Origin of the sequence: Glutamicibacter sp. AOP5-A2-18 (assembly GCF_052446055.1) — a bacterium.
In the GTDB taxonomy this organism is placed as follows: Bacteria; Actinomycetota; Actinomycetes; order Actinomycetales; family Micrococcaceae; genus Glutamicibacter.
In genome coordinates, this window is sequence record NZ_JBQSVW010000001.1 from 1,827,592 (window position 1) to 2,750,337 (window position 922,746).

A 922,746-nucleotide genomic window follows, 5' to 3' on the forward strand; every position below is an offset into this window, starting at 1 on the left:
CCGCGTCCGCGTCCTGAGCGTATGGCTTGAGCCCGGCTAGTAGCGGTGAAAAATCATAATCTTCACCGTTGCCCGATTGTGCTTGGGCGGATGTTTTCGCCTCGTCCAAAAGCGCAGGATGCAAGAGGACATCGCCGGTGACCATCAGTGAGAAGTCTTTTGGTTGATCACGATCAACATCGGCATTCTCCGCACCGGTACTGTCCGGATTTGATGCAGTGCCTGACGGCGTGTGCTGCGCGGAAGACTGACTGTTCTGGTTCGGGGTGTCGGTAGCCGAACAGCCCGAGAGCAGAGCAATACCAAGCAAGCCGGCAGTCAGGGATCGAGTAACGAGGGCCACACGCTGATGCATGCTTTGAGCCTAGCCCAGTATGACCTCAGGGGTGTTAATGCAAGCTAAATCACGTTGCTTATGAAAGCCTATGCTTATGCAAAATCCGCTCTTGACACCAAGTACCCGCCCTTACCAATGGCCGGCCTTTGACTCGATTACTGCCGATCACTACTTGGAAGCGGCCAAACTCGGTGCCGCGGAACAACGCGAAGAATTACAGCGCATTGCCTCTGAACCTGGCGAGCCAACCTTCGCCAATACCTTCCAAGCGCTTGAAAGCAGCGGACAAACCCTGCGTCGGGCAATGATGACGTACTTCAGCGTCTTGTCCGCTCATGGAACTGAACCAATCAGAGCCATCCAATCCCAGATGTCGGCAATCTACAGTGCGCAAGAAGACGAGATTTACCTAAATAAAACCTTGTACTTGCGTTTACAAGCCCTTAATTGTTCACAGCTGGAGGGCGAAGACGCTCGTCTAGCGAAACAGACCCTAAAGGACTTTGAACTCTCCGGCGCGGCGCTGGACGAATCCGAAAAGCAAAAGCTCAAAGAACTCAATGCACAGCTATCGGAGCTTTCGAGCCAATTCGGCAATCGTGTGTTGGAGAACCAAAACGCACATGCGGTGCTCTTTGAATCCACCGACGAACTTGCCGGGTTGAGCACACAAGCCATCGACTCGGCGGCTCAGGCTGCCAAACAAGCCGGGCATGCTCAGGGCTACCTTCTGCCCTTGGTATCTCCGACCCAGCAGCCACTGCTTGAATCCCTGACCTCCAGCGAGTCTCGTCGTAAGGTCTTCATGGCCTCGATCTCCCGTGGAACCGACGAGAACCCAACGATCCATCTTGCTGCACAGATGGCTGCTCTTCGCGCCGAACGTGCTGAGCTACTCGGCTTTGCCAACCATGCCGAAACAGTTCTCGCCCAGGCAACCGCCCCTTCAACTGCGGCAGTCCAAGAACGACTGGCTGAACTTACCGCAGCGGCCACTGCCAATGCTCGTAAAGAAGCCGAAATTCTTGCCAAGGTTGCTGGCCATGAGCTCAACGCATGGGACTGGAAGTTTTACTCTAACCAGGTGTTGCGTGATGAATACGCGGTGGATTCCGAGGAGCTGCGGAACTACTTTGAGCTTGATCGAGTTCTGATTGATGGCGTCTTTGCTACCGCTACCAAGTTATATGGCATCACCTTCACGGAACGCTTTGACCTACCTACGTATCACGAGCAAGTCCGCGTCTTCGAGGTTTTCGACGCTGATGGCAGCCCGCTGGCTCTCTACACCGGCGACTACTTGGCCCGTGAAACTAAAAAGGGTGGCGCTTGGATGACAAGCCTGCGTGATGCGGCATCCTTCTTTGGCGAACTGCCCATTGTGACTAACACGTTGAATATCTCGGCTCCGGCTGACGGTGAACCCGTCTTGCTGTCACTGGATGAAACCAATACGTTGTTCCACGAGTTCGGTCACGCACTCCACGGCATGTTCTCCAACGGTAAATACGCTTCCCTTTCAGGCACCTCAGTCCCCCGCGATTTTGTCGAATTCCCTTCACAGGTCAACGAGATGTGGGTTTTGGATCAGCAGGTCATACCCGGCTATGCCTTGCACCATAAAACAGGCCAGAAGCTGGACGAAGCAACCATTAGTAAGGTGCGTGACGCCGGGCTATGGGGTCAGGGCTTTTCTACCACCGAATATCTCGCGGCCAGCGTGCTGGATTGGGCATGGCACACGATTCGCGCTGGTGCCGTCATCGAAGATCCACTGCAGTTCGAACAGCAGGTTCTCAACGATGCTGGTTTTGATACAGAACTGATTCCGCCACGATACCGGACCGGTTATTTCCAGCACATTTTCGCCAACGGATACTCAGCTGGCTACTACTCCTACATATGGAGTGAAGTACTCGACGCCGACACTGTACAGTGGTTCGAGGAAAATGGTGGCTTGATGCGCGAAAATGGAAGTCGGTTCCGTCAGGAACTACTTTCGCGCGGTAACACGCGCGATCCCCTAAAGTCCTATGAATTGTTCCGTGGCCGCACCGCTCGGGTAGAGCCGTTGCTGCGCCGTCGAGGATTGGTGAACGCAGAATAATGACGACGATTGCCTCCGCACAGGAAGCACTGAGCCACTGGCATCAGGCACTAGCAGTTGCCACAGGCGGCAAGATTTTTACCACCCACGGGTGCTCATGGGCATGGCAACCGGTGCGCAAGCGCTTGATCTTGCTGTTCCCGGAGAACCCGGAGCCCTCAGGGTTGCGCCCAGCACTGGCCGAGGGCCAACGATTAGGCGCCCGCCGGGTGGAAGCTTGGGTTAATGCTGGGTCTGACTCCGCTGAACTGAAAGCCGTAGGTTTCTCTGACAACGCACAAGTATCTTGGCACGCTGGACCTTTGGCTATTCCGATGGATCGGTGGGCCGGCAAAATTCGCCTGGGCAATAACGTTCCTGAAGCCACCGGTGCCGATGCTTCCGAGCTGAACGTCACTAATTTGTGGCGAGATCTCAGCAGCCAGCTTTCTAGCGGGCATCCGGCCTTACGCCGTGTAGAGCACGCTTTGGCACGAACCGATGAAGGCGAGATCGTTGGTCGCGGTTTTGCTCAGCAGGGTTTGGGCGGTCAGCTGATGATTCATTCGCTGGCAGTGGGCAAGGAATACCGCCGTCAGGGTGCTGGCACAGCACTGCTTCAAGGGCTTTCGCGCTCCATGATCAATCCGCTCTCACCGCCTGACGAAGAGACTGCGGTGGAGTTGCTTGCTGCAGCGACGCCGTCAAGCGCTGATTTCTTCACGGCCAACGGTCTGAAATTACTTGGTCGCGGTCGCCACTTGGTTCTTCGGTCTTGGAACTAGTAGCAAAACTATAGCCAGGTAAACAGGTGCGCGGTGCACAGAAAATATTTTCTGTGCACCGCGCACCTGTTTGTTTCTTGTTTATTCGGAGCGAAGCACTCGATACACCAAGCGAGCAAACGCGCCCGCCTTCCTTGCCTCGGAAAGTTCTAACCGTTCGCTACCAATGGTGCGAGGTAGTAAGGCAGCCCCACCGGACAGTGCGGCTGGCGCGACGGTCAGGGCCAACGTATCGATGGCGTCAATATCGAAGAATTGTCCAAGAAGTTCGCCACCACCGAGCACCCAGATGTTCTGTTCGCCGGCGACTTCTCGAATGTGTGGCAGTATCTCAGCAACGGACGCGTTAACCAGTCGTACATCGGCGCCCTGCGGGATAGGAAGATCCCGCGAGGTAAACACGTAGGTCGTGATACCCGGATAGAATTCCTGCCACTTTTGTGGATTTTCGATTAGCTGCTCATTTTCAAGCATCCACATATACGTATTGGCACCTTCAACGTGGACGCGCACGTTCTGCGGAAGCAAGTCCGGGTCTGGCTCTTGGGCTCCAGGGACGTTAAAGAGCCATTGCATGCTGTGGCTCTCGTCGGCCAGGTAGCCGTTCAGGGTCACTGCTGCATCAAAAATGATCTCGCTCATGCACTTCAATTTACTACAGCGGCTTGCCCCGAACTCTTTCTTCTCTTTCGTCGAGATCGCACCTAGTTGGAATTCGACCTCGGCGAAGGATCGGCAATCGAACGAGCGGAACAAACGAGTTCGGCTGCTTACTGCTCCCCTGATTTAGGCAGGGTCAACAATCGGAGAGTAATGCGAAGCGTCACCCTCAACCGAGTAGCTTGATTTTCCTTCAACGCTGCGTGGAATGTCGCCAGCAACGGTGATGCGGTTGAGCTTGCGAGGTGCGCGGCCATAGTTGTCGATAGCGTAGTGCTGGGTGATGCGGTTATCAAAGAGCACCAACTGGTTCGGCTCCCACGCTACGCGCAGTACGTTCTCCGGGCGAGTCACGTGGCTCTGGAGCAAACGCAGGATGTCGTGGGACTCGTATGGTGAGACGCCAACAATCTTCAGGTGCCTGGCAAAGGTACCGATGAACAGCCCTTTCTCTCCAGTCAGCGGGTGAACGCGAACTACCGGGTGGATCGTACGGTACTTTTCCGAGACGAAGGCTTCTTGGTACGCCTTCTCCTTATCGGTGTTTACCGTCCGCGGCCTCACGTAGTCGGAATCGTTAGAGTGTTCAGCCCACAGCCCGTCAGCAAGTTTTTGAATCTCCGTAGGTAGGCTGCGGTACGCGGCAGCCGCGTTAGCAATCAGAGTCTCTCCGCCGTACGGAGGCAACGTTATTGCACGAAGCGTAGAAGCTTGAGGTGGATTAACAATGAACGTGACGTCGGTGTGCCACTGATTGGCGATGGCTTGTTCGCTATCTACCGGTAGTACCGTCTTCTTTTCCTGCTCGCTGAAGGTCACCGTCGGGTGGGCAGTAGTCAACGGACCAAAGTGCGAGGCGAAGAGTTCTTGCTGCTCGTCCGTTTCGATTCCCGACTGGCTGAAAACTAGCGCCTTGTGTTCGTTCAGCGCCGATCGGATCGCATCAACGGTCTGGGAGTCCAAGGGTCCGGAAAGGTCCAGGCCTTCAATGCGAGCACCGATATGTTCGCCGAGCTTTGTAAGTTTCAGGCGGGTGGCGGTGGTGGTAGTAGTCATGTTGGCCTCCTAAGCAGCAGTGTTGACGCGGCTGCGTTGATCTCTTCGATGATGCTCCATCTGTGGAACACACCCTCAGCCTAGGGGCGAAAAAACTCCGGCAAAATAGGCCCGTCACACGGCGATAAGTATTGCTTCGAGTGTCGTTTGCGCCCGACCGAACATTGCGAAAAGCGTCGAGAAGGAAGAGCAACTGGTCGCAGATGTCTTGGAATGACCCAGATGAATGCTCACGAATAGGCTCTCCAGCATCGCTCGTCGGAATCTACAATCTTGCCGTAGAACGCAAAGCGGCCCGCCAGAAAAATCTGACGGACCGCTTTGATGCGCCTCGTGTCTAGTTTGAGAATCGAGGCCAGCAATGCTGAGGTGAGAAGTTCTTACCAGCCGCGCTCGGAGAGGCGGTGTGGCTCTGGCAGTTCATCTACGTTGATGCCAACCATGGCTTCACCCAAACCGCGGGAGATCTTGGCCAGTTCGTCTGGGTTATCGAAGAAGGTGGTTGCCTTCACGATTGCTTCGGCACGCTCTACCGGGTTGCCGGACTTGAAGATACCGGAACCTACGAACACACCGTCCGCGCCCAGCTGCATCATCATGGCAGCGTCGGCCGGAGTAGCGATGCCACCTGCGGTGAACAATACGACAGGTAGCTTGCCGGTGTGTGCGATTTCCTTGACCAGTTCGTATGGAGCCTGCAGTTCCTTCGCCGCTACATACAGCTCGTCTTCTGGAAGGGCTGCAAGCTTGGCGATCTCGGAGCGGATCTTGCGCATGTGACCGGTGGCGTTAGAAACGTCGCCGGTTCCAGCTTCACCCTTGGAACGAATCATGGCTGCACCTTCATTGATGCGGCGCAGAGCCTCACCAAGGTTGGTAGCACCGCAAACGAATGGAACGGTGAATGGCCACTTGTCGATGTGGTTCTCGTAGTCTGCTGGCGAAAGGACCTCTGACTCGTCAATGTAGTCAACACCGAGGGACTGCAAAATCTGAGCTTCAACAAAGTGACCGATACGAGCCTTGGCCATCACTGGGATGGAGACCTCGCTGATGATGCTATCGATCATGTCTGGGTCGCTCATGCGTGAGACGCCACCCTGTGCACGGATGTCGGCTGGAACGCGCTCAAGAGCCATTACTGCAACGGCGCCGGCATCTTCAGCGATGCGCGCCTGCTCTGGAGTGACTACGTCCATAATGACGCCGCCCTTGAGCATTTCGGCCATACCGCGCTTAACGCGGTCAGATCCGACGACGGAGTTCTGGTTGTTCGTAGACATGGTGAAAAGTAGTTCCTCTCGACACTGCGTGGATTCGCTTTGGACCAGTATTTATAAGGCTTAAAGCGAGGTGGTACGCCAGTAATCGTAGGAGTGGATTGCTTTATTACCTTAGGTGTTTCGTCATATTGTTACGTTAGGAGATTAGTCGCCTAGATGCAGATTAGTGCGTAACATAGCGTTTCGCCCTCAATTACCTAGTCAGAGCTTCTTCTTCGGGTTAATGCACCTTGGGTGTGCGTGGCGACTGATCACCGGGGTTAAACAGAAAGTGGCGGTAGGAATAATTGGATATTCCTACCGCCATACAACACTGATGTGTGTTTAGCTCGGGTTCTCGCTGTCCCATGCCGCAGCGATGGCCTCACGAACCTCAGAAAGTGTCTGCGGGATCGCTTTTGTTTGAGCAATGATCGGGAAAAAATTCCCGTCTCCGCTCCATCGAGGCACAATGTGCTGATGCAGGTGAGCAGCAATTCCCGCTCCCCCGGATTCACCCTGGTTCATGCCCAAGTTAAAACCGCTTGGGTTCGAGACCTTACGCAAAACCCGCATTGACTGCTGAGCCAGCGCCGCCATTTCTGCGGTTTCTTCCACCGTGATGTCGGTGTAGTTAGGCACATGGCGGTAGGGGCACACCAGCAAATGCCCCGGGTTGTACGGGAAGAGATTCAAAATCACGTAGCAGGTTTCCCCGCGGTGCACGATCAACGCTTCTTCATCCGTGCGACCGGGACCAGCACAGAACGGGCAGCTAGCCTCATCTTTGACTTGGTCCTGGCCGCCCTTGATGTAAGCCATCCGATAGGGAGTCCATAGGCGCTGGAACGAATCCGGCACACCGGCGAGTTCAAAATCGTCGGTGACGGACTGATCTGATTCCTGCATACTTATGGGCTCCCTATCGGCACTAGTAGCAACTAGTTGTTGTTATCGCGGCTCTTGATGGCTTCAACAATGCGAGCTACTGCATCGTCGATTGGCACCTGGTTTTCCTGACTTCCGTCGCGGAAGCGGAAGGACACTGCATTCGCATCGGCATCTTCGCCACCGGCGATGAGTACAAACGGAATCTTGTCCTTGGACGCGTTGCGGATCTTCTTTGGGAAACGATCCGTTGAGTCGTCCAGTTCAACACGAACACCCTGAGCCTTGAGCTTGGCGACAACCTCGGAAAGGTAATCGTTGAAAGCCTCAGCCACTGGGATGGCGCGAACCTGGACCGGCGAAAGCCATGCAGGGAAAGCACCAGCGTAGTGCTCGGTCAGTACGCCCAAGAAACGCTCGATGGATCCGAACTTCGCAGCGTGGATCATGACCGGTTCCTGACGACTTCCGTCAGCAGCCTGGTACTCCAGACCGAATCGTGCAGGCTGGTTGAAGTCGTACTGAACGGTACCCATCTGCCAGGTACGGCCGATGGCATCTTTAGCCTGAACCGAGATCTTCGGACCGTAGAATGCGGCTCCACCTGGATCAGCAACCAGCTCAACACCGGTTTCAGTGGCGACACGTTCTAGCACGGCGGTGGCTTCTTCCCACTGCTCGTCCGACCCGATGAACTTATCCGATTCAGGATCGCGAGTGGATAGCTCCAGGTAGAAGTCATCCATACCGAAGTCGCGCAGCAACGAAAGCATGAAGTTCAGCAGGTGCTCAACTTCAGCCGGTGCCTGTTCCTTGGTGACGTAGGAGTGCGAGTCATCCTGGGAGAAACCGCGCACGCGGGTTAGGCCGTGGACCACACCGGACTTCTCGTAGCGGTAGACGTGACCGAATTCGAACAAGCGCAGTGGCAGTTCGCGGTAAGAACGTCCGCGGCCACGGAAGATCAGGTTGTGCATCGGGCAGTTCATTGCCTTCAGACGGTATTCCTGACCCGGCTTGGTGATGTTGCCATCTTCGTCGCGCTCTTCATCGATATGAAGTGGCGGGAACATGGTGTCCGCGTAGTAAGGCAAGTGACCCGAGGTGTGGAAGAGCCCATCCTTGGAGATGTGTGGGGTGCCCACGTACTGGAAGCCTTCTTCTACGTGGCGATCGCGCACGTAGTCTTCCATCTCGCGCTTGATGATGCCGCCCTTAGGGTGGAACACCGGCAGGCCCGAGCCAAGTTCATCCGGGAAGGAGAACAGGTCCAGCTCGGCACCGAGCTTGCGGTGGTCGCGACGCTCAGCCTCAGCCAGACGCTCCTGGTAGGCCTTGAGGTCTTCCTTGGTTGGCCATGCGGTACCGTAGATGCGCTGCAGCTGCTTGTTCTTTTCGCTTCCCAACCAGTAGGCGGCGGCCGAACGGGTCAGCGAGAAAGCGTTCTTGATCAGCTTGGTGTTTGGCAGGTGCGGGCCGCGGCAAAGATCCTTCCACACAATGTCGCCGGACTTGCGGTCAACGTTGTCGTAGATGGTGGTTTCGCCGGCGGCCACCTCAACGGTCACGCCTTCACCGGAGGTATCGGCCGAGTCAGCCTTGGCCAGCAGCTCGCACTTGTATGGCTCGTTAGCCATTTCTGCCTTGGCTTCTTCTGGCGAAACTTCACGGCGGGCAAAGAGCTGGTTCTGGTTGACGATCTTAAGCATCATCTTTTCCAGCTGCTTCAGATCTTCTGGGGTGAATGGCTCAGCGACATCGAAGTCGAAGTAGAAACCGTCAGTGATGTACGGTCCAATGCCCAGCTTGGCATCGGGGCGCAACTGCTGCACAGCTTGAGCCATGACGTGGGCAGTGGAGTGACGCAGCACCTCCAACCCTTCTGGGTCGGTGATGGTTACGCGGGTGACAGTGGTTCCAGCAACAAGTTCGCGGGCCAGGTCGCGTAGGACACCATCGACGTGCATAACAACCACGTCTTTATCATTGGTGAAATACTGCAGACCGGTTGTTCCCGCGTCCACCTGTACCTGCTCGCCGTCAATGGTGAGAGTCAGCTGCTCGCTCATGAGATCGGGTTCTACCTTTCAATCTGGGATGGCTTCATAGCTTGTGGCATACCTTGGCCACAGCCAGCCAGAATCCAGTTTAGTTCAGGACCTCACTTCAGCGCGCGTTCACTTCGGGTTTCGGGAGGATTGTTGACCCACATGTGATTCGTTCAACAACGAGTCTGCATTAAACAGGCTCATGACATACCCAAACTCTTTGGGCCCACTGGTCAAGACTCCTAGAACAAACTCCGCTAACCCGTGCACCAGTGGGACTCGAAAATTCGTGGAAAGCTCGATCATCCATGGCTTCTGTTATCTCAGAAGCCTAGGCTTATGTCATGAACAAACCTGCTTTCCCGGTAATCAGCGCCATCACCCTCGGTGTGCGCGATGTCGGAATTTCCACCAAGTTCTACACCGAGGGCTTGGGGTTCGAACTGGTTCAACCAGCTCACCCGGAGATCGCTTTTGTCCGCGCAGGCTACGGTCTGATGCTTGCCCTTTGGGATGTAAAACAGATGCCGTCCGAGTACGGAAATGTCGGTCACAGCAAAATGGCTCCCCCACTTTCTTTGGGGCATAACGTGCATTCGGATAATGAAGTGGATCATCACTACCGGCGAGCGCTGGATGCGGGCGCTAGCTCGATCTCTGAGCCAACGGTGCAGCCGTGGGGTGGCAAGAGTGCGTGCGTAGCTGATCCGGATGGTTTCCGTTGGGACTTTGTGCATAACCCTTCGTTTGTTATCGATGCCAACGGGCATATTTCTTCGGTTTAGTCACGCCCCACGCTGATCAAGCCCTTCGGCCTCCATACGTTTGGCGAGTTCGCCGACGCTCTCGCTCTTGCGTGCGCCCTCGCCGAACTTTGGTCGGTAACTAATTTGCGGTCGTCCTTGTTCTTCAAGGTATCCGGCGACCGGCAACGATTCTGACTGATGCAGATCCCAAGCGTTCAGTGCTTGTAGTGAGATGCCACGTGGTCCGGTGCGTCGGGTGACTCCATGGATGAGCAACATGCGGGTAGAGAAGAGTAAAGGCCCGGTGCGTTGTTGTGTGTCATCGAAGAAGGTGGCATCGATACAGCCGGTCCCGTCATCCACGGAAATGAAGACCACGCGTTTACCGCCACGCATAGGTGGTGTTTGAGTGGCTATGCGCACTCCGGCGACTAGTACCTCGGTGCCGTTACGCAGGTGTAGTAGTTCCGCTGCTTGGGTAATAGGCAGGTGTGAGAGCCTGCGCCTATAGGAAGTCATCAAATGCTCACTGGCATCTAGGTGCATCAGGTCTAGTTCGGTGCGTACTACCTCGGCCGGGTCCAGCTGTGTTCCGGTGGCTTTGATGTGTTCGATCTGCCCGAGGTCCAGTGCCAGTTGGCCGGGGCCGGGACGGTACTTGGCCGGCAGAGAGCTGTGCACCATCGATTGAGTGTGAGCGATTGTATCGGCACGAGAGGTTCCTGCCAGTAAAGAGTCAAAGACACCAAGCGCGGCAAGGTTTTGGTAGGTACGTCGTGAGAGCCCTGCGCGGGCGCGGACATCTGCGAGGTGCTCATATGGCTGGCCCGCCACTAGTCGCTGGACTTCGCGTTCACTCATCTGGTGAATGTCGCGGAAGGCTAACCGGATTCCGTAGCGTCCGGGGCGTTGTGATCCTACGGCTCTGGGCACCATGGGAACCTTCGCTGGAGCGTATTCGAATACTCGTTCGACTCGATAGTGTCCGTTGGAGCGGTTGATATCTAGCGGGAGGATAGGGACGCCCATACGCCGCGCTTCGGAAACCAGTAATCGTTTGGGGTACATGCCTGGGTCGTGTTCCCAGATCCCAGCGAGGAAAGCCTCGGGGTGATGCGCTTTGAGCCAAGCCGAGTGATAGGTGGGTACGGCAAAGGCAGCCCCGTGGGCTTTGCAGAAGCCAAAGGACCCGAACCCAGAGAGCACCTCCCAGACTTGATCAATAGTTTCCTGGCTGTAGCCGCGCTTGGTTGCCTCGGTACGCACGTAGCGTTCAACGGCTGGTTCTTTCTCTGGGTTGCCAAGCAGGCGCCGGTAGACATCAGCCATCCCTAGACCACAGCCGGTCAGCACATCAAGCATGCGCAACACCTGCTCGTGGAAGACGGTAACCCCGTGGGTTTCGGCGAGCGCAGGGATCAGGTCTGGGTGCAGGTATTGGGCGGGAGCGAATCCGTGGCGGTGTTCTAGATAGGGCTTGACCATATTCGACTGCATGGGCCCGGGACGGAAGAGCGAGATGTCGATGATCAGATCGTTAAACTCACGGGGAGCGAGTTTGCCAACCAGTTCACGCTGTCCTGGGGACTCAATCTGAAAGCAGCCCAGGGTGTGAGTGGAGCGGATCAGATCAAAGGTGGGTTCATCATCGAGTGGCACCTTGGCTAGGTCAATCGCTCCACTGGCATCGATGTAACTGTCGTTAGTGTGTCCGCCTGCACGAGACGCTTGCTCCTTGCTTGGGTGCATGCGAGCGATCTCTTCAAGCGTGTAGGCGATGGCTGATTGCATGCGCACCCCGAGCACGTCGAGCTTGATCAACCCCATCAGGTCCATATCGTGCTTGTCGAACTGGCTCATCTGCAATCCGATGCCTGAGGGCTGCACCGGGGTACGGTCCAGCAAGCTCGCATCAGAGAGGATCACCCCGCAGGGGTGCATGGAGATATGTCTTGGCAGTCGGTCCAATCGTTCGGTGGCGTCAATGAGAATATCGAGCTGAGTGTCATCGGTAATGCGCTGTGCTAACGCTGCTAACTCTGGCTTCTCCACCAGCGCTTCACGGAAAGAGGAGGCAGAGAAGCGCCAGAGCTGTTTGGCGATCTCGTCCACTTGCTCCTGCTCTACACCCAAGGCAGCACCTGCGTCGCGGACAGCGCCACGGGCGCGGTAAGCATTCTGCATGCTCATCAGGCTGACGCGTTCCTCACCGAAGCTGGAGAAAATCTTGTGATAGATCTCGTGGCGTCGCGCGGATTCAACGTCAATATCAATATCGGGCAGGGTGGTGCGGGTATCGGAGAGGAAACGTTCGAACACTAGGTCGTGGGCCAACGGGTTTACTTGGCTAATACCTAAAAGGTAGTTCACTAACGAGGATGCGCCTGAGCCTCGGGCGGCTACGCGTACGCCCATCTCGGTGATCAGGTTTACGGTCTCCGCCACAGTGAGGAAGTAGCCGGCGAAGTCCAACCGTTCGATCACGCCCAGCTCTAGGGCTAGGCGTTCTTCTACTACGTTTGGTGCTTCGTTTCGTAATAGGGTGGGCACGGCCCCGTATACACGATCGGTGAGTTCTTGCATGGCCGGTCGATACAGGCCGATCACCCTGGCTTCCGGAATGACCGGCGACTTCCACCCCAGGTCCGTTACGGGATCTATTGCCGCCCAGTGTGCCACCGCTTCGGTTTCCCGCAGCATCTGGTGCGCCCAGCTCCTTTCGGTAGCTTGGCCGATTTCGGTAGCCAGTTGAAACATCTCGTGCGGTGTTTTCAGCCACCCTTGCCCGTTGGGTTGGCAGAAATCCAGATTTTTCAGGCTATGTAGAGCCCGCGCCGAGTCCAAAATGTCTGCGGTGACTGCCCCGTCGGGGTCTACGTAGCGCACGGCGTTGGACAGTACCGCTTTGATCTGGCGTTCGTAGGCGTAGCGCAGTAGGCGTGATGCTTCACCTAAGCTGTGGCGCGAGCCAGGAGTGGAGAGGTGCGTGGTGATTTCTACCCGCAGCATTTTTCCAACTCGTTTTTTCCACTCGGCCAACAGTCCGCGGGCTTTAGCGTAATTCCCCTTCAGGATTGCTCGAGCTACGTCTGATTCACCACCCAGCAGGAGCATCAGGTTTCCGCTTTTACTTAGCTGGCCCAACTGATTAGCGCTGAGCCCAGGCACGCCGTGAGCTGTATTGTGCGCGAGGCTGATAGCCCGGCAGAGTGCTGCATATCCAAGACCATTGTTGTGTCCCTGCGCCAGTAAAACGATCCTGCCTAGAGTTTCCCCATTGTCATCGAGTACAGCTAGATTCACTCCGAGAATGGGAGCTATACCTTCTGCCATGCAGGCGGCTACATGTTTGACCGTCCCGTAAAGCCCATCCCTATCAGTAAGCGCCAGCATAGGTGCTCCCTGCGCCTTGGCTGCTTGAGCCAGAGTGCGTGGATGCGACACCCCGTAATGGGCGCTATAGGAAGAACTGACGTTCAGATGGGTAAAGCTCATAACGGTCCTTCGAAAATATGTTCCCCTGCCCGTAAGCTCAGGCGCTTTGGGCCAGCTCTTGATGCACGCGCACCAGCCGCCACCTCTCGGTTTGCGCATCAAAGCTCACATCAAAGGTGTGCTCTTGTTTGGATCCGCTCACCGCAACCAACTGCAGGCGCCACATCTCATAGTCAGCGAGCCCTGCCCCGATCCCCCGAGGAATCCGCAGGTTTTCGTCCCACCACTTGCGACGTTCAAACCAACGCTGAGGTTCAGCAACCAGTCGGTAGTCCCGCCCCTGCCACTTCACGCGCAGTGGCATTCCGTTTGCTGCACGGGCAACCTCAATTGACTCGGTGAACATCCCCACGTGTGCACTCCTTACTTAGTAGAACCAGTCTATTCGAATACTTGTTCGAACGATAGTTACACTAGTCATCGGCTCCGACAGTTTGGCGCCGAGGGGAACTGGGGCACCTTGCGCAGCAAAATAAATCTCTGCGCAGCTTCACTAGTAGCCAGCCGCAGAGCAACAAAAGATGTGAAAGTCACTGACGACTTGGCTCTGGGCGAAACCGGGTGCGTCATTGTGCCGCGAATGCTCGATTAGTACCGAACACACCGATAGCATCGAAACAGCAACACTCAATCGTTTCAGGAGTTAAATCCCATGCCTCATAAGGTCAAAGCCGTCATTTCCCGTGTTAAGGACGCACCAGTTGAGGTCGTCGATATCATCGTTCCGGACCCAGGTCCCGGAGAAGTAGTTGTCGACGTGCTCACTACCGGCGTCTGCCACACCGACTTGCACTACAAGCTCGGTGGCATCGGCGATGAATATCCTTACCTGTTGGGCCACGAGTCCACCGCAGTAGTCAGCCAGATTGGCGAGAACGTCACCAACGTCAAAGTTGGCGACCGCGTTATCCTGAACTGGCGTGCAGTCTGTGGCCAGTGCCGCGCCTGCGCCAAGGGTCAGCCAAAGTACTGCTTTAATACCTTCAATGCCACCCAGAAGATGACCCTTGAGGACGGCACCGAACTATCCCCAGCACTGGGCATTGGTTCCTTCGCCGAAAAGACCTTGGTTCACTCCGGTCAGTGCACCATTGTTGACGAAGATGCTGATCCAGCAGCTGTAGGTCTGCTCGGCTGTGGTGTCATGGCTGGCATCGGTGCAGCTATCAACACCGGCGAAGTAAAGCGTGGCGAGTCGGTAGCCGTGATCGGTTGTGGCGGTGTTGGCGCAGCTGCCATTGCCGGCGCGCAGCTAGCCGGTGCGACCACCATCATCGCCGTGGACGTCAACGCAGACAAGCTGGAAGGTGCAAAGAAGTTCGGCGCCACCCACACCGTTAACTCTTCCAAGGTTGACGCTGTTGAGGCTATCCAGGAACTGACCGGTGGCTTCGGCGCCGACGTTGTCATTGACGCAGTAGGCCGCCCAGAAACCTACAAGCAGGCCTTCTACGCTCGTGACCTTGCCGGCCGCGTTGTGCTCGTGGGTGTCCCAACCCCAGAGATGAAGCTGGAACTGCCATTGCTTGATGTCTTCGGCCGCGGCGGATCACTAAAGAGCTCGTGGTACGGCGATTGCTTGCCAAGCCATGATTTCCCGATGCTGGTTGAGCAGTACAAGCTCGGACGTCTTGACCTCGGTGCCTTTGTCACCGAGCGCATCTCTATTGACCAGATCGAGGAAGCCTTCAACAAGATGCACGAAGGTACCGTGCTGCGTTCGGTGGTGGAAATCTAATGACCGCTCGTATCGAAAACGTAGTTACCTCAGGTACCTTCTCTCTCGACGGTGGCACGTGGGACGTTGATAACAATGTCTGGATCATCGGTGATGACTCAGAGGTACTAGTCATTGATCCTGCCCACGATATTGAGAAGATTCGTGAAGTCATCGGCGAACGCGAAGTGATGGCAGTTGTGCTCACCCACGGACACGACGACCACATCCGAGTAGCCGGCGAATTTTCTGACGCCGTGGATGCTCCGCTCTTCCTCAACATGGAAGATCGCATGCTCTGGGATGCTGTCTACCCAGAGCGCGACGTAGACGCTGAAATCAACGATGGTGACACGTTCACCATCGCTGGTACAACCCTCACGGCGCTACATACCCCGGGCCACTCGCCGGGGTCCACCAGCTTCTATGCAGAAGATCTGGGTGTGCTCTTCAGTGGTGACACCCTGTTCAACGGTGGCCCGGGCGCGACCGGGCGCAGCTACTCGAGCTTCGAAACGATCATCGAATCGATTCGGACCAAGTTGCTGACCCTGCCTGAACAGACTGTAGTGAACACCGGCCATGGTGACGCCACCACCATCGGTGCGGAAGCCCCGAATCTGGACGAGTGGATCAAGCGCGGCCACTAAAAGGCTCATTAGACACTTTCGGCAGTCAACCATCAGTGGTTGGCTGCCGAAATGTTTAAAGGGTGCTTTTTGAAACATTCTTAGCCGCTGGCGTCGCTGGCTAGAACAGTGCGTTGCTGTGCGCTTCGATAAGTTGCGGAGAATCATTGCGCACATTACCAACCGCCTTATCAACCTCGTGCATGGTCCAAGTTGATGCGACGTCAAAAGCTTGAGCCCGCAATTCCTCGATTAACCCTTGACCGTCTGCTTCCGCAGGGTTCATCCACCGTGCCATCATTTGATGGTCCATCGGAATCGGCAATCGGTCATGCAGCCCAGCAAGCTCACCAAGCACCCCGGGCTCATCGGCGGAAGGCGACTCCATAGTCAGAATCGAGGTGGAGAGGATCCATGTGTCATCCTCGTCCTTCCACCACTCATACAGTCCAGCAAAAAAGATCAACTTCTCATCTTCACGGTGCACAAAGAAGGGACGCTTTTTGCTCCCCTCTTTCTTCCACTCGTAATAGCCCTGGACGGGAACCGCAGCCCGACGTTTTTTCACCGCTGCTCTAAAGGTCGGCTTGCTGGCCGCAGTTTCGCTACGTGCGTTAAAAGCTCTAACGCCTACGGACAGTTCCTTCGCCCATCCAGGAACCAGTCCCCACCGAGCAACATGGATTTGCCTGTGCAACTGATCATCAATCAGACGCTCTAGCACTACCGGCACATCAGTGGTTGGGGCTACGTTCCACGACTGTCGCAGTTCAAGGTTTTCGTCAGCCTCAGCTTCGGCCTCAGCAACTAAATCACCGATTGCCTTGGCCATCACGTACCGTCCACACATTTTCTGCTCCTCGTACCGCCCGGGGGAAATCTGCTCCCAGTCTAACCATCAAGTTCAAGGAAATCAGAGAAAATTCTGGGCCACTTTGGGAACAAACACAATAGGGTCACGGTTATACCCTGTATGAGCAACGAATTGAACCTTGACCAGTACGTTCCTGACGCAGGTGGCGTCACCATGTTCACCACTAGCTGGTGCGGATACTGCCGTAACCTCAAGCGTCTGATGGATCAGAAGGGTGTGGCATACACCGAGGTAAACATCGAAGAAGTTGAAGGTACCGCTGAGATTGTGGAGTCCTTCAACAACGGCAATCAGACGGTTCCGACATTGATCTTCCCTGATGGCACTGCTGCCACCAACCCACGAATCGAAGAAGTTGTAGAGCGCATCGGCGCCTAATTAGTTACACCAAGTATCAGCGTTGACCCCAATAAAAAATCGGTACTTGAATTTCAGGTACCGATTTTTTGTTGCCCAGAGTTGTTAGCTCATGCGCCGATCAAGCTGACATGCTCCCGGTATTCCTCAAGGAGCGCAGCGATGAAGGCTTCAGTAGTTGCGGGGGCGACAAGATCGCTGGCGGCACCCACCGTCGTCGGGTCCATCGGGATTTCCATTGCTTGATAGACAGCGTTCAGCACCTGACGCAGTGGCTCTGAATCCTCAATGACAAACACCGAGGAGAAAAGCCATGCTCCGGCGACCACGCGCTGGGCTGTCCCCACGAGTTTTACCGGATAGTTTCGTGGCGAAGCTGAGGTTGGTAGTCCATGAACGGAGTGCTCCCCCGGGCAGTATTCTCCCGGAATGGGGCCGATCCGAGCATCAACACCCAAACGGGCAAGGGCCTTAGCATAAATATCAGCAAAAACTTCAAAGCGTTTTTGCTGTCCCAATACCGCTTCGTGTTGTGGCTCGAGGTGATCAACAATTAATGATCCACGGTGGTAGGCAGCAGCACGGCCGCCAGCCTTGCGCACCAGAGGCATGAAGCCTCGGTCTTCTGCGGCCTGACGAGCTGCTTCATATCCAGATAAACGAACATCGCGCTGGCCAAAAGCCAACGTAGGATCCGGACGATACAACCGCAGGGTCGGCCCACGATCTCCAGATTGAATTTCGCGAAGTAACTGAACCCCGCGTTCCAAATCTGCAGCAGGATCACCGCTAGGATCTTCGATTTCTAGTGTTAGCGGAGCATCCGACTGAGGATTGAACAAACTCATAACAATGAGTCTAATTCAGGCATTGGCTACCAGTGGAGTTGATGTCACAACGCAGGAATGTAGTCAGCTGAGAAATCTGCGCCATAATTATAGGCGTGCCAAATTCTTCTACTCCTGTCATCCTGATCGGCGGACCCTCCGGTTCAGGAAAGTCCTATCTCGCGTCAAAGTACGGTAATCCGCATCTGCCGCTCGACGAGTACTACCGACAGCTCAGTGAAGATGGCAATCCTGTCCCGTTCCCGCGTACCGCGTACGGCGAAGTCGACTGGGATCATTCGGGCACCTGGAATAAGGAAGCCACGCTACAAGCGATCGATGAGCTGTTGGAAAACGGCAGCACCATGGTTCCGAACTATTCGATCTCAACTTCCAGCTATGACGGGCACCGAGAAATCAGGTCAGCTGCCGGACCGATTGTCGCTGAAGGAATTTTTCTTTACGAACTGCTCGAGCCACTGAAGGCAAAGGGAATCAACGTACAGGCATACTACGTTGATGAGCCCGCGCTAGTCACTGGCATTCGTCGCTTTGTCCGCGACGTCGCCCAGCGGCGAAAGCCAGTGACCTTCCTGCTCAAACGGGGTTACGCATTGTTCCGTGTTCATGGCGCTGACCGCGAGAAGTATCGCGAGCGTCAGTTTGTTCTTATGCCCAAGCCGGAACTCAAAAAGCTACTTTCCCAACTTTCTGCATCCTGAACGCTTTCTAGCGCGAACGTACAGTCAGAATCTGTTCGGCTCGACCAAACGGACCGGTGAGATCGTGCAGTACCGTCGAGGTGAGCCCAATTCCGTCGGCGCCGAAGCTCTGTTGCACTTCTAACCCGAGCCACGAACCTTCAGGCTGTCGGTACATGTGAATCTGCAGATCCAAGTTTGGGTAGACCCAAGTCCCCTCGCTGGGCTCGACGCGTGGGGCGACACCGTTGGCGGTATCGATCAAACCTACGAGCCTAGCCATATCTGAAGCATCTGCACTATCAACAAGTGCGTACTTGGTGCGCAACCAAGCGATTCCCTTGCCAAGTCGCCAATCCTTGCCTGCCCGCATTTCGAGCGAACGAATGTACCCGCCTGGCCAACGCTGGCTAACTTGCTGTACTTCGCATTCATCTGGACCAGGAATTGTTGCATCTTCGATACCAGCGACCTGGCTCGAATCGCCTTTAATCACTCTCCATGCCCGTGCCACGATGCTGGTTCGGCCCTTGGCTGTCATCTCAGCTTCGATCAGCTCGATGGTTCGTCCCGGTCGAACCATTCGCGTGGTGATCTCAAATTCACCTGCATGGATCAATCCGTGGATTTCAAAACTCAGCCGGGCAATGCGCATGTCATCACGAGGCTGAAAGTTTTCCAGTTCGTAAGCCAAGATTCCTGACGCCGGAGCCATGTGCTGCTCGTGTTCATTCCAGGCTCCTTGCGCGTGCAATGACGAACGGTAGCGCCCCTGCCCCAAAGACTCGAAATAGTAGTCACCTTTAGCGAGAATCTTCTCGAGTTCCTCAGTGAGCTGATGCGTCATCGCTGTCCTCCTGGCGTTTGAAAATGTTGCACTGCCCTCAGGTTATCCAAGAGCGACTAAAACCAACAGACTAGTTGCCACTGTCATGCTGATGAGCTTTCTGTCCAGCGCTGTCCAAGATGCCCAAAATTTCTGCAACACCGTCTTTCGCCCAGATGGCATGCGGCGTCATCGTATCGAATTGCGCCGACTGACCCGCCTTCACGTGATACGTCCGCTCCCCCAGCTTTAACTGAATCTCACCAAGCAAAACGGTGAACCACTCTTTCCCCGGATGGATACGTAATTCGCTAGGCGCCGGCGCTTTAGAAGGATCAATACGCATCTTAGAAACGTTGACCCCATTAACGGCATCATCCGTCGAGAGCTTCCACAGAGTAATGCCGGGCAGTGAAATCGGTTCGGGCCGAATGATGATCTCAGCTTCCGACGTGGCAACAAGTTCATCGAGGCTTGTGCTTAGGGCTTTGGCGATCGGCACCAGCTGGTCCAGCGCAATCCGACGGCTTCCGGTTTCGATTCGGCTCAGTGTTGAAACGCTGAGCGAGGCCTTACTCGCCAATGACTCCAACGACCAGCCATGGTTTTGCCGTAAGGTGCGGATGCGCTGTCGGATGATCTGGTCTACTTCCAATTCTTGCGTCATGCGCAAAACGCTACACCCTCTAACGCAAACCGTCGATAAGGTAAAAATCTCAGCTTCACCATTCGAGAGGAACCATCATGGAACACTTTGAAGTCATCGTTATCGGAGGCGGCAGCGCCGGCCTGGCAGCTTCAATTGCGTTGGCACGGTCGATGCGCTCAGTACTGCTCATCGACGAAGGACAACCGCGCAACACCTCAGCACTACATGCCCACAACCTTCTAGGCCAAGAAGGCAGCAATCCTCTTGAACTCCTCAAACGTGGTCGGCAGGAAGCAGCGAGTTACGGAGTTCATCTCACCGAGGGAACCGTGAGTTCATTATCAGGCACCCTGACAGAGGGGTTTAGCGTCAAGGTTGATGCTCGGAACTTCACTGCGGAACGTATCATCCTGGCCACCGGGCTGAAGGATCAGCTTCCGCAGATCTCAGGGCTTGATCGTGCATGGGGAACCTCCGCTATCCACTGCGCCTACTGCCACGGCTGGGAAGTCCGCGACCAACAGATACTTGTCATTGGCTGCGGCCCAATGAGCGCACATCAAGCAATGATGTTTAAGCAGCTGAGTTCCAACATCAGGTTCGTCAACCACGAACCTGCCGAGCTCACCGAAGAAGGAAAGTCGATCCTCAAGGCCCTAGCCATTCCGATAGTGAACCAGAGTGTGCAAGCGCTGGAGTTTGATCAGTCAGGCACATTCGAAGCTATACGCCTAGATAACAATGAGAAACTGCACGCTCAGGCAGTGATCGTTGCTAGTGCAATGCGCGCCAACGCAGAACTCTACAAATCTCTAGGCGGCGAGTTGAGCGAACATCCGTTGGGAACATTTATCGCCGTCAACGAATCCGGGGCCACCGCGATCCCAGGTGTCTACGCTGTAGGCAACGCAAGCAATCTGGGCGCAATGGTCATGGCAGCGGCGGCGTCTGGAACTTTGGCCGGTGCCGCAATCAACGCTGAGCTACTCACCGCCGCACTGTAAAACTGTTCATACTCTTCTGCTGCCCTGCGATTCATTCCTCAGCAGCAGGAGAGAACAGTGCAACACCGCGGGACGCAACACGAGCATTCATGGTCGAAATCGCCAGAATTCCGGGCTTTTTTCGCTACGACGCGCCAACGTAGTGTCAATCACTTCGCGGGTTGGCCGAATCAATGGTACGCTTTAGTTGTTACCTCGACGCCTGCAGGTGTGACTCACCCGCCGACAGACGTTAGCAGTAGGATTTGTAGCACGGCCAACAAATCGTCTGTGCATTACAAATCGGTTCACCGATCTTCGGATTGATTGAACTCCTACCGAAACGAATTCTTCATCTTCTCTTCTTCACTGCAGATAAAACATATCGACGACTTTCAACGTCACATCTCTGTGGATTCCTTGTTCTACTCCGCTAGCGTGGGGTCATTACCCGTTAGCAGCCTGGATTCCGACGATGTTTAAGCTAGTGCAGCGACTCCCGTTTTGGCCGATACCGGCAAAATCAGTATTCGATAGTCCGTATCGACGGCAGGCGAATCGTTCTCGGCAGCTCTGCTCGAGGTAACCCAAAATTTTCCGGTTCGGAACTTCGAATCGGCAACCAGGCCACATCGTGGCCAATCAATAAATAAGGAAATAACACTATGGCCACTGGCACCGTGAAATGGTTCAACGCTGAAAAGGGCTTCGGCTTCATCGCTCCTTCTGATGGATCTGCTGACGTTTTCGCACACTACAGCGCTATCCAGAGCTTCGGTTTCCGTAGCCTCGAAGAGGGCCAGACCGTTGAGTACACCCTGGAAGCTGGTCCAAAGGGCCCACAGGCTACCAACATCCAGGCTCGCTAAGAGACTTCCTTCGAAGGTGTAGTTCCCCCGCAAGGGTTGGAACTGCACCTTCGATGTGTTTAACCCGGAAGTTCAACTCATTTTGTTCGTCGCGCTGCCAATGGTGAGTGCTCCTGAATAACACCAACACCAAGCAAACGGGCAGGTACTGAAGCCAGCTTGGGAAAATGTCGAAGCAACACAGCTACCGGCAGCGGTAAAGTGACTTCTTCGTTGCTCCGCATGATCCGCCGCAGCCCACGATGCATGATGCGTTGCACTGATTGCACAATAATCGTTGGGAGAATGCGTCGCTTCTGAACTCTTTGAACGTCTCTGTCGGAGATCGTCCATTTCCGTAAGGGTTCAGCCAGAATTCTGACGGTCGCCACCGCGTCTTGAACCGCAAGGTTGACGCCAACTCCACCAACCGGGCTCATCGCATGCGCCGAATCTCCGATGCACAATAATCCGGAGCGCCACCACCGTCGGGCACGATTAAGCTTGACGTTTAAAAGTTTCGCATCATCCAAGCTCAGATCGCCAACACCGGTGGCAAGTTCTGGAGCGGCTTCAATGATTGAACTGCGCCACGCCTGAACTCCTTGGGCTCGAAGCTCGGAATCCATGCCTTTAGGCAGCAACATCGCCATCTGCACATAGTCAGTTCTGGGAATCATGACGAACGACTTATCTCGAGCGAATGCTGGGGACAAAACATTCGGGCGATCCAATTGGCCTGGTACCTTGAACCACCAGACATCAATCGGAACTGCAAAGTCTTTCATCACAATCCCTGCGGAATCCCGAATCCTCGACCAACGCCCGTCTGCTGCGATCGTTAACAGGGCTCTGATCTCCTTGACCCCGTCTGGTCCTGAATATCGAACACCGACAATCCTGTCGCCCACACTCAAGACGTCAAGGACTTCGCAGTTCATCCGCAGATCAAAGTTCGGCTCGGCTTCCCCGGCACGAGCTAACAGATTCAAGAAGTCCCACTGTGGCGCCATCGCTATATATGGATAGGGATGATTGATCGCCGCTAGGTTCAGCACGGTAGTTACCTTGCCGTCGCGGGTAGGGAACTGTGCACCGCTAACCTTGCTGAAATCGATCTTTTCAAATTCGCTCATCAAGCCAAGCTCATCTAGCAACTGCAGCGTTGATGGATGGATTGTGTCACCGCGAAAATCTCGGAGAAAATCTGCGTGCTTCTCCAGTACGGTCACTGGCACACCACAGCGGGCCAGCAAGAGACCTGCCACCATGCCGGCAGGGCCTCCCCCGGCAATTACACATCTAGTGTCGAACTCCATCGTCGTTTCCCTTCGGGAATGATCTGCCAGTTCCAGCTTGTCACCAATGCTCGCACATGAATAGTGCTTGTAAAGCTGATCACCAGGACTTGCTAGTTTCTCGATTCAGGAAAGTTCACGTCTTGTGTTCACCGACGTAGCAATGAATTTGGAGACGATAGAAACGAGCCAGGACCTGCAGTAATCTGCAGGCCCTGGCTCATTTATACCTTTTCAGGCGACTCGAAGTTGACGGACTAGAAGTCCCAGTCCTCATCTTCGGTGTTGACTGCCTTACCAATGACGTAGGAGGAACCCGATCCGGAGAAGAAGTCGTGGTTCTCATCAGCATTCGGGCTCAACGCGGCCAGAATTGCTGGGGATACGTCGGTTACGGTCGATGGGAACATCGCTTCGTAGCCCAAGTTCATCAGCGCCTTGTTAGCGTTGTAGTGCAGGAACTTCTTAACATCTTCAGCCAAACCAACTGGATCATAAAGATCGTGAGTGTACTGAACTTCGTTTTCGTACAGCTCGTACATGAGCTCGAAGGTGTAGTCCTTCAGCTCCTGCTTGCGTTCTTCGCTAGCGCCTTCCAAGCCCTTCTGGAACTTGTAGCCGATGTAGTAGCCGTGGACGGCTTCATCGCGAATGATCAAGCGGATCAAGTCAGCGGTGTTGGTCAGCTTTGCGTGCGAGGACCAGTGCATTGGCAGGTAGAAGCCGGAGTAGAACAGGAACGACTCGAGCAGAGTCGAAGCGATCTTTCGCTTCAGTGGATCTTCACCGTGGTAGTAGCCTTCGATGATCTGAGCTTTCTTCTGCAGGTTCACGTTCTCAGTGGACCAACGGAAAGCCTCATCAATTTCCTTGGTGGATGCCAAGGTCGAGAAGATCGAGGAGTAGCTCTTTGCGTGCACCGATTCCATGAACGCGATGTTGGTGTACACGGCCTCTTCATGAGGGGTGATTGCATCTGGAATCAACGACACTGCACCGACGGTTCCCTGAATGGTATCCAGCAGGGTTAGACCGGTGAATACACGCATGGTCAGCAGCTTTTCGTCTTCGGTCAAGGTAGCCCACGACTGGATGTCGTTGGACAGCGGCACCTTCTCAGGAAGCCAGAAGTTGTTGACGAGACGGTTCCAAACCTCAACGTCTTTGTCATCCTGGATACGGTTCCAGTTGATCGCTTCAACCTTATTGGTCAGCTGAATCTTCTCGGTCATTGCCCCTCATCGAAAAGCTAAATCGTGTAACGAACTTTGCTACCAACTCTACCGTTCTTTCAAACTGTACAGAGTCAGCAAAACTTAAATCTAGCGTCAGATCTCATGTGATCTGACGTGTGTTTTTATACAAAGCAGCTGCCGTTGGTTCGGACCAAACGGCAGCTGCTTTGTGATATTAGCGCCCTATTGAGTGGCTACTAATCTCAGGCATTACAGTGCGCAGGAAACGCAACCTTCAACTTCGGTACCTTCCAAGGCCATCTGGCGCAGGCGGATGTAGTAAAGGCTCTTAATGCCCTTACGCCATGCGTAGATCTGTGCCTTGTTGATGTCACGAGTAGTTACGGTGTCCTTGAAGAACAGAGTCAACGACAAGCCCTGATCCACGTGCTGGGTAGCAGCAGCGTAGGTGTCAATGATCTTCTCGTAGCCGATCTCGTAAGCATCTTCGTAGAAGTCGATGTTCTCGTTGTTCATGTAAGGAGCCGGGTAGTAAACGCGGCCGATCTTACCTTCCTTGCGGATCTCGATCTTCGCTGCGACCGGGTGGATCGAGGAAGTCGAGTTGTTGATGTACGAGATCGAACCGGTTGGTGGAACAGCCTGCAGGTTCTGGTTGTAGATACCGTGCTCCATAACCGACGCCTTCAGAGCGTTCCAGTCTTCCTGGGTAGGAATGTGGATGTCGGCAAAGAGCTCGCGTACGCGCTCGGTTGCTGGAACCCACTGCTGGTCGGTGTACTTGTCGAAGAATTCTCCCGACGCGTACTTTGAGTTCTCGAAGTTATCGAAAGTTTCACCGCGCTCCATGGCGATCTTGTTCGACGCAGTCAATGCGTGGAACAGAATCGTGTAGAAGTAGATGTTGGTGAAGTCGATGCCTTCTTCAGAACCGTAGTAGATGTGCTCGCGAGCGAGGAAGCCGTGCAGGTTCATCTGGCCTAGGCCGATGGCGTGCGACTTCTTGTTGCCGTCTGCAATCGAAGGAACCGAACCGATGTAGGACATATCCGACACGGCGCTCAGTGCGCGGATCGCGATGTCTACAGAAGCTGCCAGGTTCTTGCCGTCCATAGCCTTGGCAATGTTCATGGAACCAAGGTTGCAAGAAATATCCTTGCCAACCTTTGAGTAGCTCAAGTCATCGCCGAATTCAGAGGCTGACGAAACCTGCAAGATTTCCGAGCAGAGGTTCGACATGGTGATACGGCCGGCAATTGGGTTTGCCTTGTTCACGGTGTCTTCGAACATGATGTACGGGTAACCGGACTCGAACTGGATCTCTGCCAGAGTCTGGAAGAAGTCACGAGCGCTGATCTTCGCCTTCTTGATACGCGAGTCATCAACCATCTCGTAGTACTTTTCAGTAACCGAGATTTCGCTGAACGGTACGCCGTAAACGCGCTCTACATCGTAAGGGCTGAACAGGTACATGTCTTCGTTCTTGCGAGCAAGTTCGAAGGTGATGTCTGGGATGACAACGCCCAAAGACAGGGTCTTGATACGGATCTTCTCATCAGCATTTTCACGCTTGGTGTCCAAGAACCGGTAGATGTCTGGGTGGTGTGCGTTCAAGTAGACCGCGCCAGCACCCTGACGTGCGCCAAGCTGGTTGGCGTAGGAGAAGGAATCTTCAAGAAGCTTCATCACTGGGATGACGCCCGAGGACTGGTTCTCAATCTGCTTGATCGGTGCACCGTGCTCACGCAGGTTGGTCAGTGATAGTGCAACACCGCCACCGCGCTTGGAAAGCTGCAGCGAGGAGTTGACCGCACGGGCGATGGATTCCATGTTGTCTTCAATACGAAGCAAGAAGCAGGAAACTAGTTCGCCACGCTGAGCCTTACCAGCGTTGAGGAAGGTTGGAGTTGCAGGCTGGAAACGACCGTCAATGATCTCGTCAACGAGCTGGGTTGCCAACTTTTCATCGCCACGAGCAAGGTGCAGTGCAACCATGCATACGCGGTCTTCGTAACGCTCTAGGTAACGCTTGCCGTCAAAAGTCTTCAGCGTGTAAGAGGTGTAGAACTTGAAGGCGCCCAAGAAAGTTTCGAAACGGAACTTCTTGTCGAAGGCGTGCTTAAACAGATCACGAATGTAGTTCATCGAGTACTGATCAAGAGTCTCGCGCTCGTAGTACTCGTGCTTTACGAGGTAAGCCAGCTTCTCGTCAAGATCATGGAAGAACACGGTGTTGTTGTTCACGTGATCCAAGAAGTACTGACGGGCTGCGTAGCGATCTACTTCAAACTGGATCTTTCCATCTGGACCGTAAAGGTTCAGCATGGCGTTCAGGTCGTTGTAGCTCAAGCCCTGGAACTGGGCTGGGAGCTCCTTTGAGCTCGTCATCGTTCCTGCCAATTCGGCGACGCTGGTGTCCAAAAGGTTTCAAGCCCTTCTTTGACTTTGAGAACGTCTTCCGACGTCCCCATAAGTTCGAATGTATAAAGTACGGGTACGTTGCATTTCTGAGCAATTCGCTTAGCCGCGATGCAGTAGTACTCGCCGAAGTTTGTGTTCCCCGCACCGATCACTCCACGAAGATTTACTCGATTTTCGTCATACCGCAGGAATTTCATGATTTGCGGAACGATGGAGTGTTTGCCTCGCTCTCCCCCATAGGTGGGGATGAGCAATACGTACGGTGCGGCGGAAATGAGCGGCGGCTCGGTGGCAAAGACCGGGATCCGAGCCGCATTCATCTCTAGTTTGTCCACGAACCTCTTGGTGTTCTCCGAAACCGAAGAGAAATAAATCAACTGCGATTTGGTGAGGTTAACTGATTCGTGGGCCTCAGCGTTTTGCTTGTCGGCAAGTGCTGTGGGTGACATCTTTTTTGCCTCCACTACAAAGTGAGCGGATTGGGCTGGTGCTTAGTTAGCTGGAGCCAGCAGATCGATCTTGTCTGGACGGAAGCCCGACCAGTGATCATCGTCGGTAACGACGACAGGTGCCTGCATGTAGCCCAAGCCACGGACGTGCTCCAACGCAGTGGCATCTTGCGAGATGTCGACCTTGTTGTACTCGACGCCCTTCTTATCCAACGCGCGGTAAGTAGCGTTGCACTGAACGCAGGAAGGCTTCGTGTAAACGGTGATGGCCATGTCCCTGATCCCCTTTAGAAAATTCTTGATGTTGGCCGGATTCCATCTGCTGATGGAAATTCCCAGCTGTCCTCTCGGATGCCTCAAAAACAGGGTCTTTGAGGTGCTACTGGTGCGAGCCGCACCAACGAGTTCAATACTACATGTTGTGTTTAGTCGGTCAAGCAGCCACAAGATGATGTATTACAAGTATGTCATTCTTCCCCCGCTACGTCCACAGGAACTGTGGATATTCGACCCCGTTTAAACCGCGATTTTTCGGGGTCTGTCAAACTTTTTCCACAGCTTCGTCGCCACAGCATGTGGGTTAAAAATTATTCTGTGACAAGTTTCTCGGCGTGTTCTCATTGCTACATCTAGTCCGCCGTGTGCCCTCGCCCCACTACATATAGTGTGGCTCCAAATGCCGACACTTCAGCTTCTAGCCCACGCGCTGTGCACAACCGGAGAACCTCAACCGGCGAGCACGGGGCAGAGGAAAGGGCAGCAAGCCAAATTAGCTCGCTGCCCTCCTATGGATCCGTCACCGGCCGCTAGTCGCTAGTTGCTCACCGTGTTAGGCGTAGTTGCGAGCGCCAAAGATTCCCTGGCCCACCCGCACCACGGTGGCACCTTCGGCAATAGCCAGTTCGTAGTCGCCACTCATGCCCATAGACAGGTGTTTAAAGCCCGCCGGCGCATCCGGCTGCAAGGACTCTAGGGTTTGACGCAACAGGGAGAAGCTCGCGCGAATCTGTTGTTCATCAGTGGTGTGGGCGGCCATAGTCATCAGCCCTACCGGATTAAGCCGATCCAACGACGACAGACCATCAAGTAACTCTGCAGCAGCTGAGGCAGAAATTCCCGACTTACTTTCCTCACCCGAGGTATTTACCTGGATGAACACCTCAAGGGTGCGGTCCTCTAGTTCTAGACGACGCTGTAGGGTTTCAGCCAGCTTCAACGAATCCAATGCGTGGAACTCATCAGCAAACTGGGCCACAAATTTTGCCTTGTTGGTTTGCAACGGGCCAATGATGGCGTAGCGCAGGTGAGGGAACTGCTCGCGGAAAATTTCGTGCTTCCCCTGAGCTTCTTGAACCTTGTTCTCCCCCAAGGTACTGACCCCGGCCGCGATGGCCAGCGACAACCGATCAACATCGATGGTCTTGGTGACCGGCAACAATCGCACAGAGTCCGCTTCACGGCCTGCAGCACTGGTGGCCGCAGCAATGCGCTGGTTCAGCGCCGCAAGGTTATTAACGAAGTCTTCGGTGGTAGCCGCGTGCGCGGCAGCAGGTTGCGAAGTCAAGACGCCTACTTTCTAGCTCTCACAAAAATGTTGCTGGCGCCAAAGGCGCCAGCAACAAGCATATGCATAAATCCTTAGAACACTTGACGCCAGTTGGTCTTGGCCAGATCCAGCAACTCATCTCCACGACCCGACAGGACCGTACGGATGGCATAGAGCGCAAAGCCCTTAGCCTGCTCGAGCTTCACATTTGGTGGCATCGACATTTCCTGGCGATCCGTGATCACATCAAGTACTGCAGGGCCATCGTGAGCCAAGAATTCCTTGACTGTGGACTCCAGCTGAGCCGAGTCCTCCACCCGGTAGCCCTTGAGTCCGGCCGCGGTGGCCACTGCACCAAAGTCAGGATTCTGCAGATCGGTGGCATAGGTGACAAAGCCGGCGGCCTTCATTTCCAGCTCAACAAAGTTCAAGGACGAGTTGTTGAAGACCACTACCTTGACCGGCAACTTATTCTGCGTTGCGGTCAGCAGTTCGCCCAGCATCATGGCTAGCCCACCGTCGCCAGCAAAGGCAATCACCTGGCGGCTACGATCCACCGCCTGGGCACCCAGAGCCTGCATCAGCGCGTTAGCCATCGAACCGTGGTTAAAGGACCCGAGCACCCGACGCTTGCCGGTCATGGTTAGGTAGCGGGCAGCCCAAATCACCGGGGAGCCAACATCGGCGGTGAAGACCGCGTCCTCATCGGCCGCTTGATCAATAAGTCGTGCAAGGTACTGCGGGTGAATCGCCGAGCCAGGCTTCGAAGGCTCAGCGAGCTCGTCAAGCTTGGTGCGCGTCTTACGGTAATGCTCTAGGGCGTGCTCCAAGTGCTTACGATGCGTTTGCACCGGCAATAGTGCGCTCAGCGCAGCGGCAGTGTCTTTGACCGTACCCACCAATGGCACGTCAACCTTGGTGCGTCGCCCAATCTGTTCGCCGCGGATGTCCACTTGGATGATCGTGGCGTTTTGTGGGTAGAACTGTTGGTACGGGAAGTCTGTGCCCAGCATCAACAGCACATCACACTCGGCGATGGCCTTAGCGCCGGAGGCGAAGCCCAGCAGGCCGGTCATGCCCACGTCGAAGGGGTTGTCGTACTCGATATGTTCCTTACCGCGCATGGCGTGGACAATCGGGGCGGCGAGCTTATCGGCTAGGGCCACGACCTCGTCATGGGCACCAGCAACGCCGGCGCCAGCAAGGATGGTCACCTTACGCGAACCCTCAAGGATCTCTGCGGCACGCTCGAGCTCCTGCTCATTGGGCAGAACACGAGGGTTGGTCTTAGCGATGAGCTGAGTTGCAGTGCGCTCCATTTCCGAGAGGGCAACGTCTCCGGCAATCACCAATACGGCGACGCCACGCTTTTCGATGGCCTCACGGATGGCGATGCGAAGCATGCGTGGCATTTGCTTTGGATCAGAAACCTGCTCAGCATAAACGGAGCACCCACGGAAAACTTCCACCGGGTTGGTTTCCTGGAAGTAGTTGGAGCCAATTTCCTCGGTGGGGATCTGTGCGGCGATGGCCAACACCGGAACTCGCGAACGATTAGCGTCGTACAGGCCGTTGATCAGGTGAAGGTTGCCAGGTCCACAGGAGCCAACGCAGACGGCCAGCTCGCCGGTAATTTCTGCTTCAGCTGCGGCGGCAAAGGCGGCGGCTTCCTCATGTCGATGGTGAACCCACTCCATTCGACCGTTCTCGCGTAGTGCATCGGTGAGTCCATTTAGCGAGTCCCCCGGGATACCGTAAATACGGCGAACCCCTTGGGCATCAAGCTGTTCAATCAGGTGGTCGGCTACATTAGGCAAAACATTCCTCCTGCACACATTTTTTTGCGGGTCTACTGCTCACAGTACCGCGCCCATCTACCTTGTGCCATGGCTACGCACCAGTTGACATGGTTCCGCTGAGCACAACAACTAGTGCCGCAGAACACATCTGCTGACACTTCTTAATGTTCAGCGTGCACCAAAGCCATGACAGGCCAGCACTTAGCTAGGCTGAACTAATAAGGCAGTGCACCAACAAGTGCACCAATACAGGAGCAAGAGGCAAGCTAATGACTCAACCGCGCCGCATGGCCAACACCAACCAACTACCTGCTGGGGTGAAAAACGGGGCGATTTGGAAGCTGGAACCAGAAGAACGATACCTTGATGCCAACGTCATCTCCTTGGCGCCAGACCAGAGCATCGGGGCACATCAAGGCCCGGCGCTCGATGTGCTGCTCCACATTTTTGCCGGCTCGGGCACCTTGGTCACCGAGGACTCGCGAATCGAGTTAACTCTCGGCGACATCATTTATCTGCCCGCTCGATCACAACGAGAATTTATCGCTGGGTCAGCTGGCTTGGCCTACTTCTCGGTGCACCAGCGTAAACGCACCCAGGGTTTGATGCCCACACCACCAGCTGGCTAAAGCAAAAAGCTAAAAAGCAAAAACTAGTGCTCGAACGTACCTGTGGCGAGGAACTGCTCCATCGCTTCGGTGTACGGGGCAAGGTTCAAGCCTTGATCATCAAGCCACTGCTGGTTGTAATAGGTGTTTGTGTAGCGCTCGCCGGAGTCGCAGAGCAGGGTCACCACACTGCCCTGCTCACCGTTTTTTAGCATCTGCGAGATGGTCTTAAACGCGGCGTAAAGGTTGGTGCCGGTGGAACCGCCAGCAAAGTACCTAGTCTTGGCACGCAGCAAGTGCATGGCTGCCAAGGAGGCTGCGTCCGGGACCTGCATCATATGGTCGATCACGCCGGGCATAAAAGAAGGCTCAACCGTCGGTCGCCCGATACCTTCAATTCTTGAACCCGTACCGGAGACGTAATCGGGGTTTCCGGTTTTCCAGCCTTCATAAAATGCGGAGCCTTCTGGGTCCGCAACACAGATGCGGGTGTCGTGCTGCTTATAACGAGCGTAGCGGCCAAAGGTTGCACTGGTTCCGCCGGTTCCGGCGCCTACGACAATCCAGCTTGGGATTGGGTGCGGTTCGGCAGACATCTGGGCATAGACCGATTCAGCAATGTTGTTATTCCCTCGCCAATCGGTGGCCCGCTCAGCGTAGGTAAACTGGTCAAGATAGTAGCCACCAGACTGGGCTGCCAACTCGCGGGCTGCAACATCTAATTGCCCAGCACCGTCAACAAGGTGGCATCGACCGCCGTAAAACTCGATGAGCTTAATCTTCTCGGTGCTCGTGGAGGCGGTTACCACCGCGATGAATTCCAGTCCGAGCATGCGCGAGAAGTAGGCTTCTGATACCGCGGTTGATCCGCTGGAAGCCTCCACCAAGGTGGTACCTTCCTTGATTCGTCCATTAACTAGTCCGTAGAGCAGCAGTGAACGGGCTAGTCGGTGTTTGAGCGAACCGGTGGGGTGCACCGACTCGTCTTTGAGGTACAGCTCAATCCCCCAGTGCGCCGGAAGCTCAAACCCCAACAGGTGTGTGTCAGCGCTGCGATTGGCGTCGGCGTTGAGCTGAGAAATTGCCTGTCGAACCCAAAGATCAGTCATATCTCAACTCTAACCGTGGCTTGCAGTTTGCACACGTCAACCGTGATAAATTCAAAACTGTGGAAATAAGGTTGGTATCCGGCGCCTACAGCGCACTCATGCTCCTTGGTTTGAGCTGGGCCTTATGGGCAGTACTCGCGGCGTCTAACCTGGTTGACGTGGCCGGTAGCTGGCTGGAACGGGACGCTTTTGTCAGTTCTGTTCCCTTGCCTGGACTGCTTCCGTGGCTCGGGCTCATGGCGGCCTTGGGCCTCTATGCCATCTGGCAAGGTATCGCGCGGTGGCGCCTTGAGCTACATCGACGTATGCGACTCTGGGTTCTTGCTGTAGTGCTCTTTAACGCCTTGTGGGTGCTGTGCCTGAAGCAGGAAATGATTGGCCTGAGCCTGATTTGCGGTTACGTCCTGCTAGCAATTCTTATTCGAATCGCCATCATGATCGATCGCAGCTTCTTGGTCCACCAGATTGATCGCTGGTTAACCAGAGCGTGTTTCGGCTTATTTGCCGGTTGGTTGGCGCTCATTATCCTGGCTCAAACCATCGCCTTCGTCGCCATCCATCACGGCGACCCGAATTCTCTGATGTTCAAAGGCGCCACGGCTTTGGTGCTCGTTCTACTCGCACTGTTCTTATGCGCTATTAGTTTCAAAAATCCCATCGGGATTTACCTCAACGCCGGAGCACTATGGGTTTTGGTCTGGATCATTATCGATCGGTACACGGGCCGAGATTCCTCGCCGTTATTTGCCACCGCCAGCCTGGTTGCCGCCATACTGATGCTCATTTGTCTGCTCAGTGCGCTACGCACACGCATCCGAAAAATCCTCGGTTCGCACTGAGCGCAACGCCGTGCGCTTGAGAGCTAACGGCTAGCTGGCTAGGCTAGTGAATGAGACCTAAAGGTCCACCAGAGAGGAAAACATGTCGAAGACTGCTAAGAGCTTTAAAGAAGTTGAGAAGTCATTGGCGAAACTCGCCAAGGCTGCCAAAGAAGAACTGCCAAAGGAAATCCGTGGCGGCTGGAATGAGGCTGTTTCCGGTGTCAATGTTGAAGCAATCAGCAAGGCTGGCTCCAACTTGATCGACAACGTCGGTGGTAACTCCAAGGCTGCTAAGCGTGCTCGAACTTCGGTTCAGAGCGCCGTACAGTCGGCTCAGAAGAACTTGGCTCCGAAGGAGAAGTCCAATAAGGGCGGCAAGTTCCTTCTTATTTCCTTGGTAATCGCAGCCGTTGCTGCTGTGGTCGTTTCCCAGGTTCAGAAGAAGAAATAAGCTTATTTTTTAGGGCGTGGCATCCATGGATGCCACGCCCTAATTCATGCCCAGAACCTGGAGCTGACAGCTATTTCGTTCGGCGCTCTCGTGCTGATTTGACTGCAGCTGCAGCTCCTAGAACCGCAACCACCAGACTCACAGGAATCAGCCACAAGCTATCGGCGCCAGTTCTGACTTCCTTTACTCGTGGCTGCGCCTGGGCCAGTGGCACCAGTTCTGCGTGGCCAGGTTTCTCAGAGATCGGTCCTTGGCTCGCTGCATCAGGTAATGGCGAATCCTGCAGATCAAATACGTTCGCTACTGCCCCAAGCTTGGCAAAGACTATTTCGCCGGTAGCCTCATCCACGGCATCATTGTCGGTCGCTACGTAAACCTGGTCACCGGCTACCGCCAGTCCCTCCAGCTTTTCTTGGGTCCACCCGTGAGATTGTTCAAGTACCGGCAATACGTCAACAGCGAGTTTCTTGTGCACCATTGGTACCGAATCGCCTGAGTCACCCTGCTGGGCCAGCGGCCCCTCGAACTGGTAGATCGCTTTGTGCTTGGCCGCAGGTCCTGGCTGGTTATCGCGTTCGATGACAGCATAAGACCCATCAGGTAACGCGGTAATTTCCGAGAGGCCATTCCACGTTCCCTCAACCGCGGGATCCAGTTTGTATCCAAACCAGCTGAAATCTCCCGTGCTGGGTTTGTACGTGCCGATACGCACAAATGATTCACCTGGAACTTGTCGCTGAAGGGTGAATACAACTTCTTCGTCCTTACCGGTGCCACGAACGCTCACACCTTCAAGGCCCTGTTTCTGCAAGGAGCCCACAACCTCTGAGGGCAGCGCAACTTCCTGCTGCACCTTACCGGTTTGGTCAATCTTCACCAGCGTGTTGTTCTTGCCCGTCGATCCCTCGTTTGCGGCCCAGAACCCACCTTCTTCACGCGCTGCTATTCCTTCGAGGTCTAAGTCGGTACTTGCACCGGTCACGGGAATCGAGCTATCGACAGTGGCGGGATTGCCTGTGGTGATGGAGTAGATCCGAGACGCGTAGGCGTTGTCACTGACCGCATAGAGCTTATTTGGATCTTTTGGATCAGAGCTCAGACCGCTCAAGGCGCCGAATGGAACCAACGATTTTGTATTTGATTCCAGCTGCGGGAATTGTGGCTGATCCGCGCCAAAGGAATACAGGCTCACTGCCGAGCGGACTTGATCTTCATCCGTTTCGGAGGCCACGGCCAACAAATTTCGTCCTGGGATTGGCAAGAGACCTTCGGGGCCATTGGTAGTAGGTAGCGTCTGCACATAACGCGGCGATTTTGGATCAGACAAGTCATAAACGGCCACGAAGTTAGCTCGCTCTGTTGCTACAAAGCCGTAGTCCACCCCGTTGTAGTTAGCGATGGCCAGACCCTCAGGCTCGGTACCTTTTTTATCAGCCCGGCCTTCTGGGAACAGACCTTGAGACAGCGCGAGTTGTTCTAGCGAATTACCGGCGTCCCAGACGATTTTCCCGGTGCGTGAATCAAAGATCGTGAAACCTCGGCTTCCACCCTTCCAATCGCCTTCATTGGCGGTGGCTAGATATCGGTCTTGAAGCCATGCAATCGCATCAGGTTCACGAGGCACGGCGTCCAGTGATCCGTTGACATCCAGTTGCCCATCGTCCTTTGTGTCGATGCCTTCAAGATCAACGGTGCCGGTGCTAAATGCCCGCTTGAGTTTTGCTGTGCGCAAGTCGATGAGCACAACTCCGTTATTTTCTTGGAGGGTTACCGCCAACTGATTTTTGGTGTTGATACTGACGTATTCTGGCTCCGGATCTTCTGGAGTATCCAGCCCTGCCTTGGCCAGTAGTGGCAGGGGCTTAGGATCGGAGCGTGTTCCGGAGGTGAGGGGAACCTCTCGAAGCCGCCACGACTCAGGGTTTTTATCTTTGAAGTCAATGATGGCAACTGCCCCGGCTGGCGCTTGCGGTAGACCGCCCTCGCCTAATTCCTCATCGCGTTCATTCTCAATGGCAATGCCTGCATAAGCTCCATCTTTAGAAATTGCTATGGAGTCAGGTTGGCCGGACAGTTTGATACTGTGTACCAATTTGCGGTCAGAAATTCGAACTACGTCTACTCGTCCAGAGGGATCACCATAGCTAGCGGAGCTATTGACGACCACAAGCACGTATTGACCGTAGGCGGCAACACTCGTGGGCTCGTCTTCGGCGCTTCCTAATTCATGCAAACCGAGCAGGCCAAGTCCTCGAGGGCTGGAGGGGTCTCTAATATCAAGGAAGCCGATGCTGCCAGAAAGTGCATCTGAGTAGATCAGTGTGTTTCCGTCGGAAGAGACCGTCGAAATTTCCGCTGCCGTTGTCGCTTGGGCTCCATCAGGATGGTTTTGATAAACAGGATAGGTAGCGACCCGTTCGAAGTACTCGGCGTTGTCCGCCATTACCGGTGGTGCGATGGCCGATGCCAGTAAAACTGCTGCCATCAATCCAAAACTCTTTGTTGCAGCGCGAGACACGCGTTTCTCCCTTGAGTATTTCCAGACTTTTCCTCCCAAGATTCTCAGTACAGAACCAAATGCTGGTGAACGAAAAGCAACGGTAAACCAGACTGTTCAAGTCGAATGGTTCCGCTCCTCACATTTAGTTGCATTCTTTCAACTAAAAGCGCAAACTTTGATTGAAAGTTCAATTTTCAAGGAGATCCATCATGCAACTAACCAATACCACCGTCCTAGGAACCGGCGTCCTCGGCTCACAGATCCTTTTCCAGACCGCCTACCACGGACTGCCAACTGTCGGCTTCGACATCAACGAGGAGGCACTTCGCGTTGCCGCAGGACGTCTGGACGCACTGGTCCTGGAATATGCCAACTTCTTTGGCGATCAGCACAAGGCCCAAGCCGCCCGTGACTCAATCAAACTGACCACCGATCTAGACGAAGCAGTGAAGCACGCAGATCTAGTCATAGAGGCGGTACCAGAAAGCTTGGCAGTCAAAGAACAGACCTACAGCAAGCTCGCGGAAGCCGCACGCCCGGAGACGATCTTTGTTACCAATTCCTCCACACTATTGCCGTCCGACATCGCCCCCTTCACCGGACGACCAGAACAATTCTTGGCACTGCATTATGCGAACAACATCTGGAAGAACAACACCGGTGAAGTCATGGGCACCGCCCAGACAAGCAAGGAAGCCTACGAGGCAGTCGTAGATTTTGCCGAACGCACCGGCTTGGTAGCCATTCGAGTTCTGAAGGAGCAGCCAGGCTACGTCCTCAACTCGATGCTTGTTCCATTCTTGGAATCGGCGAGCCACCTGTTAGTCAACGAAGTGGCTGACGCTGCCACCATCGACACCACCTGGAAGCTAGGAACCGGTGCACCCTATGGACCGTTTGAAATCTATGACATCGTCGGGCTAAACACCGCCTATCACATCTCCAGCAACGGCGACGAGACCAGCAAGAAATTCGCCGCTCTACTCAAAAGCGAATACATCGATCACGGCAAGCTCGGCGTCGCAACCGGCGAAGGATTCTACAAGTAGTCCGCGACCCTGAGCACTAATGGGTGCAACCGCTCGGATAGGATGGCTTGGTGGCTCATATCGACGTTACTGACATCCAATACTTCCTCTCCGACGGCACCCAATTGCTGGGCGGCGTCACCTTCAAGGTCTCAGCTGGCACCAAGACCGCACTGATTGGCCCCAACGGTACCGGCAAGACGACCTTATTTAAGATCATTGCCGGTGACCTCAAAGCCGAAGAAGGAACCATCAACCGCACCGGAACGCTGGGCATCATGCGCCAGTTTGTTGGCCAAGTCCGGGATGAAACAACCGTCAAAGAATTGTTGCTTTCCACCGCCGCTCCAGCACTTGCTCAGGCCGCACAGAAAGTCGCAAAATATGAAACGCTGATGCTCACCAGCGAGGACGAAAAAGTCCACATGCGTTACGCCGAAGCCATTATTGAATGGGGCGACGCCGGTGGTTACGAGCTAGAAACCACATGGGACAAGGTCTGCATGGCAGCCCTTGGTGTGGAATTTGATGCCGCTTCCAGTAGGCTCGCCCGCACACTTTCGGGCGGCGAGCAAAAGCGTTTGGTTCTCGAAGCGCTCTTTGAAGGTAACGACGAACTGCTTCTGCTGGACGAGCCAGATAACTATCTTGATGTTCCGGGTAAACGCTGGCTTGAAGAGAAGATGCTCAACTCGCCAAAGACGGTACTTTTTATTAGCCACGACCGCGAGCTACTGAATAACGCTGCCACCCGTATCGTCACACTTGAGCCAGGCCATGGCGGAGCTACCGCTTGGATTCATGGCGGTGCCTTCGGCAGCTACATTCAGGCACGCCAAGAGCGCAACGAGCGGTTTGAGGAACTACGCAAACGCTGGGATGAAGAGCATGCCAAGCTCAAGGAACTGGTCAATATGTATAAGACCAAAGCCGCCTTCCGCTCGGACATGGCCAACCGCTACCATGCGGCAACCACTCGTTTGGAGAAGTTCCTAGAAGCTGGCCCTCCACAGGCAATCCCCCTGGAACAAAACGTGCAGATGCGCCTGAAGGGCGGGCGAACCGCAAAACGTGCCGTAGTAGCCGAAAAGCTTGAACTCTCCGGTCTAATGAAGGCTTTCTCAACAGAAATTTGGTTCGGTGACCGAGTCGGCGTTCTAGGTTCCAACGGATCAGGTAAGTCCCATTTCCTGCGCTTACTAGCCACCGGTGGCAGTGATCCAGAACGTGAGCATCTTCCCGTCTCAGATGTGGTGATTGCCGAGGTTCAGCATGAAGGTACGGTCAAGCTCGGGGCTCGAATCCGCCCGGGGTACTTTGCCCAGACGCACACGCGACCAGATCTTTTTGGTAGGACCCTTCTGGAAATCTTGCACCGAGGCGACGAACACCGCTCAGGCATGGCACGCGAAGCCGCATCCGGCGCGTTGGACGGGTACGGGTTGGCCGGTCAATCGGAACAGAAATTTGAGTCTCTCTCCGGTGGCCAGCAGGCTCGATTCCAGATCTTGTTATTGCAACTTTCTGGTGCCACACTGCTGCTTCTTGATGAGCCAACCGATAACCTCGACCTGCATTCGGGTGAAGCTTTGGAACGGGCCATTAACGCTTTTGAAGGAACCGTTCTTGCTGTCACGCACGACCGCTGGTTTGCCCGCGGCTTTGATCGATTCTTGGTCTTTGGCTCAGACGGAAATGTGTATGAGTCTGCTGAACCAGTGTGGGATGAACAGCGTGTAGTACGCAAACGTTAAGAACCACAGACATAAAACAGCCGGTGAGTTTGGTTGCTTTCGCAAAGACGAAATCAACTAAGCTCACCGGCTGTCTTCATTCACGCGCTTACCGGCATGTTACTGAAAGACGCTAAACCTGATGTTCGGGATGCAATTTCGAATGCGGCGCTTCAAGCTGATGTAAGAGTTGATGGATTCCGGGATGAATCAGCTGCCACCTACGGTATTTGCCGTCACGTTGCACCTGCACCACTTCAGCGCGGTGCAAAGTAGCCAGTGCCTGGGTGACCGTGTTGGCCGAAAGTTGCGTCGCCTCGGCTAGCTGGCTAACCGACGAACCCGGCGCTGCGTGCATGGCGATAAGTATCCTGATACGCGTTTCGTCGGCACATAAAGAAAAAACTTCGATCCATTCCGGAATCGTCTGATGCACCTTCGCGAGCGCGTCAGAGCCAATTCTTTCTAATTCTTCTTCAGCCACGGTTCACCATCGTTTCAAAGGGCGCTACGACTCCGAGTAACACAGACATCTGTCCAGCTGAACACATGTATTCTGAGATCATCAAACACCCTTTTGCTTGGAAAGGACCTGTGCCCGTGCGCAAGCCCGTGTCCCGCGCCGTAGCGATTCTGCTTCCCATCGTAATTGCATGCACCGGCTGCCAAGCAATTACTTCTGATGCATCGGTGAAACCAACGGTAAATTTGCTCACTCCAGCACTACCGGACTCACTGAATCCACTGGCAGGTTTTGATAACAATGGCGTGGGAAAAATCAACGAATCCTTATTCACTCTAGAGGGCGAATCTGACACGCTGCCGCGAATCGTTCCGCTCTTGGCCCAGAAAGATCCTAAGATTTCCGCCGACGGATTAACTTGGGATATTACGCTACGAAATGGCATCAACTTCAGCGATGGGACAACGCTGGATCCAGCCGACGTCGTCGCTAGTTATCAGGCAATCAAAGACCCACGCACTGCCTCTCCCCTAGCGAGCACGCTGGAAAATCTTGCAACGGTCAAAACCCATGGCAAAGACGGTGTGCGCTTCACCCTCCATGAACCGCAAGTCTCGTTTAAGACTTCCTTGCTCGTCGGTATTGCCCCTTCTGAACTGATCCATGAAGGTACACCAATCAGTGAGTCTTCACTGAACCGATCGCCAGTAGGCACCGGTCCCTATGTGCTCGATCATTTCGACAGCTCGTCACTCACCTTGAGCGCCAATAAGAATTACCGTGACGGACCGCCGGACGTTCAAAAAGTTTCTTACACTCAGTCGGAAGACGACAACGCTCGAACTCAAGCGATGGCTAGTTCCGATTTCACTGGCACCGTTTTACCTCCTCGCCTCGCAGCCAGCTTTGCCCAACGTGAAGGATACGAAGTCGTTACTGCCTCCAGCGCTGACTGGCGCGGCATCTCGCTCCCGGCCGATCACCCGTTTACCAAGGATCCAAAGGTTCGCCTAGCCCTGAACCTGGCGATCAACAGGGAAGAAATGATCTCCGGTGTATTGGCGGGGGCAGGCCGCCCTGCCTACACCTTTGTGCCACCGGAATATGGGCAGTTCTACAATTCCAAGGCAGTCTTCACCCGTGACCCGCGGCGAGCCGAAGAACTACTAGATGATGCCGGCTGGGTCTCGAACAAAGATGGCATACGGACCAAAAATGGGCAACGGGCCGAATTCACCTTGCTCTACAATCCTGGCGACACATTACGCAGAGACCTATCTTTGGCGCTGGCTTCCCAACTCGAAAAGTTTGGCATCAAGATTTCAGTCCAGCCAGCGACCTTTGACCAGGCTGAACCACGCGTGAGTACAGATTCCATCATGCTCGGCGGCGGAGACACTCCATACGACGTAGATACGCAGCTCTACAAAATGCTGCACTCCAGCTATCCCGAGGCCGGAGCGTACTACGACAACCCAAGCCACTTCTCCAACGCAAAAATGGATCAGGCGCTTCATCAAGGACGTACCAGCACTGATCCACACACCCGCGCTACAGCGTACAAAGACGTTCAGGATCTTTACGTTAAAGATCCTTCAATGCTTCTGATCGCTTTCATTGATCACAGCTATGTTCAGCGCAACGACGTCCACAATATGTGGAACACCACCGGCACACTTCTTGAACCGCATGAGCACGGCACCGCATGGGGACCTTGGGCCAAAATCGGCGCGTGGAGCAAAAAATGACGATGACGACTCATTCAAGTCGGTGGGCTCTAGCTGGCAAGCTGGTTCTGCGACGCCTGCTCGTAGCCCTTCCGGTCACAGCCGGGCTAACCGCCGCGGTCTTCGCGCTAGCAAGCATTGCACCGTTTAATCCTTTGGCAACTTACCTTGGTTCCAGCTATGCGCATACCGACCCCGAACTGCGTGAACAGCTTCGAGACGAACTAGGATTCAACAAGCCTTGGCTTCAAGTCTGGACTCACTGGATCACGCATGCGATCCGCGGTGACTTTGGCATTTCCATCACGGCCTCTCGGCCGGTAGGCCAGGTGCTACTTGAACGCATTCCTTACACGTTGCTTCTTACCGGCACCGGCCTGATCCTAGCAATCCTCTTATCCCTGATTTTGGCTTTGGCAGCCGCTCGTTATCGCAACCAACTAATTGATCGTTTGGTTCAGGCCATCGGGCAGCTGGCGCAGTCGGTTCCAGTATTTGTTCTGGCGCTGGTAGCCATCGCCGTATTTGCTTTGCCGCTAGGCTGGCCCACCTCAGGTGTAGCGGCAGCAGGCATGACCCCGACGCCCACATCGATACTGTCGCACTTATTCCTGCCGGCAGTCATTCTGGCAATTAGCTTGTTGCCCTGGCTGCTTTTAAACTTGCGCACTTCGCTGCTGGAAGCAGTAGATTCTGATTCGGTCTTGGCTGCCCGCGGTCGAGGTGCAAAACAGGTGTTACTTGCCGAAGCCTTGCCCCAAGCGCAACTTCCTTTTATTACGGTCATTGGTGCTCGTCTAGGCGAATTGATCACCGGCGCCCTACTAATTGAAACCATCTTTTCCTGGCCAGGTATCGCCTCAGCAGTTGTTGGTTCAGCCATAGCAGGAGACTTCGCTCTGCTGGCAGCGGTCACTGCTTGTTCTGCGCTGGCGGTCTTTGCAGGCAATGCCCTAGCCGATGCCGCATACCTACTAGCGGATGCCCGGGTGAACAATGACTAAGTCCAGTTACTCCTGGTTTGTAGCAATCATTGGGGCTGCGCTGCTGACATACGCGCTGTTGGTTCCCTCGCTGGATCCTACAGCGGTAAATACAGTGAATCTCGCCTCGGTGTATCAGCCCCCAAGCCCCAGTCATTGGTTTGGTACAGACCAACTTGGACGCGACCTCTGGTCCCGCACAGCCGCTGCATTGCGCGTCTCGCTGGTGATGGCCATCGGCGCTGCAGTTTTCTCGACGCTTTTGGGGATTCTTGCTGCGGTAGTGGCGGTCACCTCCGGTAAATGGGCCGACCGAATCATCACGCGACTCATTGATGTACTCAATGCGATTCCGCACCTTTTACTTTCCGTAGTCATTTTGGCCTTGTGGCCAGGGCAGATCTGGGCCATTGTGCTGTCCATTGCACTCACTCATTGGACTCAAACCGCCAGGCTACTGCGTGCCAAGCTCCTCTCGGAGCGCGAACGTGGATTTGTGCAACTGAGTCTCGCGACAGGTGCACGGCCACTAGCCTTGTGGCGAACTCACCTCATCCCGGCCGTGCTACCGCAGGCCACAATCGCTTTCGCCCTTCAGATACCACACGCCATGTGGCATGAGTCCGCACTGTCGTTTCTCGGCGTGGGGCTACCTGCACAGTCAGCTTCATTGGGGCTGCTACTCGAAGACGCCCGCAGCGGGATTCTCTCCGGCGCGTGGTGGCTGCTCGTATTCCCGTCCATAGCGTTGATCCTGGCCAGTTGGACGGCCACGACCGGATCGCATCATCTCCACGAACCAAAACAGGGTGCTCGCCACAAGGCACCGGCGGCATTATCCAAAGAATCATCCGGGCAATTCCAAAAGCAGATATCCGCGCCCGGGCTACAAATCACGGCGTCGGTTACAGCCGGAACAAGTCATCTAGTGCGTTCGGCTTCGCTCTGTGCCTCCCCCGGAACTATCCATGCGCTCACTGGAGAATCTGGGGCCGGGAAAACCTTGTTTTTGCGAGCCATCGCAGGACTACTTCCTGAAAGTCTGGAGGCCAATTCCATGCTGACCTTCCACGGAAAATCGTACAAAAATGCCGCTGAAGGAAAGCTCTTGGGTAAAGAACTTGTATTCATCCCCGGCTCTGCAGCCACCGCCCTCAATCCAGTACGCACGTTGCGTTCGGCGCTCAAACGAACTTTCCGTCAGCAGTTACGCCCAACCAGCAATCCTGACCTCATTGGGTACTGGCAAGGATTCGGATTAGAGCCACACCTACTAGATCTGTATCCGCACCAACTATCCGGTGGACAGGCTCAACGTGCGGTTCTGGCTCTCGGACTGGTCTCAGAGCCGAAATGCATCTTGCTCGATGAACCAACCAGCGCACTGGATAACACGACCCGAACGATTGTGGCTGACATTCTGCGCGGCGCAGCTCAACGGGGCGCGATCGTCCTCATCGTTACCCACGACCATGATCTGGCCGAAAACATGGCTGATGTTGTGCACGTGATGGATCACGGGCAACTCGTCACCATCCAGGCCGACAGTGTAGGAGCAAAGCGTTGAGCCTGACTCTTGAAAAGGTAACTGTAAGTCGTGGCGGACAAATGATCTTATCGTCAGCGTCACTGACTGTGGCCGCCGGAGAAGTCGTTGGAATTACGGCGCCTTCTGGGGCGGGCAAAACGACAATGCTGTCCGTGGCCTCTCTACTGCACTTGCCGGACTCGGGAAACGTTGTGATCAGCGGAACGGTGGTCTCGGCAGGAACCAACAAATCGAAAATCCCTGCAAGACTGCGCCAGAACATCGGTTTGCTCCCCCAAAATCCTAGGAATTATGCAGATCCTCGCCTGAGCTTGGCCGAAACGATCTGTACACCTTTGTCTTTCCGGGACGGCCGGTCGAGACCTAATCAAAAGCGCTATCGAGACCACGTACTCCAACTTTGTGCCGAGGCCCAACTACCCGAAACCCTTTTGGAACGGCGTCCGGCGGAAGTCTCGGATGGTCAGTTGCAAAGAGCACTGCTGGCACGAGCGATCAGTTTAGATCCAAAGGTGTTGCTCTGTGATGAGCCGACGTCCGCCTTAGACCCAAAAACGACAGGTGCCGTTTTTGAGGTCCTGCGTGCCCGAGCGTCGAGGGGTGCCGCAGTCATCATCGCGTCGCATGACCTTAGTTCACTTGCCAATACCTGCGATGAGGTTCTGGCCCTAGATCAATTACAACGACGATAAGGACTCAGTACTTACGCAGTTGTACAGCTGCCTGACCGCGCAAACGCTGACGCAACTCGTTGACGATACTCATCAACACTGCGGTGGCACCTTCAGTTGATGTACCCAAGGTTCGTACCGACAGCCCTGAGGTAGCAGTCTCGGAAACCCCAACATGCACGGGCTCACTTTGTTGCTCAGCAACCTCGTAGGCAACGTCTCTCAAGGATTCAACCATCTGAGAATCGATCCGTGAATCCACCGCCAGAAGCATTCCCACATGGGTGTACTCCTGCAAATACAGGAGCGACTCTACGGCTTGGGCTCCCGGTTCTACCAATAGATTGTCGAGTACTGCCAGCTCACCGTCCACGTGAATTTCGGTGCGCAAACGGATTCGATCATAACGAAATAACTGTCCGTCAGGGCTCCAGCCAGGCGTAATTACTTCGAAGATGACCAGTGAACTGGAGCTGTCCATCTTCACGACGGTTTCTTGCCGATAACTTGCATCTTGATAAGCGATAAGCTGATCGGGCAAATACTCTAGGACTGCGTCTTGCTCTAGCTCAACGATCATACGTGAGAGCGCTTCACCCTGTGGCGTGCGGTAGATCTTTGTTGCAGACTGCGTAGTTAATAGAAGGCTGGCCGAAGCCGCAACCTGCACGTCAACGCCGTACGTATCGGCGCCAAGATACCCGCCTCCGGGATTAACTACGGTGTAACAGACCTGCGGGGTGCTATCGAGATAGTGGGGTCGCAAAACCCGCAGGGCACCTTGATGAAACTGGCTGGTGGCGACGTCCTTACCCGCCCTGCGCTCAATACGCAGCGCCAGTTCACCGGTGAGTCGAGACTGGTCCACTAGGCAAGATCCGTCATCAAAACGTCGCGCTTGAGCCAAGTGATGACCTCTTCGAGTCCGTCATCTGTCTTCAGATTAGTGAAGCAGAACGGCTTGTGGCCTCGAAATTGCTTGGAATCAGATTCCATAATCGACAAGTCCGCTCCAACGTAAGGGGCCAAGTCTGTCTTATTAATGATGAAAAGATCCGATTTGATCATGCCCTGGCCTGCCTTGCGGGGAATCTTCTCCCCCTGGGCCACGTCGATGATGTAAATAGAAAAATCAACCAACTCTGGCGAGAACGTGGCTGAAAGGTTATCGCCACCAGACTCAACGAAGATGACCTGCAAGTCCTCATGCTTTGCTTTCAGGTCTTCAATGGCCGCTTCGTTCATCGAAGTGTCTTCGCGGATAGCGGTGTGTGGGCAACCGCCAGTTTCAATCCCAACAATTCGGTCCAACGGCAGCACTCCGTTGGCTGCCAGAATTTTTGCGTCCTCGATGGTGTAGATGTCGTTGGTGATCGCCGCCATCGAGATCTCCCCGTCAAGTGCACGGGTGATGCGTTCAATTAGTTGGGTCTTTCCGGCGCCCACGGGGCCTCCGATACCAATACGAATCGGTTCCATAAGTGTGTTCCTCAAATTAGTTCGGACCGCGTCAACGGTCTTTGGCAGATGTTTTAAGACATGAACATGCGTGCGCGCTGGTGCTCATGTCGCATCTGTGCGATCTCGAGTCCCGGTGCGGCCACACCCAAATCTTGGTCATCCAGGGTGAAGATTTTGGTAACTGTTTCACCAACGGCTTCGTGCATCGAACGGATCACCCGTTGCCCGGCATCTTGCCCCAGCGGAATGGCACGAATTGCGTTCTGTGTCAGGCTTATCGCTGTCGAAAACAAGTAGCTGCTCAGCGCATCCGCCAGCGGTGCTCCGGCTCCGCGAGCGGCCAACGCAAAAGCGATGGCCGGATGCCCTACGCACCGCCCCGAACGTATCGCTTGTCCATAGCTTCGCAGCTCAGGCACCTCAAATCCTGCCAAGGATACGGCCAACATCCGCCCACCCATTTTTTGAGCCGCCAGACGTAGCTGCTTAGGCAGTGCCGAAGCATGGATCATTGAGTCCAGCGCAATAATGCGTTCCTTATCTTCAGCTTCGAAAGCAAAGCGAAGTAGCAAGCCATCTGTATAGGCCAACGATTGCGCTAGAAACTGCCGAAGCCACAGGGCAAAACTATGTTCATCCTGAACCTGACCTGATTCCAAATAGGATTCCATTCCAAACGAGTGACTGAAGGCGCCCGTGGGAAGAGCAGAATCCGAAAGCTGCAATAAGGTCAGCAGATGCCCAGAGCTAGTGGGTGTGTTCTGCATGTCGGAAAGGAACAGGCATAACACGTTCCTGACGTTCGTATGGAGCGTGGTGATGCTTCAAGAAGTCCTCAACAGTATGGTCGTATTGCACCACCATCACCTCAGCCTTGTACTCCGATTCAATATCGAAGAATTGTGCCTGCAGGTGACGATTGCCCAGTGAATGAGCGATGAAAGCCATCTCGTAGATTGATTGTGGAGCGATAACCAAAACGTCTGTAGGCAAGACAGAAATGGTGATGAGCTCGGAATCTGAAATCATCAAGATATCACCGTCTTTCAAATCCGGTCCCGGCGCTAGCCGAAGCCCTAGTTCTCGCCCATGGTCAGTGCTAACCCGTTGGATTCGTTTGACCAGATCCGCACTGGGCAGAACCACCTTCTCGTGATGCCTGTCGGCAAGCAGATCGGCGGATTCCTCATGGATGTTTCCCACGAGTTTTTCAATAATCATTGTGCTCCTTCTCAAAAACTTTCATGCGATAGCTCTTGCTAGAACAGGAAATACCGTTGAGTCATCGGCAGTTCCTTGGACGGTTCGCAGGTGGCCAGTTCACCATCAACAAAAACCTCATAGGTTTGAGCATCAACCTTGATCTCTGGGGTCTGCCCGTTGTGCTTCAGATCAGCCTTGGTGAGGTTGCGGATGCCGTGGCAAGGTCGAATGATCTTGCGAAGTCCCAACTGCTCCGGGACCCCGTCATCAATGGCCGCCTGGGACATGAAGGTGATGGAGCTGGAATGAACTGCCGAACCCATAGCACCAAAGCTAGGGCGGAGCGTGCGCGGCTGTGGGGTTGGAATCGAAGCATTTGAATCGCCCATAATCGATTGCACGACCATGCCACCCTTGATCACCAGGTCTGGTTTCACACCGAAAAACGCAGGATCCCACAGCACCAGGTCAGCGAACTTTCCTTCCTCAACGCTACCGATGGAATCTGAAATTCCTTGCGCAATTGCAGGATTGATCGTGTACTTGGCAACGTAGCGCTTCAGCCGCGCATTGTCGCCATTCTCTGGATCCCCGGCTAACTTACCGCGCTGGCGTTTCATGGAATCCGCTACCTGCCAGGTACGTAGCACCACTTCGCCCACGCGGCCCATGGCCTGCGAGTCCGATGAAGTAATGGAAAATACTCCCATGTCGTGCAGAACGTCCTCGGCAGCAATAGTTTCAGGACGAATGCGTGAATCGGCGAAGGCGACATCCTCGGGTATATCGGGATTTAAGTGGTGACACACCATGAGCATGTCCAGGTGCTCATCAACCGTGTTGGTTGTATAAGGCAGCGTGGGATTCGTCGAAGCAGGGATGACGTTGGACAGAGCAGCCATGCGAATGATGTCCGGAGCATGACCACCTCCGGCGCCTTCGGTATGGAAGGTATGAATAACGCGCCCAGCGATCGCCTCAATGGTGTCTTCGACAAAGCCGCATTCGTTCAACGTATCGGTGTGAATCGCGACTTGTACGTCATATTCATCGGCTACATTCAGCGATGTGTCGATGGAGGATGTAGTTGCGCCCCAATCCTCGTGGATCTTCAGCCCAATGGCTCCGGCTCGAATCTGTTCAACTAGAGGTGCCGTATCGCTGGCGTGCCCTTTACCCAAAAATCCGATGTTGACCGGAAGGTTTTCCACTGCCTGCAACATCCGTGCGATATTCCACGAACCAGGGGTCAGACTGGTCGCCTTGGTTCCTTCAGCTGGTCCAGTACCGCCACCGATCATAGTGGTGGTGCCGTTGGCTAAAGCCGCTTCTACCTGACCCGGAGAAATGAAGTGAATATGGGTGTCGATGGCTCCGGCCGTCAGTATCTTGTGTTCACCGGCAATGATCTCGGTTGCGGCACCAATAGTGATGTCGACGCCGTCAGAGATATCTGGGTTGCCAGCCTTTCCGATTTTGAAGATGTGTCCATCGCGCAAAGCTACGTCTGCTTTGTAGATACCGCTGTAATCCAGAACCACGACGTTGGTGATCACGGTATCGGGAATGTTTTGATCTCGGGTTAGGCGACCATTTTGTCCCATGCCGTCACGAATGACTTTTCCCCCACCGAAGACAACTTCTTCTCCGTAGGTTGTGTAGTCCTTTTCGATTTCTAGAAGCAGTTCCGTGTCAGCCAGGCGAATTGCGTCACCGATGGTTGGGCCATACATTTCCGAGTACTGCTTGCGGGTCATTTCGAAGCCCATGATTACAGCTCCTGCTCATTCTGCGATGCTTCGTTGGCTGTGGTCTGATCGGCGGTATTCTCTAGTGGACCGCCAACCCCATTTCGGAATCCGTGAACCTCTCGTGCTCCGGAATATTCGACTAACCTAACGCTGCGTGCGTCCCCTGGTTCGAACCTCACCGCTGTTCCGGCGGGTATGTCGAGGCGGAATCCGCGAGCGGAATCACGGTCAAATTCAAGCTTTGGGTTGACTTCAGCGAAGTGAAAATGGGAGCCCACTTGCACCGGGCGGTCGCCACGGTTCACGAGATTAATCGTTCGGGTCTTCTGCGTCTGGTTGCAAGCTATCGGCTCGTCGCGAAGTACGTATTCTCCGGGAATCATGATCAGTGCCTTTCTAACCGTCGATGCTAACGGATGGGATTATGGACCGTAACGAGCTTGGTGCCGTCAGGAAAAGTTGCTTCGACCTGAACGTCATGCATCATTTCGGCGATTCCTTCCATCACGTCCTCACGTCGAAGGATCGTGGTTCCGTAGCTCATCAGGTCCGCCACGGTGCGACCGTCACGGGCGCCTTCCATCAGCTCATAGGTGATGATGGCCGTAGCTTCTGGATAGTTGAGCTTCAGTCCGCGTTCTTGACGCCTGCGCGCCAGGTCCGCGGCGACAACGATCATGAGCTTTTCGTGCTCGCGCGGCGTTAGATGCATCGACAGATTCCCCATTCAACAGTTGCTCTGAGCTTTTCGTACTCTGACCGATAAACGGCCGCGAAACACTCATCGACAAAATTCATTGTCCCTAGACAATGTTGATTTTACCCATTGACCGCGTCGGCTCCCCCACGTGTCTATTTCTATGAAGTTAAGACTTCATTACGGCTGTTGCCTTTCCAGGTCAGTAGCGGTTCAAAGAAGGAGAATTACTATCAAGTGAACGCAGTCTGCTCCCCGGAACGTCACTGGCAAGTTACGCCATTTTATTCGTTCCGAGGAGCAGGAGCATGTCGATTTCTCGCGTCCAGTAAGACCTATTCGACCAGCTTGCCGATTTGCGAGACTTCGGTGATCAGTTTTTCGATCTCTTCAGGCACTGCAGGAATCGCTTCACGAACAATTCCCTCTGGCGACCACACCAGATTCACTTGCAACCTTGGATCCGTCATTGGGTAATCACTACGGTTATGACAACCGCGTGTCTCTTTGCGTTCCACGGCGGATTCCAATGTTGCCCTGGCAGCTAGAACAGAAGACTTGAGATCAAAGGCATGACAGAGGTCTTGGTAGCCAGCGATGTCCGGATGAATACCAATGTTTTGCATTCTCTCTTCGATCTCCGCCAGTTTCTCCAGTCCGCGATTTAGGCTCTCTTCGTTGCGAACGACCCCGGCATGTTCGGTCATGACATCCCGAATTGCTCGTTGCAAGGAACGAACGTTTTCCTCACCGTCGGCGTTCACTAGCGAATCCACAGTGCTGCGTGCCTTGTTTATGGCTTCATGCGACCGATGGTGCACCGACAGTGAGCGTGAATAATCGGAAGCTTCCTGCCCAACGATTCGGCCGAATACAAGCAACTCAATTAATGAGTTGCCGCCAAGGCGGTTGGCTCCGTGGAGTCCGGATGAGGCTTCTCCGATGGCGTACAGTCCTGGAACCTCACTGGCATGAGTCAACGGATCAACCCACACCCCTCCCATCGAATAATGGGCTGTCGGTGCAATCTCAATTTTTTCTCGGGTGATATCGAGCATCTGTTCTTCAAGCATGGTCTGATAGACCCGTGGAAGTCGCGACATGATGGTTTCGCGTGGCAGGTGAGAGACATCAAGCCATACACCGCCCTTGTCCGTTCCGCGTCCTTCGCTGATTTCCGTATAGGCGGCCAACGCAACTCGGTCGCGGGTGGACAGTTCCATGCGTTCGGAATCGTAGCGTTTCATAAAGCGCTCGCCCAAGGCGTTGGTGAGGATTCCGCCCTCGCCTCGGGCTGCTTCAGAGATCAATGTTCCAGCGACGGATTCGGGTTCGATAATGCCTGAGGGGTGGAATTGCACCAGCTCGGCATCGCGCAGACGGGCGCCGGCCTCTACGGCAAGACGGAAGGAATCTCCGGTGTTTTCATCTCGCCGTGAACTACTGCGACGCCAGATGCGGTTGTGTCCTCCGGCGGCCAAGATGACTGCGTCGGCTTGAATCAGGTAGCCCGTACCATCGTTGACGTCGAAGCCGTACGCTCCAAAAATCACGCCGTCGGCGACCAAGAGTTCGGTGACGTAGACCGAGTCCAGAATCGGGATCTGCAATTGTTCGGCACGCTTGATGAGTGTGCGTTGAATTTCTAGTCCGGTGTAGTCTCCGGCGAACGCGGTGCGACGGAATTTGTGGGCTCCGAAGAATCGTTGTGAAATTCGGCCGTCGTGTTCCCGTGCAAAGTTCATGCCGTAGCGTTCAAGGTCCTCGATGCCACGGGTTGCGCCTTGAGCCACGACCTGCACGGTCCGCGGATCCGCCAGGTAGTAGCTTTCCTTGATGGTGTCCGCAGCGTGTTGCTGCCAGCTGTCTTCTTCATCCATGGTTCCGAGTGCGGCGTTGATGCCGCCGGCGGCGAGTGAGGTGTGAGCGTCATTCTTTGGACGCTTTCCCACGGCGAGGACGTCGGTGCCCAGTTCGGCCAGTTCGATCGCGGCTCTTAGTCCTGAACCACCGGTGCCGATGACGAGGACTGAAGTTGATATTTGCTTTTCTGTTCTCATATTTCTCAGCTTCGACCTTTGCCGAGAATACGTCCAATGAATAATAATCATGCTTTCAATAGCGATAGGCTATGCATATGAATTTAGAGCAATTACGAGGCTTCGTCACCATCAGCGAGGTGGGGCACTTCACACGCGCTGCCGAGCTTTTGCACCTGACTCAGCCTTCGTTGAGCCGCCAAGTTTCGACGTTGGAGCAGGAGCTAGGGTCAGAACTGTTCCACCGTGCTAGGGGAAACATTTCACTCACCTCTGCTGGCCAAGCGCTGCTTCCTCGCGCGCGGCGCATGCTTGCCGATGAAGAATCTATCCGAAGCGAGATGGCCGACCTCGCGGGCTTACGTAGAGGTCGGGTGCGTCTGGGTGCGCCGCCAACACTTTGTGTGTCAGTGGTGGCCCAGGCTCTCGGTACGTTCCATGATCGATACCCTGGGGTGCAATTACAGATATCGGAGGCCGGGTCACGAGAGTTACTAGATCAGCTCAACGGCGGCCTGTTGGATCTGGCCCTGATCGTCACTTCAGAGCACTCGATCAACGGAAGTAACTTGGACAGCTTGGCATTATTCAAAGAAGAACTAGTGGTTGTTGATTCAACGACAAATCCGCATTTGCCGGAACTCGAAGAACTAGATTTACGCGCGTTAGCCCCTGTTCCACAGATCGCATTCTCGCGCAGCTACGATCTTCGAGCTAGCACCATGCGCACCTATAGAGACGCAGGCCTTCATCCAAATGTCGTTGTTGAAGGCGGGGAAATGGATGCCGTATTGCGGTTCGTAAAGCAGGGGCTAGGCGTTGCGGTGGTCCCCGCGACCGTTGCACTTGAATCGTCAGGGCTGCGCACCATTGCGTTGCGCGCGCCGCAGTTGTCACGAACCGTTGGACTGGCACATCGTAAAGATGTCGCCTTGACCAGGGCCGCAACGGCTATGCAAGACTTACTTGCAGATACGGCCAAGGAATTATCAGAGCGCCACGAACAAATTACTTAGCTAGCTTGATCCCCAAGTGCGAGGCCATTTGTTCGGCCAGCATAGAAAGTTGCATTGTGCTGATCTGCGCGCCGCGGAGCCCCTCGAGTCCATCAACAAAGCCGAAATCCAATCCTTGAAAATCAACCTCGCGAAGCGTCGCCTGAGAACTCGACAGCTGCCCAGCGCGGCTATCCACGAATGACATGCGCTGAATCTTTGCTCCTTGCAGGTCCAGCTCATCAAACTGACAATTGCGAAACTGAACATCGCGAGCGTTCACTCCACGCAAATTCAACCAACCAAATTTGCAGTTATCAAAAACCACGGAATCAAATTCGGCGTCCGCAAAGTCAGCTGATCCAAACCGTGAATATCCAACTCGTACGTCATTGAAGTACGTTCCGGCGGCCTGCATGACTGGTGAGTCGATCTGTCTCAATTCGCACTGGATCAACCGAGCGTTGCTGATCTGTTCAAGTTGCAGCGAACTGATCAGGCATTCTTCTAGGCGCGCTTCACGGGCCTGCAGCGGTTCTACAAGCCTGTCAAAGTGGAGAAGTTCTAGGTACTCGCCGCCATCTAAATCACCGCTGTATCCGGTCGCCAGCTGGGGCAGTGTAAACGGTCTGATTTTCGGCGCGTGCATCAACTCTCCTCTTTTTGACCAACTTTAGAACTCGTCGATCACCAGCTTCTTCATCCCAAGCATATGCTGGAAAGCATCTGGTCGTTTCATCAATTCGTCCATGTTGGCAGGGACGATTTGCCAGCTAACGCCGAATTTGTCGCTGAGCCAACCGCAGGCTTCCGCCTCTGGAACGGCGGATAATGCATCCCAGAGTCGATCAATCTCTGCCTGACCTTCACAATCCCATTGCAGAGAAACACCGGGGGTAAAGGTGAAGGGTTGACTCACCCCTGAATCCATTGCTGAGAGAACATCCTCACCCAACGAAAATTGGGAAAACATGATTGATTCGGCATGTACTACTTCATTGGCCTGCCCAGACGGCACTTGCATATGGACCTTTGCCCCGAAGACGTCTGAGTAGAATTCCAAGGCCTCCGCTGCACGATTCTGTGCCTGGCCGCAGAACATAAGGCTTGGCAATACCTGGGCACCGGGCTGAATCTCTTGGGCTGATTCCATCAGTTGCCACGACACACCAAAACGGTCAGTGACCCATCCATAGTGCTCGCTGAAAGGATACTGCTGCAGTGGCATCATGACCTGGCCACCATCGCTGAGCGCCGCCCATGTACTGTCCAGCAACTCTCGTTCCGAGGCCCGGAAATTGAGAATAATCGAAATCGAAGGATTCGGGTCAAACTCATTTCCGGCATTAATGAGGGTAATTTTCGTGCCCCGAACCCACACGGAGACCGTCAGCGCCTCTCCCGCAAAGGGTTTCTGAAAGTCCAACAGCCCCTCGGTGGGATATCGGGATTCCACCTCAGATCTAGCTTCGGGCAACGCAGCTGCGTAGAAATCTCCGGCTTCCTCAGCGTTTCCTTGCATCCATAGATTTACCGTCAGATTTTGCATTGCGTCCCCTATCCCTCGCTGTCATTCCAAGTTACGAACTCGCTTCCATTATTGGAAGAGCAATCAGCGATTTTTCAGATCAGTAGTCTCTCGATCACGACCCTTGAACTCGTCCATTGAGTTATAGACGCCAATGACGTTCTCAGCCACGTAGTCCCAGGCGACGCGAGGCAAGACACCGCGTAGGAACTGACCCAGCCTGCTGGTCCACGGTAGGAGCACCAATGGGGTACCTGAGAGCATGGCTTTCCATGCACGCTCAACGACCTGCTCTGGTCGCAAGATTGGGGTGAGCAACATGGGTTTCGCTCCCTCAAACATCCCCGTTGAAACGTAGGTGGGACAGATGGTCGTGACTGCAATCTCTGGATCGCTTTCAAGCTCCAGCCTCAACGAGTCGCTCCATGCCAAAGCTGCCGACTTTGAGGCGCAGTAGACACTCATATTCGGGTTGGACACCAGCCCTGCTGCAGAAGCCATCGTCAGAATGCGTCCGGTGCCCCGTTGCGTCAGTTGAGACAACAACTCGTGAGTGATGTACATCGGAGCCAAGGTATTGATTTGAATCGTGGTGGTGATCTGCTCGGTGCGGTGTTGTTCAAATGGAGATCCAGTAACAACGCCCGCGTTATTGATCAGAATGTCCACACCGCCGGAGCTGATGGCCTGGGCTGCAGCACTCTTGATTTGATCCAGCTGAGCCAAGTCAACCACTTGAGCGTCTACATTAACTTCGAGTAACCGGAGTTCTGCAGCTACCTCTTCTAAGCCTGCCTCATTAACGTCCCAGATGATCACTCGGGATGCGCCTTCGAGAGCAGCCTTACGGGCAAACAATCGTCCCATCCCGCTAGCCGCTCCAGTGACCAATACCTGTTTCCCTGCGACTGATTCCAATGCTGGCTTTGACATGGTTACCCTCCCGTAGATCCTTTCTTGGGCTCAGCATATCCTGTGACGCGGGTTACAACCACGCACATCCTGAGTCAGACAATCGCGTTTGCCAGTTAGCCTTGAAATATCAAAAACACACCCCGGAGGGACTATCGTGCGCATTGACCGCCTAGACGCGGACCTTATTGAGTTACTGACCGAATCACCGATGCTGCCGGTCATGGAATGCGCACGGCGCCTTGGTGTTGCCCGAGGGACAGTAAGTAGTCGGTTGACCCGGCTACACGATGCCGGTGTGATCCAAGGAATTATCCCGCGCATTGAACCTGCGGGATTCGGCTACTCTTTGGTGGCGTTCTGCCAAGTAGAAATTATTCAGCGATACGGGCATGGTCCGGTCGCTTCGGCCCTAGAAGAGTCCATCCCCGAGATCGTAGATATGTACACGGTCACCGGAACCTCGGATCTGCAATTACGTGTAGTTGCACGCACGGCTGAAGACCTGCAAGAAATTTTTGACAGGATCAACCGCGTGCCCGGTGTGGCAAGGACCTCATCCTCATTTGCCCTGCATGAACATTTTCAAGGGCGCACGCTTCCATTAGTCTCCGCTTGCGCTAGGGCCGAGGCCGAGACGGAAAAGGCTAAGCAGAATGACTAGTAAAATAGTCAGGTGGGCAATGACCACTATGCAGCCTGCATAGGTACTCAGACTCCGATTGCACGGTTCAATCGCTCAACCTACAGTCATTGCTTGTGAATCGCGACACGCGAGAATATGAGCGAGACCACTGCAAGGAGTGTCGTTGCAAGGGTCTTGCTGTTTGAACGATTGCCAGCCTCAAGTTGTTTTGGCAATCAGAGAGGAAACTCATGACCCTTCACCAGCGCCCCTCCTTGCAGAAAGTACCCGCTTACAAGCAGGGTAAGCCCGCACCCGCTGGAGCTTCTAAACTCTCCTCCAACGAATCCCCGCACAGCCCACTTCCCTCTGTGCTCTCCAGCATCCAGGAGGGGCTGGCAACTATCCATCGTTACCCGAGCATTGCAGCTCCACAGCTCACCAATGCACTCAGCGACCAATTCGATATCGCCCCTGAGCACATCACCCTCGGGGCAGGTTCAGTTGAAGTCGCGGCCCAGATCATTCATGCCGTCGCCGCAGAAGGTGACGAAGTCATGTACGCCTGGCGTTCGTTCGAGGCCTACCCATCACTGGTCCGAATTGCTGGCGCCACTCCGGTTGAAGTCCCCCTCGACAGCGAATCACGTCACGATCTGCCGGCCATGCTCAACGCGATTACCGAAAAAACACGCCTCATTTTTATCTGCAATCCCAACAACCCGACTGGAACGGTTGTTCAGGCCCAGGCACTCGATGATTTCATCAATGCTGTGCCACGCGATGTCCTTGTCGTAGTCGACGAAGCCTACGTGCATTTTGACCGTTCCACCGTACGCGCTGATGGACTTGCCCTCTTCCGCAAGTACCCACACGTGGCCGTACTCCATACGTTCTCCAAGGCTTACGGACTTGCCGGCCTGCGAATCGGCTATGCAATCAGCCCTTTGAAAGTAGCAGAAAACTTGCGTAAAGTCGCAGTGCCCTTCGGTGTCTCTGACCTAGCACAGCGTGCCGCAGTAGCTTCCCTAGCTGCCATCGATGAGCTCTCCGTACGCATCGAAGAGGTCGTGACTCAGCGCGAACGCATGTATGAGGCTCTAGCGGCCGCTGGATACCCAGTTGTGAAGTCGCAGGCAAACTTCGTTTGGGTTGATGCCGGTGAGCAAACCATCGAGTTGGAAGCCCAGCTTGCTTCCGGCGGAGTCATTGTCCGCGCATTCGCCGGTGATGGACTACGTATTTCCTCCGGCACCGAAGAAGATGTCAATCGTGTGCTGGCAGCTTTGCCAGCAATCAAACCCGCAGAGGCGGCCACCGCATGACCGCAATAAAAACTCCGACTTCCCAGCTCCACTCTTCGCTGACTCAACGCCAGATTTCCATGATGGGTCTGGGCGGAGCTATCGGCGCTGGCCTTTTTGTTGGATCCGGCCAGGCGATCTCCATCGCAGGCCCGGCAGTATTGATTTCCTACTTGATCGCCGGGGCGGTCATCATCGTCATCATGGCGATGCTCGCCGAAATGGTTGCTGCACACCCATCCTCCGGCGCATTCAGTACCTTTGCCCACAGGGCCATGGGTCGAAGCGCCGGGAGCACCTTAGGCTGGCTGTACTGGATTCAGCTAGTCGTTGTGATCGCCGCCGAGGCTACCGGTGCAGCAGCCATCACGGCCACTTGGCTCCCTGCAGTCCCTCAATGGGCATGGGTGCTCGGCTTTGTAGTCATCCTGACCGCCGGGAACCTATTGGGTGTTCGGAACTATGGACGGTTCGAATACTGGTTTGCGGTCATTAAAGTTGCCGCGATTCTCGCGTTCTTGGTCTTCGGCGTCTTGGTTCTGACACGCGTTATCCCTACCGACGCATCCGTAGGATTTGGCAATCTTTCTGCTCACGGTGGATTCGCACCGGGCGGAATGCCCGGGATCGCTGCCGCACTGCTCATCGTGATCTTCTCCTTCGGTGGCACCGAAGTTGTTTCTATTGCCGCTGCTGAGTCGAGTGATCCTGCTGGCAACATCAAGCGAACCGTGAAGTCAGTGATGCTTCGCATCCTCTTCTTCTACCTCGGCTCGATCCTCATCATTGTGGCACTGCTGCCATGGAACGATCCGGCTATTGCCGACGGTCCTTTTGCTGCCGCTTTGGGTGTTATGAACGTCCCGGGTGTCGGACTACTGATGAACGCCGTGGTCGTCGTTGCATTGCTCTCGGCAATGAACGCCAATATCTACGGGGCTTCGCGCATGCTCTACTCAGTGGGTCAGCGCAAGTTGGCTCCACGAGCTGTCACCCACGTGACTGGCAAGGGCGTGCCATCCAAGGCCGTGCTCAGTTCGGTCACTTTCTCATTCCTCGCGGTGGGTCTGAATTGGATTTGGCCTGAGACCGTCATGCCTGTCCTGCTCAATGTAGTCGGGTCAACGATCATCATCATCTGGGCGTTTATCGCGGTAACTCAGTTGATCTTGCGACGCCGGGCAGATAGGAATGGCGAGAAATTGCCTTTGCGCCTGTGGGGTTTCCCAGCACTGAGCATCGCAACTCTGGTTGTTCTCGCGGTGATCGCAGTTATCGCCATGACTGATCCTGCAGCACGCACCCAGTTGCTACTGACCGGTGGACTCACCGCAGCGATCTGGCTAGTTTCCAAACTAGTCTTACGTGAACAGTCCGACGAGTTGGTCAGCAACGAAAGTTAACGACTGCCGTCGAGATCGAAGCCTAGGTTCAATTCATCCGTGAATTGAACCTAGGCTTTTCTTTTCACCATTTCGTTGATCCAGATTGGAGCGAATGGTGAGGTGCACCCGGGTGACGTCGGATAATCCGCGAGTACCTGCAGTTTCTCGCCAATTGCCAAAGCCCTGGCACGAAGCGGGGCATGTTCAATTCCGATATTTGCCAAGGTATTGTTCATTGCCCACTGCAAGCGGTCCGGTGCCGTGACCATCCGTCGCTCGATGGTATCCAGCAGTTCTGGAAGATTAAGCTTGTCGGGGTCCTTGGCCACTTGGTGTGCTGTCAGCTCCCAACCTGCTGCTTCTAGGACTGGGTCTTGCTCGAGCATTAGCGCGCATCGAAGCTGTTCAAGGAGCTTAGTTTTTTTGACGATGTAGCTAAGGAACCAGCTCTGCACCTTAGGCGTGCTGGCTTGTTTGCTCCATTGAAGAAGCTGTTCAAGGGTGAAGCTACGTGGCTTAGCAATCAAGATGGCAACCAAAGCGCTTGCTGTGTCCTGGGTGTTCCAGAGTTGCTCGGCAAGTTCCTGATTAGACTTCAACGACTTCGCTAAAGCCCTCAACTTACTCAAGTTAACGCCAAAGTCATCGCCGTGGCGTTCGTTGATGGCCCTAGCTTTGGGGTCTTCCAGCTCGGCCAGCGCCTGCTGGACGTCCTCGACCAAACTGTCTGGTCCTAATTGCTGGCTCAATTTCTGCTCCACATCTAGTAGTTGCTAAAGCGATTGAACAGGTTGTCGAAGTATTGTTCTTAACTTCTCCGGGGTCACTCGTCTAGGATCGCCAAGATAGATTTCGTGATGTTTGCCGGTCATCTGCAATCCATGCTTTGGGATGAAATCCTCGTGCATGCTCTTGAGCACCGGTCCCTCGTCATCGTAAGTACCAACGTGCAAGGTCTGAACGCATTGACCTTCATCCAAGACTTCTATGCGCACCTTGTCGGCGGCAGGCAAGTTCTTGCTAGCTTGTGCGGCTTCTTTAGCTTGCAGCGCGTCACCGTCGTCTAACCACCGTGGAATCATCAACATCAGCGTCCAGTGCCACAAAGACTTATCCCTATGATCAGTGAAGCTAGTCAGATCATCGGCCCACCACAGCCCTTCAAGCGGTGGCATCACGTAATCCCTCCCGATCTGCTTACTCGCGAATTTCAGCTTGTAAGCAATTGGGTATAGCGACTCCACCGCCTGGGTATAGGCCGTGGATGTATTGGGATCTCCGGTTCCGTCAACCATCAGATAACGAGTGGGTTCAAGGGTTAGTACTTGAAATTCGGAAGCCTTCGCACGATAACCGGGGCTAACTTTTTTGAAATCAATCTTCTCGACCAATACTTCGCTCCCCTAGTTCCACGACTACTTAGAACCACTTACGCCATTTGAATACACCATATAGTGCTGCAGCAAATACGACCATGAACAGCACCGCACCGGGATACCCAAAGGACCAGTGAAGTTCCGGCATGTTATCGAAATTCATGCCATAGATGGCCGCGATCAGCGTCGGGGCGAAGAGAATTGCGGCCCAACCAGAGATCTTCTTCATGTCTTCGTTTTGCCGTTGGGCGACCAATGTGGCGTTCACGTTCAAAATCTGGGACAAGGCTTCTCGATACTCAAGTGCTTGGGTATTAGCGCGAGTTAGGTGGTCAGTGACGTCCTGTAGATAGGTTTGCAGCTCCTCAGGAACTGGATACTTACTGAACCCGTCGTCCAGTGAACGCACTACCTCAAGCAGGGACGCCGTGGAGTGCTGCATATCAACGACCTCTTGGCTTAGTCGATAGATGCGTTCGGTGACGGCTGCATCTCCGCCGAACACCTGGCTTTCGATCTGTTCCTTATCAATGCCTAGTCCGCGAAGAACTGGAGCGTATCCGTCAACAATTTCATCCAATATCCGATAGAGCACAGCCTCCGCCCCTAGCCGCAGGAGCTTAGGGTCTTTGAGCAACATCTGATGTTGTTGAAGGTTTCCATTACTGATGGACTCAGCAAATTCGTGACCGTCGGTTCCATCAATCCAGCGGTGATCTTGGCAAAAGACCGCAACGGAGCCAGGCCTGACGAGAATATGGAACTCAGAAAGTTCAACTGTCTCGGCTTCATCAAGATACAGCGCGGAACGAACAACGATGAGGAGCACGTCGCCATAGCGTTCAAGCTTGGGGCGCTGCCGAGCATGCAAGAGGTCTTCAACGAGTACCGGGTGCAGGTTCCAAGCCTCGGTCAGTTCTTGGATATCGGCTTCGTTCGGCGTTGGGTACAGCGAAAGAGCGATCCTGTTGTCACCAGTTTGGCTGAATTCAAGAGCTTGAGTTGCGGTGATGTCCGCTGGAGCCGTCTCCACAGCACCGTCATCAATGAATCGCACTCGCTTCAGGCTATGAGTCGATGCCTGGTTGTTGGCGGTGTATTTTGCTCGTGAGCTGCGTCGCTGAATTCGTGCCATGGTGCTCCTGGTTGAATGACTTTGTTCCAGTATCGCAAGGAGAATCAAAATAGTGGTGCACAAAGCTTTCGGCAACACAACGAGTTTTGTGCAACTGCTCTCTGCGTGAGGTCCCCGCTGCTCTGGTCCTTCAAAGACACGTATCTATTGATGAAATCAATGAGCCTACAAACGAGAAAATCCTGAAATTCTTTTCCAAGAATTTCAGGATTTAATTGGTGGAGGTTGCCAGCGACCTCTCCAACAGGGGTCACCACTACGAAAATGGCCTTCGGCGATTAGTGGAGACTATGCAGGCATATCTTTGCCAACAGAGACAAACCGCCAAGCCCAGGATCCGACAAACGTCAACACCCGCACCACACAAGATCAAGTACCGGCTCACTGAAACGCAGGTTCAAGGTATTCTAAACCGCTATGAGGCTGGGGAAGCCAGCGCAACGGTAGGCAAAGCATTTGGGATCTCCAAGACTACTGTGATCAGTATCCTGAACGAACACGGCATAACGATCCGAAAGCTGGGCCTGACAGACAAGCAAAAGAAGCAAGCGACCCGCCTACGCCAGTCAGGACTGACGCTAGATGAAGTGGCGCGGCAAATCGGATCGAATTACAGTGCAATTCAGCGGTACATTGCTTCGGCGACTTGAATAGTCTGACTGACAAGACGATTGCGCGAATCATGTCACTTGCTAATTCGCTTAAGGAACTCTTTACGGAACGTCGCAAATGAGTCAATTTCGCCAAGAAGCCACCTAGGATCGACCGGTGCTGATGCGTCCGACGCTGGAGCAGCATGACCTGTCATATATCGGGATTCGATAGTCATCCCATATTCGACTGCAGCAACGTCTGAAGTTTGTAGCTCCAGTATTTTGTTAAGACGCTGCGTCTGAACACTCCGTTCGTGTCGCGTAACAACATTATTTAGTAATTCTTGCTCGACAAAAACTTCCCATGTCTCACGAAGCGCCCCCACAATGTCACGAGCTTCTTTTTCATAGGCGATCAGATCATTCCCTCTAAAAAGGGCTGCGGCTGCTTGTTGGCGCTCCCTGAGTCGGCCCAAACGCTCCCTAACGCTAACGTGACGCCAAACCTCTGCTGAGGTGGGAACTCCTGCCCCCTCCGGCGATCTTGCAATATGGAGGTATGTCAAAGTCTCTGAATGCTCAAGACCTTGAGCATGGGCTTTCCGTTCCCGTGCGACTTTCTCTTCGTAAAGGTATTGAACAAAGGTAAAGTCATGTGTGAAAACAAGAACCTGTCGACTTTCAGCTTCTTGCAGAAGTCTTTGAGCCACCTTGACTCTAAATTCCTGGTCAAGGCTAGACACAGGGTCATCAAAAACCAGCGTCGATTGATCGCCAGATTCAGTGAGGTCTGCAAAAAAACCCGCAATTGCAGCTACTCGTTGCTCTCCTTCGCTGAGTACCCCATTTACCGTCGAACCAACGCCCTTGATGCTGACCTTGATGAAGCTTACGCCACGAGAAGATCGATCAAAAACGAGTTCCACAGGAACCCGGTGTAATCCAAGGGCTTCTGATTCTTCGGCGAACCGATCGCAAACAGCAGTCACATATTCTTTTGAAAGTTCTGAATTCTTGCGACTAGCACCACTAGTCCCACATGCAGACTTCGCTTGTGACAAACGGGATATCAAAATTGCTCGGTCGTGTTCGGCACCTATCTCAGTTTTCTTCGCTGCAATATTTTGCCGCAAAGATAGGGACTGTTGGCGTTTAGTAAGCAAGACAACTGCTTCTGCGGAGCTATGCATTTCGGCTAGCTTGGTTGCTTTGTCCTCTTCCGACTGAGAGGCTTCACGAATCTTCTTAGCGAGGGCTTCAAGAGACTCCGATATATTTTCTGGATCAGGAACCTCACTGGCTGCATCAGTCTGGGATGATTCATCTATCGCATTTCTGAGACTTTCTGCCCGAGTCAATATCGGTTCAATCGATTCTGCTAGCGTTTCATCGTACGTACCCACTAGCGCGATAGTATCGGCCGGAGCCAATCCTTTAATCGTCAGACTAGACAGGCTGTTCTTCTTTTCATCCCAAAGCCTCTGAGCCGCAATTAGCTTCTTTTGGGCTTCATTTGCCATAAACTCTGAAAATAGCTCAAACCGCGTCTTTGCTTCTGGATTTAGTGTCTGGACGCACAGAGGGCACATCGAAATGCCCTGAGGAAAGTCATGTTCATGGTCCGATGATTCTTTGAATTCCTTGGCTGCCAGCCACATTCTTCGCCAAGATTCATTGCCCGTACCAGTGATCATGCCATCCTGATTCAGACCACGCCGAGCATCCTCCAATCCCGTCTTCGCGTTTTGAACTTCAGTCTTGAGTTTTTGAGCGAGGGTAATTTCGGAAACACTAAGCGCTTTCTGGATTGTCTCTATATTCTTGGCTAGGCCAGCGAACTGGATGGCAATGTTCCGAGCCTTGACCGCCTGAGTGGCTGGGTTAGATGTAGTCAGCTCTGATATTTTTGCAGGAATGCCATCGAGCTCTTTAAGTTCATCTGGAGTTAATTCGGAAATTCTTTCAAGTTCATCAAGTGCAGTCTGCTTACCAAGATTTTCAAAAATCGTGAGTCCTGCAGCGCTCTCAAGATCGGGCCATTGCGCCCGTCTCAAATTCTGCTGAACTTGGTCGTTTTCGATAATCGTTGCAATTTCTTGAAGTGCCTCCGTGTACTCGCCAAGAATTTGTAATGTTGGCGGAACATATGCGACCTCATTGGAGCCAGCCAGTTGGGCAGTCGCAGCATGAGAATCAAAAATACGAACGCGCTTCATCGGACTTTCGATGGGCTCCGAGTCGTGTTCCCATGTTAGTTCTTCGCCTTGCGATTCATCTCCCAGAGAATAGCCCACGACAGCTTTTGGGGTAACTTCCGGTTGAAATACATTGGGAAGTATCTTCTCAGATGAGCGGGAGGCCGCCACTTGTTTGAGGATACGCGTAAGTCCAGATTTCCCGCTTCCATTTTTACCGGCAATTATCGTCAAGCCGTCCGGCGAAAATTCTAGGTTTGTCCCGGGTGCAAGGTCATTCGCACCATGGACATGAAGCAGGCGAGTTACCTTCACTGGATCATGTTCACTAGAAATGTTTGTAAGGTGAGCTTCGGTCAGTGGATTAAAAACTTCGAATAACCCCATATCTTCTGGCTTCGATCGCCATGGTGCAGTCTTGTCCACTTCAATGCTGACCGCAGCATTAGCATAGGTACGGTAATCAGCGTCAGCTAGAATTTCACCGAGGGCCAGGCGCCGAAGCAGGTCTTGCTTCCACGGAGATTGGTTGTCTGACCATTGAACAAGTTGCTTTTCTAGGTTCGTCAATTTCTATTCCTACCTTCTGCGCTCAGGCCAAAGAACCGCTCAAAAAATACAGTCAACCGTTCAATCACGCGGCGCTTCTTATCTCCATGATTCTTCTCTTTCGAGAATCGAGACACGGGAGGCAGAATCTTCGTGACCTCTGTGCCCGTAGTGCGCAGTACACCGTCAGTGAACGCCAAATCAACGAACCCTAGCGTCTGCTCACGCTTCAAGTTCTCCGAAGCAATGATTTCCTCAAGTTCACTCTCACGCTGCTTCTGCACGTACTCCTGCCATTCGTCCTGAACCGAGCCATCCACAGACACAGAGTCCACAAAGTTCTCGATCAGATCCTTCTTGTTGCGCAGGGAAGGGCTGGAATCAATCGCTCGGGAAATGCCAGCGCGTAGTTCCTTGTCATCGCCGTCGCCGCGCTCCTCGCGGTATTTCTGCACGAGTAGCAGGATGTAGTCAACGTTAATTTCGACCTGCTTGATCAGTTCAATCTCGAACACCAGGTCACTGGTAATCTGTTCCTTCTCACCGGAATCATGCTTCTTCCGCTCATTCCAAAGATCCAGATATACCGACTGGTAATCCTGGGCCTGACGCTCCGAGAGAATCTCATTTCCAGCAAACTCATCAAACGAGGTCAAGATGTTCTTCAAACGAAGAATCTCACCATAGATCTTGATGAACTCGTTCTATGCAGATTCACTGTCAATATGCTGACCAGGAACAAACTTCTCCAGCAAGGCCGAGGTCTTCTCTGCATACTCATCGTAGTATTCGCCATAAGGCCGCAACAGAACGATGCCAGCTGCGTCCTTATTGCCGAAGAGGGCAATCGCATCATTCGTCGCTTCTTCCAGATCACGGAAGTTCACGATATTCCCGTAGGTCTTCACCGAGTTCAAGATACGGTTCGTTCGCGAATACGCCTGAATTAGCCCGTGGGAACGCAGGTTTTTATCCACCCACAACGTGTTCATCGTGGTCGCGTCAAAACCAGTGAGGAACATGTTCACCACAATAGCCATGTCCAGGTCACGGTTCTTCAGCCGGAGCGACAGGTCCTTGTAGTAGTTCTGGAAGCTGTCCGAACTGGTGTCGTAGCTTGTGCCGAACATCTGGTTGTAGTCAGCAATCGCCGTTTCCAGGAACGAGCGAGCATCACCCGAAAGGTTCTCTGTTTCAAACCCTTCTTCTTCCAGCACGCCGTCCTCGGAGTCTGGATTTGGGGCGTAGGAGAAGATCGTGGCGATCTTCAGCCGGCGGTCAGCTGTTAGCTCGGCTTGTTGTCGCTTGAACTCGTTGTAGTACGTCCTGGCCGCTGAAATCGATGCCGTGGCAAAGAGGGAGTTGAACCCACGAACACGCTTCTCTCCCAACGCATAGCCAACGGATCGCTTCGTCTTCTGATCAAAGTGCTCCAAGATGTACGAGGCCACTTGAGAGACGCGCACAGGTGACAGCAAGGCGTTCTCAGTGTCGATCGATGACACCTGCTTGTCGATGACCGAGCCGACCTTCATCGTATTCACATAGTCGATACGGAAGGGAAGAACGTTTTGATCGGTGATCGCGTCCTTGATCGTATACGTATGAAGCTTCTCCCCGAACGCCTGCGCGGTCGTCTTCAGCTGCGGATTGCCGCCACTGCCAGAGTTCTCAGCAAAAATCGGGGTACCCGTAAACCCGAATAAGTTATACCGCTTGAACGCCTTCGTAATGGCGGTGTGCATGTCGCCAAACTGGGAGCGGTGGCACTCGTCGAAGATCAGCACGATATGGCCTGAGTAGATCTCATGACCCTTGTTCTTTGCGATAAAGGTAGAGAGCTTCTGGATCGTCGTGATGATGATCCGCTTCGAAGGATCCTCCAACTGCCGCTTCAGCACCGCAGTCGAATTATTCGAGTTAGCCGAGCCCTTTTCGAACCGGTCATACTCCTTCATCGTCTGGTAGTCCAGATCCTTACGGTCAACGACGAACAGTACCTTGTCCACGCTTTCCAGGCGTGAGGCGAGCTGCGCTGCTTTGAAACTGGTGAGCGTCTTGCCAGAGCCGGTCGTGTGCCAGACGTAGCCACCAGCCTCCTGAGAGCCCAGCGTCTTGTAGTTCGTGGAGATATCGATCTTCTGCAAGATCTTCTCGGTCGCCACAATCTGGTACGGGCGCATCACCAACAGCAGCCGGTCACTGGTCAGGACACAGTAACGCGTGAGGATATTCAATAGGGAATGCTTGGCGAAGAACGTCTTGCCGAACGCCGTCAAATCAAGAATCGGCTTGTTCTGTGCATCAGCCCACCACGAGGTGAACTCAAAGCTATTGGACGTCTTTGACTTCTTCTTCGCGCCCGTCGCATCAGCCACATGCTGACGGCGAGTGGTGTTCGAATAATACTTCGTCTGCGTACCATTGCTGATCACGAACAGCTGCACGTACTCGAATAGGCCAGAGCCAGCCCAGAAGCTATCACGCTGGTACCGGTCAATCTGGTTGAAGGCTTCACGAATCGGCACGCCGCGGCGCTTCAACTCGATATGCACCATCGGCAACCCATTGACCAGCACCGTCACGTCATACCGGTTCGAGAAGCTTGCACCACCCTCGCCGCGATCCACCGCATACTGGTTGATCACCTGCAAACGGTTGTTGTGAATATTCTGCTTATCCAGCAGGGTGATGTTCTTCGTCGTGCCATCATCACGGGTCAACAGCTGGACATGGTCTTCTTGAATCCTCACCGTCTTTTCGACGATCCCGTCACCGGTGCTGGCGATCCGTTCTTTGAAGAAGCGTTGCCATTCTTCATCCGAGAAGGTGAAGCGATTCAGGGCTTCGAGCTGAGTTCGAAGATTCGTGACGAGATGTTCTTCGCTCGTCAGCTCCACATACTCGTAAGCTTGGCCTTCGAGTAGGCGAACAAATTCACGTTCCAGCTGTGCTTCAGACTGGTACGAAGTTTCTTTTGACGGATCGGCATCATAGACCGAAACAACAGTACTCTCGTTGCTGACTGCGATAGTGTCGTATTTACGTGCCTGTGCTTCGATCATTCTTCTGCCTCCTTCGTTTGTTGCATTAGCCATTGTTGTCGAAACGTATCGAGCGGCGGACCGGACTGGCTGCCGACCTTCCATGTCATCCAGCCGTTAGAGGATTGCAGATCTAGGGCTTTTGCGGCTGCGGTACTCGGGGATTTATAGGAAACGCCGCGAACGATAATCTCGCCGTCCGTGGTAACGCTGCCTTCGGCCTGTTTACCAGCTTGGCTCAGGAATAGTGCATGGCCTGCTTGGAGTAGACCGCTGGAAACTAAGTCAGCAACGGTCACCGTTTTATTCGGCTTGTTAGATGGGACTGGCGCGGATGTAGGTTGCTCGTCTTCGGTCAGTGTTTGAGGATTACTCCGGCTAATGTACAGACCGGCCAGACGCAGGGCACCGAGGATGCTCTTCACGAAAGCATCCAGGGAGATCATCATGTGCTTTGGCAGCGTCTCATCACCACTGGTCTGGCCTTCGATGACCGTGATCTGGTGCAGGACATTTAGCTCGGCCGCGATACGGCCTTCCAGGTACCCGATTTCGGCAGTGTTGAACCCGGCGGTGGTATCGCGCTTCACCGCAAGAGCCCGACGCCAAGGAAGCTTTTCCTTGTTGTTGTGCTGCTGCAAGCGGCCGCGTAGTTTTCGAGCTTGCCCTACATATACTCGATTCGAGCCGTCGGATGTCATCAGGACATACACGCCAGGCGCGTCCCAAGCGGTCGCAGGCAGAGACGCCCAATGCTGGCGATCCAAATACGCCACACGCAGAGCATGCTCGACAAAGTCAGCAATGATCGGCGCTTCAGTATCCGAAGGTATCTGCACATTCACCGGGGTGGTACTCATGATGCAGGCTCCAGCTCCTTGAAGGTCAGAAGTTTGTCGCGGTAGTAATCGTATTGCTGACGACGCGCCACAAGTTCCGCTGGAAGACCAGCCGAAAGGTCACCGGTCAAGGCATCAAAACGGTCAAAGAATTGATTGACGCGTTCTTGTTCCTGCATATCTGGAACTGGGATTTCAAACTTCCAAAGCTTCTTGCTATCCAGAGAAGCAACTGACCCACCCGTTCGCTTGACCTGACGCAGAATGTCACTCCTAGCTGCTCGCATTGCATGAAAAACATACCGAGCAGAAATTCCTTCCGCAGGTATTACAGCTTTCATATCTTGATTTAGCGATGACTCAATCGGCACGAATGCAATAGGAAGTGTGTGCTCAAGAATGCTAGAACGTACGACGATCGCGATAGAGTCTTTCGGCACAAGTTTCGTTGACGACTGAGAAACAGCTTCGTTAGTTATATAGTCTTCAGTCTGCGTAACTATAGGAGAACCCATGTCCTTCGGCGATATCCATGGAATGCTGCCATTCGTCCAGTAGCTAGATTCACTCTTGGATGGCGTACCACCGCCGTACCACCGACCAATTTCGGATAAAGGAACTAAATTAACTCCCGAATTACGAAGATCGTTGAATACTTGGTACTGATAATGCTCATACTGCTGCTTCCGAGCTTCCAGCTCCGCTTCCAGCTCCGCTTCCAGCTCCGCTTCCATTTTACTGAAAGTATCAAGAATACGAACGATTTCACGCTGAATTTCCAACGGAGGAACAGGTACTTTGAACTCACGAATACGACTGTCAGGAATTGATGGGTAGTTTCCTTCGACTTGATTCGATTCAACATAACGACTGAAATTACCCGTGCCAAGAATATGAGCCAGAAAATTAGTCAGGATTACGTCGTTGTTCGGTCGCAATACACAATATCCGGTACTCGCGATCTGCTCATCGTATTCCTCCGGGATGACAGCCCAACGCATCTGAGTAGGACGAGTCGTAGCAAAGATAACATCGCCTGTTCGTACGACCTGACGAGCCCTGCTTGGTGCATCCGCGGCCGTGACAGAGACTGTTTCCCCGATTCGTCGGGTAACCCTGTCTACGGAAGATAGGTCAATGTACTTGAATGAAGCATCCGCGACGGAGGCCCACTTGATACCCGTACTCTTGCTCGTAATTTCGGCAAGCGGCCTAAAATCAACACCCTCAGGACAGTGTTCGGCAATCAACTCATCTATGCGGCTCACTTTGCGCCCTCCAGATCAGCCACGATCGCGTCAATGGAGGTACGTAGTTCAGCCTGGCGGGCAACCATTTGCTCGATCCGCGCGTTCAGTTCGGTAATGTCGATGACTTCGCGAGTGTCCTCTGCCTCGACATACGACGACACCGCAATGTTGTAGTCATTCGCAGCGATAGCGCTGTTCTCAACCAAGGTTGCGAAGTGTTCCGAAGATTCACGCTTCGTGAACGCATCAAGCAAGGTCTGCTGGTTGTCTTCACTCAGCTTGTTCTTATTACCACCACGCACGAACTCAGCGGAACCATCAATGAACAAAACGTCATTGGTCTTCTTCGACTTCTTCAACACGATAATGCAGGTCGCAATCGTGGTGCCGAAGAACAAGTCGGCAGGGAGCTGAATCACCGTATCAACGTAGTTGTTATCGATCAGATACTTGCGGATCTTTCGTTCGGCTCCACCGCGATACAGCACGCCGGGGAACTCAACGATCGCCGCCGTTCCGTTAGTCGCCAGCCAGTGCAGCATATGCATGGTGAAGGCAAGGTCTGCCTTCGACTTAGGCGCCAGCACACCAGCCGGCGCATAACGTGGATCGTTGATCAGGATTGGGTTCGCGTCGCCTTCCCACTTGATCGAATAAGGCGGGTTAGAAACGATCGCTTCAAACGGCTCATCGTCCCAGTGGTGCGGTTCCAGTAGAGTGTCACCCAATGCCAGGTCAAAGTTCTCGTAGTTCACATCGTGCAAGAACATATTGATACGAGCCAGGTTGTAGGTGGTGAGGTTGATTTCCTGCCCATAGAACCCGCCCACGTTCTCTTTGCCGAGCACCTTGGCAAACTTGAGTAGGAGTGAGCCCGAACCAGCGGCGGGGTCGTACACCTTATTCACGCGGGTCTTACCGACCGTGGTGATCTTTGCTAGCAGCTCAGAGACTTCCTGCGGGGTGTAGTACTCGCCGCCGGATTTACCGGCACTAGATGCATACATCTGCATCAGGTACTCGTAGGCGTCACCAAATAGGTCAATGGAATTGTCTGAGAACTTGCCGCCCAAGGGGAGGTCCCCGATCGCATCGAGCAGCTTGACCATCTTGGCATTACGCTTCGACACAGTATTGCCGAGCTTGGAGCTGTTTACATTCAGGTCGTCAAAGAGGCCTTTGAGGTCGTCTTCGCTATCGGTCCCGGTTGCTGATCCTTCGATGTCTCGGAAGATGCTTTCAAGCGTTTCATTCAGGTTCTCGTCCTGCGGTGCACGCTTGCGCACATTCTCGAATAGCTCCGAGGGGCGGATGAAGAAACCCTTTTCGTTGACAATTTCCTCGCGGGCAAATTCAGCCTCATCATCAGAAAGCTGCGCGAAATCAAACTCAGCATCACCAGACTCATGCTCGCCGGTATTGATATAGCTGGTGAGGTTCTCGGATATGAAGCGGTAGAAAAGTATGCCCAGGACGTACGACTTGAAGTCCCAGCCGTCCACCGAACCGCGAAGATCATTGGCTACTTGCCAGATTGTTTTGTGCAGTTCTGCTCGCTGCTGTTCCTTCACGCTGTTAGCCATCAACTTTCTCCCGTGCCCCTAGGGCACAATTAGCATTTGTTTACTTGCAACGTTACCCCAGTGGTGCCCCGAAATATGGGCTGTAACCGTCTGGCAGCTCGTAGCGATACGTAACTATGCGGACGATGGCAAATAGGATTTATTTGAATGTCACATAATTATGCTTATTATGACATGACTAGGGCTTTTATAGAAGAGCACAGATCTACCGAATTTGTTTGTGGCATTACTTGGATACTGCTGGCATGCGAGCAGAAATATGGCTCCACAAACAGGACGTAATTGATGACATTTTTACGTGGCTCTCAACTAGTCATGATCACATCAGGGTCGAAACTTTTCGTGCCGGGGATCGATGCGGCAGGGATCGAGACTGACGTGAGGCTGTTGTCGTCGCGATGCGTTTCCGGATCGTTGGTTGGTGTGCAGATATGAACTATCTACGTCCGTCATTTCTTCGTCTGTTCAAGCAGGCGCATGACGACCAAGCGCCGTCGAATCGTGCTCTCGCTGTATTTCCTCCTGCGGTGGAGGGCAACGTATTCCTTCTTATCTTGTTCAGTTAGCGCCAGAACATTCTTCCCACGGCGATAGGCCCACTCCGCCCAATCTTGGAGATCAGCCCAGTAAGCACGTGCCGTGTTGTACCCATAGTTCAGCAGAAGGGCCTCGCGCCGATTCGCAAACTCTTCCCATTCATCCGGCGTTTCAGGCGCAAACTCCATATGGTTTTCTGGATACCGCGCATCACTCATGGGATGACATTAGCAGAGTTATCATGCTTATGCTTTTATTGAGGTCAGAACCCATTTTAGAGTTATTCCATCGCCACATAGGCGTGATCGAAAGGTTCCATACCTTTCAGTCATACGTGCAAAGGAGTGCTCTACTAATGAGCAATATCATTCCCCGATCAGGTGCCAACGCTGAGCCTCCAGCCACTGGTATTCTCAGTCGGTTCACCAAGCCAGAGATGCGATCAATGACCAGGGCGCAGAATGCCGAGATCGCACGCGGCTCAGTGGTCGCGTCCCGCGTTCACTCCGCTGGCATGGTGACCGCAGCAGCAATGCAGATGACCGGCATGATCAGCAGGGAAGCTCAATTCCTTGCAGATGGTGACCCGGGCGCGGCCGCCAGGCTGAACCACCTCGCGGACTGCTACGCAGAATACGCCGCCTGGGAGATCAGGCAGTACCGCAATGGATAGGCAAACGAACCTCCGTGTCCACTGTGTCCCACCACCGCCCGTGGCAAGCGCAGCGATCAACCTGGTTGCCGAGCGTTTCCAGACGGTAGTGGAAGAACTCCGCCGAGAGGCCTGGCGTATCGAATCGTATGATCCGGTTACTGCGTTCCGACTCGACGATGCGGCCACCTCCTTCTGCGAGGCAGGCACCTCGATCTTGCAGGACTGGCTGGTCGAAACGGGCACCATCCCGTCGAACTAACTCCCGCGTGGTTGCATCACACCGGACACCCCTCTGAGTGCCAGCACGCATTCTCCTGCGTTCCGCTGCGTCGCTGGCACTCAGCCACCCTAGCAAAAGTTACCCTCGAAAGGGGTTATTTGTCATGCCGAAAAACACCCAAAACTCCGCCCCATCACGCGCAGCCATCCCACACAGCGGGCATCTGCTCACCGCTGGACACCCGGCAATCCGGGCAGCACAAGCAGACCTACGCGGCTTCGTGTTCGACCTTGCCAATGACCTGGCGGCTCAGCACGGCTTCGACTGGAAAGCCGTACCCGACGCACCCAGCACGTACTCGGATCTGAAACGGTGCTTCGCCGCGTCAAAGACTACTGGCCAATCGCTGCCGGTGTCGGATGACAATTCATCGGCGACCGTCTTTGGCACCTCAGAGGCTAACCATGCGCTCCGCTTCGCTCACGATGTCCTCCACGTCACCAACGGGCTGAGTTTCAATACCCTCGATGAATACGTGCTTGCCTGCGAGTTCATGGACAGGGCAGAGAACTGGGGCATCCGTCGTGGCTCCATCGCCTGGCATCTGCTCCTGTCTGACGCAGTCGGCCAAGCATTGTTCTATGCCGTCGCCAAGCGGTACGTCAAAGACCAGCTGCACTTCGGACTGGACTTCGTCAACATTGGACTGCACCGCGCACTCCTGGCCGAAGTGGAGCGTCACAATGACTAGCGGTGGCAATGATCCTCGATCCTGGTTCGATGGCATGCTGAGCGCCTGCTTCTCAATCATCTTGGCGCTCGTCGGCCTTTACTGGGCAACGTCCCTGATCGAATCCGTCTGGCCAACGCTCGTCGTGATCCTCAGTGTCCTTGGCCTGGTGGCTGGGCTCGTCGTCGCGGTGCGTTGGTGGCGTAACTCGCGTTACTAGCTAGCCACTGCCGCGCGGGATTGGCGCACCTTCGAACCACAATTCAAGGTGCGCCAATCCGTCTCCCTTCAACCGTTTTCATCAACTTCCAGTCGGTGTTGTAGTTTCTGCCAAAGCCGCATTTTCCCGTTGCATCCACGCAACGTTTGGCTCATAGTAATGCGCAGCAAGGCCGTTGCATCCACGCAATGACCAGGCACAATACCCATCAACGCAACACCTACTGAAAAGGAGGTTCATCTTCGTCATGCCTAAAAACAATTCCACCCACGGATCCCATAAGAATCGGCGCATCGTTGCCCGTGGAGTCCTCCGCGAAACACCCGACATTCGCACCCTCGCTCGCGCCGCCATCCGCCTGGCATTGGCAGATGCGCAGCGAGAAGCCGAAGCTCAGCAGCTCGCCGAGCAGCATCCAGACAGATCTCGCCGCACCCGACCAGACCGTATTCAAAAGCGAAGCAGGGAAGGAGACCAATCATGAGCCGCTCACCCAAATACCGCCAGCGCACCGAACTTGTTTGGTTCACGATCTTCTGGGCACGCCCACTGCCCTATGAGCAGGCCATCGGGGCACTCCAACACCTCGCATCCTTGACCCACGCGCCGCAGATTATCCTCGAAACCCGCGCCACCTCGCAGGGAATCGAATACCTAGCGGCTACCAATCGCCAGTTCGAACCAGCGCTTCGCCGCACCATCGAACAACTCGTTCCAGGCACCGTCATCACCGCCACCGAAGACGACCGCCGGAAGTCCGTGTCCACCGCGCGCAAAGTCATCTACTCAGCACCGCAGCAGTCACTGGATATTTCCGGCAATGAAGCATCCGTCCGCGGTGTTCTCGCCAGCCTAACCGGACTTCGCGGAAAGGAAACCGCCGTGATCCAGATCGTGCTCGGGCACCGCTACGCGCCGAAACCAGCAAGTCAGCAACTGACCAAGCGCAACGCACCCCAAACCGCTCTAAAGCATGTTCAGGTCAAGGCCGAAGCGTTCGGATTCGGTGCCATTATCCGCATCGGTGTCACCGCTTCGACACCCGACCGGCGCAAGCGGATGACCACCAGCATTCTGAGCGCGCTACGTGCCGCACTCAGCCCCGGTCTGGAACTGCGCCTCGCACCAGAACGCAGCGGCGTCATCAATAACCCCGCGAGCACGTGGCCGCTCTTTCCTGGATCGACCAAGCTCAGCATCAATGAAGTCACACTCATGACCGCTTGGCCACTTGGTGATCCGAACCAACCGTACCCGGGACTGCCCGCACTGCATCCGGCCCTGATCCGCCCCTCGTTCGTCGCTAAAACCGGCGACCGCATTCTGGCTACATCAACAGCACCAGGATGCGAAGCTCAGCGGCTCGGTATCTCTGAGATGGATTCACGGCGACACACATGGGTCATGGGTCCCACTGGCACAGGCAAGAGCTCATTGCTACTGAACCTTATTCGGCAGGATATGGAAGCCGGCCGGCCAGTCATCGTGATCGAACCCAAAGATCTCGTGGCCGACGTGCTGACACAGGTTCCAGATCATCGCAAAGACGACGTGGTACTCCTCGATCCGCTCGATGACGCACCCACCGGGTTCAACCCCCTGGATCTTGCCGGACGTTCACCCGCACTAGTGGCAGATCAGCTCTTCAGCTTCTTCGCCGCTGTTTACGGAAAGGACGTGCTCGGACCCCGCTCGGCTGACATCCTCCGGCTTGCGTTGGACGCGGTTGCTCACGCCGAGAACCCCACGCTCGCCATGCTGCCGCTCCTGCTGACCAATCCAGGATTCCGGCACAAACTCACGGCACCCCGGATCGCCGCCGACCCACTGCACGCCGCACCATTCTGGCAATGGTACGAAAGCCTGTCGCCAGAAGCCCGTGCCCAGGCGATCGCGCCACTCCAGAATAAGCTCCGACTCTTTCTGCAAGAACCGCTGCGCAGCATCCTGGCGCAACCCACACCACGGTTCAACCTGCGCGACGCCATCAATGGAAACAAGATCATGCTCGTGCCCCTGCACTCTGGCACGCTCGGCACCGAAGCCGCGTCACTGCTCGGATCACTGGTAATCAGTGAACTCTGGGAAGCACTCAAGGAGCGCGTCCGTGTCCCGGAACGACTGCGCCGCACCGTGATGATCTACCTGGACGAAGCACAGATGTTCCTCGAACGCTTCCCGGTAGATATCGCCGACGCGCTGGCCATGAGCCGATCACTCGGCGCAGCATTTCACCTGAGCCACCAATACACCGACCAGCTCTCGTCGAAACTACTGCGCGGATTCGAAGCCAACTGCCGCAACAAAATCTTCCTCCAACTCACCGGCCACGATGCCACCTACGCGTCACGACTCTCACCCGGGCTGGCACCAGAAGATTTCACCGCACTTCCCAGTAGGCATATCTACGCCCAACTTGTCCGCGACGGCACGGTCACCGACTGGTCATCTGGTCGCACCGTGGACACCCCGCAGCGCACCAGCGACCCGACGAAGATCATCGCCGCATCGAGGAACAAATACGGGCAACATCGCGCCGCCGTTGAAGCACAGCTGCGCAGCCTCGTCACCCCCATCACACCACCACAGGCCGAATCACCGGAACATGCCGGAAAACGACAAAGGAGAACGCCATGACCGCCCACGACACCAGCCACACAGCTCACCAGAACCAGGAATCAGGTCTACCAGTCGATCTACCGACCGGCTCGCCTGCGACCCCGGTAACCCCACAGGCCACAGCACAAACAGGTGAAGTAGTGGCGGGTAAAGAACCTACTGGTATCGGTTCATTCTCCACGCCACGAAGAGGCGAGCAGGCAAAAGGGGTTCACAGCTCCCCACGGATCTCCGCCAAGCACTTGGAGAAGATTGCCGCGTCACTCTCAGTACGAGACTGGAGCATCCTCGGTGCCACCGGGGTCTACCGGTTCGTGACCGCTCGGCAGCTGACCCTGATGTTCTTCCATGACCACGCCAGCGACGCGTCCGCAGCTCGAACTGCCCGGCGAGTCCTATCCAGACTGAGGTCACTACGCATCCTCGGGGTCGTGGAGCGGCGCATCGGCGGCATCCGCGCAGGCTCCGAAGGGATGGTCTATTACCTGGATACCGCCGGGGAACGACTGCACCGAAACGCCACCGGATCAGCCACCCGGAAGCGCTTCGAGGAACCCTCAGCCCGGTTCATGGATCACACGCTGGCGATCACCAACCTCGCCGCCGAACTGCACCACCATGGCAGAGTCAGCGGTGCGGAGATTGTCAGTCTCACCCCAGAGCCGCGCCGCAGCTACACCGCACCTCACGGCGGTATCGGACGACTCGCACCAGATCTTGCCGCTGAACTTGCCGCACAGCACGGAGCGGAAACCATCAGCGCGTTCTTCATCGAGATTGACCTCGGCCACGAATCACTGCCAACCCTGATCAATAAGGCGATGGCCTACGAGCAGTACCGCGCCAGCGGCGAGGAGCAACGCCAATACGGAGGCTTTCCGCGCATCGTCTGGGTTATGGGCTCCCCCAAGTTCGCCGCCACGCAGCGACGCATCGAAGTGCTCTCCCGGGCGCTCGAAGAACACCCGCAGATCCCGCACCATCTGCACACGATCATCACCACTAAAGACGCAGCCGCGTATCTCGTAAAGGAGGCAAGCAACGAATGACCATAACAACTCACCCCTCACCGCGCCCTGGGTCATCGCCTGACTCCAGTCAGCCGACCGTGTATCTCACGGAGCACGGCAAGCTGCACGTCGGCGACGCCCTGGCCACCCTCAAAACCCTTGAGGCCGGATCGGTCGATTCCTGCGTTACCAGCCCGCCATATTTCTCCCTGAGGAACTACGGCCACAAGCATCAAATCGGATTGGAGTCTCATATCCAGGACTGGGTAGAAGGCATTCTGGCTGTCGCTGACGAGCTGCACCGCGTCCTGGTGCCCACCGGCACCTTGTGGCTGAACCTCGGCGACACCTACAGCGCGCACCAGGATCAGGGCGCACCGTACAAGTCGCTCATGCTCGCCCCGGAACGGATCGCCAGCGCCATGCTCAAGCGCGGCTGGGTGCTGCGCAATAAAATCGCGTGGGTCAAGACCAACCCCATGCCGTCGAGTGTCTCTGATCGACTGACGGCATCACACGAAGTCATTTACGTCTTCGCGAAACAGTCACGCGGCTACTACTTCGATCTGGACAGCATCCGCATTCCACCCAAGGTCCTGGCGGCAAGGCCCAGAGCATCGCCCCCGAAGCCTATTAGCCGGGAGTCATGGCGTGGCCCGAATACCGACACCACCACCGGACTGGCGGCCATGAAGCAGCGCGGCATCACGGCACATCCGCTGGGCAAGAATCCCACCGATGCCTGGCTCATGGCCTCCAGTACGTCGCAGGGGACGCACCACGCGACCTTTCCAAAAGATCTGGCCACTCGCTGTATCATCGCTTCCACCCCTGCACAGCGTTGCCGCGCATGCCGCGCACCATATATACGCCAGCTAATCCGTCACAAAGACGGAACCGCCACCAGGGAACCCGCCGCACCAACCTGCGCACATACCGATACAGGTACAGAGCCGGGAGTCGTCCTCGATCCATTCATGGGATCAGGTACAGCCGCCGTCGTCGCCGAGCAAATCGGCCGCAGATGGGAAGGGATCGAGCTGAACGCACAATTCGCGCTCGAAGCCTTGGCACGAATCGCGAAAGAACGGAAAACCTAACCGCCACGCAAAGCGGCCATCAAGGCTCATTGCCGGTGGGCTGCGAGAACGAGCAACAGTATCTGCAATCCCGCCGATACCTTGTCCGCAGCCGAACCGGTAAGGAGCCAGATCATGGCCACCGAAAACACCGGCAGCGTCAAGACGCTTGCCATACGCCTAGAGAACGACGTCCACATGCAGCTCACGCTGATCGCACAGCTGAAGGGCAGCACTATCACCGAAGAAATCCGCCAAGCCCTCGCCGCTCATGTGGTGCAGGCTAAGGCCAGCAGCGATTTGGTCTCCCAGGCCGAATCAGCCATGGCGGAAATCGAACGTGAAGCAGCCGCGCGCCGCGACGTGCTCGCGCAGCTCTTCGGCACCAGCGACAAGCCACGCCCACAGGGAAGAGCACGCTAACTGCACCATTCTCTAGGTCCCTGTGGCGGCAACCGAAGCATCTCGCTTCTCGTTGCCGCCACAGGATCACTTCAACCGAAACGAAAGGAGGAATCACCTCATGAATCCAGAACAAACACCAAATACGTGGAATAGCCCCGAAGGCCATGAACGAAGCATCGAGCAGACGCCGCCCTCGATCTATGTCGCCTCGCTCGATGACTACGTCAACGGCTATCTCACCGGGGAATGGATCGATGCCAGTCAAGATATCGACACGATTCGCGAAGAAATCCAAGCCATGCTCGCCACGTCCAAAAGTGAAGCACCGGAAGAATACGCCATTCACGACTACGAAGGATTCGGCACGCTACGACTCGGAGAATACGAAGATATCGAACGAATCGCAGCCATTGCCGAAGGTATCAAAGAACACGGCGAAGTCTTCGCTTGCTGGATCGACCACACCGGACTCGACCCCGAAGACTGGCACCAGTTCGAAGATGCCTATCTTGGCACCTATGACAGCATCGAGGCCTACGCCGACCAAATGATTGACGATCTCGATCTTGAGGCGACACTCGATGAGTCTGTACCTGAATCGTTCCGCTCATACGTGAAAATCGACCGCGACGCCCTGGTACGCGACTTGGAATGCGGCGACATCTGGTACATGGATTTCGATGGGCAAGTGCTCGTCTTCAATTCCCATATCTAAGCCACCCGGCAAAAGACCTTAGAGGACAGTATTCGAACTAGATGAATACTCGTTTCTCCTTGTCAGGTAGGACTTCCTGCCTTGCCAAATATTCTGTTGTGGTTTTGTCTTAACCCATTGCACGGTCGCAACGAACCGTTCATAATACGGCACAGAAAAGGACGAAACACCATGTCAGATATCAATCCCACAAAACTCGGAAAAGCCGTCACCAAGTACCGTCAGCGCCTTGGCATCTCCGCCAGCGAACTTGCCCGGCGCACTGGACTCAATACCGCCACGATTACGCGCACCGAGCTTGGTGAGATTACTCAGGCAAAGATTGAAACCGTCCACGTCTTGGCTCAAGCTCTGGGTATCCCTCTGACCGAGCTACTGACTGAGTCCAAGATCATTGACGGTCAAGACTTCCCCGCTATGACACCGTACCTGCGCACGAAGTACAAAGATCTGCCACCCGAAGCTATCCGTGAGATCGAAGCGCACTTCGAAACCATTGCAGCCAAACACGGCATCACCGGTTTCGACGGTCCTGCACCTGGCGACGACGAGTAACCGTTCACCCATCACTTTTTATCACTACCCACAAAGGAGGGCATCCAGCATGTTCAATATTTCACACACCCCAAACACCAACCGCAGCGTGCTGGCCATCCTGCGCACGCTTATCCCAGATCGGGACATCGAGAACTTCGACGAGGCCAAACGAATCGCCGAGCACCAAGCTGCAAAGCTTCTAACACTGCACGGCATCACGACATGGCCAGTGCCGGTCGAGATGATCATCGATCAGTTGCCAAAGATCCGTATCGAATACTGCGAGCAGCCGGTTTCCGGAGCAACGTTTTGGAACGGCACCGAGTGGGTCATCCAGCTCAACCGCTACGAGAACAAGGCGCGCCAGCGCTTCAGTCTCGCTCACGAATACAAGCACATCATCGACCACGGCCGCGCCCAGCAGCTCTACGGGTCCAAGTCAGCACCGCAGTCAAGCAAGCATGCTGAATCTGCTGCCGACTACTTCGCCGCGTGCCTGCTCATGCCGAAAGTGCTGCTCAAGCGAGCATTCTTCAGCGGCATCCAAAAACCAAGCGAACTCGCGCAGCTCTTCGGTGTTTCACCAACCGCCATGGCTATCCGTCTTGAGCAGACCGGGATCACCGAACGCGCCCAGCGTTGCCGAACGTCAGGCTCGCGCTGGATGCCGCGAGCAACAGCCCAAGCATTCTCAGCTCAGCCAATCCACGCCTAAAGGAGCCAACGTCATGACACGAAAATCCCAAACCCCAGATACCGCCGCCCCAAAGAAAGCCGTCCTGTACCTGCGCGTCTCCTCAGCCGCGCAGACGAAGACCGCTACGGATATCGACAAGGACGGAAACTCCATTGCCACCCAGCGCGAGTACGGCCTGCAAAAGGCTTCCGACCTCAACGCAGAAGTTGTCGAAGAGTTCGTCGAGCCGGGTGTCAGCGCCCAGACGATTACCAAACGCAAAGCCTTCCGCAGTATGCTCACGTACCTCAAAGAGAACCCCGGCATTGACTACGTCATTATCTATGCCCGTTCCCGTGCCTTCCGTAACTTCACCGATGCGGCCATTACCCGCCGATCACTCGAAGATATGGGAATAAAGCTCATCTCTGTTCGCGAAGACTTCGGCGAAGGCGTCTACGCCGACGCGATGGAAGCCTTTACGGACATTATGAACCAAGTCCAGAACCAGCTCTCCGGTGAAGACATCAAGCTCAAGATGCGTAACAAGGCCAAGAACGGCGGCACGATCGGCAAGGCCAAGCTTGGCTACCTCAATGTCCGTAAAGACGTGGACGGTTACCTGGTCAACTCCATTGCGTTGGATTCTGAGCGGGCTCCGCTCGTCAGAAAGGCTTTTGAGCTTTACGCGACGGGGCAATACTCAGTCACGGCATTGCTCGATGAAATGACCATGCTCGGACTCACAACCCGCCGTACCGCCAAGTTCCCATCCACGCCGCTCAAGATCTCAACCCTGCACAAGATGCTCCGTGAGCAGTACTACGCGGGCTTCGTGCTCTACGAAGGTCAACATATTCCAGGACGGCACGAACCGATCGTCAGCATCGAGTTGTTCGATCGTGTGCAAGAGGTTATGAACAATCGCAGCGGAAGTACTCAGAAGGACAGAGTGCATTCCCATTACCTCCGCGGCATGCTGTACTGCGCTCGATGCCATGCACAAGGACGCGAGTCTGTCCTGACCTACACACTGGCCAAAGGCCGGGGAGATCGTTACGCCTATTACTTCTGTAACGAGCGGAAACGCGGCAACTGCGATCTATCCTACCTACCGGTCTACAGAGTAGAGGACTCAATCCAGGCTGCCTTCACGCGCCTTGACCTACCAGAAGGCTATATCGAAGAAGTGAAGCAACAGCTGGAAGTAGCTGTAGCAGACGAGCAATCGTCCGTTCGCGAAACCAAGAAAGACCTTCAGGCGAAAATCCAGGAAGAAAATGACAAGGAAGAGCGTCTTCTCGACCTGGCAACCGAAGGACTGTTGTCGAAGGATAAGATCCGTGAGCGTATGCTCGCGATCTCAATTCATCGTGGAGCGCTACAGGAAAAGCTTGCCAATATCGATACAACGTTGGATCTTGGCTTCCGCACCATGCATCACGTCTTTGCTCTCCTGCAAAGCGTGCCACGGTACTATGACCACGCGACAGACGAGATGCGTCGAACCGTCAACAAGACATTCGTCGAAAAGTTCTTCGTCAACGAAGACGATGATGCGTCGATCCTGGTTGCCGAACCATTCAGGCAATTTTACGCCGCCCAAACGACACAGAACGCCCTGAGACAAGGGAAAAGCGCCGAAACCACTAATCTGCCCGGACTCGGTGAAAAAGGGTCTGAAAACCAAAATTGCCGAGTGCTTTCGTCTTTCGACGTGCACTCGGCAATTCGTTGGAATGATACTTCTTTGGTGGAGATAAGGGGATTCGAACCCCTGACCTTCTGCATGCCATGCAGACGCGCTACCAACTGCGCCATACCCCCAAAGGATTGCTACCCCGATCAGGCAACTCCATTATCATAGAGGACTAACTGATCAGGATGCAAATTCCAGATTACTGGTTGTTCTGGGACAATTCCTCAGGCAACTCAATAACTGGGCAGTCGGCCCAGAGGCGTTCCAAAGCGTAGAAGATACGATCTTCCGGGTGCTGAACGTGGACAACAACGTCGCCGTAATCCAAAAGTACCCAGCGACCCATGCCGAAGCCTTCACGGCGGACCGGGCGCATGCTGTACTCTGCGAGAACCTTTGCCTGGATCTCGTCAACGATTGCGTTCACCTGCGGTTCTGATCCACCAGAGACAATCAAGAAAGCGTCGGTGACGCCCAAGCGATCGGCTACGTCGAGCGCGACCATGTTTTCTGCCATCTTGTCAGATGCAGCATGAGCTGCAATCTTCACGAGGGCAATTGAATCTGCGTGTGCTCCCATTGAGTGGGGTGTCTCCTTGTTAGAGGTGTAGATCGAGAATCTTATTTTGCTATGAAATTAGTTGCCGAGCAACATGATCAGTCCTGCGATCAGTGCTGCGCCGCCAAGGCTAAGGGCCACAATCATGGCAATCAGCATGTTGTTGGCACGTCGAACACCGTGGGTTTGTACGTCCAACGGTTCCAGACCCTGAGCATTTACCGCGTTGATGCGAGGCATCTGTACTGCTGCCGAATCACCAGCAGGTGTTGCTTTCTTCTGCTCAACAGCTGACTTATCTGCAGGCTTCACCGCAGGTTTTGCGGCCGGCTTGGCAGCTGGCTTAGCTTCTGGTTTTGCCTCAGGCTTAGCCACTGGTTTTGGTGCTGGCATAGCAGTCTGCTTTGGAGCAGGCTTTGCCGTAACACCAGACTTGCCAGCTGGCTTCTTAGCTGCAGGAGCGGCCTGGTTCTTCTTCGAGCTGATCTTGCCGTCAGCATCCAGGTTCAGCGAAACGCTTTGTGTCTTTGGACCTTGAACGCCAGTCTTGGCGATACGGTCCTCAACCTCGCGAATGTTGCCCATCGCACCGGTGAATGGATCAGAGGACTTGTCGTCCTTGCCCTGCTTCGCATTCTCCACACGCAGACGTTCGCGTTCAGCTGCTCGACGAGAAATGATCGCTGCACGTGCAGCCATTTCGCGCTGGTGAGCAAGAACTTCGAGATCAATCTCGGAGTCGTCCTCCCCCAGCAGGTTTGGATCAATTGGAGTCTTCGGTGCATGAGCTCGACGTGCTGCCAAGGCCTGCTCAACACTCATCACCGTAGTTTCAGGTGAATCATCATGATCTGCCGGCTTCTTCGCTGGCTTGGTTACAGGCTTTGGCGAAGTAGCTGGCGCGGCTTGACCTTGCTCGGCTAATGCTTGTAGGCGCAGTTGACGACGAGTAAGTGGCTTAGGATCATCGCCAGGTTCCACGGTTGGAATGTGGCTAGTCAAAGCGTCAACTTCGCCCTCTAGGCGGCGACGCTCGCGCAGTGCCTCACGGTTGCGTGCCCGGCGTAACGAGGTGCGCTCCCCCGTGGATCCTTCAGGAGTGTGTTCAGCTTCAGCGGATTTTTCGCTGGTCTCAGGCTTGGCCGAAGCTGCTCCCTGAGGCTGTGCTTTTGAAGAATCGTTCTTTGGCTGCTCTGGCTTGCTAGGTGCAGGTGCAGGTGCAGCTGCTTTAGCCTGACTTTGCGGTGCAGGTTTAACAGGAGCTGCAACAGGCTTGTCCGCGGGCTTGCTTGCAGTGGATGCTGGGGTGACCTTAGCCTCATTCTGTTTAGCAGGAACTGGCTTGGCTGCGTTTGGCTGTTTTGCGGCGTCAGGCTTCGGAGCAACAACTGGTGCTGGCTTAGCAGTAGCTTGCGCGGCAGGGGTCGACGGCTTGACAGCCGGCTTAGCGGCTGGAGTCGAAGGTTTTGGAGAAGCAGCGGGCTTAGCCTCTGCTTTAGCTTCGGGCTGTGACGCCTTCGGCTTGACTGCATCCGGCTTCGCCTCAGGGCTCGCTTCAGTTTTCGCAGGCTTGGCCGACTTCTCGGACTCCCCTGTGTTCTTCTGATCTGCGAGTTCTTTAGCGTCTTGCTCAGCCTTGCTATTAGCTAGCAAAGCTTCCATTTCGGCGCGTCGCTTTTCTCGCAGAGCTCGCCTGCTAGAAACCGGCTGCGAGTTATCGCTCATCCTGTACTTCTCCCGACCGCATAGACAAATACCGTCACCCTTACCTAGAGATTATGCCGTGTTACGTCACCGAATGTGAGGTTACGACTCGGTATACAGCCCATATTTTGCAATGTACTGCACCACACCGTCAGGCACAAGGTACCAAACTGGCTTCTCTTGGGCGACGCGTTCACGACAATCCGTAGAGGATATCGCTAGTGCTGGAATTTCAAGCTGTGAGACATTTTCACGTCCCAAATCACTCATCACGTAACCCGGACGACTAACACCAACAAAATGCGCTAGGTCCCAAACTTGATCGATGTCGCGCCAACTCATGATCTGACTCATCGCGTCTGCACCGGTAATGAAGAAGAGTTCTGCTTCCGGGCGCTGGGCGCGTAAGTCCAAGAGAGTATCGCGCGTGTAAGTTGCACCCTCACGGTCAATGTCTACCCGGCTTACAGTGAAGCGGGGATTCGACGCCGTCGCAATGACAGTCATCAAGTAACGATGCTCTGGGCTCGTTACTTGCTTGTCTGCCTTCTGCCACGGCTGGCCGGTAGGTACAAAAACTACCTCATCCAAATTCAGCTCAGCTGCCACCTCGCTGGCGGCGACCAAGTGGCCATTATGGATAGGGTCAAAAGTACCGCCCATCACGCCGAGGCGTAATGGGCGATCACGATGCTGACGCTCAGCCAAGACTAGTGACTGTGTGGTTCGTGAGTCTTGAACTGACGGTGAATATCCTGCTCTTCTTCCTTGGCAGGATGACGGTTGCCTACGTTGGTGTAGGAAACGGTGATCAAAAGCAAGATCATCAATGCAACGAAGATGCCGCCACCGATAAGCAGGGACCAGGTGTGCCCACTGATGCCAGTGGTAGAGGCTTCAGAGGCCAGAATCAGCGCGTTCAAGTAATTCTCCAGTCGTATCCACGGTACCGATTGAGCCGTCGACCTAAGCCAACGGTTCAACGGCCCGAAAAGTAACGGTACGTTTCTTCTACATCCTACCGAAAAGCGCCGTCAGAAACTATTTACGGACGTGACCGTCACCCTGAACAATCCACTTGGTAGTGGTTAGCTCAGTCAGACCCATGGGACCACGAGCGTGCATCTTCTGAGTCGAGATACCAACTTCGGCTCCAAGGCCCAGCTGGCCACCATCGGTGAAACGAGTCGAAGCGTTCACAATGACCGCAGCCGATTCAATCTCAGCAATGAAAAGCTCAGAGTTCGCCAGAGATGAAGTCAAGATAGCTTCTGTGTGGCCGGTCGAGTATTCACGGATGTGATCCAGCGCCGCGTCAATGTCATCTACTACCTTGACTGCGATATCCAGATCCATGTACTCGGTGCTCCAGTCCTCTTCCTGGGCAGCCACCGTTTCCAGACTAGGAACCAACGCTGCAGCACGCTCATCAACGTGCAGGGTGACCCCAGCAGCCGACAGGGCCTTCAGCACACCCACAGCGGCAGTGGAATCCTTATGGATCAACAGCGTCTCCACGGTGTTGCACACACTTGGTCGCTGAGTCTTGGCGTTGGTCAGAATGTCGATGGCCATCTGCTGTTCAGCATCTGCGTCCAAGAAGATGTGCACATTGCCTTCACCGGTTTCAATCACTGGAACCTTTGCAGTGGTGACAACACGCTGAATCAGATCTCGGCCACCACGAGGAATCAAGACGTCAACCTTGCCTCGTGCGCCCATCAACGCATCTGCCCCGTCGCGACCATATTGATCAATGGAAGTCACGAGGTCTCGTGGAAGAGACACAGATTCTAGTGCGTCACGAATAGTCGAGACCAGTGCCTGATTTGAGTTGAAGGCAGCGGTTCCACCTCGCAACAACACGGCGTTGCCGCTCTTGAGCGACAGCCCAGCAATGTCTACGGTCACGTTGGGACGAGCCTCATAAATAGTTCCAATGACACCCATTGGGACATTGACCTGACGCATGCGCAAACCGTTAGGCAGGGTCTCGCCGCGAACTACACGACCGACAGGATCAGGCAGGCCGGCAAGTTCATGCAAGGCGGAAATCAGACCGTCAATGCGCTTATTGTCCAGCTTCAAGCGGTCCAGCATGGCCACAGAAGTTCCGTTGCCACGGCCAACTTCTAGGTCCTTTTTGTTTTCTTCAATGATCTTGGAGCGGTTCGCGTCAATCCCGGAGGCGATGGCCAACAGCGCGCGGTCTTTCCAATCTCGGTTGGCTCGTTTGAGAACCCGCGATGCGCGGCGAGCTCGATCAGCGAGCTGATAAACCGAATTGGTGACGTCGGTGATCTGTTCTTCTGTTCGTACGGCGTCGATACTCATAGTTCCCATCCTAGAAAATAGGTTCGATCAAAGCTAGGTCATCGACATGCACTACTGACTTGTCGTAACCTTCGCCGAGCTGATCCACTAGGTCTCCGGTGTTCTGCCCCAGCATGTCAGGTAGCTCATCTGACCCGTAATTAACCAGGCCACGGGCAAATGGAACTCGGTCAGATCCGCAGAGTTCCACGGCGTCCCCAGCTTCAAATGCACCTTCAACCCCAATGATGCCGGCGGCAAGCAGCGAGTTAGTTCCCCGTGCAATGGCCTTGACTGCACCGTCATCAAGAATCAGCCGGCCTTCAATGCCAGCTAGGTAAGCCAACCATACGTCTCGTGCCGAGCGGCGTGAATTACGTGCGGCAAACCAAGTGCCGACGTCCTGCCCGCGCAAGGCCTTAGCTGCATTGTCGGTACTGGTAACGAGGGTTGGGATACCTGCAGAAGAGCTCATGGTTGCGGCATCAACCTTGGTGATCATGCCACCGGTGCCCACTCCCGCAGCTCCTGGAGTACCCAGATCAACGGATTCAAGCTCGTCGGGGTGCTCAATGGTGCTGATTCGGCTTCCGCCGTCCGCAGGGTGTGCGTCATAGACGGAATCAACATCGGAGAAGAGCAGAAGGGCATCGGCTTTCACCAAGTGAGCTACCAGGGCAGCGAGGCGATCATTGTCGCCAAAACGAATTTCACGGGTGGCTACCGCGTCATTTTCATTCACGATAGGTAGCACGCCCAGGTTCAGCAATCGAACCAAAGAACGCAATGCGTTGGTGTAAGAGGAGCGACGCATCAGGTCATCTGCGGTCAGTAGGACCTGACCCACTCGCAAATCATGCTCTTCAAATAGCTGCGTGTATTCGGCCAGCAGCAGACCCTGACCAACTGCGGCCGCGGCCTGCTGGGTTGCCAAGTCCTTTGGACGTTTTGGCAAACCCAGCGGGGCCAGTCCGGCGGCAATTGCACCGGAGGAAACAAGGATAACCTCGGTCCCGTTATTCACGGTCTCGGCGAGAGTGTCCACCAAGAACTTCAGTCTTTCATGCGATATCCCCCCGCTAACTGTGGTTAGCGAGCTTGATCCGACCTTGACTACGATCCGCCGTGCTTCGGGCAGTTCGTGAGGAGAGGTAATGGCTGAAATAGTCTTAGTGGCACTTTCACTCATACTTTAATTTTCCTCCTGGGCTGCCTTCGGTGGTGCAGCCTTCTTGTTGCGTTTTGCGTTCACCGACTCAGTCCAGATGCCGGCCTTGCGTTCAGCTTCAAGCTCTGCACGAGCTTCAGCCTTCGCGGCCTTGCGCTCTTCGTGATCGGCGCGCTTTTCTTCGCGAGTCTTGCGATCTCCGCGGTCTTCCAGACGGATGTCTTCACCACGTCGGCTTCCGCCGAGTAGTTCAGCACCGGCAGCCATAGTTGGCTCCCAGTCAAAGACCACGGAATCTTCTTCGGAGCCAATGATGACAGCGTCACCAGGCTTGGCACCGGCCCTAAATAGCTTGTTCTCTACCCCCAGTTTTGCTAGGCGGTCGGCTAGGTAGCCAACTGCCTCATCATTACGGAAGTCAGTCTGCATGATCCAGCGTTCAGGCTTTTCGCCGATAACGCGCCACAGTGGCTCAAGGTTCTGCTCTTCGCGGCGGATGTAGAACTCTTCCTGCTTCGAAGAACGCTGACGGATCACTGGCACCTCAACAACTGGTGCCTCGACAACTTGTTCGGCTCGCGCCTGTTCTACCAATTCAGCCATAGCGAAGGACAATTCACGCAATCCATTACGTGAGAGTGCCGAGATCTCAAAGACACGGTATCCGCGCTTTTCCAGCTCTGGACGGACAAATTCAGCCATTTCGGCGCCGTCTGGCATGTCAATCTTGTTTAGGGCGATCAGCTTTGGGCGCTCGATCAGTGGAACGATCGTGCCGTCAGTTCCAGCAAAGGTGGAGTCGGCTTCATAGTTGGCCAACTCGGCTTCGATGATATCCAGATCGGTCAGTGGATCACGATCTGATTCCAGCGAGGCACAGTCCAAGACGTGCACAATGGCTGCACAGCGCTCTACGTGGCGCAGGAACTCGTGTCCCAGGCCCTTGCCTTCGGAAGCACCTGGGATCAGTCCTGGCACGTCGGCTACGGTGAAGCGGACTTCGCCGGCCTGAACGACGCCTAGGTTAGGAACCAAGGTGGTGAACGGGTAGTCGGCGATCTTTGGACGCGCTGCAGAAACAGCGGCAATCAACGAAGACTTACCAGCCGATGGGTAACCCACCAGAGCAATATCTGCCATGGACTTCAGTTCAAGGACAATGTCCTGAGCGGTTCCTGGAATACCCAGCAATGCGAAGCCTGGAGCCTTGCGCTTATCCGAAGAGATTGCCGCGTTGCCCAGACCACCCATGCCACCAAGGGCCGCGATGTACTCGTCCCCGATGTTGATGAGGTCACCAAGGATGTCGCCATCTTTGGTCTTGATTACGGTACCTGCAGGCACGCCAAGGATCAGATCCTCACCGTGCTTGCCTGGGTGCAGTCCACCCTTGCCTGGCTCGCCGTTGCCGGCTTTGCGGTGTGGCAGGTGGTGGAAGTCCAGCAGCGTGGTGACCTGAGGGTCAACGCGCAAGATGACGTCGCCACCCTTGCCGCCGTTGCCGCCATCGGGTCCGCCAAGCGGTTTAAATTTCTCGCGCTTGATGGACACACAACCGTGGCCACCATTACCTGCGGTGACATGAAGGGTTACGCGATCAACGAATGCAGCCACGGGGCCATCTTCTCCTAGTACGGGGTTGCGAGCTGTGCTCGCAGAAAAGTCTAACTATGCACGCAAGGGGCGGACCGAATAACGGCCCACCCCTTGTGTACTAAAAAATTTGCCTGTTGCCTAAATTAGGCTGCGGCAACAATGTTCACCACGCGGCGACCACGACGGGTGCCGAACTCGACTGCGCCAGCAGCCAGGGCGAACAGGGTGTCATCCTTGCCACGGCCTACGCCGGCGCCTGGGTGGAAGTGGGTGCCACGCTGACGAACGATGATTTCGCCAGCCTTGACTTCCTGACCACCAAAGCGCTTTACGCCTAGGTACTGTGCGTTGGAATCGCGACCGTTGCGAGTGGAACTCGCACCTTTCTTATGTGCCATGCCTTTTAGCCTCTTTCGCTACAAAAATGGATATTACGATCGGCCCAATTAGGCGATCGAGGTGACCTTGACCTTGGTCAGAGCGGCACGGAAGCCCTGGCGCTTCTTGTAACCGGTCTTGTTCTTGTACTTCTGGATTACGATCTTCTCGCCGCGAAGGTTTTCTACAACCTCAGCGGTGACCGTGACCTTAGCCAAATCAGCAGCTGCGGAAGTAACCTTCTCGCCAACTACCAACAGCAAAGCTGGAAGCTCGATGGAGCTGCCTGGGGCAGCCTGAAGACGGTCAACGGTGATGAGGTCTCCAACGGAAACCTTCTCCTGGTGGCCGCCTGCGCGGACAATTGCGTACACCACGTGGGTACTCACTTCTACTCGACGTTTATTGTCTTACCGGCGCAGATATCGACCCGAACACCCAATAAAGGATGCGAATCCCGGGGATCTCATGCGCTTGTGCCTTGACGCCGAGCGGACGGAAAGTCCGTGATCTTGGCGTTTAGCACCGATCAACTAGATTACGCTAGTCCACACCACTGGGGCAAATACAAAGTGCCCCAGCGGGGGAAGCGTGACCAAGTTCATCTATTTCAGCTCGCGTACCGGAACACCCACTCCGAGCATTACCGGTTGCCCGGCAGGCTCAGATGGCTTTTCTTTGTGCGAACTGGAGACATCCATTTGAACTACCGAACCGGTAGCTTCGGATACCTCAGCCACGAGAACTTCTGCACTCGCGTCGCCTTGAGCCGAGGTGGCTCGACGACTGCGTCGCTTCGGTTTCGTGGAACTCTGTGGGGCTACCGCGCTAACGGTGGCCGTTGATTCAGCAGGGGTGCTGATCTCAGAGGCGATAGGGGCGTTTGCTGCCGGCATGGCCAGACCGGTCAATACCGGCTGGTCCTGCTGCGACTGCGCTGCTCCTGCGCCCTGTGGTCGTGAAGCACGGCGTGAGCGCTTGCGAGGTTGCGTGGCAGCCTTTGGCTCCTGATGAACTTCAACCGCTACCGACTGTACCTCTTCGGTGCTCGATTCAGCTTCATCAACCTTAGCGTCCTGCGTCTCATTCTCCGGCTGGGAACGGTTACGTCCCCGTGAGCGTGAACGACGACGTGGCTTGCGCCCGCCCTCATTATCCTCATCGGACTCGTCCTTGCCCGGTAGGGCCGCTTCGAGAGCTTCAAGGGTGACCGAGATGTCGCCGTCAGGCTGCACGCTGGTCTTGATCACAGGAATCTGCTCACCTTCGATGTTCACCGCATTTTCAGCGTGTACTTCGAGGTGCGAGGCAGCAGCGATGCTTGCCAACGCGTTACGCGCGGCTTCATCCTTCTCACCGTCTACGGTGCTCTCCTGCTTTGCAGCTGGCTTGGTCTCGTCCTTCTCGCCACCACGACGGCGACGGGAATTACGAGCAGGCTTTTCATTAAACTTTTTTACCTGAACTTCGCCGGCCGAGTTGAAGGTGCGACGCGACTCAACTGGTTCTTCGTGAGTGATCACACCAGCGCCAGCACAATGCTCGCACTCTTCACCGAAGACTTCCAGCAATCCGGTGCCCATACGCTTACGCGTCATCTGGACCAGACCCAAGGAGGTCACCTCGGCTACCTGATGCTTGGTGCGATCTCGACCCAAGCACTCAACAAGACGACGCAAGACAAGATCGCGGTTGGACTCAAGGACCATATCGATGAAGTCGATAACGATGATGCCACCGATGTCACGCAAACGCAGCTGGCGAACAACTTCTTCGGCTGCTTCCAAGTTGTTCTTGGTCACAGTCTCTTCAAGGTTGCCACCGGAGCCGGTGAACTTACCGGTGTTCACGTCAACGACGGTCATCGCTTCGGTGCGGTCAATAACCAGCGAACCACCCGAAGGCAGGTAGACCTTGCGGTCCAGTGCCTTGGCAATCTGCTCATCAACACGGTAGTTAGCGAAGATATCCTCGTCGGATTCCCACTTTTCCAAGCGTCCCATCAGATCTGGTGCTACGTACATGACGTAGGCCTCGATGGTGTCCCAAGCGTGCTCGCCGGAGACGATCAGCTTGGTGAAGTCTTCGTTGAAGACATCGCGGACTACCTTGATGGTCAGATCTGGTTCGGAGTACAGAAGCTCCGGAGCCAGGGTCTTGGTCGAGGTGGACTGCTCTTCGATACCTTCCCACTGCGCACGCAGACGGTTAATATCGTTGGTCAGCTCCTCTTCGGAGGCACCTTCAGCGGCGGTACGTACGATGACGCCGGCGTTTTCTGGCAGGTGATCCTTCAAAATCTTCTTCAGGCGCTGGCGCTCAACATCTGGCAGTTTGCGCGAGATGCCGGTCATGGAACCACCTGGTACGTAGACCAAGTAGCGTCCTGGCAAGGAAATCTGGCTGGTCAGGCGTGCACCCTTGTGACCCACTGGATCCTTGGTGACCTGAACGAGTACCGAGTCTCCGGCCTTCAGCGCGTTTTCGATGCGACGTGGCTGACCTTCAAGGGCCGCGATATCCCAGTTAACCTCACCGGCGTACAGCACAGCGTTACGGCCGCGTCCGATATCCACGAAAGCTGCTTCCATGGATGGCAAGACGTTCTGCACCTTGCCAACATAAACGTTGCCGATCAGCGAATCCTGCTGAGTCTTGGAAACGAAGTGCTCTGCAAGCACACCGTCTTCCAGGACACCGATCTGAATGCGGTCCTCGCGCTGGCGAACGATCATCTTGCGTTCTACCGACTCGCGACGTGCCAAGAACTCTGCCTCGGTAATCACCTGACGGCGACGGCCGGTCTCGCGGGATTCACGGCGACGCTGACGCTTTGCCTCAAGACGCGTTGAACCGCGCACCGAGGTTACTTGGTCGCTGGCTGCGCCGTGGCTCTCCACACTGGCACGTGGGGCACGAACTCGGGTGACCGTGTTGGGTGGATCATCTTGTGAGCCACCTTCAAGTTCCAAGTCCACATCTCCGCGACGGCGGCGGCGGCGACGACGTGAAGTTACGTCATCGGCCTCAGCATCGGAGTCCAGCGCTTCACGGCGTGCTGGTTCATGCTTCTTAGCCACGGCCTGAGCCAGAACTGCCTGAGCGGTTTCCGGAACAGCAAATGGGTTAAGGATCATGGAGCTGCCGTGTTCAGCAAGTAGCTGACCGGTGTGGTCTTCTACTACTGGAGCTGGAGCATCAGCCACTGCAGTTTCTTCAGTCTGCGCAGTCTCGGCAGTTTCTGCAGGTGCAACAACAGCGCTAGCTAGTTCTTGCTGATCCGCAGTTTCTTGTCGGGTGGCTGCTTGCTCGACTGCTTCGTCGCTGGCAGCGTGGCGTGCAACCTGAGCTTTACGCTCAGCCTGACGGTTGGCCCGCTTGGTTGAATCAGGGGTTGAGACCTGGGTGCGGCGAGTCGCTCGCCAGCGGTATGGGCTTTCTTCAACGCCAGCTGCGGCGTTGAGTTCTGCCAAGGTCATTGCACGACGCAGTGGTCGCGCTGGTGTGGTTGAAACGCTGGTTCGACGGGCACGTGTTGAACGATTGCCTCGCTTGTTACCTTGCGCCCCGCCCTTTCGTTGATTTGCTGCGCTCATTAGATTCGCGTACTCCTACTTTGTCCCGCTTAGGCATCCTCCACAGACGGCGCCACCGCTGAAACTACAATCATCACGTGTCTCTTGGCCGACTAGTTACTATCGGTCAGACACAAAAGCTCGCTATTTTCCGCAAGATTGCCACTAGCTCTGCAATAGAACTGGACGCAATTCCTGCGGATCAACGTGGCCTATGAAAACCGGCTGCTTTCCTTTGCAGCCCTACGATCCGCGGTATTCCCTCGGGAGGCGCACGTATTGGGCACTCAACCGAAGCGATGCATCGCCAGGCGATCTGTTGTTTCAAAAGTCTGTCGTCGGGTTGAAAGCAGACTGTGGATCCGCGAGCAACCATCACTATTCTCTCATATATAGTTCACACCGCGTTCACCGCTTCTCATCAGTTCCACAGAATTGCTCCTTAAGATGAAAAGGCTCAAAGCGGAAACTCCCGCTTTCCTACAAATTTATGGAATAGTCGAAACATGGTTTCATCACTAGAAAAGAGCCAAAACCCGGGCGTGTTGCCTTGGTGGGCTAGAGAACGCGGTTTCGGGCTGCTCTTGGTAATTACCGGATTCATCTCATGGCTAGCTGCCGGAATCTTGGTATTAGAGCGATTGGAGCTGTACAAGAACCCGGATTACGTCACCAGCTGCGACATCAATCCATGGATTTCTTGTGGCACTGTGATGCGATCTGCGCAAGCCGGAATCTTCGGCTTCCCCAACCCATTCTTCGGTATTGTCTGCTTCGCTATTGTACTCACTATTGGTGCCGTACTACTGGCGGGTGCAACAAACTTCAAACGCTGGTTCTGGATCTGCTTCCAAGTAGGCGTAACTGCAGCTATGGGCCTGGTCATTTGGTTCTGGTCCCAGGCTCTTTATGAAATCAATGCCCTGTGCCCTTACTGCATGATTGTGTGGATCATGGTGATTCCACTCTTTGTCTTCACTACAGCGCGCAACGTAGTCACCGGCGTTATTCCGGCAGGTGCAGCGGTCAAGCGATTCTTCACCGAGTGGAGCTGGATCATTACCGCAGTTCTGTGGATCCTAGTTGCCGCTTCCATCGTCTTGCGCTTCCCTAACGCGTTCTTCGGCTAATCCGCTTTTAGCCATCTCGAATAGTCTTGGCCAGCCGGGTCGTTGCCTTAGCAACGACCCGGCTGGCTTTTAACTGCCTTGTTGATTTGGTGGTGTTGAGTTCAGCGACATAACTCAACTACGCACGTGCAGGACTACGCGCTCCGCGATTTTTTCAAATTCTCCACAGCAAAGACCGGTAGATTAGGTACATGGCAAGTGACAAATGGAACACAGAGAATGCCCAAAATTATGGAATCGATCTACTGATTTCAGACCAATTGCGATTGCGTGAGCTACAAGAGGATGATCTCGCTTTTCTCACCCAATGGTGGAACAGTCCAGAATTCATGGCTCTCCAAGGAAGCCTCGTACTCCCCCACCCGGTCAATGAAGCTGCCACACTTTTCAAGTCACGTAGCCTGAACCGGGGCACCACCGACGGGGTTGGCCTGTCGATCACGCTTCCCGATGACACGCTAATTGGCCACACCGCACTGTATGACTACAACGCTCCAGCACGATCCGCTGAGCTGATGATCATGATCGGTGGGTCTAACGTAGGTCAGGGTTACGGAACGTTGGCAACAAAGATGATCATTGATTACGGCTTCCGCGAGATGGGTCTTAACCGGATCGGCCTGAACGTCTGGGCATACAACGAGAGAGCCTTACGCACTTTTGTTCGTACCGGTTTCCACGAGGAAGGCCGAATCCGCCAGGCAGGATTCCACGATGGCTCGTTCCACGACAAGATAGTCATGGGGCTACTGGCCGAGGAATACTTCAAGGCCTAAAAGTCACAGCCTATAGGTTTCATCAGGTGATCATCCCGCATTGGGACGGTCACCTGACTGCCTTAACTACGTACTGTCCGCTGACCCCGGATTCCAGCGCACGGTTACCCCGCACGGATAATCAATCGACAGCCTTCAGTACCTTATTTTTCGGCTAAAACCTAGGCTGAATATGATTCAGCCTGCCCTGAGGTGTCGGCCTAGGTGCTCGTCAACTCGTTGGCCTATTGTTAGAACTACTTAGTACAAGCTACGAGGAGCAACAATGGCTTTTTTCGGCAAGGGCAAAGCCCAAGCGCCAAAGAAGAAGCAAACAAATCCAGCAAAAGCAGCATCCGGAGCCCAGCAACTAGTCGCCAAAGATACCGAGCCTGACTTTACTGTCAGTGGACTTTGGAGTGATCTCTTAGGACGACTAGGTATTCGCAGTGCCCAGCTACTCATCGTCGGTACACTTGCCGCCTTCCTTATTGTGGGCATGCTGCGCCTGACAATGATCGTGATCCCAACTTTGTTGGCCGTGATCATCTCTTGTGCACTGTGGCCTCTCGTAGTGAAACTGCGCAAGACCTTTTCGCCATTACTTTCGGCCTGGATTGTTTTCCTTGGGACCTTCCTGGTTCTCGGTGGCATCGGAACCGGGCTAGTCTTCTCTGTCATTAACGAATGGCCAAAGTTGGTAGATAAGGCCGTACAGGGTTTCAACCAGCTCAACGATATGGTTCAAGGCTTGATTGGCAATCTGCCAATCACAATTGATCAGACCCAAATTGATGAAGCGGTAAAGACTGTCACTGGCTTCATGACCAGTTCGCAGTTCGGCACGGGCGCATTAAATACGCTTAGTGCTGCCGGCAGCTTCTTGACTGGGCTAGTTCTACTTTTGGTGATCCTCTTCTTCTTCCTGAAGGACGGAGATCGTATCTGGGCATTCGCCGTTTCATGGACTCCTGATCACTACCGCAACAAGTGGATCCAGTCCGGTGACCGCGCCTTGCGCACCTTCGGCGGGTACATTCGAGGCACCGCAACGGTTGCTGCCGTTGACGCCATTGGTATCACCGCGACCTTGCTGATTGTCCGTGTACCGCTGGCAATCCCGCTAGGTGTCATCGTCTTCCTCGGTTCATTTGTTCCGATGGTCGGTGCCACTGTGGCCGGCATTCTTGCCACCTTGATCGCGTTGGTGACCAATGGTCCGGTAGTCGCTTTGATCGTCTTGGCTGCGGTAGTCGTGGTGAACCAGCTGGAAGGTAACTTCCTACAGCCGGTTGTCATGGCCAGCGCACTGAACCTGCATCCACTAGTCGTACTGCTCGCATTGACCGGCGGCACCGTGCTGGCTGGAATTATCGGTGCGGTACTAGCTGTTCCCCTGGTAGCTGCAGCGTGGGCTGTGATCAAGGTTTGGACAGGGCGAGACAAATCCAATCCGGTTGCTGCGGCCAGCGCCGATATCCAAACGGAAGCTGAGGTCGAGGAAGAGGATGCAGCGTTGGCTAAGGCCGATCGCGCTGAAGACACCTCGTCCGAAGAGGCCAAAGGGTAGCCGTTTTTGTTGACAAGCTCTCCGGAAGATCATCCCTGAAAAATCAGGGAAATCTTCCGGAGAGCTTTTCTGGCTCTTCCGAATTCAGAGTGTAGATACCTAAACCCAACACCACAGCTCACAGGCATGTCATAAATCAATAAAAAGTCGAGGCCTTCACGAGAATGGAAGTTACCACACTAACGATTCTTGAAAGACCTCGACTGTGCACCATTCTATCTATTCCCCAGCGGATCTGACGACTTTCACCGGCCTCGACAGTCTAGGACTAACGGCTATCGCTCAACACATAACCTCAGCCAGGGCTGAGATTCTCTGCGAAGTCACCACCCCAAACCCATGGTGCCAATCCTGCGGAGCCCAAGGAATACCACGCGATACCGTCATCAGACGTATCGCGCACGCACCGTTCAGCTGGCGGCCCACCGCCCTAGCTATCCGTCACCGCAGGTACCGGTGCACGCAATGCCACCATGTCTGGCGTGAAGACCTCACCCAAGCTGTATCACCACGACAGAAAATCAGTAAAACTGGTTTGCGTTGGGCGCTCTATGGCCTGGTCACCCAACACCTTTCAATCTCACGGATTGCTGAAGGATTAGGCGTTTCGTGGAATACCGCCAATGACGCGGTGTTGGCCGAGGGTCAACGGTTACTGATCAATGATTCCACCCGCTTTGACGGGGTCAAAGTCCTTGGCGTTGACGAACACGTGTGGCGTCATACCCGCGACGGGGATAAATACGTAACGGTCATCGTGGACCTCACGCCCGTCATGGAAGACACCGGAGCATCCCGTTTATTAGACATGATTCCCGGCCGTTCCAAGGCCGTGTTTAAGACCTGGCTTGCTGAACGCGATGAAGCATGGAAAAACACTGTTGAGGTCGTCGCGATGGATGGTTTCACAGGCTTCAAAACCGCTGCCGCTGAAGAGCTACCTCAAGCCGTGGAAGTTTTGGATCCTTTTCATGTGGTCAAGCTCGGATCTGACGCGTTGGACCAGACAAGGCAGCGGGTTCAACGGGTGCAGCACGGTCATCGAGGGCGCAAAGATGATCCGCTGTATCAGTGCCGGCGGACCCTGACTACCGGGCTGTCATTGGCTACGGAGAAGCAGAAAGCCAAGGTTGAAGCGTTGTTCAAGAAACCTGAGTATGAGCCGGTTGAACTGGTGTGGAGTGTTTATCAGAAGATGGTTGATGCGTACCGGCAATCGAAACCAGAAGTCGGTCGGTGGGCTATGGGGCAGTTGATTGAGGAGATAGGAACGAAGGTGCCCAAGGGTTTGCCGGAGTTGAAGAAGCTCGGTGGAACTCTGCGGCGTAGGAAGAGCGATATTCTGGCGTATTTTGACCATGTTGGCTGTTCGAACGGTCCTACTGAGGCGTTGAATGGGCGGTTGGAGCATTTGCGGGGTATCGCTTTGGGGTTCCGAAATTTGACGCACTATGTCGCACGGTCATTGTTGGAGACCGGTGGATTTAGGAAGGTTTTACACCCTCATTTGTGAAGAGCCGCTTTTCTTTACCCTGTTCTTGACTGGGTCGATTTGTTCCGCAAAACGTCAACTAATCACGCTGGTAGTCATTTTCTTCCCTGAGTATCGTTGTCACGAGACTAGGCTTTGTGTTTAATGTGACTTATGTGAGGGAGGCTTTCCATCCCAGGATGCTTCACTTAAACCACGGTATTGCAGTTCCTGATCCAGATTCAGTCAGCTTCGGGATAACGCGGCAAGAGCCACTGGAAGGATTGTGTATGTTGAATTTTGAGAAAGGGAATACAGATGATGACTTCCCGCATCTAGCCGACTCCTTGGCCGAGCATCATCAGGTCGTGATGATTGGAATACCTGAGGAGCAACAGTTAGATCAAGGCGGCAGCACTGCCCCTCCAAGCGTTGAGAGCCTCGACGATTGGCTCTAGAAATTCGCCAAGGCAAAAAATCCCGGCAGATCATCGATCTGCCGGGATTTCTCATGTTCAGCTTACTTGCCGAACCAGATACCAATTTCGCGTTCTGCTGACTCAACGGAGTCCGAACCGTGCACGAGGTTCTGCTGAACCTTCAGGCCCCAGTCGCGGCCGAAGTCGCCACGGATGGTGCCAGGTGCTGCGGCGGTTGGATCGGTGGTGCCAGCTAGCGAACGGAAGCCAGGAATTACGCCCTGTCCTTCAGCAACGATGGCTACAACAGGACCGGAGAGCATGAACTCAACCAGTGGCTCGTAGAATGGCTTGCCTTCGTGCTCTGCGTAGTGCTCGGCCAAAAGCTCGCGAGTAGCTTCCAGCTGCTGCAGCTTCACAATGGTGTAGCCCTTGGCTTCAATGCGGGCAAGGATCTGTCCGGTCAGGGCGCGCTTGACGCCATCTGGCTTGACCAAGATCAGTGTACGTTCAGTCATTTGACTACCTCTTCGTATCGTTGATGTATTTCTAGGTTATTAGGCTTGTTCGGGGTGCGCTTGGTCCCAAGCTTCTTGGGCTGCGGCGCGACGTCGATTCTCAGCGTCAATTTCTTCACCCTTGGATAGGGCGTACCACCAGCACAAGGCGAAGGCCGCGGCGAGGTAGAACATATCGACCAAGATAAATCCGCTGAGGAAAAAGACCAACTGCAAGACCCATCCGATGATGAATCCGATCTTCTTTCCGAGTAACGCACAGTTAAGAATGCACAGTAACGCGATGACGGCGCCAAGGCCGAGCACCACAGCAGGTTCTCCCCCACGCTTGAGACCAAATGCAGCCAAGGTGACAAATACTGCCAGCAGGGCTTCACAGACCAACACGGTGGAAGCAAACATCGTTTTTGTAGAACGTTGCTTCTTTTTCATACCAGGACGCCACTCGCGCTGTGCACGGGTGAGTTTGGCCATTACGATTCACTTCCCTTGAGCAACAATGAAATCTCGCCCACCAGTGTAATCGAACCGGTGACCAAGACGCCGCCGCCGAGATCTTCTCCAGCTTCAGCGCGACCCACCGACCATTCCACGGCATCTTCAAGATCTTCAGTGACGTGGATGTCTTCTTCAGGCCATCCAGCGTTCATGGCTAGGGTGGCCAGCTCACCGGCTGGGATGGCACGAGGCGAGGAAGACTGGGTGATGCAAAGGTCCTCAACCATATCGCCGTACTCTTCACGCATGGTGTAGAGCATTGCTTCTGCGTCCTTTTCCTGCAGGATGCCAACCATGAGTACCAGTCGGGTGAACCCGTATGATTCCTTGATTGCATCTGCAGAAACGCGAATTCCCTCAGGATTGTGTCCAGCATCTACCAAGATGCTTGGTGCGCTACGTACCAATTCAAGGCGACCCGGACTGGAGGTCGCGGCAAAGCCTTGACGCACTAGATCCGCGTTCAGCTCGCGCTGGCCTCCCCCAAGGAACGCCTCAACAGCAGCAAGGGCCACGGTTGCGTTCTGTGCCTGGTGGGCACCAAGCAGTGGCAGGAAGATCTCATCGTAACGAGCAGCCTGTCCCTGAATGGAAATTAGCTGTCCACCCACACCAGACTTACGCTCCAAAAGCTTGAAGTCCAAGCTGTCAAAAGCTGCAGGAACTTCCAGCTCACGCGCACGGGCAAGCAATACGTCAGCGGCATCGGTAGGCTGCACCGTAGAAACTAGGTATCCGCCTGGCTTGAGGATCCCCACCTTCTCTTCAGCAATCAGCTCGGTGGTGTCCCCCAGCAGGTCGGTGTGATCCAGCGAGATAGGGGTGAAAACCGAGACATCGCCATCGGCAACATTGGTGGCATCGGTGATGCCGCCCAATCCAACCTCTAGCACCACAACGTCCACTGGTACCTCAGCAAAGATGGCAAAGGCCAAGATGGTGACCGCTTCAAAGTAGGTCAGCTTGTTTTCGCCGCGCTCGACAAGCTCAGCATCAACAAGTTCGATGAAGGGCAAGATCTCGTCCCAGACGCGAACGAAAGTTTCATCATCAACAGGATCCCCGTCAATGCTGATTCGCTCGGTGACGGAAATTAGGTGCGGCGAGGAATACCGCCCGGTGCGCAGGTCATGGGCACCGAGCAGTGACTCGATCATGCGTGCAGTCGAGGTTTTGCCGTTGGTACCGGTGATGTGAATGACCGGGCAAGACTTGTTTGGTTCGCCCAGGAACTCCATGGCACGGAACATCGGATCCATCCGAGGTTCCATCTTGTTTTCTGGAGCACGGGCCAGCAACTGGCCGTAAACCCGATTTAGTTCGCTCACTAGTTAGCCTCTGCTGTGGTGGTGTCGAGCTTCTGTACGCTTACGCTTTCAGCCTTGGCGTTTTCATCAACACGCAATTCAAGCTGCGCGGTGAGAGTTTCACCGGAGATCAATTCGCGGTTAGCTTCTAGCGCTGCGATGGTGGCCGCGTTAGCAGTGATCACCGTCTGGATGCGATCCGAAACCTGCAGATCTGCATCCTTACGGGCAGACTGGATGGAACGAACCATGTCACGTGCGGTGCCTTCAGCAGCCAGCGCCTCGGTCACCTCGGTGTCCAATACCAAGAAGCCGCCGTCGATCACTGCGGCAGCGATATCGCCTTCTGCATCTACGACGGTATCCAAGGTGTATTCACCTTCAACAAGTTCCAGACCGCCAGCGGTCACCACGCCATCGGTCACTGACCAGTCACCGGACTTGGCGCCCTTGATGGCCTGCTGCACATTCTTGCCCAAGCGTGGACCGGCGGCACGAGCGTTGACTACCAGCTGCTGGCTGATGCCGTAGCTAGCTGCGTCGACACCTTCAGCGTCGATCAAGGTCACGGCTTTCAGGTTCAGTTCATCCTTGATGATCGAAGCGTAGGTACCGTCCAAACGTGCAGCGCCAGCCAATACGATCTTCAGTTCTGCCAGTGGCAAACGCACACGCAGGTTTTTAGCCTTACGTAGTGAGGAGCCTACCGAGCAGATCCTGCGAGTGGTTTCCATGGTTTCCAGCGAGCTGGCATCCGTTGGGAACTCGTTGGCATCTGGCCAATCGGTCATGTGCACCGAACGCTGACCGGTCAGTCCGCGGTAGATCTCTTCGCTGGCCAGAGGCAGCAGCGAAGCGGTGACCTTCACCAAGGTTTCCAGTGCGGTGTACAGGGTGTCGAAGGCCTGGGTATCTTCATCGAAGAAACGCTGGCGGCTTCGGCGTACGTACCAGTTGGTCAAGGTATCCATGTACTGGCGTACAGCTTCGGTGGCGTCAGAGACTTCGTAAGTGTCCAGAGCAACAGTGACATCACGAACGAGCTGGCCGGTCGCGGCGAGCATGTACTGATCCAGCGGGTCGGTGGAGCTGGTTGAGCGCTTAGCCTCGTAGCCGGCCCCGTTGTTCGCGGAGTTGGTGTAGAGGTTGAAGAAGTGCCAAACATTCCACAGTGGCAGCAGTACCTGACGCACGCCATCACGGATGCCCTGTTCGGTGACAACGAGGTTGCCGCCGCGCAGGATTGGGCTAGCCATCAGGAACCAGCGCATCGCATCGGAGCCATCGCGGTCTAGGACCTCGTTAACATCCGGGTAGTTGCGCAAGGACTTGGACATCTTTTGACCGTCTGAGCCCAACACGATGCCGTGGGAGATCACGTTGGTGTAGGCAGGGCGGTCAAAGAGCGCGGTGGAAAGCACGTGCATGGTGTAGAACCAGCCACGGGTCTGACCGATGTACTCAACGATGAAGTCAGCCGGGTGGTGTCCGGAATCAAACCAGTCTTGGTTGTTGAATGGGTAGTGAACCTGGGCGTATGGCATCGAACCGGAATCGAACCAGACATCCAGTACGTCTTCTACGCGCACCAGGGTGCCGCCTTCGGCGCAGCCTTCGTGAGCCTTGGTCAGCTCATCGATGAATGGGCGGTGTAGATCTGGCTGTCCTTCGTGGTTCAGTGGCAGGCGACCGAAGAAGTTCTTCAGTTCATCCAATGAGCCAAAGACTTCGCGGTGGGTGCATTCTGCTCCCGTGCATTCCCACACTGGGATAGGTGAACCCCAGTAGCGGTTGCGCGAGATGGACCAGTCGCGAGCGTTTTCCAGCCACTTGCCAAACTGGCCGTGCTTCACGTTGCCTGGGATCCAGTTGATCTGCTCGTTCAGCTCGACCATGCGGTCCTTGAACTTGGAGACCTCAACATACCAGGAAGAGATCGCACGGTAGATCAGCGGGGTACGGCAACGCCAGCAGTGTGGGTAGGAGTGCTCGTAGGAGGCCTGCTTGATCAGCTTGGCTTCATCCTTAAGCACGTTGGTGATGGTCTTGTTGGCGTCAAAGACCTGCACACCAACGATGTCAGCCAGCGGGCCGCCGGCAAAGACGGAGAGGAACTTGGCCCCTTCATCTACCGAGATGATGACAGGGATGCCGTTTTCTTCACAGACTTTCTGGTCATCTTCACCGTAGGCCGGAGCCTGGTGAACGATGCCGGTACCGTCAGCTACGGTGACGTAGTCGGCGGTGACAATCTGCCATGCGTTTTGTGTGCCGTACTTTTCGGTGTCGGTGTAGGTATCCCACAGTGGCTGGTAGCGTACGCCAGCAAGATCAGCACCAGCAAAGGTGGCGGTGATCGCAGCGGCAGCTTCCTTGGCATCCTCATAGCCCAGGTCCTTGGCGTAGGAGCCCAAAAGGTCCTTGGCCAGCAGGAATGGGCCCGCGGCGGCTGAAGCCTTAACTCCAGCTTCGCCTGCTGGAACGACAACATATTCGATCGATGGGTGCACTGCCAGTGCGGCGTTGGTTGGCAGGGTCCACGGGGTGGTCGTCCAGGCCAGTGCCTGCACACCAGCAAGAGCCTTGGAGGCTTCGGTTTCGCCGGCAAGGATGGTGAAACCAACGGTGACGGTCTGGTCCTGACGGTTCTTGTAAACGTCGTCGTCCATACGCAACTCGTGGTTGGACAGTGGGGTTTCGTCCTTCCAGCAGTACGGGAGCACGCGGAAGCCCTGATAGGTCAAGCCCTTGTCCGAGAGCTGCTTGAAAGCCCAGATAACCGACTCCATGAACTCAACGTTCAGGGTCTTGTAGTCGTTCTCAAAATCTACCCAGCGAGCCTGGCGGTTGACGTACTGCTTCCACTCGTCGGCGTACTTCATCACCGAGGTGCGGCAGGCATCGTTGAACTTATCGATGCCCATGGCTTCGATCTGCTTCTTGTCCGTCATGCCCAGCTGCTTCATGGCTTCCAGCTCGGCTGGCAGGCCGTGGGTATCCCAACCGAAGCGACGCTCAACGCGCTTGCCCCGCTGGGTCTGGTAGCGAGCTACAAGGTCTTTGACGTAGCCGGTAAGTAGGTGGCCGTAGTGTGGCAGACCATTGGCGAACGGAGGGCCATCGTAGAAGACGAATTCTTCACCCTCACGCTGATCAATGGAAGCCTGGAAAGTGTCGTCGTTCTTCCAGTATTCGAGGACGCGCTTCTCAAGTTCTGGGAATCGCGGTGAAGCCGGGGTCGAACCGGTTGGGTCAGTGGTGACCTTCGGGTAAAAGCTCATCGAATGGGCCGTCCTTCAAGCGTAGGGTCGATAATTCCTTGCCTACGAGGACGGCAGAAATGCCGCGGTACCACCCCGCTTATTCCTCACCTACTGGTGAAGAACCACTTGTCATCAGCTATGACGGGCTGGTCCCGTTCGGTTCTACTAGGTGGTGCTGGCAAGCCAGTACCGCCGTTCTTCCGAAGGCTCCCCGGTGATAGCCGGATCAATACCTGAGTAGTTCTATCCTACCGTGTCATTGTTGTGGTGAAAATTCCCCTGATCACCATGGCGTGAAGTGAGTTAAGGCTCACAACCAATAGCTAGTAAAACCCATTGCGCCACTTCCTACATTTTCAGAATAGCGCGTTGAGGGGGCCTTGCCGCAAGGCCCTACCCATGATTCATAATCAATAACTTCCCCTTTGAGCATCACCCACATCCGGGAGTCACCGTGCCAGAAAGAGCCATGAGCATCAGCTACTTTGAGATTTCCGAAAAATCATCCGACACCGAACCTTTCACCGCCCTCGACGAAGATCAGCAACGCTTAGATGAGATCGCCACACGCGTAGAAGAACTGCGCAACGAAACCGTGCAGCGCATCGCCCGTCGCGGGAAAGACCACGCCGGCAACTTGCAACAATCCCTAGAACGCGACATTGAGCTCAACGAGTTAGGTCAAAGGCTTCGCCAGCTTGACCGCATGGGGCCCATTGCCTGCCTGGGGTTCATGCAAAACACGACTACCGGCGAGCGCCAGTACATCGGCCGCGTTGGGCTAAGCGATGCCGTAGGCAAGCAACTGATGCTCGATTGGCGCGCACCGGCTGCAGAACCATTTTTCGCAGCGACACATGAAAATCCTTGTGGCTTATCTCTACGCCGGCGTTATCGGTGGCGCCGTCAGGTCATCACCGATTTTTGGGATGAAGTGTTTGATTCATCGCTACTGTCCGAGCATCAAAAACTAGATGATCGCTCATCCTTCCTCGCTTCGCTCTCAAGCACTCGGACATCAAAGATGCAAGATGTCCTCTCAACCATTCAGACGGATCAAGACGCAATCATTCGCGCCAGCTCGAAAGGTGCACTGGTAGTTGATGGTGGGCCCGGAACCGGGAAAACCGTAGTCGCTCTTCACCGGGCGGCTTATTTGCTCTATGCGGATCCGCGCTTGCGCAGCCAAGGCGGCAAGATTTTGGTTGTCAGTCCACACGAAGCCTATTCAGCCTACGTCTCCGATATCCTGCCCAACCTTGGCGAGGAGGAAGTACAAATCTCAACGCTTTCGAACATAGTTTCGATTGAGGGTGAGGTGCTTGCCGAGACAGACCCGGACATCATTCGTATCAAGGCCAGTACCTCGATGCTCAATACTGTCCAGAGAGCGGTGAAGGTTTTCCAATTACCTCCGAATACCAGCTTGGAAATTCAACTCACTGACGGCCAAGTTACTCTTTCGCCTGAGCTGTGGCGCAACGCGGTATCGATGGTTGACTCCGCTACGCCTCATAACGAAGCAAGAGTTCAACTACGCGAGGCACTGATTGAACTGCTTCTGCCACACCTAGCCAGCGAAGCATCATTGCACCAGACCCTGCGCCATGAGCTCGAAAGAAATACCGACCTCGCTGCCCACCTCAATGAGTACTGGCCACTACTAGATCCAATGAATCTGTTGCGCAGCCTGTATACGACACCAGCGCTGCTGCGCTATAGCGGTGTAGAGCTGGGCGATGACGACATCAAGAAGTTACTCGCCGCTCCCTCAACACGTTCGTGGACCAATGCCGATATTCCGCTGATCGACTTGTCTCGCTCGCTGATCGGTGATCCCGCCAACGAATCAAAGCGGCAGCGCCGTGAAGCGACGGTGCGGGCAGAACGTCAACAGTGGAAAAGTGTGATCAGTGATTTAGTGCAGTCCGCTGACGATAAAGAGGACTTGAGTTCTCAATTGATCCACGAAGATCTTCAAGAGCAACTACTGAACCAACATCTTGAAGCCGACTCCGAAACGGAAATTTTCGATGGACCCTACTCACATGTCGTGATTGATGAAGCACAAGATCTGACTGACGTCCAGTGGGCTATGATCTTGCGCCGATGCCCCTCGGGCAGTTTAACGATTGTTGGAGATCGGGCCCAGGCATCAAGAGGCTTCACCGGTTCGTGGGAGGAACGCCTGAGTCATCTCGGGATCAGAGATGCCACGGTCTCGCAGCTACGGGTGAATTACCGTAGCACCGCACAAATCATGGAAGTTGCTGCCACGCAGATACACAGTCAGATGCCCGATGCCAACGTTCCTGACTCCCTGAGATCTGATGGAGAGTCGGTTCGCTTCGCCAGCCCAACACAGCTGACGTCGATTCTTGAGCAATGGCTGGCCAATCATCCAGAAGGTACAGCAGCTGTTATCGGCCACCCTGCCTACATTGCATCCAACCGGGTTAGCTCGCTTTCGCCAGAAAATGCCAAGGGCCTTGAATTCGATTTTGTGGCTGTCTACAAACCCGAAAACTTTGGCACCGGTCTATCGGGCGCAGTTCGGCGGTACGTTTCGATGACCCGGGCAACTGCCCAGTTGGTAGTGCTCACAGACCAGTAGTCAGCCACAGCTTTAGTAGGCTGGCATTCATGAGTACTAATGAGCCACAACGACTGGACCTAGAGATCCAGCAGCATTCCTTGGCATCGCCAAGGGTGCTGTTGTGGGGTCAGCATCTAGTCACGGCCATACTGCTGGTGATTGCGATGCTGCGACAAGTCTCAACGCCAGAGCATCTTTGGGCGGCCGTCCTGGTCTCGGTACTTTTTGCTTGCTGGTACGCCATGGGGTTCATTCCATTAACCAACAACAAGATCATCAACAGGCCCGCTTGGTGGTTAGCAATCCTCCTGACAATTTGGATAGTCAGCCTGTTTGTCTCTGCAGAATTCATGTGGCTAGCTTTTAGCCTCTGGCTCCTGCTGGGACACCAGCTTCCATTTGTACCGTCCATACTGTGGTCCGTTGTGGTCTACGCATTCACATTGATCGCACCCTTTCTACACCACGGGGAACTCAGCGTTGCCGCGGCGGCGGGCCCACTGGTCGGTGGCCTTTTCGCTTGGGGCATCTCGCGTGGTTACTTACAGATGGAACGCGATGCGCAGGAGCGCACCTCATTGGTCAACTCCCTGATGCGTGCTCAAGAAGAGACATCAGCCTTACAAGAGGAGCTGGCCCGTTCGCAGCATGAAGCAGGCATAGCAGCCGAGCGTACTCGGCTGGCCCGAGAAATCCATGACACCATTGCTCAGCAGCTTTCCTCTATCGGGTTACATGCAAAAGCCGCAAGCGCTGCAAGCAACCTCGATGCTGCCAACGAGGCTTTGGAACGGATCGACCATCTCTCCGGGCAGTCCCTGACAGACCTCCGCAGAATCATCGCCGCGCTGGCTCCAGCAGAACTTGATTCCCAAGCGCTCGCCGGAGCCCTCTCCCGCATCCTTGATGACTTCGCAACAGATTCCGGGGTGAAGAGCAGAGTAGATATTGAGCCTGGTTTACCCCTGCTCGATCCAAGCCTGCAGATTGCCCTGCTTCGTACCGCGCAGTCAGCCCTGTCCAACGTTCGACGCCATGCACAGGCCACCACTGTGGTGCTCAGCTTGAGCTACAGTGACGACGAAGTACGCCTAGACATCGTCGATGATGGGCGCGGCTTCACCCCACCGACTGGCAAACTGCAACACAATACGCCCGTAGTTGGCTTCGGGCTGACCGCCATGAACCGTCGGCTTAATGAACTTGGCGGAGGATTGGACGTAGAGAGCGCCATTGGCGAGGGTACTGCCCTCTGCGCTCACCTTCCACTGCACTTTGCAAAGGACAACTCATGATCAAGATCCTGCTCGTTGATGACCACCCGATTGTTCGCACTGGCCTTCGCGCATTGTTTGATAATTATGCGGATATCCACGTTGTCGGCGAGGTCTCCACCGGCGAGCAAGCCGTGGGCTTCGTCAAAGACACGGCGGTTGATGTGGTGCTGTGCGACCTGCGTTTAGGCGCCGGCATGAATGGTGCACAAACTACCGCTGCCATCCGTAAACTTCCCAAGGCTCCGCAAGTATTGATCTTGACGACCTTTGATAAAGATTCAGAGATATTAGCTTGTATTGAAGCTGGGGCCTGCGGTTATCTGCTCAAAGACGTCAGCGCTCAGACCATCGTCGAGTCCCTTCGACAAGCCACTGCCGGTCACATGGTGCTAGCCCCAGAAATGACGCTGCGTGTTGTTGAAGGGATGCGCCGACCCAAAGTGGAACTCACTGCTCGTGAACGCGACGTGCTTTTACAACTCGCTACCGGTGCGGGCAATAAACAGATCGCCAAAGCGCTCTTTGTTTCCGAAGCTACGGTCAAAACGCATTTGGTTCACATCTTCGACAAGCTCCAGGCAACCACACGAACCGACGCAATCAATAAGGCTAAGGACCACGGTCTGCTCTAGTTCGCCCCTGGGCCAGAACAACACGCCAATGCCCGTCTCAACCTTTCGGTTGATCTTTTATTCAGCTCATTCCACGATGGATCGAACGGCAAATTCTCGTTAACTGGAACTATGAAAGTTTCAGTTATATCTCCGGTTGCTCAGTCATTGACCAGCCGCCGCGGCGCCCGCATTTGGGTCGGCGCAATAATCGTTTGTATCGCAATTCTTTTTGGAGCGCTCAGCAGTCTTGAAGCTCCAGCCCGTTCTGACAGTTCCTTAGTAGACGGCTCAGACTCGGCCAAGGTTCAACAGATCTTGGATGAGAACACCACCTCCAACAACACCACCGCCCTATTGGTCGCCACGAAGGCTGATAGTTCTGCTCTCACTAATCAAGACAAGAGCGCCCTAGACAGCCAAAGCAAGGCACTGTCCGAGGGTGCAAAGGTTACCGGTGGTCGCTTCTTGTTCAGCGATGATGAGCAAGCAGCGATGCTCCCGCTTTCCTGGAGCACGGTGTCTACCGAGGCAGACAAACAAACACTGCAGGATATCCGTGATTGGATTCAACAAAATCCAGTTCAGGGTCTTGATCTGCGAGTCACTGGTTCCACCGCCTTCGCAGTAGATATCACCAATGCGTTCGCAGGGGCCGATTTCACCTTGCTGGCAGTCACCGTAAGCATCGTTGCTGTGCTGCTCATCCTCACCTACCGTTCGCCTGTGCTGTGGTTGCTTCCGCTAGCCGTTGTAGGCATAGCCGACCGTAGCGCCTCGCTGGTAGCTAATCTGTTGGGCAACCTCTGGGGCTTAAGCTTCGACTCGGGCGTGCTCAGTGTCCTAGTCTTCGGTGCAGGTACCAACTACGCTCTGTTGTTGATCTCGCGCTACCGCGACGAACTGCACAAGACCGACGACCATCGCCAGGCACTGAGCAAGGCATGGACTTCCAGCCTCGTAGCCATCCTGACTTCAAACCTCACCGTCGTCCTTGCGCTATTGACCCTCGGCCTAGCCGTCATGGACGACACTCGTGGACTAGGTATTGTCTGCGCGGCCGGACTATTGATCGCTGCAATCTTTGTCCTATTACTTCTGCCTCCCGTACTTGCAATGAGCGGACGCAAAGCCTTCTGGCCATTGATCCCTCGCCCCGGAACAGAAATCAAAAAAGAGAATTTCTTCGGACGTGCAGCACGAGTAGTAATGCTTCGTCCCGGACTGAACCTGACTGCCTTGGTAGTTCTCTTGCTGGTACTTGCTAGCGCGCTGGCCGGAACTCGAATCGGTTTGTCGCAGACGGAACAATTCCGTACGCCAACACAGTCGGCTACTGCGATGGAACAACTCTCGGCTCATTTCCCGGCCGGCGAAGCCCAACCAATTACGGTCCTTGCTCATGCAGATCAAGTTGATGCGCTGAACAGTCAGTTCGCTGGAGTAGAGAACGTGAAGCGTGTGGGCGCTGCAACGCAGGTAGGAACCTCGGACTGGCAGCAGATTTCCGTCATTCCCGAAGTTGATCCAAACTCAGCTCCGGCGAAGGAGCTAGTGACCGAGCTTCGCACGCTTACCGCAGATCAAGAGCAAGTACTCATTGGCGGACAAACCGCTGCGCAATTGAACTCACATCAAATGCACTTGCGTGATTTGTATGTGATTGCCCCATTGATCATGATCATCTGTTTGGTCATGCTCGGATGGCTTACCCGTTCATGGCGTACAGCCTTAGCACTAGGGTTGGTAAACCTGCTCAGTGCCGCCGCTGCCGTTGGGTTAGGCTCACTGGTTTCCTCACTCGTCTTTGACGCCAAGGCCCTGGACGTTCAGGTTCCACTCCTCGCCTTCGTCTTCTTGGTGGCGTTGGGTGTGGACTACACGATCTTCTTCACTCATCGGGTCCAACAAGACGCTCAAGACCTTGAACTCCGCAAAGCAGTAGTGCAGGCAGCAAGCCGCACCGGGTCAGTGATCACCAGCGCAGGCTTGGTTCTGGCGGGAGTCTTCGCAGCGTTGGCTACCTTGCCGCTCACCGTGCTGGGTCAGCTGGGCTTGATTGTCGGACTTGGCGTCTTACTCGACACCTTTGTTGTCCGAACGCTATTGCTCCCAGCGCTCTTCTCCGTATTGGGTTCAGCCAAGCGACCAATATTCGGCAAATCATCGTCCTCTGCAGAAGCTACTGCATATTCATCAGCTCTCAAAGAAAGTGAAATCAATGCGTAAGCTCGTCAACTTCTCCTTCATCTACATGATCCTCGGCGTCGCTTCAGGATTGTTCTACCGCGAATTCACCAAAATCAATCACTTCCCCGAAGGCCAGGCAACCCAGCTCTCGGTAGTGCACACACACTTGCTGATACTCGGCTTCATGATGCTCCTGTTGGTCCTACTTTTGGAAAAGGCGTTCACGCTGAGCAAGCACCGCAAGATGTTTGCATGGTTCATGGGTACCTACAACGTCGGTGTTGTTCTGACCGCCGGCATGCAGCTAACCCACGGCATCATGACCGTGCTAGGAATTGAATCATCTGCCATGATCTCTGGCATCGCGGGTCTAGGCCACATGTCAATCACTGCGGGCATGATCCTGCTGTTCATCATGCTTCGCCGTAACGTGACCGAAGACAAAACCATCGAAAAGGCTGCGGTTGCGAGCTAGACGGTAACCAAGGAAAAGCGACTATTGAAACAGCTCAGGCACTTAGTGCCTGAGCTGTTGTCTTTCCTGAGACGTTTTCTTCCCATACTGGGGTGTGTCCCTGCTATAAATTGAGGCAACAGCGTTCTCCGGAGGGGCAAAATTGAACAACGCATTATTCTCGATTGTAGATACAGAGACCACAGGGCTCTTTCCCGGAGGCAACGATCGCATCGCCGAAATTTCGATTGTCACCATGACTCGGTCGGGAGAGATCGTTGAACGATGGGAAACGCTGATAAATCCCCAGCGCGACCTTGGCAAACAATCAATTCATGGAATCCAGAGTCGCGACATACTGGCCGCTCCGACCTTCCAACAAGTCGCGGAAGAACTCCATTGGAGGCTCTCCGGTACGGTTCTAGTCGCTCACAACCTTTCGTTTGACGCTCGATTCCTTGAAACGGAATTCCGAAATACTTCCGTACCTGTTCCAGTTGATTTTCTAGACCAGGGTATTTGCACCATGCGAATGTCGCATCGATATTTGCAGGGCGCTGGCCGGTCTCTGCAGGACTGTTGCGACTCATTTGGCATCGAACTGCAAAACTCCCACAGCGCTGCAGGTGACGCCGCAGCTACCGCGGTGCTACTGGCTCGTTACATGGAACTAGATCCTGACGAACGCGAATGGGACACCAAACTACAATTTGCATCGGCCGCTGCCTGGTTTTCTTCAGAACCCCAAAATCGAATCGTTCCCGTGATTCGCCAATCGACTTCCAAGAAACCCACAGAGCATTTTCTCGAGAAGCTGGCGGGTGAACTTCCCGAGTTTCTCGGGACTGGATCAGAAGAAAACTATCTAGCGCTACTAGATCTGGCACTCATGGATCGATACCTCTCAGCTCACGAAGAATCGCAATTGATTCAAGCTGCTCAGGAAATCGGATTAGACAAAGATCGTGCTCTGGCACTGCACAAAATCTATTTTCAGCAGCTCGTTGATACCGCTTGTTCAGACGGAATTCTCACCGATGAGGAAATCAAGGATCTCGAAAAGGTCATCACTTTGCTTGGACTGCCGCAGACACTGATCGATTCGGTTCGAGATCGGCCAGCTGAGTTCGAATCCAACAAGCGTCCTCCGCTTGGACACCAGAGCGCAGGAATCGCACCCGGATCCTTGGTCGTCTTAACTGGAGACATGAGTCAACCGCGCTCGGATATCGAGGCAAAGCTTAGTTCCGCTGGATACACGCCACACAGAGCGATAACGAAAAAGGTAGCGTTATTGGTTGCCGCTGACCCTGACTCGCTTTCGGGTAAGGCCAAAAAGGCCCGGGACTACGGAATACCAGTAGTCGGCGAGGACTATCTATGGAAGACGCTGCTGTAACTCACGAACGTAGGCAAATACACCAATGGCGGTGACTGCTAGCAATTTCTTGCTAGCGGCCACCGCCATTGAGCACCAGAGTCTGGGGTAAAGCTTACAGACTCTCAGCTAATTTTTTTGCGCGGGAGATTTCCAAGAGCTCTTCACGCTCTACAACCTTCACGCGGTCACGGGTGATGTCACCGAAGCGAGTGGAGACGGTGCCTGCGGACGCGCCCAGGTCCTTCTCGTGCTCATCCAAGGTCTTCCAGCCGTCCCAATCCGAGTAAGCAACTTCGCGGCTTTCAAGCAGCTCAGAAATCGACTCTGTCGACTCTGGCTGAGCCAGGTTGCCCAAATCTTCAAGCAGGTGGGTGATGGTCTCAAGAGCGTCGCCCTTAGTGTGACCGATCAGGCCGATAGGTCCACGCTTGATCCAACCGGTAGCGTACAGGCCAGTTACATGGGTACCTGCTGCGTCAAGAACGCGGCCTTCCACGTTTGGAAGAACACCCTTGGCGCCGTCGTATTCGATTTCTTCAACTGCGGAGCCGAAGTAACCAACTGCACGGTAGATAGCCTTAAGTGGGTAGTCAACAAACTCGCCGGTGCCGCGGGCGCCGCCGTTTCCATCAAGTTCGTTGCGCTCTACCTTCAGACCGGTAACCTTGCCGTCTTCGCCGAGAACCTCAACTGGGGACTGCAAGAAGTGCAGGTGCAGGCGACGTGAAGCGCTTGGTTCCTCTTCACGTTCCTCCTGCTCAATGAGCCAGTTGGTCAAGGTGGAGACCATGGTCTTGGTCTGGTTGTTGCTCTTCATAGCTTCATCCGAAGCCTTGTCGAACTCAAAGTCCTCTGGGTAAAGGACGATGTCTACATCCTTGGAGTGCGAAAGTTCGCGCAATTCCAGTGGGGTGAATTTCACCTGAGCTGGACCACGACGGCCAAAGACGTGCACGTCGGTCACGGCGGAGTCATTGAGCTGCTCGTAGATGTGCTCAGGAATCTCCGTTTCCAACAGCTGGTCAGCGTGCTTGGAGAGGATACGTGCCACGTCCAAGGCAACGTTGCCGTTACCGATAACAGCAACTTCCTTGGCCGAAAGATCCCAGTTCTTATCAGCATCTGGGTGTGCGTCGTACCAAGAAACGAAGTCTGCACCGCCGAAGGATCCTTCGAAGTCGATGCCTGGGATATTCAGGTCCGCATCCTTCTGGGCGCCGGTGGAGATGATCACGGCGTCGTAGCGTGCTCGTAGATCTTCTAGGCTGATGTCGCGGCCAAGGCCAACGTTGCCGTAGAAATCGATCCAGTCATTATTAAGCACCTTGTGCAAAGCGTTGATAATGCCCTTGATGCGCGGGTGATCCGGGGACACACCGTAGCGGATCAGACCGAAAGGAGTAGGCAACTCATCGAAGAGGTCTACATGTAGCTTCAGTTCACCCGAGGCGACTGGCTGGCTCTTGTTCAGCAGGTCCGCGGCGTAGATGCCAGCAGGACCGGCGCCAACAATGGCTACACGCAGTGCGCGGGAGTTTAGGTGCTCTGGGACGATAATTTCACTCATCAAACAACTTCTCTTTCTTAGTCAACGAATGAGGCCGGCTCGGTGGCATCGGCGTTCTCTAGCGGCAGGAGGTCTACCAGTTGGTCGGAGGCTTCCGGGGCTAGCCGAACGACATCACCAATAACGATGACGGCCGGATTCGCCACTGCGGCCTTGCGGGCGCGCACTACAATCTCTTCTAGCGTACCGATAGTTGTGCGTTGCGTCTGTGAGTAACCTCGCTCAACTATCGCAATCGGCGTACTTGACGGCAAACCTCGGGTAAGCAATGTCTCAACAATTAGTGGCAAATTAGATACGCCCATCAGCACCGCCAGGGTGTGATCAGAGCGAACCGGAACATCTGCAAGTTCAGTGTGACCACTAACTACGGTGAATCCAGTGGCGATCCCCCGGTGAGTGACAGGAATTCCTGCAGCACCCGGCACCGAAATCGCGCTGGTGACACCAGGAATCACGCGAGTGGAAATTCCGTATTTGGCTGCGTAAAGCACTTCTTCGCCGCCACGGCCCAAAACAAATGGGTCCCCGCCCTTGAGGCGAACAACGTGCTTGCCTTCCAGCGCGTATTTGACCAGCAGTTCGTTGGTCTCGTCTTGGGTCTTCACGTGACAGCCCGGGCCCTTGCCCACATCGATGACGGCAACATCATCTGAGAGGTCTGCCAACAATGCGGTGGGACCCAAACGGTCTGCCAGAACAACATCTGCGGAAAGCAAAGCCTTGTATCCGGCTACGGTGATCAGCTCTGGATCTCCCGGGCCACCACCAATAAGGGTGATATGTCCTTTAGCCATTGCTCTCCCCCGTACGGCTCATGCCACGGTCACGCAATAGTTTGCGTTCAATAGGAGCGAAGACGGCCAATTCAATGAGTACACCAACCAACAGGATGGTGAGAATCACAAGCATAACCAGCGAAAGATCTGCCAAGTCGCGTCCTCGTTGAAGCAATGAGCCAACGCCCAGGGCCAACGAACCACCAACGGCAATGAGTTCTGCAGCCATCAATGAACGCCAAGCAAATGCCCAGCCCTGACGTAGACCAGCTACGTACCCAGGCATAGCTGCTGGTAACTCAATGTGCAGCATGTGCTCCCACTTGGAAGCACCGAGCACCTTGGACAGCGACTTGTACTGCGAAGGAATCATGTCAATGCCCGAAAGCAAGCCATTGATAATCGATGGAATCGCACCCAGCAACAGCACCGTGTAAATGGTTGCGTCGCTGAGACCAAAAAGAATAATGGCTGCTGGCACCCACGCGATAGACGGCAAAACCTGCATAGCCGAAACCAACGGGCCCACGCCCTTGCGCAGCAATGGCTGGTGCGCAAGGAGCAAAGCTAACGGTGTTGAGATCACCACGGCAATCACAAATCCGCTCACTGCGCGGAAGAGTGAATTGCCCACAGCCGATACAAGCGAACCGTCGGCAAGCAGCTGCGGAAGCTTTTGCGCCACAGATATTGGACCTGGGAACAAGTCTTCACGCAGCGGGCTAACCCACGAAACGATCTGCCACAGGCTCACCAGCACTACCACGGTAAGCAACGGAGCAACCAGTGCATCGAGCCGGCCACTAGGGCGCAGCTTGAGGGCAAGCACGGGCTTCAACTTAGTTCGAGATTCGGTCATTGAGCTCATGTTTCCGTTGCTCCTTCCTTAGGATCGTGGTCAGTTCATCGGCCAGGGCCGCTGCTTGGGTCGGGTTATTGCGTAGCTCATCGGTGATGCGCCGGGTTTCCAGGATGCGTCCCGGGTGGGAGGAGAGCACCAGAATTCGACCGGAGAGTCGAATCGCTTCGCGTACATTGTGAGTCACGAAGATGATGGTCTTGCCCGTCTGTTCCCACAACGAGCGCAGTTGTTCGTGCAACATGTCACGGGTTATCGCGTCAAGAGCCGCAAATGGCTCATCCATCAAGAGAACCTGTCGGTCCTGAGCCAAGGCTCGGGCTAGGGCCACTCGCTGACGCATACCGCCTGACAGCTCATGCGGTTTTTTGTTGCTGGCATGTCCTAGCTGGACCAGCTTGAGCAGTTCTTCAACTCGCGCTCCGCGTTTGTCCGCCGGATGTCCGGCAAGCTTTAACGCCAAATCGACATTTTCACTCGCGGTGAGCCATGGCAGCAGGTTCGCGTCCTGGAACATGAATGCTGCGCCATCTTTGGGAACTTCGAGCCAGCCCGAGGTTGGTGCAAGGAGGCCAGCAATCATGTTCAGCAACGAGGACTTGCCACAGCCCGAGGCACCGAGGACGGCAATAAATTCGCCGTCTTCAATTTCTGTGCTGAGCCGGTCGATAACCAGCCCGGTACCCGGGTAGCTCAGGGAAACTTCATTTAGCAGAACTCCCATTACCGCTCCTGTTTGTCGAGAAAACGAGTGTCAACCAGTCCGTCAGCGTCTCCGCCGGTTCCAACGCCTACGGCCAGAGCGTGGTCAACCAGCTCTTGGTAAGTTTCCGGAAGCGGATCAGAACTAAAGTTGACTTCCTTCAGTGCAGCGGCAATAACCGCTTCATCAAAGGTGCTGCCGTTGGCCTTGGCCAACGCTTCTTGCACTGCCTTCAACTTTTCCTTGTCGTCAGCGGTGTTCAGCCAATCAATTGCTTCAGTATTGGCATCCACCAATTTCTGAACAGTTTCCGGGTGGCTTGCCATGAAATCTTTTGAAACCACAAGAACGGTGGTTGGGAACTTACCCTCAGGCCACAGATCAGCTTCATTCATCAATCGGTGACCGCCGTTCTTTTCAACAAGCAATGAGGCATAAGGTTCTGGAACCCATGCGCCGTCAATCTCACCGCGGCCAAAGAGCTGAGCGACTGTGCCATTCGAGCTTGGTGTCACGGTGGCATCCTGGCTCAGTTTTAGGCCTTTGACGTAATTGCGTAGGGCCACGTCCTGGGTTCCGCCGAACTGTGGGCTTGCCAGGTTAGTCCCCGCCAATTGCTCTGGATTGGTGATCTTGTCGTTGACAACTAAACTTGCGCCACCGTAAGCGACACCGGAGATCACATTCAGCGACTCACCATGGCTGGACAGGTAACTGTTCAGCGCTGGGTTTGGCCCCAAATATGCGGCGTCAATAGCCCCGGAATTCAAGGCTTCCACTGCAGCCGGTCCGGCGTTGAAGATCTGGCTTTCAATCTTCGTGCCGTCCGAGTCCAGCTGGTCTTTGAGAATTCCCTTGGACTGTGAAATGAGCGCTGGCGCGTGGGTGAAGTTAGCGAAGTAACCAATCTTCAGTTCTTCGGCCGGGCCTTTATCAGCGGCGTTGGCCTGAATCTCATTTGGCCCTGGCAGGAAGGTGGTCACAACAGCTGCGGCTGCCAAGACCCCCACAGCGGCTAGGCCTAGGAACCGGCTACGGTACCCGGTCTTGCCGCTGTGTGCGGTCAAACGTACGCGGTCTTTGTTTTCTGCGGGCTCTGGCAGATCAGGCTGCTTCATTGTTTTCCTCGATGATCCCCGCAGCCAGGGTGCGCCCGGAGGTAGGATCAATCAACAGGAAACTACCGCCAGTACGCGAAGTTGCATACTGCTCGATGGCCAATGCTGCCTGGCTACGCAGGGTGATGCGACCCAGGTCATTGAGCTCCAAGCTATCGGCAGGATGCTGCGAGTAGTCGGCCACGTTGATGACATAGTCAACGGTGGAAAGCTTCGCTGCAGCTACCTTGGTACCGTGCTTGATCAGCAGGCGTTGGCCGTTGGTTAGCTTCACCGGATCCAAGACGCAGATATTCGCTTGGAATTCGCGCTGTGGGGTTGGCAGCTCACCGGCCACGATCGTGTCGCCTCGAGCAATGTCCAGGTTGGAATCAAGTTCAACAACAATTGCGTCGCCGGCCTGAGCCTGCGTGGATTCGCCTGCTGGGGTACTGATCCCCTTCACCCGGCTGGTGACAGGATGACCGTTGGAGAGCACCTTTACGGTGTCCCCCACATTCAGGACGCCATCTACCAAGGTGCCCGCGTAGCCACGGTAATCGCGGTACTGTTCTGGATCTAGCCCTGGAGCAAGTGCACCCTGCGGACGGATCACGTACTGTACGTCCAGTCGTGCAACGCCGCCGTTAAGCTTTGGTTCGATGTCTTCCAGCAGACCGAGCAGGGTTGGTCCGGTGTACCAGCTAGCTGCCTGCGAAGGCTCAACCACGTTATCGCCCTGTAGTGCAGAGACTGGAATAACGGTGGTGGATTGGACGCCCAACTCAGCTGCGAGGGATAGTACTTCAGCTTCAATGTCGCCGAAGCCCTTTTCATCCCAACCGATTAGGTCCATCTTGTTCACGGCCACTACCAGGCGTGGCACACGCAGCAAGGCGAGCACACCGAGGTGGCGACGGGTCTGTTCCAATACGCCATTACGTGCGTCAACCAAAACGATCGCCGCATCAGCGGTGGACGCACCGGTGACGGTGTTACGGGTGTACTGAACGTGGCCCGGGCAGTCGGCCAGGATGAACGAACGCCTGTCGGTGGAGAAGTAGCGGTAGGCAACATCGATGGTGATGCCCTGCTCACGTTCTGCACGCAAACCGTCGGTGACCAAAGCTAGATCCAGGGTTCCGTCGGCACCGCCAAAGCCGCGTTCGGCGCTGGTACGTGCGATGTCATCCAGCGAGTCAGCAAGAATTGCCTTGGCGTCGTGAAGCAGGCGGCCAACCAAAGTTGATTTGCCGTCGTCCACCGAACCAGCGGTGGCGATGCGCAATAGTGTGGTCGTCATTTTAGAAGTACCCTTCGGTCTTGCGGTCTTCCATACCCGCGGCGGAAATGCGATCATCGGCACGGGTAGCGCCGCGTTCAGTCACGGTGGCGATGGCCAATTCGTCCAGCACCTTGCCAACGGTGTCAGCTGCGGAGAGCACCGCACCGGTGCAGCTAGCGTCACCAACGGTGCGGTAACGAACCTGCTTGAGGATCACTGGCTCATCTTCGTTGGGTTGACTGACCGGGGTCAGCGCACGCCACATGCCATCGCGTTCAAAAACTTCGCGGTTGTGGGCAAAGTAGATCGGAGGCAGTTCAATATTTTCGCGCTCGATGTAGGCCCAGATGTCGCGTTCGGTCCAGTTGGAGATCGGGAACGCGCGTACGTGCCAGTCCGGCTCGTGACGTCCGTTGTAGAGGCTCCAGATTTCTGGGCGCTGATTACGTGGATCCCACACACCAAATTCATCGCGCAGCGAGAGGATGCGTTCCTTGGCGCGGGCCTTGTCTTCGTCACGGCGTGCGCCGCCGAAGACAACGTCAAAGCCGTTGTTTTCAATGGTGTCCAGCAGAACACGAGTCTGCAGGCGGTTACGGGTACCGTCTGGCAGTTCGGTGAGCTCACCGCGGTCGATGTATTCCTGAACGGAACCAACCACGAGGTTCAGTCCGTACTTTTCCACGACGGAGTCACGGAAGCTCAGGACCTCGTCAAAGTTGTGGCCGGTGTCGATGTGTACCACTGGGATTGGCACGCGCAGTGGTGCCACGGCCTTAGCCAACAGGTGCAGGACTACAACGGAGTCCTTGCCGCCGGAGAAGAGCAGACCTGGCTTCTCAAATTCGGCAAGTACTTCGCGGATGATGTGAATGGATTCGGCTTCCAGAGCGTCCAAGACGCTGCGCTGGGTGCCTGTCGGGGCGTTAGCGATAATAGTCATGGCCTTTTCCTTAGATGTGGATGCCGCACTCGGTCTTGTTTAGTCCTGCCCAACGGCCGGCGCGAGGGTCTTCGCCCTCAGCAACTGGCTTGGTGCAGGGTTCACAACCGATGGATGGGTAGCCATTAGAGAGCAAGAGGTTCACTGGAACCTGCTTTTCGGTGGCGTAGTCAATGAGCTCGTCAAAGGTCCACGGTGCCAGCGGGTTGAACTTGATCAGGCCGTGCTTTTCATCAAAAGTGATCAGCTCAGTGTTGGTTCGAGTTGGCGCTTCGTCACGACGTACGCCGGTAAACCATGCACTGTAGCCAGCCAGCGACTTGGCCAGCGGATCAACCTTGCGCATCTGGCAGCAGGCCGCAGGATTGCTAGCAAAGAGATCCTTGCCGTACTTTTCATCCTGTTCAGCAACGCTGAGTTCTGGGAAAACGTCTACGACGTTGACGTCCAAAGAGCGGGCAACTTCATCTCGGGTGCTGCGGGTTTCCACAAAGTGGTATCCGGTATCGAGGAAGAGCACATCTACCTTAGGTAGTTGTTCGGCCACTAGGTGTGGAAGAACCGCATCGGCCATCGAGCAGGCGACAGCAACTTCATTAACATCTAGGTGCTTAGCGGCAAAGGCGATAACCTCGGCCGCGGTGGCGTCCCATCCCAGTTCTTCGGCGCCGAGCTTTGCGATTTCGCGCAGTTCGGCTTCGGTACGGGCGCGGGTTGGAGTCTGTTCGCTCATTTCAGTTCATCCTCTTCTGCTCGGTGTGCCCACGAGGCGAATGATTCACCTTCGGTGGCGGTTTCCGAGTAGTTCTTCACAACACGTTCAACGTATTCGGGCAATTCATCGGCGGCGACCTTCAGGCCTCGCACGGTACGGCCCAAGGCGGCCTCGCCATTTTCGTAACCGGCAAGGGTACCGCCTAGGTGTACCTGGAATCCGGAAACCTGTTCGCCCTGGTCATTGGTGATCAGCTGTCCCTTAAACCCAATGTCAGCGGTTTGGATACGGGCGCAAGAGTTCGGGCAACCATTAACATGCAGGCTCAGTGCACGTGGCAGCTTGCCCTCGTGGTCTTTAAGACGATCTTCGATCTTTGCTACGGCATCAATCGTTGTGTCCTTGGTGTCCACAATGGCCAGCTTGCAGAATTCAATGCCGGTGCAGGCGATAGCCGAACGCTTAAACAGGCTTGGATAGGCCTCAAGCTTCAGTTCGCGGGCAGCACCGACAAAGTCCTTCACATTGTCCTTAGGAATATCCAAGGCAATGATCTTCTGGTGTGGGGTGGTGCGCAGTCGGGTGGAGCCATGGGACTGCACCAGATCTGCCAAAGCGATCAGCGACGAGCCCGAAACGCGTCCGGCCGGAGCGGTCAGGCCGATGTAGAACTTGCCATCCTTCTGCTCGTGTACTCCGCTGTGGTCCCCTGCTTCTTCAGGCTGAACCGGCAACGGCCCATCAGGAAGTTCATATCCGAGGTATTCGTCCTGCAGCACCTGACGGAACTTTTCGGTGCCCCACTCGGCCAGCAAGAACTTCAGACGTGCACGGTTGCGTAGGCGACGGAAACCGTAGTCACGGAATATCGAAACAACGCCTTCCCAAACATCGGGAGCTTGCTCTTCGGTGACAAAGGCACCCAATCGTTCGCCTAGGCGTGGGTTTGCAGACAAGCCGCCGCCAACCCACAGGTCATAGCCCGCGCCCAATTCAGGGTGAACCGTAGCGATCAAACCGATGTCGTTGATTTCGTGCACAACGTCTTGGCTTGGGTGGCCGGTGATGGCGGTTTTGAATTTGCGAGGAAGGTTCGCGAACTCTGGGCGACCAATGTAGCGACGGGAAATCTCAGCAATCACCGGGCTTGGATCAATAAGTTCGTCCTTGCTGATGCCAGCTACAGGAGAACCGAGGATGACGCGCGGCACGTCGCCGCAGGCCTCGGTGGTGTGTAGGCCTACAGCTTCAAGTCGCTGCCAGATCTCTGGGACGTCAACAACGTCGATCCAGTGCAGCTGAATGTTCTGACGATCGGTCAGATCCGCAGTGTCGCGGGCGAAGTCGACGGAGATCTGGCCGATGACGCGCAACTGCTCAGTGGTTAGCGCGCCACCGTCGATGCGCACGCGCAGCATGAAGTAGCGATCTTCAAGTTCTTCAGGGGTCAGCGTTGCAGTCTTGCCACCGGGGATGCCCTGGGCACGCTGGGTGTAAAGGCCCCACCAGCGGAAGCGTCCGTGCAGGTCCTCAGGATCAATGGAGTCGAAGCCTTGCTTGGAGTAAACGTTCTCGATACGTTCACGCACATTCAGGCCGTTATCGGCGGCCTTCATCTCTTCGTTGGCGTTCAGCGGCGTGGTGCCGTCGATTTTCCATTGGCCGTTGGGCTTTGACGCCCGTTTTGGACGAGCGGGTGTGGTTGTCTGCGTCATGTATTCAAGCGTAGAAACCTACCCCATGGGGTCAGCAAACGCGTGCGGTCATATGACCGCTCAATGACTAAGAAGTTAGAACTTCGTCATTTGGCGTCACATAAGCGGCCGTTTCTAACGTCTCTTTAAGACGCATAAGGAAACATTGAGCAATAGTTACGTCAGGTAACAGCGGTCTTGTCACAACGTCTGCACCCGTGCTAACGAGTTTGTGCTGGAAGTACCCGTCGGCCAGCAATGAGCTAAGTACAACCACCGGTCGCTTCATTGCGTCGTCCACCACTTGAGCTATTTGTGGTTTGGCCCCGGCGCAATAACCGACCAGCACTTCACGATTCAGAATCTGCGCGATTTGGCTGGCAAGGTCTTGCGCCTGAATCTGACCTACTTCTAAACGGGTCCCGGCTGCGGCCAAGACGAGTACCGGATCATTGTCCAAATGTTGTCGTGCGCGACTGGCCAGCACCTGTGCCAATTGTGGCAAAGGCCCTAGTGGACCGGCTGCAACCGTGTTTTCACGGGATTGCACTGCCTGTGCAATATCTGAGGTTGTGTGTACTCCGTCCGAGACCAGCAGCGGCAAGATCACTGCTGGTTCGGAATCCGGCAAGGCGGCGACTACATCGTCCAGCGACGGTTGTTGCACGTCGACATATGCTTCATGCCAAGCGAGCTTAACCTGCAATTCTTCCTTGGCTAGCGCTTCAAGCTGATCTCGTAAATCGTGGATCAGTTGTTGGCCATTGGCGTTGTCGGTGCCATGAGATGTTGCAAGAACGTGAATCGTGCGCGGGGTTGATTGGCTCATTAGGTTGGTCCTCACCGGTGGAATGCGAAACGTTTGTTACGCGTTGCGAATTAGCTTGTGGTTAGCAGCCTGCGCCTGTGGACGAATCACGATTTCATCCAGGTTCACGTGGGCTGGTGCACTCACCGCGTAGCGGATCACCTCGGCAACGTCGTCGGCGGACAGCGGATTTTCCACACCGGCGTAAACACTGTCTGCGGCGCTTTGGTTGCCAAGGCGTCGAAGCGAAAATTCCTCGGTCTGCACAAGACCAGGCAAAATTTCGATGACTCGAATACCGTTTTCAACTTCCTCAAGACGGAGCGCTTTGGTCATGGCACGCTCGGCTGCCTTGGCTGCGTTGTACCCACTGCCACCTTCATAGCTGGCCAACGCCGCAGTTGAGGTCACGTTCAGCACGGTGCCACGAGCTTGGCGTAGTTGCGGAAGCAACGCACGGGTCAGGCGCATAGTTCCCATGACATTTGCCTGCCACATGAATTCCCAATCTTCATCCACTGCTTCGGCCCAGTACTCGGTGCCGCGTGCGCCACCAGCACAGTTAATCAGTGTGTCTGCACCACCTGCTACCTGCACAGTTTTTGCTAGAACATCAACATCTGTTTGGACGCTCACGTCAGCAGGTACCGAAACTGCTCCGGTTTCCTTGGCCAGGGCCTCCAAACGATCAGCCCTGCGTGCCACGGCAAATACCGTCCACCCCTGATCACGAAGTGCTCGAACAGTTGCTTGACCAATTCCGCTGGAGGCACCAGTGACCACGGCGGAACGAGGAGTTTTAGTTTCAAAGTTATCCATGCTTCTAACTGTAGGACTAGTTGATTACCAGTTGGTAAGGCATGAATTTCTCTTACGTTTCAACACGGTAATTATTTGTTCTGTTACACAGTTTGAAAATGCCCAAATCAACGTGCCGTAGACCAAGCGTCTACCTTTAGGCGCAAAGCCCTGCGAACAAAGGGCGGAAGTACTCCTAGTCTTCGTGGCGCAGGCCATGACAACGAATGCCAAGGCACTGCTCAAAACATGAAAGAATAGGGATATGGCAGAAGACAACTTGGGCACAGACACGCCCGCAACAGTTACCGTTCCTGAAAAGCCCGCTTTGGAAGGCTTGGAAGAACGTCTTTCGTCCCGGTGGCGCACCGAGGGCACCTATCACTTCAACGAGGACACGACCCGCGAGGCCGTCTACTCCATCGACACTCCCCCACCAACGGCGTCCGGTTCCCTGCACGTAGGACACATGTTCTCCTACACCCAGACCGACGTCTTGGCTCGTTACCAGCGCATGACTGGCAAGAATGTTTTCTACCCACTGGGCTGGGATGACAACGGACTTCCAACCGAGCGCCGTGTACAGAACTACTTCGGCGTCCGTTGCGACCCGACCAAGCCGTACATCGAGGGTTACCGCCCACCAGAAAAGCCGGCGAAGAACCAGCGTGACTGGGATGTCATCAGCCGTAAGAACTTCATTGAGGTCTGCGAAGAACTAGCCGTTGAAGACGAAAAGGTCTTTGAGCAGCTCTTCACCACCCTTGGCCTGTCCGTGGACTGGCGCATGACTTACCGCACCATTGACGACAACTCACGCGCCGCCTCACAGCGCGCCTTCTTGGACAACTTGAACAAGGGCGACGCCTACATGGCCGAAGCTCCAACCCTGTGGGACGTCACTTTCCGCACCGCAGTGGCACAGGCAGAACTCGAAGACCGCGAGATGCCTGGCGCTTACTACCGTTACGCCTTCAATGCAGAAGATGGCGAGCAGGTCTTCATCGAGACCACCCGCCCGGAACTGCTTGCTGCTTGTGCTGCCTTGGTTGCACACCCGGATGACGAGCGTTACCAGCACCTGTTTGGCAAGACCGTTACCTCGCCTATTTTCGGTGTTCCAGTCACCGTGCATCCACACCCATTGGCTCAGGCCGATAAGGGTTCGGGCATCGCCATGGTTTGCACCTTCGGCGATTTGACCGACGTGACCTGGTGGCGTGAATTGCAGTTGCCAACTCGTCCGATCGTTGGCCGTGATGGCCGCATCCTCGCAGAGACCCCAGAGTGGATCACCACCGAAGCTGGCAAGGAAGCCTACGCTCAGATTTCGACTAAGACCGTCTTCTCGGCTAAGGAAACCGTTGTAGAGATGCTCTCCGAAGCAGACCTACTTGACGGTGAGCCTAAGAAGATTTCCCGTCCGGTGAACTTCTTCGAAAAGGGCGACAAGCCTCTGGAAATCGTCACCTCACGTCAGTGGTACATCCGCAATGGTGGCCGTGACGAAGAGCGTCGCAACCAGATGATCGCTCGCGGCAAGGAAATTGATTTCCACCCGTCGTTCATGCGCTCGCGCTACGAAAACTGGGTTTCGGGCCTCAATGGTGACTGGCTGGTTTCCCGCCAGCGTTTCTTCGGCGTCCCAGTACCAGTGTGGTACCAGGTCAACGAACATGGCGAACCAAACTACGACGCTCCAATCCTGCCAACCATCGAGCAGCTTCCGGTTGATCCGGCCGCCGATGCTCCGACTGGTTACTCCGAGGATCAGCGCGGTGTGGCCAATGGCTTCATTGGCGACGCAGACGTTCTTGATACTTGGGCTACCAGCTCGCTGACTCCACAGATTGTTGGCCGTTGGGGTCGCGACGACGAGTTCTTCTCGAAGGTCTACCCATTCGATCTGCGCCCACAGGGTCACGACATCATTCGTACCTGGCTGTTCTCCACCGCGGTTCGTGCAGATTCACTGCACGATAGCGCACCGTGGAAGCATGCTGCGATTTCGGGTTGGATCTTGGATCCAGACCGTAAGAAGATGTCCAAGTCCAAGGGCAACGTCGTAGTACCAAACGAAGTTCTGGACAAGTTTGGTGCCGACGCTGTGCGTTACTGGGCTGCCAGTGCCAAGCTTGGTGCGGACACCGCGTACGAGATCAACCAGATGAAGATCGGTCGCCGTCTGGCGATCAAGATCCTGAATGCCTCGAAGTTCGTACTGAACTTGGGTGCCACCGACGCTAACGTCCTCACCGACGATGCTGCAGTAGTCACCAATGGTCTTGACCGTTCACTGTTGGCTCGACTGTCCACCGTGATCGAGGACGCCAAGCGTGCCTTCGATAATTACGATTACGCTCGTGCGTTGGACATCACCGAGTCATTCTTCTGGTCGTTCACCGACGATTATGTTGAGCTGGTCAAGGATCGTGCCTACGGCGGTCACGGTGAAGCTGAGCAGGCCAGCGTGCTGGCAACTCTAGCCACCACACTGGACTCCGTTCTGCGCCTGTTTGCACCGTTCTTGCCATTCGCTACCGAAGAGGTTTGGGGTTGGTGGCGCACCGGGTCGGTTCACCTGACCCAGTGGCCAAGCACCGATCACTTGGCTTCGGCCGTTGAAGGCGCGGATCCTGCGATCTTGCCACTGGTTGGCGTTGCTCTGTCGGGTATCCGTAAGGCAAAGTCAGATGCCAAGGTTAAGCAGCGCACCGAAGTTCTCTCCGGAGAAATTCACGCTCCAGCCGCTCAGGTAGCTCAGCTTCGCTCTGGTTTTGAGGACTTGAAGTCCGCAGCCAACGCTCGCGAGCTGACCCTGGTTGAAGCTGAAGGCGAGCTGACCGTCACCAACGTAGAGTTGGCTGAAACCGAAGAAGCTTAGTCTCAAGCCAAGAAAGTCCGGTTGCCATTCCCACTATTAGTGGAAATGACAACCGGACTTTTCTTTGCCCTTACTTCTCCCCCGATGAAGACTCTGAGTCCTCTGAGGGAGACGGTCGAATCAACTCTCTGGGCAAAGCAACACGACGTCGTTCTTCCGTGAAATGCTTCTTCTGTTCGTCGACGCTTTCTTCTAGGCGATGCCTTTGGGCGGGGACTTGGTTCCCATCCTTTGACGAGTGTTCTTTTGGCATCATCCCTACTTCCTTTGACCTAGTCCGGCGAAAGGCCCCATCGCTTCCTTTCGCCGGCGGTTGGTCGCTTAGCTCTGTGCGTTCTGGTAAGCCTGCTGGATTACTGAACCCCAGTATGGTCCGAACATGGTGTTTCGAACAGTGTTGTAGCCGAAGCTATTTACAGAGTTCTGGTAACCCGAAGAACCGGATCCCAAGAACCATGGTCCACCGGAAGAACCGCCGGTCATGGTGCAAGAAATACCCTGTGACTGAGTTTGACCGAATGGGTCATCAGTTGCGGTGCCTGAGCAGGACTGGAGAGTTTCACCGTTGAATGGTGAAGCTGCTGGGTAACCGTAGGCTGTGTAGGCCTTGCCACGTGGCTGGTTGAATGCGACACCCGAGGCACCAACGGTGTCAGTCAATGATGCTCCGCTGCTGTTGGAAACCACTGCAAAGCCAGTGTCATAGGTGATGTCACCGCTGCCGGACCATTGCGAGGTGGTGACCAATTCTGTCGCAGCGAAAGTGCCGTACGGAGTCTTGCCGTTCTCGTAGGCTGGTGCGAAGACCCAACGCGTGGCAAAAGCTCCAGGGCCTTCGTTCAAGCAGTGACCGGCAGTGGATACCGTGGATTCGTTTGACGAGACGACAGCGTTGCCGGAGCAAACGTAGTCAACCCCACCGAGGGTGAAGAAGACTTTGCCGATGTGCGAAACTGGGGTCTCCTGGCTGGCACGCGTCTTGCCACCAGTGGTGCTCTTCAAAGATCCGGCGTTGGCCTTGGCTGCATGGCCTGGAACCTTGGCTGCGTTACCCGTGTCTACCTTCGCAGCGGATCCTGATTTTCCTTTGACGAGTGAATCGGCGCTCTTTGCAGCTTTCATTCGATCGGCAGTCCAGTAATCAATCGCGGTATCTGCTTTTTGAGAAGGTATCTTAATCGACTGGATATCGTCGTTGGATCCGTGAGGGGCTGCGGTGGCCATCGGTGCGGTGCAGAGCATCAATGCTCCGGCGAAAAGTGCGGCTCCAGCCAACTTGTGTCGGCCTTTGAGTTTCGATGAATCCGCTTTTAGGGTACGAACTTGCACGATATAACTCCTTGTCCAGTGGCACATGGCCACTAACGATGGGGGTGCTTTAGCACTCGTGCAAATTAGTCAAACACACACTTCACACAAATTCCATAGGAATCTTTTCCTCCGCTGAAAACTGACACATCAACGAATTAGCGTCAGATTGTGAAGTAACTCATGCTGGTCACAGGTATCGACATCGCGCTGTTCTAGGCCCATGATCCGGTAAATAAACTTTGCGATATTTCGAGTCAAGGTAACTTCAGCCCGAAAATCCGGATCTTTCGCTGCTAGACCGCCACGCAACGCGGCACCATTGGTGGCAGTCACCCTTGTGCTGGAATTATGAAACAAAAACTTCGGTATCGGGTACTTTGTTGTCAGTCGGGGCTAGATCCTGAGCGAAAAAAATATCCTGATTTAGTGTTCAAAAACGGACTTATTCACACTTACCACTACCCATCCCCCGGCCACACGCACCTACAACCGAACAAGATCCGTACTGAGCAGCGCCTATCGGTCCTGTATCTGAGCCATTGACTGGTGGCGGTTATAAGACCGAACGAGCGGCACAGAGGCGACACCAATAATCCCGGAGACAATTGCGGTCACCAACAGCGCCATAGATAAACCGTGACTCACCTGGTCAAAAATTCCCCGCGCTAGCTCACGACTGAAGTGCGAGAGAAGTCGTTCTTGTACATAATCAGGGATAAGGGTCCTAAGGGCTATGTAGCTAAGGCCTGTTGTCACGGTCAGCCAAAGGCATGCCTTGGAAAAGTACCGGGGAGCTAAAACAACTCCACCTAGAAGTACAGCAGCATTAATGTAAACGCCCCACGGGCCAAGTGTCTGGATCATGAGATAGATCTTCTGCAGGGCGGGTAAGGCGTTTTGTTGAACCAGATCCAGGGTCCATGAGAAATTCCCAACCGAGGGCAAGCCCGGAATCCCTATGCCGCTGAGCGTCTTTGTTACTCCGGAGAGAACATCGTCGAGCTGGAAGGTGAGCTTGCCGGCCTGATCTATCTCTCCGGCATCCGGAGCTGTAAATACCCGGTCGGTCGTTTCATGGCTACTTCGTAATGCCGTCTGCCAAGTTGCTGCAAAGCTGTCGGATTGCACTACGCGCAAGGCACTGTCTTCGATCGCCTGATCGGCCTTGTCTGCCAATTGTTCTGCAGGAATCAACTGGGACAAGAGACCATCACCGGTCACTGCCTTGATTCGATCTTCAACCTGCAACTGATCCGAGATCGACGCCGTGACTTGCTCCGCCACGAGATCCTGTAAGCCCTGGTTCTCGGCCAGCGGTCCAAGCGTGTCTACGAACCCATCGGTGTCAGTGATATGAGTTGACGCCCAATGGCCACCTATTGAGATGGGAGCAATGAGCACACCAAGAATGATACAAATGCTGGATGCTACCCGGCGCCAGAGTGGAGGCTGCGAGCTAAAGACCACGATGAATTCCTTCGCGAGGAGACTTGGCTGATCGAATCGGCAGTTAGCAACACTGATAAGCCGAAGACTAGTGACACATTTTAGCAATGGTCGGTAACTCGTTAAAGCGTTGAAAGACGCTCCCTGGCTAAGAGGAAACGTCCTTCAAATGACTAGGTAGTCAGACTTACTCGAAAACTGGGCTCTCGGTGCGAGTACGCTTCATTTCGAAGAAGTACGGGAACGAGGCTAGCTGAGCGGCAGCGTCGAACAGCTTGCCTGCCTCTTCGCCAGTTGGAATTCGGGTGATTACTGGACCGAAGAACGCTACGCCATCAACTGCGACGACCGGCGTGCCAACGTCCTGGCCGACCTTGCTAATTCCGTTTTCGTGGCTTGCACGCAAGGCCTCGTCGTTGGCATCAGTGTGCGCCGCTTCAGCAAGTTCAGCAGGAAGACCAGTCTTTTCGAGAGCCTTCTTGATGACTTCATCTCGATCGGTGATCTTCTCATAGTGGAGAAGCTCGCCCATTGCGGTGTAAAGCCCGTCAACAACTTCTTGGCCATGCTCCTGTGCTGCCTTGATGACAACGCGCACTGGGCCCCACGAGGAGTCCATCATGGAACGGTAATCCTCTGGAAGGTCGCGGCCCTCGTTGAGTACCGAGAGGCTCATGACGTTCCAAGTAACATCAATGTCGCGTACTTTTTCTACTTCTTTGATCCAACGGCTAGTTGCCCACGCGAATGGGCAGATTGGGTCAAACCAAAAATCAACGTGCTGGCGTTCGGCCATGGAATCCCAACTTTCCTGAGAAAAATAATCTAACGATTGTCTAGCGGACTACGCGGACTTCTTGTCGCGCTTGGCCACCATAGCGTGTGAGAGCATTGCTGGCTCTTCGCCGTCGAGAACGGTGCCACGGGTGACAACAACTTCTGCAACGTCTTCACGGCTAGGAAGATCAAACATGACTCCCCCAAGCGTTTCTTCGAGAATTGAGCGCAAACCACGTGCACCAGTTTCGCGTTCGATGGCCTTCTCAGCCACTGCATCAAGAGCAGACTGATCGAAGCTCAAAGCGACGCCGTCCATTTGGAACATCTTCTGGTACTGCTTGAGCAGCGCGTTCTTTGGTTCGGTCAATACTCTGACAAGAGCTTCCTTGTCCAGGTGCTCAACAGTAGTGATGACTGGAAGTCGACCAATGAATTCTGGAATCAAACCAAACTTCAGCAGATCTTCAGGCCGTACATCAGAGTACGATGCGGTCTCGCTCTTCAGTGCCTTGAGGGGTGCACCGAATCCGATACCCTTCTGACCGGCGCGGGAAGAAATGATTTCTTCTAGTCCGGCGAATGCACCGGCAACGATGAAGAGAATGTTGGTCGTGTCCAACTGAATAAAATCTTGATGCGGGTGCTTGCGCCCGCCCTGTGGTGGAACAGCTGCAACGGTTCCTTCGAGGATCTTCAGCAAGGCCTGCTGCACGCCTTCACCCGAAACGTCTCGGGTGATCGACGGATTCTCGCTCTTACGGGAAATCTTGTCGATTTCATCGATGTAGATGATGCCGGTTTCGGCCTTCTTAACATCGTAATCGGCAGCCTGAAGCAGCTTCAGAAGAATGTTTTCAACGTCCTCGCCAACATAGCCAGCTTCAGTCAAGCTTGTGGCGTCGGCTACAGCAAAAGGCACGTTGAGCTTCTTGGCCAACGATTGCGCTAGATAAGTCTTGCCACAACCAGTTGGGCCAATGAGCATGATGTTCGACTTGGAGACTTCAACTTCGTCCAGTGGGTCATCATTGGTCAGCGCAGCCACGGGACCATGGTCCTGGTTTCCGTGAATTCGCTTGTAGTGGTTGTAAACAGCCACCGAGAGAGCGCGCTTAGCGTTCTCCTGACCAATCACGTATTCCTGCAACGAATTAAAGATTTCGCGAGGCTTGGCTAAGGAGAATTCCTCATGCACCTGCTCCTCTGCAAACTCCTCCGCAATGATTTCGTTGCAAAGCTCGATGCATTCAGTACAGATGTAAACACCATGGCCTGCAATTAGCTTCTTAACCTGCTTTTGACTCTTCCCGCAGAAAGAGCATTTCAGTAGATCTGAGCCTTCACCCATGCGTCCCATCGCACCATTCTCCCGTTTACTTGAGTAGCTGTGGACTTACTCAATTCTAGGCTAGTTGTACCCCAAATTAGATGAATATGGCGGTTTACCTGTGTTGCGCCACTTCACCTTCGTAAAGTGGCGTCCTTGGGTAAACCGCCATTCATCGGGGATTATTCCGTTTAAGTGCTAGCTACCCAGCTGAGCACGGTTTAGCTTACGTGGAGTCAGTACTTCATCCACGATGCCGTAGGCCTTAGCTTCCGAAGCAGTCATGAACAAGTCACGCTCAACGTCGTCACGAACCTTCTCTACTGCCTGGCCCGAATGCGAAGCAAGAGTTTCTTCTAGCCATGAACGCATGCGCATGACTTCTTCTGCCTGAATCTGCAGATCGCTAGCGGTACCGCGTTCGCCGCCACCCATTGATGGCTGGTGGATCAGCACACGAGCGTTTGGCAATGCAAGGCGCTTGCCTGGAGTACCGGCGGCCAGCAGCACTGCAGCTGCGGAAGCTGCCTGACCCAAGCAAACCGTCTGAACTTCTGGACGGATGAACTGGATCGTGTCGTAAATTGCTGTCATCGCGGTGAACGAGCCACCTGGCGAGTTGATGTAAAGGGTAACGTCTCGTTCTGGATCCATGGATTCCAGGACCAGCAGCTGAGCCATTACGTCATCAGCAGAAGCATCGTCGACCTGTGCACCGAGGAAAATGATGCGGTCTTCAAATAGCTTTGCGTATGGATCCTGGCGCTTGAACCCGTATGGGGTGCGCTCTTCGAACTGAGGAAGAATATAGCGAGCCGATGGCATCTGGCCACTTACGGCTTCAGGATTGAAGTTCATGGTTTTCTCCTTGGACAAATCTTTGGGAATGAAGTGGTGGGCTCGGCTACTTAGGCTCTACGCCGCCGCCACCGGTGACAGACCCGGCATGCTTAGCAACCTTGTCAACAAAGCCATATGCCAGACCTTCTTCAGCGGTGAACCACTTATCACGCTGGTTATCAATCAGGATCTGCTCCACGGTCTGACCGGTCTGCTCAGCGGTCAGTTCACTCATGACCTTCTTCATGTGCATGATCAGTTCAGCCTGGATCTTGATGTCCGAAGCGGTACCGCCAATGCCACCGGAAGGCTGGTGCATCAGGATACGTGCGTTCGGAGTCGCGAAGCGCTTGCCTGGGGTACCCGATGAAAGCAGGAACTGTCCCATCGAAGCAGCCAAACCGGTTGCTACGGTGACAACATCATTCGGGATGAAGTTCATCGTGTCGTAGATGGCCATACCTGCAGTGATCGAACCACCTGGGGAGTTGATGTACAGGTAGATGTCCTTCTCAGGATCTTCTGCAGAGAGCAGGAGCAACTGCGAGCAGATGGCATTCGCATTGTCATCGCGGACTTCGGAGCCCAGCCAGATGATGCGCTCCTTGAGCAAGCGGTTGTAAATGTAGTCGTCGCGGCTGGCCGGGTCAACGGCGGCCATCGTAGGAGTGCGCGAATCATTTGACATGTTCTCTACCTCTTCCAAACGTGTAGATCAGATTCTGGAATTTTTATTTCTAATCCCAAAGCTGCAACTGGTTACTTTGAGATTACTTACTTCAAGGCTTTCATGGGACGTTTCATGCCCGTGTTTCGCTCACGGCGCATGATGCACGCCGGGAGCGAACAAAAATGGCCATTGACCGCCTTTTAGAGGCGGCCAATGGCCATTGGAGAGTAGTGAAAACTACTTTGCTTCTTCGGTTTCAACCTCAGCAGCAGCTTCGTCTTCACCAGCTGGCTTCACGAAGGAAGTCAGGTCCACTGCTTCACCGTTGGAATCGGTGACCTTAGCGAACTCAAGAACCTTTGCAAGTGCCTTGCGACGACGAACCTCGCCCATAAGCATTGGAACCTGGCCGGCGCCGTCCAGCATCTGAGCGAACTGGTTTGGCTCCATGCCGTACTGACCTGCGGTCTGAACGATGTAATCGATCAGCTCGGACTGCTCAACGCCAACTTCTTCAGCATCTGCAACTGCATCCAAGATGATTTCGTTCTTGAAAGCACGCTCGGTGTTTTCGCGAACCTCGGTGCGGTGCTCTTCGGTGTCGTGACCCTCTTCAGCGTCAGGAGCGTTGAAGTGCTGCTCGATCTGCTCGTCGATAACCGAAGCTGGAACAGGAACCTCAACAAGCTCAACAAGCTTGTCCAGAACCAATTCGCGAGCCTCTACGCCCTGCTCAACGGTCTTGCCTTCTGCAGCGTCCTTAGCAAGGTTTTCGCGCAGTTCAGCAATGGTGTCGAACTCGGAAGCAAGCTGAGCGAAATCATCGTTAGCTTCTGGAAGTTCGCGCTGCTTGACAGCGTTGATAACAACCTTGACGGTTGCGGACTTGCCAGCGTGCTCGCCGCCAGCAAGGGTGGTTTCGAAGGTTGCATCTTCGCCAGCGGACAGGCCGGTAACAGCCTCGTCCATGCCCTCAAGCATGTTGCCGGAACCGATCTGGTACGACAGGCCCTGTGCGGAGTCAACCTCTTCGTCCTCAACCTTTGCGGTGAGGTCGATGGTGACGAAGGAGTCTGCAGCTGCTGGAGCTTCAACTTCCTTCAGGGTGCCGAAGCGACCGCGAAGGTCGTCGAGAGCCTTCTCGATGTCCTCGTCAGCAACTTCCTTGGCTTCAACAGAAACTTCGAGGCCCTTGTAGTCCGGAAGTTCAACCTTCGGACGGATATCAACTTCGAGGGTGAAGACCAGCTGGCCTTCGCCTTCCTTCTCGATGGAAGGAAGCTCAGTGATATCAACCTCTGGGCGGGACAGTGGGGTCAGCTCGTTCTCAACCATTGCCTGCTGGTAGAAGTCGTTCAGACCTTCGTTAACAGCGGTTTCGATGACGTAGCCACGGCCAACGCGCTGATCGATCATGCGAGTTGGAACCTTGCCCTTACGGAAGCCTGGAACCTGGATCTGCTGTGCGATGGTCTTGTACGCCTCATCGACGCGGGGCTTCAGTTCCTCGTAAGGAACCTCAACGGTTAGCTTCACCCGAGTCGGGTTGACGTTTTCAACGGCGCTCTTCACAGCGTTGTACTCCTGAGTGTCTAAGGATTAGGTTTTATCTGCAAAAAACCCCGCAACATGGTGGCGTTGCGGGGTTGTTCGACAGAGTCGGGGTAACAGGATTCGAACCTGCGACCTCACGCTCCCAAAGCGCGCGCTCTAGCCAAGCTGAGCTATACCCCGATTAGCAGTGAACAGTCTAACCCGAGTCATCCTGTATCCACTAATCGTTTGTGATGCTTACTAGTTGCCTTTGACAGTTCCTAGTGATCACAAGATCTAAATAATATTTAGCTCTCAATTTTCATGAGCTGAAATCCAAGAATTTCTACTCATAAAGTCGGGGTAACAGGATTCGAACCTGCGACCTCACGCTCCCAAAGCGCGCGCTCTAGCCAAGCTGAGCTATACCCCGAAAGTCCGTTGGTTCACAATTTTCATTGTGAGCTGCATCGAACTGATAGGTTGTGAATCCACCCGAGAAGTAAATCCTGTGGATTCTGGTGATCTGACTACTCAGATCTATTTTCATGGCTGAATTATCTTCAGCCATAAAGTCGGGGTAACAGGATTCGAACCTGCGACCTCACGCTCCCAAAGCGCGCGCTCTAGCCAAGCTGAGCTATACCCCGATAAAGTTTGGAAAACCCGACTTCATCTGGACTTTCCGTCCTGTGTTCAACTCAGGAATCATTTATTTCCCGTGCTGATCACAAGAAACTAAGTTACACGGGTTCGAACCAAAAGCAAAATCGAAACCCACGCATGTCGAAGATTCACATCCGCGTGAATCCGCGGATATACGGTGATTACTTATGTCAGAAGCCAAACTTAGGTGGTTCACGTGAGTTGAATAACAGAATTTTGACGCAAAAAGTTCTTCAGCCGGCTGGAGCTGGAGGCGACATGTTTCGCAAACTGGACCTTAGATAACCAATGCACCACATGAACCCGGGGCCTCATAGTTTGAGCTGTGCCACCAATCCCCCGGCCAATAGGCTCGAGAGTAATGGCGATCGCACCATGCGCACCGTGTGTACCGTGTGCACCGACAGCAGTCAGATCTAGCATCAGCTCCTGCGGACCCAGACAGGCGCCGGTTCAGGCACTGCAAAAAACGAGCCACGATTAGTCACTCTGCAGCACAGGCGGAAACTTCGACACAACAAAAAACTCCGACTCTCAATTGAGAGCCGGAGCATTTGGTCCGAGGGGATGACGGGAATCGAACCCGCGTAATCAGTTTGGAAGACTGAGGCTTTACCATTAAGCTACATCCCCATTTCGAAGCTTTTCTCGCTTCGAACAAGATTGAGTCTAGACCATAAAAGATGCGCTTTGCAAATCGGGGATTCCCGTTCTCACTTGGAGGCACTCGAATAGCATCTGAATTGAGCATCTCAAAGCTATACACGCCGACACGGCGAAGAAAAACTATTCTGCTCGTCTCATCAACCTAAGCCGTCCAATACTGAGCTGAATTCTTTCTCGGCATTTTCTGGCATCTCGGGCACCAATAAAGTTTCCTGGCGGCAACCTCAGTCAAAGCAATGTTGCCGCTGCAGCGACGGCATCCGAGTCCCTGGCGTTGATATACGTAGTACGCGTTATCGGGCCAAAGGGGAATTCCGGCTTGTCGATCTTCGGGGTAGGTCGTGATGATTTTTCCATCGCGCACACCGTCTTCCATGATCGCGACTATGTCGTACCAGAGCTTTCGAGCTTTTTGCGAAGACAGCTGATTGGCAGGTAGCTCGGGGGCGATGCGGTTGCGGAACAACGACTCGGCACGGTAGATATTGCCAACCCCGCTAATCAGGCTTTGATTCATTAAAGCGACAGCAATGGGCGTTTTGGTCTTCGAGAGGTTCTCCCGAAACTCAGAGTAGCCACTGGCTAATACGGTGTCCGAGTCCAGCAGCGCTTCAGCTGACTTGGTGGCCCGAAATTCATTTGCCGCACGGGCTAGCGGATCCGGTCCCAAGTTATTTAGATGTTTCTGAACCTGCGGATATTCAAGCACCTCGCAAGCAGTCGGTCCTCGCAGATCAGCCCAACCGTGCTCAGAAACAATCCGCGCTCGGACTGCACCCACAGGTTCCGGTGGTCCAAGATACTGCCTCGCGGAAACTTCTGAGCGCGTTTCCGTCTCGCCAATCTTCCGAGGTGCGCCAATGGAAGAAGCACCGCTGAAGTGTTCGTCTCCCCCAAAGCTAAACGCACCGTAGAGTCCGAGATGAACTCTGAGGTACAAGTCATTGGAGAAGCGACAGAACAATTGCTTCCCCTTGGCAAAGGCGACTTCTAGTTCGTAGCCATCGATACGCGCTGCATCAGATGCGAACCTGCCCTGCGGAGAAGAAACATGCACCACTTGCCCACCAAAGACGTCGTCAAATTGGCGGGCAAGTCGGTGCAGGGAGTGGCCTTCAGGCACGACTAGTCAATAACCTCGCCAGTGGTTTCGTACGAGGCAATCTTGCCGATTCGTCGTACGTGGCGTTCTGCATCGCTAAACGGCTCAGCCAAGAAAGCTTCGATTAGTTCTGCGGCTTCTTCAACCGAGTGCTGGCGTCCGCCAACGGCAATTACGTTGGCATCGTTGTGCTCACGCGCCAACTTGGCGGTATCCAAGTTCCAGGCCAAGGCGGCACGAATGCCTTCAACCTTGTTTGCCGCAATCTGCTCACCGTTGCCGGAGCCACCAAGAACGATGCCTAGGGAATCCAATCCTTCGCGCTGTTCCTTGACTACGGCCTTCGCAGCGTTGATGCAGAACGCAGGGTAGTCATCCTCAGGATCGTACGACTCTGGACCATGGTTGACCATTTCATAGCCTTTGCCAGTCAAGTACTTCACCAAGTAGTCGCTGAGCTCTAATCCGGCATGGTCTGTAGCAATATGCACGCGCATAGTCTGTGGCCTCTTTTAGCTTGGAGGGGTCATTTACTTTCCTATACAGCTTAGCGAGGTCCGATGAGCTCCTTGTCATGTTCCGATGATCTGGCAGTAATATCGGCAGGATTTCTCACGGATTGAGACTCAAGCCACCAGGTTTCTAGGCGATATGGGGCATTTGCGTAAATTGTTCCAGAGATGACTTGCTTTACACCCCGCCAGAAGTGACACAATATACAAATATTCAGTATCCGTTTCATAACTGTCTCGGACGCACACTTCATCAAGAACTGGAGACCCAATGCCAGGAATGAACCTCACCCGCGCTGAGGCAACCGTACGCGCAGGACTGCTCAACGTCGACAGCTACGAGGTTAGCCTGGACCTCACCCGCGGTGAGCGGGTATTCACGTCCAAAACCACGGTACGATTTAGCGCTACCGAAGGTGCTTCAACTTTCATTGATGCTGTCACCGACAATGTGCGCTCGATCAACCTCAATGGGGTCGAGCTAGATCCAGCAACCCATTCCGATGGCATCCGCATTCAGCTTCCCAACCTTGCCGAGCAAAACGTCCTGGTTATTGATGCAGACGCGCTGTACATGAACACCGGCGAAGGGCTACACCGCTTCGTCGACCCAGTGGACCAAGAGGTTTACCTCTATACCCAGTTTGAAGTTGCCGATTGCCGTCGCATGTTCGCCGTGTTCGAGCAGCCAGACCTTAAGGCGACCTTCCAGTTCACGGTGACCGCACCGAAGTACTGGAACGTTGTTTCCAATGCTCCAACCCCAGCTCCACAAGAGCAGGGCGAAGCGGCGACTTGGGCCTTTGCCCCGACTCAGCGAATTTCCTGCTACATCACCGCGCTTATCGCTGGCCCCTACCAAGTAGCCCGTGACTCGCTGGTCTCCTCTAGCGGACGTACCGTTGAACTCGGCGTTTTTGCTCGCGCATCCATGATGGAATACCTGGACGTCGAAAATATCGTGACGATCACCCGTCAAGGTTTCGAGTTCTACGAAAAGAACTTCGGCACCCCTTACCCATTTGAGAAGTACGACCAGCTGTTCGTGCCTGAATTCAACGCAGGTGCCATGGAAAATGCCGGCGCTGTAACCTTCCTTGAAGAATATGTGTTCCGTTCTCGTCCAACCGGAGCGATGGTAGAACGCCGTGCCATCACCGTGTTGCACGAATTGGCGCACATGTGGTTTGGCGACCTCGTCACCATGAAATGGTGGAACGACCTGTGGCTCAATGAGTCCTTCGCCGAATTCATGTCGACCTTGGCTGCGGCTCAGAACACCGAGTTCACTAGCGCGTGGACCACGTTCAATACCTTGGAGAAGAACTGGGCTTACCGCCAGGATCAGTTGCCTTCTACTCACCCGATTGTGGCACCAATCAACGATCTCGAAGATGTTGAGGTCAACTTTGATGGCATCACCTACGCCAAGGGTGCCAGCGTCCTGCGTCAGCTTGTTGCGTTTGTCGGCCAGGAAGAATTCATGGCAGGCGTGCGCCAGTACTTTGCTAAGCACGCATGGTCCAACACCGAGCTTCCTGATTTGCTCTCCGAGCTTGAAGCCTCCAGCGGTCGCGATCTCAGCGGCTGGGGCGCACAGTGGCTTGAGACTGCAGGTGTCAACACGCTTACTGCACAGATCAGCACCGATGATGCTGGCATCATCACCGACTTCAGCATCCTTCAAAGTGCAATTTCCGACTACCCAACTCTGCGTCAGCACCGACTGGCGGTCGGGTTCTACAGCCTTGACGAAAATGGATCTTTGCAGCGTGTGCACCGAGAAGAACTAGACATCTCGGGTGCCTCGACCCCGGTTTCGTCTTTGGTTGGGCTCGCTCAGCCTGACTTGGTGCTGCTCAACGATGATGATCTGACGTACGCGAAGATTCGTCTGGATGAACGCTCACTAGCGACCGCAACCGTGCACCTCAAGGACTTCCAAGAGTCCCTGCCTCGTACCCTTGTTTGGTCCGCTGCGTGGGACTCCGTGCGTGATGCTGAATCCCCTGCCAGCACCTACGTCCAGTTGCTTCTGAACAACATCGGGCACGAGTTTGACTCGTCCGTCATCATGGTCCTCTTGCGCCAGCTGAACACCTCACTGGATAGCTATGTGACCCCAGAAAATAGCAGTGAGCTCTCGGTTCAGGCTGCGGATCGTTTGTGGCAGCTGGCCACTGAAGCTCAGGCCGGTTCAGATGCCCAGTTGCAGTTTGCCAAGGCCTTTGCGCACCGTTCCCGTAGCGCTGAACAGCTCGATACAGTTCAAAGCCTGTTCGACGGATCCAAGACACTGGACGGTCTGGTCATTGATACCGATTTGAAGTGGTCTTTGACCATCGCGCTGAGTGCCGGTGGACGTTTGTCCGATGAACAAATTGATGCAGTTCTCGCCACGGACGACACCGCAAAGGGTAAGGCCTCTTGGTACACCGCCCGAGCTTCACGCCCAACGGCAGAAGCCAAGGCCAAAGCCTTTGAAGCGGCAACCGCAGCGAAGCTGTCCAATGATCAGCAAAGCGCCGTCATCGCAGGGTTCAACAACACTCATGACAAGTCCCTGATCGCTGAATACGGTGAGAAGTACTTCGCATTGTTGGTCCATGCGTGGGAAAACTTCTCCCACGAAATGGCTAAGCAGATCGTGCTGGGCTTCTACCCAAGCTCGCAGGTGTCACAGGCTACCTTGGACACGACGCAGGCCTTCTTGGAATCTTTGGGCGACAAGCATCCAGCACTACGCCGCTTGTTGACCGAGTCCGCTGCTGATGTTCGACGCGCTCTAGCTGCACGCCAGGCAGATTTCTAAAACAACCGCTGAACTATAGATGGGGATGCACGCTCAGCTCTCAAAGCTCATGTGTGCATCCCCATTTGGTTAAAGATGCGACAATAATTTCATGGATCTTTCGCATCATGAGTATCGCGTCAGCCTCGAATGGACCGGCAACCGCGGAACTGGAACTGATAGCTACCGAAGCTATGGACGGGACCATATTGTCAGCTCGCCGGGTCTTCCAGTTCTACCAGGAACGGCCGACCCGACCTTCCATGGCGACAAGGACCGGTGGAATCCAGAGCAATTACTGCTTGCAGCATTGAGTCAATGCCACATGCTTTCGTATCTACACATTGCGGTGAATAACGGCTTGAAAGTTATTGGCTACACCGACACCGCGCAAGGTACTTTGCGCCTGAATGCTGATAACAGTGGCGAATTCACGCAAGCAGTTCTGAAGCCCGCGGTCAGACTGGCTGATGAATCTCAGCGCGAACTCGCGAACTCACTGCATGAACAAGCCAACAAAGTTTGTTTCATTGCTAGGTCTGTTAACTTCCCGGTACTTCATGAACCGGTCCTGCCAAGCAATTCTTGAGGAATGAATATGAGTGAAAACCCGCAAATCCCGCACAGCGTTAAGCAGGATCCTTTCAGCAAACCTCTCGTTTTAGGTGCATCAAGCCAAGAGTTTCTTGACCTAGCAGAGCAACCTGTAGACGCATCTTTGTACCCGGGAACGTTTTACCACGAGGTAGGCGGCCGAGAAGTATTCGCAAAATTGACCAAGAATTTCTATGATTCTGTAGCTCAGGATGAAGACTTCCGCACCATGTACCCGGAAAAGGATCTGCATCCAGCACAGGTACGGCTTCAGTTGTTCCTTGAACAATACTGGGGTGGCCCGACTACATATTCGGAGCACCGCGGACACCCGCGCCTACGAATGCGCCATGGTAACTTCACCGTAAACTCGCACTACCGCGATGTGTGGATGGGCCATATGAACAAGGCCATTGATCAGTTGGACCTGCCTCCACTGCACGCTGAGACGCTTCGAGATTACTTCGAACGCGCTGCACACTCAATGCTGAATACACCGGACTAATCCGGAGCTTCAAAAACTAATGGTCTGAAACCAATATTGGTTTCAGACCATTAGTTTAAACTTCGAGGATCTAACCCAGTAACGAGGACTGGCGCATTACCGCGTGCCCACGTCCGTTGCTCACGCGGTACCAACTACCCCTGCGCAATATTCGGCTCTGTCCATCTTTGGTCAGGAAGCCCAACGCATGCATCGCAAAGGCCGCGCCCAGTGGCAAGGGTGAATCTTGTCCCTCAATTTCGGAGGACCATACACGTTGGCGAATTTGCGAGATGACAGGCTTTCCCGGATTCTCTGGCAGCGCTTGAGCAACTGCATCAATTCCGGTTTGGGCGGCCCGGGATAGGTCAGCATCGGCAATAGAGCCTGAGTCTTCCCACTGCGACATCGGCACAGAAATGCCGGCCCAACGAGCTGTAGCTTCGACCGGTGGCACGGTGAATTCGACCGAACTATCCCCCATTCTTGCCAGTCGATCCTGCACTGAAGACAATGAGTAACTCGCATCTAGCTCAGCCGGCTGAGCCAGCCGGTGTACGCGCATGCCTAGAACGGTGTATTGACCCTGGCCCAATTCAGCAGGAACTAGAACAGGTACGTAAACGGCCAGCGCGGTTCCTCGGGCAACAAATAGCGCCGCGTCATCTTCAATAGTCTTGGCTCGACTAATAAAGTTCGAAAGGTCACTGACGGAATTTACATCGTCAAAAATCAGTACGTCGCTTGCCATGGATTAATGTTCTCACGACGAGCATGCCCAATTTCCACGAATTAGCTCATGGCGTGAAGTCTGGTCAGGTAATCGTATAGTTTACGTACAAGCAGGTCCGCCCAATGAAGAGGGTACCTTCAAGTAACATTGGGTAAAGATCTGCACTACAAAGAACTTCAAGGAGTTTATGCCGTGACCGGAGACCTTGGTACCACTCAGGCACTACTGGACTTGCTAAATCTGGATGGGGAAAATCAGGCCCGAACCGACGAAGATATCTTTGTCGGTCGCATGCCCAAACAGAACCGGAAACGCGTATTCGGTGGCCAGGTATTGGCTCAATCTGTCATGGCCGCATCGCGCACCGTAGATTCCACTCGCGCTATCCACTCTTTGCACGGATATTTCCTTCGCCCCGGCGACCCTGAGCAGACCATTACCTTCGGGGTACAGCGCCTGCGCGATGGTCGTTCATTCTCCGCACGCCGAGTTCATGCCTACCAGAACGGCGATCCCATCCTTTCGATGATCGCCTCGTTCCAAGAACCAGCGCAGGGTTTAGAGCATCATGACCCAGCACCGCTGAACGCACCTGATCCAGAATCCCTGCCAACCACAGCTGAACTTGTGGGTCATCTGGATCATCCTGTAGCCCGGGAATGGGCTTTTGAACGCCCATTCGACGTTCGTCATGTCTCCGAGCCCATCTACCTTTCCGGCGACGAGACTCGTGGTGCCGATACGGCAGTCTGGTTGCGGACGACTTCGGCGATGCCAGACGATCCGACGATGCACCGTGCAGCGTTGGCGTACGCCAGCGACTACATGCTGCTCGAACCAATTCTCAAGGCACATGGACTAGCCTGGATCCATCCCGGGTTGAGCATCGCTAGCCTAGACCATGCCATGTGGTGGCACAGGGACTTCCGAGTTGATGAGTGGCTGCTCTACGTCCTCCACTCCCCTTCGGCTTCCTCGGCACGAGGACTTGGCACCGGGCAATTCTTCAACCGCGATGGTCAGCTCGTAGCAACAGTCGCGCAAGAAGGCATGGTCCGGCTTCCGGAATTTGGGACCAAGAAATAATCTTGGCTTTGGCTTCCTAGATGTCCAGCTCCACGTTCTCCCTTGGTACGGCTACGCACGTTAGAACGTGACCGTCAGGTATCGTGGCGCTGGGCTCCATCGGATAGCTCACACTCCCCTTGAGCAGCTTGACCGCGCATTGACCGCAGGATCCGGCTTGGCATGAGCTTGGAGCGTCGATCCCTTGAGCCTGCAACGCATCCAGAAGTACACCTTGTTCTGGTTGCCACTCAAAGTGTTTTCCAGAGTCAAAACAATTGATCTCTTCCTTAGCGAAGTCTTGAAATAGCTCGCTGAAATCTTTGTGCGGTGAAACAAAGGCCTCGCAGTGAATGTTCTGCGGTTCGATACCTTCGGCTCGACAGATCTCCTGAGCCATCTGCGTGAACGATTGAGGTCCACAAATCACCACGCTGTCACAGCCTGCGACTACGCGGGCGATGTCTTCAGGATTCGGACGTGCCACGGTGCTATCAAAATATTGAACCGTAGGCGCAGCATTCCCTCGGCCAGCTAGTGCTCTTGCCTCCGAGAACAGCGCGTTCGGGGCGCCACGCTCAACGTGCACCAGTCGGAGATCCTGTACCTGCGCGGCAGCTTCATGATCACGTAGCAGCCCAAGAACAGGGGTGATCCCAATTCCCGCTGAGACCAAGGCCGTGCACTCTCGCAGGACCTTGGCAGCAGTCACCGACCCGTAGGGTCCAGATATCAGTAGTTGTTCTCCTGGTTCAAGTTGCGACAGTTTCGCAGAGACTGCTCCTTGAATCCTTACGGCTATGGTGACGTTCTGCTCGTCAACGGCGGTGACCGTGTAGTTTCGCCAAGCAGGATCCGAGAAGTGAACCCTAAGATACGTTCCAGCCTCGTCGTGCTCCTTGAACCAACCGAATGTGTCGCTCAAAGTAATTTCGACTAGGTCTGAAGAGACCTTGGTGGTTTTTTGGACTGTCGCATATCGAGGCGAACGCTTCGCGGGAACTAGGTTTGAAATATCCTCGCTTGGCATTTCAATCTTAATCTCGTCGCCCACTTCAAGCGTTCCGGGATCGAGAACCGTTCCGTAGATACCGCAATGCAAATGACCAAAGTGCGTGGCAAGCAACCGTGGCCCATTGATATCCACTTCAGTGGTTTCCGGATTCACCGATGTGGCCGAACACCGCTCAATCGACTTGGTTATTGCAATCCTTGCCTCGCCAATGCGTATTACCTTGCCGATGAGTCCAAATTCTGCAAAGGCCGGGAGTCCTTCCACTAATATATTGCCGCGGTATCTGCGCGGGTCCATCTCAATCTGCCCCGCGACCGATAGACGCTCGACTGTCCTGGGATTAATGATGGAAATGCCCGAACGTTGAGAATCGAACATTCCCTTCGGCATAGATACTGCTCGGCGCTCGATGGCACCCTGAGTCGGAAGATGCGCTGACAAGTACGCACCAAGTTCCGCCACGCCGCCAGGCGTTGACGAGTCGAATGTCAGTGAAGACGCATTCACTTGATCTGGCGCTGCGACGGTAATAAATGGAGGGTTGGATTCCACAGACCATTTTTGCAGGCTTTTATTGTTTTTTAGGATGGTGAAGCTATGGCAGCTGCCCCACTGTCCGTCAAGAACCTCAACCGTTCCGTTCGTGAATGCGATACTGCGATCGCCGCGTATTCCACTGCCAACGCTGACAGCGCCAGCGTCGATTGCTTCGCCGGGCAAGCCCTTGATCGGAAAACGAAATAGCTGAGCAATCTTCATGGATTCAGTCTAGTAAATCTCGTCAGGTCTCAACCACATCGTGAAGATCAGTCGTCCTGTTCAGCTCCTTCGATTACCTCCAGCCTTCTGGCCCCTGATCCATCCTTAGACAGTTGATCTTCGGGGTTAAGCAGCCCACAAGCTTGCATCGAGAGGCACCCGCATCCGATGCATCCCATAAGCCGATTTTCTAGCTCCTCGATTGCCCTGCGACGAGCTGCCAATACCTGTTTCCACTGTTCGGTGGCCCTGAGCCAGTCCGTTTCCGACGGGACACGACTCATAGGTACTGGGGCTAAAGCGTGCTTGATGTCTTTGAGCGCAATGCCCAGTTGCCGGCCTACGGTAATGAGTGAGATCCGACGAAGCAGATGCCTTGGGTATCTACGTTGGTTTCCGCCTGTGCGTAATGACGAGATGAGCCCAACCTCTTCGTAATAGTGAAGGGCTGAGCGGGCAACTCCGGTACGGTCGCTGACCTGTCCGATGGTGAGCAATTCTTGCGCGGGTAGCTCTTCTGAAGGTTCCTGCGGACTTGTTGTGCGAATCATCACGACTCCCCTCCTTGACCTCAAGTTTACTTGAGGTCTTAGTGTGGAAGTAATCAATATCGTTGGTGGGAGCCTGTAAAACTTCCACATCAGCTGCTGAACCTTATTTCTCGGGTTCAGGCAAAGGAGCCACTGGATGAGCCAATTGTCAGATGATTTTCGTACGGCGTTCCGCCATCATCCAGCTGGTGTCGCACTTATTACCGCAACGGTAGATGACGTTCCCTACGGATTGACTATTTCTTCCTTGGCTTCCTTGTCCATTGAGCCAGTAGCCGTTTCATTTTCGCTAGCCAAAGAGTCAGGAGCTGCCGGCGCGGTCCTTGCCGCTTCCAGCTTCGTCATTCACATGCTCGGCGAACAGCAGGACGAATTGGCCACCAACTTCGCCCGACCGGGAGCCCCGCGTTTCACGCCTGAGCAAAAATTTCGTATCTTGCCTACGGGTGAACCGCATTTCATCGATGCGCCCGTAGCCTTCCGCGCCACGCTTCACTCATCGGTCAACGTAGGCGGGTCACGACTAATCGCGGCGGAAGTTCACGAGATTCTTCATGGGCTTTCAGAACAACATTTGCTCCACCAAAATCGGGAGTACCTGCGTATCTCAGAATTCCTGAACGCTTCGACGTCGCGGCAATAGCTCGACTACTGAACTTCTTCGTTATACAGCAATGGCCGCCACAAAAGTGGCGGCCATTGCTGTACAGCTTCCTAGTCGCGAGTCAGTCGACGGTGAGTCACGCGATGAGGCTTAGCTGCATCGGCGCCCAGGCGCTCAACCTTGTTCGCTTCGTAGGACTCGAAGTTGCCCTCGAACCAGTACCAGTTCGATGGGTTCTCTTCGGTGCCCTCGTAGGACAAGATGTGGGTTGCCACTCGGTCCAGGAACCAACGATCGTGCGAGACCACGACGGCACAGCCTGGGAAATCAAGCAAAGCATTTTCCAATGAGGAAAGGGTCTCAACGTCCAAGTCGTTAGTTGGCTCATCGAGAAGCAAGAGGTTGCCACCCTGCTTCAGGGTCAATGCCAAGTTCAGACGGTTGCGCTCACCACCGGAAAGCACGCCGGCCTTCTTCTGCTGGTCTGGGCCCTTGAAACCGAAGGCCGAGACGTAAGCGCGAGAAGGCATTTCAACCTGTCCAACTTGGATGTAGTCCATGCCATCCGACACAACTTCCCACAGGGACTTCGTCGGATCAATGTTTTCGCGGTTCTGGTCAACGTACGAGATCTTGACGGTATCGCCAATCTTCAGCGAACCAGCGTCTAGCTCTTCCATGCCAACAATGGTCTTGAAGAGAGTTGACTTACCAACACCGTTCGGACCGATGACACCAACGATGCCGTTGCGAGGCAACGAGAAGGATAGTCCGTCGATCAATACACGTTCGCCGAAACCCTTCTTGAGGTCGTTGGCCTCAATAACAAGCTGACCCAAACGTGGGCCAGGTGGAATCTGGATCTCTTCAAAGTCAAGCTTGCGGGTGCGCTCAGCTTCCGCAGCCATTTCTTCATATCGAGCCAGACGAGCCTTCGACTTGGTCTGACGTCCCTTCGCGTTCGAGCGAACCCATTCGAGTTCTTCGGCCAGACGCTTAGCAAGCTTCTGATCCTTTTTGCCCTGAACTTCCATACGCTCGCGCTTCTTCTCCAGGTAAGTGGAGTAGTTGCCCTCGTATGGGTGCAGACGGCCTCGGTCAACTTCACAAATCCACTCGGCGACGTGGTCGAGGAAGTAACGGTCGTGAGTAACTGCCAATACTGCGCCTGGGTAAGCAGCTAGGTGCTGCTCCAGCCAAAGTACGGACTCGGCGTCCAAGTGGTTAGTAGGCTCATCGAGCAGCAACAGGTCTGGCTTCTGCAGTAATAGCTTACAAAGAGCAACACGACGACGCTCACCACCGGAGAGGTGGGTTACCAACTCATCGCCAGGTGGGCAACGCAATGCATCCATTGCCTGTTCTAGCTGGTTGTCGATATCCCATGCATCGGCTGCGTCGATAGCTTCTTGGAGCTTGCCCATTTCTTCAAGAAGGGTGTCGAAATCAGCACCTTCTTGAGCCATCTCTTCGGAAATCTCGTTGAAGCGAGTGATCTTTTCGTAGATCTCGCCTACGCCTTCCTGGACGTTGCCCAGGACGGTCTTTTCTTCGTTTAGCGGTGGCTCCTGAAGCAGGATGCCCACCGAATATCCTGGTGAAAGCCGCGCTTCACCGTTGGACGGGGTGTCGATACCCGCCATGATCTTCAAGATCGTTGACTTACCAGCACCGTTCGGTCCCACAACACCAATTTTGGCGCCTGGGAAGAACGACATGCTGACATCGTCAAGGATGACTTTGTCACCAACGGCCTTGCGAGCCTTGGTCATCGTATAAATGAATTCCGCCATGTTGTTAAGGCTAGTCGGTGATAGGGGGCAAAACCGAATCCGAACTCAACTATTTTGGCTTGGTGGTGCTCGGATTCACTTAAGTGAGCCAAGCACCACCCAACAATGAGTATTCAGGCCGCTTGACCCTGGTCTTTTGGCCAACTCGCATCTGCGTCCGTTTGAGATTCAGAATGCGATACTCGTTCAATTTCTGAGGTGTCCGTACGAACTCTCGTGAAGGTGCTTGTTCCAAAACGAAGATCGTGACCAACACTGAAGGCTTCGACATCGGCGCTTGTTCCGCGCGTACCATCTGCTCTCTCGAATTCTCTGATCTGCAGCTTGCCGAAAATCACCACATGATCACCTTGGGCCAGTGACTCCATGGTGTTCTCCGCCAAGCCTCGAAAAGCCGAGACTGAATACCAGTTAGTTGGCCCGTCGACCCATTGGCCTGATTCAAGATCTCGCTTCCTTTCGTGAGTAGCAGCTCGGAACTTCAGAACAGAAACTCCTTTTTGGGTAATGGTCAACTGCGGATCCGTGCCAACGATGGCACGGATAGTCACTAGATCGCTCACTGGACCCCCTCCTTATAATCCGGACACCGAGGACTGTTCCCGGCGTTAGTCCTCATGGTGCTGCCTGCTCGATTACCCAAGAGAGCGACGACCGCGATTTGTGGATACCCAGTCAATCGCCCCTCCTTGTTGCCCGAGGTGATCCAAGTTCTGCTCCGGCGACGTTCGAACTAGAAGTGGCTGGCTCACCGGTCCAGACGATGTGCCTAGAATCGCGAAGACGCCGTTGCAGTTAAGTAGGCCGAGATTTTGGTCAATTGAAATAACCTTGCCTGATTAGGCGGAAATGGATAACTTCGCCCTAGTAGCCTCAAGTCGTATTTTTAGTAGGCAATGAGCTAAACTATTCTTCGGCTAAGCCTCCGTAGCTCAGCTGGATAGAGCAAGAGCCTTCTAATCTCTAGGTCACCGGTTCGAATCCGGTCGGGGGCACATTTAACCGCTGTTCACTTTGAAAATAAGTGAGCAGCGGTTTTTTCTTGTGGAGAGAATACCTGCTTCGCTAGACAGGTTTAGTCCATGGGACAGCGTTCGAAAAACCTGGCGTCTAGCAGTTGCTAGACAGGGCTCACGGCATGTTCCCGCACCGATTCCCTGCCCTCATTTGGCAATAATTGAAGACTCGCGTAGGGGCAATTATCGCCTTCCAGCTTCATAAGTTTCGTCGCCTGATGGCCTGAGATCAGCCAGTTTCCTGTGCGCGCGCTTAACAGGAGCCACGCATCCTCGCTGAATCAAAACATGGGGCAACTGAACGGTAACTTAGCGGCGAATTTTGCGATAAACTCTAGGGAATATAGAAACCGAGAGGCAACATTTTCTCATGATTCAACCGGTCGCCATCCGAGAGCGGCTCGTCCCCTCTGAGCGCACCAGTATCAACCTAATATTCCTGCTTGCAGGACTTTCCTTCGCTTCGTGGGCCGGCCGGCTTTCGATTATCGATGCAGTACTAGGATTTTCCGGGTTAGGTCTCGGCTCGTTCCTGCTTTGCATGACCGTCGGAACACTTATTGGCTTGGCAATCATCCCAACCATCAGTCGATACGTTCCCACAAAACGACTCTTGTGTTCTCTGCCTCTGGGGCTTGCGCTTTGCCTTCCGATACTCGGCATCGCCATCTCAATCACTCAAAGTACGGCACTGGCCTACATTGCCTTGTTTATCAACGGCATCATTTTTGGTTGCCTCGACATCATGATGAACGTCAGCGGTGCACGAATTGAACGTGAACTCGGGCGGAGCATCATGCCCTCGCTACACGGTTACTTCAGCCTAGGCTCTTTGTTGGGAGCCGGCGTGGCAACAGCATCGATCGCACTGCACATCCCGAGTATCTGGCATTTCAGTTTTGTATCCGTAGCCATTCTCGTGTTGGCATTTGTCGCCCATCTTGGACTGTCCTCGTGGGAAAACGAGAACTTCGCAAACCGTGCCAAAGAGAAATCTGCGCAGTCCTCGGCACCACCACGCAAGCTCGGACTACTTATGCTCTTGGGTCTGATGGTTGCCGGGCTGAGCTTCGCAGAGGGTGCTGCCAACGACTGGATAGCCGTTGCCACCGTGGACGGCCACGGGTTGAAGCACCAGGACGGTGCGCTCATGTTCACGCTGTTCGTGGGGGCTATGACGTTGGGCCGTTTTGTTGGCGGTCAGCTCGTAGACCGACTTGGGCACAAGAACACGTTGCTGTTCATGGGATCTATCGGACTAGTTGGCGTTTGCCTGTTCATCATCGGAGCCAATCCGTATCTCATCGGTTTGGGTTCGGCAATGTGGGGACTTGGCAGTTCTTTGGGCTTCCCCGTCGGCATGAGTATCGCAGCTTCCAGGAGTGAACGCCTGGGCCCCAAGGCTGTAAGCATTATCAGCGCCTTCGGATATGGTGCAATGCTTGGCGGCCCGCCACTCATTGGACTCATCGTCGACAGCACCGGACTGCCTCAAGCACTCTGGATCTGTGCGATCGTCTTGGTGATGTCACTTCTACTAACTCCCCGAGTCAGCCGCCGCCCGCGCTAGAGCTCTTCGCGCAACTAGACAGGGATAACGGCGCGCTCTTTGATGTTACGCATCACGATGGTACTGGTGAGCTTCTCAACCCCAGGTAGTCCGACCAAGACATCGTCATAAACGCGCTGGTAATGACTGAGGTCTTCGGCAAAAACGCGGAGCAAAAAGTCAGGTTCACCAAAAAGTCGTTGCGCGTCAACGATGAGATCCACCTTTTCGACGGCTAGCTCAAAATCTTTGAGCTGCGCACGATCCTTGAGCGTGACAAACACGAGCGCTTCAAAACCTAGACCAACCCGATCTGCAGCGATCACGGCTTGATATCCCGTAATGATTCCGGTTCGCTCAAGCTCACGAATACGTCGATGGCACGGAGCTACGGACAGACCAATCTTTGTGGCCAACGCCGTAGCGCTGATACGACCGTCAATCTGCAGTTCAGCGAGTATCGCGCGATCCAATTTGTCCATGATGCCAGCGTAGCGCACAAATAGTTTGCGCCAACTCGTCAGAAAGTACGCTTTTCTTGCACAAAGTTCGGATTCCTCCCAAAAATCAGCAAACACATTTTGAGTGAAATTTCCTATGGTTGATTCAACGCTGATTGATACCTAGGAGACGGACTTATGGACCTCGCTCAAATTGCAGGATTTCTCCTAGTCTCAGTTACTTTGGCGTGCACCCCAGGAGCCGATTGGGCATACATCATTTCGGCAGCCCTCGGCCAGCGCAGCTACCGGCCAGCAATCTGGGGTCTCATCTCCGGCTACCTTTTGCACACGGCACTGTTGGTTTGCGGAATCGCAGCTTTGGTCGCCAGTTCACCAACTGCTTTGATGTGGTTAACCGTTGCTGGCTCCTTCTACCTACTCTGGCTCGGCATCTCCACGCTGGCGTCATTCAAACGTGCGAAGTTTTATGATCCAGCCGAGGCTTCAAGTCCTTCTAGCGTCGACTCTGCAGATTTTGTACCAGCAGAAAGTCGCACACCGCTGAGCGAGGGTTCCGTTGCGGTCATGTCCAAGCCCAAAGGTTCCATAATTTCACGAAGCCCGTACCTGCGTGGCCTACTGACCAGTGGAACAAATCCCAAAGCGTTACTACTCTACGTTGCCTTGATTCCGCAGTACCTGGACACCTCAGCAACAGCGCCAATCTCCGTTCAGACCGCCACCTACGGTCTAACACATGTGGGCGTTTCGATTGTTGTCTACTTCAGCGTCGCGATGGCAGCAAGGGCGTTGTTGCGCTCACGTCCAAAGGTAGCTCGGGGCGTCACATTATGCTCGGGTGTCATTATGGTGTGCCTCGCGCTTGGCTTGATCTACGAACAATTTTTTGTCGCATAGCTAATTTATTGAACGCTGATCAAGACAATTGAACAGTGATCAAGTATGCTCTTTATCGATGGTATTTCAACCATCCGATCCGTTAGTCAGACCAACGCCACAATGACGTGCAAGTTCGGTTTGGCTCAGAGCATCACGCTGGAGCTTTTGTGGAACTACCCCCAATCCGCATCGAGAACGTCACTGTTCGGTATGAGGACAGAGACGTTTTGACAGACGTCAGTCTCACCCTGAACGAACAGCGAATTGGCATCATTGGCGCCAACGGCGCCGGCAAAAGCACGTTGTCACGGTTGCTCAACGGACTGGTGCTTCCCACCCAAGGTTCGGTTCATATCGGCGAGCTGAACACCAAGCAACACTCCAAGCCGATCAGGCGTCAAGTGGGATTTGTTTTTCAGAATCCCGCCAATCAAATCATCATGCCGATCGTCTCCGAAGATATTGCTTTTGGGCTAAAGAACCTGGGGATGAGTAAAAATGAGCGGCAGCAACGCGTCGCGGAAACCTTGTCCGAGCTGAACATCTCCCACCTCGCAGATCGTGAAAGCCATACGCTCTCCGGTGGCGAGCAACAAATGGTGGCACTGGCTTCAGTCCTAGCGATGCGCCCTCGGACCATCGTTTTTGATGAGCCAACAACCATGCTCGACTTGCGCAACAGGCTTGGCTTTCAACGCGAAGTATCCAGGCTCTCACAAAGAGCCATCGTGATTACCCATGACCTGGAAATCCTCGAAGACTTTGAACGTGTGCTCGTCGTGACCGATGGACACATTGCGTTCGACGGGCCCGCCGATGCCGCAATCGACCACTACCGGGCATGGAGTCACGCATGATCGCGGCTCACAATACCTCGTACCTTTCGCGCATAAAGCCCGGATGGAAGTTTGGAAGCCTGCTGGTACTGAGCATCGCGCTCTACATGATTACTTCGTGGCAGGTCCTGCTGGTGGCATTCGTGCTCAGTGTGTTCTTGCTGGCCACCGCACGTGTACCAATGAAATTCCTTCGCGGACCATTGATCTCCATCACCATCATTCTTGGTGTCGTTTTTATCCTGCTAGGGATACAAACGGACTGGCTAAACGCTCTTCGCTCGGTTCTACGCCTGTTGACCATGTGTCTATTGGCTTATTCGGTCAGTCTCACCACGCGCTTTTCAGAGATGCTGGAACTCTTTCAGCAAGTTGCCTCGCCACTACGCTACGTGGGCGGAAATCCAGATCAAATCGCATTGGCTCTCTCAATGACTATTCGCTTCATTCCTGAATTGAAAAAGGTCTACATTGAGGTCCGAGAAGCGCAACATGCTCGGGGCTTGGCTAACAACCCGCTGGCCGTCACGGTCCCACTGGTCGTACGTTCACTAAAAATCGCAGACGAAACTGCGGAGGCACTCGATGCCCGCGGCTACGATTCGGCACCGACACGGCGCTAGCTTCACACCGATTTCTCCCTTACTCTTGCTCTCCCTAGGAAAATCTATGACTTCTTCAACTTCCACCTCACAAACCAAGAACACTGTCTACATTGCCGTCTTCGCCGCGATGATCGCCGCCATGGGTTTGCTTCCTCCGATCACGCTTGGAATCATCCCCGTGCCGATCACGTTGCAAACTCTCGGAGTCATGTTGGCCGGAGCGTTGCTCGGTCCATGGCGTGGTGCTATGGCTTCACTAGTCGTCGTTGTTCTGGCCTTGGCTGGGTTGCCCTTGCTCGCCGGAGGACGTGGCGGGTTCGGCGTATTCTTGGGCCCAACCGGCGGATACCTCTTGGGATGGATTCTAGGGTCCCTGATCATCGGTGCACTGTTCAAGTACTGGGTGTTGCGGATTACCGGCAAGACGGCCCAGTTCTTTGCAGGATTACTCTCCGTGATCGCCGGCGGCATCGGAGGCATCTATCTCTGTGGTGTCCCTTGGACTGCAATGGTTACCGGACTGGACCTAGGCACCTCGCTGCTTGGTTCAGCGGCGTTCCTACCTGGCGATCTGTTCAAGGCAGTCGTGACCACCTTGGTGGCCCTAACCGTGCACCGCAGTTACCGTGGGCTGATGAAGTAAGCCATGGATTACTGGACCGCTCTGAATCATTGGTCCCAACAACGCCCCGATCATCTAGCCGTTGCTTCTACCGTCGGCCAGCTGACCTATTCTCAGCTAGCCGACTACGCCCAGCAACTGGCTACAACGCTGGATGCTGTTCCAAATCAACGAATTGGAATACTGACCAGCGACCCCGTTCAGATGGCTGTCGGCTTCCAAGGAACTGCGCTGGCGGGCAAGACCTTAGTAGTGCTCGACCCAGCTTGGCCTGAAGCGCTCCTGCGTTCAATGATCAATCTGCTTCAGTGTACCCATCTGATCTCCCAGGACTTACCGGAATGTCTTGATGCCGACACCTTCAAGCTGGTTCCACTCCCCCAGAGTGGTTCAACTGGCCCACGGATCACCCGTGCCAATTCACCCAAACGTGAACTACTGATCATCTGCACTTCGGGTACAACATCACGACCCAAGGCAATTGTCAGGACCGCTGAATCCTGGACCACATCCATAGCTTCCGGCGCAGACATATTGGGAGCAACCTCAGCTTCGATCACGCTTTCTCCCGGTCCAATATCCCATGGTCTCGGACTGTACTCGCTGGTGGAATCCTTACACACCGGTGGAACATTCGTGGGCACCGGTCGATGGAATGTGGACGGAAACCGCACGCTTCTCAAGCGCTTCAGGTGCAACAGAATTGTCAGCGTTCCGACCATTCTGGAACTGATGCTCAACAGCATAGATGCCAACCTGCTTGGCCACGTGACCTGCGTGGTTAGCGGCGGAGAATCACTACGTCCCGTAGTCGTGAACCAATTACATAGTCTTGTCTCCTTGAGGCACTGCGTTGAATACTTTGGGAGCAGCGAACACAGTCTGATTGCCTATGCGAAACGCATCCCCGGAGGTGTGGCTTCCAACAACTTCGTTGGGACATTGTTCCCAGAGGTGGAAGTTCACCTGCACGACAAGGATCTGCACACTGGCACGGGACGCGTATTTGTTCAAAGTCCGTTTAACGCGATTGATTACTTGGCCGAGACCGCCCCACCCATGGCCAGATGCCACACTTCGACAAGCATCTGCGACATGGCAAAGGTATCGGGTAATCGCGAGATAACTTTCTTGCGGCGCGGTGACGGAATGCTGAATCTGCACGGCAACAACATCTACGTCCAAGAAATAGAACAGGCTTTTGTCCGAGTCGGATTGCCTCAGATAAAGATCCAGGTCCAGGGCAGTGACGGAAATGAACGCCTCGTCGCCTTCGTCTGCTCCACACCTGTTGAAGGCCAGGACCTCTTATCCGAGCTCGGAGAATTCCTGCCCACCTACAAAATCCCCCACGAAGTCATATTCATGAGCCGTTGGCCGCAAACTTTCAGCGGCAAGGCGACCCTATTGCATCTGGACGAAGGCTCCGAAGAATTCCTACAAAGATTGCGACTACGATGACTGACGCCTTTGTCACTAATGCACTACGCACGCCGATCGTTAGGGCAGGTAAAGAGTACGCCCGCACAAACGCCGAACAACTTTTGGCACCGGTTTTTGATGCCCTGCTCGAACGCTGTGGATTGTCGCCGGCGAGCGTTGATCACGTGTTCGTTGGAAATGCCGCAGGACCGGGCGGCAATATTGCGCGCGTCGCGGCGCTCGCTTCGGGCCTACCTTCATCAGTTGGAGCTACATCTCTGGATGCACAGTGCGCTAGCGCGTTAGAGGCCATTGCAGCCGGCGCACGCATGATTCGTTGTGGCGAGGCTCAGGTTGTACTTGCTGGTGGTGTGGAATCGGTCAGCACCGCGCCCTGGCGGGTCGAAAAGCAGACGTCTTCCATCTCGCCGCCAAGACTCTATTCACGAGCAAGATTCACTCCGTATCCAGACCCCGATCCAGATATGGGTACCGCTGCAGAAAACATTGCTGCACGATTCGGTGTGAGTCGGGCTCGGCAGGATGTCTTTGCCTTGCAAAGCCACCAACGCGCAGTGCAAGCTGCGGTGGATGGCGTCTTTCGCGATGAACTAGTTCCAGTGAAGACCGCCTCTGGACTCATCGAGGAAGACACGTGTCCTAGATCCACGCTCAGTGCCAAGAAGCTGGCTACGCTCAAACCCGCCTTTGTGGAAGGCGGAAGCGTGACGGCAGGAAATTCTTGCCCGATCAATGACGGGGCAAGCGCTGTGCTCTTGGTCAGCGACAAGGTTCTTGAGAAGCTGCAGCCGCAGTTTGCCCTGCGCTATCTCGCATCGTCCTCTGCCGGATGTGACCCTGAAATCTTGGGGATGGCCGCTGCACCTGCCTATCAAAAGCTCTCAAAGCATCTGGAGCACGCACCACAGCAGTACGCGCCGCTGATTGAGTTTAATGAAGCCTTCGCCGTCCAAGCGCTGGCCTGTCTTGATCAATTGGGGATCGCTCCCGAGTCAGTCAATCGAGAAGGCGGTGCCTTGGCACTTGGGCATCCCTACGGGGCTAGTGGAGCTGTTCTAGTCACGCGGCTATTTTCTCAAGCACGGCGAATGAATCTGTCTGGGCAACGGGCTTTCGCATTGATGGCTGCGGCCGGCGGCACAGGTAGCGCCATCGGGTTTGAATCAGTCATCAATTGATCTCTACTCGCGTCGTACAGTAACCCGTATTTTCAGCACAGTCTCTAACTCAAACAAAAAACGCGAGTCGCTACGGATCTTTTCGGATCTGTAGCGACTCGCGTTTTAGGGGTCGAAATTAGATGTTGAACCCAAGGGCTCGCATCTGATCGCGACCGTCATCGGTGATGCGTTCTGGACCCCAAGGTGGCATCCAAACCCAATTCAGACGGTGATCATCAACGATGTTCTCCAACGCCTTTGAAACCTGCTCCTCGATAATGTCGGTGAGCGGGCAAGCTGCGGTGGTCAACGTGAGATCAAGAATTAGCACGCCATCTTCTGCGTACTTCAAACCGTAGAGCAGCCCCAAGTCAACGATATTAACTCCCAGTTCCGGGTCAATAACGTCCTTAAGAGCTTCCTCAACATCTTCCAGAGGAGTCGAAACGGCTCCTACGCTCTGCTCGGTTGATTCAGTCATTGAAATACCTTTAGGCCTTGACGTTCAGGTAGCGGTCGTAGCCTTCGTCTTCCAGACGGTCAGCAAGCTCCGGGCCGCCCTGTTCAGCAACGTGACCGTCGACAAACACGTGAACGAAGTCAGGCTTGATGTAACGCAGGATGCGAGTGTAGTGGGTGATCAACAAGGTACCCATGTTGTTCTCATCCTGTGCGCGGTTCACGCCCTCAGATACGATCTTCAGTGCGTCAACGTCCAAGCCCGAGTCGGTCTCGTCGAGAATGGCGAACTTAGGCTTGAACAGTTCCAGCTGAAGGATCTCAACACGCTTCTTCTCGCCACCGGAGAAGCCTTCGTTGACGTTACGACCAGCGAAGTCGGCGTCAATCTTGAGCTTGCCCATAGCTTCCTTGACGTCCTTGGTCCAAGTACGCAGCTTCGGAGCTTCTCCGTCGATTGCGGTCTTAGCGGTACGCAGGAAGTTGGTCATGGTTACGCCTGGTACCTCAACTGGGTACTGCATAGCCAAGAACAGGCCAGCCTTGGCGCGCTCGTCAACGCTCATTTCCAGCACGTTTTCACCGTCGAGGGTGATGGAGCCGGAGGTGACGTTGTAGCGTGGGTGGCCAGCGATGGTCGAAGCCAAGGTCGACTTACCCGAACCGTTAGGACCCATAATTGCGTGGGTCTCGCCGGTCTTGATGCTCAGGGTTACACCCTTGAGAATTTCCTTCTCGCCCTGCTCGGTGTCAATAGAGACGTGCAGGTCTTTGATTTCCAGAGTAGACATACGTCGTTCCGTTTCTTTCTAAAAAGCTCTAAGGCTAAAAAGCTGGTGAAGCGAGTACTACCTAGTGCTCGGTAGCAGCCAATTCTTCTTCGATGGTGTCGGTCAGTCGCTCCTGGAGAGCTTCGTCGCCGATTTGCTGAACGATTTCGTTCAGGAAGCCACGGACTACCAAGCGGCGTGCGGTCTTTTCGTCGATACCGCGAGCCATCAGGTAGAAGAGGTGCTCATCATCGAAGCGACCGGTGGTCGATGCGTGTCCAGCACCATCGATCAAACCAGTTTCGATTTCCAGGTTTGGAACCGAGTCAGCGCGAGCGCCGTCGGTCAGAACCAAGTTGCGGTTAGCTTCGTAGGAATCGGTACCCACAGCTTCCTTCTGGATCAGCACGTCGCCAACCCAAACAGTGTGTGCGTCCTTGCCCTGTAGCGCGCCCTTGTAAAGAACGTTCGACTTGCAGTTAGGAACTGCGTGGTCGACGAACAGACGGTGCTCAAGGTGCTGGCCGGGATCTGCGAAGTACAGGCCGTAAAGCTCAACTTCCGCACGTTCGCCGGTGAAGCGAGCCGATGGGTTCACACGAACCAAGTCGCCACCGAAGGAAACAACGATGTGCTTGAACTTAGCGCCCTGGGCAACCAGTGCCTGCTGCGAGGAAGCGTGTACTGCGTCATCTTCCCAAGCCTGCAGTGAAATCACAGTCAAACGGGCGTTGGCGCGAACATCAAATTCGATGTTCTGTGCCAGTACTGCCGAGCCAACGTGATCCAAGATCACGGTAGCTTCTGAGTTTTCTTCAGCAACAATGATCAGGTGCTGAGCGGCAGGAACCAACGATTCGCCGGTGATGCGAAGGCTAGCGTTAGCGCCTTCAGCATTCTTCGGAATGGTCACAACCTGAGTCTCGGAAGCGAACTTCCAAGCATTGGCTGAAACGCGATCATCCGGAGTATGCGCTACACCGTTGAGGGAATCATCTGCAGACACAACCGAAAGCTTGGCGATGTCATTTCCGGTGAGTTCAACCTTTGGAGCTGCGCCAGTGAGGTCATCACTGTGCAGGCCCTTAAGTCGCTTCAAAGGGGTGAAACGCCAGTCTTCTTCACGACCGGTCAGCTTTGCGAAATCCTCAACGTTGGTGCTGGTCAAACGACCGGCACGCGAAGAATCCGGAGCAGCAACTCCGCCACCGTGGCTGTGTGCCTTGGTGGAGGCACCGCCTAGTGGCGAGCTGTCATTATCGTTGATCGGCGAAAGATCTTCGCCCTCTTCGGTGAAACCAGGAATGGATGGAGCGCCAATGCGCACCTTCTCCTCTGGGATGTGGGTGGTGGTCTCCGACATTCTTAACCGACCGATCCTTCCATCTGAAGTTCAATAAGGCGGTTCAGTTCCAGCGCGTATTCCATAGGAAGCTCACGCGCAATTGGCTCAACGAAGCCACGCACGATCATCGCCATTGCCTCGTCCTCGGCCATACCGCGGGACATGAGGTAGAACAGCTGCTCTTCGGAAACGCGGGAAACGGTCGCCTCGTGGCCCATGGTGACGTCGTCTTCACGAACGTCGATGTATGGGTACGTGTCCGAACGCGAAATCTGGTCAACCAGCAACGCGTCACAGACCACCGAGTTCTTGGTGCCCTTGGCACCTTCCTGAACCTGAACCAGACCACGGTAAGCCGAGCGTCCACCGTTACGAGCAACCGACTTGGCAACAATGGCCGAGGAGGTGTTCGGAGCGATGTGAACCATCTTGGAACCGGTGTCCTGGTGCTGGCCTTCGCCTGCGAAAGCGATGGACAGGGTCTCGCCCTTGGCGTGCTCGCCAACAAGGTAGACCGCAGGGTACTTCATGGTGACCTTGGAACCGATGTTGCCATCGACCCATTCCATGGTTGCGCCTTCTTCACAGATAGCGCGCTTGGTCACCAGGTTGTACACGTTGTTCGACCAGTTCTGGATCGTCGTGTAGCGAACGCGAGCGTTCTTCTTCACGATGATTTCCACAACTGCCGAGTGCAGCGAATCAGACTGGTAGATCGGGGCGGTGCAACCCTCGATGTAGTGAACGTAAGATCCTTCATCAGCGATGATCAAGGTGCGCTCGAACTGACCCATGTTCTCCGTGTTAATACGGAAGTAGGCCTGCAGTGGGATTTCTACGTGTACGCCCTTAGGAACGTAAACGAAAGAGCCACCGGACCATACTGCGGTGTTCAACGAAGCGAACTTGTTATCGCCTGCTGGGATTACCGAGCCGAAGTACTCCTGGAAGATCTCTGGGTGTTCCTTCAGACCGGTATCGGTATCAAGGAAGATGACGCCCTGAGCTTCAAGGTCCTCACGCAGCTGGTGGTAAACAACCTCAGACTCGTACTGAGCGGCAACACCGGAAACTAGGCGCTGCTTTTCAGCCTCAGGAATACCCAACTTGTCGTAGGTGTTCTTGATGTCTTCAGGAAGCTCATCCCAAGTGGTTGCTTGCTTCTCGGTGGAACGCACGAAGTACTTGATGTTGTCGAAGTCAATGCCCGAGAGGTCTGGACCCCAGGTTGGCATTGGCTTGCGGTCAAAGTACTTCAGCGCCTTCTGGCGGCGGTCCAGCATCCATTCTGGCTCGGACTTGAGGGCGGAAATGTTCGCCACAACGTCCTTGTCAACGCCGCGGCGAGCGTTAGCACCCGCGTCGTTCTTATCTGACCAGCCATATTCGTAATTGCCGATTCCTTGGAGTTCGGGGTTCTTCTCCAGAATTTCGGAAATTACACCTGGGTCTGCTGACTCCTGTGCAATCTGATCCGTCATCGCGGCCTCTCCTGCTTCGTGAACTGAATTCGAGTTCTCTTCTCGGCGCGCATTGGCGCCTTTTCACGCCCCACAGGGATGTGGGTCGTGCACACGTGTCCGCCGCCAGCCAAGGTCGACAATCGTCGAACGTCGACTCCAAGCAATCTGGCGAACATTTCAGTTTCCATGTCGCAAAACACCGGAAACTCTCGTGCCAAGTCTTGTATTGGGCAGTGGCCCTGACACAGCTGAACGCTATGCATCAAAGCGGTTGCCACTTTTGTATCAACTTTTCGGCTGTACCCCACAAACCCGTCCGCGCTAAGCAAATTGCTTAGAACTTCGGCTCGTGCTTCCAGTCCTTCAACACCGATCAACGCTTTCGCGTATCGGGTCTCCATTTGTGCGAAACGATTACGCGCGAAGGTGCGAATCGCATCGTCTCCTGCCGCATCGCCGAGCATCTTTAGTGCGTCGGTAGCGATTTCCAAGTAGTCGTTGCCGAGCTTCGTCTGGCCGCGGTGCGAAAGCACGTAGCGACGTGACGGGCGTCCGGCGCCCGACTTCTGGTTTGCTACCAGTTTCACTTCAACAAGTCCCGACTTCGAGAGAGCGTCAAGGTGACGGCGTACTGCTGCCGGAGTGAAGCCAAGCTTGTTGCCCAGCTCCGCTGCACTCACAGGTCCGTCCTCTAGTACTGCGTAGAGAACACGATCGCGCGTGCGTTCTTCGGTATCCCCAACTGCACCAACTGTTTCGGCAGTGGAGCCACTAGCTGAGTCTAAATTTGATGAATACACAACACAATCATGCGTAAATTTTTGCTCTAGGTCTAGTAAGGAAGGGCTTACTAAGTGAGAGCTTGCCCACCTCGTCATCCGATACCTCTTAAGTAAGAACTTCTCTTTCCATTCTCTCGCCCCTAGTCGGTGACCGCGAGTCTTGGTGACACAGTCCTCAAAATTCCAACTTCGACATGTCGTAGAATGTTTTGGTGTCTTCCCAAACCCCCAGTCTGATCATCAATGAACTGGCCAAAGATTTAGGGCCAGTCCCAGCCTTGGACAACCGCATGCTGCGCGTCCTAGAGTCAGTGACCCTGAAGGCTTACCCCGGCCAGATCACCACGCTGCTCGGGGCAAATGGCGCCGGCAAATCCACCACCCTGGCCTGCGCCCAAGGCTTACTGCAACCCAACGGTGGCACGGTCGAGCTACTGGGTCAGGATCCCTTCGGCGACAACCCCGACCTTCGTTCGCGGGTGGGCGTTATGCTTCAAGACGGTGGACTTCCCCCCTCGATGCGGCCAGTGCCGTTGCTGCGACACGTCGCATCCTTGTATAAGAACCCCATCGACATTGATGCGTTGATCACACGACTAGATCTCGAGTCTTTTGGGACCAGAACTATTCGCCGACTCTCCGGCGGCCAAAAGCAGCGTGTAGCCATGGCTATTGCGCTAGCTGGCGATCCAGAAGTTCTTTTCCTTGATGAGCCCAGCGCCGGGTTGGACCCACAGTCGCGTCAAGTCGTTTTTGATTTGATCTCTGAGCTGCGTGATGCCGGCAAGGCAATTATTCTCACCACTCACCTCATGGATGACGCCCAGCGCCTAAGCGACTACGTCTACATCATCGATAAGGGCTGCACCGTCGCCCAAGGCACCGTTGCCGAACTGATCGAGCGAGCTGCCGAAGATCAAGACACCCGGCCAATTGCCTTTGCGGCACCGGCTGGCCTAGTCCTTCCAGAACCGCCTGCTGGTTTACACCTTTCAGAAACCTCTCTCGGCGAATACCGCTTGGACGGTGTCAGCTCCCCCGAACACCTGAACTGGTTAACCACCTGGTGGGTCCAAGAAGGTATTCTGCCCACGCAGCTCAACCTTCAATCACGCAGCCTCGAAGATGTGTTCCTCGAATTCGCACAAAAGGAGGAACGCGCATGAGCCAGCCAGTAGCAACGTCAAACGCCACATCGCCGCTCAAACGTATTCTCGCTCAGGGTAAGTACGAGTCCATTCAGATGCTCAGCAATGGTGAGCAGCTCATCCTTGCCGTGGTTATGCCGCTGATTGCATTGGTCGTTCTGAACGTCACCGATCTGATCGAGGGTGTAGCGGAACGAAATATCGACGCCGCAGTCCCCGGCGTGTTGGCACTGTGCGTTATTTCAACAGCCTTCACTGGTCAGGGCATCGGTACCGGCTTTGATCGCCGTTACGGTGTGTTGACGATGTTCTCCACTACTCCCCTGGGTAAGGCTGGTCTGATTTTCGGCAAGGTTATTGCCGTGCTGACCGTCTTGGTTATTCAGGTTGTGCTGATCACCGCTGTGGGCCTGTTCATGGGCTGGCATCCAAACCTTGCGGGTATCGCCCCAGGAATCCTGTTCTTGCTCCTAGGCGCGGCCGCATTCACCTCTCTGGGTCTGCTGATTGCCGGAACCGTTAGGCCAGAAGCAACCTTGGCGATCACCAACCTCGCTTGGATCCTGCTAGCTGGCGCTGGTGGCGTCTTGTATCCACTGAGCATGGCGCCGGCGTGGATTCAGCCCACCTTGAACGCCTTGCCCTCTGCGGCCTTGGGCGATGCAATGCGCGACGCATTAATTTCAGGACACTTCAGCATTGCTGGACTGATTTTCCTTCTCTTGTGGTCCGCAGCTGCATCCTTCGCCGCCATCAAGCTGTTCAAGTGGAACTAAGCTACCGAATTAGTCTCTAAGGGAGATTCCCATGTCTTCAGACCTATCCGCACAAAGCTGGGCCAGCAGGTTGCCAACAAAAATCACGCCTTTGGTGCACGGCCTAGCTATCGCTTCTCTGGTTTCGCAAGTTGGCATCATCGTCACCGGTGGGGCTGTCCGCCTGACCAAGTCTGGTTTAGGTTGTTCACGTTGGCCGAATTGTGTTCCAGGATCCATGACGCCCGTTCCTGAAATGGGAATTCACGGCATCATCGAGTTCGGAAACCGCACGCTGACTTTCGTTTTGCTGTTCATTGCCATCGCGTTCCTGATTTCGGTTTGGTCGATGCGTCGCAGCCACTCAACCATTTTTAAGTTGGCCTGATTCTGCTTCTGGGTATCCCTGCTCAGGGCGTCATTGGTGGCATTACGGTGCTGACCGGGCTGAATCCATGGATAGTTTCCTTGCACTTCCTGCTTTCCGGAACGTTGGTCGTGCTGGCCACGCTCCTGGTGAACCGCACTCGTACCGAGCTCAAGAAGCAAGTAAGTCCCCCGGCTACCAAGAGCCTTCGACAGGTTTCGACTGCTGCCTGGATCTTCTCAATCGTTTCAGTCATTCTTGGCACCATCGTCACCGGCACCGGGCCGCACGCAGGTGACGCAACTGCGCCAAGGCATATGTTTGATCCATCGTTGGTGACGCGGATGCACACTGCCCCGGTCTACCTGCTGGTTATCGCGACAATCGCCCTGATCATCATGACTCGCAAGTCGGATGTGAACCGGCGCCTGCGCACTTCCGTCTGGTGGCTGGTGGTAGTCATCCTTATCCAAGCCGCTATCGGATATACCCAACACTTCACCGGGCTACCAATCGGTTTGGTTCTCCTGCATATGCTTGGGGCCAGCCTGTTGCTGGTATCCAGTACAGATACCTGGGATCGAACTTCGCTTCTTCCGAAGTATCAGCGAGTCGACAACTAGTCTCGGCGTAACGCTCGGGTGGCCATGCAACTAAAATGCATGGCCACCCGAACTGTTTAAAATGTGTTGACAACCGCCAGGGGCCTAACTTGCCAGCTTACGTTTCTCAAACCACAGCAGGCCATATAAGCCAAAGTAGAAGTACGCAATACCCGCTAGCCATAACGCTGCCATCAACATCCCTTGATCAAGGATGGAACCGATGGACACCCCTGCTCCAATGACGCAAGTTGCCCAGAGCGCCAGCCTGAATTTGAGAACGAACCCTACGCCGCAAAGGAGTCCGAGCGCTGCATAGACGTAGGCGCCTGCTCCCTGAACGCCACCGGTGGCCAGCCCAGCTAAGGAAAGCAACACCGGGATCAACAACACGACGCCACCGATAGCTTGAACGGTGCGCGACCGCTTGGATCTACCAACATGGCTGAGCTTTAGATTATTTGCACCGGCGAGCATCCAGGCGGTGACCATCGAAGGCACGAAAAACATTCCCAGCCCGGTCCCGCAGATAATCACGACAACCGTCATGACAATGGCGGCCGCAATGCTGTATTTTCGCGCAGTAGTCGTAATTGATGCTCAGTCCTTGAAGCTCTACAGGGCCAAAAGCCATGTTCACAATGGTTGAATCCGAGGATCGCGAAATAATCGCGGAAAACAGACCCGTCACCAACGCGACGATGCCCAGTACCCGGCGGATGCGACGCAGTCGAGGCGAGTTTCCGTCACGCAGCACGTCTTCTAGGTACGGTGCCGCTACTGCTTGCGGAGTTCCGAGGGCGGCAATGATCTCGCTTTCGCTACGCCCCCTTTCGCGACCTTCATCGATGTGCTCCGCGATATCTTCAACGAGCTCTCGTCGAGCCTCTATCGGCACATTTCGTAATTGATGATCCAACGACCGCAGATAGGCCTCCACGCTTTGGTTCTCAGCTGCCTTCGCCATCTTGCCCTCCAAGCAATTGTTCAACCTGTTCCGTAATGTCGGCCCACACGGCGCGGAACTCCTTGAGCATGATCTGCCCGTGGCCGGTGATTGAGTAGTATTTTCGCTTTCGGCCTGCCCCGCCTTCTTCCCAACGAGTCTCGACCAACCCTGCAGTTTTCATTCGGGCAAGTAGCGGATACAGGCTGCCTTCCCCTGCCGTCAAATGACGTTTCGTCAGTTCCTCAGCAAGTTCTAGCCCATACTTGTCGTCGTTAGCCAGTGATCCTAGGACGCAATATTCGAGAACACCCTTGCGTATATTGGTTGCTATCTTTTCGCGCTGTTCGAGCATGAATTGAGCATACCTTGCATAACAAGACTTGCATAGCAAGATTAACTTGCATGATGCAGACCGACATTAGGTGGACTATAGAGCGGGCACTAACTACGTCCTGGCACCGGGCATGCAAAAGCCCCTCCGCCAATCCAAAGATTGTTTGCGAAGGGGCTAGCGGATCATGAACTCCAAAACGGCTTTTAGCCGAACAGTGGACTTCCGACAAACGGATCAAAAGCCAATGCTAGGAAGACAATCGTCAAGTAAGTGATCGAGATATGGAAGACCTTCATAGCCTTGCGGTTGACTACTGCTGGTTTGTGATCGCCCTGAGCTTCGCGATACAGAACGTGCGACTCTATGACGAACCAGATGCCAGCACCACCGGCAATGGCCGTGTAGAGAATGCCAGCGTGGCCCAAAGGAACTAGCAGCATTGAGCATACGACGGTTGCCCATGCGTAGAGAACAACTTGAACGGATACCCGGCGTGCGTTGGCAATTGCGCCAAGCATAGGAACCGAGGCTGCGTTGTAGTCATCCGCGTACTTCATGGACAGTGGCCAGTAGTGAGGCGGAGTCCAAAGGAAGATGACCAAGAAGAGAATGACAGCTGGCCACTCAATCTTTTCGGTAACGGCCGCCCAAGCAATCAGAACTGGCATACAGCCGGCGATGCCACCCCAAACAATGTTCTGAGCAGTGCGTCGCTTCAGAATCATCGTGTAGAAGACAACGTAGAGAAGAATCGCAGCGAGACCCAAGGCAGTGGTCAGCGGGTTGGTGCCGAACCAGAGAACAACAAGCGACGCAATGGCCAAGACCCACGAGAAGATCAACGCTTCTTTTGGCGTCAGGTCTCCAGTTACCAGAGGGCGTCCCTTGGTACGCTTCATCAACTTGTCCATATCGCGATCGATATAGCAGTTGAATGCACCCGAAGCACCGGCTGCCATTGCGCCACCAACGAGGGTGGAGATCATGAGCCAGAGCGGAGGGAATCCTCGCTGGGCGAAGATCATGGTCGGAAGGGTGCTTACCAGCAGCAACTCGATAACGCGAGGCTTGGTCAGCGAGAAATAGGCGCTGGCCTTACGCTTCACAAAATCTGAGGTGCTCTCACCAGGCTGACGCGACGCGCGCGGCACTGATGCTCCGGCGACACTTTGAGTCTTCAATTAAACGCACTCAGTTCTTCACGGGTACAAGATAGACAAAATCATTCTACGCCCGATAGAAATTCTTTGAAACTCCTTAGCAGGCTCTTCCACGGCAAATCTTGGTGATCTCGGTCAACCTGCTCCACAAAAGTTTGATCCGGCTTACCGCGCTTGCTCAATGGCTCGCTTGGTCACCTCACCTCTTAGCGAACAGCGTCACGAAGTCTCAATATCTGGACAAGGCCTTCTGGAGCTCGGTTCGCGCGCCGACTGGGACCGCCGCAAAATGTTAGTTTTTTGAAACTTTCAGGGTCTTTGACTTCATTGAGTCTACTCATGATCCATTCAACAGATAATAAGTCCTGTATTACGCCAATGCACAAGCACCTACCCTTGTTCATTTCATTTGCGGTGATACCCGGCCGAATGTTTCGTTCAGCTCTGCCCCACCTCGCTTCGTGCCCCTGTGACAAACGAAACATCGTTCCAATCCAAAGGGATCCGGGCATTTGTTTTTATCTGTGGTGAATCAAGCGTTACGTTGCGGAAATAAAGTTGCGCGTCATCTTGCTATAACCAACACGCGAAGCTTTATTTTCGCGATAGAGTTGAGCGAGATTGCGCCGTCGCAACCTAGATCTTCCTGAGCTAAGAAATGTCGGGAACTTGTGGGAGGCGACGGCGTATTGCGTGTCAGCGGGAGATAGCTCCCGTCCGAGCCTGAATGGAAGGAACGCCGCTGTGGCGACTGAATCCTTAGTAGAAGAGTTTTCACTAACTGAGTTGGATCGTAAGGCCATCGACACCACCCGTGTCCTGGCAGCCGACGCTGTTGAAAAAGTTGGCAATGGCCATCCCGGTACCGCAATGAGCTTGGCACCGGCCGCCTACCTGATTTTCCAGAAGCACTTGCGCCACGACCCTAAGGATCCTAACTGGATCGGCCGCGACCGCTTCGTGCTCTCCCCTGGTCACACTTCTTTGACCTTGTACCTGCAGCTTTTCCTCTCCGGCTATGGCCTGGAGATGGAAGACATCGAAGCACTGCGCACCTGGGGCGCAAAGACCCCGGGTCACCCAGAAGTTGGCCACACCGCCGGCGTCGAGATCACCACCGGCCCATTGGGTCAGGGACTGGCCTCCGCCGTTGGCTTCGCCTACTCGCAGCGCCGCATGCGTGGCCTGCTGGACCCAGCTGCTGAAGCTGGAACCAGCCCGTTTGACCACACCGTGTACGTCATCGCTTCCGATGGTGACCTGCAGGAGGGTGTTACCTCCGAGGCTTCATCGCTGGCTGGTCATCAGGAACTTGGCAACCTCGTCGTAATTTACGATGACAACAAGATTTCCATCGAGAACGACACCGACATCGCCTTCACCGAAGACGTACTGGGTCGCTACGACGCTTACGGCTGGCACACCCAGCGCGTTGACTGGACCGTCACCGGCAAATACGTCGAAGACCTCAAGGCACTGGATGAGGCCATCCGCGCTGCCAAGGCTGAGACTTCCCGTCCATCGATCATTGCCCTGCGCACAGTGATCGGCTGGCCAGCACCAACCAAGCAGAACACCGGCGGCATCCACGGTTCCAAGCTGGGAACCGACGAAGTTGCAGGCCTGAAGGAAGTTCTGGGCTTCGACCCAGCAAAGAACTTCCACATCGACCAGGAAGTACTGGATCACGCACGCGAAGTTGTCACCCGTGGCGCCGACCTGCACGAGTCCTGGAACGAAACCTTCAACTCGTGGAAGAGCGCTAACCCAGAAGAGGCTGCTCTGCTTGAGCGCCTGCAGGCTGGCAAGCTTCCAGAAGGCTGGACCGAAAAGCTTCCAGTCTTCGAGCCAGGTTCCACCATGGCCACCCGTTCGGCTTCGGGCAAGGTCATCAACGCGATCGCTGATGAGTTGCCAGAACTGTGGGGCGGCTCCGCTGACCTCGCCGGTTCCAACAACACCACCATCGATACCGCGAAGTCCTTCGCTCCCGAGCGTCGCTCCACCGCTTCGTGGGATGCAAGCCCATACGGTCGTGTACTGCACTTCGGTATCCGCGAGCACGCAGCTGCCTCGATCGTGAACGGTATTGTGCTTTCGAGCCCAACCCGCGCGTTCTCTGGCACCTTCCTGATCTTCTCGGATTACCAGCGTCCGGCCATCCGCTTGGCTGCCTTGATGGGTGTTCCATCGATCTTCGTATGGACCCACGACTCCATCGGTCTGGGCGAAGACGGCCCAACCCACCAGCCAGTGGAGCAGCTTGCTTCGCTACGCGTGATCCCTAACTTCGACGTCGTTCGCCCAGCGGACGCCAACGAAGTTGCTTACGCATGGCGTGGCATGTTGGAGCTGACCGATACCCCTTCGGGCATCGTGCTCTCCCGTCAGAACCTGCCAATCTACGACCGTGCAGCCACCGGCTTCCGCGGCGCAGAGGGCACCTTGAAGGGTGGCTACATCCTGGCTGAAGCCGTTCGTGACGGCGCAGAGGTCACCCCAGATGTCATCTTGCTGGCTACCGGTTCCGAGGTGGAACTGGCAGTTGAGGCTCGTGAAGAGCTGGCCGCCAAGAACATCGCAGCTCGCGTAGTTTCGCTGCCTTCCTTCGAATGGTTCGCCAAGCAGGATGCGGCTTACCGCGAAGAGGTGCTCCCGGCAGCAATCACCGCCCGCGTATCGGTTGAAGCCGGTGTAGCACAGGGCTGGCGCGAGCTGGTCGGCGCTAACGGCGAGATCATCTCCCTGGACCACTTCGGCGCCTCCGCCGATTACAAGAAGCTGTACTCAGAGTTCGGTATCACCACCGCGGCCGTAGTTGCCGCAGCCGAAACCTCCGTTCAGAACGCCGCAAAGTAAGGATTCGAAGTACATTATGAGCAACCCAAATACCCAGGCCCTCTCCGACGCCGGCGTTTCCATCTGGCTTGATGACCTTTCCCGTGAACGACTGACCAGCGGCTCGTTGGCCAAGCTGATCGAAGAGAAGAACGTTGTTGGCGTAACCACCAACCCAGCAATCTTCGCCGCTTCACTGTCCAAGGCTGAAGTGTACGGCGAAGCTATCGCCGAACAGCGTGAAAAGTCCGTAGAGGACGCCATCACCGAGATCACCAGCGACGACGTTGCTGCAGCCTGCGATCTGTTCAAGGGTGTTTACGAGTCCTCCAAGGGCTTCGACGGTCGTGTGTCCATCGAGGTTGACCCTCGCTTGGCTCACGAAACCGCACCAACCATCGCTCAGGCCAAGGCACTGTACGAGCGCGTAAACCGCGAAAACGTACTGATCAAGATCCCAGCAACCCTTGAGGGCTTGGAAGCAATCACCGAGACCATTGCCGAAGGCATCTCCGTGAACGTCACCTTGATCTTCTCGCTTGAGCGCTACCGCGAAGTGATCAACGCGTACCTGATCGGTCTGGAGAAGGCGCACGCCAAGGGCTTGGACCTGTCCAAGATCCACTCGGTCGCTTCCTTCTTCGTCTCCCGCGTTGACAGCGAAATCGACAATCGTCTTGCCGCTATTGGCACCGATGCTGCTACCGCTCTGCGCGGCCAGGCCGGCGTTGCTAACGCTCGCCTTGCCTACCAGGTCTTCGAAGAGACCTTTGCTTCGGCACGCTTCGAGGTGCTGGCTGCCGCTGGCGCCAACGTTCAGCGTCCGCTGTGGGCTTCGACCGGTGTGAAGGATCCTGCCTACCCATCGACCCTGTACGTCACCGAGTTGGTCGCTGCCAACACCGTGAACACCATGCCAGAAAAGACCTTGGACGCTACCGCAGCTGAGGCTGAGGTTCGTGGCGACACCATCACCGGTAGCTACGATGCAGCCAACCACGTGTTGGACAAGCTGGCAGCTGTGGGCATCGATTACAACGAGGTTGTCAACCTGCTTGAGGTTGAAGGCGTTGAGAAGTTCGATGTTGCTTGGAACGAACTGCTCGAAGATATGTCGGTGGCTCTCAAGGGAGCTAAGTAAATGGAACTCGGACTAGTAACCACCGGAGCTGCTCTTGCCTCCGTTGATCAGCTACTTCCGAAGCTGATCGAAGAAAAGATCGCCAGCCGCATCACCGCTAAGGATTCCACCGTATGGGGTCCAGATGCTGAAGCTGAGTCTTCCATCCGTCTCGGTTGGGTGAACCCTTTTGATGCTGCGGCAAAGCTGATTCCAGAAATCTTGGCCCTGCGCGAAGAACTGGTCAAGGAAAACCTGACCCGCATCGTGCTTTGTGGCATGGGTGGATCCTCGCTGGCCCCTGAGGTCATCGCGGCCAACGATGAGATCGAACTGGTCATCTGCGATACCACCGATCCGTCGATGGTCAAGGACATCGTTGGAACCGACTTGGAGCGCACCGTTGTGGTCGTTTCTTCCAAGTCCGGCTCCACCGTTGAAACCGACTCGCAGCGTCGTGCCTTCACCGCAGCGTTCGCCGCCGCCGGTATTGATCCAGCAACCCGCCTGGTGCTTGTCACCGATCCGGGTTCGCCAATGGACAAGGCTGACGGTGTGCGTGCAGTATTCAACGCCGACCCCAACGTGGGTGGACGTTACTCGGCACTGACCGCATTCGGACTGGTACCTTCTGGTCTGGCCGGCGCGGACATCGAGGCACTGGTTGAAGAAGCAGGGCTAATCAACGACATCCTGGCCGCCGACGACGAGGACAACATTGCGTTGCACCTAGGTGCTGCCATGGCTACCGCAGGTCGCGACAAGCTGCTGATCTCCTGTGTTGGCGACGCACTGCCAGGCTTTGGTGACTGGGCTGAACAGCTCATCGCTGAATCCACCGGCAAGCTGGGCAAAGGCATTTTGCCAGTGGCCGCGCACGTTGACGCTCCAGAGCTGAAAAACGTCGCAGCCGACGTACTGCCACTGTTTGTCTACGACGAACTTGCTGAAGAACTAGACGAAGACGCTACCGCTGTGCACTTCAGTGCACCACTGGGCACCGCCTTCATGATCTTCGAGTACGCCACCGCAATCGCCGGCTACCTGTTGGGTATCAACCCATTTGATCAGCCAGACGTTGAGGCCGCGAAGGTCGCAGCACGCTCCATGCTTGATGCTCCAGCACAGAGTGCTCCAGATGCTACCGATGGTTCCGTACAGCTGTACGGCAGCACCGCCAGCACCCTGGCTGAGGCACTGGATCAGCTCACCGCACAGCTGCCAGAAGACGGTTACTTCGCCATCCAGGCGTACCTGAACCGCACTTCGGATGTTGCGTTGGAAGAACTGCGCGATGTGTTCGCACAAAAGACCGGTCGCCCGGTCACCTTCGGCTGGGGTCCACGCTTCTTGCACTCCACCGGCCAGTACCACAAGGGTGGCCCGGCACAGGGTGTCTTCCTGCAGATCACCGCGGACCACAATGATGACCTGGAGATCCCAGATCGTCCATACTCCTTCGGTTCTTTGATCACTGCCCAGGCCATTGGCGACGGTGCAGTACTCTCGGATGCCGAACACAACCGCCCTGTGCTGCGCGTAAACCTCACGGATCGTGCAGCCGGCATCGCCGCCCTACTAGAGGCTGCGAAGTAAGGCACTAATGAACAACCCACTACGCGACGCTCGCGACCGGCGGCTTAACCGCATCGCCGGTCCGGGCGCGCTGGTGTTCTTCGGAATCACCGGCGACCTTGCCCGCAAAAAGCTGATGCCAGCGGTCTATGACCTGGCCAACCGCGGACTTTTGCCCCCAAACTTTGCCATCGTCGGCTTCGGCCGTCGCGACTGGAGCGCTGAAGAATTCACCGCTCAGGCTCGCGAATGGATCCTGGCCAGCTCACGAACCCCGTTTAATGAGACGGTCTTCGCCCAGTTGGCCTCCGGAATGCGCTTTATTTCCGGTGCCTTTGACGACGATGACGCGTACCAGAAGCTCGCCGCAACCTTGGACGAGCTCGCTGAGACGCGTTCTACCGGACGCAACCACGCCTTCTACCTCTCGATCCCACCAAGCTGGTTCGAAATTGTTTGCCAGAAGCTCTCCGAGCACCACCTGGCCAACGACTCGAACCCAGGCTGGGAACGAGTAGTCATCGAGAAGCCGTTTGGCCACAACCTGCAAAGCGCCCGCGAACTGAACGAAATCGTGGAGTCCGTTTTCCCAGCAGATCAAGTCTTCCGCATCGACCACTACCTGGGCAAAGAGACCGTACAGAACCTGTTGGCTCTGCGCTTTGGTAACCAGATGTTCGAGCCACTGTGGAACAACAAGTACGTGGATCACGTGCAGATCACCATGGCCGAGGACATCGGCATTGGTGGACGTGCCAGCTACTACGACGGAGTGGGCGCTGCCCGCGACGTCATCCAGAACCACCTGCTTCAGCTGCTCGCGCTGACCGCCATGGAGGAGCCAATCTCCTTCAACGCCGATCACCTGCGCAGCGAGAAGGAGAAGGTGCTCACCGCAGTTGAACTGCCTGAGGATCTGGGAGCAGCCAGCGCACGCGGTCAGTACACCTCCGGTTGGCAGGGTGCTGAAGAAGTTGTTGGGTTCCTCGATGAGGAAGGCTTCAACCCGAAGTCTAAAACCGAAACCTACGCTGCGGTTCGCTTGAACATCAAGACCCGCCGCTGGGACGGAGTACCGTTCTACCTGCGTGCAGGCAAGCGCTTGGGCCGTCGCGTCACCGAGATCGCGGTCGTGTTCAAGAAGGCTCCTAACCTGCTCTTTGGTGATCACGATACCGACGAGTTCGGTCAGAACGCCTTTGTGATCCGTGTGCAGCCTGATGAAGGTGCAACCATCCGTTTGGCCTCCAAGGTGCCTGGCACCCAGATGGAGATTCGCGATGTCACCATGGACTTCGGCTACGGCAACGCGTTCACCGAGTCATCCCCAGAAGCTTACGAGCGACTGATATTGGATGTGCTCTTGGGTGAGCCACCGCTGTTCCCACGTCACGAAGAGGTCGAGCAGTCCTGGCGGATCCTGGATCCGTTTGAGGAATACTGGGCTTCGCAGCCAACCCAGCCTGATCCATACGCACCGGGTTCTTGGGGACCAGCCAGCAGCGATGAGCTGATGGCCAAAGATGGAAGGACATGGCGCCGCCCATGATGATTGATCTTCCCGACACCACCACCTCGAAGGTGGCCAAGAAGCTGATTTCCTCACGTCGAACCCACGGCGTTGTTGCGCTTTCTCGTGTGCTGACCCTTGTGGTCATCACCCGTGAAGGTTTCGCCGAGAACGCAATCGAGGCAGCCAACCTGGCAAGTCGCGAGCACCCTTGTCGCATCATCGTGGTGGTGCGCGGCAATACCAGTGCCAAGAACCGTCTTGACGTGCAGATCCGTGTTGGCGGCGACGCCGGCGCATCCGAGGTCATCGTCATGCGCACCTTCGGTCCAGATGTTGTGGCTGACGAAGCACTGATCTCGGCCCTGTTGTTGCCAGATGCACCGATCGTGGCTTGGTGGCCACATGGTGTGCCAAAGGATCCATACGCTACGGCCCTGGGCAAGCTTGCGCACCGTCGAATTACCGACTCTGCGGAAGAAGCCGATCCGGTGGCTTCGCTCTACAGTCGTACCGACAGCTACCATGCTGGCGATACCGACCTGGCGTGGACCCGTTTGACCTACTGGCGCGGACAGCTGGCCAGCATCATTGATCTGGTTGGCACCGAAGATCTGACCAGCATCACGGTTAAGGGCTCGGAGAACTCTCCGTCCACCGCTTTGCTGGCCGCCTGGTTGACCATGACCTTGGATGTTCCGGTCACCATTGCTGCGGATAATACGACCGGTGGACTCTCCAGCGTACGTTTGTCCCGCGAGGCAGGAGATGTGGAACTCTCCCGTCCCTCCGGCGCAGTGGCTCACCTGTACCAGCCTGGATCTGCCCCACAGCGCATCTCCCTTCCACGTCGCTCAGTCGCTGACTGCTTGGCTGAAGAAATGCGCCGCCTGGACGCCGATGAGGTCTTCGGCGACGTCATCACCAAGGGTTTGAAGATGACTGAGCTCAGGAGCGTTGTTCCCAGTGATCGCTAGGCAAATCACCATCCATGATGATGTTTCTGCTACGGCGCAGGCCATCGCCGCACGGTTGATCACTTCGATCACCGATGCGGTGACGGCCCGCGGGGTCGCTCACATTGTTGTCACCGGTGGTACCTTGGGCATCGCCGCGTTGGCTGCAGTGGCACAGAACCCAGCAAAGGCTTCGGTCAACTGGTCTCAGGTGCACTTCTGGTGGGGAGATGAGCGTTTTGTTGCCGCTGATTCACCGGATCGCAACGTTTTGCAGGCGGAGGAACTCTTCGCAGCTCTAGATCAGCTGGGCTTGGATCGTGCCACGGTGCACGCTATGGGATCAACTGATGAGTTTGAGACTGCTGAAGAAGCAGCCGTGGCCTACACGGCGTTGCTCGCCGCCGAAGCCAGTGAAGGCGCAGCCTCCCCGGTCTTTGACGTATTGATGCTGGGTATGGGTCCCGACTCTCATGTCGCTTCCTTGTTCCCGAATCACACGCGTTCTGAGGAGTTGGGTGCCATTGCGGTGCACAACTCCCCCAAGCCGCCACCACATCGAGTGAGCCTGACCATGGGGACCATCAACACCGCCCGTGAAGTGTGGTTGATTGTTGCCGGTGCGGACAAGGCTCCGGCCTTGGCTGCAGCCTCCCATGAAATCAATGAAGTGGCAGTTCCGGCCAGCGCTGTGCATGGCACAGAAGCAACCCGCTGGATTGTGGATCGCGCCGCCTCAACCCTGCTCTAAATAGCACCGCAAGGTCGGCCCCTTGAACCTCTTGGTTCGCGGGGCCGGCCTTTGCGCTAACCATCAAACTCCTTGAAGGAAATACATGCCGCAACTGTTATCCTCACAAAAAGTCACCGTCATTGGCGCCGGCGTCATTGGGCTGTCCACCGCTCACGAACTGGCCTCCCATGGCTACCAAGTGACTGTGGTCAGCGATCAAGACACCTTGCAGACTGTCTCTTCGGTATCGGCGGCCATTTGGTTCCCTTACCACTCAGAGAACTCTCCGGCAGCCGACCTGCTACTCTCGCGCACATTGTCCCGCTTCCAAGCCTTGTCGCTGATTCCAGAGACCGGCGTTGATCTACGTTTTGGTATGGACATTGAACGCCGGGCCGATGCTGACCGTTCCTGGACAAATTTTGTAGCCGACTCGGCTCCAGCTGAGCCGGAAATATTGCCCGAAGGCGCTTTGGCTGCCATGGCAGGTACAGTTCCGGTGATCACCATGCCGACATATCTTTCTTGGCTGCGTGGCCAATGCACAAATCTTTCGGTACGGTTCATCGAGCGAACAGTTAAGTCGCTCTCTGAATTCACCGATGAAGCTGATGTGGTCGTTCTAGCAGCAGGTTTACGTGGCGGCGAGTTATTGGGTGATGACGACAGCGTTTACCCCATTCGCGGCCAAGTAGTGCGACTAGCCAATACCGTTGGACTCACCGAGTGGATCAGCGACGATGACCATCCAGACGGTGTTATCTACGTTATTCCACGCCGCGATGACATTATCGTCGGCGGTATCGATGTAGACCATGATTCTAATCCTGAAGTAGATCCACAGACATCCATCGATATTCTCAAACGAGCGACCACGTTAGTCTCTGCCCTCGCAGACTGCGAGGTATTGGAGCACAAGGTTGGCTTACGACCTGCCCGTGAAACAATCCGGCTCGAACGCCTGGATGTTCAAGGGGTTTCGGTGATTGCTGCCTACGGACATGGTGGCGGTGGCGTGACCATGTCATGGGGCACCGCGCAGCGCGTACATGAGTTGATGGGCTCCTAAGCGACGCAAGCGACCATCGAGTTGCAAGTGTAAAAATCGACGCAAATGGGAGTTTCAATGGCACCGTGTTGGCGTCCTCAAACCAACAGTTCACAGTGCCTCAGATCACTTTGGCTTGGGTCAGCCGAGGCTAAGTATTTCATCCGTGCTTCTGGTCGAGCGTCGATGCGCGACCTCGCTTCTTCCATTGCGATGGATATGCACTCTACCCTTGCTTGGCGCATCGACCCGCTGGGTCGCAGCGCCTCGGCTAGACCCGAACGCCTTGTGGCCATAATGTTCGCCTCCGCGATGCTCTTCGGCTGACTCCTCCTCTCAAAACCATGGGCCACTACATCGGGGCAGTTCACATCACTGATGGATGGGAATTTCACCGCAACCTCCGCGGTGTGCGTTGCAGGTTTAACAGTCGTGGATACGGCTACTGCCTACACCTTATTCGGCAAGATCGTGATCCTGATATTGATTCAGGTTGGCGGACTTGGATTAATGCTGGTCGACTCGGTGCTCAGCATGTTGGTGATGGGTCGAATAGGTTATCTCACCCGGCTCTCAACACAGCGAGAAAGTAGCGCGGTCAGCTGGTCAGATGTGCGCACCGCAGCAATCATGATTATCAAGTTGTCCCTGACAATTGAACTGGCGGTTGCTGTGCTACTCGCAGGGCGTTTTCCATGCCGTTTCTGCGTTTAATAAAGCCGGTTTCGCCCTGCACACCAATAACTTGATGGATTTTGTCGCTGACCCCTAGCTCTGCCTTCCCATCAGTGTGGCCATAATCCTCGGTGGCCTCGGCTTCCCAGTTTTAGTACAGCTCAAGCACCACTGGAGAAACGCGCTGAAGTGGGCCATGAATACCAGTTTAGTCGTGTTGATGACGGTGCTGTTATTGGTCGTTGGTACGGTATTCATCACCGTCATGGAGTGGAACAACCCAGAAACTCTTGGCCAACTCAATCCAGAATCACGGATTTTGGCCGGCTTCTTTCAGTCCGTTCAAACACGTACCGCAGGCTTCAATTCAATAGATATTGGTGCCATGCATTCCGCTACATGGCATGGCATGGATGTGTTGTTTGTTGGTGGCAGACCGGTCGGTACGGCTGATGCTAACAAAATCACTACTGCGGCAATCCTACTGTTCATCATCATCACCGAGCTTCGTGGCGAAACAGCCGTGAATGCCATGGGTAAGCGTCTGTCCCGCGCGGTACACCGCCAAGCAATCACCGTGGCCCTTTTGGGTGTAGCGACAGTCTTCGCAGGAACGATGGCCCTGAACTTGCTCACAGAATACTCACTTCATCGGTGCCTCCTCGAAGCAACTTCTGCATTTGGAACCGTGGGACTATCAACCGGTATCACCCCGGAACTATCGTCCCCCACAAAGATGGTGCTGGTTGTGCTCATGCATCTGGGCCGAGTGGGCGTACTCTCACTAGTCTCAGCCCTAGCCATGCGCGATCGTAAAGCTCTTTACGAACTACCTAAAGAAAGACCAGCCATCGGCTAAGCTATTGAACGTCCACAACACGAACAATCAACTGGCTAATGCCGATTCTGTAGCAGTTATTGGATTGGGTCGTTTCGGCGAATCCTTGGCCCTAGAACTGATGAAGTCGGGCACGCATGTGTTAGGCATTGATCAACCGGAGCATACCGTTCAGGCCCTAAACGGCGAACTGACTCAGGTAGTACGTGCAGATGATTCCAACCGAGAGACCCTGGAACAATTATCGATTCATGAATTTGATCGAGTTGTTGTTGCCGTCGGCAGCCACTGGCAATCATTAATTTTGTGTTGTTCCCTGCTGGTCAGCATGGGAATCCCGCAGATCTGGGCTAAAGCGCAAGATGACCGACATGGTCTAGTCCTTGAACAATTAGGTATCCACCACATCGTGTACCCAGAGAAGGACATGGGCAAGCTTGTTGCGCACCTTGTACGCGGATCGCTGATCGATTTCCTTGAAATCGATCCCGGCTACGCAATGGTCAAAATGGACGCACCTTCAATTCTGCAGGGTACTAAGCTCAGCGATGCCGGCGTGCGCAACAAGTACCGCGTCACCATCGCTGCAACGACAAACGCAGACGGTGAATGGAAAATACCGAGGGCGATACGGTATTACACACTGGTGATCAGCTCTTGGTACTCGGTTCAGTTGCCGATAACGAAGCCTTTGGGCAACTTGCCTAACCGTTGCTCCCGTAAGAACCTTGCCTAACCGTTGCTCCCGTAAGAACCCAGCTGCGGCCGAGGCGTTATTGGTGCCGTCGCCCAATTTTCATAGCTCCCAAAACTCAATGGGCGCCTTCAACTCATCATGGAAGGCGCCCATTGGCGGCTTTTGACCTTAGGTTTTAGCTAGCTTTCAGCACTCAGTTTCGGTACGAAGGCCACACCTGTAAGCACGGCAGGCTGACGTGACCATGAATACTGGTGATACGTAGACCCCTAGAATCCGCTCGGTACTACTTGTTCTTCCTCCGCAGCGAGCCAAACATGATTAGCCAAAGGACAAAACCCGAGAGACCAGCCAACCAATTTCGCGAAAACGCACCTATGGATTCGGGAAGGTTTACCAAAGCAAGCGACAGTATCAGAAGAAGAGCCAACACGATTAGAGAATGAGGCCTAGTCACGAATTCCACGGACCAATCAGTAATCCGGCAATGAAAAAGAATCCTCCAGTCGCGACTGCACAGTCGAAAGGTCTCTTGCCACACCATTCGTTGAGACTCTTATAGGTACGTGTATCTACTACTCTGTTCATTTTTCCGTCGTTACGGCGTAGTACCAGATACGCTCCTTTGCACGGATTCGTGCCTGATTTGAAGTTCACCCAGATATTTCTGGAATATACTTTTCCCGTCGCGGAACATGTTCTCTGCCAACCTGCAACCGCAGCGCATGCTGGGTTCGCGACAACTGGCCCCGAATCAACGGCAGCGGTCGAACTTTCCGCTAAGTCAACCGCAGTAGTTTCAGGAGTGAACGAACAAGGCGTCGTCGCAGCAGGTAACCCAACACTCTTAACAGATTCGACCGCTTGCACTGGTACCGCTACTAACGAGAACAAAACCGCATACGTCGCGATAATTGCCGTCAAGCGCACTGTTATTTTCTTCAAAAAATCTCCATCGACATTGCGAGTGTCGAATATTACACACCAGATGCTATCGCATCTATTAGTTTCCGACAAGGACATTTTTCAACCTAGCGAAAGAGCAATCGCCGCTAGGACTGCCGCTTGATACCTCCCTAGAGAGCCTTCGATGCCCTTTCAGAGTCAACAAACCACCACAATCTGGCGAAATTGCGGCAACGATAGATGCAACTTTCTAAATTGCGCGAGTTGCTTGGACGGATTTCGCCGCCGTGGCTGAGCCAAGCAGCCAGCAATGCAGGAGAAGGAAGAAGATTACCGACCACGAACCGGTAGGCGGACTTTTTGGACTTGGATGACCGGATACGCAAAGCTGCGCGGTTTATCTCTGGCGAGGTAGGCCAGCGCACGAGGCGCACCTCTTGTACCGCGATTGTCTTCAGCGAACTATTTGGCTGAACGTTCTCAGCGAACTTCCATTCCCCTAGTGCCAGTCCGAAAATGCTGGCGTGTATTTCGTCCGGAACGACGATGAAGAATATGACGTCCGACACGTTTTTTGACTCATTGAAGTAACCACCGCAGACAGATTGCGCGCCCTATAGTAATGTCACATTTCAGGCGCCACAATTCGAAACTCACGTTCCACTTAAGCCAACGGGAGCAGTACATGTCGCAACCAATTGATGCCCGAGATCTCCGCGATACCAATGCCGCAAATCCGGTGACGACACCCGCACAGTTCCGCCAAGAACTGTTACGTCACCTGCAGTACACAGTCGGTAAGAGTCCGCAACAAGCTTCACTCTTCGACTGGCGGATGGCCCTGTCCCACACGGTCCGTGACTACGCGGTGGATCCTTGGTTTGGTGCGACCCGCCGCACCTGGGACGAAGACCGCAAACGGGTCTACTACCTGTCGATGGAATTTCTGATCGGCCGACTGCTTGAAGACCAAGCAATCAACCTGGGACTACGCGATGTCATGGTTCAGACACTTGCGGAATTCGGTTTGAGCTTTGATGAAGTGGCCGCGGGCGAACCTGATGCGGCATTGGGCAATGGTGGGTTGGGTCGTTTGGCTGCCTGCTATCTGGAATCCATGGCCACCATGGGCTGTCCGGCGTACGGCTACGGCCTGCGCTACGAACATGGACTGTTCCGCCAGCACTTTGAAAACGGGCGGCAAATCGAAACCCCGGAAAACTGGTTGGCTACCGACAATCCTTGGGACTTCTCGCGCCCTGAAGCCGCCTATCCGGTGGGCTTTGGCGGCGCGCTCTCCGAGCACGACGGTGCCTCAATCTGGTCGCCCAACTCAAAAGTGCTCGCTTCTGCCCACGACACACCCGTTGTTGGTTACGGCGGCCAATGGGCCAACACTTTGCGGCTCTGGGCTGCCATGCCTAGCGCAGACCTCTTTGACCTGAACCGCTTTAACGCCGGCGACTTTGCCGCAGCCTCAGAAGCCGAGGCGCTGGCTAGAAGCCTGAGCCGGGTGCTCTATCCAAACGACACCACCGAAGGTGGTAAGGAGCTACGGCTCTCTCAGGAATATTTCCTGACTTCAGCTTCCGTACAGGACATCCTGCGCCGCTACCTCGCGGCTCATCAGGATCTGCTCAAGCTGCCAAAGTTTGTCGCAATCCAGATGAACGACACCCACCCAGCGATCGCCGGTCCGGAACTGATCCGTCTGCTGGTAGACGAGCATGGCGTCAACTTTGATACCGCAGTGAAGACGGTCACCGAGGTGTTGGGCTACACCAACCACACACTGCTGCCTGAAGCCCTCGAACGCTGGAGCGTTGGCTTGATGCGCAAGGTTCTTCCAAGGCACCTGCAAATCATCGAAACCTTGGACACCCAGTTCATCGAGCTCCAGGTTTCCGCACCCGACCCGGTACGTCTGATCAGCCACGACCAGGTCAGCATGGGTGATCTCGCCTTCGCCACCAGCCACAAGGTCAACGGCGTCTCGGCCCTGCATACCGAGCTGGTCAGCAAGGGTCTGTTCCCGGTACACAACGCCCTGCACCCCGGGCGCATCGTGAACATCACCAACGGCATCACTCCGCGTCGCTGGCTTAAGCTAGCCAACCCATCGCTGGCCTCGTTGATCACCGATACCATCGGCGCCGGATGGGAAACAGACTTGGAACGGCTTCGTGAATTGGAGCCCTATGCCGAGGATCCTGCCTTCCGCGACGCCTTCGGCCGCAGCAAGGCTCAAGCCAAAGAACATTTCACTAGCTGGCTCGCCAAGGAACACGGCATCGAGTTGCCCGCCGAAGCTTTGTACGACGCTCAGGTGAAGAGACTGCACGAATATAAGCGCCAGTTGCTGAACATCCTGTGGACCATTGCCCACTGGCAGCGGATCAAGCGCGACCCGCAAGCCGGCTGGGTCCCCCGGGTCAAGATCTTCGGCGGCAAGGCCGCCCCGAGCTACCACATGGCCAAATTGATCATTCAGCTGATCAACGACGTTGCCGAGGTTATTAACAACGACCCTGAGACCTCGCACCTGTTACGCGTGGTGTACCCAGCAAACTACGGCGTCTCGATGGCTGAGAAACTGATCCCGGCCGCGGATCTGTCCGAACAGATTTCCACGGCCGGCATGGAAGCCTCTGGCACCGGCAACATGAAGTTTGCGCTTAACGGTGCGCTGACCATCGGTACCCTGGACGGGGCGAACGTTGAGATCCGTGAGCACGTGGGAGAAGAAAACTTCTTCCTCTTTGGGCTCACTACCGAACAGGTCGCCGAACGCCGGGCTCAACCCGATCACTCACGCACCGCTCTGGAAGCCAGCCAAACCCTGCGCGATGTGCTTCAGGCTATTGCCGAGGGCACCTTCAGCCCCGAGGATCACCATCGTTATGACGGGCTGCTCGACTCGATGTGGAACAGTGACTGGTTCTTGGTGGCCTCAGACTTTGAGGACTACGACCGGGCGCAGGGTGAGGTGGCCACCTGCTACGCCGATCCTGAACGCTGGCAGCGCATGGCGATCCTGAACATCGCCCGTATGGGGTATTTCAGCTCTGACCGCTCAATTCGCGAATATATGACGCAAATTTGGGACGTGGAATCCGCACTTTAGGCCGCGCCTCCACGACACGATGAGTAATACTGTCGTGACCTGCGTCATCTTGAATTGAGCGTGCTCTCAGTGTGTTTGGATGAGAGCAATTGAATCGGCTAGGAGTCCCAGTGACTAACGAAGGCAAGAGTCTTTCGGTGCTCGACGTGCAACAGGTTCACCTGTTGGCGCAGGGTCGGCACCCGGACCCGTTTGCGATGCTCGGTCCCACCGAAGATGGCAAGCAGGTTCGGGTGCGCATTCCCGGGGCTGAGCAACTGTGGTTGTTTAACGCCACCGACGAAGTGCAGCTGAAGGCACACCCTAGCGATCCGGCGCTGTTCACCGGGCCAGCCTTGCCGTACTACCGTTTGCGCATCCATTGGCCCTCGGGCTACGTGGAGGAACGCGAGGACGCTTACCGCTTTGGCCCGGTGTTAGGCCAATTTGATGAACATCTAATTGGGCAAGGTGAGCACCATGGCCTGTGGAGGACGCTCGGCGCGCACCTGATCACCCACGAGCAAGTGCCCGGTGTGCACTTTGCCCTTTGGGCACCCAACGCAACCCGAGTCTCCGTGGTCGGAGACTTCAACTCCTGGAACGGCACCGTCCACCCGATGCGCTTGCGTGGAGCCACCGGCGTCTGGGAACTCTTCCTACCCGGGCTTAATGAGGGCACGGTCTACAAGTACGAGCTACTTGGCCAGGACGGGCAAGTGCTGCCGTTAAAGGCCGATCCGGTCGGCTTCGGCTCCGAGCATCCGCCCGCCACCGGTTCGGTGGTTCGCACTCTAGGCGCCCATGATTGGAACGATGAACAATGGGGCGCCCGGCGCGAGTCGATCAACGCGGTTGATGCCCCGATCAGCATCTATGAGGTGCATTTAGGTTCGTGGCGTCGCGATGGCAACACCAATAAGTCACTAAGCTACTTGCAGCTGGCAACACAACTTGTGGACTATGTGGCGGACCTGGGCTTCACCCACATCGAGGTGCTGCCGGTGAGCGAACATCCCTTTGACGGGTCCTGGGGCTACCAGCCGGTCGGGTTATTCGCCCCCACCATCCGTTACGGCACGCCACAGGAGTTCGCGTCATTTGTTGATGCCGCCCACGCCCGCGGGCTCGGGGTCATTGCCGACTGGGTACCCGGGCACTTCCCCACCGACCAGCACGGACTGGGCCGATTTGATGGCACCGCACTGTACGAACACCTCGATCCGCGTGAAGGGTTCCATCCGGACTGGAACACGCTGATCTATAACTACGGCCGCCCAGAAGTGCGCAATTTCCTGGTGGCCAACGCGCTGTACTGGCTTGATGAGTACCACCTCGACGGGTTACGCGTAGACGCGGTCGCATCGATGATCAACCGCAACTACTCGCGTAAGGACGGCGAGTGGATTGCCAATAAGGACGGCGGCAACGAAAACTATGAGGCGCTCGAATTCCTGAAGCAGACCAATGTGGCCAGCTACGGACAACATCCAGGCATCACGATGATCGCTGAAGACTCCACCTCCTACCCCGGAGTCACCCGCCCGGTGGATGCCGGCGGCCTGGGCTTTGGTTACAAGTGGAATCTGGGCTGGATGAACGATTCGCTGGAGTACTTCGGCAAGGATCCGGTCTATCGCAAACATCATCACAACCAGCTGACCTTTGGCATCACCTACGCCTTCAGCGAGAACTTCCTGCTGCCCATCAGCCATGATGAGGTGGTGCACGGCAAGGGTTCGATGTACTCGCGGATGCCCGGAAACCACGCCGACAAGCTTGGCAATCTCAAGGCCTTCTACGGCTACATGTGGGGCTACCCGGGCAAAAAGCTCTTGTTCATGGGCCAAGAGTTCGGGCAGCGCAGCGAATGGAACTTCCAGGGGCAACTCGAGTGGGATGCGCTTGACGATCCCGGTCATGCTGGGGTGCTCTCCCTAGTACGCGATTTGAATAAGCTCTACCGCGAGCAACCCGCCCTGCATCGGCGCGACACAAGTTCCGAAGGGTTCCAATGGCTGCTTGTCGATGACGTAGAGCATCAGGTGTTCGCCTGGCTGCGCCGCGGCGAGCCTGGCGATGCGCACGTGGTGATCGTCGTGAACCTCACCCCGGTCGAACGCACCGGCTTCCGCATTGGATTCCCGGTTCCCGGACGCTGGCGCGAGGCTCTCAATACCGATTCCGAGGGCTACCACGGGGCCAATCGTGGCCACGGCGGGGCGATCGAAACCGAAGCCGTCCCCGCTGGCGGCGAAGCACAATCCGCACTACTCACGCTCCCACCTTTATCGGCAATCTATTTTGTGGAGGAACGCTCATGAATTCAGCACCTGATACGCGTCACCTGACCGGGGCGCCACCGCGCCTGTCCAGCCAGGCGATGGCCTTCGTTCTTGCCGGTGGCCGCGGTAGCCGACTTGAAGAACTCACCGACCGCCGCGCAAAACCTGCGGTCCATTTTGGTGGCAATTCGCGCATCATCGACTTCCCACTGTCCAACGCCTTAAATTCTGGGGTACGCAAAATGGCGGTGGCCACCCAATACAAAGCGCACTCGTTGATCCGCCACATGCAGCGCGGCTGGGGCTTTTTCCGGTCCGAACGCAACGAGTACCTAGATATCCTGCCTGCCAGCCAGCGCGTCCAAGAGAACAAGTGGTACTTGGGCACCGCGGATGCCGTGACGCAAAATATCGACATTGTTGATGACTACGACGTTGAGTACGTGATCATCCTCGCCGGAGACCACGTATACAAGATGGACTACGAGGTCATGCTGCACCAGCATGTGAATACGAACGCCGACGTGACGGTCGGTTGCCTGACGGTGCCGCGCGAAGAGGCCACCGGCTTTGGCGTCATGCACGTTAACGGCAACGGGCGCATCGTGGACTTCCTCGAAAAGCCGGCTAATCCTCCGGGCATGCCGGAGAATCCAGATATGGCACTGGCTTCCATGGGCATCTACGTGTTCAACTGGAAATTCCTGCGCGAATTGTTGCTCAACGACGCCGAAGATCCAAGCTCAAGCCACGATTTTGGCCACGATTTGATTCCCTCTGTGGTGCGCAACGGCAGTGCGTACGCCCACAAGTTCACCGATTCTTGCGTCATGGGCGGACTGGAAACCGAGCCGTACTGGCGCGACGTCGGTACTATCGATTCCTTCTGGCAGGCGAATCTGGATCTCACCAAGGTTGTCCCCTCGCTGGATCTTTACGACAACACCTGGCCCATCTGGACCTACGCCGAGTTGACCCCGCCTGCAAAATTCATCCACGACGATGAAGCGCGACGTGGGCAAGCCATCGAGTCGCTCATCTCTGGAAATTGCATCCTTTCCGGGGCCGATGTTCACCGTTCGCTGTTGTTTACCGGAAACCGAGCGCACTCCTTCTCGAAGCTGGATCAAGTGGTCTCCCTGCCAAACGTCGATGTGGGCCGCAACGCCGATCTGACCAAATGTGTGATCGACAGCCGGGTGCACATTCCTGAGGGTCTGGTCGTTGGCCAGGATCCGGTCGAGGATTCAAAATGGTTCCGTCGCACAGATTCCGGGGTTGTGCTGATCACCCAGCCGATGCTCGACCGCCGTGCTGCAGTGCTCGACGGGGCCTTGAAATTGAGCCCAGAGCAGCTGAAGGGAGAATAAGAACCGATGGCTCAACGACAACGCCGTGTGCTGTCTGTTGCTTCCGAATGTGCACCGCTGGTCAAAACCGGCGGTCTGGCCGATGTAGTTGGCGCCCTGCCCGCTGCCCTACTACCGCTGGGATGGCGCACCCGCATCTTGATGCCCGCTTATCCTGGCGTGCTGGAGCAGGTAGGGCGTACCCGACGAATTTGGCGAGAAGAGAACCTTTTTGGCGGCCCAGCCTCAGTCCGGACCGGTCGCTACGAAGGCCTAGACCTGCTGTTGCTGGATGCGCCGCATCTCTTTGACCGGCCCGGCGGCCCGTACGTGGTTGATGGGCACGACCATCACGATAACCATGTACGTTTTGCCGCACTGTCTTGGGTGGCTGCGCGGATTGCAATCGAGGGAACGAGTGATCGTTGGCGCCCCGATGTGGTGCACGCCCACGATTGGCAGGCCGGGCTGGTGCCTTCCTACCTGAAGTATGCCGGCTCCTCGATCCCAAGCCTGCTGACCATCCACAACATTGCCTTCCAAGGCGTTTTTGGTCCCGATCAACTCGATGCACTGCACCTTCCCACCTGGGACTTCCATTCGGAGGCCTTGGAGTACCACGGGCTGGTCAGCACGCTGAAGGCGGGACTGGTTCATTCCTCACAGGTGAGCACCGTGAGCCCGAGTTATGCTCAGGAGCTGACCCGCGCGGAGTTCGGCTTTGGGCTTGAGGGTGTAGTGTCCATGCGGGGCGAGCGCGGCGAGCTCAAGGGCATCCTCAATGGCATTGATACCGAAGTCTGGAACCCTGCCACGGATCCGATGGTTACCAACTACAGCGCGGTGGATTCCACGGCCAAGGCAGAAAACCGTCAAGCGCTGCTCGACGAGTTCTCTCTCGAAAATCCTTCTGGTCCGTTGGCTGTGGTGGTCACCAGACTCACCCATCAAAAGGGTGTAGACCTGTTGCTGGAGAAGCTACCGACCTTCATCGAATCCGGTGGTGCAGTCATCGTACTGGGTTCCGGCGACCCAGGCTACGAATATGCCCTGGGCGAGCTAGTGGCCCGCTATCCAGGCTCGGTGGGATTGCACATCGGTTATGACGAACGGCTGAGCCACCGGTTATATGCCGGAGCAGATTTAGTGTTGGTTCCTTCACGCTTTGAACCGTGCGGGCTGACCCAGCTAATCGGGCTGCGCTACGGCGCTATTCCGTTGGTGGCCGCGACCGGTGGTCTGCGTGACACCGTCGTGGATGCCATGCCAGAGAATCTGGCAAATGGGACTGCCACCGGTTTCACCTTCAGTGACATCGATGCCGGAGGCTTGGGCTTTGCCCTAGGCCGAGCAGTGGACTTGTATGCCGATACTCAAGCCTGGGAGCGCCTGCGCGATCAGGGGTTGAACACCCCGGTGGACTGGGGCACATCGGCGGCCGTCTATGCTCAGCTATTTACGGAACTCATCTCATGACCAGAACCCCGGCGGGCACGGCGTCCCCCGGCCGCTCCTGGCCGCTAGGTGTCACCGTGGATTCTTCCGGGATTAACGTTGCCGTCTACGCGCCTTTGGCCACCGCGCTTTACTTTTGTCTGTTCTCCGATAATGATCAGGAGCCCGAGCAGCGCCTTGCTCTCCCCTACCGTCAAGATGGCATTTGGCATGCCCATTTTGCCGGCCTAGGGGCGGGCGCGCGCTATGGGCTGCGCGCCGACGGTGAGTTCCGGCCGAACGATGGCTTGCGCTTTAACGTCAACAAATTGCTCATCGACCCTTATGCTCGGTCGTTGGACCGTCCGGTGCGCTATCACGAACTGATGGAAGGCACCGAGCCGGCAGAAAACGAAGAGCTCGAACCTGTGCTGGATCTGCGCGACAGTGCCACGGTGGTACCTCACGGCATCATTACCGCGACGCCCACGGGACCGGAGCCTGCCAGCAACCGCCCAGGCCACGACCTGGCTGATCTGGTGATTTACGAGACTCATCTGAAAGGCATCTCGGCTGCGCATCCAAGCGTTCCCGAGCAGTTACGTGGAACCTATGCCGGCATGGGCCATCCAGCGGTGATTGAACACCTCGTTTCCTTGGGTGTTAATGCCGTGGAACTTCTGCCGGTGCAGACCTTCCTCGACGATGCACACATCGTTGAGAAAGAGCTGCGCAACTATTGGGGTTATCAGCCGGTGGCGTGGTTCGCTCCGGAACCGCGCTATGCCCAAAATGATGCGATCGCTGAGCTTCGCCAACTGGTTTATACCCTGCATGAAGCTGGCATCGAAGTCATTCTTGACGTGGTGTACAACCACAGCGGCGAAGGCGGAGATCAAGGTCCAACGCTGAATCTTCGTGGTCTGGATAATGCTGGCTACTTTCGGTTAGCCGAAGATCAGCGCCACTACATTAACGACGCCGGAACCGGCAATACGCTGGCGGTTGAAACCCCGATAGTGCTGCGTATGGTGATGGACAGCCTGCGCTACTGGGCACAAACTTTCGGCGTTGACGGTTTCCGCTTCGACCTGGCCACCGCGGTAGCGAGAGGCCCCGAAGGCTTCAACCCGGAAGGCAGCTTCCTGCAGGCCATCGCCCAAGATCCGGTGCTCGCCGAGCTGAAGCTCATTGCCGAACCGTGGGATCTTGGTCCGGGCGGTTACCAGTTGGGCAACTTCCCTGCCCCCTTCGCTCAGTGGAACGATCGCTTCCGCGATGGGGTACGTCGGGCTTGGCGTGGCGAAGTGCTCGGTGAAGCCAACTTCGGTTCCTTACTATTGGGTTCCGCGGACTTCTTTGATGACTCCGGTCGCACTACCCTCGCGGGAGTGAACTTCATCAGCGCCCATGACGGGTTCACCTTGCGTGATACCGTCTCGTATGCGCAGAAGCATAACGAGGCCAATGGTGAGGAGAATCGGGATGGCCACGGTGAGAACTACTCCGATAACCATGGAGTAGAAGGACCGACCGACGACCCGGAGATCGTTGCGGCGCGCAGCTTGCGTGTGCGCGCGATGCTCGCCACCCTGCTTTTGGCACAGGGTGTGCCTATGCTTCTGGCGGGCGATGAACTGGGCAATAGCCAGTCGGGCAATAACAACGCCTACGCTCAGGACAATGAGTTGGGGTGGATCGACTGGTCTGAACCAGACTGGGAGCTGATCAGCTATGTACGTCAGCTCATTGATGTACGCCGGCGACTCCCGTTGCTGCGCCAGCGTGGCTTCTTGCACGGAAAGGTGCGCGCCGACGGGTTTAAGGACGTGCGTTGGTTATGCCCGGATGGATCTGCTCCCACCGCCGAGCACTGGAAAGATCCGGCCTTCCGTTCGTTGGCTCTCCAGCTTCGCGGTTGCGCCCAGGATCCACGCGGTGAAGAACTCACCGGTAGTGTGCTGATCATTTTCAACTTTGGCGACCACTGCGACTTTGCGCTTCCTGCGGAGGGCGAAGCTCAATGGAAGATCGAGTTGGACAGCGCCGAGCCTGAACACTCGGCGGACGCGGTGGACGCAGTGACAGAGAGTTACGCTGCCAAGGCTCATAGCGTTGTGGTGCTCAGTACCGGTCTTTAGCGCGCACGTTGTTAAACTCAATGGGCGCCTTCCACATGATGTGGAAGGCGCCCATTGGCAGCTGATGATCTAAGGTTCGCTTAGGCCTCGGCGCTGAACCTCAGGACTAGGGCTAGGCCGATAATCACGGCGCCCCAGACAAGACCAAGAATAATGGTGATGCGATTCAGGTTGCGCTCGGCAACGCCTGAAGAGCCCATAGAGCTGGTCATGCCGCCGCCGAACATGTCCGACATACCGCCACCACGACCCTTATGAAGCAGGATCAGGAGGGTTAGCAGGACACTTGTGATGCCCAGCAGTACCTGCAGGATGATCTTGATAATATCCAAGTCGACGGTTCCTTAGCTAGATTCAGTCGGTTACGAGGTGTTGCTCGAACCTGACAATATTAGCAAACTCTTCAGCGTCGAGGCTGGCTCCGCCAACCAACACGCCGTCAACGTCACGCTCGCGCATGATCGCTGCCGTGTTCGCAGCCTTAACACTACCGCCATAGAGCAGCTGAGTCTTCTCAGCGATTTCTTGGCCGTAACGCTGGGCAAGTGCACCGCGAATTGCTGCACACATTTCCTGAGCATCTGCAGGACCTGCAACTTCACCGGTACCGATGGCCCACACTGGCTCGTAAGCGATGACCAGGTTTTCTGCCTGTTCAGCGCTCACGCCTTCCAGCGATTCAGCCAACTGGTTCAAGGTGAACTCTACGTGCTCCGCAGCCTTACGAACTTCCAAGCCTTCTCCAACGCAAAGCATTGGGGTCAGCTCGTGACGGTAAGCAGCCGCCAACTTGGTAGCAATTACGTCGTTCGTTTCGTTGTGGTATTCACGACGCTCGGAGTGACCTACCAAAACGTAGGTGCAACCGAGCTTCTTCAGGAACTGGCCCGAAATTTCGCCGGTGTACGCACCCGAATCCTGTGCAGACAAATCCTGAGCGCCGTAAACGACGTCCAGCTTGTCGCCCAGAACCAAGGTCTGAACACCACGGATGTCCGTGAATGGCGGGAATACTGCAACTTGCGCACGATCGTAGTTGTGCTCGTGGTCCTTGAGGGTCCACGCAAGCTTCTGGACTAGGGTGATGCCCTGGACGTGGTCCATGTTCATCTTCCAGTTGCCAGCGATCAGCGGCTGGCGCACAAAGGCGCCGTTCTGCGAAATGGTCATTTCTTAACCTTCCAATGCGGCAACGCCCGGCAGGGTCTTGCCTTCGAGGTACTCCAAGGATGCTCCGCCACCGGTGGAGATATGACCGAAGTCGTCCTCCGAGAAGCCCAGTGCACGAACGGCTGCGGCTGAATCGCCACCGCCGACAACGCTGAATGCTTCCGAGTTGGCCAGTGCCTGAGCAACAGTGCGGGTACCTTCAGCGAATGCCGGGATCTCGAATACGCCCATTGGGCCATTCCAGAACACGGTATTTGCGCTGGTGATGTAGCTTGCAAACTGCTCTGCCGACTTAGGTCCGATATCCAGGCCCAATCCGTTGGAACCGAAGCTCGCTTCTTCGATCTTGTCAGCTGGCAAGATTTCGTGTGCGGCGTCGGCACCAAACTTCTCGGCGACTACAACGTCAACAGGAACGATGATCTCGCAACCGAGCTGCTCAGCGCGCTTGAGGTAATCTTCGCAGACGGAAATCTGGTCTTCTTCAAGCAACGAGCCGCCAATGGCGTAGCCCTGAGCCTTGAGGAAGGTGAAAGCCATGCCGCCACCGATCAGCAACTGATCGGCCTTACCCAGCAGGTTGTCAATAACTGCAAGCTTGTCCGAAACCTTAGAACCACCCAGAACCACCACATAGGGGCGCTTAGGAGATTCAGTCAAGGTCTTGAGAACCTTGACTTCGGTTGCAACCAGGTCACCCTGGTAGCTAGGGAGCAAGCTTGCGATGTCATAAACCGAAGCGTGCTTGCGGTGTACGGCGCCAAAAGCGTCGTTCACGTAAGCGCCGTTTTCGCCGGTCAGAGCAGCCAATTCCTTGGCGAACTCTTCGCGTTCTGCGTCAACCTTAGAGGTTTCGCGAGCATCGAAGCGAACATTTTCAAGAACCAGTACAGAACCTTCAGCAAGGTCTGCCGCGGCCTTGCGAGCGGATTCGCCCACAACATCCTCGGCAACCGTTACATCAAAGTCGGCAAGTTCGTTCAAGCGCTGTGCTGCAGGTGCGATCGAGTACTTCGCATCGAACTGCCCCTTAGGGCGGCCCAGGTGCGCCATAACAATGACCTTTGCACCTGCTTCAACTAGCTTGGTGATGACCGGCAAAGATGCGCGTACGCGGCCGTCATCGGTCACAGTTGCACCGTCGAGCGGCACGTTCAGGTCACTGCGGACCAGAACGTGCCGTCCGCGGACACCGTTGTCAGCGATCAATTCGTCAATAGTGTGAGAAGACATATCTCTAGGTTATCGACTAGAGGCTTGATCCCACGAATCCGACAAGGTCAACAAGTCGTGAGGAGTAGCCCCACTCGTTGTCGTACCACGAAACAACCTTCACGCTGTTGCCCATAACGATGGTCAGACCGGAGTCGAAGATCGAGGAGTGTGGGTTGGTGACGATGTCAGTGGAAACCAGTGGATCAGTCGAGTACTCCAGAACGTCCTTCAAAGCACCTTCAGAAGCAGCCTTTTCGAATGCAGCGTTGATTTCTTCAACGGTTGCGGTGCGAGCAAGGTTGACGGTGAGGTCAGTTGCCGAGCCGGTTGGAACTGGAACGCGCATTGCGTAACCGTGCAGCTTGCCCTTGAGCTCTGGCATTACTACGCCGATAGCCTTAGCAGCACCGGTCGAAGTAGGGATCAGGTTCAATGCAGCAGCACGTGCACGACGTGGGTCGCTGTGAGGTGCATCCTGCAGGCGCTGGTCAGCGGTGTATGCGTGGATGGTGGTCATCAGGCCATCAACAATGCCGAACTCATCGTTCAGAACCTTGGCCAGTGGGGCCAAGCAGTTGGTGGTGCATGATGCGTTCGAGATGATGTTGTGGTTTGCAGGATCGTACTTGTCCTGGTTAACACCCATCACGATGGTGATGTCTTCATCGGAGGCCGGAGCCGAGATGATAACCTTCTTTGCACCGGCGGTGATGTGCTTGCCGGCGTCTGCACCCTTGGTGAAGAAACCAGTCGACTCGATGACGACGTCGACGTTCAATTCACCCCATGGAAGGTTTGCTGGATCGCGCTCGGAAAGTACCTTGATGCGACGTTCTCCGACAACGATGGTGTCACCATCTACGGATACTGCCTCGCCCACTGGGCCGAGTACAGAGTCAAACTTCACCAGGTGAGCAAGCGAATCGATTGAACCAAGGTCGTTGACGGCGACAATTTCGATGTCTGCCTTGTGTGCCAATACTGCACGCAGGAAGTTGCGTCCGATACGGCCAAAACCATTGATACCAACACGAGTTGTCACGTGACTATCTCCTCTAAACGGGATGATTGTGCCACGACCGTCCGCAAACGGAAGTGGCCTTCTTTGAAGGACACTCCGTTGTGCCGTGCTTTGCGGATCCCAGTGGATCACCGGGATCCGCAACACACTTGAAACATACTACGCTATTTAAGCGCAGAATGTGAGCTAACTTACCAGATTACTTATTTACCTGGAACGATTAGCGAAGCTGCACCCTTACGAGCTGCTTCAAAACGTGCCTGAACGTCTGCCCAGTTCACGATGTTCCAGAAAGCCTTAACGTAGTCAGCCTTCACGTTGACGTAGTCCAGGTAGAAGGCGTGCTCCCACATGTCCAGCATCAGCAGTGGGGTGGTTGCCACTGGAATGTTGCCCTGCTGATCGTAGAGCTGCTCGATAACCAGCTGGCCACCAAGTGCGTCGTACGCCAGTACAGCCCAGCCCGAGCCCTGCAGGCTCATTGCTGCTGCGGTGAAGTGAGCGCGGAAGTTATCGAAGGAGCCGAAGAACTCATCGATTGCTGCGGACAGCTCGCCCTCTGGCTTGTCGCCACCCTCTGGGGACAGGTTGTTCCAGAAGATCGAGTGGTTGGTGTGTCCACCCAAGTGGAATGCCAGGTCCTTGGACAGCTTCGGGATGTTACCGAATTCGCCCTTTTCGCGGGCTTCAGCCAGCTGTTCCAGTGCCGAGTTAGCGCCAGCAACGTAAGTTGCGTGGTGCTTGGAGTGGTGCAGCTCCATGATGCGAGCCGAGATGTTTGGCTCGAGTGCAGCGTAGTCGTACTGCAGTTCTGGCAGTGAATATACAGCCATGATTCTCCTCAATTTTCTCTTTCGGATGAATCTCCGTAGGAGGGCTCCCACGGGACATTTTTAATGTTCCAGTTCGTCTACTGGAACGCTGGACTCCGTGCCTGGTATTCCCAGATCACTGGCCTTCTTGTCAGCCATGGCCAACAAGCGACGAATTCGGCCAGCTATGGCGTCCTTAGTCATTGGGGGCTCAGCCATACGACCGAGCTCGTCGAGGGAAGCTTGTTTGTGCTCCAAGCGAAGCAGCCCAGCGTAGCGAAGGTGCTCAGGAACTTCCTCGCCAAGAATGCTCAGTGCGCGTTCGACGCGAGCGCCAGCAGCAACTGCTGCCTGGGCACTGCGACGCAGGTTGGCATCATCAAAGTTTGCCAGCCGGTTGGCCGTGGCACGAACTTCTTTACGCATGCGGCGTTCTTCCCACACCATCAAGGCATCGTGGGCACCCATGCGGGTCAAAAGCTGCGCAATTGCGTCGCCGTCGCGGATCACCACACGGTCAACGCCGCGCACCTCGCGGGCCTTGACCGTCAGACCCAAACGTCGAGCCGCGCCAACAAGCGCCAATGCTGCCTCTGGGCCGGGGCAAGTAATTTCCAATGCAGAACTGCGCCCGGGTTCGGTCAAGGAACCGTGCGATAAGAAGGCGCCGCGCCAGACTGCTTCAGCATCGGCCGTGGAACCGTTAACGATCACCGAAGGCAAACCTCGAACAGGCCGACCTCGCTGATCTAGTAGTCCAGTCTGCCGAGCGAGCACTTCTCCGTCTTTGGCGACGCGGACGATGTAACGACTACCCTTACGGATGCCGGAACCTGAGACCATAACGATCTCTGCCTCGTGGCCGTACAACTCGCCGATGGCCATCTTAAGCCGACGGGCAGTTGCAGCGAGATCCACCTCAGCTTCAATGACAATTCGCCCGGAGACAATATGAAGTCCCCCGCTGAAGCGCAGCATCGTCGAAACCTCGGCCTTACGTACCGAAGGTTTGCGAATCTCTACTCGCGACAGCTCGTCTTTGACGGAAGCCGTCAATGCCATGAATCAAACTCCCTTACTAGGATCTTCCTAAGATCCGATCGCGGTAAACACCTCGTGATAGGCCGCCGCTAGTCGCAACGGGTCGTGCACTGCACGACCGTCAGATACTCCTACTGTACTAAAAAAGACGCGTGCACCCAGTTTTTGCGCTGCCAGCTCAAATCTCTGACGATTTACAATCTTGGATTCATCAGCAATAATCGCATCGAATTTTACTTCTGGCGCATAGCGGCTGAGCACTTCAAGATGCGCTGCAGCATCCATCCCGTTGGTCTCATCGGTATCCATCGACAAGTTCATCGTCAGCAGCTTTTTTGCTGTAGTTGACGCGATTGCCTGACGCATATCGGGCAACAGTAAATGTGGCAGCACCGAGGTGTACCAAGATCCCGGACCTAGGATGACCCAGTCGGCCAGCTCAATGGATTCCAAAGCCTCGGAGCATGCCGGCGCATCGGCTGGTTCCAAACGAACATTGGTGACCAAACCACCGGCTCCGGCGCGTGCCAGTTTCGCTTGACCTTCAATTCTTCGACGAACCAACGAGTCATTCTCATCGGATTCGAGCACATCCCCATGGATGGACAACGGCATGGTACTCATCGGCAGAACCTGGCCGCGTGCGCCAAGCAACGCTCCAGCCCAACGTAGTCCTGCCACTGGATTATCCAAAAGTTCCCACAGGGCCAAAATCAGTAGGTTTCCTACCGCATGACCGTTCAGTGGCTCTTCAAGGTTCGCGTCTGATGCAAAGCGGTGTTGCATGACATCGCGCCAGGTTCGGCCCCAATCGGTGTCGTCACATAACGCAGCCAAAGCCATCCGCAAGTCCCCCGGTGGCAACACGTCAAAGGAGCCACGTAGGCGCCCTGAACTTCCACCGTCATCGGCCACGGTTACAACGGCGGTGAGCTCGGTAGTCAGTCGGCGTAGTGCCGACAGTGAGGAGGACAGACCGTGCCCTCCGCCCAATGCGACAACTGAAGGGTTGCGCTGATCGTCGCCTCGGGTTAGTCCCTGAATCGAAATGGGACCGGTTGCAAAGGCCATGTTTTTACTCGCGTCCTAGATCGCGGTGGCTGATGCTCACGCGAACGTTAGGGAACTGTGCCAATCGTCGGCCAAGTTCAATGGTGGTGGCAACCGAGCGGTGCTTTCCTCCGGTGCAGCCTACCGCAATGGTGGCATAGTGCTTATTTTCGCGGCGGTAGCCCTCAAATACAGGCTCAAGAGCTTTGAGGTAGTTCTCAATGAAGTCGCTAGTGCCTTCTTGGTTCAAGACGTAGTCAGAAACTTCTTTGTCCTGTCCGGTCTGGGGGCGCAACTCTGGAACCCAGTGTGGGTTAGGGATGAAGCGCACGTCGGCCACGTAGTTGGCATCGGTTGGAAGACCGTATTTGAAGCCAAAGCTCATGACATTGATGCGTAGGATGATCGGACCGGACTCACTAAAGAGCTCGGTCACCGAACGCGCCAGATCGTGCACCGACATCGTTGAAGAGTCCAAGACGATTTCCGCGGCTTCGCGCAGCTGATCGGTGATACCGCGTTCCTTGGTAATCCCGTCAACAATTCGACCGTCACCCTGTAGCGGATGCGGGCGGCGACCCTGTTCAAATCGTCGGATCAGAACTTCATCGCTGGCGTTGAGATAGACCAGTCGGAATTTCACTCCGCTAGCTGTCAGGTTGGCTAGCGCGTCGCGAATCTCCGGGAACATTTCTTTGGAACGCACGTCCATGACTACGGCCATCTTGGGGATGGATCCCTGCGAACGGCTCATCATTTCAGTCAGCGGGCCAAGCATGGCCGGTGGCAAGTTCTCCACCACATACCAGCCCTGGTCTTCCAAGGCGTGGGCAACGGTGGTTCGACCGGCACCTGACATGCCAGTTACGATCACCAGTTCAGACTCAGGCGGTTTTACGGCTTCATACTCAGCGGTCATATTCCAAGGCTAGTCGACAATTTCGCCTGTCGTCATATTCACACCAGTAAGTGAAGCATCTTCGAGGGAGTCTTTGATGATTGTCGCAAGTTTCTCTCCCACCCCTGGGACTTCAACCAGTTCAGCAATACTTGCTGCACGGATCTTCTTCATGGAGCCAAAGTGCTTACGCAGCGCTGCTTGCTTAGCTTTGCCAAGACCTGGGACAGCGTCCAGATCAGAGGCAATCATGGACTTGGCACGCTTCTCACGGTGGAAGGTGATGGCGAATCGGTGCGCCTCATCGCGCAATCGTTGGACCAGGTACAGCGCATCAGAAGCGCGCGGAAGAATCACCGGGAACGGATCATCCGGTAGCCACAGTTCCTCCAAGCGCTTAGCTAGACCAACTACAGGTATATCGTCGATCCCCAGATCGTCCATGGCTTTTTGCGCGGCAGCAACCTGAGGCGGGCCACCATCCACGATCACCAATGACGGCGGGTAAGAGAACTTCTTTTTGGTGCTCTCCCCTATCTCATCCTCGGTCACCGCACCAGTTGCAAAGGAGGCAGGGTCAACCTTCTCTTTGAGGTAGCGGCTGAAGCGTCGGTAAATGACGTCGTACATGCTCGCGGTATCGTCGCGTGAGGCATCCCCAGTGATCGAGAACTTACGATATTCGCTCTTTTTCGGAAGCCCATCTTCAAAGACCACCATGGAGGCAACCACGTTGGTTCCCTGAGTATGCGACGCGTCGTAGCACTCAATACGCAGTAGTGCTTGTTGGGTACCCAGTGCTTCCTGAAGTTCCTGCATGGCCAAGGAACGGGTTGTGATGTCCCCTGCACGCTTGGACTTGTGAAGTCGAAGTGCCTGTTCCGCATTCTCTTTCACAGTCCCGGCCAACGCAGCCTTGTCGCCGCGTTGGGCAACGCGCAAAGAAACCTTGGAACCGCGTAGCTCTGAAAGCCACTGCGTCACGTCGTTAATGTCATCGGGTAGGGATGGCACAAGAATTTCACGAGGAATGCGGTCCGCGTGGTCAGCATAAATTTGGGTGAGCAATTGCTCTACAAATTCGGCGTCGGTTACGTCCGCGACCTTCTCAACAACCCAACCGCGCTGTGACCGGATTCGACCGTCTCGAACATGGAACACCTGAACGGATGCTTCCAATTCATCGCCGTGCACACCGAAAATATCGGCTTCAGTACGGTCGTCCAAAACCACTGCGTTTCGTTCAAAGACTCGCTTCAATGCGGCGATATCATCACGGTAGCGGGCGGCTTTTTCGTATTCCAATTCCGCTACAGCATCCTGCATTTTCACCGTTAGTGCCTTGGTGAACTTGGTTGCTTCGCCACCCATGAAGGTGCATAAATCATCGGCGAGCTGACGGTGGTCTTCCTGGGAGATCCGGCCCACACAGGGTGCGGAACACTTGTCGATATATCCGAGCAGACACGGGCGCCCCGAGGCTTCTGCTCGTTTAAAGACACCAGGGGCGCAACTGCGCACAGGGAAGACACGTAGCAGGGTATCTAGAGTTTCGCGGATTGCTTTGGCGGGGTAAAAGGGGCCAAAGTATTTAACGCCCTTGCGCTTATCTCCACGCATGACCAACGCACGAGGGTATTTCTCGTTGAGCGTGATCGCAAGATAGGGATAAGACTTGTCGTCTCTGAAGACGATATTAAACCGCGGGTTGTATTCCTTGATCCAGACGTACTCCAGCTGCAGAGCTTCAAGCTCTGAACCAACAACGGTCCATTCCACGCTGCCTGCTGTGTAGACCATGGTCCGTGTTTTGGGCGTGAGCCGATCTGGATTGGCGAAGTAAGACGTCAGTCGATTGCGGAGAACTTTGGCTTTGCCAACATAAATCACCCGGCCGTGTTCGTCACGGAAACGATACACACCGGGATTAGTTGGAATGTCCGAAGTTTTCGGACGGTAACTTGCTGGATCAGCCATGGGTCATTTCGCGTCTGGAGGTAACTGATTGTATGATTCCACGCGTTCTTGACCGGACAGAGCGGCAATCGCATCCACGATCTGGTCAGTTGCCTGACGACGTTGCGGCAGCGGATGTTTGCGCCCCAGCTGGTCAAACTGCAGTGGTTCACCAAAACGAATCTGGAATTTTGCGGGCCTAAATCCTTTAGAACCTGCAGGCTGTAACTTTTCAGTACCAATCAGTCCGACAGGAACCACAGGAACACCAGTGGTTAGCGCAAGCCAACCCACACCGGTTCGACCGCGGTAGAGCTTACCGTCGCGCGAGCGGGTGCCCTCGGGATAGATTCCGATGCCCCCGCCTTCTTCGATGATCTCCACTAGTGAATCCAGGGCAGCCACCGAGGCAGCCTGCTCACCACGCTGTACTGGAATTGAGCCTACGGATTCGAAGAAAGTCTTCATCAACTTTCCTTTGACTCCGGGAGTTGTGAAATATTCTGCCTTCGCAAAAAATGCCACGTCGCGGGGCGTCAAGGCTTGGATAATGAGCGAGTCAAAGAAGGAGAGGTGGTTGGATGCGACAATAAATCCGCCTTCCTTGGGGACGTTTTCAAGTCCAGTAACCTCGGCACGGCACACGCCATGGATGACGCCGCGAATCGAAGAACGGGTCATGGTGTAGATGCTCATTTATTTTGCACCTTCCTGCATGACGTTTGGTTCAAGTTCTAATGATTTAGCTGCCTGTTCCCCTAGCAGAGCTACCGCCAATTCCTGCGTGGTGTCTACTAGTAGGTCAGCATGGGAAAGTTCGTCCCCTTGAGCGAAGCCCCAAGCTACGCCGATGGATGAGACCGAATTTTCTCGTGCCGCATCCACATCGTAGTATCGATCGCCGATCACTACGCTGGACGACGCGTCCAACTCGGCGTCTTTCAATGCGGCAGCAACAATATGTGTCTTGCTTGAACCCATGGCGCCGTGTTCACCGTCGTTACCGTGGATTGCATCAAGGTGTTCGGTCAATCCCTTGCGGTCCAATAACAACCGGGCAATATTCACCGGTTTTGCCGTCGTGACCGCAACGTAGATATTCGCGCGACGCAGAGCCTGCAACAGCTCGATGATCCCGGGATACACCTTCGACTCATCCATGCCGACTTCCTCGTAGCGCGTACGGTAAGTGGCGATGATTTGATCGATGTTTGTGTCGGTGACGCCTTCAATGGTTCGAAGTCCCACTTGCAACGGTGGACCGACCAAAGCTTCAACTCGTGACTCCCCCGGATCGGCTAATCCGTGAGCCACAAGGGCATGGCGAATTCCCGAAGTAATGGCACCTGCGGGGTCCACGAGAGTCCCGTCAAGATCGAAGAGCGCACTTGTTACCGACATATTCACTTAGCTATCTTCCCACGAAGCGGGCGCGGGTCAGGAATCCATGACTGAAAAGGCATATTTCCCTGATCCGCGCCCCGGGTTCTACAGGATTTCCGCGAGGAACTTTCCGGTATGCGACTCGCTGACCTTGGCTACCTTTTCCGGGGTTCCGGTCGCCAAGATAGTTCCACCACCGGATCCGCCTTCAGGACCTAGATCAATCACCCAATCGGCAGACTTGATGACGTCCAAGTTGTGCTCAATGGTCAAAACGGTGTTGCCCTTGTCGACCAGGCTTTGCAAGACCAGCAGCAGCTTTCGAATATCTTCGAAGTGCAGACCAGTGGTGGGCTCATCCAGAACGTAGATGGACCGACCGTTGGAACGCTTCTGCAATTCGGCGGCGAGCTTCACGCGCTGAGCCTCACCACCGGACAGAGTGGTGGCAGGCTGTCCAAGGCGGACGTAGCCCAAGCCCACATCAACCAGTGTGCGAAGGTGGCGCGCAATCGGGGTGAAGGCACTGAAGAATTCTGCACCCTCGGCGATTGGCATATTCAGAACGTCAGCGATGTTCTTGCCCTTGTAGAGCACCTGCAAGGTCTCGCGGTTGTAGCGTGCCCCATGGCACACTTCGCACGGAACGTAGACGTCAGGCAGGAAGTTCATCTCGATCTTAAGCGTTCCGTCGCCGGAGCAAGATTCGCAACGTCCGCCCTTCACGTTGAACGAGAAGCGACCTGGCTGGTAACCGCGTAGCTTCGCTTCATTGGTCTCCGCGAAAAGCTTACGGACATGATCAAAGACGCCGGTGTAGGTGGCAGGGTTTGACCGTGGGGTACGACCGATTGGCGACTGGTCAACATGCACGACCTTGTCCAAGTGTTCCAAACCCAACACTCGGGTGTGGCGACCTGGCACCTGCTTGGCACCGTTAAGTTTGTTGGCCAGCACCTTGTACAGGATGTCGTTCACCAGGGTCGATTTACCTGAACCAGATACACCGGTCACTGCCGTAAGCAGACCCAGCGGGAATTCAACCGATACGTCCTGCAGGTTGTTCTCGTTGGCGCCAACGACCTTGAGCTTGCGATCCTTATCAACCTTGCGTCGCTTGGTTGGGATGTCGATCTGCTTGCGACCGGACAGGTAGTCACCGGTCAAAGAGCGTGTATTGGCTTTGAGTCCTTCGACTGATCCGGAGTGGACAACTTCGCCACCGTTCTCGCCCGCACCTGGACCGATGTCAACAATCCAATCGGCCTCAGCGATGGTGTCTTCATCGTGCTCCACAACGATCAAAGTATTTCCCAATGAGCGCAGGCGCAGAAGGGTATCGATCAGGCGTCGGTTATCTCGCTGGTGCAAACCGATCGAAGGTTCATCGAGAACATACAGCACGCCCACCAGGCCTGAACCAATTTGGGTGGCAAGTCGAATACGCTGCGCTTCGCCGCCTGAAAGTGTTCCGGCGGCACGCTCTAGCGTCAGGTATTCCAGTCCAACGTCCAGCAAGAACTTCATGCGGGCGTCGATTTCCTTAACCACCTGACCTGCAATCTTCGCTTCACGCGCTGAGAGGTCAATGTTAGATAGGAAGTTTGCTGCACTGCGCAGGTCCATGGCAGAAACCTCTGCAATGGAACGGCCGCCGACGAGCACCGAAAGGGAAGCTGGGTTCAGTCGCGCGCCACCACAGGTAGGGCATGGGATCTGACGCATGTACTGCTCGTAACGATCGCGAGCGTGATCCGACTCGGTCTCTTCATGCTTGCGGTGCACGTAGGAGATGACGCCTTCAAAACCAGTTGAGTACTTGCGTTCGCGGCCAAAACGGTTCTTGTACTGAACAACAACCTTGTGGTCTTTACCGCTGAGGATCGCTTCGCGAGCCGTGGCTGGCAGATCTTTCCACCGGGTGCTCATGCTGAAGCCAAGTTCTTGGCCGAGCCCCTCAATAAGACGGTTCCAGTACTCGGTGGTTGCCTTACCCAGTGACCACGGAGCGATAGCACCCTCAGCCAAGGTGACCTCCGGATCGGGAACGATCAGGTGTTCGTCAACTTCGAGCTTGGTACCGATACCGGAGCAGGCAGCACAAGCACCGAATGGGTTGTTGAAGGAGAAAGTGCGAGGCTCAATCTCATCAATGGCTAGCGGGTGCTCATTAGGGCACGCAAGATTTTCGGAGAACGAGCGGACACGTTTGGGATCATCGGCATCCAGGTCAACAAAGTCGGCCAATACTCGACCATCGGCGATGCCCAGAGCCGTCTCGATGGAATCCGTCAAACGCTGTCGGGCATCTTCCTTGATTGCTAGACGGTCAACCACTACCTCAATGGTGTGCTTAACCTGCTTGGCCAGCTTCGGAGGATCATTAAGTTGGATCGTTTCGCCGTCAACTCGGGCACGCGAGAAGCCCTTTGAGGAAAGCTCCGCAAAGAGGTCAACAAACTCACCCTTGCGTGAACGAACAACCGGAGCGAGGATCTGGAAACGAGTTTTTTCAGGTAGCTCCATCAACTGATCCACGATTTGCTGAGGAGTCTGCTTGGAGATCGGCTCATGACAAATCGGGCAATGTGGGTGACCAACACGGGCCCAGAGCAGGCGCATGTAGTCGTAGACCTCGGTAATCGTACCGACGGTTGAACGAGGGTTTTTGCTGGTCGACTTCTGATCGATCGACACCGCTGGAGAAAGTCCCTCAATGAAGTCCACGTCCGGCTTGTCTACCTGCCCGAGGAACATGCGGGCGTACGCAGAAAGTGACTCGACATAACGACGCTGACCTTCGGCAAAGATCGTGTCGAAAGCGAGCGAGGATTTGCCGGAACCGGAAAGCCCGGTGAAGACAATCATCGCGTCACGCGGTAGATCAATGTCTACGTTCTTAAGGTTGTGCTCACGCGCGCCCTTGACGATCAGGCGCGTAAGATCTGTTTTATTGCTGTCTGCAGTAGTAGCCACGAGCCCATACTAATCGAAAACTACTTCGAATAAGTGTACGAGTGGTTCTATCTCACAGAAATTTTTTCACAGGCTCACCAACGCATTCGGCGAGCGCCAATCTGCGCCTTACTGCCCGTCCGTAGCCGTCATTCGGTAAGCCATCATGCCTTCTAAGCCGTTGAGTACAACAACTTCTTTCTCGTCGTACCCTGCCCGTCGAAATTCTTGTACCGTCGGTATGCCCTTACTCGGTTTCCATGTCCCGCGCTTACACACTATTTCGGCCTCATCGAAGCTGGTGCCCCCCCGATGCTTTGTGTTCCGTTGGTACTTCAGTACCTAAGGTCGCGGAGTAAATAACGTATGGCTCGCGATCCTCCGAACAAATTGCGTTTTCTCCCACAACATCCGCCAATGGGACAACGGTGCCATCGGCGTTACTAACCGCTTTGTCGCCACCCCTGAGTGGAAGTATCGAGGTATTATCGTCGACGCGCGGTATTCCAGCCGTTTCTACCCTGGCATCGAAGTCGTAAGGATCGCTAAGTTTGTATTGCTACTTTTTTGGCGCCGGTCTTCACATCCAATGCAACCGCGCTCCACGCAGCATCGTCTATTTCCACCGAGTAGTAGTCATCTTGTCTCGCCGTCAGTGTTTGCTTGACCCCGTCGTAGTAGCAAATAACGATCGTGTCGTCATTGGCTTCGTTTATTTGGGGCGAGTCGAATCCGCACCGTGGCGAGATACCCGCTTGGGACCACAAGGTTTTTCCTGTCTTCGCATCAAGCGCAACAAGTTTCGACAGATCGGCAAGCCGGTATTCAGCTCTCTTTTTATCGGTTTCAAAGAAATCGTCCTGGCTGTGTGAGCCAGAGCCGAGCAGAATTTCTTTGTTTTTTCTACGCTTGTCCAGTTCCAGCCGCCGGATGTTGAATACCCTTTAGCGAAGACTTCTTCGTAGGGCCGTTCCCACAACGTCTTGGTTCCTTTGGAGAAATTGAGCATCTGTTTGTCGTTCTTGTGCCAGTAGGAGAAGATGCCTTCGCCCAGATGGCGCCCGCCTTGCTGGTACCCGAATTCGAGCTTGTTCTCAGGTACCGTGAACCATTGCTTGCTGGACCAATCAAATTTCATGTGCTGATGGTCAAGATACTGCTCATTACGCACCTTTGAACCTTCAGTGCAGAAAGTCTTGCCGCAGACATTTGGCCGGTTTCCCCAAAGTTCAAAATTGTTGTTGATCTTCACTGGTTTACCAGTGGCAACATCGACGATCTAGAGTGTCCCCACGGCGCCCGTTTTTGTTCCGGTATAGGCCACGTAGTTCTTGCCATCATGTTCTACGGTTTCGATACTTGGACTGATGCCCCGCGCATCGGCTGCACCGAGTGCCTCGTCTTTCCACACTTGCTTACCGTTTTTCAGATTCCGCGCGATCACTTCCAGCTGCGGGCCAACACGTCGATAGGCAATGGCCACATCGTCAATTACGGTTGGATCCGATACGAGAACTTCTTCGGTTTTCCACGCAAAGCTCGCGGGAACGGGAACTTGTTCCTCGGCTTTCTCGGCTTGCTCGGCAGGCGCGGGACTGGATTCAGTCTTGTTGGCAGTACAACCGGCCAAGGCACCGTTGAGGATGAGTGCGCTGATGGCAATTGCGGTGATGCTTCTCGAAGTTACGTGGCGATGTGCAGTCGAATTCATGGTGTTTTCCTGCCCTGGGAACATTGATTTAGTTCCTGAGTCTAAACCCAGATTTCAAAGGCCCAAGAGGGTGATCCACAAACTTTTAGAACCGTTCCTTGATACGGAACATCACAGCGCTATGGCGCCCAGTGGCGCACTACTAGGTAGCTCGCGCTACATCAAGCTCGTCATTTCTCAGCGTGGCAAAGAGCTAAAAGCGGCACGCAGGTATTTCACGGCGGTCGCTTCATCCACTGACCATAGCTGCGCAATCCGAGCCAGGTCTGCTGCGGCATCGCTGACTTCCTGCTCACCGCGATCGTCGGTCGCCTGTACCACGGTGCCGTGACGACCACGGGTGACGACGGCCCCCTGCAGTTCTAGCTCCTTGTATACCTTGGCTACTGTATTAACCGCCAAATTCAGCGTCCCAGACAACGCCCGAACTGAAGGCAGCTTTGTACCTGGTGCAAGCTTTCCCTTAGCAATGGCGGAGAGTATTTGTTCCCGGACCTGCTGGTACGGCGCCACGGTGGAGTTGGGGTCAATCTTGATGAATGCTAGTTCGCTCATGCTGTACTCCATTCGTTGGAACTGTATCTACTGTTGTCCCGAGCCTATCTTTAAAGGTCGCGTTGACCATATATTCCGTCGTAGTGTGAGTGGTATGAACGAACTATTGCTAGATGACGTGACCATCCGCTGGACCTCCGTTTCCGACATGGAAAACAATGTTTACCTCATAACTCACCGAGGGACCGGCGAGCAGCTGCTTGTTGATGCTGCCGACGACGTCCCTGCAATTGCAGAACTCATTCGGGCCTCGCAAGGTGATGCGCAAGAACCACAAATTGTTGGTATTGCCACCACACACCAGCATTGGGACCACATTCGTGCGCTGTCCGACATCGTCGAAAAATACCCTGTTACCACCTATGCCGGCGCCGAGGACATGACCGGCATCGCTGAAGAATCTGGTGTTCAAATCACCAACGGGTTGAACCATGGTGATCAGTTAAAGCTCGGCGACGTAATTATTGAAGCCATCCACCTGCGCGGACACACGCCAGGTTCCATTGGCTATGCGCTAGTTGATTCCTCCGGACAGCCGGTCGTACTCAGCGGTGACAGCCTCTTCCCCGGCGGCGTTGGCAACACGTGGAAAGACCCACAGCGCTTCCTCTCACTGATTACCGACGTCTCCGAACGAATCTTCGATCGCTTCCCAGACGAAACCAAAGTATTGCCCGGGCATGGAGACACAACGACCCTAGGTGAACAACGCCCGCATCTTGATCAGTGGCGCGAACGCGGCTGGTAAACAGTGTCGCCGGATGCCCCAAGGTTTACTTGTGGGCATCTCGCACTGGCAGTTCGGTGATAGCTCACTGAATTTGGCGCACAGCCCGGATCCGTATAATCGCCACTCGTGAGTCTTTCCCCCACCGCGAAATATAAGATCCGACCGACTCGACCAGCAATGGTAGTTGTCGCACTGGTCCTCATCGCCGCGCTATCTTTCCCGCTGCGTGATGTCCTGTACTCGGGCATCAGTGGCGTCGTCGTTTCCTCATCTTTGCTGTCGGCTATCGTGATTTTTTGCTCCGACGCCCTGCTCAAGCTGTTAGTGCTAGGCGCCGTTGCGCTCACCATCACTTGCTGGTTTCGGGATCGTCCACCTTTTTTGTCTCTAGCCTCCGGTGGCATTGGCGCTGGAATTGGCTATGTGCTCAGTGAACTCATCAAAGCAATTTTCCGCGAGGAACGACCGTGCAATTCTCTTGATGTGCTCACCGCGATGGCTTGCCCGGCCTCGGGAGACTGGTCTTGGCCGTCCAATCATTCTGTAGTCGCGGCCGCTATCGCCACGGCGTGCACTCTGGTGGTCCCGAAGCTGGCCAAGTATGCGATCCCACTAGCTATAGTTATCGGTCTGTCTAGGGTCGGCGTCGGGGCACACTACTTCCACGATGTAGTTTCGGGGCTGGCGTTAGGCACCTTGAGCGTGATCATCGCAGTGAAAGTTCTGCCTGAATTGCTGCAGAAACTAGTGCCTGCCCGCTACTGGGTCAGTTTGTGACCGATCACGAATATTCGACGGAATGGGAAGTTTGTTAGCTTCGTACCGTCCGGGGTCTGCACCGATGGGTAGTGAATGCTGACTACCGCTCGATAGTCATCCTCAAATTCTAGATAGTCCTCTGCGTCCAATACCGCTTTCACCGGCAATAGTGCCGTACCGCGAACCCAATCCACAATGGGGTCATCGCCGGGCAACAATTGCTGGAATGTTGTCTCCCAGACATTTGCTTGGAATCCTTGCTGCAGCAATAGCCGCTGATACTCCTCTGGTTCTCCCACAACGTGGCCGTCGCGTAGTACTCCCCCGAGCTTCTGAATCCACTTTGGACTTTCGGCCACTTCGCGCATCAGCGCATGAGAAGGTGAACGGAAGTTCCCTGGCATCTGGATCGCTACATAGGCTCCGGGTTTCATAGTGCCCAACCATGAGGACAGTAGCTCCCGGTGATTCGGAAGCCATTGCAACATCGCATTGGAGAACAACAGATCTAGGTTTTCGGCGGGTCGCCATGTGGTGGCATCAGCTAAGGCAAAATCTAGGTTCGGTTCATGTTCCGAAGACTTAGCCTTCGCGATCATTTCCGCAGAAGAGTCCAGACCGGTCACCTGAGCATCGGGCCATCGTTGCGCCAACAGCCGAGTCATATTCCCCGGTCCGCAGCCCAAATCGACAATATTTTTCGGCTCAATTTCGGTTAGCTGCCCGAGCAAGTCTTTATATGGACGTCCGCGGTAATCGGAGAATTCTGTGTACTTAGCTGGATCCCATTTCATGCCCTCAGCCTAATCCTTTGTTCTACGGGCTACTAGGCACCGAGACATGGCGTTGAACCGATAGGCTAGTAACATCATGTTGCTCACCGATTATTTGCCAGCAGACAGCAAAAACGTTTCCGACGACGAAATCTACGAGGCTTTCGGCCAATGGGTCACCACCCGTGGTATCAACCTCTACCCTGCCCAGGATGAAGCGTCGATGGCGCTGGCCGGCGGCAACAACGTCATCCTTGCCACCCCGACCGGCTCCGGCAAATCTTTGGTCGCCATCGCAGCGCATTTTTATGCCATGTCCCGCGATCAGATCAGCTTCTACACTGCGCCGATCAAGGCACTAGTCTCCGAGAAGTTTTTTGACCTCTGCAAAATCTTTGGTGCAGAAAACGTCGGTATGGTCACCGGAGATTCCTCCGTCAACGCCGACGCTCCGATCATTTGCTGCACGGCCGAGATCTTAGCCAACATTGCCTTGCGCGAAGGTTCCCGCGCAGATGTCGGATGCGTGATCATGGACGAATTCCACTTCTACGCTGACCCACAGCGCGGCTGGGCCTGGCAAGTTCCCCTGATCGAACTTCCACAGGCTCAGTTCCTGCTCATGAGCGCCACCTTGGGCGATGTGACCCGCTTTGAGAAAGAACTCGAGGAGCGCACCGGAACGCCGACCGTCACGGTCGCACACACCGAACGCCCGATCCCCTTGCACTTCTACTACTCGATGGAGCCTGTGCAGGAAGCCGTCGAGGAACTGATCAAGACCAAGCAGGTCCCGATCTACATCGTGCACTTCTCCCAACTCGACGCCATTGATCGCGCCACCGGGTTGATGAGCGTTAATGTAGCCACGCGTGAGGAGAAGGAAAAGATCTCCGAGATGATCGGTGGCTTCCGCTTCGCCGCTGGTTTTGGCAAGACGCTGAACCGTTTGGTCCGCCACGGCATCGGCATCCACCACGCCGGCATGCTCCCTAAGTACCGTCGCCTGGTGGAACAGCTCGCGCAGGCAGGTCTACTCAAGGTCATTTGCGGTACCGACACCTTGGGCGTGGGCATCAACGTGCCTATCCGCACGGTGGTCATCACCGCGCTGTCCAAATTCGACGGCACCCGTACACGCATCGTTAATGCCCGCGAGTTCCATCAGATTGCTGGTCGAGCCGGACGTGCTGGTTTTGATACCGCTGGTACCGTACTGGTTCAGGCCCCTGAGCATGCCATCGAAAATCACAAGGCCATGGAAAAGGCGCTGAAGAAGCACGGCGAAGGTTCCTCGAAGCTCAAACAGATCCCTAAGAAGAAGCCACCACAGAACTTTGTCACCTGGGGCGAAAAGACCTACGACAAGATTGTTGCTGCTGCCCCAGAAACGCTGAAGTCCTCGTTCCAGGTTTCGCACTCGATGCTGCTGAACCTTTTGGAACGTGAAGACAACGCCTTCGAGGCCGCGGTCCGTTTGCTCAGCGAAAACCATGAGACACCTGCCGCCCAGCGAAAGTTGAAACTGCGTGCACTGGGCATCTTGCGTGAGCTGATCGCCACCGAAGTTGTTGTCCGCCGAGACGAACCAGATCAGTACGGTAACTACTACGAGTTGACCGTGCACCTGCAGCAGAACTTTGCGCTGAACCAACCGCTCTCGCCTTTTGCACTCGCTGCCTTGGATCTGTTGGATCCAGATTCTGCCAGTTACGCCCTCGACGTCGTCTCGGTGATCGAAGCGACCCTCGAAAAGCCGCGCCAGATACTTTCCGGGCAGGAGAAAAAGGCTCGGGGCGAAGCCATTGCCGCGATGAAGGCCGAAGGCATGGACTACAACGACCGCATGAACGCGCTGGATGAGATTACTTATCCGATGCCTTTGGCGGAAAAGCTTGAGGCCGCGTTTGAACAATATCGTTCGGGTGCTCCGTGGCTGGCCGACTTTGAGGTGCAGCCCAAGTCGATCGTTCGCGACATGTACGAACGTGCCATGGGCTTCTCCGATTTTGTCCAGTACTACCAGCTGGCGCGCTCCGAGGGTGTGTTGTTGCGCTACCTCACCGATGCGTATAAGGCCCTGCGCCAAACAGTTCCCCAAGATTCACTGCGCGAAGACCTTGAAGATCTGATCGAGTGGCTCGGAGAGATGATCCGCCAGATTGATTCCTCGTTGCTTGACGAATGGGAAGAGTTGTCGCGTGGCGAGCTGAGCGAGGAAACCGAAACTGCCCCACCTCCAGCTCCGGAAAAGCTGACCAGCAATAAGCGTGCCTTCCGCGTGATGGTCCGCAACGAAATGTTCCGCAGGGTTAAGCTCTTCGCCGACGAGCAAGACCAAGCCCTCGGTGAGCTTGATGGCCACAACGGGTTTGATTCCGACGCTTGGGCCGATGCCTTGGACGGATACTTTGACGAGCACGAGGACATCGACGACGGTCCCACCGGTCGCAGCAGCGCCTTGTTCATCGTCAACGAGTTGCCCAATCGTGTCTGGGAAGTTCGCCAGATCTTTGCGGACCCAGCCGAACATCATGACTGGGGTATTAGCGCCACGATCTCCTTGGATGATTCCGATGAGGTCGGAGCGCCGGTCGTGACCGTAACCTCCGTTGGCCGGCTGGACTAATCTCGGGTGAAAGCGATCGCTTACGCGTTGATGGTTCGTGATGACCAGGTCTTGCTGCAACTGCGGCAAGGCACTGGTTTCATGGACGGATATTGGAGCGCAGCCGCCGCTGGGCATGTAGAACCTGGTGAATCTGCGGCAGCTGCAGCAGTTCGAGAGGCTAGTGAGGAACTCGGAGTGCTCATTCAGCCTACGGATCTGCGTCTGTTGACCGTTTCGTCGCGTCACCAGAACCATCACGGCTCGGCCAAGACTTACGAAGACCACTTTTTCGTCGCCCGAAATTGGTCGGGAACACCAGTGATCCAGGAACCGCAAAGGGCCGCAGAGCTGCGCTGGTTTGGGACAGGGAAGCTACCTTCAATGACAGTCCCGCACGAATTGGTAGCACTGGGTCGGCTCGTAGGCAGTGAGTAGCCAAGTTAGTGACGTTGTCGTAGGGTATGGCCATGAATGGATTCAGACTCCGTGTCACGGGAGCATGCCTCGTGCTGCTAACCGTAGTTGGTCTACTCAGTGGCTGGTCGGCACTTTTCAGCCCTGACGCGTTGGTGTCTACCACGGTGCAGATTGGCTCGTTGATCCTAGGAACCGCGCTTGTTTACTGCGGCGAGAACCTTGCACCGCTGGGTGAAGCTAGCTAGGCAACGATGAGCGCAATTCCAACATAGGTCGTCAGAAGCGTGGCCAGTAACCATTCCGCGGTCGATCCGGTCTCCGCCAGCACGGGGACTGCAAGTCGCCCGTTGGACTTCCAGCAGCCGCCAATTACCGGGATCCTACGGAACCATCGTGGGGACCCGATCTTGATCGGCCAGATCAAATTGCATCCGCCGACCGTGAGCATATCCCCCACAACATGGACGATGACGCCCACTGCCACGGCCAATAGGAACCACTGATTCGCTTCAGGTGCGTTCACCCCAACAAAGGCACCCGTGGCCAGGGCGATGATCCAGCAGAGCATGGGCGGCATGAATTTAACCGACTTCACTGCGAAGGATATAAGCAGAATCGCGAATAATGCTGCTCCAGGATAGATCGTGCCGAGGGCCGCGGTGGCCACGTCCCAACCGTTGGCCAGCCATGCCAAGAAGATGAAAAACGCCATTCCAATAATCGAGTGGGTACCGTTTCGGTGGCCGCCGGAGGCTTCGCCGATAACCCGAGCAAAAATGGATGAAAACGGCGGAAGTGAACGTGCGATCGTGGCGCCGTGATGATCAGCATCAGGTAATAACGCGGCTCCGGCACACACAATTGCTCCGGCGAGTGTCTCCCAACGGTCCATCTGGAATGTTCCCAGCCCGAGGTTTACAGTCCCAACGGTCACTGGAGTTGTAATTGCCAACCATGCGGCTGCGCCGCTCACCGCGTGGTGTCCACCCATCATGAATTCAACCTTAGGACTGGTCACCGACGTTTTAGCTGCATGACAGCGGTAAGCTAGAACACATGAGTATTGTGCGCGAAGCAGTCATCAACGACTGCCCGATGATTCTGGAACTAATCAACGAACTTGCTGTGTATGAGAAGGAACCGGATGCGGTGCGCAACACCGTGAAGGATCTGGAAGAGCACTTGTTCGGCCCTAACCCACAGGCTTTCGCCCATGTGGCTCAGGATGATCAGGGTTCGGTCGTTGGCATTGCCATCTGGTACTTGACCTACTCCACCGGGGAGGGCCGGCATGGGATCCACTTGGAAGATCTCTACGTTCGCTCCAGCCAGCGCGGGCTTGGCACCGGCACCGCGCTCTTACGTCAGCTCGCAGAAATTTGTGTTCAGCGAGGATACAAGCGTTTAGAGTGGGACGTCCTAGATTGGAATGAACCTGCGATCAAGTTTTACGACTCGATTGGCGCAGGTTCACAGAACGGTTGGATAACTCGACGGCTAGATGGCGCCGCACTTGAAGAACTCGGATCGCAAGGAGCATAAAAATGGCACATTACCGCGGCATGGACGTCACCGATCATCGCATCGATGTTCCGCTGGACTACTCGCGCCCAGAAGGTGAAAAGATCTCGGTTTTTGCCAGAGAAGTCAGCACCGACTCAACTAAGCCGTGGTTGCTGTTCTTACAGGGCGGCCCGGGTGGCAAGTCGCCACGGCCAGCTTCCCTTTCGGGTTGGCTCGCCGAAGCCACCAAGCACTTCCGAGTGCTCTTGCTCGATCAGCGTGGCACCGGGCTTTCCACGCCGGCCAACCGCAAGACCCTGGCACTGCGCGGAGACTCAGCAGCACAAGCACGGTACTTGGAGTATTTCCGCGCCGACTCCATTGTCAAAGATGCTGAAGCGCTTCGTGAGCATCTGGGCGTGGAAAAGTGGAGCACCTTTGGCCAGAGCTACGGCGGGTTCTGCACGCTGACTTATCTTTCGCTCTTCCCCGCGTCACTATCGCGTTGCCTTGTTACCGGCGGGCTAGCGTCGTTGGATCAGGATGCACGGACCGTGTACCGGGCAACCTATGCACGCATGGCCGAACGTAATCGTGAATTTTTCTCCTGGTATCCAGAAGACTTCGACAAGTTGCACCAGATTTACCAGCACGTGCGTGAAAACCATGACGAGTTTTTGCCCAACGGACAGCAAGTTACTGTGCCACTGGTGCAGATGTTGGGCATGTACCTGGGTGGAAATACCCGCGTGCACCTGCTTCACCATATCTTCGAAGAAGCCTTTAGCCCGACTCCTGGTGGCCTACGACTTTCCGATACGTTCCTTGACGCTTTATATGCGCAGTCATCGTTTGCGTCGAACCCGCTCTATGCGTTGATGCACGAGAGTATCTATGCCCAAGGCGAGGCGACGAACTTTGCCGCCGAAGACGTGCTCAGTGAATTTGAGGAGTTCACCGAGCACGCGAAAACTCCATTGTTGACCGGCGAGATGATCTTCCGTTGGCACTTTGCCCAAGATCCAGCACTGCGCCCGCTGGAAGATGTTGCGCGGATCTTGGCCGAACACGAGCATTTTGCGCCACTCTACGACCTGGATGTACTAGCCGAGAACACCGTCCCGGTGGCCGCTGCCGTGTACCACGACGACGTCTACGTCGACCGCGAGCTCTCCTTGCGTACGGCCTCGCAGGTTGCGGGTCTACAGACGTGGGTCACTGATGAGTACCACCACGATGGCATCGGCGATGACGGTCCAGCAATTTTCCGCCGCCTGTTGGCCATGACCAACGGTGAAGATCCTGAAGCGGCCGCAAAGGGCGATTGATTTCTAGAAACACACAGGCGCGCCGTTTCCAAACATGTTTGGAAACGGCGCGCCTCTTTGTTTAATACTGTGTGTTTAATGCATGTCTCTGGCCAGCACGATCACTAGGACGTGCGGCCAGAGAGCCTGATCTAGCTATCTAAACCTGCAGCAATCTGATTGTTCAGCTGCTGCAACAACGCTACAGCGCGGGCCAGAACTCGCTGGTCTTCTTCGCTAAAGCCTTCGATGCCACCCAAAAGAACGTTCATTGCGCGTTCACGATAGCCTTCGATTTCCCTGCGTCCAGCTTTGGTGAGGTTCACTAGGCTGGCCCTGCGATCCTTCGGATCATCTTGACGCTTGACCATACGATCTTTTTCAAGCCGTATGACCAGCCCGGTCATCGTTGGCTGGGCAACTCGTTGTTCAATGGCCAAGTCGCCCACTCGCTGAGCGCCCAAACGGTCCAAGGACGAGAGCACCCGCCAAGCGGTCACAGAGCGGCCTTGGCCTGCGCTCTGACCCAGGAGGCGAGACATTGTTCCTGAAGCGTGCGCAACGTCAGCAGCTACAGATTTGGAATCAGTTGGTGCATCGCTCATGAAATTTACCTCCAAGATAAGTTCGCTAGCTTGCATCGAGCCAGAGAAAACCCGCCGATCAACCTTGGAAGGCGAACCGGCGGGCTCATTCTGCTTATTAGATGTCGTCGCGCAAAGCCCTGTCAGAGGACGACGTCATCGAGTCGCCTTCAGCAGCTTCGGCGGCACGTCGACCCCATGGAGTCCACAAGGACATTACGGTCGCAACGATAATCGCGCCCAGGATCACCAGCAAGGACAGACCGGTCGAGATATCCAACCATGGGTAATCCAGGTGCTTGCCACCGTTGATGAATGGCAGGTTGTTCTCGTGCAGAGCGTGGAAGACCAGCTTCACGCCGATGAACGCCAGGATGAAGCTCAGTGCGTGCTTCAGGAAGACCAAACGGTTCATCAATCCACCCAGCAGGAAGTACAGCTGGCGCAGACCCATCAGGGCGAAGATGTTCGCGGTGAACACGATAAACGCAGACTTTGTCAGACCGAAGATGGCAGGAATCGAGTCAAAGGCGAACAGCAAGTCGGTCATACCGATGGTCACGAAGACCAGCACCATCGGGGTGAACAGCTTCTTTCCGTCGATCACGGTGCGCAGTTTTGCGCCGTCGAAATCATTGGAAATCGGCATACGGCTGGTCAGCTTCTTAACTAGACCGCTCTCTTCGTCCTCATCTTCGTCCTTGAGCTGGTTCCATGCGGTCCACAGCAGGAAGGCACCGAAGATGTAGAAGACCCACGACCACTGCTCAATAATGGCAGCACCGAGAACAATGAAGATTGCACGCAGGATCAGCGCGATAATAATGCCGAACATCAGCACTTCCTGCTGGTACTTACGAGGTACCGAGAAGCGCGCCATGATGATGATGAAGACGAACAAGTTGTCTACCGACAACGCATATTCGGTGATCCAGCCGGCGTAGAACTCCTGGCCGATCTGCGGTCCGGCTTGCCACCAGAGGATTCCGCCGAAGATCAAAGCTAAGGTGATGTAGATGCCGACAAAGATGCCAGCTTCCTTCATGGAGGGAATGTGAGGTCGCTTGGTGACGTACAGCAAGTCTGCGATTAGCACCGCACACAGCACGACCAGCGCGATGATCTCGAATTGAATGGTTATCCCATGAGTGCCCACAGACGAGCGACCTTTCGTTGGAGGGTATGGAAAATCGCCGCAAGTCTCTCCGCCGTCATCCAGGCAAACAAGTTAATTGAATGCTTGCCTATTGATCGGCTGCTGCGCCCGGCGAAGCATCATTGGTTCGCGTGTTGACGTTCACAGCATTGGGATACTCCCCTACGTCCAAAAAACCATTGTAGCGCACAGCATCTGCACAGACTTTTTGATCACACCAACCTGTCACAAACTGGTCGAGGATTAAGCGTGACCGGCGGCCTTCATCTGGCGCAGCTCCTTCTTCAATTCGGAGACCTCATCACGAATCCGCGCTGCCAGCTCAAACTGCAGCTCTGCGGCCACAGCATGCATCTGTTCGGTCATATCGCCGATCTGAGTCAACAAATCTTCGGCCGGCGCAGCCGCCAACCCATCCTTACGCACACTCGCTGAGGCCTTGGACCGCTTAGCGTCCTTGGCCAACCGGTTATTGTTCAGTAGCTCCTGCGTGTCGGCGTCTTCACGAGCCAACTGATCGGTGATGTCGGCGATCTTCTTGCGCAGCGGCATCGGATCGATCCCGTGCTCCTTGTTATGCGCTTCCTGAATGGCCCGGCGACGATTGGTCTCGTCGATCGCTTTGTCCATGGCATCGGTAATCTTATCCGCGTACATGATCACCTGGCCGGAGACGTTACGTGCGGCGCGACCAATGGTCTGAATCAGCGAGGTCGCCGAACGCAAGAAGCCCTGCTTGTCAGCATCGAGGATTGCCACTAGGGAGACTTCAGGCAGGTCCAAACCCTCACGGAGCAGGTTAATTCCCACCAGCACGTCGAAGGCACCCATACGCAATTCACGCAACAGCTCCACACGACGAATGGTGTCCACATCCGAGTGCAGGTACTGCACTCGGACCTGGTGCTCGGTCAGGTAGTCGGTCAGGTCCTCGGACATGCGCTTGGTCAAGGTAGTGACCAAGACGCGCTCATCACGCTGAACGCGCAGACGGATTTCATCGAGTAGATCATCGATCTGTCCCTTGGTGGGCTTCACGATAATCTCCGGGTCGATCAGGCCGGTGGGGCGAATGATCTGTTCCACATAACCATCGGACTTGCCCAGCTCGTACTTACCCGGGGTCGCCGAAAGATAGACGGTCTGCCCGATGCGCTGCAAAAACTCATCCCACTTCAGCGGACGGTTATCCATCGCGCTGGGAAGGCGGAAACCGTGCTCAACCAGCGTGCGCTTACGTGACATATCGCCTTCATACATGGCGCCGATCTGCGGCACGGTCACGTGCGACTCGTCGATCACCAGCAAGAAGTCGTCTGGGAAATAGTCGATCAAACAGTGTGGAGCGCTGCCGGCTTCGCGGCCATCAATGTGTCGCGAGTAGTTTTCGATGCCGTTGCAGAAGCCCATCTGCTCCATCATTTCCAGGTCATAGGTGGTGCGCATGCGCAACCGCTGGGCTTCAACGAGCTTGTTCTGCGATTCCAGCTCTTTGAGCCGTCCGGCCAGCTCGTCTTCAATCCGCTTGATGGCTTTGCCCATGCGCTCGGCGCCAGCAACATAGTGGCTGGCCGGGAAGATGTACATCTCGGTTTCTTCACGAATCACTTCACCGGTGACCGGATGCAGGGTGTAGATCGCTTCAACTTCGTCGCCGAAGAACTCGATGCGCACGGCCTGCTCTTCGTACATTGGAATAATCTCGACCGTATCGCCACGCACCCGGAAGGTGCCACGGTGGAAGTCCATGTCGTTTCGGGTGTACTGCATGGCGACAAACTGGCGCAACATCGCATCGCGGTTCAGCTCTTCACCGGTTCGCACGGTGACCATTCCGGCCACGTATTCTTCTGGCGTGCCCAAGCCGTAGATGCACGAAACGGTGGCAACAACAATGGTGTCGCGCCGGGTCAGCAAGGAATTGGTGGCCGAGTGGCGTAAACGCTCAACTTCCTCGTTGACCGAGGAGTCCTTCTCGATAAAGGTATCGGTCTGCGGGACGTAGGCCTCGGGCTGGTAGTAGTCGTAGTAGGAAACGAAATACTCCACCGCGTTGTTGGGCATCAGCTCGCGGAATTCGTTGGCCAGCTGAGCGGCCAGGGTCTTATTTTGCACCAGCACCAAGGTAGGGCGTTGTACCTGCTCCACCAGCCAGGCGGTGGTGGCAGATTTACCGGTACCCGTGGCGCCGAGCAGAACAATGTCCTTCTCGCCGTTGTTTAGCCGCTCGGTCAGCTGTTTGATGGCCTCCGGCTGGTCACCGGCTGGCTCATATTCGCTGATCACTTCGAAGGGAGCGACGACCCGCTTAATCGGCTGTGCAAGACTCATAGTTCCAGCATATCCACTTGCCCCCACCGTTTGAGCCTTGCCCTAGCCAGCTTTCAGCTTAAAGGGATAACTCACTACTTGCGCATACCGTAGCGGATGGCATTACGACGCACGGTGCGGCCGATGGCGTTGCTGAAAAAGCCACAGGTTAACACGGTCGCTGCAACAACGCCCAGCAGTGCTAGCCAGCCGGAAATGTAGACCACCGGCGAATATGGGCCTTGCTCCTGGCCGACAAACTCGGCACGACCGCCAAAGCCTAGCCACAGCACCAGAGCCACTGCGAAACTCGCGAGCATCGTCCATTTGGAAATCTTGAGCATTATTTCTCCTACTACCTACGTCAACTGCGCGAAGAGAACACTGACCTGTGCCTCAAGTTCTTCTAAACTGCCGGAATTGTCCAGCACAAAATCTGCGACCGCGGCACGCTGTTCGTCACTGGCCTGCGCAGCCATCCGTGCCTTTGCTTCCTCAACGCTCCACCCGCGGTCTTGGACCATGCGACGGATCCGCTCATCATGTGGGGCTTGGATAACGATCACCGCGTCAAACCGGTCAGCTTGCCCAGATTCAACCAACAGCGGGATGTCTTCTACCACCAGGGAGTCTTCAGGCGCCTTTGTACGAAGCGCGCCAGCGGCCTCGCGCACTAGAGGATGCACAATGTTGTTCAACGTCTGCCGTTGCTGTTCATCGGCGAAGACGATCGCACCCAACGCCTTGCGATCCAGAGCGCCATCGGGCAACAAAACCTCGGACCCAAATGCGTCTTTAATCGCAGCTAGGCCAGGTGTGCCAGGGGCAACCACATCGCGCGCCAAAGCGTCGGCATCGATCACTACCGCCCCGAGTTCGGCCAATTTAGCCGCTACGGCAGATTTTCCGGAGGCTACTCCCCCGGTCAGTCCAACATGCTTCATGCTCCCAGCCTATAAACTATTAGCGATGAACACCAACGAATCGGTCGCGACCAGCTACACCACGCTCAGCGGGGACAGCGTGCACGAGCTGGAAATCAAGCGCTCGCGCTTCATCACCTACCTGTACCGCGTTGATTCGGAGGCCGCCGCGCGCGAACACATCGCGACCTTGCGCAAAACCCATTTTGACGCCCGGCACCACTGCACCGCCTTCATCCTTGGCCCTGACCGGATGACCCAGCGTTCCAATGACGATGGCGAACCCTCGGGTACCGCGGGGATTCCGATGCTCGACGCGCTAGCTAAGCGCGATACAGAACAGGGCGGTGGCCTCTCCGACGTGCTCGCCGTGGTCGTGCGCTATTTTGGTGGCATTAAACTTGGCGCTGGCGGCCTGGTCCGCGCCTATTCCGAAGCGGTGTCCAGCGCGTTGGATCACACCACGTTAATAGGCCGCCAACGCCTACGCATCTTCACCTTGCCCGCGGCTCACGCAACGGCCGCGCGCTACGAAAACGAGCTACGGGCCGCCGGTTACCAGATCGAGCCCACACAGTGGCAGTCAACGGCCGCGCTGATCCAGATCGGCATCCCCGATACTCCCGAAGCCGCCGAAGAATTGCACACCCACATCGCTACACTCACCTCCGGCGCTGGGCAACTGGCCGCCGCCAACACCCAATGGGTTGATCTGATTTGAATCCCGCTTCGTTTTCCGACGCCGAGCTTGAGGCCCTGCTGGCTGACCTGCAGCGCTGGCCCGATGTGCAGGCACCGAACCTTGTTGCCGCCGACGCTGCCGATCGGCTGATTCTGGACACCTGCGCGACGTGGCACCGCGAGGCGGGCACCTCGTGGCCCGATTCCATCACGATCATCGGCGATCACTACGGTGCGTTGAGCCTGGGCGCACTGGCCTTGGGTAGCACGCAGGTACGCGTCCACTGCGATTCGCTCACCGCACGCCAAGCCATCGAAGCCAATGTGCAGCGTTTGCTGCCCGAGCTGGCCGCGCGACTGACCTTTTACCCGCTGGCTCAAGCAGCAACGTCGGCTACCCACATTTTGCTGGCACTACCCCGCGGTCTGGATGTTTTGGACGAGCAGGTTGCCGCCATCACCGCCGTGGCGTCTGCGCAGGCCCGACTCTTTGCCGGCGGGCGCATCAAACATATGAGCCGCTCGATGAACGAGGTACTCTCCTTGCGTTTCGCCCAACTCGACGTCTCGTTGGCACGCCAAAAATCACGCGTACTCACCGCCAGTCTCCCCTTGGAATCCCAGCCCGACAGCAAATTCCCGGCCACCGCAACCCATGAGGTGAACGACACCAGCTTTAGCCTGCACGCCGGCGCTGGCACTTTTGGTGCGGCACGATTGGATCCGGGCACCCGGCTGTTGTTGGAGAACCTGCCGGACTTAACCGAACACCACAGGTTGGTGGATTTGGCCTGTGGCAACGGGTCCATCGGCGTCTTTGCTGCGCTCACCCACCGGCACCTGACGGTTGACGCGTCCGATCATTCGGCCTCCGCGGTGGCATCCACCCTGGCCGCGGCCGAGGCTAATGGCCTGTCCGCCCGCCTCACCGCCGTGCAAGACGACGCCTTGTCCAGGCTTCCGGATCACTCGGCCAGCCTGATCACGTTGAACCCGCCATTCCACATCGGCAATACCGTCACCGCTGACATCGCGTTTAAACTGATCGACGATGCTGCCCGCGTGCTGGCCCCCGGCGGTCAGCTCTTGTGCGTTTTTAACTCCCACCTGCGCTATCGCAATGAATTGGTCCGACGTGTTGGCCCCACCACCCAGCTAGCGCGCGACAAAACCTTCACGGTCACCTCCTCCATCGCAGCGCGCTGAGACTTTTCCACACTTCGCACGATGCGCTCTTGCCCGCGCATCGGCACAGAGCATTCTGTGCTCATGAGCCAAACCATCAGCCAGGCACTAGCCGGGCTATCCGAAGCGTTGCAGCAGACCTCGCGACTATCCGTCGACGAGGCGCTGGCATTGGCCGAGCTCATTCCCGTTTTGCATCAGGCGGTCGGCGCCCCGGCCGGTCCCACGCCGGAAACGACTGAACCCACCGCTGAACCTTCCGTGCTCACCGCTGAACCGGCCGAGTCCTTCCGCGAGGATCCGCGTTTTGCTCTGGCTTTGGCATCAATCGCCGAGTCCGCCGCCCATCACGCGCTACGCACCCAGATCTACGCCGCCCACCTTCTCGAAGCCACCAGCGCGCATACTCTCACTGTGGACGAGCTTAATGCCCAACAAGCGGGCCCCATTGATTTCACCCGGCCTGCCGAGCGCACCGGCCAGCGTGCCACCTTCACCAGCACGTCTGCCTTGCTGTCCTCTTGGTTACACATTGAGCATCACGAGGCACTGCGGCGCGTGGCCAGCGCCAACCATGTTTTTGCCCAGTTCGATTACCAACATCAGCAGTATCCGGCGCAGTTTCCCTTGCTGACCCAGCGGTTCCACGATTCGGCCCTGCCGCCTGCCGAAGCGCTTTCGGTGGCACGCCGGCTGGGTGCACTGGAACCGGTACGTGAAGAGTTCGACGCCCCCTCCACCTCTACGGTGCGCGGTGCCGACGGTCAACTGCTTGAAGCCATGCTCGATCACGAATTAGAAGAAGCAGACCCGGCCACCCGGCGCAAAGGCATCAACACCGTTATTAAGGCCGCCAAGGAACAGCAATCTGAAGAACAGCCCGAGGCCCAAGAAGGAATTTTCCGGCGCGGTCTGCGTCATGGGTTGGTGCGTTACGAACTTGCCCTGCGCCCCACCCGAGCCGAACTTTTCGAGTCTGGCATCGCCCAAAGTGACAATCCGCGCTCCGACGCTGGTCAAGCTGCACGTGAGGCGTTCACCGATAACAACTCCGATCCGGCCGACGCAGCCAACCCAACCAACGCGTCCACGGAGCATCCCGACTTTGTCACCGATGAAGAAGCAGCCGCGAGCGAGGCCACGGACACTGCTCCCATCACCCCTGCCGCTCGACGCCTGAATGGGTTGATGTCATTGCTCGAGCTCAACTCAAAACTCCTCCAGCGACTACTTGATGCAACTCTTCACGGAGCGCAAGTTGACGCACAGGCCACCGCCGGCTCGCAAGAGCTGAAGGTGCCAGTCATCAAACCCCAGGTCGTCGTCACGATTTCCTTGGCGGAACTTGAAGGTCGAGCAGATACATTCGGTATTACCTCCCACGGATTTAAGCTCAGCGCCACCGATCTACGGCAAACCCTAGCCAAAGCCCGAATCATTCCCATAGTTTTGGGTGGCAAAGGCGAAATCCTAGATATTGGTCGAGCCCAACGAAAGCATCCGAATTACATGCGCCTAGGGGTCGTAGTGCGTGATCGCGGCTGCCTCGTGCCTGGTTGCACGATGGATCCGGAACGCTGCAATATCCACCACGTCTGGTTCTGGTCCGAAGGTGGAGTCACGGCAGTGTATTGGAGCGCGATGCTCTGCGATACGCACCATCACGATGTTCACGCCGGGTTGATCAAGGTCATCCCCAATGATGGTGTGCCTCAGGTGATCCTGCCGGCCTTTATGGATCCAACCCAAACGCCGGTCCGCAACCAGTACCATTTTGCGGCCACCACCTAAGCCACTGGATCTGCACACCGGAGCGTAGAAATGTGCACAGCTAAATCGCTAAGCTCCCCTCGGGCTCAGGTCTTTGAACTTGAGACCCTCAAGTAATCCATCTGTCGTCTCTAGTGTGCGTCCGAACATTCGCATCTGCTCCGCCCTTGCCCCAACGACGCTTACTGTTCGCCAATTTGAGTACCGTCAGGGTCACTGCCGCTCGTGCAGGACTCGACGTGGGCACCAATACCCGCTTAAATGCACGAAGGCCCAACCCTTTCGGGTTGGGCCTTCGTAGCTCAGCTAAAGCTAATCACGATTCCTGCACGAGGCAGAAAGCGAAATTAGTTGCCGGTCAGCTTCTCGCGCAGTGCAGCAAGAGCTTCGTCAGAAGCCAAGGTGCCTGCATCGGTGGCTGGAGCCTCCGAGGAGTACGAAGCTGGAGCTGGCTCGGAGCTACCTGCAGCAGCAGGCTCTGCTTCTGCGTCAGCTACGATTGCGGCAGCAACCTGCTTCTTGTGTGCTTCCCAACGCTCCTGAGCAGCAGCGTACTGTGCTTCCCATGCAGCGCGCTGGGTGTCGAAGCCCTCGAGCCATTCGTTCGACTCTGGGTCGAAGCCCTCTGGGTACTTGTAGTTGCCGGCCTCGTCGTACTCTGCAGCCATGCCGTAGAGTGCTGGGTCAAACTCGGTACCCTCTGGGTCAACACCTTCGTTAGCCTGCTTGAGCGACAGCGAGATGCGGCGGCGTTCCAGGTCGATGTCGATGACCTTGACGAACAGCTCGTCGCCCACGGAGACAACCTGCTCGGCCAGTTCAACGTGGCGCACTGCAAGCTCGGAGATGTGGACAAGGCCTTCGATGCCGTCTTCGACGCGTACGAACGCACCGAATGGAACCAGCTTGGTAACCTTGCCCGGTACAACCTGACCCAGTGCGTGGGTGCGGGCGAAGGTCTGCCAAGGATCTTCCTGGGTAGCCTTCAACGACAGCGAAACGCGCTCGCGGTCTAGATCGACTTCGAGAACCTCTACGGTTACTTCCTGGCCAACCTCGACAACCTCGGATGGGTGGTCGATGTGCTTCCAAGACAGCTCGGAAACGTGTACCAAGCCGTCTACGCCGCCAAGGTCCACGAATGCACCGAAGTTGACGATGGAGGAAACAACGCCCGGACGAACCTGGCCCTTTTCCAGCTTGTTAAGGAAGGTCGAGCGAACCTCAGACTGGGTCTGCTCAAGCCATGCACGGCGGGAAAGAACAACGTTGTTGCGGTTCTTGTCCAGCTCGATGATCTTGGCTTCGATTTCCTGACCGATGTATGGAGCCAGGTCGCGCACACGGCGCATCTCGACGAGCGATGCTGGCAAGAAGCCACGCAGGCCGATGTCCAGGATGAGGCCACCCTTGACAACCTCGATAACGGTACCGGTAACGACGCCGTCCTCTTCCTTGATCTTTTCGATGTCGCCCCAAGCACGCTCGTACTGAGCACGCTTCTTGGACAGGATCAGGCGGCCTTCTTTGTCTTCCTTGGTCAGAACCAAGGCTTCAACGCTGTCACCAACGGCGACAACATCGCCTGGGTCAACGTCGTGCTTGATGGAAAGCTCGCGGGAAGGGATGACACCTTCGGTCTTGTAACCGATGTCGAGCAGAACTTCGTCGTGGTCAACCTTGACGACGGTGCCTTCGACGAGGTCACCATCGTTGAAGTACTTGATGGTGGCATCGACTGCGGCCAAGAAGTCCTCAGCAGATCCAATGTCGTTAATTGCGACAACTGGTGCGCTGTTGTTCTCGTTCGAGGTGATGGTCATGTAGTAGGGACTCCGATGTGGATAGATTTGGTCAGTCGAAACCCCGGAAGTCCCGGAATTTCGAACGGGTAAAACTTGATTGCGGCCATAACTAGTGCCATGGCACGACTTGACAAGTCTACGCGTATACCAGAGTGCGGGTCAAAGCGTAACCCACTAACATCCACGTCAGCATTTTGTGAACTTCGTCATAAACCTGTGTTCAGCAGCCACTTGATCAGAACGTGTGAGGGGTGAAGGGTGCGCGATCAACTTCAAAAAGTCGCAGGCTCGCGCTCACATCCGACTCCGACTTCGTCGATGCCCGACCCGCTGCCAGCAGCTGCGAGAGCTGCACCGTACCCAAGTACAACCCCGCCAGCTCTCGTTCGCCCAGAACCACATGGGCTACACCGGTCAGTTCTTCCGCATCAATTGCCACACGCTTTACAGTTGCCGAACCATCGGCGACCTCAAAAAGGTACGTGCCGTCGATCAGCGACAAGCGATCTGTCACGCTGATGACCAGTTGGCCCGATCGTTGGTAACCGCGAGCTTCAAAGGCGGCGATGACATCCAGTACACGCAACCACAGGACGTCGTCGGTGGAGCGCACCTGGTAGTCCCGAACGTTGTGCAATACCAAACGCATCGGATCATCCAATGCTCCTTGCCCATGGACCTGCTGCACCAAATCATGATTGGCCACGTATTCCAGCAGCTTCAACCTCGCCACGTCGCTGAGGGCAACAAGTTTGTGTACGACCATCTTTGGTTGCGCATCATCCCAACCACCGAACTTATAGGTAATGGATCCGCCAAGTTCGCCAGCTTCATCGTAGTAGGCAGCATGGCGCATGTTCTTGGCCTTCGCCAGAGAATCCCACCCTTCCCAACGCCCCAGTGCATAGCCCACATCAAATTCCGTGCCATCGACCGAACCGAAAGTCTGCGCCAAGGCGCTGCGCATCAATGCTTCAAGCTTCGTTGCGAACGGCTCGGGATCGACGTCGATCACAGTGCCGGGAAGCGCAACCAGCAATTTTAGACCGCCCTCACATTTGAGCGTGAAGCGAGTCTGATAGGTGGCCGGTTCAAATCCGTAGCGACCGTAGATGCTCGCCTCAGAAGCGGTCAGTACTGCCAGCGCGAACCCACCTCTGCGCGCATAATTCAGGTCCTCCGTGATTTGCCGAGTCAAAATACCCTGCCGACGATGGGTGGGCGAAACGGTCACCGCAGTAATTTTATGCACCGCCACCGGTCGCGCTCCCCCAGCGTTGAGCAACCCCGGGAAACTCGCATAGGTGTGCACCGGCTGGCTGGCATGTCGAGATTCGGCCGGCCCCTGTTGATCGAACACCATCGTAAAGCGCAGTTTTTGCGCTGCTGCCAGCCGAGAGTAGGTGGACTCGCCCGCTTCATCGGGCAGCTCTTCATAAAACCCGAGCGCGGTGGCCCGTTGAAAAATGCTCAGGGCGCGCTGCCCATCGTCGTCCAATTGCGCAGCGTCATAACTAACGCACTTGAGTTGGCTAGGGATTGCTTTTGCCACTGTTTTGCACCCTTCATCGTTGAAGCTCAACAGGCACGCCCCATGCTGCTCGGCGGTAGGTAGTGCGGTAGATAGTACTGTGCTGCCGGGCGTGAAGTTCAGTGTACTTCGCGCCCGGCAGCATCAGGGTAGAGATTTGCGCCCGTTAGTGAGCCGCCTCGTGCCAGGTCCGGCCAATGCCCGGCTGAACATCCAGCGGCACCAACAGGTCAGCGGCCTGGCCCATTTCGCGGGTCACCAACTCCTGCACTGCTTCCAGTTCCCCTTCGGCGATCTCCAAAATGAGTTCGTCATGGACCTGAAGCAGCATGCGGGAGGTAAAGTTCCCGGATTCCAGCCCCGCAGAGATCTTGAGCATCGCCACCTTAACAAGATCGGCGGCCGATCCCTGAATAGGTGCATTCAGTGCCGCGCGTTCGGCAATATCGCGTAGACGCCGATCCGAGCTGTTCAGCTCTGGCAGGTAACGACGACGGCCAAAGATGGTTTCGGTGTAGCCGTCCTTGCGGGCTTGGTCCACGACCGAACGCAAGTAGGTGCGCACCGCTCCGAAACGATCGAAGTAGTCCTTCATCAATTTGCGCGCTTCATCCACGCCGATCTTCAGCTGCTTGGACAGCCCAAAACTGCTCAAACCGTAGGCCAAGCCGTAGCTCATCGCCTTCACCTTGGAGCGCATTTCAGAGCTGACCTCTTCTGGCTCGACGTTGAACACGCGCGAACCGACAAACCGGTGCAGGTCTTCGCCGTTTTGATAAGCCTCGATCAACCCGGCATCCTCGGACAGGTGCGCCATAATGCGCATTTCGATCTGCGAGTAGTCCACGGTCAGCAGGGTTTGGTACCCGGTGCCCACCATGAACACGTCGCGAATGCGTCGGCCCTCTTCTGAACGGACCGGGATGTTCTGCAGGTTCGGGTTCAGACTAGAAAGTCGACCGGTGGCCGCCACGGTCTGCGCGTAGGTGGTGTGGATCCGTCCATCGTCGTGCGTAGCTTTCAGCAGACCGTCGACGGTCTGGCGTAGTTTGATGGCATCGCGGTAAGCCATCAGCGCCACCAGGAACGGGTGCCCGGTTTTGACCAGCAGGTCTTGAAGTGATTCAGCGTCCGTAGTGAAACCGGTCTTGATTTTTTTGGTACGCGGCAAATCCAGCTCTTCAAACAGCACTACCTGCAGCTGCTTCGGGCTAGAAAGGTTTACCTCGTGGCCGATCGCAGCAAAAGCGTCGTTGGTGGCCTGATCAACCTGCGTGGTGAAGTGCGCGCGCAGTTCGTTCAGCCGATCCACGTCCACTGCCACGCCGGCGCGTTCCATCTCAAAGAGGACCGGGATCAGCGGCAATTCCATCTCTGCAGCCAGCAAATCGGCGTGCTTCTCAGCCAGCTTGGTGGCAAGGAACGCGGACAGGTCGTGGATTGCCTGAGCTTGGGCCAGGGTGGGTTCGGCCAAATCAGCGGTCAGCCCCAGATCCAATTCGCCCTTCTTCGCCTGATGCACCGGCACCGCATATTTCAGGTGGTACTGCACCACGTCCACTAGGTCGTGGCTACGCCGATCTGGCTGAATCAGGTACGCACTAATCAACGTGTCGTCCTTGATGCCCGCGATCTTCAGCCCGCGTTCGATCAACAGATGCATCGTGGCTTTAGCGTCGTGGAAAATTTTGGGCGCGTTGGCGTCAGCGAGGAACGCAGCCAGTTCGTTCTCGGTGCCTTCCTGAAGATCTGCAAGATCCAACCAAACGGCCTGTGCCCCACGGAACAGTGCAAGGCCCACAGCTTCATCGCCAACCACTGCAGGTTGAACGGCGATCGGCGCGGACTTACCGGCATCGATAAAGTCGCGTAATGCTTGGGCGTTGTCGGTCACCACACGGGTGAAGGCAGCTACCTCGGGGGCAACTTCCTCCTCCTGCGCTGCAAAGAGGTCAAAGAGGCGTTTACGCAGGGTGTTAAACTCCAGCGCGTCAAACAGGTTCTCGATCTCTTCGCGGTTTGGTGCCTCAAGCTCCATCTGCTCCAAGGTCACCGGCAGCTCTAGGTCGTGCTTCAGTTGGTTGAGCCGGCGGTTGCGAGTTACGTTGTCCACGTGCTCACGTAACGACTCGCCCACTTTGCCCTTGATCGAGTCAATGTTCTCCAGCACACCGGCCAGGTCCCCGTAGAGGTTGATCCACTTTGCGGCGGTCTTCGGGCCGACGCCCGGTACTCCTGGCAGGTTATCGGCGGTTTCGCCGACCAGTGCAGCAAGATCCGAGTAACGCTGTGGTGGAACAAAGTATTTGGCTTCCACCGCGGCAGCGTCCATCGGCGGAATGTCGCTAATGCCCTTTTTCGGGTACAAAACCAGGGTCTTGTCGGTGATCAGCTGGAAGGCATCACGGTCACCGGAAACCACCAGCACGTTAAAGCCTGCGTCCTCGCCCATGGTGGCCAGCGTGGCCAGGATGTCGTCGGCCTCAAAGCTTTCCAGGGTGATGGACGGGATGTTCATCGCCTTCATCACCTCTTGGATGAGGTCGATCTGCCCGTAGAACTCTTCGGGCGTCTTGTTGCGCCCGCCCTTGTACTCGGTGTACTCCAGCGACCGGAAGGTTGGAGTATCCAGGTCGAATGCGACAGCGACGTGGGTGGGCTTCTGCTGACGGATCATCGTCAGCAGCATGGATACAAAGCCGTGCACCGCGTTGGTGTGCTGTCCCGTGCTCGTCGCAAAGTTCTCCGCTGGCAGCGCGTAAAACGCGCGGAACGCCATCGAATGTCCGTCAATAATCAGCAGTCTCTTGTCCGACGCGGGTGTCGGCTTGGTAGTTTCGCTCACACCTGAAAGCCTAGTTCCCATGAACGACAATTTCACTACTCAACCCACGCAAGATTCGGCACATCCGTTCGCGCAGCAGCTCACGCGCCACGGCCTACCTCACAGTGCGTGGTCTTTTTTGCGCTCCAATGGCGTAGGGGAACTAGTGGAAAAGCTAGAGATCGTCTTCACCGAGTTCACCGTCGATCGGATCACGGCCACCATGCCGGTCGCCGGAAACACTCAGGTCTACGGGATTTTGCACGGCGGCGCGTCGGCAGCCCTGGCCGAAACCCTAGGTTCGATGGCTGCAGCGTTGCACGGCGCCGGGAAGACTCAACCCGTGGGGGTCGACCTAAACATCACACACCACAAGGCTGGCCGCACCGGTTTGGTCACCGCAGTTTGCACCCCGGTGCACCTAGGACGCAGAAGCACCAGCCACGAGATCGTGATCAGCAACGAGGACGGGGCACGCATTGCCACCGCGCGCATCACCAACATGATGCTCCCGGTAGAAAACTAGCCCACCGCGTAGCGCGTCAGCGTGATGTCGTTGCCCAAGTCTTCAACGCTCATCGCTGAGAGTTGGGCGCGCACCGAACGCCCAAAAATGCTGGTGCCCTCGCCGAAGACCACCGGCACGGTCACTAACAACAGCTCGTCCAACACGTTCGCTTGAACAAATCCGCCTGCTAGATCCGCGCCGCCGGCAACCCACACGTCACCGGCCCCCGCGCTTCGCGCAATGTCTTGGCTCCAGAAACCGATTTCTCCGCGGATGAACGTCAGGTCGGTATCGGGCAGGGTCGGTAATTCGTGGTGGGTTAAAACCCAGACTGGGAGGTGCGCAAACATCCAGCTCATGTTCCCGTCGGCGACTTCCTTGGCGATACCCTCATAGGTTTTCCCGCCGATCACCACTGCACCAATGGTTTCAAAGAACTGATCAAAGTGCTTTTTCACGCCAGGCTGTTTGGCGAAGGTGGTGAACCAATGCGCATCGGCGCTACCGTCGGCAATAAAACCATCAACGGAGGCACCCACGTAGTACTTGAAGCTAGTCATGGCTCCAGTCTAGGGGTGCCTCCGTCGAAGGCAATATGCAGTTTTACTTCCCAGCCGATGTTGAGCGTGCTGAGCACTATCAGCGATAGTGAGCGTTTAGTGGCTTGAGGACATGCCCAAAATCGCTTCGCTAAGTTGCGGAACGATCAGCACCACGCCAAAGGCCACAATTAAGCCGGCCACGGTGAAGCAGGCATACGCGCCAGTCTTGCTAAGGCCCGTACTTTTTCCTTCGTCCCTAGCTACAGCCAGCAGGCGAACTCCGAAAGAGTAAGCGGTAACAATGAGCATCGCGGCAATCCACGTGACGATCGCAACGATCGCAAAGGCAACCCAGTCAATCATGAGTTATCAGCATCCTTCTGCGTGGCGACGAGCTTAGCTTGCGCGGCTTCAGCCTTGGCCTTGGCGCGGCGTTGCTTCTTGGTCAAAATGTTGACCGCAGCTCCGGAGTTATCGATGTCGGACATAGTCCCGTCAGAGCCGTGCGACTGCTTTCGGGAAGCGAACCAGATGGTCAGCATCGCGCCAACTCCAAGGATGGTGACGATAACCAGACCTGGGGTGCCAAAGTGTACGATCCAGGCTGCCAGACCGCCGACGATCGCGGCTGCCGGCAAGGTGAAGAGCCAGCCCAAGGCAATACGGCCGGCGGTGCCCCAACGGACCTCGCCGCCCTTGCGGCCCAAACCGGAACCGATAACCGACCCGGAAGCGACCTGGGTGGTCGACAGCGCGAAGCCCAAGTGCGAGGAAGCCAGGATGGCTGAAGCAGTGGAGACCTCTGCGGCGAAGCCCTGTGCAGGCTTCACGTCGGTCAGTCCCGAACCCATGGTCTGGATAATGCGCCAGCCACCGGTGTAGGTGCCCAAGGCGATTGCCAGCGCACAAGCGGCAACAACCCACAGGTGCACGCCGGAGTCGGAATCCTGCAGCCCCGATGCGACCAGGGTCAGCGTGATGATGCCCATGGTCTTCTGCGCGTCATTGGTGCCGTGAGACAGCGCAACGAGCGAGGAGGAGAAAATCTGGCCGTAGCGGAAACCGCCGCGTTTCGGCGAGGCGCCGCTTTGGCGCTTGGTGATGGCGTAGGCCAGCTTGGTGCTCAGATATGCGGAGACGCCGGCGATCACCGGCGCGCAGATCGCCGGCAGCAAGACCTTGGAAAGCAGAACACCGTAGTTCACCGAAGCGAAGCCGGCACCGACAATAGCGGCACCGACAAGACCGCCGAAGAGCGCGTGCGATGAGCTGGAAGGAAGTCCCAGCAGCCAGGTCAGCAGATTCCAGATCACAGCGCCCATGAGGCCGGCAAAGATCATGGCCGGGCCGATAGCTACGCCGGTGGATGGGTCTTCGTTGATGATGCCGCCAGAGATGGTCTTCGCTACCTCGGTCGAGAGGAAAGCGCCGACGAGGTTCAGAATTGCGGCGAGGGCAACTGCCTTCTTAGGGGTGATTGCACCGGTTGCGATCGGGGTGGCCATCGCATTGGCCGTGTCATGAAAACCGTTGGTGAAGTCGAAAAACAACGCCAAGGCGATGACCAGGACGACGATCAGCGTCAAATCCATTTAGTACCAGCCTGAGGGGTCGAACGGCAAGGGGAAGTGTGCGGGCTTCGAATAAGTTCCCCTGCGGAAGTCAGTGTCATGCAGGACTTGGTTCCAAGCGCAGTTTCAATCTTAGGCGTACTGAGCGGTTCGTCAATCTAGGCAGTCAACTAACAACTGGCTAATTTCGGATTAACTTTGAACTTTCAGCAGGCCTAACGCTCAATGGCCGATGCCCCACACTGCGTGGACATGAAAAATGTGCGTCAAAACACAAGGTGTCTTAACGCACATCTTCATCGACGGCCTATGAGCTGCAGGCGCCTACTTGACCTGGTCGACCACGGTTTCCGCTACCTGGCGCATGCTCAGGCGGCGATCCATGGAGGTCTTCTGGATCCAGCGGAAGGCTTCCGGCTCGGTCAAGCCCATCTTGGTGATCAGCAGGCTCTTGGCGCGATCAACCAATTTGCGGGTCTCGAACTGCTCGGCGAGGTTGCTGACTTCTTCTTCCAGCGCGCGCAGCTCGTCATTGCGTGAAATGGCGATCTCGATGGCCGGAGTCAGATCGGCCGGGGTGAATGGCTTCACCACGTAGGCCATGGCGCCGGCTTCGCGAGCGCGCTCCACCAGTTCCTTCTGGCTGAAGGCGGTCAACAGCACGACCGGGGCGATCTTCTCCTTGACGATTGCCTCGGCGGCGGTAATGCCATCCATGACCGGCATCTTCACGTCCATGAGCACCAGGTCCGGCTTCAGCTCCCGAGCCTTGTCCAATGCGCTCTGCCCGTTATCGGCCTCGGCGACAACCTCGTAGCCTTCGGAGCGAAGGATTTCGACGATATCCAGGCGGATAAGAGTTTCATCCTCCGCAACGAGAACACGACGCGGTGTGGACTGCACCTCGGATGGAATTCGGGTGATTTCGGGTAGTTCGCTCATTGGCGCCTTCCTCCATGGTCAAAAATCCTGTCCGTGCGCTGGACAGCAGATAGATGGTTTCCGATAGCGAAGCCACGTTGCCTCGGTTTCACATATAAGCCTACTTGCATGTACTCTAGTTCAGGCGAAGACGCGAGGATCCTGATTAGGAAATCTGGAAAACCTCTAGTAAAGTAGTCAAAGTGCCAGCCCAAGTGGCGGAATCGGTAGACGCGCCGCACTCAAAATGCGGTATCGAAAGATGTGTGGGTTCGAGTCCCACCTTGGGCACAGATTGAACCCCGGGAAACCGGGGTTTTTTCATACCCATGTTGACGCCAACAGCAAAAATGTTGACAAGCGTTGACACGGAACCAGGGAATAACCACCCCTTTACCTGCTCTCACCAAGCAGTCGATAACTGAAAAGGACACCCGAACACCATGGCCTCCATCCGCCATATCCAGCGTGCCGACGGCACCACTGCATTCAAAGTCATCTGGCGCGAAGCTGAAACCAAAAAGCAAACCAGCTTCACCACCGACTCGGACATCGAAGCGGAACTCATCAAACGCCTGCTTGACGCGAATGGGCAATCATTCACGCTCGCCAACAAAGCAATGCAGGACATCCAATCCCAGACTCCAACGGTCACCAAGCTCGTGACCATGTACCTGGAGGAGAAAACCGGCATCGAACCCGGGACCAAGCACACCTATGAGGTCATGCTCGCCCGGCACATTGCACCATCTATTGGCCCAAGGAAATCCGCGACGATCGAGCGCAAGGACCTTGTGCGCTGGTTCGAGCAGCTGAAGCTCGCTCCCAAGTCCAAGAAGAACGTCCACGCGTTCCTGTCCACTGTGTTCAACTGGGCCATCGAGCGGAACCTCATGGAGGAAAATCCGGCACGGGGAATCAGCTCGCCGAAGGCTTCCCTGAAGTATCGCGGTGCGACCTTTCTCACAAGAGAGCAATTCCAGATTTTTTGCGACCACTTCGACCCTGGATACGAGGTCTTCTTGCGAACTCTCGTCAACTCGGGCATGCGCTTCGGTGAAGCCACAGCCCTGGATAAGGTTGACTTCGCACGCCAGGCCACCGGTCACTATGTGATCGACGTGAACAAATCTTGGAAACGGACGCCGCACGGATTCGTTCTCGGCTCCCCTAAGACCGTGGCCGGCGTCCGCCAGGTGACACTCCCCTTGTCTCTGACGCCTCTGCTCGTCACTTAGGCCCCCCCCCATAGGTCCTAAGTGAATCACTTTTGGGCGTCCTAGCTTCTTGGAACTGTGCGCGCCCAGCGCTTCGACGTCGTAACGATGATTGCAACGACAGCCCCAAGCACTGGAACCGCTATGATCATCAGTGCGAACAGGAGCTTTGTTACTGCTGACAGCCGGGAATTACGGGCGACGAGCACGAGCGCCGTCACTAACAAAGCCAGATACAAGGCACAGAATCCGTAAGAAAGTGCTTGCGATTCCCATGGAATAACAGGGTTAACGTTCATGTAGCTTTCCTCCTAAGAGTGAGCAGTTCGCGCTTCGGTTTTTCCTACTTGTATCTGTAACCATACCTCCCAGGAGCCCAGTACTGAATTGACAGTCGAAGTTGCCTGAGCCATGGCAGGGTTATTGAACCCGCTACCACTGGATGTTTTTTGATGCAGTTTCATTGCAGGTCGGCTGCAGCTGGCCACGAAGCACTGCTGGCTTGAGTTACCAACATAGGTAATAGATGACATCCCCGGGTTGAACTGATAGCTGGCAACGAATGCGACCGAAATAATGCCGGCCCACGTGTGCGAAACAGAGCACTTACTGTAGGTGACGTACCCACTTCCTGAACGATAAGTGCAAATTGGGGGCAAGTTGCTACAGATCATCGGCCAGGTTCGACCAGGGAATTCAAAATTGTTGCCGCACTTGAAGCTCGACAATCGATACGAACTGATGGGCATTGGGACTGATCTGAGATATGGGGTCACACTCAATTATTAACTGTGCATTCAATTCTCAGGATTATCTTTACAACGAATTTCAGACTCTTCTTGAAACCATGACTAGCTGGATACCTGGCAAATGCCTAAATCAGCTTAATGCGACAAGTTCTGGGACGATGGTTACCATGACGACGTGGACAAATTATTTCCAAGGTTGCCCTTCAACGTGTCCACAGGATCCGCGTAGGTCCGTCGTTGATCGCCCTCGGCTTGGAGCCGCCGGCAAGCGATTGAAAATCACAAGCACCATCGGACAGCAATGACCTGTGTGCCCCAAAGGAGCTTTGGGGCACACAGGTCAACTCCTATGCTCAAATGAGGCCAAAGCACTACCCTCAATTAACCGAGTAAATCCATCCAACAGTATTGACGAATCTCTCGGTATTCAATGAAGGGTCGGCATAATACTCAGCTTGCAGGCTCATGACCTTTTCTTCGTCGCCCAAGTGGTCAATTCGAAGCTTGCCAGATTGAGCCCCGTTCATGGTGAACGCGCACTGAGAGTTGTCACTCTTGAGGCAATCTACAACAAGGTCTGGGTCACCAGTTGGGTCTATCTCTCGAATACTCGTGTGATAAATGGACAACACCAAGGACACTGGTTGAACAGTTCGATCTATCGCAAGCTCTAGAGATCCATCAGTAGTACGCACATTCGGGACGTCTAAGTTCTCTTGGAGCTGGTTAGTTTCTCCTTCAGGGTGTTTCCAGTCAACGGCAAACGGCCGAACGTCGTCGCCTTCGAACTTCAGCACTGGCGGCAGGTTTAGCGCGTCCGGCGTCAGCGAGAGAAGGCTTTCGTCCTGAGATTGTTCGGGTTTCATAGCAACTTCATCGCCGCTTTCCACCGGGTTCGCCACGTTCGAGCTACAACCGGTAAGTGTTGTCAAAAGTAAGAGCGAGCAACCAATGCGAACACCAAGTTTAGTTGTTGCAGTAGAAACGAGTTTCAATGTCACTTGATGTCCGGTCTGAGAAGTTCGTTGTTCCAAAGGTTACTCGATGATATCCATTCCCTCGGTAAGTCTGCGCAGAGTTCGACGCGCAGACAAACTTTGAATTGACATCAATTTTAGACATAGTCTTCTTCGTCACTTCACGCTGGTGGAAGGAAGCACGATGCCATAGGCCGACCCAGCCCTTTTTCATGATCTCAGCACCCGTAATCTGGTAGTCGGGCGACTTTCGACAGTCTTTGATTCCGCTGTGCAGGGATCCGAAACCATTGCTCTTGTGAACGCGCTCCGTGTATCCCGCACATCGCCATGGATTCAGACCGATCTTTGCCGCAGCCATGGTGGCCACACCTGCAGGCGCTTCCGGAACAGAACCCGCCAGCGACTCTTCGGATGAATCGACAAATGGGGATGCGTTGTCAGTTTCCCAAGCCGCGTCCTGGAGGATGGATGAGATGGCGCTATCAGTCTTTTCGTCTGATGCGCCAGCCGCCTGTGCCGGCATAGCTGAAGGACACTGACATGCAGAGTCCCGCTGCGATCACGGAAATTACCTTGGTTGTCTTTTTCACAATCACCCCTAGTTGGTCATGTTTATAGTTACCTGACCTGAGATTACACGGCTTATACAACCAATGTAAAAATTAGGCCGCGATTCAAGAAAAATACAGTCGAATTGACAATACAAAAAGATGAGTCTGCGAAACTAATCGGGTGGTTAATTGGGAAGCCCTCTATCGTGACCGCGCGCGGACCCCAATAGGGCCACGTCACCCATTGGACAGCAATTTGCCTCGCTACGGAGCGCCTGACAGTTGCGACGGTAGGGAATGACGAATTGATGATGGTGCAGCGTCAATTTACGACATTTTGATGGTGCACATCCTTGAACTGGCCCATTCACTAACTGCGTTTGTCCATCGGCTCAAAGTTCCTTTGTGCGGGGTTTGGCGATATAGGTGGCCCGGTAGACGGGGTTGCCTTCGTGCGTGGTGGTTTCGATGACCAGGCTGGTGGGATCTATGACGTGGGTCTTGTCCAGTTCACGCAGTTTGGTTGCGAGACGGTCGTGGAAGGCATCGAACCGGGCTAGTTCCAGTTCCAAGTTTTCTGGCCGGCGTTCGACGAGCACCCTCCGCACTTTTGGTTCTTGCCAACGGGGTTGGCCGAACGCGTCGAGGTTCCAGGGTTTCTCTCCTGGCTTTGGGAACAGGTCACCCATTGAGGTCACGCTCCTCAAATTCTGCGATGATCTGCTCCACGTCGCTGGTGAGGTGGTCTATATCGATGGAGTGGTCTCCCCCAGCGAGCACGATATAGGTTCCCGCGTCGTGTCGAACCACTGGTTCTTCGAGCTCGGAGCCTGCGCCTGTCGGGCTGGTGAGCGTTTCGATGAGGCGGGCTTTGATGAATTCTCGGGTGATCATTGGTTCGCTTTCATAAAGGTGATCCAGTGGGTTTTCATTGCTTTTCCGGACATGTGTCCGACTAGAGGTTTCTGGTCGGTGAGGGCAAGGATTTCCCGGACTTTGATCTGTGTTTCGTTCCATTTGAAGATCAGGACGCCTTCTGCCTTGAGCACACGGAAGCATTCTGCGAATCCGGCGCGCAGGTCTTCGCGCCAGGTGTCTGCGTGCAGGCGTCCGTATTTGGCTGCCTGCCAGCTTTTGGGGCCAGCGCGGATCAGGTGTGGTGGGTCGAAAATGACGACTCGGAATGATTCGTCCGGGAATGGGAGGTTTCGGAAGTCTGTGTATGCGTCTGGGTTGATGTTGAGAGCGCGTCCGTCGCAGAGGACGTGTTCTTCGCTTCGGATGTCTCCGAAAAGGACTCGTTCGTCTTCAGGGTCGAAGTAGAACATTCGGCTGCCTGATGCGGGGTCCAGGACTGGCGGCAAAGTCATGTGGAGTTGCTCCGTGGTCTGGTGGGCGGGCGTGCGTTGCCCCTGTCCCCCAAGGCAAGGGGCAACGCACTGTGCGGGTGGTTTAGAACGCCGGGTCGTCGTAGAACGCCTGGTTGCGGAGGTGTTTTACTGCTTCCCAGCCGTACGCTGTGACCTCGTCCGTGGATAGCCTAATGAAGGCTCCATCGATCGTGATGCCTCGGAAGTCGTGACTTCTGTCGAGGGTGCGACGCATCAGTGTTCCCTTGTGAGGTCCATTGGTGATGTGGATTAGAACGGGGCCTGCTGGCAGCTTGGCTTGGCATTGTTCGCCCTCGGCTGGCGGGATTTCGGCGTCCACGACGTCGTCAGGGTCTACCAGCGTGTACCAGACCTGTTCCCAGACGATTTTGTACGCTTTGATGGCGTGCCGGCCGAGCCTGGTGTGCGGGCCGAGCCTGGTGTGCGGGCCGATGAAGTCGCCGAAGGAGTTGCAGATGAGGACTTCGCCGTCAATGTTCGACGGGTAGTTGCCGCTATCGGTAACGCGGATCATCGAGCCTGGGATGGTTGGGGCGGCAGGTTTAGGTCGGTCGATGAGGTAGAACCCGTTAGCGGTCGGCCAGATCACGGTTTCGTCGTTGGTGATCTTCTGGCCACCGGGGCCGTAGTGGTCGAACACAACGACGCAGTAGGCGTCGGCTTGCCCGGATGGGGTGTAGGCGAAGACGTCGCCCTGGCTTAGTTCGCTGGCGTCGATCATGCGCGCGTTCGGGAAGTGGTCAAGGAAGTGCATACTGGGTCTCCTGGAGGCTGGTGTGGGCGAGGGCCGGCACCGGGGCCGGCAGCGGATTCTCTGCCGGGCCGTTGATGCAGGTGCATTCGGTGTGGTGGTGCTGTTCGGGGTCGGCATCCCATATGCGGCCGTCGTTGAGGTTCACCCGGATCTTGGTGCCGTCGGGGACTCCGATGGTGTCGACGTGTGCGACGAGGACTTGGTCAAGGTCTGAGATGTAGAGCTGGGCAGTCGCGCCGTGTAGCTCTACTTCTGGGCTGTGGTCGCTCATGGCCGGCGCCTAGATGTGGCAATCGACGACGGTCAGGAGGGTGCCGTGCGGCAGGTCGCTGATGATTTGAGCGACTTGCTTGTACCAGCTCTTCGAGTCGACTGTGTCGTTGGAAATGCCGAACCAGCCCATTTCTCCTTGGGCCTGCCATTCTCCGTTTTGGACGACGGCGTAGAAACCTCCCCGAGCAAACGCGACGCGTTCTTCGAGGTAGGACTGCATCGGGTCGTCTGCGCCCATGTGGAATTGTTCGTATGCGTCCCAGAGGCGAGCGTCATTTGCGGCCTTATTCCAGGGGTGCGAATGCCATTCCTCGCGGGCAGCGTTGGCGTCGTCCTTGTGGGCTGCCAGGGTTGCTGACCAATCACGCTGTGGCGGTGCGATCCCCTCGGTGGCTTCCTGCAACGTCAACCAGTTCTTCAGCCCGTCTGCTCGGGCGCTCGTTTCCATTGATTCGAAGTCAATGGCCCGCTTCCGTGCCGCGTCTGCCCGCCCCGCGTAGTTAGGCTTCTCGCGCTGGAGTGGGTCGGACCAGTGGCCTGCCGAAGCGGTGTAGTCTTCGGCGTTTGCGCCGTCTTTGATGCGGAAAGTCCCGGAGTACCGGCCACCGATCGTCCAGTAGTCCCACTTGGATTTGGGATTGTAGGTAGTGTATCGAACGTACTCTCGGTTCTCTTCTCGAATGTCCTCGCCTTCGTTGTAGTCGCGGAGGAGATCGAGGTCTTTGATCGTGAAGAGCGTGTGAGCATCGCCGTTAGGCTTCTTCGGCAGGCGCTCCGGGTGTTCGGCGTAGAACTTACGCGCGTGATTCAGGTCCGATAAGTAGTCCCAGTCGGGGTCCACATGTGGTTCGACCGTCAGGTTTTCATCGTATGGCGCGAGCTGTTCTTCGATGTTTTCGCCAATGACGAGGAGCTTGAAGTGACTCATGGTGTTCGGGTGACTCTTTCTATCTTTTGATGGGCTGGTTGGGCCCCTTGGGAATGCCTCGGGTGGTTAGCCGTTGGCTGGTTTGATCTGGGCTGGCACCCAGTCGTGAATTTCTGTGTGTTTCGTCAAGTTTTAGTAGGCCATTAAAGCGCTTAAAAGTAGGCCACTTCGGCTCAAAAGTACGCCATTTCAGCGCTTGCCGGTCACAGCGCTGGCCGAAGACCAAAACGTCTTGAGCCAGCACGGGAATCTTGACCGGCCAATGGTGCATTAGTTCCGTCGCTTATTTCATCAACGCGTTCTTCACCCGATACGACTGGCCACGGAACTGCAGCAACCGCCCGTGGTGCACGAGCCGGTCAATGACCGCCGCGGCCATGTTCTCATCTCCGAACACCATGCCCCACCGCTTGAACTCCAGATTCGTGGTCAGCACCAAGCTGCGTTTCTCATACCCATCGGCAATGACCTGAAACAGCAATCTCGCGCCCTCCTCATCAATGGGCAGGTACCCGAACTCGTCAATGACCAGCAACTGGTTCTTCGCAATCGAAGCCAGCTCCTTATCCAACCGGCCCTCAGCCTTCGCCCGCCGCAACTGCATCACCAGCCCAGCAGTGGTGAAAAACCTCGCCGGAATGCCTCGCCGGCACGCAGCCACCGCCAACGCCGTCGCCAAATGCGTCTTGCCGGTGCCCACGTCACCGAAGAGAATCAGATCCTGCGCGTGGCCAAGGAAGTCCAAGTCAGTCAATTGCTCCCGGCCGTAATCGGCAGGGAAAGTGATCGCGGTGAAGTCATACCCGTCCAGCGTCTTCATTGCCGGTAGCTTGGCTGCACGCAACAGCCTCGCCCGACGCGCGTGCGTACGCGAAGCCTGCTCGGCCATGAGTAATTCATAAAGGAATTCCCGCTGCTTCGGAGTTCCCTTGCGGGCAAACTCTTCCATCACGGTGCTCGTCAACGACGCAGCTCGCCCTGCTTCAAGCAAGTCATCGATGTCAATGGAACTCATGCTGCCGGGGCCACTTCCACGATGTCCTGCTCCACGGCAGTCGCAGCGAACAGCTGGTCGTAAACAGCCAAGTCCACGATCCCTGACTCGAATCCACTGCCTTGGGCAATGCGGCGCGCCAGCATTCCCAGGCTCGCTTTGGAAGGATCAGCACCATCAAGAACGAGTTGCTCTGCAGCGTCCAACGCCGTGAGGAATCCGGTTGCTTGCGACGCGTCGTCCAACGCAGCGAAGATCTCACTCCGGTCCCCGGTATCAGCGGTATCGATCCAGTCCTTGAGCGGGTCAGCGAACTGCGCTCTAATCGGTGAATTCGCCCAGCCTCCAGGTTTGCGCGCCAAAGCGCCCAACACCATTTCCGGCTCGGTGATTGTTTCCGGATGGCGGCCGAAGACCCGAGGGAAGGAACGGATGACCTGGCCGTGCTCATCAAGCAATTCAACGGTCTCATGCCGCAGCCCCACCATCACCTGGCGGGTCGCGAACTGCGGTCCGGCAGCATACGTGTTCTGGGCGATAAGCACATGCCCATACTTGTTGGCCTTGCGCGCCTCATACTGCACCGGGTCGAACCGGGAGGATGGCAGCGCCAGCAACGCTTGGCGGTCCTGGCAAAACAGTTCCTCGCTGGTCAGCTGCTTCTTCCAGTGCTTCCTCGCAGCGAACCCGGCCGCACGCTGGGTCAATAGCTCGTTCAGCTGCTCTATTGACGTGGCCGCTGGCATGGGGACCATGATATTGCGCCGCAGGAATCCCACAGCGTTCTCCACGTTGCCCTTCTCATGCCCGGACTCAGGATTGCAGAACCGGGACTCGGAACGGTAATGGTTCTTGAACGCCTCGAAAAGCTTCGTCTCGGTGATTCTCGTGCGCACCCGCCGCCCGATACCGGTAGCGTTGTCGAAGACCATCAGCGTAGGAACCCCGCCGACCTGCTCGAAGATGCTCCGCAATCCATGGCACACGCATTCAGCGGTTTCACCGCGGTAGGCCTGGACGAAACGCATATTCGAGTACGGGAACGTCACCACCAACATGTGCAGGGTCTGGCGCTGCCCGGCGATCAAGGCATCGGCTTGCCCGAAATCAACTTGCACCGTGCCCGGCGGCCATTGAAGCTCCATGAACCCGTCGCTGACGCTTTGCTGGTCAGCACGGTATTTTTTCACGAAACGCTGCACCGGCGAGTACGTGCCTTCATAGCCTTCCTCAGCGGTGAGCCGCTCGAAGATCCGCACGGCGGTATGCCGTTGCTTGCGCGGGGCGTTCTTGTCGTCTTCCAGCCAACGGATAATCGTGGATTCGAACCCGCTGAGCACCGGACGGGTGCGGTGATGGGCCGAGGGCGGTTTCGGTGAGTAATCATCGATTCTCAGGTATTTCGCCACCGTGCCACGCGATAAGCCTACGAGCCGGGCGATTTCACGGCCGGAGACTCCCTGGGAGTCAAGTTTCCTGATACGTTCTTGAACGGACATGGGTACCGTCACTTCTCTTTCGTTTCCTTTCCAGCACCCGGTTGATTGTCTGCAAACATCTGGGTTGGGTGTCGGTTAGGAATTTATCGTGAAGCAAGACGGTCCCATGTTTCTTTTGCGTTCACCCCCTGGAGAATTGATCTCGTTGAGTGGCTCCACTGGGGTTGAACGCTGTGGAGTGTTGTGGTTCGTCTTGTCTTCTGGTGTGATCATCAGCGGCCAGGATCCTTGTGGTTTCACTGGCCCATATCTTCTACTGAAGTGGCCTGAATTAGGCCGCTGAAGTGGCCTACTTTTGATGCTGAAGTGGCCTACTTTTATCTGATCACACACAGCCAGTCGAGGACTTGGCTTCGAATATTCCGCCGTCCGGGGTGAGCCCATCTACGGTGCACTGCATGAAGGGATGCTCCTTGGAGCGCATCAGACCAGCTTGGCGAACCTTGATGCCTGTGTCCTCCACGAACAGGGTGCGAATCACTGGTTCCAGGAGGTGCCCCATGCGCATGGCGTGGTTGTAGGCCGGGCCGTCGGAGTAGCCCCGCTTGACGGACCAGGTTTCGTAAGCGCTGCCCCATCGGTTCAGACCGACGATGGACGAGACATCCGAACCGCCTATGCCTTGCTTGCGGACCTCCAGCCACTCTTCCTGAGCCGCGTCGGCTCGCAGGATCAAGGTTGCTCCTGGGCACGCGTAATTGGCGCGGTCAGCAGTTTCCTGTGGGGTGTGTACCTGTGAGGTCATTACAGCGCACCACCCTCGATAAGTCCGGTGATGATGAACGCGGCGAGGATCAGTGCGCCGATGAGGAAGTGCTTGACCCGTTCACGCCGTGCGTGAATCTGATTTTGGGTGTACTTGGCCTTAAGCCGCAGATGCGACATGTGGTTCTCCATTCTTGGGTTCCGCTGGTTGGGCGGTTCGGGCTGGTGAGGCCCTTGGTCCTTGTTCGGGTTTGCGGTTGGTTATCTTGTTGCCCGCAACAAGAACTCTACACAGACAATTCCCGTTTGGCAGGAAATTCGTAATTTCTACCAAGAGCCACTGAATGGAGTAACCCTGCTGTTTGCGCCACTCACCGAAAACCGGTTCACGGCACTGATAATCTTGAAGGGCAGGTGGGGATGGTTCTCCAACCTGCCCGCGCCTATCGTGAGGGTTGATCTCCGTCTCCCCGCCGCGTGGCGCACCGCGCAATACAGCTGGTTACTGGATGCGCAGAAAAGCGGCAAGCAAACCTTGTTCGGGTGACCTCTTGCCGCTTTTCGCTTATCTAGACGCCCCTCGCCTTGCGCGATCTGGACGTTCCTTGGAATGCTAAGTCGAGCCCAGGGGCTTTAACCTGCGGCGACTCTGCACGCTGCGTCCAGGTTTCAATCAGCCCCTCCAAGTGCGCCTCCGTGAAAAGAATCTTGGAACGCTCTCCGCGGACGCAATCTATCTTGTTCTCCCTAGCCAGACGCCTGAGCGTGTGGGGTGAAACCTGATTGCGCATGAGCCCCGAAGCCTCCTCTGGGGAATACAGATCCAGGACGCTCATTCGCTCATGCCCACTTTCGAATTCATGGGATCGCACAGGAAGAGAACCTCATACCTGACGCCTGCCGCACTGGCGATCCTTTGGGCAACGGGCACCGTGACTTCGTGCCGCCGGTTGAGCAAGTGGTAGATCATCCCCTCGGAGACCTCGGATTTCCGCGCCAGCTGGGAAATGGTGATACGCCTATCGGTTCCCGTTTTGGTCAGCTCACGCAGCACCTGCGGATTACGTAGTTTCATTCATTTGACCTTCGAGTTCAGTGGCCCAAGTCCACGCATTGCTACCAGAAATTCTATGAGAATCAACGGCAACATCGCAACTCTTCAACAAGAGTATCTCGTTACTCGAACAAGAATTTAATGACTAACTACTATTGCTTTTGACTATGTGACGCATCCTGTTCAGCAAGAAAAATAGGGCGTGTCGCTAGACGGTTCACTATTGGTATTGAAAGAATTAAACCCTGATAGGACCCAACCCGCACCATCATCCTCATTGGAGTAACAAGCTATGGCAAAGCCTATTGAGCAGCTCATCACCGAACTGCGCGGCAGACGAACTTACAAAGAGCTCTCCGACGACTGCGACGGAATCCCCAGCACGGGACGGCTTTCAGCAATGGTCAAAGAGGGCATAGAAAGCTACCCCGCCGTGAACAGCATCAAAGGCCTCGCCAAAGGACTATCCGTCACAGAGCAAGACATCGTCGATGCCTGCTCCGTCTCCCTCGGCTTCCTGCAAGAAGGAATCACCCGCCAGGCAATCGCCCTGCCCAATGGCGCCGAGAAGCTGACAGACAACCAGAAGTCGCTCGTCGTAAGCATCGTCAGGGAATTCATCAACGCCAACCGGCTCGCCACATAGCCATGGAGGACAATCCCAGCCCAGACCTCGACAAAGTCGACGAGCTGATCAACCAGATCAACGGCGAGTACCTCTGGGAAGCTCGAACAGTCCGAGGCAAGGACATCAACGACCACTTCCAGCAGATGATTGAGTGGGAAGCGGACAAGCAGTGGGAGAAGCTCCTGGAGCTCTATGAAGAAATCATCCCGATCACTCACCGCCTGGCCCAATACGACAAGCGCGAGCCGCAGCCCTACTGGTCGATGAAAGCCGCCACGATCTACCTTCGCCTCAAGCAGCCGGACAAGGCCATCAAGCTGCTCTCTGACTGGCTAGAAGCCTGGCCAGAGGAGCGCGGCCCGAGGGCCGACCGCGAACGCGTCCGGGCACGCCTCACGAAGATCATGAACAAACACGTTTGACCCACGAAAGCATGCCCCAAATGCATGTTGACGCGGTCAACAAATTGGGAAATAGAACGCGATACTTCCCAACGGTTCCCCACGGAACCACACGAAAAAAATAAAAGATTACTGCTAAAAGAGCAGGTCAAGCGGGTTCGAGTCCCACCTTGGGCACAATTTAGAAACCGCTGGACCGGAGATTTTCTCTGGTCCAGTGGTTTTTTCATGCTCAGAATCACCTTGGCTGTGACCGAGTCCACAGCAACGGTCTTTTGCCTCTATGCACAAAAAGTTCCGCCCCTGCCCACCGGAAGGTGAACAGAAGCGGATCTTTTAAGGCATCAGCGTAAAAGCTAGATGCTAGAGGGACTCAGGAGTTGAAACATTCTCCGGTGCCCATGGTCCAACCTTTTCGCGGGCAGGCATTGGCTTGCCGTCGACCAGCTGTCCAGCGTCTGCCAGATCGCCGATCTTGTGTACGCGAATCGAGTTGGTCGAGCCGGCCTGTCCCGGAGGGGAACCGGCAGCAATGCAGACAACGTCGTTGACCTCGGCCAAACCTTCGCTAAGCAGCGCTTCGTCCACCTGAGCAGTCATCTTGTCCGTGTGGTCAGCGTAGGCAACCAAACGTGCCTGAACGCCCCACATCAGGGTCATGATGTTGTAGGTCTGCTGCAACGGGGTGAAAGCCAAAACCGGCTTCTTTGGGCGCAGTCGCGAAAGACGACGTGCCGAGTCACCGGACTGGGTGAACGCAACGATGTACTTTGCGTCAACCTGATCGGCGATCTCCACAGCAGCACGGGTAATAGCGCCACCGGTGGTCTTAGGCTGAGAACCCAAGCGTGGGATACGATCCAGACCATGCTCTTCGGTGGAAGAGATGATGCGGGACATGGTTTCCACGGTTTCGACCGGGTAAGCACCAACCGAGGTCTCCCCCGAAAGCATGACAGCGTCGGCACCGTCAAGCACGGCGTTAGCGCAGTCAGATGCTTCAGCGCGGGTAGGAGTTGGCGACTCAATCATCGACTCAAGCACCTGGGTAGCAACGATCACTGGCTTAGCCCAGCGACGAGCCAATTCAACGGCGCGCTTCTGCACCAGTGGAACTTCTTCCAGTGGCAGTTCTACACCCAAGTCTCCGCGGGCGACCATGATGGAGTCAAAAGCGTCGACGATTTCTTCAAGGGCAGCCACAGCCTGTGGCTTCTCGATCTTCGCGATCACTGGGACGCGACGACCTTCTTCGTCCATAATTTCGTGCACGCGCGAAATGTCTTCGGCGTTGCGCACGAAGGACAGTGCAACCATGTCGATGCCGGCACGCAGTGCCCAGCGCAGGTCGTCCTCATCCTTTTCACTCAGTGCAGGAACGTTCACTGCAACGCCTGGCAGGTTGATGCCCTTGTTATTGGACACTTCGCCGCCGACGACTACCTCGGAATGCACGGAGGTTGCATCGACCGAGATGGCCTTGAGCTTTACCTTGCCATCGTTGATGAGCAGGAAGTCCCCTGCCTTCACGTCGTTTGGCAGACCTTTGAAGGTGGTCGAGCACAGGTTACGGGTGCCTTCCACGTCATCAATGGTGATGGTGAATTCTTCGCCCGCCTCCAGGATGTACTTCGCGTCACCCTTAAAGCGCCCCAAGCGGATCTTAGGACCCTGCAGGTCGGCAAAAACACCGACCGCGCGGCCGATCTCAGCCGCTGCGTTACGCACGTTCGCCAACGATTGTGCGTGCATGGAGTGATCTCCATGGCTCATGTTTAAGCGCGCGACGTCTACGCCCGCATTTAGTACCGCTACAGTGTTTTCGTAGCTTGCTAGGGCTGGACCCCAGGTTGCTACAATCTTTGCGCGTCTCATTCCGTCAGCCAAATGCCTTTCTTGTCCACACAGGCAAAATGCGGCCCATCCACAATCGGATGCGCCGCATTTAAGCCTACGTCACTCAAATGATGCTGATGGCCCTATCGGTTGGAGCTACCGGTGCTGGAAGAATTGTCGAGCCCATGAGGAATTTATCGACCGAGGCGGCGCAAGCGCGACCTTCAGCGATAGCCCACACGATCAGCGACTGTCCCCGACCGGCATCTCCGGCGACGAACACCGATTCGGTATTCGTCATGTAGTAGCCATCTCGGGCGACGTTGCCCCGGTTGTCGAATTCGATACTGACCTGTTCGTCCAGTCCGGAAGCTTCCGGACCGGTGAACCCGAGGGCAAGCAGAACCAAATCAGCTTTGATTACGCGTTCGGTTCCAGACTTCGGGAGGCGCTTGCCAGCAACAAATTCTGTCTCTGCAACTGTAACACCGATCACCTTATTCTGCTTAGTTCCCTCACCGGCGACAAAGTTCACAGTGGAAGCCAAATAGGTGCGCTCGCCACCTTCTTCGTGCGATGACTGCACTTCAAAGAGCACCGGCATGGTCGGCCAAGGGTGCAGTTCGCTACGCTCGGTGCCCGGCTGCTTGCCGATCGCCAAGGTCGTCACGCTGGCAGCGCCCTGACGCAGAGCGGTACCGATACAGTCCGAACCTGTGTCACCACCACCAAGGACAACAACATGCTTGCCCTTGGCGTCGATGGTGCGCACGCTGGAGGTACCAGCAACCACACGGTTGTTCTCGGTGAGGAACTCCATGGCGTGGTGCACGCCGTCGAGCTGGTTTCCTTCGATGGGCAGTTCACGCGGAACGGTCGCACCGGTGGCGACAATCACCGCGTCGTAGTCACGACGCAGCTGCTCCCAGGTGATGTCCTTACCGATTTCGATGCCGGTGCGGAAGATCGTACCTTCATCACGCATCTGATCCAGGCGCAGGTCGATCACCTGCTTTTCCAGCTTGAAGTCTGGGATACCAAAGCGCAGCAGACCGCCGATGGCTTCGTCGCGCTCGTACACGGCAACCGTGTGACCTGCGCGGGTCAGCTGCTGGGCAGCGGCCAGACCGGCTGGGCCCGAACCAACAATGGCGACACGGTGTTCGGTGTGGCGAGCTGGTGGCTGCGGTACAAAGTCGCCCTGGTCCATCAGGTGACCTGCAAGTTCAGCCTCAACCTGCTTGATTGTCACCGCTGGCTGGTTGATTCCGAGCACGCAGGATGACTCACAAGGGGCCGGGCACAGCTTACCGGTGAGTTCCGGGAAGTTGTTGGTGGAAAGCAGTCGAGCTGCCGCCTCATCCTTACGACCACGGTAGGTCAGATCGTTGAACTCTGGAATCAGGTTGCCCAGTGGGCAGCCCTGATGGCAGAACGGGATGCCGCAGTCCATGCAACGGGAAGCCTGCTGCTGCAAGGTCCCGTCTTTCTGGCGTTCAACAACCTCTTTGTAGTCCATCAATCGCACCGGTACCGGGCGCTTGGGTTGGGTGACACGCTCGGTCACCTTCAGGAATCCGCGTGGATCAGCCACGGGTCACCTCCAAAATCTTGTTCCATACCTGTGGCGAATCTGGGTTCTGCCCGTTGGCTTCCGCGTCACTACGCACCTGCCGTACCGCAGCAAAGTCGCGCGGGGTGATGCTGGTGATGCGGGTACGGGTGTCTTCCCAATTCAGCACCAGGCGCTGCGCCAGTGGCGAAGCAGTGTGTGCGATGTGCTCGGTGAGCAATTGGTGAATGCGCTGTGCTTCGGCATCGGAAATCGGGTTGATCAACAGATCCCCCTGGCTTGCGGCCAATGGGTTGATCTTGTCCGTATCAAAGTCCACAACCCATGCCACACCGCCGGAGAAGCCAGCACCAAAGTTACGTCCGGTGTCCCCCAAGATCAGCACTTCGCCGCCGGTCATGTACTCACAACCGTGTTCGCCAATGCCTTCGGTGACGATGCTCGCCCCGGAGTTACGCACCGCGAAGCGTTCGCCGACCATACCGTTGATGAACATCGAACCACTGGTGGCGCCGTAACCAACCACGTTACCGGCGATCACCTGCTGCTCAGGAGCCGAAATGGTGCTCGTTGGTGGGTGGATGACGATCTTGCCGCCCGACAGGCCCTTGCCAACGTAGTCGTTCGCGTCGCCATCCAGGCTCAGCGTAATACCCGCTGGCAGGAAGGCGCCGAGTGACTGACCGGCTCGTCCTGCGAGGTTCACCGTGATGGTGTCCTCGTCCAAGATCTCCAGTGCGAAGGTCTTGGTGACGTGGTGGCCAAGCAGGGTTCCCACCGAACGGTCGGTGTTTACGATGTCCGCATCGATGGTTACCGGAATGCGATCGGCTAGTGCCGGAGCGGCAGCAGCCAACAAACGCTGATCCAGGTGCTTATCCAAACCGTGGTCCTGGCTGATGCGGCGACGACGCGCAGCAACTTCTACCGCTGGTTCGTGGGTGATGGCATCCAGCGCCAACCCGGTCACCTTGCGGTGCGCACCAACCTGGGCAGCGTCAGTTTCGAGCAGTTCAACGCGACCGATCACTTCGTCCAGGGTGCGTGCACCCAAGGAAGCGAGCAGTTCGCGGACCTCTTGAGCGATGAACTCGAAGAAGTTCACCACAAATTCGGCCTTGCCACTGAAGCGTTCACGCAGCACAGGGTTCTGCGTGGCCACGCCCACAGGGCAGGTGTCCAAGTGGCAGACGCGCATCATGATGCAGCCCGAAACCACCAGCGGTGCGGTCGCAAAGCCGAACTCCTCGGCACCCAATAGGGCGCCGATCAGTACGTCGCGGCCGGTCTTCAGCTGGCCGTCAACCTGCACGGTGACGCGGTCACGCAAACCGTTGAGGATCAGCGTCTGCTGAGCTTCGGCCAGGCCGAGCTCCCACGGGGTGCCCGCGTGCTTCAGTGAGTTCATCGGTGAGGCACCGGTGCCGCCGTCGTGCCCGGAAATCAGCACTACGTCGGCCTTGGCCTTGGCTACACCGGCAGCCACGGTACCGATACCGGACTCGGAGACCAGCTTCACGTGCACACGCGCGCTCGGATTGGAGCACTTTGCATCGTGGATCAGCTGCGCCAAGTCCTCAATCGAGTAGATGTCGTGGTGCGGAGGCGGGGAAATCAGCCCAACACCCGGGGTGGAGTGACGAGTCTTAGCCACCCAAGGGTACAGCTTCTGGCTCATCAGCTGGCCACCCTCGCCTGGCTTGGCGCCCTGAGCCATCTTGATCTGGATGTCATCGGCGTTGGTCAGGTACAAGCTGGTGACGCCGAAGCGGCCCGAGGCGATCTGCTTGACCGCACTGCGACGCTCAGGATCGAGCAGACGCTCCGGATCCTCGCCGCCTTCACCGGTGTTGGACTTGCCGCCCAGCCGGTTCATGGCGATCGCCAGCGTCTCGTGTGCCTCGGCGGAGATCGAGCCGTAGCTCATCGCACCGGTGGCAAAACGCTTAACAATTTCGGAGACCGGCTCCACCTGATCGATGTCGATCGGGGTGATGCCTTCGGTCTTCAGCTTCATCAGACCGCGCAGGGTCTTGAGCTCAGCGGCCTGATCGTCCACAGCCTTGGTGTACTCCTTGAACACGTCGTAGCGACGGGTGCGGGTGGAGTGCTGCAGGCGGAAGACGGTCTGTGGGTCAAAGAGGTGTGGCGGGCCGGAGCGGCGCCACTGGTACTCGCCACCGGTTTCCAACTCATTGGCCTGCGAGCTGCCGTCGAGTTCTGGGTAGGCACGAGCGTGGCGTTCAGCAGCCTCGGCGGCCACCACATCCAGTTCGATGCCAGAAAGCTTGGTGGTGGTACCGGTGAAGTACTGGTCAACCACGCGCTGGGAGAGGCCAACCGCCTCAAAGGTCTGGGCGCCGCAGTAGCTGGAGACCGTGGAAATGCCCATTTTGGACATGATCTTCAGTACGCCCTTGCCCAGGGCCTTCATCAAGTTGGAGCTGGCGGTAGCGCCGTCAATGCCGGGCAGTTCGCCTTCTTCAGCCATCTGCTCGACCGATTCCAAAGCCAGGTATGGGTTGATCGCGGCGGCGCCGTAACCGATCAATACCGCAATATGGTGCACTTCGCGGGCGTCGCCGGATTCGATGATCAGCGACGCACGGGTGCGGTTGGAGCTCTTGAGCAGGTGGTGGTGGACGGCGCTGGTCAGCAACAGCGATGGGATCGGCGCCCAGGCAGCCGACGAATCACGGTCCGAGAGCACGATGTAGCGCACTCCACGGTTGACCGCAGCGGAGACCTTTTCGCAGATTTCCTGCAGGCGCGCGCGCAGTTCAGACTCGCCACCGGCCGGGCGGTACAGGCCACGGACCTTCAGCGACAGCTTGGAACCCTTGGCATCGCGCAAGTTTACGATCTTGGCCAACTGGTCGTTGGTCAATACCGGGTAGTCCAGTGCGATCTGCGACTGCGGCACCTTATCCAGGCTCAGCAGGTTGCCATCTGGGCCGATGGTGGTGTGCATGGAGGTGACCAACTCTTCGCGGATGGCATCCAGCGGTGGATTGGTGACCTGTGCGAAGGACTGGGTGAAGTAGTCAAAGAGCAGGCGCGCGCGATCGGCCAGTGCAGCAATGGGCGTATCGGTACCCATGGCGGCCAGCGGCTCAGCGCCGGTGGTGGCCATCGGAGCCAAAAGCACGCGCAGCTCTTCGGTGGTGTAACCGAAGGTGAGCTGGCGCAGCAACACCGAGGCCGAGTTGTGGCGTACGTGTTCCAGATCCGGGAAGTCCGCAAGGGTCTTCAGGTTTTGCGAAACCCATTCACGCCATGGCTTGGAGGCGGCAACCTCGGCCTTGATTTCGGAGTCTTCAACGATGCGGCCGGCATTCAAATCCACGGCAAACATCTTGCCCGGAGCCACACGGCCCTTGGACACAATGTGCTCTTCGGCAACGTCGATCACGCCGACCTCACTGGCAAGCACTACCAAATCATCGTCGGTAACCCACCAGCGAGCCGGGCGCAGACCGTTACGGTCCAGCACCGCTCCGGCCATCTGGCCGTCGGTGAAACAAACGGCTGCCGGACCATCCCAAGGCTCGATGAGCATCGAGTGGTACTGGTAGAAGGCGCGCAGATCGGCGTCCATCTGAGTGTCGTTTTCCCACGGCTGCGGGATCATCATCATGATCGCTTCGGTGACGTTGCGTCCCGAAAGCATCAGCATTTCAGCGACCTCGTCGAAGGAAGCGGAGTCCGATGCACCTGGGGTGCAGATCGGGAACAGCTCTTCGGGGACCTCGCCGAGCAATTCGGATTCCAGAGTTGACTGGCGGGCGCGCATCCAGTTGCGGTTGCCCTTAACCGTGTTGATCTCGCCATTGTGCGCGATGGTGCGGAAGGGCTGAGCCAGCGGCCACGATGGGAAGGTGTTGGTGGAGAAGCGTGAGTGCACGATCGCACAACGGCTGGCGAAGTCGGTGTTCGACAGATCCGGGTAAAACGGTTCAAGCTGCGCGGTAGAAACCATGCCCTTGTACACGATGGACTGCGCGGAGAACGAAGCGAAGTAGATGCCCATCTTGTTGTGCGCGCGACGACGGATGCGCCAGGCGGCGGCGTCTAGTTCGCGGCTGCTCAGTGCTGGTGCACCGGTCGGACCGGCGACGAAGAACTGAGTGATGTATGGCATGACCTTGCGTGCTGAGGCGCCGAGCACGGAGGAGTCAACGGGCACTTCGCGCCAGCCGAGCACCGAAAGGTTTTCTTCCGCGGCCAGCGTTTCCAGCTCGGACTGAGCAAATTCGCGCTCTTTGGTCTCGGCAGGAAGGAAGCCCATACCTACGGCGTAGGCGCCGGCAGATGGGAGCGCGAAGTTGGTGGCGCTGCGCAAAAATGCGTCGGGCATATGCAGCAGGATGCCTGCACCGTCGCCGGTGCCTTCGTCGGCGCCGATAGCGCCACGGTGTTCCAAGCGGCGCAGTGCCGTTAGTGCGTGGGCGACGATCTCGTGGCTGGATTCGTTCTTCAGCGACGCGATCATTGCCAAACCGCAAGCGTCTTTTTCGGCGGCAGGATCGTATAGACCCTGTGCGCTAGGCATTGCAGAGAAGCGTGTATATGGCGAGAGGACGTTCTCGCCGGAGCCTGGCGAGGCGTTCAGTGGGACTCCGGTCATGCTCATGAGCGTGCCTTTCTGTGGTTCATGCAGGATGGGCGCGCCGAACCCTTTGCTCATGAGGATAATTCCTTAAAAGGGCGACCGGCCGCCTTGATGTTTCATCGAACTGGAACTCGTCGACAACGCGCAGCGGGGTATGCTGGCACGTCGAGATTCCAGGGAGGAACATATCCCACCTCATTGTGGTGCTGCATCGCAGGTCCGCTCCAGGGGGTTGAGGGCCCACTACGATGCCAACATCACACGTTACGCAATTTTTGTTTCTCAAGTGCGACCGTTTGTGTTTCGAAAATGTTAAAAACTAGGGTGTACGCCACACTTTTCGGCCCGGTTGCAAAGCCGATCGGGAGCCGAAAACCCGTTGTTGTCTACCGTTTTTCGGGTATCGGCAATGTTTCGAACATGTTGCCGAGCCTTATCGCGGGCCCGGGCAAATTTGGCTCTAACTTTTTTGCTAGATTTCGCCATACTTCACGCTTCGCGCGTCATGAAACCGTTGGTCGAAGTTCAGTGGCGCCAAACGGTATGGCAATGGCCGGCAAGAGTATGTGCTTGCCGGCCACTCAATGGCACCTATTGATGCCCGACGAACCAAATGCCCTAGGCAGTGCGACTACTGCGGGTCCTTGCCCAGATGCTTCGGGTCCTTGGCTGCTTCGGTTGCTGCTGCCGGTGGTTCATCACCAGTTATATCCTGGTCATGCGCCACTTCTGCCTTTGGCTCGCGGCCCGGGAGGAAGAACGGGTTAACGTTTTGCCCACGCAACTTGGCCAGCACAAGGCTCAGTGCGATGGCACCAGCGATCACCAAAGCGATCGCCAACCACTGATGAACACGTAGTCCCAATGGGCCGATGTGAATAATTTCGGCCGGATCCAAACGCAGGGATTCGGTGAAGGTGCGTCCGATGCCGTACCAAATCATGTAGCAGCAGAACAATGCGCCACGACGCAGCTTAAACTTTCGATCCAGCGCGATGAGCACCAACGCGCCGGCCACGTTCCACAGCGACTCGTACAAAAAAGTCGGGTGGAACAGTGTGTCCGCGGGCAGTCCTGCAGGGAAGTTGTAGCTGTTCGGGTCGATCTGTAGTCCCCATGGCAGGGTGGTTGGTGAACCAAAAAGTTCTTGGTTAAACCAGTTGCCCCAGCGTCCGATTCCTTGGGCGATGAGCAGGCCCGGAGCTGCCGCGTCGGCAAAAGCGGAAAGGCGCACACCGGTTCGTCGACAGCCGATCCACGCACCGAGGGCGCCGAGTAATACCGCACCCATAATGCCTAGTCCGCCGAGCCAGAGCTGCGGGATTTCGGCCAAGTGCGCTTGTTGCTCGCCCAACCCAAAGTAGTACATCGGGTCGGTGATCAACACGTGGTACAGCCGGCCGCCCACGATGCCAAAGGGGATCGCCCAGATGGCAATGTCCCAGAGCATATCGGAGTTGCCACCACGGGCCTGCATGCGCTTATTGGTCAGCCACAGGGCGACAAGAATGCCCAGCAAAATGCATAGCGCGTAGGCGTGAATGGTCAGCGGCCCGATGCTGAACTTAGAAAACTCCGCCGGTGGCGAGGGGATGGAAGCTGGCACCGCTAGTGCCAGCTGTGCAGCGAAGGACATTAGGCTCGACCACTTAACTGTGCAGCGAGTTCTCCTACCGCAGCTACTCCCCCGTCGCGCAGAGCGGCAACCAAGGCGGTACCGACAATCACGCCGTCCGCATAGGCGCCGATCTGTTCAACGTGCTCGCGGCGCGAAACGCCCAAGCCAACACAGGCGTTTTCTGCGCCGGCCTTGTGCGCTGCCTCGACTACCGCTTGGGCGGCCGAAGAGACCGAGGAGCGAGCGCCGGTGACGCCCATCAGCGATACGCAGTAAACAAAGCCGCTGGATGCGTCAACGGTGCGCTGCACGCGGGCTTCGGTGGACGATGGTGCGATCAAGAAGACGCGTTCCAGATCGTACTTGGTGCTCGCTTCAATCCATTCAGCGGCCTCGTCGGGAACCAGATCCGGGGTAATGAGTCCCGCGCCGCCAGCTTCGGCAAAACGACGGGAAAATTCGTCCACGCCCAAACGCAACACCGGATTCCAGTAGGTCATGACCATCACTGCGACGTCGGTACGTTCGGTAATGCCACGCACGATGTCAAAAATCTGCGACACCTTAAAACCATTGGCCAAAGCATGCACGGTGGCTTCCTGAATGACCTGGCCATCCATCACCGGATCGGAGTAGGGAATGCCGATCTCGATAATGTCCACGCCATTTTCGGCCAGTGCGACGGCAGCATCAATGCTGGTCTGCACATCGGGGAAGCCAGCTGGCAGGTAACCGATCAGGGCTGGTCGGCCCTCGGCACGGGCAGCGGCGATCTTCGCGGCACTCATCACGCGGGTCATTTACTTCTCCTCAGAGTTCTGCGAGCCGGAGTTCTGTGCGCCGGAGTTCTGCGAATTGGCAGCGTTGATTTCAGCTTCAGCGTCTTGTTCGTCGATCATGTTGAACCACGCTGCAGCGGTGCCCACGTCCTTATCACCGCGACCAGAGAGGTTCGCGATGATGATGGTTTCTTCGGGGACCACACCTTCAGCCACCTTGCGCTGCGCCAGGCGGATGGTTCCGGCCAGTGCGTGGGCGGATTCGATCGCCGGCAAAATGCCTTCGGTGCGGCATAGCGCCTTAAACGCGTCCATCGCTTCGGTGTCGGTGACCGGCTCGTAGCTCACCCGTCCGATGTCAGAGAGGTAGGCGTGTTCGGGGCCAACACCTGGGTAGTCCAGACCGGCCGAGATGGAGTGGGACTCAACGGTCTGCCCATCTTCGTCCTGCATCAAATACGACTTGGCGCCGTGCAGCACGCCGGGACGACCCAGGGTGATGGTGGCAGCGTGGCGATCGGTATCCACCCCGTCGCCGCCGGCTTCAAAACCGTAGATTTCGACGCTCGGGTCATCAAGGAACCCGTGGAAGATGCCGATCGCATTGGAGCCGCCACCGATACATGCGGTGACCGCGTCCGGCAGGCGCCCGGTCTGAGCCAGGATCTGCTCACGTGCTTCGTCGCCGATGACCTCGTGGAAGTAGCGAACCATCGCCGGGAAGGGTGCTCCACCAGCGGCCGTACCCAACAGGTAGTGGGTGTTCTCCACGTTAGCTACCCAGTCGCGCAATGCTTCATTGATCGCGTCTTTCAGCGTCTGGCTGCCCACGGTCACCGGGATAACGGTGGCACCCAGTAGGCGCATGCGGGCGACATTTAGTGCCTGACGACGGGTGTCCTCAGCGCCCATGTAGACCACACATTCGAGTCCCATCAGCGCTGCCGCGGTGGCCGAGGCGACACCGTGCTGACCGGCACCGGTTTCAGCGATGATGCGGGTCTTGCCCATGCGCTTGGCTAGCAGTGCCTGGCCGAGCACGTTGTTAATTTTGTGGCTACCGGTGTGGTTCAGGTCCTCACGCTTGAGGAAGATCCGCACGCCGCCGCAGTACTGCTCGGAGAAGCGCTTGGCTTCGGTGAGCAGGGAAGGTCGACCGGAGTAGTTCTTGTTGAGGTCCTTGACCTCCGCGATGAATTCAGGGTCCTTTTTGGCGGCTTCAAAAGTCTCGTTCAGTTCGTCCATGGCGGCCATCAAGGACTCGGGCATCCATCGTCCACCATAGGCTCCAAAATAAGGGCCACTGGCGTGCCTGAGCGACTGTGCATCGATTGACTGGCCTTGCGCGGAATTCTCCGGGGTGCTCATCGATTCCCTCTTTTCTTGAACGAAACTTGATTCGTGGTATGTCTCGTGCCCCGTCGGAAGATCCAACGGGGCACGAAAAAAGTTTGTGCTGGTTGCCCCCGCGGCTTTTAGCGTTGCGGTTTGGCCTGGGTCCCAGCGGTGATGAATTCGGCGACCGTGGCACGCGGTTCGGCGTGTTTCACCAGTGCCTCGCCCACCAGGATCGCGTCGGCTCCAGCGCTGGCGTACTGCGTGACCTGCTCGGTGGATTCAACCCCCGATTCGGCGACGATCACCGCGTCGGCGGGAATCAGCGGAGCCAATTGTGCAAAGTTTGCCGGATCAACGTCGAGCGTCTTCAAATTGCGCACGTTAACACCGATGATTTTGGCACCGAGTTTGATCGCACGCGCAATCTCTTCTTCGGTGTGCGTCTCCACCAGCGCGTTCATGCCCAACTGATGTGTCAGCTCAAGGAACGTGGCCAACTGTTGATCGTCCAGAGCCGCAACGATCAGCAAGATCAGGTCGGCCCCGTGGGCGCGAGCTTCATAAATCTGGTACTCGTCGACCGTGAAGTCCTTGCGTAGCACCGGGATCTGCACCGCGGCGCGGACCGCGTCCAAATCCTCTAGCGAACCGCCAAAGCGTCGGGCTTCGGTAAGTACCGAAATTACCGATGCGCCGCCGGCTTCATATTCGACCGCGAGGACCGCAGGCTGGGCGATGTCGGCCAGTGCGCCCTTGGATGGAGACTTTCGCTTAACCTCGGAGATCACCCGCAGTGTGGTGTCTCGCGCGCCCGACGGAGCACCGCCCAAAGCCGCAAAGGCGTCGAGGGCAGGGGCAGCCTGTGCGGCAGCGGCCTTGATCGAGGCTAGGTCGTTGATTGCGCGACGGGCGCCCAGGTCTTCCCGGACGCCCGCGATGATGTCATCAAGAACGCTCAATTTAGTGTGCTGCTCCGCTACGGGCGCCACCCACACCAAAACCGGCTGCCTTCAAGATAGCGCCGACGATCAGGCCCAAAACTACGATGCCGCAGCCGACCCAAACAATTGGCCAAGCTAGGAGCGCAAAAGCAATGCCGCCAACGACAAAACCTAGGGTCATGATCAGCACGCAGCTCCACGCTGCAATGGAGTTACCGTGGCCAATCTCTTCGGCGTAGACCGGATCGATCTCGGTGTTCTGCGACATTCTCGCGCTCTCCTCATGTTTGTTACTGCGCCGCGGCCTTTGGATGCTGGCCGGCGGCGATGGTCTTCAAGACCTATTCTGCCATCAGTGCCCGGTCACATCCTATTTGCGCGGGCTTTCGTTTCAAATCGGTGGCGCGAATCACCACCGAAGATTACGAGCGTGGTTCAGATGTCGGGTCCTCACCGGCCGAAAGCTGTTCCCAGCTGGCGATGTTGCGGGAGGAATCATCGTCGGCGATGTCGGCCTTTTTAGCGACTTGGCGATCGTACTTGCTGGCTTTGGCTGGCCAACGAGCGGCGAAGACAAAAATCAGCACCGCTTGCAAGGCCATTACCGCACCAGCCAAGATCGCGACCGCTGGCCACGGAGTGAGTGCATAATCTCCGGCATTTTGGGCCAGGCCGGTGGCTTCAGAAACCGCTGTGGCGGCCACGGACTGTGGATCAGTCAAAGCACCGATACCGGCGGTAATCGCCACCACACCAGCCAACAGGCTCAGCGCGGCAATGATGTAACGCGAAATTTTGCCGGCAATCAGCAGCGCGAGCGAACCAGCCAAAACCACCACAGCAACGGCGGTCACCGACGCCGCAGCGTCAGCACCATCAATCACCACCTGCGGGATCTGCACCGAGGTTGCCTTCACGTCCACCGTGATCCAGGTGCGGGTCGCGGACCAAAAGCCCAGCAGCGCTCCCAGTACACCCAGTAGGGCCAGGTATCGGGCGCTCGTTAGTTTCTTCACTTGCTTTCACCTAGTTCGGTGTTGATGGTGTGTGCGGCGTTCATCGACTGCGCAGCCCAGACGGCGCGTAGTGGTGCGGCTGCCTTATTCACGGTTTCCAGCGCTTCGTCTTCGAACTTTGAGTCGTTCACGATGCCGCCTCCGGCTTGCACATAGGCTCGCCCGCCTTTAAGCAGTGCCGAACGAATGGCGATGGCCATATCCATATCCCCAGCAAAGTCGAGGTAGCCAACCACACCACCGTAAATTCCGCGGCGGTACGGCTCATACTCATCGAGTAGCTGCAGTGCGCGGGGCTTGGGCGCCCCGGAGAGTGTTCCGGCGGGGAAAGTTGCGGACAGCACATCGTAGGCGTCGATGTCATCGCGTGTTTTGCCCACCACGTTGGAGACCAGGTGCATGATGTGGCTGAAGCGTTCAACTTCCATAAACTGGGTGACTTCCACGGTGCCAGCTTGGCAGACCCGGGACAGATCGTTGCGCGAAAGATCTACCAGCATCAGGTGCTCGGCGCGTTCTTTCTCGTCGTTGATCAGCGACTTCTCAAAGAGCTGGTCGTCTTCGTAGTTGGCCCCACGCGGACGAGATCCGGCAATCGGGTGTGTCACCACGTGAGAATCGTTGACGGTCACCAGTGCCTCGGGTGAGGAGCCGACAATTTCGAACGCTTCGCCATCTTCGTTCTCAAAATTGAACAGGTACATGTACGGACTCGGATTGGTCGCACGCAGCACGCGGTACACGTCCAACGCATCGGCCTGGGTCTCAAGCTCAAAACGGCGGGAGACCACAATTTGGAAGACTTCACCGTCGACGATCGCCGTCTTAGATTTGGCCAGCGCTTCCAAGTACTCGTTTTCGGCCCACGAATGCGTCACCGCGTCCATCAGCTTTTCGCGAGGCACATCGGTCCCGGAAAGCACCGAGGCGGTGGCTTCTACCGGCTGCGCGAGCTGATCAAGCATGGCTTGCAGGCGCGCGACGGCTCCATCGTAGGCCTCATCCACGTGCTCGTCGCTGCCATCGAAGTTGATGGCGTTGGCGATCAGCGTCACCGTGCCCTCAGCAGAATCCAGCGCGGCCATATCCGCCACGAGGTTCATGCTCAGCTCAGGGAGTTTAAGGTCATCCACGGGCGGCGCAGGCAGTTTCTCCCAGTGTCGAACGCAGTCCCAGCCGACAAATCCGACCATGCCACCGGTCAGCGGAGGCATCCCGGGTACTGGTTCAGTTTTGAGTGTGCGAACGGTGTCGCGCAGAACTTCAACGCCGATGCCACCGTTGGGCAGGCCTTCGGGAGCATGTCCCTGCCAGTACGCTTCTCCCCCGCGCGTGCTCAGGGTCGCCGGCGAATTCACGCCGATAAACGAGTACCTGCTCCACACGCCGCCCGGAGCGGCGGATTCCATGAGGAAGGTGCCGGGGCGGCCCTGGGCCAGGGTCCGGTACAGCCCGATCGGGGTCAACGAGTCAGCGAGCACGGTGATCGTGACGGGAATGACGCGACGGTCCACAGCCATGGTGGCAAATTGTTCGCGCGATAAGGAAATTTTGCCGAGAGTTTTCATCTGTGTTCTTCTTCTACGTGTTCAGCCGGGAAGTTTATTCCGGACGGTTCCCGACCACGGCATCTAGGCCGCGATCGGTGAAGCAGGATTCGGTTCCGGTGTGGCAGGCAGCGCCAACTTGATCTACCTGCACCAACAAGGCGTCGCCGTCGCAATCCAGCGCGACAGATTTGACGAACTGGTAGTGCCCGGAGGTATCTCCCTTACGCCAATATTCCTGTCGCGAGCGCGAGTAGAAGGTCACGCGTCCGGTGCTCAAGGTGCGGCGAAGTGCTTCGTCGTCCATCCAACCAAGCATGAGCACCTTGCCGGTGTCATATTGCTGTGCGATGGCCGCAACCAGTCCGTTGCCGTCGCGCTTAAGTCGATCGGCGATTGCTGGATCCAGGCTTTGGGATTCGGGGCTCAGATTCGAGCCGTCGTTAGAAGTAGACATCCCTCTTAGCATACTGGTTTTGGCTGTGTTCCAGCTCCCTATGACGTACTGCTCTTGGACACATCACAGGAGTTGGGCGACACTACTCGCGCATTGCACAATTCGATGCTCACTGCGTGCTAGTTTCGAAAGTGATGCACTTAGTTCAAGCTTCCAGACTTGCGTTGGCCGAGACCCTGCTTGCCGCGGGCCCTACCGCCGACACTCTTTGTGACGGGTGGGAAACCCGTCATCTTGCCGCGCACCTTGTGATTCGCGAGCGATCCGTCCTTGCCGCAGGGGTTGTGTTCAAACCGCTGTCGAAGAAGCTTGAGGCCAAGGTGGACGAGCTGGCAAATGCCGCACAGTCCCCCGAACGCTATGCCTCGCTGATTCGCACCTTCCGCGCCGGTCCGGCCAAGTACTCCCCGTTTGTTATCGACAAGTTCGATCAAGCCGCCAACCTCTCCGAGTACTTCATCCACACCGAAGATGTTCGACGTGCTCGTGGCCAGTGGGCTCCTCGCGTCTTGGACAAGCGCTACACCGAGTTGCTCTGGCAAGACCTGACTCGCGCATCGCGACTGCTTTTCCGCAAGGCACCCGTCGGAATCATTTTGACTCGTCCCGACGGTCAGCGCCACGTTGCTAAGAAGGCACCTAACGCCGTGTCGATCACCGGTCCAGTCACCGAATTGATGCTCTACGGTTTCGGACGCATCGATCAGAGCCTCGTGCTATTCGAAGGTGGAGAATCGGCCCTAGAAATCGTCAAGGGTTTCAAGCCGGGGTTCTAGGCGGTCTTCACCGCGTTCGCACCGAGTGGCAACTTGCGTTCGGCTAATGCGAAAACTGCGAAACCCTTCAGACATTCCGGTCAGGCGCTTCAGTGAAGCCAGAAAACAGCTGCTACAGATTCCGTGAGTGGAACTCCACCTCTATTGGCGCCCCCTACGCATCGAACGCTCAAACGCATAGTATGTGGTTCACCAAAGATCATCACAGCTGCTGGGCGATACCGAAATAGGCATCAGAAAACTTTTGTTCGTAACGCTTGGTGCGATCTGCGTCCTTACAGGATGTACCGGAAATACGACTAGTTCCCCTTTTTCGCCAAGCGCAGCGAGCTCACCGTCGACATCCAAATCCGACGAAGCTAAGATTTTGAGCCCTTCGGCCAGTGCCTCGCCGGTATACCAAGAAGGTTCATCAAAGGGCCCAGAGAAAAATGTTCCTTTGCCTAGAATGCCAAACGAAGCAAAGAATTTTACCGAAAAAGGCGCATCAAGCTTTGTCGAGTATTACTTTGGCCTACTGAATTACACCATCGAGTCCAATGACGCGAATGCGGTCAAGCGCCTTTCATCCGAAGGATGCCAGCTTTGCAATCGGTCGATCATTGATGAAGCTGAGAACGCAAAAAAATCCGGCGAATGGCAAGTCGGGGGCTAACACCACCTCACCATTCTCGATTCATTTATATCCGGCAAAAACGTTGCGATTGTGACCGTCGAATACACAGCAGACACGGCAAAAATATACTCGTCACCAGGAATCGTCCAAGAAGAGCTAGAAGAACTTGCCCCCCAACCGGCTAGCGTTCGATCTCGAATTTGATAAAGGTTGGCGCGTCTACAAGGTAGTCGGGGCAGACTGATGACCTGCTCCGGATTGTTTCTCTGCATCCTGCTCTACCCCTCGTAGGACAGGACTACTCACAAAGTTATAGGTCTATTCTTCAGGAACACCAACAACGGCCAGATTCCGGAGCTTCATTTTGTCGGCTCTGACCAATGTTCCACAAATTCCTAAGAATCGTCATCGCAAGATGACTTCAGGCATAGGATAACGCCAACTGAAACGCTAAGGCCTATGGGAGATGGCAGTGAAATATCCGAAACTGACTGTCAATTTATCAATCGTAGTTCTGCTCCCTGGCTGTAGCGCAGACGCGGCTCCTCCTTCGGCATCCAACTCTGATTCGGGCGAACCAGCGCCAACAAGTGTCGCACCCAAATCCCCCAGCTCCGCACCAACATCAGCGAATTCGAAAAAATACAAACCAGGTACGGCAAGAGGTCCAGCAGTCAATGTACCTGTGCCCGAACTTCCTATCACCGCAAAAGAACAATCAGAATCCGGTGCGTCCGCCTTCGCTAAGAACTATTTTGACTTGATCAATTACACCGTTGAGACAAACGGTCCAGAACCATTGAAGAAATATTCACAACGTAAGTGCGAAATCTGCGGCACAGCCTTGATCGACCCTGCCGGGCGAGCACAAATAACAGGCACATGGCAGGTAGGTGGTCAGCACACATACAAAGTGGTCGACATCTACAAACCTTCAAAGGACAGAGCGACCGTATCTGTACGTTTCGAAGTAGCTGAATCCGTTTTCTACACCACTCCAGGAAAAGATGAGTCTCGAATTCCCAAGACGACTTCAAAAGTTGCCGCTCTCAGTCTCGAATACGATTCGGGCTGGAAGGTGTATGCAGTCCACTTTGAAGAGACTGGGTGAAGACGCAAAGACCCGTCTCCCGATATGCGGTTTCGGAAAAGACAACTCTAGTACTGGGCCAACGTCTATCGAAGGCCTGCAAGCCAGTCAGGCTTCAGTGAGACTAGTGCTTCGAAGCAACCCCGACACACCGCAGTCAGAGAATCCACAAGTTTCCTCGGGAGGCTACTCAAATTGGAATCACGCGCATAGTATTGTCGAAATCTTACCTACTGGCTAAATCGAGGCGTCTCCATGAATCTTCGGATATACGTAGCAGCAATCATTGCGCTGACTCTGACACTAACCGCTTGCAGTTCTGCACCATCCGACATGCCAACGACCAGCGGCTCTACCTCTCAGACTGCGGACTCATCCAAGAGCGCGAGCGTTCCCTCCAAATCTTCCAACCAAAAATCTACTTCATTCGTTCCAGCTTCGGCCGATGGACCAGCCAAAAATGTTGCCATACCCAAATTACCTAAACAGGCAAGAGCAAACTCTCAGCAAGGTGCCACTTCGTTTGCGAAGTTTTATTATGAACTGGTCAACTACACTATTGATACGAGCGACGCTACCGAGATAAAGAAATATACGACACGCGCGTGCGAAGTCTGTGGCAATTCGATAATTGATCCTGCAGACAGGTCAAAGAAAAAGGGTAAGTGGCACGTTGGCGGCAAGCACCATCCCATAGTTTTAGACTCCTACATTTCCGGTAAAGACTTGGCTGTCGTTACGGTCGAATACACGGCCGATGCCATCAAGTCTTATGCAAAGCCAAATAAACCATTGTCTTCAAGTCCTAGCTTAGAGGCCACCCGCGTCAGCATGGGTTTGGAATTTAAAGATGGGTGGAAGGTATACAGAATCGTAGGGGTTAGCTAATGCTATCCGGCAGGCTTCGACTAGTTGCGGTCATACAGACTGCGCTTCTTTTCTTCAGTCCAGGACTTACCGCTACCGGGTTTGAAAACGACACCAAACTTGCAGAGAGTGACGAAGAAACCATTCGCATGAAACCGGACTCCATACATCAACACCATAAGGACGAAAATGATACGTGGTTCGACGGAGAATCCCCTGAACTACTACTGATTGAAAAAGGTGGAGGCAAAAAGAAACGGTCGCCAAAACCAAAAAAGTACAAAATTCGTGACTACCAAATGTGCATTCCGGGGCGCGAGAAGGTAAATTCCTGTCGAAGCAATCCCGATCAGCCAACATGTGAGGACGGATCGTATCCGATCGATCGCCAGATCCTTGATATAAAAGGGATGCTTGTTGACCAATACAGTTTCTGTCTCGGTGATCCTCCACGTTATGAGATACCAGAAGAAAATCTAATTCGGCAGATCAAAATTGACGTTGAAAAATTCCGGTCGTATCCGATCAAGGGATCGAAGATTCAGAGCGCACCGAACAAGTTCTCGCTGCGTAACGGTCATACGCATTTCTGGGCCAGTGAAGAGACACAAGAATTCAACTCCAATTTATCGGGATCAGACGTTCGGATCAAAGCAATCCCGATCCAATGGAACTGGAACTATGGCGATGGTGCCACTAGGAACCTGAATTTCCCTGGCGAGGCCATGCCGTCGCATACACTGCGCGAAGAAACAAAAACTAGTCATTCGTACGCTAAAACTGGCAAATTTGGGGTCAAAGTAACAACGCTCTATCGCGGTGAGTTCAGTGTCGACGGCGGTCCATGGCAAGCAATTCCAGGACAGGCCGCGGTGCCGAGCAATACATTGCCGATGGACGTGTGGCGGACAAAGAAAGAACTCATCGCCAATGACTAAGTCCTTAAACCCAAAACGCCCAGTCCAAACGGACTGGGCGTTTTAGCGATCAGAGACTAGCGAACTGGATAACCCGCGTCGCGGATCGCCTGCTTCACCTGAGCGATCATGTCCTTCGGACCAAAGTGGAAGATTGACGCAGCGAGAACTGCGTCCGCGCCGGCTTCGATAGCTGGCGGGAAGTCCTCAGGCTTGCCAGCTCCGCCGGAAGCGATCAAAGGAACCGAAACAGCAGCTCGCACCGCACGAATCATTTCCAGATCGAACCCGTCCTTGGTGCCATCGGCGTCGATTGAGTTGAGTAGGATCTCCCCCACGCCACGCTCGGCAGCCTCCTTGGCCCACGCAACGGCACACATTCCGGTGCCGGTACGGCCGCCGTGAGTGGTCACCTCGAACCCTGAAGCGATTTTCGGATCGTCGGTACGGCGGGCATCAACTGAAAGTACCAGTACCTGGGAGCCGAAGCGCTCGGTGATCTCGTTGATAACGTCTGGCCGAGTGACCGCAGCAGTATTGATGGACGCCTTATCAGCACCGTTACGCAGCAAGCGGTCAACGTCTTCAGCAGCGCGAACTCCGCCACCAACGGTCAGAGGGATAAAGACCTCTTCTGCGGTACGGCGCACCACGTCGTAAGTGGTTTCGCGGGCCGAGCTGGACGCAGTGACATCGAGGAAGGTCAGTTCGTCAGCACCGGCATCGTTGTACCGGCGGGCTAGCTCAACAGGATCGCCGGCATCGCGCAAACCCTCAAAGTTCACACCTTTAACAACACGACCGGCATCAACATCGAGGCAAGGAATAACACGAATTGCAACGCTCATCGAAGGACGTTCCTTATCTACTAGATGCGGCAGGCGTGGATCTGGCTGACCAAGATGGCGCGAGCGCCCACGTCGTAAAGCTCATCCATGATGTTGTTGGTCTGCGACTTCTTGACCATCGCGCGAACGGCAACCCATTCAGAGTTGGCCAAATCCGAGACGGTTGGCGACTCCAGACCGGGGGTTAGGGCACACGCTTCCTCAGCCTGTTCGCGGCGCACGTCATAGTCAAGCATGACGTACTGGCGGGCTACAAGCACCCCGTTGAGGCGGCGGATGAGCACGTCAAGACCGGATGGCTTGTGGCCTACTCGGCCGATCAAGACGGCTTCAGACTTCAGCAGCGGATCGCCGAAAATTTCCATGCCCGCAGCCTTGATGGTGTTGCCAGTTTCGACAACATCGGCGATAGCATCGGCCACGCCAAGACGGACCGAGGACTCGATAGCGCCGTCAAGGCGAACGATCGATGCTTCGATGCCGGCCTTTTTGAGCAGGTTGCGCAACAGGATGTCGTAGCTGGTGGCGATGCGCTTGCCGTTGAGCTGCTGTGCGTCGTTGAAGGAACCGATCGGAGCGGCAAAGCGGAAGGTGGACTTGCCAATGCCGAGAGACAGCTTCTCTTCGACGTCGTCGTCCACGTCAGCGTCTAGGTACAAGTCACGACCGGTGATACCAACATCGAGGATGCCACGACCAACATAAACTGCGATATCGCGGGGACGCAGGTAGAAGAATTCAACCTGGTTTTCCTCATCGACTAGGACCAGTTCGCGAGTATCGCGGCGCTGGAGGTAGCCGGCTTCCTTGAACATAGTGGAAGCAATTTCAGACAGGGCACCCTTATTGGGTAGGGCTACGCGGAGCATTGTTGACTCATTTCGTCAGTGTGGCGCTGCGGCGTTCAGCCATAAACAAGCGCCAAGGATTAGATTCGTTGGCCGTTGTTTCTGCCGTGCAAGGTGGATGACCGGGTCTAGTGCGACCCGGTCGAGCACCTGCTACGGCTATAGATGCTTGTAAACGTCGGCCAAGGTCATTCCCTTGGCGATCATGAGAACCTGAAGGTGGTAGAGCAGCTGGGAGATTTCCTCAGCAGCGGCCTCGTCAGTTTCGTACTCCGCAGCCATCCAAACTTCGGCGGCCTCCTCGACAACTTTTTTACCGATGCCGTGGACACCAGAGTCGAGTTCGGTGACGGTACGAGAGCCTTCCGGGCGTTCTTGTGCCTTGAGCGATAGTTCGCTGAAGAGCTCGTCAAAAGTTTTCACGCTACCAATCTTAGCCCCGTTCATGTCGGTAGCTACATTTGCGTGCCCCTTTGTGACGGGCCAGCCGATAGCTACCCCAGCGCCGCGACGGTCATGACCGCTGCCGAATACGCTTCGTATCCCTTGTCTTCGCTGGAGTTTTCCAAGCCTGCACGCTCCAGTGCCTGCTCTTCGTTATCGCAGGTGAGAACGCCGAACCCAATAGGAGTTTTGGTGTCAACACTCACATTAGTTAAGCCGTTGGTCGCGGATAAACAGACGTAGTCAAAGTGCGGGGCGCCACCGCGGATGACCACACCGAGGGCGATGATCGCGTCGTAGTCGCTGGCTAGACTCGCTGCGGCAACCGGCAACTCAAAGGTGCCAGGAACACGAATCAGCGTGGTGCTTTGTTCGAGTCCCGCGTCTTTGGCAGCACGCTGCGCGCCGCTAATAAGTCCTTCCATGATGACTTCGTGCCAGCTTGCGGCGAGGATCGCAACCTTAAGACTGGAGAACTTCTTGCTCGATGCCAGATCTTTTAGCTGATCGGTAACGTTGGTTGGTGCTCCGTGCTTACTCATGAACTTCGTCCTTTGCAAGTAGCGAAATTAGGCGCCGTGGTAGGCGTTGTCTTCGGTTTCAGTCAGTACATCCGGCAGATCCAAGCGGTGCCCAAACCTGCTCTGCTTAGTGTGCAGGTAGGCGGAATTCTGCTCACGTGGCGTGATGCGCAGGGCGACTAGCTCGTCCACGGTGATGCCGGAGTTGGTGAGCTTGTCTTGTTTGTCCGGGTTGTTACTCAGCAGTCGAATAGTGTCGATTCCCATGGAGCGCAGGATGGCGGCCACCGCAAAGTATTCACGAGCGTCGGCTGGGAAGCCGAGGTGCAGGTTGGCATCCAGGGTGTCCATGCCGGCTTCTTGCAGGGCGTAGGCGCGCAGTTTGTTGGCCAGGCCGATGCCACGACCTTCGTGTCCGCGGATGTAGATGATGTGCCCACCTTCGGCGGCGATCTGTGCCATCGAAGCGTGTAGCTGTTCGCCACAATCACAACGGTAGGAGCCAAAGATGTCGCCGGTCAGGCATTCGGAATGGATCCGCACTAGGTTACTCGGCGCAGAACCGTTTGGTCCCCCGTGGCTGAGCACCATATGTTCGTGGCCTTCAGCGGTGGCAGCTCGTGCGGTGAAATCACCAAATGCGGTGGGCAGCTTGATCGGATCGGTCAGTTCAATTTCATCGTTAACTCGGCGCCAGCGTGCCAGATCGTCGATGGAAATGATGGGCAGGTGATGCTCGGCGGCAAAAGTGCGCAAATCATGTAGGCGCATCATTTCGCCGTCGTCGTTGGTGATTTCACCGATGACGCCCACCGGTTCCAGCCCGGCAGCTTGGCACAAATCCACGGCAGCTTCGGTGTGACCACGGCGATTAAGTACCCCGCCGGTGGCAGAGCGCAGCGGGAAAATGTGCCCGGGGAGCGAAAGCTGAGCTGGCGTGGTGTGCGGGTCGGCGAGCAAACGGGTGGTCAGCGCACGATCAGCGGCCGAAATTCCGGTGGTGATGCCTTGGGCGGCATCGGCGGTGACGGTAAACGCGGTGCCTTTAGCATCCTGGTTGATGCCCACCATGGGACCCAGACCCAGCGCGTCGGCGCGCTCGGCGGGCATCGGAACACAGATAACCCCGGAGGTATAGCGGATGGTGAAAGCCATCAGTTCGCGGGTGGCGTGCTGGGCGGCAAAAATGATGTCGCCTTCATTCTCGCGATCCTCATCGTCCACGACCACCACCGCTGATCCGGCGGCCAGCGCCGCGAGCGCAGTCGGGATGGAATCAAGGGTAGAGCCGGTCATTACTGCTGGCCCCCGAACTGGTTCAGGCGCGCGACGTACTTGGCCAGCACGTCAACCTCGATGTTTATTTTGTCGCCGACTTGGCGTGAGCCCATGGTGGTCTCGGCCAGGGTGATCGGGATGATCCCCACTTCGACCCAATGTTCACCTGTACTGCTGGCCGGTGACACCCCGGTGAGCGTCAGCGAAATACCATCAAGGGCGATGGAGCCTTTTTCGGCGGTGAGCGGTGCATAGGCGTCGTCGATCGAAATGCGGAAGGTGGTCCACTGTCCGTGGTCCTCACGGGCCAACACCTGGCCAACGGTATCAACGTGGCCCTGAACAACGTGGCCATCCAAGCGCGCACCGGCTGGAGTGCAGCGCTCAAGGTTGACCTGATCCCCGGTGGCCAGATCACCGGTGGAGGTGCGGCGCAGGGTTTCACCCATCACGTCCACACGCAGCTTTTCGCCATCAAGTTCGGTTGCGGTCAGGCAGACGCCGTTAACTGCCAAGGACCCTCCGAGTCCGAGGTCTTCGGTGTGCCCTGGTGCGCGCAGGGTGAGTACGGCCAGGTCTTGCTCGGGGAAGGATTCGATTCCTTCAATGGTGCCTTGGCCGGTGACAATTCCGGTAAACATTATTTCTCCTGAAAAATTTGGTGGGGCGATCGCTAGGACCGGGGCAATGGCTCAAGATGAAGCATGATGTCATCTCCCAGCCGGGTCAGCGACTCGTTGCTGGCAACATCTAGTCGGTAGCTATGGGCCTGGCTCAAGGTCGTGGTGGGCAGGTTCACCGAATTACTCCCGGCGCCAATTAACAACGGCGCCTGGTAGCAGTAGAGTTCGTCGGCCAGATCAGCGGCGATAAAGGCCGAAGCCACCGTCGCCCCGCCTTCGATCAACAGGTGCCCGATGCCCAGCTCATTGGCGCGGGAGATGATTTCATGTACGTCGTGCGTGGCGATCTGCTCCCACTGCGGGGTTTCCGCCAGCGCCAAACCCGCAGGCAACTCGCGGCGGCCCATGACCAATCGGTACGGCTGCTTTGCATGCAGCTGACCATCGCGGGTTCGGGCGCTGAGCCGTGGGTTATCCAGCACCGCAGTATTTGTCCCGACCAGGATCGCGTCAACTCGGGCGCGCAGGGCGTGGGCGTGATTGCGCGAAGCGTCCGAGGTGATCCACTGGCTGGTGCCATCGGGCGCATTAATTCGTCCATCCAAGGACTGCGCGAGCTTGACCGTAATAAACGGTCGCTGCGCTTCCTTGGCCATAAACCAGCGATGGTTGAGGTTTCGCGCTGCGCTATCGTCGCTGAACTGGGTGGCGGTAATGCCACGGCTACGCAGGTAGTCCGCTCCCCCGCTGGCCGCGGTATTGTCGCTGACCGCGTAATAGACCTGGCCGATGCCCGCCTTTGCGATCGCTTCCGCGCAGGGACCGGTGCGACCGGTGTGGTTGCACGGCTCAAGGGTGACGATCATCGCCAGTTCGGCAGCGATTGCACGGTCGATCTTGCCTAGTCGACGCAGTGCATCAACTTCGGCGTGCGGGTGGCCGGCACCTAGGTGGTAGCCGGTGGCGATGATATTGCCTCCGGCGTCAAGAATGCAGGCACCGACCAAGGGATTGGCGCCTCGATGTCCTCGCCCCGCGGTTTCTAGCGCGGTACGTAGCGCCGCTTCAAGCTGTTGCGGTTTCACCATGTCTTGGTGCCCCTAGCGTTGCGTGCTGATCGTCGGATCAGGCATGTCGGTGGCGATCTGGGGTTTTTCGTCGCGTTTGGACTTGGCCCAAACGAAGAATCCGATCAGCGTAAAAGCACCGTAGAACAGGTACATAAAGGCGCTGGCGTAGTAGCCGGCGGAGAACAGTAATGGCACACCTACGGCGTCCACAGCCACCCAAATCAGCCAGAATTCGACCCAACCCTTGGCCATGCCGTAGGTGGCGAGCATCGAACCAACAAAGGTCCAGGCATCGGCCCACACTGGTTCGTAGGATCCGAGGACCCGGAACAGTGGAGTGAGCGCCACGGTGCCCAGCAGCAAAATTGCTACCAGCGCCACGCGGGATTTATTGGATGCCCATTGTGGGGTGACGGCGTTACCGGTGCCATTTTTGGCCTGTTTCCAGCGGTACCAGCCGAATATCGACACAGCGATGAACATGATTTGGCGGCCGGCTTGTCCCCAGAGGTTGGCCGTGTAGCCGGTATCAAAGAGGCTGCCCAAAAAGACCGTGAGCAGTAGCAGGTTGCCGATAATGCCGATCGGCCAGGCCCAGACTTTACGGCGCATGCCGCCAACGGCGCTGGCCAGACCAAAGATATTGCCAACAACTTCGCGCACCAAAAGTGCCGAGGAGCCGATCGCAATTTGTGAGTTAAAAGCTTCTATGAGCCACCGCAGGAAATCCATCATTTCACCCTTCTCGAAGCGGCGGCTCCGGGGGTGTGCATTTGATGGGCCTGTGGCTCTGCTTTAGACAGATGCCCCTTGACGGGTCATCAGCAGTACCAATAGGCAAATCAAATTCGTGCTTCTCCCATCCAGACTTTAACTGTCGGTACCGGAATTTCACCAGTTCAACCGCTTCCTTGGCTTGTGGCCTTGGACGCGGGTCGCGGACTATCACCGCCGGTTCGGACTTACACCGACCCCGGAGCACGTATTCGTGTTTACTACAAGTTATTGTGGCACATTTGCGCCGGCTCAGTGTCCACCGAGTGCAAGGTTGCGTAATACGTCGATCTCGGCCGATGGCTCGGGCGCTGAGTAGACCGCGGAGCCGGCGACAAATACGTCGGCTCCAGCTTCAGCTGCGCGCAGAATCGTATCGCGCGAAATGCCGCCATCCACCTGAAGTGCGATGGGCTTTCCGGTGCCTTCGATCGCCGCACGAGTGCGCTTGATCTTAGGTAGTACCAAGTCAAGGAACTTTTGGCCGCCAAAGCCGGGCTCGACGGTCATCAGTAGAACCATGTCCAATTCCCCGAGCATGTCCAGGTAGGGCTCGATCGGCGTCGCTGGGCGCAACGCCATCGAGGCCTTGGAACCAGCGGCATGCAGCTCACGGGCCAACCGGATCGGAGCGGCGGAAGCTTCAGCGTGGAATGTGACAGAATCCACCCCGAGCTGCGCATATTCTGGCGCCCAACGATCGGCATTTTCAATCATCAGGTGCACATCGATGGGCAGCTTGGCTACCGAGTGCAGGGCCTGGACTACCGGCAAGCCGAGCGTGAGGTTAGGGACAAAGTGGTTGTCCATCACGTCCACGTGCACCCCGTCGGCGGTGTGGATCCGCTCTAATTCGCTGGCGAGGTTGGCAAAATCGGCGGACAGGATCGAAGGATTAATCCGTGGGTGACCCATAGGTGCTCCTTGTGACTCGGGTGAACTAGGACTTTTTGGTGATGATGGCCATGAACATGGCGTCGGTGCCGTGAATATGTGGCCACAACTGCACCGTGGTTCCATCCCCCAGGGCATGGGACGCGTCGGCATCCTGAGGGTACATCACCTTGGACACGGCCGATCCGGTATCTAGCAGGGCAGCATTCTCGTGGCGCTTGAGGAAGTCCTCAACCACCAAGCGGGTTTCAGCCTGATGTGGCGAGCAGGTAACAAAACCGACGACGCCACCAACGCGCACCGCGTTAAACGCCGCGTCCAGCAGTTCGCCCTGCAGCGCGGTCAGCTCAGGAATATCGCGAGGTGCCTTGCGCCAGCGAGATTCGGGACGACGACGCAGTGCACCGAGGCCTGAGCAGGGGGCATCAACCATGATTCGGTCGTAGTCCCCGGTGTAATCCGCCCCGCCGAAGGTGCGTCCGTCTTCTTCGGTCAGCATCCAGTAATCGTGCGGTACGGCATCCAACGAGTTGGCGACCAACCGTGCACGGTGAGTGGTTGGCTCGTTGGCGGTCAGTCGAGCATCACGCTGGACGGCAAGAGCGCCTAGCAGTGCGGCCTTACCGCCGGGGCCGGCGCACAAGTCCAACCAGTAGCGATCCTCGCCAGCTTCGGGCAATTCGATCCCGGCCAAGGCGCGGGCCATGACCTGGCTGCCGGCATCCTGAACGCGGACCGTGCCCTCTTTAACGCCGGGAACTCGTGCCACATCACCGTGCTTGTAGGTGGCAGAATCAGCGAGCAGGGTGCCCGGTTCAGCTCCAGCTTCAAGAGCACCGTCAAGATCGCCAAGACCTGGCAAGGCCACCAGATTCACCAACGGTGCCAGGTTGTCTGCCTGCAGCAACGCTTCGAGCTCGCCAGCATCTCGGCCGTGAGCGATCAACGCGCCACGCAAGGCGCGCACGATCCAGTCCGGATGTGAGTGCTCGATGGAAAGTCGCTGCGAATCCGAGGTTGCATCCTTGGTCAGCTGCTGGATCCATGCGTCGGCTTCTTGGGCTGAGACACGGCGTAGCACCGCGTTGATTAGCCCGGATGGACCGGCACCAATCTGTGCACGGGCCAAGGACACGGTCTCATCAAGGGCGGCATGCTTTGGCACGCGCATCGCCAAAAGCTGGTGGGCACCAACTCGAAGCGCATCTAGGATGGCCGGATCGAGCTCACTGAGCGGGCGGTCCACCAAGGTAGCCAAGATCGCGTCGTAGAAGCCCTGGCCACGTAATGCGCCGTAGGCCAGTTCGGTGGCAAAACCTGCGTCGCGGCGGTCCAGCTGATACTCACGAATCAGCTTTGGCAGCACCAAGTTGGCGTAAGCATCGGCGCCGGAAACTTCGCGCAGGACCTTGAAGGCTACCAGTCGAGCAGGGTTGGCCTGACGCTTACGCTGACCCGGAGCCGACGCTGAGAACTGACGTGGACCGGAACCGCCACGGTTTCGGGTGCGTCCCTGCTCATTACGACGTGCTTCGTTGTCGCGGTATCCCCCGCGTTGTTCTTGCCCGCTCATGCGAAGCTCACTTTCGTTCCCTGGGTGAGCACGCCACGTGCCCAGTCGGAGGCGTTCATCATTTTTTTGCCCGGAGGCTGAATTTGGGTGGGCTCAAGAGCCCAAGTTGCGGTGCCGATATACACCTTTGGCTGTTTGCCCGCCTCGATGCGTACTTCGCCGGGCGCCAAATCGGTCAGGTCGTGATGCTCGCGCAGTGGGCCGAACTTATAGCGTTTGTCTTCAACCTGAACCCAGGCTCCTGGGAACGGCGTGGTTCCGTGCGCGCGGCGACGGATTTCGGTGGCTGGACGAGTGAAGTCCAGCTGCGCGTCAACGTCGGTAATCTTCGGCGCATAGGTGTGCGAGCCGGACTGCGCGACAGCCAGCGCCTGCCCGGAATCCAAGGCCTGCAGGGTCTGAACCAGCAAGGTGGAGCCGGACTGGCTGAGCCGATCGAGCATGATGCCGGCAGTGTCTAATTCGTGGATCTGCTCGGTTACTTGGCCAAAGACCGGACCGGTATCCAGCCCGGTTTCAAGCTGGAAGGTCACTGCGCCGGTGATGTCATCGCCGTGGATGATCGAGTGTTGTACCGGGGCAGCGCCGCGCCATGCCGGCAGCAACGAGAAGTGAAGGTTGATCCACCCGTGCGTTGGTACGTTGAGGGCAGCTTCCGGGACCAGGCCACCATAAGCAACAATGGCTGCAGCATCGATGTTTAGCTCGCGTAGTGTGGCGGTGGTTTCCTCGGTAATTTTTGCTGCCTTGATGATCGGTATGTCAAGTTCAGCAGCACGCGCTGCCACCGCAGAAGGGGTCAGCACACGCTTACGCCCCAAAGGTGCGTCTGGTCGGGTTAATACCGCGGCGATCTCAAAACCTGCTTCGTGCAAGTAATTAAGCGAAGTGACCGCTACTTGCGGCGTACCGGCAAAAAGGATTCGCATGCTCTAGTTCCCCAATCCTGCGCCGAAGCTGGACCCCAAGGCACCAGCGCGTTTTTGCACGGTAGCGTTGGCGCTTTGTGCGTAGTTGGCTGCGCGCAGGGTGCGGTAGGCCGCCTTCTTTTCCTCTGGTGCTAGACGGTCCAAGAAAAGGATCCCGTCTAGGTGGTCCGTTTCGTGTTGGAAGCAACGGGCTAGCATGTCGGCGCCTTCAAGCTGCACCGGATTGCCGAACTTATCAAAACCACTAGCTTTTACGTACCGGCGACGAGGCACCGGTGCGGCAACACCTGGGATGGACAGACAACCTTCAACTTGATCGTCCTGAAAATCATCGCTTAGTTCCAGCACCGGGTTGACGATATGGCCACGTTCTTCACCAATTTGGTAGGTGAATACTCGCAGTGAAACGCCCACTTGTGGCGCGGCGAGGCCAGCGCCATGGACGTCTTCCATCGTCTGATCCATGTCTTCGACGAGCTTCTGGAGCTCCGGGCCAAAGTCGGTCACCTCCTGCGCTTGCGTGCGTAGAACGGGGTCTCCGATGATCCGAATTCCCAAAATCGCCATTATCCGCTGGTACCTTCCCTGCCGTTGACATTGGTGTTAGCTTCATTTTCACGAATGCTAACCGTTCTAGTCTACGCGGTCACGACCGGGCATTATTGAGTTGGCGGCGTGATTTCGGCCAGCGTAGCGCGAGACTGGGAAATCTTGTTCGACGCTTCCCAATTCCGCTTCAACGCGTAGAACTTCGCCCAATAGTCAGGAAGCGCCGGTGCAGGCGCCATAAATGTCCTGGTGCCGGTGTCCCCCAAGGCCACGGCGAGCAGCATTGCATCGGTGTCGTACTCCCACGGCTTCCACTGCCCTTGCTCGGCGTCCACAATTTGTTCTTCAGCTTTGCAGGCCGCGGCTAGTTGCATGATGACCTTGTCATCGGGACGCTTGACGATCCCGTCGCGGTCCGAGGTTTTGGTTTTGTAATCCACAATGCACACCCGACCGCCAATCTTTGCGACCAGGTCGATAGTTCCCGCGTAGCCAACACTTTCGTTCCAAATGGTGACCTCTGCTGCGAGCGGCTCAACGTTGTAGTCTGCCCACCACTTTTCAAAGTGCTGCAAGTACCCAAGCTCATTGTTCTGCTCCAGCGCAGCCTTGGCCGCGTCCACATCGTGCTCCATACCCAAGGCTCGAAGTGCAAAGGCTTCCGCGTAGTTATGTACTCGATCCCCGCGAGCGGCGGCTTGGTCACGATAGCTCTCGGAAGCGCTGGCGGCAGCGCGGATTAGCGAGCGCATTTGTCGCTGGTCCCCCAAGGCCTGCCCCAAACGCTGATCCTCAGAAAGGGCTTTCGCCGCCATGTACCCAGCCCATCCAGTTAGGTCCATGGCATCTGTGCCGATGACTGTGGTGATGGATGGGACAATCCCCGGTCCGCCGACTTGGCGACTGTACATGCGACCGGAGTCCGTCTGAATAGCTAATTTTGGAGAGGTCATGCACACGATCATGGCACGCAGCTACCCCGCTTCGCTCCTAGTCGTGACGGAAATATGAATTTCCCGCGTAGATCCGCGGTTTTTAAGCCCTGTGAACCAGATCTCAGCGTTTCGATTTGGATGGATGCGAATTCTCGTATAGAGTTTTTACTCGTTGGAAAGAACGGAAACGTTCAGAAAACAACACATTTTGCGGACATAGCTCAGCTGGTAGAGCGCAACCTTGCCAAGGTTGAGGTCGCGAGTTCGAACCTCGTTGTCCGCTCGCAAAAAGATTCACCGACTAGGTAAAACTAGTCACTCTGGTTTCGACCAGTATGGTGGGGTGGCCGAGAGGCGAGGCAGCGGCCTGCAAAGCCGTTTACGCGGGTTCGAATCCCGTCCCCACCTCGCAATGAAGATTGCAGATCTTTTTTGCGCGATTGGCGCAGCGGTAGCGCGCTTCCCTGACACGGAAGAGGTCACTGGTTCGATCCCAGTATCGCGCACGGAATTATGGTTCAGCAGACCATGAATCCAGTCATAAATAAATATATGCGGTCATAGCTCAGCTGGTAGAGCGCAACCTTGCCAAGGTTGAGGTCGCGAGTTCGAACCTCGTTGACCGCTCAGTGAATTCATTATTTTTTGAATTTTGTCGAGATTCATTCGTGAATCTTCGGCGCGATTGGCGCAGCGGTAGCGCGCTTCCCTGACACGGAAGAGGTCACTGGTTCGATCCCAGTATCGCGCACTGAACATCGTTGTGATGTTCATGCGGTCATAGCTCAGCTGGTAGAGCGCAACCTTGCCAAGGTTGAGGTCGCGAGTTCGAACCTCGTTGACCGCTCCATAACTTCATATAAATCCTGCGGTCATAGCTCAGCTGGTAGAGCGCAACCTTGCCAAGGTTGAGGTCGCGAGTTCGAACCTCGTTGACCGCTCCAATAAAAAATGGGAATCACTCCAAGTGGTTCCCATTTTTGCTTTAAGTTTTGTGACTCGACACGCCCGAGTTTCGCTTAGCTCTTCCATGTTTAGGTTTTTCAATTTAGGGTGGAAAACAGTTGTGGAGCTAAAGGGGTTCCCACAAACGAATGGAGGTGCAGCATGGCAGGATTTGATGATCTGCGTGGCAAGGCAGAGGAATTCGCGCAGGAGAACCCAGATCAGGTCTCGCAGGGTATCGATCAGGTCGGCGATTTCATCGACGACAAGACCGGTGGCAAGTTCGCTGACCAGGTAGACGGCATCCAGGGTGGTGCTAACGACTACGTCAACGGACTCGGCGGAGGCGCTGAGGGTGGCGAAGGCGAGAACAACGAAGGCTAATTGCTTCGTTTACTCCCCTCGGCCTTGCCCGAGCATCCCGAAAAGGTACCGACTGAGGTCGGTACCTTTTCTGTTTAACTTCACAAACGGAAGTGATTATCCCCAAGCCGGCTGTACCTGTAAAAATGAGTTATGGTTCCACGCACGTCCTCTGAAGATCACCTCAGTCAATCAATCATTGCCGGGTTGATAACAACCATGGTGGGTTTTGTCGCTTCCTTCGCAGTGGTACTCGCAGGATTGTTTCAGGTAGGGGCCACACCATCTCAAGCAGCCTCCGGATTGCTGGCGTTGTCGGTCTGCGTGGGGCTGTGCACGATCGCCCTGTCATGGCGCCACCGGATGCCGATCAGCATTGCCTGGTCCACACCGGGAGCGGCGATGCTTGCCTCACTGGCACCAGGCGCATTCAGTTTTGAACAGGCCATCGGCGCCTTCATCGTCAGCGGTGTACTGATTATTCTCACCGGTCTGCTCCCCGGGCTGCACAAGTTGCTGACCAAAATCCCGGTTCCGCTGGCTCAAGGCATGCTGGCCGGAGTGCTAGTTCCGCTGTGCATCAAACCGTTCACGGCGTTGGGAACTATTACCGTACCTGCGCTGGGAATCCTTTTGGTGTTCCTGATCGGGCTGCGTTTGCTACCGAAATTTGCGGTGGCGTTGAGTATGCTCGCAGCGGTGTGCTTCGGAATCTTCCACATCTGGCGCAACGGGTCGTGGGATCAACTTCAGGTGCTGCCGCAACTGCACTTTGTTACACCTGAATTCACCTGGCAAGCGATCGCGAGCATTAGTGTGCCGCTGTTTATCGTGACCATGGCCTCGCAGAACATCCCGGGCGTCGCGGTGCTCAATTCCTTCGGATACCAGCTTCCATGGCGGCCCTCAATGCTGTTCACCGGTGTCGGCTCGGCACTCGGTGCATTCTTCGGCGGTCATGCCATCAACCTAGCGGCCATCACTGCGGCATTGGCAGCAGGAGAACAAGCCGGGGCCAATCCGAAGTTACGCTGGCGAGCGGCCTTCAGCTCGGGCGGATTTTACCTCATCTTCGGTGCACTAAGCGCGTTGATCGTCTCGCTGGCCAACACCTCCCCTGAAGGACTGTTCCAAGCCGCCGCAGGGCTGGCACTACTCGCCACGCTCACCAGCGCTCTGCTCGGATCAATGAGCGATCCCACGTGGCGACTAAGCGCCCTGGCGACCGTGTTGGTCGCAGCCGGGAACTTGACCTTATTCGGAATCGGCGGTGCCTTCTGGGCACTGGTGGCCGGGCTGTTAACGCACTTCATCGCCGAGCGCAGTGCTCGGCGATGAAGAAAAGTTACGTGGCTCTAGGCGCTAGCTGACCTCTTCGCCGGCCTGACCTTCACGGGCTAGGGCAGTCAAACGTGACACCGCGCGGTAGTACTTCTTCTGGTAACCGCCAGACATCATCTCTGCGGTGAACAGTTCGCTAAACGGCTTGCCCGAAGCAACGATAGGAACATCTTTGTCGTACAGGCGGTCGGCGAGAACAACGAAGCGCAGGGCGATCGCCTGATCGGTAATGGTACCTACGTTGTGCAGGACCAGAACATCGGTTTCGGCCAGCAGCTGGCGGTAACGCGAAGGGTGAACCTGCGAGAGGTGGGCGAACAGATCGTCGAAATTATCCACGGCCAAGGTTTTCTCCGCATAGCGTTGCGTTGCGAAAGCCTCGATCTGATCATCGTCCAGTGGTACTGGCGCGTCAGGCAAACCACGGTGGCGGAAGTCTTCGCCGTCAACGCGGTGAACGTCGAACTGCTCGGAGAGGGTCTTGATTTCGCGCTGGAAATCCACCGCGGCAAATCGGCCGTCGCCCAAGGCACCAGGTAGCGTATTGGAGGTCGCGGCCAGCTTCACGCCAGCGTCAGAGAGTTCGCGCATCAGACGAGACATCAACACGGTGTCCCCCGGATCGTCCAATTCAAACTCGTCAATGCATACCAGCGAGTACTGGCTGAGTACTTCAACGGTCTGGCGGAAGGACAAAGCGCCAACGAGGTTGGTGTACTCCACGAAGGTTCCGAAGGCCTTGCGACCTGGGGCGGCGTGCCACAGCGAAGCAAGTAGGTGGGTCTTGCCCACGCCGAAACCACCATCAAGGTAGATACCGTTTTTGGTTTCCTTCTTCTTCCCGAACAATTTGGAGAAGAATGATCCCGAACCGTTTTTGCCGACGGTTTCCGCAAAAGCCTTGAGCTTATTAACTGCCTCGGCTTGCGAGGGCTGGGTCGGGTCCGGACGGTAGGTATCGAAGGACACTTCACCAAAGCGGTAGGACGGGTGGAAGCCGGCCAACAAGTCTTCGATTGAAACGTTGGGCTTGGTCTCGCTCAGGTGGGTGATCGTCGCCATTGGCTGTGAGAGTCCTTCAGTTGATTACTCAATAATTCGCAGCCTGCCATGGCAAGCCCAACGGTCAGTTTACCTTGAATGCTCGTGATGATTGCCTAAAATGTCGAAGCCCACACTGTGATCATCCGCGTTCGGGACTAGGGTAGAAGTAAAGCCCAAAGCCTGCTGTACCCAGCGGGCTAAATCATTAGAACTACAAGGATCGTGATTGTTAGTGTCGCTGCCTGTTGAGTCCAACCCGAAGTACGCCGCGTACGCCCACCCAGAGCGGTTGGTATCCACCGCGTGGGTCGCCGAGAATCTGGGATCGCAGAACCTCGTTGTGCTCGAATCCGATGAGGACATCTTGCTCTACTCCACCGGGCACGTGCCTGGCGCGTTGAAGATCGATTGGCACACCGAGCTGAACGATGAGGTGACCCGCGACTACGTCGACGGTGAAGGGTTTGCGAAGCTGATGGCCGCCAAGGGCATCACCCGCGAGAGCACCGTGGTGATCTACGGGGACAAGTCCAACTGGTGGGCTGCCTACGCATTGTGGGTTTTCACCCTCTTTGGCCATGAAGATGTGCGTTTGATGGACGGCGGCCGGGATAAGTGGATCGCCGAGGGTCGTGAACTGAGCACCGATAAGCCGGCGGTGACAGCTACCCAGTACCCAGTGATCGAACGCGAAGATGAAAAAATCCGCGCCTTCCTGCCTCAGGTACTTAATCACTTGGGCAACCCGCTGATCGACGTCCGTTCGGCCGAGGAATACACCGGCGAACGCACCCACATGCCTAATTACCCTGAGGAAGGCGCCCTGCGCGGTGGGCACATTCCTAGCGCAGCGTCGGTGCCTTGGGCCAAGGCCGCTGCCGAGGACGGCACTTTCCGTTCCCGTGAAGAGCTTGAAGCGATCTACCTTGAGGGCGCCGGGCTGCAGCCGGGCGACGATGTGGTGGCCTATTGCCGCATCGGTGAACGCTCCAGCCACACCTGGTTTGTGCTTAAGCACCTGCTCGGCTTCGAAAGTGTGCGTAACTACGACGGTTCCTGGACCGAGTGGGGCAATGCAGTTGGCGTGCCGATCGTGCGTGGCGAAGCTAAGGGCGAGGTTCCTGCCAAGCGTGGAGTTCGCGCATGAGCCAGCTGCCTTCCGAACTGCAAGAGATCGTCGAAGAGTTCACTGAGGTTCCTGAAGCGGACCGCCTAGAGTTGCTACTTGATTACTCGCGAGATTTGCCCGAGCTTCCGCCGCGCCTAGCGGAGCACCCGGAACTTTTTGAGCAGGTCGTCGAATGCCAGTCACCACTGTTTTTGGTGGTTGAAGTGGCTGCCGGAGGCAACCGAGAGGTTAACCTGTTCTTCTCCGCTCCCCCAGAGGCACCAACCACCCGTGGTTTTGCTTCGGTGCTTGCTTCTGGCCTCGATGGTGCAGATGCAGCATCGATCCTGGCTGTCCCCGATGATATGCCACAGCAGTTGGGTCTGACTCGCGCGCTTTCGCCATTGCGCATGCGCGGCATGACCGCGATGCTGGGCCGTATCAAGCGTCAGATCACCGAGCAGCTGGAAGCCTAGGCAGCGCTATCCCTGCGCAACGCAGTAATTTTTGAACCGAAGGAAAACTGAGAAGTGGGCAAGAAGAAGCAGTCCGCGTCCACCCCGGCAACCGCCGCGTTGGATGCTGCTGGCATTAGCTATGTTGCGCATAGTTATACACACAGCGATTCAGCCGAAAGTTACGGTGGTGAAGCGGCAGCACAACTGGGTGTGAACGGTGAACGGGTTTTTAAGACCCTGATGGTTTCCACCGGTTCCAACGCTAGCGAGGATCTAGCAGTGGCCGTGGTTCCGGTCGCGGCCATGTTGGACCTCAAAGCGGTGGGACTAGCCCTAGGAAAAAAGAAAGCCCAAATGGCTGACAAGGCTGCGGCCCAACGCCGAAGCGGTTACGTCTTAGGCGGGATTTCTCCCTTCGGGCAACGCCAACTTTCGGCCACGGTGATCGATAGCAGTGCACAGCAATTTGAGACGGTGTTCATCTCCGGCGGTCGACGTGGTTTCAGCCTAGAGATCGCTCCCCATGATGCTGCCAAGGCCACTTCTGCAATCTGGGCACCGATAGCCACCGGCTGATTTTCGAGGTATACAAAGGACCCAGCCTGCACTTCGTTTATTGAACGAAGCGCAGACTGGGTCCTTTGTTTTGCCTGGAGTTGTTTTGCCTAGAGTGTGGCGCGGGCGGCGATGCGCTTGGTCAGGAAGTTGGTGACTGCTTGCTCAAAACCCTGGGGATCAACATTGGGCTCGCGGGTATGTCCGGCCTTGGTGAAGGTGCGCAGCGTGACTAAATCGGGACGAAGAGCCGCTAGTTTCAGGCTTGGTCCGTTCGGAACAAATTCGTCATCACGGCTGTGCATGATCAACGTCGGGTGCTTCAACTCGCTAGCCCTATCGACCCAGTTCAGGCGTTTGAGGTTGACCGGCGCTGCCTGTCCGGTAACCCAGCGCCCAGCCTTGTTGGACAGCAGCCACTGGCCAAATCGACCGACCGATTGAGGGATGCGGTTGCTGCGGGCCTGGTGGGACAGGACGTCAACCCAGTTAATGACCGGCCCAACGAGCATCAACGAATCAATCTCGGACGCCAGTTCGCTTCGATCGGCGGTTTGCAGGCTGATGGCTCCACCCATGGACCAACCGAGCAGGATGATCTGTTGAGCGCCGTGCTCCTTGGCAAAACGCACCGCCGATTGCACATCGTGCCATTCAGTATCGCCCAATCCGTAGCGGCCATCAGCAGCACTCGGAGCGAGGCCGTCATTGCGGTAGCTCATGAGCAAGGTGGTTACGCCCATGGCAGTCAGAGCTGGCAATGCCCTGATCGATTCATTGCGTCTAGCGCCTCGGCCATGCACGCCGATAACCCACACGTTTTTATTCTCGGTGCCTTCAACTAGCCATGCAGGCCCGTCGCCACCTTCCAACGGCACCACGACGTCTTCGGCGACATAGCCGAGATCTGCAGGGTGCTCGTACACAGCTCCGGAGAGATAGCCGCGTCGCACCCCTTCGAGGCTGCCGCGGTAGACGCGTTCAATTTTGCGCGCGACGATTTTCGGTTTGCCCGGAACCTCTTCGGGCGCTGAAAGCCGAATGGAGCACGCATCAAATTCGGTCAGGAAAATGCAGGGGCCTGGCTGGTTGGTTTCTGCATCCTTGGCAAAATGAACCCAGAGTTTTCCCTCATGATCGGTGACAACTTCACGGATCATACTGTTGCCGGTACGCCGTTCCTCGGGTGTAACCACCCGTCGAGCGAAATAACCGGCGAGCGCCGAAACGCTGGCGGCAACTAGTGAACCTGCGCCCACACCCAATGAGATGCCGAGCAGGGTCGCTGGGATGGTTTTGCGTGGTTCCAAGGTATCTACGATATTCCGAGCCATACTTTTATCTTTCCATGATGTGCCGTGGGAATCATCTGTTGGTGCTGTACGTTTCTATGAGTATGAGCAATGAACCTGTTAACCATGATGACCAAATAGCCGACGACGCAACGGAACGAACAGAAGTGCAGTGGCAAGAGATTCTCTCGCCGGACGAATTCCGGGTGCTGCGCCAGGCCGGCACGGAGCGGCCCTTCACGGGCGAATATTGGGACACCACCACCGAGGGAGTATACGCTTGCCGAGCTTGCGGCGCTGAGCTGTTCGCTAGTGCCACGAAGTTTGATGCCTCATGTGGTTGGCCTTCGTTCTACGCCCCACTGGCCGAAGACCGCGTTCGGTACATCACCGATGAATCGATGGGTATGAAGCGCGTTGAAGTTCGTTGCGCCAAGTGCGATTCGCATATGGGCCACGTCTTTGAAGGTGAGGGGTTTAATACTCCTACCGATCTGCGCTTTTGCATGAACTCATTGAGCTTGACGATGCGTAACGCTTAGGGGTTATTCTTCTGATCGTAGCGCGGTCCGCGTCACAGTAAGAATAAGACTTACTTATTCACCAATCACTCAGCACCAACTTTTCTATTGTTTGGGCGTAGCGTTCATGTCAAGCACATGAGCGCTACCCAAACATGAAAAGAAGAAGGTGTATTGAAATGACTCAGATTTCTGCCAAGCCAATGCCGGCCAGCGATGCGCAGGTTCTGCAGATTGCAAACAGCGAAGCATGGCTGACCCTAAAATCAGCCGCCACAGAATTCCAAGGTTTGCAGGCGAAAGATGGGTCTCTATCCGAAGAGGCAGCGCTTCCTCGCGCCACCGAACTGGTCGATTCGATCATCGCCTCGGTTCATGCGCTCAAGGTCCACTTCGAGCATGACAACGAATACCTTGAACAGCTGGTCGCTGACCTCGAAAAGTGGAGCGAGAGCGGTTTTGATGTTCCGGACTTCTTGGACTCGCTGGTGCAGTTCCAACCGCAAACCCAGCGGATCGACGGTCTGATCCACCTAGTACTCTTCCCGATGTACACGCAGAACGGTTCCACCAATCGCCATCTGGAAGCGGTACTCGTTCAGGTCATGTGGCCCGAGTTCATCGCAGAGCTCGAAAGCACCAGCTACACCAACGCACTCTTTGTTCCCCTACGTTTTGTTGACTTCACCGAGGGTTACAACACCAATTCCGCTGTGCTCTTCCCGGAATCCGTAGCCATTCGCGAAACACCGTCATTTACTTGGGGCGCAATTTTCCAAGACCGTGAGGCCGCACGCTTCCGCAAGGTTCTGCAAGAAGCTGCAACCATCACCAATTTGCAGTTGCCGGATGATGCAGCTGAGCTACTGTCGGACCAGCATCTGACTGAAGAAACCTTCATCATGTGGGATCTAATCCACGATCGCACTCACATGCGTGGCGATCTTCCTTTTGATCCCTTCATGATCAAGCAGCGCATGCCGTTCTTCCTGTACTCCCTTGAAGAGTTGCGTTGTGATCTCACCGCATTCCGTGAGTCCATGAAGATTAACAACGATCCCAACACCGATCCCAAGACTGCCAAGATGGCTAAGCTGGTTCAATACGCGGTGATCTTTGACCGGATCTTCCGCTTTGCCATCACCGGATCGCGCGTTCGTAACTACGACGGTTTGGGTGGCCAGCTGCTCTTCGCGTGGATGCACCAGCACCACGTTCTACACTGGACCGATACCAAACTACGTATCGACTGGGACCAGGTTCCAGAAGTCGTCGCTGCGCTCGGAGATGCAATTGACGAACTGTACTGGAAGTCCATCGACCGCCCGAAGCTGGCCCATTGGCTAGCGGCGTACGAACTGGTTGCGAACACCGTGACTCCAAACCCTGCCTCACAGTGGGCCAAGGGACCACAGGCCCTGCCACTGACTGCTCCCCTTCGTGAAATCACGGACCAAGTAATGGATGATGAGTTCCCTTTGTCCATGTTCTACGAGGCGCTAAATAAGAAGATGGCCAGCGTCATCGAGTCGACCAAGGGCATGACCGGAGCATCGGAAATCTAGGACTCCTGCCTTAGGCTAGGAATTGTGAGCAAAGAAAGACTCTTCTTGAATCAAACACCACGTTTAGTGCTCATCGCTGGCGCCACGTCGGCTTCCGGGATCGCCTGCGCTCGCGCGCTCACGGAGGCCGGAGCACAGGTGCTGGCGGTGGGTAGCAATCAGACTCGCCTCGATGAACGGCTGGCCTTCGCCAAAGCCCGCTACGAATGCGACCTCACTGATTTTGCGGCCGTCGAAGCATTGGCTCGACGCATCCATGAGGACCACGGTCCTATTGATTCGCTCATCCATTTAGTTGGGGGCTGGCGGGGCGGCAAGTCCATCGTCGGTCAGAGTGATGAAGACTGGGACTTCCTGCAACGCATGGTGCTGACAACACTGCGTAATACCACCCGCGCGTTTGTCCAGGATCTGCTGGACTCACCATCCGGGCGATTGGCGATCGTCAGTGCGCAGGCAGTCACTAACCCAACGCCGTCGAACGCCAACTATGGTGCAGTCAAGGCCGCCGCCGAACACTGGGTCAACGCGATCGCACGCCTGTTTAGCAAAAACGCGCCCAATGCTGCCGCGGTCAGTTGGGTGGTGAAGGCGCTGAGCGAAAAGTCGGCCGAAGATGCCCCGGCGGGACACACACCGGTGAGCTACCTGGCCCAAAGCGCCATAGATCTATTAGCCGATGATGCGGTGGCACACAACGGCACGCGCATGGTGCTGCCAAGCGCCTGATTACTGCCTGAATAAATACAGAACGCTGTTCTGAAGCTTCGCGGCCACCCGCACTTCATTCCTTTACTACAGTCCAAGGATCCATACATTATGACTTCACTTCACGACGCCAACATACGCGGCTTCGCATCCGATAACTACTCGGGAGTTCACCCTCGCATCCTTGAGGCGATCACCCGCGCCAACGGCGGACACCAAATCTCCTACGGCGAAGACCAATACACCGAGCAGCTAGGTAAGACGGCGCGCGAAATCTTTGGCGACGAGGCAACAATCTTCCCCGTCTTTAACGGCACCGGAGCCAATGTCACAGCGCTTCAGTCGTTGTTGCCACGCTGGGGTGCAGTGATTTGTGCCAGCACCGCGCATATCAACGTGGATGAGAACGGTGCCCCGGAACGAGTCGGCGGCTTTAAGCTGTTGCAGGTTCAAACGCCAGATGGCAAGCTCACCCCTGAACTGATTGATCAGGAAGCGTGGGGCTACGGCGACGAACACCGCGCACAGCCACTAGCCGTGTCCATCACCCAGGCCACAGAACTTGGCACCTTGTACACCCCGCAGGAAATCAAGGCCATCACCGATCACGCGCACAAGCTGGGGATGAAGGTGCACCTGGACGGTTCACGATTGTCCAATGCCGCGGCCGCGCTTGACGTCCCTTTGCGCGCACTGACCACCGATGCAGGGGTCGACATCGTGTCCCTCGGCGGAACCAAAAATGGCATCCTGCTCGGCGAAGGCATCCTGACCTTGCGCAAGGAGCTCGCCGAGGACATGAAATACCTGCGCAAGATGAACATGCAGCTGGGCAGCAAGATGCGTTTCATCTCTGCCCAGCTGATCGAGCTCTACGGAACCGGTTTGTGGAAGGAACTGGCCGGCCACGCAAATGCGATGGCTGCCAAGCTGGCTCAAGCGGTTGAACAGATCGACGGCGTGGAACTGGTTTACCCAACACAAGCCAACGGGGTCTTTGCCAAGCTTCCCACCGCTGTCAGCGATGAACTGCGCAAGCACTTCCGCTTCTACGATTGGGACCGCGCAGCTGGCGAAGTGCGTTGGATGTGCTCCTTCGACACCACCGAAGAAGACGTGGCAGCGTTCATCACCAAACTTCGTGAGCTCATGGGTTCCCACGTCCCTGCTTAGGCTGAGCGCGGATCGGCGTGCCGTACCCAACCCAAGGTACGGCACGTTTAGACTCAAATTGTGACCAACGATCGCCCTGCCTCAGCCATCCCGAGCGCCTTCGCCAAGGCCCTGGAAGAGCTGTCGCACGCCAAGGTACGCAAAGAACTGAAGTTCACCGAAATCCCGGCCCCCGGTCGGCTTGCACCGTTTGCCCTGGCGCTCAGCGGCGACGTGGTCGATACGGTTTCGCCCGATCACGGTCCCCACGGACAAGAGATCGGCCGCACCCCGTTCCTGCAGTCGCAGGAGCAACTAGCTACCGGACGATTCATCCTCTTATTTGATCCGGCCGGCCAAGAGTTATGGGATGGCCAGTTCCGCATCGTCACCTATGTGCGTGCACGCTTAGATCACGACATGGGGCAGGACGCGATGCTCGCGTCGGTCGCCTGGTCGTGGCTGGAAGATTCCCTACGTGAGCGTGAAGCGTTCCACCATTTGGCCGGAGGGACTGCCACCCGGGTCATTTCAGAATCTTTTGGCAACCTGCGCGGGGAACAAGACCACATTGACATCGAACTGCGCGCTTCATGGTCGCCGAATTCAGAGGACCTCGGACCGCATTTGAGTGCGTGGGCCGACCTGGTATGCACCTTTGCCGGGCTACCACCGTTGCCCGAAGGTGTTGAGCAACTGCCACACCGTCGACTTAGTTAAGTCTCACAAGCACATTAGAGGCGGACGGTTAGATCTAGAATAGAAGTATCATGCCGAATTCTGACGCCACCGCTTCCGCATCCTCCCCCGCAGACTCACAGTCGCCTGAACCTCAGCTGATTCCGCTCACGCATCCGCGAGACGGTATTCCTGAGGTCATCAACACCCCTGCCGCCTTGCGGCGTGCCGTGCGTGAACTCAGTGCTGGCACCGGGGATTTGGCAGTGGACACGGAGCGAGCCAGTGGATTCCGCTATGGTCAACGAGCCTTCCTGCTTCAAATCCGTCGCGAGGGCGCTGGCACGTGGTTGATCGATCCCGAAGAGCTTGATGAGCTGAGCGTCCTGCGTGACTTTGTGAACCAGCATCCGTGGATCCTGCATGCTGCCACGCAGGACCTTCCTTGCCTTCACGAACTGGGCATGTCCCCAACCTCGTTGTTTGACACCGAACTGGCTGGCCGATTGGCAGGTTTCCCACGAGTTTCACTTGGCACTATGGTGGCCGAATTACTTGGCCTGCAATTGGCCAAGGAACACTCAGCCGTTGACTGGTCCACCCGCCCATTGCCTGAAGCATGGCTAAACTACGCGGCCTTGGATGTAGAAGTTCTTGAGCAGCTACGTCAGGAAATCAGCAAAATTCTTGAAGAGCAAGGCAAGATGGACTTCGCCATCCAAGAGTTTGAATACGAACGCAATCTGCCTGACCCACAGCGAGCCGAGGAACCGTGGCGCAAGCTGTCCGGGGTCCATAAGCTCAAGGGCCGACGCAACCTAGCTATCGCCCGCGAGCTGTGGCTTTCCCGCGAGTCTCTGGCCCAAAGCCAGGACGTTGCCCCAGGCCGACTCTTGCCTGATCGAGCAATTATGGCAGCTGTGGAGCAGCGCGCTGCCAGCGTTCCCGCGTTGCTTCAAATCCCGGGTTTCCATACCCGCCACGCCAAACGAGATGCTCCACGCTGGATGGATGCCATTCAGCGCGGACGACTTACCAAGGACTTGCCTGAGCTGCGCGCCAGCAAGGCCGGGTTGCCTCATCCACGTTCGTGGGCTGAGAAGAATCCGGCGGCTTCGGCTCGACTCGAAGCGGCAAAGCTTGTGCTGGCAGAGGTCAGCGAACACTGGAGCATTCCGGCGGAAAACTTGCTGACCCCTAAATATCTTCGGGAACTGTGCTGGAATCCACCGGTGTTGATCAGTGCCGAGGGCATTGATGAAAAACTCGCTGAATTGGGCGCTCGCCCGTGGCAGCGAGAGTTGCTCGTAGCTGGTTTTGCGCAGGCATTTGCCGAGGTATAAGCAAAGTGTGATGGGTTGCACTTGCACTTCAAGTTACTACTGAGTAACGTATGGTTTAGGTCACAGTGATGCTGGCCACTGCCCTATGCTGGGCAGCATGAACCAACCCCAAGGAGCCCGACGGTGAGTGCCAACGCTTCGACCGTGCCCAATAACGTGCACCCTTCGCTCAACGACCGCGATGTAGTCTTCATCGACGGTGTCCGAACCCCGTTCGGCAAGGCCGGCGAGAAGGGCATCTACCACGGTACCCGCGCCGATGATCTGGCGGTCAAGGCCGTTCGCGGACTACTCGAACGCAACCCAGAAGTGCCGGCAGAAAAAATCGACGAAATTTCGATCGCCGCCACCACGCAGACCGGCGACCAGGGCCTGACTTTGGGCCGCACCGTGGGCCTTCTGGCCGGAATCCCGAAATCCGTCCCAGGCTTTGCCATTGATCGCATGTGCGCCGGCGCCATGACCGCGGTAACCGCGACTGCAGGTGGCATTGCTTTTGGCGCCTACGACATCGTTGTAGCTGGCGGCGTAGAACATATGGGCAACCACCCGATGGGTGCCGGAGCCGATCCAAACCCGCGTTTCCTTTCCGAAAAGATCGTGGATCCGCAGGCCCTGAACATGGGCAACACCGCGGAAAACCTGCATGACCGCTTCCCGGCGATCACCAAGGAACGCGCTGACCGCTACGCCGTGGCCTCCCAAAATAAGCTAGCCAAGGCATACGAAAACCAGCAGATCCAGCCCGATCTGATTCCCGTCGCTGCCAAGCGTCCAGGCGAGGGCTGGTCGGTCAAGACCGCCGATGAGCCACCACGTCCAGGGACCACCATGGAATCCTTGGCAGATCTTCGCACCCCATTCCGTGCCCACGGACGAGTCAGCGCCGGCAACGCCGCTGGCCTGAATGACGGTGCCACCGCAGCCCTGCTAAGCAGCGGACAGGCAGCGCGCGAGCTCGGACTGACGCCAAAAATGCGCATGGTCTCCTTCGCCTTCGCCGGCGTTGAACCAGATGTTATGGGCTACGGTCCAGTTCCTGCCACAGAAAAGGCTCTAGCCAAGGCAGGACTGAGCATCAAGGACATCGGCCTATTCGAAATCAATGAAGCTTTTGCTGTCCAGGTACTCTCCTTCCTCGACTTCTACGGAATCGAGCAGGATGACGATCGAGTAAACCGCTACGGTGGAGCAATCGCCGTCGGCCACCCACTGGCCTCCTCCGGCGTTCGCCTGATGACCCAGCTTGCCCGACAGTTCTCTGAAGACCACTCGGTACGGTACGGCATCACCACCATGTGCATCGGTCTGGGCATGGGTGGCACCGTCATTTGGGAAAACCCAAACCATGCAGACTTTGGCAGCAAGGCATAAGGAAGAGACAATGACTGCAAACACCAAAAACTTCGCGGTCGTCGCTGAAATGATGCACGACGAAACCGTCACTCACTCCTATGTCACGGACGTTGCTCTGCCCAGCGGCAAGACTCTCGCCCTACTGACCTTAGATAACGACCTTGACCACAAGAAGCCAACCACCCTGGGCCCCAACGGCCTGCTGGAACTTCGTGCGACCCTTGAGACTCAAGCTGCACGTGCCAAGGCCGGCGAAATCCACGCCTTGGCCATTACGGGAAAGCCCTACTTCCTCATCGCCGGTGCCGATTTGTCCGCGGTCACCCGACTGAGCGAACCAGATCAGGCCACGGCCATGGCAACTTTGGGTCACTACACCTATGAGCTACTTGCCGATTTGGGCGTTCCAACTTTCGCTTTCATCAACGGGCTAGCCCTCGGTGGCGGTCTAGAGATTGCACTGGCTTGCAACTACCGCACGGTGAGCACAGCAGCTGGCGCTTTGGGTCTTCCTGAAGGATTCCTCGGATTGATTCCAGGATGGGCCGGCGTCTACCGCCTGCCACGCCTGATCGGTCCCGAAAATGCCTTGAAGGTCATGATCGAGAATCCACTGAACAACAACCGCACGCTCTCAGGCCCTGCGGCCTACAAGATGGGCGTGGCTGATGCGTTGTTCGAGCCAGCAGATTTCATCGAACACTCAACCGGGTTTGTGGATTCAGTACTCACTGGAACCACGCAGGTCCAACGTCCCAACGCTGTGGATCCGAGCGACCCCGAGGTAGCCCGCCGCTGGTTGGAAGCCGCCGATCAGGCAGAAAAGTTTGTTGATGCCAAACTCTCCGGAGCAGCACCGGCACCATACAAGGTGCTCGAAGTATTCCGAAAGGGTCTGACTCTTTCGCAGCCTGACTCCGCCAAGCTTGAAATTGAAGCTCTGACCGGTCTGATGCGTACACCTCAGTTCCAGAACACTGTTTACGCGTTCTTGGATCTAGTACAGAAGCGTGGCAAGCGACCAGCAGGCGCACCGGATGCCAAGCTTGCGCGCCCGGTGACCAAGGTGGGCGTTGTTGGTGCCGGCCTGATGGCAAGCCAGCTCGCGCTACTGTTCGTCCGTCGACTCAATGTACCGGTGGTCATCACCGACTTGGACCAGTCACGCGTAGACAAGGGTATTGCCTACATCCATGGTGAGATCGACAAGCTGCACAGCAAAGGTCGCATGAGCCAAGATGGCGTCAATCGCTACAAGGCACTGGTTTCAGGATCGGTAACCAAGGAAGCGTTTGCCGATGCTGACTTTGTTATTGAAGCCGTATTCGAAGAGCTCTCGGTTAAGAAGCAGGTCTTTGCCGAAGTTGAAGCCGTGGTCTCCCCCGACTGCGTCTTGGCCACCAATACGTCCTCACTATCCGTGACCGAGATGGGACGCGATCTTAAACACCCAGAGCGCCTGGTTGGATTCCACTTCTTCAACCCGGTAGCACTGATGCCGTTGCTAGAAATCGCAGCCACCGAATGGACCAACGAGACGTCATTGTCCACGGCGTTTGTGGTCGGCAAGGCACTGAAGAAGACCACTGTGAAGACCCAAGATTCGGCGGCCTTTGTGGTCAACCGCGTATTGCTTCGACTGATGAGCGAAGTCCAGGCTGCCTTCGATGAAGGTACCGACGCACAGACTGCGGATTCTGCCTTGGCACCTATGGGTCTGCCAATGAGTCCGTTCACCCTGTTGGCCATGGTTGGCTTGCCAGTGGCTCAGCATGTGAACAAATCTTTGAACGCTGCTTTTGGAGACCGTTTCGCTGTCTCCGAGAACCTGCAGAAATTGATTGATGCAAAGATCACTGCACTGTGGGTGAAGAACGAGGACGGCTCTCAGGAACTGAACCCTCAGGCAGCACCATTGTTGACTCAGGGAGAGAAGCCCTCGACCAAGGAAGAGATTCTGCTTCGGGTGCAGGATGCTCTGGCAGAAGAGATCGGACTGCTGCTCAAAGAAAACGTTGTGGCCGAAGCGGCCGATGTTGATCTTTGCATGATCACCGGTGCCGGCTGGCCAATGCACCTCGGCGGAATCACTCCGTACCTTGACCAGGTTGGAGCCGCGGAACGAGTGAACGGCAAGAAGTTCAACAGCTAGAACTTAGCGAACATTGGGCCTCAATCCATTAGGGTTGGGGCCCAACGTCGTAGTGACAGCAATTAATTAATTTCCAATTCCTTAGCACCGTCACAGCGACTTCTGTCAGAATAAACCCATGACTGACTTCGCCTTACCAGCACGCCGCACCATCATATGCGCTTCTGCAGCCCTTGGTTCCGCCGCATTGTTGACCGCTTGCGGTGACGGACATTCGGAAGCTGATACCCCTGAGGCCTCTGCCGCACCGAAGCCAACCGGTGAAGGGCAGAATGTCATCAAGCTGTCCGATCTTGAAGTCGGTGCACGCACTTCCGTTCAGGCAAAACATCCCTCTGGCGCGGAAATACCGGTACTACTGTTCCGCCCAGATGAAAAGTCTGTACTGGCCTTCTCCAGCGTCTGCACACACCAAGGTTGTGTAGTCACCCCCGATTCAAGCAAAGATGATTTCTTCTGCGCTTGCCATGGCTCTCGGTTTAAGCCGGCTGATGGAACCGTTCTTGATGGTCCTGCCGTCGCCCCGTTGGCCAGGTACGCTACCGAAATCACCGACGGTCAGGTCGTTGTGTACGTAACTGAAAGCAAGTAAAAAAGCTTCAGCGCAAAAATTGAGAGGTTGCAACCCTTTAGGGTCGCAACCTCTCAGTTTAATTATTGGTCCGAGCTAGTGGTTCTTCAGACTAGAACAGGGCCACTTTGGTCGGCGCCGGGAAGATCTCATCAAGTTCCTTGCGCTCTTCTTCTGTCGGTACCCAACGTACAGCTTGAGCATTCATCTGGATCTGCTCGGGACGAGTGGCGCCAGCAATCACAGAAGTGACTGGTTCCTGTGCGGCCAACCATGAGAAGGCAAGCTCGATTGGTGCCAGATCGCGCTGCTGGGCGAACTGGGCGAAGCGATCAAGCTGTTCAAAGTCGGAGGTCTCGACCAATTGCTGTCGAGCATGGGTGAGGCGGCTACCAGCAGGTGCATGGCCCTTTGAATATTTTCCGGTGAGCAGGCCGTTAGCCAATGGGAAGTACGGAAGCACGCCGAGGCCAATTTCGCGGGCGGCTGGCAGGACTTCCAACTCGGCGCGGCGATCAATCAAGTTGTAATGATTTTGCGCCGAGATGAATCGTTCGGTTCCCAATTCGCGAGCCACGTACTCTGCCTGGGCGATCTGCCATCCGGCACGATTTGAGTGGCCAATGTAGCGGACCTTGCCGCTGGTCACTAAGTCGTCCAGCGCACGGAGGGTTTCCTCGATCGGAGTGTTCGCATCAGGAGTGTGGAATTGGTACAGATCAATATGGTCAGTACCCAGACGCTTTAATGACGCTTCCACAGCCTTCATGATGTACCGACGTGATCCGCGGGCGTTAAAATCTGGTCCGTTAGCTCCGGCAACATCCATGCCGAATTTAGTGGCCAACACGATATTTTCGCGGTTCTTGCCCAGCGCTTTACCCAGGCGTTGTTCGGAGAGCCCAGCAGTTTTGCCATAGTTGTCGGCAACATCGAAGAACGTGATTCCAGCGTCCAAGGCTGCATGAACCACCGCGTCGGTACCTTCTTGGCTCTGCGTGACGGTCCCCGAGCGTCCCAGATTGTTGCATCCCAAACCAACGACTGAAACGCTCAAACCACTGCGGCCTAGTTGACGGAATTCCATGTGCACCTCACTGTTTTTCATCTGCCGCTTCACTGCGCGACCTTATACCCATAGGCTATCTGGTAGGTCTGAAAAGCAAAGAGTCCAAGACACAATTCACTGCATTGCATATTTATCCATTAGGATGGAAACATGTCTAAAGTTCTTACCAATCTTCCTGTAGGCGAACGCGTCGGAATCGCGTTCTCCGGTGGCCTCGACACCTCGGTGGCAGTAGCGTGGATGCGCGACAAGGGCGCCATTCCTTATACCTACACTGGCGACCTCGGCCAGTACGACGAGCCGGACATCGACGCCGTTCCAAGCCGTGCGCTGGAATACGGTGCCGAGAATTCCCGTCTGGTTGACTGCAAGCCAGCACTGGTTGAAGAAGGCTTCGCAGCACTGGCCTGCGGCGCTTTCCACATCCGCTCCGGTGGCAAGACTTACTTCAACACCACCCCATTGGGCCGCGCCGTTACCGGCACCCTTCTGGTTCGCGCAATGCGCGAAGATGGCGTGGACGTGTGGGGCGACGGTTCGACCTACAAGGGCAACGACATCGAGCGTTTCTACCGCTACGGCCTGATGGCAAACCCAAAGCTGCGCATCTACAAGCCTTGGTTGGATCCAAACTTCGTCGCCGAGCTCGGTGGCCGCCAGGAAATGTCGGAGTGGCTTCAGGAACACGACTTCCCTTACCGCGACTCCGCCGAGAAGGCATACTCGACCGATGCCAACATCTGGGGTGCAACCCACGAAGCTAAGACTCTGGAACTGCTGGACAGCTCCATCGAGTCCGTTGAGCCAATCATGGGCGTTAAGTACTGGGATGAAAGCGTAGAGATCAAGACCGAAGACGTTTCGGTTTCCTTCGTCGCTGGACGTCCAGTTGCCATCAACGGCAAGGAATTCACCGACTCGGTTGCCTTGGTCAATGAAGCGAACATCATCGGTGGACGCCACGGTCTGGGCATGAGCGACCAGATCGAAAACCGCATCATCGAAGCTAAGTCGCGCGGCATCTACGAAGCACCAGCTATGGCGCTGCTGTACATCGCCTACGAGCGCTTGGTTAATGCGATCCACAACGAAGATACCGTTGCCAGCTACCACAACGAAGGCCGCCGTCTGGGCCGCCTGATGTATGAAGGTCGCTGGTTGGACCCACAAGCTCTGATGCTGCGCGAGTCGCTGCAGCGCTGGGTTGGCTCTGCCATTACCGGTACCGTAACCGTTCGCTTGCGCCGTGGAGATGACTACACGATCGTGAACACCGAGGGCGAGAAGCTCAGTTACCACCCAGACAAGCTGTCCATGGAACGCGTGGGCGACGCAGCCTTCGGTCCAGTGGATCGTATCGGTCAGCTGACCATGCGAAACCTGGATATTGCCGACTCGCGCGGTCGCCTAGAACAGTACGCCAGAATGGGTCTTGTCGGTGGAACCACCGCTGAGCTGGTTGGCTCGCTTGAGGAAGGTGGCGCTGACGATATCGTCAACGCAACCCGCGTTGATAGCGACGATCTTGCTACCGATCGTGCCATCGAATCTGCAGCATTCGACGCTGGTACAGACTAGTATCTGACGGCTAAACAAAAACCGGTCGAAGCTTCTCATTTTAGAGAATGCTTCGACCGGTTTTTTGTGCCCGTTTGGGCTGCTGCTAGCGCGAGAATCCATTCAGCGCAGCCAAGGACTGTAACGCCATGATGAAACCAACGAGGGCTAGAAAACGAATCGACCCATGAATCACTGCGCCCCGCTTGCTATCTTTTGAAGGCAATGAAATGACTTCATCCGCCAACCAGGTGACCAGCGTAATGATCGTACCAATGAGCGCAACTTGTTCTTCGGGTAGTGACATGGCTTTGGCCATGGCAGTACCGATTCCTACACCGGCAATGACCTGCAACAGCATCCAAAGCCATTGTTTGATACTCCGGCGCTGCTTGGGCTGAGCTGAAAGTTGTTCTTGGCTCATGCTTCAATCAGCGTGAGCAATGGGCTAACGGCAAGGGTAAAGCCCACTAGGGATACGAGGCGCAACACCAAACGAACTCGGGCACCGGGCTTGGTGTTAGGCGCAGGCAGTCGGAAGCCCTGCTCAACGATCCAAACAACAACAATCACCAGCACACCAGCCAGTGCAAGCTTTGCCGGGGCAACTCCGGAGAACACCGAAGCGATACCCAGACCGATAATCACGCCAACACAAGCTTGGAACACCAAATGCAGTGGCGTTCGAGTGGCACCCATCGGTGGCGCCTTGCGTTGGGCACCGGGAGTCTCGTCCCGATCTTCCTGTGGAATCATTTCTACTAAGTTCCTTATTTCTTGCGGTCGGCGGAAGCACGGTTGCTGGGGGTGACTTCCTTGCACAGCAAAAGGCCACTTCCGCCAGTGAACTGCACAGAACCGAACTGTGGTGCTCTACAAATTTCTCTAAATCCAAAAGACCGCTGCAACGCGAGCGACGCAGTGTTTTGCGCATTCACAACACACCATGCCCGATCGGCACGGTGGGCTATCCATTCCAGTCGCGCGGTGGTCAAGATTGAGGCCAACCCGTGCTGCTGAAAGTCAGCTGCAATCTCCACGCCGGACAGATAGAACCCTGCCGGTGCCAGTTCATCGTCGGGATCCCACCAGCTTGCCTTAGCCCAGCCAAGCAGCTTATCTTGGGAATCCTTCAGCACTAACTGGCAACCTTCCACGCCAAAACGCGCAGGTTCGGCGTTTCGGCCTAATGAGCGTGAGAGTGCCTGTACGGCCTGATAGTCCGCTTCCTGCATTGGTTGCGGAAGAAGAGAAGGCAAAACCAATTAGCTCAGGGTCATTGGCTTCGCTGGCAACGGGTGAACCTGCTTGAGTTTTTCTGGAGTCGCGTAATCAGCGGTGCCGATGCTCATCTTGGTGAAATCGAGCTTGGCTTCGCGGATGCAAGTCTTGATAGCTGAAACAGCGAGCTTTGGAGCCGGCGAAAGAACACGGATATTCAACTTACGTGGAGCAAAATCACTGGACTCAACGGTGCCCAGGCCACGCCATGCCAAGTGACCGGTGAGCGCCTCTTTGACCTTTTTCTCCAAGTACTGGTCACGTTCCGTACCTGCAGCTGACTTCAGCGTGTACTGAACGATGACCCAAGTCTGGTCTTCATCCTTGATTTCGGCGTAGCCTTCATCGGTGCATGCCTGCAGGAAACCCGCAAAAAGCTCGTCGGCACGGTCGTTGTTCACGTCCTGAACATCGCTGGTGGTGGACATGTGCCCAACGCTGCCATGGTTGATGACAAACTGACCCAGCTCGCCGTCTTCAAACTGCTGGAACCACGCTTCGCGGAAGTGCAGTACGTTCTTGTCGTCTAAACGATAGGTGCGAATAATCGCCATTGTTTTCCCTTTTCAGGTCAGTAAAAAATCAGTAAAAGTGTTTAGGTCGTGGGCAGGTCGCCGGCTTTGGCTAACCATTGGTTTCGATAGGACCGGTCAAAAGGTGAAGCATCTGTTGCGACGAGGTCCAACAACTCTCGCGCCGCTCCGCTCATTTCCGTTTTTAGCTGCTCTGGATAGCCCATAGCCACAGAGTGTTCTTCGAATTCGTCTTCGTCATCCAAGAATGTCCCCCGACTACGAGAGCGAATAACGTCCAGATCAAGATCTATCGAATTCACTTCCCAGCCACCAGACTTCATTGCCTGCCAACCGATCTGGTGCGACAAGTCGATATAGACATCAAAGTCTTCCGTGGGCTGTGCGTACAACGTGGCAATCCACGGACCCTCGTGAGGAATGAGGCACAACGCATCACTTTGAGCCAGGTGGGCAACGCCGGGACGCGCTACGAGTGAGCCTTTGGGCTGATGGAGCCAGTGCCCGTACTCGTCTTGTCCGAGGTAGAAACCCGGAACTACCCAGTGTGGCGTACCATCAAATTTCCAGGCACGGGCGACTACCAACTCACCAGTTGCGATCACTTTTGGTGTGCGAAGAAGTCCTTGGGGGCATGCCTGAACTGAGCTCATAGCTTTGGAATCTGTCCTGTAGGAAGATCCTGCCCTGGTAGTGGACGAGCGAACGGGACCTTGGTTCCGAGCACCTGAGCCAAAGTGTCGCGGGCCACCTGTTGCGCGGTCAGTCCCACACGGTCCAGAACTTCAGCACGGGTACCGTGAGCCAGGAATTCGGTAGGCAAACCAACTTCATTAAGAGCAGTATCAACACCAGCGGCACGCATTTCGGTGCGAAGACGCGAACCAACACCACCAGCGCGGACGCCGTCTTCGATGCAGACAACGATGCGATGGCGAGCGGCCAACGAAATCACCGAGGTTGGCATGGGCAATACCCAGCGAGGATCAACAACGGTGACCGAAACGCCCTGGCTGTTCAGGCGTTGCGCGACGTCCAAAGACAATTCGCTCATCGCACCAACCGAAACGATCAAGACATCCGGAGCGGACTTGTCCCCCAACCGAGCGAGCACGTCCACACCGTCGGGCAAGCGATCGATGGCGTCGATGGGTTCCCCAACTGATCCCTTGGAGAATCGAACAACGCTTGGTGCGTCGCTGATTTCCAGGGCTTCACGTAATTCTTCGCGGAGTCGATCAGCGTCACGTGGTGCAGCCAGATGAAGATTTGGCACAATCTGCGTCAACGCCATATCCCACATGCCGTGGTGGCTGGCGCCGTCAGGACCGGTCACGCCAGCGCGGTCAAGGACGATGGTGACCCCGGCCTTATGCAAGGCAACATCCATGAGCAGCTGATCAAATGCGCGGTTCAAGAAGGTGGCATACACGCAAACCACTGGGTGTAGCCCGCCGAAGGCTAATCCTGCCGCGGTGGTCATCGCATGCTGTTCGGCAATACCAACGTCGATGACGCGTTCAGGATGCTCTTGAGCCATCTTCTTCAAGCCCACCGGCTGCAACATGGCACCGGTAATGGCGACAATGTCATCACGTTCGTTGGCTACCTTGGCGATTTCCTCGCCAAAGACGCTGGTCCAGCTCTGCGCGCTCGACTTGGAAACGGGCAGACCGGTCACGGGATCAATGATTCCCACGGCATGGAACTGGTCAGCTTCATCGGCGCGGGCTGGAGCGTAGCCGTGTCCCTTTTCAGTCAATGCGTGCACTAGCACTGGTCCCGAATACTGTTTGGCTTGCTGCAAAGCTTCTTCGACGGCACGCTGGTTGTGTCCGTCAATAGGGCCGATGTACTTCAGACCCAAGTCTTCAAACAATCCCTGTGGAGCCCACCAGTCTTTGATGCCTTTTTTGGTGGCATGAAGGGACTTATAGGTGAATCCGCCGACGGCGCCGGATCCCTTGAGCTTGTCTTTGAGCTTTTCCATGGCGTTTTCGTACGCCGGGTGGGTGCGGAACTTATCCAGTTGCTGACGCAGGCCCAGAAGCTGATTGGCCAAACCACCGATAGTTGGGGCGTAAGACCGACCATTGTCATTAACCACGATGACGGCTTTGCGGTCCTTATCGGCTGCAATGTTATTGACCGCTTCCCAGACCATGCCACCGGTCAGTGCACCATCGCCAATTAAGGCAACGGCATAACGCTCGTCATTCCCCCGCAACTTGTTGGCGCGGGAGATTCCGTCCAGCCATGACAAAGACGCGGAGGCGTGTGAGGATTCCACTACGTCGTGTTCTGACTCAGCTCGATCAGGGTAACCCGAGAGCCCGCCTTGCTGACGTAGTGTTTCGAAATTCTGGCGTCCGGTCAGCAGCTTGTGAACGTAGGACTGGTGTCCGGTATCAAAGATGATGGAATCCTGCGGCGAATCGAAGACTCGATGAATGCCTAAGGTTAGCTCGACAACACCAAGGTTGGGGCCAAGGTGGCCACCTGTACGGGCAACATTGTCGATCAGGAAAGTACGGATTTCCTCTGCAAGATCGTCTAGTTGTTCTAAGGACAGCGCCCGAAGATCGCTTGGTTTCTTGATGGTCTTAAGCAAAGACACGCTCGTCCCCTTTACAAATTCGCCCGTGGTGGCTGTGAGCCCATGCGAAATACTTAGTCTACCGCGTTGGAACCTTCTCTCATTATCCGCCACCGTTCCAGTTAGTGCGAATTTGCGGGCAATGAGGTTCAATACCATGGGCAATGCCGGTGGATTTCGAAGGTGCACATGCCGGGAGCGCCTTCAAGTCCGACCTTTAGCTCAACAGTCGCCGGAAAACCCAATGCTCCGGTTGAGCGTACCCATTGGTTTCGGCGATGCGGGCAAAGTCTAGGCGCTGACAAACTTTCTGCGAGGGGACGTTGCCTGGATCTACGATCGCGAGGACCGATTCCCCGCCAGATTCACGGACGTAGTTCAGGACCTCCCTCACCGCTTCCGTCGCAAATCCTTGGCCTTGAGCACTCGGGTGCAGATGCCACCCAACCTCGATTGGTGTCTGCAGGAAATTCAGGTCAATGCTCTGTTGAGTTTCACCCTGCAACGGTTTGCAAAGAACATTTCCAACCAACGCATCAGTCTCACGATCAGCTACAGCCCAAATGCCTTGTCCTTTGGCGATTATTCCCCGACGTCTAGCGATGGAAGCTAGTGCCTGATCCAAGGTTGTCATGCAAGTTGCGCCCGGACCGAGATACCGCACGGTTGCAGCGCGCGACTCTAGGTCCAGCAAGAATGGTGCGTCGTCAGTTGTCCATGAGCGCAAGTGCAGTCGCTGGGTCAATAGTTCTTTCATTGATGGCTCTCCACATCGCAGTATTTATCCAGAGCTTAGCAACATCTTTGACGCTCTTGCCCTGCGCCTATGCTGGTGCAATGAGTAGCGTAGAACCCTCGGTCCAAACTGCCGGTGAATACTCGTCGATAGCCCAGCGCTATATCGACTTGTTCGGTGCCATTGAGCAGGCGGAGAAAGAAGATCGTGAGCTGATCGCTACGTGGGCCGAAGGTGTGCGCGAACCCGTTTTGGATGCCGGATGCGGCCCTGGCCAGTGGACTCAATTTATCTCTGGTCCCCAACGCCCTGCCACGGGCGTTGATATGGTTCCAGAATTTTTGGCTCATGCGGCCAAGAGCTACAGTGAATGCACTTTTCAGCAAGGCGATTTGTCGAATCTGAGTTTCAGCAACAATCACTTTGCTGGGCTGCTGGCGTGGTATTCGGTAATCCATACTCCCCCAGAACAATTGCCTTCAATCTTCTCTGAGTTCGCACGAGTCCTAAATCCTGGTGGTCAATTACTCATGGGCTTCTTTGCGGGCGACAAAGTTCAACCGTTTGCCCACAAAGTCGCACCCGCCTGGTACTTGCCACCTCGATTCTTGGTCGGGCTACTAGAAAACGCGGGTTTTGAACTTCTCGACTCCCAGACGCGCTCGCGCCCGACGGCACGGCTGCACGGTCATGTTGTGGCGCAGTTGAAGTCTTAAAGTTGAAGACCCAAGGCAATTGCCTTGGGTCTTCAACTTTGCGTGTTGCGTAGCTACTAGTGGAACACTCCGGTATACACCGGGGTGGCTCTACTAGTTAGCAGCGGCGATCTGGCGCAGTACGTACTGCAGGATGCCACCGTTGCGGTAGTAGTCAGCTTCACCTGGGGTGTCGATACGCAGAACTGCGTCGAACTCGGTAACCTTGCCGTCTTGTGCGGTTGCGGTAACCTTCAGGGTCTTCGGGGTGGTGCCGTTGTTCAGCTCAGTCACACCGGAAACTGCGAAGGTTTCGGTACCGGTCAGACCCAGCGAATCAGCGGACTCACCCTCTGGGAACTGCAGTGGCAGAACGCCCATACCGATCAGGTTCGAGCGGTGAATACGCTCGAATGACTCGGTGATGACGGCCTTAACACCCAGCAGTGCGGTGCCCTTAGCAGCCCAGTCACGCGAGGAGCCCGAACCGTATTCCTTACCACCAAGGATGACCAGCGGGGTGCCGGCAGCCTTGTAGTTCTCAGCAGCGTCGTAGACGTAAGCCTGCGGAGCACCTTCCTGGGTGAAGTCGCGGGTGAAGCCACCCTCAACGCCGTCCAGGATCTGGTTCTTGATGCGGATGTTTGCGAAGGTACCGCGGATCATGACTTCGTGGTTACCACGGCGCGAGCCGTAGGAGTTGAAGTCCTTGCGATCCACACCATTCTCGATCAGGTAACGGCCAGCCGGGGTCTCCGACTTGAACGAACCTGCAGGCGAGATGTGGTCAGTGGTGACCGAGTCGCCCAGCTTGAGCAGAACACGAGCGCCGTCGATGTCCTTCACTGGCTGTGGCTCGGCGGTCATACCGTCGAAGTAAGGTGCCTTACGTGCGTAGGTCGACTTTTCGTCCCATGCGAAGGTTGAACCCTCTGGGGTGTCCAGTGCCTTCCAACGATCGTCGCCTTCGAAAGCGGTTTCGTAGCCCTTGGCGAACATTTCCTTGTCAATCGACGAGTCCATGATTTCCTGGACCTCTACTGGCGATGGCCAGATGTCCTTCAGGAAGACGTCGTTGCCCTCGGAGTCCTGACCCAGTGCGTCAGCTTCGAAATCGAAGTCCATGGTGCCAGCCAGTGCGTAAGCGATAACTAGTGGCGGGGAAGCCAAGTAGTTCATCTTTACGTCTGGGTTGATGCGACCTTCGAAGTTACGGTTACCGGTGAGCACCGCGGTGGCTGCGAGGTCGTTGGTGTTGATCGCCTCGGAGATCTCAGCATCCAGTGGACCGGAGTTACCGATGCAGGTTGCGCAACCGTAGCCAACGATGAAGAAGCCAAGCTGCTCCAGGTATGGCATGAGGCCGGACTTCTCGTAGTAATCGGTGACAACCTTCGAGCCTGGTGCAACCGAAGTCTTAACCCATGGCTTGGAGGACAGACCCTTTTCGGCTGCGTTGCGAGCCAGTACGGCTGCGGCCAGCATGACCGATGGGTTCGAAGTGTTGGTGCAAGAGGTGATCGAAGCGATCGAAACCAGGCCGTGGTCCAAGGTGAACTTGGTTCCATCTTCCTTGGTGACCTCAACTGCGGTCGACGGACGGCCGATACCCTGGGTATCTTCGGCGTCAGAAACGTAGTTGTGCAGATCCTTGCGGAACTGTTCCTTCGAGGAAGTCAGCTCGATGCGGTCCTGTGGACGCTTCGGGCCAGCGATCGATGGAACAACGGTGGAAAGATCCAGCTCGATGAATTCCGAGAAACGGATTTCGCGGCTTGGATCGTGCCACATGCCCTGTTCCTTGGCGTAAGCCTCAACCAGTGCCACGTTCTCGTCGCTACGGCCGGTCAGGCGCAGGTAGTCGAGGGTGACATCGTCGATTGGGAACATTGCGGCGGTGGAGCCGAATTCTGGGGACATGTTACCGATGGTGGCGCGGTTTGCCAGCGGCACCTGTGCGACACCTTCGCCGTAGAATTCAACAAACTTGCCAACAACGCCGTGCTTACGCAGCATTTCGGTGATGGTCAAAACCACGTCGGTTGCGGTGGCGCCAGCTGGGATCGAGCCAGCAAGCTTGAAGCCAACAACGCGTGGGATCAGCATGGAGACAGGCTGGCCAAGCATTGCTGCCTCGGCCTCAATGCCACCAACGCCCCAACCCAACACGCCCAGGCCGTTGACCATGGTGGTGTGGGAGTCGGTGCCTACGCAGCTATCTGGGTAAGCGCGCAGTACGCCGTCGACCTCGCGGGTCATTACGGTACGTGCCAGGAACTCAATGTTGACCTGGTGCACGATGCCGGTTCCTGGTGGAACGACCTTGAAGTCGTCAAACGCAGTCTGGCCCCAACGCAGGAACTGGTAACGCTCACCGTTGCGCTGGTACTCGATTTCCATGTTGCGCTCTACAGCGCCCTTGAAACCGAAGGTATCAATCTGCACAGAGTGGTCAATAACCATTTCGGCAGGTGCCAATGGATTAACACGGGTTGGATCGCCACCGAGTTCCTTGACGGCCTCGCGCATGGTGGCCAAGTCAACAACACAAGGCACGCCAGTGAAGTCCTGCATCAGGACTCGCGCTGGGGTGAACTGGATTTCAGTGTTAGGTTGCGCCGACGCATCCCACTGACCCAGTGCGTTGATGTGCTCGTTAGTTACGTTCGCGCCATCTTCGGTACGAAGCAGGTTCTCAAGCAGAACCTTAAGGCTGTAGGGAAGGCTTTCTGAGCCTTCGACCGCATTCAGTCGGTAAATTTCGTATTCGGTTCCATTGACGTCAAGTACGCCCTTGGCACCGAAGCTGTCCACATTGCTCACGTGGGACTCCTCTCGCCAGACACTCATACTGTTGCACGCGCACACTGTAATTCCAGTTAGGAGTTCCTAACTGAGATAGTCAGGTTCCTAGCGCGGCAGAGCTAAAAACAGTCTATCGCCAACTGCCAGAAAAAGACTCCTCGGAATAAACTTTGACCAAAATTCGTGTCTCAACGGACAAATTCAGGTGATTAACGGCGCACGAAGAGGCCAATGGACTCCATGTGGTGAGTATGTGGGTATAAATCGTGAATCTCCACGTGCTCTAATTCGTAGCCGCGAGCGGTCAAACGCGAGATATCTCGGGCGAAAGATGCAGGGTCACAGGAGACGTAACAAATACGTGAGACACCACTGCTACCCAATTCAGCAGCAACTTGCTTGTCGATACCGGTACGCGGTGGATCAAGGACCACACCATCTAGCTTCGCGTCACGGGAGACCTGACGTAGTACGTGCTCTACCCGGCCGCGAATGACGGTGGCCTGAGGATAATCGCGAAGATTCTTTTTAGCGTCCGCGTGGGTGCCTGGTGCTCCCTCAACGGAGAAGACCCGTCCTTCTTGTCCCACAGCCTTGGCCAAGGGAACGGAGAACAAGCCAGCGCCTGCATAAAGATCGGCCAGCTGTTCACCACGAACAGGATCAAGTAAATCCACTACTCGTTCCGAAAGCAGGGTCGCGGCGCTGCGGTGCACCTGCCAGAAGCCTTCGCCGGTAATCCGGTACTTCTCCCCCAGCACTTTTTCATTCAGCCAGGGCGAGCCAGCCAAGATCTCCAGTGAACCCTTGCCGTCAGAGGCGGAACCACCACGCTGGGTGAACGAAGCGACGTTCACGCCTTCTGGGAATTGCTTGGCCACCTTCAGCGCAGCACCGGAGCTTGCTTCGGAGAGCAAAACCAAAATTGTACGATCGTCCGAACTGGACACCGCTACTTCAACGCGGTCAATACCCGAATAGTTCACCGCATAGATTCCGCTAGCCTCGATGGCTGGATGAGCCAATGGCATCGAAGTAATGGCGGTGAGCTGGTTGCTTCGGAAGCCACTCATGGCCAAGTTGCCGAAGGCATCAACCGAATAGGACATGCGTGTGCGCCAGCCCAAACCGTCAGTTGAACCAGCAACTTCTTGGACCTGGGGGAAGTTGTAATCCTCAGCTTTCATGCCGCCCAAGCGGGTGAACTGTTCGGCCACTACCTGTGACTTCAACTCGCGTTGGTGAGCCAAGGAAATGTGCCCAAATTCAGCACCGCCCACGGGATCACGGTGTTTGAGTGCATCAGCCGCATCCCAGAAGTGTGGCACTCGGTGCTCACTGGCTTCATGGACCTCAACTACATCTGCACGCCAAAATTTCGCTTCCGGGGCCGAGTCAGTCAAACGCACCGATACAAGTTCGCCGGGAATACCGTGACGCACAAAAATCACGCGCCCCTCATGGCGAGCGACGGTGTGACCGCCGTGGGCGATATTGCCCAAACGTACTTGCAACGTTGATGATTCAGTCATTTTTTCGTCTTTCGTAGGAAGCATTTTTAGCGGTGTGCGGAAGACTCTTCGGTCGCTCCGCCGCCTAGGTTGTTTGAGGCACTGCGCAGACGCCACGGCACCGAAGCGATCACAACGCCCGGTTCATAGTGCAGGCGGTTCTTTACGCGGAGCGCAGTTTGGTTGTGTACCAGCTGTTCCCACCATTGGCCCACCACATACTCGGGAATGTAGACAACGATGAGTTCTCGCGGGGACTCGCGCTTGATGGAACGAATATGTTCGATCAGCGCTCCAGGAATATCGCGGTAGGGGGAAGCCAAGGCCGTAATCGGAACGGGGATCCCCAGTCGGTCCCAGTCTTCGAGGGTGGTCTCGGTTTTTTCCCGTTCCACGTCAACGATGATCGCTTCCAACTTTGAGGGCCGCGAAGCCCGCGCGAAGGCCAGAGCGCGAAGCACCGGTTTGCGCACGGTAGAGACCAGAACCAACGCGTGAACACGCGATGGCAGTGCGGTGACGGCGTAGTCTTCGTCGACCTCGAGTTCGTCATCAACCTTTTGATAGTGGCGCTGCAAGCCATGCATGATGAACATCAATACGAGGATGCCCAGCAGTGCCAGCCATGCACCATGCACAAATCTGGTGGCCAGCACAACAACAAGAACCAACGCTGACAGGACCAAACCAACCAGGTTCAGCAGGCGTTTGCGTTGCTTAACAGCTCGAATTTTACGGTCCGAGATGGGGACAAGGACGCGCTTCCAGTGGGTCAGCATGCCCAGCTGACTCAGCGTGAAGGAAACAAAGACGCCCACGACGTAGAGCTGCACCATCGAGGTGACATCACCGTGGAAGAGCAGCACCAAGATAATTGCGGCAACACCCAAGGAAAGGATGCCGTTGGAGAAGCCAAGACGATCGCCACGTGTTCGCAGCTGTCGAGGCAAGAACCCGTCGGTGGCCAAATGGCTGGCCAGCAATGGGAAAGAGTTGAAGGCCTGATTACCAGCCAAAAGCAAGACGGCGATGGTCAACACGGACACTACGATCAGGCCCAAAGTGTAGTCACCAAAGACCGCCTGGGCCAGCTGTCCCAATACCGGCACCTGCACGAAGTTCGGCGAAATTGGCTGACCATCGAGCAAGAACGACGCCTGAGGATCGGCGACAACCTTGATCCCGGTGGCACGCGCCAGCATCAATGTTCCCAAGGTTAATACGCCCGAGAGCAGGCCAAGAACCAACAAGATTCTTCCGGCGTTTTTTGCTCGCGGCTTAGCCAAAGTTTGAACGTTGGAGATGGGGACTTCAATACCCGTTAGTGCGGCAGATCCAGTGCTGAAGGCACGCAAGATCAGCAATGCTCCAACCACGCCGTGCAGGCCATTGGAGAACTGTGCTTCGGGGACAATAGTGAACTCAGCACTTGGCGCGTGGCCAAGGTTTCCGGTCAATGCCATCACGCCGCCGATGGCGACAAGGGCCAGCATTCCCGCAACAAAGAGGTACACCGGAATTGCTAGGGTCCATTTTCCTTGCCCGGTGCCACGCAAATTGCCAACTACCAACAGTGCCACCAGCGCGGCAGCAACCCAGGCTTTGTGTTCACCTAGTACCGGGAAAATGGCGCTCAGGTAAGCAGCAGCCGAGGAGCTAGACACCGCAACGGTCAAGACAAAGTCCACCAACAGCGCCGCTGCCACCGCTGTACCGGGACGCGCACCCAAGTTCTTCTTGACGATTTCATAGTCGCCACCACCGGAGGGGTACTCAACAACCGATTGCCGGTACGAGAGCACCAGCACCACCAGAACGGCGAGGACTGCCAATCCCACTGCTGGGGACAGCATCGCTGCCGCGACACCGGCCATAGCCAGCGTCAGCAGGATTTCATCTGGCGCGTACGCCAAAGAGGACAGGGCGCTGGAGGAGAAAATCGGCAACGCTACGTTTGGTGGGAGCGGCTTCTTTTTCAGCTGTTCAGTGCTGAAAGGCCGACCCACAAGAATCCTCTTGAGACCATCAAATAATGCAGGCACGAGATAACGTTATCGCAGGTGTGCAAACCACACGGGAGGTTCACCGCCAATAATCTTGACCCGAACAGCGCTATTGTTGCATTCGGAGCACACTTAGGCGGTGCGCCGGTCAATCACCACAAGCAGCAATCCAAGGAGTTCTCGGTGGCACATTTTGTGATCATGGGGTGCGGACGCGTCGGCGTTTCGTTGGCCCATACACTGGATTCAGCGGGGCATTCAGTAGCCATCATTGATCAGGATGCTCATGCCTTCCGCCGATTGAGTACAGACTTCTCTGGTTTTACTGTCACCGGACGCGGTTTTGACCGCGACACATTACAAGCAGCCAAAATTGATGGCGCGTATGCTTTTGCCGCTGTATCTAGCGGTGATAATTCCAACATTCTTGCTACCCGTGTAGCCCGCGAAACCTACAACGTGCCACATGTAGTCGCTCGCATTTATGACCCAGGACGCGCCGAAATCTATCAGCGTTTGGGTATCCCTACGGTGGCCGCTGTGCGTTGGAGTACCGACCAGGTATTACGACGCATCCTGCCGGACTACTCGATGCGTGGTGACTACCGCGAGCCTTCGGGCCGATTAGTGCTCTCAGAAGTGGCGCTGAATCGAGGTTGGTACGGACGACTCGTTAAGGACTTAGAAGCAGCTTCTGGGGTTCGTGTCGCCTATCTGACTCGCTTTGGCGAGGGAACGATCCCGCAAAACCGCACGCGATTGCAGGGTGGCGATTTGGTCCACGTGATGATGCGTCTGGATCAGAGCAAGGACGTCGAAAAGATTCTTGCAAGCCCACCTGCTCCCCTGTCCAACGACTAATTGAGAGGCATTCCATGAAGGTCATGATTGCCGGAGCCGGCTCAGTCGGTTCCTCTATCGCCCGAGAGCTTGTGATCAACGGTCACGAAGTTTTGCTGATCGACATCCAGCCAGAGATGGCACAGCGCGAAGATCTTGAAGGCGTCAAGTGGTTAATTGGCGATGCTTGCGAGCTTGCCGTGTTGCAACAAGCTCATCTTGAGGACTATGACGTTGTAGTCTCTGCCAGTGGTGATGACAAGGTCAACCTAGTGGTCTCACTGCTGGCTAAGAGTGAGTTCGGAATTCGTCGTACCGTCGGACGCGTCAATAATCCTAAAAATGAGTGGATGTTTGATGACGCATGGGGCGTTGACGTCGCGGTGAGCACTCCGCGATTGATGACTGCTCTGGTCGAGGAAGCGGTGGAAGTTGGTGACTTGGTGCGTCTGCTGACTTTGAAGACCGGTGAGGTCTACATGGTCGAGTTCACGGTTCCGCATGATTCTGCGCTCATTGGCCGCGCTATCGGTCGCATTAGTTGGCCGCAGGACACCACCTTGATGGCTGTAGTACGTGATAAGACGCCGTTCCCACCAAGTGCCGACGATGTAGTTGAGGGTGGCGATGAAATCTTCTTCATCACCACCCCACAAGCAGAACCTCTACTGCGCCGCACCTTGCGCGACGCGACCCGCTAACCTACGGTCGGATCTTGGGCGGCAACGTTTGTGGTCTCGGCTGGTTTGGAAAGTAACCAGGCGAACCACAGACCGGCTGCATACAGGGGTACACCCATTAGTGCACGGGCTAGCCCCAAGGCCACAACGTGGTCGGTGTAGTACATCGGTAGCTGCACCGCTAGGCGTGCGGCAAACACCGCAATCACGATCCACGTGGCAATCTGGTAGCGACGCAGGCGATCGGCCTTCTTGCGCCATTCGACGCCTTCATTGCGAATGAAGCCGAACAACAATCCGATCAGTGGCCAACGGATGACCACGGAAATGATTAGGCCCAGCAGGTAGGCGCCAGAGGTGTAGAAGCCGGGAATGTAGTAGTCCTTGGCATTACCGGAATTGCGAGCGGCAAAGGCACAAATCAAGATTCCGATCAGGCCGGACACCGACTGGACCAGGCTAGAGCGTTTGGTCATGCGGATGACCATGAAGATCACGCCAAGGCCAATCGAAGAGATCAGAGCCCAGGTCAAGTTGGAGCTCAGCGCAAAAACCATGATGAATACAAAACCTGGCACGACGGTTTCTAAGATGCCACGCACACCACCCACGGTGGACAGCAGGTCGATTCCGCCATCTGCGTTCTGAGCAATTTTCGAATTTGCGCCGATCATCGCGGCAAAACTTTGTTGCTGGTTTGGCGCAGGCGCAGGTTGCTCCTGCTGCTCTGAGTCCTCGTTGTGCATCCTGCTCACTTCCATTGGTTCAACAGCACTGATGCTGCCCCGCGTGGCGGAAACTTGCTCCGGTTACCCTCGGGCGACAGGAACGATGATGTAGCGCGGATTAAAAATCGTCGGGACTTGCTCTACGGGCGCGACCATTCCCGAATACTGCACCTTCACCCCAGGCTTGATGCCAGGAACAGATTTTTGTCCCATAAACACCAGTCTCACGTGCGCGACGGTGCCTCGACGGGCAGCAACGCTGCCTAGCTTGTCCACCACCACGGCCTTGAGCAACGGTGCCTGATTTGAAGGCGAGTAACTCACCGATTGAACGTAACCGGTGTGCTTCACTCTGCCCTTGACCGGCAACTGGGCCAGGTTATCCAAGCACAAGTAGTCCAGTGTCGGATCCGCTGGCCCCAGTTGCGGGGTAACGGGCTTACCGTTGAGCGCCATCTCTAGCCAATCTGGGTGATCTCAGGGCCGCGTTCGGGACGCTTTAGCTCTGGTTCTGCTTCCTCGCCTACCGGGCGGGTCTGCGCATTCGCTGGCACGTTCAGTGGCAACAATTCGGCCGGAGGCAGTGGCTTGTCGCCACGGTTCACGATGACATCGCGCAGGACGTTTTCGACGGTTTGGGCTGCTTCTTCATCAGAAATTGCGCTGCCACCGATGACTGCACGCAGGAACCAGCGAGGTCCGTCGATGCCGACAAAACGTAGCGCTACATGACCGTCACGGCCATCGGGTAGTTGCTGTGGAACGCGCGCCAGCAGTTCTTCACCGTAGGCACCGTCGCGCTTAAAGATCTCACCATTTTGGGCGGTGATGTCACTCTTGATTTTGTCTTTGATGCCAGGCCACAGCGACTGCGACTTGGAGGAAGAGAAAGCCATCAGCTGGACGCGCGACTCAGCAACTTCCAGCGACACTGCGATCACACGCTGGTTGGACTCTTCAACGTCCATGCGCACCTTCAAACCGCTTACCGGCTTGATAAGAATCGACCCGAAGTCTAGATACTCGTCCGTGTTCTCAACATCATTAATGTCGAATGGGCCGGCTTTAGGCTCATTAGGCTCAGAGGATTCAGTGGTTTCAGAAGTTTCAGTAGCGACGTCGTTGGATTCGACGGCCGGTTCCTGCTCTTTGGATTTTTTACGCTTGAAAATCATGGTGTCCTTAAAAATCTGGGCTTACTGTCCGCTGGTCTTTGTTAGGCGTTGAATCCGCCAGTAGATCCAAAGCCGCCGGCTCCTCGTGCGGTCTCCTCCAGTGAATCGACAGGCGTGAAGGCCGCCTGCTCAACTTTCTGAATAACCAGCTGGGCGATGCGATCGCCTCGGTTGATAGTGAAGGATTCAGCCTTATCTGTATTTAGCAGAGTGACCATGATCTCACCACGGTAGCCAGCATCAACAGTACCCGGTGCATTGACCACTGTGATTCCGTGCTTGGTAGCGAGGCCGCTTCGCGGGTGCACGAGTCCGACGTACCCGTGAGGAATTGCCAGAGCGATACCGGTTCGCACCAAGGCACGTTCACCCGGTTCAAGCACTGCACCTTCGCGGGCGTGCAAGTCAGCGCCTGCATCTGAAGGATGCGAGTAGCTCGGAACGGGCAGTTCACTATCGAGCATCTTGATGGCAATCGAGATTGTTGGCTCACTCATCGGTTTGGTAGTCCCCCGGGGTGTTTTGTGACTTGGTGGTTCGCTTGTTTCTTTGGCTTAACTCTATCGCGCAGAACTTAGAATGAGCTGTCCACACCGGCGCTGTCCTCGTTCAAAGAAATATTGCCTAAACTTGGAATCATGAGTAATACCAGCCCTGAGGCTTCGCGCGTTCTGTACACCGAAAAACTCTGGCCTTCAGCCAGCACCTGGATTTGGCCAATCATTATTGCCATAACTGCCGGTGTTGCGGTGGCGCCAATCAACGTCATTCTTGGGTGGAGCGTTGGAGTTGCTTTCCTGATCGCCCTGGTAGTGATTTTCCTCGTGCGCGTACCGGCAATCGAAGTTACCGAAAGCACCGTCTCGGCTGGTCGAGCCAGCATTGAACGAGAGTTCATCGGTGAAGTCACCGGCTACCGCGGCAACGATGCGTTTAAGCAGCGTGGACAGAAGCTTCATGGGCTGGCCTATATGGTGCTTCGAGGCTGGCTCGACGGCGTTGTGAAGATGGAAGTCACCGACGAACGTGACACCACCCCGTACTGGCTGATCTCTACTCGCCGCCCCGAAGAACTGGCCGCGGCCCTCTCCGGCGTTATGTACGAATTCACCGAAGAAGGAAAACTCGAAGCCGAGAAACTAGAAAAGGCTCACGAGGTCAACGAAGACCAGTAGTCCTTCCCTACCTATTGGAAGCACTGACCCGTAGCTCTACGTAGCACCCTTAGATCCTCAACGCTTAGCAAAAGTGTTGGGGATCTATCCTTCGCACTCGCTGCAGAATTTCTGCCCGTTGTCTTCACGAGCGAGCAGAGTGCGATGTCGAACCATGAAGCAGGATGCACAAGTGAACTCGTCAGCTTGCTCGGCCATGACCTCGATGCTTGCTTCTTCTTGAGCCGTCTCTCCACCAGGCAAAACGAAGTCCTCAGCCAAAGAGGTTTCCGATTCATCGATGAGGTTCGCCATCTCGACAGTCTTACCGGCCTTGAGCGATGCAATTTCCTTGGCGCGGTCCTCTTCTGAGAGCATCGTTGGTGCAGCAGATTCAAATGTCATGATCGTTTTTTGCTCTTTCCTGCAGGTGTTTCGTCCATGCCGGCAGCATCACTGGGTGAAAACTCATACCGGCATAGAAGTATAACGTTTTTACGCAAAATCCATTCCCTCGGGCTACTTGGTATGCCACAGGCTGAAGGAACACGAAATAAGACGTGAAGTTGATGACTATTCTTGCGCCACACCCGGGGCGGTGGTAGGAATTCAGGCTTCAAGGTGGCAGAGTTTTACTCAGGAAATAGAGCGTGTGGAGGGTATTAATGCGTCAGCTGAGACTGGTAGGAATTCATGAAAATGGTTCCAGCCTGCAGGTCAGCAGTGACGACGGGATGAGCTACGAGCTCCCCGTTGACGATGCACTGCGCAGTGCAATGGCAGAAATAGCCCGTTCGCGGGCTCCAAGGAACCGTGAGGAATCCTCTGTCCACTCGCCGCGTGAAATTCAGGCGCGAGTTCGCGCCGGTGCTTCTGCCTATGATCTGTCGCTCGAATGGGACATCCCAGTCGAGGACATCGTTAAGTATGAGGGCCCTGTACTCGCTGAACGTGAGCACATGGCTGAACTCGCTCGTCGTGTAGAGGTGTCCGGTCCACAGACCGATGCTGAATACCGCGAAGTCTTTGGTGAAGAACCAGCAGACTTGGGCTCGATGGTTGTGCACCGTTTTAACCAGTTGCACATCGACAGCGATTCTGCGCGCTGGAACTCTTGGAAAGATCCTGAGGGTCAGTGGATCATTACCGTTGAATTTGATTCTCCGTTGCCTAGCGACAACGTTGAATCCCTCGGTACCGATGCGCAGAGTGTCGCTGGAAACGTTGCCCGCTGGTCGTTCTCCCCAGCACGCAAATCTTTGAAGAACCTCAACCGCTGGGCACAGACCTTGAGCGAGCAAGTAGCTCCTGACTACTTCCGCCCGGTCGCTGCGGTAAGCCAGGCTGAGCCTGAGCCACCAGCATCCAACGCTCCTGAAGCTGACGAGACCGAGGAATTGGTAACTCTCCTCAACGCTCGTCGTGGACAGCGCCCCAAGGATCAGGATCCTGAGCGCGAGTCACGCTTCAACGACATCATTGAGCGTGGCATGAGCAAGTACGATGCGGAAGAAGATGACTCGTTGCCGAACCTTCCGCAGGGTATCTCGCCTCGCACTTCTCAGCTAATGGTTGTGACCGATTCAGATCATGATGATTCTGACGCTGACGAGAAGCAGTCCGAGCAGAACGATGACTCTGCACCTCGCAAGGCCAAGCGTTCGTCGGTTCCTAGCTGGGACGACATCATGTTTGGCAAGCGCAAGAAGGATACAGATTCTTAGCCCTCAGTAGAGGGACAATATGCGATTGGGGTAGCACCTTCTGGTGCTACCCCAATCGCATATTTTTTATCAAATTCTTATTTGGTTCGGTGCACTAACAGCGGAACGAAGCGCTCCCCCGCTGTGAGCGAACCGTGCTGTCCCACCATGTCGAAAGCCATCGGAGCAACCCGACGACCGTCGTAAAAGGCTATTGACTCTGCCGCTAGGATCATCAGATCTCCCAGACGTGCCTGGTGCTCATCGGTGATCGGGCCAAAGTAACCACGTTCCACCGCTTCTTGGCGTGTCATGATCCAAGCTTTGGTACCAAATTCTTTGTGCCAGGCATTTTTGACTCGTTGCCTGCCTGCCTCGTCTGTTTCGACGGCAAAGGTTAGTTGTGCCCCGCGAGGTTCACCGCTGGTTAGCTCCACTCCCTCAACAAGTTCTGGGTACTGGCTGTAGTCGATGCGCTGCGATTCGGGAACGTCGACCATTCCATGGTCCCCAGTAATCAGCACCGTGGTTTCTTCAGGCAGTCGAGACACCAGCGACTTGATGACGTAGTCGAGTTCCTCAAGGGTGTCTCGCCACTGACTGGAGTCAACACCGAACTTATGACCCGTCTTATCTAGCTCGTTGAAGTAGGTGTAGACCAGCGCACTACGATGTGAATCGAATACGTTGTGGGTGGCTTTGGCTCGTGCCATTGGCTGGTTCGCTGCGACAAACACAGGACCGCGCAGAGAGGCACGGGTCAATGCTGATTTGGCGAACATTGGGATTGAAACCGTGGCCACGTGTACGCCGTGTTCGGCTACTTTTTGGAATACGGTTGGCTGAGTTTGCCAAGCTTCCGGATTCAGGTCTGCCGGCCAGCCACCTAGTTGGTTGACTACTCGACGTTGCGCCGGATCCACCACATCGTATCCGAGCATGCCGTGCTCCCCTGGAGTGACACCGGTGGCCAAGCTACTCAGGGAAGTTGCAGTGGTTGAGGGAAAACCGGTGCCCAATTTTTGCCCATCGGCAAATAAAGATCGCAAGAAGGGTGCATGCCCTGTGTGGCTCTTGAGCTGGTTCCAACCCAAACCGTCCACCATGATCACTACAACGCGCTTGGTCTTTTTCAAGCCCAAAGCGTTGGCGAATCCCGGTACTCCCAAGGCCGTAGCCGCAGAGGGCAGGATCTCTGAGAGGGTGGCTTGCCCGTACTTCGGTGCATCAGGAATTTTGGTTGATGGGACCGCAAGTTCAGACACATTTACCTCGTCATTATGGCTCAAGAGATCGTAGCCAAACGTAGTCGGACAGCAAATTCGCGCGCCTTGTTGACCGCACGTTGCCCATCAGCTTCAGCGCTCACCCGAATCACTAAGTCCTCTGGTTGTGAAGTACCGTTCAAACCGTGGTCGGCCTCGCATTGTGGGTCACCGCAATCAGCGGGAGCCAGATCGATGCGTTTGGTGCCACCCCACGACATTCCGAAGGTCAGTTCCTTGACTGGATCCGCTGCCGAATAGTGCTGCGGCTGATGGTACACGAAGCTGGTTGCGACCGATGCAATGCGTGCAAGTGCAATCATTTCGACCGAAACCTGAGCCATGACATCTTTGCCATGATCATCGAGCTGCTGGTCATCAACATGCAAGATAAACAGAACTTTTTCACTCATCACCATGACCGTAATGTGTCGATGAACTTCAGTGTTGTCGAAATGAGTTTCCAGATGAACATAGTGGTCAAGCACTGGCTGATTCATCATTGCTTCAGCAAGTACATCCTGGACCATCTGCGGGTAAAAACCTGCACGAACCAGATCGTCTTGAAGCTCAGCGCCAGGAGCAGTCGAATATGTTGGAGAACTCATAACTCGATTCTACTCAGTTGACGAGGTCAATTCACGTTGGGCGATTGCGCTCAGCTTCGTAACGCCCGGCGGACGCTATCAATTCGTTGCTCAGCATTGCTGATCTGAATATTCACCGACAAGACGCTCAGCGAATCTGCTGACACCGAGATGGGCGCAAACTTTGCCACCGTGATTTCGGGGTGATTGTCTTTGAAGAGAGACACGCGAGTAATAAAGTCCTTCAGTGCTTCGAGGTCCACTGCGGCGAGCCCCTGATATCCCAACAACCGAACGCTGCTTCGCGGACGCCTAATGAGTTGTTCAAGATCGTGAGCGGACAGCGGCGCTACCCCATGAGCCCAGTCATCTAAGAGATTTACCGGATCTCCACTGAGGCCAAAGGAAATCACGGGCCCAAGCAACGGGTCTTCCACTGCCTTAAGCACGCAAGCTTGACCAGCCGGGGCCATGCTCTGAACTTCAAGGGCATCCACTCCGTAGGTTTTCATCAGTAACTTCATGTGGGTGAAATTGGATTCCAGGCTGGCACGGTCCGGAATGCTCAACCGTACTCCGCCAAGATCTAGACGCTGACGCAAGTCTGGATCATTGGCTTTCAGTGCTACCGGCCAGCCCAATTCATCGGCCGCTTTGATGGCCTCGGAAACCGTGTTGACCACGCGAGATCCAAAAATTTCGATGCCGTAGAAACCAAGCAGCTTTTGCGCCTGAGATTCGGTGAGTTCTAACAAGTTGGAACCCGAGACGGATTTTCCCAGTTCGTTGAGGAAGTCGGCGGCACCGTCAACATCGATGCCTTCCGGCTCTTCGATGGCCTCATAGGGCACGTCGATCCATTGCTGATAACCGTAGGCCTTGGCTAGCGCACCGATCGCTGTGGTGGGCGAGGTGTACAACGGCACGCCTTGTTTGAGCCCACCGGTAATTTTGGTATCGGCCAAGCCAGGAACGAGAGCCAAAACAGGCTTGGGTTGGTCTAAGAATTCACGAGCAACCTTGAGAACAGCAGAGGTTTCCAATCCGGAATATGGCAAATGTGCCAGCACGAGAGTGTGCACTTGAGGGTCGTCAATCAGCTGCTGAATTCTGCGGCGCAACATCGGGAGGGCACGAGATTGGCCCACACTGTAATCGAGCTCGCCTCCATGGATCACGGAATTCAGATTCCGTGTTTCTGCGACATCGCAAACCACTTCGGCAATCGTCATGGAGTTCGAAAGGACGGCAACGTTCGGCCCTTGAGGTGGCGGGAAAACTGAGAGTAATGAGGACACGTCGAGTAGCTCTTCGGAGGACCGAACGCGGATCACCCCTGATTGGCGCAAGATCGCGTTCATTGCGCCGGCCGGTGCCTGTCCTACTCGCACCGAATGGCCCGGTGGCAATCTGCGCCCCATCACATCGGTCTTGGCAACGACGACTGGTTTACGTCGCGCCAGCCTGCGGGCAATGCGAGCAAATTTACGGGGATTACCAAAGGACTCAAGATACATGGCAACGACATCGGTACGTGTGTCGTCTTCAAAGAATTGCATGGCGTCATTGCCAGAAACGTCGGCACGCAGGCCTGCTGAGATCGCGCTACTGACACCGATTCCTTGCTGGATGGCTACGCCCTGCAGAATCATTCCCATGGCTGCTGACTGGCTAAAGAAGCCGACGTTGCCAGGTTGTGGTGAGCCGGCGCTGCCCGAGGCGTATAAGTTCACGGCAGGATCGGTGTTGATCAGGCCCAATGAGGCCGGCCCAACAACCCGCATCCCGTTAGCGCGCGCCAGGGCTACTAGCTCGCGTTGGGCGCCAAGACCTTCGGCGGATTCGTATCCGGCCGACATGATCACGAGCGCCTTTACACCGTGGGCGGCGCAGTCTTTGATCGTTTCCAATACTCGTTCGCGTGGAATGCAGAGCACCGCCACATCCACTGGTCCCGGGATTTCGCTGACCCTGCCGTAAGAGACTAGTCCCCCGACTTCCAAAGCTGCATCATTAACCGCGTAGACGATGCCGGCGAATTTGGATTCGATAAGTCGTTCCAGAACATCATGGCCAAGCTTTCCCCACGTCCGGCTAGCACCAACGATCGCAATGGAATCTGGTGACAGAAGCCCGGCCACACTGCTGGCTTCGGCACGGTGCTCACGGGATTCCGTGACTTCTCGTGACTTCTCGGTAGGACTAATGGAGAATTCGAGCATCACCACGCCATCTTCAAAATGGCGAGCTACCGCATAGCCGGCTTCAGAGAAGACGGTGAGCATCTTGCGGTTCTCAGGCAAAACTTCAGCAGCGAACTTTTCAATGCCCTTTTCTCGGGCTGCCGCTGCGAGGTGTTCAAGCAGAATTGATCCGATACCAGTGCCTTGGTATTCATCAGAGACGTTAAACGCCACTTCAGCTTCACGCGGATTATCTAAACGGTCATATCTTCCAACACCGATAATCTTTGAACCGCGCACCACAGTGAATGCCACACGGTTGGTGTGATCCACGTTGGTGAAACGCTCTAGCTCTTTAGGGGTCAGCGACGACTTGTACGTAAAATAGCGTAGGTAGACCGAGGTTTCAGACTGATGCTTATGCATCTCCTGCAACGCCTGCGCATCACGCGGGGTGATAGGCCGCAAATGCGCTGTCGTCCCATCGCGAAGCACAACATCAGCTTCCCAATGTGCCGGATATGCCGCCGAAAGTTTACGATCCACCATAGGCTTAGGATAGTCGTGACCTTCGCGTTGTGCCCAGACGCAACACGAAGTATCGACCGCTCAGGCCGCAAGAGAGTATGTGAAGGACAAATAGAGTAATGGCTCGAAAGAAGTCTGAAGAGATTCCCGAGGATTTCGTTGAGAACATCGTCGATATCGACGTGACCAATGAAATGGAATCCTCCTTCTTGGAGTACGCCTACTCGGTGATTTACTCACGTGCTCTACCCGACGCACGCGATGGACTCAAACCAGTCCAACGCCGAATCCTGTTCCAGATGGCGCAGATGGGTTTGCGCCCTGAAAAGGGTCACGTGAAGTCTGCCCGCGTGGTCGGCGAAGTCATGGGTAAATTGCACCCGCACGGCGATGCCGCAATTTACGACGCGATGGTTCGTCTGGCCCAGGATTTCTCGCTGCGCCTTCCTTTGATTGATGGCCACGGAAACTTTGGTTCTCTCGATGATGGTCCGGCTGCACCTCGTTACACCGAAGCACGCTTGGCCGCCTCTGCTGTAGCAATGACGGCCAACTTGGATGAAGACGTCGTGAACTTCATCCCTAACTACGACAATCAGTTCATGCAGCCAGAGGTTCTTCCTGCTGCCTTCCCTAACCTTTTGGTCAACGGAACCACCGGCATTGCCGTGGGTATGGCCACCAACATGGCCCCACACAATTTGGGTGAGGTTATTGCCGCCGCCCAGCATTTGCTAGTTGAGCCCGAAGCCAACGTTGAAGAACTGATGAAGTTCATTCCAGGCCCTGACTTGCCATCCGGTGGCAGCATCGTTGGTCTGGACGGCGTGAAGGATGCCTACCGTACCGGTCGTGGCTTGTTCCGCACTCGTGCCACCGTCGCTTTAGAAAAACTTTCCGCCCGTAAGTCCGCCTTGGTAGTCACCGAGCTTCCTTACGGTGTGGGCCCGGAAAAGGTCATCGAGAAGGTCAAGGATGGTGTGAACAACAAGAAGATCTCTGGCATCTCCGACGTTGTTGATCTGACTGACCGCCACCATGGCCTCAAGTTGGTTATTGAACTGAAAAACGGTTTTAACCCCAACGCAGTTTTGGCAAGTCTCTACAAATACACACCGATGGAAGATTCCTTCGGCATCAACAACGTGGCATTGGTCAACGGCCAGCCGCGAACCATGGGTTTGCGCGAGCTGCTCACTGTTTACGTTGATCACCGACTGGACGTAGTCCGCCGTCGTACCACTCATCGTCTGGCAAAACGCGAAGATCGTTTGCACCTGGTTGAGGGTTTGTTGATTGCCATTGTTGATATCGACGATGTCATCGCCATCATCCGTTCATCGGAACAGACTAATGAAGCTCGTCAACGACTGATGACGGTCTTTGACCTCAGCGAGCCGCAAGCCAACCACATTTTGGAACTGCGTCTGCGCCAGCTGACCAAGTATTCCAAGTTGGAATTGGAAACCGAAGCTGAACAGCTGCGCGAAGAAATCGAACAGCTACGCGCGATTTTGGCATCGGATCAGCTGCTGCGCTCCCTCGTTTCCGAAGAGCTTGGCACCATGGCGGAAACCTTCGGAACGCCTCGACGTACCAAGTTGCTCAAGTCTGCACAGTTGGCCCCGTTGAAGGGCACCGCGCTTCCGGAGGCCGTTGGTAACGGCAAGCAGGCCAAGCTCACTTTGGAAATCTCTGATAGTGCATGCTGGGTTCTGCTTTCTGCCACCGGACAGATCGCACGTACTGCCGATCGAACCGAAGTGGACTTCAACTCAGCGCGAATCAAGCACGACGTGTTGGTATCCCAGGTACCTTCCAGCGCACGCGGTGAAATTGGAGCGCTGACCAGCACCGGTCGAATCATTCGTGTTTCGCTAATCGACGTGCCAGCCCTGCCTGAATCCCATGGCTTCCCGCAGTTGGCTCAGGGTGTGCCAGTTACTGAGTTCCTCAAGCTCGCCAAGAGTGAAACGGCGATCGCGCTGGTGCCGCTCAATGAAGTGATTGCTATCGGAACGCAACAGGGCGTGGTCAAGCGAGTTACGCCTGAATACCCGCTGAACCGTGATGAATTTGAGGCCATTACACTCAAGGACGGCGACGCCGTTGTCGCCGCTGCCGTGGCACGCGAAGAAGACGAGTTAGTCTTCTTAACTCGCGATGCCCAGCTCTTGCGCTTCTCAGCCTCCGCGGTCCGTCCACAGGGTCGGACCGGCCGAGGTATGGCCGGAATCAAGCTCAGCGAGAATGATCGTGTGATCTTCTTTGGTGTGGTGCCGGCCAACGCGGAGCACACTGTTGTGGCTACCATCGCGGCCGGTTCTCAGACTTTGCCGGGGACGTCCGGTCAGTCCGTGAAGCTGACCGAGTTTGCTGAATTCCCTTCAAAGGGTCGTGCCACCGCGGGCGTTCGTGCGCACCGATTTGTTAAGGGCGAGGATCATTTGCAGCTTGGCTTTGCCGGTCAGGGACCGGCCCGAGCTAGCTCCACTGCGGGCATCGTTCGTGCATTGCCAACCGAGTATGCAAAGCGTGATGGATCAGGTGCACCGCTGGCACAGTCGATCAACATTCTCGGCGGCACATTAAGCGTCAATGGTGCACAACCTGCGCCAGTTGTACAGGACGAGCCGGACTCTCCTGTTGAAGTGCAGCAGCCAAAGGTTGCTCCAACTTTCACCCCGGGCGAAGACACTTTGCCTTTTGACGACGGCGGAGTCATTCTCTAGTCCTGAGACAAATGCGCTGAAGGTGCCTTAGTGAATCGATACTTCGATTCGCTAAGGCACCTTTGATTGTTTCAGCCAGTTGTTTCAGCGCATTAACGCTTTGGTGCCAAGGTCTATTTGCTGCTCGCAGTGTTGTGCCAATTGTTCATCATGAGTAATGAGCACTACGGTGCGAGTCGCTAAAGACTCACGTAGTGTTCGCATTAGCTCTTCGCTTTCGTCAACACCCAAATGAGCGGTGGGCTCATCGAGCAGAACAACTTGGTGCCCGCCTAGGATTGCCCTAGCCACAGCCAGCTTGCAACGCTGTCCGCCCGAAAGGTTATGCCCGCCGGAACCAATTTTGGTATCTAGTCCGGAAGGTTGTTTCAGGTACCAGTCGTACAGGTTAACCTGTTTGAGGACGTCAATGAGCTGATCGTCTGTACGTTGTTGCTCCTCGGGCACGCCCAGCATCAGGTTTCGACGGATGGACGAGTCAAAGAGGTGCGCTTCTTGAGGACACCATGCCACCGATGACAGATCCGCGTGATCGATAGGCTGACGCTGACCGTACTCATCAACTACGTTCAATGCACCGCGTCGAGTCGGCAACGCACCGAGTAAGGCCGTCAGTAGAGTCGACTTGCCTGAGCCAGACGGACCGGTGATAGCTGTCCACTGACCTTGTGGAATTTTCGCTGCCACCCCGGAGACAACGTCCGGGCCAGCACCATATCCCAAGCCCACAGCGTCCAGTTCAAAGCCCACGACGTCACCGCTTAGTGATTCGGCGTGATTGTCCTCTGCGGCCTTGTGGTCTTCATTGCTGGTCAGACCGTGGCGTTCAAGTTGTTTGGTGAGTTGTTTGAGCGACTGCCCCTGCTGCACCGCCAGCAGTGCATTGCCTGCGCTATCCCCCAGAGCAAGACACAGAAGTACTGCTAGAGCGGTCAGGGAAGCTGAACTCTGCGAGAGCGAGGTGACGAGAACTGCCATCGCAACGCTGAACAATACGGCGAGCGCCGATGCGCTGCCTTGCCCGAGTGCGTGTCGACGTGCGGCAAGAGTATTGGCTTGTTGTTCCGCATGCAGCGTTTGAATCGCTGGTTCAAGGGACTGATTGATTCGCAGCGCCGACTTATGACGCAGGACGTTCAGCACAGATTGGTTCATAGCAAAACGGTGATTCATCTGTTCAACAAGTTGTTGGCCTTCCACGCGTTTTACTAGCCAGCGGACAGGGAAAGCCAGCGCCAAACCAGCAACTAGCGCTACCCATCCGAATTCAGGTTGGATGATGAACAGGGTGATCGTGGCCAGGACCCACAAGGCAATTGCTGAGAGCGGCGGGAACAGGACCCGTGCCAGCTGGTCCCGCAGTTCGTCTACCTCAGCTAGCAGGAAGCGCAACACCACCGATGAACGGCTGAACAAGCCCCATCGTGCGGGGTCTTTAATCATGGCATTCCACATTTTTTCGCGAAGGTCACCGGCGTAGCCGAGCACCGCGTCGTGAATTGCCAGTTGTTCCAGGTAGCGGAATGCTGCCCTGCCAATTCCCAGCGCTCGAACCATAACAAAGGCGACGCTCAAGTGCAGGATGGGTGGCTGGTAGCTGGCTTCAACGATGAGCCAGCCGCTCAGTGCGGCTAGCGCTACGGCGCATAGGACGCTGAGTGTTCCCCACAGCACGGCCTTGGGTGCGCTATGGTAGTGGCGCAGCAGCTCAGATCGAGGAGTAAAGGATCGCGTCGTTACTTCTGCGAAGTGCTCGCTCTGGTCGCTGTGCTGTGTGGTTTCGAGCTGTTCTGGCACCCGTGCAGGCAGTGCTGAAGCACCCTGGTTTGTGCGCAGCGTCTGATCGATCAGTGGGTCGTGGCTGGCAATAAGTACGGCGCAACGCTCGGGAAGCTCTTCGAGAAGCTGGCGGACCTGTGCCGCATTGCCCTGATCAAGATGTGCCGTAGGTTCATCGGCCAGCAGTAGCCTGCATTCAGTATCGGTGTGGATGCGCAATAGCGCACGCATGACCTCTAGCCTGCGTAATTCGCCCGGTGAATACTCGGAGATGTTGCGCTCCAATAGGGCTGTGAGCGACAAACGGTTGGCCAACTCGGAGATCATGGCCGGGCTGGCAAGTGGCGCGTCTTGGGCTAGTTGTTCGGCGCCAGTGCTCGCGTCAAACCGTGGATGCTGACTGATTACCGCCATTGAACCTGAGTACCGGATGCTGCCCTGCACCAGCTCGGGGTCAAAGGTGTTGTCACTGCTGTAGGCCTCAGCAACGAGGGAGAGCAGGGTCGTTTTTCCGGTACCGCTGGGTGTAGCCACGATGTGGCGCTGCCCCGCAGCCAGGGTGAGACTAAAATCTTGGTAGACGTAAGCACCCTGCTCATAGCGCAGGTTCAGGTTTTCGATTTCAAGCACGTTGTCGCCGCTTGGTGGAGTGGACTGTCTGATGCCGGCGGTAGGAGTGGAGCTGTTGAGCTTCACGTAGCGTCCGTAGGCAGCTAGTCCGTCGTCTGCCGCGTGATAGGAAGACCCAACTTCCCGAAGAGCGGAGAAGAGTTCGGGGGCCAAAATCAAGATGGTCAGCCCCGCCGATAGCTCGATGGAACCATTGACGAGCCGGACACCGATAAAGACTGCGAGCACCGCGACAGAAAGTGTCGAGATGAGCTCCAGCCAGAAGCTGGACATAAACACGGTCTTGAGATTCGCCATGGTCGCGGTGCGATACTTGGCACCAACCTTGGCAATGGCGTTGCCGTGCGCTCGAGCACGCCCTAGTCCCATCAGCGCCGGAAGCCCCTGGGCCAGCTCATACAGTTGGCTTGCAAGACGGTCTAGGGCCGCTTGCGACTGGTCCAAGGTATCTTGGGTGTGCATTCCGATCAGCGCCATGAACACAGGAATGAGTGGAATCGTCAGCATTAAAATGACTGCGCTGACCCAATCAACTTTCAAAATGAACAGGCCGAGTAGCAGCGGGACCGCTACTGCGCCGATCAGCGCAGGAATGAATTTCGTAAAGTAGTCGTCTAGCTTTTCAATTCCGTGACTGGCAAGCGTTGCGACCACGGGAATTGGATTCTGCTTGGCCGCAACAATCGTTGGCTGAGCTGCTTCGGATTCAAGCAGATTCATCCGCATTCGTTCTTTGGCGCCCAGTCCCATGCGCCGCGCCCCGACGTTCAGTCCCCACGCTGCCAAGGCTCGCACCACGGCACCTGCTACTGCCACGTATAGCAGGCTGATATCAGGGTTCCCGCCTTGTGCCATGGTGGCAATCCAGCGCCCGAGTGCATAGGCGACAAGAACCAGCCCCACGGCCTTGATGACAGAAAAGCACGTCAGCAAGGCGAACTGCCGGGGTGAGATCAGTTCTCTAGGAAGAAAACGTGGGGCTGGCATAGCTCAACTTTCGGTTGTGCAAATGGTTAGTTGACGATCGAGGTAACGCGGTGAGTTTCTGGGATGTGTTCTTCGCGCAACCGCTTGCGAAATACCCAGTAGCTCCACGCTTGATATGCCACTACTAGAGGAACACCAAACGCCGCAACAACGCTCATCAGTTTTAATGTGTACGCAGTGCTTGAAGCATTCTCGACGGTAAGGTCAAATGCCGAGTCAATGGTGGACGGCAGAACTACTGGGTAAGCAGCCAAGAAGATCGCAGCAACCGCAGCTAATAACATGATCCCCAGCGCCAGGAAGGAGATTCCTTCTCTACCTTCTCTACCTGCTCGACCTGCTATCAGTGCAACCACTACCGCTATCAGGGCGACCGCTAGGGCTGCCCACGCGAATGCTGATTCGTTCTTCAGCAGAACCCAAAGCGTCCAGAGCAGCAATGGAAGGACGGCCACTGATAGCCAGCGTCCAACTAGTTTGCCTGCTTCTTGGCGTACCGGGCCGTCAGTTTTCAGACGCAAGAAAGCCAGCGCATGAATCCAGCAGAAGGCAACTACTGCCACACCACCCAGGACGGCATGCCAGGTAAGCCACGCGAAGGCCCCGCCGATCCGGTCTCCGTTCTCGTTCAGCGGTAGGCCGATGGTCGTTGAAGCCAACAGGGCTCCCACACCGAAAGCTGCCACCAGCGATCCGACTCCCAAGGCTAGATCCCAGAGCTTACGTGTGGGCACGGTGATCGCCTTGCCGCGGTATTCAATGGCCACGGCACGGAAGATCAGTGCCACCAACACCACAGTGAGTGGAATGTACAAGGCTGAGAATAGCGATGCGTACCAATGTGGGAAGGCAGCAAACGTCGCGCCACCAGCGGTTAGTAGCCACACCTCGTTCCCGTCCCATACCGGTCCGATGGTATTGAGTAGCAGTCGTTTTCTTTTCTCGGTAGGCCGACCCAGACCGATGAGCATGCCCACCCCGAGATCGAATCCTTCAAGAAATAGATAGCCGCACCAAAGTAGTGCAATGACGATGAACCAAAGTGTTGGTAGCCATTCCATGGTTTTCTCCTTTGAGTGCGCCGCTAGTAAGCGAACGCCAAAACGTCGTCGTTGTCGTGGTGGTCAGAATCAGGATGATCATCGTGACCCGTTGCGTCGAGTTCTGGCATTGCTGAGGCCACCCCACCCCGGATGTATCTGGTCAACAGCACCAGTTCAACAACGAGTAGGACTGCATAAATCGACGTCAAGGTGATGAGTGAAAAGAGCAGTTCTCCAGCAGTGACAGTCGGAGAGACCGAGGCAGCTGTGTACATGAAGACTTGGTCAACCCCACCCATCTGCGGATTAGGTGCCACGGTGAATGGTTGGCGTCCCATTTCGGTAAAGATCCATCCAGTGGCATTGGCACCGAAAGGAGCCGCAATACCCAAGACAGCCAGTCGTGAAATCCATTTGTTCTCGGGCACCGTGCCCTTGCGCGTAATCCAGAGGGCCAGCGCAGCAGCGGCCGCGGACAGACCGCCGAAGGTAATCATCAGTCGGAAGCCCCAGTAGGTCACTTCCATGACTGGAAGGTAGTCGATCTTTTGACCTGCGTACTGCCCGAAGGACTCGTCATCCGGGTAGTACTCACCGTACTTCTGCTGGTATTCAGGAATCAGGGTATTAACGCCTTTTACTTCGGTAGTGAAGTCTCCGTTAGCAAGGAAGGACAACAGGCCAGGTACTTCGAAGACCGCTACAACATCGTTGCAATCGGTAGCTCCATGAGCGTTGATGTCACCGAGTGAAAGCACGGAGAATCCGGTGCCATCGTGGCACGCAGCTTCAGCCGAGGCCATCTTCATGGGTTGTTGCTCGAACATTAGTTTTGCTTGCTCGTGGCCGGTTAGGGCCACGCCCAAGAAGGCCACTACCGCAATACCGGCGCCGATCCTTAGCGATTTGATCCACACTTGGTAATCGGTCTTGTCGCGGTTCTTACCCTTGCTCAAGTCTTCGCCGACGATGACGTAGCCGTTGGAATCAACGGTATCGATTCCTTCTTTCCGGCGACGGTATAGGTGGAACCAAGAGATGCCCAGTAGGAATCCGCCTGCCACGGCAAAAGCACCGAAGAGCGTGTGAGGGAAGGTGATCAAGGCAGTGTTGTTGGTGAAGACCGCCCACGCGTCGGTCATGACAGCGCGTCCGTCAACGATCTTGGTGCCTACCGGGTGCTGCATCCAAGAGTTGGCTACGAGAATAAAGTACGCCGAGAGCATGGTCGCTAGCGAAGCGCACCAGATGGTGGCTAGGTGCGCGAGCTTTGGCAACTTCTTCCAGCCAAAGATCCATAGTCCGAGGAAGGTCGATTCGACGAAGAACGCCAGCAACGCTTCCATAGCTAGTGGTGCGCCGAAAACGTCTCCAACGTAGCGGCTGTATTCGCTCCAAGCCATGCCGAACTGGAATTCTTGCACGATACCCGTGGCCACACCCATGATGAAGTTAATCAGGAACAGTTTGCCCCAGAATTTGGTCATGCGCAGCCAGTGTTCATTGCCGGTGCGGTGCCAGATGGTTTGCAATACTGCGACGGTCAGTCCTAAACCGATCGTTAAGGGCACCATGAGAAAGTGGTAGACCGTGGTTATGCCAAATTGCCAGCGGGCAATTTCCAATGCATCCATTGATTCCTCAATTTTCGCTTTGTAGGAGCTCGGGAGACTTTTTCTACGAACCGTAGAAGTGCCTTCACGTATCACCATAGACGATTTCGACAGCTTGTAGAAGTCAAGATTCCGAGATCCATCGCACATCCAAGAAACGACCGCATCAACCAATCAAACCCTCGACTTGCAGCTCGGGAAATCCTGACTGCGCGCGTAGCCCACTGAGTCACCAACACGAATCACCACTCTTTTACGCGTTGTAGAAATCTAGCGCAAAAATCGCTACAATTGGTGTTTCAAGCTGTACACCTAGGCCTTGGGCCAACATGTTCAGCGAAAGAACTAAAAGCAAGTGAGGTAAGACCTAGTGGCCAGCCTTGGCGACCTGGAACGTTCCGTCATGGACCTTCTGTGGGACTCTGCAGAACCGCTCACCGCGAATGACCTTCGCGATGATCTTGCGGCACTTGGCGCCGATGCGAAGGAACTCGCAGTTACTACGGTGCTCACGGTGCTTGCCCGCCTAGAAAAGAAAGGGCTCGTGGAACGTGAACGCTCCACACGCCCTCATCGCTATGCTGCTTGCTCCTCGCGCGAAGACCACACCGTTGGCTTGCTCAACGAGGCTCTTGGCACCGCGCAGGACCGCGAAGCAGTCCTAGCCCGTTTCATTGGCGGCATAACAGCAGATGAAGCAGCTTCTCTGCGTGCTATCTTGGACTCAGTAAAGTCCGCATAATTTAGACAAACTTCGGGGACTGAGTGCTTCTCACCTCATATTTCCTAGCGGCGTTGGCTATCGCATTGGCGTGGCCGACGCCGTTGGCATTATCAAAAGCTAAATGGATCACGCGCGCGCCGGTGCAGGCCGTTCTTCTATGGCAAGCAATCGCTTTGGGCGGTGGCCTTTCGATGATCGGCTCCATGCTGGTCTGGGGGCTATCCCCTCTAGGCGACAATCTCATTTCTGCGTTGCACGCCGGCTGGCGACTGCTTATGGGCGACCCGCAAGTGCAATATCCAGGCGTTGTGCACCTCTTTGCGCTCAGTACAGCCTTCCTATTTGGCTTCCACCTGGTGCTCACCCTCATCCGAGCAGCATGGCGGACCTCAAGGCAACGAGCAAAGCACCGTCAGTTACTTCGACTGCTGAGTAATCCTTCAGAGACTCGACCCAACACATTAGTCATTGATCATGACATGCCGGTGGCCTACTGTGTGCCGGGCATTTCGAGGTCAGTTACTGTCCTTTCACGCGGGCTGCTGACTCAACTTACGCCAGAGGAACAACAGGCTGTAATCACGCACGAGCGATCACATCTGGACCAACGACACGACTTGCTCATCTTGGCCTTTACCGCTTGGAATGAGGCACTCCCCTGGCTTCCAACCTCCAAGCTGGCTTTAGAAGCCGTGCGTCAATTGATCGAAATGCTGGCCGACGATAAAGCTCTGGAACAGGTCAACCGTCAGACTCTGCTCAAAGCCATCGTTACCGTCGCCACCGCGGCAGCCGTTGATGATGCTTCTATGATCAAAAGCTCGTCCAATGCTGAGTTGGTCGGAATGCCCGGCGGTGAGGTTTCCTCACGCCGACTGCAGCGTCTACTCTCACCCGAAACTGCCCTGAACAAGCTCGCTCGATTCCTCGTACTTGCCAGCACGGTCCTGCTCCTAGCCTGTCCCACGATCTTGTTAGTCGCACCAACTCTGCTAGCTTGGTAGCTTTCAAATCTGAACTTGCAGGCAACAAGAAAGTCCTTGGATACGGTTGACAATTGAACTGCATCCAAGGACTCTTGAGCTCTAAACGCTAAACGTCGATACGTTCACGTTCCAAATCATCGGCACCGTCAATGATGAATTTCTTGCGTGGTGCGACGTCGGAGCCCATGAGCAGATCAAAGACCTCCTCGGCGGCCTGCGCGTGTTCGATACCAACGCGGCGCAACATCCGATGGCGCTGATCCATCGTCGTTTCTGCCAGCTGGTCTGCGTCCATCTCGCCCAAGCCCTTGTACCGCTGGATTGGCTCTTTGTAACGCCGACCCTCTTTTTCGATCTTTGCAAGCAGACGGTTCATTTCCGCTTCCGAATAGGTGTAAACCACTTCGTTCTGCTTGGATCCCGCATTGATGATTTCAATTCGGTGCAGAGGTGGAACCGCCGCATAGACGCGCCCATGCTCAATCATTGGACGCATGTAGCGATAGAACAAAGTGAGCAACAGCGTGCGGATGTGCGCACCGTCAACATCAGCATCCGTCATCAAAATGATTTTTCCGTAGCGTGCCTGCTCAATGTCAAAGCTTCGACCCGAGCCGGCGCCGATGACCTGAATCATGGCTGCGCATTCAGCATTCGAAAGCATGTCTGAAATGGATGCCTTCTGCACATTGAGGATCTTGCCTCGAATCGGAAGCAAAGCCTGATACTCGCTTGATCTGGCCAAGCGAGCCGTGCCCAATGCGCTGTCGCCCTCAACGATGAATAGCTCGGATTTGCCGACCTCTTTACTCCGGCAATCCAACAGCTTGGTTGGTAGGGACGAAGATTCCAGCGCGGTCTTTCGACGCTGGGTTTCCTTGTGCATACGCGCAGAGACACGAGATTTCATCTCGTTGACTACCTTTTCGAGCAAAGTAGCTGCTTCTGCTTTTTCTGCGCGTTTGTTGGATCCCAGGCGTTCGTTGAGCGCTTTCTCAACCACCTTGGTGACAATCTGGCGCACCTGGGGGGTACCCAGAATCTCTTTGGTCTGCCCTTCAAACTGTGGTTCCGCAAGACGAACAGTAAGCACTGCAGTCATGCCAGCAAGAACGTCGTCCTTCTCCAGCTTGTCCTTCTGGCCAAACTTGAGCTTGCGGGCGTTAGCTTCAACATTCTTGCGGAAAGATTTGAGCAACGCCTGCTCTAGGCCGGCACTGTGAGTACCGCCCTTGGGAGTGGCAATAATGTTGACGAAGCTGCGCACCGAAGTGTCGTAGCCAATCCCCCAGCGCAGGGCCACGTCCACTTCGCAAACTCGTTGCACGTCTTCCATGTGGCTGCGCCCCTTGTCATCAATGACTGGAACTTTTTCGTGGAATGAACCACTGCCTTGGAAACGCCAGATATCAGTAACTGGAGAGTCACTGCTGAGGTAGTCAACAAATTCGCTAATACCACCGTCGTGTTGGAACACTTCCTCATGCGGTCCCTCAGCGCCGGGTGTACCAGGCAGGCCACGCTCGTCGCGGAGAGTAATGCGCAATCCTGGCACGAGGAATGAGGTCTGGCGAGCACGATCCTGCAGGTCCGAATAAGAGAACTTGGCGTCCGGGGTAAAGATGTGGTTATCTGCCCAGTACCGAATTCGAGTTCCGGTTACACCACGTTTAGCTTTGGCGATGACCTCGGGAATCGTGGCCTTTTCGTGCGGCGTAAAGGGAGCTTCAGCCTTCTTGCGTCCCTTGTCCGAGAACTTGCCTGGCTCTCCACGGCGGAACTGCAAGCTGTAGGTCTTGCCACCACGATCAACTTCAACGTCTAGTCGCGCCGATAGCGCGTTAACGACCGAAGCGCCAACACCGTGCAAACCACCGGAAGCGCTGTAGGAGCCACCACCGAATTTACCGCCAGCGTGAAGTTTAGTGAAGACAACTTCCAGACCGCTCAGACCAGTTTTGGGTTCCACATCAACAGGAATGCCTCGGCCATCGTCATGGACCTCGACTGATCCGTCGGCATGCAGGATTACGTTGATTGCCTGACCGAAGCCGCCCAAAGCTTCGTCAACAGAGTTGTCGATAATTTCCCATAGGCAGTGCATTAGCCCGCGGGAGTCGGTTGAACCGATGTACATGCCTGGACGTTTACGAACCGCTTCCAGGCCTTCCAAGACAGAGAGATGTCGCGCGCTGTAATTGTCGGATGAAGCCACTGGGCTATAGTCTCCTACCTACATAAGAAAGAACGTCTTGTCTTCCATTCTAATCGTTAATGTGTTCGAATACCTGTCATTTTCCGCCGGTCGGCGCCACCGATGACAGCTATGACCTTGTCCACATCAACTACGCGGTGAGCGAAAGACGGCCATTTTAGGGATAAAGTCGAAGCCCAAACTGGTTCTATTGAGTAACCATCAACTTTAGGAGGCTGGCAATGACTACTACGACCGCTAGTCGTGAACTGAACGCCCTTGACCGGTGCGACCGCTGTGGTGCACAGGCCTACGTGCGAGCCGTGCTGGCTTCAACCGGCGGTGAGCTGCTGTTCTGCGCTCACCACGCCCGCGATGTGGAACCTAAGCTACGCCCACAGTCCTCAGTTTGGCAGGACGAATCCTCGCGACTTTACGAAAAGCCAAAGGTTGACGCGAACGACTAATCTCGTTTTCGTCTAGCTCGAAATTGGTGGCCCACTATTTGTGGGCCGCCAATTTTTGTCTTAAAAGCAAGATAGCCAGTTGAACGAAAGTTCAACTGGCTATCTTGCTTTCAGTTTTAGTCTAGGTAGTCCCGCAGAACCTGCGAACGCGATGGGTGACGTAGCTTAGACATCGTCTTGGATTCGATCTGACGGATACGCTCACGCGTAACTCCGTAAACCTTGCCGATTTCGTCTAAAGTCTTCGGCTGACCATCGGTCAGACCAAAGCGCATTGCTACTACGCCGGCTTCGCGCTCGGAGAGCGTGTCGAGAACCGAGTGAAGCTGTTCCTGGAGCAAAGTGAATGACACAGCGTCTGCTGGCACAACTGCTTCAGAGTCTTCGATCAGGTCACCAAACTCGGAATCGCCATCTTCACCCAGTGGAGTGTGAAGTGAGATTGGTTCGCGGCCGTACTTCTGAACTTCGACAACCTTTTCAGGAGTCATGTCCAGTTCCTTGGCCAACTCTTCAGGAGTTGGTTCGCGACCGAGGTCCTGCAACATCTGACGCTGTACTCGCGCCAACTTGTTGATGACTTCAACCATGTGTACTGGAATACGAATGGTACGAGCCTGGTCAGCCATGGCTCGTGTAATAGCCTGACGGATCCACCAGGTAGCGTAAGTCGAGAACTTGAAGCCCTTGGTGTAGTCAAACTTTTCAACGGCACGAATCAGACCCAAGTTACCCTCCTGGATCAAGTCCAAGAAGAGCATGCCACGACCGGTATAACGCTTAGCCAGCGAAACAACCAGACGGAGGTTTGCTTCCAGCAAGTGGTTCTTTGCGATCTTGCCGTCGTGAATGATCTGCTCATAGTCCCAGCGCAAACGCTGGTCAATGGCGCCGGTGTCCTTCTCCAGTTTGTCGGTAGCAAAAAGGCCCGCTTCGATGCGCAGAGCCAAATCGACTTCCTGCTCTGCGTTCAGCAGGGCAACTTTACCGATCTGCTTCAGGTAGTCCTTGACCGGGTCAGCCGTCGCGCCGGCGACCATAACCTGCTGCTGAGGAGCGTCGTCGTCACCGCTGGAGAGGGTGAAGCCCTTCGAATTGTCGTCAGACTTCGAATCGGTGCTTTCTTCAGCATCGTCGTCGCCTTCTGCGACAGCTGGGGTTGATTCGTCCTGTGCTGCAGTATCTGCAGCTACCTTTTTGGTCCGAGGCTTAGCCTTGGTTGCACGCTTCTTCGCCGCAGGAGTTTCTGCTGATACCTCTGCCTCGGGGACCTCGGCCTCAGTTGCTTGACGATTAGCGTTCGTCTCAGAAGATGACACGAATAACCTTTCTAACGATGCGTTCCGGATGCACCTGCCGGTAACACCACTATGACCCTGTCAAGTCCGAAGACGTTTAATCAGTGACTAAACGCCGGGGCTGGCACATTGATAACAACGCCTCAAGCCCGCCTTATGTTCCCAAAATCGTGAGATTTCAGGCCAAGGCAATTCGAACCTAACCGGGTCTGTAATTTCATTATCCATGAATTACCACCCAGACACCACTTGAGACACCCCGGTGAGCCCGTGTCACGCGAAATTCGCACGCCAGGCACGAAGTTGATCCGTTGCCCACGAGGGCATAATGCCGTGAGACATGAGTTTCTGCAGCAACGCTGCTAATTCATACTTCTCGTTTTCTTCCACCGCCTGGTTCAGTAGTACCAACGCCATTGACCCTCGCCCTCTTGCCCATTCAATCCAAGCCAGAATGCACAGTAAGGCGTGTCGGCTATCGTCGCACGCTACACCTAAAAGGTCACGAGCAACCTCCCACAGTCGATCCACCCTGCGCCAATCTGGTGCATACCAGCCCCGACCAAGCAGATAATCAGATAACGGGGCGATGGCACCCTCCTGCGCGTCAAATGAAACGCCAAAAATGATGTCCAGGGTGTCTTCTAGTCCCTGACCAGCCAGATACGGCAAGAGGTCTCGAACGAATTTCGTCTGTAAGGATCCAAGAAGTAAAGCAGCCAATCTCGGATCATCGCGCAAGGATGACTCTGAATCTTTCTGCGTCATCTTTAGAGTGCGATTCCATGCTTCGAGGCACTCCATGACGTTGCCACCTTGATCTACAACAAGGTGGAGAACATCATTGGAATTTGACCATTTTGCGATACCGGTACCATCCCATGGCGTGTCCATCGGTGCGGATCCAGCCAGGACCATCGATAGGTGAGTTTCATTAGTGACCAGTGACGGTACGGCCTTGGCGCAGTTACCCTCTTCTGGGTCGTAGTCCCAAATCATTGAGCCGCGTAAGCACCACGCGTGGCGTAGGCGGATTCTTCTGCGACTCAGGGTGGTTTCGAGATGGTTCACCAGCGATGAGTAGGGCGCGTCAAGCTGAGCGAGGCGATCTTCCGGAGCGTAGATCACCAGAGCGACGTCTTGGACGCTAGGGATCCGTTCAAGGAGTCGGTTGACCTGGCTGGACCAATTCTCCTCGTCTTCGCGCCGAGTAGATGGCGGTAAGTCAACCCGCAACGTGGCTTCAAGACGATCATCGTCAATAAGTAGCAATACCGCTGAATTACGAGGATGGAACCCAAGGGCATGCGGCACATAGGCCAAAATGTCTTTGTAACTGGACAGCGATAGCGGCTGGCGTTCTGGTGTAGTTGTCATGCACTTACCGTGCACTGCATCTACTAGCTTTATTTCTTAGAACTGGCCAGTTGTGGAGAACCTAGGACACTAGTGGCGATGGACTACTGCTCTGCTAGGAATCGGCGAGCTTTGCGTCGTTCGATCAGCATAAAAGTAATGCCTATTGCTGCCATGACAAATTGGAACGACAGTGCGATTCTGAATGATCCGAGACTGTACAACTCGCCGGTGGAGCCGTTGGCGTTGTTGAGCAAATCGAGAATGAACCCAATGACGTAGATCGTGACGAATGCACCGATAAAACCACCGGTATTCACCAGACCTGTGGCGGTGCCTAAGATGCGTGGCGGGTTGAAGGTGCGGGCAAAATCGAACCCGATCACCGAGGCAGGACCACCGGCTGCGACGCTGATCATCAAGATAATCAGTATCCACAACGGCGCGTGTCCCGGCCAAAGAAGCACAACAGCCCACAAAAGCAGCATGAGGCCAATAATGCTCAACGCGTAATTGGAACGATGTTGCGCATGGCGTGCGGTGAGCGTTCCAAGCACAGGACCCAAGACAACCGCGACGACAACAAAGACGGACATAAGCCCGGAGGCCAACGTGCTGTCTAAGCCTTGTCCTTCAACCAGAAACGGGTAGCCCCACGTCATCATGAAGGTGTTCGCCATAAATGCGGTAGTGAAGTGGGTCCAGAACCCCAGCCGGGTACCTGGCTGCTTCAGTGCAAGGGCGATCCGTGAATCCTTGGGATGCGAGCTGTGGGCTGAACCCTCCCAGCCAGAGCCGTTGCGCACAAATGCAATCGTCGTAATGAACGTAGCGAAGGCAAACCCGGACATTACCGAGAACGCTGGCGACCAGCCGGCGTTGAGCAGCATCAGGTGGAACGGGAAAATACTGATCAATTGACCAAGCTGACCGAAGGTACCGGTGAGCTGTGTGAGCACGGGAATTTTTGATCCGGAGAACCACAGGGGCAAGAGTTTGAGGACGGAAACAAAAACCATCGCATCGCCCATGCCAACCATGACGCGCCCAATCAAACCCATGGGAACGTTGACCGACATGGCGAGAAACGCTTGTTCAGCGGACATTAGTAACGCACCACAGGTGATCAGTATGCGCGGCCCATACTTATCAAGAAGTAGGCCGACTGGAACTTGGGCCCCAGCGTAGACAACTAACTGAACTACTGAGAATGTCGCTAGGATCTGCGCACTGGCATGAAAGCGCTCAGTGGCTTCAATGCCGGCCACACCAAAACTAGTGCGTTGTGAAATTGCGGATATATAAGCAAGAATTGCGAATCCGAAAACCAACCAGGACTTCGACGAATTCAAATGCGATTGACTCACTGGTCTTGATCACCTGATCGGGGCTCTTCGCGCCCGTTCCTTAACCAATCATTGGTATTTTCGATTAGCGAGAGGAAGTGTTCGGCGCTTGCGCCCAGTTCCTCCGCGCCCGGCATCTGCTTGTCCTCGTCAAGAAGCAACGAGCGCGGCTCATGCTCCTTCACGTGGGCATCAAAGCGTTCTTCAAATCCATCCACCATTTGGCGAACATCATTGTTAGCTTCAAGTTGCTCCGCTAGTTGCTGTTCAAGAAGTCGAGCAGCCTCGCGAAGTTTGTCTGTGGGAAGCGCGAGCTTCAGGGCGGCACCGACGTACTCTAGGGTCGCTACCGCTACCGCTGGATATTCGGATTCGGCTAAATAGTGTGGGGTGTGCAGAGAATAACCCACAATGTCGCGGCCGACTTCAGTCATCCGAATTTCGAGTAACGACGTAATTCCAGCCGGCGATTCAACGGTGGGGCTCCACGTTGAAATGTTCTCGATCAAATCTTTGCGGTTTCCATGAGCCGTCACGCCTACCGGGCGGGTGTGTGGAACCGGCATCGGAATCGAAGCAGAGCCAACAACTAGAGCCACGTTAAAGGCTTCGATAAATCCGAGAATCTCTGCGATGACGCGTTCCCATTTGAGATCAGGTTCTACTCCAGTGAGGAACCAGAATTTTCGATCCATCCCATCGGTCATCAAGTAAATCTCAATACGGGGCGCTTGGTAGGCGGCAAAGTGATCACCCAGGAAGGTCAACCGTGGGCGCTGGGAGGTGTAGGCAACCAGTTCATCAGCATCAAAAGTTGCAAACAGTTCAGAGTCCAGACGACCAAATAGTTCGTTGGTGACCTGAGATTGGCTCTGTCCCGCATCACTCATGCTCTTGAGCAAAACGTACATTCCGAGGCCTTGGAGGCGTGAATTATCCAAGTCGTCTGCGACCAACGTCATCAACGATTCCTTGGACATTTTCTCCTCATTCAGTGCCGACTTGCTTGTTAGCGGACCTCGGGCGTTCGTAATCTTCCAATTCACCCTAATTTAACCGCGATATTAGATACTATCGCTTCGATGCTTACGCTCGCTGTGAAGTGACGCACGATGAACCTTTTCCTCGGATAACATCAGAGGTAGCAAGTGTTTTGCTCAACAGCATGCACTACGTTCCGGATTACCATTCCGGAGCACTGGACCTCAGACCCTACAAAGGCACAGAAGGAATGATTTTGTGATCAACTCAAGTGATCTCACTTTGAGCGCCATTGGCACTGACATTAAGCGCAAGAGCGCCGATACCCTCGTTTTGGGCGTATTGAAGAATGACGGTAAAGCAACCATCGTTGCCTCGCCTTTCACTTCGGAAACTACTTCTTCGCTGGAGCAGTCGCTGACCACGCTAGGAGCTTCGGGTAAGGCTGACGAAGCCACCTTGCTTCCAGGCGTTGAGGGGTCCAAGGCAAAGGTTCTGCTTTTCATTGGTCTGGGCGTTGAAGAACTAGCTGAACTCACCGAAGAGAAGCTTCGTCGTGCCGCCGGATCCGCTGCACGCCAGCTGACCAATACCAAAACCGCCATCTTCGTGTTGCCTTCCGAGACGGTCGAACGTGTCGCAGCCATCGCCGAAGGTATCGCCTTGGGCAGCTACCGCTACGAGAACCACCGCTCAAAGAAGAGCGACAAGCCTGTTTTGGCCGAAGCGCAGATTGCAACTTCGGTGGCCACTTCTAAAGACCTTCCTGCGGTCTTGAAGCGTGCGGCTGTGCTCGGACGAGCTGTTCGCGGCACCCGCGACCTGATCAATGCACCAGCCAATGTTCTCTACCCTGAATCATTTGCTACCGCAGTGAAGGATTACTCCAAGTCGCTTCCGCTGAAGGTCACGGTCTTTGACGAGAAGCGCCTGGCTAAGGATGGCTTCGGTGGTCTGATCGGAGTTGGTGGCGGTTCAGTACGTCAGCCTCGAATGGTCAAGGTGGAGTACTCCCCCGCTAAGGCAACCAAGCACATTGCGCTAATCGGCAAGGGCATCACCTTTGACACCGGTGGCACCTCGCTAAAGCCAGCTGCTGGCATGCACGCCATGAAGTCTGACATGTCCGGAGCCGCAGCAGTGTTCCAGACTGTGGCCGCAGTGTCCGAGCTGGGTCTCAACGTCAAGGTCACCGCGTGGCTTTGCTTGGCTGAAAACATGCCAGGTGGCGCTTCGACGCGTCCGGGCGATGTCCTGACCATGTTTGGTGGCAAAACCGTAGAGGTTTTGAACACCGACGCTGAAGGCCGTTTGGTTATGGCCGACGGTTTGGCCGCTGCCAGCTTGGAAAAGCCAGATGTCATGATCGACATCGCTACCCTTACCGGTGCACAGATGCTGGCGCTTGGACTGCGTACCGCTGGCATCATGGGCAACGAACAGGTCACCAACGATCTAGTTGCAGTATCCGATCAGGTGGGCGAGCTTGCTTGGGCAATGCCGCTGCCAGAAGAGCTGCGTCCAAGCATCGAATCCCAAGTTGCCGACTTGGCGAACATCGGTGAGCGCATGGGTGGCATGATGACCGCAGCTGTCTTCCTTGAGGAATTTGTCGGCGAAGTTGACGGCAAGAAGATCCCATGGGCACACATCGACTTTGCTGGCCCTGCCTTTAATGAAGGTAGCGCTTGGGGCTACACCCCGAAGAACGGAACTGGCTCCCAGGTTCGTACGTTGGTTGCCTACGCGGAGCAGCTCGTCGCAAATTAGGCACCGTTGAGCAGTCTGCTTCATCAGCATTTTTAGCTCTTAATCTCATCCCGGTATCACTGCCGATGGCAATCGGATGCCGGGATGAGATTAAAAATAAGAGACATGCCTGACTTTTACGCCCTCGAAGGTGACTCTGGCAGGTATGCGGTACTAAGGTAAGTTTTGAAACATCACCGTGGATCTATGGTGCGCGCCAACCAGCGTAATGCTCCCAAAGATCTGCGACCGATCCCCTGGTCGGCCAAAGCCGGCCTCACTTAGCGAATACGAGGGAGCGTTCACGTGGCCGATTCGGCAGCAACGCAAGAATTTGATGTCCTCATCCTCGGCGGTGGATCCGCTGGATACTCGGCAGCATTGCGTGCCATCCAGCTGGGCTACACCGTTGGATTGATTGAAAAGGAAAAGCTGGGCGGCACTTGCCTGCACACCGGCTGCATCCCAACCAAGGCTTACCTGCACGCTGCAGAGTTGGCTGAAAACGCTCGCGAGGGTGCCAAGTTCGGCATCAACTCCTCGCTCGAGTCAATCGACTTGGGTGGCGTGCGCAAGTACAAAGAAGGCATTGTTGCCGGAAAGTACAAGGGCTTGCAGGGCCTGCTCAAGATGAAGAAGGTCAACGTTATCACTGGTAACGGCCGTCTTGTCTCCCAGGATTCCATCGATGTTGATGGCACCGTTTACAAGGGCAAGAACATCATCTTGGCAACCGGCTCCACTTCCAAGACCTTCGGTCTGGAAATCGGTGGCCGCGTTATGACCAGCACCGAAGCATTGAACATGGAAGACATGCCAAAGAGCGCCATCGTGCTCGGCGGCGGCGTTATCGGTGTTGAATTCGCTTCCGTATGGAACTCATTCGGCGTCGACGTCACCATCGTTGAAGGCCTGCCTTCGCTGGTTCCTAACGAAGATCCAGCCATCATCAAGACCTTGGAGCGCGCTTTTAAGAAGCGTGGCATCAAGTTCAACACTGGTGTCTTCTTCGAAAAGGTCGAGCAGAACGCCAACGGCGTCAAGGTTTCGCTGGCTGACGGCAACGTACTGGAAGCAGACATCGTTCTGGTTGCAGTGGGTCGCGGTCCAGTTACCGAGGGTCTTGGCTTCGAAGAGCAGGGCATCACCATCGATCGCGGCTTCGTGATCACCGACGAGCGTCTGCACACCGGCGTTGGCAACATCTACGCAATTGGCGACATTGTCCCAGGCGTACAGCTTGCACACCGCGGTTACCAGCACGGTCGCTTCGTGATCGAGGAAATCAACGGTCTGAAGCCAGCGATCATCGAGGACATCAACATCCCGAAGGTCACCTTCTGCGAACCAGAGATTGCATCGGTCGGCTACTCCGAGCCTAAGGCTAAAGAGAAGTTCGGAGCAGACCAGATCGAAACCACCGAGTACAACCTCGCTGGTAACGGTAAGTCCGCAATCTTGGGCACCAGCGGTCTGATCAAGATGGTTCGCGTCAAGAACGGTCCAATCGTGGGCGTTCACGGCATCGGCGGTCGCATCGGCGAGCAGATCGGTGAAGCACAGTTGATTGTTAACTGGGAAGCATACCCAGAGGACATCGCTCCGCTGATCCACGCTCACCCAACTCAGAACGAAGCATTGGGCGAAGCAGCTATGGCTCTGGCCGGCGCTGCACTACACGGCTAATAGCTTTTGATTTCACTAGGCAGCGCGTTCGACGAACGCGCTGCCTAGTGCACAAAGCTCGGAGGCTCGGCCTCCACCCACAATTCAAGATTTAAAAACCAAGGAGATACGGGACGATGTCTGAAACCGTAAACCTACCCGCACTGGGTGAAAGCGTTACCGAAGGTACGGTAACTCGCTGGCTGAAGCAGGTCGGCGACCGCGTAGAGGTAGACGAGCCGTTGGTGGAAGTGTCCACCGACAAAGTAGACACTGAAGTTCCTTCGCCAGTTGCTGGCATCATTGAGGAAATCTTCGTGGCTGAGGACGAGGACGCTGAAGTTGGCGCTCCACTGGTTCGCATTGGCGACGGTTCGGGATCCGGCGACGCCGCTCCTGCCGCACCAGCTGCTGAAGAAGCACCAGCCAAGGAAGAAGCTCCGGCTGCACCTGCTGCGGAAGAAGCTCCAGCTAAGGAAGAAGCACCAGCTGCTGCTCCATCGGCCGGTTCCGCTTCGGGCACCGAAGTTACCCTGCCAGCTCTGGGCGAATCGGTTACCGAAGGTACCGTTACCCGTTGGTTGAAGGAAGTTGGCGAAGAAGTTGCCGTCGACGAGCCTTTGCTTGAGGTATCCACCGACAAGGTCGACACCGAAGTTCCTTCCCCCGTTGCCGGTACCCTTCTGGAAATCCGTGTTCCAGAAGACGAGACCGCTGAAGTTGGCGCAGTTCTCGCAGTGATCGGTGCCGCTGGCGCCGCTGCTGCTCCTGCTAAGGAAGAAGCTCCTGCGGCTCCTGCGAAGGAAGAGGCACCTGCTGCCGCTCCGGCTGCACCTGCTGCCGCTCCGGCTGCACCTGCTGCTCCAGCTGCACCTGCGAAGGAAGAAGCACCTGCTGCTCCAGCTGCTCCAGCTAAGGAAGAAGCTCCTGCTGCAGAGTCGAACAACGAGTCGGGTTACGTAACCCCACTGGTTCGCCGCCTTGCTAACCAGCACGAAATCGACATCGCATCGGTCAAGGGCACCGGCGTTGGCGGTCGCATCCGTAAGCAGGACGTGCTTGATGCCGTTTCCGCTAAGGAAGCAGCTGCTCCTGCCGCATCGTCCGCACCAGCTGCTGCTCCTGCAGCAGCCAAGCCAGCTGCCCCGGCTGTCGAGGCTTCCTCGCTACGCGGAACCACCGAAAAGGCTCCACGCATCCGTCAGGTTATTGCCCGTCGTATGCGCGAGTCGCTGGACGTTTCGACTCAGCTGACCCAGGTCCACGAGATCGACATGACCCGCATCGTCAAGCTGCGCGGTTCGGCTAAGAGCAGCTTCAAGGCCACCAACGGCGTGAACCTGACTTACCTGCCATTCATCGCTAAGGCTGTTGCCGAAGGCTTGAAGGCTCACCCGAAGTTGAACGCAGAGTACAACGAAGAGACTCAGCAGATCACCTACCACAATGCCGAGCACTTGGCATTTGCAGTCGATACCGACAAGGGCCTTTTGGTTCCAGTTGTATCGAACGCAGGAGATCTGAACCTCGCCGGTTTGGCTTCGCGCATCGCCGATGTTGCTGCACGTACCCGTAGCAACAAGATCGGTCCTGATGAGCTGTCGGGCGGCACCTTCTCGATCACCAACATTGGTTCGGTCGGCGCACTGTTTGACACCCCGATCATCAACCAGCCACAGGTAGCAATCCTGGGCACCGGTGCGATCGTCAAGCGTCCAATGGTCATCACCGATGCAGATGGCAACGATTCGATTGCAATTCGTCACATGATGTACCTGTGCCTGACCTACGATCACCGTCTGGTTGACGGTGCTGACGCAGGTCGCTTCCTGCAGACCGTCAAGGCTCGCCTTGAGGGTGGCGCATTCGAAGGCGATCTAGGACTCTAAGTCTTAGATTAGACCAATAGCCGCAACAAAGATCGTCCCTGCTGACCTTTCAGCAGGGACGATCTTTGTTTTCTACGTTACGTCGAATTTAGATTAGGCTAGGACTATGGAAATCCTTAAAGTCATTTTGGTATTTGTTCACATCCTCGGAGCTGGAGCAATCTTCGGTGGTTGGCTAGCCAACTTCAAAACCCCAACTGTCAATGTCTGGCAGTGGTACGGTGCCCTGGCACAGCTTGTCACCGGACTTGCGCTGGTAGGCATCGCTGAGGCTGGCACCGATCCAGTGAACCACGCAAAAATTGCCGTCAAGATTGTCATCGCTATCGTGATCGCTGTAGCCGCATTCCTCGGCCGCAAGAAGATCAAGGCTGGCGAAGAGGTCTCGACTGGCCTTGCCCACGCCGTAGGCGGAATGGCATTCATCAACATTGCCGTTGCCACCCTCTGGGTCTAAACAACACTCTGACCTTTGGCAGGAACAGTAACTGGCGCACTACTCGTGCTGGTTTACAGTTCCTGCCATTGCGCGTTTAATGACGGATCACCTTACCGAGCTTCCACTGTTCATCAATGAGCACCAGTTCAATCTCAACGCGTTGAGGTTCTGCAGATTTAACTGTATGCACGTTCTTGCCCTCCAGATCCCTGTACTTATAGTCAGGCTGGGTTGAAGTGGCCGCCAGCATTACCGAGTTTCCTTGCCCGCGCGCAGTCACTTTCACATCTTGAAGATGGGTCTCCAGACCTTCAAATCTCAATTCCATCTCTTCTAGCGCTTTGATTGTTTCCAAATCGCGTTTCAATTGCTCCGATCCCGGAGCGTAGATAGCCTTCAACGCCTTGGTATTCATCGCGCCCATGGCCGCATCACGCTTTTTAGTAAGACTGAGAAACGCAGAAGTTACCGTGTCCTGCTGAAGCACGCAGGCAGGTTCCTGTCCTGCATCATCGATTCGACAGCTTGGCTCTGCCAATGGCGTTACCAATTCAGCGCTGGGGTCCGATGCTGTGGCAGCACGAAGGTGATTGACACCCACCAAACTTCCCAGCAAAACTCCGATTCCTAGCACCACAGTCCCCGCAACTTTAAGAGCTCCGGGTGTGCGGCGAAGCTTGTGCATATTTGTACTCTTGTCGGATCCCGCGAAAATCTTCGACTCTGCTCGATCTCGTCTGTGCTGATTTCGACTGCGCAGACCCCGGTGATCAATCTCCGGATGAATAGTTTCCATCAAATGGGTAGCATCCTCAGATACGTGCCCTTCCCAATGAATCGGCTCAGCCGCGCTACTAGAAAATAGCGTTCTGGCGAATTGCTCAGCCGTAGGCCTGCTGTGCGGGTCAACGCTCAATGACTCAATCAGTAGCTCGTGGACAATGTCGGGGATGGTTGGGAACATGACGCTGGCCGGAGCCCGACTCCATTCAGGATCCGGTGGCCGACCTGAGAGCAAGAACCATAGGCAAGCACCCAAAGAGTAAACGTCCTGCGCCCCCACTTGGGGTTCTAGTTCTCCAGAACTGGCTTCAGGGGCCATAAATCCGGGTGTGCCTGCACCTGAGGGGATTTGTGTCTCTGATGCAGCTTCCTGGAAGTCAATAATTTTAGGCATTCCACTGGCAGTAAGCAGGACATTGGCTGGCGACAGATCACCATGCCTCGTGCCTGCGGAATGCATCACCGACAATGTCTGAGCGACCGGGGCCAGCGCAGTAATACATTCTCCAAGGCTGAAGACACCACGGCTATGGACCAGCTCGGCGACGCTTCCGCCGGGACAGTATTCCATGATCAACCCATCACCCAATTGTGTCGATAACGTCCCGTAAAAATCGACGACATATTTCCTCGATTCAGTGATGGCGTTTTGCCTCAACGAGGTGACGTTCTCCATAGTCAAACTCAGTTTTAGCACCATGTAAGACTGATCACTTTCCCGGCGCAGCAACCAAACTTTGCACGGTGACTTGGCACTTAATGGTCTAACCGTGACGTACCCGGGACTGATTGGCCACGATAAGACATTCGTTGATTCATTCATGTCTCCGTTGTAGTCCAAAAACCAGAAACACAAGTTGGTTATCCACAGATTTTGGCTCGTCAAGCGAATTAGCGACAGCAAAGACATCGGCGTAGGGTAACCCTCATGGCGATCGAATTCGAACGAGTCGGACTAGGCTCAAAATTTGTGCCCTATAAGGAAGCCTGGGACTACCAAATCCAGTTGCATGATGCGGTAGCCGCGGACGAACAGGCTCCGCGAGTTTTGTTCCTCGAGCATGAAGCGGTCTATACCGCAGGCAAGAGGACCGAACCGGAGGATCTTCCGTTAGACGGCACACCCGTTGTAGACGTAGACCGAGGCGGAAAGCTCACGTGGCACGGACCGGGACAGCTGGTCGGCTATCCCATCGTTAAGCTTCGCAAAATGAGCGCAATACGTCTCTACGTTGAAACCATCGAGGAAGCACTGATCAACGTTGTCAGTGAACTCGGTATCCCCACAGCCCAGATCAAGGGCCGCTCCGGCGTGTGGGTTCCCGGTAAGGATGGCGAGCAAGACAGAAAAATTGCTGCCATTGGCCTTCGCATTAGTCACGGTGTGACCATGCACGGCTTCGCATTAAACTGCTCGAATGAGCTCACCGGTTACGAGCAGATCATCCCGTGCGGTATTACCGATGCAGGTGTCACCACCATCTCAGCTGAGCTAGGTCGTACTGTTACCCCAGAAGACATCGTCGACCGCGTGCAGGTCGAACTCGAACGACTTCTTACCCCTCAAATCGTTTAGACAATCATTCCCTCCGAAAGAAAGAGCCGTTAATGAGCGTCGCACCAGAAGGCCGCCGCATGCTTCGCGTTGAAAAGCGAAACGCTGCAGTGCCAGTGGAACGTAAGCCCGAATGGATCAAGGCAAAGCTGAACATTGGGCCCGAATACGTTGGCCTAAAAAACCTCGTGCAGTCCGAAGGACTTCACACTGTCTGCGAAGAAGCAGGCTGCCCAAACATTTTTGAGTGCTGGGAAGACCGCGAAGCGTCATTCCTCATCGGTGGATCCGAGTGCACTCGTCGTTGCGATTTCTGCCAGATCGCTACCGGCAAACCATCCCCTATCGATCGCTCGGAACCTTTCAAGGTCGCCATGAGCGTAAAGAAGATGGATCTTCGTTACGCCACGGTCACCGGTGTCGCCCGCGATGATCTTGAAGACGAAGGTGTCTGGCTGTACGCCGAGACTGTCCGTCAGATTCACAAGATGAATCCAACCACCGGTGTTGAATTGCTGATTCCTGACTTCTCAGGAAAGCCAGAGAATCTTGACGTTATCTGCGACTCCGCTCCAGAGGTTTACGCGCACAATGTTGAAACTGTGCCACGTATCTTCAAGCGCATTCGCCCAGCATTCCGCTACGACCGTTCCATGGATGTCATTTCCCACGGCCGTAAGCGCGGATTGATCACTAAGTCGAACTTGATCTTGGGCATGGGTGAAACTCGTGAGGAAATCTCCGAGGCAATGCGCGATCTTTATGAAGCCGGTTGCGACCTGCTGACTTTGACGCAGTACCTGCGCCCAACCGACCTTCACCTGCCGGTGGATCGTTGGGTTACCCCTCAGGAATTTGTTGAATTGCAGCAGGAAGCTGAAGAGCTCGGCTTTGCTGGCGTCATGTCTGGTCCATTGGTCCGTTCTTCATACCGTGCCGGTCGCCTCTGGGCAGGCGCCATGCGCAAGAAGGGTCGCGAGATTCCAGAAGAACTTTCGCACATCGAACCCTCAGGCAACACCCGTCAGGAAGCCGCTTCACTGATCAAGTAAAGCTTCTCAGTTGTGAACATTTGCGAAGGCCTCGTAGTCCCCTAGTTCAATTTTGAACAACGGCTACGAGGCCTTTGGCATATCAATTGATCGTCACATGCAGATGATTTTCCCGCGCGCCCGCTCTGGGCTTAGAACTCTGATCACAATCGCGTAGACTTAAGGCACTATGGCCAAAAACTCCCACAACGAAGCAGCCGCGCAACCAAAGCGTGGCCTGTTTTCGCGTAAACCAAAAGCTGAGAAGAAGAACAAAGAACCAGGCCGATTGAAGCAAATCGGACAAGTCTTCCAGATGACCCGCCGCAACGACCCTATGGTCGTTTGGTGGATGGCACTGGCAGCCTTGGCTGTAATTGCAGTCTGCTTGGTCATCGGTATCTTGATCAACAACTGGATCACCATGTTGATCATCGCCATTCCGCTGGCTCTTCTTGCGGCAATGTTCATCATGTCCCGTCGTGCCGAAAGAGCCGCCTTCTCACAGCTTGAAGGTCGTCCCGGTGCTGCCGGTGCCGCGATGAGCGTGCTGCGTCGTGGCTGGATCCTGAAGCAGGAACCAGTGGCTTACAACCGCCACCAGGATTTGGTTTTCCTCGCCGTCGGTCGTCCCGGTGTTGTGCTGGTTACCGAAGGCCCTAAGACTCGTGTTCGCGAACTTGTTAGCTCCGAACGCAAGCGTATTGCTCGCGTTCTGCCAAACGTCCCAATCCACGTCATCAACGCTGGACAGGACGAAGACCAGACCAGCTTGGTGAACGTCGGCAAGGAAATGAAGAAGCTTCCTAAGGCCATCACCAAACTTGAGGTGAGCGCGATCGATAAGCGTCTAAGTACGTTGACTGCTAATCGCTTGCCTATCCCTAAGGGCGTTGACCCTAGCCGCGTTCGGCCAAACCGCCGTGCAACCCGTGGTCGCTAAGAACTAGACATGCAAGAAGCCGCAACAGGAATTTTTCCTGTTGCGGCTTCTTTGTTTTCTCTACAATTTTTCACTCATCGGATGTTGACCAAAATGCTCTTGGCTAACCGGTCGTGCAATCCGCGCTGATCTTTATCGGTAACGAATACCGGAATCGCTAGGCAAAGGAGCAAAGACCGGATCAGTCCTTGCAAGGGCCTTAGTGCCGAGCCATCCATGGACTGCACCTGAAGCCCAAAAGTTCTATGTCCAATGGTGTGGCCGGTGAATCCTACGCCGATAATCTGTCCTGCACAGAACAGCAACAGCGTGGCAAGGTCACCTAGATCAAATAGCCACCAGCTAAGGAGCATTGACAGTCCCCAGTCGATAAACAATGCACCGACCCGTTTAGGGAAGCGTCCTATTGAACCAGGACCTTTTTCCGGTCGGCCCAAATCTTGTCCTGGCCATTGTTGCGTGCTGTGCTGTGGCGGGCCCTCAAGCCACGAACCGAAGTCTTTTCTTTCCACGTCTTCAAGTCTATCGAGCCTTTCTGTGCGTCGTGACAAGGTGTGAATTGACTGCGAAAAAGTACGCTAAGTGTCCGAGTCAGATTATTACGAACTGCATCGTGCCAGATCAGAGCGATACGACATGCCCGAGTTTCGTCCTTGTAACAGGCTGGAAACAATAGAGACACCATTCAGAAACGGATTGTGGGTAAGCTCTATACGTAAGCAAGGGAACCAGCGGGGCCATCCCGTCTGATCGTTCTGTTTACCAAAACTCATATCTCACCAGGGAGTCACCTGCACATGTTTACCAGTCCAGAAGAAGTCTTGGCATATATTGCCGATGAGGACATCAAGTTCGTCGATATCCGTTTCACCGACCTGCCAGGCGTACAGCAGCACTTCAACGTGCCTGCAAAGTCCGTAGACGCCGACTTCTTCGTCAACGGCCAGCTCTTCGATGGTTCTTCCATCCGCGGCTTCGCTGGCATCTCTGAATCAGACATGCAGTTGATCCCAGATGTCACCACCGGCTTCATCGATCCATTCCGTATCGAAAAGACCTTGGCTTTCAACTTCTCCATCATCAACCCACGTACCGGTGAGCCTTACCACCGTGACCCACGTGGCGTTGCAGAGCGTGCCGAGGCTTACCTCGAGTCCACCGGCATTGCTGACACCGCATTCTTCGCTCCAGAAGCTGAATTCTTCATCTTCGAAGATGTTCGTTACGAATCGAAGCCAGAAGGCGCGTTCTACAAGATCGATTCTGACGAAGCTCCATGGAACACCGGCCGCAAGGAAGAGGGTGGCAACCAGGGTTACAAGACTGCCTTCAAGGGCGGTTACTTCCCAGTTGCTCCAACTGACAAACAGGCTGACCTGCGTGACGCTATCTGCGTTGAGCTGGACAAGGCTGGCCTCGAAGTTGAGCGTAGCCACCACGAAGTTGGCGCAGCCGGCCAGGCTGAGATCAACTACAAGTTCAACACCATGGTTCACGCTGCTGACGAACTGATGCTCTTCAAGTACGTCGTCAAGAACGTAGCCGATGCATGGGGCAAGTCCGCAACCTTCATGCCAAAGCCAGTCTTCGGCGACAACGGTTCGGGCATGCACGTTCACCAGTCGCTGTGGACCGGTGGCGAGCCACTGTTCTACGACGAGAAGGGCTACGCCGGCCTGTCCGACGTTGCTCGCTGGTACATCGGTGGCCTGCTGAAGCACGCATCTGCTGTTCTTGCATTCACCAACCCAACCGTGAACTCCTACCGTCGTCTGGTCAAGGGCTTCGAAGCTCCAGTGAACATGGTTTACTCGCAGGGTAACCGCTCGGCTGGTATCCGTATCCCAATCACCGGTTCGAACCCTAAGGCAAAGCGCATCGAGTTCCGCGCACCAGATGCTTCCTCAAACCCATACTTGGCATTCGCTGCACAGCTGATGGCAGGCCTGGACGGCATCAAGAACCGTATCGAGCCAGCTGAGCCAATCGATAAGGATCTCTACGAGCTTCCAGCAGAAGAAGCCAAGGACATCCAGCGTGCACCTGAGAGCCTTGAAGAGGCCCTGAAGGCACTGGAAGCAGATCACGAGTTCTTGCTCGAAGGTGGAGTATTCACCGAAGACCTGATCAGCACTTGGGTTGAGTACAAGCGCGAAAACGAAATCAAGCCACTGAGCCTGCGTCCGAACCCATACGAGTTCGACCTGTACTACGGCTGCTAATCACGCTCCTGCCATAAGGGCAGACTGATTAGTCGAAGCTGGGTCCCACCACTTTTGGTGGGACCCAGCTTTTTGTCATTGTTAGTCTGTAAACATGGATATTTCCGATTGGGTGAGCGTACAACGTGAAGACGGCGAGACGGTAGGCTACCTCCAACCTGTCACGCCCGACTACTCTCTAGTGATCCCCCGCAATATCTTGGGACACGCAATCGCTGAACCACACGAATATTCTGCAGCTGAATACCTTTTGGAAGAACGCGGCATCGCTGAGCTGATGAGTAACTGGAGACTTGATGCTCAAGAACAAGAGAAGACAGAAGAACTCACAATCCTAGAGGTCTCACCTCTCGGCATTGTGTTGGCTAACGCTCTGCGAGTCAAAGCTTTGGAAGCTACCGAACGGATCCACGTGATGTGGCCAGACGTGGAGCAAAGGCTCACAGTTACAACAAAAAGCCACCGGTAGCCAAAGAGGCTTTTGCCCCTACTCCCCTCTGACCTATGAAGGTTCTCTAAGCAACGCTGTGGCGTAGCGACGGCGTGTGTACTTCTGCGCAAGCAACAGTAACGGGAATATTATTCGCCAGTGCAGATGATCTGATGGAGCTGTCAGTGAGCGGATCACTAAGAAGATGCCGGCCTGTTCACGAACGAGAATGAACGCCTCTTCCCCACTGACAGGGTGGCCTGACAGTGTCTTGTAGGCAATGCCAACAGGTGAACTTTCCTCGATGACATCCACGACTTCGATAGGTTCGTCGATGCTCATCGGTCCCAGCCTGACACGTAATTCAGGGTGTGCACCGATAGCTACTCGTGGTTCCCCGGTAACGGTAAAACCGCTTCGTGTCTTGATTTTCCAGTGGAGTAAAGCATCACAGCCGCGTTCCCAGAGCATTTCACCAGAGCCAAGATAGATCTTGCGTTCCCAGCGTCGATAGCCGGCCGGAGCAGTTGTCCACTGATTCAGTTGGAAGCTGGGTCAAAGACACTTTGAGCTAGTCTTCAAAACCGTAGAAGAGCAGTTCAAAGATGCTTCGCGCGTGACGAGTCGCCCTAAGGTAATCTTCTTCGAGCTCGACGCCGAAGTGCGGCTCGTAACCACACCATCGGGCCACGGCTTCCATATCCCGCGACGAGCTTGGCAAAACATCGCTTGAACGCCCGGAGGTAATGATCTCAGCGCTACGAATGCGCGTGGCTAGACGCCAGGCATTCGCTAACTGTTCAGCATCATCTTCCGTGATTAGTTCAATCTTTGCCAGCTCTTCTAGCGCCTTCAAGGTTGAGGTTGTGCGCAGCGATTCGTGCTGCCAGGCATACTGAAGCTGATAGAACTGCACCAGCCATTCAATATCCGACAGTGAACCGCGACCCAATTTTAGATGCCTGTTGGGATCTGCGCCGCGAGGAAGTCGTTCAGATTCAACACGAGCTTTGATCTTACGAATGTCGCGAATTTCGCTCTCTTCCAGTCCCTTACCGTAGCGAACAGGTTTGATCAACGCGATAAAATCATCGGCCAGTACAGCATCCCCAGCGAAGGGACGCGCTCTTTGCAAAGCTTGGCGTTCCCATACTTCTGCCCATCGTGCGTAGTAGGAAGCGTAGGCGTCGATGGAACGCACCAAGATCCCCTGTCTCCCTTCGGGACGAAGATCAGAATCCACCTTGAGTTTTACTTCAGCAGGAATTGCTGGCTTCAGCGGCTTCGAGGTCCACGAGATCAACTCAGTGACTACTCGCAGTGCTTGTTCCTGAGCAGCTTGAGCTGGCGCACCAGGAACGGAACGCTGGACAAATAGGACATCTGCGTCAGATCCATAACCAATTTCTCGACCACCTTGTCGACCCATCGCAATGACCGAAATAACCGCCTGCACACCGTGCTTTTCTTGATCCGCGCTCAACAGAACCCTTAGCACGCCGTCAATCATCGCTCCATCGATGTTCGACAGTGCCTGACCGACCTCGTCAACCGTGAGCAGTCCTGCGCCATCGGCCAGAGCCACACGCAAGAACTCACGCCGTCGCACCATGCGAATCATCCTGATTGCGCTCTCTGGCTGCTTGGTGCGGTGAATGATCGACTGGTTTTGCTGTAAGAGACTCTCAAGGCTCTGCGGTGCCAAGGATGCATCCGAACCCAGCCAGGCGGCCGCTGCAGGCTCATTGGCAAGCAGGTCCGTCAGGAAGCGGGTGTTGGACAATAAATGGCTCAGGCGCTCGGCTGCGGCGTTAGTATCACGCAGCATGCCCAAGAACCAGTGCGTCTTACCTAAGGATTCACTGAGTCGGCGGAATCCAAGCAACCCTGCGTCCGGGTCAACACCACGAGCAAACCAGTCCAATAGCACCGGTAGCAGTTGTCGTTGCAGCGAGGACCTGCGAGACACTCCACCGGTCAACGCTTCAATGTGGCGCATAGCGGCTTTAGGGTCAAGATAACCTAGGGCACGCAAACGCGCTTGGGCCGACTCAGCAGTCAGCCTGACGTCATCAGCGGAGAGGTTGGAACTGCTGACCAACAGTGGACGGTAGAAGATCCGTTCATGAAGCGAACGCACCATACGCTTGGTCTCGTTCCAGCGGCGCATCAGCTTTTCTGGGCTGGTCGGCTGAAGGTCCCCTGCGCCTCGAATGGAGCGCGCCAGAATTCGCTGCGCAGATTCGGCCCGTGGCATAAGGTGCGTACGGCGTAGCTGGCTGAGCTGGATACGGTGCTCTAATAAACGTAAAAAGCGGTAGGAATCATCAAAGTTTGTCGCATCTTCACGGCCAATGTAACCAATATTGCTCAGTGCGTGAATTGCTAGTGTGGTCGTCGGAATTTGAATGTCCCGGTCAACTCGCCCATGCACCAGCTGCAGCAACTGCACGGTGAATTCCACGTCGCGCAAGCCGCCAGGACCGAGCTTGATCTGCCAGGCAATATCATCTTTGGAAATGTTGTCGCTGACTCGTCGACGCATCGCCTGTACTGATTCAACAAATCCATCACGCTCTGAGCTGGACCACACCATGGGCGAAACCATGCGCTCATAAGAGCGACCCAACTCCTGGTCACCGGCAATGCAACGGGCTTTAAGTAGTGCCTGGAATTCCCAAGAATGAGCCCAACGACGATAGTAGGCTTCGTGGGATGACAAGGTGCGGGTTAGCGCGCCGTCTTTGCCTTCGGGACGCAGGTTGGCGTCGACTTCCCAGAGCATTGGTTCAGGGCCCGGAACCATCAAAGCTCGTGCGGTATTTCCGCACAGGACCGTGGCGATAGCGGAAGCTAGATCATCCTCGATACCCGGGGCAGAACCGTGCACATAAATGACGTCCACATCAGAGATGTAGTTCAGTTCGCGAGCACCACATTTACCCATCCCAATGATGGAGACCTTCACGCGGTCCACGTCTTGCGCATCATACTGTTCGGCAGCTTCAGCGCGGGCTATAGCCAGCGCACCTTCCAATGCTGCCCCAGCCATATCGGCTAATTCGGCGGCCACGTTGGGTAGGATCCGTTGCGGGTTGCTGGCCCCAAGATCTCGATGAGCTAGCGCAAGTAATGCCTTGCGGTAACTGGTGCGCAATCGCTGGCGGCCCTCGGCTCCAGTGAATGAGGAAACCCAGTGACCACCAGTTGTACGCTTGGCATCAATTGATGCCAGCATGCTCTCCACTAGATGTTCAGGCGTAGCTTGCTCAAACTCAGTGCAAGGTGCGGTGCGCACCGTCTCCAGTGCCTCGGGACAACGAATCAGGAACTCACCAAGCGCTGAGGAACTGCCAAGCAGTCTAACCAAGCCCTGGCAGGTTTCAGGATCCGAGAAAATCTTGATTGCCTCGGGATGACGATCCACTAAGCGCAACGCCAAGAGCAATGACTGATCAGGATCTGGAGCATGGGCCATCTTGCTCACGATCAGCTTCGGATCAATCGGGTCGAGCTCCGGTGATTGCAGGAACTTTTTGGCCCGTTCGATATCGCTGAAACCAGCGTTGATCAATGATCGTGAGGATACGTCTGGCATGGTGATTCTTATATCTTCCACAAATCGCCGCGTGCAAGCACGCGGCGATTTCTCTAGAGGGTACTCAGATTCTTGGTGAGCTCGAACGGGGTGACTACCTGACGGTATTCTTCCCATTCAGCTTTTTTATTAGAGATGAAGGAGTTGAAAACCTGCTCGCCGAGGATCTCGGCCATGAGCTCGGATTCCTCCATCACGCGCAGTGCTTCGTGCAAGCTACCTGGCAGCGGAACGTGCCCTGAGGCGCGACGTTCTGCGGTGGACAGGTTCCACACGTCATCTTCGGTTGGCTCCTCCAGCTCATAGCCGTCGCGGATACCCTTCAGACCTGCACCAAGCAGGCAAGCGTAGGCGAGGTATGGGTTGGCTGCCGAGTCAATGCCACGGTATTCAACGCGAGCGCTCTGACCCTTGCCTGGCTTGTACAGCGGAACGCGTAGCAGTGCCGAACGGTTGTTGTGACCCCACGAGCGGTGGCTCGGAGCTTCTCCCCCGCCCCACAGGCGCTTGTACGAGTTCACGTACTGGTTGGTCACCGCGGTCATCTCTGGTGCGTGGTGCAAAATACCCGCAATAAACGAGCGTGCTACGTCAGAGAGCTGGTATTCACGACCGGCTTCGAAGAAGGCATTGCTGTCTCCTTCAAAGAGCGAGAAGTGAGTGTGCATGCCGCTACCTGGATGTTCTGAGAACGGCTTCGGCATGAAGGTTGCGTGAATGCCCTTTTGCATCGCCATCTCTTTGATGACGGTACGGAAGGTCATGATGTTATCTGCAGTCTGCAATGCGTCCGCGTAACGAAGGTCGATTTCGTTCTGGCCTGGGCCGGTCTCGTGGTGCGAGAACTCTACGGAAATACCCAAAGCTTCAAGCGTCGTTACCGAAGCACGGCGGAAGTCCTGGCCAACGCCATCCGGCACGTGGTCAAAGTAGCCACCGGTGTCGATTGGCTGTGGACGCCCGTTGGCGTCAAGCTGATCGTCTTTGAGGAGGTAAAACTCAATTTCAGGGTGCGTATAGCAGGTGAAGCCCATGTTGGATGCTTCGGTGAGCTGTCGCTTGAGAACCTGACGAGGATCCGCGTTGGACGGCTGACCTTCTGGGGTCAGGATGTCGCAGAACATTCGGGAAGTCGGTTCGACTTCACCGCGCCATGGCAAGATCTGGAAGGTTGATGGATCCGGCTGAAGCAACATGTCGGATTCTGAGATTCGTGACAGGCCGTCAATTGACGAACCGTCGAAGCCCAGACCCTCTTCAAAGGCGTCTTCAACTTCAGCAGGCGCCAACGCAACGGATTTCAGTGAACCAACTACGTCGGTAAACCACATTCGCACAAATCGAACGTCACGTTCTTCAATGGTGCGCAGCACAAATTCCTGCTGACGATCCATTATCCACCACCTTTGGATTTCTGATATCCGGACCTGATCACGGCCGGTAAGAAAAATTGACCTGTGGCAACACTATATCGGTTCCGGCCGGGCCGATGGACAAGCATCGCCCAGTCCAAGTGCGATAAAGTCATTTTATGCCTCAACCATACCTAGGGAATCCTGATAAAGGCCCGTCCCGCATCCGAATTCATCACCTTCAGCAGGCAAAAGATCGCGGCGAAAAATTCGCGATGTTAACTGCCTATGACGTAATGATGGCCGAAATTTTTGATTCAGCAGGAATTGAGATCCTGCTGGTTGGCGATTCTGCAGCAAATACCGTGCTTGGCTACAGTTCAACGTTGCCGATCACGCTGGATGAAATGTTGGTGTTCACCAAGGCCGTTGCCAACGGCACCAAACGTGCCATGGTTGTCGCCGATCTGCCTTTCGGAAGTTACGAGCAATCCCCCGCACAGGCCGTCGAGTCCGCAGTGCGCCTTTTGAAAGAGGGCGGCGCCCACGCCGTGAAGATGGAGGGAACCGCGCAGTACGCTGCACATGTGAAAGCCATGGTCCTCGCTGGCGTTCCGGTCATCGGTCATATCGGTTTCACCCCGCAAGCAGAGCACGCATTGGGTGGTTACCGCGTACAAGGTCGCGGTGATGCTGTGGAACAGATGAAAACCGATGCATTGGCTTTCCAAGACGCTGGAGCTTTTGCCATCCTCATCGAAATGGTGCCAAGTGATGCGGCAGCGCAAGTTGATGCCGCGTTGCGCGTCCCGACCGTCGGCATTGGCGCCGGTTCAGCCACTACCGGACAGGTATTGGTGTGGCAGGACATGCTGGGCCTAGGTGAGCGACGCACTCCGCGCTTCGTCAAAAAGTATGCAGATCTTCGCAGCGTAGTTGGACAGGCTGTCAGCGAGTACCACCAAGACGTCCTGAACGGATCATTCCCATCCGCTGAATACGAATTCAAAGAGTAGTATCGCGGCCTAGAACTATCTATGCCTAGAACTAACTAAGGCGATGGCGGAACAGGTGATTACTCACTTGTTCCGCCACCGCCTTAGTTGTGCACGATCGCTGCATCCGTTAGGAGCGAACGACTACTGCTCGTCTTCCTCGGATTCGTCCCACGCTTCGTTGCGTGCCTGCACCTTGGTCATAGCAGCTTCGGCTTCGGCAGCAGTTTCGTAAGGGCCCAACAACTGCGACCAATCAGACTGTGGTCCCTTTTCCACACTCTTGGTGGAAACGTTGTACCAGTATTGTCCTTCATCAGGGGTGCCAGCTGAACTCATCGCAAACTCCTTAATTCTAGGTTCGTACGTCCACTTACACGTTAGCCCAGCAACCAGAAAATAGGTGGAACACCACCTACAAGTTGGCCAGAAACGCGCCAGGCTAAAACCTGCATGAAGCTAGAATTAGTTTCATGGCTACTGCTGCAACTGCACCAATTGGAAACTTGACCGCTGGCACCGTCTCCCCCGAGCTTCCGGTGCCCAAACACATCGAACGGCCTGAGTACGTTGGCAAAAAAGAGCCTTCGGAGAACTCCGCTTCAGAAGTGAAGAGCCCCGAGGTTATCGAACGTATCCGTGTTGCTTCTCGAATTGCGGCTCAAGCTCTTGAAGAAGTTGGTAAGGCCTGCCAGCCCGGAATTACCACCGATGCGCTGGACCGACTCGGTCACGAGTTCCTCATGGACCACAACGCTTACCCATCCACCTTGGGTTACCGCGGCTTCCCCAAGTCCCTTTGCTCCTCACTGAACGAAGTCATCTGCCATGGCATCCCTGATACCACCGTGCTGCAAGATGGTGACATCATCAACATTGATATCACTGCGTACATTGGTGGAGTTCACGGCGATAACAACGCGACATTCCTCGTTGGTGACGTTGATGAAGAATCGCGTCTATTGGTAGAACGCACTGAAAATTCACTCAAGCGTGCCATCAAGGCTGTGATGCCAGGACGTGAAATCAACGTCATTGGACGCAGTATCGAGACCTACGCCAAGCGGTTTGGCTACGGGGTTGTCAAAGACTTTACCGGCCACGGTGTGGGCGAATCCTTCCACTCCGGCCTGATCATCCCGCACTATGATGCGGCTCCTGCCTACAACACGTTGATTGAGCCGGGCATGGTCTTCACCATCGAGCCAATGTTGACCTTGGGCACCATTGACTGGGATATGTGGGCCGATGATTGGACTGTCACCACCAAGGACAAGAAGCGCACCGCTCAGTTTGAGCACACGCTGCTGGTGACCGACGACGGTGCAGAGATCCTAACCCTGCCGTAAGGTCTCTGTCTAAGAAAAAGCGAATGCCGGTATTCAAACCAAGGTTTGAATACCGGCATTCGCGTTAATAAGCGTTGAGTCTATTCTGCGGTCAATGGACGCTGAGTACCCTGAGGCGTAGTACTTCGTCGATCGCGCAGACGTCCAATGGCGCTTTCGAAGTCCGAGAGCGACTGGAAGTTGTGATAAACACTGGCAAAGCGCAGGTAAGCCACTTCGTCCAAACGCGAGAGCGGCTCCAAAATTGCAAGCCCAACCTGATGCGCAGGAATTTCTGCCGCACCTGAGGTACGCACGGCCTCTTCCACTTCCTGTGCCAGAACGGCAAGGTCGTGGTCAGTAACTGGGCGCCCTTGGCAAGCCTTACGCACACCATTGATCACCTTGTTGCGGGAGAACGGTTCCACAGCACCTGACTGCTTAAGAACACTCAAGCTCGCGGTCTCGGTGGTGGTGAAGCGTCGAGAACACGCTGTGCACTGGCGACGGCGACGGATTGACACGCCGTCGTCAGCAACTCGGCTGTCGACCACGCGGGAATCTGCGTTACGGCAATACGGGCAATTCATGGCACCTCCGTCTTTGGCCAGTGAAGCATTCTCGATTACGCGGGCGACGAGAATCCACTCATGTCACCTACAAGTTTAGCGCCTAATGAGCGTTTCGTACTGCTACCGCGTCACCGTGCGCTGGTAGGTCCTCCGCGTTGGCCAGATTGATCACGTGGGCAGCGACATCGCTCAGCGCGGCCTCGCTGTAATTAATGACCTGAATAGCTTTTAAGAAGGTATTCACGTTCAGTCCCGATGCGTGGACAGCGGTGCCGTTGGTAGGCAGTACGTGATTCGAACCGGCGCAGTAGTCCCCCAAAGACACTGGCGCGTAGGAGCCGACAAATACGGCGCCGGCCGCGGTAATGCGCGCTGCCGTGGCTTGCGGATCCTGCACCATGATTTCGAGGTGTTCGGCCGCGTAAGCGTTGGCAACTTCAATGCCCTGTTCCAAATCCTTGATCAGGATAATGGCGGACTGGGTTCCCGACAGTGCCTCACAGACTCGCTGCGAGTGCTTGGTGTTCGCTACCTGGCCTACTAGTTCACCACGAACTGCACTGGCCAACTTTTCGGAATCAGTAATCAATACTGCTGCCGCGTTAGCGTCGTGTTCAGCCTGCGAGATCATGTCGGCGGCAACAAACTTTGCACTGGCGGTGTCATCAGCCAAGATCGCAATTTCCGTAGGACCAGCCTCGGCGTCGATACCCACAACACCCTTAACCAGTCGCTTTGCGGTAGCGACAAAAACGTTGCCCGGACCGGAAATCACGTCAACAGGTTCGATACCACCGCGTTGATCATTTTCAACCTCCACACCATAGGCGAAAGCCGCAACAGCTTGGGCACCACCCATTGCGTGAACCTCATCAATGCCCAGTAACTTAGCTGCAGCCAAGATGGTTGGGTGTGGCAAGCCACCAAATTCTTTTTGTGGTGGGCTGGCCAAAGCTAGTGAACTAACCCCTGCGGCCTGCGCCGGCACGGTATTCATAATGACTGACGATGGGTACACCGCAAGACCACCAGGTACGTAGAGACCTACACGACGCACAGCAACCCAGCGTTGGGTGACGGTGGCACCATTTGAGTAACCGACCTCGGTATCCTGCGGGCGCTGGGCAGCAGCAAAGACGCGTGCGCGAGCGATGGATTCTTCCAGTGCTTCACGAACCAGAGGATCCAGTTCTGCAAGAGCTCGATCCAGCTCATGCTGTGGCACGCGGGTGTGTTCCAGTTCCACATGATCAAAGCGCTTGGCAAGCTCCTTAAGCGTTTCCATGCCACGAGCTCGAACGTCATCGATGATGCCTTGAACCGCAACGGTTGCCGTCTGCGTGTTCATTTCGGGGCGTGGAAGGTGTGCCTTGAGCTGCGCATAGCTCAGGGTTTCATTGCGCCAGTCGATAGTGGCGAGGTCTGAAAATTCGGTGTCTTCAATAGTGCTCACACATCAAGCTTAACGCCGATGACCGGGCGAGGTTTTATTGATTACCTCACCCGGTCACTAAAACTGTGCTTACACGTCCAAACAATGCGGGCCGAGCAGCACCTTGAGGTCCCCAAACAGGGCTGGATTCGGATTAACTCGGAAGTTCATTCCCAGTCGCATCAATGAGGTACCGCGGCTACCGGTGAGCTTAACGCGCACTTCGGTATTGCCACTATGGGTGCGAAGTACATCGCCCAGTCGTTGCACCAGTGATTCAGTAGCCTTGTGCGTTGGAATGCCAATGACCACTGGACCGCCGTTGGCGTCCTCGGAAATTTCCGGGATCATCATCTCTTGTGCGTTGAGCGTGATTGATCCATCATCGCGTCGCTGGACGCGTCCCTTGATGACCACGAGCAGGTCATCGGCCAGGATCTCGGCAATCGGCTGGTAGGCCTGCCCGAAGAACATCACTTCCATCGAGCCCGAAAGATCTTCGATTTCACAGCGCGCGTACGGGTTGCCACTCTTCTTGGCAATTCGACGCTGCAATCCGGAAATCATGCCCGCGATGGAAATGATGTGCCCATCTTGAGGTCCATCATCAGAAAGTACGTGGGTGACAGGCATATCCGCATATTGGTCAAGCGCTGAGCCCAAACCCTGCAACGGGTGATCAGATACGTATAGTCCGAGCATGTCACGCTCGTAGGCGAGCTTTTCCTTCTTGTCCCAGTCCGGCAGGTCTGGGATGGCAACATTCATCGATTCTGAAGCTTCGTCAGAACCCAACGCACTGAAGAGGTCAAACTGGTTGGCTGCTTCGTTGCGCTTCACCTGAATCACCGAGTCGACGGCTTCTTCGTGGATCGCTACCAGGGCTCGACGCGGATGCTTCAGCGAGTCAAAGGCGCCGGCTTTGATCAGTGATTCAATGGTTCGCTTGTTGCAAACTACTGCTGGAACCTTGCTCAGGAAGTCACTGAAGTCGTTGTAGTTTCCCTTTTCTTTACGGGCCTCGACGATGCCGGCCACGGCGTTGGTACCAACGTTTCGAATAGCGCCCATACCAAAGCGGATGTCCTTACCCACTGGGGTAAAGTTCAGCGCCGATTCGTTAACATCCGGTGGCAAAACGGTGATGCCGATGTGGCGACATTCGTTCAGGTACAGCGCAAGCTTGTCTTTGTCGTCACCAACCGAGGTCAGCAGCGCCGCCATGTATTCGGCAGGGTAATGCGCTTTGAGGTATGCGGTCCAGTAGGAAACCACACCATAGGCGGCCGAGTGGGCTTTGTTGAAGGCGTAGTCCGAGAATGGAAGCAGAATATCCCACAGCGTCTTCACCGCAGCGTCGGAATACCCGTTGTCGTTCATACCCTGTTTGAAGCCTGCAAACTGCTTATCCAGTTCAGACTTCTTCTTTTTACCCATGGCACGGCGCAAAATATCTGCCTGACCCAGGGAGTACCCGGCCAGCTTCTGCGCGATCGCCATAACCTGCTCTTGGTAAACGATCAGGCCATAGGTTCCACCGAGGATATCGGCCAGTGGCTCTTCAAGCTCAGGGTGGATCGGGGTAACTTCCTGCAGACCCGTTTTGCGCAAGGCATAGTTGGTGTGCGAGTTAGCACCCATGGGGCCTGGACGGTAAAGCGCGATAACTGCGGAGATGTCTTCAAAGTTATCCGGGCGCATCATTTTCAGCAGCGAGCGCATCGGACCGCCATCAAGCTGGAACACGCCTAGCGTGTCACCGCGAGCTAGCAGGTTATAAGCCTCGACATCTTCAATGCCCAGGGTTTCCAGATCGATTTCGTCGCCGGTGTTGTACCGGACGTTTTCCAAAGCATCGGAAATGATGGTGAGGTTACGCAGACCCAAGAAGTCCATCTTGATCAGGCCTAGGCCTTCACAGGTTGGGTAATCGAACTGCGTGATGACCTGTCCGTCTTGGATACGGCGCATAATTGGGACCACATCAATGATGGGATCAGAACTCATGATGACGCCGGCCGCGTGCACGCCCCATTGTCGCTTTAGACCTTCAAGGCCCTTGGCAGTTTCAAAGACGCGGGCAGCTTCCGGGTCATTAGCGACCAGGTTACGGAAATCCCCAGCTTCGGAATAACGCTTAGCTTCGGGGTTTTCAATATCGTTCAGGGCAATATCCTTGGCCATCACCGCTGGCGGTAGGGCCTTGGTTAGGGTTTCACCCATGCTGAAGGGATAGCCCAGCACACGCGAGGAATCCTTCAGCGCCTGTTTGGTCTTGATCGAACCATAGGTAACGATCATGGATACACGTTCATCGCCATACTTCTCGGTCACGTACTTGATGACCTCAGAACGGCGGCGATCATCGAAGTCGACGTCGAAGTCGGGCATGGAAACACGTTCAGGGTTCAAGAAACGCTCGAAGATCAAACCATGGACCAGTGGGTCCAAGTCCGTAATACGCATAGCGTAAGCAACCATCGAACCTGCACCAGAACCACGTCCTGGACCAACGCGAATTCCGTTGCTCTTGGACCAGTTGATGAAGTCCGCAACAACCAGGAAGTAACCCGGGAAACCCATCTTGATGATGACATCAAGCTCGTAGTCCGCCTGCTTGCGTGAAGCTTCGGGAATTCCGTCCGGGTACCGGTAGTGAAGACCCCTGTCGACTTCCTTGATCAGCCAGCTGGTTTCATCCTCGCCTGGCGGGCAAGGGAACTTTGGCATGTAGTTGGCGTTGGTATCAAAGTCGACTTCAACGCGGTCTGCGATAGCTAGGGTGTTGTCACAGGCTTCGGGGAATTCCTTGAAAAGTTCGCGCATTTCTCGCGCACTCTTGAGGTAGTAGCCGGTGCCGGAGAACGCAAAGCGGCTACCGCCTTGATCATAGGTCGGCTCATCAAGGGTCGAGCCCGAGTTGATGGCCAGCAAGGCTTCGTGAGCCTTAGCGTCTTCTTCATGGGTGTAGTGCAGGTCGTTGGTGGCAACGAGCGGAATGTCCAGTTCTTTGGCAAGACGAAGCAAGTCCTTGGTAATGCGCCGCTCGATTTCCAGCCCGTGGTCCATGATCTCGCAGAAGTAGTTCTCTTTACCAAAAAGATCTTGCAGCTCAGCAGCTGCAGCTTTGGCTGCGTCGTACTGGCCCAGACGCAATTTGGTTTGCACTTCACCCGAAGGGCAACCAGTGGTGGCGATAATGCCTTCGTGGTGTTCGTTGAGAAGCTCTCGATCCCAGCGTGGGTATTTACCAAATACGGAGTCTAGCGATGCCCGCGATGAACCTTTAAAGAGGTTGTTCATGCCTACGTTGTTATAGGACAGGAGCGTCATGTGGTTATACAGACCACCACCGGAAACGTCGTCGCCTTTTTGCGACTCGTCGGTACGCCACTTCACACGGGTTTTATCGTTACGGGCAGTGCCCGGAGTGACATACGCTTCGACGCCAATGATGGGCTTGACCCCAGCGCCGGTGGCTTGCCTCCAGAAGTCGAAGGCCCCGAAGAGATAGCCGTGATCCGTAATCGCCAGGGACTCCATGCCTTGACGATTAGCCTCAGCAAAAAGTTCGCCGAGTCGGGCAGCACCGTCCAGCATGGAATATTCGGTGTGGGTATGAAGATGAACAAATCCGTCGCGTGTAGCACTCACCCAAACAGTCTAACGACTCTTCGGGACCCTTTGGGTCACCACAGCCCACCCGGTGGCTGTGGTTATCCCGACAGGTTGCCTCTGGCACGGCGAGGTGCCATGCGATCTGCTTTAGTAGTCGCCTTCGCGTAGCAACTCAAGGGCACCGTCAAGGTCTGTTGGGTAGTCACTTTCGTATTCAACCCACTGCCCAGACACGGGGTGACTGAAGCCCAATCGCTTGGCATGTAGCCACTGCCGAGTCAAGCCCAGAGCTGCCCCGAGCTTGGGATCTGCACCGTAGGTTTGGTCTCCGGCGCAGGGGTGTCCAAAGGCGGAGAAGTGCACACGGATCTGGTGTGTTCGACCGGTCTCCAAATGAACTTCAACCAGTGAAGCACGACTAAAAGCTTCGATGACCTTGTAGTGGGTCACCGATTGGCGTCCGCCTTCAAGGACGGCGAACTTCCAGTCATGCCCTGGGTGGCGTCCGATGGGTGCATCGATGGTGCCCTCCAGCGGATCAGGTAACCCTTGGACGACAGCGTGATAGATCTTTTTTGGGGTGCGTTCCTTGAAAGCTCGTTTCAGGGCGGTATAGGCACCCTCCGACTTTGCGACCACCATCAGTCCGCTAGTTCCAACGTCCAGACGGTGAACGATCCCCTGACGCTCTGCTGCACCCGAGGTAGAAATGTTGTAGCCCTCCGCCATGAGAGCGCCCACCACAGTGGGGCCAACCCACCCAGGAGAAGGATGGGCTGCTACGCCGACCGGCTTGTCGATGACTACATAGTCATCGTCATCAGCGATGATCTTCAGCTCTTCCACTTTCTCAACCTTAATTTCTAATGGATCACGTTGTGGCGGGATGGTCACATATAGCTGGTCACCGGCTTTAAGCTTCACAGCTTTTGAAACCGTGCGGCCATTCACTTGTATCTGTGAGTCCTTGCAAAGGCTTAGAGCAAGCGTTCGAGGAATCTGAAGGCTACGTGCCAAGTAGGCATCTAGCCGTGCCCCTACGTCGTCCGGGTCCACAAGTAGTTCGTACGTTGTCGTCTCTGAGGAAATCAAGGCTTAGGCTCCGTTTCATCCAACCCGTGGTCCTCTTCTGCTGGCGAATCTCCGATGGTTCCATCAAGGTTTCGACCGCGAATGAGCATATAAGCGACGGCGATCATCGAACAGACGATAAAGGAGTCGGCAACATTGAAGATTGCGAAGTGATTCACGGAGAACATGTCTACTACGTGACCAAATCCAAAGGCTGGGTCGCGGAAAATGCGGTCCCCTAAATTGCCTAGGACTCCGCCGAGCAAAGCGCCCAGTGCGACCGCCCAGCTGCGTACTAGTACTTTGCGGCTGAGCAGGTAAATGACGAAGACCGCTACTGCTGCTTGGAGTATGGCAAAGATGATGGTGAAGTTTTCTCCGATGGAGAATGCTGCACCAGGGTTCAAAATATAGTGAATGCTCAAGAAGCCTGGAATGACTTCAAATGATTCACCAAGATGCATGTTCTGCTCCACCGCGATCTTCACGACTTGGTCCAGTACCAAGGCGATCAGGGCAATAACTAGGCCCAGGCCCAGAAAGTTTTTGGGTGACAGGGATTTGTTCCCCGATTGAACTGCGTCCACAGTAATACCTATTGATTCCTCTTAAACGTCAACGGTGGTGCCCGGATATTATCCGTGCACCACCGTTGATCTTACTAGATAGCTAGATCAGGTTTTGACCTGTCAGCGACTAGTTCGACTTGGTTGCGTCTGCATCGATCGAACCCTGGGACTCAAGGTCACGCAGCTGTCCTTCGATGTAGGTCTTCAGGCGAGCACGGTAATCGCGCTCGAATCCACGAAGCTGCTCAAGCTTACGTTCGAGAACCGACTTCTGCTGTTCCAGAGCCGACAAGGTCTTGCGGCTCTTTTCCTCTGCAGAGGTAACCAGCGTGTTCGCCTCGGTCTTTGCGTCCGAGATGATCTTGTCGCGCTGCTCAACACCGGAGGCAACGTACTCATCGTGCAAGCGCTGAGCCATCGACAGCACGTTGGCTGCCGACTCTGCGGATTCGCTACGAGGAGCGGCTGCTGGAGTTGCAGCGGCAGCTGATGCAGTCGAAGCGGCAGGTGCTGGAGCGGCAGCAGCAGCAGGTGCTGCGGCTGGCTTCTCTGCAACCGCAGGCTTTGCTTCAGCCTTCTTCTCTTCAACAACCGGCTTTGCAGCTGGAGTTGCAGCCTTAGCTGGCTCTGCTGGCTTAGTTTCGGTCTTCTTCTCCTCAGCAGGCTTTGCTGCTGGAGCTGCCGAAACTGGTGCAGGAACGGTCTGTTCCTTCGATACCGAACCGGCATCTTCACCAAGCTCAGCAAGTCGGCTGCGGAGAGTTTCGTTCTCACCGGTCAGGCGACGCAGCTCCACTACGATCTCGTCGAGGAAGTCATCTACCTCGTCTTGGTCATAGCCTTCACGGAACTTGGTCGGCTGAAACCGCTTATTGACTACGTCTTCTGGCGTTAAAGCCATTGGGTCACCTCAATACTGGGATCATTTCCGCACGACCATGTCTTGCCTTGCGAAACACTTACCTTTGTTGTCAGTGTCGCGACCGGTGAAGTCGGAGCACTATTTCCTAAAGGATATAACGATTTGGACACTAAATACGAAATCAAGCTTACGCTCGTGTCTCATATTCTTTGAATCTACAGGGTTTGGACTCACAGAACAATCCCTGTTCTAGACGAAAACCGCCTAATCAGATCCCTGTACTGGTACCTACGCTGTACACCACTGCTTTGACAAGCATTACAACGATGAACAACAGCAGAAACGACAGGTCAAGACGAATTCCGCCAAGATCTAGTGGTTTGATTCTCCTGCGCAACCAGCGCAGTGGAGGATCAGTAATCGACACGATTGCAGTAGCTGCAATCAATGCGATGCCTTTGGGTTGCCAGTGGCGAGCAAAGCTTTCAGTAATATCCAGCACAATTCGCATCAGCAGTAGAATCTGCAGAATTGCTAAAGCGAGATAGATGATCCCGAACACCATTTGTGTGTGTGCTCCTGGGCTCTTAGCTTTGGTTGAAGAAAGTAGCCTGAGCTTCAGACTTCTTGTGGTCTTCTCCCAGCACCTCAACGGTTGAAGGAGAAAGTAGGAAGACCTTGTTAGTCACGCGCTCGATTGAGCCGTGCAAGGCGAAAACTAGTCCGGCGGAGAAATCAACGAGGCGCTTGGCATCGGTCTCGCCCATATCGGTGACGTTCATAATCACCGGGATTCCGTCACGGAAGTTCTCACCGATGATCTTGGCATCGTTGTAAGAACGTGGGTGAACGGTTGTAATCTGACGCAATTCGGAATCCTCATCCCGTACTGAAGGGGCACGCTTGATTGGGGTGACCGGAGCACGGTATTCCGTCTCTGGTTCTCTAGCTTGTGATTGCGCTGCAGCTGGCCTTGCGACAGCTTGCGGACGTGGGGTTTCTGCAGGGCGCTGCGATGGAGCAGCATCCTCAACAACACGCACCTGGCTTTTAGGCTCGGAGTATGCTGATTGGGTTTCTTCTTGCTCGACGGCGTCCGCCAAGCCGAGATATACCATTGCCTTACGTAGACCGTCAGCCACGATGTTTCTCCTCGTTTATCCCTTGCATGCAACCCCATTGCATGCTTCCGCTACTCCGACGCTACCGTACAAATTTCTGCAGACATCGTTTATTCGTTCAATTCTGCGCGGTGTGTCGCGCACGCCTACGCTGCGGACCAAATCAGTCCAGCAAGTCGCCCGGCACTTGGTGTGCGACGGTACGAATAATAGCTTTCGTTTTCCAAGGTACAGACCTCGCTTTGGCGTACCTGAACCCCGAGCTCAACAAGCTCTCGTTCGGCCGAAGCCGGCAAATCAAGTCCTGCACTCCCCCAGCGAGTTTCAGATCGAATACCCGCCCGGAGCGACTCGGACTCCTCCGCCATTTCGGTTGATACTTCGTAGCATCGTCCGCAAATAGAAGGTCCAATAATCGCTTCGATTTGATCTGCACCCAACGCCCGAAGCTCTTGGACCGTACGAGTGAGAATATTATCGAGCAGTCCGCGACGTCCTGCATGCGTTGCTGCGGTGAACGTGCGATCAGCTTGTGCATCTGTGCCAACAAAGAGCACCGGAAGACAATCAGCGACCATTACAGCCAATGGCTGCTTGCCCGTAGGATCAACCAATCCATCACAAGTAGGTGCCGGCGGTTCGAGCCATGAGCTACGCTCCACCGCTTGCACTTTGAAGACATCGGCTGAGTGCACCTGGTTCATGAAATTAAGCGAGAAACGCCGAACCCCGATCGAGTCTTCCACCCGGCTACGATTCTCCGCTACCAGGCGGGGATCGTCATCCACGTGCAAGGCGAGGTTTCCCTCTTCTTGCGACGTAAACGCCAACTGAATACTCGGATCGAGCTCCGACGTGAAATGTAGCACTGCTCAGCTTCTCGCTGTTTTTACTTCAGGAAGTCAGGAACATCCAGATCGTCGTTCGAACCGTTGAGGTCCGAATCGACAACGTCAGGAAGATCCTGGAACGAGCCGTTGTTCTCAGCAGGCTTTTCTTCAGCAACCGGAGCTGGCGTTGCAGCTGCAGGTGCCGCAGGGGCCTGGCGCTCAGGTACTGATGCAGGTACTGGCTCAACTGGACGCGAAGATACAGCTGGCTTTGCTGCAACCGGTGCCATTGGCTTGCTGGTTACATCTGGCTCGTCAAAACCAGCAGCAATCACGGTGACGCGTGCTTCATCGCCCAGGGCATCGTCAATGACGGCACCGAAGATGATGTTAGCTTCGGGGTGAGCAACTTCCTGCACCAGGCGAGCGGCTTCGTTGATTTCGAACAGACCGAGGTCCGAGCCACCCTGGATGGAGAGCAACACGCCGTGTGCGCCATCGATGGATGCTTCAAGAAGTGGCGAAGCGATTGCGAGTTCGGCAGCCTTGACTGCACGATCCTCACCGCGTGCCGAGCCGATACCCATGAGTGCGGAACCCGCACCCTGCATAACAGACTTAACGTCGGCGAAGTCCAAGTTGATCAAACCGGAGGTAGTGATCAAGTCGGTGATGCCCTGCACACCGGAGAGCAGGACCTGGTCGGCCTGGCGGAATGCATCCAGAACCGAAACGTTGCGATCCGAGATCGAGAGCAGTCGATCATTCGGAATCACGATCAAAGTATCTACTTCGTCGCGCAGAGCTTCAATGCCCGACTCGGCGGAGTTCGCACGACGGCGACCTTCGAAGGTGAACGGACGGGTGACAACACCGATGGTCAGTGCACCAAGCGAACGCGCAATGCGTGCAACTACTGGTGCGCCACCAGTACCGGTGCCACCGCCTTCGCCAGCGGTAACGAAGACCATGTCTGCGCCACGTAGGACGTCTTCGATTTCTTCTACATGATCTTCAGCTGCCTGGCGTCCCACATCAGGGTTAGCACCAGCGCCCAGGCCGCGAGTAAGTTCGCGTCCTACGTCTAGTTTGACGTCGGCATCACTCATAAGCAGAGCCTGAGCATCGGTGTTAATGGCGATAAATTCTACGCCTTTAAGGCCGACTTCGATCATTCGATTGACTGCGTTTACACCGCCACCGCCGATTCCGACGACTTTAATGACCGCGAGGTAATTCTGTGGAGCTGCCACGTCCCGCTTCCCTTGTTAGATGTGCTACATATGTCACGACTTCAGCTCAAAACCTTCATCTTTAGCCTTAAGCTTTAGGTTCTGTCAAGCTGTCGTTATAAGAAACGCTATGAGTCGTGTGGTCTTTGTGCAACGACCGCCGAGGCGTGTCGCTTGTTCAAAACTATCTTTCCAGAATTTGTCGGCTTATTCGTCCTCCCGCGCCCATAAGGCCGAGACTTAATAAACCACTGGATTCTCTGGGTTGGTAACGTCGATGGTGGTCTTGGCTGAATCCTTGTCGCCAAGCTCTTTCACGAAAATCTTCGCTACCTGGTTTTTTAGTGCAGACTTCGTATTGTCTCCCCAAATCAGGGTGCGCTTCTTGGGAAGGGCGAGTTCTGCAAAGCCTGCTTTGGACAGGGTCGCTGTTGTAACTTCCTTCAACACTTCCTGATCCACTGAGCTCAAGATGCTGGTCAACAACTTAAACTTCTCAGGGTCCTTGGTTTCATTGCTGGCTTTGATCTTCGGAAGTTTCGTCTTGTCTTTTTTGCCCAAGGTACGAAGCTTCTTGCCGGTCTCAGAGACTAGATACTGCTTGTCGCCATCAACCAAGATGGCCACCGGATCCGCCTCGATAACTTCTACCACCAAGGTATTTGGCATCTGTGCTTTAACGACCACACTGTCGATGGCTGGCTGCTCACCGATCAGTTCCTGAACCTTGGACTCCGAAATTCGTGGAAGGGGAGTGCCCTTCAGCGGCTCCAAAGATTGCGTCAACTTTTTAGCGTCAGTCAGCTTGGTGCCAGAGACTTCAATTTTCTTCGCTGCCAGCAAAGGAGAAAAACTCAAAATAAGCACTGCAACGAGGCTGAGCACCACAATGCTCACCGAGATAATGATCAGCAGCTTACGTCGCTTCTTCTCCGGACTTTCCGGAAGTACTACGACTTTTGATTCTTCACCCATGGAACGCCTTGTGTGGTTGGTACGACCAATGTCATTGGCCTACGACTATTGCCTGCTTGCGTTAGCTCAGTGATTTCACGATTTCAGGACCCAGCGCGGTGACATCACCGGCGCCGATGGTCATCACGACATCTCCGGGTTCTGCCTTCTCGATCACGTGTGCGACCGCAGCAGCAGGTTCAAAGACGTGTGAAGGAACTTCAATCCGCGAGGAAATCAGCTCACTGGTCACGCCTTCGATCGGCTCTTCGCGAGCCGGGTAGATTTCCAAGACTGCCACTGAATCCGCCAGCGAAAGTGCCTGCGCGAATTCTCGGTAGAACTCCTTGGTGCGGCTAAACAGGTGCGGCTGGAAAACAATGTGAAGTTTGCCTTCACCGGCAACAGTGCGCCCCGCGGACAAAGCGGCCAAAACTTCAGTTGGGTGATGCGCGTAGTCGTCATAGACCCGAACTTCACCGACTTCTCCCTTGAACTCAAAGCGGCGCGCTGCACCGGAGAAGCTTGCGAGCGCCTGCAGTGCTTGGTCAGCGTCAAGGCCTGCGTCCAGCGCAACACTCAGTGCTGCGGCAGCGTTGAGTAGGTTGTGCTGGCCAGGTACAGCCAGATCCATGGTGTGTTTCTGACCGTCACCTAGGTCAATATTGGCGGTAAAGCGTCCGTCTGCTGTGGCCTGCGCCGCAGAGAGACGGTGATCAGCATGCTCGCTGAACCCGTAGGTACGCACACGCAGGTCGCTGCGTTCGGCGCGCATCTTATTGGCCAGGTCGTTAGCGCCTGGATCATCCGCGCAACAAATCAGCAGACCATTTTCTGGCAGCAACCAAGCGAAGTCCACAAAGGCTTGGTGTACTGCTTCGGCGGTTCCGTAGTGATCCAGATGATCGGCCTCGACGTTGGTCACGATGATCACGTCAGGTCGGTAGTTCAGGAACGACGCATCGGATTCGTCGGCTTCGGCAACAAAGTATCCGCCTGCACCAAGCTCCGCATTGGTACCCAAGCTTGGGATATTTGCGCCTACTGCAAAGCTGGGGCGTGTGCCAACAGCCTTGAGCATGTGAGCGGTCAGCGAAGTGGTCGTGGTTTTTCCGTGAGTACCGGCGACGGTCACGACCTTCTCGTGGCCTCGCATGGTAGCTTCCAAGCCCTGTGAACGGTGCAGAATCTTCAGGCCACGACGTACGGCCTCATCGTATTCTGGGTTTCCCGGCTTGATGATCGAAGAGATCACCACAGTTTGGGCGTCACCCAAGTTGGCAGGATCGTAGCCAATATGGATTCGAGCTCCGCGTTCACGCAATCCGTCCAGAACCGGCAGGTCCTTAGCGTCGGTGCCCGAAACTTCCAGCCCGTAGTCCAGTAGCAATCGAGCCACCGCAGATACTCCGACCCCGGCAACGCCCATGAGGTGTACTTTGCCGAGTTCAGTGTGCAGTTCGTTGGCGCGCAGTGCCATGGTTCTAGCCTTCCTGACCCGCACCACGGCGGGTTGAAACTTCTTCAATAATTCGACGCGCCATGATTTGTGCGGCGTCGCGCTGCCCTAACGAGGCAGCTGCTTGAGACATCTGTTCAAGTTTATGCTGATCGCCGAGCAATGTGATGACATTTTCGGTGACATAGCTCTTGGAAAATTCGTCATCAGAGACCAAGAGCGCTCCCCCAGCAGCGACCAAAGCACGGGCATTAAGTTTTTGCTCTCCGTTGCCGATTGGCAGTGGGACCAAAACGGCTGCGGTGCCGGCAACTTCTAGTTCGCACACGGTTCCTGCACCGGAGCGGCAGACCATCAGATCGGCCACGGCGTAGGCATACTCCATACGGTCAACGTACTCAACCTGGGTGTAACCCTCGTGTTCCAAAAGCTGGCCCTCGGAGTTAAGAATCTGCTTGCCTCGTCCGGTGATATGCACGGTATGCACTCCGGCTGCATGAAGCTCATCAAGCGAGTCGGCGATAGCAGTGTTGATACTCTGCGCACCCGAGGATCCACCGGTGACCAACAGGATCGGCTTGGCATCTGGAACGCCGAAGTACGCACGAGCTTCATCGCGCAACGCGTGACGATCCATCTGTGCCACGTTGGAGCGCATTGGCATACCAACTTGGACTTCGCCGGGAAGTCCGGTCTGCGCAAAAGTGGTTCCCACAAAGACGGCTGATTTTGCGCCGAGCTTGTTGGCCATACCTGCCACGGAGTTAGCCTCGTGAACAAAGATCGGGATCCGTAGCTGCTTGGCAGCTAGGTAGGCCGGGGTGCAGACGTAGCCTCCCACCCCGAGTACCGCTTCAGCCTTGGTTTCTTTAAGCACACGCTTAGCTTGGTTCAGTGCCGTGAGGAAACGGAACGGGAACTTAAACAGGTCAAGATTCAGGCTGCGAGGCATGGGTGCTTTAGGGATCAGCTCCAAGGGATAGCTGGCCTCTGGAACCAGTTTGGTTTCCAGACCGCCAGGGGAACCCAAGGCAGTGATCTGTGCACCGGCTTGTTCAACTTTCACCGCATCGGCAATCGCCAGCATGGGTGAGATGTGGCCAGCAGTTCCTCCGCCAGCGACGACAAGACGCATTGCTTCGCTCATCTGCTCTTCTACTCCTTTGGCCCCGAACGTACGGGCTTGGTACCCTTCAATATGAATTCAGGGCGTCAACGTTTGTGTGGCGAACGGTGCGCTACTTTTGCTTAGTTGGCTTGGTTTTGTCCAGGTTCTTCTCTGCGCTGGCTTCAAAAGCTAGCTTCTGAGCCCGAGCAGATGACAGGACAAAGCCCATGGCCAACATAATGGCTAGCATGGCCGAACCACCGGATGAGATAAACGGTAGCGGGACACCAATGACCGGAAGCACTCCGGTAACCGTACCTAAGTTTACGAACGTCTGGCCAACGACCCACGCCATCAAGCAACCCATGAGCACCTTGGTGTACATGTCGTTGGCTCGAATCGCAATGCGGTACATAGCCAGGGCCAAGACGATGAACATAGCAAGTACGAAGAGCACACCAATCAGACCAAACTCTTCACCCAAAATGGAGAAAATGAAGTCGTTCTGAGCTTCTGGCACATAAGACCACTTCATGCGGGACTGCCCGGCGCCCACACCAAACCAGCCACCGGAGGCGAAAGCGTGCAGACCCATACTTGCCTGGTAACAAAGCTGGTCGCTAGGACCACAATCGGTATCCAGCCACGCAAGCACACGCTGACGTCGGTTGGAAGATCCCATAACGGCGATGGCCATGCCAACAAGGCCTACGGCTGCGAAGCCGGCCAACCACTTCATGCGAATTCCGCCAAGGAACATCGCTGTGGCGATCACCATCAGCAGCACCAGTGCAGTACCAACGTCTTTACCGACAACCACCAGGCCAACAATGCCGATGCCAACCGGAGCGACGACCGGGATGACCAAGTGCTTGATGTCGTGCAGCATGTGCTGCTTCTTCTCAAGCATGAAGGCGGCAAAAACGGCCAAAGCCAACTTTGCGAACTCACTTGGCTGCAACCCTAAAGGGCCGATCCTGATCCAGTTTCGGTTACCCAGCACGGTGTGACCCAACGGGGTAAAGGCAACCATGAACAGCAACAACAGTGCACCAATAACTGCCGGCCAAGCCAGAGCTTTGAGCTTGGTTGGTTTGAGGAACTGCATACCTAGCATGCACAGGATGCCCACGCCGGCGAACATCGCCTGCGATAGGGCTACGGTGAAGCCGTCTTTGCCTTTGGCGATGGCTTCCACCGAGGCGGAGGACTGCACCATCAATACTCCGAAGATGGCCAGTACTACCGAGATCGCAAGGACCATCCAGTAATCCATGGACGCCATGCGTCCGCTGGCACTTTCAACCGTGCCAATCAGTTTGGTCAACAAGGGAGTTTTTGCTGCGGCCCCCGTGGCTGGCTGATGTTGCTCTGTCGCCATCGGTGCCTCCTGCCTTGGTGTCATCTGTACGGTAAACGGTTGCTTAGTTCTCTTCGCCAGCTTTATCCATCAGATCACTGACGGCGCTGATAAACGCGTTGCCACGCTGGGCATAAGAGCTGAATTGATCCATCGAAGCCGCCGCAGGTGCCATGAGCACGGTGTCCCCTGGCTCAGCGATTTCGCCAGCCTTCGCCACGGCCTGAGCCATGACGTCGGTGCCGGTTGGTTCACTCAATTGTGCCGACTGTGCCAGAGCGGTGATGTTGATGACCTCAACATCCGGAGCCTTGGCAGCCAGAGCCTTAATCAGTGCCGCGGTGTCGGTTCCGATCACCAGCACCTTAGCCAAGCGGTGTGCGTGCTTAGCGACCAACTCTTCGTATTCAACACCCTTAGATAGGCCGCCGGCGATCCAGACAACACGCGTAAAGGCAGCCAAGGAGGCGTCCGCGGCGTGTGGGTTGGTCGCCTTAGAATCGTTAATCCAGAGGATGTCGTTCTTTCGAGCTACTGCTTGGATGCGGTGTTCACCAGCATCAAAACCGCTCAAACCGTTAAACACGGCTTCTGGTTCAACACCGTAGGCGCGGGTCAGTGCCGCTGCTGCGGCAGCATCGGCTGCAGTGTGCCGAGGAACAATCTCACCGATCTGATCCAGCGGGATCAGTTCAGCGGCACTCGATTTGCGATCTTCAACAAAAGCACGGTCAACCAACAGGTTCTCCACGATGCCAAGCATGGATACTGCTGGAGTATCAGTGGTGAAGCCAACAGCACGGCAGCCTTCAATGACGTCAGCATTTTCCACCATCGAAATGGTGACTTCTTCTTCAGCGTTAAAGATCGCAGCGACTTGAGTGCGCTCGTAGATCTTCGCTTTAGCGTCCTTGTAGTTCTCAAAGCCGTCGTGCCAGTCAACGTGGTCTTCTGCGATATTCAGAACCACGGAGGCCAACGGCGAGATGCTGTGGGTGTAGTGCAGCTGGAAGCTGGAGAGTTCTACGGCAAAAACGTCGTATTCAACCGGTTCGCGAACTGCATCAAGAATCGGGGTGCCAACGTTTCCTACGGCGATGGCCTTCAGGCCGGCTGCACGCAAGATCGATTCGGTCATGCCCACCGTGGTGGTTTTACCGTTGGTACCGGTAATCGCCAACCACTTTGGAGCCACATGGCCGGCACGGTTTTGCACACGCCAGGCCAGCTCGATGTCGCTCCAGATAGCAATTCCCAGATCCGCAGCTTGCGCGATCACTGGGTTACGTGGATTCCAGCCCGGTGAAACCATCACCAGCTGTGCTTGTTCTCCAGCTACCAATGGCAGGGAGGTAACGTGTTCGGCACCAAGCAATACTTCGTGGGCGCCAACAATCTTGAGCGTTTCGCCACGCTGCTGGTTCTTCTCATCATCTTTGCCGTCAATGACGGTGACTATGGCGCCCAGCTCGATCAGTGTGTCGGCGGCGGAGAAGCCGGAAAGCCCCATGCCTGCAACAACAACACGCAAACCTTTCCAGTTAGCATCCCAGCTAGTTAGTGAGTCCAAAAGTTCTTTGGCATCTGCGCTCACAGTGCGACAACCCATTCAGAGTAGAAGAGTCCCAAACCGGCAGCCACAAAGAGGCCGGCAAGGATCCAGAATCGAATTACGACGTTTTCTTCGGACCAGCCCGAAAGCTCAAAGTGGTGCTGCAACGGTGCCATCTTGAACACACGCTTACCACCGGAGATCTTGAAGTAGCCCACCTGGATGATCACCGAGAGTGCAACGATGACAAACAGACCGGCAATGACTACAAGCAACAGCTGGGTGCGCGAGAGGATCGCGAACGCGGCAATGGCGCCACCAATAGCCAACGAGCCGGTGTCGCCCATGAAGATCTTGGCCGGCTTGGCGTTGAACCAAAGGAAAGCGATCAGTGCACCGGAGAGGGTGGCACCAAGCAGGGCCAGGTCCTGTGGGTCACGAACCGAGTAGCAAACATCCATCGAGCTGATGTTGGCGCACGCTTGGTTCTGCTGCCAGATCCCCATCAGGGTGTAGGCACCAAAGACCATAATTGCCGCACCGGTTGCTAGCCCGTCCAGACCGTCGGTGAGGTTCACCGCGTTAGTGGTACCGGTAACGATGAAGTTCGCCCAGATCACAAACAGGATGAGTCCAAGTAACGGTCCAGCAAATGCCAGATCAATGTTGGAGTCGCGAAGGAATGAGATCGCGGTGGAGCCCGGGGTCAGGCCGCGTTCGTTAGGGAACTGCAAGGCCATCACCGCAAAGCTGATACCAAAAATCGCCTGAAGGACGATCTTCTGCCAAGCGCGTAGACCCAGGGAACGCTTCTTAAAGATCTTGATGAAGTCATCTAGGAAGCCGACCAGACCCATGCCTCCAAAGAGCAGCAGGGCAAGTAATCCGCTGGCGGTGATGCCAGAGGATGAGCGTCCCATCAAGGCAAGGATGCCGTGAGTGGCGAAGTATGCAACAAATACCGCGAGCACAAAGACCACGCCACCCATAGTTGGGGTGCCTGACTTTACGGCGTGGGAGTTTGGTCCATCATCACGAACCACTTGGCCATACTGCTTAGCAGTAAGCAGTTTGATGTACAGCGGCATTGCCACCATGGTCAAAACGAGGGCAATGCCAGCCCCCAAGATCAATGCGATCACGCGTCTTCGCCTTCCTTCACGAATGCTGCGATGTCGTCGCCAAGGAAGCGCAGACCGGCCCCATTAGAGGACTTGAATAGGGCAATATCCCCTGGTTGAAGTTCAGCTTGCAGCAGTTCACGAGCTTCGTCCACGCTTTCAACGTAGTACGCCTCGTCGCCCCAGCTACCTTCAAGCACGGCCGAGTTGTAAGCCGGCTTAGCGCCGGATCCAACAACAACCAGTTTCTTAATGTTCATTCGAACGGCTAAGCGTCCGAGCAAGTCATGTTGGTGAATTCGTTCATCACCGAGTTCAAGCATTTCACCCAGTACGGCCCAGGTGCGTCGACCGGGTGCACCGTCTTCGCCCAGTCCCAGTTCTGCCAGCGTTACTAGAGCGGCACGCATGGATTCAGGGTTGGCGTTGTAGGCATCATTGATGATGCTCACCCCGTCGGCGCGTTCGATACGCTCCATGCGCCAACGGCTACCGGCGGCCCGTCCGTCTAGGCTTGAGGCGATGGCCTCAGGGTCGATGTCTAGTGCGTAGGCCGCGTTAGCAGCTGCCAAGATATTGCTGACGTGGTGCCGGCCGAGCAGCCCGGAGGTAATCCGCTGGCTGTAACCGTTAGGGAATTCAAGGGTGAGCTGCGGCTGTCCTGCAGAATTGACCACAATGTCGCTGGCCCAGACCCCTGCCCGTTCTGGTTTGTGCTCGCTGGTGCCAAAGAAACGCACTTCACCGGAGGCCCGGTCTTCCATGCGAGCCACACGGGAATCATCAGCGTTCAGAATTGCGATGCCATCGGTGTCCAAAGCTTGAACAAGTTCGCCCTTGGCCTTCTCGATGTTTTGCACGCCGCCAAATTCACCGGCGTGGGCGGTACCAACACAGAGCACCACTCCGACCTGCGGGTGCACCATGTCGGTGAGGTAGGTGAGGTGGCCAAGGCCAGTAGCGCCCATCTCGATCACAAGGTACTTAGTTTGTTCCGTCGCAGTGAACACCGTCAGCGGTACGCCAACTTCACCGTTGTAGGAGCCGATGGGTGATACCGTCGGTGCCACGTCCGAAAGGATCGACGCTAGCAAGTCCTTGGTGGTAGTTTTTCCGGCCGAACCGGTAATGCCAACCACCTTGGCGTCGTTTTTGGCTTTCAGGTACTGAACAATGTGAGCGGCGATCTTGCCCATTGCCTCAACAGCGTCATCAACGATGATGGCCGGATGTACGTTCCGGGCGTCGTCGTAGGTCAGCCGTTCTGCCAGAGCTAGTACGGCTCCGGAGGCTAAAGCGCGATCAATAAACGCGTGTCCGTCGGAGAATTCTCCGGGCTTGGCTACAAATAAGCAGCCTGAAGTAACTTCACGCGAATCCGTGGTCACGGAAGTGATCAGCGTGTCGGAAGCGACTGTAGCACTCGCTTCTCCCCCGGTGATCTTCAGTAGGTCAGTCAAAGACAGTTCAATCATGGCATTAAGGACTTTACACTCGTGCGGAGGCGATAGTGGTCTTGTTCAATCTAGGATTTGGTCACAAATCCATGAAGATTTAGCGCGTTGGCTAATTCCACACGATCGTCGAGTTCTACATCAATTCCCGCAACGTCTTGGCTTACTTCGTGGCCACGACCGGCTACGAGGATTGCGTCGTTGCTCTTGGCTAAACTCACAGCGAATTCCACGGCTTTGGCGCGTGGCGCGATGTTGTAGAGCACCGTTTCGCTGCGTTCGTTGCGGATGACCTCTTGCGCTCCGGCCGCCACTTGTTCACGAATCGGTTCTGGTGCTTCACCGTGTGGATCATCATCGGTGACGATGACAATGTCCGCGTGACGCGCTGCCACGGCTCCCATATCTGGGCGCTTGGTCTTATCTCGTTCACCGGTGGCGCCAAAGACGATAATGCGTCGTCCGTTAGCACCAGGACGGATCGAGTCCAAGGCTTTGGCCAAGGCATCAGAGTTGTGCGCGAAGTCGACGACTGCAACCGGTGACTCGGCCACGACCTGCATTCGACCTGGAACGGCCACCGAAAGCGGATCCTTGGCATCCAGCGCCTTTTGCAAAGCGTCAAGTTCTACTCCGCTTGCGAGCACCATGACGGTTGCTAGCGCGGCGTTAGCTACGTTGAACATGCCGGGCAACGCGGTGCGGGTGCGCAGTACCTGTCCGTCGCGGTGTGCCAAGGTGAAGCTATGGCCGAGCCCAGAGTGCTCCAACTCGATGACTCGCCAATGTGCAGCGGTATTGCTTTCATCCAAGCTCAGCGACAAGGTAGGGATCTGGGCTTGGTCTGCTAGCCGTGCCCCGTATTGATCATCAACCATCACGACCGCGCTCTGGCTGTGTTCAGCAGTGAACAACTCGGCCTTGGTCTGGAAGTAATCTTCCATGGTCCCGTGAAGGTCCAAGTGATCCTGGGTGAGGTTGGTGTAACCGGCCACCGCAAAGTTCAGCGCGTCAACGCGTCCATAACTCAAGGAGTGACTGGATACTTCCATGGCCACGCTGGTGACGTCCTGCTGCGCCATGCGCGCCAGTACTCCGTGAAGCTGGGTTGATTCAGGAGTGGTTAGAACGCTGGGGATAATTTGACCCCGCGCAGACATTTCGATGGTGCCGATCAGTCCGGTCACTTCACCGAGCGCTTCAAGAATCGAACGAATCATGAAGGTGGTGGTGGTTTTGCCGTTGGTCCCGGTGACTGCGAACAGCGTTGGGCTCTTGTCCTTGGTGCCATACACAGCCTGGGCAATCTGCGCTGCAGATTTACGTACGTTGGCAACCACGGCGACCGGAATGGACAGGTCTTCGGGCAGTAACTCCAGTCCGGCGGTATCGGTGATAATCGCGACGGCGCCATTGGAGATCGCGGTGTCAACAAATTCTGCGCCGTGACGCTTCGCCCCGGAGATGCCAAGGAAGACATCGCCTGGCTGGATAACTTGCGGGTTCAGGCTTACTCCGAAAACCTGCACGGTAGCGTTGAACGCAGTTCGCGTTCGAACCGCGCCAGCAGCGCCGCAGACCTGTTCAAAGCCCAAGCCGGCCATGTTCTCTGGACGAAGGTACCGCTCCAACTCGCGTGGAGTTCCGGGATTCTGGGCTACCAAGATTTCTTTTGTTCCTTACCTGCAAAGACGTCATACGCCTCTGAATCTGTTGTGCTCGGTGGCACGTTGAATGTGTTAAGCGTGTGGCTCATCACGTCGGTAAACGTGTCAGCGACCGTGAAGGCTTTCCAGTCACCCTTAGGGCGATACATGGTTGCGACAACTACGTACTGTGGGTCTTCCAAAGGTGCTACACCTGCAAAGGAATAAGTATAGCCGTCGTAGCCCTTAGCACCCGCGGCCTGACCGGTACCGGTCTTACCACCAACGCGGTATCCGGGGATGGCTTCCTTGTAGCCGGTTCCGTAGTCGACCACGGATTCCATGACCTTAAGCATCTCTTTGGCTGTGGTTTCTTTGACCACGCGTTTCTGCTCTGGGTCAGGAATCTTAGTGACCGAACCATCATCGTTTCGGTAGCCTTCGATCAGACTTGGAGAAAGTCGCACGCCACCGTTGGCCAAGGTCTGGAAGATCGAGGCAGTGTGGAGCACAGTCTGCGAGTAGCCCTGACCGAACATGGTGGTGTACTGCTGACGACGGTCCCAATTTTCTGGCTTGGCCAGCTGGCCTGCACTAGCACCATTGAGGCCAATCTGGATGGGAGTTCCCAGTCCAAAGGCCCTCATGTAGTCATAGCGGGTCTGCTTGCTCATCTTGCTACCGATCATCACCGTACCGGTGTTGTATGAACGGGCGAAGACACCGGCGACAGTCATGTCGTAGGTTGGGTGCCGCAAGGAGTCGTTGATGGTCTCCTTGGTGAAAGTCTTCTTGTTCGGCACGGTCATCACGTCGGTGGGCTTAACAACACCTTGATCAATGGCCGCAGCGAAGATTGCTGCTTTACCGGTGGAACCTGGCTCGAAGGCACGAGTAATGGATGTGGAGTGACGGAACTCAGGATCGGTCGCGCCCGGGTCATTGGGATCAAGCTCGGCAGAGTCACCGATAGCCAGAATCTTGCCGGTCTTAACTTCCATGGCAACCACGGAAACCCACTCGGCGTTGAACTCGTCGCGCTTCTTTTCAGCAGCGCGCTGAGCCACGTAGTTGATATCTGAGTCGATGGTCAGCAAAACGTCCTGACCATTAACTGCAGGAGTTTCTTCAACCTCGGTCACCGGGATACGAACGCCGTCGGCGCTGATCTCGTATTTGCGGCTACCTGCGGTTCCAGCCAAATGATCTTCTTGGCTCAGTTCCAAACCTTCGGCACCAACTACCGAGGTCTGGTCTTCAGAGTTTTTGACGAACCCCAAAAGTGGTCCGGCAATGACGCCCTGTGGGTACTGGCGCTCGCTGCGTAGCAAGGAAGACAGGCGAGGAATGCCGATTTCGTTAACTTCGTTGCGGACTTCTGGAGTCACGCTCTTGGCAAGGACTACGTAGCCTTTAGGAGTTGCATCTCCTTGCGGGCGAACCTTTTTTGCCAGTTCTTCGCGGTCTTGATCTAACGCATCAGCTAGTTCATCAATGGCCTGATCCCAAGAGACCATCTCGTGGCCGTTGGAACCATCGCGTTTTGCGCGGCGGATGTTTTCATCCTGCTGGCGCTGGTCGATGACAAGATCGTAGCGATCAACTGAGACGGCCAGAGTTGTTCCGTTGCGGTCCTCAATGGAGCCACGGGTCGGAGCAATGGTTTCTTGGCGTTCGCGATTTTCCTGGGCTGCGTTGGCGACGGAAGTTGCGTTGATGCCCTGGACCCAAACCAACCGGCCCAGGATCACCACCAACAAGATTACCGAGAGAAGCAGTACGAAGCGCATCCGCTTTTTCACAGTGTCGATTGCCGTCGAGCTCACAATGAACCTAACTTTCCCTCAGCGTGGTTTCCAGCAGTATCCGCTAGCTCTTATCTAGCTTAGGAAGATCTGGCTACCCTGCTGGGGATTTGGTGCTTGGAGCCGGGATCGTGCCGCCATTGAGCTCTGATTCCTGGAATACCGGGCGACCGTTATCAGCTACCTCGCGGTTGCTTTTTGCGGTAGTCACCACGGTTTCCTTGGAATCCTGAGCCGAAGCAGTGGAATCATTTGCTTCTTGTGAGGTTTTACCCACAGTGGTCTTTGGAGTCGAGGACTTTTCTTCCTTAGCCTTTGACTCAGTCTTCTTGCTCTCGCTGGTCGTTGAGCCTGGCAGAGGCAATGTGCCGTACTCTTGCTTGCTGTCCTTAGCCTTGACTGCTACTTCAGCGTCCTGAGTCACTTTGCTCTCCGAAAGGCTGATCAATCCAGGAGCACCTGGTGAAACCAGACCCAGATCTTTAGCCTTGGCAGCCAGTGCCTGAGGTGCACCCAGGGACTGCGCTTCTTTGAGCAATGATTGATTCTCTTGCGAAAGAGCACGTTCCTGATTGCGCAGCGAGACGATGTCGTACTGACGCTGTGCCACAGAAGTGTTGAGCAACACCAGGGTGACGATAACGCTGAAGGCGAGCAAAACGAGGACTGCTGACATGGTGACCATGGAGCGTCGGTTTGTTTCTCTGATCCGTGGGACCAAAGAAAGAGTCACTCGCTGTCGCAAATCACTCTTTGGCAACTCGCTAGCGAGCACGGGCTCTGGGCGTAAGGCTCGTGCAGTGTTGCCTTGGACAACTGGTTGGTTGTTCACGATTGCAGCATTCTGCACGCGACGCAGGGCTCGTTGGCTCATCCTAGCTCCTCTTCAACACTCGCTCCACAGCTCGTAAACGAGCTGAGGCTGCGCGGGAATTTTCTGCAATTTCCTGGTCGCTCGGCTTTTCGGTGCCTTTGGTAAGGACCTTATATTCAGCCTTATGTTCTTCAAGCTCTACCGGGAATCCCGGAGGGGCCGAAGATGTGCCACCTTGGACAAAGTGGCGCTTGGTGATCTTGTCTTCCAAGGAGTGGTAGCTCATCACAACAACTCGTCCCCCGACGTTCAGTGCGCCCATTGCTGCTGGGATAGCACGTTCAAGAACGTCTAGTTCCTCGTTGACTGCGATGCGCAGTGCCTGGAAAGTTCGTTTGGCCGGGTGGCCGCCATTGCGAGCAGCCGCCGCCGGCACGACTCGACGAATGATTTCGACCAGTTCGGCGGTAGTGGTGATTCGCGATTCGGCACGTGCCTCAACGATTGCGGTCGAGATCCGTCCGGCGAATTTTTCTTCGCCCCACTGTCGAATGATCCGCAGCAGTTCCTCGCGGTCCAAGTCGTTGACTAGGTCCTCTGCGGTTGGCCCTACGGAAGTGTCCATTCGCATGTCTAGAGGTGCGTCGTAGGAGTAAGCGAAGCCACGCTCACGCTCGTCGAGCTGCAGCGAGGAAACACCAAGGTCGAAGAGCACGCCGTCAATGCCTGGGAAGCCCAAGTCCTCGACTACGTCTGCGATCTCATCGTAGACAGCGTGCACTAGATCGATGCGATCCTCGAATGGCTTCAATCGAGCGCCTGCTAGTTCGTGTGCCTGCTCATCACGGTCAAGACCGATAAGGTGCAAGTTTTCAAACCGCTTCAAAATGGCTTCTGAATGGCCACCCATACCAAGGGTGCAGTCCACAACGATTGCTCGACGGCCTTCAGCATTTGCCCGTTCAATACCTGGTGCTAGGAGATTTACGCAACGGTCCAGAAGTACTGGAACATGGCGTTCTGATGCTGGTCGTTGAGAATCTTGATTTGGCACCGCGCCCCCTTTCGATGTTCAAAGTGTTGTTGGAATCAGATCCCCCTCCAACCAAGTGGCAGTTCAACCTTCTGGCTCCGGGGAAGTGGAGCCAGACGATCTTCCCCCTCTAGGTGGCTGGAGATCTCATCCCAACATCTTGTGCTGTCGGATTGACCTTGGGCCGCAGCCCTTAGTCCTCATCCGTATCTGAGAACACGTCTTCCTGTTCATCCAGATACTGTTGCCATGCCTGCGTGTCCCAGATTTCAATGCGGTTACCCGCACCAATTACTGTCACTTCACGGTCAAGGCCACCGTAGGTACGCAGTACCTGCGGAATCGTGACTCGTCCCTGCTTGTCCGGAACTTCATCAGATGCCCCCGAGAGGAACACACGTGCGTAGTCGCGTGCTCGTCGTGAGGTCAATGACGCCTGAGCCAGTTGCTCATGCTGTTTCTCAAACTCCCGCTGACTGAAAACGTAAATGCAACGTTCCTGACCGCGGGTAAGAACCAGCCCGAAGGACAATTCATCACGATATTTAGCCGGAAGAATTAGGCGACCTTTTTCATCGAGTCGGGGCGTGTACGTTCCAAGGAACATGCACACCACCTCTCCACGAATCGGCCAGAAGCCCCATTCTTCTCTACTTGCCTCCACTTTACTCCACAACCCTCCACTGTCAATGCGATTTCACTGGTTTCGCGAGGGTCTGGAGTAAAAAATCAGCGCAATCTAGCGGGTTCTCAGACTGATTGCAGGTGGAGGGAGCGAGGGGATCCTAGACAGACTTCACTACTGTTTCAGAGATTTTGCAGTGAAATACTGCGGAATCTAGGGAATCCTGAGTCCAGTGGTGGAAAGTGGAGTGGCTTAGGGAGCAAAGTGGGGTGGCGCCAAAACGCCGCTGGAACAACCAAGCTTGGAATCTGCCGAGAGTTTGAAATAGCACTTTGAGGCGTGTCGCATGACGCACTGCTCGCGCACCGCAGGGACGGCCGAAAATGCGCTCAGTCACGTGGCATCCAGGGGGAAATCTTGGTCACCTTCAGGCTTCCCCGCCAATAAGGTGGCATGAGTTTTTGGACAAAAAAGAGGTGTAACCCTAGGGGCTACACCTCAACTACGTGTCCGACTAGCTATCGGACTGATCTCGCTTGCGCTGATTCCAGCGTTCTTCAAGACTCGACATGAACTGCGAATTATTCTTCGCAGTGGAATTCTGTCCAGTATTTCCAGCTCGACCTAGTTTGCCAGAGGCGGACTTGGTCAAGGCCAACAAAACCCCACCAAACATGACAACGAACCCAAGGACACCAAGAATAATAATGTGCTGGGAGATGCCAAATATGAGGCCAGCAAGACCGACGATCACCAGAAGTATGCCTAGCGCGACGTTACGCGTGGAAAGGCGGCCTGTGCTTGCAGGCCCCTTCATACTAGAAGCGAAGCGACGATCTTCGTGCAACTGTTTTTCAAGTTGCTCCAACAAACGCTGCTCGTGTTCCGATAGCGGCATCGTCTTCTCCTTCCAAAGGCAAACTTGACGGTCATTTACCGTCGTGAGGTTCAACGTGGATCAGGAGGAAAAAGTTCCCCAAATCATTTGAGCCTTACTACTAGGATAGTCTCATTTGTTGCCAGCCTGCCAGTTGATCTTCACCACTGGTTCATATACCCACCTGGCACACAGAAACGGATTATTCTCGCGGCCGCAAGAAACGTGCTGGTGTCACCAACGACTGAGGGAATTTCTGTCCGATCAAGTCAGCCATTCGTTCAGCTTCCCTTACTTTTTCGTCCTTCGGGTCCAGACTTAGTTGCAATCCATACTCAGGATCCTGCAGTCGCTCCGCGCGAACACCAATTAGTCGCACAGGCTGGGCCAGAGGCGAAAGCTTATTAAGCAAAGACAGCGCAGCATCACCAATGGCCGATGATGAATCCGTCGCGGCACCAAGAGTTTTTGTTCGTGTTAGTCCCGTGAAATCGCGATACTTGATTTTCAGTCCCACACCACCGGCGGCATGCCCTTGGTCACGCAATCTTTTTGCAACCCGATGGCTCAGCCGAAGAAGCTCACCTTCCAGTACTTGCGGGTCAGAAATATCCTCTGCAAATGTGTGCTCTGCCGAGATACTCTTTTCCTCTCGCGTCACCTCGACCGGTCGATAATCTATCCCTTTAGATAAGAGGTGCAAAGATCGGCCGTGCTCCCCCATCCGTGCAACGAGTCGAGACTCCGGCTCCCGCGATAGCTGCCCGACAGTTTCAATACCCAAAGCATGCAGTTGCTCCCCTGTTCGTTTCCCAACGCCCCACATCTTTGACACGGGCAAATCCTCCAGGAACTCTTCGGTCCGCTCCGGAGCAATAACAGCCATCCCATTGGGCTTGGCATAGGTTGAGGCCAACTTGGCAACAAACTTGTTCTTGGCGATTCCCACGCTGGAAGGCAATCCCATGTTTTGGCTAATGTGCTGGCGAATCGTTCGTGCGATCTCCACCGGCCCACCGAGCATGCGCACACTACCAGTGACATCCAAGAATGCTTCGTCAACGCTGACCTGTTCCACCAGTGGAGTCAAGGTTCGGAAATAGGCCATGATCTGTTCTGAGGCTTCGTAATACTTGTGATGGCTCGGTTCAACGATTGTGGCTTCCGGCATCAACGGAATCGCTTGGCTCATCGGCATCGCCGAATGCACTCCCCTAGCCCGGCAGTCATAAGAAGCGGACAGCACCACGCTTCGTCCTTCAGGGAACCCAACTATCACCGGTTTATCAACCAGCTCTGGACGGTCACGCAACTCGACAGAGACGAAGAACGCGTCCATGTCGACATGCAATATCGCTCGATGCCCCATCTTGACCTCCTGGTTCAACCACCCCGAACACAACTACCATACTCGAATATATGTTCGGTTTTCACTATGATGATTATTAGCGCTTGGTTGACCGACAGCGCCGAGCATTCACCGGTAGAGTTGTACCTGCCACCTGTACTTCACTCAAAGAAACGATTTTGCATGTCATTGCCTGATTCTTTGTCCTCCTTCGAGGTCGACGCCATCGATCTTAGCCGCGCCTATACGACAAAAGTCGCGCAGGCACTGGAGGAGTTCCTAGCTACCAAGAGTGTCGAGGTTGGACAAATCACGACCAGTGCCACGGAAATTGTCAACGCTATTACCTCTTTGACGCGTGGCGGCAAACGACTGCGCCCATTGTTCGCCTACTGGGGATTTCTAGGAGCAGGTGGAACTAAGGACTCGCAGGACATCGTCCGACTTGGCGTAGCCTTGGAGCTTTTCCAAGCAGCTGCGCTGATTCATGATGACATCATCGATAACTCGGATACTCGTCGGGGCCAACCAAGTGTGCACAAACGGTTCGAAGCTCAACACCAACAACTCGGCTTGTCCGGCAGCGCCGCCGCTTATGGAACAGCCAGTGCCATCCTTACGGGCGACCTGTGCCTTTCACTGAGTGAGGAAGCCTTCTCTGAAATCAGCGATCTGCCAGCCAACGCGCGTCAGATTTTCAACCGTATGCGAACCCAAGTTATGGCCGGTCAGTATCTGGATGTACTGGAGGAATCGGCTGGCCCTGCCTACGACCCCCGTGAAGCCGTCAAACGCGCACGAACTATCGTGACTTTCAAATCCGCCAAGTACTCGACGGAAAATCCGCTCCTAATAGGTGGTGCACTAGCCGGCGCCAGCGAAGAGCTTCTGGCCCAATATTCTGCTTTCGCGTTGCCTTTGGGCGAAGCGTTCCAGCTGCGCGACGATGTACTGGGCGTATTCGGCGATGCCGATGTAACTGGCAAGCCAACCGGTGGCGATCTTTTGGAAGGTAAACGCACGGAGCTGATTGCGCATGCATTGCTTCTTACAGATGATGCACAACGCGATTTCATTCAGACGCGACTCGGCGCAGCCGATATGACTGACCAAGAAGTTCAGCAACTAAGCAACATACTTCGAGACAGCGGGGCCTTGGCCGCAACAGAGAACAGTATTAGTGAACTTACCGAGCAATCCCAGGTAGCGCTCGAGGCACTAACGATCTCTCCCCTAGCCCTAGCCGGACTACAACAACTGAGCGACGCGGTCACCAAGCGCTCAAAGTAGCCACTGCCGTCTCTATTTCATAACAAAAGGTCTCAACCATCCGTTTGCTCGGAATATGGTTGAGACCTTTTTGTTGCCAGTTTCTCTAACTACTGATGTACGGGAGAACTACCAGCCCAGGGCTTGAGCACGGCGTCGGATTTCTGTTTTGCGGCCCGAACGCAGGGCGTCCATTGGAGTGCCAGGAAGCGAATCATCCTCGGTGAATAGCCACACGATTGATTCTTCGTCCGAGTACGCGGCATCCAAAAGTACCGAGAGCGTACCTTTCAGGCTCTCGACTACCGAGCCGTCTTGGAGAAAATCAGCTGGGATGGAACGAACATTGCGCTCACCAATTCTTACTGACACGATTGCACGCTCATCCAGGAGGCGGTGCACCTGTCGAATGTCGATTTCTAATTCTTCTGCCACATCGGGCAAGGTCAGCCACTGGCCGACGAGATCTACGATTTCCTTCACCCCTCAAGGTTCCCACAAATTCGCAAACTCCGCAGAAACTTTAGAAAAACTGGCCTCAGTAGTTTCCATGCGTCACAGGAGTAGTGTAAATTTCCTTGTATCACTTTGATAACAATTGCATCACGAACAACATTGGGAACTTGCGTCCTTCTGGTTGCCGAGAAGTAAAAGCCGTTATTTTCACCGTATATATGAGGATCGACTCCATGCCCCACGAATCCAAACATGTCTCTAAGCATGCGTTAGGCGTAGTAGCAGGCGCGGCTATCCCAGCTGCAGTCATTGGTAGCCTTGCGCTGGCACCAGCAGCGCAGGCAACTCCCGTATCCCTCCCCAAAGCCTCTGGCAGCCTAGCCAAGGCAATCACCCCAGAAACCATCAAGGTTGCCGAGGAACAGATCAAGGCTCACTTGATCGCATCACGAGTTTCAACCCTCGGATTAGCAGCAAAGCGCGACGTGAAGGAAATCAAGATTCCTGCCGGCGCAACTCTTTCCGGACTGGCTAAGGAATACAACCTCTCAGTATCGGAGCTGAAAAAGCTCAATGGTCTGAAGAGCGATGTCATCATCGCGGGCAAGACTCTCAAGGTTTCCGGCAAGCCCGAATCCTCGAAGTCTTCAAAGCAGGATTCCCCTAAGTCCAGCAACTCCTCGGGAACAAAAACTTATACGGTGAAGAGCGGCGACACGCTCAGCGCGATCGCCAGCAAGCACAACATGAGCCTGTCCTCGCTGTTGAGCAAGAACGACATCTCAGCCAGCAAGGTCATCTTCCCGGGTACCAAGTTGAAGGTCAGCGGATCCAGCTCGGATTCGAAAGACCAGAATTCAACATCCAAGCCTAAGAGCAGCTCTTCGAGCTCCGCCACGTACACTGTAAAGGCCGGAGACACCCTCGGCAGCATCGCGGTGAAGCACAACATGAGCCTGTCCTCGCTATTGAGCAAGAACAACATCTCGGCAAGCAAGGTCATCTTCCCGGGCAACAAGCTGAAGATCAGCGGATCGGGTTCAAGCCACGAGTCCAACTCCTCCAAAAAGGAATCTTCCTCGTCGAGCACCTCGAGCTATACCGTGAAGTCAGGCGATACGCTTGGTGGAATCGCTGCGAAGCACGACATGAGCCTCTCCGAGCTGCTTAAGCTCAACGACATCTCGGCCAGCAAGCCAATTTATCCAGGCAGCAAGATCAAGGTTTCGGGTGGTTCTTCTTACTCTTCGAAGTCGACTACTCAGAGCAAGCCAAAGGCAACGACTTCCACTTACACCGTGAAGTCCGGTGACACCCTCGGTGGAATCGCAGTCAAGCACGATGTGTCTTTGAAGTCTTTGCTCAATCTGAATCCAAATTTGAGCACCAGCTCCCCGCTCAAGATTGGTACCAAGATCAAGGTCTCGGGCTCAACCGTAGCGCCGACGAGCAATGTCAAGAAAGACAAGATCGGCAACACCTTTGAAGGTCGCACCTACGAAGATCATGTTGTCAGCAGCGCCAACGAGAACAAGAACTACCTAGACTCAGTTGACGTTCCAAGCCGCGCAGAAATGCAGGCGTTGATTCGTTCCACCGCTCTGAGCATGGGTGTGGACCCGGCTTTGGCACAGGCACATGCTTATCAGGAATCCGGATTCAACATGCGCTCGGTCTCTCCAGCTAACGCAGTAGGCGTTATGCAGGTCTTGCCAAGCACAAGCGACTGGATTGCTTCCAGCATCGGTCAGAACCTCAACCCGCTGAACCCACGTGACAACGTGGTTGCCGGTGTTGCAGTCATCCGTTACAACTTGAACAACACCGACGACCTGGACACTGCCATCGCAGCGTACTACCAGGGCCTGGGTGGCGTGAAGAAGTACGGCATGTACGAGGACACCAAGCGCTATGTTGCTAGCGTAAAGGCGCACATGAAGAACTTCCGCTAAATTGCAAAAACGATGGTCGGCCAAGCACTTAGATGCTTGGCCGACCATCGTTGTAGCTGCGGTCTTTTGTTTTTGCTTAGGAGTTTCTTCGTTCCAGGTCCAATGGCATGTCGATGAGGACCTTGGTTCCCCCGCCCTCTCTGGGCAACCAACGGATCTCACCGGAGAGTTCACTTGTCACCAAGGTTCGAACGATTTGCAGGCCGAGCCCCTCACGTCGTGGCTCCGGGGGCAAGCCATGACCATTGTCTTCAATGACCACGCGCAGCCAGTCCACACCGTCCGTACCAATGTAGCGCTCTGCGACCAACGAAACCTCGCCGTCGCGTTGCGCCAAACCATGTTCCACAGCGTTGGTTACCAATTCATTGATAACCAACGACAACGGAGTGGCTAGGTCAGCGGCCAACATACCAAATTCGCCTTCTCGGCGTGTGGAGACGCGTTGTTCAGGCGACGCGATTTCAACAATCAACCGGAACTGACGGTCCATCAGGTCATCAAATTTCACGGTCTCGTTTAGACCCTTAGACAGGAAGTCGTGAACCGACGCGATGGTCGAGACACGTCGCATTGCCTGTTCCAGGCCCTGCTTGCCATCTTCAGAGGTCATCCGACGCGACTGCATGCGCAGCAAGGCTGCGACTGTCTGCAGGTTGTTCTTGACCCGGTGGTGGATCTCTCGGATAGTCGCGTCCTTGGTGACCAATTCTTTTTCGCGACGACGAAGCTCTGTGACATCGCGGCACAGAACCAGTGCGCCCCAACGTTTGGATTCGTTGCGCAACGGAGTTGCACGCAACGAAAGAGTGACACCACGGTGTTCAACTTCGGTACGCCACGGCATCTTGCCCTGAAGCACCAGCGGGAGTGTTTCGTCTACCACCCGGCGGTCGCTGACCAAAGCCATGGTCAAGTCGGCTAGTGGCTGGCCTTGAAGGACATCCGCGGCACCGAGACGACGGAAACCAGATACCGCGTTGGGGCTCGCGAATTCAACAACACCATCAACACCGAGTCGAATAAAACCATCACCGGCGCGTGGTGCACCGCGACGTGAACCGGTGGGGCTGCCAAATTCTGGCCAGAGGCCGTGGGTACCCATTTTTAGCAGGTCATCCGCGCTTTGCCGGTACACCAATTCCAGGTTGGACGGGGTCCGTGATTGGTTCGGATCAAAGTGCGAGGTAATGACGGCTACGGGACGATTCTGGCGGACCAGAGGAATCGCTTGAACCGTGGTTAGGCCCAAGATGATGTCGTTACCGACCTGCTCCGCGGAGCGTTGAATTTGCAAGGTTTCCCATGCCTGATCCACCATGAGCCGTAAATCTTTACGAATGCGCTCTCCAACAAAGTCACTATGGAAAGCAGTGTGAGAAGTTGAAGGGCGCACATGCGCTAAGGCTACATAAGAGCCATCGCCGGTGGGGAACCACAACACAAGGTCAGAGAATGAGAGATCCGAGACCAGTTGCCAGTCCCCCACCAGCAGGTGGAGCCAGTCCTCATCACCGGGTGCTAGCGCAGCGCGTTGACGTAATTCTTCGGTGATGAGGGCCATTGGCGGTATTTACCTTCGTACGATGGAACGCAACAGGCGAAGGGCAACGGACAGAGACGCCATGTCGTCTCGTTCGAGGCTGTTCACTTCAGCAAACATTGTCTTCGCACGATCTAGGTTAGCCGCGTTTACGTTCTCCCAAGCAGCAACACGCTCTGATGGATCTGCAATATCCCCATGCGCTTCCAAGATGTTGCCGGTCAGATCCATGATTGTGGTGTACAGGTCGTCACGCATCGCTGCACGAGCCAGCGCCTGCCAACGATCCGATCGAGGCAATCGCGTAATCCGATTCAACAGACTGTCCACGCCAAACAGGTCGTAAAGCACGAAGTACGTTTCCGCTACCTTGATTGGAGAAATCGAAGTGCGGTGCACATACTGCGCGATGTCCAGCAAAGCGAAGGACTCGAACTGCGTAGCCCACATGCTCGCACGAAGTTCTGGAATGTCGTATCCCAGCGCTTCGTCACGCCATTCGTTAAACCGCACAAGGTCTTTTCCACGAAGGATAGTAGGCAAGGCCTTACGCAGCTGCGTCACGGTGTCCTTGAAGCGATTTACCGCCTCGGTGACTAGTAGCTGCTCATCGACGCCGTTGATGAACCAACGGGTGGCGCGGTCCAGCAAACGACGCATGTCGTGGTGCTGACGTCCCCAGTGATCCAGGCTAGTTCCTGCAGGCTGGGCATTGATGGCATCAAACTGACGGTCAAATCCGTAGATCTCGCGCAGTGCGCAGAAGACCTTGGCGATCTGAACTTCGTTGGCACCAGTTTCTTCCATTGCACGGAATACGTAGGTGATACCGCCGACGTTGACTACGTCATTGGCAACTACGGTGGCAATGATTTCCTTACGCAGCGGATGGCTCTGCAGCTGATCTCCGAATCGCTCTACGAGCTTTTCAGGGAAGTACCCGCGCAGGATCTGCGCGAAGTACGGATCATCAGCAATATCCGATTCAGTCAACGCATTAGCCAACTGGATCTTGGAATATGCGGCGAGCACCGAAAGTTCTGGAGTCGTCATGGCTCCGCCCGAGGCCCGGCGTTCTTCAAGCTGTGCGGTGCTTGGCAGGAATTCCAACTCGCGGTTGAGGTCCGCTGCGGATTCAAGCCACTGCATGAGGCGCTCATAGGCAGGAGCCCACGCCAACGCTGCATGCTTTTCGTTGAGCAACAACACGTTCTGCTCGAAGTTGGTCTTCAAAACAAGGTCGCCAACATTGTCAGTCATCGACAGCAAGAAATCAGTGCGCTCTTCAGTGCTCAAGTTTCCGGCTGCGATCTGACGATCAACAAATATCTTGATGTTGACTTCACGGTCTGAGGTATCAACGCCAGCAGAGTTATCAATGGCGTCGGTATTGAGCAGTACACCGTTACTAGCAGCTTCGATACGACCCAGCTGGGTCATGCCCAAGTTACCGCCTTCACCGACAACCTTGGCACGCAGGTCCTTGCCGTCAATGCGGAATGCATCGTTGGCACGGTCTCCGACCTGACCGTTGGTTTCGGTGGATGCCTTGACGTAGGTGCCAATGCCGCCGTTGTACAGCAGGTCAACCGGAGCGGACAGAATTGCCTTGAGCAATTCGTTAGGGCTCATCTTGACCGTTCCAGCGCTCAGTCCCAAGACTTCGCGGACCTCTGGAGTAATCGGGATCGACTTGAGGCTTCGCGAGTACACGCCGCCACCAGCCGAGATGAGTTCCTTGTTGTAGTCCGCCCAGCTGGAGCGAGGCAGGTCGTACAGGCGCTGACGTTCGTCAAAAGCAACCTGCGCGTTCGGTGTTGGGTCCAAGAAAATGTCGCGGTGGTCAAAGGCCGCCAGCAACTTCACGGTCGGAGTACGACGCAGTCCGTTACCGAAGACGTCGCCGGACATGTCGCCCACGCCTACTGCGCTGAACTCATCACTCTGGGTATCAACACCGAGCTGGAAGAAGTGACGCTTGACCGATTCCCACGCACCTCGCGCGGTGATGCCCATGCCCTTGTGGTCATAACCAACCGAACCGCCCGAAGCGAAGGCATCGCCCAGCCAGTGTCCCTTTTCTGCGGACAGTGAGTTAGCGATATCGGAGAAGCTTGCAGTGCCCTTATCGGCAGCAACAACCAGGTACGAGTCATCGCCATCGCGTCGCACAACGTTTTCGGGAGCTACGATGTGCTCCCCCTCTGCGTCGGCCACCATGTTGTCGGTCAGCTGCAGCAAGGTGCTGATGAAGACCTTGTACGCGCCCTTGCCTTCTTCAAGCCAGGCGCCACGATCCTGAGCAGGGTTAGGCAGCTGCTTGGCGTAGAAGCCACCCTTAGCTCCGGTCGGAACGATGACCGAGTTCTTCACCATCTGAGCCTTGACTAGCCCAAGAACTTCGGTACGGAAGTCTTCTCGACGGTCCGACCAACGTAGGCCACCGCGTGCAACGGCTCCGAACCTGAAGTGGGTTCCTTCAACGCGTGGCGAGTAAACCCACAACTCGTGCTTTGGACGTGGGAACGGCGCAAAGTCGATCTCCTCAGGAGCCAGCTTGAAGGCCAACGCCTGATGAGCGGTGAAGTAGTTGGTTCGCTTGGTAGCTTCAATGACCTTGACGAAGCGGCGAAGCAAGGTATCAGCGTCCAGTGTTGGCACTGCTTCAAGTGCTTGCGCAATCTTTTCCTTAGCAGCTTCACGAGCTACCTCGGATGCTTCACTGCTCAAGGCAGGATCGAAGGTGGCTTGGAAAAGCTCCACAATGCTGTGGGTTACCGAAGCGTTGTCCACCAGGGTGTTGGCGATAAAGCCGGTGGAGTTAGGCACTCCGAGCTGCAACAGGTAGTGAGCGTAGGCGCGCAACATGGCCACCTGCTCCCAGGACAGTCCTTCGCGCAAAACCAACGCATTCAAGCTGTCGGATTCAGCTACGTTGCGAACTACCGCGCTGTAAGCTTCAGCCAGTTTGGTTTCGACAGAGCTGAAATCGATCGCTTCATCGAACTTCAAACCCATGTCGTAGATGTAGCGCTGTCCGATGCCCTCTGGGTTCAACTCGTAAGGTCGTTCATCAACAACCTCAAGTCCCAGATCCTGCAGGACTGGCAAGATCCGTGAGAGCAACAAAGGACGCGTCACGAAAATCTTCATGCGCTTTGAGACTGGTGATTTTTCATCACGGCTGGTCGGGTCGTAGAAGGAAACGACCGGTCCGCTTTCAGTATCTTCATCAAGGCTGGAAAGCAGGTTGACGTCCTTGAACGCATCCTCAATTTCAAACTGAACCTTGTAGGCAGCCGGGAAGGCCTCGGCCCAAGCGTTGGAGAGCGTATTGGCGTCGCCCAGTTCCAAGTTGGTTCGCGCGGTGTCAACGATGGCATCAGACCAGGAGCGAACGGCCTTAGCAATACGTTCCTCTAGAGCGTTACGGTCCACCTGCGGGTTGGATCCGTTGCGCTGCAGACGTAGGCGGTAGAACAGTCGGACCAATGCGCCGGCACCAAGCTGTGCTTCGTACTCAACCGAGTCCGCATTGAAGGTGTCCTGCAGTTCCTGCTCAACACGCAGTCGTACCGCGGTGGAGAAACGATCACGGGGCAAGAAGACCATTGCGGTGACAAAGCGACCGTAATCGTCGGTGCGCAGGAAGACTGAAGTGCGACGTCGTTCCTGCAGACGCAGGATTCCCAGTGCGGTTTGGGTCAGGTCCTCCACCGTAATCTGGAACATCTCATCACGAGGGTAGCTTTCCAAGATGGTGGTGATGTCCTTGCCAGAGTGGGAATTCACAGCGAATCCCGTGCTCTTCAGGACGGCCTGAACCTTCTCGCGAACTACTGGAACGGTCTTGACGCTTGAGGTGTAAACGCTAGAGGCGAATAGACCGATGAAGCGGCGTTCACCGTTAACTTCACCGTTAGCGTCAAAGCTCTTCACACCTACGTAGTCCAGGTACACGCCACGGTGCACCGTTGAACGTGAGTTAGCTTTGGTAATGATCAGCGCGCTCTTATCGCGTGCGGTGATGCGACCTTGCTTGGTCAGATGCTGCGGGCCCTGAGATTCAACTTCCCGCATGAGTCCAAGGCCGCTACCAGCACGGGCAACAAGAACTTCTTCACCATCAACGCATTCCAGATCGTATTCTCGGTATCCGAGGAATGTGAACTGACCATCTGCCATCCAGTCGAGCAGCTCAGCTGCCTGGGACAGCTCTGCGATCTGTTCAGCGTGCGCGGTCTGTGGCAGGGTATGCGCGATGTTTTTTGCCTGGTCCAACATTTCTGGCCAGTCGTTGACCGCAACGCGAACATCTGACAGAACGCTGTAGAGTCGCTCCACCAGTTCTTCAGCCTGCTGATCGCTCAACTCACGAGCCAGTTCGATGGAAATCCATGATTCGACATGGGTGGCCGAACCTGCGGAGATCAGGGTGCTGAGATCAGACAGCGCTGCGGTGTCACCACTGGCAACATGCTGTAGGCCTGCGTGGCTAATCTTGACGATTTCGCCACTTTGATCATCACGAGAGACCACAAAAGTCGGGTGTACCACGAGCTGAATTGGCGAATTAAGCTGAACCAATGCTGCGGTGACCGAATCAACCAAGAATGGCATGTCATCGGTGACGATGTGAACTACGGAGATTCCGTTATTTCGAGTGATGGCAACGTTAGGGGTATCCGCTTCGCGCTCATAACCGATTTCAAGGTGTGCCGCCACTCGCGATTCGAGTTCGTCGGGCCGGTAGGCCGCCACGTCCTCGGTCGCAATCTGGCCATAGTACTCGCTCACCAATTTTGGGGTGAGAGTCGCATCCATGAATGATTCTGACATGCTGGATTCCGACGAGTTCAACTGAACGCCTCCAAGAACAAAGTTCGATGTGCCCGCGCCGTTGCGGGTCACTAGTCTAATCAACCCTACCCGGTTTTCACGTCCTGAGTTCGTGCATTCCTACTAAATCGACGAGTTGCCCGTTTCTTGGGGATATCCGTAGATTTTATGCCGGTCAAAGACCGAATTTCAGAACGCAATGAACTCTTAGGTGCAATCTCCAGTAAAGGGCTTCCTGCTAACACTGACGCACTACAGACGGCGCTGTCATTGGGCATGAGACCAACAGCCATGTTCGTGTGACCAAATACCCGCAGAATCTCGGTGTTTTTAGTTTTCCGTTCTACCTCTAGTGTAGCCAACGTGTAGCCATGGCGCATATAACGGCATGGAATTGCACGCGTCGGTAAGTGACTGCATATCCCACGTTTTTGAATGTTCCTGAAACCAATTACCCAACCCTACTTGCGTACCCAACGTTGCTTGTGTATTGTCTTAGTCATGAGCAACGATGAAATCGACAAACAGTTCCTCTTCCTGATTGAGCACAACGCGACCAGGCTCCGAGAAGCCAAAGACAAGCTCGATGAACGTCGAAAACTGCGAGACGAAAGCATCGTCCGAGCAATCGAATCCGGCGTGACCATGTACGCCATCGCCAAGCACGCAGGCATCAGCCAATCAGCGGTCGCCCAAATCCGCGACAATAACAAGGAGAAGAAGTAATATGAGCACCATGACCAAGCCAGAAAAGAAGCGCTCAAAGTTCTCAAAGTGGATGCGCGGAGAATTGGACTCGCAAAAGTTCACAGCCGTGTTCGGCCCGTCATTGAGCGAGTCAGCAATCCTTGGTGGGCACGAACTGAAGTTGAGCAACCCGGCGGGTAAAGCTCAGCCGTTCAAGCCTTACATCATCCACAACACGAAGGGCTTGCATGCTACCGTAAAGGATGGTGCGCAGATGAACTCTTACGTTTCGAAGGGTGCTGTTGGTGGCGGTGTTCTTGTTGGCGCTGTGCTCCTTGGCCCTATTGGTGCGCTCGCCGGTGGTCTGATCGGTTCGAGTAAGCGTAAGGGCGGTAACGAAATCAACGTTGTTATTGAGCGTGGCGATGAGTTGGTTGCTGTGATTTCTGCGCCGGTTGCTAAGGTGTCGGATGCGAATAACTTTGCTGAGCGTTTGAATGCTTCGGCTGCTGACGCTGAGTTGACCGAATAGTTTCGGGCACAAAAAAAGGAGGCCAGTCACTCGTTATGAGTGACTGGCCTTTTGTACATCTTGTACAAGTGCACGTAAGTGTACGTGTGTGCACGTTTGTTGCGTGTCAATTCCATACCGTTACCGGTATCATTCTGCCGATTCACAACTCTGAACCCGATTTATGTGCTGAGAGTTGTTTGACAGGCAGGATGTTACCTATTCCGCCAAGTGCTTTGCGGTACTTTCAGGCGTGGTTTCAGCGTTGCCGATGGATGGGTTACCGTCAACGTAACCTGCTGCCAACGCCTTGAGTACGGATACAGCGCCTGCACCGAGGGCAACGGATAGGATGCCCACCCAGTCAGCATCTAACGCGCCAAACGCGTCTGCACCGATAACAGACAACGCACCACCAGCAATACTGGCTACCGTGCGCTCGAAGGTTGCTTTCCAAAAAACAAGGGTGAACATTACTTACCGCCATTCTGGGTATTCAAATATGTTTGGAAGGCTCGTACGGTAGCCTTGCCGAGCTTGCCGTCAATCAAATACTTGCGAGTATCCAAGTGACCCTTGGCAGCCAAGAACTTCTGCAACGCAATCACCGAGTGCTTTCCGAACGAACCGTCAACGGCACGCTTGTAGTAGCCGAGACCGTTCAACCACTCCTGAACAGCCATCCAGGTGTACTTGCCGTCGTCGCCGTCAATGGCTCTTTCATACAAGCCGATCTGCGACATAAGGATTTGGGTCGCCTCAACGGACTGTTTGCCAAACTTTCCATCGGTCGCGAGCTTCGCGTAATCGGTTGGGCGGGTCGAAGCTGGCTTAGGGGCTGGCTTTGGCTTCGACGCTTGCGGGGTTACCGTGCCAAGAGAAGAACCGGCGCGAATCTTGTCGGCAACACGCTTCAGAAGGGCAAGCCCGCCCTGTAGCTCAAAGTGCATTTCATCCAAACGCGCATTTGGATCTCCGGAAATTACACGATAGTCACCGCCCCAGCGAACAGCACCGTCAAGATCAGCAAGGATCTTATGAATCGATTTGACCTGCGCGCCAGAGAATGTCCCCGACAAGCCGAGACCGTGCGCAGGCGCGTTGAAGTCAACACCCACGCCAGCCGAGTGCTCAGACGCTACAGACGCGCCACGCACAGGACGCTTAGCGTAACCCCAAGACCAGTCCTTGCGGATAGTTTCAACCTCAGAGTTGAAGCGTCGACCAAGTTCATTCAGGATCGTGTATGCGTCGCCGTTGCGAACCTTGCCAGTGATCCAAGGCAGGTTTGTTAGTCGTGTGGAGCTGGGTTCTAGTACGTCCCAGCCGAGGCGAGTTAGCGCCATGAGTGCCACCTTTCGGGCATAAGGGTAGCCCCGCCACACACCATGACGGGGCATAAAAAATGGACTAGCGTTTGCTAGTCCTTGTTGGTTTGTGGTTTTTCTGGGGGTGTAGGCCATGCGCCGATTTGCTCGATCGTCGCACCGTGTTCGATAGCGACCCGCCGGACATGTGAACAATGCTCAGCGGTTAGCCGGCGATAAGTAGCCTCCCACTCGCGCCACGCTTCAGCAGTAGCCACACGTTCAGCAAGAGACAAGTTCTCTTTACGTTCCGATTCAGCACGGCCTGACCGCCACTTAGCGAACTCTTGAATCCCGACAGTGAGGAAACCGCCACTGCCCACCATGATGGCGAGCGTCGCCCAAATTTGAGGGCCATCCATAATGGCCTCCTACTTGCCAGGCTCATACGAATACGGTTTGATCCGCCAGTACCTATTCACAAAGTGCAGTAAGCCGATGAGCACGAAAACAAGCTGTGGAATCCGGTTGCCTGACTCAGTGATATGCAATGAAATGAGGATGCTTGCGTATAGTGTGATTGCCGTAGCGCAGGCGATGATCGCTGGTTTCTCAATCAACCATTTCCCGGTCGGTGCTGAGTATGCACCCATCGCACCACCGACCAGCGCGAACAGACCCCACGCTAGTGTGATGCCGTTGCCGAATGCGCCCTCGATACTGCGTGGTGGATCCAATATTGTCACCAGCCCGCCAGTGAAACAGAGAACGTAAATGAGTGTTTGAACAACGGACACAAGGCGAGGTTCCTGGATACGATTCCAGAGGCTCACCGTCCAATGCGGTTTAGACATAAGATTGCCTCTTTCGTAAATAGGGCGCGCCTACACTGCGTTTCCTGGCAACGTTGAAGGCATGTTCTCTTTCGTGTACCAGTGAATGGTGAAGTAGATCTGCGCGCCCGTTGTCACTCCGAGAATTTGAAGGTTCCCGTCTGACCTGACATTTACGCGCTCTCCGGCAGGGTTCCCATCACCATAGACTGCTTCGTTGAATAGCCGAATGTCTGGTGGGCGGAACCCTGCTGGGACTTGCATCTGATATTGGTTCGCGCTCACATATGGCACGCCCCATACGGATAGTTCGACCCAATTGCCTGATCGAGTTAGCGTTACTTTTCCGCCAGTTCCACCCCATAGGGAACGAACGTCTCGCGGCCCTGTTTCCTTGTTTAGTAGCACGTGCGCCTCACCTTCGTAGGTTCGCGTAACTGCATAGATAGGCAGGTCAGTCAGGTTGACTGGTGTCGTCAAGTTCGGCACACCGACAATAATCGAGTGCTGGACACCGCTAAGACTATGCATGGTCACACGGTAGGCCCAAGGGATCGTATCCCCCTCGGGCGTCGGCTCCACAGCAACGAGTGTTGCTACTCCGGCGTTCAGTTCCACCTGCTGCGGAGAGGGCAAGACGGTGGACGGCCCTGCGTTGAATGGTTGGGTTGGTTCGATACTTACCGAGCCCATGAGGTTGTCGGCTGTTCCTCCGCTGCCGTCGCGCAGGTTTATGTTGATATTTCTCGCCATTGCTTCCCGTTGTTTCTATCGGGTCTGGACGGAGAATTTCGCCCAGCGCATTTCGGGGACCATTGATCCACATCGGAAGCCGACTTTTGTGTTTCCACGCAGCGGGTCGTAGTACTGTGCCGAAGGCGTGTACTGTGTGATGTACTGTCCGTCCAAGAATATGGTCAACGCTCCGGAACGTGCCACAACACGAATCGTGTGCCATCCTGCGCTGATACTCTTGGGAATTTCGAGGCGTAGTCCCGTAGCTCCTGCGATGGTCGTGTAAACGCCGATTCGTTGGGTTGATCCCGCGTCGATGAATACGCCCATACGGTTGTCGTTGTCTTTAGCCCAGAACACTAAACCGGAGAGAGTAGAAATATTGCCTGGATGGTAAATATCGAGGGTTGCGTCAAAGTCGTGCGCTACCGATTCAATAAGGCAAGTTCCAGGTGAAACGATGCCTACTGAGTTGCCCATGACTTCAAATTCTCCCGATACTGCACGCCACGGTTGCCCCGTGTCGGCTACACCCAGTGGGCCATTGGCACGCAGGAAGTCATCTTTCACGACTACCTTGTACTTGGGCGCTTCCACGGGGGCTTCTAGTGCACGTCCGATAAGTCGCGCTTGCATGTCATGGCCGGGCGGGGTGAGGTGCACTTCGTCTGGCTTCAGGTAGTCGAGCGGGTCAGTTCCGGGGATTCCTATGGCTTTAAAGTCGTAGGAAACATCTACGAATGCCACGTTGGAGCGTGTTTCGGCGAGCTCGCGAAGTACTTTTCGGTATGCGTCCCAGTAGCTCGTAATGTCCTTGTTCTGCCGTTGGTGGGCGTGAATGAGAACATGAACGTGCGGCACGGTAACTACTGCATCAATCTGGTCGAGGACAGCGACTAGACCGTTTCGGTATCGTTCCTCCGTGAAGCTCAGGTTTGCGTCATTAGAGCCGACCATGTGGGTGATGAGGCTCGGCTGAATCTGTCCGATGCGCGTAATTTTCGATGCTGGCATGTAATCTTCGACGGTAGTTCCAGACTGGCCGAAGTTGTAACCATGCAGACCGGGCAGGTCGTAGATTTGAGTGGTGTGATCACCCACAGGCGTTTCTCCGCCAGGACCCGAAGCGTACTGCGCCTGCATGCCGGTATGGAGTTTATTTACCCACCTATCTGCTGGTCGCTGATCAGATCCTTCGGTGGAGGATGAACCGCAGTAGACGTGCGAGACAGGACCGATTTGGGCGCGTGCATACCCTGCGAACATGGCTCCAAGTGCCGGGTTCGTGGTTTTTTGAATAACGCCGTATACGCTATCTCTCGCCGGTCCGTTAGCAGTGATCGCAGCAGAAATGACATTACCGGCTGGTGCACCGATTAGCGCTGCTGCTGCTTCAGCAGCGATCCGTGAAGCTTCGGAATCTTCTGCTGCGTTCCGTGCATCTGATGCGATGCTGTTGAGGTCGCCCTCAACTGGTGGGGTCCACTCGTAGACTGGCAGGCTATTGAAGTTGATAGCGGTAGTTCCGTCTGGAACTCCTACGACCCAAGTCCAAGTCTTTTCTGTGTTTGAATCGAAAACGGTTACCCGGTGCGCCCATTCAGGAATTGGGCCGGGAGGTGTGATCGACGCATCGGTGGCCACCGCTATACCATTGACCAGCGGGATGGTGCGCTCAAAAGGCATAACCCAGGAAGCACCTAGTTTGTATGGGCGAGTCGCTTCGATGGTGATTTTACCGTAGAGGACTTCCACGGCTGATCCCCCACCACGGCGGAAGTTGAAATTAATTTGACGGCCCAATGCTGGACTCCTTCTTTAGTTGAGTCGGAATACGACTGTGGCGACGGGGTTGTTTCGTGCCGCCCCGCTTTGTTGTGCGATTGCGACGATTCCGCCTGCTGTGATTCGGACTACGCCTACATATCCGCCGTCGAAGTAGGCTGCACCGGTTGCTCGGCCTTGGGTTGGCCCTATACCAACCGGTAGGCTGCCAACGATTTCGAGGCTTCCTGATGCCAGAGAGCCGCCTAAGTCGATTTGGACGATGACGATCTTGCCGTATCTCGTGTAGGCCATAGTTCCGCTCATGCCAGCCAGAGTTACCGGAACGTCGACCCATCCTGTGTCGAACACTGTTGATCCTGCTGGGGAGAGCGCTTTGATCCAGTCGTTAATGCCCGACCACCAGCGCCTGATTCCGCCGATTCCTGACCACGGGTTGTCGGATGCTTCGGGGCTTACTGGTGCGACGATCTGTTTTGGTGTGCTCAAAGTGTTCCTCCGAAGTCTTGGCCCCATTCGTCTAAGTCGTTGAATGAGCGGATTTGTTGTGCTTGCAAGAAAGCGTCAAGTGCCGTAAAGCTGTCCAAACTGTTGGGCTGCATGAACTGATCCCAGTCATCGAACGTCACTGCCACCAATGTGAGATCAAGCTCTTGGCTGTACTGAGAGTGGTCGCCATTCAAAGTGATGCCGGTTATGAGCGCCTTAGATCGCAAGTTAGTGATCGGGTCGATAATCCGGACCAGATCACCTAGCTGCCGTGCGAGGTTAGGCACGACGCGCATTCCTTGCAGCACAGGTTGAGCTACTTCTGTTTGTGAAGCCGCCCAGTGCAATACCGTTTGAGCTGCGTCAGCGTCTTGAATCCACGCGCCGGTTGATAGCTCTAAAGGGCTGACCGCTTGGTTGGCTGAGACACCTTTGGATATTGTTACGGGATCTCCGGCTGTTACTAACAGGCTGGTGCGCAGGGTGATTGCAGGGTTGCCGTTTCCGTCAACCATCCAGATCGCCGAAGTGTTCTTGTTGGTGATAGTGATCTTGATGCGCGAGCTGCTGACCATGCTGGTCTTGATACTCACTGAGTCATCGGCGGGTCGTGAACCTGAGCCATCGAGGGCAAATGATGCAGCCCAGCGCGATAAGCTACCCTCGGGATACCGGGTATCCCATAGAGGAACCCACCGTGAGAGTCGGTCTGTGGTTCCGTCGATGTCTACGAATAAGACTTTGGGCGTGCCCACCCTGATAAGTAGTGGACTGTCTGATTCCCAGATTGTTGTTTCATCAGCTGATTTTGTGACAATGGTCGGCTTGTAGGTTAGCTCCACTCGGTCCGCTTGGTCGGCTGGGTCTATGATCCATCCAAGAGTTTCGACCTGTTCCAGCGCTTCGATGGTTTCACCATAGTTACCAGTTCCGCGCAGTAGATCACGTGACCGGAAAATTAGTGTGCCAGTCTCATCCATCCATACGGCGCCACCGGTTGACGAAGCGATCTCTTGGAGTAGATCCCATCCTGGTGCAACTGGTACGTCTAACAGTCCGGTGAGTATCGACCCTGTGGAATTGATTTTCGCTTTGTTCCCGCGCCCGAAAATCTCTGTGGCGGTCGTGGTACTGAACTGCACGCCACGGGCCACCGCGTCTCCCACTCCACGAACCTGGCCTCGTGGTGGGGATACGCGTACTGGGGTCCATGTTTTACTGCTGTATGCCCCGTAGCTCGTTCCCTCAGCACGTGCCCTCATGGAGAAGCCCTTGAGGTTCACTTGGAACTGGATACGTCGCCAACCTGAACTAGCAGACGGTGCACCTAGTATGGGAACCTGTAAAGTCTCCACACTGTCGCGTGTTGCAGTGACCGATGCTGCTGCCACCGTAAAGGTAATGTTGTCGCATCCAGGAACTTTGAGGACAACACTCCCTAGCCCGTTATGGTCTAGCGTTACGTACCATGCGTCAGGGTCATCCGAAGCATTAGCCAATACTGTTGCACCTGATGCGAGTCCAATCTGCCCGTCGTGGTCAGCCCATGCCAATTCCCCAGTCACGTTTGTGTTTGGGTTAGTTGCAGAACGGTCGGGGACACTGGAACCCATGAGCGGGAAGCTGAGCAGTGTTGTCGAAATAGGCTCAGGAACCGCGTAATATCCACCGGCTCTTGCTACCTGATGCACAACCCAAGCAGCGTCAAGCCGGTCCGTTTCCGAGTACGTCCACTTCAGGGTGAATGGTTTGCGCAGCCGCAGGGAATATTCATCAAGATCTAAAGAAACTTTCGCTTCAGTCGAAGCTCCACTAATCGGCGCGACCGTGAACTCACCCAACGCAATACGACGATCAGGAACTGTTGTGTAACCGCCAAATTGCGACGCATACACGGTGCACCGGCCACCCGGCCCGAGGCGGTATTGACCAAACCCCCAAGGCGACATGTGGGCAGGTAGCTGAGGAATACTCACCTGACCAGAAGCGATACTGTGCCCAGAAGCGCCTCGCACCTGAGTCGGCAACATACCCCCGGTAAGCTGCCGAGAAATAGACCAATCCCCTACAGGGCTAGTTCCCTGTGGCGCTTCCACTGATTTTGGCGGCCAGGTTGATTCGTGAAACTCACTGAATATTTCAGGGATGATTTCTAGCGCCGATTCGCCAGGCCAGTTTGAGGGCTTCTGCTGCAAAGTTTCCTCCTAAATATTGGGTCGGCCAACCTCCATGAGGGTTACCTCATAGTCAGATCGAGAATTGTTATCAAGTAGCATCTGGAGGACGCGCTGAGGGTCCTGCACTGCTACACGGCAGGGGGTTCCTGCTGATGCGTAGAAGTCACCGCGAGGCGGTCCTTCGTGGATGGTCGCCCCTGATGTGCCTGTGTTTGTTATTTTTAGGGTGATTGTTGAGTCGGAGAGAGGTGTGAAGCTGGCGGCGCATTGGCGGTATCCTGACCCCGTTGGTGCGCTGATGTTGATCATGGTTCCCGTGCCCAAGCGGTATTGCGCCACGGTGGTCCCTGCTTCTGCCTGTGACCAGACTGCGACCGTGTACACCATTCCACGTAGCGTTGGTACGGTGATTTCTCGGCCTGGCTGAATCCCACCCATCGGAACGCCATCCACGATGACCGCCGATTCTCCCCCCGCGCTTAGGCGGGCAGGGATCATGTTTTCTCTCGCTTTAGCAACGTCATAAAGCCAGCAGTCCCCCAGCAGCCCGTTTGATGCGTAATTGAATAGTTTTGCCCACGCCGGCTTCTGCCACAGTCTCCCCACTGTCCAAGTGCGGGGTGCTGAACGCCCTATTTGCGCGTACCTCACCCCGCCCGTGGTAACCAGTTCAGATCCCCTGCGATCAGAGGACACCTCGACACCAGCGGACACTTCCACTGGTTGCATTGCTCCGAGTGGTCCAAAATAAAAACCGCTCACGGGGGATCCTCCTACTTGTGTGTTCCGTTGAATCGCTCGCCAGCCTGAACCAGAGTTCCGGCTTGCTTGCCACTTACTTGAAGAGCGGCGCTGAGCTGAATGCTGGACATTGCTTGAGCTAACTGTTGGTAGTCGATAGCCACAGCTGGAGCTGATTGCGATGACGCGTAACGCGACACCTCAACAGACGGCGGAACCATGAGCGCCGGTGGAGTCATCAGGTTCTCGGCAGCAGATTCAACATCGCTAACCTTAGACAGCAGACCAAGCTCCACGCCGTCGCCAGCATCCACGCCAGCCTTGAACAGTGTGCGTGAAGGTGAGTGCATGTCCAAGGACTTACGGAATGCTTTCTCTGCGTTCTTGCCGAGCTTGTAGAACGCGTTTTCAACAACGTCATTCTTCTTCTCCAAGCCGTCCACCAAACCCTGCGCGGCATCAATACCGCCCTTAGACATGGCCTTCGTCAAAGACTCGCCCGTGTTCAACCCGTACTTCTCAACAGACCTGAACGAACTCAAGAAGCTCTTACGTTCGCCATTGTTCATGGACAGCATTGCGTCGGCCAGCTCGAACGTTCCCGATTGGGTCCATTCGTCGATTACCTGCTGGATCATGTTCTCGTTGAAGCCCAACTTTTGAAGCTTCGACACCTTACCGGACAGCTTCTTAGCACCGGACGCGAGAGACTTACCAAAGGACAGTAGACCCTTCTTGCCTACGTACTTCTGGTATCCCCACTTGTCCGTCTGCCCTGTCAGCCCACCGAGATCGAACGCGCCAACCATCGAGGATTGGACACCCTTCTGAGCTGATAGGAGATCGTCACGCTTTGCTGTGGCTGCCTCCAAGGACTTCGCCAGCTTGTCAGAACGCTTCTCCAACGACAGCAACTGTGATTCCATGCTGTACGCTGCCGAACGAGCCGTAGCACGTTGCGACTTAGACAAGTCCTTGTTCTTCGAAAGATCAAAGAGCTTATCAACCTGCGACATACCAGAACCACTAGTGAACGCATCAGTAATCTCGCCACGCTTCAAATCACGTCGGAGATCGAAACGTTCCTCATTCACACGAGCAACACGCTCACGCTCAAGCTTGGCTGCTTCAGCCGCTTTCTTCTTAGCGTCGTCAGCTTTCTTCTTAGCGTCCTTAGCCGCCTTATCCGAAGCTTTCTTAGCCGACGCACTAGACTTCTTAGTAGCCGAAACTTCAGCCTTGAGTTGCTTCAACTCGTACTTAGCGTCGTACAAGTCAGCCTTGAGAGCCGCCTTACGAGCCTTGTTCTTCTTATCGCCAGGCATCAACGAGAACTGACGTTGCAAACGGTCAACCTTCGACTGAGCCGAACCAACACGACCACCTGACGCGAGGCCAGCTAGACCCTGCACACTTGGATCGTCACGGTTGATCAGGCCAAGCAGTCGGTCATACTTACTAGCCGACTTCTCACGAATAACCCACTCGCCATCATCAACACGTGCTGTAGGCATCCCATCAGACCCAATACCCAGGATCATGTCAGTACCAAGACCGGTATAAGGCAACCGTCCACCAGTCGCACGATTAGGTAAACGACCGCCCTCAGCGTTCCTCCCGAGGAATGTTTTGGCTACCCCAGCCCCTGGAGGGGCTGAACCAGGCACGAAATTCTGAGTCACCGTCACTGATGAGAACCTTGGGCGTGCAAGCCGGTTCAAGGCTTCTTCGGCCCCGCCAGTCTGCGGGACAGCCGTAATAGTTACGTCTTTACCCTTGATGTTTAGGATCTTGCCCTGAGTGGAATAGACGGTTCCATCATCGCCAACATAAACAGGGACATCTTTACCCTTGATTCGAGCAATGCCAGCTTGAACATTAGTAACAGTGCCATCATCAGTGACGAAAATATATTCAGTCTTACCCGTGATCGCGTTGATCTTCGACTGAACCTGACCAACGGTTCCGTCCTCAGAAACAGCAATGCCAACTTTGGTGTAACCAGGGATCTGCTCAATGGCGTTTGCAGTGGCTTCGGCAATCTGTTTAGCGCTATCTTCCATCCATGACTTGACGCTGACATCCTTAGGGATGCCCATCAGCTCACGAACAAGCGCCTCAGAACCGCCAGTAGCTTTCATTAGCGCGTCATAAGTAGTCTGCATACCAGACTGAATCTCACTAGACGAAGCACCAGCGCGAGCCTGAGCCTCAGCCAGAGTCTCCGAGTCCTCAGCTACAGCACGCAACGCCTCGCGATTCTTGAGAGCCGCCTCAGAGTTGCCCGTAAACTTAGCGCCATTCTCAGCAATCGACGCATTCAGCGCAGACAACGAACCAGTTAGCGCATCCTGCGACTCGCTCACAGTGCGAGATTCCCGTCCCAGCTCGAAAACAGACGCGAGAATATCGTCAAGGGATTTAGCTGTTTCCGCTGCAACCTCGCCAGTGCCAGCAAGGGCGTCCCCAAGTTGCCCAGTGCCCTCAGCAGCCTTCCGTGACTCGGAATCAGCAAGCTGCAGAGCTCCCGAATACTGTGGGAACAATTCAGCTAGAGCCTCAGTTGAGGTTCCAGCATTAGCAGCCATTTCAGACAGCACCCGATAGGACTCGGCGGCGCTATCAGCGTTACCGTTCTTAGCCATATCAGCTAGAGCGCCATCCAACTGATCAACATTCTTCTTCGCAAATTCCCAGTTGGAAGAACTGCGCGTACCGAAGCTTAGGACCTTGGAAATATTTTGGTCTGCTTTGTCGGACCAAGACGGGTTAGCGATAACGCCGATAGCGTCCTCGAACCCCTTAACGTCTAGTCCATCGAACCAGTTGCCCTTGCCAGTGAAAGCGGCATTGATAACGTCAGGGGTCTTGCTGACGTCCAACAGACCCGCCGTGAGTTTGTCGATATTCTCAAGCGATCCCGACGGAACCATTGAACCAATAGCAGGGCCTACAGCCGCCAAGGTCACAGCACCAGCACCAATGGTCTTAAGTGCCCCGCCAAGCTTGCGTGCGCTACGCTCACTCTTGGACATGGCAGCATCTATGGTCACGAACGAACCGGACGCACTAGAAACTTGCTTGCCCGAATTCTTGCCAATAACGCCCAGGTCTTTCAGTGCGTCTTTAGTGTCGCGGATCTTTGGAAGTACGTTGATAGCCGCACCTGCGAGAAGTGCCGCGCCACCCGCAACGCCCGCGAACATCGTTCCCATGCCAAGAATTGGCGCGGGAATCTGACCGATAACGTCAACTACCTTTTCAGCGGTCTGTACAAAATCACGCAGAACCTCATTAGCTGCACCGCCACTCTTTAGGAATACGGTATCGAACGAACCGCCAAGCTTTTCCAAGTCGCCAGCAAGGTTATTCTGCAAGAGCGCCGCAGTATCAGCGGCGTAGCCTGCATCATTGACCTGATCAATCCAGCCCTGAATACCCTTAGCACCCTGCTCGTAAAGAACATTCGAAGCACGCACAGCATCAGACCCGAACATCACCGACATGGCAGCGTTACGCGCTTCAGGAGTTAGCCCGGCCATTTTCTCTTGCAACTGACCAGCAAAGTCAGTCAGTCCAACGAAGTTACCCTGAGCGTCATAAGCAGAGATGCCAAGCTCGTCAAACTTTTTCTGAGCTTCCTTGGACTGCGGAGTGAGTCGTTGAAGCATGGTCTTGAAGCTAGTGCCAGCGTCAGAACCAGTAAGACCAGCAGACGCAAACGCCGCCAAGCCGCCCGTAGTTTCCTCAATCGTCAAACCGGTAGCAGACGCAACAAGACCCGACTGATTCAGCGCCTCGCCCAAATCATGCACGGAACCTTGAGCCTTACCAGCACCAGCCGCCAACAAATCGGCAAGGTGGGGAATATCTTCACCAGACAACTTAAATTGCGTGAGGGCCGATGCGCTGATTTCGGCAGCGTCAGCAACACTAAGCTGACCAGCCGCAGCCAAGTCCAACGCACCGGTCAGACCGCCACCGATAACATCCTGGGTAGATACGCCAGCCTTAGCCAACTCCTCAATACCGCCAGCAGCTTCTTTCGCACTAAACGCCGTATCAGCACCAGCATCAATCGCGGCCTGACGAAGCAGACCCATATCGCTCGCGGTCGCGTGAGATGATGCTTGGACCCCTGACATGGCCTTATCGAATTCTGCGAACTTCTTTACAGCTAGTACGGCACCGCCACCAACGACGGCACCGAAGCCCATCATGCCCTTGCTGACAGTATCCAGAGATTGCTCATGTTGCTGTGACCACTTATCAAATTCACGAGCCGAATCTTTAGTGGCCTGAGAAGCCGTCTTTAGCCCGTTGACTAGGCCGGATACCTTTGCGTCAATTTCTAACTTAACAGTCCTGGTCATAGAGGCTCCTTAAAAGAAGAAACCCCCGATATGATCAGGGGTATGGGAAAGCAAAATAAAGAAGTAAGCCTTGGGAAATCAGCAATATTTCTCGGCGCTTTATGCGTACTCGCATCAGTAGCAATGAGCGCAACCGGCGCATTCTTTTACGGAATCATCGCGACACTAACCGGAATTCTTGCCGTAGCCTGCGCAGTACTATGGGGAATGAACCGCGACGCAAAGAAGCGGAACGCTCGGTGAGTAAATTTCTTAGCAAGCGCGGCCATAACGCACGCGTCACAGGACTAGCAATGCTCGTATTCGGAATCGCTATCGCACTCGCAGCCGGCTACGGGCAAGCGGACGGACTATCAAGCTTCAGCGTCCTCGTAGCCGTAGCAGGATTCATAACATTCATCGTCGGCATAGGGCTCGGCAGGGAAACCCCGAAAGACTCCCCTACCGACGCACCAGCCGAGCAATAAGCATCAAAGCACGGTTATAAGGCCGCTCATCCCAACCATCCTTCTGGAAACGCATAAGAGCAGTTGTCTTATGGCACCGGGTAGGAGGGTCAACCTTGTACGCCATCTCATTGTCAGGATCCGTACATTCACTAATCGGGCCACCACACATCGGACACAACATAGTGTCCTCATACAGCTTCAACGCCAGCATCTTGTCCTGATCATCTTCAGACCAAGACAAGAAGCCAGAGTGCGACAATCCGAGAGAGCGAGCTACTTCGAGTTCTTTGCGGAATCCTGCATCAGCTTGAATCCGCTCTGCGAAAAAGGAACCTGAGGACGACCACCATTAGCCGACGCGACAGCAGTCTGCACTTCCTGCCACTGACCATCGGACAGGTCATCAACGATCCCCGCCCAATCCTCAGCAGTGAACTCAACTGGTTCGCCCTGCTGTTCAGCAAGAGCAATCGCACCATCAGTGAGCATCGCCTTAGCAACAGCAGAATCGACGTTGTAACCCAAAGATTCATCAACGTTATGGTCATCGCGTGGAGGGTTAGCTTCCTTGATGGCCGACCAGGTAGCACGAGGCAGAGCGCGGATAGTCAACACTAGTGTGCTGTCCTCCTGCGCCTTGTAGAGTTCCGCAGAACGGATCTCCAACTTCTTCACCGGGTCATTATTTATGCGACGGTCAGAAATCGCGTTACGGCGAGCAGTCTCAAGCTCAGCCTGAACGCCCTCATACTCGGCAACCAACGAACCATCCAAGCAAATCTCAACACGACGCTCAGGACGCTTCACTTCAAACTTTTTCTCAGCCATGGTTACTTACCCTCTTCCTCGTCAAGCACTGGAATGAATACACGATGCTTCATGTACGTGTTGTTCTTATAGTCGGGGATCATCTTGCCGTGCGAATCGCGAGCAATTACATCGGCGTGGATCCCTTCGCGGTCAAACCACAGTTCGGCAGTCTGCTCGGGGTCGATGCCAACCGAGTCAAGAAGTGATGCATACTGGGCGCGAGTCAGTGACTCTGGAACGCCGGGAATACTTTTAGCCACAACAGGCTCCTAAAAATCTTTGGGACAAGGGTAAACAGGGTGAACCGTTCCCCCACGCACCCTGTCAAGGCGTGAGGGAACGGAAGAACTTAAGCGGTTACAGCAACGTCGATACCAGGATCACCGGTAACGAACAGCTTCGAAGTTGAACGGGTAACCGAGTTCGCTTCACCAGCAACCTCAGCCGGGAAACCAGCCTCAATCGGGTAGACGCGAACAATCTGAGAATCGGCCTCAGCGGTCTCGTAAGGCAAGTTACGGCGAGTCACCAAGTAGTGAACCGAACCCTCATCCAAAGCCTCACGAGCCTCATTGAACGCCGCATGAGCAACCGAGTTGGTGTTGTCGATGTAAGTCACGTCCACCGAGTGAGTCTTACGACCACGCTTCTCAAAAGTAGAAGTCGAGCACAAGCGCTCATCAGTGATCGTCTGCTGATCAATAGAAATTGCCAGACCGTCACCAGTCAGATAGCAAGAAATGTCAATGCCAGCAGTCAGCTCAGCGACAGTAGGCGCATTCACGTCAGCGACGGTAGGTACAAGCACGGCGCGAACATTGCCGTCATATGGAGTACTAGGGATCTCAGCCACAGTTACTTCACTTCCTTTTCAGGTTTGACCGGCACGTTCTTTACAGTGCTCGGCAGGGGGTTATGTTTCGCCGCACGTGGGTACGGGGAATCTGGATAGCTGGCCTTGCTGACCGGCTGGAAAACGTCACCGATACGCTTGTCAGTGCTCAGCACGTCAAGCTCATGACCGGTTCGCTTGTCTCGCACACGTACATACATGCGGGCTCCTTAGGTTTTGGGCATAGAAAAAGGAGCCATACGAAAACGCATGACTCCTTGGTTGAAATATTTAGTTACTGCATGACGCGCCACTCTTGAACCGTGTAGAACGGGTGAGCACCATTCGTTAGTGTCACATCAAGGTCCTCGATGATTTCGCCTGACGCTGGCACTTCCTCAACACGCTGTAGGTTGATCCGTGCACCCTCTAGAACTGCGCGACACTCAGCGTCAATGATCGCGACCGATTCATGAGTCAAGCTGACAACGGTAACCCGCCACCGATCCACACGCGCATGAACCGACCGAACCAACGAACGATCAGTGGCACGAGGAATAAATGAACGCACCAGGATGTAAGGGAACGTCGGATTATCGGGAACCTTGGACGGGTACACCTTGGCCTGAGCCGGCAACGAGGCTAACAGTGCTAGGAAATCCGTTTGATTACTCAAGCGCATCACCCCACTTATCAACAACCTTGCCAAGTTCACGCTCAAGATTCGGTGACTCACGTGCAAGAGGGCCGTCAAGATCGCCATAACCGCCACCACGAGAACCGCCAAAGTAATAGAGGTTACCGAGTGCGCCACCACGACGACCCTTGTCTGGGCCCACCTCGTATTTAGCGTGACCGATGCCGTACATCGAGTCGTAGCTAATCGAGCCTTTCAGCCCACGCCACGACGAACCAGACGGGATACCGTCGATCAGATCATCCTTGATATTCTGCGCACCCTTTTTTAGGACCGCATCAACCTCAGGCAACGCCTTAGAAGCAATCTTGCCAAGATCATTAGAAAACGCCCGAAGCTCACCAGCGCCACTCACTGTGTCACCAGTTCCACGTTCCAACGATCCGCAGTCCGATACGTGCCACGACCCAACTCAGTGAGACGCAATTTCAGGCCGACCAGATCAGGGTCCATCACCGAAGAAAGCACAGTCACACGGTCACCCGGCAACGACTGAGCCGACACCGGCAAATGAACCATCAACTGCTCAACCGTAAACGCATGACCGCCAGCATCAGGAGTAGAAGCCTGAGCCTGACGCCCCTGCAACTTACACTTACCCGTGTAAACCGTCTCCCAAACCTCAGACACAACCGCAGTAACAGGGTCAGTCACAAGACCAAGAGAACGCTCCACAAGGCCCGTGTCCAGCATCAGGGATTCGGCAGCCTCACGACCACGCAAAGTAATAGCCTGAGCATCGATCATCGGAACCTGCCAACCAGGCGAATACTAAACGCGTCACCATCCAGCGATGGAATCAGCAAATCCCAATCAGCATCAGTGATGACCAGGCGACCCGAAGAGTTCGCAGTGTCCACAGTTTCAGTCAACGAATAATCGTCAACAGATTCCGTGTACTGCCGCAAACCCTTCGGATTCTTGAGCTTCGCAACGATCGTTTCAGCCACCACACGAGTTACCGTGCGCGTGTACGAAAGGCCGGTAATCTCGTCAGCCATGAGCACGTCAATATCAGGAATGCGAGCACGAATGTCCGCTTCGAGATCCTGCAACCACTCAGTAGCCTGCGCAGTCTCAGCCGTAGTAAGGTCACGCCCGAGGCGCTTCTGAACATCTTCAACAGTTGCGAAACTCATTGCGGCTCCTAATCTTCGAGAAGCGCCTTGACTTCCTCACGCTTGAGATCTTCAAGCTCTGCTTCGTCAATGCCCTTTTGGATGGCGTATGCGCGCCACTCATCAAGCGACGCGTTGCCCTTAGGTTCGAATAGCTCCGACCCCTCGGCTACATGCTCATTGTCAGTAGGCGGATCAACAGTAGGCTCTTCAGGCTCAGGAATGGAACCTTCAACAGCCACGCCGAACGAATCCGGCAGGCTCAACAGGTGGCGTGCTTGGACTTCCGAAACAACGGCGGCCCCATCAACAAACTTGACGGAACCGCCGCCGAAGGAAACCCGCAACCCCTTGTGCTTACTACAGGTTGCGGTAATCATTACTCTTCCGCCTGAGTCAGGGTAAGAACGCCGTGCTTCTTCTCGTTGCCGTAATTCAGGCCGATTTCACCGTAGATCTGCACCTTGTCAGAAGCACCGGTCTTAGCCAGTGGCTCAGCGAAGAAATGACCCTTGCCCGGAATCTCCAAGAACGACGGACGTAGATCCTCAAGGGAAGCGATCGCGATCTTGTCAGCAGGCATGTAACGGTTCAGCATGATATTGAAACGACCGAAGTCAGTCTCAATGGTCTGAACGTTCACGCCACCAACGTTGCGGGTTTCTTCCTTGTAGCCGGCGTTCGTGATGTACGCGGCGGAAAGAGCACGCTTGAGAGAAGCGTTGGTGATCAAGGTTCGGGTCTCGCCCTCCTGAATACCTCCGCTAGTCCAAACGTCCTGCATCAGGTCATCAAGGGCATCCTTGAGAACGTCAGCAGGAGCACCAGCAAGAGCGTACTCAGCGACACCGACGTTAGTTGCCACTGCCTGCAACAGGCCGCGAGTCTTACGTGGCGCAGTGTTGGTGGTAGGCGAAGCGTAAGTGCCAGTGATAAAGGTCTTTTCAATATCACGAGCAATCTGCTTGAACTGCTGCTCCAACTGCCAAGCCAGCTCATCAGCCGGAATAACAGTGTTACCAACAGTCACGTTAGGCATTGCGTTAGTTGCACGCTGCTTAGTCGCACCCTGCTTGGTGTAGGAAACAGCAACTGCCTCCTGGTGAATCTCAAGCACGTTCGAAGCGTTGTAGCGAACACGAGCGTCACCCGCGCCAGCGTCTGCACCCTCAAGGCGCTGACGTGCATCGTCCGCGTCGCGCAGGTCGTAACCCTGCCACTCGAACAAAGTCGAACCAACCGATTCACCGCCGGTAAGACCACCAATGGAGGACAGTAGCGGGGTATCTTCAGGAGACGCGGCGAACAGTTCGCCAACGTAGTTAGGCAGGTTATAGGTAGTGCCCAGACCAGTGATTCCAGCCATGATTCATGACCCTTTCAGTTATTTGAGTTTGCTTGCCAATTCGCCCAATTGCTGCGCCTTGAGCGCAGAAATACGGGACTTGTCACCCGACTTCTCAGCGGCAGCGATCTGCTCAGCTACCGTCCCGGTAGCCTCATGCTTCGCACCGCCCGACATGTCAGGCTTAGGGGTGCCAGGCGCACTAGTACGCGCCACTAGTTCGGAAACGCGCTTAGCTGAAGCCTCGTAGCTTTCAGCGTCAGTGCCCGAAACTAGATCTTGATATTCCTCAGGGACCGGATACTTAGCTAACGCGGTCAACCGTGCGCTAGTAGCTTCAAGCTCTGCGATACGCTTTTCGCGCTCTAGAACTTCAGCCTGCGCACGCTCAATATCCGACAGCTTGGCTTTCTCAGCCTCAGCCTGAGCATCCTCAAACGCCTTGATCTGCTCGCGAGCCTTAGCAAGATCCGCAAGAACAGCGTCCTTAGATTCCTGAGATTTGAAACCGCCAAGATCATCGGCAGGTTTCGGAGTTTCCAAGGTTGGCTCTACCGTCTCAGTAGGCTTGACCTCAGTAACCGGTTTAGTTAGTTCCTCTGGCACGACTGCACCCCTTCATGATTTGGCCGCATCTCACGGCTAAAACCCTTATGCGCATCTCACGCACAAGGAAAACTAGTTGAAAACTTGACCGCCAGTAGAGAGCCAGCGCCTAAAGTCCTTTTCGACTTTCGCGGCAATCTCTGGGGTTAGTTTCTCTTTTGAGCTATACGGGTTACGACCCTCGCGCACCGCATCCCAACGCAACTGAGCATCGAATAAGCGGCGCTCAGCTTCCGTCATGGCGTATCTGTCGTTCGGCTTACGTTCGCCAGTCCTACGAGCTTCCAGCACCGCTTCACGAGCACCAACACGAGTACCGCCACGAGCCAACGCGCCCAAACCCTCACGCTGGCCAATGATCGAACCCAAAGGATCTTGACCGCCCGGCAGAATGTAGCCGTTACGCTCAAGAGCTTTCAGAGTGTCAGCACGCGAAAGGTTCTGCGAATAGATACCCTCAGGAGTCAAGCGCGGACCATTGCCACGCCCAAAGTTCCCGCGCCGGCTAGTTCCCTCAGTAGTAACCAACCCGCCCGGCTTCATGCCACGGCGTGAGTTCACCACCTGAAACAGGTCGCCGCCATCACGGATAGCCTGCGCGCCAGCCTTGGTATAAGCACGGTCCTGCTCAGCCTCAGATAGTCCGTTGAAATACTCATAAGGGTCATGAATTAGACCCTCAGAGGCGCCAGCATCAATAGCTTTCTGGGTCGAAGCAACATGCACGCAGTCACAGCCAGGATGCCGACGAAAACCAGCATTCCAACGATAAAACTTGCCGGCCAGCACGGAGCAACGAGAGCACGACGGCGGATTCAACATGCGCACATAACCAGTGTTTTTTCGTGTCGCAATATCCACGCCGGCAGCGCCACGCCCAGCATCAGCCACCGTAGTTTTAGTCAGCATCTCGATATGCTTCGAACCGGCAGTCATGGCAAGACTTGGTGTCATACCACCTGCGATAAGGTTTTTCACATACGGTGCGGTTGAATACAGCAAGCCCTCTAGCGTGCGCCCGTCGGCAGCAACACCAGCGAATGCACTAGGGTTTACGAACGCCTGAGGTGGCTCATATAAACCTTGCTCAGCCAACGCATCAGCCGAATAACTCGCACCCGCCGTAGCATTCGCCAACTGAGCCGAAGATACCACTGTCAAAAGTCCAGTGGTAAGCATGAGCGAATCCCAAGACTCAGAGATACGCCCCGCTTGAACCAGTGACCACGCTCTACGCGCTTTGACGACAGCCTGTGTCTGTAGCCTCTGAGACGACTTGTACTGAGAAACCACAGACTCAAGCATTATGCCTCCGTAGGTTCAAGCCCGAACTGATTTACATCCTTTTCGAGCTGAGCAATCTGCAAACCAGCCTCCTGCTCAAGACGTTCCCACTCGCGAACCTTCTGAGCCTCGGACCAGCCCAAAGCATCAAAGACAGACTCGCGAGAAATAGCGCCTTGACCGTTCGCATACAACTTAGTAGCAGAGTCGGCAGCCTGCGCAAGGGTAGGAGTAGCAGCGTTGAACCACTCAGTCTTAATACGGGAACCATTGACCCACTCGCCAGTGCGGAACCGCTCATAAAGACCAGAAACCCAGCCCCAACCATCACCAAACGCGGTCTGCTTCTTCTCCGTATTCAAAATCAGACGGACTTCCTCGGCCATAATCGCCTCGAACGACGCTGGATTAACCGTAGAATCACCAAAGTAACGCGACGGCAGACCAGAAACAGACGAAGCTAAGTTGCCGTAAAGCTTGATAGTGTCATGGAAATTCTTGAGATCCGACGCAGTGAACTGGCCAACCTCGGCCTTATCGTTCTGATTCGCCCAAATCGCAGTGAAATACGCCTCCCACGCGGGAATAGGCGTACCGTCCTTCGCAACGAAATCATCCTTAGACATGCCAAGAACATACTTCTGAGGCACCGAATGCGTCTCAACAGCCAACTGCAAATCAGTCAACGCACGAGCCGACGCATCAACCAACTGCGCAACATCCGACATCTCAGAAACACCAGTCCAACGACCAGCACGCCGACGATTCAAGAACATCACCAACGGGACACGGCCCAAGCGGTGATCATCACGATCAACCACAGACCAGTTACCGAAGCCAGTACGCTCAAGCCACAACGTCTGATCAGGCAAATACAAAGTCGCCGCACGAGGCAACCCGCCAGACTCAGCGCGATCATAAAAACGAGCGGCAGCCACAATCCGACGATGACGGCGATCAACCTCAACCGAAATCTCAGTAGGAGACTCAACCTGAATCAGCGGGAACTCAGAATCTTCCTCATTCGTAGACACCGAAACATAGCCACGGCCATAAATCATCGTCTCCTGATGCAACAACAACGACTCAGAATCCAAATTGTTAGCATCCCAGCCATCACGCAAAGACTCCGAAGCCTTATTCTCACCAGGGAGATAAAAACCCTTCATCTTCAACCGGTCAGCCACCGAATCAACAGCAACCCGACACCAGTTAGCCGACACCTCCAAAAACTCAAGCTCAGGAGGAACAGCCAAACCAATCTGCTCCAACCGGCGAGTACCCTCGTAATACCGGTCATGCAAAATATCGTTGCCAGACAAAGCGGTAAGCTTCGACTCAAGACGAATCAAGAGGGCCTGAACATCGCCCGTGAGCGTGGAAATCTGCGCCACAAGCACCCCTAACTAAAACAAAACATACGAGAGTCGGTTTCTTCTTCTTCGCGGAATTCATCGCTGACAAGACCGTCAGACCACGCCTCAAAACAAAGAATTGACGACATGCACATGTCAATCTTTTGAATCTCAGACGGCTTTCCGAGAATGTAACGCTGACCAGTACGTGGTCGAACAACCGCATTCAGGACATGAATCTTTGTAGTCTCACAACCGTCATGACGGAACTGAGTGTCATCGCCGTTGATAGCCTGCTTGAACGCTTCAAGGACAGGGTGAACCTTTGGGACACTTGATGTTTCCCAAGCGAAAACGACCGACTTATCATCATCACTGCGATACGCCGCCTGCCACTGCTTCAACTCAAGTCGCCATGAGTCATCTTCAACAACTTCCATAGCGTCAGACTCAGCAGAGACACCGCGAGCAGATCCAGCCGGGTCGAAGTACGCACGAACCACCTTGAACCGCGTAAACAGTTCATCAACAGCTGCCCGAACCTCAGCGCGTGGAATAGTCGCAGACGGGCCATTAGGTTGCCAGATAGTCGGACGCTTGTCAGGGCCGAACGTGGGCGTGAACTGATAGCCGTCAGCAGTCATTGCGCGTATGCCAGTCCAGTCATTGTTGTTCGACAAGTCGCCAGCGATCACAATCGGCGTACCATCAGGAATCTCGCGAGGCTCATTCTTTAGATCCCACGGTTCCTCGGCAAGCCAAGAGCCAGCACCCTGCACGCGACGATTACCGTAGAAGCGCTCAGCCTCAGCGGGGTCGCGACGCATAGCCTGCTTGATATCTTCCTCAAGGCCCTCAAGGTTCATTAGCACCCATGGCGCATCTGAATAGTTGTACTTGAGAATGCGACGGCGATCAGCCTGATTAGTCCACTTCAAACTAGACGGCGGTGGAGTCCACTGAATATAAACACCGTCAGACGGGTTTTCAATAAGGTCTTTCACCACATTGTCGGACGCTGGATCATCAGGATTGGTAGTAATGAATCCGCGACCACCCATAGCCGTAAGACCACGCTTTTGAGTACGGAAAACTTTCCACATAGCATCATCAGCAAACAGGCCAGCTTCATCCCAAGGCACGCACGTAACACGAGCGCCCAGACGCGACTTAGCTTTAGATGTGACAGGCACAATCTGATTAGCTTTACCACCAGGGAGGCGAATAACTTCCTCACCAGTTCGCGTGATCTGCGACGATAACGGACCGTAGTCAATCATCGGGCGCAAAGCGTCGAAAGTATTGCCGGTCTGAGCTTCAGAGTTAGCGGTGATCTGAATCAGTGGCGCAGTCCATTTACGGCCCATAGGCTCACCTGCGCGGTAGGTGTAAACCCAACCGCAGTCGCAACCCTGATTAGCGCAGATCCATTGCTCTCCACCCTTAGCCCAACCCTCGAAAAGCGCCGGGCCTACAGCCTCAACGCAAATCATGGCAGCAACCAGTGGCGACTTACCTTTTTTCTGAGAGTCAATCAGCACAGAAAGCTGATGAACGAACGCCGATGACTTCATCCCCGGCTTAGCAGTCTCACGAATCGCATAATGATTAGAGACAAAGCACAGCTGATAATCACGAAGAATGAACTGTGGCTTATTGCCGTCCATGTCGAAATCGCCATCAGGAACAACGCAGTGCCGCTCAATCCAGTCTGGAATAATATCTAAAGCGTGACCTTGCCACCACTTCAGCGCCTCAGATGCGGTCTTAGGAGTCTTAGCTACCAACAGCTTTCAGCCTCCGCTCACGCGCCGACGAACCGCCAGCGGGAGCCGAAGCCTTAGGGGTTTCATCAGCAGTAGTAACACTGATTTCAGGGCGAGCAATAGCCCAGCCGTTTTCTTTCAATCCGGCCGGGGTAAGCCCAAGCTGATCACCGAAACGATGCAATGATGACTTGTCAGCAGCCTTAGCTTCAGGGCCAGCGCAGACCAGAAAGGTTCGCACGTAAAGCGCTACGATATTCCAGCGCCAACGGTCCAATTCCCAAGCGCAAGCTTGCGGATAAGTCCAAACTTCATCCCACAAATCGAGCTCAGCGTCACGACGTTCTTCCGTTGCTGCTTCATCAAGCTCACGCGACGGCTTACCGTTCACGATCACGTCTATGTAGACGGCAGGCGAGCCCAGCGGCCATTCAATCGGTGGAACAGCACCGCGCCCCTCATTGGGTAAAGCGTCAAGCTTGAGGCCACGCTTCGCAGAGCGATCAGAGTCTGGATTCGACTGAGGACCAGAGCGGTTTCTAGCACCACCTGAAGCCATGCCGATCACCTCCTGAAATACCTAGCCCGAAAGTTTTGAACCATAGCGCGGACTATTTTGATCTCCCCGGCGGGGTGTCTGACTGGGGATTTTTTAGGGTTAGCCCCCTGGGGTGGACTAAATAATGGCGAGCTGAACGGGGCTCAAGTAGAGCGCGTCAACGTCACCAAAGAGGCTTGCATCCTTCGATGGTGCATGTACGCTTGTTCATGTGTTCGTTCCTTTTCAACGAATACAAAATAAGCCCCGGACTGTTAGCGCAGTCGGGGCTTCATCTATTTGGTTATGTGATTCCGTGCGACGCTTTACCGGCGGCGCTTAGGTTGCAGTGCGGGTGGCTCGGGCCGAGGATGGTTGACCTATCTTCGCCGTGGTCTAGGTGGAATGGCTCGCCGATTGGGATGATGCGCTTGCACCGAACACAGGTGAGTGATTGTGTCTCGTGCTTCTTTGCCCATCGTCGGCGTTCGCGGTAGAACGCGGAATCGTATCCACGCTCAGCCTTACTTCCTCGCGCCTTGTCGTGTTGCGCGGCGTGTGTTGGGCAGTAGCGGGATTGGGTTATCGCGGGGCATCCTCGCTGTCCGCAGATCCGATCAACGTCAGCCAGACCAATCACCACCTTGTTGCGTTACCCGCGTTGGTTGTCCATGGTTCCAACGCGGGCGACGGTGCAAGGTCCAGTAGCCTTGCTCTACCCCGTCGTGGGCTGTGTGTAGTGGGAGTAGCAGGGATTGCACCTGTCGCAGTTGGGTAACGCCTTACCCTTGCTAGTCCACTAGGAACTCCCGCAGTGCACCCACGCTGTTGAGTCAGACTCTCAGGCGCGGGTGCACGCAAGGCGGCTACCCTTTCGGATACCTGCGTGCTGAGTTAGCCAGCCATACGGTGACACCCTCAGCGAGTCCATGCGTTTCCGTTTAGGACTCGATAGCACGCAACGTGGGCGCGTTTCCCATCTGTTTCAATGGGTGATCCCTTGCGGCATCCGGCGTTCCATCACTTGCGTGTCGTGCGCTACCCCGTCGTGAGCGGTCGAGGACATACCTAGTAGCGCTGGGCACTCAGCGTCATGCTGGTCTGCCCATGAAGCTTAGCCTTGTGACACAGGGTCAGTATTAAGCATGTTGTGTGAGGGGTTGTTCTACCGGTTCGCCCCTCAGCCGGTGTGCGTCCTATTTGGACGTCAATACCCAGCCACTAAAGGCTGGGCTTGAGTAGCGCTAGGCTACCCGGTCTAGAAGATTGTTAGTGAAAAGTTTGTTGCGAGCGTCAATTGCTACCCGCTCCGCGTCTTCAATTCTGGAGAAGCTACCTAGTGCGCGTGTCACTCCGTTATGACTGATCTGCGCTCGCCATTTACCACATCGGTTATCCCAGGTAACTCCGCGCACGCCGCTAACATTGCTTCGGTATGCCCCGTTAGAGTTTTCCTTGTTCTGCTTATGTGTCACTGCCTGAAGGTGGTCTGGGTTAACGCATTTGCGGTTATGGCAAATGTGATCAAGTTCCAACCCATCCGGAATACTCCCGTACTCAAGTGCGTAAGAAAGTCTATGAACATACCAATTCTTGCCATGCATGGAAACTGTTGCGTATCCATTTGGTTTCACTGGGCCCTTCCAGATCCAGCAAGATTGGCTTTTGTCTACTCGCGCAAAGAACCCATCTTTACCCAAGCTATATTCCCTACCGGCTTGCGGATCTCCATGGCGACGCCATTTCTCATAGTGCGAATTGCACCATCCGCGTGTTCTCTTGGGCTTTGCGCAACCATCGATTGAGCATGTAAGCTTTTCCATATCGAACTCCTAAATAGTTCGTTCATTCTCCCGGTGGATTCCAGTCCATGCGGGAGATTTCTTTTGGATACACAGAAGCGACCCGGAGATAATTCTCAACGGGTCGCTTCTAGGGTACAAAAAAAGGACCGTTCATCGAACAGTCCTTGGTTAGTCCTCTGGCGAGGCACTATTAGATTAACACCTACCTGCCAGCAATGGCAAGTCTAAACCACGCCATCTTTTTACCGCTCCATCCAGCCCCACATCCACGACACTCTGCCGTCCATTCGTGGGGCTTCTTTAGATCCTTAGTGCCATCCTCATAGCAGTTGATCACCAGGCATGTCTCACGCTCACTGCCATGAATAGCCTGACCGCAACTCGGGCACGCGACACCATCCAATCGCCTAACCTTGGTCGGGTGAAGTAGTGCGTGAATGTCATCAAGCCACTGTTGAAAGATCCGCTTGAACCACACTTCCCATTCGTCGCTATGATCATCCTTGCTAATCTTTTGGATCAGCCCCTCAAGGTTCCCGAAGTAGCGCTCGCCGTAACGGTTCCAGTGATCATCACCAGCCATGCGCTCCATATCCATAAGCATCTGCAACGCCTGCCCATCAAGCGGTAACGGCTTGCCATTACTGGCATCACCACCCTCGCCGATAGAATGAGTGATGGCCTTGCGTAGCTCGGCAATGGCAGCAGGTTTCTTGACTACTTCCACACCCTCGCCTTTGATCTTAAGGTGTGGCTCGGTCAGCTCTTGCGCTAATGAACGTAGGTTCACAACGCCTCCCCTTCGATGGTGTTGGACCATTCCACGTCCTCGGCTTTTAGTCCGGTGAGGTGTACGTCTCCGTTGTTCTTATTTCCGTAGACGCGTCCTTGGTTGGTTCGAAGTTCGATGGCGTCTGATTCTTCCCAATCGTAGGAGCCGATGTCTACATAGACGTGCGTGTCTGGGTTTAGTTCGCTGAGCATCGCAATGAGCTCGCCTGCTGTGGTTCGCGTCTTACTCACTCCCCCTCCTGGATGGTGATTGGGGTGTTGGGGTTGAGTGTGATGGTTAGGCTTTCGGTTTCTTCGAAGTTGCCCCAGAGTGTGACGTTTACCCATTGGTGCCCGAGTCCGTAGCGTGGTTCTTTTTCGCAGATGGCTTGTTCGGTGATGATGTTGGCTTTGTGGTTGGTTTCGACTAGCGTTCCGGTGATGTGTTGCCCTTCGAATGGGACGGTGATCTTGCTGGTCAGGTGCGTTCCTGAGAGTTCTTTGGCGGTGATGTTCATTTTTTGGCCTTTCGCGGGTTGACCGTGATGTGGTACTTACCGGTTGCGAGTTGTTCCATGCCGAGCTTGATCGTTCCGTGAATGTTGGTTTGGTATTCGCGGGTGGCGATATGCCTGAGGATCCAGTTGCAGGATTTCCATGCGATCCAGTCGCGGAAGGTGTCGGGTGTCATTTTTTGGCCTCTCGTGAGCTGATGATGTGGAATACTTCTGGATCTTTTGGGCAGGTGACGATGGTGAATGTTCCGCCTCTTGCTTTTTTGGCGTGCCAACACAACTGCTTGACGGCTTGTTCGCGGGTGCGGTATTGCGCTTTCTGCCCGCCCATGTGGTTTGTGCAGTGACAGTCACTCATTGTTTGTCCACCATCTTGTGATTGCTTCGGTGCAGATGATGATTGCGGTCATGGTGAGCAGAAAACTAAACATGGTTCATCGTGCTTTCTTTCCGTTGTGGATGAGTGGCGGGTGGTTGATTCGGCGGGTGTAGAGCTCTAGTTCCCGGTCGAGTCGTGCCCGGTACGTTTCTTGGCGTTGGTCGGCTTTTGCCTGAACTAGTTGAGCGCCTCCGCTTTTGAGGTGTCGCATTGCCCTGTGTGTGCGTTGTTGTATCCAGCTCATCGTGCTTCGATCCCGTCTCGTATCTCGTTGGCGTTCCGCAAGACCCTCTCGGCGTGCGTGCTGTCCTCAAGGGTGGCTTTCATGCGCTCGCAGTCGGCCCGGTTGATGGACTGAATTATGAGTTGACTGCCGAGCATGAGCGCAAATGTTCCGAGTGGTGACTCTTGAATCGTGTAGGTGGTCACTTTGTGGCCTCGTGGATCTTGCATGGAACGTAGATGGTTTCGCCCTCGAATGCTGAGTCACTGAAGTTGTCTAAATACACTTCACCCGTGTAAATAGTTTCGAATGCCTCGCACGTGTTCTCTGTGCACGAGACGAAGATGTAATGACTGCTCATTTCCGTTCCTTTCGTTTGCGTGCTTGGAGTTTGCGGGTGTGGTTGATTTGGTGGTGTCGCGCTTGTTCCCAGAGTGGTTTGATTTGCGGGTCTTCGGTTTCGTTGATCCAGCCTTGTTTGATGCGCTCAGATTGGATTGACCGGCGAATAGCTACCCGGTACGTGCAAGAAGTGAAGATCATTTGCCCGGCCCTACTAGCGCGTAGTTGGTCTTCGCGTGACTATCAGCGGATTCGTTGGATGAGCGGGCTAAGGCGTCGAATGCTTGCGCCCATCGTTCACCGATCAACGTAACGATGTCGCCGAATGTTTGGAGCGCTTTAGACAAATCCCTTACCTTCCAGCCGAGCGGGTTGAGTTCGCGGCGGCGCTTATCGGTTTGCTCTAACGCGTTTTTCATGTAGAGGTTCGCCATGCGGGGTTGGTTCGTGTTGATCGCGTGAATTGCTTGGGTGATTAGTTCGTCGGTGGTCATGATTGCCTTTCTTGGCATAAAAAAAGCGCCACACAGGACGCTCGGGTTGTAGATCGGTTTACAAGGGTTAGAACTACATCACGCGATAGTGGTCCCAGAATCCGGGCAGGTACTCACCAACGATGAACACGGTCACGCCTGATCGTGAGTACTGGCCGCTCATGTCTTCGTAGTACTTGGATCCGGGATCGCTCGTTGTTGCTTGAATGCGGGTATACGGTCCAAGGTCAACGATGGATGCGTGGTGCTTGTGGGCGGTGAGCCATAGGTCAACGTTGAATCGTCGTTTTGCGGATAGGTTTTGAGACTGTTTCGCGAGCCATGTTTCTTCAGCTCCGCTAATCTTGTGCCCGTGTGCGGTGGCGATGTTCACGCCTGAGGTGGTTACGGTCGTGATCATCTGATCCTGTGGGATCTCAAACCGGACCTTTGCGAGTTCGGGATGCAGTGCACACAGGGTTTTGAGCGTGTCGCCGATTAGCCCGGTTGCGTTGTCGGCATCGTCGGACACGTTGGTCTTGCCACCGTTCCGCGACATTTGGCCGTGATTGCAAAGGCAAGCCGAGTAGATTACTTCATCGAAGTACGGTGACAAAGTTTTGATCCAGAGCAGGTTTAGCTCTAGGGCTAGGTTGATCTGGTCTCGCACGTTTAGATCTGAGGTGTAAGCCTGATTTGCGTAGGAGCTGTACACGTTCTCGATATGGTCACCCATGTTTGCGAGGAGTAGATTCTTTGGCAGCGACCCACGTTTTTGCATCCCATGGATGTCCTCAAGGATGTTCGCTAGCGATTGTTTGATGCGCTTTACGGTTCCAGGCGTTCCACCGTTCTCACCTTTTCCCAGCTGAAAATCTGCCAGTGACACAACATAGGTGGTCGGGTTGTCGCCTTTGATTACGCTTGCTGGCATCCAGTTTCGGACTTGTTCGGCAAGATCAGCGTAGTTGATTCCTGCTTCGGTTTTGCGTGCGAATCGTGCCCGGTATGAGTAGAGGTTTACGATGTCGCGTGAACCGTCTTCTAGGGCCTTGGACTGTTGCCATGTTGAGCATCGAACGGTGTCGTCCACGATCACAAATTCGTTTGGGTCTAGGTTGAAGCGTTCGAAGATGTGCGTCCAGTCGGTGACGGGCTTTGTGGTTTGTACGTCGATGAACTCGCCACCGTCGCTGGTCACGTCTGCTTTGCCGGTGAGCGTTTCGGTTGTCGCATTTTTTGCGACGGTTGGCTGACTTTTGTCGCAGGCGCAGATTCTTTTGCGGTGGTTGTTTACGGCGGATTTGCTGACGTTGCCACCGTTTGCGTTGATGTAGTTGGCGAATGTTCGGGATGTAATGGTTCCGGTGTCGCTGTATCCGAGGTCTTGGAGGGCTTGGGCGAAAGTGCACTTTTTCATGCGGTTTCCTTTGGGTATGAGAAAAGCGCCCGGTTAGGAGCGCTTGAATAGCTTGTCTTTTTCGGCTTGGGTTAGCTGTTTGCCGTAATGCCAGTAGTCCTTTTCGTCTTGCCAGTGCCCGTACTTTGGTACTCCCGATTCAGTGGTTCCGTTTTCGTAGGGCTGGATTTCGCATCGTCGCCCGTCTGGGAATTGCCCGACTCGGTGTGCTTCGAATGCTGTGTTGCCGATGAACGTTTCGCAGCAGGTTGCGCAGTGCCCTGCGCGTGTTCCGTCTGGGAATTCTTTGTTGCATTTTGGGTGGATAGGCATGTTGCTTGCTCCTTTGTTGAACAATGACCGCTCAGATTTGCGGGCTTAGAAATGGTTGGAACGTCCACGGGTAGCTTTAGGGGCTGTGAGGCGCTCAGAATTAAACTGGCAGCCGTTCAATGGTGATTTCAGCGCCGGGCGTATCCAACGCCCACCGCTTCTTGGCTATCCAAGTAACGATCCGCGAATCATCCTTGAGTAGCCCGGACTGTTGCAACGCGTCTCCTACCCCGCGCTGTAACTTATCGAGGTCGAACGGGGTCGCCGGGTAATCCTTGAACTTCGGTTTGCCGGGCCGCTCAATCCAAAACGTGACATAAACGCGAACCGGCTCATCAATCGGTTCATCCAACGCGTGAAGCTTGGCGACACGGGTTACTTCTTCCCGCCATGGCTTCAGCTTCTTGGATGACTCAGCCATTCGCCCCTTGCCGTAGAACGTCTTCGAACCCTGACCGGCAGGCGTGCCAGCAACAAAAAACGAGATCACTGGTAGAGCCTTTCTGCTACGTCGCTGACAACGTTCGTCGTTACCGCGTTGCCGCAAAGCCGATGCCTACGCGCTGGAAGATGCCCCTCGGTCCAGTTGTCAGGAAATCCTTGGCATCGTTCGGCTTCAACCGGAGTCAATCGCCGGGCAAGGACTTCGCCCGCAGCGATAGACGCAGGCTCATCCACATACAAGCCAGTAAGCGCACCCTGCCCGCCACCAAGGGCCTTCAGTGTCCGCGCTAGCGTCGGTCGATATATTCGCTGAGAGTCGGATACGCCCTGCGTGACTTCTTCAAGATGAGCGGCATTGCTTCCGGTGAAAGGAAAAACTGGGGATCCGGGTTCGGCTCCATGATGTCCGACAATGTAGATTCGTTCTCTAGCTTGTGGGACGCCGTGATTTTTGCTGTTGAGTACTTGCCATTCCACGAAGTACCCCAGCTCATCAAGCGTGGTGATGATGGTTCGGAAAGTTCGCCCGTGATCATGCCCGAGTAGTCCTTTGACGTTTTCGAGGATGAAGTGTTTTGGTTTGTGATGGTTGAGGATTCGGGCGATGTCGAAGAAGAGTGTTCCTCGGGTGTCTGCGAATCCTTTGCGTTTGCCGGCGATGCTGAATGCCTGGCAGGGAAATCCACCAACGAGAAGATCGAAGTTTGGGATGGTGGCGGGGTTGATGATTGTTGCGTCGCCGAACTGGTCATGGTCGTAGTGGCTTTCGTAGGTTTGGATTGCGTGCTTGTCGATTTCTGAGTATCCGACGCATTCGAAGTTGGTGTTGGTCAGCTTGCCGGCAGCTTCGAGCCCTAACTCGAAACCGCCGATTCCGCTGAACATGGAAAAGTATTTGACGCTCACGACTCGCCTCCTTGGGCATAAAGAGAGCCGCTGTCATCGACAACGGCTTGGGTTTCGTATTTGGTTTCGAGTTCTTGCAGGTACTCGGCCATCACTTCACTGATGTGTTTCAAAATTGGACTCCTGCCCTGAACCACGCCTCACCGAGTAGCCGGTCAAGTGGTTCACGTTCGGTTGGTAGGTCAGGCCAAGCAAACCGGGTTGGTATCGGCTTTGCTTTGCTGTAGGCCATATCCCGGTAAAGGTCGGGGTTTGCTTGTTGAGCCAAATATTCGTGCTGCTCGTGAATTCTGACGATGAGTTCCATGAGTTGCGGTTGGGTTAGCTGGTTCACTGGACCGCCTTTTGGTAATAGCCCTTGAACTGAAGATCAAAACTTCCTGTGGTGCCGTGACGATTCTTAGCAACACCAACTTGCAACGTGGTTTTTGCTTCTTCGTCAGATCCGCTGATCGCACGATGGAGCAAGATCACTACCGACGCGTCTTGCTCGATAGCGCCAGACTCTCGAAGCTCACTCATTTTTGGTGGATTGTCATCTTGGGTGCTGTTTCGGTTCACCTGCGAAAGTAGGATCACTGGGACCCCGTAATCTACTGACAGCATTTTGGCTTGCCGTGACGTTTCTGCGATTAGTTCGTGTCGTGGTCGCCGGTCGCCTGATGGTGCGTTGATCAGCTGTAGATAGTCGATGACGATTCCGCTGATCTTTTGCCGACGGTTCACTGAGTGCACGAACTTTTTGATTTGCGACATCGTGAGCGACTCATTCAGGATTGCGAGCCTGCCGTTCTCGATACGGTTCGCACGCCACTTAGCGATGATTGCCCGCTCCTTGTCGTGGAGGTTGCCTGAGTCGATGCGCGAAAGGCTGATCTCGGTTTCGTTCGCAATGAGTCGCTTACCGATCTCAGTTTTGCCCATCTCCAAGCTGATAAATGGGACGGCACCGTTCTTTTCCATCGCCTGAGCAAACTGCATACCCAACACGCTCTTACCTACGCCGGGTCGTGCACCGATAACGTACACGTTGCCCGGTCGTAGTCCACCGATGATCTTGTCTAGGTCAGGCCATGGTGTCTTAGGGTAGTCATGCACCTCGTCAAGCGCCGCGATTATCTCGTCCACATCATCGGACAGGAAAGACACTTTAGGGCCCTTAGAACCGGCTACAGCGTCTTGCATGCGTAACTGAGTCTCTTCGACAGTGTCGCCAATGTCGACAGGTGAGCCGATAGCCTGCTCTGCACCCTGGAAAACTGCTTTCAACCGTCTACGTGTAGCCGACTCAGAAACAATATTTTCCAAAACTTCGATGTTGTCGTAATCCGGTAACGCCTGCGCTGCCTCCCGAATGTCAATCGGGTCAACACGAACCTCAGAACTCTTCAACTCATCCTCTAGGGTGAGCTGGCTAATCCCTCGACGCTCGTTATACATCGTGAGCGCTGCCCGGTGGATAGCCTCATACGTTTTCGAGTAGTAGTCGCTAGGGTCCAAAGTCATCTGCGACAGGATCGCCCCACGAGTCGTAACGATCATTCCGATAATGGATCGTTCAACACTGTTTGGTTGCTCCAACTTTCCCTCCTAAAGGTCAAATCTTTTGAGTGGCTGGTTAGGTGACTGAGATTTTGATTTGTTCAGCCATGTAGTGAATGCAGCGTTCCAAACTCTCGCTCTTCGGTCATGGGTTTCTGCGTGACCGCGAAAGTTCCTCACTTGCTCTTCTAGGTCCAGGCCCTTGCTTTTTGCTAGCTCCCAATGGGCTTTGGTTGGAACCCAATTCTCTGGAAGGGGTAGTTCTGGTTTTCTAGGTTTTGCGTCGCCTTCTTTGATAAGACTTTCGTCCGGCAAAGTTTCCCCCACACCCCCATCAATAACGTTAGTTATTGATGTAGTAGTAGCTGTAGCAGTAGGCAGGGGGTAACCGCTACCCTGCGTTAGGGGTAAACCTTGGGGTAAAGCTTCCCCTAAACCTTGGGGTAAAGACTCCAAAATGTTAGGGGTAAAGCCAAGGGTAAATTCCTGTATTGGGCGTGCTGGATTCTTGAGTAGCGCTAGAGCCTTTTCGTTCTCAAACGCTTTCAAATCCGGCTGCTCAACATAGAGCCGGTTGAGTTCATAAATGAACACTTCGCGGATCTTGTTTGAAGCGATTGCCCCATACGCGTTGATCATTGAAATGGTGATCTTCGGATTCTTTAGCAATCCGTCATGTCGGATGAACGACCGAATCATAACTTCCTCGGTATCCTCATCAATGAAAATGAATCGCTCCGATTGAAGCTCGACCCCCAGGCGTTCAATGTCTTGCTTTGACGTTCCGTTTGCGAACTGCATTAGTCGTCCCGGTCGCCAGTCGGTAACACCTGCGTATGAAAGCTCAGTGTGGGTCAACAGTAAGACGTATAGCCAGTGTTGATCGCGGGACAGTGAGCGCCAGTGTGTATCGGTCCAAATGCTCGTGTTGATATTGGCCCTATCGCGTGCCACGGTTGTTTACTCCTTACTCGTTTTCAGGTCGCGTACGTCTACCAGTACGGATATGCCGTTTAGGTCTGCGTTGCTGTCGTAGCTGGCAATTTCTTCGGCTCCGTCTATGTGGTCGATTGCTTTCATGAAGTAGCGAAGTTCGCCAAGTGTGGTGAATGGTGTGATCGCCATTGAGACTTTGATGCGTGCCATCGTCATTTGCTCCTAATTAGTTGTTGAATGAATCCGGTGATGTTTTGTTCTTGGCTGTCCAGGTGGTCTTGTAGGACTTCCTTGTATCCGTCGTCTTCGGGCATGTAGTCGTCTTGCGTTTCGTCGTCCCAGAGCGACCGGGTGTGGGTTTGCGCCCGCCAGTTGATGAGTCCCAGGATGTTCATGCAGGACGTGTCTGATGGGCGCTGGTTCGCGAGCCGCCAAACACGTGCTTGAAGCTGTAGGAACTCTGGCTTGCAATCATCGTTACCGTGCTCCCTGTAGTAGTCGCGGAACAAGTTCTCGATGTAGGTCGCCCTGTCGCGGAATGACAGGTCACGCGGCGTTACGGGTTGAATACTCATGACAGGTTCTCCTTGTACTCGTTAGCGCGGAAGTTCAGATCGCAGCCTGCGGTTATGAGTCCGATTCGTGCGCCTCGCTGGGTCGGATCTTCAGGGTCTAGGATCTTCGCTTTAGACTCGATCAACTTGGCCATTTCAGTCAGTGCTTCTGCTTTCGCTTCGGCGCGGACGGTTTCAAGCCAGCGGTCGAACTCGTGTTCTCTGCGTTCCGCTCGTTCTTGCGGTGGTGACTTCAGCCCCGCTGTGTGAAATACGTACGCTCTGCGCGCTGAATCCGTACTCGGCGTGTATTCTCCGCCGTGGTAGGTGGCTTGTAGCTTGTTATTTGCGCCCATTGCTCTGCTCCTTTGCGATTTCTCCACCGAGTCCGATGTACCCGGCAGCGTCTACCCATGAATCCTTATGTGCGGGGCTTGTAATGAGGCGTGCAACCTTCAACTGGGTTAGGCACAGGGCAACATCGGTCGCGGTAACTTCAACGCCTAGAATCGGCGCCCACAGGTTTGCGATGCGTTGGAAGTTTTCAGATGCGTCACCGTAGTCTTTTGCCCGGTCGCCGTTGATCAACTGTTCAGCCGTGGTTAGCACTGTTTCGCGGGTGAACTCGGTTGGCTGATCGGCTGGTGTCTGATGCGCGGTCCAGCCATCGACCTGTGCCTCATGGAAACTTGAGCCGTCTGATGACTCATACATAATGAATGAGCTATATCGGCTAAGGCTGACGCTTGCAATCGTCTCTATCCGCTTGCCAACACTCGGCCATGACACAAGTACGGTGTCGCCCACCTTGTATTTTGGTTCGCTCATTTTCTTCTCGCTTTCGATGTATGCCCGACGGCCATGTTCGCGGTCGGGTCCTTGTGAGGTAAACGGTTGGGTGTTTCTTGCGCCCTCATATTGGCGATCTTGTGACAGATACAAACCTTGTCTCTGCACATGAAAAACGGGGATGACCCTTTGCAACAGGCTTTACATTCAGGCCGTTCGACGTTCATCCTCTTGCCTTAGCTTTCTCACGGGCGCGTCGAATTCGTCCTTCAAGGCGACTCTGAGCACTCTTTGCAAGTCGGCACGGTTCGCACACTTCTTCGTCGCGATTCTTGTGCTGTCGCCAACCAACCAACGTTCCATGCTCACGTTCAACAACCTTTGGGCGAATCGGTTTACCCTCAGCACGTCGGCGTTTGGCTCCTATTTCGCGGGCATATGCATTCTTGGCTTCACGGCATGGGGCGCAAAGAGGTTCACCCTTACGCCTATGTCGGAGCGCGGCGGCATTGGTTCCGCACGGTTCCAGGACTAGGTTGTACGGTTTGCGTTCCACCTTGCGTCGCTTAGCTTTGACTCGCTTCGTGGCGGCCGGGGCAATGCTCGGCTTGGGTGCGATGACTTTTCCCTTGACGATCTTTGCGCCGACTTGCTTCATCCAGTCTTTGCAGATCTGGCACGATTCACCATCGCGGAGACGTTCTTCCGGTCCGCGAGGTGTCGCGCAGTGGTTGTATGCCATGACGTGTCCTTTGATAGTTGGTTTGGGCTGGCACCATGACGATGCCAGCCCCGAAAAGTGGGTGATTAGTTGTGCGTGAAACTAGGCGAGTTCGCCATCAACAATCTCGAAGCCCTGACCGCCTTCGACAATTTCAAGCCACACCTGGAATCCCTTATCCGTGGCCATCTGCTCGATCAACTTGAGGTTGTCGCTGTCGAGCATGGAACCGTCAGCGATGCGGACGATCTTGAGCTTCGGGCTGAGGGCCATAGCCATACCAAGCGATACGCGGATCTGTTCGGCAGTCGATGCCTGCTTGAACGGCACACCCCTGTAAGTGACCCCGTCAGCGTCGAAGCCGAGCCCGTCAACTGGGAATGTTGCCGCCGCGAGTCCGTCCGCCTTACGCTTGTCGATTTCATTGATCTGCTCAGTAAGAGATTCGTACTCGGTGCGCAGTTCCTTCTTTCGCGCTTCCTGCTCCTTGGCCGCGTTGTTTGAGCGGATCATGGCGTTGGTTTCTTCAACACCGGCAAGCTGTTCTTCGAGGGTGGAAACGTCTGCCGGTTGTTCCATGGCTGCAAGATCTGCCTGATGCTGGGTGATAGCTACCGTCCACCCTTCAAGCTCCTTGGATAGCTGCGCGATCTTGGCGGTCAGTTCTTCAGTCTTGTTCTTTGCGAATGCCACGCCGTGTTCTGCGTCGCCAATCTTTGCCGCTTGATCTTGGGCCATGCGAATGGCGCTGATGATCTGCGAGGCGCTGGTTTCTTCGGCTGGCAGGTTGGAATCAACCGCTACTTCACCGATTGCTTTGCCCTGTCGCCCTAGTTCGGCGCGCTGGTCAAAGATTGCCTTACGTTCAGCATCTAGTTCGGAAACGTTGAAGGGTAGATCCACGAGATCAAGTAGCTGGGCGAGCTGCTTCTTTTCGTCCAGTTGGGTGAACGCAAGTGGATCTAGGCTTAGCTTGCCCACGAGTTCGTCTAGTTTCGCCTGGCCTTTCGGGTAGACCGCGCCATCGGGTGACTTTACGGTGAGAGTTGAGCCTGATGGGGTGAATTTGCGAGTCACCACAAGATCCTCTGTTTCGAGGACAATCTCAGCCTTAGTTTCACCGTCGCGGATTGGCTTAGGCGTGGTCTTCGTGGAGGTTCCGCCAAGCACTGCGGTGATCGAGTCAAGTACGGACGACTTGCCCTGACCGTTCTTCCCGCTAATGATGACTAGGTTGCCGTCCTTGTCTGGTGAGATTTCGACGGCTTTGATGCGCTTGAAGTTTGTGGATGTTAGCTTGACAATAGACATTGTGGGATTCCTTCCGAGAATCACTGCGGGGCTGAGTCAACATGACTCAGCCCCTTGGTTTTGGGTATGAAAAAAGCACCCCGTGTGGAGTGCTTAGGTTGTTACTGCGTGGAGGTTAGAACGGAACCTGTGACTGGTTAGTGCCCCACGGGTCGGCTGCTGGTTGGCCAGCCCACTGACCGCCACCGTTAGGCTGTGGGGTCACGTTCTGAGCGCCAAGGTTGTTCGCGAAGTTGCCCTGAGCCTGCGACTGATTCGGCTGCTGGAACTGAGTGCCACCGCTATTGTCACGCTTCGGGATAATATCTACCGCCCAAGCACGAACATCCAACGAAACACCCTGCCCTGAACCGTCACGCTTGTCGTACTCGCGCTGGTAGAACTCGCCAGCAACCTTTACCCGAGTACCCTTGGTTAGCTTCTGTGAGTAGAACTCGGCAAGCTCACCCCAGATCGCCACGTTAAACCAGTTCTCGGCTACCTTGTCCCAACCGCCCTGGTCGTTCTTCTTCGACTTGGAATCACCAATGCGGAAGTTCAGCACGGAACGCCCGGATTGGGTGGTGCGCAGTTCAGCATCGGCTCCAAGGTTGCCAGTTGCTACGATCTCAGCCATTTACTTGTTCTCCTTCGATTCGCGCTTGATGCGCTTGGATCTTGCTTAGTACTTCAGGTGTTACCCCGGACGCCTGTGCATCCATATACAGGGCACGCAACTTGTCGATCGTCGTCACTGTTTCCGCAACTTCCAACCAATCAACAGGCGCTTCCTCCACAAGCGGCTTGACCGTGTAGGGGCCCTTTACGGCCTGCCGAATAGTGATGCGCACCGTCGTCGGCTTATCAATATGGCTCATATGCGAGATCTTGATACCACCAACCTTGTTCGGTCCAAACGTCACGTTCGGGTCACCGAACAAGGTCAGCTTGCGCCCGATGTACAGATCAGACTTTCCTCCCCACACCATTTGCAGGACGCGGCGCATGCTCTTGTTTGGCTTGTATGGCCGTCCAGGGTATTCGGCAAGTTCCAACCAGACCGGCTGCTGATTAGTCTCGGGGTCAAGTATTTTCTTGCCCACGATGGTTACTGTCCGACTTCCTGCAATCAGGTCGTCGTAGTTGAGCTGGTCCGATTTCGGCGCCAGCGTGTCTCCGATGTCCATTAGTAGATTTCCTCCTCTGCGAAGTGGTCGATGTATTCGGTGGCGGGTCTGTTCGCCACTGCTTCGAGGTATCGGCTGATTGTTTCGGTCGCCGTGTTTTCGAAAGCGCTAACTGCTTCGATAATCACTGCGAACCATTCAGGGTCTGGATACACGCGTTTGACGTAGAGCGCCATGCCGCCTGAGTAGCTGATGTAGTCGCACCATTTACGCCCGGTCACCAGCATGCCCATCTGCATCTGCGCCATGTTCCCGGTAGGTGCTTCATCGCGTAGGACTGTTTGTAACTGGATGCGCTGTGATCGACTCTTGATCTCGATCAGCCCATCGTCACCAACCATCCCATCCGGTGAGTAACCCATCTTGAAGCCGTGATCATCGTTGACGATGAACCCGACCTCAGTGACCGGCGCGTAATGTTCCGCGTAGATTGCACGGGCATAAGGTTCGTCAAGCGTCCCTCTCTGCATGGCGCGTGATTCCTGGATAGGTTCAACGCGCCCGGTGATGCGTTCGGCAATGAGCGTGTGCATGAGCCCTGTAGCGGTCTCAGATTTGCTCAACTGCTTCTTAGCTGGGGTTATGAGTTGCCCGACGGTTGAGGCTGTTACGAGTCCAGCACGTGCCTCCAGCCACTCGGGCGTACCTTGCAAAAGCTGGTCATAAATCAGTGTCGCCACAGTCGGCCTCCTGAGCTGATTCGGGTATAAGAAAAGCCGAATCGTCTGATTCGGCTAAAGGTTCACAGCAACCACAATCGGAATCGCAATGCTGTTCGTACGGGTGCGGGTAACGGCTCATGACTCCACCACGATCCGCTCAATAGGTTTGTCATGCTCGCACCGTCGGCCAATCTCTGCGCAACGGCACTTGAGCGGTGGGACGTTCGTGTACAGCTCACTCATGATTCCTCCGGGCGGTACAGCACACGGGCTGGGAGGTAGTGTGGATTATTGGTGTAATCCCACACGCGTTTGCCGGGTGTTCGCGTCGACTCCCAACCGTCATCGGTATGCAGGAATGGCGCTACTACTCCGCTCATCATGATCAGACTCCCAACCTGCAACTTGTCGAGTTCTTCCACGCTGCTCACTACCGGCTGGGCGACGGCGAGGTAGGCGGTGATTGCTCGGCGTGCGATGCGTTTCGGCTTGCTCAGCGAATCGTCCGTGCGCATCTCTTCCAGCGCGAGGGATACAGCATGTCCCGCCCAAAACAACGCTTGTTCGTTTAGCGCCTCCGGGTTTAGCGGGGTACTCATTCCGTGGCATCCTTAGCCATTTCACGTGCTTTACGGGCAACAGCGAGCCACTTGGTTTTGCTTGGGTCTGAGAGTTCTGCAAAAGATGGAACATAGGCATACATTCCGTCAGTTCGGATGCACTGTGAAGCACGAAGCAGTTCCAGCGCTTCGGCTTCCAACTCCGCCTGTTCCTTGGCTTCGGCGGCCACCTTTTCTTCAATTAGGATGTAGGCACGCAAGTTGTCTGCCGCTTCCTGCATGTATGGCGAATCGGTTTCAGTCACCCCCGCCGCTTCGAGGATTGCGAGGGCAAGCGCAGGAGCATCAGACGGGGAGATGGAGGTCGTATGTTCGTCGCCATTCGGATAGAGGATTGAGATCTCAACCATCCCGTCGCATTTGCTCACAGAGAGCTGAATGTTGTAACCCTCCGCATTCTTGAAAGTCTTGCTAGTCATCGGGTTTCTCCTAGTCCGAGGCGTTCCCTAACCTCTGCCTGTATTTCGTCGTACCGTCCGTCTGTCACGAGGCTGTCACTGAGTAGCGCGTTGACTAGTGTCGCGGTGCGCTGCTCGTAAGCGAGGGTGAGAGTGGCGCTGATTTCGTAGGCAAGGTGGGATTTGCCCAATTCATGTAAAGTCTCCCGATAATTGTCGGGCCCCTCTGCAAACGGGTTGCCGGGTAGGTTGCTCATTTGTTTTCTCCTTGGTTGGTGCGTGCCATACGGTCGGTTAGCGCTTCGTCGGCCAGCTTGCGAGTGTCGCAGGGGTATAGGACGGATAGCGCTCCGTCGTATCCGCCATCCTCGAAGCAATGAGCGCAGTAAACGGCGGTTGCACGGGTGGGCCGATACGGCTTGTGCAGTTCTTGGATCGCTACCAACGCGGTGCGCATGGCCGGGATGGCTTTCAGATTCATGTCAGGCATTGGTGAACACCTCGATCAAAGCGAAAATAACCAGAACCCAAATAATGCAAATGAGGTAAAACGCTGTACCTTCACTCGTTCGACTCACCATCCAGTGCGCTTTGCACGTCGATCACGGCGCGCTTCCAACCACACTTCACCGGGTCATCCTCGGTGTGCTGGTCGCAAGTGCGCGGATGACCACTCAGCGCCTCCCTCACTCTTGCCACAGCCTGCTCAGCCTGTTCGAGTCGGGTGAGTACCTCGCGAATAACCTCAGGCGGAACCGTCATCAACGGCGAACCGTCCAACACCTCCATGCGATGCCGAAGACGCTCAACACCATTCTTCAAATACGGTTGCTCACTCATGCTGTTACTCCTACTAGTAGTGCCCCGACCAACCAGATCGAGGCGATGATGACGGTTGCGGATACAGCACCGATAACACCGACCCAAAACAAAGTTTCATTATCAGGGGTCATGACTGCACCTCAGCAAGCCAATCGGCGATACGTAAGATTAGGGATTTCATGCTGCGATCAGCTCCATGTTTTTGAATGCCTGTACTGGAGTTGGGTCGCTGATGCCTACGCGTCTTGAGAAGTCCATATCCGGGCCCCAGATCGCCTGATGCCAGCCGAGGGGAAGGTTTGTTTTGCTTGTACCTTCGTCCTCGTAAACCGCGTGGGCCATAAACGCAGCATCACGCTTGGACATTCGTAGTTCTGCACGGAAGTACGTTCGCAAGTCCCGCAGGGATACGACGTTTTCTACTTCAACGTTTTTTGCCTTAGCCGAGAGTGTTCCCGATGGCGACTTTGTTTCGATTGAGGTGCTCATGAGTTTGGCGATTCGCTTGGCAGGTTTTCAATCCACTCTTCGAGTGCCTTATGGCTTAGGACTGGTTTGCTGTTTGCGTACCCGGCGATGAGGTCGCCGTTCTTGATTGCGTACCGTATGGTTCGGACGCTGTAGCCGACTTGTTCGGCTGCTTCTTCTAGGCTGTAAGCGATCTTGCTCATGCTGCAACCTGCTTGCTCTTGAATTCGCTTGGTAGGAGATCATTAGGATCTACGCCTAGTGCCATTGCGATTCGGGCGATTTCGTAAACCGTGAAGTCGGTTCCTCCTACAAGCTTTCGGTTGAGGCTTGTTCGGGGAATCCCGGTTTGCTTGGCCACGCTGTACACGGTTGCGTTTTTCGAATTCTCGATTGCCTCGGCAACCTTGTTCGCTGTTTCGTTGTTCATGGTTATGACGATACACGACCATTTGGTCGTATGCAAGCCCGTTTGGTCGTACCTGAAAGATTTCTCAATATGGACGTGCGCACGTCCAAAATGGTGCTAGTATGTCCATATGGATATAAACAACCCGCTATCCCAGTCCATAGCCAAGCAGCTATATCAGAGAATCAAGGGCGAAGGGATGCAGATGCAAAGCATTTCCGACAAGACAGATATTGGTATCGGATCACTGAGCCGATACGTCAACGGAAAGCGGGACATTCCTGCCCCGCTTTTCGCGATCATCTGCAAAGAGATTGGATTAGATCCTGGTGAGGTGCTTCGAAATGCTATCGAAGAGTTCACCGGGAGCAACTCCGCTAGCGATAGATAGGCCAGCGATTTCAGTCGCGGTCAATTTGGAGAGCGTCACCTCTAATGAGGTGGCGCTCTTCTTTTTCTCGTCGGTGCTAGTCTGCACTACTTCCCCTAATTGTTCGTAGATATGTTCGAATGAGAGGTTGCAATAAGCATACGACGAAGCACCGACAGATAGCCATACTTAACAAAAAAATGCCCCTCGCTAAGTCGATAAGACCTAGTGAGGGGCGATAGAACTACTCTGACATAAAACCGCTCAACGCTTCAAGTGCTTGCGTAGCTTGAGTCTGGTTGACGCGGGTCTGGTACTTGCGGGTCATCTTGATATTCGAGTGTCCAACGATCTGCTGGATAGTCGTCTCTGGAATGCCAGCATCGTAGAGCAAGTCAATAACAGTGTGCCTAATGCCGTGCAGAGTCACCTTGGAACTAATGCCCGCGCCCTTGACGATCTTCGGCCATAGCATCGTAATCGCGTCAGGTGACAGCACTTCACCAAACCTGTTCTTGAATAGCAGGCCATCCCCTGCCGACTGCATGTGGAGTGCGAGGATTGACCGCAACGGTTCCACTGATGGGATGATGCGCCAGCCAGCCGACGACTTAGGCCGGGTCAAATACAGGCCGTCACCAATCGGGCGAACCTCATACTCGTTATTGGCAGCATTCAGGTCTCGTGTCGCGATCCTCTGCAACTGCCATGACAGGTCGATACTGTCGGCTGTTACGCGTGACGCTTCGAGTCCTAGAACTTCGCCACGTCGCGCACCCGTGAGCAGGTAGGTCGATATGAGTGCGCAGTAGGGTTGTGTTGCGATGTACTGGAATAGGCGCACGACTTCCTCGTGAGTGAACGCGGTTTGTTGTACCGGCGCGACACCTTTGAACTTGCCTTTGGGTGGACCGACTATCTCAGCAACGTTGCGTGTGACCTTCTGCTCAACGAGCGCAGCATCTAGTCCCAGCTTGAGAGCGGTGTAGGCGAGCATCATTGTGCCTTGGGATAGTGTTTCGTATTCCTCTGGCCATTCTGCACGAGGTAGCTTTCGGATGGTTTTGTCCTTGGGCATCTCTGACAGTTTGGTGTACATGTTTCGGACGTCTTGCGTGGACAGTTTGTCCAGGCGTATTCGTCCGACTGATGGGATGATGTGGCTTTCGAGGCTGTTGCGTCGTTGCCTGATGGTGTTGGGTGAGACGGTGCCGGTGAGGATTTCGTTGAACCAGTGCCATAACCAGTCTTCTACGGTGGTTGTGCTTGTGGATATGTCGCCGTTTTTGATGAGTTCTTTTTGGAGTGCGCGTAGTTCTCGGAGTGCTTGAGCTTTATCTTTGCGTCGGATTACTTTTCGCCGTCGCTTTTCTTCGTCTCGGCGTGGTAGTTCGACGGTTGCTGTCCAGAATCCTCGGGAGTCTTTGTAGAGTCCTCCCTCTCCATTTTTGCGTGCCATGTTGGAGCCTTTCTTGGTGTAGCCATTGGTGTAGCCATGCATATGCTATTTTGTGCAGGAGCGTGGCGGTTCAGCTAACCAAAACCCTTGAATTCATGCGGTTTTACCGATCATCATACGCGCTCTTGGACTCTGGGCATAAAGCCAACCACGTCGTGCATTGGACCAAAGCGATCCCAAGCTTCGATTAATCGGCGTTTTGGACTGCGTCCGCTACTGGAGACGCTGACCCTGTTGAAGACAATTTTTGGTTGCAGACCCCCATAGGATTCTTCAAGTTCGTCGATGGCACGCAAGGCTCGTGGAATGCCGACGCTATCTGAATTCACGACCATGAAAATCTCATCCGAACACTGAAGCATCTCAACGGTCACTGCGTTGCGTTGAGGTGCTTGGGTGTCAAAGCTCAGCTGTTCGTCCATGGCAATGTGTGGCGCCAAGTCTAGGACGACCACGTCATAGTGTTCCTTGAACGTCATTGACGCTCGCCGCAATGCCGAGGCCCGCACTTCAGGCCATCTGCTCGAACGAGGAATTCCAGTACCTACCCGAATCGTGGTGTCACCGACTTGGACCAGCGAGCAAGCGGCATTGAGCCGAGCGATGTCCGAGCTACCCGAGTCAATGATGCGGCAAATTTGGGCTACCGATGCCGATTCATCCATAAGGCCCAGCTGAATGGATATCGAGGCAGCGTAAGTATCGGCATCGAGTAGTACAACGTTTTTTCCTGCGGCTGCTAGCTCCACCGCGTAGTTCAACGCGATAGTGCTTCGCCCTGGAGAGCCAGGTGCACTCCAGAAGCTAACGATCTTTCCCGCGGTACGCGGTTCCTTTTCGGTCAGGTGTGGGGAGACCTTGTCCTTGTTGCTTTCAGGTTGCCTCAGCGAAAGAACCGTAGCTGCAATTCGCTGTTCAAGATCTGAAATCGCAATGTCTGCTGGCACTTGTAGAACATCTGGCGTGGGTTTGAGATCGGATGGGTTTTCTAGCATGCAGACTATCGCTGTGCGGTTGATCAGCAAGTCATCAACTTGTTCCATGGGCGGGACAAGATGCGAGTCGGCTACTAGCAAGACGTCCGCGGCTCCCGTGGCGCAGGCGGCGACAGCTTCAGCAATGTCAGAGCAAACACGGGTGACAATGAGTTCACCTTGGTAGCCCTCAATCTGCCTGACGATGGATTCTTGACCTCCCAACACCACTACTGAGATGCTCATTCTGTTGCCCCGGCCGGGTTGTAGATCACGATGATCCTTGAATCATTGGCCAAGGCTTGGAGCAGTGGTTCAAGTTGGTTTGGTTCCACGAGGAGTTCTAGGTTGGTTCCCTGCCTGTCTACTAGTCCCCCGCCACTTTCAACGCGTGCAGCGACTTCAACCATTGAGGACAGCTTCTCTGGAACGCCGTAGCTATTGCCGCCTGATTCTTTTTTGGCAATCCATACATCCACGAAGCTTCCCGGTGCGATTGACGAGGTTAGATCCGCTGGCAGATCCACATTGATCGGTCGTCGTGAGCCGAGCTCGCTCTGAGTAACCGAGGTGACCGGAATCAGTTCCCCGGCGCTGACAAAGGTGTTCACCCGAGAGTTCTTGTCTAACCCGGAAGCCGGGTGCAGATACTTCCCCGCGGTGTCGCCGAGCTGAACTTCTTGGGTTTTCAGGTTTTCTTCGGTCAATTGTTCGCCGAGGGTAATGTTTGAGCGCGCCACGTAGACCGTTGTTGTTTCGTGCATTGCGCCGATGAGATACATTGTCCCGGCTACCGAAGCAAGCACAAGGATGGCGCCAAGGGCCAGCCTCGGGTCTTTCCACCCTGGACGCCGGACACGCGCAGCTTTTGTTGTGCGCTCACCTTGGACTATTTGGTCACTCATCAAGGCTCAACCCTCCGCCAGTGGATGTGCTTATGAATCGTGAGCCTACGACAACTTGGGCTTCTAGAAAAGACCTTTTCTTGGCTGTGGATCAATTAAGCGTTGTTGCAACCACCCAGCCGATGGACTCCAGCGGGATCAAGAGATTGCCTGAGATTCGTCCTGGACGGGCAAATTCATCACGCGGGTGAACGTCGATAATCAGGTAATCCTTGGCAACTTGGGCCAAGGTTCCTTCAGCCAACGCATTGCCGTCGCGGCCGTGAATCTGGCACCTTGACCTATCCCGCAGCAGACCTCGAATGACGCTGGCGAACCTTATGGATTTGCTCTGATGCCGCCAGCTAAGGCCGGAGCCTTGGGTCTGGGGCAAAGCAATTGACTCGACTGCTTGGCGCCTGATGACCCACTGTGATCGGTCTGTTTCCAGGCAGAGATAGTCAGTAGACACGGGCCCGAGAGTTGCACGAATTTCAGTTGCTCCGGATAACCGGATTGTCAGTTCTTGGCCCTGGAAGCGCGCCAATGTCTGAGTGAGCTCAGCAGTTGATCTTTCAATGCGGACATTCTCAGAAATTTCGTCGCGCAGTTGAGCACGGTTTTGCTCATCCAGTTGAGCTTCAAGATCGTCAAAGAGTGAATCCCAGCGCATGTGGCAACTGTACGAGACAAAAACTTGTTTCAACACCCTCTTCACAAAATCACGGCAAAGTGTCATCATTGCTACCAAATAACATCAAATTGTATCAAACAGATGCTAAGGAAGTGATTTGGATGAGCTCGTCGAGGGTATTCGCCATCTTCTTGTTGTTTGCCGTCTCGGGGTCAGTCCTCGTTTTTGTTGGCATTCACTGGATCATCGACTTCCATGCGATCAGCGCTACCTCGGATCCGAGCTCATACATGGTGCTGTTACTCAGCCTGGCAACCTTGTCCCTAGCCACCTTGTACGCAATTCACTACGGGGCACGTCGGCTGCTTATTTGGGCCATGGCCCGCCGCCACATTCCTACCATCCGGTTTTTCCAACGAGTTGCTCCACGATTCACACGCAAGGTACTCGAATCTTTGCTCGGGACCTCAATCGTTCTTTCATCCGCGGTCGCGGCTAACGCCGCGCCGGTGACTCCCCTGGAAAACCACGCCTCCGTTGAAAGCGCAGAGAAGAACGTGGATCCACAACGATCAGAACCTAAACAACGAAGCGTTCCCAATGCTCAGTGGTTCCCCGAACAAGTCAGCGTTCCAATGAACAACTTGATCTCGCAGACCCCACAGCCAAAGCGGGAGCCGGCAAAGTCGGGAGCTGAGGTGGTGGTTGCCGAAGGCGAAACGTTGTGGAGCATTTCAGCCAAACGCCTCGGAGCCCAGGCCACTGCCGAAGAAATATCAACCTACTGGCCGCAAATCTACAAAGCCAATGAGCAAGTCATCGGTCCAGATCCTGATCACTTAGAAATCGGTACCGTCCTAGAGCTTCCACCCACGCGTTAGCACCACAAAGAAACAACCACCCATCAATGATCATTAGGAGTCATCATGAGCACCATCACCGTCACCCCACGGAGCCTAGGTAAGGAACGACTCTCCGACGACCCAGCATTCCCCGACACGTCTTTTGGTGTTGAAGCAAGCTCAGCACCAAGCGGTAGCGCCGAAACTCCGTGCAATAGTCCAGCCCATTTGAGTAGGGCCATGGACAACATTTTCCGTAGGAACGAGGGCTACCGAACGGAACGTCGGGCTGTCGTTGAGATCTCGTACTCCGTCGCCCGTGCGGTTTTTGAGATCGTTGCTGGCTATCGCAGCGTCAGCCAGTTGGCCTTTGTTGTTGAGCCTAATTGCATCGACAAGCTCCGTCGTAGGGCACTACTAGAGACTTCCCGCTACACGGTAGATCCAGTACCTGGCACTGCACATGGGCAAATCATTTCCTTGCACCTGGATCACTGTTTTTCAGGGGCGTGGGAATGCACAGCCATCATCGGCTTTAAAGACCGCGTCCGCGCCGTAGCTCTCAAGATTGAGCCATGGCACGGACGTTGGCAAGTCACAGATGTGGAACTTATTTAGTTACGCTTGGACTTCTTTTTCTTCTTACCGTTGGTAGCTGGAGCACGCTTGGTGCTAGCTTCGCCGTCTTCATCAGGACCAGTGAACTGCAGGTTCTTCGGCTTCGCTGATTCGTCGACAGGCGCTGCTTCTTCAACGGCGTCAGAACCCGATGGGATATCAAGGTTGAACAAGGCACCGATGCTTTCCTCGCGGATGCCTTCCATCATGGTCTGGAACATCGTGTAACCCTCACGCTGGTATTCAACCAACGGGTCACGCTGCGCCATGGCACGAAGTCCGATACCTTCCTTGAGGTAATCCATCTCGTACAGGTGTTCCTGCCACTTGCGACCAATGGTCGAAAGCACCACTCGGCGTTCCAGATCTCGCATGGTCGATGAACCAACAAGCTTTTCACGCTCTTCGTACTGGTACTGCGCGTCCGAAAGGATTTCGCGTTCCAAGAAGGATCCGGAGAGGTGGCCAATGCCACCGGCTTCTTCAACAACTTCGTCAACGGTGATACCGATTGGGTACAGCTGCTTGAGGTTAGTCCACAGGGACTTGAGCTCCCACTCATCTGGGTTGCCCACCTGCGTGGCTTCCAAGACCATGGCCTTGACGACGTCCTCTAGGAAGTGGCCGACCTTCTCTTCAAGGTCACCACCTTCGAGGATGGCTCGACGGTCAGCGTAGATAGCTTCACGCTGGCGGTTCATCACGTCATCGTACTTGAGCACGTTTTTACGCTGTTCGGCGTTAACGCCCTCAACCTGAGCCTGTGCTGACTCAATGGCGCGGGAAACCATCTTGGATTCCAGTGCCACATCTTCAGGCATTGAAGGGTTGTTCATGATGCGCTCTGCCATGCCGGAGTTGAATCGACGCATCAAATCATCGGTCATCGACAGGTAGAAGCGTGATTCACCCGGGTCGCCCTGGCGTCCGGCACGACCACGCAGCTGGTTATCGATGCGGCGGGACTCGTGGCGTTCGGTACCAAGCACGTAAAGGCCGCCGAGTTCGGCAACTTCCTTGGATTCGGTAGCGACGGTTTGTTTTGCTTTGGCAAAAACTTCGTCCCAAACCTTGTTGTACTCGTCCGGGTTGTTCTCTGCGTTCAAGCCACGACGTTCCATCTCAGCGACTGCCAAGAATTCTGGGTTACCACCGAGCATGATGTCGGTACCGCGACCGGCCATGTTGGTAGATACGGTCACGCCGCTCTTGCGACCAGCCATAGCTACAACGGCCGCTTCACGGGCGTGCTGCTTTGCATTCAGCACCTCGTGGCGGATGCCCTTTTTGGACAACAGACGCGAGAGGTATTCGCTCTTTTCCACGCTGGTGGTACCAACCAGAACTGGCTGACCGGTGGCGTGACGTTCAGCGATGTCCTCAACAACAGCGTTGAACTTAGCGACTTCATTCTTGTAAATGTAGTCGGACTGATCCATACGGATCGCTGGCTTATTGGTAGGGATTTCCACTACGCCCAGCTTGTAGGTGCCCATGAACTCGGCAGCCTCGGTCTGCGCGGTACCGGTCATGCCCGAAATCTTGTCGTACATGCGGAAGTAGTTCTGCAGCGTGATCGTGGCCAGAGTCTGATTCTCCGCCTTGATGCTGACGCTTTCCTTGGCTTCAATAGCCTGGTGCATGCCCTCGGAGTAGCGACGGCCCTGCAATGCACGACCAGTGTGCTCGTCAACGATCATTACTTCGCCGTTGACTACAACATAGTCTTTGTCCTTCTTGAACAATTCTTTGGCCTTGATGGCATTGTTCAAGAAGCCGATCAGCGGGGTGTTGTTGGCTTCGTAGAGGTTATCGATGCCGAGGTAGTCCTCAACCTTTTCAATTCCCGATTCCAGTACACCGATGGTGCGCTTCTTCTCGTCAACTTCGTAGTCGTCTTCGCGCTTGAGCGTTGAGACGATCTTCGAGAAGACGGTGTACCAGCGGTTAACGTCGCCCGAAGCCTGTCCGGAGATGATCAGTGGGGTACGAGCCTCATCGATCAAGATCGAGTCGACCTCATCAACGATGACAAAGTTGTGGCCACGCTGGACGAGCTCGTCCTTGCTCCATGCCATGTTGTCACGCAGGTAATCGAAGCCGAATTCGTTGTTCGTACCGTAGGTGATATCTGCTTCGTACTGCTTGCGACGCTCTTCTGGCTTCATGCTGGCCAGGATGCAACCGCAGGTCAGACCTAGGAAGCGGAAGACGCGTCCCATAAGGTCGGACTGGTACTGGGCGAGGAAGTCGTTGGTGGTGACCACGTGGACGCCCTTGCCGCTTAGGGCGTTGAGATACGCCGGCGCCGTAGCCACCAGAGTTTTACCTTCACCGGTACGCATTTCAGCGATATTACCCAGGTGCAGGGCGGCTCCACCCATCAGCTGAACGTCAAAGTGGCGCATTCCAAGAACACGATCAGACGCTTCTCGAACCACTGCGAATGCTTCGGGGAGCAAATCTTCCAGCGTCTCGCCGTTAGCCAAACGTTCGCGGAACTTGTCGGTTTCGCCCTTGAGCTCTTCGTCTGAAAGTTCGCGAATTTCGACTTCCAACGTATTGATTGTGTCGGCGTACTTACGAAGAACCTTTAAGGTCTTCTTGTCGCCGGTACGCAAAATACGTTCTAGCAATGATGCCACGTGGTAGCTCCCAATATCTCAAGCACAGTATTTTCTGGCGTCTTTAGTCTACGTGAGGAAATCAGCGCTTCTGGCTATTTCCCGTAGATGACCGCTGTTCTTCTAGCGAACAACAATAGGATGGACAGGCCGTTCACAGGCCAATTTGTATGTTCTCCAGCTTCAGCCATCGAGCCATACGTTCAAGTTCTGCGCGTAAAGGTAGTTCGGCGCTACTCTCCCAGCCTGGTTCATAGTGAACACTCTTGGCGTGAAGAACACCGCGGGCACGATCAGCTTTAAGATCTACACGACCTACGAACTCATCCCCCAGCAGCATTGGAAAGACATAATATCCATACCGTCTTTTCGCTTCAGGGACATAGATTTCAATCCGATACTCAAAGCCAAAAAATTGTTCTAGACGGCGTCTATTAAATACCATCGAATCAAAGGGCGAGAGTAGTCGCAAATCCTGTTCGATCTTACGGGGAACTTTGGTGCCCAGCGGCATGAAACAAACTTCGCTAAGCCCTGGTACTTGCACCTGCTCAATATGGCCATCGATCGCTAGTTGCGCCAACGTGGCTTTAACTTCCCGGATTGGCAGACGGAAATACTCCGCAACACAATGCGCTGTAGCTATACCTTGGGCTTCAAGGGATCGGTGGATGAGCCGTTCCAGGGCTTCTTGCCGAGGAGCTTCACTCACGTCAACGGTTGCCGCTAGTACGTTTTGGGCTAAGGCGTGACGCCGTTCAAACTGGGTGTTGCGGCCCAGAGTAAGAATCTTGGCCCGCGCAAAAAGTGACTCGGTAACGTACTTGGTGTCGTTCCAATTCCAGCCCCAGTGTTCTTTGGATGCGGTCGGCGCGACGTCCAAGGCTTGACTGATTTCTCTGGCACTCGATCCAGGATTCTTCGCCAAAAATTCAAGTACCTGTTCCGAGAGATCATGCTGCTCAGAAGAAAAATTATCTGACTTGTCGATCCAGGTACGGCGTTGCCACACCTGCAAATCTGGAACGAGTTCGGCGCTCACCACGGATGCTTCATGGGCCCAATACTCGGTCAGCGGGCTACGCGGTGTTGCCAAAACCTTGTCTAAGGTTTCAATGTTGTACTCCCCTAGCCGGGCAAAAAGCGGCATGTAGTGCGCCCGACGAACAACATTGACCGAATCGACCTGTAGCTGTGAGATGGATTGGACGGTCTTGATAATTTTTCGTGCTGAAATCTCTTGATTGGTCCTGCCACGAGACAGGCCTTGGGCGGCCAACGCGATCCTGCGAGCCTGTTTGAGGCTCAGGACGCGATGGCCGCCCAACGTAGTTTGTGCGCTGATGACTTACCCTCAGTCGGTTACTAATGCCTTGTCACGGTACCCGCGGGTTTCCGTGGTGGCTTCTTGATCAGATTCTAGTGACGGGTCAAGGCTGATCACACCGTACTGGTACTGTGTGCGGCCGTAGACCACGGCGTGCTCTCCTGTGGCTTCATCGATGAACAGGTAGAACGGGTGCCCGACTAGCTCCATGCGGTCCACTGCGTCATCAACGCTCATCACTTCGGCTGGGAAGGACTTACGGCGAATGACCACTGGCGAGTACTCGGCCTCGGACTCAGTCTCGGAAACTTCTGCAGCTTTCTGAGCCTCAAGAGTGGACTCAACCAACGACTTGTCGCTGGAGGCCGTAGGTAGTGTACTGGTTGCTTCGTGCACGGCCACTGGAGTGTGGTTTCCGCGATGGACCTTACGCTTGTCCCGAGCCTTACGCAGTCGTTCAAGAAGTTTTGCGAAGGCGATGTCAAAGGCGGCGAACTTGTCAGCTCCGCGAGCCTCAGCTCGAACGGCGGGGCCACGTCCAACAACGGTCAATTCAACGGACAATGCCGTGCTCTGGTCACGGGCATGTGATTCTTTGAGGACCTTGACGTCAATGCGTTGAACCTTGGTAGCCAGCTGGTCAACCTTGGTTATCTTCTCATCCACGTACTCACGGAAACGATCCGAAATGGTGATATTGCGTCCGCTGTAGTTCAGCTCCATGGTGTCCTCCAATAGGGAGTCGGGTGACACAACAGTCCGGAAATTCCATCCTTCCGGACTGAAGATGGGCTTTTCGCTGCATCTGTGATGCAACCCATACTTCACCTTAGGCCACCACGCAGAAGATTCAAGTCTCTGAGCCCAAAATTCCTATCGCGGTCAGCGAAATCACTGTTCAGGCTCCTGATTTGGCGGTTTAGTCAGCGCCAAAACAACGGCAAGAGTGACGTCATATCCGGCTTCATGACATGCCATTGCGGCGTGGCGCAATGTTGAACCCGTCGTGAGGACATCATCGATGAGGATGATCGGCTGTCCTGGAACCTTCGCGCGTTCGGCAATGAAATGTTCCCTGCTGCCTCGTCGAGCAGACCCACTTTTGAGTTTCTGCGCCCCACCAAAAGCTGAGCGGACCCGGTAATGCAGCACAGAACGGCAGACTAGCTGCCCGGAGTACAGCCCACCGCGCATTCCATGTTCAAGTATTGATAACACCGGGGAATACCCGCGTTGCCCAACAGCTTTCAGGGAGCTCGGAACAGGAACAATCAAGGTCGATAGCTGCCCTGGTTGCGGGACACAGCTCGCGTTGATCACGGCCGCAAGATAAGGCGCAAAGACACCGCGAAGAAAATATCGTTGTTTGTTCTTGAACGCCAAGACCGCGCGGGCCAGTTCCTTGCCGTAGATCCCGCAGGAACTGACCGAGAGCTGATTGGCCAGTAATGGCAACTCGACATAGTGATGGTGCCCGTCTGGTAGCGGAGGCAAGAAGAGCTGGGATTGTATTTCTCGGCGGCATTCTGGACACAGACGAAAGTCTGCCCGAGAGCACACCGCGCAACTGGTGGGTACAAGAAAATTCAAAAATTCCCGGCCGCCAAAGCTCAGCCAGCGCACCGATCTTCGGTGACTGAATTTGTCAATGGTTCGCAACCAGCTCCACGAGGTTCCCATGGTTCACCGTAGGCGCGTTGCACAGCATCGTGACTGGGCAGCAAGACCAATTGTGGAATAAGTGCCAGCTTAGCCAGGATATGAAACGTCTTGGGCGAAATCATCTAATTCGTGCCACGAATTACCAACACGGGTGTAGAGCTTTTCTTTGGTTTGTGCGTAGACCTCGCGGCCTCCGCCGACTCCGGTGGCAATGCCAATCATTCCCAGCAATAGCTGCAAATGTTCACTTCCACCTTCAAAGGTTATTTGGGCAGCTTCAACGGCCTCGGAATCTTCCAACTTGGCTACGATGATGGAACTATCCGAGTCCCACAGCGCAGTGTTCACCGGAACCTCTGGATAGATTTTCATTGGAGTGTCGGTCAGCCCACGCGGAACACCTTCAGCGTCACGAATAATGCCCGCAACGTAGACGGATGTGGAAGATCCTTCACTGGCCACAATCAATGCACGTGCGCCGTCTCGGGAAATTCGGAAAGAATCGATATTGGCGCCTTCGAGCCAGGCCACGTCAATTGGACGGGCTTCACCCTTAGCTGCGGTGTCTTCTGGGATTGCCATAATTGGGGTCTTCGCCCCATTATCGGCAGTCCACGTCCAGCCTGCGACATCCATGGACGGCTGAATCAAATCTTGACCGCTGAGCTCTAGACGAAGCTTGCCTTGGTCGTTAATCCCCCACAGCTGGGTGCGACGGTCATTGAGGAAGGCGTAGCTATTGCCCACAGGAGACATTGCAGGGTCACGCGGATCGTATGCAGAAACGTCGGGCAGTCCGCCCACGGGAATGATCGAGCGTCCCTTGACGTAGACCAAGTCCTGATCGGAAACACCGATCAACGTATCTTGAGTGCTCGGGTTGATCTGTGCCGGCTCGATCTTGGAATCATCAGACGCCAGGTTCACGTCGTTTTCCTCGCGCAGCATCTTGACCGAATCCACGGATGATAGCCCGGTCAGTGTCGCTTCAACCTGTTGTTTCATCAACAACAACGTGTTGTCTGTGGTGTCGGTAAACGAATCCGAGTTCAAGTCGATAGTGGCTTCACGGTCGCGCACCGGAACGGCGGAGCGCACCAGTTGGCTCGCCGAGGAGAAGGCTGACACCACCGCATTTTGCAGATAAGGGGCTGGGCCTTTGAGCAACGCTTCAACCATGGAGGTGGTGGTTCCTGAGCCCGAGGTGAACCATCGAATGTCCGGGACAAGGTAGGAGTAGCTAGCGTCGTAGAAGTAGAGGGTTTGTGCAGCAAAAATCTTGGTGAAGGTCGAGGCTTCGAGCATGGTGCCGTTAGGCGCTTTGACGATCCGCCATTGATCATCAATCTTGGCTACTTTAATATCTACCGCACGCGTGGTGTGGTTTGGGTAGTTAGTCCGAATACCTTGGGCGTCTACTTCCCCGGTGATCTCTAGCTGAATTGTGTATTGATTCGCGTCGGCACCGTTGACCACGTTGAACGCTTCGTAGATCAAAGTCTGGGTATCGCCACGCCAGGTGTTGCGCAAGTCAGTGCTCATATATTCGCGGGCCACTGCGTAGTCCTCGGCAACTGAGCGGCCAGCTTCAACAAAGCCATCAACAATTTCGCGTGCGTCCGCACCCTCGGCTGGACCTTCGGCCGCGTAGCTATAACTTTCGCCGCTGGAATCTTCCGCGCCAGCTTCGATTTGCTGGACGCCGGAAGAGCGCGGAATTGCTGCACAACCAGTAAAGGCCATTGCTCCGATGAGCAGCGAAGAAAGAAAGAAAAGGGCTTTGTTTTTCACTAGTTTCTCTCCTTCTTGGACTCCGGGACGCTGCTTTGAGGATCGGCCACATCGTCGTGTGCTTGTTCATCTTCGGAAGGAAGAATCAACGGTGTGTAACCAATCTTGGGCACCTCGCCAGTCAACGGGAAGCTGTCTCCCGTGGTGTTCAGGATGGCTTCAGATACGGCAGGCTCCAGTGGCAGCGGTGACGAATCAATCTCGTGATCTTCAGACTTGGGAAGCGTCAGGCGGAAGACCGAACCCACGTCGGGCTTGCCCCAAGCTTCCAAGCGGCCCTCGTGCAGTCGAGTATCTTCCATAGAAATCGATAGTCCCAACCCGGAGCCACCGGTGGTGCGGGCACGGGCGGGGTCGGCCCTCCAGAACCGGTCGAATACGTGGAGGCTGGCTTCTGGAGTCATGCCAATTCCATAGTCACGCACGGTCAAGGCTACTGCCGAATGATTTTCAGCAATGGTGATGTCAATTGGATTGCTTTCACCGTGTTCTACAGCGTTGAGCACTAGGTTACGGATAATACGTTCTACACGGCGTGGATCAACTTCAGCTACGCAGCCTTCGGCCGGTGCGCTGAGTCGGATGATCGAACCGTATTCGTCGGCCACTGGCGTCGCAGTATCAACAACTTTGCGGGCAATGGCGTTCAGGTCCGTTGATTCTCGGTCAAGGACCGCCACACCAGCATCAAAGCGTGAGACTTCAAGCAGATCATTAAGCAGGTGCTGGAAGCGCTCAATTTGGTTGTACATCAGCTCAGCAGAGCGTGAAGTTAGTGGATCAAAATCTTCGCGGGCATCGTGAATAACTTCGGCGGCCATGCGCACCGTGGTCAGTGGTGTTCGCAATTCGTGGGACACGTCAGAAACGAAGCGCTGCTGCATGGCAGAGAGATTATTCAGCTGGGTAATCTGCTCCTGCAAAGACTGGGCCATATGGTTGAAGGCTGTGCCCAGTCGGGCAACCTCATCCTTGCCTGCTACCTTCATTCGTCGGTCCAGGTCGCCTGAGGCAATGCGCTCAGAAACGTAGGCGGCATCAGCCACAGGTCGAACGACGGTTCGCGCCACCGACCATGCAACAAAGCCAACTACTACCAGCAAAATAAGACCGGTGAAAGACAGTGCACGGTTAATGAATTCCAGGGTGTCCTGCACGCTGGAGAGGTCATAGACCAAGTACAGCCCGTACTCACGGCCTGGCGGAATCAGGACCTTTGTACCAACAACCAACCCGGGCTGCGCCTGGTCAGCACTGCCAAGTTCGACAGAACGCCAGTAGATGCCTTGTTCTCCGGCCACACGTTCGGCCAAATCTTGCGGGATAACGCGGGTGGTCAATGACCCTGAAGCCATGGGACCGACGTAGAGACTTTGATCTCCAGCAATTGGCATGAGCACAAAGTCACGCACTACGGTGGCCCCGTCACCTTCGAGGGAGGCCAAGGTGGAATTCACCAAGGCCTGAGTCGAGGCGCGGTCAGTAGTTGACGCAGATTCAAGGATGGAACGGGCCTGAGTCAGGCCGCGCTCAGATTCCTTAGAGATCTGGTTAACTCGCTCATCGTAAAGCGTGGAAGCGATCTGATTAGAAAGGAACGCGCCAGCAGCCAACAGTGCAAGAGTCGTAAAGAGCAACGTGGAAATAACGGTGCGGTAGATCAGATGCCGCTGCCAGCGCAGCTTCAATTCTGTCCAAGGCCGCCAAATCCACGAGCGAAGCTTAGCGACGGTAAAGCGTTTCGGCCTAGAGTGGGCAGACACGTCGAGCGGAACCAACTCTTTACCGGTCGACGTGTGTGAACTCAACTTGCCGAACCCGCCTTATATCCCACCCCGCGTACGGTTTGGATGATCTGAGGCTTCTCTGGATCAATCTCGATCTTTGAACGCAAACGCTGAACGTGAACGTTGACCAAACGGGTGTCTGCTGCGTGGCGGTAACCCCAGACAGCTTCCAACAGCTGTTCGCGGCTAAAGACCTGCTTAGGCTTACGTGCCATGGTGACCAAGAGGTCGAATTCTAGTGGAGTCAATGAAACCGCTTGATTGCCACGGGTCACTTGGTGCCCAGCAACATCAATAGTGACTTCGCCAACCTGTAGCGTTTCGGCTGCGTGGGTTTCATTAGGTCGCAGACGAGCACGCACGCGCGCTACCAATTCTGCTGGCTTAAATGGCTTGGGAACGTAGTCGTCCGCGCCCGATTCCAGGCCGCGAACTACGTCAGCGGTGTCGGACTTAGCGGTCAGCATGACCACCGGTACGTCGGACTCAGCACGAATCTGCTTGCAGACCTCAATGCCATCGATGCCCGGGAGCATGAGATCAAGCAGGACTAAGTCTGGGTTAAATTCACGGAAGGCCGCTAAGGCGCCTGAACCCTCATAACAAAATGCGGCGTCAAAGCCATCATTTTGCAAGACGATACCAATCATTTCCGACAATGCTTCATCATCGTCAACGACTAAAATCCGTGCTTTCATCCTTTATCCCCCTGCAACCTAGCTCTGAGGTTTCAACCATCTGTTCAAACCGGGCAGATCAGCATTACCACTCTTTCAAAGATACATGATTTACCGGTAATTTCCGGCTGTGACCGGCAGTGATAACACAATCGATTACGCGTCGACGCGAGTTTGCTCCAACGCTTGGGCATAGGTCGAGAGCTTCTGTAGAGTGTCCACTGCTTCAGAGCTGGAGCACGCACTGAAATCGCCTCTAGGCATCAATGTCAAAGATCCAAGTTGCGCATCGGAGAGTCCCAGCTGGTGCCACGGCCTAAGAATCGAATGCACCGCCTCAACTACGCCAGGGGCCGATAACCTTGGGGTGAGAACTTGCAGGAAGATCTGTCCTGCGCCCTCAACAAATCCGGCGATGCGCTCCCACTTTCGGTGGTTTAGTCCGTGCGGGTCCACAATCATCGCGGTGATGCCAGCCTGGTTCAGCAAATCAATACGCTCAATCCACCGCTCGTCGGCGGTTGGCAGATTAACAACCGGTTGAACGGAAAAGTTCGAGGATTCGTCCGTGAGCACCTTGAGAAATTCTTGGTAGGCGCTACGAACTTCTGAGCCAGGAATTGAACGCAGGGTTCGATAACCACTGGAAGTCTTAATCGTTCCGTCAAGCACGTCACCGATAAGGGATTCGTCTAACTGCACGGTGAAGGATCGCAAAGTGGTAGCTCGAGCGAGCCGCGCTACGTGTTCCCTGACTCCATGGGCGTACGCAGCAATGATGTCACGGCGAGCGCCGTGGTCACTGATCGAGCGTTCCCCATTGCTCAGGTACACGCTGGCCATTAACGACCACGGGCCAAGCACACTGAGCTTGATCCGCTGTGCAGGTTTTTGCTCCGCGCCAAGGACATCTGCCAGCAAGTTTTCGTCGCTGCGCAGAATGCTGCGTGCGCGCCGTGCGTCGATGCCGTCGTTAACTCCGACTCGCCACCCATGGGGCTGCAAGTCAAAACCGAGGTCTGCGAGCAACGTGGCGCTGCGCCCTACCGCGTCTGCCCCTACCCCGCGGTCTACGAGTTGTGGGAGTACAGCGAGGTTGGGTTCGCCCAGTTCCCCGCGCACTACTTCATGTATTTCCAGCGGGTCCGTGCCGGGAAATTGACAGAAGGAGGTGACAAAAACGTCAGTGCGTTGGCCGAGGTGTTCTTCAGGCATCGTTATGTGAGTCAGAAATATTCTGGTGATGGCGGATGACTTCAGAGATCACAAAATTCAGCAATTTCTCTGCGAATTCTGGATCGAGATGCGCTTCAATGGCTAGGGCGCGTAGGCGTTCGATTTGCGCCTTTTCACGATTTGGATCGCTTGGTGGCAGCTTGTGCTCAGCTTTGAGGTGTCCAACGCGCTGGGTTGCTTTGAATCGTTCGGCCAGCAGGTAAACCAACTGTGCGTCGAAGTTATCGATGCTGCCCCGGATGGCGTACAACTCGTCGAGGACTTCGTTCTTTACCTCGCCGTGCAACGAGCTGGCGTGCGGGTCGAATGACTCGTGTTGTGCAGGGTTTTTCGGCTCGTTCATGGTCTCAAGTTTACGGGTTCACCTCTCAAAACCACCACAAAGTGACATGCCCCAGCTGCGGCGGGTCGCGCAACTGGGGCACGGGCAAAACTGCCGGGCTAATTGGAGGCTTGGTTCAGTTCCTCAATCAGCGCTCGGCGTTGGGCCTGTTCACGTGGGTCTGGCACAGGAAGTGAAGCAATCAACCGCTGTGTGTAAGCATGCTGAGGTTGCGCCAAGACCTTGGAGCCAAGACCTTCCTCAATCAAGCTACCGCGGTAAAGTACGCCCACCCAGGTAGCCAGCTGATCTACTACCGCCAAGTCATGCGACACAAACAGCGCAGCAAAGCCGAGCTCCGTTTGCAGTTCCCTAAAGAGTTCAAGAACCTTGGCCTGCACCGACACGTCCAACGCGCTGGTTGGTTCATCAGCAATCAAAAGTTTTGGATCCAAGGCCAAGGCGCGAGCCAAGGAGGCACGCTGACGCTGACCTCCAGAAAGCTCATGCGGGTAGCGCTGGGCAAAACCTGCGGGAAGCTGTACCGCTTCAAGCAGTTCGTTGACCTTGCTCCTACTTTGGGAAGGATTCAGCTCGCGGTGCACAGCCAGCGGCTCGGCTACACATTCTCCGATGGTCAGATGCGGATTGAAGCTGGCGGCAGGATCCTGGAAGACAAACCCGATCTGCTCGCGCAAGGGTTTGAAGCTACGTTCCTTGAACGATGCCATCTCATAGCCCAGCACCTTCAGGGAACCCGAGCTGATTCGATTCAGACCTGCAATGCTTCGACCGATGGTGGTTTTGCCAGATCCGGATTCACCCACAAGGCCATAAACCTCGCCTGCGTGAATTTTCAGGTCAACATCTTTGACCGCGGTGAAACCTGCTGAGCCAAAGCGACCCGGGAAATGCACCCCTAGCCCTTGAGCTTCAACAATGACTGGCGCGTCCTGGTGCGGACGCTGGGTCAGCGCAGCCGAAGCGCTGTCTCTGCCTAGGTGAGGCACAGCAGCCAACAGTGCTTTGGTGTAGTCCTCTTGTGGGCGTTCAAACAGCTCCAGGGCCGGAGATTGTTCGACAATCTTTCCCTGGTTCATCACCACAACTCGGTCAGCGATGTCAGCTACCACGCCCATATTGTGCGTGATGATGACAATGGCGGTACCCAGTTCTTCGCGCAAGTCTCGCAATAAGGAGAGAATCTCGGCCTGTACCGTAACGTCCAACGCTGTGGTTGGCTCATCGGCGACAATCAGTTTTGGCTTTAGCGCCAGTGCCGCTGCAATGACCACACGTTGTTTTTGACCACCGGAGAATTGGTGCGGGTAGTAATTCACGCGCTGCTCTGGATCCGGAATACCCACCTGAGCCATCGCTTCAATCGCGCGCGCCTTGGCTTCCTTCTTGGAAATCTTGTTGTGGGTACGAATCCCCTCCATGATCTGCCAACCCACGGTGTACACCGGGTTCAGTGCCGTGGAAGGTTCCTGGAAGACCATCGCGACGTCGCGTCCGCGCACTGCACGTAGCTCATGCCCACCAAGGGTGAGCATGTTCTTTCCGTTCAGGTACACCGCGCCGCGGGCTGCACCGTTTTCGGCCATGATTCCCAGCGCGGTGCGAGCGGTCACGGACTTGCCTGAACCGGACTCGCCCACAATAGCCAGAATCTCCCCTGCCTTGACGTGCAGGTCCACGCCGCGCACGGCTGGAACTGCTCCTGCGTCGGTGACAAAGTCAATGTTCAGGCCCTGAATGCTCAGTACGTTCTCGGCGTCATTACTCGACGGCGAAGCTGCAGAACTGTGTTTCACTTGCTTGCTCCTGCCTGTGCGGACTGGGTAATTCGCTTTGCCTTTTTACGGCTGAAGCGCCGCAAACGCGGATCGTTGAGATCATTCATGGATTCGCCAACCAAGGTCAGGCCCATCACGGTGAGCACGATGGCCAGTCCTGGGAACATTCCAGTCCACCAAATACCACTGGTCGCATCGGACATCGCGCGGTTCAGGTCATAGCCCCACTCGGAGGCGGCGGTCGGTTCGATACCAAAGCCCAAGAAGCCCAACCCGGCGAGGGTCAGCAGTGCTTCGGTAGCGTTCAGAGTGAAGATTAATGGCAGGGTACGGGTGGCGTTACGCAGTAGGTGGGTAAACATCACCCGCCATGGGCTTGCGCCAATAACCTGTGCGGATTCCACAAATGGTTCTGCCTTCAGACGCATCACTTCGGCTCGGACCACACGGAAGTACTGAGGAATAAATACGACAGTAATGGATATTGCTGCTGCCATAATGCCGCCAAAGAGCGAGGATTGCCCTTGAGAAATCACAATGGACATCACGATGGCCAACAGCAGTGAGGGGAACGCGTAGATAGCGTCTGCAAGGACCACCATGATGCGATCAAACCAGCCACCGAGGTAGCCGGAAATAAGTCCCAGCAGTACGCCGATGAACAAAGACATGACTACTGCGGCCAGGATGACCCAGATTGCAGTTTGTGCACCGAACAGGGTGCGTGAAAAGACGTCGTACCCAGTGGAAGTGGTCCCCCAAAGGAACTTTGCGTCCGGGGCAGCTTGGCGTGGGAAGTCACCAGATGCATCTGAGGACTGGGCAAAGCCAAATGGTGCCAGCAGTGGAGCCAAGAGCGCGCTGAGAATGAATACTGCGCACAGTACAAGACCAGCCACGAGCATGCCACGTTGAAGTCCAGAGGACATACGCAGGTGTGAAATGACCGGTAATGATTTGAACCGTGAGCCGGCGGAGCTAGGCAAAGTTGGTGTAGTCATGTTTAGTACCTGACTCTCGGGTCGATCAATGCAGCCACAACGTCAACAATAAAGTTGGTCACGGCAACGATTATGGCCAGTAGCACCACGATGCCCTGCACTGCCACGAAGTCACGGGCGGTGAGGTATTCGGCGAGCTTGAAGCCCAGGCCGGACCATTCAAAGGTGGTTTCGGTCAGTACCGCGCCACCGAGGAGCATGGCAATTTGCAGGCCCATCACGGTGATAATCGGAATCAGTGCTGGGCGGTAGGCGTGCTTGGTGGTCAGACGGAATTCGCTAACACCGCGGGAACGTCCCGCTTCAACGTACTCACGTCCCAAGGTTCCGATGGCGTTGGTGCGTACCAGGCGCAAGAACACGCCGCCAGTGAGCAGACCCAATGCCAGGGCAGGAAGCAACGCGTGCATGGCGACGTTCCAGAACGCTTCCATATTTCCGCTTCGCAGGGCATCTAGCCAGTAAATGCCTGACGGGCTCTGCAAACCGGTGAGGGTTAGTTCGGTTTCCCAGTCGGCGCGTCCGCTAATTGGCAACCAGCCCAGCCACACACCAAATACAAGTTTGAGGATCAGGCCTGCAAAGAACACTGGAGTTGCGTAGCCAAGAATCGCCAGGATGCGCAAGATGGCATCAGGGTAGCGGTCACGGAATTTGGCCGCGACCAGCCCCAGCGGAATTCCGACGATCAATGCGACTATTACGGCGTTGATTGCTAGTTCTAGGGTCGCTGCCCCGTAGGTGGTCAACACTTCGGTAACGGCACGGTTATCACTTAGGGTACGGCCCAAGTCGCCGGTAAAGATTTGTCCGAGGTACTCAAAGTACTGGATCAATATTGGTCTGTCGTATCCAGCTTCGTGGATTCTGGCGGCCAACTGGTCCGGGGTCAAACGTCCGCCCATGGCAGCGGTGATCGGATCGCCGGTCACGCGCATGAGGAAAAAGACCACTGTGATGAGGATGAAAACAGTGGGAATAATGAGCAAGAAACGGGTGATCAGGTAGCGGAGAAATCCGCCGCCTTGGCTCTTGGCTTTAGGTGCTGCAATCGGGCTAACTTCTTGCCCCGGTGGTGACGTGATAGTCATCGTCAGTCCTTATTGTTCACGATGCGTGGCATGGGTCTATATCAGGGTGTTGTTTAGGCACACGCCAAGGGGATCCAACCTGCGCTGATACTCACGCGCACGTCAGATCCCCTTCGATTTGATGTTGTCGAGCAGTGCTTAATTACTTGTTCAGTACGCCAAGGCGGAACTTGAACGATGCGTCCAAAGTCTTATCCACGTTCTTAACGTCCTTGCCAGCAATGGCGACCTGCGAACCCTGCAACAGTGGCAGCGTCGACAGGTCTTCAGCGACCATAGTCTGCAATTTCTCAATTGCCTTGGTACGTTCGCCTGCATCGGTCATGCCACGTTGATCTGAAATCAACTTGTCGACCTCTGGGTTGTCGTAGTTGTTCGACAGGAAGTTGTCCTTGGCGAAGAACGGCGACAGGTAGTTATCGGCATCCGAGTAATCCGGCATCCAACCCAGCTGGTAGGCAGGGTAGTCGGTGACGCGCTGCTTCTGGTAGGTCACCCATTCGGTGGACTTCAAATCAACGTCAAACAGACCGTCGGCTTCAAGCTGCTTTTCAACCAATGCGTATTCATCACCGGAGTTTGGACCGTAGTGATCTGGGTTGTACTGCAAGGCAAGCTTGACTGGAGTCTTGACCCCTGCGTCTTCAAGAACCTTCTTAGCCTTGGCTGCATCTGGCTTGCCGTCGGTGCCGTACAGATCCTTCAGCGGCTCGGCAGCTCCGGTGAATCCCTGCGGAACATATGAATACGCAGGGGTGAAGGTGTTCTTGTAGACGTTTTTTGCAATGGCTTCACGGTCTACCAGGTGAGCAGCGGCCTGGCGCACAGCCAAAGACTTCTTCTCATCGGCGTCACTGGTCTTGGCACCATATGGCATGGTGTCGAAGTTGAAGACGATGTAGCGCAGTTCGCCACCTGGACCCTTATGAACGGTCAGCTTCTCGTCCTTGCCGAGGTCTTCGATGTCAGTTGGGGTCAGTGAACGCCATGCGACGTCAATCTTGCCCTGCTGAACTTCGAGCTTCAGGTTATTGGCATCCGCGTAGTACTTGATCGCAGCCTTGTCGTTGGCTGGCTTGCCCAAGACACCTGCGTAGGAATCATTGGCGCTGAAGGAGATCAGGTTGTTCTTGTTGTACGAATCAATCACGTACTGGCCACCGAAGGCCTTGCCTTCAACGATCTTCTGGTCATCCAGAACCTTGTCGGCTGGGAAGACTTCGTCATCAATAATCGGTCCAGCCGGTGAAGTCAAAACCTGTGGGAATGTCTGGTCATTAGCAACCTTGAGCTTGAAGACCACAGTGCTGGCGTCAGGTGCCGTAATGGAGTCAACGTTGCCCAGTAGCGAGGATGGTCCGTTTGGATCTGCGATCTTGAGCTGGCGATCGAAGCTGAACTTTACGTCCTTGGAATCCAGGTCGTGTCCGTTGGCCCACTTCAAACCAGTCTTGAGCTTGACCGTGTACTCGGTAGAAGTGGTGAATTCTGCCGACTCAGCCAGGGAGTTGGATGGATCTGGGCTGCCAGGCTCGGAATTCAACAGGAACGGGAAAATCTGGTTCATGACCATGAACGAACCGCTGTCATAAGATGCTGCTGGATCCAGGGAGGTCACTTTATCGGTGGTTCCTAGAGTGATGGGGGCGCTAGTCTTGCCCGAGTCACCGGAGTTGCTGTCTTCTGCGGCTGAGGTGCAACCGGTCAGAGCTAGGGCAGAAATACCCACAACGGCTGCTGCGAGTCGCAGTCCGTTCTTTGTGCGAGTCATGAAAGGTCCTTTTCTAGGTACACGCATGTGCGGTGATGATTAACACATGTTTCACATATCCTAAGTGATGCACCGCACCAAATACGAACAAAACCTACGGTTACCGGCCAGATTTGCGTCTGGCAACGGATCAATATGTGCTTGAGACCACGGCGTTTTGCACGGTTTGATGCTCCTAGAAAAAATTCTTCCCACCAGAAATCTTTGGTGACATAAGCTAGATGTCAATGATGACTCGTAGAGACGCGGCAATCGCGTTAGATATCCCTGTAGAGATGGCCAAGCGCCATGGAGTTCCGTCGCGGATGACCGAAGCGGAATTCCGAGAGTTGAACACCAATCCACCGGCGTGGCTGGCTCAATCGCGCGAAAACCGCACCGGCAAGCGTCCGGTGTGGATCCATCTGGTCTGCGCAGTATGTGGATTCAGTGAATACGAGCGCCCCAAAAAGTGGTGGCCTACCTTTGACTTTGTCCATTGCCACATCCACTCCCCAGCTCAGCTTCCCAAACTAGAAGCCGGTAAGACTCGCGTGGAGTACCAAGACATTTCCGCCCACATGTTTGGCATTGTTGACGAAGGCTAAGCACAGAATGAACTACTAGCCGCCAATTGGGTAGCTAGTTGTTTTTGGGTAAAAAAATCCTCGCCCTCTCAGATTTTTGCATCTGGAAGGCGAGGATTTTGTCTTTGAACTAGTTGACCTTTTCAGAATCCCACGCACTGGAACGGGCCGAATCAAGGGTCGCCTGGCCTAACACTCGACTGCCCTGGTAAACGACCATGGTCTGGCCCGGTGCCACGCCACGCATGCCCTCAGGCAAGTTGACTACGAGCTCGTCGCGTCCTTCGGCGGAACGCTCCATATGCGCTACTGCCTCGACTGGGTCGCCGTGGGCACGCACCTGAACCATGCAGTCAAACTTTTCGCCGGTGAAGACCTCAGCGATCGGAACACCTGCCCAAGAGATCCTGATTCCGCGCAGCTGATCTACCGCCAGCAATGCTTCAGGACCGACGATAACTTTGTTTTCCTTCGGACGGATTTCGAGCACAAAGCGCGGCTTACCATCGGCTGCCGGACGGCCCAAGCGCAGACCCTTGCGCTGACCCACAGTGAACGCCTGTGCGCCTTCGTGCTCACCCAGGGCATTGCCCTCATGGTCAACAATTTCGCCGGGCTTCATTTCGATTCGCTCAGCAAGCCATCCGCGGGTGTCGCCATCAGGAATGAAGCAGATGTCGTAGCTATCTGGCTTATTAGCCACGGTCAGTCCGCGAGCAGCTGCCTCGGCACGTACTTCAGCTTTAGATGGAGTTTCTGCCAGTGGGAACATGCAGTGCTCAAGTTGTTCATGAGTCAGCACGCCCAATACGTAGGACTGATCCTTAGCCCAATCGGCGGCACGGTGTAGTTCTGGTGCACCGTTGTCATCACGCAATACCTTGGCGTAGTGACCGGTGCATACTGCGTCAAAGCCTAGAGCTAGTGCTTTCTCAAGCAGGGCAGCAAACTTGATCTTCTCGTTGCAACGCATACAAGGGTTTGGGGTGCGCCCTGCCTCGTATTCGTCAACGAAGTCCTGAACCACGTCTTCGGCGAACCTGTCGGAGAAGTCCCACACGTAGAACGGGATCCCCAGCTTGTCGCAGGCACGCCATGCGTCGTTAGAGTCTTCCACCGTGCAGCAACCGCGCGAACCGGTACGCAGGGTTCCTGGCATGCGTGAGAGGGCTAGGTGGACACCGACGACATCATGGCCGGCTTCAACTGCGCGAGCTGCGGCAACCGCCGAGTCCACGCCTCCGGACATCGCTGCTAGTACCTTCATCGTGTAAACCCTGTTCCTGCCGTGTGGATGCTGCTTTCATCGGCTGCCATGCCAGCCTTCTTTGCCTTTACGTACGCTTCTGGCAAAGCTTCTATTAATGCGTCAACGTCTGCGCGCGTGGATGTATGCCCCAATGTGAAGCGTTGCACACTGCGAGCGCTGCGCGCATCTCGTCCCATAGCCAGCAAAACATGAGAAGGCTGTGGAACGCCAGCGGTACATGCCGAGCCGGTCGACGAAGCGATACCCACCATGTCCAAGAGGAAGAGCAATGAATCTCCCTCACATTCAGGGAAAGTGAAATGCAGATTTCCAGGCAACCGGGTGCCCTCGTTGGCCGCATCACGTGGTCCGTTGAACTGTGCCTCAGGAATCAACTGGGTAATGCGCTGTACCGCGTATTCGCGCAATTGACTCAATCGTTGGGCTTCGTCACCAAGCTGTGCACGCACGGCGTTGGCCGCTGCGGCAAATCCTGCGGCGCTGGCCGCATTCAACGTCCCGGAACGAAGCTTTCGTTCATGACCACCGCCGTGCTGTACCGGGGTGAGAACAATGTCGCGACGTACCAACAGCCCGCCGATGCCTACCGGCCCACCAATCTTGTGCGCACTAATGGCCATGGTCGCTAGGTTTGACTTGGCGAACTCCACTTGAACTGCGCCGAATGCCTGTACCGCATCTGAGTGAACCGGAATGCCGTACTGAGCAGCCAGGGCGGCAAAGGCCGCCACCGGCTGTACGGTACCCACTTCGTTATTGGCCCACATCAATGTCGCTACAGCGATGTGCTCATGGTGTTCAGCAAATAGTGCAGCCGCCGCTTCAAGATCAATAACCCCGTCGTGGTCTACCGGCAGCCAGAGCAGCGTTGCGTTGTCGTGCTCTTCTAACCACATTGCAGTATCAAGTACTGCGTGGTGCTCAATACCGGTCAAGGCAATTGTGCGCGCTTGATCGTTTTTTGCCACACGATTCCAAAACAGTCCCTTGATGGCAAGGTTGTCTGATTCGGTGCCGCCTGAAGTAAAAATGAGCTCACTGGGGTGAGCGCCGGCAGCAGTCGCGACCGCTTGGCGTGATTCATCAACTACACGGTTGGCGCTACGGCCTGCCCCATGCAGTGACGAAGGGTTGCCAGTACGCGAGTATTGTTCGGTGATGGCAGCCAAGGCTGCCGGATTTAGATCAGTAGTTGCCGCATGATCCAGGTAAACGGCGGAAGTATTCATAGCTCTTTAATGGTACGGCTTTAGTCAGCCTCGTTTGAATGCCCAATCCGTGTGAATTGGCCGACCTCAATGGTTTCCAAATCAGGGTTTGCCAGCACCGCTTCGATCAAATCTGCGGGGCCACCAAGAATGGTGCAGTCATCAAATGGTTCGGTGGACAGCATCCACCGGTGATCAGTGGCAAAGGTCAACGCCGGGCGTTGAGTCTGCTCACCGTCGGAGGTCCGCGCCCACACTGGGCGGGCCAAGAACTCTTTATCCACTTCAAACAGGTGGTAGTTCCGGTAGCCGCCACCCAATTCCAATGGTGCGGATTCCAGCACTTCTGCGCCGAAGGCTGGTTGCTGGGCCAGCGCCAGTGCCGCCTCAAAGGCTTGCTGATTTTCTTCTTCACTGAGCTGAGGGTCGGGTTCCTGATCAATTTGGATTCGCTCCCCACCCTCGATGAAGGCGTAGCCTGCCCACAGACCGGCAACGTATCGCTGGTCTGCCGCGTCAGTACCGGTCAAGGTCTTAACCAGTGACTGCCACTGACCTTCGGGAAGTTGATCCAGAGGCAAGTCCGTATCCACCCATGAGTCTTCAGCGGTGGGGTTTCCTTGCGCGTCCAAACCCGCCACGGTTTCAAACAGATCCGCAGCGGTAATGATGTGATTACGACTTTGCGCTGCAGTGGCCCAGCTGACCAATTGATCATCTTCGTCCAGGGCTGGGTGCAAGATCCGAACGTAACGTTCGTAACCTACGGGAACTTGGGCGACCACTGTGGTTGGGTCGGCCGATGCGCAGGCAGAAGCTACCCACTGGCCACGTTCTGCTGGGATATGTGAAAACTGCATGTCTTTAGCCTAGCGAGGTCTGACACCGAATTCTGCCTTGCCCGGGTGCTCAATGGTATGAATGAGTCAGGACCTGTTGGCACCAACCGTTTACTGCAAGGGAGAAGTTATCGATGTTCAAGCCTGACCTGTTGGTTCCGGTGCATGAGTTTTCGCGGAAAACCATCGATTTCTCCCGTCAAATTGCCGTCATGGCAGTGATCAACCGCACCCCGGATTCTTTCTATGATGCAGGTTCCACCTTCGTTTTGGATCAGGCAGTGAACGCGGCGCTTCAAGCCGTACAAGCCGGTGCGGACTGGGTTGATATCGGCGGAGTCCCTTTCTCTCCCGGTCCAGAACTAGCGTGGGAAGAAGAAGCTGAACGCATCGTTCCGGTGATCAAGGCGGTGCGCGAAGCCAGCGACGTAATCATCTCCGCCGACACGTTCCAACCTAAAGTGGCCCAGGCAGCCATCGAAGCCGGCGCCGACGTCATCAACGATACGACCGGCTTGGCGTATCCCGAGCTCGCGCAGGTTGTTGCGAAAAACGACGTACATCTGGTGATTACTCATTCGTTGGCCAAACCGCGAACGATTTACCCACGCCCTACCTACACCGATGTAGTGGCTGAAGTGCGCGAGTATCTGAGTCAAAAGGTTCAGGTGGCTCTCGATGCCGGTATTTCACCGTCCAAGATCATCGTGGATCCGGGCCACGATCTGAACAAGAACACCGCACAAACTTTAGAGCTCACCGAACGCTTCGAAGAGTTCGCCAACTTGGGATACCCTGCCTTGGCCGCTGTATCGAATAAGGACTTCATCGGAGAGACGTTGGACCTGCCTAAATCGGAGCGCACCCTCGGCTCCATGGTCGCAGCGACGATCTGCGCCATGAACGGAGCGCGCATCTTACGTATGCACAACATCGCAGAGTCGGTACAAATGGTTCGCATGATAGAAGCCACCCACGGCTGGCGAGAACCTGCGTATCAAATTCATAATATGGGGGACGTAAATCCTCCCGCTCATCCGGAACGCAGTCAAAGCAACTAGAAGGAGTTCAACCGATGCGAGCCTTGCTACCTGAATCAATCACAAACATCAGCGACGAACAGCTTCTGGAACGCTACAACAGCGAGCAACGCCCCTTTGTGCGCTTCAACTTTGTGAGCAGCATCGACGGAAGCGCCCAGGTTGATGGGCTCTCGGCAGCGTTGGGTTCAGAGGGTGACCATCGAATTTTTGCCCTAATACGTCGGTTGGCCGATGTCATAGTGGTGGGCTCCGGGACTGTTCGTGCCGAAGGCTACGAAGGAGCATTGGTCTCTGCTCAAGACAGCCAATGGAGAACTTCTCACGGGCTGCGCGCACACCCAGCATTGGCAATTATCTCAACAGGCCTAAATTTGGATCCTGACGCCCCCATCTTTACCCAGTCTCCAGTACCGGTCATGGTATTCACCACGGTTGACGTCACCGCCGAACTGCGTCAGTCCTTCGGAGAGGACGTTGAGCTGATCCAGGTCGCACAGCGCGACGGTGGTTGCGACGCCGCCGAGATTGTTGCCTACCTTGATCAACATGATCTGGGATTCATCCACTGCGAGGGCGGGCCTCATATTTTCGGTCAGTTTGCTACAGCCGGCGCCGTTGATTCGGCCTGCGTGAGCTACTCCCCTGTTCTGGTGGCTGGCGAAGGCAAACGCATCACCGCCCACGACAAGGAAACCTTTCAGCAGTTCTCGTTGCACTCCCTCTTTGAGGAAGAGAACATGCTGTTCAGCGACTATCGGATCAACAAATCAGCTTGATGGCCGCAGGGATCACGCGTACTCGAAAGTTTCCTGTACCAACGTATTCCCCGTCTGCGTAGCTATCCTCGCGCGTCTGAATGTGGGCTTCCGTTAGTTGCCTGCTCACCTTCCGCGAATGCTTAGCACCAAGAATGATCTTGGGAATCAGCGGTAGAACGGGAATCAATTTTAAGCCGCGGACCATGGCCAATTCCAATTGGCCATCGCTGAAGTCAGCGGTTGGAAAGAGCCTAATGCCACCGCCCAGTGAACGAATATTGGCGATGCTCGCTGCCAGTGCGGACCCCTCATATCGATATGGTCCTGACTGAACTACGGTGTGGAACCCTTTAAGTTTGGGGAGGCTCAAGGCAATTCCAAGAATGTATCTGAAGGATCCGAGCTGGCGCGGCAAGGCATTTGCCGCAGCATTGATCTTGGCTTCGGCTCCCCATGAAACCGCCCCCAGCGCGTACTTGGGCTGCGGATCGGTAGCCACTTCAAATTGAAGTTCCAGTACATCAACGCCCGTAGTTTCGGTACCAGAGGAACAATATGAAATCACCTTGTCTAACGAGTCTTCAAAGTTACGGTGCCCGGTCATGCGCCACAAATCATTGCCACTGCCAGCGGGGATGATTCCGACCGGCACAGTTGAACCAAGCGCTTGAGGGATCATTCGATGAATTAGCCCGTCTCCCCCAACAATGATCAACGCCTTGTGGGCGTCGGTCAGCGCCGGAAGTTGTGCGTGTTCTGCGAAGCTGGTGTCCAACAGCTCATAGCCAATGCCCCTCTGCTTCAAGGCCGCGGCGCCCTTGCGCGCACGCGCCAGCGCTCTGCCATTGCCCGTTGACGGGTGAAAGACGATGCGGACAATGCTTGGGGCATCATTGGGGGCCATGTACATAAAGATTACTGAGGCAGTCGACACAACCCAAGTACTTGTCAGAATCAATTAGCTAAAATGAGATGCAGCGGCAAGAGGCCGTTGCCGTCGAAAGGATCCCACTGGACCATGAGCATACCGAGCCCGTATGAAATCCTTGGTGTTGCTCCTTCGGCCAGCCTGGAAGAAATCAAAGTAGCTTATCGTCGGGCTGCGCGTGCAACCCACCCCGACCTTGGCGGCAGTGAAGAGAAGTTCAGACAGGTCCAGCAGGCTTTTCAGGATATCTCTGAGTACAACAATCCAATCAGCCACGACCAGACTTTCCAGAAACCCGGCGAGGCACCACGCGCCGGCTTTACCGCTCGCCCGTACGATGAACGACTTCGTACAACACCGCAGCAGCCCAAAGCACAGCTCTCAACACACTACGTCCCCGAGCTGTCGGATGAATCATTCACCTGGCTAAGCCGCACACTCTCAGAGCAAAGAATCCACGGTGAACCACGCAAACGTGGATTGTTCGCTAACCGCTCACGACTCGTACGTGAGGCCAATACGATCAATCTACTCAATAAGAACGTACTCAATGTGCTCCCGGCCGCCCGCTTAGTAAATGGCCTAAATTCCCCACATGGCGGGCAGTATGACCACGTGATTCTTGCCGGATACCGCATGGCCGTCATTAACACGATGACCCTGCCCGAGGGCTACTACTCGTTTGATGGCAGCGTTTTGCGCCATGGAAACAAGATGACGCAACCGCCACAATTCTCAATCTCGTCGCTTCAACGAAGTTTTATGCAGATGAATGTGGTGCCCTTTACCTTGGTGCTCTCCCCCAATGGGAACCGCCATGAACCGGTCATCGAATACCACCGCAACGCTGATCCAACGCTGGCCACCACCCCGAATGTGCTCAATGCTGCAGCACTCATCCGCGAGCTAAAACTCTTCTTGGGATCAGGTCCAACACCAAATGTTGTGGACCGTTTGGCCTTGGCACACCTGCGTGAGGCGATGTACTAACCTCAATGGCGCAATAGCGTGCGAAGAACGCTTAAACTGGTTATGTGTTTCGTATCGTATTCAACGCCCCAGAGATCCCGGGTAATTCCGGTAATGCCATTCGCCTATCCGCTATCACTGGTGCCGAACTGCACTTGGTGAAGCCCCTAGGGTTCAATTTCGAGGACGCAAATCTGCGTCGTGCGGGTTTGGATTACCATGACATGGCTAACGTCACCGTGCATGAGAACCTCGATGCTGCCTTCGAAGCTCTAGGCGAGGGGCGTGTCTTTGCGTTTACCTCCGAGGCAAAAACCGTGTACACCGAGGTAAGCTACGAGCCAAGCGACATCCTGCTTTTCGGCAAGGAGTCGGAAGGACTGAGCGCCGAGGATAAGAAGCACCCGCGGGTTACCGATCTGGTCAGCCTTCCCATGCTGTCCGGACGTCGTTCGCTTAATCTGGCCAACACCGCGTCGATTGCTGTCTATGAAGCGTGGCGTCAGCACGGCTTCGCCGGCGCATAAGCTACCAGTCTTCAACCGCCACGTATACAGCTGTACCTAATCTTTATAAAGTAGGCTCATACTGTGCTTGCAGCTTTGCGAGTATTGAACTGTGCCGACAACATTTCGGGAGAATCCAAGACAATGAACGGTAGCGAACCACAGCACCGCGATGAGCCTCAGGACGACGACCTTGGACTTGATCTGGTGAGCCATGTGGCCAGCAGCTCACCAGCCGAGCGAAAGACCAGGCCCAAGCGCTGGATTTTCATAGTTGTTGGAATTGTTGTTATTGCCGTCGTGGCAGCCGTCCTCATTTCCTTGCTCACTGGCGGGCCTAAAGCATCTAAGGCGTCCAAAGCTAGCGATGCTCAGAGCGTGAACGTGCAGCTCAAGAGCGGTGGCCAAGCTACGCTGAGCACTTCTGAGTCAAAGGACGCCATCGGCGTGGAGCTAGCCTCGTTGCCTCCACTAGATGAATCAGAAAAGTACGTTGCTTGGGCAGTTCATGAATCGGGTAGCGTGTCGGTGATTACTACGAGCTCCGGTGAGGACGAGTCCGCTGGATTCAGCCCCGCAGAAGATGTGATTGCTATTCACATCACGGTAGAAAATTCAAAGATCCCAGCAGCTCCTTCTGAAGATACTGAAGCCTCGGTAGACGTGCCTTTCACTAGGAAGGCTGACGCTCAGAATACCGAAGGTTCCTAATCAAGGATTCAAGCTTTAAACGAATCAGTGCCCGTGGACGGTGTGGGAGAAATTCCCTACCGACCACGGGCACTGTCTTTTGTTCAGGTACTACAGGTTCAAACGCTCCGGCTAAAAACCAGCAATCGTATCGTCAGCATTAACTGCAACTAGGTGGAAAGCCTCTGCAAGCTTTTCATCCGCGAAGTCAGCACGTTGAGCGTTCGCAGTACATTGCTGCACAACAAATCGTTCCATCGCCTCAACATCGGGGTGCTGAGTGAAGTGAGAGCGCAAAGCATCCATCTTCTGGTCAAAGAAATCGGTGATGTCTACAAAACCGTTCTCCCGTTCCTTCGGCGCTCCATAGAGCCACAGCCACGGCACCTTGTAGGCGTCTAGACCTTCGTCGCGAAGCAGCTCAGGATAGGCGAAAGGGTTCTCCACCGCTGGGTAAATGGCACGAGTAACCGCCTCACCACAGGCCAAATGATCAGGATGCGAGCGTTGAATTCGATCCCAGTTCCGTTCAGGATGCATGGCCATCACGATTGTCGGCTTGACCTCACGGATCAGTCTGACAACCTTGCGCAAGACTTCCTGATTGACTTCCAGGAAGCCATCGCGTTCACCTAAGAAATGTACGGTCTGTACACCAACTTTGCTGGCGGCCTGCTTTTGTTCCTGATGACGCAGGGCAGCAGTTTCTGCTGGGTCCCGATCATCAAATCCGCCAGCATCACCGTCCGTCATGATGCAGTACTGAACTTCTACACCGGCTGCGGTGAAGGCCGCGATAGTCCCGGCAGCGCCGAAATCCAAATCATCAGGATGGGCTCCGAAAGCGAGAACTCGCTCGGTGTTGCCACCAATGAATTTTTTCGTATCAATCATGCTTGACGGCGTCGAATCTCATCTGCAGCCTGTGGCAGGACCTTGGCAAGGTCACCGACTATTCCAAAATCAGCAATTTCGAAGACGGGTGCGTCCACGTCTTTGTTGATGGCAATGATGCACTTGCTGGTCTGCATGCCGGCCTTCTGCTGGATAGCGCCAGAAATGCCCGCGGAGATAAATACCTGTGGAGAAACGGTAACACCGGTCTGCCCGATCTGGGCGTCGTGTGAAATCCACCCGGCATCGGTTGCTGCACGCGATGCACCAACGGCGCCGCCCAGTGCGTCAGCCAATTGCTCCACGGCACCGAAGTCGCCGTTCACACCGCGGCCGCCGGCCACAACCACGCGAGCTTCGGTGAGTTTAGGTCGGTCAGAGACAACCTTCTCTTCGGTACCCACGATGCGAACCTTTTCCGCGGCGCTGGTCTCTGTTGCCAGCTCGTTGATGGACACTTCAGCGGCTGCACTCTGCGGTGCATCCTCGATGCTGTTTGGCTTGAGAGTGACAAAGAGGGCTCCGCCGGTAGCCTGCGCCTGGGCGCTGTAGCTTCCTGCCAGTTCGTCCTTGGTGACTACCAAGTCGGCGCTGACGTTGATGGCATCGGTGATGATTGATCCCTCAACGCGCACGGCGATGCGGGCGGCAACTTCACGGTTGAAGTTATCGTTAGCCACCAAGACTACGTCCGCGGTGGACTGCTTCACGGCGGCTTCAAGAACCGAAAGTGAATGCTCTAGGAACGAGGCATGATTAGCCGGTGCAACCAGAAGCTTGGCTACGCCGTAGCTAGCCAGCTGTTCTGCAGTTGCTTGCGAAACCTCTGAGGCCACAGCCACGGTTGGTTCGCCAATGCTGGCGGCAAGGGTCAGAAGCTCACGCTGCGCCTTCGAAGGCGCGTCGGCGAGTTCAGTGAAAAATACTAGTGCTGAAGGCATGTTCAAAATTCCTTAGATCAGCTTTTGTTCGGCCAAGAAATCAACCAGGGCAATTCCAGCCTGGCCGCTGTCGTTGATGACGGTGCCTGCTTCGCGGGCAGGGCGAGCTTCAGCGCTAAGCACAGCAACGCGGGAACCAGCAGCTCCTACAGCTTCGGCGGCCAGCCCAAGATCGGCCACGCTGAGTTCAGTGATGCTCTTTTTCTTGGCAGCCATGATGGCTTTGAAGTTTGGGTAACGAGGATCGTTTGCCTGATCTGTCACGGACAAGACCGCAGGAAGCGCAGCAGCCAAGGTCAGCGTGCTCTCGGCATGATCGCGGCGAATGCTCAATTCGCGGCTTGCACCATCAAAGTCAACGCTCAACGCGTGGGTCAGCTGTGCGAAGTTCAGCCGTTCAGCCAACTGTGCTGGAACGACTGAGGTTTCCGCGTCAGTGGAGGACATTCCCGTAACAACCAAATCAACGTTGCCCACGTGCTCCACCAAAGCTGCCAAAGCCTTGGATGTGACCACGGTATCTGAACCGATCAGCGCTTCATCGTTAAGGTGCATGCCTGAGCTGGCGCCCATCTGCAAAGCCTTCTTGATGGAATTGCTGGCGCTCTTACCACCCATGCTTGCTGCGATGACCTCGTGCCCAGCTGCAAAACCGCCCTGGGATTCAACCAGTGCCACAGCTGCTTCAACCGCGTATTCGTCCAGTTCCGACAAAACGGATTCTGAGCGATCTAAGCGTAATGAGCCAGAATCGATGTGACGATCAAATTGCACATCTGGAACGTGTTTGACCAACACCACTATTTTCAGCGGCGCCGTGTTTTCCTCGGTCATTCGAGCCTTCCTACAAAACTATGGCGCCCATCGGGCCATTGGCACCGACGGACTTTCTTATTCACTAACTATCGTATCGATACATCGAGGGTGACTCGTTGTTTATCGACGAATATGCAGGAAGTGACGCAGGCAAGTTGGTCACTTGCCTGCGTCACTGAATTCACTACGTCTTCATTACGACTTTATTTAGTTATTTGACAAGGTCCCTACGTTGACCTTGGCAGTCTGCTCCTTGCCGTTACGGGTGAAGCGAATTTCAGCCTCGCCGTTGGCGGGGATTTCTCGAATGGCCGCGGTGACTGTCTGCGAATCCTTCACCGAACGACCATTCACACCGGTGATAACATCGCCCTTTTGAAGTCCGGCCTTAGCAGCAGCCGAATCGTCGCTCACGCTGACTACCTGAGCACCAACCGAGAAGGACGAGGCGTTCTGTCCCCCACTGGTATCCGAAGCCTGAGCGGTGACGGTAGCGCCAAGCAAACCGTGGGTAGCCGAGCCATTATCAATCAGTTCTTGGGCAACACGCTTTGCGTAATCAATCGGGATGGCGAAGCCAACACCGATGGAGCCGCCTTCATCACCTGAAGTTGTGCTGGAACCCGAGGATGCAATGGCTACGTTCACGCCAATGATTTCGCCGCTGGAGTTAACCAACGCGCCACCGGAGTTACCGTGGTTGATCGCTGCGTCCGTTTGAATGACGTTGACGTAGATCGAACCGCTGGATTGTTGCTGTTGCTGCTGTTCTTCTTGACCAGGGAACTGGAAGTTGAACTGGTTATCGTCCTGGCTTTCCGATGAACTGCTGTCATCAGGCACGGCCGAAGAAGCAATGGAAATCGTACGGTTGACCGTTGAAATGATTCCGTCGGTCACGGTTCCGCTCAAACCTAACGGTGCACCGATGGCTACGGCGGTGTCGCCGACGTTCAGCTTAGAAGATGAACCCATGGTTGCCGGCACGAGGCCGTCAGCTTCAATGTTGATTACGGCCAAGTCCGACATTGGGTCGGTTCCAACGACCTTTGCAGAATGCACTGTTCCGTCGTTCATCTGAACAGTGATCTTGGGATCTGATACTTCTCCACCAAGGGTAACCACGTGGGTATTGGTGAGGATATTGCCCGACTTATCCAGAACGATGCCCGAACCCGAACCGCTGCTTCCGTTTCCGGAGACCTCGATGGTGACCACGCTTGGGCTAGCTTTGGCTGCGGCCGCGGTAACTTCGGTGACCTTATCAGGATTGTTGATAACAACACCCTGATTTGTGCCTGAATTCGACGATGCGGAGGAGCTACCAGAGTCATCGAGCAAGTAGGTGGTTCCGGCTGCGGTGATGCCACCGACTAAAGCTGCAGCCACCATGCCTGCGATTAGCGTGCTTCCTGCAAAGCGCTTCTTTTCGCGTGGATCCTTCTGCGGAGGAACTGGGTAGGTTGTTTGGGTTCCGGTGCCACCTGCGTAAGGTGCACCGTAGGCCGAACCGTTGCTACCGTACTGTCCTGCACTCTGCTGGCTTTGGTAGCCAGCGGTGCTACTTGGAGCAGCGCTGATTGGCTGAGTGTATGGAGCAGAGGTTTGATTTCCGTCATCCGCTGGCACGTTGGAATTTGCGTCTTCGTTTACGTGTGGGTACCGAGCGGTCGGCTCGCTGGAGCCAGCGCCCGCGCTGCTCGGATCATTTGATGGCCTAGCGGAATCACCCAAGTTGTCTTCGCGTGGCTCATTCGGGGTCTGGCTCATGGCTTGCCTCTTTCGAACTGTCGTTTCTCTTGAGTTCTATTATTCTGCTCTGGTCTGTGGCATCGAATTGTGATGACTTTGTGCTTCCTGTGAGTTAAGTAATCTGCAAGCTGAATGTCATAGACGTGCTTCATTAGGCCAAATAGAATCAATCCTAAGTGTGAATCCAATCATTGGATCCACCAGGTCGGGTACAACTCGATCTTAGTTTGACTTAGCTTTTCGGGCGGGAACAAGACATGGGTATAAAAGCTAGACAAATGATCACTGGTGCAATTGTCGCATCGATAGTTTCGCTAGGTGTAACCGCACCGGCAATGGCCGAGTCCCCGGTTACTATTCCAGCTGGCGACTTTGTCATAGACAATTCCGGAGTCCTCGGATCAGACCAATCCCGCTTGGAAAGCGAAATCAAGGAGCTTCGGGTCGACACCGGAATCAGTCTCTTTGCCATCTACGTTGATGAATTTTCCAATCCCACTGAAGCTGCGAAGTGGGCACAGGCTGTGGCTGAAAAGAAGGGCATGGGTAATTCCTCCGCCATTCTGGTCGTCGCGACCGAAACTCGCCAAGCGTATTTCAGTGGAGCTGAAGGCGGGCCGCTGGCTGCCTCCGATCAAGACCTTTACCGTTCAGATATCGCTCCTGCGCTCAGCAACCTTGACTGGGCCGGAGCAACTGAAGGAGCTGTAGAGGCCATCCGCGATTTCGATAGCGGAGCCAGCACTAGCTCAAGCGAGTCCTCTGCTAGCACTGGTTTCGGTGGCACATTGCTTACCGTCTTGCTGTTGGTCGCCGCCGTAGCCGTCGCGGGATTCTTATTCCTTTCTCGCCGTGGCAAGAAGAACTCCCGTTCACTACCCGGACAGCAGCAGAATAATTACCCAGGCATGCCCGGCGCTCCAGCGCAGCAGCCGCAGATTCCAGTAGAACAGCTTCGATTACAGGCTGACCAATTACTGGTTGCAGCCGATGATTCAATTCGTTCGTCACAGCAAGAGCTCGGATTTGCAGAGGCACAGTACGGAAAGCAGTCCGTTGAGGTCTTCGTTCAGGATCTAGCTAAGGCCAAGGAACATTTGACTGAATCCTTCAGGCTGCAACAACAGCTGGATGATGATATCCCGGATACCGAAGCTGACCAGCGTTCTTGGCTTACCGAGATCATTAATCGTTGCCAGGAAGTCAATCAGTCCTTGCAAGAGCATGCCGATGAGTTCAAACAACTTCGTCAGCTGGAGCAAAACGCCGAGTCACGCATTTCAGAGTTGACGGCTAATCAGCAACCGCTGAATCAGCGTCTTTCGGCACGAGTCGGTGACCTTGAGCGGTTGTCCGCTAAGTATGACGCCAGCGCAGTAAGTCAGGTCAAGGACAACGCTGATCAGGCTGCCGAAAGGTTGACCTTCGCGGCCTCAGCGCTGCAGCAGGCTTCACAGAAGTTGTCGAGTAGCCGTTCCGAAGCCGCCGTCTTAGTGCAAAACGCTGAGGAAGCACAGGATCAGGCCGGCGTACTACTTGAAGCAATTGCCAAAACCGGTGCGGGCTTGGAGCAAGCAGAACAAGATCTCAAGGCAGCCATAGCCTTAGCTGAACGCGATCTTGCACAGGCCAAGGCCACTTTCGCAACTGGGACTAGCTCTGATTTGGCTGGGCCTATTGCTGGCGTAGAGAGCGCGCTGACCAGTGCTCAGCAAGCGGTCGCAGGCGGCAAGTACAACCCGCTGGCCCTGATCACTTTGCTTGATGACGCATCCAAGCCCTTGAACCAGTCGCTGTTGCGACTACGAGATCAAGCGCAACAGGACCAAGCTTCCCGGGATCAGCTGCAGTCACTTCTGCACACCGCAACATCTCGCATCGGCGGTACAGAGGACTACATTCGTGCCCGTCGTGGAGGCGTCCGATCATCGGCTCGTACCCGGCTTGCCGAGGCACAACGAACACTCGATGAAGCCCACGCAATAGCTAACACCGATCCGGGTCGAGCGGTCGCTGCGGCACAACGGGCCATCCAGCTAGCTGACCAGGCCGCGCAGATGGCCGAAAGCGACGTTAGTGGCTTCGGTGATGGCTTCGGCAACGCTGGCTCCATGGGTGGCTATGGCCGCGGCGGTCGAGGCGGCGGAATGTTTGATGGTGTCGGAGGCGCAGTCTTGGGCGGCATCCTGATCAACACAATCCTCGGTGGCGGGCACGGCGGAGGCGGTCATTCAGGTGGCAACGACGGCTTCTTCGGCGGCGGTGGCTTTGGCGGATTCGGCGGCGGCGATGGCGGCGGCTTCGGAGGAGGTGACTTCGGCGGAGGTGGCGGAGGGGACTTCTAGTCCTTCCCGAATTGTTTGACCAGCAGTAATGAAGTACCAGCGATATTTTGACGAACAGAAAGGTCACATCATGACCAAGCAATCAATCTTCGGACGCATTTCACAACTGGCCAAGGCCAACATCAACTCAATTCTGGATTCAGCTGAAGATCCACAGAAAATGATGGATCAGATGGTCCGCGACTACAACGACAATATTGCTGAAGCGGAACAAGCAATTGCGCAGACCATCGGCAACCTTCGCATGCTGGAGGATGACTACCGAGAAGATGAGCAGGCCGTCTCCGAGTGGAGCAACAAGGCTCTAGCCGCTTCCAACAAAGCCGATGAGTTCCGTGCAACAGGCAAGAGCGAGGACGCTTCGAAGTTCGACAACCTGGCTAAGGTTGCCATCCAGCGTCAGATTCAGGCTGAGTCGGAGATGAAGTCTGCTGAACCGACCATCAACTCTCAGCGTGAAATTGTTGAGAAGCTGAAGACTGGTTTGAACCAGATGAAGGAGAAGCGCACCGAGCTGGCTAGCAAGCGGGATGAACTGATCGCCCGTTCTAAGTCAGCCCAGGCGCAGAATCAGGTCAATGAAGCGGTGAAGGCCGTGAACATCATGGATCCGTCGAGCGAGATCGGACGTTTCGAAGACAAGATCCGTCGTGAAGAAGCACGTGTTCGCGGTGCCGCTGAACTTGCCTCATCAAGCCTGGACGCCCAGTTTGAATCTCTGGAGGACCTAGGCGAGCAGACCGAGGTTGAAGCTCGCCTCGCTGCGTTGAAGTCTAAGCAGACCGGAGCAATTGAAGGCTAACCGCTGACAAGCTGATTAGTTCCGATGGTGTGTTGCTGCTGCGCAGTGACACACCATCTTTGGTTAAGCCAAAAATGGAGACCCTCTCGGATCTCCATTTCCACTTTCGTGGCGAGGATAGGATTTGAACCTATGACCTCCGGGTTATGAGCCCGGCGAGCTACCGAACTGCTCCACCCCGCGTCGGTAAATACAACAATACCAATCAGTGAATGACTTGGCCAATTGAGAGCCAGTGGCCTTTGTCACCCCTTAAAAAGAGGGCTTTTACGGCCGCTCCCCTGCCCCCAACAAGATTAGGTCAATCTCGTTAAACCAAAAATGGAGACCCTTTCGGATCTCCATTTCCACTTTCGTGGCGGGGATAGGATTTGAACCTATGACCTCCGGGTTATGAGCCCGGCGAGCTACCGAACTGCTCCACCCCGCGTCGGTAAATACAACATTACCAACTGATGAACTCAATAGCCAATCGAGCGAAGTGACCTTGATCGCAGGCTATTTTCCCGCACCCAGCCGCTCAAAGAGCACCGATGCTTAAACCGAAAAATGGAGACCCTTTCGGATCTCCATTTCCACTTTCGTGGCGGGGATAGGATTTGAACCTATGACCTCCGGGTTATGAGCCCGGCGAGCTACCGAACTGCTCCACCCCGCGATGACTAGACAATTCTTGCATCATCAAGGGGCGAAAGCAAATCGGTGAGCTTACCTACTGGTTAGCCATTCGAGCCTTCAGCAGGCTGCGACGGCTCAGCAGATTCGCTGGCTGCGTTGTCGTCCAGCTTCACTTCTCCATCGACGTCGGTGCCGTTGATGGACGAGTCAGCTTCCATAGCGCGGTTCAAAGCATCTTGCAGTTGCTTCTGAGCTTCACCGTAGGCAGCGAAGTCGCTCTTAGAGAGCGCATCCTGACCCTTGGTGATGGCCTTGTTAGCATCCGAAAGCGCGGTGGAAAGTTTCTGAGCGTCAGACTGAGTTGGCGCCTTTTCACCTTCCGGTGCATCCTTATCCGGTGAGACACCTTCATTCTCACCGGTCACGGCACCTGAGTTACCGCCGAAGACTTCATCCAAAGCCTCCGCGAGGGTATCGGCGAAGCCAACCTGGTCACCGAAGGACACGAGGACCTTACGCAACGTTGGGTAGCTTGTCTGGCCGGAAGACTGAACGTAGACAGGCTGAACGTAGAGGATACCGCCACCGACAGGCAAGGACAGCAGATTACCGTTCTTGACCTCGGAAGCACCTTGACGCAGCAGGTTCAGTTCCTGCGTGACACGGGTGTTGGTATCGAAGTTCTGCTGCGCCTGGCCTGGACCAGGTACGGCAGTGTCACGTGGAAGCTCCAGCAGTCTGAGCTTGCCGTAGTTCTCCGACTTCACGCCGGCAGTAGAACCTGCATCAGCCGAGGCTGAAAGGAATCCAAAGAGCACGTTTCGCTGTTGCCCATTGGACGCTGCTGCAGGGATGAACGTCGAGGTCAGTGAGAACGAGGCCTGATCCTGCGTTGGCATCTTCAATGACATGAAGTAAGGAGGCTGCTTTACACCCGCGGTAGAGGATGTTGGATCATCCGGAACAGCCCAAGCATCGTTAGATTCGTAGAATGCGTCAGGGTTGTCCACGTGATAGGTAGTCAGTACTTCTCGTTGAACCTTGAACATGTCCTCTGGGTAGCGGACGTGTTCAATCAGGTCCGCTGACATGTCTTCCAGCGGCTGCATTGCGGTTGGGAAGACTTTCTGCCAAGACTTCAGAATTGGATCCTCCGTGTCCCAGGCGTAAAGCTTTACCGATCCGTCATAGGCGTCAACGGTGGCCTTGACTGAGTTCCTTAGGTAGTTGACACGACCGCTCAAGGACAGGTCCTGAGCGTTGGTCAGCGAATCGGCTACCGCCGAATCCAGCTGCTTCTGCTGTGCGTAAGGGAAGTCATTTGACGTGGTGTACCCGTCGACAATCCACTGAACACGCCCATCAACGATGGCCGGGTAGGCACTGGAATCCAAGGTCAGGTATGGAGCTACCTTGCTCACACGGTCGCGAGGGTCACGATCGTAAAGGATCTGGGATTCCTCATTAACCTGCTGAGAGAGCAGCAAGTCGGTCGATGCGAACTTCAGTGCGTAAACCAGGCGGTTAAACATATTGCCAATGTTTGGCCCACCTTCGCCGGTAAATGTGTAACGCGTATCTTGGTTTTCACCACCGGTACCTGGACGGTCAAGTTCCTGATCGGTCCAGCCCTCATCAGGCCCGCCAACCACCGAGTACTCAGGTGAATTCTCACCGAAGTAGATACGTGGTTCGTAGTCCTTATCGGTGATCAAGTCACCGGAGGTAGGAATACCACCGAGCATGAAGTCAGGTCGACCACCTGCGGCCACACGATTACCGTAGGCAGCAACAAGTCCATAGCCGTGGGTGTAGTTAATGTGCTGGTTAACCCAGGTGTCGTTCTGATCCACGTTAACTTCACGGGCGGCGATGACGGTGTCTTCCACCTTGCCATCAACCTTGTAGCGATCAACATTCAGGTTCTTTGGGAACGTGTAGTAACCACGGAACTGCTGAAGCTGAGCGAACGCGGTGGAGACCAAGTTCGGATCAAGAAGTCGAATATTGGCAGTGGTCGAGGTTTCCTCGGCCAGTGCGTTCTTCTCCGTGGAAATCTTGGCATCGTAATCAGTGGTCTCAACATCGTCTAGCCCATAGGCAAGACGCGTCATTTCGATGTTCCGATCAATGTAGCTGCGCTCAAGTTCACGCTGGGATGGAACAACCTTGTACTGCTGAACCAAGAATGGGTAAACGCCACTGACCACAATCATGGTGACCACCAGCATGGCAGTACCGATCAGTGGCAAACGCCAACGTCCGTTAACCGCAGCGATAACAAAAACAATCGCAATCAAGACAGCGATAATCGCCAGAATCATCTTCGCAGGAATTACAGCGTGTACATCCTTGTACAGTGCGCCGGCGACACGGCCGGACTGATCAGTCAGGGTCTCATACTGGCCAATCCAGAAATTCACTGCCTGCAAGACCAAGAACACTGCCGCAACAACCGCAGCGTGAACGCGAGCGGCCTTACCGATAGTGATGCCACCACGTTCTTCTACACGGATTCCTCCGTAAAGGTAGTGAGTCAACAGCCCGGCTACACCGCTAAGCAAAACGACAGAGATGAGGAAGCCGTTGATCAGAGCAATGAAAGGAAGCGAGAAAATAAAGAAGCCCAGATCCATGTTGAACTGAGGGTCGTTACTTCCAAAAGGGACCTGGTTGAAGAAGAGCAAAACAGTCTTCCACTGTCCGGCGACAGCCACCGCCGCGAAAATGCCAACAACCAGCGGGATGCCAACCATCAAGAAGCGACGGATTGGTTCCAGCTGGGCTTGGTAGCGCGACATGGTGTCTGGCTGACCCGCGTTAGGTGCATATACCGGGCGGTGCTTGTAGGCACTGCGCATGGAGAACCACATGGGTATAGACATGAAAGCCAAGGCGATCACAAAAATCACAAGCTTCGAAACGCGCTCAGTCCAGTAGACCTGCGAGAATCCAAGCTGGTTGAACCAAAGGATGTCCGCATAGAAATTGGACAAGAAGACGAACACCGCAACTATGATTACCACCGCAAAGATGGTCAAGGTCAACGGCGAAATTTTCTTGCCTGAGGGGCTGGAAGGTCGTTGCGGTTCACGAGGCCTTGGCGGGCCCCCGAACGGACTATCCGATCCATATGACACTATCTATTCCTTACTTTGGGTCCCACAAGCTGATGAGAGCCGTAGAACTCGTATACCTAATTCTTGAACGAGCGAGTACAAGCTTTTGATCCCTGCGTCACATTCTTCCCCTGACGCAGGGCTAAATCTATTCACATGTCGCAAAAGTCGATGGATCTTGACCATCTGCGATTTTTTCCAAAGCAGTATGTGCTTCTGAAAGAGTCGAAATCTTCAGGACATTCAGGCCATCGGGCACACGTCCTACTACTTCATTGCAGTTTTCTGCCGGCGCTAGGAAGATCGTTGCTCCGGATTTCTTGGCAGCGACCATCTTCTGAGCGATTCCGCCGATAGGTCCGACAGTTCCGTCAGCCGCGATCTCGCCGGTGCCGGCTACGTGGTGCTCCCCCGCCAAAGATCCTTCGGTCAGTCGATCAATGATGGACAACGCAAACATCATGCCTGCGCTTGGTCCACCAACGTTTGAGAGTCCAAATTTCACACCGATAGGGAACTTATGTTCGGTTCCTAAGAAGATGCCGAGCTGTCGTTCTCCGTTGTCGGCTGCTTCGGTTTTGACTGTGACATCAACATTTTTGTAGTCGCCCTGCTTGTCGGCTCGACCCACGGTCAACGTTGCGGGCTTCTCACCATTGGCGTTGAGCTGTTTTTTCAAATCTTCAAGGGACGAAATGTCTTTGCCGTTGTATTTGAGCAATCGGTCGCCCTTTTTCAACAACTTAGAGTTGAGCTCATTTGAGAAGTCAGCAACGGACAACCAAGTTTTGTAGTCGTAGCCAAGTTCGGTCATGGCCGCAGCAATGGCCAAGTCTTGGGATGAAGTCATCATCATGTCGTTCTGTTCATTTTGCTGCTGCGACGAGGTGTTGTGAGCCATGATGGTTTCTTCAGGCACGACATCTTTGGTCGGATTGAGCATTGCTTCGAGAACAACCGGAATTGTGACGCGGTTTTGTCCGCCACCCTGGACGTAAACAGTGAGCAGATCAAGTTCGCTGTCGGATGCGTACGTCTTTGCGCCCTCGATAGAGACGACGTCTTTGCCCTCGTCTTTGCCCAAAGTATTAAAGACTGGGCCTGGCGAACGAATCATAAAATTCGTTGGCAAGAACATCATTACGCCAACCAGTAACAGAGCTATGACACCGGCGCTGGATCGTTTGAGGGGCTTAGGACCTCGTGGTTCATGACTGTTATTGTCACGTTCCACCATCGCGTCTTGTGCTTCCCGTTCGTGCACTGGTCTTGCTCCCGCCAACTATCAAAATATCTGTAGATCCGCCTTGCAGACGTCACCACTCTTAGCCTACTGAACCTTGTGGTCTAAAGGCATCAGCAATATGGCGTATTCAGTGTGCCGAAAGCGAACTGAAGCTAAGATTCATGGGAACTTTTTGCGTGGCACGGTAGTTTTAAAGGCATGGCACAGAACCCCCCGAATAACCGCCCCAACGGCGACGACGACGATAACAACCCGCAGGATCCACTTTCTGCCATGTTTGGTCAGCTCTTCGGTGGCGGATTTGATCCCAACAATCTTCCTCCGCAGTTGCGCGATGCGCTCGGCGCCCAGGGTGACCCTGAAGCAATGCAAAAAATGATGCAGCAGGCCCAAGCAATGATGTCTGCAATGATGAGCAACAACGCCTCATCTGGACCAGTCAATTGGAAGCTCGCCTCAGACACTGCGTTGCAGGCTTACGCCAGCGATGATCCTGAAGTCTCGCCAGCACGCCTGAGCGCCATCAGCGACGCATCAAATTTGGCTGATCTCTGGCTGAACAATTCAACTGCGTTCGAGTCCAACGGTCAGGTGACTGAAGCGTGGACTCGCAAGCGTTGGTACGACAAGACGTTGGCGACGTGGAAGCAGGTTACCGAACCAGTTGCTGAGTCTGTTGCTACCGCCATCACTGCAGCCATGAAAGATCAGATCCCTGAAGAGATGAAGGGCATGCTGGGCAATTCCGACGGAATGTTCCGGAACCTCGGCGCCAGCATGTTTGGCATGCAGTTGGGTACGGCCTTAGGTGGTTTGGCTACTGACGTCCTAGGCGGCACCGACATCGGTCTTCCCTTGGCCGGTGGTACTCCAGGAATTATCGGGACTAACGTTGCCAAGTTCGGCGACGGTTTAGAAATCCCGGAGCAGGAAGTGCTGCTCTACGTCATCCTTCGGGAGAACGCCCATACCCGTTTGTTCAGTCGTGTTCCGTGGCTCAGCTCGAAGCTCATCGGCGCTGTTGAATCCTATGCGCGCGGCATCCATATTGACATGTCCCGTATTGAAGAAGCAGTGCGAGATATTGATCCTTCAAACCCTGAAGCGATGCAATCGGTACTCGGTGAAGGTCTGTTCGCTCCACAGCGGACCGCCGAGCAGGACAAGGCTCTAGAAAATCTTGAGCTGACTCTGGCTCTGATTGAGGGCTGGGTTGACCACGTTGTTTCGTTGGCCGCCGCAAACCTGCCTTTCGCTGAACACCTGCGTGAGACCATGCGTCGACGCCGTGCTTCGGGTGGACCAGCAGAGTCGGCATTCGCCTCATTGGTTGGCCTGGAACTGCGTCCACGCAAGCTGCGTGAAGCAGCAACATTGTGGGAGCACCTCCACGAGGAGCGTGGAATCGACGGTCGCGATGCAGTCTGGGATCACCCAGATCTGATGCCAACCGAAGAAGATCTCAAAGACCCATCAACTTTCACTCGGCGCCGTGAATTGGCAAATGAAGAATTTGATGACTTTGATGCAGCTCTGAATAAGTTGCTCTCCGGAGAATTCGACAATGTTGACCCGGAAACCGATCCGAAGGATCCAACCGATCCTGAAGCGGATGATTATCCGCAGAAGTAGTTTGTAAGTAGTAAGCGAATGTCGGGGATGAACGAATAACGTTCATCCCCGACATTGTGTTTTAACTAGCTTTCGTCGTCCTGACCAAATCCGTCAATTGCTTCGGCATTCTGTCCGTGTTCTGCGGCGTGCGAGTTATAGCCTGCATGGAAAGCATCAAGGTATAGGTCAGCATCTGCGCGACGTTGGAACCTGTTGAGTAGCTTTTGAAATTCAGGACCATGTCCTGCCCGTGGTGCGGCCAGATGCGCTAGCTCGTGGACCAGAACGTAGTCGCGCACCCATGCGGGCATCTGCTGAAGCTTCGAAGACAGTCTGATGGTTCGTTGTGCATAGGATGCCGAACCCCAACGCTTGTTTTGGTTGGTAACCCACCGGACAGATTGAGCTGCAGCGGCTCCGTCAAAGTAGAACTGATCTAGCTCGGCGGCACGCTGTTCCAACGCCGAGTCGGATTGTCCGAGTTCTTTTTTCTGCTGTTTCTGACGGTATTTCTTCAGCATCTCGTCGACAAAAGAGCGTTCGGTTTTCTCGTCGAGTGTCGCAGGAACTTGGACTACAAGCTTGTTTTCACGCCAGTACGAGGAAATAGTTTTTCGTCGTTTTTTGGACCGAACGATTTGAACTGGGATGTTATCCGCTGCAACGAACTCAACGGTGCTTGGATAAGCGGGCAACTAACCTTGCTCCTTTTACATCAATCGTGGGTGCCAAACTACATGCTGTGCCCTGGCACTGCGCGATGCGGCCCAAAGCTATTTTTAACTGCGATGAGATTCCAGAACAGCAATAACTGCTTCTCCGTAGCGATCCAACTTACTGCGGCCCACACCAGCAATTTTGGAAAGGCCCTGCAGCGAGTCCGGCTGGTGTTCGGCAATCGCCATGAGCGTGGCATCCGTGAAGATGACAAAGGCGGGTACCGAATTGGAATGTGCTACCTCTGAACGCCAACCACGCAAGCTATCAAATAGCGCTTCGTCATAGGCCGCAGGGCAAGAAGCACAGCGTTTGAGCTTTCGTTCTTTGGCGCTGGTCAAGAAGGTACCGCAATTGGTGCACACCGCGGGCGTGACCTTTTGTTCGCGTCTTTTGTAAGTGCTTTGTTGCCTGCTGCTCGCCTGACGAACCGATTTGATGCCGTCTAGAAAACGTGAGGGATAACGGTGAGCTCGGCCGCCCGGCGTACGGGCCAACGACCACGAGAGGAACAGGTGGATGCGAGCACGGGTGATTCCCACGTAGAGCAGTCGGCGCTCTTCGTCGTAGCCGGCCTGGTCTTTCGCATAGGAAATCGGTACCAGACCTTCGCTGAGACCAACAAGGAACACCGCGTCCCACTCCAAGCCTTTGGCGGCGTGGAACGAGGCTAGGGTGACGCCGTCCAAAGTCGGTGCATGCTGAATCGCGGCACGATCTTCCAACTCTTTGACCACGTCATGCAAAGTAGCTTCGGTCTCCTGCGCTGCTTTCAGGGCCACTACTTCATCGGCCAATCGAACTAGGGCCGATAGCGATTCCCACCGCTGGCGTACAGCCCCGGTTCCTCCGCTTGGTGCAGTAGCTGAGTAGCCATGAGATGAAAGGATGTCACGGACAATCTGAGGAACGGGGGTATCTGCAGCCACGCTCAGCGCAGCACGCAAGGCGAGCATGCCCTCTTTTACTTCTCGCCGGGAGAAGAACCGTTCAGCTCCACGCATCACAAACGGAATGGAATGTGCACTCAGTGCCTGTTCAAAAGCCTGAGATTGCCCATTGGTCCGGTACAGAATGGCAATTTCAGAAATGTCTTGTCCATCGCTGAGCAGCTTTTTGATACGCTGAGCGACTTCTTCGGCTTCGTTTTCGTCGTCGCTACATTCAAAGAATTCAGGGGCAACTCCGTGATCACGCTGGGCGATCAGTTCCAACGGCTCAGGCCAAGTTACGTTCCGGTCTGGAACGTTGGATTCGACTCGGCGAGTGGATAGGACCTTGTTCGCGAGGTTGACCACCTCGGGAGTTGAGCGGTAATCCCGAACAAGTTTGACGACTTTTGCTTCAGGGAAACGAGCGCCGAAATTCAGTAGGAAGTCCGGGCGGGCGCCAGTGAATGAGTAGATCGTCTGCGACGCATCACCGACCACGCATAGTTCGTTTCGCTCGCCGAGCCACAGGTCAAGAAGTCGCTGTTGCAACGGCGAAACGTCCTGATACTCATCAACAACAAAGTGCCTATACTGCTGGCGTACGTTGGCTGCGACTTTCTCGTTGTCTTCAAGTATGGCAATGGTCAGGAGCAAGACGTCTTCAAAGTCAATGACTCCGCGATCGTCTTTGAGTTCCTCGTAGGTCTGGAAAATTCGTGCCATACTCACCGGTTCTAGACCGTTGGGCATCTCGCGGGTGGAAGCAATCTTGGCATAGCTCTCAGGTGTATGCATAGAGACTTTTGCCCACTCAATTTCTGAGGCGAGGTCTCGCACCATGGCCCTGTCGCTGGAAATGCGCAGTCTTCGCGCTGCCTCAGCAATCATGGGTGCTTTGTGCTCAACCAGGTTCGGCAAGGTTCCACCGATGGCCTGGGGCCAGAAGTACTGCAGCTGTCGCAAGGCGGCGGCGTGGAAAGTTCTCGTCTGTACTCCTGATGCACCGAGCTGACGCAATCGGGTGCGCATTTCGGCAGCGGCCCGCGTGGTGAATGTTAATGCCAGGACGCTCGTCGGGTTGTAGATCCCGGTGTGCACTCCATGGGCAATACGGTGGGTAATCGCACGGGTTTTACCCGTTCCTGCGCCCGCCAGAATACACAAAGGACCGCTGAGGCTCTCAGCTGCTTGCCGTTGTTCAGCGTCCAGTCCAGCCAACAAATCTTGTGCTGGTGGAACGTCGTATTCTGTCACTTGCTCAGGGCCTCCGGAAGGGGTTCGCCGTACCAACTACGGATCAACGCGTGCGCAATTGAAACGCCACGAGGTATGTCAATTGTTCCCAATTCCAAATCTTCGCGTAGTTCAGCTCGGGTGAACCAGCGCAAGTCCTTGATTTCGGCACCGTCAGGAACCAGTTCTTCGCTGAGTGCTTCGGCAGCGAATCCAAGCATCAAGGATCGAGGCAATGGCCAAGGCTGTGAACCTCGGTAGGCTACGTCGCCAACTAGTACTCCGGATTCTTCAAAGATTTCGCGGTGTACTGCAGATTCCAGTGACTCCCCTGCTTCAACAAAACCAGCGAGCACCGAATACATTTTGGATTTGAAGTTCGCGTTGGAGCCAAGAAGCAGACGATCTTCACTATCAATCACCGAAGCGATGATTGCAGGATCAGTGCGGGGAAATAATTCATGGGCATTTTGAACACAGGTCTGACCCCAACCCGAGTTCGAAGACTGCACCTCGGAACCACACTTAGGGCAGTACCGTTCCGAACGCATCCAGTTGGAGATTGCCTGGGCTTCAACGAGTAACTCAGCTTGTAGCGTTGGAAGAATGGTGAAGGCTTCGCGCAGGGTGAACCACTTTTCGATGCCAAGGTCCGCGTGTTCTTGTGAATCCACGATGGCAAGCACATAGTCCGTTGATTGCGCAGTGCCCAGATAGACCAGACGCTCTGACTCGGTAGGTTCATAGCTAGGGCCGGCGAGGAAAAAGAGCTCTTCTCCCTCTGCTGCGGCGCCTCGCTCAGAGATCAGCATGACTTTGGTCGAGCCTGTTGCAAGCTTTTCCCGTAGAAGATCCGGATTCGGTTGTTCTGTCAATGGACGCTCAATGAGCGAACTTGCAAAAGGTAGTCCGGTTAAAGGAGTTCGATACTTGTCTGCCAAAGCCATACTTCTAATCTAGTCCACTTGGCTTGCACCTGACCTACTTCAAACCGGGTGTGGATAGCCACGATGGAGAAGAATCACCCTCGACTCTGAACGTTCGCGGTGAATCCCACCATATTCTGTGCGTCATTCAAGCGCTAAGGTCACGATCTCGCATACGGTGGAACATGTGAAACGCTCTGCCATGGAACTCGCCGCAATTGCAACAGCCGCCGTACCCGGATTAGCTCCGGTTGGTTTCGCGGCGCTGTCAGACGACGCAGAAGATTTTGATTCAGCGCTGATTGTCGATGCGGCAAAGCACCGCTGGCGCGTCCGCTCCCCAAAACACGATGAAGCAAGCATGCGCTTGGAAGCGGAACTTTCCGCTTTACGGGCCTTCTCTGCCAAAGTTCGTACGTCGTTGCCATTTGCGCTTCCCTCGGTGGCCGGTACCGTCCGTCAGGGCACGCTGCGCACCTTCGTCTACAAAGACATGCCCGGACGTGTGCCAACACTTGATGAGCTGGTCGATAAGGGCAGCAACCTAGCCAAGGCCCTGGGCCAGTGCATGGCAGCAATACATCAGATTCCAGACGAAGCTGTTGAAGTTGCTGGCCTACCCACCTACACCGCTGATGAGATTCGACAGCGCAAGCTCAACGAATTAGACACCGCAGCTGCTACCGGCAAGGTTCCGAGCGGTCTATTGCGTCGTTGGGAACACGCGATGGAAGACGTTGCGCTTTGGCGCTTCAATTCTGCCGTTGTGCACGGTGCATTTGACGAGGAACAACTACAGATTTCGCATTCCAGCATCACCGCCGTCAAGGGGTGGACTGATTTGCATGTTGGTGACCCTGCCGATGATTTTGCATGGTTGTCTGCCATCGAAGACCAGAGCTTTACTGACCAAGTATTTTCCTCATACATGGAAGCTCGCGGCAAGGCTGCAGATCCACACATCATGCGTCGTGCTGCTTTAGCCGCCGAATTTGCGTTGGCTCAGTGGCTAGTGAAGTCGTTGGATTCCAAGGATCCTGAGCGCATTGCTGAAGCAGACGAAATGCTTCGCGAATTGGATCACAACATCGCCGAGTTCGGTGGCCAGCCACTTTCGGTAGTTGAAGCTCCACGTCCCCTTGCTGCGGAGCCTGCGGCTGAAGTTGCGAAGCCAGCTCTGCAGGTCCAGGATTCTTCGACTGAAGAAGAATCGGTTCCTGCTCCGGTGGCCATCAACGACACGACAACTCCACGAATTAATACTTCTAAGGTCTCAGCGCTCTCGGATTCGGAAGATCAGGCCACTACTTCACAGCCGATGGGTCTCGCGAAGCCGGCAGCTGAAGGTACTGGTGCTGGGGTAGCAGCTTCGAAGCCAGCTGTTGAGTCGTCGGCAAAGGACTCTGATAAGAGTGAATCCGAGTCAGTCTCCAAAGAAAGCAAGCCGGAGGAAGATCAAGAGTCTAAAGACTCTGGCGTAGCTCCACGCGTCTCCAAGCTTGAGCCAGTCGAAGAAGAAGAAGAAGAACCAGAACTGCCAGACGACGCCAAGAAGTAGTCTTTCAAAGACACTTCTGGCGTCGCCAGGCTCTAGCGGTCGAGCTGCTCGAATGCGTTGGTGATCATCGCTTCGAGTTCAGCTTCGTCCGAGAGGTGTTCTGCACGAATGGTCATCCCGGCGGCTACGTAGTAGAACGCAGCCTTGATATCTTCTAATGCGATGCCGTGAAGACGGGACCAGCCGAGTCGGTACACCGCCAGCTGAACTAGTTTGCTCTTCAGGTCCTTCCCATGCGGAACTCGCCCAGTTTTCCAATCGAGTAGCAACCACGTGCCGTCTTCCATCTGGAACACCGCGTCGATCCTGCCTCGAACGGCCACCGGACCGACACGGGTTTCCAAGGGTACTTCCACATAGGCCGGTTGAAGTTGCGACCATTCGCTGGCCAGGAATGCCTCTTTCATGGACTCCAAGTCCAGAGCCTGGTCAAGATAGTCATCCGCGGGCTCGACAATCTCGCCGAGATCCAACATGGAAGTCTTTTCGTAGAACTCCTCAATCCACGCGTGGAAGGCAGTTCCTCGGCGCGCTGCAAGTCCCGGACGCCGCGGTACCGGGCGCCTGAGATTTTCCAAAACCGAAACCGGGTCTTCAGCCAACTCAACAAATAGCGAGGCCCGGACGTGCTCGGGTGCTTCAACTCGCCGTTCGCGATTGGACAGGAATTCACGCTGGGCAAGCAGCCTGCGCGCTTCATCCGCCCATTGCTGCCCCTCTTCGGTCAGCAACTGGGACTGCTCGCTTTCCTTGAGCACGTCTTGAGCAATTTCTTGCATGACTTCGCGGCGCGAGTAAGGGAATTCGGTGCGGTTCATACCGCCGGTAATCTGTGGTCCTTCCAACGGATCGTAAGGCCATAAGGCTTCCAAGGGTGTCAGTCTGCTGGGATTTTGTTCCGGAGCGTCTTCGTCCTTAACCCAAACACCAATTTCTGCCTTGGGATCGTTACCTTCGGCCAACGGGACTAAAGCCGAAAAGAACTGCGACGGTTCGGTCGGCTTGCTTCGTGTGGCAGTCCAAATGCTGCTACTGCAGATGAGCAATGATTTAGCACGCGTTACCGCTACGTAGGCCAAGCGCCGCTCTTCAGCTACGTGGTGGTCCTCAACTTTGTCTTTAAAAATGGACTCTGCTTCCAGCAATTCCTTCAGTGCTGGTTGGTCCGTATCCCATTGAGGCAGATCCTTGGCGTCACCGCGCAGCTCCCACGGTAGAGCCTTGTCACCGCTAGTCCAGCGATCTGATTTGGCTCCTGGGAAGACACCGTCATTCAGGGACATGACGGCCACGATGTCCCATTCCAGGCCCTTCGAAGCATGCACGGTGAGCAACTGGACGGCTAGCGGGTCAGCGTCTTCACTCGGAAGCGGCAGTCCCTTTTCTTTCTCAGCGGCTTGTTCTAGCCACAACAGGAATCCTGCCAGCTCCACGCGGGGTGCATTCCGAGAATAATCACGGACTACGTCAGCAAATGCGTCCAGGTTTGCCCGCGCTGAAGCTAGATCAACCCACGGACGTACGGCCACCTCAATATCTAGATTCATGGCCCGTTCGACCTCACGGATGAGGGTTTCCAAGTCATCGTTGGCTATCAATCTCAAGGCAGCTAGTTCTTCTTTTAGCGAGGTAAGCCGTAATCGACCTTCGGCGCTCAAGCTACGACCATCGGCGCTCTGCCATCCCTCGGCAGGAAGGAAGTCCAACGCTTCAATGAGGCTAGCTGCGTCATTAAGTTCAGCACGCGCTGACTCTTCGACGATCTCCTGTGCTCCAGTTGCTTCGTCAGAGACTTCCGCTGGCCTAAGTCCCTTGGCTCTGCGTCGTTCTAATTGACGTGACCAGTCAGCAAAGGCTGCCAGATCAGCAGTTCCAATACGCCATCTAGCCCCTGAAAGTAGCCTCATGAGCTTGTCCGAACGTAACGGGTCTACCAGTACATGCAAGCATGCAACCAGATCCGTAACCTCGGGGGTGCTCAATAGTCCAGATAGGCCCACCAGCTGATAGGCGATACCCCGCTCCGAGAGAACCTCACCCATAATGCTCAGCTGACTTCGATTACGCGAAAGTACTGCGCTTGTTTTGGGTTCATCTACAGCTTTTCTTGATTCCGAGATGATCTGATCAGCAATGGCTTCAGCTTCTTGGCGAACTGTCGCGCAACGATTGAGAATGACTCGGCCAGGCTGCGCAAAGGCGGAGGGTTCCAATGGCTTAACGGTGACCGGGCCGGTGTGTGGCGATCCACCGGCAGTGATTTGATTGGCTGCAGAAAGCACGTTGACGGTATTGCGCCAAGCAATCGTCAGATGCTTCACGTGGGCAATTTGGTGCTCTTCACCGCGAACAATGGGGAATGTTTCTGGGAATCTAAAAAGCTGACCGGCGCTAGCTCCACGGAAACCATAAATTGATTGGTTAGGGTCCCCCACCGCAGTGACCGGATGTCCCTTGCCATAAAGCTGCGAGAACAGCACCATCTGGGCATGGGAAGTATCTTGGAATTCGTCGAGCAGGACAACCTTGTGGCTAGCCCTTTCGGCGAGCGCAGCGGCAGGGACCTCCTGGGCAATCCGTGCTGCGTGAGCGACTAGATCCCCGTAGTCCATCACCCCGAGCTTTTTCTTTTCGCGCATGTATTCCTCGGCAAGCTCTGCAATAGTGGCGCGGGAGGCAAGCTTGTCGATGAGTTTGAGTGCTACCTGAGTCGGCGCCTTGTCCTTTTCGGCGTCCATCGGCAGAGCGCGCAATCTTAGAACCAGATCATCAATCCATTGATGAGCTTCAGGTGCGGTGACCAAGTGCTCCGAAGCTTCGGAGCTGAAGGAAACAATGGCGTCGATCAGAGTGCTCGTAGCGCTATTGAGGTGGTGGTAGTCCCCCGTGTACTTTTCAAGGACTGTATGCCCCAGCTGCCAGGACTGTGCTGCGCCAAGTAGTGCGCTGTCTTCTTCTAGTCCAAGACGCAATCCGTGATCCTGTACCAGGGTGTTGGCATAGGAGTGATAGGTGGAAACGGCTGGGTCAAGGAAGTCTCGAGTTTCTTCGTCGCTGAGCAGTCCAGTAGCTACCAACTGCGCAATTTTTGCGCGGATACGAACGGAGAGTTCCCCGGCAGCCTTGCGGGTGAACGTGACGCCGAGAATTTGCTCGGGACGCACCAACTGGTTGGCGACCAACCAGACAACTTTGTCCGCCATGGTTTTGGTCTTGCCTGAGCCTGCACCGGCGATGACCAGCATGGGCTCCAACGGGGCAGCAATAATTTCAGCCTGCTGCCCTGTGGGTGGGAACTTCTCGCCTAGGGCTAGGGACAATTCTTCGGGGGTGTATTTGATGTTGCTCATGGTTCGGTGACCTGTCGTCCTTCGGCGCAGAGGGGGCAGACTTCGGGCAGGGTGCAGTTGCCGAGGATTCCTGCGGCACCTGCAACGTGGCGGGTAATGAACTCGCTGTGCCCCATGAGCTCGGCGGCCTCAAGGATCAAGGTTTTCGCCCAGTCTTCGCCATCAAGGGAAGGTTGTTCTCGAATGGTGGGACTTTTGGTTTTGGTGCCGACGTAGACCAATGAAGCTCCGGCAGGCTGGTTGGACAACTCTTGAGTGTCCGGGTTTTCTTGTAGGGCCCCGAGCTGGATTGCTGTTTGGTACACGCCTAACTGCGGATGTTCCAAGGTGTCATTTTTGCTTGGTGCCATCGATCCGGTTTTCAGGTCAACGACCGTTACTTTTCCGTTCGAATCTGCCTCGACACGGTCGATGATGCCTCGCAACTGCACCGCTGTGCCATCCTGCGTTGGTACTTCAATTTGGAACGGCATCTCCCGTGCCACCAGTTCTCTACCTTCTTGCCGCATGGAAATGCAGTACTGGGCAAATTTCTTGAGCATGTCGCTAGCGCGGTCAAAGTCTCGTTGCCCTTCCCAGTTATCGAGCTTTTCAAGTTCTGGCCAACGCTGCTCAAGGATTTGTTGATATTCGTGTCCGCTGGCGTCTGGGTGTTCTTCTGCAATGGAGTGGATGAGGGTACCGAGTGATGCGGCAAAGTCGTGTGCTGCTGTTCCGCCGGCGCTTTGCACAAACCAGTTGAGCGGTGATTTAACCAGGGTTTCAACTTTGGACGGCGAGACACGGCGCGGCTGATCTTCTGGCACCACCGGTGCGCTGGAGGACAGCGGGCGTAGTCCCCACCAGTGATCTGGATGCGCGCCACGTACTGGCTGTTGAGTTCCGGCCAACAACGCTAAAACTTGTACCGCGTCCTTGTAGTGGGCTTGGGGGTCAGTTCCCTCTGGGGCAGCAATCGCACCGAGCATTGCGACCTTGCTTTGTTCAGCACTCTTGCGTAGTTGAGCCACCAGTGTGGACAGCGAACGGATACGCGGCACCGATGTGGGTTCCCGTCCGTCGGGCCCCGGTGGTTCAATTAGGTCGAGGAAGGAAGATGGTTGACTGTCTTCGTTATCGACAGCCGTGCAAATCAATTGTTCTGAAGCTCGCGAAACTGCGTTACTGAAACTGCGCAACTCGTCATTGCGAATTTGGCGGACCAAATGAGTGGGCGTGCGAGTAGCAAGGAAACCGACCCCATGTTCGGCAGCGTCTGCGAGGGCGTTGGATCCTAATAACTCACCACGCAATCGCAGGTTAGGCCACGACCCCTCTTGCAGACCGGGGATAAACACAACAGGCCATTGCCTGCCCGCGGCAGCAGCGGTGGTCAGCACGGTCACCGTGTTGCCGCCCGCGGCGCGGGTGGCCAAGGAGTCCATCGGCAGATCCTGGTTCAGGATGTGGTCAATAAATTGCGGCACGCTGGCGCCTGGCAGCTGATCCACAAATCGCTCTGCTGCTTGGAATAGCGAGAGTACGGCGTCGAGGTCGTGGTCTGCTCTACGCGCCGAGTTCCCGGTACCAAGTGCTTCGTCGCGCCATGCTTGGGCTCGACCGGAGGCTTCCCACATGGACCACAACGCAGTTTCGGGCGTTGCGGTACCTGACGCTAATTCGGTATTTAGCGCTGCGTACATTTTCAGCAGGCGTTGGAGCCCAAAGGCTGGCTTACCCAGTTCCGCTGCCAGCTCTGGTTCTTGGAGGCAGGCTTCAAGCAACTCTTGGCTTGAACGCCGTCCACCGTTGGCGGCTTCGCGCTGGCGTAGCAGCTGGCGCAGGCGTCTGATTTCCAGTGCCGTGCTCATGCCGTAACGCGATAACAGCAGGTTTTGCATCAGCAACGGATCGTCAGCAACGGAGTTGTTGTGAGCCAGTTCTAGTAGGTCCAGTAGCGGACGGACCGCCCCCTCCTCCTTAAGCGGAATCTCTGCCGGTGGGACTTGGACCGAGATTCCCTGTCCTTCTAGGAAACGGCTAAAGGAACGAACTTGGGAACCGTTACGGACAACAATTGCCATCTCGGAGAGACTGCGGTTTTCAAAGAGGTTGAGCTGAACGATGCGCTGGGCGATGAATCGTTCTTCCAGCGTTGAATTTTCAAAGGTCAAGGCAACACAGACATCGGTGGCGCTACTTTGCGGTGGCTCAATCGTTCGCCCACGACTGCCCGCGGCTACGGGTACACGACGTACAATTCGTTGCCAAGCCAGCGTGATCAGCGCAGACATTCGATATCCCTGGGTCAGTTCAAGATAGGTGACTGTTGTAGAGCTGGTGTAGTTCTGTTCAAATCGAAGCAATTCATCGGTGCGTGCACCACGGAATCCCTGAACTACGCTGTCAGGCGCGGCAAACGCAACTAATGCCCGGTCCTTGCCCAGAAGTGCTAGAAGCCGATGCTGTGACAGTGTTGCTTCTTGCAAATCATCTACCAGCACCAGTCGGAGCCGATCTTGTTCGGCATGAAGGAACGACTGATTATCTTCAAGAATTTCGGCAGCGCGCGTGATTAGCCCTGCCGGGTCAAAAGCCTCGGCATTTCCTAGATCTAGAAGATCCCTATATTCCTGATAAAAACTTGCAGCTGCCAGCCACTCAGGGCGCTGAGCTTGTTCACCTAACCGCTCAACGTCGGCAGGTTCTAGTCCAAGTTCTGAGACTCGGTCAAAAAATTCACGGACCTCTTTGCGGAATCCACGAGTCTCAACGGCTAGTTCTAGTTCCTCCGGCCACTGCGGTCCAGAGGTCAGTCCTTGGGAATGTCCCTCAAGCAAGTTGCCAATCAGGGTGTCCTGCTCGGGACCAGAGAGCAATCTCGGCGAGCGCTCTAGGAACGGCAATAGCCCCTCCACTCTTGCGCGTCTAATGAGATCAAAAGCGTAGGAGGACCATGAACGAACAACCGGTTCTGTAAAGGTCTGTTCAGCACGTCGGCTTAGCTCATCACGGATTGAAGCGGCCGTCATACGGGTTGGCGCGATAATCAGTAGGGACTGCGGGTCCAAGCCGGCATCCAGATGGGCAACAGCGGTGCCGATCAGCGCACGAGTTTTGCCCGTACCGGGTGCACCAGTAACTAAGACCGGGGTACGCACCAATTGAAGCTGATCCACAATGTTTTCGGGATCTGCTTTAAGTTCGCTTCGTGCATCGTCCATGGTTACAGTTCATCATCCATTTCCGACATTTTGGCGTTGCCCAACGACGATCTGAGGATATCTATTTGATCCCAGGCAGCGGGGGTTGGGTTCCACCGGAACTTATTCATATCCACTTTTTTCTCTGGAAGCGCCAGCTTTTCTTCATTCCAATGTTCCCGCGCAACAGACATCAACGGATCCGCGATACTTCCGTTAGCCCTCAAAACACGCCACCAAGGCGTTCCGCCAGGGGCCAGCGCCATCGCCTTGCCTACCTGGCGAGGCCCACCACTGCCGAGCAGCTCGGCAACATCGCCGTAGCTCAGAACTGCACCCGCGGGAATCAATCGGGCCAGCTGATGGACCGCCTCGCCATATTCCATTGGTTCCTGAACTCCAGCTTCATTCATAGTCCTATTCTGCCAACTAGCTGCCGTTGATCCACAACATGCGCGTGTGGCCGCTGCTGTGTCCTTCTCAGCCTGTAGCGTTGTGCCTATGAATGAATGGCACAAGGGCCTTGCAATTGGCTTTGACTTGGAAACTACCGGTGTTGATACAAACACTGCGCGGATCGTTACAGCATCAGTGGTGCTCTTAGATGCGCAGAGCAACGTGGTTAACCGTCGTGAGTGGTTAGTTAATCCTGAAGTCGAGATCCCGGAAGCTGCCACTGCGGTTCACGGTATTTCCACTGAAAAGGCTCGCGCTGAGGGTGCACCTGCTAAGCAGTCTGTTCAAGAAATCATCCAGCTGTTGTCTTTCGCTTCCGAGCAGTCACCGATCGTCGCTTTTAACGCGTCCTATGATTTTTCGGTTCTTTACAATGAGGCCCTGCGTCATGATCTGCCACCGTTCTTCCCGGGCAACGTCATTGACCCGTTCATCATCGATAAGCAGGTTGATAAGTTCCGCAAGGGCAAGCGCACATTGACGGCAGCCTGCGAGTTCTACGGTGTTGTTCTAGAAAACGCGCACACTTCGTTGGCTGACGCTGTTGCCTGTGTAGAGGTAGCCCGACAGATTGGTGAGCGCTACCCACAGCTGCATGTTGACCCGCAGGTGCTTCACGGATGGCAAATTGGTTGGGCTCGCGAGCAGGCGGAAAGCTTCCAAACTTACTTGCGCAAGACCAAGCCTGAAGCCGTTGTGGACGGCGCGTGGCCCATCATGGAGGGGTAACTCACACACAAAACAAGCGCCTGTGCCTGATGTCACAGATACTTTAGGCGCCAATGCGTCACTTCGCGGAAGTCGATAGTTCATCTTCTGTCACAATTCGAAGAACAATCTTCGAGATGTCAACCTTTATGACCCTCGACTAAGAATCTTGAGGCGATTTTCGGCCCTATTCGGGCGATTTAGTTCGATGGTGGTTGAATGGAGGGTACTCTCTCTACCCATTTGAGAACTGAAGGAACCCGCCTAGTGATCACAGTTAGTGACCTGCGCAAGGTCTACCAGCAGGGCAGCAAAGATGTTGTTGCCCTTGATGGTGTCAGCCTTGAAGTCCCCACCGGGAAGATTCATGGCATCGTCGGACATTCAGGGGCTGGCAAGTCCACCCTTGTTCGCTGTTTGACCCTGCTTGACCAACCAACCTCTGGCACCGTAGCTGTCAACGGACAAGAACTGACCAACGTCAGTTCAAACGAGCTGCGCAATGCTCGCCGTCGCATCGGCATGGTCTTCCAGCACGCCAATCTTTTTGACTCGCGCACGACCGAGCAAAACGTTGCCTACCCACTGGAATTGGTTGGAACCCCCAAGGACCAGGTTGCTGCCAAGGTAGCTGAACTACTGGAACTAGTTGGTTTGACTCAGTTTGCTAAGGCGTACCCATCACAGCTTTCCGGCGGTCAACGCCAGCGTGTAGGTATTGCCCGCGCACTGACGACCGACCCCGACGTTTTGCTCTGCGATGAGCCAACGAGCGCCCTGGATCCTAAGACCACGGATGAGATTCTTGAACTGGTCAAAGAGCTCCGCGACCGTTTGAACATCACCGTTCTGATCATCACCCACGAAATGCACGTGGTAAAGCAGGCCTGTGACTCCGTCTCGCTGCTAGAACGCGGCAAGATTGTTGAAACCGGCTCCATTGAGCAGGTCATCACCAACGCCACCGGAAACCTCGCCTCGACGCTACTTCCCCTGCCAGGCGATGCACCACGCGCAGAAGGATCCGGCCCGGTTCTGGACTTGCTCTACACCGGTCAGCAGGCCACTGAGCCCGTCATTTCTTCTGTAGCTCGCCAGTTCAACACTGATGTAAACGTGTTGGCCGGTTCTGTAGAACAGCTTGGTGAACAGCAGTACGCGCACCTGCGCTTGCAGTTGCACGCTGATGCGGACTTGGACGCCATCGTGAACCATTTGACCTCCAACGGCATCGCCGTAACCGTGAAGGGAGCCAAGTAGATCATGGATTTCTTTACTCCAACAGTCCTCAAGGCCATGGGCACCGCCACCGTTGAAACGCTTGAGATGGTTGTTATCTCCGGTGTCATCACCATCGTTATTGGCCTAGTTCTCGGCATTCTGCTTCACGTCACTGGCAAGGGCGGATTGACTCCAATTCGCTGGATGAACGTCGTACTTTCCGGAATCATCATCAACATCACCCGCTCGATTCCATTCGCCATTCTCATGGTGTCCTTGATTCCGTTCTCCGCCTTGGTGGTTGGCACCTCGATTGGCCCAATCGCCGCCTCGGTTTCACTGACCATCGGTACTATTCCGTTCTTCGCCCGTCTAGTGGAAACCGCCCTTCGCGACGTTTCCTCCGGCAAGGTTGATGCAGCGCTGGTCATGGGTTCTACAAAAATGCAGACCATCCGCAAGGTACTGGTTCCCGAAGCCATGCCAGGCATCATCGCAGCGGTTACAACAACCGTAGTGACGCTGATTGGTTACTCTGCAATGGCCGGTTTGGTCGGCGGTGGCGGTTTGGGTCGCATGGCTTACACCTACGGCTACACCCGCTACAACATGCCAATCATGATCACCACGATCATCGTTATCGTCATCATGGTGCAGCTTGTACAGATCATTGGCGACTTGATTGCCCGCAAAGTCGATCACCGCTAAAACAAATAAAGACTTCCATCGGTCTACCGGTGGAGCCGTGGACTATGTCATGACACGGCAATCCTCACTCGCAACCGAGCCCCACGGCTCCAACTCAAAGGAAGACAAGTTATGCGTAAAAAGCTCACACTTGCAATCACCGGCATTGCCACCGCATTTGCACTCACCGCTTGCGGTAGCAGCTCACCATCAGCTGATGCGAATGCAACCTTGGACCCAGCAAAGCCTGTCACCATCAAGGTAGGCGCCAGCCCAGTTCCACAGGCTGACATTCTTCGCTTCGTTGATGAGAACCTAGCCAAGGATGCTGGCATCGACCTGGACGTCGTTGAATACGACGATTATGTTCTGCCTAACACTTCGCTAGAAGATGGATCGCTGGACGCCAACTACTTCCAGACCGAGGCATACCTGAAGACTGAAACCGAAGAAAAGGGCTACAAGTTCGTCCACGGTGCCGGTATCCACGTAGAGCCAATGACCGTCTTCTCGAAGCAGTTCAAGGATCCTAAGGAAGTTACCGAGGGCACCACCGTTCTGCTGAACAACGACCCAGTAAACCAGATCCGCGGCATGCGTGTTCTGGAAACGGCTGGCCTGCTCAAGAACATCGCTGATGACGATTCAATCCTCACCGTCCAGGACGACAAGGAAAAGAACCCTCTGTCTCTCAAGCTCAAGGATGCCAACGCTGAGCAGGTAGTTCAGTACTACAAGAGCGACAAGTCCATCGGCGTTGCTGTGATCAACGGTAACTTCATCGTTCAGGCAAAGCTGAACAAGGATGAGATGCTAGCTCAGGAATCCGGCGACAACAACCCAAACGCTAACTTCCTGACCTGGCGTGAAGGTGAAGATACCGCCGCCATCAAGAAGCTTGAAGAGCTTTTGCACTCCGATGAGGTTCGCGCCTACATCAAGAAGACTTGGACCGACGGCAGCGTCATCCCAGCTTTCTAATCCCCACTTTTGACGAGGAGCACCGCTCCTAGTTCGAAGCATTCCACAGCCCGAGTTCCTCACGGAACTCGGGCTGTTTTGCGTTCCGGAAGAATCTATGATCAGAAGATTTCAGGGCACAAGAAAGCCCGGGGCAGGCGGCACCAGAAAATATGGTTCCGCCTGCCCCGGGCTCTATTACTCGCGTTTAGGCCTTCGCCGCGGCAGCAGCCTTGGCTGCTGCTGGAAGGGCTGCAAAGATCTTCTCCATTGCAGCATCATCGTGAGCTGCCGAGACGAACCATGCTTCGAAGACACTTGGTGGCAGGTAAACGCCTGAGTCAAGCATGGAGTGGAAGAACGGCGCGTAGCGGAAGACTTCCTGGGCCTGTGCATCAGCGTAGTTGTGCACGCCGTTTTCGGCCGTGCCGAACGCAACCGAGAACAACGTTCCGGCACGCTGGATCGAGTGGTTCAGGCCCTCGGCGTTGAACGCCTCGGTGATAGCTGCCTGCAATGCATCAGACTGCTTGGTCAGGTGCGCGTAGACCTCTTCGGTCGCATTGCTCAACTGCGCAATACCAGCAGCCATAGCTACAGGGTTGCCCGAGAGCGTGCCAGCCTGGTATACCGGACCCAGTGGCGCCAAGTAGTCCATGACGTCGGCACGACCGCCGAGCGCAGCAGTAGGAAGGCCACCGCCGATGACCTTACCGAAGGTGTAGAGGTCTGCGGCCCAGCCCTCGACCTTTCCGGTCAAGCCCCAGTAGCCCGAGGAAGAAGCACGGAAACCGGTGAGCACTTCATCAACGATGAGCAGTGCGCCATGCTTGGCGGTGGTTTCCTTCAGGAACTTGTTAAAGCCCTCTTCAGGGGTCACCACACCCATGTTGCATGGAGCTGATTCGGTAATGACCGCAGCGATGTTGGCACCATGTTCAGCGAACGCAGCTTCAATGGCGGTGCGATCGTTGTATGGCAGCACGAGGGTTTCTGCGGCGGTGGCCGCGGTAACCCCAGCGGAACCTGGCAAGGCCAAGGTTGCCAGTCCGGAACCTGCATCAGCCAGCAGGCCGTCCAGGTGTCCGTGGTAGCAACCGGAGAACTTGATGATCAGGTCACGACCGGTGTAGCCACGAGCCAAACGAACCGCGGTCATGGTGGCCTCGGTACCGGTAGAAACCATGCGCACACGGTCTACACCGCCCATCCGTGACTTGATCAGCTGACCGAGCTTGGCCTCATCCGGGGTGGACGCGCCAAAGGACAGACCATGATCAACGGCAGCGTGTACCGCAGCTTGGATTTCTGGGTGCGAGTGGCCGAGCAAGGCTGGACCCCACGAGCAGACCAGGTCAACATATTCCTTGCCATCAGCATCGGTGAGGTAAGCGCCCTTGGCGCCAACCATAAATGGTGGAATGCCGCCGACTGAACCGAAGGCACGTACTGGCGAGTTCACGCCACCAGGCATGACCTCGCGGGCCTCGGCGAAGAGCTGTTCTGAGTTAGACATCAGTCTTACTTACCTTCCTTAAGCCAGCCGGCGACTTCGGCTGCGTAGTATGTGAGAATCTGTTGGGCACCGGCACGCTTGATGGAAAGCAAAGACTCAAGAACGGCGCCCTTGCGATCGATCCAGCCATTGGCAGCGGCAGCTTCGATCATCGCGTACTCACCGGAAATTTGGTAAGCGGAAACCGGCACTGGGGAGAAATCTGCAATATCGCGCACGATATCCAGGTAGCTCATGGCTGGCTTGACCATGATCATGTCAGCGCCCTCGGCGATGTCCAGCTCTGCCTCGATGACGGCTTCGCTTCGGTTGGCGCTGTCCATCTGGTAAGTACGGCGATCACCAACCAGCTGGGAGTCTACGGCTTCACGGAATGGACCGTAAAAAGCGCTGGCGTACTTGGCGCTGTAAGCCAACAGTGCGATGTCCTGGCGTCCAGCAGCATCAAGGGCCTGGCGGATCACACCGATCTGACCGTCCATCATGCCCGATGGAGCCAGAATGTGGGCACCAGCCTCGGCCTGGGCCAAGGCCATCTGCGCGTAAATGTCCAACGTTGCATCGTTGTCCACCTGCCCATTGGCGTCAAGGACACCGCAGTGGCCGTGCGAGGTGAACTCATCTAGGCACACATCGGACATGACCAATAGTTCGTCGCCAACCTCGGCGCGGACCGCAGCAATACCCTGATTCAAGATCCCCTGGGGGTCGATTCCGGCAGATCCGGTTTCGTCGCGTTCTTCAGGGATGCCAAAGAGCATAATTCCACCCAGGCCGCGTTCTGCCGCGTCATTGGCAGCAGCCTTCAGCGAGTCCATGGAGTGCTGAACAACGCCGGGCATGGAGCTGATTTCGTTTGGCTTGCTAAATCCTTCACGAACGAAGGCTGGCAAAATCAGCTGTCGAGCGGACAGCTCATTTTCAGCCACCAAACGGCGCATGGCTGGATTCTGCCGCAATCGGCGAGGACGGTGCTCAGGGAAACCCATAGCTCTACTTTCTGTCTTGACTACTTACTATCTGCAGCTTCGGTCGTACCGTTGAGCAGCAGCAAATCTTTGGCCGCGTCGGCTAGGCCACGCGGGGTCGGCTGGGTGGCGATCGCGTGCACCGGGATGGATGCTCGGGCCATAGCCTTGGCCGTGGGCTGACCGATGGCAATGGTTCGCAGCTTCTGTGGCAGCGCGCCAGCAACAAGTTCTGCGAAGCGTTTTGCCACCGAGGGAGCCGAGAAAACGACCAGATCCATCAGTTCCAGTTTCTCACTGATCGCCTCAGCCTGCAGAATATTTAGCCCCTGGGTAGGCACCGATGAATCTACCGGTACTCCCCCGCTGCCCGCGGCAACGTTGCGGTAGGCTTCAAATTCATCCACGCTCACCGGTAGCAAGGCAAGCGCGTCCGCCAAGGTGGAGCTGGCCAAGTCCCCGTGCGGGTAGCACAGGTGTGCATCAGTTTCAGGCTGCCATTCGTCTCGCATCCCTGCCGCTGACTGCAGTGTGGGCTGAAAATCTACTTCTCGCCCCCAGAGCTCGCTAATGGCAAGGCTGGTTTTTTCACCCACCGAAGCGATACGCAGACTTGCCGGTAAGCGCTGCTCCCCGATCAATTGATCAACAACTCGCACCGTATTCACGCTGGTAACAACCAACCACTGATACTTACCGGCCAGCAGTTGCTCGCTCATGCGCACTAGCTCCGTGCGATCTGTTGGCCAGATAGTATCGATCAGCTGGGCACACCACGAAGTGATACCCAGCTGTTCAAATTCCTGCACCGTAGCTTCGGCTCGTGCCGGGTTACGCAGGATTAGGGCGTGATAGGTCATGAGCGGGTGTTCAGGCCAAACCGGCAACGACGGCAGCGCCGTCAGCAATCATGGATTCGGCCAGGTCTCGGCCAAGCTGCACAGCGGAGTTGATGGAGTCGGCGGCAGTACGAGCACTACGGCGCATCACTTCAGATCCATCGGGGTTGCAGGCCACCGCTTCGAGCACCAGCTCGGCACCATCTACATGCGCCAGCGCGCCAATGGGTGCGGCGCATCCTGCTTCTAGCGTGGAAAGCAAGGAACGTTCGGCGACAACCTGCATTCGGGTATGAAGATCATCAAACGATTCCAGGGCCTGATCCAAGGCTTGGTGGCCGCTACCAGTGCTACGCACTTCCAGTGCCAAGGCACCCTGGCCCGGGGCAGGCAACATGATCGAGGGATCTAGGTACTCGGTGATGTAGCTTTCCAGCCCGAGTCGACGCATTCCGGCGGCGGCCAAAATGACCGCATCCAAATCACCCTGGGTGCTTCGGCCAACGCTGCCGTCATCCAAGGTCTCGCCGATGCCTTTGACCCGACCCAAACGGGTAGGGACGTTACCGCGGATATCAACAATCTGCAGGTCGCTACGGTAGGCCAAGAGCTGGGCTGCTCGGCGTGGAGAACCGGTGCCTACCTTGGCGCCCTGCGGCAAATCATCCAAGCCCAGTGAGTCATGGGAGCACAGTGCGTCTCGAACATCTTCACGGGCCGGGATGCAGGCCAGAACCAAGCCCTCAGGTTGCGCTGTCGGCAAGTCCTTGAGTGAGTGGACGGCTAGGTCGCATCCGGAATCCAGTAGACGTTGGCGCAAAGCGGCGGCAAAGACGCCGGTACCACCAAGGGTTGCCAGCGATCCGGTCACTACGTCACCCTCGGTTTTCACCAGAACGGTCTGCACTTCAAGACCAGAAATTTCGGCGAGCTTCTGCGCAGCCCAACCGGTCTGGGTGGTGGCCAACGCACTACCGCGAGTACCTACTCGGAACGATTCGCTCATGATTGTGGCACTCCAACTTCAGAGTCAACGGCGGCAATAGTTGGCCGCAACGTTCCGTCCAAGGCCCGCTTTTCGCAGCAGCCTGGGCGGCAGACATCAAACCATGGACCGCCCTGAACCACCGAGGCACGACCAGCCCGGCGTGCCTTGCCATCTTCGCCGAGCAGACGCTCTTCAATCAGGTCAACCAAACCGGAAACAAAAGGTTGCTGGGTACCCGGGGTGGCCACACGATCAAAGGCCAGACCCAGCTGAGCGCAGGTGTCCTTGGCTTCGGTATCTAGATCCCAAAGCACTTCCATATGATCAGAGATAAACCCGATCGGTACAACAACAACACCGCCGACACCGGCAGCAGCATCCTCTTCCAGTGCGTCATTGATATCCGGTTCCAGCCACGGCATGTGCGGCGCACCCGAACGAGACTGGTACACCAACGAGTAGTCCAATCCCTTGGCTTCTTCAACCTGGGAAAGAATGTACTGCGCGACGGCCCGGTGCTGCGCGGTGTAGAGATTTTCGCTGTTTGCTTCGCGAATTTCTTTCGGACCAGCAGCCTGCGCATCCCCCATCGGAATGGAGTGGGTGACAAAAACGATCTTCACTGGCTTGTCAGTTTTTCCAGCCTCAGCAAGCTGAGCCTGAACCTTAGCCAAAGAAATCCGCAAGCTCTGAACAAAAGGCTCAACAAAAGCGGGAGTATCAAAGAACTGACGGATCTTATCAACTTCAACCACGCCGTCTAGGCCCGTGGCCAGCAGCCCCATGCCAAGGTCTTCGCGGTACTGTCGGCAGGCCGAGTACCCTGAGTAGGCGCCGGTGCCGAGCATCAGAACTTTGCGGTGACCATCGTCGGCCAGCTGCTGCAAAGTGTCGTTTACAAACGGGTGCCAGTTACGGTTACCCCAGTACACCGGCAGGTTGATGCCACGGGATGCCAGCTCGGCTTCCAGCGCGGCCTTCAACTCACGGTTTTGTCCGTTGATCGGTGAGACACCACCATTTTTGCGGTAGTGAACTGCCACCTCTTCAAGGCGTTCATCCGGGATACCTCGGCCTCCGGTGACGTTGCGCAAAAATGGCAGCACATCGTCTTGGCCTTCTGGCCCACCAAAGGAGGCGAGTAGCAAAGCATCATACGCTTTAGGAATCATCTGACCGTTCTGGTCGAATCCCTGGCGCGGATCAAAACTCTGGCTCACTTTAATACCTCAAGCACGTCGGCAGCAGAGATCTTCCGTCCGGTGTAGAACGGGGTTTCTTCACGTACGTGGTGACGGGCTTCGGTGTAGCGCAGGTGACGCATCATATCGACAAGGTCGATCATGTCATCGGCTTCGAGGCAAATCTGCCACTCGTAGTCACCGAAGGAGAACGCAGCGACGGTGTTGGCCAGAACGTTAGGGAATTCGCGGCCTAGGATGCCGTGGTCACGAAGCATTTTGCCACGTTCGGCTGGGTCCATGGTGTACCAGTCGGTGGAACGAACAAACGGGTAAACCGTCATCCATTCCTTGGCGCGGATGCCGCGGGCGAAAGCTGGAGAGTGGTTCTTAGCAAATTCTGCTTCGCGGTGCACAGCCATGGTGGAGTACACAATTTTTGTGCCTTCCAGTAGCGCGGAGCGACGGATCTTGCGCAGCGAAGCCTGAAGCAGCTCGGCAGATGGGCCGTGGACCCACACCATGATGTCAGCGTCTTCGCGCATGGCCGAGACGTCGTAGATGCCTCGCACGATGGCACCTTCGGTGGCCAGCTCTGCGATCAGCGCATCAAACTCGTTTGCTGCGCCTTCGCTGCGCTCAACGATTTCGGAACGCTTAAAGATGGTCCAGAGCGTGTAGAAGAAAGTTGGGTTTTCTCCCGCATTCGTGCGTTCGTTCATGACGGGCGAATTGTGCTCGGGTGCGTTGCTCACGTGATGTTCTCCTTGTTCTGCGGATCTTTTCATGGATGATGAATCCAAAATTCTTGCTGAAGTCTTAGCGGGCGCTGATGGCCACCGCGCGGCGTGCTTGAGAGATCACTCGGGCTAGGCCCGTACCGGAAATCCAGGCACCAACCACATCAAGCCCGACCAATGGTGCCAGCGCTTGTTCAAGGTCGACTCGACGCTGCACTGCGGCTTCACCTTGCAAAGGCACCATGTCGCTGAAGCGCGAGACGAAACTTCCTAAGACATCATCCCGATGCAATTGAACACCGAGAATCTTTGAAGCGTCTTTGATAGCTAACTCGATCAATGCTTCGTCATTGCCGGATTCAACCACCGGCTCAGACTCACCGATACGACCGAAGGACAGTCGAACCACGTGGGTTCCAGGGCCAGCTTCATTTGCGAGCCAAGGCCACTTCGCAGTGGAATGGGTCAGCGCTTTGGCGGTCAGTGGAGCGTTCTTATTGACCAGCACTCCCGAACCACGCGGTGCATCATCCAGTTCAGGCTTGTCCACCACCAAAATTGCTAGCGCAATGGAATTGGACGTGTCCTCAGCACTAATTTGTGCCTCGGAAGCCAGCAGCGGGTTAATCAGCTCTAAGGCAGGTGCAGCCGGTGTGGCAATGACGACCCGCTCTGCCTGAATTTCTTGGCCAAGGCTAGTTACCGTATAGGGGATCTGGGCATGAGCGTCGTAACTGACGGCAGTGACTGGCGAATTACGAACCAGCGTTGCCCCGGAGTCTTCTAGTTGCTTCACGAGTGACTCAACGAGGGTAAACATTCCACCCTCAAGTCCGCCCACGCGTGAACCTGCAGGAGCTGAAGCCTGCAATTTAGCTACCGCGCGGGCCAACGATCCGGTTTCCTGCATCGCTTGGCGCAGGCCAGGGGCGGCAGCGTCAATAGAGATCTGAGCCGGGTCGGTGGAGTAAACGCCATTAATCACCGGCGAGACCAGCAGGTCCAAAACCGCTTGCCCCATACGGGTGCGCACTACTTCAGCCACTGAAAGTTTTTGGGTAGCCCACTTTTTGCTCATTGGCGTGATCAGGTCAGCAGCCGCACGGACTGTGCCGGCGCGACCAATAATGTTGCGCACAGCATCGGTGCGTACATCCGCAGGGATGCCAAGTAGGGCAGTGGCAGGCATTGGGTGTGCCACGATCTCTTGCTCGTCCCCCTGAATCAACCAGGCTGACTGGCCCGAGGTCTGAGCGATTTTTTCACTCAGGTCCAATTCATCTAGGTAGGCGGCAACCGTACCCTGACGTACCGCAAAGGATTCTGCGCCGGCATCAATTTTCAGTCCGGCTACGTCGGTGGTTCGCATGCTGCCGCCAAAGCTGTCATTGGCTTCTAAGACGGTGACTGCGTATCCGGTTTGACGAAGATCTCGGGCAGCGACCAGGCCTGCGATGCCACCGCCGATAACTACCGCGTGTGCTGCCTTCGGCTTAGCCTCATCGGTGGCAGTGCGTTTGTTATGTCGGGTTTCATTGGCTTTGCGTACTTTTTCTAGCAACCGCAAAGCGTGGGCAGGCGACTGCGAAGAGATCTCTGAACGCTCTACAGAAGCTGGCGATGATTCCTTGCTCACGTACTTAGCACCTTCTACCTTCACACATTGAAGCGGTTGCCTTGGACCGGGATTACGCACAAGCCCAAGGCACTACTCCCAGCTTAGACCCGTTGAATTACAGCGAGTGAATGAGCTCTACCACTTTGCTCAGCACAGTTGGATCCGTAGTTGGCGGAACACCATGGCCCAGGTTCACTACGTGTCCACGGGCCTGCTTTCCAGCTTCAACAACTTCACGCACGTGCGCTTCAAGCACTTCCCATGGAGCGGTCAGCAGTGCAGGGTCGATATTGCCCTGAACCGAAACGCCTTGGCCCAACCGTTCGATCGCGGTATCCAGTGGAATGCGGTAATCCACGCCCACGGTGTCAACGCCAATATCGCGCATAGCGCTTAGCAGTTCCCCGGTGCCGGTGCCGAAGTGAATCAATGGCACACCCAAGTCACGAACGAAATCCAAAGCCTGCGACGAATAAGGCGCGACGAACTTTTCATAGTCAGGCAATGACAAGGAACCTGCCCACGAATCAAATAGCTGAGCCGCAGAAGCCCCGGCTTCAACCTGTGCACGCAAGAACTTGCCTGAAGCGTCGGCAGCCCAACGCATCAGTCCATCCCAAACCTCTGGGTCCGAGTGCATCATGGTGCGTGGACCCAAGTGGTCGCGGCTTGGCTTGCCTTCAACCATGTAGGCGGCCACGGTAAATGGTGCGCCGGCAAAACCGATCAATGGCGTGGAGCCTAATTCAGCAACGGTCAGGCGCACAGCTTCACGAATTGGTTCCAAGGACTCTTCGGTGAGTTCTGGAAGTGCTGCGACCTGTTCCGCGGTGCGAATAGGAGTATCTAGTACCGGGCCAACGCCTGGCACGATGTCTACACCGATTCCAGCCAAGCGCAGTGGAATGACAATATCGGAGAAGAAGATTCCGGCGTCAACCTTGTGTCGGCGTACCGGTTGCAGGGTGATTTCGCTGGCCATTGCTGGGTCCAGGCATGAATCAAGCATGCTCACGCCGTCACGCAACTTCAGGTATTCCGGCAGGGAACGCCCCGCTTGGCGCATGAACCACACTGGATGGTGCGACGGAGTTTTGCCCGTCAAAGCTTGGATCAAAGCGGAATCTTGGGTACGTCCATCGAGCATCGGATGGTTCTGCGACAGGGTCATACTCTAATTCTGCCAAGTCTTGAGATTAAAGCCCATTCGGGAGGTCCGCAAGCAGCCGAAGGTGAGCAACCTAACCCACCCAAAGGGCCCGATTTAGGCACGCCTGCGTTGTTTGCTCGGTCGTTCCGTCCTATTCTGGGGACACTGTGGTTTTCTTATCTCTTGTCGCTTCGCATTCGCAGCTCGATCTTGAGACCGTCGCGCAAATTAGCGCTTCGGCCGACGGGCTGGCAGCTGCCTCCGTTAACGGTTCGGCGGCCATCAATGGTGCCGTCGTTCTAGCAACCTGCAACCGTTTCGAGGTGTATGCGGACGTTTCCCACGTGGATGACGCCACCGATCACTTGGTGAACGCACTGGCAGAAAGCACTAGCCTCTCCCCCGACTTCTTGGCCCGCCACCTCACCAGTCTGGAAGGTGAACCGGTCATCGAGCACCTCTTCTCCGTGGGCGCTGGCTTGGACTCGGCCGTTGTTGGCGAACGCGAAATCGCCGGCCAGGTGCGTCGAGCGCTGACCCAAGCGCAAACCGAAAAGACCACCACAAGCAACCTCAACCGCTTGTTCCAGAATGCAACCCGAGCAGCCAAGGATGTCGGCTCGAATACGGATCTGGGAACTCAGGGCAAGTCCGTAGTATCGGTGGCACTGGATCTAGCTGAAGAGCTGATGTCCGGAGATCGCGATTGGTCCGAACAGGACGTTGTGCTTTTCGGCACCGGTTCATACGCCGGAGCAACCATGGCTCTACTGAAGGAACGTGGCGTCAAGCGCGTTTCTGTTTACTCGCATTCGGGCCGCGCCGCTGACTTCACGGCTAAGCGTGGAGGATTCCCGCTCAGCGATGAACTTCTGCCCCAGGCACTGCGTGAAGCCGACGTGATTGTTGGTTGTTCCGGTGGCGGACACCAGATCTCGCGTGCAGAGCTAGAAACATTACGTGTGAAAAACCATCCGTTGATCGCTATCGACATGGCTCTAACTCATGACTTTGATCCAACTTTGGTTGAGCTGGCAGACGCAGAACTGATTACCCTTGAATCGGTCCGCATGGCTGCTCCCACCGAGCAGGCTATGGCGGTACACGCCGCTAGTCGCATCGTAAAGAAAGCCACCACCGAATTTGCTACAGCTCAGCGTGAGCGTGAAGCAGATTTCGCGATTGTGGCCCTGCGCCAGCACACCAAGGCCGTCCTTGATCAGGAAATCGCCAAGGTTCGCGCACAGCATGGTTGTACTGCAGCTGCTGAAGAAGTAGAGATGGCAATGCGTCGTATGGTCCGCCAGCTTCTGCATGTTCCGACCGTACGAGCCCGCGAATTAGCTGGCGAAGGACGCACCGACGAATACGTCTCAGCGTTGGAGACCCTGTACGGATTAGAGCTATCCGAGCCACAGGTTAGTCCACTGGCTGAGGTACCGCCGGTCCCAAGTACCGCGAGCCCGGTTGCGAGTTGCCCGGTCACCGAAGAATCAAAATCCGCATAATTAATCCTCGTTTCTTGATTTATAGTTCTGCATTCCAAGTCAAAGCATGGAATACTACTTTCAAGTAGATCACTGCGCTCAATTTCCAGATTGAATCGGCGGTGCATCGCGCAGCAGCTGGAAAGGCCGGATTCGACATGACGGAACTTGAAAATAGCAAAGGTGCCCGCTCCCAGCGGATGCCCCGTGAAGCACGGCGCCGACAGCTATTGCAGGCCGCCCATCAAGTTTTTGTTGCCCACGGGTACCACGGCGCTTCCATGGACGAAATCGCTGAAGTGGCACTCGTATCCAAACCAGTGCTGTACCAACACTTCCCCGGTAAGCGCGAGCTCTACCTAGCTTTGTTGGATTCTCACTTAGCCGACTTCAGCAAGAAGCTCGAAGAAGCCATCAGCTCCACCACCGATAACCGTCAGCGCGTGTTTGCCACCATCAACACGTACTACAGCTACATCAAGGGCGAATCTCAGGCCTACCGTCTCATTTTTGAATCCGATGTATTGTCTGATCAGCTGATTGCCGGACGTATCGAACGCTTCAACAATAAGCTCGCTGCGTCTATCGCCCGCGTTGTTGTGCAGGACACCGACATGAGCGAGGCTGAAGGCCTGCTTGCCGGTCGAGCCTTGGCTGGCCTATCGCAAGTTTCTGCTCGTTATTGGGCTTCCACCGGTGATGCGGTGGACCAAGAAACCGCCGTAGATCTCATCTCGCGTTTAGCTTGGCGCGGAATTTCACAGTTCCCCAAAGAAAACTAGCTAAATTAGTCTTCAGAGGACCCATACGGGACACCTAAATCGTTTGAGAGGATCAGCGACAATCATGGAAATCCGCATTGGCATTCAGAATGTAACCCGCGAAGTTGTACTTGAATCCGAGCTCAGCAACGCAGAAGTGAACGAGCAAGTCGCTAAGGCCATCGCCGATGGCACCGTCTTGGCACTTAAGGATCCAAAGGGCCGCGAGGTTTTGCTGCCTTCTGCTGGCATCGCTTACGTTGAGATCGGCCCAGAAGAAGTTCGCCGCGTCGGCTTCGGTCAGTAGAACACAAATTATTCAAGGCGCTTGACGCCTGTCGAAGAATGGCTGGTTTCCCGTTGACGGGACACCGGCCATTTTTTTCGAAATAGTGTCTTAGTTCACTGTGTTGTGATAATGCTAAGGGGTGACTCAACCACGTATCCGCAGCCCACGTCCAGTACCGACCAAAGACTTGGCCGAGCTGTTGCTCGGAATTGAAACCGAGTTTGAAGTTCCCGCGCCCTTTGATCAGCAGACACTCACTGCAGCCGAGACGGCCGTGGCCGACTTGGAACTGCCAGAGCGCGACGCCACCGACATGCCATTTTTCACCATCGACCCCGAAGGTGCCACGGATCTAGACCAGGCAATGTATCTGGAAAAGAACGAAGCTGGCTACGTGGTGAACTATGCCATCGCGGATGTACCGGCGTTTGTTAAATTGGGCAGCAAGCTCGATGAGGTAGCACGCCAACGTGGACAGACTTACTATCTTCCTCACCGTAAGATCTCTTTGCATCCACCATTGATCTCTGAAGATCAAGGCTCATTATTACCTGATCAGGTTCGCCCCGCCTTCCACTGGAGAATAACCCTTGATACTCAGGGCGCGCTTGGCGAGATTGAGCTGAGCCGGGTACGCATCAGATCCCGCGCGCAGTTGGACTACGTTTCCGCCCAAAAGAGCCTCGACGAATCTTCCGGGAACGAACAGCTAGAGTTACTGGCCGAAATTGGCGCCCTGCGCACCAAGCAGGAACAGCTACGCGGCGGCGCATCACTGACCCTGCCTGATCAAGAAGTCGAGGCGACGGACGATGGCTACAAGCTGGTGAGCCGAGTTCCTCTGCCTTTGGAAGATCACAACGCCCAGATCTCCTTGTTGACTGGCATTGCCGCAGCCCGGCTGATGCTCGATGCCGGCGTCGGAATCCTTCGCATCATGCCTGCCCCCGAGGACAAAGCGTTAGCGGACTTCCGCACACAAACCCAGCTCCTAGGTCATCCATGGGATCAGAGCATCAGCTATGGCCAATACCTGCACACCCTAGATGTCAGCGACCCACAACAACTGGTGATTATGCACCGCGCAGCATCACTGTTCCGTGGGGCCGACTACCAAGTTATTAATGGTCAGCCCGAAACCGACCTCGTTCAGGCCGCTTTGGCTGCGCCCTACGCACATACCACCGCACCGCTGCGACGCTTGGTGGACCGCTTTGTACTGCTCACCTGCAGCTTGTTGACCTCAAATCAGGGCATTCCTGATGAGCTGAAAACCGCTCTGGACCAGCTTCCAGAACTGATGCAATCAAGCTCCGCTTCGGCCAACAAGGTCAACAAGGCTGCGCTGGATCTGATGGAAGCAATACTTCTACAAAACCGAATTGGGGAAGAATTCCAAGCCATCGTGGTGCAAAGTGCACGCAGCGGCGAAGGGAAATCTGCCGAAGGACAACTACAGCTCGTGCAATTGCCGGTCACCGGTAGTTTCACCGGGGACGGCGAACCGGGAACCTTGGTCACCGCAAAGTTGGTCCAGGCTGATCCCACACAACGAAAGATTAGCTTTGAAATCGCGGCCCAAAACTCCTAACCCAAGGTTTTTGACTAAAACCCGTTATGCTTGGGCTATTAGAAAATAGGATGCCCGATCGCAATGGGCTGAGAAATAAAACAGTATCTTGGTGGCTTCCCAGCGGTCACCATTCCCTAGGTGAATGAGATTCTCCTAGGCGAAACGACGCGATCGGCTCCGCTGGAATAGCACAGCACGATGAACCCACGGCAGAAAATGCCGAGGAATCACTCCGTAGCTGGGCCCACATGAAACGAGAATATTAATATCGTGACTGACACGACTCTGACGGCAGAAGCTGCCGAACCACAAGACCCACAGACCATCGAAGAGCCAGCAAAGCAGAACTTTGCAGACCTCAAGGTCCGTTCAGACATTGTCGCTTCCCTTTCGGAAGCCGGGATCGAGTATCCCTTCCCCATTCAGTCGCTGACCCTTCCGGTGGCTCTGGGCGGAAATGACATCATTGGCCAGGCAAAGACCGGTACCGGTAAGACCCTTGGCTTTGGTATCCCTGCATTGCAGCGCGTGATCCGTGAAGGCGACAAAGGCTACGAGAATCTTGAATTCCCAGGTGCCCCGCAGGCACTGATCGTCGCCCCAACTCGTGAACTGGCTATCCAGGTCGGCGCCGACCTCGCTCAGGCATCAAAGCACTCCAACATTTCCATCACCACCATCTATGGCGGTCGCCCTTACGAAGAGCAGATCAATGCTCTGAAGGCCGGCACCGACGTGATTGTTGGTACCCCAGGTCGACTCATTGACCTGAACCGTCAGCGCGTACTGAACCTCAAGCAGGTTCGCACCGTTGTTTTGGATGAGGCCGACGAAATGCTGGACTTGGGCTTCCTGCCCGACGTAGAGCGCATCTTGGCTGCGTTGCCTCCGGTACGCCAGGCAATGCTGTTCTCGGCCACCATGCCAGGCGCTGTGATCACCATGGCACGGCGCTACATGACCCGTCCAACACATATTCGTGCCCAGGATCCAGGAGACGACGATTCGCTGACCAAGCGCAACATCCGTCAGCTGGTCTACCGCGCACACAACATGGACAAGGACGAGATGGTGGCCCGCCTGCTTCAGGCTGAAGGCCGTGGCAAGTCCATCATCTTCACGCAGACTAAGCGTTCGGCTGCTCGACTTTCTGATGAGCTGGTAGACCGTGGTTTTAATGCCGGTTCTTTGCATGGTGACCTTGGTCAGGGTGCTCGCGAACAGGCGCTGAAGGCGTTCCGTTCAGGCAAGATTGAAATTCTGGTTGCTACCGATGTTGCTGCCCGCGGTATCGACGTTGATGACGTCACCCACGTGGTCAACTTGCAGTGCCCAGATGACGAGAACACTTACCTTCACCGTGTTGGTCGTACCGGCCGTGCTGGCAACACCGGCACCGCGGTAACTTTTGTTGACTGGGATTCGGTTCCTCGTTGGTCCTTGATCAACAAGGCACTGGGACTGAACGTTCCAGAGCCAGTGGAGACCTACTCGTCTTCTCCTCACTTCTTCACGGATCTGGACATTCCTAAGGGAACCAAGGGCCGTTTGCCACGCGCAAAGAAGGCTGCCCCTGCAGAGGTCGAAGGTTCGGAGCGTCGTGAAGATTCACAGCGCACTCCTCGCCGTCGCAACAACTCGCGCTCCCGTACCCGCACCGTTAACGGTCAGAAGACCGAACAGCGCGCCGGTCAGGAAGCCGTTGGCGAGCAGGAGAATTCACGCCACGGCCACTCCAAGGGCAAGCAGGACCGTCCAGCACGTGAGAACGAGCGGCATCGCGAATCGCACCAGCCAAATGCTTCAGCTGAGGCCGGCGCGGATGCATCAGCACAGGAACCTCGCCGCCGTTCGCGTCGTCGTACCCGTAGCACCGATGCAGGCGGACAGGACTAGTTTCTAGTCCCACCAGTTCGTTCGTTCTTCCGAAAGGAACCTAAGCCAGCGGTGCTTGCTCAACCCGAAGAATCAGCAATACCTGAAACCGGAGCTGATGATGATTCATCATCGTCAGCTCCGGCGTCAGCCAATACCGTGTACCACGGCGACAATCTAAGCATTCTCTCGGCTTTGCCAGATGAAAGCTTCACCTTGATCTACGTGGATCCTCCATTCAACACCGGACGTAAACAGACTCGTGCCCAGCGCACGATGGTCCGTGCTGCCGAAGGTGAAGGTGACCGTACCGGTTTCCAAGGTCGTGCCTACAGCACCGAACTTGGTGCTGCGCGTTCTTACCAGGACACCTTTGACGATTACCTCAGCTTCATTGAGCCAAGGCTTCGTCAGGCGCACCGTCTGCTCACCCAAGATGGCACCTTGTATGTGCACCTCGATTACCGCGAGGTCCACTACGTCAAGGTTCTACTCGATGAGATTTTTGGTCGCGACAGCTTCTTGAACGAACTCATTTGGGCCTACGATTACGGAGCCCGCGCCAAGAACCGTTGGCCGGCTAAGCATGACACCATTTTGGTGTATGTGAAGGATCCAAAGAAGTATCACTTTGATTCTTCAGAAGTAGACCGTGAACCGTACATGGCTCCCGGCTTGGTCACTCCCGAAAAGCGAGCTTTGGGCAAGCTGCCTACCGACGTTTGGTGGCACACCATCGTTTCGCCAACAGGCAAGGAAAAAACCGGATACCCAACACAAAAGCCTGAAGGTATTTTGCGTCGAGTAGTTTCGGCATCTTCACGCCCAGGCGACTGGGTATTGGACTTCTTTGCCGGTTCTGGAACGACCGGAGCGGTAGCTGCAAAGCTGGGACGAAAGTTTGTCTTGGTAGATCAGAATTCGGAAGCAATCGACGTGATGCGTTCACGCTTGCCCGAGTCGACTACCTATACCGAGGCCTGAGTTCCACTGCTTTCCTGAATAATACGTTGCAACATTTCCGGCTCGGTGACATTCTCACCTAGCCGGTTTAGTTTCCCGGTTCCGTGATAATCCGAGGAACCGGTGATGATCAAGTTCTTTTTGGCAGCAAGGTCAAGCAACCATTCCTTGCCTTCTTCACTGTTGTCTCGGTGATGAATTTCCACCCCACCCAGACCGGCGTCGATCATTTCGTAGAACGTTGAGTTGGGTACGGTCCGTCCACGCAGCGAGGCTTTCGGGTGGGCAAACACGGGGACTCCCCCGGCTTCACGGACAAGTTTGACCGCTTCGGCCGGACGTACTGCGGGGTGGGCAACATAGTATTTGGAACGCGAAGACAAGATATTAGCGAAGGCCTCATTGCGATTCTCTGACACCCCTGCAGCGACCAGAGCATCAGCAATATGCGGACGGCCAATGGTTGCGCCCGGTTGGCAATGCTCATTGACCAAATCCCAACTCACCGGGTAGTCCTCAGCCAGACGTTCAACAATGCGCTGCGCACGAATGATGCGAGCGTCACGCGATAATTCCAGCTCATCTAGCAGTGGCTGATAGGTGGGGTCATGCAAATAACTAAGCAAATGCACGCTAATCCCGTTGGGGTCCTGGCAGGTAATTTCCATGCCAGGAATGAAACCGACACCCAGTTCCTTTGCCGTTTCGGCAGCCGGCGCCCAACCAGTGGTTTGATCATGGTCGGTCAACGCCACCACATCTAGTCCAGCGGTGGCAGCAGAACGGATCAAATCGGAAGGAGTTTGAGTTCCGTCTGACACGTTGGAGTGGGTGTGCAGGTCAATTCGCATATTCCTAGATTATCCTTTGCGCTGATTCTTTGCTGGGAAAGCTGAGTTGGTGACACACTTGGATTATGACCAATCAAGAATCACCTGCCACAGGCACAAATCAGCCGTTGGAAGACCGAGTGAACAACCGTTCCCAGCGTCCAACGTCCAAGGCATTCCAAGAATTCATGGCCTCCTCGTGGGCAACTGACACGTCGCAGCTGCCAGAACAGGATGCCGCTGCACCGTTTGCTGTGACCCGCCGTTCCAAGCTTTCGGAAAACTTTGTTGGTGAGCGTCTCGTCATTCCTGCTGGCCCATTGAAGGTCCGCTCCAATGACACCGACTACCGCTTCCGCCCACATTCGGCCTTCGCTCACCTGACCGGTCTCGGTGTTGACCATGAACCAGATGCAGTTTTGGTTATGGAACCAACCGATGACGGCGCTGGCGAACACGGCAGCAATCACGTTTCCACGTTGTACTTCGCCCCGATGGCTGGACGCGACACCACCGATTTCTACCTGAACTCCCGCTCCGGCGAGTTCTGGGTCGGTCCGCGCCCAACACTGTCGTCCCTCTCGGCACGCACCGGTTTGCCAACAGATTCCCTGGAACAGCTAGAAATGGCCGTTACCAAGAATGCTGGCCCGCAGGCGCTAGGTGGTATCCGCATTCGCTTGGTCCGCGAAGTCGACATGAACATGGATGCTCTCGTTGATACTTCACGGATGAACACTGCACAGGATCTAGAGGCCAGCGATGCACTAGATACCGAGCTTTCCGAGTTTGTCTCTGAAATACGTCTGATCAAGGATGAGCACGAAATCGCTGAACTGCGCGGTTCGGTTGCAGCGACCATCAATGGTTTTGAAGATGTTGTACGCAACTTGGATAAGGCTATTGAACACGAGCGTGGTGAGCGTGTTGTTGAAGGTGCGTTCTTTGCACGTGCTCGTCTCGAGGGCAATGAACTGGGCTACGACACCATCGCGGCCTCGGGCAATAACGCCACGATCCTGCACTGGATCCGCAACACCGGTACTGTCTCCCCGGGAGAAGTTCTGTTGCTGGATGCAGGTGTCGAAGCAGAATCCCTGTACACCGCAGACATCACCCGCTCGTTGCCAGTGTCCGGTCAGTACACCGAGGTTCAGCGCAAGGTTTACCAGGCCGTTCTAGATGCCGCCGATGCAGCGTTTGCTGCGGTCAAGCCAGGTCTGAAGTTCCGCGATCTGCATTTGATCGCCACCCGTGTTCTGGCCGAACGTCTCTCAGAGTGGGGCATCTTGCCTGTCTCGGTAGAAGAAGCCATGAGCCAAGAAGGTCAGCATCACCGTCGTTGGATGCCACACGGCACCAGCCACCACTTGGGGCTAGACGTTCACGACTGTGCTCAGGCTCGCGCCGAGCTGTACCTGGACGCAGAACTCAAGGAAGGCATGGTCTTCACCATCGAACCTGGCCTGTACTTCAAGGACGAGGATCTTGCGATCCCTGAAGAGTTCCGCGGTTTGGGTGTGCGCATTGAAGACGACATTCTTGTCACCGCTGATGGTGCCGAGAACTTGAGCGCTGCTTTGCCTCGAAACCCAGAGGACGTTGAGTCATGGATGGCCAAGCTGCGCGGCTAATCTAGGCAGACAATGCTTAAAACTGAAGGTCTCGGTGTCATTGCAATGAGCAATGACACCGAGACCTTCAGTGTTTTTGTTCTAAGTTTTTAGGCTTCCGACTCGTCGTCCTTGGCCCGGTGCTGCGAACCTTGTGAAGGATTGATCGTCGGTTCAACCGCTGAAAGATCTTCATCGTTCTCGGCTTCAGAAGCCTTATTCTGTGCTGATGAATCTTCGGCCGGCTTGGTGGCAGGCTCTTCGGCCGCCGCTGACTTTGGCTCGTTCACGCGCACACCGTAGCGTGGGCGTCCATCAGGCAAGTCCGGGAACTGACCCTTGCGTGCATCAGTTGCTTCTGCGGTATCTGGAGCCTGCGTTGGGTTTGGCTGGGTAGTAGTAGCCACCGGCGCCTGCTGCTGAACCTGGGTTGGTGCGTGGTGCGTGCCGGGTGCTTGCTGCGAGCCAGGCTGCTGTGCCCCTGGCTGCTGCGCGTTACCCTGTTGCGGACGCATAGGAAGTTTCGAAGCCAGTGCGCGAGCGGCTTGTGCCTGCTCGAAGTCCACCACCACGTCAAAGCTGGTAGCAACAAACTGGCTGGAGGAGGCAAAATCGCGCTTTCCGCGACGAGTTGAGTAGCTCACCACACCGGCCACCATCCAGATGGCCATGCCCAGACCGATGGAGGAAAGGATCTGGTAAAGACCGTTTCCGCCGCCGCCGAATAGCGAAAGTAGCAGGCCGACAAACAGGCCCATCATGCCACCCTGGGCGGCACCAGCAAGCGCCACCTTTGGGTAAGAAAGCTTTGCGGTCACTCGCTCGACAGTACGTACGTCATTACCGACAATGCTCACCGAAGCAACGGGAAAATCATTGTCTGCTAAGTAATCAACGAGCTTCTGCGCGTCGAGGTAGCTGGTGTAACGTCCAAGCAGTTCTCCGCGAGGCAAACCGTTGGGGCTGATCGAATTTACTCTATGAGGCGAGGTCATATCTATATTGTGCACAGGTTTACTGTGAGCCTGCCTAGTTGTGAAGTAACTATCGCTGACGGTGAAAGAAACAGTGGCTATCCTGTGGCTTTGCACACCGCGATGACCAGTGGGACACGATAGTCTAGAGAGGTGAGCGCACCAGTGTCTAAAATCTTCGTCGCCCGACTTCTCGGGCTTGATGTCTTCGACCCCTTGGGCGACCGCTTGGGCCGACTACGCGATGTTGTCGTCGTTTCCCGCGGCCCGCAGAAGGCCGCTGCTTGTGTTGGTCTGGTGGTCGAGGTACCCGGCAAGCGTCGAGTCTTTGTACCGATGACTCGCATCCAGTCGATGGAAGCCAACCAGGTGATTTGTTCTGGTCTGGTAAATATGCGCCGCTTCCAACAGCGTGGCCAAGAAATCCTTGTTGTCGCCGAAATGTTTGACCGCACCATCACCTTTGTTGATGGATCCGGTCGCGGTGTTATTGAAGATATTGGATTGGCCCAGACCCGTCGTGGGGATTGGGAAATCAATGAATACTACGTACAGCGCGGCGTACCTACGTCTTCACTGCTGGGCCTACGCTCGCGCAAGCGTGACAAGGTACTAGTTTCCTGGCAGGACCTGCGCCACGGCTCCCAAGAAGAACCACAGTCAGCCGACACGTTCGTGGCCACCCACGATGAGATGAAACCCGCTGACTTCGCCGACGCTCTTCATGAAATGAATGAAAAGCGTCGTCTAGAAATTGCTGCGCACCTGCAAGATGAGCGCCTTGCGGACGTGCTTCAGGAATTGCCAGACCGTGAGCAGGTTGAGATCCTTTCAGCCCTCGGCCTTGAACGCGCTGCAGACGTGCTTGAAGAGATGGACCCTGACGACGCAGCCGACTTGTTGGCCGGTGTTTCTGAGGAAACCAAACATCAGCTCTTGGATCTGATGAACGAGGATGAAGCGAAGGACGTTCGCCGTCTGTTGGCCTACCCCGAAGGTACTGCCGGTTCGGTCATGACCCCGGTTCCAGTCATCTTGACTCCGGAGTCGACTGTGGCTGAAGCTCTGGCCTCCGTCCGTTTAGAAGAGCTGAGTCCAGCGTTGGCTTCCACTGTGTATGTGGTGCGCCCTCCCCTGGAGACTCCCACTGGACGATATTTGGGACAGGTTCACATTCAGGCGCTCTTGCGCGCAGCACCACCCGAACCATTGGGCGACATCCTTGATACTGAGCTTGAATCCATGTCGGATCTCGCCGATATCTCGGAAGTCGTCAGGCATTTAGCCACGTATAACCTCACCAGTGTGGGTGTGACCAATAAAGAGGGCCGGCTCGTTGGAGCCATCACCGTCGATGACATTTTGGATCACATCCTTCCCGATGATTGGCGCTCTCAGGACTAAACGAGCACCATCAACAGACAGATCAGCAGAGGAGTTCCAGCTATGGCTGAGCAGCGTAAAACTAATGGCCTGGACACCCCACTAGCAGCACGACAACGATTCTGGCCGAAATTCTCCCCTAACCCGGATCTTTTCGGTTCTGTCACTGAGAAATTTGCCCGCTTTATGGGTACGCCTCAGTTCTTGCTGTACATGACGGTGTTCTGTGCCTTCTGGCTGATTTGGAACTCCGTGGCGCCACAAAGTTGGCGCTTTGATGACTCAACGATCGGTTTCACCGCGTTGACGCTGATGCTCTCCTTGCAGGCTTCCTACGCCGCTCCCCTGCTGCTGTTGGCACAGAATCGCCAAGATGACCGTGACCGTGTGTCCTTGACCGAAGACCGCGCCCGTGCAGAGCGCAACCTCTACGACACCGAGTACCTCACCCGCGAGCTGGCTTCGTTGCGTCTGGCTCTTCGCGACGTCGCAACCCGTGACTATGTGCGTTCAGAACTTCGCAACGTCCTAGAAGAACTGCTCGAAACCACCGAAGGCGAAGAGTTGCACCTGCGCGCTAAGAAAAAGGGCAGCGGCAAGAGTTCCTCCCCACAGACCGGACTAATGGATTCGGTCAACGCCCCACAGTCACAGAATCGGAAGAACAACAGCAAGTGAGCAATTCGCCAGAACTTCTTGCGGCCCTAGCGAAGGTCAACGACCCAGAGTTACGTCGTCCCATCACCGAGCTTGATATGGTACAAAGCGCTCAGCTTGTGGGCAGCACAGCAGAGGTCACCATCTTGTTGACCATCGAAGGCTGCCCGATGCGTTCCACCATTGAGCAAGAAGTAAGCTCCGCGTTACTCACCGTGCCTGGAGTTCAGGACGTTAACGTCACCCTCGGCGTCATGGATCCGCAGCAGCGTGCAGACTTGCGCGAGCGCCTAGCTAGTCGACGCACCCCCTTTTCTGATCCGCAGTCACTGACCCGAGTTATCGCCGTAGCCAGCGGCAAGGGAGGCGTTGGAAAGTCCTCAATCACCGCAAACCTTGCAACACAGTTGGCCTCTCAGGGTTTAAAGGTCGGCCTGATTGATGCTGATATTCATGGCTTCTCTATCCCCTCTTTGATGGGGATTACGCAGAACCCTACCCGGATGGATGACATGATCCTGCCGCCGGTAGCTCACGGTGTGAAAGTCATTTCTATCGGCATGTTTTTGGATTCGAACCAGCCTGTTATTTGGCGTGGTCCAATGCTTCACCGTGCCTTGGAACAGTTCCTGTCCGATGTGTACTTCGGCGACCTAGACTACTTGTTCTTGGATTTGCCTCCCGGCACCGGGGACATGGCAATCTCTGTTTCGCAGCTTTTGCCTAACAGTGAGCTGTTGGTTATCACCACTCCGCAGTCCACCGCCACCGAGGTTGCTGAGCGCGCGGGAACCATTGCCTTGCAGACTAATCAAAAGGTGATCGGTGTTGTCGAAAACATGAGCTTCCTGCAGTTGCCAGATGGCACGCGCATGGAAGTATTTGGCTCCGGTGGTGGCGCGAAGCTTAGCCAGTCACTGACCAGTCAGTTGGGTTACGACGTTGATTTGTTGGCGCAAATTCCCTTGGAGGAATCGGTACGTCTGGGTTCTGACCAAGGCAAGCCGGTGGTGCTCAGCGACGCCCAATCACCAGCGGCTACAGCCCTGAATGATTTGGTCAACAAACTAGTACAGCGACCGCGCGGACTAGCCGGGCGATCGCTGCCAATGTCGTTCTAGCTCGAAGCCTTAGGTGGCCTCTGGATCAAAGGGAGCTGCTTCATTTGCAGCCAGTGGAGCTTGCTTCTGAGTTTGAGGTGCAATAGCCGTTCGCACCGGAGCTGCTGCGACCGGGGTGTTCGGCTTTTCCTTGGCTAGGTTTACTGCGTCATCAAACTCATCGATGAGAGCTTCTTTGATGATGCGCCGTGGGTCGTACTGACGAGGATCCAGCTTTTTCCAGTCAATGTCGGCGACTTCATCGCCGACCTCTTCACGCAGTTGCTCTTTGGCACCGTTGGCCATGCGCCGCACTTCTTTGACCAAATTGGCAAGCTTTTTGGCGTATTCAGGCAACTTTTCGGGGCCAAGAATGACTACCGCGAGCACTGCGAGAATAATAAACTCGCTACCATTGATTCCAAAAAGATCCACGTAAAAAGATTACCTTGTCTCAGACAAACTCACGAAGTCACCGCGCCATATAACCAAGCGCCCTGCCAGCAGCACAGACTAATTCGCTGGACGCAAACCTCGTGGAAGCTTTGGCAGTGACAAGGACTTTGGCGTACGGTTTGCCGGATTGCGGTGTGCAAGGGCATCTCGAAGCATGGCCCTACCGCGATGGATACGTGAACGCACAGTTCCCAGCTTCACATCCAGAATGCGTGAGACTTCCTCGTAAGAGAAGCCTTCCATGTCACATAAAACGATGGCTGCACGGAATTCTGGTGAGAGAGAACGCAAGGCTTCTTGCACATCCACGTCGAGATTGTTGTATTCAAAGTAGCGTTCTGGGGTAATCACGTTACCCGGCAGACGTTCTTCAGCACCTTCGGCAAAGCTATCAAAGCGGATCTTGCTCTTGCGGCGGGCCTGATCTAGGAAGATGTTGGTGGTGATACGGTGCAACCAACCACCCATGGTTCCAGGAGTGTACTTATCCAACGCCTTGAAGGCGCGAACGAATGCTTCTTGGGAGAGGTCTTCTGCGTCATGGCGGTTACCGGTAAGGCGGTAGGCCAGTCGGAAAACCTGTTCGCCATGTTCTTGGACCATTTGGTCCCATGTAGGCGTGGTGGTTTCCGGTGCCGGGGTAGCAGAGATTGAATCACTTGGTGCATTGTTCACTCTTCAAGTATGTGTCGACAAGCTGAGCTGAAGCTAAGAATCCCCTGCGGGAGAACCATCAAGTTGAACAACTTCGCTCCGCGCGCTGGGTACGATTAGAAGTGGCCATTATCAGACAACGCTATTGAGGACCACTACCCATGCCTTCGATGAATCCAGAACTCTTTGCGAGCTGGACCTACTCTCAGAACCACGTCAGCGAGCCAGAGCATGTGGCGCAGGTTCGCGAACGGGCAGAGGATCTGGGAGTGCGGTGCATCGATCCTGCTGGGCGTTCCATGTTGCAGCTGTTGTGCACCTTGCGTAGGCCTCGCAACGCGGTTGAAATTGGTTCGGGTGTTGGAGTCGCCTCGCTGGCCATGCTTGAAGCCGTAGGCCCCTCACTGACGTTGACGGCCATTGAATCCGACTTGGAGCACGCCAATGCCATGCGTCAGGGGCTTCGCGAGTCGGGCATTCCGTCGGCACGTGCCAGGATCATCAACGAGCGTGCTGAAAACGTTCTCTCACGCTTGGCCGATCATGCGTACGATTTGGTGCTGATCGATGCTGGCGCAGACTTACTGCTGGAATATGTTGCTGAGGCCAAACGCATCGTTGGTGTTGGCGGAGTCATTATTCTGAACAACGCTTTTGATGAGCATCGTCTAGCGAAGCCAGCTGTTCGCCGAACCTCAACGGTGATGACCCGCGATGCGTTGCGGATGCTTCGCGAAGATCCACGTTTGCAGACCCATCTATTCCCTAGCGAACAGGGATTGTTCGTGGCTACTGTTCTGCCACAACCAATTTCCAAGTCTCGCTAGGTAAGCCAAAAGGACCGACAATATTGTCGGTCCTCGAGTGCTATCGCCTCGTGGCGATCAGGGAAGTCTAGTCGGTGACTTTGAGCAGGCAATCGCGCAGCTCGGCCGCTTCAGCGTTATTCAGCTCAACGACCAGTCGTCCGCCACCATCAATTGGCAGGCGTAGGATCAGGCTCCGGCCCTCTTTGACAACTTCCATTGCTCCGTCACCGGTGCGTGGCTTCATTGCAGCCATTAAGCTGTTCCCTTCGTCTGGGCTAACGCGCGCAACGTGCTTTTGCGTCACGCACTACCGCTTGCCTTGTCCATACTCTGCCAAGATTCCCGGCTGAGTTGGGACTCTTATCATCTATTATTACTAATTTTCGCTCGTGTCGCTAATCACACGCCGTGACTCAAGGTCACGAATCGTATTTTCGAGGCTAGTAATTTCGGTTGCGAGCACGTCGAGAACCTCATCCACTTGATCGCAACGGTAGCCACGCAACCCGAGCGAAAAGCGAACTTTTTCAATGTGTTCAGCACGCGGGTTCTCTGGAAGCAGCACCGGTGGCAACGATGCCTGATGCTCCGTGAGCCCCACAATCGGTTCACCCGTAGCTTCAAAATGACGTCCAACGCCAAGCTTTTTACGTTGGCTCGAAAGCAACAAAGCCACTGCACCAATAAGTAACAGCGCAATGAGGATCAATAGGAACGGCATGGACTCCCCTAGAGTGCGTCTTTCGAATCAGTCTTTTTCTTGCCGGCGTTCAGCACCAAATCAACAGCCTCATCAGGGTCATCAGTGACCGTAAAGAGGTTCAAGTCCTTAGGCGAGATTGCCCGCTCAACAGCAACGGTATTGGTCAACCAATCAACCAAGCCGCCCCAGTACTCAGTTCCGACCAGGACGATTGGGAAGCTGGTGATTTTTTGGGTTTGCACCAAGGTCAATGCTTCAAACAGTTCATCCAAGGTTCCAAAACCACCGGGCAAGACAATGAAGCCTTGGGAGTATTTAACGAACATCGTTTTGCGCACGAAGAAGTAGCGGAAGTTCAGTCCCTTATTCACCGAGGAATTTAGACCTGTCTCAAAGGGCAACTCGATGCCAAGCCCAATAGAGATGCCATCATTATCCGCAGCACCCTTATTGGCTGCCTCCATGGCGCCGGGGCCTCCACCCGTGATGGTGGTAATGCCTTCCTGCGCCAGACGCGTTCCAATATGGTGTGCCATCTTGTAGTACGGGCTCTTTGGATCGGTGCGAGCCGAGCCGAAGACGGCAATCGCCGGTCCGGTGCCCGCGAGGGTTCCGAAGCCATTAACGAATTCAGCTTGAATACGCAGAACGCGCCAGACGTCGGTATGCGTTACATCTTCTTGTGGGCTCTCCAAGAGATAGTGGTCAAGCTGATCCTCGGGACGCTTGCCAGGCCAGCTCGATTCGATGTGGCGTTTTTGCCCTTCGCGAGCGTTCTTTTCACTCTTTCGCTGATGAACCATGTCTTCACTCTATCTGTTATTCACTAGCAACCCAGACCGTGTCGATGTACCGGCTAAGTGACAGTTTTGTAACATCTAGATGTGACTTGTTCGATGTGGCGCGTTGGACGCGTCATATCCAGTAATGTCTATTGCATGAACAGCGATCATCAGGCTCAGTCGGCTACCTCGGACGCTATCGTCCAGCTGACTGGGGTCAACAAGCACTACGGTTCGTTGCACGTGCTCAACAACATCAACCTCAGCGTGACCAAGGGCGAGGTTGTTGTCATTCTCGGCCCTTCGGGTTCCGGTAAATCAACGTTGTGCCGTGCCATCAACCGATTGGAAACAATCGACGAAGGCACCATCAAGATTGACGGTCAGACCCTTCCCTCCGAAGGCAAGGCACTGGCCAAGCTACGCGCAGATGTCGGAATGGTTTTCCAGTCCTTCAATCTGTTCGCCCACAAATCGATTCTTGAAAACGTGACGCTCGGCCCGATTCGAGTCAAGGGCATGAAAAAGGTTGCTGCCAAGGATTTGGCCATGCAGCTACTTGATCGAGTTGGCGTGGCCAACCAGGCGGACAAGCTTCCAGCTCAGCTTTCCGGTGGACAGCAGCAGCGTGTGGCAATCGCCCGCGCACTAGCTATGAAGCCAAAGGTCATGCTCTTTGATGAGCCAACCAGCGCCCTGGACCCAGAAATGATTAACGAAGTTCTGGACACCATGGTGGGACTGGCCAAGGAAGGCATGACGATGCTCGTGGTCACCCACGAGATGGGCTTCGCTCGTAAGGCCGCTGACCGAGTCATCTTCATGGCCGATGGTCAGATCGTGGAGCAAGCAACTCCTGAAGAGTTCTTCACCAATCCACAGTCAGACCGTGCCAAGGACTTCCTCGGCAAGCTCATCACCAACCACTAATTTCATCACCCGCATCCAATTAGGAGAAATTATGCGTAAGTCTCGTTTGGGTAAAGTCGCCGCAATGGCAGCTATCGCAGCTCTGGCCCTAACCTCGTGTGGTGGCTCGGACAGCGAAGCTGACGGCGACAAGATCCGCATCGGCATCAAGTTTGACCAGCCAGGCCTCGGCTTCAAGGATGGTGACAACTACACCGGCTTCGACGTCGACGTTGCAAAGTACGTAGCCAATGAATTGGGCTACGCCGAGGACAAGGTTGAGTTCGTTTCAGCTCCTTCGGCCAACCGCGAAACCATGTTGCAGAACAACCAGGTTGACATGATCTTCGCAACCTACTCGATCACCGATGAGCGCAACAAGGTCATCGACTTCGCTGGTCCGTACTTCGTTGCAGGCCAGGATCTGTTGGTTGCTTCTGACTCTGACATCAACGGCCCTGAGGCACTGAACGGCAAGAACCTTTGCTCGGTCACCGGTTCCACTTCGGCTAAGAAGGTCAAGGACAACTACGCTGAAGGCACCAACCTGCAGGAGCTTCCGGGCTACGCAGAATGTGTCACTCAGATGAGTGGTGGAACCATCGATGCAGTTACCACCGATGACATCATCCTTGCAGGTTTGGCCGCACAGCCTGCTTACAAGGGCAAGTTCAAGGTTGTTGGAAAGCCATTCTCCGAAGAGAAGTACGGAGTTGGCCTGCCTGATGGCACCGACAAGTGCAAGGCCATCAACGAAGCGATCACCAAGATGATTGATTCCGGTGACTGGCAGAAGGCGCTGGATAAGAACACCGAGGGTACCGGCTACAAGCCAAACTCGAAGACTAATCCACCAAAGCTCGCAGACACCTGCGCATAAGCGCACCAGATGCGGCGGGGGCCAAGCCAATTTGTCTTGGCCCCCGCGGCATTCTTGTTTTTCCGATGACCGACTTTTCAGTCCATCGTTCCCATAGCCGCTTGGCCGCCTCACTGGCCATCGAGACAGAGGCTGACAGTGGAGAATTATTTATCCATATTCACTGAGTACAACATCCCCGGAGCATTCTGGGTCAATATCCAACTAACGTTCTGGGCAGCAATTGGAGCGTTAGTACTTGGAACCGTCCTGGCGTTGCTTCGCATCTCCCCCGTGGCAAGCTTCCGAGCCATCGGCTCCAGCTACGTCAACCTGGTTCGTAATACCCCGCTGACCATCATCATCTTGTTCGCCGTGTTGGCACTGTACGGCCAGTTGGGCTTCACCCTTGGTGGAGATTTCCAAGCGAACTTCTTCCGACTCTCGGTCCTCGGTCTAGCGGTGTATCATGCAGCGTTCGTCTGTGAAGCTATCCGTTCTGGTGTGAATACGGTGCCGCTGGGTCAGGCAGAAGCGGCCCGCGCTATTGGTCTAGGCTTCATGCCAGCAGCTCGCTTGATCATCCTTCCTCAGGCGTTCCGCGGCGCTATTGTCCCGTTGGGTAACACCCTGATCGCTCTGATCAAGAACTCCACTGTGGCTGCCGTTGGTTCTGTGGCTACCGAGTCCTCTTCGGTAATGAAGTCGATGATTGAGTTCCGTGCCGATATCGTCATCCCGATCTTCCTTACCTTCGCCATTGGCTTTGTGATCATCGTGATCCCAGTTGGCCTAGTAACAACCTGGCTATCTAAGAAGTTGGCGGTGGCACGATGAGCGCATCAATTCTTTTTGATACACCCGGTCCGAAAGCACGTCGCCGAATCCTGATGATCAACATCGTCGGCGCGATCATCGCGTTGGGCGTTGTGGCTTGGATCTTCTTTGGCCTCGCTGGTAAGGGCCAGATGAAGCCTGAGCAGTGGGATGACTTCGTTCAGGCAAGCACCTGGAAGAACTACCTGTTGCCCGGTCTGGTCAACACCCTTAAGGCAGCCATCCTGGGCATCATCGGTTCGGTGATTTTTGGTCTGGTCTTCGGTGTAGGTCGACTCTCGCAGAACAAACTCATCAATGGTTTCTGTACTGTCATCGTGGAATTCTTCCGCGCTGTTCCAGTGCTGCTGATGATCGTGTTCTTCAACGTCTTCTTCGCACGCTCCCTGGAGCTACCTGGCGATACTGCGTTGTGGGCTGTAGTGGCCGCACTGGTCTTCTACAACGGCTCCGTTGTCGCCGAGCTGGTTCGCTCCGGTGTTCACAACCTGCCTAAGGGGCAGCGTGAGGCCGGCATCGCTATCGGTTTGACCCGTGGCATGTCGTTGCGTCACATCGAGATTCCGCAGGCTCTGGTGGCTATGTTGCCAGCGTTGATCGGTCAGTTTGTCGTGATCCTGAAGGACTCGGCTCTTGGCTACATCATCAGCTTCAACGAACTGTTGTTCTTCGCCCGCACCTACTCCTCGCCTAATGGCAACGTCTTGCAGGCTTTGATCGTTACTGCGGTCATCTTCATCTTGATCAACTTCACCTTGAGCAAGATCGCAGAGATGGTTTCGAAGCGTTTGAGCAGTCGCGTCAAGAAGTCCAAGGATGCCCCTGCTGAATTGGTTGGTGCACCTGCCGGTGCCTTAGCTGCCGGTTCGGTGGACAGCGCCGAGAAGGATCCAAATAATCCTGGCGTCTAAATAATCAGGCACAAAAATGCTCTCGCTGCTTCGGCGGGTTCTAGCGATCGTCGCAACACCGACGGTCTAGGCCTCTAACAATAAGTCATGCATACGCTCGGCTGGAGTCTTCCAGTCGAGCGTTTTGCGTGGACGCCCATTAAGCAACACCGCCACCTGCTCCAAATCCTCCGGACCATACTTGCTCAAATCAGTACCCTTTGGAAAATACTGACGCAACAACCCATTCGTGTTCTCATTAGAACCACGCTGCCAAGGACTGTGCGGATCACAGAAATACACATCCATATCCGTCGCCTCGCTAAACGACTTATGCAACGCCATCTCAATACCCTGATCCCACGTCAAAGAACCACGCAACGCCTCAGGCAACGTCGCCATTGTTGCAATCAGCCCGTCACGCACCGTCTCTGCCGTATGGTCACCAGGCAAATGCACCAGCATCACAAACCGGGTGCTACGCTCAACCAGCGTGCCAATGGCTGACTGATTCCCCGCACCCATGATCAAGTCACCTTCCCAATGACCAGGCACGGCACGGTCCTCAACCTCAGCAGGACGTTCACTGATACTAATCATCGGATCACGGAAACGCGACCGGCGCTCATCAACCTTCTTCTGCGGTTTACGGCGCACCCTGCCCGAACGCAGGGTATGAACAACTTCTCGCTTCAAACCACCACGGGCTTGTACAAAGATTGATTGATACACCGTTTCGTGAGTCACTCGCATCTCCAAATCATCAGGGTGATCAGCAACCAAACGGAAACAGATTTGTTCCGGTGACCACCCTAGACGCAAACCATAAACAACGTAATCACGTAACGGACCAGGACAAGCAAGTTTCGCTTCCTTCTGACGTGACCTACGGGCCACAGCCTGCCGGTGCGCCGCGTGAGGATAGTAATCATCCTGGGCAGTGCGGTTTCGTCGCAGTTCTCTACTGATGGTGGACGGTGAGCGGTTAAGCTTGATGGCGATCTGACGTATCGAGTGCCCAGCAATGCATAGCGCATAGATTTCTTCGCGTTCAGTCATGGACAGATATCGCGGATCAATCTGCTTCTCCAGCGCGGGAAGACTTGGACTCGCGGTATTGTGCTGCCGGCCTGACTCGGTGGCGTGGGTAGTCATTCCACTGTTATAGCCCAGCACCCGACCGTCGGGATAGAACCGTTTGTTTCCGCTTCTGCGGATGCCGTGGTCCCACTCTCGACCGGTTTCCAAATGGGCGCCCACCTGTTTGACGGCATCCCGAAGGCTCATACCTTGGGCGCGGAGGCGTAGGAACTCCTCACGTTTGCCCGCGTGAGATGTCGGAATTTTTAGCTTTGCCTTAACCACCCATTGGTAGCAAGTGTGGATCGGTATATTGACTTCGCGTGCCGCTTGGCTAACGTTTTGAAGCTTGTCGAAGGCAGTGAAGAACGCGTCTTTCTGTTCTTGCGTGTATCTCGTTTTGGGCTTGCCACGAGTGGCGGAAGGGGCCGATCGGGATGATGCCCAGCCGTGTTTTTTGGCGAGTTGATACGCCGCGGGAAGTGAGACGCCGATGGCTTGGGCAGCATCTTTGACACGCTGAGTCTCATCGAGCACTTCGTTGAAACGTTGCTTCTCGTCCGGTGTGAGCCTTGCCCTTGGAATTCGTTGAGGCGTGGCGGGTGACGGGTTCTGGGTTAAATGAGGCACGGTCGTTGCAACTCCTGATTATTCAGGGTGTTGCAACGACCGTTAGAACCCGCCTTCAAGCAGCGAGAGCATTTTTTGTGGCCATTAGTTGCCAAGAGCGTTAGTTAGCTTAGCCAGGCGCGTAAGGAGTTTAGACAGGTGCGGATATCTTCCTGCGCCACGTGCTCGTCATCGCTGTGTGCCAGCAACGCATCGCCCGGACCAAAGTTGACCGCTGAAACGCCGAGGGCAGAGAAGCGGGACACATCCGTCCAACCGTATTTAGGCTTCGGTTCCTGGCCAAGGATCTTGATTAGGTCTGCGGCGATTTCCTGATTGAGCCCTGGCTTGGCACCTTCGGCCCCATCGGTGCGCTCAATCTCAAAGCCCTCAAAGAGTTCAAAGACCAATGCCTCGGCCTGGGCCAGAGTCTTGTCCGGAGCAAAGCGGTAGTTGATTTCGACTTCGCAGTAATCGGGAATGACGTTACCTGCGATACCACCATTGATACGTACCGCATTCATCCCTTCGCGGTAGTCCAATCCTTCAACGGTGATGGTCTGTGGCTGGTAGTCGGCTAGGCGTTGCAGGATTGGGGCAGCATCATGAATGGCGTTGTGCCCCATCCATGCGCGGCCCGAGTGCGCAGCTTTACCGTGGGTTCGGATGACAAAACGGCTAGTTCCGTTACATCCGCCCTCAACGGTGCCGTTGGTTGGCTCTAGCAGGATGGCAAAATCAGCTTCCAGAAGTTCAGGACTGTTGCGTACCAGACGGCCCAATCCAGACTTGGCTGCTTCTACTTCTTCATGATCATAAAAGACATAGGTCACGTCGTACTTAGCATCGGTGAGTTCGGCGGCAAGGGCCAGCTGAACGGCAACGCCTCCCTTCATGTCGGTGGCTCCACGTCCGTAGAGCACACCGTCAATCACCTGTGCTGGAACGGTGCCTAGTGCACCTTCAGTACGAGGCAAGGGAACGGTGTCCAAGTGCCCGGCCAGCACAACCCGGCGCTCACGCCCAAAGTTGGTGCGGGCAACAATCGCGTCTTGGTCACGGTGAACCTGCAAATGCTCCAGCTTCAACAACGCCTCATGTACCTGATCGGCGATGGCTTGTTCGTTTCCGGAGACAGATTCAATGTTCATGATCTGCTCGGTCAGCACTGCGACGTCCTGTCGCAGGTCCAATTCGTTCACGGTATTCACAGTCCTACGTTTCTAGCTTCACTAGCCTGTCATCTATCAACGTTACCCGGGGCAACAACGATACGATCAGTGTATGACTTCAGAAACTGTGACTACCTCCAGTGACTCCTCCGTACGCTTGGCTTCAGGCCACGGGCTTGCCACCATCGCAGCAGATGGATCCGTCCTCGACGTCTGGTACCCAGCACCTGTGCTTGGTGAACTAGAAGAGGCTGATTCCCTGCCTCGTGAGTTGGCTTCTGCCGCTCAGGATGACGCTGCTCGTGGCACCACTCAGAAAGTGGTCTCGATGACCATTGACCTCGATGTGGCTCCCGCCGATACCGCAGATGTGTGGCTTCGTCTGCACGTACTATCCCACCGTTTGGCGCAGCCAAACACCATCAACCTTGACGGCATTTTTGGTCATTTGGCTAACGTCGTTTGGACCAACTTCGGTCCATGCCAGGTTGAAGGCTTCGAAGTAACCCGTCTAAAGCTTCGTTCCCGTGGTGCTGTCATCGTATACGGTGTAGACAAGTTCCCACGCATGGTTGACTACGTTGTACCTTCGGGCGTCCGTATTGCTGATGCTGACCGTGTGCGCTTGGGCGCTCACCTGGCTGATGGCACCACCGTGATGCACGAAGGCTTTGTAAACTTCAACGCCGGCACCTTGGGCACCTCGATGGTTGAGGGACGCATCTCGGCCTCGGTCATCGTGGGCAACGGCTCCGACGTAGGCGGCGGCGCCTCGATCATGGGCACCCTTTCGGGTGGTGGCAAGGAACGCATCGTCATTGGTGAGCGAGTACTGCTCGGCGCCAACGCTGGTGTGGGCATCTCCATCGGTGACGACTCGGTGGTTGAAGCCGGCCTCTACGTCACCGCGGGCACCCGCGTACTCTTGGGCGACAAGCAGGTGAAGGCTTTGGAGCTCTCCGGCGTTCCAAACCTGCTCTTCCGTCGCAACTCGATTACCGGTGCGGTCGAAGCATTGGCTCGCGCGGGTCAGACTGTTGAGCTGAACAGCGCACTGCACGCTAACTAAATTTTCTCGCTTTTGTGCGAGCTTTGAACAGTGAGGGTAGGCGGAACATAGTTCCGCCTACCCTCACTGTTTTCTGTAACCTGCTGTTTTTAGTCCCCAGGGAAAATGATGGTGACCATGGGCTGAATGAAACCGCGGAAAGCACCAGCATCTTTCATCAAGGATGTACTTGCAACAATGGTGCCCGGTCCAGCCAGCCATGCTCGGGGCTCATCCAGCGGCACATCAATGAGTTGAATCTCTTGGGTTGCATTTTTCGTATCGTGTTCAACTCCGTGGTCTATCAAGATCCGTTCCAACTCATCTAGTCTGCGCGGAACGTAGCTGGGACTTTGCTGCTCAAAGTGTTGAGCATGCGCTTGCGCAAAAACAGTTGCCTGACCGTAATGAGCGCGGGCTAGTCTTGCCAGCGCAGGGAACCCGTCAGCGTCCAGTCTTTCGTGCAGTTTTTGTTCTTCTGCCTGTTCTTCAGCAATGTCAGCGGCCGTGAGAGTCCCCCACCACGCGCTCCATTCTTGCTTAAACTGTCCGTGCGAAGAATCAGCACCGTTGCGATTCTTGATCGTTGAGGACAGTCGGGAGTTCGGTCCGGCCTCAGCCGGACCCACACCGCCCAACTCCCTCAAGTACAAAGCCATGAGCATCGTTTGATCGGTCTTGATGGCCAATGACCAGTTGTTTCCACGACGAAAGTACATGCGTACCACCTGACTTTTGGACATACCCTCGCGGTCTTAGAGTCAAAGAATACTCCCGTATGCACGATTAAAACAGACAAGAGGCTTGCCATCCTTTATACGGATGGCAAGCCTCTTGTGAGCGTTCGTACGCTACCTTATGGCTTGGTGTAGCCTGGGTAGTCGCGTTCGGTTTCACCCATGTACAGCTGACGTGGGCGGCCGATCTTTAGTTCTGGATCCTTGATCATTTCGCGCCACTGTGCGATCCAGCCTGGAAGGCGTCCAATCGCGAACAGTACGGTGAACATCTTTTCAGGGAAGCCCATAGCGGTGTAGATCAAGCCGGTGTAGAAGTCTACGTTCGGGTAGAGCTTGCGCGAGATGAAGTACTCATCGTTCAGCGCAGTTTCTTCCAGCTTCATCGCGATATCAAGCAACTCGTTCTTGCCCTGCTTTGCCAGCAGGTCGTGAGCGGTCTTCTTGATGATCTTTGCGCGAGGATCGTAGTTCTTGTACACGCGGTGGCCGAAGCCCATCAGGCGTACGCCGTCTTCCTTGTTCTTGACCTTCTCCATGAATTCTTCTGGAGAGATGCCCGAAGACTGGATTTCGCGCAGCATCTTGAGCACAGCTTCGTTGGCGCCGCCGTGGGCCGGGCCAGAAAGTGCGTGGATACCGGCAGAAACCGAAGCGAACATGTTGGCTTCCGAGGAACCTACCAGGCGCACGGTGGAGGTCGAGCAGTTCTGCTCGTGGTCCGCGTGCAAGATCAGCAGTAGGTCAAGTGCCTTGACTACGTCTGGATCCTGGATGTAAGGCTCTGCGGCGGTGCCGAAGCACAGGCGCAGGAAGTTCTCGACCATGTTCATCGAGTTATCTGGGTACAGCAGTGCCTGTCCGATGGACTTCTTGTGGGCGTAAGCAGCCAACACTGGAAGCTTTGCCAACAGGCGCAGGGTCGAGCTTTCGACCTGCTCTGAGTCCTTTGGATCCAGAGAATCCTGGTACCAAGTGGACAATGCCGATACGGCCGAGGACAGCACTGGCATTGGGTGTGCGTCGCGTGGGAAGCCACCGAAGAAGCCCTTGAGCTCTTCGTGCAGCAGGGTGTGGCGGCGCAGTGAGTTGTCGAACTCTGCCAGCTGATCAGCGGTAGGTAGTTCGCCGTAGATCAGCAGGTAGGTTACCTCGATGAAGCTGGACTTCTCAGCCAACTGCTCGATTGGGTAGCCACGGTAACGCAGGATACCTGCATCGCCGTCGATGTAGGTGATCGCGGACTTGGTGGCCGCGGTGTTCATGAAGCCAGGATCGTAGGTCACGTTCCCGGTGGTCTTCAATAGTGGTGCTACAGCGAAACCGTCGTTGCCCTCAGCAGCCGGGATAACCGGTAGCTCAAGGTTGGTATCACCAAATTGTAGCTGCGCAGATGTAGTATCTGTCATTGCTTCTCCTAACCGGAAAGCGTGTAGTTCCGAAAGGTCAGTCGTCACCTTAGAACATACCGCGACTGGACCCTATCTCGCTAATCAGACTGTCATCTTCACCGGTTGGCGGAAGAATTCAGCCGTTCAACGGCGGCCGCGATCCGTTCGTCGGAGGCGGTCAATGCCACGCGTACGTGGCGTTCTCCTGCAGTGCCGTAAAAGGCGCCAGGGCCTGCAACAATTCCTAGCTGGGCTAGGGCTTCAATTGTTTCGAAGCTCGGACGGTCCGCGGTGCACCATAGGTACAAACCAGCGACCGAATCTTCGATCCGCAGTCCGAAGTTTTCTAGTGCTGGGCGAAGTGCTTCGCGGCGGGCACGGTAGATTTCGCGCTGCTGTGCCACATGTTCGTCATCGTCAAGCGCAACCACCATGGCGTGCTGGATGGGACCGGGAACGATCATGCCAGCATGCTTGCGGCTGTTGACCAGCGTTGGCATGAGGTTTGGTGCACCAGCTACAAAAGCGGCACGGTAGCCAGCCAAGTTGGACTGCTTAGACAGCGAGTACAGCGCTAGTAAGTTATCGAGGTTTCCCCCACTCACTTCTGGGTCAAGAATGCTAGGCACTTGGCCTTCATATTCTTCCCAACCCAGTTCCGCATAACATTCGTCGGAGACGACCACAGCACCAATTTCGCGAGCCTGCTCAACGATCTGGCGCAGTTGCGCACTAGCTCGCACCTTGCCGGTGGGATTACCTGGCGAGTTGACCCAGATGAGCTTAACGCGAGAAAGTTCCTCGGCGCTCAGTTCATCAAGATCATCGGTGGCGATAGGGGTAGCCGAGACCAGCTGTGCACCGATGTCATAGGTTGGGTAGGCAATCTTTGGTCGGACAACAATATCCCCGGCGCCGATTCCCAGAAGCAGTGGTAACCAGGCCACCATCTCCTTGGAGCCAACCGTTGGCATGACGTCATCGATGCTCAAGCCCGTAACGTTACGGCGACGCGCAAACCAGTCAACAATGGCTTGGCGAACTTCAACGGTTCCATGCGTGGTGGGGTATCCGTGAGAGTTTGCCGCTTGAGCCAGCGCGTCCTGAATGATCTGCGGGGTGTTATCGACCGGCGTGCCGATCGAAAGGTCCACGACCCCTCCTGGATGCTTTGCAGCCTGCTCGCGATATGGTGCGAGCTGGTTCCAGGGGTAATCGGGGAGCTTAAGCATAAAAGTAAAACCTAGCCTTGGTTCTGAAGTGGCAGTGCACTGATGATTGGGTGATCAGTACCGGTATTACCAATTTTAGCGGCGCCACCTGGGGAACCAAGTTCATCGAAAAAGTCGACGTTAGCTTTGTAATAGTCAGCCCATTCGTCGGGCACATCATCTTCGTAGTAGATGGCTTCAACGGGGCAGACTGGTTCGCAGGCGCCGCAGTCAACACATTCATCCGGGTGAATGTATAGCGAGCGTTCGCCTTCATAAATACAATCTACCGGGCACTCTTCGACACACGCCTTGTCTTTCACGTCGACGCAGGGCTGAGCGATGATGTAAGTCACGAGGGCCGAGACCTTTCCTTGCACTTGATGGTTTCAACACGAGCGAGCAGGATTCTGTGATGCTCTTTGAATCTCAAACCAGCTCGAACTACAGTCTAGTCCTGATATCAATACATCTTTGCGCCCATGTACCTGCTGTGACGTAACCGACGATTCACATTTCGGCTTCTTGGGCTTTAGATGAATTCTTCTTACGAAAAGATGACGCGCGAAAATGCTTAGTTTTGGTGATCTGGCTACTGGTGACCGTATCGTCGTTCGATACCGGTTGAGCAATGCTCAGGCTGGAGAAAAATTTAGCGATGCTTTGGGTGAAGTGCAAGAGATTACCGAAGAGTCGATTAGCGTGAAGACACGCTCGGCGCTGGTGCGTATTGACCGTTCCTCGATTACTCACGCAAAGCGTGTTCCTCCGCCACCGGCTAGACGCCGGCCTCGCAGCTAAAGTGCTCTGTACTGAACTACTGGCCAGTGGTTTGTGTTCAGATTCTTTGCGACATGTGATTTGACTCTGCCAATCACTTATCGAATTTCGCGTATGCTGATTCCATGCCATCCGACAAACATGTCCAATCGCGAGCTCGGGCACTCAGCTCCCCGCTGAGGCTTCGAATCCTTCGTTTGTGCCTCCACGAGTCACGAACCAACAAGGAAATTGCGGACATTCTTGAGCTCAATCCGGCCACATCGTTACACCATGTGCGCACCCTAGTCACCAATGGTTATCTGGAGCCGGAAGAAGCGCGCCGTGGCAATCGTGGGGCCAAAGAGGTTCCCTACCGCAGCACCAAGCAGTCCTGGGGAACACGTATCCCCGATGCCGCTCCGATGCTCGTGGACACCTTCCTGCAAGAGATTGATGGGTTGGCTCCCGAAGAAATTCAGGTGATCCGCGTCGGGTTGAAGCTAAGCGAAGCATCCCAAAAAGAAATGATGTCTCGGTTACGCACGGTCATTGAGGACTACGCAATGCGAGATCCAGAAGAAGACGGTGTAGCCACCTCCCTCTTCTTGGCTCACCACTTAGATGTCACCGGAAATACTCCGGCAGATCGCTGATCGGTACACCAGCAAAAACTTTTCGTTAAACACAGAAGGTGTTCTTCCCACTGGGAAGAACACCTTCTGTGTTAGTTGGCTCGGTGCTGTTTGCGAATATTTCGCAACGCCAACACCAATCCAATAATTGCAGGAATAATCATTCCGTACATCCACAAGGCCGAAGCAATGGCCGGGCCCGGCAGATATTTGTAGTACTGCATGCTCAGGATGAGCTGATCATTTCCTACATAGGAAATCAGGCCCACACAGACGTAGCAACCGATGAAGGCCAAGGCCCCGGCCCACAGCTTCTGTGAAGAAACCGCAGCCCAGTAGACCAAGACGCCTAGCAACAGCCATGCAACACCCACGCCCCACACCACCGGAATGTCGTTGCCGACATAGGAGATGGACGCGTGAATTGCAGTACCGAATAATCCTGCTACCAAGGCTGCAACCGCACCACGCCAGAGCGCGGAGAGGTTGCTGCCTTGGTTATTGTTGCGCTGATTAGGAGCGAGCGCGTGCACGGGTAGCCTTGGCACGATCGCTAGCGTTCAGCAGAACCTTGCGGATACGAACTGCATCCGGGGTAACCTCTACGCACTCGTCTTCGCGAGCGAATTCGAGGGACTCTTCCAGAGTCAGGTTGCGTGGTGGGGTCAGGTTCTCGAAGCTATCCGAGGAAGCTGCACGCATGTTGGTGAGCTTCTTTTCCTTGGTGATGTTTACGTCCATGTCATCAGCGCGGGAGTTCTCGCCAACAATCATGCCCTCGTAAACCTCTTCAGTAGGCTTGACGAAGAAGTTCATGCGTTCCTGCAGGTTGATCATTGCGAATGGAGTCACAACGCCAGCACGGTCAGCAACGATCGAACCGTTGATGCGGTATTCGATTGGACCAGCCCATGGCTCGTAGCCTTCAGCCAACGACGATGCGATACCTGCGCCGCGGGTGTCGGTCAGGAAGCGGGTACGGAAGCCGATCAGGCCACGTGCAGGAACCATGAATTCCATGCGAACCCAGCCGGTGCCGTGGTTAGCCATGTCGGTCATGCGACCCTTGCGCGATGCCAGCAACTGGGTAATAGCACCCAAGTACTCTTCTGGTACGTCAATGGTCATGCGTTCCATTGGCTCGTGAACCTTGCCGTCAACAACCTTGGTCACAACCTGTGGCTTACCAACGGTCAGCTCGAAGCCTTCACGACGCATCTGCTCAACAAGAATAGCCAGTGCCAATTCGCCACGACCCTGTACTTCCCAAGCGTCTGGACGCTCGGTAGGCAGGATGTTCAGCGAAACGTTACCGATCAGTTCCTTGTCCAGGCGATCCTTCACCTGGCGGGCGGTAACCTTAGCGCCCTTGACCTTGCCAGCAAGTGGCGAGGTGTTGATACCGATGGTCATCGAGATCGCAGGTGGATCAACGGTGATCAGTGGAAGTGGCTTAGGGTTCTCAAGGTCGGTGAGGGTTTCACCAATCATGATGTCTTCGATACCAGCAACTGCAACGATCTCGCCTGGACCAGCTTCTTCAGCTGGAACACGGGTCAGACCCTTGGTGGCAAGCAGTTCAGTGATCTTGACCTGCTTCATGGTGCCATCCTGGCGAGCCCAGTTAACCTGCTGGCCCTTACGGAGGGTGCCGTTGATCATGCGCAACAGTGCCAGACGGCCAAGGAATGGCGATGCGTCAAGGTTGGTTACGTGTGCCTGAAGAACTTCACCCTCGGTGAAGGTCGGAGCAGGAACGTGCTTGATGATGGTCTCGAACAGTGGTTCAAGATCTTCATTGTCTGGCAGGGTGCCATCGGCTGGCTGGTTCATCGAAGCGTAACCGGCCTTGCCCGAAGCGAAGACAACAGGAACGTTCAAGATGGCGTCCAGATCCAAGTCTGGAGCTTCATCAGCCAAGTCCGAAGCCAAGCCCAACAGCAGGTCCATGGAGTCAGAGATGACGCCATCGATGCGGGAGTCAGGGCGGTCGGTCTTGTTAACCACGATGATTACTGGGAGGTTTGCGCTCAGTGCCTTACGCAGCACGAAGCGAGTCTGAGGCAATGGGCCTTCAGAAGCATCAACGAGCAGAACCACGCCGTCAACCATGGACAAGCCACGCTCGACCTCGCCACCGAAGTCAGCGTGACCCGGGGTGTCGATAACGTTGATGGTCATTGCCTTGCCGTCAGCGGCTGGGCCGTTGTAGAACACGGTGGTGTTCTTGGCAAGAATGGTAATGCCCTTCTCGCGCTCCAACTCGCCAGAGTCCATCACGCGATCTTCGGTTTCACCATGGCTGTCGAATGCGCCAGTCTGCTGGAGCATGGCGTTAACCAGGGTGGTCTTTCCGTGGTCAACGTGTGCAACGATGGCTACGTTACGAAGTTCGTCGCGACTAATGGTGTTATCTGACATGCGTGAAGGCTCACTTCCGCTCGAGGATTTTAGATCTAAGGGGTCGGGGCCAAAGTCGACCCAACAATCCAGTTTACGCTCTCGAAGCAAGTACTCCGGTGCTCTGTGTCAGAACATACAAGAATTTCCGCGAAAATCGTGAAAAATTCAGCTTTCCGTTGCCGTCGGAATCCAGAAACGCAGCGTGCTAGGTCCACCTGAGTGCGCTACTTCGGGAAGTTCCGCGTCCAGCACTCCCCCACATTTTTTAATTGTGGCTTTGGAGCCTTCATTGGTGCTGTCGCAGGTAAGTAGCGCTTGGTCCACTCCGGCAACACGCACTTCGTTTAGAGCGAACCGGCACAGTTCAGCGGCAATACCGCGACGACGAAATTCTGGAACGACGCCGTAACCGATGTGTCCACCAAATTGAAGCAGTGAGTCATTGAGCTCATACCGGACCGATACACGCCCAACAAGTTCACCAGCTTGGTCAAAAGCTACAAATAGTGCAGAACGAACCCAACCCGGCGGGACATGCTCCCCGCGGTGCCCGGCCTTCATGCGGTAAATGTAATCTTCCCAGTCTTCATCAGCGGACCACGTTGGAAGGAACTCGAAGTCTTCAACAAGCATCAAATTATGAGCGTCAACGGCCTGCTGCTCATCTTGACTAGCTAGCTCACGAATTTCCAAGGGTTCACTGGTGATCATGTGGCCATTATGCCAGCCAGCAACTCCCTATTAGGCATTGACTACTAGTAACTAATTTTTTCGCCTTCTACCTGCAAATGCCAGGCTAGGGTTCCGCCGGCAAGACTGTAGAGGCGGCAAGATTCTGGAAGTACCTTGGCAGCAATTTCTACTGCCTGCTGGGAGCGGACTCCGGTCTTGCACACCATGACTATGGTCGGGGCCTCGGCAGGAATTGTGTGCACAGCCTCATCGCGCACCTTCGCCAGCGGTAAGTGAATACTTCCCGGAATGGCTACGATGTCCCGCTCCCACCCCTCGCGAACGTCTACTAAGAGAACTTCCTGTTCTTGCAGCATTGATTGGAGTGCTGTGACCTCTAACTGGGCTACTGGTTTTTCTACTGTGCAAGCAACTGGCTGATACTCCCCTAGCTCAGTGACTTTAGTACGTTGCGGATCAGGTGAAAATCCTAAGGTTCGCACACTGGCCGACAGCGCATCGTAGAGCCAGAGCTTGCCGGAGAGCGTTTCTCCAACTCCGGTAATGAGTTTGAGCGCTTCGGTGCTCATCACTGAACCGACTACTCCGCATAACGCTCCGAAGACTCCACCTTCGGCGCAGCTGGGCACCGAATCAGCATCAGGAATTTCGGGAAAGAGGTCCCGCAGCATCGGACCGGTACGCGGATCAAAAACCGATACCTGACCAGAAAATTGGTACAGCGTTCCCCAGATCAATGGCGTACCGGTAATTTCTGCTGCGTCTGAGGCAAGGTACCTGGTGGCGAAGTTATCGCTACCGTCGATAACTAAGTCGTAGTCGGTGAAGAGTTCAATAGCGTTGTCTTTGCTCAGCTTCTGATCAATGGCTTCCACCTTGACATCGCTGTTGTGTTCTAGAGCTATTCTGGCCACCGAGTGGACCTTGGGATTACCAATATCGGTTTCACGATGAATGATCTGACGCTGAAGATTAGATATTTCAACACTATCGTCATCTAGCACCCCTATATGTCCAATGCCGGCCGCGATGAGATAACTGGCGATGGGACTGCCTAATCCTCCGGCTCCAATGATCAGTACTTTGGCGTTGAGGATTCGCCGTTGGCCTTCTTCGCCTACCCCAGGAAGTGTGAGGTGTCGCGAGTAGCGTGCAAGCGCACCGGCTTCAAAATCCGTTGCCGGTTCACACAATGCAGGGCGAGTCATTAGAACTCACCGACCAGCGTTTGCATCATGCCTTCTTCAGGTGAGGAGGCCAGTGCGGTATCGCGCTTGGGGATTCGGCCGGCCAAGTATGCCGCCCTACCGGCTTTAACTCCGTCGCGCATTGCGGCGGCCATCAGTGGAGCATTGTGCGCCCGGGTCACTGCGCTAGCTAGCAGTACTGCATCGCAGCCAAGTTCCATGGCAAGCGCCGCATCCGAGGCGGTACCCACCCCTGCGTCAAGAATGACTGGAACGTTGGAACGCGAAACTATGGTGGAAATATTGTGTGGATTCAGGATCCCCAAACCTGAGCCAATGGGTGCGCCAGCAGGCATGATTGCAGCAACTCCCGCATCCTGCAAGCGTTGGGCCAGGGCGGGATCATCATTGGTATAGGCAAAAACCTCAAAGCCATCAGCCACTAACTGTTCGGTGGCCCAATAGAGTTCCAATGGATCAGGTAGCAGCGTGTCCTCATCAGCGATGACTTCCAGCTTGATCCAGTTGGTTTCTAACGCTTCGCGGGCCAGCTGTGCGGTGAGCACGGCGTCGCGTGCGGTGAAGCATCCAGCGGTATTGGGCAAAGCAATCACATCATTGCGTTGCAGCAACTCATAAACGTTGCCTGAACCGGATGCTGAAAAATGGCGGATGGCTACCGTGGTGAGTTCTGTCCCGGAAATTTGAAGTGCACTTTCCAGCGTGGACAGCGAGGTAGCACCTCCGGTACCTAGGATCAGGCGTGAGGAAAAAGTTCGTCCAGCAACAACAAATGGGTCCGTGGTTGCATTAAGTTCTGTTATCTCTTGCGCTTCCATGTTCAGCCTCCCTGTGCTGCCGTGACGAGTTCGATTGTGTGTCCGCTCTGCACTGCAAATCCGTTCCATGAGCTGCGCGGCACCACTGTCCCATTGACCGCGGCGGCCAGTCCAAGTTTGCTACCGTCAATGGCTTTGGAATCGTTGTCGAGTTCCTTGCCGATGTGTCTGGCGATGAATTCACGCAGGGACAATCCTGCGTCCACCTGAACGGGTTGGTTATTAACCGTGATGCTGATTGAAGTCATGAACTTTGCTCCAAAAGTGTGTCGGATGAGTAGGTAGGGAAACGGTGCGGGTCAACGTCCTTGAGCATCGCACTGGCCGGCAGGTTTTCTGTCAGGTCAGCGGTGAGCGTTGATCCCAACGGGCTGAGTAGCACTCCGTGACGTGAATAGCCGGTGGAGATCACCAGCCCTGGATCTATACGACCGATTAGCGGGCGGTCATCGGCAGTTGCAGGACGAGCTCTGGCAATGACCTCGTTCAGCGAGCAATCAGAGATGCCGGGAACAAGTCTGCGAGCGTTATCCAACAAGTTGTACATGGCGCCAACGTTGACTTGTGGATTCCCGTCTTCGCGCACGCTGGCTCCGAGAACAAGACTTCCGTCTTTGCGCGGAACCAGATAGACATTTTCTCTGTGCACGATGCCTCGAATAATTCGGGTCACTAATGCAGGGCCGGGTGGGCCTTGGATCCGCAGGATGTCACCATAAACCGGGCGTACGGGAGCTGGTTGAACTCCCCTAACCGTTCCTAGGGCAGTACAGAGAATTGTTTGCTCTGCTTCCAGTCTTGTACCTGAAGACGTCAGCACGGCCGTGGTTTGATTCTTGTCATCCTTGATCACTTCAACACACTGTTCAAGCACGAGATCCGACTGGAAATACTCCAGAAGAATTCGTACCACCGAGCGAGGGTCAATTTGATGATCATCCTCGCAAAGCACCGCACCAGCAATGTTTCTGGCCAGCGCAGGCTCTAGGTTTCGCGCTTGGCTGGGCAACAGCTTTTGAGCTGACAGGCCTAAGGAAGTTTGTAATTCCACCAGCTCGTGTAGGGCTTCACGGTCCGCGGGTTCTGCCGCTACCACCAAGGTTGAGCTTGTCAGATAGTCGGGACGCTGGCCCGAGATCGCTTGAATCCTGTTCACAAAATCTGGATAGCTCTTGTTGGAGGCGGCCAACATCTGATGCAGTGGTCCTTGGCCCCAGACGGTTTCTGCTGCCGGCGCCAACATTCCTGCGGCAGCATGGCTGGCGCCTTGGCCGGGTGAAGGATCAATAATGCAGACAGTGTGCCCGCGCGAGCTGAGCTCAAACGCTGTGGCTAGGCCGATGATTCCGGCACCAACGATGTTGACATGCATAGGCGCACGCTTCCTTCCTACGGCGGCATGACCCGCATCAGGTATAGCGGTCGGCTCAGTGCCCTCTCAGCCTGGTCGATTCAGGCTCCCGCGGAGATGTTGCGATTATAAGCATGACCCAGCTCATAAAAGCGAACTACGGCGGACTTTGTTCCGTCATCTTCTGTGATGTACTTACAAACATGTCGCTTCCGAAGTATCCCGCTGAATTGGTTGCTGGTTCCACGTTGTTGGAAACCATCGTTGAGTTTGAGCAGCAGCTACTGTCTCCTACGATTCGCAACAACCCTGACCAGCTGAGTCTTCTATTGCACAAGAACTTTGGTGAGATTGGAGCCAGCGGACGTACCTACAACCGAGAACAGATTCTTAGATTGTTGGTCGCTGAGGATTCTGGTGGCAGCGCAGGACAGGTTCATGACCCTGTTGGTACACAACTGTCAACAAACCTTGTGTTGCTCCGGTGGTCCACCTTCGGTCACAGGGCAAGTCATCGCACTTCCCTGTGGTTCCACGATCAGGGCCGCTGGCAAATGCTCTTTCACCAAGGAACACTGAGCGCAACGGCAACCGACAAAGAACGCGATACCACCAATGCGCAAGTAGAAAATACCGGCGATGAAATTAGCGTTCGAAAGCTCAGGGTGTCAGATGCCGACGCGGTTTTTGAAGCCTTTACCTCTGATGCAGAAATGCATCGTCAAGGTGAGGCCAGCACTCCCGCAAACGCCCGTAAACGCCCGTAAATATGTTGGCGCCCTACTAGCTGATTGGCGACGTCAATGTCCGTTGGCCATCACGAAGAACGGGCGATTGATCGGCTTAGTTTGCGGCACCTTAGATTCAAGTAATAAGAATGCATGGATTTGGTATTGGATGCATCAGGCATTTAGAGGGCAGTCGCTGACTACTCGGGCTGTGGCTACCCTGGCGAATTATCTCTTTGAGGAGCAAGACATCTACCGCTTGGAATTAGGGTTACGCGCAAATAACCCAGGCTCCCGGCACGTCGCTGAAAGGAATGGTTTTCTGCGTGAAGGTGTTGAGCGGGGCAAATTCCTGATCGACGGTGAGCGTATTGATGTTTTCACTTACGCACGTCTTCGTGATGATCCCGTGTCGTCTGTAGTTCCGTTGCCGTTGAACCTAACTGAGTAAGTTTAATGACACGCAGAAAAGTCGTGGAATCCTAAAAGGATTCCACGACTTTCTATTTGTCCCTGCTGTTTTGATCTAGGTGGTTAGATACCCGGCGTCGTAGGTGGAGTCGTCGGTGGTGCTGGCGGAGCCGGCGGTACCGAACCTGGTTCGTTGGAGACCACCTTGTCGGTATCAATCTTGTTCAGCGTACGAGCCGCTGCGTCACGTCCGCCGAGGCCGAAGGCCAGCGCTGCTGCAAGAGCTGCGCCGATAACAATTGCGCCGAAGGCCATGTTGATGATCGAGTCAGCGATGCCCATGTACTTCAGGCCCATTGCCACGAACAAAGCGATCGCGGTGTATCGGATGATCTTCGAAGCCGTGGTTTCACCCAAGAACTTGCCGATCACGTTGGCAATAACAAAACCTGCCGCGATGATTGCTGCGCCGAAGAGGATCTTGCCACCAAGGCTCAGAATTTCATTGAGGATGTTGGTTATTGCTGGGAAGTTCAGCATCTGTGCTGCCATCACGCCGAAGAACAGAATAATGGCGATCTTGACGATTCCAGCGATGATTCCCGATGCGCTCTTGCCGTCTGGGACTACGCCCCACTCAGCAACTACACGGTCAGTGCCCACACCCTGAAGGGTGGTTTCTAGTAGCTGACCTACGAACTTAGCGATCAATACGCCAACTGCCAATAGTGCAAGGGCCATGATGACCTGCGGGATGGCGGTGAAGACCAGCTGCAACATCTGTTGGGCAGGATCCGAAATTGCCGCGATACCCAAGACCTGCAGTGCCGAGATAGCAACAACAAGCAGGATCAGTGCAAACACAATGTTGGAGATGATTCCAACGATCTTCGCCTGAGCTTCGCGTGACTGAACTTCGTCTACGGGTTCGTTGGCTGGAGTCAGCTTGCGAACGAGACCACTAAAGTCCACCGTTCCCAGTCCGGTATTCAGCAGCTGTCGAACGATATTTGCGATGACATAGCCAATGAAGAAGATGAAGCCGGCACCGATCAGATTCGGGATAAATGCCATGACTCCACCGAGCAGGCCCTGCACCGGTGAAAGAACTTCTGAAAGCGAGAAGACCTGGAGGATAGCGACGAGGCCAAAGAGCCAGACAATCAGCCCGGCAACTTTGCCGAGGGATTGCCCTATTTGAGTTCCGTCATTTCCTTGCTTCTGCAAGAACTTCACTCTGCTCACTAATTTGCCGGCAGCCCAACGAACTATTCGCGCTACAAGCCAAGTAATGATGAGAATGACGAGCGCAATGGCTACTTTCTGTAGCATTGACGCCCAGTCTATGTTGCCTAAGATGTTCCCAGACTGCATTTTCCGCTCCTTCAACGTAGGGACAAGTCGACCCTACGATGAAGGAACTACGCTGACTAGGGCAAAGACTGTAACTCCCAGCCAACGCTCATTGGATATATTCAGGTCTTAGTGCGGTATTCGAAGCAAAAATGGGCGCCTGCAGCGAAATTCGCACATAGTGACCTGAGACACAACTGAATCACAAAATTTTTTGAAACTTATCAAATCTTCAAATCAGTGAATTCACTTGAGTGACTTGCGGTTTCTTAGATCAAGAGTTATTCAGCAAGTCCCAAATCGACTCCAAGGGACTTACTCAACCACTTCGCTGACCACGGAGGCACCGAGCTCGACGGTGCGAGAGACAGTGCAATATTTGTCGTGAGATAGCTTGACGATTCGCTCCACCATACCGGCGGCTTTGCGCCCCTCTTCGGTATCCGGGAACTTAAGATCAAAGCCAAGGTGAATGTCATCCATACGGCTTGCGCCGTCTTCAGTGATCTTGTATCCACTTGCCTGAACATCAAATTTTTCTGGCTCACTACGTCGAGTTGTTGCCACGTCCACGTCGATTGAAGAGCAACCAGCAATGGCTGCCAGCAACAATTCAACCGGCGAGAGCAGACCCTCACCCTGACCAAATTCAATGCTCGCACCGGAGGCGGCACTGGTTGCAACATACTTGCCTGACTCGGTGCGCTGGACGTTTACTTCGCGAAGTGCGCGGCTATTTTCACTCATGAAACTATCGTGCCACGTTATCTGCCGGTGAGCATTCGTGACGTAATACGGTCCTCGGTGAAGCCGCCCCGTCGCCCCCAGCAATGAAGCTGAATCCGGAGTTGCTGAAAAATTCAATGGCCAGCACACGCTGGGCGTCCAGATGCACCTCAACGTTTGGGCTCTTGTTTGTAATGTGGTTCAAAAGGAGCTTGCCGATTCCTTGGTGGCGGTCCGAATGGCGCACCCACAGCAGCTCAACTTCCAAAGCATTCCAAGCCGCGAACCCTAAGATCCGTTCACCTTGTTGAGCAATGATCACTTCTAAAGATTGTGAATAGACGGATTCCAAAGCTTTAGCTACTGCATCAAGATCCGCAGCAGAAATGAAATCTTTACGTCGTTCGACGGAACTTTTCCAAACGTCTAGCAGGTCTGGAACTTCATCGATGCTCGTCCACTCGCGTAGGACAATCTGCTCGTCCATGTATTACTTCCTATCTCCGCGCAAAGGCTCTGATTCAAGGTTTAACTTTGAATACAGATTTTTCGCCGAGACGATTCGTCGGTTCAGCGGGCCATGATTTGAATATCTTACGACTTCTTGAGCGAATCACTTAGTTCTCTGGTAATCATGGACTTCGTCGACCCACGAGCGCAGGGCGCTTTGCACGGCTTCGGGTTGGTCAATGTGTACGTTGTGTCCAGCGGCATCAATGATGCTTACGCGTGCATTCGGGTAACGGTTCAGCAATAGGCTCTGATCTTCATATCCGGTGACATGGTCTTGGCGCCCACAAACTATCCGCACTGGCACTGTGAGTTGAAAGTCCCGATCCAGTGGCAACGGATCAAGAACATAGCGCCTGGATAGCTTGGCCATTGCCCTAAGGTTTGCGGCCTTCAGACCAGGAAGCACCCACTGGGAAAAGTCGTGCCAGCTTTGTTCTGTTTGAACTACCGCGATGTCGGAGAACAGCTGCGCATCCGTTTCAGGGAGTGAATCGAGCAGCGCCGGATTGTGCACCACGACTGCTTGCTCAGGTAACGTCCGAGATTCTGCTTGGGGAAATACTGCCGTCGCCAACAGGAAGATGCCTTGCACGTTGTCCGCAAATCGATCCGCCATTTCTTGGCACAACAGTCCTCCCATCGAATTACCCAGCAACGCAAAAGGAGCACCTGCCGTCACGGATTCAATGGTGCTTTCTAACCAGTCAGCTAGCTCTGGCAGGCCTGCTACCCCGTCCAGCGGAGGACATTCACCAAATCCTGGAAGATCAATGTTGTGGAGTTCAAAAATCTCGCCGGAGAGGAGAGTCTGTTCAAACGGCTTCAGTATCCGATGATCAACTCCATTGCCATGGATCATAAATAACGGCATCGGCGCTTTGGTCGTTGTGTCCATAACTGCGGTATTGACTTCACTTTCAGCGATTGCGTTCCTGAACTGTGTGTTCGGCAACGCAACTAAGTCTACGAAAGAAGGCAGGGTCCAAGGTCAATTGGTCGGCGCAGGCAGGATACAGAATTCGTTTCCCGATGGGTCCAAAAATACACGCCAGGGAATCTCTCCCCATTCATGGTGGAATTCGCTTCCGCCAAGCTGCTCGACTCGTTCAACGATCTGTTCTACATCATCGTCTGGTTCTAAGCGTAGATCTAAATGAATTGAACTCTTGGAATCGGCCTTGTCCTGCTGTTGTGGCACTATGCCTAACAGTGGCCCGACCTTATTTGGGTGCTGGAGTACCGTGGGCGATTCTGCGCTCTGTTTCCAACCGGTCAGTGCTGACCAAAATTTGATATCGCGAACTGGATCGGCACTCCAGACTTCCACTGCTAATAACTTAAATCGACCCGAACCGTCGCCGGGCTCAACTACAAGGTAATCTCGCCCAGCACGGTCCTGTAGCTTCCTGCGCGGCGCGAGGTAATGAGCCGATGTTGCATAATCATCGGCATTCGATTCGATCACCACAGGAAATAGTCGCTGCGCTGAAACACCCGAGTCACTGACTGTCGGGAAGCAAAGATCCAGGAAGCTATTATCCGAAAACTGAAGTCTCGTTTCGTAGCCGCCGGAATTATCACTCAACGTTTCCGCACTGAACAGCTCTTCCCAGAAGATGCCCTGTTCATGCGGATTTGATGCGTCAAAGACCAGATTTTCCCAGTACATCTCGCCCCTCGATAATCAGTTTCTCGTAGTCCGATTTTTCTTGACTTTGAATTCTTAGCCCTGGCGCCAAGCGCTCAGCTGCTGCGAGGAAACTTCAGCCAGCCACTTCTGCCACAGCGGGCCGAAGCTCACGCGACGAACACCCAGTTCACGCAAGGCGGCAAGATCACCAGCAGCGTGAGCGGTCACCGGGTGAGCCGTCACGTTCACTGGAATGGATACGGCTTCAACAACTTGTTTCACTTGATCCGCACTGGACAGAGCCACGGGATATACGCTGCGAGCCCCGGCCTCTTCAAGCAACTTGATGCGGGCGATAGCTTCACCTAGCGGATCAGAAAATTGCTCGGACAGCTTCACCGCATCGGTTCGACCGTTGATCACAAAATCAACGCCAGCCGCATCTGCCGCTGAGCGAACACCGTGAATGTAGTCGGCATGCTCTTGGCGGTCTCGCACGCGCTTACCTTCGCCGTGAACAACATCTTCAATGTTCACGCCCACTGCACCGGCAGCATAAACGCGTTCAAACAATTCCTCAGGCTTTAGTCCATAACCCGACTCAACATCGGCACTGACCGGGATTTCCACGGCACCGGTAATCCGCTGAACTACGGCAAGGTAGTCAGCAAAATCCATCTGCTCCCCATCGGCACTGCCGATGGAGTCTGCCACCGGGTGACTGCCGATAGTCAGGCTTTCAAACCCAGCTTCTTGGGCCAGCGAGGCACTGAATGTATCCCATACGGTGGGCATGACCAGTAGCTCTCCCGACTCGTGTAAGCGGGCTAGGTTCTGGGCGCGTTCGTTGAATACTGACAAGGTGACCTCCTGAAGAAAGTGGTTCGTGCTCAGTCTACGTAGCCGTAAGCATGTACCAAGGGACTATGGAAAACTCTCAGCTGCTTGATCAGTTGTGAGCTCTTGTCTCAGACTCAACCATGTACAGCAGAGTTTCATTCCTGCCACCGGTGCTGCCTGGATCTTCAGCCCTTCGTCCTACAAATCTCAGACCGGCCTTGATGAGCACCTTACTGGAACCGAAGTTTCGTGAATCGCAGGTCGCTTCAATCTGGCGAAGCTGCAAGAGCCGGAATCCTAGGTCTACCAGTGCGACTGCTACTTCGGTCCCCAAGCCCTGTCCCCAATAATCCTGATGCAGGGTGTAGCCAAGCTCGCCGATTCGTTGTTCTTCATTGGTGGTCCATACCGACGCTGTCCCAATGACCGCGCCACCAAACATGACCGCCATCATTAACCTGCCGGGCTTGGTCACCAGTGCGTCGCTCAGGAAGGCTTGAGACTCCTCAAGCTTGTTGGGACCCCACAGGCTATATCTGCACACCATCGGATCCGAGGCAAAGGAATGCAGTGCATCAATGTCAGTTTCCAAGAACTCGGCGAGCGCCAGAGACTTCGAGGTTGCAAAGATCCGTCGTGTGGGTTGAGCTGACGAACCCTCGACCGAATGTGCCACGTCAAGGCCCGGTACTTGTTCCACGTCCACTCCCCTTGAATCTGATTTTCCTGCCAGTCTAGGCGTTCATGGGCGGACCCTATCTGATTTTACTGCTGCGTGGGGAGGATATTTCGTGCCTATTAAGCGAGTTTGAGATTCACTGCAGTTTTTGGAATCGTGGCACGAACATGCCTTGACCTTGGTATGTACGCAACCGGAAGGAGAGCCATCGTGCTCGCACTGACCGATCAAGCATCATCCATCGTGACCGCAATCGTCACCAACCAGTCTGAGGCCGAAAAAGCAGGCCTGCGCATCCACCAGGCTGACGCTACGACCGCACCTGAAGAAGCAGCGTTTGCCATTCAGATTGTTCCTGAACCAGAAGAAACCGACACTGTTGTTTCGGGTGAAGGTAGCCCTGTCTACCTGGACGAGCTCATCGCCGATGACCTGGACGACAAGGTACTGGACGCAGCAGTGGACGAGCAGGGCGGCGTCAGCTTCCAGATCCTAGTACAGAACTAATAGTTCTAGAGCACTACCCCACAGACTTCCAGTGAGAGCCACCTACTTTGGTGGCTCTCACTGTGTTTAAGCCCTAAGCCGGTGTTGGACCAAACGGGTTCGCAGGTTGGGCCGATCCGGTCAAGAATGGCTATATGCCTTTTGCTGATCAACTTATCGGTGTAGACGTAGCCGAACGCCTCGTACACGAAATCCACGCAGTCGACCCGCAGTGTTCTCTAGAAAATCTTCGTAGCGCAACAAAGATTCTGGATCCGCTGAGTCTGCGTGAACGCTCGGATGCTCTGCGCGATGCCCTGCTTACCGACTACCCCGAGTCATATACGCAGCTGGCGAATGTGGTGAAGAAGGCTGCTGAAACTTCGCAGACCTTTAGCGGGTGGATGATCTGGCCGGTGACCTCCGCCGTGGCAACCCGTGCCGACAGTGAAAATACGACAGCGTCATTTACCGATGCCATGGCGCTGCTGGGTTTGCTCACCCCACGATTGTCCTCGGAATTTGCGATTAGGGTTTTGCTCAAGCATGATCTCCCCGCCGCACTGAATCTTGTCCAACAGTGGACCGACTCATCCGATGAGCATGTTCGCAGGCTAGCAAGCGAAGGCACGCGTCCTTATTTGCCTTGGGCGGTCAGGGTTCCTCAGATCGTGAATGACCCGGCCTGCACTATTCCAATTCTTGATGCGCTTTACCGTGATGAAAGTGAGTACGTTAGGCGCTCGGTGGCTAACCACCTGAACGACATCAGTCGCCACGATCCCGAACTAGTCACCTCAACAGCCCAGCGCTGGATGCAAGCGCCAGAGGCCACAACACCAAAACTCGTCAAGCATGCACTGCGCACGCTGATCAAAAAAGGTAATCCTGCGGCGTTAGCGCTACTTGGTTTTGGCACTCCGACGGTTGAGATCAACGGGCCATTGATCCACGAATCCCAGGTTCCTTGGGGCGGAACCGTGAACTTCACTGCGACTGTCCGCAATACCGGTGCCGAGCCTACACAGCTTGCCATCGACTACGTGTTGCACCACCAAAAGGCCAATGGATCAACCACAGCCAAGGTCTTTAAGCTAACGACTCGCACCCTGTCCCCAGACGAAACCCTGGATATTGCCCGTTCGCATTCCTTCAAGGCCATTACGACTCGTCACTACTACCCCGGAACGCATTCAGTGTCCCTGCAAGTTAATGGTGTGCCTACCGATACTGCAGAGTTTGAGCTCCTGCCTGAACCCACCGATAAATCTTCCTAGTTACGGGAAAAGCTTCTGAACCAAAGCCAACCTAGGTTCACCCCTGGGCAAGTACCGTTAGCTCTTGCAAACCTGGCTTCCAGTACCCGGCGCGAATTGCAGTGAATTCTCGGCAACACTCGGCTCCCAACTCATCGAGCGCTCGGAGGTATTCAGGGACTATCTCGCGTGGAAGTCGTAGCCCCATGGTCAGATGCGGGATCCATCGTGGCCCGTGTCCAACAGTGTTCACTTCACTGATGGTTCGGCCCGCGTGTTCTAACTGAGGGGAAGTTTCCAATAACCAGGCAACGGTTTGTTTGCGTTTGGTTCCGAAAACCACCGTTCCCACTCGTTTGAGTTGTGCCGGGATCACTGCCGGCAGCAGGTCCGTGGCGCAATGGATCACTTCGTCGGCTAGTTTTGGCGCGAAAGTAATGCTGATATGTGGAGTCTGATTCTGTACGGGAAATCCCTGCAGGGCTAACGCTGCAAAGATTTCACGAACCTGTTGTTCCTCCGACTCGGATAAGTGCAACAAGATGTTTTCTGGTGACCTACTCATCTTTATCACTCCCCGTTCAGCTTGCTCTTCGTTGTAGTTTCTCACGCTTAGTGTTCTCGATTCGGCCGATCCTCTGGTTGACGCTGTGCAGCGTGTGGGACAGGATGAGCGTCAAAGCCTTACATGCGCAGCGCTACTCTCAACCGCGCTGCGTGTAAGTTCGCTGACGGTTGATGGGTGAAACAACATGGCAACGCGTGAAGTTAATGGCGTGAAATTAGGTATCGAAAGTTTCGGCGATGATGCTGATCCGCTCATGCTGCTCATTGGTGGAACCACCATGCTTTCGTGGCCCGATGCGCTGTGTGAAAAAATCGCCCATGCTGGCCGACATGTAGTGCGTTACGACTTACGTGACTGTGGAGAATCCGATACCGAGGATCCTATTAACCCGAAATACACGCTGCGCGATCTCGCTGCGGATGCTGTTGCTCTGGCACAAAGTTTAGATCCACGTCCTGCACATCTAGCTGGCATTGGCGTGGGCGGCATGGTCGCTCAAGTAGCGGCGCTGGATGCTCCAAATGCTTTCTCTGCTCTCACGCTATACGGAACACGACCTGTCGCTCCGGGCCCTGTTGATGAAGATTTACCGGAACATGATCAGCAGATCATGGGCCAGTTATTCTCTTCGTCCATGCCCGATTGGACGGATCGCGAAGCCGTAGCGGACAGTTCGGCCATTGGCGCCGGCATCTTGGGTAATGATCCAGTTCAAGCACGGCACACTGCCTCGCGTATTTGGGACCGGACCTCTCCCAACACTGTGCCAGTACACATGGCCAATCAGCTGGGCATCGTCTTCTCAAAAATTGATTGCACTCCGCGTTGGCGAGAACGCTTGGGGTCGCTTCAGATACCTACCTTAGTGATCCACGGTGCCAAGGATCCGTTCTTCCCGCTCGGAAACGGCCAAGCCCTGGCCCGCGAGATCCCCGGGGCCACATTGCTCGTCTTAGACCAGGCCTCTACTGCTATCCCCGATCACAGCGTTCAAGAGATTTCTGACGCGATGTTAGGGCTGGAAAAGTCTTGAGCTCATTACCCTAGACAACGGCTACGGACTTGGGCATTGTTGGTCAAACACAGACTTTGACGTGAACAAACTGGAGGACCCTCATGGCCGAGGCTTACATCATCGATGCACTTCGAACTCCAGTGGGGCGGCGCGGAAAGGCGCTTTCCCAAGTCCATCCCCTAGATCTTGCTGCTTTTCCGCTCGCTGAGCTGGTGCAAAGAAACAACATTGATTCTGACCAATACGACGAGATCATTCTTGGCTGTATCGACCAGGTAGGTCCTCAAGCAATGGACACCGCCCGTAATGCGTGGCTAGCGGCTGGACTCTCCGAGTTAGTCCCCGGAACCACCGTTGAACGACAGTGCGGTTCAGGACAGCAAGCGGTGTCCTATGCAGCCCAAGCGGTCGCTAGTGGCAGCAGTGATCTGATCATCGCTGGCGGAGTTCAGTCAATGTCTAGCATTCCGTTGTCCTATTCCAACACGGCAGCCACCGACTTTGGATTCCCGGATCCCTACACCGGCTCCAAGCTGTGGGCAGCCCGCTACGGAGACCAAGAAATCTCGCAATTCCGCGGAGCCGAAATGATGGCTCAACACTGGGGATTTTCGCGTGAACAATTAGAGGACTTCGCGGTCACCTCCCATGAACGGGCCCTGGCTGCTCAAGCGCGAGGATATTTTGACCGAGAAATCCTGGCCATGGATCAGTTGCAGACAGATGAAGGTCCCAGGGCCGTGGACCGCGGCAAGATGGCAAGTCTCGCGCCAATCGTCCACGACGGACGGCATACCGCAGCCACTGCATCCCAGATGTCTGACGGTGCGGCCATGCTATTGATCGCTTCCGAAGCAGCAGTAAAACGTTACGGTCTAAAACCACGGGCCCGCATCCACCACGTCTCTGCGCGTGCAGATGATCCAATCATGATGCTTTCCGCACCGATTCGTGCCACCAAGTACGCGTTGGAACGCACCGGTATGGCCATGGCGGACATGGACCGTATCGAAATCAATGAGGCCTTCGCTTCAGTGGTACTGGCATGGCAGAAGGAAACCGGTGCCGACATGTCTAAGGTCAATGTTAACGGCGGCGCCATTGCGCTGGGCCATCCCATCGGCGCCACCGGCGCACGTTTAATGACTTCGCTACTACACGAGCTAGAACGTAGTGACACGCGTTGGGGCTTGCAAACCATGTGCGAAGGTGGCGGACAAGCCAACGTCACCATCATTGAACGACTCTAAAACTATCCGGCGACAAGGGATCTCACTATGAGTTCATGGACAGAAAAGTCAGCAACGGCCCGCGATGATTCGAACACTATCCCCGCATTGCTTCAACGTGGTGTCTTGCGCAATCCGCTGGCCACAGCACTGAAATTCGAGGACCGCACGTGGACCTATCAAGCTCTAGCGATAGCAGTGAATCAAGTTGCAGGCAGACTGAAGGCGCTTGATCTACCCACAGGATCTCGAGTCGCGGCCTTTGCCGCCAACAGTGATGCCTACGCCATCTTGTTCTTGGCCTGCGCCTCAACAGGGTTGGTTCATGTGCCGGTGAATTTCGCTTTGAAGGGTGATGAGCTGCGCTACCTGCTACAAGATTCTGGGGCTTCTCTGGTGATCGCAGACCAACCTCGCCAACAGCTGGTCCAAGAACTGGCAGACCGCCACGAATTGCCCAAGGTGCGTGAAATCTGGTCTCTGCTGCCTCTCGAAGGAAACGAGAACAGTGTTTTGGCAACGGCCTTGAGCAAGGAGAATTCCGAAGAATACTCAGGCGTGAAAATCACCAGTACTGACCTCGTTCAGCTGCTCTACACCTCTGGAACAACCTCGGCACCGAAAGGTGCGATGATGACCCACGGTGCCCTAATTGCCCAATACGTATCGGCCATCATCGCCCTAGATCTGGATGCCGAAGACCGCCCGTTGATTGCAATGCCGCTCTATCATTCGGCAGCGATGCACGTGTTCTTGTTGCCTTATCTAGCTCTCGGCGCCAGCGTCCGTTTACTTTCCAAACCGGATATCGCTGAAATATTAGAGCTCGTTGAATCCGAACATATTGGATCTCTGTTCCTGGCCCCAACGGTTTGGGTTCCGTTGAGCAACCATCCGGACCTGGCAACTCGGGATCTCAGCTCGCTAGCGAAAGCTCAATACGGCGCATCGATTATGCCGGTCACCGTGTTGTCCCGGTTGCGCGAACGCTATCCGAAAATCGGCTTTTACAACTGTTTTGGACAATCTGAACTGGGGCCGTTGTGCTCAGTACTGAGGCCAGAAGAACACGAGGTCAGGCCAGCCTCCTGTGGTCGTCCGGTGTTCTTCGTCGAGGCAAGAGTTGTCAATGCGCAGGGCATGCTTGCCGAAGCAGGAGAACCCGGTGAAATACAATATCGTTCTCCTCAAGTGATGAAGGGGTATTGGAACAAGCCTGAAGAAACTGAGCAAGCGTTTATTGATGGTTGGTTCCGCTCTGGTGACCAAGTTGTCAAAGATCGTTCCGGCTACATTCAAGTAGTGGATCGCATCAAGGATGTCATCAACACCGGAGGTGTTTTGGTGGCACCCCGCGAGGTTGAGGACTGCATCTATGAACTGCCAGAAGTTGCGGAAGTCGCTGTTGTTGGCATCGATGACGAACGATGGATAGAAGCGGTCACCGCTGTGGTGGTGCTCAGAGAAGGCACGCATCTGACCGCCCAAACGGTGCGAGACCATGTGAAATCGCGCATGGCTGGTTACAAGGTGCCCAAACGTGTTGACTTTGTCGCCCAGCTGCCCCGCAACCAATCGGGCAAACTACTTAAACGTGAACTGCGGGCTGAACGGGCCGCTACCGGAGGCCCCGAGAATGGCCACTGATCCTTGGATGAAATTTGATCTGAGCACACCGCTAGATACCGATTATTTATCGGCTTTTAGCTCAGTGACCAGTGCGGACCGCGAGCACTGGACAAGGGCCCGTCAATTCGCTGAAGAGGTCTTCCCTGTTATCAACGAGCACTGGGACAAGGCACACTATCCCGTTGAATTGGTTAGGAGGATGGGCGAGCTTGATCTGCTCACCGACGGGCTGGATATCGCCGGACACGCGAAGTTTTCACCTCTGGCGGCCGGATTGGTGACCATGGAGATTTCCCGCGCCGATGGCTCTATGGCTGCTGCCGCTGCCGTTCAAGGTGGACTGGTTCTACGCAGCTTGAAATTATTCGCAACACCCGAACAACAAGAGCAGTATTTGGAACCGGTCGCCACCGGAAAACTGCTCGGTGGCTTCGCCCTCACCGAGCCGCACCACGGCTCCGACTCTGTCAGCCTTGAGACTTCCGCCCGCAAAGATGGTGAGGAATGGGTGCTCAACGGCAATAAAAAATGGATAGGAAATGGTGCAGTCGGCGGCATCACTATCGTCTGGGCTCGCGATGAGACTGACGGTCAGATCAAGGGATTCATCGTTGACCAACAAACTCACGGCTACGAAGCAACACCCGTTCAAGGCAAAGGCGTACTACGGGCCATCGAGCAAGCCGAGATCAGACTTCATGAGGTGCGTGTTCCGGGCACTGCCCTATTAGCCAACGCCACGTCGTTCAAGGATGTATCAAAGGCCCTAGTGGAAACCCGAGTGAACGTGGGCTGGTCCGCCCTAGGTCACGCCCTATTCTTGTTTGAGGCGGCGTTGCAGTACGCCAAGGAACGTGAACAATTTGGCAAGCGGCTTGGTGCTCATCAAATTGTGCAATCGCTCCTTGCACAGATGCTCTCGGAACTGACGAACATGCAATTACAGTGCGTCGCGGTCGCAGCCGAACAAGCCGCGGGCAACCTCCGTCCAGCCCAAGCCTCGCTGCTGAAGTACCACAACACCCGGGCAGCTCGCCGGGTGGCAGCAACGGCCAGAGATATGCTCGGCGGCAACGGCATCCTGCTGGAAAATCACGTCATACGCCATGTTGGAGATATTGAAGCGCTACATACCTATGAGGGAACCGAAACTATTCAAGCGCTCATTCTCGGTAGAGACCTCACCGGCTTCAGTGCATTTGGCTAAGTGGGATGGCTAAGATATTCATGATGTGCACTACGTGCCTAGCTTGCGTTGCAAAGGACTAAATATGGCTTATCTCGTTGATTTTAAAGATATGTCCACCGTGGGATTAGAGACTTCTCCGGTCGCCGAAGCCTTGGCTGGGTTGCGTGCCAACGAGGCGCGATATCTGAAGAATAAATTTGATCATGGCCTAGTGCTTGAGGATGCAGCTCAGAGCGCAGAAGTGGTCCAGTGGGTACACAATATTCTGCTGAAAGAACGCGAATTAGAAATCGCTTCTCGTCCCCTGCAGGCTTGCGTCTTTGAGGCAGATGGCGCCAAGCGAGCCTACGTTTTTTATGAGTCAGGATTATCCATCAATGTCCTCTATGGACTAGCCGACGGTGAAAAACGCGCAGTGGGATTTAAGCTCTCCGACGGAATGGAAGTGCCCGAAGAGCTGGCAGATAAGTTCAAGTTCGCGCGCCAGAAGTCAAAGCTCGCCGGAACCATCCGCGGATCCTATTTTGTGATTAAGGGCCAGTACTAACCCCCCAGTTGCCGGTAGCCGTCTTGCGCCGCTTCGCGTAGGAATTCTTCTGGCCACAAGGCCCTCAAATCGCTAGAGAACCTGAAGTTCTCTAGCGATTTTTTGTCCGCGTGTGCTTGGCCGATTTCCTGCGCTAATTGTTCAAGGTGTCCTTGTTGCCGGAGAACAAAGTCGCTGTCTACTGGTTCACCGTGGCCTGGGATTACCGTATGCCCGGGCTTGATTAGCTCTAATAAGGAAGCCAGTACTGCTGCCCAGCCTTGTGGTTTTGACCCTTCCCCAAACATGGGCGGACCGGATTCTTCGATGATGTCTCCAAGGAACCAGACTCCGGCATCGGGGACCAACACGGCTAGGTCCGTTTCCGTATGCCCAGGTCCCAATGGCAACAATTCTAGGATGCGGCTGCCGAGAACTACTTTGCTGGCTGTCTTGATGGGCCTGCTAGGAGGCGTGAGAATCACGTCATGCCAGCCCCGGTCCCTTTCGGACTGTGGCTGCTTTTGAGCTTGTTTCAGAAGCGGTTGTTCATATTCCTGGAAATGTGTCGGGATCAGATGATGTCCGTAAATAGGTATCCCTGCATCCTGAAATACCTGATTTCCAAAAGTGTGATCATAGTGCGCGTGAGTGTTGACTACGGCAACGATCGGCAGCGCCGATAGTTCTGCAACGTCACGAATGATCTCTTGCGCTTCTTCGGGGTTGTTACGTGTATCGATAACCGTAGCTCCGGTGGGGCCAAGGACCACACCTACCGAAACATCGGCAGGGTTGTAACGCCGGTGAAAGACTTTGTCGCCTACTTCTAACCACTGATTACTGGCTCTTCAAGTTTTAGCGTGGTGACCCCGAAAAAGAAGTAAGGCCCGCAGTCCTCTGCGAAGATGAGTGTTGTCTAGACATACATCAGCAAGGAACTACGAGCCGTGTTCAAGGATACCGGGCCAATCGATGCTGCGTCGATTCTGTTGAACCTCAACGACTACCGCGTCATCAGCGCCACCCACGAAGCAGACGGACGACAAGCCCTCATCGAGCCCAAAGCTACCGAAGCAGCATGCCCCACCTGTGGAGTGCTCACCCAACGAATCCAGGCCAGACCAATACATCGGGTGAAGGACGTGCCAGTCGGCGGCACCGACCTGCAGGTATTGGTGCGCAAACGCCGTATGGCCTGCCAGGAATCGGCCTGCGAACGCCGTTCATTCGTTCAAACCACCGAGCAACTCCCGTTCCGTGCCAGGATCACCACACGACTCTCCCAACAGTTCGTGGACGAGATGAGTTCCGAACTCAGGGCAGTGTCCCGGGTCGCTGCCGCGCATGGGGTGTCTTGGCCTACGGTCATGGCCCGGCTAACCACGATCGGTGAACTGGTCGGGGACGTGGACCGCATGTTCATCCGCCGGCTCGGCATTGATGAGCACCGGTTTCGCAAAGTCCGCTACGCACGGGGCCGGACCGGGAAAGTAGTGCGGATTGAGCCGTGGTCGATTGTGTTTACTGATCTGGATACCGGAAAGATTCTGGATATCGTGGACGGACGCCGCGGCACGGCGGTGAAACGGTGGCTGAAGAATCGGCCACGGTATTGGCGCCAACGGGTGCAGTACGTCGCGATCGACATGTCATCGGAGTTCCGCAAGGCGGTGCGGGAGAATCTGCCGAAGGTAAAGGTTAGCGTGGATCATTTCCACGTGATTCAGCGGGCGAATCTGATGATCACCCAGGTCCGCCGACGTCGCTCCCACGAAGTCTTTGATCGTCGTGGCCGGGCTGCTGATCCGGCTTACAAGTACCGGAAATTATTGACTTGCAATCTGGAGAACTTGTCGATCAAGCAGGTTGAACGGTTGAAGCTGATCTTGGAATCAGACCCGGAACTCGGAGTGATCTATGCGATCAAGGAGCATGTGCGGGAACTATTGAAAGCTACGAATATCCATGAGTTCCAATCCCGGTGGGCGGTGCTGGAAAAGTCCGTGCGAGCAACAACAATGGTTGAGGCGAAGTCGCTGTTCCGGACGTTGACCGGATGGCGCAGGGAGTTGCTGGTGTTCGTTAGAACCAGATTGACGAACGCCAGGAGTGAGGCAGCGAATCTGACGGCGAAGAACTTGAAACGCATTGGCCGGGGTTATCGGAACCATGCGCATTACCGCCTTCGGATACTGTTATATACGGCAGGGCTGCGCCCGTGCTGAACACTCTGCACCACGCTTAAGTTTTAAGAGCCTGATTACTGGGCAAGTTATCTCCTAGTTGTGTGCTCTACACATGACGCGTACACCGGCAACGGCTACCTCCGATTATCCGCTGATGTGTTTGATCTCAACGCGGCGGATTACAGTCAAAGTCTCGCCTGTAATCAACTGGATGACTAGGCTAGGTAAATGGCCACTGTAATTCTTGTGCGGCATGGCCGCACCACCGCCAACGCTTCTGGCGTGCTGGCCGGACGAACACCTGGAGTCAGCCTCGACGAGACCGGTGAGGCACAGGCAGAACGCACTGCCACCAGACTCGCAACAATTCCACTGGCCGGCATCGTTTCAAGCCCGTTAGAGCGTTGTCAGCAGACCGCCGGCTTCATTATCCGGCACCAGATGAACCCACCAAGCCTTGAGTCGGCTGAAGATCTGACCGAATGTGATTACGGCAGCTGGCAGGGCAGCAAGCTCAGTGAACTCTCCGTTCAGGCCCTTTGGTCGAAGGTCCAAGCTAACCCCTCGGCAGTCACCTTCCCTGACGGTGAATCCATGGCTGGAATGCAAGCCCGTGCTGTGGCAGAAATTCGCAGATTAGATGCGGACTTTGAAGCTAAGCACGGACCTGACGCGGTATGGGTGGCGGTCAGCCATGGCGATATCATCAAATCAGTATTGGCCGACGCATTGGGAATGCATCTTGATCTTTTCCAACGTATCAACGTGGGACCGGCTTCAGCATCGATTGTGCATTACGGTTCTGGCTCCCCCACGGTGCACTCGGTCAATACCGAAGATGGGGATCTTTCCTGGTTGGCCCCGGGACTAAAAACAGTCGACGCCCCTGTGGGCGGCGGAGCAGGACACTAAGGAAGTAGACATGGCGGAAATAGTCCACGATTTTAATTGGCCCGATCGAGTTGTCATTGGCACCGTCGGCGAGCCGGGCTCACGTACCTTCTATTTGCAGGCACGCGCTGGATCAACAATGACCAGTATCGCCTTGGAAAAGCAGCAAGCTGCAGTCGTAGCTGAGATGATTGACGAAATTCTTGATCAAGTCTCTACGATCTCCGGTAATGCTTTCAGCGTTCCGACTCACACTCCGGTGGAGCTAGTAGATAACGATCCTCTGGAAAAGGTCGAAGAGGCCTTCCGCGCCGGATCAATGAACCTCGGTTGGGACGCCACCGTGGCGCAAGTAGTGCTGGAAGCCTTCTCGCTGAACGAAGAAAATCCTGAGTCAGAACCTGAGGCAGTGATGCACGTGCGGATGCCAGTTGGCACAGCTCGTGCCTTCGCAATGCGAACCCATGAAATTGTGGCTGCCGGACGCCCAGTATGTTCGACTTGTGGCTACCCGATTGATCCAGATGGTCATACCTGTCAGGGACCAGAACTTTCATGACGCCATCTGATCTGCTCACCGATGAACTGGAACTCACCGGTCGAATCACCACCGCTTCCAATGCCACGTTTTTGGGCACCATCGGTGAGCTGAGCGTGGTTTACAAGCCTGTTAATGGCGAAAAACCTTTGTGGGATTTTCCAGACCACACCCTAGCTAACCGGGAAGTTGCGGCGTACCTGGTTTCTGAAGCGCTGGGCTGGAATGTAGTGCCACGTACCTGGTTGCGTGAAGGTCCATTGGGTATCGGCATGGTGCAGCTATGGCAAGATGTAGACCCTGAACAGCACGCCGTTGATCTGGTGGCCAGCGACCAGCTTCCGGCCACCGCCTGGCAAACGGTTCTGCATGGGGAAGATGAGAGTGGAGCGCAGGTGAGCCTGCTGCATGAAGATAGTGTTCAGCTGCGTCGAATGGCCGTCTATGACGTCTTGGTGAACAACGCAGATCGCAAAGGCAACCACGTTTTAGCTATGCCCGATGGACATCGATTCGGAGTAGATCACGGGCTGAGTTTCCATGAAGAACACAAATTGCGCACGGTTCTCTGGGGTTGGATTGGGCAGCCGTTGTCCGAGGAAGAAATCGACGGCATCGACCGGATTATCACCTTGCTTGATGCGCAGCTCGGCGAGCAGCTTTCCCAGTTACTGAGTATTGCTGAGCTAACAGCGTTCAAGGACCGGTGCCTCAGTTTGCGTGAAGACGCAGTCTTTCCTGGCCCCAGCGGTGAAATGCCGGCTGTGCCTTGGCCACTGTTTTAGCAGTAGCTTGTTGACCGGTCAGGCTAGAAAAATCTGGATCTCATGAAGTCTCACCTGCGCCAGAACACACGGGGCGTCCTGCCAACTAGAGATTGAGAAATTTCTTGAGCAGGCCCAAGACTCCTCGAGACTCACGCGCGCCGGAATTAGCCTGACGGTTTGCCGTCCGCTCAGCCTCGTGGGCATATTCCAACGCCAGTTCATCCTGACCGTCAAAGGCATGAAGTGCTTCACTGAGCGCTCCGATAACCAGCAAGTCGATATGAATTCCGGTGAGTTTTCCCGTTTCGTCTCTGCTCTCTACTACGGGGAATACCCGTTCTGGCCGAGCAATCAGAATGGCAATGTTTTCGCCGTCAACAGCTTTAGGCAATGTGGTGATCAGGGAGCCGAGTGGACCGTCAATTTCTGTATCCATCCGGTCGAACCACCCGGAACCGTCGCTGGGCGAAATGACAGTATCAAACCACGTATCTGGATCAGACGGCATATTGGGCACGATAGCTTCGGCATCGCTCATCGCAACACTGGACATCTCCGAGCTCGGGATACCTCGTAGATTTGGCATGCCCGCCCGTTGGTCTACCAACCGCGTCCCCGCTTCGACATGACTTGGCTCGAACGTGGCAGGGGCAACTGAGACAGTTGGCTGATCAGAGAGGACCAGGCTCAGATAGGCTGGTCGACTCAACGCTAGATCGTAGCTTTCTGGTACTTGGGCAATGGTTGCCACAACCTTGTAATCACCAGGCGGGATACTCAGCACACTAGGGGTCTGCAGCAGTAGCGGATCGCTGATAGCCAATTGACCCGAGGACACACGAAGCTTGCCGAACTCGAAGGTCTCAAATGTTGCAGGCTGGCCGTCAGGAAGACGGAACACTCCAGTTTGAAGGGCCAATAGTCCGTCTGCGCGCATCGCAGTTCTCCTCGTCGTCCCCATCTGGTGATGGCCTGATCCTCTTTTACGTCAGCGTACTCGCACCTAGATCTCGTACTTGGATCTTCCACCCCAGGATCGTAGGTAATGCCCATGCGGACAGGCACAATGGAACTATGAATGCTCACGCTATTTTTGCCGATTTCATCCAACGTCCCATCGACGCAGCCCATCGAATCCCAGAACTGAACGCTGAGCAATTGAACGCTCATCCCGGAAATCACCCGAACTCCGTGGCATGGCTGCTCTGGCACACCGGCCGCGAGATTGATGTTCAGCTTTCGCACTTGTACGGAAAACCTGAAGTATGGGAGTCCTACCGGGACCGTTTTGATCTGGGTGAACTCGGTGACTCAGTTGGATACGGGCACACCGAAGAGCAAGCTCGTCAGATTCAGGTCTCGGATCGTCAGCTGTTGGTTGACTATGTCGAAGCCTGCCTTCAAGCTCTAGCCGAATACATCAACGTGTTGACCGAAACCGACTTTGCTGAAGTGATCGATACGAGTTGGGAGACTCCAGTAACCCGCGGGGTGCGCCTCGTTTCCATCATTGACGATGCCACACAACACATTGGCCAGGCCGCCTACGCTGCCGGAGCAGTCACCGCCAACAGCTAGCGGTTTCTTGGAAAGCCTCTTCGTGCGTTGAGACCGGCTACAACGGTTTCACCATGATCAAGCAGGGTGTCCCAGGACCCCACAGGTCAGTTTCTTCTACTGCGAGAAATCCGCACCGCTCATAAAAGTGTCGCGTCCGGGCATAACCAACGTCCGGATGCGATGCTCCGAGAGTTTTGACTTCTAAAAGACGTACCCCACGGGCCCGTGCATCAGCCTCGATGGCGTTCATCATGGCGGTGCCGACGCCTGTACCGTGGGCCTGACGGTCCACTAGGGTCAGATGTATTTCAGCCGCATGCGCGAAGTGCCGATCAACAAGCGTTACTCCGAGGACCGCACCTGACTGATCACGGACCGTCCACGTTTCCTTGGTGTGTGCGGCTTGGATGTATTCGTCGTTGGCCTCGGGCTGGCCAAACCATTCGGGCACCGTAGCCAATAAACGTACAACGTCTTCTGGCACTGGCTCATCAAGCTTCGCGGTCCAGCTTTTGCCGGTTTTATTGCGTTGTTGATGCTCTTCCCAATCTTTGCGTAGCAAGCCGTAGACCCACGAATCCGAAGTATCGCCATTGACCGTGCAGTCTTGACGCAAGGTGCCTTCAAGCTGAAACCCTAGCTTCTCTAAGACCCTGGCCGAAGCGATATTTCTCGTGTCCGCTTCAGCTTGAACCCGGTTAAGATCAAGGGTTGTGTAAGCCCAGTCCAGCACCGCTCCAACCGCTTCAGTGGCGTAACCATTGCCCCAAGCATCTTCGTTGAAGCAGTACCCCAACGAAGCACTGCGGAACTCTGGGTTCCACGAATTGAAGGTGCACCAGCCCAGGAACGAGGCGTCGGAACTATGCTCAATTGCCAGACGGACGCCAGTTCCTTCTTCTGCCATACGATTGCAGGCGACGATGAACCGGTGGGCTGCCGCTGGGTCATCCCAGGGTGGCGAGTCCCAGTAGCGCAGCACAGTGGCGTTACTCTGTAGGGCAAACAGCTCCGCGGCATCCGCTTCGGTAAAGGCACGCAGCTTCAGCCTCGCGGTATGCAAGGTTGGTATGGGCAATGCTGGAGCAGGCGATGTCATACAAGGCATCCTGCCATGAATACAGCGAGCTCACGAGGTATTCGAGGGTGCACTTTTCTAGGTCTGAACAGGCTCAAGGTATTGCTCTGCAGTAAAAACGGACGGTAATCTACCCACTAGGTGCCGTTTGGCCCTTCCTCTAGTAATGACAGGTCAGCCCATGTCCTTCCAGGCGTATCTAGACACCATCGAGAAAAAGACACATCTGACACCTCGCCAGCTTGTGGCTATCGCCCACGAAAAAGGCCTCGATGCACCGGGAGTCAAAGCTGGTGAAATCTTGACTTGGTTGAAGGAAGACTACGAGCTGGGGCGCGGTCACGGCATGGCACTGGTTCACGTCATCCAAAAGGGACCAACGATCAGCAGCAAACATGTCGGGACCGATGGTGTCCACAGCGATGAGTCAGAGACGTTGTGGCTCGACGGCATAGCTAGCAAACCTTCGGCAAAATAAGACCAATAAACAATTCTGCTTTCTCATCACCGCATTCGGAGCAGACAAAAACGTCGCAGCGAAGCGACCATAGGAAAAAGTGCCTCGATGCCCCATTCTCATCCGCGTCCACTTTTTGATCCGGAGCCAGAGGCCTTACTGACTTCGGCCACCGACGAGCTCCCGCCAACTCTGACCGCTGAGATGATTCCGCTACTGCGCGAAGCTAACCCTGTCGAAGTGCCTCCAGAGCAAGTTCTTGCCGGCACCGGGATCATCCGCCGCGACGTCACCATCAAAGGCTTTGAGGGTGCAGAAATCGTGGTCTCGGTTTTGCAACGTGAGGGGCGAACCGGAAGCGGTCCAGGTATTTACTACACCCACGGTGGCGGAATGGTCATCGGTGACCGGTAGGCTGGGCTGAGCCAGTTCCTTCCTTGGGTTATCGAAAACGACGCGGTGGCAGTCACCGTCGAGTATCGTCTTGCTCCAGAATTCCCTGATCCCTACCCTGTAGAGGATTGCTACGCAGGGTTGGTGTGGACCAGCGATCATGCTGAGGAACTCGGTATTGATCCCACCCGACTAATAGTCGCCGGGGCCAGTGCCGGAGGCGGATTGGCTGCAGGCATTGCGCTGTTGGCTAGGGATCGAAAGGGCCCGGCATTGGCCGGCCAAGTGCTCATTTATCCGATGCTTGATGACCGCGACAACACCATCTCTACCTCTCAGATTGATGGAGAAGGTATTTGGGATCGCAGCAGTAATGTGATGGGCTGGACCGCTCTCCTCGGCGAGCGCAAGGGCACCGACGACGTGTCGATCTATGCTGCTCCAGCCCGGGCCACGGACTTGTCGGGGCTTCCACGCACGTTTATCGATTGCGGATCTGCTGAGGTCTTCCGAGATGAAGATGTCGCCTACGCAACTGCGCTTTGGCAGGCTGGCGTCCAAGCAGAACTACATGTGTGGCCTGGTGGCTTCCACGGCTTTGATATGAGCGCTCCGGACTCTGTGCTGGGCAAGAAGATGATTTCCACCCGGAGCCAATGGATTGCCCAGCTCTTCAATAGCTAGAAAGCGCTTCGTAAACTTCATCCTTGAAGAAAGCCGCGTCCACATGGGGACAAAGGCATCACCTATCCGCGCAACAAAGACTCTCAGTTTGGCAATGTGGGGCCCTGGGGCCCCGGACATTAGACTTCGAAAAGCTTTAGGCCGTCAATGTCCTGTGCTTCCCAGACATCAAATGCGTCTGTCTCGACCGCTACGCGAGCAAGAGGCAAAAGTCGTTGTGCCGCTTCTTCTGATTCGAACATTGCCAAGCCGACAAGTCGACCTGTTGTGGCATCTTGAAGTGTATGGACACCGATAAGTCCGTCATTACCGCGCATTGCGGCACCAAACCTGTGCATGGAATCGACTAGCGCATCTCGGTGCACAGGATGTGGAGTGTGGATAGACACAACCGTATACATGGCACCAAGAGTAGCACCGCAGAAACTTTAGGGTCAGATCCGCTTTCCTTACTTTTCGACAAGTTCAGCGAGCTGCGCAGTAACTAGACTCCACCCCTCAAGGAGCCCCAGCTCATCGTGTTGTGCTCGGGCAGCAGTATCGGCATGTCGGGCCACAATCCGGTAGAGGGTGCCTTCGACGTGATCGGTCAGTGTCACTTCACCGGTTACTGAAACCGGCATCGGGTTGGCCGGACGCAACGTACTATCCACGGCGTTAGTGAAGACGATGCGCTCTTCAGCGTCAACAACTAAGAAGGCCGCGTCCATGTGAGGCACAAAGCTCTTGCCGTCTTCGCTCATCTGGGTGACAAAGCCTCCACCTGCCTGTGCGTCAAAGCTCTCGACCTGGCAGAGATACGGCTTGGGGATCCACCACTGGGCAAAGAGATCCGGCTGGGTCCATGCGTTCCACACGGCCGCGCGCGGAGCACGAATGACGCGCTCGATAACAAGATCAAGGTCAGGATTCATGAGGTTCTCTTTCTGAGTCGCTTCGTTCTAATGCACTTCGAAGTGTAGCGACTCAAACGTCTTGAATCTCGAATAATCGGTACAGCAAAGATTCGGTCTGGTGCGGACTGCTAACTATCTCGCTTTTCCGTCATCAGCGTCTTGTATTTCTTGCAATGGTAGGACATTGTTCAGGTAAGAAGATAAGGAGGGTGGCGTGGTCATGAGAACAACAAGTCACAACGATTGGGCCACCATTCCCAACGGGATCACGGTGCTTCGATTCTTACTGGTCGTTCCCATCTGCATCTTATTGATTTCTGATGCCCGCCCTGTTCTCACCGCGACACTGTTATTGGCTTTTGGCCTGAGTGACTGGGTGGATGGCTTTATTGCTCGCAAGTTCGGTCAAGTATCAAGACTCGGAATCCTACTGGACCCCATCGCTGATCGACTGGGCATCGTTTCTATCGCCATAGCCCTCGTTGCCAGCGGCTTGATTCCGTTATGGATTGGTCTGGTGGTTTTCCTGACCGACCTGACTCTGCTTTGTACCTACTTTGTTCTGCGCCTGTCCGCGCCACCAGGTTCAACGATGCTCGGGAAGTTCAGAACCGCACTGTTCATGCTCGGTTTGGCGTTTGTCGCGGTAGGACGCATCGATGAACTTTCATGGCTTGCTCTGCCAGGGATTTACATTCTCTCCGCATCGACAGTGCTGCATTTGGTGGTTGGTTTCGGTTACCTGCTCATCATGCGTACCGAAGCTAGAAAACAAAAAACCGAGCAGTGAGGATACAAAGTATCAAGCCGACAAAAATCGGCCGAGGACAACTCACAATCGAGTGATATGTTCAGGCCTCGGCCGATTCGCAAAGGTTCGCTCTTGTCTATGGCGTCTGAGAACTACTCAGACCCACAATCTTGTGCGTGCTTCAGCGCCTGTCTCAGCCCTTCGGGAAGTCAGCCTTTACGAGTTCTTCCGAGATCTTCCAAATGCGCTTCGCATCCTCTGTGTTGCGAAGACGAGAGTACATTCGCTGCTCGGCGGGCGCGCCTTCAAGATGTCCGGGACCGCTAGGTCCATAGAGCGCAGCGGACTTCGCCTCAGGCGCGGTGGCGGCCATCAGTGCGGGCAGCTTCGCGCTCTCAACGGTTCCCAAGATGATGCCCCATTCGGACAGTGAGCGGATGATTCTCCGGCCGGGGGTGTCTTTAGATCGTCCTAGTTCGGGACGCGCTGCGAGCAGGTTCATCGGGGCGACACCGGGGTGAGAGAGGTTGCTACTGATCCCCCAATTCCCTGCCTGACTGAGTCGGTCTAGCTCTAGGCTAAAGAGTCCCAGCGCAATCTTCGATTGGCTGTAGGCCTTCATGCCTTGGTAGTTCTGTTCCCAGTTCAGGTCTTCCCAATTGATAGCTCCTTGGTTCGGCGCGATGCTCACTTGAGAGGTCACCCGTGCCTGGCCAGCTTTGAGGACGGGCAATAGGTGAGCCACGAGGGCGAAATGGCCTAGGTAGTTGGCACCAAATTGAAGTTCGAATCCGTCAGCGGTCTCTTGGCGGTTTGGTGGTGTCATCACTCCGGCATTGTTGATGAGGATGTGGATCGGCTGCCCCTCCACGCGTAGGGTCTGTCCCAGAGATTCGACAGAGTTAAGTGAGGAAAGGTCGAGATCCCGCAGGGAGATCTCCGCGGCTGGGACCACCTGCTTGATCTTGTCCAACGCCTTCTCACCCTTGAGTCTGTTACGCACGGGCATGATGACCTCGGCTCCAGCCGCGGCCAGTCGAGTCGCCAGTCCCAGTCCGATCCCATCGCTGGCTCCGGTAACGACCGCGCGCTTGCCGGAAAGGTCGGGCACCTGAATGTCGATGTTTTTGCGTGGCATGAATTCACTCCTGATTGTTGTGTGGCTATTTCCATCCTCCTAGAAGACCGCCAAGTTATTCAGGGCCTCTGAATCCCCCGATAACGAGGCCCAGGATTTGACCGGGCAGGCACCGAAAGGTGGATCAGCAAGTCGTGGATACGCAATAGCACGCGTGGTACAAAGAAAGAACACAATCGAGGGAGACGTATGACAATCGACAGGACCGGGTTGGCTCAGTTTCTGCGCAGCCGCCGGGAGTCGTTGCAACCGGAAGACGTCGGCCTTCCCCGCGGTCAACGTCGCCGAACAAGTGGGTTGCGAGCGAAGAAGTGGCGCTGATCTGCCATATGTCCACTGATTACTACTCGCGGCTCGAACGTGAGCGTGGACCGCAACCGTCCGAGCAAATGATTGCCTCCATCGCGCAAGGACTTCATCTCTCACTTGACGAACGCGATCATCTGTTGCGGCTCGCCGGACACAATCCACCGGTTCGTGGTGCTGCTAGCGACCACATCAGTCCAGGGCTATTGCGCATCTTCGATCGTTTGAATGACACTCCCGCGGAGATTGTCACGGAGCTCGGTGAAACCCTGCGGCAGACCGAACTCGGGGTTGCGCTCACCGGTGATCTGACCTCTTATAGTGGCCCTGCCCGCAGCATCATTTACCGCTGGTTTACCGACCCTGCAACACGACAGCTTTACGCGCCCGAAGATCAGAGCTTCCTCACCCGAATGTTTACCTCGGGACTGCGCGAGTTGGCCACGCTGCGAGGCCCTGGGTCCCGGGCAGCTCACCTGGCAGAGTTGCTGCTGAGCGAAAATGAAGAGTTCCGCAGTACGTGGGTCCGGCATGAGGTGGGCATTCGTCCTCAAGAAGTAAAACACTTCATCCACCCTGAACTGGGTGCCTTGGAGCTAAGCTGCCAAGTCCTACTGGATCCGACACAATCTCATACGCTGCTTGTCTATACCGCCAGCCCCGGAAGCCAGAGCTATGAGAAGCTGCAATTTTTGTCCGCCATCGGCACACAAACAATTCGCTAGGAGAAACGGCTAACGTCCATAAGGCAGGCCCGCGTTCCCACTGCCTACTTCACTGGAGCCAGCCGGTCCCCCATCATCCTTTGTTGCCAGCCGTAATAGGCCAGGACTGCTGGGCCTTAAAGTGGAACCACACTACGTTGCTGCGAATACTAACCTTCAGCGATCACCACGCGCGACCGCATAGGTCGACCTCGCCGACAGGCCACGAACTGGGCGGTGATCTGGTGGTATGACCAGCAATGTTTGCCCCGAATCCAACCCTCCGACATCTTTGAGATACTCGCTGTTGAAGAACCGTCGAAGCTCACACAGATCTTTGTCGGTGAACTGGTTGTGGGCGAGAACCTCGACCTAACAATGCTTCAGTAGTTATTGGTCCATGGATCAACCAGTTCGATGCCAGTATGCGCAAAGTCCTTCACGTTGCTCGTAGCGCAGGTCGCTCCATGTGCCAGACAGATCGCGGCGATCTGCGCGTCCGCCCCGATACGGTGCGAGCGCTGCGTCGATGCGCAAAGTCAGCTCTTCTCTTCGTCGGCCGTCCGGCAATCGTCGTACCCCGGCCAACAGCTCCGCGAGCGTGACGGATGTGATGGCGACATCGCCGGTCAAGGACATAAGCCAGTCCACCACCCGTGGTTCCGGCGACGGTCGGAAAATCTCTGAAATGACGTTTGTGTCGAGTACGATCACCCGAAGTCCACCGCCCGCGCGACGTCGTCGCGCACTGGTATCGGCAGGTCTTCGATACCGCCCACACCCTGAGCTGCTGAAAGCAGGGCAATTCCAATGTGCGGTCTCCGCATGGCCATCGTCAGGATGGCACGAACCTCCGCTTCCAATGACCTGCCGTGTTTCTTTGCCTGTGCAGCGAGCTGCTGTTTCACGCCGTCATCGAGACCGCGAACAATGATGGATGCCATTGGCGACCACCTCCTCGGACACCAATCAGGATAGCCCCGAGCGCGCAGCACTGCCAATGGTGATCACTCCCCACGCAACAACACCGTTGCATGCTCTTCATGAGGCGATCAGGGCGATGATCAGGTACAGACTTTGCGTTGCCGGACTACGCGTCGAAACCAGACACCTAGGCAACGGCCACCGACCTAGCCCAGATTCGGATGGGCGACTCCACGCTCCCAGAAACGTGCGGCACCGATGGGCCTTACTTACTACCTCTACTCGCAATGACAGTCTGTGCCGATTTCTGATCAGACCGCCCGCGCTTCAAAAATCATCACGCCTTGACTGCCATCAAATGGGGTCCGATCCCAATCTCCCCAGATCGCGGAGGTCTCAAAGCCAGCAGCTGCTAGCTGTTCCGTGAGCAGCTGAGCATCGCGGAAGGTCAATAGCACGCTTTCCTCGACCAACTCATTTTCCGATTCGAACCTACTAAAAGATCGGAGCTGTACCTGTCCCTCATCAAGCTCTGCCGTCTCGCTCCACTCGGTAAGCGGCCCATACATCGTGTCCCGAGTCGTCGGCTCTTCTGCCGCCCATTTTTCCCATGCCCGCGTGGATGGATTACGAGACTCGAAGGCCAACATGCAACCTTCCGAGGCCAACTTTCGCAGATCTTTCAGCGTGCGGTCCCAGTAGGGGTCCGGGATGTGCTGTGCCACGTTTCCCGTCATCACCATCAGGTCGAATGAACCTTCGCTCAGGGAACTGGAGTCCCCTTCAATCCACGTGACGTCGTTGGCACCCGGACGTTGACGCGCGTACGAGATCATCGCCGGAGACGGGTCAACTCCAACAACTTCCTGTGCGTGGTTCGCTAACGTGACAGTGAGGATTCCGGTACCGCATCCGAGGTCCAGGATGCGCTGCTTCTCGTGAGGCGAAGCCAGCGACCGGTAGTAATCGTGGTCCGGTCCATCCGGGTTGTCGCCGTCGTAGAGGGTGACCATCCGTGAATCGTAATCAGTGAACATATGCTCAGTTCTCTTGTAGACAATCGGCCATGAACTCAAACTGTCGGGGCCAAGACTAATACTTTGAATCATGGCATCGACCCCTCATCTTTCCAAGAACTTGTCCCCTGCGCAGATGATCGCGTTGCAAGATGATCTGTTGGCGAGCGCCGACCGGTTACGCACTTCTGCGCTATCAATGATTGAGCGCGGACTGGTACCTGTGGCTCGTCTCTTCGCGACCTCCAGCGTAGACAAAACCCGTAAGGCGATTGTTATGCACCAGCGCCGGGATGAGATGTCGCGTGAACCCGAGGGCGCCCCGTTTGTAAACAACGAGCTACGAGAGCTTTGGGACCAACGTGAGCTAACGCCGTCGGTTGTCTATGACTTCTTGATGTTTGATGACTACGGGTTCGAAACGACGCCCGCCGACTCCGATGAAACACGGCGGGTCATGGAAACCATTAACAACTGGCGTAGCGGCCGCCAATCAATCCATCAGCGGGACGTCTACGTTGCTGAACCCGATGAAGTTGTGGCCATACATTTGTTGCTTGATCGTGTTCATCAGATCGGCTGGCAATTGCGTATGGGAGAACATATTGAGGCCCAACGCCTAGAGCGGGCTGCACAAGATATTCCCCCAGCTACGGAAGAAGAGATTGAAGAAGCGCGATGGGGTTACCGCAATATCGATCCGGAAATCGCCGAAGGCAGCATCAACTCTAAGCGTCGGGGCACCAAAGGCAAGAAGTTCAATAATGCCGCTTATGCCTTCACGCTGGCGGAGGATCCTTTCGAGAACATGCACAAACCTGGCTACGAAGCACAGGATCGAAAACTCTCAGCGCTAAGCCGTCGGATCAAGGATGAAAAGGCTGCAGAGGTTCGAAGGAAAGAGGATGAGTAGTACAAACACAATCTTTGATGACGTTCCCTGATCCCTTTGCCATGGAGAAATCCGAGAACAAATCGCAGCGGCCTTCACAGCATTTGGCTTCAATACGGCGGAGCTTAATAAGGCTAAACTTCTCGCAGGAATTACCTCGAGCTACGAGACAGTTGCCTAAGCTCTTCAACCAGATCTTCGAATGGAATCCGCGGCTCGTCGCGCGCCTCTGCCACTGCACGAACATCAGCTTGGTCCTCCAACGCCTGCATTGCACGGTCGAAAAATTCGGGTGACACGAGGACAGCACGACCTGCACGACGGGAGATGATTTCGACAGGCTCATGCTGCGTAGCGGCGATGTAGTCGCTCGACTGGCTACGGAACTGAGAAGGAGTCGCTGAAATCATGCATCTATCGTACGACTTATCCTCAAGAGACGGACCGCAGATAAAGCGCTCAGCTTGATCTTCATCTCAGCGCGCCCGTATGAAGCCCCAGATTAACTAAATCTCTTACCGCGCGACCGATGTGGAACGAATGCTTTTTATGACATCTTCGAAGCGATAAGCGCCTCGAAATCAAACATTTCCGGCGCACCACTGCTTTCTCCAGCGATGAGAGTCGATCTTAGCGTCGCCAGATGCCTTTCTTGATCCTCCAATAGACAGAGCCCAGCACGGACGACCACACTGACTGACCCGTACTTTCCGCTCTCAACTTCACGGGAAATAAAGTCTGCGAAATGATCACCCAGGCTGATCGATGTGTTCTGAGCCATACATCCAATAACACTAAGGATCGGTAATACGGGACAGGACATCGCCGGGAACGTTCCGTCGATGGTACGCACGCACCTACAGATAGAAAATCAGCCCGCGCCTTTCGGCAACGGGCTGATCATGATGCTAGTAATTTTATCACTGCACAAGATGCACGATTAGTCGCCGGCAGCAATGACAGGAGCTGTTCTAAGGCTTGGACGTTGAGACAGACTCCCCCGATTCTCAGCATGGAGTCGCCTGTGGGTGGGCGACATGCGCTGTACCGACTAACGATCACCTAAAACTCGACGTTTGAGTGAGTATCAACAGTGAACAGTTGTCCGGGATAGCGCAGACCTGAGAAGTACATATTTGTGTGCGCCACGATCTGCTCGCCGGTCACTGCGACGCCATTCCACGCTGAATCTTCGGTGGTATGCGCGTCACTAACAAGAGTGACGTCAAAACCCTCGATTGCCGCGCGCTGCGTTGTTGTACGAATGCAGTAATCTGATTGCGCACCAGCCACCACGAGCCGCGTTACGCCAAGCCGTTCGAGTGTCTCCTTGAGATCTGTTTCTGCAAACGAGTCACGATATTGCTTGCACACAACAGCCTCGTCATCGCGCCATGCCAGTGGGGAGACTAGATCCCAATCGGCGGTCCCGACCCCCACAGGATCATGCATTACCCATACGACTGGGACCGACTCGGCACGAGCTCGCGCCACTAGTGTCGCAGTGCGTTGAACAACACCATCTGCATCGAAGCAACCTGGCACGACGCCCTGCTGCATGTCGATTATTACCAGAGCTGTTCGTCGTAATGCCGTGCTCATCCGACCTCCAACGGTGTGATCGCGGAGATCTGCTCGGATATTCGATCCTCTGCGATCTCCAGTTCGTACTGTGCCTGCAGGTTCAGCCAGAACTGCGGCGCGATGCTGAAGTACTTCGCCAGCCGTAACGCCGTGTCCGCAGTGCTTCCCCGCTTGCCGTGGACACTCTCGGTAATGCGCCGCGAGGGTACCCCGATCGACACCGCGAGCTTGTTCTGCGTGATCCCAAAGCCCATCATGAAATCCTCCAAGAGGATCTCCCCTGGGTGGATCGGTTCGATCTTGTCAGTGATAGTCACTGATCTGCCTTTCCTCAAAAACCTCAATGGTGATTACAAACCCGGTGAGCTCCGGACTGATCTGTTCGCCAAAGACGGTGAGATCCGGCCCAGCACCCTCCGGTACTGCAGCCTCATCCGGAAGCACCGAAACTGGAACGAGGCGACTAGTTCCTTTCATATTCTCCCCCTCGGCCTGACCGGGTGCGGTGTTGCCGAAGCTAGCAAATGATCCGTCTCCCAAAGGCTGCATCCGCGTGGCCCGCGTGGCCCGAGGTGTCACCACCCACTTGGCGTCTGCAATGACAGCATCCAGTGCAACTATCCGTCCATTTTGAACAACGCTTTCGTCATCATGGTGACTCTCGACTCCGGTCAGCGGCTCCGGCAACTCATTGGCAAGTTCGGAGCGCATGGACTCGGCATAGTCGGAGTCGTACTGCACTTCCAGCTCAGCGGCATCACCGACTCGAAGCGGGCCGCCGCAGCACTCCCATTCCCATGCACTGGTGTAGTAACGCTCGTACATCATGGCGCCGGCATCGGAGTCGACGATTTTTTCAGGGCCATGGGTGCGCCACTTTCAACGGGCCCTCTGGGTGCATCTAGGAGCGCATTCAGCGTCTGAAGCGCCTCGTTAACTGTCCGGCGGCTCTGGGCGAGCCGTTGTATGCGCTCATCGATGACCTCCAATTGCGCCACCAAGATCTCGACCCGTTGATCGTCTGGCAGAGCATCCCAATTACGCATCCGGCTTTTCATCTCGGCCAGCGAAAATCCTGCGTCCCGTCCCGCCTGCACCAGTTCGAGGCGACGCAAGGCATCTTGCGTGTAGTCCCGGTAGCGGTTCGATGTCCGTACAACCTGGCCGGGGCTGAACATGTCGTGCTCTTCGTAGTAGCGGATTGCTGATGGCGCGAGTCCGGTCAGGCGCGCGACTTCGCTTATTCTCATTGGTCCCCCTTGACCTTAAAGCTACTTGAATCTTTAGAGTTTGAGCTACCCCAGTTCCCGTCGTCTTCCGAAAGGTTCTCCATGGCCAGCCCGCTCTTCGTTTTCGCTGCAGTGTTGTTCTCTGCCCGGCTCTGCCTGCTGTTTCTTCTGCATTTTCTGCCGGGCGGCGTCCACCCCGTGCGCGACCCGGTCAGCGACTATGCCGTAGGTGAAGCACGGAGAACTCGCTTTATTGCCGCCATCGCATCGTGGGCGGCGGCCGCAGCCTGGATGGCCTTGGGCTCGGCGGTCTTGCTGCGCTCAGCACCCGGCCATGCGGCACAGGGTCTCGGAGCCTGGCTCTTGGTGCTCGGCCTGCTGTTGGCCGTGATGCCTTTGGTCCCCACCGACAGGGCTGGTTCCCCAGCAACACTGCGCGGACGCGTGCACTTGCTCTTTGCGATCGCTTGGTTCACCCTTGCGTACACGACCATCGAGCCCCTAGGTCAGCTCGTGGGCGATCCGCAGGACCATGTGCTTGGTCTGCTCGACTATGCTGCGGGCATCGCGCTGGCGGCACTCGTCGTTTCACTCGTGCTGCCACCCCTGCGTCGATGCACCTTCGGCATCGCCGAACGCGCCTTCATTCTTGTTGTCACCCTCGCACCGCTGATTGCCAGTGTTGACCTTGCCGTTCAGGGATTGGTAGCCGCCTAGGGTCCGCACCCCGCATCCAGTATCGACTGTCGACGGCCTTCTGGTTAGATCAAGGGCCCTGGTCGGAGGCCTGCTTCCAAGGTCCTATACTCGTGGCGGCCGATTCCAAGCCCTCTCCGTAAATTTCCCACAATTTCGGCTGATTTTGCCTAATCCATTCGAAACCCCGACGTACGTCCCGGTCGTCGATCCCCCAACTCCTGTCTGCCGCTGGAACCGACTCGATAGCTGCAGCAAGGTTCTGAATCATTCGCATTGCTTGGTGGTCGTCCGTGTCGGAAAGCCATCCGACCACCCCGATGAGCCATGCGACCGTGGCGCTAACAGGCTCAGTCGACCCTTCTCTAGACCATTGGTCGAACGTACGTAGATTGTCGCGATGAAGCAAAGTAGCAAGTGCCACAGGAACGGTATTCCTTATCACTTCGCTCGCACCCGCATGCTCATTCGAACGCCCAATCGCCACGTCATAAACTGCAAGGAGAGTACCAGTCAAAACATTCAGCTTGAGACCGCCCGAACGTCGGGAGTCTATTCGCTCGACCGAATACAGCAGACCACCCGCCACCTCGGGGAGGGCAATCACCAGTTCTCGGTAAAAACTGTGGCCTGCACGCTGATTCTCAGCGGTGCCCCCAGTAACAAGGGCGACGATTTTCGTTGTCTCAATCTTGATCCCTTGATTCACCGTGGTCTCTAAAAAATCGAGTAGTCCAGGATACGGATGGAATCCGCGAGTGCCGTCCGCATATCTGCGCTCAAGCCCGTCAACATAATGGCGAACGACGAGCTCGTCTAAGTCGTCACGGACCCTCACCCCGTTGGATGTTCCGGGCAACGCAAGGGCGATGTTCGCACGAAAGGTGGAGAGAAGGAGGTCCTTATCGTCACCTTGGTACTCGCCAACTTCTCGCCATAAGAGACCCAAATGCGTAGGGTCAGTGGACTGGTCCACGATAACAAGCAACGTATCGCGTCGCTGACGATTGGCGATCCGCTCTTGACGCGCGAGTGTTGCAGTTTGCAGCTCGTTCAATTCGCTGGCGCGATTCGATTGCTTGACTCCTAGCCGCCATATGAAAAAAGGGATCAGAGCAGTGGCCAAGAGGGTGACCAGACCCATGAGAGTCATCGGGTCGTCCCAGGTCCATTTCGCTGAGAAACTCTGCCACCATTCAGCCACCAAAAACCTCCAGAGGAAAGTACGCTAGTCGTTATTCCTAAACTCCACCGCCTTCGGTTACATGTCAACCTCTGAAAGCATCGCACCACTTCCCAAGTTTGACCTTGTCGTTACGTCAAGGTTTACCGTCTATTGCTATGACTATTTCAGTGATTGACAGCGCGTCAAGCATGCGCCAAGTACTCGCAACGACACCCTCCCAGCGGACCGATCTAATCCGTGAGATGTGGGCGCCTATGGCTGGGATGTACCACTTCATTCCCGGCGGCGTGGACATGGCCAACGTACACCGCCAAAATTTCGGCTTCGACTGGGACGGTGCAACCGAACCGATCCGAGAGGGTCTCGAGCGCCTCATCGAAGCAGACGTCTGGAACCGCATCACCAAGGCACTCAAGTCAGGAGCCGCGGCCTTGCGTTCGGCCAACCTTGGCATCGAGGTGCCCGACCTGAAGGTGCTCCTCATCCTAGGCAATCCCGAGAACAAGCACTTCATCGACGAAGTTCAGGGTCTGTCAGCATTCGGTGGCATTAGCGGATACATCACCATCACCATCTGGCCAACTCCTCAGGTTCTAAAACGACTCGAAGCGATTGTGGTTCACGAGCTTCACCATAATGTGCGGTATTCGCCCGACGGAATCATGTGGGATCCGTTGACCGTCACCGTTGGCGAACAGGTGATCTCTGAAGGACTGGCAGACGTGTTCGCAGCAGAGATGTTCGGCGACAGCGGGTACACGCACTTTGTCAGCGCGAGTACTTATTCCGATGACGAAGTCCTCGCGAAAGTTGTGTCTGGCCTGCACATCACAGGAATGCAAAACTTCACCGCGTGGGTGCATGGTGACGCGACAGCTCGCCTTTTAGGCGCAGACCCAGTAGGCCTGCCCACAGGTGCGGGCTATGCCGCCGGCGCAAGACTTGTACAGGCATATCTCGATTCGACAGGAACCACCGCGGCTCAGAGCATCGGCACTCCCCTGGATGAGGTTCTACGTGTCGCGTTGCCTCGACTGGGTTTGCGCCTCAATCGGGAACAATGAGAACGACGTCAACAAGCTGGAGGTAATCCGTGGAGTGGACCGTGCAACAACTCGCAGAACGCGCAGGTATCAGCGGGCGAACTCTGCGCCACTACCACCAGATCGGGCTACTCAAACCAGACCGAGTCGGGTCCAACGGCTACCGGTACTACGGGTCTCTCGCGGTCTCCCGGCTGCAACGAATCTTGATGCTACGACAAACAGGTATGTCGCTAGGTGACATCGCAGACGTGCTGGATGCGCCCGCAACAACTGAGGTGGAAGTCCAAGCGCTGACCGAGCACTTGGAGTTTCTCGCTAGAGAACACGATGCCCTGAACCGACGTATCAATGCAGTGGAGCACACTTTGTCCATGCGTCGCCAGGGCCGCGAACCTCGCATGGATGTCATGTTGGAAGGTTTCAACGACCGGTACGAGCAGGAGGTTGTCGAGCGGTGGGGCCGCGGCGCGTTCGACGCATCGAATCAGTGGTGGCACGGAAAGTCTTTCCAGCAACAGCAAGCTTGGAAGACTCGTGCCGATGCCCTCGTCGCTCGGTGGCGTGAGATCCAGGAAAACGGACATGAGGCGGACTCCCCTGTGGCGCAAGAACACGCGGCCGTCCACCTAGAATGGTTCAAGGAGATCCCGGGTACTCCTACACACGCTGGAGATACGGCGAAATCTAGCGACATGGTCCGTGGCTTGGCGGACCAATATGAATCGAACTCCGAGTTTCACACCGTCTTCGGCACACCCGAAGCCGCCGCGTTCGCCGCAAATGCATTGCGCTTTCACGTGCGAAAGGTAAGTCCCCTCGCCACAGAGTGAACCTGCTCGTTTAAAGCTCGATTGAAATTCTGGGTTCGCTGACATCTCCCTTTTAAGGATGCAGCCTTACAGCCATGCCACATTCTTCGAAGTTGTCTACACAAAATGCGCACCGGCTTCAAAAAGGAGCTGAGGGCGTAGGAGTGAAGAAAGCGTAGAAGCTAAGGCGGATCTCCACAGTTCCAGCACGTACTAACCTCACCTTCTCGCGGCCTTCGTAAATATCCACCCCAGAAAATGAATACCAAAGTTAGAAGCATTCGCAACAGGCCGATACGTAAAATTATCGCGCGCTCATTCGATGTCCTCAGCAGTGAAAACAGGCTACTAACTTGCTTCTCAAGAAAACGCGCCGCACTCGTGCCTTGCCGCGCGTATTCTGCACCCCAACAAGCCAACAAACTCCGACACAAGCTCCGGCCCGTAGTCGCGGACTATATAGTGTCGTGTAACGCACCGCGGTATCAAGTCGCTGATTCGCTCAATTTAAAAGTCGGCTGACGTGGAAATATTGCCAAAGGGGAAAATGTGGAAATCGAGTCAATTACCGTCCAGGCCGACTACTGTTTCGGTGCGCAGCCACTACTTCTCGGTGGTCTCAAGAAGGTTAACTTCATTTTCGCCCCGAATGGTGCAGGCAAGTCAACAATCTCAAACATGCTGGCTCGTCAGCCTGTCGACGCGAACCAAAGAGACACTTGGGACGTCGCACGTACGAAGCTTCCGATTCGAGTGTTCAATGAAGCGTACCGATCACGAGTCCTCACCGAGCGTGTCAATGGCATATTCACCATTGGAGAAACCTCAACGGCGATCAATGGCCAAATCGACGTTCTGAAGAAGGAAATCAGGGATCGTACGACAAATCGCGACAAGTGGCGCAACGAGATTGGTCCGGGCCCCGAAGAGAATGCCCCGGTAGGCCTACTTGGAGAGATAGAAAACTGCCGGCTCGCGGCTCGCAAAGAGATCTTCAGCGCTCACAAAAATATTGATGAATCTCTAATTCCTATAGTCTTCGAGGGATATCGAAGCAGTCAAGACAAGTTATTTGACGAGGCGCGCAAACGTTTCGGCGAGAAGGCGACTTCGGACTTAGATGTTGATTGGGAGGCCCTTAAGACACGCGCCCGAAGTTTGAGTAGGGGCAAGAAAACACGTGTGAAACTGCCCGAACTTAGTACTGTCAATTTGATATCTGCGGGCGATGTCGCTGAAGTTGCCAGCAAGGGCTCACACGGTCAAGACGGAAAGTTCGCAGACCTTATACAGCATCTCAAAAACGAAGACTGGGTGAGCAAGGGCCGAGACTACGTAGATGATGCGCAGGGCAAGTGCCCGTTTTGTCAGAACCAGGCACCTTCAAATCTCGAATATGACCTAGCTCAGTATTTCGAAGGTGGCTTCGATGCCGCACTTCAACGTTCCATCAAGATTGAAGACGCCGTAAAAGTTCTCGCAGTAAAGCTCGAAGGTGAGATCTCCGCGTTAGAAATTGCGTTGAGCCAGGATACGGAAGTCATTGATGAGGATTTCGTCCCTGCAATCTCGCATGTACGCGAAGCCGCGAAACTCCTCCTTTCTGAACTTCGCGCGAGAAGTGCCCATCCGACACAGCCGATCGCGGTTTCTGATGTGGATGTGGTTCTATCTGAACTTGCAAAGCTCATCGAAGCTGAGAACGAAAGGATTGAGCAACATAACCAGATCGTTAGGAATGTTGGCGTCGAGCGCGCCAAACTCGTCAACGACGGGTGGGTAGCCTTCCTGTCTGGCACCGCCGTAAGCATCGAGATAAAAAAGTTCAACGGGTTTGAATCAAGAAAGCAAAAGGTCATCACCGGGCTCCGGACCAAAATTTTGGAAAGCGAACAGGAGGATAGCCTGGCAAACACGAAATTAGACGAACTTCAAAGGTCTATTTCCAACACGAGCGATGTCGCCGATAAGATCAACAAGCTACTCACAGCAATGGGATTCCATCGCTTCCGTCTAAGTAGCGCCGGAGAATCCAACGGTGGCTACCGAATAGTTCGTGAAGATGACACCCCTGCATTTGATTCTCTCTCTGAAGGCGAGAAGACCTTTATCTGCTTCGCCTACTTTTGGGAATCACTCTTCGGTAGCGAAGTGGCAAGCGGAGTACCGGAGGATGTTGTGGCGGTAATCGACGATCCAATCTCTAGTCTAGACAGCGACGCTCTTTTCATGATCGCTGCGTATATCCGCGACGCCGCAAATCTAGCCCTAAAGGGAACTACTAATCTTCGTCAGCTCATTGTCTTTACGCACAATACACAATTTCATCATGAGGCAGCTTACACTTCAGAACGGAATTCGAAAGAACGCCGCTATTTCAGGCTGGTGAAGGATCTGAACGGGTTTACCACGGTCCGTGATGACAAAAACGAATCCAAGATCCGTGGCAGCTACGCCCTACTCTGGCATTCGGTTATCGAAGCAGCACGAACAGAAGACGAGTCGGATTTGGTACGGGTTGGAGTATTCAACATCGTCAGACGAATCCTCGAAGGTTACTTCAAAACGATAGGAAACGTAAAGGATTTTGACCGGATCAAACCTGTATCACCGGCCGAAGAGAGGATCATCTCCCAATTTCATATCTGGGCCAACTCGGGATCGCACACAATCGCGGACGACCTAGACCAGACAATCGATGTCGGACGTACCAAAGACTTTCTCAGACTGTTCAAACAGTTTTTCGATATTCAGGGTCATGGAGCTCACTTCGACATGATGGTGACAGCAAGCGGCGGCGAAAATCTCTTGACGCCAGATCAGTTGTTCGCTCGAATGTGAAAGTGCCAACCTGCTCTAACGCCCAACCGAGTATAAGAAAGCCTGGAATGAAAAATCATTCCAGGCTTTCTTACAGTCAGGGTCGATGCAGATTTAGACGTTGAAGCGGAACTCCACCGAGTTCCGGTACCGAGCAACTTCTGGGTAGAAATTGCACCACATTTCTGCCCGCAGCCCCCGAAGACTTCTACGCGGCAGAGACTGTCAGGACGTGCATGTCGCGCGAGGTTCAGGCAGCGGCTTCACCATGATCAGACAGGGGGTACCTTCGCCCCAGAGCGCAGTCTCCTCTAGCGCAAGGAAGCCCCACCGTTCATAGAAGTGACGAGTGCGCGCATATCCAAGATCCGGGTGCGAGGCTCCCAGGGTCTTCACCTGCAACAGCCGCACCCCACGGCGAACAGCATCATCTTCGACGGCCCTGAGCATTGCCGTACCGACACCGGCCCCATGGACCGATCGGTCAACGACGGTCAGGTGCACTTCGGCGACATGCGGAAAGTGGCGATCGATCAGCGTTACGCCAACAACCATCCCCTCGGCGTCACGGACTGTCCATGTCTCTTTGGAACGAGCGGCTTCGATGTACTCCTCGTTGGACTCCGGCTGCGCGAACCATTCGGGGACCGTGCCGAGCAACCTCGCGACGTCCTCAGGTACCTGCCGGTCGAGCGCAGCAATCCATTCGGTGCTGCTCATGCGACCTTCAGAGGCGTGATCGCAGCGACCTTGTCACGCAAAGTCCTGCGCTCGATCCGCAGCTCATAGTTCGACTGCAAGTTCATCCAGAGCTCCTCGGATGTCCCGAAATACCGCGCCAGGCGAATCGCGGTGTCTGCCGTGATGCCTCTTTTCCCATGCACGATCTCGTTGATCCGGCGCAGTGGCACACCGATAGACACAGCCAACTTGTTCGGTGTTGCTCCGAAGCCCTTGATGAAATCCTCCATCAGGATCTCCCCTGGGTGGATCGGATCAATGAGGTCACTCTCTGTCTCAGTGATAGTCGACGAGTTCGACATTTTCAGCTCCTTGTTCGTTCCAGACGAAACAGATACGCCACTGCTTGTTCACACGGATACTGTGTTGACCTAGGCGGTCGCCGCCGAGCCGTTCCAAGTGATTGCCCGGTGGGCCACTCGGTCGACGCACTTCACGTTGTGCTCATGCCAGATGCGACCAGGCTATAACGACGTCCGCCGATAACGCTATACGTTTAAACGGAACTCCAGCACAATCCGCCACGTACGGAATATCTACGCGATAACGACCGATCGCGTCCAGATGCGGGCTGTCGACTCCACGCTTCCTGAAACGTAAGGCACCGATTCTCCGGTGGGCTCGTAGTCAAGCTTGGCCCAAAATGGCTCCTCGAGATCGGCATTGGTATCAACTATCGACAACCGCAACGATTGAATGTTTGGCGTCCGACCAACCAAGTCGATCACGGCGTCGTGCATCATGCGGCCGAGGCCTTCACCCTGACGGGTACCGTCCGTCATTAGCAGCCCGATGTGGGCGACAGACTCGGCGGGCCATCCAAGAATCACGTCAGCAAAGGCGACGAGTTCCTGACCGTCCCACAGGCCAAGATCAACTTTTCGCAAGTTCTGCACACCCGGAGGTAGGGCCGACAGGACGTCACCTGCAGCACCGGGAGTCGGCCCAGTCCCCGTGACGCGGCGCGAATACTCCGGGTTCGATTCCATGATGCGTTGCAGAGCTACGCACTGGCCCTGCGTTATGCGACGTACTTCCAACGGTACTTCCTGTTCGCTCGATCTCATCAGGTCAAAAAGCCTCCGTCAGGGCAGTCGTCGAACCGGAACTCGACGACGAAGCTACGCAAACTAACTTCTGGTTTATCCTCGACAACTCAGCATCTTTCGATCACTGCGCCGGCGTCATCACTTCGATGCGATTGCCGAAGCCGTCGCGCGCATGGAATCGGATGTACCCCTCAAAATTGTCTCGCTCCGTCCACGACACCTCGTAGTTTCCTCGCTTGATACGTTCGGCCGTCGCTTCCAGCTCATCCAAGGACGCGCAGACTAGACCAGGGTGAGCCTTGCTGGCAGGCTGGAACGGACTTTCGACACCCAGATGGATCTCAGCAACGATGTCATCACCGTCGTAGGCGCGGAACCAACAACCGCCCCGGCCGAGCAGGGAAGGTGGTTTCTGAACCTCTTGCAGCCCGAGGGCTTGATCATAGAAGCGACGCGCTTCATCCTCCGCACCAGCAGGCATGGAAATCTGAACATGGTGGAGCTTCATCTCCGACTCCTCATAATCTTGACGTCAAGATCAATCTAACAGCGATCGTTCATGGTGCAGCACACTAGCGAGCTGCCCCCCCCCCCCCCCCAAGCAAAAACGCCCCCGGCTTCAAAAGAAACCGAGGGCGCTTGAGCTAAAGGCTTAGACGTTGAAGCGGAACTCCACCGAGTTCCGCTACAAACCAACCTCTGACGATGAGTAGTCAAGTTGCCAGCGCTAATCATCCCGCGGGTCAGAGCGTTGCTCTGATCCGTTCGTACAGTGCACGGCCGAGACCAGGTGCGCATAGCCACCGGCGACGCAAAGGAGCATTCTCACCGCGATGCGGTCGGCCAGCTATGACCGAGGATCGCAGTTGAAAAGCAAAGCGCGTCGCTCGCTCCTGAGCACCGCGATCGGGCGCAGAAGGATCTCAGATAGAGGTTGCCAGGTCATCGCCGGTTATCGAGCGCCGACTGTTTCGATGTCGTGTACGCGGTGTGGGCGGCGAGAATAGCCGTCACGGAGAGTACAGCGACGCTCAACGCAATCACCGGCAGGTGATCGATCAGCAGCATCGCGGCGATCATGATCCCCACCAGCACGGCTGCTGCGATGAATCGTGACCGTGCGAGGCGTCCGAATCGGGACCGGAGGAACAGCAGGTTTCCTGCCAGGTATACGAGCGGACCTGCGGCCGTCACGAGAACGATTGCGGGCGTGAGGTGGTCGTGGGAGAGCCGCAGCTCGATGGAGACGGCGACGAGGATCGCGCCCAAGACCATAAAAGCATGCGCATAGGCGTAGGCCGATCGGAGAGCCCCAGTTGACGAGTCCCCGCCGTGGGTATCAGGGCCAGCGAGGGCGAAGTAGTTCCACCAGAGCACGAACAGGGACGCGAAGCCGACGATCAAGCTCAGAGCGAGGCCGGGGGTGAGCTGCCCGTGGGAGACGATGCTGCCGCCCATGAGCAGGATGGACTCGCCCAGGGCGATGATGAAGACGAGACGGTTGCGCTCGGCCAGGTGCTCGGCGTCGGTGTCCCACTGGTGCATGGGGGCTGCGCCGATACCGGGGATCCGATAGTGGGCCAGCGGGGCCGCGTAGTCGATGAGCACCGCGATCAACCAGAGACCCAGCCGCCATTCGAGGGGCAGTGCCGCACCGAGGACCCAGAACATGCCGGCCAGCAGGGTCCACAGCAGCAGCATGCGGTAGTTGGCTGCGAGCTGGTGGCCGCGGTAGGCGATCATCATGAACACTGGACGAAGTATGCCCATGAACAGGTAGCACCCTACGAACAACCATGCTCCATCGCCGAAAGCGTTGGGGATGGCGATCGACATGCCCAGTGCGGCAAGCATCAGCATTCCGGAGAGCAGCTGCACCGGGGTGCGGCTCGGATCCAGCCAGTTCATCGCCCAGGCGGTGTAGTTCCACCCCCACCACACGGCGGCGAACACCACGATGGTCTGGGCAGCGCCCTCCCAGGAGAGGTGCTCGATGAGCAGGTGCGAGAGCTGGATGATGGCGAAGACGTAGACCAGGTCGAAGAAGAGCTCAACGGGGCCAACCTCGGATCGGCGGTGCCCGGTGCGGGCGAGCGGGACGGTATTCATGGTTGGCGATCCTCGTATATGCGTGTCGTATGGGGTCTCGAAGGCGACATCACCGAGCGGGCGTTCATCTGTCTGGACGCCGGATCGAGATGCAAGTGCCGGCTCTCAGCCTTCGCGGATCGTCATCTTCGCGAGCTTATCGCCGTCGACGTCGAAGACGAACTTCGAGCGGCCGTTCGCGTGGTTGGAGCGCCAGTCGCCGATGACGGTGATCGTGCTAGCGGCGATGTCGACCTCCTCGACCGCGAGGGTGCCGCGCGAACCGATGAACTCCTTGTCACTCCAGGTTTTGATCTGCTCGCGCCCAGTGAAGTCGCGGCCCCAGTCGTCGACGGCTCCCTGCGGCGTGAAAGCGTCCAGGAAGGCTTGTTCGTCGTGGTCGTTGACCGCGGTGATGAACGAGGCCACGGGCTCGGGGATGGTGGGTGCTGCCATGAGATACTCCTCTTTTCGTGGGGTCGAGCTCAGCGAGTGGTGTAGCCGCCGTTGGCGAAGATCGTCTGGCCTGTGATCCACCAGCCTTCGGAGGCGAGGAAGCGGACGATCGGGGCGATGTCTTCGATCTTCGTGAGCTGGTTGCCCATGCCCTGGGACTTGTGGAACTCTACCCGCTCGGGGGTCTCCTGGCTGTAGAAAAACGGCGTGTCCATGGGGCCCGGTGCGATTGCGGTGACGGAGATCCCGCGGCCAGCGAATTCCTTGGCCGCAGCTCGGGTGAAGTGCTCGACCGGGGATTTGCCTCCGGCGTAGGTTGAGTAGCCGTCGGTGAAGGCAGCCAGCAAAGCCGTGACGATGGTGATGATCTTGCCACCGTCGGCGAGGTTCTTGCCGGCCTCCTGAATGAAAAAGTAGGCAGCCTTGGAATTGATGTCGAACATCGAGTCGTACTCGTCCTCGGTGGTCTCCACGATCGGCTTGCGCAGCACCTTGCCGGATGTGTTCACCGCAATGTCGATCTTTCCCAGAGCCGCCTGCGCATCAGCGAACAGGCGGGTCACGTTCGAGGGCACGGTGAGGTCTGCCTGGAAGATTGCCCCCTTCGCTCCAGCGGCTTTGACCGAAGCGAGTGTCTGCTCCGCGTCGGCGCGACTGGAGTCGGAGTTGTAGTGGATCGCGACGTTCGCGCCGCCCTCGGCCGCTTGGCGGGCGATCAACCCGCCGAGGTTCTTCGCGCCGCCCGCGATCAGAACGTTCTTGCCCTTGAGTGTGTGCTCAGCCATGATATTCCCTCTGTATCGTCAGTATGCAACAGTATCATCCCGCTACATCAGCTAACATAGCATCATGACAGTAACGCCGACAAGCCATACACGGGAGCGAATGATTTCAGCGGCTGCCGACCTCATCGCTGCCGCCCCCGGCGAGGAGTTCTCCCTGCGCGCGGTGTGCGACGCAGTCGGAGTGAAGATGCCGACGCTCTACCACTTCTTCGGCTCCAAGCAAGGGCTGATCGACGCTGTCATCGAGCACGGATTCGACCTCTACCTGAACGAGAAGTCGTCAATGGAGTCCTCGGGCGATCCCATCCAGGACATCCGTGCCGGCTGGGATGCCCACCTCGCCTTCGGTCTGGCCAACCCCGGGTTCTACACTCTGATGTACGGGAAGGTCCGCCCTGGGCACTCCCCCGAGGCGCAGTCCCGTCCCAGCGAGATCCTGCGCGCGCTCACGGCGCGGGCCGCCGAACAGGGCAGGCTTCTGGTGCCCTCTGAGCAGGCTGCCGCGCACATCCTAGTGACCAACATCGGCGTCACCCTGCGCCAGATCGTCCTGGCAGCGCCGGATCCTGCCCTGTCTCAAACTGTCCGTGAAGGCGCTATCTCGGCGATCACTGGCAAGGGAACACGAGCCAACGACTCGCTCACCACTGCCATCGAGCTCGCTGCAGCACAACCAGATGTCCTCGGCAGGGCGGAGACCCAGCTCCTCATCGAATGGCTCGGCCGGTTGAGCAGGGTTGAGAAGCTGCAGTAGGCGAGTGCCACGAGCTTCGGAGAGGCACAGCGGTTCAGGAGGTAGACAAGAGACCTTCTTCGATCAAACCAACGCCGTGCCAGCGGGCAGGATTCGCGCCGCGCGTACAGAGTGCCTAACTCAACACTAGGCCGTCGTAGATGCGCTCGGACGGCTCGACGTCCCGATCGACGGGGACGTGGAGTGTGGCGATGTGCAGCCGTAGCCCGTCAGACCTCACCAGACGTTAGTTTGAAAAGCGGAACTCCACCGAGTTCTGGCACGAAGTAACCTTAGAGATCGCCATCGATACCGATGCTGCCAAGTCGCGCGCCAAAGCCAGCACAGAGAACGTGGGCATCGCTCAGCTTCATCCACCAGCACGTCCAGCTGACCGGTTGCCCGCCGTCAGATGCATCGTTCTCACCGCACTTCCACCTAACTTGAACATCCGAGTCCACCAGCTCAAGTTGAAAGAAGTGCCGTTCGTGCACCTCAGGCTTCGCAGGCCACATGTCGTACGACTCGACGCCCAGCGAGCAAACGATCCTGGCTGCGAGGCCGGTCTCTTCCCCCACCTCGCGCACGACGGCATGCGCAGGCGACTCGCCCTCGGCGATTGACCCAGCGGGCACCTGCACACCAGTGACTTCCATCGGGTAATCGTCGTGTGTGAACACGAGCAGGTTTCCGTCGTGGACGACGTACCCGACTGCCTTTTTGACCGAACGTCTACTCATGCTCACGATGGTACAGCTTGTTGTACGACAGACCACACCGTGCGTTTGAATCCCCTAGATTTGGGGGCAGCCTTTGTTCTCGACTTCCGATTTACCCGACGATACGCGTTGGACTCTGAGATCAGACCAGCGAGAGTGGGATCACTTCATTCGCCTGCTAGGCAAAGCACTGTCGAAGAATCTCAGACATTCGGCTTTCGATGCAGCGGGCGTTCCAGGGAAAAACGACACGAGCCAGCATCCATTCGGGACGATTGGACGTCTTCAAGAACTCATGACCATGAATCATGTGACTCCGGAACAAACGGAGCGGGCTGTCACGCTTCGCAAGTTGGTGAGGTCGGCTCGCCAGAAACCGGCGCACGCGCTACGCAAGAACGTCACTGACCGCACTCTAGTTCGGAAGTAGGCGGATCTGCTCCGATTCGTAAATGAAGTTCTGGTCAACATACGACAGTGGCTATCGAGTCATCCCAAGAATAAGGACTGGGAAGAAAACTGGCCGGACGCTAACGACTACTTCCTCTGACGCCTTCAGCCAGCGATCAACGCCGATCTTTGGCACAGACATGGCGCAAAGGGCAGTTTGACACATTTATTTTGTGTCAAACTGCCCTCAAAAAGCGCGGGATTGCGCGCAACTACACCTTGAAGCGGAACTCAACCACGTCGCCGTCCTTACCAACCTCTCAGTACCCGGCGAATCCCCGAAGCGTCGACCCTCTCCTGGCCCAGCGAACACCAAACTCGCCGAGCAATTAGGCAACCCAGGTTGACATCCGACCACTTAGCAACATAGGTTGACGACATGGAGTCTCCGCGGATCGCAGCAGTAGCAGCCGATACCAGCGACCCGAAAGCAGGATTGCGGGCCGTAGCGTCCTTGCGCGTGCTCGCTGACACCTTGGAACTCCGGCAGGTCGAGGCCGCGTTGCGCTCGGGCATGAGTTGGCAGGAGATCGCCGACGCGCTCGGAGTGACGCGACAAGCCGCCCACAAGAAGCACTCCAAAAGAATTGACCCCGCGATCTCGACACCCAGGAGGAACAGATGAACAAACTCGTCCGCTCCGCTCAGACCAGCCAATCGCTTTCCCTGGCCGCCATGGAGGAAGCATCCCGGCTCGGGCTCCGCGAAGCCGACATCGACCACCTGTTCCTCGCATTGGTCATCAACGACCAGTCTGCCGGCCGCGCACTGCGCGAGCTGGGTATCGACATTGATAGCGCCCGTCTCGCCGTCGAGGACCAACGTGATGCACAGCTGACCTCGCTCGGCATCGAGGCGTCGTTCCCCGAGGCCGGGCGCATCGTGTTCCATGAGACGGATGGGTACGAGTGGACTCGTCGCGCTCGGGACCTCATCGCGAAATCCAGCAGCAAAGGCAAGTCGGGCGACGCTGCCGCCGTTCTCCGGGAACTCGTCGCAGAGCCCAGCGGCCTGATCACGGATATCCTCGGCCGCCTTGGCACGACACCCGATGTGCTCATCGAACGCCTCGATCGGGCCGTCTCGCCCTCTATGAAGTCCATGCCCCTCGCAGCGAAAGTGAAGGGACGGACCACGGGAACGATTGAGACTTTCGTATCCGCACCACTGGACGAAGTGTGGGCGTACCTCACAGATCCCGCACGTATCCCCGAGTGGGAACCGAGCATCGGCACCCTCGACCAGACCGGTCAAGAAGCGATGCCGGGTACGGTCTGGGAGGGCACGGCACCCGCAATCTATCCAGACGGCAAACCTGTGAAGATCAAGCCTCAGTTTCGTCGACGCAGTGTTGAGCTCATCGCAATTCACCAACCGGACAGGATCGCATGGAGCTTTGGCTATCCCGACGTCGCGCAGGGTAATTCGATTCTGACTGAATTCACCTTGGCGAACGCGACCGGTGGCACACAGCTGCGGATCAGCAGGTCCTGGTCGCGACGCCAAGGGTGGCGAGGACTTGTCGCATGGCCGCTGCGTCCAGTCCAGAAGTTCCTGGTGTGGATCACCCTGTTCCAGACCGGCAGCGCGATCAGCCGAACATTTCGCTAGTCCCAGGCACGGCGACTCGCCTGCTGGTCGCACATAGATCAAGTGCCCGGATCTCCACAGGGAGATCCGGGCACTCGAGCGGGACATTGAAGCGGAACGCGACTACACGTTGAAGCGGAACTCCACGACGTTCCGGCACATACTAACCTCAGAGCAATGGCGGCAGCGTTAGTAATACGAGCGACCAAATCGTCTTTCGATGTTTGAAAGTTGATCCCCTCCGAGCTTACATTCCGCTCGTTTTGTTTTTGCCTACTCGCTAGGCCTCCATCATTCGCTGCTGGCCAGGCCGCCATCACCGTCAATCTCCATCTGAAACTCGGTGAAGGCATCTGGCACCGCGTAGCCAATCGCCTCGCCTGGACCGTCATAAACTGCCCAGAGTGGATCTTGCGCGTCTTGACTCAACTGAGCGCGATCGAGCAGTTCTGACTTGACCCGATCGGCTGGCATGCGGAACCGCGTCAAGTACTTGTTAGTGTCACCCCAGCCGAGGATCCTGCCAATCCCTGCTCTGTCGATATATCCGCCTTCGCGTGCAGCCCCAATGATCACCTCACGCTGGCGTTCGTGCCCTCGCTGGCTCAGAGTCTCTAGCAACTCCGAGTATGCATTCTCGCTCCACGAAGAGGGCAAGGAATTCACATCTTGGGACATCTTCGACAGTAGTTCTCGGGCGCCTGCGTCGGAAACTGCGTGCTCAAGGAATTCGTCCCAAGTAAGAACATACATGGGTCCACCCGTTGCATCCATCGATTCGGACTGAATTCGAGGATCAATCCGTCGAAGCGCTTTGTCTCCCTGGTGCACTTCCCAAATATCTGGCTTTCGCTCTTCAGTGACGAATACGAATCCCTTCGAAAAACCGTTCAGTCTGCAATGCGCCAACATCTCTCGCCACATATAGTAGTCGCCGGCTGCTTCGTCGACCGATGGCTTGTTATGGTCAGTTTTCCCCGGACCCACCGGCTCATCTTGGTTGATCCGCTTAAGGTAGAGCGCCTTCCATTCCGCCATTGTCTCGTCTCCCGCGGGGGCAAGAAGATGATTCTCATGAAATACGTCAGCGATCTCCTCCAGAAGAGTGTGCTTCCCGCTGCCACGCCGAATTGCTGTTACGTCGACTCGGTCACCTAGCCACTCCCGAAGCTGCTCATCAACCTCATTGAGCCATTGGATTACTTCCCCAAATTTCTCTTGCACAGCCGAATCAAAGACACTTAGTTGCTCGGCCGTGACTCCGTCAGATTGGCTTTGCGGTCGCACCTTCCGAATCTCAGCGATCACAGAATCCTTGACGTTCACCAGCCCTCCACGGCTTTGGAACAGGCCGGGGATTGGCACATTGTTTAACACCGCGTCCGAATATGCCTGCCGGTGAAGCTCGGTTTGGGTCTGGTGCGGTAGATAGGTTCTTTCGCGCAGATCTCGGATGGACTCGAGTAAACTTTTGCGCGGGTTGCTATGCAGTTTCCAGAGGTTCCGAAACACCATCGTGTCGAAATAGATGGGAATGCCCTCATCGAATGCCTCCCGAACCTCGACGTCGGTGTATACATGCAAATGAGGATGAACTATTGGGAACGTCAAATCAAATCCTTTCACTAGTCTTGGAACCTGGCGAGTAAATCCGCAAGGTTCCGCTGCGTCCTTGCAAGCATCAACCAGAAAGGTCAATCCATAAGGGACTCTATGTGAGCACTAAACCTCACGCCCAATTGTTAAGTCGGATCCCACCACGTTCCGTGGCTAAATATCCTAATCCTGAATTGGTGTTCGCAGCGTCTTCTTCAAATCCCTGCCCCGAATGCTTCGGCTCAAGTCAACGACGCTCCATGATCATCGGCTAGAGGCAAAGTATCACTCCTATTTGATCTCTTTCGGGAAGCACTCCAGCCGAGACGAGTATGCCGAAATGACTGGAAGTCTCTTGACTCAAATTGCGGCGTTGAATTCTGCTTCAGGAACGTTGCTTGCCAAAATTTGATCGGTGAACGGCCCACCCCGTGTTCCCCTACGTGCAAGTTCGGGTTGACAGATTGCTGCCACTCGATGAGAGCGGCGGCAGTCTGGGCGGTGCCCACGTCCACGCATCTAGAAGTAAGATTCTTGTTGAACTCAGCGAGAGCATCGATGATCGACCCATCACGGAAATGGAAGTGCGAGTAGTAATTCACGCCCGTCGCGATCGATCTTCAACAGCACCTTGCAAAGCAGATACATGCGCAGCAGATTTCCCTCGGCGGCTTTGCGGGCCCACATCGATGTCGCTCGTGAAAGTGCAGCGCGTGTCGTAGACCTCGCAGAACACATCCAAAAGCAACAGGGACTCGCCGCAGCAGAGCGAATGGTGATCCCACTACTCCCGGTTGCTGTGGTGCTGCTCATGAGTGTTCAGTGCGTCTGGTCAATTGTCGTCGGAATCCGGTGGGCGCTGGCACAGGACTGGGCACTGCGGGTGAACATCACTGCGCTGATCGGTGATGCCCGTTTCGTCTCTGACTGCATCCAAGCCGACTATTCTTGACTCGACATGGACTTTTCAAAGTTCGAGATCGAGATTTTCTTCCTGTCCTGGAAGCCTTTGATTGAGCCAATCTAAACAGTGCACGATCCGATGGACCGGGACTGTCGCGCTCCACGAACAAGCAGAAACGCCCCCAATTTCAATTAGAAATCGAGGACGTTTGAGCTAAGAAGATCTAGACGTTGAAGCGGAACTCCACCACATTTTGTAGAGGAATAACCTATGAATCACGAAGTACGTAATGTCCATAGGCCACGTTTTCCGTTTTATCCGGCTTCAGCCTCTTCACAAACGTGAGTCGCTGGAAAGGCGGACTTCAACTCACGGGAGCCGTTGCAGGAGCTCATCCTCGACCTCGGAGTTGGCCGCCAGCATATCTTCGATAACTTCAAGCCCGGATTGCGCGTACTGACTTAGAGGGAGGTTCCGCGGATCAGGGAGGCCGCAGATTTGGACAAGCGCCGCGGCGGCCGTCAAGACGCCCTTGCGCATCGCATCCATTGCAAGCGCTTGGCTTTCAGCGGCATATTCAGTCCTGAATGAATTCATGAAAATCCGGCACGCATCAATTACATCCTGGCATAGCTCGGCTACGTCCAACCCTTCGACCAGATTTTTGGCGTTGAGGGCCGCACTCCTAATCTCCTTGACTGAGTCGAGCACCGGACCCGAAAGTTCGCTGCCATAGGCGACGTATAGGGAACCCTTGCTATCCATGACGTTGATCAAGTTGTCGATGTAAGACTTATCCGACTGAACGACAGTCGTCGCAACTCCGAAATTGAGCTCAGGGCCCGTGATACCGATTGAAAAGCTCGCCTCTGGGAGCAAGAGCTTCTTGTACCTATTGATGCGTTTCTGGCGAAAAAGCGCCATCTATTTTTCCTTCTCTAGAGTCCTTAACAATGTGACGCAAAAAACCTACGGTATGCCGGTCGCGTGCTGTGTGAAAGGCATCTGTGTGTTGGCGAGGGCGGGCGCCTATCCAGTCTTCAGCACCCTAAATGGACCTCTGGGGTATGCTCGACCGAGCAACATTTTGGCCCTCACATATGTGTACTAAACAGAACCGAGATCGAACACCTCAACGGCCCACTATTCCTCCGTCGATGAGTTGGCTCGAAAATCTATGACTCCTGCGCCGCTTTGCGCTTATTGAAGTCCTTTAGCCAGTCCCGTGCACTTTGCACCCTGTCCGCCATGTTCGTGGGGCTTGGAAGAGAAATTTGGTTGCCATCACCAGTTGAATGCACGTAGTACGAGTTGAGATCCATACCGTCATCCACCGCGGCCACGTCCTCTGGCGTGATCACAACCAAGGTGGAAAGCATCCCCGTTCGCACAGCTGGTTGGTTTCGCGCAACGACGCCGCCAATCATTATTTCTTCGACAGCAAATTCCCAAGCGTTGCGTAAATTGGTAGCAAATTTCACGCAGTCATCAGCGTAGGCCTTCAGATCAAAATCATCTCCACTGTGATGCTTGCGCGCTGCAGGAATTATCTCTTGGTCCAATTTTGTCAGTAGGTTTTTGAATCCTTGAGTTGGAGTGCCTGTGCCAGCAACTTGCATACCGGCCCCCAGCTCAGGATGTCGGGTGATTTCAATATAGGTTGCCCCAACTTTCGTTGGGTTAGGAACCTTTGCTTGAACTTGACGTCGATACGACTTCTGGACGCCTTCATGCCAAAGCGCACCAACAAAGGACATACTGTGAGTGAAAATGATGACCTGTCTGCTGTGGGCTTCATCCGCCAAACGTATAGCGATTCTGGTCTGAAAGTCGTGGTCAAGACTGTTCATCGGGTCATCGAATATGATCGCCGAACCGTCATCGCTTGTGCTGACATCCGCGAGAAACGCTGCCACCGACACGACACGTAGCTCGCCCTCGCTCAACACGCCATTTGCTTTTTCGCTGGCATCGGATGCGCCGTCCATTGTGAAGGCAATGTTGTTGACGCTCTTCTTGACCGAAGGAACCAACTTTACCCTCAGACGCGCTTCGTTCTCCGGGGCGTTATCCGACAAATTTTCTATCATGCGGAGGTTGGCGGTGAATTCCTCCGATATTCGCGTAACGTACGCCGACGTCAAAGTCCGAGACTTGTCGGAGAGGGAACGCGTTGCCGTTTCGGTGGCAACTTTTTCCAGGGCACTGATGTAAGCGAACCGGTTGTGGTGGTCGTGTAGTTTTGCGAGCGCACTTGCAACCTTTGAGCGTTCATCCAGTTCCAAATGCCGAGCTACTTTGTCGGATATTTCCGACCCATCGTCAGATTCATCCTGAATAGATTTGACAATGTCATCAAAGTTTTTGGTGATTTTCTCGAACAAGGCGACCGTCTGGAGCAGCTGCTCAGCAACCGGCGAAACCATCGGTGCCTGCTCGTTGACATCGATTTCATTAATAAACGGTGAAGTCAGCTCTTCAATAAGTGCGTCAGATTCAAGCAGGCCCTCAGATGACGCACCTATTAGCTTGTTCACTAGAGCAACACTTTGGCGAAAGTTCGTAATTTCGTTGGGATGTTGGGTCTCCAGGAGGGTCAACATGTCAGCGTTGATGTTCTCATCGGATAAGGCGATACGGATTCCCTCGACAATAGCGGTCATCTGCTTCTTTAGGCGCTGCTTCTCAGCGTCCAGATCCTTTGCCATCACGTCTCTAAAACGACTCAGGCGTTCATGCGCCTCTTCACTCAGCGCCTGGTGGCAAAGGGGGCAATACTCGCTCTCCTTAGAGGGAAAATCCGAGTCGAATTCTTGCTCATTCTTTGCATAGTCCTGCGCAGCAATCCACATGGACTTCCAATGCGGGCTCAGGACACCAGGAACCGGTTCTGCCGTAAAGTCATGCTTAATTTCCAATACCTGTTCAGCATCTATCTGACGCAATCGGAACCATACAGACCTCAGAACCGATACTTGATCGTGGTTTACTTTCTCAGAAAGCGTTCGTATGCGATTGCCCTGATTCCGGTAGTTTGTACTTTCAAGTCTGGCCTGGCTTTCCCGCACCGATTTACTCGTGCTTCTAAGGTTGGCGATCTCGCCAGGGAGTTCAGCCAGTTCGTTCTGTTCTTCTGCGGTCAAGTCCCCAATGAGATTCAGAAGTTCAAGAGCACCGATCTTGCCGAGGGAATCTAACGTCTTGCGCACAGCCGGGGATACTGCATCAGCAAAGATGCTCGGAATCTGTTGCGCATTTAGAACCGCGATTCTTGCTTTGGCTTCTAGCGCGACCGCCTCATACGTGCCGGTCAAGTACTTGATCAGATCCAAACCCGCCGGTGTGAATGACAATTCGGTAGGGTTCTTGCCTACATGTACAGATGCTGTATGGCTGTCGTACACAGCGACACGTGACAGGTCGTTATTGTCGCTTTCAGTCTGCGGATTCCACTCGTGCTCTAGCTCGGTCTCACCAATTTGATACCAAATTTTGGCACGAGGCTCCGGCTTCGCCGCCTCAAAAATGTCACCCTTGATGGCTTCTTTGGCTTTAGCGTGACAACAGCTTTTGAGAATTCGTGTGTACCCGCTCTTTCCCACGCCATTTAGACCGAAAATGATGTTCAGGCCAGTGGGCTTCAATGTCAAGTCTGTCCCGGCGCGCAAGCGGTTGACACCCTGGAGGTGTTGAACCTTTGCAAGTGTGACCGGTGGAGCAACGGCAGAACTATTTGGGACATGTGTTTGGCTGAGGGGGACTACGGCGGGGTTGTCGAACGTGGTCTCTTCGCCCTCACGTTCAACCAAGGCACGTTCACCTTTGAGGTTGGCTTCATACGCAATATCGGTCAGCACGGCGACATCTGTGCTGGAGAGCACAGCTGAGCTTGTGTGACGCCGGAGGGCATCCTGTTGCCAAGGCTTAAGAGTCTCCGAAAAAGCTATTAGTTCCGCATAAATATTTCCCGCCATTAGATCCCCTAAGCTAGTGCCGTTTTCCTCATGCTACTAATGAATGTCGATTGCACTGGGAGCATGACGACAATTCGTAACCTCGGATATGACTTATTAGTCAGGAAGGGGAAATGGTGAGATGGACAAACGGCAGCAATCCCTGACCACGAGCCCAAGTCTCGCAGACCGGGCCGTTCCTATTCAGCTAACTGCCATTGCTCAGCTTGCCCCTTTGAGCCTCGCTGAGCCGAGAATCGCCTAAGAATGAAGCAGCGACGGGACACAAGCAAAAACAGCCCGCTACAGAGCCAGCAAGAGAAGTACCCCTGCCACGAACCAGCTCACGGCAGAGGTGCTTCCTTGACACAAACCAGCAAGTTTAGAGGTCGGCCCCACTCGATTATGTCATCAAAAACCCTAGATTATGCAGTTATATACATTTAGACCGTGACGACCGAACGCCTCGAATGTCCCGGGTATACGGGATTTCAGGCTGGTTGGAAGTTGGTAAATACAGCATGGGTATGTACGAGGTTACGCTGTCATAAGGCAAAGTTGTTCTTGCCAGTAAGCAGCTCCGCCTCAACGGTGGCATAAAAACCGGGACGATTCACCGTGTCACAAGCCGGTTCCCCTACGGGCATACCGGCTCTTCAGAATGCTGAGTGCAATGGGGTGACCCTAAGTTCATCGTCAAATGGTTTGGAAGGATTTTTACCATTTCTTTTCTCGGGTGATTTTGTACGAGTCTGTGTTGCAGCCAGGAGTGCCTTCTGGCTGAGAGTCCTGTCCGGTTAGGTTTACGTTGGTAGACACGGCCGGGTGATGGTACGCCAAAACTGAGGATGCGCTCTCGTTTGTTCATAACGCAAAGCTACCTGGAAGGACACCACTGATGCGTAGAGCTGACCATGATCCAGCCCAAGCAGAAGCCCAGATGCAAGTCCTACAAGACGAGGCCGGGCGAATCGACAGTCTCAAGGATGAGGCACAGGAGCTTGTCGATGACCTTGAGCGCAAGATGAATGCTGCCCACGAAGCTGGGAATGATTCAGAGGTGGCTGAACTTCAGAAACAGCATCAATTGGCGGAACAGAATCTTGAAGTAGCGGAGCAAGAGTTTGAGTCGGTGATGGACCAGATCGGGCAATCTACGCAATTTTGGTATGTAGACGACGAGATATGACTTGTCGGAGAATAGAAAGCAGAAACGAATAGGTTCACCACGGACTCCTTCGGCAGCGCTGTTTTATGCAAGCAATGACTATTGATCCATAAGCATGCGTTGAACACGGGCCTTGACTACACTCTGGATCCTGAAGAGCCAAACGGGCTCTTCACAGATGAGGGTGTAGCGCGTAGTCAAGGATCGAACGGCGTGGCGCTGCCCGGGTAGGCATCGAGGCCTTCCGATGATGGAAGTTCTCACACTGCCCATCTGGAAGACCTCGACGTGCCTGACGCTACCTTCACCGACCCTGACCTGACCATGTTCTGCCGCTTGAATGAGCTCGGCCTTGAGGCCACCGGTCAGCGCCTCGAGCCCGCCGGTGCGGTCCTGGCCTGTCGAGTCGTCGAACCCGACCGCTGGTGCCGACGCTGTGGCTGTGAAGGAACCGCGCGCGGCACGGTTGTCCGCCGGCTGGCCCACGAGCCGTTGGGGTGGCGTCCGACGACGTTGGAGGTCACGGTCCGCCGCTACCGGTGCACCGGCTGCGGCCACGTGTGGCGCCAAGACACGTCTTTGGCGGCCGAGCCACGCGCGAAGCTCTCCCGGCGAGGGCTGGCGTGGGCGCTGGAGGGCATCGTCATCGCCCACCTGACGGTCGCGCGGGTCGCTGAGGGGCTCGGGGTTGCGTGGAACACCGCCAACGATGCCGTCCTGGCCCAGGGCACACGCGTCCTGATCGAGGACCCGAACCGCTTCGACGGCGTCCGCGTGCTCGGCGTCGACGAGCACGTCTGGCGGCTCCAAGCGAGTCTTCAAGGAGTGGCTCGCCGCTCGCCCTCAGGCATGGCGTGAGGCCATCGAAGTCGTCGCGATGGATGGCTTCACCGGGTTCAAGAGCGCCACCGCCGAGGAACTGCCCGACGCGGCTGCGGTGATGGATCCCTTCCACGTCGTGCGCCTTGCCGGTGATGCCCTCGACCAGTGCCGACGCCGAGTCCAGCAGGAACTGCACGGGCACCGCGGCCGCAAAGACGACCCGCTCTACCGTGCGCGTAGAACGTTGCACACCGGCGCGGGCCTGCTCACCGACAAGCAGCAGACCCGCCTGCAGGAGCTGTTCGTGCTCGAGGAGCACGTGCCCGTCGAGGCGACCTGGGGGATCTACCAGCGGATGATCGCGGCCTACCGCGAGAAGGACCGATCCCTCGGCCGCGCGGCGATGGAGGCGCTCATCGACGCCGTCAGCCAAGACGTCCCCGCCGGGCTGGACGAGTTGCGCAAGCTCGGTCGGACCCTGAAGGCTCGCGCCACCGACGTGCTGGCCTACTTCGAGCGGCCTGGCACCAGCAATGGCCCCACAGAGGCGATCAACGGACGCCTGGAGCACCTGCGCGGCTCGGCCCTGGGCTTCCGCAACCTGACCAACTACATCGCCAGATCCCTGCTCGAGTCCGGCGGATTCAGACCTCAACTACACCCTCATCTGTGAAGAGCCGCTTTAGACATCCCTCATCGTCACGGACCACTATGAACGATGTCCCGACTCACCTATGAACGATGTCCTGAACCTACACACCTTCAGCTCCACCAATATGTTCAGGCAATGTGTTTCAGCAATAGCCTCCGGGCTCGTCGATGTGGCCGGTGGCGAGGATTTCGCCGGTGTGCCGGCCGTCGCGGGTCAGCTGACGGCGTGAGGCGATGACCCGTTCTCGGACCGGGCGCGGCCCTCGCCGCCACGCGATTCTATGGCCTGCCCAGCCTCTGACCGATGTCTCGACTCATCCGTCCCGGTGGACCTAGGGAGTCGAGCCCTAGGTCCACCCGAGATGGATAAGACATCGCTCAGGCTCTCACGGCGTCGCGCTACCTTGGGGACTTAGGCCCAGTCCTTGTGCGGCGACGTGCCGCCGATACCGGCGTTGAACGTATTCGTCGGATCGAGCTCCTTGAAGTGCTCTTCCATGGACTCCGGCAGCTTGTAGATGCGACCGTAGTTGTGCTCGGCGGGCAGCTTCGCGCCGCGCTCCTCCAGCAGGTGCTGGATGCGGTCGTGCAGCGCCTCGGGATCCACGCCCTGCTTGGCGACATAGTCCTGGTGCATCACATGGCAGAAGAAGTGCCCGTAATACGCCTTGACCTCAAGCTGGTCGTCGATCTCCTCCGGCAGCACCTCGAGCCAGTTCCAATCGTCGCGACGCAGGGCCACATCGATGGGGATGAGCCCTGCGATGTGCCGGCGCTTCAATGCGGCGTAGCGAGTGGCGGCACTGGCCGCGCCGAACCGGTTGAGCGACGCGCTCTTTTCTTCATCAGACGTGCAGATGAAGAACTCACCAGTGTGCTCGGGCTCTGCGAAGAACTCCTTGAGCATCTTCTCGCTCGCGGCCTTCTGCGACTCGCTGACGGTGAGCAGCAGGTGATGCTCGAAACGGTTGCGGTACTCCATCATGCGCTTGGGCAGCTGGTTGGGCAGCACGCTGAACATGGCTTGCGATACCGTGTCGGCGAAGGTCGGACCAATGCCGGGAATCTTCGAGAACAAGCCGTTGGCCCACGTCTTGAACGAGAACATGCGCGTCTGCAGCGCTGGACTCATGAACTTCAGGAAGACGAAGGTGTCTTTGCCGTACTTCTCGGCCAAGTCGAAGGCACTGCGGCCCATGTACTCACCAGAGATAGGCAGCGGCATGTCGGCTTCGAGGAGCAACCGACGGATCTCTTCGAGCTCGTGCGTGTTGTTCGTGCCGATGTAAAACACGGTCGGGTGCACTTCGCGAGGGAAGGTGCGGGTGCGCACCGCGAACACCATCAGCTTGCCGGCCGAGCCGGAAGCCTCGAACAGGTACTCGGGGTTCGCATTGTAGCGAGCAGGCGAAGGCACGATCTTGCGCAAGTGCTCGGCGTACTCGGTCTCGTTCGAGTCTTCGGGAGCTGGGGTGACATCCTCGGGAGACCACTCGCCGCGCTGTAGACGGTCGAGTGCGACCTCAGGGTCGTCTCCGAGCGAGATGCCCAGGTGATTGACCAGCTCGACCTTGCCGTCGTCGTTGACGCGGGCGAAGATCGCTTCGCGCGTGAATGCCGGACCCTTGCGAATCTGGCTGCCGCCCGAGTTGTTCGCGATGCCGCCGATGACCGAGGCGCCGATTGATGTCGACCCGATCACCGAGTGCGGCTCGCGCTGGTGCTTGGCGAGCGCTTCGGTCAGGTGTGTCAGCGGGGTGCCCGCGAGCGAGATCGCCTCGCGCGCGTCGTTGATGAGGTGCACCTCATCGATGCGGTGAGTCGAGATGATCACAATGGGGCGATCGTAGTCTTGGAAGCCGGGGCCGGATCCACCAGTCAGGCCCGTGTTCGATGCCTGCGGGATGACGATGAGGTTGTTGTCGACGGATACCTGCAGCGCCCGCCACATCTCGACCAGCGTGCCGGGGCGCACCACGGCGAAGACTGGTCCTCCGCCGAATCGATAGCCTTTGCTGAATGGCATCGTGGCACGCTCAGAGGTCAGTACATGTTCGTCGCCGACGATTCTCTTGAACGCATCGATCGCTTCGTGCGAAGTCGTGGTGGTCTGTCCTGGTTGCGTCATCTCTAAGCTTCCTATATTCAGTTGCATCACAAGCGCGTCATGATGCTGAGGGGATGTCGCCTTGATCCGAGCTAGTCCGCGGTCGTTCATTTTTTGATGGGCGGGGAAACGAGCCAGGGGGACGACGTCTGCGACCGTCTGCCCGGAAGCTCGCTACGGCGTCCAAGGAGTGTGCGTGTGCGTATGCATGTGCATACGCGCATCTTCATTGTACAAGATGCGCATCAGATAGTTTCGGACCGCGGTACTTTCGGACTCCGGTAGGTTCGGACCGCGATAGTTCGGACCGCGATGTCGGCCACTGCCCTCACCCCATAGATCGACGCAGCAATCAGACTCGCCTAGCGCCGCTTGAACCGTCCCAGGTTTGGTGGCTCTTCACAGATGAGGGTGTAGCGCGTAGTCAAGGATCGAACGGCGTGGCGCTGCCCGGGTAGGCCCCTCCTTCATGTCCCGCCTAGTAGGCCAGATCGGCGTCAGGCCATCCTGCGGACTGAAGTCAGGAGTTTCGTCAAGTGGCAATGCTTCGCCCGCGTGGCTGAGTCGCCCAGTCGACTCATCGAACCACACCGGATAGAACATATCTTTACGGTCAGCTCGAAGCGAGTCGTCGCCCGACCGCAAGAGCCCCTTCCATCGAGGCCTCTGCAGTTCCCCTTCAGCATCGGCCATGTCTCGATGCGTCAGAAGGTCGTCATCGACCGAACCGATTCGCGCGTCAGGACCAAATACAAAGAACGCATACTCTTCGACCCTCGAAAGATATCCCTGAGTAACGCCTTTAGGGTTGTTGACAATTGTGACGAGTTGCCGCGTAGATTCCGGGAAGAGCTGATCTAGCAACACGCCCAAACGGTTTACTTCATGCTCATCGATAGTTGCCACAAGAGTAGCATCGCTACGCATGAGCTCCCGACAGATCTTCAACCGTCGCTCCATGAACGCCAGCCATTTCGAGTGTCGATAGTCGTCATCACTCGCGACGTAATCGTTGTCGTACTTCCAGTCCCTCGCCCCGGTGTTGTACGGCGGGTCGATGTAGATGGCGTCGATGGAATGCCGGTGCGTATAGGTCAGCATCTCCAGCGCGTGGTAGTTCTCAGCGTTGACGACCGTGTGGAACGGCTTGTCGCCGCCCCGCTCAACCCTGCCTGTCTCCACCAGGCCGGGGTAGATGCGATCCCGGAACTCCGCGACGACCACCACGTCGTCGGCAAGCACTGCCCGAGTCTCGGGTTCTTCGACGTCGAGCTCCGCGAGATGAGCCACACGCTGCCCGTCGACGCACTCGATCCGAGTTGTCCGCCACAGCCGTTGGTCACCTGCCTTTGTCCCCCCTCGCGGAGGCAGCACCCGCACCTTGTCGCCGCGACGGACGACCCTGCCGGGCAGCTCGACAGCCTCAGGCTGATGCTGCTCAAAGACGAGCCCGAAGGTGCGACGCTTGGTCAGCGCAGCGACCTCGGCTTCCAGGTCAGTACCAAGTTGCGCGTCCGCCTTGCGGACCTGCCGCAGCAGTTCCGTCAGTCTCGACACGGATAGGGCTCCTTCGTCATCATCCGTAGCGCGTCCGGGCTATTTCTTACTTCCAGACGTAAGTCCCGTCCGGAACTCCACGACGTCGCCGTCCTTCATGATGTATTCCTTGCCTTCGATGCGAACCTTGCCCGCAGACTTGGCATTAGCTACGGAGCCAGCGGCAACCAAATCGTCAAAGCCAACGACCTCGGCCTTGATGAAGCCACGCTGGAAGTCGGTGTGGATGACACCGGCAGCTTCCGGAGCGGTAGCGCCGCGACGGATGGTCCAGGCACGGGTTTCCTTTGGACCGGCGGTCAGGTAAGACTGCAGACCCAGGGTGTCGTAACCAACGCGAGCCAGCTTATCCAGACCGGACTCTTGGATGCCGGCATCTTCCATCATCTCGGCAGCTTCGTCTTCTTCCAGCTCGGCCAGTTCAGACTCGAACTGTGCATCGAGGAAGATCGCTTCGGCAGGAGCAACCAACTCGGAAAGCTTGGCCTGCATCTCAGCATCCGCCAGGCCAGCTTCATCGGTGTTGAACACGTAGATGAATGGTTTGGTGGTCATCAGCTGCATTGGAGCAAGCTCTTCAAGGTCAATGCCCTTGGTCTTGCCCGCTGCGAACAGGGTGATGCCTTCTTCAAGCACCTTCTGCGCGTTGAGCACAGCGTCCATGAAGGACTTCTCGATTTTCTTGCTGCGCAGTTCCTTTTCAAGGCGTGGCAGCTGGTTCTCGATGGTCTGTAGATCTGCAAGGATCAGCTCGGTAGCGATGGTCTCGATATCCGAGGCCGGATCCACCTTGCCGTTGACGTGGATGACGTCATCGTTAACAAACGCACGGGTTACCTGGCAGATTGCATCGGCTTCACGGATGGTGGCCAGGAACTTGTTGCCCAGACCTTCACCTTCCGAGGCGCCCTTAACGATGCCGGCGATGTCCACGAAGGACACGGTTGCTGGCAAGATGCGCTCGGATCCGAAGATTCCGGCGAGCACCTTTAGACGCGAGTCAGGCAACGGCACGATACCCACGTTGGGTTCAATGGTTGCGAAGGGGTAGTTGGCTGCCAGTACCTGGGCGTTGGTCAGCGCGTTGAACATGGTGGACTTGCCGACGTTGGGCAGTCCGACGATTCCGATAGTAAGAGCCACGGGAGAAAATTCTACCTTTTGCTAGTGATGAGCGCGCAATGATCTACTGGCGCGTGAATTCTTTAGTTGGACTGCGGACGGGAACCACGACCGCCAAGGGCGCGTTCCTCGTCTCCGGCTTCCTTGAGCTTGCCGCGAATTTCCTTAGGCAGCGAGAAGATAATGTCCTCTTCCGCGGTGGTTACCTCGGCGACGTCGTTGAAGCCGTACTCGGCCAGCAAGGCCACCACTTCGCGCACCAGCACCTCAGGCACCGAGGCACCGGAGGTCACGCCGACGGTGGAGACGCCTTCAAACCAGGACTCATCAACTTCATTGGCGAAGTCCACACGGTAGGAAGCCTTGGCGCCGTGATCTAGTGCCACCTCAACCAGTCGCACCGAGTTGGATGAGTTCGCTGAACCAACAACGATCACCAAATCGGACTGTGGAGCGATGTTCTTGATCGCTGCCTGACGGTTGGTGGTGGCGTAGCAGATGTCATCGCTGGGTGGATCTTGCAGGTTGGGGAAACGCACGCGTAGTCGGCGCACGATCTCCATAGTTTCATCCACACTCAGCGTGGTCTGCGAGAGCCAGATGAGCTTATCCGGGTCCTTGACCTGTACGGTGTCCGCTTCTTCGGGGTTGTTCACGATGGTGGTGACTTCCGGTGCTTCACCGTAAGTACCTTCAACTTCTTCGTGGCCTTCGTGACCAATCAGCAGGATCTCGTAATCGTTTTTGGCAAAGCGCACGGCTTCGCGGTGCACCTTGGTGACCAGCGGGCAGGTGGCATCGATGGTCTGCAAGTTGCGGTCGGCCGCGGACTGAACCACTGCCGGGGACACACCGTGGGCGGAGAAAACCACCAGTGCGCCTTCTGGAACTTCTTCGTTTTCTTCCACGAAGATCGCTCCGCGGGACTCCAGCTCGGAGACCACGTGCAGGTTGTGCACGATCTGCTTGCGCACGTAGACCGGTGGGCCGTAGTGCTCCAAAGCCTTTTCTACGGCCACCACGGCACGGTCCACACCGGCGCAGTAACCACGCGGTGCTGCGAGCAAAACCTTGCGTTCGTTCACCTGTGGAGAGGCAGCTGCAATCTCGGCTGGAGAGCGACGTACGCGCGGAATCCGTGGGACTGGCAGCGATACCGGAATGGAAGTGGAAGTAGCCATACCTCTAGTCTACGAACTGGATGCAAGTTAGCCCATGCTCATATGATGCGCGCCACCCTTTGCACCCTGTGAGTTCCACCTCCACTCATCAGAAAACCAGCTAACAAGGCAGCGAACTTGGGAACTTCACCGGGGTGCGAACTACCGCTCCGGTCCCATCGCTACCCTTGTATGTCCGGCAGACACCGATGCCACGATTGTCCAGTTTGGCTTTGATCTGGCGTAGTGAATCGGGCGAGAAGCCGTACCACTGCATGTGCATGAGCACGGTATCCCCCTTGGCCGCCGCCGCAGCACGGGCGATGGTGATGGACTTGGATTTCACCTTCCAGTCTTCGGTATCCCGAGTCCAGGTCCATGGGGCCATGCCGCGGCTGTTGTAACCACAACGCACCGAACCGTCGACTGCCCCATAGGGTGGACGCCCGAAGTTGGTGTGCACACCGGTGCCACCAAGTTGCGCGCCAACCTTCTGACAGCTCAGTGGGCGTAGATCAGGGTGGCTGATCGAATGGTTGATCACCCATTGGCCTTTGGCGCGGGCCAGGCTGGCTAGATCCACCCCGTAGCGTGATTTGTAGGAAGCTAGGCAGTCCCCGATCGGTGCGATGACCAAACCGATGTTGGCGCTGGCGGCATAGTTGATGGTGTCCTTATATGCGCTCAGGGTGCTCGGGCAGTCATCAAAGGTCAGCACCACTCGTGAGGTACGGTTTGGCCCGCTGCTCATTGGTGCTGACGGTGGCTTGGGATAGGTGGTGACGTAGGTTCCGCTGACCCAGCCGGTGGATCCGCCGTAGCTGACCTTGTACCAGCCGTTGGAGGCTTTGGCGTAGGCAGAGACCGTGGTCCCGGTGGGAATAGTTTTCAGAATTCGGTAGCTGGTCGATGCACCGCCTCGCATATTGAGGCTGTCTAGCGTTCGTACCGAAGCGGCGACAACATAACTGTTGCTCACGTATCCACTCTTGCCGTCGTAGCTGACTTTGTACCAGCCGTTTGACGCGCGCCCCACCACGGCAACCGAGGTGCCTTTAGGGATTGTTTTCAGCACCGAATAGGCAGTGGACGACCCGGTGCGCATGTTCAGGTTGTCAGTGGTTCGTACCCGTGAGGGCCAGTCGATGGACAGTTCGGTTGCCACAGCAACGGTTGATACTGCCGGCACGGACAGTGACCCCGCGCCAAGGGCTGAGGCCGAGAGTGGAACCGAGCCGACCAGCAATCCTGCCGATAATGCCGTTGCTCCTATACTCCGCCGGAAGTGATGATTCTTTGATTCCCCATGCATGACGCTGTGCCTTTCGCGAATGATTCTCCAATGCTCAAGAGTGTGCGCTTGGTGTAAGCGAGAGGCAACACAAAAACGAAGGCTTAATCCAATCGTTCGAAAAGCAATTCCAAGACTGCTAGTCACGATGAACCACAGCTAAACTTCACCCATTGTGATACCAATGCTCCATCTAGATTGGAGCACCGAAAGGCTCAGTAATCCCTAGAACCGTCGGTGCCATACGGTAGTCTCACTTGTGCAACAGCGATTGTGAGAGCTGGTGCCATACATCGATTTTTCAAGGAGCGGCCTGGATGGAGCCCCAATCACCAGCAAGCCTGCCGGCTACTGCTGGGCAGACCACCGCGGATAGCCCGTGGCCGCTGCGCCTGCTCTCAGAGAAGCTGAAAATCCACATTGAGAACTCCCCCGTGGTGTGGGTGGAGGGACAACTGTTGGAAGCCAATGTGCGCAATGGCCATGCCTACCTCACCCTGCGTGACGTGGATTCGGATTTCTCGTTCTCGGTGACGATTTGGTCCTCCACCATGCGCAAGCTCGACGCCACCCCTGAGGTAGGTTCTCGGGTAGTGGCGCAGGTGAAGCCAAGCTTCTATGCGAAGACCGGTCGCCTTTCTTTGAATGCGACAGATCTTCGCCCGGTGGGCTTGGGCGAACTATTGGTGCGACTCGAAAGATTGCGCCAAGCTTTGGGCGCTGAAGGTCTCTTTGCCCCTGAGCACAAACTGCCACTGCCAGTTCTTCCTGGGCGTATTGGTTTGATCACGGGACGTGATTCAGATGCTGAAAAGGACGTTCTGCGCAACGCCACACTGCGCTGGCCATCCGCCCAATTCCGGGTGATCAATACGGCAGTTCAGGGTGTGGACGCTGCCAACCAAGTGACCGCTGCGCTCAAGGAACTTGATGCTGATCCGCAGATTGATGTCATCGTCATTGCCCGCGGTGGCGGCGCCTTAGAAGACCTGCTGCCGTTCTCCAACGAAGAGTTGATTCGTGCAGTATTCGCTGCCGCGACTCCGGTCGTCTCGGCCATTGGCCACGAGGCAGACCGGCCAATCCTTGACGATGTCGCGGATGTGCGTGCCTCAACTCCCACGGATGCGGCCAAGCGTATTGTTCCGGATCTTAATGAAGAATTCGCCGGACTGCAGTTGGCGCGTAATCGTCTTGAGCGCTCAATCAACAACTTGCTGGAACGCGAAGCACAACTTCTCGCCTCCGTACGTCAGCGTCCGGTGCTTGCCAACCCGCAGGTAATGGTGACTTCACGAGCCGAAGATCTAGAGCGTTGGAAGCAACGCTCTACGGACCTGCTGCACTACCGCGTGCAACGAGCCCGGGATGAGATCAACCATTTGAAATCTCAGGTACGCGCACTGTCTCCTCAGCAGACCTTGGACCGAGGCTACTCGGTCACGCAACTTGCTGACGGCAGCATCGTGCGTGAAGCCGCAGATGCCCCGGTTGATTCTGAGCTCTTCATCCGGTTGGCCTCAGGGCAGCTCACCGCACAGACCAAACAATCAATTCCCGCCGGCGATGCCGCGAACTAACTCGAAGAATTCTGGAGCCATCATGACTACACCAATCCCTGAGGACATCAAGAACCTCTCCTACGAGCAAGCTCGCGAAGAACTGCTGACCGTGGTCAGCCAATTGGAAACCGGCGGCGTCGCGCTGGAAGCTTCGCTCGCGCTGTGGGAGCGCGGCGAAGCCCTCGCAGCACACTGCGAAAATTGGCTCAACGGTGTCTCGCAACGTCTTGAGCAAGCACGCAGCCGAGTAGAAGACACTAACGACTAAGACCCTTTACTTAGTCTCAGACAGACGCTTCTTTTCGGCCGAGACATCAAAGTCAGCTTCCGGCCACTGCGGATCAATGTCACGCAGCGAAGCTAAGAGTAGCTCAGCTACACAGAGCCGAGCCCGCCACTTCTGATCTGCCGGAATTACGTACCACGGTGCATCTTCGGTGGCGGTACGTTCAATGGCGATCTCATAAGCCTGCTGATACTCAGCAAAAAGCAAACGATCATCTACATCGCCTGGCGAGTACTTCCAGTGCTTATCTGGACGGTCTAAGCGCTCGCGCAGTCGCGCGTACTGTTCGTCGGCACTGATATGCAGCATCACCTTGAATAGGTGGATGCCACGCTCGCCTAGCTTGCGTTCAAAGGTGGGGATCCGACGGTATCGGCCCTGAATCTGTCGTCCGGTGCTCAGCTTCTGCACCTTGTGGATCAGCACATCCTCGTAGTGTGAGCGGTCAAAAACGCCGATGTGTCCCGGCTTGGGTAGCTGCTTCTCAACGCGCCAGAGGAAGTCGTGTTCTTTCTCTTCATCAGTTGGCGTCTTAAATGCGTGGTGGTCTACGCCCTGAGGATCAAACAGACCCATCACGTGGCGCACGATTCCACCCTTGCCGGAGGTATCCATTCCTTGAAGCACCAGAAGCAGTGAATCGTTGATCACTCCGTGGGATGCGGAAGCAAATAAGCGTTCTTGAAGTTCAGCGAGTTCAAGGGCAATCTCAGCTAATCGCTTGGCTGCTTGCGCCTTAGATTGAGGAGCTTTCTTAGGCCACCATTTAGGTTCTCCGGTGGCGCGCTCGGCCAAGTCAACCGGGCCTACTACGCGCAATGAAGCTAGCAGATTCTGCGGATATTTGCTCATGACCCCAGCATAACGCGCAGTTCAGCTTCTCGGTGGGATGAATTTAGCAGCGCTGACAAATAGATGTTTCGACGCAAAAACACCTTCACCGAACCAGGTTGATGGTTCGGTGAAGGTGTAAGAGCTCAGTGCTTAGCGATCAGAGACTAGGCTCGCGCGCGCCAGTCTTCAAGGAACTGTCCAATACGTCCCACAGCGTCGGTCAGGTCTCGCACGTTAGGCAGGGTCACCAGACGGAAGTGATCCGGACGGACCCAGTTGAAGGCGGTGCCCTGCGTGATCAGAATCTTCTGAGCCTTGAGCAGCTCAAGGGCAAAAACTTCATCATCATGCATTGGGTACACTTCTGGATCCAGCTTGGGGAACATGTACAGCGAACCCTTGGCCTTTTGAACACTCACACCCGGAATTGCGGTCAGCAGGTTGTAGGCTGCATCGCGCTGTTCCAGCAGACGTCCACCGGGCAGGATCAAGTCATCAATGGACTGATAGCCACCCAGTGCAGTCTGGATTGCGTGTTGCCCGGGCACGTTAGCGCACAGACGCATGTTGGTCAGCAGATTAATGCCTTCAACGTAGTCCTTGGCCTGATGCTTAGGACCGGAGATGGCCATCCAGCCAGAGCGGAAACCGCACACACGGTACGCCTTGGACAGACCCGAGAAGGTCAAGATCAGCACGTCATCAGCCAGCGCAGCAGTGTTGATGTGCACGGCGTCATCGTAAAGGATCTTTTCGTAGATCTCGTCCGAGAACACAATCAAGTTGTGTTTACGCGCCAGCTCCAAGATTCCCTCTAGGGTTTCCTTCGGGTAGACGGCACCTGTGGGGTTGTTCGGGTTGATGATCACGATGCCCTTGGTGCGATCGGTGATCTTAGCTTCCATGTCCTCGAGGTCAGGAAGCCAGCCCTCCTCTTCGGTATTCAGGTAGTGCACCGGGGTGCCACCAGCCAGGGAAACCGAAGCGGTCCACAGTGGGTAGTCCGGAGCAGGGATCAGGATCTCGTCGCCATTGTTCAATAGCGCGTTGAGCGAGAGCGTGATCAGCTCGGAGACACCGTTACCCAGGTAGATGTCATCCACACCAATGGTCTGGATGCCGCGGGTCTGGTAGTACTGCGAAACGGCAGTACGTGCCGAGAGGATGCCACGAGAGTCTGAATAACCTTGGGCGTTTGGCAGGTTGCGAATCATGTCGACAAGCACCGCGTCAGGCGCTTCAAAGCCGAACGGCGCGGGATTGCCGATGTTCAGCTTCAGGATGCGGTGTCCCTCGGACTCCATTCGCTGGGCATGCTCTAGTAGCGGGCCGCGGATGTCGTACAGGACATTGTGCAGTTTCGTCGATTGCTTGAATTCTGCCATGATTACACTTTCTCATGTCAGGTGTGTGAAACACACCTTGTTACTCGACCGCCGTCGGAAGCGGCCGAAATCCTAAAGGGTCGAATACCAAGAGCAGTGTGAGCCTGCTACTCGATAATCCATTCCCAGCGGGTCGCCGCTTCCTTGGGCGCCATCGCCCCAGGTTCGTTGACCATTCGGTTCAGGTCCACCAGGGTCTGCTGTGAGAGTTCTGCGGTTACCTTGTTCAGTTCGTCTTGCGCTTTGTCATCCACGTTGGCGCCAGCAAGCAACAGGTAGGGCTCTGCGTTAAACAACTTGGCGCTATCTGAAATGCTCTTAAAACCTTCATCAGAAATGATGGCGTTGCCGGCACTGACCGCGACCGCTCGATCCACCGAGGCCCGCAGCTGAGTATCGATGTCCGCAGAATCAACGACAGAGATCTTAGGCGTCTGGCACCCCTCGGTCTCCAGTGTTGCGGCAAGATTGCTCGTATCCGATGCATCGGTGATCACGGTGAGCTTGCTGCACGCTTTAGCCAGCGAGGACAGCGAATCAACCTCATGGGTGTCCGCTTCTGCCTCACTCATGACTAATTCTTTGCCCGCGTCTGCAGTGCTCATATCTAGTGCCGTGATCTCTTGATCAGAATCGTTGATTTCTGAGCGCAGCTTCTTCAAATCGTCAACAGACAGAACGCCGTCGTCGCCAGTGACGCCAGCAGAATCTTTAGATAGGAAGAGCGCAGTTGTGGCTTGGTCTATCGCCACATCAGCTTGGCCGTCTTGAACCTGTTTAAAGGGATCATCGCCGGACTTGTTGATCTGAGCGGTATAACCCTTAGCTTCCAGAGCGTTTTTGTAAACCTCTGCCAGTGCTTGCTCAACTGGCCGATCACCGCGAGCAATCTTCAAGGTCACGTTCTTGCTGGACTCGTTGGTGGAAGTCTGCTCATTGGCAGTGCACGCGGCAAGTGGCAATAGCAGGGCTAGGCAGAGGACACCGAGACGAGAGGATTTTCGCAAGTTCATATCCCTATAGATTCTATGGCAGAGACTTTTAGATCAGCGGTTACTTACCAGTTGCGGTCAGTCGCAAGATGCTTTCTACACGCTCAATGCAATTCAACTTCTGAATTTCTTCGCGGGTAAACCAAGCAGCCTGACTGGTGGAACCGTTAACTTCATGGCGGAGCTCTCCACCGGTGAGTTTGGCTTTATAGACCACTGCAACAGTTTGCATTGGGTAGCCTTCACCGGAGTAACGCTTTGCCCCTGGAATGACACCCGTGGTCACATCCAGCAATTCCAGCTCCCCTACCGCGTAGCCGGTCTCTTCATAAACTTCGCGCTTGGCACCTTCGATAATTGGTTCGCCCAGATCAATGCCTCCACCGGGCAGTGACCAGCGGGGTGTAAATTTTGGATCTCGGTGGCGCATGTCCCAGAGTGTCAGCAGTATCTTTCCTTCGTTTTCCACCAAGCAGTATGCTGCCAGTCTGGTATCGAAGGATTCACCGGTGTGCTCAGAACGACGTGTCATATCCCCAATATATCGGTTTGTTCAGCGATTATTTGCCCTACCGCTCAGGGCATAAGGCAGTTTATTTGCCAAATATCCCACTGAAGCCGTGAGGATGTGATGAAATATTCTTATGGCCCCGCACTCAGAGCATTCTTCAAACGTCGATCTAGATGAAATTGATCGAATCATCATCGACGAACTGGTCGCTAACGCACGTATCTCCAACGCCACGTTAGCCCAGCGCGCAGGCATCGCGCCGTCGACTGCGCTTCTGCGCACCCGTTCGTTGGTGGAACGTGGAATCCTCACCGGCTATCACGCCGAAGTGGCACTCGGGACCGTAGGCCGAACCGTTCAGGCATTGATCTCGGTCAAACTACGTGCCCATGACCGCGAGAAAATCGATACCTTTGTGGAGCGGATCCCCCGCCTTCCAGAAGTTCTCTCCATGTTCCACGTTTCCGGTGGCACCGACTATCTCCTACACATCGCTGTAGGTTCCACGGACGCATTGCGCGACTGGGTGCTAGATAACTTGGCAACCGATGAATCCGTTGGGCACACCGAGACCACTTTGGTCTTTGCGCATCACCGTGGCAACCAGGGTCCGCTGCCTTCAGAAGACATGATGCACTAGTTAAGACCAGCTCAAAAACGTATTAAAAAAGCTGTGGTCCTCACCGATATTCGGTGAGGATCACAGCTTGTTTTTTGCTCAAAAGTTTTATGCGCGGCGGCGCTGCATTACTGCGTCTAAGTTCAGACGAGGCTTGGTGCTGGAAACCGAAAGGTCAGAGGCTGGCAAGGTGCCGGTCACTGGAGCAACGGTTTCCGCTGCTGGAGCTTCAGGCTCCTTTGGTGCAGCTTCCTTAGTAGTCTCAGCACGCTTGGTAGCTACCGAAGTAACTGCTGCACGGTCTTCTGCTGAAACCTCGGTAGCCAAACGCTTGGCATCTTCCGAAGCCTTGAGGCTGATCTGCTTGCTTGGGCGCAATGGCTGTTCAGCAGGAAGCGGAGCCTTCTGGGTACGAACCGCAGGTGCTTCATTAGCGGTCTTCGCAGCCTGAGCGATACGCTCGCTTGCTTCAACATAAGTTGGCTTTGGCACGCGGGTTGGAACCCAAGTATCTGGCTGCTTCACTCCACCGTGACCGTGAGCTACACGCAAAGCTTCGGCGCGAAGTTCATCAGCGGTGATGGCCGGAGCACGTCGTGCTGAGCCCGGACGAGCGTCAAAGACTTCTTCACCATCGTACTTGCGTGCGATGACCTTGTTGGCAGCATCTTCAAAGGCCGGAGTCTGCAGTGCCTTCTGGCGAGTTGCCTCAAGGTGATCAAGCAGCTTGCGGTTGCGGTCTCGGACAGCGAGCATTCGCAAAGTGGCGAAGGAAGCAACTGCGAGCAGCGCGAAAATTCCTACAGTGCCAAAGGAGAGGGCAGTGAACGGAGCCAAGATGACTCCAAGAACTGTCGCCAAAATTGCCAAGACACCGATCAGTGCAACGGACAACCGGCCATAGCGCACACGTATCTTGAGTTGGGACGCAGCATCTTTCTGCGAAGCGCTCTGGGACGTGCCAGCCATGTGGGTCCTCCATCACCGATTGAGTCGGTCAAATCTCATAGAGTCGAATATGACTCTTTCATCTCAACCCTATGCAACCTTTCCTACGGTGACACGCACATATGCCGGTGTGTCTATAAGTTTTCACCACGAATCCTCGCTTCAGTGAAGACCTCTGCGCGTAGTGAAGCTAATTGTGCTTCATCGTTCGTAGATGCGTTCGAGCATCGTGGTGGAAAGCTCTTCTCGGTTCAACGCAAAGGTGCGATGATCCGCCCACGCACCATTGATATGCAGGTACGCCCGGCGCAGACCTTCATCCCTAAACCCCAGCTTTTCCACCACCCGAAGGCTTGCCGCGTTCTCCGGGCGAATGTTGATTTCGAGTCGGTGCAGATCCAAATCCTGAAAACAATGATCAATCACCAAAGCGCAGGCTTCAGGCATCAGACCGAAACCCGCGTGACTGCCATCGATCCAATAACCGATAGACCCACTGCGCGCCGCACCGTACTGAACTGAAGAAAGCGAGACCTGACCGATCAGCGGAGGCCGTGATTGACGAAGCTGCGGCAGAGCGATGGCCCAGGAATAGCCGCTGCCGTCACGTGCAGCTTCGTCCTTAGCGCGAATCATCTGCGTATAGGTCATGGGTTCTGGCACACCCGAGGGACTGGTGGGGTCCCACGGTTTGAGCCATCGCGAGTTGGTGTAACGCAAGTTAAGCCACTCTCTCTCGTCGCGCAAAGTCAGCTGGCGCAACAGCAGTCGGTCCGAGGTCAATTCAGGAACCAGACGTGAGGCCCGAGGAGAGAAGAACATGAGCACATCGTAATACCCGAATGCTCACTTGGCGTGCACCGTTGCGGGCCGGTTCCAATTCATTGCGTTTTGCGTAAGCTGTAAATATGACTGCCGATGCTTCGAAGAACCGAGACGTAGAGAAGAAAGCTGTCCGCACCAAAATTCGGGCCGCTCGACAAGCTTTGGATCCTGCGACCCGGGAGGATCATGGCAAGCAGTTGGCAGCTACGGTCCTCGGCTATCTCACGCAGAGCACCGGCATCGTTCGAAAGGTCGCAGCTTACTGCTCCTCCCCCGGTGAGCCGGACACTTCAGTCTTATTAGATGCCTTGGTCAATGAGGGCATTGAAGTTTATCTGCCCATTTGTGAACCAGACTTCGCGTTATCTTGGTCTGCATACTCCCCGGGCATCGAGTTCCTACCTAGCGCTCAAGCACCTGTTCTGGAACCGGTGGGGCCACGCTTTGCCAATGACATCTTTGATGACATCAACACCATCATCATTCCGGCATTGGCCATTGACGCTCAAGGACGTCGCCTTGGCCAGGGCGGTGGTTACTACGACCGGTTCCTGCCGTTGATCGAGGATTCACCGGTGCGTGTGGCTGCTGTGGTTTACGACAGCGAATTTGTTGACGAAGATGCCTTCCCTGTAGCTGAGCATGATCAGCCGGTGGATCTAGTTTTCACTCCTACGCAGGTACATCAGATCCCGTAAAGGCAACAGGTCTGGATTACAGATTTACGCACAGTTCGTTTCCAATGCATCTGGGTATCAAAGACTCCACGCTTGCATTGGGGTATGAGTTACTTCTCCAGAACTGTCACGGCGCCACGTCCTCCGGTCATACCTAAACCAAAAGTCCGCCCGGTGCGCACTCGTAGCGAACTCTTGCGTCGCTACCGCAAACCTTTAGCCATCGGGTTTGCACTCTTGGCGTTGGCCGGCACACTCAATGTCTTTTCTTCAGGACAGCTCTCTCAACGTGAAGTTGTTGTTGTGTCCAGCGACATCGCTGCCGGCAGTGAAATTTCGGCCAATCAGCTCACAGTGCAAACAGCACGATTAGACCCACAAGATAGCGAAGTCTTCGAGTCTGCTGACCAATTAGTTGGCCAGCGAGCCGCTGTGGGTTTGGATGCCGGAACGGTGGTGCGCAAGTATGCGTTGGTTGGGCCTCAGCTTCTTGCTGGGTCCATCGAGGGCACAGTGGCGGTACCTTTACGACTCAGTGATCCGGCGACAGTTTCGTTGCTTCATCCCGGTCAGATGGTGGATATTGTCCTGACCACCGGAGATGGCTTTGACCAAGAAATTCAGTCACGCACCATAGCCAAAGCTGTATCCGTTCTTTGGGTTCCGCAAAGTGCAACAAGTTCAGAATTTGGCATGCTCAACGGCGCCACTGCAACGGGCGAAGGAATCATTGTGGTCGCTGCCGCCAGCAGCCTGTCTGATGATCTTTCCGGAGCGGTCTCGCGTGGCAAGGTCTCAGCAGTCTTAGTCAACTAGCTAAGGTTTAGCCCCAGTGTGGTGGCTTTTCGCGCTTCATGAGTTCAGCAAGATCTTCTTTGGAATCTCCCCAGCTACGCGGGTCCTGATCTTTGGCAACTAGATCTGCCAATGGATCGGTGGTGCGCTTGGACTGATTCGAAGTTGCTGGCGAGGAAGTTCCGTCAGCGGATTGACCCGTAGCTAGAGCACGGTCAACGGACGCTGAGCGCGGCACCGGTGTGTAACTTCCGGTGAGCTGAACACGCTGTTCAAGATGTTGTGATGGTGCGACAACGCGCGGTCGCTTACGGCGACCGCGCGTTGGTTCTTGCTCAGAAGTCATTACTTCTTGGACTCCACCTGTTCGGCAGTCTCGCTGGCTGGAACCGGTGCCGGAGTGGTTGGCTCGGCTTCTGGTGCCACCTGCTCAGCTGGCGACTTAGCATCAGTTTCCTGTGCCTTGTTCTCACTCTTGTCTTCGCTCTTGGCCTCGACCTTAGCTTCAGCCTTCGGTTCCAACTTGGACTTAGCGGACTTAAGCAGCCCGCTCTTTTCCTTTGGCGCTTCGTCGGTGGTGACCTCACGGGCAGAGACCGGACGAGCGGCAGTCAGTGAACTGCGCGAGCCAGATTCCTTGGCTACTGCAGGAGTCGTAGGAGCCTTGAGCTGCAGGTAGGTAGCCAGACGTTCGGTGACTGATCCTGGATCGGTGAAGACGTCGATGGTCCACAGTGGGACATAACGCCAACCGTGCTTCTCGAAGAATTCTGGGCGCAAGCGGCTACGCTCACGAACAGTGAGTTCCGCGTAGTGCTCGGTGCCGTCATAGACCACAGCAAGCGGACGGATGCCGCTTTCTGCCGCGTCAAAAACGTGAGCTGAAAGGTCAAGGACACCGCGGTAGTCCTCGGCAACAATCGCACCGCGTTCACGTAAACGACGAGCCAAGTCAGAAACCAGCGGATCAAAGCGTGGGTTACGCATGGCGCTTACGCCCGAGTCCCCGGCCTGTACCCGACCGAACAGTTCAAAGAACTGACGAGCGCCGCGGTACACGCGGTTCAGGTCAACGTCGTTGGGCAGCAAGCTGGAAACCAAGGTCATGCGGCTGCGCGAACGAGTCATCGCAGCAACAAAGAGCTGCTCTCCACCTTCGCGTGAGAGTGCACCAAATTCGTGCAGGATCTTACCGTGGGTGGTACGGCCGTAACCCCAAGCGAAGATTACCGCGTCACGGCGCAAGCCGATCAAACGATCCATGGTGGTCACCACGAATGGTTCCTGCTTTGAACGCAAGTAATCCATTGCGTACTTGTGGTTTGGTAGCTGCACTCGAATTGCTTCAGCGATAGCTGCTGCATGGCTTCGGTTTGAGGCAATAACAGCCAAGGATTCTTCACCCTGGTTCTTGAAGTGCTCAAAGACCAAGTCAACAATGCGGGCCACTTCAGCTGCCGTGGTCTGGACACCATCTTCGCTGTTGACCAGCGAGCCGGTAGCGTCCGGAACATACTCACTACGCAACAGTGGCGAATTACCACTGATGTTCACGGCCATTGGCAGACGTGAAATTGTTGAGTCGTAGTAGGTCGTGGACAGCTGCTCCACCAGACCTTCGTCAATCCCCCGGTAAACGGTGGACAACGAGCCTGAAACCAAAACCTTGTTCAATGCTGAGAGTGCAGAGACGTCCTGCTTGTGCTCAACCACGCGGGCGGTTGGATCCACGGAAACTTCAAAGCGCTTCGGGGCACCGAGCATTTCATCGCCAATGGCAATGACCTGACCGGAACGGCGAACGGCGTCAAGTACTTCACGCAAGGACAGGTAGTTGGCTTCGAGCAGGATGACTGCATCAAATTCTGCGTTTTCTGGCAGTGCGCTACCTAGCAGCAGTGGAGCCGAAACGATGACCGGAGTCAACGAGCTAGCAAGAGGAGCACCGAGTCGGAACAGCCCAGCGATAGTTGGGGTTCCGTCCTTGAGCATATTTCGCAGTGCGCGGGAACCGGCACGGTGGTCAGCTAGGGCAGCCTTCCAGTTACGCGACAGAGCCCAACGAATACGATCTGGTCCGGAAGCAATATGTGCACCGTCAGCCAGACGGTAATCTGCCTCGATCTTTTCCAGCTTGGAGCCATCGTTCATGGCCAGGAAGTCATCCCCGGAAATCATGGCATCCAGCACGGACTGCCACCAGGCAAGTTCCAGTTCGCTGTCTACGGCGTCCGTATCGATTTCACGTTCGGCGAAGTCATCCAGCAGATCACCTAGACCAGCTTCGGTGAGCTGTTCGGAGATCAACGTGCGTTCTGGCAGTTCGCCCAAGTCTTCGCGGCGGTCAACCAATGCTGCAATAAGATCCAGCAACTCGGCAATCGGCATTTCGCGCAGGCGCGATCCAACGGAAGAAGGCAGCATGGTCGCAAGCTTATCGATGCGTGCACCAGCGTCGTGGTAGCCAGCTTCAACGTCCAACAGTCCACCTGGGACCTGTGGGTTGCGCTGGCTGGTGGCGATGGCGCGCCATGCATCACGCTGGACAGAAACTGCCTGCAAGGCGGACTGCAGATCAGCGATGTGCATGCCCGGACGAACGTATTCCTTGGCAATCTTGCGCAGACGCGAACGGACAATGGAGCCCATTTCCACGCCATGCTCACGACGCCATGAGCTGGTCGCGGTAGCCGCGATCAAATCATCAATGTCGCCTTCAAAAATGTCTGATTCAAACTTATCCAGCGAACCACGCACGGCCACCAGCAACTGCAGCTGGTCGCCCCACTTGTCGTAGCTGTCTTCCAGACGGATCTGTGACTGCTGAGCAATCTTCTCCATGTGCTCATGAAGGATCGGCAGGTCGCGGCCCAAACCGCTGGCCAGGGACAAAGCCTGTTCGGTGGCTTCAGCGTTGCGCAGTGGAGCACCATGCCATGGGCTGGTGGTGTGTTCCTTGGAATAGGCGCCCAGCTGTGCCGCACGCTTAAGCTGTGCAGCTACGTGGCCGCGCTGACCCATGGAATCAAGCACCGAACGCTTCAGGCGCACCGTGGTGGAAGGGGCAGGTTCTAGGGCAGCTAGTCGAGCCAGCTCCTGCATCGCCTGGTATGGCGAGCAACCCCAACGGCTACGCACCGAGTGCAACGACTTCACGTGTTCGTGCAAGGTGTGGCGGGAATCGCGCAGACGCTTGAACATCGTGCCCAGCTGCGGTTCGGTAGCCTGCTCATTGCGCAAAATAGCCTTGGTCAGCAAGGTGCGCAGGGAATCTGGATCCTCATTAGGTTCCAGCAAAAGGCTTCCGGCATCCAGCTTCTGATTAAACAGCTGAACAAATTCTTCGGCGGCGGAGCGCTGTTCGGCAACAACCAGAACTCGCTTGCCCTGAGCCGCCAATAGTGCGGCAGCGTTCAGTGCGGTCTGGGTGGCACCGGTACCGGCGGCAGCGTTAATTGCTACCGATTCTCCGGCGGAAATGTAGTCGAGCATTTTTGCTTGGGACTCATCAGCGTCCAGCAAGTACAACTCATCTTCTGGATCACGATCATCTGAAGACTTGGCCAGCGTGGTGTGGCCGGTGTGCACCTTGCGGGCCGAGGTTTCCTCGGTTGAGCTTGGCTGCTTGCGTGAGCGGGTGCTGTCCTTGAGGATATTGCGCACTCGGCCAAAGCGGGAGCCGGACTTTTCGCCGTTGCCAGCTTCTTCAGTCTTGGACTCGTCAGCAGTAGCCGGCGTGGAAGCGGCAGCACTGTTGCCAGCAGTCTTGTCGGTGTCAGGCTTGTTGATGGTGCCAGCAACGTTTGGCTTGGCAGCAACAAGTTTGGCTAGAGCTTCAGCTGTCTTGTTATCCGACGCGCTCTTAGCTTGCTTTTCGGATTCGTCATAACGGATCAGTGCTTCGATGACCGGGTGTGAGCCCGAAAGCTTTGCTGGATCAGCTGGGTCCATCAGTTCAGAGAAGGTGGAGAGCAACAGGCGGTGGCCTACAACAACGCCAGGAACCTCAGACATCTGCTGGCGCAGTGCATCCATGCCACGAGCTGGATCAAAACGAGCGATGGAGTACGCAGCAGCGTCAACGGCGTCGATATCTACCCGGGCTTCGTGGTCAGCTTCAAACTGACGGACAAAGGCCGGGGAAACGGTGGCGCGACCCACCAGCTGCAGGTCATAGTCATCAGCGTCTACGTGCTTGGTCAGCGTGATGCGGCCGAGCATAATTGGCGCCGATACTGGCTCGCTCTTACCGTCGTGGACTGCGCGCCAGTTGGCAACACCGGCGGCTAGGTAGCCGACATCGATGCCGCGCTCTTCCCAGAGCTCATTGATCTTAGCGGCCAGGGCGCGCGCGGTACGGCGCGCGGTGGCGTACTGTTCTGCATCATGCAGCAGGGTGGACAGGCGTGTGCGCCGTCCGGCAAGAAATTGCGCCAGCCCCGAGGGGTTGGCGTGGGTGATATCGATGCTGTTGGACGTCGACGGAGCAAACCGCAAGGTGGTATCCGCACCAGCACTTTGTCCTAGGGATTTTACCCAGGTTGCTACCCGCTCGGAGGTAGCATTCTGTCCACTAGCCACGACAGTCATTCCCTTCACTGAACCGACCATTTTCGGGCGCACCACGGTGCAAATACGCCTCTTTCTAACGTAGTGCACCCAGCTCCCAGATCAGGGGTGCGAAACACGTTTTAACTGCGTGAAGCGGAACCCAAACTGGTGAGCAACGCCCTTTCGGGGTTACACGCCTGTTTGCAGGTTCCGCTTCCGATCCACAACAGTGATTTTGCGTGGATTAGCAGTGCTTAAGGCTTACTCCCACTCGATGGTTCCAGGTGGCTTGGACGTGACGTCCAGCACCACTCGGTTAACCCCATCGACCTCATTGGTGATGCGGTTGGAGATCTTCGAGAGCAGATCATAAGGCAGGTGCGACCAGTCGGCGGTCATGGCATCTTCAGAGGACACCGGACGCAGCACGATTGGGTGACCGTAGGTACGGTGATCGCCCTGTACGCCTACCGAGCGAACGTCGGCGAGCAGTACTACTGGCATCTGCCATACTTCATTGTCCAGACCTGCTGCGGTCAGTTCGGCGCGAGCAATCGCGTCGGCCTTGCGCAGGATGGACAGGCGTTCTTCATTGACCGAACCAATGATGCGGATACCCAAGCCTGGGCCAGGGAATGGCTGACGGCCAACAATTTCCTCTGGCAAGCCGAGCTCGCGGCCCACAGCGCGTACTTCATCCTTGAACAGGGTGCGCAGTGGTTCAACGAGTTCAAACTGCAGGTCCTCTGGCAAGCCGCCCACGTTGTGGTGGCTCTTGATGTTGGAGGTACCTTCGCCGCCACCGGATTCCACGATGTCCGGGTACAGGGTGCCCTGAACCAGGAACTTCACCGGCTCACCTTCGGAGGCTGCTTCAGCGATAATCGCTGCTTCAGCTGCTTCGAAGGCGCGGATGAATTCGCGGCCGATGATCTTGCGCTTGGTCTCTGGATCAGAGACACCTTCCAAAGCGGTCAAGAAGCGTTCGCGCTCATCAGCGATGTACAGCTTGGCGCCGGTGGAAGCGACAAAGTCCTTCTCCACCTGCTCGGCTTCGCCTTCGCGCAACAGACCGTGGTTGACGAACACACAGGTGAGTTGGTCACCAATGGCACGCTGTACCAGTGCTGCGGCAACTGCGGAGTCTACGCCGCCGGACAGACCACAGATGGCCTTGCCGGTGCCGACCTGAGCACGGATGCGCTCGATCTGCTCTTCAGCGATGTTATCCGCGGTCCAGTCCCCTGCCAGGCCGGCTCCGTTGTATAGGAAGTTTTCCAGTACATCTTGGCCGAACTCGCAGTGCTTAACTTCTGGGTGCCACTGCACACCGTAGAGGCGCTTGGCCTCGTTGGCGAAAGCAGCAACTGGTGCACCGGCGGTGGTGGCCAGTACTTCGAAGCCTTCTGGAGCTACCGAGACAGCGTCACCGTGGCTCATCCATACGGTAGGGGCCTGTGCGGCGCCTGCCAGGATGGAGCGTGCTTCGCCCTCAAAGTTGGTGGGGGTACGGCCGTACTCACGCAGGCCGGTTTCCGCCACGGTTCCGCCCAGAGCGTTGGCCATGGCCTGGAAGCCATAGCAAATGCCCAAGACCGGTACGCCGGCTTCAAACAGGTCGGCCCCTACAGAGGGGGCACCATCGGCGTAAACGCTGGAGGGACCACCGGAAAGGATGATCGCTGCAGGGTTCTTGGCCAAAATGGCTTCAGTAGAAAGGGTGTGCGGAACGATCTCCGAGTACACACGGGCCTCACGTACGCGGCGAGCGATAAGCTGCGCGTATTGGGCCCCGTAGTCGACGACCAGAACCGGCTTATGTTCTGGATTGAGGGGAGCAGTAGTCACCGTTACAGTCTACGCGGTTCCCCGCGCGCGAAACAGCACGAGCACTGTCATCAGCGTCACCTAGGGCGTCACACAATAAAACCCACAATAAAACAACGGGCGAACCAGATGATCTGGTTCGCCCGTTGATAAAAAATTTAGCTCGGTTTTAGTACCGCTTGGCAGCCTTTGGATGAGCTGCCAGTTCACGATCGACTTCAGCGTGCACCTTGGCCTCGGTGATGAAGGACAGGAACGGAACTACGCCACCGAGTGCGATGGTAATGAAGCGCATAAATGGCCAGCGCATCAGTGACCAGAGACGGAAGTCAGCAAAGAGGTAGACCACGTACAGCCAACCATGGGCAATCAAGATACCCAAGGACAGGTTCACTCCCCCAGTGACTTCTGCTCGGTTGAACAGACCCACCGAGTTGGCGGTGCCATCAGCCAAACTGCCACCAACAAAGAGTTCCAGGGACCAGAAGTACTTGAAGATCATCTCGACCACGAGCAGCAACAGCATCACACCGGTGATGTAGGCGAAGACCTTATAGAACTTGGCGGCGCTGCGAATCTGCGCTGGGGTGCCGCCGAACTTCCGGGGCTTCGGTGCTGGGCTGGTGCTGGACATGGCTGATGATTCCTTCCGAATCAGAAAAAAGTTTGTGTTTGTTTAGTTGCTGCTGGTGCCGTTGTCGCGAGCGTCCGCCGCGCGTTCAGCGATCTCGTCCAAGTCGCGCTGGTAGTCATCACGAACCATGCGGTACCAGAGGAAGATGGCGAAGCCTGCAAAGACAACCCATTCAATTCCGTAGAAGACGTTGAGCCAGTTAACCTGAGCTTCCTGCGGCTGAGGTCCAACATAGATCATGTCGATGCCTGGCTGATCAACACTTTCGCCTTTAACCGTGGTGATCTTGTGCCCGGAGATGAAGCCGTTGTACAGCACCGAATCCCAGGTATTGGCTAGCTGCGCTGAGGTGATGGAAGGCAGGGTCTTGCTGCGTAGATCATGCTCGTTCTCTGGACCCTCGTTAGGCAACAGTCGACCGGTGACTTCCAGTTCACCCTTAGGTGCCGCTGACGGTGCGGTGGCCTCTGGCTGCCAGCCGCGCACCACTGCGATGCCAGCGTCTTGTTTGGCGCCATCAACCTTGAACTCGGTGATGACCCAGACACCTTTTTTGCCGTCTTCAATGCGGTCATCAATGAGCTGATCTGTGCCGGGAACAAATTCGCCGGTGAATTTTACGATCTGGTCAGCTTTGGTGCCAAGCAGTTCAATTCCAATATCCGTGTGTTTTGTCAGTTGAACTGGTTTCTCGGTCTTATCAACCTTGACCAGCGGTTCACTCTCTGAGGAGCCGAACTGCCACCCCGAGAGGGCAACAAATCCGGTAGCGATGGCCAGCGCAGCAATGAGGGCGCCGATCCACTTGAGTTTCAGAGCGGTTTTAAACACCCCTTAACCGTACTTCTATTTGCCGTAGAACTCGAAATAAGTGGGGGTGAGATTGACCCCGCCGAACTAATTGAGTGCTCGGGGAACCATCCTTGACGGTTGTTCGTTGAGCGCCGGAAGCTATGTTGGCGTTAAAGAGCTTCAGCCCTGTCCGATAATTCGGACAGGGCTGAAGAAAAGAATATTTAGTAGCGGTCAGACTCGTAAGGCGAAAGCACCACGTCTACACGCTGGAATTCCTTCAAGGTCGAGTAGCCGGTAGTGGCCATCGAACGGCGCAGCGCACCAACCAAGTTGGAGGTGCCATCGGTTTCATGCGATGGACCGTACAGAACCTTTTCAAGGGAACCGACGGTACCGATCTTTGCACGGTCGCCACGTGGGCTGGCCTCGTGCACTGCTTCCATGCCCCAGTGGTAACCGGCGCCTGGTGCTTCTTCGGCACGAGCCAAAGCGGTACCGAGCATCACTGCGTCGGCGCCCATAGCGATGGCCTTGACGATGTCACCGGAGTTGCCCATGCCACCATCGGCAATGACGTGTACGTAGCGTCCACCGGACTCTTCGATGTAGTCACGGCGAGCTGAAGCAACATCGGCAATAGCGGTAGCCATTGGTGCGTGAATGCCCAGGGTACGACGGGTGGTGGAGGACGCGCCGCCACCAAAACCTACGAGGACACCGGCAGCGCCGGTACGCATCAGGTGCATAGCTGGGGTGTAGCCAGCTGCGCCGCCAACGATCACTGGGACGTCGAGTTCATAGATGAACTGCTTGAGGTTCAGTGGTTCGGTGGTCTTCGAGACGTGCTCGGCCGACACGGTGGTGCCACGGATGACAAAGATGTCCACGCCGGCAGCCACTACGGTCTTGTAGTGTTCTTGGGTGCGCTGTGGGGTCAATGAGCCAGCGACAACTACGCCGGAGTCACGGATCTCGGAGATGCGCGAGGTGATCAGCTCTGGCTGAATCGGAGCCGAGTACAGTTCCTGCAACTTGGCGGTGATCTTTGGATCATTGCGCGTTGCGGATTCGGACTTCAGACCGGTGATTTCTGCCAGTACAGATTCTGGGTTTTCATAACGGGTCCACAGACCTTCAAGGTTCAGTACACCCAAGCCGCCGAGCTTGCCCAGGGCAATGGCGGTGGCCGGTGAAGTTACCGAGTCCATAGGTGCGCCCATAATTGGGGTGTCGAACTGGAAAGCGTCGATCTGCCAGGATACCGAAACGTCCTTCGGATCACGGGTGCGGCGATTCGGTACGATCGCTACGTCGTCCAGGGAAAATGCCTTATGCGCCCGCTTGCCGCGGCCGATCTCAATCTCGTTACTCACCTAACTAGGTTACCAAGTCTCGGCCGAATTCTTGCTTTTCATAGCCTTAGTGCGAGCGGTCATGACGTGTTTTCTATCCAATGGCAAGCAAGAAACCCTGCCTCACGGTGTATTCATACACCGTGAGACAGGGTTAGAAGCTAAAAAGCTTTTAGTCTACGAAGCTTGGGAAGCCAGTGACTTCGCGGTAGCTGCCAGCGCAGTTGCTGCCTGCTCTTCAACCTCAGCGATACGCTCCATGGCATCTGCCATCTGCGCGAACATTGCACTGCGGTTTTCAACGGTGACTTCTGGATCCACAAGCTCAGCGAACTCATCCCACAGCTGTGCCAGCTGCAGGTAATCTGCACTGTGCTCCCCCAGAGCCGAAAGACCCGGAAGTCCTGCGGCTTCATCAAGGAAGTCTGCGTACAGTCCACGCAGTGCACCTTCGCCACCAAAACGGGTGTCGCTCAGGAAGCCCGACAGCTGGGTCATGCCGCCAGCAAGACGCTCCTGATCAGCAAACATCTGGCTCCAGCCGGTCTTGGTGGTGGTATCGCGCAAACGAGCAGCGAAGGTACGCATGCCGGTGATGCCGAAGTTCTTCGCGAAGTGATCTGGAATGCCGGAAAGTTCGCGGGTTCCCAGAAGACGAGAAGTGGTTTCTTCGATAGCAACCAGCGCGTTGGTTGCCAGGGTTTCGGCCTTCGGCGAGCGCGAGGAAGGTACCCAAGCTAGCCAGTGCTTTTCCTTTTTGCGCTTGGCGCGGGCGAACGCTAGGTCTTCTTGGCTGATGACGTTCAGTACGCCTGAACCATCATCTACCAGCAGATCATCTTCATGATCTCCGACAACAACAAGATCAATGGTCTCGGCTTCATCCACTTCATTGCCATCGATCCAAGGCAATGCGTTGATGGCCACACGGACAGCTACGGTGCGTCCGGCATCAAGTGCAGCGTCCATGTATTCAACAGCTCGCGCGGCTGAACCGGTGGTGCGTTCGGTGACCTTGGCACCGCAACGGGCCAGCAGGTTCTGCGTGTATGGCTCTGGGTGGGCGCGGGTCACCAAGGTGGCGGTGGTGGTCTCTTCATATTCGAAGGTGAAGACCATAAAGCCGATACCACCAGCTAGGCCTGCCAGCAGGGCTTGGCTCAGCGGGGCTTCGGTGACTGGGTTAGTGACGCCAGCCTGCACGAGGACTCGGTGCCACAGTGCGGCATCGTATTGAATGACGTCTTCTGGTGCCGGGTATTCAGGCAACTCATCTTGTGGCGCTGGAGCCGCTGCGGGCTTAGGAGCCTTAGGTTTGATACCAGCTTTGGCATCGCGAGCTTCTTTGGCGTAGTCACGAGCCTGCGCTGCACGAGCTGCCTTTGGGCTCTCTGGCTTACCGGTAAGAATGTTCTTACGCGCAGTGGTGTAGTTCTCCCCCGTACGTTCCATTCGTTCGCGTGCTTGCTTCTTCAGATTGGCTGGCTGGCCCAAAGTAATGTCCTTTATTCGCGGTCGCGCACAGTCAGTGAGATCCCACGCCGATTGGTGCTGTCTGCCCTTAATTCTACGCGTGCAAGATCTTTTGCTGGTGCAGAACCAAGGGACTTGGACAACTACTTCTTCAGCAGCACTTGAGATTGATTACTAAGTACTAAGTGAACCTTTGCGCGAATCTTTCGTGATGCGAGCAATGGCAGTTTTGATTTCGCTCGGCTCCCGTGCTTCGGAATCCAGGGCTCGGTGAATGGTTAGGCCCTCAATCATCGCGTCAAGCAAGCGAGCTGTCAGCGGGTCAAAGTGAAGTTCTAGAGCCACACGGCTGCGCTGCATCCATTGGGTAGTAATCGAACGGAACGAAGCATCACGGGTGGCCAAAGTGTAGAGCTCATGAGACAAGATCAGCTCATCATCATCGCCACTACTGGCTTGCAGAATTCTTTCGAACACCCTTTCACACGCCGATTCCTTATCGGTTGCCGTTGCCATATGACGTTCAAAATCGTCACTAATGCTGGTGGCAAATCGGGAAAATGTGCTGTGCAGCAAATCCTGCATGCCATCAAAGTAGTAAGTCATGGCACCCAATGGCACACCGGCTTGCGTCGCAACCTTTCGGTGAGACGTTCCAGTGACCCCGGATTCCACAATGACTTTCTGGCAAGCATCGATGATCCTTTCACGGCGTTCAGGATCATTGCGCCGACCTAAGCGTGAACCGGTGGAAGAGTGTTGGGAGGACATCAAATTATCCAATGCTTCGGATCACGCGTGCAGGATTACCTACGGCGACTACGTTGGCTGGGATGTCCTTGGTGACTACCGCGCCGGCACCGATGACGGAGTTTTCTCCGATACTCACTCCTGGGCACACGATCACCCCGCCTCCTAGCCAGACATTGTCGCCAAGGCTAATTGGCTGGGCCGCTTCGAGCTTGTCGCGTCGAGGTTGCGGGTCAATCGGGTGGGTAGGCGTCAGCAGTTGAACATTGGGCCCAATCTGGCAGTCTTCACCGATGGTGATGGTGGCGACGTCCAACGCGGTGAGGTTGTAGTTGATAAAGGTTCGGGCACCGATGTGTATGTTTTCGCCGTAGTCCACAAATAGCGGTGGGTTCACGTGGGCGCCTTCGCCCAAGGTGCCAACGAGGTCTACAAGGATCTCGCGAGCAAGTGGATCTGCGGCGATATCAGCGCGGTGGTACGCGTCAGCAAGCTGGACACCGCGTCGATGAAGTCGTTCGTTCTCAGGGTCATCTGCGATATAGAGGTCTCCGGCGAGCATACGCTCACGGTTACTGCGGGAGTCTGATTCAAAATAACTCTGATCCATGGCAGTGAATATACACGACATTTGAGTACACTCGTACATATACTTTGAGTGGTCGTCCCATCAGTGGCGATGCGTTCATCCCGCAGGAACAGCGAAAGACATCAGCACCTTATGTATTCAATCCTTTTGGCTATTATCTACATCGCCTTCATCAGCCTCGGGCTTCCCGACTCTCTGGTGGGCGCCGGATGGCCAGTGATGCACAGAGAACTTGATGTCCCGCAATCCTTCGCTGGTATTCTCACCATGGTCATTGCCGTGGGAACCATCTTTTCCAGCCTTGCCTCGGAACGACTTACCCGTAAGTTTGGTGCCGGGGTTGTAACGGCGATCAGCGTTGGAATGACCGCAACGGCGTTGTTCGGCTTTACCTTCTCAGACTCGTTCTGGATGTTATGCCTGTGGGCCATCCCGTATGGATTGGGCGCAGGAGCGGTGGATGCGGCCCTGAACAATTACGTTGCCCTGCACTACGCGGCACGACATATGAACTGGCTCCATAGCTTTTGGGGTGTGGGAGCCTCGATTAGCCCGTTGATCATGAGTCAAGCGCTGACCTCAGGTATGGGATGGTCCGGGGCTTACAAGGTTGTTGCGCTTATTCAAGTCGTGCTCACCGTAGTCCTAGTTCTCGCCCTCCCCCTCTGGGCCAAGGTAGACACCATGAGGCCGAAAGGCCTCAACCGCGCTGAGGTGGAAGACAGTACCGAGAACAGTGAAGCGCCCCAGGCCGGAGCCTCGCACATTCCACTGGCGCAGGTTTTGAAAATTCCGGGCGTCCTGCTGGTCCTCGCGGCATTCTTTGCATACTGCGCGCTGGAAAACACGTCGATTCTCTGGGCTACGACGTACCTCGCCGGCGACCGTGGAGTGGCCCCAGCAACGGCTGCCGCCTTTGCGTCGTTCTTCCTGCTGGGCATAACTGGCGGACGCTTCCTCGCCGGATTCTTCGCTGACCGCATCGGCGACCGCAACCTGATTCGCGGTGGCTTCATCATGGTGGGACTCGGTGGCCTCATGCTGCTCATCCCGCTCGAAGCCAATGGAGTTGCTCTAGCCGGCCTAGCCATCGCTGGTCTGGGATCCGCACCAATTTATCCCGCCATCATTCACTCCACACCAGCGAATTTCGGACGCCATAACTCACACGCAATCATTGGCATCCAGATGGCGGCGGCCTACCTCGGCTCGACACTGATGCCACCGCTGTTCGGTGTTTTGTCCTCCTGGGTGGGACTTTGGCTTTTCCCGCTCTTCCTTCTACTGCTAGCGGCCATGGGCATGCTGTTCTCAGAACGCCTGAACCGCCTTGTGGATGCCAAGTAGCAGCTCATTCATCGCATCCGACAGCAGAGCCAAAAATCGATCATCGAGTATCTTGGGTAGTGCATTAACACTCGAATTCATGAACCGCGCCAAGGAACCCACTGAGAACTTTGCTTAGCCGCCCAATGCTCCGACACTGGGCTTTGCCATTGCTGTACTTACTCGCAATGATGGTCATCGCGTTTTGGCCTGTCACCGTCGATTCATCCGCAGGACCAGAACTGACACGGACCCTGCACTGGTTGCATGCTCACGGCGCTCCGGCTTTTGTGAACTACGAGTTCGTCGAATTTTCAGCCAACGTGATCTTCTTCGTTCCGCTGGGCATCTTTCTCGGCGCAGGACTTCGCCGGTTCTGGATGGCAGCCCTCGCAGGCATCATTGTCTCCGGCTTGATAGAAATAGGCCAGCTTCTGTTCCTCCCCAACCGCTTCGCCACACTAACTGATGTCGTGGCCAACTCTTTAGGGTGCGTACTTGGTGCTGCAATATGGGTTGCTGTTTCTAAAGGTTATTGGAATCAGAAGGCAAGCAAGCCTTCCAACTAAAGAAATGAAAGCTACCGGCCGGCACCAATGAGCGTGGCGTTTGGAACCAATTTGGCTACTTTTATCAAGCTTTCGAAGCCGAAGATCGCTCCATCTGCCATTCATTCAAAAACTTCACGGTGTTCGGCTACGGCACCGCTTGGATCTAGGTCTTCCACTCCGCAGGAGCCCTCCTACTTAAGCACGATTTACCTCGACAACTGGCCTTGCTACGGTGGATTCATGAGTTTAGCTACTCAGTTGCTCATCTAGACCCACGTAACCGTGTACTTTTTTGAGATCTCGAAAACTGGTGCAGGAAGGTGCCCGATGTATTTAGGGTTCGGATTCGTACTCTCCCTAGCGATTGCTTTCGCGAGTCCCTATTTCTGGGGCTCCTCTGAAAACCCGTTACTCTTTTCTGCACTAACGACGGCAGGTGCCTTCGTTGTTCTCTGCGGAATGGGTTTCACGATTGATCGCCGGCGCAAGAGGAAGCATTCAATCGCCAGAAAAACCGAGCGCTGAAACCATAGGAACGACTGCGAAGAATTTCTTTGTCCCAGTCGCTGCAGCTTGTCTCGTGAACTCTTCCGGAAGAACCTATGGCAGACGAGATCCATGTCTTGCTTTGATAATTGACATCCGCGCGTCGCGAAGTGCGCGTCTGATTCCGTAGTCCAGAGATCGCAAGTATTTCGTTTGCAAGATCTGCGACGACTCTAGGCTTTGAATGGATAGCAATCGGCGTCAATGCCAGTATCGCTGCCTCTTTTCGCTCCACAGGTCGTCGGTGGGCGCGTAGTCCATGAGTCGCACCTTTCCAGGCTCAACTCATGGGTGTCGCGCTCGTCGCACGAGCGGAAAGGTAGGTGATGACCCATGAAGAAGCGCAAGAAGTGCCTCAAGGCTTGCCATTGCAAGCCGAAGGCCACGAAAGTCCAAACGCTAGCCAGTGTTTCGCGACTTATCGTGGCCCTCTTGAGGCTCATTATTGACGTCCTCTAAGTGGTTCGCCATACGGCCGCGGAGCTTGGTGTACCAGCACTGGGCTCCGCACCTTTAGAGGTGGCTACGAAGGACTTGGTGCCACCTAATCCCACGACACACCATTTCTGGAGTGCTCTTTTATTCTCCCACTTAAGTATTTAGCGCGCTAGGGAGTTGTGGATCATGGAGCCACATCCACGGCCACGCAGCCCTGTCTTGGACAAGGGCAACTAATCTGAAACGAAAAATCCCGCCCGGAACAACGCTTGAGCGTCAGTTCCGGACGGGAAATTTTCTGCTGAATTTAGCGCGAACGGTAGTTCGGAGCCTCAACGGTCATCATGATGTCGTGTGGGTGCGATTCCTTCAGACCTGCAGCAGTAATGCGAACAAACTTGCCGCGTGCCTTCAGCTCAGGAATGGTGCGACCGCCAACGTAGAACATGGTCTGGCGCAGGCCACCAACAAGCTGGTGGGTTACTGCGGACAGTGGGCCACGGTAAGGAACCTGGCCTTCGATGCCCTCAGGGATCAGCTTCTCGTTTGATGGTGCATCAGCCTGGAAGTAACGGTCCTTGGAGTACGAGGTGTTCTTGCCACGGGTTTCCATAGCACCCAGTGAACCCATGCCACGGTAAGCCTTGAACTGCTTGCCGCCCATGAATACTAGGTCACCTGGGGACTCTGCGGTACCAGCCAACAGCGAGCCGAGCATGACCGAGTCAGCGCCGGCAACCAGTGCCTTGCCGATATCGCCCGAGTGCTGCAGACCGCCGTCAGCGATCACTGGCACGCCAGCTGGGATCGCAGCCTTGGCAGCTTCGTAGATTGCGGTAACCTGCGGTACGCCAACACCGGCAACGATGCGGGTGGTGCAGATCGAACCTGGGCCCACGCCAACCTTGATGGCGTCTGCGCCGGCATCGATGATGGCCTTGGCACCTTCATAGGTAGCAGCCTGTCCACCGATCACATCTACGTGAGCCGCAGCAGGATCCTTCTTCAGGCGGGCAATCATTTCCAGCACGCCCTGGGAGTGACCGTTGGCGGTATCAACCACCAGTGCGTCAACGCCAGCGTCGATCAGCGTCATGGCACGCTCGTAGCCTTCACCGAAGAAACCAACGGCTGCAGCTACACGCAAGCGGCCTTCGTCATCCTTGGTGGCCAGTGGGTACTGCTCGGCCTTGTCGAAGTCCTTGACGGTGATCAAACCGGTCAGCTTGCCATCATCATCAATCAGCGGAAGCTTCTCGATACGGTTCTTGGAAAGCAGCTCGATAACCTTTTCAGGGGCTACGCCTTCCTGAGCGGTCACCAGTGGCATGCCGGTCATGACTTCGTAGACCTTGGTGGTCATGAACTGTTCGCGAGGAACAAAGCGGGTGTCGCGGTTGGTGATGATGCCCAGCACCTTACGGTTCTCATCAACTACTGGCAGACCGGAGACGCGGTACTGTGCGCACAGCTCATCCCATTCAGCCAAGGTGGCGCCCGGGTGCACGGTGACTGGGTCGGTGATCATGCCCGACTCGCTACGCTTTACCTGGTCAACCTGCTTGGCCTGGGCCTCAATGGAGAGGTTGCGGTGGATCACGCCGATGCCGCCCTGGCGTGCCAGTGCGATAGCCATTGGGGCTTCGGTGACGGTGTCCATTGCAGCGGAGCTGATTGGCACTGCAATGTTGATGCGCTTGGTGAAGCGAGTGGTGGTGTCAGCGTCCGAAGGGATTACATCCGTCGGGCCAGGCAACAGCAATACGTCGTCGTAGGTGAGTCCTTCAAAGGCAAAGGGGTTGAACTCAGTCACGTAGGAACCTTTCGGAGCGGATGCGGAGGTTGGTTAAATGGTAGAGCCCTTTTGGCGCTGGCGTTATTCCCGTACGGGACTCTGTGTCCAAGCTCATGCGTTAACAGGTCTCCGATAGGACTTATTACCAGCCGGTGACCTTGGTGAAGGCTTCAGCAAATTGGCGCTTGGCACTAACCACAAAAGTCTTGGATAGGTGTGAATCATCTAAGTACGTTGAAACATTACCGATCACAGCTTTGCAGACCCCATCAGGGCAGAGCAAGCCGGTCATATCTAATGAGACAACTTGCTCGCCATAATCATGCTTCGCCAAGAAATCTTGAACCGGATTGTCTTGGGCTAATGTCTCTGCGGCTGATCCGTCACAGGCTTCAGGGTGCTTGGCATGATTATCAACGCATTCGGCTATGGAGTAGGTGTAGCGCGGGGTATCGCGCATGGCGATGACCTTGCTGCCTACATTGAGGAATGGCTGGATAGCTTCGGCGTAGTGGTCCACCATGGTTTCCTGCTGCCCCGGCGTGCGGACATCATCGGCTGTGTCGGCCACGGTCTTGGTGGCCGTGGTCATCACCATTTTGGGTTTCAGATCAGCGACATACTTTTTGGCTGCATCTTGGAAGTCAGCGCATTCAGGTTCTGAGCGGTCAGCATCGGAGCCGTAGCGGCATCCGGGGTGGAAGACCAGTACCCAGCTTCCGCCGGATTCTTCAATTGCGGAAGCGGCGGCCTCGGACCAGTGCTGCATGTGCGAATCCCCCAGCAACACCACATCTGGAGAACCATCAAAGTTTCCACCCTGTTCGCAGAACATGATGCGCTCGTCGTTAGGGCTGTTGGACCCGGCGCAGGAGCTACCTGGAGACTGCCATTCATCTTCCAACTCGGTGGCCAAAGGCAACGTCAATGCGGCAGGTGAAGGATCCCAGTCCTCGGTTGCGGTGGCTCCAGGGTTATCGGCAACGCTTTGGGTGGCGGCGACGGCACTTCGGTGAGCCACATTGTTGGTCCACGCGGTCACCGAGAGGTTGACGATGCCCAGTCCAATGGCCACCACTGCCACCTGGCCGAGGACCTTGATACCTGTCTGCGGTACCCAGTGCGGGAAGCTGAAGTTGTTTTGCCAATTGACCGCCGGCTTCTCAACAAAGTTGGTGGTGACCCATGAAGCCGCGATGGCAGAAATGATCAGTACCGTTCCGTCAAGGAAGGAAGCGTGCTCCTTGCCGGTGGCTTCTAGGTAGAAGACCAGCATTGGCCAGTGCCAGAGGTACATGCCGTAGGACAGGTCGCCGAGCTTCACCAAGACCTTGGTGGACAAGACACCGGATGGGTTAGCCCAGTGGCGCCGGGCAGGGGCAGCGATAATCATCGCGGCGGCCAGAGTCGGGACCAAAGCCATGAAGCCCGGGAACTGACCTTGGACATCCAGCACAGCTCCGCTGCCGATGATGATGAGCATTCCTATCCAGCCAGCAACTCGGCGGATCTTCTCTGGCAGCGTGTTCAGCCAAGGCAAGGCCAGAGCGAGCAAGGAGCCCAGAGCGAATTCCCACAGGCGTGCGCCGGTATGGAAGTAGGCAACCTGCTGGTTGCTGGCGGTGATGTTGATGGAATACGCCAGAGAGCCAACGAAGATCAAACCGAAGAGCGTTCCGGCAACCCACGCGAAGTTGAAACGCTTGGAGAACAGCTTCCAGATCAGTGCACTGAAGGCCAAGACTATGGGCCAGAGAATGAAGATTTGTCCCTGAACGGATAAGGACCAGAAGTGCTGTAGCGGTGAGGCTGAGTCTGTGTTGAACGCGTAGTAATCGACCTGATGATTAGCCAGATACCAGTTCTGTTTGTAGAGCATCGAGGCTTTGGACTGATCGATGAGTTCCAGCCAACGGCTACTGGGCAAGATGATCCAGGCGGCAACGATAACACTGATGATCACCGTCGCAGCTTGCGGGATGAGTCTGGAGAAACGGTGCAGCCATCCAGTAATGAGTGGTGTGCGTTCGCCGCGCGAAATTCTGCGAGCGGTAGATGAGGTGAGGAAAAAAGCGGAGAGCATCAAGAAGATGTCGACTCCCCCGGAGACCTTGGAGAACCATATGTGATAGGACATCACCAGCAATACGGCTAAGGCTCGAAGACCCTGTAAGTCGACCCGGAAGTTTGCACCTTTTGTGCTTTTCCGGGGCTGTTTGAGGGCGGTAGTCACAAGCTATGCTTCCGTCGGGGACTCGGGCATGACTTCGGTGTTTGATCTTCTTGACACGTCAGACAACTATTGAGCCTATCAATCGACGCTGTGTTCCCCACACAGGTTGAAAGGCCCTTGAACGCTGATCACGGAATAAATGCAGAGCTTGTATTGAGCTGACTTGCGCAAGGTTAGCTGAGCGATGGAACCGTCAAATTCCCTGTGAACACGGCACTTTGACGTGTATCACTACTGATCAGTACAACCTACATCAAGAAAATGGCTGTCACTGAAACAGCTCGGACTGACAGAAACGTATCTTACTTAGCTCTACGTCTTCCAACAATTAGATACGTCAATGCCGCGGATGCCGTTGCTGCCGTTCCGGTCATGAACCAATTCATGGAATCGAGGCTAGATCTGCCAGCACCGCTGCCTTCATGACGGGATGCCCGTTCTTGGATGATCGCCACGGTGGCTAGTCGAGTAGCATCGTGAACGCCGTGCTTGTACATGGCGATCAGGGACACGCTAACGATCATTCCAGCGAAAGCAACGACATATATCTTGGGTCCGAGTGAAATGGCGTCGACAAACCAGATGCCGACAATAATCGAAATGCCACTTAAAAGTCCCGAAATCGCACCTGAAGAACCGGAAAAATCTGAAGTCATGTGCTCGTTTGTCGCTAAGTATTCTTCAATTCCATCTGCCACATCTGCTTGCCCCAACGAACGAAGCTCTTCGTTCACCATGCGTCTTTGCTTTGTGGTCAGCCTTTTCAGCCAATGAATGCGCATTCTTCTTCGCCTTCTTCCTGTTAGTTGAACTCGAAACTGATAAAAACGGTAGCGAGCTCCAAATCAATACGTATGTTCTCATTGCTAGAACAGCAAAAAGAAGCCGCCGCCGGAACAAGTAAGAACTTGATCCGACGGCGGCTTCAAAGCCTAGTCAATGACTTAGTGGCTGTGTGCGTCTTCCTCAACCTCGGTGGCCTTCTCGGCTACCAGGGTTTCGGTGGTCAGCACGAGTGCTGCGATCGATGCTGCGTTACGCAGTGCCGAACGGGTGACCTTGACTGGGTCAATGACACCTGCGTTGATCAGGTTCTCGTAAACGCCAGTCTTGGCGTTGAAGCCCTCATTAGCTGGAGACTCTGCCACCTTGGAAACAACTACTGAACCGTCGAAGCCGGCATTGGTAGCGATCCAGAACATTGGCTGAACCAGTGCACGGCGCACGATGGCCACACCAGCTGCAACGTCACCTTCAAGGCCAACAATGGAGCTATCGGTGTCAAGAGCAGTCAGAGCGTCAACCAAGGCGGTACCGCCACCGGCAACGATGCCTTCTTCAAGGGCGGCACGGGTAGAGGACACTGCGTCCTCGATGCGGTGCTTGCGTTCCTTGAGCTCAACCTCGGTGGATGCGCCCACCTTGATGACGCCGATGCCGCCAGCCAACTTGGCCAGACGCTCGGAAAGCTTTTCGCGGTCCCACTCCGAATCGGTGCGGTTCAGCTCAGCCTTCAGCTGGGCTACACGCTCAGCAACATCTTCATCGGTTCCGGCACCATCAACGATGGTGGTGGAATCCTTGGTGATGGTCACGCGGCGTGCGGAACCAAGAACCTCGGTGCCTACCTGATCTAGGGACAAGCCCAGTTCTGGGGAGACAACCTGGGAACCAGTAAGGATAGCCAGGTCCTGCATCATTGCCTTGCGGCGGTCGCCGAAGCCTGGAGCCTTGACGGCTACCACGTTCAGCAGGCCACGCAGCTTGTTGACCACCAGGGTGGAAAGGGCTTCGCCCTCAACGTCCTCGGCGATGATCAGCAGTGGCTTCTTGGTTTCCAAAACCTTTTCCAGCAGTGGCAGGAATTCAGCCACGGTGGAGATCTTGGCAGGGTTGATCAAGATCAGGGCGTCTTCCAGAACAACTTCCTGACGCTCCTGATCGGTGATGAACTGTGGCGAGAGGTAGCCCTTGTCGAACTGCATACCCTCGGTCACTACCAATTCGGTAGCGGTGGTGGAGGACTCTTCAATGGTGATGACACCATCGGTGCCAACAGTCTTGAAAGCCTCAGCAAGCAGTTCGCCGATTTCATCGGACTGAGCGGAGATGGAAGCAACGTTGGCAACCTTATCCGCTACCTCTACTGCGTTAGCAGCCAGTGCCTGCGAAACAACCTCGGTGGCCAGCTCGATGCCCTTACGGACATCACCTGGTGCAGCACCTGCAGCTACGTTCTTCAGGCCTTCCTTAACCAGTGCCTGAGCGAGCACGGTGGCGGTGGTGGTACCGTCGCCTGCTACGTCATTGGTCTTGGTGGCTACTTCCTTGGCCAGCTGTGCGCCAAGGTTTTCATATGGATCTTCAAGATCGATCTCACGCGCAATGGTGACACCGTCATTGGTGATGGTCGGGGCGCCCCAGGTCTTGGCAAGCACCACGTTACGACCGCGTGGGCCGAGGGTAACCTTCACCGTGTTCGCGAGCTTATCAATGCCCGCTTCGAGTGCGCGTCGCGCTTCCTCGTTGAATGCTAGCTGCTTAGCCATGCATTTTCTCCTGAAACTTATAAGAGGGTGGCGTTACTTTACGACAACTGCCAGTACGTCGCGAGCCGAGAGTACGAGGTACTCTTCGTTGCCGACCTTGACCTCGGTTCCGCCGTACTTCGAGTACAGAACTACGTCGCCTTCAGCAACGTCTACAGGAACGCGGTTACCCTTGTCGTCAATGCGGCCTGGGCCTACTGCAACAACGGTGCCTTCCTGTGGCTTTTCCTTAGCGGAATCAGGGATAACAAGGCCCGAAGCGGTGGTGGTTACGGCTTCGACCTGCTTGATGACAATGCGGTCTTCGAGCGGCTTGATGGAGACAGACATGGTCTCTCCTTTTCGTGTATGAACCAATGGTGGTAGGGGTGCGCCCTATGGCATTGGACCAACCGTCGTCGCGGTGCCAGTTGGTGGTATCCAGTCAGGCGGTGGCCCTACACGCATATTTATGTGTGTAGAACTTCCAACACTGACTTTAGGACGTGCTTTAGCACTCGGTCAAGGCGAGTGCTAACGAATGCCCTTAGTTCGTCACACCGGTTCGCGTAGAGCGCACAGCGGCCGACTCTTCGATATCCTCCGGGGCGCTCAGATCCATCTGTTCAAGGGTGACCATCTTTGACTTAGTGACCAACCGGTGCCCCAGCCACAGCCCGAGGAATAGTGGCAGACCAATGTAGGCGGACAGTACTTCCAGACCATGACCAGCTAGTACCGCCTGATAGTTCTGACCAACAATGACAGCAATGAGCATTAAGAACGCCACGATGGGACCTAGCGGGAACAGCGGGGCTCGGTAGGGCAAATCTTTGACATCAAAGCCTTGGGCTAGGTAACCGCGACGGAAACGGTAATGGGAGACGGCAATACCCACCCAGACAATAAATCCGCAGAGTCCCGAGACGTTCAGTAACCAGGTGTATGCGGCACCCTGACCAACCAGTGCGGTGAGGAATCCAAACAGGCCCACTGCTGCCGTGGCCAGCAGGGCCACGATGGGAACGCCACGGGAGTTGGTGCGCCCAAAGATCTTGGGTGCTTTCCCGTCATGAGCCATGGAGTAAAGCATGCGCGTAGATGCGTAGAGACCGGAGTTACCCGCGGAGAGAATCGCTGTAAGAATCACTGCGTTCATTGCTGCCGCAGCAAAGGCAATGCCTGCGCGTTCAAAGACCAAGGTAAATGGTGACGACGCTACATCGGCTTCCCCGCTGGCCAACAGGCTGGGGTCAGCGAAAGGTATGAGGCAACCGATGATGAAGATGGCACCGATGTAGAAGAGCATGATGCGCCAGAACACCCTGCGGATTGCTTTGGGAACTTCTCGGCGGGGGTCCTTAGCTTCACCGGCAGCAACACCCACCAGCTCGGTGCCTTGGAAAGAGAAACCGGCAATCATGAATACGGAAAGAATGGACAGCCAACCACCATGGAAGACTTCTTTGCCTTCCCTCCAGTTGGCCAGTGGGTCACTTTGCGTTCCGAGTACTCCGAAGATCATCAACACGCCAGCAGCCAAGAAAGCCACCACGGTGGCAACTTTGATCATGGCCAACCAGAACTCACCTTCGCCGAAAGCTTTGGCCGAGAGCGCGTTTAGTGCTGTTAGCGCCACGAGGAATACTGCAGCCCAAATCCAGCCCGGAACATCGGGCAACCAGAAGCTCATGACGATGCCGGCGGCTACAAGTTCAGCAGCAACGGTGATGGCCCAGTTGAACCAGTAGTTCCAGCCAATGGCGAAGCCGAACGAGGGTGAAACAAATCGGGTAGCGAAGGTTTGAAAGGAACCAGCCACCGGGAGCTTGGCAGTCATCTCCCCCAGTGATTGCATCAACAGGTAGACCATCAGGCCGACTGCCGCATAGGCCACCAAAGCGCCGCCAGGTCCAGCCTCCGCGATGGTTCCACCCGAGGCGACAAACAAGCCGGTACCGATAGACCCACCGACGGCAATCATCTGTAGGTGGCGACTACTCATGCCGCGCTTGAGTTGGTTTTGAGCCAGTGGCGGAGGGTCGTTCAGGTCCCCGACACTTGTTGGCAATTGATTGCTCGACGTCGTTGTCGTTCGCTGCATAGATTTCTTCACAGGTGCCATGGAACACCAAACCATGACCGAATGCGACCTGAGTCACTTCAGTTTCCCTCAACGCATTTCGCCTTTACCGCGCAACACGAGCAATCTGGCTTCGCAGCTGCGCAACTCGAACGACAGACTGTAAATCAGCCAAAGCTCTACCCGCCAAAAACATTTGAAGGATCCCGCAAAGCATTACGCTTTCTAAACAAATGGCATTCCATGAAACAGCATCGCTTAACCAGCAATGAATCACGCTTCACAGTTTGAACCCAAATGCCCTGACTCCGATCTCTCCCGAGGCATGGGCAGCACCCGATTGCACCGACCTTCAAGACCATCAAAAGAATCTGAATATGACGCCGTAGTGTCACATAGGTCACATCACCCAACTGGCGGCAACAAGCTTCTAGACAAGACAAGCAAACTATCAACGCTAGGCTTGAGACATGGCTCAGGCTTCTAACGACTCAACGCTCAACGAACAATTCGCCGCTCTGCTTTCTGCAGAAGGCTGGCAATTGCTTTCCACCATTGATCCATCCATGGTCTCTTCCAAGGATGCAGCGTGGACTCTGAATGAAAAGCTGCGCAAGGACGGGCACGCACCAGAAGTGGTTCGTGCGGTCATTGTGTCAAGCCCCGTGTTTGATGGAGAGTTTTCTACTTGGAATTCATCGGCTCACCCACGAGCTACGCAGCCCGTGGCATCGTGCTGAGATGATCGGCTCGGAACGCGGCGGGAGTCGCCCCACCAAGTGCTCCGTGGGGCCGGTACGTGTTGAACCAGTGCACCCACTGCGCCGTGGCGATCTCGACATCATCAATACCTTTCCAGGGACCCTTGTTCCGGATGAGTTCGGCCTTATAGAGTGAATTCAGCGCTTCAGCGAGGGCGTTATCGTATGAATCTCCTTTCGACCCGACAGACGCGACTGCGTCTTGCTCAGCCAGGGCCTCGCCATAGCGAATCGCTCGATACTGGACCCCGCGGTCCGAGTGATGCACCAGCCCAGACAGGTCGTGACCAGCACGTTTACGCTGATAGATCCCCATCTGCAAAGCGTCAAGAGCCAACTCGGTATGCAACGACCTCGAGACCTGCCAGCCGACGATCTCGCGATTGAACACGTCGGTGACGAACGCGACGTAGACCCACCCTGTGAACGTGTGCACATAGGTGATATCGGCCACCCACAGCCGGTCAGGAGCGAAGGCTTCGAAGTGCCGATCGACGAGATCGGCCGGGCAGTTCTCCCGCGGTGCTGACCTCGTAGTGTTCGGTGCCTTGGCCCTCTTGATCCCGTGTAGATCGAGGTCTCTCATCAGGCGCTCGATCGTGCAACGGGCCACATGCCCGCGACCATGCGAGTCAGGTTCGCGGTTGAGCACGATATGCATCTTCCTGGCTCCGAACGCATCGTAATTCTTCCCGTGCACAGTGCTGATCTCTTCTTTCAATACCTCGTCACGTTTCTGTCGAGCCGAGGCTGGTCGATGTTTGCGGGCATAGTAGGTACTCGGAGCGATCTTCACGCCGGCAGCACGCAGCGTGGCACAGATCGGCTCGACTCCGAGTTCGTCCTTGTGCTCGTCGATATACGAGCAGACTACTTCGAGGGGCGGTCGAGCTCCGCCGCGAAAAAAGCCGAGGCCGACTTCAGGATTTGGTTGGCCCGGCGCAGTTCCCGATTCTCCTTCTCGAGGTCCTTGATGCGCTGGGCTTCAGCGGTGGTAGTGCCGGGGCGGTCGCCGGCATCGACCTGGTCCTGATTGACCCAGGACCGCAGTGTTTCTGGGTTCACACCGAGTTGGTCGCCGATCCGGCGGAAGACGCCGCGGCGGGCACCAGGGTCAGCTTCGAGGGCGTCGAGGACCATGCGGACTGCTCGTTCGCGTAGCTCGAGGGGGTACTTCTTTTGGGGCATGACAGGGAAGTCCTTTCCGTGGCTTCACTGTCTCCATTATTCCCGGGGCGAATCATTGCCCAGTCCGAGCTTCGTTACAAAGCACGCGTAAAGTTTGGCCCTTTTGCTGACTCGTTGATTTTCACTCCGGCCGGTCTGGAACAGGCCACCCGCCTGACCATCGCCGGGCTGCATGCCCAACGCTTCACCAAGGCTGGCGCAACCCACGTGGCTGACCTCGGCTGCGGTATTGGTACTGACTCGATTGCACTGGCAAGTGCCGGACTGCAGGTCACCGCGGTAGAAAAAGATGAAACCACTGCGGCTGCAACCACTCTGAACCTGATGCCATTTGAGAATGCCAAGGTTGTGCACGGTGGAGCTGAGGAAACAGACCTGACTGGAATTGACGGAGTCTGGCTAGATCCTGCCCGACGCACCGATGTTGCCGGCAGCACTCGCCGACTCTTTGATCCAGAGGCCTTCTCCCCTCCCCTGTCCTTTGTTGAGAAACTGGTTGATTCCGGACTAGACGTTGGCGTGAAGCTTGGCCCAGGCCTGCCCCACGATGCAATTCCTGCGAATGCAGAATCCGTATGGATTTCTGATCACGGATCAGTCATTGAAGCGTGCCTCTGGTTTGGCAAACTCAAGCGTGAAAACGTGGTTCGCGCTGCTTTGGTCATCGATAAGGATGGCGCTCATGAATTGACCAGCCCCGTAGCGGACAAAGATGACAAGTTAGCTGAAGTTGGTGAACTGGCTGCGCATATCTATGAACCCGATGGCGCGGTGATCCGTTCGCATCTGATTTCAAAGCTTTTGGAAAGCACCGGAGGGCATCTGCTTGATGAGCACATTGCCTACTTCACGCATGAAGAAAAGATCTCCACCCCATTTGCTCGTGGCTACGAAGTCCTAGCGGTCCACGACTACAACGTTAAGAAACTGCGCAGTTGGGTCAAGGCCAACGGCATTGGCACCTTGGACATCAAAAAGCGTGGAGTTGATGCAACTCCTGAAGAGCTACGCAAGATTCTGCTGGCCGGTGCACCTAAGGGCGCGAAGAACCGGGCAACGCTGATGCTGGCACGTATTGGAGATAAGCGTGTAGCTTTCGAAGTATCACCTCACTAATCTGAGGTGATGCACCTCCCATCGGTTCACTATCCCAACCGATGAGTTGCAATATATAGAATGGGTATGGAGAAACAACGATCTTCGGTGAATCTCCTGTCCTGTTTGTTCGGCTCCGGAGTGATCCGCCCGAGTAGTCATCACAAGGAGCACCGTGCAGAAAATCGAGTTCGCCAAATCCGCCCAATCCACCATTGGTGTTGAATGGGAAATTGCTCTAGTCGATCGTGAAGACGCGGACTTGTGCTCGGTAGCTGAAGATGTCCTTGACCAGCTCAAGAAAGATGCTGGTCTGAGCCATGAAGATGAGCACCCAACGGTCAAGCCAGAGTTGCTGATGAATACTGTTGAGGTCGTCACCGGTGTGCACAAGACTGTGGCCAATGCCGCTGAGGAACTTCGCACCAACGTGCGAATGCTCAATGACGTTGCCGGAGACCACGGAGTAGATCTGTACTGCGCAGGCTCCCACCCGTTCGCAGCACCAACTTTGCAGCCGGTCACCGACAAAGACCGCTACGCCAAGCTGATTGACCGCACCCAGTGGTGGGGCCGCCAAATGGTGATCTACGGTGTACACGTTCACGTTGGTCTGGATAGCCGAGACAAGGCCTTGCCCATCACCGATGGCTTGATCAATTACCAGCCACATTTCCAGGCACTGAGTGCTTCCAGCCCATACTGGGGTGGAGAAGACACCGGCTACGCCTCCCAGCGTTCACTGATGTTCCAGCAGCTTCCGGCCGCCGGCATCCCTTTCCACTTCAATTCATGGTCTGAATACGAAGCACATATCGCAGACATGCTGCATACCGGCGTGATTGATGATGTCTCAGAAATCCGCTGGGACGTACGCCCGGTGCCTCGCTTTGGCACCGTTGAAATGCGAATCTGTGACGGCTTGAGCTCACTCGATGACATTGCGGCAATTACCGCTTTGACCCAGTGCCTGGTTCACGACATGTCAATGTCAATTGAAGCTGGCTACAAGATCCCAATCATGCCTGCCTGGTTCCGCGTTGAGAATAAGTGGCGCGCAGCCCGCTATGGTTTGGACGCCATCATCATCCTGAACGCGCAGGGTGATGAGATGCTGGTGACTGACCACTTGCGCGCAGAAGTAAAGCGTCTTGCTCCCGTGGCCGAACAGCTGGGTTGTTCAGAGGAACTTCAAGGCATCATTCGCCTCATCGAGACCGGCGCCGAGTACCAGCGTCAGCGTAAGGTCTTTGCCGCTTCCGGTGGGGATTTCAAGGCTGTTGTGCGCGACAACGTTGCACGAATGAAGTCGGTCTAGACCTAAAAACGATTCTTCAAGACAAAGAGCGGCTGGATTTTTCCAGCCGCTCTTTGCGTATTCATTAGCTAACGCGGATTTAACCGCTGGAGGTTTCCAGTTCACCGATGCAAAGGTGCCCAATGCGCCTATTGCCGACCTTCCAGCAGCTGGAAGCGAGCTGTGACTACCTACCATTCATCCCCAACGCCATTTAGTTTTCTCTACAAAAGACGCCCGAAAATATCTCGTGCCTGTTCCCCGTCAGCGACTCATTTGAGAGCGGCGTTGGGTAACCAAGGCGTCTCTTTCACTGCACAGGATTCCGGTACGTGCATTAGTCGCCTGTCGCCGTCGTTATTTCGTGTACTTGAGACGAATCTCGGCTCTCGCCTCATCAGCGCTCATCTGACCAAGTAGCACTTTTTCGCCGCAGTCTAGGGCTTCCTGATTCGGATAATGCTCCCAAGTTGCTGGCTCTTCTCAACCAGAGCGCGGGAACGCGCAACATCCACGTCTCGACCATTGATTTCAATGCGATGATCAGTCTTCACAAAAACACCTTTCCTCCACCAGTAATTTTACCAAAATCACCATCGCCAGACCCCGGTAATGCCGCATGCCAATATGCTCGCGAAAAACCTGTCCAATAATCCATTTCATGGTTATACTGGGTTTCGATTACCGTTCACGAACACTGAAAGGCACAATCATGGTGAAAAAACCACTTGCAAGGCTAGCTGTCTCGGTAGCCACTCTAGCGCTCGCTGCAGGAGGGCTGACTGCCGTAGCCCTGCCCGCTCAGGCAGGCTATTCTTACCTCTATCCCACCGATTACCAGACTTATAGTGCATGCAATACCAAACGTCTGACCATGAATTCTTCATGGACCAGGGCTAGCCAGTGCTTCATCTTTTATGACACCGACCGAAACGGCAATCGCGTCGGCCCCAACGTATGGAAGTTTTCCGTCACCGTTCGATAGACGCCTCAACATCCAATGAACGTTAGACAGCACTCCAGCCGTGGAACCGCCAGACAGTTGTCAGGCGCGCTAAGGCAGTAGCAGTTCTCCGGACCCGAAATCGTAGTTGCGGAATTTGTACGGTTCCTTGCCGGTGAGGGTGAAATGACCTTTTAGCAGGGCCCAGCAATTGCTAGAAGTACTAGGCTCGGCTAGCAACCTCTAGAACCCGTCCAATGGTGACCAGCGGAATCCGCGAACGTGAGTTGGCCCCCACTTGAGTATCGCTAATGCGGAAGAGCCCGAGGGTGGTGCCTGATCATTGATCAGGCACCACCCTCGGGCTCTTATTCTGTATGTCAACGCTTAGTCTCGGAAGCGAAGTTCCACTTGTTCTGAGAACCTAAGTAACAGTTTGGCTAGTTCAGAAACATCCTGTGAATCCCACTCTGCGAACAAGTTCCAGTACTCAGTACGCGTACTGCTCTTGATCTCTCTGAAGCGGCTGAGTGCAAACTCGGTGGGACTGACTAGATACACGCGTGCATCATGTTCAGAACGTTCCACCTCAATGAGCTCCCACTGCTTCAGGTCTTTGAGCTGACGAGAAACCACCGACTTATCCATATGGCATTCGGTGACTATCTCTGAGATCGTCAGTTCTTGATCCGGCCGGCGCAACGAGTGCAAAAGCACGGCTCGCAACACCGAGAATCCTGCACCTCGTAGTTCCGGATGGAACAATCTCGCATTCTTGGCCATGCGCCCCTTGAACGCAGGAGCAAGTCTGGCAAAGGCTGCTTCGATGTCATCTAGCGCAACCGCGTTAACTTCGCTCACGGTTATGCACCAGGTGTCTGGTCAGCAGCACCGACAGCTTGTGGCTGGGATGCGGGAGCGCCAGAATCTGACTTGATCGTTGCAGCTGGTTCCGGGCTTGTGGCCTGAGCAGCATGACGTCCCTGCATCCGGCTCGTAGCCTGGCGGTCAGCACGGGCCTGCTTTTGCAGTTCCTGCTGAGCACGCTCAGTGTCATCCACGCGCTCCCCCAAAATGTTCAGACGCTTGTCGTAGGACTTCAACGCGTTGACCGCGTGACCTACCTGGTCCTCAATTTCAGAATGCGCGGTACGCGCACGTTCAAGAGCGGACTGAAGTTCTTCCACCATGGCCCCAACACGTGCGGACTCATGATGAGCATCAGTCTCTGCAGCTTCAAGACGCTGGGCAATACTAAGCTCTGGTTCTGGCTGTACAGCTGAGCGTTCACCACGGTTGCGCATTACCTGTTCAACCAGATCACGCTCATCCATCCGACGGGCCACTTGCATCTGCTTACGCGCTTCAGCCAGTTCCTCCTCGGGGGGCAGCGTTATCGCACCGGTAGCGATGAGTTCTTCGTAACCGCGGCCGCCACGTTCGGCTGGCTCAAGAGCGGCAAGTTCTCCGCCAAGCTCTTCCTCGATCTGCTCGGAAGCAGTCTTCTTGGACAGTGGCTTATTAGGCAGGAAGATTGCGCAGATCAGGGTGACGATTGCCAGTGGGACAACCAGAAGGAACAAGAAAGCAATGGACTGGCCGTAGGCGCTTTCCACTACGGTGCGCACTGGTTCACAGAGGTCGTTGACGGCTGGAACGGTGCCGCTGGTCAGGGACTTCAAGCTATCTGCACAGTCAGGGTGATCAACCAGCATCTGTGGAGCACCGGCAGCCTTGTTGATCTCTTCAAGAATCTTGTCCATGCCGGACTTCATCTTGTCGGATACCTGGGTACCAAGCACGGTTCCAAGAACAGAAACACCGATGGTGCCGCCGAGGCTACGGAAGAAGGCAATGGCGCCGGAACCGGAACCAATCATGCGTGGAGGCAGTGAGTTCTGGGTAACCAGTACGAGGTTCTGCATAAGCACACCGGAACCAAGACCAAGCAAGAACATGCCAAGATCAACAAACCACAATGGAGTGTCGTAGTCGATACGCGACATCAGGTAAAGACCAACGGTCAGTACTACGCCGCCGCCTACTACGTACTTCTTCCAGTAACCGGTACGGGAGATCAACTGACCTACAACAATGGCACCAAACATGGAGCCAAGAACCATTGGCAAAGTCTGCAGACCGGAGTGGGTTGGGGTGAAGCCGCGTGAGAGCTGCAAGTACTGGCTGAGGAACACAGCGGTACCAAACATGGTCACACCAACGGCAATCGATGCAACGGAAGACAGCGCAAAGGTGCGCTGTGCAAACAGACGCAACGGGATGATTGGTTCCTTGATGCGCAGTTCCCAGAAAACGGTGGCAAGAATCAATACGGCTGCTGCGGAGACCATGATGATGCTCTCCGTGGAATCCCAAGCGAATCCACCTGAGTCTGCAGTCTTGCCGCCCAAGCTGATCCAGATCAGCAAGAGGCTGATGCCGCTAATGATCAGTGCAGCGCCGAGGAAGTCGAATTTGGTCTCGCGCTTGACCTGGTTGATGTGCAGGGTTCCCTGGATCAACAAGAATGCAACAACAGCAAATGGCACACAAACGTAGAAGCACCATTCCCAGCCCCAGCTATCGGCGATAACGCCACCAAGCAGTGGGCCACCAATCTGTCCGACGGCCATGACGGCACCCATGATGCCCATGTACTTACCGCGTTCACGAGGCGAGATGATGTCAGCCATAACCACCTGAACCAGCGCCATCAGGCCACCGGTACCGATGGACTGAATCAGACGCCAGCCGATAAGCCACTTCATAGCGCCTTCGTGCGAGTCGCCACCGATTTGGCTGGAGAAGCCGGCTGCAACGGTACCAACAACGAAGATGATCAAGCCGATTTGTAGCAGCAGCTTGCGGTTGAAGATATCGGAGAGCTTGCCCCAGATTGGGGTGGTCACTGTCATGGACAGGAAGGCCGCAACCAGTACCCAGGTGTACTCGGTGTTAGTACCGCGAAGATCCGCAACGATTTCTGGCATTGGTGTTGCCACCACGGTGGACGAAACCAGAACGGTAAAGATGGCGGCCATGAGGCCGGAGATGGAAAGCATGACCTGAGCGGGCTTCATCGGTGCCGATGATTTCACGCTCGGTTCTAGAGGTGGTGCAGAAGTTGACATTACTCAACTATCTAAAAAAGGTTGAGAACTGTCAACCTATTTATTTGAGTTCCCAGAGGGTCTAGATTTACATTGCAAGACTATACTTCAGCATGATTCAGGGGTTATGCCTCACAACCAACCCCGTTACTGACCAGTAAGTATGTTGGCTTTGTTGGCAAGATCACAGCGATCCTGACTGTCCTGATTCAACAGTTTGTTGGAGCTAGGATCGTGGGCGCCGCACACCCCTAGGACACACGGGTCTTCGCTTCAAGCATGATGTGAGCCCACGCTTCGGTACTTTCGTTGAACAGCACAGTAGTTGCTTTTGCGCCATGGATAAGCGTGCGGTCAGGTTGTTGATGACTACTTCATCAGTTCTCGTAGTAATGCGACCCAAAGCTAAATGGGCCTTCTCTGGAAGTTACGATGTCCTCATGCATGAAGCTTCATATCGCATTGCCCGCGTCCATCCCAAAGACGCAAAAGACTCACCAATTCCAGAGCAATTCTTTGTGCGAAACGACGCGAAGGACTATGACTCCCCCGAAGGTCAAAAGTGGACGGTCATCGATTCGCCCTTCCCGACATCACGAGCAAACCAAAACAGCGCTTCACGCGACGGTTGGGAAATCAACGATGTCGTCTCACAAGACCACTTTGATCTACTTGCCCCCTGCGCCCCGACCAACGTCTTTGGCGTGGCCCATAACACCGGTGCACCAGGCCGCGCCATTCCACCGCAGTCATTCCACAAGGCTGCCAGTTCAGTCATCGGACCGAATCAAGCAATTGAGCTGATGAGCTCCGATACTCGCGTTGAGCCTGAAGCCGAACTGACGATTGTCATTGGAAAACCAGCGAAGAATCTAACGCTTGAAAATGCTCGCGAAGTTGTTCTTGGCGTAACTATCGGCAATGACGTCACGGACCGTGATGCTCAGAAGGCTGATGAACTATGGATCAGTGCCAAGAGCCCAGATACGTTCACTCCACTGGGTCCATGGATTGTTGTTGGGCTAGAGGACCAAGACCTAGAAATAGGAATCGTACACAACGGCGAAGCACTAGAAACCTCGACTACGCAGAACCTCGGTTGGGGTGTTGAGGAGATCTTGGTTTATCACAGTGAATTCCTGACCCTACAGCCTGGTGATGTCATCTTGACGGGCTTCCCCGCCACGAGCCGACGGATCGCAGCTGGCGATGAAGTCACCTGCAAAATTCAGGGAATTGGCGAACTGACAAATCCGGTCATTGCGGTCTAAGAAATCCGTCTAAAGCCGTGCCTCAATGGCCAATCATGGAGTCGCGCTCAATGAGCGGCATATCAATTTCGTGTTCAACGGGTTCCAACTTCCCATCGAGAAGTAGCCCAACAGCCAGCGCTCCCATTTCTTCATACGGAAGACGGATTGAGCTCAGCTGCGGGCGCAGATAAGTAGAGATGATCTCATCATCAAAGGAAAGTACAGAGAGGTCCGTTCCCGGTGCCAGGCCCTTTTCGGCGAGCGCTTGAAAGACACCCATGGCCACACGGTCGTTGGCGCAGATAATGGCGTCTGGCTTATGGCCCTCGGCCAGCATTCGCGTGGTGGCCTCGTACCCATCCGTGGGGTTCCAGTCTTCCAGTACCCAGTGGCCAAGAACCTCTAGTTCTGATTCCACCAAGGCCTGACGCATGGATCCGAAACGTCGAGTGATGCTGGGATAGATCCGTGGATTTTTTTCGGCGTTTTTCAGTTCACCGATAACGGCAACGCTTTGAGCGCCGGATTCAATCACGCGCTGAACTGCTTTGGCGCCGGACTCCCTCTCATTGGGAAGCACCGAGGTACAAGGGCTCTCGTCTATTCCGTTTACCAGAACGGTGGGAAGTTCAGTCTGAGGAATCTTCAGATCACGTTGACGAGAATCCATGAATCCAAGAATTAGTCCGTCAACGTCTCGGTGAGTCATCTGCGTTATGGCTTCAGCCATTTGCTCGGGCTTGCCAAAGGTCTCGGCAATGAGCACAGTGTGGTCGCGGCTTTCGGCCTCACGCAGGATGCCCGTGATCATTTCTGAGGCGAAGCGGGTGACGGTAACTTGATCAGAAATAAATCCCAGCGTGCGCGTCTTGCCGCTTCGCAGAGATTGCGCGGCAGCGTTAGGGCGGTAGCCCAGCTCCTTCGCGACAGCACGGACCCGTTCGGTGGCTTCAGCTGACAGTCGTGTTCCTGGTTTTTTGTTTAGGATCATGCTGACTGCAGCCTTGGACATCCCCGAGGCTTCTGCCACGTCAGCTAGTGTTACCCGCTTTGCTTTGTGCGTTTCCACGTTTCCTTCTTGCCACCGTTGACATGCAATTATTCGAGCCTAGCCTATTGCAGGGATCACATCACACTGCTAGAGTTTTGTGCTAAATGCATTTAGCACTCTCTTATTGAAGGATGGCAGCGTTGCCCGAAACCCAGCAGGTCGCGGTGAAGCGACCACAGCTACACTTCACAGCAAAGAAAAACTGGATCAATGATCCCAACGGTTTGTTCTTTGACGGAAAGCAATATCACCTGTACTTCCAACACAACCCCAATGGTGTTGGCCATGGCTACATGTCCTGGGGACATGCGGTAAGCACTGACCTAGTGAACTGGGAAGAACTGCCTATTGCCATCCTGCATGGCGACGTTGCTGACATCTTCTCTGGCTCCATCGTGGTGGACCATGACAACATCAGTGGCTTCGGCGACGGAACCATCCCACCGGTTATTGCCATCTACACCGCAGCAGCCAAGGACGAGACCAACCAGTCCCAAGCCATTGCCTATTCGCTGGACGGTGGCGCGACTTTCACCAAGTACGCACAGAACCCAGTCATTGACCGCGGTTCCAAAGACTTCCGTGACCCTAAAGTCTCCCGCTACGAATCTGCTGAAGGCTCCTACTGGGTCTTAGTAGCTGTAGAAGCGATTGAACGTCGCGTAGTGATCTACCGTTCCGAGAATTTGATTGATTGGACTGAGCTCTCCAGCTTCGGGCCAAAGGCAGCAGTCACTGGCATCTGGGAATGCCCGGATTTGTTCCAGCTTCCAGTTTCCGGAACTGACCAGCTCAAGTGGGTCATGATTGTTTCGCTGAACCCAGGCGGCATTGCTGGCGGTTCAGGTACCCAATACTTTGTTGGTGAATTTGACGGCACTACCTTCACCCCGGATCAAGACGTAGCCGCAGTAGAAGGCTTGGATTTTGAAGCACTGAGCGCTGCTAAATGGTTGGACTACGGACGCGACTTCTACGCCGGCGTCAGCTTCCACGGACTGCCAGTTGATCAGCAGACTCTGATTGCTTGGATGAGCAACTGGGATTATGCCCGTGATCCTCCTAATGATGGATGGCGCGGTTCGATGAGTACCGCTCGCACCCTGGACTTGGTCAAGGACGCTGAAGGTAACTTCGAGATCCGTCAGCAGATCCTTGGACTGCCAGTCACCGATGTTGTTTCTCAGTCAGTAACCGGCGCAGAGACTCGCATTGAGTTGGGTTCCCCGGCTCTGCTTGAACTGCACCTTGCAGGCAACGTCAGTGAATCAGCAAAGTTGTCGTTCTACCGGACTGACGAGAGCCTGATCAGTGAAATTACTGTCGAGTCTGCCTTGCTGACCCATGAGCGTACCGCGGGCCTAGTTGATCATGAACTCTACGCATCAACGCAGCGCATGCCACTGCCAGCAGGGCTGGCTGAAATCACGGTCCAGGTTCTGCTAGATCACGGTTCCATTGAAATCCTTGCTGCAGATGGACTTCGCTCGCTGACCGATCAGCTCACCGGTGAAGCTGCACCAGCCTATGGCGTACTGAAATTAGCCGGCGGAACCAATGCCTCGGTTGCCGTACTGCCGCTGGAAGAAATTGAAGCAGGTACCAACGCATGAGCCTGATTACCGTTCTTGGTGAATCACTTGTTGATGTTGTTGGCGAAACTGCACATCCAGGTGGATCTCCACTCAACGTTGCTGTTGGCCTGTCCCGTCTTGGGCGCAAGGTTCAGTTCCACACCGAATTTGGTCAGGACACCTATGGTGAGCAAATTGCTGAACATCTGAGCAATTCAGGTGTCCAGGTTGCACCGGGTTCAGTCACGGAACGTTCCACCTCGGTAGCTCAGGTAGAGATGGATGAGCACTCCAACGCTCATTACACTTTTGATATCCACCAGCAGATTCCTGCGGTGGACGCGGATGCACAGACCGCTTTGCTGCACACCGGATCCATCGCCGCATGGATTGAACCATCCGGCCAGTGCATTGTGGACGCATTTGAAAATGCATCTGCTGATTCCTTGCGTAGCTATGACCCGAACCTACGCCCGGATCTGGTGGAAGACCGAGAGGCTGCACTGAAGCGCATTGAATTGCTCATTAGTTTCAGCCACGTAGTGAAGCTCAGTGACGTGGATGGCCAGTGGCTTTACCCTGACCTAGAAGCGTGGGAAGTACTGGAACACGTAGCTAGCCTCGGTCCAGCATTGGCTGTCATGACGCAGGGTGGCGACGGGTGCTTGGCACTTGCTGCTGGCAAGCGCTATGACGTTGAGGCCTCCCCCACCAATCTCAAGGACACCATTGGTGCCGGAGACGCGTTTATGTCCGGACTACTCTATGGAGTACTTTCCCTTCCAGATCTCGTCAAAGCACTTCGTGACGGAACTGAACTGCAATCCGAAGACATTGAACAAGCTTTACGTGGTGCACTTACTTCTGCTGCACTGACAGTGGCACAGGCCGGAGCAAATCCCCCATGGCTTGAAGACTTCACTAACGCACTCACTCACTAATCTCGCTTTACATGCACACGAAAGAAACCAGGGCAAAGATGGCTGGCTTTACAACTTCTCTACGAAATCCGACATACCTCCAAAGTTCCTTCTCGATGCTGTTGTTCTTTGCATCCTGGGGTATCTGGTGGTCCTTCTTCCAAATCTGGCTCACCAGCGAAACGACTGGTCTAGCACTGACCGGTGCACAGGTCGGTACCGTGTACTCGGTAAACTCACTGGCCACATTGGTCCTCATGTTTGCTTACGGAGCTATTCAAGACCGTCTGGGTGTTAAGAAGCATCTGACCGTTGTACTGGCTGGAGTGACCGCACTGGTTGGACCATTCGTTACATGGGTCTACCAGCCGCTACTGCAGAGCAACTTCATGACCGGTGTCATCCTTGGCGCCATTGTGCTCTCCATTGGCTTCCTTGCTGGTGTGGGTCTGTTTGAAGCTTTGACTGAACGCTACAGCCGTCGTTTCGGTTTTGAATACGGTCAGGCACGCATGTGGGGATCCTTCGGCTACGCCGTAGTTGCCTTGGCAGCCGGCTTCCTGTTCACCATCAACCCAATGCTGAACTTCTGGATTGGTTCCGTACTTGGACTTGTACACCTGGCACTACTGTTGTTCTCACGCGCAAAGGGTGAGCCTGTGCCAAAGCGTCCGGTAGAGGGAATCATGTCCCCTGCCTCCACGCCTTCATTCCGTGAAATGCTTAGCCTGTTCCGTTTGCCTAGCCTGTGGCTAATCATCATCTTCGTGATGCTCTCATGGACCTTCTACACCGTCTTTGATCAGCAGATGTTCCCAGAGTTCTACACCGGACTCTTTGATGATCCTGCAACCGGTCAGCGCGTGTACGGAATCTTGAACTCAGTACAGGTCTTCTTTGAAGCTGCCATGTTGGGTATCGTCCCAATCATTATGCGTCGCGTGGGTGTGCGTGCTTCCCTGCTCATGGGCGTAGCCATCATGTTCGTTCGCATCTTGGGCTGTGCCCTGGTGGATGATCCACTATTGGTCTCGGCCATCAAGATGCTGCACGCAATCGAAACTCCGCTATTCATCTTGCCGGTGTTCCGTTACTTCACCTTACACTTCAACCCAGCACTGTCAGCCACCTTGTACCTGGTTGGCTTCCAGGTCTCGGCTCAGATTGGTAATGTCGTTCTGTCCACCCCACTGGGTGCACTACACGACCGCGTAGGCAACGAGCAGACCTTCATCACCATCGCCATTGTGGTACTGCTAGCCGGAGTCTACGGATTCTTTGCGCTGAAGAAAGATGATCAGCAAGTTGATGGTGACCCGTTCTTGCGTCACTCAAAAACTGCTGTTGATGCGTAACTAGATATAGCGCAGAAACGGGGCCGGTTGCTGTCGATTATTCGTCAGGAACCGGCCCCGCTTCACTCTGAGTCACCTGAAGAAAGACTCATCACTTTTTCAAATCTGTGATCGGGGCTTCCAGTATTACGCACCTACTCTTGAATCAGCACATAGCCACGACGTTTAGCCTCGAGAAGGTCCCGGTTCAATTGACGCTCAACTCTGACCGTCAAATCCGCTGGGACTAGACACTGGCCGCCACCGTTACGTCCATAACCAGTGGGTTTATCTGGCTCACAGCGCAATTCGGGTGGCACGCCGCGGGAAACTGTCACGCATAAAGGATGTGCATCTCCATGACGGCATTTAAAGATAACGCTTACGCGATGAATACTTTCCTGGTTCACAGTAGTTCCTGCCCTTGCGACGATGAAAACTTCGGACAGTAACACCGTAGATGTACCGACCGACAATTTAGATCAAAAGGTATGGCTGCGTGCAGAATAGCGCTTGAAGGTAATGCTGTTCCCGTGACCGGGTACCGCTCGATTCTTGCGACCTGGTATCTCAATTCCTGCTAGATGGTACTGCTGATGAGGTGAAATCTGTCCCGTTAGAACTCCATGCCGAACGAATCGGTGCAACCCGATGATGTGGCCATATGATCAACGGATAATGCATGCAACGCTGCATGGTTCCGCGGGGGCAGAACGTCTGTGAATTCCTGCGTGCTCAAACCCTTGGCCCGAGAGACTCTTCAGATCAATCCCCGGTTGGCCACCGGGATAACATCGCCACGCAACTATCTGAGAGGCACGGAGCTCCACGTGCACAAATGATCCGGGTGCGCACCATGTCCGCCTCCCACCCGGTCGAGCAAGGTTCTTCTTGACAGATCCAGAGCCAAAATCTCCCTGAACGATCCAACGTGGAGCATCACCAGTAGCTGGCAGTTCCCGGTTGGCAGAACGGTGGTTTCAAGTGGCAGGAATGGCAGTACTTTGAAGCGCGATTCTGCACTGCGATTGACGGAAGATTGATCTAGTTGCGAAGAAACTCTTCACCATACAACTCGCAACGCGAAGTACCGAATGAGCCGTGCAGAATCGTGCTTGGCGGTACTGCAATCCTGACCACCTGAAACAGCTGTTCTCGGGACCGGGTGCTGCACGTTTTCGGCACCGGTCCGCCGACGCTCGCTTTATCAATGAAACAGCTCGTGGTGGGACCGTCGCTGATTTGATGCTCTATCGGTCTCTAGAATGGAAGCAGCATCAAATCAAGGACGGTTTTTATCGCACTCCGGTGCAAATTGAAGAACTCGATTACGATGAAATGCGTGGCTCGTTACCCGATGTAGCTGCCCGTAAACTGGCGAGGTAAATCCTCGGACGGTTCGTCCCCACTGCCGTGTCATTCATTTATATTGCCCCACCTTACAAGCGGAATGGACGCTTGGAATACACCATAGCTAGTGAACTGATTTATATGTCCAACTCGTGAGGGGTATTTCAGGTCATGTGGCGACGTTGACTTCCTTATTGAGGTAGCGGAGTCAAATTCAGCTTGAGGCGGAAATTTCTAGTATCTCTGAACGGTCCTAGCTTCCCTGCTTGCTAAATACGGGTAGCGGGTACCTCTAGTCAGTGTAGATGATATCCGGATTCCGGCTAGGTGGTGTCATGTGATCCACCGTCTAAGAACTGATGAGTTTCAGTGTCTATGAAGTAACGAGATGTCACACACCAGGTCGCCGGACGTGCGTTACCAACAAACCCTATTTAGGAGCTATTCAAGTTTATCGAATTCTGATTACCGCCGGTGTACGCCTTGCGAGAGTAATCCTGGCATCCGTTATGCAAGAATCTTATACTTATTCCTGCGCTTTTCGAACGCTTCTTCTCCGCCATCAAGAATCTCACAAGCGTGCTCGCGAACTCCATATCGACCAAGAGCCGTCTGGCTCAATTTGTTGACCGTTTGAGTATGTTCAAGTGCACCTGAATAGTACTCAAACATTCGATTATCCGTGTTCCTTCTGTCATCTCCATGACGATTGGCAACGATCACTTGCTCAGAATCTGCCCCAATCACTAGGTTTGCGTTGTGACTCACCATAATGATCTGGCGTTCTTTCTTCCGATTCATGATGTATGGAACAATCACTTCGTAAATCGAACGACTGTCCAGATCATCTTCAGGTTGGTCAATCAGAAGAGGCCAAGGCTCCTGAGACTCATTTAGAATCAACGTTAGCGCGAACAGCGCCTGCTTTCCAGGGGTCATCGAAGACTTCGCGAATCCACCAATCCTGTCAGAGTCAAGCTCCGCCGAAAAACGAATTTCCTCAGTGATTGTCAAGACATCAGCAGCAACGACTTCTGGAACATAATTCTTGTTAAGTGCAACAGCGCCGCTACGGAGCGCAGAAAGGAATAGTGCGGGGTCTAACTGAGCCTTTTCATAGGAAACTACAGCCCCCCGGTTCTCAATGAATTCACTTACTTTACGCTGACTAAACCCAGCACTTACGTGTTTGACGATTTCGTCGAGCACTTCGGCTTCGACACCAAAAGATAGTCCTTCAAGCGTTCTCGGCTCAGCTGAAAAGGTCTCAAGCAGGCCAGACAAGGCGACTTTTCGATCTACGAGTGCTTGCTTGAGGGTCTCTATGCACACGTCTTGATCATGTGACAGTTTGAGCTGCGACTTCTCCGACGTTTCTATCTCGCCGAGCCGAGCAACCTGTTTTTTATGCTTTTCTACAATTTCCGACAGCTCGTCATTTGCATCGTGTTTTTGAATTAGATCCTTATCTGATTCTTTTATGGATTGACTACTCTTTTTAATTTCTTCACGCTCATTAACAAGACCTATGAGTGCCGCGCGGAGTTCTTCCTCAACTAGTTGAATGATTTGACGAGATGAATCGGACTTGATCTTAGCGATGCGGGCTGAAACCTTGGTCGGAACTTCAGAGTCGTTAGGGCGAACTGCAACAGATACTTGCACGGCATCCGCGACATTTACAGTTTTGGCGTTTTCAATATCATGTATCACATATGGGGATAGACGACCGATTTCATCATTGATTTCGTCGAGCCTTTTGGAATTTTCCCCTAGATTCTGCGCAATCTGCTGGTAAGTAGAAACTTCTTTATCTGACAGGTGGGCTCTAGATTTGATTTCGTTGATCTCGAGTTGGAGGCGGTCCCGCTCTGCAACAATCGCTACCTTATCTCCAAGGTCGGTAGCTTCTTGTTTAGCAGCATCAATTCGTTCCGCAAGCGAGAACCACGTTCCCACTTGGTTCTTCACTGTGCTATTTGCCAGAACAATCTTGTTGACAGCATTCTCATGTGAGATCCTAAGATCCGGATAAGCCCTAAACAACGCAGGTGAAATCTTCTTAGTAATTTCTTCAGGCTGCTCACTAAGCCGATAGAGGGAATTCTGAGGTATATAGATTGTTTTCCCAGCGGTAGTCCCTCCAGATGCCCATTCTACTTGGCAGGTCATATCAGCTACGTCATTCCAAGTAAAACCCGCGGCAGGTCCTGCATCCTTCGAGTCCTTAATTTTTTGAGCCTCAGTCTGAGTTGCTACCGTTCCTTCTGGGTCCACTGCGTAAGCAATATGCGCCAAAAGTGCGGACTTCCCTGAGGATCTACTACCGATTATTGAGCTGAGATTTTGGTTAAATACAATTTCACCTGGGAAATCTGCCGTACCGCTGAATGTGACTCTTGAAATAACCCTATAGGGTTCCTTCTGATCTGGTCTTACAGCATGCAGAATAACCCGTTCCGCAGGCTCGATGAGTGTCTGCAGAAGGCCAGAGTATGTAGGGTCTGCTTTTACCCAAGTAATGCTCCTACGCTGGCCTTCAGAAGTGTTTGCCTTGCCGAGGTTTGCTCGTAGGTCTTCAAAACTATGCGCATCGCATCCATCAAATACTGGCTTTGCAGCGACTTTTTCCGAAGTCTCAAGGCGATTCTTGTCCAGAAAATAGTTTTTTGAACCCGCATTCGAATAGAACGCGTCACAATATTTATCTATTTCGTCCGTCAGTAGGTTTTTACGCTTAATTCCTGAACCTCCAGGACGGATTCCGTCACCCTTGGCAGAAGCAATGACAACAAGATGCTCCTGACGAGATAACGGTGCAATTGCGAAATCCCCAAAGGTTGCTCTGATGGCATCGTCTATTGCGTCAAGGCTGACGGTTGCGCTTTGGTAGTCAGCAGAACTTTTCAAATCATCGCAATTTACTCGCGTTCTATCTCTGCCTTTGGTTCCAGCTGTCTGTAAGTTCGAAAGGAACTTATTCGCGACCTCGCGCGTAAAAATTTCCGGGTTGAAAATTATATGGAGGTTTACTGCTTGACCTTCCTTATTGAGCGAAACTGGGAGCCTAAGCTCTAAATTGGGGAGTAGAAGTTTATGATCGTCGCCGTACATGGCTAGGTACTTTTCTTGCACGGCAAAAAAGGCGTCAAACGAAAAATAATCAGTTATGCCAAGAACTGCCACGTCCGATTCGTTGACAATCCGACAAAATTCATCGATCAGAGTCGAACTATCGCTACCCCGATACTGGTCGCTCAGCTTTGTTCCTGGCGCGTGCATGTGCAAATCCCATTTACGCCATTCAGATCCACGTGGAGTTATCGACACTACTTTTCTCCTTTTGAAATTGTGTTAAGTCCAAAATATCTTTCGAAGAATTCCGTGAGCTTCTCGATCACACGTCGTTTCTTCTCCCCATGATTCTTTTCTTTCGAGAACCGCGACACGGGCGGCAAAATCTTCGTTACTTCTGTGCCGGCAGTACGCAGCACCCCATCAGTAAATGCCAGGTCAACGAATCCTAAGGTCTGATCACGCTTCAGGTTCTCCGAAACGATGATCTCTTCAAGCTCGCTCTCACGCTGCGCTTGAACGTATGCCTGCCATTCGTCCTGAACTGAACCATCCACAGACACCGAGTCAACAAAGTCTTCGATCAGGTCCTTCTTATTGCGGAGAGAAGGGCTAGAGTCGATTGCGCGTGAAATCCCTGCACGTAGCTCCTTATCGTCCCCATCACCGCGCTCTTCTCGATACTTCTGTACGAGCAACAGAATGTAGTCAACATTGACTTCGACCTGCTTGATCAGCTCAATCTCAAAGACAAGGTCGCTGGTAATTTGTTCCTTCTCGCCAGAGTCCTTTTTCTTACGCTCATTCCAAAGATCAAGATAGACCGACTGATAGTTTTGAGCCTGTCGTTCCGAAAGAATCTCGTTTCCAGTAAATTCGTCAAACGAGGTCAGGATGTTCTTCAGTCGCAAGATCTCGCTGTACAACTTGATGAACTCATTCTGCGCAGCTTCGCCCTCGATTATCTGTCCGGGAACGAACTTCTCCAGAAGGTCAGAGACTTTCTTCGCATACTCTTCATAGTATTCGCGGTACGGTTTGAGCAGCACAATGCCAGCTGCCTCCTTGTTGCCGAAGAGGGCAATCGCGTCGTTCGTTGCTTCTTCCAGATCCCGGAAGTTTACGATGTTCCCGTATGTCTTCACTGAGTTCAAGATGCGATTCGTTCGCGAATAGGCCTGTATCAGCCCGTGGGAGCGCAGGTTCTTATCCACCCACAGAGTGTTCATCGTGGTCGCATCAAAGCCGGTGAGGAACATGTTCACCACAATGACCATATCTAAATCACGGCTCTTGAGCCGTCGCGACAAGTCCTTGTAGTAGTTCTGGAAGCTATCCGAACTTGTATCGTAGCTCTGACCAAACATCTTGTTGTAGTCAGTAATTGCCGTTTCTAGGAATGAACGCGCATCCCCCGAAAGGTTTTCTGTCTCAAATCCTTCTTCATCTAACAATCCGACTTCGGAATCAGGATTCGGTGCGTAGGAGAAAATTGTAGCGATCTTCAGCCGACGGTCAGGCGTTAGCCCGGCTTGTTGGCGCTCGAACTCGTTGTAGTAGGTCCTGGCCGCTGAAATTGACGCTGTAGCAAAGAGAGAGTTAAACCCACGCACACGCTTCTCCCCCAGCGCATAACCAACGGATCTCTTCGTCTTCTGATCGAAGTGCTCCAAGATATACGAGGCCACTTGAGAGACGCGCACAGGTGACAGCAAGGCGTTCTCCGTGTCGATGGACGACACCTGCTTGTCTATGACGGAGCCGACCTTCATCGTATTCACGTAATCGATACGGAATGGAAGAACGTTCTGATCGGTGATCGCGTCTTTGATCGTATAGGTATGCAGCTTGTCCCCGAAGGCCTGTGCAGTCGTCTTTAACCGTGGGTTGCCACCAGTGCCGGAGTTCTCAGCGAAAATCGGTGTACCGGTAAACCCGAACAGGTTGTACCGCTTGAACGCCTTCGTAATGGCCGTGTGCATGTCACCAAACTGGGAGCGGTGGCACTCATCGAAAATCAGCACGATATGGCCGGAGTAGATCTCGTGGCCCTTATTCTTTGAGATAAAGTTTGAAAGCTTTTGAATCGTCGTAATGATGATCCGCTTTGACGGATCCTCCAACTGCCGTTTTAACACCGCCGTCGAATTATTCGAGTTCGCCGATCCCTTTTCGAACCGGTCGTACTCCTTCATCGTCTGGTAGTCCAGATCCTTGCGGTCAACGACGAAAAGTACCTTGTCCACGCTCGCCAGACGTGAGGCGAGTTGAGCTGCCTTGAAACTGGTTAGCGTCTTGCCAGAGCCAGTCGTGTGCCAGACGTAACCACCAGCTTCCTGAGAGCCCAGAGTCTTGTAGTTCGTGGAGATATCGATCTTCTGCAAGATCTTCTCGGTCGCCACGATCTGGTACGGCCGCATCACCAGGAGCAATCGGTCACTGGTCAGGACACAGTAACGGGTGAGGATATTCAACAAGGTGTGCTTAGCGAAGAACGTCTTGCCGAACGCCGTCAGATCAAGAATCGGCTTGTTCTGCGCATCAGCCCACCACGAAGTGAATTCGAAACTATTGGACGTCTTGGATTTCTTCTTCATACCCGTCGCATCGGCAATATGCTGACGGCGCGTGGTGTTCGAGTAATACTTTGTTTGCGTACCGTTGCTGATCACAAATAGCTGAACGTACTCGAATAGGCCCGAGCCGGCCCAGAAGCTATCTCGCTGGTATCGGTCGATCTGGTTGAAGGCTTCGCGAATCGGCACTCCGCGACGCTTCAACTCGATATGTACCATCGGCAAACCGTTGACTAGAACGGTCACGTCATACCGGTTGGAAAAGCTTGCCCCGCCTTCACCACGATCCACCGCATACTGGTTGATGACCTGCAAACGGTTGTTGTGAATATTCTGCTTATCCAGCAGGGTGATGTTCTTCGTCGTGCCGTCATCACGCGTCAACAGCTGTACATGGTCTTCTTGGATGCGTACCGTCTTTTCGACGATCCCGTCCCCGGTGCTAGCGACCCGTTCTTTGAAGAACCGTAGCCACTCATCGTCAGAAAAAGTGAAGCGATTCAGTACTTCAAGCTGGGCCCGAAGATTTGTGACGAGATGGTCTTCGCTCGTCAGCTCCACATACTCATAGGCTTGGCCTTCGAGTAGGCGAATAAGTTCACGTTCCAGCTGTGATTCCGACTGGTACGTCGTTTCTTTTGACGGGTCGGCATCATAAACCGAAACAACAGTGCTCTCGTTACTTACCGCGATGGTGTTGTACTTGCGTGCCTGTGCTTCGATCATTTCTCTGCCTCCTCCGTTAGTTGTATTAGCCATTGCTGTCGCAACGTATCGAGCGGCGGGCCGGACTGGCTGCTGACTTTCCAAGTCGTCCAACCGTTAGAGGATTGCAGTTCAAGGGCTTTTGCGGCTGCGGTACTCGGGGATCTATAGGAAACACCTCGAACGATAATCTCTCCGTCCGCGGTGACACTGCCTTCGGCCTCTTTACCTGCTTGGCTTAGGAATAAGGCATGGCCTGCTTGGAGCACACCGCTAGAAACCAAGTCAGCAACGGTCACCGTCTTATTCGGCTTGTTAGATGGCACTGGCGCAGATGAAGATTGCTCGTCTTCGGTCAGCGTTTGAGGATTACTCCGGCTGATATCCAGCCCAGCCAGGCGCAGGGCACCGAGGATGCTTTTCACGAACGCGTCCAGGGAGATCATCATGTGTTTTGGCAGTGTCTCGTCACCACTGGTTTGGCCTTCAATGACCGTGATCTGGTGCAGGGCATTTAGCTCTGCCGCGATACGTCCTTCCAGATACCCGATCTCGGCAGTGTTGAACCCGGCGGTGGTATCGCGCTTCACCGCAAGAGCCCGACGCCAAGGAAGTTTTTCCTTGTTGTTGTGCTGCTGCAAGCGGCCACGTAGTTTGCGTGCTTGCCCTACATACACTCGATTCGATCCGTCGGCTGTCATCAGGACATATACGCCAGGCGCGTCCCAATCGCTCGCGGGCAGAGACGTCCAGTGCTGACGGTCAAAGTACGCTACTCGCAGTGCATGCTCGACAAAGTCAGCAATGATCGGCGCTTCGGTATCCGAAGGTATCTGCACATTCACCGGGGTGGTACTCATGATGCAGGCTCCAACTCCTTGAAGGTAAGAAGTTTGTCGCGGTAGTACTCGTATTGCTGGCGACGAGCGGAAAGTTCGGCAGGCAGGCCAACTGAGAGATCATTTACGAGTTCATCAAATTTATCGAGAATTTCAACGATGCGTCGTTGTTCCTCAAGTGAAGGAACGGCAATTCGAGCTCGCCGAATATTTTCATTGTATAGACGTTTGATCATGTCACCGTCCGTACTCCATTTCACTACTCGATACCAGTAGCGGAGATAATCGTTGGTCACCAAGGATTCATCATGTTCAAGCCAAACGATATTGGAGTCTTGAAAGTATGCAGCCTCGCCACTATAAGAAATCACGCGCCCGATTGTTCCAGCAGCTGATATTAGGACGTCACCCTTATTCGGAAATGAATAGCGAGCGCGGTAATCGTCGTATCGTTCCCGCGAAATGAACGCATTTGGTTGGCCGCCGAACGTACCGATCTTAAAAAATGGGATTTCGCCGGTTGGCGTGGTCTCTGACTTAAAGATTCTCTTGCACATAGCTACCCGGCCAATATCGCCGAGGGACATCCACGTTACTTCACCGTCTTCTTGCGCAAGAAGCAACTTCAGATAGTGCTCATATTGTTGCTTCCGAGCTTCCAGCTCCGCTTCCAGCTCCGCTTCCAGCTCCGCTTCCATTTTACTGAAAGTATCAAGAATACGAACGATTTCACGCTGAATTTCCAACGGAGGAACAGGTACTTTGAACTCACGAATACGACTGTCAGGAATTGATGGGTAGTTTCCTTCGACTTGATTCGATTCAACATAACGACTGAAATTACCCGTGCCAAGAATATGAGCCAGAAAATTAGTCAGGATTACGTCGTTGTTCGGTCGCAATACACAATATCCGGTACTCGCGATCTGCTCATCGTATTCCTCCGGGATGACAGCCCAACGCATCTGAGTAGGACGAGTCGTAGCAAAGATAACATCGCCTGTTCGTACGACCTGACGAGCCCTGCTTGGTGCATCCGCGGCCGTGACAGAGACTGTTTCCCCGATTCGTCGGGTAACCCTGTCTACGGAAGATAGGTCAATGTACTTGAATGAAGCATCCGCGACGGAGGCCCACTTGATACCCGTACTCTTGCTCGTAATTTCGGCAAGCGGCCTAAAATCAACACCCTCAGGACAGTGTTCGGCAATCAACTCATCTATGCGGCTCACTTTGCGCCCTCCAGATCAGCCACAATCGCATCAATTGAAGTACGCAGCTCAGCCTGGCGGGCAACCATTTGCTCGATCCGCGCGTTCAGTTCGGTAATGTCGATGACTTCGCGAGTGTCCTCTGCCTCGACATACGACGACACCGCAATGTTGTAGTCATTCGCAGCGATAGCGCTGTTCTCAACCAAGGTTGCGAAGTGTTCCGAAGATTCACGCTTCGTGAACGCATCAAGCAAGGTCTGCTGGTTGTCTTCACTCAGCTTGTTCTTATTACCACCACGCACGAACTCAGCGGAACCATCAATGAACAAAACGTCATTGGTCTTCTTCGACTTCTTCAACACGATAATGCAGGTCGCGATAGTGGTCCCGAAGAACAAGTCGGCAGGAAGCTGAATCACCGTATCAACGTAATTGTTGTCGATCAGATACTTACGGATCTTTTGCTCAGCGCCGCCACGGTAAAGCACGCCAGGGAACTCAACAATCGCTGCGGTACCGTTTGTCGCCAACCAATGCAGCATATGCATCGTGAAAGCAAGGTCTGCCTTCGACTTAGGCGCCAGCACACCAGCCGGCGCATAACGTGGATCGTTGATCAAGATTGGGTTGGCATCGCCCTCCCACTTGATCGAATACGGTGGGTTAGAGACAATCGCTTCAAACGGCTCATCGTCCCAGTGATGTGGTTCTAGCAAGGTGTCGCCCAACGCTAGATCAAAATGCTCGTAGTTCACGTCGTGCAGGAACATGTTGATGCGGGCGAGGTTATAGGTGGTGAGATTGATTTCCTGCCCATAGAACCCGCCCACGTTCTCTTTGCCAAGTACCTTGGCAAACTTGAGCAGGAGTGAACCCGAACCAGCCGCTGGGTCATACACCTTGTTCACACGGGTCTTACCGACCGTGGTGATCTTTGCTAGCAGCTCAGAGACTTCCTGCGGGGTGTAATACTCGCCGCCAGATTTTCCGGCACTGGATGCGTACATCTGCATCAGGTACTCGTACGCGTCACCAAATAGGTCAATGGAGTTATCCGAGAACTTGCCACCCAGAGGGAGGTCACCGATCGCGTCCAGAAGCTTGACCATTTTGCCGTTGCGCTTCGACACGGTATTGCCGAGCTTACTACTGTTCACGTTCAGATCGTCGAAGAGGCCCTTGAGATCGTCTTCGCTGTCGGTACCGGTTGCTGATCCTTCAATATCGCGGAAAATACTCTCAAGTGTTTCATTCAGGTTCTCATCCTGAGGTGCACGCTTGCGCACGTTTTCAAACAGTTCAGATGGGCGAATGAAGAAGCCCTTTTCATTGACAATTTCTTCGCGAGCAAATTCAGCTTCTTCGTCAGAAAGCTGTGCGAAATCAAACTCAGCATCGCCAGACTCATGCTCACCCGTGTTGATGTAGCTGATGAGGTTCTCGGAGATAAATCGGTAGAAAAGTATGCCTAGGACGTATGACTTAAAGTCCCAGCCGTCCACCGAACCGCGAAGATCATTGGCCACTTGCCAGATTGTTTTGTGCAGTTCTGCTCGTTGCTGTTCCTTCACGGTGCCGACCATCGACTCTCTATTTTTGTCTTACTATTTCTCAATGATTCTTAAGAGAAACATTACCCCAGCGACCGGACGGTTTCATCAGGTCACATTTATATAGAGAATCTAATTCTTGGTATCAAACCATCGTCGTTCGCACTGCCACTCCACTGTCTTCCAGGGTTGAGCGAGACCACGACTACGTACTTCCAGGGTTGAGCGAGACCACGACTACGTAGCAATCCCACCTCACGCTGCCCAGAGCGACTCGACCAAGCGTGGAAACATGCGCCCGACACAATTGGATTGACCGTATTGTCCTTGAGGAATCTATTTGTGCCCTTTGCCCAAGGTCGGCAATCCCCCACTTACGATCCGAACAAACGGAACTTTTTCAGTAGATCCCTTGCCAATTCCTTTGTTCCCAGCCGAAAGTGACGCCGTCTGCCTGCGATTCTTTGCTTCGTTCTCCTCGTATCGTTTCAAAGGAGTGCCCTCAACGTTCCAGGCTCCGTCAACACTTTTGAGATTACTGCGTGCATTCGGTTCGCTTGAAATGCGGTGCCCACCTATGCTCTGAGAACCTTCAACGGGCCGTCGTCGCAGGGACTCTAGTAGTTCGGGCAACTTAGCCACCGAAATCATCGGTCCTTTTACAGGATCAGTAAACACTTGAACATGTTTGGCTGTGCACGCTGACTTTAGCTGTTCAATTGTCCTGCTCTCCAGCCTTGCTACAGTTCTTAGATAGATGGGAGACGCAGAACGAATCAGTTCATCTCTCAATACTTCGACATCGGTTTTGAGAACAAAGAGCCCGCCGTCAGCCGACACCATCACAATCTTGTTCTTTCGGCACAGCCACCTGAAGCGATCTTCCTCTATACAAAGCATCGCAACGGCGCGCTCTATCGGAGCGAAATCGTCCACTGAACTACGCCGCAATTGCTGACTGGTATCAGTTTTTGGGAATTGGAACTGAACTGATGCATGATCTGCCCCTGCCACCTGATGGACTTTCTTGGTTGCAGGCCTCGACGGCGCTGGCACGCGGAGGCCTTTCGGCTTCTTTGTCTTCGCTCTCCCGGAGGCCACATTACCTCCGAGCATCTTTGGAACGTCTCGGCCGATCTTTGGGTGACTTTCAACCGGTTTAGATTTTGGCCCACCATCGCCATTTATCGGGTTCGAAGCTGCAGAGAAATACAACATTCTTAGCTGACGACTACTTTCGTCATCCAAATGCGAGCTGACTCTTACCATCACGGCCTCCGAAGCGGACTTTCGAGGTGTCATTCTTAGTTGAATTTATCCAAGACCGTAGCACGAATGCACTACTGCCGGGATCCCTTTACGCATAACGATGACATTTTCAACGAACGGCGAAAACAACCTGTAAAGCCCTATGAGTAAACTATTTGCGCCTGGAAGCATGAAATTGTTGGCAACTACGGTCCTTCAAATCGTTCCTCGTCATCGCTCGAAGTGATTTCTCTACGACCATGGGCCTACTGAAAACAAACTTCGACGAGAAAATACGTGCGTCATTGCGCGTTCCTTTCTGCATCCGGTCTCCGCTTCGCTGCAGTACCGGTGAGGATCTTGATCTTTGGGGCTACGAAAAAGCCTGAGAATATTTGGTGGTTTGGTCAGAGAGACTGACGACGGATTGTTGGGCAATTGATCAAGTACGTCTGATCATCTCGTTCTGGCTCAAGCCCTAGGAGAACTCGAATGCCTGCGGCGCCAAGTTCATAGTGGGGCAAGGCAATCGTGGACAGCGTCGGACGTAAATGGGCAGCAATGACTTCTTGATTATCAAAACCAACAACGGCAATGTCATCCGGTATGCGCAGGCCGCGTTCTCGTAGCCCGTCATATAGGCCCATGGCCACTCGGTCATTGTGGCAAAACACTGCGCTCACACCGCTGTCAATAATTGCCGCCGTGACCTCGTACCCGCCTTCCTGCTCTGGAGCTGCAGGAAATACCAGATCCTCATCAAAGCTCAGACCGGCAGCTTCAAGCGCACCTCGGTAGCCGGCCAAACGGCCTGTTAACGCTGGTGAAGCAGTTGTCGTATTGATGAACGCAATCCGTTCATGCCCAGCGGCAATCAGTTCCTCGGTGGCGGATCTACCGCCCTGCACTTCATCTGGCACCACTGCCGGTAGTCCGCTGCCCGTGGAGAAGCAATCAACCAGGACTGTATCTGTTTGAAGAAGTGACGGTGGCACTTCGATTTCACGGTGGTACCAAGTGGAATACAAGATCCCCCGTACTTGGTGTTCAAGCATCATTGCGATGGCATCCTGCTCAGCGGCTTGGTTGCCATCGGTGTTGGCGACCAATAGAACGTATCCGTGTTTCCACGCTTCATCCTGAGCACCGTGGATGATCTGGCCTGCGAAAGGTGTGGTTGCAATTGCGTCCGCAACCAGTCCAATGAATCGTGAAGATCCTACCGAGAGGTTCTTGGCTAACGCGTTGGTACGGTAGCCCAACTTGGCAACGGCGTCATGGACGCGTTGTTTGGTTTCTTCACCAATCCGCGCCCCAGGCTTGTCATTGACTACGTGGGATACGGTGGCCACCGAAACACCTGCTTCCCGTGCGATATCTCGCATGGTGACCGGTGAATTTTGTCTAGGTTGTCTTACTTGGCTCATCCCTTGGTGGCCCCGCTCTCTAGTCCCTGAATCATTGCCTTGTTCAGGACTAGGAATACCAGCAGTAGTGGTGTCACCGAGATGCATACGGCCGCGAACGTCGCTGTCCAGTCTGTATTGCCCATAGCACCAATATAGTTCTGCAATCCAAGAGGAATGGTCTTCAGCCCATCGGAGAGCACAAAGGTATTGGCGAAGATGAAATCATTCCAAATGAAAATACTGTTCACCAGAATCACCGTGACGATGGTATTCAAAGACAGTGGGAAGGTGATCTGAGTAAAGATCCGATAGGGTCCTGCACCATCTAAGGACGCTGCCTCGTAAGTCTCACGGGGAATGAATCCGTAGAACGAGGAGAACAGATAGATGGCCATCGGCAATGAGAACGCTGCCAGCGGAATGATCATTGACAGGTGTGTATCGAGTAATCCAATTTTGGAGTAGTCAATGAACAATGGCACCAAAGCGATCTGCACCGGAACAATAATGCCCAGTAAGAATAGTGCACGAACCACCGAGCTAAAGCGGAAGCCCAGAACCTGCAAGGCGAAGGCCGCCATCATTCCTGCAACAACAATCAGCGCGCTAGAGCCAAGGGTAACTATCAGGCTGTTGACGATGTTCAGTCCCAAATTTCCCGTCGCAAATGCGCGCGAATAGTTATCTAGGGTGAACTCGGAAGGCAACGCAAATGGGTTGCCACCAGCAAAGTCGGCCGCGGTGCGGAAGCTGGTCAAGAACAGCCACAGCAGCGGGTACACCTGAACTATCACTATCAGCACAACGGTCACGATCAGTAAGGTGCGGTGCACGCTGCCTCGTGGCCGTTTGGCCTTTGGTGCTGCTGGTGGCTTCTCAGCTATCGGTGTAGTCATGGGCTTTTCCGTTTCAATCTGAACAGCAGTGCTCACGATTCGTCCTTACGTCGCAGGAGGAGGTAGATCAGGCCAACAGCTACCAAGCACTCGATCACAATGAATACGGAGATCGCGCTGGCGTAACCGTAGTCCGTGTGAACAAACGCTGTTTTGTACATGTAGGTTGTCAGCAGTTCTGAAGATTGACCGGGCCCGCCGTTGGTCAAGAGATAAGGAATATCAAAGCCACGCAGAGCAAAAGTGGTGGCCATGATCGTGGTGGTGATCCAGACTGGGCGAATGTGTGGGAAGCGGATATTCCAGAAGACCTGCCACCAGGACGCCCCATCCAAACGAGCGGCTTCCTCAAGTTCTCGTGGCACTGAGATCAACGCTGCATAGATGATCAGCATGTACAGGCCGGTGTACCTCCACCCCTCAGGAATGGACACCGCGGCAAGTACTGTCTGCACATTTGAGAGCCATGCAGTTTGTAGGTCCCCCAACCCAACCCATTGCAGAACCTGGTTGAGCATGCCAACAGGTTCAAGTGAGTAGACCCGCAGGAACAAGAAGGCAATGGCCACGGTAGAGATGACCGCGGGCAACAGGTACAGCGTCTTGACGAGTTCCCGCGCGCGAGGCAACGCGGTGAGCAGGCTTGAGACAACTAGTGCTCCGCCTAATTGCAGGACCAAACAGATGACCAGATAACCCAGCGCATTGGCGAACGCCGTCCAAAACACGTCATCACGCGAAAGCATCTTCACGTAGTTATCTAGGCCGACAAATCTCATGTCGGTGATGCCATCCCACTTATAGAAGCTGAGGACCAGCGACTGAACGATGGGAAGTAGGACCGCGACACCATAAATGATCAACGGTGGCACTAAGAAAACAGCAACAGATAATGCTGAGCGGCGCGGAAGCATGGACTGAACAGCTTTGCGGCGTTGACGAGGAGGACGTGCGCGCCTATTTACAATGGCCGTTTGTGTATTGCTAGCCACCGACGTTCTCCTTCAAAGTTGCGTCCATAGTGGTCACGAACTCATCAGCGGTGATGTCCCCCTGGACAAGCAAAGTCAGTTCCTGCTGCAGGCGAGTATTTGTTGCCGGGTCCAGTTGGGTATCCCAAGGCATCGCGATGTTGCTGCCCACGTCATTGGCCTGCTTGATGGCACGGTCATAGAGCTTCGTGGCCTTCTTTGGGACGGTGGTCTTTGCACCCGTAGTTGGTGAGAGAGCACCGGTGGAAGCGTAGAGCGCTGGATAACGTTCCAGTGCAAAGGCCAAGAAGTCGCGAACCAGAGGATCATAGGTCTGGGCATTTACTGCCATGCCAATACCTGAAGGGGTCACGTACTCGTTTTCTGCGGTCGCTGAACCATCAATGGTGGGCAGGGTGAAGTAGTCAACATCCTTACGTACGCGGCTCTTCGATTTTTAGCGTGGTGACCCCAAAATAAGTAAGGCTCGCAGTCCTCTGCGAAGATGGATGTCGACTAAAACTATTCATCTGCAAGGAACTACGAGCCGTGATCAAGGATACCGGGTCAATCGACCCTGCGTCGATTCTGTTGAACCTCACCGACTACCGCGTCATCACCGTGACCCAAGCACCTGTCGGACGGCAGGTACTTGTTGAGCCCGCCGCCACCGAAGCGGCATGTCCTTCCTGCGGGGTGCTAACCACTAGGATCCAGGCAAGGCCAATACACCGGGTGAAAGACGTGCCAGTAGGCGGCACAGACCTGCAAGTCATGGTGCGCAAACGACGGATGGCCTGCCAAGAAACTGGCTGCTCACGGCGTTCCTTCGTGCAAACCACCGAACAGCTACCCTTCCGGGCCAGGATCACCACACGACTTTCCCAACAACTCGTGGACGAGATGAGTAGTGAGTTACGTGCTGTTTCTCGGGTCGCAGCGGCGCATGGGGTGTCTTGGCCTACGGTCATGACCCGACTTAACAGTGTTGGTGAACTCGTCGGGGACGTGAACCGCATGTTCATCCGCCGACTAGGCATCGATGAACACCGATTCCGCAAAGTCCGCTACGCCCGAGGTCGGAGGGGAAAAGTCGTTCGCATTGAGCCATGGTCGATTGTGTTTACGGACCTGGATACCGGCAAGATCCTGGACATCGTGGACGGACGCCGCGGCGCAGCAGTGAAGAAGTGGTTCAAATCCAGGCCAAGGTATTGGCGTCAACGCGTCCAATACGTTGCTATCGACATGTCATCAGAGTTTCGTAAAGCGGTGCGAGAGAATCTGCCGAGGGCGAAGATCAGCGTGGATCATTTCCATGTGATCCAGCGTGCGAATCTGATGATTACTCAGGTGCGCCGACGCAGGTCCCACGAAGTCTTTGACCGTCGCGGCCGGGTGTCTGATCCGGCGTATAAGTATCGGAAATTATTGACCTGCAACCTGGAGAACCTATCCATCAAGCAAGTGGAACGGTTGAAGTTGATCCTGGAATCCGATCCTGAACTGGGTGTGATTTACGGGATTAAAGAACACGTCAGGCAGTTGTTGAATGCCACGGATGTCCATGAGTTCCAGGCCCGGTGGGCGGTGGTGGAGAAATCCGTGAAGGCCACGAAAATGGTGGAAGCGAAGTCCTTATTCCGCACGCTCACGGCTTGGCGAAGGGAACTGTTGGTGTTCGTGCGTACGAGGTTGACCAACGCTAGGAGTGAGGCGGCGAATCTGACGGCGAAGAACCTGAAACGTATTGGTCGAGGGTACCGGAATCATGATCATTACCGGGTGCGGATACTCTTGTATACGGCGGGGCTACGGCCGTGCTGAGCATCCTGCGCCACGCTTAACTTTTAAGAGCCACGTACGCCAGCGTCTAGGGTTTCGGTGGCCAGGTTGCTCAGCTCCCAGGTACCGGTGTTGTAGACAGCTGCCTTACCGGAGGTAAAGAGTGCTTGCGCATCGGCGTAACCGGTGGATGAGAAGCCCTTCTGGAAGCAACCTGCTTCACCAAGCGACTGTAGCCATTCTGCGGCTGCCTTACCTTCTGGGTCAGAGAATTTTGCCTCACCGGTCTTCAGCTTCTGCACGTATTCAGGGCCAGTCATGCGGAACGGGTAATAGGACATGTAGCGTTCCAGGGGCCACTGGTCTTGGCCATCCAATGCGATCGGGGTGACGCCCTTTTCCTTTAGAGCTTTACACATGGCCGGGAAGTCATCCAAGGACTTAGGTGTTTGGACGCCAGCGGATTTGAAGACGTCTTTGTTGTACCAGAAGAATTCCAGCTGGAACTCGAAAGGAACCATGTACAGGGACCCGTCATCAAAGCGCTGGTAGTTCAGCGCGGCTTCACGGTATTCCTTGTCCAGTCCGAGGTCTTTCAGTAGCAGATCAACGTCCACCATCCGGTCTTGGCCGGCCAGCTTTTGAGCGAAAGGCGTCGCGTCAGTGTCAAAGAGTTCAGGAAGTTTGTTGGCTGCGGCCAGGGTCTCATACTTCTGAATGTAGGAAGGCCTATCTGGTGTGGTGATGAGGTTCAACGAGAATCCAGGATGATCTTTCGCGTATTCATCAGCAATTTGTTCCATAGTCTTGATCACCCCGCCATCTGCTGGTCTGGAGAGCAGCCACGAAATTTCGCGGGCTTCGATTTCTCCGGTGGGATTGATGTCGGTGGGATCAGCTCCTGCGGAGCTTCCTCCGCAGCTGGATAGTGCTAGGGCAGCGGCGGCGAGGATTGGCAGAAATTTGGTTTTGCGGTGTGTTCTGGTCATGGCTCAGTTCTCCGTTGAAGTGATGGTGCATCTAGGTGGATTGTGCGCAGTGCTAGGTCGAGCCCTCAGGCTGAGGGTGCGACGAGTCTGTTCTCTTTGATCTGTGCGGCGGGCTGATTAGCCTCTCGCGTTGCTACTGAGAAGTGAGAGATCGTAACTGCTCCTTCTCCAACAAAGGCTCCGGCCCGGCCGGTTGGCCTGTCATAGAGCCGAGTACTTAGAACTGTGGCGTCATCTAAAGTGGCTACGCACAAATCTGCATCCACGATGACTTCTAGTTTGTGGTGCCCCGGTTCGAGGGAACATGGTCGTTCCAGCTCGATCGCGAAGGGTACATCTCCGGAGATATGCCATTGTTCCGTCCCTGTGGCCCGTCGTGGCCACCGGTCGAGAACTAGCCGTCCACGATGTGGTTCAAGTCTAAGCGCATAGCCTTGGTCTCCGTCGGCGCTGGCGCGCAATAGGACACCAAATTCTCTGGTTCCCTCTTCCACCTCGAAGTGAGCACGTAGGCGGAATGCGCTTGGGGTGTCCTTATCGGTGAGGATATCGCTGTAGCCATCGGCTGCATTGAGCCGGGTCCCGGCAGGCAATGAAACGTCTTGACTGGTGAATATTGACCGGAATTCTTGAGGCGGGTGAAAAGCTAAGGTTCCGTCGCTGCGCTGCTCAGCTTCAAGCACGGACATGGTTCCTGCCCACTGCCACGGCCCGTCATCATGTGAGTTTTCCTTGGAGGCAATCCAGCCGAAGAATAACCGACGTCCATCGCGTTCCGCAGACTTAGCTGCGTAATAGGCCCGACCGTCGAGGGTGTCGTATTCGGGAACAATCCAAGGCCCCTTTAGATCCCGTGCCATTCGATAGCGTGTGGTAAATGCGTCGCTGAATTCGGAATAGACCATGTACCACCAGTCCCCTATCTGGAAGACTTCAGGGCATTCGTGAGCCACGTAGCGTCGTGGATCCCAGAACGGTTCCACTGGTTCCCAGTGGTTGAGATCGGTGGAGGTGCACTGCGCGATGGTTCCGCGTCGTCGTTCCGGGCCGCTTTCGTGGCGAGCAGCGATGAGCATTCGCCACAACTTCGCGTCGGCATCCCAGAAGACAAATGGGTCTCGCCAATCTCCAGACTCATATCCTGGGACGGCTCCGAAGGTGTGTTCCGGGTGGCGTTGCCAAGAGGTCATGTTGTCGTGGCTCGTGGCGTGCATAACCAGCTGAAGTGCCCGGCCGTCCTGACCGAGGTTCTCTGGATTTTGTCCGGTGTAGAAAGCGTGGTGTGTACCTTCGTCATCAAGCACAATACTGCCGGTGTAGATGTTGAAGTCATCGGCCAGCGGACCACCGGATGCGATTGCCTCACCGTTTTCACGGTAGGTCACCAGGTCTTCGGTTGTAACGCGGTACCAAGGCATTCCCCCGGTGGTAGCTCCGCGATCTTCGTGCAGGTAGAACAGATGGAAGACTCCATCTTCCTGCCAAGGAATGACATCGCCGACCCACGCGTCGTTCGGCTGGTAAAACCCTCGTACTGTCATGATCTGTCTCTTCTTTGAGGTTAATCGGTTAAGCAACACCTTAGTGGCGTCAGTCACAATTGGTCAACCGGTTAAGCAAAGAAATTACAAACGTACTTTTATGGGTTCAAGTGCAAGGACCCATGAGACGCTAGGTGCCTCATGTTGAGCGTTGCACTGACTGCGGAACCCTATGAACCTGCAGCAATGCGGCGCGGTTGCCTGAGCCAGCTCTTGTCCTCGGCAGTTAAGAAGTTTCAGAAAGGCGTGACTCCGACGTTAGAATACAAAAAAGTCGCTCCTGAATGCAGAACAACTCATGCATTCAGAAGCGACCATCGTCCGGACTTCTTATGAACTATGCCGTGGGCGATAGAACGATATTCGTGACCGGCTGCGAAGAATCGGTAGCAAAGTCCAGTCCCGATGGCGCAACACCGTCAGCAACCAGCTGGGCTCCTAGCGCCGCGACCATTCCGCCGTTATCGGTGCAGAGGGTGAATGGTGGCACGACCAAGGCGATGCCCGCAGAAGCGCAGCGAGCAGCAAGTAGTTCGCGCAGTCGAGTATTTGCCGCGACTCCCCCGCCCAGGAGTACTGTCTTCAGGCCGTGCTCTTGCATAGCGCGAACGGCCTTGGACGTAATCACGTCAACAACAGCTTCCTGGAAGGAAGCTGCAATGTCAGCCACGGGGATTTCTTCACCGTTGGCTTCGAAGTGCTCTACGCAGCGAGCCACTGCAGTCTTCAAACCGGAGAATGAGAAGTTATGCCGGTGCTTGCCTGGATTCTCTTCGCTGCCCACGAACTTAGGCAGGGTCAATCCACGTGGGAATCGGAAAGCCTTACGGTCCCCATCCTTGGCTGCCTTGTCGATGGCAGGCCCACCCGGGTAGCCCAGGCCTAGCAGTCGCGCGGTCTTGTCGTAAGCTTCGCCGGCTGCATCATCGATAGTGGAGCCAAGTAGCTGCACGTCATTGGTCAGCGAGGTGACCTTCAAGATTTCCGTATGCCCGCCCGATACCAGCAAGGCACCAAAGGTTGGTGGAAGGATGGTTCCTTCTAGAACACCTACACCAACGTGCGCCACCAAGTGGTTGATACCGTACAGCGGCTTGCAGGTAGCTAAGGCCAATGCTTTGGCAGCCGAGACACCCACCATCAGTGCACCAGCTAGTCCGGGGCCACTGGTCACTGCGATAGCGTCAATGTCATCTAGAGTCAGCTCAGCGGTGTCTAGTGCAGACTGCAGAGTGGGAACAAACGCCTCAAGGTGTGCACGCGCAGCAATCTCAGGAATCACTCCGCCAAAACGTACGTGCTCATCCATGGAGCTAGATACCGCGTTGGCTAGCAACTTGTTGCCTCGTACAATGCCCACACCGGTTTCATCGCATGACGATTCAATGCCTAAGACAATTGGTTCGGTGGTGCTCATGCTTTGTTGTCTTCCTCTTGTCCCTGTAGGGCATCCAGTTGCATCCTCATGATCAATGCGTCAACGCCACCCTTGTAGTAGCCCACACGTCGATGAATGGTTACGAATCCCATTGATTCATACAGTGCAATAGCCGTTGGATTATCAAAACGGACTTCCAGCATGACGTCTAGTGCTTTTCGTTCCTTAGCCGTCTGAACCAGTAGCGTCAGAAGCTTACGTCCGAGACCTTGTCCTTGGAATTGCGGACTAATGGCAATGGTCTGGACGTCGCTGATAGGCAGGACCGTGCACAGCCCGGCATAACCAACAACTTTGTCTTCACTCTCGTAAACCCAGTAATTGCGAGTGTCGCTGTGCGCCAGTTCTGATTCAAAAGCAGCTAGTGGCCACGCGTCTTCTGGAAACAGTTCAGTCTCTAGTTTGTGGACTTCAGGAATATCACTGACAGTCATCTCACGAAGGGTCACGCTCATGCTTTAGCCTGCTTCATGAACGCCGGGATCTGCGCGTCAGACTCCCGCAAATACTGCGGTGCAGTATTTGACAGGTCTTTGCCCGCTGCCAGATCTGCGATTCCCCGCTGCGCCAGGTTGGCCGCATCGGCAATCCATTCAAAGGACTGCTCTTGTGGTTGAGCACCGGCTTCCTGGAGTTGTTCCGCATACAGCGCTGCTCCCACGCCAAAGACTGGAAGTGATGGAAGCGTGGAGGCCGCAGCAACATGTGGTCCATCAAGGATGTCACCGTTCTGGTTGTAACGAGCCCAGTAGACTTCTTTGCGCCGCGCGTCCGAAGCAACGATAAATTCCTCAGGTACGTTTGCCTCTTGCCTCACGTGTTCGGCGAGCGCATGAAGAGACATCACGCCATGCACCGGGACGTTCCATACAAATCCGAAGGTCCGCGCCGCAACAAGTCCCGCACGAAGTCCAGTATATGGACCGGGGCCAACGCCAACGAAGATTCCGGCGAGATTCTTGCCTTCGTCATTGTTGTCAGTCAGTAGTTCTCGCACGTAGACAGCCAGTGTTTCAGTTTGGTCATTGCCCTTGGGTGACGTTTTCTGGGCGATAACTGAACCAGTAGTGGAATCGACCAGTGCTACCGAGGTATGCGCAGAGGTATCAATGGACAGATAGTTAGGCATGCTTCTCTCCGGTGCGCTGTGCGTTGATGGCAGAGCACAGGTTGTATTTCAGTTGAGCAAAGTTTTCTGAGTCCCAGCGTGGGCCGATGGCTTTGAGCGTGAACTCTCTAGGTTCATCCACTTCTTCTTCGGATTCTTCCCACAGATTCTCTACGGCTGCGGTATTGACCTCACGGTCCAGGGTGATTTCTAACCGAGAGTCAGTTAGGTGCTCCACTTTGCCAAGACCCCATTCAACAACGGTGACTGATTCAGCCAAGGTGGATTCTAAGTCTAGGGTGTCCACGTCATTCTGGTCCTTCAGTCGATAGGCATCAACATGAATCAGCGTCGGTCCCTCACCCAACGACGGGTGCTGACGAGCCAAGACAAAAGTCGGAGAGATGATTCCTTCGCGAACATTTAGCCCGATACCCAACGACTGGGTGAGTGTGGTCTTCCCTGCACCTAAAGCGCCAGTAAGGATCACAAGGTCACCAGCGATCAGCTGCTCCCCCAGTGCCTGTCCCAGAGCTTCAGTGTGAGCCAGGTCAGTTAGCTGGCAGGTAAATTCCTGATTGGCCTTACTCACCAGCTTCACCCCAGCTACCTTCAACGTAGTAGCGAGGTACGCGTGGGGAGACCCGAGTGACAACTTCATAATTAATGGTGTTAGCTGCGTGTGCCCAGGTGTTCACCGATTGTCCGCCCTCGCCGAAGATAATGGCTTCTGCCCCCAAGAAATCGTCTGGATCAATGTCTGCTCCGAGATCGATAACGCACTGATCCATGGCAATACGTCCGCGCACTGGGTAACTGCGACCCTTGATGGTGACTGGTGCACCGGTAGCAATGCGTGGCAAGCCATCCGCATAGCCCATGGGAATTAGACCGAGGTAGGTTTCGCCTTCGGTCTTATAATTCAATCCGTAGGAGACTCCTTGACCGGCGTGTACCTTTTTCACGTTGGCTACGCGGGTGACCACCTTCATTGCTGGTCGCAGTCCCAAACTCTCGGGTGAATCACTCTCAAAAGGACTCAGGCCATACAGTCCAAGGCCTAAGCGCACCATGTCGTGGTGTGCATCTGGGCGCGAGAGGATGGCAGGAGTATTGGCAATGTGGCGGACTTCTATATCAAATCCGGCTGCTTCGACCATCTCAATAGCTTTGCTAAACAGTGCTAGCTGTTCATCGGTTTCTGGGCGCTCTGGTTCATCTGCCACCGCGAGGTGAGAGAACAGTCCAACGACGCGAAGCAATCCTTCTTCCTGGAAAGCGTTGGCGCGATTAAGCAGATCCGGGAAGGCATCCATGGTGGATCCGTTACGTCCTAGCCCGGTGTCAATCTTCAGATGAATACGTGCTGGGGTTTGTACGCAGCGTGCAGCGACAGCGACGCGTTCTAGTTCCCAGCCGGAAACACCAAGATCAAGACCGGCAGCAATGGCGGCTTTAAATGGTGTGTCTTCGGTGTGGAGCCAGGCAAGGATTGGCGCTTCGAGTCCCGCTTCGCGTAATACCAGGGCCTCAGTGACGTGGGCACAGCCAAGCCAGCTTGCCCCACCGTCGACTGCTGCTTTGGCTACTGGGATAGCGCCGTGGCCGTAGGCGTCTGCTTTAACAACGGCCATCACTGCTGCTGGAGCTACTACGTCAGAGATTTGCTTGACGTTGTTACGGATAGCCGACAAGTCAATAATTGCTCGGCGTTCAAATCCGTTGCTCTGCGCATTCTCGGTACTAGTTGTCACGTTGCTTTCTTCAAGCGCTTCAGAGTTCACGTATATATCTTCCCACTTTTCCCTCTGGGTTTCTGTGATGTCTCTTGCGCAGTGCAGCACATTGATGAGTTAAAGCTAGAAGGGACGGATTGAAGCACCTGTTGATGCTTCAATCCGTCCCTTAGGAAACGGTTGTGTGGATCGTTTAGCGCAGGTTCTTCAGTTCGTCGCGAATCTGCTCCAAGATAGCCAGCTGTGGGTCTGGCTCTTCCTCGACCTCTTCTTCGGTCAGGCCTCGACGAGCTGCGAGCTTTTCATTGACCTTCTGCATTGGCAGTACCAATGCGAAGTAAACAGCAGCAGCGATCAGCAGGAAGTTAACAAGTGCGGTTAGGAAGACACCGAACTTGATGTCAACACCGTTGATGTTCAGCAGCAGGAAGCTGTCGAAGTTTGGGGAGCCCACCAATGCAGCGATAAGCGGCATCAGAATGTTGTCAACAAGGGCGGTAACTACGGCGCCGAAGGCAGCACCGATCACAACAGCAACGGCCAGATCGACAACGTTGCCCTTCATAATAAAATCGCGGAAACCTTTAAGCATGTTTAGAGCATACACAGGAGTAGCACAGGATCAAGTGTAAACCTTCAGATGAAATCGATTAATTCGGCAAACTCTCAGGTTACGTTTCCCTGCCCGTATATTCACAATCCCGAAAAATTTCAGGCTATATTTTCCGCAAAAGCATGCGTCGTACCGAGTGATCCGCGGATTTGCGCAGAACTAGCTGGGCGCGCCCACGAGTAGGCAAGACATTCTCTTTCAGATTTGGCTCATTGATCCGTTTCCAGATTCCGTGAGCTGTCTCACGCGCCTCTTCGTCGGTCAACAGCGAGTACTTATGGAAGTAGCTGGCCGGGTCCGCGAAGGCGCCAGAGCGCAGACGCATGAAGCGGTTGATGTACCACTCTTCAATGTTGCTCGTGCGGGCATCAACATAAACGGAGAAATCAAAGAAGTCACTCAGCGCAAGACCCACGGTTCCATCAGAACGGGTGCGTGCCGGCTGCAACACGTTCAGACCTTCGACAATCAAAACCTGCGGGCGGCGAACTACGTTGCGCTCCCCCGGGATGATATCATAAGTCAAGTGTGAGTACACCGGCGTACTTACTTCAGGCACACCCGACTTCACGGCTGAGACAAACCTCAGCAACGCACGACGGTCATAGGACTCAGGGAAACCCTTGCGGTGCATGATTCCGCGGCGTTCAAGCTCAGCGTTGGGGTACAAGAATCCGTCAGTGGTAATCAACTGAACGTCAGGAGTTTGGGGCCAGCGGCGCAACATTTCCTGCAACACGCGGGCGGTGGTTGATTTACCTACAGCTACAGAACCGGCGACACCAATAACAAATGGCGTGCGGGTGGTCTGCTCGCCAAGGAAAGTGGTCGTTGCCTGGTGTGTCGCTCCGGCGCCTTCGACGTAGAGATACAACAGGCGGCTTAGTGGCAGGTAAACGTCCCGGACCTCTTGGAGGTCCAGTTCATCACCAAGGCCACGTAGCCGTTCAATGTCAGCAATGTTTAGTGGCTGTTCCATCTGATCAGACAGCCGCGCCCAAGTCTCGCGCTCAAGATCAACAAAGGGCGAGATGGGTGTTTCAAGTGTTCCGTGTGGTTCCACGAGGTCAAATTCTGCCAAGAATATGCTCCACATCCCAATTAAGGGGTCCCACCCACAGAAATTTGCACTTAGAGATCGCGCCAATAGGTGTGCAACATCCGCAGTAAGTATTAATGACAGCGTAATTAACCACGTCAGGCACGTCATTAAGCAGTGAAGCAGGCACGGACAGTGTTAAACAAGGTTTGTCTAGAACCGTTTACACAAGAAGGTCACGTGCCTGCCCTACCATCTTCCATCATCGAGCCTCTCTGGCGCCAATTCGAAGCGTTGATCCCAGATCGGAACGTAACCCATCCACTGGGCTGCCACAAGCCACGGATCAGCGACCGGATCATCTTCGACAAACTCATCCAAGTCCTCGTCCTGGGCGCGGCCTACGAGAAAATCAGCGACACGACCTGCTCGGCCACCACCATCCGACGGCGCCGCGACGAATGGATCACCGCAGGGATCTTCCGCGAACTGGAGCAGATCTGCCTGGAATCCTACGACCGGATCATTGGACTGGACCTAGAGAATCTCGTCATCGACGGATGTCTGGTCAAAGCGCCGTGCGGCGGTGAAGCCGCCGGAAAATCCCCGGTAGACCGCGGCAAGCAAGGCACCAAACGCTCGCTGATGACCGACGGGAAAGGCATCCCGGTCGGCTGCATCACCGCAGGCGCGAACCGGCACGATTCCCCGTTGCTACGCCCCACGCTCGAACGCCTTTCCCGTTTCGGCTACCAGCTGCCAGAGCAGATTACCGTGCATCTGGATGCTGGATATGACAGCCGTAAAACACGGGAGCTGCTTACCGAGCTGGGTTGTGATTGGGAGATCAGTACCAAGGGCGAACCCTTGCAGGCCGGGGTCCGCTGGGTGGTGGAACGAACCAATTCGTGGCACAACCGGGGGTTCAAGAAATTGGCGATCTGCACCGAGCGCAAGGTCCGGGTCATTGACGCGTTGATCAGCCTCGCGAACAGTGTCATCGTGATCCGCAGGCTGATCGGGGAAGCGTGGGCGACCCATCGGTGGGATACGAGGCCTAATCGAAAGCCTTAAGAATCGTTTGTCCCCTATTGGCGCGATCTCTTAGTTTCCTTATCACTAGTGGGCTATGCCATAGCAATTATTGAGTGCTCAAACACGATTATTCCCATCGATAGGCATTGACCCGGTAAGATTTTGCTCATGTGCGGAATTGTTGGATATGCAGGAACCTCGAGCCGAGTTGCCGATCATGGCGCCCTCGACGTTCTAATTGAAGGTTTGCGCCGGTTGGAATACCGTGGCTATGACTCGGCTGGTGTCGCAGTTGTTGCCGATGGCGCTATTCATTCTCGGAAGAAGGCCGGCAAGCTGGTCAATCTTGAGAATGAAATTGCTGAAGCTCCATTGCCTAAGTCAATGACTGGCATTGGACACACCCGTTGGGCAACCCACGGTGGGCCGAGTGATGGCAACGCCCACCCACACCTAGCCGATGGTGGCAAGCTTGCCATGATCCACAACGGAATTATTGAAAACTTTGCCGGTATCAAGGCTGAACTCGTTGCCGATGGCATCACGTTCCTGTCTGAAACCGACACCGAAGTAGCAGCTGCCCTGCTGGGCAAGCTCTACGCCACCAAGGCAGCGGGCGACTTAACCCTTGCCATGCAGCTTGCAGTAGCCCGCCTTGAAGGTGCCTTCACCTTGTTGGCAGTCCACCAGGACCACCCAGGTGTTGTTGTCGCTGCGCGCCGCAACTCACCATTGGTTCTTGGCTTGGGCGACGGTGAGAACTTCCTCGGTTCTGACGTTTCCGGCTTCATCGACTTCACCCGTCGCGCCGTGGAACTGGGTCAGGACCAGATTGTCACCATTACCCCAGATACTCACTCCATCACTGACTTCCAGGGCAACCCTGCTGAAGGCAAAGAATTCACCGTTGACTGGGATGCAGCCAGCGCTGAAAAGGGCGGTTTCCCGTCCTTCATGGAAAAAGAAATCTTTGACCAGCCTGCCGCTGTGGCAGATACCCTCTTGGGACGTTCAGACGCTGATGGCCGTCTAACCCTTGATGAGTTGCGTATCGCTCCAGAGGAACTGGCTAAGATTTCCAAGATTGTTGTTCTTGCCTGCGGTACCAGCGCTTACGCCGGTTCTGTAGCTAAGTACGCTATCGAGTCCTGGTGCCGAATCCCAGTTGAGGTTGAGCTCTCCCACGAGTTCCGTTACCGCGAACCTATCGTGGACGAGAACACTCTGATTGTTTCCATCTCCCAGTCCGGCGAGACCATGGATACTCTGATGGCTGTTCGTTACGCCAAGGAACAGGGCGCAAAGACCATGTCCATCTGTAACACCAACGGGTCCACTATCCCGCGTGAATCAGACGCTGTTCTTTACACCCACGCTGGTCCGGAAATCGCAGTGGCTTCCACCAAGGCATTCTTGGCTCAGATCACCGCAACCTACCTGCTGGGTCTGTACCTGGCACAGTTGCGCGGCAACCTGTTCCAGGGGCAGATCAAGGACATCCTCGCTGACCTCGGCAAGATCCCTTCCAAGATTCAGGACATCCTGGACCGCGCGGATGAGATCAAGGAATTGGCTCGCGCCATGTCCGAGGCTAACTCGGTGCTCTTCTTGGGTCGCCACGTTGGATACCCAGTAGCAATGGAAGGCGCCTTGAAGCTCAAGGAAATCGCCTACATCCATGCTGAAGGCTTCGCCGCCGGCGAGCTGAAGCACGGTCCAATTGCTCTGATTGATGACGGTCAGCCAGTCTTCGTAGTGGTTCCTTCCCCACGTGGTCGCGATTCGCTGCATTCCAAGGTTGTCTCCAACATCCAGGAAGTCCGCGCACGTGGTGCAAAGACTCTGGTTATCGCCGAAGACGGCGATGCTGCAGTCAAGGACTTCTCTGAGTGGGTCTTCTACGTTCCTGAAACCCCAACCCTGCTGATGCCACTGCTGGCCACTGTGCCACTGCAGCTGTTCGCCTGCGAACTGGCTTCGGCAAAGGGCTATGACGTTGACCAGCCACGTAACTTGGCTAAGTCAGTGACCGTGGAGTAATCCACCAAGCACCATCAAGATTGCGGGCATCCACTTGAAGTGGATGCCCGCAATTTTTATGCCCACAACAACGCCGGATAAGCTGGAACCTATGATTGCAGGTATCGGAGTGGACATTGTTGACGTGCCACGGTTTGGCCGACAGCTCGAAAAGACTCCACGCCTCAAAGAGCGTCTCTTTACCGAAGAAGAACGAGGCCTTCCGTTGCGTTCTCTTGCAGCCCGTTTTGCGGCCAAGGAAGCCATTGCCAAGGCACTGGGCGCACCGGTGGGGATGAACTGGCAAGACTGCAATATCCGCAAGGATGAAGCCGGAGATCCTCAGGTACACATCACCGGTTCCGTGGCTGCAGCCAGCGAGCTACGAGGAATCACTTCCTGGCATCTGACCATGTCTCATGACGGCGATATGGCCATCGCCATGGTTGTCGCTGAACGCTGAGTATTCCCTATCCAAAGAATAAAGACACGTTAGACACTAAATAGGGCTTCGCACAGCGGATTTGAGTATTGTTTGTCTTATGATCTCTGTCTACAGTGTTGCGCAAATTCGTGGGGTCGAGGCCCAAGAGATTTCCAAACGCGGTGAAGCTACATTAATGAAGCAAGCCGCCTCGGAACTGGCCTCAGCAGCCACCGAGATGTTGGCTGAAAACCCGGGTACCGAACCAGCATTTGTTGTAGGACTCATTGGTCCTGGCAACAACGGTGGAGATGGCCTTTACGCATTAGCTGAACTACAGCAGCAGAATGTCTCCACACTGGCGCTGCAGTATGGCGAGCAAGTACACGCTGAAGCCGCTGCCGCTTACACCCAGGCCGGCGGAACACTCACTGACTTCACTGACGGACAGAGCGAACTGGCCAATGCCTCGCTAGTCATTGATGCAATCTACGGTCTGGGCTACCGCGCTGGTTCCCCACTGCCGGCACTCCCAGCACGCGCACGTGTACTGGCCTGCGACGTACCTTCCGGTTTGAACCCGGAAACCGGTGAAGCAGAAGACAACGTACTTCGCGCCGAACGCACCGTAACCTTTGGTGGATTGAAGTCGGGTCTGCTGACTCTTGACGCTCCACTGGTCACCGGAGAGATCTCCGTAGCTGACCTTGACTTTGATTTTTCCTCTATCACCCCGGCAACTAGCTTGGTTGATGAAGCAGCGACTCTTGAACTGTTGGATCAGCACCGCTCATGGCGAGATGCTGGACGGCACAAATATCAGCGTGGAGTTTTGGGTCTCATTGCAGGTTCTGAGCTTTACCCGGGCGCTGCCCAGCTCACCGCCAAAGCTGCAGTATCTTGCGGGGTTGGCATGCTTCGCACCCACGTACCCGAAGCGGTGCAGTCATTGATTGCAATCTCCGTCCCGGAATCCGTGCCTCTGGATGATGATCAGATCAAAGAAGCATTGTCCTCTTCACGCCGCCACCTTCACGGCAAGGGTGCCAAGATTTCGGCATGGGCCATTGGCCCTGGTCTAGATGGACGCACTCCCCCAACCGGCGCGATTGCTGAAGTCTTTGCCAGCCGTCAACCTGCAGTCATTGATGCTTCCGGTCTGGAAGTTGTTCCTGCCGGACCAAGCCAACAGCCTCGTGTACTGACTCCACATGCCAAAGAGCTACAGATGCTCCTGGGCCGTGCCGGCGTGAAAGTGACCCCCGACGAGATTTCTCAAGATCCAGTTCGCTGGACACGCTGGGCTGCCTTGTCCTATAACGCTGTAGTGCTCCTCAAGGGCCCAACCACCTACATCGTGGCACCCAACGGCAGTAGCCTAGTGGTCTCGAATTCGGCTCCTGAACTGGCAACGGCCGGCAGTGGAGATGTCTTGACCGGTATCCTCGGCTACTTGCTCTCCGATAACTCAATAACCGGTACACAAGGCGCACGCACCGTGCCTAACCGTCGCATTTTGGAACTGGCTGCCTGCGCCGCAGTAATCCATGGTCGTCTTGGTCGAGTCACTGCTCAAGACGGAACGGTCAGCGCTTCTCGCCTGATTGAAAATCTACCGAAGGTTATGAAGCACTTCGGATTCTAATTGAAATTCAACAAGCAACGGCTGGACCATTTTTGGTCCAGCCGTTGCTTGTTCTTAGGGCGAGCTGCGCGTTCGGCTGCGCTTCCATTTTCTTGACTTGGCTTGGACCGCCCGACAACTAGTCGCGACGGTTCTGGGAACCATTGAAGACACACCCGGCACAGAGCAAACTGGTCCGTCACCTCACTCGGTGACGGACCAGCTTGTTTGGTTAGCTTGGGCTACTTGTCGCCCAGTTCAAAGTACTCACCAGGACCGGTCATAACCCAGCCCTGTTCACGCCAGGCCTGACGATCCAAGACATTGCGTCCATCAATGAGCATCTTAGAAGCCACTACTTCCCCGAGTTCATTTGGATCTAGGTCGCGGAATTCTTGCCACTCGGTCAACACAAGGGTCAGATCGGCGTTGCGTGCTGCCTCCTGATGCGAGTCAACGTAGTTCAGGCGCGGGAAGCGACCAGCTGCGTTGGCATTGCCTTCTGGGTCATAAACCGAAACTTCTGCGCCAGCGTTGTACAGGCGTACGGCGATATCCAATGCTGGTGAGTCACGCACGTCATCACTATTAGGCTTGAACGTCACGCCCAGCACACAAATGTGCTTACCTGCCACGTTGTTACCCAGCATGTGCGAGGCCAAGGAAACAACACGATCTCGACGGCGTAAGTTGATCTGGTCAACTTCAGATAAGAATCCCATGGTCTGGTTCAGACCGAGCTCGCTCACGCGCGCCTGCAGGGCTCGAATGTCCTTCGGTAGGCAACCACCGCCAAAGCCCACTCCTGCGTTCAGGAAACGGCGTCCAATGCGTTTGTCATGGCCGATAGCGTCAGCGAGCGTCTTGATATCTCCGCCAACAGTTTCCGTGACCTCCGCGAATGCATTGATAAACGAAATCTTGGTAGCCAAGAAAGCATTAGCCGCGACCTTGACCAGCTCAGCGGTCTCAAGATCAGTCACAATCTCTGGAACATCCAATGCCAAGACCGGCGCATAGACTTCACGCAGCAGATCAAGGCCACGTTCTTCCACTAGGCCATAGACCAGACGGTCTGGATGCAGCGTGTCTTTGACTGCGAACCCTTCACGCAAGAATTCTGGGTTCCATGCAAGAGCAATGGAACTACCGTCTTTGGCGTTCTGTGCAATCTTTTCGCTCAGTCGGCGAGCCGTGCCCACGGGCACGGTGGACTTGCCAACAATCAACGCATCACCGGTGATGTGTTTGAGCAAGGAGTCGACAGCACCGTCAACATACGACATATCGGCAGACTGTGAGTCTTTACGCTGTGGGGTTCCCACGGTTATGAAATGAATATCTGCATTGGCGGCTACGTCAGCGTAGTCGTCAGTAAAGCGCAGACGACCGGAAGCTACGTGCTTGCGCAATAGCTCAGGCAGGCCAGGCTCGTGGAAGGGCAGGATGCCAGCGGCCAAGGCCTGTAGCTTTGCTTTGTCTACATCGACGCCAATGACTTCATAGCCCAATTCAGCCATGCAGGCGGCATGGGTTGCACCGAGGTAGCCGGTGCCGATCACGCTGATGCGTAGAGTCACGAAAGTCCTTCTCTCCGAGAACACAAACCGATGTCAGTTTCTACTAGTTAGCATGCCACACCCCCGTAGCGTGTTCTTACTTGGAACGCAGTACGGGGGTGTGAGTTTTCTTGATATTTACGGATAAGTTGCCCAGTGGCTACTACCTACAGCGAAAGGTGTTCCTTCACCGAGGCGGCTAGGGTCTGCGCTTCAGCCTGAGCCTGATCGTGGGTGGCAGCTTCAACCATCACGCGAACCACTGGTTCGGTACCTGATGGGCGAAGCAGCACTCGTCCGGTGGAGCCCAGACGAGCTTCGGTAGCAGCGATGTCTCGTAGCAGCGGCTCGCATTCTGGAGCGGCAGCCTTATCCACGCCACGGACGTTGATCAGCACCTGTGGCAGAACGGTAAGTACCGAAGCAAGTTCCTTCAGGGACTTACCGGTAGCTTTCACACGTGCTGCAATCATCAGGCCGGTGAGCACACCGTCACCGGTGGTTGCGTGCTTGGAGAAAATCACGTGGCCTGACTGCTCGCCGCCAAGCGAGTAGTTTCCTTCGTGCATTCCTTCAAGAACGTAACGGTCTCCGACGCCGGTCTGCTTCAGGGTGATCCCTGCAGCTTCCATAGCCAACTTCAAACCGAGGTTGCTCATCACGGTAGCTACAAGGGTGTTGTCCTTGAGCTCGCCGCGGTCCTTCATGTCCAGTGCCATAACTGCCATGATCTGATCCCCGTCAACGACGGTACCTTCATGGTCTACGGCCAAGCAACGGTCTGCATCCCCGTCATGGGCAATGCCGAGGTCTGCACCGTTTTCCAGCACAGCAGCCTGTAGCTTCTGGAGGTGAGTGGAGCCGTAACCATCATTAATGTTGATGCCATCTGGATCCGCACCAATAACAATGACTTCAGCGCCAGCGGCCTTGAAGACTTCTGGGGAGCAACCTGATGCTGCACCGTGGGCGCAGTCTAGGACAACCTTCAAACCGTCTAAGCGGTTTGGAAGGGCCTGCAACAGGTGCATGATGTAACGATCTTCAGCGTCAGCAAAACGTGCAACACGTCCTACTTCCCCAGCCGTTGGGCGAGGCTTAGGCATCTTCAAGCAAGCTTCAATGGCATCTTCTAGAGAGTCATCGAGCTTCTTGCCGCCACGAGCCAAGAACTTAATACCGTTATCCGGAGCCGCGTTGTGCGAGGCAGAAATCATGACACCAAAATCAGCGTCTAGATCTCCCACCAAGAAAGCCGCAGCTGGCGTCGGCAGAGTGCCTGCGTCCATCACGTCCACGCCTGAGGCGGCCAAGCCGGCCTCAATAGCTGCGGACAGGAAGTCACCGCTGATACGGGGGTCCTTGGCAACCACAGCAACAGGCTTACGCCCGTCCTCTGACTGACTCAAGCCCAGCACCACGGAGGCTGCCTGCGCCAATTCCAGCGCTAACTCGGGAGTTAACAGTTCGTTTGCTTTTCCTCGGACCCCATCGGTCCCAAATAACCTTGCCATCGTTTCTAATCATAAGCCCTCTACTTCGATTTAACCTTGTTGTCACTACGGCAAGACGCAGCGGTGAGGAAAATTTATGATCACTTAGTGGATTACATCGGTTAAAGGCCAAAGGCCCCAACATCCTTTGCAGGATATTGGAGCCTTTGGAAAAGACCTTGAAGTAAGGTTTAGCGCTTCGAGAACTGCGAAGCCTTACGTGCCTTCTTAAGACCAGCCTTCTTACGCTCGATGACGCGTGCGTCACGAGTCAAGTAGCCAGCCTTCTTCAGGGTTGCGCGGTTTGCATCGCGATCGATCTCGTTCAACGAGCGAGCGATACCCAAACGCAGTGCACCGGCCTGGCCGGAAATTCCGCCACCGTTGATACGAGCGATAACGTCGTAAGCACCCTCAAGACCAAGGATCTTGAAAGGCTCGTTGACGTCCTGCTGGTGCAGCTTGTTAGGGAAGAAGTTCTCCAGGGTGCGACCGTTTACGGTCCACTTGCCGGAACCTGGTACCAGGCGAACGCGAGCAATAGCCTGCTTGCGACGGCCAACTGCTGCACCTGGAACGGTCAATGGAGCACGCTCGGTGTCAGCAACTGCTGCGGAAGCAGAGGTCTCAGTGGTGTAGGTCGAAGGGGTTTCGCCTTCAAATTCAGTGGTTTCTTCAGTGTTCTGAGCCACGATAATCTCCTATTAAGTATTTCTTCTCGGGGCCAGGACTACTGAGCGACCTGGGTGATTTCCAGGGCCTTTGGCGACTGAGCAGCGTGTGGGTGCTCGGCGCCACGGTAGACCTTGAGCTTGGACATCTGAACGTCAGCAAGCTTGTTCTTAGGGATCATGCCCTTGATGGCCTTCTCAACAGCCAGAACTGGGTTCTTCTCCAGCAGATCTGCATAGTTGATGCTCTTCAAGCCACCTGGGAAACCGGAGTGGCGGTAAGCGCGCTTGTTCTCAAGCTTCTTACCGGTCAGTGCAACCTTTTCTGCATTGATGATGATGACATGGTCGCCCATGTCCATGTGTGCAGCATAGGTTGGCTTGTGCTTGCCGCGCAGCAAGGTTGCGGCCTGGACGGCGAGACGGCCAAGTACTACATCGGTGGCGTCAATGACAAACCACTGACGAGTCTGGTCAGCCGGCTTTGGGGTGTACGTACGCACAGTAATTGCCTTACGTTGATTCGTTTCTGGTCAAACAGTCGCTTGTTGGCTGAAGGCGGTGAGATCCCCCAGTGACAGGCACTGTCGTGTTGTTCTTGTGTTTAGACCAGTACGCCAGGTGAGGACTGATGATAACCGGCCGTCCATATAGTGTTCGCACACCCAGCAGACCAGCGACTATGCAACTAAGCCGTCACGCTTGGGCGTGTAGTGTCGAACGTGGACATACACAACTCATAAAAGTTTAGCGGATTAAAGTGTCTTCGACCAAAAAAGCATCTCGGTCGTGAGCAACAACACCCTTAAGTTCTCGGGGTTTAGCGCCCGCTCAGTCATCTTTAGCGGCGTTGCCCAGTTCTTCTGCGGTGCGCCGAGCACGCGTTAGTAATGCCCGCGCTGCCAGCTCTTCCGCTTCTGGGTAGTAGACCTCTTCAAGGACCAGCGCGCGCGGGTGGGAGAGTCTGGTTCTGGAGTCGCGAACCATCATCTCCAACCTAGCGGCCAGGAACCCTGGCTGCTCGCGCCCGTCCCCCACCATCATGGCTGCGCCAATCAGCGCGCGCACCATGTTGTGGCAGAAAGCGTCTGCCTTCAGGTGGGCAAGGATCAATCCGTCTTCACCACGGGTAAAGGTGAACTCCTGCAATGTACGAATGGTTGTCGCATGCGGACGTGGCTTACAGAACGTCAAGAAGTCATGGCGGCCCAGTACCGATTGAGCTTCGCGGTTCATCAAATCAATGTCTAGCTTTTCGCGGTGCCAGGTGGTCAGGTGACGGGTCAGTGGATCCCAGCGGTCCTGCCCATCAGCAATCCGGTAGGAGTAGCGGCGAGCCAGAGCTGAGAAGCGTGCGTCAAAACCCTCGGGTGCTCGCGTAGCTTTGTGGACCCACACGGCACCGTCTTGGCGGCCAAGAATACCGTTGACCCGACGCAGCAGCGCGGGCTCAGGTGCCAGTTCGGAAGCGCGTGGCAACCCGTCATACTCTTCTTGAGTTAAGTCGAAGTGCACTACCTGACGTCGCGCATGGACCCCGGCGTCGGTCCGTCCGGCAACAACCACACGGATGCGACGCCGAATCATCATTTCCAAGGCTTCTTCAACCAGCTGCTGGACACCGGTCACGTTGGGCTGTCGTGCCCAACCGTTATAGGCGGCACCGTCATAGCTGAGCTCCATCTGCATGCGAATCCATGCTGGTGCTTGCGTAGTTCCTAGTGCGGTAGTTCCCAGCGGATCAATGATGTCAGACTGCGTGCTCATGATTTCCATTATGCGTAAAGATCGGTTCAACCGGCGAATCAAGTGCCCCGCTTCACGCTGTTATCCACAGCCGGCAAAACGAAATCTTTCTTCAGTTGTAGCCTGAGTGCATTCCGCGGCCCGGACATAGAAGTATCCATCATCAAGATATCCATTGCACCGTCACAACCGAAGGACTGAGCATGTTCAACAAAGCCGCTATTACTATGTCCGCGTTAGCCGTAACGTCCACGCTCGTTCTGACCGCGTGCAGTTCGACAAAGTTATCAACCGTCGAATCTTGTGCACTGATTGATGAATTGGCGGTTGAACATTCCATCAAAGAAAAGTGGGAGATGGCCTACATCGCCATACTGGCAGAAAATACGGAACCTGTAGTGGACGCCCTAGAAGCCGCCAGCATTGTCTATCGAGAGGTTTCTGAGCAGACTGGCGATAGGGGTTTGCGTACTGCGCTAAATACGAGCGTTGAGAACTATCAAAAGTTCATTGAAATCATCAAGGACCGCTCCCCCAACGAACCAACATTTGATGCAGAAGTTGAGGAATTGACCGACGAGATGGATGACGGGCATGTCGAATATATCCGCCGTTCCTGCCCTGGATCGATTGTGGATCCGGACTAGTTCGTTCCCTCGCCACTTACTGCCTATGGCTTTAAGCCGTAATCCAGACTGCGCACCAGGCCATAATCCCGAGCCAAAGAAACCTTGGAATACTTCGCTTGTGTAGGCTTAAAGCATTGTCGGTAGTCCTTGTTTAAAGCACTGGCCGGCACATCATCACTACACAAGGAAATACATGATCAAGAAGGTTGCTGCAGCGACCGCAGTCCTGAGCCTGGCTGCCACCGTTTTGGTTGGTTGCGCTTCAGGAAAGCTGAATACCCAAGATACGTGTGACTACGTCAATGAACAGGTTGCGATCAAGCAACTGCTGCAAAAGTCTGAGGACGTCAGTGAAGATCTCATAGCTGGTGATATGAAGGGCTACTCCTTGGTCATCGATGAGTATTCAGGCATCCTGACTGACGCGGCCGAAAAGACCAAAGACAAGAAGCTTGCTAAGGCACTGCACGCCACAGCTGAACAGAGCAAGCAGGTCTCTGCGGTAATGGCGCAAGGCACCAGTAGCAATGTGGCGCAGACCGATCAAAAGCTCACGGCCTTAGAAGATCAGGACGTCAGTGAGGAAACAGAATACTTGGGTATCAAGTGCCCTGAACTTGAATCCTTCAGCTAAGCAAATTCTCGTTAAACTAGAAAATTCCCGTTGGATCCTTGCGGATTCAACGGGAATTTCCTTTATCACCCCTAGGGTGAATGAGCTTTAGCTCGAAGAAGACTTACGCCTCTTCGGTTGCCTCTGCCTCAGGTGCAGCCTTCTCGGTAGCCTTGGTGGCTTCCTTGACGACGGCCTGCTTTGGCGAAACTGGCTCCATCACTAGCTCGATAACTGCCATAGGGGCGTTGTCGCCCTTGCGGTTACCAATCTTGGTGATGCGGGTGTAGCCACCCTCGCGGTTTGCCATTGCTGGTGCGATGTTCTCGAAAAGCTCGTGAACGATCGACTTGTTGGTGCGCGAACGCGAAGCGATGACGCCCTGGACGCGGCGACGCGATGCCAGGTCTCCGCGCTTTGCGAAGGTGATCAAACGCTCTGCGTGTGGACGCAGACGCTTGGCACGGGTAAGGGTGGTGGTGATCTTCTTGTTCTCGAAGAGCTGTGCCGACATGTTAGCGAAAATCAATCGCTCATGTGCTGCACTGCCGCCGAGACGCGGACCCTTTGTAGGGGTAGGCATTGTGGTTCTCCTAGATGAATAACCCGTCCTGCACGAAACTTATCGTGTAAGCGGATGAAGTAGTGTGTCGCTAGACGGAAGTCTTACAGACCTTCGTCGTAATCGTCGCCATCTTCGATGGCGCTACGAGCGGCCAGATCAAAGCCTGGAGGGGAATCCTTCAGGGCCAGACCCAGTTCAACCAGCTTGGCCTTGACTTCGTCAATGGACTTCGCACCGAAGTTACGGATGTCCATCAAGTCTGCCTCGGAGCGAGTAACGAGTTCACCCACAGAGTGGATGCCCTCACGCTTCAAGCAGTTGTACGAACGAACGGTCAGTTCCAGATCCTCGATCGGCAGTGCCATGTCAGCAGCCATAGCTGCGTCCGTAGGCGATGGGCCGATTTCGATACCTTCAGCTGCAGTGTTCAGTTCGCGGAACAAACCGAACAGTTCAACCAGGGTGGTACCTGCGGATGCAACTGCATCGCGCGGGGTGATCGATTCCTTGGTCTCAACGTCAACGATCAAACGATCGAAGTCGGTGCGCTGCTCAACACGGGTAGCTTCCACGCGGAAAGTTACCTTTAGAACTGGGGAGTAGATCGAATCCACAGGGATTCGGCCAATCTCGCCGTCAATGTTCTTGTTCTGAGCTGCTGACACATAGCCACGGCCACGCTCAATGGTCAGTTCCATATCGAACTTGCCATTGGCATTCAAGGTTGCGATGTGCAGATCAGGGTTGTGGAACTCCACACCAGCTGGTGGGGTGATGTCCGCTGCAGTAACGATGCCTGGGCCCTGCTTGCGCAGGTAGGCAACGACTGGCTCGTCGTGCTCAGAAGAGACCGAGAGGTTCTTGATGTTCAAGATCAGTTCGGTGACATCTTCTTTGACACCGGCTACGGTGGTGAACTCGTGCAGTACTCCGTCAATACGAACACTGGTAACAGAAGCACCAGGGATCGAGGAAAGCAGGGTACGGCGAAGCGAGTTACCAAGGGTGTAACCAAAGCCTGGCTCCAGTGGTTCAATGACGAACCGGGAGCGATTATCGGCAACTACTTCTTCGGTCAGGGTTGGGCGCTGCGTAATGAGCACTTACATTTCCTTTCAGCGAGCGTCCGCTATATGACGCCTCACGGGGGTGGAAACGACGGTAGCCAAAGGTGGCCGTTCGTCTTTTGCAGGCATATGAGTCCAAGATAGTCACCGGAGCACTTGAAAATGCTTCGGTGACTTCTTAGGCCTAGCCTAGCGAATCAATTAGACGCGGCGACGCTTTGATGGGCGGCAACCGTTGTGAGCGCTTGGGGAAACATCCTGGATGGATCCAACCTCAAGGCCAGCAGCCTGCAGCGAACGGATCGCGGTTTCGCGTCCCGAGCCTGGGCCCTTGACGAAAACGTCAACCTTGCGCATGCCGTGCTCCTGAGCGCGCTTTGCAGCAGCTTCAGCAGCCATCTGGGCAGCGTATGGGGTCGACTTACGCGAACCCTTCATGCCTACCTCGCCGGCCGAAGCCCACGAGATAACAGCACCGGACGGATCGGTAATCGATACGATGGTGTTGTTGAAGGTGCTCTTGATATGCGCCTGTCCCTGCGCAATATTCTTTTTGTCCTTGCGACGCGGCTTACGTACCGCTCCACGAGTCTTTGGGGGCATTTCTTCTCCTACGAAAAAAGTATTTGAGTTAGATCGCTAAGATTTAGCGAGTCTTCTTCTTACCTGCGACGGTACGCTTCGGGCCCTTACGGGTACGTGCGTTGGTCTTGGTGCGCTGGCCGCGGACCGGCAGGCCCTTACGGTGACGAATACCTTCGTAGGATCCGATCTCAACCTTACGGCGAATGTCAGCCTGAACCTCACGGCGCAGGTCACCTTCAACCTTGTAAGTGCCTTCGACGAAGTCGCGCAGCTGCACGAGCTGGTCATCGGTGAGATCCTTAACGCGAGTGTCCGGGTTGATCCCGGTCGCCGCGATGGTCTCTTCTGCACGGGTCTTGCCCACGCCGTAGATGTAAGTCAGCGCGATAATTACGCGCTTCTCGCGTGGAATGTCCACGCCTGCTAAACGAGCCAAGTGGCTACCTTTCAACGAACGGAGGTCTGGAGCAGTACCATCCACGATTACTCGTGGCCCCGGCCTCCGAACCCGGGGGTACACCAGGACATAAGTCCTAGCTGATACTGCCTAATTGACTACGCGTGGGAATCCCGTAAAAACGGAATTAGCCCTGACGCTGCTTGTGGCGTGGGTTCTCGCAGATCACCATGACCACGCCGTTACGACGGATCACCTTGCACTTGTCGCAGATCGGCTTCACGCTAGGGTTAACCTTCAAGGCTTTGTCCTTTTGCGGTTGCAGTTAAATGTGGAGCAGTAAAAAGCTTGTCCAAGAACAATCATTCAGTTTTCACTGAGAAAGTTTTTGGTCTGCGGTTTACTTGTAGCGGTAAACGATACGACCTCGGTTGAGATCGTATGGGCTCATTTCAACCTGCACTCGGTCCTCTGGGAGGATTCGAATGTAGTGCTGACGCATCTTACCCGAGATAGTGGCGAGCACTACGTGTCCATTCGGCAGCTCCACGCGGAACATCGCGTTCGGCAGTGCCTCTGAGACGGTGCCCTCTACCTGGATGACGCCTTCCTTCTTGCCCATTTTCCCCGCTAACTTTTTTTGTTGGTGATTTTTCGCCAACAAGTAATTGGTTCTGGCTCCTGATCGGTGATTCCCAAACAAAGAATTTTGGGCACACTTAAATCACGAACCAACAGTCAACGATACGCTATTGTGCCGATGAGTGCCAATCGTTCTCTGACTTAAAAAATGTTAGATCCAGCACGCGACCGCTGGGTCACGTGCTGGATCTATTAATGCTGATGGTTCTTAGTGCTTCATTAGCCCTTGATAGGCGATGGGGTCACACCGAAGGGAGCCAGTCCAGCTTCTCCCCCATCATGAGCCGAGAGCACCCAGATGCCACCCAGATGGAAGGCTACGGTGTGCTCCCACTGCGAAGCGTTGGACTTGTCGTTGGTGACTACGGTCCAGTCATCTTCTAGGACCGAGGTTTCGATCTTGCCACGAACCAGCATTGGTTCAATGGCCAGTGCCATACCTGGCTTGATGCGTGGACCACGGTGACCGGAGTTGTAGTTCAGCACATCCGGGGCCATGTGCATGGCTGAGCCGATGCCGTGACCGCAGTAGTCTTCCAGGATGCCTAGCTCGGCCCCTGGCTGGCTGGTCACAAAGTCATCAATGGCTTCACCGATCTGTCCGATGAAGCGTGCGTTGGCAGCGGCCGCGATGCCGGCCCACATGGCCTGTTCGGTGATGTCGCTCAGGCGCTGATCGGCTGGGTCAATGTTCTTGCCGACGAGCACGGTGCGAGCCGAGTCCGAATGCCAGCCATCAACAATGGCGCCGCCATCAATCTTGAGCACGTCACCATCTTTGAGTTCATAGTTTGATGGGAAGCCGTGGACCACTTCGTGGTTGACCGAGGCGCAGATGTTCGCTGGGAAGCCGTGGTAGCCCAAGAAGTTGCTGGTGGCGTTGTTGCGTTCCAGCACCTTGCCGAAGAGTTGGTTGATCGCTTCGGTGGTGACACCGGGGCGAGCCATCGCAACGGCTTCGTCCAACGCTTCTGCCAGAACCAGTCCGGCCTGACGCATCTTCAGGATTTCAGAGTTGGATTTGTACTCGATACGAGGCTGTCCGAAAGCCAATATCATTCCCCTAGCTAGATATGTTGCTTCTTTGTGGATCTTGCTAAAAACTGCGCAGGGACCGCGCTGCAACGTTCAATTGTTGCTGCACGATCCCTGCGCCGTGTATTTCGAGCTGCCTTAGGCGTTGACGTTCAACGCTGCCAGTACACGCTCGGTAACTTCTTCGATCGCACCGAGGCCATCGACCTTGCGCACGATGCCACGCTCTTCATAGCGATCTACAACAACGCGGGTCTCTTCGTTGTACAGGCTCAGGCGGTGGCGGATGACTTCTTCGGTGTCATCTGCGCGGCCTTCGATTTCTGCACGCTTGAGCAGACGAGCTACCAGTTCATCATCATCGGCAGTCAGCTGCAGTACAGCGTCCAAGGCCACACCCTTGTTAGCCAGCATGGCGTCCAGCGCGTCGACCTGTGCGCTGGTGCGAGGGTAACCGTCGAGCAAAAAGCCCTTGGCCACGTCCTCTTGGTTCAGTCGATCGTCAACCATATTGTTGGTTACCGAATCAGGTACAAAGTCACCGTTGTCAATGTACTTACTGGCTTCGATTCCTAGCGGGGTGCCGCCCTTGACGTTGGCACGGAAGATGTCGCCGGTGGAGATGGCAACAATTTCCAAACGCTCGGAGATCTTTACGGCCTGGGTACCTTTGCCGGCACCTGGAGGTCCAATAATTAGCAGTCGACTCATCGCAGTAGCCCTTCATAGTTTCGTTGCTGCATTTGAGCATTGATTTGTTTGACGGTTTCCAATCCCACACCAACCATAATGAGGATCGATGTTCCGCCAAATGGGAAGCTCTGATCTGCGTTGAACAGCACGAAGGCAATCAGTGGGATCAACGCGACGAACGCGAGGTACAGCGCGCCCGGGAAGGTAATTCGAGAAATCACGTACTGCAGGTATTCGGCGGTAGGCTTACCGGCGCGAATGCCTGGGATGAATCCGCCGTACTGCTTCATGTTGTCGGAGACCTCAACCGGGTTGAAGGTAATCGCAACGTAGAAGTAGGCAAAGCCGATGATCATCAGGGTGTAGACCAGCATGTACCAAGGTGACGAGGTTGAGGAGTGCTCTTGCAGCCACATTGCCCAGCCTGGCAAGGTTCCGTCATCGTTCTGGTTGAACTGCACCAGCATCTGTGGCAGAGCCAAGATGGAGCTGGCGAAGATTACCGGAATCACGTTGGCCATGTTCAGCTTCAGCGGGATGTAGGTGGAGGTGCCACCCACGGTGCGTCGGCCTACGGTGCGTTTAGCGTACTGAACCGGGATGCGACGCTGGGACTGCTCCACGAAGACCACAAGGGCCACGATGAGCAAACCAACAAGCAGCACACCAATAAATGCCATCACGCCCTGTGCCTGCAGGATCGAACCCATCGAGGATGGGAAGCCCGAAGCAATAGAGATGAAGATCAGGATGGACATGCCGTTACCGATACCGCGTTCGGTGATCAATTCACCCATCCACATGATCAGGCTGGTGCCTGCAGTGAGGGTCATGATCATCAGAAGAATCACGATCAGTGAGTCATCTGGAACCAGGGGTAGCGAGCAGCTTGGGAACAGGCTGCCGGTACGGGCAAGGGTCACCAGAGTGGTTCCCTGCAACAAGGCGAGGGCGATGGTGAGGTAACGCGTGTACTGCGTTAGCTTGGCTTGCCCGGCTTGGCCTTCCTTATGCAAGGTTTCGAAGTGCGGGATCACCACACGCAGCAACTGGGTAATGATGGACGCCGTAATGTACGGCATGATTCCCATTGCAAAAATGGAGACCTGCAACAGGGCGCCGCCACTGAACAGGTTCACGAACGAATAAAGTCCACCGGTGGTTTCACCCATTGCCAGACACTGCTGAACGTTGCTGTAATCGATTCCCGGAGAGGGAATGAATACACCGACACGATAGATCGCGATGATCCCAAGCGTGAACAGCAACTTGTTGCGCAGATCAGGCGTCCGAAAAACTCGGGCTATGGCGCTGAACAAGCGTCCTCCTGAAGTAAGTGCTTGAGCCTAGGAAGAGATACTTCCTATGACCTAACGATTCTAGCCGTGAATAGTACTATCCTGCCAAATACGCCACACGATTGAGTCGCAAATGTGAATCGATAGAAATGTTAAAGACCAGATCAGGCAAGCATTAATAGTTATCTTTGAAAATTTCTCGCCGATAGCAGAATGGTCCCGGTTCACGTTGATTACTCAACGTGAACCGGGACCACTCAAAGGCTAACCCTGATTTAGAGGGTTTCTGCCGAGCCGCCAGCAGCAGCGATCTTCTCGGAAGCGGAAGTCGAGAAGGCATCAACCTTCACGTCAACCTTAACCGTGATATCGCCAGTGCCCAGGACCTTGACAGGCTGGTTCTTGCGAACAGCGCCCTTGGCAACAAGTGCCTCTACGGTAACTTCGCCGCCTTCTGGGAACAATTCCGAGATCTTGTCCAGGTTTACAACCTGGAACTCGACGCGGAATGGGTTCTTGAAGCCACGCAGCTTAGGCAGACGCATGTGCAGTGGAAGCTGTCCACCTGCGAATCCTGCCTTCACCTGGTAACGAGCCTTGGTACCCTTGGTACCGCGACCAGCGGTCTTACCCTTGGAACCTTCACCGCGACCAACGCGGGTCTTGGCAGTCTTTGCACCCTCAGCTGGGCGCAGGTGGTGAATCTTTAGTGCTTTTTCTTCAGCCATCTCTACTTCGCCTCCTCAACCTTCAACAGGTGTGGGACCTTGTTGACCATACCAACAGTCACAGGGTCAGCGGAGCGGACAACGGTGTGTCCGATGCGCTTCAGGCCCAACGAGCGAACAACGTCGCGCTGGGACTGGCTACCACCGATGATGGACTTGATCTGGGTGATTTCCAGGTTGGCGTCGCTTACAACAATGTTCTTAGCCATTGATTAAGCACCTGCCTTCTGGGACTGGATGTGACGCAGCATTGCTGCTGGTGCAACTTCGTCCAGCGGAAGACCGCGGCGAGCTGCAACAGCTGCAGGCTCTTCAAGAGCCTTCAGTGCAGCAATGGTTCCCTGAACGATGTTGATCTGGTTGCTTGAACCCATCGACTTCGACAGAACGTCATGGATGCCTGCGCATTCCAACACGGCGCGCACTGGACCACCGGCGATAACACCGGTACCAGGAGCAGCTGGACGAAGCAAGACAACGCCAGCGGCGGCCTCACCCTTGACCAGGTGTGGAATGGTGGTGCCAACACGTGGAACGCGGAAGAATGACTTCTTAGCCACTTCAACGCCCTTAGCGATAGCTGCAGGAACTTCCTTGGCCTTACCGTAGCCAACGCCGACCATACCGTTACCGTCACCAACAACGACAAGTGCGGTGAAGCTAAAGCGACGACCACCCTTGACGACCTTGGATACGCGGTTGATCGCTACAACGCGCTCAAGGAACTTGTCCTTGTCTTCGTTGCGGCTGTCCTTCTGGTCACGGCCACGGCCGCGGCCTTCGCCACGTCCACGACCTTCACCACGACCGCGGCCTTCGCCACGACGGGATCCAGCGTTCTCGGTAGCGGGAGCCGATGCAGTCTCGACTGCTTCAGTAGCTTCAGACACCTGAGTTTCCTTCTTGTTAGTTGCTTCGCTCACAGTGCCAGCCCACCTTCACGTGCGCCGTCAGCAACAGCAGCCACGCGACCGTGGTACTTGTTGCCGCCGCGGTCGAAGACAACTGCTTCGATGCCAGCAGCCTTGGCGCGCTCTGCAACGAGCTCACCAACGCGCTTGGACTTTGCGGACTTGTCAGCATCGCTGTTGCGAAGATCTGCTTCCATGGTCGAAGCGCTGGCCAGGGTCAGACCCTGCGAGTCGTCCACGATCTGAACGAACATGTGACGAGCCGAGCGGTTGATAACCAAACGTGGACGAGCAGTGGTACCGACGATGTGCTTGCGCACACGCTGGTGACGACGACCGCGCTGAGCGGACTTGCTCTTGCCCTTGATTCCGATAGCCATAATTACTTACCAGCCTTTCCGACCTTGCGGCGGATGATCTCGCCAGCGTAACGAATACCCTTGCCCTTGTAAGGCTCGGTCTTACGCAGCTTGCGGATGTTGGCGGCAACTTCACCGACGTGCTGCTTATCAATACCAGCAACGGTGATCTTGTTGTTGCCCTCTACCGAGTAGGTGACACCCTCAACGGCTGCAACCTTTACTGGGTGCGAGTAACCCAGAGCAAGCTCCAGGTCAGCGCCCTTGGCCAGTACGCGGTAACCGGTACCGTGGATTTCGAGCTTCTTCTCGTAACCCTCGGTGACACCGATGATCATGTTGTTGATCAGGGTGCGAGTCAGACCGTGCAACGAACGAGCCTCGCGGCCGTCATTGGGGCGGTTGACGGTAACAGTGTTCTCGTCCTTGGCAACGGTGATCGGAGCCGAAACAGTGATCGAAAGTTCACCCTTCGGGCCCTTGACGGCGACCTGCTGGCCATCGACATTTAGCTCAACGTTTGCAGGAACGGTGATCGGAAGACGTCCAATACGTGACATTGTATGTTTCTCCCTTTCCGTTACCAGACGTAGGCGAGGACTTCCCCACCTACGCCCTTCTTTGCAGCCTGACGGTCAGTAAGCAGACCGGAGGAGGTGGACAGGATTGCGATACCAAGACCACCGAGCACGTGAGGCAAGTTGGTGGACTTTGCGTATACGCGAAGACCTGGCTTGGAGATACGACGTACGCCAGCGATTGAACGCTCACGCGATGGGCCGTACTTCAAGGTGATGGTCAGAGTCTTGCCGACTTCTGCAGCAACTTCCTCGAACGAGGCAATGTAGCCCTGTTCCTTGAGGATGTTAGCAATGCGTACTTTTAGCTTGCTCGACGGCATCGACACAGTGTCGTGGTATGCCGAGTTAGCGTTACGCAGACGAGTCAGCATATCTGCGACTGGATCTGTCATAGACATGTGGGCTTCAGCCCTTCCTCGTTACGGTTTCCTTAGCGGACCTGTAACGTAGTGAGATTAGTTGTTGGTCTTGAATGGGAAGCCCAGAGCCTTTAGCAAGGCACGGCCTTCGTCATCAGTCTTGGCGGTGGTCACCACAGTGATGTCCATACCGCGCACGCGATCGATCTTGTCCTGATCGATTTCATGGAACATCGACTGTTCGGTCAGACCGAAAGTGTAGTTACCATTGCCATCGAACTGACGGTCGCTCAAACCGCGGAAGTCGCGGATACGAGGCAGTGCCAGGGTGATCAAGCGATCAATGAATTCCCACATGCGATCGTTACGCAGGGTGGTGTGCGTACCAATTGGCATGCCTTCGCGCAGCTTGAACTGTGCGATGGACTTGCGAGCCTTGGTAACCACTGGCTTCTGACCGGTAATTGCGGTCAGGTCCTTGACGGCACCTTCAATGAGCTTCGAGTCCTTGGCAGCTTCGCCGACACCCATGTTCACTACAACCTTGGTCAGGCCTGGGACCTGCATGGTGTTGACGTAGTTGAACTGCTCCTGCAAAGCAGGGCGGATCTCTGCGTTGTACTTTGCCTTCAGACGTGGCTGGATCTTGGTGGCTGCTTCAGTCATTACAGATCCTTTCCGGAAGCCTTGGCGAAACGGACGCGTACAGTCTTGGACACGCCGTTCTTTTCTACGGTTTCCTCGCGGAAACCGACGCGGGTTGGCTTCTTGGTTTCTGGGTCAACCACTGCAACGTTAGAAACGTGCACTGGAGCCTCAACAACCGTGATGCCGCCGGTGGTCGAACCTGATTCGGTCTGACCTGCCTTGGTGTGCTTGGTGACGCGGTTAACGCCTTCAACAAGTACGCGGTTGGTATCGGTAATGACCTTCAGGACTTTGCCCTGCAAGCCACGATCCTTGCCTGAGATGATCTGAACCAGGTCACCCTTTTTGATCTTTGCGCCCATGGTTACAGCACCTCCGGAGCCAGCGAAACGATCTTCATGAACTTCTTGTCACGAAGCTCACGACCCACTGGGCCGAAAATACGGGTACCGCGTGGTTCACCTTCGTTCTTCAAGATCACAGCTGCGTTCTCGTCGAACTTGATGTAGGAACCGTCTGCACGACGGATTTCCTTCTTAGTGCGAACGACGACTGCCTTGACGACGTCGCCCTTCTTTACGTTGCCGCCAGGAATTGCATCCTTGACGGTAGCGACAATGGTGTCGCCAATGCTTGCGTAGCGACGCTTCGAGCCACCAAGAACACGGATGGTAAGGATTTCCTTAGCACCGGTGTTGTCGGCAACCTTAAGTCGCGACTCCTGCTGAATCACTTCTTACTCCTGTCGTCTCGCTGGTTCTCTTATAAATCGAGCCTTGCGGAACGGATATGGTCTCCACGGCACGTATCGCTTACCCCCACCGTCGCGAGCGCACCGAATGCTGATCTCAATTGGCGGCAGGGCCGAGGCGTAAAATACCGAGGCTGTACTTGTGCATCTAAACTGATTTAGACCGCACTGCATCGTGCCGAAGGTGGATAGTCCCCGAACACAATGCGCACAGGGTTACAAGTCTAGCGCAGAGTGGCACAAAACCGAAATGGTGTGGTATGCGCAAAATAGGCGTCGTTCGTCACATCAGGCACCACGTACTCCCCCGGCATTTCAGTGGTTGCGAACCCTACTGGCGACTATTGAGTCACGATTCTCGATGGCATTTCAGGAGCTCTTACTCGCCGTCTCATTTACTCATTGATCTTTCATCCAACTGGATCCACTGCAAAAATCTGACGTGAAAATTGCAAGGAAAACCTTGCTAGGCTCACGATTCGAGGTACGCAGGTTTCGGGGTTCGGTAGCTACCGTACTCCCGCTGATACCGAGCTACGGTCTGGCCGCTGCGCGCCTGACGTACGTAGAGATTCGTCTCTTCGAAAAGCTCGCTGGCCGGATCATTGAAAAAGTCGACAGCATTTCGATTGCATATGCTGACGCGCTGTCCACTCGTAAATATTGAAGTAATTGCGTCGCGCGGAGTGAATCGTCCGCCACCGGTTATTTGACCCTCGATAGTGTCAATCCGACCCTTCGCCCATCGTTCGTAAGCCGATGAAAGGCACTGCTCCTGTTCCACTTCGATGTCGATTAGATTCACACGACGGTAGTCATTGCCAACCAACAACCTCATGTACTTCTCTTTGAGCCTAGGCCACGAAAATGTGCCTTCGACAACAACATTTTCCTGTGCTTCCAGACTTCGCTCGAGGAGCAAACCCGCAAGAAATACACTTTCGTCGTGAACAAGGGAACATAGTTCATTCAGCATTAGCGGATGGCCGTCAGGCAATTCAATAGACAGCAGATCGTCAAAGACACCGCAACGATTATCAGCTTCGAGAATACTGAGTTTAATATCGTCAGGGTCAATGACCCTCCAGCCGTCCCCGGCAAGATGTAGATCGTTCACGGCCGTCGATTTGCCTGCGCCAGGAGGACCCGCGGTGAAGGTAACGATCGCTTTGCCATCGTTTTCGACATCCGGCTGTCCGTCTTCGAAGAACTTATCCAAAAGCTCACGCTGCAAACGCAGCCGCGATTCCGTTGTTGGTAGTTCAGGTTGGTATGAAGCACGCGGACTTGCACGATTTAGATCGTTGCCTATGGAAGTTAACAGATTCAGCTCTGCTTCAACTTTGCGCAAGTCCGGATACCTCATCTTGCTTCCTGCCCCCAAACGGCATCCCTGACACGTTGATAGTCAACAGCGTCAATCAAGTCCCGATGGAAGGCATCAAGAATCTCGTCCCAACTTCCTCTGGCTAATTGACCTTCGGGATTATTAGGTTCAGCATTTGTAGAGAACGTGTAAGGCCAGTTAATGAGTTCGGTCATCATGGAATCGTGTTCGATCCGCTCAGCGTGGAATTCCAGAATTACCTCGTGCGGAGTTCGTTCCAGTAGATCCGGGAAGGCAGTGATCCTCTTGAGGATTCGATGAACCTCTGGTTGCGATACGAATAGCTTGCGTGCGATTTCTGTTTGCGTCAGTCCCTCAGAATTCGCCTGAGCACATAGCCTGAGTTGATCTAGTTTGTTGATCTCTCGGACAGCATAGTTATGCGAAAGCCGACTTTGAATCGTCTGCATGATGCCTTCATCTCCCAGCTATACAGAATGTATAAATGGATTCTACGCGCACAAACACTAGAGCGGTAGGGGGGCAGTTAAGTACAGAGTTCGCTGACACCAAGATTCTGCTAGGCCACTTGGACAGCACCGGAGGGCGCCCCTAGAAACCTGTTACTTATTGTGGAGCGCATGCGCACAATCCACCCGAGGGTTATTTCGTCTTCGAGTTCTGCGCGGAAGCCCACTTGGCAACGCGACTCGCGCTCTCTTCCTCTGAGAGGTCCTCCCCCCGGCTCATGATCGACCAGCGCACACCGAATGGATCGATGATGGAAGCGAATCTGTCACCGGAAACAAAATTAGTCACCGGCTCCCTCACCGTAGCTCCCGCTTCAATCGCTCTAGCCAGCACGGCATCCACTTCTTCGCAGTACAGACCCAAGGAGTAGGAGGCGTTCGGAGCCTCCGGCGGCGGCACCAGACCGTATGCCGGATTGGGCTCACCAATTTGGAGATGTCCCTGGCCAAAATCTATTTCCGCATGCACAACAACACCACCCATACTCGTGGCATCGATGATCCGCGCTCCGAAAACGTCTTTGTAGAACTCCAGCGCCTCCTACGCATTGGCAACGGCGAGAAATGGAGTCAGTGAAGTTACTCCGTGCGGAAGACCAGCGGTGGTGTGCTTACCGCTGACACCATGAACCATTTCGTTGTGATTTTTCATGTCTCAAGACTACGTACATGTGCAATGCTGAGGCTTGTACATTTGCGACGGATTTGAGGAGCGCTCGCATGGCCGATATTCATGATGGTCGAGGTGTTCTATATCCTGCACGGCTCCCAGAATTCGAACGCATCGTACCTGCCAAACATATGCAGCAGTACGTTAGCTGGTTCTGGATTTCTCGCTGGCAGCTTGCTGCCGGCAGAGTCTCTCGCCAACAGCTCTTACCGTTCCCGCTGATGAATATTGTCGTGCAGCCTGAGGGTGTGACTGTCTCAGGCCCAAGCAACGGCGCATCCCAATAGGGACCTGCGCGGTTCGAGCTGGGCAGTGGCCGCCTTGCTCCGCCCTGCCGCTGCTCCTTATGTGGCTTCACTGACCAATTGCACACCGCAACAGCTACTAGATCAAGAGCTACCTATAAACGTTCATGATCTTCAACAGGCCTTGTTGGAAGAGCACCAACTAGTTGGTGACGGACAGTTGAATGAACGTTGTGCTCATCATTTGTCTGCGTGGCTCGAACAACGCTTGCCACCGATCAATGAATCAGGAACGCTAGCCAACACATTCTTGGATCACGTTTCGGCGGACCGCACCGCGCTACGTGTTGATCAAGTCGCTACAGCTCTAAATCTGACTGTACGTAGCCTGCAACGCCTATCACTGAAATACTTAGGGCTTTCTCCGTTGTCCGTCATTCGGCGCGACCGACTGCAAGAAGCCGCCTTGCATTTACGTGAACATCCGCAAGCCTCGCTTGCCACATTGGCCGCAGACCTCGGCTACACAGACCAGGCCCACATGTCGACGGACTTCCGGAAAGTACTCGGCTACTCCCCTAGCGATTATCGAAGCAACTAGCAGAACACGCTGTCGCATAGTTTTCTGCAACCCTGCCGTTATTCAATGATCAGTGCAGCAACGGCGCTGATTTCAATCAAGGCACCCGGGATACCCAACCGAGAAACAAACGCTGCGCTCACCAGAGGTGGTTGGTCAGATGCCAGTTCAGGACTGATAGCCGCATAAGCGCCATTTATATCTACGCCATCAACCAGCAACACGTTCCACTGCACCACATCGTTAAACGTCGCTCCGGTTGCGGCTAGCGCGAGCTTGGCATTGTGCAACGCATATTTTGCCTGTTCCGCGACGCTATCTTCACCGATCAGTGAGCCATTCGCGTCAACAGCATTCTGTCCACCAAGATAAATCGTGCTGGCCCCCGGCGGGACGATAGCCACATGGCTGAAAGCTGGGGAATGGACAAGCCCCTTCGGGCGTAGCTTCTGAAGTGATTCCATAATTCAGTGTCATATCGCTGGACTTCGGGGTCAATACAGAATTGCTTTGAGCTGTCCTTTCAAGGTGTTGGGTACGTCATCCAACATTGACGAGATCCGTGTCATTGATTCGAACGCGTACCTAGCCGTTAGATTCTAGTGGTGGCGCAAGACTTACCGCATGAATAGTAGCTACGAAACTCAGGGATCAAGAACTTTGGCCCTCCGCGTGAACAATGCCGGCCACGGTATCAACCAAGAAGTTGCATTCCCACGACTCATTACCAGCAATGACCGCGCAAAGTACCTCAGCAGATCCTCGTTGAATGTCAGCTGATGTGAGGGTGTAGGTCGGAGTGAAAAACTCGATGCTCTCTGTCGGAGGCACCGTTGTCGTTGGGAATTGCTGCGCCAGATCACCATCAAGGTTTCCACGTAGCGAAACCGTAAGCAAGGTATCGCTCGCATTGGAATATCGCCCGGTAAACGCAAGAATATCTCCTGCGCGAAGTCCCCGCGTTGGCGGCCCATAATTTGCATCTTGAGCCTGCCTGGTACCGAGAATCTGTTCACCACCCATGTATCCCTGCCCTACCTCTTTCCACGCGTGGCGGCCCCACTGACCGGCATTGGCGGAGATGACATGAAAATCGCCCACATTGACCCATTGCTCTGGTTGCCCGGGAGTAATGGAACGCAACACCGTGATGAAAGAGCTGGTTTCTTGCTCCGAATATGCGTCAGCGGCCCGGTGCAGTGCACTGTGGCTGAGCGCGGCTGGTTCTAGCCGGGCAAAGACAATATTCGTGTATCCATTTTCTTCAAAAAGAACACCGAGTGATCCATCCGCAAGACGCGTCCCTGTGGAATAGGCGGAACTCCCCGGACAGATCGTTGCTACCGGCTGCCAATGCTCCCCTTCATCAAATGAAACGTTCAGGACTGTATTACGGCGCAGAGAAGCATCGCGGTTATTTGTGGACAGCAGGATAGGATTTTGCATTTCGTTTGCGAACGAAAATATGCTGCCGTTGTCACCCGGATCTAAGAGTGAAGCTACCGGGATTAGCGGGCCGTAGCTGTGGCCACCGTCGTTAGAGACCGCTTGAAGCCGATGCCCGGGGGCACGTGAGTTCAGCAGTACTCGTCCATCGGAGAGTTCAACAACCTTATTCTCGTTTGCTTCTTCCGCCGTGGACTCGCCAAGTATCCAGGTTTCTCCGTGATCATCGGAATAGGCCGAAGCTGCCTTGATCAATCCGTTTTCAAGTATCACCATTTGTTGCAACAGCCGGCCAGCAAAAGGAGCTTGGGTTAGTTGAATTCCAGCGCCTGCGGCGGCAAAAATGCCAGTGATGCCTGGGCGCTTGAGCTGTTGAGTAATTCTGCGATATTGCCAGCTGCATCCGTCATCATCCGAATACGCTAGATCCACGTGCTGTACTGCGTCTTCGGGCTCGGTTCCTTCGGCGGATTCGAAAAATCCTGCGTGAGTTCCTGCAGCGTGGAAGCAGAAGATTCGAGAGGTCTGCTGGTCCACAATCAGGCTGGGGTCACCAAAGCCTTGTAGGCCTGTGCCGGTTCGAATGCTTTGCTGTGGTCCCCATGAAAGCCCATGGTCGCTACTTCGCCGAAGTAATAGGTCGATAGTATTCGGCAAGTCATCAAGATTTGGGCGCCCGTCATAGGCTGCAAGCACGGTACCAGCAGTCGTGACGGCCAAGGCCGGGATACGGTACTGACGGTGTCCGTCCACTCCACGAGTTGCCAATATCTGCGAAGAAAAGCATGGGGATCGATCTGTCATGATCTATGTTTACCGGCTCAGAATGCTAGTTCCAATTTCTGCTTGATCTCATGACGTACTTATCGGTAATGCCTTGAGACGATAGGACCACATAAACGCAGAAATGCCCCGAACTCTCCTTTCGAAGTGTTCGGGGCATTCTTCAATCACGAGATCCGTGAAATCGAAGCGAAAGCTTACTTAGCCTTCTCTACGATCTCAACGAGACGCCAGCGCTTGTCAGCAGACAACGACCAAGTAGCAACAAGTACGAATACGACTTGTGTAATCCTTATTTACCGTCTCCGTAAACCGGCGGGATCTATCGATCCTTGCTCAGTTGCATACGCTGCAGCAAGTACTCCGGATTCGGTGCCCCGCTCAACGGCCGTCTAAGAGACGTACCCTGATAAGGCCGAAGCAATTCGTACAAATCAGAATCGGATTCAGCGAGCGAAACGCTAACGGAGATCTCCAAGGTCTCGTCGATGACCAGCGCACCTGTTTCAAATGCCTTATCTACCAAGACGGATAGACAGATTCCATTACTGGGATCCAACCTAATTCTTTTGTCCATGGCCCAAGGAACAATATGAGACGCAATTAAAAATTCAGGAGTAGAAATACCTGTGACAGCACACTTGTAACCGTAGTTGTTCTTGACTTGCTTTGCGAATACGTACTGCGCGCTGCCTCTCGTCTTCGTGGACGAATACTCGTCTTCGACTGCGTAGTCCTTCTCCTCAATCTGTCCCTCAAGTTCCCTTACCAGTCGAGAATCGATTTCGAGACCTTCAGCTACATCATCAGCGCCTCGCCTGACGCTACTCAAAATTCCTTCGATGTACTCAGCAACAACAGTGGGAAGCTTATTCATTCTCATTGGATGAGATTTCAGGCCTTCCCGTATAAGATCAGACAACATTAACTGTCTGCTAGCTGCATGCGGAACGAATGACATCAGCTTCAGATCCGCAGTGAATGCTATGGTCTTCTTCTTGTCCTGTTGCTCCTGCTTTGAACTAGTTGACGTAGCAGCGTAATACGAACTGTCATCTATCTCAGTACTTGGTAGATTCTCTGCCCGAAGCACAGCAGTCAGTCTTTGCTTTGGCTTTCCTGCATAAACGTAGACTGTATCGCCGACCGCAAACTCGTGACGGGCGTAAGGAAAGCGCCAAGTGATCGTACCCAAATCCGAAAGAGCTTCTAGCAGATTATAGTATTTTTCATTTGAGGGAAGGATCCAACTGGTCATGAAGGTCTCTCGCTTATTCCGAATGTTGTCAATTACAAAAAGGCTACCACCCAAGTCGCGCGCTCATTCTGCCGCATGTAAGAATAGCTAGTCGCCCCGACCACACGAAGCCAACGCAGAAATGCCCCGAACTCTTCTTTCGAAGTGTTCGGGGCATTCTTCAATCACGAGGTCCGTGAAATCGAGTCGAAAGCTTACTTAGCCTTCTCTACGATCTCAACGAGACGCCAGCGCTTGTCAGCAGACAGCGGGCGGGTCTCAGCGATTACAACCAAGTCGCCGATGCCGGCTTCGTTGTTCTCGTCATGAGCCTTTACGTTCTTGTTGCGACGCATAACCTTGCCGTAAAGGGCGTGCTTTACACGGTCCTCAACGTCAACGACGATGGTCTTCTGCATCTTGTCGGAAACCACGTAACCACGGAGGGTCTTGCGGTCGTTACGCTCGGTAGCGTTATCCACACCGTTCTCCTTCTCGCTCATTACTTGGATTCCTTCTTGGTTTCTTCAACCGGAACGACGACATCCTGACGAATGCCCAGCTCACGTTCGCGCAGCACAGTGTAAATGCGGGCGATATCGCGCTTGATAGCCTTCAGGTTCGCGTTGCTCTCTAGCTGGCCGGTGGCCGACTGGAAACGCAGGTTGAACAGTTCTGCCTTGGCCTTCTTCAATTCCTCGTTCAAACGAGCAGAATCGAAGCCGTCCAGGGACTCAATGCTAAGGTCTTTAGAACCGAGAGACATCCCTATTCACCACCTTCACGACGCACGATGCGTGCCTTCATTGGTAGCTTGTGGATTGCAAGACGCAATGCCTCTTTAGCTACCTCTTCACTGACGCCACCGAGTTCAAACATGACTCGTCCTGGCTTGACGTTGGCGACCCACCACTCAGGTGAACCCTTACCGGAACCCATACGGGTTTCAGCAGGCTTCTTGGTCAAGGGACGGTCAGGGTAGATGTTAATCCACACCTTACCGCCACGCTTGATGTAACGGGTCATGGCGATACGAGCGGCTTCGATCTGACGGTTAGTCACGTAAGCCGGGGTCAACGCCTGGATGCCGTACTCACCGAACGATACGGTGGTACCGCCCTTGGCAGCACCCGAACGCTTTGGGTGGTGCTGCTTACGGAACTTGACTCGACGTGGGATAAGCATTTAAGCCTCTCCTCCTTCCGCAGCCGGAGCTGCAGCGCCCTTACGATCGTTACGACGACGGCGTTCGCCGCCACGTGGACGATCGTTTCCGCCACCGCGACCACCGCGAGCTGGTGCAGCAGCAGCCTGCTGTGCAGCCAGTTCCTTGGCGGTTACGTCACCCTTGTAGATCCAAACCTTCACGCCGATACGGCCGAAGGTGGTCTTGGCTTCGAACTTGCCGAAGTCGATGTTCGCACGCAGGGTGTGCAGCGGCACACGACCTTCGCGGTAGAACTCCTTGCGGGACATTTCTGCGCCGCCAAGTCGACCGGAGCACTGAACGCGGATACCCTTGGCACCAGCGCGCATTGCCGACTGCATTGCCTTCTTCATCGCACGGCGGAAAGCCACACGTGAAGCAAGCTGCTCGGCGATGCCCTGGGCGACCAACTGGGCCTCCATGTCAGGGTTCTTGACCTCGAGGATGTTCAGCTGAACCTGCTTGTTGGAAAGCTTTTCGAGCTCTCCGCGAATGCGGTCTGCTTCGGCGCCACGACGACCGATGACGATACCTGGACGAGCGGTGTGGATATCCACACGCACACGGTCACGGGTACGTTCGATTTCGACGCGGGCGATGCCTGCACGATCCATTCCCTTGGACAGCAGTGCACGGATCTGTACGTCTTCTTTTACGTAATCCGCGTAACGCTGGCCTGGCTTGCTGGAATCAGCGAACCAGTGCGAGATGTGGTCAGTGGTGATGCCGAGACGGAAACCGTTCGGATTTACCTTCTGTCCCATTTAGTTCTCCCCACCCTTCTGGGTTGAAACAACCACAGTCACGTGGCTGGTGCGCTTCTTGATCTGGAATGCGCGACCCTGAGCACGCGGCTGGAACCGCTTCATGGTCGGACCTTCGTCAACAAACGCTTCGCTGATAATCAGCTCGTCCTCATTGAATGCTTCACCTGCGCGGTCCGCGGCGGCACGGGCGTTAGCCACTGCCGATGCGACAACCTTGTATACCGGCTCCGAAGCTGCCTGTGGGGCAAACTTCAAGATGGCCAGTGCTTCGTTGGTCTGTAGACCACGAACAAGGTTGACGACGCGCCGGGCCTTCATAGGCGTTACGCGGATGTGACGCGCAATTGCCTTGGCTTCCATTGCTATCCTTCTCTCGTCTATCGAAGAAGTGCTAAGCGATACTAGATCCCTTGCGGGGCCTAGCGGCGCTTGCCCTTCTTGTCGTCCTTCACGTGGCCACGGAACGTACGGGTTGGAGCAAACTCTCCGAGCTTGTGACCAACCATAGATTCGGTAACGAACACAGGAATGTGCTTGCGACCGTCATGTACGGCGATGGTGTGTCCCAGCATGTCCGGGATGATCATCGAACGGCGGGACCACGTCTTGATGACGTTCTTGGTGCCCTTATCGTTTTCAGCAACGACCTTTAGGAACAGGTGCTGATCGACGAAGGGGCCTTTCTTCAGGCTGCGTGGCATGTTTCCAGGCTCCTATCGCTTGTTCTTGCCGGTCTTGCGACGACGCACAATGAGCTTGTCGCTTTCCTTATTCGGACGACGGGTGCGTCCTTCACGCTTACCGTTAGGGTTGACCGGGTGACGACCACCGGAGGTCTTACCTTCACCACCACCGTGTGGGTGGTCAACTGGGTTCATGACAACGCCACGAACGGTTGGGCGTACGCCCTTCCAGCGCATACGGCCGGCCTTACCCCAGTTGATGTTGATCTGCTCAGCGTTACCAACTTCGCCGATGGTTGCGCGGCAGCGCACATCAACGTTGCGGATTTCGCCTGAAGGCAAACGCAGCTGAGCGAAGCGACCCTCACGGGCAACCAGCTGAATCGAAGCACCAGCGGAACGAGCCATCTTAGCGCCGCCACCTGGGCGAAGCTCCACAGCGTGAATCACGGTACCAACCGGGATGTTACGCAGTGGCAGGTTGTTACCTGGCTTGATGTCGGCTTCTACGCCGGCTTCAATTGGGTCACCCTGCTTGAGGTTGTTCGGTGCAATGATGTAGCGCTTGGCGCCATCTGCGTAGTGGAGCAGTGCGATACGTGCAGTACGGTTTGGGTCGTACTCAATGTGAGCGACCTTTGCCGGAATGCCGTCCTTATCGTGACGACGGAAGTCGATAACACGGTAAGCGCGCTTGTGTCCGCCACCCTTGTGTCGGGTGGTGATCTTACCGGAGTTGTTACGGCCGCCAGTCTTGGTGAGTGGACGAACCAGCGACTTTTCCGGAGTCGATCGGGTGATTTCTGCGAAGTCGGCTACCGACGAGCCGCGAAGGCCCGGGGTAGTCGGCTTGTACTTACGAATTCCCATTTATTTTAATTCCTCGTTAAAGTGGTCTCCGCTTAGGAAAGCGGACCGCCGAAGATGTCAATCGAGCCTTCCTTCAGGGTGATGATGGCACGCTTGGTACTCTTGCGTGCACCCCACCCGAAGCGGGTGCGCTTGCGCTTACCGACTCGGTTGATGGTGTTTACAGAATCAACTTTGACGTTGAAGATAGCTTCAACGGCGTACTTGATTTCCGTCTTATTTGAGCTAGGTGCCACCTCGAAGGTGTACTGACCTTGATCGATCAGACCGTAGCTCTTTTCCGAAACGACTGGTGCGATGACCACGTCGTGTGGAGCCTTTGAGAACGCGCTCACTTGGCTTCCTCCTTCTGGACCAGGGCATCGAAGGCAGCCTTGGTGAAGACTACGTCATCCGAAACCAGAACATCGTAGGTGTTCAGCTGGTCGACGTACAGAACGTGCACAGCGTCGAGGTTGCGAACCGAAAGGGCTGCAACATCGTTGGCACGATCGATGACGACAAGCAGGTTCTTGCGCTCGGTGAGCGAACGCAAGGTAGCCAGAGCATCCTTGGTCGATGGGGTTTCCCCTGCAACCAAGTTCTCAATCACGTGAACGCGATCGAAGCGTGCGCGATCAGACAAAGCGCCGCGCAGTGCAGCAGCCTTCATCTTCTTCGGGGTACGCTGCGAGTAATCACGTGGGGTTGGACCGTGGACAATGCCACCGCCGGTCATGTGTGGAGCACGGATCGAACCCTGACGGGCGCGGCCGGTACCCTTCTGCTTGAACGGCTTGCGACCTGCACCCGATACCTCGGAGCGGTCCTTGGTCTTGTGGGTACCCTGGCGGGCAGCAGCAAGCTGTGCAACGACAACCTGGTGCAGCAGCGGGACGTTGGTCTGTACGTCGAAGATCTCTGCAGGCAGTTCGACGTTAAGTGCCTTAGTCATTTACTTATGCTCCCTTCACGGCGTTGCGTACGAGAACGACGCGGCCGCGGGCGCCTGGAACGGCACCCTTGATCAGCAGGAGGTTCTTCTCAGCGTCGATAGCGTGAATGGTCAGGTTCTGAGTGGTAACACGCTCAGCACCCATACGACCAGCCATCTTCTGTCCACGGAAAACGCGACCTGGGGTCGATGCGCCGCCGATGGAACCTGGCTTACGGTGGTTCTTGTGAGCACCGTGCGATGCGCCAACACCATGGAAGTTGTGGCGCTTCATAACGCCGGCGAAGCCCTTACCCTTAGAGGTACCTACGACGTCGACCTTCTGGCCGGCTTCGAAGAGCTCTACGGAAAGTTCCTGACCAGCGGTGTACTCGGCAGCGTCTGCGGTGCGCAGTTCTACCAGGTGACGACGTGGGGTTACGCCTGCAGCCTCGAAGTGACCAGCCAGTGGCTTGGTGACCTTGCGAGGATCGATCTGGCCGTAGCCGATCTGAACTGCGGTGTAGCCATCGCGCTCAGCGTTGATGAGCTTGGTGACAACGTTGCTATCAGCCTGCACGACGGTGACAGGAATCAGGTTGTTGTTCGAATCCCAAACCTGGGTCATGCCGAGCTTCGTGCCCAACAGGCCCTTGAAATTACGGGTTGCGGTCATAGTTTTCTCGCCACCTCCCCTTAAAGCTTGATTTCGATGTTGACATCCGCTGGCAGGTCGAGACGCATCAGCGAATCAACAGCCTTCGGGGTCGGATCAACGATGTCGATCAGACGCTTGTGCGTGCGCATTTCGAAGTGCTCACGGCTGTCCTTGTACTTGTGTGGCGAACGGATAACGCAGTACACGTTCTTCTCCGTTGGCAGCGGCACTGGGCCGACTACGGTTGCGCCTGCGCGCGTGACCGTCTCAACGATCTTCCGGGCTGAAACGTCAATGACCTCGTGGTCATACGACTTCAGCCGGATGCGGATTTTCTGTCCCGCCATGGCGTCATGCCTCTTTCTGTTAGCACTATCTAAAATTTCTGTGCCTATATACGGGTTCTTGCGAACCGGCACGCCTTACGCTGCGACTGAATCCGAATAAATCCGGGTTCCTCACCCGCAGGTGGCTCCGACCCCCGAACTCGGGCGTGTCGTGAAATTTTCAGTCACGACAAGACCGCAAAGTTCTCACTTTATCGAGGGCCTTATAGTTTGAAGCAGTTGTATTGATCCCGAACCACAGGCATTATCCTGTGTGAGAGCCAATCCCGGTTGTTCAAACCAGATCCGATTACCCCAACAAAGAGGATCGGGTTGCAATCAAGCAACTTATCTAGTCTGACAGGTCGGCAACGATCGCGCAAATCTTTTATGGCCTTCTAGCCCCGTGATCTTGACCTCACCGCGCCTAAGAGACTGCATTAGACACTGCACTTTTACTCTTCGGGATCTTTGACAGTTGGCTCTTGCCGCACATCGTCTTCTTGCGCAGCTCGCATCCATGGCATCCCCGGCTGCACCGGAGCCGCGCCTGCTGGTTGTTGCGGCTGCGCAGTTGGCTCTGGCATTGACGGATTATTGGCCTTATCCACCTTCACCAATTTGAAGACCGCAGCAACAATCAGGCCCAAGCCAATGATGACTAACCAGAGGAAGGCCAGCTCGCGCAGGAACCACAGCACCGCAACCGTCATGGCGATGGCGCCCCACCAGATCAACAACTTATCCCCTTGTTTCAGGCTCCAGGCTACTAGGGCAGCGAAGAAGATCAAGGCCAAGATCTGTACCACAGGATTGGCGTCCATCAAGGAGAAGATCAAGCTGAGGCTGGCGGCTGTCGCTGCAGAAATCAGATAGATGCGTTCAAGCTGGCGGTCCACGCGCAGATTCCGCCAGATCACCAAGACCACGGCGATGGCGCACAGGTAGAGGCACACGGTGCTGGCCTGCGGCACAGACTCTAGGAATGCGTAGCTACTCAGGCCCAGCAGGGCCGCGAGCACAAAGAGTGCGTCCGGCATATAGGGGCGGAACTTCTCGGGTAGTTCAAAAATGTAGGTAGCTGTTGCCACCGCAAGAATGAGGGCCGCTCCCCCAATAACGCTGAAAGCGCCGTCGGTTTTACTATGCGCAATGAGTCCGGCACCAAATCCAGCCACCATCATCTGCGCGAAGTACAACCGCGCTGCCCCACCCACCGCGTTGTCACTACGGTAGTTTGCTTCAGGATAGGCAGGTACGGGCTGAGCCCACCGTCCATGCGCGGTAGCCAATAGGTAGAAGACCAGCGCGGCAGCTAGCAAAACCCAAACAAGATCCATGGCTTCTAAGGCGTTGGCACCTGAACGATCGCGCAACAGCTTCACCGCACGAATACCGAGGTACGTGATGGTCACACCTGCAGCAATCGCGTACCAAGCACTGCGACGAGTCACAACGAACAGCACCAACACCACAGCCACCAGCAACAGGGCCAGTACTTCGGACCAGGTGCCCAACTGCCACAGCGCAACTGTCATGGCCGGAACGAAGATCCCCACACCGGTAGCTATCGAGAAGTTCTTGTTGGTGCGCAGACGCCATTCGGCCAAGGTAGCCACAAGGACAAGTAGCAACAAGAGCACACTGGCAACATCCTTGGTCCACCACGAAGAGCGGATCCAACCGGTGTTCTGTCCCAAAGCCATTGCTGGAATACAGACCAAGAGGGTTACACCCAAGATTGTCGGCAACATATAGAGCTGCCGAGCAACTGCTAGCTGATGTTGGGCCCAATAGGCGGTTGCCCCGTGTACGGCCCAAAGTAGTGCAGCAAGTAGCAGCGCGCCTCGATCCGGGTCCGGCACACCATACATGTAGACAAACAGGCTGACCGGTTCAAGGATGAGTAAACCGGTGGCAATCCATTGAAGTTCTTGAGACAGAACCTTCGTCTTCAGTGCGTTGCGTACCAGGCGTAGCAACTGCGGAACAACTAGCGAGAGCAGTAGCAGCACGTAGCGTCCGTGGATATCAAACTGGTGAACGTCAACGAACCACCAAACCATGGTACTAAAGAGCACCTGGGCGAAGGTAGCGTTGCGAATTTTCCATGACAGGCGTTGCTCTTGGCGCAAGCTGAGCAGGAAGAAGAGAAGCCCAATGGTTCCAACCACCAGGGCTAGGTACCAGTTCGCTCGGTTGAAGCTGAGTGAGTAGGTCAGCAACAGCATCAGGCTTGCCGCACCTCGAATCGAATCGTTGAGACGCGTCTGCTGGGCAGTCTTGCCCGCAAGCCACCAGCCGGATACTGCGGTGACCACGGCGGTCAGCAGCAAAATAGTGGTAAACCAGCTCACAGAAGAGATACCAACAAGTTGCGCCTGCGCCTCATGTGATACTCCGGTGATACGCCAAGCAACCAAGGTCATTGCCACAACCAGTGCCGAACCGCCCAGACGGATCAACCGGTGCGAATCGTCCTTGACGCTAAGCTCGCCACGCGTTGTGGCGAATGTGGCCAGAACCCAGTAGCCCAACGCAACGAGCGTAAGTCCAACACCCACCGACAACATGAGAGCTAGATCCGAACGCTTGCCAGCGGTTTCCCACAACGTTCCGCCCAGTGCACCACCCAAACTAAGCAGCAGCACCCAGCGAGCGTAGCTCCGCAGCACATTCCAGCCATGGTGGGAACTGCTGCGTATCACCGAGAGCGCGAGAATGCCCAGGGCCAGGCTTGGCAACGGACGCCAGAAATGCTCCGCGAGATCGAGGATAGGTATCAGCGCAAATCCCGGCAACGCGAGGGTTTCAACCCTCGAACGTTTCATCACGCCAAAGATTGTGGCAGTCATCAACAGTGGGATGGCGACGTAACTGATCCAGCCTGTAGTTCCTTCAGTACCAGTGAGGAAGTAGGACAGTGCGGCGGCGTTGAGTGCCAATGCCCATAGTGCTCCACGTTCATAACGCACGTGGGTCGCGCTGATGCCTAGTCGTTGACGGTAGGAAGCTGCATAACGAAGTACCAGCACACCTTGAATGGCTAGTGCTACAGCTACAGTGATAGCCGCGACCGAACCGGTAAATCCTGCATAGTCGCAGGCAGCGACCAGCATGAGCATGAAGCTCAGCCGGGCAGCATACAACCGATACAGCCGGAATTGGCTGAGCAGTTTAACGCTGAGCAGTAGCTGTCCGGTGAGCAAGAAGAAGATCCATAGGTAGTCTCTGCTCGAAAGTTCCGGCAGCAGCACCAGTGCCAACAGTCCTACCAGCGCAGGCAGTAGTTGGGCTGTACTCGAAAGAGCCGTGTAGAACGCAGAGTTACGCACGCGGTCGCTGAAGACAGCCAACAAGAGCAGGACCACCGACAGCGCCAAGAGGAACAGTAGGTAATAAAGCATTCCGCGCTGCAACATCGCAGCTCCAGCCATGGAGGTGCTGACCAGAATGAGTACGGCTACCCATGCCAAGACTCGAGACTTGAATCTAATCGTTGCGTAGCCAACCGCCAGTGTCGAGATTGCAGAGAAGACAAACCAGATCACTGGGCCGGACACATCGAGGGTGTTGTAGGTAGCGATGCCACCCAGTGGCAGCAGCGCCATGCCGGTACCGGCAAAGGCAGCGCCTGCCGGCTTCAAGGAAGATTTGAATGCGTGAGTGAGCAGTCCACCAACGTAGAACACTGCAGCCAGTAAGAAAAGACCAACCAGCTTGAGTACTGGGGGCAAGGCGAAGCTGAGGAATAGTGCGCCAGCGGCAACGATCATCAGGGCGGCTACATACAAGGTGATATTGATATTGCGCAGTTCGCGCTCACGCTTGGTTAGTACCTTGACCGGTTTGGCTACAACAATGGGGCCAGCGGGAATCTTCTCTTGTGGTCTTGCGCCGATGGGCTGCCGTGTCAGATACGGCTGGCCTACCCCAGGAGCTACTGGCTGCGCATAGGAAGTATTTGTTGATGGGGATAGCTGCGGAGTTGATCCATACAGCGGGGCCGCAACAGTATCGGGTGGCGCCTGCCCTTGATCAGCGCGAGTTGATCTGCGCAGAAATTCTTGGGCCGCTTCATAGCCTTGTTGCCAGGCTTCGCGCAGTTGCGCGGAGCCGACGTTGTCTTCTTCGGCTTTACTGCGTCCACGCTTTTGCCCAAGAACGAAGGCTAGAACGATCAGCAAAATCGCGAACAACGTTGAACCGACCATTATCGCCACTCCCCTAGTGATGATCCATTATGCTCACCAATTACACCAGCTTATTGAAATAATCGCTAGCGCAAAATCTTGGGGACACAAAAATCCCCCAGCACCGTAACAGTGCTGGGGGATTTCTCAGATCCGAGGATCTAAATCATCAAGTAGAGACTACTTGGTGATTGCGGTGACCTTGCCCGAACCAACGGTGCGACCGCCTTCACGAATAGCGAAGCCGAGGCCTTCCTCCATAGCGATTGGCTGAATCAGCTCAACCGACATTTCGGTGTTGTCGCCAGGCATAACCATTTCGGTGCCCTCTGGGAGGGTGATAACGCCGGTTACGTCGGTGGTGCGGAAGTAGAACTGCGGACGGTAGTTCGAGTAGAACGGGTTGTGACGTCCGCCTTCGTCCTTCGACAGGATGTAGACGTTTGCATCGAAGTCGGTGTGTGGGGTGATCGAGCCTGGAGCTACGATAACCTGGCCACGCTCAACATCGTCGCGCTTCAGACCGCGAAGCAGAAGGCCACAGTTCTCGCCGGCCCATGCTTCGTCAAGCTGCTTGTGGAACATCTCGATACCGGTAACGGTGGTCTTCTGCACTGGGCGGATACCAACGATCTCAACTTCCGAGTTGAGAGCAAGGGTGCCACGCTCGGCGCGACCGGTTACTACGGTACCGCGACCGGTGATGGTGAAGACGTCCTCGATAGGCATCAAGAATGGCTTGTCACGGTCACGTACTGGATCTGGGATGTAGCTGTCAACAGCTTCCATCAGTTCCTCAACAGCTGCAACCCACTTCTCGTCGCCTTCCAGAGCCTTCAGGCCGGAAACGCGAACAACTGGTGCGTCGTCGCCATCGAAGCCCTGGGAGGAAAGAAGTTCGCGAACTTCCATCTCCACGAGCTCGAGAAGCTCTTCGTCATCAACCATGTCCGACTTGTTCAGTGCAACCATCAAGGTTGGAACACCAACCTGGCGGGCCAGCAGAACGTGCTCGCGGGTCTGAGCCATTGGACCATCGGTAGCAGCAACCACGAGGATTGCGCCGTCCATCTGAGCAGCACCGGTGATCATGTTCTTGACATAGTCAGCGTGGCCTGGAGCGTCAACGTGTGCGTAGTGACGCTTCTCGGTCTGGTACTCGATGTGCGAGATATTGATAGTAATACCGCGCTGGCGCTCTTCTGGAGCCGAGTCGATGTTAGCGAAGTCGCGCTTTTCGTTCAGGTCTGGGTACTTGTCAGCCAGAACCTTGGAGATAGCTGCCGTCAGAGTGGTCTTACCGTGGTCAACGTGACCGATGGTACCAATGTTGACGTGCGGCTTGTTGCGCTCGAACTTTGCCTTTGCCACAAGTTCCTCCTAGAAACATTTACAGAAGACTTTTTTCGTCTGCGCGGTTCGCAAACGAACTTCAATTAGTCTACTGGGGGCGTGGATAATTATGGAAATTTCGGTCCTCTGCGGGCCCTGCATGTGATGCAAATCCCTCGTTGGCCGTTTGCGGGGCCGGCCTCAATGGCGTTGAAACCGGCTCCGCGATCGGCCACTTCCCCACATGGGGGTCACGGCCAAGTTTGGTTCCGAAGCGAATTATTCGCCGCGGGACTTCTGAACGATCTCGTCGGCAACTGCCTTCGGGACCTCAGAGTAGCTGTCGAAGGTCATCGAGTAAACTGCACGACCCTGAGTCTTGGAACGCAGGTCACCAATGTAACCGAACATTTCAGACAGTGGGACGCCAGCCTTGATGACCTTGACGCCTGCAGCGTCGGACATCTCGGTGATCGAACCACGGCGGGAGTTGAGGTCGCCGATAACGTCGCCCATGTACTCTTCCGGGGTACGAACTTCAACGCTCATCAGTGGTTCAAGCAATACAGGGTTAGCGCGGCGTGCGCCTTCCTTGAATACCTGTGAACCAGCGATCTTGAACGCCATTTCCGAGGAGTCAACATCGTGGTATGCACCATCGATGAGGGTAGCCTTCACACCAACCAGTGGGTAGCCAGCCAGGATGCCGTACTGCATTGCTTCCTGGATGCCCTGGTCCACGGATGGGATGTATTCACGAGGAACACGGCCGCCGGTGACGCCATTCTTGAACTCGTAGGTTACGCCGTCAACAACTTCCAGAGGCTCGAACGAGACCTGGACCTTTGCGAACTGACCCGAACCACCGGTCTGCTTCTTGTGGGTGAAGTCAACCTTCTCCACAGCCTTCTTGATGGTTTCGCGGTATGCAACCTGTGGCTTACCAACGTTTGCTTCCACGCGGAATTCGCGCTTCATGCGGTCAACCAAGATGTCGAGGTGAAGCTCGCCCATGCCGCCGATTTCGGTCTGGCCGGTGTCTTCGTTCAACGAAACGGTGAAGGTTGGATCTTCTGCAGACAGCTTCTGAATAGCGGTCGACAGCTTTTCCTGGTCACCCTTGGTCTTTGGTTCGATAGCAACGAAGATCACTGGAGCTGGGAAGCTCATCGACTCAAGAACGATTGGGTTTGCTGGATCACAAAGGGTATCACCGGTGGTGGTATCCTTCAGGCCGATCACTGCGTAGATGTGACCTGCGTGGATCTCGTCAACCGGATTCTCCTTGTTGGAGTGCATCTGGAAGAGCTTGCCAACGCGTTCCTTCTTCTGCTTGGTGGAGTTCAGCAGCTGTGCGCCGGACTCGACCTTACCGGAGTAAACGCGGATGAAGTTGAGCTGACCGAAGAATGGGTGAGCAGCAATCTTGAAAGCCAGTGCCGAGAACGGTGCGTCCTCAGAAGGCTCGCGAGTGAGCTCGATTTCTTCGTTTTTTGGATCGTGACCAACGGTTGCGCCAACATCCATTGGGTTTGGCAGGAAGTCAATCACAGCGTCGAGCATTGGCTGCACGCCGCGGTTCTTGAAGGCCGAACCACAGTAGACCGGGTAGATCTCCGAGTTGATAACCATCTTACGAATGCCGGCCTTGAGCTCATCAATGCTGATCTCTTCGCCTTCAAGGAACTTCTCCATGAGCTCATCCGAGCCCTCAGCGACGTCCTCTACCAGCTTTGCGCGGTATTCCTCAGCCTTTTCCTGCAGTTCAGCAGGAATTTCGCGAGTTTCGTAAGCTGCGCCCATGGTGACGTCGCCCTTGGCGTCGCCTTCCCAAACGAATGCCTTCATGGTCATCAAGTCGACCACGCCGGTGAAATCGTTCTCGGAACCGATTGGAAGCTGCATAACCAATGGCTTTGCACCCAAACGCTTGATGATGGTGTCTACGGTGAAGTAGAAGTCAGCACCCAGCTTATCCATCTTGTTCACGAAGCAGATACGTGGAACGTTGTACTTGTCAGCCTGACGCCATACGGTCTCAGACTGAGGCTCAACGCCTTCCTTGCCATCGAACACGGCAACGGCGCCATCGAGCACGCGAAGCGAGCGCTCCACCTCAACGGTGAAGTCAACGTGGCCAGGGGTGTCGATGATGTTGATCTGGTTCTTGTTCCAGAAGCAAGTAACGGCCGCGGAGGTAATGGTGATACCGCGTTCCTTTTCCTGCTCCATCCAGTCGGTGGTCGACGCACCATCGTGGGTCTCACCGAGCTTGTGGTTCACACCCGTGTAGAAAAGGATGCGCTCAGTAGTAGTGGTCTTACCGGCATCGATGTGGGCCATGATGCCGATATTGCGGACCTTGTTCAGGTCAGTAAGCACGTCCTGTGCCACGTTGTCTCCCTAAAAGGTGAGGCCGGAGTTGCTGGGCATCGGTTGATGCCCAGCTCATCCGAACAGTTCTTACCAGCGGTAGTGTGCGAAGGCCTTGTTAGACTCGGCCATCTTGTGAGTGTCTTCGCGACGCTTCACAGCGGCACCCAGACCGTTCGATGCATCCAAGATCTCGTTCATCAAACGTTCGATCATGGTTTTCTCGCGGCGAGCCTTCGAGTAGCCAACCAACCAGCGCAAAGCTAGTGCGGTTGCGCGTCCTGGCTTAACCTCAACAGGAACCTGGTAGGTCGCGCCACCGACGCGGCGTGAACGAACCTCAAGGGCTGGGCGGATGTTATCCATAGCCTTCTTGAGAGTCGTAACAGCGTCAGTACCGGACTTTGCAGCGGCACCTTCGAGTGCACCGTAAACAATGCGCTCTGCAGTGGACTTCTTGCCATCTACGAGAACCTTGTTGATCAGCTGGGTGACCAATGGGGATTCGAAGACTGGATCAGAAACTAGTGGGCGCTTTGGCGCCGGACCCTTACGAGGCATTACTTACCATCCTTCTTTGCACCGTAGCGGGAACGAGCCTGCTTACGATCCTTAACACCCTGGGTATCCAGAGCACCACGTACAATCTTGTAACGAACACCTGGAAGGTCCTTTACACGACCACCGCGAACGAGCACGATGGAGTGTTCCTGCAGGTTGTGTCCGACACCAGGAATGTAAGCGGTAACTTCGATACCACCGGCAAGGCGCACACGTGCGACCTTACGCAGAGCCGAGTTAGGCTTCTTCGGGGTGGTGGTGTACACACGGGTGCATACGCCACGGCGCATTGGGTTGCCCTTTAGGGCAGGGGCCTTGGTCTTGACGACCTTAGGCGAGCGGCCCTTACGGACCAGCTGCTGAATAGTAGGCACTTTCGTGTCCTTCCATTGTCTAAGTTTGTCGGCACCACGTCATAAGCACTGTTGCCTAGAAGAGTTTCGGTGCTTGGTTCATGGAGCTAGCTGCTTGCTTTACCGCTCAACTAGAATCTAAAAGTCCCTAGGCGTGCGAAAGTGTGGCATTCGTTGCGCAACCTACCCGCAACCCGGACTGAGTCCATTTTGCCACACATAAAACAATTGATTTCAGTCTAGCATTAATCCGCTGCCCCACCATGTCCAGTAACCGAGATCACCCGTGCCCACCGGTTAGTCCATTGAGCAACAAGGAAGATACCAACATTCCCTTGACTCAAATTCAGGCTAACAAGTAGCCCTGAATAACAGCTGAACAGCGGTAGACACACACGTGGCGACAGGCTGAATCTCTAGGAACGGCACCGAAACCCCGGATTGGCGCGGATCCCTGCGGAGATCAGTGCTTCTAGTTGAATATTCCACCAGTAGTATTCACAACTAGTTTCTGTTTTCTTTCAGCAAGTCTGGCACCTGCGCAGCCAGACGCTCCACTCCCCCAATCGTCTACGCTGCTGTAGGCGCAAACGTATCTGCAGGCTCACATCCAGCCGCATCAGGATTGCCTTGTTAAACGCCCAACGCCTGCCCACTTTTTCAAGTGGGCAGGCGTTGGGTCAACTACCTAGCGGTGTCGTTCTTCCGGTTTAGCGGAAATCCGATCCGTGGTCGTAGTCGTCCATCGAGATGGCACGGAATTCAGGCGAAAGCCCACCTTCCAGTGCATCGTCGTACAGACCCGAGGAGAAGGCCGAGGTACCGGTGAACAAAGTTGCCTTTGCTTCGTCGGTAGGCTCAACGTTGACCTGGGTGTAGCGATCCAGACCGGTACCGGCCGGGATCAGCTTACCGATGATCACGTTTTCCTTCAGACCGCGCAGTGGATCTTCCTTACCTTCCATCGCAGCCTGAGTCAGAACGCGGGTGGTTTCCTGGAAGGAAGCAGCCGACAGCCATGAATCGGTGGCAAGCGATGCCTTGGTAATACCCATCATCTCGTCACGGCCGGCAGCTGGACGCTGACCTTCCGAAACGGCCTTGCGGTTCGCAGCGGTGAAGCGTGAACGGTCAGCCAACTCGCCTGGCAGCAAGTCGGTTTCGCCGGACTCGATCACGGTGACGCGACGCAGCATCTGGCGGACGATAACTTCCACGTGCTTATCGTGGATGCCTACACCCTGGGACTGGTACACGTCCTGAACCTCACGGACCAGGAACTTCTGTGCTTCACGTGGGCCGAGGACTCGAAGAACCTGCTTCGGATCCAAGGTACCGGAAGTGAGCTGAGTACCGGCAACGATGTTCTGGCCATCTTCAACCAACAGGCGAGCACGACGCAGAACCGGGTAGGCCTGCTTCTCATCGCCGTTGTCTGGAGTAACCACAACGCGCAGCTGCTTCTCGTCGTCCTCGATCGATACACGACCGGTGACCTCGGACATCGGAGCCACACCCTTAGGGGTACGAGCTTCGAACAATTCCTGAATACGAGGCAGACCCTGGGTGATATCGTCAGCCGATGCCACACCACCGGTGTGGAAGGTACGCATGGTCAGCTGGGTACCAGGCTCACCGATGGACTGTGCAGCGATAATGCCAACAGCCTCACCAATGTCCACGGTCTTGCCGCTGGCCAGCGAACGGCCGTAGCACAGTGCACAGGTTCCAACAGCCGAATCGCAAGTCAGTAAGGAGCGAACGCGGATTTCATCCACGCCTGCGCTGTACAACTCGTCGATCAGTACGTCGCCTACGTCCGAACCGGCGGTAGCCAATACGGTGCCTTCAGCGTTCTTCACGTCTGCAGCCAATGTACGGGTGTAAGCCGAGTTCTCTACGGTTTCGTGCTTGACGCGGATGCCAGCTGAGCTATCAGCAATGGCAACGGTCAAACCGCGCTTGGTACCGCAGTCCTCTTCGCGGACGATAACGTCCTGCGAAACGTCAACCAGACGACGGGTCAAGTAACCCGAGTTTGCGGTCTTCAGTGCGGTATCAGCCAGACCCTTACGGGCACCGTGAGTTGCAATGAAGTACTCCAAAACCGACAGGCCTTCACGGTAGGAAGACTTAATCGGGCGAGGAATAATTTCACCCTTAGGGTTAGACACCAGACCACGAATACCGGCAATCTGACGCAATTGCAGGTAGTTACCACGAGCCTTGGAAGTCACCATTCGGTTAATGGTGTTCAACTCTTCCATGCCGTTCTTCATGGCCTCAGCAACCTCATCGGTAGCCTTGGTCCAAATGTCGATCAGGTCCTGACGACGTTCGGTATCTGCAATCAGACCCTTGTCGTAAGAAGCCTGAACCTTGGCGGCCTTTTCCTCGTAAGGTGCGAGGATGGCTGCCTTGTCCATGTTGGAGGTAATGTCCGAGATAGCAACGGTAACGCCCGAGCGGGTAGCCCAGTAGAAACCAGCATCCTTGAGGTTATCCAAGGTAGCTGCCGCGATGACCTTAGGGTAGCGCTCTGCCAGATCGTTAACGATCTCCGAGAGTGCATCCTTGCCGGCTACGCGAGCAACCCATGGGTAATCCGCAGGCAGGGTGTCGTTGAACAGAACCTGACCCAGCGAGGTCTCCAACAGTGCATCGGTACCTGGCTCCCAACCTTCTGGAGCAGGCTGCTCTTCCGAAGGAACGAAGTCTGGAACGCGAACGCGGATTGGTGCGTTCAGGTGCAGCTCGCCACGATCCTTGGCCATGATGGCCTCGGAGATGGTGGCGAACACACGACCGGCGCCAACTTCGTCAGCACGCTTGGTGGTCAAGTGGTGCAGACCGATGATCATATCCTGCGAAGGCAATGCCACTGGGCGGCCATCGGAAGGCTTCAAGATGTTGTGCGAGGACAGCATCAAGATGCGTGCTTCAGCCTGAGCTTCTGGGCTCAATGGCAGGTGAACTGCCATCTGGTCACCGTCGAAGTCAGCGTTGAATGCGCCACAAACCAATGGGTGCAGCTGCAGTGCCTTACCTTCAACCAGCTGTGGTTCGAAGGCCTGGATACCCAAACGGTGCAGGGTTGGTGCACGGTTAAGCAATACCGGGTGCTCGGTGATGATCTCTTCAAGAACGTCCCAAACCTGTGGACGGTAACGCTCGACCATACGCTTAGCCGACTTGATGTTCTGTGCGTGGTTGAGGTCAACCAGGCGCTTCATCACGAAAGGCTTGAAGAGCTCCAGAGCCATCTGCTTAGGCAGACCACACTGGTGCAGCTTCAGCTGTGGACCAACAACGATAACCGAACGGCCCGAGTAGTCAACGCGCTTACCCAGAAGGTTCTGACGGAAACGACCCTGCTTACCCTTGAGCATGTCGCTCAGGGACTTCAGTGGACGGTTACCTGGACCGGTGACCGGACGGCCACGACGGCCGTTGTCGAACAATGAGTCAACAGCTTCCTGCATCATGCGCTTTTCGTTATTCACGATGATCTCAGGTGCACCAAGATCAAGCAGACGCTTCAGGCGGTTGTTGCGGTTGATCACACGACGGTAAAGGTCGTTGAGGTCCGATGTCGCAAAGCGGCCACCGTCAAGCTGAACCATTGGGCGCAGCTCTGGTGGGATCACTGGAACAGCGTCAAGCACCATGCCACGTGGCGAGTTGCCATTGGCGAGGAATGCGTTAACAACCTTCAGTCGCTTCAGTGCACGAGCCTTCTTCTGGCCCTTGCCGTTTTCGATGATGGTCTTCAGCTCTTCAGCTTCACCGGCGAGGTCGAAGTTTTCCAGACGCTTCTGGATAGCTTCGGCACCCATGGAGCCTTCGAAGAACAGTCCGTACTTTTCACGCATGGTGCGGTACAGGCCTTCGTCACCCTCAAGGTCAGCGACCTTCAAGGACTTGAAGCGATCCCATACTGCACGCAGGCGCTCAGACTCAGCCTTGGCACGCTTGTCGATCTGCAGAACAGTCTTCTCGGCCAGGGTGCGAGCCTTGTTCAGCTCGGCGTTCTTCGCGCCTTCGCCTTCCAGGCGCTCAAGCTCTGCTTCCAAGTCAGCTGCAACAGCCTTCTTGTCAGCTTCGGCGTTGTTTGCCAGGTTGCGCAGTTCCAGATCGTGCTGGGCCTGCAGGTTAGGCATTTCGGCGTGACGACGGTCTTCGTTCACAGCGGTGATCATGTAAGCAGCGAAGTAGATGACCTTTTCGAGGTCCTTCGGAGCCAGATCAAGCAGGTAGCCCAAGCGCGATGGAACGCCCTTGAAGTACCAGATGTGGGTCACTGGAGCAGCAAGCTCGATGTGGCCCATGCGTTCACGACGAACGTTCGCACGGGTCACCTCAACGCCACAACGCTCACAGATGATGCCCTTGAAGCGCACGCGCTTGTACTTACCGCAGTAGCATTCCCAGTCACGGGAAGGACCGAAGATCTTTTCGCAGAAAAGACCGTCCTTCTCCGGCTTCAGCGTGCGGTAGTTAATGGTTTCCGGCTTCTTAACCTCGCCGTAGCTCCATCCACGGATTTCATCCGCGGTGGCAAGGTTGATTCGCATGAGGCCGAATGAGGAATCGTTGGACATATGGTCCTTTTCTCTCTTCTATGGTGTCTGAAGTCGATACGAATGAGGGTTGAATTTTCGGCCGCTGCCTGCGGGTTTAGCGCAGGCAGGGCGTCAAATTAAACTTCCTCTACGGAGTTCGGCTCCGACCGGGAAAGGTCGATGCCTAGCTCTTCAGCGGCGCGGAACGATTCCTCGTCCGACTCACGCATTTCGATAGTGTTGCCGTCGGTACCAAGTACCTCAACGTTCAAGCACAGCGACTGCATTTCCTTGATGAGCACCTTGAACGATTCTGGAACACCTGGCTCTGGAACGTTCTCGCCCTTGACGATTGCTTCGTAGACCTTAACGCGGCCGTGGATATCATCCGACTTGATGGTCAGGATTTCCTGCAGCGTGTAAGCGGCACCGTAAGCTTCCAGTGCCCAAACTTCCATCTCACCGAAGCGCTGGCCACCGAACTGGGCCTTACCACCCAGTGGCTGCTGGGTGATCATGGAGTATGGACCGGTGGAACGGGCGTGAATCTTGTCGTCCACCAAGTGGTGAAGCTTCAAGATGTACATGTAACCAACGGAAACTGGATCTGGCAACGGATCGCCGGAGCGACCGTCAAACAGCTTGGCCTTACCGGAGTTACCAATCAGGCGCACACCGTCACGGGTCTTGCTGGTCGAATCCAGGATTCCGCGGATTTCTTCTTCCGAAGCACCATCGAAGACCGGGGTCGACACAGTAGTGGACTCAGACTCACGTGGCAGGTTAGGCAGATCGCGAACCCATGCAGGCTCGCCCTCGATCTTCCAACCCTGCTTAGCAGCCCAACCCAGGTGGATTTCCATAACCTGACCGACGTTCATACGGCCTGGCACACCCAGTGGGTTCAGGATGATATCCAGTGGAGTACCGTCCTCAAGGAATGGCATATCCTCCAGTGGCAGGATGCGGGAAATGACACCCTTGTTACCGTGACGACCAGCGAGCTTGTCACCGATCGAGATCTTGCGCTTCTGAGCAACGTATACGCGGACCAGCTGGTTGACACCAGGGGAAAGGTCATCGTCGTTGTCGCGGTCGAAGATGCGAACACCAATGACGGTACCGGACTCGCCGTGTGGAACCTTCAGGGAAGTATCGCGAACTTCGCGGGACTTCTCACCGAAGATGGCACGCAGCAAACGCTCTTCTGGGGTCAGCTCGGTTTCACCCTTAGGGGTGACACGGCCTACCAGTACGTCGCCAGCTTCAACTTCAGCACCGATGTAGACGATGCCGCGGTCATCAAGCTGGGAAAGGATATCTTCCGAGACATTCGGGATGTCGCGGGTGATTTCCTCGGCACCAAGCTTGGTGTCGCGAGCGTCAACTTCATGCTCTTCGATGTGAATCGAGGTGAGCACATCGTCAAAGATCATGCGCTGGGAGAGGATGATCGCATCCTCGTAGTTGTAACCTTCCCAAGACATGAATGCCACAAGCAAGTTCTTACCCAGGGACAGCTCACCGGAGTCGGTGGACGGACCGTCAGCGATGATCGACTGGAATTCCAGACGATCGCCTTCGGAAACGCGCACGCGCTGGTTGTAAGCGTTGCCCTGGTTAGAGCGAGCGAACTTCATGATTGGGTACATCGACTCGGTGCCGTCATCGTTCATGACAACAACCAGGTCAGCAGAAACCTCGGTGACCACACCTGGCTTGGATGCAACAACGGAGTCGCCGGCGTCAACTGCCGCGAACTTCTCCATGCCGGTACCAACCAGTGGACGCTCGGACTTCAGCAGCGGCACAGCCTGGCGCTGCATGTTAGCGCCCATCAGTGCTCGGTTAGCATCGTCGTGCTCGAGGAATGGAATCAGTGCGGTTGCAACCGAAACCATCTGGCGAGGCGAAACGTCCATGAAGGTAACTTCAGCGGCGTCGACGATAACAGGCTCGCCGCCACCACCCTTTTCACGAACCAAAACGGTCTCTTCAGCGAAGCGTCCGTTTTCGTCCAGTGGAGCGTTAGCCTGAGCGATGTAGTGCTGAAGCTCATCGTCTGCAGTCAGGTAGTCAACTTCGTTGGAAACAACGGAGTTGGATACACGACGATATGGCGTTTCGATGAAACCGAAGGAGTTAATACGGCCGTAGGTTGCCAACGAACCGATCAGACCAATGTTTGGACCTTCGGGAGTTTCAATTGGGCACATACGTCCGTAGTGGGACGGGTGAACGTCTCGAACTTCCATGCCTGCGCGGTCACGGGACAGACCACCTGGGCCCAGAGCCGACAAGCGACGCTTGTGGGTCAGGCCAGCAAGTGGGTTGTTCTGGTCCATGAACTGCGAAAGCTGCGAGGTTCCGAAGAACTCCTTGATTGCAGCAACAACAGGTCGGATGTTGATCAGGGTCTGCGGGGTGATTGCCTCAACGTCCTGGGTGGTCATGCGCTCACGCACAACACGCTCCATACGGGACAAACCGGTGCGGATCTGGTTCTCGATCAATTCGCCAACGGCGCGGATGCGACGGTTGCCGAAGTGGTCGATATCGTCAACGTTTACTGGAACGTCGACGATTTCACCCTTGCGGGTACCTTCAACGGTCTTCTCACCAGCGTGAAGAGCTACGAGGTAGCGGATCATGGCGACAAGGTCATCGAGCGAAAGCACCGATGCGTTCTCAGCGTTAACTGGAGTCTCTACACCGAGCTTGCGGTTGATCTTGTAACGGCCAACCTTGGCCAGATCGTAACGCTTAGGCTCGAAGTACATGTTCTTCAGCAATGCCTGAGCGGCCTCAACCGTAGGAGGCTCGCCTGGACGCAGCTTGCGGTAAATATCGAGCAAGGCTTCGTTCTGATCCTTGATGCTGTCCTTTTCCAAGGTAGCGCGCATCGAATCATACTGGCCGAACTCGGACAGGATCTGCTCTTCGCTCCAGCCCAGTGCCTTAAGCAGCACGGTGACCGACTGCTTACGCTTGCGGTCTAGGCGAACACCGATCTGGTCGCGCTTGTCGATTTCCAGCTCGAACCATGCACCACGGGATGGGATGATACGTGCCGAGTAGATCGTCTTGTCACTGGTCTTGTCCGGTGCGGACTCGAAGTACGCACCTGGGGAGCGCACCAGCTGGGACACAACAACACGCTCGGTGCCGTTGATAACGAAGGTGCCCTTTTCGGTCATCAGCGGGAAATCGCCCATGAACACGGTCTGCTGCTTGATTTCGCCGGTTTCATTGTTCATGAATTCAGCCTTGACATACAGCGGTGCCGAGTAAGTGGCGTCGCGGTCCTTGCACTCTGCAATCGAGTACTTAGGATCAGCGAACTCCGGCTCCGAGAAGCTCAAGGACATGGTGTCCTGGAAGTCCTCGATTGGGGAGATTTCCTCGAAGATTTCGGCCAAGCCGGAGACGTTTGGCACGCTGGTGTCACCAGCGGCTTCAGCCTTAGCTAGGCGCTCAACCCAGAACTGATTGCCGACGAGGCGGTCAAAGCTCTCGGTCTGCAATGCCAGCAGGTTAGGCACTTCAAGTGGTTCGTGAATCTTTGCAAAAGAAAGTCGGCCAGCGTATGCAGCATCGCGAGCCGAACTAGCGGTTTGGTTGTTAGGGTTGCTCGAGGCGACCAAGATGGATCCTTCCAAAGACCGTCAGGTTTCCGAACGCTTACCGTGCTAAGGTACCTGCCATAGAACAGTTCCTCTTTTTGGACCGCACAACCCACCGCTATATGAAGGCCGCGCGCGCAAACAGTAAGGCGCAAATTTCTACTCTACCGGAGGGAATTGCGCTTGTCGATACTCGGTGCACAAATCCGTGCTATAGTTTTCGCCGTTGAAATCCCGGCCACCGCAGATCCTCATATTTCTGATGAACCTGACAAACTTACCTTTGGCCCCGCGTCCTTTTCCTAATGCGCATTTGGCCTACTAATTCCGCTATTTCTCGGTAATTTCTCCACGCCCACCCACCATTTTTCTTGGGCCCCAGCTAAGGCAGCGACGCGCGCGGAACTCAAAGTATGCGTTTTGTCACAGGCGCACAAACATCTCAGCAAACGGACCTTTTGTACCCTTGGTGCACCGCAAATGAACGAGTTTTGGCGTGAGCTAGCAACATTTACTTACGCTCCGCTTTGATAGCGAATATTTCCTGAGGCCCAAGAATTACAACCAGCGTGCAGAGTTAGATATTCCGCGCGGGTCCATTGGCCCACCTATCCCCCGCGTACAAGACGGCATTTTCAGTCTCTGCCGTTCTTGCCAAACCTGAATGCAACTATCTGAATGTACCAAGGGCATGGCTGCAAGGTTTATGGCATCTTCAAGACCCAATGGTTATGCTCGAGCACACATCGACGGTCAGGAGATCTAATGAATAAGTTGCAATCGGATGAGGCATTGACCCGAGTCACCTTGGACGCGTCTCGCCGAAACATACCGATCGAGATAGTGCCACGCGAAAAGGTTAACTCTCTGGAGGAGGCCGCCGAAGCGTTGGGGATCAAATCTGGACAGCTACTGAAGTCTCTGGTGATCAAAAAATCGGATGACACGTTTGTCTTTGCTTTGATTCCCGGTGGACGAAAGCTCGATTGGGCGAAGCTGCGCAGTCAGATAGGCGTCAACAAACTCTCGCTGCCACCAGCGGACGTGGCCTGGGACGTCACCCACTACGAAAGTGGGACCATCACACCGTTTGGATCTCATACGGTGTTACCCGTATTTGTTGATTCCAGTGTCTTTGAGGAACCCGAAGCTGAACACATTGGCTTGGGAAGTGGCGACCGCGGTCATGGTCTCTTGGTTAAACCTCGTGATTTTGTTAGCGGATTTGATGCCACGATTGCTGATATTTCGACTCCGGCATAGGGAACGCGGATCGGGTAACGGAGCTCTTGATCCATTCCACCGCTGTGGTCAGCGACTTGGTGGTTGCGCTGCGTAGGGCAAGGCCCAATGGCTTTTCTACAAAGCGCGCCACCAGGTAAGCCCAGAGCAGCATAAGTCCAACAAGTCCAAAGAGCAGCACGTACTTGTTGAAGACCCCGTGAAGTTCTTCGATGATCCACCAACCCCAGAGCTGGTGGAATAGGTAGAGCGGGAAGGTCAGTGAACCGGCTACGGCCATCCACTTTGCACGAACATTCTTTAGTGGAGTCAGGGTGCATAGGGCCAGTACTGCAACACAGAGAACCGCCAGGACTTGGAAATGCCATTCTGGGATTTGTAGCCCAGAGAGATAGTCCGCATCAAAGCTGCCCTTGATACCGGTGAAGAAGGCTGCGATCGCGGTGTCAAAGATCAGCAGCGTCCAACGCATCAGGGTATGTCCGCTTTGGTAGATCAAGAACAGCATCATGCCGGCTGCAAAGAGTGCTGCATACTGACCAGCAAACCAGTCCTGCGCCTTATCCAGATTGGTGAAGTGCAGGTACAAGCCAATGCCTGGCCAGATCGCACAGAGCCACATGATGTGTTTGTTCTTCACAAAACCGAGGGCCAATAGAACACCTAGCAGGATGTAGAACCTCAGCTCCACCCAGAGGGTCCAATACACGCCGTCAAAGTCTTGGATATTAAATGCTGACTGCATCATCGTCAGGTTTGGCACGATGTCGCTGGCTGTACGTCCATCGTTACCTGACGGCCAGATCTTCAGCGACAGCACCGCGGCGGCAAGGACGGCGAACCAATAGGCCGGATAGAGCCGACCAACTCGGGATCCGATAAAACCGATCACGCTCTTGCCCTGTACGGACATGAGAATAACAAAGCCGGAAATGAGGAAGAAGAGCTGTACTCCCAATTGCCCGTAGCGGGTGAATTCAGAGAGCACCGGCCAGAACTCAGCGGCCTTGGTCCCCCAGTGATCATGCCCCCATGCCGTGTAGTGGTAGAACACCACGATCAGGGCAGCGGTGAATCGCAACGCATCGAGTAAGCCAAGTCTTGGCGCTGGTGCGTGGGTCCGAGGGGCTAATGAGTTTGACACATATTCAGCCTATGCAATGAACTTGAATAAACGCTGTTAATAGAAACGTTATAAAACAATTGCTACGAAAGTATCAGTTAACGGCTAAGGGGTCCACAGGCTTTCGCCTGTGGACCCCTTAGCAATAAGTTGCGAGTGACCGCTGTACTTACTTAACGGTTACGGTTGCGCCAGCAGCCTCGAGGGACTCCTTAGCCTTCTCCGCTGCGTCCTTTGCAACACCCTCAAGCAGAGCCTTTGGAGCTGCGTCTACGAGCTCCTTAGCTTCCTTCAGGCCCAGGGAAGTCAATGCACGAACTTCCTTGATAACTGCGATCTTCTTGTCGCCAGCCGATTCGAGAACAACGTCGAATTCGGTCTGCTCTTCAGCAGCAGCTTCGCCGCCGCCTGCAGGACCTGCAACTGCAACAGCAGCAGCAGTAACGTCGAAGGTCTCTTCGAATTCCTTAACGAACTCGGAAAGCTCGATGATGGTCATTTCCTTGAATGCGGAAAGCAGCTCTTCGTTGCTGAGCTTCGCCATGGTAGGCGTCCTTTCGGTTTTGGCCCGAAGGCCGAATGAATTTGGGATTACGTTGCGAGAGAACTCGAAAGCTTAGGCTTCTGCCGGAGCTTCCTCGGTGGCTGCGCCACCGTTCTCGTCGAGCTTTGCACGCAGTGCTTCGACGGCGCGAGCAGCAGCGGAGGCCGGAGCCTGCAGTACTGCAGCAACGCGGGCCAGCTGGGTTTCGCGGGATTCCAGTGCGGCCAGTGCAGCGATGCCACTCTGATCCAGCGCCTTACCTTCGAACCAGCCGGTCTTGATGACCAGCTTCTCGTTGGTCTTGGCGAATTCCGTGAGGCTCTTTGCAGCAGCAACAGCATCGCCCTTTACAAAGGCGATAGCGGTTGGGCCGGAAAGCTGCTCATCGAATGCATCGATGCCAGCGTTCTTAGCTGCGATTGCGGTCAAGGTGTTCTTTACAACTGCGTACTTGGTCTCCTGACCAAGAGCGCGGCGAAGTTCCTTGAGCTGTGCAACGGTAAGCCCACGGTATTCGGTCAAGACAGCCGCGGTTGCTTCGTTAAAGTCCGCAGTGATTTCTTCAATCGCTGCAGTCTTGCTCGGGGTTGCCATAACACTCCTTCCGGGGATTTGTTCGGTACCGTTTCAAAACCGGCGAGGCCATAAAAATAGCCCCGCGCAGGAGCACAGGGCAGTTCAACTTATTCAAGTTAAAACAAATCTATGTAACCTGCGTTGGTTGTCCTTTCGGACCTTTAGGAACAAATAGGAAGCCATTTGTTCAACCGACGGTCTTCGGTAGTTCTAGTCTAAAACAGATCACGCAGCCACAGCAAATCGAGCCCGAGCCCAATTGCCATGATCCTGATCACGGATTGCCAAGTACAGCAGTTGAACTGCACTTAAACTTCGAGGGAGCATGCCGACTGATCGGCATGCTCCCTAGAAATCAAAAGCTAAATAGCTTAGGCCTCAACGCGGGTTACGTTCGGGTCAACAGGGATACCTGGACCGAAGGTGGTTGCGAGGGTAGCCTTCGAGATGTAGCGACCCTTGGAAGCCGAAGGCTTCAGGCGCAATACCTCTTCGAGTGCAGCTGCGTAGTTCTCGGTCAGCTGCTTCTGATCGAACGAAACCTTACCAATGATGAAGTGAAGGTTCGAGTGCTTGTCGACGCGGAAGTCGATCTTACCGCCCTTGATGTCGCCAACAGCCTTGGCAACATCCATGGTTACGGTGCCGGTCTTAGGGTTTGGCATCAGGTTACGTGGACCCAGTACCTTACCCAAGCGGCCAACCTTACCCATGAGGTCAGGGGTAGCAACTGCTGCGTCGAAGTCAACCCAGCCGCCCTGGATCTTTTCGATCAGGTCGTCTGAACCAACGAAGTCGGCGCCAGCAGCGCGAGCTGCTTCTGCCTTGTCACCGTTAGCGAAAACAACCACGCGGGCGGTCTTACCGGTGCCGTGTGGAAGGTTTACGGTACCGCGAACCATCTGATCAGCCTTACGTGGGTCTACACCCAAGCGGAAAGCAACCTCAACGGTCGAGTTAGCCTTTTCGCCTGCGGTCTCCTTAGCCAGGGCAATTGCCTCGGCTGGAGCGTAGACATTGTTGTCGGCATCGATCTTAGCCGCGGCGGCTACGTATGCTTTGCTGCGCTTTGCCATCTGCGTTTTCTCCTTATGCAGTCGTGGTCATATGGACCGCGCGCGGTCCTGCCACGGGCGAATCGATCTATGGATCGTCTCGCCTTAGATTAAATTCTGATTTGCTATCCAACAGGTGAACAGCGGAAGGCGGAATTAGCCTTCTACGGTGACACCCATGGAGCGAGCGGTACCGGCGATGATCTTTGCTGCAGCAGCAAGATCGTTAGCGTTCAGGTCAGCCATCTTAGCGGTGGCGATTTCCTCAACCTGTGCCTGGGTAAGGTTTGCAACCTTCAGGGACTGTGGGGTACCCGAACCCTTAGCAACGCCAGCAGCCTTCTTGATCAGCTCAGCTGCAGGAGGAGTCTTGGTGATGAAAGTGAACGAACGGTCTTCGTATACGGTGATTTCAACTGGAATCACGTTACCGCGCTGCGACTCAGTCGCTGCGTTGTAAGCCTTGCAGAATTCCATGATGTTGACGCCGTGCTGACCAAGTGCTGGACCGATTGGTGGAGCTGGGTTAGCAGCACCTGCCTGGATCTGCAGCTTGATGAGTCCGGTGACCTTTTTCTTTGGGGCCATGTCGGGTCCTTCTTACTCTTGCGTTTCCCGCAGCACAGGAGCGTGGTACGGGGATCTGGCTATCGTGGCGCGACAGCCAAACGTGCCCTCACATCGATAAGCGACCGATACGGGGCACGAAGACTTAATACTACTGGATCTTATTGACCTGGTTGAAGTTCAGGGTCACTGGGGTTTCGCGTTCGAAGATCGAAACCAGAACAACCAGCTGAGCCGAATCCAGCTTGATCTCGGAGATCGTGGCCGGCATCGTTTCGAATGGACCATCGTTGACGATGACCGATTCTCCAACCTCAAAGTCCACGGTGACCTCAGTGATTGGGGCACGGCCAGGCTTGGAAGCCGATGGCTGCTCCACTGGGTCAACCACAGTGTGCTCAAGCATGGAGAAGACTTCGTCCAAGCTCAATGGGTTTGGATCATGGGCGTTGCCAACAAAACCGGTGACACCTGGAGTGTGGCGAACAACACCCCACGAAGCGTCGGTGAGTTCCATACGAACCAGAACGTAGCCCGGGATGCGAACACGGCGAACAATCTTACGCTGAGTGTTCTTGACCTCTACGACTTCTTCCATTGGTACCTGGATGTCGTAGATAAATTCTTCCATATCCTGAGTCTGGATACGGGTTTCAAGGTTCACCTTTACGCGGTTTTCGTAACCAGCGTAGGTGTGAATAACAAACCAGTCACCTGGCAGGCGGCGCAGCTTCGAGCGGAATTCTTCCTTGAGGCGTGCAACCTTGGTTTCGCCGTCTTCTTCAACTTCGGCTTCTTCATCCGAGGTTTCAGCGTCGGCTTCGTCGGCTTCAACGTCTGAGACCTCAGCGTCATCAGCATCTTCGGCTGGGGCTTCGGTCAGCTCGGTTTCAACCTCAGCGGCTGGATCTACCTGAGCGCTGTCGGCTTCAACGAACTCGTTTTCGACCTCGTCATTAATCTGCGGTTCGAGTTCCTTGTCGGACACTGCAGCTCCTGCTTTCTTTGACTGAATGACACTAAATTGCCTCGGGGCGATTATACCTCCGAGGCAACTAAATTACTGTTCTACCTGTTTAGTGAACAGGAGGATCGAACCCTGCCCGAAGACGAAGTCCAGGGCCGTCACGATCAGCATCACCACAACAACAAATCCAACAACCACCAAGAAGTAGTTGAGCAATTCGCTACGGGTTGGGGTGACAACCTTCTTAAGTTCCGCGATTACCTGTCGGATGAACAGCATGATTCGGGCGAAAAAGCCCGACTTCTGCTTACCGTTACCGGAGTTAAGAGCAGATTCGGTCACGTTCTTCCTCGTTTCAATTTTTTTGGCCAGTTGAAACAATCACGGTGCGTCGTAGCCTGACCGACCACAACACACCGTGACGTGAGATAATTCGCTGAGCGATAAATCGCTACTGCGCAGGGCAGACAGGACTCGAACCTGCAACCTGCGGTTTTGGAGACCGCTGCGCTACCAATTGCGCCACTACCCTTCGAGCTTTTCTCAGCTCTGATTACTTAGAACATCGTACCGGATGAAACCCTTGGGCTGATCCGCTGCAATGTCTGAGCAACGAGAAATAACTTTACGCAACGAAATCACAATTGTCGAACTGACAACCCTCGGTGTGGCGCAGAACGCAATGAACAGCGACTGCTGCCTGTGTGTTTATGTCATTTTCACTCACGCTCTGAGAATCTTGCACATGGGGAACTAAACTTGGTTTTAACAGCTCTCCCCATAACCAACAGGACGAACTTTTACATGTCTCGTATTTCACGCCGCATCGGCGCCATCTCTGAATCCGCGACCCTTGCAGTGGACGCCAAGGCCAAGGCCTTGAAAGCCGCAGGACGCCCAGTCATCGGGTTCGGTGCCGGTGAGCCTGACTTCCCAACGCCTGACTACATTGTTGACGCTGCGCTCAAGGCTGCAGTTGATCCAAAGAACCACCGCTACTCCCCCGCAGCCGGTCTGCCAGAATTGCGTGAAGCAATTGCCGCAAAGACACTGCGCGATTCCGGCTACGAGATCTCTGCATCCCAGGTACTGGTCACCAACGGTGGTAAGCAGGCCGTGTACAACACCTTCGCCACCTTGTTGGATCCAGGAGACGAAGTGATCGTCCCTGCTCCGTTCTGGACCACCTACCCTGAAGCAATCCAGCTGGCCGGTGGCAAGGCAGTATCGATCTTTGCCGGTCCTGAACAGGGCTACAAGGTCACCATCGAGCAGCTCGAATCGGTATTGACCGAACGCACCAAGGTATTGCTGTTCGTTTCTCCTTCAAACCCAACCGGCGCCGTGTACTCACCTGAGCAGGTTCGCGAGATCGGCCAGTGGGCTGCGTCCAAGGGCTTGTGGGTTGTCACCGACGAAATCTATGAACACCTGACCTATGGCGATGCAAGCTTCAGCTCCATTGCTACTTTGGCTCCAGAGCTTGAAGACCGCGTGGTCATCCTCAACGGTGTTGCTAAGACCTACGCGATGACCGGTTGGCGTGTGGGATGGATGGCCGGTCCAGCCGATGTCATCAAGGCTGCTACCAACTTGCAGTCGCACGCTACCTCCAACGTGGCCAATGTATCCCAGCGCGCAGCACTAGCTGCTGTTGCAGGACCACTGGATGCAGTGAACGAAATGAAGACTGCCTTTAACCGTCGCCGCTTGGCGATAGTTGAAGGGCTGAACGCTATTGACGGACTGCACTGCCCAACTCCTGAGGGTGCGTTCTACGCTTACTCGGATGTTCGTGGCCTGCTCGGTCGCGAAATCCGTGGCGTTGTTAACAACACCAGCGCCGAGCTGGCTGCCTTCATTCTGGAACAGGCTGAAGTTGCCGTTGTTCCGGGTGAAGCTTTTGGTCCTTCCGGCTACATCCGCATGTCCTACGCACTGGGTGACGCGGATCTTGCCGAGGGTGTTGCGCGTCTGGCCAATCTTTTGGGTGACGCGAAGTAACTGATCGAGTCACTACACAAGGGCGGGGTACCAAGCATTGCTTGGTACCCCGCCCTTGGTGCATCTGCTGAAGCTAGGTATTAGAGGATCTTGCGGTCCACTGCCCAACGGGTCAGTTCATGCCTGTTGGAAAGCTGTAGTTTGCGCAAAACGTTAGAGACATGTGATTCTACGGTCTTGACCGAGATAAACAGTTCTTTAGCAACTTCCTTGTAGCTGTAGCCACGAGCAATCAGGCGCATCACCTGCAGTTCCCTGTCCGAGAGCAGATCTAGCTCTTCATCAATCTCGGATACCGCCGTACTACTGCCAAAAGCGTCAAGGACAAAGCCAGCCAAACGTGGCGAAAAGACGGCATCTCCAGCAGCTACACGCCGCACGGCATCAGAGATGTCAGCCCCCGAGATGCTCTTGGTGACATAGCCTCGGGCGCCAGCACGAATCACGGTCACCACATCTTGAGCGGCATCAGAAACACTCAGCGCCAAGAATTTGGTGGTGCCCAGTAGGTCGGCACAATTTTTCAGAACCTCGGCTCCCCCACCAGCGCGCCCACCGGGAAGGTGCACGTCCAGTAAAACCACGTCTGGCTGTTTCTCGGTGATCACGGCAATGGCTTCTTCAACGGTTCCAGCTTCACCAACGATCTGCATATCACTGGCAAGATCTGCTTTGAGTCCAGAACGGAAAATTGCATGATCGTCCACCAGGACTACGCGATAGCTCTGAGTACTGTTCTCGATGCTCATGATGTTTGTTCTTCCTGCGTTGTGCTTCGTGGCATGCTCAGCTGCACTTCAGTCCCAGTTTCACTGCTTCGTATCTGCGCTGTTCCACCCGCGCGCTGCATGCGGCCAATAATTGATTCGCGGACGCCGTGACGGTCCTCGGGAACATCTTCTACGTTGAAGCCTTCCCCACGGTCACGGATAAAGACTTCCACGGATTCTTCAGAACACTCCAGATACACCGAGATCTTTCCCTCGGCATGTTTGGCAGCATTCATCATCGCTTCCCTGGCGGCCGCCACTAATGCTTGCTGACCGTCAAAGCCTTGAGCATTGCCCACCGCAATGACTTCAACGTCGCGCAGCAGTAACTGCTCAATGTCATTGGCTTCATGCTGGACTTCAACTACTACGTCTTCATCGTTTAGGTCTTGGTTGCCATAGAGCCACTGACGTAATTCACGTTCTTGGATCCTTGCCAAGGTCCTGACTGCGGCCGGGTCATCACTGCGTTTTTGGATCACGGCCAAAGTTTGCAAGACCGAGTCGTGCAAGTGGGCAGCAAATTCTGCACGTTGCGCGGCTGCTTGACGTGAACTGCGCTCCGCGAGGAAGTCGCGCCAGAGCCGAGTACCCCAAGGCAAGAGAACGATAACTGCTCCGGCAATAATGGCCAATGCGGCCCACATTCCTCCGAGCAAATCTGAGATTCCCACCGAGCCACTGAGGATGGTCAGCAGTCCACCGATCACCAGGATCAGCCCTAGACCCATGCGGATCAGAACCGGGCGGGAGTTTTTCTTGGCCGCTTGCGTCGCTTGCTCATCAAGTTGCAACCAAGCCAAAAGAATTCCGGCAAGAATTCCGATGCCCGGCCAGATCAGATCCCAGCGAATATTCCATCCGGACCATTGAGCCAGCGCGAGCACCGAAAGAACCAGCAGCCCGCTACCGATAAGAATCTCGCGCCACGAAGAGTTTGTCTCCAAGCCCTCGCGTGAACGGAAAATCCCCTGCTGTACCCGAGTCATCTCCTCGGCCAAGCTGCGCGTGCGGGTACCCCAGGAACGGATTTCATCGGCTTGCGCTTCTTCAGCGCTGGGCACAAATACCCAGAGCCATGCATAAAGGACTGCGCCGATTCCCCCGAGAGCGGTCAGTGCGATAAAGCCCAAGCGTACATAGTTCAGCGGAATACCCAAATGCGCTGAGAGCCCACCACTGACGCCAGCGATCATACGCTTCTCGCTGCGCACCAAGAGGCTTCGTTCGGGACTTTCCATAGTTCTAAGTCAAGCACGTTATGCACGACTTTTGGTGTTTGATCAGCACATCTAGGGTGACCCCTAGGGCAAATTCAGGGTATCCCCTCATAGCGGTGAGCGGTGATCACACGAGAACATAGAAGCATGAACAATTCGGAGTCCGGGCGTCGAGGCTTTTTTATCCAGCTGGGCAAGTCACCATTTATCCGCAAGGAATCACGGTGGCTTGGTGGCGTCGCTACGGGAATAGCAGATTACTTCAAGATCGACGTGATCTTGGCGCGTGGCATCGTTGTTGTGCTGAGCTTCCTCGGTGGCCTGGGGTTGATCCTTTACGGTTTGGCCTGGGCGTTGCTGCCAGATGAGCAGGGACGAATCCATCTAGAGCAAGCGATGAAGAAGGACTGGACCAGCGGGATGACTGGGGCAACGATTGTTGTTTTCTTAGGCATCTTTCCCGCTCAGTGGATCTTGGATTCCGTGACACCGGTCGTGTGGCCTATAGCCATAGCGGCGGCGATCTTGTTCATTATTTTCAGTCGAAAGAACACGAAGTTCGATAAGCCTCGGCCTTATAAGCCACGGGCGGCGAAGAACTCCACGGATAAAACAGCACACACAACCGCCATGGAGAAAACGTGGCGTGATGACACCCAGAGTTTCAGCAGCAGTGCCGCAGCAGCTCCAGGTAGATCCACTACTGAGAATTTTGATCAGGAGGAAGTCATGGCACCGAGACCGTCTGAGCCTTCAGGGGACAGCTATAGCTACGACTATTCGTACAGTCCCGAGTCGGCTTACACCCACCCCTATACACACCAGAGCGCAAAGCAAAAAGCGATGCGTAAGACACGTCTGGCTGAGCCAATTCCCGGTTGGCTCTCCACCACAGTCATCGGGCTAGTTGTCCTGGTGATGGCCGCAGTGCTGTGTGCAGACTACCTAAACTTCGTACAACTTCCAGGAGCTGGCTGGGGTGTGGCACTGGCAGTGGGTTTGTTGATCACCGGCCTCGCCATTGTTCTGGCCGCAGTAGCTGGACGCACCACCGGCGGGCTGCACGGTATCGCCGTTCCGTTGCTGGTGCTCACCATAGTCTTTTCGGGATCAGCGTTTGGAACCTCGGACCGAGAAGTTGTTCGGTCAGAAGAATCAAGCAATGAATACAGTGCCGTGTTCAGTAAGTCGGATGTGGATCTGACCCACCTGAATTCCATCACTTCTCCGACGACAGTGAAGATCGATTCAGTCTTCTCCCGACTCGATTTGAAACTTCCCTCTGATGTGCCAGTGCAGATCACCAGCGACGGGGTCTTTAATTCCCAGATGGATGGGGAACTGCCTCAGGATAATCGCGACTTCCCAGCGGATGCACCTTTACTAACCGTTGAGGTTGATGGCCTATTCTCGGCCTATGACACGCAAGTGGTCACCTCAACTTCATCCACCAACACGAACCCAGACTTCTAAGGAGTGAACAACCATGAGCACTGATTCTCATCTAGCCAAAAAGTTCCCCACTGGAACTCTGGTCTTCGGGCTGATCTTGATTGTCGTGGCCATCGCAACGCTCAGTCGCACAATGTTGAACTGGAGTTTGGACATGCCACTGTTCTTCATTATCGTGGTGGCCTTCGCCGGACTTGCGATGATCGTTTCAGGACTTTCCTCCGCTGGGAAACGACGCCAACGTGAAACCGAGATCCCAGCACCAACTGACCCAAACCTGTAACTCTTCAACCTCACGAACCTCAACTCTAAGGAGCTCGACCATGGACAAGTTCTTCAATTCCCTTCGCGCAATGCCACTACGCCGCGGACCATCGCGTATGGCCGGCGGTATCGCCGGTGGCATTGCTGACAAGTTTGGCTGGGACGTCACCCTGGTGCGAATCGGCCTGTTGCTCTCATTCTTGTTGCCCTTCATTGGCATCGCCGCATACATCGTTGCGTGGATCTTGATTCCTGCACAGGACGACAGCATCATTTTGCAGAATTGGTTACGCAAGTTCTAAGCAGCCAAGATTTCCGCAATGTTTCGCGGATTTCACTTGCATAGCTTCAAAATAAGGGCGAGACGCGGTCATTTCGGTGACTTGCAACTCGCCCTTGTGGCTTTAAGCACGTAGACTGTCATGCAGAATTGATGCTCAAAGACGCGCGGCAATTATTTGACATCCCAATGGAAATCTTTGTTGCTCTAGCAACGTTTCAACGAAACTGCGCCCAGCTTGTTGCACGAGGCTTTCCAATCTTTACGAAGCGAGGCCCAATGCGCGTTGGAATCATGACTTCAGGCGGAGACTGCCCAGGTCTTAACGCTGTGATCCGCGGTGCCGTACTCAACGGCATCAAGAGCTACGACTACGAATTCGTAGGCTTCCGGGACGGCTGGCGCGGAGTTAAGGAAGGCGACTTCTTCGAACTTCCACGCACCGCCGTTCGAGGCATCGCCAAGCAGGGTGGCACCATCTTGGGCACCTCACGCACCAACGCTTTTGAAGGTGAGCTAGGCGGAGCTGAAAACATCTCTCGCGTACTCAAAGAAAACAACATTGATGCTTTGATCGCCATTGGCGGCGAAGGTACCTTGGCTGGCGCTCAGCGCCTCTGCGCTGAAGGTCTGCCAATTGTTGGTGTTCCCAAGACCATCGATAATGACTTGGACGCCACCGACTACACCTTCGGTTTTGATACCGCTAACCAGATCGCCGTAGAAGCTATCGACCGTTTGCGTACTACCGGAGACTCCCACCACCGTTGCATGGTGGCCGAAGTAATGGGCCGCCACGTTGGCTGGATTGCCATGCACGCCGGTATGGCTTCAGGTGCTCACGCCATCTTGATTCCCGAGGTTGCTACCCCGATGGAACAGATCTGCGAGTGGGTTGCAGAAGCTCACGAACGTGGACGTGCACCGTTGGTAGTTGTCGCGGAAGGCTTTGTTCCTGAGGGAATGGAAGAGGCCTTCTCGGTGCGTGGTGTGGATACCTTCGGCCGTGCACGCCTCGGCGGCATCGGCGAGATGCTTGCCCCGGTCATTGAAGAACGCACCGGAATTGAAACCCGCGCTACCGTCTTGGGTCATATCCAACGTGGTGGCGTTCCTACCGCTTTTGACCGCGTACTGGCTACCCGTTTGGGCATGGCTGCAGTTGACTCGGTCAACGAGACCGCATGGGGCACCATGGTGGCTCTGCACGGCACCAAGGTGCTGCGTGTGCCATTGCGTGCTGCGCTCAATAACCTTAAGCGTGTGCCAATGGATCGCTACGAAGAAGCAGCAGTACTCTTCGGATAATCTTTAGCACTAGAACATAGGTAAGGCCGAGAATGCATTGCATTCTCGGCCTTACCTATATACGCATGTTGCTTTGGCGGTACTAGCCCTGTGGAGGGGTGCGCAGGAAGCCGGTAAAGCGTCCAGCGACCTGTCCAGCATCAGGAGTCACGATGACGTCCTGGGTTGCTGGGTAGTTGGTTTCACCGTCAACAACAGTCAGTACGGAATCCGGATCCACATTTCGCTTGATCACGGCCAAGGCAATGGGACCGGCTTCATAGTGCAGGGTGGCTGAGGTGATGTGACCAACGGTCCGCTCCCCCAGCTTGACCTCAGCACCGGTGGACGGGAGCGTGTGCAGCGAACCATCAAGGTCCAAGAAGACAACACGACGTGGTGGATGCCCAATGTTGTGTACTCGGGCCACGGTTTCCTGACCCTTGTAACAACCCTTTTCTAGGTGCACAGCAGTGCGCAACCAGTCCAGTTCATGCGGGATGATCTTCTCGTCAATCTCTGCACCAAAGCGTGGTTCCCAGGCGGCAATGCGCAAGGATTCAACAGCCATCATGCCAGCTAGTTCTTCCTCGGCTACGGCTTGTTCAAGCTGATCAAGAGCAACCACATGCAACAACCACGGACGGTCCTTGCCCGGGTGGTCTTCGCGTGAATACGCCCAACCACCGTCGACAACGCCAGGCCAAGGATCTACCCAAACGAGGGATGACGCAGTAGGGATCTGACGAGTTGCAGCCAGCACTCCGTGCGTTGCCGAAAGGTTGTTAACCTCTACTCGCAGCATGAAGCGCATCGAATTCAAGAACTGTTCCAGGGCTGCTCCAGCACCAGGTTCAACGATGAGCACTAGACGGTCCTGGTCAGCCAGCACCTTCATCTCATGTTCAACACGGCCCTGAATTGAAAGCAACAAAGTTTGGGTGCTCTGCGTTGGCTTGAGCGTGGTGATCCGCTGAGTGCTGAGCGTATCAAGCCAGCTCGCGCGGTCCTCGCCACGAATTTCGAGAACATCAAAGTGGCTCAGGTCTGCAATGGCCTGACCTTCAGCCAGCTTGCGGGCTTCACGAGTAGGCGCACCATAGTGCGCAGCAACGCCGGCATCGACACCGCCGGCTTCAATGGCGCCAGCACGTGAGAGCAAGACCGAGCGGTAAGTTTCGCTCATATCTACTTCACCGAGTTTTCAGTATTCACGCGCTTGAGCGCGGCCGAAGCGTGAGCTTTCAGATCAAGATTGCCTTGGGATACATCCCAGCGCCAGAACAGTTCACCGTTAACCAACCCGTAGATGCGGGTTGAGGAAGCATATTCTTTGGCGTTCTTACTGCGTAGCAGTCCTTCGGTGGCCAGCTGAATGCGTGGGCCATCAATGAGTCCGTAGTACAGCTCAGAAAGCCCACCTGGGTGCACGATGTGCGCCTGAATCTTGAAGCCCTCATCGGTGTGCAACTTCTGAACGTCGTCAGCTGAACGCAACACTGGGAAGATATCCCCCGGAGTCATGCCAGGGCCTGCATCAGCTTCTTGCTGCTTGCGATCCAAGGACCAGAAACCGTTTTCTACGGCAAGGATTCGTAGCTTAGTTCCGTCGGCTTCGGTGAGCCATGCTTCGCTACGGTACTCAAGGTAGGGGGCACCAACATCACGGAAGGTGACTTGTTGCCAAAAGTATTCGTCCTCGGCTTCGCCGTCGCCTAGTCGGCCCGCACCTTCCCAGGTGCCAATGAGCCAAGCGAAAGGTACTAGTTCCGGGGTGAGGTCCGTTGGGAGATCAAATGCCATGGACTACTCGCTTCCTCTAATTCATTGGTGAAATGAAAAACAGCGCACACGTTATTGTGTGCGCTGCTTTTGCTTTTGACCTACTTCTGACCCTGGAAGAGACGCTTTACTACCAAGCCTGCAAAGCCCGCCATACCAAGACCGGCGATCACAACGAGTGCCTGGAAGAAAATTTCGAGTGCAAGATAATTTTCATTCATGGCTTCATCTTAGCGCGATACCGAGGAGAACTTCGACACGCGTGACGTAGCCCGCACTCAGTTGTTTCATTTCGTTTCTAGATGAACGCCAAAACTTCCATGACGTACCAACTCGAAGCACCGCTGAGCAAGATGATTCCCGAGGACAGCCCCAGAATTCCGCTGAGGTTGCGCACACTTCGACTGGCCAATGCCAGCGCTCGTAATGAGCCGACAAGAAGTCCGGCAATCAGTCCCATAGCGGCACCTTGGTACCACAGAATGTCTACCGGTAGAGCGCTGGCCGCAGCTCCCAAGGCAACTGCCACCAAGGGTGCCAGGATCATGGTGATGCGGTTAGGAAGGCGGGTGACCACAATGGCTCCGGCGCCCAACAATGCACTGACCGTCACGACCGCGATGCCAAAACCGTAGGAAACTTCGGCGCTGGCAGACCAAGCTGATCCCAAGACGCCAAGCACCATGCCGGTGACTCCTGAGACCACGCCAGCTAGCCGTCCTTCGGCCTCCGCACCGCGAAGAACCTGAGAGATAAACACCAGCAGTACGCCCACCGCGATGACTTCCACACCGTGTGACATCACAGAGGATCCGGGCATAAACAGCGTCGCGGAGGTGGCCGCCAGTGAACAAATAGCAATGATGATTGAAATGGGCCACGGTGCATCGGAGCGGACCATTCGAGGCCAAGTGAACGCAAAAATCAGCTGTAATATTGCGGTCACGAGACCCATCGGCCACGACAGTGTCGAAAGGCTTGCGGCCCCGGCCAATAGGGCAGCAGCGACGAACCCGCACAATAAGACTTTGATTCTCAAACTAAGTTTCCTGACGGTAATGTGTCTGCATCTGCGTGTTCACATGCATGATTCAAGTGATTCTTTCCTTATACTGTGACACGTAAAGATCATTTATTCGCAACAACTTGGTAGGAGGACGACCTATTGGCCCACCTACTGCTACTTAGCAATCATGCCGAAAACGCGGCCGAAGTTCTTCCCGCGCTCGAATTACTACTGCATGAGATTTCTTTCCTTCCTGCAACCACCGAATCGCTGAGTCAGGTTCCAGAATGTGACGCTGTCATTTTGGACGCTCGCACCGACCTGATTCCAGCCCGTTCGCTGGCACAGATCCTGCATGCAAACCTGCACCTTCCGCTACTGCTGGTTGTCAGTGAAGGCGCGTTGGGTATTTTGAATTCCGAATGGCATGCCGCTGATTTCCTTTTGCCTTCGGCTATTCCGGCTGAACTTGATGCTCGCATCCGACTGATGCTCGCAGCGATCCCAGAAGCATCAGTAGCACCGGTGGCTGCCGAAAACACCACGGGACTGCGCATCGATGAGCTCAGCTACACGGCTCGGATTGATAACCGCATGTTGGATCTGACGTACAAGGAATTTGAGCTGCTCAAGTACCTAGCTCAGTTCCCTGGTCGAGTCTTCACCCGCGAGCAGCTGCTGCACGAGGTCTGGGGCTACGACTACTACGGAGGCACTCGCACGGTGGACGTTCACGTTCGTCGCCTGCGCGCCAAATTGGGCACTGATCACGAACAACTCATCGGAACAGTTCGTAACGTCGGCTACCGTTTCCATACCGAATCATAACTTTCAGCTAATTTATGGCGGGTTCATTCCTTTACCGACTATCGTGAAGATATGAGTGAACTGCCACAGACCACAGTATCGATTCACCAAGTATCTGACGAGCTTGATGAGCGCACGCTAAGTGACGTACGCCAGCTTGCTAAAGACTCCTTAAACGTTGATGGCAATCCGCCGCTGAGCGACCAGACTCTGGTCGCTCTAGCGGCCGATGATGCCAGTGAAAATATCATTACCCTGCTGGCAGAAGTTGGCGAAGGCACTGAATCAGTGCTCGCCGGTATTGCCGTAGTTGTGCGCGAAGCCGCCGACCAGCCATGGGTACTGGAAGTAGTAGTGCATCCCGATCACCGTAAAACTGGAATTGGTCGTGCGCTGCTCACCAAGCTCAGCGAACTGATCGATTTGCCCCAGGCTCAGGCATGGGCGCACGGAGATCATGAAGCCGCTAAGAAGCTTGCCTCGCGTATTGGCATGAGCCGCGTACGCGAGCTATACCGGATGCGCCGCGAAGGTACCGACTTCCTCGAAGAAGCCCCGGTTGATCGCCGAATCAGCGTTCGTTCCTTCCGCGTTGGAGAAGATGAACCAGCGTGGCTCGAATCCAATTCGCAGGCCTTTGTACATCACCCAGAGCAGGGCTCACTGACCCTCAGTGACCTTGAAGCACGAATGGCCGAAGATTGGTTTGACCCTTCCGGCTTCTTCTTAGCATTTAATGCAGAGCAGAAGCTCGTCGCCTACCACTGGACCAAGATCCATCAGTCCTCGGGTGAATCCATTCGCCCTACCGGCGAGGTCTACGTTGTTGGTGTTGTTCCCGAAGCCCAGGGCATGGGCCTCGGCCGCTCACTAACCACCACCGGAATCAACTACCTTTTAGAGCAGGGCGTGGACGCGGTCATTCTCTACGTTGATGCCGAAAATGAAGCAGCCGTCAAGCTCTACCGCTCCCTTGGCTTCACACTTTGGGATGCAGACATTATGTACGGCCCGCAGCCGATAGACTAGTGATACTGGCGGTCCCATGTACTAACTGGGACCGCCTTCACAAGGTGTTTTGACATCTACTCGCAAGAAGAAATGAGTTCAGCAGATGACTAGCTCCCCCAAGGAAACTACTCCTCGTCTAAGTGATGTTCCCTCCTCCAAAGTTAATGAGGACAGAATTGAACCCGCTGAAGTCATTCCGGCTCCACAGCTGGACGGCGAGTTTCACAACGAGCGATTCCTTGACCGTGAACTGAGCTGGTTGCACTTCAACGCCCGCGTTTTAGAACTTGCTGAAGACACCACCTTGCCGTTGCTGGAACGCGTGAACTTCCTGTCGATTTTTGCTTCCAACCTTGACGAATTTTTCATGGTTCGCGTCGCTGGCCTCAAGCGTCGTATTGCGGCCGGGCTCGCGGTTCCCGCACCTAACGGCATGAGCCCAGTAGACCAACTGGAATTGTTGCTCTCTTCGGCTCACGCATTGCAGACCCGCCACGCTAACGTCTTCTCCGAGGCGGTTTCTCCAGACCTCGCTGAGCACGGCATCCGCATCACCACCTGGGATCAGCTTTCCGATGGTGAGCACGACATTCTTTCCAAATGGTTTGTCTCCCAGGTCTTCCCGGTGCTCACCCCACTGGCCGTTGACCCAGCTCACCCGTTCCCCTACATCTCCGGCTTGTCGCTAAACCTTGCTGTGGTTGTACGCAATCCTTTGACCGGCAAGCAGCTCTTTGCCCGACTTAAGGTGCCCGATACCATTGCTCGTTTGATCAGCATCGATGGCACCCGCGCAGCGCATTCTTCGCACAAGACCGCTCGCTTCATTCCGCTCGAAGCGCTCATTGCAGTGCATCTTGAGATGCTCTTCCCAGGCATGGAAATCGTGGAGCACCACTTCTTCCGTGTGACTCGTAACGAGGATCTGGAAGTTGAAGAAGACGACGCTGAGAACCTGCTTCAGGCTCTCGAGAAGGAATTGCTGCGTCGTCGCTTTGGCCCACCGGTTCGATTGGAAGTTGCTGATGACATCAACTCCGAAATCATGGAGTTGCTGACCAGGGAACTGGGTGTTGAGGAAGACGAAGTCTTCAAACTACCTGCTCCCCTCGATCTTCGTGGTCTCGGCGTCATCGCCTCACTGGATCGCGCAGAGCTGCACTACCCAAAGCACATGGGACACACCTCCCGCTACCTGAACGAGTCGGAGACGGCCAAGGCCGCCAACGTCTTTGCTGCTGTGCGTCGCCGCGACATTTTGCTGCACCACCCTTACGATTCTTTCTCCACCAGTGTCCAGGCGTTCTTGGAACAGGCTGCCGCTGACCCTAAGGTCATGGCCATCAAGCAGACCTTGTACCGCACCAGTGGTGATTCACCGATCGTTGATGCCTTGATTGATGCTGCAGAAGCAGGCAAACAGGTTCTGGCATTGGTAGAAATCAAGGCCCGCTTTGATGAGCAGGCCAACATCAGCTGGGCCAGGAAACTGGAACAGGCTGGCGTGCACGTGGTTTACGGCATTGTCGGGTTGAAGACTCACTCCAAGCTGTCCTTGGTAGTGCGTCGTGAGGGTGACAAGCTGCGCCGCTACTGCCACATCGGTACCGGTAACTACCACCCACGCACTGCCCGATACTATGAAGACTTCGGCTTGCTCACCTGTGATGACGCCGTAGGTGAAGACGTTTCAAAGCTGTTCAACCAGCTGTCTGGCTATGCACCACGCTCAACCTACAGCCGCTTGCTCGTTGCCCCTCGTTCGGTGCGCACCGGTTTGCTCACGCATATCGAGAATGAAATCTCCAACGCAAAGTCCGGCATTGACGCCAAGGTAGTCATCAAGGTCAATTCGATCGTTGATGAAGTCATCATTGACGCTCTGTACCGAGCCAGCCAAGCCGGCGTCAAGGTTGAAGTCATTGTCCGTGGCATCTGTGCACTGCGCCCCGGAGTGCCTGGACTCAGCGATAATATACAGGTGCGTTCCATCTTGGGCCGCTTCCTGGAGCACAGCCGCGTCTTCATGTTTGCTAACGCCGGAGAGCCACTGGTTTACATCGGTTCTGCAGACATGATGCACCGCAACTTGGACCGCCGAGTTGAGGCCTTGGTGTCTTTGCGCAACCAAGAAGACGTGGATGACTTGATCCACCAGCTTGGCCTGTACATGGATGACAAGACCGCTTCATGGCACCTGAACTCTAATGGGGAATGGATTCGCTATTCTCAGGATGAAGAAGGCAACCCACTGACCGATGTTCAGTTCTGGCTCATCGAAGAGCATGCCCGCCGTCGCAATAGTGGGCGTAACAGCTAGTGGCCGAGCTTGAACTGCGCGATCCTCATGCCAGAGTTCGTGAAATTATCCGCTCAGTAGATGCCGATGAAATTTCCCTCGGCGACTATGAAATCATCGCTGCGGGCGCGATCCCTTGGCGGATCCTTGATGGAAAACTTCAGGTTTTGCTCATCCATCGTCCAAAGTATGACGATTGGTCCTGGCCTAAGGGCAAGCTGGATCCGGGTGAGTCCATTGCTGAATGCGCTATCCGTGAAGTACGTGAGGAAATTGGTCTTCGCATTGCTCTGGGCATTCCGCTCTCGGCGACGGCTTACTCGGTCAAGAACAAGTCAAAAGTTGTCTATTACTGGGCAGCCAAGACTGATCCACTGACTGTTATTCAGCCCGACGGTGGTGAATGCGATGAGACCAAGTGGATGAGCGTGAAGAAGGCTCGGGAAATGTTGACCAACCCGACCGATGCACAACCACTGGAAGATTTGGCTAAGGCACATAAGAACGAGACGCTCAACGCCCAACCGGTGTTGATTGTCCGCCATGCCAAGGCCAAACCACGAGGCAACTGGACCAAAGCGGAAGGTGAACGCCCTTTGGCGGCCACCGGACGACGTCAGGCTCAGGCCGTTTCGCGCATGCTTGAAGCGTGGCAGCCAGCGTTCATTGCCACCTCGCCGTGGGTTCGTTGCGTTCAGACGCTGGCTCCCTACGCGGCCTTGCACGCAATGAAGATGAGGAACGTCAAGGCACTGACCGAACACGCGGCCACACGTCACCCCGAACGTGCCCGCAAGGCGGTGCAGAAGCTTTTTAATAAGTACCGTTCTCAAGCTATTTGTACTCACCGACCGGTGTTGCCATTTGTCTTGGAAGTTCTCGCTAAGAACTCCACACCGGAACTGGCCAAGGCCTTACCCACGGTGGATCCTTATCTGGAACCCGGATCAATCATCGTGGCCCAACAGGTTGCTGGAGCAAAGCCACGCATGGTGTCCTTTGAAATCCACGTGCCTTACCACGATTAGTCGCTAGCTTCGCCCGGCAATTTTTGCCGGGCTTTGCTGTACCCGGATGAAGTACCCAAACCCGTTGCATCTGGCTCCGATTAGGGCTAAGACTGTACTAAGCACTTCACACGCATCGGAAAACGAGGTATCGCCATGACTGCCCAGCAGCCAACTGACAAAGTTGTTCACCACGGTCTGCGCCTTGACCATGACGCAAGCCGAGGCCGTTTTTCGCTCTGGCATGGTTCCACGTTTGTTGGATTCATCGGTTACCACCAAGAAGATGATGTGGTCACCATCCAGCACACCATTGTGAATGAAGAGTTTGGTCGCCGCGGTTATGCCCGTGCTCTAGTTACTTTGGTTCTGGATCGATTCAGAAATGAAGGGCTGAAGATCATTCCGGAGTGCAGCTACGTGCAGGATTACCTGCGCCGCTATCCGGAATACAACGACATGGTGGTTCAGCCCGGCTAGCTTTGGACGCTGCCTTCATCTCTGCGATGCTTCTCATCCTCGGCGGATGTTCCCGCCGAGGACATGGTGAACTAAACTTGGGTGCGTGAACATCGCGACCCCATACGAAGACCTGCTCAAAGACGTGTTGGAAAACGGCACGTCTAAAGAAGACCGCACCGGGACTGGAACTCTTTCCGTCTTTGGTCGTCAGATCCGCTTTGATCTTCAGGATTCGTTCCCGCTAGTCACCACCAAGCGCGTACATTTTAAGTCCGTTGCAGCTGAACTTCTGTGGTTCCTGCGCGGGGAATCCAATGTGCAGTGGTTGCAGGACAACGGCGTGCGCATCTGGAACGAATGGGCCGATGAAGACGGTGAACTCGGCCCGGTATACGGCGTACAGTGGCGCAGCTGGCCAACCCCAGACGGTGGCCACATCGATCAAATCTCTGAACTGGTCGACGCATTACGCAACAACCCAGACTCCCGCCGGCACATCGTCTCGGCCTGGAACGTCTCGGAAATCAAGAACATGGCGTTGCCTCCTTGCCACGTCTTCTTCCAGTTCTACGTCGCGGACGGCAAGCTCTCCTGCCAGCTATATCAGCGCAGTGCAGACATGTTCTTGGGCGTTCCCTTTAATATTGCGTCCTACGCGCTACTCACCTGCATGCTCGCACAGCAGCTGGATCTTGAACCCGGTGAATTCATTTGGACCGGCGGTGACGTTCACATCTACACCAACCACTTGGAGCAGGTGAAGGAACAGCTGTCCCGCGATCCTTACCCATACCCAACGTTGAGCTTCAATTCAAAGCCTGAGTCGATTTTCGATTACACGCTTGAAGACTTCACGATCAACGATTATCAGCACCACCCGACGATCAAGGGAAAAGTCGCCGTATGACCCAAGAGTCACGCCACGCGAACCAGCTTGAACCAATGCTCGGCGCTATCTGGGCCCAAGCAAACAACGGGATTATTGGTGACCAAGGCTCCATGCCATGGCACGTGCCCGAAGACTTGGCACACTTCAAGCGCGTCACCGCCGGTCATCCGGTCATTATGGGACGAGCTACGTGGAATTCATTTCCTGCCAAGTACCGTCCACTGCCAGGGCGCACCAACATTGTCTTAACCTGTCAGGCTGAGGCTCACGAGCAACTTCGCAACGAAGGCGCCGTCATAGCAACTAGCCTCGAAACGGCACTGACTTTGGCCCGTGAGGCCAAGGGCGGAGAAGAAGTCTGGATCATCGGTGGTGGCAAGGTTTACGCCCAAGCATTGTCCATGCTGGACGTTGCAGTGATTACCAAGCTGGATGTAGATCCGGCAGGTGATACTTCTGCTCCGGTGCTGTCTAAAGACTTTGTTATGGGAACCAGCGACCCTTCGGTTGAATCGACAGAACCCGAATGGCACGTCTCCTCCAGCGGAACCCGATACCGCTTTGAAACCTGGCTGCGTCAGAAGGACTAATACACCCATGAAAAAATACATTGGCGAGCTTAAGGCACACCCCGAGGCGCTCTTCGTCTTGGGCTACATGCTCTTCCCACTCCTGGCGCTTGTTGTTGCGGTATTGGGATTCTTCATGGTCTTAGGTGGCTACAAGATTCTTGGCCTGATCCTCCTACTGGTGCCGGCACAGATATTCATCTTCGCGGCAGTGTGGGCGATCAATAATCGCAAGAGAGCACTTGAGGAAAAGTAAAACTTTTGCTGTACACAATCACACCTGAACCCTTCTGGGGCTTGGGTGTGATTCTGCTTTAACTCCTGTAACGAACCGGGCTCCGTTGGCCAAACGCCCCTACGATGGATACATGACTTCATCTGTTGGTTTTGTAGGTTACCGTGGCATGGTCGGCTCCGTGCTGATGCAGCGCATGGTTGACGAGGGCGACTTTGCTCAGATTAATCCGGTGTTTTTCTCGACTTCGAATGCCGGCGGCAACGCCCCAGCATTCGCTGAAGGAGCCGGGGCCCTAGAGGATGCTTATGACATCCAGACCCTGTCCAAGCTGCCGATTATCGTCACCGCACAGGGTGGGGACTACACCTCCAAGGTCCACGCTGAGCTTCGTAAGTCCGGCTGGGACGGCCTGTGGATCGATGCAGCCTCGACGCTGCGCATGAATGATGATTCGGTCATCGTTTTGGATCCAGTTAACCGCAATGTCATTGACCAGTCCCTAGCCTCTGGCGTCAAGGACTTTGTGGGCGGTAACTGCACCGTTTCTTGCATGCTGATGGGCTTGGGCGGCTTGTTCAAGAACAACTTGGTTGAGTGGGGCACCGCCATGACCTACCAGGCAGCTTCCGGCGGCGGAGCACGCCACATGCGCGAACTGCTCAACCAGTTCGGTGACATCAACGCGTCGGTAGCTTCTGAACTTGTTGACCCAGCAAGCGCCATCTTGGACATTGACCGCAAGGTTCTTGAAACCCAACGCGGTGGCTTGGACGCTGCCCAGTTCGGTGTTCCCCTCGGTGGATCCCTCATCCCTTGGATCGACGCGGACTTGGGCAATGGCCAGTCCCGCGAAGAGTGGAAAGCCGGCGCAGAAACCAACAAGATTCTGCAGACCTCAGGCGAGAACAACATCATCATGGACGGACTGTGCGTGCGCATCGGTGCGATGCGTTCACACTCGCAGGCACTGACCTTGAAGCTCAAGGAAGATCTGCCAGTAGCTGAGATCGAATCCTTGCTGGCTGCAGATAACCAGTGGACCAAGGTTGTTCCTAATGAAAAGGAAGCAACCATGAATCAGCTAACCCCAGTGGCTGCTTCAGGTACTTTGGATATCCCTGTGGGACGTATCCGCAAGCTAGAAATGGGTCCAGAGTACATCTCGGCGTTCACCGTCGGTGACCAGCTGCTCTGGGGAGCTGCTGAGCCCCTACGTCGTATGCTGGCTATCGCTCAGGGCCGTCTCTAATCCCGGAGTAAAAGACCTCATACAAAAAGCACGGTCCGGAACAATTGTTCCGGACCGTGCTTTGTTTTGCGTCTAGCTGGACCACTGATCACGTAATACCGAGAAGATGACCTGATCGTGCCAGGCTCCTGCACGCCATTGCGCCTGGCGAATGATTCCCTCTTGGTGGAAGCCAAGCTTCTCAAGACACCGACGTTCAGCAGTGTTCTCCAACGCTGTCGTGGCTTGGATTCGATGCTGTGGGTAGTGGGCAAACAAGTAATCAATTAACAAGCGCTGCGCCTGCGTACCAAAACCTTGGCCACGGAACGGCTCAAAAATACCAATGGCAATTTCCCAGCACGCGGAGGTGTTGGCGCGGCCCCAGTTGGTGATTGTGAACCAATCGACCTTGCCGATGGTGCGCTCCCCCAGACAGATGGCCAAAGCGCCGTCGTTGCTGCCAATGAATTGATCTTGGTCCAGCCTGGTGCGCAGCTTGGTCGTGTCCCAAAACCCGAACCATTGAGCTTCGCCAGCACCCTGAACAGATTGAAATTGCTCTTCTAGTAGGTCAATATCTTCAGCAGTTAGTTTTCGTAGCGATAGCTCAGCCATGCCAACACTCCTCGGTAAGGTTTTGATATCCGTTAGTGCAGTGGCTTAGAGCTCAAGACCAATCAGCAACGGTTCATTGACCAACATAATGCCAAAGCGTTCGTTAACACCGGCCTGCACGGCACGCGCAATGGCAACGATGTCGTTGGCACTGGCCTCGCCACGGTTGGTGATGGCCAGCGTGTGCTTGGTAGACAGTGAGGCACGCCCCTGAGCCACCGAGAACCCATAGGTGCCCTCCAAGCCATAGCCCTTGGTGAATCCGGCTTGGTCGATCAGCCAGGCAGCCGACAGCTTTACAAAGCCTTCTTGAGCCACTGGATAGTTTGGCGCATTCTCCGGCAAGCTCTGCAGTACCGAAGCTTCAACGATGGGGTTGGTGAAGAATGACCCGGTGGAGTGCGAATCAGCATCCTTTGGGTCATAGACCATGCCCTTGGACCGGCGTAGCTCAAGAACTCGCTGGCGTACCGACAAGGCATCGGCGCGCTCACCTGGCTCTACATTAAGTTGACGGGCTAGCTCAGCGTACCGAATAGGCGCAGACTGGCTATCTCGTTCAAGCAAGAACGCAACTTCGAGCACTACGTAACGTGGGGATCCGTTGTTGCTGGTGCGCTTGATCAGCGAATCACGGTAGGCAAACTCAAGTTCTGCATTCTGCATCTTGAGCACCTGGCTGGTCTGCCGATCATAAACTCGCACCCACGCCAGCGACTGAGAAACATCTGCGCCATAGGCGCCAACGTTCTGTACCGGAGTGGCCCCAGCATTGCCCGGGATGCCAGACAGTGCTTCCAGCCCGCTCAGACCCTGAACTAGGCTGAACTCCACCGTCGTGTCCCAGCTTTCACCGGCGGCAGCGCGCAACAAAACTTTGCCGTTAGGTTGCTCATCGAGGTGCAAACCGCGGGTGGCAATCTGCACGGCCACGCCGGCGTAGCCTTCATCGCTGATCACCAAGTTAGAGCCACCGCCAATGAGCAGGACGTTATGGCCTGCGCTGTCGGCGGCAGCAACGGCTTGCGCCAGTTCGGCTTCGCTGGTGGCGGTAAGCATTTGGTTTGCCGATCCACCCACGCGGGTGGTAGTCAGATTCTTCAGCATTGATTCAAGGTACTTTCAGTGTCGAGGCAATTGCTGCACGCCAAGGCAACAGTCTAGTTATCGGTGCGTTTTTCGTCTTGTGGGTATCCGGCAGTGTTTTTGGAAAGCATAAAGGCCAGAACGATCAGCAGGGAAATTGAACCCAAGGCTGGCAACAGACCTATCGCCCCTGCCAACAAGCCCAATAGCGGCGGGCCGCCCAAGAAGGCGCCGTAGCCAATGGTTGATACCACAGCTACTCGGGTTGCCGAATGCAGTGGGTCATCCGATGCTGCGCTCATGGCCAGTGGGAAGGTCAGTGCAGCACCAATGCCCCAGACCACCAGCGCGGCAAACGCCAGCGGAAGGTTATGGCCAAAGGCAAAGATCAGAACGCCAACAAAGGCACAGATGGCGCTGGCCCGAATCATGATGACTCGTCCCAGACGCAAGATCAAGTCACCGGAGAGCAAACGAGTCAGCGTCATGGCGGTGACAAATACACCGTAGCCCACGGCTCCGGTGGCTTCGCTGGTTCCATAACCATCTGCCAGGGCAAGAGCTACCCAGTCCCCTGCTGCACCTTCGGCGAGCGCCATGCCCAAGACCAAGATGCCCAGCAGGACGGTTTGTGGTTCTTTCCATGCACGCGACAGCGACGGGCCGCTGGAGGTTCTCGGGGTACGGCTGAAATCTTCACCATAGAATCGGGAGCTGTAGAGAACAGTGCCGACAATGATCAGACCCATGAGCAGGTAGTGGTACTGCAACGGCAGCCCCATATGGGCTGCTAGCGCGCCGAGGCCTGCGCCAATCACGGTGCCGATAGAGAAGAAGCCATGCAACGCCGGCATGATGCTCTTGCTCAGTGCGCGTTCCATCACTGCGCCCTGGACGTTAGAGGCTACATTCCATGAGGCTGATCCGAGCCCCTGGGTGAACAGGAAGACACCGGTGGCAACGGCACTGCCAAAGACGCCGGTGCTTACGCCAACAAGGATGAGGGAAGCACCGCTGAGGGTGGCGGCAATGCGCATCACGTTGGCTGCGCCGAGGCGCAGCACCAGTTGACCGGAGACCGAGACGGACAGGAAGGATCCTGCGCTCATGCAGAGCAAGAGCAACCCGACAGTGGCGTGGTCAAGGTCCAGTGCGTCGCGTACTGCTGGCAGTCGCGATACCAAGGCGGAAATCAGTAGACCGCTGGCCAGGTAGGCGGCCATCAGTGCGTTGCGCCAGTGTATTACCGACGGTTGCGCATTACCGGATAGGGGCATCTTTAGAGCTGCACCACAACTTGGCACTTGAGCAGTACCTTGCTGTCATTGGCAGTAACGGCCAAGTCGATGCGTGCTGTGCGCTTTTCGTCATCTAGCGCGCCAACTTTGCCTTCAACAAAAATGCTGGTGCCCTCGTAGTCAGCTGGGTTGCTACCCTCTGGGTCTTCAACTACTACCGGCTTGGTGAAGCGTGTTTGGTAGTCGATGATCGCTCCTGGGTTTCCTACCCATTGTGAGACGAGGTCTACCACCGAACCCATGGTGAACATGCCGTGAGCAATTACCGATGGAAGTTCTACTTCTTTGGCGAAGCGTTCATTCCAGTGGATCGGGTTGAAGTCTCCGGAGGCCCCGGCATAACGAACGAGGTCCGCACGGTTGACCTTGACGGTGTGGGAACCGATGACGGTTCCCTTTTCAAGAGTTTCGAATTCAATCATGCTTAGTCCTCAGCTCGTACCAGTAGCGACGAAACGGTAGTTGCGACCTTTTCGCCAGAGATGCTGGAGATTTCAGCGCGGGTGGTGATCATGGCACCGGCACCCATCTCACGTACCTGATCTACATACAGCTCAGCAATCAGCTCGTCGCCAGCCACAATCGGACGGTGGTGGGTAAAGCGCTGATCCGCGTGGACAACACGCGAGAAATCAATGCCCGACGCTGGGTCTGCAATCAGCTGCGCATCGGCACGCTGGGCGACGATGATGGCGAAAGTCGGCGGGGCGACAACATCGGAGTAGCCCAATTCCTGGGCGGCCTGCACATCGAAGTGGGCTGGCGACGTGGCCTTGGTGGCGTGTGCGAATTCGCGGATCTTTTCTCGTCCTACCTGGTAGGACTCGCCGGCGGGGAATACGCGCCCCACCAGTTCGGGATTGATGCCCATGGATTCTCCTGAACGTTGTTGTAACTGAAGATAACGTGCTGCAGCAAGTGTTCTCTGCCGTGGCCCGTCACCTGCCGTGTGGTCTTGGCTGAAACTTATTGTGCGTCGTCGGCTGAGCGCTTGGAGGCGCGTGGAGCGGCCAGTCCGTTCTCGATGCGCCACTGGCGGGCGTCCTTGGCGCGGACAACCATGCCGGCGATATGGCAGAGCATGCCCACGAGCATGATGCCGATGGCGGTGTATACCGTGGGCAAGGATGGAATGTTGGCTCCGATAATCGCCAGGATGATGCCGATTCCCATAATGGCCATAGCCGTGAAGACGAGCTTCTTATAGCGCGGTGAGGCCGCTTCCCAAGGAGTGTTGGTCATGAGTTCAAGTCTAGTTCAGCCCGCGCTTGAGCACTCAATGGTTATGCGGCATTTCCCCGTGACTCCACCAACAGGTCAACTTTGGGATTCCTAGAACAGGGCAGACTGTTCTTCCCGGAATTCTCCGCGCTCCTCTGCAATGTCCACTTGCCGGGTTTTGAGCTCGGCGGCATCAAGCAGGCGCAAGGTTGTGCCTTCTCCGCTGTCGGCCATGATGCTTTGGCCCAGAACCCCGCGGATGCGCAGCTTGTGCCGGGATCCGGGCACAGGCGTGGACCAGGCATGCAGGCTTCTGCTGTTCCAGGCATCAATCACCGGACGGGCGAAGCGTGGCTGTTCCCACAGCTCGTCACGCAGTTGGACACCATAGGTGTCCAGACCGCGTTGGGCAGCCAGGAAGTCACGGGCCTGGTTCGCGGCCTGCTGGTTGATGTCGTCAAGCTGCTGGTAGTCCAGTTCCCAGCCGATCAGTCCCTTGATCTTGGACTTTTGCCGCACCTGCTGGCTCAAGCCAACATGTTCTGTCACGAGGTCTTCCAGGACGCGGATGGCGGTGCCGTCGTTGGCGCGCGCGATATAGCGGGCAATCACAGCGCCCTGCTGCGCCAAGCGGGTCCATTGGCTTTGGGTCGAGGTGGTTCCGACCTTGGTGGCTCCGTGGGCGAAGCTGGCGATATACAGGAAATGCGGTTGTTCCAGGTATTTGCGCATGCCTTCGGGGGCTTCACCGGTCTTGTGGAATTGGTGCATGAATTTGGAGTGGTCCAGCCGGCGGCAGCTCACGCACTGGGTGCCGGTGCGCAGGGCCTTGGTTTTGGGGCAGGGCAGGACATTGCGTGAGCCGTCTCGATTCATGGTGATGTAGCCGAGGCAGAATTTCACCTCCCCTACATCCAAGCTCAGCGAGCGGTTCTGTTCGAGGTATTCGGTCTTCCAGTTCTCCGAGGTGCGCAGCCGGAGCATGGGCGCAGGTTCATGTTGCGAGAAGCTGATGCCGTGGCAGAGCTGCCGGGAAACGCTAGCGAGTTCCATCAATACCTTCCTGGAGTTACCCCTCCAACCTTAGGGCACGCCGCAGTGTCGGCTACAGTCCTGCATGCTCCAGCATGTGGTGGCGTCCTGCTGGCAGGATCAGCGGTTTGAGCGTGCTCGGGTCGGCAATCACCTGGCAATGCAGCCCGAACACTTCATGGACTACCTGCGCCGAGAGGATTTCTTCAGGCTTGCCCTGGGCGCGGATCGATCCGTCACGCAAGGCGATGAGGTGATCCGAGTAGCGGGCCGCCAGATTCAAGTCGTGCAGCACCATCACCACGGTCGTCCCGCGTTGCCGGTTCAAGTCGGTGAGCAGATCCAGCACATCCAGCTGGTGGCTGACGTCCAGGAAGGTGGTGGGCTCATCGAGCAGGAGGGTCTCGGTGCCCTGGGCCAGGGCCATGGCAATCCAAACGCGCTGGCGCTGGCCACCGGAAAGCTCGTCCACCGGGCGGTCAGCTAATTCCACTGTGTTGGTGACTTCGAGGGCTTCGGCCACCGCGGCATCGTCATCCTTGCTCCAGCGGGCAAAAAGCCCCTGGTGAGGTTGGCGGCCACGGCCCACGAGGTCTGCCACGGTGATGCCTTCTGGTGCAATGGGGTTTTGCGGCAGCAGGCCGAGCATCTTGGCCAGGGCCTTGGGCTGCATCCGGTGGATGTCTTTGCCATCTAGAAGCACCTGCCCTGTTTTGGGGCGCAGAAGCCTGGACATGGAGCGCAAGAGGGTGGATTTGCCGCAGGCGTTGGGCCCGACGATGCAAGTGATCTCGCCGGACGGGATAGCCAGTTCCAGGCCGTCGATGATGGTGCGTTCGCCGTATCCGACCTGCAGGTCTTGGACGGCCAGTTCACGAGGTGGCATTAGAGGGAGCCTCCAGCACGATTGGTTCGGATGATGAGGTAGACCAGATATGGGGCGCCGAGCACGCCGGTGATCACGCCTACCGGGAATCTGGTTCCCAACAGGTATTGGCCAGCGAAGTCCGCCACCAGCACGAGCAGCGCGCCGATCAGGGCCGCCGGGATGAGCTTTGATCCGCGGGCCCCGATCAGCCGGCTGGCGATGGGGCCGGAGAGGAAGGCCACGAACGCAATGGGGCCGGTGGCTGCAGTGGCGAAGGAGATCAGTCCGACGGCCGCCATGATCACCAGGATCCGCGTGCGTTCGACCCGCGTGCCCAGGGCCGCCGCGGTGTCGTCGCCCATCTGGAGGCTGTCCAGGTATCTTGTCTGGCTCAGCAGCAACGGTCCGAGGATGCCCAGGGCGATCAGCGCTGGCAGGGTCTCAGCCCAGGTGCTGCCGTTAAGGCTTCCGGTGAGCCAGCGGGTGGCTTCTTGCAGGTCCCATTGCCCGGCCTGGGTCAGCACCCAGCTGATCAGCGATTCCAGCATCGCGGCTACGCCGATGCCAACCAGGATCAACCGCGTACCGGCGGCCCCGCCCTTATAGGAGAGCAGGTAGATCAGCGTTGCGATGAGCAGTCCTGCGACGATGGCGAAGACGGAGACCACGGTGCCTGAGAGCGAGAGGATGACAATCGCGAAGGCCGCCGCAGCGGAGGCGCCGGTACTGATGCCGATGACGTCGGGGCTGGCCAATGGATTGCGCAGCAGGGTCTGGAAGCTCACTCCGGCCAAGCCGAAGCTCAAGCCGGCCACCAAGGCAATGGCGGTACGCGGCAGTCGCAGGGTGCCGACTGTGAAACTTGCGCCCGGGACCTTGTGGCCAAGGATCACTTGCCATACTTGGGCCGGTGAATAATTGGTCTGGCCTAGGCACAGGCTGGCGATGACCACAGCCAGCACCATCAGGCTAAGAATGGCAATGATGATCCGGCGTTGCCGGGCGCGTTGCCCGCGGGCAACGCGCAGCTGGTTGATCAGGGCTGCGCGTTCGCCAGTGCTCGTAGTCAGCGCATGGGTCGCGGCCTGCGTTGCGGCCTGTGGAGTGGATGTGTTCACAGTTCTCGTACCTTTGAACGGCGCACCATGAGAATGAAGACTGGCGCGCCAATCAGGGCGGTCAGGATGCCAACGTCGAGTTCTCCGGGCCGGGCGACGATGCGTCCGAGGATGTCGGAGAATACCAGCAAGCCAGCTCCTGCCAGCGTGGAGAAGGGCAGGAGCCATCGCTGGTCGACGCCCACCAGCAGACGGCACATATGAGGGACCACCAGTCCGACAAAACCGATCGGGCCTGCCATGGCGGTAGCAGCACCGCAGAGGATGACCGCCGACATTGCCGAGACGGCGCGGACCAGCATGACCTTTTCCCCGAGCCCGGCCGCGAGTTCATCCCCCAGGGCCAAGGAGTTCAGCGAATTGGCGCTGCCCATCGCAATGACTAGTCCCACGGCCAAGAAGGGCAGCATGGGCGCTACATTGGCGAAGGTCGCGCCGCCAACGCCGCCAATTTGCCACGAACGGATGATGTCGGCCAAATCCCCGCGGGGCAGCGAAATCGCGGTGACAAAGGATGTCAGCGCCGCCGAGGTTGCTGCGCCGGCCAGCGCTAATTTCAACGGGGTCGCTCCCCCGCGTCCCATGGAGCCGACCACGTAGACGAAAACCGCGGCAATGGCTCCGCCGAGGATCGCGGCCCAGATGTAGCCGTGGGCGGTGGTGACGCCGAACCAGGTGATGCCCATGACCACTGCGAGGGATGCGCCCATGTTGACCCCGAGGATGCTGGGGTCCGCTAGCGGATTCCTGGTCACCGCTTGCATGATCGCTCCGGAGAGCCCCAGGGCGGCGCCGATGACCAGCGCCAGGACAGTGCGGGGCACGCGTTTGGCGACTGCCGCTTGGGATACGTTGTCGCTGTGCCCCTGCAGCCCTTCCCAGATATCTGCCGGCGAGACGTTTCTGGCTCCGATGGCCACGGATCCTAGGGCCAGCGCAAGCAGGATGAGAATTGCCATAACCAGCCAGAACAGACGCCGGCGGCGTGGCTGGCGAATTTGTTCGCTAGCCACGCCGCGACGGGTCGCTACTTCATTCATAGTGAGGTGTTTCCCCGACCTTCAGCTTTCTGTGTGCAGACAGAGGTGGACCGGCTGTTATTTTCCGGTCTTCGCTGCTGCTTCTTCCAGCAGCTCTAGGTAGTCATCGAGCACCCAGGAAATCGCCAATGGAGTGGGGTTGGCCGCGGTTCCCAGTGGTCCGCTGCCGTCCAGGGCGACGATTGCTTCGTTTTTGACTGCTGGCATCTGGGAGAGCAGCGGGTCTGCTTCGAGCGTGTCGACGAGGGTGCCATCACCGTAGGTGACAATGACGTCGACGTCCGAAAGCTCATCAACATTCTCTGCGGAAATTTCTCCGGAGAATTTCACTTCACCGTTGGATGCTTCGGCCACAGCCTTCGGGGTGGTCATGCCAAGATCATCGAAGAACGCGGTACGGGTGTCGTGGGTGGTGTAGAAGTTGACCGTGGACAGATCCGCTGGGTCCACGTGGGTCACGAACATCACCGATTTCCCGGCGATGTTCGGGTGCTTTTCGAGGCCTTCAGCAATTTCCTTTTCAATGCCCTCGATCATTTCCTTACCTTCGGCCTCTTGGCCCATGGCTCGGGAACTGAGTTCGATGTTCTCGCGCCAGCTGGTGGACCAGGCGGCTTCGGGATAGGCCACGACTGGAGCGATTTGGCTCAAGGTCTCGTAGTCTTCTTTGGTGAGTCCCGAGTATCCGGCCAGGATCAGGTCAGGATTCGAATCAGCGACAGCTTCGAAGTCCACACCGTCGGTTTCGTCAAAGAGCACGGGAGTCTCCCCGCCGAGCTCAGTGAGTTTCTCCTCGACCCATGGCAGGATGCCATCGCCGTCGTCGTCGCCGAAGTTCGCGGCGGCCATGCCTACCGGCACGACGCCGAGTGCCAGCGGAACTTCTTGGTTGGACCAGTTCACGGTGGCGATCCGCTCAGGTTTTTTCTCGATTTCCGCGGTACCCAACGCATGTTTGATGCTCTGGGGGAAGCTCTGCTGGTCTTCAGATGCGGCAGCAGTCTGTTCTTCGGAGCCGGTCGCGGCTGATGAGCAACCGGTCAATGCCAGTGCTGCTGCTGAGATGAGGGCAGCAGGTTTCCAGAAGGTGCGGCGTGATGCGAGCATGGGTGATTCTCCACGAGGTGTCAGCGAGTGTGTTCAGCCTTCGGGTGCTTTATGGCAACAAGAGCAAGGTCATGTAATACGAATGAGTCCCGTTGAGCAATCCACTTAGGTGAGCCTTTCCTCTCTATCGTATTGATAGCACCAAGACTTCGCAATCACGCGAAATTGACAATATTCGCGCGAAACTGACACGCCTACTTGGAGTCGCGGAAAGATGAGAGCGTGAACCCGGTGTTCCGGCGAAATGCCGCTCCCAGCGAACTCTGCGAGCTGAACCCCAAAAGTTGGGCGATATCTTGAAGATCTTCGCCGCTGGCCACCATCTCCATGGCTTGCTGGGCATGCAATGAACCTGCCCATCGCGAGTAACCGATACCGGTTTCCGCCTGGAACGCCCGGGAGATCGTTCGACCGCTCACCCCCAGCCGGTCGGCCCATTGCTGAAGGCTGGGTGCAGGCTTCGGCTGGCCGATCATCCATGCGACTATCGGTTGCAGAAGTTCGGATTGCGGCACGTGAATAGCCAGGCACCCCGGTGCGGGTTGAAGGTTATCCATCGTTGCGGCTTCTGTGATGGCACGGGACTTTGGCGTCAGCTCCGGATCGGCAAGGCGTTCCAAGAGCAGGCGCAAAAGCGGGGTAATGACAACGGGAACTGGCTCTTCGGCAATCGAATCGACGCTGGTGATTCCGAAATGGCTCATATTGCACACGCTGGCCGCCCGGGCAGTCCCCTCGTGCAAAACACCTGCGGGCATCCAGACACCGAGCACCGGGGTGATGGTCCACGTCTTCGGGCCAACACTGACCGACGAGACGCCCTGCTGGTTCCAGAGCAGCTCATGGGTCGGATGGGAATGCGATGGCCAGCAGGTATCCACCTGAACGCGTTCCTGAAAAAATCCAATGACAAACGGAACGTCAATCGCGCCGGCTGCATAGGCTGGCAGCTTCCGCTCTTCAATCATGCCCTGCCCTCCATTACGCGAATCACCACGTCCACCCGATAGATTCACGACTTCTTCTAGCCTAATTCTTAGACGGATGACCTACGCTAAAACTATAGAGCGTTCATGTCTGTTGACATCGCCCCAACCTGTAGAGGTGATTTAGGATTTCCACTCCATACCCAGAGGACAATAGCGGCGTCATCCCGCTGCCTTCTACGGCAAATCTGAGCTCTGGCGAACTACAAGAAATGACCCAGGCATTCCGGCTTCAGTTCCAGCGTTTCATGATGGAATACCAATTTGCCGTCGACGAGGTACTCACCAAGGTCTCAATTCTTCGTGAAGAGTTCCTCTACCTGCACAAGTACAACCCCATTGAGCACATCACCTCCCGGGTGAAAACACCTGAGAGCATCATGCGCAAAGTGAGCCAGAGGAATATCCATCCTTCACTCACGGCAATCCGCGAAAACATCAGCGACATTGCCGGCGTCCGAATCACTTGCAGCTTCGTGAAAGACATCTACAAGGTACTCAATACCTTGACGGCGCAAAATGACATCCGCGTCATCCAGATCAAGGACTATATAAAGAACCCAAAGCCCAGCGGATACAAGAGCGTGCACGCCATCGTTGAAATCCCCGTCTTCCTTTCCGACGGGCCGGTCAATGTCGTCGTCGAGCTGCAGATCCGAACGATCGCCCAGGATTTCTGGGCCAGCCTGGAGCACAAGATTTTCTACAAATACGATGGTGAAGTACCGGCGCATTTAGCTACAGAACTCGCCGACGCCGCGGCTGTTGCCACGAAGCTTGATATGCAGATGCAGCGACTGCACACAGAGGTACATGGCCATGACGCCAACGACGAAAAATCCGTGGGCCAAGAAGTGGATTCAGACGTAATCCAAGGTCTGTTAATGCTCGCCAAGGAAGCCTCGACGAGCAAGGACCAGAGCGAGTCAGAGTAGCCCCACCCTAAACGATGAAATGCCTCCGACGGCAAATTTGATGTGCTCGGAGGCATTTCATTTTTCAGAAATTCCGGGGACGAGAAAGCCCCGAAATCCAACAGGATTTCGGGGCTAAATCTGTAGCGGCGCCGGGACTCGATCCCGGGACCTCACGATTATGAGTCGTGCGCTCTAACCAGCTGAGCTACGCCGCCACAAGTGAGAAGCAATCCAGTAGAAGCCAAGACTACTTCTCACTCAGAGCCCCCTGCCGGAATCGATCCGGCGACCTCGTTCTTACCAAGAACGCGCTCTACCACTGAGCTAAGGGGGCAACGAGTAAATACTCTACACGGCTTTGGGCACAAAGAAAAATCGTCATTCGCCTCCAATGAATTTCGGACCGCGTCGCGTTACCCCAAGTCAACGCATGTTTCTAGAAGACGTAGTGCTGACATGGAACGAAGGTTGGCACAAAAGCGCATAGGTGACGATGCTCACTGGAGCATTAGTAGTGGTCAATTTGGTAATTTCCAGCCTTCGGAAAGCGCTGCACGAGTTCCTTTTCTAACGACCAAGCGGTGCCACTTTCCTGGCTCATCCCAAGCGGGGGTGTAGGAGTTGGGGTCTGAAGCCGCCGGTCTCGAGCAGGCTTCGGGCGATGTAGTTGGTCAGGTTGCGGAACCCGAGTGCGGAGCCGCGCAGGTGTTCGAGCCGTCCGTTGAGCGCCTCGGTCGGCCCGTTGCTGGTGCCGGGTCGTTCGAAGTAGGCGAGCACGTCAGCGGCTCGCTTCTTCAGGGTCCGGCCCAGGGTGGTGAGCTCGGTGAGCACCTTGGGGACGCCGGCGCTGAGGTCGGTGATCAGCTTCTCCATGAGCTCGCGGCCACGTTGCCGGTCCTCGTGGCGATAGGCGGCGATCATGCGCTGGTAGACACCCCAGGTCGCCTCGACCTCGACGTGAGCGTCATCAACGAACAGCGCGCGTAGCCTGTCGCTCTGCTTGTCGGTGAGCAGGTCCGCGCCGGTGTGCAGCGTGCGCCGCGACTTGTAGAGCGGGTCGTCCCTGAACCCACGGTGCCCGTGGATCGCGAGTTGGACCCGGCGCCGGCACCTGTCGAGGGCGTCACCGGCCAGGCGCACGACGTGGAAGGGATCCATCACCGTGACCGCGTCCGGGATCTCCTCTGCAGCGGCGGTCTTGAACCCGGTGAAGCCGTCCATCGCGACCACCTCGACCGCGTCACGGAAGGCGTCGTCGCGGTCGGCGAGCCAGGTCTTGAACGCCGCCTTCGACCGGCCCTCGACCATGTCCAGCAGCCTTGCTGGGCCGGCGCCATCGCGGACCGGGGTGAGGTCGATGATCACGGTGACGTACTTGTCGCCACGCCTGGTGTGGCGCCAGACGTGCTCATCGACGCCAATGACCTTCACTCCCTCAAACCCCGTGGGGTCGTTGATCAGCAGCCGCTTGCCTTCAGCCAGGACCGCGTTGTTGGCGGTGTCCCACGCGACCCCGAGTCCCTCGGCGACACGGGCGACGGTGAGGTGTGCGACCACGATCCCTTCCAGCGCCCACCGCAGCCCGGTGCGCGAGAGCTTCGCGCGTGGCTCCGCCGCGGCGCTGGTGTCTTGGCGCCACACGTGTCCGCAGTCGGCACAGCGGTAGCGGCGCACTACAACTTCCAGCACGGTCGGTCGCCAGCCCAGCGGCTCGTGGGCCAACCGCCGGATCACGGTGTCACGAGCAGCGCCTTCGCTGCCGCACCGTCGGCACCACTGATCTGGTTCCACCACGCGGCACGCGAGGACCGCACGATCCGGTTCAAGTCGTTGTCCGGTCACGCTCAGACCGAGGCCGTCGAGTCGAGCGAAGGCGGTCAGGTCAGGGCTGCCGAAGCCGGCCGGCGGGGTAGCGTCGGACACGTCGAGGTCTTTCGGATGGATGGCGTAGGAACCTCCGTCGTCGGGAGACCTCGACGTCTATCTGCGGACCGACGCGCCCGGCCGACCTACACCGTCATCTGAGAAGACCCCTGAAACGTCTTCGACGACGACGGGACCTGCGAGGAGGAGGGCGCGGTGAGCTAAAGGAATGGAGCTTACTCGGCTTCGACGCCGCCGCAAGCTCCGGTGAAACGGTCGGTACTGGTCGGTCGTCGTCGGTCACCACCGGATGGCGGCGTCCCCCACGCTCGGCGTTTGCGCAGGTCAGCGGCTCGTTCGCCCAGTGGGCGCATCAAGTGATAGACGCAAAGCCGACGTGATTCGGTCGTCGGTTCGATTCCGACAGGCGGCTCCGGCGAACAGCCCCTGACCTGCGGAAACGCAGGGCAGGGGCTGTTCGGTTCTGGTGGTCGCGCGATGCGCTGGCCTCACGGCTCTGCCCGACACCGACGTCGCTCTCCTCTGCGACGGACCCCTCGCAGGCTGAGCGCTCGCGACCTGGCGACGGCTCGGCGGGGCGCGATGGTCTCGTGCGTTGGCGGACTACGGGAGCTTGGACGCGAGGACGTCGGCCGCCAGGATCTCGGGTGCTGCGCCGAGGAGGTGCTGGTTGGCCATCAGGGCTGCGACGATGGCGCCGTTGGCGTGGGCGTCGCGAGCGGCCTCGTCGGGGAATGCATCGAAGATCCAGAAGGTGTCGGCGTGGGTCCTGACCGCGAACCAGACAATCGTTCCTACTTCTTCGTTGGCGAGCGCGACAGCGCCGGTGAGCAGATCGGCGAGCGCGTCGTGCTGTCCATCGGCCGCGACGATCTTGGCGACGAAGGCATACGGAAGTGATGCGGGTGTGGACATGAGGGGTTCTCCTAGGTGTCGAGGTTTCTTGGTGAAGCGAGTTCAGTCTATGACGAAAAAGGGCATGTGAGAAGTGGCGTATACGGCAGTATTGCTATTGTTTACGTCATGCGTATTGGACTGATCGCGATCGACGGCTGCTTCGGTTCGGCTATCGCGTCGATCATCGACATCGTGCGGGTGGCCGACGGAGCCCGCGGCGATGTCGACCCGCGGATCGACCCGATCGAACTCGCCATCCTCGGACCGAAACGGCGAGTGACCACGACGGCATCGATGACCCTGTCGGTGGACCACCCGCTGTCGGAGTCCGGAGAGTTCGACGTGGTCGTCGTCCCTGCGCTTGGAACCCTTACGGCCGCCGCTACCAACGACGCCCTCCAGAGCCGAGATGCTCGTTCGGTCATCGCCTCGCTCGGGCGCCTCGACGAGGCGACCACCCGGATCGCCGCGGCGTGCACCGGCGTGTTCGCCGTCGCCGAGACCGGACGGATGCATCATCGGCGGGCGACGACCAGCTGGTTCCTGGGGCCGGAGTTCCTGAAGCGCTATCCGACCGTCGCCCTCGATCTCGACACCATGGTCGTGGTCGACGGGAACCTCGTCACCGCCGGCGCCGCCTTCGCCCACATCGACCTCGCGCTCTCACTCGTGCGATCGATCAGCCCCGACCTGGCCCAACATGTCGCCAAGCTCCTCATCATCGACGAGCGTCCGTCGCAGGCTGCCTTCGTCGCCTACGAACATCTCCGGCACGAGGACCCGATCGTCGTCGAGTTCGAACGCTTCGTGCGCGCCCGCCTGGACGAACCGTTCAACGTCGCCTTCGTCGCGCAGTCGCTCGGCACCAGCCGGCGCACCCTCGAACGACGAGTCCGTGCGGCGCTCAACCTCACTCCGCTCGGCTTCGTCCAACGGCTTCGCATCGAACGAGCTCGGCACCTCTCAGCAACCACGGACCTCACCTCCGCCGAGATCGCGCTACGGGTCGGCTACGCGAACGCCGAGACTCTGCGCTCCCTCCTGCGCAGGGAGCGACGCCGTTCCTGACCTATCGCCATGCCTTAGAACCACCTCTCAGCACGTCGCGTCGACGCTCCTGCGTCGCCTCTGGACGCCCCACTCGACACGCCCGCAGCACAGGCCATGCGACGTGCCCCGGCTTCCCGGACGGTCGGGGTTGGGTGGCTATGATGTCGCTGCGTTCTCGTCGAGAGGATCAGCAGACCCGATCAGGGTCGATTGGGATGAGACGCGAAGGCGGTCAGGTCAGGGCGGCCGAAGCCGGCCGGCGGGGTAGCGTCGGACACGTCGAGGTCTTTCGGATGGATGGCGTAGGAACCTCCATCGTCGGGAGACCTCGACGTCTATCTGCGGACCGACGCGCCCGGCCGACCTACACCCTCATCTGGGAAGAGCCACTTTCCTGCCGCTTGAGTCAGTGAAAATCACTTTTCCAACAACAAAACATCCGTACATCTTGATGCTTCGCAGTCAAAAGAGGCAAATATCAACATGTGCGAGGTCTGCCATTTTTCGCGGCGCAGACTACCCGCGTTCAGAACACCATCGAGCAACCGATCCCCTGGCGCGTTTTTCCTACTTGAGTAGGGGTCTTGTGACGTCAGCTACAAACTCGTTACGGATTTTGAAATCGCCAAAAACCTGTGTAGAGTATTTACTCGTTGCCCCCTTAGCTCAGTGGTAGAGCGCGTTCTTGGTAAGAACGAGGTCGCCGGATCGATTCCGGCAGGGGGCTCGAAATAAGAGAGACAATCTGCATTCAGACTGTCTCTCTTTTCGTCTATCTGGACTTATTTTCTTGGGCCCCGCTGCCACTTCGCTTCGCCCCCATCTTCCACTTCCAACGCTCAGACCTAGCGTCAAATTTTGGCGCCCATTCTTGTGCGCCGATTTTTTCATGCTAGTGTCGTCTCCGACCACACGGGAGCCCCATGGCAAGGGCTGAGATCGGGCTATCGCCGTCCGCGACCGTTGAACCTGTCCGGGTAATGCCGGCGAAGGAAGTGAGTTTCTCAATGGAACAATTTGAACAACATCCTGCCCACTCTCTCGCGTTCCGCGAATCGGAAGGGATCTCAGTTCCCGTCACGCAAATTCAACTTGCGGACTCCCCCAACGGCCAGCCAAATGAACCGCTACGGGTGTATCGCACCAGTGGTCCAGGTAGCGAACCAACTCAGGGACTGAATCCTTTTCGGGAACCGTGGATCATGGAACGAGCAGACGTTGCGGTCTATGAAGGCCGCGAACGCAATCTGCACGATGACGGGCGCTCAGCGGTCCGCCGAGGAACTGCCAGCGATGAATGGGCCGGACGCACGGCGCCACCACTACGTGCAGTTCAGGGGGCCACAGTAACCCAAATGCACTACGCACGAGCTGGGGTGATCACCCCTGAAATGCGATATGTGGCGGTTCGCGAAGAGTGCGATGTAGAACTGGTCCGCAGCGAGCTGGCGGCCGGGCGAGCAATCATTCCGTCCAATATCAATCACCCGGAATCTGAACCGATGATTATCGGCAAAGCCTTCTTGGTGAAAATCAATGCAAATATCGGCAACTCTGCGGTGACCAGCTCGATTGCTGAAGAAGTATCCAAGCTGCAGTGGGCCGCCAAATGGGGTGCAGACACCGTCATGGATCTATCCACCGGTGATGACATCCACACCACTCGTGAGTGGATCATCCGCAATTCACCGGTGCCCATCGGAACGGTGCCCATCTACCAAGCCTTGGAAAAGGTCAATGGCGAAGCCAACGCACTGACCTGGGAGATCTTCCGCGATACCGTCATTGAACAGTGTGAGCAGGGCGTGGACTATATGACCATTCACGCTGGCGTGCTCTTGCGTTATGTTCCTTTGACTGCCAACCGGGTTACCGGCATTGTCTCGCGCGGTGGGTCCATCATGGCCGGCTGGTGCTTGGCACATCACGAAGAGAATTTCTTGTACACGCACTTTGATGAGCTCTGCGAAATCTTCGCACAGTACGACGTTGCTTTCTCACTGGGTGACGGGCTTCGTCCCGGCTCCATTGCTGATGCCAATGACGCCGCGCAGTTCGCTGAGCTAGATACCCTAGCTGAGCTGACCAAGCGGGCCTGGAGGTACGACGTACAGGTCATGGTTGAGGGACCGGGACATATTCCATTCCATAAGGTCCGGGAGAATGTTGAACGCCAGCAGGAGTTGTGTGATGGTGCGCCCTTCTACACACTGGGCCCACTGGTTACCGATATCGCTCCGGGCTATGACCACATCACCAGCGCCATCGGCGCTACGGAGATCGCTCGATATGGCACAGCCATGCTTTGTTATGTCACACCCAAGGAACATCTGGGATTGCCTAACCGTGACGATGTAAAGACCGGTGTTATCACTTACAAGATTGCAGCTCACGCCGCCGACTTAGCCAAGGGGCACCCGGGTGCCAGTGCGCGCGATGATGCGCTGAGTAAGGCACGCTTTGAGTTCCGCTGGAATGACCAGTTCTCGCTGAGTTTAGATCCCGTCACGGCTCAAGAATTCCATGACGAGACTTTGCCCGCAGAACCAGCCAAGACCGCACACTTCTGCTCGATGTGTGGACCAAAATTCTGTTCCATGCGGATCTCCCAAGATATACGTGATGAATACGGTTCTGCGGAGGCTCAAGCGGCGTTGGCAGGCATGGCAGAAAAGAGTAGAGAGTTCTTGGAGAGCGGCGGGAAAGTTTATCTAGGAGATGAGATTCCGGTAGGCAGCGCAGCCCAGTAATAGCTGGCTGCTGGAACAAGCATCTTGGAGAAACACACAACGCCCCTGGATCAAACCTTTCGGTTTGTTCCAGGGGCGTTGTGTTGTGCTTTTAGCTAGTTAGCTTAGGAGCGTCGACTTAGTAGTCGCGACGTCCACCGCTACGGCCCGAGTCGCTGAAGCGCTTGTCGCCGCCACGGCCACCGAAGCGCTTTTCGCCGCCACCGCGTCCGCCGCGGAAACCGCCACGGTCTCCACCGCGGAAACCGCCACGGTCGCCGCCACGATCGTTGTCATCGTCGTCGCGTGGCTTACGGCCGGAGTCAAGCTCCATGCTGATCAGTTCGCCGCCGATGCGGGTCTTGGACAGTGCACGCCACTGGTCCTTGCTCAGCTCTGCTGGCAGTTCAACCAAGGTGTGATCCGAACGGATCTCAATGCCACCGATTTCCGAAGAATCGAAGCCACCTTCGTTAGCCAAAGCGCCAACGATCGAGCCTGGCTGCACGCGGTTGCGGCGGCCAATGGCCAGACGGTACATGGCGTTGCCTGCAGCAGCAGTCTTACGTGCACGTGGGCCACGGTCGCCGCGATCTCCGCGGTCACCACGGTCGCCGCGATCGCCACGTTCTGGGCGGTCACCACGTTCCATGCGAGCCTTCTTGGAAGGCGAAGCTACTGGTTCGGTCATCAGCAATGGACGTCCACCCTGAGCCATCAAAGCCAGTGCAGCTGCGATTTCCAGCTGATCAAGGTCTTCGTGCTCAGAAGCGAACTTCTCAACGATTTCGCGGAAGGTGGTCAGGTCCTGACCACTGATGGTCTGATCGATGCGATCAGTGAACTTCTGGATACGACGGTCGTTAACCGAATCCAGCGAAGGAAGCTGCATCTGGGTCACCGGCTGGCGGGTAGCCTTCTCGATGGCACGCAGCAAGTACTTCTCGCGTGGGGTCATGAACAAGATCGCGTCGCCCGAACGACCTGCACGGCCGGTACGGCCAATGCGGTGAACGTAGGACTCGGTGTCATGTGGGATGTCGAAGTTGATGACGTGGCTGATGCGCTCAACGTCCAAACCACGAGCTGCAACGTCGGTAGCAACCAGGATGTCGATCTTGCCTGAACGCAAGTTCTCAACGGTGCGCTCACGCTGCTGCTGTGGGATGTCACCGTTGATAGCTGCAGCGGTGAAGCCGCGAGCCTTCAACTTGTCAGCCAGGTCCTCGGTAGCCATCTTGGTACGAACGAAGGCGATAACACCTTCGAATGACTCGGACTCGAGGATACGGGTCATGGCGTCAAGCTTGTGCGAGCCCATAACCTGCAGGTAACGCTGGGTGATGTTGGTGCCGGTCGACTGCTTGGACTTGACCGAAATTTCCTGCGGATCGCGCAGGTATTCCGAAGCAATACGACGGATGGTACGTGGCATGGTGGCCGAGAACAGGGCAACCTGCTTCTCTGCTGGGGTTGCTTCCAAGATCTTGTCGACCTCTTCGGCGAAGCCCATGCGAAGCATTTCGTCGGCCTCATCCAGTACAACGTACTGAAGGTTGGACAGGTCCAAAGAACCCTTATTGATGTGGTCGATTACGCGACCTGGGGTACCAACAACAACCTGAGCGCCACGGCGCAGGCCGTTGAGCTGTGGGCCGTATGGGGAGCCACCGTACACTGGCAAGACGGTGAAGTCTGGCAGGTACTTTGCGTAGGAAGTGAAAGCCTCAGCTACCTGGAGGGCCAACTCGCGGGTTGGAGCCAGAACCAGGATCTGTGGGGTGCGGGCTGGACCATTGGTGTCAGCCAGCTCTGCCATGCGGGACAGGGCAGGAAGCGCGAAAGCAGCGGTCTTACCGGTACCGGTCTGAGCCAGACCAACAACGTCGCGGCCTTCGAGAAGCTTAGGAATAGTGGCGGCCTGAATTGGCGATGGCTTTTCATAGCCCAGGTCAGCCAGTGATGCAAGCACACGAGCATCCAAACCAAGTTCGGAGAAGAGCACGGTTGGCTCTTCTGGGGTCTGGTTGTCATCGGTGTTTACGGGCATGTCAGAAGACACGAAGATTTACCTCATTCGTTGGGGAATATGCCTTAGCCGTCCCCAAAGAAACGACGTATAGGCTACACAGTCAGATACAAGTCACGCTCTACAAGCGCTCCCCTATGACATAAGAAACCGCACACACTTGCGGAAATACAACACGAGAAGGCTCCAGCCTCAAATATTGGGCTGGATGCAAGGGATACCCTTGAAGTTTGCGAACACTTAACACTAACGCGAACCACCGCTAATTGTCAGTGCCCAGAGCGTGTGAGATCGGGCACCGCGCCAAAGCACGTAGTGTTAAAGATGTGAAAATACCATTCTTGCCACGCCGCCCTGAAGAGCCTGTACCCAGCGCTTTGTTCATCGCGCAAATGCTTTGGTTACTAGCCGGAGTGCTGTTTTTAGGCTTTGGTGGCTTCCTCATTTATGAGCAGAGCGACTCAGGTTCACTGAACTTTGCAGCCATTGCCTTGGCCATATTTTTTGCTGCCGCCGGCTGCGCCTGCGGGGTTCTTGGCTACCGTTTGTTCACCGGTCAACGTGCTGCCCGCACCAATCTCACCTGGCTCGGTGTGATTACCGCGGTGCCATTGTTGATGCGTTTTGGTCGCTATTCACTACTGGCCGCCATCATCATGTTCTGTGTAGCTCTCATGTGGCTTCCTAGCAGCAACTACTACTTCAAGGTCGTCTCCCCTAAGCCGCCTAAACGGCGTCGCTAGCGCAGCTGAAACCCGATAAACAAAAAACGCGAGGGTGAACATTCCATACGGAATGTTCACCCTCGCGTTATATGCGTTGATTTAGAGGTTGCGGAAAGCCTTCTCTAGGTCATCAATGAGATCTGCTGGATCTTCGATGCCCACCGAGAGACGCAACAGGTTCACTGGAACCGCCAGCTCGGTACCCTTGACCGACGCGTGGGTCATTTCCGATGGGTAGTTCATCAAGGATTCAATGCCACCCAAGGATTCAGCCAAGGTGAACAGCTTGGTGCTTTCAGCGATCTTGCGTGCTGCAGCTTCGCCGCCCTTGAACTGAACCGAGACCATGCCACCGAAGTCGCTCATCTGCTTCTTGGCGATCTCATGGCCTGGGTGATCTTCGAAGCCTGGGTAAAGTACGCGCTCAACTTCGCTGCGCTCGCGCAACCACTGGGCAACGGTGGCCGCGTTCTCGCTGTGTGCGCGCATGCGCACACCCAAGGTCTTCAGACCACGGGTAGTCAAGAAGGCATCCATTGGGCCAGATACTGCACCAACGGCGAACTGGATGAAACCAATCTTCTCTGCCAGGGCTGCGTCCTTGACGATCACCGCACCGCCCACCACATCGGAGTGACCACCGATGTACTTGGTGGTTGAGTGAACCACAATGTCAGCACCCAAGATCAGAGGCTGCTGCAAGAATGGGCTGGCGAAGGTGTTGTCCACGACCAGCAGTGCGCCGGCAGCGTGAGCAATTTCGGCTACCTTGGCAATGTCGGTGATGGTCATCATTGGGTTGGATGGGGTTTCTACCCACACCAGTTTGGCCTTGTTCTTTTCGATAGCTGCAGCCAGGGCAGCTTCGTTGCTCATATCTACCGGGGTGTTACCGATGCCCCAGTCACCGAGCACTCGGTCAATGAGGCGGAAGGTTCCACCGTAAGCATCGTTACCAAGGACAATGTGATCGCCTGGGCGCAGAATTGCGCGGATCAATGAGTCTTCGGCAGCCAGTCCGGAGCCGAAGGAGAAGGCGTGGGTGCCAAATTCGGCGCCGGCAAGCTGAGCCTGCAGGGCGTCACGAGTTGGGTTGCCACCGCGGCCGTACTCGTAGCCGTTGCGCAGGTTTCCGATACCGTCCTGTGCGTAGGTGGTCGAGAAGTGCAGCGGTGGCACGACGGCACCGGTGTGTGGCTCAAATTCCTGGCCCACGTGGACGAAGCGAGTGTTTGATCCCTGAGTGTTTTCGGTCATCGATATCAGTCCTTAAGTGAATTCATTAGCGAGTTGAGTAAGCCAACAGATCTGCTGACGTGGCGCCTGCAATAACGTCGCCACCCTTGGTCAGCAGCACCGCTGGATGCTGTTTAAGTAGTTCTTGGGCGTGTTCTAGGGTGTCAGCTACGCCGATCAGTGGCTTGGGCAAATCTCCCAAGTCCTTGATGGTGCTTGTTGGTTCTGCTCCACCGAGCAACGCTTCGGTAATGGTGCTGGCGCCAATGACGCCATGTACTTCACCAATGCGGGCTGGCAGCGAAGTGCTGGCAACGACCAACGCGTCGGCACCTTGTTCGCGTAAGGCCCTAGCCGCCTGTAACAACGTTGCGTTCTCGTCGATTATTTCCGTGCCTTGCTTTGACAGGGCGGAGCCGATGAAGTCCAGAGCGGAGTATTCATCAGTGGTGAAGCCCTGCTGCAGCATCCAGCTGTCGTTGAAGATCTTGGCAAGGTAGCCGCGTCCGCCATCTGGGGCGATAACTACTACAACGTCGTCTTCGCTGAGTTCACGCGCGGTACGTAGCGCCGCAACAACTGCCATGCCTGAGGAACCGCCCAAGAGCAGTCCTTCTTCTTTAGCTAGACGACGGGTCATCTCAAATGACTCAGCATCAGTGACCGCTTCAATAGCGTCGGGGACCGAAGCATCGTAGTTGCCCGGCCACATATCTTCGCCAACACCTTCAACAAAGTATGGGCGTCCGGTGCCACCGGAGTAGACCGAGCCATCTGGGTCAGCCGCGATAATTTTCACTGGGCCTGAAGCACGCTGCGCCGAGATCTGCTTGAGGTAGCGTCCGGTGCCGGTAATGGTTCCGCCGGTACCTGCGCTAATGACCGCGTGGGTCACTTTGCCGTCGGTATCGTTCCAGATTTCTGGTCCGGTAGTTTCAAAGTGGCTATCAGGTGCGCCCGGGTTGGAGAACTGGTCGGGCTTGTAGGCGCCCTCAATTTCGGTCACCAGTCGGTCCGAGACACCGTAATAGGACTCTGGAGAATCAGGGGCTACAGCGGTAGGCGTGACCACTACTTCGGCACCATAGGCACGAAGTACGTCGCGCTTTTCCTCGCCAACCTTATCTGGCGTGACGAAGATGGTTTTGTATCCCTTGAGCTGGCCAACCATGGCCAGACCTACACCGGTGTTTCCACTGGTAGGTTCCACGATGGTGCCGCCGGGCTTAAGCTGGCCACACTGTTCAGCACGTTCAACCATCTTCAACGCAATGCGGTCCTTAATGGATCCGCCGGGATTTAGGTATTCAAGTTTGACCAATACGGTGGCTTTGATTCCGTCGGTAACGCTGTTGAGCTTTACCAGCGGAGTGTTGCCAATCAGATCAAGAACAGTGGAAGCATACTTCATGTCAAGAACTTTACCGGCGCTTGTCACACTTGTCCTTGCCGATCGTAGTGAAACGTCATGCAGTGGACGTGATGTTTGCGTCAGTGCTAAAGGCCACTGAAGCCCCAAGCTCAAAGATCCAGACGATAAAATGCGAAATATGCAGAAATCTTGGAGCGCGAGCTTCACTCCTAGCGGACCGGTGTCTTTGACGAAGTCTCTGGGTATCCTGCGCCGAGGCCTCGGTGACCCGACGATTCGGCTTTCGGCAAGTGAAGCCTGGCTGGCTTTTGCTACTCCCCTAGGCCCAGCAACCCTGCATATTTCAAAACCCACCCTTCAAGGTGCTGCCGACTTCCAAGCATGGGGTCCCGGCGCATCTTGGGCATTGGACTCTGCGCCCAATCTTTTAGGCGCGCAGGATGATTGGAACGAATTTGATCAAGGTCTGCAAGAGGGAATCTATCCGGAGATTATTGCCCGGAACCGGGCAGAACATCCTGATGTAGTACTACCCAAAACCGGCAGGATCTTTGAGCATGCAGTAGGTGCCATTCTTGAGCAACGCGTTACTGGCATTGAAGCGAACCATGCGTGGCGTTGGCTCATTCATCGATTTGGGCAGCCCGCGCCCGGTCCGGCCCCTCAAGGGTTGAAGATTTTTCCTTCACCGCTGGATCTGGCACAGATGCAACGGTGGGATTGGCAGCAGGCTCGGGTTGAAGGGCAGCGCGCCACAACGATAAGAAAATTCGTTCAGGTAGCCGGTGCCATCAATTGGTGGGCGGATAAGCCACTGAACCATGCCAAGCCGGCGGCAAAAGCGCCTGGAACATTGGAGGCGGCGTTAGCCTCGGTGCCTGGAATCGGGCCGTGGACTATCGCTGAAACTCTTCAGCGGTCGCATGGGTCTTCAGACCACATCTCAGTGGGAGACTTCCATTTGGCCCATTTTGTTGGTCAAGTACTGACCGGAAAGCGGATCACTGATCCACAAATGCTGGCGCTCTTGGCACCCTACGCACCACATCGGCAACGAGTGGTGCGACTGTTGATGCTCTCTGGCGAGCGAAAACAAAGCTTCGGGCCACGCTACGCTCCGCTGGATCACCGGCAGAGGTAGGGCCCGAAACTCAAAACGCAGTCCTAGGAGTCAGTCTGAGCTGCTTCTTCAGCGATCTGCTTGTGAACTTCACTCATGTCGATGCCCTTGACGGCGGTGACCAAGTCTTCAAGCTGTGGCTGGTTCAACGCACCTGCCTGCGAGAAGACGAGTACCTGCTCACGGAAAGCCATGATGGTAGGAATCGAAGTTACGTTAGCTGCACGGGCCAGGCCCTGTTCTGCTTCGGTGTCTACCTTGGCGAAAACAACATCAGTGAACTTGTTTGAGGTCTGATCATAAACAGGTGCAAACTGCTTGCACGGTCCGCACCAGTCTGCCCAGAAATCCACAAGGACGATATCGTTGTCTTCAATCACCTGTGCGAAGTCATCTTCGCTCACATTTCTAGTAGCCATGCCTATACGGTAACCGAACATTAGGTGAAATACGTAGAAAGGTGATCTTCATTGACACCGGGAATAGATCCGGATCACAGTGCAACAAAGTTTGCCCGGATGCAAAAAACTCCCGGATCAAAGATCCGGGAGTTTTTGTGGCAGATACTGGATTCGAACCAGTGAAGGCGTTGCCAGCTGATTTACAGTCAGCCCCCTTTGGCCGCTCGGGTAATCTGCCCAGATGGTTCGTTCAAGAACGTTTGTTCTTGTCGGAACGAGAAATAACTCTACAGGAGATTTTCGATGATGTGAAATCGAGGGGGCTCTTTTCTCTGTAAGCCTGATCACAGCCCGAATTTAGGGCGCAAAACCGGTAGGCTATGAAACGAATCAGACCCGTTACAGCTAGGAGTATTCACATGGCTAGTGATTCCACATTCGACGTCGTCAGCAAGGTTGATAGCCAGGAAGTCGCTAACGCGATGAACCAGGCTCAGAAGGAAATCGCCCAGCGCTACGACTTCAAGGGTGTAGGCGCTGAGGTTGACTTCAGTGGCGAGAAGATCTTGATGAAGGCTAACTCTGAAGAGCGCGTCAACGCTGTACTGGATGTTTTCCAGTCAAAGCTGGTCAAGCGTGGCATCTCATTGAAGTCCTTGGAATCCGGTGAGCCATTTGCATCCGGCAAGGAATACCGCATTGAGTCCAGCATCAAGGAAGGCATCGCACAAGATGTCGCCAAGAAGATCAACAAGTTGATCCGCGATGAGGCTCCTAAGGGAGTCAAGTCCACCATTCAGGGTGACGAGCTTCGCGTCTCTTCCAAGTCCCGCGATGATCTGCAGGCCACCATGGCCCTGCTGCGTGACTTCGAAGAAGCTGACCTGCAGTTCATCAACTTCCGGTAGGCATCTTTAGGTTCTCTTTGAACTAGAAGTGAGCGGCGGCATCCCACAGTCAATGTGGGAAGCCGCCGCTCACTTTTTTGTCTACGCGCAAACGCCGCTAAGGATTTTTAGTACTGCTGGCCGCCGGCCATGGCTTCGAGGCGAGCAATACGCTGATCCATTGGTGGGTGCGTGGAGAACATCTGCTTCAGGCGCGAACCGAAAGGGTTAGCGATCATCAGGTGTGAGCTGTTGACCAGCTTCTGGTCCCCCGTTGCCAGTGGAGCCTGAGAAATTCCGGACTCCAACTTTCGCAACGCGCTGGCCAGAGCCAATGGGTCGTTGGTTAGTTTGGCTCCATCTTCGTCAGCGTCATACTCACGGGTCCGGCTCACAGCCATCTGAATAATTGATGCGGCCAGTGGTGCCAAGAGCGACAACGCGATCAGTGCGATCGGGTTGACGTTGCGGTTTTCATTGCTTCCACCGCCACCAAAGAACATCAGGAACTGTGCCACCGAGGTGATTACACCGGCAATAGCCGCAGCCACCGATGAAGTGAGAATGTCACGGTTATATACGTGCATCAGTTCGTGGCCAAGCACGCCGCGCAGCTCTCGCTCATTGAGTAGCTGCAAGATTCCCTCGGTGCAACACACCGCAGCATTTTGTGGGTTGCGGCCGGTGGCGAAGGCATTGGGCGAAGTAGTTGGTGAGACATACAGTCGCGGCATTGGCTGCTGAGCGTTCATCGATAGCTCGCGCACAATGCGGTACATCATCGGATTCTCAGCTTCACTCACCGGGTAGGCGTGCATGGAACGCAAGGCGAGCTTGTCACTGTTCCAGTAGCCATACGCGGTGGTGCCCAAACCGATCAGGGCGAAGACCCAAATGAACATTGACCGGCCAGTTCCGGCCGAAATGAGCGAACCGATAGCCAGTAGCAGGGCAAACATTCCGCCGAGCAACAGAGCTGTTTTCAGTCCGTTGTTATGACCATGCACCGTGACGCACTCCTTGTAAATGACTCAAACCAAGTTGGTATTTCTTAGTCTAGTCAACGTTTATGCCTGCAGCTTCGTTCCGGTATTAAGCATTTGAAACGCAGTTGTGATGTAGAGTACCGAATTCTGCCTAACGTATTTCGCTCTGCGGGGAATATTGTCTAGCTATAGGCGTTGCACTTTGTGAGTTGCAGGGTGCAATTTTTGCCCCGTAGCTCCGCCTTTTTCTGCTTCACAATAGTTCGAAAGCGTACATTCTGCATGTCATCAAGCACCACCAAACCGGTCCGCTCTGAACACAGCTATGGTCTGATTCAAGGCACCTCTGCCTATCTCATCTGGGGATTGCTCCCCGCATACTTCTTACTGCTCCCAGAGATCTCAGCTGTGGAGTTCGTAGCCGTGCGAGTTCTCTTCTCTTTGATCTTCTGCTTGATCCTGCTCGCTATTACCTCGCAGATTCGTCAGTTTATTGCGATGTTCAAAGATACAAAGACCATGATGCAGTTGGCCCTGGCCAGCGTCTTGATCGCGGGCAACTGGGTTCTCTACGCCTTGGCAGTGTTGACCGGACACGTACTTGAGGCGTCGCTGGGCTACTTCATCAACCCCATTGTTGCCATCCTGCTCGGCGTGCTGGTGCTTAAGGAAAAGCTTCGCCCCTTGCAGTGGGCAGCTGTGGCGCTGGCTACCGTAGCCGTTATTGTGCTCACCGTGGGCTTGGGCCGCGTGCCATGGATTTCTCTGGGCCTTGCGTTCTCCTTTGGCTTCTACGGCCTAGTAAAGAACAAGGTCGGCTCCAAGGGCACCGCATTGGGCGCACTGACGGTCGAAACTGTGTGGCTGACCCCGCTGGCCATCATCTACGTCATTTGGCTCTCGCAGACCACCGATTCCACCTTGCTAGACAGCAACCTCGGTGGCGTACTCTTACTGGCTTCCAGCGGCATCATCACTGCTGTTCCACTCTTGCTCTTTGGTGGGGCTGCTCGACGCCTTCCGCTGAGCACGGTGGGCTCGCTGCAGTTCATCGCTCCCCTACTGCAGTTCATCCTTGGTGTACTGGTGTTCCACGAACATATGCCGTTTGAACGCTGGATGGGATTTGTCTTGGTATGGATTGCGGTCATCTTCGTTTTGGTCGATATGCTTCGCGCACCTAAGGCCAGGAACCTTCCTGAACCAGTAGAGATCAGCTAGCTGCCAACGCATTTAGCGCACAAAGAAAAAAGCTTCGGCCGTTCTAGTTTCAAACTAGAACGGCCGAAGCTTTAGTTATTTACTTCCGGGCTAAGCCTTAGGCAGCAAGCTTGCGGATAGCAGTCTCAAGAACGTCGAATGCATCGTTGAGCAGCTCATCCCCGATAACCAATGGAGGCAGCAGACGAATGACGTTGCCGTAGGTACCGCAAGTCAGGATGACAACACCCTGAGCCAGGCACTCGGCAGCGATAGCCTTGGTCAGATCAGCGTCTGGCTCTTTGCCACCAGCCTTGACGAACTCAATAGCAATCATTGCGCCACGGCCACGGACTTCACCGATAGCTGGGAATGCGGACTGCAAAGCGGTGAAGCGAGCGAAGAACTTCTCTTCGATCTCACGTGCGCGACCTGGCAGGTCCTGCTCTTCCATGAACTTGATGCTCTCAAGTGCTGCAGCAACAGCTACTGGGTTACCACCGTAGGTGCCACCCAAGCCGCCACCGTGAACCGAGTCAAGCAGTTCGGCGCGGCCAACGATGCCCGACAGTGGCATACCGCCGGCGATGCCCTTAGCCACGGTGACGATATCTGGTTCGATCTCTTCGATGTCCGAAGCGAACCAAGCGCCGGAGCGTGCGAAGCCGGCCTGAACTTCATCAGCAATGAAGACAATGCCGTTTTCCTTGGCCCATTCAGCAACGCGTGGCAAGAAGCCGGTTGCAGGAACGATGAAGCCACCTTCACCCTGGATTGGCTCGATGATGATCGCAGCGATCTGGTCGCCACCGATCTGCTTCTCCATGGCCAAGATCGCGCGATCTGCAGCTTCCTTGCCCGAGATGTTTGGATTCTCTTCACGGAATGGGTAGCTCATTGGCATGCGGTAGATCTCTGATGCCAGTGGACCGAATCCGCGCTTGTATGGGGCAGCCTTAGCGGTCAGACCCATGGTCAAGTTGGTGCGGCCGTGGTAAGCGTGGTCGAAGGCTACAACTGCCTGACGACCGGTAGCTACACGAGCAACCTTGATGGCGTTCTCCACGGCTTCAGCACCAGAGTTGAAGAACACTGCGCGCTTCTCGAAGTTACCTGGGGTGATGGCAGCAAGCTTCTCAGCCAAGGCAATGTAGTTCTCGTAAGGAGCAACCATGAAGCAGGTGTGGGTGAAGCGCTGCGCCTGCTCGGCAACGGCCTTAGCCACTGCTGGGTTGGATGCGCCAACGGTGGTTACCGCGATGCCCGAGCCCAGGTCGATCAGCTGGTTGCCGTCAACATCAACAATGATGCCGCCGTCAACGTCAGCTGCGTAAACAGGCAGGGTGGAAGCAACGCCGGCAGCAACTGCCTTGGCGCGGCGTGCGGCGAGTTCTTCCGACTTTGGGCCGGGGAATGGCCCGTTGATCTTGCGCTTCTGTTCAATACGGTAGGTAACGTCCACCTGCTTGTCCTTTCACTAAAGTTTTACGAGCATGTCGCTCGACGTGTTCTAACCAACAGACTATTCTTCAAGGCCCTTTGCGACTAGCAAAGTTGGCACAAATGACTTTTGGTTTTGTAGTGCATCTGCACAGCAAAGCCTCCCCGTTCCAAGTCGGACTTGGAACAAGGAGGCTACAGCTAATTTCTGCGGAAATTACAGGTTGCTATTACCTGCAGGTTCAGCGGTTTCAATCACGTGGTCATCATCCTTTTCAGGATTGCGTGAGAGGTTGATCAGTGAGATGGCCAGGCCACCCCAGATGGTCAGCATGGAAATGATCATGAATACAATTGCGATGCCGCTCATGACTAGTATTCCTTTCCGACTGCGTCAGGAAGTTCTTCAGCTTCAACATTCTTCTGATGCTGTTCAAACTCTGGATCATCGATCTTTGAGTTTTTGCCCCATGGGATCAGCGACATGAGTACAGCGCCAACAATCAACGCGCCAGCCATGCCCCAACCGAAGATGCCGTTGAACCATGCTGGGTAACCCGAGTACGGCTCGTTGATCTTGGACTGTACTTCGTTGATCAGCATGTAGCCCAGCGCTGCCGGACCGATGCCGCCAACCAGGACCTTCCAACCGGTGCCCAGCTTGATGGAGCTGTGACGGTTCATGTGCTTGGCCAACTTAGGCAACATGCCAAGACCTGCGCCAAAGACAATCACCAAGACCAATGCACAAGCGAGGATGCCGAACTGGTTCACGAAGGCGTCCATGGTGTCCAGTAGGTACAAACCGGTGGTTGTTGGGAACAGCACCAGTGAGATCACGGCAACTGGAAGAACAACTACCAAGGTTGCCGGGGTACGCTTCCAACCCAGCTTGTCTTGGAAGGCCGCAACGATGACCTCAAGAATCGAGATCAGCGAGGTCAAGCCCGCGAAGACCAGCGAACCAAAGAACAGCACACCAATGAGTCCACCCAGAGGTGCCTGGGAGACGATGGTTGGGAAGGCAATAAATGCCAAGCCGATGCCACTGGTGGCCACGTCATCAACGCTGGATCCAGCGTTGTGCGCCATGAAGCCTAGGGCAGCGAAGACGCCGATACCGGCGAGCAGCTCGAAGCCCGAGTTAGCAAAAGCAACAACATAACCGGAACCGGTCAAGTCACTCTTGCGCTTCATGTACGAGGAGTAGGTGACCATGATGCCGAAGGCCACGGACAGCGAGAAGAAGATGTGGCCGAAGGCCGCAGCCCAGACGGCCGGGTTCTGCAAGGCCGCGAAGTCCGGGGTGAAGAAGGCGTTCAGGCCGTCAATGGCGCCTGGCAGGAAGACCGACTGAACCACGAGGATCACGAACATGACGATCAGCAATGGCATGAAGACCGCGTTGGCTCGGGAAATACCCTTGTTAACGCCGGCAATCATAATCACCATGGTGACCAGCCAAACGATCAACATCGGCACGAAGATGCGGCCGACCACGTCGAAGGAAACGCCCACGGTATCGGAGACCTTGAGGAAGTCATTCATAAAGAAGCCTTCGGCTCCCTTAGGGTTCTTGTCCCAGGCCTTGGTGATGGAGAACCAGCAGTACATGGCAGCCCACGCGATGATGGCTGCGTAGTAAATGGCGATTACGAAGCAGATCAGTACCTGCCACCAGCCGAGCATTTCGGTTTTACGGTTGGCCCGGCGATAAGCCAGTGGAGCCGAACCGCGGTAGCGGTGGCCGATGGAGTAGTCGAGGAATAGCAAAGGGATACCGGCGCAGAGAATTGCGACCAGGTAAGGGATCAGGAATGCACCGCCGCCGTTTTCGTAGGCAACATAAGGGAAACGCCAAATGTTTCCCAGACCAACGGCTGAACCAATCGCAGAAAGGATGAACAACTTTCGAGAACTGAAGGTCTCACGCTTTTCGGATGCGAGTGGAGCGCCCTGTGTAGAAGATGGAGAGCTCATGAATCCAAGCTACTGCAAAAAGTTCACATTCTGGTCAATTTTCGGGTGCGTGTGTCCATTATTTGAGCATTTTGCTGAAATGGGAACTTTCCGTCTCCCAACTAGAATAGCCACATGGCAATTAGTTTACGCGGACTCCTTGAGCATGACGAGCTCAACCTGAAGCCGATGACCGACCACACCCATCGCGACGACGTGGTTATCACCTGGGGAGCCATCACGGAGCTACTTGACCCCTCACGCTTCCTTACCGGTCGAGAGATCGTGTTGACCACGGGTGTGCGTCAAAAGACAAAAGCCGCCCAACGAGAATTCGTTCGTGTTCTGGCCGCCAATGATGCAGTGGCGCTGGGTTTCGGCACCGGTCTTGAACATTCCTCGGTTCCCGAGGCAACCATCACCGCCGCCCGCGAAGTAGGATTGCCGGTCTTTGAAGTTCCCTATCAGGTACCTTTTGCCTCAATCACCCGGCTCATCGCCGAGGCGTTGAATGCTGATCACCTCAAGCGCGTTGAGAACCTGCTCAAGTCGCACCAGAAACTGGCTCGCTCGCTGCTCTCCTCCGATCTGGACAGCATGCTTGATGAGCTCGTACGGATGATCCGCACCGATGTGGCACTCAGCCTGCACGGCGAGGTCATCAGTGGCGACTACGACCCAGAACGTATCTGGCATGAACTTCCGGTGGCTACCGGACTTCGCGATAAGTGCATTCTTCATCTGGCCGAACCCTACGTACATGACCCGGTCGTGGACTACGCACAGTCACTGATTGGCCTAGAAATGGCCAACAAGTCACGCCTTCGCGCCTCCCAGCGCCAGGCCAACGGTCAAGTACTCGCTGACCTTGCCGCCGGCACGCTGGTTGGCTCGGACGCAGCCGGACGGCTTGGCGCCCTGGGACTAAACCCACAGCGTGAACACGCAGTGATCTTGGTGCAGGCTTCATCTCAAGCCGAACGACTCCAAACACTGCCATTACCAGCTGATCTTTCTTCCCAGGTCTCCGCAATGATGGAAGGACGGCTTGCGGTCATTGTTGCCCACTCCAAGGTGCAGCTATCAATCAAGCATCTAGATGAGTATCTGGTGGCTGCCGGTATTCCCGCCCGCGTTGGCTACGGTGGACGCTATTCAAATACCACGGGTATTCGTTGGAGCTACTTTGAGGCGCTTGAATCCCTTCGTCACGGCGAACGTGTCAACGTGCCAACCAAACTTTCTTTGACCTCGCTGCTGCTCGCTGCCCGCGATGTCCCATTGCAAGACTTGGCTACCGAGGCTTTGGGCCCACTGCAGGACTTTGATTCCACCCATGAGTCAGACTTGCTGTTGACCTTGCGTGAATACCTGAATCGGGATGGATCTGTCGGCGCCGTTGCCGAAGCTTTAGGGTTGCATCGCAACACGGTGCGCTATCGCATGCAGCAGATCTCAGAGCTCTCGGGCTATGACCCGAATGTGACAAGTGACCGAGTCCAGCTTTGGATCGCGTTGAGCGCACTAGAGCTTGGCTAATCTCGATAGGATAAAGACATGGCTGACATGTTTCTAGAGAAGTTCTGTTCCTTGGTTCCAAAATATTTGGAAGACCAGTGGAATGAAGCCGACGGGTTGAACAGCGAAGAGCTGAGCGAAGCCCTAGCGCAGTCCAAGGTTTCGATTCCTTTTGTGCTCGAAGAGTTCTACCGGGCCCTAGGCAACAATGAAGACTTCATGGAGGCCTACCACTACTTCTTCGACCCAGAAGAGCTGGAAATCGAAGACGGTCACCTGCTGTTCTTGGAAGACGAAGAAGAGAAGTTTGTCTGGGCGTTTAAGGCTTCACAGCTTGATGTTCCGGATCCAATTGTCTATCGCCGCAATAACGCCAAAGGTACCTGGACCAGTGAAGAAGGCACTTTCAGTGAATTCACGCTGGACATGTTCGCATGGGTCTTTGACGAGCTGGCTGCCGAACTGGAGGACTAGTGCTCCACCATTCCCATCAACCGGACGGCTACCAATGCCCATTTTGCGAATTGGTGCTTGACTTACCGTTCAGCCAAGACAACTTGTGCGCACCCACAGATCTGATTTATCAGACTGATCTGGTGGCCGCCATCATGGCTTGTGATGGGTTTGGTAATTACGGCGGGCATGCCATGATCATTCCCACCAAACATTTGGAAGCACTCTACGACCTAGACGACGCCACCGGTGCGGCGATCATGAAGGAAACCAAACGCGTGGCCTTGGCCATGAAATTAGCGTGGGATCCCGCAGGAACCAGTACCAGGCAACATAATGAACCGGCAGGAAACCAGCACGTCTGGCATTACCACCAGCATGTGTTCCCGCGGTATCACGATGATCAGTTGTACCAGCAGCTTCGCCACCGGGTCTCGGTTGAAGAACGAGCGATCAAAGCCAAAGAACTACGCGCGGCTCTATTCTCTAATGAGCATCCAGAGCCACTAACTGCTGCACAAGTTATCCGCTGAGCACCGGCGATGACCAAGCAAAAAATCCCCTGAAGAAATCAATCTTCAGGGGATTTTTCGTCTCAACATTCTTTAGGCGTCGCGGGTTACCACGGCGTCAGCGAAGGAGATCAAAGCTTGCTTCACGGTGCCCTCTGGCAACGGATTCAGCGCCTGGATCGCGGAATCTGCCCACTGACGGGCAACCTTCCACGCATCGTGGAGCGCGGTGTGCTCACGGACCGCTGCTACTGCTTGGGCCAAGGCCTCATCGGTAGTGAGGTCTGAATCAACCAGTGCCAGCGCAGCCTGTGCTTGTTCGTCTCCAGCCTCAGCAGCCTGACGCAACAGCAAGATTGGCAACGTCGGAACACCTTCGCGCAAATCAGTGCCCGGAGTCTTGCCCGAATCTGCCTTCTCGGACGCTAGGTCAATTACGTCGTCGGCAACTTGGAAGGCAACGCCAACCTTTTCACCGTACTCACGCAAGGTCTCAATAAATTCAGGTGCTCCACCAAAACGAGCGCCAAAGGCACCGGAGGTGGAAAGCAAAGAAGCGGTCTTATCGCTGATGACCTGGATGTGGTGCTCAATCGCGTCGTCGCCTTCACGCGGCCCGATGGATTCATGCAGCTGGCCTAGGCAGAGGCGCTCAAAGGTTCGCGACTGCCACATCACCGCTTCTGGTCCCAGATCTGCACCGAAGACCGAAGCCCGGGCGAAGATCAGGTCGCCAGCCAAGATGGCTACCGAGTTGCCCCAGACCTCGTGGGCGGTGGGGGCTCCACGACGTAGCGGAGCTGAGTCCATCACGTCATCGTGGTACAGGGTGGCCAGGTGGGTCAGCTCCACAATGGCGGCAGATTTGATGACCTCGTCGGTCACACCGTGGCCGAGCAGCGAGGTCAGCAGCACCAGCAATGGGCGCACGCGCTTACCGCCGGCTTCGACCAGGTGCCGGCTGGAGGCATCAATCAATGGATCGGAGTTAGCTAGCGCATCGCGCAATAGCTTCTCGACCTTTGCCATACCGATGGAAATAGCCGGACCAAAGTCCGGGTCCTCGGCCAGCATTGCAAAGCCCGAGGGAAGATTGATAGCCGCAGCTAATGCAGCGGTTTCAGGATTCAGCTCAATCGAGTCGGACACTTCGTGCCCGGCTGCGGTCCAGTTGCTCTTCGAATCAGTCACTGTTCTACGGCTTACTTATCTTTCATCGGGGCGGCCATCGCGGAATGCGAAGACTTCTGCGCCTGCATAATGCAGACAAACATCTCTTCACTCTAACCGATGCGGTCCACCGCTGGTGATCGGCACGACGCAACATTTTGCAGGTTGCAGGCCAGCGACCGAGCGGTTCGGTTTAGAGTTTACCGACTTAGGCTAACAGTTCTGCCAAGACCCGCCATATCTCACAGTCGTGACTGGGGACACCACCACCGCTTGAACCCCGGCATCCCGCGGTAGGCTTAGCCGTATCATGTCTGCAGAATCGTCCGTTCTTAGCGCCAGCGCCCATCAGGCGTCGGCTCCATCGCTGTCCAGCATCACCTTTGAATATCTTGATGCCCCGCAAACTCTGCTTGGCGACTCATTGCGTCACCGAAGCATGGTCTGGACCCGGAACGGGCATGGCTTGGTGGGTTTTGGCACCGCCGCCCGCCTGCACACCCACGGGGAGGAACGCTTCGCGCGGGCCCGCGCGTGGTTTGCACAGGTCATCGAGGCCGCGGACATCATTGATCCAATCAACCGGCCCGGTAGTGGTTTGGTCAGCTTTGGATCCTTCGCTTTTTCCTTTACCAGCGTTTTTGAATCGCGCATGATCATCCCGCAGCTGGTGGTTGGACGCGATGAGCAGGGCGCGTGGATTACCGTAACCGGCACCGCCGAGGAACTAAGAGATCTGACCTACGAGCAGGCTTTGGCCCGGGTCAACGCCGCCATGGAGGACGCGGCCATCGCTGCCACCGATCCAGGGGCTATCAAGCTCACCAGTGGACAGTTGACCGCAGGCTCCTATGTTGAAGCCGTACGCAAAGCACTGGGTCATTTTGAAGAGCGCGGAATCTCCAAGCTGGTGCTAGCTCGCGACGTACTAGCCCACAGCACCTCCCCCATCGATCTGTCCGCAGTGGTCCACGCCCTGACCGAACGTTACGCGGACTGCTGGACCTACAGTGTTGATGGCCTCGTGGGTGCCACCCCGGAAATGCTGGTTCGCGTCACCGATGGCCTGGCAGAAGCCCGCGTCTTGGCCGGCACGTTAGATCGTGCCGCAGCGGGAGCCGCAGACCCTGAGTTTGCCCAGCATCGACTCTTTGAAGATCCCAAGCAGCGTAATGAGCATCAGCTGGCCATCGATTCACTCACTGACTCGTTGAACCCAATCTCGCATGGCATGAGCGCACCCAAAGAACCATTTATTCTCCAGCTACCGAACGTCTGGCATCTAGCCAGCGACGTACGCGCACAGTTGCGTGCCGACGCAACGGGCGCCTTGCCCTCCGCTTTGGATGTAGCTGAGATTTTCCATCCCACCGCCGCGGTGTGCGGAACACCCACCAAGAAGGCCGGGGTGCTCCTGCGCGAGCTCGAAGGTTTGGACCGTGGACCTTACGCGGGCCCAGTGGGTTGGGTTGATAGCCGAGGCGACGGAGAATTTGGCATCGCCTTGCGCGGAGGAATCTTGGAAGACGAGAAACTCATGCGCCTCTACGCCGGATGTGGCATCGTTCCGGGTTCAGTGCCGGAGGATGAACTGGCAGAGTCTTGGGCAAAAATGCGCCCCATGCGCCAGGCCCTCGGCGCCGAGTAGGACGCAGATCACTTTTCGGTCAATTGTTTCACTCTCATGTTTCTTCAGCGTAAATTTTTCTTGCCCTCGATGACACTTGTGTGAACCGCGTCTCTCGCTAGTGTTACCGCGGTTATGATTAGGGCATCGCAGTGATCCACTCGCAATGACCCGAAAGTAGGTTTTGATCCTATGCGCAGCCCTAAGAAAAAATTCGCCGCCGCTATCGCTCTCAGCTCCGTAGCACTCTTGGCAATGACCGCCTGCGGTTCCGATAGCAGCTCCGAATCCTCAGCGGATGGTGCATCCTTCCCGCTCAACCAGGGCAAGCTGACCGTCTGCTCGGATATCCCTTACGAGCCATTTGAATTTGTTAAAGACGGCAAGAACGTCGGCTTCGACATGGATGTTGCTGCAGAAATCGCCAAGGACGCCAAGCTGGATTTGAACGTCATCGACGCCAGCTTCGACTCCATCGAGTCGGGACTTTTCAGCACTCAGTGCGACATCGCAATTTCCTCGATCTCAATCACCGATGCACGTAAAGCCAAGATGGATTTCTCCACTCCATACATGGATGATGACCTGGTCTTGATCGCTAAGAACGGTTCGGGCATCACCGACCTCGCTTCAGCCACCGACAAAAAGGTTGGCGTTCAGCAGGCCACCACCGGTGAAAAGTATGGCAAAGAAAAAGGCCTGAAGAACATCGTAGGCTACGAGGATGCCGGTCTACAGACCCAGGCATTGCTTGCAGGACAGGTTGATGCCGTTCTGGGTAACCAGTCGGTCCTCGGCTACGCGGTGAAGGACAAAGCCGATTACAAGGCTGTGGCCAACTTCAAGACCGGTGAGCAGCTAGGTGTTGCCGTTCCTAAGGACAAGGCTGACACCTTGAAGCTGGTCAACGGAACCCTGAAGCGTCTGACCGATGCCGGCACCATGAAGGAACTGACCGTGAAGTGGTTCGGCGAAAAATAACTCGTCACTGAACACGCAATGATCTACCAGCGGGGGTTCACCGCCCAACCGACAAGCATGACCCGGTTGCAAGTGCGAACCCCCGCTACCTTTACGAGAGGTACAACCCCATGGCAATGACTACCAGTCAGCGTGCCCGTACGAGCAAGACCATTCAGATAGTTGTCTTTGTAGGCATCATCATCGCGTTGATTGCGATTATTGACTGGGATAAGGCCGCTTACGCGTTCTTCTCCTTTGACAAGCTCGGCCCGATGTTCCCGGACATGATTTTGGTCGGCCTGAAGAACACCATCTTCTACACGATCATTGCCTTCGCCTTTGGCTTGGCACTGGGTCTGATTCTGGCCCTATTGAAAACCGCGAGCTTCGCGCCCTATCGTTGGTTCGCCACCGCATTTATTGAATTCTTCCGTGGCATCCCCGCGATCCTCGTGCTCTTGGCTTTTGGATTTGGCTTGCCTCAAGCTTTTGGCACTACGTGGCCGCAGCCGGTGAACGTGATGTTCGCTTTGGGTCTGGTTTCCTCGGCTTATATCGCTGAAACCCTGCGTGCTGGTTTGCAGGCTGTCCCTAAGGGTCAGACCGAAGCAGCCCGTTCGCTGGGCATGCCAGCCTGGCGCGCAATGGTTACCATCGTCATCCCGCAGGCATTCAAGATTGTTTTGCCACCGATGACCAATGAGATCATCTTGCTCACCAAGGACACCTCGTTGGCATTTATTCTTGGCGCAGCCATGGCCCAGTACGAGATGACCAAGTTCGGCCGTGACGGTATCTCCCAGTTGGATGCAGGCCTCACCCCGCTGGTGGTTGCTGGCTTGTTCTACCTGGTTATCACCATTCCGTTGAGCTTGGTAGCCCGTAAATTCGAATCCCGCGCAGCGAAGACCAAGCGGTAGAGAGGACTTGAGAATGTCTACTGACACTAATCAAATTTCAGTCAATGCCGCGGGCGTGGAGATCACCGGACTGCGTAAGTCCTACGGTTCCAACGAAGTACTCAAGGGCATCGATCTGAAGGTTAAGCCGGGCGAAGTTGTTTGCCTGATTGGTCCTTCAGGTTCCGGAAAATCCACCTTGCTGCGTTGCGTCAACCTACTTGAGCAGCCCAACGGCGGCACGATCTTGGTCGGTGGCTTTGATGCCACCAACGTAGATGTCAATCTTGATCAGATGCGTCAAAAAGTTGGAATGGTTTTCCAGCAGTTCAACCTTTTCCCACACCTGACGGTGTTGGAAAACTGCACTGTTGCACCGATCAAGGTGCTCAAGCGCAAGAAGCTTGATGCGCAGAAGGTAGCTCACAGCCACCTCGAACGTGTTGGCTTGGGCGATTTTGGTGGTCGCTACCCTGACCAGCTTTCCGGTGGTCAGCAGCAGCGTGTGGCTATTGCCCGTGCACTGTCGATGGAACCGACGCTGATGCTCTTTGATGAGCCAACCAGTGCTTTGGATCCTGAGACGGTCGGTGAAGTTCTATCGATCATGAAGAATCTAGCCCAGGCGGGTATGACCATGCTTGTGGTCACCCACGAAATGGCTTTTGCTAAAGAAGTTGCTGACCGTGTGGTCTTCATGGACGGCGGTGTGGTGGTTGAAGAAGGCATTGCTTCGGAAGTCATTGGCAATCCGCGACAGCCTCGTACCCAGGACTTCCTGCGTCGAGTCTTGGACCCTACCCACGTGGATATCTAAGGCCCAAAGAAGCTAAAGAAGATCTATTGCAAAAGAATCCTCTGTCCCGACACCGAGTAGGTGTTCGGGGCAGAGGATTTTCTTGTCGAAAGAATCAGTGAACAGCTTAGGGCTCTGGCCAAACAAGGCTTGAGATGTGTTGATTGAGTCGTTGATTATCTGCCCGCAAGGTTTCACGGGAAGCCGGGACTTCGATGAGCCGCAGCGTCTTTTCCTCTGACTGGGTCAAGATATCTGAAAGTTGTGCTCTGGAGGTTGCCCGCTCATAGCGCCACCCATAAGCCTTGGCCAGCGACTGAACATCAAATTGTTGAGCAGTAGCAAACAAACGCTCGACCGCTTCGGCATAACGTCCCGAGTCATCCACCGCACCGTGCTCCAATGTGGAGAAAATGGCACCGCCACCATCGTTGTACACCACCACATCCAGTTGCGGTTGTGGCTCTGAAGGTGCCCACATCAAGGAGCTGGCGTCATGAGCGAAGGTGATATCTCCCATGACAGCGACAGTTCGCTGTCCACTGCCCACGGCCAAGCCCATGGCAGTAGAAATCGTGCCGTCAATTCCCGCTAAACCACGGTTGGCATACACCTTGGTGCCATGACTCTCGGTCGGCTTGGCAGCCAGATCAAAATCGCGAACGATATTAGATGAGCCGAGCAGTAGAACCTCCGGCTGGTTTTCCCAGAGCACTTCAGCCACGTCCAGCCCGTTGAGCGTGGACTCTTCGCCGTGCAACGCACGAATCTGCTGGGCGTGTCTATCTAGGTCTTGCCAGTTGGCCAGCCATCCCTCAGCGCCTACACCGGCAAACTCTACAAGCTGTTCCCAGCTATTGATCGGTTGCTCACGACGCCGCCCTGGCTCATACCAAGGCGCTGGTGTCGGTTGCCAGATGGCACTGTCAATTCGAGGATCAGCTAAGAGTTTGGCTACAGGCCGGCTGAGCGTAGGACGCCCAAAAAGCACTACACGATCAATGTGTTCACTGCCCACGGCAATCAACGGCCGGTAATGAGTAATGGCATTTGTTGAAAAGCGTGCGTTGGACGAGGGCTCAGCAAAAAGTGGCAGACCTAAAAGTTGTGCAAACTCTGCCGCCTGCTCCCCCGCATCATGTCCTGCAACAACAACCGTGCGACGCTGTGGAAGGACTTGAGCACTCACGATTGCTGTTGATGATTGATTCACGACACCAGGCCATGTACCGGCCTGAATGTTGGTCCAGGGCTGAGAGCCAATCGTTTCGTCTTCACCTGGGATCAGCGGATCGCGAAATTGCAGGTTCAGCTGCACTGGGCCGGCCGGGTTCAGCTGGCTACCGGCGAGCGCTATTAGCGCTCGATTCACATGGGTGACAGGATCTTGGCCTGCAGACACGTTGAGCGCGGCCCTGACGTGTTCGCCGAAGAGTGTCTTTTGTTTGGTGCTTTGGCTGGCACCCGTGCCATGTAGTTCATCGGGCCGGTCCGCGGAGAGGACTAGCAGTGGTGTTGCCGTGTGGTTCGCCTCCATGACGGCTGGCAGCATCTGGCCGATGGCAGTACCACTGGTGGCAGCTACGGCTACCGGTGTTCTTGTGCTTTGCGCCAGACCTAAGGCCATGAAGGCGGCTGAACGCTCATCGATGCGCACATGGATGGTGAGCAGTCCTGCGTGCTCAGCTTCAGCGGTGGCATAGGCCAAGGGCGCGCTACGTGAGCCGGGAGAAATCACTAGATCTCGTACTCCCGCCTGGATCAGTGATACGAGGACTTCACGAGCCGTGCTGATGGCGCGTTGCTCTTCTGGTTGCTGCAATCCCACGCGATGTGGCTCCTTCGATTCCTCAGCTTAGGCACTACCCCAAGTCTATGCCTTGGTACGCGCGCCGACTGCGAGGGTGCAACAAGACGCCGGTGAGATCTGCGAAACTCACAGATCTCACCGGCGTCTAATTACACGATGGCCGAAAGGCTACTTGTTTTTGCCTTTGCCCTTACCCTGGTTTTCAGCCTCTGCTTTGAAGACCTGAACCACGGTTGGACGTGGGCCGTAGAACTGGCCTGCGCCTGCTGCGGCTGGGTTCTCTAGGAAGTCAGGGAACAGTGAGCTTGGGGAGGCGAAGGTGCCGCCTTCTCCCGGGTGCTGCACAGAGACGAAGACTGAGTTGTCTTTGTCATGGATCAGTGGGCCACAGGTTTCAGCGCCCGTTGGGACAGCCAGGAACTGTTCCACGCGGCCACGGTCCTTGCCGGTCAAGGTGACCTTGTGCAGTGCATCCGAGTAGCCGATGGTGCTTGGTGCGCCGTCGGTGGAGATCCACAAGTTGCCCTTTGAATCGAAGGCCAGATTATCCGGGCAGGAAATTGGTGAGACCTTATCGGCTGGGTAACCGGAGAAGTACGTTGAACCGTTGACCTTCGGATCGCCTGCAACCAGCAGAATGTTCCAAGTGAACTTGGTGCTGGTGGCGTCGTTTCCTGCCTCGGTCAGTTCAATAATGTGTCCATCGCGGTTGGAAATGCGAGGGTTCGGCTCGGTTGCGCCTTCCTTGCCGGTCTTGCCACGATCAGAGTTGTTGGTCAGCGCCACGTACAGCTTTCCCGACAGCGGGCTTGGCTCCACGTCTTCTGGGCGGTCCATCTTGGTGGCGCCGAGCTTATCTGCTGCCAGACGGGTGTAAACCAAAACCTCTTCAACGCTCATGCCTTCAACCATGGACTTGCCGCCCTTGACCAATGGCAACCAGGTGCCGGTGCCGTCGAATGCGCCGTCCGCTGGTAGCTCGCCGTTGCCGTCAATTTCGTTTGCTGGCGAGTTACCGGCAAACTTTGCGACGTAGAGGTCACCGTCGGAGAGCAGGCTCATGTTCTTCTTGCGGTCATGCTTGGAGTAGGTGCCCTTGGAGACAAACTTGTACAGGTACTCAAAGCGGGAGTCATCACCGGAGTAGGCAACAGCCTTACCGTTCTTGGCGATGCGCACGTTGGCACCCTCATGCTTAAAGCGGCCCAAGTTGGTGTGCTTTACCGGAATGGACTTTGGATCCTGTGGGTCAATTTCGATAACCCAGCCGAAGCGGTGTGCTTCGTTTTCATAGCCTTCGTTGCTCAGGCCAAAGCGTGGGTCAGTATCTTCCCAACCGCGCTCGGTGGCTGCGGTGCCTATGCCGTAGCGTGCTTCTTCGGCAGTGCCCTTGCCCTTGAAGTACTGGTCAATGTTTTCTTCACCGGAAAGCACGGTGCCCCATGGGGTGGTGCCGCCGGAGCAGTTATTCAGGGTGCCCAGAACCTTGGTTCCGGTTGGGTCTGCAACGGTCTTGAGCAGATCGGCTCCAGCAGCAGGGCCATCTACCTTGAATTCAGTCTGTGCGGTGATGCGACGGTTACGTTCGCCGCCCTGGACGTAGCTCCACTGCTTGTCATGCTTCTTGCGCTTTACTTCGACAACGCTGAAACCGTGAGCGTTCATCGCGATGCGGCGAGCTTCGTCCTTGTTAGCTTCAAACCACGCAGCGTCAAACATCATGTCTTCGTTGGTGTATTCGTGGTTAGCTACCAGCACGCCGGTGCGGCCCGAGTACTTATCAACGATGATGTCTAGGTAATCGTTGTTGTAACCGAACTGTTCGGCCTGCTTCTTGGCACTCTGCTTGGTGGCGTCAAACTGTGCGGTGTTCTTGAATAGCGGGTCACCCCAACGGATGATCGGAGCCCAATCGTAGCCTTCTGGAACGGTGAGGTTATCTACTGAACGAGACACCGGCTCAATGGCGTCAAAGGCCAGCTTCCCGCCCTTGGCGGAACCGTTCTTTAGCGGCACCAATGGTGCGGCGGTGGCATCAGAGGCACCGAAGAACTGTGGTCCAACTACTAGCGCCGATGCACCGACGGCGCCTAGGCCAAGGATGCTGCGGCGAGACATTGCCTTATCGGCGATATCTTTGAAGTAGCCGTTGGACGAGGTATTGCAATCTGGCTTAACGCAGGCATCTCCACACTTAAAGTGGCAAGTAGCTGCGGAACGTCCGCCACGGGTGTGGCCTAGCATTGGCAAAAGGGTACGGGTTGGATTCATGATCCATCACTTCCTCAGTTAGGGCTCGCTGTCAGGGGAACGACTCGATATGAGGTTTTCACCCAGAAGTGTGCAAAATGCAACGCGTAAGTTAACTGCGGGGAAATAGATGGGTGCTACAGGCTAAGCATTCACCAGCTGCTCATAACATTGCTCAACTCTGCGTAGCCACCACTGAACTTTCGAGGCTTCAGGGCGTAGGTCCTGAAGTTTCTTGGCATCGGCTTCGATTCGACGCGCCGGAAGGTAGCCGGCTTTGGCCAGCAATGGATCCGCGCATACGTCATCGGCTAATAATGTCCCGGTAGATAATCCGCAGGCGTAGGGCAGTTCTGGTAGCGCACTGGCTAGAGCTGCCGCTTGAGCTAGTCCTACCGAGGTGTCCAGAGCGCTAGAAACGACGACGTCTAGTTCAGCTTTCTTAGCAATATCCAGTACGGCCTGAATCCCACCCAGTGGCTGCGCCTTGATGACCATGAGATCTGCTGCGCCCAGCCGAGAAACTTCCAGCGGGTCTGTGTGCTTGCGTACTGCTTCATCGGCAGCGATCTTCAAATCAAAGCCTGCATTGCGCAATTTCTCACGAACTTCAGCCAAACCGGTGATGCCCGGTACTGGCTGTTCAGCATATTGCAGGTCGTACTCACTGAGGGCCTTGAGCGCATGGACCGCTTGCTCAATGTCCCAGCCCATATTTGCATCAACTCGCAAAGCGGCGTGAGGGTAAAGCCGACGGGCTTCGGCAACCCGGGCCAAGTCCTGGTCCAAGTCTTGTCCCTGTTCTGCCACCTTGATTTTGATGGTGTGTGGTGCATCGTAGCGTTCAAGTACGGCACCCACCTCGCTGGCTGGGACCGACGGCAGAGTTGCGTTGACGGGGATCAAAGTGCGAAGTGGTTCCGGGAATGGTTGGTAGGCTGCTTCGATGCCGGCAGCGAGCCAGCGGGAGGCTTCGTGGGCTCCATATTCAGGGAAGGCCGAGAATTCTCCCCACCCGGCCGGTCCTTTGATGAGCAGTGCTTCGCGCTGGGTGATTCCGCGGAATTTAACTCGCATGGGTAAGCGAACAACGTGGCTGTTTGCTAGCAGCTCTGCCAGCGGTGGAAGTTCAATGCTCATGTACTAAGCCTAGCGAGCGTGGGCATAATTACAGTCTTTTTGGGTGACGTTTGCACCAGTAATTGTGACAGTCTAGAAGCATGCCCCGCCATTCAGCAGCTCCGCACCCGCGCCACATTCGGTGGTGGTTGGCTCTCATCTTGTTGATAGCCCTGTTCTGCGTGGAATACGTCTTCTTTGTGCTGCTGCGCGCGGGTCAATGGGCCGATCAAGCAAGCTTCATGGCTTGGTCGCAGTGGTGGCCACGTACCGAGTTGCTGGATCCAGTGCGCCAGTTCTTGGATCTGCTTCCGGTGATCTGTGGTGTTGTTGCCGGAATCTTCTTACTCTATCGAGTGATCAGAGACCGAAGTTTCATCAGGGCCATTGTCGCGATTCTCGGTGCGGCAGCAGCGTTGGGCACTACGCAGTTGCTCAAACATGAAATCTTGATTCGTCCGGACTTCAATTTTGGTACGACCGGAAACTCATTCCCTTCGGGACACACCACTGCTGCGGCAGCGGCCATGGGCTTGATGTATTTGATGTCCCCACCAAAACTTCGCCCAGTCATACAGCCTATTGTTTGGCTCTTTGCCACAGTCACCGGTGTGGCAACACTAGTCTGTGGTTGGCACCGCCCGAGCGACATCGCCGCTGGTTTTCTGGTCACTGCTTTTTGGATGGTTATCGCCAGCGTTGTATTACAACGGATTCAACCGCTGAGTCATGAAGTGCGCAAGACTGGCTGGTCCAGACGAGTTGGCGCGACCAGCATCATCGTGTGGGCCATCATCATCGGATTATCTTTCCTCTTACCTCACCCGCACATTCAGAAGATTCCCGAGACCTTACAGCTGACCTACGCAGTCTTGGGCATTGCACATGTCGTCGCGGCATCACTGGTTACAGGGTTGGCGTTACGTTCTGTCGTGCTGGGGCCAATGCGCACCGTTGCGCAATAAGTGGTTCCTCGGGGTCACCAGCAAGGCCGTATTTAGGAATCATTCCTCTGCAACAGTGCATTGAGTTTCTCGGCGCCACGTTCAGAGTGCGGAACCGTCACAGCAAATCGCGTTGAATTCTTCAGCTCAAAGGCCAGGCCTTCAAAACGTCGTAGGACCACCGCTGATCCACCGGGAAAGAAGCGCCATCCCCAGCCGCCCCACGTCATTGGGTCAATCTCGGTACTGGCCACCGACAGGATGTCGACCAGCTGGATGGTGCGCAAGGGGAACCCAAAGATTGCGGAGGCCACCTGCACCTGTTGGTCAGTGATAGTCACTCGGATCAAACAAAGTCCTAGGACTAGCGGACTAACGACCAGGCAAGTTACTAGACCGGTAATGGTGGCGGCCGAATTCACTTCACCCGGGCGGGCGAAGAATTCGAAGAGAATATATAGCCCTACTCCAGCAATCAGTATCCCGAGCGCCCGCATCCACCACGGGGCCTTCATCGTTTCACTAAATTTCTTGCCCCCAGGGCTCACATCGGGCTGGGGTGTAGACGCAGTTCTTCCCTGAGCTTGGTCGATACGTGTTTGTCGTTGAGCTTGCAGTTGCTTTGAATACGACTGGTAGACGCCGCAGATCCACAGCGGAGTGAGAGCTATCAGCGTGCAGAGCAACATGGGGAGCATCCAGATGCCGATGACAGATGTCTCTGGTGTTTCGGCGAGCGCTGTTGGTATCACCGAGCCTACAAAAACTCCGACCGTGGTCCACGAAAGTAGTGAACCAACAAAGAGGAGCGTCAACAATAAGCCCGGTCTGCGCTGCTGAACTAATGAGCTCAAACCGAGGACGGTTCCTAGGATGCTCAGGCCAATGGCAACTGGCACAAATACTGCAGTGCGGGTGAATTCGTCAGGATAGGTCGATGACCAGTGCGTAGCGATGATCTCCGGCAGCTGATTAGCCAGCGGGAAGTAAATGCCGAGCACGATGAAGACCGGAAGAATCAAGATCAGGTATACCCATGGACGGTTCTTCACTGCATGCCTGGTCATCTTCATCTCGTTTCCATAGTCCAGTTGATCAGCTCCGTGGTTGGTGGAGTCGTTTACCAGCCGCATCTACTTCAACAAGGTGCGTAGATGTATTTCCATGCTATCAACACTAATCTGACATGGAACTAAATGATCGATCAATACTGAAATATCAGCATTAAGGATGATCCCCGCCGAACCCGTTTCAACTTGGGTTCGACAGGGATCATCGATGCCACTCAGCAACTGAGTAGTTCAGTGACAGCGCAGCACTACTAGAGCGTCGCCAGGGCCCGCTTGGGATCCGTCATTGCATCAGCAACAAATCGCAAGAACCCGGCAGCGGTGCCACCATCACAGACACGGTGATCAAAACTGAGCGTCAGCTCGCAGATCGAGCGGACCTTAAGTTTGCCGTTGACCACCCATGGCTTCTCGATAATGCGCCCCAGCCCCAGGATCGCAGCCTCCGGGTAATTAATAATGGCAGCCGAACCATCAACGTTGAAGACCCCGTAGTTGTTGATCGTGAAGGTGCTACCCGACAAGTCGGACACGCCGGCCTTGCCCTCGCGGGCAACCGTAGCCAAACGAGCAAACTCGGCAGAGAGCTCTTGGGCATTGAGCTTATGAGCGTCCCGTACATTCGGCACGACCAAACCACGATCTGTCTGAGCCGCAAATCCTAGATTCACTCCATCAAATACGGTGTGGCGCAATCCCCCATCAGTCTCGACATCAATGCGACTGTTCAGTTCAGGGAAACGTTGCAACCCTGCCACGGCAAAACGCGAAATCAAAGCCATGACGCTAGGCGCCTGCCCATCGGCTTCCTTGATCTTGGTGCGCAGCTTCAACAGTTTGGTGACATCTACATCCACCCACACGGTCGCTTCGGGAATTTCACGGCGGGAAGTGCTCATGGCGTTGGCAATGGTCTTGCGTACCCCGGAGAGCACCTGCGAAGAAGCTACCGGCAACCCGGTACGTGAGTCTGCATCCACAGTGCCTGTCGAAACTTCCGGCTTCGCGGCCGTGCTCGAAATGCTTGGCTGCGTAGTGGTAGCAGTCGTCGTAGGCGCTTGACTTGCAGCAGCAACGGCAGCTTCCACATCAGTGCGCAGGATCAGACCCTCAGGGCCGGTGCCTTGCACGGTAGAAATGTCCAGAGAATTCTCTCGGGCCAGCTTTCGAACCAGCGGGTTGACTACACGAACAGCTTCAGCAGAAGCCTTGGTCGCTGATGCACCACTAGCGCCCAGCCCGCGAGGCTTACGTCGCCGACTTGTTTTGCGCTGAGCTGAGCCAGTGCCGTAGCCGATGAGGACATTGCCGCTGCCTTCTTCGTCTTGCTCTGCCTCGCCACTTGGGTCAACAGATTCACCAGCAGGGGCCTGTGTTCCTGCAAGTTCTTCTTCGCGATAGGACTGTGCGCGCTCGCCGGATGGTTCCCCAGTCTGCGGTGCATCCTCGCCGCCGGTGTTCACGGAGATGAACGGCTCATCTACCAGCATCATCTGGCCAGCTTCACCGTGCAGCGTGGAGACTACGCCTTCAAAAGGAGACGGAATCTCCACCAAAGACTTGGCGGTTTCGACTTCTGCGATGGGTTGGTCCACGGCGACAGTGTCGCCAGCAGCCACAATCCATCGGACCAGCTCCGCTTCGGTCAGTCCCTCGCCGAGGTCAGGTAATAGGAAAGTCTTGATACTCATTTAGGCCTCCCACTGGAGTTGATCAACGGCGTCGAGAATTCGTTCCGCACTGGGCAGGTGGTATTTTTCCAAAGTTGGTGCCGGGTATGGGATATCAAATCCGGTGACCCTCAAGACTGGAGCTGCCAGGGAATGGAAGCACCTTTCTTGGACGCGGGCAACAATTTCACTGGCCACTGAGGCGAAGCCCTGAGCTTCGGCAATCACGATAGCTCGCCCAGTTTTGCGTACCGAGGCACAGACGGTCTCATCGTCAAACGGAACGATGCTGCGCACGTCGATAACTTCTAAGTTGAGGCCTTCTTCAGCTGCCATCTTGGCGGCTTCCAAAGCGGTGGATACACTTGGGCCGTAGGTGATCAGCGTGGCGTCGCTACCGGCACGCGCAACACGAGCTCGGCCTTCAGTTTTTGCGCTCTTTTTTGCTTCGTATTCCTGTGCCAGCTGCTCAAGGTCTACCTGTTCCTTAGACCAATAGAGCTTCTTCGGTTCAAAGAAAACTACCGGATCATCGGAATCAATGGCTTCGCGGAGCATCAGGTAGGCGTCCTCAACACAGGACGGAGTGAACACCTTCAGTCCAGGAGTGTGAGCGTAATAGCCTTCCGACGAATCGCAGTGGTGCTCTACACCACCAACTCCTCCGGCATAAGGGATACGAATGACCATCGGCAGGCTGAGCTTGCCTTGGGTGCGGTTACGCATCTTAGCCACGTGCGAGGCTACCTGCTCAAAAGCGGGGTAAGCGAAAGCATCAAACTGCATTTCAATAACTGGGCGCATACCGTTGATGGCCATGCCCACAGCCATTCCGACGATGCCAGATTCTGCCAGTGGGGTGTCAAAGCAGCGGTCAGCTCCGAAGCGTGCGGTGAGCCCATCGGTAATACGGAAGACTCCCCCAAGGGTTCCGACATCCTCACCAAAAATGACTACTGAATTATCGGCCACCAGGCCATCGGCGAGAGCCGTATTCAGTGCCTTACCAAAGGTCACTGGCTGGTTTTCATTAGCGGCTTTGGCGGCAGCACGCGCGGTGGCAGCACTGACGTTCGGGTTGACGCGCGAAGTAGTGGCAGTCATTCTAGGCCTCCTCGCGGTCTAGTTCGTCAGCAAGCAATGCTTGCTGCTCGGCGAGCTGAGTGCTCTTGGTGGAATAAACATGTTCAAAGAGTTCGCGCGGATCGGTGTTGGCATCCTGATTCATGCCATCACGCAAGGTCTTGGCCACCACTTCGGCGTCCTCGGAGATCTTGGCAACGGTCTCCTCGGTGAGCAGTCCGGCATCTTCCAGATACGCCTTCATGCGGGTCACTGGGTCTTTGGCAATCCAGGCCTGAACCTCGGAGTCCTCGCGGTAACGCTTGTCGTCGTCAGCGTTGGTGTGCGCCTGCATGCGGTAGGTGTGAGCCTCAATGAGCAGTGGGCCGTTGCCTTCGCGGGCCATGCGTACTGCTCGGGTCATGATGGCCATCAATGCCATCAGGTCATTGCCGTCTACCCGCTCACCGGCCATGCCGTAACCCACTGCCTTGTGGGCCAGCGATGGTGCGGCGCTCTGATGTGAGAGTGGGACAGAGATGGCGTACTTGTTGTTTTGTACAAAGAAGATGACCGGCAGGTTGAAGACCGCAGCAAAGTTCAGTGCTTCGTGGAAGTCGCCTTCACTAGTAGCTCCGTCGCCACACATGGCCACAACAACCGTGTTTTCACCGCGCAGCTTGGCGGCGTGAGCAACGCCCACTGCGTGCAGTAGCTGAGTGGTCAATGGCGTTGACATGGGCGCGCATTTGTAGGCCTTCGGGTCGTAACCACAGTGCCACTCGCCTCGGAAGCTAGTCATGACTTCCATCGGGGCAACGCCCTTGGTTAGCACGGCTACAGTGTCCCGATAGGTTGGGAAGAGCCAGTCGTTGTCATCCAGGCAGAGCGCGGCAGCAATTTGGCAGGCTTCTTGCCCGTGGCTTGATGGGTAAACAGCCATTCGGCCCTGGCGGACCAGGGCGGAGTTTTGGTCGTTGACTCGACGTCCGGTGACCAGTGCGGCATAGGCTTCCATGAGCCGAGCAGGACTTGGCAGCGGATATTCGTGACCTGGTTCGGTACCCTGCTCATTGTCCGGACGGAGTGATCCATCTGGATTCAACAAGTTGATCATGTGCCGCGCTGGCAACATGTAGTCCTCGGGGGTAATGCCGAACTTTTTGCTGACTTCAGAGATGCGAGCTGAGGATGCGTCCGCGCTCATGTTCTCCCACCTTTCTCTTCTGTGACTCAGCCCTCTAGGCGCACGCCCTGTGACTCAGTTCACCTAAACATCATTTGCAACTAATTATGCGTATTGATTGCATTCTGTATCCACTCAGCCGGAGAATCGTGGAAAGTTGAGATGCAGATACGTATACTTGTGGACGAAACGTTTCAATAAAATGTGTTTGATCGAGAGACGTCAGACACATTGAAAAGGAGAATCATGGCCGCGGAAGTGGAGCTAAAACTTGACGAGGTTGACCGCGCCATCTTGGCCGAGCTCACCAAGGATGGTCGCCAGTCAGTAACCACGGTTGCGCAGAAGGTTCACGTGTCTCGTGCCCACGCCTATTCGCGCATCGCCAAGCTGCAAGATGCTGGAGTTATCACTCGTTACACGGCGGTCATCGACCCGGTGAAGGCCGGCCTAAAAGCCAGCGCCTACGTCACCCTCAAACTTCGTCAGCATTCGTGGCGCGAACTACGCGACCACCTAGCTTCAATCCCTGAAGTCCAACATATTGGCCTCGTGGGTGGAAATTTTGATGTGATCCTGCTGGTGCGAGCAACAGACAATTTGGACCTGCGTCGTGTGGTCTTCGAAGAATTACAGGCACTGCCGACGGTGCTCGATACCCAAACGCACCTGATTTTTGAGGATACAGACACCCGATAAAGACAAACTGCCCGCCTGTACCAAAACTTCGGTCTCCCAAAGCCTTGGAACAGGCAGGCAGTTTCAAGCGGATCAAGTCACTGGCTTGCCACGGGTTTTATTTCTTCCCATAAAAGACCGGCGGGCGTTTGTCTTGGAAGGACTTGAACCCCTCGGCGTAGTCAGGCGTATCGCACAAGGCTGCCTGCGCACGGTTTTCAGTTTTCATTGAAGCCCAGAGTCCAACTCGCTGATCCCGTATTTCTTGGACCAGTCGCTTTGACTCAACAAACGCCTGCGTTGCCCCTTGGGCCACTTTGCCAATCAGCTCTTCGCCGCGTTCCACCAAGTCCTCTGACGGGAAAGCACGCGAAAATAATCCGGATTTCACGGCTTCTGCCCCGGAAATCAGTTCAGCGGTATAGATCATGTCCAGGGTGCGGTGCGCTCCGAGTCGCTCGGTGAAAAGCCAATGCCCACCCGAATCCAATGTTGCTCCCAGATTGGCAAACGGTGAACCAATTTTTGCGTTCTCTGCCACGTACACAACGTCCGTAGCGATGGCCAAGCCCAGACCAACACCCAGACACGCACCCTGAACCAAGGCGAAGGTCGGCGCCGGAAGATTCGACATCTTCTCTAAGAGTGGCTGCACTTTGCCATCCAAATACCCAATGACATCATCATCGGCAGGGTTCACTGCAGAAATATCTCTTCCGGCACAGAAGCCACGGCCAGCGCCGGTCAGCACCAACGCCCGAACACTGCCATCGGCCACGCCAGCAGCAGCCTGGTCGTAGGCGAGCGACAACTCGTCTAGGGCAGCTACATCAAGGGAGTTCATTTTCTGTGGAGCATTAAGCACAACTCGGGCAATTGAATCGGCAATCGTCAATTCGATCATGAGTGATTCCTTGCTTTCCTAAGCGTCAAAATCGACGGCCAGTTTTTCGCTGGTCGGATGTGATTGGCAGGTGAGCACGTAACCGGCTTCAACTTCTTCTGGCTCCAGCGCATAGTTTTCAGCCATGGTCACTGATCCGCAGGTCACCTTGGCACGGCAGGTTCCGCAGACTCCGCCAGCACAGGCGAACGGGACATCTTGGCGAACACGCAGAGCAGCGTTTAACACGGTTTCGTTGGCTCGCACCGGCGAGGTAACTTCGCCTTTGAGGCCATCGAGGTTGAAGCTGATCTCGTAGCTTTCCTCATTCTCGTCCACCACCACGGGTCGGCCAATATGGCCTTGCGGCTTGGATGGTTCACCGGTGGTAAATAGTTCAAAACGAACCTTCTGCGCTGGTACTCCTAGCGCAGTCAGTTGGTCTCTGACCAGCTGGACCAGTTCGAATGGTCCGCATAGGAACCACTCGTCCACACTGGGTGCTTGCACCACATTGGTGAGCAAGGAGCTTAGCTTTTCTGCGTCGATACGACCAGAGAGTAACGGTGAAATCCGCTGTTCACGACTCAGCACGTGGTGCAGTGCCATGCGTGATGGGTACCGGTCTTTGAGGTCTGCCAGCTCTTCAAGGAACATGACATCCATGGCGGCTTTGTTCGCATAAATCAGATCAAAGCGGCTGTGCTCGTTGGCTTCCAGGATCGTACGAGCGATTGCTAGAACCGGAGTAATCCCTGAGCCGGCAGCCACTGCAACAAAGCGATCTTGCGTGGTGGTGTTGATCTTTGAAGGATCATTAATCTCAGTGAGTTTGTGCTTGGAAATGAAGGCACCAGCCGGACTCATCACGTCAATCTGCTCACCTGCGGCCAGTTCCTCGTTGGCCCAGGTGGAGAACAAACCACCAAGGTCACGCTTGATAGCTACCTTGATTTCATCCCCGGTGGGCGCGGCGCAAATTGAGTAAGAACGGCGCAGTTCCACCAATTCGCCCTCGGCGTTGGGCAGCTTCTTGCGAAGGGCCACGTACTGTCCGGCGACATAGTCATATTCTTCGCTGAGTTCTTCAGGGATAGCGAAGGTAACTTCAATGGCGTCTTTGGTCAGGCGACGCACATTCGAAACGGTGAGACGGTGAAAAGCGGCTCTGCGTCGAGCCGAAGTTTGTAGATCGGTCATGAAAGTACCTTGAAGTAGTCGAAGGGCTCTAAACAGTCTTTGCAGGTGTAGAGCGCTTTACATGAAGTGGAGGCAAAGCGGGCCAGCTCACGGGTATTCAACGAATGGCACCGAGGACATTTCACACTCATACCCAGGGTGATTCGCCCGGCGTGGCCTTGGCCGGTAGGAGGAGCGATCCCATACTCTTCGAGTTTTCGTTTGCCATCTTCGCTCATCCAGTCCGTGGACCAGGCAGGGCTCAGCACCAGCTTGATCTGGACCTGATGGTATCCGGCGTCGCTAAAGGCCGAATACAGGTCTTCACCGATCACGTCCATAGCCGGGCATCCAGAATAGGTCGGGGTGATCACTACCTGTACTGTGCCGTCTTCGGCGGCGGTGACCTCGCGCAGAATCCCAAGGTCCACAATGGACAGCACAGGTATCTCCGGATCATGAACCTTCGCGGCGATGGCGAACAGCTCGTTGGAGTCAGCGATCAGCTTATTCAAGACTGCTCCCCCTCTCGGGCATTATTTGTCGTTACCAGCTGGCGCCGGGATGCTTACGTGCAAGTACCTGCATCTCGGCCAGCACGTAGCCAAGATGCTCAGAGTGCTCACCTCGTCGTCCATAGACCATGGCTTGGCCGGTGGAAGGAATCTGCAGACCCGCGTCGGTTAGAACTGCCGTGATCTCTTCTTGCCATGCGTCGCGAAGCGTCGAGGGCAACACCGCGATACCTTCTAGGCGTTGGTGTACCGCTTCATCGCGGAACATTTCATCAACGTAGGGCCAGAGAATATCCAGAGCGTGACGCATTTTTTCGGCCGACTCTTCGGTTCCCTGTCCCAACCGGATGGTCCACTGAATGGCGTGGTCGCGGTGGTAATCCACTTCTTTGACAGCCTTGGCTGCGATAGCTGCTAAAGTTTCGTCAGCTGAGCTGACCAGCTTTTGATAGAGCAGGTGCTGGAAGATGGAGACGATCAGCTGTCGCATGATGGTGACACCAAAGTGCCCGTTGGGTTGCTCAACGATCCATAGCGAAGTGAATTCTTCTTCCTCACGCCAGTACGCCAAATCATCTTCACTCTTGTCCCAGGCCAGTCCGGCGTAGGTCAAAAATGAGCGGGCGTGACCGAGGATATCTAGGGCAATGTTGCCCAGGGCTACGTCTTCTTCTAGCTCAGGGGCCCTCGAAATCCAGTGGGCAAGTCGCTGAGCCAAGATCAGCGAGTCATCACCCAAGGTCAGCGCGTACTGTGCCACTTCATCGTTGGGAGCTACGCCGTCTACGGCAATGTCTTCCGGACGAAGTGCGTTTCCCGGGGTGACTCGGGTGGCCGAAGCCAGTGCGTCGCCGAAGCTGTCCAGTGCAGCATCCAATTCTTCGTGCTTCACAGATGCTTCACTCCTTCACTGGCCTTGTAGTACGTGGCATGTCGATAGTCTTTGCCCTGCGGAGATTCAAAGAAGGAATCTTTCTCATCCGGATCAGAACTAATGATGTCGCTGGATTTCACTACCCAGAGGGAAACGCCTTCATTGCGTCGGGTGTATAGATCTCGTGCGTTACGCACGGCCATCTGCGCGTCAGGGGCATGTAAGGATCCTGCGTGCACGTGCGAGAGTCCGCGGGAGGAACGGACAAATACTTCCCACAGGGGCCAGTTGTTCTGTTGGCTCATGTTAGGCGACCTCACTTTGTGCTTGTTTTGCGGCGTAGGCTGTTGCGGCTTCGCGGACCCAGGCGCCTTCTCGGTGTGCTTCGCGGCGACGTTCGAGTCGTTGGGAGTTGGCTGGACCGTTGCCTTTGATGACGTTCATGAATTCATCCCAGTTCAGATCCTTATGAATCCACTGCTTTTTGACTTCGTCATAGTGCAGTTCTGGATCTGGAAGGGTCATGCCAAGGACCTTGACCTGCTCGGCGATCATGCCGACAAAGCGCTGGCGCAACTCATCATTTGAGAATCGTTTGATGTTCCAGGCCATGGACTGCTGGGAGTTAGGTGACTGGTCATCGGGTGGACCGAACATCATCAGCGCTGGCTCATAGAAGCGGTTGATGGCATCTTGAGCCATTTTCTTTTGAGCTTCGGTGCCGCGCGAGAGTGCCAGCAGGATCTCAAATCCTTGGCGCTGGTGGAAGGACTCTTCCTTGCAGATACGCACCATGGCACGTCCATAAGGACCATAGGATGCACGGCATAGTGGGACTTGGTTGGCGATGGCTGCTCCGTCGACTAGCCAGCCGATAGCACCCATGTCCGCCCATGAACGTGCTGGGTAGTTGAAGATCGAGGAGTACTTGGCGCGACCGGTCAAGAGCTGATCGTTGAGCTCGTCGCGGCTGGTGCCTAGGGTCTCGGCAGCCGAGTAGAGGTACAGTCCGTGCCCGGCTTCATCCTGAACCTTAGCCATCAAGATGGACTTGCGCTTCAGCGACGGAGCACGAGTAATCCAGTTAGCTTCAGGCTGCATGCCAATGATTTCTGAGTGGGCATGCTGGGAGACCTGTCGAGTCAAAGTTTTGCGGTAAGGCTCAGGCATCCAGTCACGTGGTTCAACGCGAGCGTCCCGATCAATCAATGCATCAAAGCGAGCTTGTGATTGTTCTTCTTCGTAGCTCGGGACAGCACTGAGTCCCGGTTCCTGCGGCGCACTCGGGGCCATGGGTTCACCTCTTCGAAAACAAATTACATACTGACCGTTCGTTCAGTATGTCAGAGTGCTCTCGGTCACGTCAACAAAAGCTCCGCAGGTACAACAAAACCCCAAGGATCACTCCTTGGGGTTTTGTTTGAAGCTACAAATCTAGGCGTTGACCGCGGCACGCTTTCCGCGCTTAGGGCCAAACAGCAAGTGATCAATGGCCCAGCGACCTGGTCCCATCAAGGCCAGCGCGACGGCGCCGGCAGCCAGGGCCAGCACGAGCTCATAAGCACCATTGGCAACAAAAACGCCGTTCTGTGCGTGAGTTAGAGCCAACGCACCGATCATATCCAGCGCCAACAGTGCGCCGAAAATTCGGGTTGCAATGCCCAAGATCAGGGCGATGCCTCCCACCAGTTCCAAGGTTGCTACCACTGGGGCAACCAAGCTTGCGGCAGGAACGCCCATCTGAGCGAAGCTGGCGGTGGTGCCATCAATGGTGAACTGGGAGAACTTTTGCCAACTGTGGGCGGCAAATAGGAATCCGATAACAAGGCGCAAAATGGCCTGCGCAGCGGCAAGTAGGCGGGGATTATTTTCCAGATTGTTCATGATCTAGCGCCTCAGAAACGTCAGCCGGTCAGGGGTCTCCCTGCTCGATTTCCCGTTCAACACTATTCGGATCAAGTTGAAGCTTCAAGCACTTAGATGTTTTACTCCGGTTACCTTCATCACGAAAAAAGCCGCGTTCCCCACCCCAGCGTGATGCTGGGGCAGGAAGCGCGGCCCTTATCCGTTGGCTTTAGAACTTCGTACTAGAGCACCTTCGAAAGGAAGTCACGAGTACGTTCCTGCTGCGGATTACCAAAGAGTTGCTCTGGCTCACCCTGCTCACAAACCACACCGTCAGCCATGAAGATCACTCGGTCACCCACCTCGCGGGCGAAGCCCATCTCGTGGGTTACCAAGACCATGGTCATGCCCGAGTCAGCCAACTCCTTAATAACCTGGAGCACCTCGCCGACCATCTCAGGGTCAAGAGCACTGGTGGCCTCGTCAAAGAGCATGATTCCTGGAGCCATGGCCAGCGCACGAGCAATAGCTACACGCTGCTTCTGTCCACCTGACAGGGATGCCGGACGGGCGTTGGCCTTGTCCTTGAGCCCTACACGTTCCAGAAGTTCCAGCGCACGTTCGCGTGCCTGGGCCTTGTCCATCTTCTTCAGCTCCACTGGAGCAAGCATGATGTTCTCGGCGACGGTCATGTGCGGGAAGAGGTTAAAGTGCTGGAACACCATGCCCACATGACGGCGAACCTCATTGATATCCACCTTTGGATCGGTGACATCAAAACCGTCAACAATCACCTTGCCAGAAGTAATCTCTTCCAGCTTGTTCAGGCAACGCAGCAGTGTGGACTTACCGGAACCCGAAGGCCCGATGACACACACCACTTCACCTTCACGAATATCAAGATCAATGCCCTTAAGAACATTGTTTGAACCGAAAGACTTATGCAGGTCTTGGACCTGGATTTTCATCTGGGAGCTCTGCTCGGTTACGGCGCTCACTTGTTGAACCTCCGATCGGCGTAGTTTGCCAACTTTGTCAGGGCCATGATGGCGATGAAGTAAATGACACCCACGATGAGCAGGGTTTCGGTCACGCGGAAGTTCGCTGCGTAAATCTGCTGACCTTGGTAGAGCAGTTCGCCAAAGCCAATAGCCAACAGCAACGAGGAGTCTTTCAGGCTGATGATCAACTGGTTGATCAACGATGGAGTCATCATCTTGAAAGCCTGAGGAACAACAACCTTCTGCATCGACTTGCCGTAGCCCAGACCCAAGGAGCGAGAAGCTTCAAGCTGGCCTGGATCCACCGACTGGATACCACCGCGAACGATTTCAGCAACATAGGCGCCAGCGTTCAGCGACAAGGTCAGCACACCTGCGGTCCAGACTGAGACTTCCCAACCGGTCAGCTGTGGCAGACCGAAGTAGAACATGAAGGCCCAGAGCAGCAGCGGGGTTCCGCGGAAGATATTGACGAAGGTCGAGGCAATCCCGCGAAGCACGATGTTGCCCGAGAGCTTCAAGAAGCCGAAGAACAGACCAAGCACCATAGCAATGGCGAAGGAGATCGCGGTGACCAACAGGGTGTGCCACAAACCGGACATCAAGGCCGGGAAGGACTTGGCCACTAGATCAAAGAAATTATCCGGAGTCGAAGCGCTGGGATCAGAAAGGTACTTGTCCAGAATCTTCTGGTACTCGCCGTTGGCCTTTAGCTCTGCAAGACCATCGTTGAAGGCTGCCAACAGGGCGGTGTTCTCACCCTTATTAACTGCGAAACCGTAGGAGCCACCGGGCACCTTGTCGGTCACGGTCTTCAGACCGTTACCCTGAGCAATGCCGTAGGCCAGCACCGGGTAGTCATCAAATACCGCTACAGCGGAACCTGACTTCACCGATTCATACATGGTCGCGGACTGGTCTAGGGACTTGACCGTAAACCCATATTTTTTAGCGATGGACTTGGCGTAGGTTTCACCCTCAGAACCAGTCTTGGCGACAACGGTTTTGCCCTTGAGGTCCTCATAAGTCTTGACGTCGTCTTTGTTCTTGGCGACAGCCATCTGTACACCGGACTCAAAATATGGCTCCGAGAAGTCATAGATTTCTTTACGTTCATCGGTGATCGACATACCTGCGATGACGCCATCCACCTGATTTGATGAAAGGGCAGCCAAAGCGGCACTGAAGCCAAGGGACCTGACTTCAACCTTAAATCCTTGGTCATCAGCAATTTGCTGCAAGATGTCCATATCGATACCAGTCAGTTCGCCATCCTGACGGAATTCAAAGGGGGCGAAGGTGGTGTCGGTACCAATGACGTATGTTTGACCGTCAACTTTTTCGTTGCCTTGGGCCATGGCCGAAGGCGCACCAACAACCAACGCCATCAAACCGATGGCTGCCGCGGCAATCCATCGTTGCAGGCGCCCGTGCCGGACAACTCTCTGTTTCTTTTCCACTGATGATCGCTTTCTCAAACTAAAGGGCGAGTGGCCCGAGCTGCAGACATGATCCTATTCCTGCAAGCCTAGGCGCATTAGAGTCTAGCCGGAAGCATTGGCGCCTATTGTGCTCAGAGATCCAAACCCGGCAACGATCTTCTGTCCGCGCTGAGCATAGCCAGTGCCCACAAGTGGTGCGCGTGAGATTGAATAGGGGTATGACTGATGCATCGTTGAATAACACTCCTCCGGTCGCGGCCAAGCGCCCTACCACCCGCAGCTTCCATGGTGATGATTTCATCGATAACTACGAGTGGCTCAGGGAGAAGACCAGCCCTGAAGTGATCAACCATCTCAAGGCTGAAAACGACTACACCGACGCAGTCACCGCCGCCCAGCAGCCACTGCGCGATGACCTGTTTAACGAGATCAAGGCACGCACCGTAGAAACCGACTTGTCTGTACCGGTTCGCCGCCGCGGTTGGTGGTACTTCACCCGCTCAGCCGAGGGCAAGCCTTACACCGTGCAGTGCCGCGTTAAGGCCACCGATACTTCGGATCCAGTAGCCGACTGGACTCCCCCAGTAATTGATGCAGAACAGAGCTTGCCGGCCGAAGAAGTCTTGCTTGACGGCAATGCACTGGCTGAAGGTCAACCCTTCTTCTCCCTCGGTGGCATGGCCCTGAATGAAGATGGGAATCTGCTGGCCTACTGCGTTGATAATGCAGGAGATGAACGCTTCACCCTTTACATCAAGGACCTCAAGACCGGTCAGCTCTTGCCGGACGTTATCGAAGGCGTCTTTTACGGCTTAGCTTTCTCCCCTGATTCTTCCACCGTTTTCTACACGGTGGTTGATGAAACGTGGCGTCCTAACCAGATTCGCGCACACCGTTTAGGCACCGATGCAGCCGAAGACCAGCTGATCTTTGAAGAAAACGACCCGGGCATGTGGCTTGGCTTTGATCTGAGCCCAGACCGCAAAGTCCTGATGATTTCCAGCGGCAACTCTGAGTACTCGGAAACCAGCATGCTGGATCTGACCGACAGCAACGCCGCTGTCACCTTGCTGGTCCCCCGTGATCTGGGCTTGTTACACGGCATCGACTTGATGCCAGCCGCCGGCCAAGCACTGATCACCCACGACTACCAGGCACCGAACAATATGGTGTCTTTGGCAAACATTGATCAGCTTGGTAAAGACACGTCTCCAGAGCAGTGGCAGAGCGTTGTTGCTCATGAGGACACGGTGAAGATTGAAGGTACGATCCTCACCGGTTCCCACGTGATCCTCTCGGTACGTCGTGACACCTGCGAACGCGTGCAGCTTCTGGCCCTGGAAGGGTTGGGAACCGCGGCGCAAGCAGCACCGATCGAACCTGAATTTGAAGACGAGTTGTTCACCGCCTCCCCGACTTTTGCTGAACTTGATGCACCGCTGATCCGCATCAGTTACACCGCTGACTTCACCCCTGCCCGGGTTTACGACCTGTGGCTAGAAGATCAGAGCCTGGTTCTACGCAAGCAGACGCCGGTCAATGACTATGCCCCGAGCAAGTATGTCTCCACTCGGGATTGGGCTACCGCCGCTGACGGAACCAAGATTCCTTTGACCGTCATGCGTCGTGTCGATCTGGATACCTCCGTACCGCAGCCGGTGCTGATCTACGGGTACGGCTCCTATGAGGCTTCCATGGACCCAGGCTTTGGCATACCGCGGTTGAGCGTTTTGGATCGCGGAGTCATCTTTGTGATAGTTCACGTGCGTGGCGGTGGCGAGTTGGGTCGCGATTGGTACTTGAAGGGCAAGAAGCTACACAAGAAGAACACCTTCACGGACTTTGTTGATTCAACTAAGCACGTCATCGATTCTGGCCTTGCTGACCCGCAGCGCATTGTTGCCCTAGGCGGCTCCGCCGGTGGACTTCTTATGGGTGCTATCGCCAATATGGCTCCGCAGCTGTACACCGCGATCATTGCTCAGGTGCCATTTGTTGACGCACTGACATCAATCCTTGATCCAGACCTTCCACTCTCCGCCTTGGAGTGGGAAGAGTGGGGTAATCCGATTGAAAGCAAAGAAGTCTATGACTACATGAAGTCGTATTCTCCGTATGAAAACGTCACTGCTCAGGCCTACCCAAAGATTGCCGCGGTTACTTCGCTGAACGACACCCGTGTGCTGTACGTTGAGCCAGCGAAGTGGGTTGCCAAGCTTCGTGAAGTCGGCACCGGTGAGGCACCGATCGTGCTGAAAACCGAGATGGACGGTGGCCATGGCGGCGCCTCGGGCCGATACGAGTCATGGAAGTCTCGCGCCTGGGATTACGCCTTTGCCTTAGATTCCTTGGGTTGCACCAAACTAATCTGATCATGAAGCAAGTAGCGGCCATGCGCCACATCAGCATCACCGACTACCGCGATGACTCTGCGGTGCGTCGGTTGCTGGTGCTGGCCGCTAGTCCTGCCGATGAACAAGGCCTAGAAGAACTACTGGACGAATGCCAAGCTCTGAATGTTCTTGCCAGTTTCACTCAATCTGGGAACATTTGCGCCTTGGCCGCCTACCGGCATGCTGACAAGTATTCGTTGTGCCTTGAATACCTCGCCGTCTTACCCGAACACCAGCAACAGGGCTTGGCACATGGTTTGCTGAAGGCACTGCGAAAGCGCCACGGCAAAAGCATTTGGGCGACCACCGATAAGGATGCCATCGAGTTTTACGGTGCCATCGGCTGTATGATTTCCAAGTCAGCCGAAGATTGGCGTTGGCCCGGCACCACAAGATATTTGTGCACCTTGCCGTACCCCCCGCTACTGCGATCTCAGCCCGAAGAAGACCCGGGTTATGAGGCGGTTGGTGGCCAACTGACGCGCGGAAACATTCGCATCGAAGAACCCCAAGCTCATTGGGCCAGCGACTTCGCGAACCTCGCTGCCCTTATTTCCTCGGCGTTGGGGCCGCTTGCCTTAGCTGTGGAACATACCGGTTCTACTTCGGTAGTTGGACTGCCAGCCAAGCCGATCATCGATATCACCTTGTTGGTGCCTGATGCCAACGATGAAAGTACGTATGTGGCGGCGTTGCAACAGGCAGGCTTAGTGTTCTGGCACCGGGAACCAGGCTGGTACGCGCACCGCATGTTTAAACCGTCGATTGAGTCTGGGCTGTCGGATGCCAACATTCACATCTTTTCCGCAGGCAGTCCTGAATACCTGCGAATGATGATTTTCCGTGAACATCTGCGACACAACAGTGTTGACCGTGATGCCTACGCCACGGTGAAGCGACAGGCCGCTGCACAGATCACGGCCACCGATGGTGAAGATGCTCTGGTCATGGACTACAACCGAATCAAGGAACCCTTCATCCTTGATTTACACCGTCGCATTTTCACCGACTAGTTTCCTCTCGCCCTCTGGCGCAATACGGGATTACCAACTGTTCAAAAACTTGACTTAGCTCACATTATGTTATTACCTAATGATCGTTCGGTAAATAAATCGGCGAAGGACAATGATGACCAAAACTCAGGTAGAAGAGCCGTTACCCCACAAGATTCTCCGCAATGATACTGCCGCCCGATGGCTAGGCATTGAAGTCATCGAAGCCAGTGACGGACATGCGGTCATCACCATGGAGCTTCGTGAAGAAATGCTCAATGGCTTTGGCATTGGTCATGGCGGGATGATCTTCACCCTTGCAGACACCGCATTCGCCATGAGCTGCAATGAAGTCGAAGGCTCCGAAGAAACCATCACCGTGGCCTCCGGAGCAGACATCAACTTCCTAAAGCCAGCAGTGCTGGGCAGAAAACTCACTGCCACCGGCAACCGAGTCTCGCAACAAGGACGTAGCGGACTCTACGACATTACGGTCACTCAAGAAACCAGCGACGGCACTAGCGAAGTTATCGCCGAATTCCGCGGACGTTCCCGCACCATACCTAAGCCAAAATCGCGCTAATCCCCCAGTCCATTCCTGACGAAAGTTCTAGCATGTCTGAGACCTCCCGCCGTGTTGAGCTGCCAAACCCGCTTGACGCAGAAGAAACCATGAGCCGTGATGAGATCGAATCGATCCAACTTGCTCGTTTGAAGGACACCCTGCATCTGGCCTACAACAAGGTTCCTCATTACAAGGAAAAGTATGATGCTGCAGGCGTCCATCCCAATGATCTCAAGGAACTGAGCGACCTGTCGCTGTTCCCTTTCACGGAGAAAGAAGATCTGCGAAAGACCTATCCGTTTGGCATGTTCGCCGTCCCACAGCACGAAGTTGCACGTATTCACGCTTCCTCAGGAACCACGGGAAAACCCACCGTTGTTGGATACACCCAGCAGGATTTAGATGACTGGGCCAAGTTGGGCGCAAGGTGCCTTCGCCTATCGGGAGTGAAACCAGGCTGGAAGGTTCACAACGCCTATGGTTACGGACTCTTCACCGGTGGACTGGGCGCGCACGCTGCAGCCGAACGCCTGGGCGCTACCGTTATCCCGATGTCCGGTGGGCAAACCGATAAGCAGATCTCACTGATCCAAGACTTCGCTCCGGATGCCATCTTGTGCACGCCAACCTACCTGCTGACTATCGGGGACGCGATGCAACGCAAAGGCATTGACCCACGCAGCACTTCGCTCAAGGTTGCTGTGCTCGGCGCAGAACCGTGGACTGAAGAAATGCGTCACGAGCTAGAAGAAATGTTCAATATTGATGCCTGCGATATCTATGGACTTTCCGAAGTCATGGGCCCAGGCGTCGCTGGAGAATCAAATGAACGTAAAGACGGCAGCCACATCTGGGAAGATCACTTCCGTCCGGAAATCATTGATGCCTTTGACCCAACCAAGGTCCTCGGCGACGGCGAGCACGGAGAATTGGTCTTCACTTCTTTGACCAAACAGGCCCTACCGATCATTCGCTATCGCACCCATGACCTCACTCGACTAATGCCAGGTAGCGTTCGTCCCGGACACCGTCGAATGGGTCGAATCACCGGACGCAGTGATGACATGATCATCTTGCGTGGCGTGAACTTGTTCCCCAGCCAGGTTGAAGAATTGATCCTGAAGGTTCCGGGTCTCTCCCCGCACTTCCAACTCATCCTCTCCCGCCCTGGTCGCATGGACCAGTTGGCCGTCAAGGTGGAGCGTCGCATGGATACTTCCACCGAGCAGGCCGAGCACGCAGGCAAGGAACTAGCCAAACTGATCAAGATTCACATTGGATCATCGTGTGCCATCGATGTTGTAGAACCTGAATCGCTGGAGCGTTCCATGGGTAAACTCAAGCGCATCTATGACCTACGTAATCAGTAATCCGAGCTGGGACATGGAATAATCGATTCATCATGGACACCACTGACACTGCAAGTCGACCGGCTAAAAGAGGGCGCCCCGGCTACGACCAGGAAACCGTATTGCGCATTGCCGTTGAGGCTTTCAACGAATACGGGTACGACGCGACCTCGATGGGTAAACTCGCCGACCGACTGAGCATTAGCAAGTCCGCGATTTATCACCATGTGCCTTCTAAAGAGGATTTGTTGCGCCTTGCCTTGGATGAAGCACTGATTCCTTTGGAAGCAGTGATCACCGAGGTGCAGTCCCATGAGGGTAGCGCCGATGAACGGCTCGAATTTTTCCTGCGTTCAACGATTCGTATTTTGATTGACAAGCGCCTGTACGTCACCTTGTTGCTTCGCTTGCGTGGCAACACCGAACTTGAACGTCAAGCGTTGGAGCGCCGACGCGCCATGGACCGCCAGTTAGCTGAATTGGTCACAGCTGCGCAGAGCGACGGCAAGCTTCGAGAAGATCTAGATCCACGAAGCACCGCCAGATTACTCTTCGGCATGATCAATTCATTGGTGGATTGGTACCGCGTAGATGGTCCCCTCGAAGCGACGAAGCTTGAAGAACAAGCCATCTCTTTGCTGTTCACCGGTTTGCACACCAAGTCGTAATAGCTAGATTAGCAACTTTGAGGATGCGACCTTCTGCTTACGGGTAGAGGGTCGCATTCTTGTTTCTGCATCATCAGGCACGAGGGTTGTGTTGCATCCAACCCTTACAGGATTCACTGACTCACAGGAATCACGGCTAGCATCTAAGGGGTGCCTTGTGCACCTGCCGTTGCCAATCGATCGAGTGAAGAGCACCGTGGATTCAATCTTACAAACCCTTTTCATGGCTACTGCTGACAGCAATAGTTCCTATGTTCAAATCCTGCTGTCCGCCGCAAGCATGTTGCTAGTTTTCGTCTCTGCAATTTTGCTGGCCCATCGCAACGATCTGGGTTGGTGGACTCTGATTCTTGCCGTTTTTGTCGGCCCACTGATTTCTGCGCTGCAGTTTGACCTTCTTGGACTGATCTACGGTATTCCGCTGTTGCTGCTGCCGATCTTTGGCCTCTGGCGGTTCTCCCAATACAAGCTTCACGGCAAGTTCACCCGTGAAGTAACCCGTACTGGAATCACCATGTGGTCTGCCGTTGGCATGCTTGTTGGCCTGATCTTGTTGGTTGCTTTGCGATTCGGCCCATTCTTGTTCAACTCCACTTTCCTGAGCGCTACGCCGGAAATTTGGGTCATGTACTTCGCCGACGCAGCGATCTTCGCATCCTTCGTGATGATCGCACGAGGCGTTCGTGAGGGTTGGCTGTTGTTGGCCCTTGCGGCCATCGCTGATCTGGTCATTTACTTCATGATCTCCCCAATGCTGGGCATGATCGGCTTGTACGTATTTATCGCCCTGGCCGCCGTGTATGGCTTCTACCTCTGGCGCAACCTGTCCGGTGCTTCAGAGGTTGCTCATGAGGAACTGAGCGAAGAAGAACTTGCACTGCAAAAGGCAAAGCAAGCCACTTTGGATAAGCTGAACGCTGACTCTGAAAAGTAAGTTTTCCGCAAAAAATCCCGCCCATTTTTGGGCGGGATTTTTTTGTTGGAGCTAGTTATGCCAGCTGTCTTTCAGAACCAGTGATCCATCGGCCCCAACAGTGGCGGTGCGGTTGCCTCCGGACTCCCAACTGGTGTTCCCGTTCTGGTCATACTTGATGTACTTGTACTCAAAGGTTGTCCCGGCAGGAAGGTCCACGGTGCCGGTCCAGCTCGGGTAATTTGCCGAGGAGAGCGCCAGCGCCTTGGCCGGGTCCCAATTACCCAGCATCGCCTGGTTGCCGACAATTCGGATATTCTGCCCCAGTGTGGTTTCGGCAGTTACTGCCACACTAACGTCACCGGCTTCTTCGACCGGGTCGGTTCCCCCACCGATTGAGCCATCACCGAGTGCACCCACGTGCAACGCCAGTGCACCGTACGCAGGTATGGTCGCGGTGAACTTGCCGTCAGCTCCTACGGTGATCTTCTGCGAGCAGTCTGCACCGGAGACGACATCGCAGTAGGTCCCGGCAGCTAGCGCGCTAGTGTACTGACGGGTAGTGGCAGCCCCGGTGTTGTTAATGGCGACAAATCCCTTGTTACCTCGTCCGTAGGCGATCTGGTTATTTCCGTCGTCCCACCAGTTGCTTACCGCAGCGTCGCCAACGGCATTGTTGAATCCGACCATTCCAATAATTTCTTCTTGCCGCTGTTCGCAGGTCCATGCCGATGAATCACAGTTGGCGTTGGGCACCGAAGAATCGCTGGCGCCGGGAGCACCGGATTCCTTGTCAGTGAATGAGAAGCCTGAGTACACCGAGGGCGAACCGTAAGGCCAAGAAAGCATAAAAACGTTCGCTAGCAGGTATTTGGCTCCCCATTTGTAGTTCATGGTTTCACCATTGCGTTCGGTGTCATGGTTGGTCACGAAGACCCCAGCATTGGCGCCGTTAAGCTTGCCATCACCGATGAAACGCAGGTTGGAAATCTGTGCATCAAAGTCGTTCTTCAGCTGACGGGCATAGTCGAATTCAAATGAGTCGCCGCTACCTAGATATTCGCTTTCCTGGATAGGTTCCCCAGAGGCTCCGATAACTTCATGGACCCAGTAAACACCCGAGTTTTTCATCTTTGATTTGATCGCCTCAAGATCAGAAGCCGGGATGTGCTTTGAGGCGTCAATGCGGAATCCGGAGACACCTAGCGAGACCAGATCATCAAGATAGTCTGCGATGTTCTGCTGAACGTAGCTGCTGGAAGTCTTCAAATCTTGCAGTCCGACTAGCCGGCAATTTTGAACCTGCCAGCGGTCAGCGTAGTTGGAAATGTTGGTGCGGCAATCGTTGAAGTCTTGGGCCGAATACTCTGGGTAGTTGTCTTCCGAGAATGGCGAGCCGGCGGTCCCGGTGCCGGACTGGCCCACACCAGCCATGTGATTGACCACGGCGTCGGCGACTACTTTGACGCCTGCATCGTTACAGCTTTTGACCATGGCCGAGAACTCTTCGCGGTTACCCAGCTTTGAGTCCACCTTGTAGCTCACCGGCTGATAGGAAGTCCACCAGGCTGTTCCGCGAAGGTGCTCAGCGGGTGGTGAAACCTGAACGTACCCGAAGCCTGCTGGTCCGATGCTTGATTTACATTCTTGGGCCACCGAGTTCCAGTTCCACTGGAAGAGGTTAAGAATGACATCCTTCCCGTTGTTTGATGGGGTTGTAGCTTGAGCTGGGGCGGCGAACAATGGGGCAGCCAACAAGGCTAGTGAGGCGGCTAGAGCGGCAGCTGGTTTGGCCGCTCGTGCTCCGATTCTGCGTCTAGTTGGTTTGGCGCGTGATGACAAAAGTCCCACAGAAATGCTCCTTTGATGTGATGATTGGGCAACGATCCGGCGGAACCTGCGCTCCGAATCGACTAGCCACACATCTCCCCATCAATATGTGACCTGAGACACAACTGTAAACGCTTTCTTAGGTCTAACCAAGAAGTAAATTTCTGTAAACAGGTTAAATCAGCGATATTCTCGGCCTAGATTGACGAAAGTTTTTTGCCATGGGTATGAGTTTGAGAACATTTTGGAAACGCTTACATGGGCTCCACAGTTCATCGGAGCAGACACGAAAGAGGTGGGCGTCGCATAGTGCGACGCCCATCTTCTATGGATCTAAGAGCTTAGCTTCCGAAGTTTGCGTAAGTGATATTTTCTTTCTCCACCAGAGTCAAAACATCGTAGGTTGCCACGATCTCATCATGCTGATTGTGCAAGATTGCGTCCCACACGACCTCGCCATATTCATCGGTGACGCGCGGGGTGATTTTCTTGGCCGTCAGCGTCACGCGAATGGCGTCCCCGGCCGAAACTGGAGTGATGAACCGTAGGTTTTCTAACCCATAATTGGCCAGTACCGGCCCCGGTGCTGGCTCAACGAAGAGGCCCGCGGCCCATGACACCAGAAGATAGCCGTGGGCAACAATCCCTGGGAAGAATGGGTTAGCTTCCGCGGCTTTGGCGTCTGTGTGAGCGTAGAAGGTATCGCCGGTTTTTTGCGCGAATTCACTAATTTCTTCTAAGTGCACAACACGCAGATCCGAGGCGAATCCGTCCCCAACGCGCAGCTCGGCAAGTGACTTACGGAATGGGTGGACGTACTGCGTATCGCCACCAAACTTTTCACTTCCAGCCAATCGTTGGTCGGCCCCTAAGTGCCATACTCCGCTCAGCGCGGTGAGCATATTTGGTGAACCCTGTACGGCGGTGCGCTGCATATGGTGCTTGACCGAACGGATTCCACCTAGCTCTTCGCCGCCACCGGCACGGCCTGGTCCGCCGTGGACCAGATGCGGTACCGGTGAGCCGTGGCCAGTTGTTGAACGAGCAGTTTCTCGATTCAGGATGTGAACACGTCCGTGATGCGCAGCGATGCCCAAGGTCAGCGCGCGCACCGTCTCAGCGTCGTTACTGCACACGGTTGCTACGAGGGAACCGGCACCCATGACAGCCAGTTCGATTGCTTCGTCCAGGTTCTCGTAGCCGATGACCGAACTGACTGGTCCAAACGCTTCACGCGAGTGCACCAGTGGATTACGTGCATCATTCCAGCGAAGAACAATCGGTGACATGAAAGCACCGGCTTGTGCAACAGCGTCCCTTTCGGGCGCTACGCGCACCGCTGGCGCGTCAAGACGTCCATAGGCCAGCTCGCCGCCGGCAGCCATCATATCTTGCACGGCAGCCCGCACATCGCTCAGCTGCTCCAGTGAAGCCAAAGCTCCCATATTCACGCCCGCTACGCGCGGATCACCAATGACCACGCGCTGGTCAATGCGCTCTCCGATAGCTGCAATCACTGGGTCAACCAAGCGCGAGGGAACGATGTTGCGACGGATGGCGGTGCACTTTTGGCCGGCCTTGCTGGTCATCTCAGTGACGGCTACCTTGACGAAGGCCTCAAATTCGGCGCTTCCCACTTCTGCGTCCGAACCTAGAATGGCCGCGTTCAGGGAATCGGTTTCAGCCGCGAATCGTACTCCCCCGTCGATAACGTTTGGATGGGATTTAAGTTTGTTTGCGGTGGCAGCTGAGCCGGTGAAGGCAAACATGTCACGGTAATCCAGATGATCCATGAGGTCTCGGGCTGAGCCTGAAAGTAGCTGCAAGGATCCTTCTGGCAGGATGCCTGAATCGAGCATCAGTCGTACTGCGGCCTCTGCCAGGTAGCCCGTTGGTGTTGCTGGCTTAACGATGGTTGGAACACCGGCAATAAAGGCGGGGGCAAATTTTTCCAGCATGCCCCAGACCGGGAAGTTGAAGGCATTCACCTGCACCACTACTCCGCTCATGGCGGTGTAGATATGTGTGCCGATAAATGAGCCGTCTTTGCTTAGCGGCTCAGTGGGGCCGTCAAGAATGACATTGTTGTTGGGTAGTTCGCGACGTCCCTTGGAAGAGAACGTAAAGAGCACACCAATGCCGCCATCAATATCCACCATGGAATCTGTTTTCGTGGCTCCGGTTTTGAACGAGATCTCGTAGAGATCCTTGCGTCGTTCATTCAGATACAGCGCCAGTTCCTTGAGCTTCAACGCCCGCTCGTGCAAGGTGAGCTTGGCAAGTTCTTGGTGCCCGGTGCTTCGGCCATAGACAACGGCGGCGGCAACATCCAATTTGTCACTAGTTACCGAGGCCAGCAACTCTCCGGTATTGGCATCGCGAACCTCAGTTCCTCCCTGAGATTCGGGAGTCCACCATTGTCCCGCGATGAAGCTGGGTACTGCGCTGATCTGTTTTGTCGACATTGACACAATTCCTTCCTGAACGGTCGGTCAGTATTAACTTAAACCATATCAGGAAGAGCGTGACAGGGGACACCTTAAGCTGCCTCAGATCAATGAGTCATCTGTCGCCAAGATTCGTAAACGCTCCAACAATGCCGGGTCCATACCCTGCTGTTCGAGGTAGGACTGCGCTGAACCAATCCAAGTACAGAATTTTTCCAGTGCTACCGCGCGCTCATTGATGACCTGTCGCAGTTCTTCTTCCTCACGAAAACTCTCGTACGGGTGCTTGCGGGGCGATACCCGGTGCCATTCATTAATGCCTCGCACCGCAAGTTCATCATGCTTCAGAATCTGGTTTCCCTGACCAGCCAAATCAAGCAAGAGCGTCGCAATAAGTCCTGAACGATCACGTCCTGCCGAGCAATGAATCACGGTGACCCCTTGTGAATCCGCCAAATTTTCAAAGACCTCACGTAGCTGGCTGCCAAATTCTTCGCAGACCAACCGATACATACTGGTGTGATTCATGTAAGGAACCGCGATGGACTCAAAGCGTTGATTGCCCGGGGTTTCCAGTGGCAGGTTCACTAGTTCAATACGAGCAAGACTGGCCTCGGGTACCGCTGGGTCATGTTCTCGCCGATGAATCTCCGCTGGGTTGCGCAGGTCAATTACCTTGGCCACGCCATCGGCATGCATTTGCTGCCAACCTTCAGCGCTCAGCCATTCATGGCGACCCATGCGATAGAAAGTTCCGCAGATATGTCGCGCATTCACCGCCCCTGACCACGCCAGGTCCCCGACCTGCTTGTGATAGTTCACTTCCTGACTCATTTACCCATTGCAACATATTGATTCACTGTTGTAGAGTCTTAGTCATTGACAAGTGTCAATCAGTCTATTGAAGGAGGGGTAACGATGATTGTTTACCGCTATTCCCGGTCAGTTACCTCTTTCCTTAAGGACTTCCCCCAATGCATTTCCCTGCTGGAGAACCATCCACCAGCTCACAGCTGATCACGTCAAAATCCGCTGACACTGAGACAGAACTCAAATTCCACAAGCACAAGCCTGTCTGGAATGAATCATTCACCGATGAACCACCAGCCGGCCAACGCTACTCAACGTGGCCATTTGTTGAGAAGGCTCTGAGAGGTCCTCAACCCTATCCACTGTGGCTCATTGAAGATGCTGGCGCCCTCGATACCGAGTTAGGCATCCTCAAGACAGGCAAAGAAGGCGACGTCTTTTTGCTTGAACGTGCTATCGGCGAGCGCAAGAGCCTGCTGGCGGCCAAACGTTACCGCAGTCGCGACCACCTGCAATTTAGCCGTTCGCAGGCCTATAGTGACGGCCGTTCAGCACGTCGCTCCCGTGATAACCGCGCAATCCGCAATAACTCTGCCTATGGCCGAGACATTGCAGCTTTGCAGTGGTCCAACGCCGAGTGGACCTATCTCTTGCGTTGTTATGAGGCAGGGATCCCGGTGCCCTACCCAGTACAGATCGACGGCACCGAAATCCTGATGGAGTTCATTGCCGACCCAGATGATCCGTTCGCCGCAGCCCCGCGACTTCAACAGCTTGCGCGTTTTGATCCACGGCTACCTGCTTTGTGGGATCAACTCACCGATGCGTTGGAGAAGTTCGCGCGGCTGGGAGTGGCTCACGGTGACTTATCGGCGTACAACCTTCTGGTCTCCGGCGAGCGCTTAGTTGTTATCGATGTCCCGCAATGTGTGGACCTCGCTGGCAATCCGCACGGTATGGACTTCTTACATCGTGACTGCCTGAACCTCTGCGAGTGGTTTGCTTCCAAGGGTCATGTGCATGATCCCGATGAGCTGTTCGCTTCATTATTAGGCCACCTGTTCTAGGCTCCTTAAAACGTTCAGTCCCGCCGGTCAGCTACGACCGACGGGACTGAAAGTGTTGTGACCAATTGCCGATATTTCCTACCAGCTATAGAAGCCTTGGCCGCTCTTGCGCCCCAGCTTTCCTTCAGCCACCAAATCCTTGAGGATCTGCGGTGGCGCAAACCGCTCCCCCAGAGTTTCATGCAGGTACTCGGCAATTCCTAAACGCACATCCAGTCCGACAATATCGGTGGTCTTCAGTGGACCGGTCGGGTGCTTATAGCCAAGCACCATGGCGTTATCGATATCTTCGGCGCTGGCGACACCTTCTTCAACCATGCGCATCGCTTCCAATGCGATAGCTACCCCCAGGCGTGAGGAAGCAAAACCCGGAGCATCATTGACCACCACTGCGGTCTTTCCCAAGGCCTGAACCAAACCACGTGAGGCCTCGATCAAGCTGGTATCGGTTTGTTCACCGATGACTACTTCGATCAATGTGGACGCGGGAACGGGATTAAAGAAGTGCAGTCCGAGGAACTTTTCCGGACGCTCTAATTCTTTGGCCAAGCCGCTCACCGATAGGGAGGACGTATTCGAAGCCAAGACCGCATCGGCAGCTAGTACCTGCTCAACTGCTTGCAAGGAAGAAACCTTGAGGTCCCAGATTTCGGGAACCGCTTCGATCACCAGCTGAGCGTTGGCGAACTGCTGATAGTCAGTGCTGACCGAAAAACGTTGCAGTAGCTCGGTCTTGGATTCGCTGACCACACCGCGCTCGATGGACTTGTCCACGGACTGGGCTACTCGCTCAAAAGCAGCCTGCGCCGAGGCATCATCGCGCTCAACTATGACCACGGTACTTCCGCTAATCAATAGTGCGTGGGCGATACCGGCGCCCATGCGTCCGCCACCGAGCACTCCGCTGCGTTGCGGAAGTTGGCCGGCGGCCAAGGTGTTACTTGCGCTCATGGTTACTTCTTCTTTCGATCAAGGAATTCTTGCATACGATCAAATTTGGCTTGGGATTCAAAAAGCATTCCTTGGGCCAAGGTATCGATGAGCGGGTGGGCTTCACGAGGGCTATGGAATACCGACTTGGTAATGCGCACCGCCAGCGGGTCTTGGGCGGCAATCCGATCAGCCAAAGCTTCAGCGCCGGCATCGAGGTCCGCCGCCTCATGCAGTTCGGTGACCAGACCAGCCTGAAGACATTGCTGGCCGGTAAGCACTTTGCCTGCCAAGAGGATCTCTTTGGCCAGCGGTTCACCCACGAGTTCCTTGAGTCGCCAGGTCGCACCGGCGGCAGCCATGATCCCAAGGTTGGTTTCCGGATTGCCCATTCGAAGTTCGGGGGTGCCGACGCGGAAGTCGGCGGCGTAGGCCAACTCAGCTCCGCCACCTAAAGCAAATCCGTCTAGAGCGGCAATGACTGGCATGGGAAGCTTGGCGATGCGCTCGAAGATGCCGGAGTTAATTCCGGCCAGGGCGTCATCGCGGCGACGTTCACGTAACTGGGAGATGTCCGCACCGGAGGCAAAGATCCCCTTGCTCCCCTTGGGATTTTCCTCGCTGGGCGCTTGGCCCGGTGTACCGGCAAGGATCAAGATCTTCGGGTTCTTTTCCAGGTAGGAACACACTGTGTGTAGCTCATCAACCATTAACTGATCGATGGCATTGCGCACCTCTGGTCGGTGCAGGCGAACCCAAAGCCGATCTTCACCTTCAGTGACGAGAAGCGTGTCAAAGTTCTGCGTCAGGTTGTCCATGTTTAGACACCTTCCAAGAGGATCGCTGAACCTTGCCCCACGCCAACACACATGGTGGCCACAGCAAGTTTGCGTTCAGCACCTGCCAGTTCACGTTCTATTCGGCCCAGCAGGCTAATGACTATGCGCGAACCGCTTGAGCCCAACGGATGGCCCAGAGCAATAGCCCCACCGTCGCGGTTCACGATGTCTGGGTCTACTGACAGTTCTCGGATACTGGCCAAGGACTGGCTAGCAAACGCTTCGTTGATTTCCATGGCTCCGATCTCATCGATCTTTAGCCCTGCACGATCAAGCACCTTGCGGGTAGCCGGCACCGGCCCCATGCCCATGATTTCTGGTTCCAGTCCGACGGCCTGGCCGTCGATAATGCGTGCTCGGGCGTTCAGCCCGTACTTTTTTAGGGCGCGTTCGGAAACGACCAGAATTGCTGAGGCGCCATCGTTGAGCGAGGAAGCATTGCCGGCGGTGACCACGCTGCCGCCCTTTACTACTGGCCGTAGCCCGGCGAGCACCTCAAGAGTTGTCCCTTCACGTGGGCCCTCATCGGTATCAACAACCATTTCACCTTTGCGGTGCTTAACAATTACCGGAACAATCTCGTCACGGAAGTGCCCCGCCTGGATGGCGGCTATGGCTTTGGCGTGGGACTGTACGGCAAACTCGTCGCAGTCCTCGCGGGAGATGCCGTATACGCGGGCCACCTCTTCGGCGGTTTCTGGCATGGAGAAAGTTGCTTTGCCCTCGCGGGATAGCTCACCGGAGAGAAATTGAGGATTGGTAAAACGCCAGCCAATAGAGGTGTCAAAAACGGCTCCGGGCTTGGCAAATGCTTTATCTGGCTTCTCCATTACCCAGGGGGCGCGGGACATGGACTCGACGCCGCCGGCAATCACAATGTCGGCAGCTCCGGACTTGATCATATGGCTGGCCATGGTGATGGCACTCATCCCCGAGGCACACAAGCGATTGACCGTAATGCCCGGAATACTCACCGGCAACCCGGCAAGGAGCGCTGCCATGCGGGCCACGTTGCGATTTTCTTCGCCTGCGCCGTTGGCGTTGCCAAGAATCACTTCATCAACCGCTGCTGGGTCAATGCCTGAGGCTTTGATGAGCTGAGAAATAGTGATGGCTGCCAAGTCATCTGGGCGTACCGGACTCAGCGCGCCACCGTAACGCCCCACAGGAGTACGGGTTCCGCCCACCAAATATGCCTCAGCCATGAATACTCCTTTGTACTCCGGGCCAGCCCCACTTATTGAACCTCAGGGGTCAGGGTCCGGAAAGATGTTTTTCGCGGTGGCGCAAACCACCGCATAAACTTACCGACCATTCGTTCACTAATAGAATCACAGAAAGGTTCACTCGCCGTCAAGAACGTGAACCTATTTGGCAAATTTCACAGAGCGTCTAAACAAACAAATCCATGTCAAACATTGAATCTCGAATTCTCCTGACGTAGCCTGTGGAGATTGACCGACTCTGGGCACCTGCCCAGATCGTGGACCGTCACCCAGGGTCAATATAACGAGGTATCCCCTGGGCGTCCGGTCGACGGAAAGCTGAAGAGCAACGGAGCAGTTATGCCACCGGATGACAGCCAACCCAACCACGCAACACCTGCCGATTCTTTTTCTCCCGATTTGTCTCATGACATCGGCCCTGACATCAATACCACCGCCGGACGCCAAGAAATTCGCAAAGCTACCGCCGCCAGCGCCATGGGTAACATGACCGAGTGGTTCGACTACGGTGTATATGCGGTAGCCGTCACCTATATCACCGCACACTTCTTCCCTTCCGAGGGCGGCACACTCATGGCTTTGGCCACCTTTGCGCTCTCCTTCCTGGTTCGCCCACTGGGCGGACTGGTTTGGGGTCCACTCGGGGACAAACTGGGACGCAAAAAGATCCTCGCTTTGACCATCATTATGATGTCTCTTGCGACATTCTTGATTGGTGTACTTCCAACCTTTGAAACCATCGGTGTCTTTGCACCGATCTTGCTTGTCTTGCTTCGCATGGTCCAAGGCTTCTCAACGGGCGGTGAATACGGTGGCGCAGCAACCTTCATGGCCGAATATGCCCCGGACCGCAAACGTGGCTTCTTTGGATCATTCCTTGAGTTCGGCACACTGGGCGGGTTCGCCTTAGGCACTGGAATCATGCTTCTGCTGCAGATCACCTTGGGCGAAGAATCCATGATGGCTTATGGCTGGCGCATCCCGTTCTTCCTCGCATTACCGATGGGCCTGATCGGTTTGTACTTGCGAAGCAAGTTGGAAGACACCCCAGTCTTCCAGGAGATGCAAGAAGCCGAAGAAACCCAGCAGAAGAGCACACTCAAAGAATTAGTGATGACCTATTGGAAGCCAATGCTCACCATGAGCGGGCTGGTCATAGCACTGAACGTCGTGAATTACACCTTGCTCAGCTACATGCCGACCTATCTGGAAACTCAGTTAGGTCTGGATTCCAAGGCTTCATTGGCCACTATCTTGATCGGTGAGGTGGCCATGATGGCAGTCATCCCCTTTGCTGGATCACTCTCTGACAGGGTGGGCCGCCGACCCATGTGGTACACGTCGGTCATTGGATTATTTGTTCTGGCTGTACCAATGTTCTGGCTCATGGGACAAAGCTTTGGCTGGGCTATCGTTGGCTTTGCGGTACTCGGACTGTTGTACATTCCGCAGTTGGCAACGATTACTGCCACGTTCCCGGCCATGTTCCCCTCACATGTTCGCTTCGCCGGGTTTGCGGTCACCTACAACATTGCTACCGCACTCTTTGGCGGAACCGCGGCCATCGTTAATGAGGCTGCCATTGATGCCACAGGCTTCCTACTTTTCCCTGCGGTCTACATGATGATCGCCTGCGTCATTGGCATGATCGCCATCAAGTACATGCCGGAAACCGCGGGCGCCTCCCTACGAGGCACCGAAATCCCTGATGCCCACGACACCGGGATTCTAGCGACGGTGAAGAAGGACCAGTGAAGAAGAACTAACGCTAGACGCCTAACGTCAACCAACCGTGCGGGGCTTGGGTTTCAGTCAATTTTTGGCTAATTCCCAAGCCCCTTCGCTGTGGCACCGAGATTCACTGCGTTCAAAACCATCGGGTTGTGCGCCACAGTCCGCGCAAACAGGTTCAAGGTACTAGCATTTAGAGGGTGAATAGCCAGAACAGCTCAGCCCTGCCCGAAAAGGTTTCCGACGTCTTTGATCCAACGCGCTGGCGCGTGGTTGAAGGATTCGGCTTCACCGACGTCACCTACCACCGTCAGGTAGAGCGCAATACCTACGGCGAAATCACTCGCGACCTACCAACGGTCCGTATCGCCTTTGACCGTCCCGAGGTGCGCAATGCTTTCCGCCCGCACACCGTTGATGAGCTTTACCGCGCTATGGATCACGCCCGTATGACCAGTGATGTGGCCACCGTCATCCTCACCGGCAACGGACCATCAGCCAAAGATGGCGGGCACGCCTTCTGCTCCGGTGGCGACCAGCGCATCCGTGGCCGTGATGGCTACCGATACGCCGAGGGTGAGACCCGCGAGTCAATCGACCCTGCCCGCGCCGGACGCCTGCACATTCTTGAAGTACAGCGCCTGATGCGCACCATGCCCAAGGTTGTCCTGTGCGTGGTCAACGGTTGGGCCGCGGGTGGCGGACACTCACTGCACGTAGTTTCTGACTTGACCATCGCCTCCAAAGAAAACGGCAAGTTTAAGCAGACCGACGCCACCGTCGGTTCCTTTGATGCTGGCTATGGCTCGGCGCTGCTGGCCCGCCAGGTAGGTCAGAAGACTGCCCGCGAGATTTTCTTCCTTGCCCGCGAATACTCCGCCGATGACATGGTACGCATGGGTGCGGTTAATGAATCAGTTGATCATGAGCGTCTGGAAGAAGTTGCATTGGAATACGCAGCGGACATCGCCAAGCAATCCCCGCAAGCCATCCGCATGCTCAAGTTTGCGTTCAACTTGGCTGATGACGGACTGGCCGGTCAGCAGGTCTTTGCCGGCGAAGCTACCCGCATGGCCTACATGACCGACGAAGCCGTAGAGGGACGCGACGCGTTCTTGGGCAAGCGGGACCCTGACTGGTCCAACTACCCGTACTACTTCTAATCACTGGCACCGGCACAAGGAACCACTATGGACGCACAGCTTCAGGAACTGCTCTCGGCACTGGCCAACGCCGCTAACGACGATGGCCCGGCTGTTGAAGTCATCATCGACGAAAGTAGCGACTCAGGCTGGCGCATCGAATACCTCACCGAGCAGGATCTGCCCGGCTTTGAACAACCCATGGCGGTGGTGCGCACCTCCGGTTCTACTGGTCGGGCCAAGCGCACGGTGCTCAGTGTTGAGGCGCTGGCATCAAGTGCGCAGGCCACTGCTGAGTACCTAGGATTTGAGGGCCAGTGGTTGTTGGCTTTGCCGGTGCATTATGTGGCCGGGCTCAGCGTGCTGACTCGCTCCTTGTTCGCCGGAACCAAACCTGTGGTCATGGATTTGTCGGGTAGTTTTTCAGCTTCCTCGTTCACTCAGGCTGCACAGCAGATGGTTGAAAAGCGACGCCTCACCTCGCTGGTACCAACCCAGCTAGCTCGCCTGCTTGATGACGCTGATCCGGCTACCTTGACCGCGCTCAAACGCTTTGACGCCATCTTGCTCGGCGGAGCCCGCGCCAGCAAGGACTTGCTCGTCAACGCTCGACACCACGGACTGAAGATCTTCCAAACCTATGGGTCTTCAGAGACCTCGGGTGGATTGGTGTACAACGGCAGCGCACTGCCCAGCGTGCAGCTGGCCGAACACGATTCTCGCATCTGGGTTTCTGGCCCCATGCTGGCCGATGGCTACGTGGATTCCCCAGAGGCCACCGCAGAGCACTTTGTAGAACACGATGGACACCGCTGGTACGTTACCGATGATTTGGGCTCTGTTCAGGGCCAGCGACTAAGCATCGTTGGGCGCGTGGATGACGTGATCAACTCTGGTGGCATCAAGCTCTCAGCTTCCAAGATCGAGGGCATCCTGGAAGAATTCTTCACCCAAACCTTGGTCGTTTCAGTGCCTGATCCGCAGTGGGGTCAAAGCGTTGGCTTAGCTTTCAGCGGACCCACCAAAACCGAGGCAGCCTTCGACGCGGTGCGCCGAACCTTGGGCAAAGAAGCCGTGCCAAAGCATGTTCGGCACTACCCTAACGGGTTGCCGCAACTGCCCAACGGCAAGTTCGACCGCAAGCTGATCATTGATGAACTCGGTGCGCGCAACTAGCTCGATTCGCCTTGCCCGCCCATTCGCGGGAAACTAGAGGGTACGAGTTTTTCTTTTGCCCCGAAAGGACTGAAAGTGGCCACACTTTCCCAATGGGTCTCCGGTGCACGTTTGCGCACCTTGCCTATCGTCATCGCCCCGGTAGTTATTGGCACCGCGGCCGCAGTGGGCGAAACAGGTACCCTTCACTGGGTCCGTTTTGTTCTGGCGTTGATAGTCGGTTTGCTGTTGCAGGTTGGCGTTAACTACTCCAACGACTACTCCGATGGAATCCGCGGCACTGACGATGATCGTGTCGGCCCATTGCGTCTTACGGGCTCCAAACTCACTGCCCCGAAGAACGTACGCAACCTCGCCTTCGCCTGCTTTGGTCTGGCAGCTATTGCGGGCCTGACCCTGGTGGTCGTCTCCGCATCATGGCCGTTGTTGCTAGTTGGCGTGGCAGCCATTTTTGCTGCGTGGGGCTACACCGGTGGCAAAAATCCTTATGGCTACCGCGGCCTTGGTGATATCTACGTCTTCATCTTCTTTGGATTAGTAGCGACCCTGGGCACGACCTTCACTCAGATCAATGAACTGCCACTGACCTCCATATTGGGTGCGATTGGTACCGGTTTGATTGGCTGCGCGCTACTCATGGCCAACAACGTTCGGGACATCCCCACCGATAAAGAGGTTGGGAAAATTACCTTGGCTGTGCGCCTCGGCGAACACAATGCCCGTCTGAGCTACGTGTTGATGATTGCCGTAGCGATCTTGTTGCCACTGCTAGCTACCGGAACTTTCCCTTGGCTGTGGTTGCTACTGCTTACTTTCATCCCAGCTATCGCACCATCGTTGCTGATGCTGCGTGAACACGAGCTTCCCAAGCTGGTTAAGGTTCTCAAGCAGACCGGCATGCTGAACATGGTCTATGCCTTGCTCTTTGCGCTGGCCATTATCTTGCAGACTTGGTTCTAGCCCACCGGGTATTTAGCGCTTAATCACCAAAGCCTTGGCTCATCACTGCCCTCGCGGGAAATGATGAGCCAAGACTTTTTTCTGCTCAAAAGGTCACTGGAGTTAAGAACTCAGTTACCGAGCACGCAAATTATGTTGACGTTTATTCTGCAGTTCGGTGATTGCGTCGCTGATCTTCATCAAATTCATCTTCGACAGCTTCATCGTCCAGCTGCTTCTGCGTCTTACTTGCCGAGGTTTTAGCAAAAGCTTTACGCACGTCCTCGTTCGCTTTTAGACGAAGTTTATTAAAGAACAAGTAGGCTACCGCGAACGCGAAGATCAGCCCGATGATTCCGGAAACGAAGATAGGCCAGTTCAGACCCCACGAAAGACCAAGGAACACTGCGCAGAAGATGCCCAGGCGAAGAGCTGTATATTTCAGAAACTGCATAACTTCAAGTTTACCGATGAACCTGTGAACTCGATTATCACTAGAATGATTACATGGTCCGTCTCCTTATATTCGCAGCAGTAGTTTCGGTCGCTTTGATGATCTACACCTTGATCGAATGCAGCCGTGCGCCGAGGCATCTGATACGTTCCTTGCCGAAGCCCGCATGGTTCGTAGTGATCATCCTCTTACCGCTGATCGGTGCCGTATTGTGGTTCGTTCTTGGACGACCTCAAAGCTCGGCAAACCAACCAGCAGGGCAACAAACTGCCCCCGATGATGATGAGGACTTTTTGCGTCAGCTAGAAGTCTGGCGCCGACAGCAACAACGCGAAGCAGATACTAAGGCTCGTGAGCAAGAACTCAAAGATCAGGGCAAGATTCAAAAGAATACTAATCCTGAACCACCGGCTAAATCAGAAGACACCGACACTGATTCACCGGACACCAAGTCCTAGAAGCCAGTAGCGGCCTACTCACGGCCCGTAGAACACAAGCCCCGACATTTCCGTTACCGCGCCCTCGCGTGGCGCTCACGGAGGCCGGGGCTTTGTTGTACCTGTTGCTCGGCTGGCGTGGTCTGAGATGAGTAGCGTGGATCAGTTGGGTAGCTCAGATCAGTTGGGAACAAGGTGCCGAGCCCAGCGCCCTTCAAGGCCCAGAATGATCCGCCAACGACAAACGGCGAGCAATACCCCTGATGGGTGTCGCTCGCCGTTTGTGTATTGCTGCGGGGTCTAGACGCCCGCGTAGGAGTGTAGTCCGTTGAAGAAGATGTTCACGATGGTGAAGTTGAAGACCACGCAGAGGAAGCCGATAATCGACAGCCATGCTGAACGTGGGCCGGTCCAGCCACCGGTAGCGCGGGCGTGCAGGTAGCCTGCGTAGACAACCCAGATCACGAAGGACCAGACTTCCTTTGGATCCCAGCCCCAGTAGCGTCCCCACGCTGCTTCGGCCCAGATGGCGCCAGCCATCACGGTGAAGGTCCACATGACAAACGCGATGGTGTTGATGCGGTAGGCGAAGTTCTCCAGTGCACCTGCGCCAGGTACTACGCGCATGAATGGCAACTTGTCGCTAAGACCTGAAGCCAAACGGTTCATGCGCGAGTGCTGCAGCAACTGCAAAACGTTCATGGCGAAGCTAATGGCAAACAGTGAAGAGGAAAGCACTGCAATGGAAACGTGGATGACGATCCATGGCGACTGTAACGCTGGCACCAGGTGACCTACTGGAGTAGGGAAACCGATGGTAGCTGCACACAGCATCAAGGTGACCAGACCAGAGATGAACGAACCCATGAAGCGCAGGTCCTTGATGATCAGAATGATCAGGTACACCAAGGCAACAAGGAATGCACCGGTGGTGAGGAACTCGTACATGTTGCCCCATGGCACACGGTGAGCAGCCAGAGCACGGGAAACCACAGCGAAACCGTGAAGCGCAGCGGCAAGCCACATCAGCACTACGGCGATGCGCGCCATGGGGCGCTTCGCCGAGAAGCTGGTGTAGGTCATCTTGTCCGAGACGATCTCTTCACTGATGTGATCTGCTCGGCTATTTTCGCCGCGGCGTTTGCGATTGCTTCCAGCAACAACGTTGCCAGCACCAACGAGCAGTTCTTCGTCACGCTTGAGCGCAGCAGAGTCCATCTCGGTAATGGACTTGTTGGTCTTGGCCAAATCAAGAGCAAAGATGATGAAGACTACGCCATAGACCATGGCTGCCAGCAGCATGAACAACTGGCTGTATTCACCCAGCGATTCATTAATTGGTGATAATGCCCCAGCGTTACCCATTTACTGCTCCTTGGTTCTGCTCCTGGCTTGCCAATGGCCAAGCCTTGTCAAAGATTTTTTGTAGTTCTGAAGCTTCGCGTTCCAGTCGTGGGTCTTCGCCACGGGCCAACAGCGCATATTCGATACTACGCTTGCCATCAACCTGCACCAGTTTGATCCAGACACGACGACGCGGAGTAAACAGCGAGACGCCAAGTCCGATGAGAGCCAGAGCCGCAAAGATACCAATTGGCAGCTTGCCCGGGTCGTAGTTCACATCCAAGGCTACGTAGCGCTTGAGGTCATCAAAGGTGATGCTTCCCTTGCCATCTGGAAGATCGTAGGTCTGGCCAGCTTCAAGACGAATACCACCGGCGTCGAGGTCGCGACTGTTCAGTGCCTTCATCTTCGCGGTATCCAGCACAAAGACGTTCTGCGGATTGCCATTGTCTAGGCCTAGATCACCGTAGAAGGAGTTCAGGTGCAGCTGCGGGTTGATCGCGTTAGGATCTCCCGAGATACCAAATCCCTTTTCATCTACCAGCGCGGTAGGAAGTAGGAATCCCTGGAAGCCCAGCTGATCGGGCTTAGCGTCAGGCACCTTCAGCACGAAGATTGAAGTGTAAACGGAGTCCTGCGGAACTGAAGCTACCGGACCCGAGTAAGAAACGTTGCCTTTACCATCACGCACGGTGATGACCGGTGCATAGCCGTTGCCCACCAAGTAAACATCCGCGCCATTAATACGTAGCGGATGGTTCACTTTCAGGTCTTGTTTTACCGGTTCTGACTGCGCAGTCTTACGGACCTGCACGTGCGCGGTGAAGTCCAGCGGCTGTCCAAAATGTGCCTCTGATTCACGGTCAAAGACGATGTCGAATTTATCGAGTTTCACCGAGTAACCAGGAAGTTTGTCAGCATTAAACGCGGTTCCCGGAGTGAACGAGTCGTAGGCAACCAGCGAGTTAACGAAGGTCTCCCCCTCAACAACCACACGCTGTCCGGTGTAGCCGAAGGCCCCACCCACGGCGGCGGCAACCAGCACACCAATCAACGAGATGTGGAACATCAGGTTGCCGATTTCACGAACGTAACCACGTTCTGCTGCTACCGAACGTCCCGTCGCATCCTCGCGGCGTTCTACTCGATAACCACGCTTTTTCAGGATCTTGTAGGAGTCCTCAATGATTTGGTCATCATCGGGGGTATCCGACTCACCTTCGAGAATCTCGTAGGAAGTATATTGCGGCAAACGGTTAAGGCGAGCCGGAGTGCGTGGTGGTGGAGTACGCAGTGCTTGCGCGTGCTTACGCACACGCGGAATGATGCAGCCAACCAAGGAGATGAACAGCAGAATGTAGATCGCTGAGAACCAGACCGAGGAATAGACGTTGAACATCTGGAAGCGATCAAGCCATGGACCGGCCACCGGGTGCTGGTCAATGTAGCCTACGACGTTTTCTGGCCCCGAGGGACGCTGCGGGAAAATCGATCCCGGTACAGCAGCAACAGCCAATAGCAACAGCAAGAACAAAGCTGTTGGCATGGATGTTAGTTGAGTCCAGATCCACCGCAGGGTACCGACGAACCCTAATGCGGGTGCGTCTTGGGTGCCTTTGGACTTCCGTTGTTTTTTCGCCATTAAATTGGCAACCTCACTTCATTGGCAAACCAGTTTTGCAGTTCTGACACCCAAGTGCCCCATAGGCCAGTCACCATGGCTACGCCGAGGGCCATGAGCATTGCGCCGCCAAAACGCATGATGAATACCTGATGTTTGCGGAAGAACGCTAATGCCTGCATTCCGCGCTGTAGTCCAAGGGCTATCAGGATGAACGGCAACCCTAGTCCTAGGCAGTAGAACGCCGTGAGCAATGTGCCTCGTGCGACGTTGGCTCCGCCACCGGTTGACATGATTAGTACCGCGCTCAAGGTTGGGCCGATGCACGGTGCCCAGCCTAGACCGAAGGTCAGGCCAAGTACCGGAGCACCCCATAGCCCGGCCGGTGGTTTTTTGTGGATCTTACGGTCACGCTGCATCCATGAGAATCCGCCCATGAAGACGATGCCCATAAAAATTACGACAATGCCCAGAATCTGGGTGACCCACGATCCGTTGAATTTTAGCCAGGCGGTCGCCTGGCTGAACAGCACGCCAGCTGCGATGAAAACTACGGAGAATCCAAGAACAAACAGCAAGATTCCAAGGACTACCCGGCCTCGTCGGTGTTCTTTGAGATCCGCTCCGGTCAGGCCGGTGACGTAGCCAAGAAATCCGGGAACCAGTGGCAGAACGCAGGGAGAAAGAAATGATACTAATCCCGCCAACACCGCTACCGGCGACGCGAGTAATAACGACCCGTCTAGGACGATGTCGGCAAATGGATTTGAGGTCAACGCCTAGCTCACAACTCTTCGGTCAAAGCAGTATCGATCAGCGACTTCAAAGTGCCCGGATCCGCTGCACCAATAACGCGGGCGCGCACTCGTCCCTTGCGGTCTAGGACCAGGGTGGAAGGAACGGCTTGCAAAGGCACGTACTTGGTCATAGCTAGCTGAATATCGCCAGAGGTGTCTTGGATTGATTCATAAGGAAGGTCAAAGGTGCGTTCAAACGCCTTGGCTGCCTCCGCTTCATCGCGCACGTTGACGCCAATGAATTCCACCTTGTCGCCAAACTTGTTGGCCAACTTCTTCAAATCTGGAGCTTCGATGCGACACGGTGCACAGGCGGCGTACCAGAAGTTCAGCACTACCGGCTTGCCTTCCCACTTACTGAAGTCAACGTCGGTGCCGTGGTACGTGGTCGCGGTGATGTCTACTGGTTCGCTGCGCTTGGATGCTTCGTATTCCTGCACAGCTCCGTCGCCAGCAATGTAGTTTTTCCCATCGCCGTTGTTTGCTTGCGCAGTCAACGAATCTTCCTTGGCGCCGCAAGCAGCCAAGGGAACGATCGCGGCGGTAAGCATCAACGAACGCAGCATGGTGCGTCGGCTCAGATTGCGCGGGGTTGGCACAGGATCAGTCATTTACTTAGGCTCCAGGAATATTCGCTGCGCCGGCCAGTAGCTCGGGGTTTGGTTCGGTGTACCTCACGGAGACTAATTCGTCCCCTTCAAAGTCGAAGCTCGTGACCGAGGCCAGCGTGCATTCGCGCTGACGCGGGTCGTGCCACAACGGCTTCTTCTCGGCTGCTCGGCGAGTGACCCAGATAGGAAGCTGGTGACTAACAATGATCACTTCGGCGCCTTCGCCGTGTTCGGCGACAGCAGCGCGACGATGCGCATCCATGGCTTCACGCATGCGCTGAACCTGCTGCGCATAAGGTTCGCCCCATGATGGCTTGAGTGGGTTGACCAACAATGGCCAGAACTTCGGCTGACGAAGGTGCTCGGCGACCTTGGACAGGCCTTGAAGTTTGTTACCGGCTTCGATGACGCGGTCATCAGTGCGAATCGGCAGGTTCAGGGCGTGGCTGGTGGGAGCAGCGGTTTGCTGGGCACGGATCAATGGCGAAGCAACCAAGCGAACCACATTGGCTCCCTCGGCCTGACGCTGAGCGAAAAATTCGCCGGCCGCATCAGCCATTTTGAATCCCAGCTCGGAGAGCCCGTAGCCGGGGATCCGTCCGTAAAGAATACGGTCAGGGTTGAAAACTTCCCCGTGGCGCAACAAATGGACGGTCGATAAAGGCATACCTCCAGTCTCTCAAATGTTCAGTGCAAAATAGTCATATTGTGTCCACCATCAACTATTCACAGCCCATGCATGGGATTCCCATATAGAAAAACCATCCTTTTGGATGGGGTAGCTCACAGCGCCGAGTACTAGTCTTGAACACAACAACAAGTTGACCCCTAAAGGATGATGGATCATGAGTAATTACGACCCGAATCAACCCGGCCAGCCCTACAATCCTGAGTCCGGCGCTCAAGGTTCAAATCCGAACCCTTACGGCGAAAACCCGTATGCACAGCAGCCTTCCCCGTACGGACAAAACCCATACGGTCAGAACCCGCAAGCCGGGCAAGATCCTTACGCACAAGCTCCGATGACTGCTGGCTACAACCAGTTCCCTACCCAGGGTGGCTACGCCGCAGTTCAGCCTCCAGCAACCCGACCAAAGACCTTGCAGATTGCTTTTATCTTGATTCTGCTTTCGGGTGTTGTCGGTGCGATTGCTAGCTGGATGATCTCCACCTCAAATCTGTTCACCAACATGGTTGCTTCCCAGTGGGCAGCGGTGGAGACAGAACTAGAAACGCAGATGGAAAGTTCGCCTGAAATGGCTAACGACCCAACCCTGCAGCAGATGATGAACAGCCCCGAAGCGTTCATGGCACAGGCCAGCTCGGTAGTGGCCGGCATCAGCATTGTTGGTGCCATCATCTCGGTACTTCTGTACTTCTTGGTGGGCTTCTTTGTAGGCCGTGGTGTGGGCGCGATGCGCATTATCGCTACCATCTTGGCTGTACTGTCACTGTTCGGCATGTTCTCAACCGTGTCCGCCATCAGCATGTACGGCGACTCCCAGGCCGGTGTCCTGAGCGCGGTCTACATCATTGGTGTATTGCTTGGCATTGCTGGTGTGGTCTTTGCTTGGCTTCGTCCATCATCCGAATACATTGCAGCCCGTCGCATGGCTCGTCGCGCCGGTTACCGGTAAACAGCTGGAGCGCCCTGACTTCAGGGCAAATAGCTAAGGCGTTGCCTGTTTTGTCATCACTGACAAAACAGGCAACGCCTTTTTTATTACTAAAAGCTGGTTAGCCTTGCACGGCCAGATAAGCCAGAATCTGCAATTCAGTCGACAGATCAACACGGCGTAAGTTCATGCCGGTTGGAACTTTCAAAGGTTTCGGGGCAAAAGAGAGCACCGATCGCACGGAATTTTCAGCAAGTACATAAACGAGATCTTGAGCAGCGTCGCCAGGGACCGCTAGCACCGCAATGTTGATTTCTTCGCGGGCTACTACTTGGGCAAGATCCGCTATTGACTCAACGGTCAGTTCACCGACTTTGTCACCGATTAGGGTAGGGTCAACATCCAAAATGGCTTTGACATTGAAGCCACGCGAAGTGAAACCCGCGTATCCGCTCAACGCGCGGCCCAGGTTACCGGCACCGACAATCGCTACTTTCCAGTCTTGGTTCAGCCCCAAGGTCCGACTGATGTGTTCAGCCAGTTCTCGCACGACATAACCGACTCCACGCGTTCCATAGGAGCCGAGCCATGAAAGATCCTTACGCAAGATTGAGGGGTTCACCCCAGCCTCTTTGGCCAACACCCCGGAGCTGGTGCGTTCGCGCCCTTGGGCTTCGAGAGTGTTCAACGCCCGCAGGTACTGAGTGAGTCGAGCCAAGGTGGCTTCAGGCAGGACACGAGCTTCAAGCTCAGACATCTTCGTTCCCCTGCACTTTCCAATGGGCTAAGCGAGCACCGCGCATGTTCATGTTTGTGGCAACGGCTAGTTGGTGAGCAGACGCTCAAGCCGTTGTGGATCGATGGTCCAGAAGTCTCGGACCTGTCCGTCAATGAACAGCACTGGAACCTCTTCATGATGCTTTGCCAACAGATCAGGATTCTGATCTATGTCTATCTCAGAAAATTCCATATTCAACCGGCCCGTCACTTCTGCCACTGTCTGCCGAGCGGCGTGACAAAGGTGGCAGTCTTTTCTAACCAACAGTTGAATCTGATGCAAAGTACTCACCTGTCCATAATCTCACGAGCCGTAACCACGCTTGAACTTTAAGATGAAATAAACTGGATCAAATGTCTTCCTCAGAATTTGACTCCACGCAGTCTCAAGCTCCGGCATCGGGTACCGTCGCCGCATTTTTTGATGTGGACAACACCCTGGTTCGCGGTGCCTCGCTTTATCTACTGGCGCGCAAACTCCGTGAACACAAATTCTTCCAATTCCGCGAGATCCTATGGTTCGCGTTGAAACAACTGCGCTATGCCGCCCGTGGCGAGCATTTGGGCGACATCCATCAGATTCGTGACCGTGCGTTGATGATGGTGCGCGGAATCCCGGTGGCCGAAATTGAGCAAATCGGCAACGAGATCTATGACGAGTTCATCGAACCGAAGCTGTGGTCCGGGACCGTGGCCATTGCCCGTCAGCACCTGCATGTAGGTCGCGAAGTCTGGCTGGTCACCGCCACTCCCCTGGAAGTGGCGAATGTCATCTCGGATCGGCTCAATCTTTCCGGCGCTTTGGGCACCGTGGTGGAAAGTAAGGACGGTTTGTACACCGGGGCGTTGGCTAGCCCAATTCTTCACGCAGCCGAAAAAGCGCAAGCTGTTCGGTCCCTGGCTAAGGCTCGCGGGATCTCACTTTCGCGTTCCTGGGCCTACTCGGATTCCTACAATGACGTTCCATTGCTAGAAGCCGTTGGCCATCCTGTGTGCATCAATCCGGATGCTCGGTTACGTGCCTACGCCAAGCGCAGAGGCTGGCAAGTTTACGATTTCCGCACCGGCCAACGAGCCGCCAAGCTCAGCCTGCGAGCAGCCGGAGTCATCGGTGCGCTGTGGGCCGCTAGGCGCTCTATCCTGCGCCGTTCCGGCTCTTAGCAGGGTGTTAGTTACTTCTGGATAAAGCAATCGCCACCGTTTGCAGTTCAACTGCATATCGGTGGCGATGATTGCCTAGCGGCAAAGTGCTCGAAGTAGATTTACTTCTTATTGCGACGCTGGTGACGAGTCTTACGAAGCAATTTACGGTGCTTCTTCTTGGACATACGCTTGCGGCGCTTCTTGATAACAGAGCCCATAATGGTTCCTCACAAACTAATAAATGCGTCAACCCAAAATATCTGCTTGCACGCAAGCAAAAGGACAAGGTTGACCGGACGTTAAACGTTCCTTAATAGATTACCCGCTTTTCGGTCATGCTCTGACCATCGTGCGGACTAACGGCCGTATGAACCAGTACCGTGCTGCGGATCAATAGCCGCGGCACTTAGGTAGGATTCGACAGCGTTCTCCGGTACACGATAGGAGCGACCGAACTGAACGGCAGGCAGATCGCCTGCGTGAATCAGCCGATAAACCGTCATTTTGGAAACACGCATCATGTCAGCCACTTCGGCTACCGTCATGAAACGGGCTCCTGCAAAATTCTGTCTATCCGTCATGCGGGATATTCTCCTGACGCTGATCTCTATTTCGTCGCGTTACTAGCGAAGGTGAACTTACACGACTTTGGATCAACATCGGCGATCAGGTTCACGTTCGCTTTGTCCTAGTCTAATCGCACTTTGGTAACTTTCGCATCACGCAACACTTCAGGGCGCATCTGAATCAAAAATTTTGTTGCTTAATTGAGACAATTCGCGAGCCACGGTCCAATACAACCGGCGGTGACACGCGAGTCGTAATCAAAGGATTCCCCTAGATGACGCCTTGGGCCAGCATGGCGTCCGCTACCTTCACAAAGCCAGCGATGTTGGCACCGGCAACATAATTGCCTGGTATGCCGTACTCGTCAGCGGTTGTCGCACATCGGTCGTGAATGCCCACCATGATCTCGGTCAGACGCTGCTCGGTGTGTTCGAAACTCCACGAGTCACGGCTGGCGTTTTGTTGCATTTCCAGCGCTGAGGTTGCCACGCCACCTGCGTTGGCTGCCTTACCTGGGCCAAAGAGCACCCCGGCTTCTTGGAAGAGTGAGGTTGCAGCAGCGGTTGTTGGCATATTGGCGCCTTCGGCAACAGCAATGGTTCCTGCGGCCACCATCTTCTTCGCGGCACTTTCATCCAGCTCGTTCTGCGTTGCGCAGGGCAGTGCGACGGTTCCAGCAACGTCCCACACGCTGCCAGCTTCAACGTAGTGCACCCTGCTGGTTCCACGGCGTTGTGCGTATTCGGCAATACGTCCGCGCTCAACTTCCTTGATCTGGCGTAGCAGTTCTAGGTCGATGCCATCTTCGTCAACGATGTAGCCGGCCGAGTCCGATGCGGTCACGACCTTGGCGCCTAGGTTGGCAGCTTTCTCGATGGCGTGAATGGCCACGTTACCGGATCCCGAGATAATCACCCGTTGCCCGTCGAAGGACTGGCCGCGGGTCTTGAGCATTTCTTGGGTGAAGATCACGGCCCCGTAGCCGGTTGCTTCCGGGCGAACCAACGAGCCGCCCCAGCTCAGTCCTTTGCCGGTCAAGACGCCAGATTCGTAGCGGTTGGTAATGCGCTTGTACTGTCCGAAGAGATAGCCGATTTCGCGGCCGCCCACGCCAATATCACCGGCAGGCACATCGGTGTATTCGCCAATGTGACGGTACAGCTCGGTCATGAACGATTGGCAGAAGCGCATAACTTCACCGTTGGACTTTCCCCGTGGATCAAAGTCAGACCCACCCTTGCCGCCACCAATAGGCATACCGGTTAGGGAATTCTTGAAGATTTGTTCAAAGCCTAGGAACTTGACGATGCCTAGGTACACCGAGGGGTGGAAACGCAGTCCACCTTTGTACGGGCCTAATGCGGAGTTGAACTCAACGCGGAAGCCTCGGTTGATTTGGACTCGACCTTGGTCATCAACCCATGGCACACGGAAAATGATCTGTCGTTCGGGTTCGCACAAGCGTTGCAGGATCGCTGCTTCAGCATATTCGGGATGTTTGAGCGATACAGCTTCAAGGCTGTCGAATACTTCGGTGACCGCTTGGTGGAATTCTGATTCTCCGGGGTTACGACGGAAAACTTCATCACGAATCGTTGTTAAGTGCGTATCCAAGTTTCTCTCCTCATCAAACGGGGCAGGAACATGCGCACTGGGAAACTTACCCGTTGCGACACTGCCCCGCTTTCGAGAGTGTCATGGAGAACACACCGAGCTAAAATTTGCCGTTAAAAACCAGAAACATAACCGTAACTTGAAAACTGGGGATCACTTAGCGACGGCGGCCAAAGCGCGGAAGCCGCTCCAAGAATTCTTGAGCACGTCCAGTAACTTGTTCCAGGCCTCGGCCAACGCTGCGGCCAATCTGTTGCGCAGTGGGGTTGGCGGTTGTTGCCAGCTCAGTGCCCGCTTCAGATTCATGGAGTTCTTGTTGCTCATCGAGTACTTGTTCTGGCAGCAGATCGGCGCACCAACGAACAAGCTGCTCTAGCGCGGAGGTATCGATGCTGTAGATACGGCGCTGCCCGGCAGCGGCCATGCTCACCAGCTGCGCCTCACGTAATACCTTCAGGTGCTTGGATACCGTGGGCTGGGAAATTTCCAGCTCGGTTACCAAAGCGCCCACCGCTTTCGGTTCGCTTTTGAGAGCTTCAATAATTTTGCGTCGGGTTGGTTCTGCCAAAGCCGAGAACACTTCATCAATTGCCACACACATAACCCTAACGGCATATGACCTTCTGGCCATTGATTTCGCCGGGCTATCCATGGTGAAATTCACGGCAATTGCCTAACCGATGAAGTTCAAAGGCTCAGTCAAACCAGGGGTCGAGTCCAAAGAGCGGGAAGATTTCCTTGCGAGTCGCGATGATGGTGCGGTCCACTGGATCGGCTGGATCGTAGCCGACTTCCCAGTTGCGCCACCACAGCTGGGCGTCATCACCCATCAGGTACGGGGTGGCACGACCGTATCGTTCCAAAACATATCGTCGGAAAGTCTCCGGGACATATGTTCTTAGCGGCACGGGCTTCCCGGCGACGATGGCCGTCAGATGAGTCCACACACGCGGGACCACTGCGCTCACGTTGTATCCGCCACCACCGGTGGCCAACCACCGACCTTCGCAGACCTCATCGGCCAGCTGGGAAATATCCAAAGCGGCCTGACGTTGCGCGTCCACGGAGAGTTTGAGGTTGGTCATGTCGTCGTCACGGTGGGCATCGCAACCATGCTGAGAAACGATAATCTCTGGCTTGAAGGCATGAACCAGCTGGGGAACAATCGCATGGAAGGCGCGCATCCATCCGGAATCCCCGGTCATGGCCGGCAGCGCCACATTGACTGCACTGCCTTCGGCTTGCTTGCCGCCAATATCGTTGGCGAATCCTGTTCCAGGAAATAACGACAGGCCAGATTCGTGGATGGATATCGTCAGTACTCTTGGGTCATCCCAAAAAATTGATTCGGTGCCATCCCCATGGTGAGCGTCAACATCGATGTAGGCAACCCGTTGCACCCCACGGTCGAGCATGCGTTGGATCGCTGCGGCAGCGTCGTTATAGACGCAGAAACCGCTGGCTTTACTTCGCGCCGCATGGTGCATGCCGCCTGCAAAGTTCACTGCTCGAACGGTACTTTCATCCATTATGGATTGCGCGGCAATCACTGAGCCACCCACAATACGCGCCGAAGCATCATGCATGCCGGCGAAGACTGGATCATCTTCGGTGCCCAAACCAAAGTCTTCTGCAATCAGTGTCGGATCTTCGCTGACCCGACGCACCTGATCAATGTAGGCCTGATCATGCACGGTTGCCACAAGCGCATCACTAGCAATTTCTGGAGCATGGATACTCACGTTTTGCGCGCTCAGCACTTCGAGTTCTCCGCTAAGGCGGTAGGTCAGTTCTAAACGTGATGGGTGCATCGGATGCCAGTCGCTGAATTTGTACTTCAGATACTGTTCATCCCACATGACCATAGTTGGGCGAGGAGCCTGCTGCGGATCTAACACTTTTTCAGGCTACCTGATAGTGATCCAACTCATGAATATATGACGTATTCGGCCACGCAGTGATTCTTTAAGGCGATATGACAAGCGTTTGGCCCGGGAAACGCGTAAATTACTAGGAGGACTTGAACCTCCACACCTTTATTCCACCCGGCCAGAAGAAACGGCGAGTCATCGATGAGCATAGGCAGTGAACTGGGCCCCAGCGCCCGGGCAGCTGAATTGCGCGAGAAGCGCCGCAAGCAACGGTTTGCGTTTCGCGCGAGAATTGCTGACATCACCGTACGCTCCCCCGCGCGCTTAACGCTGAGCGTCTTTCTCTTAGCGATCACACTTTTCACTTCCCTGCTCGCTGCCCCGTTTTCTTCTTCTAAGGGTGAAGTGACTCCCCTGCACGACGCGCTGTTTACCGCAGTTTCTGCGGTGTGCGTGACTGGTCTAACCACCGTCTCAACCGCAGCGCACTGGTCCTTTGTTGGACAGCTGATCATGCTGATCGCTGCATTCATGGGTGGTTTGGGCATTTTGACGCTGGCCTCGATCATGTCGTTGGCCGTCTCACGCAAGTTGGGCGTCCGCGCCAAGCTCATGGCACAGAAGTCCATGGACAGTTCAGGTGCCTCCGCGTTGGGCGAGGTTAGTTCCTTGCTGCGCATCGTGATCACCACTGCCGTGAGCCTTCAGGGACTTATCGCGCTGTTCCTGATCCCGCGCTTCTATGTTCTGGGCGAAAGTTTTCTTTCCTCTATTTGGCACGGGATTTTCTATGCCGTCTCAGCGTTTAACAACGCCGGGTTCACTCCCCACTCAGATGGTTTGGTGCCTTACGAAACTGACCTGTGGATCTTGATCCCTTTGATGGTCGGCGTGTATGCCGGCTCGCTGGGCTTCCCAGTAGTCATGGTCTTGTTGGCGCACAAGTTCAACGTCAAAAAATGGAACTTGCACACCAAACTGACCATGCTGGTCACCACGCTATTGCTCTTTGCTGGCGCGTTACTGTGGCTGGTATTTGAATGGTCCAACCCGCGTACCCTGGGTGACATGTCCATAGGCGACAAGGTCATTCATGCTTTATTTGCCTCGACGATGACGCGCTCTGGCGGCTTCAACTTGGTTGATCAAAATGACATCCACCAGGTGACGGTGTTGCTCACCGATGCATTGATGTTTGCTGGTGGCGGTTCCGCATCCACCGCCGGCGGTATTAAGGTCACCACCATCGCTGTTATGTTCCTAGCAATCATGGCCGAAGTTCGAGGTGACACCGAAGTGACCGCGTTTGGTCGCCAAATTCCCCAGGGAACAATGCGCGTAGCTATCTCGGTAGTTGCGATGGGCGGTTCGTTGGTCATGGTGGCCACCGGCGTTTTGGTCACCATCGATGAGTCTGTTGGTTTTTCCCGTGCCTTGTTCGAATCCATTTCAGCTTTCGCCACCGTCGGATTAAGTACCGGCGTGTCTCAAGAGATGCCACCGGCCGGTAAATACGTACTCAGTATCCTTATGTTTGCTGGACGTATCGGTAGCATCACCCTAGCTAGCGCGCTGACCATGCGCCACCGTAACTCCCTGTTTAGACTTCCAGAAGAGAGGCCGCTCATTGGCTGACAAGAATATAGACCACAATGCCCCAGTTCTGGTGATCGGTCTGGGACGTTTTGGTGCCTCCGTAGCCGAAACGTTGGTCAAGCAGGGCCGAGAAGTTTTGGCCATCGAACGCAGCCCAGAACTCGTTCAGCAGTGGGCCAGTACGCTCACCCACGTGGTCGCCGCTGATGCCACGAACATTGATGCACTACGTCAGCTTGGTGCCCAAGAGTTCTCCTCCGCCGTGGTTGGCGTGGGTACTTCCATCGAGTCATCCGTGCTGATCACGGTGAACTTGGTGGACTTGGGAATTGAGCATCTGTGGGTCAAGGCCATTACCCCTTCGCACGGCAAGATCCTCACGCGCATCGGTGCCAATCACGTGATTTACCCGGAAGCAGATGCTGGGGTCCGTGCCGCGCACTTGGTCGGTGGACGTATGTTGGACTTCATTGAATTTGAAGACGGCTTTGCCATCGTGAAGATGTATCCGCCAAAGGAGACTCAGGGCTTCACCCTTGCGCAGTCCCAGGTTCGTTCTAAGTACGGCGTGACCATTGTCGGTGTGAAACCGCCCGGTGAAGATTTCACGTACGCTGTGCCAGACACCATCGTGACCCGTAGAGACGTGCTGATCGTTTCTGGGCACGTGGACTTGCTAGAAAGATTTGCGGCCCGTCCGTAGGCCATTGCACGGCGCTTGGCACGGATGGAAGAGGCCGGTACCCCTTAGGGGTACCGGCCTCACTCATCTTTAGTTGTAAAAAGAAACGGCGATTAGCCTAGTTCCTCGCTGAGCTTGGCCGCACGTGCAGCAGCAGCCTGGGTGCCCGCAGCAATAATCTTTGGGATACCCTGCTCATCAAAAGTAAGGATGGCCTGCTCGGTGGTGCCCTTAGGGCTGGTCACAGCCTTGCGCAGCTCACCCGGGTTAGCGTTCGGATCAGAAAGCATCTTGCCGGCACCGGCAACGGTGGCTCGGGCCAGATCGATGGATAGCTTTTCATCCAGACCCATCGCTACACCGGCGTTAGCCATGGCTTCAGCCAGGTAGAAGGCGTAGGCAGGGCCTGATCCTGAAATCGCGGAGAGTGCATTTTGCTGGGACTCATCGATGACGTGAACGTCGCCGGAACCTGAAAGTAGGTCGCTGACAAGTTTGGTCTGCGTTTCGCTCACGCTTTGAGCTGGGCTCAAGCCAACTACGCCTGCGCCAACCATCAATGGGGTGTTTGGCATGGAGCGAATCACCGGCTGGTCAGCAGGCAAGTGTGCCTGCATGCTTGCCAGGGTGATGGCGGCAGCGACTGAAACGACAACCTTTTCTGCGGTGAGGGATTCGGAAATCTCTTCACACAAGTCAGTAATTCCTACTGGCTTTACACCCAGGAAAATGATGTCGGAGTCGGCGGCAGCCTTAGCATTGGCCGATGAGTCTTCTTCGCTAACCAGCACGTTGATGCCTAGTTCGCGAAGTTCTGCAGCTCGCTTGTCGCTACGGATGGTGGCGGTGATCAGCTTGGGATCGTGGCCTGAAGCGACAATGCCGCGAAGGATGGCACCATTCATGGATCCGGTGCCGAGGAAGGACAGTTTTAGGTTCTTTGTTGCTTCACTCATAAGTTCATTGTTTCATTGGGTCGCGCTCGGAGCTTGCAGATAAGTGCTCACGAGCAAATTCAAGGGTCTTTCCCAGCCACTCTTCTTTTTGGCCGGCATTCTTTGCCTTGCGCGTGGAGACTTCAACCGCCATGGTTCCTGACCACTGAACGTCCCGCAAATACTGCAAGGTTTCGGCCACGCGCTGTGTTCCTAGGCCCGGTACCAAGTGCTCGTCTTTACCGTTATCAAGACCGTCGCAAAGGTGCACGTGGGTTAATCGCTCACCGAGGTCCTCCACGGCTTGGCGTGAATCGGTATTGGCAATGGCAGCGTGGGAGAAGTCCCACGTGACGTGTTGGTAATTTTGCGGAACTGGGTTCCAGTGCGGCAAGTACATTTTTGCCTCGCGGCCTCGGGCGCGCCACGGGTACATATTCTCCACGGCGATTTTCATCCCGGTGGTATCAACCAGACGCTGGACACCATCGGCGAAGCCTTCAGCGTAGGTGCCCTGCCATCTGAATGGCGGGTGTGCCACTACGACGCTGGCGCCCACTGCTTGAGCCAGGATGACCGAGCGTTCCACTTTGGCCCAGGCCGAACCCCACACCTGCTGAGTCAACAACAGGGTCGGTGCGTGGATGGCCATAATGGGCAGTTGGTACTTATCCATCAATTTTTTGAGCGCGTCAGCGGACTGGCTTGCAGCATTTCCGGTAATCAGGACCTCAATGCCGTCATATCCCACGTCTTTGGCCATAGCGAACGCGTCATGGACCGATAGCGGGTAGACGGACGCGCTGGACAAGGTGACCGGCACCCGGTGAGAACTCTTCTGGTCTTCCATGCCCCTGCCTCCTGTTACGGTGGCGCCCTAGTTCAAGGGCACCTGTATCACTGAGAAACTCTAGCTACTTGGCTCTTTCAAGAACTGGTCTTTTTCATAAGCCAAGGGTACTTCTCCCACACCCACGCTACTACTGAGCGGTGTCGCTGAAGCAAACATCACGTGATCAAAACGGCGCAGCATCAATCCTTCACGAATTGCCCATGGGCAGATTCGGATGGATTTCAGCTTCAACGCGCTCATCGCTTCGTGAGCCACAATGGCGCCAGCTAACAACTGCGGTGCACGGATCTCTGAGACCCCTGGCAGCTCGGCTCGCTCGGCCCAGCTCATCGCTGTCAGACGGTTAGTCCAGAGCTTTAGCGCGTCACGGTTGAGTACACGTTTCACGTACGGACCTTCATCACTCGGAGCAGCTCCGGTGATGCGGGCCAATGAACGGAAAGTTTTAGATGTTGCCGTGGCCAACGTTGGTTTTCCGTATTGGCGCAGCTCGGTCGAAGGGTCATTCAGGACGTCGCGTACATAGGTACGCAATTCCTTGACCTCTTTGATCGACGGCAAGTCATTCGGCAGCCATTCACGAGTCAGGCGTCCGGCACCCAAAGGCACCGAGAATGCGGCCTGTGGGAATTCGTCGGTGCCATAGGCCAGCTCTAACGAACCGCCACCCATATCCAGGTTGAGGATAGATTCCGAAGACCAACCAAACCAACGACGTACCGAGTAGAAGGTCATGCCGGCTTCTTCTTCACCGGATAGTTCCATCAAGCTCACACCGGTCTGAGTTTTGACTCGTTCCAGCACACTGGCACCGTTGGAAGATTCACGAATAGCCGATGTACAGAAGGCCATAAAGTCTTCCACCTGATGGCTTCCAGCAAATTTCACTGCTTCATCAATAAATGAAATCAGCTCTTGCTGGCCCTCTTCGGTGATGGCACCGTATTCGTTGAGGTAGCGCACCAAGGACAGTGGACGCTTGTGCGATGCATAGGGAACCGGTCGGGCTCCTGGGTATGCGTCGACGAGCAAAAGGTGAACGGTATTCGAACCGATATCCAGTACACCTAGTCGCATGGTGCGCTCCTCATTTGGCCGAGCAAAAAATTCTAATCAGTCTTTTTTGCGGTCGTCTTTTTGGTCGTAGTCTTCTTTGCTGGCGCCTTCTTGGCGGTGGCTTTCTTGGCCGGAGCCTTCTTCGCTGGCGCCTTCTTCGCGGTACGTTTTACCGGGCCGCGGGCGCGCTTGTCTGCCAGCAATTCGATAGCCTGCTCGCGAGTCAGCTCCTCCAACGACGTTCCTCGCGGAACGGTGATGTTGGTAATCCCATCGGTGATATAAGGACCGAAACGACCATCCTTGACCACGATGTTCTTTTCGCTTGTCGGATCCGCACCGAACTCTGCCAGTGGCGGAACAGCAGCACGGCGACCACGTTGCTTTGGCTGCGAGTAGATCTCCAAAGCTTCATCCAAAGTGATGGTGAAGATCTGATCTTCGCTCTCAATTGAGCGCGAATCGCTACCCTTCTTCAGGTATGGACCAAAGCGACCGTTCTGCACGGTGATCTCTTCGCCCTCAGCATCTGCACCCAGCACGCGTGGCAAACTCATCAGTTTCAACGCATCATCCAAGGTCACCGTCTCAACGGTCATGCTCTTGAATAGTGATGCGGTGCGAGGCTTAAGTTTGACCGGCTTCTTAGGTGGCTTTGGCTTGCCATTCTTGTAGTACTCCACAGGCTGCGCAGCCAAATCTTCGGCCGTAGGCTCTGGAATGATCTCCGTGACGTAGGCGCCATAGCGACCATCCTTGGCCACAATCGCACGGCCCGTTTCTGGGTCAGTGCCCAGTTCGTTTTCCGAGACCTGCGAAGTAGCAAAGAGCTCTTCAGCCTTCTGTGCAGTCAGCTCGTCCGGTGCCAAATCTTCAGGCACGTTGGCGCGCTGTGGCTCGGTACCTTCTTCAGCGCCTTCTGGTATGGCGCGTTCAAGGTAAGGACCGAACTTGCCCACACGCAAAGTGATGTCATCGGTGACCGGGATGGAGTTGATGGCACGCGCATCGATGTCACCGAGGTTATCGACAACATGCTTCAGGCCTTCGGATTCAGACTCTGCGCCCTTGCCGAAGTAGAAGAGGTTCAGCCAATCGCTACGAGCGCGCTGACCCTTAGCGATTTCATCGAGGTCATCTTCCAACCGTGCGGTGAAATCGTAGTCAACGTACTTAGCGAAATGCTCTTCGAGCAAACGAATAACAGAGAAAGCAATCCAGCTAGGAACCAAAGCTCCGCCACGCTTGGTGACGTAGCCGCGATCCATGATGGTGGAGATCGTTGGTGCGTAGGTTGAAGGGCGACCAATTTCGCGCTTTTCCAACTCAGCAACAATCGAAGCTTCGGTGTAGCGAGCTGGCGGCGAAGTTTCGTGGCCCAAGGCCAGAAGCTCATCTCCTGCCAAGTACTGTCCGACACTCAGCTGTGGCAGGCGTGCCTCCGCGTCAGCGGCAGCAGCTTCAATAGCCTGCTCGTCCTTGCCTTCTTCGTAGGCGGAAAGGAATCCGCGGAAGGTAATGACGGTACCGGAGGCCGAGAATTCAGCAACGCGGCTATCACTAGCGGTGCCCTGAAGCTTGATGGTGGCGGTGAAGCCCTTGGCATCTGCCATCTGCGAAGCAACGGTGCGCTTCCAGATCAGCTCGTAGAGTGCGTTTTCATCCTTGGACAGCGAGGAACGCACATCCTTGGGACGACGGAACATGTCACCGGCTGGACGGATCGCTTCGTGAGCTTCCTGTGCAGCATCGGACTTGGCCTTGTAAACACGTGGCTTGGCTGGCACCGAGTCGGCACCATAAAGTTCGGTGGCCTGCTTGCGTGCGGCGGTGGTTGCTTCCTGCGAGAGGAAGACCGAGTCCGTACGCATGTAGGTGATATAACCGTTTTCATACAGGCGCTGAGCGATCTGCATGGTCAGCTTGGAGCTCCAGCGCAACTTGCGCGAGGCTTCCTGCTGCAACGTGGAAGTGGTAAATGGTGCGGCCGGACGACGTGTGTACGGCTTATCTTCAACCGAGGTGACAGCAAAGTCAGTGTCGGAAAGATTGGTAACCAGCGACTGAGCCGATTCTTGATCCAGGTGAGCGAGCTTGTTGCGAGTTGCCTTTAGTACACCGCGGTCATCAAAGTCACGGCCCGAGGCCACGCGGGCGCCGTCAACGGCAGCGAGCTTCGCTTCGAAGCCTTCGCCTTCTTTAGTGGCAAAGTTGCCTTTCACGTTCCAGTATCCAGCCGGGATGAACGCCATACGTTCGCGTTCACGCTCAACAACCAGACGAGTAGCCACAGACTGCACACGACCTGCAGACAGGCCACGAGCTACCTTGCGCCACAGTACCGGCGAGATCTCGTAACCGTACAGACGGTCCAAAACACGACGGGTTTCCTGGGCATCAACGAGGTCCGTATCCAAGTCGCGCATGTTTTCCAGTGCGCGAGAAATACCTTCCTTGGTGATTTCGGTGAAGGCCAGACGACGTACTGGAACTTTGGGCTTAAGCACCTGCAACAGGTGCCACGCGATGGCTTCGCCTTCGCGGTCCGCATCGGTTGCGAGGTAAAGTTCGTCAGCTTCTTTAAGCTTGGCTTTCAGTTCTGAAACGCGCTTTTTCTTGTCTGGATAGACCATGTAGTAAGGCTCAAAGTCATTATCCAAATCAACAGCAAACTTGCCCACCGACGTCTTCTTCAACTCGGTTGGTAGTTCTGATGGCTGTGGAAGATCGCGAATGTGCCCCACCGATGCATCAACGTCAAAGCCCTCGCCCAAATACTTGGCGATCGACTTCACCTTGGCAGGAGACTCCACGATAACGAGTTTCTTACCAGTCTTTTCTTTGGCCTTGGGGGGCACAGCACTCCTTTTAAACAGTCCGGACTTTAGGAGTCTTATTTAGACACCGAATCAGTCCGCCATCGCAGCTTCGTTCTTTGTGCCTACTCTATAGCCACATTTCCCGACGATCTTACACCGAGGGATAACCGTGGTTTGAGTGAGGCTTTTTACAACGCTGCTTCACCGGAACTCTGATATTCGGGAAGCAACGAGATTAAGTAGAACATACGACGGGAGTCAATGCTTCGTTCCTCAGCAGTAGCTTTCGCCTCGTACTCGTAGACAAGGTCCAACATTCTGCGATTGAACTCACGCTGTTTATCTTCAGAAAGGAAGACCAAACCGCTAGTGAGCATAGGTGGGCGATCAGGATCTGGGGTGATTCCTGCGTTCGCTTCATTTTGGCGTCGCTGAACTTCGGCGTTCAACCGTGTTCTAAATGCGTTTAATTGCACGTTTAGATATGCAGTCTTGGCGTTAGATGAGTCGATCTGAGTGTTCAGTTCCAACCGTTCACCGGCCGCACGCCACCTACGCTCGCGGGCATCACCTTCGCTTGCTGCACGGATCACATACCCGTATTTTTCAAGCGCACGCAAGTGATAGCTCATGGCGTTAGGCGTTAGATCACACAGCGATGCGAGTTCAGTTGCAGTGCGAGTAGTCTGCGAGGCAAAGAGCTCATCCAAAACGATTAGTCGCGCGTCATGGGCCAAAGCACGAATGGCCTGTGGGTCCGTAATGGAGACGACCTGTGGAAATTCGCTCTCCTGGGTCGCGGCTGCAGGAGCCTGCTCCTCTATTGTGTCGCGTGTCATAGGCAAGAACTTTAGCGCTTGTTTCACATTTTACGAAGCATACCGTGTAGCAAGAGGCGCTTCACTGCTTCATAAAGCCGTTCCGCAAAGTCTTCCTCGCCCTCACCGATCAGCGAATCTAGCGCGTTGACTAGTTGATTTACGGACAAATCACCGTCGCAGGCAGAAACAAATCCGGCTTGTGCAGTATCAAGGAGTTCGGTTCTACGCAGACCCGCACCTTGGCGAAGCAAAATCACCCCAGGATGCTCAGCTCCGGGACGCTGATGGCGCTCTTCGGTCACGTCTTCGGCCACCAGTAGGTGCCAGTTTTTAAAATCTTCTCCTGCGGCTGCCAGTTCATCAGCCATGGCGATATCGCGCTGCAAAGTCGGGGCCAGCGGCTGCTCCACCTGGTGGGTGATCTGCTCATAACTTTGTAAGACCCGATGGCCGTCTACCGGCTTGCGGAAGTAGACCAACCCGAAGCCCACCGCAGCTACGGCACGGGATTCAAAATCATCAAGGTACGCGTTGTAAGCGGCAATATAGGAGCTTGAGTCTTCGGTCTGTGAAGAGTCCCGTAGCCACGTTTCGGCATAACCACTGGGGGTAGTCTGCTCACGTTCAATGACCCAGACGTCCAGGTCTTCTGCGAACCATTGGCGAACTCGTGTATCCCACGAAGCATCCGACTCGTCATCTATGCGAGGAATCTCCCAGTTAGAGAGCATCTGCAGCGAACCGCCAGGAGTCAGGAACTGCGGTGCCTGCTCAATGAGCGTGCTCACCAGGTTGTCTCCAGCCATGCCGCCATCACGATAAGTGAATCGGTCTTTGGCTCGCTCGTTAGAACTGCGAGGGGTGATCACAAACGGTGGATTGCTAGCGATCAGTTCAAAGCTCTGCCCGGCTACCGGTTCGAAGAGGCTCCCCTGCAACAGCGTCACACGAGCTTCAAGATTCTGTGGGTCAAGCTTCAGCGCCCGGTGGTTGAGCAACAGATTGAATCGGGCAAAGCCCAAGGCGCGAGCCGAAAGGTCAGTTGCCGTGACATGTTGTGCATGAGACAGCAGGTGGAAGAGCTGGATTCCGCAACCGGTGCCAAGGTCCAAAGCCCGTTGAACGTCGGCTCGAATTGTCAGCTGTGCCAGTGTCAGCGATGCTTGGCCAATTCCCAATACGTGGTCAGTGCGCAATACACCTGGGCGCTGATGTGCACCAAGGTCATGAGCCACCCACAGCTCACCGTCCACGTCTGAGGAATGCAGCGCCAAGGCGATGGTGGCACGGAAACCACTGGCCCACGCATCGATAAGGCCGAGTTTGATCAGACCTTCCACTTTCACATGGCTAAACGCCTGATTGATCGCGGATTCAGATACGGTTTGGCCCAACTGGAAGAGCCGGATCACAGATGCCAAAGGCGAATCAGGTATTTGGCGATCTAGTATTCGCAAGGCCGGGTGAATTTGGTCCCGGGCAAATGCGGAGGCCGCTTCTTCACCGATCAACTCGACGACGATTTCGTAGCTATATCCGAGGTCATCCAAGTCTTTGACTAGCAAGTCAATCAAGGTTTGATCGGAACTTTGAGGGGTATCGTCCAGGGCAGAAAATTCAGCGGCATTCACATCTTCAAGTCTACTCAGTCACGCAACTGTGCGCAGATAGCTTGATTCGCCCTGCCCCGAATAGGATGTGGGCATGACTCAAGTGACTGTTACCTTCCTTCAGCAGCTGTCCTCGGATGAGCTCATCGGCTCCACCAAGACCCTTCCCAGCGACGCACGAATTGAACAGGTTGAGCAGATCACCCCAGAATTCTCACGCTTCCTCTACCAAAGCGTAGGCAGCGAACTAAATTGGACTGACCGGTTGGATTCGACAAGGGAAGTGTGGAACGAAGTTCTGATACGTCCTGGTTCTGAAACGTGGGTCCTCTATCGGGGCGGCGCACCACGCGGTTACTTCGAGCTGGTCACCGAAGCCGGGCAGGGTGGAAGCGAAGTGGAGATCTTTTACTTCGGACTTTTCCCTGATGCCACGGGCCAGGGACTCGGCGGAGTTTTACTTGACCGAGCTTTGACTCAAGCGTGGCGCTTAGCAAGCCGGTGGCCTGCTTTACCTGAGGTCTCCCGGGTGTGGCTGCATACGTGCTCGCTCGATTCGCCCGCTGCGCTGCCTAACTATCTGGCCCGCGGTCTGAAGATCTATCGCACCGAGGTTGAAGAATCCGAGGTACGCGATGCATCGACCGGATTATGGCCGGTGGCTGCCAAATAGAAAAAGCTCGGCACCAACTTCGCGAGAAATTGGTGCCGAGCCTCTTTATGAGATGCGCTTAGGCATCCACGCTGTTGCAATCTGGGCAGCGACGTAGCTGCTCATCTTGTGCGCAGTCCTCGCAGAACAGGCGCAGGTTACGGCAGGTTGGGTTTGAGCAGTTTTCAAACTTGTTGGTTGGTCCCTGACAGCCAACGCACTTGCCGATGGTTACGGCATCTTCCGAGAACTCGGTGTGCATACGCTTGTCGAAGACATAGAGGGATCCTTCCCACAGGCCTTCATCCGCATACTTTTCGCCGTAACGAACGATGCCGCCTTGCATCTGGTACACCTCTTGGAAGCCGCGCTTAACCATCAGCGCTGAGAGTACTTCGCAACGGATGCCACCGGTGCAGTAGGTAACTACCGGCTGGCCCTTGAGGTGGTCGTACTTGCCCGAATCAAGTTCGGCTACAAAGTCACGCGTGGTATCAACTTCAGGAACGATAGCGTCCTTGAACTTACCGATCTGCGCTTCGAAGGCGTTTCGTCCGTCAAAGAAGTGCACCTTTTCGCCGGACTTCTTCTTGGTGTCTACCAACTCGTGAAGTTCCTCGGGGCGCAGGTGGGTTCCGCCACCAACAACACCGTTTTCGTCTACTTCCAGTTCGCCGGGCGCACCGAAGGTGACGATCTCGTCGCGGACCTTGACCGAAATACGTGGGAAGTCTTCTGCGGAGCCTTCGGACCACTTGATGTCCATTTTTTTGAAGGCAGGAAGTTCGCGGGTGGCTTTGACGTAAGCCTTAACAGCCGAGATCTCGCCACCGACGGTACCGTTAATACCTTGCTTGGAGATGATGATGCGTCCGCGTAGTCCCCAACGTTCCAACAGTGAACGTTGCCACAGGCGAATTGCCTCTGGGTCAGGAAGCGGAGTAAATGCGTAATACAGAACTATGCGATGAATGGCCACCATACAATATTAGTAGCTTTTGGTCGCGAAACGCCGAGTAAAAGAGCAACGTCACACTGATTCGTCGCGAAATTTCCAGTGGTCCGGTGGTCCAAGAGTTTCAACTAGGCAACGATTAGGTCGACATCAGCAAATTCCTAGGAAAGACAAGGTAGGGTCAAATTATGGCATCAAACGCAAGCGATGAACTGATCGGCACCTGGGTCACCGGCTGGGCTGGCGCCCGTGGCTACGAAACTCGCAATGAGGGACGAGTCCATGCTGCCCTGCGTCACGACACCACCGAAGACTGGGAATACGTGATCTATGGCCCGTCTAAAGAGGAACTGGCTGCAGTCGCCGAAACTCTAAAAAAACACCCTAACCGTCGCCTTACCGCGTTTGATGATTCGGCCGAAAATTTGGTCGCCATCGCCAGCGAGGTTGGCCTACAGGTTACTGCCGACGACGAAGCACTCATGGTGACTGAACTTGCCGTGCACGACGTTGAAGTACCGTTGCCCATTGATGGCTTTGTCTTCCAGATTGAACGCGATGGCACCCACGCTTATGTTTCCTTGCACCCCGAGGACAACCAAGAAGTAGTGGCCGCCTCAGGTCACGTGTCGGCCGTTAATGGTGTGGCAATTTTTGACCGCATCATCACCGGTGCAGACTTCCGTCGCCTTGGCCTGGGTACCTTGATTATGCGTGCTCTGGCCTCTTTGGCTCAGGAACACGACGTGGACGAAGGCCTGCTCATTGCTTCGGTTGACGGCCAGCAGCTTTACGCTTCACTGGGCTGGACTTCCCTAGGCAAAGTTGTCATGTTCAAAGCCTGAACTATCTAGTATTTTTCTTTCGCCGTATCCGACGCATCAAAGTGTTGGGTACGGCGATAGTCTTTAACTTCAGCAATTTTTGGTTCCGAAAGGCGTCCACGTGAAGTCAGTGCGTTCCCTGCTGGATCCGTATGATCGGACTAATGATCCGGATGCGGTTCTTCATCGTCGTTCAAGGCCAGCCAAAGATGAAGTGACCAGCGACTGGCCGCAATGGCTCAGCACTGAACTGATCGAAACTTTCCAAGGCTTAGGCATTCAAAAGCCGTGGTTGCACCAAGCGCAAGCTGCCAACCTCATCCATGAGGGGCAGCACACCATCGTGTCGACCGGCACCGCCTCGGGTAAATCGATGGCCTACCTGATGCCAAGTTTGGACGTGCTGTTCAGGGCGCGAGACAGCGGATTTAATGATGCTGATTCTGCAGCGTCCATCCTCTACATCTGCCCTACCAAAGCCTTGGCGGCTGATCAGCTCTCTGCGGTTCAAGCTTTGGATGTTCCCGGTGTCCGTGCAGCTCCCTACGACGGCGATACTGATCAGGCCACGCGCGCTTGGGTCCGTCAGCACGCCAATTTTGTTTTCACCAATCCTGATATGTTGCACCGCGGGATCATGCCCAACCATCCAGCGTGGTCACGGTTCTTCAAGCGTCTGCGCTACATCGTGATCGATGAAGCCCATTCCTACCGCGGCGTCTTCGGAGCCCATGTAGCTAACCTGTTACGCCGTTTGCGTCGAATCTGTGAGCACTACGGAAGCACACCGGTGTTCATCGGTGCCTCGGCAACAAGCTCCGATCCAGAAGAATCTTTTGGGCGGCTCATCGGGGCACCCGCCAAGGCGGTAGTCCATGATTTTTCGTCCAGTGGCGAACTAGTCATCGGCTTGTGGGAACCTCCGTTGACCGAGCATAAGGGTGAAAACGGTGCCCCGGTTCGCAGAACTGCCATTGCTGAGAGCGCGTCAATCCTCACCGACTTGATGGCAGATCACGTACGCACCATCGTTTTCATCAAGTCTCGACGTGGCGCCGAAACCATAGCAACACTGACACGTAAACACCTTGAACGCTTCGCACCAGAGCTCTCGGTTCGTTTGGCTGCCTATCGTTCGGGCTATCTACCGACGGAACGTCGAGAAGTTGAGCGGCAGTTACGAAGTGGAGAGCTTCTGGGAGTCACCTCAACTTCGGCCTTGGAGCTCGGCATCGATATCGCAGGTCTTGATGCGGTCGTCGTTGCCGGATGGCCAGGTACCAGAGCATCGTTCTTCCAGCAGATTGGTCGAGCGGGCCGCTCGGGTCAAGATGCCTTGGCCATTTTTGTTGCCGCCGAAGATCCGTTGGATACCTATCTTGCTCATCATCCGGAATCCATCTTTGATTTGGGTGTCGAAGCTACAGTTTTTGATCCACACAATAAGTACGTACTGAGCGGACACTTGTGTGCTGCCGCCCAAGAATCCCCGTTGCGTCCCGAAGAGCTGGAACTTTTCGGCCCGAAGACTGAAGAACTTCTCGAATCTTTAGTTCAGCGAGGCTACTTGCGGCGCCGACCTGCCGGCTGGTTCTGGACCCACCCGCAGCATGCGGCCGCGATGTTCTCTATTCGCGCTGACGGTGGCGGGCCGGTGGACATTATTGATGCTGAAACTGGCGCACTTTTGGGAACCATGGATTCTCCTCAGACGCACTATCAGGCGCACCCCGGTGCCATCTATGTGCATCAAGGGGCCAGCTACCATGTGGAAGAACTCGATGAACAAAATCATGTTGTTGTCGTTAGCAGAGTAAACCCGGATTACTACACCACGGCGAGAGACCTCACTACGGTTGCCATCGATTCTGAAGAACGTAAAAGTAGCCATCGTGAGCTGAACATTTACTTTGGTGAAGTCACCGTGACCACCCAGGTCGTTTCATTCCAAAAAAAGTCCGTGGCATCTAATGAAGTTCTTTCAGAAGAACCTCTGGAACTTGAAGCCCGTGATCTGAATACCAAGTCAATCTGGTTCACGTTGACCGAGCAACGACTGCTGCGCGCCGGTCTAACCGTGGATCAATTTCCCGGTGCACTTCACGCCGCAGAACACGCCATGATCGGTTTGTTGCCACTGGTGGCCACCAGTGATCGCTGGGATATTGGCGGAGTTTCTACTGCCCTGCATATGGACACCGGTGAACCGACTATCTTTGTTTATGATGCTCAGCCTGGCGGGGCAGGATTTGCCGAGCGCGGATTTGAACGGTTCACCGATTGGGTTCGAGCTACCAGAGACGCTATTGATGCTTGCGAATGCCAATATGGTTGCCCGAGCTGCGTCCAATCCCCCAAGTGCGGCAATCGCAATAACCCTTTGGACAAGGTCGGAGCCATCTTGCTGCTCAGCGCCGTCTTGGACGATGTCGAGCCTCGACACCACCGCTAGTACCCGGCTCATATCTCTCCCCTCTGCTTAGGGCTGATCCAGTGGTGGTGCTCCGGCGCGGGCCGTGGCTTTCGCCGCATAGATTTCGAAGCCCATAATTTGGGAAGCGATGGGGACTTTGGCAGTGACCATCACGGTTTGCCCGTCGGCTTCAACCAAGCACGATTCCAACTGGGCCTTGTTAGCGTTTGCCAGTTCTCCTGCCACGCCACAAGGATCTCCCGGGCGCAGTCCTCGCGCCGTATCGGCCCCGGCCAAGGCAGCTAGATCAGCGGCCGAGGCAGCAGTCATTGCCGCGTGGACGGCGGCTACCCAAGTCAGTAGCGCCCCAGTCAGGAGCAAGGCAATGATCACCAATGCCGTGGTCACTACAGCGCCGCTGCCTTGCTCATCTCGAATGTTTATCATTGGCTGCTTCTTTCAACGGCAACACTTGCTTGGCCATGAATCTGCACGCTGCCAACGATGGGGATTTGCACCGATTTGCTGACCGTCACCTTCGACAATCCACCGCCACTAGATATGACGAATCTGGCCTGATTTCCAGCCAACCTGACTCCGCTGGCTCTTGCTGTTGCTCCATCTTCGCCGCGGGCCAATTCCCTAGCCATAGCCCCGGCTGCCTGTTGAACTTGGATTTGTTGGATCCCAAGGACTCCTAAACACAGCAAGAGCGAGAGCATCAACACAACCGCCGGAAGCAGCACCGCAAATTCTGCGGTGCTACTTCCTGATTCATCGCTGAGTTTCATGGCCTACAGCGACAGGGCTTTGCTGATCAGACCCATCAGCATTCCACGTACATCGCCGCTGGATAGGATGCTGATCAGCAAGCCGGCGAATGCCACAGCGGCCAGGGTGACCATAGCAAACTCGGCGGTTGTGGAACCCTGCTCGTCCTTCAGCTGGTCCATGATTTCGCGGAACTGTCCGTTCATTGTTTTCACCTTTCTCAGTGATAGTTGTTGGCGGCTTTGTCGCTGCCAACGGTGTATCTTCACTCTCAGCTAGTCGGTAAAGTTCTTGAGCTAGTTGCAAACGATCTGGGTATAACTCTTATGAACATCTCGTCAGGCAATCTAGAGGCTGGGAAACAGCGCGATGATCAGAGGCACAACGCCCAACGCGATGAAAGCGGGCAAGGCACAGGCACCCAGGGGCAGAACAAGTTTCGTCGCGAACTGTGCTCCGAGACGTGCCACCTTTTGCGAGTGTTCTCGACGTTGAAGGGCGGCAGTATTACGCAGCAGATTAGCTGCCGGAGCACCGGTCGTATGAGCGAAGAGCAGTGCTTTGCGCAGTGGCGCAAGCCATTGGGGTGCGGCTTCCCATGCCTTATCCCACGCGAGATTCATTTCCAGACACCGAGCGACGCTTCGCAAAACGGTGCACTGCTCTATATTGCTGCCAAGCAAGTCCAAGATCTCCGTAATAGGCATACCTGCATCCAGCAGGCTGGCGCTCAAATCAAGGACTAATTCGATGGGCTGCTGGGCGTCACGACGCTTGGATGGCCCTTCTGGTGGTATCAATCGAGCAGACATTCGCGCAGTAATCCCGGTGCCGAGGCTAAGAAGTCCGGCGAGCGCTGCGGATAACAAGATGAGTGTGTTCATGACAGTGCCTGCGCTGAGGTTGAGTGCAGGAGTCGTTGACACCAGAATCTATTCAAAACCCAGAGCCCTACGCCGACGGCTACGCTCAACTGGGCTGCCCATGAGGAAATGATTGTTCCGATCACGTCGATGCCTACGAGTAACCCGAAGACGAACCCAACCAAGGGAAGCCAAGTGAGTAACTTGGTGGTGGCTTTCGGTCCGGCCATCGCTGCATCAAAGGATTGCTGAGCTACCAACGCTGATTCCAGATCCTCGGCTAGCCGTTCAAGGACTTCGGCCAAACTAGCGCCGCTGCGTTCAGAAATTTTCAGGCACCAATGCAATCGTTGAACCGCCGGATGCCCACTTCGGCTGAGCGATACGGATTCGTTGCCGGGCTGGTTGTTCAACCGATGAGTTGCCTGCAAGCCCTTTAACGCTTGGGCAATATTGCCTGTGTTTTCTTCAACTTCAAGCAGGGCCTCCAACGCTGGATAGAAACCCACGCCGCTTCGTAGCAGTGCCGAGAGTTCTCGAATAACGCGCGCGTCTTCGCTCAAGGCCAGATTCTTTTGATGGGCCCCTTGGCTGCTCTTCTTCCACCTTCTCCAGACTTGAGCGGGCTGATGCTGCTCACTTTGATGTGCGGGAATCCCTAGGGCCAGTGCCATGGCGCAACAGATAAGGATCAGCATGGCCGTTGCCCTACAGCCATGGACTGATTCAAGTCCGCGCAGATCTTGAACATGAGCTTAGCTCCGAACTTTTTCTCCAGCACCGCCCGAGCCTTTTCTGGCATGGGGTCGGTGCTGTGCAGATCAATCAGGGTGTGCATGAACATGCGTCCTGACTCATCGGTTTCTAGAGTTCCTAGTGCCACTGGTCCACGGCGTCCGTGCTCTCCTCGGCTGAGATGGATGATCAGGTCCAACGCACTGGACGCTTGAAGTGAGGTTGCCTGAACGCTCCACCCAGCCAGGGCTCCCAGTGCTGCCAAGCGGGCAGGAACCGACTCTGGATTATTTGCGTGCAGGGTGCCAGCGGCTCCTTGATGTCCGGTATTCATTGCTGCGAGGAAGTCTCTGATTTCTTCGCCGCGGCACTCCCCTACGATCAATCTGTCTGGACGCATTCGCAGTGCTTGGATGACCAGATCTTTGAGTTCTACCAGTCCGGCCGATTCCACGTTGGCTGCCCTAGTTTGTAGGGAGACTGCGTGGGGATGATTCACCTGCAGCTCTTGAGAGTCCTCAACTATGATTAGGCGTTGTTGTGCTCCTACCTCGGCCAGCATTGCCTGAAGCAAGGTGGTCTTTCCGCTACCTGTTCCTCCGGTGACCAAGAAGTTCATTTGTTGGGTGGCGATGGCACGCAAGAGCGGATCCCAGAAGCCCAGAGAATGTTGCAGCACTTCGGTCAGCCCCAGCTGTGTGCTGTGTTTTACACGGATTGAAATCAGCGGTCCCGTGGCAGCGATAGGTGGAAGCACTGCATGAACGCGATAGTTTTTCAGGCTCATGTCCATAAACGGACTGGCCGAATCTAGTCTCCGCCCAGCCAAGGTAGCTAAGTGAACTGCAAGCTCACGGACTTGTTCAGCTGAAGAGAAGCTAAAATCGGTGAGCTCTAAGCCTCGTGGGGAATCCGTCCATACCTGGCCTTGTCCGTCTACTAAAACGTCGGTGACATCCGGGATGCGCGCGAATGGTTCAAGAATCGACAGTCCGGCAACTTCGTGTTGCAGAATTTCTAAAGACTGCGCTGCACCTTGTGCACCCAAGGCTGCTCCCGAATCATGAACTGCACCGGCCAACGCGATGGCATCAAGTTGTCCACCGGAGAGCAGCGCCCTTTCGCGTACTGATTCAAGGATTTTTGCATCCAACACATGGCCGGTGGCCACCATGGTGCCGTCTTTGCTGTGGCGTCCTGAACTCATGAGCGTTGCTCCTGAACTTGTGGGATCAAGCAAAAATCCGCTAGTCCTTGTCGCAAGGTGCGGGATTTGAAGCAATCAAGTAGTTCCCCGCGCCCAGTGGCTTTGATGATCCTGCTATTGAGGGGGAACGATCCGAGTATCTGCGCGTGATCTTCTGTAGATCTGCGCAAACGCGACTCGCCGCACAGCACCGTTTCCCCCGTTTTGGGAATGGTGGTGTTGTTGGCAGCAAACACGTGGCGGTCTAGAAATTGGTTGATGATCTCTTGCTGAGGATGAACCGCCCGGCCGGTATCTAGCACCACAAAGTCGAACCCTTGGCGCGCTGCGGCGAGAAGTCTGATGAGTAGTTGTTCTTCCAATACTTCGTGTTCATTAGCCTGTGACCAGGTGAGTACCGAAGTCTCGCGTAGTTTTGGCAGCGTCTCTGCAAGCTGGTGGGCAGCGAGTGCTCCGCCGGACTTCACCAATTCTTCCCACCCAACCCCTACTGGCGCTCTGGTGGTAATACATGGCCACAGGCTTTGTGAATGTGGGTCTAAATCAATCAAAACGCTACGTAATCCGCTCAGTGTTCCAGCGTGAGCCAATAACATGGCCAGCGTGGTTGTTCCCAGTCCCCCAGCTGTGGCGGAAACAGCCAAGGTGTGGCCGTGACCGGCGCGCATGGCCCACAAGCCTAGATACTCTCCGAGCCATTGACCGGCCGAGGGCAACAGCGCAACGCGGGCTTTGGGAATGCGGCTTGCTAGCGCCCACAGATGGGATGCATCAGGTTCTAGCCCCACCAAAACATCAACCGGATAATTATGGTGGCCGGCAACTATCGCCATATCACTACCCCAGAGCACCGGGCCCGCGATCCCCAGAGATAGCGATGCAGGTTCCGTACATTGAATGATGCGCACGGCCGCGCCGACGGCGATGGCCGCACAGATCTCAATAATTTTCGGATCGTTGCTCACGATGGTGCACACCGGTTCGTTGCCCCTATTGATGTCAGGCAGCTGGCTTGGTTCAGGGGCAGGTGTTCCCACCGGGTTATCAAGCTTGGTGATCACAAAGCGATCAGTTCGTTGAGACTGGGGTCCCACTGTGGTGTCAGTTAGCCATTTCATGCTTCGAGCGTGGCATCAGGCAAAGAAGTACGTACAAGCCCCGGAGCCAACTGGGGATATCTGATGCTGGCACGGCACAATGGAGCTATGAGTGCCATCGCCTTTATTGCTTCCGATCCTGAAGGCTACGCCCTGATTGAAATCCGTGAGTCCGAAACCGGAGTCTCACTCAAGCCAACCACCGCGGTCACTCGTGAAGACTTTGTCAGCGTTATTGCTACTACCGAGGCCGAGCTTCAACCGCGCTGGGCCATGCTGCGCACCGATCCGTGGATGACACCTTTGGTGGCCGCCGGGGTGTATCTGGCTAAGGCGTACATCCTTTCCTTGGCGCAGCGCATCATGCACCGCACTCCCCTAGCTTCTGAAGTTATCCCCGATTTTGATCTTGAACGTCCGCCTTCTTCCTCCGACCGCTTTAATCAGGACGCGCTCTTTGCCGCTCCTTCCTCCGGTGAGTCTTTGGAAGATCTCATCGCGCTCTACACCCAGCAACGCCAAGCGATGCCAGCTGATCCTAGTGCCCGACGACGCCTTGAACTACTAGTTCACGCTGAGTCGGTGGGTGCGCTGATTGCCTGCGAGATGGAAGCAGCAGGGCTTTCATGGGATGAGTCCGAACACCGTGCACTATTGCGTGAACAGTTAGGCGAACGGGTCACCGACTATTCGCGCCCGCCAAAGCTCGCGGCCAAGGCTCAGGAGTTGGCTTCTGCCCTGAACACCCCGGGGCTCAATCCTGACTCCCCGCAAGAACTCTTGCGCGCATTGCACAAGGCTGGATTTGCGGTGCGTTCGGTGCGGGCTTGGGAACTTGAGCAGATCAATCACCCGTTGATGAGCCAGGTTTTGGAATACAAAAAACTGGCTCGACTCGCCAGCAGCCATGGGGACGCGTGGCTGGATCAGTGGGTGAAAAACTCTCGCTTCCATCCACATTATGTTCTTGGCACTGTGGCTTCGGGGCGCTGGGCTGCTTCAGGTGGCGGAGCTTTGCAGCTTCCCCACGCTATCCGCCAGGTCGTTCGAACCACTGCGGGCCGGACCTTTGTGGTGGCTGATGGCCGGCAACTGGAACCACGTATTTTGGCGGCGATCTCCAACGATCAACAGTTGCAAAAGGCTGGGCAGCAAGATGACCTGTACCAATGGTTGCTTGATGCCAAGTTGGTCTCCACCCGCCAAGAAGCCAAATTGGGGATGCTCTCGGTCATTTATGGTGGCGGCGGCGGTGCTTCGGGCACCGTGGGTGCGGCGTTGACCCGCAGTTTTCCTACCGCCATGAAATTTGTTGAGCAGGCTGCCCAAGCCGGCGAACAGGGCCAAGGTGTGCGCAGCTTCTTGGGCCGTGGTTGCCCACCGGCCGATGATGCGTGGATGCGGGCGCAACGAGATACCGCTGATGAAGGTTCACAACGTGCAGCCGACGCAGCTGCTCGCTCCCGGGGCCGATTTACCCGAAACTTCGTAGTGCAAGCCACCGCGGCCGAATGGGCGCTGGTGTGGATGGGTCATGCCCGTCATCTGATCCACACCGCCGGCTGGGATTCAGTGTGCAAACAAGTATTTTTTGTTCACGATGAGATCGTTTTTGAATGCCCGATTGAAATGGCTGATCAGCTGCAGGAGTTGGTCCGGCACGCTGCGATGCTCGCAGGGCGTACCCTGTTTGGATCCGCTTCACCATACTTCCCCGTCAGCGTGGCCATTAATGGCAACTACGGGGAAGCCAAATAAAGGTTGAGCCGCTAGTTCATTTGTAGTTCGCGCCGGGTATCCCAGTTTTTGGTCCAGCCCAGATCTGTGAACAGTCGGTCCAAGACGATAGCGGTGAAGCCCCAGATGATCCGTTCACCAAACTGGAAGGCCGGTGAGCTGAATTTCTGTCCTCCGCGCTGAACAACGCCAGTCAGCCGATTTTTTGGATCCAGTAATTCGGCGACCGGTGCACGGAAAACACCAGCGCTCTCGCCAGGATCTACTGCGTGAACTTTGGACTCGGCATGCCACCAACCGATCACCGGGGTGACTAAGAAGTTTGAGACCGGCAGTTCGGTCTCTGCAAGGTTTCCCAACACTTCAATGCCGCTGGTATCTACCCCTGTCTCTTCCCACGCTTCGCGTAACGCAGCACCGGTGGCGCCCGAATCTTCAGGATCAATGCCACCGCCTGGGAAGGCAATCTGTCCAGCATGTTTGCGTAAGGTGGTGGCCCGCTCAACAAAAAGCAGATCCAGATCTCTAGCGCTCGTGTCCTGGGCTAAAGAACCGTCACCGGTGGCGCCAAAAAGAATTAGCACCGCTGCTTTGCGGGCAGGCCCGGCGTCAAGATCAAGTTCAATCCATTCCTTGGGCAGCTTCTGGGCCGCACCAACCTTGGCTTGAATCTTGGCAATAACCTGCTTCAGTTCACTACGTGCGCTCATGCGTCCAATCCATATCCTTGCTCCCGCAGCTGCCGGCGAGTGGCGCCTGCCTGCATCTTTGCCAGCAGGTCTTCGCGCCCCGGTGCGAGCTCATACTTAAGCAACTGTCTAGCCTTGGCGGGTATTTCCTCGCCGATTCCATACGAGGGGCACAAGGAGGCCACCGGGCATACTCCGCAGGCGGGTTTGCGAGCGTGACAGATGCGCCGACCGTGGAAAACTACGCGGTGGCTGAGCATGGTCCAGTCCCGCTTTTCGAAGAGTGCTCCTACCGCGTGTTCCAGCTTGACTGGATCGGTTTCGTCACTCCACCCAAAGCGGTTGGCCAAACGACCAAAGTGGGTATCAACGGTAATTCCAGGCACGCCAAAGGCATTGCCTAGCACCACGTTGGCGGTCTTACGTCCGACTCCGGGAAGCTTGATGAGTTCTTCGAGCTTGGGTGGAACCTGTCCGCTGTGGCGCTCGACCAGTGCCGCGGAAAGCCCCAGTAAGGAATCGGTTTTTGCCCGGAAGAACCCGGTGGACCTAATCAGCGCTTCGATCTCGCTTCGCTCCGCTTGGCTCATTGCCAGCGCATCCGGGAAACGTGCAAAGAGCGCCGGGGTGATCGCGTTGACCCGCACGTCGGTGGTTTGCGCTGAGAGCACCGTCGCCACCAACAACTCGAAGGGGTTTTCAAAGTCGAGTTCCGGGACCGCATAGGGATAGGTCTGCGCCAGCACCCGATTAATTTTGCGCGCTCGACGCTTGAGCCCCAGTTCAGTTTCCAATTTTGGTTTTTTCGCCACGGATAGATCGTGTCATGTGCGGGCCGTGTTTTCACTGTGGGACACCGTGGTTAGTTGCTGTTCATCGCTGTGAGCTGACCGTTGAGCGCAGAAATCACACTCTTTCTCCCTGTTCGAGAACACAATTCACCTCCAAAGCCTTATAAGGATGTAACTTTGATCACAGAGAATATTTATGTTTACACGGAAGGAAACGAAGCCCGTGAGCGATTCAAAAACCCTAGGCAACCTGTCACACGAAGACCGTGCCTTTGCTCCGAGCAAAGAGTTCAGTGACCAAGCCGTAGCCACCTCGGCCAGCTATGAGGCGGCCAACGCTGACCGCCTGCAATATTGGGCTGATCAGGCGCGCAAGGTACTTACCTGGGACACCGATTTCACGCAGACCTTGGACTGGAGTGAAGCACCGGTTTCCAAGTGGTTTGTCGGGGGCAAGCTCAACGCGGCATACAACGCACTGGACCGTCACGTCGAAAACGGTCTGGGCGATCGTGTGGCCATCTACTTTGAAGGCGAACCGGGCGACACCCGCACCTACACCTACGCCCAGCTGACCGAAGAGGTCAAAAAGGCTGCCAACGCTTTTGAATCCTTGGGTGTTGCCAAGGGTGACCGTGTTGCCGTGTACCTGCCGATGATCCCTGAAGCGGTCATCACCATGCTCGCCTGCGCACGCATCGGCGCAATCCACTCAGTGGTCTTCGGTGGATTCTCCGCCGACGCGCTACGCAGCCGCATCGATGACGCGGACGCAAAATTGGTTGTCACCGCCGACGGCACCTGGCGTCGCGGCAAGCCTTCCCCACTGAAGCCTGCCGTGGACGGTGCACTGACTGCTCCGGGCCACACCGTGCAGAACGTCTTGGTCGTTAAGCGCAACGGCGAACCAGTGGAGTTGGGCCCACTGGATAAGTGGTGGCACGAAGTTGTCGACGAGGCCTCCACCGAGCACACCGCGGTGCCACACGATTCCGAGCACCCACTGTTTGTGCTTTACACCTCGGGCACCACCGGCAAGCCAAAGGGCATCGTGCACACCACGGGCGGATTCCTCACCCAGGGTGCGGTCACTCACCGCGATACCTTCGACCTGCATCCAGAAACTGACGTGTACTGGTGCACCGCGGACATTGGCTGGATCACCGGTCACTCCTATGTCACCTATGCGCCGCTGATCAATGGTGCCACCCAGCTGATGTATGAAGGCACCCCGGACACTCCGCACCAGGGCCGCTGGTGGGAACTGGTGGAAAAGTATGGGGTCTCCATTCTTTACACCGCGCCAACCGCTATCCGTACCTTCATGAAGTGGGGTCGTTCCATTCCCGATGGATTTGATCTGTCTTCGCTGCGGGTGCTGGGCTCGGTTGGTGAACCAATCAACCCAGAAGCTTGGATGTGGTACCGCGAGGTCATCGGCACCAACAACGGCAAAAACGGTGAACTCAAAGAAAACCCAACGCCGATCGTGGACACCTGGTGGCAGACCGAAACCGGCGCCCACATGATCGCTCCCCTGCCCGGCGTCACCAATACCAAGCCAGGTTCGGCTCAAGTAGCGGTGCCAGGTATCAGCATTGATGTAGTTGATGAAGCCGGTGAATCGGTCGGCGATGGCGAGGGTGGCTTCTTGGTCATCCGCGAACCGTGGCCATCGATGCTGCGTGGCATCTGGGGCGACATGGACCGCTACAAGGAGACCTACTGGTCCCGCTTCGAGAACATGTACTTTGCCGGCGACGGCGCTAAGAAGGATGAAGACGGTGACATCTGGTTGCTCGGTCGTGTGGATGACGTGATGAACGTGTCCGGACATCGCCTGTCCACCACCGAGATCGAGTCTTCCTTGGTTGCCCACCCATATGTGGCTGAGGCAGCTGTTGTTGGTGCTAAGGATGACACCACCGGTGAAGCTGTAGTTGCCTTTGTCATCTTGCAAACCGAGCCTGCTGAAGGTGAAGACGTTGTGGCTACCTTGCGCAACCACGTTGGTAAGGACATTGGACCGATCGCCAAGCCGAAGCACGTGTTGGTGGTTCCTGAACTACCTAAGACACGTTCAGGCAAGATCATGCGCCGTCTGCTCAAGGACGTGGCTGAAGGTCGTGAAGTTGGCGATGCAACAACTCTCTCGGATTCCACCGTCATGAGTCAGATCGCCCAGTCCATGGGTAAGTAATCCAGAAATATTTCGACGCCACCGCCGTGGAGAACAACAACATTGTTCTCCACGGCGGTGGCGTTTTCTCGTTCATCAATAAAGGTTGGGCAACGAATGCGTGAGGATGTAATAGATTTGAGTCCATGACTGACAACGCATCGCGCACCATCTTGCTACTCAACGGACCAAACCTGAACTTGCTCGGTACTCGCGAACCCAAGATTTACGGACACGACACCTTGGCTGACGTTGAACAGCTGGCCCGCGACACCGCGGCGGCCCACGGATATGAATTGCGCACCTTGCAGTCCAACCATGAGGGTGTACTCATAGATGCGATCCACGAAGCACGCAGCACTGCCGCCGGTATCGTCATGAATCCTGGCGCCTTCACCCACACCTCGGTAGCCATTGCCGACGCACTCAGCGGTGTGGAGCTTCCAACCATCGAGGTGCACATTTCCAACGTGCATCAGCGTGAGGCATTCCGCCACCACTCTTACATCTCACCGGTAGCAAGCTCGATCATTGTGGGAGCCGGCGTTAATGGTTACAAGCTGGCCGTTGAGCAACTGGTGCACCTCCTGAGCAAGTAAACAGTCAACACAGCTAGTTGGCGATGCAGTCCCCGGTGCTCACCGAGGTTCGATTCGAGCCACCAAGCTCCATCGCGTTTTCCATTTCGTCCAGGCTCAGTGCGAAGCCGACCTGATCATCGCTGCGTGACTTAGCGAAGATCAGGCCAACGGCTTCGCCTTCTTCGTCTAGCAGCGGTCCGCCAGAATTACCCTGAGCTACTTGGGCGCTGAGCTGGTAGACCGAGATCCGTCCTGGATCTTCACCGTAGATATTCGCGATAGACACGTTGGCTCGGGAAGCGATGACGGCACTGCGGATTTGCTGCGGACCACCGGCTGGGTAGCCGATGAAGGCTGCGGCGTCGCCGCGAGTGAGCTCATCAGGTGCCAAGTCGATGGCCGGGGTCTGTAAACCTTCGACATAAAGCAAAGCAATATCGGTCTCAGGATCAAAGTAAACGACGTTTCCGCGGTGAACTTCATTACGACCGGTTTCTACTGTTGCTGAGCCCAAGCCTGCGACCACGTGAGCATTTGTCATGACCATTTCTGGTGCCACGACAAACCCGGAGCCGGTTAGGTTCACACCACATTGAACTGCGGTGCCCGAGACTTTGGCAGCTGATTCGGAAGCGGCGCGCTGCAAGTCAGTGGCCTGCCAATTGTGGTCCACCGGCTGATCAACCTGCGGTGCAAACGGATCCAGGAAGGCCGGCAAGGTTTCAGCGATCACTTTAGAACGTGCGCTGGAAATTGCTGAGTTCACAAACTGCGGAGTCGCCGAGCGGATAGCGGTAATCATCCCTGACTTACCAATCTCCATGGATAACTGCGGAATGCCCATGCTGGAGGTGGAAAACGCCAGACCACCAATGATCGTGGCGCTAATGACCACGGAAAGCACACCGCCGGCAAAGCGATCAGCTGAACGCAAAAAATCGACATTCATCCAGTGCCGAATGCGTGTGGCGATAACCCTGCCTAGAGCTTGGCCAAGGATGATCAGCACCGCTGCGGTGGCGACCATCAGCCCAACACGCCACCACGGATTAGTGGCAAAGGTTGAAACCAAGGGGATGGCAAAGAACGCGGCAACACCTCCAAGAATGAGGCCCACCATGTCACCGACGGTTAGAAGAAAACCTCGGCGGAGTCCGATGATGAAAAAGATCAGTAAAACTGCACAGATGACTATGTCGAGCCAGCTGAAAATTCCGAGCACCAAGACTCCAATGCGTTCATTTACTTTGTATTAACCCAAGGTACCCTTAGAAGCTGATGGATTTCTGCGAGCATATCCGCGAGTTTTGACCTGATGAGCGTGACGTTCAACATTTTCTTGGTAAAACCACGTGTGGAAACTGTCACATTGTTACTGAATACGGCACAATGAAGTAAGCGCCTACTACTGTTGACAGGAGATTTAATGGATATCGAGGTACTGCGTCGCGCGCCACTGTTTGCGTCGCTTGGTGATGAAGTATTTACCGCGTTGACCGAAGAATTGACCGAGGTTGATCTGTCTCGCGGTGCATCGGTGTTCCGTGAAGGCGATCAAGGCGACCGTCTGTACTTCATCGTTTCGGGCAAGATTAAGCTGGGTCGCACCTCTTCGGATGGTCGCGAAAACCTGATTGCTGTTCTTGGCCCAGGCGAACTGTTTGGCGAAATGGCCCTATTCGATCCACACCCACGCAACGCTACGGCGACTGCTGTGTCGGAAACCCGACTTGCAGGTCTAAGCCACGAGAACATGCGCAAGGCGATCCTGAACTCCCCTGAGGTCTCGATCCAATTGCTGCAGGCTCTGGCTGCTCGCTTGCGTCGCACCAACGAGTCCCTAGCGGACCTAGTCTTCTCCGACGTTCCTGGCCGTGTTGCCAAGGCTCTGCTGGATTTGGCTGATCGCTTCGGCCGCCCAGCAACTGACGGCATCCTGGTAGCTCACGAGCTAACCCAGGAAGAGCTCGCTCAGCTGGTTGGCGCATCGCGTGAAACCGTAAACAAGGCATTGGCTGAATTTGTACAGCGCGGCTGGCTCCGCCTAGAAGCACGCGCTGTCGTGATTCTAGACATCCAGCGTCTGCGTCAGCGTTCACGCTAAACGCACTTAGTACAAAGGCCGAATATCCGTCATGGATATTCGGCCTTTGTGTTTAACTCTAGTTCTTTAGTGACCGGCCAGAGCCTGCCAAGGTCGCGATGACTCAGCGCTCATTGAGCCGAGCACTTCCAGATAGTGGATTCCATCGCGCACCAGCAAGTCTGGGTGTTTTAGGTCCAAGGCTCTGGACCGCGAAAGGTAAGCCACAACTCCGTTGGCATCCGACATGGCTTCAAGGATCAGCTCCACTGCGGGGTAACTAATCTGCGAAAGATTAAGCCCTACGGTGTTGGGCTGGCCTACAAGGTCCCCTAACGCGGCGCTCTCACGGCCGGCGAGAACTTGTTTGGCAACATTCCAGCGGGCCCATTTTCCTTTGCCACGAAGCAACGTCGGTTCTTGGCGAGTGGGAACGGTGGCCGCGAAGTACCAAGTATCAAATCTGCGCAACGCAAAGTTTGGGCTGAGCCAGTGCGAGACCGGGCGCAACAAATCGGTGCGTAGTCCTAGTCCGCGACGGCGAAGAAATTCATCAAAGGATAAGTCCTGGACCGCGATGGCTTCCCGAGCACTCATCCAGTCATCAGGGTCGGTCATCTCGACAATGGACTGTTCATCGGTGCCGGCTAGTAAGATGCCGGTCTCTTCGAACAGCTCACGGATGGCACAGACAATGTAGGCCTGTACTAATTGCTGATCCAGCACGTCCATGCGCTTGGACCACTGAGAAAGACTTGGGCCGAACCATTGGTAAGTTGCTCGGTCACTGGCCTCGTGGCTACCGCCAGGAAAGGCTACGTTGCCCAACGGTGAGCCGCCTGGCCGATAGGTCAGGTAAGTTTCCACACCGTTCGCGCAATCGTGCACCAGCGCAACAGAGGATGCGCGGCGCGGACTTCGAGGTGTGCGAGAGCCGAAGGCAAACCAATTTTCGGCAGTAGGGATCTGGTGCGGAGGCACATCAAAGATTCGGCGCACCATGCCGCTGCGCGGGCCACAAGGAAAAGCCCTTGCGGTCCGCGCAGCTGGCGACTGAAATGAACTACTCAAATTCAGCGATGACCTCAACCTCGACTGGCGCATCCAGCGGCAGTACGGCGACACCAACGGCCGAACGTGAATGCAGGCCGGCATCTCCCAGGACCGCACCGAAGAATTCGGAGGCTCCGTTGATGACGCCAGGCTGTCCGGTGAACGAAGGATCTGACGACACGAAGCCGACAACCTTCACGATTCGTTTAATGCGATCTAGGTCACCGATCTCAGCCTTGATAGCAGCCAAAGCGTTCAGCGCAGCTACCTGCGCCTGGGCCTTCGCTTCTTCAGCTGAAACTTCCGCCCCAACCTTTCCAACAACTGAGAGTTCACCATTAATCAGTGGAAGCTGACCCGAGGTGTACACGTAGTTGCCGGTAGTTACTGCCGGCAGGTACGCGGCAACTGGTTTCGCTACGCCTGGCAGCGTGTGGCCGAGTTCAGCTAGGCGTGCTTCGACACGCGAAGAAGTGGCTTCTTGCATGGGCTTTGTCTCCTTTAGGAAGTGTTAATTTATTATTCTTTTTCGCGCTTCAGGTAGGCCACTGGCGAGGAGCCGTTGGGACCTGGAACAACAGTTACCAGCTCCCAGCCATCGTCTCCCCACTGGTCCAAAATCTGCTTCGTAGCGTGGATCAAGAGTGGCAAAGTAGCGTATTCCCATTTAGTCATACTGGATACGTTATCGCGTCCTTGTAAACTAATAGGTATGGCAGCCAAGAAGTCCCCCTTTTTTGATACCGCCACCACGTTAGGGAAAGTCGTTGCGTTCTTCGGAATCAGCGCCCTGTGTGGTGTGCTCGCAGCAGGTATGCTCGTACCCGTAGCAGCTATCGCGAAAACCGGTTTGACCACCGGTAACAGCGTCATCAGTGCACTTCCAAGCACCTTTGAGAAGCTCCCAATTTCGGAGCCTTCAAAGATCTTGGACGCGGACGGAAAGACCATTGCGTCCTTCTATCAGCAGAACCGCGAACCGGTGAAACTTGATGACATCTCCACACACATGCAGAAGGCAATCGTGTCGGTGGAAGATGAGCGCTTCTACGAGCACAAGGGTGTCGACCCTCGCGGTATCGCCCGCGCGGTGATCGGCAACCTTACCTCATCGTCCCGTTCCGGTGCTTCCACGCTCACCCAGCAGTATGTAAACAACCTGCTGGTGAACAATCAGGAGCTCACCGGCTCGGAAGAGTCGACCATTTCTGGTCAGAAGGATTACGCCGCGAAGATCCGCGAGCTGAAGTATGCGGTAGCTATTGAAAAGGAAATGTCTAAAGACGAAATCCTTGAAGGCTACCTGAACTTGGTGCTCTTCTCGGGTCGCGAGTACGGCATCCAGGCCGCAGCGCACCGTTTCTACTCGGTTGATGCCAAGGACCTAAACGTTCAGCAGTCAGCCATGCTTGCCGGCATGGTTCAGCTGCCCAACGTTTACAACCCAATCAACAACCCTGAGCGTTCGCTTGACCGCCGTAACAAGGTACTGGGCAACATGTACCGCACCGGCGTCATCACCGAAAAAGAGTACAACGAGGCTGTGAAGTCTGATCTCGAACTCAAGCCAAGTGTTTCCCCTTCGGGTTGCTCCTCGGCCAAGGACAACGCTTACTTCTGTGACTATGTCACCAACCTGATCTTGAGCGATGAAGCTTACGGTAAGACCAAGGAAGACCGCGAAGGTTTGCTCTACCGTGGTGGCTTGACCATCAAGACCACGCTGAACAGCAAGCTGAACGAAAAGGCTGCCAACGACGCTCGCGAGGCGATCGATCCGAACGCCAAGTCCAACAAGGACATTCACTCTTCAGTAGTTTCGGTCCAGCCTGGCACCGGCAACATTCTGACCATGGCTCAGAACACCGAGTACGGTCCAGAGAAGGAAGATACCGGCTCGAGCACGTACTACAACTTCGCTGTTGAGCGCTCCAAGGGTGGTGCCGGTGGTTTCCAGGGTGGTTCCACCATGAAGCCTTACACCACCTTGGGTTGGCTCACTGAGGGTAACCGCATGAACGACACCATCAACGCGAAGAAGCAGGCCTTCCAGCCTGGCACGAAGTTCCGCGCTTCCTGCCTGCCTGGCAGCACCGCGACGGTGGGCACCAAGTGGGAGCCAAAGAACGCTTCAAAGGGCTTCTACCGCCCGATGAGCGTTGATACCGGCTTGTACTGGTCCATTAACACTGCGACCGTTCAGGAAGCCTACCGAACCGATTTGTGCACCATCGCTGACTACACCAAGCGCCTTGGCGTCTTGGATCAGGATGCTGATAATGGTCAGCCAGGTCCAATCAGCCCAGCTAACCCATCGTTCATCATTGGTTCGGCCAACATCACCCCACTGTCGCAGGCAGCAGCATTTGCTACCTTCGCCAACAAGGGCGAGTACTGCAAGCCACGCGCCATCACCGGCGTGACCGATTCAGCTGACAACGAGTACAAGGTCGCTGGCGAATCTTGCTCACAAGAGGTTGATCCAACCTATGTTGCCGATCTTGATAAGACTCTGAAGAAGATCGCTACCAAGCGTGTTTCTAAGGGTGTCGTCGAAGGACCAATCGCTGGTAAGACCGGTACTAACAACTACGCCACCTCGACCTGGTTTGTTGGTTTCACCACCGGCATCTCGACCGCTACGTGGGTAGGCCGTCTGGACGGCAAGGCTTCCACGGGGCAGAACTCGCTGCACGGCGCAATCATCAATGATAAGCAAGCACCTGACATGGTTGACTCCTCCACCTACGCTGCACCGTTGTGGGTCGATTTCATGAAGGATGCAGTCCTTCAGTACGAGCGCAAGGGCTTTGGTAAGCCGGGCAAACGTCCAGCACCTGTAATCCCTTCCACTCCGGAAAGCGCAAAGACCGAAGGCGAGAAGCAGGACGCTGCTGCAGCGGCTGCCGCTGCTAGGGCTCGCGCTGCCGCCGAAGCACAGAAGCGAGCTGCTGCCCAGCAACGAGCAGAAGCTGAAGCTCGACAGCGTGCCGCTGATGCTAAGGAAGCTGCCGAGGATCGGGCCGAAGCTAAGAAGGATGCTGCAGCCAAGAAGAAGGCAGACGAGGCTAAGAAGAAAGCCGACGACGCCAAGAAGAAGGCTGAAGCTAAGAAGGACGCTGCCGAGGCTAAGGCAAAGGCTGAAGCTGCCAAGAAGAAGGCAGCTGCCGAAGCTAAGAAGAAGGCTGAAGAGGCAAGGAAGAAGGCGGCACAGTCGTCTAAACCTAAGCCGCCGAAGTCCACTGATTAGTCCGAATAATAGCTAGCTGCCAAGCAAAGGCCGCGTTCAACTTTGGTTGAACGCGGCCTTTCGGTTTAGATTGGCAATAGCGGACTTCATGAGAAGTAGCCCCCGGGCATGAAAGGACGATGGCAGAAAAGTCATGGTTGAACACAATACATTTGGCGCCGCGCTGCGCCACGCAGCGGGTACAACAGCTCTAGCAGCCGGTGGAGCGTTAGCTCTCGGCACCGCCTTGATTGGCTACGGCATGCTGGAGACCCAGAAGTTTGGACTACGCCGCGAGACCCTGAATGCTCTTCCCCGAGGTGCTACCGACATCAAGGTCCTGCACCTGTCCGACATTCACATGGTTCCGGGCCAAGAGACCAAAATTCAGTGGATCCGTGAACTCGCCGACCTGAAGCCAGACTTCGTAGTGAATACCGGCGATAACCTCAGCCACCGCAAGGGTGTTCCATCTTTGCTCAAGGCATTGGAACCGCTGATGGCGTTCCCGGGAGCTTTTGTTCCTGGCTCCAACTGCTACTACGCGCCCAAGCTGAAAAATCCTTTTAAATACTTCTCCAGCTCCGAGGGCTCCCCTAACCCGTCACCAAAGGACCAGCTGCCTTTTGAAGAAATGCACCGCGCGTTTGGTGCAGCCGGTTGGAGCAACATGTCCAACCGATCCCACTCGACGGTATTGAACGGACTGCGTCTGGATCTGACCGGCGTTGATGATCCGCACATCAACCGCGACCACTTCGCGGGATGGACCCGTGGCTCATCCACCAGCGACCAGGCTCCGCACGTGCGTATCGCACTGACTCACGCCCCCTACCAGCGAGTCTTGGATCAGTTCGCCGAAGCAAAAGCGGACGTTATTTTCGCTGGGCATACACACGGTGGCCAGGTGTGCATCCCTGGCTACGGGGCTTTGGTCTCTAACTGCGATCTGCCAACCTGGCGAGCTCGCGGCCTGAGCGACTGGGAGTACGCAGGCAACACGGTTCCGCTAAATGTCTCGGCCGGTTTGGGCACCTCACGCTTCGCGCCGATCCGCTTTGCTTGCCCACCTGAAGCAATCCTCGTGACGCTGAAAGCACGTAGCTAAACACTAAATGTTGCACTTGAGGTCCCGGTATTTCGCCCTAGCTGGCGAAGTCCCGGGATCTCCTCATTTCCGATGTGAAGCGTTTCTTTCCCAAATTCAGAAATTGATTGAATTCTCCCAACCAGTGACTGTAAGCTGAAGCTCTGTCGAATTTCTGGATGAATACGGGGTACCGTGGCGCAAGCACAAAAGGTCGAGACCAAAGATCCAGTTCCGCTCTCGGCAACGTTGAAGAGACTGTACCCGTTTGTTAAGCCGATTCTTCCTCGGCTTTTCTGCGGATTCCTTTGTGCGCTCGGTGCCGGAATTGTTGCCCTAGCCATCCCCCAGGTGTTGGCGTGGCTGGTGAACTCTGTTTTTCACCGTGATGGTGCCACCTCCGAAGTCTGGATTTCCGTTGCCATCATTGCCGCCCTCGGATTTGTTGAAGCGCTACTGATTTTCCTGCGCCGCCAGTTTGTGCTCAATCCCGCCGCCGGGCTTGAAGCCCAGATGCGCATTCGTTTCTACAAGCACCTTCAACGGCTGCCTGTTGCCTTCCACGAGCGCTGGGGCTCCGGCCAGCTACTCTCCCGCTCCATGTCGGATCTGTCGCTCTTGCGCCGTTGGCTGGCCTTCGGCGCAATGATGTTGGTCGTTGAGACCGTCACTGTGATTACCGGACTCATTCTGATGTTCACTCACTCGTGGATCTTGGGGTTGTTGTACTTGCTTGGCTCTATCCCCATTGCCATCAAGGCTTACCGCTTCCGCAATGAATACCGTGCGGCCAGCCGGCTCAGCCAGGATCAAGCCGGAGACCTTGCCACCGCCGTGGAAGAATCTGTGCACGGTATTCGTGTCATCAAGGCTTTTGGACGCGGTCCACACATCTACGAAGGATTTAATACTCAAGCCAAATCCCTCCAAGAAACCGAAATTGCCAAAGCTAAGACCTTGGCTAGTTTCTTGCTTACTGTGGTCGCGGTGCCAGAAACCATCTTGGGCATTGGCCTGTTCATTGGTATCGCTCAAGTCGCCAATGGAACGCTCAGTGTCGGCGCGCTGGTTGCCTACTTCGCCATCGCCGCAGTGATCGCTGGCCCGGTAGAAGGCATGGGAATGCTCTTGGGCATGACCTTGAGTACCAAGACTGCACTGGACCGGCATTTTGAGGTCATGGACTCGACCAATGACATTGTCTCTGCGGCCAACCCAACCGTCCCTGAAACGCGAGACGGAAGCGTGCAGCTACGTCACGTTCGTTTTGCCTACCCAGATGTAGCCGGAACACGCCGCCCGATCCTTGCCGACATTGATCTAGACATTCGTCCTGGCGAAACGATGGCCTTGGTGGGAATCACCGGTTCAGGCAAATCCACCTTATTGAACTTGATCCCCCGTCTGCACGATGCAATGGCCGGTGAAGTGCTCATCCATGGACAGAACGTCAAGGACTGGGAATTAGATCAGCTACGCACCGAAATTGCCGTGGCTTTTGAAGACACCACATTGTTCTCAAACACCATTCGAGAGAACGTCCTGCTCGGTGCCCCAGAACAACTAAACGAAGAACAACGCGAAGCACTGCTGAGCGAAGCACTAGACGTAGCCCAAGCGCACTTCACCTATGACCTGCCTGCCGGCGTAGATACTCTCATCGGTGAAGAGGGGCTTTCGCTCTCCGGCGGCCAGCGTCAGCGCATCGCGCTAGCACGTGCCATTGCGGCCCGTCCGAGCGTGCTGGTTCTTGATGATCCGCTGTCTGCTTTGGATGTGAGGACAGAAGAGCTGGTGACCGAGAAACTTCGAGAAGTTCTCGCCGGAACCACCACGCTCATCGTGGCTCACCGTCCATCAACGGTGATGCTCGCAGACCGAGTGGCGTTGCTGCGCGATGGACGAATCGACGCGGTGGGCAGTCACACCCACCTGCTGAGCACCAATGAACACTACAGATTTGTCATTGCCAGTTTGGATGATGAAGAACAATCAGCAATTGAGGGAGCCTCCCGATGAGCCAGCCACAAGGCGTCGCCAACGAGGACGCCATCAAACTCAACGCTGCTGATCGTAAGGTAGTACGCCAGCGGTCCTTCCGATTGCTCGGGGCACTGGCTTTGCCGCAGAAAAAGCTTTTTATCCTCACCGTAGTTTTGGTGTTGCTCTCCAATGCAGCACGCGTTCTGCTGCCGGTAATCATTGCCTTTGCTATCGACTGGACGCTACCTCAAGTACGTGAGGGCAACTGGTCAGCCTTGGGCCTTACCGGCGCCGGCTACATTATCTGCGCGATCCTCAGTGGCTTTTTGCTTTCTTGGTACATCAACTCTGCAGCAAAAATTTCGCAGGCTATGCTCTTGGATCTGCGACAGCAAGTGTTCCGTCATACCCAGCGCCTGAGCCTTGAGTTTCACGAGAACTACACCTCCGGTCGCATCATCTCCCGACAGACTTCAGACTTGGAAACTCTGCGAGAGCTGCTTGATCAGGGAGTCTCCGAGCTGGCTTCCTCCTGCGTCTTTGTTATCTTCACGCTGATTTCGATTTTCTTCCTCGACTGGCGCAGTGGATTAGTAGTCTGTGTTGCCGCGATTCCAGTGACCATCTTGTTCTTCTGGTACCAGCGCCGCTCTGAAGTTCTGTACCGCGAATCCCGCGTCGTTTCAGCCAAGGTGATTTCCACCTTTGTCGAAACGATGACCGGCATTCGCGCTGTGAAAGCTTTCCGCCGAGAACGGGCCAACGACGAGAACTACCAAGAAATTGCGGAAAAGTACCGGGATAATTCGGTCCGCTCCTTCAACCTGTTTGGTGTTTTGCAGCCCGGACTGGTGCTCATTGGCAACCTCACTGTGGCCGCTCTCTTAGCCTACGGTGGATTCCGAATCATCTCAGGGACCATGGCCGTCGGTGCCATGGTGGCGATCCTCTTGGCCTCAAAACGGCTCTTTCAGCCTGTAGAACAGATTGCGATGTTCTACTCGTCTCTGCAGTCAGCAACAGCGGCGTTGGAGAAGGTCTCGGGTCCGCTTGAAGAAGAACCAACGGTGCGTGAACCTGCGCAGCCTCAGTCCATCACCACAGTGGCCGGAGATCTTCAGTTCAAGGACGCGGTATTTGGTTATGGCAATGGACCGATCATCATGGACAAATTTGATCTGCACATCCCTGCCGGTCAAACGGTCGCTGTGGTGGGTCAGACCGGTGCAGGAAAATCGACGTTGGCCAAGCTCATCGCCCGCTTCTATGATCTTCGCTCCGGAACGTTGGCACTGGATTCGGTTCCGATCAATGAACTGTCCAACAAAGAGTTACGTCAGCACGTAGTGATGGTGACTCAGGAAGCGTTCCTCTTCTCGGGTTCCGTGGCCGAGAACATTGCTCTAGGCCGCCCTGGCGCATCTTTAAAGGACATTGAGTCGGCGGCTCGCGCAGTTGGAGCTCACGAGTTCATCATGGATCTGCCCGAAGGTTATAACACCGACGTGAACAAGCGCGGTGGCCGTGTCTCCGCTGGCCAGCGCCAGCTGATCTCCTTCGCCCGCGCGTTCTTAGCTGATCCTGCAGTGTTGATACTTGATGAAGCCACCAGCTCCTTGGATATTCCTTCAGAGCGAGCTGTACAGCGCGGATTGCAGACGTTGCTGGGTAACCGTACGGCGCTGATCATTGCGCACCGGCTCTCCACTGTGCAGATCGCTGACCGGGTGTTGGTAGTTCACGATGGAAAGATCACCGAGGACGGTACACCACAGGAGCTCATTGCCAGTCAGGGACGTTTCGCCGCCTTACACAAGGCATGGAAAGACTCATTGGTCTAAGGTCCGCCGACCGACGAATAAACCCCTGCCGGCCCGGAATATCATTCCGGATCGACAGGGGGTTTTATCGTGGAGTGCAACTAGCCTAGGCGCTGAAGCTTAGGCCAGTTAGACGCTCATAGGCTTCAATGTACCGAGCGCGAGTCTTCTCAATAATCTCTTCTGGGAGCTGTGGTGGCTCCTGGTCAGAGTTCTTGTCCCAACCCGATGCGTCGCTGGTCAGCCAGTCGCGGACAAACTGCTTATCAAAGCTCGGCTGCGCCTGACCTGGCTGATAGGCCTCTGCGTCCCAGAAGCGTGATGAATCCGGGGTGAGCACCTCATCACCCAAAGTAACTTCACCGGTAGCTGGGTCAGCCCCAAACTCAACCTTGGTGTCAGCCAAGATGATGCCACGGCCACGAGCGATCTGTTCGGCCTGTTCGTACAACGCAACAGTCTTCTCACGCAGTGCCTCAGCCACGTCGTTGCCAACGCGCTCAACGGTCTGCTCGTAAGTGATGTTCTCGTCGTGCTCCCCCACCTCGGCTTTAGCCGATGGAGTGAACAGTGCAGGGGTCAAACGTGAACCGTCAACCAAGCCATCAGGCAATGGCAGGCTGCATACGGTCTTGGAGACCTTGTACTCAGCTAGCCCTGAACCGGTGAGGTAACCGCGAGCGATGCACTCGATCGGGTACATTTCCAGCTTCTTGCAGACCATGGCTCGTCCGGCCACAGCTTCTGGAACATCGGTGGAGATCACGTGGTTGGCGAAGTCGCTGAGCTGTTCAAACCACCAAAGGCTTAGCTGAGTCAGCACTTTGCCCTTGTCTGGGATCTCGCTGGAAAGTACAAAATCGTAGGCGCTGATGCGGTCCGAAGCAACGACCAGCACGCGGTCGGTGTCCTCGAAGCTCACACCGGCTGGCACGTACAAGTCGCGTACCTTGCCCGAGTAGAAATGGTCCCAACCTTCAAGGTCAAGAACTTCGGTCTTCAATCCTGCCATAACTGCCTAGTCCCTTACTTGCTTTGCTTCGCTACGACGATTTCGCCGCGTTCGGCCTTCAATGCAATGTCGGTGCGTGACTGGGCACCGTTCCAGCTGATCTGTGCAACGCCTGCGTAGGCAGCCTTGCGAGCAGCGCTCAGGTCATCGCCTAGACCAACCACTGCCAGCACACGTCCGCCAGCAACAATGACATTGCCTTGGGCATCCGCGGAGGTTCCGGCATGCATCACATGCACGTTTTCCAGTGCGTTGGCAGCGTCAAGGCCGGAAATTACCGCACCCTTCACCGGGGTGTCAGGGTAATTCTCTGCCGCGATAACTACGTCTACTGCGGTCTTGGACGACCAGTTCAACTGCTCATCATCATCAAGCTGACCCTTGGCGGCGGCCAACAAAATGCCACCAAGTGGAGTCTTGAGGCGTGCAAGCACCGCCTGAGTTTCAGGGTCACCAAAACGAGCATTAAATTCAATGACTCGAATACCACGCTTGGTCAGCGCCAAACCGCAGTAGAGCACACCGGTAAAGGCAGTGCCACGCTTTTCCATCTCACGCAGAGTTGGGTAAGCGACTCGGTCCATAACCTCGTTGACGAAGTTCTCTGGAAGCCACTCAAGTGGTGAGTAGGCACCCATGCCACCGGTATTTGGGCCTTCGTCATTATCGAAGATGCGCTTAAAATCTTGGGCTGGCGACAGTGGAACGGCATGCTTGCCATCGCAAATAACAAAAAGTGAAACTTCTGGGCCATCAAGGAATTCTTCAATGACTACAGTGCCGCCGGCTGCGAAGCAGGCTTCAGCGTGCTCAAGGGCCTCATCACGGTCAGAGGTGACAACAACACCCTTGCCTGCGGCTAGTCCATCATCCTTGACCACGTAAGGTGCGCCGAAGTCGTCTAATGCGTTGGCGGCTTCCTCACGGTTGGTCGCCACATGAGCCATCGCGGTTGGAACTTCAGCCGCGGCCATCACGTTCTTGGCGAATGCTTTGGAAGCCTCCAGCTGGGCTGCGGCTTTGGTTGGGCCGAAGACCGGGATTCCCGCCTCAATGAGTGCGTCGGAAACGCCTGCTGCCAATGGCGCTTCGGGTCCAACAACGACCAGATCGCTAGCTAGCTCGCGGGCCAGCGCCAACACTGATGCTGGATCTTGTGCATCGATCTGATGGGTGGTGACGTCCTGTGCGATACCGGCATTACCGGGTGCACAATGAACTTCTTTGATGTAGGGGTCTGCACTGAGTGCTCGGACAATTGCATGCTCGCGGCCACCTGGGCCAATAACCAGTACCTTCACCCCGCCGAGTTTACCGGAGAAGTTGGGAGCTGATGCTGTCTATGACTTCCCCAGATCCTCTGAATTTGGACGCAGGATCACCCTGCTGCACGCCGTTGAGCATTGGTGCGCACAGTTCGCGAATAAACTGGGCAGATGGATGGATCAGTGGATATTTCCGATTGTGCGCAGCTGGTGCAGGTGCGACGTAATGGCGCGGTGGAATCTAGACACTACGGTGTAGCCGTGGTGCTCGGAGAAAACGGATCCTCGTTGCTGGCTCTCGGTAACCCAGAGGCGCTGATCTTTCCGCGTTCTGCACTCAAGCCCTTCCAAGCAATCGCTTCCTTGCGCTGCGGTGCACAACTAACTGAGGAACAGGTAGCTCTGACCTGCGCTAGCCACGTGGGCAGCTTTGCGCATCAGCAGCTTGCCTTACAGATTTTGGAATCAGCTGGACTGAGTACCGATGATTTGCAGTGCCCCGAAGCGTGGCCCGTAGATTCAGCGACTCGCACGCAGATGACCATTGAGCATCTGTCCAAGTCGCGCTTGACGTTCAACTGTTCGGGAAAACATGCAGGGTTCCTGAATGCAGCCAAGTCCCTAGGCGCTGACACCGACACGTACTTGGATCCGGCCCATCCTGTGCAGCAAACAGCTCACCGTGTCTTTGAAGAGTTCTGCGGCCCGGTGGCACGCACCGGCGTAGATGGCTGCGGCGCCCCAGCAGTGCAAATGTCCCTGCTCAGTCTGGCCCGCGGTTTCCATCACTTGCTCGCTACTTCAGATCCAGATGCTCAACGAGCCGTTACTGCCATGCTCCACCATCCCTGGGCGGTGAGGGGCGAAGGACAAGCAAATACCGAAGTCATCAAACACGCTGGTGTCATCGCTAAGTTAGGTGCCGAAGGAGTGCTGGCCATGACCGCTCCCAACGGGGTCACCGTGGCGATAAAAATGCTTGATGGCTCTTCGCGAGGAACCGATCTGTTGGCTCTGTCATTACTGCACAAGTTCTCGGCCATAGATGAAAATAGCTATCGCAAATTGCACCAGCAACTTCAGCCGCCGGCCACCACAGTTGGTGCCCAAGCAGCTGATCTACAGTTAGCTGGGACCGATTTTTAGTGATCAACTTCCACCCGGGACGACTCCCCCGGCAAATATGACAGTTTTACGTCATCGAAACAAAGAGATGAGATAGGTCATGGCAATCAAGCGTCGCGTTGATGAAACCGCTGGACGCTCGGCAGTGCGCGAGTGGGCTCAAACCGAGCCAGGACAAGCAAAAATATCCCGTCCTGTCCTCGCTATGGCGGTTCGCTACCTGCTGGAAGAATTAGCCTCTCGTGCCGAGGGAAATTCCGTTGAAGTACGCGTACCACCCTTCGGTGTGACTCAGTGCATAGCAGGGCCCAGGCACACCCGTGGAACACCGCCCAATGTAGTCGAAATGCCTGCTGAACTCTGGCTTTTGTTAGCTACCGGGCGAACGTCTTGGAGTGAAGCACAGCAAACTGGCCAGTTGCACGCCTCTGGACTTAGGGCAGACTTGTCCGCGCACCTACCACTTATTGAGTACCCTTAAGGGTATGGAGCAACACCCCGCTACCCCGAGATCTGCAGAGCAAAGTGTCGAAGTGCAAATTCACTCGGCGCCCAAATTCTGGCCATTCATCTTGACCTTTGTCGTACTTGGTGCGCTAATCGGTCTGGTCACAGGTTTGCTCGGCGAACCTTCGCAGGAGTACACCCGCGCTTCAGCCTCCGGATTCTTCGCGATGTTCGGTGCTGGACTCGGTGCAGGTATCGGAGCATTGGTGTACGTGATCATTGATCGCTTCACGTCAAAAAAATCCACTAAGCATCTGGCAGTTCCTCTGGCCGAGGACACTGACTCCAGGGGACAACAAGGCTAGGCAGCTTTTCCCTTCCACTGAAGAGCGGGCGGCCGCGCACCTGGCCGCCACCAACCACACACAAACGGTCGGTGTCGACCAAACCAGAACATGAGAGAATAACTGACATGGCGCGTGGCGACGGATTCTTAAATCACGACCTGCTTCCAGGCGAGAAGGGGCCGCAGGACGAATGCGGCGTTTTCGGCGTTTGGGCTCCGGGCGAAGAGGTTGCAAAGCTGACCTATTACGGTCTGTATGCATTGCAACACCGCGGGCAGGAGTCAGCTGGCATTGCGACCAGCGACGGTGCACGCATCAATGTCTACAAGGACATGGGCCTGGTCTCGCAGGTATTCGACGAGAACACCTTGAACTCCATGAGCGGACAGCTGGCTGTTGGCCACTGCCGTTACTCCACCACCGGCGCCAGCCACTGGGCTAACGCCCAGCCAACTTTGGGTCCAACCCAGACCGGCACAGTTGCTTTGGCGCACAACGGTAACCTGACTAACTCCGCTGACTTGGCTGACATGGTTGTTGCCAAGCAGCAGGCAGATGGTGGCAAGGTCCGCGGCGAAATCGCTCAGGGCAATACCACCGACACCGCTTTGGTCACCGCTCTTTTGTCCGGGACCGAGGGACAGTCGCTGGAAGAAACCGCGCTGGAACTACTGCCTAAAATCGAAGGCGCCTTCTGCTTTGTCTTCATGAACGAAGACACCCTCTACGCAGCTCGCGATCCACACGGTGTACGCCCACTGGTATTGGGCCGATTGAACCGCGGTTGGGTTGTTGCCTCCGAGCAGCCAGCCTTGGCTACCGTAGGTGCCTCGTTCATCCGCGAAATCGAGCCAGGCGAAATGATCGCCATCGATGAGAATGGTGTTCGCTCCACCCGCTTTGCCGAGGCTACCCCCAAGGGTTGCGTTTTTGAGTACGTTTACCTCGCCCGCCCTGACGCTTCCATCGCTGGACGTTCGGTCTACGAGTCCCGCGTAGAAATGGGTCGCCAGCTGGCCCGCGAAAACAGCGCGGATGCAGATATCGTGATCCCAGTTCCGGAATCTGGTACCCCCGCAGCCATTGGTTACGCCGAAGAATCTGGCATTCCATTCACCCATGGTTTTGTGAAGAACGCCTACGTTGGCCGTACCTTCATTCAGCCTTCGCAGACCCTTCGCCAGCTGGGCATCAAGCTAAAGCTCAACGCCTTGGAAACCGTCTTGCGCGGTAAGCGCGTGGTGGTAGTGGATGACTCGATCGTTCGTGGCAACACCCAGCGTGCGGTAGTTCGTATGCTGCGTGAAGCTGGAGCTTCCGAGGTGCATGTGAAGATTTCTTCGCCTCCGGTGAAGTGGCCTTGCTTCTACGGCATCGATTTCGCCTCCCGCGCAGAACTGATTGCCAATGGTGCAGCAGTGGATCAGATCGCTACCTCCATTGGTGCTGACTCGCTGGCCTATATCTCTGAAGACGGCATGATCGAAGCCACCATGCAGCCACGCGAGCGTCTGTGCACCGCGTGCTTCACCGGTGACTACCCGATCGCGCTTCCGCAGGAAGAACGTCGGGGAAAGAATCTGCTTGAGCGTGCTAACCAGCCTGGTTGCGAGCCCGGCCCAGATTCCGAATTCGAAAACATCAGCTAAGTACCCGGGACCTCCCCACACATCTCGTTGCAAGCGGCACCGGAGAACCGGTGCTCACGACAGAAAAGGAAACCTCTGCCATGAGCGGCAATGATCAGCCAACTTCCATCACCTATGCCGGTGCCGGCGTTGACGTTGAGGCCGGTGACCGTGCCGTTGAGTTGATGAAGGGTGCGATCAAGGCTACCCACACCTCGGGTGTCGTCGGAGGCGTTGGCGGTTTCGCCGGGCTTTTTGATGTCTCCTTCTTGACCGGTTACAAAAAGCCTTACCTAGCTACCTCCACCGATGGTGTGGGCACCAAGGTGGCTATCGCCCAGAAGCTGGACATCCACGACACCATCGGCCAGGATCTGGTCGGCATGGTAGTTGACGACATCGTCGTTGTAGGTGCCAAGCCACTATTCATGACCGACTACATTGCCACCGGCAAGGTTGTCCCAGAGCGCATCGCGGACATCGTTCGCGGTATTGCCGAGGGTTGCAAGCTCGCTGGCACCGCATTGGTCGGCGGCGAAACCGCTGAGCACCCAGGCCTGCTGGCGGAAGACGAATACGATGTTGCCGGTGCTGCCACCGGTGTTATCGAAGCTGATCAGCTGCTCGGCCCAGAACGTGTTCTGGCCGGCGACGTTGTTATCGGCATGGCCTCTTCAGGTATTCACTCCAACGGTTACTCGCTGGTGCGTCGGGTTATTGCCCACGCTAAGTGGGAACTGGACCGCGAGGTTGCCGAGTTCGGTAAGACCCTGGGTGAAGAACTGCTTGTTCCAACCCGCATTTACACCACCGCCTGCTTGGATCTGATTGATGATCTGAACAACGGCGAGGACTTCGGTGTGCATGGCTTCAGCCACGTGACCGGTGGCGGCCTTGCTGCCAACCTCGCTCGTGTGCTGCCACAGGGCTTGATGGCTCGTGTGGATCGCTCCACCTGGGCTTTGCCAGCTGTCTTCTCCACCATCGCGACTCTGGGCAATGTCCCACAGCCGGATCTGGAGCGCACCTTGAACTTGGGCGTTGGCATGGTTGCCATCGTTGATCAGGCCGTGGCTGACCGTGCTGTTCAGCTGCTGAACAAGGCAGGTATGGGCGCATGGGTTATGGGTCAGGTTGAAAACATTGATCCGTCGGCAGCTGACGCGGGCTTGGACTTCGTCCAAGGTGCTAAGGGTGTTGACGGTGGCGCAGTGTTGCTGACCGGAGCCTACGCCAAGTAGCCAGCACAGTTACCTACAACGAAGCGCCGCACTGATTTTCAGTGCGGCGCTTCGTTTATTTCGGCTTAGGTTCGGGCAGCCCTAGTCCAGTTGGCTCAGAGCCTGGTCCAAGGGGATCCGCCAACGCCAGGTAGCTTTTTGTTCTCCGCGCACATGGCCATTGGTGATCAGCGCTACGGGCAGTTCACGTTTGACGAAGTTCAGCAATACTTTGTAGCCGCTCATCACTGCCAGGGAGGACCCCAGCACAAGCAAGGAGCTGGATTCTTCTTCCAACGCGGTCATGAGTTCTTTGCGTTCAGCTGGGACGCTTTCCCCGAAGTAGACAACGTCTGGTTTGAGCGCATAGGAATCGCAATTCAGGCAACGAACCATCACAAACTGGTCGATGAGGTATTGCGGTAGCTCCACATCGCCATCGGGATTCACCGCGGCGGGATCAATTTCTACCGCTTCTATGTAACCCTTGTTGGCCGCTTCCAGTCGTACGTCGAAGTCCCTACGGTTCTCGCTAAATCCGCAGTTTAGACAACGCACAGTCGAGAGATCTCCATGCACCGGGATCACGCGTTGGGATCCCGCTTGCTGGTGCAGGCCATCCACGTTCTGGGTGATGATTCCGCTAATCTTGCCTTCACGTTCCCACTGCACCAAGCGCCGGTGAATCTGGTTTGGTTCAGCCTTATCCATGTGGCGCCAGCCTACGTAGCCGCGCGCCCAGTAGCGTTGGCGTGCTTCAGGACGGTAGCGGAATTCCTGATAAGTCATCGGACGGTGACGCTGTAGCGACCCGTTAGGGCCCCGGTAGTCTGGAATGCCCGAGTCAGTGGAAACCCCGGCACCGGTAACAACTAGCACGTTGCCCGCAGCGAGGATTTGTTTCACACCCTCAAGCGCTTCGGCTTCGGGTGTTGGTGGAGCTTGCTCCTCCACAATTCGCTGCATCGAGCGTATGGCAGAGTGGTGCGCCATCTGGATTGATAGCTCTTCTTTGCTACTCACGTTCCACCTCAAGCTTGTTAGACACGACAAAGGCCGCAGCGACTACTAGCTAATTTAGCTTAGTCACTGCGGCTTGTCGTAAATGTACTGAAGAGCTGTACCACTTGGTGCTTTGGGTGTGGCACTGAGAGTCAAGAACTCCCGGTCTCAGATAAGGAGATTAATCCTCATCGTCGTCTCGTGAGTACTTCTTAGTCAGATCGTCGTAATCCGAATAATCTTCTTCATACGATGAATCATTACGCTCAATTTTTTGAGCATGATGATCGGACTGAACGCCCAACTCGCGTTCTAGTGCCGAAAGGTCAGTGGACGGAGAGTAGTACTTAATGTCTCGCGCCTGACGCTGTGCTTTAGCCTTTTGACGGCCGCGCCCCATGGCGTGACCCCCTCTTTTCAGTAGAGTCGGAAGGTGGTCCACCTTAAAAGATGAAGGCCCCCGAATATGTGATCAGTTCTTTCGTATTTAAAGGTTAACATGATTCACCGGCGAGCATTGAACGCAACACTCTCCGATACCGCTAGACTGTCAATTAGTCCAACGACTATGTATTGAGCTGATGAACGTTCGCAGGACCCGACAATGAAGGAGCCCAGCAGGTGGTGGAAAAGAATCTGCCGGAGCCGCAGGCGGCATTGCCCCCATTGCAGCCCGAAACTCAGAAGCCTAAGCGACGCGGTGGCCAATGGGCACTAATGATCATCGCCGTTTTGGCGCTGGCCGCTGCCGTGGTCTTTGTGGTGTTACGCATCATAGATCCCCCAGCTTCGCCCATTGCGAACAACGTGGAACGCAACGAATCCCCTGGGCTCGACGGGATCATTGCAACCGAAATGCCTCCAGCTCAGCTAGAACTCGGAGATTGCCTTCGCGAATTCGATTCTCCGTTGGACACGCAAACTGTCGTGACCTGCAATTCAGCGCACAACGCTCAGATGATCGGTTCCTTTGAAGTTTCCGGCACCGACTACCCTGGCGCCAACGAGCTACTGACCCAGTCAGAAGATATGTGCAAATCTGTCTCCATTGATCCCAGCGCTGGCTTGGACTCCACGTGGACTTATCACTTCTCCCGCCCTTCTGAAAGCACCTGGGGCCAGGGCGACCGGACGGTCTCTTGCTTCTTGAGCGTCTCCGAAGGCAACGTACGCACTTCGCTCTTGCCTGAAGAATCGACCGAGAATTCTGAAGACGAAAAGTCCACGGATGAATCTTCCGAGGATGAGGATTCGAAGGCCGAAGAGACCACCGAAAGCTAAGTAAATATTTCTTGCGCAATAGTCTTGAGCAAAAAGTGAGTAGGGGCATGAACAGAATGATTCTGTTCATGCCCCTACTTTTTTGTTATTAGCTCTTCTTCAACACCTTGAGCTGATCCGCCTCTTGGTCAAGAAGCACTTCAACGGTGTCACCATCTTGTACATTGCCAGCCAAGATTTCCTTAGCCAACCGGTCCCCGATTTCACGCTGAACCAAGCGACGCAAAGGACGCGCACCATAGGCAGGATCGTATCCGGTCAGGGCCAGCCATCCACTGGCAGCCTGATCAACCTCTAGGCTCAGACGACGTTCGGCAAGGCGCTGCGAAAGAAGCTCAATCTGCAGCTTCACAATGTTGCCCAACTCCTCCAGGCTCAGTGGATCAAACAGGATGACCTCATCCAAGCGGTTCAAGAACTCCGGCTTGAACGACGCATTGACGACGTTCATGACCGCGCTCTTTTTCTCCGCCTCTTCCATGCTTGGATCAACCAGGAACTGCGAACCAAGGTTGGAAGTGAGAATCAGGATGGTATTCCTGAAGTCCACTGTCCGGCCCTGCCCGTCAGTCAGCCGGCCATCGTCGAGCACCTGAAGCAGAATGTCGAATACCTCTGGATGCGCCTTCTCAACCTCATCAAGCAAGATCACCGAGTATGGGCGCCGACGCACTGCTTCGGTGAGCTGCCCGCCTTCTTCATACCCAACGTATCCCGGAGGGGCACCAACGAGGCGTGAGACTGCATGCTTCTCCGAGTACTCAGACATGTCGATTCGAACCATCGCACGCGGGTCATCAAAGAGGAAGTCTGCCAAGGACTTAGCCAGCTCAGTCTTACCAACACCGGTTGGCCCAAGGAACAGGAAGGATCCTGTAGGCCGGTTGGGATCGGCAATACCAGCACGAGTCCGGCGTACTGCATCCGAGACGGCGCTAACAGCTTGCTTCTGCCCCATCAACCGCTGGCCAAGGATCTGTTCCATATCCAGCAACTTCTGGCTTTCACCCTGAAGCATTCGACCCGCTGGAATTCCTGTCCACGCTGAAATGACTTCGGCGATGTCATCGGCAGTGACCTCGTCAGCGACCATGCTGTCTTGGGTTGAGCGGTTCGCCTCGGCGAGCGCAGCAGCATCCAATTGCTTCTGGAGAGCTGGAATCTCTCCGTAGAGAAGACGTGAGGCCTTCTCCAAGTCACCTTCGCGCTGCGCCTTTTCTGCCTGGCCACGTAGCTCATCAAGTTTGACCTTGAGATCACCTACGCGGTTTAGTCCGGCCTTCTCCGACTCCCACTGAGAGTTCAGTGCGTCAAGAGTTTCCTTCTTGTCGGCCATGTCTTTGCGTAGTGCCTCCAAGCGCTCGATTGATGCTGGATCACTCTGGTCGGATAGGGCCAGTTCTTCCATGGTCAGTCGGTCCACTTCACGGCGCAGTTCATCGATTTCCTCTGGTGCCGAGTCAATCTCCATGCGCAGTCGGCTGGCTGCTTCGTCAACGAGGTCAATGGCCTTATCTGGAAGCTGACGCCCTGAGATGTACCGGTTGGATAGCGATGAGGCTGCCACGAGCGCGGAGTCAGCAATGGACACCTTGTGGTGCGCTTCGTAGCGTTCTTTGAGTCCGCGCAGGATGGCAATGGTGTCATCTACGCTCGGCTCTCCAACGTACACCTGAGCAAAGCGTCGTTCCAGGGCTGGGTCCTTCTCGATGTTCTCGCGGTACTCGTCCAAGGTGGTGGCACCGATCAGGCGCAGTTCACCACGGGCGAGCATTGGCTTGAGCATATTTCCGGCGTCCATGGCGCCTTCAGAAGCGCCAGCACCAACAACGGTATGGATCTCATCGATGAACGTCACGATCTGCCCGTCTGAAGATTTGATCTCTTCAAGAACAGACTTCAAGCGCTCTTCAAATTCACCACGGTACTTAGCACCGGCCACCATAGCACCCAGATCAAGGGAGATCAGGGTCTTGCCTCGCAGGGACTCGGGAACGTCTCCGGCAATCATGCGCTGAGCTAGCCCCTCAACCACTGCAGTCTTACCAACACCGGGCTCACCGATGAGCACAGGGTTGTTTTTGGTCCTGCGAGAAAGCACCTGGACAAGCCGACGAATTTCACGGTCACGGCCAATGACAGGATCTAGCTTGCCGGAGCGCGCCATAGCTGTCATGTCAGTGCCAAACTTTTCCAAAGATTGGAAAGTGGCTTCGGGGTTTGGATTATCAACCTTGCGGTCCCCACGAATGGTAGGCAAGGTTCCCACCAAGAGCTCGCGGGTAGCACCGAAGTCACGCATGGTTTCGCCGGCCTTGGTTTGATCCGAGGCCAGTGCGATGAGCAGGTGCTCGGTAGAAACGTAGGTGTCGCCCATTTCGGTCGCGGTTTCCTGGGCGTTGCTGACTACCTGCAAGAGCTGACGTGAGAACTGGGCCTGGGCCACTGAGCTACCCGAGCTTGATGGCAGCGCACTAATAGTGGCGCTAGCCTTCACTGACAGAGCATCAACATCAAGCCCAGCCGTTTTCAGCAGGGCAACAGCGACGGAGTCTCGCTGATCCAGAAGTGCCTTGAGCAAGTGCGCTGGTTCAATCTGCGCATTGCCTGCGGTGGAGGCATTCATACCGGAAGCTGAGAGAGCCTCCTGGCTCTTAGTGGTGAGTTTGGTGTCCACGCTCGTCCTTTCTCTCTTTGGGTGAACCCATAAACTTGAGTGTACTTAACTCAACTCTATTGTAGGTGACTTTATTCCAACCAGAAACACGTTGCAAGAGCCTTAGGATGAATCATGACCAATCCCGATACCCCCGAGGTGTACAGCTCGAATCACGACTCAATGATTCAAGTTTTCATTGATCAACACCGGCAGATGCTGCACGACAGTTTGGAAACTCTCACGGAGTCTGAAGTGCGTATGCAGCTAGTGAATTCCAAGACGACGTTACTTGGATTACTCAAGCACGCCACCTTCGTTGAGCGCGTGTGGTTCGGCGAAGCTGCCGCTGGGACCTCACGCAAGCAACTGGGAATCCCCGATAGCCCAGATGAGACCTTTGACCTCCTACCCACGGACAGCATTGAATCGGTGCAATGTGACTACACTCAGGCCATCGAACACTCTCGCAAAGTAGTACAGGGCAAGAGTGGGGACGAGATCTTCCCAGGAAACCGACGAGGGCCACTACCGCTACGCTGGATTCAGCTCCACGTACTTCGTGAACTCGCTCAGCACTGCGGGCACGCAGATATCGTGCGTGAACAAATCATCGATGCACGCCAGTAGCACTCCCCAACCAACGGAAACGCAGCGAAGATGTCACTAACCCTTATCCCCATCCCCGCCCAAAAATTCTCATCATGGCTCAAGCGCAGTACCAGCGAATACGTCGCAGATCTCATCACTGCAGGTACAAGTCCGGCTAAAGCGCAGGACAATGCCGAACGAACCATGGCAGGATCATTTCCGGATTCCCTTCCCACCGATTCCAACGCGGTCTTCATTCTGGATCATGATGAATTTGGCGATGTCGGGTACCTCTGGATTGGTCGAGACACCTCCGAAGATCCAGCCTATTGGTGGCTGTGGGACATCATGGTGGATCCCGAATACCAAGGCAAAGGCTTTGGCCGGGAAGCTATGGAACTAGCGGAAGCCTACGCTCTCGCCCAAGGCGCAAAGACTCTTGGGCTAAGCGTCTTTGGGTTCAATCATGCTGCACGCGGCCTCTATGAATCCTTAGGATTCGAAACCACCAGCGTCAAGATGCGCAAAACGCTCTAGGATGGCCACATGATCCACGCTCACTCAGAACGCGCGAACACGAACCATGTATGTCACTAATCACATCTTCATCTGCACTGCGGGTCTTCCCAGCCACTGACAAAACACGTTAGGCTTGAAATACGTAAGGGAGTATTCATAAGCGTTTCACCCGTCAATACGTGGACCTTCATAGGTCTACCGGGTTTTACGGCCAGCTCTAAGCAGGCGAAGAGACTTACTCAAAATCGTCTAAACGCGCCTTACGAAAGTAGGACCTTCCATGGAAGTATCTGCCCTAATTTGGACCCTCACTGTGGTCCTCATTCTCGGCCTGTTGGCCTTCGATTATTTCTTCCACATACGCAAGGCCCACGTTCCGAACCTGCGAGAAGCAGCGATCTGGTCCAGCATTTATGTTGGCATTGCCCTGCTCTTCGGAGTCTTTGTACTGATCTTCGGCGGCATCGATATGGGCACCGAGTACTTCGCTGGTTACATCACCGAAAAAGCACTGTCGGTAGATAACCTCTTTGTATTCCTGATCATCATCGCTAGCTTCCGAGTCCCCCGTGAAGACCAGCAAAAAGTATTGCTCTTTGGCATCGTCTTTTCGCTGATTGCCCGCACCGGCTTCATCTTTGTTGGCGCAGCCCTGATCAACCAGTTCGCCTGGGTCTTCTATCTCTTTGGCTTGATCTTGCTGCTAACTGCAGGCAATTTGCTGAAGAAAGATGATGAATCTGATGAAGCCAATAACTTCATCATCCGTATCGCCAAGAAGCTGTTCCACACCACCGATAGCTACGACGGTGACAAACTTTTCACCAAGATTGACGGCAAAAAAGTACTGACCCCGATGCTCCTGGTCATGGTGGCCATCGGTGGAACCGACATTCTGTTCGCTCTGGATTCGATCCCGGCCATCTTCGGCCTAACCCAGAATGTCTACATCGTCTTTACCGCGACAGCATTCTCACTTATGGGACTGCGCCAGTTGTACTTCCTTCTTGACGGGTTGCTTGATCGACTGATCTACCTGTCCTACGGTCTCGCAGCGATCCTGGCCTTCATCGGCGTCAAGCTGATCCTGCACGCACTGCACGAAAACAATCTGTCATTCATCAACGACGGTGAACACGTTCAAGTCATCGAAATTAGTACCGGATTGTCCTTGACCGTAATCATTGGTGCCTTGCTCATTACCGTACTTGCATCCCTGTTCAGCAAGGCCGGGAAAGCTCAGACTGCTATTGGCAACCTAGGACGTCACGCCAGTAGCTACACAGATCTGACCTACACCTCGGATCCAAACGAACGTGAACGCATCTACCAGGCCTTGCTTGAAGAGGAAGCCTACGTGAAGTCGATGGCCAAGAAATACCGGGACAAGGCCAAAGACGTCGAGAAGATTCGCGAAGAAGTTGCCGAAGCGCATCAGCAACACGAACACTATCTAAATAGCTAGCTTCTGCTTGCGCCCAAAGAATTGGCCACCATCTCCAGTCGGAGGTGGTGGCCAAATCTTTGCAGGAGTGCCTAACGGCGGATGCCAGCGATGTAGTAATCGGAAGGCACGATGACCTTGCCCAGTGGCATCAAGGAGATGGGGATCATCTTCAGGTTCGCGATGCCCAGAGGAATACCAACGATGGAAACAAACATCGGGATCGCAGTAACGATGTGCCCAATAGCAATCCAGATACCCGCAACGAGTACCCAAATAATATTGCCCAAAGTGGAGAAGGCACCGACCGGACCGCGATCGATGGCAGTGCGGCCGAACGGCCACAACGCATACCCTGCGATCCGGAACGAAGCGATGCCAAAGGGAATGGTTACGATCAGTAAGCAGCAAATAATGCCGGCCAAGACGTAGCCCAGCGCAAGCCAAAGCCCGCCGAACACCAGCCAAATAATGTTGAGAATACCGCGCACTAAATCAGTCATAGGTATATCTTCTTCCCTAGCTGGCCGTTGCACTATGGGTGATCCCCCGGATTTTCCCCTAGGGTGTCCAATCCCCCACTTTCTGGCAAGCAACCGACCCCGTTGCTCCGCTAGGATTAATCATCATGAGCGAATCGAGCGATCAGCAGCGCCCTGCCGAAGGAACTGCCCCCAAGGACCCAAATCTCTTCCGCGCAGAACCAGTGTCGTTTGTGCGTCGTGGCAACCGTTTGCAAGGCCGTCGTGCCAGCGCATGGGAACGCAATGCCGAGCAGTACGTCATTGATCCGCCGCGCAAGATTGCCGACACCTCGGTTGCCGATGATTTTAAGCTAGACCCTGAGCAGGCCTTTGGCCGTAGCGCTCCACTCATCGTGGAGATCGGTACCGGCCTTGGAGAATGCATCGCTAATGCTGCCAAGGATGATCCTGAGCGTAACTACCTCGCAGTTGAGGTTTACCGTCCGGGACTTGCACAACTAATGCTGAAGGTTGAATCCTTCGAGATCAGCAACGTCCGCGCAGTTCAGGCCAACGCTCCGGAAGTTTTGGACGTGATGCTTGATGAGAATAGCGCCGATGAAATCTGGATCTTCTTCTCTGACCCTTGGCACAAGCCTCGCCACCACAAGCGCCGCTTGATCAAGCAGTCCTTCCTGGACAAGGTGTCGCGTGTGCTCAAGCCAGGTGGAACCCTGCGCTTGGCTACCGACTGGTCCAACTACGCGGAGCAAATGCGCGAAGTCTTGGAAGCCCATGCAGACTTTGAGAATCAGCATCCAGGCAACCTCGCGGGTGTTGAGAGCAACCTGACCAAGGTCCGCCGCGGCGGCATGGAAGGCTTTGACCCTGAGCCAGAATTCCTTGATGAACAAGGTGGCTGGGCTCCGCGCTTTGAACGTCGCATCCTCACCAGCTTTGAAGGCAAAGCGCTGAAGGCTGGACGTCTCGTTTTCGATTTGGCTTACACCCGCGTCGGTTAATATCAACGACAAGAAGTGTTTGGTGGCCATGGAATCCATAGGATGGATTCCATGGCCACCTTTGCATCCGAAACCAATACGTACGCGCAGACTCCCACGATGGAATACGCCGGGGTACGCCTGGAACAGCTTTCCGTGGATCACGCCGACGACTTAGCCGAGGTGGTCACCGCCGGCGCGCTGGACAAGATTTGGTACACGTCCATTCCATCAGCCCAACAGATGGTTGACGATATCAAGAATCGTTTGGCGCTACAGGATGCTGGGGTTATGGCGCCCTTTGCCATCATTGACGTCGCAACAGGTAAAGCGGTGGGTGCCACCACTTATCTAAACATTGACCAGCCAAATAGGCGCGTTGAAATCGGTGCAACCTACTTGTCGGTCGCTGCTCAGGGAAGCGGAATTAACCCGGCGGCAAAGTACTTGCTACTGCAGCGTGCCTTTGAAGAATTAGATTGTTACTCTGTAGCGTTCTGCACCCACTGGCACAATGCTGCTTCTCGAGCCGCCATAACGCGCCTTGGTGCAAAGCAGGACGGTGTGCTGCGCAATCACAAATATGATCCAACAACTGGGACCTTGCGCGACACCGTGATTTTCTCGATATTGCCGTACGAATGGCCAGCGGTGCGCACCAATCTTCAGGCGCGTCTAGAACGCCACGGGCGACTCTAGCGGCCGATAGCCCGGCGGGTGGTAAACAACGTTACGGTCGGTTCGCGACGTTCTGGGCGCATGCCACGAGCCAAGGAAACGACGTCACCCCCGGAAGTACCGGCGGCAAAGATGCGTGTTTGGCCACGGCGCACGGCGCTTAGTTCATTGCGCAGATCATTCACTTCAGTTTGCAGGTAGGCAACCTGATCTTGCAGATCCAGGATTCGCTTGATCCCCTCTAGGGAGACCCCGTCCTTGCTCAGTGTTTGAACTTGGCGCAGCAAGGAAACGTCACGCTGCGAATAGCGACGCTGCTTGCCGGACTGTCGACTGGGCGAGACTAAACCGATGCGGTCGTACTGGCGCAACGTCTGCGGATGCATATCTGCCAGTTGGGCGGCGACGGAAATGACGAATACAGGTCGCAGGTACTCACCGTTCACGTTGGTTCAACCACCTTTCATCCATGGCTTATTTGCTCCTAAGTCTCTAGTCACCGAGTCTATCTTTCCTGCCGTGCCACTTCGAGGGCACGGCAGGAAGGAAAGCGGACTTCCCTGTTTTAGAGCTTGGCCTTAGCGGCCAGGTCCTCTCGGGGATCTGCGTCCTGTGTTGCAGCAGCGAAGTCCTCGACTGCCTTCTTTGCAGCGTCCGACAGGTTCTGCGGAATCACTACATCCAAGATGATCAGCAGGTCACCAGTGGCCTTTGACGTCTTCACGCCGCGGCCCTTCAGCCGCAAGGTACGACCGGAGTTGGATCCTGCTGGTACCTTCATCGCCACGGTGTCGCCATCCAAGGTTGGCACATGGATCTTGGCGCCGAGTACCGCTTCGTCAAAAGTGACCGGCACGTGGACACGGATATTATTTTCTTCGCGCTTGAAGAAAGGGTGTTCCGCAACCTTGACCTTGACTAGCAGGTCACCGTTGCCGGCAGCTCCTGGCTGGCCCTTGCCGCGTACGCGAACGGACTGTCCGTCCTTGATGCCCGCGGGGATGCGCACATCGATGACTTCGCCGTTCTGCTCACGTAGCCCAATGGTCGTTCCCTTGATGGATCCGGAGAAGGAAATCGAGGTGTTCGCGGTGCGGTCCGCTCCCTTTCGTGGTGGTGCGCTTTGTCCGAAGCCACCGCCGCCACCACCAAATCCTCCCCCACCAAAGAGGTCGGAGAAGTCCGGCTGTCCGCCACGGGTTCGTGCCCCGCCTCCGCCACCAAAGAGGTTGGAGAAGATGTCGTCAAAGCCGGCTTGGCCACCACCCGGTGCGCCACCTGCGCCGCCAGCTGAGAAGCGTGCTCCGCCACCCATAGCGCGAATGGCGTCGTACTGCTCACGCTGTTCTTTATCGGCAAGCACCGAGTGCGCTTCGGAAATGTCTTTGAATTTCTCTTCAGCGGTCACGTCGCCCTGATTGGTATCAGGGTGGTACTTGCGTGCAAGTTTGCGGTACGCCTTTTTAATGTCCGCCTCATTGGCGTCCTTGGCGACGCCCAAAATGGCGTAGAAGTCTTTTTCGATCCAGTCCTGACTTGCCATCAGGGCCCCATCCTTTCAATGCCAATTCGAAACTGCCCACTGACGAAGTCTCGGCAGTGGGCAGTTTCAATTGTGTTATTCGTGGCTATTCGCCGGTTGCGACCAATACCTGCGCTGCGCGCAGGACGGTGGTTCCCTTGCGGTATCCGTTACGCAACACCTGACCCACATGGTCGGCTGGAATTTCCGGAACAGCCTGGCGAAGCAGTGCTTCGTGGATGTTCGGGTCGAATTCCACACCGGCCTCGTTGATGCGCTCCAGGCCATGCTGAACCAAAATGGTATCCAGCTTGTTGGCGATCGCAGCGAACGGTCCGTCAGTCAGATCCCCATGCGCCCGGGCTGCATCGATTTCATCGAGTACCGGAAGGATGGTGGTCAGCACCGACTGGACAGCGTTTTCGCGGGCCACGGCACGGTCACGTTCAACACGTCGACGGTAGTTGACGTATTCAGCCTGCAACCGAAGCAGGTCGTTGCGTAGCTCGGCCTCACCGGCGCTAGCAGCTTCCTGCGACTCGGCCGACTCGTCCACGCCAGCACCAGCCTCGTTCAGGATCGCCTCGGCCTGACCCAGGGCGTCAGCGGTTGGCTGCTCGCTTGCGGCCTCTGGCTGGTTCTCCGACTCAGCGTCGAAGTTTTCGTTCTGGTCTTTTGCCTCGGACATATTCCCCAACTCCCTACTTCTTGTCGGCTTCGTCTTCGTCGATTACCTCGGCGTCGACGATGTCTTCATCAGCGTTTGGAGCCTGCTCGCCTGCAGTTGCCTCAGCACCCTCAGCCGAAGCGTTGGCGTAGATAGCCTCGCCCAGCTTGGTCTGCGATGCCTGCAGCTTCTCGAACGCGGCCTTGACCTCGTCGTCGTTATCCTGCTTCTCAAGGGCAGCCTTCAGTGCGTCAACGTCGGCCTGAACCTCGGTCTTGACCTCTTCTGGCAGCTTGTCTTCGTTGTCCTTGATCAGCTTGTCTACCGAGTAGGCAGCCTGCTCAGCAGCGTTACGGGTCTCAGCTGCCTCGCGGCGAGCCTTGTCCTCTTCGGCGTGTGCTTCAGCTTCCTGAACCATGCGCTCGATGTCTTCCTTGGACAGTGAGGAACCACCGGTGATGGTCATCGACTGCTCGGTGCCGGTTCCCTTGTCCTTAGCGGATACGTGCACGATGCCGTTGGCGTCGATGTCGAAGGTGACCTCAACCTGTGGGATACCGCGTGGTGCTGGTGCGATACCGGTCAGCTCGAAGGTGCCCAGAGCCTTGTTGTCACGGGTGAACTCGCGCTCGCCCTGGAAGACCTGGATCGATACCGAAGGCTGGTTGTCTTCAGCGGTGGTAAAGGTTTCCGAACGCTTGGTTGGGATTGCGGTGTTGCGCTCGATCAGCTTGGTCATCACGCCGCCCTTGGTTTCAATACCCAGGGACAGTGGGGTGACGTCGATTAGCAGAACGTCCTTGCGCTCGCCCTTCAGTACGCCTGCCTGCAAAGCTGCACCAACGGCGACAACCTCATCAGGGTTTACGCCCTTGTTAGCTTCCTTGCCGGCCAGGTCCTTGACCAGTTCAGCAACGGCTGGCATACGGGTGGAACCACCAACGAGGATTACGTGGGCGATGTCCGAAACCTTAACGCCCGCTTCAGCGATAACGTCGTTGAATGGCTTACGGGTGCGCTCCAGCAGGTCCTTGGTGAGGTCCTGGAACTTAGCACGCGAAAGGTGCTCGTCCAGGTGCACTGGGCCTTCTGGGGTAACCGAAAGGTACTGCAGGGAGATGTTGGTGCTGGTAGCCGAGGAGAGTTCCTTCTTGGCCTGCTCAGCAGATTCCTTCAGACGCTGCAGGGCAATCTTGTCCTTGGACAAATCTGCACCCTTGGCCTTAGCCTGAGCCAGCAGCCAATCTACGATGCGCTGATCCCAGTCATCGCCACCCAAGCGGTTGTCACCAGCGGTGGAGCGAACCTGAATGGTGGAGAAGCCGTCGTCATCCTTGCCAACCTCAAGCAGGGAAACGTCGAAGGTACCGCCACCCAGGTCGAAGACCAAGATGAGTTCGTCTTCGTTGCCCTTTTCCAGGCCGTAAGCCAGTGCAGCTGCGGTTGGCTCGTTGACGATACGCAGTACGTTCATGCCAGCGATCTCGCCGGCTTCCTTGGTTGCCTGACGCTCAGCGTCGTTGAAGTAGGCAGGAACGGTGATCACTGCGTCGGTGACCTTTTCGCCCAAGTACGACTCAGCGTCGTTCTTCAGCTTCATCAAGGTACGAGCGGAAATTTCCTGCGCGGTGTACTTCTTGTCGTCTACGTCGATGGTCCAGTCGGTACCCATGTGACGCTTGACCGACGCGATGGTGCGGTCGATGTTGTTGACGGCCTGGCGCTTGGCGATGTCGCCAACCAGAACTTCGCCGCTCTTCGAGAAAGCAACGATTGACGGGGTAGTGCGGTTGCCTTCCGCGTTAGCGATAACGGTTGGCTCACCACCTTCGAGTACGGAAACTACGGAGTTGGTGGTTCCTAGGTCAATACCTACAGCACGCGACATAATGGCTCTCCTTTGCCTTGGTTGAAAGTACTAACGCTGAGGACGTTTATCCTCATTGAGCGTTCTGGACTCAAGTTTACTCAGCCGTTTTCGACTGTCAAATCAACTTGAGCCAACCTCACTCAACTTTGCGTTCTGCTCTGTTCAACGGGTGAGGTGAGCGAATAATTCCCCTACCGCAAAAAAATTTCTCTCCCAGCTACGCGGACGCCACTAACTGCCCTAGATGCGATGAATCAAAGACTTCTTCCTGAATCCCAAGTTGTCGTGATGGGCTACAGAATTATCCAGCTGGCTTGGGCAATCACAACGTTATGTGACTTTCATAGGCGCCCAGCACAGTTAGTCCGAGGACCAAATCCACCGCGGGTTGCATTCCCTTACTTCCGCTTCGTGGGATAAATTTCCTACTTTGTCTTTGGCAACGAACAACCCACCCTTGCCGAGGCGAGGGTGGGTTGTTCGCTATGAGCGTGGCCAGCTATGTAGTTATTTGAATTGAGCTTCGCAAGAGCTGAGCAAGCGATCGGCTGATCAAATAACTAACCCAAGACTTTTAGTCGCTTTCAGCTTCCACGAGCACCGCGGCGGTGCGCGCAGGAATCGAAAGTTCGCCACTCTCGCTCTTGAAGGAAGTCGACTTTACTCGCTGATCGCTTCCATCTTCCAGTGCAGAGGCAAGCGAATACTCGCGCCCAACGAGGTCCTTAAGGGTTTGTGTTTTCTCTTCAGGAGAAGCGTTAAAAACGACCAAGGCCCCATCATGCTTGCTGTCCGCATCTGCACCCACGGTATCGTCAATGCGCATCACGATAATTCCCGGATCCGCCTTTGGACCGCTGAGCGGGAAGCTAACCTTCTGCTCAATCAGCTCGGCAGTTCCTAACCTCAAGAGGCCAACTTCATTGCGGGTACGCAAGAGGTCAAGAGCTGCACCTTCAGCTTGGGACATCGCTTTGGCATCTGGCTTGAGCTCAGGATCTTCCAACAGCGGTGCCATCAGATCCCATTTCTCACCGTTATCAGCCTTGGGAGGTAGACCAGAACCGAACGTATTTTCCTGGCCGGAGAAGTCGATTCGGTTAAACCAGTCCCCCGAGTCATAGCTATTTCGGTCTAGAGATTTTGAGCGCAACAGTTCTGTTCCGGCATGCCAGAAAGGAACAGCCTGCGAATACATCACCGCAGCTTGGGACAACGTATTCATTCGCACACGATCCTCCATGGAAGTTTCGAGAGGCAGCTTGAGCACGGTGAGATCGTAGAGTGTCTCGTTGTCGTGCGCATCAACATAGTTGATTACTTCTCCAGGTTGCGAGGCATAACCAGCAGCAGATCCGCGGTAATCTAATTCGTCACCACGGTGCACCTTGCCATCGGCAGCGAGGAATTCGAATCCGGCAAGATTGCCAGCCAAGCCCAAACGCACCAGGTCCGTTTCATGGCTTAGATCTTTGAGCGCTTCTTCGGTACTTCCATTAACCTCGTTCCCGTTAGGGTCTGTGCCCAGTCCGGTACCGAAGCCCTGACGGAAGGTTGATGATGAATCCACCGGACTGCCACCGTGGACCGCGTCGCGCAGCCGGTCGTTAAAGGTACCGATGCCGGTACCGTTGAGTTGACCTTGGGTGGCTTGATAGAACCGGGCGTTGTTGGCTACTTCCCCAAAGTTCCAGCCCTCGCCGTAGAGGTAGATGGACTTTCCATCCACACCATCGCGTGTAGGTGAGAGTTCATCTAATGCACTGCGCGCAGCCTCCATGGTTTCGCGTGAATGATGCCCCATGAGGTCAAAGCGGAAACCGTCAACCTTGTAGTCCTTGGCCCACAGCACCAGTGAATCAACCATGAGCTTCTGTGCGGCCGCATGTTCCGTCGCTAGATTTTCACAACAGGTCGAGGTTTCTACGTTGCCGGCGGCGTCCAGTCGGTGATAGTAGCCGGGCACGATTTTGTCGAACACACTCTTCTCTGCCTGACCAGAGGCCGCGGTGTGGTTAAAGACCTGGTCCAACACAACTTCCAGTCCCATGCTGTGCAGGGATCCAACCATGCCACGGAACTCTTCTACACGCTGCGCTCCTTCGGGATTAGTCGCGTAGGATCCCTCCGGTGCCATGAAGTGGAAAGGATCATATCCCCAGTTGAATCCATCTTCGCCTGCATGAGCGGTGACGCATTCTTGCTGTTCACTTGAGGCGGCAGGCAAGGACTGCAACTTGCAGTCAGTTTCAGTTCGCTGCTTTTCATCCTCTTGGATTGTCGCGATATCAAAACTTGGCAGCAGGTGCACAGTGGTCAAACCTGCGTCCGACAGTTCTTGAAGTTGCTTGCTTCCTGCACCGTTGGCACCAAAGGCTCCAAAACGACCCCGAAGATTTTCTGTCACCGATGAGTCGGAGACTGAGAAGTCACGGATTTGAAGCTCGTAGATGCTGCGGTCCACATCTTTCTGAACATCATTTGCTTCGGCTTTGCGCCACTGCTTGGGCTGATGCTTAGGATCTTCCAAGTTCACTGCCACGGACTGAGTGGAGTTCGTCGTTAAGGCAACCGAGTAAGGGTCGGTGACAATATTGGTCTCGATCTTGCCGGTCTCGGGAACAAAGACCCGTACTTCCCACCGGTATTTGGCTTCTGCCATCTGTGGCTTACCGTTGACGGTCCATGCTCCACTAGCTGCGTCGTAGCTGGCTTGATGCCGGGTTGTCTTCTCGTTTTGGTCGGTGATCAACAGTGTCGTTTCATGGGCAGTGGGTGCCCAAAGCCTGAAGGTTGGTCGTTTGCCGGTGAAGCTCACGCCAAGTTCTACTTTTTGAAGTGCCGTCGCATAGAGATCATCAATGGCACCGGAGGTTTGCAGTGCGGTGAATGCGGTGAGCTTCTTGGCTCCGTCTTGAACATCCCAACGCGCCAAGGCCAATTGTGAGCGCAAGACGGCTGCAGTAACTTCCCGCGACATGTTCACGCGCAGTGCGCGGTAGTCGGCTAGGTGTGGGAATTTCTTGCGCTGCGCTTCGGTGAGCCCGCTGATAACTCCTTTGAGTTCAATCGGTTTCGCTCCGGAAATTTCCTCCCCGTCCAACGTCAGCTTGGCATCTTTCGAAGCGTAGAGAGCATAGCTTTCCCCGCTACCTAAGTCTCGCGGGATGGCAATCGTATCGGCAGAGATCCACTGCGCTTTGGATTGCCCAACCCCGGCAATCGTCGCACTAGTGCCATCAACCTGCACTAGATGAGTTGTTGAATCGTAGCTGAAGGTTACCGAGTCGCCCGACTTGACCGAAAGACTGTAGTTTCCGCCTCCAAGGGCTCCGCCCAACCCATAGTTCTCATCCCAACCACCATTGTGTGCCACCTTGAACTCGTAGGTTCCAGTGGGGATCTTGTCGGTGGCGAACTCGTACGTTCCGTCCCCGTCAGCATCAGTCATCGCTGTTGCTGCACAGCTTGCTTCCCATTCGGTACCGCAACCCAGTTCATCTTGAAAACTGCCAACCAAGGTGACTGTGGGTCCGTTAGCCGAAGCGGCCACCAGAGCCAACGGTGAGACCGGCGCCAGCACCAGTACCGGAGTGGCAGTCAAAGCAGTCAGCCAGCGGCGCCATGTGCGCTTTGGGTACTGCGGGGGTGAATGATGTTGGCGCGCAGAGAAAGTAGCGCTAGTGCTGTTCACGAAATGCTCCATTGAATTCGACAGTGCTGATGGCGCGCCACAACAAGTGGCAGGCCAGTGATTCAGACCACACTACTTAGCAGTATTCACAGAGTGCAAGCGTTTTCAACATTTACATCAATAAGGAGGTCAACTGGCAATCTTTATGGAAGTTTTCCATCTTTTTCCATGGAAAACGCTTGCAGTAGAACCTCAAGACGAGGGACATCGCCCATCTTGATTGCCACTTTTTGAGCGCTTAAAACACGAAGCCCTGGACAGCTTTTGCTGTCCAGGGCTTCGTGATGACTATTTAGTTTTAGCGACCGCTAGTGGTCGGGCTCGAAGCGCGACGTGGTCCGCGTGAACGGCCACCGGTCGGTGCTGAAGCGTTGCGACCACCAGCACGCGATCCGCGTGAAGCGTTCGATGGACGCTCTGTGTTTGCACCGCGAGCTGAACGTGCTGGACGATCAGCGTTGCCACCACGTGCTTCGCGTGCTGGACGCTCAGACTGGCTCGATGCGCCGTCACGATCCGAGCGACGACGTTCGCCACCGCGGGACTGACCTTCGCCACCGCGAACATTGCGTCCGCCACCGCGGCCACCACGAGCGTTCGAAGATTCGCCAGCTGGCTTCTTCTTAGCTGGGTTACGGGTCTGCTGTGCTGGAGCAACGTAGGCAACGTGCTCAGCAACTTCGCCAACAACCTTGGCAACAACTGGCGAGTTCAGGTTGACCTTTTCGAAAGGTACCTTCAGGCCAGCCTGCTTCAGCAACGAAGCAACGTCGCCCTGCTGATCAGGGGTGCAAATGGTCACTACGGTTCCATCCGAACCTGCACGGGCGGTACGGCCCGAGCGGTGGGTGTAAGCCTTGTGCTCTGCTGGTGGATCAACGTGAACAACCAGTTCCACACCATCAACGTGGACGCCACGGGCGGCAACGTCGGTAGCTACAAGAACCTTAGCTTCGCCGGAAGCAAAGGCTGCCAGGTTGCGGTCACGGGCATTCTGCGAGAGGTTGCCGTGCAGGTCCACCGCTGGAACGCCAGCCTTGGAGAGTGCAAGAGCCATCTTCTTTGCGTGGTGCTTGGTGCGCATGAACATGATGCGGCGTGCGGTGCCCTGAGCCAGAATACGGATCAGTTCTTTCTTGTCATCATTGCCGATAACAAAAACGTGGTGCTCCATGGTGTTCACAGCAGCCTGAGGCGCATCCACCGAGTGAATGGTTGGGTTGCTCAGGTAACGCTTGACGACCTTGTCCACGCCGTTGTCCAAAGTAGCAGAGAACAGCATGTGCTGGATGCCGGTTGGCATACGGTCCATGATGCGGCGAACTACAGGCAAGAAGCCCATATCTGCCATGTGGTCGGCTTCGTCCAGTACGGAGATTTCAAGCTGGGAAAGGTCAACAATCTTCTGCTTGATCAAGTCATCAAGACGACCTGGGCAAGCGATGACAATGTCAACGCCCTCATTCATGGCCTTTTCCTGACGACTCTGAGCCACGCCACCATAGATCACGGTGGTGCGCAGGCCGCTGGACTTAGCCAGTGGATCAACAGTCTTAGCAATCTGGGTTGCCAGTTCACGGGTTGGTGCCATGATCAATGCGCGTGGGAAGCGGGCCTTACGACGCTGAGGTCGCTTGGATAGACGCGCTACCAGTGGAAGTGAGAATGCAAGGGTCTTGCCCGAACCGGTCTGGCCGCGGCCAAGAACGTCGCCACCAGCAAGGGTGGAAGGCAAAGTTGCTTCCTGAATCGGGAAGGGGGTTTCGATTCCGGTGTCGAAAAGGACCTTTGCAAGGTTTTCAGGCACGCCGAGGGCGCTAAAAGTTACGGACATATTTAAACTTTCTCTCTGATTCGCACGCCTTAGGCTAAGGCGCTTGGTGTCGCCGAGCCAGGAGGAAGTCCGCACCGCGCATAACCAGCAAGCTGGTTTGCAACCACCGGTGAACCAACACGGAATCAATCCGGGGATCAGCTGGAGGGGAAATCTAAACTGTCGACGCATGCATCTGATCATTTCTTCAGATGCACAAGTATCTACTCTACAGTGCTTCGACCGAGCCGGTCTGTGAGTCACCACGCTTTGAGGCCTAGGGACTAGAGACCTTCACCACGTGCACGGCTCACTTACAGCACCTGCCTTCTACAATTTTTTACCGGCTTTGTCGGCCAATTTAGAGGGCCACCAAACCTTGGGGCCTATTTCCTCGACCAGTGCTGGCACCAGCAAACTGCGGACAATAAATGTATCCAGAAGCACACCAAAGGCCACGATAAATCCGAGCTGACCGAGGAACATAATCGGAACAACTCCCAGCGCCGCAAAAGTTGCAGCTAGCACCACGCCGGCAGAAGTGATCACACCGCCTGTGACTTGCAAGCCTCTGCGCATGCCTTCATACGTTCCGAACTTCATTGATTCCTCACGCACTCGAGTCATCAGGAAGATGTTGTAGTCAACGCCTAAGGCGACGAGGAAAACGAAACCAAATAGCGGCACTGACGGATCTGCGCCTACGTAGTCGAACACGTTATTAAAGACCAACGCGCTGATTCCCATCGCCGTGCCGTAAGACAAAACGGTGGTGAGCATCAGGAGCAGCGGTGCCACGACCGAGCGCAAGAGCAACATGAGGATCACGAAGATGGCACCCAAAGTTGCCGGAATGATCTTGTAAAGGTCCGCTTGTGCGGTGGCATTTGTGTCAAGCTGCGTTGCAGTCGTGCCGCCAACCAGCCCTTGGTCATCAAGCGAATGCACGGCCTGGCGCAAGTCCACAATGGTTTGTTTTGCTTCATCCGAATCGGCTGCCGCCGAAAGGGTGACCGAAATGAGATTCCGCCCCTGAACCTCATACGGATTCACGCCCCTCGCTACTATGGCCGGTCCCCCACCTTGGGCCTGAAGGAAAGCCGAATCCACTCCGGAGACTTCTTCGACCTTCTCCAAGACCGCGTCTGCATTGGCTTGGTCAATAATCACCGTGGCAGGAGAACCGGTTCCGCCCGGGAAGTGTTCACCCAACGCCAGCTGTCCGTCGCGGGCTTCTGATCCTCCGACTACCAGTTCGCTTTGCGGTACACCGTGGGCTTTAAGCTGGGTAATCCCCATAACACCGGCAGCGAGTATAACAACGGTGATGATCCAGATTGGACGTGGGTTGCGTGCGACAAAGCTGGCAATCTTTCCCCATAATCCTGTGGAGCTATTTCCCGCATCACCTTCAATGCTCACCTTGGGTACGAACGGCCAATAGGCGGCTTTCCCCAGCAGGCCGAGTACTGCCGGTAAGAACGTGAGCGCGGCAATAATCGAAAAGATAATGCCAGAGGCACCGACTGGACCCAAAGCTTTGTTGGAGTTCAAATCCGAGAACAGTAGGCACAATAGTCCGACGGTAACTGTTCCGCCTGAGGCGATGATCGGTTCCAACGAACGCTTCAACGCCGTTGACACTGCTTGCCATCGATCCCCGCCAGCCATCAATGCCTCTTTATGTCTGGCCACAAATAGCAGGGAGTAGTCGGTTGCTGCACCGATCACCAAGATGGACAGGATTCCTTGGGCTTGACCATCAAGTCGAATCCAGCCCTCAGAAGCCATGAAATACACACTCAGAATTGCTGCACAAAGGGCAACCATTGATGTCAGCAACACGGCTATGGGGAGAAGGATCGATCGGTAGACCAAGAGCAAAATGATTAGGACCGCGCTCAGAGCCACTCCGAGTAGTACCCCATCGATTCCGCCAAAGGCTTCGGATAGATCAGCGCTAAACCCGGCCGGCCCTGTGACATAGGCAGTGGTGTTTTCCGGCTTCTGCTCTGAGATCAAAGAGCGTAGCTCCTCGACCCCTTCTTTAGGCTTCGTGTCCCCAGAAATGGGAACTAGCAGTTCAGCGCCTTGACCATCTTCTGAAAGGAATGGACCAGCTACCTCACCTTCGAGGTGTTGAAAGTTTTTGAGGTTCTCAGCGAACACTTTGACCGCTGCACTGCTGAGCTGGTCTTCGCTCGTTAGCACCACTACCGCGGGGATGGCCGTCGATGATTGGAACTTGTTTTGCCATTCCAGCGCTTGGGTTGCTTCTGCGGTGGCGGGTAAGAACGCTGTTTGATCATTGGTCTGCACTTCGGAGAGCTTCCCAAAAGTTGGTCCGCCGAGGCCAGCAACCCCTATCCAGAGAAGGACAAGCACAGCGTAAATCCCGGTTCTGAGACCGGTACGTTTTATGCGGATTTGATTAGTTGATTTCGCCTCAGGGCGAGGTGACTCTGGCACTGTACCGTTCCCATCCGTTGTCGCACTGTCAAAAAATTGATATGCGATAGGTAGTCAACGTTACCGGAGATTGTTCGATCATGGAACTACTTTTACCGACTAGTAACTACACGGGGCTAAGATTGCGGCTATGCATGCACGCAATGATCAGCACTTGGTAGTGCTCCTACAGGAATTCAGCCAGGCTACAGATCGCTACGTTGAATCCACCGGAGCACAATTCGGAACTCACCGGACGGACATGAATGCCCTGTCCATCATCATGAAGTATGAGCGCAGCGGCACGCTGCCCTCCGCCAAGGATCTGAGCGCCGATTTGCAACTTAGCGCACCTGCCACCACTGCCATGCTTGACCGACTGGCACGTTTTGAACTCATTGAACGCTTGCGCTCCGATAACGACCGACGCGTCATCCACATCAGCCCAACCGACAAGGCACGCACGCTGGGAAGGCAGATGTTCATGCCCCTTGGTATGAAAATGATGGAAGTAATAGGGCACTACCGCGCGCAGGAGCTAGAAGTAATTTCACGGTTCTTGGCTGAAGCCATCAGCGGTGTCGACGACGCACGAGAACAGTTCGTAACCTTAAGTCCCACGAATCAACCGAACGCTACCGAGGAAACTAGCATTACTCGGTGACCTTTTCACTCTGGCTTTCCCTGCTCACCGCCTGCATCGTCATTAGCTTCACCCCCGGAGCCGGTGCCATCAACACCATGAACAACTCGATGCGCCAAGGATGGCGTACCTCAATTTGGGGCATCCTCGGACAGCAAATCGCCCTACTGATCCACGTAGCCATCGTCGCTGCTGGTGTTGGCATTCTGGTCGCTAACTCCCCGGTGCTCTTCGCCGCCATCCGCTATGCCGGCGCCGCGTACTTGGTCTACTTAGGTATCCGCATGCTGCTTTCCAGGCCGAACGTCGCCTCTGATGGAACCTCAACTAGCCAGCAACTAACCCGCCGTTCCATGATCAACCGTGGCCTGCTGGTCAATCTGCTCAATCCCAAAGCGATTGTTTTCTTCCTAGCTTTCACTCCGCAATTCATCAACGCTGATCAACCGCTACTGGGCCAGTACGCGGTGTATATCGGGACAGTCATCGCGGTAGACATCTTGGTTATGTACTTCTTCTTTGCCGGGACCGCTCGAACCTTCCAGCGGTTTACCGCCACCTACCGTGGAGCTAAATTGCTGAACATCATCTTTGGTGTGCTGTTCATCCTTGTCGCGGCCCTGCTGCTGCTCATGCACTAAAAACTTCCTGAACGAATAAATCGTTACCGATTTATACCCGGATTTCGGGCGCGTAGCTATCGCCTGCACACGACTTGTGCCCATAGACTATTGCCATGTTCCGGATAATGATCGTGTGCACGGGAAATATCTGTCGTTCGCCTATGGCCGAGTACATGCTCAAAGATGCCCTAGATACTGCCGAGGTCACCGAGGTAGAGGTGCTCTCGCGAGCTACTACTTCCGGTGAAGTGGGCAACCCTATCGATGAGCGTGCCGCCAGCATCCTGCACAGTCACGGACTGGACGCTTCAGAACATGTTGCCGCCCAGGTTGATGCCGAGGAACTGGCCCAAATGGACCTGGTGCTCGCCATGGACACCGATCACTTTGAAGATCTTGTGCCCGAACTTGCCGAGATTGATCCGACCCAGCGCCCACAGCTGCGTATGTTCCGGTCCTTCGACCCGGTTACAGTTAATGAACCACACGAAAACCAGGGTGTTTATGACCCTTGGTACGGCGACGCCGGAGACTTCCGCGAATCGTGGAAACTCATTTCAGCATCCCTGCCAGCCCTTGTAGATTACGTGCGGAGTAATATCGCTTCTCGTGGAAACCGCTAGACCAACACTCATTGCCATTGATGGACGTTCCGGTTCAGGCAAAAGCACCTTCGCATCATCACTAGCGCAGCACCTTTCAGAGTTCTCTTCTGTAAATATCCTGCGCCTTGAAGACCTCTACCATGGGTGGCACGGCCTCGCCGATGCCCGGCGGATGTACAACGACCTACTACCCGCCTTAGCCGCAGGAGAAACAGTCACCTACTCCACCTGGGATTGGGCAAACGATCGCCTTGGCGAGCACCACGAGTTCACGGCCGCCGACATTCTCATCATTGAAGGCGTCGGAGCACTCAACGACCAAGCCCGCGAAATCATAAACTTCGGCATCTGGCTTGAAGCACCGGAAGATTTTCGCCGCGAACGCGCTTTAGCCCGGGACGGTCAAACCTACCGCCCGTACTGGTCTACGTGGGCAGAGCAAGAATCTGTTTATCTTCAGACTCACTCACCTGCTGATCATGCGCTGCTGTTCATTGATACTTCCGAAGTTGCTGATCCGCTCAACTCGCTTTTGGGCGCCAGCCATTTCTTGCCCGAAGCGATCAAGGAACTTTTTGGCGGTACGGCTCAGGGCTCCAACCTGCCTACATTGCGCCAAAGTTATCAGGCACCAGTTGATGTGGCTGCACTTTTTGAACAGCTCACAGCCCAGTTACCCCACGCTGCTCTTTTGGAATCCACCAGCCAGCACCTTGATGATCCGCTGGGGCGCAACCGCTATTCCATCCTCGCTTTTGCAACCAGTGCTCAACCGCCAATCCTCGGGGCCAACGAATCAGGAGCCTACATCACCGTGGGCGGGGCGCGCCTTCAACTCGGTCAAAATTTCTTTGACTCACTAGGCTCCCTCTGGCCCTCAAAAAACCAGTTGCACACCGACTACCCACTGCCACTATGGGTGGGCTACCTCGGCTATGAGCTCAAGCGCGAAGTCGCAGCCTCAAATATCAGCGCAGAAATCTCTCCGGGACAAACGCGTCCCGACGCGCAATTTTTCGCTCCGGACACCATCATGGTCATTGATCACCAGAGCTCCCAGATGCATTTACACAGTGCCAGCAAACCTTCCGCGCAGCTGTCCATCCTTCTTGGCAATCCACCGCAAGATCGCCGGAGCAAAACACTACCGATACCTGAATTTGTATGTGCTGACACCGCAGCCGGTTACCAAACCAAAATCCTCGCTGCGCAACACGAAATCTATGAGGGCAACACTTACGAAGTCTGCCTGACCACCGAGTTGACCGCCGTTGCCCAAGACTTTGATCCGTTCGAAGCCTATTGCAGGATGCGCCTTAGCAGCCCGGCGCCCTTTGCTCACTACTTGAAGTTAGCTGACCTTGAAGTCGCAAGTATCTCTCCAGAACGTTTTTTGGCTCTGTCTAACGATGGGCAGCTACGTGCTGAACCCATCAAGGGCACACGACCACGCGGCGTCACCGAAGTCTCAGACCTGGCACTCAAACATGATCTAGCAACGCATCCAAAAGACCGCGCAGAAAACATCATGATTGTTGATCTTCTGCGCAATGATCTCTCACATTACGCAGTGCCCGGATCCGTCAAGGTGACACGGTTGTGCTCTGTGGAAAGCTACGCAACGGTGCATCAAATGGTCTCCACCATCGACGCCACCCTGAGTCAGCCAGAACTGGCGGCTGGGGCCTTGCGCGAAGCCTTCCCACCGGGATCAATGACCGGTGCCCCAAAGCTGTCCACGATGAACATCCTTGATGAGCTCGAAGAGCACCGTGCCCGCGGCCTGTACTCCGGGGCGGTGGGCTATTTCGGAGCCGACGGTGCTGCCGACTTCTCCGTAGTTATCCGCACACTGGTTTGTGACCGTTTGCCTGATGCGTCGTGGCGATTATCTTTGGGGCTGGGCGGAGCAATTACCGCAGACTCAGTTCCACAAGAAGAGTGGGAAGAGGTCATCACCAAATCCCGTGGTGTCCTTCAAGCCCTCGGCGCCAGCTTCCCGCAGCCTACTGCAACGTAGCGGTGAGGCGGGCTACGTTGTCTATCCAGCGCTGCATACGTGGACGACGGCGCCACTGCCCCAAAGTGATTTCCGTAGAAATCTCGCGGTAGTGATTCTGTACTTCGTTGACCGCGTTGACCATCTCCTTGCCCAAGAGCATCACGGAAATTTCCATGTTCAGGCTGAAGGAACGCATATCCATATTTGAGGATCCGACGACCGCCACTTCGTCATCAACAGTGAAGCACTTGGTGTGCAGAACCATCGGCGCTGGGTAGCAGTGAATACGTACACCAGCTTCGAGAAGTTGCTGGTAGTAGGACTGCTGCGCGTGGTGAACCAGGAACTGGTCGCCTTCTTCACAGACAAAAAGTTCAACTTCTACCCCGCGCTGGGCTGCAGTAGTAATTGCGTAGAGCATGGAATCATCTGGCACAAAGTACGGGCTGGTGATTTCCAAGCGCTCGGAGGCCGAGTAGATCAGCGTATTAAACAGGCGTAGGTTATTTTCCTTGCCGAAGCCCGGACCGCTTGGAAGTAGCTGCGCCAAGGTTGACCCGGGACGTTCTTCGTAGGCCAACGGGTGCCTGGCCTCGTTCATGTCCATCAGGACTTCTTGGTCGTTTTCTTCCTGCCACCAGTCAATAGCAAAGGTCACGTCCAAGCTGCGAACCAAAGGACCTTCAACGCGCAGCATCATTTCGACCCACTCGCGTCCGACCTTATGCGAAGACTTACGCTTGTAACCCGGTTCAATCAGGTTCTGGCTCCCGGTGAAACCGACCTCGCCATCAATGACCAAAATCTTGCGGTGGTTACGCAAGTCTGGGCGGCGCCAGCGCCGACCAATCAAGTCAATGGGAAGCATGGGGCGCCAGTTGATCCCTGACTTTTTTAGACGCTTTTTCAACTCGCCATAGCCCTTAACACGCAAGGTACCTAGGTGATCAAAGAGCAGGCGCACGTGCACACCACGTTGTACTGCACGTTCTAGTGCTTCAAGGACTGGGCCAACATATTCTTCGTCGTCGCCCATGATGTAGAACTGAATGTGGATGTAGCGTGTTGCTTTGTCGATTTCATGACGCATCGACTCCATCGAGTAACGGTAGTCAGAAATAACCTCAACACTGTTGCCACCTTCTAGGGGCATAGCACCTAAGTTACGGTTCAGGCTGACCGCAGATTCAACCCACTCTTCTTGGGAGTGAAATTCTTCAGGCAACTCCATGTGCTTGGTGGCGTCAATGATTTGCTCGTGGGCACGCTGCTGCTTTTCGAGTCGGCTACGCGAGAGCCGTGGATTAGCAAAAAGCCAGTAGGCCAAAAGTCCAACCACCGGAAGGAAGAAGATTCCCAAGAGCCAAGCCATCGCCGTGGTGGGGCGTCGGTTGCCCGGAACGATACCGATCATGAAGTAACGGACCACCAATTCGATGGCTACTAGGATACTCCACAGCACGCTACCGATCTGCATAAGTACTTCATTACTCGGTAACACTGCTGGTACACCCCTTCGTTACGCACGATGATCGTCGCGATTTCCGGCTCTGATCTGCGTAATACAGCTCAAATTCCTCCGCTTAGCTTATCTAAGATTCACTAAGAAGTCTGAACATCCGTGAGCTCAAAGGTCACACATGGGCTATGGGTTCGATAATCTGTAGGTATGAGTTCTCTAGTATTCTTGGATCCGGCCTATCCGGCAGGCTACTTGGCCGATATTTCCGCACCACAACTTCCAGTCACCGTGCAGGGAGTCACCCGTGGAGACGGCATCTTCGAATCGATGCTCTACACCAACCAAGCGGTTCGCAAATTTGAAGCGCACCTTGCTCGTCTGGCCAGCTCGGCTGAACTATCAGACCTGATCATTCCCGATGCACGCACCTGGTATGCCGCAGTTGATACGGCCGTGGCTGACTTTGACGCCACCGGCGGCGCAGAGGAAGCTGTGGTCAAACTGATCGCAGCTCGTGGTGAGCATGATGAAGATCCAGCAATCTGTTGGGTGACTGTCACTCCTGCCCCGGCCCTAGGCAAAGAGCAGCGCGAATCAGGAGTCGACGTACTCTTGCTTGATCGTGGCTACGATTCCAAGCTTGCCGAACGTGCACCATGGTTGATGATGGGCGCGAAGACCCTGTCCTACTCGATCAACATGGCAGCCCTACGTTATGCACGCAAGCACGGCGCCCATGATGTCATTTTCACTTCAGCCGACGGTATCGTGCTGGAAGCTCCCACCTCAACGGTGTTGGTTGCCCAGCGCGATGGTGAGACCAAACGTCTGCTGACCCCCATGCTAGAAACGGGTATCCTGCCGGGCACCACACAGAGTGCAATCTTTGATGCGGCTGCTCAAGACGGCTGGGAACTGGGTTACGGCCCGTTGCGTCCAGAAGATCTCTACCAGGCCGATGGTGTCTGGTTGGTTTCCTCGATCCGTCTGCTCACTCCGGTGCGCACCTTGGATGCCAAGCCATTGCGTCTAGACGCTGAGCTCCACGAAGAACTCAGCGCCCTCAGCGACGCAATTCGCTAACTCCACACAAGGTTGTAGGTGCCGGCCCACAGGGCCGCACCTACAGCTGCAGCACCCAGGACGATGCCCGCGATAAGTACCGCGGCGTCGGTCCGGGTGAAGGTGGCCGTGCGGATCCAGGTCCGTTTGGCCGTACCAAAGCCTTTAGCTTCCATGGTGGTTGCCAAACGACCGGCACGGCGAATGGCCTGAACCAGCAAGGCCAGGCTCTGACCAAGTTTCGCGCCAATCCGCGCAGCGAGGGTGCCGAAGTTTCCGACACCACGAGCCCGACGGGCCAAGGTCAACGTAGTAAATTCCTCAATCATCAGTCCCAGCAATCGCATTCCGGCTAATGCGCCGAGCACAAAACGATGCGGGACCTTAAGCTGTTGAGACAGTGCCCCGCCCAGATCACTCGGGTTGGTGGTGGCCAACAACAAGATGCATGGAATCGCCAAGGCGAAGGCCCGCAGCCCGGTGGCAATACCGCCCTGCAGCGAACCCTCGGTAA

The 922,746-nt window shown here is 55.3% G+C and carries 870 protein-coding genes, 22 tRNA genes, 9 pseudogenes, 3 riboswitches and 1 other annotated feature (2 of these 905 cut by a window edge); of the genes and pseudogenes, 312 read left to right on the plus strand and 589 right to left on the minus strand.

Going from position 1 to position 922,746, the window contains the following annotated elements:
- Positions 1–355: the start of a CapA family protein gene (locus ACT3RW_RS08695; RefSeq protein WP_444613491.1), read on the minus strand. Its footprint begins 857 nt before the window's first position; 355 of the gene's 1,212 nt are visible here — the first part of the coding sequence; its start codon is at positions 353–355; its stop codon lies off the left edge, out of view.
- A 76-nt stretch (positions 356–431) separates the two neighbouring features.
- On the opposite strand from ACT3RW_RS08695, the gene ACT3RW_RS08700 reads away from it, so the two are divergent.
- Both ACT3RW_RS08700 and ACT3RW_RS08705 read left to right on the plus strand, forming a co-directional pair.
- Positions 432–2,444: a M3 family metallopeptidase gene (locus tag ACT3RW_RS08700; RefSeq protein WP_444613492.1), complete on the plus strand. Its 2,013-nt coding sequence runs from the start codon at positions 432–434 to the stop codon at positions 2,442–2,444.
- A complete protein-coding gene (locus ACT3RW_RS08705) occupies positions 2,444–3,208 on the plus strand; it encodes a GNAT family N-acetyltransferase (protein WP_444613493.1) in 765 nt (254 codons plus the stop codon). The genes ACT3RW_RS08700 and ACT3RW_RS08705 overlap by 1 nt, the downstream gene beginning before the upstream one ends.
- 81 nt (positions 3,209–3,289) lie before the next feature.
- Here ACT3RW_RS08705 and ACT3RW_RS08710 read toward each other — a convergent pair whose 3' ends face one another.
- The 5 genes from ACT3RW_RS08710 to thrS form a co-directional block, all read right to left on the minus strand.
- Positions 3,290–3,850, minus strand: coding sequence for a dihydrofolate reductase family protein (locus tag ACT3RW_RS08710; protein WP_444613494.1), 561 nt, complete (start codon positions 3,848–3,850; stop codon positions 3,290–3,292).
- A 144-nt stretch (positions 3,851–3,994) separates the two neighbouring features.
- Positions 3,995–4,924, minus strand: coding sequence for a TauD/TfdA dioxygenase family protein (locus tag ACT3RW_RS08715; RefSeq protein ID WP_444613495.1), 930 nt, complete (start codon positions 4,922–4,924; stop codon positions 3,995–3,997).
- A gap of 380 nt (positions 4,925–5,304) precedes the next feature.
- Positions 5,305–6,207, minus strand: coding sequence for a pyridoxal 5'-phosphate synthase lyase subunit PdxS (gene pdxS / locus ACT3RW_RS08720; RefSeq protein ID WP_131088294.1), 903 nt, complete (start codon positions 6,205–6,207; stop codon positions 5,305–5,307).
- Positions 6,208–6,531: 324 nt separating this feature from the next.
- Entirely contained in the window at positions 6,532–7,095 is a 564-nt protein-coding gene (locus tag ACT3RW_RS08725) for an HIT family protein (RefSeq protein WP_131088295.1), read from the minus strand.
- A 32-nt stretch (positions 7,096–7,127) separates the two neighbouring features.
- The gene (gene thrS / locus ACT3RW_RS08730) at positions 7,128–9,143 is read right to left on the minus strand and encodes a threonine--tRNA ligase (RefSeq protein ID WP_444613496.1); all 2,016 of its coding nucleotides are present in this window, start codon (positions 9,141–9,143) and stop codon (positions 7,128–7,130) included.
- A 323-nt stretch (positions 9,144–9,466) separates the two neighbouring features.
- Here thrS and ACT3RW_RS08735 point away from each other — a divergent pair, with 323 nt between their 5' ends.
- Complete coding sequence (locus ACT3RW_RS08735) at positions 9,467–9,907, plus strand: VOC family protein (RefSeq protein ID WP_444613497.1); 441 nt, start codon at positions 9,467–9,469, stop codon at positions 9,905–9,907.
- Here ACT3RW_RS08735 and ACT3RW_RS08740 read toward each other — a convergent pair whose 3' ends face one another.
- Entirely contained in the window at positions 9,908–13,363 is a 3,456-nt protein-coding gene (locus ACT3RW_RS08740; RefSeq protein ID WP_444613498.1) for a DNA polymerase III subunit alpha, read from the minus strand.
- A 37-nt stretch (positions 13,364–13,400) separates the two neighbouring features.
- Entirely contained in the window at positions 13,401–13,709 is a 309-nt protein-coding gene (locus ACT3RW_RS08745; RefSeq protein ID WP_347559253.1) for a DUF6504 family protein, read from the minus strand.
- Between the two features lie 306 nt (positions 13,710–14,015).
- Here ACT3RW_RS08745 and ACT3RW_RS08750 point away from each other — a divergent pair, with 306 nt between their 5' ends.
- Both ACT3RW_RS08750 and ACT3RW_RS08755 read left to right on the plus strand, forming a co-directional pair.
- Positions 14,016–15,101: an S-(hydroxymethyl)mycothiol dehydrogenase gene (locus ACT3RW_RS08750; RefSeq protein WP_131088300.1), complete on the plus strand. Its 1,086-nt coding sequence runs from the start codon at positions 14,016–14,018 to the stop codon at positions 15,099–15,101.
- Positions 15,101–15,730 (plus strand): MBL fold metallo-hydrolase, encoded by a 630-nt coding sequence (locus tag ACT3RW_RS08755; protein ID WP_131088301.1) that lies wholly within the window; start codon positions 15,101–15,103, stop codon positions 15,728–15,730. Before ACT3RW_RS08750 ends, ACT3RW_RS08755 begins: the two co-directional genes overlap by 1 nt.
- A 100-nt stretch (positions 15,731–15,830) precedes the next feature.
- Here ACT3RW_RS08755 and ACT3RW_RS08760 read toward each other — a convergent pair whose 3' ends face one another.
- Entirely contained in the window at positions 15,831–16,559 is a 729-nt protein-coding gene (locus tag ACT3RW_RS08760) for an SOS response-associated peptidase (RefSeq protein ID WP_131088302.1), read from the minus strand.
- A 123-nt stretch (positions 16,560–16,682) separates the two neighbouring features.
- On the opposite strand from ACT3RW_RS08760, the gene ACT3RW_RS08765 reads away from it, so the two are divergent.
- A complete protein-coding gene (locus ACT3RW_RS08765; protein WP_131088303.1) occupies positions 16,683–16,961 on the plus strand; it encodes a mycoredoxin in 279 nt (92 codons plus the stop codon).
- An 89-nt stretch (positions 16,962–17,050) separates the two neighbouring features.
- Here the strand turns inward: ACT3RW_RS08765 and ACT3RW_RS08770 are convergent, their stop codons facing one another.
- On the minus strand, positions 17,051–17,788 hold the full coding sequence (locus tag ACT3RW_RS08770) for a lipoate--protein ligase family protein (protein WP_131088304.1): 738 nt from the start codon (positions 17,786–17,788) through the stop codon (positions 17,051–17,053).
- 95 nt (positions 17,789–17,883) lie between these two features.
- Here ACT3RW_RS08770 and ACT3RW_RS08775 point away from each other — a divergent pair, with 95 nt between their 5' ends.
- Positions 17,884–18,489, plus strand: coding sequence for a uridine kinase family protein (locus tag ACT3RW_RS08775; RefSeq protein ID WP_444613499.1), 606 nt, complete (start codon positions 17,884–17,886; stop codon positions 18,487–18,489).
- Positions 18,490–18,496: 7 nt separating this feature from the next.
- Here ACT3RW_RS08775 and ACT3RW_RS08780 read toward each other — a convergent pair whose 3' ends face one another.
- Positions 18,497–19,315 carry a thioesterase family protein gene (locus ACT3RW_RS08780; protein ID WP_131088306.1) on the minus strand — a complete coding sequence of 273 codons (819 nt, stop codon included), beginning with the start codon at positions 19,313–19,315 and terminating at the stop codon, positions 18,497–18,499.
- A gap of 70 nt (positions 19,316–19,385) precedes the next feature.
- Positions 19,386–19,961 (minus strand): helix-turn-helix domain-containing protein, encoded by a 576-nt coding sequence (locus ACT3RW_RS08785; protein WP_444613500.1) that lies wholly within the window; start codon positions 19,959–19,961, stop codon positions 19,386–19,388.
- 77 nt (positions 19,962–20,038) lie between these two features.
- Here ACT3RW_RS08785 and ACT3RW_RS08790 point away from each other — a divergent pair, with 77 nt between their 5' ends.
- On the plus strand, positions 20,039–20,947 hold the full coding sequence (locus tag ACT3RW_RS08790) for an NAD(P)/FAD-dependent oxidoreductase (protein WP_444613501.1): 909 nt from the start codon (positions 20,039–20,041) through the stop codon (positions 20,945–20,947).
- A 644-nt stretch (positions 20,948–21,591) separates the two neighbouring features.
- Positions 21,592–21,795: a cold-shock protein gene (locus tag ACT3RW_RS08795; protein ID WP_013349123.1), complete on the plus strand. Its 204-nt coding sequence runs from the start codon at positions 21,592–21,594 to the stop codon at positions 21,793–21,795.
- A gap of 77 nt (positions 21,796–21,872) precedes the next feature.
- On the opposite strand, the gene ACT3RW_RS08800 is transcribed toward ACT3RW_RS08795, so the two are convergent.
- From ACT3RW_RS08800 to poxB, 7 genes are all read right to left on the minus strand, one after another.
- A complete protein-coding gene (locus ACT3RW_RS08800; RefSeq protein ID WP_444613502.1) occupies positions 21,873–23,093 on the minus strand; it encodes an FAD-dependent oxidoreductase in 1,221 nt (406 codons plus the stop codon).
- Between the two features lie 236 nt (positions 23,094–23,329).
- Complete coding sequence (gene nrdF / locus ACT3RW_RS08805; RefSeq protein WP_131088310.1) at positions 23,330–24,304, minus strand: class 1b ribonucleoside-diphosphate reductase subunit beta; 975 nt, start codon at positions 24,302–24,304, stop codon at positions 23,330–23,332.
- A gap of 213 nt (positions 24,305–24,517) precedes the next feature.
- The gene (nrdE, locus tag ACT3RW_RS08810) at positions 24,518–26,656 is read right to left on the minus strand and encodes a class 1b ribonucleoside-diphosphate reductase subunit alpha (protein WP_131088311.1); all 2,139 of its coding nucleotides are present in this window, start codon (positions 26,654–26,656) and stop codon (positions 24,518–24,520) included.
- Complete coding sequence (nrdI, locus tag ACT3RW_RS08815) at positions 26,653–27,138, minus strand: class Ib ribonucleoside-diphosphate reductase assembly flavoprotein NrdI (RefSeq protein WP_131089769.1); 486 nt, start codon at positions 27,136–27,138, stop codon at positions 26,653–26,655. Before nrdI ends, nrdE begins: the two co-directional genes overlap by 4 nt.
- Before the next feature lie 42 nt (positions 27,139–27,180).
- Entirely contained in the window at positions 27,181–27,411 is a 231-nt protein-coding gene (gene nrdH, locus ACT3RW_RS08820) for a glutaredoxin-like protein NrdH (protein WP_131088312.1), read from the minus strand.
- Between the two features lie 556 nt (positions 27,412–27,967).
- Entirely contained in the window at positions 27,968–28,702 is a 735-nt protein-coding gene (locus tag ACT3RW_RS08825) for a YggS family pyridoxal phosphate-dependent enzyme (protein ID WP_262197637.1), read from the minus strand.
- Positions 28,703–28,776: 74 nt separating this feature from the next.
- Positions 28,777–30,501: a ubiquinone-dependent pyruvate dehydrogenase gene (gene poxB / locus ACT3RW_RS08830; RefSeq protein ID WP_131088314.1), complete on the minus strand. Its 1,725-nt coding sequence runs from the start codon at positions 30,499–30,501 to the stop codon at positions 28,777–28,779.
- Between the two features lie 251 nt (positions 30,502–30,752).
- Between poxB and ACT3RW_RS08835 the strand changes: the two genes are divergently transcribed.
- Entirely contained in the window at positions 30,753–31,112 is a 360-nt protein-coding gene (locus ACT3RW_RS08835; protein ID WP_444613503.1) for a cupin domain-containing protein, read from the plus strand.
- A 23-nt stretch (positions 31,113–31,135) separates the two neighbouring features.
- Here the strand turns inward: ACT3RW_RS08835 and ACT3RW_RS08840 are convergent, their stop codons facing one another.
- Positions 31,136–32,200 carry a PLP-dependent cysteine synthase family protein gene (locus ACT3RW_RS08840; RefSeq protein WP_444613504.1) on the minus strand — a complete coding sequence of 355 codons (1,065 nt, stop codon included), beginning with the start codon at positions 32,198–32,200 and terminating at the stop codon, positions 31,136–31,138.
- Between the two features lie 59 nt (positions 32,201–32,259).
- Between ACT3RW_RS08840 and ACT3RW_RS08845 the strand changes: the two genes are divergently transcribed.
- A complete protein-coding gene (locus ACT3RW_RS08845) occupies positions 32,260–33,039 on the plus strand; it encodes a hypothetical protein (protein WP_444613505.1) in 780 nt (259 codons plus the stop codon).
- A gap of 82 nt (positions 33,040–33,121) precedes the next feature.
- Positions 33,122–33,472: a hypothetical protein gene (locus tag ACT3RW_RS08850; protein ID WP_131088318.1), complete on the plus strand. Its 351-nt coding sequence runs from the start codon at positions 33,122–33,124 to the stop codon at positions 33,470–33,472.
- Positions 33,473–33,542: 70 nt separating this feature from the next.
- On the opposite strand, the gene ACT3RW_RS08855 is transcribed toward ACT3RW_RS08850, so the two are convergent.
- Positions 33,543–35,990, minus strand: coding sequence for an esterase-like activity of phytase family protein (locus ACT3RW_RS08855; protein WP_444613506.1), 2,448 nt, complete (start codon positions 35,988–35,990; stop codon positions 33,543–33,545).
- A 191-nt stretch (positions 35,991–36,181) separates the two neighbouring features.
- Here ACT3RW_RS08855 and ACT3RW_RS08860 point away from each other — a divergent pair, with 191 nt between their 5' ends.
- Both ACT3RW_RS08860 and ACT3RW_RS08865 read left to right on the plus strand, forming a co-directional pair.
- Positions 36,182–37,021, plus strand: a complete 840-nt coding sequence (locus ACT3RW_RS08860; RefSeq protein ID WP_444613507.1) for a 3-hydroxyacyl-CoA dehydrogenase — start codon at positions 36,182–36,184, stop codon at positions 37,019–37,021.
- Between the two features lie 50 nt (positions 37,022–37,071).
- Positions 37,072–38,754: an ABC-F family ATP-binding cassette domain-containing protein gene (locus ACT3RW_RS08865; protein WP_444613508.1), complete on the plus strand. Its 1,683-nt coding sequence runs from the start codon at positions 37,072–37,074 to the stop codon at positions 38,752–38,754.
- 112 nt (positions 38,755–38,866) lie between these two features.
- Here the strand turns inward: ACT3RW_RS08865 and ACT3RW_RS08870 are convergent, their stop codons facing one another.
- Positions 38,867–39,217, minus strand: a complete 351-nt coding sequence (locus tag ACT3RW_RS08870; RefSeq protein ID WP_131088322.1) for an ArsR/SmtB family transcription factor — start codon at positions 39,215–39,217, stop codon at positions 38,867–38,869.
- A 116-nt stretch (positions 39,218–39,333) separates the two neighbouring features.
- Between ACT3RW_RS08870 and ACT3RW_RS08875 the strand changes: the two genes are divergently transcribed.
- From ACT3RW_RS08875 to ACT3RW_RS08890, 4 genes are read left to right on the plus strand one after another with little or no spacing between them, the layout of a single operon-like run.
- Complete coding sequence (locus ACT3RW_RS08875) at positions 39,334–40,944, plus strand: ABC transporter substrate-binding protein (RefSeq protein WP_444613509.1); 1,611 nt, start codon at positions 39,334–39,336, stop codon at positions 40,942–40,944.
- The gene (locus tag ACT3RW_RS08880; protein WP_444613510.1) at positions 40,941–41,927 is read left to right on the plus strand and encodes an ABC transporter permease; all 987 of its coding nucleotides are present in this window, start codon (positions 40,941–40,943) and stop codon (positions 41,925–41,927) included. The genes ACT3RW_RS08875 and ACT3RW_RS08880 overlap by 4 nt, the downstream gene beginning before the upstream one ends.
- Positions 41,920–43,473, plus strand: coding sequence for an ABC transporter permease subunit (locus ACT3RW_RS08885; RefSeq protein WP_444613511.1), 1,554 nt, complete (start codon positions 41,920–41,922; stop codon positions 43,471–43,473). Before ACT3RW_RS08880 ends, ACT3RW_RS08885 begins: the two co-directional genes overlap by 8 nt.
- 41 nt (positions 43,474–43,514) lie before the next feature.
- On the plus strand, positions 43,515–44,147 hold the full coding sequence (locus ACT3RW_RS08890; protein ID WP_444613512.1) for an ATP-binding cassette domain-containing protein: 633 nt from the start codon (positions 43,515–43,517) through the stop codon (positions 44,145–44,147).
- 4 nt (positions 44,148–44,151) lie between these two features.
- On the opposite strand, the gene ACT3RW_RS08895 is transcribed toward ACT3RW_RS08890, so the two are convergent.
- The 8 genes from ACT3RW_RS08895 to ACT3RW_RS08930 form a co-directional block, all read right to left on the minus strand.
- On the minus strand, positions 44,152–45,033 hold the full coding sequence (locus tag ACT3RW_RS08895) for an urease accessory protein UreD (RefSeq protein ID WP_444613513.1): 882 nt from the start codon (positions 45,031–45,033) through the stop codon (positions 44,152–44,154).
- Positions 44,994–45,605 (minus strand): urease accessory protein UreG, encoded by a 612-nt coding sequence (ureG, locus tag ACT3RW_RS08900; protein ID WP_131088327.1) that lies wholly within the window; start codon positions 45,603–45,605, stop codon positions 44,994–44,996. The genes ACT3RW_RS08895 and ureG overlap by 40 nt, the downstream gene beginning before the upstream one ends.
- Before the next feature lie 53 nt (positions 45,606–45,658).
- Complete coding sequence (locus tag ACT3RW_RS08905) at positions 45,659–46,246, minus strand: urease accessory protein UreF (RefSeq protein ID WP_444613514.1); 588 nt, start codon at positions 46,244–46,246, stop codon at positions 45,659–45,661.
- An 88-nt stretch (positions 46,247–46,334) separates the two neighbouring features.
- The gene (ureE, locus tag ACT3RW_RS08910; RefSeq protein ID WP_444613515.1) at positions 46,335–46,808 is read right to left on the minus strand and encodes an urease accessory protein UreE; all 474 of its coding nucleotides are present in this window, start codon (positions 46,806–46,808) and stop codon (positions 46,335–46,337) included.
- A gap of 38 nt (positions 46,809–46,846) precedes the next feature.
- Positions 46,847–48,559 carry an urease subunit alpha gene (ureC, locus tag ACT3RW_RS08915; protein WP_444613516.1) on the minus strand — a complete coding sequence of 571 codons (1,713 nt, stop codon included), beginning with the start codon at positions 48,557–48,559 and terminating at the stop codon, positions 46,847–46,849.
- Between the two features lie 2 nt (positions 48,560–48,561).
- Entirely contained in the window at positions 48,562–48,924 is a 363-nt protein-coding gene (locus ACT3RW_RS08920; RefSeq protein ID WP_444613517.1) for an urease subunit beta, read from the minus strand.
- A gap of 26 nt (positions 48,925–48,950) precedes the next feature.
- A complete protein-coding gene (locus ACT3RW_RS08925; protein WP_444613518.1) occupies positions 48,951–49,253 on the minus strand; it encodes an urease subunit gamma in 303 nt (100 codons plus the stop codon).
- Between the two features lie 320 nt (positions 49,254–49,573).
- Positions 49,574–51,298, minus strand: coding sequence for an FAD-binding protein (locus ACT3RW_RS08930; RefSeq protein ID WP_444613519.1), 1,725 nt, complete (start codon positions 51,296–51,298; stop codon positions 49,574–49,576).
- 77 nt (positions 51,299–51,375) lie between these two features.
- Between ACT3RW_RS08930 and ACT3RW_RS08935 the strand changes: the two genes are divergently transcribed.
- Positions 51,376–52,293 (plus strand): LysR family transcriptional regulator, encoded by a 918-nt coding sequence (locus ACT3RW_RS08935; protein ID WP_262197617.1) that lies wholly within the window; start codon positions 51,376–51,378, stop codon positions 52,291–52,293.
- On the opposite strand, the gene ACT3RW_RS08940 is transcribed toward ACT3RW_RS08935, so the two are convergent.
- The 3 genes from ACT3RW_RS08940 to ACT3RW_RS08950 all read right to left on the minus strand — a co-directional run bounded on the left by ACT3RW_RS08940 (position 52,286) and on the right by ACT3RW_RS08950 (position 54,733).
- Complete coding sequence (locus ACT3RW_RS08940) at positions 52,286–52,921, minus strand: pentapeptide repeat-containing protein (RefSeq protein ID WP_131088335.1); 636 nt, start codon at positions 52,919–52,921, stop codon at positions 52,286–52,288. The two genes, ACT3RW_RS08935 and ACT3RW_RS08940, sit on opposite strands and share 8 nt — an antisense overlap.
- Positions 52,922–52,945: 24 nt before the next feature.
- Positions 52,946–53,821, minus strand: coding sequence for a VOC family protein (locus ACT3RW_RS08945; RefSeq protein WP_444613520.1), 876 nt, complete (start codon positions 53,819–53,821; stop codon positions 52,946–52,948).
- A 63-nt stretch (positions 53,822–53,884) separates the two neighbouring features.
- Positions 53,885–54,733, minus strand: a complete 849-nt coding sequence (locus ACT3RW_RS08950; protein ID WP_262197615.1) for an SDR family NAD(P)-dependent oxidoreductase — start codon at positions 54,731–54,733, stop codon at positions 53,885–53,887.
- A gap of 136 nt (positions 54,734–54,869) precedes the next feature.
- Here ACT3RW_RS08950 and ACT3RW_RS08955 point away from each other — a divergent pair, with 136 nt between their 5' ends.
- The 3 genes from ACT3RW_RS08955 (at position 54,870) to ACT3RW_RS08965 (ending at position 58,044) form a co-directional block, all read left to right on the plus strand.
- Complete coding sequence (locus ACT3RW_RS08955) at positions 54,870–55,376, plus strand: Lrp/AsnC family transcriptional regulator (RefSeq protein ID WP_131088338.1); 507 nt, start codon at positions 54,870–54,872, stop codon at positions 55,374–55,376.
- A gap of 212 nt (positions 55,377–55,588) precedes the next feature.
- Positions 55,589–56,662, plus strand: a complete 1,074-nt coding sequence (gene hisC / locus ACT3RW_RS08960) for a histidinol-phosphate transaminase (protein WP_131088339.1) — start codon at positions 55,589–55,591, stop codon at positions 56,660–56,662.
- On the plus strand, positions 56,659–58,044 hold the full coding sequence (locus ACT3RW_RS08965) for an amino acid permease (RefSeq protein WP_444613521.1): 1,386 nt from the start codon (positions 56,659–56,661) through the stop codon (positions 58,042–58,044). The genes hisC and ACT3RW_RS08965 overlap by 4 nt, the downstream gene beginning before the upstream one ends.
- Before the next feature lie 50 nt (positions 58,045–58,094).
- Here the strand turns inward: ACT3RW_RS08965 and ACT3RW_RS08970 are convergent, their stop codons facing one another.
- From ACT3RW_RS08970 to ACT3RW_RS09015, 10 genes are all read right to left on the minus strand, one after another.
- A complete protein-coding gene (locus ACT3RW_RS08970) occupies positions 58,095–58,775 on the minus strand; it encodes a DNA alkylation repair protein (RefSeq protein WP_444613522.1) in 681 nt (226 codons plus the stop codon).
- Positions 58,776–58,799: 24 nt separating this feature from the next.
- Positions 58,800–59,417: a GyrI-like domain-containing protein gene (locus tag ACT3RW_RS08975; protein WP_444613523.1), complete on the minus strand. Its 618-nt coding sequence runs from the start codon at positions 59,415–59,417 to the stop codon at positions 58,800–58,802.
- A gap of 28 nt (positions 59,418–59,445) precedes the next feature.
- On the minus strand, positions 59,446–60,537 hold the full coding sequence (locus tag ACT3RW_RS08980) for a magnesium and cobalt transport protein CorA (RefSeq protein ID WP_131088343.1): 1,092 nt from the start codon (positions 60,535–60,537) through the stop codon (positions 59,446–59,448).
- 685 nt (positions 60,538–61,222) lie between these two features.
- Entirely contained in the window at positions 61,223–63,895 is a 2,673-nt protein-coding gene (locus ACT3RW_RS08985) for an AAA family ATPase (protein ID WP_444613524.1), read from the minus strand.
- Entirely contained in the window at positions 63,892–64,569 is a 678-nt protein-coding gene (locus ACT3RW_RS08990) for a type I restriction endonuclease subunit R, EcoR124 family (protein WP_444614630.1), read from the minus strand. The genes ACT3RW_RS08985 and ACT3RW_RS08990 overlap by 4 nt, the downstream gene beginning before the upstream one ends.
- Before the next feature lie 9 nt (positions 64,570–64,578).
- Positions 64,579–66,939: a type I restriction endonuclease subunit R gene (locus tag ACT3RW_RS08995; protein WP_444613525.1), complete on the minus strand. Its 2,361-nt coding sequence runs from the start codon at positions 66,937–66,939 to the stop codon at positions 64,579–64,581.
- Positions 66,936–67,778 carry a restriction system modified-DNA reader domain-containing protein gene (locus tag ACT3RW_RS09000; RefSeq protein WP_444613526.1) on the minus strand — a complete coding sequence of 281 codons (843 nt, stop codon included), beginning with the start codon at positions 67,776–67,778 and terminating at the stop codon, positions 66,936–66,938. Before ACT3RW_RS09000 ends, ACT3RW_RS08995 begins: the two co-directional genes overlap by 4 nt.
- Positions 67,775–69,025 (minus strand): restriction endonuclease subunit S, encoded by a 1,251-nt coding sequence (locus ACT3RW_RS09005; RefSeq protein WP_444613527.1) that lies wholly within the window; start codon positions 69,023–69,025, stop codon positions 67,775–67,777. Before ACT3RW_RS09005 ends, ACT3RW_RS09000 begins: the two co-directional genes overlap by 4 nt.
- Positions 69,022–70,590 carry a type I restriction-modification system subunit M gene (locus tag ACT3RW_RS09010; RefSeq protein WP_444613528.1) on the minus strand — a complete coding sequence of 523 codons (1,569 nt, stop codon included), beginning with the start codon at positions 70,588–70,590 and terminating at the stop codon, positions 69,022–69,024. Before ACT3RW_RS09010 ends, ACT3RW_RS09005 begins: the two co-directional genes overlap by 4 nt.
- 449 nt (positions 70,591–71,039) lie before the next feature.
- Positions 71,040–71,345, minus strand: coding sequence for a site-specific integrase (locus ACT3RW_RS09015; protein WP_444613529.1), 306 nt, complete (start codon positions 71,343–71,345; stop codon positions 71,040–71,042).
- Between the two features lie 137 nt (positions 71,346–71,482).
- On the opposite strand from ACT3RW_RS09015, the gene ACT3RW_RS09020 reads away from it, so the two are divergent.
- From ACT3RW_RS09020 to ACT3RW_RS09080, 13 genes and pseudogenes are all read left to right on the plus strand, one after another.
- Positions 71,483–71,800, plus strand: coding sequence for a hypothetical protein (locus ACT3RW_RS09020; protein ID WP_442352597.1), 318 nt, complete (start codon positions 71,483–71,485; stop codon positions 71,798–71,800).
- 40 nt (positions 71,801–71,840) lie between these two features.
- The gene (locus tag ACT3RW_RS09025) at positions 71,841–72,041 is read left to right on the plus strand and encodes a hypothetical protein (RefSeq protein ID WP_444613530.1); all 201 of its coding nucleotides are present in this window, start codon (positions 71,841–71,843) and stop codon (positions 72,039–72,041) included.
- A gap of 124 nt (positions 72,042–72,165) precedes the next feature.
- Positions 72,166–72,753 (plus strand): hypothetical protein, encoded by a 588-nt coding sequence (locus ACT3RW_RS09030; RefSeq protein ID WP_444613531.1) that lies wholly within the window; start codon positions 72,166–72,168, stop codon positions 72,751–72,753.
- The gene (locus ACT3RW_RS09035; protein ID WP_134780042.1) at positions 72,746–72,952 is read left to right on the plus strand and encodes a hypothetical protein; all 207 of its coding nucleotides are present in this window, start codon (positions 72,746–72,748) and stop codon (positions 72,950–72,952) included. The genes ACT3RW_RS09030 and ACT3RW_RS09035 overlap by 8 nt, the downstream gene beginning before the upstream one ends.
- A 247-nt stretch (positions 72,953–73,199) precedes the next feature.
- A complete protein-coding gene (locus tag ACT3RW_RS09040; protein WP_134780041.1) occupies positions 73,200–73,436 on the plus strand; it encodes a hypothetical protein in 237 nt (78 codons plus the stop codon).
- Positions 73,433–75,589, plus strand: a complete 2,157-nt coding sequence (locus ACT3RW_RS09045; protein WP_444613532.1) for a type IV secretory system conjugative DNA transfer family protein — start codon at positions 73,433–73,435, stop codon at positions 75,587–75,589. Before ACT3RW_RS09040 ends, ACT3RW_RS09045 begins: the two co-directional genes overlap by 4 nt.
- The gene (locus ACT3RW_RS09050) at positions 75,586–76,620 is read left to right on the plus strand and encodes a replication-relaxation family protein (RefSeq protein WP_444613533.1); all 1,035 of its coding nucleotides are present in this window, start codon (positions 75,586–75,588) and stop codon (positions 76,618–76,620) included. The genes ACT3RW_RS09045 and ACT3RW_RS09050 overlap by 4 nt, the downstream gene beginning before the upstream one ends.
- Positions 76,617–77,681 carry a DNA-methyltransferase gene (locus ACT3RW_RS09055; RefSeq protein ID WP_134780038.1) on the plus strand — a complete coding sequence of 355 codons (1,065 nt, stop codon included), beginning with the start codon at positions 76,617–76,619 and terminating at the stop codon, positions 77,679–77,681. The genes ACT3RW_RS09050 and ACT3RW_RS09055 overlap by 4 nt, the downstream gene beginning before the upstream one ends.
- A gap of 114 nt (positions 77,682–77,795) precedes the next feature.
- Positions 77,796–78,083 (plus strand): DNA-binding protein, encoded by a 288-nt coding sequence (locus tag ACT3RW_RS09060; RefSeq protein ID WP_105568974.1) that lies wholly within the window; start codon positions 77,796–77,798, stop codon positions 78,081–78,083.
- Positions 78,084–78,183: 100 nt separating this feature from the next.
- Positions 78,184–78,780 carry an antirestriction protein ArdA gene (locus ACT3RW_RS09065; RefSeq protein ID WP_444613534.1) on the plus strand — a complete coding sequence of 199 codons (597 nt, stop codon included), beginning with the start codon at positions 78,184–78,186 and terminating at the stop codon, positions 78,778–78,780.
- 171 nt (positions 78,781–78,951) lie between these two features.
- Entirely contained in the window at positions 78,952–79,335 is a 384-nt protein-coding gene (locus ACT3RW_RS09070; protein WP_105568972.1) for a helix-turn-helix domain-containing protein, read from the plus strand.
- Positions 79,336–79,384: 49 nt separating this feature from the next.
- Positions 79,385–80,032, plus strand: a complete 648-nt coding sequence (locus ACT3RW_RS09075) for an ImmA/IrrE family metallo-endopeptidase (RefSeq protein WP_444613535.1) — start codon at positions 79,385–79,387, stop codon at positions 80,030–80,032.
- A gap of 13 nt (positions 80,033–80,045) precedes the next feature.
- Positions 80,046–80,861: pseudogene (locus ACT3RW_RS09080) on the plus strand (recombinase family protein); the annotation flags it as partial.
- A gap of 513 nt (positions 80,862–81,374) precedes the next feature.
- Here the strand turns inward: ACT3RW_RS09080 and ACT3RW_RS09085 are convergent.
- From ACT3RW_RS09085 to ACT3RW_RS09140, 12 genes are all read right to left on the minus strand, one after another.
- Positions 81,375–81,716, minus strand: coding sequence for a hypothetical protein (locus ACT3RW_RS09085; RefSeq protein ID WP_444613536.1), 342 nt, complete (start codon positions 81,714–81,716; stop codon positions 81,375–81,377).
- Positions 81,717–81,744: 28 nt separating this feature from the next.
- Positions 81,745–81,820 (minus strand) — tRNA-Ala (locus ACT3RW_RS09090).
- 71 nt (positions 81,821–81,891) lie between these two features.
- Positions 81,892–82,272 carry a ribosome silencing factor gene (gene rsfS, locus ACT3RW_RS09095; protein WP_444613537.1) on the minus strand — a complete coding sequence of 127 codons (381 nt, stop codon included), beginning with the start codon at positions 82,270–82,272 and terminating at the stop codon, positions 81,892–81,894.
- A 57-nt stretch (positions 82,273–82,329) separates the two neighbouring features.
- The gene (locus ACT3RW_RS09100) at positions 82,330–83,976 is read right to left on the minus strand and encodes a hypothetical protein (protein WP_444613538.1); all 1,647 of its coding nucleotides are present in this window, start codon (positions 83,974–83,976) and stop codon (positions 82,330–82,332) included.
- Positions 83,977–84,057: 81 nt separating this feature from the next.
- A complete protein-coding gene (nadD, locus tag ACT3RW_RS09105) occupies positions 84,058–84,663 on the minus strand; it encodes a nicotinate-nucleotide adenylyltransferase (RefSeq protein WP_131088347.1) in 606 nt (201 codons plus the stop codon).
- 2 nt (positions 84,664–84,665) lie between these two features.
- Positions 84,666–84,878: a hypothetical protein gene (locus tag ACT3RW_RS09110; protein WP_131088348.1), complete on the minus strand. Its 213-nt coding sequence runs from the start codon at positions 84,876–84,878 to the stop codon at positions 84,666–84,668.
- A gap of 118 nt (positions 84,879–84,996) precedes the next feature.
- Complete coding sequence (locus ACT3RW_RS09115; RefSeq protein WP_444613539.1) at positions 84,997–86,289, minus strand: glutamate-5-semialdehyde dehydrogenase; 1,293 nt, start codon at positions 86,287–86,289, stop codon at positions 84,997–84,999.
- Between the two features lie 10 nt (positions 86,290–86,299).
- Positions 86,300–87,457: a glutamate 5-kinase gene (proB, locus tag ACT3RW_RS09120; protein WP_262197601.1), complete on the minus strand. Its 1,158-nt coding sequence runs from the start codon at positions 87,455–87,457 to the stop codon at positions 86,300–86,302.
- 3 nt (positions 87,458–87,460) lie between these two features.
- Positions 87,461–89,050, minus strand: coding sequence for a GTPase ObgE (gene obgE, locus ACT3RW_RS09125; RefSeq protein ID WP_131088351.1), 1,590 nt, complete (start codon positions 89,048–89,050; stop codon positions 87,461–87,463).
- Between the two features lie 125 nt (positions 89,051–89,175).
- On the minus strand, positions 89,176–89,430 hold the full coding sequence (gene rpmA / locus ACT3RW_RS09130; protein ID WP_022875303.1) for a 50S ribosomal protein L27: 255 nt from the start codon (positions 89,428–89,430) through the stop codon (positions 89,176–89,178).
- Between the two features lie 48 nt (positions 89,431–89,478).
- Positions 89,479–89,787, minus strand: coding sequence for a 50S ribosomal protein L21 (rplU, locus tag ACT3RW_RS09135; RefSeq protein ID WP_444613540.1), 309 nt, complete (start codon positions 89,785–89,787; stop codon positions 89,479–89,481).
- Between the two features lie 228 nt (positions 89,788–90,015).
- The gene (locus ACT3RW_RS09140) at positions 90,016–92,889 is read right to left on the minus strand and encodes an Rne/Rng family ribonuclease (protein ID WP_444614631.1); all 2,874 of its coding nucleotides are present in this window, start codon (positions 92,887–92,889) and stop codon (positions 90,016–90,018) included.
- A 602-nt stretch (positions 92,890–93,491) separates the two neighbouring features.
- Here ACT3RW_RS09140 and ACT3RW_RS09145 point away from each other — a divergent pair.
- From ACT3RW_RS09145 to ACT3RW_RS09165, 5 genes are all read left to right on the plus strand, one after another.
- On the plus strand, positions 93,492–94,115 hold the full coding sequence (locus tag ACT3RW_RS09145) for a vitamin K epoxide reductase family protein (protein ID WP_444613541.1): 624 nt from the start codon (positions 93,492–93,494) through the stop codon (positions 94,113–94,115).
- A gap of 191 nt (positions 94,116–94,306) precedes the next feature.
- Positions 94,307–94,891 (plus strand): GNAT family N-acetyltransferase, encoded by a 585-nt coding sequence (locus ACT3RW_RS09150; protein ID WP_131088353.1) that lies wholly within the window; start codon positions 94,307–94,309, stop codon positions 94,889–94,891.
- A gap of 265 nt (positions 94,892–95,156) precedes the next feature.
- The gene (locus tag ACT3RW_RS09155) at positions 95,157–96,440 is read left to right on the plus strand and encodes an AI-2E family transporter (RefSeq protein WP_444613542.1); all 1,284 of its coding nucleotides are present in this window, start codon (positions 95,157–95,159) and stop codon (positions 96,438–96,440) included.
- A gap of 205 nt (positions 96,441–96,645) precedes the next feature.
- A complete protein-coding gene (locus ACT3RW_RS09160) occupies positions 96,646–97,953 on the plus strand; it encodes an ISL3 family transposase (RefSeq protein ID WP_441665189.1) in 1,308 nt (435 codons plus the stop codon).
- A gap of 248 nt (positions 97,954–98,201) precedes the next feature.
- Positions 98,202–98,369, plus strand: coding sequence for a hypothetical protein (locus tag ACT3RW_RS09165; RefSeq protein ID WP_444613543.1), 168 nt, complete (start codon positions 98,202–98,204; stop codon positions 98,367–98,369).
- Between the two features lie 62 nt (positions 98,370–98,431).
- Here ACT3RW_RS09165 and ndk read toward each other — a convergent pair whose 3' ends face one another.
- Genes ndk through ileS form a run of 4 tightly spaced genes read right to left on the minus strand, consistent with a single transcriptional unit; the run spans position 98,432 to position 103,934 of the window.
- Positions 98,432–98,848, minus strand: a complete 417-nt coding sequence (ndk, locus tag ACT3RW_RS09170; protein ID WP_131088355.1) for a nucleoside-diphosphate kinase — start codon at positions 98,846–98,848, stop codon at positions 98,432–98,434.
- A 39-nt stretch (positions 98,849–98,887) separates the two neighbouring features.
- A complete protein-coding gene (locus tag ACT3RW_RS09175) occupies positions 98,888–99,322 on the minus strand; it encodes a DUF4233 domain-containing protein (RefSeq protein ID WP_131088356.1) in 435 nt (144 codons plus the stop codon).
- The gene (locus ACT3RW_RS09180) at positions 99,322–100,617 is read right to left on the minus strand and encodes a bifunctional folylpolyglutamate synthase/dihydrofolate synthase (RefSeq protein WP_444614632.1); all 1,296 of its coding nucleotides are present in this window, start codon (positions 100,615–100,617) and stop codon (positions 99,322–99,324) included. The genes ACT3RW_RS09175 and ACT3RW_RS09180 overlap by 1 nt, the downstream gene beginning before the upstream one ends.
- Positions 100,618–100,673: 56 nt before the next feature.
- Positions 100,674–103,934, minus strand: a complete 3,261-nt coding sequence (gene ileS, locus ACT3RW_RS09185) for an isoleucine--tRNA ligase (protein WP_262197593.1) — start codon at positions 103,932–103,934, stop codon at positions 100,674–100,676.
- 451 nt (positions 103,935–104,385) lie between these two features.
- Between ileS and helR the strand changes: the two genes are divergently transcribed.
- From helR to ACT3RW_RS09215, 6 genes are all read left to right on the plus strand, one after another.
- Positions 104,386–106,530: an RNA polymerase recycling motor ATPase HelR gene (helR, locus tag ACT3RW_RS09190; RefSeq protein WP_444613544.1), complete on the plus strand. Its 2,145-nt coding sequence runs from the start codon at positions 104,386–104,388 to the stop codon at positions 106,528–106,530.
- A 29-nt stretch (positions 106,531–106,559) separates the two neighbouring features.
- Positions 106,560–107,807, plus strand: coding sequence for a histidine kinase (locus tag ACT3RW_RS09195; RefSeq protein ID WP_444613545.1), 1,248 nt, complete (start codon positions 106,560–106,562; stop codon positions 107,805–107,807).
- A complete protein-coding gene (locus ACT3RW_RS09200; protein ID WP_444613546.1) occupies positions 107,804–108,421 on the plus strand; it encodes a response regulator in 618 nt (205 codons plus the stop codon). The genes ACT3RW_RS09195 and ACT3RW_RS09200 overlap by 4 nt, the downstream gene beginning before the upstream one ends.
- Positions 108,422–108,532: 111 nt before the next feature.
- Positions 108,533–110,629 carry an MMPL family transporter gene (locus ACT3RW_RS09205; protein ID WP_444613547.1) on the plus strand — a complete coding sequence of 699 codons (2,097 nt, stop codon included), beginning with the start codon at positions 108,533–108,535 and terminating at the stop codon, positions 110,627–110,629.
- Positions 110,622–111,065, plus strand: a complete 444-nt coding sequence (locus tag ACT3RW_RS09210; RefSeq protein ID WP_131088362.1) for a DUF2871 domain-containing protein — start codon at positions 110,622–110,624, stop codon at positions 111,063–111,065. The genes ACT3RW_RS09205 and ACT3RW_RS09210 overlap by 8 nt, the downstream gene beginning before the upstream one ends.
- Positions 111,066–111,207: 142 nt before the next feature.
- A complete protein-coding gene (locus ACT3RW_RS09215) occupies positions 111,208–112,443 on the plus strand; it encodes an exonuclease domain-containing protein (protein ID WP_444613548.1) in 1,236 nt (411 codons plus the stop codon).
- A 94-nt stretch (positions 112,444–112,537) separates the two neighbouring features.
- Here the strand turns inward: ACT3RW_RS09215 and ACT3RW_RS09220 are convergent, their stop codons facing one another.
- The 11 genes from ACT3RW_RS09220 to ACT3RW_RS09270 form a co-directional block, all read right to left on the minus strand.
- The gene (locus ACT3RW_RS09220) at positions 112,538–113,992 is read right to left on the minus strand and encodes an FAD-dependent oxidoreductase (protein ID WP_444613549.1); all 1,455 of its coding nucleotides are present in this window, start codon (positions 113,990–113,992) and stop codon (positions 112,538–112,540) included.
- Between the two features lie 17 nt (positions 113,993–114,009).
- On the minus strand, positions 114,010–114,789 hold the full coding sequence (gene cobA, locus ACT3RW_RS09225; protein WP_131088364.1) for a uroporphyrinogen-III C-methyltransferase: 780 nt from the start codon (positions 114,787–114,789) through the stop codon (positions 114,010–114,012).
- A complete protein-coding gene (locus ACT3RW_RS09230; RefSeq protein ID WP_131088365.1) occupies positions 114,782–115,639 on the minus strand; it encodes an ABC transporter permease in 858 nt (285 codons plus the stop codon). The genes cobA and ACT3RW_RS09230 overlap by 8 nt, the downstream gene beginning before the upstream one ends.
- A complete protein-coding gene (locus ACT3RW_RS09235; protein ID WP_131088366.1) occupies positions 115,611–116,354 on the minus strand; it encodes an ABC transporter ATP-binding protein in 744 nt (247 codons plus the stop codon). Before ACT3RW_RS09235 ends, ACT3RW_RS09230 begins: the two co-directional genes overlap by 29 nt.
- Positions 116,354–117,451, minus strand: a complete 1,098-nt coding sequence (locus ACT3RW_RS09240; protein WP_444613550.1) for an ABC transporter substrate-binding protein — start codon at positions 117,449–117,451, stop codon at positions 116,354–116,356. Before ACT3RW_RS09240 ends, ACT3RW_RS09235 begins: the two co-directional genes overlap by 1 nt.
- Positions 117,438–118,733, minus strand: coding sequence for a sulfate adenylyltransferase subunit 1 (locus ACT3RW_RS09245; protein WP_444613551.1), 1,296 nt, complete (start codon positions 118,731–118,733; stop codon positions 117,438–117,440). Before ACT3RW_RS09245 ends, ACT3RW_RS09240 begins: the two co-directional genes overlap by 14 nt.
- Before the next feature lies 1 nt (position 118,734).
- Positions 118,735–119,658, minus strand: a complete 924-nt coding sequence (gene cysD / locus ACT3RW_RS09250; RefSeq protein WP_444613552.1) for a sulfate adenylyltransferase subunit CysD — start codon at positions 119,656–119,658, stop codon at positions 118,735–118,737.
- A 10-nt stretch (positions 119,659–119,668) separates the two neighbouring features.
- A complete protein-coding gene (locus tag ACT3RW_RS09255) occupies positions 119,669–120,391 on the minus strand; it encodes a phosphoadenylyl-sulfate reductase (RefSeq protein ID WP_131088370.1) in 723 nt (240 codons plus the stop codon).
- A complete protein-coding gene (locus ACT3RW_RS09260) occupies positions 120,388–122,088 on the minus strand; it encodes a nitrite/sulfite reductase (protein ID WP_131088371.1) in 1,701 nt (566 codons plus the stop codon). Before ACT3RW_RS09260 ends, ACT3RW_RS09255 begins: the two co-directional genes overlap by 4 nt.
- Before the next feature lie 67 nt (positions 122,089–122,155).
- The gene (locus tag ACT3RW_RS09265; protein WP_444613553.1) at positions 122,156–122,896 is read right to left on the minus strand and encodes a sirohydrochlorin chelatase; all 741 of its coding nucleotides are present in this window, start codon (positions 122,894–122,896) and stop codon (positions 122,156–122,158) included.
- A 36-nt stretch (positions 122,897–122,932) separates the two neighbouring features.
- On the minus strand, positions 122,933–123,694 hold the full coding sequence (locus tag ACT3RW_RS09270; protein ID WP_444613554.1) for an SDR family oxidoreductase: 762 nt from the start codon (positions 123,692–123,694) through the stop codon (positions 122,933–122,935).
- A gap of 244 nt (positions 123,695–123,938) precedes the next feature.
- Here ACT3RW_RS09270 and valS point away from each other — a divergent pair, with 244 nt between their 5' ends.
- Positions 123,939–126,557, plus strand: coding sequence for a valine--tRNA ligase (gene valS, locus ACT3RW_RS09275; protein ID WP_444613555.1), 2,619 nt, complete (start codon positions 123,939–123,941; stop codon positions 126,555–126,557).
- 321 nt (positions 126,558–126,878) lie between these two features.
- On the opposite strand, the gene ACT3RW_RS09280 is transcribed toward valS, so the two are convergent.
- From ACT3RW_RS09280 to ACT3RW_RS09345, 14 genes are all read right to left on the minus strand, one after another.
- Positions 126,879–127,886 carry a trypsin-like serine peptidase gene (locus ACT3RW_RS09280; RefSeq protein WP_444613556.1) on the minus strand — a complete coding sequence of 336 codons (1,008 nt, stop codon included), beginning with the start codon at positions 127,884–127,886 and terminating at the stop codon, positions 126,879–126,881.
- A gap of 129 nt (positions 127,887–128,015) precedes the next feature.
- Positions 128,016–128,201, minus strand: coding sequence for a hypothetical protein (locus ACT3RW_RS09285; RefSeq protein ID WP_262197583.1), 186 nt, complete (start codon positions 128,199–128,201; stop codon positions 128,016–128,018).
- 183 nt (positions 128,202–128,384) lie between these two features.
- A complete protein-coding gene (locus ACT3RW_RS09290) occupies positions 128,385–129,152 on the minus strand; it encodes a hypothetical protein (protein ID WP_444613557.1) in 768 nt (255 codons plus the stop codon).
- 349 nt (positions 129,153–129,501) lie between these two features.
- The gene (locus ACT3RW_RS09295; RefSeq protein WP_131088377.1) at positions 129,502–130,110 is read right to left on the minus strand and encodes a mycothiol-dependent nitroreductase Rv2466c family protein; all 609 of its coding nucleotides are present in this window, start codon (positions 130,108–130,110) and stop codon (positions 129,502–129,504) included.
- Between the two features lie 48 nt (positions 130,111–130,158).
- Positions 130,159–131,451 (minus strand): ATP-dependent Clp protease ATP-binding subunit ClpX, encoded by a 1,293-nt coding sequence (gene clpX, locus ACT3RW_RS09300; protein ID WP_262197580.1) that lies wholly within the window; start codon positions 131,449–131,451, stop codon positions 130,159–130,161.
- A gap of 168 nt (positions 131,452–131,619) precedes the next feature.
- The gene (locus ACT3RW_RS09305) at positions 131,620–132,279 is read right to left on the minus strand and encodes an ATP-dependent Clp protease proteolytic subunit (protein ID WP_131088379.1); all 660 of its coding nucleotides are present in this window, start codon (positions 132,277–132,279) and stop codon (positions 131,620–131,622) included.
- A 46-nt stretch (positions 132,280–132,325) separates the two neighbouring features.
- A complete protein-coding gene (locus ACT3RW_RS09310; protein WP_131089775.1) occupies positions 132,326–132,922 on the minus strand; it encodes an ATP-dependent Clp protease proteolytic subunit in 597 nt (198 codons plus the stop codon).
- Between the two features lie 246 nt (positions 132,923–133,168).
- A complete protein-coding gene (gene tig, locus ACT3RW_RS09315) occupies positions 133,169–134,503 on the minus strand; it encodes a trigger factor (protein ID WP_131088380.1) in 1,335 nt (444 codons plus the stop codon).
- Between the two features lie 87 nt (positions 134,504–134,590).
- A tRNA-Pro gene (locus tag ACT3RW_RS09320) sits at positions 134,591–134,665 on the minus strand.
- A gap of 157 nt (positions 134,666–134,822) precedes the next feature.
- Positions 134,823–134,897: transfer RNA gene (locus tag ACT3RW_RS09325), tRNA-Pro, on the minus strand.
- Between the two features lie 142 nt (positions 134,898–135,039).
- Positions 135,040–135,114, minus strand: a tRNA-Pro gene (locus tag ACT3RW_RS09330).
- Between the two features lie 578 nt (positions 135,115–135,692).
- Positions 135,693–135,763, minus strand: a tRNA-Gly gene (locus ACT3RW_RS09335).
- 175 nt (positions 135,764–135,938) lie between these two features.
- A complete protein-coding gene (locus ACT3RW_RS09340; protein ID WP_444613558.1) occupies positions 135,939–136,919 on the minus strand; it encodes an Fpg/Nei family DNA glycosylase in 981 nt (326 codons plus the stop codon).
- Positions 136,920–136,921: 2 nt separating this feature from the next.
- The gene (locus ACT3RW_RS09345; RefSeq protein WP_131088382.1) at positions 136,922–137,395 is read right to left on the minus strand and encodes a ribose-5-phosphate isomerase; all 474 of its coding nucleotides are present in this window, start codon (positions 137,393–137,395) and stop codon (positions 136,922–136,924) included.
- Positions 137,396–137,681: 286 nt separating this feature from the next.
- Here ACT3RW_RS09345 and pepN point away from each other — a divergent pair, with 286 nt between their 5' ends.
- The 3 genes from pepN (at position 137,682) to ACT3RW_RS09360 (ending at position 141,300) form a co-directional block, all read left to right on the plus strand.
- Entirely contained in the window at positions 137,682–140,222 is a 2,541-nt protein-coding gene (gene pepN, locus ACT3RW_RS09350) for an aminopeptidase N (RefSeq protein WP_444613559.1), read from the plus strand.
- 91 nt (positions 140,223–140,313) lie between these two features.
- On the plus strand, positions 140,314–140,790 hold the full coding sequence (locus tag ACT3RW_RS09355; RefSeq protein WP_444613560.1) for an OsmC family protein: 477 nt from the start codon (positions 140,314–140,316) through the stop codon (positions 140,788–140,790).
- A 9-nt stretch (positions 140,791–140,799) separates the two neighbouring features.
- Positions 140,800–141,300, plus strand: a complete 501-nt coding sequence (locus tag ACT3RW_RS09360) for a globin (protein ID WP_444613561.1) — start codon at positions 140,800–140,802, stop codon at positions 141,298–141,300.
- A 70-nt stretch (positions 141,301–141,370) separates the two neighbouring features.
- Here the strand turns inward: ACT3RW_RS09360 and ACT3RW_RS09365 are convergent, their stop codons facing one another.
- Positions 141,371–142,030: a hypothetical protein gene (locus ACT3RW_RS09365; protein WP_131088385.1), complete on the minus strand. Its 660-nt coding sequence runs from the start codon at positions 142,028–142,030 to the stop codon at positions 141,371–141,373.
- Between the two features lie 174 nt (positions 142,031–142,204).
- Here ACT3RW_RS09365 and ACT3RW_RS09370 point away from each other — a divergent pair, with 174 nt between their 5' ends.
- A complete protein-coding gene (locus ACT3RW_RS09370; RefSeq protein WP_131088386.1) occupies positions 142,205–143,098 on the plus strand; it encodes an acyl-CoA thioesterase in 894 nt (297 codons plus the stop codon).
- Positions 143,099–143,114: 16 nt separating this feature from the next.
- Here the strand turns inward: ACT3RW_RS09370 and ACT3RW_RS09375 are convergent, their stop codons facing one another.
- Together ACT3RW_RS09375 and soxR are read right to left on the minus strand one after the other, a co-directional pair.
- Positions 143,115–144,851 (minus strand): 2Fe-2S iron-sulfur cluster-binding protein, encoded by a 1,737-nt coding sequence (locus tag ACT3RW_RS09375; RefSeq protein ID WP_444613562.1) that lies wholly within the window; start codon positions 144,849–144,851, stop codon positions 143,115–143,117.
- A gap of 47 nt (positions 144,852–144,898) precedes the next feature.
- Complete coding sequence (gene soxR, locus ACT3RW_RS09380) at positions 144,899–145,402, minus strand: redox-sensitive transcriptional activator SoxR (RefSeq protein ID WP_262199722.1); 504 nt, start codon at positions 145,400–145,402, stop codon at positions 144,899–144,901.
- A gap of 136 nt (positions 145,403–145,538) precedes the next feature.
- Here soxR and ACT3RW_RS09385 point away from each other — a divergent pair, with 136 nt between their 5' ends.
- A complete protein-coding gene (locus tag ACT3RW_RS09385; protein ID WP_444613563.1) occupies positions 145,539–146,045 on the plus strand; it encodes a flavin reductase family protein in 507 nt (168 codons plus the stop codon).
- A gap of 71 nt (positions 146,046–146,116) precedes the next feature.
- Here the strand turns inward: ACT3RW_RS09385 and ettA are convergent, their stop codons facing one another.
- Complete coding sequence (gene ettA, locus ACT3RW_RS09390; RefSeq protein WP_131088390.1) at positions 146,117–147,799, minus strand: energy-dependent translational throttle protein EttA; 1,683 nt, start codon at positions 147,797–147,799, stop codon at positions 146,117–146,119.
- Between the two features lie 113 nt (positions 147,800–147,912).
- Positions 147,913–148,362 carry a single-stranded DNA-binding protein gene (locus ACT3RW_RS09395; RefSeq protein WP_444613564.1) on the minus strand — a complete coding sequence of 150 codons (450 nt, stop codon included), beginning with the start codon at positions 148,360–148,362 and terminating at the stop codon, positions 147,913–147,915.
- 358 nt (positions 148,363–148,720) lie between these two features.
- On the opposite strand from ACT3RW_RS09395, the gene ACT3RW_RS09400 reads away from it, so the two are divergent.
- Positions 148,721–148,794, plus strand: a tRNA-Arg gene (locus tag ACT3RW_RS09400).
- Between the two features lie 391 nt (positions 148,795–149,185).
- A complete protein-coding gene (locus ACT3RW_RS09405; protein ID WP_444613565.1) occupies positions 149,186–150,385 on the plus strand; it encodes an MFS transporter in 1,200 nt (399 codons plus the stop codon).
- A 14-nt stretch (positions 150,386–150,399) separates the two neighbouring features.
- On the opposite strand, the gene ACT3RW_RS09410 is transcribed toward ACT3RW_RS09405, so the two are convergent.
- Positions 150,400–150,846, minus strand: a complete 447-nt coding sequence (locus ACT3RW_RS09410) for an Lrp/AsnC family transcriptional regulator (protein ID WP_262197574.1) — start codon at positions 150,844–150,846, stop codon at positions 150,400–150,402.
- A gap of 156 nt (positions 150,847–151,002) precedes the next feature.
- Here ACT3RW_RS09410 and ACT3RW_RS09415 point away from each other — a divergent pair, with 156 nt between their 5' ends.
- From ACT3RW_RS09415 to ACT3RW_RS09440, 6 genes are all read left to right on the plus strand, one after another.
- A complete protein-coding gene (locus ACT3RW_RS09415) occupies positions 151,003–151,725 on the plus strand; it encodes a LysE family translocator (protein ID WP_444613566.1) in 723 nt (240 codons plus the stop codon).
- A gap of 149 nt (positions 151,726–151,874) precedes the next feature.
- Entirely contained in the window at positions 151,875–152,564 is a 690-nt protein-coding gene (locus ACT3RW_RS09420; RefSeq protein WP_444613567.1) for an energy-coupling factor ABC transporter ATP-binding protein, read from the plus strand.
- The gene (locus ACT3RW_RS09425; protein ID WP_444613568.1) at positions 152,561–153,166 is read left to right on the plus strand and encodes an energy-coupling factor transporter transmembrane component T family protein; all 606 of its coding nucleotides are present in this window, start codon (positions 152,561–152,563) and stop codon (positions 153,164–153,166) included. The genes ACT3RW_RS09420 and ACT3RW_RS09425 overlap by 4 nt, the downstream gene beginning before the upstream one ends.
- 46 nt (positions 153,167–153,212) lie before the next feature.
- Entirely contained in the window at positions 153,213–153,791 is a 579-nt protein-coding gene (locus ACT3RW_RS09430) for a biotin transporter BioY (RefSeq protein ID WP_131088397.1), read from the plus strand.
- A gap of 3 nt (positions 153,792–153,794) precedes the next feature.
- A complete protein-coding gene (locus ACT3RW_RS09435; RefSeq protein WP_444613569.1) occupies positions 153,795–155,231 on the plus strand; it encodes a class I adenylate-forming enzyme family protein in 1,437 nt (478 codons plus the stop codon).
- On the plus strand, positions 155,228–156,391 hold the full coding sequence (locus ACT3RW_RS09440) for a thiolase family protein (RefSeq protein WP_444613570.1): 1,164 nt from the start codon (positions 155,228–155,230) through the stop codon (positions 156,389–156,391). Before ACT3RW_RS09435 ends, ACT3RW_RS09440 begins: the two co-directional genes overlap by 4 nt.
- Before the next feature lie 118 nt (positions 156,392–156,509).
- Here the strand turns inward: ACT3RW_RS09440 and ACT3RW_RS09445 are convergent, their stop codons facing one another.
- The 5 genes from ACT3RW_RS09445 to ACT3RW_RS09465 form a co-directional block, all read right to left on the minus strand.
- Positions 156,510–156,854, minus strand: coding sequence for a metal-sulfur cluster assembly factor (locus ACT3RW_RS09445; RefSeq protein WP_131088400.1), 345 nt, complete (start codon positions 156,852–156,854; stop codon positions 156,510–156,512).
- 10 nt (positions 156,855–156,864) lie between these two features.
- On the minus strand, positions 156,865–157,623 hold the full coding sequence (sufC, locus tag ACT3RW_RS09450; protein ID WP_131088401.1) for a Fe-S cluster assembly ATPase SufC: 759 nt from the start codon (positions 157,621–157,623) through the stop codon (positions 156,865–156,867).
- Between the two features lie 61 nt (positions 157,624–157,684).
- Entirely contained in the window at positions 157,685–158,965 is a 1,281-nt protein-coding gene (gene sufD, locus ACT3RW_RS09455) for a Fe-S cluster assembly protein SufD (protein WP_131088402.1), read from the minus strand.
- A gap of 2 nt (positions 158,966–158,967) precedes the next feature.
- Positions 158,968–160,428 carry a Fe-S cluster assembly protein SufB gene (sufB, locus tag ACT3RW_RS09460; RefSeq protein ID WP_131088403.1) on the minus strand — a complete coding sequence of 487 codons (1,461 nt, stop codon included), beginning with the start codon at positions 160,426–160,428 and terminating at the stop codon, positions 158,968–158,970.
- A complete protein-coding gene (locus ACT3RW_RS09465) occupies positions 160,425–161,210 on the minus strand; it encodes a helix-turn-helix transcriptional regulator (protein ID WP_131088404.1) in 786 nt (261 codons plus the stop codon). The genes sufB and ACT3RW_RS09465 overlap by 4 nt, the downstream gene beginning before the upstream one ends.
- A gap of 191 nt (positions 161,211–161,401) precedes the next feature.
- Here ACT3RW_RS09465 and ACT3RW_RS09470 point away from each other — a divergent pair, with 191 nt between their 5' ends.
- Genes ACT3RW_RS09470 through ACT3RW_RS09485 form a run of 4 tightly spaced genes read left to right on the plus strand, consistent with a single transcriptional unit; the run spans position 161,402 to position 164,085 of the window.
- Positions 161,402–162,358: an ABC transporter ATP-binding protein gene (locus tag ACT3RW_RS09470; RefSeq protein WP_444613571.1), complete on the plus strand. Its 957-nt coding sequence runs from the start codon at positions 161,402–161,404 to the stop codon at positions 162,356–162,358.
- Positions 162,355–163,116: an ABC transporter permease gene (locus tag ACT3RW_RS09475; RefSeq protein WP_262197567.1), complete on the plus strand. Its 762-nt coding sequence runs from the start codon at positions 162,355–162,357 to the stop codon at positions 163,114–163,116. The genes ACT3RW_RS09470 and ACT3RW_RS09475 overlap by 4 nt, the downstream gene beginning before the upstream one ends.
- Before the next feature lie 31 nt (positions 163,117–163,147).
- Complete coding sequence (locus ACT3RW_RS09480) at positions 163,148–163,483, plus strand: hypothetical protein (RefSeq protein WP_444613572.1); 336 nt, start codon at positions 163,148–163,150, stop codon at positions 163,481–163,483.
- A 47-nt stretch (positions 163,484–163,530) separates the two neighbouring features.
- Positions 163,531–164,085 carry a COX15/CtaA family protein gene (locus tag ACT3RW_RS09485; protein ID WP_444613573.1) on the plus strand — a complete coding sequence of 185 codons (555 nt, stop codon included), beginning with the start codon at positions 163,531–163,533 and terminating at the stop codon, positions 164,083–164,085.
- Positions 164,086–164,169: 84 nt separating this feature from the next.
- Here the strand turns inward: ACT3RW_RS09485 and ACT3RW_RS09490 are convergent, their stop codons facing one another.
- The 4 genes from ACT3RW_RS09490 to ACT3RW_RS09505 form a co-directional block, all read right to left on the minus strand.
- Positions 164,170–164,565, minus strand: a complete 396-nt coding sequence (locus tag ACT3RW_RS09490) for a hypothetical protein (protein ID WP_444613574.1) — start codon at positions 164,563–164,565, stop codon at positions 164,170–164,172.
- Positions 164,522–165,031, minus strand: a complete 510-nt coding sequence (locus ACT3RW_RS09495) for a DUF1700 domain-containing protein (protein ID WP_444613575.1) — start codon at positions 165,029–165,031, stop codon at positions 164,522–164,524. Before ACT3RW_RS09495 ends, ACT3RW_RS09490 begins: the two co-directional genes overlap by 44 nt.
- Positions 165,015–165,365: a PadR family transcriptional regulator gene (locus ACT3RW_RS09500; RefSeq protein WP_131088409.1), complete on the minus strand. Its 351-nt coding sequence runs from the start codon at positions 165,363–165,365 to the stop codon at positions 165,015–165,017. Before ACT3RW_RS09500 ends, ACT3RW_RS09495 begins: the two co-directional genes overlap by 17 nt.
- 185 nt (positions 165,366–165,550) lie before the next feature.
- Positions 165,551–166,498 (minus strand): heme o synthase, encoded by a 948-nt coding sequence (locus tag ACT3RW_RS09505; RefSeq protein ID WP_262197563.1) that lies wholly within the window; start codon positions 166,496–166,498, stop codon positions 165,551–165,553.
- Positions 166,499–167,251: 753 nt separating this feature from the next.
- On the opposite strand from ACT3RW_RS09505, the gene tkt reads away from it, so the two are divergent.
- The 11 genes from tkt (at position 167,252) to ACT3RW_RS09560 (ending at position 179,566) form a co-directional block, all read left to right on the plus strand.
- Positions 167,252–169,366: a transketolase gene (gene tkt, locus ACT3RW_RS09510; RefSeq protein WP_444613576.1), complete on the plus strand. Its 2,115-nt coding sequence runs from the start codon at positions 167,252–167,254 to the stop codon at positions 169,364–169,366.
- A 16-nt stretch (positions 169,367–169,382) separates the two neighbouring features.
- Positions 169,383–170,486, plus strand: a complete 1,104-nt coding sequence (gene tal / locus ACT3RW_RS09515) for a transaldolase (protein ID WP_131088412.1) — start codon at positions 169,383–169,385, stop codon at positions 170,484–170,486.
- Positions 170,487–172,061 carry a glucose-6-phosphate isomerase gene (locus ACT3RW_RS09520; protein WP_444613577.1) on the plus strand — a complete coding sequence of 525 codons (1,575 nt, stop codon included), beginning with the start codon at positions 170,487–170,489 and terminating at the stop codon, positions 172,059–172,061. It abuts the gene before it with no gap.
- A 7-nt stretch (positions 172,062–172,068) separates the two neighbouring features.
- Positions 172,069–173,589: a glucose-6-phosphate dehydrogenase gene (zwf, locus tag ACT3RW_RS09525; RefSeq protein ID WP_131088414.1), complete on the plus strand. Its 1,521-nt coding sequence runs from the start codon at positions 172,069–172,071 to the stop codon at positions 173,587–173,589.
- The gene (locus ACT3RW_RS09530; RefSeq protein WP_131089777.1) at positions 173,586–174,527 is read left to right on the plus strand and encodes a glucose-6-phosphate dehydrogenase assembly protein OpcA; all 942 of its coding nucleotides are present in this window, start codon (positions 173,586–173,588) and stop codon (positions 174,525–174,527) included. Before zwf ends, ACT3RW_RS09530 begins: the two co-directional genes overlap by 4 nt.
- Complete coding sequence (pgl, locus tag ACT3RW_RS09535; RefSeq protein ID WP_131088415.1) at positions 174,517–175,257, plus strand: 6-phosphogluconolactonase; 741 nt, start codon at positions 174,517–174,519, stop codon at positions 175,255–175,257. Before ACT3RW_RS09530 ends, pgl begins: the two co-directional genes overlap by 11 nt.
- Positions 175,258–175,342: 85 nt before the next feature.
- Positions 175,343–176,308: an FAD-dependent oxidoreductase gene (locus tag ACT3RW_RS09540; RefSeq protein ID WP_131088416.1), complete on the plus strand. Its 966-nt coding sequence runs from the start codon at positions 175,343–175,345 to the stop codon at positions 176,306–176,308.
- A gap of 411 nt (positions 176,309–176,719) precedes the next feature.
- Complete coding sequence (locus ACT3RW_RS09545) at positions 176,720–177,001, plus strand: hypothetical protein (RefSeq protein ID WP_262197560.1); 282 nt, start codon at positions 176,720–176,722, stop codon at positions 176,999–177,001.
- Positions 177,002–177,077: 76 nt separating this feature from the next.
- On the plus strand, positions 177,078–177,821 hold the full coding sequence (locus tag ACT3RW_RS09550; RefSeq protein WP_444613578.1) for a potassium transporter TrkG: 744 nt from the start codon (positions 177,078–177,080) through the stop codon (positions 177,819–177,821).
- A gap of 4 nt (positions 177,822–177,825) precedes the next feature.
- Positions 177,826–178,536 carry a potassium channel family protein gene (locus tag ACT3RW_RS09555; RefSeq protein ID WP_444613579.1) on the plus strand — a complete coding sequence of 237 codons (711 nt, stop codon included), beginning with the start codon at positions 177,826–177,828 and terminating at the stop codon, positions 178,534–178,536.
- 598 nt (positions 178,537–179,134) lie between these two features.
- The gene (locus ACT3RW_RS09560) at positions 179,135–179,566 is read left to right on the plus strand and encodes a hypothetical protein (RefSeq protein ID WP_131088417.1); all 432 of its coding nucleotides are present in this window, start codon (positions 179,135–179,137) and stop codon (positions 179,564–179,566) included.
- A gap of 7 nt (positions 179,567–179,573) precedes the next feature.
- Here ACT3RW_RS09560 and ACT3RW_RS09565 read toward each other — a convergent pair whose 3' ends face one another.
- Positions 179,574–179,972 (minus strand): hypothetical protein, encoded by a 399-nt coding sequence (locus ACT3RW_RS09565; RefSeq protein ID WP_262197557.1) that lies wholly within the window; start codon positions 179,970–179,972, stop codon positions 179,574–179,576.
- A 116-nt stretch (positions 179,973–180,088) separates the two neighbouring features.
- Between ACT3RW_RS09565 and ACT3RW_RS09570 the strand changes: the two genes are divergently transcribed.
- From ACT3RW_RS09570 to glgX, 5 genes are all read left to right on the plus strand, one after another.
- Positions 180,089–182,527, plus strand: coding sequence for a glycogen/starch/alpha-glucan phosphorylase (locus ACT3RW_RS09570; RefSeq protein ID WP_444613580.1), 2,439 nt, complete (start codon positions 180,089–180,091; stop codon positions 182,525–182,527).
- 110 nt (positions 182,528–182,637) lie between these two features.
- On the plus strand, positions 182,638–184,830 hold the full coding sequence (glgB, locus tag ACT3RW_RS09575; protein WP_444613581.1) for a 1,4-alpha-glucan branching protein GlgB: 2,193 nt from the start codon (positions 182,638–182,640) through the stop codon (positions 184,828–184,830).
- On the plus strand, positions 184,827–186,161 hold the full coding sequence (glgC, locus tag ACT3RW_RS09580; RefSeq protein WP_444613582.1) for a glucose-1-phosphate adenylyltransferase: 1,335 nt from the start codon (positions 184,827–184,829) through the stop codon (positions 186,159–186,161). The genes glgB and glgC overlap by 4 nt, the downstream gene beginning before the upstream one ends.
- A 6-nt stretch (positions 186,162–186,167) precedes the next feature.
- A complete protein-coding gene (glgA, locus tag ACT3RW_RS09585) occupies positions 186,168–187,616 on the plus strand; it encodes a glycogen synthase GlgA (RefSeq protein WP_444613583.1) in 1,449 nt (482 codons plus the stop codon).
- Positions 187,613–189,715: a glycogen debranching protein GlgX gene (gene glgX, locus ACT3RW_RS09590; protein ID WP_444613584.1), complete on the plus strand. Its 2,103-nt coding sequence runs from the start codon at positions 187,613–187,615 to the stop codon at positions 189,713–189,715. Before glgA ends, glgX begins: the two co-directional genes overlap by 4 nt.
- An 80-nt stretch (positions 189,716–189,795) precedes the next feature.
- Here glgX and secG read toward each other — a convergent pair whose 3' ends face one another.
- The 15 genes from secG to ACT3RW_RS09665 all read right to left on the minus strand — a co-directional run bounded on the left by secG (position 189,796) and on the right by ACT3RW_RS09665 (position 205,482).
- Positions 189,796–190,047 carry a preprotein translocase subunit SecG gene (gene secG, locus ACT3RW_RS09595; protein WP_131088422.1) on the minus strand — a complete coding sequence of 84 codons (252 nt, stop codon included), beginning with the start codon at positions 190,045–190,047 and terminating at the stop codon, positions 189,796–189,798.
- Between the two features lie 22 nt (positions 190,048–190,069).
- Positions 190,070–190,885, minus strand: coding sequence for a triose-phosphate isomerase (gene tpiA / locus ACT3RW_RS09600; RefSeq protein WP_131088423.1), 816 nt, complete (start codon positions 190,883–190,885; stop codon positions 190,070–190,072).
- A 3-nt stretch (positions 190,886–190,888) separates the two neighbouring features.
- Positions 190,889–192,118, minus strand: a complete 1,230-nt coding sequence (locus ACT3RW_RS09605; protein WP_444613585.1) for a phosphoglycerate kinase — start codon at positions 192,116–192,118, stop codon at positions 190,889–190,891.
- A gap of 16 nt (positions 192,119–192,134) precedes the next feature.
- Entirely contained in the window at positions 192,135–193,142 is a 1,008-nt protein-coding gene (gene gap / locus ACT3RW_RS09610; RefSeq protein WP_131088425.1) for a type I glyceraldehyde-3-phosphate dehydrogenase, read from the minus strand.
- 182 nt (positions 193,143–193,324) lie between these two features.
- A complete protein-coding gene (locus ACT3RW_RS09615) occupies positions 193,325–193,954 on the minus strand; it encodes a superoxide dismutase (RefSeq protein ID WP_131088426.1) in 630 nt (209 codons plus the stop codon).
- 60 nt (positions 193,955–194,014) lie between these two features.
- Positions 194,015–194,995 carry a DNA-binding protein WhiA gene (gene whiA / locus ACT3RW_RS09620; protein WP_131088427.1) on the minus strand — a complete coding sequence of 327 codons (981 nt, stop codon included), beginning with the start codon at positions 194,993–194,995 and terminating at the stop codon, positions 194,015–194,017.
- Between the two features lie 27 nt (positions 194,996–195,022).
- The gene (locus ACT3RW_RS09625; protein ID WP_131088428.1) at positions 195,023–196,045 is read right to left on the minus strand and encodes a gluconeogenesis factor YvcK family protein; all 1,023 of its coding nucleotides are present in this window, start codon (positions 196,043–196,045) and stop codon (positions 195,023–195,025) included.
- A gap of 4 nt (positions 196,046–196,049) precedes the next feature.
- Complete coding sequence (gene rapZ, locus ACT3RW_RS09630) at positions 196,050–196,943, minus strand: RNase adapter RapZ (protein ID WP_131088429.1); 894 nt, start codon at positions 196,941–196,943, stop codon at positions 196,050–196,052.
- A 9-nt stretch (positions 196,944–196,952) separates the two neighbouring features.
- Complete coding sequence (gene uvrC, locus ACT3RW_RS09635; RefSeq protein WP_444613586.1) at positions 196,953–198,899, minus strand: excinuclease ABC subunit UvrC; 1,947 nt, start codon at positions 198,897–198,899, stop codon at positions 196,953–196,955.
- A 3-nt stretch (positions 198,900–198,902) separates the two neighbouring features.
- Positions 198,903–199,574, minus strand: a complete 672-nt coding sequence (locus tag ACT3RW_RS09640; RefSeq protein WP_444613587.1) for a lysophospholipid acyltransferase family protein — start codon at positions 199,572–199,574, stop codon at positions 198,903–198,905.
- Positions 199,575–200,279: an HAD hydrolase-like protein gene (locus ACT3RW_RS09645; protein WP_444613588.1), complete on the minus strand. Its 705-nt coding sequence runs from the start codon at positions 200,277–200,279 to the stop codon at positions 199,575–199,577.
- An 87-nt stretch (positions 200,280–200,366) separates the two neighbouring features.
- Positions 200,367–203,237, minus strand: a complete 2,871-nt coding sequence (uvrA, locus tag ACT3RW_RS09650) for an excinuclease ABC subunit UvrA (RefSeq protein WP_444613589.1) — start codon at positions 203,235–203,237, stop codon at positions 200,367–200,369.
- A 691-nt stretch (positions 203,238–203,928) separates the two neighbouring features.
- Positions 203,929–204,468, minus strand: a complete 540-nt coding sequence (locus ACT3RW_RS09655; RefSeq protein ID WP_444613590.1) for a hypothetical protein — start codon at positions 204,466–204,468, stop codon at positions 203,929–203,931.
- 27 nt (positions 204,469–204,495) lie between these two features.
- On the minus strand, positions 204,496–204,927 hold the full coding sequence (locus tag ACT3RW_RS09660; RefSeq protein WP_444613591.1) for a hypothetical protein: 432 nt from the start codon (positions 204,925–204,927) through the stop codon (positions 204,496–204,498).
- A gap of 177 nt (positions 204,928–205,104) precedes the next feature.
- Positions 205,105–205,482, minus strand: coding sequence for a GntR family transcriptional regulator (locus tag ACT3RW_RS09665; protein WP_444613592.1), 378 nt, complete (start codon positions 205,480–205,482; stop codon positions 205,105–205,107).
- Between the two features lie 94 nt (positions 205,483–205,576).
- Here ACT3RW_RS09665 and ACT3RW_RS09670 point away from each other — a divergent pair, with 94 nt between their 5' ends.
- A complete protein-coding gene (locus ACT3RW_RS09670; protein ID WP_444613593.1) occupies positions 205,577–206,230 on the plus strand; it encodes an MBL fold metallo-hydrolase in 654 nt (217 codons plus the stop codon).
- A 108-nt stretch (positions 206,231–206,338) separates the two neighbouring features.
- Positions 206,339–206,989 (plus strand): phosphatase PAP2 family protein, encoded by a 651-nt coding sequence (locus ACT3RW_RS09675; protein ID WP_131088438.1) that lies wholly within the window; start codon positions 206,339–206,341, stop codon positions 206,987–206,989.
- Here ACT3RW_RS09675 and ACT3RW_RS09680 read toward each other — a convergent pair.
- The gene (locus ACT3RW_RS09680; protein WP_131088439.1) at positions 206,971–207,765 is read right to left on the minus strand and encodes a methyltransferase domain-containing protein; all 795 of its coding nucleotides are present in this window, start codon (positions 207,763–207,765) and stop codon (positions 206,971–206,973) included. The genes ACT3RW_RS09675 and ACT3RW_RS09680 overlap by 19 nt on opposite strands.
- Before the next feature lie 76 nt (positions 207,766–207,841).
- Here ACT3RW_RS09680 and ACT3RW_RS09685 point away from each other — a divergent pair, with 76 nt between their 5' ends.
- From ACT3RW_RS09685 to ACT3RW_RS09695, 3 genes are read left to right on the plus strand one after another with little or no spacing between them, the layout of a single operon-like run.
- Positions 207,842–210,373, plus strand: coding sequence for a DEAD/DEAH box helicase (locus tag ACT3RW_RS09685; protein ID WP_444613594.1), 2,532 nt, complete (start codon positions 207,842–207,844; stop codon positions 210,371–210,373).
- A 6-nt stretch (positions 210,374–210,379) separates the two neighbouring features.
- Positions 210,380–210,790 carry an NUDIX domain-containing protein gene (locus ACT3RW_RS09690; protein ID WP_444613595.1) on the plus strand — a complete coding sequence of 137 codons (411 nt, stop codon included), beginning with the start codon at positions 210,380–210,382 and terminating at the stop codon, positions 210,788–210,790.
- 32 nt (positions 210,791–210,822) lie between these two features.
- Entirely contained in the window at positions 210,823–211,017 is a 195-nt protein-coding gene (locus ACT3RW_RS09695; protein ID WP_444613596.1) for a hypothetical protein, read from the plus strand.
- Here ACT3RW_RS09695 and ACT3RW_RS09700 read toward each other — a convergent pair.
- The gene (locus tag ACT3RW_RS09700; protein ID WP_444613597.1) at positions 211,014–211,766 is read right to left on the minus strand and encodes a metal-dependent hydrolase; all 753 of its coding nucleotides are present in this window, start codon (positions 211,764–211,766) and stop codon (positions 211,014–211,016) included. The genes ACT3RW_RS09695 and ACT3RW_RS09700 overlap by 4 nt on opposite strands.
- Before the next feature lie 62 nt (positions 211,767–211,828).
- On the opposite strand from ACT3RW_RS09700, the gene ACT3RW_RS09705 reads away from it, so the two are divergent.
- Positions 211,829–212,314 carry a GNAT family N-acetyltransferase gene (locus tag ACT3RW_RS09705; protein WP_444613598.1) on the plus strand — a complete coding sequence of 162 codons (486 nt, stop codon included), beginning with the start codon at positions 211,829–211,831 and terminating at the stop codon, positions 212,312–212,314.
- Between the two features lie 2 nt (positions 212,315–212,316).
- Entirely contained in the window at positions 212,317–213,603 is a 1,287-nt protein-coding gene (locus ACT3RW_RS09710) for an alpha/beta fold hydrolase (protein WP_131088442.1), read from the plus strand.
- Between the two features lie 131 nt (positions 213,604–213,734).
- Here the strand turns inward: ACT3RW_RS09710 and ACT3RW_RS09715 are convergent, their stop codons facing one another.
- From ACT3RW_RS09715 to coaE, 5 genes are all read right to left on the minus strand, one after another.
- Positions 213,735–214,187 (minus strand): MarR family winged helix-turn-helix transcriptional regulator, encoded by a 453-nt coding sequence (locus ACT3RW_RS09715; protein WP_444613599.1) that lies wholly within the window; start codon positions 214,185–214,187, stop codon positions 213,735–213,737.
- Between the two features lie 97 nt (positions 214,188–214,284).
- Entirely contained in the window at positions 214,285–215,322 is a 1,038-nt protein-coding gene (locus tag ACT3RW_RS09720; protein WP_444613600.1) for a TerC/Alx family metal homeostasis membrane protein, read from the minus strand.
- A gap of 243 nt (positions 215,323–215,565) precedes the next feature.
- On the minus strand, positions 215,566–217,653 hold the full coding sequence (gene uvrB, locus ACT3RW_RS09725; protein ID WP_444613601.1) for an excinuclease ABC subunit UvrB: 2,088 nt from the start codon (positions 217,651–217,653) through the stop codon (positions 215,566–215,568).
- A 74-nt stretch (positions 217,654–217,727) separates the two neighbouring features.
- Positions 217,728–217,976, minus strand: a complete 249-nt coding sequence (locus ACT3RW_RS09730; protein WP_262197528.1) for a hypothetical protein — start codon at positions 217,974–217,976, stop codon at positions 217,728–217,730.
- A 15-nt stretch (positions 217,977–217,991) separates the two neighbouring features.
- The gene (gene coaE / locus ACT3RW_RS09735; RefSeq protein ID WP_444613602.1) at positions 217,992–218,576 is read right to left on the minus strand and encodes a dephospho-CoA kinase; all 585 of its coding nucleotides are present in this window, start codon (positions 218,574–218,576) and stop codon (positions 217,992–217,994) included.
- Between the two features lie 25 nt (positions 218,577–218,601).
- Between coaE and ACT3RW_RS09740 the strand changes: the two genes are divergently transcribed.
- The 3 genes from ACT3RW_RS09740 to ACT3RW_RS09750 all read left to right on the plus strand — a co-directional run bounded on the left by ACT3RW_RS09740 (position 218,602) and on the right by ACT3RW_RS09750 (position 222,212).
- Positions 218,602–219,276, plus strand: coding sequence for an IMPACT family protein (locus ACT3RW_RS09740; RefSeq protein ID WP_444613603.1), 675 nt, complete (start codon positions 218,602–218,604; stop codon positions 219,274–219,276).
- Positions 219,273–220,442, plus strand: coding sequence for a class I SAM-dependent methyltransferase (locus tag ACT3RW_RS09745; RefSeq protein WP_444613604.1), 1,170 nt, complete (start codon positions 219,273–219,275; stop codon positions 220,440–220,442). Before ACT3RW_RS09740 ends, ACT3RW_RS09745 begins: the two co-directional genes overlap by 4 nt.
- A 63-nt stretch (positions 220,443–220,505) precedes the next feature.
- Positions 220,506–222,212, plus strand: coding sequence for a hypothetical protein (locus tag ACT3RW_RS09750; protein WP_444613605.1), 1,707 nt, complete (start codon positions 220,506–220,508; stop codon positions 222,210–222,212).
- A 326-nt stretch (positions 222,213–222,538) separates the two neighbouring features.
- On the opposite strand, the gene rpsA is transcribed toward ACT3RW_RS09750, so the two are convergent.
- The 3 genes from rpsA to polA all read right to left on the minus strand — a co-directional run bounded on the left by rpsA (position 222,539) and on the right by polA (position 228,393).
- Positions 222,539–224,014, minus strand: coding sequence for a 30S ribosomal protein S1 (gene rpsA, locus ACT3RW_RS09755; RefSeq protein ID WP_131088449.1), 1,476 nt, complete (start codon positions 224,012–224,014; stop codon positions 222,539–222,541).
- A gap of 217 nt (positions 224,015–224,231) precedes the next feature.
- Entirely contained in the window at positions 224,232–225,548 is a 1,317-nt protein-coding gene (locus ACT3RW_RS09760) for a GNAT family N-acetyltransferase (RefSeq protein ID WP_444613606.1), read from the minus strand.
- 145 nt (positions 225,549–225,693) lie between these two features.
- Positions 225,694–228,393 (minus strand): DNA polymerase I, encoded by a 2,700-nt coding sequence (gene polA, locus ACT3RW_RS09765; protein WP_444613607.1) that lies wholly within the window; start codon positions 228,391–228,393, stop codon positions 225,694–225,696.
- A gap of 124 nt (positions 228,394–228,517) precedes the next feature.
- Between polA and ACT3RW_RS09770 the strand changes: the two genes are divergently transcribed.
- Positions 228,518–228,877: a hotdog fold thioesterase gene (locus ACT3RW_RS09770; protein ID WP_444613608.1), complete on the plus strand. Its 360-nt coding sequence runs from the start codon at positions 228,518–228,520 to the stop codon at positions 228,875–228,877.
- On the opposite strand, the gene ACT3RW_RS09775 is transcribed toward ACT3RW_RS09770, so the two are convergent.
- The 4 genes from ACT3RW_RS09775 to ACT3RW_RS09790 all read right to left on the minus strand — a co-directional run bounded on the left by ACT3RW_RS09775 (position 228,874) and on the right by ACT3RW_RS09790 (position 231,914).
- Positions 228,874–229,419, minus strand: a complete 546-nt coding sequence (locus ACT3RW_RS09775; protein ID WP_131088453.1) for a dihydrofolate reductase family protein — start codon at positions 229,417–229,419, stop codon at positions 228,874–228,876. The two genes, ACT3RW_RS09770 and ACT3RW_RS09775, sit on opposite strands and share 4 nt — an antisense overlap.
- Positions 229,420–229,515: 96 nt before the next feature.
- Positions 229,516–229,764, minus strand: a complete 249-nt coding sequence (locus ACT3RW_RS09780; RefSeq protein WP_131088454.1) for a hypothetical protein — start codon at positions 229,762–229,764, stop codon at positions 229,516–229,518.
- Complete coding sequence (locus ACT3RW_RS09785; protein WP_444613609.1) at positions 229,761–230,993, minus strand: anion permease; 1,233 nt, start codon at positions 230,991–230,993, stop codon at positions 229,761–229,763. The genes ACT3RW_RS09780 and ACT3RW_RS09785 overlap by 4 nt, the downstream gene beginning before the upstream one ends.
- A gap of 303 nt (positions 230,994–231,296) precedes the next feature.
- A complete protein-coding gene (locus tag ACT3RW_RS09790) occupies positions 231,297–231,914 on the minus strand; it encodes an ANTAR domain-containing response regulator (protein ID WP_022876444.1) in 618 nt (205 codons plus the stop codon).
- Positions 231,915–232,102: 188 nt separating this feature from the next.
- On the opposite strand from ACT3RW_RS09790, the gene ACT3RW_RS09795 reads away from it, so the two are divergent.
- Both ACT3RW_RS09795 and ACT3RW_RS09800 read left to right on the plus strand, forming a co-directional pair.
- Positions 232,103–232,184 (plus strand) — tRNA-Leu (locus ACT3RW_RS09795).
- Between the two features lie 152 nt (positions 232,185–232,336).
- Entirely contained in the window at positions 232,337–233,131 is a 795-nt protein-coding gene (locus ACT3RW_RS09800; RefSeq protein WP_444613610.1) for a tyrosine-type recombinase/integrase, read from the plus strand.
- 41 nt (positions 233,132–233,172) lie between these two features.
- On the opposite strand, the gene ACT3RW_RS09805 is transcribed toward ACT3RW_RS09800, so the two are convergent.
- From ACT3RW_RS09805 to ACT3RW_RS09870, 14 genes are all read right to left on the minus strand, one after another.
- Positions 233,173–233,409: a hypothetical protein gene (locus tag ACT3RW_RS09805; protein WP_444613611.1), complete on the minus strand. Its 237-nt coding sequence runs from the start codon at positions 233,407–233,409 to the stop codon at positions 233,173–233,175.
- An 827-nt stretch (positions 233,410–234,236) separates the two neighbouring features.
- Entirely contained in the window at positions 234,237–234,860 is a 624-nt protein-coding gene (locus tag ACT3RW_RS09810) for a hypothetical protein (protein WP_444613612.1), read from the minus strand.
- Positions 234,826–235,362, minus strand: coding sequence for a hypothetical protein (locus ACT3RW_RS09815; protein ID WP_444613613.1), 537 nt, complete (start codon positions 235,360–235,362; stop codon positions 234,826–234,828). The genes ACT3RW_RS09810 and ACT3RW_RS09815 overlap by 35 nt, the downstream gene beginning before the upstream one ends.
- 420 nt (positions 235,363–235,782) lie before the next feature.
- Positions 235,783–236,079 (minus strand): hypothetical protein, encoded by a 297-nt coding sequence (locus tag ACT3RW_RS09820; RefSeq protein ID WP_444613614.1) that lies wholly within the window; start codon positions 236,077–236,079, stop codon positions 235,783–235,785.
- Positions 236,072–236,284, minus strand: coding sequence for a hypothetical protein (locus ACT3RW_RS09825; protein WP_444613615.1), 213 nt, complete (start codon positions 236,282–236,284; stop codon positions 236,072–236,074). Before ACT3RW_RS09825 ends, ACT3RW_RS09820 begins: the two co-directional genes overlap by 8 nt.
- Positions 236,281–236,760, minus strand: a complete 480-nt coding sequence (locus ACT3RW_RS09830) for a class I SAM-dependent methyltransferase (RefSeq protein WP_444613616.1) — start codon at positions 236,758–236,760, stop codon at positions 236,281–236,283. The genes ACT3RW_RS09825 and ACT3RW_RS09830 overlap by 4 nt, the downstream gene beginning before the upstream one ends.
- 82 nt (positions 236,761–236,842) lie before the next feature.
- The gene (locus ACT3RW_RS09835; protein WP_444613617.1) at positions 236,843–237,535 is read right to left on the minus strand and encodes a hypothetical protein; all 693 of its coding nucleotides are present in this window, start codon (positions 237,533–237,535) and stop codon (positions 236,843–236,845) included.
- Positions 237,522–237,806, minus strand: a complete 285-nt coding sequence (locus ACT3RW_RS09840; protein WP_444613618.1) for a hypothetical protein — start codon at positions 237,804–237,806, stop codon at positions 237,522–237,524. Before ACT3RW_RS09840 ends, ACT3RW_RS09835 begins: the two co-directional genes overlap by 14 nt.
- A gap of 9 nt (positions 237,807–237,815) precedes the next feature.
- The gene (locus ACT3RW_RS09845) at positions 237,816–238,736 is read right to left on the minus strand and encodes a hypothetical protein (RefSeq protein ID WP_444613619.1); all 921 of its coding nucleotides are present in this window, start codon (positions 238,734–238,736) and stop codon (positions 237,816–237,818) included.
- Between the two features lie 283 nt (positions 238,737–239,019).
- The gene (gene istB, locus ACT3RW_RS09850) at positions 239,020–239,751 is read right to left on the minus strand and encodes an IS21-like element helper ATPase IstB (RefSeq protein ID WP_441688254.1); all 732 of its coding nucleotides are present in this window, start codon (positions 239,749–239,751) and stop codon (positions 239,020–239,022) included.
- Positions 239,748–241,229: an IS21 family transposase gene (istA, locus tag ACT3RW_RS09855; RefSeq protein ID WP_444613620.1), complete on the minus strand. Its 1,482-nt coding sequence runs from the start codon at positions 241,227–241,229 to the stop codon at positions 239,748–239,750. Before istA ends, istB begins: the two co-directional genes overlap by 4 nt.
- 325 nt (positions 241,230–241,554) lie before the next feature.
- Positions 241,555–241,974, minus strand: a complete 420-nt coding sequence (locus ACT3RW_RS09860) for a YqaJ viral recombinase family protein (protein WP_444613621.1) — start codon at positions 241,972–241,974, stop codon at positions 241,555–241,557.
- Positions 241,974–242,114 (minus strand): hypothetical protein, encoded by a 141-nt coding sequence (locus tag ACT3RW_RS09865; RefSeq protein WP_444613622.1) that lies wholly within the window; start codon positions 242,112–242,114, stop codon positions 241,974–241,976. The genes ACT3RW_RS09860 and ACT3RW_RS09865 overlap by 1 nt, the downstream gene beginning before the upstream one ends.
- Positions 242,115–242,766: 652 nt before the next feature.
- Positions 242,767–243,009 (minus strand): helix-turn-helix domain-containing protein, encoded by a 243-nt coding sequence (locus ACT3RW_RS09870; RefSeq protein WP_444613623.1) that lies wholly within the window; start codon positions 243,007–243,009, stop codon positions 242,767–242,769.
- Positions 243,010–243,280: 271 nt separating this feature from the next.
- Here ACT3RW_RS09870 and ACT3RW_RS09875 point away from each other — a divergent pair, with 271 nt between their 5' ends.
- Complete coding sequence (locus tag ACT3RW_RS09875; protein WP_444613624.1) at positions 243,281–243,634, plus strand: hypothetical protein; 354 nt, start codon at positions 243,281–243,283, stop codon at positions 243,632–243,634.
- Between the two features lie 2 nt (positions 243,635–243,636).
- A complete protein-coding gene (locus ACT3RW_RS09880) occupies positions 243,637–244,038 on the plus strand; it encodes a hypothetical protein (RefSeq protein ID WP_444613625.1) in 402 nt (133 codons plus the stop codon).
- 342 nt (positions 244,039–244,380) lie between these two features.
- Here ACT3RW_RS09880 and pyk read toward each other — a convergent pair whose 3' ends face one another.
- The 11 genes from pyk to hisI all read right to left on the minus strand — a co-directional run bounded on the left by pyk (position 244,381) and on the right by hisI (position 259,734).
- Positions 244,381–245,892 (minus strand): pyruvate kinase, encoded by a 1,512-nt coding sequence (gene pyk, locus ACT3RW_RS09885; RefSeq protein ID WP_131088457.1) that lies wholly within the window; start codon positions 245,890–245,892, stop codon positions 244,381–244,383.
- An 85-nt stretch (positions 245,893–245,977) separates the two neighbouring features.
- A complete protein-coding gene (locus ACT3RW_RS09890; RefSeq protein ID WP_131088458.1) occupies positions 245,978–247,447 on the minus strand; it encodes a glutamate synthase subunit beta in 1,470 nt (489 codons plus the stop codon).
- Complete coding sequence (gene gltB, locus ACT3RW_RS09895) at positions 247,440–252,059, minus strand: glutamate synthase large subunit (protein WP_444614633.1); 4,620 nt, start codon at positions 252,057–252,059, stop codon at positions 247,440–247,442. Before gltB ends, ACT3RW_RS09890 begins: the two co-directional genes overlap by 8 nt.
- Positions 252,060–252,669: 610 nt before the next feature.
- Positions 252,670–253,674: a prolipoprotein diacylglyceryl transferase gene (gene lgt / locus ACT3RW_RS09900; RefSeq protein WP_444613626.1), complete on the minus strand. Its 1,005-nt coding sequence runs from the start codon at positions 253,672–253,674 to the stop codon at positions 252,670–252,672.
- Positions 253,674–254,456, minus strand: a complete 783-nt coding sequence (gene trpA / locus ACT3RW_RS09905; protein ID WP_262197512.1) for a tryptophan synthase subunit alpha — start codon at positions 254,454–254,456, stop codon at positions 253,674–253,676. Before trpA ends, lgt begins: the two co-directional genes overlap by 1 nt.
- Positions 254,457–255,803 carry a tryptophan synthase subunit beta gene (gene trpB, locus ACT3RW_RS09910; protein ID WP_131088461.1) on the minus strand — a complete coding sequence of 449 codons (1,347 nt, stop codon included), beginning with the start codon at positions 255,801–255,803 and terminating at the stop codon, positions 254,457–254,459.
- Between the two features lie 107 nt (positions 255,804–255,910).
- Positions 255,911–256,732 carry an indole-3-glycerol phosphate synthase TrpC gene (trpC, locus tag ACT3RW_RS09915; RefSeq protein WP_444613627.1) on the minus strand — a complete coding sequence of 274 codons (822 nt, stop codon included), beginning with the start codon at positions 256,730–256,732 and terminating at the stop codon, positions 255,911–255,913.
- 1 nt (position 256,733) lies between these two features.
- The gene (locus ACT3RW_RS09920; protein ID WP_131088463.1) at positions 256,734–256,982 is read right to left on the minus strand and encodes an HGxxPAAW family protein; all 249 of its coding nucleotides are present in this window, start codon (positions 256,980–256,982) and stop codon (positions 256,734–256,736) included.
- Positions 256,983–257,136: 154 nt separating this feature from the next.
- Positions 257,137–257,730: a Trp biosynthesis-associated membrane protein gene (locus tag ACT3RW_RS09925; protein WP_444613628.1), complete on the minus strand. Its 594-nt coding sequence runs from the start codon at positions 257,728–257,730 to the stop codon at positions 257,137–257,139.
- Complete coding sequence (locus ACT3RW_RS09930; RefSeq protein WP_444613629.1) at positions 257,727–259,298, minus strand: anthranilate synthase component I; 1,572 nt, start codon at positions 259,296–259,298, stop codon at positions 257,727–257,729. Before ACT3RW_RS09930 ends, ACT3RW_RS09925 begins: the two co-directional genes overlap by 4 nt.
- A gap of 34 nt (positions 259,299–259,332) precedes the next feature.
- On the minus strand, positions 259,333–259,734 hold the full coding sequence (gene hisI, locus ACT3RW_RS09935; RefSeq protein WP_262197508.1) for a phosphoribosyl-AMP cyclohydrolase: 402 nt from the start codon (positions 259,732–259,734) through the stop codon (positions 259,333–259,335).
- Between the two features lie 134 nt (positions 259,735–259,868).
- On the opposite strand from hisI, the gene ACT3RW_RS09940 reads away from it, so the two are divergent.
- The 5 genes from ACT3RW_RS09940 to ACT3RW_RS09960 all read left to right on the plus strand — a co-directional run bounded on the left by ACT3RW_RS09940 (position 259,869) and on the right by ACT3RW_RS09960 (position 264,021).
- Positions 259,869–260,510 carry a TIGR03085 family metal-binding protein gene (locus ACT3RW_RS09940; RefSeq protein ID WP_444614634.1) on the plus strand — a complete coding sequence of 214 codons (642 nt, stop codon included), beginning with the start codon at positions 259,869–259,871 and terminating at the stop codon, positions 260,508–260,510.
- Positions 260,511–260,877: 367 nt separating this feature from the next.
- Positions 260,878–261,165: a DUF6318 family protein gene (locus ACT3RW_RS09945; protein ID WP_444613630.1), complete on the plus strand. Its 288-nt coding sequence runs from the start codon at positions 260,878–260,880 to the stop codon at positions 261,163–261,165.
- Positions 261,166–261,592: 427 nt separating this feature from the next.
- Entirely contained in the window at positions 261,593–262,237 is a 645-nt protein-coding gene (locus ACT3RW_RS09950; protein WP_444613631.1) for a DUF6318 family protein, read from the plus strand.
- Positions 262,238–262,471: 234 nt separating this feature from the next.
- Entirely contained in the window at positions 262,472–263,104 is a 633-nt protein-coding gene (locus ACT3RW_RS09955) for a DUF6318 family protein (protein WP_444613632.1), read from the plus strand.
- Positions 263,104–264,021 carry a hypothetical protein gene (locus ACT3RW_RS09960; RefSeq protein ID WP_444613633.1) on the plus strand — a complete coding sequence of 306 codons (918 nt, stop codon included), beginning with the start codon at positions 263,104–263,106 and terminating at the stop codon, positions 264,019–264,021. The genes ACT3RW_RS09955 and ACT3RW_RS09960 overlap by 1 nt, the downstream gene beginning before the upstream one ends.
- Positions 264,022–264,077: 56 nt before the next feature.
- On the opposite strand, the gene hisF is transcribed toward ACT3RW_RS09960, so the two are convergent.
- The 13 genes from hisF to ACT3RW_RS10025 form a co-directional block, all read right to left on the minus strand.
- Positions 264,078–264,848, minus strand: a complete 771-nt coding sequence (gene hisF / locus ACT3RW_RS09965) for an imidazole glycerol phosphate synthase subunit HisF (RefSeq protein ID WP_444613634.1) — start codon at positions 264,846–264,848, stop codon at positions 264,078–264,080.
- A gap of 20 nt (positions 264,849–264,868) precedes the next feature.
- Positions 264,869–265,717 (minus strand): ATP phosphoribosyltransferase, encoded by an 849-nt coding sequence (gene hisG / locus ACT3RW_RS09970; RefSeq protein ID WP_131088471.1) that lies wholly within the window; start codon positions 265,715–265,717, stop codon positions 264,869–264,871.
- 138 nt (positions 265,718–265,855) lie between these two features.
- Entirely contained in the window at positions 265,856–266,119 is a 264-nt protein-coding gene (locus tag ACT3RW_RS09975; protein ID WP_131088472.1) for a phosphoribosyl-ATP diphosphatase, read from the minus strand.
- 71 nt (positions 266,120–266,190) lie between these two features.
- Positions 266,191–266,682: a 6,7-dimethyl-8-ribityllumazine synthase gene (gene ribH / locus ACT3RW_RS09980; protein WP_444613635.1), complete on the minus strand. Its 492-nt coding sequence runs from the start codon at positions 266,680–266,682 to the stop codon at positions 266,191–266,193.
- Between the two features lie 27 nt (positions 266,683–266,709).
- Positions 266,710–267,957 (minus strand): 3,4-dihydroxy-2-butanone-4-phosphate synthase, encoded by a 1,248-nt coding sequence (gene ribB / locus ACT3RW_RS09985; protein WP_444613636.1) that lies wholly within the window; start codon positions 267,955–267,957, stop codon positions 266,710–266,712.
- Positions 267,957–268,580, minus strand: coding sequence for a riboflavin synthase (locus tag ACT3RW_RS09990; protein ID WP_262197495.1), 624 nt, complete (start codon positions 268,578–268,580; stop codon positions 267,957–267,959). The genes ribB and ACT3RW_RS09990 overlap by 1 nt, the downstream gene beginning before the upstream one ends.
- A gap of 32 nt (positions 268,581–268,612) precedes the next feature.
- Entirely contained in the window at positions 268,613–269,650 is a 1,038-nt protein-coding gene (gene ribD / locus ACT3RW_RS09995) for a bifunctional diaminohydroxyphosphoribosylaminopyrimidine deaminase/5-amino-6-(5-phosphoribosylamino)uracil reductase RibD (protein ID WP_444613637.1), read from the minus strand.
- A gap of 12 nt (positions 269,651–269,662) precedes the next feature.
- Positions 269,663–270,364, minus strand: a complete 702-nt coding sequence (gene pnuC / locus ACT3RW_RS10000; RefSeq protein ID WP_131089784.1) for a nicotinamide riboside transporter PnuC — start codon at positions 270,362–270,364, stop codon at positions 269,663–269,665.
- Positions 270,365–270,479: 115 nt separating this feature from the next.
- A riboswitch (FMN riboswitch) is annotated at positions 270,480–270,617 on the minus strand.
- Between the two features lie 41 nt (positions 270,618–270,658).
- On the minus strand, positions 270,659–271,321 hold the full coding sequence (rpe, locus tag ACT3RW_RS10005; protein ID WP_131088477.1) for a ribulose-phosphate 3-epimerase: 663 nt from the start codon (positions 271,319–271,321) through the stop codon (positions 270,659–270,661).
- Between the two features lie 25 nt (positions 271,322–271,346).
- Positions 271,347–272,873: an RsmB/NOP family class I SAM-dependent RNA methyltransferase gene (locus ACT3RW_RS10010; RefSeq protein WP_444613638.1), complete on the minus strand. Its 1,527-nt coding sequence runs from the start codon at positions 272,871–272,873 to the stop codon at positions 271,347–271,349.
- Positions 272,870–273,802, minus strand: a complete 933-nt coding sequence (fmt, locus tag ACT3RW_RS10015; RefSeq protein ID WP_444613639.1) for a methionyl-tRNA formyltransferase — start codon at positions 273,800–273,802, stop codon at positions 272,870–272,872. The genes ACT3RW_RS10010 and fmt overlap by 4 nt, the downstream gene beginning before the upstream one ends.
- Positions 273,803–273,805: 3 nt before the next feature.
- Positions 273,806–274,369, minus strand: coding sequence for a peptide deformylase (gene def, locus ACT3RW_RS10020; RefSeq protein WP_444613640.1), 564 nt, complete (start codon positions 274,367–274,369; stop codon positions 273,806–273,808).
- 92 nt (positions 274,370–274,461) lie between these two features.
- Entirely contained in the window at positions 274,462–275,304 is an 843-nt protein-coding gene (locus tag ACT3RW_RS10025) for a PD-(D/E)XK nuclease family protein (RefSeq protein WP_444613641.1), read from the minus strand.
- Positions 275,305–275,496: 192 nt separating this feature from the next.
- Between ACT3RW_RS10025 and ACT3RW_RS10030 the strand changes: the two genes are divergently transcribed.
- The 9 genes from ACT3RW_RS10030 to ACT3RW_RS10070 all read left to right on the plus strand — a co-directional run bounded on the left by ACT3RW_RS10030 (position 275,497) and on the right by ACT3RW_RS10070 (position 277,932).
- Positions 275,497–275,569: transfer RNA gene (locus ACT3RW_RS10030), tRNA-Gly, on the plus strand.
- 54 nt (positions 275,570–275,623) lie between these two features.
- A tRNA-Cys gene (locus ACT3RW_RS10035) sits at positions 275,624–275,694 on the plus strand.
- A 26-nt stretch (positions 275,695–275,720) separates the two neighbouring features.
- Positions 275,721–275,792 (plus strand) — tRNA-Val (locus tag ACT3RW_RS10040).
- 48 nt (positions 275,793–275,840) lie between these two features.
- A tRNA-Gly gene (locus ACT3RW_RS10045) sits at positions 275,841–275,913 on the plus strand.
- Between the two features lie 52 nt (positions 275,914–275,965).
- Positions 275,966–276,037, plus strand: a tRNA-Val gene (locus ACT3RW_RS10050).
- A 23-nt stretch (positions 276,038–276,060) separates the two neighbouring features.
- Positions 276,061–276,136, plus strand: a tRNA-Gly gene (locus ACT3RW_RS10055).
- An 18-nt stretch (positions 276,137–276,154) separates the two neighbouring features.
- Positions 276,155–276,230, plus strand: a tRNA-Gly gene (locus ACT3RW_RS10060).
- Positions 276,231–276,393: 163 nt separating this feature from the next.
- Complete coding sequence (locus tag ACT3RW_RS10065; RefSeq protein ID WP_131088481.1) at positions 276,394–276,615, plus strand: antitoxin; 222 nt, start codon at positions 276,394–276,396, stop codon at positions 276,613–276,615.
- 132 nt (positions 276,616–276,747) lie between these two features.
- Entirely contained in the window at positions 276,748–277,932 is a 1,185-nt protein-coding gene (locus ACT3RW_RS10070) for a benzoate/H(+) symporter BenE family transporter (RefSeq protein WP_444613642.1), read from the plus strand.
- Positions 277,933–277,956: 24 nt separating this feature from the next.
- Here the strand turns inward: ACT3RW_RS10070 and zapE are convergent, their stop codons facing one another.
- Complete coding sequence (gene zapE / locus ACT3RW_RS10075) at positions 277,957–278,997, minus strand: cell division protein ZapE (RefSeq protein WP_444613643.1); 1,041 nt, start codon at positions 278,995–278,997, stop codon at positions 277,957–277,959.
- Between the two features lie 214 nt (positions 278,998–279,211).
- Here zapE and ACT3RW_RS10080 point away from each other — a divergent pair, with 214 nt between their 5' ends.
- The 3 genes from ACT3RW_RS10080 to ybaK are packed head-to-tail and all read left to right on the plus strand — an operon-like array spanning position 279,212 to position 281,121.
- Positions 279,212–280,126, plus strand: a complete 915-nt coding sequence (locus ACT3RW_RS10080) for a sulfurtransferase (RefSeq protein ID WP_131088484.1) — start codon at positions 279,212–279,214, stop codon at positions 280,124–280,126.
- Positions 280,123–280,563, plus strand: a complete 441-nt coding sequence (locus ACT3RW_RS10085; protein ID WP_444613644.1) for a SufE family protein — start codon at positions 280,123–280,125, stop codon at positions 280,561–280,563. Before ACT3RW_RS10080 ends, ACT3RW_RS10085 begins: the two co-directional genes overlap by 4 nt.
- Positions 280,564–280,617: 54 nt before the next feature.
- Positions 280,618–281,121, plus strand: a complete 504-nt coding sequence (gene ybaK, locus ACT3RW_RS10090) for a Cys-tRNA(Pro) deacylase (RefSeq protein WP_444613645.1) — start codon at positions 280,618–280,620, stop codon at positions 281,119–281,121.
- 89 nt (positions 281,122–281,210) lie between these two features.
- Here the strand turns inward: ybaK and ACT3RW_RS10095 are convergent, their stop codons facing one another.
- Positions 281,211–282,434 (minus strand): alpha/beta hydrolase family protein, encoded by a 1,224-nt coding sequence (locus ACT3RW_RS10095; protein WP_262197488.1) that lies wholly within the window; start codon positions 282,432–282,434, stop codon positions 281,211–281,213.
- 62 nt (positions 282,435–282,496) lie between these two features.
- Between ACT3RW_RS10095 and msrB the strand changes: the two genes are divergently transcribed.
- The 9 genes from msrB (at position 282,497) to ACT3RW_RS10140 (ending at position 292,459) form a co-directional block, all read left to right on the plus strand.
- A complete protein-coding gene (msrB, locus tag ACT3RW_RS10100) occupies positions 282,497–282,934 on the plus strand; it encodes a peptide-methionine (R)-S-oxide reductase MsrB (protein WP_444613646.1) in 438 nt (145 codons plus the stop codon).
- 158 nt (positions 282,935–283,092) lie between these two features.
- Positions 283,093–284,478 (plus strand): DUF6421 family protein, encoded by a 1,386-nt coding sequence (locus ACT3RW_RS10105; RefSeq protein ID WP_444613647.1) that lies wholly within the window; start codon positions 283,093–283,095, stop codon positions 284,476–284,478.
- Between the two features lie 24 nt (positions 284,479–284,502).
- Positions 284,503–285,207 carry an SDR family NAD(P)-dependent oxidoreductase gene (locus ACT3RW_RS10110; RefSeq protein WP_242632451.1) on the plus strand — a complete coding sequence of 235 codons (705 nt, stop codon included), beginning with the start codon at positions 284,503–284,505 and terminating at the stop codon, positions 285,205–285,207.
- A 90-nt stretch (positions 285,208–285,297) separates the two neighbouring features.
- Positions 285,298–286,359 carry a threonine aldolase family protein gene (locus ACT3RW_RS10115; protein WP_444613648.1) on the plus strand — a complete coding sequence of 354 codons (1,062 nt, stop codon included), beginning with the start codon at positions 285,298–285,300 and terminating at the stop codon, positions 286,357–286,359.
- A 60-nt stretch (positions 286,360–286,419) separates the two neighbouring features.
- Positions 286,420–287,058: a DUF3000 domain-containing protein gene (locus ACT3RW_RS10120; protein ID WP_444613649.1), complete on the plus strand. Its 639-nt coding sequence runs from the start codon at positions 286,420–286,422 to the stop codon at positions 287,056–287,058.
- A gap of 50 nt (positions 287,059–287,108) precedes the next feature.
- Positions 287,109–288,359, plus strand: coding sequence for an HRDC domain-containing protein (locus ACT3RW_RS10125; protein WP_444613650.1), 1,251 nt, complete (start codon positions 287,109–287,111; stop codon positions 288,357–288,359).
- A 123-nt stretch (positions 288,360–288,482) separates the two neighbouring features.
- Positions 288,483–289,733 (plus strand): thiolase family protein, encoded by a 1,251-nt coding sequence (locus tag ACT3RW_RS10130; RefSeq protein ID WP_207306460.1) that lies wholly within the window; start codon positions 288,483–288,485, stop codon positions 289,731–289,733.
- Between the two features lie 10 nt (positions 289,734–289,743).
- Positions 289,744–291,867 carry a 3-hydroxyacyl-CoA dehydrogenase NAD-binding domain-containing protein gene (locus tag ACT3RW_RS10135; protein ID WP_444613651.1) on the plus strand — a complete coding sequence of 708 codons (2,124 nt, stop codon included), beginning with the start codon at positions 289,744–289,746 and terminating at the stop codon, positions 291,865–291,867.
- A gap of 118 nt (positions 291,868–291,985) precedes the next feature.
- Positions 291,986–292,459, plus strand: a complete 474-nt coding sequence (locus tag ACT3RW_RS10140) for a QcrA and Rieske domain-containing protein (RefSeq protein WP_444613652.1) — start codon at positions 291,986–291,988, stop codon at positions 292,457–292,459.
- Positions 292,460–292,550: 91 nt separating this feature from the next.
- Here the strand turns inward: ACT3RW_RS10140 and ACT3RW_RS10145 are convergent, their stop codons facing one another.
- Positions 292,551–293,525 carry an aldo/keto reductase gene (locus ACT3RW_RS10145; protein ID WP_131089788.1) on the minus strand — a complete coding sequence of 325 codons (975 nt, stop codon included), beginning with the start codon at positions 293,523–293,525 and terminating at the stop codon, positions 292,551–292,553.
- 132 nt (positions 293,526–293,657) lie between these two features.
- Between ACT3RW_RS10145 and argG the strand changes: the two genes are divergently transcribed.
- Complete coding sequence (gene argG, locus ACT3RW_RS10150) at positions 293,658–295,085, plus strand: argininosuccinate synthase (RefSeq protein WP_444613653.1); 1,428 nt, start codon at positions 293,658–293,660, stop codon at positions 295,083–295,085.
- A gap of 85 nt (positions 295,086–295,170) precedes the next feature.
- Here argG and ACT3RW_RS10155 read toward each other — a convergent pair whose 3' ends face one another.
- The 7 genes from ACT3RW_RS10155 to ACT3RW_RS10185 all read right to left on the minus strand — a co-directional run bounded on the left by ACT3RW_RS10155 (position 295,171) and on the right by ACT3RW_RS10185 (position 300,231).
- On the minus strand, positions 295,171–295,488 hold the full coding sequence (locus tag ACT3RW_RS10155) for a hypothetical protein (RefSeq protein ID WP_131088496.1): 318 nt from the start codon (positions 295,486–295,488) through the stop codon (positions 295,171–295,173).
- The gene (locus tag ACT3RW_RS10160; RefSeq protein WP_444613654.1) at positions 295,485–295,820 is read right to left on the minus strand and encodes a hypothetical protein; all 336 of its coding nucleotides are present in this window, start codon (positions 295,818–295,820) and stop codon (positions 295,485–295,487) included. The genes ACT3RW_RS10155 and ACT3RW_RS10160 overlap by 4 nt, the downstream gene beginning before the upstream one ends.
- A 14-nt stretch (positions 295,821–295,834) precedes the next feature.
- Positions 295,835–296,323 (minus strand): GNAT family N-acetyltransferase, encoded by a 489-nt coding sequence (locus ACT3RW_RS10165; protein WP_444613655.1) that lies wholly within the window; start codon positions 296,321–296,323, stop codon positions 295,835–295,837.
- Positions 296,324–296,329: 6 nt separating this feature from the next.
- Entirely contained in the window at positions 296,330–296,899 is a 570-nt protein-coding gene (locus ACT3RW_RS10170; RefSeq protein WP_131088499.1) for a hypothetical protein, read from the minus strand.
- 41 nt (positions 296,900–296,940) lie between these two features.
- A complete protein-coding gene (locus tag ACT3RW_RS10175; protein ID WP_444613656.1) occupies positions 296,941–297,531 on the minus strand; it encodes a DUF402 domain-containing protein in 591 nt (196 codons plus the stop codon).
- Positions 297,528–299,495, minus strand: a complete 1,968-nt coding sequence (gene dxs / locus ACT3RW_RS10180) for a 1-deoxy-D-xylulose-5-phosphate synthase (RefSeq protein ID WP_444613657.1) — start codon at positions 299,493–299,495, stop codon at positions 297,528–297,530. Before dxs ends, ACT3RW_RS10175 begins: the two co-directional genes overlap by 4 nt.
- Before the next feature lie 196 nt (positions 299,496–299,691).
- Positions 299,692–300,231 (minus strand): GNAT family N-acetyltransferase, encoded by a 540-nt coding sequence (locus tag ACT3RW_RS10185; RefSeq protein ID WP_444613658.1) that lies wholly within the window; start codon positions 300,229–300,231, stop codon positions 299,692–299,694.
- 80 nt (positions 300,232–300,311) lie between these two features.
- On the opposite strand from ACT3RW_RS10185, the gene ACT3RW_RS10190 reads away from it, so the two are divergent.
- Complete coding sequence (locus tag ACT3RW_RS10190) at positions 300,312–300,926, plus strand: class I SAM-dependent methyltransferase (RefSeq protein ID WP_444613659.1); 615 nt, start codon at positions 300,312–300,314, stop codon at positions 300,924–300,926.
- Positions 300,927–301,019: 93 nt separating this feature from the next.
- Here ACT3RW_RS10190 and acnA read toward each other — a convergent pair whose 3' ends face one another.
- From acnA to ACT3RW_RS10205, 3 genes are all read right to left on the minus strand, one after another.
- Positions 301,020–303,728 (minus strand): aconitate hydratase AcnA, encoded by a 2,709-nt coding sequence (acnA, locus tag ACT3RW_RS10195; protein ID WP_131088504.1) that lies wholly within the window; start codon positions 303,726–303,728, stop codon positions 301,020–301,022.
- A gap of 191 nt (positions 303,729–303,919) precedes the next feature.
- Entirely contained in the window at positions 303,920–305,242 is a 1,323-nt protein-coding gene (locus ACT3RW_RS10200; RefSeq protein ID WP_444613660.1) for a class I SAM-dependent RNA methyltransferase, read from the minus strand.
- A 26-nt stretch (positions 305,243–305,268) separates the two neighbouring features.
- Positions 305,269–307,263: an APC family permease gene (locus ACT3RW_RS10205; protein WP_444613661.1), complete on the minus strand. Its 1,995-nt coding sequence runs from the start codon at positions 307,261–307,263 to the stop codon at positions 305,269–305,271.
- A gap of 144 nt (positions 307,264–307,407) precedes the next feature.
- Here ACT3RW_RS10205 and ACT3RW_RS10210 point away from each other — a divergent pair, with 144 nt between their 5' ends.
- Positions 307,408–308,085, plus strand: coding sequence for a potassium channel family protein (locus ACT3RW_RS10210; RefSeq protein WP_262197473.1), 678 nt, complete (start codon positions 307,408–307,410; stop codon positions 308,083–308,085).
- Positions 308,086–308,099: 14 nt separating this feature from the next.
- Entirely contained in the window at positions 308,100–308,765 is a 666-nt protein-coding gene (locus ACT3RW_RS10215) for a potassium channel family protein (protein ID WP_131088508.1), read from the plus strand.
- On the opposite strand, the gene ACT3RW_RS10220 is transcribed toward ACT3RW_RS10215, so the two are convergent.
- The 4 genes from ACT3RW_RS10220 to dut all read right to left on the minus strand — a co-directional run bounded on the left by ACT3RW_RS10220 (position 308,762) and on the right by dut (position 311,144).
- A complete protein-coding gene (locus ACT3RW_RS10220) occupies positions 308,762–309,490 on the minus strand; it encodes a DUF3159 domain-containing protein (RefSeq protein WP_262197471.1) in 729 nt (242 codons plus the stop codon). The two genes, ACT3RW_RS10215 and ACT3RW_RS10220, sit on opposite strands and share 4 nt — an antisense overlap.
- 63 nt (positions 309,491–309,553) lie before the next feature.
- The gene (locus tag ACT3RW_RS10225; RefSeq protein WP_444613662.1) at positions 309,554–309,928 is read right to left on the minus strand and encodes a hypothetical protein; all 375 of its coding nucleotides are present in this window, start codon (positions 309,926–309,928) and stop codon (positions 309,554–309,556) included.
- Between the two features lie 2 nt (positions 309,929–309,930).
- On the minus strand, positions 309,931–310,647 hold the full coding sequence (locus ACT3RW_RS10230; protein ID WP_131088511.1) for a DUF3710 domain-containing protein: 717 nt from the start codon (positions 310,645–310,647) through the stop codon (positions 309,931–309,933).
- 41 nt (positions 310,648–310,688) lie between these two features.
- The gene (dut, locus tag ACT3RW_RS10235) at positions 310,689–311,144 is read right to left on the minus strand and encodes a dUTP diphosphatase (RefSeq protein ID WP_131088512.1); all 456 of its coding nucleotides are present in this window, start codon (positions 311,142–311,144) and stop codon (positions 310,689–310,691) included.
- Positions 311,145–311,285: 141 nt separating this feature from the next.
- Between dut and ACT3RW_RS10240 the strand changes: the two genes are divergently transcribed.
- On the plus strand, positions 311,286–311,822 hold the full coding sequence (locus ACT3RW_RS10240) for a DUF3093 domain-containing protein (RefSeq protein ID WP_444613663.1): 537 nt from the start codon (positions 311,286–311,288) through the stop codon (positions 311,820–311,822).
- A gap of 84 nt (positions 311,823–311,906) precedes the next feature.
- Here ACT3RW_RS10240 and ACT3RW_RS10245 read toward each other — a convergent pair whose 3' ends face one another.
- Entirely contained in the window at positions 311,907–312,206 is a 300-nt protein-coding gene (locus ACT3RW_RS10245; protein WP_131088514.1) for a DUF4193 family protein, read from the minus strand.
- Positions 312,207–312,466: 260 nt separating this feature from the next.
- On the opposite strand from ACT3RW_RS10245, the gene sepH reads away from it, so the two are divergent.
- The gene (sepH, locus tag ACT3RW_RS10250) at positions 312,467–313,525 is read left to right on the plus strand and encodes a septation protein SepH (RefSeq protein ID WP_444613664.1); all 1,059 of its coding nucleotides are present in this window, start codon (positions 312,467–312,469) and stop codon (positions 313,523–313,525) included.
- Between the two features lie 77 nt (positions 313,526–313,602).
- Here sepH and ACT3RW_RS10255 read toward each other — a convergent pair whose 3' ends face one another.
- From ACT3RW_RS10255 to ACT3RW_RS10265, 3 genes are read right to left on the minus strand one after another with little or no spacing between them, the layout of a single operon-like run.
- Entirely contained in the window at positions 313,603–314,769 is a 1,167-nt protein-coding gene (locus ACT3RW_RS10255) for an alkaline phosphatase family protein (protein ID WP_131088516.1), read from the minus strand.
- Between the two features lie 20 nt (positions 314,770–314,789).
- Positions 314,790–315,377, minus strand: coding sequence for a DUF5998 family protein (locus tag ACT3RW_RS10260; protein WP_131088517.1), 588 nt, complete (start codon positions 315,375–315,377; stop codon positions 314,790–314,792).
- A 50-nt stretch (positions 315,378–315,427) separates the two neighbouring features.
- Positions 315,428–318,088 (minus strand): bifunctional acetate--CoA ligase family protein/GNAT family N-acetyltransferase, encoded by a 2,661-nt coding sequence (locus tag ACT3RW_RS10265; RefSeq protein ID WP_444613665.1) that lies wholly within the window; start codon positions 318,086–318,088, stop codon positions 315,428–315,430.
- A 98-nt stretch (positions 318,089–318,186) separates the two neighbouring features.
- On the opposite strand from ACT3RW_RS10265, the gene ACT3RW_RS10270 reads away from it, so the two are divergent.
- The gene (locus tag ACT3RW_RS10270) at positions 318,187–320,799 is read left to right on the plus strand and encodes a DNA gyrase/topoisomerase IV subunit A (RefSeq protein ID WP_444613666.1); all 2,613 of its coding nucleotides are present in this window, start codon (positions 318,187–318,189) and stop codon (positions 320,797–320,799) included.
- A gap of 84 nt (positions 320,800–320,883) precedes the next feature.
- Here the strand turns inward: ACT3RW_RS10270 and cydC are convergent, their stop codons facing one another.
- The 3 genes from cydC to ACT3RW_RS10285 are packed head-to-tail and all read right to left on the minus strand — an operon-like array spanning position 320,884 to position 326,872.
- Positions 320,884–324,195, minus strand: a complete 3,312-nt coding sequence (cydC, locus tag ACT3RW_RS10275) for a thiol reductant ABC exporter subunit CydC (protein ID WP_444613667.1) — start codon at positions 324,193–324,195, stop codon at positions 320,884–320,886.
- A 26-nt stretch (positions 324,196–324,221) separates the two neighbouring features.
- Positions 324,222–325,256 carry a cytochrome d ubiquinol oxidase subunit II gene (cydB, locus tag ACT3RW_RS10280; RefSeq protein WP_444613668.1) on the minus strand — a complete coding sequence of 345 codons (1,035 nt, stop codon included), beginning with the start codon at positions 325,254–325,256 and terminating at the stop codon, positions 324,222–324,224.
- A 23-nt stretch (positions 325,257–325,279) separates the two neighbouring features.
- The gene (locus ACT3RW_RS10285) at positions 325,280–326,872 is read right to left on the minus strand and encodes a cytochrome ubiquinol oxidase subunit I (protein ID WP_131088522.1); all 1,593 of its coding nucleotides are present in this window, start codon (positions 326,870–326,872) and stop codon (positions 325,280–325,282) included.
- 349 nt (positions 326,873–327,221) lie between these two features.
- On the opposite strand from ACT3RW_RS10285, the gene ACT3RW_RS10290 reads away from it, so the two are divergent.
- Positions 327,222–327,593 carry a BlaI/MecI/CopY family transcriptional regulator gene (locus ACT3RW_RS10290; protein WP_131088523.1) on the plus strand — a complete coding sequence of 124 codons (372 nt, stop codon included), beginning with the start codon at positions 327,222–327,224 and terminating at the stop codon, positions 327,591–327,593.
- Between the two features lie 23 nt (positions 327,594–327,616).
- A complete protein-coding gene (locus ACT3RW_RS10295; RefSeq protein WP_131088524.1) occupies positions 327,617–328,579 on the plus strand; it encodes a M56 family metallopeptidase in 963 nt (320 codons plus the stop codon).
- Positions 328,580–328,667: 88 nt separating this feature from the next.
- On the opposite strand, the gene ACT3RW_RS10300 is transcribed toward ACT3RW_RS10295, so the two are convergent.
- Complete coding sequence (locus ACT3RW_RS10300) at positions 328,668–330,776, minus strand: DNA gyrase/topoisomerase IV subunit B (protein WP_131088525.1); 2,109 nt, start codon at positions 330,774–330,776, stop codon at positions 328,668–328,670.
- Positions 330,777–330,997: 221 nt separating this feature from the next.
- On the opposite strand from ACT3RW_RS10300, the gene ACT3RW_RS10305 reads away from it, so the two are divergent.
- Positions 330,998–331,222 (plus strand): DUF7455 domain-containing protein, encoded by a 225-nt coding sequence (locus ACT3RW_RS10305; protein WP_131088526.1) that lies wholly within the window; start codon positions 330,998–331,000, stop codon positions 331,220–331,222.
- A 116-nt stretch (positions 331,223–331,338) separates the two neighbouring features.
- Here ACT3RW_RS10305 and ACT3RW_RS10310 read toward each other — a convergent pair whose 3' ends face one another.
- From ACT3RW_RS10310 to ACT3RW_RS10325, 4 genes are all read right to left on the minus strand, one after another.
- Positions 331,339–332,541, minus strand: a complete 1,203-nt coding sequence (locus ACT3RW_RS10310) for an RNA polymerase sigma factor (protein ID WP_444613669.1) — start codon at positions 332,539–332,541, stop codon at positions 331,339–331,341.
- A gap of 252 nt (positions 332,542–332,793) precedes the next feature.
- Positions 332,794–333,897, minus strand: a complete 1,104-nt coding sequence (locus ACT3RW_RS10315) for a DUF4192 family protein (RefSeq protein ID WP_444613670.1) — start codon at positions 333,895–333,897, stop codon at positions 332,794–332,796.
- An 83-nt stretch (positions 333,898–333,980) separates the two neighbouring features.
- Positions 333,981–335,243 (minus strand): MFS transporter, encoded by a 1,263-nt coding sequence (locus ACT3RW_RS10320; protein WP_444613671.1) that lies wholly within the window; start codon positions 335,241–335,243, stop codon positions 333,981–333,983.
- Positions 335,240–336,202 (minus strand): proteasome assembly chaperone family protein, encoded by a 963-nt coding sequence (locus ACT3RW_RS10325; RefSeq protein WP_444613672.1) that lies wholly within the window; start codon positions 336,200–336,202, stop codon positions 335,240–335,242. Before ACT3RW_RS10325 ends, ACT3RW_RS10320 begins: the two co-directional genes overlap by 4 nt.
- 259 nt (positions 336,203–336,461) lie before the next feature.
- On the opposite strand from ACT3RW_RS10325, the gene ACT3RW_RS10330 reads away from it, so the two are divergent.
- The 4 genes from ACT3RW_RS10330 to ACT3RW_RS10345 all read left to right on the plus strand — a co-directional run bounded on the left by ACT3RW_RS10330 (position 336,462) and on the right by ACT3RW_RS10345 (position 341,963).
- Positions 336,462–337,973 (plus strand): leucyl aminopeptidase, encoded by a 1,512-nt coding sequence (locus tag ACT3RW_RS10330; protein WP_444613673.1) that lies wholly within the window; start codon positions 336,462–336,464, stop codon positions 337,971–337,973.
- 285 nt (positions 337,974–338,258) lie between these two features.
- Positions 338,259–339,638 (plus strand): dihydrolipoyl dehydrogenase, encoded by a 1,380-nt coding sequence (gene lpdA / locus ACT3RW_RS10335; RefSeq protein WP_131088532.1) that lies wholly within the window; start codon positions 338,259–338,261, stop codon positions 339,636–339,638.
- A gap of 116 nt (positions 339,639–339,754) precedes the next feature.
- Positions 339,755–341,506: a 2-oxoglutarate dehydrogenase, E2 component, dihydrolipoamide succinyltransferase gene (gene sucB / locus ACT3RW_RS10340; protein WP_444613674.1), complete on the plus strand. Its 1,752-nt coding sequence runs from the start codon at positions 339,755–339,757 to the stop codon at positions 341,504–341,506.
- Between the two features lie 106 nt (positions 341,507–341,612).
- Positions 341,613–341,963 carry a hypothetical protein gene (locus tag ACT3RW_RS10345; protein WP_131088534.1) on the plus strand — a complete coding sequence of 117 codons (351 nt, stop codon included), beginning with the start codon at positions 341,613–341,615 and terminating at the stop codon, positions 341,961–341,963.
- Positions 341,964–342,039: 76 nt separating this feature from the next.
- Here ACT3RW_RS10345 and ACT3RW_RS10350 read toward each other — a convergent pair whose 3' ends face one another.
- Entirely contained in the window at positions 342,040–343,551 is a 1,512-nt protein-coding gene (locus ACT3RW_RS10350; RefSeq protein WP_444613675.1) for a serine/threonine protein kinase, read from the minus strand.
- Positions 343,552–343,644: 93 nt separating this feature from the next.
- On the opposite strand from ACT3RW_RS10350, the pseudogene lipB reads away from it, so the two are divergent.
- The 3 genes and pseudogenes from lipB to ACT3RW_RS10365 all read left to right on the plus strand — a co-directional run.
- A pseudogene (gene lipB / locus ACT3RW_RS10355) lies at positions 343,645–344,304 on the plus strand (lipoyl(octanoyl) transferase LipB); the annotation flags it as partial.
- Positions 344,305–344,336: 32 nt separating this feature from the next.
- Positions 344,337–345,335 (plus strand): lipoyl synthase, encoded by a 999-nt coding sequence (gene lipA, locus ACT3RW_RS10360; RefSeq protein ID WP_444613676.1) that lies wholly within the window; start codon positions 344,337–344,339, stop codon positions 345,333–345,335.
- 169 nt (positions 345,336–345,504) lie between these two features.
- Entirely contained in the window at positions 345,505–346,257 is a 753-nt protein-coding gene (locus ACT3RW_RS10365) for a DUF4191 domain-containing protein (RefSeq protein WP_444613677.1), read from the plus strand.
- Between the two features lie 74 nt (positions 346,258–346,331).
- Here ACT3RW_RS10365 and ACT3RW_RS10370 read toward each other — a convergent pair whose 3' ends face one another.
- Positions 346,332–346,769, minus strand: a complete 438-nt coding sequence (locus ACT3RW_RS10370; RefSeq protein WP_131088539.1) for an RDD family protein — start codon at positions 346,767–346,769, stop codon at positions 346,332–346,334.
- Positions 346,770–347,054: 285 nt separating this feature from the next.
- Here ACT3RW_RS10370 and glnA (ACT3RW_RS10375) point away from each other — a divergent pair, with 285 nt between their 5' ends.
- Together glnA (ACT3RW_RS10375) and ACT3RW_RS10380 are read left to right on the plus strand one after the other, a co-directional pair.
- On the plus strand, positions 347,055–348,479 hold the full coding sequence (gene glnA / locus ACT3RW_RS10375; protein WP_131088540.1) for a type I glutamate--ammonia ligase: 1,425 nt from the start codon (positions 347,055–347,057) through the stop codon (positions 348,477–348,479).
- A 112-nt stretch (positions 348,480–348,591) separates the two neighbouring features.
- Entirely contained in the window at positions 348,592–348,948 is a 357-nt protein-coding gene (locus ACT3RW_RS10380; protein ID WP_444613678.1) for a hypothetical protein, read from the plus strand.
- A 33-nt stretch (positions 348,949–348,981) separates the two neighbouring features.
- Here ACT3RW_RS10380 and ACT3RW_RS10385 read toward each other — a convergent pair whose 3' ends face one another.
- The 3 genes from ACT3RW_RS10385 to glnA (ACT3RW_RS10395) are packed head-to-tail and all read right to left on the minus strand — an operon-like array spanning position 348,982 to position 353,901.
- A complete protein-coding gene (locus ACT3RW_RS10385) occupies positions 348,982–349,452 on the minus strand; it encodes a DUF1990 family protein (protein ID WP_444614635.1) in 471 nt (156 codons plus the stop codon).
- 28 nt (positions 349,453–349,480) lie between these two features.
- Positions 349,481–352,507 (minus strand): bifunctional [glutamine synthetase] adenylyltransferase/[glutamine synthetase]-adenylyl-L-tyrosine phosphorylase, encoded by a 3,027-nt coding sequence (locus ACT3RW_RS10390; protein WP_444613679.1) that lies wholly within the window; start codon positions 352,505–352,507, stop codon positions 349,481–349,483.
- A gap of 53 nt (positions 352,508–352,560) precedes the next feature.
- Entirely contained in the window at positions 352,561–353,901 is a 1,341-nt protein-coding gene (glnA, locus tag ACT3RW_RS10395) for a type I glutamate--ammonia ligase (protein ID WP_131088544.1), read from the minus strand.
- 137 nt (positions 353,902–354,038) lie between these two features.
- Between glnA (ACT3RW_RS10395) and panB the strand changes: the two genes are divergently transcribed.
- Complete coding sequence (panB, locus tag ACT3RW_RS10400; protein WP_444613680.1) at positions 354,039–354,875, plus strand: 3-methyl-2-oxobutanoate hydroxymethyltransferase; 837 nt, start codon at positions 354,039–354,041, stop codon at positions 354,873–354,875.
- A gap of 123 nt (positions 354,876–354,998) precedes the next feature.
- Here panB and ACT3RW_RS10405 read toward each other — a convergent pair whose 3' ends face one another.
- Positions 354,999–355,193, minus strand: a complete 195-nt coding sequence (locus ACT3RW_RS10405) for an SPOR domain-containing protein (RefSeq protein WP_131088546.1) — start codon at positions 355,191–355,193, stop codon at positions 354,999–355,001.
- Positions 355,194–355,327: 134 nt separating this feature from the next.
- Between ACT3RW_RS10405 and map (ACT3RW_RS10410) the strand changes: the two genes are divergently transcribed.
- Positions 355,328–356,203, plus strand: coding sequence for a type I methionyl aminopeptidase (gene map / locus ACT3RW_RS10410; protein ID WP_131088547.1), 876 nt, complete (start codon positions 355,328–355,330; stop codon positions 356,201–356,203).
- Between the two features lie 80 nt (positions 356,204–356,283).
- Here the strand turns inward: map (ACT3RW_RS10410) and nrdR are convergent, their stop codons facing one another.
- The 24 genes from nrdR to dinB all read right to left on the minus strand — a co-directional run bounded on the left by nrdR (position 356,284) and on the right by dinB (position 384,666).
- Positions 356,284–356,772, minus strand: coding sequence for a transcriptional regulator NrdR (gene nrdR, locus ACT3RW_RS10415; RefSeq protein WP_131088548.1), 489 nt, complete (start codon positions 356,770–356,772; stop codon positions 356,284–356,286).
- An 82-nt stretch (positions 356,773–356,854) separates the two neighbouring features.
- Positions 356,855–358,207 (minus strand): histidinol dehydrogenase, encoded by a 1,353-nt coding sequence (gene hisD, locus ACT3RW_RS10420; RefSeq protein ID WP_444613681.1) that lies wholly within the window; start codon positions 358,205–358,207, stop codon positions 356,855–356,857.
- Positions 358,208–358,276: 69 nt separating this feature from the next.
- Complete coding sequence (gene dnaE / locus ACT3RW_RS10425; RefSeq protein WP_444613682.1) at positions 358,277–361,840, minus strand: DNA polymerase III subunit alpha; 3,564 nt, start codon at positions 361,838–361,840, stop codon at positions 358,277–358,279.
- 111 nt (positions 361,841–361,951) lie between these two features.
- The gene (locus tag ACT3RW_RS10430) at positions 361,952–362,893 is read right to left on the minus strand and encodes an RluA family pseudouridine synthase (RefSeq protein WP_444614636.1); all 942 of its coding nucleotides are present in this window, start codon (positions 362,891–362,893) and stop codon (positions 361,952–361,954) included.
- Positions 362,893–363,462 (minus strand): signal peptidase II, encoded by a 570-nt coding sequence (gene lspA / locus ACT3RW_RS10435; RefSeq protein WP_444613683.1) that lies wholly within the window; start codon positions 363,460–363,462, stop codon positions 362,893–362,895. Before lspA ends, ACT3RW_RS10430 begins: the two co-directional genes overlap by 1 nt.
- Positions 363,463–363,571: 109 nt before the next feature.
- A complete protein-coding gene (locus tag ACT3RW_RS10440; RefSeq protein WP_444613684.1) occupies positions 363,572–364,345 on the minus strand; it encodes a DivIVA domain-containing protein in 774 nt (257 codons plus the stop codon).
- Positions 364,346–364,574: 229 nt separating this feature from the next.
- Positions 364,575–364,871 carry a YggT family protein gene (locus ACT3RW_RS10445; RefSeq protein WP_131088553.1) on the minus strand — a complete coding sequence of 99 codons (297 nt, stop codon included), beginning with the start codon at positions 364,869–364,871 and terminating at the stop codon, positions 364,575–364,577.
- A gap of 22 nt (positions 364,872–364,893) precedes the next feature.
- Positions 364,894–365,448 (minus strand): cell division protein SepF, encoded by a 555-nt coding sequence (locus ACT3RW_RS10450; protein ID WP_131088554.1) that lies wholly within the window; start codon positions 365,446–365,448, stop codon positions 364,894–364,896.
- Positions 365,449–365,573: 125 nt separating this feature from the next.
- Positions 365,574–366,296 carry a polyphenol oxidase family protein gene (locus tag ACT3RW_RS10455; RefSeq protein WP_444613685.1) on the minus strand — a complete coding sequence of 241 codons (723 nt, stop codon included), beginning with the start codon at positions 366,294–366,296 and terminating at the stop codon, positions 365,574–365,576.
- 20 nt (positions 366,297–366,316) lie between these two features.
- Positions 366,317–367,510, minus strand: coding sequence for a cell division protein FtsZ (gene ftsZ, locus ACT3RW_RS10460; protein WP_444613686.1), 1,194 nt, complete (start codon positions 367,508–367,510; stop codon positions 366,317–366,319).
- A 219-nt stretch (positions 367,511–367,729) separates the two neighbouring features.
- Positions 367,730–368,464, minus strand: coding sequence for a cell division protein FtsQ/DivIB (locus ACT3RW_RS10465; RefSeq protein ID WP_131088557.1), 735 nt, complete (start codon positions 368,462–368,464; stop codon positions 367,730–367,732).
- Positions 368,465–368,525: 61 nt separating this feature from the next.
- Positions 368,526–369,923, minus strand: coding sequence for a UDP-N-acetylmuramate--L-alanine ligase (gene murC / locus ACT3RW_RS10470; RefSeq protein WP_131088558.1), 1,398 nt, complete (start codon positions 369,921–369,923; stop codon positions 368,526–368,528).
- 4 nt (positions 369,924–369,927) lie between these two features.
- Positions 369,928–371,049: an undecaprenyldiphospho-muramoylpentapeptide beta-N-acetylglucosaminyltransferase gene (gene murG / locus ACT3RW_RS10475; protein ID WP_131088559.1), complete on the minus strand. Its 1,122-nt coding sequence runs from the start codon at positions 371,047–371,049 to the stop codon at positions 369,928–369,930.
- A 91-nt stretch (positions 371,050–371,140) separates the two neighbouring features.
- Positions 371,141–372,391 carry an FtsW/RodA/SpoVE family cell cycle protein gene (locus ACT3RW_RS10480; RefSeq protein WP_444613687.1) on the minus strand — a complete coding sequence of 417 codons (1,251 nt, stop codon included), beginning with the start codon at positions 372,389–372,391 and terminating at the stop codon, positions 371,141–371,143.
- 43 nt (positions 372,392–372,434) lie between these two features.
- The gene (gene murD, locus ACT3RW_RS10485) at positions 372,435–373,979 is read right to left on the minus strand and encodes a UDP-N-acetylmuramoyl-L-alanine--D-glutamate ligase (protein WP_444613688.1); all 1,545 of its coding nucleotides are present in this window, start codon (positions 373,977–373,979) and stop codon (positions 372,435–372,437) included.
- Positions 373,961–375,064 carry a phospho-N-acetylmuramoyl-pentapeptide-transferase gene (gene mraY / locus ACT3RW_RS10490; protein ID WP_131088562.1) on the minus strand — a complete coding sequence of 368 codons (1,104 nt, stop codon included), beginning with the start codon at positions 375,062–375,064 and terminating at the stop codon, positions 373,961–373,963. Before mraY ends, murD begins: the two co-directional genes overlap by 19 nt.
- Positions 375,061–376,518, minus strand: coding sequence for a UDP-N-acetylmuramoyl-tripeptide--D-alanyl-D-alanine ligase (locus ACT3RW_RS10495; protein WP_444613689.1), 1,458 nt, complete (start codon positions 376,516–376,518; stop codon positions 375,061–375,063). The genes mraY and ACT3RW_RS10495 overlap by 4 nt, the downstream gene beginning before the upstream one ends.
- A gap of 50 nt (positions 376,519–376,568) precedes the next feature.
- Positions 376,569–378,161, minus strand: a complete 1,593-nt coding sequence (locus tag ACT3RW_RS10500) for a UDP-N-acetylmuramoyl-L-alanyl-D-glutamate--2,6-diaminopimelate ligase (RefSeq protein WP_444613690.1) — start codon at positions 378,159–378,161, stop codon at positions 376,569–376,571.
- On the minus strand, positions 378,155–379,969 hold the full coding sequence (locus tag ACT3RW_RS10505; protein WP_444613691.1) for a peptidoglycan D,D-transpeptidase FtsI family protein: 1,815 nt from the start codon (positions 379,967–379,969) through the stop codon (positions 378,155–378,157). The genes ACT3RW_RS10500 and ACT3RW_RS10505 overlap by 7 nt, the downstream gene beginning before the upstream one ends.
- A gap of 73 nt (positions 379,970–380,042) precedes the next feature.
- Entirely contained in the window at positions 380,043–380,822 is a 780-nt protein-coding gene (locus tag ACT3RW_RS10510; protein ID WP_444613692.1) for a hypothetical protein, read from the minus strand.
- Between the two features lies 1 nt (position 380,823).
- A complete protein-coding gene (gene rsmH / locus ACT3RW_RS10515; protein ID WP_131088566.1) occupies positions 380,824–381,816 on the minus strand; it encodes a 16S rRNA (cytosine(1402)-N(4))-methyltransferase RsmH in 993 nt (330 codons plus the stop codon).
- A gap of 172 nt (positions 381,817–381,988) precedes the next feature.
- Positions 381,989–382,402 carry a division/cell wall cluster transcriptional repressor MraZ gene (gene mraZ, locus ACT3RW_RS10520; RefSeq protein WP_131088567.1) on the minus strand — a complete coding sequence of 138 codons (414 nt, stop codon included), beginning with the start codon at positions 382,400–382,402 and terminating at the stop codon, positions 381,989–381,991.
- Between the two features lie 532 nt (positions 382,403–382,934).
- Positions 382,935–383,318: a DUF3040 domain-containing protein gene (locus tag ACT3RW_RS10525; protein WP_131088568.1), complete on the minus strand. Its 384-nt coding sequence runs from the start codon at positions 383,316–383,318 to the stop codon at positions 382,935–382,937.
- A gap of 181 nt (positions 383,319–383,499) precedes the next feature.
- Complete coding sequence (gene dinB, locus ACT3RW_RS10530) at positions 383,500–384,666, minus strand: DNA polymerase IV (RefSeq protein WP_131088569.1); 1,167 nt, start codon at positions 384,664–384,666, stop codon at positions 383,500–383,502.
- Positions 384,667–384,828: 162 nt separating this feature from the next.
- Between dinB and ACT3RW_RS10535 the strand changes: the two genes are divergently transcribed.
- Positions 384,829–385,935: a polyprenyl synthetase family protein gene (locus tag ACT3RW_RS10535; protein ID WP_444613693.1), complete on the plus strand. Its 1,107-nt coding sequence runs from the start codon at positions 384,829–384,831 to the stop codon at positions 385,933–385,935.
- Between the two features lie 108 nt (positions 385,936–386,043).
- On the opposite strand, the gene ACT3RW_RS10540 is transcribed toward ACT3RW_RS10535, so the two are convergent.
- Complete coding sequence (locus ACT3RW_RS10540; protein WP_131088571.1) at positions 386,044–386,397, minus strand: Rv2175c family DNA-binding protein; 354 nt, start codon at positions 386,395–386,397, stop codon at positions 386,044–386,046.
- Positions 386,398–386,603: 206 nt separating this feature from the next.
- On the opposite strand from ACT3RW_RS10540, the gene ACT3RW_RS10545 reads away from it, so the two are divergent.
- Positions 386,604–388,322, plus strand: a complete 1,719-nt coding sequence (locus ACT3RW_RS10545; protein WP_444613694.1) for a LysM peptidoglycan-binding domain-containing protein — start codon at positions 386,604–386,606, stop codon at positions 388,320–388,322.
- Between the two features lie 76 nt (positions 388,323–388,398).
- Here the strand turns inward: ACT3RW_RS10545 and ACT3RW_RS10550 are convergent, their stop codons facing one another.
- Both ACT3RW_RS10550 and ACT3RW_RS10555 read right to left on the minus strand, forming a co-directional pair.
- Positions 388,399–389,886: a sensor histidine kinase gene (locus tag ACT3RW_RS10550; RefSeq protein WP_444613695.1), complete on the minus strand. Its 1,488-nt coding sequence runs from the start codon at positions 389,884–389,886 to the stop codon at positions 388,399–388,401.
- Positions 389,887–389,895: 9 nt separating this feature from the next.
- Positions 389,896–394,704, minus strand: a complete 4,809-nt coding sequence (locus tag ACT3RW_RS10555) for an NAD-glutamate dehydrogenase (RefSeq protein ID WP_444613696.1) — start codon at positions 394,702–394,704, stop codon at positions 389,896–389,898.
- A 501-nt stretch (positions 394,705–395,205) separates the two neighbouring features.
- Between ACT3RW_RS10555 and ACT3RW_RS10560 the strand changes: the two genes are divergently transcribed.
- Both ACT3RW_RS10560 and ACT3RW_RS10565 read left to right on the plus strand, forming a co-directional pair.
- Entirely contained in the window at positions 395,206–395,430 is a 225-nt protein-coding gene (locus ACT3RW_RS10560) for a hypothetical protein (protein WP_444613697.1), read from the plus strand.
- 1 nt (position 395,431) lies between these two features.
- Positions 395,432–395,923, plus strand: coding sequence for a hypothetical protein (locus ACT3RW_RS10565; protein WP_444613698.1), 492 nt, complete (start codon positions 395,432–395,434; stop codon positions 395,921–395,923).
- A 198-nt stretch (positions 395,924–396,121) separates the two neighbouring features.
- Here ACT3RW_RS10565 and ACT3RW_RS10570 read toward each other — a convergent pair whose 3' ends face one another.
- The 10 genes from ACT3RW_RS10570 to ACT3RW_RS10615 all read right to left on the minus strand — a co-directional run bounded on the left by ACT3RW_RS10570 (position 396,122) and on the right by ACT3RW_RS10615 (position 408,342).
- A complete protein-coding gene (locus ACT3RW_RS10570) occupies positions 396,122–396,376 on the minus strand; it encodes a holin (RefSeq protein WP_444613699.1) in 255 nt (84 codons plus the stop codon).
- The gene (locus ACT3RW_RS10575; RefSeq protein ID WP_444613700.1) at positions 396,376–397,248 is read right to left on the minus strand and encodes a peptidoglycan-binding domain-containing protein; all 873 of its coding nucleotides are present in this window, start codon (positions 397,246–397,248) and stop codon (positions 396,376–396,378) included. Before ACT3RW_RS10575 ends, ACT3RW_RS10570 begins: the two co-directional genes overlap by 1 nt.
- A gap of 74 nt (positions 397,249–397,322) precedes the next feature.
- A complete protein-coding gene (locus ACT3RW_RS10580) occupies positions 397,323–397,631 on the minus strand; it encodes a hypothetical protein (RefSeq protein ID WP_444613701.1) in 309 nt (102 codons plus the stop codon).
- Positions 397,632–397,640: 9 nt separating this feature from the next.
- Positions 397,641–398,063 carry a hypothetical protein gene (locus ACT3RW_RS10585; protein ID WP_444613428.1) on the minus strand — a complete coding sequence of 141 codons (423 nt, stop codon included), beginning with the start codon at positions 398,061–398,063 and terminating at the stop codon, positions 397,641–397,643.
- A 30-nt stretch (positions 398,064–398,093) separates the two neighbouring features.
- Positions 398,094–398,795: a hypothetical protein gene (locus ACT3RW_RS10590; protein WP_444613429.1), complete on the minus strand. Its 702-nt coding sequence runs from the start codon at positions 398,793–398,795 to the stop codon at positions 398,094–398,096.
- Positions 398,796–398,810: 15 nt separating this feature from the next.
- Positions 398,811–400,580: an SGNH/GDSL hydrolase family protein gene (locus ACT3RW_RS10595; RefSeq protein WP_444613430.1), complete on the minus strand. Its 1,770-nt coding sequence runs from the start codon at positions 400,578–400,580 to the stop codon at positions 398,811–398,813.
- Between the two features lie 15 nt (positions 400,581–400,595).
- Complete coding sequence (locus ACT3RW_RS10600) at positions 400,596–401,051, minus strand: hypothetical protein (protein ID WP_444613431.1); 456 nt, start codon at positions 401,049–401,051, stop codon at positions 400,596–400,598.
- Positions 401,048–403,246 carry a hypothetical protein gene (locus ACT3RW_RS10605; protein ID WP_444613432.1) on the minus strand — a complete coding sequence of 733 codons (2,199 nt, stop codon included), beginning with the start codon at positions 403,244–403,246 and terminating at the stop codon, positions 401,048–401,050. The genes ACT3RW_RS10600 and ACT3RW_RS10605 overlap by 4 nt, the downstream gene beginning before the upstream one ends.
- 9 nt (positions 403,247–403,255) lie before the next feature.
- The gene (locus ACT3RW_RS10610; protein ID WP_444613433.1) at positions 403,256–403,726 is read right to left on the minus strand and encodes a hypothetical protein; all 471 of its coding nucleotides are present in this window, start codon (positions 403,724–403,726) and stop codon (positions 403,256–403,258) included.
- A gap of 275 nt (positions 403,727–404,001) precedes the next feature.
- A complete protein-coding gene (locus ACT3RW_RS10615; protein ID WP_444613702.1) occupies positions 404,002–408,342 on the minus strand; it encodes a phage tail tape measure protein in 4,341 nt (1,446 codons plus the stop codon).
- 239 nt (positions 408,343–408,581) lie between these two features.
- Between ACT3RW_RS10615 and ACT3RW_RS10620 the strand changes: the two genes are divergently transcribed.
- Positions 408,582–408,809, plus strand: a complete 228-nt coding sequence (locus tag ACT3RW_RS10620; RefSeq protein ID WP_444613703.1) for a hypothetical protein — start codon at positions 408,582–408,584, stop codon at positions 408,807–408,809.
- A gap of 255 nt (positions 408,810–409,064) precedes the next feature.
- On the opposite strand, the gene ACT3RW_RS10625 is transcribed toward ACT3RW_RS10620, so the two are convergent.
- From ACT3RW_RS10625 to ACT3RW_RS10845, 45 genes are all read right to left on the minus strand, one after another.
- The gene (locus ACT3RW_RS10625) at positions 409,065–409,619 is read right to left on the minus strand and encodes a hypothetical protein (RefSeq protein WP_444613704.1); all 555 of its coding nucleotides are present in this window, start codon (positions 409,617–409,619) and stop codon (positions 409,065–409,067) included.
- A 2-nt stretch (positions 409,620–409,621) separates the two neighbouring features.
- Positions 409,622–409,861, minus strand: coding sequence for a hypothetical protein (locus tag ACT3RW_RS10630; protein ID WP_444613705.1), 240 nt, complete (start codon positions 409,859–409,861; stop codon positions 409,622–409,624).
- Positions 409,862–409,950: 89 nt separating this feature from the next.
- Positions 409,951–410,454, minus strand: coding sequence for a phage tail tube protein (locus ACT3RW_RS10635; protein ID WP_444613706.1), 504 nt, complete (start codon positions 410,452–410,454; stop codon positions 409,951–409,953).
- A 2-nt stretch (positions 410,455–410,456) separates the two neighbouring features.
- The gene (locus tag ACT3RW_RS10640; protein ID WP_444613707.1) at positions 410,457–410,654 is read right to left on the minus strand and encodes a hypothetical protein; all 198 of its coding nucleotides are present in this window, start codon (positions 410,652–410,654) and stop codon (positions 410,457–410,459) included.
- Between the two features lie 74 nt (positions 410,655–410,728).
- Positions 410,729–411,109, minus strand: a complete 381-nt coding sequence (locus ACT3RW_RS10645; RefSeq protein WP_444613708.1) for a hypothetical protein — start codon at positions 411,107–411,109, stop codon at positions 410,729–410,731.
- Positions 411,102–411,485, minus strand: a complete 384-nt coding sequence (locus ACT3RW_RS10650) for a hypothetical protein (protein ID WP_444613709.1) — start codon at positions 411,483–411,485, stop codon at positions 411,102–411,104. The genes ACT3RW_RS10645 and ACT3RW_RS10650 overlap by 8 nt, the downstream gene beginning before the upstream one ends.
- Positions 411,482–411,877, minus strand: coding sequence for a DUF6093 family protein (locus ACT3RW_RS10655; protein ID WP_444613710.1), 396 nt, complete (start codon positions 411,875–411,877; stop codon positions 411,482–411,484). Before ACT3RW_RS10655 ends, ACT3RW_RS10650 begins: the two co-directional genes overlap by 4 nt.
- Entirely contained in the window at positions 411,874–412,269 is a 396-nt protein-coding gene (locus ACT3RW_RS10660; RefSeq protein WP_444613711.1) for a Gp19/Gp15/Gp42 family protein, read from the minus strand. Before ACT3RW_RS10660 ends, ACT3RW_RS10655 begins: the two co-directional genes overlap by 4 nt.
- An 8-nt stretch (positions 412,270–412,277) precedes the next feature.
- Entirely contained in the window at positions 412,278–412,628 is a 351-nt protein-coding gene (locus ACT3RW_RS10665; protein WP_444613712.1) for a hypothetical protein, read from the minus strand.
- The gene (locus ACT3RW_RS10670) at positions 412,628–413,614 is read right to left on the minus strand and encodes an SU10 major capsid protein (protein ID WP_444613713.1); all 987 of its coding nucleotides are present in this window, start codon (positions 413,612–413,614) and stop codon (positions 412,628–412,630) included. The genes ACT3RW_RS10665 and ACT3RW_RS10670 overlap by 1 nt, the downstream gene beginning before the upstream one ends.
- A gap of 18 nt (positions 413,615–413,632) precedes the next feature.
- Positions 413,633–414,199 carry a hypothetical protein gene (locus ACT3RW_RS10675; protein WP_444613714.1) on the minus strand — a complete coding sequence of 189 codons (567 nt, stop codon included), beginning with the start codon at positions 414,197–414,199 and terminating at the stop codon, positions 413,633–413,635.
- Between the two features lie 72 nt (positions 414,200–414,271).
- Positions 414,272–415,378, minus strand: a complete 1,107-nt coding sequence (locus tag ACT3RW_RS10680; protein ID WP_444613715.1) for a hypothetical protein — start codon at positions 415,376–415,378, stop codon at positions 414,272–414,274.
- A 125-nt stretch (positions 415,379–415,503) separates the two neighbouring features.
- The gene (locus tag ACT3RW_RS10685) at positions 415,504–416,877 is read right to left on the minus strand and encodes a phage portal protein (protein ID WP_444613716.1); all 1,374 of its coding nucleotides are present in this window, start codon (positions 416,875–416,877) and stop codon (positions 415,504–415,506) included.
- Positions 416,878–416,885: 8 nt separating this feature from the next.
- A complete protein-coding gene (locus ACT3RW_RS10690) occupies positions 416,886–418,505 on the minus strand; it encodes a hypothetical protein (protein ID WP_444613717.1) in 1,620 nt (539 codons plus the stop codon).
- A 109-nt stretch (positions 418,506–418,614) separates the two neighbouring features.
- Positions 418,615–419,163, minus strand: a complete 549-nt coding sequence (locus tag ACT3RW_RS10695) for a hypothetical protein (RefSeq protein WP_444613718.1) — start codon at positions 419,161–419,163, stop codon at positions 418,615–418,617.
- Between the two features lie 1,223 nt (positions 419,164–420,386).
- Positions 420,387–420,965 (minus strand): HNH endonuclease, encoded by a 579-nt coding sequence (locus tag ACT3RW_RS10700; RefSeq protein ID WP_444613719.1) that lies wholly within the window; start codon positions 420,963–420,965, stop codon positions 420,387–420,389.
- A gap of 184 nt (positions 420,966–421,149) precedes the next feature.
- Positions 421,150–421,737 carry a hypothetical protein gene (locus ACT3RW_RS10705; protein ID WP_444613720.1) on the minus strand — a complete coding sequence of 196 codons (588 nt, stop codon included), beginning with the start codon at positions 421,735–421,737 and terminating at the stop codon, positions 421,150–421,152.
- Positions 421,734–421,970 (minus strand): hypothetical protein, encoded by a 237-nt coding sequence (locus tag ACT3RW_RS10710; RefSeq protein ID WP_444613721.1) that lies wholly within the window; start codon positions 421,968–421,970, stop codon positions 421,734–421,736. Before ACT3RW_RS10710 ends, ACT3RW_RS10705 begins: the two co-directional genes overlap by 4 nt.
- A complete protein-coding gene (locus tag ACT3RW_RS10715; protein WP_444613722.1) occupies positions 421,967–422,236 on the minus strand; it encodes a hypothetical protein in 270 nt (89 codons plus the stop codon). The genes ACT3RW_RS10710 and ACT3RW_RS10715 overlap by 4 nt, the downstream gene beginning before the upstream one ends.
- Positions 422,233–422,409 carry a hypothetical protein gene (locus tag ACT3RW_RS10720; protein ID WP_444613723.1) on the minus strand — a complete coding sequence of 59 codons (177 nt, stop codon included), beginning with the start codon at positions 422,407–422,409 and terminating at the stop codon, positions 422,233–422,235. Before ACT3RW_RS10720 ends, ACT3RW_RS10715 begins: the two co-directional genes overlap by 4 nt.
- A gap of 965 nt (positions 422,410–423,374) precedes the next feature.
- A complete protein-coding gene (locus ACT3RW_RS10725; protein WP_444613724.1) occupies positions 423,375–423,671 on the minus strand; it encodes a hypothetical protein in 297 nt (98 codons plus the stop codon).
- A 73-nt stretch (positions 423,672–423,744) separates the two neighbouring features.
- Positions 423,745–425,070, minus strand: coding sequence for a hypothetical protein (locus tag ACT3RW_RS10730; protein ID WP_444613725.1), 1,326 nt, complete (start codon positions 425,068–425,070; stop codon positions 423,745–423,747).
- Between the two features lie 33 nt (positions 425,071–425,103).
- Positions 425,104–425,382: an FDXHR family putative zinc-binding protein gene (locus ACT3RW_RS10735; RefSeq protein WP_444613726.1), complete on the minus strand. Its 279-nt coding sequence runs from the start codon at positions 425,380–425,382 to the stop codon at positions 425,104–425,106.
- Between the two features lie 100 nt (positions 425,383–425,482).
- The gene (locus ACT3RW_RS10740) at positions 425,483–425,872 is read right to left on the minus strand and encodes a RusA family crossover junction endodeoxyribonuclease (protein WP_444613727.1); all 390 of its coding nucleotides are present in this window, start codon (positions 425,870–425,872) and stop codon (positions 425,483–425,485) included.
- A complete protein-coding gene (locus ACT3RW_RS10745; protein WP_444613728.1) occupies positions 425,869–426,732 on the minus strand; it encodes a DNA cytosine methyltransferase in 864 nt (287 codons plus the stop codon). Before ACT3RW_RS10745 ends, ACT3RW_RS10740 begins: the two co-directional genes overlap by 4 nt.
- 109 nt (positions 426,733–426,841) lie before the next feature.
- Complete coding sequence (locus tag ACT3RW_RS10750; RefSeq protein WP_444613729.1) at positions 426,842–427,066, minus strand: hypothetical protein; 225 nt, start codon at positions 427,064–427,066, stop codon at positions 426,842–426,844.
- A complete protein-coding gene (locus ACT3RW_RS10755) occupies positions 427,063–428,313 on the minus strand; it encodes a replicative DNA helicase (protein WP_444613730.1) in 1,251 nt (416 codons plus the stop codon). The genes ACT3RW_RS10750 and ACT3RW_RS10755 overlap by 4 nt, the downstream gene beginning before the upstream one ends.
- A gap of 9 nt (positions 428,314–428,322) precedes the next feature.
- Complete coding sequence (locus tag ACT3RW_RS10760; protein WP_444613731.1) at positions 428,323–429,075, minus strand: hypothetical protein; 753 nt, start codon at positions 429,073–429,075, stop codon at positions 428,323–428,325.
- A 159-nt stretch (positions 429,076–429,234) separates the two neighbouring features.
- Positions 429,235–429,420 (minus strand): hypothetical protein, encoded by a 186-nt coding sequence (locus ACT3RW_RS10765; RefSeq protein WP_444613732.1) that lies wholly within the window; start codon positions 429,418–429,420, stop codon positions 429,235–429,237.
- A 2-nt stretch (positions 429,421–429,422) separates the two neighbouring features.
- The gene (locus ACT3RW_RS10770) at positions 429,423–429,785 is read right to left on the minus strand and encodes a hypothetical protein (protein WP_444613733.1); all 363 of its coding nucleotides are present in this window, start codon (positions 429,783–429,785) and stop codon (positions 429,423–429,425) included.
- Positions 429,782–430,120, minus strand: coding sequence for a hypothetical protein (locus ACT3RW_RS10775; protein WP_444613734.1), 339 nt, complete (start codon positions 430,118–430,120; stop codon positions 429,782–429,784). Before ACT3RW_RS10775 ends, ACT3RW_RS10770 begins: the two co-directional genes overlap by 4 nt.
- Complete coding sequence (locus ACT3RW_RS10780) at positions 430,107–430,592, minus strand: DUF6378 domain-containing protein (protein ID WP_444613735.1); 486 nt, start codon at positions 430,590–430,592, stop codon at positions 430,107–430,109. The genes ACT3RW_RS10775 and ACT3RW_RS10780 overlap by 14 nt, the downstream gene beginning before the upstream one ends.
- A 184-nt stretch (positions 430,593–430,776) precedes the next feature.
- Positions 430,777–431,295, minus strand: a complete 519-nt coding sequence (locus ACT3RW_RS10785; protein ID WP_444613736.1) for a hypothetical protein — start codon at positions 431,293–431,295, stop codon at positions 430,777–430,779.
- Positions 431,296–431,376: 81 nt separating this feature from the next.
- Positions 431,377–432,585, minus strand: coding sequence for an AAA family ATPase (locus ACT3RW_RS10790; RefSeq protein ID WP_444613737.1), 1,209 nt, complete (start codon positions 432,583–432,585; stop codon positions 431,377–431,379).
- 115 nt (positions 432,586–432,700) lie between these two features.
- The gene (locus ACT3RW_RS10795) at positions 432,701–433,201 is read right to left on the minus strand and encodes a single-stranded DNA-binding protein (RefSeq protein WP_444613738.1); all 501 of its coding nucleotides are present in this window, start codon (positions 433,199–433,201) and stop codon (positions 432,701–432,703) included.
- Complete coding sequence (locus ACT3RW_RS10800; protein WP_444613739.1) at positions 433,194–433,751, minus strand: hypothetical protein; 558 nt, start codon at positions 433,749–433,751, stop codon at positions 433,194–433,196. Before ACT3RW_RS10800 ends, ACT3RW_RS10795 begins: the two co-directional genes overlap by 8 nt.
- Positions 433,751–434,431 carry a lambda exonuclease family protein gene (locus ACT3RW_RS10805; RefSeq protein ID WP_444613740.1) on the minus strand — a complete coding sequence of 227 codons (681 nt, stop codon included), beginning with the start codon at positions 434,429–434,431 and terminating at the stop codon, positions 433,751–433,753. Before ACT3RW_RS10805 ends, ACT3RW_RS10800 begins: the two co-directional genes overlap by 1 nt.
- A 221-nt stretch (positions 434,432–434,652) precedes the next feature.
- A complete protein-coding gene (locus ACT3RW_RS10810; protein WP_444613741.1) occupies positions 434,653–435,012 on the minus strand; it encodes a hypothetical protein in 360 nt (119 codons plus the stop codon).
- Positions 435,009–435,452, minus strand: a complete 444-nt coding sequence (locus tag ACT3RW_RS10815; protein ID WP_444613742.1) for a hypothetical protein — start codon at positions 435,450–435,452, stop codon at positions 435,009–435,011. The genes ACT3RW_RS10810 and ACT3RW_RS10815 overlap by 4 nt, the downstream gene beginning before the upstream one ends.
- Entirely contained in the window at positions 435,449–435,688 is a 240-nt protein-coding gene (locus tag ACT3RW_RS10820; protein ID WP_444613743.1) for a hypothetical protein, read from the minus strand. The genes ACT3RW_RS10815 and ACT3RW_RS10820 overlap by 4 nt, the downstream gene beginning before the upstream one ends.
- Positions 435,685–435,921, minus strand: coding sequence for a hypothetical protein (locus ACT3RW_RS10825; protein WP_444613744.1), 237 nt, complete (start codon positions 435,919–435,921; stop codon positions 435,685–435,687). Before ACT3RW_RS10825 ends, ACT3RW_RS10820 begins: the two co-directional genes overlap by 4 nt.
- Before the next feature lie 71 nt (positions 435,922–435,992).
- A complete protein-coding gene (locus ACT3RW_RS10830) occupies positions 435,993–436,271 on the minus strand; it encodes a hypothetical protein (protein ID WP_444613745.1) in 279 nt (92 codons plus the stop codon).
- A 159-nt stretch (positions 436,272–436,430) separates the two neighbouring features.
- Complete coding sequence (locus ACT3RW_RS10835; protein ID WP_444613746.1) at positions 436,431–436,742, minus strand: hypothetical protein; 312 nt, start codon at positions 436,740–436,742, stop codon at positions 436,431–436,433.
- Complete coding sequence (locus ACT3RW_RS10840) at positions 436,739–436,924, minus strand: helix-turn-helix domain-containing protein (RefSeq protein ID WP_444613747.1); 186 nt, start codon at positions 436,922–436,924, stop codon at positions 436,739–436,741. The genes ACT3RW_RS10835 and ACT3RW_RS10840 overlap by 4 nt, the downstream gene beginning before the upstream one ends.
- Entirely contained in the window at positions 436,921–437,151 is a 231-nt protein-coding gene (locus tag ACT3RW_RS10845) for a helix-turn-helix domain-containing protein (RefSeq protein ID WP_444613748.1), read from the minus strand. Before ACT3RW_RS10845 ends, ACT3RW_RS10840 begins: the two co-directional genes overlap by 4 nt.
- A 109-nt stretch (positions 437,152–437,260) precedes the next feature.
- Between ACT3RW_RS10845 and ACT3RW_RS10850 the strand changes: the two genes are divergently transcribed.
- Positions 437,261–437,521, plus strand: a complete 261-nt coding sequence (locus ACT3RW_RS10850) for a helix-turn-helix domain-containing protein (RefSeq protein WP_444613749.1) — start codon at positions 437,261–437,263, stop codon at positions 437,519–437,521.
- Between the two features lie 223 nt (positions 437,522–437,744).
- On the opposite strand, the gene ACT3RW_RS10855 is transcribed toward ACT3RW_RS10850, so the two are convergent.
- The 4 genes from ACT3RW_RS10855 to ACT3RW_RS10870 all read right to left on the minus strand — a co-directional run bounded on the left by ACT3RW_RS10855 (position 437,745) and on the right by ACT3RW_RS10870 (position 441,490).
- A complete protein-coding gene (locus tag ACT3RW_RS10855; protein WP_444613750.1) occupies positions 437,745–438,959 on the minus strand; it encodes a tyrosine-type recombinase/integrase in 1,215 nt (404 codons plus the stop codon).
- A gap of 113 nt (positions 438,960–439,072) precedes the next feature.
- Entirely contained in the window at positions 439,073–440,179 is a 1,107-nt protein-coding gene (locus ACT3RW_RS10860) for a MinD/ParA family ATP-binding protein (RefSeq protein ID WP_444613751.1), read from the minus strand.
- Positions 440,176–440,838, minus strand: a complete 663-nt coding sequence (locus ACT3RW_RS10865) for a hypothetical protein (protein ID WP_444613752.1) — start codon at positions 440,836–440,838, stop codon at positions 440,176–440,178. Before ACT3RW_RS10865 ends, ACT3RW_RS10860 begins: the two co-directional genes overlap by 4 nt.
- Before the next feature lie 91 nt (positions 440,839–440,929).
- Positions 440,930–441,490 (minus strand): hypothetical protein, encoded by a 561-nt coding sequence (locus ACT3RW_RS10870; RefSeq protein ID WP_444613753.1) that lies wholly within the window; start codon positions 441,488–441,490, stop codon positions 440,930–440,932.
- A gap of 122 nt (positions 441,491–441,612) precedes the next feature.
- Here ACT3RW_RS10870 and ACT3RW_RS10875 point away from each other — a divergent pair, with 122 nt between their 5' ends.
- Both ACT3RW_RS10875 and ACT3RW_RS10880 read left to right on the plus strand, forming a co-directional pair.
- On the plus strand, positions 441,613–442,332 hold the full coding sequence (locus ACT3RW_RS10875) for a LysM peptidoglycan-binding domain-containing protein (protein ID WP_444613754.1): 720 nt from the start codon (positions 441,613–441,615) through the stop codon (positions 442,330–442,332).
- Between the two features lie 45 nt (positions 442,333–442,377).
- Positions 442,378–442,911, plus strand: coding sequence for an Rv3235 family protein (locus ACT3RW_RS10880; RefSeq protein WP_444613755.1), 534 nt, complete (start codon positions 442,378–442,380; stop codon positions 442,909–442,911).
- Here ACT3RW_RS10880 and secA read toward each other — a convergent pair.
- The 13 genes from secA to ACT3RW_RS10945 form a co-directional block, all read right to left on the minus strand.
- Positions 442,908–445,556 carry a preprotein translocase subunit SecA gene (gene secA, locus ACT3RW_RS10885; protein WP_131088579.1) on the minus strand — a complete coding sequence of 883 codons (2,649 nt, stop codon included), beginning with the start codon at positions 445,554–445,556 and terminating at the stop codon, positions 442,908–442,910. The two genes, ACT3RW_RS10880 and secA, sit on opposite strands and share 4 nt — an antisense overlap.
- Positions 445,557–445,689: 133 nt before the next feature.
- Positions 445,690–446,862, minus strand: a complete 1,173-nt coding sequence (locus ACT3RW_RS10890; protein ID WP_444613756.1) for a winged helix-turn-helix domain-containing protein — start codon at positions 446,860–446,862, stop codon at positions 445,690–445,692.
- Positions 446,863–446,889: 27 nt separating this feature from the next.
- Entirely contained in the window at positions 446,890–447,585 is a 696-nt protein-coding gene (gene hpf / locus ACT3RW_RS10895) for a ribosome hibernation-promoting factor, HPF/YfiA family (RefSeq protein ID WP_131088581.1), read from the minus strand.
- Positions 447,586–447,753: 168 nt separating this feature from the next.
- Positions 447,754–448,356, minus strand: coding sequence for a ComF family protein (locus tag ACT3RW_RS10900; protein ID WP_444613757.1), 603 nt, complete (start codon positions 448,354–448,356; stop codon positions 447,754–447,756).
- A 255-nt stretch (positions 448,357–448,611) separates the two neighbouring features.
- Positions 448,612–450,315, minus strand: coding sequence for an LpqB family beta-propeller domain-containing protein (locus ACT3RW_RS10905; RefSeq protein ID WP_444613758.1), 1,704 nt, complete (start codon positions 450,313–450,315; stop codon positions 448,612–448,614).
- On the minus strand, positions 450,315–452,123 hold the full coding sequence (mtrB, locus tag ACT3RW_RS10910) for an MtrAB system histidine kinase MtrB (protein ID WP_444613759.1): 1,809 nt from the start codon (positions 452,121–452,123) through the stop codon (positions 450,315–450,317). Before mtrB ends, ACT3RW_RS10905 begins: the two co-directional genes overlap by 1 nt.
- Complete coding sequence (mtrA, locus tag ACT3RW_RS10915; RefSeq protein WP_131088585.1) at positions 452,120–452,800, minus strand: MtrAB system response regulator MtrA; 681 nt, start codon at positions 452,798–452,800, stop codon at positions 452,120–452,122. Before mtrA ends, mtrB begins: the two co-directional genes overlap by 4 nt.
- A 135-nt stretch (positions 452,801–452,935) precedes the next feature.
- The gene (locus ACT3RW_RS10920; RefSeq protein WP_444613760.1) at positions 452,936–453,994 is read right to left on the minus strand and encodes a hypothetical protein; all 1,059 of its coding nucleotides are present in this window, start codon (positions 453,992–453,994) and stop codon (positions 452,936–452,938) included.
- A complete protein-coding gene (locus ACT3RW_RS10925) occupies positions 453,987–454,358 on the minus strand; it encodes a chorismate mutase (RefSeq protein WP_131088587.1) in 372 nt (123 codons plus the stop codon). The genes ACT3RW_RS10920 and ACT3RW_RS10925 overlap by 8 nt, the downstream gene beginning before the upstream one ends.
- Before the next feature lie 98 nt (positions 454,359–454,456).
- The gene (locus tag ACT3RW_RS10930; RefSeq protein WP_444613761.1) at positions 454,457–456,154 is read right to left on the minus strand and encodes an ABC transporter ATP-binding protein; all 1,698 of its coding nucleotides are present in this window, start codon (positions 456,152–456,154) and stop codon (positions 454,457–454,459) included.
- The gene (locus ACT3RW_RS10935) at positions 456,151–457,137 is read right to left on the minus strand and encodes an ABC transporter permease (protein WP_131088589.1); all 987 of its coding nucleotides are present in this window, start codon (positions 457,135–457,137) and stop codon (positions 456,151–456,153) included. The genes ACT3RW_RS10930 and ACT3RW_RS10935 overlap by 4 nt, the downstream gene beginning before the upstream one ends.
- Positions 457,138–457,139: 2 nt before the next feature.
- Positions 457,140–458,228 (minus strand): ABC transporter permease, encoded by a 1,089-nt coding sequence (locus tag ACT3RW_RS10940; protein WP_444613762.1) that lies wholly within the window; start codon positions 458,226–458,228, stop codon positions 457,140–457,142.
- 142 nt (positions 458,229–458,370) lie between these two features.
- A complete protein-coding gene (locus ACT3RW_RS10945; protein WP_444613763.1) occupies positions 458,371–459,999 on the minus strand; it encodes an ABC transporter substrate-binding protein in 1,629 nt (542 codons plus the stop codon).
- 227 nt (positions 460,000–460,226) lie between these two features.
- Between ACT3RW_RS10945 and ACT3RW_RS10950 the strand changes: the two genes are divergently transcribed.
- Positions 460,227–460,586 carry a hypothetical protein gene (locus ACT3RW_RS10950; protein WP_131088592.1) on the plus strand — a complete coding sequence of 120 codons (360 nt, stop codon included), beginning with the start codon at positions 460,227–460,229 and terminating at the stop codon, positions 460,584–460,586.
- Between the two features lie 109 nt (positions 460,587–460,695).
- On the opposite strand, the gene mnmA is transcribed toward ACT3RW_RS10950, so the two are convergent.
- The 3 genes from mnmA to ACT3RW_RS10965 are packed head-to-tail and all read right to left on the minus strand — an operon-like array spanning position 460,696 to position 463,903.
- Entirely contained in the window at positions 460,696–461,832 is a 1,137-nt protein-coding gene (gene mnmA / locus ACT3RW_RS10955; RefSeq protein WP_131088593.1) for a tRNA 2-thiouridine(34) synthase MnmA, read from the minus strand.
- Entirely contained in the window at positions 461,829–463,064 is a 1,236-nt protein-coding gene (locus ACT3RW_RS10960) for a cysteine desulfurase family protein (protein WP_131088594.1), read from the minus strand. The genes mnmA and ACT3RW_RS10960 overlap by 4 nt, the downstream gene beginning before the upstream one ends.
- A gap of 20 nt (positions 463,065–463,084) precedes the next feature.
- Positions 463,085–463,903, minus strand: coding sequence for a hypothetical protein (locus ACT3RW_RS10965; RefSeq protein WP_444613764.1), 819 nt, complete (start codon positions 463,901–463,903; stop codon positions 463,085–463,087).
- A gap of 113 nt (positions 463,904–464,016) precedes the next feature.
- Between ACT3RW_RS10965 and folP the strand changes: the two genes are divergently transcribed.
- Together folP and ACT3RW_RS10975 are read left to right on the plus strand one after the other, a co-directional pair.
- Positions 464,017–464,943 (plus strand): dihydropteroate synthase, encoded by a 927-nt coding sequence (folP, locus tag ACT3RW_RS10970; RefSeq protein ID WP_444613765.1) that lies wholly within the window; start codon positions 464,017–464,019, stop codon positions 464,941–464,943.
- Between the two features lie 14 nt (positions 464,944–464,957).
- Positions 464,958–465,701, plus strand: coding sequence for a pyrimidine reductase family protein (locus ACT3RW_RS10975; RefSeq protein ID WP_444613766.1), 744 nt, complete (start codon positions 464,958–464,960; stop codon positions 465,699–465,701).
- On the opposite strand, the gene ACT3RW_RS10980 is transcribed toward ACT3RW_RS10975, so the two are convergent.
- Entirely contained in the window at positions 465,685–466,587 is a 903-nt protein-coding gene (locus tag ACT3RW_RS10980) for a diacylglycerol/lipid kinase family protein (RefSeq protein WP_444613767.1), read from the minus strand. The genes ACT3RW_RS10975 and ACT3RW_RS10980 overlap by 17 nt on opposite strands.
- 114 nt (positions 466,588–466,701) lie before the next feature.
- Here ACT3RW_RS10980 and ACT3RW_RS10985 point away from each other — a divergent pair, with 114 nt between their 5' ends.
- From ACT3RW_RS10985 to ACT3RW_RS10995, 3 genes are all read left to right on the plus strand, one after another.
- A complete protein-coding gene (locus tag ACT3RW_RS10985; RefSeq protein WP_444613768.1) occupies positions 466,702–467,601 on the plus strand; it encodes a J domain-containing protein in 900 nt (299 codons plus the stop codon).
- Between the two features lie 44 nt (positions 467,602–467,645).
- Positions 467,646–468,107, plus strand: coding sequence for a tRNA (cytidine(34)-2'-O)-methyltransferase (locus tag ACT3RW_RS10990; RefSeq protein WP_444613769.1), 462 nt, complete (start codon positions 467,646–467,648; stop codon positions 468,105–468,107).
- A 123-nt stretch (positions 468,108–468,230) separates the two neighbouring features.
- Positions 468,231–468,797: an anti-sigma factor domain-containing protein gene (locus tag ACT3RW_RS10995; protein WP_444613770.1), complete on the plus strand. Its 567-nt coding sequence runs from the start codon at positions 468,231–468,233 to the stop codon at positions 468,795–468,797.
- 111 nt (positions 468,798–468,908) lie between these two features.
- Here the strand turns inward: ACT3RW_RS10995 and ACT3RW_RS11000 are convergent, their stop codons facing one another.
- From ACT3RW_RS11000 to ACT3RW_RS11015, 4 genes are all read right to left on the minus strand, one after another.
- Complete coding sequence (locus ACT3RW_RS11000) at positions 468,909–469,670, minus strand: PIG-L deacetylase family protein (protein WP_444613771.1); 762 nt, start codon at positions 469,668–469,670, stop codon at positions 468,909–468,911.
- Positions 469,667–470,611, minus strand: coding sequence for an electron transfer flavoprotein subunit alpha/FixB family protein (locus ACT3RW_RS11005; protein WP_444613772.1), 945 nt, complete (start codon positions 470,609–470,611; stop codon positions 469,667–469,669). The genes ACT3RW_RS11000 and ACT3RW_RS11005 overlap by 4 nt, the downstream gene beginning before the upstream one ends.
- 12 nt (positions 470,612–470,623) lie before the next feature.
- Positions 470,624–471,445, minus strand: coding sequence for an electron transfer flavoprotein subunit beta/FixA family protein (locus ACT3RW_RS11010; RefSeq protein ID WP_444613773.1), 822 nt, complete (start codon positions 471,443–471,445; stop codon positions 470,624–470,626).
- 189 nt (positions 471,446–471,634) lie between these two features.
- Positions 471,635–473,197, minus strand: a complete 1,563-nt coding sequence (locus ACT3RW_RS11015; protein WP_444613774.1) for a S1C family serine protease — start codon at positions 473,195–473,197, stop codon at positions 471,635–471,637.
- Positions 473,198–473,457: 260 nt separating this feature from the next.
- On the opposite strand from ACT3RW_RS11015, the gene ACT3RW_RS11020 reads away from it, so the two are divergent.
- Entirely contained in the window at positions 473,458–475,524 is a 2,067-nt protein-coding gene (locus ACT3RW_RS11020) for a TPM domain-containing protein (RefSeq protein ID WP_444613775.1), read from the plus strand.
- A gap of 70 nt (positions 475,525–475,594) precedes the next feature.
- Positions 475,595–476,326 (plus strand): PspA/IM30 family protein, encoded by a 732-nt coding sequence (locus ACT3RW_RS11025; RefSeq protein ID WP_131088605.1) that lies wholly within the window; start codon positions 475,595–475,597, stop codon positions 476,324–476,326.
- Between the two features lie 109 nt (positions 476,327–476,435).
- Here the strand turns inward: ACT3RW_RS11025 and ACT3RW_RS11030 are convergent.
- From ACT3RW_RS11030 to ACT3RW_RS11050, 5 genes are all read right to left on the minus strand, one after another.
- Positions 476,436–476,509: transfer RNA gene (locus tag ACT3RW_RS11030), tRNA-Met, on the minus strand.
- Positions 476,510–476,682: 173 nt separating this feature from the next.
- A tRNA-Met gene (locus ACT3RW_RS11035) sits at positions 476,683–476,756 on the minus strand.
- Positions 476,757–476,910: 154 nt separating this feature from the next.
- Positions 476,911–476,984: transfer RNA gene (locus tag ACT3RW_RS11040), tRNA-Met, on the minus strand.
- A 61-nt stretch (positions 476,985–477,045) separates the two neighbouring features.
- A complete protein-coding gene (locus ACT3RW_RS11045) occupies positions 477,046–480,084 on the minus strand; it encodes a UPF0182 family membrane protein (protein WP_444613776.1) in 3,039 nt (1,012 codons plus the stop codon).
- A 127-nt stretch (positions 480,085–480,211) separates the two neighbouring features.
- A complete protein-coding gene (locus ACT3RW_RS11050; protein WP_444613777.1) occupies positions 480,212–481,180 on the minus strand; it encodes a YlbL family protein in 969 nt (322 codons plus the stop codon).
- Between the two features lie 327 nt (positions 481,181–481,507).
- On the opposite strand from ACT3RW_RS11050, the gene ACT3RW_RS11055 reads away from it, so the two are divergent.
- Positions 481,508–482,941 (plus strand): zinc-dependent metalloprotease, encoded by a 1,434-nt coding sequence (locus ACT3RW_RS11055; protein ID WP_444613778.1) that lies wholly within the window; start codon positions 481,508–481,510, stop codon positions 482,939–482,941.
- A gap of 65 nt (positions 482,942–483,006) precedes the next feature.
- Here ACT3RW_RS11055 and ACT3RW_RS11060 read toward each other — a convergent pair whose 3' ends face one another.
- The 3 genes from ACT3RW_RS11060 to nudC all read right to left on the minus strand — a co-directional run bounded on the left by ACT3RW_RS11060 (position 483,007) and on the right by nudC (position 486,617).
- A complete protein-coding gene (locus ACT3RW_RS11060) occupies positions 483,007–483,618 on the minus strand; it encodes a M48 metallopeptidase family protein (RefSeq protein ID WP_131088609.1) in 612 nt (203 codons plus the stop codon).
- Between the two features lie 84 nt (positions 483,619–483,702).
- Positions 483,703–485,826: an ATP-dependent DNA helicase UvrD2 gene (locus ACT3RW_RS11065; RefSeq protein ID WP_444613779.1), complete on the minus strand. Its 2,124-nt coding sequence runs from the start codon at positions 485,824–485,826 to the stop codon at positions 483,703–483,705.
- Complete coding sequence (gene nudC, locus ACT3RW_RS11070) at positions 485,823–486,617, minus strand: NAD(+) diphosphatase (RefSeq protein WP_444613780.1); 795 nt, start codon at positions 486,615–486,617, stop codon at positions 485,823–485,825. The genes ACT3RW_RS11065 and nudC overlap by 4 nt, the downstream gene beginning before the upstream one ends.
- 316 nt (positions 486,618–486,933) lie before the next feature.
- Here nudC and ACT3RW_RS11075 point away from each other — a divergent pair, with 316 nt between their 5' ends.
- Positions 486,934–488,289, plus strand: a complete 1,356-nt coding sequence (locus ACT3RW_RS11075) for a phosphotransferase (protein ID WP_444613781.1) — start codon at positions 486,934–486,936, stop codon at positions 488,287–488,289.
- Positions 488,290–488,321: 32 nt separating this feature from the next.
- Here ACT3RW_RS11075 and ACT3RW_RS11080 read toward each other — a convergent pair whose 3' ends face one another.
- Genes ACT3RW_RS11080 through ACT3RW_RS11090 form a run of 3 tightly spaced genes read right to left on the minus strand, consistent with a single transcriptional unit; the run spans position 488,322 to position 495,234 of the window.
- Complete coding sequence (locus ACT3RW_RS11080; RefSeq protein ID WP_444613782.1) at positions 488,322–491,639, minus strand: ATP-dependent helicase; 3,318 nt, start codon at positions 491,637–491,639, stop codon at positions 488,322–488,324.
- Positions 491,636–494,842, minus strand: a complete 3,207-nt coding sequence (locus ACT3RW_RS11085; RefSeq protein ID WP_444613783.1) for an ATP-dependent helicase — start codon at positions 494,840–494,842, stop codon at positions 491,636–491,638. Before ACT3RW_RS11085 ends, ACT3RW_RS11080 begins: the two co-directional genes overlap by 4 nt.
- A gap of 2 nt (positions 494,843–494,844) precedes the next feature.
- Positions 494,845–495,234, minus strand: coding sequence for an MGMT family protein (locus ACT3RW_RS11090; protein ID WP_444613784.1), 390 nt, complete (start codon positions 495,232–495,234; stop codon positions 494,845–494,847).
- Between the two features lie 88 nt (positions 495,235–495,322).
- On the opposite strand from ACT3RW_RS11090, the gene ACT3RW_RS11095 reads away from it, so the two are divergent.
- From ACT3RW_RS11095 to ACT3RW_RS11110, 4 genes are all read left to right on the plus strand, one after another.
- Positions 495,323–496,006 (plus strand): 3'-5' exonuclease, encoded by a 684-nt coding sequence (locus ACT3RW_RS11095; RefSeq protein ID WP_444613785.1) that lies wholly within the window; start codon positions 495,323–495,325, stop codon positions 496,004–496,006.
- A 246-nt stretch (positions 496,007–496,252) separates the two neighbouring features.
- Positions 496,253–497,245: a methionine ABC transporter ATP-binding protein gene (locus ACT3RW_RS11100; protein ID WP_444613786.1), complete on the plus strand. Its 993-nt coding sequence runs from the start codon at positions 496,253–496,255 to the stop codon at positions 497,243–497,245.
- 3 nt (positions 497,246–497,248) lie between these two features.
- Positions 497,249–497,914, plus strand: coding sequence for a methionine ABC transporter permease (locus ACT3RW_RS11105; protein ID WP_262197367.1), 666 nt, complete (start codon positions 497,249–497,251; stop codon positions 497,912–497,914).
- A 111-nt stretch (positions 497,915–498,025) separates the two neighbouring features.
- Positions 498,026–498,874, plus strand: coding sequence for a MetQ/NlpA family ABC transporter substrate-binding protein (locus tag ACT3RW_RS11110; protein WP_444613787.1), 849 nt, complete (start codon positions 498,026–498,028; stop codon positions 498,872–498,874).
- 187 nt (positions 498,875–499,061) lie between these two features.
- Here ACT3RW_RS11110 and hemL read toward each other — a convergent pair whose 3' ends face one another.
- The 8 genes from hemL to hemE all read right to left on the minus strand — a co-directional run bounded on the left by hemL (position 499,062) and on the right by hemE (position 507,874).
- On the minus strand, positions 499,062–500,369 hold the full coding sequence (gene hemL / locus ACT3RW_RS11115) for a glutamate-1-semialdehyde 2,1-aminomutase (RefSeq protein WP_444613788.1): 1,308 nt from the start codon (positions 500,367–500,369) through the stop codon (positions 499,062–499,064).
- Positions 500,370–500,374: 5 nt separating this feature from the next.
- Complete coding sequence (gene hemB / locus ACT3RW_RS11120) at positions 500,375–501,358, minus strand: porphobilinogen synthase (RefSeq protein ID WP_444613789.1); 984 nt, start codon at positions 501,356–501,358, stop codon at positions 500,375–500,377.
- Between the two features lie 20 nt (positions 501,359–501,378).
- Positions 501,379–502,197, minus strand: a complete 819-nt coding sequence (locus ACT3RW_RS11125) for a uroporphyrinogen-III synthase (protein WP_444613790.1) — start codon at positions 502,195–502,197, stop codon at positions 501,379–501,381.
- A 10-nt stretch (positions 502,198–502,207) separates the two neighbouring features.
- Positions 502,208–503,182, minus strand: a complete 975-nt coding sequence (gene hemC / locus ACT3RW_RS11130) for a hydroxymethylbilane synthase (protein ID WP_444613791.1) — start codon at positions 503,180–503,182, stop codon at positions 502,208–502,210.
- Positions 503,179–504,384 (minus strand): ferrochelatase, encoded by a 1,206-nt coding sequence (locus ACT3RW_RS11135; RefSeq protein WP_131088624.1) that lies wholly within the window; start codon positions 504,382–504,384, stop codon positions 503,179–503,181. The genes hemC and ACT3RW_RS11135 overlap by 4 nt, the downstream gene beginning before the upstream one ends.
- Positions 504,381–505,067, minus strand: a complete 687-nt coding sequence (gene hemQ / locus ACT3RW_RS11140) for a hydrogen peroxide-dependent heme synthase (protein ID WP_444614637.1) — start codon at positions 505,065–505,067, stop codon at positions 504,381–504,383. Before hemQ ends, ACT3RW_RS11135 begins: the two co-directional genes overlap by 4 nt.
- Before the next feature lie 97 nt (positions 505,068–505,164).
- Entirely contained in the window at positions 505,165–506,721 is a 1,557-nt protein-coding gene (hemG, locus tag ACT3RW_RS11145; RefSeq protein ID WP_165477280.1) for a protoporphyrinogen oxidase, read from the minus strand.
- Positions 506,722–506,818: 97 nt separating this feature from the next.
- Positions 506,819–507,874 carry a uroporphyrinogen decarboxylase gene (gene hemE, locus ACT3RW_RS11150; RefSeq protein WP_444613792.1) on the minus strand — a complete coding sequence of 352 codons (1,056 nt, stop codon included), beginning with the start codon at positions 507,872–507,874 and terminating at the stop codon, positions 506,819–506,821.
- Positions 507,875–508,020: 146 nt separating this feature from the next.
- On the opposite strand from hemE, the gene ACT3RW_RS11155 reads away from it, so the two are divergent.
- The 6 genes from ACT3RW_RS11155 to ACT3RW_RS11180 all read left to right on the plus strand — a co-directional run bounded on the left by ACT3RW_RS11155 (position 508,021) and on the right by ACT3RW_RS11180 (position 514,822).
- Positions 508,021–509,361, plus strand: coding sequence for a glutamyl-tRNA reductase (locus ACT3RW_RS11155; RefSeq protein WP_444613793.1), 1,341 nt, complete (start codon positions 508,021–508,023; stop codon positions 509,359–509,361).
- A gap of 137 nt (positions 509,362–509,498) precedes the next feature.
- The gene (locus ACT3RW_RS11160) at positions 509,499–510,122 is read left to right on the plus strand and encodes a TetR/AcrR family transcriptional regulator (protein ID WP_444613794.1); all 624 of its coding nucleotides are present in this window, start codon (positions 509,499–509,501) and stop codon (positions 510,120–510,122) included.
- Between the two features lie 64 nt (positions 510,123–510,186).
- The gene (locus ACT3RW_RS11165; RefSeq protein WP_444613795.1) at positions 510,187–510,408 is read left to right on the plus strand and encodes a DUF3107 domain-containing protein; all 222 of its coding nucleotides are present in this window, start codon (positions 510,187–510,189) and stop codon (positions 510,406–510,408) included.
- Positions 510,409–510,529: 121 nt separating this feature from the next.
- Positions 510,530–511,981 (plus strand): RNB domain-containing ribonuclease, encoded by a 1,452-nt coding sequence (locus ACT3RW_RS11170; RefSeq protein WP_444613796.1) that lies wholly within the window; start codon positions 510,530–510,532, stop codon positions 511,979–511,981.
- 252 nt (positions 511,982–512,233) lie between these two features.
- On the plus strand, positions 512,234–513,859 hold the full coding sequence (locus ACT3RW_RS11175) for a DEAD/DEAH box helicase (RefSeq protein WP_444613797.1): 1,626 nt from the start codon (positions 512,234–512,236) through the stop codon (positions 513,857–513,859).
- A gap of 78 nt (positions 513,860–513,937) precedes the next feature.
- Entirely contained in the window at positions 513,938–514,822 is an 885-nt protein-coding gene (locus ACT3RW_RS11180; RefSeq protein WP_444614638.1) for a DNA-methyltransferase, read from the plus strand.
- On the opposite strand, the gene ACT3RW_RS11185 is transcribed toward ACT3RW_RS11180, so the two are convergent.
- Positions 514,807–515,652 carry a PHP domain-containing protein gene (locus tag ACT3RW_RS11185; RefSeq protein WP_444613798.1) on the minus strand — a complete coding sequence of 282 codons (846 nt, stop codon included), beginning with the start codon at positions 515,650–515,652 and terminating at the stop codon, positions 514,807–514,809. The genes ACT3RW_RS11180 and ACT3RW_RS11185 overlap by 16 nt on opposite strands.
- Positions 515,653–515,717: 65 nt before the next feature.
- On the opposite strand from ACT3RW_RS11185, the gene ACT3RW_RS11190 reads away from it, so the two are divergent.
- Entirely contained in the window at positions 515,718–517,265 is a 1,548-nt protein-coding gene (locus tag ACT3RW_RS11190) for an aminopeptidase P family protein (protein ID WP_444613799.1), read from the plus strand.
- Between the two features lie 89 nt (positions 517,266–517,354).
- Here ACT3RW_RS11190 and ACT3RW_RS11195 read toward each other — a convergent pair whose 3' ends face one another.
- On the minus strand, positions 517,355–518,239 hold the full coding sequence (locus ACT3RW_RS11195) for a general stress protein (RefSeq protein WP_444613800.1): 885 nt from the start codon (positions 518,237–518,239) through the stop codon (positions 517,355–517,357).
- Positions 518,240–518,371: 132 nt separating this feature from the next.
- On the opposite strand from ACT3RW_RS11195, the gene ACT3RW_RS11200 reads away from it, so the two are divergent.
- Genes ACT3RW_RS11200 through ACT3RW_RS11210 form a run of 3 tightly spaced genes read left to right on the plus strand, consistent with a single transcriptional unit; the run spans position 518,372 to position 521,379 of the window.
- Positions 518,372–519,622 carry a magnesium transporter MgtE N-terminal domain-containing protein gene (locus tag ACT3RW_RS11200; protein WP_131088635.1) on the plus strand — a complete coding sequence of 417 codons (1,251 nt, stop codon included), beginning with the start codon at positions 518,372–518,374 and terminating at the stop codon, positions 519,620–519,622.
- A gap of 42 nt (positions 519,623–519,664) precedes the next feature.
- Positions 519,665–520,279, plus strand: coding sequence for a DUF1003 domain-containing protein (locus ACT3RW_RS11205; RefSeq protein ID WP_444613801.1), 615 nt, complete (start codon positions 519,665–519,667; stop codon positions 520,277–520,279).
- The gene (locus ACT3RW_RS11210) at positions 520,276–521,379 is read left to right on the plus strand and encodes an Mrp/NBP35 family ATP-binding protein (RefSeq protein ID WP_444613802.1); all 1,104 of its coding nucleotides are present in this window, start codon (positions 520,276–520,278) and stop codon (positions 521,377–521,379) included. Before ACT3RW_RS11205 ends, ACT3RW_RS11210 begins: the two co-directional genes overlap by 4 nt.
- Positions 521,380–521,388: 9 nt before the next feature.
- Here the strand turns inward: ACT3RW_RS11210 and ACT3RW_RS11215 are convergent, their stop codons facing one another.
- Positions 521,389–521,793 carry a sec-independent translocase gene (locus tag ACT3RW_RS11215; RefSeq protein ID WP_444613803.1) on the minus strand — a complete coding sequence of 135 codons (405 nt, stop codon included), beginning with the start codon at positions 521,791–521,793 and terminating at the stop codon, positions 521,389–521,391.
- Positions 521,794–521,871: 78 nt separating this feature from the next.
- Entirely contained in the window at positions 521,872–522,489 is a 618-nt protein-coding gene (gene sigE / locus ACT3RW_RS11220) for an RNA polymerase sigma factor SigE (protein ID WP_262197348.1), read from the minus strand.
- A 140-nt stretch (positions 522,490–522,629) separates the two neighbouring features.
- Here sigE and ACT3RW_RS11225 point away from each other — a divergent pair, with 140 nt between their 5' ends.
- Positions 522,630–523,295: an O-methyltransferase gene (locus ACT3RW_RS11225; RefSeq protein ID WP_131088639.1), complete on the plus strand. Its 666-nt coding sequence runs from the start codon at positions 522,630–522,632 to the stop codon at positions 523,293–523,295.
- A 67-nt stretch (positions 523,296–523,362) separates the two neighbouring features.
- Here the strand turns inward: ACT3RW_RS11225 and ACT3RW_RS11230 are convergent, their stop codons facing one another.
- The 3 genes from ACT3RW_RS11230 to ACT3RW_RS11240 all read right to left on the minus strand — a co-directional run bounded on the left by ACT3RW_RS11230 (position 523,363) and on the right by ACT3RW_RS11240 (position 524,783).
- On the minus strand, positions 523,363–523,530 hold the full coding sequence (locus ACT3RW_RS11230; protein ID WP_131088640.1) for a DUF3117 domain-containing protein: 168 nt from the start codon (positions 523,528–523,530) through the stop codon (positions 523,363–523,365).
- Between the two features lie 123 nt (positions 523,531–523,653).
- The gene (locus tag ACT3RW_RS11235) at positions 523,654–523,998 is read right to left on the minus strand and encodes a DivIVA domain-containing protein (protein WP_131088641.1); all 345 of its coding nucleotides are present in this window, start codon (positions 523,996–523,998) and stop codon (positions 523,654–523,656) included.
- Between the two features lie 8 nt (positions 523,999–524,006).
- Positions 524,007–524,783: an LOG family protein gene (locus ACT3RW_RS11240; protein ID WP_131088642.1), complete on the minus strand. Its 777-nt coding sequence runs from the start codon at positions 524,781–524,783 to the stop codon at positions 524,007–524,009.
- A 177-nt stretch (positions 524,784–524,960) separates the two neighbouring features.
- Here ACT3RW_RS11240 and ACT3RW_RS11245 point away from each other — a divergent pair, with 177 nt between their 5' ends.
- The 4 genes from ACT3RW_RS11245 to ACT3RW_RS11260 all read left to right on the plus strand — a co-directional run bounded on the left by ACT3RW_RS11245 (position 524,961) and on the right by ACT3RW_RS11260 (position 528,278).
- Positions 524,961–525,692, plus strand: a complete 732-nt coding sequence (locus ACT3RW_RS11245; protein WP_207306504.1) for an amino acid ABC transporter ATP-binding protein — start codon at positions 524,961–524,963, stop codon at positions 525,690–525,692.
- 31 nt (positions 525,693–525,723) lie between these two features.
- Entirely contained in the window at positions 525,724–526,551 is an 828-nt protein-coding gene (locus tag ACT3RW_RS11250) for a glutamate ABC transporter substrate-binding protein (RefSeq protein WP_131088644.1), read from the plus strand.
- A gap of 138 nt (positions 526,552–526,689) precedes the next feature.
- The gene (locus ACT3RW_RS11255) at positions 526,690–527,367 is read left to right on the plus strand and encodes an amino acid ABC transporter permease (protein WP_131088645.1); all 678 of its coding nucleotides are present in this window, start codon (positions 526,690–526,692) and stop codon (positions 527,365–527,367) included.
- Positions 527,364–528,278 carry an amino acid ABC transporter permease gene (locus tag ACT3RW_RS11260; RefSeq protein ID WP_131088646.1) on the plus strand — a complete coding sequence of 305 codons (915 nt, stop codon included), beginning with the start codon at positions 527,364–527,366 and terminating at the stop codon, positions 528,276–528,278. The genes ACT3RW_RS11255 and ACT3RW_RS11260 overlap by 4 nt, the downstream gene beginning before the upstream one ends.
- 66 nt (positions 528,279–528,344) lie before the next feature.
- Here ACT3RW_RS11260 and ACT3RW_RS11265 read toward each other — a convergent pair whose 3' ends face one another.
- Positions 528,345–529,544, minus strand: a complete 1,200-nt coding sequence (locus ACT3RW_RS11265) for an IS30 family transposase (protein WP_444614639.1) — start codon at positions 529,542–529,544, stop codon at positions 528,345–528,347.
- 527 nt (positions 529,545–530,071) lie between these two features.
- Positions 530,072–531,148 carry a succinyl-diaminopimelate desuccinylase gene (gene dapE / locus ACT3RW_RS11270; RefSeq protein WP_444614640.1) on the minus strand — a complete coding sequence of 359 codons (1,077 nt, stop codon included), beginning with the start codon at positions 531,146–531,148 and terminating at the stop codon, positions 530,072–530,074.
- An 82-nt stretch (positions 531,149–531,230) separates the two neighbouring features.
- Here dapE and dapD point away from each other — a divergent pair, with 82 nt between their 5' ends.
- On the plus strand, positions 531,231–532,187 hold the full coding sequence (gene dapD / locus ACT3RW_RS11275) for a 2,3,4,5-tetrahydropyridine-2,6-dicarboxylate N-succinyltransferase (RefSeq protein WP_444613804.1): 957 nt from the start codon (positions 531,231–531,233) through the stop codon (positions 532,185–532,187).
- Positions 532,188–532,276: 89 nt separating this feature from the next.
- Here dapD and ACT3RW_RS11280 read toward each other — a convergent pair whose 3' ends face one another.
- From ACT3RW_RS11280 to fdxA, 4 genes are all read right to left on the minus strand, one after another.
- Entirely contained in the window at positions 532,277–532,885 is a 609-nt protein-coding gene (locus tag ACT3RW_RS11280) for a hypothetical protein (protein ID WP_444613805.1), read from the minus strand.
- A 137-nt stretch (positions 532,886–533,022) separates the two neighbouring features.
- Entirely contained in the window at positions 533,023–534,312 is a 1,290-nt protein-coding gene (locus ACT3RW_RS11285; protein ID WP_444613806.1) for a citrate synthase, read from the minus strand.
- 98 nt (positions 534,313–534,410) lie between these two features.
- A complete protein-coding gene (gene dapC / locus ACT3RW_RS11290) occupies positions 534,411–535,526 on the minus strand; it encodes a succinyldiaminopimelate transaminase (RefSeq protein WP_444613807.1) in 1,116 nt (371 codons plus the stop codon).
- Between the two features lie 11 nt (positions 535,527–535,537).
- A complete protein-coding gene (gene fdxA, locus ACT3RW_RS11295) occupies positions 535,538–535,861 on the minus strand; it encodes a ferredoxin (protein WP_131088652.1) in 324 nt (107 codons plus the stop codon).
- Positions 535,862–536,075: 214 nt separating this feature from the next.
- On the opposite strand from fdxA, the gene ACT3RW_RS11300 reads away from it, so the two are divergent.
- Together ACT3RW_RS11300 and ACT3RW_RS11305 are read left to right on the plus strand one after the other, a co-directional pair.
- Positions 536,076–536,306 carry a putative acetyltransferase gene (locus ACT3RW_RS11300; RefSeq protein WP_444613808.1) on the plus strand — a complete coding sequence of 77 codons (231 nt, stop codon included), beginning with the start codon at positions 536,076–536,078 and terminating at the stop codon, positions 536,304–536,306.
- A 104-nt stretch (positions 536,307–536,410) separates the two neighbouring features.
- Complete coding sequence (locus ACT3RW_RS11305; protein ID WP_444613809.1) at positions 536,411–536,920, plus strand: helix-turn-helix domain-containing protein; 510 nt, start codon at positions 536,411–536,413, stop codon at positions 536,918–536,920.
- Between the two features lie 71 nt (positions 536,921–536,991).
- On the opposite strand, the gene ACT3RW_RS11310 is transcribed toward ACT3RW_RS11305, so the two are convergent.
- The 7 genes from ACT3RW_RS11310 to thiO all read right to left on the minus strand — a co-directional run bounded on the left by ACT3RW_RS11310 (position 536,992) and on the right by thiO (position 543,393).
- A complete protein-coding gene (locus ACT3RW_RS11310; protein ID WP_444613810.1) occupies positions 536,992–537,432 on the minus strand; it encodes a hypothetical protein in 441 nt (146 codons plus the stop codon).
- Entirely contained in the window at positions 537,413–539,320 is a 1,908-nt protein-coding gene (gene typA, locus ACT3RW_RS11315) for a translational GTPase TypA (RefSeq protein WP_131088656.1), read from the minus strand. Before typA ends, ACT3RW_RS11310 begins: the two co-directional genes overlap by 20 nt.
- A 147-nt stretch (positions 539,321–539,467) precedes the next feature.
- Positions 539,468–540,013, minus strand: a complete 546-nt coding sequence (locus ACT3RW_RS11320; RefSeq protein WP_444613811.1) for a GNAT family N-acetyltransferase — start codon at positions 540,011–540,013, stop codon at positions 539,468–539,470.
- A 44-nt stretch (positions 540,014–540,057) separates the two neighbouring features.
- Complete coding sequence (locus ACT3RW_RS11325; RefSeq protein ID WP_444613812.1) at positions 540,058–541,203, minus strand: ThiF family adenylyltransferase; 1,146 nt, start codon at positions 541,201–541,203, stop codon at positions 540,058–540,060.
- The gene (locus ACT3RW_RS11330; RefSeq protein ID WP_444613813.1) at positions 541,203–542,021 is read right to left on the minus strand and encodes a thiazole synthase; all 819 of its coding nucleotides are present in this window, start codon (positions 542,019–542,021) and stop codon (positions 541,203–541,205) included. Before ACT3RW_RS11330 ends, ACT3RW_RS11325 begins: the two co-directional genes overlap by 1 nt.
- A gap of 2 nt (positions 542,022–542,023) precedes the next feature.
- Complete coding sequence (gene thiS / locus ACT3RW_RS11335) at positions 542,024–542,269, minus strand: sulfur carrier protein ThiS (protein WP_444613814.1); 246 nt, start codon at positions 542,267–542,269, stop codon at positions 542,024–542,026.
- Complete coding sequence (gene thiO, locus ACT3RW_RS11340; protein WP_444613815.1) at positions 542,266–543,393, minus strand: glycine oxidase ThiO; 1,128 nt, start codon at positions 543,391–543,393, stop codon at positions 542,266–542,268. Before thiO ends, thiS begins: the two co-directional genes overlap by 4 nt.
- A riboswitch (TPP riboswitch) is annotated at positions 543,391–543,495 on the minus strand. Its footprint overlaps the gene before it by 3 nt.
- Before the next feature lie 80 nt (positions 543,496–543,575).
- On the opposite strand from thiO, the gene ACT3RW_RS11345 reads away from it, so the two are divergent.
- Both ACT3RW_RS11345 and ACT3RW_RS11350 read left to right on the plus strand, forming a co-directional pair.
- Positions 543,576–544,139, plus strand: a complete 564-nt coding sequence (locus ACT3RW_RS11345) for a nuclear transport factor 2 family protein (protein WP_444613816.1) — start codon at positions 543,576–543,578, stop codon at positions 544,137–544,139.
- Entirely contained in the window at positions 544,078–544,551 is a 474-nt protein-coding gene (locus tag ACT3RW_RS11350) for a GNAT family N-acetyltransferase (RefSeq protein ID WP_444613817.1), read from the plus strand. The genes ACT3RW_RS11345 and ACT3RW_RS11350 overlap by 62 nt, the downstream gene beginning before the upstream one ends.
- A gap of 83 nt (positions 544,552–544,634) precedes the next feature.
- Here the strand turns inward: ACT3RW_RS11350 and ACT3RW_RS11355 are convergent, their stop codons facing one another.
- From ACT3RW_RS11355 to ACT3RW_RS11385, 7 genes are all read right to left on the minus strand, one after another.
- The gene (locus ACT3RW_RS11355; protein ID WP_444613818.1) at positions 544,635–545,843 is read right to left on the minus strand and encodes a mechanosensitive ion channel; all 1,209 of its coding nucleotides are present in this window, start codon (positions 545,841–545,843) and stop codon (positions 544,635–544,637) included.
- Positions 545,844–546,179: 336 nt separating this feature from the next.
- A complete protein-coding gene (locus ACT3RW_RS11360) occupies positions 546,180–546,611 on the minus strand; it encodes an OsmC family protein (RefSeq protein WP_444613819.1) in 432 nt (143 codons plus the stop codon).
- A 4-nt stretch (positions 546,612–546,615) separates the two neighbouring features.
- A complete protein-coding gene (locus ACT3RW_RS11365; RefSeq protein ID WP_444613820.1) occupies positions 546,616–547,077 on the minus strand; it encodes a GNAT family N-acetyltransferase in 462 nt (153 codons plus the stop codon).
- A 126-nt stretch (positions 547,078–547,203) separates the two neighbouring features.
- The gene (locus ACT3RW_RS11370) at positions 547,204–547,962 is read right to left on the minus strand and encodes an alpha/beta fold hydrolase (protein ID WP_444613821.1); all 759 of its coding nucleotides are present in this window, start codon (positions 547,960–547,962) and stop codon (positions 547,204–547,206) included.
- A gap of 129 nt (positions 547,963–548,091) precedes the next feature.
- On the minus strand, positions 548,092–548,772 hold the full coding sequence (locus ACT3RW_RS11375; RefSeq protein WP_131088667.1) for a VOC family protein: 681 nt from the start codon (positions 548,770–548,772) through the stop codon (positions 548,092–548,094).
- Between the two features lie 54 nt (positions 548,773–548,826).
- Positions 548,827–549,594, minus strand: a complete 768-nt coding sequence (locus ACT3RW_RS11380; protein WP_444613822.1) for an isocitrate lyase/PEP mutase family protein — start codon at positions 549,592–549,594, stop codon at positions 548,827–548,829.
- A gap of 88 nt (positions 549,595–549,682) precedes the next feature.
- A complete protein-coding gene (locus ACT3RW_RS11385; RefSeq protein ID WP_444613823.1) occupies positions 549,683–550,273 on the minus strand; it encodes a GNAT family N-acetyltransferase in 591 nt (196 codons plus the stop codon).
- A 189-nt stretch (positions 550,274–550,462) separates the two neighbouring features.
- On the opposite strand from ACT3RW_RS11385, the gene ACT3RW_RS11390 reads away from it, so the two are divergent.
- Together ACT3RW_RS11390 and ACT3RW_RS11395 are read left to right on the plus strand one after the other, a co-directional pair.
- Complete coding sequence (locus ACT3RW_RS11390) at positions 550,463–550,759, plus strand: Fe-S cluster assembly protein HesB (protein ID WP_444613824.1); 297 nt, start codon at positions 550,463–550,465, stop codon at positions 550,757–550,759.
- 134 nt (positions 550,760–550,893) lie between these two features.
- Positions 550,894–552,015: a DNA alkylation repair protein gene (locus tag ACT3RW_RS11395; RefSeq protein WP_444613825.1), complete on the plus strand. Its 1,122-nt coding sequence runs from the start codon at positions 550,894–550,896 to the stop codon at positions 552,013–552,015.
- 37 nt (positions 552,016–552,052) lie between these two features.
- Here the strand turns inward: ACT3RW_RS11395 and ACT3RW_RS11400 are convergent, their stop codons facing one another.
- Positions 552,053–552,559 (minus strand): 2'-5' RNA ligase, encoded by a 507-nt coding sequence (locus ACT3RW_RS11400; protein ID WP_444613826.1) that lies wholly within the window; start codon positions 552,557–552,559, stop codon positions 552,053–552,055.
- A 187-nt stretch (positions 552,560–552,746) separates the two neighbouring features.
- Between ACT3RW_RS11400 and ACT3RW_RS11405 the strand changes: the two genes are divergently transcribed.
- From ACT3RW_RS11405 to ACT3RW_RS11425, 5 genes are all read left to right on the plus strand, one after another.
- Positions 552,747–553,595 carry an alpha/beta fold hydrolase gene (locus ACT3RW_RS11405; RefSeq protein WP_444613827.1) on the plus strand — a complete coding sequence of 283 codons (849 nt, stop codon included), beginning with the start codon at positions 552,747–552,749 and terminating at the stop codon, positions 553,593–553,595.
- A gap of 83 nt (positions 553,596–553,678) precedes the next feature.
- The gene (locus tag ACT3RW_RS11410) at positions 553,679–554,827 is read left to right on the plus strand and encodes an acetyl-CoA C-acetyltransferase (RefSeq protein ID WP_444613828.1); all 1,149 of its coding nucleotides are present in this window, start codon (positions 553,679–553,681) and stop codon (positions 554,825–554,827) included.
- A gap of 27 nt (positions 554,828–554,854) precedes the next feature.
- Positions 554,855–556,453: a fatty acyl-CoA synthetase gene (locus ACT3RW_RS11415; RefSeq protein WP_444613829.1), complete on the plus strand. Its 1,599-nt coding sequence runs from the start codon at positions 554,855–554,857 to the stop codon at positions 556,451–556,453.
- Positions 556,443–557,642, plus strand: a complete 1,200-nt coding sequence (locus tag ACT3RW_RS11420; RefSeq protein WP_444613830.1) for an acyl-CoA dehydrogenase family protein — start codon at positions 556,443–556,445, stop codon at positions 557,640–557,642. The genes ACT3RW_RS11415 and ACT3RW_RS11420 overlap by 11 nt, the downstream gene beginning before the upstream one ends.
- 64 nt (positions 557,643–557,706) lie before the next feature.
- Positions 557,707–558,171, plus strand: a complete 465-nt coding sequence (locus ACT3RW_RS11425) for a phage tail protein (protein ID WP_444613831.1) — start codon at positions 557,707–557,709, stop codon at positions 558,169–558,171.
- Here ACT3RW_RS11425 and ACT3RW_RS11430 read toward each other — a convergent pair.
- Positions 558,168–558,929 (minus strand): annotated as a pseudogene (locus ACT3RW_RS11430) (MBL fold metallo-hydrolase); the annotation flags it as partial. The gene ACT3RW_RS11425 and the pseudogene ACT3RW_RS11430 overlap by 4 nt on opposite strands.
- A 171-nt stretch (positions 558,930–559,100) precedes the next feature.
- Between ACT3RW_RS11430 and ACT3RW_RS11435 the strand changes: the two are divergent.
- The 4 genes from ACT3RW_RS11435 (at position 559,101) to ACT3RW_RS11450 (ending at position 562,553) form a co-directional block, all read left to right on the plus strand.
- Positions 559,101–560,378 carry an ISL3 family transposase gene (locus tag ACT3RW_RS11435; RefSeq protein WP_444612499.1) on the plus strand — a complete coding sequence of 426 codons (1,278 nt, stop codon included), beginning with the start codon at positions 559,101–559,103 and terminating at the stop codon, positions 560,376–560,378.
- Positions 560,379–560,567: 189 nt separating this feature from the next.
- Complete coding sequence (locus ACT3RW_RS11440; RefSeq protein ID WP_131088679.1) at positions 560,568–561,251, plus strand: MSMEG_4193 family putative phosphomutase; 684 nt, start codon at positions 560,568–560,570, stop codon at positions 561,249–561,251.
- 10 nt (positions 561,252–561,261) lie between these two features.
- A complete protein-coding gene (locus ACT3RW_RS11445) occupies positions 561,262–561,789 on the plus strand; it encodes a DUF3090 domain-containing protein (protein WP_444613832.1) in 528 nt (175 codons plus the stop codon).
- A complete protein-coding gene (locus tag ACT3RW_RS11450) occupies positions 561,786–562,553 on the plus strand; it encodes an SCO1664 family protein (protein WP_444613833.1) in 768 nt (255 codons plus the stop codon). Before ACT3RW_RS11445 ends, ACT3RW_RS11450 begins: the two co-directional genes overlap by 4 nt.
- A gap of 85 nt (positions 562,554–562,638) precedes the next feature.
- Here the strand turns inward: ACT3RW_RS11450 and ACT3RW_RS11455 are convergent, their stop codons facing one another.
- Complete coding sequence (locus tag ACT3RW_RS11455; protein WP_444613834.1) at positions 562,639–563,472, minus strand: hypothetical protein; 834 nt, start codon at positions 563,470–563,472, stop codon at positions 562,639–562,641.
- A 137-nt stretch (positions 563,473–563,609) separates the two neighbouring features.
- Here ACT3RW_RS11455 and ACT3RW_RS11460 point away from each other — a divergent pair, with 137 nt between their 5' ends.
- Positions 563,610–564,113 carry a mycothiol transferase gene (locus tag ACT3RW_RS11460; protein WP_131088683.1) on the plus strand — a complete coding sequence of 168 codons (504 nt, stop codon included), beginning with the start codon at positions 563,610–563,612 and terminating at the stop codon, positions 564,111–564,113.
- A gap of 37 nt (positions 564,114–564,150) precedes the next feature.
- Here ACT3RW_RS11460 and ACT3RW_RS11465 read toward each other — a convergent pair whose 3' ends face one another.
- Positions 564,151–565,194, minus strand: coding sequence for a GNAT family N-acetyltransferase (locus ACT3RW_RS11465; RefSeq protein ID WP_444613835.1), 1,044 nt, complete (start codon positions 565,192–565,194; stop codon positions 564,151–564,153).
- Positions 565,195–565,354: 160 nt separating this feature from the next.
- Here ACT3RW_RS11465 and ACT3RW_RS11470 point away from each other — a divergent pair, with 160 nt between their 5' ends.
- From ACT3RW_RS11470 to ACT3RW_RS11480, 3 genes are all read left to right on the plus strand, one after another.
- Positions 565,355–565,651 carry a DUF4287 domain-containing protein gene (locus ACT3RW_RS11470; protein ID WP_444613836.1) on the plus strand — a complete coding sequence of 99 codons (297 nt, stop codon included), beginning with the start codon at positions 565,355–565,357 and terminating at the stop codon, positions 565,649–565,651.
- A gap of 87 nt (positions 565,652–565,738) precedes the next feature.
- A complete protein-coding gene (locus tag ACT3RW_RS11475; RefSeq protein WP_444613837.1) occupies positions 565,739–566,044 on the plus strand; it encodes a hypothetical protein in 306 nt (101 codons plus the stop codon).
- Between the two features lie 30 nt (positions 566,045–566,074).
- Complete coding sequence (locus ACT3RW_RS11480) at positions 566,075–566,707, plus strand: alpha/beta hydrolase fold domain-containing protein (RefSeq protein ID WP_444614641.1); 633 nt, start codon at positions 566,075–566,077, stop codon at positions 566,705–566,707.
- A gap of 119 nt (positions 566,708–566,826) precedes the next feature.
- Here ACT3RW_RS11480 and ACT3RW_RS11485 read toward each other — a convergent pair whose 3' ends face one another.
- Both ACT3RW_RS11485 and ACT3RW_RS11490 read right to left on the minus strand, forming a co-directional pair.
- On the minus strand, positions 566,827–567,096 hold the full coding sequence (locus tag ACT3RW_RS11485; RefSeq protein ID WP_444613838.1) for a hypothetical protein: 270 nt from the start codon (positions 567,094–567,096) through the stop codon (positions 566,827–566,829).
- A gap of 60 nt (positions 567,097–567,156) precedes the next feature.
- Positions 567,157–567,621 (minus strand): SRPBCC domain-containing protein, encoded by a 465-nt coding sequence (locus tag ACT3RW_RS11490; RefSeq protein WP_444613839.1) that lies wholly within the window; start codon positions 567,619–567,621, stop codon positions 567,157–567,159.
- A gap of 202 nt (positions 567,622–567,823) precedes the next feature.
- Here ACT3RW_RS11490 and ACT3RW_RS11495 point away from each other — a divergent pair, with 202 nt between their 5' ends.
- Positions 567,824–568,393 carry a CDP-alcohol phosphatidyltransferase family protein gene (locus tag ACT3RW_RS11495; RefSeq protein ID WP_444613840.1) on the plus strand — a complete coding sequence of 190 codons (570 nt, stop codon included), beginning with the start codon at positions 567,824–567,826 and terminating at the stop codon, positions 568,391–568,393.
- A gap of 154 nt (positions 568,394–568,547) precedes the next feature.
- Here the strand turns inward: ACT3RW_RS11495 and ACT3RW_RS11500 are convergent, their stop codons facing one another.
- The gene (locus ACT3RW_RS11500; protein WP_444613841.1) at positions 568,548–569,492 is read right to left on the minus strand and encodes an SDR family oxidoreductase; all 945 of its coding nucleotides are present in this window, start codon (positions 569,490–569,492) and stop codon (positions 568,548–568,550) included.
- A 189-nt stretch (positions 569,493–569,681) separates the two neighbouring features.
- On the opposite strand from ACT3RW_RS11500, the pseudogene ACT3RW_RS11505 reads away from it, so the two are divergent.
- Positions 569,682–570,523: pseudogene (locus tag ACT3RW_RS11505) on the plus strand (helix-turn-helix transcriptional regulator).
- A 384-nt stretch (positions 570,524–570,907) separates the two neighbouring features.
- On the opposite strand, the gene ACT3RW_RS11510 reads toward ACT3RW_RS11505, so the two are convergent.
- The 3 genes from ACT3RW_RS11510 to ACT3RW_RS11520 all read right to left on the minus strand — a co-directional run bounded on the left by ACT3RW_RS11510 (position 570,908) and on the right by ACT3RW_RS11520 (position 572,463).
- The gene (locus tag ACT3RW_RS11510; protein ID WP_444613842.1) at positions 570,908–571,216 is read right to left on the minus strand and encodes a PIN domain-containing protein; all 309 of its coding nucleotides are present in this window, start codon (positions 571,214–571,216) and stop codon (positions 570,908–570,910) included.
- The gene (locus tag ACT3RW_RS11515) at positions 571,213–571,446 is read right to left on the minus strand and encodes a FitA-like ribbon-helix-helix domain-containing protein (protein ID WP_444613843.1); all 234 of its coding nucleotides are present in this window, start codon (positions 571,444–571,446) and stop codon (positions 571,213–571,215) included. The genes ACT3RW_RS11510 and ACT3RW_RS11515 overlap by 4 nt, the downstream gene beginning before the upstream one ends.
- A 291-nt stretch (positions 571,447–571,737) precedes the next feature.
- Positions 571,738–572,463, minus strand: a complete 726-nt coding sequence (locus ACT3RW_RS11520; protein WP_444613844.1) for a class I SAM-dependent methyltransferase — start codon at positions 572,461–572,463, stop codon at positions 571,738–571,740.
- Positions 572,464–572,533: 70 nt separating this feature from the next.
- Here ACT3RW_RS11520 and ACT3RW_RS11525 point away from each other — a divergent pair, with 70 nt between their 5' ends.
- Positions 572,534–573,355 (plus strand): hypothetical protein, encoded by an 822-nt coding sequence (locus ACT3RW_RS11525; protein WP_444613845.1) that lies wholly within the window; start codon positions 572,534–572,536, stop codon positions 573,353–573,355.
- Between the two features lie 131 nt (positions 573,356–573,486).
- On the opposite strand, the gene ACT3RW_RS11530 is transcribed toward ACT3RW_RS11525, so the two are convergent.
- The 6 genes from ACT3RW_RS11530 to ACT3RW_RS11555 all read right to left on the minus strand — a co-directional run bounded on the left by ACT3RW_RS11530 (position 573,487) and on the right by ACT3RW_RS11555 (position 576,168).
- Entirely contained in the window at positions 573,487–573,744 is a 258-nt protein-coding gene (locus ACT3RW_RS11530; RefSeq protein ID WP_444613846.1) for a prevent-host-death family protein, read from the minus strand.
- A gap of 137 nt (positions 573,745–573,881) precedes the next feature.
- The gene (locus ACT3RW_RS11535) at positions 573,882–574,115 is read right to left on the minus strand and encodes a type II toxin-antitoxin system ParD family antitoxin (RefSeq protein ID WP_444613847.1); all 234 of its coding nucleotides are present in this window, start codon (positions 574,113–574,115) and stop codon (positions 573,882–573,884) included.
- 281 nt (positions 574,116–574,396) lie between these two features.
- Positions 574,397–574,936, minus strand: a complete 540-nt coding sequence (locus ACT3RW_RS11540) for a cysteine hydrolase family protein (protein ID WP_444613848.1) — start codon at positions 574,934–574,936, stop codon at positions 574,397–574,399.
- Positions 574,933–575,235, minus strand: coding sequence for a HigA family addiction module antitoxin (locus tag ACT3RW_RS11545; protein WP_444613849.1), 303 nt, complete (start codon positions 575,233–575,235; stop codon positions 574,933–574,935). Before ACT3RW_RS11545 ends, ACT3RW_RS11540 begins: the two co-directional genes overlap by 4 nt.
- The gene (locus ACT3RW_RS11550; protein WP_444613850.1) at positions 575,222–575,746 is read right to left on the minus strand and encodes a DUF6578 domain-containing protein; all 525 of its coding nucleotides are present in this window, start codon (positions 575,744–575,746) and stop codon (positions 575,222–575,224) included. The genes ACT3RW_RS11545 and ACT3RW_RS11550 overlap by 14 nt, the downstream gene beginning before the upstream one ends.
- On the minus strand, positions 575,743–576,168 hold the full coding sequence (locus tag ACT3RW_RS11555; protein WP_444613851.1) for a helix-turn-helix domain-containing protein: 426 nt from the start codon (positions 576,166–576,168) through the stop codon (positions 575,743–575,745). The genes ACT3RW_RS11550 and ACT3RW_RS11555 overlap by 4 nt, the downstream gene beginning before the upstream one ends.
- 81 nt (positions 576,169–576,249) lie before the next feature.
- Between ACT3RW_RS11555 and ACT3RW_RS11560 the strand changes: the two genes are divergently transcribed.
- Complete coding sequence (locus tag ACT3RW_RS11560; protein ID WP_444613852.1) at positions 576,250–576,864, plus strand: DUF998 domain-containing protein; 615 nt, start codon at positions 576,250–576,252, stop codon at positions 576,862–576,864.
- A 49-nt stretch (positions 576,865–576,913) separates the two neighbouring features.
- Here ACT3RW_RS11560 and ACT3RW_RS11565 read toward each other — a convergent pair whose 3' ends face one another.
- On the minus strand, positions 576,914–578,047 hold the full coding sequence (locus ACT3RW_RS11565) for a hypothetical protein (RefSeq protein ID WP_444613853.1): 1,134 nt from the start codon (positions 578,045–578,047) through the stop codon (positions 576,914–576,916).
- Positions 578,048–578,184: 137 nt separating this feature from the next.
- On the opposite strand from ACT3RW_RS11565, the gene ACT3RW_RS11570 reads away from it, so the two are divergent.
- The 3 genes from ACT3RW_RS11570 to ACT3RW_RS11580 all read left to right on the plus strand — a co-directional run bounded on the left by ACT3RW_RS11570 (position 578,185) and on the right by ACT3RW_RS11580 (position 582,725).
- Positions 578,185–579,093, plus strand: coding sequence for a DUF2268 domain-containing protein (locus tag ACT3RW_RS11570; protein WP_444613854.1), 909 nt, complete (start codon positions 578,185–578,187; stop codon positions 579,091–579,093).
- 41 nt (positions 579,094–579,134) lie between these two features.
- Positions 579,135–579,905 (plus strand): MerR family transcriptional regulator, encoded by a 771-nt coding sequence (locus ACT3RW_RS11575; RefSeq protein ID WP_444613855.1) that lies wholly within the window; start codon positions 579,135–579,137, stop codon positions 579,903–579,905.
- A gap of 528 nt (positions 579,906–580,433) precedes the next feature.
- Positions 580,434–582,725, plus strand: coding sequence for an AAA family ATPase (locus ACT3RW_RS11580; RefSeq protein WP_444613856.1), 2,292 nt, complete (start codon positions 580,434–580,436; stop codon positions 582,723–582,725).
- A gap of 204 nt (positions 582,726–582,929) precedes the next feature.
- Here the strand turns inward: ACT3RW_RS11580 and ACT3RW_RS11585 are convergent, their stop codons facing one another.
- From ACT3RW_RS11585 to ACT3RW_RS11620, 8 genes are all read right to left on the minus strand, one after another.
- Positions 582,930–583,424: a GNAT family N-acetyltransferase gene (locus ACT3RW_RS11585; protein ID WP_012397796.1), complete on the minus strand. Its 495-nt coding sequence runs from the start codon at positions 583,422–583,424 to the stop codon at positions 582,930–582,932.
- A complete protein-coding gene (locus ACT3RW_RS11590) occupies positions 583,421–583,747 on the minus strand; it encodes a HigA family addiction module antitoxin (RefSeq protein WP_012397795.1) in 327 nt (108 codons plus the stop codon). Before ACT3RW_RS11590 ends, ACT3RW_RS11585 begins: the two co-directional genes overlap by 4 nt.
- Entirely contained in the window at positions 583,722–583,877 is a 156-nt protein-coding gene (locus ACT3RW_RS11595) for a type II toxin-antitoxin system RelE/ParE family toxin (protein ID WP_012397794.1), read from the minus strand. Before ACT3RW_RS11595 ends, ACT3RW_RS11590 begins: the two co-directional genes overlap by 26 nt.
- Before the next feature lie 104 nt (positions 583,878–583,981).
- A complete protein-coding gene (locus ACT3RW_RS11600) occupies positions 583,982–584,512 on the minus strand; it encodes a GNAT family N-acetyltransferase (RefSeq protein WP_444613857.1) in 531 nt (176 codons plus the stop codon).
- 103 nt (positions 584,513–584,615) lie between these two features.
- Entirely contained in the window at positions 584,616–585,002 is a 387-nt protein-coding gene (locus tag ACT3RW_RS11605) for a VOC family protein (RefSeq protein WP_444613858.1), read from the minus strand.
- Positions 585,003–585,436: 434 nt separating this feature from the next.
- Complete coding sequence (locus ACT3RW_RS11610; RefSeq protein ID WP_444613859.1) at positions 585,437–586,603, minus strand: low temperature requirement protein A; 1,167 nt, start codon at positions 586,601–586,603, stop codon at positions 585,437–585,439.
- 105 nt (positions 586,604–586,708) lie between these two features.
- Positions 586,709–587,038 (minus strand): nuclear transport factor 2 family protein, encoded by a 330-nt coding sequence (locus ACT3RW_RS11615; protein ID WP_444613860.1) that lies wholly within the window; start codon positions 587,036–587,038, stop codon positions 586,709–586,711.
- A 29-nt stretch (positions 587,039–587,067) separates the two neighbouring features.
- On the minus strand, positions 587,068–587,823 hold the full coding sequence (locus ACT3RW_RS11620; protein WP_444613861.1) for an SDR family oxidoreductase: 756 nt from the start codon (positions 587,821–587,823) through the stop codon (positions 587,068–587,070).
- A 100-nt stretch (positions 587,824–587,923) separates the two neighbouring features.
- On the opposite strand from ACT3RW_RS11620, the gene ACT3RW_RS11625 reads away from it, so the two are divergent.
- A complete protein-coding gene (locus ACT3RW_RS11625; protein ID WP_444613862.1) occupies positions 587,924–588,577 on the plus strand; it encodes a TetR/AcrR family transcriptional regulator in 654 nt (217 codons plus the stop codon).
- Positions 588,578–588,849: 272 nt separating this feature from the next.
- On the opposite strand, the gene ACT3RW_RS11630 is transcribed toward ACT3RW_RS11625, so the two are convergent.
- The gene (locus ACT3RW_RS11630; protein WP_444614642.1) at positions 588,850–589,296 is read right to left on the minus strand and encodes an NUDIX domain-containing protein; all 447 of its coding nucleotides are present in this window, start codon (positions 589,294–589,296) and stop codon (positions 588,850–588,852) included.
- Between the two features lie 808 nt (positions 589,297–590,104).
- Between ACT3RW_RS11630 and ACT3RW_RS11635 the strand changes: the two genes are divergently transcribed.
- Both ACT3RW_RS11635 and ACT3RW_RS11640 read left to right on the plus strand, forming a co-directional pair.
- Positions 590,105–590,350 (plus strand): hypothetical protein, encoded by a 246-nt coding sequence (locus ACT3RW_RS11635; RefSeq protein WP_096146702.1) that lies wholly within the window; start codon positions 590,105–590,107, stop codon positions 590,348–590,350.
- A complete protein-coding gene (locus tag ACT3RW_RS11640; protein WP_444613863.1) occupies positions 590,347–591,336 on the plus strand; it encodes a Clp protease N-terminal domain-containing protein in 990 nt (329 codons plus the stop codon). Before ACT3RW_RS11635 ends, ACT3RW_RS11640 begins: the two co-directional genes overlap by 4 nt.
- Before the next feature lie 270 nt (positions 591,337–591,606).
- Here ACT3RW_RS11640 and ACT3RW_RS11645 read toward each other — a convergent pair whose 3' ends face one another.
- Entirely contained in the window at positions 591,607–592,941 is a 1,335-nt protein-coding gene (locus tag ACT3RW_RS11645) for a PIN-like domain-containing protein (protein ID WP_444613864.1), read from the minus strand.
- 616 nt (positions 592,942–593,557) lie between these two features.
- On the opposite strand from ACT3RW_RS11645, the gene ACT3RW_RS11650 reads away from it, so the two are divergent.
- Entirely contained in the window at positions 593,558–593,863 is a 306-nt protein-coding gene (locus ACT3RW_RS11650) for a hypothetical protein (RefSeq protein WP_444613865.1), read from the plus strand.
- Between the two features lie 321 nt (positions 593,864–594,184).
- On the opposite strand, the gene ACT3RW_RS11655 is transcribed toward ACT3RW_RS11650, so the two are convergent.
- Complete coding sequence (locus ACT3RW_RS11655) at positions 594,185–594,739, minus strand: hypothetical protein (RefSeq protein ID WP_444613866.1); 555 nt, start codon at positions 594,737–594,739, stop codon at positions 594,185–594,187.
- Between the two features lie 251 nt (positions 594,740–594,990).
- Positions 594,991–597,789, minus strand: coding sequence for an AAA family ATPase (locus ACT3RW_RS11660; RefSeq protein WP_444613867.1), 2,799 nt, complete (start codon positions 597,787–597,789; stop codon positions 594,991–594,993).
- A gap of 877 nt (positions 597,790–598,666) precedes the next feature.
- On the opposite strand from ACT3RW_RS11660, the gene ACT3RW_RS11665 reads away from it, so the two are divergent.
- Both ACT3RW_RS11665 and ACT3RW_RS11670 read left to right on the plus strand, forming a co-directional pair.
- Positions 598,667–598,957, plus strand: a complete 291-nt coding sequence (locus tag ACT3RW_RS11665) for a hypothetical protein (protein WP_444613868.1) — start codon at positions 598,667–598,669, stop codon at positions 598,955–598,957.
- Positions 598,958–599,224: 267 nt separating this feature from the next.
- Positions 599,225–600,431 (plus strand): annotated as a pseudogene (locus tag ACT3RW_RS11670) (ISL3 family transposase).
- A gap of 390 nt (positions 600,432–600,821) precedes the next feature.
- Here the strand turns inward: ACT3RW_RS11670 and dld are convergent.
- From dld to ACT3RW_RS11695, 5 genes are all read right to left on the minus strand, one after another.
- Positions 600,822–602,537: a D-lactate dehydrogenase gene (gene dld, locus ACT3RW_RS11675; RefSeq protein ID WP_444613869.1), complete on the minus strand. Its 1,716-nt coding sequence runs from the start codon at positions 602,535–602,537 to the stop codon at positions 600,822–600,824.
- Positions 602,538–602,915: 378 nt separating this feature from the next.
- Positions 602,916–604,073 (minus strand): DNA methyltransferase, encoded by a 1,158-nt coding sequence (locus ACT3RW_RS11680; RefSeq protein ID WP_444613870.1) that lies wholly within the window; start codon positions 604,071–604,073, stop codon positions 602,916–602,918.
- Positions 604,074–604,112: 39 nt separating this feature from the next.
- Complete coding sequence (ychF, locus tag ACT3RW_RS11685; protein WP_444613871.1) at positions 604,113–605,216, minus strand: redox-regulated ATPase YchF; 1,104 nt, start codon at positions 605,214–605,216, stop codon at positions 604,113–604,115.
- A 62-nt stretch (positions 605,217–605,278) separates the two neighbouring features.
- Entirely contained in the window at positions 605,279–606,376 is a 1,098-nt protein-coding gene (locus tag ACT3RW_RS11690) for a 4-hydroxy-3-methylbut-2-enyl diphosphate reductase (protein ID WP_131088692.1), read from the minus strand.
- A gap of 100 nt (positions 606,377–606,476) precedes the next feature.
- Positions 606,477–607,667: an SH3 domain-containing protein gene (locus ACT3RW_RS11695; RefSeq protein WP_444613872.1), complete on the minus strand. Its 1,191-nt coding sequence runs from the start codon at positions 607,665–607,667 to the stop codon at positions 606,477–606,479.
- A gap of 296 nt (positions 607,668–607,963) precedes the next feature.
- Between ACT3RW_RS11695 and xseA the strand changes: the two genes are divergently transcribed.
- On the plus strand, positions 607,964–609,226 hold the full coding sequence (gene xseA / locus ACT3RW_RS11700) for an exodeoxyribonuclease VII large subunit (RefSeq protein ID WP_444613873.1): 1,263 nt from the start codon (positions 607,964–607,966) through the stop codon (positions 609,224–609,226).
- A 22-nt stretch (positions 609,227–609,248) separates the two neighbouring features.
- On the plus strand, positions 609,249–609,476 hold the full coding sequence (locus ACT3RW_RS11705; protein ID WP_131088695.1) for an exodeoxyribonuclease VII small subunit: 228 nt from the start codon (positions 609,249–609,251) through the stop codon (positions 609,474–609,476).
- A gap of 6 nt (positions 609,477–609,482) precedes the next feature.
- On the opposite strand, the gene ACT3RW_RS11710 is transcribed toward ACT3RW_RS11705, so the two are convergent.
- The 4 genes from ACT3RW_RS11710 to ACT3RW_RS11725 form a co-directional block, all read right to left on the minus strand.
- Positions 609,483–610,346 carry a PPK2 family polyphosphate kinase gene (locus ACT3RW_RS11710; RefSeq protein WP_444613874.1) on the minus strand — a complete coding sequence of 288 codons (864 nt, stop codon included), beginning with the start codon at positions 610,344–610,346 and terminating at the stop codon, positions 609,483–609,485.
- A gap of 146 nt (positions 610,347–610,492) precedes the next feature.
- Positions 610,493–611,713: a pyridoxal phosphate-dependent aminotransferase gene (locus tag ACT3RW_RS11715; protein WP_131088697.1), complete on the minus strand. Its 1,221-nt coding sequence runs from the start codon at positions 611,711–611,713 to the stop codon at positions 610,493–610,495.
- A gap of 107 nt (positions 611,714–611,820) precedes the next feature.
- Positions 611,821–612,726 (minus strand): glycine betaine ABC transporter substrate-binding protein, encoded by a 906-nt coding sequence (locus ACT3RW_RS11720; protein WP_444613875.1) that lies wholly within the window; start codon positions 612,724–612,726, stop codon positions 611,821–611,823.
- Positions 612,727–612,766: 40 nt separating this feature from the next.
- The gene (locus ACT3RW_RS11725) at positions 612,767–613,237 is read right to left on the minus strand and encodes an NUDIX hydrolase (RefSeq protein WP_131088699.1); all 471 of its coding nucleotides are present in this window, start codon (positions 613,235–613,237) and stop codon (positions 612,767–612,769) included.
- Positions 613,238–613,349: 112 nt separating this feature from the next.
- Between ACT3RW_RS11725 and ACT3RW_RS11730 the strand changes: the two genes are divergently transcribed.
- Entirely contained in the window at positions 613,350–613,856 is a 507-nt protein-coding gene (locus ACT3RW_RS11730; protein WP_262199664.1) for an Lrp/AsnC family transcriptional regulator, read from the plus strand.
- Positions 613,857–613,943: 87 nt separating this feature from the next.
- On the opposite strand, the gene ACT3RW_RS11735 is transcribed toward ACT3RW_RS11730, so the two are convergent.
- Together ACT3RW_RS11735 and ACT3RW_RS11740 are read right to left on the minus strand one after the other, a co-directional pair.
- Positions 613,944–614,804, minus strand: a complete 861-nt coding sequence (locus ACT3RW_RS11735) for a hypothetical protein (protein WP_444613876.1) — start codon at positions 614,802–614,804, stop codon at positions 613,944–613,946.
- Positions 614,805–614,984: 180 nt separating this feature from the next.
- The gene (locus ACT3RW_RS11740; RefSeq protein WP_444613877.1) at positions 614,985–615,605 is read right to left on the minus strand and encodes a GNAT family N-acetyltransferase; all 621 of its coding nucleotides are present in this window, start codon (positions 615,603–615,605) and stop codon (positions 614,985–614,987) included.
- A gap of 86 nt (positions 615,606–615,691) precedes the next feature.
- Here ACT3RW_RS11740 and ACT3RW_RS11745 point away from each other — a divergent pair, with 86 nt between their 5' ends.
- Together ACT3RW_RS11745 and ACT3RW_RS11750 are read left to right on the plus strand one after the other, a co-directional pair.
- Positions 615,692–616,306: a 5-formyltetrahydrofolate cyclo-ligase gene (locus tag ACT3RW_RS11745; RefSeq protein ID WP_444613878.1), complete on the plus strand. Its 615-nt coding sequence runs from the start codon at positions 615,692–615,694 to the stop codon at positions 616,304–616,306.
- Between the two features lie 153 nt (positions 616,307–616,459).
- Positions 616,460–617,101: an RcpC/CpaB family pilus assembly protein gene (locus tag ACT3RW_RS11750; RefSeq protein WP_444613879.1), complete on the plus strand. Its 642-nt coding sequence runs from the start codon at positions 616,460–616,462 to the stop codon at positions 617,099–617,101.
- 7 nt (positions 617,102–617,108) lie between these two features.
- Here ACT3RW_RS11750 and ACT3RW_RS11755 read toward each other — a convergent pair whose 3' ends face one another.
- The 9 genes from ACT3RW_RS11755 to ACT3RW_RS11795 all read right to left on the minus strand — a co-directional run bounded on the left by ACT3RW_RS11755 (position 617,109) and on the right by ACT3RW_RS11795 (position 629,072).
- Positions 617,109–617,426: a hypothetical protein gene (locus tag ACT3RW_RS11755; RefSeq protein ID WP_444613880.1), complete on the minus strand. Its 318-nt coding sequence runs from the start codon at positions 617,424–617,426 to the stop codon at positions 617,109–617,111.
- Complete coding sequence (locus ACT3RW_RS11760) at positions 617,426–621,670, minus strand: DUF4011 domain-containing protein (RefSeq protein WP_444614643.1); 4,245 nt, start codon at positions 621,668–621,670, stop codon at positions 617,426–617,428. Before ACT3RW_RS11760 ends, ACT3RW_RS11755 begins: the two co-directional genes overlap by 1 nt.
- A gap of 222 nt (positions 621,671–621,892) precedes the next feature.
- Positions 621,893–623,479 (minus strand): glutamine-hydrolyzing GMP synthase, encoded by a 1,587-nt coding sequence (gene guaA, locus ACT3RW_RS11765; protein ID WP_131088706.1) that lies wholly within the window; start codon positions 623,477–623,479, stop codon positions 621,893–621,895.
- Positions 623,480–623,627: 148 nt separating this feature from the next.
- Entirely contained in the window at positions 623,628–624,092 is a 465-nt protein-coding gene (locus tag ACT3RW_RS11770) for a DUF3817 domain-containing protein (protein ID WP_131088707.1), read from the minus strand.
- Positions 624,093–624,134: 42 nt separating this feature from the next.
- A complete protein-coding gene (locus ACT3RW_RS11775) occupies positions 624,135–624,923 on the minus strand; it encodes an SURF1 family cytochrome oxidase biogenesis protein (RefSeq protein ID WP_444613881.1) in 789 nt (262 codons plus the stop codon).
- Between the two features lie 185 nt (positions 624,924–625,108).
- Positions 625,109–626,260, minus strand: a complete 1,152-nt coding sequence (locus ACT3RW_RS11780) for a GuaB3 family IMP dehydrogenase-related protein (RefSeq protein WP_444613882.1) — start codon at positions 626,258–626,260, stop codon at positions 625,109–625,111.
- Positions 626,261–626,416: 156 nt separating this feature from the next.
- Positions 626,417–627,733: a DUF4872 domain-containing protein gene (locus ACT3RW_RS11785; RefSeq protein ID WP_444613883.1), complete on the minus strand. Its 1,317-nt coding sequence runs from the start codon at positions 627,731–627,733 to the stop codon at positions 626,417–626,419.
- Positions 627,734–627,886: 153 nt separating this feature from the next.
- Complete coding sequence (locus tag ACT3RW_RS11790) at positions 627,887–628,483, minus strand: TetR/AcrR family transcriptional regulator (protein ID WP_444613884.1); 597 nt, start codon at positions 628,481–628,483, stop codon at positions 627,887–627,889.
- Between the two features lie 4 nt (positions 628,484–628,487).
- Positions 628,488–629,072, minus strand: a complete 585-nt coding sequence (locus tag ACT3RW_RS11795; RefSeq protein ID WP_444613885.1) for a sugar O-acetyltransferase — start codon at positions 629,070–629,072, stop codon at positions 628,488–628,490.
- Between the two features lie 111 nt (positions 629,073–629,183).
- Here ACT3RW_RS11795 and ACT3RW_RS11800 point away from each other — a divergent pair, with 111 nt between their 5' ends.
- A complete protein-coding gene (locus ACT3RW_RS11800; RefSeq protein ID WP_444613886.1) occupies positions 629,184–630,398 on the plus strand; it encodes an MFS transporter in 1,215 nt (404 codons plus the stop codon).
- A 125-nt stretch (positions 630,399–630,523) separates the two neighbouring features.
- Positions 630,524–630,946, plus strand: a complete 423-nt coding sequence (locus ACT3RW_RS11805) for a VanZ family protein (RefSeq protein ID WP_444613887.1) — start codon at positions 630,524–630,526, stop codon at positions 630,944–630,946.
- Positions 630,947–632,219: 1,273 nt separating this feature from the next.
- Here the strand turns inward: ACT3RW_RS11805 and guaB are convergent.
- The 6 genes from guaB to ACT3RW_RS11835 all read right to left on the minus strand — a co-directional run bounded on the left by guaB (position 632,220) and on the right by ACT3RW_RS11835 (position 640,593).
- Positions 632,220–633,725, minus strand: a complete 1,506-nt coding sequence (gene guaB, locus ACT3RW_RS11810; protein WP_444613888.1) for an IMP dehydrogenase — start codon at positions 633,723–633,725, stop codon at positions 632,220–632,222.
- Positions 633,726–633,849: 124 nt separating this feature from the next.
- Complete coding sequence (locus ACT3RW_RS11815; RefSeq protein ID WP_444613889.1) at positions 633,850–635,940, minus strand: acyltransferase family protein; 2,091 nt, start codon at positions 635,938–635,940, stop codon at positions 633,850–633,852.
- A 302-nt stretch (positions 635,941–636,242) separates the two neighbouring features.
- Entirely contained in the window at positions 636,243–636,722 is a 480-nt protein-coding gene (locus ACT3RW_RS11820) for a hypothetical protein (protein WP_444613890.1), read from the minus strand.
- 162 nt (positions 636,723–636,884) lie between these two features.
- Complete coding sequence (groL, locus tag ACT3RW_RS11825) at positions 636,885–638,489, minus strand: chaperonin GroEL (RefSeq protein ID WP_262199650.1); 1,605 nt, start codon at positions 638,487–638,489, stop codon at positions 636,885–636,887.
- A 33-nt stretch (positions 638,490–638,522) separates the two neighbouring features.
- Positions 638,523–638,819 carry a co-chaperone GroES gene (groES, locus tag ACT3RW_RS11830; protein ID WP_022874060.1) on the minus strand — a complete coding sequence of 99 codons (297 nt, stop codon included), beginning with the start codon at positions 638,817–638,819 and terminating at the stop codon, positions 638,523–638,525.
- 196 nt (positions 638,820–639,015) lie between these two features.
- Positions 639,016–640,593 carry an amino acid permease gene (locus tag ACT3RW_RS11835; protein ID WP_444613891.1) on the minus strand — a complete coding sequence of 526 codons (1,578 nt, stop codon included), beginning with the start codon at positions 640,591–640,593 and terminating at the stop codon, positions 639,016–639,018.
- Between the two features lie 428 nt (positions 640,594–641,021).
- Between ACT3RW_RS11835 and ACT3RW_RS11840 the strand changes: the two genes are divergently transcribed.
- Positions 641,022–641,291: a hypothetical protein gene (locus ACT3RW_RS11840; RefSeq protein WP_444613892.1), complete on the plus strand. Its 270-nt coding sequence runs from the start codon at positions 641,022–641,024 to the stop codon at positions 641,289–641,291.
- Here ACT3RW_RS11840 and ACT3RW_RS11845 read toward each other — a convergent pair.
- Positions 641,266–642,500, minus strand: a protein-coding gene (locus ACT3RW_RS11845; RefSeq protein ID WP_373270471.1) for an IS3 family transposase whose coding sequence is annotated in 2 segments (ribosomal slippage) — positions 641,266–642,215 and positions 642,215–642,500 — 1,236 coding nt in all. Because the reading frame shifts where the segments join, the coding sequence is not laid out codon by codon here. The two genes, ACT3RW_RS11840 and ACT3RW_RS11845, sit on opposite strands and share 26 nt — an antisense overlap.
- Positions 642,094–642,222 (minus strand) — a sequence feature (AL1L pseudoknot). It overlaps the preceding gene by 129 nt.
- Before the next feature lie 18 nt (positions 642,501–642,518).
- Between ACT3RW_RS11845 and ACT3RW_RS11850 the strand changes: the two genes are divergently transcribed.
- The 3 genes from ACT3RW_RS11850 to ACT3RW_RS11860 all read left to right on the plus strand — a co-directional run bounded on the left by ACT3RW_RS11850 (position 642,519) and on the right by ACT3RW_RS11860 (position 645,877).
- A complete protein-coding gene (locus tag ACT3RW_RS11850; RefSeq protein ID WP_444613893.1) occupies positions 642,519–643,616 on the plus strand; it encodes a THUMP-like domain-containing protein in 1,098 nt (365 codons plus the stop codon).
- 154 nt (positions 643,617–643,770) lie between these two features.
- Positions 643,771–644,913 carry a glutamate--cysteine ligase gene (locus tag ACT3RW_RS11855; RefSeq protein ID WP_444613894.1) on the plus strand — a complete coding sequence of 381 codons (1,143 nt, stop codon included), beginning with the start codon at positions 643,771–643,773 and terminating at the stop codon, positions 644,911–644,913.
- 691 nt (positions 644,914–645,604) lie between these two features.
- Positions 645,605–645,877 (plus strand): hypothetical protein, encoded by a 273-nt coding sequence (locus ACT3RW_RS11860; RefSeq protein WP_444613895.1) that lies wholly within the window; start codon positions 645,605–645,607, stop codon positions 645,875–645,877.
- Positions 645,878–646,222: 345 nt separating this feature from the next.
- On the opposite strand, the gene ACT3RW_RS11865 is transcribed toward ACT3RW_RS11860, so the two are convergent.
- Positions 646,223–646,696, minus strand: a complete 474-nt coding sequence (locus ACT3RW_RS11865; protein ID WP_444613896.1) for a MarR family winged helix-turn-helix transcriptional regulator — start codon at positions 646,694–646,696, stop codon at positions 646,223–646,225.
- 2 nt (positions 646,697–646,698) lie between these two features.
- Entirely contained in the window at positions 646,699–648,933 is a 2,235-nt protein-coding gene (locus ACT3RW_RS11870; RefSeq protein ID WP_444613897.1) for an MFS transporter, read from the minus strand.
- Positions 648,934–649,310: 377 nt separating this feature from the next.
- Between ACT3RW_RS11870 and ACT3RW_RS11875 the strand changes: the two genes are divergently transcribed.
- Positions 649,311–650,216, plus strand: a complete 906-nt coding sequence (locus tag ACT3RW_RS11875) for a fumarylacetoacetate hydrolase family protein (protein WP_444613898.1) — start codon at positions 649,311–649,313, stop codon at positions 650,214–650,216.
- 22 nt (positions 650,217–650,238) lie between these two features.
- On the opposite strand, the gene ACT3RW_RS11880 is transcribed toward ACT3RW_RS11875, so the two are convergent.
- Complete coding sequence (locus ACT3RW_RS11880) at positions 650,239–651,267, minus strand: LacI family DNA-binding transcriptional regulator (RefSeq protein WP_444613899.1); 1,029 nt, start codon at positions 651,265–651,267, stop codon at positions 650,239–650,241.
- A 122-nt stretch (positions 651,268–651,389) separates the two neighbouring features.
- Here ACT3RW_RS11880 and ACT3RW_RS11885 point away from each other — a divergent pair, with 122 nt between their 5' ends.
- The 4 genes from ACT3RW_RS11885 to ACT3RW_RS11900 all read left to right on the plus strand — a co-directional run bounded on the left by ACT3RW_RS11885 (position 651,390) and on the right by ACT3RW_RS11900 (position 656,463).
- A complete protein-coding gene (locus ACT3RW_RS11885) occupies positions 651,390–652,862 on the plus strand; it encodes a glycoside hydrolase family 32 protein (protein WP_444613900.1) in 1,473 nt (490 codons plus the stop codon).
- A complete protein-coding gene (locus ACT3RW_RS11890) occupies positions 652,859–653,764 on the plus strand; it encodes a carbohydrate kinase family protein (protein WP_444613901.1) in 906 nt (301 codons plus the stop codon). The genes ACT3RW_RS11885 and ACT3RW_RS11890 overlap by 4 nt, the downstream gene beginning before the upstream one ends.
- 38 nt (positions 653,765–653,802) lie before the next feature.
- Positions 653,803–655,098 (plus strand): MFS transporter, encoded by a 1,296-nt coding sequence (locus ACT3RW_RS11895; protein ID WP_444613902.1) that lies wholly within the window; start codon positions 653,803–653,805, stop codon positions 655,096–655,098.
- A 1,080-nt stretch (positions 655,099–656,178) separates the two neighbouring features.
- Positions 656,179–656,463 (plus strand): hypothetical protein, encoded by a 285-nt coding sequence (locus ACT3RW_RS11900; protein ID WP_444613903.1) that lies wholly within the window; start codon positions 656,179–656,181, stop codon positions 656,461–656,463.
- Between the two features lie 471 nt (positions 656,464–656,934).
- Here ACT3RW_RS11900 and ACT3RW_RS11905 read toward each other — a convergent pair whose 3' ends face one another.
- From ACT3RW_RS11905 to ACT3RW_RS11950, 10 genes and pseudogenes are all read right to left on the minus strand, one after another.
- A complete protein-coding gene (locus tag ACT3RW_RS11905; protein ID WP_444613904.1) occupies positions 656,935–659,757 on the minus strand; it encodes a TrlF family AAA-like ATPase in 2,823 nt (940 codons plus the stop codon).
- Positions 659,757–662,804, minus strand: a complete 3,048-nt coding sequence (locus tag ACT3RW_RS11910; RefSeq protein WP_444613905.1) for a type I restriction endonuclease subunit R — start codon at positions 662,802–662,804, stop codon at positions 659,757–659,759. Before ACT3RW_RS11910 ends, ACT3RW_RS11905 begins: the two co-directional genes overlap by 1 nt.
- Positions 662,801–663,643, minus strand: a complete 843-nt coding sequence (locus ACT3RW_RS11915; protein WP_444613906.1) for a restriction system modified-DNA reader domain-containing protein — start codon at positions 663,641–663,643, stop codon at positions 662,801–662,803. The genes ACT3RW_RS11910 and ACT3RW_RS11915 overlap by 4 nt, the downstream gene beginning before the upstream one ends.
- The gene (locus ACT3RW_RS11920; protein ID WP_444613907.1) at positions 663,640–664,854 is read right to left on the minus strand and encodes a restriction endonuclease subunit S; all 1,215 of its coding nucleotides are present in this window, start codon (positions 664,852–664,854) and stop codon (positions 663,640–663,642) included. Before ACT3RW_RS11920 ends, ACT3RW_RS11915 begins: the two co-directional genes overlap by 4 nt.
- A complete protein-coding gene (locus tag ACT3RW_RS11925; protein ID WP_444613908.1) occupies positions 664,851–666,419 on the minus strand; it encodes a type I restriction-modification system subunit M in 1,569 nt (522 codons plus the stop codon). The genes ACT3RW_RS11920 and ACT3RW_RS11925 overlap by 4 nt, the downstream gene beginning before the upstream one ends.
- A gap of 303 nt (positions 666,420–666,722) precedes the next feature.
- The gene (locus ACT3RW_RS11930; protein WP_444613909.1) at positions 666,723–667,400 is read right to left on the minus strand and encodes a hypothetical protein; all 678 of its coding nucleotides are present in this window, start codon (positions 667,398–667,400) and stop codon (positions 666,723–666,725) included.
- Positions 667,401–668,041: 641 nt separating this feature from the next.
- On the minus strand, positions 668,042–669,019 hold the full coding sequence (locus ACT3RW_RS11935; RefSeq protein WP_444613910.1) for a LacI family DNA-binding transcriptional regulator: 978 nt from the start codon (positions 669,017–669,019) through the stop codon (positions 668,042–668,044).
- A 38-nt stretch (positions 669,020–669,057) separates the two neighbouring features.
- On the minus strand, positions 669,058–669,939 hold the full coding sequence (locus tag ACT3RW_RS11940) for a carbohydrate ABC transporter permease (RefSeq protein ID WP_262199710.1): 882 nt from the start codon (positions 669,937–669,939) through the stop codon (positions 669,058–669,060).
- Between the two features lie 32 nt (positions 669,940–669,971).
- The gene (locus ACT3RW_RS11945) at positions 669,972–670,853 is read right to left on the minus strand and encodes a carbohydrate ABC transporter permease (protein WP_262199709.1); all 882 of its coding nucleotides are present in this window, start codon (positions 670,851–670,853) and stop codon (positions 669,972–669,974) included.
- A gap of 70 nt (positions 670,854–670,923) precedes the next feature.
- Positions 670,924–671,352 (minus strand): annotated as a pseudogene (locus ACT3RW_RS11950) (ABC transporter substrate-binding protein); the annotation flags it as partial.
- Positions 671,353–671,459: 107 nt separating this feature from the next.
- Between ACT3RW_RS11950 and ACT3RW_RS11955 the strand changes: the two are divergent.
- Positions 671,460–672,737, plus strand: coding sequence for an ISL3 family transposase (locus tag ACT3RW_RS11955; RefSeq protein ID WP_444612521.1), 1,278 nt, complete (start codon positions 671,460–671,462; stop codon positions 672,735–672,737).
- A 32-nt stretch (positions 672,738–672,769) separates the two neighbouring features.
- On the opposite strand, the pseudogene ACT3RW_RS11960 reads toward ACT3RW_RS11955, so the two are convergent.
- From ACT3RW_RS11960 to coaA, 9 genes and pseudogenes are all read right to left on the minus strand, one after another.
- Positions 672,770–673,684: pseudogene (locus ACT3RW_RS11960) on the minus strand (ABC transporter substrate-binding protein); the annotation flags it as partial.
- A gap of 65 nt (positions 673,685–673,749) precedes the next feature.
- On the minus strand, positions 673,750–675,225 hold the full coding sequence (locus tag ACT3RW_RS11965; RefSeq protein ID WP_444613911.1) for a family 43 glycosylhydrolase: 1,476 nt from the start codon (positions 675,223–675,225) through the stop codon (positions 673,750–673,752).
- 337 nt (positions 675,226–675,562) lie between these two features.
- Entirely contained in the window at positions 675,563–676,642 is a 1,080-nt protein-coding gene (gene tsaD, locus ACT3RW_RS11970; RefSeq protein ID WP_444613912.1) for a tRNA (adenosine(37)-N6)-threonylcarbamoyltransferase complex transferase subunit TsaD, read from the minus strand.
- Complete coding sequence (rimI, locus tag ACT3RW_RS11975) at positions 676,639–677,118, minus strand: ribosomal protein S18-alanine N-acetyltransferase (protein WP_444613913.1); 480 nt, start codon at positions 677,116–677,118, stop codon at positions 676,639–676,641. Before rimI ends, tsaD begins: the two co-directional genes overlap by 4 nt.
- The gene (gene tsaB, locus ACT3RW_RS11980) at positions 677,115–677,792 is read right to left on the minus strand and encodes a tRNA (adenosine(37)-N6)-threonylcarbamoyltransferase complex dimerization subunit type 1 TsaB (protein WP_444613914.1); all 678 of its coding nucleotides are present in this window, start codon (positions 677,790–677,792) and stop codon (positions 677,115–677,117) included. The genes rimI and tsaB overlap by 4 nt, the downstream gene beginning before the upstream one ends.
- Positions 677,785–678,363: a tRNA (adenosine(37)-N6)-threonylcarbamoyltransferase complex ATPase subunit type 1 TsaE gene (gene tsaE, locus ACT3RW_RS11985; protein ID WP_444613915.1), complete on the minus strand. Its 579-nt coding sequence runs from the start codon at positions 678,361–678,363 to the stop codon at positions 677,785–677,787. Before tsaE ends, tsaB begins: the two co-directional genes overlap by 8 nt.
- Positions 678,356–679,525, minus strand: coding sequence for an alanine racemase (alr, locus tag ACT3RW_RS11990; protein ID WP_444613916.1), 1,170 nt, complete (start codon positions 679,523–679,525; stop codon positions 678,356–678,358). The genes tsaE and alr overlap by 8 nt, the downstream gene beginning before the upstream one ends.
- Positions 679,526–679,700: 175 nt before the next feature.
- A complete protein-coding gene (gene mscL, locus ACT3RW_RS11995) occupies positions 679,701–680,099 on the minus strand; it encodes a large conductance mechanosensitive channel protein MscL (RefSeq protein ID WP_131088752.1) in 399 nt (132 codons plus the stop codon).
- 124 nt (positions 680,100–680,223) lie between these two features.
- Positions 680,224–681,216, minus strand: a complete 993-nt coding sequence (coaA, locus tag ACT3RW_RS12000) for a type I pantothenate kinase (protein WP_444613917.1) — start codon at positions 681,214–681,216, stop codon at positions 680,224–680,226.
- Between the two features lie 183 nt (positions 681,217–681,399).
- On the opposite strand from coaA, the gene ACT3RW_RS12005 reads away from it, so the two are divergent.
- From ACT3RW_RS12005 to ACT3RW_RS12020, 4 genes are all read left to right on the plus strand, one after another.
- A complete protein-coding gene (locus ACT3RW_RS12005) occupies positions 681,400–682,233 on the plus strand; it encodes an IS5 family transposase (RefSeq protein WP_444613281.1) in 834 nt (277 codons plus the stop codon).
- A 129-nt stretch (positions 682,234–682,362) separates the two neighbouring features.
- Positions 682,363–684,234 (plus strand): glutamine--fructose-6-phosphate transaminase (isomerizing), encoded by a 1,872-nt coding sequence (gene glmS / locus ACT3RW_RS12010; RefSeq protein ID WP_262199617.1) that lies wholly within the window; start codon positions 682,363–682,365, stop codon positions 684,232–684,234.
- A gap of 91 nt (positions 684,235–684,325) precedes the next feature.
- Positions 684,326–684,676, plus strand: a complete 351-nt coding sequence (locus ACT3RW_RS12015; protein WP_444614644.1) for a holo-ACP synthase — start codon at positions 684,326–684,328, stop codon at positions 684,674–684,676.
- 79 nt (positions 684,677–684,755) lie between these two features.
- A complete protein-coding gene (locus tag ACT3RW_RS12020) occupies positions 684,756–686,282 on the plus strand; it encodes an NAD(P)H-hydrate dehydratase (RefSeq protein WP_444613918.1) in 1,527 nt (508 codons plus the stop codon).
- A gap of 221 nt (positions 686,283–686,503) precedes the next feature.
- On the opposite strand, the gene ACT3RW_RS12025 is transcribed toward ACT3RW_RS12020, so the two are convergent.
- The 5 genes from ACT3RW_RS12025 to truA all read right to left on the minus strand — a co-directional run bounded on the left by ACT3RW_RS12025 (position 686,504) and on the right by truA (position 691,751).
- Positions 686,504–687,841, minus strand: a complete 1,338-nt coding sequence (locus tag ACT3RW_RS12025; RefSeq protein ID WP_444613919.1) for a UDP-glucose dehydrogenase family protein — start codon at positions 687,839–687,841, stop codon at positions 686,504–686,506.
- A gap of 146 nt (positions 687,842–687,987) precedes the next feature.
- Positions 687,988–689,334, minus strand: a complete 1,347-nt coding sequence (gene glmM, locus ACT3RW_RS12030; RefSeq protein WP_444613920.1) for a phosphoglucosamine mutase — start codon at positions 689,332–689,334, stop codon at positions 687,988–687,990.
- A 170-nt stretch (positions 689,335–689,504) separates the two neighbouring features.
- Positions 689,505–690,005 (minus strand): 30S ribosomal protein S9, encoded by a 501-nt coding sequence (rpsI, locus tag ACT3RW_RS12035; protein ID WP_131088763.1) that lies wholly within the window; start codon positions 690,003–690,005, stop codon positions 689,505–689,507.
- Positions 690,006–690,043: 38 nt separating this feature from the next.
- The gene (rplM, locus tag ACT3RW_RS12040; RefSeq protein ID WP_131088764.1) at positions 690,044–690,487 is read right to left on the minus strand and encodes a 50S ribosomal protein L13; all 444 of its coding nucleotides are present in this window, start codon (positions 690,485–690,487) and stop codon (positions 690,044–690,046) included.
- 328 nt (positions 690,488–690,815) lie between these two features.
- Positions 690,816–691,751 (minus strand): tRNA pseudouridine(38-40) synthase TruA, encoded by a 936-nt coding sequence (gene truA, locus ACT3RW_RS12045; protein WP_131088765.1) that lies wholly within the window; start codon positions 691,749–691,751, stop codon positions 690,816–690,818.
- 182 nt (positions 691,752–691,933) lie between these two features.
- On the opposite strand from truA, the gene ACT3RW_RS12050 reads away from it, so the two are divergent.
- Both ACT3RW_RS12050 and ACT3RW_RS12055 read left to right on the plus strand, forming a co-directional pair.
- On the plus strand, positions 691,934–692,377 hold the full coding sequence (locus ACT3RW_RS12050) for a hypothetical protein (protein ID WP_444613921.1): 444 nt from the start codon (positions 691,934–691,936) through the stop codon (positions 692,375–692,377).
- Between the two features lie 175 nt (positions 692,378–692,552).
- Positions 692,553–692,993: a hypothetical protein gene (locus tag ACT3RW_RS12055; protein ID WP_444613922.1), complete on the plus strand. Its 441-nt coding sequence runs from the start codon at positions 692,553–692,555 to the stop codon at positions 692,991–692,993.
- Between the two features lie 106 nt (positions 692,994–693,099).
- On the opposite strand, the pseudogene rplQ reads toward ACT3RW_RS12055, so the two are convergent.
- From rplQ to ACT3RW_RS12160, 21 genes and pseudogenes are all read right to left on the minus strand, one after another.
- Positions 693,100–693,555, minus strand: a pseudogene (gene rplQ / locus ACT3RW_RS12060) (50S ribosomal protein L17); the annotation flags it as partial.
- An 83-nt stretch (positions 693,556–693,638) separates the two neighbouring features.
- Complete coding sequence (locus ACT3RW_RS12065) at positions 693,639–694,640, minus strand: DNA-directed RNA polymerase subunit alpha (RefSeq protein ID WP_131088769.1); 1,002 nt, start codon at positions 694,638–694,640, stop codon at positions 693,639–693,641.
- Positions 694,641–694,805: 165 nt separating this feature from the next.
- Positions 694,806–695,207, minus strand: coding sequence for a 30S ribosomal protein S11 (rpsK, locus tag ACT3RW_RS12070; protein ID WP_131088770.1), 402 nt, complete (start codon positions 695,205–695,207; stop codon positions 694,806–694,808).
- Positions 695,208–695,250: 43 nt separating this feature from the next.
- Positions 695,251–695,625, minus strand: a complete 375-nt coding sequence (rpsM, locus tag ACT3RW_RS12075; RefSeq protein WP_022874115.1) for a 30S ribosomal protein S13 — start codon at positions 695,623–695,625, stop codon at positions 695,251–695,253.
- A gap of 148 nt (positions 695,626–695,773) precedes the next feature.
- Positions 695,774–695,887 (minus strand): 50S ribosomal protein L36, encoded by a 114-nt coding sequence (rpmJ, locus tag ACT3RW_RS12080; protein ID WP_013349661.1) that lies wholly within the window; start codon positions 695,885–695,887, stop codon positions 695,774–695,776.
- 99 nt (positions 695,888–695,986) lie between these two features.
- The gene (infA, locus tag ACT3RW_RS12085) at positions 695,987–696,208 is read right to left on the minus strand and encodes a translation initiation factor IF-1 (RefSeq protein WP_013349662.1); all 222 of its coding nucleotides are present in this window, start codon (positions 696,206–696,208) and stop codon (positions 695,987–695,989) included.
- Positions 696,209–696,447: 239 nt separating this feature from the next.
- Entirely contained in the window at positions 696,448–697,281 is an 834-nt protein-coding gene (gene map, locus ACT3RW_RS12090; protein ID WP_444613923.1) for a type I methionyl aminopeptidase, read from the minus strand.
- Between the two features lie 120 nt (positions 697,282–697,401).
- Positions 697,402–697,974: an adenylate kinase gene (locus ACT3RW_RS12095; RefSeq protein WP_444613924.1), complete on the minus strand. Its 573-nt coding sequence runs from the start codon at positions 697,972–697,974 to the stop codon at positions 697,402–697,404.
- Positions 697,971–699,275, minus strand: coding sequence for a preprotein translocase subunit SecY (secY, locus tag ACT3RW_RS12100; protein ID WP_444613925.1), 1,305 nt, complete (start codon positions 699,273–699,275; stop codon positions 697,971–697,973). Before secY ends, ACT3RW_RS12095 begins: the two co-directional genes overlap by 4 nt.
- 254 nt (positions 699,276–699,529) lie before the next feature.
- On the minus strand, positions 699,530–699,982 hold the full coding sequence (rplO, locus tag ACT3RW_RS12105; protein ID WP_131088774.1) for a 50S ribosomal protein L15: 453 nt from the start codon (positions 699,980–699,982) through the stop codon (positions 699,530–699,532).
- Positions 699,983–699,984: 2 nt separating this feature from the next.
- Positions 699,985–700,191: a 50S ribosomal protein L30 gene (gene rpmD, locus ACT3RW_RS12110; protein ID WP_131088775.1), complete on the minus strand. Its 207-nt coding sequence runs from the start codon at positions 700,189–700,191 to the stop codon at positions 699,985–699,987.
- A 3-nt stretch (positions 700,192–700,194) separates the two neighbouring features.
- Positions 700,195–700,872 (minus strand): 30S ribosomal protein S5, encoded by a 678-nt coding sequence (rpsE, locus tag ACT3RW_RS12115; RefSeq protein WP_207306507.1) that lies wholly within the window; start codon positions 700,870–700,872, stop codon positions 700,195–700,197.
- Positions 700,873–700,901: 29 nt separating this feature from the next.
- A complete protein-coding gene (gene rplR, locus ACT3RW_RS12120; protein WP_131088777.1) occupies positions 700,902–701,273 on the minus strand; it encodes a 50S ribosomal protein L18 in 372 nt (123 codons plus the stop codon).
- Positions 701,274–701,275: 2 nt separating this feature from the next.
- Entirely contained in the window at positions 701,276–701,812 is a 537-nt protein-coding gene (rplF, locus tag ACT3RW_RS12125) for a 50S ribosomal protein L6 (protein ID WP_444613926.1), read from the minus strand.
- A 20-nt stretch (positions 701,813–701,832) separates the two neighbouring features.
- Entirely contained in the window at positions 701,833–702,231 is a 399-nt protein-coding gene (gene rpsH, locus ACT3RW_RS12130; RefSeq protein WP_013349671.1) for a 30S ribosomal protein S8, read from the minus strand.
- Positions 702,232–702,288: 57 nt separating this feature from the next.
- Entirely contained in the window at positions 702,289–702,858 is a 570-nt protein-coding gene (gene rplE / locus ACT3RW_RS12135) for a 50S ribosomal protein L5 (RefSeq protein WP_131088779.1), read from the minus strand.
- The gene (gene rplX, locus ACT3RW_RS12140) at positions 702,858–703,202 is read right to left on the minus strand and encodes a 50S ribosomal protein L24 (RefSeq protein ID WP_131088780.1); all 345 of its coding nucleotides are present in this window, start codon (positions 703,200–703,202) and stop codon (positions 702,858–702,860) included. Before rplX ends, rplE begins: the two co-directional genes overlap by 1 nt.
- 2 nt (positions 703,203–703,204) lie before the next feature.
- Positions 703,205–703,573, minus strand: coding sequence for a 50S ribosomal protein L14 (gene rplN, locus ACT3RW_RS12145; protein WP_058254887.1), 369 nt, complete (start codon positions 703,571–703,573; stop codon positions 703,205–703,207).
- 490 nt (positions 703,574–704,063) lie between these two features.
- The gene (locus ACT3RW_RS12150; protein ID WP_444613927.1) at positions 704,064–704,942 is read right to left on the minus strand and encodes a zeta toxin family protein; all 879 of its coding nucleotides are present in this window, start codon (positions 704,940–704,942) and stop codon (positions 704,064–704,066) included.
- An 11-nt stretch (positions 704,943–704,953) separates the two neighbouring features.
- Complete coding sequence (locus ACT3RW_RS12155; protein ID WP_444613928.1) at positions 704,954–705,388, minus strand: MarR family transcriptional regulator; 435 nt, start codon at positions 705,386–705,388, stop codon at positions 704,954–704,956.
- Positions 705,389–705,581: 193 nt separating this feature from the next.
- A pseudogene (locus tag ACT3RW_RS12160) lies at positions 705,582–706,100 on the minus strand (VOC family protein).
- A 68-nt stretch (positions 706,101–706,168) separates the two neighbouring features.
- Between ACT3RW_RS12160 and ACT3RW_RS12165 the strand changes: the two are divergent.
- Both ACT3RW_RS12165 and ACT3RW_RS12170 read left to right on the plus strand, forming a co-directional pair.
- Positions 706,169–706,405, plus strand: a complete 237-nt coding sequence (locus ACT3RW_RS12165; RefSeq protein ID WP_444613929.1) for a DUF6597 domain-containing transcriptional factor — start codon at positions 706,169–706,171, stop codon at positions 706,403–706,405.
- Between the two features lie 25 nt (positions 706,406–706,430).
- Complete coding sequence (locus ACT3RW_RS12170; RefSeq protein WP_444613930.1) at positions 706,431–706,964, plus strand: helix-turn-helix domain-containing protein; 534 nt, start codon at positions 706,431–706,433, stop codon at positions 706,962–706,964.
- A gap of 38 nt (positions 706,965–707,002) precedes the next feature.
- Here ACT3RW_RS12170 and ACT3RW_RS12175 read toward each other — a convergent pair whose 3' ends face one another.
- The 21 genes from ACT3RW_RS12175 to rpoB all read right to left on the minus strand — a co-directional run bounded on the left by ACT3RW_RS12175 (position 707,003) and on the right by rpoB (position 732,851).
- Complete coding sequence (locus ACT3RW_RS12175) at positions 707,003–707,407, minus strand: RidA family protein (RefSeq protein WP_444613931.1); 405 nt, start codon at positions 707,405–707,407, stop codon at positions 707,003–707,005.
- 187 nt (positions 707,408–707,594) lie between these two features.
- The gene (locus ACT3RW_RS12180; RefSeq protein WP_444613932.1) at positions 707,595–709,193 is read right to left on the minus strand and encodes a sialidase family protein; all 1,599 of its coding nucleotides are present in this window, start codon (positions 709,191–709,193) and stop codon (positions 707,595–707,597) included.
- Positions 709,194–709,494: 301 nt separating this feature from the next.
- Positions 709,495–710,484 (minus strand): HNH endonuclease, encoded by a 990-nt coding sequence (locus tag ACT3RW_RS12185; protein WP_444613933.1) that lies wholly within the window; start codon positions 710,482–710,484, stop codon positions 709,495–709,497.
- A 140-nt stretch (positions 710,485–710,624) separates the two neighbouring features.
- On the minus strand, positions 710,625–710,912 hold the full coding sequence (gene rpsQ, locus ACT3RW_RS12190) for a 30S ribosomal protein S17 (RefSeq protein WP_013349679.1): 288 nt from the start codon (positions 710,910–710,912) through the stop codon (positions 710,625–710,627).
- Positions 710,912–711,175: a 50S ribosomal protein L29 gene (rpmC, locus tag ACT3RW_RS12195; protein WP_131088783.1), complete on the minus strand. Its 264-nt coding sequence runs from the start codon at positions 711,173–711,175 to the stop codon at positions 710,912–710,914. The genes rpsQ and rpmC overlap by 1 nt, the downstream gene beginning before the upstream one ends.
- 2 nt (positions 711,176–711,177) lie before the next feature.
- Entirely contained in the window at positions 711,178–711,594 is a 417-nt protein-coding gene (gene rplP / locus ACT3RW_RS12200) for a 50S ribosomal protein L16 (RefSeq protein ID WP_131088784.1), read from the minus strand.
- On the minus strand, positions 711,595–712,380 hold the full coding sequence (rpsC, locus tag ACT3RW_RS12205) for a 30S ribosomal protein S3 (RefSeq protein ID WP_315973792.1): 786 nt from the start codon (positions 712,378–712,380) through the stop codon (positions 711,595–711,597).
- Positions 712,381–712,743, minus strand: coding sequence for a 50S ribosomal protein L22 (gene rplV, locus ACT3RW_RS12210; protein WP_022874133.1), 363 nt, complete (start codon positions 712,741–712,743; stop codon positions 712,381–712,383).
- A 59-nt stretch (positions 712,744–712,802) separates the two neighbouring features.
- Positions 712,803–713,084 (minus strand): 30S ribosomal protein S19, encoded by a 282-nt coding sequence (gene rpsS / locus ACT3RW_RS12215; RefSeq protein ID WP_013349684.1) that lies wholly within the window; start codon positions 713,082–713,084, stop codon positions 712,803–712,805.
- Positions 713,085–713,096: 12 nt separating this feature from the next.
- Positions 713,097–713,936, minus strand: a complete 840-nt coding sequence (gene rplB, locus ACT3RW_RS12220) for a 50S ribosomal protein L2 (RefSeq protein WP_131088786.1) — start codon at positions 713,934–713,936, stop codon at positions 713,097–713,099.
- Positions 713,937–713,968: 32 nt separating this feature from the next.
- Entirely contained in the window at positions 713,969–714,271 is a 303-nt protein-coding gene (rplW, locus tag ACT3RW_RS12225; RefSeq protein WP_131088787.1) for a 50S ribosomal protein L23, read from the minus strand.
- Positions 714,268–714,870, minus strand: a complete 603-nt coding sequence (gene rplD, locus ACT3RW_RS12230) for a 50S ribosomal protein L4 (RefSeq protein WP_131088788.1) — start codon at positions 714,868–714,870, stop codon at positions 714,268–714,270. Before rplD ends, rplW begins: the two co-directional genes overlap by 4 nt.
- Positions 714,871–714,874: 4 nt before the next feature.
- Entirely contained in the window at positions 714,875–715,525 is a 651-nt protein-coding gene (gene rplC / locus ACT3RW_RS12235) for a 50S ribosomal protein L3 (RefSeq protein ID WP_131088789.1), read from the minus strand.
- A 20-nt stretch (positions 715,526–715,545) separates the two neighbouring features.
- On the minus strand, positions 715,546–715,854 hold the full coding sequence (gene rpsJ / locus ACT3RW_RS12240; RefSeq protein WP_013349689.1) for a 30S ribosomal protein S10: 309 nt from the start codon (positions 715,852–715,854) through the stop codon (positions 715,546–715,548).
- A gap of 434 nt (positions 715,855–716,288) precedes the next feature.
- Positions 716,289–720,047, minus strand: coding sequence for a hypothetical protein (locus tag ACT3RW_RS12245; RefSeq protein ID WP_444613934.1), 3,759 nt, complete (start codon positions 720,045–720,047; stop codon positions 716,289–716,291).
- A 159-nt stretch (positions 720,048–720,206) separates the two neighbouring features.
- On the minus strand, positions 720,207–721,397 hold the full coding sequence (gene tuf / locus ACT3RW_RS12250; protein WP_444613935.1) for an elongation factor Tu: 1,191 nt from the start codon (positions 721,395–721,397) through the stop codon (positions 720,207–720,209).
- 240 nt (positions 721,398–721,637) lie between these two features.
- Positions 721,638–723,752, minus strand: coding sequence for an elongation factor G (gene fusA / locus ACT3RW_RS12255; protein WP_444613936.1), 2,115 nt, complete (start codon positions 723,750–723,752; stop codon positions 721,638–721,640).
- A gap of 69 nt (positions 723,753–723,821) precedes the next feature.
- On the minus strand, positions 723,822–724,292 hold the full coding sequence (gene rpsG, locus ACT3RW_RS12260) for a 30S ribosomal protein S7 (protein WP_096283700.1): 471 nt from the start codon (positions 724,290–724,292) through the stop codon (positions 723,822–723,824).
- Positions 724,292–724,666: a 30S ribosomal protein S12 gene (gene rpsL / locus ACT3RW_RS12265; RefSeq protein ID WP_047119685.1), complete on the minus strand. Its 375-nt coding sequence runs from the start codon at positions 724,664–724,666 to the stop codon at positions 724,292–724,294. The genes rpsG and rpsL overlap by 1 nt, the downstream gene beginning before the upstream one ends.
- Positions 724,667–725,355: 689 nt before the next feature.
- Positions 725,356–729,246, minus strand: a complete 3,891-nt coding sequence (locus ACT3RW_RS12270; protein WP_444613937.1) for a DNA-directed RNA polymerase subunit beta' — start codon at positions 729,244–729,246, stop codon at positions 725,356–725,358.
- Between the two features lie 98 nt (positions 729,247–729,344).
- Positions 729,345–732,851 (minus strand): DNA-directed RNA polymerase subunit beta, encoded by a 3,507-nt coding sequence (rpoB, locus tag ACT3RW_RS12275; protein ID WP_262199591.1) that lies wholly within the window; start codon positions 732,849–732,851, stop codon positions 729,345–729,347.
- Positions 732,852–733,595: 744 nt separating this feature from the next.
- Here rpoB and ACT3RW_RS12280 point away from each other — a divergent pair.
- Positions 733,596–734,093, plus strand: coding sequence for an aminoacyl-tRNA deacylase (locus tag ACT3RW_RS12280; protein ID WP_262199590.1), 498 nt, complete (start codon positions 733,596–733,598; stop codon positions 734,091–734,093).
- On the opposite strand, the gene ACT3RW_RS12285 is transcribed toward ACT3RW_RS12280, so the two are convergent.
- The 8 genes from ACT3RW_RS12285 to ACT3RW_RS12320 form a co-directional block, all read right to left on the minus strand.
- A complete protein-coding gene (locus tag ACT3RW_RS12285) occupies positions 734,047–735,216 on the minus strand; it encodes an acyltransferase family protein (RefSeq protein ID WP_444613938.1) in 1,170 nt (389 codons plus the stop codon). The genes ACT3RW_RS12280 and ACT3RW_RS12285 overlap by 47 nt on opposite strands.
- A gap of 148 nt (positions 735,217–735,364) precedes the next feature.
- A complete protein-coding gene (gene rplL / locus ACT3RW_RS12290; RefSeq protein ID WP_131088797.1) occupies positions 735,365–735,739 on the minus strand; it encodes a 50S ribosomal protein L7/L12 in 375 nt (124 codons plus the stop codon).
- Positions 735,740–735,811: 72 nt separating this feature from the next.
- Positions 735,812–736,333 carry a 50S ribosomal protein L10 gene (gene rplJ, locus ACT3RW_RS12295; RefSeq protein ID WP_131088798.1) on the minus strand — a complete coding sequence of 174 codons (522 nt, stop codon included), beginning with the start codon at positions 736,331–736,333 and terminating at the stop codon, positions 735,812–735,814.
- A gap of 353 nt (positions 736,334–736,686) precedes the next feature.
- The gene (gene rplA / locus ACT3RW_RS12300; RefSeq protein ID WP_131088799.1) at positions 736,687–737,391 is read right to left on the minus strand and encodes a 50S ribosomal protein L1; all 705 of its coding nucleotides are present in this window, start codon (positions 737,389–737,391) and stop codon (positions 736,687–736,689) included.
- A 135-nt stretch (positions 737,392–737,526) separates the two neighbouring features.
- Positions 737,527–737,958, minus strand: a complete 432-nt coding sequence (gene rplK / locus ACT3RW_RS12305; protein ID WP_022874150.1) for a 50S ribosomal protein L11 — start codon at positions 737,956–737,958, stop codon at positions 737,527–737,529.
- Between the two features lie 130 nt (positions 737,959–738,088).
- The gene (gene nusG, locus ACT3RW_RS12310) at positions 738,089–738,925 is read right to left on the minus strand and encodes a transcription termination/antitermination protein NusG (protein ID WP_444613939.1); all 837 of its coding nucleotides are present in this window, start codon (positions 738,923–738,925) and stop codon (positions 738,089–738,091) included.
- Between the two features lie 72 nt (positions 738,926–738,997).
- Complete coding sequence (gene secE, locus ACT3RW_RS12315; protein ID WP_131088801.1) at positions 738,998–739,246, minus strand: preprotein translocase subunit SecE; 249 nt, start codon at positions 739,244–739,246, stop codon at positions 738,998–739,000.
- Positions 739,247–739,363: 117 nt separating this feature from the next.
- A tRNA-Trp gene (locus ACT3RW_RS12320) sits at positions 739,364–739,436 on the minus strand.
- Between the two features lie 272 nt (positions 739,437–739,708).
- Between ACT3RW_RS12320 and ACT3RW_RS12325 the strand changes: the two genes are divergently transcribed.
- Positions 739,709–740,908, plus strand: a complete 1,200-nt coding sequence (locus tag ACT3RW_RS12325) for a pyridoxal phosphate-dependent aminotransferase (RefSeq protein ID WP_131088802.1) — start codon at positions 739,709–739,711, stop codon at positions 740,906–740,908.
- Positions 740,909–740,988: 80 nt separating this feature from the next.
- Here ACT3RW_RS12325 and ACT3RW_RS12330 read toward each other — a convergent pair whose 3' ends face one another.
- Together ACT3RW_RS12330 and ACT3RW_RS12335 are read right to left on the minus strand one after the other, a co-directional pair.
- Positions 740,989–741,657: a LuxR C-terminal-related transcriptional regulator gene (locus tag ACT3RW_RS12330; protein WP_131088803.1), complete on the minus strand. Its 669-nt coding sequence runs from the start codon at positions 741,655–741,657 to the stop codon at positions 740,989–740,991.
- Positions 741,654–742,919 (minus strand): ATP-binding protein, encoded by a 1,266-nt coding sequence (locus ACT3RW_RS12335; protein WP_131088804.1) that lies wholly within the window; start codon positions 742,917–742,919, stop codon positions 741,654–741,656. The genes ACT3RW_RS12330 and ACT3RW_RS12335 overlap by 4 nt, the downstream gene beginning before the upstream one ends.
- Before the next feature lie 126 nt (positions 742,920–743,045).
- Between ACT3RW_RS12335 and ACT3RW_RS12340 the strand changes: the two genes are divergently transcribed.
- The 4 genes from ACT3RW_RS12340 to ACT3RW_RS12355 all read left to right on the plus strand — a co-directional run bounded on the left by ACT3RW_RS12340 (position 743,046) and on the right by ACT3RW_RS12355 (position 746,202).
- Entirely contained in the window at positions 743,046–744,371 is a 1,326-nt protein-coding gene (locus ACT3RW_RS12340) for a PspC domain-containing protein (protein WP_444613940.1), read from the plus strand.
- A 13-nt stretch (positions 744,372–744,384) separates the two neighbouring features.
- Entirely contained in the window at positions 744,385–744,633 is a 249-nt protein-coding gene (locus ACT3RW_RS12345) for a hypothetical protein (protein ID WP_131088806.1), read from the plus strand.
- 40 nt (positions 744,634–744,673) lie between these two features.
- Positions 744,674–744,916, plus strand: coding sequence for a PspC domain-containing protein (locus ACT3RW_RS12350; RefSeq protein WP_131088807.1), 243 nt, complete (start codon positions 744,674–744,676; stop codon positions 744,914–744,916).
- A 257-nt stretch (positions 744,917–745,173) separates the two neighbouring features.
- Positions 745,174–746,202, plus strand: coding sequence for a 6-phosphofructokinase (locus ACT3RW_RS12355; protein ID WP_131088808.1), 1,029 nt, complete (start codon positions 745,174–745,176; stop codon positions 746,200–746,202).
- Between the two features lie 82 nt (positions 746,203–746,284).
- Here the strand turns inward: ACT3RW_RS12355 and ygfZ are convergent, their stop codons facing one another.
- From ygfZ to ACT3RW_RS12370, 3 genes are all read right to left on the minus strand, one after another.
- A complete protein-coding gene (gene ygfZ, locus ACT3RW_RS12360) occupies positions 746,285–747,367 on the minus strand; it encodes a CAF17-like 4Fe-4S cluster assembly/insertion protein YgfZ (RefSeq protein ID WP_444613941.1) in 1,083 nt (360 codons plus the stop codon).
- Positions 747,368–747,369: 2 nt separating this feature from the next.
- The gene (locus ACT3RW_RS12365; protein WP_131088810.1) at positions 747,370–747,984 is read right to left on the minus strand and encodes an FABP family protein; all 615 of its coding nucleotides are present in this window, start codon (positions 747,982–747,984) and stop codon (positions 747,370–747,372) included.
- Between the two features lie 277 nt (positions 747,985–748,261).
- The gene (locus ACT3RW_RS12370; protein WP_262199584.1) at positions 748,262–749,002 is read right to left on the minus strand and encodes a hypothetical protein; all 741 of its coding nucleotides are present in this window, start codon (positions 749,000–749,002) and stop codon (positions 748,262–748,264) included.
- Positions 749,003–749,128: 126 nt separating this feature from the next.
- Between ACT3RW_RS12370 and ACT3RW_RS12375 the strand changes: the two genes are divergently transcribed.
- From ACT3RW_RS12375 to asd, 9 genes are all read left to right on the plus strand, one after another.
- On the plus strand, positions 749,129–749,797 hold the full coding sequence (locus ACT3RW_RS12375) for a winged helix-turn-helix transcriptional regulator (protein WP_131088812.1): 669 nt from the start codon (positions 749,129–749,131) through the stop codon (positions 749,795–749,797).
- A 51-nt stretch (positions 749,798–749,848) separates the two neighbouring features.
- The gene (mshD, locus tag ACT3RW_RS12380) at positions 749,849–750,805 is read left to right on the plus strand and encodes a mycothiol synthase (RefSeq protein ID WP_444613942.1); all 957 of its coding nucleotides are present in this window, start codon (positions 749,849–749,851) and stop codon (positions 750,803–750,805) included.
- A gap of 85 nt (positions 750,806–750,890) precedes the next feature.
- Complete coding sequence (locus ACT3RW_RS12385; protein ID WP_444613943.1) at positions 750,891–753,107, plus strand: RNA degradosome polyphosphate kinase; 2,217 nt, start codon at positions 750,891–750,893, stop codon at positions 753,105–753,107.
- Positions 753,107–754,114 carry an NUDIX hydrolase gene (locus tag ACT3RW_RS12390; RefSeq protein ID WP_444613944.1) on the plus strand — a complete coding sequence of 336 codons (1,008 nt, stop codon included), beginning with the start codon at positions 753,107–753,109 and terminating at the stop codon, positions 754,112–754,114. The genes ACT3RW_RS12385 and ACT3RW_RS12390 overlap by 1 nt, the downstream gene beginning before the upstream one ends.
- Positions 754,115–754,249: 135 nt before the next feature.
- Positions 754,250–754,573: a GNAT family N-acetyltransferase gene (locus tag ACT3RW_RS12395; RefSeq protein WP_131088816.1), complete on the plus strand. Its 324-nt coding sequence runs from the start codon at positions 754,250–754,252 to the stop codon at positions 754,571–754,573.
- An 85-nt stretch (positions 754,574–754,658) separates the two neighbouring features.
- Positions 754,659–755,462, plus strand: a complete 804-nt coding sequence (locus tag ACT3RW_RS12400; RefSeq protein ID WP_444613945.1) for a thymidylate synthase — start codon at positions 754,659–754,661, stop codon at positions 755,460–755,462.
- Complete coding sequence (locus ACT3RW_RS12405; RefSeq protein WP_444613946.1) at positions 755,459–756,034, plus strand: dihydrofolate reductase; 576 nt, start codon at positions 755,459–755,461, stop codon at positions 756,032–756,034. Before ACT3RW_RS12400 ends, ACT3RW_RS12405 begins: the two co-directional genes overlap by 4 nt.
- A gap of 7 nt (positions 756,035–756,041) precedes the next feature.
- Positions 756,042–756,269 (plus strand): NF038396 family protein, encoded by a 228-nt coding sequence (locus ACT3RW_RS12410; protein ID WP_131088819.1) that lies wholly within the window; start codon positions 756,042–756,044, stop codon positions 756,267–756,269.
- A 112-nt stretch (positions 756,270–756,381) separates the two neighbouring features.
- The gene (gene asd / locus ACT3RW_RS12415) at positions 756,382–757,500 is read left to right on the plus strand and encodes an aspartate-semialdehyde dehydrogenase (protein WP_444613947.1); all 1,119 of its coding nucleotides are present in this window, start codon (positions 756,382–756,384) and stop codon (positions 757,498–757,500) included.
- Between the two features lie 72 nt (positions 757,501–757,572).
- On the opposite strand, the gene ACT3RW_RS12420 is transcribed toward asd, so the two are convergent.
- The 12 genes from ACT3RW_RS12420 to ACT3RW_RS12475 form a co-directional block, all read right to left on the minus strand.
- On the minus strand, positions 757,573–758,097 hold the full coding sequence (locus ACT3RW_RS12420) for a GNAT family N-acetyltransferase (protein ID WP_444613948.1): 525 nt from the start codon (positions 758,095–758,097) through the stop codon (positions 757,573–757,575).
- A 45-nt stretch (positions 758,098–758,142) separates the two neighbouring features.
- Positions 758,143–759,204: a UDP-N-acetylmuramate dehydrogenase gene (locus ACT3RW_RS12425; RefSeq protein WP_444613949.1), complete on the minus strand. Its 1,062-nt coding sequence runs from the start codon at positions 759,202–759,204 to the stop codon at positions 758,143–758,145.
- Positions 759,205–759,257: 53 nt separating this feature from the next.
- Positions 759,258–760,460 (minus strand): MFS transporter, encoded by a 1,203-nt coding sequence (locus ACT3RW_RS12430; RefSeq protein ID WP_444613950.1) that lies wholly within the window; start codon positions 760,458–760,460, stop codon positions 759,258–759,260.
- A 2-nt stretch (positions 760,461–760,462) separates the two neighbouring features.
- The gene (locus tag ACT3RW_RS12435; RefSeq protein WP_131088824.1) at positions 760,463–760,903 is read right to left on the minus strand and encodes a MaoC family dehydratase; all 441 of its coding nucleotides are present in this window, start codon (positions 760,901–760,903) and stop codon (positions 760,463–760,465) included.
- A 2-nt stretch (positions 760,904–760,905) separates the two neighbouring features.
- A complete protein-coding gene (locus ACT3RW_RS12440) occupies positions 760,906–761,352 on the minus strand; it encodes an FAS1-like dehydratase domain-containing protein (protein ID WP_444613951.1) in 447 nt (148 codons plus the stop codon).
- Between the two features lie 95 nt (positions 761,353–761,447).
- Positions 761,448–761,723, minus strand: a complete 276-nt coding sequence (locus tag ACT3RW_RS12445; RefSeq protein WP_022874178.1) for a hypothetical protein — start codon at positions 761,721–761,723, stop codon at positions 761,448–761,450.
- Between the two features lie 90 nt (positions 761,724–761,813).
- Positions 761,814–762,755 (minus strand): DUF2797 domain-containing protein, encoded by a 942-nt coding sequence (locus tag ACT3RW_RS12450; protein ID WP_444613952.1) that lies wholly within the window; start codon positions 762,753–762,755, stop codon positions 761,814–761,816.
- A 52-nt stretch (positions 762,756–762,807) separates the two neighbouring features.
- Positions 762,808–763,620: an ABC transporter ATP-binding protein gene (locus tag ACT3RW_RS12455; protein ID WP_444613953.1), complete on the minus strand. Its 813-nt coding sequence runs from the start codon at positions 763,618–763,620 to the stop codon at positions 762,808–762,810.
- The gene (locus tag ACT3RW_RS12460; protein WP_444613954.1) at positions 763,620–764,720 is read right to left on the minus strand and encodes a FecCD family ABC transporter permease; all 1,101 of its coding nucleotides are present in this window, start codon (positions 764,718–764,720) and stop codon (positions 763,620–763,622) included. The genes ACT3RW_RS12455 and ACT3RW_RS12460 overlap by 1 nt, the downstream gene beginning before the upstream one ends.
- Positions 764,717–765,760, minus strand: a complete 1,044-nt coding sequence (locus ACT3RW_RS12465; RefSeq protein ID WP_444613955.1) for a FecCD family ABC transporter permease — start codon at positions 765,758–765,760, stop codon at positions 764,717–764,719. Before ACT3RW_RS12465 ends, ACT3RW_RS12460 begins: the two co-directional genes overlap by 4 nt.
- A gap of 57 nt (positions 765,761–765,817) precedes the next feature.
- Positions 765,818–766,867, minus strand: a complete 1,050-nt coding sequence (locus tag ACT3RW_RS12470; protein WP_444613956.1) for an iron-siderophore ABC transporter substrate-binding protein — start codon at positions 766,865–766,867, stop codon at positions 765,818–765,820.
- 194 nt (positions 766,868–767,061) lie between these two features.
- On the minus strand, positions 767,062–767,835 hold the full coding sequence (locus ACT3RW_RS12475) for an AraC family transcriptional regulator (protein ID WP_444613957.1): 774 nt from the start codon (positions 767,833–767,835) through the stop codon (positions 767,062–767,064).
- A 230-nt stretch (positions 767,836–768,065) separates the two neighbouring features.
- On the opposite strand from ACT3RW_RS12475, the gene ACT3RW_RS12480 reads away from it, so the two are divergent.
- Positions 768,066–768,788 carry a GTP pyrophosphokinase gene (locus tag ACT3RW_RS12480; RefSeq protein ID WP_444613958.1) on the plus strand — a complete coding sequence of 241 codons (723 nt, stop codon included), beginning with the start codon at positions 768,066–768,068 and terminating at the stop codon, positions 768,786–768,788.
- A 123-nt stretch (positions 768,789–768,911) separates the two neighbouring features.
- Here ACT3RW_RS12480 and ACT3RW_RS12485 read toward each other — a convergent pair.
- The 4 genes from ACT3RW_RS12485 to ACT3RW_RS12500 all read right to left on the minus strand — a co-directional run bounded on the left by ACT3RW_RS12485 (position 768,912) and on the right by ACT3RW_RS12500 (position 771,569).
- Positions 768,912–768,985, minus strand: a tRNA-Met gene (locus ACT3RW_RS12485).
- Between the two features lie 47 nt (positions 768,986–769,032).
- Positions 769,033–769,104: transfer RNA gene (locus tag ACT3RW_RS12490), tRNA-Thr, on the minus strand.
- Positions 769,105–769,367: 263 nt separating this feature from the next.
- Positions 769,368–770,693 (minus strand): ISL3-like element ISPfr2 family transposase, encoded by a 1,326-nt coding sequence (locus ACT3RW_RS12495; protein ID WP_444613959.1) that lies wholly within the window; start codon positions 770,691–770,693, stop codon positions 769,368–769,370.
- A 564-nt stretch (positions 770,694–771,257) separates the two neighbouring features.
- Positions 771,258–771,569: a putative quinol monooxygenase gene (locus ACT3RW_RS12500; RefSeq protein ID WP_096288139.1), complete on the minus strand. Its 312-nt coding sequence runs from the start codon at positions 771,567–771,569 to the stop codon at positions 771,258–771,260.
- Between the two features lie 108 nt (positions 771,570–771,677).
- Here ACT3RW_RS12500 and ACT3RW_RS12505 point away from each other — a divergent pair, with 108 nt between their 5' ends.
- The 3 genes from ACT3RW_RS12505 (at position 771,678) to thiC (ending at position 775,351) form a co-directional block, all read left to right on the plus strand.
- Positions 771,678–772,619, plus strand: coding sequence for a GlxA family transcriptional regulator (locus tag ACT3RW_RS12505; protein WP_096222961.1), 942 nt, complete (start codon positions 771,678–771,680; stop codon positions 772,617–772,619).
- Positions 772,620–773,256: 637 nt separating this feature from the next.
- Positions 773,257–773,328: transfer RNA gene (locus ACT3RW_RS12510), tRNA-Thr, on the plus strand.
- Between the two features lie 175 nt (positions 773,329–773,503).
- Positions 773,504–773,613, plus strand: a riboswitch (TPP riboswitch).
- Positions 773,609–775,351, plus strand: coding sequence for a phosphomethylpyrimidine synthase ThiC (gene thiC, locus ACT3RW_RS12515; protein ID WP_131088829.1), 1,743 nt, complete (start codon positions 773,609–773,611; stop codon positions 775,349–775,351). (Overlaps the previous riboswitch by 5 nt.)
- 118 nt (positions 775,352–775,469) lie before the next feature.
- Here thiC and ACT3RW_RS12520 read toward each other — a convergent pair whose 3' ends face one another.
- Positions 775,470–777,380, minus strand: coding sequence for a DEAD/DEAH box helicase (locus ACT3RW_RS12520; protein ID WP_444614645.1), 1,911 nt, complete (start codon positions 777,378–777,380; stop codon positions 775,470–775,472).
- Positions 777,381–777,685: 305 nt separating this feature from the next.
- Between ACT3RW_RS12520 and ACT3RW_RS12525 the strand changes: the two genes are divergently transcribed.
- Positions 777,686–778,102, plus strand: coding sequence for a hypothetical protein (locus ACT3RW_RS12525; protein WP_262199575.1), 417 nt, complete (start codon positions 777,686–777,688; stop codon positions 778,100–778,102).
- A gap of 81 nt (positions 778,103–778,183) precedes the next feature.
- Here the strand turns inward: ACT3RW_RS12525 and ACT3RW_RS12530 are convergent, their stop codons facing one another.
- The gene (locus ACT3RW_RS12530) at positions 778,184–779,341 is read right to left on the minus strand and encodes a cystathionine gamma-synthase (RefSeq protein ID WP_444613960.1); all 1,158 of its coding nucleotides are present in this window, start codon (positions 779,339–779,341) and stop codon (positions 778,184–778,186) included.
- Positions 779,342–779,366: 25 nt separating this feature from the next.
- Complete coding sequence (locus ACT3RW_RS12535) at positions 779,367–780,731, minus strand: cystathionine beta-synthase (RefSeq protein ID WP_444613961.1); 1,365 nt, start codon at positions 780,729–780,731, stop codon at positions 779,367–779,369.
- Positions 780,732–780,861: 130 nt separating this feature from the next.
- Between ACT3RW_RS12535 and ACT3RW_RS12540 the strand changes: the two genes are divergently transcribed.
- On the plus strand, positions 780,862–781,833 hold the full coding sequence (locus ACT3RW_RS12540) for a DNA-3-methyladenine glycosylase family protein (RefSeq protein ID WP_444613962.1): 972 nt from the start codon (positions 780,862–780,864) through the stop codon (positions 781,831–781,833).
- 23 nt (positions 781,834–781,856) lie between these two features.
- Here ACT3RW_RS12540 and trxA read toward each other — a convergent pair whose 3' ends face one another.
- Positions 781,857–782,231, minus strand: coding sequence for a thioredoxin (gene trxA, locus ACT3RW_RS12545; protein ID WP_444613963.1), 375 nt, complete (start codon positions 782,229–782,231; stop codon positions 781,857–781,859).
- 138 nt (positions 782,232–782,369) lie between these two features.
- Positions 782,370–782,451: transfer RNA gene (locus ACT3RW_RS12550), tRNA-Tyr, on the minus strand.
- Between the two features lie 181 nt (positions 782,452–782,632).
- On the opposite strand from ACT3RW_RS12550, the gene ACT3RW_RS12555 reads away from it, so the two are divergent.
- A complete protein-coding gene (locus ACT3RW_RS12555) occupies positions 782,633–783,121 on the plus strand; it encodes a YajQ family cyclic di-GMP-binding protein (RefSeq protein WP_131088835.1) in 489 nt (162 codons plus the stop codon).
- 107 nt (positions 783,122–783,228) lie between these two features.
- Here ACT3RW_RS12555 and htpX read toward each other — a convergent pair whose 3' ends face one another.
- Positions 783,229–784,107, minus strand: coding sequence for a zinc metalloprotease HtpX (gene htpX, locus ACT3RW_RS12560; protein ID WP_131088836.1), 879 nt, complete (start codon positions 784,105–784,107; stop codon positions 783,229–783,231).
- 261 nt (positions 784,108–784,368) lie between these two features.
- On the opposite strand from htpX, the gene rarD reads away from it, so the two are divergent.
- Complete coding sequence (gene rarD, locus ACT3RW_RS12565) at positions 784,369–785,307, plus strand: EamA family transporter RarD (protein WP_444613964.1); 939 nt, start codon at positions 784,369–784,371, stop codon at positions 785,305–785,307.
- A 97-nt stretch (positions 785,308–785,404) separates the two neighbouring features.
- On the opposite strand, the gene gabT is transcribed toward rarD, so the two are convergent.
- The 3 genes from gabT to ACT3RW_RS12580 form a co-directional block, all read right to left on the minus strand.
- On the minus strand, positions 785,405–786,748 hold the full coding sequence (gene gabT / locus ACT3RW_RS12570) for a 4-aminobutyrate--2-oxoglutarate transaminase (RefSeq protein WP_444613965.1): 1,344 nt from the start codon (positions 786,746–786,748) through the stop codon (positions 785,405–785,407).
- A 195-nt stretch (positions 786,749–786,943) separates the two neighbouring features.
- Positions 786,944–787,096 carry a methionine/alanine import family NSS transporter small subunit gene (locus ACT3RW_RS12575; protein WP_131088839.1) on the minus strand — a complete coding sequence of 51 codons (153 nt, stop codon included), beginning with the start codon at positions 787,094–787,096 and terminating at the stop codon, positions 786,944–786,946.
- 2 nt (positions 787,097–787,098) lie between these two features.
- The gene (locus ACT3RW_RS12580; protein WP_131088840.1) at positions 787,099–788,706 is read right to left on the minus strand and encodes a sodium-dependent transporter; all 1,608 of its coding nucleotides are present in this window, start codon (positions 788,704–788,706) and stop codon (positions 787,099–787,101) included.
- 114 nt (positions 788,707–788,820) lie between these two features.
- Here ACT3RW_RS12580 and ACT3RW_RS12585 point away from each other — a divergent pair, with 114 nt between their 5' ends.
- Genes ACT3RW_RS12585 through ACT3RW_RS12595 form a run of 3 tightly spaced genes read left to right on the plus strand, consistent with a single transcriptional unit; the run spans position 788,821 to position 791,189 of the window.
- Positions 788,821–790,224, plus strand: coding sequence for a PucR family transcriptional regulator (locus tag ACT3RW_RS12585; RefSeq protein ID WP_262199573.1), 1,404 nt, complete (start codon positions 788,821–788,823; stop codon positions 790,222–790,224).
- An 18-nt stretch (positions 790,225–790,242) separates the two neighbouring features.
- The gene (locus tag ACT3RW_RS12590) at positions 790,243–790,677 is read left to right on the plus strand and encodes a hypothetical protein (protein WP_131088842.1); all 435 of its coding nucleotides are present in this window, start codon (positions 790,243–790,245) and stop codon (positions 790,675–790,677) included.
- A complete protein-coding gene (locus ACT3RW_RS12595) occupies positions 790,677–791,189 on the plus strand; it encodes an HIT family protein (protein ID WP_444613966.1) in 513 nt (170 codons plus the stop codon). Before ACT3RW_RS12590 ends, ACT3RW_RS12595 begins: the two co-directional genes overlap by 1 nt.
- Positions 791,190–791,261: 72 nt before the next feature.
- Here ACT3RW_RS12595 and ACT3RW_RS12600 read toward each other — a convergent pair whose 3' ends face one another.
- The gene (locus ACT3RW_RS12600) at positions 791,262–792,359 is read right to left on the minus strand and encodes a polyprenyl synthetase family protein (RefSeq protein ID WP_444613967.1); all 1,098 of its coding nucleotides are present in this window, start codon (positions 792,357–792,359) and stop codon (positions 791,262–791,264) included.
- 289 nt (positions 792,360–792,648) lie between these two features.
- On the opposite strand from ACT3RW_RS12600, the gene ACT3RW_RS12605 reads away from it, so the two are divergent.
- The 4 genes from ACT3RW_RS12605 (at position 792,649) to ACT3RW_RS12620 (ending at position 796,644) form a co-directional block, all read left to right on the plus strand.
- The gene (locus ACT3RW_RS12605) at positions 792,649–793,986 is read left to right on the plus strand and encodes an isochorismate synthase (protein ID WP_444613968.1); all 1,338 of its coding nucleotides are present in this window, start codon (positions 792,649–792,651) and stop codon (positions 793,984–793,986) included.
- 171 nt (positions 793,987–794,157) lie between these two features.
- Positions 794,158–794,946 (plus strand): ABC transporter substrate-binding protein, encoded by a 789-nt coding sequence (locus ACT3RW_RS12610; protein WP_444613969.1) that lies wholly within the window; start codon positions 794,158–794,160, stop codon positions 794,944–794,946.
- Positions 794,947–795,056: 110 nt separating this feature from the next.
- A complete protein-coding gene (locus tag ACT3RW_RS12615) occupies positions 795,057–795,848 on the plus strand; it encodes an amino acid ABC transporter permease (protein WP_131088847.1) in 792 nt (263 codons plus the stop codon).
- A gap of 13 nt (positions 795,849–795,861) precedes the next feature.
- On the plus strand, positions 795,862–796,644 hold the full coding sequence (locus tag ACT3RW_RS12620; protein ID WP_444613970.1) for an amino acid ABC transporter ATP-binding protein: 783 nt from the start codon (positions 795,862–795,864) through the stop codon (positions 796,642–796,644).
- Positions 796,645–796,750: 106 nt separating this feature from the next.
- On the opposite strand, the gene menD is transcribed toward ACT3RW_RS12620, so the two are convergent.
- The 3 genes from menD to ACT3RW_RS12635 form a co-directional block, all read right to left on the minus strand.
- Positions 796,751–798,451 carry a 2-succinyl-5-enolpyruvyl-6-hydroxy-3-cyclohexene-1-carboxylic-acid synthase gene (gene menD, locus ACT3RW_RS12625; protein ID WP_444613971.1) on the minus strand — a complete coding sequence of 567 codons (1,701 nt, stop codon included), beginning with the start codon at positions 798,449–798,451 and terminating at the stop codon, positions 796,751–796,753.
- Between the two features lie 150 nt (positions 798,452–798,601).
- The gene (locus ACT3RW_RS12630) at positions 798,602–800,704 is read right to left on the minus strand and encodes a PhoX family protein (protein WP_444613972.1); all 2,103 of its coding nucleotides are present in this window, start codon (positions 800,702–800,704) and stop codon (positions 798,602–798,604) included.
- Positions 800,705–800,827: 123 nt separating this feature from the next.
- Entirely contained in the window at positions 800,828–801,823 is a 996-nt protein-coding gene (locus ACT3RW_RS12635; RefSeq protein ID WP_444613973.1) for an o-succinylbenzoate synthase, read from the minus strand.
- A gap of 80 nt (positions 801,824–801,903) precedes the next feature.
- Between ACT3RW_RS12635 and ACT3RW_RS12640 the strand changes: the two genes are divergently transcribed.
- Positions 801,904–802,767 carry a phosphatase PAP2 family protein gene (locus ACT3RW_RS12640; RefSeq protein ID WP_131088851.1) on the plus strand — a complete coding sequence of 288 codons (864 nt, stop codon included), beginning with the start codon at positions 801,904–801,906 and terminating at the stop codon, positions 802,765–802,767.
- 32 nt (positions 802,768–802,799) lie between these two features.
- Here ACT3RW_RS12640 and ACT3RW_RS12645 read toward each other — a convergent pair whose 3' ends face one another.
- From ACT3RW_RS12645 to pdhA, 4 genes are all read right to left on the minus strand, one after another.
- Entirely contained in the window at positions 802,800–803,813 is a 1,014-nt protein-coding gene (locus ACT3RW_RS12645) for a hypothetical protein (RefSeq protein WP_444613974.1), read from the minus strand.
- A 254-nt stretch (positions 803,814–804,067) separates the two neighbouring features.
- The gene (locus tag ACT3RW_RS12650; RefSeq protein ID WP_444613975.1) at positions 804,068–805,507 is read right to left on the minus strand and encodes a dihydrolipoamide acetyltransferase family protein; all 1,440 of its coding nucleotides are present in this window, start codon (positions 805,505–805,507) and stop codon (positions 804,068–804,070) included.
- Positions 805,508–806,590 (minus strand): alpha-ketoacid dehydrogenase subunit beta, encoded by a 1,083-nt coding sequence (locus ACT3RW_RS12655; protein WP_444613976.1) that lies wholly within the window; start codon positions 806,588–806,590, stop codon positions 805,508–805,510.
- A gap of 1 nt (position 806,591) precedes the next feature.
- A complete protein-coding gene (gene pdhA / locus ACT3RW_RS12660; protein WP_444613977.1) occupies positions 806,592–807,755 on the minus strand; it encodes a pyruvate dehydrogenase (acetyl-transferring) E1 component subunit alpha in 1,164 nt (387 codons plus the stop codon).
- A gap of 225 nt (positions 807,756–807,980) precedes the next feature.
- On the opposite strand from pdhA, the gene ACT3RW_RS12665 reads away from it, so the two are divergent.
- Complete coding sequence (locus tag ACT3RW_RS12665) at positions 807,981–808,433, plus strand: Lrp/AsnC family transcriptional regulator (RefSeq protein ID WP_131088856.1); 453 nt, start codon at positions 807,981–807,983, stop codon at positions 808,431–808,433.
- A gap of 97 nt (positions 808,434–808,530) precedes the next feature.
- Here the strand turns inward: ACT3RW_RS12665 and ACT3RW_RS12670 are convergent, their stop codons facing one another.
- The 9 genes from ACT3RW_RS12670 to ACT3RW_RS12710 form a co-directional block, all read right to left on the minus strand.
- A complete protein-coding gene (locus tag ACT3RW_RS12670) occupies positions 808,531–809,316 on the minus strand; it encodes an enoyl-CoA hydratase/isomerase family protein (protein ID WP_444613978.1) in 786 nt (261 codons plus the stop codon).
- A gap of 18 nt (positions 809,317–809,334) precedes the next feature.
- Positions 809,335–810,495 (minus strand): 1,2-phenylacetyl-CoA epoxidase subunit PaaE, encoded by a 1,161-nt coding sequence (gene paaE / locus ACT3RW_RS12675; RefSeq protein ID WP_444613979.1) that lies wholly within the window; start codon positions 810,493–810,495, stop codon positions 809,335–809,337.
- Positions 810,492–810,989, minus strand: a complete 498-nt coding sequence (gene paaD / locus ACT3RW_RS12680) for a 1,2-phenylacetyl-CoA epoxidase subunit PaaD (RefSeq protein WP_444613980.1) — start codon at positions 810,987–810,989, stop codon at positions 810,492–810,494. Before paaD ends, paaE begins: the two co-directional genes overlap by 4 nt.
- Positions 810,990–811,020: 31 nt before the next feature.
- A complete protein-coding gene (gene paaC, locus ACT3RW_RS12685; protein WP_444613981.1) occupies positions 811,021–811,881 on the minus strand; it encodes a 1,2-phenylacetyl-CoA epoxidase subunit PaaC in 861 nt (286 codons plus the stop codon).
- The gene (gene paaB / locus ACT3RW_RS12690) at positions 811,878–812,168 is read right to left on the minus strand and encodes a 1,2-phenylacetyl-CoA epoxidase subunit PaaB (protein WP_131088861.1); all 291 of its coding nucleotides are present in this window, start codon (positions 812,166–812,168) and stop codon (positions 811,878–811,880) included. Before paaB ends, paaC begins: the two co-directional genes overlap by 4 nt.
- 1 nt (position 812,169) lies before the next feature.
- Complete coding sequence (gene paaA / locus ACT3RW_RS12695) at positions 812,170–813,156, minus strand: 1,2-phenylacetyl-CoA epoxidase subunit PaaA (RefSeq protein ID WP_444613982.1); 987 nt, start codon at positions 813,154–813,156, stop codon at positions 812,170–812,172.
- 141 nt (positions 813,157–813,297) lie between these two features.
- Positions 813,298–813,747, minus strand: a complete 450-nt coding sequence (locus ACT3RW_RS12700) for a DoxX family protein (RefSeq protein ID WP_444613983.1) — start codon at positions 813,745–813,747, stop codon at positions 813,298–813,300.
- Between the two features lie 203 nt (positions 813,748–813,950).
- A complete protein-coding gene (locus tag ACT3RW_RS12705) occupies positions 813,951–814,676 on the minus strand; it encodes an amino acid ABC transporter ATP-binding protein (RefSeq protein WP_131089808.1) in 726 nt (241 codons plus the stop codon).
- A gap of 26 nt (positions 814,677–814,702) precedes the next feature.
- The gene (locus ACT3RW_RS12710) at positions 814,703–816,169 is read right to left on the minus strand and encodes an amino acid ABC transporter substrate-binding protein/permease (protein WP_444613984.1); all 1,467 of its coding nucleotides are present in this window, start codon (positions 816,167–816,169) and stop codon (positions 814,703–814,705) included.
- 200 nt (positions 816,170–816,369) lie between these two features.
- Here ACT3RW_RS12710 and ACT3RW_RS12715 point away from each other — a divergent pair, with 200 nt between their 5' ends.
- From ACT3RW_RS12715 to ACT3RW_RS12740, 6 genes are all read left to right on the plus strand, one after another.
- Positions 816,370–818,523, plus strand: a complete 2,154-nt coding sequence (locus tag ACT3RW_RS12715) for a S9 family peptidase (RefSeq protein WP_444613985.1) — start codon at positions 816,370–816,372, stop codon at positions 818,521–818,523.
- Between the two features lie 20 nt (positions 818,524–818,543).
- Positions 818,544–819,557 carry a GNAT family N-acetyltransferase gene (locus ACT3RW_RS12720; RefSeq protein WP_444613986.1) on the plus strand — a complete coding sequence of 338 codons (1,014 nt, stop codon included), beginning with the start codon at positions 818,544–818,546 and terminating at the stop codon, positions 819,555–819,557.
- A 115-nt stretch (positions 819,558–819,672) separates the two neighbouring features.
- On the plus strand, positions 819,673–820,119 hold the full coding sequence (gene paaI / locus ACT3RW_RS12725; RefSeq protein ID WP_444614646.1) for a hydroxyphenylacetyl-CoA thioesterase PaaI: 447 nt from the start codon (positions 819,673–819,675) through the stop codon (positions 820,117–820,119).
- 32 nt (positions 820,120–820,151) lie between these two features.
- A complete protein-coding gene (locus ACT3RW_RS12730) occupies positions 820,152–821,471 on the plus strand; it encodes a phenylacetate--CoA ligase family protein (protein ID WP_444613987.1) in 1,320 nt (439 codons plus the stop codon).
- 32 nt (positions 821,472–821,503) lie between these two features.
- Positions 821,504–822,118 carry a TetR/AcrR family transcriptional regulator gene (locus ACT3RW_RS12735; protein ID WP_131088868.1) on the plus strand — a complete coding sequence of 205 codons (615 nt, stop codon included), beginning with the start codon at positions 821,504–821,506 and terminating at the stop codon, positions 822,116–822,118.
- 223 nt (positions 822,119–822,341) lie between these two features.
- Positions 822,342–823,052: a nicotinamide mononucleotide transporter gene (locus ACT3RW_RS12740; protein ID WP_131088869.1), complete on the plus strand. Its 711-nt coding sequence runs from the start codon at positions 822,342–822,344 to the stop codon at positions 823,050–823,052.
- Between the two features lie 51 nt (positions 823,053–823,103).
- Here the strand turns inward: ACT3RW_RS12740 and ACT3RW_RS12745 are convergent, their stop codons facing one another.
- From ACT3RW_RS12745 to ACT3RW_RS12755, 3 genes are all read right to left on the minus strand, one after another.
- Entirely contained in the window at positions 823,104–824,882 is a 1,779-nt protein-coding gene (locus tag ACT3RW_RS12745) for a carbohydrate-binding module family 20 domain-containing protein (RefSeq protein ID WP_444613988.1), read from the minus strand.
- A 320-nt stretch (positions 824,883–825,202) separates the two neighbouring features.
- On the minus strand, positions 825,203–827,326 hold the full coding sequence (paaZ, locus tag ACT3RW_RS12750) for a phenylacetic acid degradation bifunctional protein PaaZ (RefSeq protein WP_444613989.1): 2,124 nt from the start codon (positions 827,324–827,326) through the stop codon (positions 825,203–825,205).
- Between the two features lie 84 nt (positions 827,327–827,410).
- Positions 827,411–828,142: a tyrosine-protein phosphatase gene (locus ACT3RW_RS12755; protein WP_444613990.1), complete on the minus strand. Its 732-nt coding sequence runs from the start codon at positions 828,140–828,142 to the stop codon at positions 827,411–827,413.
- Positions 828,143–828,282: 140 nt separating this feature from the next.
- Here ACT3RW_RS12755 and ACT3RW_RS12760 point away from each other — a divergent pair, with 140 nt between their 5' ends.
- The gene (locus ACT3RW_RS12760; RefSeq protein ID WP_131088872.1) at positions 828,283–829,185 is read left to right on the plus strand and encodes a serine protein kinase RIO; all 903 of its coding nucleotides are present in this window, start codon (positions 828,283–828,285) and stop codon (positions 829,183–829,185) included.
- 78 nt (positions 829,186–829,263) lie between these two features.
- On the opposite strand, the gene ACT3RW_RS12765 is transcribed toward ACT3RW_RS12760, so the two are convergent.
- The 3 genes from ACT3RW_RS12765 to ACT3RW_RS12775 are packed head-to-tail and all read right to left on the minus strand — an operon-like array spanning position 829,264 to position 832,159.
- The gene (locus tag ACT3RW_RS12765; protein ID WP_444613991.1) at positions 829,264–830,136 is read right to left on the minus strand and encodes a 3-hydroxyacyl-CoA dehydrogenase family protein; all 873 of its coding nucleotides are present in this window, start codon (positions 830,134–830,136) and stop codon (positions 829,264–829,266) included.
- Between the two features lie 2 nt (positions 830,137–830,138).
- Positions 830,139–830,933 carry an enoyl-CoA hydratase/isomerase family protein gene (locus ACT3RW_RS12770; protein WP_444613992.1) on the minus strand — a complete coding sequence of 265 codons (795 nt, stop codon included), beginning with the start codon at positions 830,931–830,933 and terminating at the stop codon, positions 830,139–830,141.
- 2 nt (positions 830,934–830,935) lie between these two features.
- On the minus strand, positions 830,936–832,159 hold the full coding sequence (locus ACT3RW_RS12775; protein ID WP_444613993.1) for a thiolase family protein: 1,224 nt from the start codon (positions 832,157–832,159) through the stop codon (positions 830,936–830,938).
- Between the two features lie 360 nt (positions 832,160–832,519).
- Between ACT3RW_RS12775 and ACT3RW_RS12780 the strand changes: the two genes are divergently transcribed.
- From ACT3RW_RS12780 to ACT3RW_RS12795, 4 genes are all read left to right on the plus strand, one after another.
- A complete protein-coding gene (locus ACT3RW_RS12780; protein WP_131089811.1) occupies positions 832,520–833,935 on the plus strand; it encodes an MFS transporter in 1,416 nt (471 codons plus the stop codon).
- Positions 833,936–834,111: 176 nt separating this feature from the next.
- Positions 834,112–835,074: a 1,4-dihydroxy-2-naphthoyl-CoA synthase gene (locus ACT3RW_RS12785; protein WP_444613994.1), complete on the plus strand. Its 963-nt coding sequence runs from the start codon at positions 834,112–834,114 to the stop codon at positions 835,072–835,074.
- A 27-nt stretch (positions 835,075–835,101) separates the two neighbouring features.
- A complete protein-coding gene (locus tag ACT3RW_RS12790) occupies positions 835,102–836,229 on the plus strand; it encodes an AMP-binding protein (RefSeq protein WP_444613995.1) in 1,128 nt (375 codons plus the stop codon).
- Positions 836,230–836,304: 75 nt separating this feature from the next.
- Positions 836,305–837,189 carry a 1,4-dihydroxy-2-naphthoate polyprenyltransferase gene (locus tag ACT3RW_RS12795; RefSeq protein WP_131088878.1) on the plus strand — a complete coding sequence of 295 codons (885 nt, stop codon included), beginning with the start codon at positions 836,305–836,307 and terminating at the stop codon, positions 837,187–837,189.
- A 142-nt stretch (positions 837,190–837,331) separates the two neighbouring features.
- Here ACT3RW_RS12795 and ACT3RW_RS12800 read toward each other — a convergent pair whose 3' ends face one another.
- Complete coding sequence (locus tag ACT3RW_RS12800; RefSeq protein ID WP_131088879.1) at positions 837,332–837,622, minus strand: DUF4229 domain-containing protein; 291 nt, start codon at positions 837,620–837,622, stop codon at positions 837,332–837,334.
- A gap of 53 nt (positions 837,623–837,675) precedes the next feature.
- Here ACT3RW_RS12800 and ACT3RW_RS12805 point away from each other — a divergent pair, with 53 nt between their 5' ends.
- A complete protein-coding gene (locus ACT3RW_RS12805; RefSeq protein ID WP_131088880.1) occupies positions 837,676–838,080 on the plus strand; it encodes a PLD nuclease N-terminal domain-containing protein in 405 nt (134 codons plus the stop codon).
- 279 nt (positions 838,081–838,359) lie between these two features.
- On the opposite strand, the gene ccsB is transcribed toward ACT3RW_RS12805, so the two are convergent.
- Genes ccsB through ACT3RW_RS12830 form a run of 5 tightly spaced genes read right to left on the minus strand, consistent with a single transcriptional unit; the run spans position 838,360 to position 843,099 of the window.
- Entirely contained in the window at positions 838,360–839,424 is a 1,065-nt protein-coding gene (ccsB, locus tag ACT3RW_RS12810; RefSeq protein WP_131088881.1) for a c-type cytochrome biogenesis protein CcsB, read from the minus strand.
- A complete protein-coding gene (resB, locus tag ACT3RW_RS12815) occupies positions 839,417–841,045 on the minus strand; it encodes a cytochrome c biogenesis protein ResB (protein WP_131088882.1) in 1,629 nt (542 codons plus the stop codon). Before resB ends, ccsB begins: the two co-directional genes overlap by 8 nt.
- Positions 841,045–841,800, minus strand: coding sequence for a cytochrome c biogenesis CcdA family protein (locus ACT3RW_RS12820; protein WP_444613996.1), 756 nt, complete (start codon positions 841,798–841,800; stop codon positions 841,045–841,047). The genes resB and ACT3RW_RS12820 overlap by 1 nt, the downstream gene beginning before the upstream one ends.
- Before the next feature lie 8 nt (positions 841,801–841,808).
- The gene (locus ACT3RW_RS12825) at positions 841,809–842,432 is read right to left on the minus strand and encodes a TlpA family protein disulfide reductase (protein WP_444613997.1); all 624 of its coding nucleotides are present in this window, start codon (positions 842,430–842,432) and stop codon (positions 841,809–841,811) included.
- Between the two features lie 4 nt (positions 842,433–842,436).
- Complete coding sequence (locus tag ACT3RW_RS12830; RefSeq protein WP_444613998.1) at positions 842,437–843,099, minus strand: histidine phosphatase family protein; 663 nt, start codon at positions 843,097–843,099, stop codon at positions 842,437–842,439.
- Positions 843,100–843,277: 178 nt separating this feature from the next.
- On the opposite strand from ACT3RW_RS12830, the gene ACT3RW_RS12835 reads away from it, so the two are divergent.
- Entirely contained in the window at positions 843,278–844,069 is a 792-nt protein-coding gene (locus ACT3RW_RS12835) for a hypothetical protein (RefSeq protein WP_444613999.1), read from the plus strand.
- A gap of 100 nt (positions 844,070–844,169) precedes the next feature.
- Here the strand turns inward: ACT3RW_RS12835 and ACT3RW_RS12840 are convergent, their stop codons facing one another.
- Entirely contained in the window at positions 844,170–844,805 is a 636-nt protein-coding gene (locus ACT3RW_RS12840) for a redox-sensing transcriptional repressor Rex (RefSeq protein WP_444614000.1), read from the minus strand.
- A 66-nt stretch (positions 844,806–844,871) separates the two neighbouring features.
- Positions 844,872–845,117 carry a glutaredoxin family protein gene (locus ACT3RW_RS12845; protein WP_315973789.1) on the minus strand — a complete coding sequence of 82 codons (246 nt, stop codon included), beginning with the start codon at positions 845,115–845,117 and terminating at the stop codon, positions 844,872–844,874.
- 62 nt (positions 845,118–845,179) lie between these two features.
- Here ACT3RW_RS12845 and ACT3RW_RS12850 point away from each other — a divergent pair, with 62 nt between their 5' ends.
- The gene (locus tag ACT3RW_RS12850) at positions 845,180–845,986 is read left to right on the plus strand and encodes an HAD family hydrolase (RefSeq protein ID WP_131088887.1); all 807 of its coding nucleotides are present in this window, start codon (positions 845,180–845,182) and stop codon (positions 845,984–845,986) included.
- A gap of 101 nt (positions 845,987–846,087) precedes the next feature.
- Here ACT3RW_RS12850 and ACT3RW_RS12855 read toward each other — a convergent pair whose 3' ends face one another.
- The 5 genes from ACT3RW_RS12855 to ACT3RW_RS12875 all read right to left on the minus strand — a co-directional run bounded on the left by ACT3RW_RS12855 (position 846,088) and on the right by ACT3RW_RS12875 (position 850,014).
- A complete protein-coding gene (locus ACT3RW_RS12855; RefSeq protein WP_005504750.1) occupies positions 846,088–846,186 on the minus strand; it encodes a 30S ribosomal protein bS22 in 99 nt (32 codons plus the stop codon).
- A gap of 138 nt (positions 846,187–846,324) precedes the next feature.
- The gene (locus tag ACT3RW_RS12860) at positions 846,325–846,549 is read right to left on the minus strand and encodes a helix-turn-helix domain-containing protein (RefSeq protein WP_131088888.1); all 225 of its coding nucleotides are present in this window, start codon (positions 846,547–846,549) and stop codon (positions 846,325–846,327) included.
- 256 nt (positions 846,550–846,805) lie between these two features.
- The gene (gene gdhA / locus ACT3RW_RS12865) at positions 846,806–848,149 is read right to left on the minus strand and encodes an NADP-specific glutamate dehydrogenase (protein ID WP_131088889.1); all 1,344 of its coding nucleotides are present in this window, start codon (positions 848,147–848,149) and stop codon (positions 846,806–846,808) included.
- 157 nt (positions 848,150–848,306) lie between these two features.
- A complete protein-coding gene (locus ACT3RW_RS12870) occupies positions 848,307–848,744 on the minus strand; it encodes an ArsR/SmtB family transcription factor (RefSeq protein ID WP_444614001.1) in 438 nt (145 codons plus the stop codon).
- Between the two features lie 100 nt (positions 848,745–848,844).
- Entirely contained in the window at positions 848,845–850,014 is a 1,170-nt protein-coding gene (locus ACT3RW_RS12875) for an acetoin utilization protein AcuC (RefSeq protein ID WP_444614647.1), read from the minus strand.
- A gap of 207 nt (positions 850,015–850,221) precedes the next feature.
- On the opposite strand from ACT3RW_RS12875, the gene ACT3RW_RS12880 reads away from it, so the two are divergent.
- Together ACT3RW_RS12880 and ACT3RW_RS12885 are read left to right on the plus strand one after the other, a co-directional pair.
- Complete coding sequence (locus ACT3RW_RS12880; protein WP_131088891.1) at positions 850,222–851,655, plus strand: TrkH family potassium uptake protein; 1,434 nt, start codon at positions 850,222–850,224, stop codon at positions 851,653–851,655.
- Positions 851,648–852,319, plus strand: coding sequence for a potassium channel family protein (locus tag ACT3RW_RS12885; RefSeq protein ID WP_444614002.1), 672 nt, complete (start codon positions 851,648–851,650; stop codon positions 852,317–852,319). The genes ACT3RW_RS12880 and ACT3RW_RS12885 overlap by 8 nt, the downstream gene beginning before the upstream one ends.
- A gap of 92 nt (positions 852,320–852,411) precedes the next feature.
- Here ACT3RW_RS12885 and proC read toward each other — a convergent pair whose 3' ends face one another.
- From proC to ACT3RW_RS12915, 6 genes are all read right to left on the minus strand, one after another.
- Positions 852,412–853,254, minus strand: coding sequence for a pyrroline-5-carboxylate reductase (gene proC / locus ACT3RW_RS12890; protein ID WP_131088893.1), 843 nt, complete (start codon positions 853,252–853,254; stop codon positions 852,412–852,414).
- 4 nt (positions 853,255–853,258) lie between these two features.
- Positions 853,259–854,083 (minus strand): sugar phosphate isomerase/epimerase family protein, encoded by an 825-nt coding sequence (locus ACT3RW_RS12895; protein WP_444614003.1) that lies wholly within the window; start codon positions 854,081–854,083, stop codon positions 853,259–853,261.
- 60 nt (positions 854,084–854,143) lie between these two features.
- Positions 854,144–855,163, minus strand: coding sequence for a Ppx/GppA phosphatase family protein (locus ACT3RW_RS12900; protein ID WP_131088895.1), 1,020 nt, complete (start codon positions 855,161–855,163; stop codon positions 854,144–854,146).
- 32 nt (positions 855,164–855,195) lie between these two features.
- Complete coding sequence (gene topA / locus ACT3RW_RS12905) at positions 855,196–858,000, minus strand: type I DNA topoisomerase (protein ID WP_444614004.1); 2,805 nt, start codon at positions 857,998–858,000, stop codon at positions 855,196–855,198.
- A gap of 149 nt (positions 858,001–858,149) precedes the next feature.
- On the minus strand, positions 858,150–858,800 hold the full coding sequence (locus ACT3RW_RS12910) for an ArsR/SmtB family transcription factor (protein ID WP_444614005.1): 651 nt from the start codon (positions 858,798–858,800) through the stop codon (positions 858,150–858,152).
- A gap of 23 nt (positions 858,801–858,823) precedes the next feature.
- Positions 858,824–860,413: a DUF7059 domain-containing protein gene (locus ACT3RW_RS12915; protein WP_444614006.1), complete on the minus strand. Its 1,590-nt coding sequence runs from the start codon at positions 860,411–860,413 to the stop codon at positions 858,824–858,826.
- A 73-nt stretch (positions 860,414–860,486) separates the two neighbouring features.
- Here ACT3RW_RS12915 and ACT3RW_RS12920 point away from each other — a divergent pair, with 73 nt between their 5' ends.
- Complete coding sequence (locus ACT3RW_RS12920; RefSeq protein WP_444614007.1) at positions 860,487–861,065, plus strand: GNAT family N-acetyltransferase; 579 nt, start codon at positions 860,487–860,489, stop codon at positions 861,063–861,065.
- A gap of 58 nt (positions 861,066–861,123) precedes the next feature.
- Here ACT3RW_RS12920 and trhO read toward each other — a convergent pair whose 3' ends face one another.
- Positions 861,124–862,023 (minus strand): oxygen-dependent tRNA uridine(34) hydroxylase TrhO, encoded by a 900-nt coding sequence (gene trhO / locus ACT3RW_RS12925; RefSeq protein WP_444614648.1) that lies wholly within the window; start codon positions 862,021–862,023, stop codon positions 861,124–861,126.
- A 164-nt stretch (positions 862,024–862,187) separates the two neighbouring features.
- Between trhO and ACT3RW_RS12930 the strand changes: the two genes are divergently transcribed.
- Positions 862,188–862,844 (plus strand): GNAT family N-acetyltransferase, encoded by a 657-nt coding sequence (locus ACT3RW_RS12930; RefSeq protein ID WP_444614008.1) that lies wholly within the window; start codon positions 862,188–862,190, stop codon positions 862,842–862,844.
- Between the two features lie 100 nt (positions 862,845–862,944).
- On the plus strand, positions 862,945–865,275 hold the full coding sequence (locus ACT3RW_RS12935) for a DEAD/DEAH box helicase (protein WP_444614009.1): 2,331 nt from the start codon (positions 862,945–862,947) through the stop codon (positions 865,273–865,275).
- A gap of 27 nt (positions 865,276–865,302) precedes the next feature.
- Here ACT3RW_RS12935 and ACT3RW_RS12940 read toward each other — a convergent pair whose 3' ends face one another.
- From ACT3RW_RS12940 to ACT3RW_RS12970, 7 genes are all read right to left on the minus strand, one after another.
- Positions 865,303–865,683 (minus strand): Rv3654c family TadE-like protein, encoded by a 381-nt coding sequence (locus tag ACT3RW_RS12940; RefSeq protein WP_131088903.1) that lies wholly within the window; start codon positions 865,681–865,683, stop codon positions 865,303–865,305.
- Positions 865,680–866,027 (minus strand): TadE family type IV pilus minor pilin, encoded by a 348-nt coding sequence (locus tag ACT3RW_RS12945; protein ID WP_444614010.1) that lies wholly within the window; start codon positions 866,025–866,027, stop codon positions 865,680–865,682. Before ACT3RW_RS12945 ends, ACT3RW_RS12940 begins: the two co-directional genes overlap by 4 nt.
- A gap of 3 nt (positions 866,028–866,030) precedes the next feature.
- On the minus strand, positions 866,031–866,213 hold the full coding sequence (locus ACT3RW_RS12950; RefSeq protein WP_131088905.1) for a DUF4244 domain-containing protein: 183 nt from the start codon (positions 866,211–866,213) through the stop codon (positions 866,031–866,033).
- A gap of 141 nt (positions 866,214–866,354) precedes the next feature.
- On the minus strand, positions 866,355–866,891 hold the full coding sequence (locus ACT3RW_RS12955; RefSeq protein ID WP_444614011.1) for a type II secretion system F family protein: 537 nt from the start codon (positions 866,889–866,891) through the stop codon (positions 866,355–866,357).
- On the minus strand, positions 866,888–867,433 hold the full coding sequence (locus tag ACT3RW_RS12960; RefSeq protein WP_444614012.1) for a type II secretion system F family protein: 546 nt from the start codon (positions 867,431–867,433) through the stop codon (positions 866,888–866,890). The genes ACT3RW_RS12955 and ACT3RW_RS12960 overlap by 4 nt, the downstream gene beginning before the upstream one ends.
- A 128-nt stretch (positions 867,434–867,561) precedes the next feature.
- Positions 867,562–868,812: a TadA family conjugal transfer-associated ATPase gene (locus tag ACT3RW_RS12965; RefSeq protein ID WP_444614013.1), complete on the minus strand. Its 1,251-nt coding sequence runs from the start codon at positions 868,810–868,812 to the stop codon at positions 867,562–867,564.
- Positions 868,809–869,930, minus strand: coding sequence for a hypothetical protein (locus tag ACT3RW_RS12970; RefSeq protein WP_444614014.1), 1,122 nt, complete (start codon positions 869,928–869,930; stop codon positions 868,809–868,811). Before ACT3RW_RS12970 ends, ACT3RW_RS12965 begins: the two co-directional genes overlap by 4 nt.
- Positions 869,931–870,017: 87 nt before the next feature.
- On the opposite strand from ACT3RW_RS12970, the gene ACT3RW_RS12975 reads away from it, so the two are divergent.
- Entirely contained in the window at positions 870,018–871,667 is a 1,650-nt protein-coding gene (locus ACT3RW_RS12975) for a bifunctional 3'-5' exonuclease/DNA polymerase (protein ID WP_444614015.1), read from the plus strand.
- An 11-nt stretch (positions 871,668–871,678) separates the two neighbouring features.
- On the opposite strand, the gene ACT3RW_RS12980 is transcribed toward ACT3RW_RS12975, so the two are convergent.
- Positions 871,679–872,356 (minus strand): NUDIX hydrolase, encoded by a 678-nt coding sequence (locus ACT3RW_RS12980; RefSeq protein ID WP_444614016.1) that lies wholly within the window; start codon positions 872,354–872,356, stop codon positions 871,679–871,681.
- Positions 872,353–873,147: an endonuclease III gene (gene nth / locus ACT3RW_RS12985; protein ID WP_444614017.1), complete on the minus strand. Its 795-nt coding sequence runs from the start codon at positions 873,145–873,147 to the stop codon at positions 872,353–872,355. Before nth ends, ACT3RW_RS12980 begins: the two co-directional genes overlap by 4 nt.
- Before the next feature lie 175 nt (positions 873,148–873,322).
- Here nth and acs point away from each other — a divergent pair, with 175 nt between their 5' ends.
- Positions 873,323–875,326 (plus strand): acetate--CoA ligase, encoded by a 2,004-nt coding sequence (gene acs / locus ACT3RW_RS12990; protein WP_444614018.1) that lies wholly within the window; start codon positions 873,323–873,325, stop codon positions 875,324–875,326.
- Positions 875,327–875,451: 125 nt separating this feature from the next.
- Positions 875,452–875,904 (plus strand): type II 3-dehydroquinate dehydratase, encoded by a 453-nt coding sequence (gene aroQ / locus ACT3RW_RS12995; protein ID WP_131088914.1) that lies wholly within the window; start codon positions 875,452–875,454, stop codon positions 875,902–875,904.
- 13 nt (positions 875,905–875,917) lie between these two features.
- Here the strand turns inward: aroQ and ACT3RW_RS13000 are convergent, their stop codons facing one another.
- Positions 875,918–877,108: a MarP family serine protease gene (locus ACT3RW_RS13000; RefSeq protein WP_262199527.1), complete on the minus strand. Its 1,191-nt coding sequence runs from the start codon at positions 877,106–877,108 to the stop codon at positions 875,918–875,920.
- A gap of 204 nt (positions 877,109–877,312) precedes the next feature.
- Between ACT3RW_RS13000 and ACT3RW_RS13005 the strand changes: the two genes are divergently transcribed.
- Positions 877,313–877,990, plus strand: a complete 678-nt coding sequence (locus ACT3RW_RS13005) for a Crp/Fnr family transcriptional regulator (RefSeq protein ID WP_131088916.1) — start codon at positions 877,313–877,315, stop codon at positions 877,988–877,990.
- A 66-nt stretch (positions 877,991–878,056) separates the two neighbouring features.
- On the opposite strand, the gene ACT3RW_RS13010 is transcribed toward ACT3RW_RS13005, so the two are convergent.
- The 3 genes from ACT3RW_RS13010 to ACT3RW_RS13020 all read right to left on the minus strand — a co-directional run bounded on the left by ACT3RW_RS13010 (position 878,057) and on the right by ACT3RW_RS13020 (position 879,697).
- On the minus strand, positions 878,057–878,971 hold the full coding sequence (locus tag ACT3RW_RS13010; RefSeq protein ID WP_444614649.1) for an NUDIX hydrolase: 915 nt from the start codon (positions 878,969–878,971) through the stop codon (positions 878,057–878,059).
- Between the two features lie 61 nt (positions 878,972–879,032).
- Positions 879,033–879,509 (minus strand): RidA family protein, encoded by a 477-nt coding sequence (locus ACT3RW_RS13015; RefSeq protein ID WP_131088917.1) that lies wholly within the window; start codon positions 879,507–879,509, stop codon positions 879,033–879,035.
- A 32-nt stretch (positions 879,510–879,541) separates the two neighbouring features.
- Positions 879,542–879,697, minus strand: a complete 156-nt coding sequence (locus tag ACT3RW_RS13020) for a hypothetical protein (protein WP_165477294.1) — start codon at positions 879,695–879,697, stop codon at positions 879,542–879,544.
- A 37-nt stretch (positions 879,698–879,734) separates the two neighbouring features.
- Here ACT3RW_RS13020 and ACT3RW_RS13025 point away from each other — a divergent pair, with 37 nt between their 5' ends.
- From ACT3RW_RS13025 to ACT3RW_RS13040, 4 genes are all read left to right on the plus strand, one after another.
- On the plus strand, positions 879,735–882,272 hold the full coding sequence (locus ACT3RW_RS13025; RefSeq protein WP_444614019.1) for a transglycosylase domain-containing protein: 2,538 nt from the start codon (positions 879,735–879,737) through the stop codon (positions 882,270–882,272).
- A 133-nt stretch (positions 882,273–882,405) separates the two neighbouring features.
- On the plus strand, positions 882,406–883,359 hold the full coding sequence (locus ACT3RW_RS13030) for a metallophosphoesterase (RefSeq protein WP_444614020.1): 954 nt from the start codon (positions 882,406–882,408) through the stop codon (positions 883,357–883,359).
- Positions 883,360–883,533: 174 nt separating this feature from the next.
- Positions 883,534–885,357 (plus strand): ABC transporter ATP-binding protein, encoded by a 1,824-nt coding sequence (locus ACT3RW_RS13035; RefSeq protein WP_444614021.1) that lies wholly within the window; start codon positions 883,534–883,536, stop codon positions 885,355–885,357.
- Positions 885,354–887,162, plus strand: a complete 1,809-nt coding sequence (locus ACT3RW_RS13040) for an ABC transporter ATP-binding protein (protein WP_444614022.1) — start codon at positions 885,354–885,356, stop codon at positions 887,160–887,162. Before ACT3RW_RS13035 ends, ACT3RW_RS13040 begins: the two co-directional genes overlap by 4 nt.
- Positions 887,163–887,247: 85 nt before the next feature.
- Here ACT3RW_RS13040 and ACT3RW_RS13045 read toward each other — a convergent pair whose 3' ends face one another.
- Together ACT3RW_RS13045 and purD are read right to left on the minus strand one after the other, a co-directional pair.
- On the minus strand, positions 887,248–888,153 hold the full coding sequence (locus tag ACT3RW_RS13045; protein WP_444614023.1) for a phosphoribosylaminoimidazolesuccinocarboxamide synthase: 906 nt from the start codon (positions 888,151–888,153) through the stop codon (positions 887,248–887,250).
- A gap of 14 nt (positions 888,154–888,167) precedes the next feature.
- Positions 888,168–889,454 (minus strand): phosphoribosylamine--glycine ligase, encoded by a 1,287-nt coding sequence (gene purD, locus ACT3RW_RS13050; RefSeq protein WP_444614024.1) that lies wholly within the window; start codon positions 889,452–889,454, stop codon positions 888,168–888,170.
- A gap of 147 nt (positions 889,455–889,601) precedes the next feature.
- On the opposite strand from purD, the gene ACT3RW_RS13055 reads away from it, so the two are divergent.
- From ACT3RW_RS13055 to purM, 5 genes are all read left to right on the plus strand, one after another.
- Positions 889,602–890,564, plus strand: a complete 963-nt coding sequence (locus ACT3RW_RS13055; protein ID WP_444614025.1) for an asparaginase — start codon at positions 889,602–889,604, stop codon at positions 890,562–890,564.
- 79 nt (positions 890,565–890,643) lie between these two features.
- Complete coding sequence (locus ACT3RW_RS13060) at positions 890,644–891,024, plus strand: sterol carrier family protein (protein ID WP_444614026.1); 381 nt, start codon at positions 890,644–890,646, stop codon at positions 891,022–891,024.
- Between the two features lie 52 nt (positions 891,025–891,076).
- Positions 891,077–891,355, plus strand: a complete 279-nt coding sequence (locus ACT3RW_RS13065) for a hypothetical protein (protein WP_444614027.1) — start codon at positions 891,077–891,079, stop codon at positions 891,353–891,355.
- A 107-nt stretch (positions 891,356–891,462) separates the two neighbouring features.
- Positions 891,463–892,986, plus strand: a complete 1,524-nt coding sequence (gene purF, locus ACT3RW_RS13070) for an amidophosphoribosyltransferase (RefSeq protein ID WP_131088926.1) — start codon at positions 891,463–891,465, stop codon at positions 892,984–892,986.
- An 80-nt stretch (positions 892,987–893,066) separates the two neighbouring features.
- Complete coding sequence (gene purM / locus ACT3RW_RS13075) at positions 893,067–894,206, plus strand: phosphoribosylformylglycinamidine cyclo-ligase (RefSeq protein ID WP_444614028.1); 1,140 nt, start codon at positions 893,067–893,069, stop codon at positions 894,204–894,206.
- A gap of 81 nt (positions 894,207–894,287) precedes the next feature.
- On the opposite strand, the gene ACT3RW_RS13080 is transcribed toward purM, so the two are convergent.
- Positions 894,288–895,178, minus strand: a complete 891-nt coding sequence (locus ACT3RW_RS13080; RefSeq protein WP_131089816.1) for a Sir2 family NAD-dependent protein deacetylase — start codon at positions 895,176–895,178, stop codon at positions 894,288–894,290.
- 190 nt (positions 895,179–895,368) lie between these two features.
- On the minus strand, positions 895,369–895,587 hold the full coding sequence (locus ACT3RW_RS13085) for a DUF3073 domain-containing protein (protein ID WP_131088928.1): 219 nt from the start codon (positions 895,585–895,587) through the stop codon (positions 895,369–895,371).
- A gap of 224 nt (positions 895,588–895,811) precedes the next feature.
- Here ACT3RW_RS13085 and ACT3RW_RS13090 point away from each other — a divergent pair, with 224 nt between their 5' ends.
- The gene (locus tag ACT3RW_RS13090) at positions 895,812–896,468 is read left to right on the plus strand and encodes a septum formation family protein (RefSeq protein ID WP_131088929.1); all 657 of its coding nucleotides are present in this window, start codon (positions 895,812–895,814) and stop codon (positions 896,466–896,468) included.
- Positions 896,469–896,556: 88 nt separating this feature from the next.
- On the opposite strand, the gene clpB is transcribed toward ACT3RW_RS13090, so the two are convergent.
- The gene (gene clpB / locus ACT3RW_RS13095) at positions 896,557–899,145 is read right to left on the minus strand and encodes an ATP-dependent chaperone ClpB (protein WP_131088930.1); all 2,589 of its coding nucleotides are present in this window, start codon (positions 899,143–899,145) and stop codon (positions 896,557–896,559) included.
- Between the two features lie 114 nt (positions 899,146–899,259).
- Here clpB and ACT3RW_RS13100 point away from each other — a divergent pair, with 114 nt between their 5' ends.
- The 3 genes from ACT3RW_RS13100 (at position 899,260) to ACT3RW_RS13110 (ending at position 901,699) form a co-directional block, all read left to right on the plus strand.
- The gene (locus ACT3RW_RS13100; RefSeq protein ID WP_444614029.1) at positions 899,260–899,754 is read left to right on the plus strand and encodes a DinB family protein; all 495 of its coding nucleotides are present in this window, start codon (positions 899,260–899,262) and stop codon (positions 899,752–899,754) included.
- A gap of 30 nt (positions 899,755–899,784) precedes the next feature.
- A complete protein-coding gene (locus ACT3RW_RS13105; RefSeq protein WP_131088932.1) occupies positions 899,785–900,252 on the plus strand; it encodes a GNAT family N-acetyltransferase in 468 nt (155 codons plus the stop codon).
- A 262-nt stretch (positions 900,253–900,514) separates the two neighbouring features.
- A complete protein-coding gene (locus ACT3RW_RS13110; RefSeq protein WP_131088933.1) occupies positions 900,515–901,699 on the plus strand; it encodes a TerC family protein in 1,185 nt (394 codons plus the stop codon).
- A gap of 71 nt (positions 901,700–901,770) precedes the next feature.
- On the opposite strand, the gene ACT3RW_RS13115 is transcribed toward ACT3RW_RS13110, so the two are convergent.
- On the minus strand, positions 901,771–902,181 hold the full coding sequence (locus tag ACT3RW_RS13115) for a YccF domain-containing protein (RefSeq protein WP_131088934.1): 411 nt from the start codon (positions 902,179–902,181) through the stop codon (positions 901,771–901,773).
- 125 nt (positions 902,182–902,306) lie between these two features.
- On the opposite strand from ACT3RW_RS13115, the gene trmB reads away from it, so the two are divergent.
- The gene (trmB, locus tag ACT3RW_RS13120) at positions 902,307–903,164 is read left to right on the plus strand and encodes a tRNA (guanosine(46)-N7)-methyltransferase TrmB (protein ID WP_444614030.1); all 858 of its coding nucleotides are present in this window, start codon (positions 902,307–902,309) and stop codon (positions 903,162–903,164) included.
- Between the two features lie 51 nt (positions 903,165–903,215).
- Positions 903,216–903,842 (plus strand): GNAT family N-acetyltransferase, encoded by a 627-nt coding sequence (locus tag ACT3RW_RS13125; RefSeq protein WP_444614031.1) that lies wholly within the window; start codon positions 903,216–903,218, stop codon positions 903,840–903,842.
- Here the strand turns inward: ACT3RW_RS13125 and ACT3RW_RS13130 are convergent.
- From ACT3RW_RS13130 to ACT3RW_RS13160, 7 genes are all read right to left on the minus strand, one after another.
- Positions 903,839–904,267 carry a heat shock protein transcriptional repressor HspR gene (locus tag ACT3RW_RS13130; protein WP_131088937.1) on the minus strand — a complete coding sequence of 143 codons (429 nt, stop codon included), beginning with the start codon at positions 904,265–904,267 and terminating at the stop codon, positions 903,839–903,841. The two genes, ACT3RW_RS13125 and ACT3RW_RS13130, sit on opposite strands and share 4 nt — an antisense overlap.
- 119 nt (positions 904,268–904,386) lie before the next feature.
- On the minus strand, positions 904,387–905,364 hold the full coding sequence (locus tag ACT3RW_RS13135) for a DnaJ C-terminal domain-containing protein (RefSeq protein WP_444614032.1): 978 nt from the start codon (positions 905,362–905,364) through the stop codon (positions 904,387–904,389).
- Between the two features lie 85 nt (positions 905,365–905,449).
- Complete coding sequence (locus ACT3RW_RS13140) at positions 905,450–906,031, minus strand: nucleotide exchange factor GrpE (protein ID WP_131088939.1); 582 nt, start codon at positions 906,029–906,031, stop codon at positions 905,450–905,452.
- A 13-nt stretch (positions 906,032–906,044) separates the two neighbouring features.
- Positions 906,045–907,898, minus strand: coding sequence for a molecular chaperone DnaK (dnaK, locus tag ACT3RW_RS13145; RefSeq protein WP_131088940.1), 1,854 nt, complete (start codon positions 907,896–907,898; stop codon positions 906,045–906,047).
- A 556-nt stretch (positions 907,899–908,454) separates the two neighbouring features.
- Positions 908,455–911,574, minus strand: coding sequence for a pullulanase-type alpha-1,6-glucosidase (pulA, locus tag ACT3RW_RS13150; RefSeq protein ID WP_444614033.1), 3,120 nt, complete (start codon positions 911,572–911,574; stop codon positions 908,455–908,457).
- Between the two features lie 298 nt (positions 911,575–911,872).
- Positions 911,873–913,408 (minus strand): DEAD/DEAH box helicase, encoded by a 1,536-nt coding sequence (locus ACT3RW_RS13155; RefSeq protein ID WP_444614034.1) that lies wholly within the window; start codon positions 913,406–913,408, stop codon positions 911,873–911,875.
- A 309-nt stretch (positions 913,409–913,717) separates the two neighbouring features.
- Positions 913,718–915,772 (minus strand): MMPL family transporter, encoded by a 2,055-nt coding sequence (locus ACT3RW_RS13160; protein WP_444614035.1) that lies wholly within the window; start codon positions 915,770–915,772, stop codon positions 913,718–913,720.
- Positions 915,773–915,986: 214 nt separating this feature from the next.
- Between ACT3RW_RS13160 and ACT3RW_RS13165 the strand changes: the two genes are divergently transcribed.
- The 4 genes from ACT3RW_RS13165 (at position 915,987) to ACT3RW_RS13180 (ending at position 919,726) form a co-directional block, all read left to right on the plus strand.
- A complete protein-coding gene (locus ACT3RW_RS13165) occupies positions 915,987–916,499 on the plus strand; it encodes a MarR family winged helix-turn-helix transcriptional regulator (protein WP_444614036.1) in 513 nt (170 codons plus the stop codon).
- Positions 916,496–917,119 carry a LysE family transporter gene (locus tag ACT3RW_RS13170; protein ID WP_444614037.1) on the plus strand — a complete coding sequence of 208 codons (624 nt, stop codon included), beginning with the start codon at positions 916,496–916,498 and terminating at the stop codon, positions 917,117–917,119. Before ACT3RW_RS13165 ends, ACT3RW_RS13170 begins: the two co-directional genes overlap by 4 nt.
- 95 nt (positions 917,120–917,214) lie before the next feature.
- Positions 917,215–917,724, plus strand: a complete 510-nt coding sequence (locus ACT3RW_RS13175) for a low molecular weight protein-tyrosine-phosphatase (protein ID WP_444614038.1) — start codon at positions 917,215–917,217, stop codon at positions 917,722–917,724.
- Positions 917,711–919,726 carry a chorismate-binding protein gene (locus ACT3RW_RS13180; protein WP_444614039.1) on the plus strand — a complete coding sequence of 672 codons (2,016 nt, stop codon included), beginning with the start codon at positions 917,711–917,713 and terminating at the stop codon, positions 919,724–919,726. The genes ACT3RW_RS13175 and ACT3RW_RS13180 overlap by 14 nt, the downstream gene beginning before the upstream one ends.
- Here the strand turns inward: ACT3RW_RS13180 and cls are convergent.
- Entirely contained in the window at positions 919,713–921,185 is a 1,473-nt protein-coding gene (cls, locus tag ACT3RW_RS13185; protein WP_444614040.1) for a cardiolipin synthase, read from the minus strand. The genes ACT3RW_RS13180 and cls overlap by 14 nt on opposite strands.
- 192 nt (positions 921,186–921,377) lie before the next feature.
- On the opposite strand from cls, the gene ACT3RW_RS13190 reads away from it, so the two are divergent.
- A complete protein-coding gene (locus ACT3RW_RS13190) occupies positions 921,378–922,253 on the plus strand; it encodes an aminodeoxychorismate lyase (RefSeq protein ID WP_444614041.1) in 876 nt (291 codons plus the stop codon).
- Here the strand turns inward: ACT3RW_RS13190 and ACT3RW_RS13195 are convergent.
- Positions 922,250–922,746: the 3' end of an ATP-binding cassette domain-containing protein gene (locus tag ACT3RW_RS13195; RefSeq protein ID WP_444614042.1), read on the minus strand. Its footprint extends 1,831 nt past the window's final position; 497 of the gene's 2,328 nt are visible here — the last part of the coding sequence; the start codon falls outside the window, past its right edge; it ends in the stop codon at positions 922,250–922,252. The two genes, ACT3RW_RS13190 and ACT3RW_RS13195, sit on opposite strands and share 4 nt — an antisense overlap.

Excerpts from the sequence above, each read along its gene's own strand:
- ACT3RW_RS08700 (WP_444613492.1), top strand. The coding sequence starts at position 432 with ATGCAAAATCCGCTCTTGACACCAAGTACCCGCCCTTACCAATGGCCG.
- ACT3RW_RS08705 (WP_444613493.1), top strand. The coding sequence starts at position 2,444 with ATGACGACGATTGCCTCCGCACAGGAAGCACTGAGCCACTGGCATCAG.
- ACT3RW_RS08710 (WP_444613494.1), bottom strand. The coding sequence starts at position 3,850 with ATGAGCGAGATCATTTTTGATGCAGCAGTGACCCTGAACGGCTACCTG.
- ACT3RW_RS08715 (WP_444613495.1), bottom strand. The coding sequence starts at position 4,924 with ATGACTACTACCACCACCGCCACCCGCCTGAAACTTACAAAGCTCGGC.
- pdxS (WP_131088294.1), bottom strand. The coding sequence starts at position 6,207 with ATGTCTACGAACAACCAGAACTCCGTCGTCGGATCTGACCGCGTTAAG.
- ACT3RW_RS08725 (WP_131088295.1), bottom strand. The coding sequence starts at position 7,095 with ATGCAGGAATCAGATCAGTCCGTCACCGACGATTTTGAACTCGCCGGT.
- thrS (WP_444613496.1), bottom strand. The coding sequence starts at position 9,143 with ATGAGCGAGCAGCTGACTCTCACCATTGACGGCGAGCAGGTACAGGTG.
- ACT3RW_RS08735 (WP_444613497.1), top strand. The coding sequence starts at position 9,467 with ATGAACAAACCTGCTTTCCCGGTAATCAGCGCCATCACCCTCGGTGTG.
- ACT3RW_RS08740 (WP_444613498.1), bottom strand. The coding sequence starts at position 13,363 with ATGAGCTTTACCCATCTGAACGTCAGTTCTTCCTATAGCGCCCATTAC.
- ACT3RW_RS08745 (WP_347559253.1), bottom strand. The coding sequence starts at position 13,709 with ATGTTCACCGAGTCAATTGAGGTTGCCCGTGCAGCAAACGGAATGCCA.
- ACT3RW_RS08750 (WP_131088300.1), top strand. The coding sequence starts at position 14,016 with ATGCCTCATAAGGTCAAAGCCGTCATTTCCCGTGTTAAGGACGCACCA.
- ACT3RW_RS08755 (WP_131088301.1), top strand. The coding sequence starts at position 15,101 with ATGACCGCTCGTATCGAAAACGTAGTTACCTCAGGTACCTTCTCTCTC.
- ACT3RW_RS08760 (WP_131088302.1), bottom strand. The coding sequence starts at position 16,559 with ATGTGTGGACGGTACGTGATGGCCAAGGCAATCGGTGATTTAGTTGCT.
- ACT3RW_RS08765 (WP_131088303.1), top strand. The coding sequence starts at position 16,683 with ATGAGCAACGAATTGAACCTTGACCAGTACGTTCCTGACGCAGGTGGC.
- ACT3RW_RS08770 (WP_131088304.1), bottom strand. The coding sequence starts at position 17,788 with ATGAGTTTGTTCAATCCTCAGTCGGATGCTCCGCTAACACTAGAAATC.
- ACT3RW_RS08780 (WP_131088306.1), bottom strand. The coding sequence starts at position 19,315 with ATGACGCATCAGCTCACTGAGGAACTCGAGAAGATTCTCGCTAAAGGT.
- ACT3RW_RS08785 (WP_444613500.1), bottom strand. The coding sequence starts at position 19,961 with ATGACGCAAGAATTGGAAGTAGACCAGATCATCCGACAGCGCATCCGC.
- ACT3RW_RS08790 (WP_444613501.1), top strand. The coding sequence starts at position 20,039 with ATGGAACACTTTGAAGTCATCGTTATCGGAGGCGGCAGCGCCGGCCTG.
- ACT3RW_RS08795 (WP_013349123.1), top strand. The coding sequence starts at position 21,592 with ATGGCCACTGGCACCGTGAAATGGTTCAACGCTGAAAAGGGCTTCGGC.
- ACT3RW_RS08800 (WP_444613502.1), bottom strand. The coding sequence starts at position 23,093 with ATGGAGTTCGACACTAGATGTGTAATTGCCGGGGGAGGCCCTGCCGGC.
- nrdF (WP_131088310.1), bottom strand. The coding sequence starts at position 24,304 with ATGACCGAGAAGATTCAGCTGACCAATAAGGTTGAAGCGATCAACTGG.
- nrdE (WP_131088311.1), bottom strand. The coding sequence starts at position 26,656 with ATGACGAGCTCAAAGGAGCTCCCAGCCCAGTTCCAGGGCTTGAGCTAC.
- nrdI (WP_131089769.1), bottom strand. The coding sequence starts at position 27,138 with ATGTCACCCACAGCACTTGCCGACAAGCAAAACGCTGAGGCCCACGAA.
- nrdH (WP_131088312.1), bottom strand. The coding sequence starts at position 27,411 with ATGGCCATCACCGTTTACACGAAGCCTTCCTGCGTTCAGTGCAACGCT.
- ACT3RW_RS08835 (WP_444613503.1), top strand. The coding sequence starts at position 30,753 with ATGACTCAACCGCGCCGCATGGCCAACACCAACCAACTACCTGCTGGG.
- ACT3RW_RS08840 (WP_444613504.1), bottom strand. The coding sequence starts at position 32,200 with ATGACTGATCTTTGGGTTCGACAGGCAATTTCTCAGCTCAACGCCGAC.
- ACT3RW_RS08850 (WP_131088318.1), top strand. The coding sequence starts at position 33,122 with ATGTCGAAGACTGCTAAGAGCTTTAAAGAAGTTGAGAAGTCATTGGCG.
- ACT3RW_RS08860 (WP_444613507.1), top strand. The coding sequence starts at position 36,182 with ATGCAACTAACCAATACCACCGTCCTAGGAACCGGCGTCCTCGGCTCA.
- ACT3RW_RS08880 (WP_444613510.1), top strand. The coding sequence starts at position 40,941 with ATGACGATGACGACTCATTCAAGTCGGTGGGCTCTAGCTGGCAAGCTG.
- ACT3RW_RS08885 (WP_444613511.1), top strand. The coding sequence starts at position 41,920 with ATGACTAAGTCCAGTTACTCCTGGTTTGTAGCAATCATTGGGGCTGCG.
- ACT3RW_RS08890 (WP_444613512.1), top strand. The coding sequence starts at position 43,515 with ATGATCTTATCGTCAGCGTCACTGACTGTGGCCGCCGGAGAAGTCGTT.
- ureG (WP_131088327.1), bottom strand. The coding sequence starts at position 45,605 with ATGGAACCGATTCGTATTGGTATCGGAGGCCCCGTGGGCGCCGGAAAG.
- ureE (WP_444613515.1), bottom strand. The coding sequence starts at position 46,808 with ATGATTATTGAAAAACTCGTGGGAAACATCCATGAGGAATCCGCCGAT.
- ureC (WP_444613516.1), bottom strand. The coding sequence starts at position 48,559 with ATGGGCTTCGAAATGACCCGCAAGCAGTACTCGGAAATGTATGGCCCA.
- ACT3RW_RS08920 (WP_444613517.1), bottom strand. The coding sequence starts at position 48,924 with ATGATTCCCGGAGAATACGTACTTCGCGACGAGCCGATAGCTTGCAAC.
- ACT3RW_RS08925 (WP_444613518.1), bottom strand. The coding sequence starts at position 49,253 with ATGCATCTAACGCCGCGCGAGCACGAAAAGCTCATGATCGTTGTCGCC.
- ACT3RW_RS08930 (WP_444613519.1), bottom strand. The coding sequence starts at position 51,298 with ATGAGAACAGAAAAGCAAATATCAACTTCAGTCCTCGTCATCGGCACC.
- ACT3RW_RS08935 (WP_262197617.1), top strand. The coding sequence starts at position 51,376 with ATGAATTTAGAGCAATTACGAGGCTTCGTCACCATCAGCGAGGTGGGG.
- ACT3RW_RS08940 (WP_131088335.1), bottom strand. The coding sequence starts at position 52,921 with ATGCACGCGCCGAAAATCAGACCGTTTACACTGCCCCAGCTGGCGACC.
- ACT3RW_RS08945 (WP_444613520.1), bottom strand. The coding sequence starts at position 53,821 with ATGCAAAATCTGACGGTAAATCTATGGATGCAAGGAAACGCTGAGGAA.
- ACT3RW_RS08950 (WP_262197615.1), bottom strand. The coding sequence starts at position 54,733 with ATGTCAAAGCCAGCATTGGAATCAGTCGCAGGGAAACAGGTATTGGTC.
- hisC (WP_131088339.1), top strand. The coding sequence starts at position 55,589 with ATGACCCTTCACCAGCGCCCCTCCTTGCAGAAAGTACCCGCTTACAAG.
- ACT3RW_RS08965 (WP_444613521.1), top strand. The coding sequence starts at position 56,659 with ATGACCGCAATAAAAACTCCGACTTCCCAGCTCCACTCTTCGCTGACT.
- ACT3RW_RS08980 (WP_131088343.1), bottom strand. The coding sequence starts at position 60,537 with ATGGCACGAATTCAGCGACGCAGCTCACGAGCAAAATACACCGCCAAC.
- ACT3RW_RS08995 (WP_444613525.1), bottom strand. The coding sequence starts at position 66,939 with ATGATCGAAGCACAGGCACGTAAATACGACACTATCGCAGTCAGCAAC.
- ACT3RW_RS09000 (WP_444613526.1), bottom strand. The coding sequence starts at position 67,778 with ATGAGTACCACCCCGGTGAATGTGCAGATACCTTCGGATACTGAAGCG.
- ACT3RW_RS09010 (WP_444613528.1), bottom strand. The coding sequence starts at position 70,590 with ATGGCTAACAGCGTGAAGGAACAGCAGCGAGCAGAACTGCACAAAACA.
- ACT3RW_RS09015 (WP_444613529.1), bottom strand. The coding sequence starts at position 71,345 with ATGAGTGATGCGCGGTATCCAGAAAACCATATGGAGTTTGCGCCTGAA.
- ACT3RW_RS09020 (WP_442352597.1), top strand. The coding sequence starts at position 71,483 with ATGAGCAATATCATTCCCCGATCAGGTGCCAACGCTGAGCCTCCAGCC.
- ACT3RW_RS09030 (WP_444613531.1), top strand. The coding sequence starts at position 72,166 with ATGCCGAAAAACACCCAAAACTCCGCCCCATCACGCGCAGCCATCCCA.
- ACT3RW_RS09035 (WP_134780042.1), top strand. The coding sequence starts at position 72,746 with ATGACTAGCGGTGGCAATGATCCTCGATCCTGGTTCGATGGCATGCTG.
- ACT3RW_RS09040 (WP_134780041.1), top strand. The coding sequence starts at position 73,200 with ATGCCTAAAAACAATTCCACCCACGGATCCCATAAGAATCGGCGCATC.
- ACT3RW_RS09045 (WP_444613532.1), top strand. The coding sequence starts at position 73,433 with ATGAGCCGCTCACCCAAATACCGCCAGCGCACCGAACTTGTTTGGTTC.
- ACT3RW_RS09050 (WP_444613533.1), top strand. The coding sequence starts at position 75,586 with ATGACCGCCCACGACACCAGCCACACAGCTCACCAGAACCAGGAATCA.
- ACT3RW_RS09055 (WP_134780038.1), top strand. The coding sequence starts at position 76,617 with ATGACCATAACAACTCACCCCTCACCGCGCCCTGGGTCATCGCCTGAC.
- ACT3RW_RS09060 (WP_105568974.1), top strand. The coding sequence starts at position 77,796 with ATGGCCACCGAAAACACCGGCAGCGTCAAGACGCTTGCCATACGCCTA.
- ACT3RW_RS09065 (WP_444613534.1), top strand. The coding sequence starts at position 78,184 with ATGAATCCAGAACAAACACCAAATACGTGGAATAGCCCCGAAGGCCAT.
- ACT3RW_RS09070 (WP_105568972.1), top strand. The coding sequence starts at position 78,952 with ATGTCAGATATCAATCCCACAAAACTCGGAAAAGCCGTCACCAAGTAC.
- ACT3RW_RS09075 (WP_444613535.1), top strand. The coding sequence starts at position 79,385 with ATGTTCAATATTTCACACACCCCAAACACCAACCGCAGCGTGCTGGCC.
- rsfS (WP_444613537.1), bottom strand. The coding sequence starts at position 82,272 with ATGGGAGCACACGCAGATTCAATTGCCCTCGTGAAGATTGCAGCTCAT.
- ACT3RW_RS09100 (WP_444613538.1), bottom strand. The coding sequence starts at position 83,976 with ATGAGCGATAACTCGCAGCCGGTTTCTAGCAGGCGAGCTCTGCGAGAA.
- ACT3RW_RS09115 (WP_444613539.1), bottom strand. The coding sequence starts at position 86,289 with ATGAGTATCGACGCCGTACGAACAGAAGAACAGATCACCGACGTCACC.
- proB (WP_262197601.1), bottom strand. The coding sequence starts at position 87,457 with ATGAGTGAAAGTGCCACTAAGACTATTTCAGCCATTACCTCTCCTCAC.
- rpmA (WP_022875303.1), bottom strand. The coding sequence starts at position 89,430 with ATGGCACATAAGAAAGGTGCGAGTTCCACTCGCAACGGTCGCGATTCC.
- ACT3RW_RS09140 (WP_444614631.1), bottom strand. The coding sequence starts at position 92,889 with ATGACCTTGGCAGAACTCAACGCCGCAGCTGGCGTTGAAGAAAGCCCA.
- ACT3RW_RS09145 (WP_444613541.1), top strand. The coding sequence starts at position 93,492 with ATGGTTTCATCACTAGAAAAGAGCCAAAACCCGGGCGTGTTGCCTTGG.
- ACT3RW_RS09150 (WP_131088353.1), top strand. The coding sequence starts at position 94,307 with ATGGCAAGTGACAAATGGAACACAGAGAATGCCCAAAATTATGGAATC.
- ACT3RW_RS09155 (WP_444613542.1), top strand. The coding sequence starts at position 95,157 with ATGGCTTTTTTCGGCAAGGGCAAAGCCCAAGCGCCAAAGAAGAAGCAA.
- ACT3RW_RS09165 (WP_444613543.1), top strand. The coding sequence starts at position 98,202 with ATGTTGAATTTTGAGAAAGGGAATACAGATGATGACTTCCCGCATCTA.
- ndk (WP_131088355.1), bottom strand. The coding sequence starts at position 98,848 with ATGACTGAACGTACACTGATCTTGGTCAAGCCAGATGGCGTCAAGCGC.
- ACT3RW_RS09175 (WP_131088356.1), bottom strand. The coding sequence starts at position 99,322 with ATGGCCAAACTCACCCGTGCACAGCGCGAGTGGCGTCCTGGTATGAAA.
- ACT3RW_RS09180 (WP_444614632.1), bottom strand. The coding sequence starts at position 100,617 with ATGGAACCTCGGATGGATCCGATGTTCCGTGCCATGGAGTTCCTGGGC.
- ileS (WP_262197593.1), bottom strand. The coding sequence starts at position 103,934 with ATGAGCTTTTACCCGAAGGTCACCACTGACCCAACCGGTTCGACCCCG.
- helR (WP_444613544.1), top strand. The coding sequence starts at position 104,386 with ATGAGCATCAGCTACTTTGAGATTTCCGAAAAATCATCCGACACCGAA.
- ACT3RW_RS09195 (WP_444613545.1), top strand. The coding sequence starts at position 106,560 with ATGAGTACTAATGAGCCACAACGACTGGACCTAGAGATCCAGCAGCAT.
- ACT3RW_RS09200 (WP_444613546.1), top strand. The coding sequence starts at position 107,804 with ATGATCAAGATCCTGCTCGTTGATGACCACCCGATTGTTCGCACTGGC.
- ACT3RW_RS09205 (WP_444613547.1), top strand. The coding sequence starts at position 108,533 with ATGAAAGTTTCAGTTATATCTCCGGTTGCTCAGTCATTGACCAGCCGC.
- ACT3RW_RS09210 (WP_131088362.1), top strand. The coding sequence starts at position 110,622 with ATGCGTAAGCTCGTCAACTTCTCCTTCATCTACATGATCCTCGGCGTC.
- ACT3RW_RS09220 (WP_444613549.1), bottom strand. The coding sequence starts at position 113,992 with ATGAGTGAAATTATCGTCCCAGAGCACCTAAACTCCCGCGCACTGCGT.
- cobA (WP_131088364.1), bottom strand. The coding sequence starts at position 114,789 with ATGGCTAAAGGACATATCACCCTTATTGGTGGTGGCCCGGGAGATCCA.
- ACT3RW_RS09230 (WP_131088365.1), bottom strand. The coding sequence starts at position 115,639 with ATGAGCTCAATGACCGAATCTCGAACTAAGTTGAAGCCCGTGCTTGCC.
- ACT3RW_RS09235 (WP_131088366.1), bottom strand. The coding sequence starts at position 116,354 with ATGGGAGTTCTGCTAAATGAAGTTTCCCTGAGCTACCCGGGTACCGGG.
- ACT3RW_RS09240 (WP_444613550.1), bottom strand. The coding sequence starts at position 117,451 with ATGAAGCAGCCTGATCTGCCAGAGCCCGCAGAAAACAAAGACCGCGTA.
- ACT3RW_RS09245 (WP_444613551.1), bottom strand. The coding sequence starts at position 118,733 with ATGACGACCACACTATTGCGCATCGCCACCGCTGGTTCGGTGGACGAC.
- cysD (WP_444613552.1), bottom strand. The coding sequence starts at position 119,658 with ATGACTATTATCGCTAACGCCCCGACAGGCACCCAGCGCAGCGTCTTG.
- ACT3RW_RS09255 (WP_131088370.1), bottom strand. The coding sequence starts at position 120,391 with ATGAGCGAACAGACTCCAACCCGCGCCCGTACCGAAGCCGAACTGCGC.
- ACT3RW_RS09260 (WP_131088371.1), bottom strand. The coding sequence starts at position 122,088 with ATGACGCAGACAACCACACCCGCTCGTCCAAAACGGGCGTCAAAGCCC.
- ACT3RW_RS09265 (WP_444613553.1), bottom strand. The coding sequence starts at position 122,896 with ATGAGCCAATCAACCCCGCGCACGATTCACGTTCTTGCAACATCTCAT.
- ACT3RW_RS09270 (WP_444613554.1), bottom strand. The coding sequence starts at position 123,694 with ATGGATAACTTTGAAACTAAAACTCCTCGTTCCGCCGTGGTCACTGGT.
- valS (WP_444613555.1), top strand. The coding sequence starts at position 123,939 with ATGGCAGAAGACAACTTGGGCACAGACACGCCCGCAACAGTTACCGTT.
- ACT3RW_RS09295 (WP_131088377.1), bottom strand. The coding sequence starts at position 130,110 with ATGGCCGAACGCCAGCACGTTGATTTTTGGTTTGACCCAATCTGCCCA.
- clpX (WP_262197580.1), bottom strand. The coding sequence starts at position 131,451 with ATGGGACGCATGGGTGAAGGCTCAGATCTACTGAAATGCTCTTTCTGC.
- ACT3RW_RS09305 (WP_131088379.1), bottom strand. The coding sequence starts at position 132,279 with ATGAACTTCAATCCTGAAGCCGTAAGTGGCCAGATGCCATCGGCTCGC.
- ACT3RW_RS09310 (WP_131089775.1), bottom strand. The coding sequence starts at position 132,922 with ATGGCCGCCGTTGACCCGGCCAGCCGCGACGACTACATTTACAACCGC.
- ACT3RW_RS09345 (WP_131088382.1), bottom strand. The coding sequence starts at position 137,395 with ATGCGCGTGCATATTGCTACAGACCATGCCGGATTAGAGCTCAGCGAC.
- pepN (WP_444613559.1), top strand. The coding sequence starts at position 137,682 with ATGCCAGGAATGAACCTCACCCGCGCTGAGGCAACCGTACGCGCAGGA.
- ACT3RW_RS09355 (WP_444613560.1), top strand. The coding sequence starts at position 140,314 with ATGGATCTTTCGCATCATGAGTATCGCGTCAGCCTCGAATGGACCGGC.
- ACT3RW_RS09360 (WP_444613561.1), top strand. The coding sequence starts at position 140,800 with ATGAGTGAAAACCCGCAAATCCCGCACAGCGTTAAGCAGGATCCTTTC.
- ACT3RW_RS09365 (WP_131088385.1), bottom strand. The coding sequence starts at position 142,030 with ATGGCAAGCGACGTACTGATTTTTGACGATGTAAATTCCGTCAGTGAC.
- ACT3RW_RS09375 (WP_444613562.1), bottom strand. The coding sequence starts at position 144,851 with ATGAAGATTGCTCAGCTATTTCGTTTTCCGATCAAGGGCTTGCCCGGC.
- soxR (WP_262199722.1), bottom strand. The coding sequence starts at position 145,402 with ATGATTCGCACAACAAGTCCGCAGGAACCTTCAGAAGAGCTACCCGCG.
- ACT3RW_RS09385 (WP_444613563.1), top strand. The coding sequence starts at position 145,539 with ATGAGCCAATTGTCAGATGATTTTCGTACGGCGTTCCGCCATCATCCA.
- ettA (WP_131088390.1), bottom strand. The coding sequence starts at position 147,799 with ATGGCGGAATTCATTTATACGATGACCAAGGCTCGCAAGGCCGTTGGT.
- ACT3RW_RS09405 (WP_444613565.1), top strand. The coding sequence starts at position 149,186 with ATGATTCAACCGGTCGCCATCCGAGAGCGGCTCGTCCCCTCTGAGCGC.
- ACT3RW_RS09410 (WP_262197574.1), bottom strand. The coding sequence starts at position 150,846 with ATGGACAAATTGGATCGCGCGATACTCGCTGAACTGCAGATTGACGGT.
- ACT3RW_RS09415 (WP_444613566.1), top strand. The coding sequence starts at position 151,003 with ATGGACCTCGCTCAAATTGCAGGATTTCTCCTAGTCTCAGTTACTTTG.
- ACT3RW_RS09425 (WP_444613568.1), top strand. The coding sequence starts at position 152,561 with ATGATCGCGGCTCACAATACCTCGTACCTTTCGCGCATAAAGCCCGGA.
- ACT3RW_RS09430 (WP_131088397.1), top strand. The coding sequence starts at position 153,213 with ATGACTTCTTCAACTTCCACCTCACAAACCAAGAACACTGTCTACATT.
- ACT3RW_RS09435 (WP_444613569.1), top strand. The coding sequence starts at position 153,795 with ATGGATTACTGGACCGCTCTGAATCATTGGTCCCAACAACGCCCCGAT.
- ACT3RW_RS09440 (WP_444613570.1), top strand. The coding sequence starts at position 155,228 with ATGACTGACGCCTTTGTCACTAATGCACTACGCACGCCGATCGTTAGG.
- ACT3RW_RS09445 (WP_131088400.1), bottom strand. The coding sequence starts at position 156,854 with ATGACTGAATCAACCGAGCAGAGCGTAGGAGCCGTTTCGACTCCTCTG.
- sufC (WP_131088401.1), bottom strand. The coding sequence starts at position 157,623 with ATGTCTACTCTGGAAATCAAAGACCTGCACGTCTCTATTGACACCGAG.
- sufD (WP_131088402.1), bottom strand. The coding sequence starts at position 158,965 with ATGTCGGAGACCACCACCCACATCCCAGAGGAGAAGGTGCGCATTGGC.
- sufB (WP_131088403.1), bottom strand. The coding sequence starts at position 160,428 with ATGACGGATCAGATTGCACAGGAGTCAGCAGACCCAGGTGTAATTTCC.
- ACT3RW_RS09475 (WP_262197567.1), top strand. The coding sequence starts at position 162,355 with ATGAGCCAGCCAGTAGCAACGTCAAACGCCACATCGCCGCTCAAACGT.
- ACT3RW_RS09480 (WP_444613572.1), top strand. The coding sequence starts at position 163,148 with ATGTCTTCAGACCTATCCGCACAAAGCTGGGCCAGCAGGTTGCCAACA.
- ACT3RW_RS09495 (WP_444613575.1), bottom strand. The coding sequence starts at position 165,031 with ATGGCGAAGGCAGCTGAGAACCAAAGCGTGGAGGCCTATCTGCGGTCG.
- ACT3RW_RS09500 (WP_131088409.1), bottom strand. The coding sequence starts at position 165,365 with ATGCTCGAACAGCGCGAAAAGATAGCAACCAATATACGCAAGGGTGTT.
- tal (WP_131088412.1), top strand. The coding sequence starts at position 169,383 with ATGAGCAACCCAAATACCCAGGCCCTCTCCGACGCCGGCGTTTCCATC.
- ACT3RW_RS09520 (WP_444613577.1), top strand. The coding sequence starts at position 170,487 with ATGGAACTCGGACTAGTAACCACCGGAGCTGCTCTTGCCTCCGTTGAT.
- zwf (WP_131088414.1), top strand. The coding sequence starts at position 172,069 with ATGAACAACCCACTACGCGACGCTCGCGACCGGCGGCTTAACCGCATC.
- ACT3RW_RS09530 (WP_131089777.1), top strand. The coding sequence starts at position 173,586 with ATGATGATTGATCTTCCCGACACCACCACCTCGAAGGTGGCCAAGAAG.
- ACT3RW_RS09540 (WP_131088416.1), top strand. The coding sequence starts at position 175,343 with ATGCCGCAACTGTTATCCTCACAAAAAGTCACCGTCATTGGCGCCGGC.
- ACT3RW_RS09570 (WP_444613580.1), top strand. The coding sequence starts at position 180,089 with ATGTCGCAACCAATTGATGCCCGAGATCTCCGCGATACCAATGCCGCA.
- glgC (WP_444613582.1), top strand. The coding sequence starts at position 184,827 with ATGAATTCAGCACCTGATACGCGTCACCTGACCGGGGCGCCACCGCGC.
- glgA (WP_444613583.1), top strand. The coding sequence starts at position 186,168 with ATGGCTCAACGACAACGCCGTGTGCTGTCTGTTGCTTCCGAATGTGCA.
- glgX (WP_444613584.1), top strand. The coding sequence starts at position 187,613 with ATGACCAGAACCCCGGCGGGCACGGCGTCCCCCGGCCGCTCCTGGCCG.
- tpiA (WP_131088423.1), bottom strand. The coding sequence starts at position 190,885 with ATGACCATTTCGCAGAACGGCGCCTTTGTGCGCCAGCCGCTGATCGCT.
- ACT3RW_RS09605 (WP_444613585.1), bottom strand. The coding sequence starts at position 192,118 with ATGTCTTCTCACACTATTGACGAATTGATCGCTGACAACGGTGTCCGC.
- ACT3RW_RS09615 (WP_131088426.1), bottom strand. The coding sequence starts at position 193,954 with ATGGCTGTATATTCACTGCCAGAACTGCAGTACGACTACGCTGCACTC.
- whiA (WP_131088427.1), bottom strand. The coding sequence starts at position 194,995 with ATGGCATTGACGGCTTCCGTCAAAGACGAGCTGTCGCGAGTAGAGATT.
- ACT3RW_RS09625 (WP_131088428.1), bottom strand. The coding sequence starts at position 196,045 with ATGGCCTTTGCAACCGGTCCCATTTCGATTCAGGGACTAACCCGAGGC.
- rapZ (WP_131088429.1), bottom strand. The coding sequence starts at position 196,943 with ATGACCGCTGAGTATGAAGCCGTAAAACCGCCTGAGTCTGAACTGGTG.
- uvrC (WP_444613586.1), bottom strand. The coding sequence starts at position 198,899 with ATGGCTGATCCAGCAAGTTACCGTCCGAAAACTTCGGACATTCCAACT.
- ACT3RW_RS09640 (WP_444613587.1), bottom strand. The coding sequence starts at position 199,574 with ATGAGCATCTACACCATGACCCGTTCTTCGATTCGCGGCGTCATCCAT.
- ACT3RW_RS09645 (WP_444613588.1), bottom strand. The coding sequence starts at position 200,279 with ATGTCGGTAACAAGTGCGCTCTTCGATCTTGACGGGACTCTCGTGGAC.
- ACT3RW_RS09660 (WP_444613591.1), bottom strand. The coding sequence starts at position 204,927 with ATGAATTCGACTGCACATCGCCACGTAACTTCGAGAAGCATCACCGCA.
- ACT3RW_RS09665 (WP_444613592.1), bottom strand. The coding sequence starts at position 205,482 with ATGAGCGAACTAGCATTCATCAAGATTGACCCCAACTCCACCGTGGCG.
- ACT3RW_RS09670 (WP_444613593.1), top strand. The coding sequence starts at position 205,577 with ATGAACGAACTATTGCTAGATGACGTGACCATCCGCTGGACCTCCGTT.
- ACT3RW_RS09680 (WP_131088439.1), bottom strand. The coding sequence starts at position 207,765 with ATGAAATGGGATCCAGCTAAGTACACAGAATTCTCCGATTACCGCGGA.
- ACT3RW_RS09685 (WP_444613594.1), top strand. The coding sequence starts at position 207,842 with ATGTTGCTCACCGATTATTTGCCAGCAGACAGCAAAAACGTTTCCGAC.
- ACT3RW_RS09695 (WP_444613596.1), top strand. The coding sequence starts at position 210,823 with ATGAATGGATTCAGACTCCGTGTCACGGGAGCATGCCTCGTGCTGCTA.
- ACT3RW_RS09700 (WP_444613597.1), bottom strand. The coding sequence starts at position 211,766 with ATGATGGGTGGACACCACGCGGTGAGCGGCGCAGCCGCATGGTTGGCA.
- ACT3RW_RS09705 (WP_444613598.1), top strand. The coding sequence starts at position 211,829 with ATGAGTATTGTGCGCGAAGCAGTCATCAACGACTGCCCGATGATTCTG.
- ACT3RW_RS09710 (WP_131088442.1), top strand. The coding sequence starts at position 212,317 with ATGGCACATTACCGCGGCATGGACGTCACCGATCATCGCATCGATGTT.
- ACT3RW_RS09715 (WP_444613599.1), bottom strand. The coding sequence starts at position 214,187 with ATGAGCGATGCACCAACTGATTCCAAATCTGTAGCTGCTGACGTTGCG.
- uvrB (WP_444613601.1), bottom strand. The coding sequence starts at position 217,653 with ATGAGTCTTGCACAGCCGATTAAGCGGGTCGTCGCTCCCTTCGAAGTG.
- ACT3RW_RS09730 (WP_262197528.1), bottom strand. The coding sequence starts at position 217,976 with ATGCTCAAGATTTCCAAATGGACGATGCTCGCGAGTTTCGCAGTGGCT.
- coaE (WP_444613602.1), bottom strand. The coding sequence starts at position 218,576 with ATGAAGCATGTTGGACTGACCGGGGGAGTAGCCTCCGGAAAATCTGCC.
- ACT3RW_RS09740 (WP_444613603.1), top strand. The coding sequence starts at position 218,602 with ATGAACACCAACGAATCGGTCGCGACCAGCTACACCACGCTCAGCGGG.
- ACT3RW_RS09750 (WP_444613605.1), top strand. The coding sequence starts at position 220,506 with ATGAGCCAAACCATCAGCCAGGCACTAGCCGGGCTATCCGAAGCGTTG.
- rpsA (WP_131088449.1), bottom strand. The coding sequence starts at position 224,014 with ATGACCATCACCTCGAACGAGAACAACAGCGCACCAGTTGTCGCAATT.
- polA (WP_444613607.1), bottom strand. The coding sequence starts at position 228,393 with ATGGGAACTAGGCTTTCAGGTGTGAGCGAAACTACCAAGCCGACACCC.
- ACT3RW_RS09775 (WP_131088453.1), bottom strand. The coding sequence starts at position 229,419 with ATGACTAGCTTCAAGTACTACGTGGGTGCCTCCGTTGATGGTTTTATT.
- ACT3RW_RS09780 (WP_131088454.1), bottom strand. The coding sequence starts at position 229,764 with ATGATTGACTGGGTTGCCTTTGCGATCGTTGCGATCGTCACGTGGATT.
- ACT3RW_RS09785 (WP_444613609.1), bottom strand. The coding sequence starts at position 230,993 with ATGGATTTGACGCTGATCGTCGTCCTGGTCATCGCCTTGGCGTTGTTT.
- ACT3RW_RS09790 (WP_022876444.1), bottom strand. The coding sequence starts at position 231,914 with ATGAGCGAACTACCCGAAATCACCCGAATTCCATCCGAGGTGCAGTCC.
- ACT3RW_RS09800 (WP_444613610.1), top strand. The coding sequence starts at position 232,337 with ATGGCCTCCATCCGCCATATCCAGCGTGCCGACGGCACCACTGCATTC.
- ACT3RW_RS09805 (WP_444613611.1), bottom strand. The coding sequence starts at position 233,409 with ATGAACGTTAACCCTGTTATTCCATGGGAATCGCAAGCACTTTCTTAC.
- ACT3RW_RS09815 (WP_444613613.1), bottom strand. The coding sequence starts at position 235,362 with ATGCCGGCACAGGCGGCTGGCGCATCAGACGAAAAGACTGATAGCGCC.
- ACT3RW_RS09820 (WP_444613614.1), bottom strand. The coding sequence starts at position 236,079 with ATGGGTGACCTGTTCCCAAAGCCAGGAGAGAAACCCTGGAACCTCGAC.
- ACT3RW_RS09825 (WP_444613615.1), bottom strand. The coding sequence starts at position 236,284 with ATGATCACCCGAGAATTCATCAAAGCCCGCCTCATCGAAACGCTCACC.
- ACT3RW_RS09830 (WP_444613616.1), bottom strand. The coding sequence starts at position 236,760 with ATGACTTTGCCGCCAGTCCTGGACCCCGCATCAGGCAGCCGAATGTTC.
- ACT3RW_RS09835 (WP_444613617.1), bottom strand. The coding sequence starts at position 237,535 with ATGCACTTCCTTGACCACTTCCCGAACGCGCGCATGATCGACGCCAGC.
- ACT3RW_RS09840 (WP_444613618.1), bottom strand. The coding sequence starts at position 237,806 with ATGAGCGACCACAGCCCAGAAGTAGAGCTACACGGCGCGACTGCCCAG.
- ACT3RW_RS09845 (WP_444613619.1), bottom strand. The coding sequence starts at position 238,736 with ATGAGTCACTTCAAGCTCCTCGTCATTGGCGAAAACATCGAAGAACAG.
- istB (WP_441688254.1), bottom strand. The coding sequence starts at position 239,751 with ATGAGTTCCATTGACATCGATGACTTGCTTGAAGCAGGGCGAGCTGCG.
- istA (WP_444613620.1), bottom strand. The coding sequence starts at position 241,229 with ATGTCCGTTCAAGAACGTATCAGGAAACTTGACTCCCAGGGAGTCTCC.
- ACT3RW_RS09860 (WP_444613621.1), bottom strand. The coding sequence starts at position 241,974 with ATGACCTCACAGGTACACACCCCACAGGAAACTGCTGACCGCGCCAAT.
- ACT3RW_RS09865 (WP_444613622.1), bottom strand. The coding sequence starts at position 242,114 with ATGTCGCATCTGCGGCTTAAGGCCAAGTACACCCAAAATCAGATTCAC.
- ACT3RW_RS09870 (WP_444613623.1), bottom strand. The coding sequence starts at position 243,009 with ATGAAACTACGTAATCCGCAGGTGCTGCGTGAGCTGACCAAAACGGGA.
- ACT3RW_RS09875 (WP_444613624.1), top strand. The coding sequence starts at position 243,281 with ATGGCAAAGCCTATTGAGCAGCTCATCACCGAACTGCGCGGCAGACGA.
- ACT3RW_RS09880 (WP_444613625.1), top strand. The coding sequence starts at position 243,637 with ATGGAGGACAATCCCAGCCCAGACCTCGACAAAGTCGACGAGCTGATC.
- pyk (WP_131088457.1), bottom strand. The coding sequence starts at position 245,892 with ATGAGACGCGCAAAGATTGTAGCAACCTGGGGTCCAGCCCTAGCAAGC.
- gltB (WP_444614633.1), bottom strand. The coding sequence starts at position 252,059 with ATGAGCATGACCGGAGTCCCACTGAACGCCTCGCCAGGCTCCGGCGAG.
- lgt (WP_444613626.1), bottom strand. The coding sequence starts at position 253,674 with ATGTCCTTCGCTGCACAGCTGGCACTAGCGGTGCCAGCTTCCATCCCC.
- trpA (WP_262197512.1), bottom strand. The coding sequence starts at position 254,456 with ATGACCCGCGTGATGAGTGCCGCGAAGATCGCCGCTGCCCGTGCCGAG.
- trpB (WP_131088461.1), bottom strand. The coding sequence starts at position 255,803 with ATGAGCACCCCGGAGAATTCCGCGCAAGGCCAGTCAATCGATGCACAG.
- ACT3RW_RS09920 (WP_131088463.1), bottom strand. The coding sequence starts at position 256,982 with ATGTCGCAGAACACCGAGATCGATCCGGTCTACGCCGAAGAGATTGGC.
- ACT3RW_RS09930 (WP_444613629.1), bottom strand. The coding sequence starts at position 259,298 with ATGAAAACTCTCGGCAAAATTTCCTTATCGCGCGAACAATTTGCCACC.
- hisI (WP_262197508.1), bottom strand. The coding sequence starts at position 259,734 with ATGTCTACTTCTAACGACGGCTCGAATCTGAGCCCCGAATCCCAAAGC.
- ACT3RW_RS09940 (WP_444614634.1), top strand. The coding sequence starts at position 259,869 with ATGCACTTAGTTCAAGCTTCCAGACTTGCGTTGGCCGAGACCCTGCTT.
- ACT3RW_RS09950 (WP_444613631.1), top strand. The coding sequence starts at position 261,593 with ATGGCAGTGAAATATCCGAAACTGACTGTCAATTTATCAATCGTAGTT.
- ACT3RW_RS09955 (WP_444613632.1), top strand. The coding sequence starts at position 262,472 with ATGAATCTTCGGATATACGTAGCAGCAATCATTGCGCTGACTCTGACA.
- ACT3RW_RS09960 (WP_444613633.1), top strand. The coding sequence starts at position 263,104 with ATGCTATCCGGCAGGCTTCGACTAGTTGCGGTCATACAGACTGCGCTT.
- hisF (WP_444613634.1), bottom strand. The coding sequence starts at position 264,848 with ATGAGCGTTGCAATTCGTGTTATTCCTTGCCTCGATGTTGATGCCGGT.
- hisG (WP_131088471.1), bottom strand. The coding sequence starts at position 265,717 with ATGCTCCGCGTAGCCCTACCCAATAAGGGTGCCCTGTCTGAAATTGCT.
- ribH (WP_444613635.1), bottom strand. The coding sequence starts at position 266,682 with ATGAGTAAGCACGGAGCACCAACCAACGTTACCGATCAGCTAAAAGAT.
- ribB (WP_444613636.1), bottom strand. The coding sequence starts at position 267,957 with ATGACCGGCTCTACCCTTGATTCCATCCCGACTGCGCTCGCGGCGCTG.
- ACT3RW_RS09990 (WP_262197495.1), bottom strand. The coding sequence starts at position 268,580 with ATGTTTACCGGAATTGTCACCGGCCAAGGCACCATTGAAGGAATCGAA.
- ribD (WP_444613637.1), bottom strand. The coding sequence starts at position 269,650 with ATGGTGAAACCGCAACAGCTTGAAGCGGCGCTACGTACCGCGCTAGAA.
- pnuC (WP_131089784.1), bottom strand. The coding sequence starts at position 270,364 with ATGGATTTCCTGCGGTGGCTCATAGAAGCTTTTAACTCACAAATTGCG.
- rpe (WP_131088477.1), bottom strand. The coding sequence starts at position 271,321 with ATGGGTCACCCACGGATTAATCCTTCGATCCTGTCCGCCGATTTTGCC.
- ACT3RW_RS10010 (WP_444613638.1), bottom strand. The coding sequence starts at position 272,873 with ATGAGCGGGCAAGAACAACGCGGGGGATACCGCGACAACGAAGCACGT.
- fmt (WP_444613639.1), bottom strand. The coding sequence starts at position 273,802 with ATGCGAATCCTTTTTGCCGGTACGCCGCAAGTAGCGGTCACTTCGCTT.
- def (WP_444613640.1), bottom strand. The coding sequence starts at position 274,369 with ATGGCGATTTTGGGAATTCGGATCATCGGAGACCCCGTTCTACGCACG.
- ACT3RW_RS10025 (WP_444613641.1), bottom strand. The coding sequence starts at position 275,304 with ATGACCTCTCCAAAATTAGCTATTCAGACGGACTCCGGTCGCATGTAC.
- ACT3RW_RS10065 (WP_131088481.1), top strand. The coding sequence starts at position 276,394 with ATGGCAGGATTTGATGATCTGCGTGGCAAGGCAGAGGAATTCGCGCAG.
- ACT3RW_RS10070 (WP_444613642.1), top strand. The coding sequence starts at position 276,748 with ATGGTTCCACGCACGTCCTCTGAAGATCACCTCAGTCAATCAATCATT.
- zapE (WP_444613643.1), bottom strand. The coding sequence starts at position 278,997 with ATGGCGACGATCACCCACCTGAGCGAGACCAAGCCCAACGTTTCAATC.
- ACT3RW_RS10085 (WP_444613644.1), top strand. The coding sequence starts at position 280,123 with ATGAGCCAGCTGCCTTCCGAACTGCAAGAGATCGTCGAAGAGTTCACT.
- ACT3RW_RS10095 (WP_262197488.1), bottom strand. The coding sequence starts at position 282,434 with ATGGCTCGGAATATCGTAGATACCTTGGAACCACGCAAAACCATCCCA.
- msrB (WP_444613646.1), top strand. The coding sequence starts at position 282,497 with ATGAGCAATGAACCTGTTAACCATGATGACCAAATAGCCGACGACGCA.
- ACT3RW_RS10105 (WP_444613647.1), top strand. The coding sequence starts at position 283,093 with ATGACTCAGATTTCTGCCAAGCCAATGCCGGCCAGCGATGCGCAGGTT.
- ACT3RW_RS10115 (WP_444613648.1), top strand. The coding sequence starts at position 285,298 with ATGACTTCACTTCACGACGCCAACATACGCGGCTTCGCATCCGATAAC.
- ACT3RW_RS10125 (WP_444613650.1), top strand. The coding sequence starts at position 287,109 with ATGCCGAATTCTGACGCCACCGCTTCCGCATCCTCCCCCGCAGACTCA.
- ACT3RW_RS10135 (WP_444613651.1), top strand. The coding sequence starts at position 289,744 with ATGACTGCAAACACCAAAAACTTCGCGGTCGTCGCTGAAATGATGCAC.
- ACT3RW_RS10140 (WP_444613652.1), top strand. The coding sequence starts at position 291,986 with ATGACTGACTTCGCCTTACCAGCACGCCGCACCATCATATGCGCTTCT.
- ACT3RW_RS10145 (WP_131089788.1), bottom strand. The coding sequence starts at position 293,525 with ATGGAATTCCGTCAACTAGGCCGCAGTGGTTTGAGCGTTTCAGTCGTT.
- argG (WP_444613653.1), top strand. The coding sequence starts at position 293,658 with ATGTCTAAAGTTCTTACCAATCTTCCTGTAGGCGAACGCGTCGGAATC.
- ACT3RW_RS10155 (WP_131088496.1), bottom strand. The coding sequence starts at position 295,488 with ATGAGCCAAGAACAACTTTCAGCTCAGCCCAAGCAGCGCCGGAGTATC.
- ACT3RW_RS10160 (WP_444613654.1), bottom strand. The coding sequence starts at position 295,820 with ATGATTCCACAGGAAGATCGGGACGAGACTCCCGGTGCCCAACGCAAG.
- ACT3RW_RS10170 (WP_131088499.1), bottom strand. The coding sequence starts at position 296,899 with ATGGCGATTATTCGCACCTATCGTTTAGACGACAAGAACGTACTGCAC.
- ACT3RW_RS10175 (WP_444613656.1), bottom strand. The coding sequence starts at position 297,531 with ATGAGCTCAGTTCAGGCATGCCCCCAAGGACTTCTTCGCACACCAAAA.
- ACT3RW_RS10185 (WP_444613658.1), bottom strand. The coding sequence starts at position 300,231 with ATGAAAGAACTATTGACCCAGCGACTGCACTTGCGCTCATGGACAACT.
- ACT3RW_RS10190 (WP_444613659.1), top strand. The coding sequence starts at position 300,312 with ATGAGTAGCGTAGAACCCTCGGTCCAAACTGCCGGTGAATACTCGTCG.
- ACT3RW_RS10200 (WP_444613660.1), bottom strand. The coding sequence starts at position 305,242 with ATGACTGAATCATCAACGTTGCAAGTACGTTTGGGCAATATCGCCCAC.
- ACT3RW_RS10215 (WP_131088508.1), top strand. The coding sequence starts at position 308,100 with ATGAAGGTCATGATTGCCGGAGCCGGCTCAGTCGGTTCCTCTATCGCC.
- ACT3RW_RS10220 (WP_262197471.1), bottom strand. The coding sequence starts at position 309,490 with ATGCACAACGAGGACTCAGAGCAGCAGGAGCAACCTGCGCCTGCGCCA.
- ACT3RW_RS10225 (WP_444613662.1), bottom strand. The coding sequence starts at position 309,928 with ATGGCGCTCAACGGTAAGCCCGTTACCCCGCAACTGGGGCCAGCGGAT.
- ACT3RW_RS10230 (WP_131088511.1), bottom strand. The coding sequence starts at position 310,647 with ATGATTTTCAAGCGTAAAAAATCCAAAGAGCAGGAACCGGCCGTCGAA.
- dut (WP_131088512.1), bottom strand. The coding sequence starts at position 311,144 with ATGAGTGAGCCAACAATCTCGATTGCCATCAAGATGCTCGATAGTGAA.
- ACT3RW_RS10240 (WP_444613663.1), top strand. The coding sequence starts at position 311,286 with ATGAGTAATACCAGCCCTGAGGCTTCGCGCGTTCTGTACACCGAAAAA.
- ACT3RW_RS10245 (WP_131088514.1), bottom strand. The coding sequence starts at position 312,206 with ATGACATTTGAATCTGCTGCACCAACGATGCTCTCAGAAGAGGACCGC.
- sepH (WP_444613664.1), top strand. The coding sequence starts at position 312,467 with ATGCGTCAGCTGAGACTGGTAGGAATTCATGAAAATGGTTCCAGCCTG.
- ACT3RW_RS10260 (WP_131088517.1), bottom strand. The coding sequence starts at position 315,377 with ATGAGTTCTCCAACATATTCGACTGCTCCTGGCGCTGAGCTTCAAGAC.
- ACT3RW_RS10265 (WP_444613665.1), bottom strand. The coding sequence starts at position 318,088 with ATGGTGGATCGTAAACTTTCGGCGGCATATCCGGCACATTGGGAAGCT.
- ACT3RW_RS10270 (WP_444613666.1), top strand. The coding sequence starts at position 318,187 with ATGGCTCGAAAGAAGTCTGAAGAGATTCCCGAGGATTTCGTTGAGAAC.
- cydC (WP_444613667.1), bottom strand. The coding sequence starts at position 324,195 with ATGCCAGCCCCACGTTTTCTTCCTAGAGAACTGATCTCACCCCGGCAG.
- cydB (WP_444613668.1), bottom strand. The coding sequence starts at position 325,256 with ATGGAATGGCTACCAACACTTTGGTTCATCGTCATTGCACTACTTTGG.
- ACT3RW_RS10285 (WP_131088522.1), bottom strand. The coding sequence starts at position 326,872 with ATGGATGCATTGGAAATTGCCCGCTGGCAATTTGGCATAACCACGGTC.
- ACT3RW_RS10305 (WP_131088526.1), top strand. The coding sequence starts at position 330,998 with ATGACTACTACGACCGCTAGTCGTGAACTGAACGCCCTTGACCGGTGC.
- ACT3RW_RS10315 (WP_444613670.1), bottom strand. The coding sequence starts at position 333,897 with ATGACAACTACACCAGAACGCCAGCCGCTATCGCTGTCCAGTTACAAA.
- ACT3RW_RS10325 (WP_444613672.1), bottom strand. The coding sequence starts at position 336,202 with ATGTCCAAGGAATCGTTGATGACGTTGGTCGCAGACGACTTGGATAAT.
- sucB (WP_444613674.1), top strand. The coding sequence starts at position 339,755 with ATGTCTGAAACCGTAAACCTACCCGCACTGGGTGAAAGCGTTACCGAA.
- ACT3RW_RS10345 (WP_131088534.1), top strand. The coding sequence starts at position 341,613 with ATGGAAATCCTTAAAGTCATTTTGGTATTTGTTCACATCCTCGGAGCT.
- ACT3RW_RS10350 (WP_444613675.1), bottom strand. The coding sequence starts at position 343,551 with ATGAATGAATCAACGAATGTCTTATCGTGGCCAATCAGTCCCGGGTAC.
- lipA (WP_444613676.1), top strand. The coding sequence starts at position 344,337 with ATGAGCGTCGCACCAGAAGGCCGCCGCATGCTTCGCGTTGAAAAGCGA.
- ACT3RW_RS10365 (WP_444613677.1), top strand. The coding sequence starts at position 345,505 with ATGGCCAAAAACTCCCACAACGAAGCAGCCGCGCAACCAAAGCGTGGC.
- glnA (WP_131088540.1), top strand. The coding sequence starts at position 347,055 with ATGTTTACCAGTCCAGAAGAAGTCTTGGCATATATTGCCGATGAGGAC.
- ACT3RW_RS10390 (WP_444613679.1), bottom strand. The coding sequence starts at position 352,507 with ATGCCAGACGTATCCTCACGATCATTGATCAACGCTGGTTTCAGCGAT.
- glnA (WP_131088544.1), bottom strand. The coding sequence starts at position 353,901 with ATGGATCGTCAGCAGGAATTTGTGCTGCGCACCATTGAAGAACGTGAC.
- panB (WP_444613680.1), top strand. The coding sequence starts at position 354,039 with ATGCCTCAACCATACCTAGGGAATCCTGATAAAGGCCCGTCCCGCATC.
- ACT3RW_RS10405 (WP_131088546.1), bottom strand. The coding sequence starts at position 355,193 with ATGAGTTCAGCTGGCACCCCTGATGAAGGACAATACTGGTACAACGTT.
- map (WP_131088547.1), top strand. The coding sequence starts at position 355,328 with ATGGCTACTGCTGCAACTGCACCAATTGGAAACTTGACCGCTGGCACC.
- nrdR (WP_131088548.1), bottom strand. The coding sequence starts at position 356,772 with ATGAATTGCCCGTATTGCCGTAACGCAGATTCCCGCGTGGTCGACAGC.
- ACT3RW_RS10440 (WP_444613684.1), bottom strand. The coding sequence starts at position 364,345 with ATGGCTTTAACGCCAGAAGACGTAGTCAATAAGCGGTTTCAGCCGACC.
- ACT3RW_RS10445 (WP_131088553.1), bottom strand. The coding sequence starts at position 364,871 with ATGGTGTTCGGGATCATCTATCTCGCTTTAGCAATTCTGCAGATTCTA.
- ACT3RW_RS10465 (WP_131088557.1), bottom strand. The coding sequence starts at position 368,464 with ATGGGTGAAGAATCAAAAGTCGTAGTACTTCCGGAAAGTCCGGAGAAG.
- murC (WP_131088558.1), bottom strand. The coding sequence starts at position 369,923 with ATGGCACTGCGCGCCAACGAACTGCACACTGAACTCGGCAAAGTACAC.
- murG (WP_131088559.1), bottom strand. The coding sequence starts at position 371,049 with ATGAGCGAAGCAATGCGTCTTGTCGTCGCTGGCGGAGGAACTGCTGGC.
- ACT3RW_RS10480 (WP_444613687.1), bottom strand. The coding sequence starts at position 372,391 with ATGGCGACAGAGCAACATCAGCCAGCCACGGGGGCCGCAGCAAAAACT.
- murD (WP_444613688.1), bottom strand. The coding sequence starts at position 373,979 with ATGGGTTGTCGCACTGTGAGCGCAGATGCCAAAGAACTTTTGGACTCA.
- ACT3RW_RS10495 (WP_444613689.1), bottom strand. The coding sequence starts at position 376,518 with ATGATTGAACTGTCTTTGACTGACCTACTGAAGATCACCGGGGGAGAA.
- ACT3RW_RS10510 (WP_444613692.1), bottom strand. The coding sequence starts at position 380,822 with ATGAGCCAACGAGCCCTGCGTCGCGTGCAGAATGCTGCAATCGTGAAC.
- mraZ (WP_131088567.1), bottom strand. The coding sequence starts at position 382,402 with ATGTTCCTTGGAACGTACACGCCCCGACTCGATGAAAAAGGTCGCCTA.
- ACT3RW_RS10525 (WP_131088568.1), bottom strand. The coding sequence starts at position 383,318 with ATGCCGCTATCGGAACACGAGCAGCGTTTGTTGGAGCAACTTGAAAAA.
- dinB (WP_131088569.1), bottom strand. The coding sequence starts at position 384,666 with ATGGGGCATCGAGCGATATTGCATGTCGACATGGACGCGTTCTTCGTC.
- ACT3RW_RS10535 (WP_444613693.1), top strand. The coding sequence starts at position 384,829 with ATGTCATTGCCTGATTCTTTGTCCTCCTTCGAGGTCGACGCCATCGAT.
- ACT3RW_RS10545 (WP_444613694.1), top strand. The coding sequence starts at position 386,604 with ATGCCCCACGAATCCAAACATGTCTCTAAGCATGCGTTAGGCGTAGTA.
- ACT3RW_RS10550 (WP_444613695.1), bottom strand. The coding sequence starts at position 389,886 with ATGGCCCTCATCACCGAAGAATTACGTCAACGCGCTGCGCTAGCACCC.
- ACT3RW_RS10555 (WP_444613696.1), bottom strand. The coding sequence starts at position 394,704 with ATGTCAGAATCATTCATGGATGCGACTCTCACCCCAAAATTGGTGAGC.
- ACT3RW_RS10560 (WP_444613697.1), top strand. The coding sequence starts at position 395,206 with ATGAGCAACGATGAAATCGACAAACAGTTCCTCTTCCTGATTGAGCAC.
- ACT3RW_RS10565 (WP_444613698.1), top strand. The coding sequence starts at position 395,432 with ATGAGCACCATGACCAAGCCAGAAAAGAAGCGCTCAAAGTTCTCAAAG.
- ACT3RW_RS10570 (WP_444613699.1), bottom strand. The coding sequence starts at position 396,376 with ATGTTCACCCTTGTTTTTTGGAAAGCAACCTTCGAGCGCACGGTAGCC.
- ACT3RW_RS10575 (WP_444613700.1), bottom strand. The coding sequence starts at position 397,248 with ATGGCGCTAACTCGCCTCGGCTGGGACGTACTAGAACCCAGCTCCACA.
- ACT3RW_RS10580 (WP_444613701.1), bottom strand. The coding sequence starts at position 397,631 with ATGGATGGCCCTCAAATTTGGGCGACGCTCGCCATCATGGTGGGCAGT.
- ACT3RW_RS10585 (WP_444613428.1), bottom strand. The coding sequence starts at position 398,063 with ATGTCTAAACCGCATTGGACGGTGAGCCTCTGGAATCGTATCCAGGAA.
- ACT3RW_RS10590 (WP_444613429.1), bottom strand. The coding sequence starts at position 398,795 with ATGGCGAGAAATATCAACATAAACCTGCGCGACGGCAGCGGAGGAACA.
- ACT3RW_RS10610 (WP_444613433.1), bottom strand. The coding sequence starts at position 403,726 with ATGATCCCTGCCCGCCTAAGCGCGGGGGGAGAATCGGCGGTCATCGTG.
- ACT3RW_RS10615 (WP_444613702.1), bottom strand. The coding sequence starts at position 408,342 with ATGACCAGGACTGTTAAGTTAGAAATTGACGCAAAGGTATCCGGCCTA.
- ACT3RW_RS10625 (WP_444613704.1), bottom strand. The coding sequence starts at position 409,619 with ATGGCTGAGAAAAAGTTTGAAGTGAAGCGTCCTGAGCGTCGTGTTGAG.
- ACT3RW_RS10640 (WP_444613707.1), bottom strand. The coding sequence starts at position 410,654 with ATGTATGTACGTGTGCGAGACAAGCGAACCGGTCATGAGCTTGACGTG.
- ACT3RW_RS10655 (WP_444613710.1), bottom strand. The coding sequence starts at position 411,877 with ATGATCGATGCTCAGGCTATTACTTTGCGTGGTCGTGAGGCTGCCGAA.
- ACT3RW_RS10660 (WP_444613711.1), bottom strand. The coding sequence starts at position 412,269 with ATGAGTTTCGCAACTGTTGAAGATGTTCAGAAGCGCCTCGGGCGTGAC.
- ACT3RW_RS10665 (WP_444613712.1), bottom strand. The coding sequence starts at position 412,628 with ATGATTACCGCAACCTGTAGTAAGCACAAGGGGTTGCGGGTTTCCTTC.
- ACT3RW_RS10670 (WP_444613713.1), bottom strand. The coding sequence starts at position 413,614 with ATGGCTGGAATCACTGGTCTGGGCACTACCTATAACCTGCCTAACTAC.
- ACT3RW_RS10680 (WP_444613715.1), bottom strand. The coding sequence starts at position 415,378 with ATGCTTACCACTGGACTTTTGACAGTGGTATCTTCGGCTCAGTTGGCG.
- ACT3RW_RS10690 (WP_444613717.1), bottom strand. The coding sequence starts at position 418,505 with ATGGACGGCAATAAGCCACAGTTCATTCTTCGTGATTATCAGCTGTGC.
- ACT3RW_RS10695 (WP_444613718.1), bottom strand. The coding sequence starts at position 419,163 with ATGGCTTCAGGTGGTGCTAGAAACCGCTCTGGTCCTCAGTCGAATCCA.
- ACT3RW_RS10700 (WP_444613719.1), bottom strand. The coding sequence starts at position 420,965 with ATGGAAAAGCTTACATGCTCAATCGATGGTTGCGCAAAGCCCAAGAGA.
- ACT3RW_RS10715 (WP_444613722.1), bottom strand. The coding sequence starts at position 422,236 with ATGAACATCACCGCCAAAGAACTCTCAGGAACGCACCTGACCAGCAAG.
- ACT3RW_RS10720 (WP_444613723.1), bottom strand. The coding sequence starts at position 422,409 with ATGACACCCGACACCTTCCGCGACTGGATCGCATGGAAATCCTGCAAC.
- ACT3RW_RS10725 (WP_444613724.1), bottom strand. The coding sequence starts at position 423,671 with ATGACCACCGACGAACTAATCACCCAAGCAATTCACGCGATCAACACG.
- ACT3RW_RS10730 (WP_444613725.1), bottom strand. The coding sequence starts at position 425,070 with ATGAAAAAGTGCACTTTCGCCCAAGCCCTCCAAGACCTCGGATACAGC.
- ACT3RW_RS10735 (WP_444613726.1), bottom strand. The coding sequence starts at position 425,382 with ATGCCTATCCACCCAAAATGCAACAAAGAATTCCCAGACGGAACACGC.
- ACT3RW_RS10760 (WP_444613731.1), bottom strand. The coding sequence starts at position 429,075 with ATGCAGTTCGCAAACGGAACGTCAAAGCAAGACATTGAACGCCTGGGG.
- ACT3RW_RS10765 (WP_444613732.1), bottom strand. The coding sequence starts at position 429,420 with ATGGCACGCATCAAAGTCTCAATGGCGATCACACCATTCACCACACTT.
- ACT3RW_RS10770 (WP_444613733.1), bottom strand. The coding sequence starts at position 429,785 with ATGAGTATTCAACCCGTAACGCCGCGTGACCTGTCATTCCGCGACAGG.
- ACT3RW_RS10775 (WP_444613734.1), bottom strand. The coding sequence starts at position 430,120 with ATGGGCGCAAATAACAAGCTACAAGCCACCTACCACGGCGGAGAATAC.
- ACT3RW_RS10780 (WP_444613735.1), bottom strand. The coding sequence starts at position 430,592 with ATGAGCGAACCAAAATACAAGGTGGGCGACACCGTACTTGTGTCATGG.
- ACT3RW_RS10785 (WP_444613736.1), bottom strand. The coding sequence starts at position 431,295 with ATGGCATACAACCACTGCGCGACACCTCGCGGACCGGAAGAACGTCTC.
- ACT3RW_RS10790 (WP_444613737.1), bottom strand. The coding sequence starts at position 432,585 with ATGTCTATTGTCAAGCTAACATCCACAAACTTCAAGCGCATCAAAGCC.
- ACT3RW_RS10795 (WP_444613738.1), bottom strand. The coding sequence starts at position 433,201 with ATGGCTGAGATCGTAGCAACTGGCAACCTTGGAGCCGATGCTGAACTG.
- ACT3RW_RS10800 (WP_444613739.1), bottom strand. The coding sequence starts at position 433,751 with ATGGACATCGGAGACACGCTGGCGCCGAAATCGGACCAGCTCAACTAC.
- ACT3RW_RS10810 (WP_444613741.1), bottom strand. The coding sequence starts at position 435,012 with ATGAGTACCCCGCTAAACCCGGAGGCGCTAAACGAACAAGCGTTGTTT.
- ACT3RW_RS10815 (WP_444613742.1), bottom strand. The coding sequence starts at position 435,452 with ATGACTAGCAAGACTTTCAAGAATGCGGAGGGTTACAACATTCAGCTC.
- ACT3RW_RS10820 (WP_444613743.1), bottom strand. The coding sequence starts at position 435,688 with ATGAGCAACCTACCCGGCAACCCGTTTGCAGAGGGGCCCGACAATTAT.
- ACT3RW_RS10825 (WP_444613744.1), bottom strand. The coding sequence starts at position 435,921 with ATGCCTGACATGAATCTGAAAGCCATCCCGGCCATGCGCACCGCGTTG.
- ACT3RW_RS10830 (WP_444613745.1), bottom strand. The coding sequence starts at position 436,271 with ATGAGTGAGCAACCGTATTTGAAGAATGGTGTTGAGCGTCTTCGGCAT.
- ACT3RW_RS10835 (WP_444613746.1), bottom strand. The coding sequence starts at position 436,742 with ATGAGCACCTCAATCGAAACAAAGTCGCCATCGGGAACACTCTCGGCT.
- ACT3RW_RS10840 (WP_444613747.1), bottom strand. The coding sequence starts at position 436,924 with ATGAGCAAGATCGCTTACAGCCTAGAAGAAGCAGCCGAACAAGTCGGC.
- ACT3RW_RS10845 (WP_444613748.1), bottom strand. The coding sequence starts at position 437,151 with ATGAACAACGAAACAGCGAACAAGGTTGCCGAGGCAATCGAGAATTCG.
- ACT3RW_RS10850 (WP_444613749.1), top strand. The coding sequence starts at position 437,261 with ATGGATATAAACAACCCGCTATCCCAGTCCATAGCCAAGCAGCTATAT.
- ACT3RW_RS10855 (WP_444613750.1), bottom strand. The coding sequence starts at position 438,959 with ATGGCACGCAAAAATGGAGAGGGAGGACTCTACAAAGACTCCCGAGGA.
- ACT3RW_RS10860 (WP_444613751.1), bottom strand. The coding sequence starts at position 440,179 with ATGAGCATCTCAGTAGTGGTGTTGGGAGGTCAAGAATCCATCGTCAGG.
- ACT3RW_RS10865 (WP_444613752.1), bottom strand. The coding sequence starts at position 440,838 with ATGAGTGACCAAATAGTCCAAGGTGAGCGCACAACAAAAGCTGCGCGT.
- ACT3RW_RS10870 (WP_444613753.1), bottom strand. The coding sequence starts at position 441,490 with ATGCGCTGGGATTCACTCTTTGACGATCTTGAAGCTCAACTGGATGAG.
- ACT3RW_RS10875 (WP_444613754.1), top strand. The coding sequence starts at position 441,613 with ATGAGCTCGTCGAGGGTATTCGCCATCTTCTTGTTGTTTGCCGTCTCG.
- ACT3RW_RS10880 (WP_444613755.1), top strand. The coding sequence starts at position 442,378 with ATGAGCACCATCACCGTCACCCCACGGAGCCTAGGTAAGGAACGACTC.
- hpf (WP_131088581.1), bottom strand. The coding sequence starts at position 447,585 with ATGGAGCTGAACTACAGCGGACGCAATATCACCATTTCGGATCGTTTC.
- mtrA (WP_131088585.1), bottom strand. The coding sequence starts at position 452,800 with ATGAAAGCACGGATTTTAGTCGTTGACGATGATGAAGCATTGTCGGAA.
- ACT3RW_RS10920 (WP_444613760.1), bottom strand. The coding sequence starts at position 453,994 with ATGCCTGAAGAACACCTCGGCCAACGCACTGACGTTTTTGTCACCTCC.
- ACT3RW_RS10925 (WP_131088587.1), bottom strand. The coding sequence starts at position 454,358 with ATGAACGAGCCGAAAAACCCTGCACAACACGAGTCATTCGACCCGCAC.
- ACT3RW_RS10935 (WP_131088589.1), bottom strand. The coding sequence starts at position 457,137 with ATGACTACACCAACTTTGCCTAGCTCCGCCGGCTCACGGTTCAAATCA.
- ACT3RW_RS10940 (WP_444613762.1), bottom strand. The coding sequence starts at position 458,228 with ATGACTATCACGTCACCACCGGGGCAAGAAGTTAGCCCGATTGCAGCA.
- ACT3RW_RS10945 (WP_444613763.1), bottom strand. The coding sequence starts at position 459,999 with ATGACTCGCACAAAGAACGGACTGCGACTCGCAGCAGCCGTTGTGGGT.
- ACT3RW_RS10950 (WP_131088592.1), top strand. The coding sequence starts at position 460,227 with ATGATGACTCGTAGAGACGCGGCAATCGCGTTAGATATCCCTGTAGAG.
- mnmA (WP_131088593.1), bottom strand. The coding sequence starts at position 461,832 with ATGAAGGTACTAGCAGCGATGTCCGGAGGCGTGGACTCGGCGGTTGCC.
- ACT3RW_RS10960 (WP_131088594.1), bottom strand. The coding sequence starts at position 463,064 with ATGAATACTTCCGCCGTTTACCTGGATCATGCGGCAACTACTGATCTA.
- ACT3RW_RS10965 (WP_444613764.1), bottom strand. The coding sequence starts at position 463,903 with ATGCAGTTTTCACATATCCCAGCAGAACGTGGCCAGTGGGTAGCTTCT.
- folP (WP_444613765.1), top strand. The coding sequence starts at position 464,017 with ATGTTCAAGCCTGACCTGTTGGTTCCGGTGCATGAGTTTTCGCGGAAA.
- ACT3RW_RS10975 (WP_444613766.1), top strand. The coding sequence starts at position 464,958 with ATGCGAGCCTTGCTACCTGAATCAATCACAAACATCAGCGACGAACAG.
- ACT3RW_RS10980 (WP_444613767.1), bottom strand. The coding sequence starts at position 466,587 with ATGGCCCCCAATGATGCCCCAAGCATTGTCCGCATCGTCTTTCACCCG.
- ACT3RW_RS10985 (WP_444613768.1), top strand. The coding sequence starts at position 466,702 with ATGAGCATACCGAGCCCGTATGAAATCCTTGGTGTTGCTCCTTCGGCC.
- ACT3RW_RS10995 (WP_444613770.1), top strand. The coding sequence starts at position 468,231 with ATGAACGGTAGCGAACCACAGCACCGCGATGAGCCTCAGGACGACGAC.
- ACT3RW_RS11000 (WP_444613771.1), bottom strand. The coding sequence starts at position 469,670 with ATGATTGATACGAAAAAATTCATTGGTGGCAACACCGAGCGAGTTCTC.
- ACT3RW_RS11005 (WP_444613772.1), bottom strand. The coding sequence starts at position 470,611 with ATGCCTTCAGCACTAGTATTTTTCACTGAACTCGCCGACGCGCCTTCG.
- ACT3RW_RS11010 (WP_444613773.1), bottom strand. The coding sequence starts at position 471,445 with ATGACCGAGGAAAACACGGCGCCGCTGAAAATAGTGGTGTTGGTCAAA.
- ACT3RW_RS11015 (WP_444613774.1), bottom strand. The coding sequence starts at position 473,197 with ATGAGCCAGACCCCGAATGAGCCACGCGAAGACAACTTGGGTGATTCC.
- ACT3RW_RS11020 (WP_444613775.1), top strand. The coding sequence starts at position 473,458 with ATGATCACTGGTGCAATTGTCGCATCGATAGTTTCGCTAGGTGTAACC.
- ACT3RW_RS11025 (WP_131088605.1), top strand. The coding sequence starts at position 475,595 with ATGACCAAGCAATCAATCTTCGGACGCATTTCACAACTGGCCAAGGCC.
- ACT3RW_RS11050 (WP_444613777.1), bottom strand. The coding sequence starts at position 481,180 with ATGATTCGTTCGCCAGGCCCAGTCTTTAATACTTTGGGCAAAGACGAG.
- ACT3RW_RS11055 (WP_444613778.1), top strand. The coding sequence starts at position 481,508 with ATGGCACAGAACCCCCCGAATAACCGCCCCAACGGCGACGACGACGAT.
- nudC (WP_444613780.1), bottom strand. The coding sequence starts at position 486,617 with ATGCTGATCTCTGAGCGAGGCGCCGCAGCAGAGGGAGAAGAGCTCTTT.
- ACT3RW_RS11075 (WP_444613781.1), top strand. The coding sequence starts at position 486,934 with ATGGAACTCGCCGCAATTGCAACAGCCGCCGTACCCGGATTAGCTCCG.
- ACT3RW_RS11080 (WP_444613782.1), bottom strand. The coding sequence starts at position 491,639 with ATGAGCAACATCAAATACACCCCCGAAGAATTGTCCCTAGCCCTAGGC.
- ACT3RW_RS11085 (WP_444613783.1), bottom strand. The coding sequence starts at position 494,842 with ATGGACGATGCACGAAGCGAACTTAAAGCAGATCCCGAAAACATTGTG.
- ACT3RW_RS11090 (WP_444613784.1), bottom strand. The coding sequence starts at position 495,234 with ATGAATGAAGCTGGAGTTCAGGAACCAATGGAATATGGCGAGGCGGTC.
- ACT3RW_RS11095 (WP_444613785.1), top strand. The coding sequence starts at position 495,323 with ATGAATGAATGGCACAAGGGCCTTGCAATTGGCTTTGACTTGGAAACT.
- ACT3RW_RS11105 (WP_262197367.1), top strand. The coding sequence starts at position 497,249 with ATGGATTTCTTTACTCCAACAGTCCTCAAGGCCATGGGCACCGCCACC.
- ACT3RW_RS11110 (WP_444613787.1), top strand. The coding sequence starts at position 498,026 with ATGCGTAAAAAGCTCACACTTGCAATCACCGGCATTGCCACCGCATTT.
- hemL (WP_444613788.1), bottom strand. The coding sequence starts at position 500,369 with ATGTCTAACTCAGAACAGCTCTTCGCCGAGGCCCGCGAGGTCATGCCT.
- hemB (WP_444613789.1), bottom strand. The coding sequence starts at position 501,358 with ATGGGTTTCCCTGAGCACCGTCCTCGCCGATTGCGGCAGAATCCAGCC.
- ACT3RW_RS11125 (WP_444613790.1), bottom strand. The coding sequence starts at position 502,197 with ATGACCTATCACGCCCTAATCCTGCGTAACCCGGCACGAGCCGAAGCT.
- hemC (WP_444613791.1), bottom strand. The coding sequence starts at position 503,182 with ATGAGCGAATCGTTCCGAGTAGGTACTCGCGGTAGTGCGTTGGCCACC.
- hemQ (WP_444614637.1), bottom strand. The coding sequence starts at position 505,067 with ATGAACGAACGCACGAATGCGGGAGAAAACCCAACTTTCTTCTACACG.
- hemE (WP_444613792.1), bottom strand. The coding sequence starts at position 507,874 with ATGACCCTGTCGCAGAACCATCCGATGCTCGATGGACGTACCCAAGAT.
- ACT3RW_RS11160 (WP_444613794.1), top strand. The coding sequence starts at position 509,499 with ATGACGGAACTTGAAAATAGCAAAGGTGCCCGCTCCCAGCGGATGCCC.
- ACT3RW_RS11165 (WP_444613795.1), top strand. The coding sequence starts at position 510,187 with ATGGAAATCCGCATTGGCATTCAGAATGTAACCCGCGAAGTTGTACTT.
- ACT3RW_RS11185 (WP_444613798.1), bottom strand. The coding sequence starts at position 515,652 with ATGCGAATTGACCTGCACACCCACTCCAACGTGTCAGACGGAACTCAA.
- ACT3RW_RS11190 (WP_444613799.1), top strand. The coding sequence starts at position 515,718 with ATGACCAATCAAGAATCACCTGCCACAGGCACAAATCAGCCGTTGGAA.
- ACT3RW_RS11195 (WP_444613800.1), bottom strand. The coding sequence starts at position 518,239 with ATGACCTCGCCTCATAGAGTAAATTCGATCAGCCCCAACGGTTTGCCT.
- ACT3RW_RS11205 (WP_444613801.1), top strand. The coding sequence starts at position 519,665 with ATGGCTGAGCAGCGTAAAACTAATGGCCTGGACACCCCACTAGCAGCA.
- ACT3RW_RS11225 (WP_131088639.1), top strand. The coding sequence starts at position 522,630 with ATGCCTTCGATGAATCCAGAACTCTTTGCGAGCTGGACCTACTCTCAG.
- ACT3RW_RS11230 (WP_131088640.1), bottom strand. The coding sequence starts at position 523,530 with ATGGCTGCAATGAAGCCACGCACCGGTGACGGAGCAATGGAAGTTGTC.
- ACT3RW_RS11235 (WP_131088641.1), bottom strand. The coding sequence starts at position 523,998 with ATGCCGTTCCTATTGATCCTCATTGCGCTGTTACTTATTGGTGCAGTG.
- ACT3RW_RS11240 (WP_131088642.1), bottom strand. The coding sequence starts at position 524,783 with ATGGTTCATCAGCGAAAGAGTGAAAAGAACGCTCGCGAAGGGCAAAAA.
- ACT3RW_RS11250 (WP_131088644.1), top strand. The coding sequence starts at position 525,724 with ATGCGTAAGTCTCGTTTGGGTAAAGTCGCCGCAATGGCAGCTATCGCA.
- ACT3RW_RS11260 (WP_131088646.1), top strand. The coding sequence starts at position 527,364 with ATGAGCGCATCAATTCTTTTTGATACACCCGGTCCGAAAGCACGTCGC.
- ACT3RW_RS11265 (WP_444614639.1), bottom strand. The coding sequence starts at position 529,544 with ATGAGCCTTCGGGATGCCGTCAAACAGGTGGGCGCCCATTTGGAAACC.
- dapD (WP_444613804.1), top strand. The coding sequence starts at position 531,231 with ATGACTTCAGAAACTGTGACTACCTCCAGTGACTCCTCCGTACGCTTG.
- ACT3RW_RS11280 (WP_444613805.1), bottom strand. The coding sequence starts at position 532,885 with ATGTACTTTCGTCGTGGAAACAACTGGTCATTGGCCATCAAGACCGAT.
- ACT3RW_RS11285 (WP_444613806.1), bottom strand. The coding sequence starts at position 534,312 with ATGACAGATACTACATCTGCGCAGCTACAATTTGGTGATACCAACCTT.
- dapC (WP_444613807.1), bottom strand. The coding sequence starts at position 535,526 with ATGCTTAAGCTCCCCGATTACCCCTGGAACCAGCTCGCACCATATCGC.
- ACT3RW_RS11300 (WP_444613808.1), top strand. The coding sequence starts at position 536,076 with ATGCTTAGTTTTGGTGATCTGGCTACTGGTGACCGTATCGTCGTTCGA.
- ACT3RW_RS11305 (WP_444613809.1), top strand. The coding sequence starts at position 536,411 with ATGCCATCCGACAAACATGTCCAATCGCGAGCTCGGGCACTCAGCTCC.
- typA (WP_131088656.1), bottom strand. The coding sequence starts at position 539,320 with ATGTCAGATAACACCATTAGTCGCGACGAACTTCGTAACGTAGCCATC.
- ACT3RW_RS11320 (WP_444613811.1), bottom strand. The coding sequence starts at position 540,013 with ATGATCACCAGTGAACCCTTGGAAATTCGTGAGCTAGCTAGTCAAGAT.
- ACT3RW_RS11325 (WP_444613812.1), bottom strand. The coding sequence starts at position 541,203 with ATGACTCGCCCTGCATTGTGTGAACCGGCAACGGATTTTGAAGCCGGT.
- ACT3RW_RS11330 (WP_444613813.1), bottom strand. The coding sequence starts at position 542,021 with ATGGAAGCGCAAGAGATAACAGAACTTAATGCAACCACGGACCCATTT.
- thiS (WP_444613814.1), bottom strand. The coding sequence starts at position 542,269 with ATGACTTCAATCAGCATCACGGTTAATAACCAACCCGTTCAGGTGGAC.
- thiO (WP_444613815.1), bottom strand. The coding sequence starts at position 543,393 with ATGCATGTCAACATCGTTGGTGCCGGAATCATCGGCCTAGCCACAGCG.
- ACT3RW_RS11345 (WP_444613816.1), top strand. The coding sequence starts at position 543,576 with ATGTCGCTTCCGAAGTATCCCGCTGAATTGGTTGCTGGTTCCACGTTG.
- ACT3RW_RS11350 (WP_444613817.1), top strand. The coding sequence starts at position 544,078 with ATGCAGAAATGCATCGTCAAGGTGAGGCCAGCACTCCCGCAAACGCCC.
- ACT3RW_RS11355 (WP_444613818.1), bottom strand. The coding sequence starts at position 545,843 with ATGCTACAGAAAGTAGCCATTGCGCTCGTCATTCTCATCATTACTTGG.
- ACT3RW_RS11360 (WP_444613819.1), bottom strand. The coding sequence starts at position 546,611 with ATGAGTGAAAATAGCCGCGCACTTCGCGAAGTAAACGTCCAGCGCACC.
- ACT3RW_RS11365 (WP_444613820.1), bottom strand. The coding sequence starts at position 547,077 with ATGGACGAGCAGATTGTCCTACGCGAGTGGACGAGCATCGATGAAGTT.
- ACT3RW_RS11370 (WP_444613821.1), bottom strand. The coding sequence starts at position 547,962 with ATGATCCATGGCAATGGAGTTGATCATCGGATACTGAAGCCGTTTGAA.
- ACT3RW_RS11375 (WP_131088667.1), bottom strand. The coding sequence starts at position 548,772 with ATGTACTGGGAAAATCTGGTCTTTGACGCATCAAATCCGCATGAACAG.
- ACT3RW_RS11395 (WP_444613825.1), top strand. The coding sequence starts at position 550,894 with ATGCCTTTTGCTGATCAACTTATCGGTGTAGACGTAGCCGAACGCCTC.
- ACT3RW_RS11400 (WP_444613826.1), bottom strand. The coding sequence starts at position 552,559 with ATGAGTAGGTCACCAGAAAACATCTTGTTGCACTTATCCGAGTCGGAG.
- ACT3RW_RS11405 (WP_444613827.1), top strand. The coding sequence starts at position 552,747 with ATGGCAACGCGTGAAGTTAATGGCGTGAAATTAGGTATCGAAAGTTTC.
- ACT3RW_RS11410 (WP_444613828.1), top strand. The coding sequence starts at position 553,679 with ATGGCCGAGGCTTACATCATCGATGCACTTCGAACTCCAGTGGGGCGG.
- ACT3RW_RS11415 (WP_444613829.1), top strand. The coding sequence starts at position 554,855 with ATGAGTTCATGGACAGAAAAGTCAGCAACGGCCCGCGATGATTCGAAC.
- ACT3RW_RS11420 (WP_444613830.1), top strand. The coding sequence starts at position 556,443 with ATGGCCACTGATCCTTGGATGAAATTTGATCTGAGCACACCGCTAGAT.
- ACT3RW_RS11425 (WP_444613831.1), top strand. The coding sequence starts at position 557,707 with ATGGCTTATCTCGTTGATTTTAAAGATATGTCCACCGTGGGATTAGAG.
- ACT3RW_RS11440 (WP_131088679.1), top strand. The coding sequence starts at position 560,568 with ATGGCCACTGTAATTCTTGTGCGGCATGGCCGCACCACCGCCAACGCT.
- ACT3RW_RS11445 (WP_444613832.1), top strand. The coding sequence starts at position 561,262 with ATGGCGGAAATAGTCCACGATTTTAATTGGCCCGATCGAGTTGTCATT.
- ACT3RW_RS11450 (WP_444613833.1), top strand. The coding sequence starts at position 561,786 with ATGACGCCATCTGATCTGCTCACCGATGAACTGGAACTCACCGGTCGA.
- ACT3RW_RS11455 (WP_444613834.1), bottom strand. The coding sequence starts at position 563,472 with ATGCGCGCAGACGGACTATTGGCCCTTCAAACTGGAGTGTTCCGTCTT.
- ACT3RW_RS11460 (WP_131088683.1), top strand. The coding sequence starts at position 563,610 with ATGAATGCTCACGCTATTTTTGCCGATTTCATCCAACGTCCCATCGAC.
- ACT3RW_RS11465 (WP_444613835.1), bottom strand. The coding sequence starts at position 565,194 with ATGACATCGCCTGCTCCAGCATTGCCCATACCAACCTTGCATACCGCG.
- ACT3RW_RS11470 (WP_444613836.1), top strand. The coding sequence starts at position 565,355 with ATGTCCTTCCAGGCGTATCTAGACACCATCGAGAAAAAGACACATCTG.
- ACT3RW_RS11475 (WP_444613837.1), top strand. The coding sequence starts at position 565,739 with ATGCCCCATTCTCATCCGCGTCCACTTTTTGATCCGGAGCCAGAGGCC.
- ACT3RW_RS11490 (WP_444613839.1), bottom strand. The coding sequence starts at position 567,621 with ATGAATCCTGACCTTGATCTTGTTATCGAGCGCGTCATTCGTGCTCCG.
- ACT3RW_RS11495 (WP_444613840.1), top strand. The coding sequence starts at position 567,824 with ATGAGAACAACAAGTCACAACGATTGGGCCACCATTCCCAACGGGATC.
- ACT3RW_RS11500 (WP_444613841.1), bottom strand. The coding sequence starts at position 569,492 with ATGCCACGCAAAAACATCGACATTCAGGTGCCCGACCTTTCCGGCAAG.
- ACT3RW_RS11515 (WP_444613843.1), bottom strand. The coding sequence starts at position 571,446 with ATGGCATCCATCATTGTTCGCGGTCTCGATGACGGCGTGAAACAGCAG.
- ACT3RW_RS11520 (WP_444613844.1), bottom strand. The coding sequence starts at position 572,463 with ATGTTCACTGATTACGATTCACGGATGGTCACCCTCTACGACGGCGAC.
- ACT3RW_RS11525 (WP_444613845.1), top strand. The coding sequence starts at position 572,534 with ATGGCATCGACCCCTCATCTTTCCAAGAACTTGTCCCCTGCGCAGATG.
- ACT3RW_RS11530 (WP_444613846.1), bottom strand. The coding sequence starts at position 573,744 with ATGATTTCAGCGACTCCTTCTCAGTTCCGTAGCCAGTCGAGCGACTAC.
- ACT3RW_RS11535 (WP_444613847.1), bottom strand. The coding sequence starts at position 574,115 with ATGGCTCAGAACACATCGATCAGCCTGGGTGATCATTTCGCAGACTTT.
- ACT3RW_RS11540 (WP_444613848.1), bottom strand. The coding sequence starts at position 574,936 with ATGAGCACGGCATTACGACGAACAGCTCTGGTAATAATCGACATGCAG.
- ACT3RW_RS11550 (WP_444613850.1), bottom strand. The coding sequence starts at position 575,746 with ATGATGTACGAGCGTTACTACACCAGTGCATGGGAATGGGAGTGCTGC.
- ACT3RW_RS11555 (WP_444613851.1), bottom strand. The coding sequence starts at position 576,168 with ATGAGAATAAGCGAAGTCGCGCGCCTGACCGGACTCGCGCCATCAGCA.
- ACT3RW_RS11560 (WP_444613852.1), top strand. The coding sequence starts at position 576,250 with ATGGCCAGCCCGCTCTTCGTTTTCGCTGCAGTGTTGTTCTCTGCCCGG.
- ACT3RW_RS11570 (WP_444613854.1), top strand. The coding sequence starts at position 578,185 with ATGACTATTTCAGTGATTGACAGCGCGTCAAGCATGCGCCAAGTACTC.
- ACT3RW_RS11585 (WP_012397796.1), bottom strand. The coding sequence starts at position 583,424 with ATGAGCAGCACCGAATGGATTGCTGCGCTCGACCGGCAGGTACCTGAG.
- ACT3RW_RS11590 (WP_012397795.1), bottom strand. The coding sequence starts at position 583,747 with ATGTCGAACTCGTCGACTATCACTGAGACAGAGAGTGACCTCATTGAT.
- ACT3RW_RS11600 (WP_444613857.1), bottom strand. The coding sequence starts at position 584,512 with ATGAGATCGAGCGAACAGGAAGTACCGTTGGAAGTACGTCGCATAACG.
- ACT3RW_RS11605 (WP_444613858.1), bottom strand. The coding sequence starts at position 585,002 with ATGAAGCTCCACCATGTTCAGATTTCCATGCCTGCTGGTGCGGAGGAT.
- ACT3RW_RS11610 (WP_444613859.1), bottom strand. The coding sequence starts at position 586,603 with ATGAATACCGTCCCGCTCGCCCGCACCGGGCACCGCCGATCCGAGGTT.
- ACT3RW_RS11615 (WP_444613860.1), bottom strand. The coding sequence starts at position 587,038 with ATGGCAGCACCCACCATCCCCGAGCCCGTGGCCTCGTTCATCACCGCG.
- ACT3RW_RS11620 (WP_444613861.1), bottom strand. The coding sequence starts at position 587,823 with ATGGCTGAGCACACACTCAAGGGCAAGAACGTTCTGATCGCGGGCGGC.
- ACT3RW_RS11625 (WP_444613862.1), top strand. The coding sequence starts at position 587,924 with ATGATTTCAGCGGCTGCCGACCTCATCGCTGCCGCCCCCGGCGAGGAG.
- ACT3RW_RS11630 (WP_444614642.1), bottom strand. The coding sequence starts at position 589,296 with ATGAGTAGACGTTCGGTCAAAAAGGCAGTCGGGTACGTCGTCCACGAC.
- ACT3RW_RS11635 (WP_096146702.1), top strand. The coding sequence starts at position 590,105 with ATGGAGTCTCCGCGGATCGCAGCAGTAGCAGCCGATACCAGCGACCCG.
- ACT3RW_RS11640 (WP_444613863.1), top strand. The coding sequence starts at position 590,347 with ATGAACAAACTCGTCCGCTCCGCTCAGACCAGCCAATCGCTTTCCCTG.
- ACT3RW_RS11650 (WP_444613865.1), top strand. The coding sequence starts at position 593,558 with ATGCGCAGCAGATTTCCCTCGGCGGCTTTGCGGGCCCACATCGATGTC.
- ACT3RW_RS11655 (WP_444613866.1), bottom strand. The coding sequence starts at position 594,739 with ATGGCGCTTTTTCGCCAGAAACGCATCAATAGGTACAAGAAGCTCTTG.
- ACT3RW_RS11660 (WP_444613867.1), bottom strand. The coding sequence starts at position 597,789 with ATGGCGGGAAATATTTATGCGGAACTAATAGCTTTTTCGGAGACTCTT.
- ACT3RW_RS11665 (WP_444613868.1), top strand. The coding sequence starts at position 598,667 with ATGCGTAGAGCTGACCATGATCCAGCCCAAGCAGAAGCCCAGATGCAA.
- dld (WP_444613869.1), bottom strand. The coding sequence starts at position 602,537 with ATGACGCAACCAGGACAGACCACCACGACTTCGCACGAAGCGATCGAT.
- ACT3RW_RS11690 (WP_131088692.1), bottom strand. The coding sequence starts at position 606,376 with ATGGCTACTTCCACTTCCATTCCGGTATCGCTGCCAGTCCCACGGATT.
- ACT3RW_RS11695 (WP_444613872.1), bottom strand. The coding sequence starts at position 607,667 with ATGCATGGGGAATCAAAGAATCATCACTTCCGGCGGAGTATAGGAGCA.
- xseA (WP_444613873.1), top strand. The coding sequence starts at position 607,964 with ATGGAGCCCCAATCACCAGCAAGCCTGCCGGCTACTGCTGGGCAGACC.
- ACT3RW_RS11705 (WP_131088695.1), top strand. The coding sequence starts at position 609,249 with ATGACTACACCAATCCCTGAGGACATCAAGAACCTCTCCTACGAGCAA.
- ACT3RW_RS11710 (WP_444613874.1), bottom strand. The coding sequence starts at position 610,346 with ATGAGCAAATATCCGCAGAATCTGCTAGCTTCATTGCGCGTAGTAGGC.
- ACT3RW_RS11715 (WP_131088697.1), bottom strand. The coding sequence starts at position 611,713 with ATGGCAGAATTCAAGCAATCGACGAAACTGCACAATGTCCTGTACGAC.
- ACT3RW_RS11720 (WP_444613875.1), bottom strand. The coding sequence starts at position 612,726 with ATGAACTTGCGAAAATCCTCTCGTCTCGGTGTCCTCTGCCTAGCCCTG.
- ACT3RW_RS11725 (WP_131088699.1), bottom strand. The coding sequence starts at position 613,237 with ATGACACGTCGTTCTGAGCACACCGGTGAATCCTTCGATACCAGACTG.
- ACT3RW_RS11730 (WP_262199664.1), top strand. The coding sequence starts at position 613,350 with ATGGCCCCGCACTCAGAGCATTCTTCAAACGTCGATCTAGATGAAATT.
- ACT3RW_RS11735 (WP_444613876.1), bottom strand. The coding sequence starts at position 614,804 with ATGGCTGGCACGTCCCAGAGCGCTTCGCAGAAAGATGCTGCGTCCCAA.
- ACT3RW_RS11740 (WP_444613877.1), bottom strand. The coding sequence starts at position 615,605 with ATGTTCTTCTCTCCTCGGGCCTCACGTCTGGTTCCTGAATTGACCTCG.
- ACT3RW_RS11745 (WP_444613878.1), top strand. The coding sequence starts at position 615,692 with ATGACTGCCGATGCTTCGAAGAACCGAGACGTAGAGAAGAAAGCTGTC.
- ACT3RW_RS11755 (WP_444613880.1), bottom strand. The coding sequence starts at position 617,426 with ATGACTTCTGAGCAAGAACCAACGCGCGGTCGCCGTAAGCGACCGCGC.
- ACT3RW_RS11760 (WP_444614643.1), bottom strand. The coding sequence starts at position 621,670 with ATGACTGTCGTGGCTAGTGGACAGAATGCTACCTCCGAGCGGGTAGCA.
- ACT3RW_RS11770 (WP_131088707.1), bottom strand. The coding sequence starts at position 624,092 with ATGTCCAGCACCAGCCCAGCACCGAAGCCCCGGAAGTTCGGCGGCACC.
- ACT3RW_RS11790 (WP_444613884.1), bottom strand. The coding sequence starts at position 628,483 with ATGTCCTCCCAACACTCTTCCACCGGTTCACGCTTAGGTCGGCGCAAT.
- ACT3RW_RS11795 (WP_444613885.1), bottom strand. The coding sequence starts at position 629,072 with ATGGATCAGAGTTATTTTGAATCAGACTCCCGCAGTAACCGTGAGCGT.
- ACT3RW_RS11800 (WP_444613886.1), top strand. The coding sequence starts at position 629,184 with ATGTATTCAATCCTTTTGGCTATTATCTACATCGCCTTCATCAGCCTC.
- ACT3RW_RS11805 (WP_444613887.1), top strand. The coding sequence starts at position 630,524 with ATGCTCCGACACTGGGCTTTGCCATTGCTGTACTTACTCGCAATGATG.
- ACT3RW_RS11820 (WP_444613890.1), bottom strand. The coding sequence starts at position 636,722 with ATGCGCATTCATTGGCTGAAAAGGCTGACCACAAAGCAAAGACGCATG.
- groL (WP_262199650.1), bottom strand. The coding sequence starts at position 638,489 with ATGGCTAAGCAGCTAGCATTCAACGAGGAAGCGCGACGCGCACTCGAA.
- groES (WP_022874060.1), bottom strand. The coding sequence starts at position 638,819 with ATGTCTGTCTCCATCAAGCCGCTCGAAGACCGCATTGTCATCAAGCAG.
- ACT3RW_RS11835 (WP_444613891.1), bottom strand. The coding sequence starts at position 640,593 with ATGGCACCTGTGAAGAAATCTATGCAGCGAACGACAACGACGTCGAGC.
- ACT3RW_RS11840 (WP_444613892.1), top strand. The coding sequence starts at position 641,022 with ATGGCTCAGGCTTCTAACGACTCAACGCTCAACGAACAATTCGCCGCT.
- ACT3RW_RS11860 (WP_444613895.1), top strand. The coding sequence starts at position 645,605 with ATGGTGAAAAAACCACTTGCAAGGCTAGCTGTCTCGGTAGCCACTCTA.
- ACT3RW_RS11875 (WP_444613898.1), top strand. The coding sequence starts at position 649,311 with ATGACTACTTCATCAGTTCTCGTAGTAATGCGACCCAAAGCTAAATGG.
- ACT3RW_RS11890 (WP_444613901.1), top strand. The coding sequence starts at position 652,859 with ATGAGCCTGATTACCGTTCTTGGTGAATCACTTGTTGATGTTGTTGGC.
- ACT3RW_RS11895 (WP_444613902.1), top strand. The coding sequence starts at position 653,803 with ATGGCTGGCTTTACAACTTCTCTACGAAATCCGACATACCTCCAAAGT.
- ACT3RW_RS11910 (WP_444613905.1), bottom strand. The coding sequence starts at position 662,804 with ATGATCGAAGCACAGGCACGCAAGTACAACACCATCGCGGTAAGTAAC.
- ACT3RW_RS11915 (WP_444613906.1), bottom strand. The coding sequence starts at position 663,643 with ATGAGTACCACCCCGGTGAATGTGCAGATACCTTCGGATACCGAAGCG.
- ACT3RW_RS11925 (WP_444613908.1), bottom strand. The coding sequence starts at position 666,419 with ATGGTCGGCACCGTGAAGGAACAGCAACGAGCAGAACTGCACAAAACA.
- ACT3RW_RS11935 (WP_444613910.1), bottom strand. The coding sequence starts at position 669,019 with ATGCGAGATATCGCACGGGAAGCAGGTGTTTCGGTGGCCACCGTATCC.
- ACT3RW_RS11940 (WP_262199710.1), bottom strand. The coding sequence starts at position 669,939 with ATGACTACACCGATAGCTGAGAAGCCACCAGCAGCACCAAAGGCCAAA.
- ACT3RW_RS11945 (WP_262199709.1), bottom strand. The coding sequence starts at position 670,853 with ATGCTTCCGCGCCGCTCAGCATTATCTGTTGCTGTTTTCTTAGTGCCA.
- ACT3RW_RS11965 (WP_444613911.1), bottom strand. The coding sequence starts at position 675,225 with ATGACAGTACGAGGGTTTTACCAGCCGAACGACGCGTGGGTCGGCGAT.
- tsaD (WP_444613912.1), bottom strand. The coding sequence starts at position 676,642 with ATGAGCACCACCGAACCAATTGTCTTAGGCATTGAATCGTCATGCGAT.
- rimI (WP_444613913.1), bottom strand. The coding sequence starts at position 677,118 with ATGAGCGTGACCCTTCGTGAGATGACTGTCAGTGATATTCCTGAAGTC.
- tsaB (WP_444613914.1), bottom strand. The coding sequence starts at position 677,792 with ATGCCTAACTATCTGTCCATTGATACCTCTGCGCATACCTCGGTAGCA.
- mscL (WP_131088752.1), bottom strand. The coding sequence starts at position 680,099 with ATGCTTAAAGGTTTCCGCGATTTTATTATGAAGGGCAACGTTGTCGAT.
- coaA (WP_444613917.1), bottom strand. The coding sequence starts at position 681,216 with ATGTGGAGCATATTCTTGGCAGAATTTGACCTCGTGGAACCACACGGA.
- glmS (WP_262199617.1), top strand. The coding sequence starts at position 682,363 with ATGTGCGGAATTGTTGGATATGCAGGAACCTCGAGCCGAGTTGCCGAT.
- ACT3RW_RS12015 (WP_444614644.1), top strand. The coding sequence starts at position 684,326 with ATGATTGCAGGTATCGGAGTGGACATTGTTGACGTGCCACGGTTTGGC.
- ACT3RW_RS12020 (WP_444613918.1), top strand. The coding sequence starts at position 684,756 with ATGATCTCTGTCTACAGTGTTGCGCAAATTCGTGGGGTCGAGGCCCAA.
- glmM (WP_444613920.1), bottom strand. The coding sequence starts at position 689,334 with ATGGCAAGGTTATTTGGGACCGATGGGGTCCGAGGAAAAGCAAACGAA.
- truA (WP_131088765.1), bottom strand. The coding sequence starts at position 691,751 with ATGAGCACGCAGTCTGACATCATTGATCCGCTGGGAACTACCGCACTA.
- ACT3RW_RS12050 (WP_444613921.1), top strand. The coding sequence starts at position 691,934 with ATGTTCAACAAAGCCGCTATTACTATGTCCGCGTTAGCCGTAACGTCC.
- ACT3RW_RS12055 (WP_444613922.1), top strand. The coding sequence starts at position 692,553 with ATGATCAAGAAGGTTGCTGCAGCGACCGCAGTCCTGAGCCTGGCTGCC.
- rpsK (WP_131088770.1), bottom strand. The coding sequence starts at position 695,207 with ATGCCCCCAAAGACTCGTGGAGCGGTACGTAAGCCGCGTCGCAAGGAC.
- infA (WP_013349662.1), bottom strand. The coding sequence starts at position 696,208 with ATGGGCAAGAAGGAAGGCGTCATCCAGGTAGAGGGCACCGTCTCAGAG.
- ACT3RW_RS12095 (WP_444613924.1), bottom strand. The coding sequence starts at position 697,974 with ATGAGTCGACTGCTAATTATTGGACCTCCAGGTGCCGGCAAAGGTACC.
- rplO (WP_131088774.1), bottom strand. The coding sequence starts at position 699,982 with ATGGCTGAAGAAAAAGCACTAAAGATTCACCACCTGCGCCCAGCTGAG.
- rpmD (WP_131088775.1), bottom strand. The coding sequence starts at position 700,191 with ATGGCTAAGAACATTGTTGTAAGCGACGCCAACCTGGAAATCACCCAG.
- rplR (WP_131088777.1), bottom strand. The coding sequence starts at position 701,273 with ATGGCTATCGGAATCAAGGGCAAGAGCAAGTCCGCTCAGCGCGGTCGT.
- rplF (WP_444613926.1), bottom strand. The coding sequence starts at position 701,812 with ATGTCACGTATTGGACGTCTTCCGATCACCGTTCCTGCAAACGTTGAG.
- rpsH (WP_013349671.1), bottom strand. The coding sequence starts at position 702,231 with ATGTCTATGACAGATCCAGTCGCAGATATGCTGACTCGTCTGCGTAAC.
- rplE (WP_131088779.1), bottom strand. The coding sequence starts at position 702,858 with ATGACTGAAGCAGCCACCAAGATCCAGCCACGTCTGAAGGCAAAGTAC.
- rplX (WP_131088780.1), bottom strand. The coding sequence starts at position 703,202 with ATGGGCGCAAAGATCAAAAAGGGTGACCTGGTTCAGATCATCTCAGGC.
- ACT3RW_RS12155 (WP_444613928.1), bottom strand. The coding sequence starts at position 705,388 with ATGCAGACGATTCAAAGTCGGCTTTCGCATAACTATGCTGTCCGAGAG.
- ACT3RW_RS12165 (WP_444613929.1), top strand. The coding sequence starts at position 706,169 with ATGGCCGATATTCATGATGGTCGAGGTGTTCTATATCCTGCACGGCTC.
- ACT3RW_RS12175 (WP_444613931.1), bottom strand. The coding sequence starts at position 707,407 with ATGGAATCACTTCAGAAGCTACGCCCGAAGGGGCTTGTCCATTCCCCA.
- ACT3RW_RS12180 (WP_444613932.1), bottom strand. The coding sequence starts at position 709,193 with ATGACAGATCGATCCCCATGCTTTTCTTCGCAGATATTGGCAACTCGT.
- rpsQ (WP_013349679.1), bottom strand. The coding sequence starts at position 710,912 with ATGAGCGAGAAGGAGAACGGTGTGGATAACGCTACCGAGCGTAACGAC.
- rpmC (WP_131088783.1), bottom strand. The coding sequence starts at position 711,175 with ATGTCTCTCGGTTCTAAAGACCTTAGCATTGAGTCCCTGGACGGCTTC.
- rplP (WP_131088784.1), bottom strand. The coding sequence starts at position 711,594 with ATGCTTATCCCACGTCGAGTCAAGTTCCGTAAGCAGCACCACCCAAAG.
- rpsC (WP_315973792.1), bottom strand. The coding sequence starts at position 712,380 with ATGGGACAGAAGGTAAATCCGAACGGTTTCCGTCTCGGCATCACCACT.
- rplV (WP_022874133.1), bottom strand. The coding sequence starts at position 712,743 with ATGGAAGCCAAGGCAATTGCGCGTCACATCCGCGTAACGCCTATGAAG.
- rpsS (WP_013349684.1), bottom strand. The coding sequence starts at position 713,084 with ATGCCACGCAGCCTGAAGAAAGGCCCCTTCGTCGATCAGCACCTGTTC.
- rplB (WP_131088786.1), bottom strand. The coding sequence starts at position 713,936 with ATGGGAATTCGTAAGTACAAGCCGACTACCCCGGGCCTTCGCGGCTCG.
- rplD (WP_131088788.1), bottom strand. The coding sequence starts at position 714,870 with ATGACTAAGGCACTTAACGTCGAACTGCCTGCAGAGATCTTCGACGTA.
- rplC (WP_131088789.1), bottom strand. The coding sequence starts at position 715,525 with ATGACCGCAACCCGTAATTTCAAGGGCCTGTTGGGCACGAAGCTCGGC.
- rpsJ (WP_013349689.1), bottom strand. The coding sequence starts at position 715,854 with ATGGCGGGACAGAAAATCCGCATCCGGCTGAAGTCGTATGACCACGAG.
- ACT3RW_RS12245 (WP_444613934.1), bottom strand. The coding sequence starts at position 720,047 with ATGGTCGGTTCAACGTTGTTCGCGATTTTGCTGATCGTTCTAGCCTTC.
- rpsG (WP_096283700.1), bottom strand. The coding sequence starts at position 724,292 with ATGCCTCGTAAGGGTCCGGCGCCAAAGCGCCCACTAGTTTCTGATCCA.
- ACT3RW_RS12270 (WP_444613937.1), bottom strand. The coding sequence starts at position 729,246 with ATGTCCAACGATTCCTCATTCGGCCTCATGCGAATCAACCTTGCCACC.
- ACT3RW_RS12280 (WP_262199590.1), top strand. The coding sequence starts at position 733,596 with ATGAATAAGTTGCAATCGGATGAGGCATTGACCCGAGTCACCTTGGAC.
- rplL (WP_131088797.1), bottom strand. The coding sequence starts at position 735,739 with ATGGCGAAGCTCAGCAACGAAGAGCTGCTTTCCGCATTCAAGGAAATG.
- rplJ (WP_131088798.1), bottom strand. The coding sequence starts at position 736,333 with ATGGCAACCCCGAGCAAGACTGCAGCGATTGAAGAAATCACTGCGGAC.
- rplA (WP_131088799.1), bottom strand. The coding sequence starts at position 737,391 with ATGGCAAAGCGCAGCAAAGCATACGTAGCCGCCGCGGCTAAGATCGAT.
- rplK (WP_022874150.1), bottom strand. The coding sequence starts at position 737,958 with ATGGCCCCAAAGAAAAAGGTCACCGGACTCATCAAGCTGCAGATCCAG.
- ACT3RW_RS12325 (WP_131088802.1), top strand. The coding sequence starts at position 739,709 with ATGTCTCGTATTTCACGCCGCATCGGCGCCATCTCTGAATCCGCGACC.
- ACT3RW_RS12330 (WP_131088803.1), bottom strand. The coding sequence starts at position 741,657 with ATGAGCATCGAGAACAGTACTCAGAGCTATCGCGTAGTCCTGGTGGAC.
- ACT3RW_RS12335 (WP_131088804.1), bottom strand. The coding sequence starts at position 742,919 with ATGGAAAGTCCCGAACGAAGCCTCTTGGTGCGCAGCGAGAAGCGTATG.
- ACT3RW_RS12340 (WP_444613940.1), top strand. The coding sequence starts at position 743,046 with ATGAACAATTCGGAGTCCGGGCGTCGAGGCTTTTTTATCCAGCTGGGC.
- ACT3RW_RS12345 (WP_131088806.1), top strand. The coding sequence starts at position 744,385 with ATGAGCACTGATTCTCATCTAGCCAAAAAGTTCCCCACTGGAACTCTG.
- ACT3RW_RS12350 (WP_131088807.1), top strand. The coding sequence starts at position 744,674 with ATGGACAAGTTCTTCAATTCCCTTCGCGCAATGCCACTACGCCGCGGA.
- ACT3RW_RS12355 (WP_131088808.1), top strand. The coding sequence starts at position 745,174 with ATGCGCGTTGGAATCATGACTTCAGGCGGAGACTGCCCAGGTCTTAAC.
- ygfZ (WP_444613941.1), bottom strand. The coding sequence starts at position 747,367 with ATGAGCGAAACTTACCGCTCGGTCTTGCTCTCACGTGCTGGCGCCATT.
- ACT3RW_RS12365 (WP_131088810.1), bottom strand. The coding sequence starts at position 747,984 with ATGGCATTTGATCTCCCAACGGACCTCACCCCGGAACTAGTACCTTTC.
- mshD (WP_444613942.1), top strand. The coding sequence starts at position 749,849 with ATGAGTGAACTGCCACAGACCACAGTATCGATTCACCAAGTATCTGAC.
- ACT3RW_RS12385 (WP_444613943.1), top strand. The coding sequence starts at position 750,891 with ATGACTAGCTCCCCCAAGGAAACTACTCCTCGTCTAAGTGATGTTCCC.
- ACT3RW_RS12395 (WP_131088816.1), top strand. The coding sequence starts at position 754,250 with ATGACTGCCCAGCAGCCAACTGACAAAGTTGTTCACCACGGTCTGCGC.
- ACT3RW_RS12405 (WP_444613946.1), top strand. The coding sequence starts at position 755,459 with ATGACCCAAGAGTCACGCCACGCGAACCAGCTTGAACCAATGCTCGGC.
- ACT3RW_RS12410 (WP_131088819.1), top strand. The coding sequence starts at position 756,042 with ATGAAAAAATACATTGGCGAGCTTAAGGCACACCCCGAGGCGCTCTTC.
- asd (WP_444613947.1), top strand. The coding sequence starts at position 756,382 with ATGACTTCATCTGTTGGTTTTGTAGGTTACCGTGGCATGGTCGGCTCC.
- ACT3RW_RS12420 (WP_444613948.1), bottom strand. The coding sequence starts at position 758,097 with ATGGCTGAGCTATCGCTACGAAAACTAACTGCTGAAGATATTGACCTA.
- ACT3RW_RS12425 (WP_444613949.1), bottom strand. The coding sequence starts at position 759,204 with ATGCTGAAGAATCTGACTACCACCCGCGTGGGTGGATCGGCAAACCAA.
- ACT3RW_RS12430 (WP_444613950.1), bottom strand. The coding sequence starts at position 760,460 with ATGCCCCTATCCGGTAATGCGCAACCGTCGGTAATACACTGGCGCAAC.
- ACT3RW_RS12435 (WP_131088824.1), bottom strand. The coding sequence starts at position 760,903 with ATGATTGAATTCGAAACTCTTGAAAAGGGAACCGTCATCGGTTCCCAC.
- ACT3RW_RS12440 (WP_444613951.1), bottom strand. The coding sequence starts at position 761,352 with ATGGGCATCAATCCCGAACTGGTGGGGCGCGTATTCCCCGCCGGCGAG.
- ACT3RW_RS12445 (WP_022874178.1), bottom strand. The coding sequence starts at position 761,723 with ATGACCAACACTCCTTGGGAAGCGGCCTCACCGCGCTATAAGAAGCTC.
- ACT3RW_RS12450 (WP_444613952.1), bottom strand. The coding sequence starts at position 762,755 with ATGGAACTCGCTAGCGTTTCCCGGCAGCTCTGCCACGGCATCAGCTTC.
- ACT3RW_RS12455 (WP_444613953.1), bottom strand. The coding sequence starts at position 763,620 with ATGCCACCTCGTGAACTGGCCGTCCAAGACCTGCAGGTCGGATACGGC.
- ACT3RW_RS12465 (WP_444613955.1), bottom strand. The coding sequence starts at position 765,760 with ATGAATGAAGTAGCGACCCGTCGCGGCGTGGCTAGCGAACAAATTCGC.
- ACT3RW_RS12470 (WP_444613956.1), bottom strand. The coding sequence starts at position 766,867 with ATGCTCGCATCACGCCGCACCTTCTGGAAACCTGCTGCCCTCATCTCA.
- ACT3RW_RS12475 (WP_444613957.1), bottom strand. The coding sequence starts at position 767,835 with ATGATTGAAGAGCGGAAGCTGCCAGCCTATGCAGCCGGCGCGATTGAC.
- ACT3RW_RS12480 (WP_444613958.1), top strand. The coding sequence starts at position 768,066 with ATGACCCAGGCATTCCGGCTTCAGTTCCAGCGTTTCATGATGGAATAC.
- ACT3RW_RS12500 (WP_096288139.1), bottom strand. The coding sequence starts at position 771,569 with ATGTCCACACCCGCATCACTTCCGTATGCCTTCGTCGCCAAGATCGTC.
- ACT3RW_RS12505 (WP_096222961.1), top strand. The coding sequence starts at position 771,678 with ATGCGTATTGGACTGATCGCGATCGACGGCTGCTTCGGTTCGGCTATC.
- thiC (WP_131088829.1), top strand. The coding sequence starts at position 773,609 with ATGGAACAATTTGAACAACATCCTGCCCACTCTCTCGCGTTCCGCGAA.
- ACT3RW_RS12520 (WP_444614645.1), bottom strand. The coding sequence starts at position 777,380 with ATGCCCGTAAACACCGATGACAACCAGACCCCAGAAGAGCCAACCGTG.
- ACT3RW_RS12530 (WP_444613960.1), bottom strand. The coding sequence starts at position 779,341 with ATGACCGAAAACACTCAGGGATCAAACACTCGCTTCGTCCACGTGGGC.
- ACT3RW_RS12535 (WP_444613961.1), bottom strand. The coding sequence starts at position 780,731 with ATGAAGTATGCTTCCACTGTTCTTGATCTGATTGGCAACACTCCGCTG.
- ACT3RW_RS12540 (WP_444613962.1), top strand. The coding sequence starts at position 780,862 with ATGCGAAATATGCAGAAATCTTGGAGCGCGAGCTTCACTCCTAGCGGA.
- trxA (WP_444613963.1), bottom strand. The coding sequence starts at position 782,231 with ATGGCTACTAGAAATGTGAGCGAAGATGACTTCGCACAGGTGATTGAA.
- ACT3RW_RS12555 (WP_131088835.1), top strand. The coding sequence starts at position 782,633 with ATGGCTAGTGATTCCACATTCGACGTCGTCAGCAAGGTTGATAGCCAG.
- rarD (WP_444613964.1), top strand. The coding sequence starts at position 784,369 with ATGTCATCAAGCACCACCAAACCGGTCCGCTCTGAACACAGCTATGGT.
- ACT3RW_RS12575 (WP_131088839.1), bottom strand. The coding sequence starts at position 787,096 with ATGAGCGGCATCGCAATTGTATTCATGATCATTTCCATGCTGACCATC.
- ACT3RW_RS12580 (WP_131088840.1), bottom strand. The coding sequence starts at position 788,706 with ATGAGCTCTCCATCTTCTACACAGGGCGCTCCACTCGCATCCGAAAAG.
- ACT3RW_RS12585 (WP_262199573.1), top strand. The coding sequence starts at position 788,821 with ATGGCAATTAGTTTACGCGGACTCCTTGAGCATGACGAGCTCAACCTG.
- ACT3RW_RS12590 (WP_131088842.1), top strand. The coding sequence starts at position 790,243 with ATGGCTGACATGTTTCTAGAGAAGTTCTGTTCCTTGGTTCCAAAATAT.
- ACT3RW_RS12605 (WP_444613968.1), top strand. The coding sequence starts at position 792,649 with ATGTCTGCAGAATCGTCCGTTCTTAGCGCCAGCGCCCATCAGGCGTCG.
- ACT3RW_RS12610 (WP_444613969.1), top strand. The coding sequence starts at position 794,158 with ATGCGCAGCCCTAAGAAAAAATTCGCCGCCGCTATCGCTCTCAGCTCC.
- ACT3RW_RS12615 (WP_131088847.1), top strand. The coding sequence starts at position 795,057 with ATGGCAATGACTACCAGTCAGCGTGCCCGTACGAGCAAGACCATTCAG.
- ACT3RW_RS12620 (WP_444613970.1), top strand. The coding sequence starts at position 795,862 with ATGTCTACTGACACTAATCAAATTTCAGTCAATGCCGCGGGCGTGGAG.
- ACT3RW_RS12630 (WP_444613972.1), bottom strand. The coding sequence starts at position 800,704 with ATGAATCCAACCCGTACCCTTTTGCCAATGCTAGGCCACACCCGTGGC.
- ACT3RW_RS12635 (WP_444613973.1), bottom strand. The coding sequence starts at position 801,823 with ATGAGCATTGAACTTCCACCGCTGGCAGAGCTGCTAGCAAACAGCCAC.
- ACT3RW_RS12640 (WP_131088851.1), top strand. The coding sequence starts at position 801,904 with ATGCCCCGCCATTCAGCAGCTCCGCACCCGCGCCACATTCGGTGGTGG.
- ACT3RW_RS12645 (WP_444613974.1), bottom strand. The coding sequence starts at position 803,813 with ATGACCAGGCATGCAGTGAAGAACCGTCCATGGGTATACCTGATCTTG.
- ACT3RW_RS12650 (WP_444613975.1), bottom strand. The coding sequence starts at position 805,507 with ATGAGTATCAAGACTTTCCTATTACCTGACCTCGGCGAGGGACTGACC.
- ACT3RW_RS12655 (WP_444613976.1), bottom strand. The coding sequence starts at position 806,590 with ATGACTGCCACTACTTCGCGCGTCAACCCGAACGTCAGTGCTGCCACC.
- pdhA (WP_444613977.1), bottom strand. The coding sequence starts at position 807,755 with ATGAGCGCGGACGCATCCTCAGCTCGCATCTCTGAAGTCAGCAAAAAG.
- ACT3RW_RS12665 (WP_131088856.1), top strand. The coding sequence starts at position 807,981 with ATGGCCGCGGAAGTGGAGCTAAAACTTGACGAGGTTGACCGCGCCATC.
- ACT3RW_RS12670 (WP_444613978.1), bottom strand. The coding sequence starts at position 809,316 with ATGATCGAATTGACGATTGCCGATTCAATTGCCCGAGTTGTGCTTAAT.
- paaE (WP_444613979.1), bottom strand. The coding sequence starts at position 810,495 with ATGACCGATCTACAAACTTCGGCTCGACGCAGAGCCGCTTTTCACCGT.
- paaB (WP_131088861.1), bottom strand. The coding sequence starts at position 812,168 with ATGAGCCAACAGAACAACTGGCCCCTGTGGGAAGTATTTGTCCGTTCC.
- paaA (WP_444613982.1), bottom strand. The coding sequence starts at position 813,156 with ATGGCCCCGAGTGCGCCGCAGGAACCGGGACTCAGTGCTGTCCCGAGC.
- ACT3RW_RS12700 (WP_444613983.1), bottom strand. The coding sequence starts at position 813,747 with ATGAACAATCTGGAAAATAATCCCCGCCTACTTGCCGCTGCGCAGGCC.
- ACT3RW_RS12705 (WP_131089808.1), bottom strand. The coding sequence starts at position 814,676 with ATGAAAATCCAGGTCCAAGACCTGCATAAGTCTTTCGGTTCAAACAAT.
- ACT3RW_RS12715 (WP_444613985.1), top strand. The coding sequence starts at position 816,370 with ATGACTGATGCATCGTTGAATAACACTCCTCCGGTCGCGGCCAAGCGC.
- ACT3RW_RS12720 (WP_444613986.1), top strand. The coding sequence starts at position 818,544 with ATGCGCCACATCAGCATCACCGACTACCGCGATGACTCTGCGGTGCGT.
- paaI (WP_444614646.1), top strand. The coding sequence starts at position 819,673 with ATGACCAAAACTCAGGTAGAAGAGCCGTTACCCCACAAGATTCTCCGC.
- ACT3RW_RS12730 (WP_444613987.1), top strand. The coding sequence starts at position 820,152 with ATGTCTGAGACCTCCCGCCGTGTTGAGCTGCCAAACCCGCTTGACGCA.
- ACT3RW_RS12735 (WP_131088868.1), top strand. The coding sequence starts at position 821,504 with ATGGACACCACTGACACTGCAAGTCGACCGGCTAAAAGAGGGCGCCCC.
- ACT3RW_RS12740 (WP_131088869.1), top strand. The coding sequence starts at position 822,342 with ATGGCTACTGCTGACAGCAATAGTTCCTATGTTCAAATCCTGCTGTCC.
- paaZ (WP_444613989.1), bottom strand. The coding sequence starts at position 827,326 with ATGTCGACAAAACAGATCAGCGCAGTACCCAGCTTCATCGCGGGACAA.
- ACT3RW_RS12755 (WP_444613990.1), bottom strand. The coding sequence starts at position 828,142 with ATGAGTCAGGAAGTGAACTATCACAAGCAGGTCGGGGACCTGGCGTGG.
- ACT3RW_RS12760 (WP_131088872.1), top strand. The coding sequence starts at position 828,283 with ATGCATTTCCCTGCTGGAGAACCATCCACCAGCTCACAGCTGATCACG.
- ACT3RW_RS12765 (WP_444613991.1), bottom strand. The coding sequence starts at position 830,136 with ATGAGCGCAAGTAACACCTTGGCCGCCGGCCAACTTCCGCAACGCAGC.
- ACT3RW_RS12770 (WP_444613992.1), bottom strand. The coding sequence starts at position 830,933 with ATGGACAACCTGACGCAGAACTTTGACACGCTTCTCGTCACTGAAGGT.
- ACT3RW_RS12775 (WP_444613993.1), bottom strand. The coding sequence starts at position 832,159 with ATGGCTGAGGCATATTTGGTGGGCGGAACCCGTACTCCTGTGGGGCGT.
- ACT3RW_RS12780 (WP_131089811.1), top strand. The coding sequence starts at position 832,520 with ATGCCACCGGATGACAGCCAACCCAACCACGCAACACCTGCCGATTCT.
- ACT3RW_RS12790 (WP_444613995.1), top strand. The coding sequence starts at position 835,102 with ATGGACGCACAGCTTCAGGAACTGCTCTCGGCACTGGCCAACGCCGCT.
- ACT3RW_RS12800 (WP_131088879.1), bottom strand. The coding sequence starts at position 837,622 with ATGCAGTTTCTGAAATATACAGCTCTTCGCCTGGGCATCTTCTGCGCA.
- ACT3RW_RS12805 (WP_131088880.1), top strand. The coding sequence starts at position 837,676 with ATGGTCCGTCTCCTTATATTCGCAGCAGTAGTTTCGGTCGCTTTGATG.
- ccsB (WP_131088881.1), bottom strand. The coding sequence starts at position 839,424 with ATGGGTAACGCTGGGGCATTATCACCAATTAATGAATCGCTGGGTGAA.
- resB (WP_131088882.1), bottom strand. The coding sequence starts at position 841,045 with ATGGCGAAAAAACAACGGAAGTCCAAAGGCACCCAAGACGCACCCGCA.
- ACT3RW_RS12825 (WP_444613997.1), bottom strand. The coding sequence starts at position 842,432 with ATGACTGATCCTGTGCCAACCCCGCGCAATCTGAGCCGACGCACCATG.
- ACT3RW_RS12830 (WP_444613998.1), bottom strand. The coding sequence starts at position 843,099 with ATGCCTTTATCGACCGTCCATTTGTTGCGCCACGGGGAAGTTTTCAAC.
- ACT3RW_RS12835 (WP_444613999.1), top strand. The coding sequence starts at position 843,278 with ATGAGTAATTACGACCCGAATCAACCCGGCCAGCCCTACAATCCTGAG.
- ACT3RW_RS12840 (WP_444614000.1), bottom strand. The coding sequence starts at position 844,805 with ATGTCTGAGCTTGAAGCTCGTGTCCTGCCTGAAGCCACCTTGGCTCGA.
- ACT3RW_RS12850 (WP_131088887.1), top strand. The coding sequence starts at position 845,180 with ATGTCTTCCTCAGAATTTGACTCCACGCAGTCTCAAGCTCCGGCATCG.
- ACT3RW_RS12855 (WP_005504750.1), bottom strand. The coding sequence starts at position 846,186 with ATGGGCTCTGTTATCAAGAAGCGCCGCAAGCGTATGTCCAAGAAGAAG.
- ACT3RW_RS12860 (WP_131088888.1), bottom strand. The coding sequence starts at position 846,549 with ATGACGGATAGACAGAATTTTGCAGGAGCCCGTTTCATGACGGTAGCC.
- ACT3RW_RS12875 (WP_444614647.1), bottom strand. The coding sequence starts at position 850,014 with ATGGTCATGTGGGATGAACAGTATCTGAAGTACAAATTCAGCGACTGG.
- ACT3RW_RS12880 (WP_131088891.1), top strand. The coding sequence starts at position 850,222 with ATGAGCATAGGCAGTGAACTGGGCCCCAGCGCCCGGGCAGCTGAATTG.
- proC (WP_131088893.1), bottom strand. The coding sequence starts at position 853,254 with ATGAGTGAAGCAACAAAGAACCTAAAACTGTCCTTCCTCGGCACCGGA.
- ACT3RW_RS12895 (WP_444614003.1), bottom strand. The coding sequence starts at position 854,083 with ATGGAAGACCAGAAGAGTTCTCACCGGGTGCCGGTCACCTTGTCCAGC.
- ACT3RW_RS12900 (WP_131088895.1), bottom strand. The coding sequence starts at position 855,163 with ATGCGACTAGGTGTACTGGATATCGGTTCGAATACCGTTCACCTTTTG.
- ACT3RW_RS12910 (WP_444614005.1), bottom strand. The coding sequence starts at position 858,800 with ATGACACGCGACACAATAGAGGAGCAGGCTCCTGCAGCCGCGACCCAG.
- ACT3RW_RS12920 (WP_444614007.1), top strand. The coding sequence starts at position 860,487 with ATGACTCAAGTGACTGTTACCTTCCTTCAGCAGCTGTCCTCGGATGAG.
- ACT3RW_RS12930 (WP_444614008.1), top strand. The coding sequence starts at position 862,188 with ATGGCATCAAACGCAAGCGATGAACTGATCGGCACCTGGGTCACCGGC.
- ACT3RW_RS12940 (WP_131088903.1), bottom strand. The coding sequence starts at position 865,683 with ATGATAAACATTCGAGATGAGCAAGGCAGCGGCGCTGTAGTGACCACG.
- ACT3RW_RS12945 (WP_444614010.1), bottom strand. The coding sequence starts at position 866,027 with ATGAAACTCAGCGATGAATCAGGAAGTAGCACCGCAGAATTTGCGGTG.
- ACT3RW_RS12950 (WP_131088905.1), bottom strand. The coding sequence starts at position 866,213 with ATGAACGGACAGTTCCGCGAAATCATGGACCAGCTGAAGGACGAGCAG.
- ACT3RW_RS12955 (WP_444614011.1), bottom strand. The coding sequence starts at position 866,891 with ATGAACACACTCATCTTGTTATCCGCAGCGCTCGCCGGACTTCTTAGC.
- ACT3RW_RS12965 (WP_444614013.1), bottom strand. The coding sequence starts at position 868,812 with ATGAGTTCAGGACGCCACAGCAAAGACGGCACCATGGTGGCCACCGGC.
- ACT3RW_RS12970 (WP_444614014.1), bottom strand. The coding sequence starts at position 869,930 with ATGAAATGGCTAACTGACACCACAGTGGGACCCCAGTCTCAACGAACT.
- ACT3RW_RS12975 (WP_444614015.1), top strand. The coding sequence starts at position 870,018 with ATGAGTGCCATCGCCTTTATTGCTTCCGATCCTGAAGGCTACGCCCTG.
- ACT3RW_RS12980 (WP_444614016.1), bottom strand. The coding sequence starts at position 872,356 with ATGAGCGCACGTAGTGAACTGAAGCAGGTTATTGCCAAGATTCAAGCC.
- acs (WP_444614018.1), top strand. The coding sequence starts at position 873,323 with ATGTTTACACGGAAGGAAACGAAGCCCGTGAGCGATTCAAAAACCCTA.
- aroQ (WP_131088914.1), top strand. The coding sequence starts at position 875,452 with ATGACTGACAACGCATCGCGCACCATCTTGCTACTCAACGGACCAAAC.
- ACT3RW_RS13005 (WP_131088916.1), top strand. The coding sequence starts at position 877,313 with ATGGATATCGAGGTACTGCGTCGCGCGCCACTGTTTGCGTCGCTTGGT.
- ACT3RW_RS13010 (WP_444614649.1), bottom strand. The coding sequence starts at position 878,971 with ATGGTGCGCCGAATCTTTGATGTGCCTCCGCACCAGATCCCTACTGCC.
- ACT3RW_RS13015 (WP_131088917.1), bottom strand. The coding sequence starts at position 879,509 with ATGCAAGAAGCCACTTCTTCGCGTGTCGAAGCACGCCTAGCTGAACTC.
- ACT3RW_RS13020 (WP_165477294.1), bottom strand. The coding sequence starts at position 879,697 with ATGACTAAATGGGAATACGCTACTTTGCCACTCTTGATCCACGCTACG.
- ACT3RW_RS13025 (WP_444614019.1), top strand. The coding sequence starts at position 879,735 with ATGGCAGCCAAGAAGTCCCCCTTTTTTGATACCGCCACCACGTTAGGG.
- ACT3RW_RS13030 (WP_444614020.1), top strand. The coding sequence starts at position 882,406 with ATGGTTGAACACAATACATTTGGCGCCGCGCTGCGCCACGCAGCGGGT.
- ACT3RW_RS13040 (WP_444614022.1), top strand. The coding sequence starts at position 885,354 with ATGAGCCAGCCACAAGGCGTCGCCAACGAGGACGCCATCAAACTCAAC.
- ACT3RW_RS13045 (WP_444614023.1), bottom strand. The coding sequence starts at position 888,153 with ATGGCAGGATTGAAGACCGAAGTTCTTGACCTTGAAGGTTGGGACCAT.
- ACT3RW_RS13060 (WP_444614026.1), top strand. The coding sequence starts at position 890,644 with ATGGCAATCAAGCGTCGCGTTGATGAAACCGCTGGACGCTCGGCAGTG.
- purF (WP_131088926.1), top strand. The coding sequence starts at position 891,463 with ATGGCGCGTGGCGACGGATTCTTAAATCACGACCTGCTTCCAGGCGAG.
- purM (WP_444614028.1), top strand. The coding sequence starts at position 893,067 with ATGAGCGGCAATGATCAGCCAACTTCCATCACCTATGCCGGTGCCGGC.
- ACT3RW_RS13080 (WP_131089816.1), bottom strand. The coding sequence starts at position 895,178 with ATGGCGCACCACTCTGCCATACGCTCGATGCAGCGAATTGTGGAGGAG.
- ACT3RW_RS13085 (WP_131088928.1), bottom strand. The coding sequence starts at position 895,587 with ATGGGGCGCGGCCGTCAAAAGGCTAAAGCACAGCGTCAGGCGCGAGAC.
- ACT3RW_RS13100 (WP_444614029.1), top strand. The coding sequence starts at position 899,260 with ATGACCAATCCCGATACCCCCGAGGTGTACAGCTCGAATCACGACTCA.
- ACT3RW_RS13105 (WP_131088932.1), top strand. The coding sequence starts at position 899,785 with ATGTCACTAACCCTTATCCCCATCCCCGCCCAAAAATTCTCATCATGG.
- ACT3RW_RS13110 (WP_131088933.1), top strand. The coding sequence starts at position 900,515 with ATGGAAGTATCTGCCCTAATTTGGACCCTCACTGTGGTCCTCATTCTC.
- ACT3RW_RS13115 (WP_131088934.1), bottom strand. The coding sequence starts at position 902,181 with ATGACTGATTTAGTGCGCGGTATTCTCAACATTATTTGGCTGGTGTTC.
- trmB (WP_444614030.1), top strand. The coding sequence starts at position 902,307 with ATGAGCGAATCGAGCGATCAGCAGCGCCCTGCCGAAGGAACTGCCCCC.
- ACT3RW_RS13125 (WP_444614031.1), top strand. The coding sequence starts at position 903,216 with ATGGCCACCTTTGCATCCGAAACCAATACGTACGCGCAGACTCCCACG.
- ACT3RW_RS13135 (WP_444614032.1), bottom strand. The coding sequence starts at position 905,364 with ATGGCAAGTCAGGACTGGATCGAAAAAGACTTCTACGCCATTTTGGGC.
- ACT3RW_RS13140 (WP_131088939.1), bottom strand. The coding sequence starts at position 906,031 with ATGTCCGAGGCAAAAGACCAGAACGAAAACTTCGACGCTGAGTCGGAG.
- dnaK (WP_131088940.1), bottom strand. The coding sequence starts at position 907,898 with ATGTCGCGTGCTGTAGGTATTGACCTAGGAACCACCAACTCCGTAGTT.
- ACT3RW_RS13155 (WP_444614034.1), bottom strand. The coding sequence starts at position 913,408 with ATGTCCGTAACTTTTAGCGCCCTCGGCGTGCCTGAAAACCTTGCAAAG.
- ACT3RW_RS13165 (WP_444614036.1), top strand. The coding sequence starts at position 915,987 with ATGCATGCACGCAATGATCAGCACTTGGTAGTGCTCCTACAGGAATTC.
- ACT3RW_RS13175 (WP_444614038.1), top strand. The coding sequence starts at position 917,215 with ATGTTCCGGATAATGATCGTGTGCACGGGAAATATCTGTCGTTCGCCT.
- cls (WP_444614040.1), bottom strand. The coding sequence starts at position 921,185 with ATGCAGATCGGTAGCGTGCTGTGGAGTATCCTAGTAGCCATCGAATTG.
- ACT3RW_RS13190 (WP_444614041.1), top strand. The coding sequence starts at position 921,378 with ATGAGTTCTCTAGTATTCTTGGATCCGGCCTATCCGGCAGGCTACTTG.